Origin of the sequence: Pseudomonas sp. S30_BP2TU TE3576, assembly GCF_050436025.1 — a bacterium.
Taxonomy (GTDB): Bacteria; Pseudomonadota; Gammaproteobacteria; order Pseudomonadales; family Pseudomonadaceae; genus Aquipseudomonas.
Window position 1 is genome coordinate 1,204,985 of record NZ_JBNDLK010000001.1, and the last position, 922,746, is coordinate 2,127,730.

Below are 922,746 nucleotides of genomic sequence, written 5' to 3' on the forward strand. Positions count from 1 at the left end.
ATGGCGAAGACTTGGTGTTATCCGGGAAATCGTCGTCGCGACTGCTGAAGCTCGGGCCGCCGTCCAGATCCAGGCTGAGGTTCATGTCACCCTGGGAAGGCTCGCCGTGGCTACGCTTGCCGCGCTTGGAACCCGACTCGCGAGGCTCGCGGGCCGGCATGCTCACCGACGGCAGATCGTGCTCGTCCAGTTGCGGCTCTTTATGCGTGTCCAGCACACGTGGCGGGCCCAGCAGCTCGGCGCTGCTGTCCTCGTCCGGCAGGCTGGACAGACTTCGATCAAGACGGAACTTCAGTTTTCCCTTGCCGCCGCGCATACGGCGCCAGCCATCGAAAAGAATACCGGCAATGACAATAATGCCGATGACGATCAGCCACTCGCGCAGACCGATTTCCATGTAATCCCGTGCCTCTATAAAAAATGCTGAAAAATAAGGGGTTTACAACCTGTAAACCGCTTTAAAACGTGGCGCCAACTCTATGTTCTGACAGGCGTTTTGCCCACGTATACGAAAAATTGACATTAAACTAGCACGACCAAAGGTAACTTTACACCGTCTACCACGTTGGCTAGCGCGAATATGTCGATTGGCCAGCAAGTCGCAGCCAGTAAAAGAGTCCTACAAACCGTAAACTCCCCTTCCTGCAGCCACGGCTCAGGCGTCCACCATCGCCATCGCCTCCTCGACATCCACTGCCACCAGACGTGAACAGCCGGGTTCGTGCATCGTCACACCCATCAGTTGTTCGGCCATTTCCATGGCGATCTTGTTGTGGGTGATATAGATGAACTGCACTGTCTGCGACATCTCTTTTACCAACCGCGCGTAGCGTCCAACGTTAGCGTCATCCAGCGGCGCGTCAACCTCATCGAGCATGCAGAACGGCGCCGGGTTCAACTTGAAGATCGCAAAAACCAGGGCCAATGCGGTCAGGGCCTTTTCGCCACCGGAGAGCAAATGGATGGTGCTGTTCTTCTTTCCTGGCGGCTGCGCCATGATTGTTACCCCTGTATCGAGTAAATCTTCGCCCGTCAGTTCCAAATAAGCGCGGCCTCCACCGAAAACTTTTGGAAAAAGCGCCTGCAAACCGCCATTGATCTGATCAAAGGTATCCTTGAAACGGTTGCGGGTTTCCTTGTCGATCTTGCGAATCACGTTCTCAAGCGTTTCAAGGGCTTCCACCAGATCGTCGTTCTGCGCATCCAGATACCGTTTACGCTCCGATTGTTGCTGGTATTCATCAATGGCCGCCAGGTTGATCGCCCCCAGGCGCTGAATCCTCGCGGCAATGCGCTCGAGCTCTTCCTCGGCCTCCTTTTCGCTGGCCTCGGCGGTCAACGTCGCGAGTACACCGTGGAGATCGTAGCCGTCTTCCAGCAACTGGTCCTGCAAGGTCTTGCGGCGCACGGTCAGGGCCTGCCATTCCATGCGCTGGGTTTCGAGCTGGCTGCGAATCAACTGCGATTGTTGTTCGGCCTGGCTGCGGCGCTTCTCGGCGTCGCGCAGTTCGCGGTCGGCGTCTTCGAGGGCGATCTGCGCAGTCTTGAGTTCTTCGTCGACGGTCATGCGCTTGTCGAGCAGCTCTTCGAGTTTCAGGCGCAGCTCTTCCAGTGGCGCTTCGCCCTCCTCCAGGTTGAGGCTCAGCTGTTCACGTTTTTCGGTCAGGCGTTCGGACTGCATCTGCAGACGTTCGAGCGCCTGGCGCGTGGAATCGTGCTGTGCCTTGAGCGAGCCCAGACGCACCGCCAACTGATGGGCGTGATCCTTGTGTTGCCGCGCTTCCTGACGCACCCGGTCCAGGCGTTCACGCAAACTGTCGCGCTGTGCCAGCAGCAACTCACGCTGTTCGGTGTCCAGCGCCATGCTGTCGAGGGCTTCCTGCAATTGCAGGCGCGCTTCGCCGATGTGTTCGTGCTCCAGGGCCCGCTGTTCGTCCAGCTCGGTGAGCTCTTCGTCGAGACGTTTGCGGCGCAAGGTCAATTGCTCGGCCTTGGCTTTGCCGGCGGACAATTGAGCTTTCAGTTCACCTTGCTGGCGGGCTTCGTCCTGCAGCAAACGGCGCAAATGTTCGCGACCGTTTTCCTGCTGACGCTGTTGCGCCCTGAGATTCTGCAGTTGGGTTTCCAGGGTTTCGACAGCCGCTTCGCGCTCTTCGCGCTCAAGGCCCAGCTGCTGGATTTCCTGACCCCGGGCGAGCACGCCGCTTTCCGCTTCACTGGCCCGACGCACGCGCAGAAAATGCCGACCGACCCAGTAACCGTCACGACTGATCAGGCTCTGTCCAGCCGCCAGTTGGCCGCGCAAGGCCAAGGCCTGTTCGAGGCTGTCGACCGGTTTGACCTGCCCCAGCCAAGGCGACAGATCGATCTGCGCCTCGACCTTATCCAGCAAGCTGCCCGGCACCCGTAGGCCATCGCTGGCGGGGCTGAGCAAACGCAAATCGCCCTGGGCAAAACCCGACAGGTCGAAATCGTTGAAGTCATCCACCAGTACCGCTTGCAGGTCGGCGCCGAGCACAGTCTCTACCGCCAGCTCCCAACCAGCCTCAACCTTGAGGCCTTCGGCCAAACGAGGGCGATCAGCGAGATTCTGTTCGCGCAGCCATTCGGCGGTGCCGGTGCCCGGATCGAGCGCGGCTTGCTGCAAGGCTTCGAGCGAAGCCAGTCGACCGTTGAGCCGCTGCAAATCGCCCTGGGCCTGTTGTTGCGCCGTCAGCGTTTGCTGTAATTGCTGGCGAAGTTGCTCGAGCTTTTCGACCTGAGCCTCTTCACTGGTCTGCAAATCCTCGAGGGTCGCCTCGGATTCAGCGAGTTGCTCATTGAGCGCCATGATCGCCGCGTCTTCCGGATCCGCCGAGAGCAAGGCGCGCTCTTCGCCAAGACGCTTCTGGCGGTCGGCCAGGCGCTCCAGGCTGGTTTCCAGCTGCTGGATCCGCGATTGCTGCACTTCGGCCTGACGGCGCGGCTCGGCGGCGGTCAGGTTGAACGTATCCCACTGCTCTTGCCAGCCATGCATGGTGGTTTCGGATTCTTCCAGCGCGGCAGCGGCCTCTTCAGCGGCGGCGCTGGTGACTTCCTGCTCCGGGGTGAGCATGTCCAGCTCTTCGCCGAGTGTCAGCAGTAGTGTGCGGTCATGGCCGAGGTGAGACTCGGTTTCCAGGCGCGCGCGCTCGGCTTCTTTCAGGTCGTCCTGCAATTGCCGCAAGCGCTGCTGACCGTGCTGGATGCTCTGCTCGACCCGGGCAATGTCGCCGCCGACCGAGTAGAAGCGCCCCTGCACCAGATTGAAGCGTTCCGACAGGTCGTGGTGCCCGTCACGCAGGCGCTCGATGCTCGCGTCGGCATTGCGCTGTTCGGCCACCAGGGCTTCGAAAGAAACTTCCTGGTTACCGATGATCGCTTCACGCTGGCCGACCTGATCGTTCAGCGCCTGCCAGCGCAGGGCCGACAACTGGGCCTTGAGCTGACGCTCCTCGCCCTTGAATTCCTGATACTTCTTGGCGGCTTCGGCCTGGCGGTGCAAGCGTTCGAGCTGACGTTCAAGCTCTTCGCGCAGGTCAGTCAGGCGCTCAAGGTTTTCGTGGGTACGACGAATGCGGTTTTCGGTCTCGCGCCGGCGTTCCTTGTATTTGGAGATGCCCGCGGCTTCCTCAATAAAGTTGCGCAGGTCTTCGGGCTTGGACTCGATCAGTTTGGAGATCATCCCCTGCTCGATGATCGAGTAGCTGCGCGGGCCAAGGCCGGTGCCGAGGAATATGTCGGTGATATCGCGACGCCGGCACTTGGTGCCGTTGAGGTAATAGGTGGTCTGGCTGTCGCGCGTCACTTTGCGGCGAATGGAAATTTCCGCATAGGCCGCGTACTCACCGAGCAGGGTGCCGTCGGAGTTATCGAACACCAGTTCGATGCTCGCCTGGCTCACCGGTTTGCGGCTGGTAGAGCCGTTGAAGATGACGTCGGTCATCGACTCGCCGCGCAGGTTCTTCGCCGAACTCTCGCCCATCACCCAGCGTACGGCGTCGATGATGTTCGATTTGCCGCAGCCATTGGGCCCGACCACCGCCGCCATGTTACTGGGGAAGTTCACCGTGGTCGGGTCGACAAAGGATTTGAACCCCGCCAGCTTGATGCACTTGAGCCGCACGCTCAGGCGTCCGTCAGGGCAGAAACCACCAGATCGCAACTGCGCTGGGCGTAAGCCGTCAGCACTTCGCGGATCTGCGGAAAGTCACGGGCCAGCACGGCAGCAAGCAAGCGTTCGAACAGCTCGAGGAATTCGCTCATTGACGCTTTGCGCTGGTCCAGCGCGAGGAAATAGGCACGGCTCATGGCCGGCTGCAGATTCTCGACGGTTTCCTGCAAGTACGGGTTGTTGGCGAACGGGTACGCGGCACGCATCACATTGAAGCTGTCGTCGACGAACGTGCGGATGTCCTGACGCTCGTAGCTGGCAGTCAGACGTTGCTGGATCTGCACGAACGGCGCCATGTCGGCCTGGGTTTTCCAGGCGCTGGCCACCGAGTTACCGAGCAGAATATAGAGCTCGCTCATCAGCGTGCACAGGCTCCGCACCTTGTGCGGCGTGAGCTCGGTGACGTGAGCGCCCCGTCGCGGCAGGATCGCGATCAGGTGCCGACGCTCGAGGATCAGCAAGGCCTCGCGAACCGAACCACGGCTAACATTGAGGGCCAGCGTGACCTTCTGTTCCTGGATGCGCTCCCCGGGCTTCATTTCGCCGCGAATGATGCGTTCGGCGAGGTGGGAAGCGATTTGCTCGGCGAGGCTGTCCGGCGCCTTGAACGTCATGGTTGTCCTTCAAACTCTTCGATCTGTACAAGCGGCGCAGTGTAGCGCAATTGCTGCGTCAGGGCGGAGTGCCCGTCCGGTGGTTTTTGGCACGATTCAAGCAAAAAAGCAGGCTATCGAACCAACGACAATAATTAAGGAACAGGTGGTTAATCGACAAAATGCGATTTCCTGACCTTTAAGTCAGAAAATCATTGACCGAAAAGTCAGACCTGCTAAATTCGGTTCCTATCGGTTAACAACAATAATGAGTCTGCGAGGCCTTCCGTGATCCAGTTTTTACTAAACCAGGAACTCCGTAGCGAGCACGCCCTGGACCCGAACCTGACCGTGCTCAATTATCTGCGCGACCATGTGGGCAAACCCGGCACCAAAGAAGGCTGCGCCAGCGGTGACTGCGGCGCCTGCACCGTGGTCGTCGGTGAGTTGCAAACGGATGACGACGGCCGCGAGCACATTCGCTATCGCAGCCTCAACTCGTGCTTGACGTTCGTGTCGTCCCTGCACGGCAAACAACTGATCAGCGTCGAAGACCTCAAGCACAAAGGTGAACTGCACAGCGTGCAGAAAGCCATGGTCGAGTGCCACGGCTCGCAGTGCGGCTTCTGCACCCCCGGCTTCGTGATGTCGCTGTTTGCCCTGCAAAAGAACAGCGATGCACCGGATCATGCCAAGGCCCACGAAGCACTGGCCGGCAATCTCTGCCGTTGCACCGGCTACCGGCCGATCCTGGAAGCCGCCGAGCAGTCCTGCTGCGGCAAGCAACCGGACCAGTTCGACGCCCGCGAGGCCGACACCATCGCGCGCCTGAAAGCCATTGCCCCGACCGATATCGGCGAACTCAACAGCGGCGACAAACGCTGCCTGGTGCCGCTGACCGTGGCCGACCTGGCCGACCTCTACGACGCTTATCCACAGGCCCGCCTGTTGGCCGGCGGTACTGACCTGGCGCTGGAAGTCACGCAGTTCCACCGCACCCTGCCGGTGATGATCTACGTCGGTAACGTCGCCGAGATGAAGCGCATCGAACGTTTTGACGATCGCCTGGAAATCGGCGCCGCTACCGCCCTTTCCGATTGCTATGAGGCGTTGAACGCCGAGTACCCGGACTTCGGTGAATTGCTGCAGCGCTTCGCGTCCTTGCAGATCCGCAACCAGGGCACCCTCGGCGGCAACATCGGCAACGCCTCGCCGATTGGTGACTCGCCGCCCCTGCTGATCGCCCTCGGCGCGCAAATCGTGCTGTGCAAAGGCGAAACCCGCCGCACTCTGGCGCTGGAAGATTACTTCATCGATTACCGCGTCACTGCGCGTCAGGAAAGCGAGTTCATCGAGAAGATCATCGTGCCCCGCGCCAGCGTCGAAAAACTGTTCCGCGCCTACAAAGTCTCCAAGCGCCTCGACGATGACATCTCGGCAGTGTGCGCCGCCTTCAACATTCGCCTGGAAAACGGCGTGGTCGCTGAAGCCCGCGTCGCTTTCGGCGGCATGGCCGCGATCCCGAAACGCGCCGCTGCCTGCGAAGCCGCGCTGCTCGGCTCGCCATTCAATAATGCCACCGTTGAACGCGCCTGCGCCGCCCTGGGCGAAGACTTCACACCGCTCTCGGACTTCCGCGCCAGCAAGGAATATCGCCTGCTCAGCGCGCAGAACCTGCTGCGCAAATACTTCATCGAACTGCAAACACCGCACATCGAGACTCGGGTGACCGCTTATGTCTAATCATCACGCCGTAGAGAAGACCCAAGCCGAATTGGCTGAACTGTTCGCCAAGGACCTGACCACCGGTGTCGGCCGCGCCGTCAAGCACGACAGCGCCGCCAAGCATGTGGCCGGTGAAGCGCAGTACATCGACGATCGCCTGGAATTCCCGAACCAGTTGCACGTTTACGCCCGCATGTCAGACCGCGCCCATGCCCGCATCATCAGCATCGACACCTCGCCCTGCTACGCCTTCGAAGGCGTGCGCATCGCCATCACCCACGAAGACGTGCCGGGCCTGAAGGACATCGGTCCGTTGTTGCCGGGCGATCCGCTGCTGGCCATCGACACGGTGCAGTTCGTCGGTCAACCGGTGGTCGCCGTAGCCGCGAAAGATCTGGAGACCGCACGCAAGGCAGCGATGGCCGCGATCATCGAATACGAAGATCTCGAACCGGTGCTGGATGTGGTCGAAGCCCTGCGCAAACGCCACTTCGTACTCGACAGCCATACCCACAAACGCGGCGACTCGGCCACGGCGCTGGCCACCGCCGAGCATCGCATCCAGGGCACGCTGCACATCGGCGGCCAGGAACACTTCTACCTGGAAACCCAGATCTCTTCGGTGATGCCGACCGAAGACGGCGGCATGATCGTCTACTGCTCCACGCAGAACCCCACCGAAGTACAGAAACTGGTGGCCGAAGTGCTGGACGTGTCGATGAACAAGATCGTCGTCGACATGCGTCGCATGGGCGGTGGCTTCGGCGGCAAGGAAACCCAGGCAGCGAGCCCGGCGTGCCTGTGCGCGGTGATCGCGCACCTCACCGGCCAGCCGACCAAGATGCGTCTGCCACGGGTCGAAGACATGCTGATGACCGGCAAGCGTCACCCGTTCTATGTCGAGTACGACGTCGGCTTCGACAGCACCGGTCGCCTGCACGGAATCAATCTGGAACTGGCCGGCAACTGCGGTTGCTCGCCTGACCTGTCGGCATCGATCGTCGACCGTGCGATGTTCCACTCGGACAACTCGTACTACCTGGGCGATGCGACCATCAACGGTCACCGCTGCAAGACCAACACTGCGTCGAACACCGCCTACCGTGGTTTCGGCGGCCCGCAAGGCATGGTCGCGATCGAAGAAGTGATGGACGCCATCGCCCGTCACCTGGCCCTTGATCCGCTGGCGGTGCGCAAAGCCAACTACTACGGCAAGACCGAGCGCAACGTCACTCACTACTACCAGACCGTCGAGCACAACATGCTCGAGGAAATGACCGCCGAACTGGAAGAAAGCAGCCAGTACCATGAGCGCCGCGAAGCGATCCGTCGCTATAACGCCAACAGCCCGATCCTGAAAAAAGGCCTGGCACTGACCCCGGTGAAATTCGGCATTTCCTTCACCGCCAGCTTCCTCAACCAGGCCGGTGCCCTGGTGCACGTCTACACCGACGGCAGCATCCACCTGAACCACGGCGGCACCGAAATGGGCCAGGGCCTGAACACCAAGGTCGCGCAGGTCGTGGCCGAAGTGTTCCAGGTGGAAATGGACCGCGTACAGATCACCGCGACCAACACCGACAAGGTGCCGAACACCTCGCCGACCGCGGCGTCCAGCGGTGCCGACCTGAACGGTAAAGCTGCGCAGAACGCCGCGGAAACCATCAAGAAACGCCTGGTGGAATTCGCCGCTCGCCAGTACAAAGTCAGCGAAGAGGACGTGGAATTCCACAACGGCCACGTGCGGGTCCGCGATCACATCCTGACTTTCGAAGCATTGATCCAGCAGGCGTATTTCGCCCAGGTGTCGCTGTCGAGCACCGGGTTCTACAAGACCCCGAAAATCTACTACGACCGCAGCCAGGCCCGTGGCCGTCCGTTCTACTACTTCGCCTTTGGCGCAGCGTGCTGCGAAGTGCTGGTCGACACCCTGACCGGCGAATACAAGATGCTGCGCACCGACATCCTCCACGACGTCGGCGCCTCGCTGAACCCGGCCATCGACATCGGCCAGGTCGAGGGCGGTTTCATCCAGGGCATGGGCTGGCTGACCATGGAAGAGCTGGTGTGGAACAACAAGGGCAAGCTGATGACCAACGGCCCGGCCAGCTACAAGATCCCGACCGTGGCGGACATGCCGCTGGACCTGCGGGTGAAGCTGGTGGAAAACCGCAAGAACCCGGAAGACACGGTGTTCCATTCCAAGGCCGTGGGCGAGCCGCCGTTCATGCTCGGCATTGCGTCTTGGTGTGCGATCAAGGACGCCGTGGCGAGCCTGGGCGATTACAAGCATCAACCGAAAATCGACGCACCGGCGACCCCGGAGCGGGTGTTGTGGGGCTGTGAGCAGATGCGCCAGCTGAAGGCGGCGAAGGCTGTCGAGGCTGAAACCGAGTTGGCTTCGCTTTAAGACCGAGGTGCGGCCTTCGCGAGCAAGCCCGCTCCCACATTGAAATGCATTCCAAATGTGGGAGCGGGCTTGCTCGCGAAGAGGCCGGTACAGACAACAGAGATGTTGAGGTGAAACATGTACAACTGGATCGACGCCCTCGCCGACCTGCAAAACCGGGGTGAGCCCTGCGTGCTGGTGACCATTATCGAAGAGCTCGGCTCTACGCCGCGCAATGCCGGTTCGAAGATGGTCATCAGCGCGAACCAGGCCTTCGACACCATCGGTGGCGGGCACCTGGAATACAAGGCCATGAAGATCGCCCGCGAGATGCTGACCAGCGGCAAGCAGGACACTCATCTGGAGCGTTTCAGCCTCGGCGCCAGCCTCGGCCAGTGCTGCGGCGGTGCCACCGTTCTGTTGTTCGAACCGATGGGCCAAGTGCAGGCGCAGATCGCCGTGTTCGGTGCCGGCCACGTCGGCCGCGCCCTGGTGCCGCTGCTGGCCAGCCTGCCTTGCCGGGTACGCTGGATCGACTCGCGGGAAGAGGAATTCCCCGAACAGATCCCCCACGGCGTGCGCAAGATCGTCAGCGAAGAACCGGTGGATGAAATCGATGACCTGCCCGCCGGCAGCTATTGCATCGTGATGACCCACAACCACCAGCTCGACCTCGAACTGACCGCTGCGATCCTCAAGCGCAATGACTTCGCCTACTTCGGACTGATCGGTTCGAAGACCAAACGGGTGAAGTTCGAACACCGCTTGCGCGACCGCGGTTTCGACAACAGCGTCGTGCAACGCATGCGCTGCCCGATGGGCATCGGCGAAGTCAAAGGCAAGCTGCCTGTGGAAATCGCCATCTCCATCGCCGGCGAGATCATCGCCACCTATAACGCGAACTTCGGCCAGCACACCGCCAGCGCCGGATCGATTGCCAAACTGCTGCCTGCGTCACGCCGCAGCCAAACCGCAAACTTGAAAGCCTCGAACTGAGAATCTCATGCCTTTGACTCGCAAAGCTTACCGCGCCGCCATCCTGCACAGCATCGCCGACCCAGCCGAAGTCGGTATCGAAGCCTCCTACGAGTATTTCGAAGACGGTTTGCTGGTGGTCGATAACGGCCAGATCAGCGCCCTCGGCCACGCCAGCGAATTGCTGCCGACCCTGCCGGCGGACATCGATGTCACCCACTATCAGGATGCGCTGATCACTCCGGGCTTCATCGACACCCACATCCACTTGCCACAAACCGGCATGGTCGGCGCCTATGGCGAGCAATTGCTGGACTGGCTCAACACCTACACCTTCCCGTGCGAAAGCCAGTTCGCCGACAAGGCCCACGCTGACGAAGTCGCGGACATTTTCATCAAAGAACTGCTGCGCAATGGCACCACCACCGCACTGGTGTTCGGCAGCGTGCACCCGCAATCGGTGAACTCGTTCTTCGAAGCGGCCCGGCAGCTCGACCTGCGGATGATCGCCGGCAAGGTGATGATGGACCGCAATGCCCCGGACTACCTGACCGACACCGCCGAATCCAGCTACGTGGAAAGCAAGGCATTGATCGAGCGCTGGCACGGCAAGGGTCGCCTGCACTACGCCGTCACCCCACGCTTCGCGCCGACCAGCACCCCGGAACAACTGACCCTGGCCGGCCAGTTGCTCAGCGAGTTCCCTGACCTGTACATGCAGACCCACATCAGCGAAAACCTCAAGGAAATCGAGTGGGTCAAGGCGTTGTTCCCGGAGCGTAAAGGCTACCTGGACGTTTACGATCACTACCAGTTGCTCGGCGAGCGCTCGGTGTTCGCCCACGGCGTGCACCTGTGTGATGAAGAGTGCGCACGACTGGCAGAAACCGGTTCGGCCATCTCGTTCTGCCCGACCTCGAACTTCTTCCTCGGCAGCGGTCTGTTCAACCTGCCGATGGCCGAGAAGCACAAACTCAATGTCGGCATCGGCACCGATGTCGGCGGTGGCACCAGTTTCTCGCTGCTGCAAACCCTTAACGAAGCCTATAAGGTGATGCAGCTGCAGGGTGCGCGCCTGAGCCCGTTCAAGTCGCTGTACCTGGCGACGCTTGGCGGCGCCCGTGCGCTGCGCCTGGAAGACAAGATCGGCACCCTGCAACCGGGCACCGACGCCGACTTCCTCGTGCTGGACTACAACGCCACGCCGCTGCTGGGCTATCGCCTGAAACAGGCCAATAACATCGCCGAGACGTTGTTTGTGTTGATGACGCTGGGGGATGACCGGACGGTGCTGCAGACGTATGCGGCAGGCAATCTGGTGCATCAGCGCTAAATTTCTCCGGGCATAAAAAATCCCCCGCCGCTTTTCAGCCCGGGGGATTTTTTGTGTCTTCAAGGCCGCCTTCGCGAGCAAGCCCGCTCCCACAGGGGATTTGTGAACAGCACAGATCAAATGTGGGAGCGGGCTTGCTCGCGAATCAGGCGACGCGATCTATCAGATTTTCGCTGGCGAACGCCCGGGCTTTTTGGTCTGCAGCAAATGCGAGAACACCGCATGCAGATCATCCGAAGCACTTTCCTCGTCGAGGTTGAGCTTGCTGTCGATGTGATCCATGTGGTGCATCATCAGGTTCACTGCCAACTCACCGTTCCGCGCCTCGATGGCATCGATCAGCTGGGTATGCTCGTCGTAGGAGCAATGGGATCGGTTGCCGCTTTCGTACTGGGCGATGATCAGCGAAGTCTGCGACACCAGGCTGCGCTGGAAGCTGATCAGCGGCGCGTTCTTCGCCGCTTCGGCCAGTTTCAGATGGAATTCACCCGACAGGCGGATACCGGCACCGCGATCGCCACGGGAGAAGCTGTCGCGCTCATCGTTGACCATCTGCCGCAATTCGGCAATTTGCTCGGCAGTGGCGTGCACGACAGCCAGTTCTGTGATGGCGCGCTCCACCAGGCGCCGGGCCATGAACACTTGACGGGCCTCTTCAACGCTCGGGCTGGCAACCACGGCGCCACGATTCGGACGCAGCAGCACCACGCCTTCATGGGCCAGGCGCGACAAGGCGCGGCGAATGATGGTGCGGCTGACCCCGAAAATTTCCCCCAGCGCTTCTTCGCTCAACTTGGTGCCGGGCGCCAGACGCTGCTCGAGGATGGCCTCGAAGATATGTGCGTAGACAATATCGTCCTGAGTACCGCTACGGCCGGCTTTGCCTGCTCGCGGTTGTTTCTTTAGGGGTTGCAACTGTTCGTTCATGGGCACTCGAGTCGGAAAAACTGCGGCGAATTGACGGTGACTGTAATACGGCACAGTGGGTCGCTGGCAAGTATCGCGTAAAAAACACCGCGATTGTACACAATGGATGGTGGCAACACGACTGTACGGCTGAAAGTCGCCTCGGCTGTATCGCAACGCCTGATTACTTTTGAGTTTAGGCTTGTTCGCAGAATCCGCCTTTTTGGCACGCTCCCTGTGGGAGCGGGCTTGCTCGCGAATGCGGCGGCACATTCAACATCAATGTGACTGACAAACCGCTTTCGCGAGCAAGCCCGCTCCCACAGGGTTCAGCGTTGCAGCAGACATCTTCTTCTGTATAAGGAACACCACCGTCATGAACGACGCCACGCACGCGCAGCTCCGCCCTTTGGCCGACACCTCGCCCTCGGCCATCGTCGCCGGGTTCATCGCCATGATGACCGGCTACACCAGCTCCCTGGTGCTGATGTTTCAGGCCGGGCAAGCGGCGGGCCTGAGCAGCGGGCAGATTTCTTCGTGGATCTGGGCGATCTCGATCGGCATGGCGGTGTGCTCCATTGGCCTGTCCCTGCGCTATCGCACGCCGATCACCATTGCCTGGTCGACCCCCGGCGCCGCGCTGCTGATCACCAGCCTGGGCGGCGTGAGCTACGGCGAAGCCATTGGTGCCTATATGACCTGCGCGGTGCTGGTAACGATTTGCGGGCTGACCGGCAGCTTCGAACGGCTGATGAAAAAGATTCCGGCATCCTTGGCCGCCGCCTTGCTGGCAGGGATCCTGTTCAAGATCGGCAGCGAGATTTTCGTTGCCGCGCAACACCGCACCGCCCTGGTACTGGGTATGTTTGTCACTTACCTGGTGGTCAAGCGCCTGTCGCCGCGCTATGCGGTGTTGGCTGCATTGCTGGTCGGCACGGCATTGTCAGGGTTCATGGGGCTGCTGGACTTCAGCGGTTTTCACCTGGAAGTGGCTACACCGGTCTGGACCACGCCGCAGTTCTCCCTGGCGGCGACCATCAGCATCGGTATTCCGCTGTTTGTCGTCGCCATGACCTCACAAAACATGCCCGGCATCGCCGTATTGCGCGCCGATGGCTACACGGTGCCTGCCTCACCACTGATCACCACCACCGGCATCGCCAGTTTGCTGCTGGCACCGTTCGGCTCCCACGGGATCAATCTGGCGGCGATCAGCGCGGCGATCTGCACCGGGCCGCATGCCCACGAGGATCGTAACAAGCGCTACACCGCCGCCGTCTGGTGCGGAATTTTCTATGGGATCGCCGGCGTGTTCGGCGCGACGCTCGCGGCATTGTTCGCTGCGCTGCCCAAGGAACTGGTGCTGTCGATTGCTGCACTGGCGCTGTTCGGCTCAATCATCAATGGCTTGAGCATCGCCATGAGCGAGGTGAAGGAACGTGAAGCGGCGCTGATCACCTTCATGGTCACGGCATCGGGGCTGACGCTGTTTTCCATCGGTTCGGCGTTCTGGGGAATTGTGGCGGGGGTTCTAACGATGGTGATTCTGAACTGGCGTAAAAGCTTTTGATCTTCGCAAAAAAAAAACGGCGACCCTTGGGTCGCCGTTTTTTTCAGAACATCAAGCTACCGGATTGATCGGCTTTTCCGGGTACCAGACGTCCAGCAGCGGGCTGACTTCAACGCTGGTCAGCTCGGTGCGGCCCTTGAGCCAGGCTTCAACGGCAGCGCGCTGTTCAGCGCTGACCGAGCCACGCTTCTGCAGGCAAACCAGACCGTAGTCGTCGCCGCCAACATAGCCCAGGCCGTTGGCTTCCATGGCTTCTTTGAGGAACGCATCGAGGAAAGCATCAATGGCTTCATCAGCCAAATCTTCTTTGAAATCCAGGTTCAGTTCGAAACCCAGCTCTTGAAATTCATCGACGCACAGTTTTTTGCGCAGACGCTGGGAACGGTTAGTCGCCATTGGAACAATCCTCTTAAGTAATAACGGGCGGCACTTTAGCAGTTTAAGCCGCCGATTGCCTGACTCTCTGGGCCACCACGCCTACCGTCGGTAAAAAAATAGCCGATCAGACAGCCCTCGCACGGCACAAGCCGTAGCACCTTGGGGCATAATGCCGACACTTTCATGACCATTGAGGGAATTTATCTCCATGCCCTCGTCTTTTTCCCCTCGACTGTAGGGTTTTATTTCAGATGATCAAATCTTTGCGTCCATTGCTGTTGGCCGGTTTCCTTCTCCCCCTGGCCCTCTCCGTTTCCGCTGCCCAGATCAATACTGCGTTGTCGCCCAACGTTGAAAAAGCCCTGAAAGCCAGCAAGTTGCAGGACAACGCCTTGTCGCTGGTGATGATCCCGCTCACCGGCCCCGGCACCCCGACGGTGTTCAACGCCGACGTGTCGGTCAACCCGGCGTCGACCATGAAACTGGTCACCACCTACGCGGCGCTGGAAATGCTCGGCCCGAACCACCAGTGGAAAACCGAGTTCTACACCGACGGCACCCTCAGTGGCGGCATTCTCAACGGCAACCTCTACCTCAAGGGTGGCGGCGATCCGAAGCTGAACATGGAAAAACTCTGGCTGTTGATGCGCGACCTGCGCGCCAACGGTGTCACTCAGGTCACCGGCGACCTGGTGCTGGATAAAACCTTCTTCGTGCAACCGCAACTGCCGGAGTTCAATGACGACGGCAATGACGATAACAAGCCGTTCCTGGTCAAGCCCGACTCGCTGCTGGTCAACCTCAAGGCGCTGCGCTTCGTTGCGCGCAATGACTCGGGCAAAGTACTGGTCTCGGTGGAACCGCCGATTGCGAGCATCCGCATCGACAATCAGGTCAAGGCCCTCAATTCCAAACAATGCACCGGTGGCGTGCGTTACAACCCGGTGGCGCAAGCCGATGGCAGCGTGACCGTGACGGTCGGCGGTCAATTGGGTGAAGGCTGCAGCTCGCAGACTTACCTGTCGCTGCTCGACCACGCGACCTACACCGCCGGCGCCGTTCGCGCGATCTGGAAAGAACTGGGCGGCAGCATTCAGGGCAAGGATGTGCTGGCGCCAACACCCAAAGAGGCCAAGGTCCTGGCCCGGGCATTCTCCCCGGACCTGGCGGAAATCATCCGCGACATCAACAAATACAGTAACAACACCATGGCCCAGCAGTTGTTCCTGAGCCTTGGCCAACGCTTTCGCACCGATGCCGATGGTGACGACGCCAAGGCCGCCCAGCGTGTCGTGCGCCAGTGGCTGGCGAAAAAGGGCATCACCGCGCCGCATCTGGTGATGGAGAACGGCTCCGGCCTGTCCCGTTCCGAGCGCGTCAGCGCCCGGGAAATGGCCTCGATGCTCGAAGCGGCATGGCACAGCCCGTATGCCGCCGAGTACATCAGTTCGATGCCGATTGCCGGCACCGACGGCACCATGCGCAAACGCCTGAAGACCACGGCGATGCGCGGCGAAGCCCACGTCAAGACCGGCACCCTGAACACCGTGCGGGCGATTGCCGGTTTCAGTCGCGACATCAACGGCAACACCTGGGCGGTGGTGGCGATCCTCAACGACAAGGCCCCATTCGGCGCTTCTTCGGTGCTTGATCAGGTGCTGCTGGACCTGTACCGCCAACAGAAACTGCCGCAGACGGCTTCGGTGTTGTAACCCGCCCCCTGAGAACCACAGAGATCCACTGTGGGAGCGAGCTTGCTCGCGATGGCGGCCTGACAGTCAACAATGATGTTGAATGTTATGGCCTCATCGCGAGCAAGCTCGCTCCCACAGGGTCAATGGATAGCCCGGGTTAATTCATTTCCGCCTCAACCCGATCCCTTCCTGCCTGCTTCGCCGCATAAACCCCTGAATCCGCGCGCAACAGCAAGGCATCGGCGCCCTCCCCGGCCCGCCAACTGGCAATCCCGAAACTGGCGGTAATCGTACCGACACCGTCTATGGGTGAACTGCGCAAGCCTTGCCACAATTGCTGGGCCAACATATGGGCATGTTCGCCGTTGATATCCGGGCACAGCACCATGAACTCCTCTCCGCCCAAGCGGCAGAACACATCGGTGCGGCGCAGCCGGTGGCCAATCCGTTCACACACGGCCTGCAACACCCGGTCACCGATGGCATGCCCATGCAGGTCATTGATGCGCTTGAAATGGTCGATATCGAGCATGATCACCGACAGATCCCCACCGCCGCGCTCCACCCGGGCCATTTCGGTGGTCAGGCGCTCCTGGAAATAACGCCGGTTGTGGATACCGGTCAGTGCATCGGTGACCGACAACGCGCGCAGTTCCTCTTCCACCCGCTTCATATCGGAAATGTCCGAGATGTAGCCGTGCCACAGCACGCCGCCACCGGGTAGCTCCTCCGGCGTGGCTTCGCCGCGAACCCAACGCAAACCACGTTGCGGCAGTTGCACGCGGTATTCCTCGCGCCAGGGGCTGAGGGTGTCGGCCGAAGCACGGATCGAGGCGCGGACACGGGCAGAGTCTTGAGGGTGAATCCGGGTGAAAATCGCTTCGGCATTGAACAGCAACACATCGGGTTCGAGCTCGTAGATCTCGCGAATACCGTCGCTGGCGTAGATCACGCTGAAACGCCCGTCGAACTCCATCTTGAACTGATAGATGCCACCGGGCACATGGGCGCTGAGTTTCTTCAACAGCAGGTCCCGCGCCGCGAGTGCTTCGTGGACCCGTTTGCGTTCGGTGATGTCGATGCACACCGCCAGGTGCCCGACCCACAGGCCTTGCTCGTCGAGCACTGGCGTGGCGAGCATGTTGACCATCAAATGGCTGCCCTCGCCGCGCACCAGCGTCCATTCCCGCGCCTCGTGACCGCCCTCCACGTCACCTTCGACCAGCATCGCGTGGCAGGTCGGCACCGGTTTGCCATAGCGTGTGCTCAACTCTGCCGAGCGAGCGACCAGTTCCCGGGGCAGGTGCAGGCTCTCCAGCGTCATATGGCCGACCACTTCGGCGCTGGTGTAGCCAAGCATTTGCTCGGCGCCGGCGTTGAAGGTGCTGATGACGCCGCGCAGGTCGGTGGCGATGATCGCAACCTGGGTGGCGGCATTCAGCACGCCACGCAACTGACCATGGGTACCGCGCAGCTCCTGCTCCCGATCGCGCAGCTCCCGGGTTCGTTGCTCGACCAGTTTCAGCGCGCGCTGACGCTGACTGACCAACACATACAGCAAGGCACTGAGCAACACGCTGAGCAATCCACCCAACACCACCAGGCTGGTCACCGAGGAATGGTTGGCCTGCAAGAACGCGTCGCTGGGCTGGATATCGACTTGATAGTCATGGTCGGCCATGCGCAACAGGCGAGTGGCGGACAACTCGCTGATGGCCGGCGGGTTGGGCGACTCGAACAGCACTTCGTGCTGGTCGCTGGTCGACAAATCGAGGATGCGCACCGAGAGATAATCACGGCTCGCGTCCGGCAGTCCGTCGGCCAGCAACTGGCGCATGCTGATCACGGCCATCACATAACCGAAGGGCTTCGTGGCTTTGCCGCTCTGACTGTTGCGCTGCATGACCGGTGCGACCAGCAGCACGCCTCGCGCATAAGCCGGCTCGATGCTCACCAGATGCATCGGTTGCGACACCGCCATGTCGCCATGCTGATCGACCCGATCGAGCGTGGCACGACGCAAGGGCTGGGCCAGCAAGTCGTAACCGAGGGGCGAGCCGAGTTTGCTTTGCGTCTGGCTATACAGCACCACGACGTACTCATCTCGCTCGCCAGCCAGTTGCAGTTGGCCGGCGGCGTTGAGCTCTCTCAGGGTGAAGCCGCTCAAGCCGTCGTCGCGCACTCGTTGCTCGAATGCCGCCCGCTGGTCACGAGTGACCCGTTCGGCATAGGAATAAGCCTGGGTTCGTAGCAGCAAAGGCCGGGTGTAACCATCGAATTCCGCTCGGGAAACCGAATTGGAATTGGCGAAAAACCGGCGCAGGCCATCGAGGCGTTGTTCCTGATCTTCGAAACGCTCTTCGATACGGCTGTAACGTTCACTGGCCAGCAGTTGGAAACGTTGCCGCAATTGATGGTGGAACAGATTCAGCGTCGACCACGCCAGCAATCCGGTGAGCACCCCGCCGACAAGCAATACCAGCAGCGCGACCAGCCAGGCCGAGACATCTTCACGAATAAAACCCAGGATCTTTGGGCGCACGGCGTGCAACGACATAAAACACAAACTCAAAACGCCAAGTGCGGAGAAACCCTTTGGCCATGCGTTGAGTTATAGCTATTAGCCACTAATTTGACCAGCACTGTAGGAGCGAGCCTGCTCGCGATGGATTCGAAAGCGCCGCGTACATCCAGGATGTCCGCGTTATCGTTATCGACCATCGCGCGCAGGCTCGCTCCTACAAAGGGGCAATCATCAACGTGCCATGATTTTCCAGGCGCGATGGATCTTGGCGTTGCGGGCAAAATCCGGATCGATGGTCTGCGCGGTGATGTCCTCCACCGCATAACGCTCGCCGAGATTGGCCTCCAGTTCGAACTTGCGGAAGTTGTTGGAGAAGTACAACACGCCACCGGGCGCCAGACGCGCCATGGCCAGGTCGATCAGTTGCACCTGGTCGCGTTGCACGTCGAAGACGCCTTCCATGCGCTTGGAGTTGGAGAACGTCGGCGGGTCGATGAAGATCAGGTCGTACTCGTCACGACTGGCTTCGAGCCACGCCATCACATCGCCCTGCTCCAGGCGGTTCTTGTCGGAAAAACCGTTCAGCGACAGGTTGCGACGCGCCCAATCGAGATAGGTTTTCGACAGGTCGACACTGGTGGTGCTGCGCGCGCCGCCCTTGGCTGCGTGAACACTGGCGGTCGCGGTGTAGCAGAACAGATTGAGGAAGCGTTTGCCGGCGGCCTCTTTCTGGATACGCATGCGCATCGGCCGATGGTCGAGGAACAGACCGGTGTCGAGGTAGTCGGTAAGGTTCACCAGCAGCTTCACGCCACCTTCATTGACCTCGACGAATTTGCCCTGCGCGGCCTGGCGCTCGTATTGCCGGGTGCCGCTCTGACGCTCGCGGCGCTTGACCACCACACGGCTCTTGTCGATGTTCAACGCCTGCGGAATCGCCGCCAGGGCATCGAACATGCGGGCCGAGGCCTTTTCCGGATCGATAGATTTCGGCGCGGCGTACTCCTGAACATGGACCCAATCCTGATACAGGTCGATGGCCATGGAATATTCCGGCATGTCGGCATCGTACACGCGGTAGCAGTCGATGCCTTCACGCTTGACCCACTTGCCCAGGGCCTTGAGGTTCTTTTGCAGGCGGTTGGCGAACATCTGCCCGCCTTCGCTCAGGCGCGGTTGCTCGACCACCGGAGCCGGTGCCGGCGTCGGTTTGATCGGATTACCGTTTTTGTTGAACTTGCGCTCTTGCGGTTCGTTCGGCGCCTGATCGTAGGCGGCTTGCTCGCGCTCGACCTGACGCTGTTCCGGCGTACGGCGCTCGCCGGTGACGAACTGATCCGGCAGCACCTTGATCAGCAACAGCTTGCACGGCAAGGCACCGTTCCAGAACGAATACTGCTTGTGGCTGCGGATGCCCATGCGCTTGCCCAGGTCCGGCGCGCCGGTGAACACCGCCGCTTCCCAGTTCAGGCAGGCCTGACGCAGGCGCTCGCCGAGGTTCTGGTAGAGGTAGAGCAGGCTCGCCTCATCGCCCAGACGCTCGCCGTATGGAGGGTTGCAGATCACCAGGCCTTTCTGGTTTTGGTCCGGGCGCGGCTCGAAAGTTGCGACCTCACCCTGGTAGATCTTGATCCACTCGCTCAGGCCGGCACGCTCGACGTTGTTACGGCCCGGTTGAATCAGCCGCGGATCGGCTTCGTAGCCGCGAATCCACAAGGGTGGCTTGGCCATGCCGGCCGCCGCGCGCTCGCTGGCTTCTTCGTGCAGTTTTTTCCACAGCGCCGGGACGTGACCGAGCCAGGCGGTGAAGCCCCACTGCTCGCGACGCAGGTTCGGCGCGATGTCGGCAGCGATCATCGCCGCCTCCACCAGGAAGGTGCCGACACCGCACATCGGGTCGGCCAGCGCGCCGCCTTCGGCCGCGATACGTGGCCAGCCGGAGCGAATCAGGATGGCGGCCGCGAGGTTTTCCTTGAGTGGCGCCGCGCCTTGCTGCAGGCGATAGCCGCGCTGGTGCAGGCTGTGGCCCGACAGGTCCAGGGAAAGAATGGCTTCGCCGCGGTCCAGGCGCAGGTGAATGCGCAGGTCCGGGTTGAGCTTGTCGATGGACGGACGGTCGCCTTGCGGAGTGCGCAATTTGTCGACGATGGCATCCTTGACCTTCAGCGCGCCGAAGTGGGTGTTATCGATACCCGAGCCATGGCCGCTGAATTCGACGGCCAGGGTGCCGTCATTGAGCATGTGGTCTTCCCACTCGATGTCCAGCACGCCGTGGTACAGATCTTCAGCGTCCTTCATCGGGAAACGCTTGAGCACCAGCAGCACACGGTTGGCCAGACGCGACCACAGGCACAGGCGATAAGCGGTTTCCATGGTGGCCATGCCGCGCACGGCAGAGGTGTGCTCCCGCGCTTCCTCAAGGCCAAGCCCGACGGCTTCCTCGATGAGCAGGCCTTCAAGGCCTTTTGGGCAAGTGAGGAAGAGTTCGAAACGATCGGACATGGGAATTCCAGAACCTTTAGCTAAGTGACCGGGCAACGCATTGCCGGTCCGGTTTTCAATCAGGCACTTTTCTCGAAGAGCGCCCGCGTGGCACGAAGGTGTGCCGTTCCACCCCTGCTGCCCGGGTTAAATGAGCTTAGATGCAAGGACAGATAAAAAAGTTGATGCAACAAAATGTCATAAGTCGACCCTTCGTCGAATAGTGCATCCCGGTAACGGGAGCCATTCTCACTAAAGGATTAAGTCCATCATCCAGCGCAGGGCCGATCATACCGGGGTTTGGCCAATAAATACGGTAAAACGCGCTGTTACTTATGGCCTTAGCACATGAACAGTTACGTTCTTATGACAAAACGATCATTCCCTCGATGTGACGCATTGGTTAGAACTCAACTCAGGTTGGCGCCGCAATGACGCCAACACCTTGGCTCGTCACGCCGGCAGCGAGCCCCCAACGGCAGAGTTTTTCTGCCAGACCTCAATTGAGGTCGACGCGATAAATACAGTCAACAAGTGAGGGCAACACCCTATGAGAAGACTTAAGCGTGATCCGTTGGAAAGAGCATTTTTGCGCGGATATCAATATGGCGTTGGTGGTAAATCCCGTGAGCTTTGCCCATTTACTCTACCGTCGGTACGTCAAGCCTGGATCAATGGCTGGCGAGAAGGACGCGGCGACAACTGGGACGGTATGACCGGCACTGCGGGAATCCACAGACTCAACGAACTTCACGCCGTCGGCTAATTACAGGGCAAAACACTCCGACACGACAATCTGATTTTGTACTGAATTAACCACGCACGTCCCATCCGGACGGCGGGCTGCGGCCCAGGGGCTCCTTTGAAGGAGCCCTTTTTTATGCCTGCAAAAAAAACCGACCTTGAGCTGCGAATGCACCACCTGTGGGAGCGAGCTTGCTCGCGATAGCGGCTTAACATTCAACAATGATGTTGGCTGTGAGTGCGCCATCGCGAGCAAGCTCGCTCCCACAGGGGTTAGCGCAAGGCGGCGATGGCGTCGACGGACTCGCGAATCAGCGCCGGGCCCTTGTAGATGAAGCCCGAGTAGATCTGCACCAGGCTCGCGCCCGCAGTGATTTTCTCTGCCGCGTGCTTGCCTTCGGTAATGCCGCCGGCAGCGATGATCGGCAGGCGACCGCTCAGCTCCGATGCCAGTACTTTCACGGTGTGGGTGCTCTTGTCGCGAACCGGTGCACCGGACAAACCACCGGCTTCGTCGCCATGCTCCATGCCTTCGACGCCTACGCGGCTCAGGGTGGTGTTGGTGGCGATGACGGCATCCATTCCGGTTTCGATCAGCGCTTGCGCAACTTGCGCGGTTTCTTCGTCGCTCATGTCCGGCGCGATCTTGATCGCCAGCGGTACATGTTTGCCATGACGCAATGCCAGTTCCGCGCGGCGCTCGGCCAGATCGGCCAGCAACTGCTTGAGCGAATCGCCAAATTGCAGGCTGCGCAGGCCCGGTGTATTCGGAGAACTGACGTTGACCGTCACATAGCTGGCGTGGGCGTAAACCTTGTCCAGGCAGATCAGGTAGTCGTCCACGGCACGCTCGACCGGCGTATCGAAGTTCTTGCCGATGTTGATGCCCAGCACCCCCTTGTACTTGGCCGCCGCCACGCGGGCCAGCAGGTGATCGACGCCGAGGTTGTTGAAACCCATGCGATTGATGATCGCCTCGGCTTCCGGCAAACGGAACAGGCGTGGCTTCGGGTTGCCCGGCTGCGGACGTGGGGTGATGGTGCCGATTTCGACAAAACCGAAACCCAGTTGGGCAAAACCATCGATGGCCGCGCCGTTCTTGTCCAGACCGGCGGCCAGCCCCACCGGATTCGGGAAGTCCAGGCCCATGACATTCACAGGCATTTTCGCCGGAGCCTTGCACAGCAAGCCGTTGAGCCCAAGACGCCCGCCCGCGCCGATCAGGTCCAGGGACAGATCGTGGGAGGTTTCCGGGGAAAGTTTGAACAACAGCTGACGGGCCAGGGTGTACATGGGCGGATTTGACTCGATTGGCGGCGAATTGAGGCGGCGATTATAGCCGGGCACGGGGTGGCAAGCGAGGCGTGAGATCAAATCAACCGTTAATGGCATATGCCTTGCACCACTCCAGGCACCGGCCCCCATTCCAACGTCGGGATGGGTGCAAAGACAATGGCGTCGTCCCCGGCCTGCTCATGCAAGTACTCGGGACGACGTTTTTTTTGCAAGGTGAACACGCAATGAACGAACCGTCAGCCGGCCCTCTGGCCTGGGTCAATGGCAGCGATGCCCCGGAAAAAACCGAAATCAATCTCGGCTTCATGGCCCTGAGCGACTGCGCCTCGGTGGTGGTCGCCGCTACCCAGGGCTTTGCCCAGCCCCACGGCTTGACCCTGAACCTCAAGCGTCAGTCGTCCTGGGCCAACCTGCGGGACAAACTGGTCAGCGGCGAACTCGATGCAGCCCACAGCCTCTACGGCCTGATTTACGCCGTTCACCTGGGCATCGGTGGCGTGGCCGCGACCGACATGGCGGTGTTGATGGGCCTGAATCAGAACGGCCAGAGCATCAATCTGTCCCGCGGTTTGCAGGCACTCGGGGTGAGCACTCCTGAAGCACTGGATCGGCACGTGCACCAAACTCGCCCAAAACTCACCTTCGCCCAGACTTTTCCAACCGGCACCCACGCCATGTGGTTGTATTACTGGCTCGCCAGCCAGGGCATTCACCCGCTACTGGATGTCGACAGCGTCGTGGTGCCGCCACCGCAAATGGTCGCGCACCTGCGAGCCGGGCGTATCGACGGGTTCTGCGTCGGCGAACCCTGGTCCGCCAGCGCGGTGCAACAGGACCTCGGCTTCACCCTGGCCACGACCCAGACCATCTGGCCCGATCATCCGGAAAAAGTCCTCGGCTGCACCCGTGCGTTCGTCGAGCAATACCCCAATACCGCGCGGGTGCTGGTGATGGCGGTGCTGGAGGCCAGCCGCTTCATCGAAGAAAGCACCGAGAATTGCCGCAGTACCGCACAATTGCTCAGTGCCGCGCAGTACCTTGACGCACCACTGGACTGCATCGAACCGCGCCTGCTGGGCGAATACGCCGACGGCCTCGGCCATCGCTGGCAAGACCCGCACGCACTGCGCTTGCACGGGAATGGCAAGGTCAACCTGCCGTACCTGTCCGACGGCATGTGGTTCATGACCCAATTCCGCCGCTGGGGTTTGTTGCGCGATGACCCGGACTATCTCGCAGTGGCCCGGCAGGTGCAGCAACTGGACCTGTACCGTGAAGCCGCCAGTGCCGTCGGCGTCGCCTCGTCAGCCGGGGAGATGCGCAGCAGTCAGTTGATCGACGGCAAAATCTGGGACGGTTCGGACCCGGCCGGTTATGCCCGCAGTTTCAAACTGCACGCCATGAGCGACAGCTCGCACCGATCCGCCAGCCGCTGACAGGAGACGATGAACATGCTGCGTATCCTGCTGATCAACGACACCGCTAAAAAAGTCGGACGCCTGAAGGCCGCCCTGACCGAGGCCGGATTCGAGGTCATCGACGAATCCGGCCTGACCATCGACTTGCCCGAACGCGTCGAAACGGTGCGTCCGGACGTAATTCTGATCGATACCGAGTCACCGGGGCGCGATGTCATGGAGCAAGTGGTGCTGGTGACCCGCGACCAGCCACGACCGATTGTGATGTTTACGGACGAACACGACCCCGGTGTGATGCGCCAGGCAATCCAGTCCGGGGTCAGTGCCTACATCGTCGAAGGCATTCACGCACAACGCCTGCAGCCGATTCTCGATGTGGCCATGGCGCGCTTCGAAAGCGATCAGGCCTTGCGTGCCCAGCTGCATGCCCGCGACCAGCAATTGGCCGAGCGCAAGCGCATCGAACTGGCCAAAGGGCTGCTGATGAAAATGAAGAACTGCAACGAGGAAGAGGCCTACACACTGATGCGCCGCCAGGCGATGAGCCGACAGCAGAAGCTGATTCAAGTGGCGGAACAGATTATTGCCATGAGCGAATTGCTTGGCTGAAGTCCTGTGGTGAATGTTCTATCGCCTTCGCGAGCAAGCCCGCTCCCACATTCGACCGGGATCAAATGTGGGAGCGGGCTTGCTCGCGAATGGCGGCGCCCCCGGTTTCGGTAGTTGGCACAAATCTGGCTAAGTAATCACCACAGGTAACCAACGGCGGTTGCCCCACCTACGACAAAGACGTCGCTCATCTCATTTGCCCTTGGCGAATCGGGTGGCGGCGTTTTTTCGTTTTGGCCCCACAGCACGGGGCCGGTGGTGCGGCCGTAACGGCGCCCCACCTGCAAGCTCATGACTCCTTCCGAGACTCTTCACAGCTGAGGTGCGCGATGAATTCAAGCTTCTGGAAATCCGGCCATACCCCCACATTGTTCGCAGCCTTCCTCTATTTCGACCTGAGCTTCATGGTCTGGTACCTGCTCGGACCTTTGGCGGTACAAATCGCCGCCGATCTGCACCTGACGACACAGCAACGCGGGCTGGTGGTCGCCACACCCATTCTGGCCGGGGCGGTGTTGCGCTTCGTAATGGGGATGCTGGCTGATCGCCTGTCGCCCAAAACCGCCGGCCTGATCGGCCAGGTTATTGTGATCTGCGCCCTGTTCGGCGCCTGGAAACTCGGTATCCACAGCTACGAACAAGCGTTGCTGCTGGGGCTGTTCCTCGGCATGGCCGGCGCTTCTTTCGCCGTCGCCCTGCCCTTGGCATCGCAGTGGTACCCGCCACAGCACCAAGGCAAGGCCATGGGCATCGCCAGCGCGGGGAACTCGGGCACGGTGTTCGCCGCATTGATCGCACCGGTGCTGGCGGCGGCATTTGGCTGGAGCAACGTGTTCGGTTTCGCCCTGATCCCGTTGATCCTGACCCTGGTCGTTTTCGCCTGGCTGGCCCGCAACGCCCCCGAGCGGCCAAAAGCCAAATCCATGGCCGACTACTTCAAGGCCCTGGGCGATCGTGACAGCTGGTGGTTCATGTTTTTCTACAGCGTGACATTCGGCGGCTTCATCGGCCTGGCCAGCGCCCTGCCCGGTTACTTCAACGATCAGTACGGCTTGAGCCCGGTGACTGCCGGCTACTACACGGCTGCCTGCGTGTTCGGTGGCAGCCTGATGCGACCCTTGGGCGGCGCGCTGGCTGACCGGTTCGGTGGCATTCGGACCCTGCTGGCGATGTACACCGTTGCGGCGATCTGCATTGCCGTGGTCGGTTTCAACCTGCCGAGCTCCTACGCCGCACTGGCGCTTTTCGTCTGCACCATGCTCGGTCTGGGTGCAGGCAATGGCGCGGTATTCCAGTTGGTGCCGCAGCGTTTTCGTCGGGAAATCGGCGTGATGACTGGCCTGATCGGCATGGCTGGCGGCATCGGTGGTTTTGCCCTCGCGGCCGGCATGGGCGCGATCAAGCAAAGCACTGGCAGTTATCAACTGGCGCTGTGGTTGTTCGCCAGCCTCGGCATACTGGCGTGGTTCGGCCTGCACGGTGTGAAACGGCGCTGGAGAACCACCTGGGGTTCGGCCGCCGTGACGGCTGCGCGGGTCTGAGGTCTCGATGAGCCTGCAACTGAGTTTCGCCGAAGCCAGCGCCATCGGTCCTCGCGAGGAAAATCAGGATGCCCTGCGCCTGGTCACGCCGGCCCCGGCGCTGGCCGCGAGCAAAGGTTATCTGTTCGCCATCGCCGACGGTGTCAGCCAGTGTGTCGATGGCGGTCTGGCTGCCCGTTCGACGCTGCAGGCCCTGGCGCTGGATTACTACGCCACGCCGGAAACCTGGGGCGTCGCACAGGCACTTGATCGTCTATTGCTGGCGCAAAACCGCTGGTTGCAGGCCAATGGGGGCGGGCAACCGCTGCTGACCACCATCAGTGCACTGGTCCTGCGCGGCCGGCGTTTTACCCTGGCGCACGTCGGCGATTGCCGGGTGTATCGCTGGCACGCCGATCAATTGCAGCGAATCAGCGAGGATCACGTCTGGGACCAGCCGGGCATGCAGCATGTGCTGAAACGGGCGCTGGGCCTCGATCAACACCTGGTGCTGGACTTTCTCGACGGTGAGTTGCGTCTCAATGAAAGTTTCGTACTGCTCAGCGACGGTATCTGGGCCGTCCTGGGCGATACCGCTATTGCCGCAATCCTGCGCGATCAACCGGACCTGCACAGCGCCGCGCACACCCTGGTCAATGCCGCGCATCTGGCCGGCAGCCAGGACAACGCCAGCGCCTTGCTGGTGCGGGTCGACGCCCCTCGGTGAAGCGAGCCTTGGCGATGCGTTGATTCACTTGCAACAATGGCCGCTGCCGCCAGCCCTGAAGCCGGGCCAGTCTTTCGAGGGCTGGCAGGTTGAAGGGATCGTCGCGCAGAGTCAGCAATCGCTGCTTTATCGCGTTCGCGACAGCCAGCAGCAACCCTGGCTGCTGAAAACCCTGCCGGGGCGCCTGCACGACGATCATCAGGCCGGGCAAGCGTTACTGTCGGAAGAGTGGTTTCTCAAACGCGTGGCCGGTCGCCATTTTCCTGAAGTCCATGCCGCCAGTCAGCGTCAGCATTTGTACTATGTGATGCGTGAATATTCGGGCTCCACCCTGGCTCAGCGACATGAGCAAAGCGGACCATTGCCACTGGCCCAATGGCAAGACATCGCCGAACGTTTGCTGCGAGCGGTCGGCCTGTTGCATCGACGGCAGATTCTGCATCGCGATATCAAACCGGAGAACCTGTTGCTGGGGGACGACGGTGAGTTACGCCTGCTGGATTTCGGCCTCGCCTACTGCCCCGGCCTCTCGCAAGATCTGCCCTGGGCTCTGCCGGGCACGCCCAGTTACATCGCGCCCGAAGCCTTTCGCGGCGACATGCCGACGCCACAGCAAGACTTGTATGCCGTCGGTGTGACCTTGTATTTCCTGCTCACCGGGCACTATCCCTATGGCGAAATCGAAGCGTTCCAGCGCCCGAGATTTGGCCTCCCTGTCAATGCCAGCCGCTACCGGCCCGACCTGCCGGACTGGATCGCCCATAACCTGGAGCGCGCCGTGGCGGCGGCCCCTGACCAGCGCTTCGAAACGGCGGAGGAATGGCTGCTACTGATCGAACAGGGCGAACGCCGCAGTTTGAGCGTGCGTCCCAAGCCGTTGCTGGAGCGCGAGCCGCTGAAAGTCTGGCGGACATTGGCCCTGGTTTCGTTGCTGCTCAATCTGGTGATGTTGGTGGTCACGCTCCATTAGCGGGCAACGCGCTTTGAATCGGTGCACTCCCTCGCAGCTTTACTCTTGCGAACGGGAAGAAAGCCAACAAATACGGGACTTGAGCGACTTGGCACAACCACTGCATTACCCCTTTCAACAGACATAAAGCGCAGGCTTCAACGACGAAGGCTGCACTTCCCGAGAGAACGGGACCAGGACAAAGGCGTCCTCGCTAGGCAACTAGCGGGACGCCTTTTTTTGTTTGCGCAAAATTTGTCGAGCATGGCCTGAACCCTGATGAGGCAGGCCTGAGCTCCCCGGAGAACCTGATGAAAAAACTAAAACTGGTGATGATCGGCAACGGCATGGCCGGGGTCCGGACCCTGGAAGAACTGCTCAAACTGAGCACGGAGTTGTACGACATCACGGTCTTCGGTGCCGAACCGCACACCAACTACAACCGCATCCTGTTGTCGCCGGTGCTGGCGGGCGAACAGACTTTTGAAGAAATCGTGCTCAACGACCTGAGCTGGTACCTGGACAACAACATCAAACTGCTGCTCAACCGCAAAGTGGTGGAGATCGACCGGGTCAAGCGCCGGGTCATTGCCGAAGACGGCAGTGAAGCCGAATACGATCGCCTGTTGATCGCCACCGGCTCAACGCCCTTCATCCTGCCCATTCCAGGCAACACCCTTGAGGGTGTGATCGGCTACCGCGACATCGCCGACACCCAGGCCATGATCGACACCGCGAAAACCTACCGGCACGCGGTCGTGATCGGTGGCGGCCTGCTCGGTCTGGAAGCCGCCAACGGCCTGATGCTGCGGGGCATGCACGTCACCGTGGTGCATCTCGGCGAGTGGTTGCTGGAGCGGCAACTGGACAAGACCAGCGGCCAGCTACTGCAAACCGCCCTGGAGTCTCGCGGCCTGCACTTTCGCCTGTGCGAGCAGACCCAGGCCTTGCACGACGCGGGCAATGGCCGGGTCGGTTCGGTGCAATTCAAGAACGGCGACATCATCCCCGCGGACCTGGTGGTGATGGCCGCCGGCATTCGCCCCAATACCGAACTGGCGGAAAAATCCGGCATTCCGTGCAACCGCGGGATTCTGGTCAACGACACACTGCAAACCTACGACCCGCGAATCTATGCCATCGGCGAGTGTGCCAGCCACCGCGGCATCGCCTATGGTTTGGTGGCGCCACTGTTCGAACAGGCCAAAGTCTGCGCCAACCACCTCGCCCAACTCGGTTTTGCCACCTACAAGGGGTCGGTGACCTCGACCAAACTGAAGGTCACCGGCATCGATCTGTTTTCCGCCGGCGACTTCATGGGTGGTGAAGGCACCGAGACCATTACCCTCTCGGACCCGATCGGCGGGGTCTACAAGAAACTGGTGATCAAGGATGACGTGCTGGTCGGTGCATGTCTGTACGGCGATACGGCAGATGGCGGCTGGTATTTCCGGCAGATCCGTGAGAATCACACCATCGGCGAGATCCGCGACCATCTGATGTTTGGCGAAAACGCTTTGGGCGACGTAGGACATCAAGGCCAGGACAAAGCCATGAGCATGGCCGACACGGCCGAAGTCTGCGGCTGCAACGGTGTGTGCAAAGGCACCATCGTCAAGGCCATTCAGGAACACGGGCTGTTCAGTGTCGACGACGTCAAGAAACACACCAAGGCTGCCAGTTCCTGCGGTTCGTGCGCGGGTTTGGTGGAACAGATCCTGATCAACACGGTGGGCGGCGCCGCCGACGTCAAACCGAAAAGCGAAAAAGCCATCTGTGGCTGCAGCGACCTCAATCACGGGCAAATCCGCCAGGCCATACGCGAGCAGCACCTGCTGACCATCGCCGGCACCCTGAGCTACCTGAACTGGCGCACACCCAACGGCTGCGCCACCTGCCGGCCGGCGCTCAACTACTATCTGATTTCCACCTGGCCGGGGGAAGCCAAAGACGATCCGCAATCGCGCCTGATCAACGAACGCGCCCACGCCAACATTCAGAAAGACGGCACCTACTCGGTAGTCCCGCGGATGTGGGGCGGCGTGACCAATCCTTCGGAACTGCGGCGCATTGCCGACGTTGCCGACAAGTACAACGTGCCGATGGTGAAGGTCACCGGCGGTCAGCGCATCGACTTGCTGGGGATTAAAAAGCAGGACTTGCCAGGCGTCTGGAAGGACCTCGACATGCCGTCCGGCCATGCCTACGGCAAATCCATCCGCACGGTGAAAACCTGCGTCGGCAGCGAGTTCTGCCGCTTCGGCACGCAAAATTCCACACAGTTGGGCATCGAGCTGGAGCACGACCTGTTCAACATGTGGTCGCCGCATAAAGTGAAACTGGCGGTCTCCGGGTGCCCGCGCAACTGTTCGGAAGCGGGCATCAAGGACGTAGGAATCATCGGCGTCGATTCCGGCTGGGAGATGTACATCGGTGGCAACGGCGGGATCAAGACCGAAGTCGCGGAATTCTTCGTCAAACTGAAAACCGCCGAAGAAGTCCGCGAATACAACGGTGCATTCCTGCAGCTCTATCGCGAAGAAGCCTTTTACCTGGAGCGCACCGTGCACTACCTGCAGCGGGTAGGCATGGACCATATCAAGAAAGCCGTGCTTGAAGACCCGGAGCGTCGCAAGGCGCTCAACGACCGCCTGCAATTTTCCCTGTCGTTCGAACAGGACCCGTGGAAGGAACGCCTGGAACAGCCACAGCTGAAAAAAGAATTCGACGTCATCCCCGTGAAAAACCTGGAGGTGCTGGCATGAACTGGCTGGATATCTGCGCACTGGAAGAAATCAATGCCCTGGGCTCGCGGATTGTCGCCGGCCCTAAGGGCGACATCGCGATTTTTCGTACCAGCGACGACGAAGTGTTCGCCCTCGACGACCGTTGCCCGCACAAGGGCGGGCCACTGTCCCAAGGTTTGATCTACGGCAAACGTGTGGCCTGCCCGTTGCACAACTGGCAAATCGACCTGGAAAGCGGCGAAGCCCTGGCCCCGGACGTCGGCTGCGCCCACCACCATTCGGCGCGGGTCGAAAATGGCCGAGTGATGCTGGCCTTGCGGGACGCAGGCTGATGGACCGCCAGATCACCGCGTCTACCTGCTGCTATTGCGGGGTCGGCTGCGGCGTGCTGATCGAGCATGACGGCGAGCGTATCCTCGGCGTCAGCGGCGATCCGGCGCACCCGGCCAATTTCGGCAAATTGTGCAGCAAGGGCTCGACCCTGCACCTGACCGGCGACTTGACGGCGCGGGCGTTGTATCCCGAACTGCGCCTCGGTAAAGGCCTGGCCCGCCACCGCACGGAGTGGGATACCGCCCTCGATCACGCTGCCAGCGTATTTGCCGCGACCATCGCCGAACATGGCCCGGACAGCGTGGCGTTCTACATTTCCGGGCAACTGTTGACCGAGGACTACTACGCCTTCAACAAGCTGGCACGCGCCCTGGTGGGCACCAATAACATCGACAGCAATTCGCGCCTGTGCATGTCTTCGGCAGTGGTCGGCTACAAGCGCAGCCTGGGTGCCGACGCGCCGCCCTGCAGCTATGAAGACCTGGAGTTGAGCGATTGCGTGATGATCGTCGGCAGCAACATGGCCTACGCCCACCCGGTACTGTTTCGCCGACTGGAAGAAGCCAAATCCCGGCGGCCGCAGATGAAGGTCATCGTCATTGACCCACGTCGTACAGACACCTGCGATCTGGCTGACCTGCACCTGGCGATTTTGCCTGGCACCGATGTCGCCTTGTTCCATGGGATTTTGCATCTGCTGCTGTGGGAAGACTGGATCGACCGTGACTTCATCAAGGACCATACCGAAGGCTTGCCCGAGCTGAAGAAACTGGTGCGCGATTACACACCGCAGATGGTGTCACAGCTCTGCGGAATCAGCGTCGGGCAATTGCAGGAATGCGCCGAGTGGATCGGCACAGCACCGAGCTTCCTGTCGCTGTGGTGCATGGGGCTTAATCAGTCCACCGCCGGCAGCGCAAAAAACAGTGCCTTGATCAATCTGCACCTGGCCACCGGGCAGATCGGTCGTCCCGGCGCCGGACCTTTCTCCCTCACCGGTCAGCCAAATGCCATGGGCGGACGGGAAACCGGCAGTTTATCCAACCTGCTGCCCGGCCATCGTGATGCCGCCAACCCAGAGCACCGTGCCGACGTGGCCACTTACTGGGGCATTGATCAACTGCCCGAAAACCCGGGCCTGACTGCCATCGAGTTGTTTGAGCAGGTGGCCAGCGGCAAGATCAAAGCCTTGTGGATCGCCTGCACCAACCCCGCGCAATCTCTTCCCGATCAAACCGCTGTGCGCGAGGCACTGCAAGCCTGCCCGTTCGTGGTCTTGCAAGAGGCCTTTCGCACCACCGAAACCGCCAGGTATGCCGACCTGTTGCTGCCCGCCGCCAGCTGGGGCGAAAAGGACGGCACGGTGACCAACTCCGAACGGCGTATTTCCCACGTCCGCCGCGCGATTGTCGCACCGGGTGAAGCGCGTCCGGACTGGGCGATCACGGTAGATTTCGCACAGCGCCTGGAGAAACATCTGCGTCCGCAAGCGACCAGCCTGTTTGCCTTTGACACCCCGGCGCAGGTTTTCGACGAATACAAACAGCTGACGCGTGGTCGGGATCTGGACTTGTCCGGGATCAGCCACGGGTTGATCGACAAAATCGGCCCACAACAATGGCCCTTTCCTGCGGGGTCCAGTGCAGGCACCGCCCGCCTCTATCTCGACGGTATTTTCCCGACCTCCAGCGGCCGCGCGCAGTTCGTGACCGATCCGTATCGCGCCGCCAAGGAACAACGGGATGCGCGCTTCCCGCTAACGCTGATCACCGGTCGTCTGCGCGATCAATGGCACGGAATGAGCCGCACCGGTACCGCCGCGCAGTTGTTCGGTCATGTCAGTGAAGCCGTGTTGAGCCTGCACCCGGATGAGCTGCGCCGGCATCGCCTGCAAACGGGCGATTTGATCAGCCTGAAAAGCCGCCGCGGCGCGGTGATCGTGCCGGTCGCCAGTGACGACAGCGTACGTCCGGGCCAAGCCTTCTTGCCGATGCATTTTGGTGACCGTTTTCTCAAGGGGGGCGTAAACAGCCTCACCCTGCCCGCCTTCGACCCGTTGTCGAAACAACCGGAGCTCAAACACAGCGGCGTGCGACTGGAGCCGGTGCAATTGCCCTGGCACCTTTTCGCGCTGATAGAGGGCGATGTCCAACAGCATTTTGAGACGCTACGCCCCCTCTGCGAGACGTTTTCCTACGTCAGCCTCAGCCTGACCGGTCGTGAGCGCCCTGCGCTGCTGATACGCGCTGCCAGCGCCACGGCGCCAGATCCGCAACTGCTGCGCGATATCGATCAATGCCTGGGGCTAAACGATGGGCCGGTCCTGGCCTACGACGACCCACGACGCTCCATCGGTAAGCGGGTGCGGATCGAGAACGGCCGGATCACTGCGATCCGCCTCGCGGGTGAAACCCTCGCCCGGCACTGGCTGCAAAACCTCTGGCTCGAAGGTCGCGCCGACGAACAGCTACGGCGCTGGCTGCTCGCGCCACTGAGTGCCCCACCGGGCCAGGTCGACGCCGAAGCGATCGGCAACAAAACCCTGTGCAACTGCAAAAACGTCAGCCAAAACTCGGTCTGCGCCGGCATCCGCCGCGGCCTGGACTTGCAAGGTTTGAAACAAGAATTGGGTTGCGGCACGCAATGCGGCTCCTGCGTCCCGGAAATCAAGCGTTTGCTGGCCGCCACCGCGCAGCCGCAAGCCGCCATCTCGTGAGGAAAACACTATGAGCGCAAAAGTCTGGCTGGTGGGTGCAGGTCCCGGCGATCCTGAATTACTGACCCTCAAAGCTGTTCGGGCGTTGAGAGAAGCGGATGTGGTGCTGATCGATGATCTGGTCAACGATGCCGTGCTGGAACACTGCCCCGGTGCGCGGATAATTCCAGTGGGTAAACGCGGTGGCTGTCGTTCAACGCCGCAAGCCTTTATCCATCGCCTGATGCTGCGTTATGCCCGTCAGGGAAAATGCGTGGTGCGACTCAAGGGTGGCGACCCGTGCATCTTCGGGCGTGGCGGTGAAGAAGCGCAGTGGCTACGCGAGCGTGGTGTCGAGACCGAATTGGTCAACGGCATCACCGCCGGCCTGGCGGGCGCGACGCAATGCGATATTCCATTGACCCTGCGCGGCGTGGCACGAGGGGTGACGCTGGTGACTGCCCACACTCAGGATGACAGCAGCCTGAACTGGCAAGCGCTAGCCCAAGGTGGCACGACACTTGTGATCTACATGGGGGTGGCGAAGCTCAGCGAGATCCGTGAGCAACTGCTGGCCGGTGGAATGGCAGCCGATACGCCCGTGGCAATGATCGAAAATGCTTCCCTGCCGCACCAACGGGAATGTTGGAGCGACCTGACAGCCATGGAGGACGATGCCCATAGCTTCCAGTTGAAAAGTCCGGCGATCCTTGTGATCGGTGCTGTGGCGGCCTGTGATGAGATCAAAAGATCGCAGCCTTCGGCAGCTCCTACACTGGTTCGGCATTTATCCCTGTAGGAGCTGCCGCAGGCTGCGATCCTTTAGAAGCAACGCAAAACTAATGCTGAACCCCAAATCGCAGACAAAGAAAAGCCCGGCCTGAGCCGGGCTTTTCTCAGAGCTGCGAGCTAATTACTTAGCTTGAGCTTCAACCTGCGCTTCTACGCGACGGTTAACAGCGCGACCAGCTTCAGTTTTGTTGTCAGCAACTGGGCGGGATTCGCCGTAGCCAACGGACTGAACGCGGGACGACTCAACACCGTACTGGTTGGTCAGAACTTGCTTAACGGCGTTTGCACGACGCTCGGACAGTTTCTGGTTGTAAGCGTCAGGACCGACGTTGTCAGTGTGACCTTCAACAGTAGTGGTGGTGGATGGGTACTGCTTCATGAAGTCAGCCAGGTTCTTGATGTCGCCGTAGCTGTTTGGCTTGACTGCAGCCTTGTCGAAGTCGAACTTCACGTCCAGCTCTACACGAACAACTTCAGCAACAGCTGGGCAGCCATCAGCGTCAACAGTTACGTTGGCTGGGGTGTCAGGGCACTTGTCAACGTTGTCGCAAACGCCGTCGTTGTCGCTGTCGGAGCAGACTTCTGGTGCTGGAACCGGAGCAGCAGCAGGCTTGTTGCCGCCACCGAAGTTCACACCCAGACCTACGGACGGGATGTAGTCCCAACGGCCGTTGTCCAGTTTGTAGTCAGCTTCTACGCCAGCACGTGCGTAGACGTTTTCGAGGAAGTAGTACTTCAGGCCAGCGCCAGCAGTCAGGAAAGTCGACTGGTCACGACCGGTGTGGCCGTCAGCGGCTACGTTGGTCATGCTGCCGTGCTTGACACCACCTTGAACGTAAGGACGCAGAGCGTCGCCAGCGTTGTTGAAGTGGTACTGAGCGTTCAGACCGAACTGGTCGCCCTCGATTTTCTGGTTGCCGGTGTTGTTGTTCGAACGGGTGTGGTCATCGTTGTTGTAGGTCAAGTTCAACGATACGTCGTCGGTCAAGAAGTAACCGATGGAGGCGCCAGGAGTGTAGCCGTCTTCAACATTGTTAATGCTGTCGTTGTACTTCTTCCCGTAGTTGAGCTCGCCTTCAACTGCGCCTTGGCCTTGTGCCAGTGCGCCGAACGAAGTAGCGGCAATAAGAGTACCAATGGCCAAGCCCAAGGTGTTTTTCAGTTTCATCCGTTAAATCCCCATCTGGTGATTGTGAAGCAGTCCCGCAAACCGGGGGACAACTCGGCGGCAAGTCTAACAGAACTTGCCTACACGTAAGAGATATTTGCGCTGAACTAAGTTTCAGCAATGCCTGCAAATTTCTCACGCAATTTATCTAGAGCGCGTTTGTACCGCATTTTTGTTGCACTCAAACCCATATGCATGATGTCCGCGATCTCCTGAAACTCCAGCTCTGCGACAAAACGTAGCACCAGAATTTCCCGGTCAATCGGGTTCACATACACTAGCCAGCGATCAAGTCCACCCTTTTCCTCGGGTTTCGGCGCCTTTTCTTCGGACGCTTCCTCAAGGGGGTCAAGACTCAATGCGTCCATCAAGCGACGCTTTCGCCGTTCCTTGCGATACTGTGTGATGCATTCGTTGTACGTGATGCTATATAGCCATGTCTTGAACTTCGATTTACCTTCAAAGTTCTTCAGGCCATACAGCACCTTCAACATGACCTCCTGACAGACATCGTCTGCGTCGCGATCGTTCCCGAGATATCGTGCACACACATTAAATAATGTTCGCTGGTAACGCCGCATCAGTTCTTCATAGGCACGCGTTACGTGAAATAGCTCTGAATGCGCACGCGCGACCAACTCCTCATCAGAGAGCTCGCGGGGGTCGTAGCGCATGGATAGCGATTGGGCTTTATTCAAAACAAGTCGGGCCGACAGTCAGGTCAATGTCCGCCGCAGCCAGCATCAGCAGGCATTTTGCGGCGGCATACATTAGCAGGGTTTGCCGGGTTAGCGGCTACTCACATGCTGCTCAAGGAGAATCCGATTGGAAAGAGAGACTAGCTCACCCTCATCGGTCAGCAATGTGGTTTTAACCGTGCCGATCTCTTCGATCTGGCCTTCGACCTCGCCAACACGCACTTGTTGCCCAACCTGGTACAGCTCACGCACATAGATTCCTGCCAGAATCTGGCCGGCAATTTCCCGGCTTCCCAACCCCATGGCCAGCGCTACCGCCAGACCAACGGTTATCAATACAATCACGATCACATGGTTGAGCAGGTCAGTCTTGACCTCCAACTGGCTGATCGCGACCGAAATACTGATGATGATCACCAGGCCCTGGGCAATTCGTCCAAGCCCTGAAGCATAGTCCAGGCCCACGCCCTCTGCTGCTCCGCGCACCAGCCCGTTGGCCAGTTGCGCCAGCAAAACACCTACCAGCAGCACCAGCGCCGCGCCGAATACTTTCGGCAAATACAACGCAAGCATATCCAGCGTTGCTGAAACCCGCTCAAGGCCAAGAGATTCTGCGGCAGAAACCAGAAAAATAAGCAGAACGAACCAATAGACGATCTTGCCGATCAGTGTCGAAATAGGGACATGCAATCCAGCGCGGGACAGCAGTTTGGTCAGGCCGGTGCCACCCATCAAGCGGTCAAGGCCCAGTTTGGCGAGCAACTTGGAGAGTAAGGTGTCCAGCAGTTTGGCCACGACAAAACCCAACAGCAACACAACCAGTGCGCCGAACAGGTTCGGAATGAAGTTCGCAACCTTGGTCCACAACGCAGTCATTGCAGTGACGAGGCTCTGAGTCCAGAGATCAAGTTCCATATTCAATCAGCCTTATCAGCAGTGCGAGCAGCAGGTTTACGAAGACGGGATACCGGCGAGACATGGGCCGATCCGTTATTCAGGGCGATCATCAGTGCGGGCAACCAACGCCCCAGCAGACTGAACAAATCACCGGCGCCGACCTGGCGGTTGGCGGTTTTCAGCACGCGCCCCAGGCACGCATCGTCGTCCCGGGTGGACGGCGAGGCCTTGAGCATGTCGCGTAAAGACTGTTCAAACGGATCGTGCATACGCACCTCTCGTGATGTCTGTGGAAGACGCGGTCAGTTTTGGTCGGGTCACATGGTTTCCCTCAGACCCAGCGCAAACGTCGGAATAACCACCACTGTCCCAACGCCACCGTGACCATCATCAGGCAGGCGATCAGAAAGCCGTAAGGGCTTGCAGAGAATGGAATTCCACCGACGTTGATCCCCAAAAGCCCAGTCAGAAAACTCATTGGCAAAAAGATCCCGGTGATGATCCCGAAGCGATACATCGTGCGATTCATGCGCACGCTCAACCGACGGTCTTCGGCTTCCAGGACCAGCCCCACCCGCTCCCGGGTCAATTCCAGTTCCTCGAGGTAGCGGGTCAGGCTGTTGTTCAATTCGTTCCAGTAATCACCATCGTCCTCGACGAACCAGGGCAACTTGATCCGCGTCAACTGCCCGAAAATATCCCGCTGCGGAGCGAGAAAACGCTTCAACGCGGCGGCCCTGCGCCGGATCTGCAATACGGCACCGTGCTCCGGCGCATACCGTTCGTCGGCATCCAGTTTTTCTTCTTCCTCATCGACCACTTCCGAGAGGTCGCTGACCAGATCCTGCACCTTGTTGGTGAGGTACTGCGCCATGTACAGGATGAGTTCGGAGGCTGTTTTCGGCCCTTTGCCTTCGGACAGTTGCACCAGCAGCTCTTCAGTGGCACGCAACGGCCGCAAACGCAGGGAAATGACACGCTGGGCAGAGCCGAAGATCCGCACCGACACCATGTCTTCCGGCTCGGCACCGGGGTTCAGATTGACCCCGCGCAAAAATAGCAGCAGTTCGCTGTCGGAAAGCTGTAAAAGTCGCGGACGGGTGTTTTCTTCGAGTAGCAGGTCACAGCTGAATTCGCTCAGACCGCTGGATTTGCGTAGCCAGGTCTGGGTTTGCGGATGACTGCGATCCCAGTGCAACCACAGGCTTTCATGGGCCTGTAGCTGCAAGTCGTCGAGTTCTGTCCGGGCTATCGAACGCGCACCGCCTTTACCATCCAGCACCAGGGCATGCACCAGCCCCCATTGCGCGTTTTCTTCCTCGAACATCCTCACCCCTTTGACTGGCTCAACGTTTTATTCAGGCATCTTCAGCGGGACTGGCGAGATGATCACGCCATTGTTGTCCGCATAAATGTATTCGCCTGGACGGAACGTCACACCGGCAAACGTCACCACAACGTTGAGATCGCCGAGCCCGCGCCTGTCGGATTTTCTCGGGTGACTGGCGAGAGCCTGAACGCCCAGATCGGTCTGCGCGATGATATCGACGTCGCGGATGCAACCGTAGATCACCAGCCCTTCCCAACCGTTTTTCGCGGCTTTCTCGGCCAGCATGTCACCCAGCAACGCATGACGCAGGGAACCGCCACCGTCTACCACCAGCACTTTGCCATTCCCCTTGAGCTCGACTTGCTCCTTGACCCGCGAGTTATCTTCGAAGCACTTGATGGTCACGATTTCGCCGCCGAAGGAATCACGGCCGCCGAAATTGCTGAACATCGGTTCCAGCACCTGCACCAGTTCCGGATAGGCGTCGCACAGGTCAGGCGTGAGGTAATGGATCATCGAGAAACTCCTGTAAAGAGGAAGACAGCACGAACATCAGTGATGGCTCAGTCACGGAAAGTGACCAGAACAGCTCAATGCGTCATATCTTAGCCGCAAGCCGACCAGAGCGAAATGCCCTTGTTAGAGCGCCAGGCTCAAACCGCCGCGGCCAAATCCCGCTGTTCTCCCAACAACGGTGTCTGCTGGTCCGCCAGCCAGCGGGCCACCAAAGGCCAGACTTCGGCCTGGGCGGGCTTGCTGACAAGCATTTCAACATGGCCGAAATTATCGGCAAAACCTTGATCGCGACCCAGATTGATAAATTGCTTGTGCCCGGAACCGAGCTGATCGAACAGTTTGCGACAAGCCCATGCAGGATCCTGATGATCACCCGCAGCGCTCACGGCGAGCACCGGCAATTGGACCTCGGCCAAACCCACCCACCAGTTTTTATCGGCATCGCCAAAGCGCCCGAACAGGCCGTACCAACGCATGCTTTCCAGGGCCAGGCCGATTGGTTCGTCCTCCGGGCCACGCTTGAGTCTTGAGCCGGACAACTGGGCAAAACGCTTGAGAATGAAGCGACTGCCCCACTCCACCGGCGGAATCTTCAATGGCCAATAGTTGCGACTGACCTGGGTACCAAAAAACGCCGCCGAGGCCACGACTGGCTCACCGATATACTCGCCGCCCAGCGCCGCAGCCAGTGTAATGCCACCCAGCGAGTGACCGATCCAGTGCGGTACCTGCCCGCTCTGCTCGCGCACGAACGCGCCAATGGCCGGCAGGTCATAGCGAGCGTAGTCGGCGACACGGTTCTTGCGGTAGTCGCGGTTACGCTGGGACAGGCCGTGACCGCGCATTTCCGGAATCCAGACGTCGAATCCCAAGCGAGCCAGATAAGCACCCAACCCCAGGCCCTTGGGAGAAAACCAGAACCGTCGATTGGAAAAGCTGCCGTGCAGCAGGATCACCGGCACGCCGCGGGTTGCCGGTTCATCGGCCATGCCGAGACGCGTCACAGCCAGTTCGACGGTGAAGTCGGGGCTGTTGCCGGGTTTCAAACGATACACATCTTCGCTCAGATCGCCGCGCCGTTCGGCGCTGATCAGGGCGACAGGAAATAGATTGCTGCTGCTTTGCATAATCTCTTGCACAAAAAAGGGCGGCATCCTACAGGAGCCCGCCCTACTTGAATCTCAAAAAGACCGCTCCCTGTAGGAGCGAGCCCTGCTCGCAAAGAACTTCAGGACACCACGTTTACCCAGGATAAACGCGTTATCGTTGACGTCCATCGCGAGCAAGCTCGCTCCCACAGAGAGAGAGCGGCCCGTTCACACAAGATCAAGCCGAAGCCTGACCCTCAGCCAGGAAGAACCAGGTTTCCAGTACGGAGTCCGGGTTCAACGAAACGCTTTCAATGCCCTGCTCCATCAGCCACTTGGCCAGGTCCGGGTGGTCCGAAGGGCCCTGACCGCAGATGCCGATGTACTTGCCGGCCTTGTTGCACGCGGCAATGGCGTTGGCCAGCAGCTTCTTGACCGCCGGATTACGTTCATCGAACAGATGCGCAATGATCCCGGAGTCGCGATCCAGACCCAGGGTCAGCTGGGTCAGGTCGTTGGAGCCGATGGAGAAACCGTCGAAGAATTCGAGGAACTCTTCCGCCAGGATGGCGTTGGATGGCAGTTCGCACATCATGATCACGCGCAGGCCATTCTGGCCACGGGCCAGACCGTTTTCCGCCAGCAGATCGACTACCTGGCTCGCTTCGCCCAGGGTACGGACAAACGGCACCATGATTTCGACGTTGGTCAGGCCCATTTCGTTGCGCACGCGCTTGAGGGCGCGGCATTCGAGCTCGAAGCAGTCACGGAACGATTCGCTGATGTAACGCGAAGCGCCGCGGAAGCCCAGCATCGGGTTTTCTTCTTCCGGCTCGTAGAGCTTGCCGCCGATCAGGTTGGCGTATTCGTTGGACTTGAAGTCCGACAGACGCACGATGACTTTCTTCGGCCAGAACGCAGCCGCCAGGGTGCTGATGCCTTCGACCAGTTTCTCGACGTAGAAGCCGACCGGATCGTTGTAACCGGCAATACGCTTGTCGACGCTGTCCTTGATGTCCTGCGGCAGACCGTCGTAGTTCAGCAGTGCCTTGGGGTGCACGCCAATCATGCGGTTGATGATGAACTCCAGGCGAGCCAGGCCCACACCGGCGTTCGGCAGTTGGGCGAAGTCGAAGGCGCGGTCCGGGTTGCCGACGTTCATCATGATCTTGAACGGCAGCTCAGGCATGGCGTCCACGGAGTTCTTCTTGATGTCGAAGCCCAGTTCGCCTTCGAAGATGAAGCCGGTGTCGCCTTCAGCGCAGGAAACGGTCACGCCCTGGCCGTCTTTCAACAGCTGGGTGGCATTGCCGCAACCGACTACCGCTGGAATACCCAGTTCGCGGGCGATGATCGCCGCGTGGCAAGTACGGCCGCCACGGTTGGTGACGATCGCGCTGGCGCGCTTCATCACCGGTTCCCAGTCCGGGTCGGTCATGTCGGACACCAGTACGTCGCCTGGCTGGACCTTGTCCATCTCGGACACGTCCTTGATGATGCGGACCTTCCCGGCGCCGATGCGCTGGCCAATGGCACGGCCTTCCACCAGCACGGTGCCGGTTTCTTTCAACAGGTAACGTTCCATGACGTTGGCCTGGGTGCGGCTCTTCACGGTTTCCGGGCGGGCCTGCACGATGTACAGCTTGCCGTCGTCACCGTCCTTGGCCCACTCGATGTCCATCGGGCACTGGTAGTGCTTCTCGATGATCATCGCCTGCTTGGCCAGCTCGCTCACTTCGGCGTCGGTCAGGCAGAAACGTGCGCGCTCGGCCTTGTCCACGTCGACGGTCTTGACCGAACGACCGGCCTTGGCTTCGTCGCCGTAGATCATCTTGATGGCCTTGCTGCCCAGGTTGCGGCGCAGGATCGCCGGGCGACCGGCCGCCAGCGTGCCCTTGTGGACGTAGAACTCATCCGGGTTCACCGCGCCTTGTACGACGGTTTCACCCAGGCCGTAGGCGCCGGTGATGAACACCACGTCACGGAAGCCCGACTCGGTATCGAGGGTGAACATCACGCCGGCGGTGCCGGTTTCGGAACGAACCATGCGCTGCACGCCCGCCGACAGGGCAACCAGCTTGTGGTCGAAGCCCTGGTGCACGCGATAGGAAATGGCACGGTCGTTGAACAGCGAGGCGAACACCTCTTTGGCGGCGCGAATGACGTTTTCGACACCACGGATGTTCAGGAAGGTTTCCTGCTGGCCGGCAAAGGAAGCGTCCGGCAAGTCTTCGGCGGTGGCGGAAGAGCGCACGGCCACGGCCATGTCAGGGTTGCCGGCGGACAGCGTGGCGAACGCGGTACGAATTTCGGCATTGAGTTTTTCAGGGAACTCGGCCTCCATGATCCATTGACGGATCTGGGCACCGGTCTTGGCCAGGGCATTCACGTCATCGACGTCCAGGGCATCCAGTGCATCGTGAATCTGCTGATTCAGGCCGCTCAACTCCAGGAAATCACGATAAGCCTGAGCGGTCGTGGCGAAGCCGCCGGGCACCGATACACCGGCACCTGCAAGGTTGCTGATCATCTCGCCCAGGGATGCGTTCTTGCCCCCCACATGCTCAACATCGTGTTTGCCGAGCTTATCGAGGGAAACTACGTACTCTACCAAGGTGATCTCTCCACTAACTGTGTTGGAAAAGCTCAGAAACCGGCTGCTTAAGTGAGCATTTGCCGGCTATATGGCCTGGACCTGGAAAATAAGTGAGAATGCGGGCCATTGGCGGCCGGCAAATCGCGCCTATCATATCCAAGATTCGTCACTAGCTTAAGGCCCAAGGTGCAAATGAAACGATCTGCTTTCTTTATCTCCGATGGTACCGGCATTACCGCCGAAACCCTGGGTCAAAGCCTTCTGGCGCAGTTCGAAAACATTACCTTCAGCAAAGTCACGCGGCCGTACATCGACAACGTGGACAAAGCGCGGGCCATGGTACAACAAATCAACAAAGCCGCCGAAACCGACGGCTTCCGTCCGATTATCTTCGACACCATCGTCAATCAGGACATTCGTGAGATTCTCGCAACCTCGAATGGTTTCATGATCGACATTTTCTCGACTTTCCTGGCACCGCTTGAACAGGAACTGACCGAGCATTCTTCCTACACCGTGGGCAAATCCCACTCCATCGGCACCAGCTCCAATTACATGGAGCGTATCGAGGCCGTTAACTTCGCCCTCGACAACGACGACGGTGCCCGCACGCACTATTACGACAAGGCCGACCTGATACTAGTGGGCGTGTCGCGATGTGGTAAGACGCCGACGTGCCTGTACATGGCGATGCAATTCGGTATCCGCGCAGCCAACTACCCGCTGACCGAAGACGACATGGAACGCCTGCAACTGCCAAACGCCCTGCGCGCCCACCAGCACAAGCTGTTCGGCCTGACCATCGACCCGGACCGCCTCACCGCAATCCGCAACGAGCGCAAACCCAACAGCCGCTATTCGAGCTACGCCCAGTGCGAGTTCGAGGTGCGCGAGGTCGAGAACCTGTTCCGCCGCGAAAACATCCCGAACATCAACTCCACGCATTTTTCCGTGGAAGAAATCTCCGCGAAGATTCTGGTGGAAAAGGGCGTCGAGCGGCGATTCAAATAATCCTGCGGAGCCTTATCTGCCGCTTTCGCGAGCAAGCCCGCTTCCACACTGGATCTCGGTCGTGCACAAATTTTGTGTTCACGGCAGACCCCATGTGGGAGCGGGCTTGCTCGCGAAGAACGATAACGCGGTCTCCTAGTTAACAAACAAATCCACAAACCGGTTCACCGCTGTCGCCTCAAGCCTCTGCTGATCCTTGCACAGCGCAAAAATCTCCTCGCTACGCTGACCAGTGAATCGTGTCAGCAAGTTCGCCCTGAATTTCTCCTCCAGCAACGGTCTTCCTTCAGCCCGCCGCCGCCGATGCCCGATCGGGTACTCCACCACCACGTTCTCGGTGTTCGAACCGTCCTTGAAAAACACCTGCAGCGCATTGGCAATCGAGCGTTTATCCGCCTCCAGGTATTCACGGGTGTAACGCGGTTCTTCGACGATAACCATCTTGTCGCGCAGCTCATCGATGAGCGGATGCGCCCTGTGGAAATCGTCTTCGTAGTGCTCGGCCACCAGGTTGCCGAAGATCAGCGGCACGGCCGTCATGTACTGGATGCAATGATCGCGGTCGGCGGCATTGGCCAACGGGCCGACCTTGGAAATGATGCGGATCGCCGATTCATGGGTGGTGATGACGATTTTGTCGATTTCATGCAGACGATTACACACTTGCGGATGTAGCGTCACTGCCGCCTCGCAGGCCGTTTGCGCGTGGAACTCGGCGGGAAAACTGATCTTGAACAGCACGTTTTCCATCACATAGCTGCCGTACGGCCGCGAAAAACTGAATGCCCGCTTATCTTCAGGCTTGAGCGCCAGATCATGGTTGGTGTGGCTGAACAGTACGTCGTAAAAGCCCCACTGCCTGGCACTCAACACACCAGGAATACCCATCTCGCCACGCATCGCAATATCCGCCAGGCGCACGCCACGACTGGACGCATCGCCCGCGGCCCAGGACTTGCGCGAGCCGGCATTCGGCGCATGCCGGTACGTGCGCAAGGCCTGACCGTCAGCAAAGGCGTGGGACAACGCCGACAACAACTGCTCGCGATTGGCACCCATCAGCTTGGCCGTGACCGCGGTCGAGGCGACTTTCACCAGAATCACGTGATCGAGGCCGACACGGTTGAACGAGTTTTCCAGGGCGATCACGCCCTGGATCTCGTGGGCCATGATCATCGCCTCAAGTACCGTGCGCATGGTCAGCGGCGCCTCGCCATTGGCCAGGCGCTTTTGCGACAGGTGATCGGCCACCGCAAGAATGCCGCCGAGGTTATCCGACGGATGTCCCCACTCGGCCGCAAGCCAGGTGTCGTTGTAGTCGAGCCAACGCACGATGCAGCCGATGTCCCAAGCCGCCTTCACCGGATCGAGCCGATAAGAAGTGCCGGGAACCCGGGCGCCGAACGGCACGACGGTGCCTTCGACCACAGGACCCAGGTGCTTGGTGCATTCGGGAAAGCGCAGGGCCAGCAGGCCACAACCCAAGGTATCGATCAGGCAGTTGCGGGCGGTGTCCAGAGCTTCTTTGGACTCGACTTTGTAGTTCAACACGTAATCGGCAATGTCCTGCAGGACCTTGTCGTAGTCGGGGCGGTTGTTCAGGTCGACGTTGGCACTCATGTTCGATTCACTCTATGAAGTGGGTCGTTGATGGGACCTCGGTTCAGGTCAATCTGAGTCGATAACGAGTTTCTTATTTGAAATGCAATCCTAGTGTGGGAGCGGGCTTGCTCGCGAAAGCGGTGTGTCAGTCGACATCGATGTTGCATGTCAGTCCGTCTTCGCGGGCAAGCCCGCTCCCACAGGGTTTTGGGTGTTCTTAGAAAGAATCCCCCGGCACACGCACATAACCTTCCATCAACACCCGCGCACTGCGGCTCATGATGGCTTTTTTCACCGTCCACTCGCCGTTGACCAGGCTGGCCTCGGCGCCGACGCGCAGGGTGCCGGACGGGTGTCCGAAGCGCACCGCATTGCGTTCGATACCGCCCGCCGCGAGGTTCACCAGGGTGCCGGAAATCGCCGCCGCCGTGCCGATCGCCACCGCCGCCGTGCCCATCATCGCGTGGTGCAACTTGCCCATGGACAGTGCACGCACCAGCAGGTCGACATCACCTGCGGCAATCGCCTTGCCGCTGGACGCCACGTAGTCCGCCGGTTTAGCGACGAAGGCGACTTTCGGTGTGTGTTGACGTTTGGCCGCTTCGTCGATGTTGGAAATCAGGCCCATGCGCAATGCGCCGTAAGCGCGGATGGTTTCGAACATCTGCAAGGCTTTCGGGTCGCCATTGATCGCGCCCTGCAACTCGGTGCCCTTGTAGCCGATGTCTTCGGCATTGACGAAAATCGTCGGGATGCCGGCGTTGATCATGGTCGCCTTGAAGGTGCCGACGCCGGGCACTTCCAGGTCATCGATCAGGTTGCCGGTGGGGAACATCGAACCGCCGCCACCCTCTTCTTCCGCTGCCGGATCGAGGAACTCGATCTGCACTTCGGCCGCCGGGAAGGTCACGCCGTCGAGTTCGAAATCGCCGGTCTCCTGCACTTCACCATTGGTGATCGGCACGTGGGCGATGATGGTCTTGCCAATGTTGGCCTGCCACACGCGAACCACGGCTACGCCGTTATGCGGGATGCGGCTGGCGTCCACCAGGTCGTTGCTGACGGCAAACGAACCGACCGCCGCCGACAGGTTGCCGCAGTTGCCGCTCCAGTCGACGAAGGGCTTGTCGATGGACACCTGACCGAACAGGTAATCGACATCGTGATCGGCCTTGGTGCTTTTCGACAGGATCACGGTTTTGCTGGTGCTGGAGGTCGCGCCGCCCATGCCGTCGATTTGTTTGTCGTACGGGTCGGGGCTGCCAATCACGCGCAGCAGCAAAGCGTCGCGGGCCGGACCGGGGACCTGTGCTGCTTCAGGCAGGTCTTTGAGACTGAAGAACACGCCTTTGCTGGTGCCGCCGCGCATGTAAGTGGCGGGTATCCTTATTTGCTTTGGAAACGTAGCTGCGTGAGCCATGGTGCTCGTTACTCCTGATCTGAAAGCAGACACGGGACTTGAAGTCCCGTGTCTGTATTACATGCGTTAAACGGCAACCGCCGATTCTTCGAGGAAGTCCTGGGCGAAGCGTTGTAGCACGCCACCGGCCTCGTAGATCGACACTTCTTCGGCGGTGTCGAGGCGGCAGGTCACCGGCACGTCGACGCGCTCGCCGTTCTTGCGATGGATCACCAGCGTCAGCTCGGCACGTGGCGTGCGATCACCGATCACGTCGTAGGTTTCGCTACCGTCGATGGCCAGGGTGTGACGGTTGGTGCCTGGCTTGAACTCCAGCGGCAACACGCCCATGCCCACCAGGTTAGTGCGGTGAATGCGCTCGAAACCTTCGGCGGCAATCGCTTCCACACCCGCCAGACGCACGCCCTTGGCGGCCCAGTCGCGGGACGAACCCTGACCGTAGTCGGCGCCGGCGATGATGATCAGCGGCTGCTTGCGATCCATGTAGGTTTCGATGGCTTCCCACATGCGCATTACTTTGCCTTCCGGCTCGACACGGGCCAGGGAGCCCTGCTTGACCTTGCCGTTTTCCTGAACCATTTCATTGAACAGTTTCGGGTTGGCGAAGGTCGCGCGCTGCGCCGTCAGGTGGTCACCGCGGTGCGTGGCGTAAGAGTTGAAGTCCTCTTCCGGCAGGCCCATTTTCGCCAGATATTCGCCGGCGGCGCTGTCCAACATGATGGCGTTGGACGGTGACAGGTGATCGGTGGTGATGTTGTCTGGCAGCACCGCCAGCGGGCGCATGCCCTTGAGCGGACGAGCGCCGGCCAGCGCGCCTTCCCAGTACGGCGGACGGCGGATGTAGGTGCTCATCTCGCGCCACTCGTACAGCGGCGCGACTTTCGGGCCGGTGTCTTCGTGGATGGCGAACATCGGGATGTACACCTGGCGGAACTGCTCCGGCTTGACCGACGCCTTGACCACTGCGTCGATTTCTTCGTCGCTCGGCCAGATGTCTTTCAGGCGGATTTCCTTGCCATCCACCACGCCCAGCACATCCTTCTCAATGTCAAAACGGATGGTGCCGGCAATCGCATAGGCGACCACCAATGGCGGCGATGCGAGGAACGCTTGCTTGGCGTACGGATGAATCCGGCCGTCGAAGTTACGGTTGCCGGACAACACCGCAGTGGCGTACAGGTCGCGGTCGATGATCTCTTGCTGGATTACCGGGTCCAGTGCGCCGGACATGCCGTTGCACGTGGTGCAGGCGAAAGCCACGACGCCGAAGCCGAGCTTGTCCAGCTCTTTGGTCAGGCCGGCTTCATCGAGGTACAGCGCCACGGTTTTCGAACCCGGTGCCAGGGACGACTTGACCCAAGGCTTGCGGGTCAGGCCGAGCTTGTTGGCGTTGCGCGCCAGCAGGCCGGCGGCGATCACGTTGCGCGGGTTGCTGGTGTTGGTGCAGCTGGTGATGGCGGCGATGATCACCGCGCCGTCCGGCATTTGCCCCGGCACATCGTCCCACTGACCGGAGATGCCTTTGGCGGCCAGATCCGAAACCGCCACACGGGCGTGCGGATTGCTCGGGCCGGCCATGTTGCGCACCACAGAGGACAGATCGAACGTCAGGCCGCGCTCGTATTGCGCACCTTTCAGGCTGTCAGCCCACAGGCCGACCTGCTTGGCGTAGTTCTCGACCAACTGCACCTGCTCGTCTTCACGACCGGTGAGCTTGAGGTAGTCGATGGTCTGCTGGTCGATGTAGAACATTGCCGCGGTGGCGCCGTATTCCGGAGCCATGTTGGAAATGGTTGCGCGGTCGCCCAAGGTCAGGGCCGAGGCACCTTCGCCGAAGAACTCCAGCCACGCGCCGACCACTTTTTGCTTGCGCAGGAATTCGGTCAGCGCCAGCACCATGTCGGTGGCGGTGATGCCCGGTTGCAGCTTACCGGTCAGTTCGACGCCAACGCTTTCCGGCAGACGCATCCACGATGCGCGGCCGAGCATCACGCTTTCGGCTTCGAGGCCACCGACACCGATGGCGATCACGCCCAGCGCATCGACGTGCGGGGTGTGGCTGTCGGTGCCGACGCAGGTGTCGGGGAAGGCCACACCGTCACGCACCTGGATCACCGGAGACATTTTCTCCAGGTTGATCTGGTGCATGATGCCGTTGCCTGGCGGGATCACGTCGACGTTCTTGAACGCTTTCTTGGTCCAGTTGATGAAGTGGAAACGGTCTTCGTTGCGACGGTCTTCGATGGCGCGGTTCTTTTCGAACGCTTGCGGGTCGAAGCCACCGCGCTCGACGGCCAGGGAGTGATCGACGATCAACTGCGTCGGCACCACCGGGTTGACTTGCGCCGGGTCGCCGCCTTGCAGGGCGATGGCGTCACGCAGGCCAGCGAGGTCCACCAGCGCGGTCTGGCCAAGAATGTCGTGGCACACCACGCGGGCCGGGAACCACGGGAAGTCGAGGTCGCGCTTGCGCTCGATGAATTGCTTCAGGGATTCGGTGAGCGTGGCCGGGTTGCAGCGACGCACAAGGTTTTCCGCCAGCACACGGGAGGTGTACGGCAGGGTGTCGTAGGCGCCAGGCTGGATCGCCTCGACCGCTGCGCGGACATCGAAGTAATCCAGGTGGCTGCCCGGCAGCGGTTTACGGAATTGTGTGTTCATCGTCAGGACTCGGTCACGGTAGTTACAAAAGGTGGGGCCTGGCACCGGTACTGATCTGGACTCGGTCAAATGTGGGAGCGGGCTTGCTCGCGAAAGCGGTGTATCAGTCAACATCAATGTTGGATGTCAGTCCGTCTTCGCGAGCAAGCCCGCTCCCACAGTGGTTCCCGGTTCATTCAGTAACCAGCGCGGCAGCCCTCCACCATTCAGCGTTGTTCGATTGGCACGAACTTGCGCTGCTCAACGCCGGTGTATTCGGCGCTTGGACGGATGATGCGGTTGTTGGCGCGTTGTTCGTACACGTGGGCGGCCCAGCCGGTCAGGCGCGAGCAGACGAAAATCGGTGTGAACAACTTGGTCGGGATGCCCATGAAGTGGTACGCCGAGGCATGGTAGAAGTCGGCGTTCGGGAACAGTTTCTTCTGCTCCCACATGGTCTTGTCGATGGCTTCGGAGACCGGGAACAACACCTTGTCGCCCACTTCGTCAGCGAGTTTTTTCGACCAGCCCTTGATCACCTCGTTGCGCGGATCGTTGTCCTTATAGATCGCGTGGCCGAAGCCCATGATCTTGTCCTTGCGCTCGAGCATGCCGAGGGTGCCTTTGATCGCCTCTTCCGGCGATGAGAAGCGCTCGATCATTTCCATTGCCGCTTCGTTGGCGCCGCCGTGCAGCGGGCCGCGCAGCGAGCCGATGGCCGCGGTGATGCACGAATACAGGTCGGACAGGGTCGACGCGCAAACACGTGCGGTGAAGGTCGACGCGTTGAACTCGTGCTCTGCGTAGAGGATCAGCGAAACGTTCATCACCTTGACGTGCAGCTCGCTCGGTTTCTTGCCGTGCAACAGGTGCAGGAAGTGGCCACCGATGGACTGCTCGTCGCTCACGCAGTCGATGCGCTTGCCTTCGTGGCTGAAGTGATACCAGTAAGTCATGATCGCCGGGAATGCAGCCAGCAGGCGGTCGGTTTTGTCGTGCTGCTCGGAGAAGTTGTTCTCCGGCTCGAGGTTGCCCAGGAACGAGCAGCCCGTGCGCATCACGTCCATCGGGTGGGCGTCGGCGGGGATGCGTTCCAGCACTTCTTTCAATGCTTGCGGCAGGTCACGCAGCTTGCCCAGCTTGCTGATGTAGGCGTTCAGTTGTGCTTGGTTCGGCAGTTCGCCGTACAACAGCAGGTAAGCGACTTCTTCAAACTGTGCGCCAGCCGCCAGTTCACGAACGTCGTAACCACGATAAGTCAGACCGGCACCCGACTGGCCCACGGTGGACAGTGCGGTTTGCCCGGCAACCTGGCCACGGAGCCCGGCGCCACTGAGTACTTTTGCTTCGGCCATTGCTGTCTCCAATCTTGAATTTGTTAGGGAATCGGCAAATTTATTAAATTTACACCGCTCTCTGTAGCAGCTGGCGAAGCCTGCGTCCGGCTGCGCAGCAGTCGTAAAACCTGCCTGCACGATTGTCCGGATTTGCGAGTCCTTCGGCCTCGAACGCAGCCTCGCAGGCTCGGCAGCTGCTACAGGGCTTTCATCATTTCTTTGACGCAAACAACGCATCGAGCTTCTGCTCGAAGGTGTGGTAGTCGATGCGATCGTAAAGCTCCATGCGCGTCTGCATGGTGTCGATGACGTTCTGTTGCGTGCCATCGCGACGGATCGCGGTGTAGACGTTTTCTGCCGCCTTGTTCATGGCGCGGAACGCCGACAGCGGGTACAGCACCAGCGATACGTCGGCAGCGGCCAGTTGCTCGGTGGTGTACAGCGGCGTCGCGCCGAATTCGGTGATGTTGGCCAGGATCGGCGCTTTCACGCGGCTGGCGAACAGCTTGTACATTTCCAGTTCAGTGATGGCTTCCGGGAACACCATGTCGGCGCCAGCCTCGATGCACGCGGCAGCACGATCCAGGGCAGACTCCAGACCTTCCACCGCCAGGGCGTCGGTACGGGCCATGATCACAAAGCTGTCATCGGTGCGCGCATCGACGGCCGCCTTGATGCGGTCGACCATTTCCTGCTGGGTCACGATTTCTTTATTAGGACGGTGGCCGCAACGCTTGGCGCCCACCTGGTCTTCGATGTGAATCGCCGCCGCGCCGAACTTGATCATCGACTTGACGGTGCGAGCAACGTTGAACGCCGAGGAACCGAAACCGGTGTCCACGTCCACCAGCAATGGCAGATCGCAGACATCGGTGATACGGCGCACGTCGGTCAGCACGTCATCCAGACCGGTGATGCCCAGGTCAGGCACGCCGAGGGAGCCGGCAGCCACCCCGCCACCCGACAGGTAGATCGCCTTGAAACCGGCGCGCTTGGCCAGCAGCGCGTGGTTGGCGTTGATCGCGCCGACCACTTGCAGTGGATGTTCGCTGGCGACCGCATCGCGGAAACGCTGGCCTGGTGTGCTCTTGTTCAAACTCATGACTCACCTCGTTTGGCTGTCGGGTTAACGCCGTCCTGGTAGTGACGGGCGATATTGCGTTTGGAGGCGCCGATGTGACGGCGCATCAACAACTCGGCCAGCTCACCGTCACGGTCGGCGATGGCATCGAGAATGCGGTGGTGCTCGGCGAACGCCTGGTGCGGGCGATTGGGCGTGGTGGAAAACTGGATGCGGTACATGCGCACCAGTTGATAGAGCTCGCCACAGAGCATTTGGGTCAGCGTGCGGTTGCCACTGCCCTGGATGATTCGGTAATGAAAGTCGAAATCGCCTTCCTGCTGGTAATAGCCTCGGCCGGCCTGAAACGCTTCATCGCGCTCATGGGTTTCCAGGACCCGACGCAATTCGTCGATTTCTTCGACACTCATGCGCTCGGCGGCCAGGCGACAGGCCATGCCTTCCAGGGATTCGCGGATTTCGTATAGCTCAATCAGCTCGGCGTGATTGAGCGAGACCACCCGTGCGCCGACATGCGGCACACGAACCAGCAGGCGCTGGCCTTCCAGACGGTGGATGGCCTCGCGCAACGGGCCACGGCTGATGCCGTAGGTGCGCGCCAGTTCCGGTTCGGAGATCTTGCTGCCCGGGGCGATCTCGCCTTTGACGATAGCCGCCTGAATGCGTCGGAAGACGTTCTCGGAAAGTGTCTCCGTATCGTCTTGCGTAGAAACCGGGGGATCGAGTTGATCCAGCATATTGTCGACACCTTGTGAGCCAGTGCCGCAAAAACTAGCGAATAGTGGCGTAACAGTCAAAGCATAAATCGATATTGTCGACAATCTTCTGATAACCGGCTGCACCATAACGAAGCAACCCGCCTACTTATAGCCACCGGCCAGCGCTGGCGCCATCAAACCACCGTGCTAGAATGCCGCCCGCATTTGTTTGTCACATCTGCACTGTCTGTCATAAAACCCTGATAGGCATACGAGGGAGCTTGCGCAGCGATGCCAGGGCCTTGAATCAAGTCGTACCGCTGCGCATCAGGATTTATGAGACTCAAGCCCTTCCCCACCTTCCTTTGTTTCCTTTGCCTGCCCGGATTCGCAGTGGCCGGGGAAAAGACCGTATATGGCCTTAATGAGTACGCATCGCTCAATGGCATCAATCTGGAAGTGGCAGCCAAACTCGACACCGGGGCGAAAACCGCTTCCCTGAGTGCGCGGGATATCAAACGCTTCAAACGTAACGGCGAGTCGTGGGTGCGTTTTTACCTGGCCATCGACGCCGCCCATTCGCACCCGATCGAACGCCCGTTGGCCCGTGTCAGCAAGATCAAGCGCCGGGCCGGCGACTACGACCCGGAGGAAGGCAAGAAGTACACCGCTCGTCCGGTGATCGAGCTGGACATTTGCATGGGCTCGGCCCTGCGCAGCATCGAAGTGAACCTGACCGACCGCAGCGCCTTCCAATACCCGCTACTGATTGGCTCCGAAGCGCTCAAACGCTTCGATGCACTGGTTGACCCCAGCCTTAAATATGCTGCCGGCAAACCCGCCTGCACCACCGACGCTTATACCGCCGAGTAATTTCAATGCGCTCTCTTACCCTTCATCTGAAACTGCTGATCGCCATCCTGGTGGTGCTGGGCATTTCAGTTACGGCCTATCAGATCTTCGTCCTGGGCATCCCCGTGACCGAAGATGCCACTGACGACCTGTGGAACATCGACGCCAAGGTCGAGTTCGTCGCCAGCGCCAAGGACCCGGTCAAGATCCAGATGTTCGTGCCGCCGCTGAGCCGCGACTTCGTCAGTCTCAACGAGAGCTTCATCTCCAATAACTACGGCGTGGCTGTGAACCGGGTCGACGGCAACCGCAAGGTCACCTGGTCGGCACGCCGGGCCAAAGGTAATCAAACGCTGTATTACCGCCTCGTGCTGACCAAGCGTTACTCCGGTGAAAAAGCCAAGATCAAAGGCCCGACCTTCCGCGACAGCATGGCCATCGAAGGCCCGGAAAAAATCGCCGCCGAAGCCCTGCTTGCACCGATTCGCCAACACTCGGCCGACGTCGAAACCTTCGTCGGCGAAGCCATCAAGCGGGTCAACAACCTCAATGACGACAACGTGAAACTGCTGCTGGCCGGTGATCCATCCACCGCGCACAAGGCGAAAATTGTCGAGTTGCTACTATCCATCGCCCACGTCCCGATCGAAAAAGTCCACACCATCCGCCTGGTGGCCGACCAGCCGCAAATGCCGGAACTGTGGCTGCGCAGTTTCAACGGCACCGACTGGCTGTACTTCAACCCGGAAACCGGTGAACAGGGCCTGCCGACCGACCGCCTGCTGTGGTGGACCGGCGACGAAAACCTGATCACCGTCGATGGCGGCAAGAAAGCCAACGTGACCTTCAGCCTGAACAACAGCGAAATGAACGCTATTCGCCTGGCCAAGCTGACCGACGAAAACACCGACGCCAACTTCCTCGAATACTCACTGTACGGCCTGCCGCTGGAAACCCAGCAGACCTTCATGATCATGGTGATGATCCCGATCGGCGTGCTGGTGATCCTGATCCTGCGCAACCTGGTCGGCATCCAGACCCTGGGCACCTTCACCCCGGTGCTGATCGCCCTGGCCTTCCGCGAAACCCAGCTCGGCTTCGGTATCATGCTGTTTACCATCATCACGGCGCTGGGGCTTTCGCTACGGTCCTACCTCGAACACCTGAAGCTGCAAATGCTGCCGAGGCTGTCGGTGGTGCTGACCTTTGTGGTGGTGTTGATCGCGGCCATCAGCCTGTTCAGCCATAAGCTCGGCCTGGAACGCGGCTTGTCGGTGGCGCTGTTCCCGATGGTGATCCTGACCATGACCATCGAACGCCTGTCGATCACCTGGGAAGAACGCGGCGGCGGCCATGCCATGAAAGTGGCCATCGGCACGCTGTTCGCCGCGTCCCTGGCGCACCTGATCATGACCGTGCCGGAACTGGTGTACTTCGTGTTCACTTTCCCGGCGATCCTGCTGATCCTGGTGGGTTTCATGCTGGCCATGGGTCGTTATCGCGGTTATCGCCTGACCGAACTGGTGCGTTTCAAGGCCTTCCTGAAAAAGGTTGACGCCTGATGTTCGGCTTCTGGAAAACCTGGAAGGCCCTGGAAGCCCAGGGCATCATGGGGATCAACCGGCGCAACGCAGACTACGTGCTCAAGTACAACAAGCGCAGCCTGTACCCGATCGTCGATGACAAGATCATCACCAAGGAGCGCGCCATCGCTGCCGGCATCCATGTGCCCGAGCTGTATGGCGTGATCTCCACCGAAAAGGAAATCGACAATCTCGAAGAGATCATCGGCGCACGCAATGACTTCGTGATCAAACCGGCGCAGGGCGCTGGTGGCGACGGCATCCTGGTGATCGCCGACCGCTTCGAGGGTCGTTACCGCACGGTGTCCGGCAAGATCATCAGCCACGAGGAAATCGAGCACCAGGTTTCCAGCATCCTGACCGGCCTGTACTCCCTCGGCGGCCACCGCGACCGGGCGCTGATCGAATACCGCGTGATTCCCGACCAGATCTTCAAGAGCATCAGTTATGAAGGCGTGCCGGACATCCGCATCATCGTACTGATGGGGTACCCGGTCATGGCCATGTTGCGCTTGCCGACCCGTCAGTCCAACGGCAAGGCCAACCTGCACCAGGGCGCCATCGGCGTCGGCGTGGACCTGGCCACCGGCCTGACCCTGCGCGGCACCTGGCTGAACAACATCATCAACAAACACCCGGACACCACTAACGCCGTTGACGGTGTGCAACTGCCCTACTGGGACGGTTTCATGAAACTCGCCGCTGGCTGTTATGAGTTGTGCGGGCTGGGCTACATCGGTGTCGACATGGTCCTTGACCAGGACAAAGGCCCGCTGATTCTTGAGCTCAATGCCCGGCCAGGGCTGAATATCCAGATTGCCAACGACTGCGGCCTGACGTCGCGCACTCATGCGGTGGAAGCGCGACTGGAAGACCTGAAGGCCCGTGGCGTGACTGAAACCGTCGGGGAGCGCGTGGCGTTTGTTCAAGAGATGTTTGGGCATATTCCTGCGGTCGAGGGTTGATCCCTTGTGGCGAGGGGGCTTGCCCCCGTTCGGCGGCGCAGCCGTCTCAAACCGGCTGACTCGGTCTACCAGATAAACCGGAGGGCCGCTGCGCAGCCCAACGGGGGCAAGCCCCCTCGCCACAGGTTTCATACAGTTGCTGCAACCTTAGCTCTTTCCGACACCCCTCTAGGACCAAATCCTGCAGAGGACTACAATCGCCACCCCGCCTCGATGGCTGATCGCCCCCACCCATGTTGACCTGCTCCGTACACCCGCTGCCCTATCGCGCCAACCCCGCCGAGTACTTCGCGGCGATTCGCCATGCCCCCGGTGCCGTGCTGCTCGACAGCGGCCGCCCCAGTGCGGACCGCGGTCGCTATGACCTGCTCAGCGCCTGGCCACTGGAACAACTGACGGTATCGCCCGACGAAAGTGGTGACGATTTCCTGCAACGCCTGCGCGATAACCTGACACGCCTGGGCGAAGCCACTCTGCCGGCGCCCTACGAGTTGCCGTTTGTCGGTGGATTGATCGGCTACCTGAGTTACGATTTCGGCCGACATCTGGAGCGCCTGCCGAGCCAGGCTCGGGACGACCTGCAACTGCCTGACGCACGTTTCGGCTTGTACGGCTGGGCATTGATCAGCGATCACCATTCGCTGACCAGTCAATTGGTGTTCCACCCGACTCTGCCGGACAGCGAGCGTCAGCGCCTGACCGAGCTGTTCAGCCAGCCGGCAGCGGAAGTGGGCAAGCCCTTCAAACTGCTCACCCCGATGACTGCCGACTTGAGCGCTGACGAGTACCGACAGGCAATCGAGCGCATCCAGCAATACATTCAGGCCGGTGACTGCTATCAGGTCAATTTCGCCCAACGGTTTCGCGCGCCCTGCCAGGGTGATTCGTGGGCCGCGTACTGCGCACTGCGCACGGCGTGCCCCACGCCTTTTTCCGGTTTCCAGAGTTTGCCTGACGGCGCAGCCGTACTCAGCCTGTCGCCGGAACGCTTCGTCAAAGTCAGCCAGGGCCATGTGGAAACCCGCCCGATCAAGGGCACCCGCCCTCGGGGCCTGACGCCAGAGCAAGACGCCGCGAACGCTGCCGAATTGCTGGCCAGCCCCAAGGACCGCGCAGAAAACCTGATGATTGTCGACCTGCTGCGCAATGACCTCGGTCGGACCTGCCGCACCGGTTCGGTCCGGGTGCCGGAATTGTTCAGCCTGGAAAGCTATCCGAACGTGCATCACCTGGTGAGCAGCGTCACCGGTGAACTGGCGGACGGCCGTGATGCCCTGGACCTGATCGCCGGCAGTTTCCCGGGCGGTTCGATCACCGGTGCACCAAAGATTCGTGCCATGCAGATCATCGATGAGCTGGAACCGACCCGACGCGGGCTGTATTGCGGTTCATTGGTGTACCTGGACGTGCGCGGCGAGATGGACAGTTCCATCGCCATCCGCAGTTTGCTGGTCAAGGACGGTCAGGTGTGTTGTTGGGGGGGTGGCGGGATTGTCGCGGACTCGGAGTGGCAGGCTGAGTATCAGGAATCGATCACCAAGGTGAAGGTGTTGCTCGATACCCTGCAAAACCTTTAAAAACATCGCGAGCAGGCTCGCTCCTACAGGTTCACCGCAATACCTGTGGGAGCGGGCTTGCCCGCGAAGGCGTCAGACCAGGCGACTACAGACTCAACGTCCGGTTCGAAGCTTTGATGAACTCCTGCTTCAACGCTTCAAACGTGTGCACCGCCGGGAACTGCGGGAACTCGGCGATCACGTTATCCGGCGCATGGAACAGAATACCGGCATCGGCCTCGCCCAGCATCGTGGTGTCGTTGTAGGAATCCCCCGCCGCGATCACCCGGTAGTAGAGGCTCTTGAAGGCCAGGACCGACTGGCGCTTGGGATCTTTCTGACGCAGTTGGTAGCCAGTGACTCGCCCACTGTCGTCAGTAATCAGACGATGGCAGAGCAAGGTCGGGAAGCCCAACTGACGCATCAGCGGCTGGGAGAACTCATAAAAGGTGTCCGACAGGATCACCACCTGGAAGCGCTCGCGCAGCCAGTCGACGAACTCGATGGCGCCGTCCAGCGGCTTGAGCGTGGCGATCACTTCTTGAATGTCGGAGAGCTTCAGGTCGTGCTCGTCGAGTATCCGCAGGCGTTGCTTCATCAGCACGTCATAGTCGGGAATGTCCCGGGTGGTGGCCCTGAGGGATTCGATCCCGGTTTTTTCGGCGAAGGCGATCCAGATTTCCGGGACCAGCACACCTTCAAGATCCAGACAGGCAATTTCCACAAGACACTCCCATTTGTATTGATTATTGAGTCGAGCGAGCAAAAAGACTGCCGAACTCTAGCGACTCGGGTCTGCCTGCGCAACGCAGAGGATGTCCCCCGGCCGGTGCAGCTTTTTGTTACCATCGACTCCATATAGAGCGCCCAGCGCCACCGACCTGTAGGAAGCCGCCCTGATGAGCCCAACGTTCGACGTCGTGGAACTCGCCACGACCTATGCCAACAAATCCGCCCAGGACATCCTGAAACTCGCGTTTGCCGAGTTCGGCGATGACCTGTGGATATCTTTCAGCGGTGCCGAGGACGTGGTGCTGGTGGACATGGCCTGGAAGCTGAACAAAAACGTCAAGGTATTCAGCCTCGACACCGGTCGCTTGCACCCAGAGACGTATCGCTTCATCGATCAGGTACGCGAGCACTACAAGATCGACATCGAACTGGTGTCGCCGGACTACACGAAGCTCGAACCGTTCGTGAAGGAAAAGGGTCTGTTCAGTTTCTACAAGGACGGCCATGGCGAATGCTGCGGCATCCGCAAGATCGAACCATTGCGCCGCAAGCTGTCAGGCGTGAAGGCCTGGGCCACCGGCCAGCGTCGGGACCAGAGCCCCGGCACCCGTAGCGCCGTCGCGGTGATGGAAATCGACACCGCGTTCTCCACCCCGGAACGCACCCTGTACAAGTTCAACCCGCTGGCGCAAATGACCAGCGAAGAGATCTGGGGTTACATCCGCATGCTGGAACTGCCTTACAACAGCCTGCACGAACGCGGTTTCATCAGCATCGGCTGCGAACCCTGCACCCGCCCGGTACTGCCGAACCAGCATGAGCGAGAAGGCCGCTGGTGGTGGGAAGAAGCGACGCAGAAAGAATGCGGGTTGCATGCCGGGAATATCATTAGCAAGTCGAAAGCCTGATCCCAAGCCTTGTGAAATACCCCCTGTGGGAGCGGGCTTGCTCGCGAAGGCGGTGTATCAGTCACTCAATGCATCGACTGACCCGACGCTTTCGCGAGCAAGCCCGCTCCCACACTGGTTAGTGTCAGCCCACAAAAAATGTGTACACACGAATGTCACCGTAGGTGCCATTTGTGTGTGCACTTTTAGTTTCTGCGCCCCAAAAAGTTACATCTCCTTTCCCACCGCCTCGCCCAAGCCCCTCTCGAAAAAAATAAATACCTGTTCAACCGGTCAATTTAAATTTTCTGTTTTTCAGTCAGTTATCTGTTTTCGATAACAAAACGAAATGAGCACTGGCTTTTATAGAATCCTGGCTGGCACGGATCTGGCTTAAGTGCATACATGTTTTGTATACAATCAACTCAAAACATACACACACTTTAGATCCGCAAGCCTGAAGCGCCCTATCCCGTACAGGCTGCAGATGCCCCGTAACCAATGATATTCGCCACCCGCGACGAAGATTTGTCGAGCCAACGCTCATGCACAGTCATCACGGCGTCGAGCATCAGGAGCCTGCCGGAATGCGTACTAGTCTCTCCAATAACAATATCGCGCTGGATCTACCCTCCTCCCATTCCACCCACACGACCGACAGTCAAGCGCATCACGTCCCCGTCGTGCTCAGTCCCCGACTGCACAACAAAGACCTGGCACCGACCAAGGCCGAAGGTCGGCGCTGGGGCCGCTACAGTATCTTTGCCCTGTGGACCAACGACGTTCACAACATCGCCAACTACTCGTTTGCCATCGGCCTGTATGCCCTGGGCCTGGGCGGCTGGCAGATCCTGTTGTCCCTGGGGATCGGTGCGGCGCTGGTGTATTGCTTCATGAACCTGTCCGGCTACATGGGACAGAAGACCGGGGTGCCGTTTCCGGTCATCAGCCGCATCAGTTTCGGCATTCATGGTGCACAAATTCCTGCATTGATCCGCGCCGTTATCGCCATCGCCTGGTTCGGTATTCAGACATACCTGGCCTCGGTGGTATTTCGCGTGTTGTTGACGGCGGTCCATCCCGGGTTCGCCGACTACGACCACGACTCGATCCTCGGCCTGTCGACCCTGGGTTGGGTGTGTTTCGTCACGATCTGGTTCGTGCAACTGGCGATCCTTGCCTATGGCATGGAGATGGTGCGGCGCTACGAGGCGTTTGCCGGCCCGGTGATTCTGCTGACCGTCGCCGCTCTCGCCGCGTGGATGTACACCCAGGCCGATGCGACTATCGCCTGGTCGATCCGCGAGCCGCTGACCGGGTCCGAGATGTGGCGCAACATCTTTGCCGGTGGCGCACTGTGGCTGGCGATCTACGGTACGTTGATCCTCAACTTCTGTGACTTCGCCCGTTCTTCGCCATGCCGTAAAACCATCAAGGTCGGAAATTTCTGGGGTTTGCCGGTAAATATTCTGGTGTTCGCCAGCATCACCGTCCTGCTGTGCGGCGCGCAATTTCAGATCAATGGCCGGATCATCGAAAGCCCGACCGAAATCATCGCCTCGATCCCCAACACCTTCTTCCTGGTGCTCGGTTGCCTGGCATTCCTGATCGTCACCGTGGCGGTGAACATCATGGCCAACTTCGTCGCCCCGGCCTTCGTGCTCAGTAACCTGGCGCCGAAATACCTGACGTTCCGCCGTGCCGGCTTGATCAGCGCGACCATCGCCGTGCTGATCCTGCCGTGGAACCTCTACAACAGTCCGCTGGTGATCGTGTATTTCCTGTCCGGCCTCGGTGCCCTGCTCGGCCCGCTGTACGGCGTGATCATGGTCGACTACTGGCTGGTACGCAAAGGTCAGGTCAACGTCCCGCAGTTGTACAGCGAAGACCCGAACGGCGCGTATTACTACAGCCGCGGGGTCAATTTGCGCGCCGTGGCGGCGTTCATTCCCGCCGCCCTGATCGCCATCGTCCTGGCGCTGGTGCCAGGATTCCACAGCGTATCGCCATTCTCCTGGCTGATTGGTGCGGGCATCGCCGGGATGCTCTACCTGATCATCGCCAAGCGCCAACCGCACTACGCCGATATCAGCGGCGAAGCCATCGCGGTCGACAACGTCAGTCATTAAACCTGTTGCGGCCCGACGTTGTCGGGTCGCAGAACCACCTGCAATAAGGACTTCCCATGCGCATTCTTGTGGTCAACGTCAACACCACCGAATCCATCACCCAGGCCATCGCCCGCTCGGCGCAGGCCGTGGCCTCACCCGGCACGGAAATCGTCGGCCTCACCCCGCACTTCGGCGCTGACTCCATCGAGGGCAATTTCGAAAGTTACCTGGCGGCCATTGCGGTCATGGACCGGGTGATGTCCTACGACCAGCCATTCGACGCGGTGATCCAGGCCGGCTACGGCGAGCACGGCCGCGAAGGCTTGCAGGAACTGCTCAACGTACCGGTGGTGGATATCACCGATGCCGCCGCCAGCACGGCGATGTTTCTCGGTCACGCCTACTCCGTGGTCACCACCCTCGACCGCACCGTGCCGCTGATCGAAGATCGCCTGAAGCTCTCCGGCCTGTGGGACCGTTGTGCCTCGGTACGGGCCAGTGGCTTGGCGGTGCTGGAACTGGAACACGAACCACAGCGTGCACTGGAGGCCATCGTGCATCAGGCGGAACTGGCGGTGACCCAGGACAAGGCCGAAGTGATTTGCCTGGGCTGCGGCGGCATGGCCGGGCTGGACGAACAGATTCGCCGGCGTACCGGCGTGCCGGTGGTGGACGGCGTGACGGCGGCGGTGACTATTGCCGAGTCCCTGGTGCGGCTGGGGTTGTCGACCTCGAAGGTGCGGACTTATGCGACGCCACGGCCGAAAAACATCATTGGCTGGCCGGGGCGGTTTGGACGCTAGTCTTTCCTAATGTAGAGGTCTGTATTTTGATATAACTTGATGACCGGCAAGCCCGACAGCGAGGCTTGCCCAAGTGTCAGCGTTGCGAAGAAAAATACTTTCATTAGTTATTGGTTGCTTTTTTTCCTGCAGTTCAAACTTAACAGCCCTATATTCAGCACCAGAATTATTCAATCTACTACTTTGCTCCCCCTTTGCACCTACATCCATGCTAATGCCAATGGCCCCCGTTAGTGCTGCCACCATTCCCCTATCATCTCTCGGAAATCCAAAGTCCGACCTATGCGAGTAGAATACATCCTCCGTCTTGAGCCTTTGATGAGAAACCTCATGAATAAAAAGCATCCCTAAAGATGATACATCGCTACCTTCTACCTGAGACAGCTTAACAAACATACGCGCATGCTCATCAGTGGTGCGTACGTAACCACTTTCGGAACTAGCACTTTCATAAATTACGATCTGATCGTTACCCGGCTCCATCCGGGACCTTATAGAATTAAGTATTTTTGCAAAACCGTTTGCAATGGATGCTATCCCACTTATCGTAACCTCTGAATTACCCAACAATGCTTTCATGACAGTATCCAGCATTTGACTGCGCGGCTGGTTTTCAACATTGGAAAGGGCGCTCTCCAGTGTATTCGCGGCAAAATCCAGACTCATCCGAATTTTTTCAGCAAGGACCTTCCTTCGTTCACTCTGCCCCTCGAAATCTTTTAACCCGCGAGCGATGAAAGTAGTACTTGAGTCCTCTTTTAAAAGCTCCCTCTCAACTCTATCCCCAGCTTCGCCTCTGAATTTTTTAGAGCAACGACCATTCAAATCAACCCGACCGACAGGAGAACTTCGAACAAACTCAAACAGATTGATACTGTCCAAAACCCCCGCAGGATCAGGACTTATCCAGCGGCAAATCCAAGGCGCGTAGTAGCGCGAGCCATAGTAATAAAGACCTGTAGCATCTAGCTCCTTACCCGAATAATGAATAAACTTGCAACGTGCATCACATTGACTTCTCGCCGCCCACCAAGCAGTCCCCCCGTAGGGGTAATACACTTCATGGTTGAGCATAGAAGCGCTTGCATCCAGCTCTAACATGCTCGAACCCAAATGATCGTCAATGCTATAGCGTATCTGATCGTTCAATAGACATTCGGGCCTGCCGCTGATCCAGTGCAATATTCGAACACGCCGCCGCCCCGCCACGACATCCAACACCTCCAGCGTTTCTCCTGTACCGTTGTTGGTTCGTAATTCCAGCCCTGGTAGATAGCGCGTTTGTGCGATATGCGTTTGCGAGTGAGTAAGCGTTGAATGGATTTTCCGCACTCGCTGTCCAGTAGCGTCATATCCATACCACTCCGTGTCGTGATTTCCATTTTCACGACAAACGGGTGTCACATCCCTGAGCTGATCGCGTAGGGTCCAAGTCAATTCCTGGCCCGGTTGCAGAAAACGCAAATTGCCATTTTTATCAAATGCATCATCAAAATCTTGCACCACCCTCGAACGGCTTTCAGCCTCAAGCAGGCTGCGATTGCTGTAGGGAGCCACCAACATTCGGCAAGTGTAATTTCGGCTCCCCACATGTCGAAGTTCTAACAAATTACCAGCTGCGTCATAGAAATAGTTCTGGACATAGTTGGCCTGCTGATCAGAATCTACTGGCAAGGACTGAAGGCCAGGCAATCCTGGAGCAGATGTAGCAGACCTCACTTCCCAGCCACTGGCCTTGGTTAGTTGATAAAGTGTGTCGTATTCAAAAGACCTGAGAGGCTCGATCCTCTGGTTGGCGAAATAACGGATTGGTTGTATCAAATCCTCAACCTGCGTTATGTTGCCCACCGGATCAAAGGCATAACGCAAGTCCTGAAAAGCCTTCCCACCTAGCTTTCGAGTGGTCAGCCGTGTGAGACGCCCATTTTCGGAACAATAGGTGGAGCAGCAGATGACACCATTACCTAATATCTCTCGTTCAACCTGCCCAAAAGCGTTGTATTGAATGGCTCCGACCAACATCTGTGGATATTGTTGTTCAGAAAGCTGCAATTGAGCACTCTGCAGTTGCCCGGATACGGTGTAGGCAAACGTCTGAGTATTACCCTTAGCATCGGTCTGGCTGACAGGCTCGCCCTGCGGGCCAAATTGCCAAAGTGTTATTGCGCCAGGCCCGGACTCAATCAAATGCTCGCGTTCAGCTATTTCTTCCTGCCAGTCAGGTAGATGCGGTTCGTTGAGGAAGTGATCTCGTTGCTGCATAAGCTCACCTGCCATACTTCGCTCTTCGAAACGACGGCTCACGACGCAGTCGTCATGGCGTGAAGGTCGTCCACATTGGTTGTGCCTGGCAGCCTCAGGATCCCCAGCGGCATAGGTCAATCGCTCAACGCAGCGCTCGCACTCACCCTCAATTTGTTCAAACACGGCCTGCGGTCGTCGCTGAGAGTCATATTCACTGCGTACTCGACTTCCTCGACCGTCCCATCCTAATAGCCGTTGTGCAGTTTCGCCTGATAGCGTGACCTGCCAACCAGCGTCAACACTGTCATTCATTAATACCAGGCCAGACAGACTGAACACCCTGGACTGATTGGCAGACACACTTTCATCGCTTAGCGCCCTTTCAAAGAGTCGAGGATCCCAAACACTCTCAGAACGACCCGCCGAATCAAATACTTGGCGACTAACCCGTGCGTCTATCACATCAGGTAATGTACGCCGATGATAAGCAACTTCACGCACGAACAATCCACGCGGATCGATTGCAACTAAAGAGGGTGTATGCACATGTACGGCCGATGCTTCCATGACGAATCCAACTTTAGTTGATCAACGTCCATTCAGAAGGGAAAAGCGGCGTCACACAAACCTACTGACCTAGAGCGCGCTAAACCTCGTCCCCAACCTCCGCTCCAAAAACTGCTCGATGATGAAGTCAACAAACGCCCGGGTCTTTCCTGGCATTAGTTTGTGTTCAGCATAGTAGATAGAAATGTTGCCATCATCGACATACCAATCCGGCAACACCCGCAGCAACCGGCCCGTTTCCAGATAGCCCACCGCAAACGGCATGCTCACCAGCGCAATGCCCAGGCCCTGTGCTGCCGTGGCGCAGGCTGCCTCGGAATCGCTCATGGTCATCCGTGCCTTGAGCATCAACGGGCTATGGTGCTGATGGCGATGGGGCAACTGCCAGGAGCGCACACGACCGGTTTGCGGCGAGCGGATCAGAATCCCGGTCACGAGCTACTGCTTTTGATGCGCTTATGCCAGAGCCTTGCTTGAGGTGCTTTCTGTTGAATCAGCCCGCATTGACTCTCCCGTTAAGGGCAGACTCTACCCTGAAGGTTCCATTTTCAGGAGCAAGTCTGATGAGCAAACGAGTACTGGTGATTCTGGGTCACCCCTCAACCGATAGTTTCTGTGGAGCGCTGACCGATACATATGTCGAGGCTGCAAAAAGTGCCGGACACGACGTGCGCCTGTTACGACTCGATGCTCTGAGCTTCGACCCGGTGCTACACGATGGTTACAACCTGATCCAGATGCTGGAGCCCGATCTGCTCAAAGCCCAGGCCGATATCACCTGGGCTGAACATCTGACGTTTGTCTATCCGATCTGGTGGGGCGGTATTCCGGCCTTGATGAAAGGCTTTTTCGACCGGGTTTTCCTGCCCGGTTTTGCCTTCAAATACCGCAAAGGCAAAGCCTTTCCAGACAAACTCCTGAAAGGACGAACCGCTCACCTGCTGGTGACCATGGATACTCCTCCGTGGTACTACAAGTGGGTCTACCGCATGCCCGGACTGCACCAGATGCGCAAGACCACGCTGGAGTTCTGTGGCATCAAGCCATTGAAGACCCTGACGTTTGGCCCGATCCTCGGCTCGAAGCCGACACAAAGGGACGCCTGGCTCAGGCAAGCCCAGGCGATCGCCAGCAACTGAAGCTCTCGCACTGTGCAGCATCGCCTTGCAGCGGGCGATGCCGTCTTCGACCCATCCTGCGCCCTACACACCCCGCCATTTGACCCGTCCGGGTTCCAGTCTCGGCATGCTTGTGTAAAGATGCCGCGCCCGCGCCAGACGCGTGAATGCTCGGGCTCTTTCTGCACATAAAAAGGACTTTTCATGTATATCGGCAAAGCCGCCCAGCTGTCGGGCACTACGGTCAAGAGTATCCGGCACTATGAAGAAATCGGCTTGTTACCGCCGCCACAGCGCGAAGGCAAATATCGAATCTATAGCCAGCAGAGCGTTGAGTTGCTGACGTTCATCAAGTGCGCCCAGCAACTGGGTTTCAAGCTCAAGGAAATGCAAGCGATCCTGCAGGACCACAGGGGCCAGGAGCTGCCATGGGACCTGGCGAACAAGGCTATAGCGGACAAAAAACAGGAATTGATGACCCAGATTGAAGCGTTGCAGCAGGTGCATGCGGGGTTGGTCGAATTCGAAGTCAACCTCAAGGACGCTCAGAATCAATGCCAGTTCGAACACATCACTAAAATCGCCTGAACACCATCAACCCACTGCACAGATCCGAGACGGCTATTAGCCCGCTTTGTGCTGCCAAGGCACGCCGGCAATGAGTGGTTCCTGAAAACCGGATGCCGGCGTAACCCGTTGCAACAGCAGTCCTTTCGCTTAACTCAAAGCGCCGTCACGCAATAGGTACTCGCGTTCACCCTCCGGCCGCTCAGGAACGATTGCCGCGAAGAACCACGGCGATATCAATGTCACCAGCAAGATGGTCATCACCCCGCTGGAGAATAGCGCCAGCGCCACCAGCGTTCCCAGATCAATGACCGGCTTGTAGGCGGAAAACAGTAACGCGAGGAACCCCACCGAAAAAATCACCACATTGACCACGGTCGACCGCCCGACGCTGTGCATGGCCGTGAGAATCGCCTCATCGACATGCACGCCTTGCTGAACCAGCAACTTGATCCGCGACAGCAGGTGTACGGCGTAATCGACCACCCCCACCACCAGGAACGTCACCAGCGTCGTGCCGATATTCAGCTCGATGTCCAGCAGATACATACAGCCATAGACCGTCACCGAGGTGGTCAGCAGCGTGAGCATGCCAAGAATGCCCAGGCGTACCGACTTCAACCAGTACATCATCATCAGCGTGACCACCAGCAGCGCCAGAGAGAAGCTCAGCACCTGGCCCTGGGTGATTTCCTGCAACACTCCGGTCCAGATATAAGGCGTCCCGGCATGAGTCACCTGCAGGTTGGCCGGCTTGTTCACCAGCAACCAGGCATCCAGGCGATCGAGCATGTCCTGGTAATCGCTGGCGACCGAAGAGGTCATGGTGTAAAGCGTCAGCGCCTTGGAATAGTCGGCATTGAGCACGTTCTGCAAGTCAGAGCCGCCGCCGTTCTCGAACATCATGATGTGTTGCTCGATCAGCGAGTTGCCGTCCACCTCAAACGTTTCTGTCTGCCCCTCATCGTTGACCGACTTCACATGCTCCAGCGCTTGCGGCACGCGCAGATAGTCAGGATTCATGTCATTGAGCACCAGGTTCATACGCTTGACGTAAGTCGCCACCGAATAGGTGTAACTGACGTTCGGCTGGGACTTGATGAACTGGTCGAGCCGGTCGAGGAACTGCACCACCTCGGTGGTCAGGACACCTCGCGGGGTCTTGCTATCGAAGGCGATCCAGCCGGGAGACGTGCCGGCGACATGAGCCCGGTTGATGAACTCATCCGAGACCCGGACCGGGCTGTCCTTCTTGAAGTAGGCAATCCCTGAGTCCTCGATATTGACCAGGAAGGTGAAAACCGTCATCAGCGCCAACAACGGCAAGGTGACAATCAGGACTGGCTTGCGCCAGCGGATCAAGCGCGCACAGAACGCTACCAGGTATCGCGAGATGATCGACTCTTTGTGGACGGTTTTGCGCCGCGGCTGATCCTTGCCCCAGATGGAAATCCACGCCGGGATCAACAACAGGGAAATGATCAAGGCCGCCGTCAGCCCGATGGACATAAAGAGGCCGAAATTGCGAATGCTGACGATATTGTTGGTGGTGGAAATCATGAACGTAGCGATGGTGGTCACTGTGGTCAGCACCACCGGAGTAACCATCATCCGCATGGTCTCGCGGTTGGCCTCGCGATAAGACTTGCCGGCGTTGAGCTGCTCGTAATACTCGGCCATCACATGGATCGCATCGGCGCAGCAAATGGTGAACAAAAAGACCGGCAACACGCTGGTCAGCAGGTCCATCGGTACCCGAAACAGCGCCATCAGGCCCAAGGTCCAAATGGTGCAGAAGAGGATATTGAACAGCGGCAGAAGCACACCCAAAGGCTTGCGGAAAAAGAACACCAGCAGCGAAGTCACCAGCAGGAACACGATCGGGAACAACAAAGCCAGGTCATGATCGATGATCTCCTGCTGTGCCGCGATAAAGATCGGCATCCCGGCGATGAATACCTCATCGGTGAATTGCGGATGTTTGGCCTGGTAGTCCGCGACGATCTGACGAACCTGGTGATAGGCGCGTAGTTGAGCCTGGGCGTCGTCCTGTTTGGTCCCGAGTTCGGCGACCACCATGGCGACTTTCTTGTCGGCAGAGACGACCCCACCGACCATCTGTTCGTTGCCCATGATCTGCGCTTCGACGACCTTGGGGTCCATGTCCAGGCCATGCAGGGTCTTGTGAATCCACAGTTCGCCATCGGGGCTCAGGCTGATGTTTTCCAAGTCGGCCATGGAGGCCATTTCCTTGATCGGGTTGATCCGCTCGACGAGAAAACCGAGGAACTGCTGGTCACGCGGATCCCAGCCCTGGCTACGGGCGTGATCGCGCAAAACCTGGGCCTGGGCGTAATCGTTCTGGGAAAAACCTTCGCTGAGGATATCCGCGGCCAACAGCTGGGCGCGACTGTCCGCCCCATGCTTGCCAACAATGCGCTGCAGTTCGACTTCATCCTGCGCGTTGGCCAGCATTAGGCGCCGCAGGGCTTGCGAGAGCTCGAACTGGGCATTGAGCGATTCACTGTTGAAGACACTCTGCCGATTGTTCAGCGCCACCATGACCGAGTCGTAGGTACCGGTGAATTCGTGTTGAAGGTCGAGAATGGTTTTGCGCGCCGGATGGGATTCCTTGAGTAAATAAGGATTGGTATCCGACATCAGCGAGCCGAGTGTGTAGGTGAACCAGGCGGTGATCGCCACTAGCACAAACACAATCGCCCGCGCATAGCGCTCAACGAAGTTCAGGTATCGTTCCATGATCATGCGTTCCAGAAAGGTCGGGGCAGCTCTTAGCGAGCGGACACGGCAAACTCAGGCAGGTCGCCGGGTTTCAGGCCGCGTTTGATGGCGGTCTGGATAAACAGCCGGTCGTCCAGCTCGACGTTGTACTGCAACTGGTTGAAACGCAGCTGGGAGCGAGTGCCCGCGATGAAGTCTTCGGTTTCGCTCAGGGTGATGCTGTCGATCTGATCGACAGTCTCGACTTTCAGTGTGCGCATCTGTTTGAACATCACGCCTTTGACATCGAAGAAATCCTGACGCATGACCAGCAGATTCTTTTTGTCGATCCAGACCTTGAGCATGTTGTAGCCGGTCTTGGCCAGGACTTGCGCAGACGCTGGCGCGCGCTCGATGACATAACAATCCCGACCGGCAATGTTCTCCTCCGCGACCAGAGTCTGGCGGTAATCGTTGGCCCGGATCTTGTCCAGGTCAGCATAGGAATAATCACTGCCCATGAAGGCGCCGCGCTTGTCGGTGGTGGAGATGCGCCGGGTCTGCCGGCTGACCGGCAAGTACATCCATTGACTGTCTTCGGCGCCCAATGCTTCGTGGGGGTTTTCAATGTGGAAGGCGACATCGCGCACGTCGTTGGGCGCCGAGAAAAACATGGTGAACTTGTCGCTGTCCGGATAATCCTTCTGCAGGTAGCTGAACTCGCGCACCCGGCTGTTGCCCTGCTTATCGAGCAGGACCAACGACACCTGCGACATGAAGCTCTTGCCGTCGTTGCGGTCTCTGGCCTGGCGGATGATTTCATCAGCGCTCTGGCCCTGGGCGGCAAACACCGAAGCACTCGTCAGCATCAACACACCAACCGTCAGGCTCTTGAATAGCGGCAACATAGAAATTTCCTTTTCATCATGTGAGTGAGTGGCTCGCCGGCGCACTGTGCACGCAGGCGCTGTAGGTTCAGAACCTGTATGTTTAAAACAAATAACCTGCCGAAAGCCGAACCTGATCGCGCTGGTCGTATTCGCCAAAGGGTCGGTCCTCCTTGCCAAAAAACACATCCACCTCCAGCCCAAGCTTGAGCCAGTCGGCCGGTTTGTAGGTGAAGATGCCCTGCAGCAACGCGTCGTCTTTGGCCGGCGGTGACATGACCAGCGCCAGCCGGCTCTTGAGTCGGTCCCGCAGGTGGGTGCCTTCGGCGGACAGGGTGAATAGATCGTCACGTTTGTCCTGCAACATCCCGACTTGCCAGTCGAGCAGTTGCTGTTCCTGCCATTGCACGGAGATCAGCCAGTTGCGCAGCAGATAGTCGACGCCAAGCAGCGACTTGATCATCGGACTCTCATCACTGCCGTACTGGCGGTAGGGGTTGGTCACTCGCCAGTCGTCGAAATAGGCCACCTCGCTACGCACGACAATACTGTGCCCGGCATCGATCGCCAGGCCGGCACCGCCCATGCTGTAACGCGGGAACTGCCGTTCCAGGCGAATTCGCTGATCGTCGGCCACACCCTCGACCGCATACACCGGATCTTGCTGACGGGCATTGAGTGCGACGAAGCTGGCGTCCACCGCGCCGATCTGGCCGTTGGCGCTCACACCATAGGAGAAACCATGTGGAGCGGTGTAGTCGGGCGTGGAGTCGACGATGAACGTTGCCGGGTCCGGCCGGGCGAACAGCGGAGCGTCGAACTCGCTGCCTTGGGCCGGTGCCTGGTTTTTCACAAAGTCGGTAACCCACAGAGCTTCCAGTTCCCACTCGCCCACCGGCTGGGTCAGGCGCACCATAGGCACCGCAATGCGGCTGTCTTCAAGCAGGGCAGTCAGGCCCTCGCGGAAGTCGAGCGGGTTGATCTGATCGAGCACTCGTAGTTCATCCGCGCGGCCCCAGACCACCTGCTGCCAACCCACTGTCAGCTCACCGTCACCGACGTATTGTCCCCAGTACAAATGCCGCCAGTCGGCGCTGAAGCGGTAGTCTTCCCGGGCTTCCTGGCTGTAGGGGTTATTGCCGTCATAGCGGGCGTCATAACGCACCCGGCCTTTGGCCTTGTAATAGCCGCTGTCCCAGTTGTCCTCCAGATTGGCCTTGAAGTAGACGGCCTTCTGGGTGATCTGGTCGTCACCGTGCAAACGCAGCGCGGTGGCCACGCCGACTTCAGCATCGGCATGGGCCGGCGTGATGTCGGCCCTGGCCAACTCCGGGCCCAGGCAGACCAGCACGGCAGCCAGCCCCTGCCTGAATCGCTCTCTGGCCATGACTACATTCCCAACCCGACGCCGCCATCGATCATCAGGCTCTGCGCCGTGACGCCTCCTGCTTCGGGGCTCGCCAGGTAACGCACCATCGCCGCCACTTCATCACCCTGGATGAAACGTCGCAGCGGCAATTTTTTCTTCGCGTTGCGCAAGATCTGCTCTTGGCTGATCCCCGCAATACGGGCTTGAGCCGCCAGCTCGCCCTGCAACATCGGTGTGTCGATCCAGGCCGGCAGGATTGCATTGACGGTGATCTGGCGGGGCGCCAGATCCATCGCCAACGCCTTGGTCAGGCCGATGATGCCGTGCTTGGAAGCGCAGTAAGCGGTGTTACGCACCTTGCCGGCGCGCCCCAGAATCGACGACATATTGATGATCCGCCCGCGGTCCGCCATCAGCGGCAGGCACAGTGAGGTGACATAGAACGTGCCGTTCAGGTTGACCGAAATCACCTTGTGCCAGTTGTCCAGATCCTCGGGCTCGTTCTCGTCGCAGACACCGGCACTGTTCACCAGTACATCGACATAACCGAGACGCGTGGCCAGCGTCTTGAACAGCACTTGCAAACTGGCAAGGTCGGCAATGTCGGCCCTATAGGTTTCGATGCTCGCGGCAAACACCTGCCCCGCCACCCAGTCCTGTAACTGCGGCAGATCCAGATCGAGCAGAATCAGACGGTTTCCAGCATCGGTGGCAAAGTTTTCCGCCACCGCCCTACCGATACCTTTAGCCGCCCCCGTGATCAAAAGCGTTCGTGGCGAGCTCATGGCATTTTCAACCCGCCGTTGACGGACAACACTTCGCCCGTCAAGTAATGCCCGCGCTCGGCGATGTACAGCACCGCCTCGGCAATTTCCCGGGGCTCGGCCAAGCGTTTGATCAACAGTCGCGACTGGACTTCCTGCTCGTGAGCCCCCAGCAACGCCGCCGTCATGTCGGTATTGACGATGCCTGGGGCAACTGCGTTGACGCGGATGTTGCGCGGCGCCAGCTCAACGGCCAGGGCGCGGGTCAGCCCCTCGACCCCGCCCTTGGCGGCGGCATAGTTGCTTTGGCCCTTGCCGGGCTTTTGTGCGGCCACAGAGCTCAGGTTAATGATGCAGCCGCTACGTTGGCGCATCATGCCGGGCACGACCCGCTGACAGCAGAGCAAGGTGCCGATCAGGTTGGTCTGGATCACTTCGGTGATGTCATTGATCGACAGCGTTGCCAGCAAACCATCGCGCGTTATCCCGGCGTTATTGACCAGCAAATCAATGCGCTCGAACTGCTGTTCGACGCGCTCGAAAAAGCCCTTGATGCTGTTGCCGTCCTTGACGTCGCATTGCGACGCCAGGCACTCGCGCCCCATGGCCTCGACCTCGGCACGCAGCGCCATCGCAGCCTCTTCGTCACGCACATAACTGAAAGCAATCTGATAACCGGCGCCGGCCAGTGCCAGGACAATGGCTTTGCCGATGCCGCGACTGCCCCCGGTCACTACCGCTATTTTGTGGTTCATGGCCGTTCCTTAGAGTGAGTTGTTGGTCTTGAACTGAGCGAGGCCGAAGCCATGGATCGCCGCCAATGCGCGGATCTGCTGCACTTGCTCACGGCTGATATCGCCGTAGGAGTAATGCTGCTTCATCCCCGACAACCCCATCAGGACCGACTCAGCCATGCAGGCATACAACTGCCCCTGTTTCAGATACGCCCGGACATTCGGCGCGAGCCCATCGCCGAGCGGTGTCTGGACAATGCCGCCATGCATGTAAAGAACATCCGCACGCTGACTGCTAAGCGCCTGATCAACGTTCAACGGCACCGCGATATCGCAGATCACACTGTTCTCGGCAAAATGCCCGGCATCCAGGAACGGCTGCGCAGCGTTTGCCGCACACAGCACGATGCGGGCTCGCTTGAGTGCTTCCAGATCATTGGTGACGGTGATGAACGCATTCACTCCGACATGCTCCTGCACCAGCCGCGAGACACGTAGACCCAGGTCCGGGCTGCTGCCATGATCCTTGAGCAATGTCTCGATGCCGTCGAGCTTGAGCAGACGCATCGCCAATCGGTCCTGTTCGGCGTTGCCCTCGAGGATCGACCGGGCGGCGTCGGCATAGATCAACTGTGCGGTTTTCTCCAGACGACGCACCGAGCCGTCGCGACCGCTGCCGATCAGGATCAGGTGATCGACCGTGGCCGACAGCATGGACGCGTAGGTTGAAGCCACGTTGCCGGAAGCCCCGACCACGGCCGCGGTTTGCTCATGCAACTCAAGTCGTTGTTGCTTGCAGCCTTGCTCGATGGCCTCCAGCCCCATGCCGATGGTCAAGGCGTTGCCGGATGTCAGGGCCATATCCGGGATCTTCAGCGCCTGACAGTTGTTGGTCACGATGGAGGTGTACATCCCCAGTCCGGCGACGCTGTAACCATCGGCGCGCGCATCGAGAATGCGGTTGCCGACCTCTTCGCGAATGACGTCCAGATCACCGCTGACGATGTAGTCCGCCATGGCGTTGGAGTCCATGCACAATGGATACAGGGTGAACTCCACCGCAGTACCGAGCCGCGAACGAATGAGCACCGGCCCGATCGGCGCAGCCCGTCGTTCTGGTGCAGTGCGCTTCATGAAAGCGCTTTTCTGTTCGGTGCTCAGCTGTCCTAACGACGGGTCGACATCGCCGAGAATGTCGGCATCGATCAGGTGGTTGATGAAAGCGACACGAGCGACGACCCGTGAGCCTTGGTCGGCTTTGATTTCGTCGGCGCACACCTGGAAACTGTCGTCACGCACCGGCACAACAGGGATCGAATCGGCACAAATAGTCGCCGCCAGCGCAAAGGCATCACCTCGACGAAGCATGTCGAAGACTTTTTGCAGCGCGCTGATCAACCCGTCGATTTCAGCGAAGGTGATGCAGGCCGGCGGCTCCAGGCGGATCACGTTGGAGTTGCTGCCCGATGGCGCCACGCGTAACGCTTCGAACTGCAGCAGGTAGCCGGCGATGAGATAACCCAATGCATCGTTGTACTGGGCCGAGGCCTGTACCAGTGAGCTGTTGCCGCTTTGGTCGTGCAGTTCGAAGCCGAGCAACAATCCTCGGCCGCGGACATCGGCGATCACATCGGGATAGGCAGCCTTCAGTTCGAGCAACGACGTCTTGAGGTATTCGCCCTTGTTGTGCACGTCCTTGAGCATGGCATTGTCGTCGGCGAACAGACGATTCAACGCCGACAGCGCGATATGACAAGACGCATCGTCTTCGGCGAACGTCGAACTGTGGATATAGCTGAAGTCGTTTTCATAGTGACTGCTGCGGATCACGGTCGCTGCAATCTTCATCAAGCCACCGCCCAGTGCCTTGGACAGGCAATAGTAATCGCCTTGTAGATTGAAATGGCTGCTGGCCAGGAAGGTGCCGGTACGTCCCGAAACCCGACTGCACTTCGTCGACGATCAACGGACATTGCTGTTCGTTACACAGACGTCGCAACGCGAGGTAGAAATCCGCGGCGAACTCGATGATTCCGCCTTCCCCCTGAATAGGCTCAAGCAACACCGCGGTGATTGCACTGAACGCCTGCCGACCGACCAGTAACTGCTCACCGCTCCACTGCAGGGTCAGCCAGTGACGGGTATGGCGAGCCGGCAGTTCCTGGAGTTGATGCGGCTGTTGCGGATCGATGAACTCGACGTTCAGACCGAAACGGGCGAACGGTTGGCGATATTGCTTGCCGTAAGTCAACTGCACGGTGTTGACCAGCTTGCCATGGAAGCTGCCGCGCAGCGCGACGAACACAGGCTCCACATGCAGCTGCGCCAGGTTGTGCTGACGCACCGCCTCGACCACCTGACGTACCGTTACACTTTTGAGGTGGGCCGGTAGCAGGCCTTTGGGCAGATCAAGGTCATCGACATCCAGTTCCCGGTAAGCCCTGTCACTGGCTGTCAGTTTGGCTAGGGCAAAATCCAGTTCATCGAACTGCTTTTGCAGGGTTTTCTGACGACGATACTCAGCATGCTTGATGGCGATTTCCACCGCTTCGGCACCGCTGTTGGAGAAGGTCGAAATGTACCGTTCAGTGTTCTTCAACTCGCGATTGAAGGCTTCGCTGAGCGCACGACCCAACTCTCCCGCCGTACCGCGTATCGACATTTGCGCATTGAAAGGCACGTCGTCGCGCAGCAGGGTGCAGAGCTGGTCGACGAACTGCGGATCGTTGTGTCCGAACAAGGCTGCGCCGTAGCCACCGAGAAAGTCGGTAACGGTGACTTGTGCGCCGTTGCGGTCGCGATAGAACAATTTACTACCCAGAGCCCGCTGGAACTCGCACTCCAGGCCCAGCGCCTGCAACAGTTCAACGAACTTGGGGCGAACGAAATTACGGTAATCCATGACAGTCATATCCCTTGAAAGAAGAAAGCGGTTCACAAAAAAGCGTCAGGCGCTGGCTGCCTGGGCGCTGTACTGGAGTTGGTAACAAGCACTGAAACCGTTGTCGTCGCGGTTGATGACCAAACAGTCGCGCAGGATCGCCGAGCGACTGGCGTCCATCACAAAGGGCAAGTGCGCAGCGACTGGCCGCTGCAAACCGAGAATCGGCGGTACGCTTTGGGCCTGCAGGGCTCCGCGGGCCAGGATCAGGTCGACCAGACTGGGGGCCGCGCTGAGAATCCCGGTCACCGGCAGCCCACTGGTGATATGTGCAGCACCTGCACGGGCCAGGGTTTGGCTCAACTGACGATCCTTGCGCGGGTCGCCACTGCCCGCGCACACCAATAGATCGACTTGCTTGTCGGGCAGGTTCAACGCGTCAAGATCGACGTGCGCGGTCATACCCAGCAGGCACGTCTGCGGGGCATCGCCCAGATCCTCGCGTCGGCGCAGGATCAAGGCCGCCGCGCCCTCTCCGGCAATGCCGCCCGTACCTTGCACATCGAAAGGTCGCAACGTTTGCGAGCCGTCGGCGTTAATGACACCCGCCTGCACCAGCGCGCCAAGGGCCAGTGCGTCGAGCTCACTCCCGGAGCCGACGATGATAGCAGCGTCGATTCGCCGGCTCTGCAGTGCCGCGCAGGCCTCGCGCAGCGCCGCCAGATTGCCGGAGACGCCCTGCATATAGGCATTGCATTCGCACTCCAGCTTGAGGGCCAGACTGACCACACCCAGCAAGATATTACTCAGGCCTTTGAGCACCAGAAAAGGATCCTGCACCCGCTCCTGCAAAATCCGTCGAGCCAACAGACGCATATCGGCGCCCTCGCCCCCGCGGCACTCGTGCAGCAATTCACCATAGGAGGCCAGCGATGGATGGGTGAATCCGCCCTGGCAGCAGTAGAGGCCATAGCGCAAACCGTCCTGGCCCGGCGCAAGATTTGCTTCGGCCAAGGCCTGGCGTACCGCACTGACGCCCCAGATCACGGCCGGCGAGCAGTAGCGCTGCAGATTCTGTGCAAGGTCCTGACGGCTGCGCTGGTGATCTTCATCCAGAATTTTTCCGAAGGCCGTCACCCGCTCGCTGTGAAACTGCCTGGAGTGCAACGGCGCAATTCCACTGCGCGACTCACAGACCGCCGACCAGAAACTCTCGACGCCCCAGCCGCTGGGCAATACGCAGCCAGCACCGGCAATCGCGACCTGGGGGTGGGAAGCCCTCATCATGCGTGCTCCCTATATTTGCCAAGCACTAGCGAGGTGTTGAGACCACCGAAACCGAATGAGTTACTCAGCGCCACATCGACCCGGCGATTGACCGCCTGATGGGCACAGTAGTCCAGGTCGCACAGTTCATCGGCGTCGTGCAGGTTGATCGTTGGCGTAATACGATCGTGCCGACAGGCCAGTGCCGTGACGATGAATTCCGGTGCGCCGGCGGCCGCGATCAGATGCCCGAATTGCGACTTGTTGGCGCTGATCGCCAACCGTCGATAGTGCTCGCGTTCAGCGAACACAGCCTTGATCGCCAGGGTTTCGGCGGCATCGTTGAGCGGCGTCGAAGTCCCGTGAGCGTTGATCAGATCCACCTGTTGCGGCGCGATCCCGGCGTCGTGCAACGCAGTCTGCATCGCCAGGGCCGCGCCACGTCCTTGCGGGTCTGGCGCGGTCACCTTGTAACCGTCCAGACTGCTGCCAAAACCAAGCACTTCGGCGTAGGGGATGGCGCCACGCGCCAGCGCCCGCTCCAAAGTTTCGAGTACGACAAAGGCACCACCCTCGCCCGCAATCAAACCACTGCGATGGCGATCGAAAGGCCGGCAAAGCTCGGTTCCCCAGCGCTGCTCACTGCTCGCCGCGCCCAACAGATATAGCGCGGTCATGGTGTCCAGGCTCAACACAGAGTCAGCCCCACCTGCGATCGCCACCTCGACTTCGCCACGTCGAATCATCTGAAAAGCATTTCCGATGGCCTGGGATGCGCCGGCACAAGCACTGCTGATGTTGATTACCGGGCCTTCGCAACCGATTCCGTCGGCAATGAGCCGCGCCAGCCGGTCGTTGCTCTGACACAACGAACCGGCAGGATTGACTTGCTCAACCCGGCCCATCAAGTGGCGCCAGGCCGGGGTCTCATGAGGTTCGTCGGAGAATGTGAGCAGCATGTCCTGGAGCATATGCGCAGGCGCGCCAGAGGCACACAAGACGGCAGCTTCACGCAGCTGAGCGAGATGCAGACCACTGTCAGTGACTGCCTGGCTGGCGGCAACCCAGCCAAACCGACTGCGTTTTTCCAGGGGCATCTGCCAGGCTGGATGGCCCTGCAAATAATCAGGCAACAGGCCTGAGTCCACTGGAGCCGCATAGCGCACCGGAAATGCTCCGTCCTCCACGCCTTCAGGCTGCCACGGGCGTATGCAGTGCTCACCGCGTAACATCTTTTTCCACATGGACTGCCATTCGAAACCGAATCCGGTCACTGCGCCCATACCGGTTATCACGATCCTTGTCGCGCTCATGCGTGCTTCTCCATGACTTCATTGGCTAGCAATAGCGCACCCCAATGCCCTGCACGACTGTGATTGAGCAGCAGTGTGTAATGCGCTTGCGCCCGTTCACTACGATCGTCGTGAAACGTCAGGGCGACCTCCGTCAGCAAGGCACTCGCCCCCAGATCGCCCGTCATTTGACGGGAACTGTGAATAACCCGTCCTGTCTCTGCGAACAGGCTCATGAGCCGCGAATCCTGGGTATCCGCCACGATGCGTTCGACGTCGCTCAGGCAGAGTTTTTCCTGACTCAATGCCTGCTTGATGACGCTGTTCGCCACCGCATTCGAGCGCTCGGGCGACGCGCTATAACCACGGCCGAACCCAGCGACACGCAACGCCATCGGGCCGGATGTCGGCGCAGAGGACGTCAACAACACCGCGGCCGCGCCTTCCCCGTAAAGCTGCGGACCGGCGTTGACCGGGCACTCGGCATTTTCTCGCAGGTATAACGCCGGAGAGATGTTAGGACTGCTGCTGACCACGACAGCCGCTTCAGCGCGACCGTCGGCAATGTGATGAAAGGCTTCGATCAAGGCGTCGACACCGGCATTGCCCTGCGAACAGAAGCCACCCATAGGACCATTGCAGTGCAGCGCTTGCGCGACGTGAGCCATGACGCTGCTATTGAGCATCATCAATGCATGCAGGGGTGGTGTATGGGCAAAGAGCTGCGCGAGTAGTGCGTCGGGTTGCTCGCCGATGGCCTGCACCGCATCCCAACAAGAGCTGGGGCCATCTACTTCAGGGATGGCCGCCATGAGTGCGATCCGCTGCGAAGGCAGATTCAAGGCACTCAACGCCGGGGCGATACGCCCTGCACAGTACAACAAGCGTGCGCCTTGAGGCTCGACACCGCGCTGAATCTTGCGATCGAAAACGTCGGCGGGCAATCGCGGCGTTTTCACGCAATAGGCCAATCGGGCAGGATCGAAATCCAGGGGTTGCGCGATCGTCAGCGGGCCGTGCAAGTCGGCGCACTCGCTGCCGGCAGCGTTGAACACCGAGGCGGCCGTGAGGTAAACGGGTCTTGTATCAAGTGTATTCATCTCATGCCCTCCCCAGAATCAGTGAACTGTTGACGCCACCGAAGCCGAACGAGTTGGAAAGCACGACATTGATCGGCTGATGCAACGGCTCGCTCAGAAAGTTCAGCTCGGGAAACTCAGCCTTGTCCGGGTCATAGTTGAGCGTTGGCAATAACACGCCACTGTGCAGGCTGATCAGCGACAGGACCGCCTCAATGGCGCCACTGCCCGCCAGGGAATGACCAATGGCCGATTTGTTGGCGGTGAACGTCACGTTGCTCACCGCGTCGCCAAATACCTGCTTGAGTGCCAACGCTTCGCTGCGGTCGTTGGCCTGTGTCGAGGTTCCATGGGTATTGACGTGCTCGACTGCGCGGCTCGTCAGGCCGGCATTTTCAATAGCGGCTGCCATGCATTCGGCGTACTTGCTGCCATCCCGGCTGCTGGAGGTGATCTTTTGCGCTTCGCAATAATTGGCGTAGCCCAAAATGCGGCCGATCGGGGTGGCCTTGCGACGCTCGGCATGCGGCCTGGATTCGAGAACGATCAGCGCCGAACCTTCGCTGAGCACAAAGCCACAACGATCCGGCATGAACGGGCGGCTCTGTTGATCCGCAGCAAAATCGGAGCGTTGGCACACGGCGCCAAGGCCGTCGAAGCTGTAGTACGACAGTTCGTGGGCCATCAACTCCACGGCGCCACAAATGGCCAGATCGATTTCACCGCGCTCGATGGCGCGATACGCGCTGCCTATCGCCATGGTCCCGGCAGCACAGGCATCGGAGTGAGTAGAAATGTGATCGCGAATGCCGAGAAATCGGGCAAGGTGCAGGGTCTGTTGGTCGACCCGACGAGAAAACGCTCCGCCCACTGGTTCGTGGTTTTGCAGATACAGATCAAGATCCACACTGCCTGCTTCGTCCATGTATCGACTGGCCTGCTGCAGATCCTGGCTCACACAGTATTTATTTGAGCCGAGAAACAACCCGCTGGCCACTCGAGCAAAGGCCGAAGGGGTCAGACCTGCATTCTGCAAAGCCTGCCTGGCGACGTACTCGGCCAGCACACTCTGTCGCGGTAATGCATCGCTCTGAACCTCAGCGGTCATTTCCTGCCACTGATGGTGATCGATATAACCGGCTGCGGTATTTGCAAATCCAAGCTCGGCAAACACCGGATGTTCACGAATACACGAACGCTTCTGGCTGATCCGCGAAAACAGCATGGCAGCGTCCAGCGCCATGGGCGCCACCAGTCCGTATCCAGTGACATAAACTTCTCGCAACCGCATGAAGAAACTCCTAGGCCGTTTCTTACAAGCGGGACGCGGCATACTTTTCCACCAGTTGGCGAGAGATTTCGTCCCCTTCCATCGGGACCAATCGGGCGCTGCAACCGGAACAGACCACCTGCCGACGGTCATTGAGACGTGCTTCGACGGCGCCACACACGGGGCACGTCTGGGGCAAGTAGTTGAAGACGCTGTGGCACTGTTGCGCCCAGTTGCGCACCGTGGTGGCAGCGAACACATCCGCTGGCTGCATGCCGACCCGCAGTTGACCCGGGGCATAGGCGCTCAGGCTCTGTTCGAGAAGCACCACACCGGCTTCGGTGATACGGCCATTGTCGACAAACAGGGTGACGTCGCCAAAAACCGCTACCGCGTGATCCAGCACGCTGGTTTTCGGCAAGGTGCAGCCATAGGTGCGGCCCAACTGAAAACTCAGGTCGACGATATCCAGAGAGTCGGCGCTGAGGTCTTCCACGATACTGCTATGCTCATCGATAGCATCGACCTCCATCACCAGCAACTGCGCAAGCATTTCGCGAGTACTGGTAATAACGCTCTCCAATTCCAATGGATTGTTCATCATCTATCTCCTTTAAAGTGTGCGCTTGGGTATTAAGCAGTACCGCAAGAGGCTTGATTTCCTACAGCCTTTCCCTGCGGCGCGGGAGTGTAAACTCTCCCCTGAAGGGGAGAGTCAACGCGCCATCACGGTTTTTTAGACGAACTTTTTTCCGCTCGGGACCGGTACTTTGAGTACCTGTTTGATACACAGAGAAAGTTGGTGGCTGAAAGAGTCGAGATGGAACGGAAGTTCCATCTTTTCGCACTTTTTAAAGAGAGTTGGTTAACTGATGGGGGCAGGTTTTGGCCATTCGCCAATCATCAAAGTGCTCAGGAACAATGCCGGCTCGGCAGCCCCCGCTTGCGTGAGAGAAAGCGTGGCAAAACAACCTGCTACCTGTACGACACTGGTGGAAAACCGTGCAAGGAAATCCCCTTGGGCACTGAAGACGGCACGTAATCCAGAACTGATACTAGGCTCCATCAACCGGGACATCTCGCCTCGAGACTTGGAGAACGACATGACTACTCAGAACCTCAGCGGCAAAGTGGCATTGATTCAAGGTGGTTCCCGCGGCATCGGTGCAGCCATCGTCAAGCGCCTTGCTGCTGAAGGCGCGACCGTTGCCTTCACTTATGTCAGCTCGGCGGCCAAAGCTGAAGAACTGCAAGACAGCATCACTGCCAAGGGCGGCAAGGCCCTGGCCATCAAGGCCGACAGCGCCGACGCCGACGCGATTCGCGCTGCCGTGTCCGCTACGGTAGAAACGTTCGGTCGCCTGGATATCCTGGTCAACAATGCTGGCGTACTGGCCGTTGCTCCGCTGGCCGACTTCAAGCTTGAAGACTTCGACCAGACCCTGGCCATCAACGTACGCAGTGTGTTCATTGCCACCCAGGCCGCCGCCAGACACATGACCGAAGGCGGACGCATCATCAACATCGGCAGCACCAACGCCGATCGCATGCCCTTCGCCGGTGGCGGCCCGTACGCCATGAGCAAGTCGGCGCTGGTCGGCCTGACCAAGGGCCTGGCCCGTGATCTCGGCCCGCAAGGCATCACCATCAACAACGTGCAACCGGGTCCGGTCGACACCGACATGAACCCGGCCCACGGTGACTTTGCAGAAAGCCTGATTCCGTTGATGGCCGTGGGCCGTTACGGCAAGGCCGAAGAAATAGCCAGCTTCGTCGCCTACCTCGTCAGCCCTGAAGCCGGCTACATCACGGGGGCCAGCCTGACCATCGACGGTGGTTTCGGCGCCTGATGCATTGAACGCAAACCAAATGTGGGAGCGGGCTTGCTCGCGAAGGCGTTGTGTCAGTCACCTCAATGTCGAATGACACGACGCCTTCGCGAGCAAGCCCGCTCCCACACTTTCTTTCGTCAGGCCCACTCAAGCGCCGGCAAACCAAAAGCGCCCGGCTCGAACGCCTTCAACGTACGAAGAATGCCATCGGCATGTGCGTACTTTGCGTCGGCCATTGCCGCATCCGGAATCGCAATCGCCGTCATCCCCGCTGCTTTTGCCGCGGTGACACCAAAAGGCGAATCCTCGAACACCAGGCAATCCTCGGGCGCGACGCCCAGACGCCGCGCCGCCGTCAGGAAGATATCCGGTGCCGGTTTGGCCGCGCCCACTTCGGGATCATCGGCGGTGACGATGAAGTCGAACAAGGCGAACCAGTCGCGATGCAAGGTGGTTTTCTGACCGAACGACTGGCTCGAAGAACTGGTACCCACGGCAATGGGAATGTTGTTGGCCTTCAGATGCCGTACCAGCTCCTGTGCGCCAGGCATCGCTTGCGCTGTAGGAAAACGCTCACGCATCAGCGGCTCGCGGACCACCAGAAACTCTTCGGCGGTAATCGGCAGGTCGAGCGCTTCAACCACATAGCGCGCCAGATCCCCAGCGCCCCGGCCAATGATGTTCTGCTTGATGTTCCAGTCGAACGTTCGGCCGTAACGCGCGGCAATGATGGACGTGACTTCGGTGTAGATGCCCTCGGTGTCCAGCAACAAACCGTCCATATCGAAAATCACGGCCTTGATCGGGCCGAATGCCCTCAGTGGTGCATTCATCGCATCTGATCCGTTTTCTAAGGCATCCCGGGCACCCCGCGTACGGCCAATGCCCGGATTGATTAAAGGATTCAGCAGCATAGCGAGCGCCGCTGGCATAGAGCAACGATGAAATCCCGATCCACGCCGAATGGTTCTCCGTGATTTAGCGAATTGCCCTACACCAAGCGCCACCTTTCCCGACTTCTTTCCTTGCAGATCCCCCGCAGAGTTTCGCGCTCCACATTCCGCCAAGCGAAAGACTGCAAATGTTCGATCCCCAAAAGGTTTTGGCCCTGAACAACACCATCGGCCTGCTGGTGGTCGCAGCCATGAACCCCGAGCAGCCGGATTTCGAAGCGTTGCTCGGGGATTTTCGTCTCTGCCTCAACAATTACGAAGCTTGGGCTGAAAGCTTCTGGACCGGCCGGATGCTGGAGGTCGAGCAGGTGTTCACGGTCGGCAACGAAGTCCGGCTCAGCGCACCGAAACACTCCACCACTCCCGTCAGCTCGACCGTCGCCACATGCCCCGCCAGCGGTCCCCTGACACTGGTGCATATGTTCGAAGCCGCGCGCTTCGTGCCAATCGGCAACACGCCGGTGAAGATCGAACCGTTGCTCAATGAAGGTCAGGGTGAACCGCAGTATGGCGCGCCGATTCACGCAACCATCGGCCCCAGCGGCATCCTTGAAATCCCCGATTGCTGGCGCGGCCAACGCCACCGCATCACCTTCTTTCCCAACGTTTCCGCTGCTCACGTCAAAGCGCTTTACGACTCCTATCAGGACGTGGTCGGCGACCTGGAAGGCTGGTTGCGCAACGAATGGGAGACGGAATTCCAACCTTTGTGGGTAGAGTTTTCCGGGGGGGATTTCAAAGAGCGCTACCGCACGTTGCAGCGGGCCGATTGGCATGGTTTCGAGAAGTCGCTGCATGGATTGTGGGATGACATAAAGCAGGTCTATGCGCTGGTCGCTGACCTGCAAGCCAATAGCGAAAAGCTCCTTGAGTATCTGACCGAAGCAGAACTGGCGACGTTGTTGAACGCGTCCTCCGAGGTCATCGCCAATCTGTTACTGGTGCTCGGCGACGAGCCGCTGATGTTCATTTATCTGGCCGCCTTCACCAGTTGGCTGAAGATGTTGCCGCCGCAGTACATCGCAGAAGTCGTGGCGCAAATACGTACGGAGATCCTGATCGGCTTCCTGCTGGCCTGCCTGACCGGGCCTGCGGGCCTCAAGCTTGGTTTGAGCACCAAAGTGCTGAACAAGATCAAATCCGCACGGGCACGCCGCTGGTTGGCAGCAGCCAGCCTGCGACTGGCCGAACTGACGGCGCGATCCGACCTGAGCACTCACGCTGGTGCGCTCAAGCCGTTGATGGTCAGCGCCCGCAATGCACCGCTGAGACCTGCTCCTGCGGTTCCATTGCTGATCAGCGCAACGGACACACCGGTTGTACAGGTACAAAACCCGGTGGCGATCGCTCGAAAAAAGACCGGTGCCAGTACCCGCCTCGGCAGGCATGAACATCGGGATGATGTTTCGAGTCAGGCGAAAAACCCCAACGGTGACAGCGCCGACACCGTCGAGCGCACGGCGACGAACAAGTGCCCGGTGTCGATGGTCACCGGCGAAGAACTGCTGACCCTCACCGACGGCACCCTCGACGGCCTCCTGCCGTTCGACTTCACCCGCCTCTACCGCACCAGCGCCGTCGAACTCGACAGTGGCCTCGGTTTCGGCTGGAGCCATTCGCTGTCGCAGCGCCTGGAGCTCGACGGCGAACAGCTGCTGTGGATCGACGCCGAAAACCGCCGCACGCCGTTTCCGCGGCCGACCGCGGCGCGCCCGGTGATCCACAACAGCCTGTCGCGGGCGGCGATCTACCTCGGCGAGGAACCCGATGAACTGATCCTCGCCCTGGCCGGCGACACCCCACGCTTCTACCACTTCCGCGACGGCCGCCTCACGGCGATCAGCGACGCCTACGGCAACCGGCTGAGGGTGCAGCGCGACCGCCTGGACCGCATCCAGCGCCTCGACAACGGCGCCGGTCGTGCGCTGTTGCTGCGTTACGAGCACCAGCACCTGGTGGCCGTCGACTATCAGGTTTATCGACCCGCAGACCGAGAGGCCGATGCCTGGCGCACCGAGCAGACCCTGGTGACTTACCGCTACGACGCCCGCCAGCGCCTGATCGAAGCGCGCAACGCCGCCGGTGAGTCTGAGCACTACGACTACGACGAACAGCACGTCATCCTGCAGCGGCAACTGGCCGGCGGCGCGAGTTTTTTCTGGGCCTGGGAACGGGCCGGCAAGGCGGCCAGATGTATCCGCCATTGGGCCTCGTTTGCGCAGATGGAGGCGCGTTACACCTGGGACGACCAGGGCAGCGTCACCGTGCAGAACAGCGACGGCAGCCGCGAGCTGTACCAGCACGACGAACGGGCGCGACTGGTGCGTCGGGTCGGCCTCGACGGTGGCGAACGGCACACGGCCTACGACGCGCAGGGCCGCTTGATCGCCGAGCAGGACGCCCGCGGCGCCGTCACCGAATACCGCTATGACGAAGTCGGCCGGCTGATCGCCCGGCTGCCGCCGGACGAGGCGCCGACGGCCTACGAGTACCGCCACGGTTTCCTCCACGCCCGCACCCGCGGTGACGCGACCTGGACCTATGCGCGCAACGCCCAGGGCGACGTCAGCGCGCTCACCGACCCCGACGGGCAGGTCACCCGCTACTTCTACGACCCGCAGGGGCGGCTGCTGACCGTCCGCTACCCGGACCAGAGCGCTCATCGCTTGGTCTGGAACGGCTTGGGGCAACTGCTCGAAGAGACCCTGCCGGACGGCAGTCAGCGGCGTTTTGCCTACGATGCGCTGGGGCGGCGGATCAGTGCTCAAGACGAGCACGGCGCCGTCAGCCGCTACGCATGGGATGCCGTCGGCCGCCTGATCCAGACGATTTCCCCCAGCGGCGCCCGCCGCAGCTACGCCTACAACGCCTACGGTCAGGTCACCGCCGAAACCGACGAACTGGGCCGCGTCACCCGTTTTGAGTACGCCGACGACCTGCACCGGATCAGCCGCCGCATCAACCCCGACGGCAGCACCCTGAATTACCGCTACGACCATGCACAGTTGTTGCTCACCGCGATCGACAACGAGGTTGGCGACACCTACCGGCTGGACTACACGCCGGGCGGACTGATCCGCGAGGAAACCGGCTTCGATGGCCGGCGCACCGCGTATGCCTACGACCTCAACGGCCAGTTGTCGGAGAAAACCGAGTTTGGCGATGACGGTTCTTCACTGGTCACGCAATACCAGCGCGATGCGGCGGGACGCCTGCGGGTCAAAACCCTGCCCGACGGAATCAAGGTCGAATACCGCTACGACGCCCTCGGGCGCCTGCTCAGCGTCGACGACGGCCAGGACCACCCGCTGGAGTTCGAATACGACCGCCAGGACCGCCTGACCACCGAACACCAGGGCTGGGGCACCCTGCGTTACGCCTATGACAGCGGCGGCCGGCTCAAGCGCCTGCGCCTGCCCGATGGCTGCGTGCTGGATTACCAGCACGCCCCGGGCGGCGCGCTGACCGCGATCGACCTCAACGGCACGCGCCTGACCCGCCACCGCGTTGTCGGCGGCCGCGAACAGCAGCGCCAGCAGGGCCGGCTGCTCAGCGACTACGCCTACGACGACCAGGGCCGCCTGCAGGCGCATGCCGTCAGGCAAAACCAGCAGACCCTGTACCGCCGCGACTATGCCTACAGCGCCCACGGCAACCTCCTGCAGATCAGCGACAGCCGCCACGGCCAGCGCCACTACCAGTACGACGCCCTCGACCGCCTGACCCGCGTGCGCCATCTGCGCGACGAGTCGCTGGAACACTTCAGCCACGACCCGGCCGGCAACCTGCTGATCCACAACCGCCCCGGTCCCACCCGGATGCAGGGCCACCGCCTGCGCCAGCGCGATGACAGCCACTACGACTACGACGCCTTCGGCAACCTGATCCGCGAACGCCGCGGCACCCCGGCCCAGGTCACCGACTACCGCTACGACAGCCAGCACCGCCTGATCGGCGTCACCACCCCGGACGGCACAACCGCCAGCTACCGCTACGACGCCTTCGGCCGGCGCATCGGCAAAACCGTCGACGGCCAGACCACGCACTTCTTCTGGCAAGGCGACCAGCTCGTCGCCGAAAGCGGCCCCAAGCACTACCGCAGCTACCTCTACGAACCCGGCAGCTTCCGCCCGCTGGCCCTGCTCGACGGCAAAGGCCGACTCAACGCCTGCCCGTTCTACTACCAGCTCGACCACCTCGGCACTCCGCAGGAACTGACCAGCTACGGCGGCGCCATCGTCTGGTCGGCGCGCTACAGCGCCCACGGCCAACTGCGTGAAGTGACTCACGGCGACGGCGAACAGCTGGACCAGCCGCTGCGCTTTCAGGGCCAGTACTGCGACGCCGAAAGCGGCCTGCACTACAACCGCCATCGCTATTACCACCCGGACCTCGGGCGTTACCTGACGCCGGATCCGGTGAAGCTGGCGGGTGGGTTGAACCCGTATCGGTACACGCGCAATCCGACGGGGTGGGTGGATCCGTTGGGGTTGGCGGACTGTCCGGGTGGGGATGGGTGCAAGAAGCCGTCGTTGGGGGAGCGGGATCCGACGGGGAAGACAGTAGTTGATGAGGGAGATGCTCAGCTTCCTGCTTATCCAGAGGAAAAGTATTTATACCGTGGAGACCAACGTCACCCAGATGAAATTTTTGAGCACGGATTTAAACCCAAGGGCACAAGCAATGACTTGCTGCTCCACTCCATTGACAGTAATAACCCACCGAGCAATTTTGTGAGCACTACTCCAGACAGAGAGGTTGGGATCGACTTTGCGACTAAATTCAGGATGCGAAGTGGTTTCCTGTACACAATTCGACCAATCCCAGGAAGAGATCTAAAAAAGGAGCTTGGAAAAAAATACAAATTCTCAAGTGAACGTGAAATGGCTATTCAAAACGGAATAAAAAAAGAAGATATTATTGGCGTCACCCCGGTTAGTGCTAGTGGTAAATTTTCTGACTACAGCATTTTAAACCCGAACAGGAAATAGTAGATGGACACTATTGAAATATTGATAATCGCGGATGGAAATCGCCAACAGGCGGAGCTCATCTGCGACTCAGAAAACCTGACGATTACTTTTACTTTAGAAAATGGCTATAGAAAATCGTATAGCGGAAAGGATTTCTATGACTGCTTCGGAAATATAAGAAAAGACCACCCTGACATAACATTCTTATGTAAAGGCGCGAAAGTAAATGTCCACCCTTCTAGTATGTCTTCGCAGATGACACTAGGGGTAAAAGCATACGAGCTTACACTTGGTAAAAATGCATATAGAAGCGATGTAGTTAGCATCTTCGATTATGAAGAAGAAAACCTGACAAACGACCCTAGCGTTCAAAAGGAGTTTTTTATGAGGTGGATTAACACTGATGCTCCCGACGAATAGGTAAAAACGTCACAAAGGATGAATCAACTCAGTTCGCCAGAGCCATCATCACCGGCAATATCCGGGTCGTCAGGATCAGCCTCAACATCGCCACGCTTTACATCTTCACTCGGCACTTGCTCCATACCTGCATCATCCTCCGGCGGAAGTTGATCGCGACTCAAAGAGTCAGTAGGCGAAGGCAACGGATATTCCGGCGTGTCGTCCACGCCGGAATCATTCGGGTCAGCATTCATGTTGCCACCTATCAACGGGCCGGAAACACAGGCGGTGATAACCGCGTTCGATCAGGGTGACAACCGGTCAATGAAACAACGAAGCTCAATCAATCTTCGTCCTCTTCCTCATCTTCAAAATCAATATTCCCCACATCGCCCGCATCATCAGCATCGTTCAGCGGTACCGTCGCATCATCCATCAGCGATCCCGGATCTTCATTGCCGGGATCGTTGATAGATGGCAGTCCGCTCGAGCCCTTTTCTTCCTTGCCTTCGCTTTTCGCAGTCATGGGATGCCTCGCTCAACTAGTGATGCTTTTTGTGGTGCTTGTTCGAGTGTTTATGACCACCACCGGAATGGGAATGGCCGCTGTCACTCCCCAGGTCATTGCCGACGGCACCGCCGGCTGCACCACCCAGGCCAGCACCGATGGCCGATCCGGTCGAACCTCCGAGACTGTTGCCAACCACCGATCCACCCGCCGCCCCCAAACCACCGCCTATCGCTGCCTCGGTACGACTGTGCTTGGGCGCGGCAATGGCACTACCGGCCGCTCCGCCGACACCTGCACCGACCGCTGCCCCCGTGCTGCCACCCACCTGCCCACCAACAACATTGCCCAGCACCCCACCCAGGCCACCGCCCACCGCGGCATCTCCATTACCTCCTGCCAGCGCCACCTGAGAAACCAGCAATCCAAAAACAATCGCTGGCAACATCAATCGCCGAGCACTCAGGCTACCGTTTTTTTTTGTTGTTGGTTTTCGGGATCATGGTACGCCTCACATTCTTCAGGGGTTTGGAGGATTTGAGCGGCTGCGGCGTAAAACGTTCATATATGAAAAAGCCCGGCATCAAGCCGGGCTCTTTTAAACGCTCAATCAGGATCAGTGACGCTTGTGACCGTTGGCCAGGTTGCTACCCACGCCGCCACCCAATGCACCGCCAAGACCTGCACCGATAGTGGCACCGGACTTGCCGCCGAGGCTATTGCCGATCACCGAACCACCGGCCGCGCCGACACCGCCACCGATAGCAGCGCTGGTGCGATGACCTTTTTTGGCGGCAACTGCGCTGCCCGCCGCGCCAGCGACACCTGCACCAATCGCTGCGCCAGTGCTGCCGCCCATTTTCTGGCCGACTACGTTACCCAATGCGCCGCCCAAACCACCGCCCAACGCGGCAGTGCCGTCGCCAGCCATTGCACCTTGAGCAACCAGAAGCCCCAGAACCAGAGCGGGCAGAGTTAAACGCATGACAAAAACCTCAAAAAATAGGGGTAAACAAAAAGGGGGCGAGATTGAATGCTTTTGCGCGGATAAAGTCCAGCACGCCGGTCCAACTTCGCGATTGGCGACGGTTGGACAGCATTTTTGGAAAAGGTTTTATGACGGACAAAAAAAAGCCCGCTGGGGAAACGGGCCAGGTGTTGCTTTCTAACGGATGAGTGGAGAGTACGGAGGATGCTGTGAAAACTTTGTGAAAGAAATCCCGTTTAAAAAACTTGTCATAAAAACCCTCAGGCATGAAAAACCCCGCTCGAAGGCGGGGTTCGCTAGCAGGTCAATTACTTCCTGACCGGTGCCGTAACCTTGGGTAAAAACTTGCCCTTCAGTACCCGGCACGCTCTGGTTTTGATCTTGTCGACCTCCGTCTGATCTTCACCGAAGCTGGCCACATACTGGGTCTGGCCGCACTGCACATAGTTGTTGATGGGAAATTCAGCCCCGTCGTCTTCGATATACGGATCAGCCATCTCTTCACCCCTCGTAAAAACGCGATCGACACCGGCAAGCCCTTTGCCTGAAGAAATATCGATCGCCAAGGTTTTCCAGACTAGCCGGTCACTACCGGACTTGCCGTTCAGATTCCCCCATCCCCGACGAATGGCCTCCATCCACTCAGCTGAGCTTGACTGCAGTCCCGGTCACAAACACCACCACCATCCCGCCCTTGCCGGCCGGCATGCTGATCTCATAATCAAGCCCGACCACTGCGTCCGCCTGAAGCGCCCGCGCCCGCTCCTTGATCTCATCGGTGGCCTGAATACGTGCTTCCTTCAACGCTCGCTCCAGTGTCTGGGAGCGTCCGCCGAAAAAGTCGCGCATCCCGGCAAACACGTCACGAACGACGTTGATCCCTTGCACCGACTCGGCGCTGACGATGTCCAGGTAGGCAGTTATTTGTCGACCTTCAATGGAATGGGTTGTAGTGGTGATCATGGGTTTTAATTCCTGTTCAGATATTCAGCCAACGCATCAAACGCCGGCAAGGTGACGGGATCGTTGGCCGAGTTGCTGGCCACCGGATGGGATGCGTAGCGGACGATAACCATCTCGGCCTTCGGGTCAACATAGATGCGCTGCCCATGAACCCCACGCGCCATGAACGCCCCCGCCCGCCTTCTCCGTCACCCACCACATCGACCGATAACTCCAGTCTTTGAGCAATATGTACCCCGCCTTGGCATGGGCCCAGACCTCGGCGTTCGGGTCCGCATAGTCCTCGCTGTATTTGAGGCCCGTGGTCATGTCGAGCACTTGCCGTACCGTGGCACTGCCAAACGCAGAATCCGTCAGTTCCGGTACATATTCGGCAACCCGCTTGCTGGCATCGAGACGTCCCTCCACCACCAACATGGCTCCCAATGTGCCGACCACAGACTTGGTCACCGACATCGCGGCGTGCTGGCCGTCCGGTTTCAACACGCCGAAGTAACGCTCGTAGACAACTTTCCCGCGGTGCATCACCACAATGCCATCGGTGTAAGTGGCCACGAGAGATTGTTCCCAGGTCATCGGCGCCCTGGCACCAAGTGGGACAAAACTGATCCCGTCGATATCTTTGCGTAGCGCTATCTCTAGTGGGACCGGTGCGACAAGGCCGCGCGAAACATCGATCGTCGGCATCAATTGCCGAAAGTTCGAAACACTCCAGCGCATTGCCGGAAACTGGAAATAGCTACCGTCTTCAAAACGCACGGTGCGATCAGCGGGGGGTGGAGAACCGACCATCCAGCCCAGCCTGGCGGGGTCACTGGCTTGAGCGTCGGGAAAAGTTGCAGGGGCGGATGCGAGGGCCAGTGATGACAGGGCAACAATCGAAACAGCCGCGATAACCTTGGCTGCACCGCGAAAGCCGGCGCGAGAATTGAGCATTATGTCGATTCCGTTCGAAGAGACTGGGCAGTCTAACAGCCGGATCGGCTTGGTGACCGCCTGTACGGTAGATGCCTCTGTCTCTTGTTTGCCGAAACTCAAACCCTAAAAACACAAAACCCCTGGCTTCTTTCGAAACCAGGGGTTTTGTTTACATCGAATTTGGCGGTGAAGGAGAGATTCGAACTCTCGATACAGTTTCCTGTATACACACTTTCCAGGCGTGCTCCTTAAGCCACTCGGACACTTCACCGTATCTCTTCAAACATGTTCTGTCTGTCGAGGCGCGCTAATGTAGTCGAAAGCTTTTCCGATGGCAAACATTTTTTTCAGAATTTTCATGCGCTTAACGCGATTCAACGTTTCCGGTCGCTCCGGGCCATGGCAAACCGGCCAATATCCGGCTTCGTGCCCTCTTCTATATAGAGGGGAATGCGCAGCAGGCACGGCGGGCTGCGCCTGGCGGGCAGGCAAAGGGTGACTGGCGGGTCAGTCACGGCGCTTTACCTGGCCTGCGGCGGTGGGTAACGTCTGCCCAACTTTACTGAAAGGATTAGCGTCATGAGTGAGTTGATTTCCTACCATCTCGAAGACGGTATCGCGACCCTGACCTTGAGCAATGGCAAGGTCAATGCCATCTCCCCGGATGTGATTGCCGCGTTCAACGCTGCGCTGGATCAGGCGGTGACTGATCGTGCAGTGGTGATCATTACCGGCCAGCCGGGCATTCTCTCCGGCGGATATGACCTGAAGGTGATGACTGCCGGCCCTAAAGAAGCCGTGGCGCTGGTGACCTCCGGCTCGACACTGGCCCGCCGCTTGCTGTCGCACCCCTTCCCGGTGATCGTCGCGTGCCCGGGGCATGCGGTGGCCAAGGGTGCGTTTCTGTTGTTGTCGGCCGACTATCGCATCGGCGTCGACGGTGCGTTCAGCATTGGTCTGAACGAAGTGCAGATTGGCATGACAATGCACCACGCGGGCATCGAGATCGCACGCGATCGCCTGAGCAAAGTCGCGCTGCAGCGCTCCGTGGTCAATGGTGAGATGTTCAATCCACAAAGCGCCGTGGCTGCCGGTTTCCTTGATGTGGTGGTGTCGGCCGAGGAACTGCAAGGCGCAGCGCTGGCGGCGGCACGCCAGTTGAAGAAGATCAACATGACCGCGCACAAGAACACCAAATTGAAAGTGCGCAAAACGCTGCTGGAGGCCCTGGACAACGCGATCATCCAGGACCAGGAACATCTGGTTTAACTCCGGATCTGCAACAACGAAAAGCCCGACCGTCGTGTCGGGCTTTTTCATACGTATTGCGGTTAAACGTCTGTAACCGCTCTAGACCGCGTCTGACCCATAAGTCGGAAACATCAGCACAAACATCGGCTATCTCCCACTTCCCTGGCAGCAATTGCCGAAAACAGTGCACATCCGTACACTGCGCCACCTTTTGTCCCGGTGGGGCCTGTAAATGCTGTTTTTGTTTCGTATGTCATTGATGGGCCTGCACTTTATCGTGGCGGGTGTGCTGGGTGTGACTCTCGGCCTGTGCCGGCCGTTCAACCCGGACAACAGCCGCTTGTGCGCACGCCTGTATGCCTGGCCGGCCATGTGTATTTTGCGTTTGCGGGTGAAGGCCGAAGTCGGACCGTTGATGGACAAACCTGACAGCTGCGTGATCGTCGCCAATCATCAATCCAACTACGACCTGTTTGTGTTTGGCAACGTGGTGCCCCGTCGTACCGTGTGCATTGGCAAAAAAAGCCTGAAATGGGTGCCGCTGTTCGGGCAGTTGTTCTGGCTGGCCGGCAATGTGCTGATTGACCGTGGCAATGCGCACAAGGCGCGCCAATCGATGTTGACCACCACCCACACCCTGCAAAACAAAGACACTTCGATCTGGGTTTTCCCGGAAGGCACGCGCAACCTGGGAGAGGACTTGCTGCCCTTTAAGAAAGGCGCCTTCCAGATGGCCATTGCCGCCGGGGTGCCGATCGTGCCGGTGTGTGTCAGTAGTTACGTCAAACACATGCGATTGAACCGCTGGCGCAGTGGGAAAATTCTGATTCGCTCGTTGCCGGCGATTCCCACCGCCGGATTGAGCCTGGACGACATGCCCATGCTGATTGCCCAGTGCCGCGAGCAGATGCGTGAATGCATCGAATCGATGGACCGGCAACTGCAAGCTGCCTGAATGAAACCCGCCAAGTGCGGGTTTTCTTTTGCCCCTGAACTCTGCAGATTTAGCTGACTCTCAAGCATCGCCAAGGCTAAGCTGAACAATGCCTGCCATTGCGTTTATCGCTAATAGAAAGCTGCCAATAAGAAGTGAACCACCATCATGGGTAGAGTTGTTGCTGCTGCGGTTTATAGCGCCGGTAAGAGAGTCACCAATATCACCCTCGACGAAGGCGCAGCCTGGGCGGCAAAGCCAGGGCACTTTGTCTGGATCGGCCTCGAGGAGCCGAACGCCGAGGAACTCTACAATCTGCAACGCCAGTTCAACCTGCACGAACTGGCCATCGAAGACGCCCTGGAAAAGCACAGCCGGCCGAAGCTGGAAACCTTCGGCGATGCACTGTTCATCGTGACGTATTCGCCCATCCGCCATGAAGGCAAACTCGAGTTCATCGAGACGCATATCTTTGCCGGCAATGGCTACATCATTACGGCGCGCAACGGTCACTCCGCGTCCTACGCCCATGTCCGACAACGCTGTGAGGCGCGTCCGCTATTGCTTGAGCACGGGGAAGATTTCGTACTCTATGCCATCCTCGATTTTGTGATCGAGAACTACCAACCGATGGGCGAAGCCATTCACGGGGAAATCGATGAACTGGAGCGCAACGTGTTGTGCGGCGTGCTGAATGACTACGACATCCAGAAGCTGCATGGCCTGCGTCGTGATGTTTTGCGCTTGCGTCGTTATGTGGCACCGATGATTGAGATAGGAGAGGAACTGCAGAGGCTGAGTTTCCCGTTCATCGACAAGAATATGCGGCCGTACTTTCGCGATGTGCAGATTCATGTGACGCGGCAGATGGAAGACCTGACGACGCTGGCGGATATTGCCAGCCAGACGATTGAGGTCGGGGTGCTGTTGGAGGCCTCACGCCAGAGCGTGGTGCAACGCAAGTTTGCGGCCTGGGCGGCGATTCTGGCCTTCCCGACGGCGGTGGCGGGGATCTACGGGATGAACTTCCAGAACATGCCGGAGTTGAACTGGCAATACGGCTACTTCGGGGTGCTAGGGTTTATTACAGTGGGTTGCTTGGGGTTGTGGGCGAGTTTCAAGAAGTCCGGTTGGCTGTAGGACAGTGTACCCACAGTGAAAACCGGTTGCCCCATTCGCGAGCAAGCCCGCTCCCACCTGTTGATCGCATTTCAATGTGGGAGCGGGCTTGCTCGCGATGCTTTCAGCCTTTGACAGCTGCCGGCTTATGCGCGACAAACCGCATCATCCACTCGGCAACCGTGGTGCCGTGGTGTTCCTGTTCCAGGCTCGCGATACCTTTGGAGTAGACCTGCTCGCCCAGTGCCTGCTGGCGAATCTCCAACAGGGCGCGGGAGTAGTCGTGGATGAATTCCGGATGCCCCTGGAAGCACAGCACCTGATCGTTGATGTGGTAGGCGGCATACGGGCAGAAATCGCTGGAAGCGATGACCGTGGCGTTTTCCGGCAGCGTCGTGACCTGATCCTGGTGGCTGATCAGCAACGTCAGTTCTTCGCGCACCGGGCTCATCCATGGCGCCTTGGCGGCCATTTTGTACTTGTGCGTGCCGACGCCCCAGCCCTGGGTGGCGCGTTCGCTCTTGCCACCGAGCAGCAGTGCCAGCAACTGATGGCCGAAGCAGACGCCCAACAACTTGTCGCCGCGCTCGTAGCGGGCCAGCAGATATTTCTTGAGGGTTTCGATCCACGGGTCGGTGCCGAAGGAGTCAGCCTTGCTGCCCGTCACCAGGTAGGCGTCGAACGCCAGGTCGTCGCTTGGGTATTCACCCTGCACCACGTTGTAGACAGTGAACTCGGCGGCAATCGGCTGCTGCGAAAACAGGTGTTTGAACATCTGCCCGTAGCCCTGATATTGGTCAACCAATTCCGGACGCAGGTGGTCGGTTTCCAGAATGCAGATGCGTAACGACATAAAAAATACCTGACACGTGATGGGAATAATGCACACCCCAGAGCCTGCCTCGAAACACCGTGACAAGGCAAGCCCCGAAATGCGTCATCGCCCCCTTAGAACGTCTCCCCTTTGGCTGCCTTATCCAGCAGCAATGCGGGTGGCGCGAACCGCTCGCCATATTGCTTGGCCAGATACTGCGCCCGGGCGACAAAGTCCTGCACGCCGTACTGGTTGATAAATTGCAACGCTCCGCCGGTCCAGGCGGCAAAACCGATACCGAAGATCGAGCCAACGTTGGCATCCGCCGTCGAGGTCAACACGCCCTCCTCCACACAGCGCACGGTTTCGATGGCTTGCACGAACAGCAGGCGATCTCGCACGTCCTTCGGCGAAATCTGCCCGTCGGTTTTCTCGAAGCGGGTTTTCAACTCAGGCCACAGGTGTTTCTGGCCGCCCGCCGGATACTCGTAGAAACCTCCACCGGCAGCCTTGCCCGGACGCTTGAACTCATTGAGCAGCACGTCAATCACGGTAAATGCCGGATGTTCTATCAGCGTTTTCCCTTCAGCTTGCAGGTCCTTGGCGGTTTGCAGGCGGATATGGCTCATCAGGCTGAGGGAAACTTCGTCAGAGATCGCCAGCGGTCCTACAGGCATGCCGGCTTTGCGCGCTTCAGTCTCGATCATCGCTGCGTTGACGCCTTCGCCCAGCATGGCAATGCCTTCGTTGGTGAAGGTGCCAAACACCCGCGACGTGAAGAAACCGCGGCTGTCATTGACCACAATCGGGGTTTTCCTGATTTGCAGGACGTAATCGAATCCGCGGGCCAGAGTTTCGTCGCTGGTATTGGCGCCCTTGATGATTTCCACCAGCGGCATTTTTTCCACGGGGCTGAAAAAATGCAGGCCGATGAACTTGCTCTGGTCGGGTACGGCGCACGCCAGGCCGCTGATCGGCAAGGTCGAGGTATTGGAGGCGATCACGGCGTGCGCACCGACGACCTTCTGCGCCGCCAACGAGACCTTGGCCTTCAAGTCACGATCCTCGAACACGGCCTCGATGATCAGGTCGCAACCGGCCAGGTCGGCATCGCTTTCGGTGGTTTGAATGCGCGCCAGCACCGCGTCACGTTGCTCGATGCTCATTTGTCCGCGAGCGACTTTCTTGTCCAGCAGCGCCGCCGAATGCGCCTTGCCCTTCTCTGCCGCGGCGAGGGTGATGTCCTTGAGCACCACATCGATACCCGCCGATGCGCTGACAAACGCGATACCGGCGCCCATCATCCCGGCGCCGAGCACGCCGACCTTGCGAGTGACATAAGGCGCAAAACCTTGAGGCCGCGAGCCACCGGCATTGATTTCATTGAGCTGGAACCAGAACGTACCTATCAGGTTTTTCGAAATCTGGCCGGTGGTCAACTCGGTGAAGTAGCGGGTTTCGATCAGATGCGCGGTATCGAAATCCACCTGGGCGCCCTCCACCGCCGCGCACAGGATCTTCTCCGGCGCGGGCATCGTGCCCTGGGTTTTGCTGCGCAGGATCGACGGTGCAATCGCCAGCATCTGGGCGACTTTCGGACTTGATGGTGTGCCGCCCGGAATCTGGTAGCCCTTCACGTCCCAGCGCTGCACCGCCGCCGGATTGGCGAGAATCCACGCCCTCGCCTTGGCCAACAGGTCTTCGTGATCGGTCGCCAGTGCGTCGATCAATCCTGCCTGCAACGCCTGTTGTGGTCGCACCCTCTTGCCTTCAAGCAGATAAGGCAGGGCTTTTTCCAGGCCGAGCATACGCACCATGCGCACCACGCCTCCGCCGCCCGGCAGCAGGCCGAGGGTGACTTCCGGCAGGCCGAGTTGCACCGACGGGTTGTCCAGCGCCACGCGGTGATGGCAGGCCAGGCAGATTTCCCAGCCGCCACCCAATGCGGCGCCATTGATCGCGGCAACCACTGGCTTGCCGAGGGTTTCCACGGTGCGCAACTGGCCCTTGAGGCTCAGCACCATGTCATAGAAGGCTTTCGCCTGGGGCTTGTCGACCTTGATCAGTTCATTGAGGTCGCCGCCAGCGAAGAAAGTCTTCTTGGCCGAGGTGATGATCACTCCGGCGATGTTGTCCTTGTCGGCCACCAGCCGCGCAACGCAGTCAGCCATGGCCTCGCGGTACACCGCGTTCATGGTGTTGGCGCTCTGGCCCGGCAAGTCGATGGTCAGGACGACGATTTGGTCCTGGCCTTTTTCGTAACGAATGGCTTCGTTCATAACGAGATTCCTTGAAGTCCGGGCTCAGAGGCGTTCGATGATGGTGGCAATGCCCATGCCGCCGCCGACACACAGGGTCGCGAGGCCATAACGCAGGCGTCGGGCTTCCAGTTCATCCAGCAGTGTGCCGAGAATGGCGCACCCGGTGGCACCCAGCGGATGGCCCATGGCGATTGAGCCGCCATTGACATTGACCTTGTCCGGATCGACGGCCATGTCCTTGATGAATTTCAATACCACCGAAGCGAACGCCTCGTTGACCTCGAACAGATCGATGTCCTCGACCCGCAGCCCGGCCTTGGCCAGTGCCTTGCGGGTCGCGGGGGCGGGGCCGGTGAGCATGATGGTCGGATCGGTGCTGGTGACCGCCGTGGCGACGATCCGCGCCCGTGGCTGCAAGCCCAGCGCCCGGCCCTTGGCTTCGGAGCCGATGAGCATCAGCGCCGCGCCATCGACAATCCCGGAGCTGTTGCCGGGGGTGTGCACATGATTGATCCGCTCGACATGGCTGTAGACCCGCAGCGCGGTGGCATCGAACCCCATCTGCCCCATCATCTCGAAACTCGGCTTGAGTTTGCCCAGGCCTTCCAGGGTCGAATCGGCGCGGATGAACTCATCGTGATCGAGCAGGATGATGCCGTTCTGGTCCTGCACCGGCACCAGCGACTTGCTGAACGAACCGTCGGCCCGGGCCCGCGCAGCCTTTTGCTGGGAATGCAGCGCGTAGGCATCGACATCCTGACGGCTGAAGCCTTCAAGGGTGGCGATCAGGTCGGCGCCCACGCCCTGTGGCGTGAAGTGACTGTGCAGGTTGGTTTCCGGGTCCAGCGCCCAGGCCCCGCCATCGCTGCCCATCGGCACCCGGGACATCGACTCGACACCGCCGACCACCACCAGGTCTTCAAAACCGGAGCGCACTTTCATCGCGCCGAGGTTGACCGCTTCCAGCCCCGAAGCACAGAAACGGTTGATCTGTACCCCCGCCACACTGACATCCCAATCGGCCACCTGAGCAGCGGTTTTGGCGATGTCGGAGCCTTGATCGCCAATCGGCGTCACGCAGCCGAGCACCACGTCATCGACCTGGCTGGTGTCCAGAGCCGTGCGCTGTTGCAGTGCGGTGAGCAAACCGGCCACCAGGTTCACCGGTTTGACGCTGTGCAAGGCGCCATCGGCCTTGCCTTTGCCACGGGGCGTGCGTAACGCGTCGAAAATCAATGCTTGGGTCATGACGTCCTCGAACCGCAGTGCAGGTGGGTAAATACCGAGTGCTCACTCTTGGCCCGACTCACGTTTGATTCAATGACCGCAGCGCTCACAGACGTTGACGCTGACGCTCAGACGGACGGTAGTCAGCTACCGGATTAACCGATTCAGGACACCAAGCTGTCTAGCCAACGGGCGCCAAAGAAGCTGGCAATAGGCCTCATTCCTTTTTTAAAGCAAATCGTAACAACACCATACGAAATGGATCTAAACCAAGCGCTGCGCGGCCTCTAAGGTGAACTTGTACGAAGTTGTCGTCGGGTTTTGCCGAGGCGCTCGTCACTACAGGAAGTGCAACGCGCTGCCATCATGGAGATATGCAGGCAGGCATCAGGAAATAACAAAAAAGGCGGTCAAGCCATGTTCAAACAATCGAAAGTACGTCAAGCCGGACTCATCCTTTTCGCCACCACGCTGTTGTTGATATTGCCGAACCTGACCAAGGTGATCGGCTAGTCGCGTCTAAAAGATACGGCGTCACGGTTTTTGAATTGCCACTATCAAAATGTGACTGGCCCGCTACCCGGGCCAGCGTGGCTGTGCCAATCTTTGCGGCACTTGCACGACATGGACGGCGATCACTTGAAAATGCTCATTCTGCTCGGGGCCCTGCTGTTCGGCTCGCCCCTGTATGCCGCACAGCTGAACCTGGAGCTGGGCGCGAACAGTCGCACCTGGCAGACCGAGGAACTGCTCAAGCATCCTCAAGTCCAGACCATCGACATCAACAACGACGTTTCCTACAAACGGGACATGAGTTACCGCGCAGTGCCACTGTCCGCACTGCTGACCGGCATCAAGCCCGACGACCACCTGCAAGCCGTGGCCCTGGATGGCTTTGCCGCCGAAATGGCCGCGGCGCCGCTGCTCAATACCCAGGGTGCCCGGGCCTGGCTGGCGATTGAAGACCCGGCCAAACCGTGGCCACCGCTAGCAGAAGGCAAGCCGGGCGCCGGGCCGTTCTATCTGGTCTGGGCCAATCCGCAGGCTGGCAATATCAGCCCCGAACAATGGCCGTTCCAGGTGGCGAGCATCAAACGCCTGGCGCCCGTGGCCGAGCGTTTTCCCGCCCTGCTGCCCGATCCGGCCCTGAAGGCGGATGATCCGGTGAACAAGGGTTTTGCGTTGTTCCAGAAGAACTGCCTGGCGTGTCATCGACTCAATGGTGCCGGGGACGCGCAGTTCGGGCCGGACCTGAATATTCCGTACAACCCGACCGAGTACTTCGGCGCGGACTTCCTCAAGCGCTACATTCGCGACCCACAGAGCTTGCGCCAGTGGCCACAGGCGAAGATGCCCGGGTTCTCGGCCGAGGTATTGCCGGATGGGGATCTGGGGATGTTGGTGGGGTATTTGAAGCATATGGTTGGGCGTAAGATTCAGCACTAGCACTGACATGATCCCTGTGGGAGCGAGCTTGCTCGCGATAGCGGTGTGTCAGTCACGGTAGTATCGACTGAAAGGTCGCCATCGCGAGCAAGCTCGCTCCCACGGGATTTTGCAGGCCTCTGATTATTGCTGCTGCACCGAAATCACCGGAGCGGGTGTCGGTGACACCAGCACCTTGGCATGCATCTGCTCACACCCGCCGCCCCGGCGCATACCCCGTACCGGGCAGGCATCCAGATAATCCAGGCCCACCGCCAGTTTCAGATGGCGTTCCGGCCGGGCCAGTTCATTGGTCACGTCGAAGCTGTACCAGGCATCATCCAGCCAGGCTTCAGCCCAGGCATGACTGGCCAGGTGTTCGCTGTTTTCGCTGTACAGATACCCCGACACATATCGAGCCGGAATGCCCAGGCTGCGGGTGCAGGCAAGAAACGCATGGGTGTGGTCCTGACACACGCCGGAACGCCCGGCAAACGCCTTGGCCGCGCTGGTGTCGACTTCCGTAGAGCCCGGCGTGTAGGTCATATGCTGGTTGAGCCCATGCATCAGATCGATCAGTGCCGTGCGATCGCGGCGTTGCTTGCATTCCTTCTCGGCGAACGCACGCAGGGCGGCGTCAGCTTCAGTCAAACGGGTGAAACGCAGAAACGGCAGTGCCGACTGGCTCTCGTGTTCGGCCTCACGCCATTCATCGATATCGACCTGGCCACGGGCGCCGATGATGATCGCCTCGTGGGGCTCATCCATGGTCAGCACATGCAGAATATTGCCGAACGGATCGAGTTGCGCGCGCACCGGGCGCGGCAGGTCGAGCTGCCAACTGAGCACGTGCTGGCGCTCGCTGTCGTGGGGAGTCAGTCGCAGGTACTGGATGCTCGCCCGCACCTGGTCTTCGTAGTGATAGGTGGTCTCGTGGCTAATGGAAAGTCTCATGCGGCCTCCAGATAAGAACTGTGAATCGCGTTACCCAACTGGCGCACCAGCGGGATGAACTCGGTCAGCCAGGCGTGCAGGCCTTCTTCGAGAATTTCATGGATGCCGGTGTAGCGCAGGCGTGCGTCCATTTCTGCCGCCAGGCGCTGTGCAGGACGACCGTTGGCCCCCGGCAATTGCGCGAGGATCAGGTCGATTTCTTCGGTGCAGGCGCGCAGGGATCGCGGCACATCGGCACGCAGCAACAGCAATTCGGCGACATGCCGGGCGCCGGGGGCGTCGCGGTAGATTTCCGTGTACGCCTCGAACGACGACAACGCCCGCAGCAACGCGCTCCATTGGTAATACGCATGGGCAGTGCCATCGCTGACCGCTGCGGCCTGATCGCCAGCCATTTCGTAGCGGGCATCGAGCAGGCGCAAGGTGTTGTCCGCCCGTTCGATAAAGGTCCCCAGACGAATGAAGCGAAACGCATCGTTACGCATGATGGTGCCGTAGGACGCACCCCGGAACAGGTGGGAACGTTCCTTGATCCACTCGCAGAAACGGCTCATACCGTAGCGACTGAGTCCCTGTTCGGCGATACCGCGAATTTCCAGCCAGGTGGCGTTGATGTTTTCCCACATGTCGGCGGTGATGCGCCCACGCACCGCATGGGCGCTGGCCCGTGCGGCACCGAGGCAGCTGTAGATGCTCGCCGGGTTGGCCGCATCCAGAGCGAAGAAATGCAGCAGCCGTTCGGCATGCAGTTCGCCATGGCGCTCCAGGTAATCGTCCAAGGTGCCGGTGATCAACAGCGGCATGGCCAGTTCGTGCAAACCGTCGCCACGACCGTCCTGCGGCATCAGCGACAGCGAATAACTGATGTCGAGCATCCGTGCGAGGTTTTCCGCCCGCTCCAGGTAACGCGACATCCAATACAAATCCGAGGCAGTTCTACTTAACATGGCAGGCTTCCTTTAATCCTCGACCACCCAGGTGTCCTTGGTTCCGCCACCCTGGGAGGAGTTGACCACCAGGGAGCCTTCGCGCAGGGCGACACGGGTCAAACCGCCGGGCACGACCCGGGTTTCGCGACCCGACAAGACAAACGGCCGCAAGTCGATGTGGCGTGGCGCGATGCCGTTTTCGACAAAGGTCGGACAGGTCGACAGCGACAGCGTCGGTTGCGCGATGTACGCGTGGGGCTTGGCGATGATGCGCGCACGGAAGGCTTCGATTTCCGCCGCCGTCGCCGCCGGCCCCACCAGCATTCCGTACCCGCCAGAGCCTTGGGTTTCCTTGACCACCAGTTCTGGGAGATTGGCCAGCACATGGGACAGTTCAGATGGATTACGGCATTGCCAGGTCGGCACGTTCTTCAGGATCGGTTCTTCATCCAGGTAGAAACGGATCATGTCGGTAACAAACGGATACACCGACTTGTCGTCCGCCACCCCGGTGCCGATGGCATTGGCCAGCACCACGTTGCCGGAACGGTAGGACGACAGCAGCCCAGGCACGCCGAGCATCGATTCCGGATTGAAGGCCAGCGGATCGAGGAAGGCGTCATCGAGGCGACGATAAATCACGTCGACCGCTTTCGGCCCGTCGGTGGTGCGCATGTAGACCTTGTCGTCACGCACGAACAGGTCAGCGCCCTCCACCAGTTCCACGCCCATTTCCCGCGCCAGGAACGCATGCTCGAAGAACGCACTGTTGAAGCGCCCCGGCGTCAGCACCACCACGCTCGGGTTATCGATGGGGCTTGAGCTTTTCAGGGTGTCGAGCAGCAGGTTCGGATAATGGTCGATAGGGGCGATGCGTTGCGCCGCGAACAGTTCGGGGAACAGGCGCATCATCATCTTGCGGTCTTCGAGCATGTAGCTGACGCCGCTCGGTGTTCGCAGATTGTCTTCGAGCACGTAGTAGGTGCCGTCGCCGTCGCGCACCAGGTCGACGCCGGAGATGTGCGAATAAATATCGCGGTGCAGGTCCAGCCCCTGCATTGCCAACTGGTACTGCTCGTTGGCCAGCACCTGCTCGGCCGGAATGATCCCGGCCTTGATAATGCGCTGCTCGTGATAGAGGTCGGCGAGGAACATGTTCAACGCCTTGACCCGCTGGATGCAACCGCGCTCGACAATCCGCCATTCGCTGGCGGGGATGCTGCGGGGGATGGTGTCGAAGGGAATCAGGCGCTCTGTGCCCTGCTCGTCCCCGTAAAGCGTGAAGGTAATCCCGGCGCGATGAAACAACAGATCGGCCTCGCGTCGCCGTTGTGCCAGAAGCTCATCAGGCGTCTCGGCCAGCCAACGGGCAAACTCCCGATAATGCGGGCGGACCTGGCCGCCGGCATCGTACATCTCATCAAAATAGGTGCGGTTCATGCCGTACTCCTTGTCACTCGGACGTCCAGACCTTCGCAAGGCCCGTGCCAGCGGCATAAATGCTTTGATATCAATCAGTTGGATAATTAATGCGTATGTACCGCACCATTCCTGTGCGGCAAATGCTCCAATCTGATCGCCCCCGCTTCATTGCAAGGCGTGGTTATCGCCTATCACCAGCATAGCCAGAGTTGATTTCACTGCCCGGTAACGGTTGCGGATAATCCAGGCATTCGCTGAAAAGCTCACCGAACTTCCCTTTTAGCCGCCTGCCCAGGCGGCTTTTTTTGCTGATGTTCAATGCCCCAAAATGAAAACGGCCAACCCGAAGGTCAGCCGTCATTGCCGGTTGTCACTGTTCATAAGGTTATGCGAGTCGCCCTCGTACCTCCTGTTTCACACCCCAGCCTTCGATAATGCCGCCCAGCGGCTCGACTACCGCTTCGAAACCCTGTTCGAAGTCGCCGATGTCGTCGTAGGTGGCATACATGACTTTGCTCAACTCCAGCGCCCAGGCGCCATCGTCGCGCACACTGATTTGCGCATTCAGGGATTCACCACGGTGGAAATGACCTGCCGCCCTGCGTGCCCGCTCCTCGTCCGGGAAAATGGCGTAGAACTCGATGGGATGAAACCGTGAAAAGTCAAAACCGCCTTCTTTCATGCGGCGCAGCACGCTGCTGCTGATGTCTTCTTGATAGGCTGTGCTCATGAAACGTCCTCCTCAAAACGATGGATAGACTTTCCGTACTCCCTCACCCGCAACCGAACAGCGCGAGCGACGGCAACCAATGAGCCGGCGGGAAACAAGCATGGAGCTGACAAGACCAGACCTTAGCGATTCAATCGCTGATCTCGCTTGCAGAGTAGCCTCAAGATAGAGCCTCTGCCAAGGTCTGGATGTGAATGCGACAGGTGTCGTTCAGATTGGAGAAATATCGAGGATTTGAATGCTGTTCTGGAACTTGAGTTCTTTGACGCACGCATCGGCGGTCCGCCCCTCCAGATCGTTCAGATCCAGTTCGGCGACGACAGGAAGAAACCGGGCCTTGATGAGCCTGGCGGCACGCTCGTAGTCCGGGCGCTCGATGCACTCAAAGACCTCGTCGACGGTTTCGCCATGATCATCCACGAAAGTGACCTTCCACTTTTGCATTGCAGCCTCCTCGATAAAACCCATGGATGGGTTTACCTCTATCTCGACCTTGTTAGCTGGCCGATTGTTCCGCCGCAATTCAGTGTGGGAGCGGGCTTGCTCGCGAAGAGGGTGTGTCAGCCAGCAACTCTGTCAACTGACACACCCTCTTCGCGAGCAAGCCCGCTCCCACAAGATCAGTCGTTGCTTGGCTTGTTCACTGCCTGCAACACGTACTGCGGCAGGGCGAAGGCGCCGATGTGAATTTCAGGATTGTAGTAGCGAGTGACGATGCCGCTGCCCGTGAAACGCTGTTGCAGGGTTTCGCGGGACAACTTGCGATAAGCGGTATTAGTGGCGCCCCAGGCGAAGGTCATCGAGCCGCCGATGTAGGTCGGCACGGCGGCCTGGTAGAAGTGCCAGTCCGGGAACAGGCTGCGCAGGCGACCAGCGGTAGTCTTCACTTCTTCGATCTGCATGAACGGCGTGCCGTTCTGGGTCACCAGGATGCCGCCTTCGTTCAGGCAGCGGCGGCAGGCCTGGTAGAAGTTTTCCGAGAACAGCACTTCGCCCGGCCCGATCGGGTCAGTGGAGTCGGAAATGATCACGTCGAATTTTTCAGTGGTGGTGGCGACGAAACGCATGCCGTCGTCGATCACCAGGTTCAGGCGCGGATCATCGAATGCACCCTTGGAGTGATTCGGCAGGAATTCCTTGCACATGTCGACCACGGTGCCGTCGATCTCGACCATGGTGATGTGTTCGACACTGCGGTGCTTGGCCACTTCACGCAACATGCCGCCATCGCCGCCGCCGATGATCAACACGCGCTTGGCGGTGCCATGGGCGAGGATCGGCACGTGGGTGAGCATTTCGTGGTAGATGAATTCGTCGGCTTCGGTGGTCTGGATTACGCCATCCAGTGCCATGACCCGGCCCATGCGCGGGTTTTCGAAGATCACCAGGTGCTGGTGTTCGGTGCGCACTTCGTGCAGCAGTTTTTCCATGCGAAAACGCTGGCCGTAGCCTTCGTAGAGGGTTTCCAGGTAGTCGCTGGTCGGGGTGTTGCTCATGGGAAGTGCTCCGATGAATGCGGGTGGCAACGGACGGTTACCCGCCCATGATGGCCATTCGTTCGTCTCGAATGACCGGGAAAGGCGCGCATTCTACGTCGCGGAAGATGACAGGTCGAATGTGGGAGCGGGCTTGCTCGCGAAGGCGTAGTGTCAGTCGCTATCAATGTTGACTGATTCACCGCTTTCGCGAGCAAGCCCGCTCCCACAGGTTCGGTGTCGTTTGTTCAGATCCGGACATTGCCCCGCGGCCCGGCGATGGCCCAGATAATCAGTCCCAGCACTGGCAATAGCGCAATCAACAACACCCAAAGGATTTTCATCCCGGTCTCGGCGCTACTTTTGAACACGTTGACGATGGCCCAGATATCCAGAGCAAAAATGATCAAGGCAACCAGGCTGTTGAACGTGGAACCCATGGTGACGCTCCTGAAGAGTGATATGCCCTCTTAGGATAGACGGTCGTCGCGAGGGTTCCCTTTTATTGACAGTGTCTGGCTATCAGACGTGGATGGCCACTTTCAGGGCTTCCAGGGACGGCGCGGCTGCGATGCCAACTTCGGCGCACAATTCCAGCACCCGTGGCACGTCGTTGCCGTAGACCAGTACCACCTGCAACTCGTCATCGAGCAACTGGCTGAAGTTCATCAGCGTATAGCCACCGTTTTCCTTGTTCAGGCTGCTCATCTGCACCTGGATGCGGTTGAGCGCGGTCAGGGCTTCGGTCTTGGCCAGTTGCTTGGGTTTGAGATTGAACTCCACTCCCGGGCCAAACGAAGCGACGATCCGGGCGAACAGATCCATGTAGGTGTCAGCCTGGAACAGCACCGTTTCCGGCAGGCTGCCGACCACCACCCACTCACCCAGCGGGATCGGGAAGCTGTCGTCGTAGTTGATGTCCGGGTTGGCGGCCAGAAAGGTATCCGGATCGGCGTAGGCCTGGGCCGCTTCGTCTGCGACCTTGAGAATTTCGTCTTCGCCCATGCACCCGGAGCTGATTTTGCTGATAAGTTCGACGAGTGCGGCTTTCATGGGGCGGATCCTGTAGCGAGAGGAATTTTGAGGGCGCGAAGGATAGCGCATAAAGCAGACGCTGCGGACCTTGTGGCGAGGGGGCTTGCCCCCGTTGGGTCGCGAAGCGGCCCCAAATTCAGACGATGTGATTTGTCAGACAGACCGAGCTGAATGGATTTGCGACTGCTACGCAGCCGAACGGGGGCAAGCCCCCTCGCCACAAAAGCCCCGTAGCCATAGGGTTCAGCGTCAGCCCAGCAGTTTTTCCAGCTGCGCAACCGTATCGGCAGCGCCCATGGTTTTAGCCGCTTCCAGCGCGGTGATGCCATTGGCGTCCTTGGCTTTCGGGTCAGCACCCTTGCTGATCAGGTAGTCGACCACTTCGACGCGGTTGAACATTGCCGCCATCATCAGCGCCGTGCGGCCATCGAAGGACGAGCCTTCAACCTGTGCACCGCCGTCGACCAAGGCCTTGATCACCGCCAGGTCGCCCTTGAAGGCGGCCCCGGCAATCGGGCTCTGGCCATTGTCGTTGCGGATCTCCGGGTCGGCCTTGTGCTCCAGCAGCACTTTAACCGTGTCTACATGACCGTGATACGCGGCCAGCATCAGCAACGTATCGCCCTTGTGGTTACGCAGGTTCGGCGGCAAACCCTTGGTCAACAGCGCAGCCATCATCGCCGCATCACCCTCCCGAGCCTTGTTGAATACCTGTTCGGTGAATTCGGCGGCTTCTTCGGGGGTCATCTGGCGGCTTTTGTCTGACATTGGGCACTCCAATTTCTGTCATTCGTAAAAGCCGACAGTTTCCCGAGCACTCCCGGCACTGTCACTTGTTTTTTCTCATGGACCGCCATAGCCAGATTCAATAGCGGTACTTGCCGCCGTGAATGTCAGACAACAACTGCTCCGTGACCTGCACGTAGGTCTGGGTCCCCGGCAACCAGGCATAGATCGGGTCATCACCGGTTTTACCCGGATCGAAGGCCTCGTCCTTGAGTCGGGTCTTCTGATATTTGAAAGTCCCGGTGGTTTCCATTTTCACTTTCACCCGCAGAAACAACGGCACCGCATAGGCCGGCATTTGCTGGCGGGCAAAGGCCAGCAGTTCGCTGAAGTCCAGGGTCGCCAGGGATTCGGCGGGGGTAATCGCCGCCATCCCGGCCCGGCCATTGGTGTTGTGGATTTCCACGCCATAGGCGACGGCTTCGGAAATATGCGGATGTTGCAGGAGGATGTTTTCCACCTCCGTGGTCGAGACGTTTTCGCCCTTCCAGCGGTAGGTGTCACCCAGGCGGTCGACAAACTGCGCATGCCCAAAGCCGATGTTGCGCAACAGGTCACCGGTGTTGAAGTAGCGGTCGCCCTTCTCGAACACATCGTGGAGCACGACCCTGGCGGTTTTCTGCGGATCGGTGTAGCCATCCAGCGGCGCCTTGTCGTCGATTTTCGCCAGCAACAACCCCTGCTCGCCCTTGGCGACCTTGCGCATCAGGCCCTTGGCATCACGAATCGGTGCACCGCTGTCGTGGTCGTATGCGACCAGCTCCCAGCGCATCAGGGAAAAACCGATGGTGTTGTCGAAGTTCAGAATGTTGGTGAAACCGATGTTGCCGTCGCTGGCGGCGTACAGCTCGCAAATGTGACTCACCGCAAAGCGGGTCTTGAACTCGTTCCAGGCGCCGGGACGCAAGCCGTTGCCGATCATCTTCTTCACGTCGTGCCGGTTGTCGTCGGCGCTGGGTGGTTGATCGACCAGGTAGCGGCACAGTTCGCCGACATAACCGATGGTGGTCGCCCGGTACTTGCGCACGTCGTTCCAGAATTGACTGGCGCTGAACTTGCGGCGGATGGCGAACCCGCTGGCACCACTGACGGCCGAACCCCAGCACACGCAAAGCCCCGTGGCGTGGTACAGCGGCAAGGTGCAATAAACGACATCGTCCGCACGCATGTCCAGGGCGATCATGCCGAAACTCGCGGAGCTGCGCATCCAGCGACCGTGCTTGAACACGCCCGCCTTGGGCAGCCCCGTGGTGCCCGAGGTGTAGATGTAAAAGCACGGATCGTCGAAGAAAATCTGCTGGCTGCTGGCCGGGTTGTCACTGGCGCCATCAAGACTGACGGTCATCAGGTTGATGAAACCTTCAGGTGCGATGCCCGGTTGGCGAGAGGTGTCCTGATCGGCGACGAACCAGGTCCGCTCGGCCTTGATCGACACCCGGTCACGAACCGCCAGGTACGCCGGGACCAACTCCTCCCCGACAATGATCGCCGCCGGCGCCACCAGATTCACACTGTGCACCAGGGTGTCGCGGGTCTGTGAGGTATTGAGCAACGCGCTGATCGCGCCGACCTTGGCCACCGCCAGAATCGTCACCAGCAGTTCGGGGCGGTTCTCGATGAAGACCGCCACCACATCACCCTTGCCGATGCCTTGGCCGATCAAGTGATGGGCGATGCGGTTGGCCCATTGGTTGACCTCGCAATAACTGAGCGTTACCTCGCCTTGCAACAGCGCCGGGCCATCCGGGTTGCGCAGGGTGGCTTGCTCGAAACTCCAGCCCAAACCACACGCCTGGGTCGGGTCCTTGACGTTGGCGACCTTCATGCCCTTCACCACCCGAGGGATGGCTTTGGCAATGGAAGGCAACTTGCGGAGCATCATGCCCCAGGTAATCGTGTCGTTTGACGTGCGGCTCATGATGCTCCCGTTCGATCTTTTTATTGTCGGGCTGCGATGACTGAATCCGAAAATACGTCAACGGTTCTTGAGCTGTACACGCGGTTTTTGAAATGTTTTGTATCCGCGATCTTGATCCGCAACAACGGTGTGAAAAATCGTGATCTCACCCACGCCAATTGGTTCCATCGAGTCGCCGACGTACCTGCAAAATGCAGGATGCACGATGGCCATTCATGCAGATTGCACGAAAGCAAAAATCACTTAAAACCGTAACATATTGATTTTACTTAATATTACTCAGCTGAAATGAATGGCACAAAGGCTGCAACAGTCTCTCCATGCTTGCCATTCAAGTCATCACGGAGCTGAACGACATGAACCTTATCCAGGAAAAATTTTCGTCCTTATTCTGCAACTTTGCAGTCACTACCCAGGAGCGCCCTGACGGTGGGATCCTGCTGACCCTGAACGGCGGCGAAGGCAAAGTGTTCAAGCGCTCGATTTCCTACCAGCAATTGCACAATGGCGATCAACTGTCGTGGGTCATCAGTGCGATTCGCCGCGACCTCGCCGAACAAGCCAGTGAATTGCCGCAGATTTCCATGCTGCAAAGCCAGCAACGGTTTGCCCTGCCGACCTATCACTCGCTGTAAAAAATGTGGGAGCGGGCTTGCTCGCGAAGAGGGAGTGTCAGTCAACATCAACGTTGAATGACACACCGCTTTCGCGAGCAAGCCCGCTCCCACAGGGTTTGTGGCGTTTAGAAATTAGCGGGATTTATCCGCGCAAAGCTGTCCACGGTGACGTGCCCCGCCAGTTCCCCGCCCTCGCGAGCCAGGCCGCAAGTGGCCATTCCTGCCGAGCGCGCCGCGTCGAGTTCCTCGACGATGTCCGACAGAAACAGAATTTGCCCCGCCTCGATGTTGATCGCCTGGGTGATGTTGGCGTAGGACTGCGCCTCGCGCTTAGGCCCTGACGTCGTATCGAAATAACCGCTGAACAGCGGTGTCAGGTCCCCCGCCTCGGAGCAACCGAAGATCAGCCGCTGGGCCTGGATCGAGCCGGACGAATAAACAAAAAGTTGATAACCGGCCTGATGCCAGTCTTTAAGCGCCTCAACGGCGTCCGGGTAAACGTGGCCCTTCAACTGCCCGGCCTGATAGCCCTGCTCCCAGACCATTCCCTGCAACGCTTTCAACGGCGTGGCCTTGCGGTCTTCGGCAATCCAGCCCAACAGGATCTCGATGACCCGTTCGACATCGGCATTCGGCTCGTTGCTGTCGCGACGTACGGCGGCCAGTTGTTCGGCCACGTCGGCACGCTCGGCCTGCTGACGAACAAACGCCGGCAGATGTTTGGCGGCATAGGGAAACAGCACATCGAACACAAAACTCACCGCGCTGGTGGTGCCTTCAATATCGGTGAGAATCGCTTTGATCGGCATCGACTCAGTCCTCAAGACGCGGAAATTGGCTGGCGATGTCTTCACCGGTGAAATTGGCCACCCAGCCTTCCGGGTTGTTGAACAGGCGGATCGCAATGAAGTGCGGATGCTCGCCCATGTCGAACCAGTGTTTGGTACCCGCCGGCACCGAGATCAGGTCGTTTTTCTCGCAGAGCACCGCGTAGACGTAATCGTCGATGTGCAGGGTAAACAGGCCGCGCCCGGCGACGAAAAATCGTACTTCGTCTTCGCCATGGCGGTGTTCATTGAGGAATTTGGCGCGCAATTCGGCTTTTTGCGGGTGGTCGCTGTTGAGGCTGATCACGTCGACGGTGATGTAACCGCGTTCGGTCATCAGTTGGTCGATTTGCGCCTGATAGGCCGCAATCACTTCATCCTGGCTGGCGCCCGGCTGGAGCTTGGTGGCGGCCTGCCAACGGTCGAAGCGCACGCCTTGTTCGGCCAGGGTCGAGGCGATGTCTTCGAAATGGGTCAGCACCTTGTTGGGAATTTCAGGGCTGGAGACGTGATAAACGGACAGGCTGCTCATCAGGGCAACTCCTTAACGGTTCATGCTTTAAGGTTCAAGAGCGAGCGCATCTTCAACTCGCACTCGAACAAAAATTCAAAGGCCTCGATCTGCCGCAGGGCATCGCTCATGCGCCGGCCCCAGGTATAGAGGCCATGGCCGCGGATCAGGTAGCCGACGCAATCGGGATGGGCGTCGAGCCAAGGCTGCACCTTGGCGGCCAGGCGCGCAATGTCCTGGTCGTTGTCGAAAATCGGCACGCGCACCCGGGATTCGTGGGTCGTCACACCGCTGAAGGCTTTTTGCAGTTCGTAGTCTTCGAACTCGATGAAGTCTTGTTGCGTCAGGCGCGAGAGTACCGTGGCGTTGACCGAATGGGTGTGCAGCACCGCACCGATCTCAGGGCGCCAGCTGTAAAGCTGGGTGTGCAGCAGGGTTTCGGCGGACGGTTTCTTGCCCGGTTCCAGGCTGTTGCCCGACAGGTCGGTGGCCAGCACATCGTCCATGCCGAGTTGCCCCTTGTGCTTGCCGGACACGGTCAGCAAGGCTTCGGTCGGCGACAGGCGGGTCGAATAATTGCTGCTGGTGGCCGGCGACCAACCGCGGCCATACAGAAAACGCCCGGCGTCGATGATTTCCTGGGCGAGGTGTTCACGGGTAAGGCTCATGGCCTGTCCTCTTGCATACATGTGGCAATGATAACGGCAGCCGCGACGGCTGCGAGGCTGGCAATACTAAAGGTCAATGCGGCGCCAAGGGCGTTCCAGCTGTAACCGGCGTACAACGCGCCCAATGCGCCACCGGTGCCGGCCAGGGCGGCATACAGCGCCTGACCCTGGCCTTGCTGGCGCGCGCCGAAACTACGTTGCACGAATTGAATGGCAGCGGCGTGAAAGCTGCCGAACGTTGCCGCGTGCAACACCTGGGCAAACAACAGCACCCACAGAAATTCCGCGAGCGTGCCCAGTAACAGCCAACGCAGCGCCGCCAGCAGAAAACTGGCCATCAGCACCCGGCGCAGCGAGACGCGCGCGAGGATCCGGCTCATGGCCAGAAACATCAGGACTTCGGCTACCACGCCGACCGCCCAGAGCATGCCGATCACACCGCGGCTGTAACCCAGTCGCTCAAGGTGCAGCGTCAAAAACGTGTAATACGGCCCGTGGCTCATCTGCATCAGCGCCACGCAAGCATAAAACGCCAATACGCCGGGGCTGCGCAGTTGCTTGAGGAATCCCTCCCCCGCCGCCCGGTTGCCCGGCGCCGGTAGAGCGTTCGGCACCCACAGGCTGCTGAGCACGATGCCGGCCAGGATCAGTACCAGCGCCGCCGGGTAGATGTCGAGGCTCAGCCATTCGAACAGCCGCCCCAGCACGACCACGGTGATGATGAAACCGATCGAACCCCACAGGCGAATCTGGCTGTAGCGCGAGGTCTGCCCTTGCAAGTGCGCCAGGGTGATGACTTCGAACTGCGGCAACACCGCGTGCCAGAAGAACGCATGCAAGGCCATGACCATCGCCAGCCAGGCGTAGGTCTTGCTGACGAAAATCAGCGAGAACGTCAGCAATGTGCACACTGCGCCGAAGCGCACGATAGCCAGCCGCCGCCCGGTGTAGTCACCGAGCCAGCCCCAGATGTTCGGCGCCACGCAACGCATCAGCATCGGGATCGCCACCAGTTCGCCGATGCGCGCGGCGCTGAATCCGAGGTGATCGAAGTACAGCGCCAGAAACGGCGCTGTCGAACCGAGCAAGGCGAAATAGAACAGATAGAAACTGGAAAGCCGCCAGTACGGGAGCGCCGCCACGCCGGTCAAACCGCAGCGGCTGCGAGGTCAGCCATTAAAGCTGACCCAGCACCGGCGTGCTCACCCGCACATCGGCGTTCTGCCCACGGTGACGCAGCAGGTGATCCATCAGCACGATGGCCATCATCGCTTCAGCAATCGGCGTGGCGCGGATACCCACGCACGGATCGTGACGGCCCTTGGTGATCACTTCCACCGGGTTGCCATGAATGTCGATGGAACGGCCCGGCGTGGTGATGCTCGATGTCGGCTTCAGCGCCAGGTGCGCAACGATTGGCTGGCCCGAGGAAATACCGCCGAGAATGCCGCCCGCGTTGTTACTGAGGAAACCTTCCGGGGTCATTTCATCGCGGTGTTCGGTGCCACGCTGGGCGACGCTGGCGAAACCGGCGCCGATTTCCACGCCCTTGACCGCGTTGATGCTCATCAGCGCATGGGCCAGTTCGGCGTCGAGACGGTCGAAGATCGGTTCGCCCAGGCCCGGCATCACGCCTTCGGCGACCACGGTGATCTTCGCGCCGACCGAATCCTGGTCGCGGCGCAACTGGTCCATGTAGGCTTCCAGTTCCGGCACTTTGTCCGGGTCCGGGCTGAAGAAAGCGTTCTGCTCCACCGAATCCCAGGTCTTGAACGGGATTTCAATCGGCCCGAGCTGGCTCATGTAGCCACGAATGACGATGCCCTGGCTGGCCAGGTATTTTTTCGCAATCGCACCGGCCGCAACGCGCATCGCGGTTTCGCGGGCCGAGCTGCGACCGCCGCCGCGATAATCGCGCTCACCGTACTTGTGGTGGTAGGTGTAATCGGCGTGGGCCGGGCGGAACAGATCCTTGATCGCCGAGTAGTCCTTGGACTTCTGGTCGGTGTTGCGGATCAACAGACCGATGGCGCAACCGGTGGTGCGACCTTCGAACACACCAGAAAGAATTTCGACTTCGTCGGCTTCCTGGCGCTGGGTGGTGTGGCGGCTGGTGCCGGGTTTGCGGCGGTCCAGGTCACGCTGCAGATCCTCCAGGGATAGCTCCAGGCCCGGCGGGCAGCCATCGACAATGGCGACCAACGCCGGCCCATGGCTTTCGCCCGCGGTGGTGACAGTGAACAGCTTGCCGTAGGTATTGCCGGACATGCAGGACGCTCCGTGAAATGAACCTGAATACGTAATGCGCGCCAGTATACGCAGGCTACCCAAGTAGTTCATCCTCGAACCTTATGGGTGCCTGTGAGTCCAACCGGCACCTTCTTAATGATGGCGCGATGATGCTGCGAGTTTTAGCCTTGAGCCTTACCCTGATTTCCGGCTTCGCCCAAGCGACTGTCCTGCAACGACCGATCACATTGGATACAGGCACTGGCGAGCTTTTCGGCTCGCTGTTACTGCCCAAATCCGACAATCCAGTGCCGGTTGTCCTGATCATTTCCGGCTCCGGCCCTACGGATCGTGACGGAAACAACGCCGACGGCGGGCGCAATGACAGCCTCAAGCGCCTGGCCTGGGTGCTGGCCAAACACAATATCGCCAGCGTGCGTTACGACAAACGTGGCGTGGCCGCGAGCCTGGCGGCGACCCCGGATGAACGAAACCTGACGGTAGAGGCCTATGTGTCCGATGCCCAAGCCTGGGGCCAGAAGCTCAAGACCGATCCGCGCTTCGGCAAACTGATTGTGCTGGGTCACAGCGAGGGCGCCTTGATTGCCAGCCTCGCTGCGCCGGGCATCGATGCCGATGCGGTGATTTCTGTTTCCGGCAGCGCAAGGCCGGTTGATCAGGTCATTCGCCAGCAACTGGGCAATCGCCTGCCACCACCGCTGATGCTGCGCAGCAATGAATTACTCGACAGCCTCAAGGCCGGGAAACCCGACGACAACGTGCCACCGCCGTTGCAGACAATTTTCCGTCCGAGCGTGCAGCCCTATCTGATTTCCCTGTTCCGCCAGGACCCGGCCGCGGCGTTTGCCAAGCTGAAGATGCCGGCGCTGATCATCCAGGGCAGCAACGACATCCAGGTCGGTATCAATGACGCAAGACTGCTCAAGGCGGCCAAACCGGACGCCGAACTGGCACTGATCGAGGGCATGAACCACGTCATGCGCATCGTACCCAACGACGTCAAACGCCAACTGGCCTCCTATAAAGATCCGCAATTGCCCCTGGCGGCGGAGCTGGGCACGCGAATCCTCGGGTTTATTGACGGACTTCGCACCCGTTAAGCCCCCTGGCACTCCAGTCTTGAAAAAAACGGCCGATAAGCCTTTGTCGCCAGCAGATTGGCTGGCGACAAGCTGAGCTTGGACAGGATCTCGCCGTTATGACTGACACCCAGACTTCACCCGACACCACCGCTGAAAAAGACGCACCGCCAGCGGTCGAGCTGCCCTGGGCGGACGTCCACGTCGAGCACCACAAGATGCTCCGTCTGGCGCCGCTGCAGACTGACCGCAACACGGGCGGGCGCCCATTGCGTTTTGTCGAGCTCGGCTATGCCGAGCGCAACGACAAGGAACGCAGCCTGATGCGCTTGAGCATCACCCTGCCCGGCCAGCGCGTGCGCAAGGAACAGAATCATCTGGACGTGTGGGTCGATCACACCGAAAAGCGCGTGCATTTCGCCCCGGATAGCGGTTTGCAGGTTGAACCGCTGAACCGTGGCATTGGCCGATTCATGGCGGCCCAGGGCATCAACTGGGCGAAGAAGCGCTGGCCGACCTACACCGTCGACGGCTTTGACCTGAGCAACAAGGAAGCGCTGAACGAAGACACCCGTCTGCGCCGCGATCACTTTTTGCGCGTGCACGGTTTCGACGTGGTGTATGCCGATGCCCAGCATTTGAAAGGCAGCGTCAAGCCGGTCAAGGTCGGCGACCTTTCTGGCGACTGGAACAGCGAAAAACTGCAGGTTGTGGAAATTCTCGAGGCGGCGCAGATGCTCCAGCAAGCCGAGCAGAACCTGGCCGAGCAGGAAGTCAAACTCAAGAAACACGAAGAGAAGGTCAGCAAGTACAAACGCGAAGACGCCGGGCTGCGTTTCACCATCACCTGCCTGGTGGCATTTGCGGTGTTTCAGGCGGGGTTGCTGATCTGGATTGCCACGCACCGATAAAGGTTTAAGACCGCGGTGCCGCCATTCGCGAGCAAGCCCGCTCCCACACTCGATTGTTATCGATAACAGATTTGTAGTCAGACACAAATCCAATGTGGGAGCGGGCTTGCTCGCGAAGCTTTTGGAAGTCAGACGCGGGAAGCGAACAACGCTTGATGCTCCCGGCACTGCTGTGCGCTGAGCATGAATACGCCATGGCCGCCGCGCTCGAACTCCAGCCAGGCAAAGTCGACTTCCGGATACAACGCCTCGACGTGCACCTGACTGTTGCCCACCTCGACAATCAGCAAGCCCTTCTCGGTCAAATGATCCGCTGCTTCGGCGAGCATGCGCCGTACCAGGTTCAAACCGTCATCGCCGCAGGCCAGGCCCAGTTCCGGTTCGTGCTGGTATTCGTCCGGCATGTCGGCGAAATCTTCCGCATCGACGTAGGGCGGGTTCGACACGATCAGGTCGAAGCGTTGTCCCGGCAAGCCCTCGAAACCGTCGCCCTGCACCGTGTACACACGTTCATCGACACCATGGCGCTCGATGTTCTGGTTGGCCACTTCCAGCGCTTCGTACGACAGGTCTGCCAACACCACCTCGGCATGCTGGAACTCGTACGCGCAGGCAATGCCGATGCAACCGGAACCGGTGCACAGGTCAAGAATTCGCGCAGGCTCGGAGCCCAGCCAAGGAGTAAAACGATTTTCGATCAGCTCGCCAATCGGTGAACGTGGGATCAAAACGCGTTCATCGACGATGAACGACATGCCGCAGAACCAGGCCTCGCCCAGCAGATACGCAGTCGGAACCCGATCTTCGATCCGGCGCTTGAGCAAGTTTTGCAGATGGACCAGTTCGTCGTCTTCCAGATTGCAGTCGAGGTAGCTGTCGGCGATTTCCCACGGCAGATGCAGCGCGCCCAACACCAATTGCCGGGCTTCGTCCCAGGCGTTGTCGGTGCCATGGCCGAAAAACAGATCCTCCCCATGGAAGCGGCTGACGGCCCAACGGATATGGTCACGCAGGGTACGAAGGCGGGAAGTGATCACGACGGCAAACTCCAGAAAAATCGACGGGCAATTCTACCAGTCAAACGACGTCACGACGACGCGAGAAAACTACCGGCTCAAATGTAGGAGTTATCCGTTTTTTCGCTTGGCTATTGAACAAAACGCAACTATTGACAAGGCTACAGGCCAGCAACGACGGCACCTACGATCGTAGCGATTCACAGAACCGCTCAGCCAGAGGACAATGTCGCAAAAGCCCCACTCCAAGGAGCCCCAGAATGTCCGTTCCAAAAACGATGTTTCAACTCAGCGGCCGCGGTTATCCGGCAGCCAAACTGAGCCATGCGACCCTGATCATCATCGATGCCCAGAAAGAATATTTGAGCGGGCCACTGGCCCTCAGCGGCATGGATGAGGCCGTCGCGAACATCAAGCAATTGCTCGCCGCTGCCCGTGCCGCCGGCCGGCCGATCGTGCATGTCCGCCACCTCGGTACGCTCGGCGGGTTGTTCAACCCGCAAGGCGTCGGTGGTGAGTTCATTCCGGGCCTGGAGCCACAGGGTGACGAAACTGTCATCGGTAAATTGCTGCCAAGCGCGTTCCACGGCACCGAACTGGCCAAACGCCTGGAGGACCTCGGCGCCCTCGACCTGATCGTCTGCGGTTTCATGAGTCACTCCAGCGTCAGCACCACTGTGCGCGCAGCGAAGAACCTTGGCTTCCGCTGCACACTCATTGAAGACGCCTGTGCCACTCGCGATTTGCCTTACAAGGGCGGCGTCCTGAGCGCCGAGCACGTTCATCAGACCGAAATGGCGATCATGGGCGATAACTTCGCCACCCTCGCCTTGACCCACGAACTGGTCTGATCGGCGCCCCATGAGCGGTCAAAAACGCCGCTCATCCGCAAAAACCTCTCATGTGCCGTAATTGTCTTAGCCTCAGGAACATCCCGGTCAACTCCCGGTCGAAGGGCCGATACCCATAGAGGAAGGTCGGAATGAAGTTATCCGATGGTTTTGACGCTCGCCGCTTGCGGCCCAAAGGCCAACGCAATTGGCGTTTTCGAATCGGCGCAACGATAGCCGCGTTGCTGGCCATGAGCGGTGTGTTGCTCGCCATGGCCGGTGTCGCCAGCCTGCTCGGTCACGCCCCCGCCCTCGGCGAGATGAACACCAACCGTGCCGGTGCGGCGGTGATCCTGGCGATTGGTCTGGTGGTGCTGTACCTCGGTGTGTGGCTGTGGCGCCGCTGCCGTCGCCGCTCGCGTCAGTCACAAGAACTGAACATGTCCCCGCATCTGATGAAAAAACACGACTGAGACCAAGGTCGAGACCGAACGCCGCGCGTTTTGTCGCGCCCGATTCGCTTCGAGTTGGGTAAACTGGCCGCCCTTCGCGGAGGCTGACATGCAAGACGACGATTTTTCCCTGTTCAAAAGCGCGATCCAAGGCGTCAAGCCGATCAAGCACGATCGCGCCGAAACCGGCAAGCCCAAGGCTGACCGCGCGCAGATCGCCCAGCTGCGTCTAGCGGCCACTGTGCGCACCGAATCCACCACCGTTGACGGGCTGTCCGATCAGTTCGTCATCGACGTCGGCCCTGAAGACGAGCTGATGTGGGCGCGTGACGGCGTGCAGGAAAGCCAGATGCGCAAGCTCAAGATCGGCCAGATTCCGTTCGAAGGCAGCCTCGACCTGCATGGCATGAGCGTGGAGAAAGCACGGGAAACCCTTTGGGCGTTCCTGGCCGAAGCCACCAAATTCGAAATCCGCTGCGTGCGCGTCACCCATGGCAAGGCTGTACGCCTGGACGGCAAGCGGCCGATGATCAAAAGCCACGTCAACACCTGGCTGCGCCAGCATCCACAGGTGCTCGGTTTCACTTCGTGCCAGGCCAAACACGGCGGTGCCGGCGCGGTTTATGTGATGCTCAAACGCACCATGATGGAAGGTCGCGACGACTAAAGCTGATGCGCCACGCTTGCAGCGTCGTGTCCGTCACCGTACCCTTGCCCTTTGCGTAAAATCCCACAGGTAGTTTCATGTCCCTGGAACAGAATTACACGGCGATCCTCGGCCAGCTCGGCGAGGACGTTTCCCGCGAAGGCCTGCTCGACACGCCAAAACGTGCCGCCAAAGCCATGCAGTACCTCTGCCGCGGCTATGAACAGACGCTGGAAGAGGTCACCAACGGTGCCCTGTTCAGCTCCGACAACAGCGAAATGGTGCTGGTCAAGGACATCGAGTTGTACTCGTTGTGCGAACACCACCTGCTGCCGTTCATCGGCAAGGCTCACGTCGCCTACATCCCGAGCGGAAAGGTTCTGGGCCTGTCGAAGGTGGCGCGGATCGTCGATATGTACGCCCGTCGCCTGCAGATCCAGGAAAACCTCAGCCGCCAGATCGCCGATGCGGTCCAGCAGGTCACCGGCGCCCTGGGCGTTGCGGTGGTGATCGAGGCCAAGCACATGTGCATGATGATGCGCGGTGTGGAGAAGCAGAATTCGACGATGATCACCTCGGTGATGCTCGGTGAGTTCCGTGAGAACGCCGCGACCCGCAGCGAATTCCTCAGCCTCATCAAGTAATTCGCGGCACGAAGAAAACCGGCACTCATCGCCGGTTTTTTTCGTCCGCAAAAAATCAGGTAAGCTGCGCGCCCTTCTTCATTTGCACCGTGAGGCTTTCAACGTGTTCGTAAAAGCGCTTCGTGTCGGCCTTGGCCAACTGATCATCTTCATCGACTTCATCACCCGTCCGGGCAAGAAAAAGCGCCCCGCAGCGGCTCAGGCCCAGGTCGAAGCGGCCGCCAAGGGCCTGACGCTGTATCAATTCCACGCCTGCCCGTTCTGCGTGAAGACTCGTCGTACCCTGCGCCGTCTGAACGTGCCGGTGGCCCTCCGCGATGCGAAGAACAACGAACAGGATCGCCAGACCTTGCTGGAGCAAGGCGGCAAGATCAAGGTGCCGTGCCTGCGCATTGAAGAGAATGGCCAGACCACCTGGATGTATGAATCCAAGGTAATCATCGATTACCTGGACAAGCGTTTTGCGGCAGCCTGATGGTTACGTAGTGCTCTGACGGACGCCTTCGCGAGCAAGCCCGCTTGTGTCTAGATCTAGGGATAAGCTCTGGGGTGAGAGAGGTGAATGGCAAGCTGTGAGTCCGCAGTGCTAAAAGCACGTGTGGGAGCCAAGCTGCCATCCACCTTTCCACTCTGGCCCATAAGCCCGAACAGTTGGACGAGCGCCACTCGAATCACAAGCGTGGGCAAGGCCAGAGCACTCTCACTCCTGAGTGTAAGAGGGTTTTGCCATGATTTCCTGGGTCGGCATCGATATCTCCAAATCAAACCTGGTTGTATGGGTTCAACCTCAGGGTGAAGGTTTTGACCTTCCCAATACGTCAGAAGGCTTTGTTGAGCTGATTGAGCGCCTGAGCCAGTACGAGGTTGACCGGGTTCTGCTGGAGGCCACCGGTGGTTACGAATGCAAGGTCATGGCGGCACTGCAGGGCGCCGACTTCAAAGTGCTTAGAATCAATCCCCGCCGGGCCAGAGCCTTCGCCGTGGCCATGGGCAAGAATGCCAAGACCGATCCCATCGACGCGGCCGTGCTGGCGGACTTCGCTGAAGTGCTGCATGCATCCCGCGACAAGATCATTTCGCCGGAACGTGAAGCACTGCGCGAGTTGATCCAGTTGCGCGAGCAGTTTGTTCAGCAACGAGACGACAACAAGCGCCGGCTTCAGCAAGTTCAGTTACCCGCTGTTAGCGAGGCGATCAAAGGCCTTGTTCACTACCTGCAAGTGCAAATCAAGCAGCTCGATAAAACCATCCATCAGAGCATGCATGAGCTGGATGCCGAAAAAGCCGAACGACTCATTTCCGTTAAAGGCATCGGTACGGTGGCCACAGCCAGCTTGCTGGTTTACCTGCCCGAATTGGGCGCGCTTGATCGTCGTGAAGTGGCGGCCTTGGCGGGAATTGCGCCGTACAACGACGACAGCGGCAATCACAGCGGAAAACGTCAAATCTACGGAGGCAGAGCCCGCGTCAGACGTGCGCTTTACATGTCTTGCTGGGTCGTAATCCGTCATCAGCCAAACTTCAAGGCACGCTATGACGCTCTTCGGGAGCGAGGCAAGAGCGCGAAAGTTGCGCTCATCGCCTGCATGCGGATCCTACTTATCCGGCTGAATGCCATGTTGAGGGACGGCACCGAATGGCGGTGACGAGCGGCAGGGGGAAGACAGTTGCGCTCATCGCCTGCATGCGGATCCTACTTATCCGGCTGAATGCCATGTTGAGGGACGGCACCGAATGGCGGTGACGAGCGGCAGGGGGAAGACAGTTGCTCCCACAGTTAACCGCATTTCCCTGTGGGAGCGGGCTTGCCCGCGAAGAGGCCGGCACAGGCACCGCAAACCTCAGACAAAAATAAACCGGCCCATTGGCCGGTTTATTTGTTTTCAAGCCGCTTGCGTCGCCTGCGCCTGTCGCACCACCCCCGCCAAGCGCTTGAGCCCTTCATCCAGTCGCGCCGGCTCAATGTGGCTGAAGTTCAACCGCAAATACCCCGGATGGTTATCCGGCTCGGGAAAGAACGGTTCGCCCGGCATGAACGCCACGTCGTTGGCCAACGCAGCGTCGAGCAAGGTTCGGGTGTCCTGTGGCTGCTTGAGCTTCAACCAGAAAAACAGCCCGCCCTGCGGCACATTCCAATCTGCCAGATCGGAGAAATGAGTTTCCAGCGCTGCCTGAAACGCATCCCGACGTCCACGGTAAAAGTCGCGCAACTCACTGCGGTGCTGATGATATTTCTCGCTGCCAACCCATTGCAACGCCTGCCATTGGCCAACCCGATTGGTGTGCAAATCCGCCGATTGCTTGAGTTTCAACAGATGTGGAAACAGGTCCGGGCTGGCGATCAGATAACCGACGCGTAAACCCGGCAACAGGGTTTTCGACACAGTGCCGGTGTAGATCCAACTGGCGTTTTTCAAGCGACTGACAATCGGCCTGGCGCTGCCGCCATCAAAGGTCAGTTCGCGGTAAGGCTCGTCTTCGATCAACGTGACGCCGAACTCATCAAGCAACGCGGCCACCGCATCGCGCCTGGTTTCGCTGTAGCGCACGGCCGATGGATTCTGGAAGGTCGGGATCAGGTAGATGAAGGCTGGACTGTGTTTTTCCAGGCGTGCGCGCAATTGCGCCAGGTTCGGACCGTCGGCCTCCAGCGGCACGGTCAGGCAATCGGCGCCAAACAATTGGAAGATCTGCAACGCCGCCAGATAAGTCGGCGCTTCGAGCAGGACTTCAGTGCCCTTGTCGATGTAGAGCTTGGCCGCCAGGTCGAGGGTCTGCTGTGAGCCGCTGACCACCAGTACCTGCCCTGCCTCGCACGGCACTCCCAACGCTCGTGCTTCCGCCGCCAAAGCTTCGCGCAGCGCCGGCTCGCCTTCGCTCATGCCGTATTGGCCCATGGACAACGGCATGTCGGCCCATTCGACCTTCGGCAGCATGGCTTCGGCTGGCAGGCCGCCGGCAAACGACATCATCTGCGGACGCTGGGCCGCGGCGAGGATTTCACGGATCAAAGAACTTTTAAGGCGCGAGACACGTTCGGAAAAAGCCATGGGGATCACCGGTAGCGAGGCACGAGGAAAATGAGTCAAACTTGTTGACCGAAACTACGCCAGCTCGAATGGATACGTCAATATGATTGACTTTAAAAACCCGATCTCCCAGCAGCAAGCCATGGAGGCGTTTTTCTTCGGCTACCAGGCCTTCACCGCCAAGGCCGATGAAATGCTCGAACGTCGCGGCCTTAGCCGGGTGCATCAGCGCATCGTATTTTTCATCGCCCGTTACCCGAACCTGAGCGTCAAGGAGTTGCTGGCCTTGCTCGGCGTGAGCAAGCAGGCGCTGAACATGCCGTTGCGGCAATTGTTGGAGATGCATCTGGTCGAAAGCGTCGCGTCCGAGACTGACAAGCGTAAGCGCCTGCTGGAATTGACTGCTGAAGGCGCACGGTTTGAGCAGGCGTTGAGGCGTGAGCAGGTGAAATTGCTGGAACGGGTGTTTGCCGAGGCTGGGGAGACGGCGGTGAATGGGTGGCTGGCGGTGAATCTGGCGCTGGGGCAAACCCGGTTGTCGGCAGACTGAGTGTTGAATCAGCTGGATTTGTAGTGGCTGAACCGACGCCTTCGCGAGCAAGCCCGCTCCCACAGTGGGAATGCGGTCACCTGTGGGAGCGGGCTTGCCCGCGAAGGGGCCGGAACAGGCGATATATCCCTAAAGCCAAACTTTTCGTCGACAAAATCAAAAACATTATTTGCATTATTTGTATACAAAAGCATAATCCACCTCGTGCGAGTTCCTGACCAAGAGGTCAACAAATTCGCAAGTGCCTCAAAGGGCCGCTGCCACCCTCATGGGTCCGGCCCTGGAAATAACAATAAAACTCTTGAGGAGTATTCGCTGTGGAAAGCCGCAAATCCGAAGCATCGACGCTGGAACTCTCGCCGCCATTACGCAATGGCTTGCTGGAACGTCTGTTCAAACTCAGCTTGCACGGCACCACGGTGAAGACCGAGTTGATTGCCGGTCTGACAACCTTCATCACCATGGCTTACATCATCTTCGTTAACCCCAACATCATGGCCGACGCCGGGATCGACCACGGTGCCGCGTTCGTCGCCACCTGCATCGCCGCCGCACTCGGTTGCCTGTTAATGGGCCTGTACGCCAACTGGCCAGTCGGCCTGGCACCGGGCATGGGGCTGAACGCGTTCTTCACTTACACCGTAGTCGGCACCATGGGCTACAACTGGGAAACCGCCCTCGGTGCGGTATTCGTTTCCGGTGTGTTGTTCATGATCCTGACCTTCTCGCGGATCCGCGAATGGCTGCTCAACAGCATTCCGGTCAGCCTGCGCTTCGCCATGGGTGCCGGCGTGGGTCTGTTCCTGGGGCTGATCGGCCTGAAAACCGCGGGTATCGTCGTCGATAGCCCGGCTACCCTGATCAAGCTCGGTTCCCTGCGCGAGCCCGGCCCGCTGCTCGCCGCCGTGTGCTTCCTGATGATTGCCATCCTCAGCTATCACAAAGTGTTCGGCGCAATCCTCATCAGCATCATTACTGTGACCCTCGCCGGTTGGGGCCTTGGGCTGGTGCACTACGAGGGCATCATGTCAGCCCCGCCAAGCCTGGCCCCGACCTGGATGGCCATGAACGTCGCCGGCGTGTTCAACGTCAGCATGATCAGCGTGGTGCTGGCGTTTCTCTTCGTACACATGTTCGACACCGCAGGCACACTGATGGGCGTTGCCCAGCGCGCCAACCTGGTGGGCGCTGACGGCCGCATCGAAAACCTTTCCCGCGCGATGAAAGCCGACAGTGCGTCCAGCGTATTCGGTGCAGTAGTCGGCGTTCCGCCAGTGACCAGCTATGTAGAAAGTGCTGCCGGCGTGGCCGCTGGTGGTCGGACTGGTCTTACCGCAGTCACCGTGGGTGTGCTATTTATAGCTGCCATGTTTTTCGCACCACTGGCCGGCATGATTCCCGCCTATGCCACCGCTGGCGCACTGATTTATGTGGCAATGCTGATGATGGGCGGCATGGCCCACATCGAATGGGATGAAGCGACCGACAGCATTCCGGCGATTGTCACCGCGATCATGATGCCCCTGACCTTCTCGGTCGCCGACGGTATCGCGCTGGGCTTCATCACCTACGTGGCGTTGAAGGCCGGCACCGGCAAGTACAAGGAAATTTCCGTAAGCCTGTGGGTGCTCTGCGCGATCTTCATCGCCAAGTTCATCTTCTTGTAAGCCACACGCTGTACGCGCTTGAAAACAGCCTCACCCCGTCGGGTGGGGCTTTTGTGCAAATGGAGGAAAGTGATGAGTCTGGAAACCTGGCTGCTGTTCAGCGGCGCGGCGCTGATAGTGATCCTGATCCCGGGGCCGCTGTCTTTGCTGATGATCAGCAACAGTCTGAATTACGGCCTGCGCCGCTCTTACCCGGCCTTTCTCGGCGGCGTGTCCGCATCGATCTGCCTGCTGAGTGCTTCGGCCCTGGGCCTGGGTGCGTTGTTGCTGGCTTCGGAACAGCTGTTCAGCGCCCTGAAGATTATCGGCGCACTGTATCTGTTCTACCTCGCCTGGCAGAGCTGGCAGCAATCGCGCCAGCCTTCCCACGGCGCAGAAGTGCCACAAGCAGCACCGGTGCCTCGCTTTCGTGCGTTGTTCGGCCGTGCCTTCATGCTCGGCGCCAGCAATCCGAAAGACATTCTGTTCTTCGCCGCTTTCCTGCCGCAGTTCTTGAGTGCCGAACAACCGTTTCTGCCGCAACTGCTGGTGATGATTGCGACCTGGACCGTGCTCGACCTGCTGTGCAAATTAGCCTACGGCCTCGGCGCCCATGGTGCGGCGCGCTATCTGCGCAGCGGCAGGGGCCAGAGCTGGTTCAACCGGATCAGTGCGGGGTTGTTTGGTGGTGCGGGTGCAGCGTCGTTGCTGAGCCGCTAAAAGCCAAAAGCCAAAGCTTCGCGAGCAAGCCCGCTCCCACATTGGAACGCATTCTGTTGTGGGAGCGGGCTTGCTCGCGAAGGCGTCAGACCAGACACCCTCTTTCTCAAGGACGAAAAAAAGCCCGCAGTGTGAGCGGGCGAAAGACCAAAGAAGCTATATGCGCAGTCGCTTCCAGGGTGCAGCAGCTGCTTGGGGGATCAGCTGCCGCGATAGGTGGAGTAGCTGTAAGGCGAAATCAACAACGGCACGTGGTAGTGATCCTGTTCGGCAGAGATGCCGAAACGCAGCACCACAACATCCAGAAACGCCGGTTCCGGCAGCTTTACACCACGGGCGCGGTAGTAATCGCCGGCATGAAACTGAACCTGATAGACCCCGGTGCGGTAGTCATCGCCTTGCAGCAACGGTGCATCGACACGGCCATCGCTGTTGGTTATCGCGCTGGCGACCAATTCCAGGTGCGATCCTTCAACGCGGTACAACTCGACCTTGATCGAGCTGCCCGGGCAACCGTGTGCTGCGTCCAAAACGTGTGTAGTCAAACGTCCCATTGATTCTGCGCGCCTGCCTGCGTGGAGCAGTCAGACTTCGCGCCTCCCGAAGTCAGTTGAAAAGGAGACCGCACCGATTCGGAGCACGAAAAGTTGCGGCGAGCGACTGATTAAGACACTTTTCAAAAAAATTGTACACAATAAAAACGACATTTTTCCCGTAACCCCCGCCACCTGTACATTTGTCTTCGATTTCCCGCCAAACCGCACGGCCAATGAACCCTCGAACTAATAACTGACCAGTCAGGCAGATTTCTTGCAGGCATACGCCAATAGCAGTAAAAGATGACAGTCGGTGAAAAATGCGAAAAATCAGGCTTACAAAGTGAATATAAAGTTGTATACAATCATCCCATCGCTGTGACGCAAGCCTGCCACCCAATCTTCAGCTGCGTCACACCAACCGTCATCATCGAATAAGAAGGAAGCCTGCAGTGAGCGCTGACTACCCACGCGACCTGGTCGGTTACGGCAGTAACCCTCCTCACCCACACTGGCCGGGCAATGCCCGCATTGCCCTGTCGTTCGTACTCAATTACGAAGAAGGCGGTGAGCGCAACATCCTGCACGGCGACAAAGAATCCGAAGCCTTCCTCTCGGAAATGGTTTCTGCCCAGCCGCTGCAAGGCGCGCGCAACATGAGCATGGAATCCCTTTACGAGTATGGCAGCCGTGCCGGCGTCTGGCGGATTCTGAAACTGTTCAAGGAATTCGACATTCCGCTGACCATCTTCGCCGTGGCCATGGCAGCCCAGCGTCACCCGGACGTGATCCGCGCCATGGTCGATGCCGGCCACGAGATTTGCAGCCACGGCTATCGCTGGATCGACTACCAGTACATGGACGAAGCCCAGGAACGCGAGCACATGCTCGAAGCGATCCGCATCCTCACCGAAATCACCGGTGAACGCCCACTGGGCTGGTACACCGGCCGCACCGGCCCGAACACCCGTCGCCTGGTGATGGAAGAAGGCGGCTTCCTCTACGACTGCGACACCTATGACGACGACCTGCCCTACTGGGAACCGAACAACCCGACCGGCAAGCCGCACCTGGTGATCCCGTACACCCTGGACACCAACGACATGCGCTTCACCCAGGTCCAGGGTTTCAACAAGGGCGACGATTTCTTCGAATACCTCAAGGATGCGTTCGACGTGCTCTACGCCGAAGGCGCCGAGGCGCCGAAAATGCTGTCGATCGGCCTGCACTGCCGCCTGATCGGCCGTCCGGCGCGTCTGGCTTCGCTCAAGCGCTTTATCGAATACGCTAAAAGTCATGAACAGGTGTGGTTCAGCCGTCGCGTCGACATCGCGCGTCACTGGCAGGAAACCCACCCGTACCAAGGGGCCGCGAAATGAGCGCCTTTCAAACATTGAAACCATCGACATTGAGCCGCGACGCCTTCGTCAAAGCCTTCGCCGACATCTACGAACATTCGCCATGGGTGGCCGAGAAGGCCTTCGATCTGGGCCAGGACGCTGCGATCGACCAGATCGAAACCCTGCACCAGCGCATGAGCGACATCCTGTTGAGCGCCGATCATGCAAGCCAACTGGCCCTGATCAACGCCCACCCGGACCTGGCCGGCAAAGCTGCCGTCCAGGGCCAACTCACCGAAGCCAGCACTCATGAACAGGCGGGCGCCGGTATTCACCAATGCACGGCCGAAGAGTTCCAGCGCTTCACCGAGCTGAACGACGCCTACAAAGCCAAGTTCAAGTTTCCCTTCATCATGGCGGTAAAAGGCAGCAACCGGCATCAGATCCTTGCAGCGTTCGAAACGCGCATCCACAACCCGGTCGACACCGAGTTCAAGTGTGCGCTGGCGGAGATCAACAAGATCGCCCTGTTCCGATTACTGACCCTATAGCAAGCCCGGCCCAGGCATTTCATGAACGCCGAAACCGCCCAGGGCCTTGCAAGCATCCCAAGCCAACTTATTAAAGGCAGACAAGAAGAATGAAAGCTTACGCCGTACCTTTCGAGAAGTTCGTCAACCTGGCCGACGCCCGCCTGGGCACCAAAATCATTTCGGTCACCGATGACTGGTTCGCAGACGCCAACCGTCTGTTCCAACCGACCCCGGCCGTATGGAAGGAGGGCGTGTTCGATGACAACGGCAAGTGGATGGATGGCTGGGAGTCGCGCCGCAAGCGCTTCGAAGGCTTCGACAGCGCCGTGATCCGCCTGGGCGTACCGGGTTCGATCAAGGGCGTCGACATCGACACTTCATTCTTCACCGGCAACTTCCCGCCATCGGCGTCCCTGGAAGCCTGCTTCCTGGCGTCGGGCGAGCCTGATGAAAACACCCAATGGACTGAAGTGCTGTCCGCCGTCGAGCTGCAAGGCAACAGCCACCACTACCACGAAATCAACAACAACCAGGCGTTCAGCCACCTGCGCTTCAACATCTACCCGGATGGCGGCGTGGCCCGTCTGCGCGTGTATGGCGTGCCATTCCGCGACTGGTCGGCGATCGGCGACAACGAACAGGTCGACCTGGCTGCCGCCCTCAACGGTGGCCGCGCCCTCGCCTGCTCCGACGAACACTTCGGCCGCATGAGCAACATCCTCAACCCGGGCCGCGGCATCAACATGGGCGACGGCTGGGAAACCGCGCGTCGTCGTACTCCAGGCAATGACTGGGTGATCGTCGCGCTGGGTCATGCCGGCGAAGTCGAGAAAGTCATCGTCGACACCCTGCACTTCAAGGGCAACTACCCGGACAGCTGCTCGATCCAGGGCGCCTTCGTGAAGGGCGGTACCGACAGCCAGATCGAAACCCAGTCGCTGTTCTGGCGCGAACTGCTGCCAAGCCAAAAGCTGGAAATGCACGCCGAACACACCTTCGCCGAGCAGATCAAGGCACTGGGCCCGATCACCCACATCCGCCTGAACGTGTTCCCGGATGGTGGTGTGAGCCGCCTGCGCGTATTGGGCAAGGTCGCTAAATAAGCGCTGAACCCAATCGCGAGCAAGCTCGCTCCCACAGGGGAATGCATTCCAAATGTGGGAGCGGGCTTGCTCGCGAAAGCGTCAGAACAAACAACACAGAATTCAAGGTAAGAAGACCAGCATGCGCACACTGACGATTGAACCGCTGACCAAAGAAGCCTTCGCCCCTTTCGGTGACGTGATCGAAACCGACGGCAGCGATCACTTCATGATCAACAACGGTTCGACCATGCGCTTCCACAAACTGGCGACGGTGGAAACCGCCATGCCAGAGGACAAGGCGATCATCAGCATTTTCCGCGCCGACGCGCAGGACATGCCGCTGACCGTCAGCATGCTGGAGCGTCATCCGCTGGGCAGCCAGGCTTTCATTCCGCTGCTCGGCAACCCCTTTCTGATCGTGGTCGCGCCACTTGGCGATGAACCTGTATCAGGCTTGGTCCGCGCCTTCGTCACCAACGGCAGGCAGGGCATTAATTACCATCGCGGCGTCTGGCACCACCCGGTGCTGACGATCGAAAAGCGGGATGACTTCCTGGTGGTTGATCGCAGTGGCACAGGCAATAACTGCGATGAGCATTTTTTCAAAGAGGATGAGCGTTTGATCCTCGCCCCCCACCAATAAGAGAAGGTCTGATCACTCGACAACAAGAGTGACAGGCGAGAGGTAAAGACTGTGGAAGCACATCTGTTGGAATGGCTGAACCTGAGCGTGCGCTGGGTTCATATGATTACTGGTGTGGCCTGGATCGGCGCATCGTTCTACTTCGTCTGGCTGGAAAACAACCTCAATCGGGTCAACCCGAAAAACGGTCTGGCCGGTGATTTGTGGGCGATCCACGGCGGCGGCATCTACCACCTGGAAAAATACAAACTGGCTCCACCGACCATGCCGGACAACCTGCACTGGTTCAAATGGGAAGCCTACTTCACCTGGATGTCGGGGATCGCACTGCTGTGCGTGGTGTTCTACTCCAACCCGACGCTCTACCTGCTGGCTCCGGGCAGCACCCTGAGCGGCCCTGAAGGCGTGGCCATCGGTCTCGGCTCGCTGTTCATCGGCTGGTTCATCTACTCCTTCCTGTGCGACTCGGCCCTGGGCAAACGCCCTGCCCTGCTAGGTTTCATCCTGTTTGTCCTGATCATCGGCGCGGCCTATGGCTTCAGCAAAGTGTTCAGCGGCCGGGGTGCGTACCTGCACGTCGGCGCGATCATCGGCACCATCATGGTCGGCAACGTGTTCCGCATCATCATGCCGGCGCAACGCGCACTGGTGGCGGCGATCGCCGAGAACCGCACGCCCGATCCGGCGCTGCCGGCCAAAGGCCTGCTGCGTTCGCGTCACAACAACTACTTCACCTTGCCGGTGCTGTTCATCATGATCAGCAACCACTTCCCGAGCACGTATGGCAGCCAGTACAACTGGTTGATCCTGGCCGGGATCGCGGTACTGGCGGTGTTGGTGCGTCACTACTTCAACACCCGTCATGACAGCCACAAGTTTGCCTGGACCCTGCCGGTGGCAGCCGTCGGCATGATCAGCCTGGCTTACGTCACCGGCCCTGCGCCGTTGAACAACCCGGAAGTGGCCAAGGCGCCAGCGAAGATCGAATACCAGCCACTGCCGGAAACGGCGCTGGGCGGTGGTTTGAAACCCGCTGAAGCCAAACCTGCAGAAGCGCCAGCCGCACCGGCGCAAGCGTCCAATGCCGGCCCTGGCTTTGACAAAGTGCACAGCGTGATTCAGGAACGTTGCGCGGTTTGCCATTCGGCCAAGCCCACCAGCCCGCTGTTCAGTGCGGCCCCTGCCGGTGTGATGTTCGACACCCCCGAGCAGATCCGCCAGAACGCAGCACGGATCCAGGCACAAGCCGTCACCAGCCAGATCATGCCACTGGGCAACATCACGCAGATGACCCAGCAGGAACGTGACCTGATCGGTGCCTGGATTGCAGGGAGGAACGTGACCTGATCGGTGCCTGGATTGTGCAGGGAGCTCCGACCAATTAATCGTTAGAAGCATCGCGAGCAAGCTCGCTCCCACATGGGCACCATCAATCCCTGTGGGAGCGGGCTTGCTCGCGAAGGCGTCGGGTCAGTCAACAACGATGTTGAACGTTATGGCCTCTTCGCGAGCAAGCCCGCTCCCACAGGTTTGCCCGATGCACAAAATCACAAGAATAAAAAAGATCCGAGGTGTTGCATGTCCGAGCTATCCACAGCGCGCATCCCCGACGCACCCGCCATTCAGCGTTTGCCCCTTTTGCAACTGATCCTGGTCGGTTTGCAACATGTTCTGCTGATGTACGGTGGCGCCATCGCGGTGCCGCTGATCATCGGACAGGCCGCTGGCCTGAGTCGTGAAGAAATCGCCTTCCTGATTAACGCCGACCTGCTGGTGGCTGGCATTGCCACCATCGTCCAGTCCCTCGGCATCGGCCCCATGGGCATTCGCATGCCGGTAATGATGGGCGCCAGTTTCGCCGCCGTCGGCAGCATGGTCGCCATGGCCGGCATGCCCGGAATCGGCCTGCAAGGGATCTTCGGCGCGACCATCGCTGCCGGGTTCTTCGGCATGATCATCGCCCCGTTCATGTCCAAAGTCGTACGCTTCTTCCCGCCGCTGGTGACTGGCACGGTCATCACCTCGATCGGTTTGTCACTGTTCCCCGTGGCCGTGAACTGGGCCGGCGGCGGTGCGAGCGCCGCACAATTCGGTTCGCCGATTTACCTGACCATCGCCGCGCTGGTGCTGGGCACCATTTTGTTGGTGCACCGCTTCATGCGCGGCTTCTGGGTCAATATTTCCGTGCTGATCGGCATGTGCCTGGGCTATGTACTCTGCGGCTTGCTCGGCATGGTCGACCTCAGTGGCATGGCCAGTGCGCCATGGCTGCAATTCGTCACCCCGCTGCATTTCGGCATGCCGAAATTCGAACTCGCGCCGATCCTGTCGATGTGCCTGGTGGTGGTGATCATTTTCGTCGAGTCCACCGGGATGTTTCTTGCGCTGGGCAAGATCACCGGCCAGGAAGTCTGCCCACGCATGCTGCGTCGCGGTTTGCTGTGCGATGCCGGCGCTTCGTTCTTCGCCGGATTCTTCAACACGTTCACCCACTCCTCCTTCGCCCAGAACATTGGCCTGGTGCAGATGACCGGCGTGCGTTGCCGCTCGGTGACGATCGTTGCCGGCGGTTTGCTGATCGTCCTCAGCCTGCTGCCCAAAGCCGCGTTCCTGGTGGCATCGATTCCACCGGCCGTGCTCGGTGGTGCAGCGATTGCGATGTTCGGCATGGTCGCCGCCACCGGGATCAAGATCCTGCAGGAAGCCGACATCGGTGACCGTCGTAATCAGTTGCTGGTGGCGGTGAGCATCGGCATGGGGCTGATCCCGGTAGTACGCCCGGAGTTTTTCGCCCACCTGCCCGTGTGGATGAGCCCGATCACCCACAGCGGCATCGCCATGGCCACGCTCAGTGCCCTGACCCTAAACCTGCTGTTCAACATCCTCGGCGGCAAAGAACGCGCCGCGATCAACGACTGCCACGCCCACACGCATTAACCGAGAAACCCACACCCCCTGTGGGAGCGGGCTTGCTCGCGAAGACGTCATCAGCCCCAACTTCATCGTTGACTGATACACCGCTTTCGCGAGCAAGCCCGCTCCCACGGGAGAGCTACATGCGCCTCAAAAATAAAAACAAGAGGGAGCAACAGATGATTCGGACACAAACCAACTTGCTGTTGACGGGTGGCCTGTTGGCCGCGAGCCAGGCCATGGCCGGCGATTTACTGCTATGGCAGACCAACAGCCTGAGCTACCTGTACGGCAAGAACTACGCGATCAACCCGGCGATCCAGCAGACGGTAACGTTCGAACACGCCGATCGCTGGAAGTACGGCGACAACTTCCTGTTCGTCGACAGCACCTGGTACAACGGCGAGAAAGACCGAAACAAAGGTGCTCACGCTTATTACGGCGAGTTCAGCCCGCGTCTCTCCTTCGGCAAAATCCTCGACCGCCGTTTCGAATTCGGCCCGATCAAGGACGTGCTGCTCGCCATGACCTACGAGAACGGCGAAGACGACAGCAAGGCTTACCTGATCGGTCCCGGATTCGACCTCGCAGTACCGGGCTTCAACTTCTTTACCCTGAACTTCTATTACCGCCAGACCGAAGGCTCGCGCCCCGGCGACGATGTCTGGCAAATCACCCCGGCCTGGTCCTACACCCTGCCATTGGGCAACTCGAACCTGTTGATCGACGGCTACATCGACTGGGTGGTAGATAACGACCAGAATTCACGCGGCACCTATCACGCCAACCTGCACTTCAACCCACAGATCAAATACGACTTGGGCAAAGCCCTAGGCTGGCGCGAGAAACAGGTCTATGTCGGCACCGAATACAGCTACTGGAAAGACAAATACGGCGTCCAGGACAGCTCCCGTTTCAATACCAATGAAAACACCGCCAGCCTGCTGGTGAAGGTGCATTTCTGATGCTGCCCCGCAGCCGCGCCACATACCTGTCGTCGGTGCGCCATTGCGGAGCACTTGAGACCTGTCCGAGGAGTCAGTATTCTCCGCGGCCGCCCGAATCCGGTTTAAAAAAAAGCCCGGATGTAAAACCTGACCAGCAGGCCAACTTATCCCGGCGCTGGCAGGAACCAAGGCACTCCAAAACCCCTCTCAATCGACCGCTCTTGAGCCGTCGAGCGGGAGTTTTTTTGCTTTTTGAAAGCCTTGGCCCAGCTCTTGCTCACAGCGCTAAAGCTGACCGATTGGATAATTTTTTACAGCGACAGAAACAGGCGCCACACCAGAGCGCCGACCTTAAAAAAATAACGTGGAACCACCTACTTTTTGGGAGCAACCGAATGAAACGTACGTGCACTAGCCTGATGCTGGCGGGATCATTGCTGGCGGGGGGTCAGGCCATGGCCGGCGACTTGCTGCAATGGCAGAACAACAGCCTGAGTTACCTGTATGGCAAGGACTTCCAGGTCAACCCGCGCATCCAGCAGACGGTAACCTTTGAACACGCCGACGGTTGGAAATACGGCGACAACTTCTTCTTCATCGACAAGATTTTCTACAACGGCAAGGAAGACGCCTTCGCGGGCAAGAACAGCCACTACGGCGAACTCAGCCCACGCCTGTCGTTCAACAAGATCTTCGACCAAAAGTTCGAGTTCGGCCCGATCAAGGACGTACTGCTGGCCATGACCTACGAGTTCGGTGAAGACGATACCGAGTCCTACCTGATCGGCCCTGGTTTCGACCTGGCCATCCCGGGCTTCGACTACTTCCAGTTGAACTTCTACAACCGTCACACCGAAGGCGACCGCCCGGGCGACAACATCTGGCAGGTTACGCCGGTCTGGTCCTACACCATCCCGGTGGGTGGCTCAGACGTGCTGATCGACGGTTTCATGGACTGGGTGGTCGACAACGACGTGAACAAAAATGGCGAATACCACGCCAACCTGCACTTCAATCCACAGGTCAAATACGACCTGGGCAAGGCGCTGAACCTGGGTGCCAAGCAGCTGTACGTCGGTGTCGAGTATGACTACTGGAAAAACAAATACGGGATTGAAGACAGCCAGGGCTTCAAGACGGATCAGAGCGTGACCAGTTTCCTGGTCAAGGTTCACTTCTGATCATTTAATTCTGTAGGCGTCTGTATGGGCGCCTTCGCGAGCAAGCCCGCTCCCACATTTGATCTGCGCCGTACGCAATTATTGTGTTCGCTGAAAATCGAGTGTGGGAGCGGGCTTGCTCGCGAATGGCTGCACCGCCTATCTCAAGCCGAGACTGCAGGCTCCGCCAAGCCGAGAAACCGGCTCAACTCCCCGCGCTTGGCCAACGCATCGCGCCGCCCCAGCTCGATCAATTCGCTGCAATACCCTGCCTCGAACAGCAGATAGCTCAATACCCCCGCCCCGCTGGTCTTGGTCGCCCCCGGCCCACGCAGAAACAGGCGCAGTGCCGCCGGCAGTTCCTGGCGATGGCGTGCGGCAATCTCGTCGATCGGTTGACTCGGTGAAATCACCAGCACGTCCACTGGCGCCACGCCCAAGGCACGGGTTGGCGTACCGTCGGGCATCAGGTGACTGAACTGGTTCAGACGCTGCAACAGCTCGATATCACTTTCCAGGCTGTCAATGAACGTACTGTTGAGCATGTGCCCGCCGATCTGCGCCAGTGTCGGCTGCTGCCCGGTGTAGCTGCGCTGCAAGGGTTGTTGCGGGTCGAACCCGCGGGGGTTGCCGCTGACGCCCACCACCAACACCCGACTGGCACCCAGATGCAGCGCCGGACTGATTGGCGCCGACTGACGCACCGCGCCATCACCGAAATACTCTTCGCCGATTTTCACCGGAGCGAACAGCAGTGGAATAGCCGAACTGGCGAGTAGATGTTCAACGGAAAGTTGCGTTGGAACGCCGATGCGTCGATGGCGCAACCAGGCGTCGATCTTGCCGCCGCCCTGATAGAAGGTGACGGCCTGGCCGGACTCATAGCCGAACGCGGTGACCGCCACCGCATGCAATTGTTTCTGTGCAATCGCTTCAGCGATGCCGCCCATATGCAGCTTGTCATTGAGCAAATGCCGCAGCGGAGAACTGTTGAGCAACGCCACCGGCATGTGTGTACCGATACCGAGCAAACTGTGGCTGACAAAGCGGCTGGCCTGACGGATCACTCCGGGCCAGTCGCTGCGCAACACCAAATGACTGCGAAAGCCCTGCCAGAAAGCTGTCAGGTGTTCGACGGCGTTACGAAAATCCATTGCCCCGCTGGCGAGGCTGACGGCGTTGATCGCACCCGCCGAGGTGCCGACGATCACCGGAAACGGATTGCTCGCCCCCGGCGGCAGCAATTCGGCAATCGCCGCCAGCACCCCGACCTGATAAGCCGCACGAGCCCCGCCGCCGGAAAGAATCAACCCTGTAACCGGTTCGCCTGGACTCATGCACAACTCTCCATGGTGCTTGATGGGATTTCGTTGTTTCGACTTGTTCCCTTGTAGGGGCGAGCTTGCTTGCGATGGTCGTGAAAACGCCGCGGGGTGTCAGGTGCCCCGCGTTATCGTTGACCACCATCGCGAGCAAGCTCGCTCCTACAGGGGATCGGGATTCAACCGCGTTTGGCGTACAGCTTGGGCTCGCCCGGCGGACGGCTCTTGAAGCGGCGGTGGGCCCACAGGTATTGCTCGGGATGTTCGCGCAGAACGGCTTCGATCCATTGGTTGATGCGGATGCAGTCGTCCTCTTCGGTTTCGCCGGGGAAGCCTTCGAGCGGCGCATGAATCACCAGGCGATAACCGCTGCCGTCCGCCAGGCGCTCCTGGGTGAACGGCACCACCAGCGCCTTGCCCAGCCGCGCAAACTTGCTCGTGGCAGTGACGGTCGCAGCCTGAATGCCGAACAGCGGCACGAAAATGCTTTGCTTGGCGCCGTAGTCCTGATCCGGTGCGTACCAGATCGCCCGGCCCGAGCGCAGCAATTTGAGCATGCCGCGCACGTCTTCGCGTTCCACCGCCAGCGAGTCGAGGTTGTGGCGTTCGCGGCCCTGGCGCTGGATATAGTCGAACAGCGGATTTTTGTGCTCGCGGTACATGCCATCAATGGTGTGCTGCTGACCGAGCAACGCGGCGCCTATTTCCAGCGTCGTGAAGTGCAGCGCCATCAGGATCACGCCCTTGCCCTCACGCTGGGCCTTTTGCAAATGCTCCAGCCCTTCGACATGAGCCAGCTTCGCCAGGCGCTTGCGCGACCACCACCAGCTCATCGCCATCTCAAAAAAAGCGATGCCGGTGGAGGCAAAGTTTTCCTTGAGCAGGCGTTTGCGCTCGGCTGCGGTTTTTTCAGGAAAACACAGTTCCAGGTTGCGTTTGGCAATGCGCCGTCTGTCGCCGGCCACGCGATACATCAATGCACCCAGTGCACGACCGACCCACAGCAGGGCCGGATACGGCAACTGGACGATCAGCCACAACAGCCCCAAGCCACACCACAGCGGCCAGAAACGTGGAGATAGAAATGCTTTTCGAAAACGCGGGCGGTCCATTAATGCTTCCGGAATGACAATGGCCGCGCATTCTACATCGTTCGACCCGGCTTGCGGCCTGCGGGCGTTCTCGTTATAAGTCTCGGCACTTTTAGTGACAAGTCGTTGTATGCCGACCATGAGCCAAACCGAACCGCTAGACCAAGACCCCGTGTTCCAGTTGAAGGGCAGCATGCTGGCCATTACGGTGCTGGAACTGGCCCGTAACGACCTCGAAAGCCTTGATCGGCAACTGGCCGCCAAGGTCGCCCAGGCACCCAACTTCTTCAGCAATGCGCCGCTGGTACTGGCCCTGGACAAACTCCCGGCCAGCGAAGGCGCCGTCGATTTGCCCGGCCTGATGCGCGTGTGCCGCCAGCATGGCCTGCGCACCCTGGCGATCCGCGCCAGCCGCATCGAAGACATCGCCGCTGCCATCGCAGTCGACTTGCCGGTGCTGCCACCGTCCGGTGCCCGGGAGCGTCCACTGGACCTGACCGAAGGCGAACCGAAGAAAAAACCGGAAAAACCGCCCGAGCCGACCATCAAACCGACAAAAATCATCACGTCGCCAGTACGTGGTGGCCAGCAGATCTATGCCCAGGGCAGCGATCTGGTGGTGATCTCCTCGGTCAGCCCGGGGGCGGAACTTCTCGCCGATGGCAACATCCATGTATACGGCCCGATGCGTGGTCGCGTGTTGGCCGGCGTCAAGGGCGACACCAAGGCGCGGATTTTCTGCCAGCAAATGAGTGCTGAACTGATTTCCATCGCCGGGCATTACAAGGTTTCCGAAGATCTGCGCCGCGATCCTTTGTGGGGGTCGGGTGTGCAGGTCAGCCTGTCTGGCGACGTGTTGAACATCATTCGGCTTTAACGGATACTGCCGCATTTTCCAAGCATCTCTAAAACGTAGCGAAAACGGCTCAAACGAAGTAGGAAAAAGGCCAAAAGCAGTGTTTACCGGGGGTAAACGCCGCTCAAAACCGGATTCCAGCCAAGGCTGTCCGACTGCAGTAGTTTTTCAGGAGATGTTTTTCAGGGACTGAAAAGTCCTTCTTCCTTAGGGGTGAAACACCTTGGCCAAGATTCTCGTGGTTACATCCGGCAAGGGTGGTGTGGGTAAGACCACCACCAGCGCCGCTATCGGTACCGGCCTCGCTCTGCGCGGTCACAAAACAGTTATCGTCGACTTCGACGTGGGCTTGCGTAACCTTGACCTGATCATGGGTTGCGAGCGCCGCGTGGTGTATGACTTCGTCAACGTGGTCAACGGCGAAGCCAACCTGCAACAGGCCCTGATCAAAGACAAGCGCCTGGAAAACCTCTACGTGCTGGCCGCCAGCCAGACCCGCGACAAAGACGCGCTGACCGTCGAAGGCGTGGAAAAAGTCCTGATGCAACTCAAGGAAGACTTTGAGTTCGTGGTCTGCGACTCCCCGGCGGGTATCGAGAAAGGCGCCCACCTGGCCATGTACTTCGCCGATGAAGCGATTGTCGTGACCAACCCGGAAGTCTCCTCGGTGCGTGACTCCGACCGCATGCTCGGCCTGCTGGCCAGCAAGTCCCGTCGTGCCGAACGCGGCGAAGACCCGATCAAGGAACACCTGCTGATTACCCGTTATCACCCGGAACGTGTGAGCAAAGGCGAAATGCTCGGCGTAGAAGACGTCAAGGAAATCCTTTCGGTGACCCTGCTCGGCGTGATCCCTGAATCCCAGGCGGTGCTCAAGGCATCCAACCAGGGTGTTCCAGTGATTCTCGACGACCAGAGCGATGCCGGCCAGGCCTACAGCGATACCGTTGATCGCCTGCTGGGCAAGACCGTGGATCACCGATTCCTCGATGTACAGAAGAAGGGATTCTTCGAGCGCCTGTTTGGAGGCAACTAAGCAATGAACCTTTTTGACTTCTTTCGTGCCAACAAAAAGCAAAGCACCGCGTCGGTAGCGAAAGAGCGTCTACAGATCATCGTGGCGCACGAACGCGGCCAACGCAGTACCCCGGACTACCTGCCGGCCTTGCAGAAGGAACTGGTCGAGGTGATCCGCAAGTACGTCAATATCGGGTCCGATGACGTGCATGTCGCCCTGGAAAGCCAGGGCAGCTGCTCGATTCTGGAACTCAACATCACCCTGCCTGATCGCTGAGTCGATCCGCCAGGAGCCACGGCGGCTCAGGTCCCTCGGGCCTTTGTAGGAGCTGCCGCAGCTCTTACAGGGAACGAGGGGCCTGAGCCGCCGTTGGCGTTTGTTACGAGGCTGTTTTAATGCCGTTGTCCAACATCCACATCATCCATCAGGACGCTGCCGTACTGGTGGTGAACAAACCAACCCTGTTGCTCTCTGTCCCTGGCCGGGCCGATGACAACAAGGACTGCCTGATTACCCGCCTGCAAGAAAACGGCTACCCGGAAGCGCGAATCGTCCACCGGCTGGACTGGGAAACTTCCGGCATCATACTGCTGGCCCGCGACCCGGACACCCATCGCGAGCTGTCTCGGCAATTTCACGACCGCGAAACCGAAAAGGCCTACACCGCCCTGTGCTGGGGTCAGCCGGAACTGGACAGCGGCAGCATCGACCTGCCCTTGCGTTACGACCCGCCGACCAAGCCACGCCATGTGGTCGACCATGAATTCGGCAAACATGCGCTGACCTTCTGGCGCGTGCTCGAACGTTGCGGCGACTGGTGCCGCGTCGAACTGACACCGATCACCGGCCGCTCCCACCAGTTGCGCGTGCACATGCTCTCGATTGGTCATCCGCTGCTGGGTGACGGGCTCTACGCCCATGAACAAGCGCTGGCAGCCTGGCCGCGCCTGTGCCTGCACGCCAGCATGCTCACCTTCACCCACCCGCAAAGTGGTGAGCGCCTGCGGTTCGAGTGCCCGGCACCGTTTTAGGCACTTTACGCAAAACCCTGTGGGAGCGAGCTTGCTCGCGATGAGGCCGGCACATCCAACATTGATGCTGGCTGACACTCCGCCTTCGCGAGCAAGCCCGCTCCCACAGGGGATCTCCTCCAGATTCGATTTCGCTGGCCATCCCCGCCATTCAGTGCGACGCCATTTACCAAGCCAATACGTTAAACTGGCGCCACTGCTGTCTGGAGCTACTTTATGCGCGAAGAGTTGAACCAAGGCCTGATCGACTTCCTCAAGGCCTCCCCTACCCCGTTCCATGCCACCGCCAGCCTTGCTCAGCGCCTGGAAGCGGCGGGTTATCAACGCCTCGACGAGCGCGAGCCGTGGAATACCGAAGCCAACGGTCGCTACTACGTCACCCGCAATGACTCTTCAATGGTCGCGTTCAAAATGGGCCGCCATTCGCCGCTGCATGGCGGTATTCGCCTGGTTGGCGCCCACACCGACAGCCCGTGCCTGCGCGTCAAGCCACAACCGGAACTGCAACGCCAGGGCTTCTGGCAACTGGGTGTTGAAGTCTATGGCGGCGCACTGCTGGCGCCATGGTTCGACCGTGACCTGTCCCTGGCCGGCCGCGTAACCTTCCGTCGTGATGGCAAGGTCGAGAGCCAGTTGATTGACTTCAAGGCTCCGGTCGCGATCATTCCGAACCTGGCAATCCACCTCAACCGTGAGGCCAACATGGGTTGGGCCATCAACGCCCAGACCGAACTGCCGCCGATCCTCGCGCAATTCGCCGGTGACGAGCGCGTGGATTTCCGCGCGGTGCTCACTGATCAACTTGCCCGCGAACACGGCCTGAACGCTGATGTGGTGCTCGATTACGAGCTGAGTTTCTACGACACCCAAAGCGCTGCGGTCATTGGCCTGCATGGCGACTTCATCGCCGGCGCACGCCTGGACAACTTGCTGTCGTGCTACGCCGGCTTGCACGCGCTGCTGACCGCCGACACCGACGAAACCTGCGTGCTGGTCTGCAACGACCACGAAGAAGTCGGTTCCTGTTCGGCCTGCGGTGCCGACGGCCCGATGCTTGAGCAAACCTTGCGTCGCCTGCTGCCTGAAGGTGATGAATTCGTACGCACCATTCAGAAATCCCTGCTGGTTTCGGCTGACAACGCCCACGGCGTGCATCCGAATTACGCCGACAAACACGATGCCAACCACGGCCCGAAACTCAACGCCGGCCCGGTGATCAAGGTCAACAGCAACCAGCGCTACGCCACCAACAGCGAAACCGCCGGGTTCTTCCGCCATCTGTGCATGGCTGAAGAAGTGCCGGTGCAGAGTTTCGTGGTGCGCAGCGACATGGGCTGCGGCTCGACCATCGGCCCGATCACCGCCAGCCATCTGGGTGTACGCACCGTGGACATCGGCCTGCCGACGTTCGCCATGCACTCGATCCGCGAATTGTGCGGCAGCCACGACCTGGCGCATCTGGTCAAGGTGCTGAGCGCGTTCTACGCCTGCCGCGAGTTGCCGTAACCCCTGTAGGAGCTGCCGCAGGCTGCGATCTTTTGATCCTGTTTTTAAAAGCAAAATCAAAAGATCGCAGCCTGCGGCAGCTCCTACACACACATCACGCCGGCCGCGGCAAAAGCCGCCTAGACTTCAAGTATCTCTTCGACAAGGCTGTCTCCATGATTTCGATGTCTACCTTTCACGCCATGCTAATCCCGATTCTTGCCGGGATGATCCTGCTGGCTATCGGCTTCAACTTTCGCGACAAAAATGCCGGTGTGTTCACCATGTGGATCGGCATGCTGACCATCCTCGCGACCGTGGTGATCAAGATCCTCGCCAAACTCAACGAATAATTCATCACCCTTGGCTCGCATTGATTTTGACGGGCTCGTACACTCGGCCGATCCGCTCCTTGCGAGGTTGACCGCCTAGTGTTCGTTCGTCTTTTTGCCCTGCCGTGCTTTTTCCTTATCTGCCTGATGACGCTGCTGCCAGTGGCGCCTGCCCAGGCGGCCGGCCTGCCAAGCCTGCTCGGCGGCCAGGCCAAGGCGCAGCCCGAAGCACAGGAACCGCTGGGGCAATCCCTGGACGAAGTGATCAAATCACTGGAGAACGATCAGCAACGCAGCAAACTGCTGGCCGATCTGAAAAGGCTCCGTGACACCACCAAACAGGCACAGCCGATTACCGAGGAAGGCGTGCTGGGCTTGATTGGCGGAACCCTGGCCACTATCGAGAAGAAATTTTCCGGCGACGACAGTCCGCTCACGCGCTGGTCCAGCGAGTTCGATCAGGCCCGGGAAGAGTTGATGGCGCTGGCGCTGCCGGCCAATGAATGGCTGCCCATGCTCTTTGCGTTCGCCATGATCCTGATGCTATGGAGCCTGCTGGCCGCGGCACTGATCTGGATCAGCCACCGCGTGCGGATGCGTTTCGGCCTGACCGAAGAATTGCCGCAGCACCCCAGGGCCCTGGACATGTTGCGCTTCGCCTTGCGCAAGCTCGGGCCATGGTTGATCGCCCTGGTGATCACGATTTACATGAGCTACGCCCTGCCCTCGTCCCTGGGTAAAAGCCTGGCCATGGTGCTGGCCTATGCACTGGTGGTCGGCACCTGCTTCTCGGCCATCTGCGTGATTGCCTTTTCCCTGCTCGACGGTCCACACCGCCACCGCGCCTTGTACATCCTGCGGCACCAGGCGTTTCGGCCGCTGTGGCTGATCGGCAGTTTCGCCGCGTTTGGCGAAGCGCTGAGCGATCCAAAACTGGTCGACAGCCTCGGCAGCCATCTGGCCCATACGGCTGCCACGGTTGCCAACGTCCTGGCAGCCTTGTCCACCGCCCGGTTCATCTTGCGTTTCCGCCGCCCGATCGCCCACCTGATCCGCAACCAGCCGCTGTCCCGACGCCTGACCCGCCGCGCCCTCAACGACACCCTGTCGATTCTCGGCACCTTCTGGTACGTACCGGCGCTGGTGCTGGTGGCCATTTCCCTGTTCGCGACGTTCATTTCCGCCGGTGACACCAGCACTGCCCTGCGCCAGTCGCTGATCTGCACCGTGTTGCTGGTGTTGTGCATGGTCATCAATGGCCTGGTACGCCGCCACGCCCTCAAGCCCCAGCGCGGCATTCGGCGTTACGCCGTGTATTCGGAACGGCTGAAAAACTTCTTCTACACCATTGCCCATCTGCTGGTGTGGCTGGCCTTTATCGAGCTCGGCCTGCGGGTCTGGGGCATGTCGTTGATCCGCTTCACTGAAGGCGATGGCCATGAAGTCAGCGTCAAACTGTTCAGCCTCGCCGGTACGCTGCTGTTCGCCTGGCTGATCTGGATTCTCAGCGACACCGCCGTGCACCACGCGCTGACCCGCTCGCGCAAAGGCCTGGCCAATGCCCGCGCGCAGACAATGATGCCGCTGATCCGCAACGTGTTGTTCGTGGCGATTTTCATCGTTGCGTTGATTGTCGCGCTGGCGAACATGGGCATGAACGTCACGCCGCTGCTGGCCGGTGCCGGTGTGATCGGCCTGGCCATCGGTTTTGGTGCGCAGTCGTTGGTAGCCGACCTGATTACCGGGCTGTTCATCATCATTGAAGACTCACTGGCCATCGACGACTACGTGGATGTCGGCGGCCACCTCGGCACAGTCGAAGGCCTGACCATCCGCACCGTGCGCTTGCGAGATATCGATGGCATCGTCCACACCATTCCGTTCAGCGAAATCAAAAGCATCAAGAACTACTCCCGGGAGTTCGGCTATGCAATCTTCCGCGTAGCCGTGCCCGCCAGCATGGACATCGACAACGCAATCAAACTGATGCGCGAAGTCGCCCAGAAAATGCGCACCGATCCGCTGCAACGGCGCAATATCTGGTCGCCGCTGGAGTTTCAGGGGGTGGAAAGCTTTGAGTCGGGCAACGCAATCCTTCGTGCCCGCTTCAAGACTGCGCCAATCAAGCAGTGGGAGGTTTCACGGGCGTTCAATCTTTCGCTGAAACGACATATGGATGAAGCCGGACTGGATCTGGCGACACCGAGGATGAGCATTCAGGTGATGACTGCGGGCGGTGGGCAGGAAAAACCGGAGTGACTGGCAGGACGCCATCGCGAGCAAGCTCGCTCCCACATTAGTTCTCAGGTGCGACTCAAATCCCAGTGGGAGCGAGCTTGCTCGCGATGGGGACGACTCGATGTTCCGGACAAACCAAATCAGTCAAACCACATCCACACCGACATGAATCGCATCATGCCGCCAGAACTCCAGGTCGCAGTCGATCAAGCGTTCATGCTGGTCATAGTTGACCCGGGCAATCTGTAAGCCCGGGCTACCTACCGACACCTTCAACGCCGCCGCCGCATCCACCGACAACGCCGTGGGCACAATCTCGAAGCGCACCCGCCCGTAATGCAAGTCGTAATGGCGCGCATACAACTCGGTGATCGACTGATTCAAATCGAAATCGAGGATCCCCGGAAAGTACTGCGGGTTCAGGTAGTGCTCCACATACAGCACCAGTCGCCCGTCGATGCGCCGTGAGCGGCAGATCTGAATCACGCTCGACAGCGCCGGCAATTGCAACCAGGCACAAACCGCCGCCGATGCCGGTTGCAATCGCGCCGAAATCACCTCGGTGGACGGGACCCGCCCCTGGGCACTGACCATCGCGTGAAAGTGGCTGCGCTGCATGAGGTTGTACGCCAGGCGTGGCGGCGAGACGAACCAGCCGCGACGCTCTTCGCGATAGATCTGCCCTTGTGACTCCAACTGCAACAATGCTTCACGCAAGGTGATCCGCGTGGTGCCGAACAATTCACTGAGCTTGCGTTCGGCCGGCAATTTACTGCCAGGCGCCAACAGACCGTGGTCGATCTGTTCCTGAAGCACTTGGCCAATGGCTGTCACCGCTTTTGTTGCCTCGTCGCGCATCAACGTTACCTATCTGGACTAGACCAGCACCAATTCGGAGCAGAACCGCAGTGCAAACCGGCTCATTCAATAGCCTGCAAGCGTAGGCAGCATAGATGACCGAGATGTGACAAAGCTGCCCGACGGTCGCCGTTCTCTGACTTCCTCTTCGTTCAAAAACCTGCAATTCACCAGCCAAGTCCCTTGCCTGTCGGGGCCGTGACCATGGTCTACGCTTAGCAGGCCACCCGCGATAGCGCTCAACAAAAAGTCATCCCGGGCGACGAGCGACATCAAAGTGTCATCCAGCCCCCTTAAATTGGCTCAGGTATTGCTGACCTAGACCAACACAAACCGCAATCGCAGCGTTGAACACGACCCAAGGAGCTTCGGAATGAAAAAGCTTTTCCTGGCATCACTGTTAGGCTCGACCATCGCAATGTGCACTGCCGCCATGGCGGCCGATGATCTGAAAACCCTGGAAGCCGCTGCAAAAGCGGAAGGCGCCGTCAACAGCGTCGGCATGCCCGATGACTGGGCCAACTGGGCAGGCACCTGGAAAGACCTGAGCGACAAGTACGGCCTCAAGCACATCGACACCGACATGAGCTCGGCCCAGGAGATCGCCAAGTTCGCCGCGGAGAAAGACAACGCCAGCGCCGACATCGGCGACGTCGGTGCAGCGTTCGGCCCGATCGCGGTCAAGCAGGGCGTAGTCCAGCCTTACAAGCCCTCCACCTGGGAACAGGTTCCAGCCTGGGCCAAGGACAAGGACGGCAACTGGGCACTGGCCTACACCGGCACCATCGCTTTCATCGTCAACAAGAAGTTGCTGCACGGCTCCGAGGCGCCAACCAAGTGGGCCGACCTCAAGACCGGCAAATACAAAGTCTCCATCGGTGACGTGAGCACCGCAGCCCAGGCAGCCAACGGCGTACTGGCCGCGGCACTGGCCAACGGTGGCGACGAGAAAAACCTCAAGCCCGCCCTGGATCTGTTCGCCGACATCGCCAAGCAAGGTCGCCTGTCGATGTCCAACCCGACGATTGCCACCATGGAAAAAGGTGAAATCGAAGTCGGCGTGGTCTGGGACTTCAACGGCCTGAGCTACAAGGCCAAGATGGCCAACCCGGATGACTACGTGGTGTTGATTCCATCCGACGGCTCGGTGATTTCCGGTTACACCACCATCATCAACAAGTACGCGAAAAACCCGAACGCCGCCAAGCTGGCCCGCGAATACATCTTCAGCGACGCCGGCCAGATCAACCTGGCCAAGGGCAACGCCCGTCCGATTCGTGCCGAGCACATCACGCTGCCGGCCGACGTGAAGTCCAAGCTGCTGCCTAACGAGCAGTACAAAAAGGTCACGCCGATCAAAGACGCGGATGCATGGGAAAAGACCTCCAAGGGCCTTCCTCAGAAGTGGCAGGAAGAAGTCATTATCAATATGCAGTAACCGGGTAGATCCCCATTTCGGGATCTGATGGCGATCCAAATGTGGGAGCGGGCTTGCTCGCGAAAGCGGTGTGTCATTCAACGGTGTATTGACTGACTCGACGCCTTCGCGAGCAAGCCCGCTCCCACAGGGGGTCTGAGTTGTACCCGGTTTTCCTGATCTCTGTTACACGGAGTTTTTGCCCCTATGAAGCACAACGTCATCCTTGTCGTGCTCGACGGCCTCAACTACGAGGTCGCCCGCCACGCCATGGGGCACCTGCAAGCGTACGTCGGCGCCGGACGCGCCGCCCTCTATAAACTGGAGTGCGAGTTGCCGGCCCTGTCCCGACCGCTTTACGAATGCATCCTGACCGGCGTTCCGCCCATCGACAGCGGTATCGTCCACAACAACGTTTCACGCCTGTCCAACCAGCGCAGCATTTATCACTACGCCACCGCTGCCGGCCTGACGACCGCGGCGGCGGCCTATCACTGGGTCAGCGAGCTGTATAACCGTTCACCCTTCGTGGCGGCCCGGGATCGCCACACCGACAGCCCGGAACTGCCGATCCAGCACGGGCATTTCTACTGGAACGACCACTATCCGGACTCGCACCTGTTCGCCGACGCCGAACACCTGCGCCTGCGCCACGCACCGAACTTTCTGCTGGTCCACCCGATGAACATCGACGACGCCGGGCACAAGCACGGCCTCGACACACCGCAGTACCGTAACAGCGCGCGCTCGGCCGACATCATCCTGGCCGACTACCTGCAAGGCTGGCTCGATGCCGGCTATCAGGTGCTGGTTACCGCCGACCACGGCATGAACAACGACCGTTCCCACAACGGCCTGCTGCCGGAAGAACGTGAGGTGCCATTGTTCGTGCTCGGTGACGCATTCAGCTTCAACGCCAGTGCCGCGCCGAAACAGACCGACATCTGCGGCACCGTCTGCGAGTTGCTGGGCGTGCCCCACGACAAACCGATCTGCCGGGAGTTGCTCAAGTGAATGCCATGACCCGCAGTAAATGGCTCGCAGCCCTGTGCCTGGTGCCCTTCGCACTGTTCTTTATCGTGTTCGAAATTGCCCCGCTGACCTGGGTGATGATCAACAGCCTGCAATCGGAAGAATTCGGCTGGGGCCTGGCCAACTTCAGCAAAATCTTCAGCTCGAAGTTTTACCTGCAGGCGATCCAGTACAGCCTTGAGATCAGCTTCTGGTCCAGCGTGTTCGGGATCATCATCGCCATACTTGGCGCCTACTCCCTGCGCAAGGTCGATTCGAAACTGCGCAACTTCGTCAACGCCTTCGCCAACATGACCAGCAACTTCGCCGGTGTGCCCCTGGCTTTTGCGTTCATCATCCTGCTCGGCTTCAACGGCAGTTTCACCATCATGCTCAAGCAGGCCGGAATCATTCAGGATTTCAACCTGTACTCGAAAACCGGGCTGATCATTCTCTACACCTACTTCCAGATTCCCCTCGGCGTACTGCTGCTGTACCCGGCCTTCGACGCCCTGCGTGAAGACTGGCGCGAGTCTGCCGAGCTGCTCGGCGCCAATGGCTGGCAGTTCTGGCGGCACATCGGTCTGCCGGTGCTGACACCGGCGTTGCTCGGCACCTTCGTGATCCTGCTGGCCAACGCCCTCGGCGCTTATGCCACGGTATATGCGCTGACCACCGGCAACTTCAACGTGCTGCCGATCCGCATTGCCGGGCTGGTGGCCGGGGACATTTCCCTCGATCCGAACCTCGCCAGCGCCCTGGCCGTGGTGCTGGTGGCCTTGATGACCCTGGTGACCATCGTGCATCAGTTGCTGTTGAAGAGGAGTTACCATGTCTCGCGCTGAACTGGGGCCCGCCGGTGTCTACCACCGTGTCGCGGTGTATTTACTGTTTGCCATTCTGCTGTTGCCATTGTTCGGCACGCTGATCTACTCGATCGCCAGCAGTTGGTCGGCGACCATTCTGCCCAGCGGTTTCACCCTCAAGTGGTACATCCAGCTGTGGAGCGATCCACGCTTTCTGAATGCGTTCGGGCAATCGCTGCTGGTGTGCGTTGGTTCGTTGATTCTTTCGGTGGTGCTGATTCTGCCGCTGCTGTTTGTGGTGCATTACCACTTCCCGAAACTCGACGCATTGATGAACATCCTGATCCTGCTGCCCTTCGCCGTGCCGCCGGTGGTGTCGTCCGTGGGGCTGTTGCAGCTCTATGGTTCCGGGCCGTTCGCCATGGTCGGGACGCCGTGGATCCTGATCGGTTGCTACTTCACCGTGGCGCTGCCGTTCATGTACCGGGCGATCACCAACAACCTGCAAGCGATCAACCTGCGCGACCTGATGGACGCCGCTCAGTTGCTCGGCGCCAGCACCTTTCAAGCAGCGTTCCTGGTGGTGCTGCCGAACCTGCGCAAGGGCCTGATGGTGGCACTGCTGCTGTCGTTCTCGTTCCTGTTCGGTGAGTTCGTGTTCGCCAACATCCTCGTCGGCACCCGCTACGAAACCCTGCAGGTCTACCTCAACAACATGCGCAACAGCAGCGGTCATTTCACCAGTGCGCTGGTGATCTCCTACTTCTTCTTTGTGCTGGTCCTGACCTGGGCTGCCAATATCTTGAACAAGGACAAAAGCCAATGAGCTTCGTCAGCGTCCAACATCTGAAGAAAGACTACGCAGGCACCACGGTGTTCAGTGACATCAACTGCGAGATCCAGAAAGGTGAGTTCGTCACCCTTCTCGGCCCGTCCGGCTGTGGCAAATCCACCCTGCTGCGCTGTATCGCCGGCCTGACCTCTGTCGATGGCGGCAAGATCCTGCTCGATGGTCAGGACATCGTGCCCCTGAGCCCGCAAAAACGTGGAATCGGCATGGTGTTCCAGAGCTATGCCCTGTTCCCCAACATGAGCGTCGAGCAGAACGTCGCTTTTGGTTTGCGCATGCAAAAGGTCAATGCTGACGACAGCCAGAAGCGTGTTGCCGAAGTGTTGAAGCTGGTGGAATTGACCGACTTCGCCGCGCGTTATCCGCATCAACTGTCCGGTGGTCAATGCCAGCGTGTTGCCCTCGCCCGCTCACTGGTGACCCGACCACGCCTGTTGTTGCTGGACGAACCGCTGTCGGCCTTGGACGCGCGGATCCGCAAGCATCTGCGCGAACAGATCCGTCAGATCCAGCGCGAACTGGGTCTGACCACCATCTTCGTCACACACGATCAGGAAGAAGCCCTGACCATGTCTGACCGGATTTTCCTGATGAATCAGGGAAAGATCGTACAAAGCGGCGACGCCGAAACCCTCTACACTGCGCCAGTCGACGTGTTTGCCGCCGGCTTCATCGGCAACTACAACCTGCTGGACGCCGACAGCGCCTCAAAGCTGCTGCAGCGGCCAATCAGCAAGCGCATCGCCATTCGCCCGGAAGCCATTGAACTGAGCCTCAACGGTGAACTGGACGCGCAGATACGCAGCCACAGCCTGCTGGGCAACGTGATTCGCTACCGGGTCGAAGCCCGGGGCGTGGAATTGGTGGTGGATGTGCTGAACCGCTCGGCGGCCGATCTGCATCCCGATGGTCAGCGCCTGGCGCTTTCCATCGATCCGACGGCCCTGTGTGAGGTAGCCTGATGCCTTTGCTTATGCTGAAGAGAGAACTGCACTGATGGCCCTGGCAATTTTTGATCTGGACGAAACCCTGATCCACGGCGACTGCGCCTCACTGTGGAGCGAGCAAATGGTCCGCCTCGGCTGGGTCGACGGCGAATCGTTTCTGCGTCGCGACAAGGAATTGATGGATGCCTACGGCAGGGGCCATCTGGCCATGGAAGACTACATGGCCTTCAGCCTGGAACCGTTGATTGGTCGTACGCCTGAAGAAGTCGCGCACTTGGTTGGTCCGTGGGTGGAGGACTACATCGAGCCAATCATCTTCAGTGACGCCACCAAAACCATCGCGGCGCATCGCAAGGCCGGCGACCGGATCCTGGTGATCTCGGCCTCGGGTACGCACCTGGTCGGCCCCATCGCCGAGCGCCTGGGCATCGACGAGATTCTGGGCATCGAACTGGAAGTGGCCCACGGCGCTTACACCGGCCACACCGTCGGCACCCTGACCTACCGCGAAGGCAAGATCATCCGCTTGCTGGAGTGGCTGGATGCGGAAGAAGAAAATCTTGAAGGCGCAAGTTTTTATTCCGACTCTCGCAACGACCTGCCGCTGTTGCTGAAGGTGGATTTCCCCCACGTGGTCAACCCGGATCCGGTATTACTGGAACACGCCGAAAAAGCCGGATGGCCGATCCATATCTGGAAATAACACATCCCCCATGTGGGAGCGGGCTTGCTCGCGAAAGCGGTGTATCAGTCAACACAAATATTGAATGTAAATCCGCTTTCGCGAGCAAGCCCGCTCCCACAGGTTCAGTGTTGTCAGCTCAGGCTCTCGTCAATCACCAACACCACTTTCCCCGCCACGGTATTGCTCGCCAGCTCGGCAAACGCCGCTTCGGCATCCGTGATCGCAAAGGTCCTGGCCAGTTGCGGGCTCAAACGTCCCTCAGCAAACAGCGGCCACACATGCAGGCGTAGATCGCTGAACAGATCGGCCTTGAACTGATCGTCACGGCTGCGCAGGGTCGAACCCAGCAACTGCACACGCTTGGCCAGCACCTGGGCCAGATCCAGGCTGGCCTCACGGCCGCCCATCAGACCGATCAACACCCAACGGCCATCCTGCGCGAGCAACTTGAGGTTCAATGCCGCGTAATTGCCGCCCACCGGGTCGAGAATCACATCAAACGGCCCCAGATCCCGCAGGCTCTCCAGATCTTCGTTACGCACCACGCCGCCCTGGGCGCCCAGCGCTTTGCAGTACGCCAGCCGCTCGGCGGAGCCGACGCTGACCCAGCAGGGGTTGCCGAATGCCTTGCACAGCTGAATGGCCGCTGAACCGATTCCACTTGCTCCGGCATGCAGAAGCACTTTCTGACCCGGCTTGAGCGCAGCCAGTTGAAACAAATTCAGCCAGACTGTTGCATAAACTTCGGGCAAGGCAGCCGCTTCGACCAATGACACTCCGTCGGGAACCGGCAGCACGTGCCGCCCGTCGACAACCACCTCCTCGGCCATCCCGCCCCCGGCCAGCAAGGCGCAAACCCGGTCGCCAACCTGCCAGGAGGACCCGGCGCCGACCTCACTGATCACGCCCGAGCACTCTAGACCGAGCACTTGGCTGGCTCCTGGCGGCGGCGGGTAAAGGCCGGCTTTCTGTAATAAATCGGCGCGATTGAGGCCCGCTGCCGCCACTCGAATACGAACTTGTCCTACATCGCAAGCAGGACTCGCCTCATCCACCCATACCACTTGACCGTCAACGCCTTGCAATGCTTTCACAGTGCCTCCATAGTGAGTCTGGACTGAGCCCGAAGCTGTAGCGCCGGGCTTTTTGCATTATGCGACCGGCTCTCAAAGAACCGGCGACTTCAAAGACGGCCTAATATGCGTTATCAATTGTCCCCGCGTCGAATCAGCATGAAGCATCTGTTCCCCAGCACTGCCCTCGCCTTATTCATCGGTATCGGCTTATTGCCGATGTCGAGCAATACATTCGCAGCCAATAGCTGGGACAAGCTTCAACCCGATCGTGACGAAGTGATCGCCAGTCTGAACGTCGTGGAGTTGCTCAAGCGCCACCACTACAGCAAACCGCCGCTCGATGACGCGCGCTCGGTGATCATCTACGACAGCTACCTCAAGCTGCTGGATCCGTCGCGCAGCTATTTCATGGCCAGCGACATTGCCGAATTCGACAAGTGGAAGACGCAGTTCGACGACTTCCTCAAGAGCGGCGACCTGAACGCCGGGTTCACCATCTACAAGCGCTACCTGGACCGCGTAAAGGCGCGTCTGGACTTCGCCCTTGCCGAGCTGGACAAAGGCGTCGACAAGATGGACTTCACCACCAAGGAAACCTTGCTGATCGACCGCAAGGACGCCCCTTGGCTCAAATCCACCGCAGAACTCGACGACCTGTGGCGCAAACGCGTCAAGGATGAAGCGCTGCGGATGAAGATCGCCGGCAAAGAGCCCAAGCAGATCCAGGAAACCCTGACCAAGCGCTACAAGAACCAGTTGGCACGCCTGGACCAGACCCGCGCGGAAGACATCTTCCAGGCGTACATCAATACCTTCGCCATGTCCTACGACCCGCACACCAACTATCTGTCGCCGGATAACGCGGAGAACTTCGACATCAACATGAGCCTGTCCCTCGAGGGCATCGGCGCCGTGTTGCAGAGCGATAACGACCAGGTGAAAGTCGTGCGCCTGGTGCCGGCAGGTCCGGCGGACAAGACCAAGCAGGTTGCACCGGCCGACAAGATCATCGGCGTGGCCCAGGGCAACAAGGAAATGGTCGACGTGGTGGGCTGGCGCCTGGACGAAGTGGTCAAGCTGATTCGTGGTCCGAAGGGCACCGTGGTGCGCCTGGAAGTCATCCCGGCCAGCAATGCGCCGAACGACCAGACCACCAAGATCGTGCCAATCACCCGTGAAGCGGTGAAGCTCGAAGATCAGGCCGTGAAGAAATCGGTACTGAACCTGAAGCAGGACGGCAAGGACTACAAGCTCGGTATCATCGAAATCCCGGCGTTCTATCTGGACTTCAAGGCCTTCCGTGCCGGCGACCCGGATTACAAGAGCACCACCCGCGACGTCAAGAAACTGCTGACCGAATTGCAGAAAGAGAAAGTCGACGGCGTGGTCATCGACCTGCGCAACAACGGCGGCGGTTCCTTGCAGGAGGCCACCGAGCTGACCAGCCTGTTCATCGACAAAGGTCCGACCGTGCTCGTGCGTAATGCCGATGGCCGCGTCGATGTCCTCGAAGATGAAAACCCGGGCGCGTTCTACAAAGGCCCGATGGCATTGTTGGTCAACCGCTTGTCCGCCTCGGCTTCGGAGATTTTCGCCGGCGCCATGCAGGACTACCACCGCGCACTGATCATCGGCGGCCAGACCTTCGGTAAAGGCACCGTGCAGACCATTCAGCCGCTCAACCATGGCGAACTGAAACTGACCCTGGCCAAGTTCTATCGGGTTTCCGGGCAGAGCACCCAGCATCAGGGCGTCTTGCCGGACATCGATTACCCGTCGATCATCGACACCAAGGAAATCGGTGAAAGCGCCCTGCCGGAAGCCATGCCGTGGGACACCATCAAGGCCGCCATCAAGCCTGCGCTGGATCCGTTCAAGCCGTACATTTCGCAGCTCAAGTCCGAGCATGACGTGCGTACGGCCAAAGATGCAGAGTTCGTGTTCATCCGCGACAAGCTGGCCCTGGCGCAGAAACTGATGGCCGAAAAAACCGTCAGCCTCAATGAAGCCGAGCGTCGTGCCCAGCACGCCGACATCGAAGCCAAGCAACTGGCCATGGAAAACATCCGGCGCAAGGCCAAGGGCGAAGAACCGCTCAAAGAGCTGAAGAAAGAAGACGAGGACGCTATTGCGGCCGAGGTTGACAAGACCAAACCGGAAGACGATGCCTACCTGAGCGAAACCGGGCGGATTCTGCTGGATTACCTGAAACTCAACACGGCAGTGGCCAAGCACTGAGTTTCTACAAGCAGCTGATGGCAATTTAATGTTGACGCTCTCGGATCGTCATTAAACAGTCATCATTCTGTCGTGAAATAAAGACCGGGCGTGCCCTTTTTACCAAGGGCACGCCCGGTCCTTTTTTTATCGCCAGAGATCGCCATGACCACAACCGAACAGCTGAGTGCATTGAGTTCAATCCTGACTCAAAGCGGTTTGCACAGCCTGTTCCAACCGATCATCAGCCTCTCTGAACGGCGCATTCTCGGCTACGAAGCCCTCAGTCGCGGCCCCTCCAACAGCCCCCTGCATTCCCCTGTTGCCCTGTTCGCCGTCGCCCGCCAGGCCGGACGCCTGAGCGAGCTGGAAATTGCCTGCCGCGAAAGCGCTTGCCGACGCTTCAATGAGCAACAACTACCCGGCATGTTGTTCCTTAACGTGTCCCCGGAATCCCTGCTCGAAGCGGCCCATCAACCGGGGCGCACCCTGCAGTTGCTGCAAGACTTCGGCATTCCGCCGAGTCAGGTGGTCATCGAGCTCACGGAACAGACGCCGACGGATGATTTCCAGTTGCTGCAAACCGCCCTGCATCACTATCGGGCGATGGGGTTTTCGATTGCGCTGGATGATCTGGGGGCGGGTTATTCGAGTTTGCGCTTGTGGTCCGAGCTGCGGCCGGATTACGTGAAAATCGACCGGCATTTCATTGATGGCATTCATCAGGATGCGCTCAAGCGCGAGTTCGTCGGCTCGATCCTGCAAATCGCCAAGGCCTCGCGGGCGCAAGTCATTGCCGAAGGTATCGAGTTACCGGAAGAGCTCACGGTACTGACCGAGATGGGTGTGGACCTGGTGCAGGGCTATCTGCTCTGCCGTCCCCAGGAACACCCTCCGCGGGATGCCCGGGCATTGATGCCCCGACAGGACAGCACCGCCGTTGTATTGAGCGAGGACGGCAGCGACCTCAGCGCCCTGCTCAACGAGCAACCCGCCGTGGACCGCGACACCCCGACCGCCACGGTGCTCGAAGCCTTCCGCCGCCAGGCCAACCTGAACTCGCTGGCGGTGCTCGATGAGCTGGGCCAGCCGTGCGGTATCGTCCATCGGCATTCCCTTTCCGATGCCTTGCTCAAGCCCTTTGCTACCGACCTGTTCGCCCGCAAGCCCATCAGCCGGTTGATGAACGACGACTTCCTCGCCGTCGAACTGAGCCAATCCCTGCAACAGGTCAGCCGCCTGATCACCAGCCGTGCCCGCCAGCGTATCGAGGAGGATTTCATCATCACCCTCGATGGCGGTTATCTGGGGCTGGGCCGGGTGATTGACGTGCTCAAGCTGATCACGGAACTGAAGATCCAGCAAGCCCGCTACGCCAACCCGCTGACCTTGCTTCCGGGCAACGTGCCGATCCAGCAATGCCTGACGCGGCTGCTGCAGCAGCAACGGGAATCGGTGATCTGCTACGTGGACATTGATAGTTTCAAACCCTTCAACGACATCTACGGATATGGCCGCGGCGACGAAGTATTGCTGTGCCTGGCGCAATGCCTGAACGACCGCGTCGACCCGTCCCGCGACTTCGTCGGCCATATTGGCGGTGATGACTTCCTGCTGGTGCTCGGCCCGGAAGACTGGCGCAAGCGATTGAATCAATTGCTCGACGACTTCCAGAGCCAGTGCCGGCGCTTCTACCGCAGCGAACACCTGGAGGCCGGCTGCTTCACCGCACCGAATCGACAGGGCGTGCGTCAGGAGTTTCCACTGTTGTCGCTGTCGATCGGCGTGGTGCATTTGCATCCACAGGCCTGTGAAGAACTTGATGCAAGCCAGTTGGCAGAATTGGCATCACAAGCCAAGCACCATGCGAAAAATGTGCAGGGGTATAGCGTGCATGTGATTGATAGCCTGGTGGTATCTGGACATGAAGAAAAGTTGCTGACAGGGCATCGCTGATCTGGGGCTTTGCTTCTGTGGCGAGGGAGCTTGCTCCCGCTGGGCTGCGAAGCGGCCCCAAAACCTGAGCCCCGGTTTTGCCTGACACACCACATAGCCCAGCTTACGACTGCTTCGCAGCCGAACGGGAGCAAGCTCCCTCGCCACAAAAGCCACCTGCGCTACGCCGTAGACCGTGCCCGCAACCGCCGCCCAACCACATCCAGCACATCACAGCCATCGCGCAACGGAATGGCGCAGAGCAAGGCAAAGTCACTGAGAATGAACGAATCACACTCCACCGAGCCACGCATGGACAGGTTCTCCAGCACTTGGGTGACGGAACGAATCCGGTAGCCGGCGGCGTCGGTTAATACATCCAGAGGGGCGTGGGTGTCGACGAACAAAGTGGGCATGTCATTACAGTTGCTGGTGAGCGCCATGAAGCGGTTTTCGGGGTGAGGGGTGGGTTTTTCGTAGGGTGGATCGGGGTGAATTGTTTTCATTATTTAAGCCCTAAGGAAGAAATGGGAGCTGCCAGAAACCTTCCTACAGGTTTGGGTGGCAGCTATGCACGGGGTAGGAATATCGAGACCCTTAGAGCAAAACTCGACCACGCCGAAGCGTGCCCGCGCATAGCCGCCGCAACTGATTTTACGGACGCACGTTAACGGCCGCAAACAAGCATTGACGCCAATGTAGCTCTAACGGTTTCAAAGGGTTCCTACGCCCCATCACTGAGTTTTCAGTGACCACCAAAGACTATCCACGGAACTCACGTCGCACCAGTTCATGGAAACCGCTACGTTTTGAAGGAAACTTCCGAAGACCTTGCCCGGAAATTTCGCGGTCGCCAAAAGCGTTCTCTCACCAAGTGGATTGATCTTCGAGACTGGCTTTTTGAATATCCTCCTTCCACGCAATTGTTGTCAGCCGAAAAATGTCCTCAAAAAACGCCCTGGTATTTTCCATTTCATCCCATCCATCGGGAAATGATGAATGCTCTTCAGGGTCATGTTCTAGCAATGACTCGAAATCATAATTTTTATCCTGAAGGCTTTGTTCCAGGCATTTATATAAGAGGTACCTGTGACGATATGTCCGATGACCGGACAAGCAATATTTAAGTATCAACTCCTCCCTATCCGCCGGGTCGTTAGGATTATATTTCTCTAACTCCCCCCCTAAAGTTTCCTCACGGTCATAAATATCAAAACACCCCAAAAAATACGATGGCGTCGGAATATATGGCTGCTCAGTTCCAGGATCAATAAGCATCTCTTCCTCTACTTGATTGGGTAAAGCGTGAAAGGCACACCGGTCACAGGATCGAATTTCATTTCAAACCCATGCAAGTCAACGAATTTCGGATCTTCCTTAGACTTTGAATTTGGAACATATCCTCCACCAGAACCAGGAAGCTTCATTCTAACAACATCGTTGTTTTTCTTGTCTTTTCCCGTAAAACGGGACATACCATTTTCCGTCCTTGTTGTCCCAAGAACATACGCCTTATGCATTAGCTCCCAGCTATAAAATTTGGAGCTTGGGTTACCTATTTTCCTATTAGGGGTCTTACCTGTAATTGGATCCGTACCATCTATTGCACGCTGCTTCAACTTTCTGTCCGGGACCTCAGGATCATGCTTTCCAACCATATGCATACCCTGACTGTCGTTCAACCTTTTAACTTCCTTCTTCGCAAACTCCTCAGCACTTAATTTTGGTGCCGGTAATCCCGGCTCCCCCTCATCAATCTTAGCCCCACCCAACTCATCCGGCGCCAAACACCCCGATTTGTTCGCCCCCGGACAATTCCCACTCAACCCCAACGGATCCACCCACCCGGTCGGATTGCGCGTGTACCGGTACGGGTTCAACCCGCCGGCGAGCTTCACCGGATCCGGTGTCAGGTAGCGCCCGAGGTCCGGGTGGTAGTAGCGATGGCGGTTGTAGTGCAGGCCGCTTTCGGCGTCGCAGTACTGGCCCTGAAAGCGCAGCGGCTGGTCCAGCTGTTCGCCATCGCCGTGAGTCAGGTCACGCAGTTGGCCGTGGGCGGTGTAACGCGCCGACCAGACGATGGCGCCGCCGTAGCTGGTCAGTTCCTGCGGAGTGCCGAGGTGGTCGAGCTGGTAGTAGAACGGGCAGGCGTTGAGTCGGCCTTTGCCGTCGAGCAGGGCCAGCGGGCGGAAGCTGCCGGGTTCGTAGAGGTAGCTACGGTAGTGCTTGGGACCGCTTTCGGCGACGAGCTGGTCGCCTTGCCAGAAGAAGTGCGTGGTCTGGCCGTCGACGGTTTTGCCGATGCGCCGGCCGAAGGCGTCGTAGCGGTAGCTGGCGGTTGTGCCGTCCGGGGTGGTGACGCCGATCAGGCGGTGCTGGCTGTCGTAGCGGTAGTCGGTGACCCGGGCCGGGGTGCCGCGGCGTTCGCGGATCAGGTTGCCGAAGGCGTCGTAGTCGTAGTGGCTGTCATCGCGCTGGCGCAGGCGGTGGCCCTGCATCCGGGTGGGACCGGGGCGGTTGTGGATCAGCAGGTTGCCGGCCGGGTCGTGGCTGAGGTGTTCCAGCGACTCGTCGCGCAGATGGCGCACCCGGGTCAGGCGGTCGAGCGGGTCGTACTGGTAGTGACGCTGGCCGTGGCGGCTGTCGTCGATCTGCAGGAGGTTGCCGTTGGCGCTGTAGGCATAGTCGCGGCGGTACAGCGCTCGTTGGTTTTGACTGACGGCATGGGCTTGCAAGCGGCCCTGGTCGTCGTAGGCGTAGTCGCTGAGCAGCCGGCCCTGCTGGCGCTGCTGTTCGCGGCCGCCGACAACGCGGTGGCGGGTCAGGCGCGTGCCGTTGAGGTCGATCGCGGTCAGCGCGCCGCCCGGGGCGTGCTGGTAGTCGAGCACGCAGCCGTCCGGCAGGCGCAGGCGCTTGAGCCGGCCGCCGCTGTCGTAGGCGTAACGCAAGGTGCCCCAGCCCTGGTGTTCGGTGATCAGGCGGTCCTGGCGGTCGTATTCGAACTCCAGCGGGTGGTCCTGACCGTCGTCGACGCTGAGCAGGCGCCCCAAATCGTCGTAGCGGTAGGCGACCTTGACCCCGTCGGGCAGGGTTTTGAGCAGCAGGCGTCCCGCCGCATCGCGCTGGTAGTGGGTGACGCGTTGCGAGCCATCATCGCCAAACTCGGTTTTCTCCGACAACTGGCCGTTGAGGTCGTAGGCATACGCGGTGCGCCGGCCATCGAAGCCGGTTTCCTCGCGGATCAGTCCGCCCGGCGTGTAGTCCAGCCGGTAGGTGTCGCCGGCCTCGTTGTCGATCGCGGTGAGCAACAACTGTGCATGGTCGTAGCGGTAATTCAGCGTGCTGCCGTCGGGGTTGATGCGGCGGCTGACCCGGTGCAGGTCGTCGGCGTACTCAAAACGGGTGACGTGGCCCAGTTCGTCGGTTTCGGCGGTGACCTGGCCGTAGGCGTTGTAGGCGTAGCTGCGGCGGGCGCCGCTGGGGAAAATCGTCTGGATCAGGCGGCCAACAGCGTCCCACGCATAAGCGGTGACGCCGCCGTGTTCATCGCGCTGGGTAATCCGCCGTCCCAGCGCATCGTAGGCAAAGGCCCGCTGACCGCCATCCGGCAAGGTCTCTTCGAGCAGTTGCCCCAAGCCGTTCCAGACGAAATGATGGCCGCTCTGGTCCGGGTAGCGGACGGTCAGCAGCCGCCCCTGCGGGTCGTAGAAGTAGCGGGTGATCTGCCCGTCGGGGTCGGTGACGGCGCTGACGTCGCCCTGGGCATTGCGCTGGTAGGTCCAGGTCGCTTCGCCCCGAGTGCGGGCGTGGAGGAAACCGTGACGGTATTCGTAGGTCGTCGACGCCTCGTCCGGCGGCAGCCGGGCGATCAGCCGGCCGAGCTCGTCATAGTGGTATTCGGTGACGGCGCCGCGGGCGTCCTGCTCGGCGATCAAGCGGCCCTGCGCGTCGTAGGCCCGGTGCCGTTCGCCACCGTCGAGGCCGACCCGACGCACCAGTCGCGCCCGTTCGTCGTGCTGGTACAGCTCGCGGCTGCCGTCGCTGTTCTGCACGGTGACGCTGCCCTGGTCGTCCCAGACGTAACGCGCCTCCATCTGCGCAAACGAGGCCCAATGCCGCACGCAGCGCGCCGCTTTGCCGGCCCGTTCCCAGGCCCAGAAAAAACTCGCGCCGCCGGCCAGTTGCCGCTGCAGGATGACGTGCTGTTCGTCGTAGTCGTAGCGCTCGGACTCGCCGGCGGCGTTGGTCACTTCGATCAGCCGCTGGCGGGCGTCGTAGCGGTAGCTGACCAGCGTCTGCTCGGTGCGCCAGGCATCGCCCTCTCGGTCTGCGGGTCGATAAACCTGATAGTCGACGGCCACCAGGTGCTGGAGCTCGTAACGCAAGTACAACGAACGGCCGGCGCCGTTGTCCAGGCGCTGGATGCGCTCCAGGCGGTCGCGCTGCACCCTCAGGCGGTTGCCGTAGGCGTCGCTGATCGCCGTCAGCCGGCCGTCGCGGAAGTGATAAAAACGCGGGGTGTCGCCGGCCAGGGCGAGGATCAGTTCATCGGGTTCCTCGCCGAGGTAGATCGCCGCCCGCGACAGGCTGTTGTGGATCACCGGGCGCGCCGCGGTCGGCCGCGGAAACGGCGTGCGGCGGTTTTCGGCGTCGATCCACAGCAGCTGTTCGCCGTCGAGTTCCAGGCGCTGCGACAGCGAATGGCTCCAGCCGAAACCGAGGCCGCAATCGAGCTCGACGGCGCTGGTGCGGTACAGGCGGGTGAAGTCGAACGGCAGGATGCCGTCGAGGGTGCCGTCGGTGAGGGTCAGCAGTTCTTCGCCGGTGACCATCGACACCGGGCATTTATTCGTCGCGGTGCGCTCGACGGTGTCGGCACTGTCGCCGTTGGGGTTCTTTGCCTGAACCGAAGCGTCGTCGTGGCGTTCGTGTTGCTTGAGCGTGGTGTTGCGCCGAGCCTGCCAGCGCAGTTGCATCCGGCCTTTTTTCAGACCCGCCGCCACACCGCGGGCAGCGACGGTTTTGTAGCGGTCGACATAACCGATGAACTGGCTGACGAGGCCAAAGATCGCTTTGACGAACCCCAGCACCACGTCCAGCAATTGCGCGCCATGCCGCGCCAGGCGCATCGACAGATAAGCCACGCCCGCCCCGGCCGCAGCGAAGGTCAGGACGAGGCCGATCAGCAGGTCGAGCAGCAACTCCACGACGAATCTCGACAGCGTCTCGGCGGTGGCGCCGGCGATAAGACTCGGCGGCAGCATCTCCAGCCACAGGCTGGCGGTGCGTAACAGCAGGCACAGCGCCGCCTCGTCACTGACCAGCAGCTGCAGTTTGGCCATCGCCTCGGGGGTTTGCTCCGCCAGCTTGGCCAGCTCGTCAGCGCCGCTGCCCAACTTCTCGGCGAACCTGCGCGGGTCCTGCAAAATCGCCGAGAGTTCGCCGACGCGGTCCCACACCCCGACCAGCGCCGCCCAGCTGCCGGCCAGCAAACCATTACCCACCGCTGCCGCGGTCGAGTGCGGCCAGCGCGGTTGGAAGCCTTGCCACTCGCTGCGCAGCCAGGCCTGTAACTGTGCGGTCAGGCCGTCATAGGATTTGAACAGTGCACCCAGCTGCTCCGGGGTGACGGCACTTTGCACGTGCACGCGATAGGACTTGCCCGGCGTGCCTCTGAACTCACCCTTGCCAAATTCATCCAGGGGGACCGACTTCCTTTCTCCACCCTCCCGCGCCACCACCTCGACCTGAATATTGCCCAGCGGAATGTCGTACACCGACTCGAACTGGCTCTCGATCAGCAGAATCCCGTTGGCCGGGCACTGCGCCACCGTCGAGAAGAAATCATCGTCGCCGCTGCTGACGACCTTGCTGGTATCACCGAGCTTGATCCGCCGGTCCATGCCCATCAGCGAAGGCAAGTCCAGGGCGTGGCTGACCTGGTCGGCGCGGCGGTTGAGGAAGCGGCCGAGCTGTTCGCGGTACAGGCTCAGGGTGTGGGGGAAGTGGTCGAGCTCCTGCTCGATGCGCGCGATCTGATCCATCAGCGCACCGAAAAGCGGGAAGCAGCATGAAAAACCGGATCAAGCATGAACACTCCCTCGCGAAGGAAAATTGGCGCGAGGGACTTTGCGGAGGATCCGCGAGGAAAGAAGTCAGGAAAGGATGATGTTGGTGTAGGGCAATTCGCTAAAGCGAAAACGGGGCGTAAGGATCGCCCTCACGCCAGTCGGAAATGTCTGTTGATTACGTAGAACGGCGGGATGCCAACTCTTTGAGCTTGATCGGCGCCAACGGATGCCCGGCCTGTGCCGCAATCCCCCAAAACCGCGCCGCTTCAACCGGATCCGGTGCCTTGCCTGGTGTTCCGGCCAAACTGATCACGCCAATCTGATACGCCGCCTTGCCATCGCCTGCCAGCGCTGCCAGGCGCAACAGACGCACGCCCTCCTCACGAGCACCAAGGCCGACGCCGCGAAACGTCAGGATGTGCCCATAGAAGCTCTGGGCGCCGACGTCGCCCAGATTGGCCATGCGTGCGAACTGGCCTTCGAGCCAGTGCCAGCCGCGTGGCTGACGAACAAACCACGACCAGTGAAACAGCCTGCGCGCGAGCCAGTAGCCGACCCGCGCCTTGAGTCGCAGAAACACTCAGGCCTCGGCCGATTCCGGGTATTCGTACTCGAACACCCGGACCACTTCCGAAGCATGCCAGGACGCGGCGGCAACGCCGTCCGACGGCCCGGAAAAACGCCCGAGGCGCTCGACACATTCAAAAAATCCGGTGCGCGGCAAGCGGCTGGCGCCCTGACTGATCACCAGTGAACTGCGCAATGGCTGCTCCGCCCTGGCGTCCAGTGCCGCCAGATGCTCAAGGGCCGCCGTCAGGGTTTGCATGGCCGGTGTCGGCAACTGCAAACGTTCCAGTAATGCCCGATAAGTCAGGAGATGGCGCTGACGACGCGCCTGATCCAGTTCGCCCAGCAATCCGTCCCAATGTTGACGACTGATGCGTACGCTCACGATTCACCCCTCCACCCTGGCACCGTCAATTCCCAGGCCAGGCTGCGGCGAATCGCGGCGTCGGGCAGACGCTCGCCACTTTCGATCATGGCCAGGTAAGACGGGCTGATGCCTACCGTGCGGGCCAGCGCCTCGATGGCGATGCCCTTTTCTTCGCGCAAACTGCGTAGTTGATCCAGACCCGGAAGAATCGCGTCTGGTGTTGCCGCCTGAAGCTTCGTGGCGTCAGGCGACGCTTGCTCCTTGATGCCTGCTGCTTTCAGTAACGCCTGATACTGAGCCCATGGCAGAACCGCATATTCGGGCTCGCCTTCACGTGTAATTATCTGAATATCCATGACTACCCCGTAGGACAACAACACTTAGCGAGTCGGCACTTTTCCCTAGAAGTGTAATCCTAACAGCGGCCAAGGTCGCGGGGGGCATCAATCTGTGAACACGTCGAAATCGACTCAGTGTTTTTTCGGGCCTTGAAGCTGAAGTTGCTCGGGGGTATCAGGCAGGCGCTCGACCACCGCGAGCTTCTCCGGCACTTGCCGTTTGCGCCAGGTGTGGAAGGCATTGAGTTCGTCGTCGAGAACTTTCATCAGCCATGCAAGTACGGCGATGTCATCGAGCATGCCAAACAAAGGAATGAAGTCCGGGATCGCATCCACCGGACTGAGGAAGTACATCAGGCCCGCGACAACCGAAACCAGCGCCATGGGGCTGATGGCTCGATACTCGCCGCGCCAATAGGCCAGGCAGAGTGCCTGCAACAGGCGCAAGTCATCCTTGAGCTTGCCCAGTCGATTGCCCTGGCTCGCAGCCTTGCTGGCGACAGCGAACAGCAGGGTTGGCAGTCGGCCACGTGCCAGCAGGCGTCCGGCCAGTGGCAGGAAACGAGCGAAACTCCAGGGTGCTTTCATCATTCCTCCCGTTGAAATGTTATCCACACAAATTGTGGATAACCTTGTGAACAGAGCTGCATTTCATCGCTGCAAGCCCCGTTTTACAAGGCCTCCGTTCAGATCGGGCGTTTTTTACTCATCAAAAAAAACCCATAATTTCATTGACTTGGCTGCCTGGTGCGTCTAGCGCCAACGCTTACTATGCCTAAGACTCCAGCCTAGAGCGTCTGTTCGTTTTGTTTACCCGTGCCTGACGCCAGATGCAACAACGCCCCGCATAAGCGAGGCGTTGTCGGTGAAACACGCGCTGGTTACTTGGTAGCGGCGTCTTCTTTTGCCGGATCCTTGATGGCCAGCAGTTCCAGGTCGAATACCAGTACCGAGTTGGCCGGAATCGCCGGGCTTGGGCTTTGCGCGCCGTAGGCCAGATCAGCAGGGATGTACAGTTTGTACTTCTCGCCAACGTGCATCAGTTGCAGACCTTCGACCCAACCCGGGATCACACCGCTGACTGGCAGATCGATCGGGCTGCCGCGCTCGACGGAGCTGTCGAATACAGTGCCGTTGGTCAGCTTGCCGGTGTAGTGGACGGTCACTACGTCAGTCGGCTTTGGCTGAGCGCCATCGGCTTTCTTCACGACTTCGTACTGCAAGCCGGAAGCGGTGGTGGTCACGCCGGTTTTCTTGCCGTTTTCTTCAAGGAATTTCTTGCCGGCAGCGGCCGACTCTTCGCTCATTTTGGCCATGCGTTCTTCGGCACGCTTTTGCAGTGCGGCGAACGCCTCAACCAATTCTTCGTCTTTGAGCTTCTGCTCTTTTTTGCCGACGGCGTCTTCGATGCCCTGGGCTACAGCTTTGGAGTCCAGGTCATCCATGCCTTCCTGAGCCAGGCTCTTGCCCATGTTCAGGCCGATACCGTAGGAAGCTTTTTGCGCCGGAGTTTTCAGCTCTACGCTGGTCTGCGAATCACAACCCGCGAGTACCAGGCTAACCAGGGCCACCGCCGCCGCCAACCGATGCTGTTTCATGCTATTTCCTTGTTCATGCGCCTAAAGGGCAATCGAGTAAAGCCGCGAGCTTATCAGGCCGCCACGACCAATGGCTACCGGCATAAGAGCTGGAAACGATTGATAAGTTCAGGTGTTTAAACGCATTTCACAATTCGGCTGATGAAGCTTCTTTCATCTTGCTCCGAAGGTGGCTGACTCGGAACCTGCAACATTTGACGTAATGGCCTCTTGCCGCACCTGCGGCACTCGGGCATAACGGCATGATAATTCGACACGGATGTTTATCTTGCGCCTCTTCTTTCGCTTGCTGATTCTTATCGCAGTACTGCTCGGGCTGGTCTTGGCCGTGGTTCTTTACTACGTCGCCAACCCGAAATTGCCGGCCTGGTCGCCTGCACAACAGGTGCATTACCTGGAGCAATGGAGCGCTGCCGACCGAGAGACTTATTACTTCACACCCCAGGGCACTCAGGTCAAAGGCTTGCGCTACGACTGGTTCACCGCCCTCGAACTGCCCTTCTCGCAGCAACGCTTCGCCACTCCCGAGTACCTTGCCCGCTTCGGTTTTCTGGTGGACCCCGGCCAGAAACCGACACCGAATAACCCCGGCAACCTCCCGGCAGGCTTTACCCAACACCAAAATGCAGGGAGCCCGGACAAGTTTCTGGATATCACCTGCGCGGCTTGCCATACCGGTGAACTGCGTTTCAAGGGCCAAGCCGTGCGTATCGACGGCGGCGCAGCGCAGCATGTGCTGCCGTCCAGCGTCCCTACACTCAAAGGGGGCAGTTTCGGACAAGCGCTGGTGGCCAGCCTGGTCTCGACCTACTACAACCCATGGAAATTCGAACGTTTCGCACGCAACGTGCTGGGGCAGGACTACGAGACGCGCCACAATCAACTGCGCAATGAATTCAAATCTTCACTGGATACGTTCCTCAGAGTGGCCTGGAACGACACCCACCGCGGGCTCTATCCGACCGAGGAAGGCCCGGGGCGCACAGACGCCTTCGGGCGCATCGCCAATGCCAGCTTCGGTGATGCGATTTCCCCCGACAACTATCGCGTGGCCAATGCCCCGGTCGATTATCCGCAGTTGTGGGGCATGTGGACATTCGAATGGGTGCAGTGGAACGGCTCGGCGAAACAACCGATGGCCCGCAACATCGGCGAGGCGCTGGGCGTCGGTGCCACGCTGAACTTCTTCGACACGAACGGCCAGCCACTGATGGGCGATGCCCGCTACCCTTCCAGCGTGCGCGTGCGCGATCTGCACCTCATCGAAGAAACCCTGCAACGACTCGCGCCACCGGCCTGGCCGGAAGATCTGTTAGGCGCGGTCAACAAGCCTCTGGCAGCAAAGGGTCGCGCCTTGTTCGCCGAAAACTGCGCGGGTTGCCATGTACCGCGTACCAGCCAGGGCGAGGGGCGATATGTCCAGCACCTGAAAATGGTCCCGGTGGATTACATTGGCACAGACCCTGGTGCGGCCAACAACATCGCCGACCACCGCTTCGACCTTACAGCGTTGCAATGGAAGCAGGCGGAACTGGAAAAACTTGATGTAGAGCCAAAACCCACCGAGCCACTGGACCTGAGCAAGATGTCCGTGGCCAAGGGGCTGGCCTATGTCACGGCATTTGTCCGGGACCGCGCGTATCGAGACGCCAGCATTACCCCTGCCGAACGTCCTGAAATGGACGGTTTCGGACTGCCGATCGGTGTGCGCGAATTGCGCTCATACAAGGCCAGGCCATTGGCGGGTATATGGGCGACAGCGCCATTTCTGCACAACGGTTCGGTACCGAGCATTTATCAATTGCTGTCGCCTCAGGATGAGCGTGCGACCACGTTCTACAAAGGCACTTTCGAATACGACCCGGAACACCTCGGCTACCGCACCGAAGCCATTACCAATGGTTTTCTGTTCGACACGCGAATCACCGGCAACCACAACAGTGGTCATGAATTCCGTGCCGGCAAACCCGGCAATGGCGTGATCGGCCGCGGGTTGCAGCCGGAAGAACGCTGGGCACTTCTGGAGTATCTGAAAGTGTTGGGCGGACCGCTGGAAGGGCAATTGCCATGACCACAGCCTCAGTCAAAAGGACGTGTCCATGCTGATAACTCTCTGGCTGCGCCTGGGCGCCTTCCTCGGCAAACTGTTGTTGTGGTTGCTGGGTCTCGGAGTACTTGGCTGGGCATTGGCCACCGCCTGGTTTGCCTGGCAGCATCGTGGACCGGTCTCGGCGCAGGAGTTGATTCCGGACGCTGAAGCCGCAATGACCCAGGACATCATTCAGACCGCCGTACGCATCGTCGATCAACACCGCGAAAGCACCCGCTACCTGCGCGACGCCCATGCCAAGGCCCACGGCTGTGTGAAGGCCGAGGTTCAGGTGCTGCCGGAATTACCAGGCGAACTGCGCCAGGGCGTGTTCAGCGAGCCGGGCAAAACCTGGCAAGCGACGATGCGCCTGTCCAACGGCAATGCCTACCCGCAGTTCGATAGCATCCGCGATGCCCGGGGCATGGCGATCAAACTGTTCGATGTGCCTGGCAAGCCACTGCTGAGCGACCAGCCAGGCCGAGGCGAACAGGACTTCGTGATGTTCAGTCACCCGAACTTCTTTGTGAGTAATGTCGCCGAATACCGTCAGAACGTCGCCGCCCAGGCCGACGGTAAAAAGATGATGGCTTTCTTCCCCGGCCGGGATCCGCGCACCTGGCAGGTTCGCCACCTGTTTATTGCCCTGGCGACGCTGTCCCCTGCCCCGTCGAGCCCGACCCAGGCGACTTACTTTTCGGTTTCACCCTACAAGTTCGGTGAAGCCAATGCGAAGTTCCGGGTCTTGCCCGATCCGGCAAGCTGCCCGACCTACAATCTGCCCGAACAGAATCGCAAGCTGCCAAACTTCCTGCGCAATGCGCTGAACCAGCAGCTGTCAACTGACCGGGTACCCGCGTGTTTCGTTTTGCAAATCCAGCGACAGGACGCCAACAAGTACATGCCGATTGAAGACACCAGCATTGAGTGGCGCGAGAGCGATGCGCCCTTCGAGACCGTGGCACGGATCAATGTGCCGGCGCAGGACTTCGATACACCGGCACTGAACCTGCAATGCGACAACCAGTCATTCAATCCCTGGTTCGGTATCGAAGCACACCGCCCCATCGGCGGTATCAATCGCCTGCGCAAAGCCGTGTATGAAGCCGTCAGCGACTACCGTCACAGGCGCAACGCCGAGCAATAAACCGTCAGAAATGAAAAAAGCGACCCCAAGGTCGCTTTTTCATTGATGCCTGGCCAAATCCAGGACAGCAAAAAGCCCGCACAAGGTGGGCTTTCTGTGGTGACCTGGCGTTCAGTGTTCCAGGTTACCGAATATGGCGCAGCGGACGGGACTCGAACCCGCGACCCCCGGCGTGACAGGCCGGTATTCTAACCGACTGAACTACCGCTGCGCGTAGCGTTGAAAGTGGTGGGTGATGACGGGATCGAACCGCCGACATTCTGCTTGTAAGGCAGACGCTCTCCCAGCTGAGCTAATCACCCTTTACCTTCGTTGCGGGGCACATTATGCCACAGGTTTTTATAAAGTGTTGATTTAATTGAAGTTTTTTTCAAAAAAATCTAAAAACCGGTGAAACGATGCAACCCACAGGAACAACAGTCAAACATGAGGCAGAAAAAAACCCGCCTAAGCGGGCTTTTCCGTGGTGACCTGGCGTTCAGTGTTCCAGGTTACCGAATATGGCGCAGCGGACGGGACTCGAACCCGCGACCCCCGGCGTGACAGGCCGGTATTCTAACCGACTGAACTACCGCTGCGCGTAACACTGAAAACGAATGGTGGGTGATGACGGGATCGAACCGCCGACATTCTGCTTGTAAGGCAGACGCTCTCCCAGCTGAGCTAATCACCCTTCGCTTCGGTGTGGCGCGCATTCTACGGAGCGACCCAACCTCTGGCAAGCACTTTTTAAAATAATTTTCTCAGGCCTTCCAAAGGCTTAGAGAAAGGTTGGCCTATGGCACGGCGAAGACAATAATGCCCCCCTTTGTATAAAGGAGAGTCTCACCCCATGTGGTTCAAAAACCTGCTTATCTATCGCCTGACCCAAGATCTGCCTGTTGATGCCGAGGCGTTGGAAACTGCACTGGCCACCAAACTGGCGCGTCCATGTGCAAGCCAGGAGTTGACCACCTACGGTTTCGTCGCGCCATTCGGCAAAGGCGAAGATGCACCGCTGGTGCACGTCAGCGGTGACTTCCTGCTGGTGTCCGCGCGCAAGGAAGAACGTATTTTGCCGGGCAGCGTCGTGCGTGACGCGGTCAAGGAAAAGGTCGAAGAAATCGAAGCCGAGCAAATGCGCAAGGTCTATAAGAAGGAACGCGATCAGATCAAGGATGAAATCATCCAGGCCTTCCTGCCCCGCGCCTTTATCCGCCGCTCGTCGACCTTCGCCGCCATCGCGCCGAAACAGGGCCTGATCCTGGTCAACTCGGCCAGCCCGAAACGCGCCGAAGACTTGCTGTCGACCTTGCGCGAAGTGATCGGCACCCTGCCGGTGCGTCCGCTGACGGTAAAAATGTCCCCGACCGCGACCATGACCGAGTGGGTCACCACGCAGAAAGCCGCAGACGATTTCTTCGTGCTGGACGAGTGCGAACTGCGCGACACCCACGAAGACGGCGGTATCGTGCGTTGCAAACGCCAGGACCTGACCAGCGAAGAAATCCAGCTGCACCTGAGTACCGGCAAAGTGGTCACTCAACTGTCCCTGGCCTGGCAGGACAAACTGTCGTTCGTCCTCGACGACAAGATGGTGGTCAAGCGCCTGAAGTTCGAAGACCTGCTGCAAGATCAGGCGGAACAGGATGGCGGCGACGAAGCACTGGGCCAACTGGATGCCAGTTTCACCCTGATGATGCTGACCTTCGGCGACTTCCTGCCGGCGCTGGTTGAAGCACTGGGTGGTGAAGAGACTCCGCAGGGGATCTAAACCCTGGTGATCTGAACCTGTGGGAGCGGGCTTGCTCGCGAAGGCGGAGTGTCAGTCGACATCCATATTGACTGACACTCCGCCTTCGCGAGCAAGCCCGCTCCCACATTTGATTTTGTGGTGCTACTTAATAACAAGGATCAGGCCATGCGCGCATTGGCTGCATTGAGTCGTTTTGTCGGTAACACGTTCGCTTACTGGGTACTGATTTTCGCTGTCGTGGCGTTTCTGCAGCCGGCGTGGTTCCTCGGCCTCAAAGGCGCCATCGTGCCCTTGCTCGGGCTGGTGATGTTCGGCATGGGCCTGACCCTCAAACTCGAAGACTTCGCCGAAGTCGCTCGCCATCCATGGCGGGTGGCCTTGGGTGTGGTTGCACATTTCGTGATCATGCCGGGCGTGGCGTGGTTGCTCTGCCAGGTGTTCCACTTGCCGCCGGAAATCGCCGTCGGCGTGATCCTGGTCGGCTGCTGCCCAAGCGGCACGTCGTCGAACGTGATGACCTGGCTGGCCCGTGGCGATCTGGCGCTGTCGGTGGCCATCGCCGCCGTCACCACCCTCCTCGCCCCGTTGCTGACGCCAGCGCTGATCTGGCTGCTGGCCTCGGCCTGGTTGCCGGTGTCGTTCATGGAGTTGTTCTGGTCGATCCTGCAAGTGGTGCTGCTGCCGATCGTGCTGGGCGTGGTTGCCCAACGGTTGCTCGGCAACAAGGTCCGTCATGCGGTGGACGTTTTACCGCTGGTGTCGGTGGTCAGCATCGTGATTATCGTCACCGCCGTGGTGGCCGCCAGCCAGGCGAAGATTGCCGAGTCCGGCCTGTTGATCATGGCCGTGGTCATGCTGCACAACAGCTTTGGCTACCTGTTGGGTTACTTCACCGGACGCCTGTTCAAGTTGCCACTGGCCCAGCGCAAGTCCCTGGCCCTGGAAGTCGGTATGCAGAACTCCGGATTGGGTGCCGCGTTGGCGAGTGCGCACTTCTCGCCACTGGCGGCAGTGCCCAGTGCATTGTTCAGTGTCTGGCACAACATTTCCGGGGCATTGCTCTCCACGTATTTCCGCCGCATGAGTGAAAAGCAGGATCGGGAAATAGCGGCGCAACAGGTCAGTGACTGACTTGAAAACTTGATCCCCGGATTAATGCTGGGCACTATATTGCGCATCGCGAGGACGACCTCGCGGCTCGATCGAGTCATTAATCTGGGGACGACCCCGTCAGACGATGGAGGTCTTTCATGTCCTGGATCATTCTGTTTTTCGCCGGCCTGTTCGAAGTGGGCTGGGCCGTCGGCCTCAAGTACACCGATGGCTTCACCCGCCCGCTCCCCACTGTGTTGACAGTTGCGGCCATGGCTATCAGCCTCGGCTTGCTCGGCCTTGCAATGAAGGAATTGCCGCTGGGTACGGCCTATGCGATCTGGACCGGTGTCGGCGCCGTTGGCACGGTGATCGCCGGGATCATTCTGTTTGGCGAGTCGATGGCGCTGGTGCGGCTGGCGAGTGTGGCGTTGATCATTAGCGGGTTGGTTGGGCTCAAGGTCAGCGCTTAAGCCCCTACCGCTTTCGCGAGCAAGCCCGCTCCCACATTTGATCGCATTCCAATGTGGGAGCAACTGTCTTCCCCCTGCCGCTCGTCACCGCCATTCGGTGCCGTCCCTCAACATGGCATTCAGCCGGATAAGTAGGATCCGCATGCAGGCGATGAGCGCAACTGTCTTCCCCCTGCCGCTCGTCACCGCCATTCGGTGCCGTCCCTCAACATGGCATTCAGCCGGATAAGTAGGATCCGCATGCAGGCGATGAGCGCAACTTTCGCGCTCTTGCCTCGCTCCCGAAGAGCGTCATAGCGTGCCTTGAAGTTTGGCTGATGACGGATTACGACCCAGCAAGACATGTAAAGCGCACGTCTGACGCGGGCTCTGCCTCCGTAGATTTGACGTTTTCCGCTGTGATTGCCGCTGTCGTCGTTGTACGGCGCAATTCCCGCCAAGGCCGCCACTTCACGACGATCAAGCGCGCCCAATTCGGGCAGGTAAACCAGCAAGCTGGCTGTGGCCACCGTACCGATGCCTTTAACGGAAATGAGTCGTTCGGCTTTTTCGGCATCCAGCTCATGCATGCTCTGATGGATGGTTTTATCGAGCTGCTTGATTTGCACTTGCAGGTAGTGAACAAGGCCTTTGATCGCCTCGCTAACAGCGGGTAACTGAACTTGCTGAAGCCGGCGCTTGTTGTCGTCTCGTTGCTGAACAAACTGCTCGCGCAACTGGATCAACTCGCGCAGTGCTTCACGTTCCGGCGAAATGATCTTGTCGCGGGATGCATGCAGCACTTCAGCGAAGTCCGCCAGCACGGCCGCGTCGATGGGATCGGTCTTGGCATTCTTGCCCATGGCCACGGCGAAGGCTCTGGCCCGGCGGGGATTGATTCTAAGCACTTTGAAGTCGGCGCCCTGCAGTGCCGCCATGACCTTGCATTCGTAACCACCGGTGGCCTCCAGCAGAACCCGGTCAACCTCGTACTGGCTCAGGCGCTCAATCAGCTCAACAAAGCCTTCTGACGTATTGGGAAGGTCAAAACCTTCACCCTGAGGTTGAACCCATACAACCAGGTTTGATTTGGAGATATCGATGCCGACCCAGGAAATCATGGCAAAACCCTCTTACACTCAGGAGTGAGAGTGCTCTGGCCTTGCCCACGCTTGTGATTCGAGTGGCGCTCGTCCAACTGTTCGGGCTTATGGGCCAGAGTGGAAAGGTGGATGGCAGCTTGGCTCCCACACGTGCTTTTAGCACCGCGGACTCACAGCTTGCCATTCACCTCTCTCACCCCAGAGCTTATCCCTAGATCTAGACACAAGCGGGCTTGCTCGCGAAGAGGCCCGAACTGTCACCGACTATCTAACTGCCCCGCGCAAATCCCCCACCAACGTCTGCAACTTCACCGGCTCCGCCACCTCAACCGCCACCGCCGGCCCGGCCACCAACGTCACCCGCGACCACAACCGGCGAAACAGCCCTTTATTCGGATCGCGACTGAAGAAGCTCCCCCACAACCCCTGCAAGGCCAATGGAATCACCGGCACCGGCGTCTCTTCGAGAATCCGCATCAACCCACCCTTGAACTCATTGATCTCGCCATCAGCGGTCAATTTCCCCTCGGGGAAGATGCACACCAGCTCTCCGTCCTTCAGATACCGCGCAATGCGCGTGAAGGCCTTTTCGTAGATCTGGATGTCTTCATGACGCCCCGCGATAGGAATCGTCCCCGCGGTACGGAAGATGAAGTTCAGCACCGGCAGGTTGTAGATTTTGTAATACATCACAAAGCGAATCGGCCGACGCACCGCGCCGCCAATCAACAAGGCATCGACGAACGACACGTGGTTGCACACCAGTAAGGCCGCGCCTTCATCGGGGATCAAATCCAGATTGCGGTGCTCGACGCGATACATGGAATGGCTGAGCAGCCAGATCATGAAGCGCATGGTGAACTCGGGGACGATCTTGAAGATGTAGGCGTTGACGCCGATGTTCAGCAACGAGACCACCAGGAACAGCTGCGGAATCGACAGTTTGGCCATGCTCAACAAGACGATCGAGACAATCGCCGACACCACCATGAACAACGCGTTGAGGATGTTGTTGGCAGCAATCACCCGCGCCCGTTCGTTCTCCGCCGTACGTGACTGGATCAGTGCATACAGCGGCACAATATAGAAACCACCGAAGATCCCCAGGCCGAGGATGTCGAGCAACACCAGCCAGGTGTGGCCAAAACCGAGGATTTCGATCCAGCCATGGCCGGCGGCGCTGTCCGCAATTGCGCCGGAATGCCACCACAGCAGCAAACCGAAAACGGTCAGGCCGAACGAACCGAACGGCACCAAACCGATCTCGACCTTGCGCCCGGACAATTTCTCGCAAAGCATCGAACCCAATGCGATGCCGACCGAGAACACCGTCAGAATCAGCGTCACCACGGTTTCGTCGCCGTGCATCCACTCCTTGGCATAGGCCGGGATCTGCGTCAGATAAATCGCCCCGACAAACCAGAACCACGAGTTGCCGACAATCGAACGTGACACCGCCGGCGTTTGCCCCAGGCCGAGTTTCAACGTGGCCCAGGACTGGCTGAAGATGTTCCAGTTCAGGCGCATTTGTGGCGCGGCGGCCGCCGCGCGGGGAATGCTGCGGCTGGCCAGGTAACCGAGCACGGCAATGCCGATGATCGCCGTGGACACCACCGGTGCGTAATGCGCCGAAGACATCATGACGCCGGCGCCAATGGTGCCGGCAAGGATCGCCAGGAAGGTGCCCATTTCCACCAGGCCGTTGCCACCCACCAGCTCATCTTCATGCAAGGCTTGCGGCAGGATCGAATATTTCACCGGCCCGAACAGAGCCGAGTGAGTGCCCATGGCGAACAGCGCCACCAGCATCAGCGACAGGTGATCGAACAGGAAGCCGATCGCTCCGACCGCCATGATGGCGATTTCCCCAAGCTTGATCAGACGGATCAGCGCATCCTTGGCGAACTTTTCCCCGAATTGCCCGGCCAGTGCCGAGAACAGGAAAAACGGCAGGATGAACAGCAGCGCACACAGGTTGACCCAGATAGAGCGGTCGCCCTCGATGGTCAGCTTGTACAAAATGGCCAGGATCAACGACTGCTTGAACACGTTGTCGTTGAACGCCCCAAGGGACTGGGTGATGAAGAACGGCAGGAAGCGCCGGGTACGCAACAAGGTGAACTGCGAGGGGTGACTCATCTTCCATGTGTCCCTGATTATGTAGAGAGTGGCCTGGATACTGTCATTGGAGTATCGAAACTCGATGCAGGCCACACCTTACCTAATCTTTGCCGGTTATTTCTTCAATCCGGCAATGCACGGCGAGACAAACAGCTCGCCCCGCCAGGCACCCAGCACCGTGCGCTTGCCGACGATCAGCCACATCACAGCCAGCAACGTCACCAGCACACAGCCAAACACATTGAAAAACGTCAGGTTCAAGGTGCTGGCCAGTTTCAATGTCGCCAGAGAATAGACGCCCAACGGAAAGGTAAAGCCCCACCAGCCGAGATTGAACGGAATGCCGGCACGCAAGTAGCGCACGGTAATCAGCAGCGCCATCAGCATCCACCACAAACCGAAACCCCACAGGGTGATGCCGGCCACCAGCCCCAATCCTGCCGCAATTTCACCGACTCCCGGCAGACCATTGGCGGAGAAGATCAGCGGTGCATCGCCGCCCAACACCAGCATTCCCAGCGCACCGGTGCCGATCGGGCCAAGGGCCAGCCAACTCGAGGCGGCCATGTTTTCGTGGGGCAGTTTATGCAGGGCCATACGCAGCAACAGAATGGTCAGAATGCTGAAGGCCACCGGCAGGGAAAACGCCCAGAGTACGTAGCTGGTCACCAGCACCACCAGTTGCGAATGAGCGTCGGCCAAATGCGGCGCCAACAGGCCTCCGCTGGCGGCTGCCACTTCCGCCGCGACCACCGGCAACAGCCAGACGGCGGTCATCTGGTCGATGCTGTGCTCCTGACGGGTGAACATCATGTAGGGAATCAGCACGCCGCAGGCCAGAGACATGGCTACATCCAGCCACCACAGCACCTCGGCCAGCGAAATCAGCCCTTCGCCCCAGCGCGGCAGGCCGAAGACCAGGAAGCCATTGATAATGGTCGCCAGGCCCATGGGGATGGTGCCGAAAAACATCGAAACCGTGGAATGGCCGAAAATCCGTCGTGCTTCGTTGAAAAACAGTAGCCAACGCGCGGCGTACAGCGCCGTGAACAGCAGAAACAACGCGATGTTGAACAGCCATAGGGCTTCGGCGAAGGCGTGCAAGGCGGGCATGGCAACCGGCAATTGCGCCACTGCCAACGCCAGCACACCGGTGCCCATGGTGGCCGCGAACCAGTTTGGCGTGAACTGGCGGATCACTTCGCGTGGGTGCTGCAGGTGACTGAACGGTTTGATTCCGGGCTTGATGCTATTGGCGCATGTCATGGCGAACTCCTGTCCTCTCGTGAGGTGGAGCCCATGTTAGATCCGAATAGAATATCTATATAACGGGTAATATCTCTATATGTTATCTACTTTATAGATATTAATTCAGCATCCCCTTGACGCAGTGTTATGAGTTGGCCTCATATGCCCCGCCTGAACGTGGGCGCATCAAACCTGCCAAAGCGCCAAGAGCCAGAAGAATCAACACCGCTCCATAACCGTCGACAGTCGCCACCAAACCGAGGGGTCGGCTCAGGTTCCCGGCCAGCAGCGATGGCAGGCAGAAGGCAAGATAGCTGAGCGCGTAATACGTCGACACCAGCCCGGCACGCTCATGGGGCAAGGCCAGCGGCACCAGACTACGCAAGGCGCCAAGAAAACCGGAGCCGAAACCACATCCTGCGACCAGGGTGCCAAGGAAGAACAGCGGCAGGCTGGCACTGTGCACACCCAGCAAAATCAGCACGACACCCGCTGGCATCATGCTGGCGCCCAATAACAACGCCTTATCGGCGGGTCGGTTGCGCATGCTGTAAATCATCAGCGCACCGGTCAACGTCAATGCGGCAACGGTCGCCCCGCCAATCATGTTCGAGGTCGAGCCCGTGGCCGTGCGCACCAACGAAGGCGCCAGGGAAGCGTAGAAACCGCCGAGAGCCCACAGGGCAGTATTGAGCGGCAGCACCCGCCACAAAGTGGAGCGCGCTTGAGGCGGCACATGCAGAGTAGGTCGCAATGAGGCCCAAACCCCGGCCTGTCGCGAGACGCTCTCCGGCAAACGCCAGACATACAACGCCTGCATCACAAACAAAACCAGCAGCAGCCAGAACGTCAGGTGCAACGGCGCCGGGGCGAACTCGGCTAACGCACCGCAGCCCAACCCGCCAATGGCCATACCGGTCAACGGCGCAACGCTATTGACCAGCGGCCCCCGTTCGCGATCGGTATCCAGTAGCGTTGCGCCCAGCACCGCGGTAGCCATGCCGGTGGCAAAACCTTGCAGCACCCGGGCACTGATCAGCCATGCAACGCTATCGGCGTAGATAAACAGCAGCATCGCCAGGACGTTCAGCACCACCGCAGTGAAAATCACCGGTTTGCGCCCCAGGTAATCCGACAGCGATCCGACCGTCAGCAGCGCCGCCAACAGACTGAGGGCGTAGACGGCAAAAATCAGGGTCAAGGTCGCGGCCGAAAACTGCATCTGCTCCTGATACAGGTGATACAGCGGCGTCGGCGCGGTGGAGGCCGCCAGGAAACTGAGCAAGGTAACGGCGAGAAACCACAGGCTGGCACGATTTGAATGAGATCTGGGCATGAACCTACTCCGCAAAAGCTAAATATTTGCTTTTGCGGAGTGTGCTACTGCCTCCCTCTTAAAGCAAATTCTTTGTGTTAAGGTCCGAGGCATGGCTTTTACAGGAAACCCAGGATGACAGCTCCCACCTTACGCCCGGGCGGACGCAGCGCGCGGGTACAAGAGTCGATTCATTCGGCCGTGCGTCAACTCCTCGAGGAGCAGGACCGCGCCAGTCTGACCGTGCCGCAAATTGCTGCGCGCGCAGGCGTTACACCCTCGACCATCTATCGTCGCTGGGGTGATTTGTCGGCGCTGCTGGCCGACGTCGCCCTCGCCCGCATGCAGCCCGACAACGACCCCACCCACACCGGCAGCCTGCGCGGCGATATTCGAGCCTGGGCGGAACAGTACCTGGACGAAATGAGCTCCGAACCTGGTCGCAACATGCTGCGCGACGTACAGGCGGCTCTCAAGCCAAGTTACTGCGCGACGATCATTGGCGGGCAGTTGCAGACCATCCTCGACCGTTTTCCCAACGAGCCCGTGCCGGGTGTCGATCGGCTGATCAACCTGATCGCCGCCCCCATCGTTTTCCGCATTCTGTTTTCCGAGGCAGCGCTGGAGGTTGAAGAGCTGCACCAATTGATCGAGATTGCATTCAGTCAGTGAGGCCCCCATCGCGAGCAAGCTCGCTCCCACACGGGTTGGCGAATACAGGACAAATGTGGGAGCGGGCTTGCTCGCGAAGAGGCCTGTCCAGACACTGGAAATACCTCTGCGACACCCCGCCACGCCACGACCTTGGTCGACACTGACTAACGCTGGCGGTCGTGCGAGACTGTCTGTCCGGGCGGGATGCCCGAGTGTCTTTTGTCTGGAGTCCCCATGTCGCTGTCCACCGGGCTGATTGCCGCCGTCGCCCTGGCCTATATGGCCATCATGTTCGCCATCGCCTTCTATGGCGACCGTCGCAGCGCGCCCTTGCCGCCGCGTGTGCGAGCCTGGGTGTACAGCCTGTCGCTGGCGGTCTATTGCACCAGTTGGACCTTCTTCGGCGCCGTGGGCCAGGCCGCCGAACAGCTCTGGTCGTTCCTGCCGATCTACCTCGGGCCGATCCTGTTGCTGGTCGGCGCACCGTGGGTCCTGCAGAAAATGGTGATGATCAGCAAACAGGAGAACATCACTTCGATCGCCGACTTCATCGCCGCGCGCTATGGCAAATCCCAGTCGCTGGCGGTGGTGGTGGCGCTGATTTGCCTGGTCGGCGTGTTGCCCTACATCGCACTGCAACTCAAGGGCATTGTGCTCGGCGTGAACCTGCTGATCGGCGCCGGTGCCGACGCCATGGGCACTCGCGCCCAGGACACCGCACTGATCGTGTCGCTGGTATTGGCGCTGTTCACCATTGTCTTCGGTACCCGCAACCTCGACGCCACGGAGCACCACCGCGGCATGGTGTTGGCCATTGCCTTCGAATCACTGGTCAAGCTGTTCGCGTTTCTCGCCGTCGGCGCCTTCGTGACCTACGGCCTGTACGATGGTTTCGACGACCTGTTCGACCAGGCCATGCTGGCGCCGCGCCTCGAACAGTACTGGAAGGAAACCATCAACTGGCCGTCGATGGTGGTGCAGACCGGTGTGGCGATGATGGCGATTATTTGCTTGCCGCGGCAGTTCCACGTGACCGTCGTCGAGAACATCGATCCCCAGGATCTGCGCCTGGCCAAATGGGTATTTCCGGCCTACCTTGCCCTCGCGGCATTGTTTGTCGTGCCGATCGCCCTGGCCGGCCAGATGCTGCTGCCCAGCTCGGTACTGCCGGACTCGTTCGTCATCAGCCTGCCCCTGGCCCAGGCGCATCCGGCGTTAGCCCTGCTGGCGTTTATCGGTGGCGCATCGGCGGCCACCGGCATGGTGATTGTGGCCAGCGTGGCACTGTCGACCATGGTGTCCAACGACATGCTGTTGCCCTGGCTGCTGCGTCGCAACAACGCCGAGCGCCCGTTCGAAGTGTTCCGCCAGTGGATGTTGTCGGTGCGCCGCGTCAGCATCGTGGTCATTCTGCTGCTGGCCTACGTCAGTTACCGCCTGCTGGGCTCGACCGCCAGCCTGGCGACCATTGGCCAGATCGCCTTCGCTGCCGTGACCCAACTGGCCCCCGCCATGCTCGGTGCGCTGTACTGGAAACAGGCCAACCGCCGAGGCGTTTTCGCGGGCCTCGCCGCGGGCACGTTCCTGTGGTTCTACACCTTGATCCTGCCGATTGCCGCCCTCAGCCTCGGCCTGTCCTTGAGTACATTCCCGGGGCTGGCCTGGTTGCACAGCAATCCACTGAACCTGCCAATCACCCCGCTGACCCAAGGCGTGGTGCTGTCGCTGGCAGGCAACTTCACGCTGTTCGCCTGGGTTTCGGTGCTGTCGCGCACCCGGGTTTCCGAGCACTGGCAGGCGGGCCGCTTCATCGGCCAGGAAATCAGTGCACGCCCCAGCGCACGCTCGATGCTGGCGGTGCAGATCGACGACCTGCTGCAACTGGCGGCGCGCTTCGTCGGCGAAGAACGCGCCCGTCAGAGCTTCATCCGTTTTGCCTATCGCCAGGGCAAAGGCTTCAACCCGAACCAGAACGCCGACAGTGAATGGATCGCCCATACCGAACGCTTGCTGGCCGGTGTGCTCGGTGCGTCTTCGACCCGCGCGGTAGTAAAAGCCGCCATCGAAGGTCGGGAGATGCAACTGGAGGACGTCGTGCGGATCGCCGACGAAGCCTCTGAAGTCCTGCAATTCAATCGAGCGTTGCTGCAAGGGGCTATCGAGAACATTACCCAGGGCATCAGCGTGGTCGACCAATCGCTGAAACTGGTGGCCTGGAACCGTCGCTACCTGGAACTGTTCAACTACCCGGATGGCTTGATCAGTGTCGGTCGACCGATTGCCGACATCATCCGCTACAACGCCGAGCGTGGCCTGTGCGGCCCCGGTGAAGCCGAAGTGCACGTCGCCCGTCGCCTGCACTGGATGCGTCAGGGCCGGGCCCATACCTCCGAGCGCTTGTTCCCCAACGGCCGGGTGATCGAATTGATCGGCAACCCGATGCCGGGCGGCGGCTTCGTCATGAGTTTCACCGACATCACCCCGTTCCGCGAAGCCGAATACGCGCTGACCGAAGCCAACGAGGGCCTGGAGCAGCGGGTGGCGGAACGTACCCGTGAACTGTCGCAGCTTAACGTGGCCCTGACCGAAGCCAAGGGCACCGCCGAAGCGGCCAACCAGTCTAAAACCCGCTTCCTGGCGGCCGTCAGCCACGACTTGATGCAACCTTTGAACGCTGCTCGACTGTTCTCCGCAGCCCTGACCCATCAGGAGGAGGGCTTGTCCGACGAGGCGCAAAAACTGGTGCGGCATCTGGACAGCTCACTGCGTTCAGCTGAGGACCTGATCAGTGACTTGCTGGATATTTCCCGCCTGGAAAACGGCAAGATCAATCCGGATGCCAAGCCGTTCGCGCTAAATGAATTGTTCGACACCCTCGGCGCCGAATTCAAGGTACTGGCCCGGGAACAAGGGCTTGAGTTCCGCGTCCGGGGCAGCAGGCTACGTATCGACAGCGACATCAAACTGTTGCGGCGGATCTTGCAGAACTTCCTGACCAACGCTTTCCGCTACGCCAAAGGTCCTGTGCTATTGGGGGTTCGCCGGCATAAGGAAGCATTGAGCCTGGAAGTCTGGGACCGTGGGCCGGGTATCCCGGAAGATAAACAACAGGTGATTTTCGAAGAGTTCAAACGCCTCGACAGTCACCAGACCCGGGCCGAAAAAGGCCTCGGCCTGGGGCTGGCGATTGCCGACGGGCTCTGTCGCGTGCTCGGCCATACCTTGCGCGTACGCTCCTGGCCGGGACGCGGTAGCGTATTCAGCGTCAGCGTGCCGCTGGCCCGGGCGCAAACCTCAGCGCCGGTCAAAGCTGCCGAGCTCAATGGCAAATTGCTCAATGGAGCGCAGGTGCTGTGCATCGACAACGAGGACAGCATCCTGATCGGCATGAACAGCTTGCTCAGTCGCTGGGGATGCCAGGTCTGGACCGCACGCAACCGTGAGGAATGTGCAACGCTGCTGGCCGAAGGTGTACGCCCGCAATTGGCCCTGGTGGATTACCACCTCGATCATGGCGAGACCGGAACCGATTTGATGGCCTGGTTGCGCACGCAAATGGGCGAGCCGGTTCCAGGGGTGGTGATCAGCGCCGATGGCCGGCCGGAGACAGTCGACCAGGTGCATGCCGCGGGGCTGGATTACCTGGCCAAACCGGTGAAACCGGCGGCGTTGCGTGCGTTGTTGAGCCGGTATTTGCCGTTGTAACGCGCAAGAATTGACCTTTGCGGTGGCGCGACTGCCGCCATCGCGAGCAAGCTCGCTCCCACAGGGGTACGCGGTCAACTGTGGGAGCGAGCTTGCTCGCGATGCTTTTCAGCTACTCCGGCAACTCTACCAACCCATCGACATCGGTCATCGCCCGCTCCAGCAAGTCCGCCGGCAGGCTCTTGCTCGCCCGCGCGCCCAGCAGCTTGAGCTGTTCACTGCGACTGACCAGGTTGCCACGCCCTTCTGTCAGCTTGTTGCGTGCCGAGCTGTAGGCCTTGTCCAGTTGCTGCAGGCGATTGCCAACTTCATCCAGGTCCTGGATGAACAGCACGAACTTGTCGTACAGCCACCCGGCCCGTTCGGCGATTTCCCGGGCATTCTGGCTCTGGCGCTCCTGCTTCCACAGGCTATCGATGACGCGCAGGGTCGCCAGCAACGTGGTAGGGCTGACGATCACGATGTTGCGATCGAATGCCTCCTGAAACAGTGTTGGCTCAGCCTGCAACGCGGCAGAAAACGCCGCTTCGATCGGCACGAAGAGCAACACGAAATCCAGGCTGTGCAAACCGTCGAGGCGCTTGTAATCCTTGCCGGCCAGGCCTTTGACGTGATTGCGCAACGACAGCACGTGCTGCTTGATGGCGATCTGGCCGATGGCCTCGTCCTCAGCCGCAACGTATTGCTGATAGGCCGTCAGGCTGACCTTGGAGTCGACCACTACCTGCTTGTCGCCTGGTAGATAAATGATCACATCCGGCTGGAAGCGCTCGCCGTCCGGTCCCTTGAGATTGACCTGAGTCTGGTACTCGCGCCCCTTCTCCAGCCCCGCGTGCTCAAGCACACGCTCAAGAATCAGTTCACCCCAATTGCCCTGGGTCTTCTGCCCTTTCAAGGCACGGGTCAGGTTAGTGGCTTCATCGCTCAAACGCAGATTCAACTGTTGCAGGCGCTCCAGCTCCTTGGCCAGGGAGAAACGCTCACGAGCCTCGTTCTGATAGCTTTCCTCGACACGCTTTTCGAAGGACTGGATGCGTTCCTTGAGTGGATCGAGCAACTGCCCCAGACGCTGTTGACTGGTTTCGGCAAAACGCTGCTCGCGCTCATCAAAAATTTTCCCCGCCAGCTCGGCAAACTGCGCCCGCAGCTCGTCTCGCGAGCCTTGCAGGTCATTAAGGCGTTGCTGATGACTGTCCTGTTGCTCGCGCAATTCGGCGTTGAGCGACGCGGCCTGGGCATCCAGGCGACGCAATTCTGCTTCTTTTCCGGCGCGTTCGATATTCCACGCATGGGCGGCGTCCCGGGCGTCATCGCGCTCGATCTGCAGCAAGTCGACTTCACGACGCAGTGCTGCCAGATCAGCCTGTTTGGCGGAGTTGGCCTGGGTCAGATCAGCGATTTCATCGCGGCTGGACTCGAGTTGTGCATTCAAGCCGTCCTGCGCCAGTTGCGCCATGGCCAGGCGTTCCTGCAGCAGTGCAACGTCTGCATGCATAGTGCTGGCCCGACGCTGAAGTTGCCAGGCCAATACCAGCAACGGCAACCCTGCCGACGCCAGCCCCAGCAATACGCTGGTCAAGTCCATTGCCATAGCCACTCCTGCCATTCGGATAAAGCCTGAAGGTTAACCAAGGCGTCCGGTCTTGGACAGCTCAGTCTTCGATCAGCCCCAGTTCCTGTTGAGCGCGGCGATCGCCTGCCCGAGCGGCCTGACGCAGCAGCTCCTGACCGATCCGGCGGTCCCGGGCATTCCCGCATTCGCGGCACATCAACTGGCCAAGGCGGCTTTGCGCAGCCACCACGCCTTCACGGGCCGGTTGCTTGAGCAGACGTCCGGCGATGTGTTTGACGTTAGGGTTTTCGCCCAGGTGCGGGCTGTCCAACAGCCACTCTGCCACACGCATGGAAAAGCGCTTGGAAGGGGCAACAGAGGGTGGTGTGGAGGAAGAGGAAACGGAGGCTGAGCGAAACTTCATAAAGCACTGTGGGGTAGATCGGAAGGCGCGCAACTTTACTCTCTTTTTCTTACAGGTAAAGCTGAAAATATCCCGGCACGCCCGTCCTAGAGCAAGCGCTCGGGACAATCCACAGAAGCTGTGGATAACTCAGTGGACAACCGCCCCTGAACCGGCTCAAAGCCCTGTGGAATGGGGCCCGCAGTCAAACTGACGATTTTTTCACCAGTAAAAAAAAGCGATGTTTTTCATTGACTTAAATTTTGGTTACAGGCAGCCATGGGACTTGAACATGAGATGACAGCGGGGTGACAGAGTGCGCAACTAATGTGCACAAGTGCCTTTGCGACGGTTATATCCACGCACTTTTTCGGCGCGTTTTTTGGTCATGCCTGGGGATAAACCTTGGCAAACCCGGTGTTTAGACGGCTGCGTTGCTACCAACGTCGATGACCAATGGTCGGATTTTGTTCTGCTACAGGGCACAGCAATCGCAGACAGCGCAGCTTCATACGCTTGGCTACAAGACAAAACTGCCCGATCGGGCACCTGCCGGGAAATTCTTTTTGCTAACACACTTCCCTTGGCCAGTTCAATCCGTTACTATCCGCGGCGTTAGTACCAAGCTGAAAGTCAATTCTGGTCGAACAAATCTCCCCGGTCAGCCTTCCCAACGGAAGCCTCCACCGAACAAGCGGGATCGACCACCTCGATGGTTTCCAGGTAAATCTTGCGCCAACACAACCTTTGAATCGAAAGCAAAGGGTGTTGCTCCGCCTGCCTACTCTGCTCGAACCAACCTGCAAATTGATCAGGATCTTCACCCCGGGCCCAGAACCTTAGCCCTTGATGTGTTGCCTGCCCTCCTAAGTACCTACCTGCCAGCCCAAGCGCGCCAACTTGTCAGCGCTTCAAACTGGCTGCTTTGTTCCAGTCGGGTTCTTCGTTCGATCAATGGTGGTCGTCGTCACTGGAACGTTTTAACTTTGCACGGTTCTTATCCGTGTCGCTTGTAGGAACACCAATTATGTCCACTCAAATCCACACTCAGGATGCCATTCGCACCCTAACCAACGCTTTTGCACCGATGAACTGCCTGATCATGGCCGCTCGCAAAGGCTGCTTCAGCTTCACCCTGGTCAACGAACACGGTATCGCTCGTCACAGCGAACGCCTGTACCCCGATCAATACTCCAGCGCCGAGCCGCTGCAGGCCGTGATCGAGCGTACCCGTCAGGCACTGGTAGCCTGAAACGCCAGAAAGGCTGGAAACCCGAAAGCCCTGCCCGAAAAGCAGGGCTTTTTATTGCCCCATGTTTCCCATCCACCGCACAACGACTAAGCACGATCCGATATAACGGTTATAACTGGTCGCTGGAAATATTTTAAAAACAGGCCTTTACAGCGCGAATATGACACTACACTTCAACTCAAGCGGCTTGACCCGCTTGCGGCGAGCCTGAGCCGATTCACTGCTGCCAAGCCCCGCTTTCAGGTATCGCCGTCCATTTCAGGTTTCGAGGGTTTTATGGGTATCGCTGCCAGCGAACTGTGCCGTTATGTGATTCGTCCGACCCTGATCTACCTCGGACGTCATAGCGCTACTGCCGAATCCCTGCTGCTGGGCATTGCCGCCAGCCAGTCCGCCCTTGGTTCCGCCCTGCATGACCGCCGCGGGCACGGCCTGTACCGCATCGCCGAGCCCCGCCACCAGGCCCTTTGGGACCATTACCTGGCCCTTGATCCGGAGCGTGCAAGCCTGGTCCGCGGACTGGCCAGCCAGCATGCGTTTCTGAGTGGTCCGCACCTCGAATTGACCGTCAACCTGCGTTACGCCACGGCCATCGCCTGGCTGCTGGTGGAAGAACAGAATACCCCCCTCCCCGCCCCGGATGATTTGTTGGGTATGGCCAGAATCTGGCGCCAGACATTTCAGCCCCAGGGGCGTCTGCGTGATTTCACCTGCGCCTGGCAAACCTGTGTCTCCCCCCTGAATCAGGTAGCCTGCTGACACCTCTGGATCCAAAGTTCGCGCATCATGCCGCGATTTTGGTCGGATTGTCCTACAAAACCGCTCTAAATCAAGGCATACAGGCTATGGCGCCGGGACGAAAATGTTGGTAGTTTTCGCCCCGGTGATCACCAGGAGTTCTAATAATGAAAAAAGTCATGCTCAAAACCACCCTTAGTCTTGCCGTTGCCTTGGCATCCACCCAGATCTTCGCGAGTGGCTTTGCCCTCAACGAACAGAGCATCAGTGGAATGGGGACTGGTTTTGCGGGACGCTCTTCATCTGCCGATGATGCAAGCACTGTTTTTGGCAACCCTGCCGGCATGTCGCGAATCAAGCGCCAGGAAGTCACTGGCGGGATCGCAGCTATCGATGCCTCGTCTGATATCAAAGACGCCCAAGGCGCCCACCCGGGTACCAACAAAGGCGACATGGTGCCATTCACAGCCGTTCCGATGGGCTATTACGTCAAGCCAATTGATGATCACTGGGCATTCGGCCTCGGTGTCTACGCACCTTTTGGTCTGATTACCGACTATGAAAATGGCTTCCAGGGTGCCGGTTTCGGCAGCAAGAGTGAAGTCAAGGTTGTCACCTTCCAGCCTACCGTCAGCTACGCCTTTAACGACAAAGTATCGATTGGTTTCGGCCCGACCATCAACCGCATTGGCGGCACTCTGGAGTCGGATGTACCTCTTTTTGGCGATACCCACGTCAAAATCAAAGGGGATGATGTCGCTCTTGGTTACAACTTCGGGGTCCTGGTACAAGCAACAGACACCACTCGTGTCGGCCTGACCTATCACTCGAAAGTGAAATACAAGATTGAAGGCCATACCGATATCACTGCAGGCGCAAATTCACCTTCCGCCTTCCTGAAAAGCAATCGATACGATGCTTCGCTGAAAATCGAAACACCTGAATCTGTCGACTTCTCCGTGACACAACAACTGACGGATGCGTGGACCCTTTATGCAGGTTCCACCTGGACTCGCTGGAGCCGTTTGAAAGACATCACCGTCAACAACGACGGCGTAACGGCGGCACAAGGCGGCGCATTGTCCCCGGCCCTGTTCGGCACCATTACGGAAGAGCAGAACTGGCACAATACCTGGGCCTACGCCATCGGTACCTCCTACCAGCTGAATAAGCAGTGGGTATTGCGCACCGGCCTGAGCTTTGACCAGTCGCCTACCAACAATACCGACCGATCCCCACGTATTCCTACAGGTGACCGCACAATCTTCAGCCTTGGCGCCGGCTACAACGTCACCGATGATCTGACCATCGACGTCGCCTACTCCTACCTGAAGGAAGAAGCTGTCAAGGTGAATCACTCAAACCTCGTAGACAGTTACAGCGCCAAGTACGAAAACAGCGCCAACGGTTTCGGTGTCGGTGCGACCTACCGCTTCTGATGATTCCCGGCGAGCCTGAACCGCTCGCCATCGGAATCAAAAAAGCCCCGCTCTCCTCACGGAGGCGGGGCTTTTCATTTGCAGGTCAGGGGGTTGAAACGAGCGGTGGCGAAGCCAGGGCTTTTTCTACTGCGGCGATGAACTCGGGATCATCCGGTTTGGTCAGGCTGGAGAAGCTGGCGATCACCTTGCCCTGGCGATCCACCACGTACTTGTAGAAATTCCACTTCGGCGCGCTGGTTTGACTGGCGAGGACCTTGAACAAGTGCGTCGCCTCTTCGCCACGAACCTTTTGCGGCTCGGTCATGGTGAAGGTCACGCCATAGTTGACGTAGCAGACCCTGGCAGTCTCGGCGCCATCCTTTGACTCCTGCTTGAAATCGTTGGACGGAACGCCAATCACCTCCAGCCCTTGACCCTTGAAGCGCTGGTTCAGCGCCTCAAGGCTTTTGAACTGCGGAGCAAAGCCACAGAAGCTTGCGGTATTGACCACCACCAACGGTTTGCCGGCGAAGCGCTGGCACAAATCGATGGATTCCCTGGCATGCAACTTGGGCAAAGAGCCTTGCAAAAGATCCGGGCAATCTGTCGCGTGAGCCAACCCGGTAAACGCGACCAGTAACGCAGGAACGGCAAGCCAGCGCATCAACATGTCTGGACATCCTTGAAAAATCATCAGGATTCGACGTTACTCGCCCCGCCGTCCCCCTAGCAAGTCCCCATGCCCAACTGCAAAAGCGCCAGCCCGCCCTGATGCCAGCCCCACCACGTCAGGGCAAGCAGCAAGGCGAGGACAGCGAAAATCGTGATTCGGGGCCAGAGACTGTTCATGCCGCACTCATTTGTGTTTGCAGGCGCGCCACCGGACGTTCACGCACCGGCCAGTTCAGGGCGGCAGCCAACAGACTGAGAAGAATCGCTACCTGCCAGATCAAGTCATAGCTGCCAGTACGATCGTACACCACGCCACCCAACCAGCCGCCCAGGAACGAACCGAGCTGGTGAAACAGGAAAACAATCCCACCGAGCATGGACAGGTTTCGCACACCAAACAAGGTCGCCACCGTGCCGTTGGTCAACGGCACCGTCGACAGCCACAGAAAGCCCATGGCCATGCCGAACAGATAAGCCGTCGTGGTCGTCACCGGCGCCCACAGGAACAACGCAATGACCACCGCCCGCAACACGTACAAACCGGTGAGCAAACGCGGTTTGGACATCCGCCCGCCGAGCCACCCGGCGGTATAGGTGCCGAAGATGTTGAACAGGCCGATCAGCGCCAGCACCGTGGTGCCGACCGTGGCCGGTAGATGCTGGTCCACCAGATAGGCCGGCAAGTGCACACCAATGAACACCACCTGGAATCCGCAGACAAAAAAACCGAACGCCAGCAGCCAGAATCCGGAATGGGAGCAGGCTTCGCGCAGCGCTTCGCCAAGGGTTTGTTCGTGGCCCATGACGGGCAGCGGCTTGTCCTTGAGCATGCTCACCAGCGGCACGATCAACGCCACCAGCAAGCCCAGCGCCAGCAGCGCCGCGGACCAGCCAAGCCATCCAATCAAACCGAGTGTGCCGGGCAACATCGCGAACTGGCCGAACGAACCGGCAGCACTGGCGATCCCCATACCCATGCTGCGTTTTTCCGGCGGTACTGCGCGGCCGACCACCCCCAGTATCACCGAGAACGACGTACCGGACAGCCCAATGCCGATCAGCAGGCCGGCACTCAGGGACAGGGTCATCGCCGAGTCGGAGAGCCCCATGCAAATCAGCCCGGCCGCGTACAGGACGCCACCGATGAGCACCACTTTCGCCGCGCCGAAGCGGTCGGCCAGCGCGCCGGTGAACGGCTGAGCGAGCCCCCAGATCAGGTTCTGCAAGGCGATGGCGAAGGCAAAGACTTCGCGCCCCCAACCGAACTCGGCGCTCATCGGCGCCAGAAACAGCCCGAAGCCATGTCGAACGCCCAGAGACAACGCAAGGATCAGCGCACTCCCCAACAGAACCCAGCCGCATGTACGCCACATCGATGTCATTGTTGTTCTCCGTTAGCGGGTATATACCCGCTTAAGTTCGAAAAAACCGGCATCACGCCAGTTCGTCCAGCAGCTTCAATAAGATTTCGCGCTTCTCGGCGCCCAGGCGATCGATCAAGCGTTGCTGCGCGGCTTCCCAGGCCGGCAAGGCAGCCTTCAAGCGCTCTGCCCCGGCCTCGGTCAGCAGGACGATACGGTTGCGCATGTCCTCGCCCTCGATCAGAGTCACCAGGCCTTCACCTTCCAGCACCCGCAAATTGCGCCCCAAGGTGCTGCGATCCAGCCCCATGGCCTCGGCCAGGGTCGAGATGCTCGGCTGATCCAGACGCTGCAGATTGCACAGCAAAGAATACTGCGCAACGTTAATCCCGAAGCCGTCGAGAGCGCCGTCGTAATGCCTGCTGACGCCACGGGCGGCGCGACGCAGGTTGATGCATAAACATTGGGAATCGAGCATGGTGCGTGTATATACCCGTGAGTGTGTTAAATCAAGTTACAAGGGAGTGGCGCCTGTTAGATCGCTATCGCGAGCAAGCTCGCTCCCACAGAGATTTTCGGTGTGCTCACTGTTTTGTTAACAAAACAGAAACCCTGTGGGAGCGGGCTTGCCCGCGAAGAGGCCAGAACATTCACCACTACGGCGTTCAGACCAATGCCAATCCAACCAACACCCCTGCCTCCAGCAACTCCAGCATTGCCCCTGCCGTATCGCCCGTCGCTCCACCGAGCCGCCGCAGCATCACCTGCCGCAGCCAGACAAACCCGAGAACCGCCAACACCACCGCCACCACACCACTCAAACCGGCAATCAGCACACAAGCCAGTGCACTGACCGCCAACACCTGCTTACCCGCCGAACGCGGAAGATGATCGGCCAATGCCTGACCCAGGCCACCGGCGCGCACATAGGGTGTGGCCAGGAACAAGCCGAGCAATGCGCTGCGACCTATCAGCGGTACGATGATCAATGCCAGCGAATGCGGCTGTTCGATCAGCGCCAGCAGCGCGGTGAATTTAAGCAGCAACACCAACACCAGCGTCACCACGGCGATCGGCCCGCTACGCGGGTCTTTCATGATGGTCAGTGTGCGCTCACGATCGCCAAACCCACCGAGCCAGGCGTCGGCACTGTCGGCCAGGCCATCCAGATGCAACCCGCCGCTGAGCAGCACCCAAATACTCAGCAACAACGCCGCGTGCAACAACGTCGGCGTGCCCAGCAGCAGCCAGTTGAATGCCCACAGAATGACACCAAAGAGTAATCCCACCAGCGGATAAAACAGCAGCGACCGCCCCAACGCCTGAGGCTCAGGCATACCGGGCAGGCGAACCGGCAGACTGCTTAGAAATTGCAGGGCGATCCAGAATGGCAGCATGGTCAGCGCATTTCCTTTAACAAGCCAGCCGGCTCCACGGTCAGCGAAAACAGCGCGCCATGCCCGACTTCTACGTTGAGCAGTTGCTCTCGCGGCAGCCCGCGAGCTTGTGCCAGCAATAGACGCATCACACCGCCATGGCTGATCAGCAAAATGCGCTCACCGGCACAGGTCGCGTGCAAACGCTCCAGCGCTGCCAGCACCCGCGACGAAAACGCTGTAACCGGCTCACCCTGAGGCGGCGTGAACGAATAAGGATCGGCCCAGAACAACCCCAGGGCCTGCGCGTCGGTTTCCATCAACGCCGCCGCGCTTTGCCCTTCCCAAGCGCCGAAATGCAACTCTTGCAGGTCTTTATCCAGGTGCACCGGCACATCCAATTGCGCCCCAAGCTCTTCGGCAAACCGCGCACAACGCTGCAGCGGCGAACTGACCAATCGATCCCATGGCCCCTGCCCGACTACGGCGGCGCGCATCTGCGTCCAACCCAATTCGGTCAACGCGTCATCGATGCTGCCGCGCAAGCCGCCGCCGAGTTCGGTTTCACCGTGACGCAACAGATCCACGCGCAAGGTCATGCCGGACGATCTGCCACGGCGGCTTCGGCGAAGGTCGCCATCTTCCCGTGCAGGTCGCAAGCCAGACGCAGCAGCGGTACGGCCAGTGCCGCGCCACTGCCTTCGCCAAGACGCAGGCCGAGATCGAGCAACGGCTGCGCATTCAAGGTTTCCAGCACATGGCGATGCCCCGGCTCGGCGCCGCGATGCCCGAACAACAGCCACTGCCGACACTCGGGATTCAAGCGCACCGCAACCAGCGCCGCGACACTGCAAATGAAGCCGTCCACCAGCACCGCGACACCTTCTTGAGCGCAAGCGAGATAGGCACCGACCAGCGCGGCGATCTCAAAACCGCCGAGGTTGAACAACGTCTGCAAGACATCACTACGCTGCGCGCCATGCAATGTCAGGGCGCGCTCGATCACCTGGGCTTTGTGGCTGACACCTTCGGCGTTGAGCCCGGTGCCAGGCCCGGTCAAATGACCTACTGGGCAATCAAGCAGCGCGCACGCCAGGGCGCTGGCGGCGGTGGTGTTACCGATGCCCATTTCGCCACCGATAAACAACTGCGCACCCGAGGCAATTGCCCGCTGCACACTGTCACGGCCGGCCTGCAAGGCAAGTTGCCCCTGGACCTCGGTCATGGCCGGCCCCTGTACAAAATTGGCCGTGCCCGGACCGACGTTCAGGTGGCGCACGCCCGGCAGGTTCAACGACGGCATCACCGTGCCAAGGTCAACCACCTCAAGGGAAGCGCCCAGTTGCCGCGCCAGCACGCTGATCGCGGCACCACCGCTGACGAAGTTGTGCAACATCTGCCCGGTCACTTCCTGGGGAAACGCCGACACGCCCTCGGCGACGACGCCATGGTCACCGGCAAAAATCGCGATCCACACGTGCTCCAGACTCGGCTTGACCCGCCCCTGCAAACCCGCCAGTTGCACCGCCACCGATTCCAGCTGACCGAGGGAGCCGGCCGGTTTTGTCAGTTGCTGTTGCCGCGCCTGCGCTTGTTCGAGCACTTGGGTATCGACCGGCTTGCACGGGTTCAGCCACCAGGATTGAGTCATAACGCATTTCCTTTCAGAGTCAGGGGCAGGCCGGCGACGGTCAGGACGACGCGCTGACAACGCTCAGCCAGAGCTTGATGCAGCCATCCGGCTTCATCGACATAGCGGCGAGTCAATTCGCCCAGCGGCACGACACCCATTCCGGTCTCGTTGCTGACAAAAATGATTTCACCCGGCAACGATGCCAGGCATTCGAGCAGAGCATCCCGCTCGGCTTGCAGGCGCCCGGCATCGTCGAGCATCAGCAGATTGGTCAGCCACAGGGTCAGGCAATCCACCAGCAGGCAGCGGTCGGCGCGAGCGGATTCGCGCAGCACCCGGGCCAGTTCGACGGGTTCTTCGATCAATGCCCATTCGGCAGGACGACGGGCACGGTGATGGGCCACCCGCTCGCTCATTTCTCCGTCCAGTGGCTGGCTGGTGGCGATGTAGGTGACGGCCAGAGCGCTGTCGATGGCGAGCTTTTCAGCCAGGCGACTCTTGCCGGAACGGGCGCCGCCGAGGATCAGTTGGAGCATGGTTACATCCTTTCAAATGGGCGGTGAGGCCACTTCAGTCTTCGCGAGCAAGCCCGCTCCCACATTAGAACGCGGTCAACTGTGGGAGCGGGCTTGCTCGCGAAGAGGCCAGAGCTTTCACCTCAAATCCCGCAGAGCCGCCGCAATAGCCCGGTATCCAGATGCTTCTCCACCAGATCCGCCAGCCGCTCGATATCACGCTCGCGCAAGGCGTGGTAATCCACGGCCTGCACATCCTGCAAACCGGCCCAGCGCAGCAACGCGCTGCACGCCGCCGGCGATTCGAACAGGCCGTGCAGGTAGGTGCCGAAAATCTGCCCGTCAGCACTTTGCGCACCATCACAGCGGCCGTCATCCAGTTGCACGGCGGCGTTTTCCAACGCTGGCCCGGAGGTCACGCCAGCATGAATTTCATAGCCTGATACCGGCGCATCTTCCAGCGCCAGGCGGCCACGCACATTGCGCAGCTGCTTCTCTTGTTCGAGCTGGGTCTGGAACGCCAGCAGACCCAGGCCGGCGCTGGAACCCGGTGTACCTTCGAGGCCCAGGGGGTCATGCACTTGCTCGCCGAGCATCTGCAGGCCACCACAGATCCCCAGCAGTTTTCCGCCATAACGCAGATGCCGGGCGATGGCGGTTTCCCAACCGTTGGCCCGCAGGTGCGCAAGGTCGCTGCGCACACTTTTCGAGCCAGGAAGAATGATCAGGTCGGCGGGGGGAATCGCCTGGCCGGGGCCAATGAATTGCAGGTCTACCTGCGGATGCAGGCGCAGTGGATCGAAATCGGTGTGATTGCTGATGCGCGGCAGCACCGGCACCAGCACTTTCAGCACCTGTTCGGCTTTATCGGTCTGGCGTTGATCGATACCGTCCTCGGCCTCCAGGTGCAGGTCCATCACGTACGGCAGCACACCGATCACCGGTTTGCCGGTGCGCGCTTCAAGCCAGTCGAGACCGGGCTGCAACAACGCGATGTCGCCGCGAAAACGATTGATGACGAACCCTTTGACCCGCGCCTGTTCGCTCGGTGACAGCAGCTCGAGGGTCCCCACCAGATGGGCGAAAACCCCGCCGCGATTGATATCGGCGATCAACACCACCGGGCAATCCACCGCTTCGGCAAAGCCCATGTTGGCGATGTCGCCGGCCCGCAAGTTGATTTCCGCCGGAGAGCCCGCGCCCTCGACCATCACCAGCGGATACGCCGTGCTCAAGCGCTCATGGGAGGCCAGCACCGCTTGCATGGCGATGGTTTTGTAGTCGTGATAGGCGACGGCGTTCATGGTCGTGACGGCTCGGCCATGGATGATCACCTGGGCACCGGTGTCACTGTTGGGCTTGAGCAATACCGGGTTCATGTCGGTGTGCGGTTCGAGGTGTGCGGCCTGGGCCTGTACCGCCTGGGCGCGGCCAATCTCGCCACCATCGGCGGTCACCGCACTGTTGAGGGCCATGTTCTGTGGCTTGAACGGCACCACTCTGACACCCTGACGCGTGACCCAACGGCACAGCGCGGTCACCAGCGTACTTTTACCGGCATCCGATGTGGTGCCCTGCACCATCAGCGTGGTCATTGGTTTTCCTTGGCGAAATCTTCGAACGCCTGCGTCAGTCGCACCCAGGCGATTTCATCACCGGGCAAGCCGAATCGCAGGCTGCTGTTGTGCGTGAACAACCGCAGCAGAATGCCGCGCCGGGCCATGAATTCATGCAGTTCTTCGGCGCGTTCGGTGATCAGCCACTGGAACAGCGCGCAACCGCCTTCGGGCTTGAAGCCGTGTTGTTCCAGCAACGACGCCAGGCGCTCGCTGGCCGCTTCGGTGCGCACCCGTTGCCGCGCCTGCCCTTCGGTATCGCGCAGACAGGCCTGGCCCACTACCCGGGTTGACCCGCTGACGGCCCACGGCCCCACTTGTTCAGCCAGCAGCTTGAGCAACTTGCGCTCGGCCAGCACAAACCCCAGGCGCACACCGGCCAGGCCGAAAAACTTGCCGAACGAGCGCAATACGATCAATCCGACTTGATGGGCAAACGGCGCCAGGCTCAGTTGCGGCGTGTTATCCATGAACGCTTCGTCCACCACCAGCCAGCCACCGCGCTGGGCCAGCCGCGTGTGCCAGTCGAGCAGGCGACTGGGCGTCAGGCTCAGGCCCGTGGGATTGTTCGGATTGACCACCACCAGCACGTCGAGACTGTCGATAAAGAAGTCGACTTCATGCTCCAGCACTTCGCGCACGATGTAGCCGTCGCGACGCCACGCTTCGGCGTGCTCGGCATAACACGGCGACAGCACGCCGACCTTGCCCGCCCGACGCAATCGCGGCAGCAGTTGAATCGCCATTTGCGAGCCAGCCACCGGCAATGCCTGCAAGGTGCCGTAGTAATCGCAGGCGGCCTGCTCCAGACCATCGTCCGCCTCCGGCAAACGGGCCCAGGCCCGCAGCGGAATCTCCGGCACCGGGAACGGCCAGGGCGCAAGGCCCGTCGACAGGTCCAGCCACTCGGCTTCATCTATGCCGTATTCGAGCGCTGCCTTGCGCAATCGTCCACCGTGCTCAAGCATAAAATTCGGCTCCTATGCAGAGAATCAGCAGCCATAACCAGACCCCGCGCTGGACCAACTGCCAGCCCCGGTCAATGGAGTCGGCATCCGCCGGCGCACCTTCACCCAACTGCGGACGCTGATGCAGTTCACCATGATAAATTGCCGCCCCACCCAATTCGACGCCAAGGGCACCCGCCCCTGCCGCCATCACCGGACCGGCGTTCGGGCTGTCCCAGGTCGGCCCCTGGGTGCGCCAGCATTTCAACGCCAGACGGGTTTTACCCAGCAGCGCGTAAGTCAGCGCCACCAGACGCGCAGGAATGTAATTGAGGACGTCGTCGATCTTTGCCGCCGCCCAGCCGAAGCGTTCGAATCGCTCGTTGCGATAGCCCCACATCGCATCCAGCGTATTGCTCAGACGGTAGAGCACCACGCCCGGCGCGCCGGCCACGGCAAACCAGAACAACGCCGCGAACACCGCATCGCTGCCGTTTTCCAGTACCGACTCGGTGGCGGCACGGGCGACTTCGGTTTTATCCAGATCACTGGTTTTACGACTGACCAGATAACTCACGCGTTTGCGTGCTTCATCAAGATCATCCCCGCGCAAGGCCGTGGCTACAGGCGTGACATGCTCACCGAGGCTGCGCATGCCCAGGGCGCTATAGAGCGCGAGAATCTCGACGATCCAGCCAACGTACGGCGCCCAGGAGAATGCCGTGACCAACAGCACCAGCGGCAGCACGGCGATCACCCACGCGGTGACGCCATGGCTGCGCCAGCCTCGACCGCCGCCGTTGAAACGTTGCTCGATGCGCTCGGCAAAACGGCCGAACGCCACCAGCGGATGCCAGCGCTTGGGCTCGCCCAGCAGCGCATCCAGCGCAACCGCGGCGACACTCAACAACGCCATACTCATTGACTCACTCCCCAAAAGTTTTCGTACAGCAATTCCTGCAGCGGACGCGCCTGCGCCCAGCCTTCGAGTACCAGCATCGGCGCCGGATAGAACTCCCTCACCGGCCCCAGGCACAGCACCGCCAGCGGTTTGGCTCCGGGTGGCAACTTCAACAGATCGGCCAGGGCTTGCGGCTCGAACAGCGACACCCAGCCCATGCCCAGCCCTTCCACGCGGGACGCCAGCCACAGGTTCTGGATCGCACAGGACAACGAAGCCATGTCCATTTCCGGCAAGGTGCGGCGCCCGAAGACATGCCGCTCGCGGTCGTCCATCAGTGCGGCGACCAGCACCTCGGCGCAATCGCTGATACCTTCAACCTTGAGCTTCATGAACTCATCGCTGCGCTCGCCGAGAGCCTCGGCGGTGCGAATGCGCTCTTCTTCCACCAGGGCCTGGATTTGCCCACGCAAGGCGCGATCGCTGATGCGGATGAAGCGCCAAGGCTGCATCAAGCCCACGCTCGGCGCCTGATGCGCGGCCTCGAGCAGACGTCGCAGCAATTCGGGCTCGACCGTACCGCCGCTGAAGTGGCGCATGTCGCGGCGTTCAGCGATGGCGCGGTAGACCGCTGCGCGCTCGACTTCGGAGAATGCGTTGTCGGTCATGGCCTCTTCGCGGGCAAGCCCGCTCCCACATTTAAAAGTGAGCTGTTTGAAGAAACGCGATCCCCTGTGGGAGCGGGCTTGTTCGCGAAAGCGGCCTCAAGGCTCGGCGCAAACAGCGCGGCAATCGCCGTGGGATTGGACGGAAAATAAAAGTGCACGTAGGAGGCGGTCATCCGCCCGTCACGGTAAACCGCCTCTGCTCCACGCCCGCCGTTAGGGCTCGTGCCACGGGCAATCGGCACCCGTTCAGTAGTGGTCAGCGAATGGTGATAGGTGTGCCCGCGCAGCGAACCTTCCGGCAGTTCCACCGCTTGCAACGCCAGCGCTGCCAGACGCTTTTGCATGACCGCATCGCCGGCCAGCAAGCCAACGAGTTCGGCACGAGTGCCCTCGACATCGGTCAGGGCGTCGAGCAGATACAGCATGCCGCCACACTCGGCGAGCAAGGGTTTGCCGGCGGCGTGGTGCGCGCGGATCGCCTCGAGCATCGCGGTGTTTTGTGCCAGTGCGACATGGTGCAGTTCCGGGTAACCACCCGGCAGATACAGGCTGTCCGCCTCCGGCAACGCACTGTCGCGGATCGGCGAAAAGAACGACAGCTCGGCACCCATCGCCCGCAGCAAATCCAGGCTCGCGCCGTAGGTGAACGCAAAGGCTTCGTCACGGGCGACAGCAATGCGCACACCGGCCAGCAGCGGTTCGACGACGATGGCATCGGGGGCGGCAAACTCGACTGCCGGTGGCAGCGCGACCTCGCAACTGCTGGCCAGGGCATCGGCTGCCGCATCGAGGCGCAGGTCAAGATCGTTCAACTCACTGGCTTGCACCAGCCCCAGGTGTCGGCTCGGCAATTCGATCCCGGTTTCCCGGGACAGCGCGCCGTACCAGCGCAAACCTTCCGTCAGGCTGCCTTCGAGCAGTTGCGCGTGGCGCAGCGTGCCGACACGATTGGCCAGCACCCCGGCGAACGGCAAGTCCGGCTGATAACGCGCCAGCCCCAAGGCCAGTGCGCCAAAGGTCTGGGCCATGGCGGTGCCATCGATCACACCCAGCACCGGCACACCGAAATGTCGCGCCAGATCGGCGCTCGACGGCGTGCCGTCGAACAGCCCCATGACGCCTTCGATAAGGATCAGGTCGGCTTCAGCGGCGGCTTCCCACAGCAGCCGGCGACTTTCCTGCTCGCCGACCATCCACATGTCCAGTTGATACACCGGCGCACCGCTGGCACGTTCGAGGATCATCGGATCGAGAAAGTCCGGACCGCACTTGAATACGCGAACCTTGCGCCCCTGATTGCGATGCAATCGGGCCAGCGCCGCGGTGACGGTGGTCTTGCCCTGGCCGGAGGCCGGCGCGGCAATCAGTACCGCCGGGCAATGACGAGGCGTGTTCACAGCTCGACGCCTTTCTGCGCTTTGATCCCGGCCTGGAAGGCGTGTTTGATCATGCCCATTTCGGTGACAGTGTCGGCCATCTCGATCATTTCCGGTTTGGCGGCACGACCGGTGACCACCACGTGTTGCATCGGCGGTCGGGCCTGCAGGTCGCTGAGCACCTGATCGAGATCGAGGTAGCCGTGCTTGAGGGCGATGTTCAGCTCATCCAGCACCACCAGACCGATGGACGGATCGCGCAACAGTTCCCGGGACACCGCCCAGGCGGCTTCGGCGGCGGCGATATCGCGCTGACGATCCTGGGTTTCCCAGGTAAAACCTTCGCCCATCACGTGAAAGCGCACCTGCTCGGGAAAGCGTCGGAAGAACAACTCTTCGCCCGTACTGTTGCGGCCCTTGATGAACTGCACTACGCCGCATTGCATACCGTGCCCCATGGCGCGGGCGAGCATGCCGAAGGCCGAACTGCTCTTGCCTTTACCGTTGCCGGTCAGCACCAGCAACAGGCCGCACTCGTTCGGCGAATTGGCGATGCGCTCGTCGATCACGGCTTTTTTGCGCTGCATGCGCGCCAGGTGGCGTTCGTCACGATCGGGGGTATCAGTCATGGGGGAGCTCTCCGTTGAGGCTGGAATAACGGCGGGCAGGCACAACAATAGAAGGCAAAAAGCCTGGCATCGCCCACCGTGATGCCGCTGGATGAATCAGGCCGGTCTCCGGGCTCATGAGTGGCCGCGGGGCCAGACTGTGCGCCTTCCCGCATCAAATCGACACAGTGGCACCAGACACAGTTTTCACTCATTTACCGTTGCGGGGGCAGCGCCGGAATTGCGGGCCTTCGACTAGAAGAAGAACTCACTCACCGGCTTCCCTGTTTCACTCTGTCGACCCAAGCCACAGAGCACCTGAAACAAGCCGCGAAGGTTAGAGGGTTGGGGGTGGAGCGTCAATTAAAGCCGGGAGGCCACCTGCCGAATAACTGCTGTCAATCAATAAACTGACGCCAATCTTGTGCCACGCTCTCAGCAGTGATATCAAAGAGCCACAACCCCACAACACAATAACAAGGGTGAGCCCATGCAAGGCATGATCATCAGCAATCCAAAGCTGGAATTCCTGCGCCCGGTGCTCGAGCACTGGTTCGAATGCATCGACCGCTATAACGCCGTCCGCGGTGATGGCGACACACCGTACTGGCACGACGAAAAAGCCAATCTCGGATTGCTGTCTGCCGCAGCCTGGATGGCCGAGATGGTCACGCTGCAACAGACACCAACCCGTAAACAGACCGAAGAAGGCGAACGCAACAGCCGCGCCGACCTGTTCCTCGCCTCGCCCGAAACCCGCGCCTACATCCAGACCAGCCAGCGCTGGCCACGGGTCAACAGTCTCAATCTGACCCAGGCCCTGCTCGATATCGCCAGCGACGCAAAGCGAGTGAGCCATGCCAGCGACCTGAAGCTCGGCTGCCTGTTCGTCGCCCCGCAAAAAGCCCAGCAAGGCGCCACGCCGGAAGAACTCCAGGACATGGTCGACGACCTGCAGAAGGAACACACCTGCGCTGTGGCCTGGTATTTCCCTTACGCCTATCGCAAGTTGCGCAACGAAGCCGGCAACTATCACCCCGGCATTGCGGTTCTGTTCAAGGAAGCACGCGGCTAAGGGTTGAACCATCGGATGGCTATGCTTCTCTATGATTAGAACAAGGCATTCATAGGGAACATCAGCATGCGCACGCCCCCGCTCGTTCTCGTTATCGCGCTCTGCGGAGGGCTCGCCGCTTGTGGCGAGACCTCCAGGCTGCAAGTCTCCGACGGCACCGGCCCGTCACCTCAACTACCAGAACCCAACAAGACCCTGGTTCCGACCGTGAACATTGCACCTGCCATTGGCTGGCCGGAGGGTGCAAAGCCCATCGCTGCCAATGGCACCCAAGTGGCCGCTTTTGCCGAACACCTGGATCACCCGCGCTGGCTTTATGTGCTGCCCAATGGCGATGTGCTGGTGGCGGAAACCGCCGCACCACCCAAACCCGAAGACGGTAATGGCATTCGCGGTTGGGTCATGAAGAAAGTCATGGGGCGTGCCGGCTCTACCGTGCCCAGCCCGAACCGCATCACGTTGCTACGGGACAAGGATCACGACGGCATCGCGGAAACCCGAACCGTGTTTTTGGAAAACCTCAACTCGCCGTTTGGCATGACACTGGTCGGCAAAAATCTGTACGTTGCCAATACTGATCGCTTGTTGCGATTCCACTATGAAACCGGCGACACGGCGATCAAGTCGCAACCCGTCAAAGTGGTCGATTTGCCCGGCGGCCCGCTGAACCACCACTGGACCAAAAACGTCATCGCCAGCAAGGACGGCAGCAAGCTCTACGTCACCGTGGGCTCCAACAGCAACGTCGCCGAATACGGCATGGACAAGGAAGAAGGTCGCGCAGCGATCTGGGAAGTGGATCGTGCCACCGGCCAGCATCGCATATTCGCCTCCGGCCTGCGCAATCCCAACGGCATGGCGTGGGAACCGCACAGTGGCGCGCTGTGGACCGCGGTCAACGAACGGGATGAAATCGGCAGCGACCTGGTGCCGGACTACATCACCTCGGTGAAGGACGGCGGGTTCTATGGCTGGCCGTTCAGTTACTACGGGCAGCATGTCGACATTCGCGTCGAGCCGCAAAACCCGGACCTGGTGGCCAAGGCCATTGCCCCGGACTACGCGCTCGGCCCGCACACGGCATCCCTTGGCCTGACCTTCGCCGAAAACAGCAAGCTGCCGGCGCCTTTCACGCAAGGGGCATTCATCGGTCAGCACGGCTCGTGGAACCGCAAACCCCACAGCGGCTACAAAGTGATTTTCGTGCCGTTCAGCACCGGCAAACCTGTGGGAAAACCGGTTGACGTGCTCACCGGCTTCCTCAACGACAAGGAACAAGCGATGGGTCGCCCGGTAGGCGTGGTGATCGACCAGCAAGGCGACCTGCTGGTGGCCGATGATGTGGGGAACAAGGTGTGGCGGGTTTCGGCGGCTAAATAAACGCCCAACTGCCAACCTCTACCCAATGTGGGAGCGGGCTTGCTCGCGAAGGCGTCATAACATTCAACATCAATGTTGACTGTCAATCAGCTTTCGCGAGCAAGCCCGCTCCCACAGGGTTCAGCGTTTGCGACAGAGAGTGAGCCCATCACCCAACGGCAACAACGACAGATCCACCCGCGCATCGTCTTTCAAGGCTCGGTTGAGCGCCTGGATCGCTCGGGTGTCTGCACTCTCGGGACTGGCCTCGAGTACGCGCCCGCTCCACAGGGTGTTATCGAATACCGCCAGCCCTGCGACCCGCAGCAAACGCAGGGCGTGTTCCAGATAACCTGGGTAGTTGGCCTTGTCGGCATCGATGAATACCAGGTCGAACGACTCGCCCTGCCCTTGTCGCTCAAGCTCGGCCAGGGTTTCCAGTGCCGGAGCCAGACGCAGGTCAATCCGCCCGGCGAGCCCTGCTTCTTGCCAGTACCGTCGCGCGATGGCGTTGTAGTCGCCGGCGATATCACAGCAAATCAGCGAACCGTCAGCGGGTAATGCTGCCGCCATGCACAGCGCGCTGTAACCGGTAAAGGTGCCGACCTCGAGCAAGCGCCTCGCCCCTGTCAGCTTCACCAGCAAAGCGAGAAACTGTCCCTGCTCGGGCGCCACCTGCCAACGCGCCATCGGCAGCGCCTGGGTCTCATCGCGCAAGCGCTTGAGCAGTGGCGTTTCGCGCAGGGAAACATCGAGCAGGTATTGGTACAGGGCATCGTCGAGATTGAGCGTGCGAGCAGTCATGACAACCAGCTCCGGAAGTTATGGATTGCGCGCCAAATGTTCAGGCTGCAGAACACGTTTTGCGCTCAGATAAGCCTTTTGCCAATAGGCTTTGGACAGGCTATCGAGCTTCACAGTGCCGCCGGTGGCTGGTGCGTGGACGAAACGTCCTTCTCCCACGTAGATACCGGCATGACTGACCTGGGAACCACCATTGGTGGCGAAGAAAATCAGGTCACCGGTTTGCAGGCCTTCCTTGCCCACACTCGCCGCTTGCATCGAGATCATCTCGCGAGTGGTGCGCGGCAAGGAAATGCCGGCGACATCGCGGTACACGTAAGCGATCAAACCACTGCAATCAAATCCGGAATCCGGCGTGTTGCCACCCCAGCGATAAGGTGTACCCACCAGGCCGAGCGCACGAAACAGCACGTCTTCCGCCTCGGGCGAAAAAGCTTGTGAGGAGCCAAATACGATGGGAGCGCGAACCACCGGCGCAGGAGGCGGTGTGCGGCTGGCGCAGGCACTGAGCAGCGCGGCGAAGAACATGATTGCGAGGCGAGCCGACGTCGTCATAAGCAGAGCATCCTGATCAGGCTGCGGCGTTTTTCCTGCCGGGAGTGCAGAAAAGAAAACCGCCTGCGCGTGACGCAGGCGGTTTGCCATCATTAATACATCAGGATTCTAGCGGCTATGCTGCAAACTTCAAGTAAGACTTTAAGTTCGCCTTATAAAGTGTCCGCTTATTTACGTGCGGTAACGATTGGCGAGGCGTTGGGTGCCATTGCCAGGGCGCGCTTGGCTTCGATGAAGGTCTTGCTCCAGTAGCTGTCGCCCAGGCTATCGATTCGCACACCACCGCTACGGCGGCTGCTGGAGTGGATGAACTGGTTGTCACCCAGGTAGATCCCGGCATGACTGACACGGCCGCGACGACCATTGGTTGCGAAGAACAGCAGGTCGCCCGGTTCCAGCTTGCTGCGCGAGACCAGCGGAGCGTCCACGTTGATCATTTCGCGGGTGGAGCGTGGCAGGTTCATGCCCGCTTCTTCGCGGAACAGGTAGCCGATGAAACCGCTGCAATCGAAGCCGGCTTCAGAAGTACCGCCGAAACGGTAACGGGTACCGATCAGGGACATGCCACGTTCGAGGATGCTGTCGGCCAGGACCGGAAGCTGGTAGGACTTGCCACCGGCGAAGTCTGCGAGCTCTTTTTCGGTAGCCAGTTCTTCCTGGTAAAAAGCGGAAGATTGGGCAGTAGCGGAGTTTTGAACCTGCTGTTGCTGCTCTTGCTGAGACACCGGAGTGTGGGCAGCGCAACCGAACAACAGGGTAACGAGTGCGAGAGGCACGAGGGGTGCGAAGCGATTTAGCATGGGCACGACCGTGGCTGAAGGTTGTAAAGAAGCCGAGACTATGCCCGCTATCAACCTCATTTGCAAATTCAATCGATGTTTTTGTGACTTTCCGATTTCTCGTTTACATCTAAGCGCTTAAGCCCATTTTGAAACATACACGCAGCCTGCAACCGTGCAGGAAAGCGGGTTTTCTGGCGTCTGAAATATGCCAAAACCCGTCAGAGCCCCAGTTCAAGCGGGTTCTACCAGCCCAGGGTTTCTTTCAAAAACGGGATTGTCAGCTTGCGCTGAGCCTGAAGGGAGGCCTGATCGAGACGCTCAAGCAGCTCGAACAGCGCACTCATGCTGCGGGTACCGCGAGTCAAAATAAAATGCCCGACTTCGTCGGTCAGGTGTAAACCACGACGGGAAGCGCGCAATTGCAGGGCACGCAATTTGTCCTCGTCGGAGAGCGGACGCATCTGGAAGATCAAGGCCAGGGTCAGGCGCGATTTGAGGTCCGCCAGCTTCACCGGTAACTCGCGGGGGGATGTCGACGCGGCAATCAGCAACCGTCGGCCGCTGTCACGCAAGCGATTGAACAGATGGAACAGCGCCTCTTCCCAATCCGCTCGCCCGGCAACCACTTGCAAATCATCCAGGCAGACCAGTTCGTACTGTTCGAGGTTGTCGAGAATTTCGATACCGCGATCGAGTAACTCGGCCAACGGCAGGTACACCGCCGGCTCACCCAACTGTTCAAAACGCAAGCAAGCGGCCTGCAACAGATGCGTGCGCCCTACCCCGTCCTTGCCCCAGAGGTAAATCAGGCTCTCGGTCCACCCGGCGTCGGCTTCGCACAGCCGCTCGACATAGCCGAGTGCAGCGGCATTGGCGCCTGGGTAGTAGTTGATAAAGGTGGCGTCGTCACGCAGACGCACACCTAGGGGCAGCTGAATCGGTTTCATGCTGACTGAACAGTTCCAAAGGAACCGTTAGTGGCCTCTGTGTAAAGTTTGCGAAGTTTATACCCGTGAAGCGGACCGCACAATGCGACAGACCACAAGCAAAATCAAAGGTTTGCGTTAACACACTGGTTTTGTGACAGTTTCTTTGGCGGTGCATGTGACCGTCGCGTGAAACAAGCAGGCTGATCTGGCACGAACCCCGGCAGCCCGCCATCGCCAATCGACGCCCCTTATAGCTCCGGCTCGTCGACACCTCCGTAAATTTCAGAATCCTTATACAAATCATGCACATGGCGCACAAGCACCATGATCACCGCCGCGACCGGCAACGCCAGAAGCACGCCAGTAAAGCCAAACAGCTCACCACCCGCCATAATCGAGAAAATCACCGCCACCGGGTGCAGGCCAATCCGGTCACCGACCAGCAACGGCGTCAGCACCATACCCTCCAGTGCCTGGCCGACCATGAACACCGCGACAATGCCGAGCATCGGGTAAAGATCGCCACCGAACTGGAATAACCCCGCAATCAGCGCCGCGCCAATACCGATGATAAACCCCATATACGGCACGATCGCCGCCAGACCGGCAATCAGGCCAATCAACAAGCCCAGCTCCAACCCGACCAGCATCAAGCCTGCCGCGTAGATCACCCCCAAGGCCACCATCACCAGCAACTGTCCGCGAACGAACGCGCCGAGCACTTCATGGCATTCACCTGCCAGCAATACCGCGCGCTCTTCACGTTCGCGGGGCAGCAGGCTGCGGATCTTGGCCATCATCAAATCCCAATCCCGCAACAGGTAGAAACTCACCACCGGAATCAACACCAGATTCGCCAACCAGCCAATCAACGCCAACCCCGAGGCAGTGGCATGACTCAGCACCACACCGACAACATCGGTGGTCTGACTCACATGCTCGCTGATGGCGGCCTTGAGCTTGTCGAACTTCCAGAAACCTTCCGACAAGCCGAACTTCGATTGTGCCCAAGGCAACGCCGTGTGCTGTAGCCAGTCGAGCATCTGCGGGGCCAGCTCATACAGACGAAACAACTGCCTGGCGAGCAGTGGCACCAATACCAACAGCAGCGCGGTGAGGATCAAAGTAAATAGCGTAAACACCGCCACTACACCCCAGGTTCGAGACAAACCCACCTTCTCCAGTCGATCCACCAGCGGGTCGAACAGATAGGCCAACAACAGCGCCACCAGGAACGGCGTCAGGATCGGATGCAACAACCAGACAAACGCACAAAGCAGGACCAACCCGCCGAGCCAGAACCAACGCCGCGTATCGGCCATGAACCACTCCATTGCTTCTATATAAAGAAAGAAAAACTACCAGCGAAAACGCAGTTGCGGGGTTGGGGGCGGTGCTGCGGCGGGCACCGAACCGCCGGTGGCAGGCTGAACAGGCGCTGCCGGGGCAGGTGCCTGACCCGCCGGCGCCTCCTGGAGCCTCGCCAGCGACAGTTGTGCACGCAGCTGTTCGACGCTGCCATTGACCCGGTAGAGAATCCGGTCGCCCTCGACACTTTGCACGCGCCCGCCAAAGGGCTCCAGTAAACGCCCGAGGGACGCGTAGTGCTCAAGATTCATGCCTTGCACTTCCAGCAATTGCTCACTCGAAGCACCCGGCCTGGCGACAAACCGCGGCGCCAGGCGCTCGCTGACTGCCAGCATCACCGCATCGGCCACGGCAGCCTGATCGGCGCCCTGCACGCTGCCAGCCTCTTTCTGATCGCCCAGCCACAGACGCCACTTGGCCTGCCATTGCCCGCCCTCTTCCCGGGCGTGTACCGCGAGCAATGCGTCGGCGCTGTAGCGTTCCGATGCAGCATGCAAAGGCGCAGGATCTGCGCCCTCCAGATTTGGCGCGGTGGCAACGATCTGTTCGTTCAGGTCCGCCAATGGCAGGCGCAATGGCAAGCCACGGTGCTGGGCAGCCCGACGCAGCGGCGCCGCGCTGGCCTGGCCGTCGCCCACCAGGCTTGATCCCTCAGTGGAATCATTCAACCACCAGCCGAGGATCGACGGCCGATTGGCCCCCCACATAGCCAGGCCGGCACGGCGCAAGGCCTGCTCGGTGGTGCCTGGATCGAAATCGACTTTCAGCACTTCCGGCGGCCCGGCATCAAAGCCATATTGGCTGATGATCTGTTGCGGGTCTTTGCGAACCGCTGCCAGCCCGGGGTTTTGTGCCGCCTTCGGGTCACCCGTCAGGCGCAACACCAATGTATCCAGCGCCCGCTGAGTCGCCTGGTCGCGTTCCTCGGGCGACTGGCCATTCACCGGCTCGCGCACCTGGTAAAGGCCTTTGACGGTTTCGGCGTGACTGACCAGGCTGACCAATGACAAACAACCCACAAACAAGAATTTACAAAAACGCATGGAGGATTCCTGACGACAAGAGCGGCTGGAACAGACCGCATGAAGACGATCGAGCAAGGCTGTGACCACTGCCCGACGCAAAACATTCACACGTTCCGGGTAAGTTTTCGCACTGTCATAACGATAGACGGTTAATCGCGATACCTTATACAGCCATGCAGGATGCCACCGACACCGCGCATTAACGGTTTTTTTTGAACGGATATGGCCCTGCTGTCGGCCTGAGGATGGCCGCTGCGGCTCAAGCCTGATAAAATCGCGCGCCTTCGCAGACCGGCAACAGCCGGGTAGTGTCCGAATAGCGCGCATGGTTCTCGCCTACGCAGTTTCGGCGCTCCCGACGGACTCGGTCGTTACCCAGAAATCCCCCCCTAAAGGCCTGGATCATGAGCAAGCAACCCTCCCTGAGCTACAAGGACGCCGGTGTAGACATCGACGCCGGTGAAGCATTGGTCGAACGCATCAAGAGCGTCGCCAAGCGCACTGCGCGCCCGGAAGTCATGGGCGGCCTGGGCGGTTTCGGCGCCCTCTGCGAAATCCCGGCCGGCTACAAGCAGCCCGTGCTGGTTTCCGGTACTGACGGCGTCGGCACCAAGCTGCGCCTGGCACTGAACCTGAACAAGCACGACAGCATCGGCATCGACCTGGTTGCCATGTGCGTCAACGACCTGGTGGTGTGCGGTGCCGAGCCGCTGTTTTTCCTCGACTACTACGCCACCGGCAAACTCAACGTCGACACCGCTGCCCAGGTTGTGACCGGCATCGGCGCTGGCTGCGAACTGTCGGGTTGCTCGCTGGTTGGCGGCGAAACCGCTGAAATGCCGGGCATGTACGAAGGCGAAGACTACGACCTGGCCGGTTTCTGCGTCGGCGTCGTGGAAAAGTCCGAAATCATCGACGGTTCCAAGGTCGCTGCCGGCGATGCCCTGCTCGCCCTGCCGTCTTCCGGCCCGCACTCGAACGGCTACTCGCTGATCCGCAAGATCATCGAAGTCTCCGGCGTCGACATCGAAAACACCCAGCTCGACGGCAAGCCGCTGACTGACCTGCTGATGGCCCCGACCCGCATCTACGTGAAGCCGCTGCTCAAGCTGATCAAGGAAACCGGCGCTGTCAAAGCCATGGCCCACATCACCGGTGGCGGCCTGCTGGACAACATCCCTCGCGTTCTGCCAAAAGGCGCGCAGGCTGTGGTTGACGTGGCCAGCTGGAGCCGCCCGGCTGTGTTCGACTGGCTGCAAGAGAAAGGCAACGTCGACGAGAACGAAATGCACCGCGTGCTGAACTGCGGCGTGGGCATGGTCATCTGCGTGGCTCAAGAGCACGTTGAAACCGCGCTGAACGTCCTGCGTGAAGCCGGCGAACAGCCTTGGGTCATCGGCCAGATCTCCACCGCGGCCGAAGGCGCAGCCCAGGTTGAACTGAAGAACCTCAAGGCTCATTGATGTCCCAGACCTGTGATGTGGTGGTGCTGTTGTCCGGCACCGGCAGTAACTTGCAGGCCCTGATCGACAGCACGCGGACCGGCGACAGCCCGGTCCGCATCGCTGCGGTGATTTCCAACCGCGCCGACGCCTACGGCCTGCAACGCGCCAGGGACGCGGGTATCGACACCCGCACCCTGGATCACAAGGCTTTCGACGGCCGCGAAGCCTTCGACGCCGCGCTGATCGAACTGATCGACGCCTTCAACCCCAAACTCGTGGTACTGGCCGGATTCATGCGCATTCTCAGCGCTGGCTTCGTACGCCACTATCAGGGTCGCCTGCTCAATATCCATCCCTCGCTGCTACCCAAATACAAAGGGTTACACACTCATGAGCGAGCGCTGGAGGCTGGCGACACCGAGCATGGCTGCTCCGTGCACTTCGTCACCGAGGAACTCGATGGCGGACCACTGGTCGTACAAGCTGTAATACCGGTAGAGTTACAGGATTCGCCGCAGAGTCTGGCGCAGCGGGTCCATGTTCAGGAACACCTGATCTACCCGATGGCCGTACGCTGGTTTGCCGAAGGTCGTCTGGCCCTCGGCGAGCAAGGTGCTTTACTGGATGGACAGTTACTCGCGGCCAGCGGCCACTTGATTCGAAACTAGGAGATTTTATGCGTCGCGCCCTGCTCTTCGCTTGCGCTCTGCTCGCCTTGCCCTTCGCCCAGGCGGCAGACCTTCAACCTTTCTCCGCCAGCTACACCGCCGACTGGAAACAGTTGCCCATGAGTGGCACTGCCGAACGCAGCCTCGAAAAAACCAGCGACGGCAAATGGAAACTGAGTTTCAAGGCGTCGATGATGATCGCCAGCCTGACCGAAGAAAGCACCCTGACCCTGGACAAGGACACCCTACTGCCGCAGTCGTACCACTTCGAACGTGGTGGTCTGGGCAAGGCGAAAAAGGCTGATCTGGATTTCGACTGGAACGCCAAGATGGTCACCGGCACCGATCGTGGCGATCCGGTCAAGGTTCCACTGAACCGCGGCATGGTCGACAAGTCCACCTACCAACTGGCGCTGCAACACGATGTCGCCGCCGGCAAAAAGACCATGAGCTATCAAGTGGTCGACGGCGGTGAAGTCGACACCTACGACTTCCGCGTGCTGGGCTCGGAAAAAGTCGACACCAAGGCCGGCCAGATCGATGCGATCAAGGTTGAGCGCGTGCGCGACCCGACGCAAAGCAAACGCATCACCGTGATGTGGTTCGCCAAGGACTGGGATTACCTGCTGGTCCGCCTGCAACAGGTCGAAAACGACGGCAAGGAGTACAACATCATGCTCCTGGACGGCACGGTCAACGGCAAGGCCGTCAAAGGCAGCTGATCCGGATCGATACCATGAAGCCCCGCCACGGCGGGGCTTTTTTGTGGGCTCGAAAATTGGAACACTCGACAAGCGCAATGGCTCTATACCTTCAAGGTCTTTTTTGATCGAATGAGTTTTCCTGTCGCCTGCGAGGTTTCCCATGACTGTCACCGTCAACACTGTCTCTGCCGAAGGTTTTCGCCACAGCGTACAAATCGATGACCACGAACTCTTCGCCGACGTGCCCGTCACGGCGGGCGGTGAAGGCTCGGCGCCGGAACCGCACGATTATTTCGATGCCGCGCTGGGTGCCTGTAAAGCCCTGACCCTGAAGCTGTATGCCAGGAAGAAGGACATCCCGTTGACCGGTGTCGGCGTCGAGGTCAAGCGCGATAACAGCCAGGAACAGAAAGGCAAATACGCGCTGCACGTCAAACTGACCCTCAAGGGCGTGCTCACCGACGCCCAGCGCGACGAACTGCACCGCGTGGCCGATCGCTGCCCGATCCACAAGCTGATGACCACGTCTGAAGTCAGCATCGAAACGCATTTGTCCGAAGGTGCGTTCAGCCAATAGCGGCAAGGGCTGCGCAAGCGGGTTATGCTCGAACGCATTACCCGCTCAGCCTGGAACGCACCATGAACACTCCACTCGTGATTCGCCCCCGCACCGAAGATGTCGAAGGCCAGCCAATTCTGCGTCCACTGCCATCGGCCAAGTGCCGCAGCGTCGGGCCATTCGTGTTCTTCGATCACATGCTGGAAACCCGTTATCCGCCGGGCAAAGGCATGAACATCCGCCAGCATCCGCACATTGGCCTGTCCACCCTCACTTATTTGTTCGAGGGGCAGATCCAGCACAAGGACAGCCTCGGTTCCGATCAAGTGGTCGGGACTGGCGATGTCAGCTGGATGACGGCCGGCAGCGCCATTGCCCACGTGGAACGCACGCCTGAGGCCCTCAAAGAAAGCGGTTTCACGATGCACGGTCTGCAGATCTGGCTGGCCTCGCCCAAGGATAAAGAACAAGGTCCGGGGCATTACAGCCACCATCCGGCTTCCACATTGCCGGTCAGCGAAAACCTGGGGGTGAAGATTCGCATGATTGCCGGGTCAGGCTTTTGCCTGGAATCACCGGTGCCGGTGCTTTCTCCTACGCTGTACGCGGAATTGCACCTGCAAACGGCGACGACATTGCTGATTCCTACCGAGCATGAAGAGCGTGCGCTGTATGTATTGAGCGGCGAAGTGCAACTGGATGGCGAGCCGATAGAGCCGTACTCGCTGGTGGTATTGCCTGTCGGGGAGGAGATGACTCTGTTTGCTGAAAGCGACAGTCACGCGGTGTTGTTTGGCGGCGCAGCACTGGACGGGCCACGGCGGATCAACTGGAATTTCGTCGCGAGCGATCCGGCAGCGATTGATGAAGCGCGCCGACGCTGGGCGGCCGGGGACTGGCCGACGGTGCCGGGGGAAGTTGAGAGGATCGAATTGCCCTGAGATTTTAGTTGCCCGTGGAACCGCCTTCGCGAGCAAGCCCGCTCCCACATTTGAACGCGACCAAATGTGGGAGCGGGCTTGCTCGCGATGAGGCCGGCACTCACACCGACCAAATCACGATCAACCCTTGAACACTTCATCCAACAAGTTATGCATCGACGTGAACGCCCGAGCAGCGATCTTCGCGTCATACATCATCATGCCCGGTACCTTGGCATGCGGGTCGGTGAACGAATGGAACGCACCGCCGTAGCTCAGTAACTGCCAGTCCACACCGGCCGCGTTCATTTCCTCTTCGAACGCTGGCAACTGCTCCTTCGGCACCAGTGGATCAGAGGCGCCATGAAGTACCAGCACCTTACCCTTGATATTCTTCGCATCGGCCGGATTCGGCGTGTCCAGCGTGCCGTGGAACGATACCGCAGCTTTCACCGGCGCACCGGTACGGGCGAACTCCAGGGCACAGCAGCCTCCGAAGCAGAAACCGTAGGTCGCCAGTTTCGAAGTATCGACCGCCACCTCGCCCTGACTCTGCAACTGTTCGAACGCCGCCTGCATGCGCTTGCGCAGCAATGCGCGGTCATTCTTCAACGGCATCATTGCCGCGCCTGCCTCGTCATTGTTCGTCGGACGAACCGATTGACCGTAAAGATCTGCGATCAGCACCACATAACCCTTGGATGCCACCGACTTGGCGATCTCTTCGGCACCAGCGCTGACGCCCATCCAGTTCGGCGCCATCAACAAACCCGGGCGCGGGCCTTTATGGTCGGCATCGAAGGCCAGACGGCTTTCGTAAGCCTGGCCATCAATCTGATAGGCAACGGAACGTACAGTGATTTGGCTCATTTCTGACTCCTGATTTTTTAACACCAGAATGAAAAAACCCGCCGAAGCGGGTTTTTCTACAACACGGTCAAGCCGACAGTTCGACCAACAGCTTGTTCAGACGGCGCACATACGCCGCCGGGTCTTTCAAGCTGTCGCCGGCCGCCAGGGCCGCCTGATCGAAGAGGATGTGCGACAGGTCGCCGAAGCGCTCGTCGCTCTGCTCGTTGTCGAGCTTCTCGATCAGCGGGTGAGCCGGGTTGAATTCGAAGATCGGCTTCGAATCCGGAACCTTCTGGCCGCTAGCTTCGAGGATCTGGCGCATCTGCAAGCCCAGGTCCTGCTCGCCGATGGCCAGGATCGCCGGCGAATCGGTCAGGCGATGGGACACCCGAACTTCCGCAACGGATTCGCCCAGCGCGGTCTTCAGACGTTCAACCAGACCTTCTTTAGCCTTGGCGACTTCTTCCGCAGCCTTCTTGTCCTCTTCCGAGTCCAGGTTGCCGAGGTCCAGGTCACCGCGCGCCACGTCGACAAAGCTCTTGCCGTCGAAGTCGCTGAGGTAGCTCATCAGCCACTCGTCGATGCGATCGGTCAGCAGCAGCACTTCGATGCCTTTCTTGCGGAAGACTTCCAGGTGCGGGCTGTTCTTGACCTGCGCGTAGGTTTCGCCGGTCAGGTAGTAGATCTTGTCCTGACCTTCCTTGGCGCGCGCCAGGTACTCGACCAGGCCAACAACCTGCTCGCCATCGTCGCCATGGGTCGAGGCGAAACGCAGCAGGCCGGCGATTTTTTCCTTGTTGGCGAAATCTTCTGCCGGGCCTTCTTTCATGACCTGACCGAAGTTTTTCCAGAAGCCCTTGTATTGCTCAGGCTCGTTCTTCGCCAGTTTTTCCAGCATGTCCAGCACGCGCTTGGTCAGCGCCGACTTCATGGAATCGATGATCGGGTCTTTCTGCAGGATTTCCCGCGATACGTTCAGCGACAGGTCGTTGGAATCGACCACGCCCTTGATGAAGCGCAGGTACAACGGCAGGAAGGACTCAGCCTGATCCATGACGAACACGCGCTGCACGTACAGTTTCAGGCCTTTCGGCGCTTCACGCTGGTACAGGTCGAACGGTGCACGGCTCGGCACGTACAGCAGCGAGCTGTATTCCAGCTTGCCTTCGACCTTGTTGTGGCTCCAGCTCAGTGGGTTTTCGAAGTCGTGCGCGATGTGCTTGTAGAACTCCTGGTATTCCTCGTCCTTGATCTCGGTACGCGGACGGGTCCACAGGGCGCTGGCGCGGTTGACGGTTTCCCATTCAACGGCCGGCTTCTCTTCGCCCTCGGTGGCTGCCACTTCTTTCGGCAACTCGATCGGCAAGGCGATGTGGTCGGAGTACTTCTTGATGATGTTGCGCAGGCGCCAGCCATCGGCGAACTCGTCTTCACCGGACTTCAGGTGCAGGACGATGCGAGTGCCGCGCTCGGCCTTGTCGATGGTCGCAACTTCGAAGTTACCTTCGCCCTTGGACGACCAGTGCACGCCTTCGCTGGCAGCGCTGCCGGCACGACGGCTGAACACATCGACTTTGTCGGCGACGATGAAAGCGGAGTAGAAACCGACACCGAACTGGCCGATCAGGTGCGAGTCTTTCTTCTGGTCGCCGGTCAGGTGCTTCATGAAATCGGCGGTGCCGGATTTGGCGATGGTCCCCAGGTGGGTGATCGCGTCTTCGCGGCTCATGCCGATACCGTTGTCTTCGAGGGTGACGGTTTTAGCGTCCTTGTCGAAGCTCACGCGGATTTTCAGTTCGGCACCACCTTCCAGCAGCTCTGGCTTGGCCAGGGCTTCGAAACGTAATTTGTCGACAGCGTCAGAGGCGTTCGAGATCAATTCGCGAAGGAAAATTTCCTTGTTGGAATACAGCGAATGGATCATGAGGTGCAACAGTTGCTTCACCTCGGTCTGGAAGCCCAGGGTTTCCTTTTGAGTTTCCACACTCATGGTCATCAAACTCCAATCAGATGGCATAAGCCGCGACCTTGAAGGTCGGCGGCGGGTTGTCCTCAGAGTTTGGGGCACCGTTCAGGATTTCAAGGGCTCTTCGAGTTTGAAATGTGCACGGGCCGTGGCAATGGGTTCGGCTTCGGTGCTTTGCCAGGCGGTAATCGCCACATTGGCGACCCGGCGCCCCTGGCGACACACCTGGCATCGGGCCCAGGTATCGCGAAACTGCCCGGCACGCAGGTAATCCAGGGAGAAGTCGATGATTTTCGGCACCCCGGGCGATCCGGTAAACACCAACAGGTGCAGCGCGGCGGCCAACTCCATGAAACCGGCAATCACACCACCATGAATCGCCGGCAACAAAGGGTTACCAATGTTGTCCTTGTTCGCTGGCAGTTTGAACAGCAGCTCATCTCCCACCCGTGAACATTCGACGCCGATCAGCCGGGCATAAGGAATCAAATCCAGCAGCGAGGCGTAGTCACCCTGCTCGTGGGCCTTTTGCAATTGCTCCTTCAGAGACTCGCTCATTGCACACCTCCGGCAACCGCGCCACCAAAGCCCTTGGTGCCTTTGAGGCCCTTGCCCATGCGCATGAAAGTGCCCATCACATAGGCAATGGGTTGCTCGGGGTCATCCTGATAGGCGAAGCCACGGGCGAAAATCACGTCGGTGGTGACGCGATAGCACTGGGCAAAGCCGTAGACATCTTTATGCGGCTCGGCGGCATGCATGTAGTCGATGCGCAGATCGAGGGTCGGGCAGACCTCGAACTCCGGGAGCACGCAAAGCGTCGCCATGCCACAGGCCGTGTCCATCAGCGAGGTCAGCGCCCCACCATGAATCACGCCGGTTTCGGGATTGCCGACGATCTGCGGGCTGTACGGCAACACAATCGTCAGCCCTTCGCTGCTGGCGCTGTGAACGCGTAGTCCAAGTACCTGGCAGTGTCGCAGCGCCGACAGAAAGCGCATCGCACGCTCAAAAACGGGGTTTTCAGCCATTTGATAAAAACTCTTGTTTATATCCGTACAGTGCAGTGGCGGTCCGGGTAAAAGTTCCGCATTAGAGCAAACTTATATATCTGAAAGAATTAAGGAACTTAACCCTGATGCGTGGGTTCTTAAGGCCAGTAGATGCTTTTCATCAGGAGAAACACCCCATGCGTAAGACTTTAGCTATTGCCTTGATGTTGACCGCTTCCCTCGGTCTCGCTGCCTGCGATAAAAAATCCGAGGACAAAGCTCAAGATGCTAACCAACATGCTGAGCAAGCCCAGCAAAAAATGAACGAAGCACAGGATAAAGTGAACGACGCGGCGAAAGAAAACGCCGAAGCCGCCAAAAGTCAGGCTGAATCGAACGCAGCAGCGGCGAAAGAGGCTACGCCGGCCGCTCCGGAAGCACCTAAGAACTAATGCGGTTTTTAGCGTGATAAAAGAAAACCCGCCAAGTGCGGGTTTTCTTTTGTCTTCAAAAAAGCGGTTAGAGCAAAATCGTACGAAAGGTCGGACTAATCATCAGCAACAACGAACAGATTAATCCCACCAGCCAAACCAGACTGCGTTGCCAGGCCAGGTCTTTCCAGTAACACACCAGATAAATAACCCGCGCAATCACAAAGATGATCGCCAGACAATCGATAAGCCATCCCGCCGTCTGCGTGGTATGCGCCATCAACACACCCACCGCAAACAACATGAACGCTTCGAAACTATTCTGATGCGCTGCCACCGCCCGGGCACCAAAGCCTGTGAGTTGCATCTGCTGTTGGCGCGGCAGGTGGTTGTCGTAGCCGCCCTGCTCTTTCATGGCCCTGGACACAGGCATTCGCGCCAGATAGATCAACACCGCACTGATAAACACGCACCAGAATGGAATACTCATCAAGCAGCCTCTTTGATCACCTCCGGCAATGGCGCCTCTGTAGGGGTATAGACCATCACGTCGAGAACGTCGGAATGAAACTCTCGGCGGTACAACACAAACACGACGCCGGCACTCATCAACATGAACAACCATGGGCTGACAAACCAGGCCAGCATGGTCATGCCGAAGTAGTAGGAACGCAGCCCGAAGTTGAACTGGTTGGCGGCCATGGAGATGACTCGGGCTGCCCGGTTCGCAAAGGCTTTACGCTCCTGCTCCGAGACATGGCGCTCACCGACCATGGGTGCCGAGCCCACCAGGATGGCCGCGAAATTGTACTGACGCATGCACCAGCTAAAGGTAAAGAACGCATAGACAAACACCAGCGCCAGGCACAGCAACTTGATTTCCGACATGCCCTGGGACGCCTGTTGCACCATCGGGATATCCGCCAGCAATGAAACCGCCCGCTCCGAAGCCCCTAGCACCGTGAGAATACCGGCCAGGATAATCAACGTACTGGAGGCGAAGAACGAAGCATTGCGTTCCAGATTGCCGATCACGCTGGCATCGGCGATGCGGTTGTCGCGCAGCAGCATGCGGCGCATCCAGTCCTCACGATACAGGTGCAGCACACTGGCCAGACACGCGGTGTCACGGCCTTTCCATGTGGCATAGCGGGTGTACCCGCCCCAGCAGATAACGAACCAGATAGCGGCAAGGATGTGGATCAGGTTGGCTTGGATGAACGACATGCAGGTCCTTGTGATGTGCAAGAGGAGTACCGAATCCCTGTGGGAGCGGGCTTGCTCGCGAAGGCGGCTTATCAGTGAACATTGATGTTGACTGACCCACCGTCTTCGCGAGCAAGCCCGCTCCCACATCAGGTTTTGCAATGCTTCGACGTTAGCGCAACAGAAAAGACACCGCATCACCCCATAAAAAATGCCCCGTATCAATCGATACGGGGCATTTCTGTTTTGTGACGGACCGGTAAAGCTTAAGCCAGTGCTTCTTCGCGCTTGCCCAGCAGGCGATCGCAAACCACCGCAACCACCAGAGTCATTACCGAAGGCACCAGCCAGGCCAGGCCCTGTTCGCTCAGCGGCAGGTGCGCCAGTTGCGTCGGCATCCAGTCCGCCAGCCCGGCGCCCTTGAGGGCGTCGATCAGGCCGAAGATGAACGACACCAGCATCACCGGACCAAGGATACGACCCTGCTCATGCCAGAAGTCCTTGCAGAAGCTCAACGCCACCAGAACGATGCACGGTGGGTAGATCGCGGTGAGCACCGGGATCGAGAACGCAATCAGCTTGGTCAGGCCCAGGTTGGACACCAGCAGGGAAAACGCCGCCAGGATAATCACCAGGGTCTTGTAGGACAGTGGCAGTACGCGACTGAAGTACTCGGCGCAGGCACACGTCAGGCCGACTGCGGTCACCAGACACGCCAGCGAGATCAGCACGGCAAGGAAACCGCTGCCCAGCGAACCGAAGGTGTGCTGCACGTAGGCGTGCAATACCGCCGCGCCATTGGTAGCGCCAGCGGCCACTTCGTGGCTGCCCGAACCGAGACGGAACAGACTGACATACACCAGCGCCAGGCCCACACCGGCAATCAGACCGGCGATGATCGCGTAGCGGGTGATCAGTGCCGGCGACTCGACGCCGCGGGAGCGGATGGCGTTAACGATAACGATGCCGAACACCAGGGCGCCCAGGGTATCCATGGTCAGGTAACCATTGATGAAGCCTTGGGAAAACGGGGCCGCCATGTATTCAGGGGTTGCATGACCAACGTCACCGGCCGGCAGGGCGAATGCTGCAATGCCCAGCACGGCCAGGGCGATGATCTTCAGCGGAGCGAGAAAACGCCCTACGGTATCCAGCAAACGACCCGGATACAGCGAGATGAAGAACACCAGCAGGAAGTAAACCGAGCTGTACAGGAACAGCGCCAGCGGGCTCTCGCCGGTCAGCGGCGCCAGGCCCACTTCGAACGATACTGTCGCGGTACGAGGCGTCGCGAACAGCGGTCCTACGGCCAGATAGCAAGCAGCTGCCAACAAGCCACCCGCCACTTTACCGATCGGGCTGCTCAACGCATCCATTGCACCACCGACCTTGGCCAGCGCCACAACGGTGATCACCGGCAAACCCACGGCAGTGACCAGAAAACCCAGCGCCGCCATCCAGACATTAGGCCCGGACTGCAAACCGACGATAGGCGGGAAGATGATGTTGCCAGCCCCGACGAACAGGGCAAACGTCATAAAACCAAGTGCCAGGATGTCCTGGCCTTTCAACACTTTCATTAAGGAAATACCACACTACTGAATCGGAATTTAGAGAGGGATTTCCCTATGGGTGAGGGAAATGCTGTCAGTCCGTATAAGACCGACCCTTTTAGCGCGTTGCAGCCTTGTGGGCCGCGGACGCAAAAATGGCGAGTAGCCTAACTAATTTGGACCAGAAACGCACTGTTAGAGGGCGAACTATCCGATACACGACATTTCCGTGTCGCGTTTATGCATATAAATGGTTGGTGTCTGTAAGTCCGCCTTCGCGGGCAAGCCCGCTCCCACATTTTGTACGCGTTCCAATGTGGGAGCGGGCTTGCCCGCGAAGGGGCCAGCACAGCCAACACAAATGCCGGAAACGACAAAGGCCACCCGAAGGTGGCCTTTGTTTGGTGAAGCGTCAGCTAAGCGCGAGGCTTACTTGACAGCCCAACCGGTCAGCTCGGCCAGGGCCTTGCCGATGTCTGCCAGCGAACGCACGGTTTTAACGCCTGCGTCTTGCAGAGCAGCGAATTTCTCGTCTGCAGTGCCTTTGCCGCCAGAGATGATTGCGCCAGCATGGCCCATGCGCTTGCCCGGAGGAGCAGTCACACCAGCGATGTAGGAAACAACCGGCTTGGTCACGTGTGCCTTGATGTAGGCAGCCGCTTCTTCTTCAGCCGAACCGCCGATCTCGCCGATCATCACGATCGCTTCGGTCTTCGGATCTTCCTGGAACAGCTTCAGGATGTCGATGAAGTTCGAACCCGGGATCGGGTCACCACCGATGCCGACGCAAGTCGACTGACCGAAACCGGCGTCAGTAGTCTGCTTCACAGCTTCGTAGGTCAGGGTGCCGGAACGGGAAACGATACCGACCTTGCCTGGCAAGTGAATGTGACCTGGCATGATGCCGATCTTGCATTCGCCTGGAGTGATCACGCCTGGGCAGTTAGGGCCGATCAGGGTAACACCCAGCTCGTCGCACTTAACTTTAGCGTCCAGCATGTCCAGGGTAGGAATGCCTTCGGTGATGCAGACGATCAGCTTGATGCCGCCGAAAGCAGCTTCCAGGATCGAGTCCTTGCAGAAAGGAGCCGGAACGTAGATCACGCTGGCGGTGGCACCAGTGGCCGCTACGGCGTCTTTCACGGTGTTGAACACTGGCAGGCCCAGGTGCTCGGTACCGCCTTTGCCTGGAGTTACACCACCAACCATCTTGGTGCCGTACTCGATGGCTTGCTGGGTGTGGAAACTACCTTGCGAACCGGTAATACCCTGGCAGATAACTTTGGTGTCTTTATTGATCAGGACGCTCATTATTTGCCCTCCGCAGCTTTAACGACTTGTTGAGCAGCGTCGGTCAGGCTGGTAGCAGCGATGATGTTCAAACCGCTTTCTGCCAGTACTTTAGCGCCCAGCTCAGCGTTGTTGCCTTCAAGGCGAACAACAACCGGGATTTTCACGCCGACTTCTTTCACTGCACCGATGATGCCTTCGGCAATCATGTCGCAACGAACGATGCCGCCGAAGATGTTGACCAGTACTGCAGCGACGTTAGTGTCGGACAGGATGATCTTGAACGCTTCGGTAACGCGCTCTTTGGTAGCACCGCCGCCCACGTCGAGGAAGTTGGCTGGCTTGCCGCCATGCAGGTTGACGATGTCCATGGTACCCATGGCCAGGCCAGCACCGTTGACCATGCAACCGATGTTGCCTTCCAGCGCTACATAGTTCAGTTCGAACTTGGCAGCGTGCGCTTCGCGCGGATCGTCTTGCGACGGATCGTGGAAAGTCTTCAGCTTAGGCTGACGGTACATGGCGTTGGCGTCGATGTTGATCTTGGCGTCCAGGCAGTGCAGATCGCCGTCAGCCTTGATCACCAGCGGGTTCACTTCCAGCAGGGCCAGATCGTGATCCTGGAACAGTTTGGCCAGACCTACGAAGATCTTGGCGAACTGGGCAACTTGCTTGCCTTCCAGACCCAACTGGAATGCCAGCTCGCGACCCTGGAATGGCTGAGCGCCAACCAGTGGATCGATAGTGGCTTTCAGAATTTTTTCTGGAGTGTCGTGAGCGATTTTCTCGATGTCCACGCCACCTTCGGTGGAAGCCATGAACACGATACGACGGCTCGAACGGTCAACGACAGCGCCCAGGTACAGCTCTTTAGCGATATCAGTGCACGATTCAACCAGGATCTTGGTGACTGGCTGACCATTGGCGTCAGTCTGGTAAGTCACCAGACGCTTGCCCAGCCACTGCTGTGCGAAGGCTTTGGCGTCTTCTTTGCTGCGAACCAGCTTTACGCCGCCCGCTTTACCGCGACCACCGGCGTGGACCTGGGCTTTGACAACCCACTCGCTGCCGCCGATTTTGTCGCAAGCTTCTGCTGCTGCTTCCGGGGTGTCTACCGCGTAACCGGTGGAAACTGGCAGGCCGTATTCAGCGAACAGCTGCTTACCCTGATACTCGTGAAGATTCATGCTTATTACCGTCTTCGTTAGGTACTGCGCATTCGGTGCTGCACTCATTCAAGTGCCGCACCACCTGTGACTGCTGCTTGCATAGCTGAGCTATGCAAGACTGCGTCCAGCGGATATTCCGCGGTGAGTCTTGCGTGCAAGGCTCACGACGGGCCAAACCGCCGTGGTTTCTTATTATGTCTTAACGCTTCTTGCGGTTGGCGATGTGGATGGCGCCGCCATTCACTGCCAGAGCAGCTTCGTGCAAGGCTTCAGACAGGGTCGGATGGGAGAAAACCATCATGCCCAGGTCTTCAGCGCTGGTGCCGAATTCCATACCGATCGCGCCCTGCTGAACCAGTTCGGCAGCGCTTGGGCCAATCACGTGGACGCCCAGTACGCGGTCTGTCTTGGCATCTGCGATGACCTTGACGAAACCGCCGGTATCGTTGGCAGCCATGGCACGGCCGGAGGCTGCGAACGGGAAGGTGCCGACGTTAACTTCAACGCCTTCGGCTTTCAAGGCCTGCTCGGTTTTACCAACCCACGCGATTTCCGGGTGAGTATAAATAACCGAAGGGATCAAATCATAGTTCATCTGGGCCTTGTGGCCTTTGATGCGCTCGACAACCATGATGCCTTCTTCGGACGCCTTGTGCGCCAGCATCATGCCGCGAACCACGTCGCCGATGGCGTAAACGCCCGGTACGGTGGTGGCGCAGTGATCGTCAACGTGCACGAAACCGCGCTCGTCCAGGGTCACGCCGCAGTCGGCAGCCAACAGATCAGTGGTCACCGGGCGGCGACCAACGGCTACGATCAGCTTGTCGAAAGTGATGTTCTGTTCGCCGTTGGCATCGGTGTAGTTCACAACGACTTCGTTGCCGTTAACCTTCGAACCGGTTACGCGAGCGCCCAGCTTGATGTCCAGACCCTGTTTGGTCAGGGTTTTCAGCGCTTCCTTGGAAACAGCGGTGTCGGCTGCCATCAGGAAGGTGTCCAGGGCTTCCAGGACAGTCACTTCTGCACCCAGACGCGACCAGACCGAACCCAGTTCCAGACCGATCACGCCAGCGCCGATCACGCCCAGACGTTTTGGAACGGATTGGAATTCCAGGGCGCCAGTCGAATCGACGATCACATTCTGGTCGACCGGAGCCGGTGGAATGTCGATCGGACGCGAGCCCGGAGCGAGGATGACGTTTTCGGCTTCGATGATTTCTACCGAGCCATCAGGCTTGGTGACTTCGACTTTCTTGCCGGCCAGCAGCTTGCCGTGACCCTGGATGGAGGTCACACCGTTGGCTTTGAACAGGGTCGCAACGCCGGAGGTCAGGCCTTTGACGATGTTGGCTTTACGGCCGACCATCGCTGGCACGTCCATGGTCACGCCAGCGTGATTGATACCGTGGATCGCGAAACCGTCCTGGGCTTCGTGGAATTTCCACGAGCTGTCCAGCAGGGCCTTGGATGGAATGCAGCCGACGTTCAGGCAAGTACCGCCCAGAGCCAGTTTGCCTTCCTTGTCGGTGTACTTCTCGATACAGGCAGTGGAGAGACCCAACTGCGCGGCCTTGATGGCAGCGACGTAACCGCCAGGGCCCGCACCGATCACTACTACGTCAAATTTCTGCGACATTCAAAAAATCCTCTTTAGCGAAAAGCTTCAAGCCGCGAGCGGCAAGCCAGGCTGCGGGTTTTCCGACAGCACGGGCTTGCAGCTCATGGCTGCTTCTATCAGATATCCAGCAACAGACGAGCCGGATCTTCCAGCAGGTTCTTGATGGTCACCAGGAAGGTCACAGCTTCTTTGCCATCGATCAGACGGTGATCGTAGGACAGTGCCAGGTACATCATCGGACGGATAACGACCTGACCGTTGATGGCCATAGGACGCTGGATGATGTTGTGCATGCCCAGGATGGCGGCTTGTGGCGGGTTGACGATCGGGGTCGACATCATCGAACCGAAAGTACCGCCGTTGGTGATGGTGAACGTACCACCGGTCATTTCGTCCATCGACAGTTTGCCGTCGCGGGCTTTCTTGCCGAAGGTGGCGATGCCGCCTTCGATTTCAGCCAGGCTCATCAGTTCGGCGTTACGCAGAACCGGTACAACCAGGCCGCGATCGCTGGAAACTGCAACGCCGACGTCAGCGTAGCCGTGGTAAACGATGTCGCCGCCGTCGATCGAGGCGTTGACAGCCGGGAAGCGTTTCAGCGCTTCGGTGGCCGCTTTCACGAAGAACGACATGAAGCCCAGGCGTACGCCGTTGTGGCTCTTCTCGAACAGGTCCTTGTACTTCGAACGCAGCGCCATGACTTCGGTCATGTCGACTTCGTTGAAAGTGGTCAGCATCGCCATGTTCGACTGGGCTTCAACCAGACGCTTGGCCACGGTGGCACGAACGCGGGTCATCGGAACGCGCTTCTCGATGCGGTCGCCAGCAGCGAACACAGGAGCAGCGGCAGCCGGAGCAGCAGCCTTGGCAGGTGCGGCAGCAGGAGCAGCTTTCTTGGCTTCGACAGCGGCAACCACGTCTTCCTTGGTCACACGGCCATCTTTGCCGGTGCCTTTGACGGAAGCCAGGTTGATGCCGTTTTCTTCGGCCAGCTTGCGAGCGGCTGGAGCTGCGATAGCGTCTTCGTCAGCGCCGGCAGCCGGAGCTGCGGCAGCGGCGGCCGGAGCAGCAGCGGCAGCCGGAGCAGCTGCAGCAGCACCGCCTTCAACGATGGAGCCCAGGACTTCGTCGGACAGAACGGTGTCGCCTTCGTTCTTGACGATAGCGCCCAGCACGCCGTCAGCAGTAGCCAACACTTCCAGCACGACCTTGTCGGTTTCGATGTCGACGATCAATTCGTCGCGCTTGACCGCGTCGCCCGGTTGTTTGTGCCAGGTGGCAACGGTGCCATCGGCAACCGATTCCGGGAAAGTGGGGGCTTTGATCTCGATAGCCATTGTCTGTGGTTCCTTAAATTCGGTTTCAGGTGCGCGAAGGCGTTAAACAGTAAAGGCGTCTTGCAGCAGTTGTTCCTGCTGCTCGGCGTGCATCGATGCGTAACCGCATGCAGGTGCAGCAGAAGCCTCACGGCCCGCGTACTCGAGTACGAGAGACTTGTTGAGGTTGCTGATGCTGCGACGCATGTGGTGTTGGCTGCAGTACCAGGCACCCTGGTTCATCGGCTCTTCCTGACACCAAACGGCATGCTTGACGTTGGTATAAGGAGCCAGGACTTCTTTCAAGTCGTCCTCAGGGAATGGGTACAGCTGCTCGATACGCACGATGGCGATGTCGTCACGACCTTCGGCACGGCGTTTTTCCAGCAGGTCGTAGTAGACCTTGCCGCTACACAGAACAACGCGCTCGACCTTTTTCGGGTCTTGGGCATCGATTTCCGGGATGACGGTCTGGAACGAACCTTCAGCCAGATCTTCCAGCGTCGAGATGGCCAGCTTGTGGCGCAGCAGCGACTTCGGAGTCAGGACTACCAGTGGTTTGCGCAGTGGGCGAATCACCTGACGGCGCAGCAAATGGTAGATCTGAGCCGGCGTCGTCGGCATGCAAACCTGAATGTTGTGCTCGGCGCACAACTGCAGGTAACGCTCCAGACGAGCCGAGGAGTGCTCCGGACCCTGACCTTCATAACCGTGTGGCAGCAGCATGGTCAGACCGCACAGACGGCCCCACTTGTGCTCGCCGCTGGTGATGAACTGGTCAATCACTACCTGGGCGCCGTTGGCGAAGTCGCCGAACTGGGCTTCCCAGATAACCAGGGCATTCGGCGTGGTGGTCGAGTAACCGTACTCGAACGCCAATACCGCTTCTTCGGACAGGAACGAGTCGTACAGGTCAAAACGCGGTTGACCGTCGTACAGGTTCTGCAGCGGGATGTAGGTGCCCGCATCTTTCTGGTTGTGCAGGACCGCATGGCGGTGCGAGAACGTACCGCGACCGATGTCCTGGCCAGTCATGCGAATCGGGTGACCTTCGAACGCCAGGGTCGCGTACGCCATGGTTTCGGCGTAACCCCAGTTGATCGGCAGGCCGCCGGCTTGCATCTTCTGGCGGTCTTCGTAGATCTTGGCAACCTGGCGCTGAACCACGAAGCCTTCCGGGATTTCCAGCAGCTTGGCGGACAGTTCCTGCAAGGTCTTGAGGTCGAAGCGAGTGTCGTGACGCGCGGTCCAGGCGTGGCCCAGATACGGACGCCAGTCCACGAACAACTCTTTGTTCGGCTCTTTGACCAGGCTTTTCACTACGTGCAGACCGTTGTCCAGCGCGTTGCGGTATTCGTCGACTTTCGCCTGAACACGCTCTGCGTCCATCACACCGCCCTGGGTCAGACGATCGGCATACAGCTCACGGGTGGTGCGCTGTTTGGTGATCTGCTGATACATCAGAGGCTGGGTACCGCTTGGCTCGTCGGCCTCGTTGTGGCCGCGACGACGGTAGCAGACCAGGTCGATCACCACGTCACGCTTGAACTGCATGCGGTAGTCGATGGCCAGCTGGGTCACGAACAATACAGCTTCCGGATCATCACCATTCACATGGAGGATCGGTGCCTGGATCATTTTCGCAACGTCGGTCGCGTACTCGGTGGAACGCGAGTCCAGCGGGTTGCTGATGGTGAAACCGACCTGGTTGTTGATCACGATGTGCACGGTACCGCCGGTCTTGAAACCGCGGGTCTGCGACATCTGGAAGGTTTCCATGACCACGCCCTGACCTGCGAACGCAGCGTCACCGTGGATGGAGATCGGCAGAACCTTCTCACCGGTCTGGTCGTTGCGACGGTCCTGACGGGCGCGAACCGAACCCTCGACCACCGGGGAAACGATTTCCAGGTGGGACGGGTTGAACGCCATGGCCAGGTGAACTTCACCGCCGGTGGTCATCACGTTGGACGAGAAGCCCTGGTGGTATTTCACGTCACCGGAACCCAGCTCGACCTTCTTCTTGCCTTCGAACTCGTCGAACAGCTCGCGCGGGTTCTTGCCGAAGGTGTTGACCAATACGTTCAGACGGCCACGGTGGGCCATGCCGATGACGATTTCCTTGGTGCCGTAGGAACCGGAACGCTGGATCAGCTCGTCGAGCATCGGAATCAGGCTTTCGCCGCCTTCCAGACCGAAACGCTTGGTACCCGGGTATTTGGTGCCCAGGTATTTTTCCAGGCCTTCGCCGGCGGTCACGCGCTCGAGCAGGTGGCTCTTGATGTCGGCGGAGTACACCGGACGACCACGCACGCTTTCCAGACGCTGCTGGAACCACTGGCGCTGCTCGGAATCGGTGATGTGCGTGAATTCAGCGCCGATGGTGCGGCAATATGTCTGCTGCAACGCTTCGTGAATTTCGCGTAGGCTCGCTTCCTCTTTGCCGATGAACAGGTCGCCGGCACGGAAGGTCGTATCAAGATCGGCATTGGTCAAGCCGTAATGATTGATCGACAGGTCTGCAGGTGCAGGACGCTGCCACAGCCCCAGCGGGTCAAGCTGGGCTGCCTGGTGGCCACGCATACGGTAGGCCTGGATCAATCGCAGCACTTCAACTTGCTTCTTCTCGTGCTCACTGCTCACGCTGCCGGCGGAAACCGGTTGGGCGCGGCGCTGGTTCTTTGCCAGCAAGACGAAATGATCGCGAATTGTGGAGTGCGAAACATCGGTGGCAGGGTTGCCGTCAGCAGGCAACTTCTGGAAGTAGGTGCGCCACTCTTCTGGCACAGCGTTAGGGTCGTGCAGGTAGAGCTCGTAAAGCTCTTCCACATAGGCAGCGTTACTACCGGATAGGTAGGCACTGTTCCACATGCGCTGCATCACGCTTTCTTGCATGCTTGGTCACCCTCGGTTAGGGGAACACCATCGGTGTCGACACCGAGCAAACTTGCAGAAGTCCGAATGCAGCGACTAAAACAAGCCACTAGGATCACACTGATAGTCCGGGTACCAGCCCGGATGCCCCTGCTTGTCTCATTTCTTCAAAATAAGAGCCGCAGCCTTTTAAGCTGCTGCTCAGGTTAAAACTACGGCGCCGGTTGAAGCCTGCGCCGTAGCATCTACGGGTACAGCGGTTCTACGGGTACAACAGCTGAATCACACGCCGCTCGAAAGCAACATGTTACGGATGTGACCGATGGCCTTAGTCGGGTTCAGGCCTTTCGGACAAACGTTGACGCAGTTCATGATCCCGCGGCAGCGGAATACGCTGAACGGGTCATCCAGCGAAGCCAGACGCTCGGACGTCTTGGTGTCACGGCTGTCTGCCAGGAAGCGGTACGCTTGCAGCAGGGCAGCCGGGCCCAGGAACTTGTCCGGGTTCCACCAGAAGGACGGGCAGGAAGTCGAGCAGCAAGCGCACAGGATGCACTCGTACAGACCGTCGAGCTTTTCACGTTCTTCAGGGGACTGCAGACGCTCGATGGCCGGGGCCGGCGTATCGTTCTGCAGGTATGGCTTAACCTTCTCGTATTGCTTGTAGAAGATGCTCATATCGACGACCAGGTCACGGATAACCGGCAAACCTGGCAGAGGACGAACGATCAACTTGTTACCTTTTACGACAGCAGACAGCGGCGTGATGCACGCCAGGCCGTTTTTGCCGTTGATGTTCATGCCGTCGGAACCGCAAACACCTTCACGGCAAGAGCGACGATAGGAGAAACCCTCGTCCTGCTCTTTGATCAGGGCCAGCACGTCCAGCACCATCAGGTCTTTACCACCGGTATCGACCTGGAATTCCTGCATGAACGGCGCAGCGTCCTGATCAGGGTTGTAGCGATAAACACTGACTTGCAACATGGCGGTCACCCTTAATAAGTCCGGACTTTAGGTTCGAAAGTCGGAACAGTCTTCGGCGAGAAGTTCACAGCACGCTTGGTCACGCGCTTGTCACCCGGGAAGTACAGGGTGTGGCACAGCCAGTTTTCGTCGTCACGGTCTTCGAAGTCTTCACGGGCGTGCGCACCGCGGGACTCTTTACGCACTTCGGCAGCGATGGCGGTAGCTTCAGCCACTTCCAGCAGGTTTTGCAGTTCCAGCGCTTCGATACGGGCAGTGTTGAACGCCTGCGACTTATCGTTGATCTTCACGTTAGCGATGCGCTTGCGCAGGTCAGCCAGCTGGGCAATACCCTTCTGCATGTATTCGCCGGTACGGAATACACCGAAGTAGTTCTGCATGCAGTTTTGCAGTTCGCGACGCAGGGTAGCCACATCTTCACCTTCGGTACGCTCGTTCAGAGCGGACAGACGGGCCAGGGCCGCATTGATGTCGGCGTCGGTGGCGTCGTCGTATTCGATACCGTCGGTCAGTGCTTTTTCCAGGTGCAGGCCGGCAGCGCGGCCGAATACCACCAGGTCGAGCAGCGAGTTGCCACCCAGACGGTTGGCACCGTGAACCGATACGCAAGCCACTTCGCCCACGGCGAACAGACCAGGAATGATCTGATCCACGCCATCGGCGTCCTGGGTGATCGCCTGGCCATGAATGTTGGTGGCAACGCCGCCCATCATGTAGTGGCAGGTCGGAACAACCGGAACCGGAGCAACAACCGGGTCAACGTGTGCGAAAGTCTTCGACAGTTCGCAGATGCCTGGCAGACGGCTGTGCAGCACTTCCTCGCCCAGGTGGTCGAGCTTGAGCATTACGTGGTCGCCATTCGGACCGCAACCGTTGCCGGCAATGATCTCTTTAACCATCGAACGGGCAACAACGTCACGACCTGCAAGGTCTTTGGCGTTCGGAGCATAACGCTCCATGAAACGCTCGCCGTGCTTGTTGATCAGGTATCCACCTTCACCACGGCAACCTTCTGTAACCAGTACACCGGCGCCGGCGATACCGGTCGGGTGGAACTGCCACATTTCAATGTCTTGTACCGGTACGCCGGCACGCAGCGCCATGCCAACGCCGTCACCGGTGTTGATCAGGGCGTTGGTGGTCGAAGCGTAGATACGGCCTGCACCGCCGGTCGCCAATACGGTGGCTTTCGCACGGATGTAGGTGGTTTCACCGGTTTCGATGCAGATCGCGATCACACCGACGAACTCGCCTTCGCCGTTTTTCACCAGATCGACAGCGTAGTACTCGTTCAGGAACACGGTACCGGCTTTCAGGTTGCCCTGATAAAGGGTGTGCAACAGCGCGTGACCAGTACGGTCGGAAGCGGCGCAAGTACGCGCAGCCTGGCCGCCTTTACCGTAATCCTTCGACTGGCCGCCGAATGGACGCTGGTAGATACGACCTTGCTCGGTACGCGAGAACGGCATACCCATGTGGTCCAGCTCGTAAACGGCGGCCGGGCCTTCCTGACACATGTATTCGATAGCGTCCTGGTCACCGATGTAGTCGGAACCCTTGACGGTATCGTACATGTGCCAGCGCCAGTCATCGTTCGGGTCGGCAGACGCGATCGCGCAGGTGATGCCGCCTTGAGCGGATACAGTGTGCGAACGGGTCGGGAAAACCTTGGTGATCACGGCAGTCTTGTGACCGCCCTGTGCCAGTTGCAGCGCTGCGCGCATGCCGGCACCGCCACCACCAATAATGATGGCGTCGAAAGAAATCGTTGGAATGTTAGCCATGAATCAGATACCCCAGAGAATCTGCACGCCCCAGACGAAGTAAGCGAACATCGCAACGCCGCATACTGCCTGGAATAGGAAACGTACTGCAGTCGCGGACTTGCCCAGCGCCATTGGCGTCAGGTAGTCGGTCGCGATGGTCCACATGCCGACCCAGGCGTGAGCGCCCAGGGCCACAAGGGCCAGCAGACTGAAGATACGCATCCCGTTGTGGGCGAACAGGCCATGCCATTGGTCATAACCAATGCCAGGATTCGCAGCGAGGTATCCGATCAGGAAAATGAAATAAGCCGCGAGAACGACCGCAGACACACGTTGCGCCATCCAGTCATAAAGACCGGAACGCGAAAGGTTCGTAACGCTGGTTACCATATCCAAACTCCTGCCAGAACGATCAACACCACGGAAACGGCGATGATAATTTTCGAGCCCAGGCGGCCGCCTTCCAGCGTCTCACCGATGCCCATATCCATGATCAAGTGGCGCACACCGGCTACCAGGTGATACAGAAGAGCGGACAGGAGGCCCCATGCTACGAACTTGGCCAGAGGACTGGTCAAGGTTGCCTTCACGTCGGCAAAACCTTCCTCGGAACCCAGGGATTTGCCCAATGCATAAAGCATGAAGCCAAGGCCCAGGAAGAGGATGATGCCGGAAACACGGTGAAGAAACGACGTAACGCCGGTGATGGGGAGTTTGATGGTCCTTAGGTCTAGGTTTACAGGTCGTTGGCTTTTCACGGCTTTTTTTTCACACTGAAGAGCCCCTAACAATCAGGGCAAAGTTGTTGGGGAGTGCACTGGTCAGGTAACCACCACCCAGGGATGCGACCCCCAATAAAGCAGGCCCAAAAGCCCTTGGCGGTCGGTGGCCGAGTATAGACAGTTAGGCTACTAATGACAACGCAATCCCCTAACCCAAACAGCGGATTGCGCAACTGACATAAAAGGCGTAAATGGCAGCCAATTTCGAGAAAAAAGTCCGGTTAAAGCCTTCTGGAGCAAGACTTTAGGCAAATTGACATTCGAATTTATCTCACTATAGTGGTGCGGGCCCTGCGTGGGGGGTCTGTCTGATGATTTCAAGCATAAATAGGAGGCCACATGGCTGACAAAAAAGCGCAGTTGATCATCGAGGGCGCAGCCCCCGTCGAGCTGCCCATTTTAACCGGCACCGTTGGTCCCGATGTTATCGATGTTCGGGGCCTGACGGCCACGGGCCGTTTCACCTTTGACCCAGGCTTCATGTCGACCGCTTCGTGCGAGTCGAAGATCACCTATATCGACGGCGACAACGGCATTCTGCTGCACCGCGGCTACCCGATCGAACAGCTGGCTGAAAAGTCGGACTACCTGGAAACCTGCTATCTGCTGCTCAACGGCGAACTGCCGACCGCAGAACAGAAGGCCCAGTTCGTCAGCACCGTGAAGAACCACACCATGGTTCACGAGCAGCTGAAGACCTTCTTCAACGGCTTCCGTCGCGACGCCCACCCGATGGCCGTCATGTGCGGTGTAGTCGGTGCCCTCTCGGCGTTCTACCACGACTCCCTGGACATCAATAACCCGCAGCATCGCGAAATTTCCGCGATCCGCCTGGTTGCCAAGATGCCGACCCTGGCCGCAATGGTTTACAAGTACTCCATGGGCCAACCCATGATGTACCCGCGCAACGACCTGTCGTACGCGGAAAACTTCCTGCACATGATGTTCAACACCCCGTGCGAGATCAAACCGATCAGCCCGGTACTCGCCAAGGCCATGGACCGGATCTTCATCCTCCACGCCGACCACGAGCAGAACGCCTCGACGTCCACCGTGCGCCTGGCGGGTTCTTCGGGTGCCAACCCGTTTGCCTGTATCGCCGCCGGTATCGCTGCACTGTGGGGCCCAGCCCACGGCGGTGCAAACGAAGCCGTACTGACCATGCTCGATGAAATCGGCGATGTTTCGAACATCGACAAGTTCATTGCCAAGGCCAAGGACAAGAACGATCCGTTCAAACTGATGGGCTTCGGTCACCGCGTTTACAAAAACCGCGACCCACGCGCCACCGTCATGAAGCAGACCTGCGACGAAGTGTTGAAGGAACTGGGCATCCAGAACGATCCGCAACTCGAACTGGCCATGCGCCTGGAAGAGATCGCCCTGACCGACCCATACTTCATCGAACGCTCGCTGTACCCGAACGTCGACTTCTACTCGGGGATCATCCTCAAGGCGATCGGCATTCCAACCAGCATGTTCACCGTGATCTTCGCCCTGGCGCGGACCGTCGGCTGGATCTCCCACTGGAAAGAAATGCTCTCCAGCCCGTACAAGATCGGCCGCCCGCGCCAGCTGTACACCGGCTACGAGTCGCGCGACATCACCAAGCTGGAAGACCGCAAGTAAGATCTGTCTTGCTGTAGCGTGTTGAGTTGTACCGGGAACGGCCTCTGCTTTTTATATAAAGAGCAGGAGGCCGTTTTTGTTTGTGCCTGGCGGTTTTTTTGATCATGGGCATATCCGTTATTTAGGTAACGGCGGCGTCCTACCGGCCGGCCTGATCGCGGGGTTCGTTCGCCTGTGAGAATTGAGTTGGCTGACAGGCCGTCATCGCGAGCAAGCTCGCTCCCACAGGAGGGCGGGGATGTACATGGATTTTGCGCCCGACACCAGTCAACTGTGGGAGCGGGCTTGCTCGCGAAAACGGAGTGTCTGCCAACAGAGATGTTGAATGATCAACCGCCTTCGCGAGCAAGCCCGCTCCCACAGGATCGAGTACACCCACCAAATTCCGGTCGGTAATCGCCCAACAAAAATGCCCCGATCTCTCGACCGGGGCATTGGGTTTCAGTGCAACTTATATATAAAGCGTTGAAGCCTTAGTGCGATACCGCCCCACTCGCCCCAAGCCCCGTCTGCGAACGAACAAACTGCGGGAAGAACAGCGCCCGCTCATTGTCAGCCGCAGTGGACTTGTCGGTGACCGAGAAGAACCAGATCCCGACAAAGGCAATCATCATCGAGAACAGCGCCGGGTACTCATACGGGAAGATGGCTTTCTCGTGATGCATGATCTGCACCCAAATGGTCGGGCCAAGGACCATCAGGCCTACAGCACTGATCAGGCCCATCCAGCCGCCGATCATCGCACCGCGGGTGGTCAGTTTTTTCCAGTACATGGAAAGCAGCAGTACCGGGAAGTTGCAGCTCGCCGCGATGGAGAACGCCAGGCCCACCATGAACGCGATGTTCTGGCTTTCGAACAGAATGCCCAGAACGATGGCCAACACACCCAGGGCAACGGTGGTGATCTTCGAAATGCGAATCTCATCTTTCTCGTTGGCCTTGCCCTTCTTGATCACACTGGCATACAGGTCGTGGGACACCGCCGAAGCACCGGCCAGGGTCAGACCGGCAACTACCGCCAGAATGGTCGCGAACGCCACGGCCGAGATGAAGCCCAGGAAAATGCTGCCACCGACCGCGTTGGCCAGGTGTACCGCCGCCATGTTGTTACCACCGAGCAACGCGCCGGCCGCGTCTTTGAAAGCCGGGTTGGTGCTGACCAACAGGATTGCGCCGAAACCGATGATGAAGGTCAGAATGTAGAAGTAGCCAATGAAACCGGTTGCGTACAGCACGCTCTTGCGGGCTTCCTTTGCGTCACTCACGGTGAAGAAGCGCATCAGGATGTGCGGCAGGCCAGCAGTACCGAACATCAGTGCCAGACCAAGGGAGAACGCCGAGACCGGATCTTTCACCAGGCCGCCCGGGCTCATGATCGCTTCACCTTTAGGGTGAACCTTGATGGCCTCGGAAAACAGCACGCTGAAGTCGAAGTTGACGTGTTTCATCACCATCAGCGCCATGAAGGAGGCACCGGAAAGCAACAGAACAGCCTTGATGATTTGCACCCAGGTAGTCGCCAGCATGCCGCCGAACAACACGTAAAGGCACATCAGCACGCCCACCAGAATCACCGCTACGTGATAGTCGAGGCCGAACAGCAGCTGGATCAGCTTGCCGGCACCCACCATCTGCGCGATCAGGTAGAACGCCACCACCACCAGCGAACCACAAGCGGACAACGTGCGGATCTGGGTTTGCCCGAGGCGGTAGGACGCCACATCGGCAAAGGTGTACTTGCCCAGGTTACGCAGGCGCTCGGCGATCAGGAACAGAATGATCGGCCACCCCACCAGGAAGCCGATCGAATAGATCAGCCCGTCATAGCCGGAAGCGAACACCAGTGCGGAGATCCCCAGGAACGAGGCGGCCGACATGTAGTCGCCGGCAATCGCCAGGCCGTTCTGGAATCCGGTGATTTTGCCCCCCGCCGCATAGTAGTCCGCAGCCGATTTGTTGCGCTTGGAGGCCCAGTAAGTAATGCACAGGGTTGCACCCACGAACACGACGAACATCAGGATCGCAGCGACGTTGAGGGGTTGTTTGTGCACTTCACCGGTCAGGGCGTCAGCCGCCCAGACGCCCGGTGCAAAAGCCGCGATGCTCAATAGAGCCAGTAGACGCCGGATCATTGCTGAGCCTCCTTGAGAATCAGATTGTTCAGGTCGTCAAACTCGCCGTTGGCACGTCGTACGTAGATGCCGGTGAGGACGAAGGCCGAAACAATCAGCCCGACGCCAATCGGTATGCCCCAGGTAATCGAAGACTCGGGACTGATTTTCGTCCCCAGCACTTGCGGCCCGTAGGCAATCAAAAGGATGAATGCGGAGTAAAGCCCAAGCATGATCGCCGAAAGAATCCAGGCGAATCGTTCCCTCTTGCTAACCAGCTCCTTGAAGCGCGGGCTGTTTTGAATCGAGAGGTAAATGCTGTCGTTCATTGTTTTTATCCTCGCAGCACAGATTTAGTTGGAACGGTATCCACTCTATGCGGCTGCGGGGCAGGTTCCAGACGACCTTAGTCTTAGAACCACATGACGTTTTCGCCAATTTCAAGCATGTGCAAAATAAATGTGGGAGCGGGCTTGCTCGCGAAGGGGCCATAACATTCAACTTTATTGTTGTCTGTTACACCGCTTTCGCGAGCAAGCCCGCTCCCACAAGTTAAAGCGAGGCGACTGTTATTTAGTCCAGTCAGCAACACGCTCAGGGTGTTTGGCGACCCAATCCTTCGCCGCCGCTTCAGGCTTGGCACCATCCTGGATCGCCAGCATGACCTGACCGATTTCGTCCTTGGAAGCCCACTGGAAGTTCTTCAGGAACTTGGCCACTTCCGGCGCCTTGGCCTCCAGGCCCTTGCTGCCGATGCTGTTCACGGTTTCAGCCGCGCCGTACACGCCTTTCGAGTCTTCGAGGAAACGCAGTTTCCACTTGGCAAACATCCAGTGCGGCACCCAGCCGGTTACTGCGATGGATTCGTTTTTCTTCTCGGCACGGGTCAGCTCGGCAATCATGCCGGCGCCGGAACTGGCCTTGAGTTGATAGCCGGTCAGGTCGTAGTCCTTGATCGCCTGATCGGTCTTGAGCATCACGCCTGAACCGGCGTCGATGCCGACGATGCGGTTCTTGAAGCTGTCGTCGGTTTTCAGGTCCTCGATGGTTTTGGCTTTCACGTACTCCGGCACGATCAGGCCGATTTTTGCGTCCTTGAAGTTCGGGCCGTAATCGACGACCTGATCCTTGTTCTTCGTCCAGTATTCACCGTGGGTCACCGGCAGCCAGGCCGACAACATGGCGTCAAGTTTACCGGTGGCCACGCCCTGCCACATGATCCCGGTAGCGACGGCTTGCAGCTTCACGTCATAACCGAGTTTCTGTCTGATCACTTCGGCAGCCACGTTGGTCGTGGCAACACTGTCCGACCAGCCGTCGACATAACCGATCGTCACTTCCTTACTGGCGGCACTGGCCACGGTAGAACTGATCGCCAGCACCAAAGCCGCACCTGCGCCCAAGAGTCGTCGCATCTTCATCGTTACTTCCCCGAAAGTGCTGCGCTCGACGGATGCCGAGTCGCTTAAACGTATTGTTATGGTGCACAGCGCCCCCATCACGCCTAACAGCAAACTCGTCCAAACATCAGCGGAGTACTGACGCCCTCGATAATCAACCTGACGCTCGTCACGACCTGCTCTGCGAGCGACCTCAAGCCATCGAGAAACGACATCAGAAAGCCATTAATCCTCAGCGCAACACCCCTCGCAGCCAATCCGCCCGAACATTGCATATCAAAATCATGCAGGCCACCAAGCACGCGGTAAATGCAGGTAACATGCGCCGCTTTGCTCCCACACGGCCTGACCATGTCCGCGACATCCCGCTTCCCTTTTGCAGCTTATCTATTCGCTTGCCTGCTGGGGCTGTTTGCCCTTGGCGGCTTCTGGTACGGCCTCGGCAAACCGGTGATCCTGCCGGACGTGGCCAGCGCAACGCACAAGCTGCAATGCGCATCCTACACGCCGTTCGACAAGGATCAATCGCCGTTCGATGTGCCATTCAACTTGCGCCCCGAGCGTATGGATGCCGACCTCGCGCTGCTGGCCAAAAGCTTCGAATGCATCCGCACCTATTCCATGACCGGCCTCGAAGCCCTGCCGGGCCTTGCGCGCAAGCATGGCTTGAAGCTGATGATCGGCGCCTGGGTCAACAGCAACCCGGTGGACACCGAGAAAGAAGTCGACCTGCTCATCGCCTCGGCCAATGCCAACCCGGATGTGGTGAGCGCGGTGATCGTCGGCAACGAAACCCTGCTGCGCAAGGAAGTCACTGGCGCGCAATTGGCGAAGCTGATCAACAAGGTCAAAAGCCAGGTCAAGCAGCCTGTCACCTATGCCGACGTCTGGGAGTTCTGGCTCAAGCATCCGGAAATCGCCCCCGCCGTGGACTTCCTGACCATCCATTTGTTGCCGTACTGGGAAGATGACCCGTCGAACATCGACGCGGCCTTGCAACATGTGGCCGAAGTGCGCCAGGTGTTCGGCAACAAATTCGCTCCCAAGGATATATTGATTGGCGAAACCGGCTGGCCCAGCGAAGGCCGCCAGCGCGAAACAGCCCTGCCGAGCCGGGTCAATGAAGCCAGGTTCATTCGTGGTTTTGTCGCCATGGCCGAGCAACAGGGCTGGCACTACAACCTGATCGAAGCCTTCGACCAACCGTGGAAGCGCGCCAGTGAAGGTGCGGTCGGGGGTTACTGGGGGCTGTTCGATGCCGATCGCCAGGACAAGGGCGTGCTGGCCGGGCCCGTAACAAACGTCCCTTACTGGTCGCAATGGCTGGCGGCAGGCGGGCTGATTTTCATCGGCACGTTGCTGCTCGGTGGCCGGGTTCGTACGACGCGCTCGGCACTGGTACTGCCCTTGCTCGGTGCATTGGCGGCCTGCTCGATCGGCGCCTGGGGTGACCTGGCGCGGGTGACCACGCGTTTTACCGGTGAATGGCTATGGGTCGGATTGCTGACCGCTCTGAATCTGCTGGTACTGGCCCACGCTGCGCTAACCTTGAGCCCTCGTACCGGTTGGCGCGGGCGGGCTTTCAACGTGTTCGAGCGTGGTGCTGGCTGGCTGGTTGCAACGGCAGGTTGTGCGGCCGCTGTGATGATGCTGGAGCTGGTGTTCGACCCGCGTTATCGCAGCTTCCCGAGCGTGGCGTTCATCGTGCCGGCGATGGTGTATCTGTGCCGTCCGGTGAGCGTGCCGCGTCGGGAGATTGCCCTGCTGACCTTCATCCTCGGCGCCGGCATTGCGCCGCAGTTGTTCCGTGAAGGCCTGCAGAATCAGCAAGCCTGGGGCTGGGCGCTGGTGAGTGTGTTGATGGTGGCTGCGTTGTGGCGTTGCTTGCGGGTTCGCAAGGCTTGACTCTTTAGCGACCTGACTGGCCTCATCGCGAGCAAGCTCGCTCCCACAGTAGATCTTCAGTGAACACAACATCCGTGTTCGACAACGATCAATGTGGGAGCGGGCTTGCTCGCGAAGGCTGACTATCAGGCGCTACGGGAAGCCCTGACCAACCGCAACCCCGCAATCACCACCGCAAACACCGCCAGCGTGGTGTTGTACAACGCCAGCGCCGGAAACCCGAACACCAGCGCCAGCACCGCCAGCCACCAGCCTGCCCGCCCCGGCACGACAAAACCGATGATCGCCGCGCCCAGTGCAGCCCAGCCCAGAACCGCGAAATGAATCATCAGCCCCAGGTTCGAACGCACCTGGCATTCCCAACGGCTTGCCTCATCCACGCAAATGCCGACCCACTGCGCATCCTCCATGAAGCCATAACGCGCGCCATAACTGGCAGCCAGCCAGACAGGCAGCAAAACAAGCAGCAGAATCACGGGCAGACGACGGGACATGAAGCACTCCAATTGGCGAAAAACGGCGGCCAGCTTAATCGCCCGAAAGCGTTTCGCAAGCGTTAACAACAGTTAACTGGCCATTCAAGCGCAGCAAAGTGTATCGTCCGGCTACTATTACTTCGAAATTAGGCCAGTTTGGTGCCGAGGGTTGGCACTTTGGCGCAGATCCGGTGGTCATAGCCTGCGAAACTCCTTCGGCACCTTCTTCTAAGGGATTTAGTCATGCTCCGTTCCTTGCGCTTCGCCGCCTTGTTTGGCGGCCTTATATTGAGTGCGTCCGCACTGGCAGTCGATATTGATGCCGCCAGTTATGGCTACCCCCTGACTAATCCGTTCGAGGCTACCATCGCAACCACGCCGCCGGACTTGCGTCCGGAGCTACCTCTGGACGATGACATTGATCAGGCGGTGCGCAGCGTCACCTTGCGTCCGGAGCGGGCGTTCGAATTGCCGGACAATTTCTGGGCGGTCAAGAAACTCGACTACCGCATTGCCACGCAGGATCACGCCGCGCCGCTGATTTTCCTGATCGCCGGCACCGGTGCACGTTATGACAGCAGCCTGAACGAATACCTGAAGAAGCTCTACTACAAGGCCGGTTACCACGTGGTACAGCTGTCATCGCCCACCAGCTATGACTTCATGAGTGCCGCATCACGCTTCGCCACGCCGGGGGTTTCCAAGGAAGACGCCGAAGACATGTACCGTGTGATGCAGGCCGTGCGGGCACAAAACCCGAAAGTGCCGGTCACCGATTACTACCTGACCGGGTACAGCCTCGGTGCACTGGATGCGGCCTTTGTCGCGCACCTGGATGAAACCCGCCGCAGCTTCAACTTCAAGAAAGTCCTGCTGCTCAACCCGCCAGTCAACCTCTACACCTCGATCACCAACCTCGACAAGCTGGTACAGACCGAGGTCAAGGGCATCAACAACAGCACCACGTTCTATGAACTGGTGCTGAACAAACTGACGCGCTACTTCCAGCAGAAGGGCTACATCGACCTCAACGACGCCCTGCTCTACGACTTCCAGCAGTCCAAGCAGCACCTGACCAACGAACAGATGGCCATGCTGATCGGCACGTCGTTCCGCTTTTCGGCGGCCGACATTGCCTTCACCTCGGACCTGATCAACCGTCGCGGCCTGATCACCCCACCCAAGTTTCCGATCACCGAGGGCACCAGCCTCACGCCGTTCCTCAAGCGCGCGCTGCAATGCGACTTCGACTGCTACATCACCGAACAAGTCATCCCGATGTGGCGCGCCCGTACCGACGGCGGCAGTCTGCTGCAACTGATAGACCAAGTGAGCCTGTATGCACTGAAGGACTATTTGCACGACAGCCCGAAAATTGCCGTCATGCACAACGCCGATGACGTGATCCTCGGCCCGGGTGACCTGGGTTTCCTGCGCAGGACCTTTGGTGATCGCCTGACCGTTTATCCGCACGGCGGCCATTGCGGCAACCTTAACTACCGCGTCAACAGCGACGCCATGCTGGAGTTCTTCCGTGGCTAAATACCTCCTGCTCTTCGCAGCGTTACTCTGTGCAGGCGTCGCCAATGCCGACAACAGCAAAGCCAATGCCCCTGTGGTCGTCGGCAGTGACGGCTTCAAGGAACCGCTGAGCAAACTCAAATTCAACCCGGGCCTGGACCAGCGCGAGTTCGAACGTTCGACACTCAGTGCACTGGCCGTCTACGATCCGCTGGAAGAGTGGAACCGGCGCGTCTATCACTTCAACTACCGCTTCGACCAATGGGTGTTCATGCCGGTGGTCAATGGTTACCGCTACGTCACCCCGAGCTTCCTGCGCACCGGCGTCAGCAACTTCTTTAACAACCTCGGCGACGTGCCGAACCTGTTGAACAGCTTGCTGCAACTCAAGGGCCAGCGCTCGCTGGAAACCACCGGACGCCTGCTGCTTAACACCACCATCGGCATCGCCGGCCTGTGGGACCCGGCCACCGCCATGGGCCTGCCGCGCCAGAGCGAAGACTTCGGCCAGACGCTGGGCTTCTACGGCGTACCGGGCGGCGCTTACTTCGTCCTGCCGATCCTCGGTCCGTCCAACCTGCGTGACACCGGCGGCCTGGCGGTGGATTACACGGCCGAGAATGCGATCAACTTCCTCAACGTGGCCGAAGTCAGCTCCAACCATCCGGAAGTCTGGGTCCTGCGCAGCATCGACAAGCGCTACCAGACCGCCTTCCGCTATGGTCAGACGAACTCGCCGTTCGAGTACGAGAAAGTGCGTTACGTGTACACCGAAGCACGCAAGTTGCAGATCGCCGAGTAAACAAGGCAGCTGTAAATCAATGTGGGAGCGGGCTTGCTCGCGAAAGCGGTGCATCAGAAACCTTTTTGGTGACTGGCACGCCCCCTTCGCGAGCAAGCCCGCTCCCACATTTGTTATGTGTAGTCTTCAGCCTTTCAGCCTTTCAGCGCTTTCCAGATCTTGCTGACAGCCGTAACACCAAGCAACACCACCGCCCCTGCCACAATCCCCGCCACGCCATTGAGCAACACCGGCACGATAAATCCGCCGCCACCCGCCGCCGCACCGACACTTTCGATCCAGTGATGCACCGCCGGCACACCGTGGGTGAGAATCCCGCCGCCGACCAGGAACATCGCCGCCGTGCCGATCACCGACAGGCTCTTCATCATGTACGGTGCCGCACGCAGAATCCCGCCGCCGATGCTTTTCGCCATCTGTCCGGGTTTCTGCGTCAACCACAGGCCAAGGTCGTCGAGCTTGACGATACCCGCCACCAGGCCATAGACGCCGATGGTCATGACGATTGCGATCCCCGACAAGACGATGATTTGCTGGGTCAATGGAGCGCCGGCCACGGTGCCAAGGGTGATGGCAATGATTTCTGCCGAAAGAATGAAGTCGGTGCGGACTGCGCCTTTGATCTTGTCCTTCTCGAACGCCACCAGGTCGATCGCCGGGTCAGCCACCGCCTCGACCAACTGCGCATGGTCGGCGACGTCTTCAGCCTTGCTGTGCAGGAACTTGTGGGCAAGCTTTTCAAACCCTTCGAAGCAAAGATAGGCACCACCGACCATCAACAGCGGTGTGACCAGCCACGGAATGAACGCACTGATCGCCAATGCCGACGGTACCAGGATCAATTTATTGATGAACGAACCCTTGGCGACCGCCCAGACCACCGGGATTTCCCGCTCGGCACGCACGCCACTGACTTGCTGGGCATTGAGTGCCAGGTCGTCACCGAGTACGCCGGCGGTTTTCTTGGCGGCCATTTGGGTCATCAATGAGACGTCATCCAGCACGGCCGCGATGTCGTCGATCAGTACCAGCAAACTGCTTCCTGCCATGAATCGGGTTTCCTTCTACGATGAATGCGCAGCAGCATAGCGCGGCATCACGGGCTGCGGTGCATTCTTGAGCGCCGCGCGAGGCCGGTGATACCATGCGCAACCGCCAGAACAGGCAAGGAATCACCCGGTTTATGAGCACTATCCGCGAGCGCAACAAACAACTGATCCTGCGTGCCGCCAGTGAGGAATTCGCCGACAAAGGCTTCGCTGCGACCAAAACCAGCGACATCGCAGCCAAGGCGGGATTGCCCAAGCCCAACGTCTACTACTACTTCAAATCCAAGGAAAACCTCTACCGCGAGGTTCTGGAAAGCATCATCGAGCCAATCCTGCAGGCTTCGACACCGTTCAATCCGGACGGCGAACCCGGTGAAGTGCTCAGCGGCTACATTCGCTCGAAAATCCGCATATCCCGCGACCTGCCTTTCGCCTCCAAGGTGTTCGCCAGCGAAATCATGCACGGCGCCCCCCACCTGAGCGCCGACCTCGTCGATCAACTCAATGGCCAGGCCAAACACAACATCGAGTGCATCCAGACCTGGATCGACCGCGGGCAAATCGCCCCCATCGACCCCAATCACCTGATGTTCAGCATCTGGGCCGCAACCCAGACCTACGCCGACTTCGACTGGCAAATCACCGCCATCACCGGCAAGGCCAGGCTGGATGAAGAAGATTACGAAGCGGCTGCACAGACGATTATCCGGTTGGTGCTCAAGGGGTGTGAGCCGGAGCGGTAGACCGCATCAAGGCTATTCGCGAGCAAGCCCGCTCCCACAAGGGATTTGCAACATCATAGATCCAATGTGGGAGCGGGCTTGCTCGCGAATAGCGGCAACTCGGTTTTAGATCAAACCCAAATCGCATCCCACAACGGATAATCGCCCAGCTTCTGAACCAACCCAGCCCGCAATGGGTTAGCCACAACATATCGAGCCAGCTTTACCAGATCCTCTTCTTTTCTCAGCGCATGGTCATGAAAACTCTGCTGCCAGAGACTCCCCGTTCTGCCAGTTGCACTGTTGATTGCACGAGTACTCAATGACTTCGTCTGGCACATGAGTTGCGCCAGCGATCCTCTTTGCAATTGTATTAACCAGTGGAAATGATCGGGCATGACCACCCAGGCCAACGACTCGACAAATCCCTCACTCTGCGCTTGCCTGAACTGATGCACCACCAACCTGCCCAAGGGGTAATCCCTGAAAACGGGCTCTCGCTTTAGTGTGTTGGCCGTCAGTAGATAGATGCGATTTAGCTCGGCGTAGCGGCCGATGCGCAGGCGGTGTGAAGCTGACAGCTCAGGCATTCCTTTGCCCCTCTAATGGATGAACTCCAGAAAAGGCTAGATCAGCGAAGACAGAATGGCGGGACAGACTTTTAGCTGGATGTGTCTGGGAGATTGCCTTCGCGAGCAAGCCCGCTCCCACAGGGGGCTGTGGCTGGGCACAAAGTGTGTGCACACCGCATATCCCCTGTGGGAGCGGGCTTGCTCGCGAAAGCGATAGTTCAGTCAGCGAAGATCAAGCCGCTACCCCCGCATCCGCCACCAACCCCAACGCCTCAATCGCAGTGATCGCGCACTGCTCGTCAACATCCGACAGATCGCCGCTGATCCCCACCGCCCCCAGCACGTTGCCGTCCTGATCACGAATCAGCACACCACCCGGTGCCGGCACCACGCTGCCCTGCCCGAGGCTATTCAACGCGGCGATAAACGCCGGGCGTTGCTGGGCGTCCAGTGCCAGCAGGCGTGAACCTTTACCCAGGGCGATGGCGCCCCAGGCTTTGCCGATGGCGACGTGCGGGCGCAGCAGGCTGGCGCCGTCTTCGCGTTGCAGGGTGATCAGATGCCCGCCGGCATCCAGTACTGCGATGGTCAAGGGTGCCGCGGCGATTGCGCGCCCGGCGGTGATGGCCTCGTTGACCAGGTTGACTGCGACTTTCAAGGTTAAAGCGCTCATGGTGCCGTCCTCATTTTGTTTTTCGGAAAGCCGTTGGGCTGCGCCGTTGTGCCGCAGCCCGATGCAACAAATAGAACACAATGAATTATTTTTTTGTATACAATAATTATCGAAAAGCGCCGCATGCGACGAAAAGCCACAGCAGATCGGGCTTCCGACGAATGAAACAAGCGCTTGAGAAAATGGATTGACCTGCGCCGTCCGCCGTGAATACACTCTGCGCAAAGCCACTTGTATACAATTACAAAACGTAAAGAGGCACAAAACCATGAGCAAAATGAGAGCAATCGAAGCCGCCGTTCTGGTGATGCGCCGTGAAGGGGTCGATACCGCTTTTGGCATCCCGGGTGCCGCCATCAACCCGCTGTACTCCGCCCTGCAAAAGGTCGGCGGCATCGATCACGTACTCGCTCGCCACGTTGAAGGCGCCTCGCACATGGCCGAGGGTTACACCCGCACCAAGGCCGGCAACATCGGCGTGTGCATCGGCACTTCCGGCCCAGCCGGCACCGACATGGTCACCGGGCTCTACAGCGCCTCGGCCGACTCGATTCCAATCCTTTGCATTACTGGCCAGGCACCCCGCGCCCGTATGCACAAGGAAGACTTCCAGGCTGTCGACATCACCAGCATCGTCAAGCCAGTCACCAAGTGGGCGACCACTGTTCTGGAACCAGGCCAGGTGCCTTACGCGTTCCAGAAAGCTTTCTATGAAATGCGCTCCGGCCGTCCAGGCCCGGTGCTGATCGACCTGCCGTTCGACGTGCAGATGGCCGAAATCGAATTCGACATCGACGCCTACCAACCACTGCCGCTGGCCAAGCCGAGCGCTACCCGCGTCCAGGTGGAAAAAGCCTTGGCCATGCTGGACCAGGCCGAGCGTCCATTGCTGGTGGCCGGTGGTGGCATCATCAATGCCGACGCCAGCGACCTGCTGGTTGAGTTCGCCGAGCTGACCGGTATTCCGGTGATCCCGACCCTGATGGGCTGGGGCACCATCCCGGACGATCACCCGCTGATGGTCGGCATGGTTGGTTTGCAGACTTCGCACCGCTACGGCAACGCCACGATGCTCAAATCCGACGTTGTGCTCGGCGTGGGCAACCGTTGGGCTAACCGCCACACCGGTTCGGTCGATGTGTACACCGAAGGCCGCAAATTCATTCACGTCGACATCGAACCGACCCAGATCGGCCGCGTGTTCACCCCGGACCTGGGCATCGTGTCCGACGCTGCTGCCGCGTTGACCGTGTTCATCGAAGTCGCTCGCGAATGGCAAGCCGCCGGCAAGCTGAAGAACCGCAGCGCCTGGCTGCAAGACTGCCAGCAGCGTAAAGCCAGCCTGCAGCGCAAGACTCACTTCGACAACGTGCCGGTCAAGCCGCAGCGTGTGTACGAAGAGATGAACCAGGTGTTCGGCAAAGACACCTGCTACGTCAGCACCATCGGCCTGTCGCAGATTGCCGGCGCGCAGTTCCTGCACGTCTACAAGCCGCGCCACTGGATCAACTGCGGTCAGGCAGGCCCTCTGGGCTGGACCATTCCGGCAGCGCTGGGCGTGGTCAAGGCGGATCCGAACCGTAAAGTCGTGGCCCTGTCGGGGGACTATGACTTCCAGTTCATGATCGAGGAATTGGCGGTGGGCGCGCAGTTCAAGCTGCCGTACATCCATGTCGTGGTGAACAACTCGTACCTGGGCCTGATCCGCCAGGCACAGCGCGGTTTCGACATGGACTACTGCGTGCAGTTGTCCTTCGACAACCTGAACGCGCCGGAACTCAACGGCTACGGTGTGGACCACGTCGCAGTGGCCGAAGGCCTCGGCTGCAAGGCATTGCGCGTATTCGAACCGGCTCAGATCCAGCCTGCCCTGCGCAAGGCCCAGGAACTGATCGAAGAGTTCAAGGTTCCGGTGATCGTCGAGATTATCCTGGAGCGTGTGACCAACATTTCCATGGGCACCGAGATCAACGCCGTCAACGAATTCGAAGACCTGGCGCTGGTCGGCGACGACGCACCGACTGCGATTTCGTTGCTGGACTAACTGCTGACCGCTCCCCCTGTGGGAGCGGGCTTGCTCGCGAAGGCGGTCTGACATTCACCATTGATGTCGACTGACACTCCGCCTTCGCGAGCAAGCCCGCTCCCACAAGGGACCTCATACCTATACGGGAGACCACCATGCCGCGTTTCGCAGCCAACCTGTCCATGCTGTTCACCGAACAGGACTTTCTCGCCCGTTTCGAAGCGGCCGCCAAGGCCGGTTTCAGTGGTGTCGAATACCTGTTCCCGTACGACTTCAGCTCCGCCGAAATCAAGGCCCGGCTCGACGCCAACGGTCTGACTCAAGTGCTGTTCAACCTGCCGGCCGGTGACTGGGCCAAGGGCGAGCGCGGTATCGCGTGCCTGCCGGATCGGGTTGAGGAATTCCGTGCCGGTGTCGATCTGGCCATCGCTTACGCGCAGGTGCTGGGCAATACCCAGGTCAACTGCCTGGCCGGTATTCGTCCGCAGGGCTTTGACGATGCCACCGTGGAGAAAACCTTCGTCGCCAACCTCAAGTACGCGGCCGACAAGCTGCAAGCGGCGGGTATCAAACTGGTGATGGAAGCGATCAACACCCGTGACATCCCGGGCTTCTACCTGAACAACACGGCGCAAGCCCTGTCGATTCGCGAGCAGGTCGGCAGCGCCAACCTGTTCCTGCAATACGACATCTACCACATGCAAATCATGGAAGGCGACCTGGCCCGCACGCTGCAATCGCACCTGGGCGAGATCAACCATGTGCAGCTCGCGGACAACCCGGGGCGCAACGAACCAGGTACCGGTGAAATCAACTACCGCTTCCTGTTCGAACACCTGGACCGCATCGGTTATCAGGGCTGGGTCGGTTGCGAATACAAGCCGCTGACCACCACCGAAGCGGGCCTGGGCTGGCTCAAGACTCATAACGCGATCTAACACAAATCCCTGTGGGAGCGAGCTTGCTCGCGATAGCGGTGGGACAGTCAACTTCAATGCTGAATGTTATGACCCCATCGCGAGCAAGCTCGCTCCCACATAAAAGCAGCACTCCCCTATTTGCTTGAAGCCGCAACAAAAACAAGAGGATTTTCTCATGGCTAAAATCGGATTTATCGGCACCGGCATCATGGGCCACCCAATGGCGTTGAACCTGCAGAAAGCCGGTCACAGCCTGTTCCTGTCGGCGCACCACGACGCCGCCCCTGCCGACCTGGTTGCCGCTGGCGCCGTCGCTCTGGCGACCCCGAAAGAAGTCGCCCAGGAAGCCGAGTTCATCATCGTCATGGTGCCGGATACCCCGCAGGTCGATGACGTGTTGTTCCGCGCCGATGGCGTTGCTGCCGGTGTTGGCAAAGGCAAAGTGGTGATCGACATGAGCTCGATCTCGCCGACCGCCACCAAGGCTTTCGCGGCCAAAATCAACGAAAACGGTGCGCAATACCTCGACGCTCCGGTCTCGGGTGGTGAAGTCGGCGCCAAGGCGGCGACCCTGAGCATCATGGTCGGCGGCGATGCCGACGCTTTCGAACGCGCCCTGCCGCTGTTCCAGGCCATGGGCAAGAACATCACCCTGGTCGGTGGCAACGGCGACGGTCAAACCGCCAAGGTGGCCAACCAGATCATCGTGGCCCTGAACATTCAGGCCGTGGCCGAGGCCCTGCTGTTCGCTTCGAAAAACGGTGCCGATCCGGCCAAGGTACGTGAAGCGCTGATGGGTGGCTTCGCTTCGTCGAAGATCCTCGAAGTGCACGGCGAGCGCATGATCAAGGGTACCTTCGATCCAGGCTTCCGCATCAGCCTGCACCAGAAGGACCTGAACCTGGCCCTGCAAGGGGCCAAGGAGCTGAACATCAACCTGCCGAACACCGCTAACACCCAGCAGGTGTTCAGCACCTGCGCGGCCATCGGTGGCAGCAACTGGGACCACTCGGCGCTGATCAAGGGCCTGGAACACATGGCGAACTTCTCGATTCGCGACAAGAAGTAAGCCCTGCCCCACCCCCATGTGGGAGCGGGCCTGTGGCGAGGGGGCTTGCCCCCGTTGGGCTGCGAAGCAGCCCCAAAATCTCTGATGCACTAAAGATATTGTGAGTGCTGCGCACTCAAACGGGGGCAAGCCCCCTCGCCACAAGCCCGCTCCCACAGGAACCCGAGTTGCCCTTCAAATAACAAGAATTCCGGGAGCCCGCCATGTCGGTCGATCCGCAACAATTGCTGCGCGAGCTGTTTGCCACAGCCATCGACGCGGCGCATCCGCAACAAGTCCTCGAAGCCCATCTGCCTGCCGACCGCAGCGGTCGTGTGATCGTCATCGGCGCTGGCAAAGCCGCAGCCGCCATGGCCCAGGTGGTCGAGCGCTGCTGGCAGGGTGAAGTGTCAGGCCTGGTGGTGACCCGTTACGGTCACGGCGCACCTTGCGAAAAAATCGAAGTGGTCGAAGCCGCGCATCCGGTGCCGGATGCCGCCGGCCTGGCCGTGGCCAAGCGTGTGCTGGAACTGGTCAGCGACCTCAACGAAAACGACCGCGTGATCTTCCTGCTCTCCGGCGGTGGCTCTGCCCTGCTGGCACTGCCGGCCGAAGGCATCACCCTGGCCGACAAGCAGTCGATCAACAAAGCCCTGCTCAAGTCCGGCGCGACCATCGGCGAAATGAACTGCGTGCGCAAACACCTCTCGGCGATCAAGGGCGGCCGTCTGGGCAAAGCCTGCTGGCCTGCCACGGTTTACACCTACGCGATTTCCGATGTACCGGGCGACCTCGCCACGGTCATCGCCTCCGGCCCTACCGTGGCCGACCCGAGTACCTCGGCCGAAGCCCTGGCGATCCTCAAACGTTACGCCATCGAGGTTCCGGCCTCGGTGCGCACCTGGCTGCAAAGCCCCGAATCGGAAACCGTCAAACCCGGCGACCCGAGCCTGGCCCGCAGTCACTTCCAGTTGATCGCCCGCCCGCAACAATCCCTTGAAGCGGCGGCGGTGAAATGCCGCCAAGCCGGGTTCAGCCCGCTGATCCTCGGCGACCTGGAAGGCGAATCCCGCGAGGTGGCGAAAGTCCACGCCGGCATCGCGCGACAAATCGTGCTGCATGGCCAGCCGTTGGCGGCACCCTGCGTGATTCTCTCGGGTGGCGAAACCACCGTCACCGTGCGCGGCAACGGCCGTGGCGGGCGCAATGCCGAGTTCCTGCTGAGCCTGACCGACAGCCTCAAGGGCCTGCCCGGCGTCTACGCGCTGGCCGGCGACACCGATGGCATCGACGGTTCCGAAGACAACGCCGGCGCGATCATGACCCCGGACAGCTACGCCCGCGCCGCCGCAATGGGCCTGAGCGCCAGCGACGAGTTGGACAACAACAATGGCTACGGCTATTTCGAGGCTCTCGACGCTCTGATCGTTACCGAGCCGACCCGCACCAACGTCAACGACTTCCGCGCCATCCTGATCCTCGAGAGCACAAAACATGACGCCTGACAAAAAGGTCAAAATCCTCGCCACGCTCGGCCCGGCCATCGAAGGGATCGACGACATCCGTGAACTGGTGCTGGCCGGGGTCAACATCTTCCGCCTGAACTTCAGCCATGGCGATCACGCCGACCACGCCCTGCGTTTTCAGTGGATTCGTGAAGTCGAGCGCCAGCTGAATTATCCATTGGGCATTCTGATGGACCTGCAAGGTCCGAAACTGCGGGTCGGCAAATTCGCCGAAGGCAAGGTGCAACTGGTACGCGGCCAGGCCTTGCGCCTGGACCTCGATGCCACGCCGGGCGATGAGCGCCGGGTCAACCTGCCGCACCCGGAAATCATCGCAGCCCTGGAGCCGGGCATGGACCTGCTGCTGGACGACGGCAAGTTGCGTCTGCGGGTCGTGACCAAGTACGCCGACGCCATCGACACCACCGTGCTCAATGGCGGCGAACTGTCGGACCGCAAAGGCGTGAACGTACCGCAAGCGGTGCTCGACCTGAGCCCGCTGACCACCAAGGATCGCCGCGACTTGACCTTCGGTCTGGAGCTGGGTGTGGATTGGGTAGCGCTGTCGTTCGTGCAACGTCCGGACGATATCCGCGAAGCCCGCACCTTGATCGGCGACAAAGCCTTCCTGATGGCCAAGATCGAGAAACCCTCGGCCGTTGAACAACTGCGCGAGATCGCCGAGCTGAGTGACGCGATCATGGTCGCCCGGGGTGACCTGGGCGTAGAAGTGCCAGCCGAAAGCGTGCCGCAGATTCAAAAGAACATCATCAGTACCTGCCGCCAGCTCGGCAAACCGGTGGTGGTGGCGACGCAAATGCTGGAGTCGATGCGTTTCTCACCGGCGCCAACCCGCGCCGAAGTCACCGATGTCGCCAACGCGGTGGCCGAAGGGGCGGACGCGGTGATGCTATCGGCGGAAACCGCATCCGGCGAATACCCGCTCGAAGCCGTGCAGATGATGAGCAAGATCATCCGCCAGGTGGAAAACGGTCCGGACTATCAGACTCAACTCGATGTCAGCCGACCGAAAGCCGAGGCGACTGTTTCCGACGCGATCAGCTGCGCCATTCGCCGCATCAGCAACGTGCTGCCGGTGGCGGTGCTGGTGAACTACAGCGAGTCCGGCGCGTCGAGCCTGCGTGCGGCGAGGGAGCGGCCGACGGTGCCGATCCTCAACCTGACACCGAACCTGCAGACCGCCCGTCGCCTGAGTGTGGCGTGGGGCGTGCACTCGGTGGTCAACGATCGCCTGCGTCAGGTCGATGAAGTTTGCTCCACAGCGCTGGAGATCGCCCAGGCCCAGGGCATGGCGCAGCGTGGCGACACGTTATTGATCACCGCCGGTGTGCCCTTTGGGCAGCCGGGATCGACTAACTCTCTGCGTATCGAGACATTGATCTAGCGCCTGTGCCGGCCTCATCGCGAGCAAGCTCGCTCCCACATTGGTTTTGTGTTGATCACAGAATCAAGACTGAACAAAGATTCAGTGTGGGAGCGAGCTTGCTCGCGATGCAGGCAACTCGGTCCCACTGACTTTCAGAACTGCCATGCCTGCCAACCATTTCAACACTCACTGCCCCGACTGGGCCGAAGCCTTGCTCAACGGCTTCAGCCAGATCTTCCTCCAGCGCAATCCGCTGTGCGGCCTGCTGTGCCTCCTGGCCATTTTATTCACTGCGCCCGCCTTGCTCGGCGGCGCCTTACTCGGCGGTGTCGCCGGGTTGCTCACCGCGCAACGTCGCAACTATGCCAAGGCTGACCGCCAGGCCGGGTTGTACAGCTACAACGGCGTCCTGCTCGGACTGTTGCTGAGCCTGTACTTTCCCTGGTCGGCGATGATGCCGCTACTGATTCTGGCCGCCGGTGGCCTGAGCGCGATGATCACTCAACAATGGCTCAAACGTGCCCGCGTCAGCCAATGCGTGCCCGCCTACACCGCACCCTTCGTCGGGCTGGGCTGGTTGCTGCTGTGCTTCGCCACGCCCTCGACAGAGGCGCATTTGATCGAAATCAGCACGCTGAACATGCTCGCCGCACCACTCAAAGGCATCGGCCAGGTGATGTTCCTCGGTCATCCGCTGGCCGGTGCGATGATTGCCGCCGGTTTGCTGATCGCCGATCGCCGCGCATTCTGCTGGGCGTTGTTGGCGTCTGTCGCGGGCATGGGCTGGAGCCTGCTGCACCATGACTTCTACACAACATTGCTCGGCCTCGGCGGCTATAACGCCGTACTCGCCGCCCTCGCCTGCAACGCTCAGCGTCGCCAACCGTGGCTGCCACTGGTTGGCATTGGCCTGGCGCTGCTGCTGACACCGGTGTTTGCCGCCATCGGTCTGCCTACGCTGACTGCGCCGTTCATTCTTGCCTGCTGGCTGATCCGCTGCGTTGTGCAAATGCTCGGCAAAGCCACGGTCGAAAGCGCACCTTGCGCTCCCGGGGAGAATCAACCTAGGCTGCGCTGATTTGCGGCCAAGGCGATGTGCATGATCAGCAACGACACGTGGCGTAATCGCCTGTACGTGATTATTTTCCAGACCGACACCGTCGCCGGGCGACGTTTCGACACGACCCTGCTGCTGATCATCCTCGCCAGCCTGGTGGTGGTGATTCTCGACAGCATCGATGACGTCCACCAGAACTACGCCAACCTGCTGGCGTACATCGAGTGGGGCTTCACGATCATTTTCCTCGGTGAGTACATCCTGCGCCTGTACTGCTCGCCCAAACCGCTGCACTACGCGTTCAGTTTCTATGGGCTGGTGGATCTGCTGGCCATCGTGCCCGGCATCCTCGCGCTGTACTACAGCGATGCCCAGTACCTACTGATTATCCGGATCATCCGGATGCTGCGGATCTTCCGCGTGCTCAAGCTCGGTCCCTACCTCAAGCAAGCCCATTACCTGCTCGATGCCTTGCGCGGCAGCAAGCAGAAAATCCTCGTGTTCCTGCTCAGCGTCTGCACGCTGGTCATCGTGTTCGGCACGTTGATGTACGTGGTCGAAGGTCCGCAACATGGCTTCACCAGTATTCCCAAGGGCATCTACTGGGCGATCGTCACCCTGACCACCGTCGGATATGGCGACATCGTGCCCAAGACCGCCCTGGGCCAGGTCATCTCGTCGATGGTGATGATCACCGGTTACTCGATCATTGCCGTGCCCACCGGGATCTTCACCGCCGAACTGGCCACCGCCATGCGCGGTGGTCAGTTGCAGCGCGATTGCCCGGTGTGTGCGAAAAACAGCCACGAACAGGAAGCGTCGTTCTGCTCCCGTTGTGGCAATGCGTTGTTCAAAAAACTGGAATAAGCAAAGAGCCTTTTAATCTTTAAAGGACTAAACGAGCCCGGCTATAGTCGCGTGCTTTGAAACCAACAAATAACCTGTAGGAGCTGCCGCAGCCTGCGGCAGCTCCTACATAGAACAGGGAATTCGCAGTGAAAAAACTCTTTGGCGCCTCTCTTCTCGCCGCTGGCCTGGCATTGACCAGCGTGGCTCAAGCCGCACCGACCCTGCTCAACGTTTCCTACGACGTGATGCGCGATTTCTACAAGGACTACAACACTGCGTTCCAGAAACACTGGCAGGCTGAACACAACGAAAACATCACCCTGCAAATGTCCTTTGGCGGTTCCAGCAAACAGGCGCGCTCGGTCATCGACGGCCTGCCCGCTGACGTGATCACCATGAACATGGCCACCGACATCAACGCCCTGGCGGACAACGGCAAACTGGTGCCGGACAACTGGGTCACGCGCCTGCCGAACAACAGTGCGCCGTTCACTTCGGCCACCGTGTTCATCGTGCGCAAGGGCAACCCGAAAGCCCTGAAAGACTGGCCGGACCTGCTCAAGGATGGCGTTCAGGTTATCGTGCCGAACCCGAAAACTTCCGGTAATGGTCGCTACACCTACCTCTCGGCCTGGGGCTACGTGCTGAAAAACGGCGGCGACGAAAACAAGGCCAAAGACTTCGTCGGCAAACTGTTCAAGCAAGCGCCGGTATTGGATACCGGTGGCCGTGCCGCCACCACCACCTTCATGACCAACCAGATCGGCGACGTATTGGTGACCTTCGAAAACGAAGCGGAAATGATCGCCCGCGAGTTCGGCCGTGATCAGTTCGAAGTCATCTACCCAAGCGTTTCCGCCGAAGCCGAGCCACCGGTGTCGGTGGTCGACAAAACCGTCGACAAGAAAGGCACCCGTGCGGCGGCCGAGGAATACCTGAAGTACCTGTGGTCACCGGAAGGTCAGGAGATTGCTGCAGCAAACTACCTGCGCCCGCGTGACCCGGCCGTGCTGGCCAAATACACCGACCGCTTCCCGAAAGTGGACTTCCTGTCGGTCGAGAAGACCTTTGGCGACTGGCGTACCGTGCAGAAGACCCACTTCAATGATGGCGGGGTTTTCGACCAGATCTACAGCGGTAAGTGATCGCCTGGAACACTGCAACTTCTGTGGGAGCGAGCATGCTCGCGATGACAATTGCACAGTCAACATCGTCATTGACTGCTATTACGCTATCGCGAGCAAGCTCGCTCCCACAGGTTTTGTGCCTGCTGTTTCAGCTCAAATTGCCGCAAAAAATAGCCTGACGGCCATTGGCCGGGCTTTCACGTACCACCAAGGCGTAGCCACCGGCTCGAAGGGTCTCGACGGCGACCGGTGCGCTTTTCCAGAAGCGCTGGTTTGACGCTTGCGAGTAGAACCGGGCATTTGGACCGTCATTCATGTCATAGGCTGGTTTCGAACCCAGGTTCCCACAGCTTCCCGGATAGATGTAGGCCGTCAACCGACCCGGCAATGTGCTGCCGATGCTCTCGCCGCTGACCTCAACCCAGAACGTTGTTGCGTTATCACTGGGCATCATGACCAACCGGGCAATATTCCCGGGATTAACGGATGTAGCATTCAGAGGAACACTGGTGACCTGACTGTCAGGCACTGTCGAGCACCCAGAGATCCATCCGACCGCCACCACTAACGCCAGCGAAGATACGATTTTCATCGTGATACTCCCGCTTGTAAGGACACATTGAAGTGATCCCCCCTGTAGATTCTAGCCGCCGGGGCTCTGCGGGCTTTTCTTCAGATGGCCGGTTGCCACGTGTTGGCTACATCGGTGGCGTCACGCCATCCTTGCCCGCCGAAATGGATTGAGCGGTGAGCGAGCCGTCAGCGCCCTGCGTGACAAAGGTCACGATCTTCACGCCCACCTTCAACAGACTACGATCGGCCGGCATCAGGTTGACGATGGGGACGTCTTCGGGCACCAGAATCTTCTGTTGGCCACCCTTGTAGTTGACGGTCAGCACCCGGCCATTGCTCACCACCAGGTCGCCGACGCTGCCGTTGGTCATGCTGCTGCCCTTGACCAGATCAAACGGCCGATGACCGTCGCCACTGCCAGCCAGCTCCGGCGGGAAAACGTGGACCTCCAGGGCCTTGAGGGTGCCATCCTCCTGAGGAATGGCTGCGGAGCCGATGTAGCTGCCGGGCTTGATGTCTTCGATGTTGGCCAGGGTCACGGCGCGGACCTTGGTGTCCTGGGTCAGGTTGATCACCACGTTTTCGCCGCTGTTGGCATGGACTTTCAGAACGTCCGGGCTGACGCCGGTGATCTCGCCGCGCACACCGATGCGCGTGCCCGGCGCATCCCCAGCCTGGGCCGGGCCCACAGCACACAAACCAATCAATGTACCGGCGCAAACGCCGCGAAACAGGTGACGGAACATCGCATTCATGGAACAGACTTCCGATGACGGGACGTGGAAAGAGAACATAAGCACGCTATCGAACAATATGTTAGTGAATGTATCATCCACCCTCGATGTTCTGACGCAAGGCACAACGGCGGACGACACACGCGTCCGTCAGTCATTCCGCAATGGAATGATTACTATCACTCCAATCCCACTTCCACCGTTTCTGCCAGCCCATTAGCCTGCGCGCATTCCATTCCGTACAGCGAGACCCGTTATGAACCCAGCGACCCAGGTGCCCCACCGCACCGCGACAATGACCCGAGGCATGGTGCTGCTGTTCGCCTTCTGCTGCGGGGCCATTGTTGCCAACATCTACTACGCCCAGCCGATCATCGGCCTGATCGCCCCGGACATTGGCCTGACCAGCACCATGGCCAGCCTGATCGTTTCCCTGACTCAGATCGGCTATGCGCTGGGGCTGTTTTTCCTGGTGCCGCTGGGGGATTTGCTGGAAAACCGCCGGTTGATGATCATCACCACAGTGGTGGCGATTATTAGCCTGCTGGGTGCGGCGTTCACCGATCAGCCGAACGTGTTTTTGCTGATTTCGCTGTTGGTGGGATTCAGTTCGGTTTCGGTGCAGATCCTGATTCCATTGGCCGCGCACCTGGCGCCGGAAGAAACCCGTGGCCGTGTGGTGGGCGGGATCATGGGTGGTTTGTTGCTGGGTATTCTGCTGGCCCGGCCGGTGTCGAGTGTGGTGGCCGACCACTTCGGCTGGCGGGCGATGTTTGTGATTGCCGCGGTGTTGATGGCGGCCATCAGCATCGTGCTGGCAGTGACCATTCCCAAGCGCGAGCCTGATCACAGCGCATCCTATGGCCAGTTGCTGGGCTCGCTGTGGACGCTGTTGCGCACACAACCGGTCCTGCGCCAGCGGGCGTTTTACCAGGGTTGCATGTTTGCCACCTTCAGCCTGTTCTGGACCGCCGTGCCGCTGGAACTGGCGCGCAATCACGGTTTGTCGCAAAGCGAGATCGCGATTTTCGCGCTGGTGGGGGCCATCGGCGCCATTGCCGCCCCCATCGCCGGACGCCTGGCCGATGCCGGTCACACCCGCAGTGCGTCATTGCTGGCCCTGCTGTTCGCCAGCCTGAGCTTTCTGCCGGCGTTCATCCATCCGGCCTACAGCGTCATCGGCCTGGCCGTGACCGGCGTGGTGCTCGACTTCTGCGTGCAGATGAACATGGTCCTCGGCCAGCGTGCGGTCTACGCCCTCGACGGCAAAAGCCGCAGCCGCCTGAATGCGCTGTACATGACCAGCATCTTCATCGGCGGCGCCTTCGGCTCTTCGGTAGCCAGTGCGGTGTACGAACAGGGCGGCTGGTTGTGGATCGTGATGGTCGGCAGCGCGTTTCCATTGCTGGCGTTGTTGCGGTTCTTGAGTGTTTCACAGAAGGTCTCGCTGGCGACGGCGTAAGCCCTCAACAGCATCGCAGGCAGGCTCGCTCCTACAGGTTTCCATTAACCCTGTTGAATCGAACTTGCTTGCGATGTGATTGGCCTCACTCATTGCCGAACCAGCTTTTCCATCGCCGCATCCGCCAGAAAGGAGGAGCGGCTTTTGACATTGTGCTCGCGCACATAGCGGTCAATGCGCTGGATCACATAGCCGGGTAACGTGACATTGACCTTCTCGGTCTTGCCCATGTACGGCGAAATGTCCAGTTCCAGCATGCCCCAGCCCATGTCGGCGAATTCCGGATTCCCGCGGTGCAATGCCGCCGAAGTCGGCATCGGAATCGTATCGCCGTCTGCCGCCATCTCCTGCAGCATGATGTGGGCAATTTCGACAGCTGCGTTGTAGGCCTCTTCAAAGGTATCCCCGGCCGTCACCGCACCTGGAATATCGGGGATCTGGATACCGATGGCGGTGTTCTCATCGCCCCACTCGATACAAATTGGATATTGCATTATGGATCTCCTGCGTAACTGGCTGGCGGGCAATACAGCCCGGCTCGCCGCCTGATGCTCTTGACCGTCCCGATCGGTAAGTCCTTTTTGGGATGAGGGACGGGAATGGTGTACGGGTTGTAACGGTGCGTGAAGATGTGATGACTGCCAGTGACCCGGTCCAGGGCCCAACCCGCTTCCACCAACTCCTTGATCAATAGCCTGCTCTGCACCACCAGCCTCCTTGCTTGGCAAAAACAAAAATAACCCTAGAGTTATCTTTACTCAAGCACAAAAATCCGCAGTGCGACGTCCGGTTGTTTTACAGATTGTGATGAAAAGATGTTCCGGCCCGAACATTTGCCGATGCCTGTGCGTTACGCCGAGGTCAACCCCGATTACACTCAGCGCCCAGAGCCTGAAGCGATGCTGGATGCGATTCGCGGCTGACCCAGGAAGTGCTGGCGGATCTGGCCAGCGTGCCGATGGGTCGCCTGGGACAGCCTCAGGAAATCGCCGCGGCGATTACGTTTCTGTTGTCGGAGCAGAGCGGGTTCATCACCGGGCAAACACTGTTAGTCGACGGCGGTGCTTCACTGGGTAAAGCTGCTTTCTGATTAACGCCCACTAACAAATGTGGGAGCGGGCTTGCTCGCGAATGCGGACTGACATTCAACATCGATGTCGACTGAAACACCGCTTTCGCGAGCAAGCCCGCTCCCACAGTGGGTCACCGGCAACATTCAGACTACACAAGGACCTTCAATGGACCGCCTCGGCGCAATGGAAACCTTCGTCTACGTGGTGGAAACCGGCTCGTTTTCCGCCGCGGCCCGGCGCCTGAATATCGGCCAGCCGGCCGTGTCGAAAACCATCGCGCAACTCGAATCGCGGTTGGCGGTGCGGCTATTGCTGCGTTCGACCCGGGGCCTGACGCCCACCGAAGCCGGGCTGGCCTTTTTCGAACGGGCCAAGCGCGCCATCGAAGAAGCCGACGAGGCGGATAACGCCGCACGAGGTTCTGCCAGCGGGCTGAGTGGCAACCTGCGTATCTGTGCGGCGGTCACCTTCGGCCGGTTGCACATCGTTCCGCACCTGGGCCCCTTCCTGGAGCAAAACCCGGAGCTGAACATCGACCTGATGCTCGATGATCGCAACGTCAATCTGGTGGAAGAAGGCGTCGATATCGCCCTGCGCATGGGCATGCTGAACGACTCGGGCCTGACTGCGCGCAAGATCGCCGAATGCCGGCGCATGGTACTGGGCACGCCGGCGTACTTCGCAAAACACGGCGAACCCACCTGCCCCGCCGACCTGTGCAAGCATCAGGCAATCGTCTACACCCTTGGCGGTGGCACCCGTTGGCAGTTCGACAAGGCCGGCGAGGAGCAATCGGTGATCGTCAACGGCCGGATCCGCGTCAACGCCGCTGAAGGCTTGCGTGAAGCCGTGCTCGCGCATCAAGGGCTGACCATGGCGTCGCAATGGATGTTCGCGCCGGAACTGGCCGACGGTTCAGTCCGCGAGGCAATGAAGGACTGGACCTTGCCGAACCTCGATCTGTGGGCGGTGTTCCCCACCGGAAGAATGGCCAGCGCCAAGGCTCGGGCGTTTGTGGAGTATGTGCAGGGGTTGCTGGACAGGAAGGCCTGACAGACCGCTCAATCAAGATCAAAAGATCACAGGCTGCGCCATTGCCTGCATGGGCCGCGTACGAAGGTAATTGCTCGTCGTCCGTTCCCGGCAATGTCAGGTAAATCGGTGTCACTCGTCAATGCAGACCAGCAAACGCTCGACCGTTTGCTCAAGTGGCCCGGAGTTGTCGAGCACGTGTACGGTCGGGTCGTCCGCCAGCAGTTGCTCGCTGAATCGGGCATTGCGTGCCAACCGCTGATCGATCTCGATCAGCGGTTCTCGCCCGCGCTCCAGCAAGCGATGGCGCAGGACCGCTTGATCCACAGTCAACAACAGCACCAACACGTCTGGATAGCGCAGGCGCGTGTTCTGCAAATGCCCCCGAGAGCCATTGACCAGCACGTCCTCGCCGGCGGCCAGCCAATCGTCGATTTCCCGCGGGATGCCATAGGACAATCCATTGGCGTGCCAGCTCAAGGCGAATGCCCCTTGAGCTTCCATATCGGCGAACTGTTGCGCACTGACGCCCAGCGCCGCCTCGCCCACGGCTTCGGCCGAGCGGGTAATGACCCGCCGCACGATACGGCAGCCGCGTTCGGCCAACCGCGATCGCGCGGCATCCAGCAGGCTGTCCTTGCCCGAACCTGAAGGCCCGATGAGATAGATCAACCTGCCCGCCATCAACACACCCTCTTCGCTTGTCGCCGTACTTGCTGGACCACCGGCAGACCGTCCTGGCTGCGCTTACACCAGATCAGCCCGCAGGCCCGGCGAATGATCCATCACCTGCACCCGTTGCACCAGCAGGTTTTCCACCAGATCACGGTATAGGCTCAGGGTGTCCGGATGATACAGCTCGCAGCGCAGGTCAATCCGGCGTCGGAGTCTGTGGGTACATGGTTTGCCTGCGATGGCTATGGAGCAAAAAGCGGCATAAACACCGTAATCGATGTCCGGGATTACTTGACCAGTTCACCGTTACCGAAGAAACGGATATGTACACCCGTAAAAATCCACGCCGCCTGACACACCGCTTTCGCGGGCAAGCCCGCTCCCACAGGGTTCAGCAGTGCCCCGGCAATCACATTTCAGCAGGCACAAAAAAGCGACCCGAAGGTCGCCTTAGTGCGTTACTGCCCGAATTGCCGTCCCAAACCACCCGGTACACCGTGAATGTCCGTCTCTTCCCACGGCCCGTTCGGACCAATCGACCGGCTCCAGCCGTTATCCCAGCGGTAATAGGTACGCTGGCGATAGAAAGTATTGGGCTGGTCATCCAGCACATAGACCCCAAGTTTCGGGTCCCAATGGCTATTGCCCCCCGGTGGCGGCGCGAAGCTGGCAGACGTGCGTGGCAACGGCTTGGAGGGTTTGGCCGGGATGGTCGGTTTGCCCGGTGCAGGCGACGTCGATGGCGTGGGGCCGGGCTGCGACGGCGGGATCGGCGGCGGAGCCGTTTGCTCCGGTGGCCGCTGGACCGCACAAGCGCTTAACCCCAAAACGACACTGAGCAGGGTGATGCGAGCGAATGCGGTCATGTTTGCGTTTTCCTGTTATTTGTCCGGGCTATCGATAGTCAGTGTTTGTGGCGCGGTGGTGCTGCTGGCCAAGGGCTGGCTGCGACCGATCCATTCGCCGGCGGTGGGTTTGCCGGCACGGGAAACGCGCGCAACCAGTTGGACTTCAGGGAAGTTCGACAGTTTCAATTGCGGCATCATCGCGTCGGCATCACCCAGTTCAACGGTCACTGGCAAGTCGGCCACCGTCAGGCGCTTGGCTGCCAGCGGTGCCGGAGGACCGGAAGTGGCACGGGCGAAGATGAACACGCTGTCGCCAGGCTCGACCTTGGCCTTGAGCTCCGGCGCCAGATCGACACTGACCTTGAGCAATGCCGGGGCCTTGGCTGCCGGGACCTTGGCAACCTGTCCACCACTGGCCAGCAGTTTCTCCGTAGCCCGGGTAATCCCGCCTTGCAACGCCTCGCGGGATTTGTCGTCCGCTGGCAACTGCGCCAACAGGCGATTCCAGTAATCGATGGCGTCCTGATAACGCTCGCCTTCAAACGCGGCAATGCCCAGCAGGCCGAGACTGGTGACTTCTTTCGGATCGGCCTTGAGGGCTTCGTCGGTCAGGGCCTGGACCTTGTCCGACCACTTCTTGCCATCGGCGAAGTACTGGGCCTGGGCCCATTGACCGAGCAGCTCGGGCTGACGACCGGCCACGCTCACCGTGCGTTCGAACATCTTCGCCGCGTCCGCCGGGCGGTCCTGAGCCATGTAGGTACGACCGAGGAAGTACATGCCTTCGGCGGATTCCGGTTGAGCGGCGACCACACGTTCCAGGCGCCGGGTCATCTCTTCCATCGACTTGGGTGCCTGGGAGAATTCGCGGGTCAACTCGACCTTGTCGCTGGCACCGAAATGCAGATACAGGCCCAGGCCGATGACCGGCACCAGAATGGCCGCCAGCAACGGCAAGGGTTTACCCAGTCGCGACACCGGCGGCGCTTCGACACCCTCGGTGTCCGCCAGCAACTCGCGGGCAGCTTCGGCGCGACCGGCGTCCATTTGTGCCGCATCGAGTACGCCCTCTTCCTGCTGAGTCTGCAACTCAGCCACGCGCTCCTGATAGAGCGCGACGTTCAGGGCGGTACGATCCTCTTCGCGCTGGGCACGACGACTGCGCAGAACGGGGATCAACAGAAAACTCAGGGCAACCAGAAGCAGCAGACCTGCAGCGAGCCAGAAATCAATCATTCTTGGTTTTATCCAACAGGTGGTCGAGGCGCGAGCGCTCCTCGGGAGAAAGCTCATCCCGGGTGCCGGCGCGCTGCACGCGACGACGGCGAACGATCACCGCGATGATCACGACACCGCCCAGCAGCAGGCCGGCGGGGCCGAACCAGAGCAACGCAGTCTTGGCGTTCAGGGCAGGCTTGTAGCGGACGAAGTCACCGTAGCGGTCGACCATGAAGTCGATGATCTGCTGATTGTCCTTGCCCTCGCCGAGCATGCGAAAAATCTCTTTGCGCAGGTCGGCGGCAATCGGTGCGTTGGAATCGGCGATGTCCTGATTCTGGCACTTGGGGCAACGCAGTTCCTTGGTCAGTTCGCGAAAGCGCTCGCGATCACCTTCCTTGGCGAACTCGTAGGTGTCGATGGCCGCGTGGGCCACGCCCGCCAGGCTCAAGCCCAGGACAACGGCAGCAATCCAGCGCTTCATGGCTTGACCTCGTCGACCAGCGCCTGGTACTTGGCTGCCAGTTTTTCGCGCCAGACCTGCTCGTCGATCACGCCGACGAACTTGTCGCGGATGATCCCCTTGGCGTCGATGAAGAAGGTTTCCGGCGCGCCGTACACGCCGAGATTCAGGCCCAGTGAGCCTGCGTCGTCACGAATATCCAGTACATAGGGGTTATGGAAGTCCGTCAGCCACTTCAAGGCATCGGCGTTGATGTCCTTGTAGTTGATGCCATAGATCACCACGCCTTGCTGGGCCAGCTTGTTCAACACCGGGTGCTCGACCCGGCAGGAAATGCACCAGGTTCCCCAGACATTGACCAACGCCGGTTTGCCGAGAATGTCCGCCTTGGTCAGGGTCTTGTCGCCCTGCACCGCCGGCAGGGAAAACTCCGGGAACGGTTTGTTGATCATGGCCGACGGCAGTTCGGCCGGATCCAGGTACAACCCACGGTAAAGGAATACAGCAACCACCAGAAAAATCGCCAGTGGCAACAACATCAACCAACGCTTCATGCAGTGGCTCCCGACATGCCCAGCGCTTCGCGCACACGGCTTTTTACCTTGACCCGATAACGCCGATCCAGCGCCGCCAGCAACCCGCCGAAACCGGTCAGCAAGCCGCCGAACCAGATCCAGCGCACGAACGGTTTGACGTGCACGCGCACAGCCCACGCGCCGTTGCCCAGCGGTTCACCGAGGGCAACATAGAGGTCGCGGGTGAAACCGGCATCGATGCCTGCTTCGGTCATGACCGAGTTCTGCACGGTGTACAGGCGTTTTTCCGGATGCAGCACGCTGACTTCCTTGCCGTTGCGGATCACCCGCACGGTGCCCTTGTCGGAGGTGAAGTTCGGGCCTTCGAAGTGCTTGGCGCCTTCGAAGATGAAGTGGTAACCGGCCAGGTCCATGGACTCGCCCGGGGCCAGGCGCAGGTCACGCTCGGCACTGTTCTGGCTCGACAGCACGACACCCAGCGCGCACACGGCAATGCCCAGGTGCGCAATCTGCATGCCCCAGTAGCTGCGGGTCAGGGTCGGCAGGCCCTTGATCAGGCCTTTGTGGCGGGTCTTGTCGAAGATGTCTCGCACACCGGCCAGCAACACCCAGGCGGCGAGCATGAAGGTCGCGAGCACCGCCCAGTTGAAATCGCCGTAGGCGACGCCGGCCACCACGGCCATGGTGGCGCTGCCGAGCAATACCGGGGTGAGCATGCTCACCAGCCATTTCACCGGGGTGTCTTTCCAGCGCACGATCACACCGACCGCCATCACCAGCATCAGCAAGGCCATCAACGGAATGAACAGCGCATTGAAGTACGGCGGGCCAACCGACAGCTTGGCCCCGGTCATGGCATCGAGAATCAGCGGATACAAGGTGCCGAGCAGGATCATCGACGCCGCCACCACCAGCACCAGGTTGTTGCCCAGCAGCAGGGTTTCCCGGGACCAGAGGTTAAAGCCCACCTGACTCTTGACCACCGGCGCGCGCAAGGCGAACAGCGTCAGCGAACCACCGACCACAAACAGCAGGAAAATCAGGATGAACACACCACGTTCCGGGTCGGAGGCAATACGCGTGAACCGAGGTCAGCACCCCGGAGCGCACAAGGAATGTCCCCAGCAGGCTCAACGAAAACGCAGCGATGGCCAGCAGCACGGTCCAGCTCTTGAACACGCCACGCTTTTCCGTGACCGCCAACGAGTGAATCAATGCAGTGCCCACCAGCCAAGGCATGAACGAGGCGTTTTCCACCGGATCCCAGAACCACCAGCCACCCCAGCCGAGCTCGTAGTACGCCCACCACGAACCGAGGGTGATGCCGATGCCGAGGAACGCCCAGGCGACAATGGTCCACGGACGCGACCAGCGCGCCCATGCAGCATCCAGGCGACCGCCCATCAGTGCGGCGATGGCGAAGGCGAAGGCCACCGAGAAACCGACATAGCCCATGTACAGCATCGGCGGGTGAACGATCAGGCCGATGTCTTGCAGCAACGGGTTGAGGTCGGCACCGTCGCTCGGGACTTGCGGCAGGATGCGCTTGAACGGGTTGGACGTCATGATCAGGAACAACAGGAAACCGGTACTGATCATGCCCATCACCGCCAGCACGCGGGCCAGCATGACCTGCGGCAACTGCCGGGAGAATACCGACACCGCGAAGGTCCAGCCGCCGAGGATCAAGGCCCACAACAGCAAGGAACCTTCGTGGGCACCCCACACGGCGCTGAACTTGTAGTACCACGGCAACGCGCTGTTGGAGTTGTTGGCCACATAGGCCACGGAGAAATCGTCGACCATGAAGGCGTAGGTCAGGCAACCGAAGGCAAACACCAGAAAGGTGAATTGCCCCCACGCGGCCGGCTGGGCCAGGCTCATCCACAGGCGGTCACCGCGCCAGGCACCGAACAGCGGCACCACGGCCTGGGCCAGGGCGAAGCACAGGGCCAGAATCATCGCCAGGTGGCCAAGCTCGGGAATAAAGATGCCGGATGTCATGGATCAACCCTCCTTCGCGGGCGTTGGAGCCGATTGACCGCTGTCTTTCAACGCCTTGGTCACTTCCGGCGGCATGTATTTTTCATCGTGCTTGGCCAGCACTTCATCGGCCACCACCACACCATCGGCATTGAGCTTGCCCAGGGCGACGATGCCCTGCCCTTCACGGAACAGGTCCGGCAGGATGCCGCGATAGGTGATGGTCACGGATTTATTAAAGTCGGTGACGACGAACTTCACATCCAGGGAATCGCTGGAACGCTCCAGCGAGCCCTTCTCGACCATGCCGCCGGCGCGAATACGCGTGTCATGCGGGGCTTCGCCATTGGCGATCTGGGTCGGTGTGTAAAACAGGTTGATGTTCTGCTGCAGGGCGCTCAGGGCCAGGCCGACGGCTGCGCCGACCCCGACCAGGATCGCGAGAATGATGATAAGACGCTTTTTGCGCAGCGGATTCACTTGCCGTTCTCCCGGCGCAGACGACGCGCCTCTTGTTGCAGATACCGCTTGCGGGCCAGGATCGGCGCCGCCACGTTGAGGGCCAGTACCGCCAGGCAGATGCCGTAGGCTGACCAGACATACAAGCCATGATGGCCCATGGCGATGAAGTCGCCGAATGAAGCAAAACTCATCGAGCGACCTCCAGACTGGTTTCCACTTCAGCCTTGACCCAACTGGCCCGGGCTTCGCGCTTGAGCACTTCAAGCCGCATGCGCAGCAGCAGGACCGCGCCGAAGAAACAGTAGAACCCCAACGCCGTCAGCAGCAATGGCAGCCACATTTCGGCAGGCATTGCCGGTTTTTCGGTGAGGGTGAAGGTCGCGCCCTGGTGCAGGGTGTTCCACCACTCCACCGAGTACTTGATGATCGGGATGTTGATCACGCCGACAATCGCCAGCACCGCACAGGCCTTGGCCGCGCTGTCACGATTGCTGATGGCGTTGCCCAAAGCAATGAGACCGAAGTACAGGAAAAGCAGAATCAACATGGACGTTAGGCGTGCATCCCAGACCCACCACGAGCCCCAGGTCGGTTTGCCCCAGATCGCCCCGGTGACCAGCGCTACGGCGGTCATCCAGGCGCCAATCGGTGCGGCGCATTGCAGGGCGACGTCGGCCAGTTTCATCTTCCACACCAGCCCGACGATGCCGCACACGGCCAGCATCACGTAGATGGACTGCGCCAGCATGGCGGCCGGGACGTGGATATAGATGATGCGAAAGCTGTTGCCCTGCTGATAGTCCGGCGGCGCGAAGGCCAGGCCCCAGACCACCCCAACGCTGATCAGCAGCAACGCCGCGACGCTCAGCCAGGGCAACATTTTGCCGCTGATGCCGTAAAACCATTTGGGCGAGCCGAGCTTGTGAAACCACGTCCAGTTCATACTGTTTCCATCACGGTTGCTCTTTACTATGAAGAGCCAGGGTCTTTACTGGTTAAATTTTAACCAGACCTCATTATTCGCCGACGCTGATCTTCAGGCCAGCAGCTATTGCAAATGGTGTCAGGGTTATCGCCAGGGCGGTCAGGCTGCCAAGCCACAACAGATAACCGGTCGCCGGCATCCCCTGCAATGCGGCCTGCAAGGCGCCACTGCCAAGGATCAACACCGGGATGTACAGCGGCAGAATCAGCAACGCCAGTAACAGGCCGCCACGTTTCAAACCTACCGTCAGCGCCGCGCCCACCGCACCGAGCAGGCTCAGTACCGGTGTACCGAGCAGCAACGAAAGCAGCAACACTGGCAGACAGGCGGCAGGCAAACCGAGCATCAACGCCAGCAAGGGTGCGAGCAAAACCAGTGCCAGGCCGGAAAAAGCCCAGTGTGCCAGCACCTTGGCCAAAACCAGAAGAGGCAGGGGGTGCGGCGAAAGGACCCACTGTTCAAGGGATCCGTCTTCGAAATCACTGCGGAAAAGCCCATCCAGCGAGAGCAGAACCGATAAAAGTGCCGCGACCCAGACCAGCCCTGGAGACAAGGTTTGCAACAATTGAGACTCGGGGCCGACTGCCAACGGGAACAGCGAAACGACGATCGCGAAGAAGACGAGCGGATTGGCCAGTTCCGCCGGGCGACGGAACAGCAGACGAGCCTCGCGGGCGACCAACAGGCCGAAAACACTCATACGGCCCAGCTCCCCAGATCGATGTCGCGATAACCGGCCGGCATCCGGCTCAGCGTGTGGTGGGTGGTCAACACCACCATGCCGCCGCGTTCGCAGTGGCCGGCCAGGTGTTCTTCGAGTTGCGCCACGCCCTGCTTGTCGAGGGCGGTAAAGGGTTCATCGAGGATCCACAACGGCGGGCTGTCCAGGTACAGCCGCGCCAGCGCGACGCGGCGCTGTTGACCGGCAGACAAGGTGTGACAGGGCACATCCTCGAATCCGCGCAGCCCGACTGCAGCCAGCGCCTGCCAGATCGCCTCACGGGTCGCCGGATGATGCAAGGCACACAGCCAGCTCAGATTCTCTTCCGGTGTCAGCAAATCCTTGATCCCGGCGGCGTGGCCGATCCATAGCAGGTTGCGCGCCAGCTCGCCGCGTTGCTCGTTCAGCGGCTGGCCATTGAGCAACACCTGACCGGCGGTCGGGTGCATCAGCCCCGAGAGCAGGCGTAACAGGCTGGTCTTGCCGCTGCCGTTGGGGCCACTGATTTGCACCATTTCGCCACTGGCCAGTCTCAAATCGAGATTTTCGAAGAGCAGCCGAAGGTCTCGCTCACAGGCAAGGGCAACGGTTTGCAGGACAGGACTGGTCAAGGGTTCACGGGCCTTATACGGTTCAAGTCGGCTCTGGTGCGGCCGTTAAAGAGATGCAGCATAGATGCAATGACGTCTTGTTCTAGAGAGCTGCGTCAAACAATTGCAAAGTTTTCGCCATTTTTGGATACAACGGCGCGGCATTATACATGCCAAACCTTAGTCTAAAGAGTGCATTTTCCTCAGGTTGTGACCGCGTATGACAGGCGAAATGAACATCCTCCCGCTACCGCAAACCGTCCCGGCGACTTCGCGCCCGCAGGTGCTCAGTGGTGAGTTGCTCAAGTTGCTGACGCCGGTGGAGGGACTGATCAGCGTCGGTCAAACCGCCCAGGCCGAAGTGTTGTCGCTCAAGCAGGCGGATCAGACTTTCCAGATGCTGCTCAAGGTCACCCTCGACAGCGGCCGCCAGACCACGGTCCAGACCACCAGTAATCAACCGCTGGCCCAGGGCACCACGCTGCTCGTCACCCAGCCCTCGGCCGGCAATCTGGCCGTGACGGTGCAACAGGCCATTGCCGCCGGCATCGCCACCCTCACCCGCCTCGACATCGCGCAATTGCCGGTCGGCACCCTGCTGCAGGGCAAAGTGCTGACCTCGCAAGTGCTGCCACAGGTGCCCGGCCAGCCCATGGTGTTCCGCTCGATGGTGAGCCTGCTCAATACCGCACTGAGCGGCAGCACCTTGAGCATCGACAGCCCGCAGCCATTGCGCATCGGCACCTTGCTGAGCGCGCAGGTGCAGGACACCCAGACCGTAAAGTTCGTGCCACAGAGCAGCCGTCAGGAACAACTGGCGGTGACCCGGCAACTGGTCGACCAGCAAAGTCGCCAGGGATCGCTGGATGGCTTGCTCAAGCTCCTGCAGAACCTTGCGCCCTCGGACCAGACATCCGTTGAATTGCGTAACGCCGCGGCCAGGTTGCTCGCCGGCCTGCCGGATCTTCAGCAATTGAGCACCCCCAAGGGCCTGGCCCAGGCCCTGGTCAGCAGCGGTGTGTTTCTCGAAAGCAAACTGCTGACCGGGCAAAACCCGACGCTCGCAGCGGACATGAAAGGCAACCTGCTCAAACTGGTTGCGCAACTGACTCAGGGGCTACCAACCAACACCAGCTTCGGCGCGATTATCGCCGCCAATACCCTTGCGCAGGCCATGCCGAATTTTGTCCGCAATGCCCTGGGCATGCTCGGCCAGGTCAGTGCCAAGCCATCGCCGACCGCTTTCCCGTTACCCGAACGTCTGCTGCAAAGCGCTGAGGGTGAAAACGACCTTGAACACCTGCTACGCCTGGCCGCCGCTGCGGTTTCGCGTCTGCAAAGCCATCAGCTGTCGAGTCTGGAACAAACCGGCGTAACCGCCGACGGACGACTGATGAGCACCTGGCAACTGGAAATCCCGATGCGCAATATGCAGGACATCGTGCCATTGCAGGTCAAGTTCCAGCGCGAGGACACGCCCGAAAAAGAACAATCGAAGGAGCGTCGCGAAGAACGCGAACCCAAGCAACAGCTGTGGCGTGTGGAACTGGCCTTCGCCATGGAGCCTTTGGGGCCGCTGCAAATCCAGGCGCAGTTGATCAAGGGCAACCTCTCCAGCCAGCTCTGGGCCGAACGGCCTTATACCGCGAGCCTGATCGAAAGCAATCTGAGTGGGCTGCGTGACCGCTTACTGTCCGCCGGCCTGAACGTCGGCGACCTGGACTGCCACCTCGGCACACCGCCGCAAGGCCCGCAAACCCGCCTCGATCAACGCTGGGTCGACGAAAACGCATGAAAAACCCCAACGCTCCACGCCAGGCCATCGCCCTCAAATACGACGGCACCCACGCCCCCACCCTCACGGCCAAGGGCGACGAAGAGCTGGCGGAAGAAATCCTGAAAATCGCTCGCGACTGCGAAGTGCCGATCTACGAAAACGCCGAGCTGGTGAAACTGCTGGCGCGCATGGAGCTGGGGGACAGCATTCCGCAGGAGCTCTATCTGACGATCGCCGAGATCATTGCGTTTGCGTGGAATCTGAAGGGCAAGTTTCCGACGGGACAGGATCCGGATGCGCTGATGGTCGAGAAGGACATTACCGAGCGCAGGGAAGATTACTGAGGATTGGAAGACGCCTTCACGAGCAAGCCCGCTCCCACATTTGGTCTTCTATGCACACAAATTTTGTGCACGACGTTAATCCAATGTGGGAGCGGGCTTGCTCGCGATGGAGGTATGAGCGCCGCGTTTCTCCAGGAAGCCCGCGTCATCGTTAACGTCCATCGCGTCGACCGGCTGCTCCTACAGGCTTCTAGCTGCTCTTTTGCAACTTGCTCATCAACCCTGGGCAGGCCACAGGATTGAGTCGTGCCCGTTGTTTTGGGACTAGCCGACTGGACCTTTCACTCGCTCCTGTGCACTGTCTTCGTCGATACCTGCGTGACACTTTCAAACTTGAAAAAACGCAAAAGCTTGAGACAGCGACCAACAATCAATCCATTGATAAGGCCTGCCCCCAGCGCCGCCCCTGCAACCGTCGACATTTCATTGGCCAGTTCCGGATACATGGCCGCCTGGTAACCGCCGTAATAACGCCAGGCGAAAAAAACCCAATACACAATCAGCACTTTGATCGTGCCAGGCAGAACCAGATGCTCCCCTTCACGCTTTATATTGCTGTACGAAAAAAAGCGTAGTGCCAGCAACCACCCCGCCAATAAACCCAGCGCATAGGATGAAAACTGGATTGCAACTCCCTGGGAGGGATTCAGCGATGCGAGAGACAGGGCCAGGAATATCACAGGTGATATCTGCAAGGACCTTTTCGATACATGGCTCCTGAAACAGGTGATGACACCGCAATAAGTCAGGATCAGAAAAACCGCATAAACCCACAGCGGCGTACCGCGCAAAATGTCGATCATGAACCTCCTTGGCACTGAATAGGTTTGAACTAGATGCTTAACCTACTGACGGCGGGTTGCGATCACAAGACGGCGGGATCTGAGAACGCTATAGGCAAGAGACTATGACTGCGTAATACCTATCTGAGGATGAAGGGGGATGGGGCGGATCGCAGGGACGATAGCTGCGCATTCGAAGACGCCTTCGCGAGCAAGCCCGCTCCCACATTGGGTCTTCTATGCACACAAATTTTGTGCACGACGTTAATCCAATGTGGGAGCGGGCTTGCTCGCGAAAGCAATCTCAAAGGAACTGCAAAACTCAGTTCCTGTGAAGCTTACTCATCAACTCCGCCTCAGCCTGGGTCAAGCCGCAGGACTGGGTCAGTTCGTTGACGCTGGCGCCCATTCCGACCAGTCGTGCCGCCTGGGCAAACGACAGGCTGGATGGGTCGCGCTGTTCCAGCTGAGCCAGTTTGTCCGGCAACGGCGCAACGATCGCGCGCAGTTCGTGCAGGTCTTCGCCCATGCGCACGTTGCCGTTCTGGTAGTCGTCGACCCGCTTGGCCAGGTCCTTGATGCGCTGATCACGCAGCGCATCACCCTGGGCCTGTTGTGCGGCGATCTGTTTTTGACCGCGAATGTACGCCAGGAACATTGCCAGCGTGCCTGCCCAAAACAGGAACAGGACAATGACCGCAACCTCGAGAATCAATCAGATACTCTCCAGTTCCGACCATTCTTCTTCGCTCATCATCTTGTCCAGCTCGACCAGGATGAGCAGTTCGTTGTTCTTGTTGCACACGCCTTGAATGAACTTGGCGGATTCTTCGTTACCCACGTTCGGCGCGGTTTCGATTTCCGACTGACGCAGGTAAACCACTTCGGCCACGCTGTCGACCATGATCCCGACCACTTGCTTGTCGGCTTCGATGATGACGATACGGGTGTTGTCGCTGATCTCGGCATTCATCAGACCAAAGCGCTGACGGGTGTCGATCACGGTCACGACGTTGCCGCGCAGGTTGATGATGCCCAGCACGTAGCTCGGGGCACCCGGGACCGGGGCGATTTCGGTGTAACGCAGGACTTCCTGGACGCGCATCACGTTGATGCCATAGGTCTCGTTGTCCAGCTTGAAGGTGACCCATTGCAGGATCGGATCTTCGGAACCTTTTGCCGCCGTCGCCTTATCATTCATACCCTGACCCCTCAAGAAACCGCCCTAGCGGTGTGTATTCCGTGCAATGGCATCGAGTGCCGTCGCCTGTTGTTTATTTAACGTTTGTCGGTTTGTGGTTCGGCTTACTGCCGGACATGTGTTTTGCCCCGCCACTGGCGATCAACTCGGCCAATGAGGCGACGTCGAGCAAGGCGCACATGTGTTCAATCACCGTGCCGGCGAGCCATGGCCGCTGACCCCGGTGACTTCTCCATTTGATTTCATTCGGGTCCAGACGCAACGAACGGCTGACCTGATGCACCGCCAGGCCCCATTCGTAACCCTGGACCGAAATCACGTATTGCAGGCCCTGCCTGAAATCGTCGCGGTAACGGTCGGGCATGACCCAGCGCGCGGTATCGAGCACCTTGAGGTTGCCGGCCTGGCTCGGCAGGATGCCAAGGAACCATTCCGGCTGGCCGAACAACGGCGTCAGCTCGTGACCGGCCAGGGAGTAGATCGACCCCAGGCACACCAGCGGCACCGCCAGGGTCAAACCGGCAACATCGAACAGCAGGCACTCGAACGGTTCAGCGGCCCAGGACGGACGACCGTCGGACTCAACCGGGGGCGGCGTGTTGCTCGGTGGCAGGTGCACTTCGACGACGGGCGGCACCAGGGTTTGCGGTACTTCGACAGCGACTGGCTGCGCTTCAACAGGTGGCGGTACCAAGGCTTGCAGCAGCGCAGCGATGGTCGAAACGGACGCCATGACCGGCGCCGGGGCTTCGATCACCGGCGCCTTGAACACTGGCGCTACAGATGCCGGCACCGGCGCGGCCGCCGCGGCATCACGGGCCTGCTCTTCGAGCACCGCTGCCTGGAATTCGTCGAGCACCGCTTCGGCGGCGATCTCCTCGGCCACTTCCTCCAGGGGCAGCGTCAACTCTTCGGTCACTTCCTGCAGCAGGGTGTCCAGATACGACTGCAACGCCAATTGCGGGCGTAATGTGGTCTTCAATGGCCGGTTCATCCGCACGCACCTGTAGGAGCGAGCTTGCTCGCGATGAACCTGAGAGCGCCACGGGGTGCCAGGTTTCCCGCGTCATCGTTGACAACCATCGCGAGCAGGCTCGCTCCTACAGGGATCGAGGTCATGTCATGCCACCTGCGGAACAAGTTGTGCCGCCAACAGGTGCTTGAGCAATGCACGATAAGCGAGAACACCACGGCTCTTGCCGTCGAACTGCGATGGCGTCAGCCCGGCACGGCTGGCATCACGCAGTCGCGTGTCCACCGGGATGTAGCCCTGCCAGATTTCGTCGGGGAATTTGTCGCGCAGCACGCGCAAGGTCCCGAGGGACGCCTGGGTGCGCCGGTCAAACAGTGTCGGAACAATGCTGAATGGCAGCGCCTGTTTGCGTGAGCGGTTGATCATCGCCAGGGTGTTGACCATGCGCTCAAGACCTTTGACTGCCAGGTGTTCTGTCTGCACCGGGATCACCAGTTGCTGACTCGCCGCCAAGGCATTGACCATCAGCACCCCAAGCAATGGCGGGCTGTCGATCACGGCGTAATCGAAGTCCTGCCACAGTTGCGCCAGGCTCTTGGCAATCACCAGGCCCAAGCCACTCTGCCCGGGCGACTGGCGCTCAAGAGTGGCCAGCGCGGTGCTGGACGGCAACAGGGAAATGCGTTCGTCGCTGGTCGACAGCAGCAGTTGACCCGGCAGGCCTTGCGGCACGTTGCCCTTGTGCAGGAACAGGTCGTAGTTGCTGTGTTCCAGGCTGTCCGGATCGTAGCCGAAGTAACTGGTCATGGAGCCGTGGGGGTCGAGATCGACCACGACCACGCGCTTGCCCGCCTCCGCCAGCAAACCGGCTAAAGCGATGGAGGAAGTGGTTTTACCAACACCACCCTTTTGATTGGCGACTGCCCAGACTCTCATTCGGATTGTTCCTCCCGGCCGAACAGCTCGACCGAGAAATAGCTCAACGTGTTAATGCGGGTGACGGAGAATTGACGGCGCTCTCTCGTCCCGGCGACTTGACCGGGGTCGGTGCAGTTTGTGTGCCAGCACGCTTCAATGCGGCATCCGGTTGCGCATGGGCGGTTCCGGTGCCGGTCAGGCTGCGGCGAACATCGAGGTTGCGCGACACCACCAACACCACGCGACGGTTGCGGGCGCGACCTTCAGCGGTGGCATTGTTGGCCACCGGCTGAAACTCGCCGTAGCCCACCGAAGCCAGGCGACCGGGGTCCACCCCTTGCATCGCCAGCATGCGCACGATGCTGGCCGAACGGGCCGAGGACAGCTCCCAGTTGGTCGGGTACTGCGCGGTGCGGATCGGTTGATCGTCGGTGAAACCTTCGACATGAATCGGGTTGTCGAATGGCTTCAGGATCGCGGCGACCTTGTCGATGATGTTGAACGCGATGTCGCTGGGCATGGCGTCGCCGCTGCCGAACAACAGGCTGGAATTGAGCTCGATCTCGACCCACAGCTCGTTGCCGCGCACGGTCATCTGGTTGGAGCTGATCAGGTCACCGAACGCCGCGCTGATATCGTCGGCGATGCTTTTGAGTGGATCGCTGGCACCGGCGACACCGGCATCGACCTGGTCACTGTCCTTGACCAACGGCTTGGCCGGGGTCACGGTCTTCGGCCGCTCGTCACCGATGGGGATCGGCTTGAGCGCGCGATCGGAATCGGTGAAGACGCCGATCAGCGCTTCGGAAATGACCTTGTACTTGCCTTCGTTGATCGATGAAATCGAGTACATCACCACGAAAAAGGCGAACAGCAAGGTGATGAAGTCGGCATAGGACACCAGCCAGCGTTCGTGGTTGACGTGTTCTTCATGCTGGCGACGGCGTGCCATGATCAGGGCCTGCTCACAGTAAATGATGCAGCGCGTTGGCGCTGTGATTGTGCCAGGCAAGGCGCGTGACGCCGAGAATGGCTTCTCCCTTCTCAAGTCGCGCAACGCAGCCTGGCGCAATCACAGCGCCAACCCGGAGGGCAGCGCCCTGCGAGCCGCAATACGTCGTTACTCGTCGTTCATTTGAAACAACCAAACCTCTCTCCTCGTGCCTAGTCTTGCGGCTCGCAGGGCGCTGCGCGCTCCATCATTTACTGTGAGCAGGCCCTGCTACTCCCATCAATCCATGAAGCCCTGAAGCTTCAACTCAATAGAGCGAGGGTTTTCACCTTCGGCGATCGACAGGATCCCTTCCAGCAACATTTCTCGATAACGCGACTGGCGCAACGCGATGGATTTGAGTTTGGCCGCAATCGGCAGCAGCATGAGGTTGGCACTGGCCACGCCGTAGATAGTGGCGACGAAAGCCACGGCGATGCCGCTACCCAGTTGCGACGGATCACCCAGGTTGCCCATGACGTGAATCAGGCCCATCACCGCACCGATGATACCGATGGTCGGCGCATAGCCGCCCATGCTTTCGAAGACCTTGGCGGCTTCGATATCGCGGGCTTCCTGGGTGTAAAAATCCACTTCCAGAATGCTGCGGATCGCTTCCGGCTCGGCGCCATCCACCAGCAATTGCAGGCCTTTGCGCGCGTAGTTGTCGGGTTCGGCGTCGGCGATACCTTCAAGACCCAGCAGGCCTTCCTTGCGTGCCGTCAGGCTCCAGTTCACCACGCGGTCGATGCCACCGGCCAGGTCGACACGGGGCGGAAACAGGATCCACGCGAGGATCTGCATGGCACGCTTGAAGGCGCTCATCGGCGATTGCAGTAGTGCGGCGCCAATAGTGCCACCGAGCACGATCAGCGCTGCCGGGCCATTGGCCAGGGCGCCGAGGTGACCGCCTTCAAGGTAGTTGCCGCCAATGATGGCGACAAAGGCCATGATGATGCCGATCAGGCTTAGAACATCCATCAGATGCACGCCTCGACCAGGTGCTTGCCGATATCGTCGAGGCTGTACACCGCGTCGGCGAGCTCAGCTTTGACGATGGCCATCGGCATGCCGTAGATCACGCAGCTGGCTTCGTCCTGCGCCCAGATCGAACTGCCGCCCTGCTTGAGCAGGCGCGCACCTTCACGACCGTCGGCCCCCATGCCGGTCAGGACGACCGCCAGAACTTTGTCACCGTAAGACTTGGCCGCCGAACCGAACGTGATGTCCACACACGGCTTGTAATTCAGACGTTCGTCGCCCGGGAGGATTTTCACCGCGCCGCGGCCGTCGATCATCATTTGCTTGCCACCCGGCGCCAGCAGCGCCAGGCCCGGACGCAGGATGTCGCCATCCTCGGCTTCCTTGACGCTGATGCGGCAAAGCTTGTCCAGGCGCTCGGCGAAGGCCTTGGTGAAGGCCGCCGGCATGTGTTGGATCAGCACGATCGGCGCCGGGAAGCTGGCCGGCAATTGGGTCAACACCCGTTGCAGGGCAACGGGGCCGCCGGTGGATGTACCGATGGCCACCAGTTTGTAGTTTTTGCGTTTCGGCGCGGGCGACGACGGGGTGGCCGCATGCGCACGCACAGGGATCGGTGCCGGACGCACGGGCGCGCTGCCGCCAAAGCTGCCAACGCTCGAAGACGCAGGTGCAGGGGTGGACGCGGCGACAGGCGCCGGAGCGCTGTAGGTGCTGACCCGACGGTTACTGCGCGAGATGCTGAGAATCTTCTCGCACAGCAGTTGCTTGACCTTCTCGGGGTTGCGCGAGATGTCTTCGAAATTCTTCGGCAGGAAGTCCACCGCGCCGGCATCCAGCGCATCGAGGGTGACCCGGGCACCTTCGTGGGTCAGCGAGGAGAACATCAAGACCGGGGTCGGGCAGCGCTGCATGATGTGCCGCACTGCCGTGATGCCGTCCATCATCGGCATCTCGTAGTCCATGGTGATCACGTCGGGCTTGAGGGCCAGCGCCTGATCAATTGCCTCTTTGCCGTTGGTCGCCGTGCCGACGACCTGGATATTCGAATCCGCTGAAAGAATTTCCGAGACGCGGCGGCGGAAAAACCCCGAATCGTCCACCACCAGGACTTTGACTGCCATAAACACTCCATTAGATGGAGCGAGGCCAGGCGCCCCGCTCCACCAGAATCAAATACGCCGTGTGGCGTAACGCTTGAGCATGCTCGGTACATCGAGAATCAGCGCAATGCGGCCGTCACCGGTGATGGTGGCGCCGGACATGCCCGGAGTTCCCTGGAGCATTTTGCCCAATGGCTTGATGACCACTTCTTCCTGGCCCACCAGTTGGTCGACGACAAAGCCGATCCGTTGCGTGCCCACCGAAAGGATCACCACGTGGCCTTCGCGCTGCTCTTCGTGAGCGGCGGAGCTGACCAGCCAGCGTTTGAGGTAGAACAATGGCAGTGCCTTGTCCCGCACGATCACCACTTCCTGGCCGTCCACGACGTTGGTGGTCGACAGGTCGAGGTGGAAGATCTCGTTGACGTTCACCAGCGGGAACGCAAACGCCTGGTTGCCGAGCATGACCATCAGTGTCGGCATGATCGCCAGGGTCAGCGGCACCTTGATGACGATCTTCGAGCCCTGGCCCTTGGCCGAGTAGATATTGATCGAACCGTTGAGCTGGGAAATCTTGGTTTTCACCACGTCCATGCCCACGCCGCGACCCGATACGTCGGAGATCTCGGTTTTGGTCGAGAATCCCGGGGCGAAGATCAGGTTGTAGCACTCGGTGTCACTCAAGCGATCGGCCGCATCCTTGTCCATCACGCCGCGTTTTACCGCGATGGAACGCAGGACGTTCGGGTCCATGCCTTTGCCGTCATCGGAGATCGACAGCAGGATGTGATCGCCTTCCTGCTCGGCCGCCAGGATCACCTTGCCGCCACGGGCCTTGCCCGAGGCTTCGCGTTCTTCCGGCGATTCGATGCCGTGGTCGACCGCGTTGCGCACCAAGTGCACCAACGGGTCGGCCAGGGCCTCGACGAGGTTCTTGTCGAGGTCGGTTTCTTCGCCGACCAGTTCCAGGTTGATCTCTTTCTTGAGCTGGCGAGCCAGGTCGCGAACCAGGCGCGGGAAGCGCCCGAAGACTTTCTTGATCGGTTGCATCCGGGTCTTCATGACCGCGGTTTGCAGGTCGGCGGTGACCACGTCGAGGTTCGACACGGCCTTGGACATGGCTTCGTCGCCGCTGTTCAGACCCAGGCGGACCAGACGGTTACGTACCAGTACCAACTCGCCGACCATGTTCATGATTTCGTCGAGGCGCGCGGTATCGACACGCACGGTGGTCTCGGCTTCGCTCGCCGGTTTTTCCGCAGGTGGCGCGGCCGGGGCGCGGGCAGCAGCCGGTGCAGCAGCGGCCGCGGGAGCTGGCGTTTCGGCTTTTGGCTCCGGTGCCTTGGCCACAGGTTTCGGCGCCGCGACCTTGGCTGCCGGTGCCGCAACAGAAGCGTTGGAACCGTTGGCCACCGTCGCTGTGCCGACTTCACTGAACTTGCCTTTACCGTGCAATTCGTCGAGCAGCGTTTCGAACTCGTGATCGGAAATCAGATCACTGCCGACCGCCGCAGCGCTGGGTGCAGCGGGTGCAGGCACGGAAGCAATGGCCGATTCCAGCGCCTCGACGGCAAAGTTGCCCTTGCCATGCAACTGATCGAGCAAAGCCTCAAACTCATCATCGGTAATGTCGGAGCTGTCGCCCGCCGCTTTCGGCGCTTGCGCAGGCGCAGGCGCCGGCACCACTGCGTCAATGGCGAACTGGCCTTTACCGTGCAACTGATCGAGCAATGACTCGAACTCGGCATCGGTGATTTCGTCGCTGGCAGCGGCATCGCCGGCAGGCGCTGGAGCAGCCACCGGAGCCTCGGCCTGCGCCTTGACGGCGTTCAGCGAGTCCAGCAGTTGTTCGAATTCATTGTCGGTGATGTCGCCCGATTCGCTTTCAGCCACGGGCTCTTCAATCACTTCGGCGACAGGCGCGGATACGGCATCGTCTGCCGTTTGCGGCTCGGCCAGACGGGCCAGTGCCGCAAGCAACTCAGGTGTCGCAGCCGTGATCGGGCCGCGCTCGCGGACTTCGCTGAACATGCTGTTCACCGCGTCCAGCGCTTCGAGAACCACGTCCATCAATTCCGAGTCGACGCGCCGCTCACCCTTGCGCAGGATGTCGAACACGTTCTCGGCGATGTGGCAGCACTCCACCAGCTCGTTGAGCTGGAGGAAGCCGGCGCCCCCTTTTACAGTGTGAAAACCGCGAAAAATTGCATTGAGCAGATCCGCATCATCCGGACGGCTTTCCAGCTCGACCAGTTGTTCGGACAGTTGCTCTAGAATCTCGCCGGCCTCAACCAGGAAATCCTGAAGGATCTCTTCATCGGCGCCGAAGCTCATCAGGGGGGTGCTCCTAACAGGTCTAAAAACCCAAAATACCTAAAAGTCTAAAACCCTAGGCTGGATAGCAAATCGTCCACATCGTCCTGACCGGACACAACGTCTTCTCTTTTATCGGCATGAATCTGCGGACCTTCACCCTGAGAGAGATGTTTTTGTGGATCTTTTTCCGCAAGCATCGCTTCATGGTCATGTTCGATGCCCGCAAAGCGGTCCACCTGACTGGCCATCAGCACAAGCTTGAGCAGGTTGCTTTCAACTTCGGTGACCAACTGGGTCACACGCTTGATCACTTGCCCTGTGAGGTCCTGGTAATCCTGGGCGAGCAGGATGTCGTTCAGGTTGCCCGACACCGCACGATTGTCCGTGCCGCTGCGCGTCAGGAACCCGTCAACCCGCCGGGCCAGCTCACGAAACTCTTGCGCGTCGACTTCGCGACGCATGAAGCGCCCCCAGTCCGTGCTCAAGGCCTGGGCTTCATCCGCGAGGCCATTGACCAGCGGCGTGGCACTTTCCACCAGATCCATGGTGCGGTTGGCCGCAGCCTCGGTCAGCTTGACCACATACCCCAGACGCTCGGTAGCATCGGTGATCTGCGACACCTCTTCGGCTTGCGGCATGTGCGGGTCAATCTGGAAATTGACGATCGCGCTATGCAGCTCGCGAGTGAGCTTGCCCACTTCCTGATACAGGCCGCGGTCACGGGTCTGGTTGAGCTCATGGATCAATTGCACGGCGTCGCCGAACTTGCCTTTTTCAAGGCTCGCGACCAATTCGACGGCGTGTTTTTTCAGGGTCGACTCAAAGTCGCCCAATGAAGTTTCGTTATTGCCCATAGCTCCCCCGTGGCGCACTCATCAACCGATGCGTTCGAAAATCTTCTCGATTTTTTCTTTCAACGCCTGGGCCGTGAAGGGTTTGACCACATAGCCGTTAACGCCGGCCTGGGCCGCTTCGATGATCTGCTCACGCTTGGCTTCAGCGGTCACCATCAGCACCGGCAGGTGCTTGAGCTTTTCATCGGCACGCACGTGGCGCAGCAGATCGATACCGGTCATGCCAGGCATGTTCCAGTCCGTTACCAGAAAGTCGATGCTTCCGCTGTTGAGCACCGGAATGGCGGTAGTGCCATCGTCGGCCTCGACGGTGTTGGTGAACCCAAGGTCACGCAGCAGGTTCTTGATGATCCGCCGCATCGTTGAGAAGTCATCAACGATGAGGATTTTCATGTTCTTGTCCAATTCGACCTCCAAGCAGTCTTAAACGCGCCCAGCACCTGGACGCGCCATTTCAATCAATCCGGCAAAGCACTCAATGACTGTCTGGAGCACAACAGATCGGGACCGGCGCAGCTCAACACCACACCAGCCTCTTTCGCAGTGTCCCCCACACTGCCTTCAGCGCGCTCGCCACTCCCCCAAACGCCCCCGCAAACGGGCCGCGCACTGGCTGTGTAACTGGCTGACCCGAGATTCGCTGACCCCCAGGACCTCACCGATTTCCTTGAGGTTCAACTCTTCGTCGTAGTACAGCGCCAACACCAGTCGCTCGCGCTCCGGCAAATTGGCAATCGCATCCGCCAGCGCAGCCTGGAAGCGTTCATCTTCCAGGTCGCGTGACGGCTCGAGATGAGCACTCGCGCCATCCTCGTGCAGCCCTTCGTGTTCGCCGTCCTGCAACAGATCGTCAAAACTGAATAACCGGCTGCCCAGGGTGTCGTTCAAAATCCCGTAGTAATCGTCGAGACTCAATTGGAGTTCGGCCGCAACTTCGTGATCTTTAGCGTCACGGCCGGTTTTCGCTTCAATCGAGCGAATGGCGTCGCTGACCATGCGCGTATTGCGGTGAACCGAACGTGGTGCCCAGTCCCCCTTGCGCACTTCATCGAGCATGGCGCCGCGGATTCGAATGCCCGCGTACGTCTCGAAACTGGCGCCTTTGCTGGCGTCATATTTAGTCGACACTTCAAGCAGGCCGATCATCCCGGCCTGGATCAGGTCTTCGACCTGGACACTGGCCGGCAAGCGCGCCAGCAAGTGGTAGGCAATGCGTTTAACCAGCGGCGCGTAACGCTCGATCAGCTCGTACTGCGCATCACGCGCCGATATTTTGTAGAGGTTGTAACCGCTGGCCGTCATATCACAGGTCCTGCTGTCTGTTGCACGAGGCGCTCGACGAAAAACTCCAGGTGCCCGCGCGGGTTGGCAGGCAGCGGCCAGGTATCGACTTTCTGTGCGATGGCCTTGAACGCCAGCGAGCACTTGGAACGCGGGAATGCCTCGTAGACAGCACGCTGCTTCTGCACGGCCTTGCGCACGCTTTCGTCGTAGGGCACCGCGCCGACGTATTGCAGGGCGACGTCGAGGAAGCGATCCGTGACTTTGGTCAACTTGGCGAACAGGTTGCGCCCTTCCTGCGGGCTCTGGGCCATGTTGGCCAGGACGCGGAAACGGTTCATGCCGTAGTCGCGATTGAGCAACTTGATCAAGGCGTAGGCATCGGTAATCGAGGTCGGTTCGTCGCACACCACCAGCAGCACTTCCTGGGCTGCGCGAACGAAACTGACTACCGAGTCACCAATGCCCGCAGCGGTGTCGATCACCAATACGTCGAGGTTATCGCCAATATCGCTGAAGGCCTGGATCAGGCCTGCGTGTTGCGCCGGGCTCAGATGCACCATGCTCTGAGTGCCGGATGCGGCCGGAACGATACGGATGCCGCCTGGCCCCTGCAGCAGTACATCGCGCAGTTCGCAGCGGCCCTCGATCACGTCGGCCAGGGTACGTTTGGGTGTCAGGCCCAGCAGAACGTCGACGTTCGCCAACCCCAGGTCGGCGTCCAGCAACATGACGCGCCGGCCAAGCTCAGCCAAAGCCAGGGACAAGTTCACTGACACGTTAGTTTTCCCGACGCCACCTTTGCCGCCGGTCACCGCGATCACCTGTACGGGATGCATGCTGCCCATGTTATTTCTTTACCTTGTCTTGCATAGACGGAGGCCACATTACTGGCTGCGCGTTCACAAACGGAACAATGCATGGCAGACCATCGATGTAGGTACAAAAACTGTTCATTATTACCTCAGCCAACCTGCTTGGTCGGGCTGTGGTAGATGTCAGCGAACATGTCAGCCATGGCTTCTTCGCTGGGTTCTTCCTGCATTTGCACACTCACGGCGCGACTGACCAACTGGTGACGACGCGGCAGATGCAAATCATCCGGAATCCGCGGGCCATCGGTCAGGTAGGCCACCGGCAGCTCATGACTGATGGCCAGGCTCAACACCTCGCCCAGGCTCGCCGTTTCATCCAGTTTAGTCAGAATGCAGCCAGCGAGCCCACAACGCTTGTAACTGTGGTACGCGGCCGTTAGAACCTGTTTCTGGCTGGTGGTTGCGAGGACCAGATAATTTTTCGAGCGGATGCCACGACCGGCCAGGCTTTCGAGCTGCATGCGCAGTGCCGGATCGCTGGCCTGCAGGCCAGCGGTATCGATCAGCACCACACGCTTGCGCAGCAACGGCTCCAGCGCCTGCACCAGGGACTGGCCCGGATCGACGTGGGTCACCGACACATTGAGAATGCGCCCCAGGGTCTTGAGCTGTTCCTGGGCACCGATGCGAAAGCTGTCCATGCTCACCAGCGCAATGTTCTGCGCGCCGTACTTGAGCACGTAACGGGCAGCCAGCTTGGCCAGGGTGGTGGTCTTGCCCATGCCGGCCGGGCCGACCATGGCGATCACACCGCCCTCTTCCAGCGGCTCGACTTCCGGCGTAACGATCATTCGCGCCAGGTGCGCCAGCAACATGCGCCAGGCCTGACGAGGCTCTTCGATTTCGGTAATCAGCGCCAGCAGATCGCGCGACAGCGGGCCAGACAGGCCAATGCGTTGCAGGCGGCGCCAGAGATTGGCCTGGTCCGGACGACTGCCTTGCAGCTGATTCCAGGCCAGGGAGCCCAGCTGAACTTCCATGAGTTCGCGCAGGCTGTTGAGTTCGAAACGCATCGAGTCGAACGCTCGCGGGTCCACGCCTGTGGAGGCTGGCGCCACCGGTGCAGGGCGACGAGGTTCGGCGTACGTCGGCTCGATCAACGGTTCGGCGGCGGTCAGCGGCAGGCCGGCGAACAACTGACGGTTGGTGCTCTTGTCGCTCTCGCCATCGCTACGCAGGCTCAATTCGGCCTGGGCGGTGACGATCCGCGACTGAGTCTTGCGCAGCTCGTCTTCGAGCTCCATGTTCGGAACCCGAGGCGCCAGCGCCGACAACTTGTAATCCAGCGCAGCCGTCAGCTCGACACCACCGGCGATCCGGCGGTTGCCAATGATGGCGGCATCGGCGCCCAGCTCATCACGAACCAGCTTCATGGCCTGACGCATATCGGCGGCGAAAAAACGCTTAACTTGCATAAACCACTACCTCAGCCGTTGGGCCCTACTGTCGCAACGATGGTCACTTGCTTGTTGTCAGGAATTTCCTGGTAAGCCAACACGTGCAAACCCGGGACTGCGAGCCGGCCAAATCGCGAGAGCATCGCGCGAACCGGACCGGCCACCAGCAGAATCACCGGCTGACCCTGCATCTCTTGGCGCTGCGCCGCGTCGATCAACGAGCGTTGCAGCTTCTCAGCCATGCTTGGCTCCAGCAGAACACCCTCTTCCGAGCCTTGCCCTGCCTTTTGCAGACTATTGAGCAATATCTGTTCCAACCTTGGCTCCAGCGTGATAACTGGCAGCTCCGACTCAGTGCCTACAATGCTTTGGACGATTGCACGGGATACGCCAACACGCACAGCAGCCACCAACGCGGCGGTATCTTGACTCTTGGCGGCATTGTTGGCGATGGCCTCGGCAATGCTGCGGATATCGCGCACGGGTACCTGTTCGGCCAACAGTGCTTGCAGCACCTTGAGCAACTGCGACAGCGAAACCACGCCTGGCACCAGCTCCTCGGCCAGTTTCGGCGAGCTTTTGGCCAGCAATTGCATGAGTTGCTGCACTTCTTCGTGACCGATCAGTTCACTGGAATGCTTGTAAAGTATCTGGTTCAAATGCGTGGCCACTACTGTACTGGCATCGACCACCGTATAACCGAGCGATTGCGCCTGCGAACGCTGGCTGATTTCGATCCAGACCGCCTCCAGACCGAAAGCCGGATCTTTGGCGGTAATACCGTTGAGCGTACCGTAGACCTGTCCCGGGTTGATCGCCAGTTCGCGATCCGGGTAAATCTCCGCTTCGGCCAGTATCACCCCCATGAGGGTCAGGCGATAGGCACTCGGTGCCAGGTCGAGGTTGTCGCGGATATGCACCGTCGGCATCAGGAAGCCAAGGTCCTGGGAGAGCTTCTTGCGCACCCCCTTGATCCTCGCCAGCAACTGGCCGCCCTGGTTGCGGTCCACCAGCGGAATCAGGCGATAACCCACCTCCAGGCCGATCATGTCGATTGGCGTCACGTCATCCCAGCCGAGCTCCTTGGTTTCCTGGGCGCGGGCCGGCGACGGCAGCAGTTCCTGCTGGCGCTTGACCTCTTGCAGGGCCTGCACCTTGGCGACGTTCTGCTTTTTCCAGAACAGGTAAGCACCCCCGGCCGCCAGGGCCGCCATGCTCAGGAACGAGAAGTGCGGCATGCCGGGCACCAGGCCCATGACCGCCATCAAGCCTGCCGCCACCGCCAGCGCCTTGGGCGAGGCGAACATCTGGCGATTGATTTGCTTGCCCATGTCTTCCGAACCGGAAGCACGCGTCACCATGATCGCTGCGGCTGTCGATAACAACAGTGATGGCAATTGCGCCACCAAACCGTCACCGATGGTCAACAGCGCATACACCTTGCCGGCGTCTGCGAAGTTCATGTTGTGCTGGAAGATACCAACCGCCATGCCGCCGATCAGGTTGATGAACAGGATCAACAGGCCGGCGATGGCGTCACCCCGGACGAATTTGCTCGCACCGTCCATGGAGCCGTAGAACTCGGCTTCCTGCGCAACTTCCAAACGGCGGGCCTTGGCCTGGGCCTGATCAATCAGGCCGGCGTTGAGGTCGGCGTCGATCGCCATTTGCTTGCCGGGCATCGCATCGAGGGTGAAACGCGCGCTCACCTCGGAAATCCGCCCCGCACCCTTGGTCACCACGACGAAGTTGATGATCATCAAGATCGCGAAGACCACGATACCGACCACGTAGTTACCGCCGATGACCACCTCGCCGAACGCCTGGATCACTTTACCGGCAGCGGCGTGACCGTCCTGGCCGTGGAGCATGACCACCCGCGTGGAGGCCACGTTCAATGCCAGGCGCAACAGCGTCGCCACCAGCAAAATGGTCGGGAACACCGCAAAATCCAGCGGCCGCAAAGCGTAGACACAGACCAGCAGCACGACGATGGACAGCGCAATGTTGAAGGTGAAGAACACGTCCAGCAGGAACGGCGGCACCGGCAACATCATCATCGCCAGCATGACCAGCAGCAACAGCGGCACGCCCAGATTGCCCCGACTGAGGTCGGCAATATTGCTGCGGGCACTGTTGATTAACTGAGAGCGATCCACCGGTTTTCCCCGTTCCTTTAAAGCAAACTTTTGACGCCTGAAGCAGGCGCAGAGCGGCTACTGCAAGAAGCTTTCCAACTTTTGCAAAGGGAGAAATGGAGTGTTTTTTCAGGGGGATATGTACTGCCTGGACTGGCCTCTTCGCGAGCAAGCCCGCTCCCACAGGAGTTCGCCGAACCTGTGGGAGCGGGCTTGCTCGCGAAGGGGCCGTCAACGACTGCGCAATACTCAGGCGTCGCGGCGTAGATCCGGCGGAATCGGCAGGTCATCCTTGAGCGGATCCGGTCGTTTACCCTTGCCCGCCCGGTACTGTCGAATCTGATAAACGTAAGCCAGTACCTGCGCGACTGCCAGATAGAGTCCGCCGGGAATTTCCTGCTCAAGTTCGGTGGAGTAGTAGATCGAGCGCGCCAGTGCCGGCGACTCCAGCAGCAAGATCTCGTTGGCCACCGCGATCTCACGGATCTTCAAGGCCAGGAAGTCACTGCCCTTGGCCAGCAACACCGGCGCATTACCCTTCTCCGGGTCGTACTTGAGGGCCACGGCATAGTGGGTCGGGTTGGTGATGACCACGTCGGCCTCGGGAATCGCAGCCATCATTCGCCGCTGGGACATCTCGCGCTGCAGCTGTCGAATCCGCTGCTTGACCTCCGGCCGCCCGTCTTGATCCTTATGCTCGTCACGCACTTCCTGCTTGGTCATCAGCAGTTTCTTGTGGCTTTCCCAGAGCTGCACCGGCACGTCCACCACAGCGATGAGGATCAGCCCGCACGCCATCCACAAGGTGCTCCAGCCCACCACTTGCAGGCTGTGAATAATCGCCATGTCCAGGGGCTCATGGGCGATGCGCAGCAGGTCATCGATGTCCGACGACAATACCGCCAGCGCCACGAACAGGATGATGATGAACTTGGCCAGGGCCTTGAGCAATTCGACCAGCGACTTGGTGGAAAACATGCGCTTGAGGCCGGGCCCGGGATTCAAGCGGCTGAACTTGGGCGCCATGGAGCTCGCCGCGAACAGCCAGCCGCCCAGGGAAATCGGACCGATGATGGCGGCCAGCACCAACGTGATCATCACTGGCTGGATCGACCACAGGGCAATTTGCCCCGAACGCATCAGGTAGGTGGCCATGGAGCGCTGATCCAGAATCACTTCCCGCGGCAGCGAGAAGTTGATGCGCATCAGCTCCATCATGTCCTGCGCCATGGCGCCGCCAAAAATCAGCAACGCCGAGGCACCGACCAGCATGATCGCCAGGGTGTTGAGCTCCTTGGACCGTGCTATCTCACCCTTTTCACGGGAGTCCTGCTTGCGCTTCTCCGTGGGGTCTTCTGTTTTGTCCTGACCGCTTTCGCTCTCAGCCATGACTCAGCTCGCCCGTGCCATTTCGCGCAAAAACTGCAAGGCCTCGGAGGCCAGCGGTTGATACTGGTTGAGAATGTCCGCCAGCCCGACCCAGACAATGAACAGGCCAAGCACCAGGATCAGCGGGAAACCGACAGAGAAGATATTGAGTTGCGGCGCCGCCCGGGTCATGACGCCAAACGCGATGTTGACCACCAGCAACGCGGTGATTGCCGGCAGCACCAGCAGTAACGCCGAGCCGAGCACCCAACCGAGTTTGCCGGCCAGTTCCCAGTAGTGATTGACCATCAAGCCGCCACCCACCGGCAAGGTGGTGAAACTCTCGGTAAGGATCTCGAACACCACCAGATGACCGTTCATGGACAGGAACAGCAGCGTCACCAGCATGGTGAAAAACTGCCCGATCACCGCCGTCGATACGCCGTTGGCCGGGTCGATCATGGAGGCGAAGCCCATGCCCATCTGGATGGCAACGATTTGCCCGGCTACCACAAAGGCCTGGAAGAACAGCTGCAAGGCGAAGCCCATCACCGCGCCGATGAGGATTTGCTCGGCAATCAGCAACAGCCCACTCAAATCCAGCGCATTCACCGGGGGCATCGGCGGCAGGCCCGGCGCAATGACCACGGTAATGGCCAAGGCGAAATACAGGCGGATGCGCCGAGGCAACAGGGTCGTGCCAAACACCGGCATGACCATCAGCAAGGAGCCGACGCGAAACAGCGGCAACATGAACGTCGCCACCCAGGTGCTGATCTGCGTATCGGTCAGCGCAAGCAGTGACATGGTTTAGCCGATGACCTGAGGAATACTGCCGTACAGCTGCAGGATGTAATCCATGAAGGTCTGCACCAGCCACGGACCGCCAACGATCAATGTCACCAGCATCACCAACAGACGCGGCAAAAAGCTCAAGGTCTGTTCGTTGATCTGGGTAGCGGCCTGGAACATCGCCACCAGCAGCCCCACCAGCAGACTCGGAATCACCAGCACGGCGACCATCATGGTGGTCAGCCACAGCGCTTCGCGGAAGATATCGACGGCGACTTCAGGCGTCATGGCGAGACACCGCCGAAGCTGCTGGCCAGGGTGCCGATAATCAGCGCCCAGCCATCCACCAGCACGAACAACATGATCTTGAACGGCAGGGAAATGATCAGCGGCGAGAGCATCATCATACCCATCGCCATCAGTACACTGGCCACGACCAGGTCGATGATCAGGAACGGAATGAAGATCATGAAGCCGATCTGGAACGCCGTTTTCAGCTCGGAGGTCACAAAGGCCGGCACCAGAATGGTCAGTGGTGCCTGATCCGGCGTCGCGATGTCAGTACGCTTGGACAGGCGCATGAACAGCTCCAGATCGCTGGTGCGGGTCTGGGCGAGCATGAAGTTCTTGATCGGCACCTGCGCCTTGGCGACCGCATCCTGGGCCGTCAGCTTTTCCGCCAGATACGGCTGCAGGGCATCCTGGTTCACCCGGTCGAACACCGGGGCCATGATGAACAGGGTCAGGAACAGCGCCATGCCGGTGAGGATCTGGTTCGAGGGTGTCTGTTGCAGGCCCAGAGCCTGGCGCAGGATCGAGAAGACAATGATGATCCGGGTGAAACTGGTCATCAGCATGACAAACGCCGGGATAAAACTCAGCGCGGTCATGATCAGCAGGATTTGCAGGCTGACCGAATATTCCTGCGCACCCTGCGCATTGGTGCCCAGGGTGATCGCCGGGATCGACAGCGGATCGGCGCCGAATGCCAGCGGCGCAGCCAGCATCAGGGCCAGCGTCAAGACGATGCGTAGCGCACCCATTACTTCTTATCCTTCTGATCTTTGCCCAGCATCTCCAGCAGGCGCTGTGCAAATTCCGGCGTCGGTTTCTCGGTGCTCGGCACTTGCACCGGTTCCTTGAGGACGTGCAGCGCAGTAATGCTGCCAGGACTCAGGCCCAACAGGATCTGCTCGTTGCCGACCTGCACCAGCATCAGGCGGTCGCGAGGCCCCAGCGCGCGGGAGCCGACAATCTCGATCACCTGCCCTTTGCCAGCCGGACCGGCCTGCTGGACCCGACGCAGCAGCCAGGCGAGAAGGAAAATCAGCACCAGCACCAGTAGCAAGCCGAACACCAGTTGCGTCAGTTGGCCAGCCACGCCACCGCTCACTGCAGGCACAGCGGCCGTGGCAACCGGTTCGGCCGCCAGCACACTGATCGGCATGGCCAGCGCTGCCCCCAGCAAAGCCCCCAGAACCTTTTTCACTCAGCGCAGCTTCTTGATGCGTTCGCTTGGGCTGATCACGTCCGTCAGGCGGATGCCGAACTTCTCGTTGACCACCACCACTTCGCCGTGGGCGATGAGCGTGCCATTGACCAGCACGTCCAGCGGCTCACCGGCCAGGCGATCAAGCTCGATCACCGAACCCTGGTTCAGTTGCAGCAAGTTGCGGATGTTGATGTCGGTGCTGCCCACTTCCATGGAAATCGACACCGGGATGTCGAGGATCACGTCCAGGTTCGGGCCTTCGAGGCTGACCGGATCGTTGTTTCTCGGCACGCTGCCGAACTCTTCCATTGGCAGGCGGTTGGACGCGGAACTGCCGGAATCGGCTGCCAGCAAGGCGTCGATGTCGGCTTGCCCGGCATCACCGGTTTCTTCCAGGGCCGCGGCCCACTCATCGGCCAGAGCCTGGTCGTCTTGCGTGTTCATATTGTCAGTGTCCTCGGCGAGCAAAAGTTCAGAATTCGGTTAATCGCGAATGGGTACGAGCGCCGGTCAACGGCGCTCGATCGGCTCGATCACTTGCAACGCCAGGTTGCCCTTGTGCGAGCCCATCTTGACCTTGAAGGCCGGCACGCCGTTGGCGCGCATGATCATTTCTTCCGGCATCTCGACCGGAATCACATCCCCCGGCTGCATGTGCAGGATGTCGCGCAGGCGCAGCTGACGACGAGCCACCGTCGCACCGATCGGCACGTCGACGTCCAGCACGTCCTGGCGCAAGGCGTTGACCCAGCGCTCGTCCTGATCGTCGAGGTCCGACTGGAAGCCGGCATCGAGCATTTCGCGCACCGGCTCGATCATCGAGTACGGCATGGTCACGTGCAGATCGCCGCCACCGCCATCGAGTTCGATGTGGAAGGTCGACACCACAATGGCTTCGCTCGGGCCGACGATGTTGGCCATGGCCGGGTTCACTTCCGAGTTGATGTACTCGAAGTTGACTTCCATGATCGCCTGCCAGGCTTCCTTCAAATCGACGAACGCCTGCTCCAGCACCATGCGCACAACACGCAGCTCGGTCGGGGTGAATTCACGCCCCTCGATCTTGGCGTGCCGGCCGTCGCCACCGAAGAAATTGTCCACCAGCTTGAACACCAGCTTGGCGTCGAGGATGAACAGCGCGGTACCGCGCAGGGGTTTGATCTTGACCAGGTTGAGACTGGTCGGCACGTACAGCGAGTGCACGTATTCGCCGAACTTCATCACCTGCACACCGCCGACCGCCACGTCTGCCGAGCGACGCAGCATGTTGAACATGCTGATGCGGGTATAGCGGGCGAAACGCTCGTTGATCATTTCCAGGGTCGGCATGCGTCCGCGGACGATGCGATCCTGGCTGGTCAGGTCGTAGCTTTTGACGGTGCCGGGTTCGGCAGCGTTTTCGGTCTGTACCAGACCGTCGTCGACGCCATGCAGCAGCGCGTCGATCTCATCCTGGGACAGCAGGTCCTGCACGGCCATGTCGTGTTCCTACTGCAGTACGAAATTAGTGAAAAGCAACTGTTCGATCACCACTTTGCCGAGCTCTTTCTGCGCCACTTCCTGCACGCTGGCGGTGGCCTTCTGCCGCAGCATTTCCTGACCGACCGGCGACGCGAGGGTCGCAAAGTCCTGCCCGGAGAACAGCATGACCAGGTTATTGCGGATGACCGGCATATGGACCTTGAGTGCATCCAGATCCGCCTGGTTACGGGCGAGCATGGTGATGCTCACTTGCATGTAGCGCTGGCGACCGTTCTGGTTGAAATTGGCCACGAAAGCCGGCGCCATCGACTCGAAAATCGCTGGCTGCTTGCCGACGGGAGCGGTTTGCGCCACGTCGGCGGCAGGCTTGCTCTGAGCGCTGTGCATGAAGTACCAGGTCGCCCCCACGGACACACCGATCGCCAGCAGCAGGGCCACCACGATCACGATAATCAGCTTGAGTTTGCCTTTGGTTGCGGGGTCTTTTACTGCTGCGTCGCTCTTCGCCATGCCAATAATCCGTCACTATTCGGGTTTTCACAGTCGCACGGCAAGGCAAGAGCAAGTGTTATGCCAGAAGTGTCGGAAGCAGAATGGCCGAGGCCGGGCGCAATTGACCAAACACCACAAACCAATGTGGGAGCGGGCTTGCTCGCGAAGAGGTCATCAGCTTCAACAAATCTGTTGCCTGATTCACCGTCTTCGCGAGCAAGCCCGCTCCCACAGGGTTTCTGTTGTGTTCGTCAGGCGTAGTAATCGACCGCGCTGGAGCCGATCACGCTGGTGGTATTGGCAGCCACCTCAGCGATGCCCGGAGCCATGTCGTCATCCATTGAATCGAGGCGACTGCCGCTGGCGCTGGTCCGCCCGCTTTGACTTTGCCGGGCTTGTTCCTGACCTTGCTGCGAACCACGGGACTGGTCCGAAACGTTGACATCGACCTGCCCCATGCCCTGCTGCGCAAACATGTCTCGCAAGCGATGCACCTGGCCGTCCAGCGCCTCACGGACACCCGGATGCGCACTCATGAACATGACCTGGGTCTGCTGGTCGGGAACCATGTTCACCCGAATGTCCAGACGCCCAAGCTCAGCGGGCTGCAACTGAATGTCCGCGGCCTTGAGATTGGCACTGGACAGGTACATGACCCGATTCACCACTTCTTCAGTCCAGCCGCTCTGGTGCATGGCGATCGGCTGGTTCACCGGCAAGGCATTGGCAGTCTTCGGTGTGGCCGCCTGGGTCAGCGCTGCCAGGCGGTTGGCGAAATCATCGACACGGGTGTCGCTGCTGGCGGCTTTGAGGTCCTTCAGACCGTCATCGATCAACCCGCTGAACGCCTTGTCGTCGCCCTGGCTGGTGCTGTTCTTGTCAGACTGAACATCCAGCATGGCCGCCATGCCGGCGGTAAAGTTTTGCGCCGATGTCAGCTCACCGTCAGCCTGGGCTTGCGCCTGTGTCGGAGCAGCCTTGGGCTGCGCCTGACTGGAGGCCGATACGTGACCGCTCTGCTCCATCGCCAGGCGCACTGCCGGCAACGCATCGAGAGGATCGGTCGAGGGATCGAAATCGCCATCGGTCGTGGCCAGTGCCGGTGCATCTGTAGTCAACGCCGTAGCGGCTGCGGCAACCGGCGCTTCAACGGCAGGCTGCACAGTGTCGGCAACGACGGGGGCTACCGGTGCCGGCACTACAGGCTGAAGGACTTGCTGCAATGAAGGATCAAGAGCCGGATCGAGCGGCGCGGCATCCACGACCGGAGTCTGATCCGCGTCTGACGCTTTATCGTCGGCGGACTTGCCGTCAGCCTGCACCGGCGTGTCGGCAGGCAAGGATTTGCCGCCATCGGCAACCACCGGTTCCCCGGCGGCAGATTTTTCGTCGCCAGCGTCTGTTTTTCCGGTGACATCAGCGGTTTTGTCGCGACCCGGCTTGCCCGAGGCATCCGCCAACGCACCGGGCTTGTTCTGGGCCTGACTGGCATAGACATGAGCGAAGCTTGCGGCCTTGTCCCCGGGCTCAGCGGCCAGTGCCGGAGGATTGGCGGACGCCGCTTGAGTCTTGGCCTGCCTGGAGGCCTGAAGCAGAATATCGGGGGTAACGGGCATGAAACGGTCTCCGCTGCACGGGGCTCGTAAGTACAGTTGGAAGAATTAACTGCAAAGGTCGAGCCAGTTTCACTCGAAGGAGAGCAAGTACCGCGAATGCTCAGATTTTCGCCGGGCAACGCTGTCGTTCAGCTTCGTACAGAGGCCGGATACCGGCGAATTCGCGGTCGATTTCACGGACCAGTTCCTGAACGGCGACCCATGGCAAATCTTTGGCCTGCTGTTCAAGTTGATGGCATAGCTCGGCCAGCCTGAATGCGCCCATGTTGCTGCAGCTGCCTTTGAAGCTATGGGCAGTTTCAACGAGCAGTGCGGCACTGTCAGCCGTTCTCAGGACTTTCAGGCGCTCTTCGGAGTCCGCAAGAAAGACATCCAGCAGATCCGGATAACCCTCTTCCATCACTTCGCGCAATGCACTCAGCACGTCGCGATCCACATGTTTGTCGTCCACTTGCTCACTCCCTGATCAAGAATGCGCGGAGTATGCCTGAGCCTCCCAGATAAACTCCACGCGTGCACTTCGACCATCGTCGGCCCAGCGGGCATTACGCCCCAACTGGCGGATCAGACTGACCCCACGTCCCGACAGGCGGATGTCATCCACCGGTCTTGCCATCACCCGCTCGACATCAAAACCCTTGCCGCTGTCTTCGATGTGAATCGTCAGGCAACCGCCGTCGTCTGTTGGTGTCACCTGAAAATGCAACCGAACATAGCCTTCCTGCAGCTCGTCCAGCCGGGTATTGCGCTCCTGATAATATCGCGCAAAACCCGAGGCATTGCGCTTGAGGCTTGAATCCAGCCCCAGTACGCCATGCTCCAGCGCATTCGAATAGAGCTCCGCCAGCACACTGTAGAGCGCTCCGCTTTGCGCCCGAAGACCATGGACCTCAAGCAGCAACTGCAACAGGTAGGGTAACGGATTGAATCGCTTGAGCGTGGCGGCGCGAAACTCGAAACTCACCGACCAGTCCAGCGGACAGGACTGACCGCTGTCGGAGTAGACCAACGCCGGTGCAGTGATCTGTGCCGGCTCCAGCAGGCTGATCTCGACCATGCTGACATCGTCGCGGGCTTCTCCGCCGAAATGACGCAGCGCTTGCTTGATCTCTTCAAACAGCGCATCCGGCTGGCGATTGGCGGCAAACACCTGCTGCAATCGCTGCACGCCAAATAACTGATCATTGGCGTCGCAAGTGTCGATCACACCATCGGAGAGAAGAAACACCCGATCCCCGAGCGCCATGGGAAACACGTCGGTACGCTCATCGAAGGATTCCGGGCTCAGCACCCCCAAAGGCAGGTGCCGCGCCGGCAGAGGTGTACGCTCGCCACTGGCAATGCGGTGCAGGTAACCGTCCGGCATTCCGCCGTTCCAGACTTCCACTGAACGACGCTGAAAACTCAGGCACAACATCGTGGCACAACAGAACATGTCCACCGGCAGGATGCGCTTGAGCTTGGCATTCATCTCGCGCAGGGTTTCTGCCAGGCCGTAGCCCTTGGTGGTCATCCCGTAGAAGACTTCGGCCAAGGGCATGGCGCCCACCGCCGCCGGCAAGCCGTGGCCGGTAAAGTCGCCCAGCAACACATGCATGTCTCCAGCCGGCGTGAACGCGGCCAGCAACAGGTCGCCGTTAAACAGCGCATAGGGCGATTGCAGATAACGGATATTCGGAGCGGCATTCAGGCAGCCCGAGTGCGCCACCTTGTCGAAAACAGCCTTGGCCACGCGCTGCTCGTTGAGCAGGTAGTCGTGATGCCTGGCGATCTGGTCACGCTGTTGCAGCACGGTATCCTGCAAGCGCCGCAAGCGATCCATTGCCTTGATCTTGGCAGCGAGAATCACCTGGTTATAGGGTTTCGCCAGAAAGTCGTCACCGCCGACCTCCAGACAACGGGCCAGGGCTTCACTCTCGGACAATGAAGTGAGGAAGATGATCGGCACCAGGGTTTCCCCGGCCAGGGCCTTGATTTGCCGGGCCGCCTCGAAGCCGTCCATGACTGGCATCATCGCATCCATCAACACCAGGTGCGGTTGCTGCTGGCGAAACGCGTCGACCGCTTCGATGCCGTTGGCCGCCGTCAGCACTTCGTGCCCCTGGCGGCGCAGGATGCTCGACAACAGCATGCGATCGGCGGCGCTGTCCTCGGCAATCAGGATCGTCAGCGGCTCCAGTGGCTGCATGGCAATCAACTGATGTCGAACAGCTTGTCGAAGTTGGAAATGGCGAGGATTTTGCGCACGTCGGTACTGCTGTTGATGACGCGCACATCGGACTCATCGCCACCGGCGTGATCGCGTAGCAAAAGCAGCATGCCCAGGGCCGAGCTGTCGAGGTAAGTGGCGTCTTTCAGGTCGACCACAACCGCCGATAGCTTCTTATCTTCGTAGGACTGACGAAATTCCTGATGCTTGGCAAAATCGAAACGACCCTTGACCGAAATCGTCAGCTTTCGCCCATCGGGTGAGACTTCTGCAACAACTGGCATGTCATGGCTTCCTTGTCATTGGTAAACCTGCTTGTACAAGGTTTAGCAGTTGGTAGAGGTTGGGGCAAGGCTGGAAACCTGTGGGAGCGTGGCTTGCCCGCGATGAACGATAACGCGGTCCACCTGATTCAATTCAATACTGATCCTGCCGCGGTAAGCGCTGAGATAATTCGTCCAACAACTTTTGCTCGCGCTTGTCTTCAAGCGCCCGCGCTTCATCGGCATAGCGCTGAACCAGCTTACGCAAACCTTCGACCCGGGCAAACGCCTGTTGCCAGGTTTCCCGGGCCTTGTTCAGATTGTTCTGATGCCAGGCCAGGCTTTGCCGCTGCTGGTCGATGGCCGTGCCCAGTTGCGCGAGAAAGCCCTGATAGCCCAGCAGCCATTGCCCCGAGACGCCGCCACTGCCGCGCACGATCCATTGTTCCTGATAGTCGAGACGGAAGGCTTCGAGATCGGCGAGTTTACTTTCCGCCAGGCGAACCTGTCCTTGAAAATGTCCCAGGCGCTGGACTGCGGTTTTCTCGGCCTTTTCAGCCATTTGCACCACAGGCGCCAGCCTTCCTGCCCGACTCTGGGCCATGACCGCTTAGCCGCCTGCCGCGGGCGCGAAGATCGAGGCGAGATACGCTTCGCTTTCGCCCAGGCTGATGCTGTCGTTGAGGCCCTGGCGCAGGTACTTGACCAATTGCGGTTGCAGGGAAATCGCCAGATCGGTCTCACGGTCGCCGCCAGCGACATAGGCGCCAACACTGATCAGGTCGCGGCTTTGCTGATAACGCGACCACAGTTGCTTGAAGTACTGTGCACGGGTCATATGTTCCGGCGATACCACCGCCGGCATGACCCGGCTGATGGACGCCTCGATATCAATGGCCGGGTAATGCCCTTCCTCGGCCAGGCGCCGGGACAACACGATGTGTCCGTCGAGCACGCCCCGCGCCGAGTCGGCAATCGGGTCCTGCTGGTCATCGCCTTCGGACAACACGGTGTAGAACGCGGTGATCGAACCACCGCCCTTCTCCGCGTTGCCGGCCCGCTCTACCAGTTTCGGCAGCTTGGCGAACACCGATGGCGGATAGCCCTTGGTCGCCGGTGGCTCGCCGATGGCCAGGGCGATTTCCCGCTGGGCCTGGGCGAAACGGGTCAGAGAGTCCATGAGCAGCAGGACATTCTTGCCCTTGTCGCGGAAATACTCGGCAATTCGTGTGCAATACATCGCGGCGCGCAGACGCATCAGGGGCGCATCGTCCGCCGGGGACGCCACCACCACTGAACGCTTGAGCCCTTCTTCACCGAGAATATGCTCGATGAATTCCTTGACCTCACGACCCCGCTCACCGATCAGCCCGACGACGATGATGTCGGCCTCGGTGAAGCGCGTCATCATCCCCAGCAACACCGATTTACCCACGCCGGTACCGGCAAACAGGCCGAGCCGCTGACCACGACCGACCGTCAACATGCCGTTGATGCAGCGGATACCGACGTCCAGCGGCTCGCTGATCGGCTCACGCTTGAGCGGGTTGATGGTCGGGCCATCCATCGGCACCCAGTCCTCGGCTTTCATCCCGCCCTTGCCGTCCAGTGCACGACCGGCGCCATCGAGCACCCGCCCGAGCATGCTCATACCCATCGGCAAGCGACTGCTGTCCGACAGGGGAACGACGCGGGCGCCGGGAGCGATCCCGGCGACGCTGCCGACCGGCATCAGAAAGACCTTGCTGCCGGAAAAGCCCATGACTTCGGCTTCGACCTGCACCGGGTGATAACTGTCGTCGTTGATGACCATGCAACGGCTGCCCATGGCAGCGCGCAGGCCCTCGGCTTCGAGGGTCAGCCCGACCATGCGTAGCAAGCGACCCTCAAGGATCGGCGCTCCGGCCAGCTCAGTCGCCTCGGCGTAACTGCCCAGGCGCTTGGCGAAACTGGTGCGTTCAAGGCGCATCGGGCGCATCCGGTTCTGGCGCGGTAGCCGGTTTGCTGTCGATCGGCAACTCCAGGCTCAAGTCCGGCGCGGCCGGGTGCAAGGACTGCTCGTGCAACTGATCGAACAGCTTGTCCATCACCCGCGCAACGCGAGTTTCGACTGTGGCGTCGATGCGACTGTGTTCTGTCTCGACCCGGCAACCGCCGGGCAACAACGATTCGTCCTCGACGATGCGCCAGGTTTCTTCATGGCGTTCGCGAAGGGCTTTGACCTGTTCGAAATCCTGCGGATGGATGTACAGCCGCACATTGCCCACGCCCAAAGGCAAGAGTTTGAGGGCTTCACGCATGACGTGTTCGATCTGCGTCGAGTCGATGGCCAGTTCGCGCTGGATCACCTGTTTGGTGATGTGTTGCACGAGGTCGACCAGGGACTTTTCGATCTCGGTATCCTGCTCGGCGATGGGCTCGAACAGGTGCGCCATCAGTTGCTCCAGACCGGCGATCTTGGCAGCCAGCGCTACTTCGGCTTCCTGACGGACCTTGAGCGTGGTGCTGTGGAAACCTTCCTTCTCACCCACCGCGAAGCCTTCGTTGTAGGCTTCCTGGCGAATGCTTTCGAGCTCTTCGAGGGTCAGCGGCTGGACTTCCTCCAGCGGCACTTCCTCCATCTCCGGCGGCTCGGGTTCCGGCTCAGGTTCCGGCTCGGGTTCCGGCGGATCGAAACTGGGCAGCGCCCAGGTATCGAAGCCACTGACATCCCTGGCCCGGATCAGGTCAGTGGGTACATCATCATTCTTGACCATGGTGTTAGATCATTTCCTCGCCGCCCTTGCCGCCGAGAACGATTTCTCCGGCTTCGGCCATACGGCGGGCGATGGTGAGGATTTCCTTCTGCGCGGTTTCCACGTCGCTGACGCGCACCGGGCCTTTGGCTTCCAGGTCGTCGCGCAAGAGTTCGGCCGCACGCTTGGACATGTTCTTGAAGATCTTCTCCTTGACGCCTTCGTCCGAACCCTTGAGGGCCAGCACCAGCACATCGGAAGACACCTCGCGGAGCAGCGCCTGGATGCCGCGGTCGTCGACGTCGGCCAGGTTGTTGAAGACGAACATGAGGTCTTCGATCTGACCGGACAGGTCTTCGTCGACTTCGCGAATCGAATCCATCAGTTGACCTTCGATCGAACTGTCGAGGAAGTTCATGATGTCGGCCGCACGCTTGATGCCACCCAGGGTGGTGCGCGAGGCATTCGAATTGCCGGAGAACTGTTTCTCGAGAATCTGGTTGAGTTCTTTCAGGGCCGCTGGCTGTACGGTGTTCAGCGAGGAGACCCGCAGGATGATGTCCAGTCGAACCTTGTGGTCGAAATTGCCAAGGACTTCACCGGCCTGGTCCGGGTCGAGATACGCCACCACGATTGCCTGGATCTGCGGGTGTTCATAACGGATCACATCGGCGACGGCACGCGGCTCCATCCACTTCAGGCTGTCGAGGCCGCTGGTGTTGCCACCGAGCAGGATGCGGTCGATCAGGCCGTTGGCCTTGTCTTCGCCCAGGGCCTGGGTGAGCATTTTGCGCACATAGTCGTCGGAGCCGACGCCCAGGCTGGTCTGGTCGCCGACGATATCGACGAACTCGCTCATCACCTGCTCGACCTGCTCGCGGTGCACATTCCCCATCTGGGCCATGGCCACACCCACGCGCTGAACTTCTTTGGGGCCCATGTGGCGCAGCACCTGGGCCGCGTCGGTGGAGCCCAGGGACAGCAACAGGATTGCGGCCTTGTCGACCTTGGACAGTTTGGCGGCAACGGCTCGGTTATCACTCATCTGCGTTAATCCACTCTTTCACGACCTGGGCCACACGACCCGGATCTTCTGCCACCAGACTCTTGATTGCGTTCAACTGAGCGTCATAGCCTTCGCTCGGGCTCGGCAGCAGAATGCTTTGCGGGCCGCCGAGGCTGACGCGGTCGTTGGCCAACTCGCCATCCAGACCGCCCATGCCGCCCAACTCGACATCGCTACCGATACCAGCCAACTGTTTGCCTTTGCCGCCGCCGGTGATGTTGTTGAGCACTGGACGCAGCACGCCGAACACCAGCACCAGGATGAACAGCACACCCAGCACTTGCTTGACGATGTCCCAGAACCACGGCTGGGAGTAGAACGGAATATCGGCAATCACCTCACCGCGCTCGGCGGAGAACGGCATGTTGATTACGCTGACACTGTCACCACGGCTGGCATCGAAGCCGACCGCGTCCTGAACCAGACGAGTGAAGCGCGCCAATTCATCTGCGCTCCACGGCGCACGGGTGGTTTCGCCATTGGCCGGGTTGATCTTGACCTGATCATCGACCACCACCGACACCGACAGGCGATTCAATCGCCCCTGTTGCTGCTTGGTATGGCTGATGGAACGGTCGAGTTCGAAGTTTTTGGTGGATTGTTGACGCTTGTCCGCCGGGTACGGTGCGAGCATTGGCTGACCGGTGGCCGGGTCCATGATTTGCTGGCCGTTGGCATCGATCAGCGGCTGGCCTGGCTGCACCATGCCGGCCGACGCGGTAGCGCCGCCAGTGGTTTGCGGCGCGGAGGCCGGCGATGGCGGCTGGTTGCTCAACGCCCCCGGCACACCTTGCGGGCCGTTGCTGGCGGTACGCTGTTCGTTGACCGACTGTTCGCTGCGCAGGGCAGGCTGGTCCGGATTGAACTGCTCGGAAGTCGATTCTACGGCGCTGAAGTCCACGTCGGCCGAGACTTCGGCCTTGTAACGATCGTTGCCCAACACCGGCTGCAGGATGTTGTGCACACGCTGGGTGAGCATGCTTTCCATGCGACGGCTGTAGTCGAACTGCTTGCCGGCCATGGTCAGTTCGGAGTTTTCCGCCTGATCCGAGAGCAGGTTGCCCTTCTGGTCGACGACGGTGATCTGCGACTTGCTGAGTTCGGGAACGCTGGTCGCCACCAGATTGATGATGGCCACGACCTGGCCTGGTTCGAGAGAGCGACCGGAATAGAGCTCAACCAGGACCGAAGCGCTAGGCTTGCGCTCGTCGCGCACGAACACCGAACTTTTCGGGATCGCCAGGTGCACACGGGCACCCTTGACGTTGTTCAGGCTGGAAATGGTGCGGGCCAGTTCGCCTTCGAGGCCGCGACGATAACGGGTCGCTTCCATGAACTGACTGGTGCCCAGCCCCTGTTCCTTGTCGAGGATTTCAAAGCCGATGTTGCCATCGCTGGGAGTGACACCAGCAGCCGCAAGCTTGAGTCGCGCACGGGACAGGTCATCGGCCTTGACCAGCAAGGCTCCGGAATTGGGTTCGACGGTGTACGGAATATCGGCGGAGGCCAGGGTCTCCATGACCTGCTTGGCGTCCATGCCGGCAAGGCTGCCGTACAGAGGCCGGTAGTCCGGTTGCTGGGACCACAACACCACGGCAAAACCAATCGCCACGCTCGCAGCCAGGCCGACCAACAGGCCCACCTGACGCAACATGGTCATCTCGGAGAGGTTTTCCAGGAAGGACAACCCGAACAGCGGCGGCTTGCCGTCTATCGAAGTGGCCTTGGCCGGAACGTTATCGGCGACTGCTTCTGCCATGACTCAATCTCGTCCTTTAAACCGGCATCTGCATGATGTCTTGGTAAGCCTGAACCAGCTTGTTGCGCACCTGGGTCAACGCCTGGAATGACACGCTGGCCTTCTGCGAGGAAATCATCACGTCGGTCAGGTCGACGCCGCTTTTGCCGATTTCGAAGGCACTGGCCAACTGATTGGAAGCCTGTTGGGTGTCGTTCACTTTATTGACGGCCTGACCGAGCATGTCGGAAAAGCTGCTACCCGCCACTTCAGGGACGGCAGCCGACTTCGGAGCAGACATGGCGTCCATTTGCATGGCACGCATATCCAGCATCAACCGATTGAATTCAATACCTTGGCTCATGGTTTCTCTCTTTGACGACCCGCAATTTTTTGACACTCACTCGGCGGGTATTGAGGTGTTAGCAACAAGGGTGCCAGCTCCGTGACTGCTCTAAACAAAAGCCAATACCACCGCAAAACAAATGTGGGAGCGGGCTTGCTCGCGAATACGGTTTTCCATTCAACAGAGATGCTGACGGGTCTCCAGCTTTCGCGAGCAAGCCCGCTCCCACATTTAGATCAGTGTTGACTCCGTCAACTTTCAGGTGGAGAACAAGCAGCCTTCCACATCCATGCCGGCATCGCGCATCTGCGCCAGCTTGTAGCGCAAGGTCCGCGGGCTGATACCCAGGCGCTCGGCCGCTTCTTTCCGACGACCGCGTTCGGTGCGCAGGGTATCGATGATCATCTGGAACTCATGGCGACGCAGATCATCACCCAGCGCACCGGCCGACTCGGACTCGACCTCCACAGGACGCACCGAAGCCTGCGCCAATGCCGGCAATAGTGCGCAAGTCACCGACCCGGCCAGGCAGAAATCCTGCGGCCGGATCAAGCCGCCTTGCTGCAGAATCAGCGCACGCTGAATCGCGTTATCCAGCTCGCGCACGTTACCCGGCCATGGATAACCGATCAGGCACGCCTGGGCCTCGGGCGACAATCTGGCCGCCGCATGCTTCATTTTATTGACGTGTTTGGCCAGCAGACGCTCGGCCAGTGGCAGGATGTCGGCGGTGCGCTCGCGCAACGGGCGCCAGGCCAGGGGAAACACCGACAGGCGATAATAGAGATCTTCGCGGAAGCGCCCCGCCGCCACCTCACCCGCCAAGTCGCGATTGGTGGTTGCGACCACGCGAATATCCAGCGTGATCGGCTTGCGCCCCCCGACCCTTTCGACCTCGCGCTCTTGCAGCACGCGCAGCAATTTGGCCTGAAGCCCCAGGGGCATTTCGGAAATTTCGTCGAGCAGGAGGGTGCCGCCGTCGGCCTGCTCGAACTTGCCGGCTTGCGCGGCAATGGCGCCGGTGAAGGAACCCTTCTCGTGACCGAACAACGTCGCTTCGAGCATGTTGTCCGGAATCGCCGCGCAGTTGATCGCAATGAACGGCTGGCTGGCGCGATGAGAATGCTGATGGATGTAACGCGCCAGCACTTCCTTGCCCGTGCCCGACTCACCCGATATCAACACCGTGGAATCGCTACGTGCAACCCGTGCCGCCAACTCGAGCAACTGTGCGCTCGCCGGCTCGAACGCCACTGGCCCTTCACCCTCGGTCAGGCCCAGACTGCCCAAGGCATGACGCCCCACCAGATCGAGCAACGCCTTGGGCTCGAAGGGCTTGACCAGGTAATCCGCGGCGCCCTGGCGCATCGCATCGACCGCACGCTCGACCGCACCGTGAGCCGTCATCAACAACACCGGCAATTGCGGCTGCCGTGCTCGCAACATGCCCAGCAACTGGTGGCCGTCCATGCCCGGCATGTTGACGTCGCTGACCACCAGGCTGAAGGCCTCGCCGCCGACGGCAGCCAACGCCTCCTCCGCCGACCCCACCGCCTTGTAATCGTGCCCCGCGAGCATTAGCGTATCGGCCAGCGCTTCGCGCAACGCACGGTCATCCTCGACCAGCAGAACCTTGATACCCATCTGTGTCACTCCGCTCCTTGAGCGTTGCTGAACAACGGCAGGATCACCTGCGCGCAAGTGCCGCGACCGAGCCGCGAACGCAGCTGCAATTCTCCTTGATGAGCACGCGCCACCGCCTTGACCACGGTCAGGCCAAGACCAGTGCCGGTGGCCTTGGTAGTAAAAAAGGGTTCGCCCAATCGCGCCAGAACGGCGGCCTCTATACCGCCGCCACTGTCACTGACGCACAGGCGCAGGTTGTTGCCGCGGGTGTAGAGGTGAATCTTGAGGCGCAATTGACTGGCACTGGCCTGAATGGCGTTTTCGATCAGATTGAGGATCGCGCCGACCAGCGTGTCGCGATTGCACAGCAACTCCCCCGAATGACTGTCGCACTGCCAGCGGATCGGCAGATCCTGCACGTGGGTCAGCGCTGCCGCTTGCAACGACTGCATCAATTGACCGGGTGTCACACGGTCGGTCAGCGGCAACTCGCCACGGGCGAAGACCAACATGTCGCGCACCTGATGCTCCAGCTCGTGCAGGCGCTCTTTGAGGCGCCCGGCAAAACGCTGCTGGGTAGCGACCGGCAGCGCTTGCTCGGTCAAATGACTGGCGTACAGCAACGCGGCGGACAATGGCGTACGTATCTGATGAGCCAACGAAGCGACCATGCGCCCCAGCGACGACAGACGCTCATGGCGGGCCAGTTGATCCTGCAGATGGCGGGTTTCAGTCAGGTCGTTGAGCAACACCAACTGGCCGGGCTCGGCGTCCAGCGAGCGCGTGGCGATCGACAGACGCCGACCATCCTTGAGGGAGATTTCATGACCATCGTCTTCGCGAGGTGCAAAACAACGGGCAATGACGTGGCGCCACAATTCACCTTCGAGCGGCAGCCCCAGCAACTCGCACGCCGCTGGATTGGCTTCGCGCACGATGCCCTGGGCATCAATGACGATGACACCGCCGGGTAACAGATCAAGGAGGTTTTGCAGGCGGTTGGCCAGGCGTTCTTTTTCCGCCAGCTCCTGCATGCGCTGGGCGCTGACCACCGCCAGTTCACCCTTGAGCTCGGTCACCCGGGCTTCAAGCATGCTGTAGGAATCGGTCAACTGGCTCGACATCTGATTAAACAGCGTGAATGCCTGTTCAAGGCCAAGCCGGCTCGCCTGCTCTACGGACGACGGTTGCCCCGAAGCATCAGGGACAGGAGACATCTGGGCGGCTTGGGGCATCGTGCTCTCTCGCTTGGCTGACCGTCAGTTAAACGGAACGTTGCGAGGGACGTAGCAATACCCGTGCCTAAAAAAAACTTCTTATAAATGAAGGGATTGAAAAACAGGCGTCAATCATCCGCCTGCTCATCTCCATCTCGACGGCTCATGCCGTACTTACGCATCTTTTCTACCAGCGTGGTACGACGAATACGAAGTCGCTCGGCCGCGCGCGCCACGATGCCATTGGCGTCATCCAGCGCCTGCTGAATAAGCCCTTGCTCCAGACCACCGAGGTAGTCCTTCAGGTCCAGGCCTTCCGGAGGCAACATGGCGTTGGCCGTGAAGTCTTGCGTATGACCGTTGATGGCCACGCGCTCTTCCAGATCGCTGCGCAGGCTGTCGACCATTTGCTCGTCTTCATCGTCGACATAGCGGAATTTCTTCGGCAACTCGACCACGCCGATCACGCCGTACGGGTGCATGATCGCCATGCGCTCCACCAGGTTGGCCAGTTCACGGACGTTGCCCGGCCAGCCATGGCGGCACAGCGACATGATCGCCGCCGAGTTGAAGCGGATTGAACCGCGCTTCTCGTGCTCCATACGCGAGATCAGCTCGTTCATCAGCAGCGGAATGTCTTCGACGCGTTCACGCAGCGGCGCCATTTCGATCGGGAACACATTCAGGCGATAGTACAAGTCTTCGCGGAACGTGCCGATCTCGATCATGCTTTCGAGATTCTTGTGGGTAGCCGCAATGATGCGTACGTCGACGCTTTGGGTCTTGTTGCTGCCCACGCGCTCGAAGGTGCGCTCCTGCAACACGCGCAGCAGCTTGACCTGCATCGGCAGCGGCATGTCGCCGATTTCATCGAGAAACAGGGTGCCGCCGTTGGCCAGTTCGAATCGACCGGCGCGGCTGGTGATCGCCCCGGTGAAGGCACCCTTCTCATGGCCGAACAATTCGCTTTCCAGCAACTCGGCCGGGATCGCCCCGCAGTTGACCGGCACGAACGGCGCTTCGCGGCGCTTGGAGTGGTAATGCAGGTTGCGCGCAACCACTTCCTTGCCAGTGCCGGACTCACCGAGGATCAGCACGCTGGCATCGGTGTCGGCGACTTGCTGCATCATTTGGCGAACGTGTTGAATCGCCCGACTGGTGCCGACAAGACTGCGAAAAAGATTGGGTTCGCGATGACGACCGCGCTCGCGGGCCTGGTCGTACATCTCGCGATAGACCTGGGCACGATGCAGCGAGTCGAGCAATTTGCTGTAGCTGGGCGGCATTTCGAGAGTCGAAAGCACTCGACGACGCTGGTCTTCCGGCAGGTCAATGGAAGAATTATCACCCATTAACAAAACCGGAAGGAACTCATCCCAGGTTGAGAGTGTCTTTAACAAGCCCAAAAGTGCACCAGGAGCATTGACCGTCCCGATGAGGACACAGATTACTTCACGACTTGACGACAAAGAGCCGACAGCCTGCTGCCAGTCATGGCTACCGCAGGGTAAATTTTCTTCGCCGAGAAAATTCAAAATCACCGCCATGTCGCGGCGGCGGACGCTATCGTCATCAATCAGCAGAATTTTGGTTTCACGCCACATGCAATAGCAACTTCCCTAGTCAACTCAATGCCCAAAATGCTGGGGCAAGCTAGACGCTTGCAGACACGTTATGCCTGAAGACGACTGAAATCTGGAACCAGCCACTAGTTAAGTCAAAAAACCGTGCACAGTCAAATTTATGGCGCACATATCTGGATTAACTTGAGGTTAATTATCCAAACAGATGGTAAACCTTTGCCGCGTTCCGCGCTTGCTGGATCTGAGACATTTCATCGACTATCGCCTGCCTCTCCCCCATCGCCACCTCAAGCAGTTGCTTGTAGACATACAGCAACTCCTCAAGGTTGTTGCGCAGTAACTCCTCGTCCAGTGAAGCCTCGCTCAAGACGTCTTCCATGCAGGAACGGCAATCCAGGTCCAATTGACCGATGGCCTCCCAGTTGCGCTCGGCCAGAGCACCGACCAGCGCTTCGCGAGTTTGTTCTATTCGCTGCAATACAAGACTCATGGCGATCTCCTTAGAACTGCGGACCTGGCTCAGCAATGCCGTCCCAGCCTTCTTTCACCGTGCGCAGCAAGCCTGCGACCTCATCGAGAATTTTCGGATCGCTGCTGACGTTCGCCTCGGCCAGGCGTTTCATCATGTAGATGTAAAGACTGTCGAGTTCGCCCACGGTATCGGCGCAGTTTTCAAGATCCAGACCTTCACGCAAGCCACCGATGATGCCAATCGCCTTGCTGATCGACAGGCACTTGCCGGGAATGTCCTTGCGCTCCAGGGCACCTTTGGCCTGGGCGATACGGTCCAGGCCACCTTCCATGAGCATTTGCACCAAACGATGCGGACTCGCCTCGGACGTCTGGGCGTGTGCGCCCACTTTCTGATACTGCCGAAGGGCTAACATTGGATTCATGTTCTACCTCATTACCACAATGACTCGTATGACCAGTGTATCGTCCGCGAACCGAGAAACTTTAGATCAAAAGACAAAAACCCGGCACACGCGAAAATGCGTAGCCGGGTTTTTGTCGTCAGCTCATGACTAGCTGTTGGACTTCTGGGCATTCAGGGAAGTGAAGAACGAGGTAATGCTCGTCGCTGTCGCTTTCATTTGCCCGACCAAAAGGTCCATGGCGTTGTATTTGGCGGTCAACGTCTTGGTCATGTTGGCGACGCGCAAGTCCAGTGCAGACTGCTGATTTGAAAGGTTCTTGCTCACGCTCTGCAGGTTGGTATTGCGCTGATCGAGCAAGCCACCGGTCTGCACATAAGGCTTGATTGCAGTGCCCATGCGCGCCAGCAGGCCGTTGGTCGCGTTGGTTCCGCTGAACAACTGCTGCACTTGGCCACTCATACCGCCGACGGACATCGTCTTGCCGAACGCGACAGTGTCGAACGCCAGATTTCCGGTTTTCTGGTCTGTCATCACACCGATCTGCGACAGCACGGCCAATGCCCCGCCCGCTCCGGGAGCCGTCAGCACGCCGCGAATATCGGAGATCAGTGCGCGCGGCATCGAGTCACCGGTAAACGCCGCCTGAACCGTCAGATTGCCATCGGCGTCCGCTGTCGCCTTGGACAGGGAATTGATGGTGTTCATCAGGGTGTTGTAGGAATCAACGAACGACTGGATCGACGTTTGCAAGCCGGTGGTGTTGGTCGCAACGGTGACGGTCGCCGCCGCCGGTGGCGTACCCGGGCTCACGGATGCCAGGTTCAGGGTCAAGCCACTCACTGCACCGGTCACCGTGTTGCTCTTGCTGGTCACTGCCAGACCATCGATGGTCAGCGACGCATCCACCGCAACACCGTTGACAGCCCCCGAACTGGAAGCCGGAGGGTTAGCGCCCATCGGTTGGGTACCGTCGATTTCAAGGCCGGCGATACCGCTGACCGTAAGATCGGAGCCCGCACCGGTCTTGCTGGAACTGATCACCAGTCGCGACGCACCGCTGCTGTCGGTCACGATGTTGGCAGAAATACCATTACTCGCCTGTGCAGAGTTGATGGCATCCCGGGTGCTCTGCAAGGTCGCATTGGCTGGAATCGTGACATCGTAATCAGTGCCATTCTGACTGATTTTCAAAGTACCACTCGGAATGGCACTGGCGGCACCGCCGGCAAAAGAAGCACTGGCTACTTTCGAGCTGGTGGCCAGGTTGTTCACAACAACGCTATAGGTACCGGCAACTGCGGTATTGTCGGAAGTTACACCCAGAATCGACGGAGTACCCGAAGTGGCGGTGAAACCCGCAAACACTGGATTGGTCTTGCTACCGAGATTGGTCAGCGCCGTCTGAAAGGCCGTCAGTGCGCTTTTCAGGGAACCGACACCGGAAATCTTCAGCGTGTTGGTTTTGGTCTGAGTATCGATCTGCGTCTGCTTCGCCGATTTGTCGGCGTTGACCAGCGCAGTAACGATCGCACCGATATCCAGGCCAGAGCCTAAGCCCGAACCCGGTAAAATTGGACTTGCCATTTTGCGTCTCCCTTCAGGTTGCTGCCACTCTTTTGACCAATACCTGCGCCAAAAAACGTACAAACACTATTCATGCCAGCTATCAGACTTTGGCGTCGAACAAGACGTGGCTCGCATTGCTCAGGCTTTCTGCCAGCTTGAGAGCCTCTGCGGAAGGAATCTGTCGCACGACTTCGCCCGTTTCGCTTGCAATCACCTTGACGACGACCTTTCCGGATTGCTCGTCTATCGAAAACTCCAGATTGCGCTTGATCGACTGTACAAACTTTTCGATCTGCTGCACCGCCTGCTTCAGGTGAGTGTCATCCGCATCCAGCTTCTTGTCCGCCACTGGAGTCACGCTGACGGCTTCAGGCTTTTCCGGTGTTTTATCCGAGACAGTGTTCGCTGGCTGGGGAGCCGGATAAGACACGCCAAGCTTTACGCTCATCTCCATGCCCATCACCTCTTAACGTAAAAAGCGAGAGAGCGTGACCAGCACACTCCCCCGCCTAAACTCATTCCGAAATTACTGAAGCAGCTTCAGTACAGCGGAAGGCAGTTGGTTGGCTTGAGCCAGAACCGAAGTAGAAGCCTGTTGCAGGGTTTGCTGCTTGGTCAGGTTCGCGGTTTCTGCAGCGAAGTCGGTGTCTTGTACGCGGCCTTGTGCAGCAGTGGTGTTTTCCACGATGTTCTGCAGGTTGGAGATGGTGCTGGTCAGACGGTTCTGCGAAGCACCCAGGTTTGCGCGGGTGGCGTTGATTGTTGCCAGAGCAGCGTCGATCGCGGTGATCGCGTTGTCGATGTTGGCAGACAGGGTAGCGGAAGTCGCACCGGTCAGAACAACAGTACCGCTGCCTACGGACAGGGATACGGCGTCGAACTTGGAGCTCAGCACCAGGTCGATGCGGTTGGCCGAGCCAGTGTTGGCGCCGACTTGCAGTTGCATGGTGCCAGCCGTACCGTCCAGCAGGTTTTTGCCGTTCAGGTTGGTGGAAGCAGAGATACGAGTGATCTCGTCAGACATCTGAGCGAATTCGGAGTTGGTAGCGGTCTGGTCAGCAGTGCTGTTGGTACCGTTACGTGCTTTAACAGCCAGTTCACGCATACGCTGCAGAATGTCGGTCGAAGCTTGCAGCGCGCCTTCAGCGGTCTGGGCAACGGAGATACCGTCGTTGGCGTTCTGTACGGCCTGATTGCCACCACGGATCTGTGCAGACATGCGAGTTGCGATCTGCAGGCCAGCGGCGTCGTCTTTGGCGCTGTTGATTTTCAGGCCGGAAGACAGGCGAGCCATCGAAGTCGACAGAGCGTCGGTAGCACGGTTCAGGTTTTTCTGAACGTTCAACGACGTGGTGTTGGTGTTTACTGTTAAAGCCATGACGAATTCCTCGTTGGTTGGGTACTGCGGCTTCCGGCCCTGGCAACCGCCGGGTATGGCCTAGAGAACCTTCGTAATAGTTATCGTCGGGTTGGCAGGTTGCTTGAGGGCTTTTTTGAAAAAAATTGCCATCACCCTGCCACCCCCGAGAAAACAAGGGTTTAGTGCCCCTCAACCGCGAAAAAATGACGCCATAAAACTGTCCAGCCCACAAACGCCCGTGCCAAAGCTGTTGCCGCCCCTCAGGCCGGCATGTTTTCGAGCAATTCGATCAACTCATACTCCATGAAGTCGGCGAGCCCCAGCCAATCCTGGCGCTCCTGACAGGCCAGCATTTGCCTGAGCATCAAGGCCCAGGCCTGCTGAACATCCTGAGGCGCCTGTGCAATCTGCCGTTGCGTCTCATCGAACAGATCAACCATGTTCAAAGCCGCTTCGACATCACGCCCCAGGCGAAACAGTCCTGCGCACTGTCGGCACTCGTCGATGCCTTTCACTCGAGGCTTCATTGCACGAAATCCTGATTGAACTGCGTACCGGCAATCATTGCCCCAGCCCGGCTGCTATTGAAAAAAAGCACCTCGGGATGCCTGGCAATGTAACGCTCCAGCTCACACAGGTAACTGCGGAAATTCAATTGCGTCTTCACCTTCTGCCCATGACCATCGTGCACCCAGTGCCTGGCCTGGTTCACTGGCGGCCCCAGATCACCATCATTCCAACCGGTATGGGTCCTGTTCATTGGAAAGGAAAAATCCGCACCGAAAAGTGTGATGCGCTGCGCGCCCATCTTCACCGCCAGATCGACCGCTGGATGGATCACGCTACCGCTGACGTATAGCTGCGCACGCGGGTGTTGCTCACGCAACGCGGCATAGATCGGACTGGCGGAGTAACCGCCATAACGCTTGCCTTTCCAGCCCTTCAACATGTGCGGATCGCTCAACGGCAAGTACACCAGCGGAATGCCTTCGGAGTCCTCGCCCGGCAAGTGCAGCACGCTGATGCGCTGATCGATGCTCACGACCAGGTCAGGTTTGATTCCGTGCTCGCGAAGGGGTCTGTAGGCGGTATCCACACTGATGAACAGCGGTCGCGGTGTTTGTTTGCGCATAGCTGCCAGACGCTCGAAATTCCCTTCAAGGCTGGGCCCTGTGCCGATCACATAGATTTCACGCTCAGAACAGGTGCCAAACAGCTGTGCCACATCATCATCGGCCAGCAGCACTTCGAGGGTGTCCTGCAAGCGCTGCTGAATGACCGGTGACTGCGGATCGAATTCCCGATTGTTGAAACTCAGGTGCACTTCGCTGACCAGGCGATCACGAATCTTCGCGCTGAAGTCGTCCGCCAGCAGCATTTCGGCCGGCAATGCAAAAAACGGTGTGCAGATGTCCGACATATCGCCGGCATACAGCAGTTGCACGCGCGGATCGCCCAGCCACTGACGCTGATCGATCAGTTGCAACACCAGTGCGAACAGCGCGCCGTTGAGAATGTGGACATAGAGTTTTTCAAGCCCGGCGCGCTCCAGCAAAACCGTTGGCAAATCACCGAAGCCGGTGCCGTAAACGTGCAACTGAGGCTTGTCGAGCGGGAGGCTGGCGGCCTGCAAACGGGCCTCGTGGAGGCGATCATGGCGGCTGGTGAGCTGGATGCCACCCACGCACAACGTCGAGTCCCGCCCCTCGATCAGGTCGACCTCGACGGCCAGGCGATCTTCCGTTTTCAATCGCGCATACAGCGACGGCCAGCGCCGCTGGATAACCTGAGCATTGTCTTCAAAGCATTCGCTCATGCTACCTCGCATTCCTTACAAGCAAAAAAGCGCTCAAGGTTAACCCTTGAACGCTTTTTTGTACCGGCCTTTTTTATTAAAAGACTTTCACTCAAGGACGATAGATGATCGCCGAACCCCATGACAGCCCCACACCGAAACCGCTGAGCGCTACGCGCTTCCATTCGGAATCGAGGATATGTTTTTCCAGCAGCAACGGGATGCTCGACGACACCGTGTTACCGGTCTCGACCATGTCCTTGATGAACTTCTCCGGGCATTCTTCGAAGCGCCGCGCGACCGCATCGACAATCGCCGCGCTGCCCTGGTGAATGCAGAACGCATCGATGTCGTCAGCGCTCAGTTGCGACTCGCCCAGCAACTCATGCAAATGTGCCGGCACCTTGAGCAGTGCGAAGTTGAACACCTGGCGGCCGTTCATGAAGAACACGCCGTCGCTGACTTTCAAATGTGGAGCACCGGAACCGTCGGTGCCGAACTTGGCCTTGCCCAGTGCCCAGACCGGGTTTTCACCCATCCAGGTCGCGGTGGCGGCATCACCGAACAGCATGGTGGTGTTACGGTCTTCCGGGTCGACAATCTTCGAATACGGGTCGGCGGTGATCAGCAGGCCGTTCTTCAGGCCCGCGGCCTCCATGAAGCCCTTGATCGCGTAGATGCCGTAGACGTAACCGGAACAACCCAGGGAAATATCGAACGCGGCGACGTTGGTCGGCAGGCCGAGTTTGTCCTGCACGATGGCCGCCGTATGCGGCAAGCCTTCTTCGTCACCGTTCTGGGTGACGACGATCAACGCATCGATGGATTCACGTTTCAGATCAGGGTTGCTGGCAAACAGCGCATTGGCCGCTTCAACGCACAGATCGGAAGTTTCCTGATCAACGCCTTTGCGCGGCAGGAAGGCCGAACCGATCTTGCCCAGGATGAATTCTTCATCCTTCTCGAATTTTGCACCTTGTGCGTAATTGTCCACGCCGGCTACAGGAACGTAGCTCGCAATGCTTTTTATGCCAATCATTACGGCTTCCCAATAATAAACAGCCCAATACCACCACTCGCAAGGATTCGAGGGGCGCCGACAAACCTGGATTTCCGTCACCCCAAGGCGACGGCCGGGAAGCGTAAAGGGCTATCACTGAACCCGATAAAGGGTCAGGCGCCATCTTCCCGGTCAATACAATACAGTGAAGATGCGCGTTATGACTCGCAGGTCACGCGATTTTGCCGAATCAGCCCGGCAATGGGTCATTCGACCAACGACCAATCCAGCGCTGTTCCACGCTTGATGGCCTGACGGGCACGGCGTCCCAGGAGGCTTTGCGCATGCCTGGGCGCCAGCCCGAGACCCGGACGGATGGCTCTCAGATTGGTCGCATCGAAGGGCTCGCCGGCCGCCATATCCTGGGTGACATATAACGATCGACGGTACACCAGGGATTGGCGCTCAGCCTCGGTGACGCCGTAATGTACCTGTCCCATGGCTTGCCAGGCGCGCTCGGTTTCAATCACCAGGCTGGCCAATTCAGAGGGTTCCAGGGAGAAACTGGCGTCGACGCCACCGGCCGCACGCTCGAGGGTGAAGTGCTTTTCCACCACCGTTGCGCCCAATGCCACCGCCGCCACGGCCACACCGACGCCCATGGAGTGATCGGACAGCCCCACCTGGCAATCGAATAACTCGCGCAAATGCGGGATCGTGCGCACGTTGCTGTTCGCGGGTGATGCCGGATAGGTGCTGGTGCATTTGAGCAGCACCAGATCCTTGCACCCGGCCTCGCGGGCGGCGCGCACGGTTTCATCGAGTTCGGCGATGCTGGCCATGCCGGTGGAAATGATCAGCGGCTTGCCCGTTGCGGCTACCCGGCGTATCAGCGGCAGGTCGGTGTTTTCGAAACTGGCGATCTTGTAGGCCGGCACGTCGAGGCTTTCGAGAAAGTCCACGGCGCTGTCATCGAATGGCGTGGAGAACGCCAGCAGGCCCAGTTCTCTGGCGCGAGCGAAAATCGGCGCGTGCCACTCCCACGGCGTGTGTGCCTTTTCATACAGCGCGTACAACGAAGTACCGGCCCACAGGCTGTTCGGATCCTTGATAAAAAACTCGCCCTCGGCCAGGTCCAGGGTCATGGTGTCGGCGGTGTAGGTCTGCAACTTCAACGCATGGGCACCGGCCTTGGCCGCGGCCTCGACGATTTGCAGCGCCATGTCCAGCGACTGGTTATGGTTGCCGCTCATCTCGGCAATGATGAATGGCGGCGCATCGGCACCGATCAGGCGCTCGCCAATCTTGAAGCTAGTCATCTGCGTGATCCTTCAATACGCGCGTGAACGCGCAGGCACTCTGGGTAAAACCGGCTTCGCGAAAGGCGTTCAGCGACGGCTGGTTAGCGGGCAAGACCTGGGCGGTGAGCGACTCCAGTTCCGGCCAGTGGGCCTTCACAACAGTTTCTCCACGGGCCAACAGCGCCCTGCCCCAGCCCAGGCCGAACCGGCCCTCGAACAGATAAATCGACACTTCGGCGCTAAAGCCACGCATGTCATAACGCAGCACACCGACCGGACCGTCATCGGCCTCGGCGATCAATAACAGCCGCCGGGGATTGCTCAGGCTCGCGGCCAGCCAGTTTTGATGCGCGGACCATTCGATCACGCCGGTCTCAAGCGACCAGCGGCGCACGGCCTCGGTGTTGCGCCCGTCGAACAACAGCTGCGCATCACCCAGGGTCGCCGGGCGCATCCTCAGCACCGCACCGGCCAGCACAGCCGCAACCCGCTGCGCGCCCCGGCCATCGACAAGTTGTCGCGACTGCTGTGCCAGGCTCTGGCGCAAACCCTGGTTACCCGCGACAAAGCCGATGGCCAGGCGCAGTTGCTCGACACTGACGTGCTCGCGAGCCCCCATGAACACATGGGCACCCGCAGCCGCCATTACCTCGCCGTTGGCTTGCTGGTTGTTCGAGACGGCAATGCAAATCGTCGGCAGCCCCATGGCCGCCCGCTCCCAACTGGTACCGCCACCCGCCCCGACAAACAGGTCGGCTTCGGTCATCAATCGATAAAAGTCGCTGACAAAACTGTGCAGGCGCCAATGCGGGCGACTTGCTGCCAACGCCTGCATCTGCGTCCAGGCCGGATTATCCGCACCGGCAACAAAATCGACTTCCAGTTCAGGAAAATCCGCCAGCGCCAGCATCGCGTGGTGGGTCTGCATGGCCGCGTCGAAACCACCAAAATTCACCAGTACACGCCGGGCCTGAGGCTTGATTTCGATGGCCGGGCAACGGAACTCGTCGCGCAACATGGCAAACCGCGGACCGAACAAAGTCCGGCAGCCTGGTGCCAGCAACGAGGCATAAGCCTCTGGCGTACCCGAGAGATTCTGGTTCAGCAGCAAATCGGCACTGTAGGTCCGCGTGGCGAGGTCATCCACAGCTGCGATCCGTGGCGCCCAGCGCCGGGCGGCCGTCTGCCAGTGATGATCGAGGCCGTAGTGGTCGACAATGATCCAGTCAAACGCCGGCTGGTGTTCCAGCAACGGCCCGAGCGCGGCGATGTCCGCCTGCCATGGCAACATGGATTCGATGGCCTGCTGCGGATCTTCATCGCTGTAGCGCTCGGGCAGCGCGAAGGTTTCGAAACCTTCGGCCCGCAGTGCCTCCAGTCGATGCCCCGGCAACAGGCGACAGGCGAAAGCCACATGACTGCCCTGCCTGCGCAACACGCGGGCCAGGCACAGGCAGCGCGCGATGTGACCACTGCCGATGGTCGGCGAGGCATCGGAGCGAATCAGTACTCTCATTGCAGCTCACCCCCGGCCTTGAGCGCGGCATACAGGTATTCCGCGCGTTTCCAGTCCTGCGGCGTGTCGATGTCCTGCACCAGATGCCGCGGCAGGATGACCGGCAGGCTGTACGGTGAATACAACACCTCGCCCCGCAGCCAGGCATCGCTGCGGCCCCAGTAGAACTGTCCGGCATCCTGATAGGCGATCGATAAGTCCTGGGAGCGGGTATCACGATACTGCGGATACAGTGCCGTCAATGCACCCTGATCATCAAGGGTCAGGGCTCGCTGAACCGGAAAACCGAAGTCGCACACCGAAAATGCGAAAGACTTGTCGGGATGCCGCTCCAGCAGGCTCAGCCCCTGGGCAAGAAATCGCGATTGCAACAGCGGCGCGGTCGCGTAAATGCAACAGGCGCGATCAAACTGGTCGCCCTGTTCGCGCAATGCTTGCAGGGCATGGGCGATCACCGCTGCGGTGCCCGTGAAGTCGTCAGCCAGTGCCGCCGGGCGCATGAAGGGCACCTGGGCACCACAATCGCGCGCCAGTCCGGCGATCTCCTCGTCGTCGGTGCTGACCACCACCCGGGAAAACAATCCGGATTCGAGAGCGACCTGAATCGAACGGGCAATCATCGGCACGCCGGCGAACGACTTGAGGTTCTTGCGGGGTATGCGCTTGCTGCCTCCGCGGGCCGGTATGATGGCGACGTTGTTCAATGGCGTTTTTCCAGGACAAACCAGGTGATGTCATCCACCGGGAATTGCGGATCGCGGTGGTAGCCAAAACCGTAGTCGACCAATTGCAGGTCGTCATAACGATCGAGCATTTCGCCAGCAAAATCGCGCTTGAACAATTTGCCGCTGTTGCCGCGATATGGAACCTCGACCGGTGCCGGATTGTAGTACTCGGCGATCAGTATGTAGCGCTGGCTCAACTCATACAGTTGCGCGTACGCGGCCGGCAGCAACTCCGGCGCCAGGTGAATCAGCACGCCTTTGCTCAGGGTCAGGTCGAAGGTGCGCTCGCGAGGAAAATCGAACAGCGAACCGTGCCAGATCTGCGCAATACCCAACGCCTGGGCAGCGGCACAAGCACTGGCATTGATCTCCACACCGAACAACTCGCAACGGGGCAACAGCTGACGCAGTGCCTGCAGGTTGTTGCCGGCATTGGTGCCCAGTTCCACCAGGCTGTCGATGCACCCGACCCGTGTCAGTGCCTTGGCAAACAGCGCCAGGTTTGCCGCTACCAGCGGCTGCCCGATATTGCGGTCAACGTACTGGTTGCCGAATTCGCCCTGCCAGAATGTTTCCTGCTCGGTCAGTTCACGCATCACACATTTCCCACCCGGCGCAATGGCTGGATTATTTCGATCAGTTGCCGCATTTGCTCGACCACATAGTCCTGTTGTTCATCACTGAGCAACGGATACAGGGGCAGGCTGATGGCTTCGGCGTAGTAACGCTCGGCCTGCGGAAAATCACCCTCGGCAAACCCGAGATCACGATAATAAGGCTGCAAATGCACGGGAATGTAGTGCAGGTTTGCACCGACCCCGGCAGCTCGCAATCCCTCGAACACCTCACGGTGAGTGAGATTGATCTGATCGAGTTGCAGCCGCACCACATACAGATGCCATGACGACTCGGCCTCAAATTGTGCACTGGGCAGGGTCAGCGGCAAATACGCCAGCAAGCGGTCATAACGAGCCGCCAGTTCACGCCGACGCTCGATAAACTCATCCAGTTTGTTCAACTGCGACAAACCAAGGGCCGCTTGCAGGTCGGTAATGCGGTAATTGAAACCCAGCTCCACCTGCTCGTAATACCAGGGGCCGTGGCTGAGTCCGGTCATCTGCTGCGGATCCCGGGTCATGCCGTGGCTGCGCAAGCGTTGCAAACGCTCGGCAAGTTCCGGGCTGTTGGTCATCACCATGCCACCTTCGGCACTGGTGATGATCTTCACCGGATGAAAACTGAACACGGTCATCGCGGCAAACTCGCCGCAACCCACCGGGCGCCCGGCGTAGGACGCACCAGCAGCATGGGCCGCATCTTCGATCACCGTAACGCCATATCGCCTGGCCAGTGCGGCAATCCTGCGCATGTCGCAGCTCTGCCCCGAGAACGCCACGGCCACGAGCACTTTTGGCAGCCTGCCTTCACGCTCGGCCCGTTCCAGCTTGACAGCCAGCGCAGCGGCATCGAGGTTCCAGGTCAGCGGGTCGATATCGACAAAATCCACCTCGGCACCGCAGTAGCGACCACAGTTTGCCGAGGCGAGAAAGGTGTTCGGTGTCGTCCATAGCCAATCGCCGGGACCGAGCCCCGCCGCCAGGCAAGCGATGTGCAGGGCCGCCGTGGCATTGCACACCGCCACGGCAAAACCGGCCTCGCAGCGTTCGGCCATCGCGCGCTCGAAGCGTTCGATGGTCGGCCCCTGGGTCAGCCAGTCCGACTTCAATATCCCGACAACGGCGTCGATATCCGCCTGATCGAGGCTTTGCCGAGCGTAAGGAATCATGCTGGCAACCAGGCATGGGCGAGCGTGTCCCGCCTACGACGGACGAAATGACGCCCGAACGAACCGGTGCCGCCTGAGTTGAAAATCGATTTTCCGTTGAGCATGCCTTGAATCCTTATACCTGTTCGCCGGGCCTAGCCGAGCAACTGCGCCCAGTTCACCGAAGCACTTTCGCCCAGGGCAAAGCCTTTGCCGCTCAAGGCCAGATTGGCGTTATAGGCCTGATCTTGCGCAAAGGCTGGCGCCCACTTGTCACGCAGCGCATCGAGGACCTGGGGCGCCTGCGGCACTTCACCCGAATGAATGACCTGTACCAGCGGCGTCCACACGGTGAGGTATCCGGCCTGACCGACCCGCAGACACAGGTCGACGTCGCTCAAGCCGTCGGCGAAGGTCACGCTGTCCAGACCGTCCAGCTCGTCGAACAACGCTTTACGCACCATCAGGCACACCTTCGACACCGCCGAGTAGTTCTGCTCCAGCGCCAACCGGTGCAGGTAACCTTCGGTGTCGTGTTTTTCCCCGACAAAGGCTGAGCCCACACCACCGTTCATGCCGAGAATCAGGCCGGCCTGGGTGACCTTGCCGTCGCGGTCGATCAACTTGGGACCGACCACCCCGACTTCCGGACGCTGGGCGTGATTGAGCAGCGACTCCAGCCAGTTCGGGTTGACCACTTCACTGTCGGCAGCCAACAGCACCAGGTACTCGCCCTGCGCCTGCTGGCTGGCCGCGTTGTACAGCGCCGCCGGGTTCATAAGCTGATCGGCGCGCAGAACGGTGACTTTCGGATGCTGATAAGTGCCGAGCCAATCGTTGACCTCGGCCGACTGATGCTGATTGACCGCAATCAGGACTTCGTACTGGATGTAGCGGGTTCGCAGCAACACAGCTTGCAGGCACTGTTGCAATGCCGCCAGGTCATCCCCAGCCGGCAGGATGATCGACACCAGCGGGCGTTCGCTGTGGCGATAGTCGATCTGATAAGTGCCTGGCACCGTCGAAGTGATCTTGGCCTTGTAGCCACGATTGCCCAGGTGGCGCAACAACGCCAGGCGCTCATCGGCGTTTTCTTCCAGTGCCGGCGCCCGGGCGATCAGCAGCGGTTCATCCAGGTGGGCCAACCCGCTGAGGCCACCCTGCTCGATGATGCGCAACAGCAAGTCGAATTCCAGGGCTTTGCTGAAATCGGGCTGGTAGCCGCCGACTTCAATGAACACCTCTCGGCGGATCAACCAGTGACGCGCCATCAAGGCCGGCAGGCTTTGCAGCAAATCAAGATTGAAGCCTGGGCGGAACACGTCCACCAGTGCGCCTTCCGGGGTGCGCTGGATTTCGTCGGTGGCGACGGCGCGGCACTCTGCTGCAGACAGCAGCTCCAGGCTGGCACGCAACAGGCCACCGGCGGTGAATTCGTCGCCGGCTTCAGCCAGCAGCAACCAATCGGCAGTCGACTGACGAGCACTCTGGTTCAGTTTGTCGACGTAGTTGCTTTGCGTGACCCGGACAAAGTGCAGGGTATTCTGCGCCGTCGTCGCCGCCGGTGCTTCACCGGTGGTGAAGACCACAATCCTGAACGCCTTGCTGTGACCTTCAAGCAGGCTGTCGAGGGAGACTTGCAGCTTGTCGATATCGTTGTCCAGGTCCAGCAGGAAGATCCCGAACTGCGGACCACCGTCGTTGGCCGCCAGGTGTTGGGCGATCGACTCAGCCTCATGCGCATCGGGCTGACGCGGTGCAAGCCACTTGAGCAAGCGACCGGACAGCATCTTGTCGAACATCGCACGATTACCCTCGACTGACACCGCCTCAAGACGCACAGCCCAATCGCGCAGGGTCTGCGCCTCTTCGTCTTCGCCCAGCAGTTCCAGCTGAGCCACCAGACGCTTGACCACCGCGCGGTTGAAGACGTTGCTGTCGTGGGCTTGCCACAAACGGTCGACCACACTTTCCGGCGTGTCATTGTTACGCGCCAGCATCAGGCTTTGCTGACGGGTCCAGATGCCCTCCAGGCCTGCCAGTTGAACGCGTCCGGCCGGCATGGCGTGCAACAGGAATTCGAACTGGGTCAACTGATCGAAAAACACCTGGTTGTAGAACGGCATTTCGACGTATTGCTTGGGGCCGAAACGGCGCACAGGGCCTTTTTCGACATCGGTCCAGGCGGACTCGATAATCAGCTCGGTCGTCAGTGCGCGACCGGTGCGCAAGCTATCGGCCAAGGCTTCAAAGCTTTGCAGTGCGAACTGCTGGCCTTGCTCCGGGTCGTCGCTTTGAACTTGAGTCGGCAGCCCGAAGAGGAAAGCGGCAAAGGCCTCGCGCTCGGCGACCGACTTGGCGTCCGTATGAGCCAGCGTGTGAAAGATCTCGGTGTTGTGGTCCGAATACCCGTAGTTCATCTCACGCACGACATACGGGATCGGCAGAATCCGCGCCTTGCCCCGTGCCAGCATGTAATACGTGTGACCGATTTCCTGCCATTGAAAGGACGTATCGTGAGGCATGACCTGATACCAGTCACGTACCAGGTCTGTGCGCTGTACGGCATAGAAAGGCGGGAGGTACTGGTGCATGTAATCCAGCACGCGCTCCTCGGCATGCTCGGACGAATAGTCTTCGCAGACCTTCTTGTCACGCCGAAAGTAGCTGACGCTGTTGGGTTGCGACAGGTACATCATGCTGTAACCGTGGCACAGGCCGTAGTCGGGGTTGGCATCCATGAATGCCACCGCTTCGCGCAGAGCGTCATGCACATGGAAGTCATCGTCGGCGGCGAACACCATGAACGGCGTGGTCACTTGTTCCACGCCAAAGGCCAGCTTGGCGCGAACTCCCCAGTAGCCGAACTGCGGGACATGCTGGTAATCCACATTTTCAAACTGCCCGGCCAGGCCTGGCTGACCTTCGGCCGAAGAGTCCAGCACCAGAATCCTGCAAGGCAAGTCGCTGTAGAAACGTGCCGCCCTGCGCAAAAATGCCGGCCGCTCGTGAGACATCAGCACCACGGTCAACTGTTCGTTGAGTGCCAACCCGTGTTCAGAATTATTCTTGCCTTGCATACATTTCCCCACAACGGCGAATCGCCGAAAAACCCAACGATGTCTTGTCGATTACCGCACGCGACGCAGATAGCCATCCGGTGCGACGGTGATCAGCAACTTGCTGTGAATGGCCTGGTCGATTTCAAAATCACGGTTTTCTTCCAGGTAAGCCCATACCGCGGTTTTCGGGTTGTCGCCCTTGCCCCACGGGCGATCCGGGAAGGCGTCTTCCGGCATGTCTTCAACCACGGTGTCCATCACCACGCAGTAGCTGCCCACCGAGGTCATCGGCGCATAGGCCCGCAGTTCTTCCAGTACGTGCTCATGGGTGTGGTTGGAGTCCAGAACCACCAGCACTCTCTTGCCTTCGACACGCTGGCGAACCTGATCGACGATTGCCGGATCGATACTCGATCCCTGGAGCATCCGGATCCGCTTGCTCATCGGGTGTGCTTCGATCGCCTCTCGGTTGTGCTGGCGGATGTCGATGTCGACACCCAGCACTTCGCCATGGCCGATCAGTTCCAGCATCGAGGCATAAAACACCAGCGAGCCGCCGTGGGCGATCCCGGTCTCGACAATGATGTCCGGGCGCAGTGACCAGATGATCTCCTGCATGGCAACCATGTCCTGGGGGAACTGAATGATCGGGCGGCCCATCCAGCTGAAGTTGTAGGTGTACTTATGCCTGGCGGTCGTGCCAACCCAGTCCAGCGACGTGGCTTGCAACGCTTTGTCTTGCTGCAGGCCTTCGATGTTCTCTTTTACTTCTTCACGAAACTGCTCATGAGGATTCATACAGACTCTCCGGAAATTAGTCGCGGGGGTTACTTGAAAACCCGACCGTCTTGAAAGGAAGCAGGATTGGTCTTGATGGTCCTGGCGGGACTGCCCACCACAACCGCATAGTCTGGAACGTCCTTGGTCACCACGGCGCCCGCACCGATGGTGACCCAGCGACCGATGCGCAATCGCGGCAGGATCGTGGCGTTGGTGCCGATGAAGGTGCCGTCACCGATCTCGACACAACCGGCAATGCAGACACCCGGCGCCATGAACACCGAATGGCCGATCTGCCCCTCATGCCCGACGACGCTGCCGGCGCTGATACTGGTGTTATCACCCAGGCTGACTTGCGCCTGCATGATCACGCCCTCTTGCAGATAGGTACCGACGCCCATCGTGATCATCGTCAGATCGACGCCCGGATGGATGAAGTTGCCCAGCGTGCCACCGGCCTCGACGATCTCGCAGGTGGTCCGGTAACGCAGCGCCGTGCTGCCGGTGATCAAATTGACAAAGCGTGTGTCGGGGCCTTTCAGCTCGGTCACCTTGTCGGTACCACCCACCACCGGCACGCCATAAAACAGCGTGCCTTGCTTCGCCGGGTCGTTATCGAGAAAGGCGAACTGCACGTGCGGCTGGCTGCGTTGCAGGGTGAGGATCATCCGAACCGCTTCAGGATTGGCCGCCCCCAGCAGGTAAACCCTCATAGCCGGGTCCTTTTGAGTACCAGCGCGCGCAGTACCTCGATGACCCGGCGCTGATCGTCATCGGTCATGTCGTGGTAGCTCGGCAGATTGATCGCCCGCTCCGGCAGCGAATGCGCCACGGGCGAGTCGGCCGTCAGTTCGCTGAACATCGGCAAGGACGACAGCGGCCAGAAGAACACCCGTGCGTCGATATCGGCGGTCTGGAAGGCGGCTATCAACATGTCCCGCGTGATCCCCAGCTCGCGGTCAAAGACGACGGTGGGCATCCAGTAACCGTTACGCGAATGTTCCGGTTCGGGGTTCATGGACAACCCCGGCAACGATGACAAGGCGTCGGCGTAGTGGGCGAAGATCGCTCGCTTGCGCTGGATAAGCTCGTCGATCCGTTCAACCTGCGCGCAACCGACGGCGGCTTGCAGGTTGCTCATCTTGTATTTGAAACCGAGGAAGTCCGGCCAGAACTGTTTGCTGCTGCCCGCCACCCGGCCATGGTTGGACAGGGTCAGTACGCGGTCAAACAGGGCCTTGTCCGACGTCACGAAGATGCCGCCTTCGCCGGTGGTCATGGTCTTGGTGCCGTGAAAGGAAAATGCGCCGAACGCGCCCAGCGAACCGGCCGCCTGACCACGCCACTGCGAGCCGATCGCCTCGGCTGCGTCTTCGATGACCGGCAGGCCAAACTCGCGACCGATGGCCAGCAACGCATCCATGTCGCAGAGATTGCCGTAGAGATGCACCGCCAGAATCGCTTTGGTTCTTGGGGTAATCGCCCGTCGAACCTGCTGCGGGTCGAGGCACCAACTGTCGGCCAGCACGTCGACGAACACCGGCGTCGCACCCAGATAGGTGATGGGCGCGGCCGAGGCGATCCAGTTGGTATCGGCGAGGATCACCTCATCGCCGACACCGATGCCCAACGCAGCCATACCCATGTGCAGCGCGCCGGTGCAACTGGACGTTGCAATCGCGTACGTCGTCCCCACATGCTCGGCAAAGGACTTTTCGAAGCGTGTCAGGTACTCGTAGCAGCGCTCTCCCCAACCATGGCGGACAGCATCGAGTACATAGTCAGCTTCCAGCTCACCGACACTGGGCTTGGTGTAATGAATTCGGCTCATCGAATGATCAACTCGGGAATGGCAATGACAAAACGACCGCCCCATGCACGAATGCCGGCAAAGGCCTGGGTGATCTCATCCAGCAGGTTCCACGGCAGTACCAGCACGTAGTCCGGTTTTTCGAGGTCGATCTGTGCTGGCGACACGATCGGAATGCGGCTACCGGGCAGGTACTTGCCTTGCTTGTGCGGGTTGGCATCGGCAACCCAGGCCAGCAGATCCGGCTTGACCCCGGCGTAGTTGAGCAGGGTGTTGCCCTTGGCGGCTGCGCCGTAGCCGACTACGCGCTTGCCATCGGCCCTGGCCTGCAACAAAAAACGCAGCAGGTCATGCTTGATGCGCTCGGCGGCGGGCGCCAGGGTCGCGTAGTACTCCGGGGTTTTCACCCCGGCGGCGAGTTCGGCCTGCAGCTGTTGCTGAACCGCCGGTTGCACATTGCGACGTTCGCCGTCCAGCCGCTGAACGAACACCCGCAGCGAACCGCCATGGGTCGAGAGCTGACTGACGTCGAACACTTGCAGGCCATTGCGCTCGCACAACGTCTGCACAGCGGTCAGCGACAGGTAGGAATAATGCTCGTGGTACAGCGTGTCGAACTGCTGGCCGGCCATCAGGGTCAGCAACTGCGGGAACTCGAAAGTCGCCACACCCGCCGGTTTGAGCAACGTCGCGAAACCGCCGAGGAAATCGTTGATATCCGGGACGTGGGCCAACACGTTGTTGGCGGCCATCAGGTCGGCGCCCCAGCGTTCGCTTTTCAACTGCGCGGCGGTGTCGCGACCGAAAAACAGCTCACGAATCTCCAGGCCTTTTTCCCGCGCCGCTTGCGCGGTACTGCGGGTCGGCTCGACACCCAGGCAAGGGATGCCGCGCCTGGCTACGTACTGCAACAGGTAACCATCGTTGGCTGCCACTTCCACTACGCGGCTGTCGGTGGTCAGGCCGAAGCGCTCGACCATCTCGGCGACATAACGCTCGGCATGGGCCAGCCAGGTACTGGAGAACGAACTGAAATAGGCGTACTCGGCATCGAACAGGCTGTCGGCACTGGTGTAGTCCTCGGTTTGCACCAGCCAGCACTGCTGGCACACGGCAACCTTCAACGGCACCCAGTGTTCGGCCTGCTCCAACTGATCGACACGCACGTAGGCGTTGGACGGCGGCGAGGTGCCCAGGTCGATCAGCGGCAGGGTCAGCGCAGCGGCGCAACCACGGCAGTTCATAGACGCACTCCGGCGAAGTGTTCATCGAGCGCTGGATGACTGGCATCGCGCACCGACAGATTATTGACAGGCAACGGCCAGGCAATCGCCAGCCGTGGATCGAGCACCGACAACCCGCCTTCATGCTCCGGCGTGTAGTCATTGCTGTGCAGGTAAAGCAGTTCGGCGTCGGCGCTCAGGGTCTGGAAACCATGGGCGAACCCGGCCGGAATCAACAGGCTGCGGCCATCGCCGGCACGCAGATATTCGGCGTGCCAATGCAGGAAGGTCCCGGAGTCAGGACGCAAATCCACCGCGACATCCCAGACTTCACCACGCAGGCAAGTGATCAATTTGGCTTCCGGCGCGTGGGCACTCTGGTAATGCAGGCCACGCACGCTGCCGCGTTCGCGGGTGCAGGAGTGATTGATCTGGCGGATATGAAACGCCTGGCCAAACGCACTGAGACTGCCTTCGCAAAACAACCGGGAAAAGTGCCCGCGCTCATCCTCGAAGCGTTTGTGCTGGACGCTGAACAACCCGCTCAACGGCAGCGCCTTCAACAGAAATTCGCTCACAACGCGCCTCGGTACAGGTTCAATTGCGCCAGGCTGATGGCGCGCATGTCATCACCGTTCTGCCACGCCAAATGCCAGTCCAGGGTCTGGGTCAGGCACTGCTGCAACGACCAGCGCGGTTGCCAGCCCAGCAATTGACGGGCGCGGCTGCTGTCCAGGCGCAACAGACCGGCCTCATGCATATCGCTCGGTTCGATGCGTAGGCCGCGCGCTTGCGGCCAGCGGTTGGCGAGCAGTTCGACCACTTCACCGACGCTGCACATGTCCGCTTCACCGGGGCCGAAATTCCACGCCCCGGCGAAGTCAGGGCCTTGCTCATACAGCCCGGCAGCCAGTTGCAGATACCCGGCCAGCGGTTCCAGGGCGTGCTGCCATGGGCGCACCGCCTGCGGATAGCGCAAGGTCACGGGCTCATCCGCCGACCACGCCCGCAGCACGTCGGGAATCAACCGCTCCGGGGCAAAATCGCCACCGCCGAGCACGTTGCCGGCGCGGGCCGTGGCCAATGCCAAACCATGCTCGGCATACTTTTCAGGCGCAAAGAACGAAGCGGCATAGGATTGCGCCAGCAGTTCGCAGCAGGCCTTGCTGCTGCTGTAAGGATCGTGACCGCCCAACGCTTCGTTTTCGCGGTACGGCCACAGCCATTCCTGATTGGCGTAGACCTTGTCGGTGGTCACCAGCACGCAGGCGCGCACACCACCGACCTGACGGATCGCCTCGAGCAGGTTGAGCGTGCCCATGACGTTGCTGGAGTAGGTGCCCAACGGGTCGCGGTAACCTTCGCGCACCAACGGCTGGGCCGCCAGGTGCAGGACGATTTCCGGTCGGGTTTCAGCGATCAGTTCCAGCAAGGCCCCCAGGTCACGCAGGTCGCCGCGCTGATCGTTGATGCCCTCATGCACACGCGCCAGTTCGAACAGGCTCGGCTCGGTGGACGGATCGAGGGAAAACCCGCTGACCTCGGCGCCCAGGCTTTGCAGCCACAACGTCAGCCAACTGCCCTTGAACCCGGTATGGCCGGTGACCAGCACCCGCTTGCCACGCCAGAATTGCGGGCTCAGTCCCATTGCTTCCATGGGGCCTCCCCGCTCTGCCACAACGCTTCCAGATGATTTTTGTCACGCAGGGTATCCATCGGTTGCCAGAAACCGTCGTGCTGGAACGCCATGAGTTCGCCGCGCTCGGCCAGGCCATCCAGCGGGCCGGATTCCCAAGAGGTCTCGTCGCCGTCGATCAACGGCAGCACCTTGGGCGACAGGACAAAGAACCCGCCGTTGATCCAGCCACCATCGCCACGAGGTTTTTCAGTGAAGCCCAGGACATTGTCGCCATCGCGATTGAGCGCGCCGTAGCGGCCTGGCGGTTGTACCGCGGTGACGGTCGCCAGTTTTCCGTGCTTGAGATGAAAATCAACCAACGCACCGATGTTGAGGTCCGACACGCCGTCGCCATAGGTGAAACAGAACGCCTGTTCGTCTTCGAGGTAGCGGCGGGCACGGCGCAACCGGCCGCCGGTCATGGTCTCTTCGCCGGTGTCGATCAGCGTGACGCGCCATGGCTCGCTGTAGTTCTGGTGAACATCCATGCGGTTGTTGCACATGTCGAACGTGACGTCGGAGGTGTGCAGGAAATAGTTGGCGAAGAAGTCCTTGATCGCATAGCCCTTGTAGCCAAGGCAGATCACGAAATCGTGGATTCCATGAGCGGAATACTGTTTCATGATGTGCCAGAGAATTGGCTTGCCGCCGACCTCGATCATCGGCTTGGGCTTGAGGTGCGACTCCTCGCTGATCCGCGTACCCAGGCCACCCGCCAAAATAACTGCCTTCATCCCTTCCCCTCTTGTTCGTCACAGGGCTCAGCCAAGCTGTATCAAGCTTTTGCGGGCCATCTGGGTTAAACCTGCCACCGTTCAGGGCGCATCCGGACTCACCGGAAGTGCTCGTTTTATGGCGATATAAGGGGGACTTGCAGGAAACGCGCCAGCTCTTTCAATCCGCTACCGGGCAAAGCCTGGCGGGTATCTTCAACGGTGATTGCAAAGTCTGGCGGCAAAAAAAAGGCAGGCGACTCATCGTCGCCTGCCGGGTCGGGATCAATGTCCGGCGATCAGTCCGCCAGCCAGCCATTCTCCCAATAACGCAAATTGTCGCCGCGCAGCACGTAGTCACGCAGCACGATCTCACGCAACTCATCGCCCATGCGATAGCTGGCATCCGGATCGGTCAGGTGCATGCGGATCGCCTGCAGCCATTCATCCGTGGAGTTGGTTTTGATCCGGGTGCACGGCAGGTAGCCGCGATAGGCCTCGGTGTCGGTGCAGATCACCGGGTACCCGCAAGCGCCATACTCCAGCAGGCGCAGGTTGCTCTTACAGTCGTTGAAGATGTGGAATTCCAACGGCGCCAATGCCAGATCCAGGTTCAGGCTGGCCAGCTTGGCCGGGTAGACATCCAGCCCGATCACCCCATGAAACTCGTGCATGTACGGGCGCAAATCGTCCGGGCACATGCCGAAGAATACCCAATCGACTTCATTGGCCAATTCGCGGACCACATCGGCAATGACCGCCAGGTCACCATGATGGCTGGTGCCGCCACCCCAGCCGACCCGAGGCTTTTTTGACGTGCGACGCTGGCTGCGCAGGTCGGTCCACAAGTGCGACGCCAACATGTTGGGCACCACGCGAATGTCGTGATGCATGTCCGACAGCGCGTTACCCAGCGGCTCGGTGGAGACCACCACGCGATCGCACATGCCGATAGCGCGCCGCACCAGCTTCTCCATTTCGTCCTTGCCCGGCATGTTGCGGATATGTGCATTGCGGTGTGGAACATTGATCACAAAGTCATCCAGCTCATAGATACGTCGTGCGCTGGAATATTTTTGCAGGCTCGGGATTTCGTTGATCGGCCCTTCGGAATAGCGCCCCTGCAAGATGATCACGTCAGGCGAATGGCGCTCGACTTCGATGATGGTCGGCAGGTTGTAATGAATGCGCCCCTGCGCCCTGCCGGCGGCCTCCAGCTCAATCAGCGGTTGTGTGACCCGGTAATGGCCGATGGCGGATGCGTTGACCGGCAACGCGAGAATTTTCGGCAACTGAGCCTTGGAAAACGGAGTCCAGCCGGAACGCAAACCCGGCTCGAGACTGAAGCTTGCCCCGCCCAATCCCTGCAACGCCAGGTTGGTGTTGTAGGCCGGATCACGGGCCACGATCGGCAGCCAGCGCTTGTAGAAAACCTCCTGTTCCTGCTCGCTTCGGGCCTGATCACCTTCTCGCGCAACCACGGCCGGTTGCGCGCCCAACGCCAGTTGGGCGTGAGGCGTCCAGACCACCAGATAACCTTCCTGGCCGACGCGCAGGCACAAATCCACCTCATTGAGGGACTGCGCCAGGCCCTGCTCATCCAGGCCACCGACTGCATCGAAGACCGCCTTGCGCACCATCAGGCAATCGCCGCCGACGGCACTGAAATTGTGGGCGACCTGCAAGCGGTACATGTAGCCTGCTGCGTGCAGCATCTCGCCATGGAACGGCACGCCGGCCGGCCCTTGCAACCCGAGAATCAGGCCGGCATGCAGCACGCGGCCATCGGGGTTGAACAGCTTGGCCCCCACCACGCCGACTTCAGGACGTTGTGCATGGTTGAGCAATTCGCCCAGCCATTCAGCCTGGGTAATCACCGTGTAAGGATTGAGCATCAGGACGTAATCGCCAGCAGCCTGCCGCACGGCGAAATTGCGCACCGCCGCTGCGTTACCCTGCACTTCGCAGCTCAGCACCCGGATCCGCTCGCTGCCCAACTGCGCCATGCCGGCGAACCAGGCAAGCGCCTCGACGCTCTCGCTGCCGTTGTCCACCAACAGCAACTCGTATTCGCCGTAGGTCGTTTTCTCCAGCAGGCTCTCGACACAGCGTTGCAACGCCAGGGTCTGATCTTTACTGACGATAACGATCGACACCAGCGGCCGATCACCATGGCGATAGTCGATCCGATTGAGCAGCGCCGAACTGCCCTGGCGAATGTCGTGGGCAACACCCAGGCGATGCAAATGCGCCTCAAGCAGGCGCGGATTGGTGTCCACCACTTCCGGCAGCGACAGCCATTGGGTCAGGTCGAACGCCGACTCCAGCAGCACCTCCGAAATGTGCCCGACCACGTGCGTGCCGCTACGCTCGACCATGCGCCACAACACATCGTGTGGCGCCAGTTCGCCGTATACCGAATCGAATCCGCCCAGCGCCAGGAACTGCTCGCGCTCGAATGCCAACGCTCGCCCCACATAGGGGTAGCTGCGCATGAGGTCCAGGTTGAAGTCCGGCTTGAATGCAGGCTCGGCCGACTCACCCTGATGCAGCCCACCTTCGTCGCTGTACAGGCAGCTCAGCGTGCGCGACAGCGCAACTCGTTCAGCCATGATCAGCAAGGCCGGCGCCACCAGACGATCACCGGCACGCAGCAGATAGAACCAGCCAATGCCTTCCAGTTGCGGTAACAGGGCGTTGATTTGCTGCTGCCAGTCGTCCTGCAACGGCAAGCGGAAAACACGTTCGTCCAGCTCGGCTTGCGTACAGGATGCCGACAGCACCAGCGTCAGTTCAGGGGCGTAATCCTGATCCGCCAGCGATTGCAGCGTGAGCTCCAGCGCCGAACGGCTGCCTTGCTCATCGATGATGATCGGAACGATTTTGGGTCGGGTCGGCCAGGCTTCAAGCGTGTCCGCCAGCAGCTCGCGCTGACCGTCGGTGAGCGTGCGGCACGCCAGCCATTGGGCATACAGTTGCGCAAAACTGACACTGGCGATGCCGACATGCCAGTCCTGGGTGGTCTGTTTTGTACCCAGGGTCCGGCTCAGCGGCAACTCCTCCCAAACCCGCGGCGACTCGTCCACCCGGGTCAGTGGCAGATAACGTACCCAGCCCTGCGCCGGCGCAGATTCGCCACTACGCGCCTTGAGCATCTGCGACAGCCATTGCCGCTCGGTTTCGGCCGAGTCTTTCATCGACTGCTGGCCGCTCAAACGCTCCGGGTACAGGCGCTCGACCCCGAGCACGTGATTGGACACCGCCAGATTGCCGCGCCGCATCAGGCAGATGTACAAGGCGAAATCGAGGGTCGCGACAAAGCAATGGCCGGGCTGAGTCAATGCCGGGAACAGTTCGAGCACGTCAGCCCGACGGAACATCGCGTTACTGAAGCCACCGAGGATGTTGACCGGGAAGTTTTCGAAGATCGCCAGCAGGTCCTCGCCCTTGAACACCCCGCCCACCGGGGAAAGCGGGGTGTTTTCGAGGCGCGAAGGCAGCGGCATGTCGTCGGCATCCCAGAGCAGCCGCTGGGCCACGACCAGATTGACGTCAGCGCATTCGATAAGCGCCTGGGCCTGGCGCTCGATGCAGGCCGAGAACAACTGGTCATCATCACAAAGAAACTTGATGTACTCGCCTTGCGCCTGCTCCAGGCAGACCTGCAGGTTACCCACCAGCCCCAGGGTTCGCGGATTTCGCACATAACGTACGGTCACGCCCTGCTCAACCACCGAAGCCACGATCTCCTCGATCTCATGACCGCGACTATCATCGCAAACGATGATCTCCAGATTGCCGTAGCTCTGACTTACAGCCGTGTGCAAGGCACGACCGAAGAAACGCGGATTGAAGGCAGGAATGACCAGGCTGACAAGCGGGAGTGAATTCACGGCGGGCTCACAGGCGGCGCGAGCCCGCCCTGAAAGCGAGCCCTTTGTTACCGCAAAAAAGACGATAAATACTCAAGGGGCAAGGCAATCGGGCGCCTGCGCGCCCGACCAGCGTCAGATCTTGTTGAACAGGCCCAACTGGGAAATCTTGCTGAACGCCAGCTGCGCCGCCTGCAACATGGTCTGCTGCAAGGTCAGGCGAGTCATTACTTCGGCCGGGTCCGAATCGCGAATCGACGACTGGCTCGCACTGTTCGCCAGGGTCAGGCTTTCGTTGGTCGCGGTCTGGTTATCCAGTGCCTGACCGCGTGCACCAATTGTGGTGATGGCCGAGCCGATCTGGTTGGCCGCACTGTCGATGTTGCCCATTCCCGACTCCATGGCGCCCAGAAACTTCTGCTTGGCCGCTGGATCGCTGTCGATCGGCGTGTTCAGCGCGGTGATCATCTGGCCCAGGGTGTCGAGCACATTCTGGGTCTGATGGTTGTTGGACTGAATCACGAACTGGTCGCCGGACGCCGGGGCGCCACCGCCCAAGGCAAACGTCACGCCCGCAGCGGTGGCGTTGCCGCCCGAGACGGTACCCGACGACACCGGCTTGCTGTCGGCGGTGATCGGGGCCGCATACAGATCGAAATTGGTGGCGCTGGTGAACTTGAGAATCGCCCCGCCAGACGGAAAGGCGTTGGTGTACGCCGTCGGGTTGGTCACGCTGGAACCGGTGATGACCGCGGTCGACGCGTTACCGGCGCTGCGCGACGTGTTGAAGGTATCCGAGGTGGAAGACAGATTGAAACTGTGACCGGCGATCACCGCATCCGGGTTGGTATCGCCGGACTTGAGGTTGATGTTCAGCTTCAGGTCGACACCGCGGAAACTGACCGTCTGGTTGGCACCGTTGGCGTTGCTGACGACGCCATTCTGGCTGGCTTCGGCAGTCACGTCGTTACCCAGCGAGTCGGTGATCTTCAGCTGGGTACTGCTGAGGAAACTGACGGTGTACGGCTGGCCGCCCGTGAACTTCGCGTTGTAGGTAGAGCTGGTGCCGACCGTACCGTTGGACAGCACCACGCGACCGTCATCCACCGCCGGAGCGGTCATGGTGGTCTGGGTGCGACCGGTATTGATGGTCTGCTGGAACGCATCCCAGCCGGTGGTGTTGGTCCCGACCGTCATGCCATCGCCTATGCCAAGGTCGATGGTGCTCTGGTCACCGTTGTAGCTGTAGGTGCCGTCCGAGTTCTGCGAGTAAGGCGCGGTGTCGGTTTTCGAACCGGAGAACAGGTAGTTGCCGTTCGAGTCCTTGGAGTTCATCAGGCCCAGCACTTGTTGCTGTATTTGCCCCAGCTCCGACGCATAGGCCTTGCGGTCCGCGTCGGTGGCAATGCCGTTGCTGGCGGCGAGGGCCAGCTCCTTGGCACGCTGCAAAGCGGTACCGATGGAGCTGAGCGTCGTTTCCTGCAGGCCCAAGGCACTCTTGGTGCTCTGGATGTTGGTACCGTACTGTTCAAGCATCGCGCTCTGCTGACCCAGCTGCAGCAAACGACCGGCACCGATCGGATCATCGGCGGCAGTATTGATGCGGGTCAGGCTGCTGGCTTCGTTGCTGGTCGCGATGGCCTTGTTGAAGTTGCGCTGGTAGTTGGCAGCGGTGATTTCGTAATACTGGGCGGTGGAAATGCGCATGAATTACGACTCCTTAAAGGCTGTTGATCAGCGTGGTGAAAATTTCCTGCGCAGCCTTGATGATCTGCGAAGACGCGGTGTAGTACTGCTGGTACTTGACCAGGTTGCCGGTTTCTTCATCCAGGTCGACCCCGGAGTTCGAATCCCTTGCACCTTTGGCGTTGGCCAGAATCGCCGTGGTGGCGTCGCTGTCGGACTTGCCCTGGGCAGCCTTGGCGCCGACGTTGGTCACCAGCTTGTTGTAGGCGTCGGTCAGGCTGATGCCCTTGCTCGCCGTGCCGGTGTCTACGGTCTGTTTGGTTTGCAGGCCCACCAGCGCCTGAGCGTTGCGGTTGTCCGAGGACGCCGCACCGGTCAGGTTGATGGTGAAGCTTTCGCCGCTGGCTGGCGTGGCGCCGACCGTGGTCTGCACTGTGAATGTCTTCTGCACGGCCGGCGTGACGCTGGTGTCCATGACCGGAGCACCGCTGGCATCGACCATGCCCACCTTCAGGTTCAGGGTGTTGCTCTGGCCGGGAACGATGGTACCGGTGCCGATCGAGTTGCCCTTGGCATCGACCATGTTGTAGTTCTGGCTACCGCCGCTGGCTGCCCCGAACACCAGTTTGACCGGCGTCGAATACTTGAGCGCGGTCTGCATTTCCGCCTGGGCCGCCGGATTGTAGATATCGATGGTGCTGGTCAGTGTCGGCTGGGTGTAGGTGCCGGTGTTGTTGGCATTGGTCACGCCGGTCAACGGTGCTGCTGCCGCGATTTTTTTCGGGTCGGTGAGCACGGTCTGGATGCTGGCCGCTGCGCCACGGGTCGGCGTCACCTTGAACGAGTCGCCGGCGCTCAGTGCACCGCCGTTGAGGTTCAGGCTGAAGCCGTCGATCACCGGAGCCGGGGTCGTCGTGGTGCTGAACGCGCCCATGTCGGTGCCATCGGAGCGCTTGACGGTGTAGTTGGTCGCGCTGGTGAACGTCACCTGATAGTCGCTGCTGGTCAGCTTGCCGGTGTCCTTGATGGTGACATCCAGGTTGCCGGAGCCGGCACTGTTGCCCGCCGCCGCAATGCTGCGCTGGCTGACCAGGGCGGCACTGTTGATGTTGTTGAAGATCGTCGCGCCGAAATCACCGTTCTTGTCGATGCCCTGCGCCTGCTGGCTGTTGATCTGGTCAGCAACCACCAGCGCCACGCGCCCCAGCTCATTGAGCGAAGGGTCGAGCACTTCCTTGCGGTAAGTCAGCAGACCACCGATTTCACCGCCGCTGATCACCGAGGTCACGTCGATGGTGCTGGAGCCACGGTTCAGCTGCAGCGCCATGCGCGATGGATCGTCCTTGCCCGGTACGGTTTGCAGCGTATTGGTGGTGTTGCCGACCACCAGTGGCTGACCGCTGCCGATGTAGATGTCGTAGCTGTTGCCCCGTTCGACTACCTGGGTACCGACCAGCCCGGAGAGTTGACGCACGGCCTCGTTGCGCGAGTCCAGCAGGTCGTTTGGCTGGCTGCTGCCGGTGGAGAGTTCGGAAATCTTCTGGTTGAGCGTGGCAATCGTGGAGGACAGTTTGTTCACCTGGTCCGCCATGTCCCCCAGGCTGCCGTTCAGGTTGGTGTTCTGGTCGTTCAACTGCTTGGCAATCGAATTGAAGCGACTGGACAAGGCCTGGGCACCGGTCAGCACCGACTGGCGGGACGTATCGTCGGTGGCCGAAGTCGCAACGCCTTGCATCGACGTGAAGAACTTTTGCAGTACACCGGTCAGCCCGGTGTTGGTATCGGAAAGCGTGGCGTCCAGCGGAGTGGCCTGAGCGTTGTACGACGCTGCTTCACTGTTGAGCGAAGTGGCGGTACGCAGCTGCGAATCGAGATAGGCGTTATACACGCGACGCACATCGGCCAGCGTCGTGCCGGTGCCGATGAACACGTTGCCGTACTGAATCGAGCCCTTGGTGCTCTGCACAGATTGCTGGCGCGAGTACCCGGCGGTGTCGACGTTGGCAATGTTGTTGCCGGTCGTCACCAACGAGTTATGGCCAGCACTCAGCCCCGACATCCCGATATTGAGCAAACTCATGATTCAGACCTTATACCTTGTGCCTATAAAGGCGTGGTGGAAACGCCCGCCGCAGCGTAGTTCTGGTAACTCGTCATCTGCTTGGCTATCTGCGAAATCTTGCTTGCGTAGTCCGGGTCGGTTGCGTAACCGGCCTTCTGCAACTCGCGTACAAACTGTTCTGGGTTATCGGCCGACTTCACGACATCTTGATAGCGATTATTGGTCTGCAGCAAAGTCACAAGGTCATGGAAACTGTCCTTGTAGGAGTCGTAGGAACGGAACTCGGCCGTCTCCTTGACCATCTGCCCGTTCCTGAATTCGCTGGTGATCGCCCGCGCCGAATTGCCCTGCCAACTGTTGCCGGCCTTGATGCCGAACAGGTTGTGGCTGCTGCTGCCGTCCTGCTGGCGCATGACCGATTTGCCCCAACCGGTTTCCAGGGCCGCCTGAGCCACCAGGTAACGCGGATCGACACCAATCCGCGCCGCCGCCTCCCTGGCCATCGGCAACATGGTGTTGACGAAATCGTCGGCGGATTTGAAGGCTTTTTTCGCCGGCGCCAGCGGAATCTGCGCCATGGCGCGACCGTAAATCTGCATGCCCGGGGAGGAAGCCTGCTGCGCGTTCGCCAGCCAGTCGCCGTTGTACAGCGGTCCCGAGCCGGTGCGCGTCGTGCGCTCTGGCAACGGTGTTTTGTTGATCGTCGTGGCAGCGGTCGTCGCCGAAGGCACCAGCCCGGCCAACAGTCGATCAGCCAGTTTCGGCGGCAATGCCAGGCGTCGCTGATTGATCAGCGCCATGTCATTGCGATGACCACCCTCACCCGCCTCTTGCGGCGCATGGACCGAGCGCGAAGCCCACAACGGACGCTGCCCATTGACCCGCGACAGCGGTCCGTTGATTGCCGCCGTGCCGGCTGCCACCGGCGTTTGCACGGCTGCTTTCGCGGCCTCTTGTTTGGCCAGAGACGCGGCGGCCGCTTCGCCCGGCGCCAGCGGTTTGTTCTTCGACATCTGGCGCATCAGCACGTCAGCCAGACCGATACCACCGCCCTCGCGGGACATGGAAACGGCCAACTGCTGGTCGTACATTTCCTGGTACTGCTTGGCCGCCGGGGTGTTCATCGGATTGTCCTGGCCCAGCGCTTCAGTGGCCGAGCGCATCGACTTGAGCATCTCCCCGAGGAACAGCGATTCGAACTCCTGCGCCACCTTGCGCATGTTGCCATCGCTGTTCTTGTCGCCGACCTTCAACTGATTCAGACGATTGAGATCCGAGTAGGAGCCCGAATCGCTGCTGCTGACCAGACCGCTCTTGCGCATATCCACGATGGCCGTCCTCAGATCACGATCAGGTCGGCTTGCAGGGCGCCGGCCTGCTTCAATGCTTCGAGGATGGCCATCAAGTCACCCGGTGCCGCGCCGACCTGATTCACCGCACGCACGATCTCGTCGAGGGTCGTGCCTGGGCCGAACTTGAACATCGGCTTGGCTTCCTGCTGGGCATTGACTTTCGAACGCGGCACCACCGCCGTCGTGCCATTGGACAGAGGGCCCGGCTGGCTGACGATCGGGTCTTCGGTGATGGTCACGGTCAGGCTGCCGTGGGTCACGGCGGCCGGGGAAACCTTGACGTTCTGGCCGATCACGATGGTGCCGGTACGGGAGTTGATGATGACTTTCGCCACCGCCTGGCCCGGATCGATTTCCAGATTTTCCAGGATCGACAGGTAGTCGACCCGCTGGCTCGGATCGAGCGGCGCCGTGACGCGAATCGAACCGCCGTCGATAGCCTGGGCCACGCCAGGGCCGAGCATGTCGTTGATCTTGTCGACGACGCGCTTGGCTGTGGTGAAGTCGGAACGGTTGAGGTTCAGTGTCAGGCTGTTGCCCTGGTTGAAACCGCTCGGAACCGCACGCTCCACCGATGCACCACCGGGGATGCGACCGGCCGACGGAACGTTGACGGTGATCTTCGAGCCGTCGCGACCTTCGGCATCGAAACCGCCAACCACCAGGTTGCCTTGCGCGACCGCGTAGACGTTGCCGTCGATACCCTTGAGTGGCGTCAGCAGCAAGGTGCCGCCGCGCAAACTCTTGGAGTTGCCGATGGACGAAACGGTGATGTCGACCTGCTGCCCCGGCTTGGCGAACGCTGGCAGATCGGCACTGATCGACACCGCCGCGACGTTCTTCAACTGCACGTTGCCCGAACCCGGCGGCACCTTGATGCCGAACTGCGAGAGCATGTTGTTGAAGGTCTGCAGGGTGAACGGGGTCTGCGTCGTCTGGTCACCGGTGCCGTTAAGCCCGACCACCAGGCCGTAACCGATCAATTGGTTGGAGCGCACGCCGGAAATGCTGGCGATGTCCTTCAGGCGCTCGGCTTGAACGTTGAAGGCTGTGGACATCAGGAACGCAGCCATCATGAGACTTCTGAAATTCAACGTAGCCACCTAGAAAGGGAACAGCGGGCTGAGGAAGAAACGGTCGAACCAGCCTGGCTGACTCGCATCGGCAAACGAGCCGGTGCCCGAGTAGGTGATGCGCGCATCGGCGACACGGGTCGACGACACGGTGTTGTCGGTAGAGATGTCATCGGCGCGAACGAGGCCGGCAATCCGTACCAGTTCATCGCCGGTATTGAGGGTCATCCACTTCTCGCCGCGCACCGCGATGATGCCGTTAGGCAACACATCGGCGACGGTCACGGTGATCGAGCCGGTCAGGGTGTTGCCCTGCGCCGCCTTGCTGTCGCCCTTGGTGGCGCGGTCGCCTTCGTAGCTGGCGCTCAGGCTCAGGTCGCCATCACCGAACGGGTTGTTGGTGGTGGCGCTGGTGCCGAACAGCGAAGTCAGGCCGATGTTGGCCTTGCTGTTCTTGCCAATTTGCGAGTTGGCGTTTTTGCTGGCCTGGGTCCTTTCGTTCAGGGTGATGGTGATGATGTCACCGATCCTGAACGCCTTGCGGTCGCTATAGAGGTTCTGTTCGAAACCGGCCTGGTAGATCGAGCCATTGTTCGCGGCCGCCGGCAACGGCGTGCGCGGCAACACCGGAGCGTAGTAAGGGTCATTGGGCTTGGGCGTCGCAGGAACGCAACCTGCGAGCGCGGCGATCCCACTCAGTGCCAGAACAGATACATAGCGATTCATGACCCTACCTCACGGTGTTGCAGGCAGCCTCATGGCCGCCCCATAGACTTGATTACAGATTCTGCGTTACGAACGAGAGCATCTGGTCGGCGGTGGAGATCACCTTGGAGTTCATCTCGTAGGCGCGCTGGGTGGTGATCATGTTGACCATTTCCTCAACGGTGCTGACGTTGGACGTTTCCAGGGTGTTCTGCAGGGTGGTGCCGAAACCGTTCAGGCCCGGCGTACCCACTTGCGGCGCGCCACTGGCGGCGGTTTCCAGGAACAGGTTGTTGCCCACTGCCTGCAGGCCCGCCGGGTTGATGAAGTCAGCGGTTTGCAGGTTGCCGATCACCTGGGCTGCCGGGTTGCCGGCAACGGTGATGGACACGGTGCCGTCGCGACCGACCGTGAAGGTCTGCGCGTCGTTCGGAATGACAATCGCCGGCTCCAGGGCAAAACCGCTGGCATTCACGATCTGGCCGTTGGAGTCCAGGTGGAACGTACCGTCGCGGGTGTAGGACGTAGTGCCGTCCGGTTGCAGGATCTGGAAGAAACCACGACCGTCGATGGCCATGTCCAGTGGCTGCTCGGTGGTTTGCAGACTGCCGGCGGTGAAGTTCTTCTGGGTGCCGACGATACGCACACCGGTACCCAGTTGCAGACCCGACGGCAGTTCGCTGTCCTGGGTCGACTGGGCGCCTGGCTGACGCTTGATCTGGTAAAGCAGGTCCTGGAACTCGGCGCGGTCACGCTTGAAACCCGTGGTCGACACGTTCGCCAGGTTGTTGGAAATGGTGGTCAGGTTGGTGTCCTGGGCGGACAGACCTGTTTTGGCAACCCATAGAGCCGGAAGCATTCGATTCTCCTCGTGCGCCTGTTTTACGGCGCGACGTTCTGGTAATTAGCTGATCTGCAAGACCCGAGCCATGGCCTGGTCATCGTCTTTGGCGGTGTTCATCATCTTGATGTGCAGCTCGAACTGCTTGGACAAGGCCAGTACCGAGGTCATCTCTTCCACGGCATTGACGTTGCTCGACTCGAGGAACCCGGACACCAGCTTGACGTTGGCATCGACCTGCGCCGGCTTGCCGTCCTTGGTATGGATCGAACCATCCAGGCCCTTGGTCATGTTCTTCAGGTCCGGGTTGACCAGCTTGATGCGGTCGACCTCAGCCATCACTCGAGGCCCTTCGCCCATCGCACGGATGCTGATGGTGCCGTCCTCACCGACTTCGATCTGCTGCTCGGGCGGCACGGCAATCGGCCCGCCATTGCCCATGACCGGCATGCCGTTGCCGGCACGCAGCACGCCCAGGGCGTCAACGTTCAGGCTGCCGGTGCGCACATAGCTTTCACCGCCATCGGGCGTCTGCACGGCGATCCAGCCACCACCTTGAACTGCAACGTCGAGGTCGCGGCCGGTTTCCACCAGCGAGCCAGGGGAGAAGTCGGTGGCCGGGCGTTCGGACATGGCAAACGCACGCGCCGGAAAGCTGTCACCGAACACCGGCATCGAACGGGCCTGCTCCAGGTCTTTCTGGAAGCCGTTGGTGGAGATGTTCGCGAGGTTGTTGGCATGAGCCTTTTGCGCCAGTGCATTCTGGCTGGCGCCGGTCATTGCCACATAAAGGTACTTGTCCACACTCTTTCCTCTGCCTGCCGGACGTTTGCCGTCCACTGCTGTACTGCTGAGCCATAAGCAATTTGCAGACCAACTTGTTTTTGGCGGCGCGAGGCCCGGCAAACAGGGGACTTTGAGGATTCAGAGGGGATTTGTGATTTGTATCAGAGACGAAAAACCGGCGGTGTCATGCCGGTGGGTGGCAAGAGTTCACCTCATTATTCTGTGGCGAGGGGGCTTGCCCCCGTTCGGTCGCGTAGCGGCCGCAAATCCATTTGACGCGTTTTACCTGACAGAAATTGACTGCATGGCTTGGGGCTGCTTCGCAGCCCAACGGGGGCAAGCCCCCTCGCCACAAAAACTCGCTCGCCAGAGACTCAGGTGTTGTCCTTGCCCACCTCATAATCACGCAGCTTGTTGGCAATGGTCGTATGCGAAACCCCCAACCGCTTACCCAGCTGTCGACTGCTCGGATGCTCGGAATACAACCGCTCCAGCACGGCTTTCTCGAAACGCCCGACGATTTCGTCCAGCCCACCCTCCAGCGAAAAATCGCCAAGGGGCTGACGCACGCCGTAATCCGGCAGACGAATGTGCTCGGCCTTGACCGTGCCCCCGTCACACAGGGAAACCGCCTGGAACAGTACGTTCTCCAATTGCCGCACGTTACCCGGCCAATGGTAATGACTGAGTCGCTCCATGGCTGCCGGGGCGAGCTTGGGCAACGGGCATCCGATCTGCCGACTGGCCTGATCGAGGAAGTGCTCCACCAGCGGCGTCAAGCCGTCGAGGCATTCGCGCAACGGCGGGATGTGCAGCGACAGCACATTCAAGCGGTGATACAGGTCCTGGCGGAACTCGCCGCGCGCGCACAATTCGGACAGGTCGACCTGGGTCGCGCAAATGACCCGCACATCGAGATAGACCTCTTCATCGCTGCCCACACGACGGAAGCAACCGTCCTGCAGGAAGCGCAGCAATTTCACCTGCAAGCGCGGGCTCATTTCCCCGACGCCATCGAGAAACAGCGTACCGCCCGCCGTCAGTTCCAGCAGCCCGAGCTTGCCTTCGGCCCGCGCTCCTTCGAAGGCACCCGGACCATAACCGAACAATTCCGTCTCGGCCATGGACTCCGGCAGACCGGCGCAATTGAGCGCCATCAATGGCGACTGCCCGCGAGGACTGGCCAAATGGCAGGCCCGCGCCAGCAACTCTTTGCCGGTGCCGGTTTCCCCTTCTATCAATAGCGGCGCATCCAGCGGCGCCATGCGCCGCGCTTCGCGCACAACGGCGGCCATCACTTTCGAACTCTGGAAGATGCTGTCGAAGCCACGCAATTCCTGCTTGCGCACGTTATAGATGCGTTCGCCCACCCGGTCGGCGCGATGCAATGTCAGCACCGCACCGGCCATGGCCTCACTGTCGTCATGTTCCGATTGCAGCGGCGCGATGTCGGCCAGGAACACGTCCCCCTTGACCTTGACCCGCAGCCCGTTGATCCGCGACTTGTTGGCGCGCACCAGCTCCGGCAGATCGAAATCTTCGGCGTACCGCGACAGGGGAATCCCCGGCACCTCGTCGACCCGCACACCCAACAACTGCGCCGCCGCACGGTTGGCCGCGACAATGGAACCGCCCATGTCGATCGACAGCACCGGAAACTCCAGCGCACCGAGCAGTGCATTGAGCTCCATGTGCCGACGCTCGCTGGGCATCAGCCCTACACGCTTGACGCCAAAAACCCCGGCAATCGCTTCGAATTTCGGTCGCAAGGCCTGGAACTGAATGTTGATCAGGTTCGGGCAATGCAGGTAGATGGCATTGCCATGCTCACCGCCCACCTCGCCGCGGGCCACGTTGATCCCGTACTCCACCAGCAGGTTGAGAATGTCGCGCAGGATGCCGATGCGGTTCTGGCAGTGGACTTTGATACGCATATAAAGGCCCGAAAATGCAGTGATTGAACCTGTGGGAGCGAGCTTGCTCGCGATAGCGGTGGGTCATGCAAATTAATCTCTTCTGACACACCCTCATCGCGAGCAAGCTCGCTCCCACAAGGGTATTGCAGCGCCTTCGGGCATATTTTTCTGCCGAGGCGCTCAGATAGTCGTCAAGATTATGTGACAGGCAAAGGGTTTTTCAAACCGGTAAATCTCAATAGCTGCGCGACCACGCCCCATTCGTAACGAAAACTTTACGATTATCGAGGAACTTTCCTGCCCGAGACGCCGAACACCTGCTGCAACAGTGCAATCCATGGGGTATTTCTAGGTCCATAGCAGTACATAACAAGAACGAAATCCCCTAGCAGGAGAGCAGTATGAAGCAGACGCAATACGTGGCTCGCGAGCCCGATGCGCAAGGTTTTATCGACTACCCCGCCGAAGAACACGCGGTGTGGAACACGCTGATCACTCGCCAACTGAAAGTGATCGAAGGGCGTGCGTGCCAGGAGTACCTGGACGGTATCGAAAAACTCGGTCTGCCCCACGACCGCATTCCTCAACTCGGCGAAATCAACAAAGTCCTCGGTGAAACCACCGGCTGGCAAGTTGCCCGGGTTCCCGCACTGATTCCCTTCCAGACCTTTTTCGAATTGCTGGCCAGCAAGCAGTTTCCGGTGGCGACCTTTATTCGTACCCGCGAAGAACTGGACTACCTGCAAGAGCCGGACATTTTCCACGAGATCTTCGGTCACTGCCCGCTGCTGACCAACCCGTGGTTCGCCGAATTCACCCACACCTACGGCAAACTTGGCCTCAAGGCGTCCAAGGAAGAACGCGTGTACCTGGCGCGCCTGTACTGGATGACCATCGAGTTCGGCCTGGTCGATACCCCGCAAGGCCAGCGCATCTACGGCGGCGGCATTCTGTCTTCACCCAAGGAAACCGTTTACAGCCTGTCGAACGAGCCTGAACACCAAGCCTTCGACCCGCTGGAATGCATGCGCACGCCGTACCGCATCGACATCCTGCAACCCCTGTATTTCGTTCTGCCGAACCTCAAGCGCCTGTTCGACCTGGCCCACGAAGACATCATGGGCATGGTCAAGCAAGCGATGCAGATGGGTCTGCACACACCGAAATTTCCGCCAAAGGCTGCGTGATCCGCGACTTTTGCTGACAAGTGAGTCTGTCAGTCACCGTCGCTTTGGTTTAGCGTGACGGTACTGTCGACCGATATAAAAACACTCGATTACGGGAAACACACCATGTCCACTTTGAACCAAGCCCATTGCGAAGCCTGCCGCGCCGACGCCCCACAAGTCAGCGATGAAGAACTGCCGATCCTGATCAAGCAGATCCCGGACTGGAACATCGAAGTACGTGACAGCATCATGCAGCTGGAAAAGGTCTTCCTGTTCAAGAACTTCAAGCACGCCCTGGCGTTCACCAATGCCGTCGGTGAAATCTCCGAAGCCGAAGGCCATCACCCGGGCCTGCTGACCGAGTGGGGCAAAGTCACCGTGACCTGGTGGAGCCACTCGATCAAGGGCCTGCACCGCAACGACTTCATCATGGCCGCGCGCACCGACGAAGTGGCCAAGGACGCCGAGGGGCGCAAGTAATGCATTTCGACGCCATCGGTCGAGTGCCTGGCGACCCGATCCTCGGCCTGATGGAGGCCTACGCGCAGGACCCGAACCCGCGCAAGTTCGATTTGGGCGTGGGTGTCTACAAAGACGCCCAGGGCCTGACGCCGATTCTCGAATCGGTGAAGCTTGCCGAGCAGCGCCTGGTGGATCGTCAGTCCACCAAGACCTACATTGGTGGGCACGGCGAGCCGGCGTTCGGCAAGGCAATCAATGAATTGGTGCTGGGTGCCGACTCGACACTGATCAGCGCACAACGCGCCGGCGCCACCCAGACACCGGGTGGCACGGGTGCATTGCGCCTGAGCGCGGACTTCATCGCCCAATGCCTGCCGGGGCGCGGCGTGTGGCTGAGCAACCCGACCTGGCCGATCCACGAAAGCATTTTCGCGGCCGCCAAGGTCAAGGTCAGTCACTACCCTTACGTCGGCAGTGACAACCGTCTCGACGTCGACGGTATGCTGGCAGCGCTCAATGAAGCGCCCAAGGGTGACGTGGTCTTGCTGCACGCCTGCTGCCACAACCCGACCGGTTTCGACTTGTCCCGGGATGACTGGCAGAGGGTGCTGGAGGTAGTACGCAAGCGCGAACTGCTGCCACTGATCGATTTCGCGTATCAAGGATTCGGCGATGGGCTGGAACAGGATGCCTGGTCGACCCGGCTGTTCGCCGCCGAGTTGCCGGAACTGCTGATCACCAGTTCGTGCTCGAAGAACTTCGGCCTGTACCGCGACCGTACCGGCGCGCTGATAGTCTGCGCGAAAAGCGCCGACAAGCTCACCGACATCCGCAGCCAGCTGGCCAACATCGCCCGCAACCTGTGGTCGACGCCGCCGGATCACGGTGCGGCCGTGGTCGCGACCATCCTCGGCGATCCGGAGCTGAAAAACCTCTGGGCTGACGAAGTGGAAGCCATGCGCCTGCGTATCGCCCAACTGCGCAGCGGTCTGGTCGAAGCGCTGGAGCCTCACGGTTTACGCGAACGCTTTGCGCACATTGGCGTGCAACGCGGGATGTTTTCCTACACCGGCTTGACGCCGGAACAGGTCAAGCAACTGCGCGAGTATCACAGCGTGTACATGGTCAACTCCGGCCGCGCTAACGTGGCCGGTATCGACGCCACACGCCTGGATTTGCTGGCCGAGGCGATTGCCGCTGTTTGCAAATAGCACCACCAACCCCTGTGGGAGCGAGCTTGCTCGCGATAGCGGTCTATCAGCCAACCTCACCGTTGAATGACACTCCGCCATCGCGAGCAAGCCCGCTCCCACATTTGCTGTGTGTTGCCCCCCCCTCTAGACCTGTCTTTACAATCCCCTCCGTCGAAACAAATGGATATAAAAGTCTGTTTGTCATTTTCAGTGCTGTATCCTGCCCAGGCTTTCTTTAAAGCGCGGATCTACCAGATCTATCAACAGACTTAGCGAGGAGCGCGACTATGCACGAGATTCCTAATCTCCCCTTCCCAAGCCTGCACGTACCTGAGCAGACGACCACGCAGCAAGCCGGTGCCCAACGGCCCGAGCCGAAAGAAGCCACTGGCAGCCGCCAGGCTGACAGCGAAGACTGAAACACCCGCCGTACAGACCGTGTGGAAAGCGCTAACATGCGCTTTCCACACTGCCTGAACGAGGCCCTGCACCATGACCGATGAACTCAGCGAAACCTTTGATGAAAAGCAGGCCAGCGTCCTGATCGGCACCGCCGAGAAAATGATCGAGATCTGGAATCGCCTCTCCCCCGAGAAACAAGCCGCATTGCTCGCCCGCTTCGGCACCCAGGAAAATGCGCTGGCCGCTCTGGTCACCACGCAGCTGGTTGCTCCCGCCAAACCTGAATGACGCCGCCCGGCAAATAGTTTTACTTTTTCACAACCCGCGACCGTTCACACCGCTATCATAAGCAGCCTATCTATCCTGCTTTGCCGTGGACCTTTACCCATGCCTGAAAACCAGCGCCCCCTGGCGGTCACGCTGCAAGTTGTTTCCATCGTCCTTTTCACCTTCATTGGCTACCTGAACATCGGCATCCCCCTGGCCGTATTGCCCGGTTACGTCCATAGCGACCTGGGCTTCGGCGCGGTGATCGCGGGCCTTGTGATCAGCGTGCAATACCTGGCCACCCTGCTCAGCCGGCCGTATGCCGGGAAAATCATCGACAACAAAGGCAGCAAGCTGGCGGTCATGTACGGCCTGGCCGGTTGCGGCTTGAGCGGGGTGTTCATGCTGATCTCCGCCTGGACCCAGAGCCTGCCGGCCGTGAGCCTGATCAGCCTGTTGATCGGCCGACTGGTACTCGGCAGCGCGGAAAGCCTGGTGGGCTCGGGCTCGATTGGCTGGGGCATCGGTCGGGTCGGCGCGGCGAATACCGCCAAAGTCATCTCGTGGAACGGTATCGCCAGCTACGGCGCGCTGGCCGTAGGCGCGCCCCTGGGCGTGTTGCTCGTCCATCAACTGGGCTTGTGGAGCATGGGGGTGAGCATTGTGCTGCTGGCGATCCTCGGCTTGCTGTTGGCCTGGCCAAAAACCGCCGCGCCAATCGTTGCCGGTGAGCGCCTGCCGTTCATGCACGTGCTCGGACGAGTTTTCCCCCACGGCTGTGGCCTGGCCCTGGGCTCCATCGGCTTCGGCACCATCGCCACTTTCATCACGCTGTATTACGCCACGCGACACTGGGACAACGCGGTGCTGTGCCTGAGCCTGTTCGGTGCCTGCTTCATCGGCGCGCGCTTGCTGTTCGGCAACCTGATCAACCGCCTCGGCGGCTTTCGTGTAGCGATTGCCTGCCTGTCAGTGGAAACCCTGGGCTTGCTGTTGCTGTGGCTGGCACCGGATGCGCATTGGGCATTGGCGGGGGCGGCGCTGAGCGGTTTCGGCTTTTCGCTGGTATTTCCGGCACTGGGCGTGGAGGCGGTCAATCTGGTCCCGGCCTCCAGCCGTGGCGCGGCAGTCGGCGCCTATTCGCTGTTCATCGACTTGTCGCTGGGGATCACCGGCCCGCTGGCCGGGGCGATTGCGGCCGGGTTCGGTTTTGCGTCGATCTTCCTGTTCGCCGCCTTCGCCGCGATGAGTGGATTGATACTGAGCCTTTATTTGTACCGGCAGGCACCGAAGCAACGCGAAGCGCGGGACGCCCGCTAAAAATCGACCTTGCCGCGCCCGGCCTTGATGTTGCCACGCTTGCTCTTGGATTCGAGGCGCCGAGTCTTCGAGCCGAGAGTCGGCTTGGTCGGACGGCGTTTCTTCTCGACTTTGGTGGCACTCTGGATCAACTCGACCAAACGCTCCAAAGCATCCGCACGGTTCTGCTCCTGCGTCCGGTACTGCTGGGCCTTGATGATCAAAACACCGTCGCTGGTGATGCGGCTGTCGCGCAGCGCCAGCAGCCGTTCCTTGTAGAACTCGGGCAAGGACGACGCCGGAATGTCGAATCGCAGGTGCACGGCGCTGGAGACCTTGTTGACGTTCTGCCCACCGGCGCCTTGAGCGCGAATGGCCGTCAACTCGATCTCGGCATCCGGCAGATGCACGTTGTTGGAAATGACCAGCATGGAAAAGCGTCCGTATTCGGGGCGTTCAGGATACCGCGAATGACGTTCGCAATAGCAGTCATCATGACGAACCGGTAACATCGGGCATCGTTGCCAGTCAAATTCATTTACAAATATTGCTCTTACCCTACTGAAGAAACGTTGAACTGTTTCGAATAGCCGTACTAATCTCGTGGCTCACATCAGCAGGATATGATGGCTAATGAACTTTGAAAACATTCGATATTACACATCTGTAATCCTCCTGGTTTTTGCTTGCGCCGTACTACCTACTAGCTTCATCGCACTTGGAATAACAAAATTGTTCGACACAGATGAAAAATATCGACACATCGTGTTTTTTGCACCTTATACAATCATTGTTTTTTGGGGTTTGCGATTCTACATCCCAAGAATGCGTGGTGTGATATAGAAACACTTACCCCAAGGTCATCGACTTTCTGGACCCTCTCCTGAAACCATTGCCTCTATCGTAAACAAATCAATCAATGCCTCAAGAAACAAAGCCAACTTCCCAGTCTGCCGATAAGCCATTTCATAATTAATCGGATCACGTCTGAACAGCTCCACCGAACCGTGCCTTGGTACTGGCCTAAACGCCCCGTATGCCGAAAGAACCAAATCCACAGCGTAATATTTCATACTCCCTTCATAGTCACTATCGGACGCAAGCTGATAAATACGTCTAATAGGCCCAACCGTACTTGTAGCATTAGGTCCGAGATAGATATTCCCCAAGCCTTCGTAGATATTATTAACACCATGCCCAACCATCAGCCCGCCCGGAACCACGCCGAGCCCTCCCGGAGTTCCGACAATCGCGCCCCCCGTCCTAACCTGCATCACGCCCGCCACAACCCCAACACCATTTTGCAGATAGAAACGAGCCTTTGATGATAAACCCTCATATTCGGTTGTTATTTCCTGCACCGCGTGCCACGTACTAATAATCCCCTCATCAACCGCCTGAATAACTTCATCAACATAGGCAGATACAATCGAGCCAAATCGAAGTCGCGCAAATCCATCAGGAATATGCGCCATGCCTATGCTGCAACCAACTGCAACCAGATCGGAAGCCGACCTGGTTACATCATGAATATCGCAAGAGTCCTCATTCACCCTCATTCCCCCAAGTACTGTAAGCACTTGTGGCGCCTGGAACATGCGCCCAGGCAATGTCCCTATAACGAATGGACACTAGCTCTTGCGGCTCGGCGTCATTCATACGAATCGCATGGGGAACCTGCAAGCTGATATGAGCGATACGCGCACCTGACAGGTGTATTGAATAGTACCGTTCCTGGCCGCCAACCGAAGAGGTTCGATAAAAACTGATCTTGCAATCAACCTCTTCACCCTCATGCAGCGCACTTGCCAGCAATGGTGATGACTTGTCGATGCCTTTGGTTATCATGATCGGCATGTGCTTGCCGCGCCCACCTGCCACGCTACCGTCATTGCCCGCGAGCATGTCGTGCGAATAAGCCAGCACCATGATTTCATCCTGGTGCCCGATCTGGCATTTGTTGCCGATAGAATCAAGACCGGAGCAACCGGCAGAAATTAAACCTTGGCGCTTTCCGGTAATGCTCATGTAGCTGTGACTGGCCATACACACCCCACCTTTGTGTTCGGAGAGGCAGGCTAAGACAAAAAGTGAAATATCGGTTGTAGGCTGTTTCTGAATTTCCTGTATGAACCCCGAAAACAATCAACCCGGCGCATGGCCGGGTTGATCGTTGAAACCAGACGCGCTTACCTCACAGCAGGGGCAGCGCTATTCAACACGCGTTGCGCACTGCGCTTGTTCTTGATGCCGTAGCAGACCCACATGAACACGAGCCATACCGGAATCGCATACACCGACGTCTGGATCCCCGGAATCAACAGCATCACACCAAGGATGAACACCACGAACACCAGGCAGATGTAGTTGCCGTACGGGTACCACAGGGCCTTGAACAGCGGTGTCTGTTTGGTCTTGTTCATGTGCTGGCGGAACTTGAAGTGCGAGTAGCTGATCATCGCCCAGTTGATCACCAGGGTAGCAACAACCAGCGACATCAGCAGTTCCAGCGCGTTTTGCGGGATCAGGTAGTTCAGCAGTACCGCGATCAGCGTCACGGCAGCCGAAGCCAGGATCGAACGCACCGGCACGCCGCGCTTGTCGATCTTCGCCAATGCTTTCGGCGCATCGCCCTGCTCGGCCATGCCCAGCAGCATACGGCTGTTGCAGTAGGTGCCGCTGTTGTACACCGACAGCGCCGCGGTCAGGACCACGAAGTTGAGGATGTGCGCGGCGGTGTTGCTGCCCAGCATCGAGAACACTTGCACGAACGGACTGCCGCTGTAGGAATCACCGGAAGCGTTCAGGGTGGTCAGCAAGCTGTCCCACGGCGTCAGCGACAGCAGGATGACCAGGGCGCCGATGTAGAAAATCAGGATCCGGTAGATCACCTGGTTGATGGCTTTCGGAATCACGGTTTTCGGTTTGTCTGCTTCGGCAGCGGTGAAACCGAGCATTTCCAGACCACCGAAGGAAAACATGATGAACGCCATGGCCATCACCAGACCACTGACACCGTTCGGGAAGAAGCCGCCGTGGGACCACAGGTTACTGACCGCCGCTTGCGGGCCGCCATTACCGCTGACCAGCAGGTAGCTGCCCAAGGCAATCATGCCGACGATCGCCACGACCTTGATGATCGCAAACCAGAACTCGGCCTCGCCAAAGACTTTGACGTTGGCCAGGTTAATGGCGTTGATCAGTACAAAAAAAGCAGCTGCAGAGGCCCAGGTCGGGATATCCGGTGCCCAATAGTGGATGTATTTGCCGACCGCAGTCAGCTCCGACATGCCCACCAGAATGTACAGGATCCAGCAGTTCCAGCCCGACAGGAAACCGGCGAAGCCGCCCCAGTACTTGTGCGCAAAGTGGCTGAAGGAGCCGGCCACCGGATCTTCGACGATCATTTCGCCCAGTTGGCGCATGATCATGAAAGCGATGAAGCCGCAGATGGCGTAGCCAAGGATCATCGACGGACCGGCGGATTTCAGTACCCCGGCCGAGCCGAGAAACAAACCGGTACCGATCGCGCCACCGAGGGCGATCAGTTGAATATGACGATTTTTCAGGCCGCGTTTCAGCTCGCCTGAATGCGAGTTTTGTCCACTCATGAAAAGGGTCTCACGCAAGGTTTGATGATGTTCAGTCGACGTAGCTGCTTGGAAATGACGTTAAGCAGCGCCGATCAAACCCCAGCGCAAGCACCAGGAGTTCAGCGTATTTACAACGGTCATGCGTCACCTGTTTGTTTTTATCTGTGACGAAATCGAACCCGACACGCTCGTGACGCGACGGAGTGAACAAGGCGGATAGCCTTGAGGTTTGCGCAGATACGCAGGAGGTCACAGGTAAAACGCGGCGCATTGTACACCCGTAACCCCCTGCCGCCAGACCCGCTGGACAAGCGTGTCTATGGCCGGGATTGCCTGTGTCCGCCCCGAGGGACTCGGGCGACTGCAAAAAATGGGTCAGATCCTTGCGGATCATTGACGGGAAAGGCAGGAAAACCGCCTCTCGCAGAGCGATGGAAATGGATTGCGGCGTTCATTGCGCCTCCTTTTTGTTATGCACCTGCACGACAGGCATGGCGCGCATAACACCCTGCATGGAGCGGTGAAACAAGCGGGCCAGAGCGCGGGAAGAAGGACACAAGGCAATAGCGCGTAAGAATTCTCTTACGACATTCTAGAAATGGCGATTTCACGGGGTAAATCCGTGGATTTCGTCAGTATTTCTTTACAACGCGTAAACCCGGGTTTCCATATTGGAGTTCTCAGTGCGGCAACTAACGCCATCGCGAGCAAGCTCGCTCCCACATTTTGATCGCGATTCTCCGAGCAAACTCATTTCCCTGTGGGAGCGAGCTTGCTCGCGATGGCGTCCTCAAAAACGATACGGACATAAATCCAGCCCAAAAAAACGCCAACCCGAAGGCTGGCGTTTTTAACTTGCAGCTTGCAGCCTACCGCTGCCTCACTCCGGCTTGCGACGCCCAAAGCCCGGACGCTGGCCGGAACCGGCCGGTGCGCCACGGCGCTTGCCCGATGGCGTGTCACCGTCGACCAGTTTGATCCCCGGACGCTTCGGCGCCGGCTTGGCCGGACGCTTGGTGTCGGCCGGGCGATCGGCTACCGGCGTACCACGGCCTTCGCCACGCTCGGTACGGCTGTTGGCCGGACGTGGCGTGCGTGGACCGCGCTCACCGTCCTGACGCACGGCTGGCTTGCGCCCTGGACGCTCGCCTTCGATCTGCGGCTCGCGGCTTGCACGTGGAGCAACAGGAGCGGCAGGAGCCCCGGCGGCTGGACGCAGGGTACGCACGCGCTCGGTCTTGGCCATCGGACGCGACGACTTGCGCTGCATCCGATCGAGCTTGTCTTTGCTCTTGGCATTCATTTGCGGCATCGCGACCGGCGTCAGGCCGACTTCAGCACTGAGAATGTCGACTTCGTACTGGCTCATTTCGCGCCAGCGGCCCATCGGCAGGTCGGAGTTGAGGAACACCGGACCGAAGCGCACGCGCTTCAGACGGCTGACCACCAGGCCCTGGGATTCCCACAGGCGACGAACTTCACGGTTACGACCTTCCATTACCACACAGTGGTACCAGTGGTTGAAACCTTCACCACCCGGCGCCTGCTTGATATCGGTGAACTTGGCCGGGCCGTCTTCGAGGACGACGCCGGCTTTCAGACGCTCAATCATCTCGTCGTCAACTTCGCCACGCACACGTACCGCGTATTCGCGGTCCATTTCGTAGGAAGGGTGCATCAGGCGGTTGGCCAGCTCACCGTCGGTGGTGAACATCAGCAGACCGGTGGTGTTGATGTCCAGGCGACCAATGTTGATCCAGCGACCTTCTTTCGGACGCGGCATCTTGTCGAACACGGTCGGGCGGCCTTCCGGATCGACACGGGTGCAGATTTCGCCGTCGGGCTTGTTGTACATGATCACGCGGCGCACCGACTCGGCGGCCTCTTCGCGCTTGATCACCTTGCCATCGATGGTGATGGCGTCGTGCATGTCGACACGCTGGCCAAGGGTGGCGTCTTTGCCGTTGACCTTGATGCGGCCGTGGCTGATCCAGGCTTCCACGTCACGGCGCGAGCCGACGCCGATACGGGCGAGGACTTTCTGCAGTTTTTCGCCTGCTGGGCCGATTGACTGTTCGTCTTGCTGGTCTTTGATACTCATCTGGGCACCTCCCGGTGTGGTCTGAAATCTGGGTACTTTGGCGAAGGGATCGCCGAAGGGTCGCGAATCATACGCGCATGCGGGCGATTGCGCATCAGAGACTAGCTGATCAAGGCAAGGTTATTGGCTTTTCCGCCGACCGGTGGTGCGTGGCTTTGCCATGAACACAATCCCCCTGTGGGAGCGGGCTTGCTCGCGAAGGCGTCAGGTCAGCCAACAAAGATGTCGTCTGACACGCCCTCTTCGCGAGCAAGCCCGCTCCCACAGTGAATCTCCTTTGCTCATAAGAATCGTATCAATCTTCGAACTGGCGGCGTTCGGCCTCGATGGCTTGCGCCAGAGCGAGGGCTTCGGCCTCTTCGTCCGACAGTTCCGGCTCGGGTTTCGGCTGTTCGAGGGCGGCAACGGCAGCCAGCAGTTTTTCGCGGGCTTCGGCAACGCCAAGGACGTCGTCGGCCTGCTCCGGTTCAATTTCCGGCTCAGGCTCGCCTTCCGGTTCAGCCTCGGGTTGTGCCGCTTCGAGTTCTGGCTCGATGACCGACTGTTCCGAATCGAATTCAGGCGATGCCCCATCACGCAGCAAGTCGTCGAAATCGGTCTTGAGCCCCTCCTCCATGCTGTCCAGCTCCAGCAGCAGCGTGTGGAAACTGGTTTCTTCCTTCGGTTCTTCCGGTTCCGCACTGGCGTCGGCCAACTCTTGCAACCCGGCGGGTACGGGCGCGTCGTCGAAGTCGAGCACCGGGTCCGGTTCCAACTCGCGCAGTTCCGCCAGCGGTGGCAAGTCGTCGAGGTTTTTCAGGTTGAAGTGATCGAGGAACGCCTTGGTGGTCGCGAACATCGCCGGTTTCCCGGGTACATCGCGGTGGCCGACGATACGGATCCACTCGCGCTCCATCAGCGTCTTGACGATGTTGCTGTTGACCGCCACGCCCCGCACATCTTCGATTTCGCCACGGGTGATCGGCTGGCGATAGGCGATCAGGGCCATGGTTTCGAGCATGGCGCGGGAGTAACGCTGCGGGCGCTCTTCCCACAAACGCCCGACCCACGGAGAATATTTCTCGCGAATTTGCAGGCGATACCCCGAGGCCACTTCCTTCAGTTCAAACGCACGGCCATCGCAGGACTTCGCCAGAATCGCCAGGGCCTTCTTGAAGACCGGCGGCTCCGGCCGCTCGCCTTCTTCGAAGAGTTCGAACAGGCTTTCCAAAGATTGCGGCTTTCCCGAGGCCAACAGAAAGGCTTCAAGCAAGGGCGCCAGATCACGGGGTTCAGTCAGGTTCATGATTCAACTCGTTATTCGGCTCGGGCTCGCACGTGGATCGCGGCAAATGGCTCATTCTGCACCAGCTCGACCAGAGACTCCTTGACCAATTCAAGGATCGCCATAAAGGTCACCACCACGCCCAGACGCCCTTCTTCTGCTGTAAACAACTCGACAAACGGCACGAAGCCGCCACCCTTGAGCCGCTCCAGCACATCGCTCATGCGCTCCCGGGTCGACAGCGCCTCGCGGCTGACCTGGTGGCTTTCGAACATGTCGCCACGGCGCAGCACCTCGGCCATGGACAGCAGCAGCTCGGACAAACGCACGTCCGGCAACAACTTGCGCGCCCGGGCTTCCGGGGCATCGAGCTTGGGCACCACCACATCGCGACCGACGCGGCTCAGGCCATCGATGCCTTCGGCGGCAGCCTTGAAACGCTCATATTCCTGCAAACGGCGGATCAGTTCGGCGCGCGGATCTTCCTCTTCGTCTTCGATGGTTTCAGCCCGTGGCAGCAGCATCCGCGACTTGATCTCGGCCAGCATCGCGGCCATCACCAGGTACTCGGCGGCCAGCTCCAGGCGCACTGACTGCATCAACTCGACGTAGCCCATGTACTGGCGGGTGATTTCCGCCACCGGGATATCGAGGATGTTGATGTTCTGCTTGCGAATCAGGTACAGCAGCAGGTCGAGAGGACCTTCGAACGCCTCGAGAAAGACCTCGAGGGCATCCGGCGGGATGTACAGGTCCAGCGGCATTTCCATGACCGCCTGGCCATAGACCATGGCGAAGGGTAGTTCCTGCTGGGCTCCGGCCTGACTGTCGACGGGTTCTACTGCGGACATCTAGGCCTCGACCATGAACGGCGCAGGGTCGCCGCAACCGACGCGGATGACTTCCGGCTCACCGTCGGCGAGGTTGATCACGGTAGACGCCTTGATCCCGCCGAAACCGCCGTCGATGATCAGATCGACCTGGTGCTCGAGCAACTGGCGCATTTCATAGGGGTCATACATCGGGTCGGTTTCACCGGGCATGATCAGACTCACGCTCATCAACGGCTCGCCGAGCTGCTCCAGTAGTGCCAGGGCAATCGGATGGCTTGGCACCCGCAGGCCGATGGTGCGTTTTTTCGGGTGCAGCAATAGTCGCGGTACTTCGCGGGTGGCGTTGAGAATGAAGGTGTACGGCCCCGGCAAGTGGGCCTTGAGCAAGCGGAAAGTGCCAGTGTCGATCTTGGCGAACAGCCCCAGTTGCGACAGATCGCAGCAAATCAGCGCGAAGTTGTGTTTTTCATCCAGCCCGCGCAAACGTCGCACGCGCTCCACAGCCACCTTGTCGCCGATCTGGCAACCAATGGCGTAGGAAGAGTCTGTGGGATAAATCACCACCCCGCCCTTGCGAATGATCTCGACCGCCTGTTTGATCAGGCGCGCTTGCGGGTTTTCCGGATGAATCTGGAAAAATTGACTCACATTCTCTACCTGTTCAGACGGCGGCAATAACTGGGTCATGTTTGAATCGACACCATAGCGGTGGCAAATCCTCCGGGAGTGGCCGGTACTCACCGATCTCCGACCAGCCTCCGGGGCCATGAAAATCACTGCCGGCGCTGACCAGCAGACCGAACTCGCGGGCCAGAATGGCCAGGCTGCCCACTTGCTCGGCAGGCTGATAACCATTGACCACTTCGATGGCGTGGCCCCCTGCTTGAATATAGTCGGCAATCAGGCGACGTCGCTTGCTGCGCGTGAATTCGTAGTGCCAGGGATGTGCCAGGCTGACCCAGGCCTGGGCCGCGCGCAGGGTCTCGACGGTTTCTTCCAGGGTCGGCCAGTGTTGCTTGACGTCGCCCAGCTTGCCGGCGCCCAGCCATTTGCGGAACGCCTCGGCGCGATCCTTGACGAAACCTTCACGCACCATCCAGTCGGCGAAATGCGGGCGGGCCGGCGCGTTGCCGCTGTCGCCCAGTTCCTGCTGGATCTTGCGGGCGCCTTCAAGCGCCCCCGGCATGCCTTTCAACGCCAGTTTGCGGCTGATTTCCTCGGAGCGCAGCCAACGGCCATCATGCAATTTGGCGATGGCCTCGACCAGCGGCGCGGCATTCACCTCAAAACCGTAGCCCAATACATGAATGGTCGCGCCGCCCCAGGTGCAGGACAATTCGACGCCGTTGACCAGTTGCATCCCCAGCGCGGCGGCCGCGTGCCGGGCCTCGTCGAGGCCTTCAAGGGTGTCATGATCGGTCAAGGCCAGGACCCGCACGCCTTTCTCGAACGCCCGCGCCACCAGAACCGCAGGCGCCAGGGCGCCATCGGAGGCCGTGCTATGGCAGTGCAAATCAACATTCACAGGGCTTTGTAACCTCAAATCAGCTGGCGCTATCGCGCGCCCATATGTTTGTTATTATGCCGCCACATCCTGCTTCTGGCTGCCACTGTGAAACAATTCATCGATTTCATCCCGCTTCTGCTGTTTTTCATCGTCTTCAAAACCGATCCACGGGTCGTCGACGTCGCCGGCCATGAGGTCACTGTAGGCGGTATTTACAGCGCCACCGCGATGCTGATCGTCAGTTCCCTGGTGGTCTACGGCACACTGTTCATCAAGCAGCGCAAGCTGGAGAAGAGCCAGTGGCTGACCCTGATCGCCTGCCTGGTCTTCGGCAGCCTGACCCTGGCGTTCCACAGCGAGACGTTCCTCAAGTGGAAAGCCCCGGTGGTCAACTGGCTGTTCGCCCTGGCATTCATTGGCAGCCACTTCGTCGGTGACAGCCTGCTGATCAAACGCATCATGGGCCATGCGTTGACGCTGCCTGACGCAGTCTGGACGCGCCTGAACATCGCCTGGATCGCCTTTTTCCTGTTTTGCGGTGCCGCCAACCTGTTTGTCGCGTTCACCTTCCAGAGCTACTGGGTCGACTTCAAGGTCTTCGGCAGCCTGGGCATGACTTTGCTGTTCCTGGTCGGCCAGGGCATCTACCTGTCCCGCCATTTGCACGACGCCGACACCACTACGCCAAAAACCGAGGACTGACATGCTTTACGCAATCATTGCCACAGACGTCGCCAACTCCCTGGAAGCCCGCCTGGCCGCACGACCTGCGCACCTTGAGCGCCTGCAAGTACTCAAGGGCGAAGGCCGCATCGTCCTGGCCGGCCCACACCCGGCGGTCGACAGCAATGATCCGGGCGCGGCGGGTTTCACAGGCAGCCTGATCGTCGCCGAGTTCGATTCCCTGAGCGCCGCCCAGGCCTGGGCCGACGCTGATCCGTACATCGCCGCAGGCGTCTACGCCAACGTTCTGGTCAAGCCGTTCAAGCAAGTCCTGCCGTAACTTTCTTCTCGCAATTGCCCCCACGCGATGAACCTTGTCGGTTCATCGCGTTCCCAATCGCTCATTATTCTCGTTTGTCGGCCGACAACCTGCCCAATACTCGTATTGGAATCAGGAGTCGTGATGCGCAAGGGTCCGTTGTGTCTGATGTTGTTCACGTTGTCGATCGTGGCGCCCGCCCACGGTGAAGAGAGCGCCAATGGTGGTGGTTCGACGCCGCTGTCCCTGAGCGCCGGCAGCCAGATCACCGAATTGCAGCAACGCTTGAAAGATAGCGAACGGCAACGGGAAGAACTGAACAAACAGTTGCAAACTGCCGATAGCGAACGCGAAAGCCCGCTGCTGGCCCGGCTGCGCCAGGAGAACCAGCGTTTGAAGCTGCAACTCAAGGAAGCCCAGGCCAGCAGTCCGCTGCCACGCCTGCTGACCGACCAGCAACAATGGTTTGTCATTGGCGCCGGGGTAGCGCTATTGGCTCTGCTCTGCGGTATCTTCGCCAGTGGAGCAAGTCGAAAACGTCGACAATGGCTAAATTGAGTGAGTCATGAGCGAGCTGTTACTTATTGATGATGACCAGGAGCTGTGTGAGCTCCTGAGCAGTTGGCTGAGCCAGGAAGGGTTTCAGGTACGTGCCTGTCACGATGGCCAGAGCGCACGCCGGGCGCTGGCCGAAACCGCTCCGGCGGCCGTGGTGCTGGATGTAATGTTGCCCGATGGCAGCGGCCTGGAACTGCTCAAACAGTTGCGCAGTGATCACCCGGATTTGCCGGTGCTGATGCTCTCGGCCAGGGGCGAACCACTGGACCGTATCCTTGGCCTGGAACTTGGCGCCGACGATTACCTGGCCAAACCCTGCGATCCACGGGAACTGACTGCCCGCCTGCGCGCCGTCCTGCGCCGTAGCCACCCGGCAGCGGTGTCCAGCCAGATTGAACTGGGCGACCTGTGTTTCAGCCCGGTGCGCGGGGTGGTCAGCATCGACGAACAGGAATTCACCCTCACTGTCTCCGAAAGCCGCCTGCTGGAAGCCCTGCTCAAACAGCCCGGCGCCCCCCTGGACAAACAGGAACTGGCGCAGATCGCCCTCGGCCGCAAGCTGACCCTGTATGACCGCAGCCTGGACATGCACGTCAGCAACCTGCGCAAGAAGATCGGCCCACACCCCGATGGCCGACCGCGCATCGTGGCCCTGCGCAGCCGCGGCTATTACTACAGCCTCTGAACCCTGACGACATGCAGCTCCAACAGGGGGATCGGGAGTTTTGTCAGGTCGGCGGGAAATCGTCTTTACCCAAGCTTTACCCTCCGCTGACCGCCGCTGACCTTGATCTGCGTAATCTGTACTCATCCGGAACGTACCGGGAACGAGACAAGGAGATACACCATGCGCAAGACTCTTATCGCTCTGATGTTCGCTGCTGCCCTGCCGACCGTTGCCATGGCCATGCCTGAAGGCACAGGCCCGATGGATGGGCCGATGGACGGTTCGCGCCATGGCGGTCAGATGCACTGCATGCACGGCAAAGGCCCTTACAGTCAACTGGACCTGAGCCGCGAACAGCGCGAGCAGATCCGCAAGATCATGGGCGAGCAGATGCACGAGCGTAAGCAACTGGTCGAGAAGTACCTGGAAAAACTTTCGCCAGCCGACCAGAAAGCCATGAAAGACGAAATGGCCGCCAAGCACCAGAAAGCCGAAGCCGATGTGCGTGCGGTGCTGAAACCGGATCAACAGAAGAAATTCGACGAGATCCAGAAAAAACAGGCCGAACGTCGCGCCGAGTGGGCCGAGTTCAAAGCCTGGAAAGCGCAGCAAGCGCAAAAAACGCAATAATGCGTTAACCCCGGACCCAATGGCTCTTCACCGTTGGGTCTGATGTTTTTGACCCAATGTGGGAGCGGGCTTGTGTGGCGAGGGGGCTTGCCCCCGTTGGGTCGCGAAGCGGCCCCGGCATCTCAACGTTAAACCGCATGTAACGGGTTTACGACTGCTTCGCAGCCGAACGGGGGCAAGCCCCCTCGCCACAAGCCCGCTCCCACATGGATTGGTGCTGACCTGAGGATTTTCCGTGCGTTCATTGTTCTGGCGTATCCTGGCCAGCTTCTGGCTGGCCATTGCTCTGGTTGCAGGGCTTTCCATCCTGCTCGGGCACATGCTCAACCAGGACGCATGGATTCTCAGCCGCCACCCGGGCCTCAACACGCTGGCCGAACAGTGGACGCAAACCTACGAAAGTCAGGGCGAAGACGCCGCTCAAGACATTCTCCAGCAACGCAAACGCCAGTATCACATCGACGTTCAGGTGCTTAACGAAAGCGGCGATCCGGTGGTTCGCGGCACCTTCCCCAGACGTGCGGCGGCCTTTGAGGCGCGTCAGAACAATGATGACCGACGCTTGCCATGGCGGCGTCTGACCGATGAATTCACCAGCGAAAAAACCGGCGATACCTACCTGTTCATCTACCGCATCCCGCACCCGGAACTGGACGCCTGGCACCGCGAGAGCCTGCTCTGGCCACTCAGTGCGCTGGGGATCGCCCTGGTGGTGCTGACCCTGTTCAGCCTGCTGGTGACCTTTTCCATCACTCGCCCGCTCAGCCGTCTGCGCGGAGCGGTGCATGACCTGGGACAAACCACGTATCAACAGAACAGCCTGGTCAAGCTGGCCAACCGTCGCGATGAGTTTGGCGTTCTGGCCAATGACTTCAACCGCATGGGTGCGCGCCTGCAGAGTCTGATTGGCAGCCAGCGGCAACTGCTGCGCGATGTCTCCCACGAACTGCGCTCACCTCTGGCCCGTCTGCGTATCGCGCTGGCGCTCGCCGAACGGGCCGGCCCGCAGGAACGGGAACAGCTATGGCCGCGCCTGACCCGGGAATGCGACCGACTGGAAGCGCTGATCAGCGAAATCCTGGTGTTGGCGCGGGTCGACTCCGATAACGCCAGTGCGGAAGAGGTGGATCTGAATGCCTTGCTCAACACCCTGCAAAAAGATGCGCAACTCGGTTCACCCGAGCATCTCGTGCACCTCGAAGCCGAATCGCAACTGAATCTGAAGGGCTGGCCAACCATGATCGAACGGGCCGTCGACAACTTGCTGCGCAATGCCCAGCGCTTCAATCCGGTGGATGGCCTGCCGATCGAATTGCAGGCGCTGCGTCAGGGTGAGCGGATCGTCGTGACCGTGCGCGATCACGGGCCAGGGGTCAGTGCCGAATATCTGGGCCAACTCGGTGAGCCGTTCTATCGGGCGCCGGGGCAGACAGCGGCAGGACACGGCCTGGGCCTGGCCATCGCCCGGCGAGCGGCGGAGCGACATGGCGGCTGCCTGGTGCTGGCCAATCACCCTGAAGGCGGGTTCATCGCCAGCCTGGAATTACCCTTGGTGCCGGGGGCTGTCGTACAACCCTGAGGCTGTCCCCCCCAACTATCTGAATGACACAGATCTACTGTGGGAGCGAGCTTGCTCGCGATGGCGGTTTTTCAGTCACTTCAATGTTAAATGTACTGCCGCTATCGCGAGCAAGCTCGCTCCCACAGGGTCTGCGGTGTCAGACCTTCCCGGGCCAGGCGCTGACAAACTCGGCCAGGTCGACCTTCTCGGCCACTCGCGGTTCTTTCTGCGGTGTACCGAGGTACAGGAAAGCAATCACCTCTTCCCCTTCCGCCAAGCCCAACCCCTTGGCCACATGCGGCGAGTAAGCCAGGTCACCGGTACGCCACACCGCACCAATGCCCTGCGCATACGCCGCCAGCAAAATCCCGTGGGCCGCACAGCCAGCCGCCAGCAACTGCTCGGACTTCGGATACTTGGCGTGCTCCTGCAACCGCGCAATCACCACCACCACCAACGGCGCCCGCAGCGGATTATTGCGCGCCTTGTCGATGGCCGCTTCGCTGACTTCACTGTCCGAAAGCTTCGCCGCTTCGGCCAGCAACTCGCCCATTTGCTCGCGCGCCGCGCCTTCCACCGTCAGGAAGCGCCACGGCTGCAAGTGACCGTGGTCCGGGGCGCGCATGGCGGCGCCGAACAACACCTCGCGCTGCTCGGCAGTGGGTGCAGGATCAATCAGTCGTGGAACGGAAACACGGTTGAGCAAAGCGTCGAGAGCCTGCATCGGCTACCTCCTGAAAAATTCGTGCGGCTATTCTAGCTGCAACTGCCGCAGCAGTGCCGGTTTACATGCCCTGTCTCGCGGGTAGAATGGCGCCCTTTCCACTATCAGCCGAGCGGACCTCATGGCGTTGCCGACCTTACGGATCATTGGTTTCATCATCGGCATCTTCCTGATCACGCTGGCGATCTCCATGGTCATACCCATGGCCACGCTGGTCATTTTCGACCGCACCAGCGACCTGCCGTCGTTCCTCTGGGCCAGTATGATCACCTTTGTCGCCGGTTTGGCGCTGGTGATTCCCGGGCGCCCCGAACACATTCATCTGCGCCCCCGGGACATGTACCTGCTGACCGTCAGCAGTTGGCTGGTGGTGTGCATCTTCGCCGCACTGCCGTTCCTGCTGACCCAACACATCAGCTACACCGACTCGTTCTTCGAAAGCATGTCCGGCATCACCGCCACTGGCGCAACCGTACTCAGTGGCCTGGACACCATGTCCCCCGGCATCCTGATGTGGCGCTCCCTGCTGCACTGGCTGGGTGGCATTGGCTTTATCGGTATGGCGGTGGCGATTCTGCCGCTGTTGCGCATCGGTGGCATGCGGCTGTTCCAGACCGAATCGTCGGACCGCTCGGAAAAAGTCATGCCCCGCTCGCACATGGTGGCGCGCCTGATCGTGGCGGCCTACGTCGGTATTACCATTGTCGGCAGCCTGGCGTTCTGGTGGGCCGGGATGAGCCTGTTCGACGCGATTAACCACGCGATGTCGGCGATTTCCACCGGCGGCTTCTCTACCTCCGACCAGTCTTTGGCCAAGTGGCCGCAACCGGCGGTGCATTGGGTCGCGATCGTCATCATGATTCTCGGTGCCCTGCCGTTCACCCTGTATGTCGCCACGTTGCGTGGTAACCGCCGGGCGCTGATCAAGGATGAACAGGTTCAAGGCCTGCTCGGCATGCTGCTGGTGACCTGGCTGGTACTCGGCACCTGGTATTGGTGGACTACCCAGCTGCATTGGCTGGAGGCGTTGCGGCATGTGGCGCTGAACGTGACGTCGGTAGTGACCACCACCGGTTTTGCACTGGGGGACTACAGCCTGTGGGGCAATTTCTCGCTGATGCTGTTCTTCTATCTGGGGTTTGTCGGCGGTTGTTCCGGCTCGACCGCGGGCGGCATCAAGATTTTCCGCTTCCAGGTGGCTTATATCCTGCTCAAGGCCAACCTTAACCAGCTGATACACCCGCGCGCGGTGATCAAGCAGAAGTACAACGGTCACCGCCTTGACGAAGAAATCGTGCGTTCAATCCTGACCTTTTCGTTCTTCTTTGCGATCACCATCTGCGTGATTGCGCTGCTGCTGTCGCTACTTGGCGTGGACTGGATGACCGCCCTGACCGGCGCGGCCAGTACCGTGTCCGGCGTGGGTCCGGGACTGGGCGAGACCATTGGCCCGGCGGGCAACTTCGCCACCCTGCCGGATGCCGCCAAGTGGATTCTGTCGTTCGGCATGCTGCTGGGCCGACTGGAGATCATTACGGTGTTTGTGCTGTGTATTCCGGCATTTTGGCGTCATTGACCGCTTCAGGTGCTTGCATCAGCCGCATCCGGTACTCGCCGGGTGTGGCGTCGAACCAGCGTCGGAAAGCACGGAAGAAGTTGCTCGGATCGGCAAACCCCAGCAGGTAGGCGATTTCCAGCAATGTCATGCTCGGTTGCGCCAGATACTGCTCGGCCAGCTCGCGCCGGGTATCGTCCAGCAGCGCCTGAAAACTTGTGCCCTCTTCCTGCAAGCGCCGCTGCAAGGTGCGCTGGGACAGATGCAGCGTCTGCGCCACGGTATCGCGCTTGGGCTCGCCCTGGGGCAACAGGCGGCACAATACCTGCCGCGCCTTGTGGGTCACGCGGCTTTCGGAAAAGCGCGCCAAATACTCGCCGGCAAAGCGGTCATGCAGCAACGCCATCGCCTCGTTGGCCGTCGGCAAGGGCGCTTCCATGTCTGAACGCTCGAAAATCAGCGCATCGTAAGGTGCATTGAACAGCAGCGGTGCATGAAAGGCTTGCTGATAGGGTTCCAGGTTGGCCGGCTCGGTGCCTTGGAACAACACTCTGCGTGGTTGCAACGTACGCCCGGTCAACCAGCCGCACAGTGCCAAGGCACAAGCCAGCGAAGCTTCGGCGCTTTGCCGGGTCGGCGGCAGATGATCGCCATGCACCGTCAGAATCAGCGCGTAGCCTTCTTCCAGCAGTTTGAAACTCAGGTCGGCACTTTCGGCGATGATCCGCTGATAGCGCACCAGCCGCTGGAAACCTTCGGCCAGGGTCTGGCTGGACATCAAGGCGTAACCGGTCACATGAAACTGCGCAGGTCGCACCACCTTGCCCATGTTCAGGCCGATGGCCGGATTACCGGACAGCTCGACCGCACGCTGCCACAGCCGTGTCATGGAATCTTGCGGAAAGCGTGCATCAGGATCATCCAGTGCCGCGTAGTCGAGCCCCAGCTGCTTGAACAGAACCCGGCAATCCAGGCCGTCCATCTCCAGAGCTTTGACAATCCCCATCGCCCAGCTTGCAGAAGTCGTTCGTTCACTCATGGCGTTTTCTTACATGGTGAGCCGCATGCTACGGCTATTGACCGAAGGATACTAAAGTGGCGCCTATTGTCAGTGGCTGATGCCATTGATCACTCTAGACTCAAATAAGCTACCCGCAGAACAACTTGCAGTCAGAACAATAACCACAGAGATAGCAGTCGTGGAAAACGTCAAACGATTCAACAGCTTCGCTGAGTTCTACCCGTATTACCTCAGCGAACACCGCAACAATACCTGCCGACGCTTGCACTTTATCGGCACGACGCTGGTCATTCTCATTCTGGCACTGACCATTGGTCGCGGGGCATGGATGCTGTTGTGGGCCCTGCCTTTGGCGGGTTACAGCTTTGCCTGGGTCGGGCATTTCTTCTTCGAGAAGAACCGTCCGGCGACGTTCCAACACCCCTTCTATAGCTTGCTCGGTGACTTTGTCATGTACCGGGACATGGTTCTGGGGCGCGTTCCGTTCTAGCTGACATCAGTCACAAGAGAGTTGCCTATGAATGCCAATGCCCGCTTCACCCACATGAAGGACGGCACGCAGGAAGACTGGGCGATCATCGCTGCGGACTTCAGTGCCTACGCGCGACAATTGCCGGCACGGATTGCCGCGCACCTGAAATTACTGGAGGGTGATTTCGGCGGTTTCCCGGTGGATCGCCTGACCCACTCCCTGCAAACCGCCACCCGCGCCTGGCGCGATGGCCGCGACGAAGAATACGTGGTCTGCGCCCTGCTCCACGATATCGGCGACACGCTGGGCTCCTACAATCACCCGGACATCGCGGCGGCGATCCTCAAGCCGTTCGTCAGCGCCGAAAACTTGTGGATGGTGGAAAAGCACGGGATTTTCCAGGGCTACTATTTCTTTCATCACCTGGGCATGGATCGGCATCTGCGTGAGCAGTTCCAGGACCACCCGCAGTACCAGGCGACCGTCGAGTTCTGCGCCAGGTACGATGCGGCGGCGTTTGATCCGGCGTACGACACGTTGCCGTTGAGCTTCTTCGAACCGATGATGCAGCGGTTGTTTGCGCACCCCAGGAACTCGATTTACAAGGTGGCGATGGAAGAACACGCGCCGGCCTGACAGATCCAGCGGGACCGCTTCGCGTTCCATTCGCGAGCAAGCCCGCTCCCACAGGGTTATCTGGCGACCACAAGTTTTGTGCTCACCTTCGCCCACTGTGGGAGCGGGCTTGCCCGCGAAGAGGCCTGCCCAGGCACTGCACAACTAACAGATCAAGCCAGCTCTGCAACCTTGGCCGCCTTCAACTGCGCCTCCCGCGCCTGGGCATCCGCCAGGCGATACAACTCGATCGACCCATCCCAGTGCTCGATCAGCGCCGTGCACGACTCCACCCAGTCGCCGCAATTGAGGTAGTCCACCTCGCCGACCTTGCGAATCTCGGCATGGTGAATGTGTCCGCACACCACGCCGTGCAGCTCGCGCTTGACGCATTCGTGAGCGATGGCTTCTTCGAAATCGCTGATGAAGCTGACTGCAGTTTTCACTTTGTGCTTGAGATAGGCCGACAGCGACCAATAGCCGTAGCCATATCGCGCGCGCCAGTGATTGAGCCAACGGTTGAGGGTCAGGGTGAATTCGTAGGCCGAGTCACCGAGAAAGGCCAGCCAGCGATGGTAACGGGTGATCACATCGAACTGGTCGCCGTGAATCACCAGTAAATGCCGGCCGTCGGCGGTGACGTGGACGGCTTCGTCCACCAACTGGATATTGCCCAGAATCAGCTTCGAATAGCGGCGCAGGAATTCGTCGTGGTTGCCGGTGACGTAGATCACCTCGGTGCCACGCTTGCTCATGGTCAACAGGCGACGGATCACGTTGGTATGCGTTTGCGGCCAGTACATGCCGCCGCGCAGTTTCCAGCCGTCGATGATGTCACCGACCAGGTAGATTCTGTCCGCGTGATAGCTCTTGAGAAACTGCGACAGGTGTTCAGCCTGGCAATCCCGGGTGCCCAAATGCACGTCGGAAATCCATAAAGTCCGTACGCGTTGCTTACGGGTGGGTTTGGCAAGCTCGGCGCTGGTCATGGGCAACCCTCTGGCAAGTTTTGCCAAGTCTGCCCCGGCCCGGTTAATGGTGCATGACAGCGTCAAGTCAGTCCTGTGACAGCGCTTGCAGGCTCGCTCGGTGTAGACTGACACCCTGAACCGGGAGACCTGCGATGAGACCGATCCTCACGCTCCGCCAATACAGCCACGACCTGATCGTCCACAGCCACGACCACGCGCAATTAGTGTTCGGGCTTTCGGGCGCCTTGGATTTCGAGGTCGACGGCCGTGGTAGCCAGGTGGTCCAGCAGAGTTTCGTGGTGGTGCCCTCCGGAGCGCATCACGCGTGTGGCAGCGCCAACGGCAGCCGCTGCCTGGTGCTGGATGTACCCAGCGAACAATGGGTTGCCCAGTCGTTGGGCGATCACGCCGAATCCAGCCGACGCTTGCTCGACAACGCCGGTCGCCTGCCCCTGGACGCCGGGCAAAACCAATTGGTCAGTTGGCTGGCGAACAGTCCGGTCGATGATCCGCTGATCGCACAACAAGGCGCGGTGCTGCTGCTGGCCAGTCTCAACAACGCCAGGCCCGACATCGTCGGCGGTCGGCGCCTTCCTTACGCCGCGCTGAACGCACACATCGATCAGTACGCGGCGTACCCGCTGCAGGTGGCCGACCTGGCCCGTGTGGCCGGCCTCTCCAGCGCCCGTTTGCATGCCCGATTCGTGGCCGAATGCGGGCAGACGCCGATGGACTACATCCGCAGCCGACGCCTGCATATTGCCGTAGGCTTGCTGCGCAACTCGGCGCTGCCCATCGGCGAGATTGCCAGCCGCGTCGGCTACAGCTCCCAGAGCGCCTTTGCGGCGGCGGTGCTGCGCGAGTTCGGGGCATCGCCCGGAAAGCTGCGGCGCGAGGCTGACGACAAAAAACGCTAGTTTGCCGACAGACTTGACGGACGATTACGCGCTTCAATGAGGCTTCTGTTCGTTTGTCATCAAGGATTGCAATGACTCCCCGTACCGCCCTTGGCGCCTTGCATATCGGCGCATTGATGTTCGGCCTGACCGGCGTGTTCGGCAAACTGGCTGCCGCATCACCGGCGATCATCGTTTTCGGCCGTGCCGCTTTCGCCGTGCTCGCGCTAGGTTTTTTTGCACGGTTCGCCAGCCAGACGCGCTGGCAGAAACTCGAGCCCGCGGACTGGCATCGACTGCTGCTCAGCGGCTTGTTGCTGGCCGGACACTGGGTGAGTTTCTTCATTGCGGTAAAAGTCGCAGGCGTGGCGATTGCGACGCTCGGTTTTGCCAGTTTCCCGGCATTTACCGTGATCCTTGAAGGGCTGATCTTCCGCGAGCGCATTCGCACCAATGAAATTGTGCTGGTGCTGCTGGTGAGTGTCGGCCTGGTGCTGGTCACGCCTGATTTTGATCTGGCCAGCGGCGCCACCACCGGCCTGCTGTGGGCCGTGGGTTCCGGGTTGTTGTTCGCCCTGCTGTCACTGACCAACCGTGCCAGCTCCGGGCGCGTCCCGCCCGTGCAGGCAGCGCTGTGTCAGAACGTGGTGGTTGCCCTGTGCCTGCTGCCGGTGGCGGCGCCGCAATTGAGCGAAGTACGCGCCATCGACTGGCTGTGGATCGGCCTGCTCGGTGTGTTCTGTACCGGTGTCGCCCACAGCCTGTTCGTCGCCAGCCTGGCGGTGATCAAGGCACGCACCGCCGCTGTGGTGTTCGCCCTGGAGCCGGTCTATGGCATCACCGTCGCCTGGCTGCTGTTCAATGAAAACCCGACCTTGCGCATGTTGCTCGGGGGCGCGCTGATCATTGTGGCGATTGTGGTGTCCAGCCGGTTCTCAGGTGGTTCCAGCAAGAAAGCCGTTGCTGCGGAGGCTGCTTCTCACTGAGTGCGGTCGTTGTGCCCCAGGTCGCGGTCCGGGTCGATCCGGTCGCGGACCCGCTGCTTGAGCACTTTAGCCTCAGGGAAGCCACCGTCTGCCTTGCGCTCCCAGATCTGCACGGTGTCACAGGAGATATGAAAGACCCCGCCAGTGCCCGGCACCAGGGAGACTTTGCCCAGGTCATCACCAAAGGTGCTGAGCAGCTCCTGGGCCAGCCAGGCCGCACGCAACAGCCACTGGCATTGCGTGCAATAGGTGATGACGATTTCCGGTTTGCTGACGGTCATGATGGGACGTAACTCCAGAGTTTGACGACGCCGCTATGATAGCCCGGCCGGTGGCTGCCGGGACGGCGGAGCGGGTTGCGCCTCTAACTCGAACGCCGGCTCGATCATGGCAAGAGCAACCGACTGCTTGTTTTCGTTTGGGCTGATCACGTCCCAGCTCGACGCCATGGACAGCTCCTCCAGGTTGAGCTGGTACTCATCGTCAGTGGCGGATTCGCCGGACATCGCCAAACCCGGAACCACCGCCACGGCAGCAACGACTGGGTTGGAACGACCGCTATCGACCCACTCAAGTCCCTCGTTGGCTGGCACCCCGTCGCAATGCACAGTGGGCGGTTGCATGACAGGAGGCCATATCACTGGCTCGGTAAAGAGCTCAGCCAACGGCTCATGCTGCGACGGCAGAGCCACTGGCGTTGTGGCCAGATGCTGCCGGCGCCAGCGGCGAACAAACCAGCCCAGCGCCATCAGCGCTGACACACCGGCAATCGGCAGCCAGCCAATCCCGGGATTTTCAGCAATGGCGGGGGCTGGCGCCACCGCGTCAGAAACAATGGGTTGCGCCTTTACCTTCTTGAGCTCCGCCAGTTGGGTTTGCAGCTCGGTCAACTGCTTTTTCTGGTCGGTGATCAGCTCATCCTGGCCTTGAAGCTTCGCGTTGAGCTCATCGACAGTGGTTTGCAACGAATGGTTTTGCAGGGCGCTGGTGGCCAGTTGTTCGACAGCGGGATCAACCACGGGTACGTCCGCTTCCGGTGTCGCCTTTGCCACGGGTGACGGCGAAACGACCGGTTGAATACTGGGGAATCCAGACGCCGGAGTACTGGAAACCGCTTCATCGGCGGCGGGAACAATACCCGGCGAACCCGGCGGATCGATCAGTACCGTGTACTCGCGCAATAACCGACCGTTGGGCTGATTAAGCTGCACGAGAAAATTCAGGAACGGTTCACTGACCGGTTTGCTGGAGGTCACCTGGATCAAGGAGCGATTACCGCGCAGCACCGGGGTGAATTTCAGATTATTGAGGAAAAATACCCGGTCGATCCCGGCACGGCTGAACTCGTCTGCCGTTGCCAGGTTCACCGACAGCTCGTTCTCTTCCAGGCCAGCCGCATCCACCAGCGCGATTTCGGCACGCAGCGGTTGATTCAGCGCCGAATGCAGGGTGATTTCACCCAGGCCCAACGCAGGTGCCCACGCCGAATAAGTGACAGCGGCCCCGGCCAGCAACCACTGAGAACAACCACGCAAAACCAATCGCCAACACTTGAGCATGAGCATCCTTGAGATCTACAGAAACTACCCGTACGCGTTCGTACATCCGTTACGAACACGATATTGCCGAGTAGTTCTTATAGTCTGCCTGATGCGGTATCTCTAAAACCTGGCGTTCGGTTATGCCTCAAGATTTTTCAAGATTGGCCAGGATGTGCCCGTGAACCCGCATGCACACCTTCAAATCCGCCTCATCGACGCCTTCGAACAGCTCGTGACGCAGTTGCGTGGCAATGGTTTCAATTTGTTCGATCAGGGGACGGGCCGGCGTGCAGAGAACGATTTTCTTCGCCCGACGGTCTTCCAGCACTGCCTGGCGTTGCACCAGGCCCTGGCTTTCCAGGCTGTCCAGCAAACGGGCCAGGGTCGGGCCTTCGACGCCGACGCTTTGTGCCAGCTCGCGTTGGGTCGGTGCTTCCTCGAAACGCGCCAGGTGCAGCAGCACCAGCCAGCGTGCCTGGGACAAGCCCATGCCCGCCAGTCGGCGGTCCAGTTCGGCACGCCAGCCGCGGGACATCTGGGCCAATTGCATGCCAAAGCGGTGTTGATCGGTTAACGGCATAAAACACTCATGATCAGACTGAAATAAATAAAAACTAATTATTAGTCAGCTAAGCATGCGCCTCAACTTGAGGCAAGGCTTGATCTTTAGTGAATCGTTACATCAGCAATACCGATGTCTCAAATTTCGAATTCGGATTGCAAGGCGGCCCGAACGCAGTACAACACCCCTTCCGGTACCCGGCCCGCAAACAGCGCGGCGATCTCGGAAACCGGCGGCAACTCGCCTTCGCCGTCAAGGAAGGCGTCCTGGACTTCACCCATCAGGTCTTCAGGCAGATCCAGCGCCTGCTCCAGCGACAATTGCTGCTTGCCGATCGCTTCGGCCAGCATGGTGTAGACGTTCTTTTCCGAGCACTGCAACTGACCGGCGATCTGCACCGGCGTCATACCGGCCCGCGCCAGAGTGATCAGTTCGTGACGCACGTCGGCCACCGCTTTCGGCGCCTCGACCTGGCCGCCGAGCACTTCGAGGAAGGCCTCGCCATAACGCTCCAGCTTGCGCGCGCCGACGCCGCTGACCATGGCCATTTCCGCCAGCGAGGTCGGCTGGCTGCGGAGCATCTCCAGCAAGGTCGAGTCGGGGAAGATGACGTACGGCGGCACGCCATGTTCTTCGGCGAGCTTGCGACGCAGGGCGCGCAAGGCTTCCCACTGTTCGCGCTCCTCGCCACGAACCAGTTGGCTCGCCTGGCTCTTGCTGCTTTTCGCCACCGCTTGCGCCTTGAGGTCGCGGCGCAGTTCCAAAGTCACTTCGCCCTTGAGCAACGGCCGGCAACTGTCGCTCAGGCGCAAGCCGCCGTAGCCTTCAAGGTCGATGTCGGCCAGACCTCGGGCCACCAGTTGGCGGAACAACGAGCGCCATTCGCCCTCCGCCATCGCCTTGCCGACACCAAACACCGACAGATGCTGATGGCCGAAGCTGCGGACCTTTTCGTTGTCCTTGCCGAGCAACACATCCACCAGATGCCCGACGCCATAGCGCTGACCGGTGCGGAAGATCGCCGACAGCGCCTGACGCGCAGGTTCGGTGGCATCCCAGGTTTGCACGCCGTCGACGCAGTTGTCGCAATGACCGCAAGGCTCGGGCATGTCTTCGTCGAAGTAGGCCAGCAGCGTTTGCCGACGGCAGCGGGTTTCTTCGCAGAGCGAAAGCATGGCGTCGAGCTTGTGTTGCTCCAGGCGTTTGTGGCGCTCGTCGCCTTCGGAGTTCTGCAGCATCTGCTTGAGCATCACCACATCTTGCAGGCCGTAGGCCATCCAGGCATCTGCCGGCAAGCCGTCACGGCCGCCGCGACCGGTTTCCTGGTAATAGGCCTCAAGGGATTTCGGCAGATCGAGGTGGGCGACGAAACGCACGTTGGGCTTGTCGATGCCCATGCCGAACGCAACGGTGGCGACCATGATCAGGCCTTCCTCATTGAGGAAGCGTTTCTGATGGTAGGCACGCAGATCGTTGGGCAGGCCGGCATGGTACGGCAGCGCCGGGAAGCCTTGCGCGCTGAGAAACGCTGCGACTTCCTCGACTTTCTTGCGCGACAGGCAATACACAATGCCCGCATCGCTACGGCGCTCGGCAAGGAACGCCAGCAACTGCTTGCGCGGCTGTTCCTTGGGCACGATGCGATAAAAAATGTTCGGTCGGTCGAAGCTCGACAGGAAGCGCTCAGCGTCTTGCAGGTGCAAGCGGCTGACGATTTCTTCCCGGGTGCGCTTGTCGGCCGTGGCGGTCAGGGCGATGCGTGGCACGTCGGGGAACATTTCCGCCAACTGCCCCAGTTGCAGGTATTCCGGGCGGAAATCATGCCCCCATTGCGACACGCAGTGTGCTTCGTCGATGGCGAACAGGGCGATGTTCAGCCCCTGCAGGAAGGACAGCATACGCGGCTGGACCAGTCGTTCCGGTGCCAGATAGAGCATTTTCACTTCACCGCGACGGATGCGGGCAGCGAGGTCGCGCTGTTGCTCGGCGCTGAGGGTGGAGTTCAATGCGGCCGCCGCGACGCCCAGCTCTTCGAGGGTGGCGACCTGGTCGTCCATCAGGGCGATCAGCGGCGAAACCACCACGGCCAGGCCTTCGCGCAACAGCGCCGGCACCTGGAAACACAGGGATTTGCCGCCACCGGTAGGCATCAGAACCAGGGCATCGCCGCCGCTGGCCACGCGCTCAATGATTGCACCCTGACGGCCACGAAAACTGTCGTAGCCGAAGATGTCCTTGAGGACGCGTTGAGCCTGTTCGAGCATAGAAACTCCAAAAATCACCGAAACATCCCTGCAAGGCTGGTTCAGAACCACCAACGCTGCACTGACAAATCGTAAGTGCGCATTGCATGACGCTTCACATTTCAGCCGTGACGCCCGCAGGGCAATCACAAAACGCGCGAGTATACCCGAGCCCCGTCCGGCAAAGGGCACCGCTGATAAGACTCACACAATCGGACTGTGGGAGCGGGCTTGCTCGCGAAGAGGGAGTGTCAGTCGACGTTAATGCAGCCTGGCACACCGCCTTCGCGAGCAAGCCCGCTCCCACAAAGGTGCAAATATGCCGTGCGGCTGGCCCAAGCGCTCAAGAAGGCCTAGAATTCCCGCATCGAACATTCCCCAAGGTAGCCCTTTAATGTCCTTCGCTGAGCAACTAACCCGCCTGCAAGTCTTCCTCGACGCCGACGAACTGCATGACGAGGCGCTGGACTACGTGGCCGCCCACGGCTACCTCACTGCGCTGTCGATCTGTTCCGAAGCGGTCCCGGAACGTGAATGGATCGACGCACTCTTCGCCGAGGAGCCGCATTACAGCAGCGAAGCCCAGCGCGAAGAGATCGAAGCCACGCTGATCGGCCTCAAAGCCCACATCGCCCGCCAACTGGCCTCCGACGAGGAGTTCGAGCTGCCGTGCGACCTGGACCTGGGCGACGACCCGGACGATTCCGAACTGCGCGGCTGGTGCATCGGATTCATGGAAGGCGTGTTCCTGCGCGAAGAAGCCTGGTTCGAAACCGCCGAAGACGAAGTCAGCGAAATGCTGCTGCCGATCATGGTCGGTTCGGGCCTGTTCGACGAGCAACCGGAGTTCTCCGACATTGCCGCCGATGCCAACCTGATGGACGACATGATCGTACAGATCCCGGAAGCCCTGACCGCACTGTATCTGCTGTGCAACGCGCCAGACGAAAAACCGGCGATTCTCAAGCCACGTCACCACTAAGGTTCTGCCTATGGACAACCCCATAGGCAACCGCCCCCTGATGTTGCGCTACGTGCTGCTGGCCTTCGGCTGGCTGAGCGTAGCGCTGGGGGTGATCGGGATTTTCCTGCCGGTATTGCCCACCACCCCTTTCCTGCTGCTGGCGGCCGCCTGCTTCGCCCGCAGTTCGCCGCGCTTTTATCAATGGCTGGTGGAACATCCACGGCTTGACCCGTGGATTCGTGACTACCTCGATGGCAACGGCATTCCGCTCAAAGGCAAGGTCTACGCCATCGGCCTGATGTGGGCGAGTATCCTGTTCTCCTGCTACCTGGTGCCGCAGCCCTGGGCCCGGGGTTTCATGTTGACCAGTGCGGTGCTGGTGACGATCTATATCCTGCGCCAGAAAACCCTGCGCAAATCCTGAAGCTTCCCGGGGCCATTGTGGCGAGGGGGCTTGCCCCCGTTCGGCTGCGCAGCAGTCGCAAAACAGGTGAACGCGGTGTACCTGGGATATCTGGATTGAATGGTTTGGGGTCGCTTCGCAACCCAACGGGGGCAAGCCCCCTCGCCACAAAAAGCTCAGTGAGCGTCCTTCGCCCGACGACCTGCCCTCCCCCTGCAAAAACTCCACCTAAACTTCAAAAACCTAAACTCGAGCAGCCAGACATGGCCCGCAGTCTGCGTCGTCCAGGATGGCCAACGCTCCGACTTCGGCTCGGCGGGTGGTTGCTGCTGGCAGGTTTGCTACTGAGCGTATTCAACGGGGTCCGGGCCGACTGGGATTTTGCGCTGATTCTGCAAACCGTTGAAAATCGCTACGGCCCTCTTGGACTGGCGCGAGGCCGGCTCGAGGCATGGAGTCAAATGCTGCAGAGCACACGCGGCGTCCCTGAACGAGAGCAGCTCAACGCGGTGAACCGCTTCTTCAACCAGCAGCTGAATTTCCAGGACGACACGCGCATCTGGCAACAGAGCGATTACTGGGCCACGCCCGTCGAAGCCCTGATCAAGGGCGCCGCCGACTGCGAGGACTACGCCCTGGCAAAATACTTCAGCCTGCGCCGGCTCGGCCTTCCCAGCGAGAAACTGCGCATCACCTACGTCAAGGCCCTGAGCCAGAACCAGGCGCACATGGTGCTGACGTTCTACAGTACCCCCACGGCTGACCCACTGGTGCTGGACAATCTGATCGGCGTGATCCGCCCCGCATCCCAACGCAAAGACTTGCTGCCGGTGTACGCCTTCAACGCCGAAGGCCTGTACCTGCCGGGCAAGAACGGCGGCCAGCGCAGCAGTGACTCGAAAAAACTGTCGCGCTGGCAGGACGTGTTGAAAAAGATGCAGGCAGAAGGGTTCGACATCGGCGACGGTTAGCCGCCACGGCAAGGAGCGATGTATGACACTGCGTAAACAGTTGTTCCTGGCCATCTGCCTGTTTCTGCTGGTGGCGTTCAGCGGCAGTTTTTTTGCCAGCCTGGAAAGCTCCCGCGAGCAAACGCTCAGTCAGCTGCGCGCTCACGCCCAGGATGCAGCCACCGCGCTGGGGTTGTCGCTGACGGCACAGGTCGATGACCCGGCAATGATGGAGCTGCTGGTCAGTTCGATTTTCGACAGCGGCTATTTCAGCAGTATCCGCGTCATCAGTCTCAAGGATCAGCAGACGCTGGTGGAACGCAGCACACCGACGCAAATCGACGGTGTGCCTGACTGGTTCGTCAACCTGGTCGACCTGCGCCCGGAAGGTGGCGACGCCTTGATCATGCGCGGCTGGGAGCAACTGGCACGGGTCGAAGTGCTGAGCGATCCGCAGTTTGCCCTGGCCAGGCTCTGGGACAGCACCCTCGGCAGCCTGATCTGGTTGCTGCTGTGCGGGCTGTTCAGCGCGGTGTTTGGAGGATGGGTGCTGCGCAGGCAATTTCGCCCACTCGACAGCATGGTCCGACAAGCTGAGGCCATCAGTAAACGCGAATTTCTCAGCCTGCCGCAATTGCCACGTACACCGGAATTGAAACGGGTGGTACTGGCGATGAACCAGATGGTCGAGAAGCTCAAGGCGCTGTTCGTCGAAGAGGCTGCGCGCAGCGAAAAGCTGCGGGCCGAATCCTATCTGGACAGCCTCACTGGTCTGGCCAACCGACGCCTGCTCGACGAGCAACTGGCCGACTATTTACGGGAGTGCGAACAGAGTCGCGATGGCCATTTGTTGATGTTGCGGATCAACGACTTGAATGGCCTCAACCAACGTCTGGGTGGCCAACGGACTGACGCGCTTATCAGCGCCACGGGCGAATTGCTCAAGCGTTTGACTCAATTGCCGGAGCGTCGCACCTGGCTGGCGGCACGCAATCGGGGTGGCGAATTCAGCCTGCTGACACCGGGTCTGGACGCTGAAAATGCCGCGCGCCTGGCCGCCGATGTCAGCGCCAGCCTGGAGAACCTGCGCCTGACCGGTACCAGCGATTGCATGCCCGTTGCCCATCTGGGCGTTGTCGCCTACCGTCCCGGTGAGCCGATCGGCAACGTACTCCTGCGCCTTGATCAGGCGTTGACCGAGTCCCGGCAGCATCCCGAGCGACCATGGGTTTGTTTGAGCCATCGAGACACGGCGCCGAATCACTCCCAGCACGACTGGCGCACCTGGATCGACGATGCCTTGACCGAAGGCAAAATGCAGTTGTACTTCCAGCCCGTCGTGCAATGCGCCGACACCCGCCAGGTGCTGCATCACAAAGTCCTCGCACGCCTGCTCGACCCACAGGGCGAGGCGATTGCCGCCGGGCATTTCCTGCCGTGGATCGAGCGTCTCGGCTGGTCGGCACGCTTTGATATGGCGATGCTCGAAGCCACGCTGGACGACCTGGTGGTCAACCGCAGGCCCTTGGCACTGAGCCTGTCCGGCAGCGCCCTGGGCGATCCAGTGCAGCGACGGATAATCCTCGACCTGCTCGACTCCCTCCCGGAACTGGCGCCGCTGCTGACCCTGGAAATCGACGAGCGTCAACTGCCGTCTCCCGAAGTGCTGCAAAACTTGAGCAGCACATTGCTCAAGACCGGTTATCGCATCGGCCTGCAACACTTCGGCGGGCGCTTCAGCCAGATCGGCAACCTCACCCAATTGGGTTTGGCGTACCTGAAAATCGATGGGGCGTACATTCGCGCCATTGACGAACAGCCTGACAAACGGCTGTTCATCGACGCGATCTTTCGCGCGACCCACAGCATTGATTTGCCGCTGATTGCAGAGCAAGTAGAAACCCGAGGAGAGTTGGAGGAGATCAGGTCACTGGGGGTATTTGGCGTAATGGGGCGATTGATCGGACCACCGCAACCGATGTGAAGTATTTGGGGATGCCCCAATCAACGGAGCCATCCCCAATCGGGTTTAGCCCGAAAAGTGACGGTTCTGCTTGTATCCGGGCCGTCATGATGCCGCCTCTTAAAATTAATACATTCAAAAGAAAAAACACAACTTTAAAAAGACATGCACATAAACACCACTGTCAAAAATACTAGTAAAACCAGAACAAATCGCAATAAGAAAACATCTTTCCATGCCAGTAACGCCATCGACTTTCAAAAAACAACAAACACCTAGCAATTATGACAGTAGCCACCCGTAACATTTCGAGCCCTAATTGACTTCGTTTCCCTCAACAGTAAATGGAGTTATCAATATGACCAGCAAAGCACCTTACATCTCGAAACTTTCCTCGGACAAACTGATTAAAAACACGCCTGTAACTTTCGACGAAATTCGCGATTCCAGCGATAATCTCGTTGACGAAAACACCACCACATACGATAAAACCCTGAAGTTCATTGGCACGTCCGAGCGAAATACCGCGCTCAGCTTACGCGAAGGCAAGATCAGATACATTGATATGACCAGCGATGCTTCGGGTATCTGGCGCGAGGAGTTCACGCTCTCAGACTTCAAGCGCTACACAATTTACGCTATCGAAGATCTCCCGCCGCAGAATCGCTCCCGGGATAAAACCTTTGTCCTGGCGACCGAAACACCCATTATCAATCTCGTCACCGGCAAGGACGGTGAAATCAAAGACGGCGACACCTACGACGGCGACTGGGTAGACATCATCGGCAATGCGCCCCCCAACGTTGAAGTCGAAGCCTTCAATGGCGAAACGACAACGGGCAAGAAAGCATTGGTTGATGCTGACGGGCTGTTCAAACTGACCCTGAATGAGCTGAAAACAGGGCAATACCGCATCAAGATCAAAGCACCGAACAACAAAGAATCCACTGTGTTCATGTTTACAGTGGCCGCGGACATGCCGCTGAGTCTTGATGCTGTGCTGGACGACACCGGGAGTAGCGTAGATGAGGGCGCTACCACCATCCAAACGACCCTGACCATCAAAGGCAAGGCACGGAAAAATGGTGAGCTGACATTGCTGGGTGGGCCGGCGCCAGCGACAGTGACCGCGAAAGATTCCGGAGACTGGGAGCACACATTCCGTAATTTGCCTGTGGCGCACTACAGCCTGACCGCTCGAACAAACTATACCCCTGTGGAAACGACTGCCCCGCGGACCTTCACCGTGATACAGGACGTCGAACTCAGCCTTGACAATGTTCTTGAATCCGAAGAGGGCCCCGATGTCCCCGAAGGCGGCACCACCTACAAAGACCTGTTGATCATCAAGGGTCATGCCAGCCCCGGCAAGAGCATTCAGTTACTCAATAGTGGCACTCCAATAGAAGATGCCACCGTAACAACCGACCCCGAAGATGGCACCTGGACAATTGCGCTGAACGTATCCGAAGGTGAATACAGCCTTAGCGCAAAAGCCAACTATGGCGAGGGTGCCGTCACCGCCCCATACACCTTTAAGGTGGAGTCGACCATCAGGCCGCACAGCACCCGTATCTACGATTCAAACGGCCTGATCGAGGATAACGGCAGCACCGCGCAAAACTATGTTTTTGTCAGGGGCGTTGCTGCACCGTTGGAAGCGATCAAACTCAAGATCAACGGAGTCAATGATGAAAAGGAAGAATACACAAATGATAAGGGAGACTGGGTCAAGCTCGTCTCTCAACTGATCCCAGGAACCCAGTATGCGATCAGCGCGGTCGCCCAGTACGGTAATAACGCAGAGTCTAATACATGGACCATTACCGTTGCGCCGGCCAAGGAGTCCACTGCGCGTTAATTAAAACTGAGTGCAAGCAACAGAAAAAAACCGCTCAATGCGGTTTTTTTCTTTTAAATCAATGTACACCAGATACTCATGACACAAGCCATTGCAGCCCGACAGGCTTCCAATGCCTCCGTCAGCTTGAAAAGCTAGCCATTTCACAAGTTCCAATGCAACTCATGAACATCAGCCGCTTATCGGAAACCAGCGTAAGCCTGTTATTTATGACAGTAGTCAGCGATCAAATTTGCCTCCCTAATGACTCCGTTTCCTTTCAGAACCGGAGTCACCGTCATGACCAGTTTACCGATAGACCGCTCATCACTCTCGTCCGACCCAGCGATTGAAAACCTCGATCAGCTGACTATCAGGCAAGTCCTCGACCCCAACGGCACTTCCATCGTTGGTACCACGACCTACACAACATCTTTCAAAGTGATCGGGAACGGTGCAGAGCCCGATAAAACCGTCTGGATAATGAATGGCGCAGACAAATTGGGTGAAGCGAAAAGTGACGGCAGCGGCGCCTGGGAGACGCCGCTGCTCACGGTGACGAAGTTTGATTGCTTTTCGATATCCGCCGTGGGCAAGTACGGCTCCGAACCCGTCTCCATTCCGCCCAAAAAGTTCACTGTAGCGACCGAAACCCCAATCATCACAGCAGTACTCGGAGAAGCAGGTCCCATTCTGGACAACGACGAGACCTATGAAAAATCAGTAACCCTCTACGTCGATGCGGTGCCCAATGAAGATGCCAGGGCATTCGATGGGGAAACTGAGCTTGAGTCCGGGTTGGCCAGTGGTTGCGGAAAACTCAGCATCGAACTCGTCGACCTGGAAGCAAAGAAATACATCATCAAGATCAAGTCTTCCGCTGGTAAAGAGTCGAGCCCTTTCACCTTTACCGTGAAAGCGGCGACTCCTCTCACCATCGACAAGGTGACCGACGACGAAGGCAATCCCGTTGACGAAGGCGAAAGTACAATCAGAAGAGTGATCACCGTCAAGGGCGGCGCACTCGCCGATGGAAATCTCTCACTGATTGGAGGACGTCCGACCCCCGTCGCGGTGAAGGCCGATGACAAGGGTGAATGGAGCCACACATTTACAGCGTTGCCGGATGGCGATTACAACCTCAGCGTCAAAGCCTCATACAATGATGAGGTCGCCGGCCCGCGGACATTTACCGTAAGAAAGGCGGTCGCCGCAACCCTCGAAACCGTCACTGATAAAAAGGGCAAGCTCGTAGACAGGGATGACATCACCTTCGAGACAGAGCTGGATGTTGAAGGCCAGGGTGAAGAGAACCAGTCCATTGAGATCTATGACGGCACCGAATCTTTAGGTGTCGCAACAGTTACAAACGGACATTACAAGCACCCTATCGGGCCATTGGCGGAGAAAGCCTACTCCCTTGTCGCCAAGGCAAAGTATCCCGAAGGCGGCGAGTCTGCCCCCTATCCGTTTACCGTGAAAGGCAACCACCAGGTTCCAAAAAACACCAAGGTTTACAATCCTGACGGCAACGTGATTACCGACGGTGGTAGCACCCTCTCCAGGCATGTATACGTCAGAGGTGAAACCAGGTCGCTGGCGTCGGTGAAGATCAAGATCAATGGTGTCATGGACCCGGACCCGGAGGAATCCAACGACGAAGGAAGATGGGTGCGCCTCGTCAGCCAGCTGAAAGTCGACACCACCTATGTCGTTAGCGCCGTCGACGCGGATAACCCCGACGCCGAGTCCAATACATGGACAATCACCGTTGTTGCTGGGCCTCAGCAGTAAAGCTCAGGTCAATATCAAAGCCGACGTGATGAAAAAAAACCGCATGATGCGGTTTTTTTTCACTCAACATTTACCACTGGTAACTCCAGCCGAGCCTGACCGCAATCGGCTGTTCAATATCGTTACCCTTGAAATAATCAACACCGGCGTCAAGCCGCGTCGAGTCAGACAAGGAAACCGCCACCCCCATGCCGAACTCGAGACCCGAACCGGACAGATCGTTGTTGATGCGGTTACCGTTGACCCGTACGTTATCGTCATTGCTGGCAAACTCGTGGACCACAGCCACACTGGCGTACGGCCGCACACGGGCGTCACGATCCAGTTTGATGTTTCGACCGGCGCTGATCCCGAGCTTTGTCCGCAGCGAATCCGTGTGATCGCCGTCAGCTTCCATGCCGTTGTCGAGTCGGTAGTCTGCGCCCTCGATCATCGCCGCCGACACCTGGGCTGAAGGTTTTGCAAACCAGTCGTTCCCCAGATTGACATGGCGCCCAACCTCTACCAGCGCGCTCACCCCTGAATTGCTGTAATCACCCTTTGCACGCGAGCCATCGCTCATGGTGACTTTGGAGTCATTACGGAAATGGTTGAACTTGAGCGCACCATCGACGTAATAACCATTGTCCGGATTCAGCCAGCCGAAGTAGGGACCGAAATAGTAGCTGTCGACCGTGGCAGAAGTACCGCCATGCAGATCCAGGTCGGATTGACTGTAACCGGCCAGCACGCCGAGCCGCCAACGGCTGTCCCCCCATCGGGTATCGGCCCCCATGGAAAACCCTTGCTGCTGCTGACGGTAACCCACACCCGAACCATCGTCGACGTTGTACTTGTTGCCATAAGGCCGTACCCAGACACCGTGAAGCCGGTCGTCCGCCTGCAATTCACTCATGCGGTTTTCCAGTGACTTGGTCTCGCCATAGGACACGGTCAGGGCTGTTTGAAACAAAGCCACCACCGACTGAGCACTTGAGCTGAGTCGCGTAGTGGGGTTCAAATAGTAGTCGGTACCGCCTGATGCGTTGGTCCTTTCGGCCAGGTCGTACTCCCAGGTGCCCAGATCGACCCGCCCTCCCAACAATGCAAAGGTTGCGTGATTGCTGCCGACCTGCACCAGGGTCAATGCTTGCGGGGAAGCAGCGTCTGTCCCCGAAGCGTTGACTGCCAGCTCAAAGCTGCCCGTCGCGGTTGCCGCCTTGAGCAAGTCACTTTCGCCGGTAGCGAAATTTCCCTGCATGGCAATGATGCCGCTGCCTTCCAGGCTGCCGACCTCGAGTTGACGATAGTCACGTTGCTCGCCAGCTGCCCCGAAATTAATCGTGCCATCATTCATTGATAAATGGTCGATGCTGTCATCGCCAACCATCGTCAGGCTCGACTGGCTGTTGAGACTCAGGTTGCTGTTGTTCAGACGCCCGGTGAAGGACGATCCGTTGTTCAAACTGACTTGAGCAGACGAGCCGTCTTCGCGCACGATGTCACCCACCATCGAAGCCCCGTCGAAAGAGAGGTCGACGCTGCTGTTGCCCAGGACTTGCACATCGCCTTGCAAGGCACTGCCAACGACATTCATCGCGGCCGTGGAAGCGCCTTGTACTTTCAACAGGTTGCCATCCGCCGCACGCAAGACGGCGTTGTTGCGAACCTCGATCGTCGCCCCCTGAACGCCCCCCTCCACCAGGATTGCCGGCCCGTTGCGACCTTCTACGGTGGAGTTGTCCAGCACCAGTGAATTGCTGCCGGCGTTTGAGGAGTCATTGGTCATCCGCACACCTGCGCTGTCGCCGCTGATCAGCGTGCCCGCCAGTGCGCGCACATCACCGCCGCGACTGTCCAGGCCTACGCTGCCGGCATTCACCCCTCGCAACTCGCTGTTGAGCAACGTCAATGTACTCAGGCCCGTGACCAACGCGCCGGTCTGCCCTCCCCGGAATTGACTATCGGTAGCCGTGACTTCCGCCCCCTGGGTGGACGTCGGTGCCCGATTGACCCACAGCGCTCGGGTGTCCGCGGTGACAACGGCCGACTGGATAGTGGCCTGGCTCTCATTCACTAAAATCCCGTGGCCGCCCGTGTTGCCGTTGACGACTGCGCCATCGATGTTCAAGGTCGAGCCGGTCCGAATGGTCAGGCTTTGGGTCGTTGCTCCCACTACGTTGAGTGCACCACCCTTTTCCACAACGTAGTCGCTAAGCGGATCATTCGCACGGACCGTTACATTCTCGCCAGCGCCAACAATGATTGCCGCCATTGCCGAAGTGTTCACCAAAAAAAATGCTGGCAATAGTGCCAACACTCCGAAATTACTTGCGGACGATGGTTTAAAAGAAGTTCGTTTGTCAAAATTCATGGGGTTGTCCTGTTTCGTCTTCTCGTCTCCCGAAGAAACCGGAAAACCTTGAGGGCTGCGGACTGTACAGATGCCTCCTACAAAAAAATGTAGGATTAATCCTTTAAGGTGTATGAAAAATCCGATACAAAAATTCAAACTCAACAAAGGTGTATCCGGCACTTCGGCACCGGATACACCCATAGGCTCAGCAGGCAAGGAATCGCGTGCAGCCCCTCAAGTCAAACAGGAATGACCGGAATCAGATTGCACGTCCCCGTCCCTTCACTCATGTTGACCCGGACCACAACACCCTTGGTATCAACATCCTCCTTTTCAATGATGACGAAATAGTCTGTTCGGCCATAGGCGTTAAGTGTGGTTTGCAGATGGGTATACGGAACATACATATCAAAACCGTTAGCGGCTTCTGCCTTGGTCGGAGTATGTTTTAGCTCGACTTCAGTCCCGGCGATAAGATCCGCTGGGGCTGCAGCACTTGTGGAATAACCGCCGTAAGTCAGTGTAATTTCATTACCTTCCAGCCGTGTATCTGCAGGAATGTGAACGACACCGACAATTTCATTACTGGCAAGCTTTCTCAGCGAGTTGCAAATAAAGCCTTTTCGTGGATCTGCATCCATATGCCTGAACCCGGCCGCAGTCAAAACGATCGGTTGCGTCTTGATCTCCGCATAATCCACCGGGGAAATTGCCAGGTTGGCATTGAGATCATGTTCAACAATGCACTGAAGGTTTGCATCAACATCATCTGGAATGCTTCCCAGCCACTCCCACTTAAACTCGAATTCTATTGGCTTTGTCGGATCTTCGCTGTCATCTGTAGGGAAGGTCCAGACACCACCCGGCGCAGGAGCTTCACGCCCATTAATATAAAATGTTGCCTTGTCGCCTTTTTTGAAAAGAGTATGGAAAGGCAGATAACCTTTGACGACGCCACCATTTTGTTTGTCTGCCGCCGTCAGTTTATTTTTATCAGTGCTGACCGGCCCCTGGATCCATGGTTGCAACAAAGTGACATCCGGCGGATCAGGATTGGCAGGGTCAAAGGGTGCAGCCGGCTTCCTCACATCAAGCCACACCAGTGTGTCAATCGGTGCCACAGGAAAATAAAAATTGCCGCGCTTGATTCTATACCCCAACTTTACCTGTCGGCGGCCATGACCACGCTGTAGGAGCGCCTGGTTATCCAGTGTGTTCAGGAACGGAATCGTGGTTATATTTTTTGGAGGTTGCACTACGTCATCGATGGAATACTCAATTTCATCCAGCGTATTGTTGAAGTTTGGAAATACGACCTTAAGACCCGCGCCGACGCCATCAACAAGGTGATCTATCAGAAGGGTACTGGTCGGGGTTGGTGCCTGCGGAACGTCCAATGGCTCTGCGACCACCGGTCTACGCTCTTGGGATACCCACACATCGGTATTGCCTGAAGGTACTGCCGGAACACCGGGATAACTTACCGCCTCACAGAAAACAATGCACTTCGAATTGTAACCAACAACATGGGCAGCTGTTAAATTGAAAACTATCGGGTTACCAAAGTTCCCTTCGTCCAAGGTAATGGAGCCCACCTCTCTATTGACGGTTCTATCGGGACCGATATAGCACTTGATCGTATCACCCAGCCTCTTGTTCGAGTAGTCTGGATAGGTCAACAAAACAGTTGCACCACTATCAAAGTCCTCGGGACCAATACCATAATCCCTCACGGACTGCGGCACAGCGATAAATGTATCAAGGACTGGCGCGGCGAAATCGACCATATACTCGAGCGAGTTTACATTGGGTGTGTTTCCGCCGAAATCAAAGGTATAGCTTATGCGACGCAACCCGGGCAAATCCTTTCTTGCCAAGTGCAAGGTCATAGGAATAGGTGGAGGTGGATCGAGAGGCGTCTCCTCATCATATTTGTACTGAACATCATCCTCGGTTCCATCTACCGTCATTCGGATAGTAACGACTGTCGGCACAGGATCATTATGCCTGTCGAATGTCGGAATCATGAATTTGAGCGGTCTGTCTTTATACGAAAAAGGCAAATATTGTGGCCCTGTTGTTGTTAATGCCGGCAATAGTGGGTTGGTCGGATCAGGCACGGGGGCGTTCAAGTCCGCAAGAAGCAGGCTGGCCCGATACGCCCTGTATTGCGCCCTGTTACTGCCGTTAACAGAAAAATCTTCGCTTTTAGACATTTCGCTACTCCTTGGTGTTGAGCTTGTTGCTCATATTGGGTCGCCCAATGCCAGAGAGGAAACTCCGGCATTTAACACTTGCCGTTCATGAACGAGTATTGAGACGATGACTTCATTCACTCGAATGCCTTGATTTAACGGCAGACGCAGGGCGCTGACCACTGTCAGAAATTACAGTTTTCGTTACCGTCGGTCGGACAGATACCTTTGGCGCAGACAACAAAAAACCCGCCATCCCTTGCGCAGGAATGGCGGGTTTTTCGTTCAGACTTTCAGATCACACGGTATCCACCTTCAACGAATGATCGTTGAGCATGCCGTTGATGATGGTCGCTGTGTCATGCCCGCTCGCGACCACCCCACCCGCTCCCGGCGTTACACCGTATTGACTGGCGAGGTTGACGCCGGCCAGGTCGATGGTCTGGTTCGGTGCGGCACCGGCCATGGCGCTGACATCGATGCTGGTCACCGTCGACGGCCCGCTGCCGGTGACGGTGAAGTGCAGGTAGTCATCCAGCGAAGCTGCGGTACCGTTTTCCCCTTGCAGCAATTGCGACAGGTCGAGCTTGTCGGTGCCGGGTGTGAAGTCGGTGATCAGATCATGACCGCTGTTGCCCTTGAGCCACTGGAAGGTGTCGACTCCCGCCCCGCCGGTGAGGGTGTTGTTGCCCAGGCCGCCGATCAGCCAGTCATCGCCACCTCCGCCATTGAGGATGTCGTTGCCCAGGCCGCCGTTGATCACGTTGCTGTTGTTGTCGCCGCTCAGCGTGTCATTGAAGTTCGAGCCGGTGAGGTTTTCGATGCTGGTCAGAGTGTCAGTGCCCGCCCCGAGGGTGTTTTGCGCACCGGGCAGACTGAGATTGACCGTCACCCCGGCGGTGGCATGGGCGTAGCTGGCCGTGTCGATACCCGTGCCACCGTCGAGGAGATCGTTGCCCGCGCCGCTGTAGAGCCAATCATTGCCGGCGCCGCCATGCAGTTCGTTGTTACCGGAGCCTGCCGTGAGCACATCGTTGCCGTCGCCGGCATTGATGATGTTGTCGCCCGTGCCCGCCACCAGTACGTCATCCCCGCTGGTGCCGGTGAGGGTGTGACCATCCTGATAGCTGATGGTCAGGTTGGCCGAGTCGCTGCCGCCATGGTTGTCGTTGGCGGTATAGGTGCCGTGGTAGTCCGGGGTGACATCGTGCGCCCCGGCGTAGTTGACGGTCATGGTCAGTTGATAGTTTTCCGCCGCATTCGTATTGCCGCCACTGGTGTTCGTGATGTTGGTCATGTGGATCTGGTAAGTGCCATCCGCGCTGGCGGTGATGGTGCCGCCATCGGCGATGCTTACGAACGCCCCACCGTTGAGCGAATACTCCATCGTGACGTGCCCGGCTGCCAGGTCGTGATCGAGGTTGAGCGTCTCACCCTGTTTCAGCTTGATCGTGATGAGGTCTTCATTGTTGCCATTGGAGCTGTTTGCTTTATCGAGATAGCCACTGATTACCAGCAGCGCCGTCATGGTCGCCGCGTTGGCCGCAAACGCATTGCGCACGTCCGCCAGACTCTGGTTGGCGGGGCTGTTGTTGGTGCCGGCGAAGTCGATCGCGCCGGTGCCGGTGAAGTCCGCGCCCTTCACAATCCAGCCGGTGTTGAACGAGGTGGGTGTCGCCGAGAGTTGATCGCCGTTGGGGTCGGTGTCGTTGGCCAGCAACAGTTCACCCGGCACCACGATGGTCCCCGAGAGCACGTTGGTGATGACATGGTCATCGGCGGCCACGGGCGGTGCGTTCGGTATGATTTTGACCGTCAGGGTGGAACTGACCAGGTCGCCGTCGTTATCGCTGACGGTGAATCCGATGTTTTCGGTGATCAACACCGAGGTGGTTTTCTGCGAAATGTAGGCGTATTCACCGGTGTCGAGGTTGATCTGCAAGGTACCGCTGTTGTTGGTGGCAATGCTCAATGTGTTGTCCACGGTGTTGAACGTGCCGTGGTTGAGCCCGCCGCTGAAGTTCAGCGAGCCCTGATTGCTGTTGCCGCTCGGATCGTAGGTGTACGTGGTGCCGTCCACCGTGACGGTTTTGATGAAGCCGCCATCGGCGCCGAAGGTACCGCCCTCGCCCAGCAGCGAACCGGTCACCGGTGCGCCGATCACTGTGCCGGACAGCACCGAGTTGAGCTGGTTGAGGTCGGTCACCACCACCGCATTGGTGTCGGTGTGACTGCTGCCGTCATAGGCCAGTGGATTGAGGTTGGCGTTGCTCACGCCGCTGCCCAGGCCGATCGCGTAGTTCTTGATGTTGTTGGCATCGAGGAAGGCTTTCAGCGCGGTCTCGTCGGCAGTGCCGATTTCCTGGCCGGTGGTGGGCTTGCCGTCGGAGAAGAAGTAGCCGACGTTTTGCGCACCGGTCAATTTGCCCGAGGTGTTGAACGCAGTCTGCATGGTCGCCACGGCCGCGTCGTAGTTGGTGCCACCGTTCGCGGTGAGGCCAGCCAGCAGGGTCTTGGCGGTCGCAACATCGACCCATACCGAAGTCATGTCGGTGGCGCTGCTGCTGAAAGTGACGAGTTGCACTTTCACATCGCCGAGGTCGTCATATTTATCCAGCAAGGCACTGATGGCCTGCTTGGCCAGTTCCAGCCGCGACAGGTTCGACACACCGGAAGGGTCGGCCATGCTGCCGGAAACGTCGAGCACGATCAGCAGGTTGGAATCAATCTCCACCGCCGCCACCGAGCGATCCGTTGCCACCGCCTTTGGCACGTCATCGACAATGTTGACCACGATGGTGCTGGTGCTGCTGTTGCCCAGCGCATCGGTGGCTTTGTAGGTGAAACTTTCACTCAGGCTGTTCGGCCCGTCGTTGGCATTCGGCGAGGTTTTCGGCGCCGAGGTCAGGGTGTAGGTGTAGCTGCCGTCGGGGTTGAGCAGGATTTGCCCGTAAGTACCGGTGCCACTGCCGACCAGAGTGTAGGTGAGCGCCCCGCTGGCACCCGAGACCGAACCGACCAGGGTGCCGGACGCGGTTTCGCCAGTGTTGCCCGGGTCGCTGCCGGTGACCGTACCGGCGGCCAGGTCCTGCCCGTCCTTGCTCAGGTCGAGGGCTTTTTCGTAGACCGTCACATCGCTATCGGGGCTGGCCTTGATGTTGCTGTTGGCCACATCGATGGTGATGGTGGTGGTGCTTTCATCGCCATCGGAATCACGCACGGTATAGGTGAACGTATCGGTGGCTCCTGGATCACCGACCGAATTCTGGTTGCTGTGATACACCGCGTTGCCGTTGGCATCGAGGGTCAGGTAGCCATAGGTGCCGTTGATCTGGTTGCCCAGCCCGCCGATGGCCGACGTCGCGGTATTGCTGCCGGCGCGCACGCCGACCACCGTCGCCGGACCATCGGCGCCGCTGATGTCGTTGCCCAGCACACTGATGTTGACGGTGCCGCCCTCCACTACCGACGACGAGTCAGGTTTGGCGCTCGGCAGGTCATCGACGATATTGACGTTGATCTGCCCGGTCGCACTGTCGCCGTCCATATCGGTGGCAACGACGTTGAAGTTCTCGGTCAGGCTGTTGGTGCCGTTGGCGGTGGGATGGGCTTCGTTATCGTTGAGGGTGTAGCTGTAGCTGATCACTCCGGTCGCCGGGTTGTAACCGGTGATGGTCAGGGTGCTGCCCAGTGGCGTGGTGATCGATTGCGGGAAGCCGGTGGTCACGCCAGCGCTGACCACAGTGATGCCGCCGACGGTGAGGGTTTGCAGGCCGTCGAGGGCATTCACGGTGAAGGTGCCGCTCTGGGTCAGGGCCGACGCGTCGGGGCTGCTGCCGTCGCTGAGGTTCTTCTCGAAGACGGTGAGTTCGCCACCCTGAACATTCAAACCGCCAATCGTGATCGGGTCATCGTTGTTGTGGATCTGCAGCACCAGGTTCGCCGTGCTGCTGTCGCCGTCGGCGTCCGTCAGCGTATAGGTGAAGGTTTCGGTGCCGTCGCCGCCGCCGTGCAACGCCTTGAAATCGGCATCGCTGGTGTTGAGGGTGTAGGTGTAAGTGCCGTTGGCATTCAGCACCAGGGTGCCGTAAGTGCCGGTGAAGGTGCCGGGGGTGATGGGTCCGCTGTTTTCACCGAGCGGTACGCGGTCGGCGCCTTGCACGTCGTTGCTCAGCACATTGCCGTTGAGGGTCAGCAGGGTTTCCGAGGCGGTACTGGTGTTGCTGTCGTCCACGCCATATGGCAGGTCGTCGACGATGTTCACGTCGAGGCTGCCGGTGGCGGTGCTGCCGTTGTCGTCGACCACGGTCACGGCGAACTGCTCGGGCAGGCTGTTGGCACCGTTGGCGGTCGGGTGCGCTTCGTTGTCGTTGAGGGTGTAGCTGTAGCTGATCACTCCGGTGGCGGCGTTGAACCCGGTGACGGTCAGGGTGCTGCCCAGCGGCGTGGTGATCGATTGCGGGAAGCCGACGGTCACGCCAGCGCTGACCACGGCAATGCCGCCGACGGTCAGGCTCGTTACGCCGTCGAGGGCGGTGACGGTGAAGGTGCCGCTCTGGGTCAGGGCGGTGGCATCCGGTGCGCTGCCGTCGCTGAGGTGTTTCTCGTAGACGGTCAGCTCACCGCCATACACGTTGAGACCGTTGAGGGTCACCGGATTGTCGTTGTTGTGGATCTGCAACACCAGGTAGGCGCTGCTGCTGTCGCCGTCGGCGTCCGTCAGCGTATAGGTGAAGGTTTCGGTGCCGTCGCCGCCGCCGTGCAAGGCCTTGAAATCGGCATCGCTGGTGTTGAGGGTGTAGGTGTAAGTGCCGTTGGCGTTCAGGACCAGGGTGCCGTAAGTGCCGGTGAAAGTGCCGGGGGTGATGGGTCCACTATTTTCCCCGAGCGGTACGCGGTCAGCGCCTTGCACGTCGTTGCTCAGTACGTTGCCATTGAGGGTCAGCAGGGTTTCCGAAGCAGTACTGGTGTTGCTGTCGTCCACGCCATATGGCAGGTCGTCGACGATGTTCACGTCCAGTGAACCGGTGGCGGTGCTGCCGTTGTCATCGACCACGGTCACGGCGAACTGTTCGGGCAGGCTGTTGGCGCCGTCGGCGGTCGGGTGCGCTTCGTTGTCGTTGAGGGTGTAGCTGTAGCTCACGACGCCGGTGGCGGCGTTGAACCCGGTGACGGTCAGCGTGCTGCCCAGCGGCGTGGTGATCGATTGCGGGAAGCCGGCGGCCACGCCAGCGCTGACCACGGCGATACCGCCCACGGTGAGGCTCGTCACGCCGTCGAGGGCATTCACGGTGAACGTGCCGGTCTGGGTCAGGGCCGACGCGTTGGGGCTGCTGCCGTCGCTGAGGTTTTTCTCGTAAACCGTCAGCTCTCCGCCATACACGTCGAGGCCGTTGAGGGTCACCGGATTGTCGTTGTTGTGGATCTGCAGCGCCAGGTAGGCCGTGCTGCTGTCGCCGTCCGAATCGGTGAGGGTGTAGCTGAAGGTTTCCGTACCGTCGCCGCCGCCGTGCAAGGCCTTGAAATCGGCATCGCTGGTGTTGAGGGTGTAGGTGTAAGTGCCGTTGGCATTCAGCACCAGGGTGCCATAAGTGCCGGTGAAGGCGCCGGGGGTGATCGGTCCGCTATTTTCCCCGAACGCTACGCGGTCAGCGCCTTGCACGTCGTTGCTCAGCACGTTGCCGCTCAACGTCAGCAGGGTTTCCGAGGCGGTACTGGCGTTGCTGTCATTCACGCCTTGCGGCAGGTCGTCGACGATGTTCACGTCGAGGCTGCCAGTGGCCGTGCTGCCGTTGTCGTCGACCACGGTCACGGCGAACTGCTCGGGCAGGTTGTTGGCACCGTTGGCGGTGGGATGCGCTTCGTTATCGTTGAGGCTGTAGCTGTAACTCACGACACCGATGGCGGCGTTGAACCCGGTGACGGTCAGGGTGCTGCCCAGCGGCGTGGTGATTGATTGCGGGAAGCCGACGGTCACGCCAGCGCTGACCACGGCGATGCCGCCCACGGTGAGGCTCGTCACGCCGTCGGGGGCGGTGACGGTGAAGGTGCCGCTCTGGGTCAGCGCCGGTGCGTCGGGGCTGCTGCCATCGCTGAGGTTTTTCTCGTAAACCGTCAGCTCTCCGCCATACACGTCGAGGCCGTTGAGGGTCACCGGATTGTCGTTGTTGTGGATCTGCAGCGCCAGGTAGGCCGTGCTGCTGTCGCCGTCCGAATCGGTGAGGGTGTAGCTGAAGGTTTCCGTACCGTCGCCGCCGCCGTGCAAGGCCTTGAAATCGGCATCGCTGGTGTTGAGGGTGTAGGTGTAAGTGCCGTTGGCATTCAGCACCAGGGTGCCATAAGTGCCGGTGAAGGTGCCGGGGGTGATCGGTCCGCTATTTTCCCCGAACGCTACGCGGTCAGCGCCTTGCACGTCGTTGCTCAGCACGTTGCCGCTCAACGTCAGCAGGGTTTCCGAGGCGGTACTGGCGTTGCTGTCATTCACGCCTTGCGGCAGGTCGTCGACGATGTTCACGTCGAGGCTGCCAGTGGCCGTGCTGCCGTTGTCGTCGACCACGGTCACGGCGAACTGCTCGGGCAGGTTGTTGGCACCGTTGGCGGTGGGATGCGCTTCGTTATCGTTGAGGCTGTAGCTGTAACTCACGACACCGGTGGCGGCGTTGAACCCGGTGACGGTCAGGGTGCTGCCCAGCGGCGTGGTGATCGATTGCGGGAAGCCGACGGTCACGCCAGCGCTGACCACGGCGATGCCGCCGACGGTGAGGGTCGTTACGCCGTCGAGGGCGGTGACGGTGAAGGTGCCGCTCTGGGTCAGGGCGGTGGCATCCGGTGCGCTGCCATCGCTGAGGTGTTTTTCGTAGACCGTCAGCTCACCGCCATACACGTTGAGGCCGTTGAGGGTCACCGGATTGTCGTTGTTGTGGATCTGCAGTACCAGGTAGGCGGTGCTGCTGTCGCCGTCCGAATCGGTGAGGGTGTAGCTGAAGGTTTCGGTGCCGTCGCCGCCGCCGTGCAACGCCTTGAAGTCGGCATCGCTGGTGTTGAGGGTGTAGGTGTAAGTGCCGTTGGCATTCAGCACCAGGGTGCCGTAAGTCCCGGTGAAGGTGCCGGGGGTGATCGGCCCACTGTTTTCACCGAGCGCTACGCGGTCGGCACCTTGCACGTCGTTGGTCAGCACGTTGCCGCTCAACGTCAGCAGGGTTTCCGAAGCAGTACTGGTGTTGCTGTCGCCCACGCCATACGGCAGGTCGTCGACGATGTTCACATCGAGGCTGCCGGTGGCGGTGCTGCCGTTGTCGTCGACCACGGTCACGGCGAACTGCTCGGGCAGGCTGTTGGCACCGTCGGCGGTCGGGTGCGCTTCGTTGTCGTTGAGGCTGTAGCTGTAACTGACGACACCGGTCGCCGGGTTGTAGCCGGTGACGGTCAGCGTGCTGCCCAGCGGCGTGGTGATCGATTGCGGGAAGCCGGCGGCCACGCCAGCGCTGACCACGGCGATGCCGCCGACGGTGAGGCTCGTCACGCCATCCAGCGCGGTGACGGTGAACGTGCCGCTCTGGGTCAGGGCCGGTGCGTCGGGGCTGCTGCCGTCGCTGAGGTGTTTCTCGTAGACCGTCAGCTCACCGCCATACACGTTGAGGCCGTTGAGGGTCACCGGATTGTCGTTGTTGTGGATCTGCAGCACCAGGTAGGCGCTGCTGCTGTCGCCGTCCGAATCGGTGAGGGTGTAGCTGAAGGTTTCGGTTCCGTCGCCGCCGCCGTGCAAGGCCTTGAAGTCGGCATCGCTGGTGTTCAGCGTGTAGGTGTAAGTGCCGTTGGCGTTCAGCACCAACGTGCCGTAGGTGCCGGTGAAAGTGCCGGGGGTGATGGGGCCGGCGTTTTCGCCGAGCGGCACGCGGTCGGCACCTTGCACGTCGTTGCTCAGCACGTTGCCGCTCAAGGTCAGCAGGGCTTCCGAAGCGGTACTGGTGTTGCTGTCGTCCACGCCATATAGCAGGTCGTCGACGATGTTCACGTCGAGGCTGCCGGTGGCGGTGCTGCCGTTGTCGTCGACCACGGTCACGGCGAACTGTTCGGGCAGGCTGTTGGCACCGTTGGCGGTCGGGTGCGCTTCGTTGTCGTTGAGGGTGTAGCTGTAACTGACGACACCGGTGGCGGCGTTGAACCCGGTGACGGTCAGCGTGCTGCCCAACGGCGTGGTGATCGATTGCGGGAAGCCGGCGGTCACGCCAGCGCTGACCACGGCAATGCCGCCGACGGTCAGGCTCGTCACGCCGTCGAGGGCGGTGACGGTGAAGGTGCCGCTCTGGGTCAGCGCCGGTGCGTCGGAGCTGCTGCCATCGCTGAGGTTCTTCTCGAAGACGGTCAACTCGCCGCCCTCAGCACTCAAACCGCCAATCGTGATCGGGTCATCGTTGTTGTGGATTTGCAGCACCAGGTTCGCCGTGCTGCTGTCGCCATCGGCGTCCGTCAACGTATAGCTGAAGGTTTCCGTACCATCGCCCCCGCCGTGCAACGCCTTGAAGTCGGCATCGCTGGTGTTCAGCGTATAGGTGTAAGTGCCGTTGGCATTGAGCACCAGGGTGCCGTAAGTGCCGGTGAAGGTGCCGGGGGTGATCGGGCCGGCATTTTCCCCGAGCAGCACGCGGTCAGCGCCTTGCACGTCGTTGCTCAGCACGTTGCCGCTCAACGTCAGCAGGGTTTCCGAGGCGGTCGAAGCATTCGTGTCATTCACCCCTTGCGGCAGATCGTCGACGATGTTCACGTCGAGGCTGCCGGTGGCAGTGCTGCCGTTGTCGTCGACCACGGTCACGGCAAACTGCTCGGGCAGGTTGTTGGCGCCGTTGGCGGTCGGGTGCGCTTCGTTGTCGTTGAGGCTGTAGCTGTAGCTGACGACACCGGTGGCGGCGTTGAACCCGGTGACGGTCAGGGTGCTGCCCAATGGCGTGGTGATCGACTGCGGGAAGCCGGCGGCCACGCCAGCGCTGACCACAGCGATGCCGCCGACGGCCAGGGTTTGCAGGCCGTCGAGGGCATTCACGGTGAACGTGCCGTTCTGGGTCAGGGCCGGCGCGTCGGGGCTGCTGCCGTCGCTGAGGTGTTTCTCGTAGACCGTCAGCTCACCGCCATACACGTTGAGGCCGTTGAGGGTCACCGGATTGTCGTTGTTGTGGATCTGCAGCACCAGGTAGGCGCTGCTGCTGTCGCCGTCCGAATCGGTGAGGGTGTAGCTGAAGGTTTCGGTGCCGTCGCCGCCGCCGTGCAAGGCCTTGAAATCGGCATCGCTGGTGTTGAGGGTGTAGGTGTAGGTGCCGTTGGCGTTCAGCACCAACGTGCCGTAAGTGCCGGTGAAGGTGCCGGGGGTGATGGGTCCACTATTTTCCCCGAGCGGTACGCGGTCAGCGCCTTGCACGTCGTTGCTCAGTACGTTGCCGTTGAGTGTCAATAGGGTTTCCGAGGCGGTGCCATTGCTGTCGTCCACGCCATACGGCAGGTCGTCGACGATGTTCACGTCCAGTGAACCGGTGGCAGTGCTGCCGTTGTCATCGACCACGGTCACGGCGAACTGTTCGGGCAGGCTGTTGGCACCGTTGGCGGTCGGGTGCGCTTCGTTGTCGACCAGGGTATAGCTGTAACTCACGACACCGGTGGCGGCGTTGAACCCGGTGACGGTCAGCGTGCTGCCCAACGGCGTGGTGATCGATTGCGGGAAGCCGGCGGTCACGCCAGCGCTGACCACGGCGATGCCGCCCACGGTCAGGCTCGTCACGCCATCCAGCGCGGTCACGGTGAACGTGCCGCTCTGGGTCAGGGCCGGTGCGTCGGGGCTGCTGCCATCGCTGAGGTTCTTCTCGAAGACGGTCAACTCGCCGCCCTCAGCACTCAAACCGCTAATCGTGATCGGTTCATCGTTGTTGTGGAGTTGCAGCACCAGGTTCGCCGTGCTGCTGTCGCCATCGGCGTCCGTCAACGTATAGCTGAAGGTTTCCGTACCATCGCCACCGCCGTGCAACGCCTTGAAGTCGGCATCGTTGGTGTTCAGCGTATAGGTGTAAGTGCCGTTGGCATTCAGCACCAACGTGCCGTAAGTGCCGGTGAAGGTGCCGGGGGTGATCGGGCCGGCATTTTCCCCGAGCAGCACGCGGTCGGCGCCTTGCACGTCGTTGCTCAGCACGTTGCCGCTCAACGTCAGCAGGGTTTCCGAGGCGGTCGAAGCATTCGTGTCATTCACCCCTTGCGGCAGGTCGTCGACGATGTTCACGTCGAGGCTGCCGGTGGCGGTGCTGCCGTTGTCGTCGACCACGGTCACGGCGAACTGCTCGGGCAGGCTGTTGGCACCGTCGGCGGTCGGGTGCGCTTCGTTGTCGTTGAGGGTGTAGCTGTAACTCACGACGCCGGTGGCGGCGTTGAACCCGGTGACGGTCAGCGTGCTGCCCAGCGGCGTGGGGATCGATTGCGGGAAGCCGGCGGTCACGCCAGCGCTGACCACGGCGATGCCACCGACGGTGAGGCTCGTCACGCCGTCCAGCGCGGCGACGGTGAAGGTGCCGCTCTGGGTCAGCGCCGGTGCGTCGGAGCTGCTGCCATCGCTGAGGTTCTTCTCGAAGACGGTCAACTCGCCGCCCTCAGCACTCAAACCGCCAATCGTGATCGGGTCATCGTTGTTGTGGAGTTGCAGCACCAGGTTCGCCGTGCTGCTGTCGCCATCGGCGTCCGTCAACGTATAGCTGAAAGTTTCGGTGCCGTCGCCACCGCCGTGCAACGCCTTGAAGTCGGCATCGTTGGTGTTCAGCGTATAGGTGTAAGTGCCGTTGGCATTCAGCACCAACGTGCCGTAAGTGCCGGTGAAAGTGCCGGGGGTGATGGGTCCGCTGTTTTCCCCGAGCGTTACGCGGTCGGCGCCTTGCACGTCGTTGCTCAGCACGTTGCCGCTCAGCGTCAGCAGGGTTTCCGAGGCAGTGCCATTGTTGTCATCGACTGCTTTGGGCACGTCGTCGGTGATGCTGATATCCAGCGTACCGGTAGCGCTGTCGCCATTGCTGTCGCTGGCCACCACGGTGACGTGTTCGACAAGACTATTGGCACCCTCGCCGCTTGCGTGGGATTCGGCACGGTTGAGGGTGTAGCTGTAACTGACCACGCCCGTTGCCGGGTTGTAACTGGTGACGGTCAGCGTGCCGCCCAGCGGGGAGGTGATCGACTGCGGGAAACCTGCCGCCACGCCGCCGCTGATCAAGTGGATTCCGCCGATGCTGAGGCTGGTCAGCCCGTCTGGCGCATTGATGGTGAAGGTCCCGCTTCGCGTCAGCAAGCCTTCGTTCCGCGCCGAACCATCGGCCAGGTTGGCTTCATTGACGGTCCGCTCGCCATTCTGCTCCGACAGGCCATTGAGGGTGACCGGATTGTTCGGCACCTCCGGCGTCACTGGCGGCACCACAGGCGCATCGGCCGCTACAGTGTTGTCCGGATTAGCGTTCAGGCGTTCTTCGGGAAGTTCGGGAATGCCATTGAAACCAGCAGTGGGGAAGCCAATGATCGGGTCGACTCGCCCGCCCACTTCTTCAAGCAGGACGAAACTATGGCCACTGCCCTGGACGCCACCCGGCACACCGGTAGTCGTGGCAGGCCCGGCAGCGGTGGCTTCAGCGGTTTGGGTTGGGTCGTCGCCCGCCGCAATGGCTTTTTGCAGCTTTTCGACATCCGTCAGCTGCGCCTCGCTCGGCGTCACTGCTTCAGGGGTGTCCACATGAGGAATCTGATTGGCAAGCAGCTGCGGTGTCATCTGCATGCTGCTGCCGCGCCCGAGGGTCAGTTCCTGGCCATTTTGCAGATGCACCGCCACCGCGCCTTCAGCGCCGGTGCTCAGTTGGTCGCCAGCGAACAACCGGTCCCCCTCGACCAAAACACGCCGGGTGCCGTCGCTCGCAACCGCGAACACCTGGCCGATGACCTTACTGACGATACCGATGAGCGTAGCCATGGTGCACTTCCTCCGCTGCCAACCGCTGTCGGCACCTTGTTTGTGCGAAGAACGTGCGCATGGCTCAAGCGGGTTGTCTGGCGGATCGTATTCCGGCTGCCGGTTTACTTGAATAAACCCCAGCCCCGGCAACGATCTCGCCCAGTCGGTCGCTCACGGCGCTGTTTGCGATTTCGGGAAATACCCTCTGCAATCAATGGCATTCGATCCCTATCCGCAACAACGTTGCCTGTGAGCAATGCGTAACGATCTTGAATCAGTCAAGTGACAAAAAACCGTCGCCACCAGATCGTTCGCATCCCTCCCCTCCAGCACTTCTCCGCTCTATGTCGATAAGTGGATTGGAACTTTCCTCAAACCCCGATGAGCGCCCTAGAGCCCATAAAACAAGGGCTTTCGCATTGAACAATGTGCTGGATTTTGCAGAGCGCATAAGTTTTTTTTTGCATAGTCGTTATGAAAAAAATTTCTTAGCTACGCTCCAGAATGTTCTTAGCTCTTTTGTTAAGGAAGTGAAACAACTTTACCTATAAATGTCGTCAAATAATTGGCGGCTGATAAGCTCCATCAGGAACCAGGGAGATGTACATGCGCCTATTGACCCCCCTCGGCAGCGCGGTTCTTTTGGCCATGGCCTGCTCGTCCCAGGCTCAGGCCATGACACTGACCGAAGCGATCCAGAGCACCATCGCGACCCACCCGGAGCTGGCATCACGGGTGGACAGCCGTCTGTCAGCGGATGAGGACGTAAAGGTCGCCAAAGGGGGCTTTTATCCATCGGTTGATTTGAACGCCGCCTACGGGCGCGCGTACAGCGATAACACCAATACCCGGGCGCTCACCCCCAACGGGCACAACACTGAAACCTTGAACTACACCCAGTCGGAATTGCGCCTGCGGCAAATGCTCTTTGACGGGTTCAACACCGCTAATGAAGTCGGGCGCACCCAAGGTGTGGTCAACTCGCGAGCCTATTACGCTCAAGGCACGGCTCAGGATCTGGCCCTGCGCACCACCGAGGTTTACCTCGAAGTTCTCAAACGCCGCGAACTGGTAACACTAGCCAAGAACAACCTGCAAGCGCACTTGCGGGTCAACGATCAGATCGGCCTGCGCACCCAGCGCGGCGTGGGCAGCAACGCCGATGCCGACCAGTCCTCGGCTCGTCGGGCACTGGCAGAAAACAACCTCGACACCGCCGAAGTCGATCTGGCTGATGCCGAGTCGAACTTCTATGCCGTTGTGGGGCGCATGCCCGATGAACTCGAAACCCCGCCGTCGATTCGCGGCGAAGTCCCTACCTCCCTGCCCGAAGCCCAGCAGAGCATGGTGGAAAACAACCCTTACCTGAAATCCGCGCAGGCCGACGTGCAATCGGCCGAAAGCCAGTACGAAGTCGCCAAGTCGCCGTTCTATCCGCGCTTCGACGCCGAGGCTGCCGTGGGCGCGAACAACAACGTGCAGGGTGACAAAGGCCACGACAACGAATGGCGGGTCGGCGTGGTGATGAACTACAACCTGTTCCGCGGCGGCAGCGACAAGGCGCGCCTGGCCTCCGACTCGCACAAGATCAACCAGGCCATGGATATCCGTAACAATGCCCTGCGCCAGCTCAACGAGAACATTCACCTGGCCTGGAACGCCATGGTCAATGCCAAGAAACAAACTCCGACCGCCCGTGAATACGCCGACACCAGCAAACGCGTACGCATTGCCTACCAGGATCAGTTCGGCCTCGGTCAACGGACCCTGCTGGACCTGCTGGACAGTGAAAACGAACTCTACAACGCTAACCGTCGCTACACCGAAGTGCGCTACACCGAAGAGTTTTCGATGTACCGCGTCCTGGCGAACATGGGCCAGTTGTTGAGCAAACAAAGGGTTGTACTGCCCGCCGACGCGATCGCCCAGACCGAAGTGAAAAACGAAGCTCGACTGCCTGATATGAAGTAGTGCATGGGAGGGTTCAATGACCAGCATGGAACCCGGCAACACCGGTGTCGATCCGCGCCTGAGCTTCGATGACCCGCTTCTGGACGGTCTGCTGATCCTCTGCAAACTCCATGGCGCGACGGTCAGTCGCGCCAGCCTGAGTGCCGGGCTCCCCATGGCACACCAACGCCTGAGCCTGGACCTGCTGCCCCGCGCAGCGGCCCGGGCCGGTTTGCAGGCGCGTTTGCTGCGCCGTGACCTCAAGGACATTTCCCCGCTCAACCTGCCCGTGCTGCTGCTGCTCAACAACGGCCGCACGGCCGTCCTGCGCCGTTATGGCGAGGACGGCAAGGTGCTGATCCTGCCCAGCGAAGCCGACGGCGGCGAACAATGGCTCAGCGCTGAAGAGCTGGCCGAACACTACAGTGGCCAGGCGTTGTTTGCCCGGCCACGCCACGAACTCGAAGACTTGCGCTCGCCGCTGGTGCCTCGGGTCCAGGCCTGGTTTCGCGATACGCTGAAACTGTCGAAATGGCTCTACAGCGATGCGCTTCTGGCGAGTTTCCTGATCAACCTGCTGGGTCTGATGGTGCCGCTGTTCGTGATGCAGACCTACGACCGTGTGGTGCCGAACCAGGCCACTTCGACCTTGTGGGTGCTGGCAATCGGTTTGCTGATCGGCACCGTTTTCGAACTGGTGCTGCGAGTCGTGCGCGCGCACTTGCTGGATACTGCCGGCAAGAAAACCGACGTGATCCTGTCGGCCACCCTGTTCGAGCGCATCACCGGCATGGCGATGAAAGCACGGCCGGCGACCATCGGTGGTTTTGCCCAAAGCATTCATGACTTCCAGGGCCTGCGGGAGTTTCTCACCGCTGTGACCCTCACCAGCCTGATCGACCTGCCCTTCTGCCTGCTGATGCTGCTGGTGATCGGCCTGCTCGGTGGCTGGCTGGTGGTGATCCCGATTCTGGCGTTTCCCATCACCATTATCTTCGCCATGGTGATCCAGGTACGCCTGCGCGACACCGTACAAAAGAGCCTCAGCCTCGGTGCCGAACGCCAGGCACTGTTGATCGAAACCCTTAGCGGCCTGGAAACCCTCAAGGCCTGCAGCGCCGAAAGCGAACGCCAGCACAAATGGGAAAGCACCCACGGCGCCCTCACCCGCCTCGACAGCCATGCGCGCAATCTCTCGGCCCTGGCCACCAACGGCACGCTGTTCATCCAGCAGCTGTCGGGCATGGCGACCATCGTCGCCGGGGTCTACAGCATCATCGCCGGCAACCTCAGTGTCGGTGCCCTGGTGGCCAGCTACATGCTCGGCAGCCGGGTGCTGGCGCCACTGGGACAGATCGCTGGCCTGATCACCCGCTACCAGCAAGCGCAACTGACCATGAAAAGCACCGACGCGCTGATGGGCCTGCCCCAGGAGCGCGACGCCAGACAACGGCCGCTGGAGCGCACCCAGCTGCAAGGCGCGCTGGATGTCGTCGGCGTGAACTTCCACTACAACGGCCAGAGCGCTCCCGCCCTGGCCAACATCAGCTTCAGTGTGAAACCCGGTGAACGCATTGGCATCATCGGCCGCAGCGGCTCAGGCAAAAGTACCCTGGCGCGGCTGGTGATGGGGTTCTACGAACCGGATGAAGGCCAGTTACTGCTCGACGGCCTGGACTTGCGACAACTGGACGTCGCCGACCTGCGGCATCAGATCGGTTACGTCGCCCACGACCTGCCGCTGCTGGCCGGCAGCCTGCGCGATAACCTGACCCTCGGCGCGCGCTACATCAGCGACTCACGCATGCTCGAAGTGGCGGAAATGACCGGGGTCACCGAACTGGCCCGGCAACACCCGCACGGCTTCGACCGGCCCGTGGGCGAACGCGGACAACTGCTGTCCGGCGGTCAGCGCCAGGCGGTTTTGCTGGCCCGGGCATTGTTGCTCGACCCGCCGATCCTGTTGCTGGACGAACCTACCAGCGCCATGGACAACAGCAGCGAAGACGTTCTGCGGAAAAAACTCCACGGCTGGGTCCAGGGCAAAACCGTGCTGCTGGTGACTCACCGCACCTCGATGCTGAGCCTGGTCGACCGGTTAGTGGTGCTGGACAACGGACGGATCGTTGCCGACGGCCCGAAAGAAGCGGTCATCGATGCACTGCGCAAGGGCCGTGTCGGCTCTGCGGCTGTTTAGGAGTTGGCCATGTCTGCTGACCTGCCTGTAACAACGAAAGCACGTGGCTACTTCAACAGCTTCGGCAAAAGCGCCGAAGTCGAATTCATGCCGGAAACCGCCGGCGCCTCATTGCAGGACTCACCGCGCTGGTCGCGAATCACCGTGTGGCTGGCCGCCGCGCTGGTCGTCAGCGCACTGGTCTGGGCTAAATTCGCCGTGTTGCAGGAAGTGACCATGGGCGAAGGCAAAGCGATTCCGTCGAGCAAAGTCCAGGTGATCCAGAATCTGGAGGGCGGCATCGTCACTGAAATTTTCGTCCGTGAAGGGCAAATGGTGAACAAGGGCGACACCTTGCTGCGCCTGGATGACACCCGCTACCTGTCGAACAAGGGCGAAAGCGAAGCCGATCGCTATGCCTTGACCGCGCAGGTCGAACGGCTTTCGGCCGAGGCTGAGGGTCGGCCGTTCAAGCTATCAGAAGAAGTGATCGCCAAAGCCCCGCAAGTGGCCGAAGACGAGCGCTCGCTGTACGAGCAGCGGCAACGTCGACTCGCGAGCGAGCAGCGCACGCTGACCGAGCAACTTCGGCAAAAAACCCAGGAGTTGGCAGAGTTCCGCTCGAAACAGGGACAGTTCAGCTCCAGCCTGGCGCTGCTGCAACAAGAAATGAACATGTCCACGCCGCTGGTGGGCACGGGTGCGGTGTCACCGGTGGAAATCCTGCGGCTCAAACGCAGCGCCGTGGAGATTCGCGGCTCGCTGAACGCCACCACCCTGGCGATTCCCCGGGCCGAATCGGCGATCAACGAGATCAAAAGCAAGATTGATGAGTCGGAACAGACCTTCCGCTCGGAAGCCGCCAAAGAGTTGAATGAGAAACGCACCGACCTGTCGAAAATCACGGCATCGAGCATCGCCATCGACGACCGTGTCACCCGTACCACGGTCGTATCGCCGGTGCACGGCATCATCAAGTTGTTGAAGGTCAACACCATCGGCGGCGTAGTTCAACCGGGCAGTGACATGGTGGAAATCGTGCCGCTGGAAGACAACCTGCTGATTGAAGCCAAGGTCCGCCCGCAAGACGTTGCATTCCTGCATCCGGGCCAGAAAGCCATGGTCAAGTTCAGTGCCTACGACTACACGATTTACGGCGGCCTGAGCGCCAAGCTGGAGCTGATCGGTGCCGACACCATCACCGACGACAAGGGCAACAGCTTTTATCTGATTCAGGTGCGCACTGACAAAAACCATCTGGGCGGGGATGTGAAACCGCTGCTGATCATCCCGGGGATGGTGGCGACGGTGGACATTATTACCGGGGAGAAAACGGTGCTGGATTACTTGCTTAAACCGGTGTTGAAAGCGCGGACCGAGGCGATGCGGGAGCGGTAGTGATTATCCGGGTTTTGTGGTGATTGATCTGGCCTCATCGCGAGCAAGCTCGCTCCCACAGTGTCCGTGTCGTACACAAAATCTGCGAACATGACAAAACCTGTGGGAGCGAGCTTGCTCGCGATGAGGCCGGCAAGACCACCGATCATTTTTCAGAATGATTACGCTGGTAAACCTCCTCCCCCATCGCCGCAATCTGCCCATCGATCAATGCCTCGAATGGCTTTAACAACGGCGCAAACGAAGTCGGTGCCTCAAGGGTTTCAAGCGCCTGCACAATCGCCTCCACCGTCGACAACGCTCCCGGTCCCGGCGCCTTGCGCAGGCGATAGCGGGACACACCGCCTTCGGCCAGCGTCACCCTCGGCAACGCCGCCAGCAGCGGATTGAGGTGCAGCATCTTGCGCGCCTTGCGCCAGGTGCCGTCCGGGACGACCAGCAACAACGGTTCGTCTGTCGCGGCATAAGCCTGCATCGGCTGCGCATCGTCTCCGGGGAACAACAAACGCGCCTGAAATCCAGGCTGATTGAGCAATGCCGGCAAATCCTCGAACACCTCCCCCACGATCAACTCGGCATTGTTCAAACCCAACGCTGCCAACCGCGCTGTATTCAGCGCATGGTTCACTTCGCCCGGATGCTGCAACAGCAACACCCGGCTGCGGCTGTCGAGGCTCGGGATCAACGGGCACAGGCAGTGGCTTTGCGGGCGCAGGCAGCGCGGGCAGTGGATTCTGGACATCTTCTCAGGCCTGATTCAGTTGGGCTTTAAGCAAGTCGCGGAACGTCTGGATCAGCGGCTCGCGGCTGCGGCCCCGGCGCACGATCATCGAGAACGGCGCCTGATAACCGAATGTCGCCGGCAGCAACACCCGCAAGTCGCCCTTGTCGGCCCAAGCCTGGGCGTAGTGCTCCGGCAAATAGCCGATGTAGGCGCCGGACAGCACCAGAATCAACTGGGCTTCCATACTTTCCACGGTCGCGGCGCTGTGCTTGAAGCCGTGACGCGCCAGTTCAGCCTGGCTCCAGTAGCCACGACCGACCATGCGCTGCTGGGTGATGACCTGCTCGGGAATGCGCCGCTCATTGAACAGTGGATGGCGCGTGCTGCAATACAACCAGTGTTGTTCACGGTACAGCGGCATGTACACCAGGCCGCTCATGCGCGTGGAGAACGCACCGATGGCCAGGTCAAGACGGTTGTCCTGCACGCCGAGTTGCAATTCGTAAGGACTCATGACCGACAGGTGCAAGTGCACGGCCGGGTGTTCCTGGCTGTAGGCGCCGATGGCTTCGGCGAACGGCAGAGCCTTGTCGCTGACGGTGGAGTCGATCACTCCGAGGTTCAACGTACCGCGCAACTCGCCCTTGAGCGCGGCGGCGTACTGCTCGAAGCCCTCGAGTTCGCCCAACAGACGCAGGGTTTCCTGATGGAACAGCTCACCCTTGCTGGTCAGGCTGAAACCGCCACGACCGCGATGGCAGAGCACCAGGCCCAGGGCCGATTCGAGCTGGCTCATGTAGGTGCTGATGGCCGACGTCGAGAGATTGAGTTCCTGCTGGGCGTTGGCGAAGCCCTGATGCCGCACCACGCTGACGAAGATGCGCAATAGTTTCAGGTCGGGTAAAGCGTTGGCCATGTCGGGCTCCGGTGGAAGGGAACACAAACCCTGTGGGAGCGGGCTTGCTCGCGAAAGCGGTGTATCTATTTACATTGATGGCGACTGATACGACACCTTCGCGAGCAAGCCCGCTCCCACAATGGTTGCAGTGCTCACCCCTGGATTGCCAGGCATCAGGGGTTCTGCGTATGGCGTGAAGTCTATCGCTGCCACATCAATTAGTTTAGAAAAATCTGAACTAAGTATTTGCCCGTAGCGATTCTTCCCGGCCACTACATTTCGCAGAATCGGCCCACAACGGTGCCCGTACCTTCCGTGAACGGCGCAACCCTATAAATAAAACAACGACGATGAGGCCCTACCCGTGGACAAGATTCTTCACCAACCACTGGGCGGTAACGAAATGCCGCGCTTCGGCGGCATCGCCACCATGATGCGACTCCCCCACTTGAGTACCGCTGCCGGCCTGGACGCTGCCTTCGTAGGCGTACCGCTGGACATCGGTACCTCGCTGCGCCCAGGCACCCGTTTCGGGCCTCGCGAAATCCGCGCTGAATCGGTAATGATCCGCCCGTACAACATGGCGACTGGCGCTGCGCCGTTCGACTCGCTGTCGGTTGCCGACATCGGCGACATCGCCATCAACACCTTCAACCTGCTGGATGCCGTACGGATCATCGAAGAATCCTACGACAACATCCTCGAACACGATGTGATCCCCCTGACCCTGGGCGGCGACCACACCATCACCCTGCCGATCCTGCGTGCCATCCATAAAAAGCACGGCAAGGTCGGCCTGGTGCACATCGACGCTCACGCCGATGTGAACGACCACATGTTCGGCGAGAAAATTGCCCACGGCACCACCTTCCGTCGTGCTGTCGAAGAAGGCCTGCTGGACCCGGACCGTGTCGTGCAGATCGGTCTGCGCGCCCAGGGCTACACCGCTGACGACTTCAACTGGAGCCGCAACCAGGGCTTCCGTGTGGTTCAGGCCGAAGAGTGCTGGCACAAATCGCTGGAGCCGCTGATGGCTGAAGTCCGCGAGAAAGTCGGTGGCGGTCCGGTCTACCTGAGCTTCGACATCGACGGCATCGACCCGGCCTGGGCACCTGGCACCGGCACCCCGGAAATCGGCGGTCTGACGACCATTCAGGCGATCGAGATCGTTCGTGGCTGCCAAGGCCTCGACCTGGTCGGTTGCGATCTGGTAGAAGTCTCGCCCGCTTATGACACCACTGGTAACACCTCGCTGCTGGCCGCCAACCTGCTGTACGAAATGCTCTGCGTACTGCCTGGCGTAGTCCACCGCTGAGGATGGTTCATGAACGAGCGCGATCAGGTTTTGAAAGCCGCCGCCGATCTGGTGTCCGCTTTTGCCCGTAACGATCGCGAAGCCTACTTCGGCGCGTTCAGCGCCGATGCCAGCTTCGTCTTCTATACCCTCGAACAGCCCCTGCTGTCGCGCGACGCCTACCAGGCGATGTGGGACAGCTGGCGCGCCGAGGATGGCTTCGAGGTGCTCTCGTGCACCTCGAGCAACGCTTTCGTCAGCCTGCAGGGTGACGTGGCGGTTTTTATCCATGACGTAGCCACCGAGCTGCGCATGCAAGGGGAGCAGCACTTTAGCCAGGAGCGCGAGACGATTGTTTTCAAGAAACAAGCGTCTGGCCAAGAACAACAAGGCCTATGGCTGGCCTGCCACGAACATTTGTCCGCGATGCCGGAAGGGCTGCCACCCCCTTAGCCAACACAGGTGACGCTCACGCACGATGAGCGCGCCTTTATGATCGGAGCTGATCATGAATAACAACAACAAAGACCAAAGCCTTACGCAAATTGAAACCTACGGGGTCGAACAGATCCCGGACAACGAACGCACCGCTGGCCCGACGGATTTGTTCCGGATGATCTTCGGTGGTTCCAACACCTTTGCTACCGCCGTCCTCGGCAGTTTCCCGGTGCTGTTCGGCCTGTCTTTCCAGGCAGGCGTCTGGGCGATTGTGCTGGGCGTATTGCTGGGTTCGCTGATCCTCGCGCCAATGGGCCTGTTCGGTCCGATCAATGGCACCAACAATGCCGTGTCTTCCGGTGCGCACTTCGGCGTGCACGGGCGGATCGTCGGCTCGTTCCTGTCGCTGTTGACCGCCATCGCCTTCTTCTCACTCTCGGTGTGGAGTTCGGGTGATGCGCTGATCGGTGGCGCCAAACGCCTGATCGGCCTGCCGGAAACCGACCTGACCCTGGGCCTGGCCTACGGTCTGTTCGCGATTCTGGTACTGACCGTGTGCATCTATGGCTTCCGCTTCCTGTTGTGGGTCAACAAGATCGCGGTGTGGAGTGCCAGTCTGCTGTTCCTGCTGGGCATCTTCGCCTTCGCAGGTCCTTTCGATGCGAACTACGCCGGCACCGTGAACATGGGTCAACCCGGTTTCTGGGCCGCCTTCATCGGTGCAGCGCTGGTGGCCATGAGCAACCCGATTTCCTTCGGCGCGTTCCTCGGCGACTGGTCGCGCTACATCCCGCGTGACACCTCCAAGCGCCGGATCATGGCGGCGGTGGTGATTTCGCAGATCGCAACGTTCATCCCGTTCCTGTTCGGCCTGACCACCGCCACCATCGTAGCGATCAAGGCACCGGACTACATCGCGGCCAATAACTATGTCGGCGGCCTGCTGGCAGTCTCGCCGAGCTGGTTCTTCCTTCCGGTGTGCCTGATCGCAGTGATTGGTGGCATGTCCACCGGCACCACCTCGCTCTACGGCACCGGCCTGGACATGTCCAGCGTGTTCCCACGGGTACTGTCGCGGGTCAAGGCCACGCTGCTGATCGGTGTGATGTCGATTGCCTTCATCTTCATCGGACGCTTCGCGGCCAACCTGGTGCAGAGCGTGTCGACCTTCGCCGTACTGATCATCACCTGCACCACCCCGTGGATGGTGATCATGATCATCGGCCTGCTGGTGCGTCGCGGCTTCTACTGCCCGGATGACCTGCAAGTATTCACCCGCGGTGAAAAAGGTGGCCGTTACTGGTTCACCCACGGCTGGAACTGGCGTGGCCTGGGTGCCTGGATCCCGAGCGCGGCCGTCGGCCTGTGCTTCGTGAACCTGCCGGGGCAATTCGTCGGTCCACTGGGCGAAATGGCCGGCGGTATCGACATCAGCCTGCCAGTGACCCTGGGCCTGGCCTCGGTGGTGTACCTGGCGCTGCTGAGCCTGTTCCCGGAATCGAGCGCAGTGTTCGGCCCGAACGATTCACGCAGCAAGAGCACGGATTCGCTCGCTAAACCGGCGATGCGACAAGTCGCCTGACTGGTGGGAGCGGGCTTGCTCGCGAAGGCGGCGGCACATTCAACACTGATGTGACTGACAGACCGCTTTCGCGAGCAAGCCCGCTCCCACAGGGATTGATTTTCAGCCTCACATAAAAAAGACAATCGGAGACACGCCAGCATGGCTTTGGATTTATTCGTTGTACTCATCTACGCTGCCGCGATGCTGCTACTCGGCTATTACGGCATGCGCAAGGCCAAGACCAACGAAGACTTTTTGGTCGCAGGGCGCAACCTCGGCCCAAGCCTGTACATGGGTACCATGGCTGCCACCGTCCTCGGCGGTGCGTCCACCGTGGGCACCGTGCGTCTGGGCTACGTACATGGCATCTCCGGTTTCTGGCTTTGCGCCGCACTGGGTTGCGGGATCGTGGCGCTGAACCTGTTCCTCGCCAAACCACTGCTCAAACTGAAGATCTACACCGTTACCCAGGTGCTGGAAAAACGCTACAACCCGATGGCCCGCTCCGCGAGCGCGGTGATCATGCTGGCTTACGCGCTGATGATCGGCGTGACCTCGATCCTGGCAATCGGCACCGTCCTGCAAGTGCTGTTCGGCCTGCCGTTCTGGATCTCGGTACTGCTCGGTGGCGGCGTCGTGGTGATCTACTCGGCCATTGGCGGCATGTGGTCCCTGACCCTGACCGACATCGTCCAGTTCATCATCAAGACCGTAGGCCTGATGTTCATCCTGCTGCCGATCTGCATGTACCGCGTCGGTGGCTGGGATGAGTTGGTAATGAAACTGCCGGCCGCGAGCTTCAGCTTCACCACCATCGGCTGGGACACCATCATTACCTACTTCATGATCTACTTCTTCGGCATCCTGATCGGTCAGGACATCTGGCAACGGGTGTTCACCGTCAAGACCGCCAAAGTGGCTCAGGTTGCCGGTACCGCTGCCGGTATCTACTGCATTCTCTACGGTCTGGCCTGCGCCCTGATCGGCATGGCTGCACACGTACTGATCCCGGATCTGGACAACGTCAATAACGCCTTCGCCGCCATCGTCAAACTGTCCCTGCCGGACGGTATCCGTGGCCTGGTCATCGCTGCCGCGCTGGCCGCCATGATGTCCACCGCCAGCGCCGGCCTGCTGGCTGCTGCTACCACCCTGACCGAAGACCTGCTACCGAAACTGCGTGGCGGCAAACAGTCGAGCCTGGCGATCAACCGCCTGTTCACCCTGTTGACCGGCTGTGTGGTTCTGGCCATTGCCCTGGTCGTGAACGACGTGATCAGCGCCCTGACCCTGGCCTACAACCTGTTGGTGGGCGGCATGCTGATCCCGCTGATGGGCGCGATTTTCTGGAAACGCGCCACCACCGCCGGCGCCATCGCCAGTATGGGCATGGGCTTCGCCACCGCGCTGCTGTTCATGTTCAAGGACGGTCTGGATGCCAACACCCCGATCTACTACAGCCTCGGCGTTGGCCTGGTGAGCTTCGTGCTGGTGAGCCTGCTGTCCCCTCGCCCGGTGACTGTGGCCAGCGCTGCCTAAGCTATACATAACGACTTGATGCTTTCTTCGACGGGTGTGGCGTCGGTTGCCACACCCGTTTTTTTTCGTCTGGAGAAAACGTTTTATGAAGATTGTTTCTCGCGACCAGTGGTTCGAAGTGAAACCGCTCAGTGACGGCATCCGCCTGATTCACGAGCCGTACATCCGGCCTTTCTACCGCTGCAACCTCTGGCACATCCAGGGCCGCGACAAAGACCTGCTGCTGGACAGCGGCTCGGGCCTGGTCAGCTTGCGCGAACAACTGCCGTGGATCACCGAACGGCCGCTGGTGGCCGTCGCCAGTCATTGCCACTTCGATCACATCGCCGGTCATCACGAGTTCAACGAGCGCCTGGTGCATCCGGCCGAGGCGGACATTCTCGCCGCGCCGGATGGCGACAACGACTTGAGCAAAGCCTTTGTCGGCGACGACATGTTCGAGGCGCACCCTGATTGCCCGCTGTGCTACGCCGAATACCGGGTCAAAGCCGCGCCGGCCACGGGGTTTGTCGAAGATGGAGATGTGCTGGACCTGGGTAATCGAGTGTTGCAGGTCGTGCACACACCGGGACACTCGCCGGGTGGCATCTGCCTGTACGAAGCCGCCACCGAGACCTTGTTCAGCGGCGACATCATCTACGACGGCCCGCTGATCGAAGACGCCTACCACTCCAACCTCGATGACTACGCCCGCAGCCTGCAACGCCTGCACGCTTTGTCGATCCGCACGGTGCATGGCGGGCACTTCGGCAGTTTTTCCGGAGAGCATTTGCGCAACATGATTGACGAATGGCAGCGTTCACACGGCTAAAGCCTGCTGTACTCAGCGGCAGGGAGAACTACACCCACCTCTTCGAAGAACGCTCATGAAAGAAGCTGCCGTTCGTGCTGTCGTGCATTGCTTTATCAGCCGCCTGCTGGAAGGTCGGGATGACTTCGACGACAACGCCAGCCTGGCGCAGTTGGGATTGGATAAAGAAGATATCGAAGAGCTGATCTTCCATCTGGAAGATGAGTTGGGTGTAACGGCGTTTTCCGTGGAGGAAGACCGGATGCTCAAGACCGCCACGACAGCGAATGACTTGAGCCGGTTTTTGCTGGAGATCGGGCGGGATTGAGGCTGTCAATGGCAAGCATGCTGTTCTGTGGCGAGGGGGCTTGCCCCCGTTGGGCTGCGGAGCAGCCCCAAGCCCCTTCAACCCGGTTACATCTGGCGGACCACGTCGGGCGATTTACGACTGCTTCGCAGCCGGACGGGGGCAAGCCCCCTCGCCACAAAAAGCCCCGAGCACCAGCCTTTCAGAGCTATTCGTTACCGGCGACGCTGCTGGCGTCGGCGCTGTTCGTCATCAGTGCGGATAGGCACGGGTTGCAGCGGCGGTTCGATCAGACCGAGAGCCACGCCCAGGTCATGCAGCCAGTTTTGAATTTTCTCTTTCATGGTGCCCCCTTCAGGGTAGTGCCGAGCGGCCGAAATTCTGTAGCCCCTTCGCACTGATAATAGTCCGAAGTCCAACGCAATGCTCGCGCAAAGTCGCAAGGATCTGTTACTGAATCCATCACAATCAGCCTGTGTTCAGGCAATTTCCTGCGCCTGTACCCATGTCGGCGGATAAACCGCCTGTTGCTGCTCGATCCAGGCATTCAGGTTGGCCCCGACCATGCCCTTGCGCCACATCAGCCAGGTGGTAGCGCTGGCAAATGGTTCGGCCAACGGATGCACTGCCACACTCTCACGGCCTGGCAGGCTGGCAAGCATCGACTCCGACATCAGCGCCACGCCGGAACCGGCAATCACGCAAGCGAGCATTCCCGGATAGGACTCGATCTCCATCGCCCGGCCCATGGCCGCATGGTCATGGGCGAACCAGGCTTCCAGGCGCATGCGGTAGGAGCAGCCCTGGCGAAAGGTGAACACTGAACGCCCTTGCACATCCAGTGCACTGCGCACGGGCGGGTGATCGGCCTCGCTGATCAGCACCAGGCGCTCCTCGCACAAAGGCACGCCGTCGAGCCCGGCCAGTTCCAGCGGGCCATCCACCAGCGCCGCATCGAGTCGGCCGGTGAGCAGGCCTTCGAGCAATTCACCGCTGGGGCCGGATTGCACTTGCAGGTTCACCGCCGGATACAACCGGTGGTAGCGCGCCAACAGCCCCGGAAGGTGGATAGCAGCCGTGCTGTACATGGTGCCGAGCACAAAGTCGCCCGCCGGTTGCCCGCCCTGCACGGCCGCGCTGGCTTCGTCGCGCAAGGCAAACAGCCTGGCGGTGTAGTCCAGCAGGACTTTTCCCGCAGGCGACAGCTGCAAGCGCTGACGCTCACGCAGGAACAGTTCGACACCCAGTTGCTCTTCCAGCTGTTTGAGCCGGGTCGACAGGTTCGACGGCACTCGATGCAGCCGTTCGGCGGCCCGGGTGATGGACCCTTCCTCCGCCACTGCCTGAAAGATGCGCAATTGGCTGAACTCCACGACATTCTCCAAAAAAGAACAAGTTACTCACTATTATTCATTTTTAAAGAAAGTCAATCAGTCCTAGCCTGACGGTCATTGATCCTCCAAACGGAATCCAGACCATGTCTCCCCTGATTCGCCTATCCGCCAGTTTCGTTGCCCTGATGATGGCCATGGGCATCGGCCGTTTTGCCCTGACACCGCAACTGCCGCACCTGCTCAGCGAAGGCCAGATCGACCTGACCGCCGCCGGGCTGATTGCCGCCGCCAACTACCTCGGGTATTTCATCGGTGCGGTGGACGCCATGTTCTCCCGACGTCCACCACAAGTGCGCTGGCGCTTGCTCGGCGGATTGTGGCTCTGCGTGTTGCTGACCCTGGCGTCGTTCTGGGCCAGTGGTTTCTGGTCGCACTTGCTGCTGCGCTTTGGCACCGGCGTGGCCAGCGCCTGGGTGCTGGTGATGATCACCGCCCTGAGCCAGCCGCTCGCGGCAGCGGCCGGGCGTCCAAGGCTCGGCGCCCTGGTCTTCGCCGGACCAGGTTTGGGGATTTTCCTGACCGGTTTATTGGCCTTGGGCTCGAATCTGTTAGGCCAGACATCCGCCACCTTGTGGCTGGTGTACGCCGCCGCAGGTCTGGCGATGCTGCTGGGAATCCTGCCGTTCCTGCCGCAAACGGGCACAGGCGCAACCGCTGCGCCCAGTGCCAGCGCGTCGAGTCATCAAGGCATCGCTCGCCTGGGCTTGATCTACGGCTTGTACGGATTGGGCTACATCATTCCGGCGACCTTTTTGTCGCAAATGGCCAACGCGCAGTTCCATGGCCAATGGCAAGCCGACCTGTTCTGGCCTTGCTTTGGCCTGGCGGCGGCAACCGGCGTGGTGCTGGTGAGTCTGCGTCGACAAAAACCGGACGCCACGCGTCACTGGCTGATGGCGACGTTATGGCTGCAAGCCGCTGGCGTGTTCGCCTGCCTGCTGGGCAACGGGCCAGGCCTGGCGCTGGGTGTGATCCTGTGCGGCACGCCGTTCCTGGCCTGCATGCAACTGGTGATGCAACGCTCCCGGGAACTGGCCCCGCACGCCACCCAGCGCAATGCCGGCCTGTTGACGGCCTGCTTCGCCGTGGGCCAGCTCAGCGGACCATTGCTGGCGGCGCTGAGCAGTCATTTCAGTGGCGGTTTGCAGCCGGCACTGGTGGTCGCCGGCAGCGGCTTGCTGATCGCCGGCGGTCTGTTGATCGCGCCGGTCAGTGCTGACCGAGGGCTTTGCGCAAACGACGACGCAACCACTGCTCAGCGCTGACAAAGGTGATGCCCGCCAATACCAGCACTGCGCCGATGATGAAGTTCAGGCTCAGCGCCTCGCCCAACAGCACCACCCCGAACGTGACGCCGAACAACGGCGTCATGAACGAAAACACCGCGAGGTTAGCCGCCAGGTAACGGCGCAGCAGCCAGAACCAGACGAGGTAACTGAAGAACGACACGACCACGCCCTGAAACAGCACACTGGTCACTGCCACGGAGGTCAGGCTGACATGGGTTATCTGGCCGCTGAGTAGCGCAATCAATAACAGACCGAAGAAACCGACAATCAACTGATAGAACAGCGTCAGGGTCACTGGCGCCTCCGACAGGCGCGAGGCGCGTACCACCACAGTGGTCGCTCCCCAGGCGGCCCCCGCCAGCACACCCAAGGCATCACCCATCAACATGCGGTAATCAAGGTTGTCCCAGGACACGCCCCCGGCAAACGCGATGGCAATCCCGATAAAGGCCAGGACAATCCCCAGCCATTGCAAGGGTCGCAAGCGCTCACTGGGCAACAACCAGTGCACCCCCAACGCAGTGAAGATCGGCGCGGTGTAGAGGAACACCGACATGTGCGCCGCCGTGGTCAGTTGCAGGCCTTCGGAGATGAAGAAGAACTCCAGGCCGAACAAGGCGCCGGCCAACAAACCGCCGCGCCAGGTTGTACTCACCTGGTTCCAGCCGCCCTTCCAGCAGATCAGCAGCCCGACCAGCAACGCCGACATACCGGAACGTCCGGCCGCCTGCATCACCGGCGCAATATCGGCCGCCGCCCACTTGATCATCACCTGCTGAACGCCCCAGACCAGGCACAACCCGACCATCACTTGCAGGGCAAACCCGTCGGCGCTGCGCCGAGTGGCGCTCACCGGAACACCTCGAAGACACAATCCATGGCAAAGACTCGGCAGTAAAAGCAAAGCCCCGGCCTTCTCGTTGAAAAGAAAACACCGGGGCGAAAAATCAGTTGTCGATTATTAACCAGAAGGCCGGAAAATGCCGCCTGCCAGAGACCTTCACTTCTCTGCTTGCGCCATCCTGGCCTTCTGTATTGTCAGGCAATCAACTCAGTTCGATACGGTCGGCATGAATGACAATCTGGCCATTCTTGTACAACGCGCCGATGGCCTTCTTGAAGTTGCCCTTGCTGACACCGAACAGGCTGCTGATCAACGCTGGATCGCTCTTGTCGCTGACCGCCAGGGTGCCGTTGTTTTCGCGCAACCTGGCGAGGATCTTCGAGTTCAGGCTGGTGGCCGCTTCCTGACCGACCGGTTGCAGGCTCAGGCTGATTTTGCCGTCGGCGCGAACTTCCTTGATGAAGCCCTTTTCTTCTTTACCGGCGCGCATGAACTTGAAGATTTCGTTCTTGTGGATCAGGCCCCAATGCTTGTTGTTGATGATGGCCTTGAAGCCCATGTCAGTGGCTTCGGCCACCAGCAAGTCCACTTCCTGACCCGCGGTGTAGTTGGCAGGGGTCTTGTCCAGGTAGCGGTCCAGGCGCGCGGTCGCGGTGATGCGACGGGTGTGCTTGTCGAGGTAGACGTGCACCACCACATACTCGCCCGCCTTCATCTGCCGTTTCTCTTCGGAGAACGGCAGCAACAGGTCCTTGGGCAAGCCCCAGTCCAGGAATACACCGATGCTGTTGACTTCAACAACTTTCAAACTGGCGAATTCACCGACTTGAACTTTCGGCTTTTCAGTAGTTGCGATGAGTTTGTCATCGCTGTCCAGATAAATAAAAACGTTGAGCCAGTCTTCATCTTCGGTAGGAATATCTTTTGGAATATAACGATTAGGCAGAAGGATTTCGCCATCCGCGCCACCGTCCAGATATAAACCGAAGTTAGTGTGTTTAACCACTTGCAAACTGTTGTAGCGCCCGACTAAAGCCATGTCCAATACCCTCATTGCGTGGGCGGCATTCTACCCGGTTTTAAGCGTCGCGTTTGGCACCCGGCCCGGTGGCACGAGAAAATCCGCTGAAAGCCTCAATTTTCCCGGGTTTGCATCGCACACCTGTCCGCTCGTCAGACCGATCCGGGCATTTACGCCACGTCCAGGCCAGCGTAACGCGGTATTTTTCAAGGCAATGTTCTTATTTAAAACAGCAGCTTAGGCGCATATTTCAAATATCGACCGATGACTGATTGCCCAGTCTTCACGAGTATTGCGAGGGGATATTTGCCAAGCAATTATCAGGTGTTTCCTGTACGATGCCTGGCCAAGTTAATTTTCTACAGGTTAATGGCCGCCATGCGCGTAAAAGCATCCACCAGCAAAGCAAAGCCAGCTCCAGCCGTCGAAACCAGCGAATCGATCAACAGCCAGATCGCAGCGTTCCTCAAGTCCGGCGGTGAAATCCAGCAAATTGCCAAAGGCGTCAGTGGCCAGACGTTCGGCCCGTCCAAGCAGATCACCCTGGGCAAAAAGTAATCCCCTCGCGTCACCTGGTCCCAAAGCGCTTTGAGCTTCGAAGCGCTTGGACTGGAACCCTCGCTTCTCCCCTGCGCCACTCCTCCAGATCCTGTGAAAATCGCCGCCCGGTCTTCATTGCCGATCATTCGCCGGTATCCTTGCACGCGTCGGCATCAAGCGTTGCAATGGGCTCACCAGCCTGCCTCACTGTTCATGAAATGACGCCTGTTCAAACCTTCCTGTTTATCGGCTGAACTGCCGGGTTCATCCCGGGTTCACATGAGAATCAGAGCCGAAGACTGGCTTTCGCAAGGATTCGTCCATGTCCCGCTGGTTTAAACATTTCGCCGTTGTGCTCACCGTCGCCCTCGCCCTCGGCGCGTGCAGCCGCATAGGCCTGGCCTACCGCAATCTCGATGTGATCATCCCATGGACGCTCAGCGACTACCTGGACATGAACGGCGAGCAAAAAAGCTGGCTGAACGAACGCCTGAAGGAACACCTGAGCTGGCACTGCACCACCCAATTGCCCGGCTACCTCGACTGGCTGGACCGCCTGCAAACCATGATCGCGACCAACCAGGTCACCGATACCGCATTGCAGGCCCGCGCCCAGGAAGCCGAACAAGCGATCGCCGAGACCGCGCGGGAAATCACCCCGTCGGCCATCGAGTTGTTGCAAGGGCTGGATGACAAGCAAGTCGCCGAAATGAACGAAGCCTTTGCCAAGGACCAACGCAAACGCCAGGAGGAATACCTCAAGCCCTCCCTCGACCAGCAGATCAAGGAGCGCGGCGAGCGCATGGAAAAGCGCCTGAAGGACTGGCTCGGGCCACTGAGCACCACCCAGCAACAGCGGGTAGCCACATGGTCCAGCGCCTTGGGCGAGCAAAACATCCAGTGGCTTGCCAACCGTGCCCATTGGCAGAAGCAGTTCAGCGCGGCCGTTGCACAACGCCACAGTCCACAATTCCCACAACGAATCGAGACACTTCTGGTCAATCGTGAGAGTTTGTGGACGCCCGCCTATCGCCACGCCTTTGCCAACACCGAAGCTCAGGCACGTTCGCTGTTCGTGAATCTGATGGCTGAAAGTACGCCGGCTCAGCGTGAACGTTTGCTGAAAAAAATCGAGGGAGTGCGCAAGGACTTCAGCGACTTGAAGTGCTTGAAAGCGGCGAAACAAAGTTAAGCACTACACAATGCCATGTGGGAGCGAGCTTGCTCGCGATTGCGGTCTCACTGTCAAAATCAATGTTGAATGTGATGGCCTCATCGCGAGCAAGCTCGCTCCCACAGAGGGGCCACACAAACTTCAGGCAATCTGCGCTTCATGTAGCAGGCGCTCAGCCGGGCTTTTGCTGACGAGCGACCGGCGGTATGTCGAATTCCACGCAAGCCAAACGACTAGGCTGTGTAAGTCACCTCCCCGCCCCACGCAGGAGAAAACAATATGAACATTCAGAATCATCCCGTCGTGTCGCGGGAAGAATGGCTCGCCGCACGCAAATTGCACCTTGCCCACGAAAAAGCCTTCACCAAGGAAAGGGACAGACTCAGCGCCGAACGCCGCGCCCTGCCCTGGGTGAGAGTCGACAAGGACTACCGCTTCCAGGGCCCCGGCGGCGAACTGAAACTGGCCGACCTGTTTGGCGGCCGCAGTCAGCTAGTCATCTACCACTTCATGTTCGCCGAGGGTTGGGACGAGGGCTGTCCCGGTTGCTCATACCTCAGCGATCACATCGACGGCGCCAACCAGCACCTGGCCCACCATGACGTGGCCGTGGTAGCGGTTTCCCACGCACCGTTCGCCGAATTCCAGGCGTTCAAACGGCGCATGGGCTGGAAGTTCGACTGGGTGTCGTCAGCAGGATCTGACTTCAACTATGACTTTGGTGTCTGTGCCCGAGCCGAAGACGTCGCCGCCGGAAAGGCTACGTACAACTACGAAAAAACCGACGGCTCCGAGGAAGAACTCCCTGGCCTCAGCGTGTTTTATCGCAATGACGCCGGCGAAATCTTCCATACCTACTCTACTTATGCCCGGGGCCTGGACCTGCTGGTCGGCGCCTACAACTACCTCGACCTGACGCCCAAGGGCCGCAACGAGGACGAAATCATGGAGTGGGTGCGGCATCACGACAAATATGAGGAACAGGAGAAGTCGAGCTGCTGCCATAGTGGTTAGCCCCAGACACCGAGGCGCGGCCTTCGCGGGCAAGCCACGCTCCCACACACAAAATATGTGTTCACACCAGGCCCCTGTGGGAGCGGGCTTGCCCGCGAAGAGACCCGACCATTCAACACAAAGTCCCCAGATTAAAAACAAGGCCAAGACAATGAACGTCACCCTCAAAACCCTGCCCCCGGCCCGCGTCGCCTACCTGCGCTACACCGGCCCCTACGGCCCGGGGATCGGTACCTTCTGGCGCGAAACGGTGGCCCCGTGGATGATCGAAAACAACCTGCTCAACCGCGTGCGCTACGGCATCGGCCACGACGACCCGAGCACCACGCCAGCGCAATACTGCCGCTACGACGCCTGCGTCGAAGTGCCCGCCGATTTCGAACCCAAATACCCGTTCGCCGTCACTCACCTGCCCGGTGGCCGCTATGCCGTCGCCGAATTCACGGGGCCAGCCAGCGAAATTCCAGCCGGCTGGTGCGAGATGTGCACGCAGTGGATGCCGCAAAGTGGCCTGGAATACGACCAGCGCCCGGGGTTCGAACGCTATCCGATAGAGGCTTCCTACGATGAAAAGACCGGGTTCATGGAGCTGCAGATGTGTATCGCGGTGAAAGACTGATCGAGACGGGCATCCCGGGGCCGCCCATACCTTTGACTGAACTTCCCCCCCGAATAGTGCCAGGTGATGGATCAGCGCTTGAAGGAATTGGAATCGGCAGAAAAGAAAACTGAGCGTTGATAAACATCAGACATGAAAAAACCCGGACACTGTCCGGGTTTTTCGTGGGGCACTTACAACGACTTACTCAGCCGCCGGCGCTTCCGGCTTGCGGCGCTTGAGCGGGGCCATGCCGTCCTTGCTGACCAGGGAATCGCTCTTCGGCCGGTTGACGCTCTTGCGCTTGGTCGGGGTCTTGGCGGCAGTTTTTTTCTTGTCGCCCTTGGCGTCGGTCTTTTTCTTCTTCACGCCGACGGCCTTGCCCGAGGCCTTGACCTTTTTCGGTCCGCCGTAGGTGCCTTTCACTTCCTTGATGGTACGGCGCTCGAAGCTCTGCTTGAGGTAGCGTTCGATGCTCGACATCAGGTTCCAGTCGCCGTGGCAGATCAGCGAGATGGCCAGGCCATCGTTACCGGCGCGGCCGGTACGACCGATGCGGTGCACGTACTCGTCGCCGCTGCGCGGCATGTCGAAGTTGATCACCAGGTCCAGGCCGTCCACGTCCAGACCGCGGGCAGCGACGTCGGTGGCCACGAGGATTTTCACGCCGCCCTGCTTCAGGCGGTCGATCGCCAGTTTGCGATCCTTCTGGTCTTTCTCGCCGTGCAGCACGAACGCTTTGTATTCCTGCGCCACCAGGCGCCCGTAGATACGGTCGGCCATGGCCCGGGTGTTGGTGAAGACGATGGCCTTCTGGTAGGTCTCGTTGGCCAGCAGCCAGTTGACGATCTGTTCTTTGTGCTGGTTGTGGTCAGCGGTAATGATTTGCTGGCGGGTGGTGTCGTTCAGCTGGCTGACCGCGTTGAGCTGCAGGTGCTCAGGGTTGTTCAGGACCTTGGCGATCATCTCGCGCAGGCCGGAACCGCCAGTGGTGGCGGAGAACAGCATGGTCTGCTGACGATTCGGGCATTCGTCCACCAGACGCTGCACGTCCTCGGCAAAGCCCATGTCGAGCATGCGGTCGGCTTCGTCGAGTACCAGGACTTCGACTTCCTTGAGGTCGAGGTTGCCGGCGTTCAGTTGCTCGATCATCCGGCCCGGCGTACCGATCAGAATGTCCGGCACCTTGCGCAGCATCGCAGCCTGGACCTTGAAGTCTTCGCCGCCGGTGATCAGGCCGGACTTGATGAAGGTGAACTGCGAGAAACGTTCAACTTCTTTCAGCGTCTGCTGGGCCAGCTCGCGGGTCGGCAGCAGGATCAGGGTCTTGATGCTGACGCGGATTTTCGCCGGGCCGATCAGACGGTTGAGGATGGGCAAAACGAATGCAGCGGTTTTGCCGCTACCGGTTTGCGCCGTCACCCGCAGGTCACGCCCCTGGAGCGCCAGCGGAATGGCCGCGGCTTGCACAGGCGTTGGCTCGACAAATTTCAGCTCGGCCACGGCTTTGAGCAGGCGTTCGTGCAGGGCGAATTGGGAAAACACGGGTGCTACCTCGAAGAAATGCAAAAAAACAGCTGCATAGGGTAACGGTTTCGAGCGCTCAGGCCGAGTTTCTTTATACAAATGGCGGTAAACAGTTGGTTTTTTGTTGCCTGATTTTTCCTCAAACGTAATACAAAGCGTCTTAAATGCTCTAATCCCCCCTCGCGCCCTACAGAAGAATCGTTTTTAACCATGGATATCAAACAGCTCTGGATCAACGCCCTGGACCTTTGGGGGGCCCTCGACCAGCACCCGCTCGTGCATTCCAGCCTGGCATTGCTGCTGTTACTGGCCATTGCGCTGTTCCTCGGACGGGTGGCGCGCTATCTCATTCTTCACGCGGCCAAAATGCTCGGCCGCCAGCCGGCCTTGCACTGGGTCAATGATTTCCTGCAGAACAAGGTGTTCCATCGCCTGGCGCAGATCACCCCTTCGCTGGTGATCCAGTTCGGTCTCAATCTGGTACCGAACCTGAGCAAGACCAGTCTGGGTTTCCTCGGCAACGTCGCGCTGTCCTTCACCTTCCTGTTTCTGCTGCTGGCGGTCAGCGCCCTGCTCAATGCCCTGCTGGACATCTACGCCCGCACCGAGCACGCCCGCACCCGCTCGATCAAAGGCTATGTGCAACTGGCGAAAATGGTGTTGTACGTGTTTGGTGCGATCGTCATCGTCGCCACGCTGATCGACCGCTCGCCGCTGTTGCTGCTGTCGGGTCTGGGTGCCATGTCGGCGGTGATTCTGTTGGTCTACAAGGACACGCTGCTGTCGTTCGTCGCCAGCGTGCAGTTGACCAGCAACGACATGCTGCGGGTCGGCGACTGGATCGAAATGCCCCAGGTGGGCGCCGACGGCGATGTGGTGGACATCACCTTACACACGGTCAAGGTGCAGAACTTCGACAAGACCATCGTCTCGATTCCAACCTGGCGCCTGATGTCCGAGTCGTTCAAGAACTGGCGCGGCATGCAGGCTTCCGGTGGTCGCCGGATCAAACGCAGTCTGTTCATCGACGCCAGTGGCGTGCGCTTCATCCGCGATGATGAGGAGCTGAAACTGTCCCAGGTGCATTTACTGACCGATTACATGAGCCGCAAGAAAGCCGAGCTCAAGGCGTGGAACGAAGCCCAGGGTAACGTCGCGGCGATGTCGGCTAATCGTCGGCGGATGACCAATATCGGGACGTTTCGGGCCTATGCGTTGGCGTACTTGAAAAGTCACACAGAGATCCAGCCGAACATGACCTGCATGGTCCGCCAGATGCAGACCACGGCCCAAGGCATTCCGTTGGAGATCTACTGCTTTACCCGCACCACGGCATGGGCCGACTACGAGCGGATCCAGGGTGATATTTTCGATTACCTGCTGGCGGTGCTGCCGGAGTTCGGGTTGAGCCTGTATCAGCAGCCGAGCGGAACGGATTTGAGAGCCGGGTTGTTGCCGGCGGTACTGGGCGCGAGTCATATTCCCGAAGCCGAAAAGCGCAGGGTGTAACACCACATAACCTGTGGGAGCGAGCTTGCTCGCGATCGCTATTTCACAGCCGACATCTTTGCCGACTGTCATGCCGTCATCGCGAGAAAGCTCGCTCCCACAAGGTTCAATGAACAGCCAAAGACTTGCGTATCCCCAACCGACTGATCCACACCGCCAGCAAAATCACCGAACCACCGAGCAACAACCGCCCCAGTTCTTCATGCTGGTTCCAGATCAGCAGATTGATCAGCAACCCCACGGGCACGTGCAGGTTGTTCATCACCGCGAGGGTCCCGCCATTGACCAGGCACGCGCCTTTGTTCCACCAGTAGAGCCCCAAAGCGGTCGAGACCAGGCCGAGGAACAGCAGCACGCCCCATTGCAGCGGTGCTTCGGGCAGGAAGTTCTGTTTGCCGAACAGCAGAAACGCCGGCAATGCCACCGCCAGTGCGCCAAGGTAGAAATAACCGAAGCGTCGGTAGTGCGGCAGATCGCTCGGGTGGCGGGCAACCAGGTGTTTATAGAGCACCTGCCCGGCGGCGTAGGTGAAGTTGGCCAGTTGCAGCAACAGGAAACCCATGAAGAAGTCCGGGTTGATCCGGTCAAAGCGAATCACCGCCGCCCCCGCCACTGCCACCAGCGCCGCAACCAGGGCCCAGGGATTGAAGCGACGATTCAGTGCATCTTCAATCAGAGTCACATGCAACGGCGTGAGGATGGTGAACAGCAACACTTCCGGCACCGTCAATACGCGAAAGCTCAGGTACAGGCAGACGTAGGTCACGCCGAACTGCAACGCGCCGATCAGCAGCATGCCGCGCATGAACGCCGGCTCCACCGAACGCCAGCGGGTCAGAGGAATGAACACCAGCCCTGCCAGCAGCACACGCACCAGCACCGCGAAGTAACTGTCGACATGACCGGCCAGGTATTCGCCGATCAAACTGAAGGAAAACGCCTGGATCAGCGTGACAAAAAGTAGATAGCCCATGCTTGCCTCATTTCGAATGGCGGCGACGATAACGGGTTTTGCTACTGATCGCGAACACCCAAACAATACAAAAATCCATTGTGGGAGCGAGCTTGCTCGCGATGACTGAGTGTCAGTCGACAACACCTTGTCTGACACACCGCAATCGCGAGCAAGCTCGCTCCCACAGGGTTTTGCAGGTGTTCGTCAGATCGCAGGCAAAAAAAAGCCCGATCTCTCTAAAGCGTTCAATCGGGCCAGAGCACTCAGGAGCAACAAGTGCGAAGGGAGGTTCGATGCGCGTGCAGGCTTGAAGGGTTGCGCCAGGTCACTAGACCATCCAGCGATTATCCGGCGATTAACGGGTCAGGCCACTTGCGAAAGCTTGGCGTTCGCCTGGTTCAGGCCTTTCTCCTGGAAGTCACCGCCCAGGTTCATGCCTTCGGCGTGGATGAACGTCACATCGTGGATACCGATGAAGCCCATGACCTGACGCAGGTACGGTTCCTGGTGATCGGCGGCGCTGCCGGCATAGATGCCGCCGCGAGCCGTCAACACGTAGGCGCGCTTGCCGCTGAGCAGGCCTTGCGGGCCGGTTTCGGTGTACTTGAAAGTCACGCCGGCACGCAGCACATGGTCGAGCCAGGCTTTCAGGGTGCTGGGAATCGCAAAGTTGTACATGGGCGCGGCCATGACCAGTACATCGGCGGCGAGCAATTCGTCGGTCAACTGGTTGGAGCGTTCCAGGGACGCCTGCTCGATGTCACTGCGCTGCTCGGCGGGTTTCATCCAGCCACCCAGCAGGTTGATGTCCAGGTGCGGCACCGGCTTGACGGCCAGGTCCCGGACGGTGATCTGGTCATTCGGGTGAGCGGCTTTCCACTGGCTGATGAAGGTCTGGGTCAGTTGACGGGAAATCGAGTCTTGCTGACGGGCACTGCTTTCGATGATCAGAACGCGGGACATGGGATGTAGCCTCCATCTGAGAATGCTGTAGGTCGATGGAGTGAAGGTTAAACAGAGTCATATCGATGAAAAAGCGCAAATAACTGCTATAACCCATCAATAAATTCGTTTATAAGCTCAACATACTCTGCGGGAGCGGGCTTGCTCGCGAAGGCGGTGTGTCATTCACGTTGATATCGACTGACACGGCCTCTTCGCGAGCAAGTCCGCTCCCACAGGAGATTGCTGTCATTTCGGGGTGCAGGTCAGCTCGATGCGCAGCTTGATGATGTTGCGGCTGAACTTGGCGGTGGCATTTTTGTGCTTGCCGGCCGGTACGTCGATCTTGCGGGTACGTGGAGCTTCCGGACCATTGATGAAAACGGCTTTGCAGCTTGCATCGACGTCGCCGTAGTTGGCCACCTGAATGGAGCCGATGTCGCTATCCGTGTCGTAGGTCTGGTAATCGATCTTCATGCCGTTGAGGTCTTTCTTCACATCGATCGGGTAAGCCATCGCCGTCAGCGGCAGCAGCGCCAGCAGCACACAACAGAATTTTTTCATTCAGCAGCCTCCAATAAGGGCTGCCAGCTTAGGACAAGAGGAGCTCAACATGAAAGCGCCCCGCGTGACCCTTGATCAATGGCGAACGCTGCAGGCCGTGGTCGATCACGGTGGTTTCGCCCAGGCCGCCGAGGCGCTGCATCGCTCGCAATCGTCGGTCAGCTACACCGTGGCACGCATGCAGGATCAGCTCGGCGTGCCGCTGCTGCGCATCGACGGACGCAAAGCCGTGTTGACCGAAGCCGGCGGCGTGCTGTTGCGGCGCTCCCGGCAACTGGTGAAACAAGCCAGCCAACTCGAAGACCTGGCCCATCACATGGAACAGGGCTGGGAAGCCGAAGTACGCCTGGTGGTCGATGCCGCTTACCCAAGCGCCCGCCTCGTCCGCGCCTTGACTGCATTCATGCCGCAAAGCCGTGGCTGCCGGGTGCGCCTGCGTGAGGAAGTGCTGTCGGGCGTGGAGGAAGTCCTGCTCGAAGGTGTTGCCGACCTGGCCATCACCGGGTTCAGTATTCCCGGCTACCTGGGCGCGGAATTGAGCGACGTCGAGTTCATCGCGGTTGCCCACCCGGAACATCCCCTGCACCGCCTCAACCGCGAACTGAGCTTCCAGGACCTGGAAAGCCAGATGCAAGTGGTGATCCGCGACTCGGGGCGCCAGCAACCACGGGACGTCGGCTGGCTCGGTGCCGAACAGCGCTGGACCGTCGGCAGCCTGGCCACCGCCGCGACCTTCGTCAGCAGCGGCCTGGGTTTTGCCTGGCTGCCCAGGCACATGATCGAACGGGAACTCAAGGAAGGTACGCTCAAGCTGCTACCGTTGGATCAGGGCGGTAGCCGCAACCCGAGCTTTTACCTGTATTCGAACAAGGACAAACCGCTGGGACCTGCCACGCAGATTCTCATCGAACTGCTGCGTACGTTTGACACTGCACCACTGGACGCACCGTTCGCCGCCCCCGAACAAGCCTGACACGGAGTGTATGCATGGCCTATTTCGAACACGAAGGTTGCAACCTGCACTATGAGGAATATGGCCACGGCACGCCGCTGCTGCTGGTCCACGGTCTCGGCTCCAGCACCCTGGACTGGGAAAAACAGATCCCGACACTTGCCACCCGTTACCGGGTGATCGTTCCTGATGTACGCGGCCATGGCCGCTCCGACAAGCCTCGCGAGCACTACAGCATCGCCGGCTTCAGCGCTGATCTGGTCGCGCTGATGGAGCATCTGAACCTTGGCCCGACGCATTATGTGGGACTGTCCATGGGCGGCATGATCGGCTTTCAACTGGGCGTGGATCAGCCGCAACTGCTGAAAAGCCTGTGCATCGTCAACAGTGCACCCGAGGTCAAGCTGCGCAGCCGCGACGATTACTGGCAGTGGTTCAAGCGCTGGAGCCTGATGCGCGTGCTGAGTCTGGGGGCTATCGGCAAGGCCTTGGGCGACAAGTTGTTCCCCAAGCCCGAGCAGGCAGAATTGCGACAAAAGATGGCCGAGCGCTGGGCAAAAAACGACAAACATGCTTATCTCGCCAGCTTCAATGCCATTGTGGGCTGGGGGGTCCAGGAACGACTTTCGAAAGTCACCTGTCCAACCCTCATCGTCAGTGCCGACCGTGACTACACACCGGTGGCGCTGAAGGAAAGCTACGTAAAACTGCTGCCCGATGCGCGGCTGGTGGTGATCGCCGATTCACGCCACGCCACGCCGCTGGACCAGCCGGAACACTTCAACCAAACACTGCTGGACTTTCTGACCGCAGTCGACACCACCACTCAGGATCACTGACCCATGCTGAAAAAAATCGCCCTCGCCGCAGGCTCCGTCCTGTTTGCCGCCAACCTGATGGCCGCGACGCCGGAAAAAGCCCCGCATGTGCTGCTTGATACTTCCAATGGTCCAGTCGAAATCGAACTGGATCCCGTCAAGGCCCCAATCAGCACCAAGAACTTTCTTCAATACGTTGACAGTGGCTTCTACAACAACACTATTTTCCATCGTGTGATTCCAGGATTCATGGTTCAAGGTGGTGGTTTCACTCAACAGATGCAGCAAAAAGAAACCAAGACGCCGATCAAGAACGAATCGAAGAACGGCCTGCATAACGTCCGTGGCACGTTGTCCATGGCTCGGACTTCCGATCCTGATTCGGCCACCAGCCAATTCTTCATTAACGTCAAGGACAACGATTTCCTCGATCAGGGTGACGGTTATGCCGTTTTCGGCAAAGTGGTCAAAGGTATGGAAAATGTGGACATCATCGTCAATTCGCCAACCACCGTTCGTGGTGGCATGAAGGACGTACCGGCCGACCCGGTCTTCATCAAGTCGGCCAAGCGCATCGACTGAGACTAAGCTGAACAGGGATGTTCGAGCGGCGCAGGTGTTCCGGCGCCGCTCATACTGTTTAAAGGAGAGCCCCTGTGCGGGGCAGTGAACCAATGCTCTATCGCCGTTTTGAAAAACTGATCGATATCTTCCGTGACGCGCCGACGGCGTCCCCGCCGGACCGTGTATTCCCTTTTTATACCTATTACCTCAAGCAGGTCTGGCCGAGCTTCGCCGCCCTGCTGATCGTCGGGCTGTTCGGTGCATTGATCGAGGTCGCGCTGTTCAGCTACCTGAGCCGCATCATCGACCTGGCCCAAGGCACCCCGAACGTCGATTTCTTCAAGGAGCATGGCCTCGAACTGGCCTGGATGGTGGTGGTTGCCCTGATCCTGCGCCCGGTGTTCGTAGGCCTGCATGACCTGTTGGTGCACCAGACCCTGAGCCCCAGCATGACCAGCATGATCCGCTGGCAAAACCACAGTTATGTGCTCAAGCAGAGCCTGAATTTTTTCCAGAATGATTTCGCCGGGCGCATCGCCCAACGCATCATGCAAACCGGCAACTCACTGCGCGACTCCGCCGTGCAGGCCGTGGATGCCCTGTGGCATGTGTTGATCTACGCCATCAGTTCCCTGGTGCTGTTCGCCGAAGCCGACTGGCGCCTGATGCTCCCGCTGCTGACCTGGATCGTCGCGTTCATCAGCGCCCTCTGTTACTTCGTACCCAGGGTGAAGAATCGCTCGGTGATGGCCTCTGATGCGCGCTCCAAACTCATGGGACGGATTGTCGACGGCTATACCAATATCACCACCCTGAAGCTGTTCGCCCACACCCATTTCGAACAGCAATACGCCCGCGAAGCCATCAAGGAACAAACTGAAAAGGCGCAACTGGCCGGCCGCGTGGTCACCAGCATGGACGTGGTCATCACTAGCCTGAACGGCTTGCTGATCGTCTGCACCACCGGCCTCGCCCTGTGGTTGTGGACCCAGTCGCTGATCACCGTCGGCGCCATCGCTCTGGCCACTGGCCTGGTGATCCGTATCGTCAACATGTCCGGCTGGATCATGTGGGTGGTGACCGGCATCTTCGAAAACATCGGCATGGTGCAGGACGGTTTGCAGACCATTTCGCAACCGGTCACCGTCACCGACCGCGACCAGGCAAAACCCCTGGCGGTGGCCCGTGGCGAAGTGCGTTTCGAGCATGTGGATTTTCACTACGGCAAGCAGAGCGGGATCATCGGCGACCTCAACCTGAGCATCAAAGCCGGTGAAAAAATCGGCCTGATCGGCCCGTCCGGTGCTGGTAAATCGACCCTGGTGAACCTGCTGCTGCGCCTGTATGACGTGGAAGGCGGACGCATCCTGATTGACGGCCAGAACATCGCCGACGTCAGCCAGGAAAGCCTGCGCGAACGCATCGGCATGATCACCCAGGACACCTCGCTGCTGCACCGTTCGATCCGTGACAACTTGCTGTATGGCAAACCCGACGCCACCGACGCCGAACTCTGGGAGGCCGTGCACAAGGCCCGGGCCGACGGTTTCATTCCTTCACTGTCGGACGCAGAGGGCCGCACCGGTTTCGATGCCCACGTTGGCGAGCGCGGGGTGAAACTCTCCGGTGGCCAGCGCCAGCGCATCGCCATTGCCCGTGTGCTGCTCAAGGACGCGCCGATCCTGATCATGGACGAAGCCACGTCAGCACTGGATTCGGAAGTCGAAGCGGCGATCCAGGAAAGCCTCGAAACCCTGATGCAGGGCAAAACCGTGATCGCCATCGCACACCGGCTCTCGACCATCGCCCGCATGGACCGGCTGGTGGTGCTGGAAAACGGCAAGATCGCCGAAACCGGCAGCCATGCCGAACTGCTGGCCCATGGCGGTTTGTATGCACGCTTGTGGCAACACCAGACCGGCGGGTTTGTCGGGATCGACTGAGCAGTGCTGCGACCACAAAACCTGTGGGAGCGGGCTTGCTCGCGAATGCGGTAGATCATTCAACAACGATGCCGACTGACACACCGTCTTCGCGAGCAAGCCCGCTCCCACAGGGATTGGCGTGACCGATAGACCCAAAACACCGCCAGAACCCTTCAACAACGGGGCCTGGCGGTTTTTTCTGCCTGCTGGAATTCTGAAAAAACCCTGCTGTACTCACTGCAACGTTCTGGAGGTGGTTCTGCAGTCCATCGGCTGGATGCTCAAGGCTGCATAATCTCGAAAGGGCTCACTCTCATGTCTCTGTTAAAACGTTCGGCTACAGAGTTGGTAGGTACGTTCTGGCTGGTGTTGGGTGGTTGCGGCAGTGCGGTGCTGGCGGCGGCTTTTCCGGATGTGGGGATCGGTCTTCTCGGGGTGTCCTTCGCGTTTGGCCTGACCGTGCTGACCATGGCCTTCGCCATTGGCCATATTTCCGGCTGTCATCTCAATCCTGCGGTATCCCTTGGCCTGGTGGTGGGTGGGCGGTTTCCGGCCAATGAATTGCCGGCCTACATCATTGCCCAGGTCATTGGCGGCGTGATTGCAGCCGCCCTGCTGTACTTCATTGCCAGCGGCAAACCCGGTTTCGAACTGGCGGGCGGATTGGCATCCAACGGCTATGGCGAACACTCGCCCGGCGGCTATTCGATGGCGGCAGGGTTTGTCTGTGAACTGGTGATGACGGCGATGTTCATCCTGATCATCCTCGGCGCCACTGACAAACGTGCACCGGCTGGACTGGCACCGATTGCCATCGGCCTGGGGCTGACGCTAATCCACCTGATCTCGATCCCGGTCACCAACACCTCGGTCAACCCGGCGCGCAGCACCGGCCCGGCGCTGATCGTCGGCGGCTGGGCGATTCAACAACTGTGGATGTTCTGGGTCGCACCGCTGCTCGGTGCAGTCGTCGGCGGCGTGCTGTATCGCTGGTTGGGCAAGGAAGACACCTGACACACTGCACGGTGAAGATCAGCCTTGTCGATAAGGCAAGGCTGACTTCGCATCCTCCGCATAAGCCAGTACCCCCAGCCGCTCCTGCTCCAGGAAGTCTTTCACCGCCGCTTTCAATCCCGGATGGCGCAAGTAGTGCCAGGAATGGGTGATCACCGGCTCGAATCCGCGAATCAATTTATGCTCCCCCTGAGCCCCCGCATCGAAGCGCTGGAAACCGTTGGCGATGGCGTAGTCCATGCCCTGGTAGAAGCAGGTCTCGAAATGCAGGCGGTCGAACTCTGCCAGGCAACCCCAGTAACGCCCGTAGAAACTGTCGCCCCCCACCAGGCTGAAGGCCATCGCCACCGGCCGTGATCCCTGTTTGGCCAGCACCACGCGAATCGATTCGGGCATGCGTTCGGCCAACAGGCTGAAAAATTCTCGCGTGAGATACGGCGCTTGCCGGCGCACCGCGTAAGTATTGGCGTAGCAGGCATAGACGAAGTCCCACTGTGTCTGGCTCAGCTCTCGACCTTCAAGCCACTCGAATTCAATGCCCTGCCCCGCCACTTGCTCCCGCTCTTTGCGCATCTGTTTGCGCTTGCGCGAACTGAGCACGTCGAGGAAGTCCTGAAAATCCCGGTAGCCGCGATTCTGCCAGTGGTATTGACAGCCAACGCGCTGCAACCAACCGGGCTGCTCGCTCAATGCCGCGTCGGTGAACGCATCGGTGAAATTGATGTGGGCGCTGGAGAGCCCTTCAAGCTCAAGGTAACCCGGCAGGCTTTTCAATAACTCGAAGCCGTCTTCGACCGTGGTCGCCAACAGCCGTGGCCCGGTGACGGGACTGAACGGCACGGCGGCCAACAGCTTGGGGTAGTAGTCGATGCCGGCGCGTTCACAGGCATCGGCCCAGGCGTGATCGAACACGTACTCGCCGTAGGAATGCCATTTGCGATAACCGGGCAGCGCAGCGATCAGGCGGTCACCTTCAACGTGCAGCAGATGCTCGGGCTGCCAGCCGGAATGGGGCCCGACGCTGCCGCTGTCTTCCAGTGCGCTCAAAAAAGCGTGACGCAGAAAAGGCTGACTCTCCGGCACCAGGGCGTCCCAGGTCCGTGGGGCGATTTCTGACAGTCTTTGCAGGCGTTGCAACGGCATCACCATCCTCACTCTTCATGGCGTGAAAGCCTCGCGAGTATCGCCGATCGCTCTCCTTTGCACACGGCCAATTCGACGACAGTGCTCTAACTCAATAGTTCACGACGACTTTGTATCGTCATCGACATGACATCACATCGCCACCGCTCTGTCATAAACCATAGCGATACTGGCGCCTGTTTTTAGAGCGCCGGGTTATACCCGGCCACTGTTTTCCGCCCCTTACGGTCGGTTGTGTCCGGATGGCTCTGTCATCCCCTCTCATCTTCGGAGATTGATATGCGTCTTGCTTCCACGAAAACTGCGGCGGCCTTGTGTGGTGGCCTGCTGTTGGCCATGAGTGTTCCGGCCAGTGCCGCAGTCGACGCCAAACTGCTCGACATGCTCAAGGCTAACGGCTCGATCACCAACGCGCAGTACAGCGAACTGCAAGCCGAGCTGGCCAGGGATCAGAAAGACCAGCAGATCGCCCGTCAGGCTCAGCAAGAGACTAATGAGCAAATCGCGGCCACCGCCAAGAAAACCGATGCTCTGAGCACCTTCGACCAGAAACTGGCCTGGGCCGCCAAGACCCAATTCAAGGGTGACGTGCGTTTCCGTGAAGAAACCGTGCACAACGATGGCGTGCCAAACAACAAGGACCAGGATCGCCAGCGCATTCGTGCCCGCCTGGGTGCCTACAGCGAAATCAACCCGCAGGTCGACACCGGTATCCGTATCGCCACCGGCAGCAATGACGACGCTCGTTCGACCAACCAGGACCTGAACAACTACTTCGACAAGAAGCAGATCTGGCTGGACCAGGGTTACATCGACTACCACCCTGACGCGATCAAGAACCTGCACCTGGTTGGCGGCAAGATGCCGCAACAATGGGTGAGCATGGGCGACATCATCTGGGACAGCGACATCAACCCTGAAGGCCTGGCCGTCACCTACAAGTACCCGCTGAGCGGCAGCACCGAGCTGTTCGGTAGCGCCGGTCACTACACCCTCAAGGACAACGTCGACGGTGAAGGCGTGCAGTTCAAGCACGACCTGCGCCTGTACGCTGGCCAGTTGGGTGGTCGCTTCGCCATCACCGACAGCATGAAAATGACGCTGGGCGGCAGTATCTACTCCTACGACAACGACAGCAGCAGTGCCTGCCCTACCTCCGGCACCGTTACCACGCCATGCGCCCTGGCCGTCAACGGCAACAGCCCGAACGAAACCTTCAAACTGTACGAAGGCTTTGGTCAGCTGGACTTCACCAACCTGCCGGTTCCGCTGTCGCTGTACGGTCAGTACGTCAACAACACCGATGCCAGCAACGACCAGGACACTGGCTGGCTGGCCGGTGTGAAGTCCAAGCTCTACGGCTTCAACCTGGACTACAACTACCGCGACGTACAGCGTAACGCTGTGGTGGGTGCCTTCACCGACTCCGACTTCGCCAACGGCTTCACCGGTTCGCGCGGCAGCAAGCTGAAAGTGAGCTACGACCTGGACAAGAACTTTGCCCTGGGCGCGACCTACTTCATGGCGACCTCGGACCAGACCAACGCCAACATCAACAAGAAAGATTCGGACATCAACACCCTGCAGCTGGATGCCGAAGCCAAGTTCTGATTTACCCCGCTACACGACCCGGGCAAGGAAGCCCGGGCCGCTTTTACAGCCTGGCGTTGGTGTGTCGGTCCCCATCATCCTCCGACACGTCAACGCCGGGCTGTTTTCAATTCCCCGCCTGCACATATTCATTTGTGGCGAGGGGGCTTGCCCCCGTTGGATCGCGAAGCGATCCCAAGACCAGTCACCGCGTTTTACCAGAAACACTGTGTCAATCTGACTTGCGGCTACTACGTAGCCGAACGGGGGCAAGCCCCCTCGCCACAAAAGCCCCGCAAAAAAAGATCGCAGAATCAGCGCTTGCGCAGCAACACGCTACCAATCGAATAACCGGCGCCGAACGAGCTGAGCACGGCCAGCGAACCGGCGGCCAGATCGTCCTGGTTCTTGTGGAAGGCAATCACGGAGCCGGCGGAACTGGTGTTGGCGTAGGTGTCGAGAATCACCGGCGCTTCCTGTTCGGTGGCGTCGCGGCCCAGCAGTTTCTTGACGATCAGGTGGTTCATGCTGAGGTTGGCCTGGTGCAGCCAGAAGCGCTTCACGTCGCTGACGTTGAGCTGGTTCTCTTCCAGGTGCGTAGCCACCAGTTCGGCCACCATCGGGCACACGTCGCGGAACACCTTGCGACCTTCCTGCACGAACAGTTTGTCCCTGGCGCCAATACCCTCTTCCGCCGCGCGGTTGAGGAAGCCGAAGTTGTTGCGGATGTTGTTGGAGAACTTGGTCAGCAGCTTGGTGCTGACGATGTCGAACTGGTACTTGGACGTCGCCAGGTCGGCACGTTCGATGATCACCGCGGTGGCGGCGTCGCCGAAGATGAAGTGGCTGTCGCGGTCACGGAAGTTCAGGTGGCCGGTGCAGACTTCCGGGTTGACCATCAGGATCGCCCGGGCCTGGCCCAGTTGCACGCTGTTGGCGGCGGTCTGGATACCGAAGGTCGCCGAAGAACACGCCACGTTCATGTCGAAACCGAAACCCTGGATGCCCAGCGCTTCCTGGACTTCGATGGCAATGGCCGGGTAAGCGCGTTGCAGGTTGGAGCAGGCGACGATCACGCCGTCGATGTCGGCGGCAGTCTTGCCGGCGCGCTGCAGGGCTTGCTCGGCAGCGCCGATGGCCATTTGGCACAGCACCGACCACTCGTCGTTGGAGCGTTCCGGCAGGCGCGGGGCCATGCGTTGCGGGTCAAGGATGCCTTCCTTGTCCATGACAAAGCGGCTCTTGATGCCAGAGGCTTTCTCGATGAACGCGGCGCTGGACTCGGTCAATGCTTGCACTTCACCGCGTGCAATGGCATCGGCGTTGTCGGCGTTGAATTGCGCCACGTAAGTATTGAAAGACTGCACCAGCTCTTCGTTGGAAATGCTGTTGGCCGGGGTGTACAGGCCGGTGCCGCTGATGACGACGTTATGCATGGTCGTGTCTCTAATCTGTTCAGGCAGAAAGCATTGGCACCGTCGTACCAACACGCAAAGGGTCTATTCCCGTCCGGGGACGCAAACCTGGCATCGCTTTATTCCGACCCGCCCGTAACCATGAAGGCTCAAAACCGCGGGGCCGGCGTTTATAGGCGCGAAGTTTGCCATAAACGTGGGCATTTCGCCCCTATTTGCTGGATCAAACTCCCACTGATACACCACCTGACCTGTGGGAGCGGGCTTGCTCGCGAAGGCGTCGTGTCAGTCGATACCACTGTTGCCTGATACACCGCCTTCGCGAGCAAGCCCGCTCCCACAGGATATTGCACCGGTCTCGGGTCTACGGCTCGACTTGCGACCACTGCTTGTTCAGGCGCTTGTCGGAAATCGGCACCTTGGTCCCCAATTGCTGGGCAAACAGCGACACCCGGTATTCCTCCAGCCACCAGCGATACAACTCCAGCTGCGGATCGCGCTTGCCTTCCTGAGCATGTTTGTTGGCGCGGGTCTGGTATTGCGTCCACAGGCCGCTCAATTCACCGCTCCAGACACGGTCCCGCTGAACCTGGGCGCCGATTTTTTCGAAACGCTGTTCGATGGCCTTGAGATAACGCGGCAACTCCTTGAGCCACTGCATCGGCGTTTCCCGCACAAACCCCGGATACACCAGGTGGCTGAGTTGCTGCTTGATGTCGTTCAGGGCCACGGCTTGCGCAAGATCAATCTTGCCCTTGAAGCGCTTTTGCAGGCCATGCCAATGCTTGAGGATTTCCAGGGTCAGCTTCGCCACACGCTCGGCGTGCTCGGTCCAGGCGCCACGCTTGCGCTCGGCCAGCGACGCCAGACCGGCACCGTCACGGGGCAACGGCTCTTCGCCTTCGAGAATGCAACTGTCGAGACTGGCCAACAGAATGTCTTCCACCAGCGCATCGACACGCCCCATGTCGCGGTACAGCAGGCCCAGTTCGGTCAGGCCCGGCAACTTGCCACGGAGGAATTTTGCCGACTCGGCCAGTTGCTGCATCAGCAAGCGTTGCAAGGCACGGCGATGCTGGAACTCGGCTTCGGCCGGGGTCGAGAAACGCCCTTCCTTGACCGTGCCGGCTTCTTCCACCAGCGCCGGATAGACCGTCATCGACAGCCCGGCGATCTTCTGTTGGGTTTTCTCGGCCACAGCGGCGAACACTTTCGGCTCCACCGGCTGCTGGCTCCTCGCGGTTTGCGGCACCGCCAATGCCGCCTGGCTGGCCTCGGCGAAACGCGCCGTCAGTTCGGCCAGATCGCGCCCCTCACCGAGGAACTTGCCCTGGCCGTCGACGATTTCCAGGTTCATCCGCAGATGGCTTTCGACCTGCTGCGCCGCCTCGGCCCAGGCCTCATCGCTGACCCGCGCTCCGGTCATGCGCAGCAATTCGCGACCCAACGCCTGGGGCAGCGAGCCCTCGGCAAAGGTCATGCGCTGCAGGGCGGCCTTGACGAAGTCCGGTACCGGCACGAAGTTCTTGCGCAGGGCCTTGGGCAGGTTGCGCACCAGGGCAATGCACTTGGCTTCGATGACACCCGGCACCAGCCAGTCCAGGCGTTCCGGCGGCAGCATCGGCAACAGCGGTGCCGGCACGCGCAGGGTCACGCCATCCCGTGGATGGTTGGGTTCGAAGTGATAGCTGAGCGCCAATTCCAGATCGCCGATGTGGAGCGTATCCGGGTAATGCTGCGCGGTGACCTCACTGGCTTCACGGGCCAGCACGTCTTCTTCACGCATGATCAACAGTTGCGGATCTTTCTGACTGTTGATCCGGTACCAGCTGTCGAAAGTCGCCGTCTGATGAATCTCCGCCGGCAGACGTGCGTCGTAGAAGGCGTACAGGGTTTCTTCATCGGCAAGGATGTCGCGACGGCGGGCCTTGGCTTCCAGTTCGTCGAGTTGCTCCAGCAGTTGTTTGTTGGCAGTCAAGCACCGGGCTTTCGACTGGATCTCGCCGCGCACCAGCGCTTCGCGGATGAACAGTTCGCGGGACACTACCGGGTCGACCGGACCGTAATGCACCGGCCGGCGACCGACCACGATCAACCCGAACAGGGTGATCTGCTCGAACGCCACGACCTGGCCGCGCTTCTTTTCCCAATGCGGTTCGAAGTGGTTTTTCTTGATCAGGTGCCCGGCCAGCGGCTCGATCCAGTCGGCGTCAATCTTGGCAACCATACGTGCATAAAGCTTGGTGGTTTCCACCAGCTCGGCGGTCATCAGCCATTGCGGGCGTTTCTTGCCGATGCCCGAGGACGGGTGAATCCAGAAGCGCCGCTGACGCGCGCCAAGGTAATCGCCCTCTTCGGTTTTCTGGCCGATCTGGCTGAGCAACCCCACCAGCACCGCTTTGTGCAGCTTCGGATAGTCCGCGGGCTCTTTATTGAGGCTCAGCTGCATGTCGCGACAGATCAGGCTCAACTGACGATGGGAGTCGCGCCATTCGCGCAGGCGCAGGTAATTCAGGAAATTCTTGCGGCACCAATTGCGCAGCGGGTTGGCACCCAGCGCCTGACGCTGCTCTTCGAAACCGCGCCACAGATTGACCAGTCCGGCGAAGTCCGAGTCGGCGTCCTTCCACTGGGCGTGGGCCTGATCCGCCGCCTGCTGACGCTCCGGCGGGCGCTCGCGCGGGTCCTGGATCGACATGGCGCTGGCGACGATCAGCACTTCCTGCAAGCTGCCGAGCTTCGCCGCTTCCAGCAGCATGCGGCCCATGCGCGGGTCCACCGGCAGCCGCGCCAATTGACGACCGAGCGGGGTCAACTGGCTGTTGCGGTCCACCGCCGAGAGTTCTTGCAGCAGGTTGTAACCGTCGCTGATGGCCTTGCCATCCGGCGGTTCGATGAACGGGAACGCGCTGACCTCGCCAAGGCGCAGGTGCAACATCTGCAAAATGACCGCCGCGAGGTTAGTACGGAGGATTTCCGGATCGGTAAATTCCGGGCGACCGAGGAAATCCTCTTCGCTGTACAAACGCACGCAGATACCCGGCTCGACCCGTCCGCAACGGCCCTTGCGCTGGTTGGCGCTGGCCTGGGAAATCGCTTCGATGGGCAGGCGCTGGACCTTGGCGCGGTAGCTGTAGCGGCTGATGCGTGCGGTGCCGCTGTCGATCACGTAGCGGATGCCCGGCACGGTCAGCGAGGTTTCCGCGACGTTGGTCGCCAGTACCACGCGACGGCCCGGGTGCGACTGGAAAATCCGCTGTTGCTCGGCCGGCGAAAGGCGCGCATACAACGGCAGGATTTCAGTGTGCTTGAGCTGAGCCTTGCGCAGCATGTCGGCGGCGTCGCGAATCTCGCGCTCGCCGGGCAGGAACACCAACACGTCACCGGGACTGCGGCGTTCGCTGCGCTCATACGCAGCGATTTCGTCGAGAGTGGCGAGGATCGCCTGATCCACGGTCAAGTCATCTTCGACGCGATTACCTTCTTCGTCCTGCTCAAGCGTCAGCGGGCGATACCAGGTGTCCACCGGGAAGGTACGCCCGGACACTTCGACAATCGGCGCATCGTCGAAGTGCTTGGAAAAGCGCTCCAGATCGATGGTCGCCGAGGTGATGATGACTTTCAGGTCCGGGCGACGCGGCAGCAGGGTTTTGAGGTAGCCGAGCAGGAAATCGATGTTGAGGCTGCGTTCGTGGGCTTCGTCGACGATGATCGTGTCGTAGCGTTCCAGATAGCGGTCGTTCTGGGTTTCCGCCAGCAGGATGCCGTCGGTCATCAGCTTGATCAGGGTGTTGGAGTCGCTCTGATCCTCGAAGCGCACCTGATAACCGACCAGCGCGCCCAGCGGCGTGCCGAGTTCTTCGGCCACCCGGCTGGCCACGCTGCGCGCAGCGATCCGGCGTGGCTGGGTGTGACCGATCAGGCCATGCTGGCCGCGACCGATTTCCAGGCAGATCTTTGGCAACTGGGTGGTTTTACCCGAACCGGTTTCGCCGGCAATGATCAGCACCTGGTGCTTTTCCAGCGCCTTCTTGATTTCATCGCGCTTGGCGGCAATCGGCAAACTGTCGTCGTAACGAATCACCGGCAGGCTGGCCTTGCGCGCCAGCACCTGCTCACAGGACGCCTGCATCCGCGCCACCCACTGGCCCAGCCTGGCCTCGTCGGGTTTCTTGCGCAGCTCAAGCAACTGCCGCCGCAGCCGGTGGCGGTCGGCGAGCATGGCGTGATCGAGGTTTTTCAGCAGTTTGTCGATGGAGGGCGATTCGTCGGTCATCAGGTACGCAATTCAGTCGTCTAGTGGCGCAAGGGGGGCGATTGTCGCAGATTTTACGACCGCTGCGCGGCCGATCGCGAGCAAGCTCGCTCCCACACGGGATCTATAGCGACCACAAAATCGGGGTACGCCACGGTCAAATGTGGGAGCGCGCTTGCTCGCGATCGATTGCGAAGCAATCGCAGAAAACTACTCGTTATCGAGGCCCTTGCGCCGATACGGAAACACATCAATCACCTTCCCCGCCCGAATCGCCTCCTGCAGGCTTTTCCAGTAGTCAGCGTTGTACAGCTCGCCATGCAGTTGATCGAACAACTTGCGCTGCCCCGCGTCGGCAAACAGAAACGGCGGAAACTCTTCCGGGAACACGTCCAGCGGCCCGATCGAGTACCAGGGTTCGGACGCCATCTCATCTTCCGGCGTGCGCGGTTGCGGGATGTGGCGGAAGTTGGCCTCGGTGAGGAAGCAGATCTCGTCGTAGTCGTAGAACACCACCCGGCCGTGACGGGTAACACCGAAGTTCTTCAGCAGCATGTCGCCGGGAAAGATGTTGGCCGCCGCCAGTTGCTTGATCGCCAGCCCGTAATCTTCCAGCGCTTCTCGCACCTGCGCCTCGTTGGCGTTTTCCAGGTACAGGTTCAGCGGGGTCATGCGGCGTTCGGTCCAGCAGTGGCGGATCAGCACCGTGTCATCTTCCACCGACACCGTCGACGGTGCGACTTCCAGCAGTTCTTCCAGGCACGCCGGGGCGAACTTGCTCAGCGGGAAACGGAAGTCGGCGAACTCCTGGGTATCGGCCATGCGCCCGACGCGGTCGACGCTCTTCACCAAACGGTACTTTTCGATCACCGTGGCGCGGTCGACGTTTTTCGACGGCGAGAAACGGTCCTTGATGATTTTGAACACGGTGTTGAACCCCGGCAGGGTGAACACGCTCATGACCATGCCGCGCACGCCGGGGGCCATGATGAACTGGTCATCGGTGTTGGCCAGGTGATTGATCAGCGCCCGATAGAACTCCGACTTGCCATGCTTGTAGAAACCGATCGAGGTATACAGCTCGGCGATGTGCTTGCCCGGCAGGATGCGCTTGAGGAAGCCGATGAACTCCGCGGGCACCGGCACATCCACCATGAAATACGAGCGGGTGAAGGAGAAAATGATCGACACGTCCGCTTCGTCGGTGATCAGCGCATCGATCTGGATACCGCGACCTTCGAGGTGCAACAAGGGAATTGCCAACGGCCATTGCTCATCGGTGGTGTAGATACGCCCCACCAGGTATGCACCTTTATTGCGGTACAGCACCGAGGAAAACAGCTCGACGCTCAACTCCGGGTCCTTGCACACCCAGTCCGGCAGGTTTTCGCGCAGCTGCGCTTCGAGGCGTTGCAGGTCACCGGGCAGGTCGGCGTAATCCTCGCTGAAGCGGTAGTCAGCAAAGATGCTGGCGAGCATGGCCGACAATTGGCCTTGCGGCTTGTAGGTGCGGGTTTGCGCGGCCCGGGCCCGGCGCAGGCTCGGCCGGGTGGTGTGGATGAACATGCAGCCGTCGCTGATCAGGTCATGGCTGAACAGCCCGCAGAAAATCGAGTTGTACCAGGTCTCGGACAGTTCATCGTCGAAGCGCAGGTCGATCAGGCTGATGTAGGCGCTTTTGACCAGCGGCCAGCAACTGACGTCCAGCGTATCGGTGTCAAACGCAGTGCGCAGGCGCTCCACCGTTTCACCGACTTTTTCTTCGTACAGATTGATCCGCGCCGCCGACGCCGATTGCGTCTCTTGCCACCGGGCCTGTTCGAAGCGGGCCCGGGCGCCGTCGGTGATCTGGCGGAAATGCTCGCGGTAATCGTCAAAGCCATCGAGGATCAAGCGAGCGATGTCGGCGGCTGGCCACTGCTGCGGCATGGTGAGACCTCTGCGGGAATTCGGAAGGCTGAGCTTAGCCAGTGAACCGGGTGCAGGAGAAGCGTAATTTTCCCGGCGAATTGAATGCCCGGTTTTCGGTTGCCATCGATCACACACTCAGCAACACTTTCGCCCCTTCATCATGGAAGGAACGCGCTGTGAGCCCCGTCGATATTTTCCGGTTACTGTCCCTGGCGGCCATTTGGGGTGCGAGTTTCCTGTTCATGCGCATCATTGCCCCGGTGATTGGCAGCATCCCTACCGCTTTTTTCCGTGTCTCGATAGCCGCTGCCGGACTGCTGGTGATTCTTGGGCTGATACGCATCAGTTGGGACTTCAAGGGCAAACTCAAGACCGTGATGCTGCTCGGGGTGATCAACTCCGGGATTCCAGCGACGCTCTATTCGGTGGCCGCGCAGGTGCTACCTGCCGGTTATTCGTCGATTTTCAATGCCACGACGCCACTGATGGGGGTGCTGATCGGCGGGCTGTTTTTCCATGAACGGCTTACTGGCGCCAAGCTCGGTGGCGTGTTCCTGGGGTTGTTTGGCGTAGGCGTGCTGACCCGTGCCGGTCCGGTGGCGTTCGATATGGAACTGCTGATGGGAGCCGTCGCCTGCCTGCTCGCAACCACTTGCTACGGCTTTGCGGGGTTTCTGGCCCGGCGCTGGCTCGATCAGGCCGGCGGTCTCGATAGCCGCTTGTCGGCACTGGGCAGCATGCTCGGCGCGACCTTGTTCCTGCTGCCGCTGTTCGGCTACAGCGTGTTCAACCAGCCACCGGCGAGCTGGGGCGGCTGGAGCGTCTGGCTTTCGTTGCTGGGGTTAGGTTTGGGCTGCACGGCGTTTGCCTACATTATTTACTTCCGGCTGCTGAGCTCGATTGGCCCGGTGAAATCGATGACCACGACCTTCTTGATCCCGCTGTTCGGCGTGTTGTGGGGGGCGCTGTTTCTCGATGAGCCACTGTCGATGGCGCATGTGTATGGCGGAATGTTGATTGCGCTGGCGTTGTGGTTGGTGTTGAAGCCGGCGAAGGTGGCTGCCCGATAACTTTGTCGTGTTTGAAATCGCCATCGCGAGCAAGCTCGCTCCCACAGGATTCAGCGCTGATCGCAGACTTGTGTTCAACATTGACCACTGTGGGAGCGAGCTTGCTCGCGATGGCGTCAGCCCAGGCACCGACAATCACAAAGGCCCGGAGCAATGCTCCAGGCCTTCTCGGGTTTACGCCGATTTACGGAACACAAACACCAGTCCGACGATGATCAACAGCATGCCGAGCAGGCTCAACAGCGCCAGACGGTTGCCGAAGATCAGGTAGTCCATCACCGCCGTTACCGCCGGCACCAGATAAAACAGGCTGGTGACGTTCACCAGATTGCCCCGGGCGATCAAGCGGTACAGCAACAGCGTCGCCAGCACCGACACCACCAGCCCCATCCATAGCACCGGCACAATGAAACCGCTGCTGTGTTCGAAGTGAAACGGCTGGAAGGGCACGAACACTCCGCACAACAACAGCCCCGCGAGGTACTGCACCGGCAGCGTTCCGAGGGGATTGTCAGTGATGCGTTTTTGCATGATCGAACCAAACGTCATGCTCGCCAGCGCCAGTAAACCGAAAAACATCCCGGCCAGCGACATCCCGGCCAGTCCGATGCCCTGATAGACCACCATGATCAACCCCGTCAGCCCCAGGGCCAGGCCGAACATCCGGCTCCAGGAGCGCTGGCGCTCCATCAGCACCACCGTGAGGATCGGCTGCACGCCCATGATGGTCGCCATCACCCCGGGCGTGACTTTCAGGTCGAGGGCCAGCAGATAGAAAATCTGATAAGCCCCCAACAACACCACACCGGTGGCCATCGCATACAGCATCGGCTTGCCGCCCTTGGGCAACTTCAGCTTGAGCAACGGCACCAGCAATACCAGACCGCAAAGCGCGATGACGAAACGAAACATCAGAAAGGCAAAGGGCGATGCGTGGGCCAGCCCCCACTTGGAGAAAATCGCCCCGCTGCTCCACAGCAGAACGAACAGGCTCGTGGACGCCGCCGCGAGCGCGGACTTTTTCGAAAGGACAAACATGAATACCACCTGTAGTCAGGCAAAAAGCCAACTCAGCAAAAGCTGAAGTTCAGTAGTTTTTTCAGGCGGGCATGGGACAGCAGATGAAAGCTGATCAGCCCGAAATGCCAACGCCTGGCGGTGATACGACTGCGCACACCGGCGTGCTACTGACAGGTGGGGGGTAATGACTGATCTGCCCGGGCTGCTGATTCCCGCACGGCACGACGCCAGCGTTGACCGCTGAATCGACTACCGCGTTGATGTGGAATGCAGGCATTGGGCTGATCTATTTTGAAGGTGGAAAACGCAGGTCATGAACCTGCCGAGCGCTGACTATAACCAGCGCTCGACACCATTGGCAATGGATGGATCCAGATTCACGTAGCATCAAACTCACGGACGACATCATACAAAATGCCTTCCATTTTACTTTGCGATGCTTGGGCCGAATAAAACTGACGAACATACGCCAAACCATTCTTGCCCATATCGCCACTGCGGACCGGATCGCTGCAAAGCTCAAGGACCGATCGCGCAAGCCCTTTTTCGTCATCCGGCGCGAATGCCAGCCCCGCCTCCGCTTTTTCCATGATTCGCTGCGCTTCGCCACGCACGCCGCACAGTACCGGTTTGGCGCAAGCCATGTAGTCGAGCAACTTGGTCGGTATAGCGCCTTCGAACAGCGGGATATCCTGCAACGTCACCAGGCAGATATCGGCGGCATTCAAGTAGGCATTGGCCTGCTGCTTGGGGACTGGATCAAGAAACTGTACGTTACTCAAGCCCATGTCCCGGGCCATCTCTTTTAACGTCCGACTCATCATCCCGTCCCCCATCAGCACGAACAGAACCTGCGGTTCAGACCGCAAAACGTCTGCGGCCCGGAGTATCACCGCACTATTGTTCGCTTCTCCAAGGGCGCCAAAGTACAGGACAACCTTACGATCCTTCCAGCCCATGCGCTGTCTTGTTTCACAGCGCAACTGTTCGTCTGGATACAATAAATCGAAATTGACACCGCACGTCACCAACTCCACTTTCTCGTGCTCCCAGCCGCGATCGCGAATGTTCTGCTGAATTCCTTCGGTGAGGGCAACGATCCGTCGGGACTTGTCATAAAGTACCCGCTCGATCCAGCTCATGATGGCGATCAATCGACGATTGCGCAGTACCCCCATCTGCACGGCAGACTCAGGCCAGATGTCACGGACTTCGAGCACCAGGGGAATGTGGCGTATTTTACAAACCAGCCAAACGGAAAACATCGGGAAAATCGGAGGTGAGGAAGCAATCACCACATCGGGCCGACTCATGGACAACAAGCCCAACGGACAGGTCAGCGAAAAAGACAGAAAGCTGAGTAACCGACCCAGATAACTTTTGTGCAACTGTGAATAGGTGTAAGTACGCATGACTTTCACCAATCCATCCTGTTCCCAACGCATGAGTCGTTTGTGCCACGGACGGGTAATCGTTTCGCTGCGCATATAGCCCGTCTCACCGCTGACAACGGTCATATCATGACCTCTGTCGGCAAGGAACTGAGTCAGTTCGTAAATCAACGAATGTCCTGGAGACGCATGTCCCTGGTAGTACTGGTAAACCATGCAGACTTTCATTGAAGACGCTCATAGAGTGCTTGCAGCCGAGCACCTTCAACTTGCCAGCTGAACCGTTCACGGACAACGGCAAGACTGTCGCGCCACTCTTGAAGTCTGGCTGGGTCCCGGAAAAAGCCGTCCATAGCCGCCGCCATCGACTGGATACTGGACAGGTCCGCGACCTGCCCGATGTTGCTGTCCGCGACGATACGGCGTAGCTCCGGAAGGTCGCTGGCCAGTACCGGCAAGCCGGCTGCGATGAACTCGAAAAGCTTGTTAGGTGTGCAGTAGAAGTTGTTCAGACAGATCGCCTGATAAGGAATCACTCCAGCATCGGCAGTGGCCGTGATTGCCAGCAGATCCCGTTGTGGCACGGCTGGGTGCAGATGTACACGCTCCTCGAGCCCTAGACGCCTGACTTGAGTAGCGAGCGCTGCCCCCAACTGACCGTCCCCCAGCAACACCAGGTTCACTGTCTGATTCTTGAGCTGTGTCATTGCGTTGACCAGCTCGGGCAAGTGCCGCCCAGCCGACAGCCCGCCCTGGAACAACAGGACCGCGTGACTGCGTGCAATCGCAAAGCGGTCATGCAAGTACCAGGATCGCGGCCCGAGTGGCGACACCCGTTCGGCATTGTGAATGACCTGCACATCGGTCAGGTCGTAACGTCGCTCCAGCTCATTGGCGATCGACGGATTGACCGTAATGACCAGGTCACATGCGCCAATGTGACGTTGCTCGATCAGTGCCCAATTGCGACCTTGTGCACGGCTGAACTCCTGTTCGCAATACAGTTCGTGACTGTCGTATACCAACTTTGCCGAAAATTCGGCTGCCAGCGCACGTCCCACGGCCAGCATCGGCAGGTCGTGGGCCACCACCACATCAGCCCGCATCTGCCGAGCCTGGTCGAGAAACAGGCGCAGGTAAAACCGTTCCTGATCTACCAGAAACCGCCAGGCCAGGGCTTTGAGCAACCGCATAGGGCCGCCATTCATGCTCAGATAGCGGCGCACAAACTTGTACGTCGAAAGTACCCGGTTCTCACGAAGCGCCGTTTGTGAGGCATTCTGCCCGACGCGAGTGACCCGGGAATCATCTTCAACCGGCTCATCCAGCGGCATCGCCAGAATCCGCACTTGCCAACCTGCCTGCTCCAGGCTGTCCGCCTGCAACATGATTCGTCGATCAATCTGTCGGTCATTGCACAACATAAGGATCGAGCGATTGGCTGCGCGGCCTTCAACGTGCATTGAGCGACAAGTCCCCATCAATAAAATTGCGGTGCCAGAGTTCCAGGCACAACAAGCCCCAGACCACACGGCCGAACTCACGCTCGTTATCGAGAGCACTTTCCACGGCCTCTACATTGTACAAGCCGCGTTGGCGCGCCCGGTCAGACAGCAAGGTATCGCGCACAAAATCACGAGCCACACCTTTGGTCCAGGCAGCCAATGGCGTCGGGAAGCCCATCTTGTCCTTACGGTCGAAGATTTGTTGCGGAATAATGTTGCGCACCGACTCCTTGAACAGATGCTTCATGCGTCCACCGGCAAACTTGATGTTCGGAGGAACACGCGCCATGAACTCGACAATGCGGTGGTCCAGCAGCGGTACTCGTGACTCGATGGAGGCGGCCATGCTGGTGCGATCCTCAACGTGCAACAGGGCCGGCATGGAGCCCTTGAGGTCGAAGTAAGTCATCTGGTTGACCAGCGAATGCAAACCTTCCCGATTGAAGATTTTCTGGAAGGACTCGAACGGCGAGTACCCCTTGTCGAAGGCGCCCTGATTGAACAACTGCGACATGCCTTCACTGCGGTCGATCAGGCGAAAATAACGCTGGTCCGCCGATGAGAACAGACCTTCGCGCCACAAGCCCTGCAGCATCGGCTGATAGGTCTTGAGCAGGGGCAAGTTCGGAATGATCGATTCGAGGGACACCGCGTAGCGGTGCTGATGCGCGTTTTCATTGATCGCTCCAGAGAGGCACTTCTCCAGATAGGCGGCCATGTAACGGGCATATCCGATGAACAACTCATCACCGCCCTGCCCGCCCAGCACGACCTTTACGTGTTCCCCGGCCAGGCGCGAAACATAATACTGCGGAATCAAACCGGGACCGGCCAGTGGCTCGTCCATGAAGTGCATCAACTTTGGCAGCACATCTGCCAGCTCGTTACCGGGAATGTAGATTTCGTTGTAATCGGTCCCGGCAAACGCAGAAACCGTCTTGGCATGCCCGGTTTCATCGAACTGCGGGCCTTCGTGAAAAGCGCCGGTGAACGTTTTGAGTTGCTCACCACCCAACATTCTGGACGCCAGGCAGACCACCGCACTGGAATCCAGGCCGCCAGACAGGTGTGCTCCCAGCGGTACATCGGACCGCAGATGCATGCGCACCGAGTCCTCGATAAGTGCCGCCAGGTTATCGACGAAATAACGCTCATCGTGGCTTCCATCGATATCGAACTGCAGGTCCCAGTACTTGCGGGACTTGACCTTCAGTTGATCACCTTCGAACCAGGCATTGAGAAGATAGCCCGGCTCGAGTTTCTGAACGCCCTTGAACAGCGTTTTTTCGTCCAGACAGAACTGGAACGTCAGGTAGTCCTGAAGGCCGTCGGAATTCGCTTCGGCCTTGACGCTTCCGTCGGCAAACAGCGCCTTGATCTCGGAGGCAAAACTGAGCTTGCGGCCATCGAAATGGTAATAAAAGGGTTTGATGCCAATGCGATCACGGGCGCAAAAAAGACGCTGTTCGGCGCGATCCCAGATTGCAAAGGCAAACATTCCCAAGAGTCGATCGACGCATCGCTCACCCCATTCGTGGAAGGCATACAGCAGCACTTCAGTGTCCGAATAGCTGTGCAACGGATGACCGCGGCTGATCAGCTCACGTCGCAACTCCAGGTAGTTATAGATGGCCCCGTTGAAGACGATGGTGTAACGACCGTCTTGCGTTGTCATCGGCTGCTTGCCGTGCTCCGGATCGATGATTGCCAGACGCCGGTGTCCCAGCGCCACAGGACGCGCAGGATCCAGCCAGATGCCCTCGCCATCGGGCCCCCGGTGGCGAATGGAGTCCATCATCTTCAGAACGGAGCCTTTCATCGAATCCGGCGTCCCTGAAACTGTAACGACCCCTGCGATACCACACATAAAAAAATCCTGGATTAAACGAACAATGACTGACGCAGCATCAAAACTTCCTGAGAACCCAGGATCAGCCGATGACGCGTTGATAAATACCCAGCAATTTCGCGCCTTCCACTTCCCAGTTGATTTCCTCACGGGCTTTCATGGCCCCGGTCTTCAACGACGCCAGTTTCTGCGGGTCACTGAACAACTGATTGACAGCGCTTGCTATGGAGCCTGCGGAATTCAGATCTGCCAACAAACCGTTGCCGTAGGTATGCGCGATGTCACGCAGGAACGGCAAATCGTTACTGATGTAGGGCAGTTCGGCGATGGCGAACTCGAACAGCTTGTTAGGGCTGCAGAAGAAGTTGTTCTCGTCGACGCCGTGGTAAGGGATGATCCCCAGATCAGCATCACAGGTCAGTTCGTGCAGGTCATCGGACGGCACGCCACCGTAGAAAAACACTCGCTGGTCCAGGTTTCGCTCGGCGACCAGTTGCTTCAACGTGTCTTCGAACGCGCCATACCCCACCAGTACCAGGTAGGTATTTTCAGTAAAATTGGCCGCAGCCTCGACGATCCGCTCGATCCCCCGATTGTCGGATATCCAGCCCTGATACAACAAAATGTTGGCATCAGCACTCAACCCGAAGCGTTGACGCAGAAGCGACGTCGTCGCCTTCGGCATTTTGGGTGCAGCATTCATGATCACATCGGGTGAGGCGACGGCGTAACGTTCGGCCATCAGTTTGGCGATGTACGGATTGACCGTGATCGCCGCATCGACCTGCTTGATCAGGCGCGCCTCTTTCTTCTTGTATTTTTCCTGAATTGCCTTGGGAAGTTGTACCTGAGAGTAATACAGCTCGTGGGCGTCATAGATCAGTGGAACCTTGCGTACCTTCGCCGCCTCGACTGCAGGGGCAAGCATCGGAAAGTCGTGCACGTGAAGTACGTCCACCTGATATTCCATCATCCGATCGAGAATGAACTGCTCGAAGCTGTTCAGGTTTGCCACGCGATTGGCCCAGGCCCGGAACAGACGCCAGGCCCGGCCGTACGTCTTGCTCCCTGGCGTCAGGTTGCAGCAACGGGCCAGGGCGGAAAAACGAGAGTCTCCCCAATCGAACACGAAGCGTTCGATCTTTACGCCATTGTGCACATAGGACTCACGTTGTGGGCACTCGAAGCCCGCCAGCAAAGTCACTTGATGCCCCTGTTCAACCAGGGTCTGGGCTTCCTGCAAAATACGCCGATCAATCATCAGATGATCGGCGGTCGTCATCAAAATATTCATTAGCCGCGGCCGTAGTTGTCGTATTTCACAAACAGTTGACGGTTTTCAACTTGCGGGACAAGTTGTCGAGTTTGTAACTTCCGACGCCGATCTGACCACCCTGCTCGACGCCATGGGCTTCAATACCGTTGTAATAAATAGCCGGGGCATTGGCATCTTCAAAGAAATACATGCCGTACTTCAAACCGTCCCACTTCTGTTCGGTGGATTCCTTGAACTGGAAAACCGGCTCTGCGCTGGCGGCGATCAAATTGCCCGAGGCGCCGAAACACATGGCCTCCCAGCTCATTTCCGTTTCCACGAAAATCACCGATTTGTCGTTCACGTGAACCACGCCAAGTGTGTAGAGACCGCCGTCGGGCGAATAGACAATCCGGCTCGGACCCGCCGTGCCATCAACGTTCAAACTGGCAGCCTTGATCACATTGGAACCATCGATCGAAGCAGTGTAGAGAATGATGTCCTGACCGTTCTGATTGAACACAATCGGATCCAGCGCACTTTCGCCGATCAGTTTTTTCGGCGCGCCCCAACTCAAGCCATTGGCGCTGGTAGAGCGATAAATTGCCGAGTAATTCGACGCCCCATCCTCGGTCACAGAGAAATACATTTCGTAAACCGGCGTTCCGGCCACGCTGGCTTTACGTACAAAGGGAAACGCGTAGCCACCTTTGAAGGGCAGCTTTTTTTCATCAAAGATATTCCCTTGCTTGATGAAGTCGCCGCCGGATTGAGACGTGGCCAGTTTGATTCTCCAGCGATGGTCATCACCGTATCCCGAATACATCAATGCGGTGGCATCACCTACCTTATAAACGGAAGGATACTCAACATGCATGGAGTCTTCAGACGAAGGTTGAATCTTGATGATGGGTTCACTGCCCCAATCAAAGACGTTGCCTTGCAACAGGTTGTTTTTCCAGGCATACCCAAATCCAGCCACTGCCACTAAAGCAACCGAGGCCAATGTAACTGCACGACCCTTAGAATTACTCACTTTATATCCTTAAAATAATCGACGAACAGAAGAGCTTTGATACAGAAAATAAGCAGCCAGAAAAGCGAACAACGTGGTCAACGCAAACGTCAACGGTACTTCGATCACGGGTCTCATCAGCGACACAGAAATCTTGCCGTACGCAAAGCGCAGCAATTCCATGAAAATCGGATGGATGATGTAGACCAGTAATGTCAGAGGTGCCAGGACCTTCAGTGCAGGGATCCTGATCTTGCCGGCGAGCTGGATACAAACACCCCATACACCAACAGACATGGCAAATACTGTCGGGCTGAAATAGCTGTAGAAATACAACTTCCAGGTGTAGGTGTTCCCCATACCCACGGCCAGCGCCTCGGTCCCCACCACGGTGCAGAGATAACCCAAGACCGTAATCATCACGTAGGGAAGATTGGGGCGAAACTTGTAGAGGTAATGGCCGAGCAAGAAATAGCTGATGTAAGACCAGGAGAAACTCCCGCCATTAGGAGTGTAGGTTCTGGAAAACGTGCTCCAGGCGAACGTCACCATGGTAAGAATGCTGGTGGCGATCACCGCGTTGCGAAAATCCTTTTCCTCCAGGTTCACCACCGCCTGCGACAATGGCGGAGCAATAAAATACAAACCTATTATCAGATAGAAAAAGTGCAAATGATAATAAGGCTGCCCCTGAACAACGGATCGCAGGAAGGTTGTCCAGTCGAAAGCATGCTGAAAGTACTTCATCCACAGTGCGTAAATCACCGTCGATATAAACAGCAGCGCCAGCATTCGCGGAACCCGCGATTTAAGAACATGGGAATACGTCGTTTTGCTGTTACCCAGAATCAACACTGAACTGAGCATTACAAAAACCGGCACGCACCAATGCGTCAACGAACTGACCATATTGCCCAACAGCCAGGCCCAGCCGCTCATTTCATTCTGCATGTAGATCGGGCGCGCAGAAACGTGCAGCAAAACTACCGCCAGACAAGCGACGACCCGAATAAAATCCAGGCTCGGGTCACGCAATCTGACACCGTTGTTGCTGATAGTTTGAGTCATTGAAAGAAGAGTTCCATATGTAACAATCTTGATGTCCTGAGCATCGATCCGCTTCAGTCAGCGAATGCTCTTTTCAATCGAAGCCGAATACACGGCCGCAATTTCCTGCGCGATACTCGCACTCGAAAACTTCAGCTCCGTGACTTTTCGTATAACTTTGCTGTTGAAATCGGCACGCTGTTCGGTCATCGCCAACATGCCCTCGGTCAGCGCTTCTACCGACATGCCGACGACCTTGCCCAGGACAGGGTGCGACACGATTTCAGCCGGGCCTCCACAGCGCGTGGTCAAAACAGGTCGACCACAGCTCATTGCTTCGATGGCGACAACACCAAAGGTCTCGCTTTCACTGGAAATGACCAGGAAATCGCAATCACGATAGTAATCAACCAGTTGTGCGCGATCAGCGTGACCGGCGAACTCGACAACGTGGGTCAAGCCGAGGCTGTCGACCAACGCCCGAGCGTCCTCCAGCCCCTCGCCGCTGCCAGCCAGACGCAACCGCAGGAGCGGTTGAACCCTGAAGGCGCCGGCGAATGCCTCAAGCAACACGGGCACACGCTTGACCGGAACAAAATGACCAACCCACAGCAGATGAATAAAACCGTCAGACGATTTTGGTTGCGTACGGAACAGCTCCATATCAACCAGATTGGCAATGACTTGCGCATCGACTCGCGGGCTCAGCCTGACCTGTTGCCGGATATCCGAAAGCAAAGCAGAGCTGACCGAAATCACTTTGTCTGCCGCATTCAGTGCCTTTTGCGTCATGCGCCGTAAGTAACCGGTGCGAGTCAAGGTGGAGAACGGCCCAGTGTGCTCAGTGATCACCAATGGCAAACCGAACCGGGAGGCCAGCCGGCGACCCGCCGTACCATCGGTATAAGCGGTGTGGGCGTGAATCAGTTCGAACGGGAAGTCGGCCTGCAACCAGGCGGCCTGCTGCAATAATCCGTGGGTGTAAGAAACAGCGTGCGTCTGAAAGGGCAGCAACGAACTGACGACATACGGGAACCGGATTAAGGGAACGCCATCGTACTCTTCCCAAGCCTCAATCTTCTGCGCCAGATAGCAGCCCAATGCACGCTTGATGATTTTCGGATTAAGCGTATTGATCCAGAACGGTTCGCCACTGACCACACGGGCATCGATACCCTGCGCGCGAAGTGCCTTGACTTGCTCGTGGACAAAAATCCCGCCCGCCAGATTGTATTCACGGGGATACATGTGCGAAACGATCAGCACCTTGCGTGGCTGAGCGGCCATGATGTCGCGTGAGTCGCCCAGACGGATGTGCAGCGCGTCGACCAGTACCTGGTACTCGGACTTTTCCTCGACCAGGCTATTAATGGTCTGACCCAACCGGGTCACCTGGGCTTCGAGCGCTTCGCGCTGGCTTTCCAGGCGATTGGAAAGGTTACTGAGTTGCTCCGCTTCCCGATGTTTCTCTGCCAGCTCATTGAAATGTGCCGAAGCCGCCATATTCAGACTCTCTAGCTCAAGGAGTAACGTCGTTTTTTCCATGTCGAGGACGTTCACGCGCTCAATCGCCCCCTGATACTCGAGCATGATGATTTGAGCTTGATTGACTTGGGATTCGAGCGCGTCGATGGTTGAGACGAACTCGTGCTGCTTGAGCTCCAGCGAGTGGGCTCTGTCAATCAAATGGGAGTTGCTCGCCTGAATGCTGTCGAAGTCGGACTGCAAGGCGGTCAGTTGTTGCCCACGCAGACGCAGTTGCTGTTCCAGCTCATCGCGGCGTGCATCGAGGGTATTGGCCAATTCGTTTGTGGCTTCAAGCAGACTAGCTATCTGCTCCAGTTGCAGCAGATAACCGCCTTCCTTGGCCTCCAACACTTCACGCTGTGCTTCCAGCCCGTTGGCCAGATCGTTCAATTGCTCAAGCTGGTTCGCCATTTGCTCCAGTTGCAGCAGATAACCGCCTTCCTTGGCCTCCAACGCTTCGCGCTGTACTTCCAGCCCGTTGGCCAGATCGTTCAATTGCTCAACCTGGTTCGCCATTTGCTCCAGTTGCAACAGATGATCCCGCTCTTTGACTTCCAGGGCGTCGCGTCGCGCTTCCAGCGAGTTGGCCAACTCATTCAATTGCTCAACCTGGTTCGCCATTTGCTCCAGTTGCAACAGATGATCCCGCTCTTTGACTTCCAGGGCGTCGCGTCGCGCTTCCAGCGAGTTGGCCAATTCATTCAATTGCTCAAGCTTGAACGACAGCTCCTGGATTTTCAGGTGCTGGTCAGCTTCATGAAGTAGTACATCATCCAGCCTGGCCTGAAGCGCCGCGCGCAGGACCTCGACTTGCTGCTTTTCGAGCGAAAGAGCATCAATTTTCTGGGCATTTTTGCCAATCAGTTCATCCTGGCAGGCCACCCGCGTACTCAGTTGTACGTAACTCTCCTCGATTCCCGCGCGCCGGCCCTCAAGTTCGTTCGCCAACGCGTTGAGGGCCGCGGTCGATTGCGCGTATTGGGTCAGGCTGTGTTCTTTGTTCTGGAGTTCGTTTTCCAGATGGGAACGGGTAGCTTCCAAGCGTTCAGCCAAGACAGAGAGTTTGCTCAAGTCGTCACGCATCTGAGCGATCGTCGGATCATCGCCCAGGCAGTTGCCGATGATCGAAACGGGGTCAATGCTGTCCAGGGCTAACTTCAGCTTCAGGTCGTCGCTTGGATGCAGGATTCGCAGTATGCAGCCGTGAGGGCCGTGTGGGTACCGATGGCAGCCGATATGACCGGGCTTTCTCATCTGCCGAGCAGGCAACGTAGTGTCGGCGCACATGGTCGTAGACCTCCAGTGTATCGAGACTTCCATCCGTGACATTTACCGATGCCGGTCGTCGCGGAATGGTGACAATGGCGTAGTCCGCATCGCCCTTGAGTCGATACGCTGACCTCGGGTAGTTCGTCGGATTGTCACGCTGAACAAGACTCGCCAAATGCAACATCTGGTCAGAGAACGGCAGAATGGAATCTGGTGCATGCCACTGGTGGGGCGCCGCCGCATTACGTTCGAACAGCACAAGTATTTCGCTGCTGTCGGGCATGTCACGCCACCCTTCGGCGACCTGCATTGCCTGTAAAGCCTCGAAGCGTCGTTGAACCAATTGGGCACTGGCAGGCTGCTCGACGCTCCCGCGTCGTGTCGAGCATCTGGGGCAAATACCATCCTCGAACGGATAATCCAGACCCGACAACGCGCGAGCGGTCTCGACCAAACGCCGATCTTCGTAGGTCCAGGACTCTCCGGAAAATTGCACATCTATCGCCGTGAACGTCGGAGCGAAGAGCGATACAGCATCGGCAATGGTGTAGGAGCGCTGGTGCAAATGCGCGTGATAACGCGAACCGCAACCCGGGCAAGTGATTTCAGCCGCCTCAAGCAACTCACGGTAAGGAACGGCCACCAGAATGTAGCGGGCAGAGACCCGTGCGATTTCAGCCAGTGCCTGACCATAAATGGCATCCGGCAAATGCTCGATGACGTCACTGGAAAGTGTCAGGTCAAAATGGCGATCAGCAAATGGTATCGCACATAAGTCCGCAACCAGTGCCGGCACCTGCACTCGCTTGACCGCAGCTTCGCTGATGTCGCAACCCACCACATCCCATCGTGGCGCCAACAGATTCGTCACCGTCCCGTTTCCACACCCGGCGTCGAGAATGGTCGTCACTTGCTCCGGTATCAAATCGATCAAGTCTTCGGCGACGGCCAACTGTTCGGAAACCGCACCGCGACTCCAAAGATCGTCTTGAGAAAAGTAACGGATCTCGGAACGTTTATTCATTCCACAACTTCCAGGTTGGCCCATTCGACAGGGTGCACAACGATGCCCCGCTCCATACGGATATCAGTGGGGGCGGTTACCCGGATGCGGTATTGGCGATCATGGACATCCAATGGATATTCACCACTGACCTGTTCTTGCGTCATGCCATCGAAGATCCCGACGGAAATGACGTAATCGCCGGCACCGATCATCAACGGATCGAAATAAGCCTTGACCACCCCGGTGCGTCGCTCACGCGTGGCCGAGATAAATGGCGACACGACCTGAGACACGCAGCGCCCATCCATGCCATAGATGCAGACAATGAATGCCATGCTCGGGATGTCGAGCTTGGCGCCCCACTTCACATGAACGTGAAGTGGCTCGCCGAAGGAAAACACCCGACGCGATTCCTGGGACTTGTCGAGGAAGTCCACACCGTCGATCCAGGCGCTGCCTTCGCCGTACTCGAAGTCTGAACGCTCGCCCGAAACCGGTGCGGCACCAATGGCCGATGGCATGAGCGACGTGCCAAGTGCAAAGGTCTGCCTGCACACCTGCCCGTCGCCAACTGCCGACAGCAATGTGCCGATGGTGATGTACTCCAGGCCATCGAATATCTGGCAATACACAGTCTCGTCCGACCCTGCGCCGGCGTGCCGGACAGTCACCGAAAACTCGCTCAATTCACCCAGGCCCAGCGGTACCTTGATGCTGACCGGTGCATGTTTGTATAGGCCGCCACAATCCTTGAACTCACGGAAACTGACACCCTCGGCCGAGGTTTGCGGTGCACTCCAATTCATGTAGGCGTTGGCCGTCAGCAGGTGCACGCGCTGGTTTCGATCATCATCCAGAGCCTCGCCCAGCAGTACGTTATCGATGACCTCCCCGCCACGCTCAAGAGTCAGCTCGAATACCGCCAGCGGTGTTTTCGGAGCGGCATCTTCAGAAGAGATAAAGCGAAGAATCGATACCCGATCCGTCTCGGTATCAGTCAACAGCTCGCTGACATCGCCACGACTGAGCTTGAGGTTAATAGCACGGAGTCGCAGTTCTTCCTGCTTGCGGATCGAAGCCGCATAGGATCGGCCGATTTCGATCGGATCGCCGTCGGCGATGATCCGTCCACGCTCGATCCAGATCGCGCGGTCACAAATCATTTGCACCGCAGACATGTCGTGGGACACGAACAGGACCGTCGACCCCTCGGCGGTCAACGTGCGCATGCGCTTGGCGGACTTGCCGGCGAAATAGGAGTCACCGGCACCAAGAATCTCGTCGATGATCAGGATTTCCGGGCGTATTGCCGTGGCAGCAGCGAAGGCAAGTCGTGAGTACATCCCCGAAGAATACGTCTTCACCGGTTTGTCGATGAACTCCTCAAGCTCCGCGAACTCAAGGACGTCTTCGAGCAGCTTCCTGGCCCGTGCGCCCGTCACACCCTGATAGGCGAAAGACGACATGACATTGGTACGACCGGTAAACTCGGGGTGGAACCCCGTGCCCAACTCCATCAGCGCCTGAACTTTGCCGCGTACATTCACCGTACCTTCGGTGGGCTGAATCAGCCCGGCAATCAGTTTGAGCAGCGTACTCTTGCCTGCACCGTTGCGCCCTACCAGGCCGACTCGCTCACCCGGTTTGATCGACAACGACATATTGCGAACGGCCCAGAACTCGTCATATGTCGAACGGGCAACCGGGAACCCCAGCGCCTCGATCATCCGATGACGGGGCGAACGGAATATCCGGTACATTTTGGCGATGGACGCCAGTTCAATGATTGGCTCAGACATAATCTGCAAATAGTGGTTTCAATCGCGAAAAGACGAATCCACCCAAAAAGAGCGTGGAAAAAGAGATAGCGGTGAAGATCGCCAGGAGCCCAGGCTTGATCACACCAATGAACGCCGCATCCCGATACAGCATGATCAGGTAGTACAGCGGGTTCGGATACATGTACGGGACCAGTTCCTTGGGGATCATTTCCTGGGTGTATGCGATAGGCGATACCAGCATCAGGAACAGGATCAGCACTGCAACCATCTGGCTGAGATCGGGAATGAACACGTTGATCGCCGAGAGAATCCAGATCAGTCCTACCGTGAACACAATCTGCAGCAGCAGAATCAGCGGTATCAACAACTGGGTGGAGTGCACGATGCCACGACTCCACAATACGATCAGTAGCATGATAAGCCCGACCAGCATGGTGACGCTGCTTGCCAGCACGGTCTTGACCGGTATCAGGTCGATAGGAAACAACGTGTTCTTGACCAGCCCCTTGTTGCCGAGCACGGACCCCACGCCACTGCCGAGCGCCTCGGAAAACCCGAGGAACGGCACCAGCCCGCAAAAGATCAACAGCACGTAGTCGAAAGTGCCGAACTCGGCGACACGGACGCGATAGATCATGGTGTAGACCACTGCATACAGTCCGAGGAACAGCAGCGGGTACAGAAATATCCAGGCGACGCCGAAAATAGTCCCGATAAAACGACTGCGGATATCCGTCAGGGTCGTTGCCCACAGGACGTGACTGTGACGCCAGATAATTGCGATGGGATTCATGAAAGGGGGGTTTCCAGGATCGCGACTATGCGTGCCGATGCATTGCCGTCACCGTAGAAATCAGTCCGACTCTGAGGAATCGATTTATTGCTCATGGCCGCGACAATGCCACTGTGGCTGGCACCGACGAGCTGGTTGAACCCCAGTTGCACTGTTTCGACCCACTCGGTTTCATCGCGCAAGGTAATGCACGGCACACCGTAGAAATACGCCTCTTTCTGCACACCACCCGAGTCGGTAAGGATGACGCAGGCCGATTGCTCCAAGGCAATCATGTCCAGGAACGGCAGTGGATCAACCACCGTGAGCGAGCTCAGGTGATGTGCCAGTCCGTGGTCCTGCAACAGTTTGCGGGTACGCGGATGCAACGGAAGCACAACCGGCATTTGCTTCGAGATTTCAGCCAGGCCGGACATGATTTCACCGAGTCGCTTCGGATCATCGGTGTTTTCGGCGCGGTGACAGGTGGCGAGTGCAAAGGCTTTTTGCGTCAGCCCCAGCTGCGCCATGATCCGGCTTTGGTTCCGGGCGCGTTCGCCGTAGAACAATGCCACGTCGTACATGACGTCACCCACGTTATGCACGCCTTTTACAAGGCCTTCATGGGCCAGATTGTCAACCGCCACCTGAGTCGGGCACAGCAGCAAAGTCGAAACACGATCGGAAAGAATTCGGTTGATCTCTTCCGGCATGTGCATGTTGAACGAGCGCAGGCCCGCTTCGACGTGGGCGACCGGGATATGCAGTTTGGCGGCAGCCAAAGCACCCGCAAGCGTCGAGTTGGTATCGCCGTAAATGAGCACCCAATCCGGTTTTTCTTCCAGCAGGACCTGTTCGATACTCTCGAGCATGCGCCCGGTCATCGCACCGTGGGAACCGCCGCTGACCTCAAGGTTGTAGGCTGGCGCGGGAATATCCAGCTCGTCGAAAAAGACCTTCGACATGTTTTCATCGTAATGCTGACCGGTATGTACCAGCACTTCGACCATCCTTTCGGCGCCGACATTCCTGATCGCCCGCGATACGGCCGCGGCCTTGATGAACTGCGGACGAGCGCCGACGATGGTGACAACTTTGATGGTCATGACTTGAGCGCCTCGGACAGAACATTGGCAATCACTTCCTGACTGGAAGCTTCAAGATACGGATGCATGGACAGACTCATGATCTGCGTTGCGACTTCATCACCGATCGGCAATTGCGCCAGATGATCGGCGACCGCCGGTTGACGGTTCAGGGGAATCGGATAATGAACGGCCGTTGGAATTCCGGCGTCTTTCAGACGCTGCTGGACGCCGTCACGCTGTTTGACCCGAACGCTGTACTGTGCCCAGGCGCTGGTGTTAAAAGACTCGACATAAGGGACACCGGCAATGCCGCGCGCCTGCAATAGCTGCTCGTATTGGTCGGCAGCAGCCTGCCGCAGCTCTAACTCTTGCGCGAAGATTTCCAGCTTGGGCAACAGGATTGCAGCCTGCAGGGTATCCAAACGACTGTTCACGCCAACCCTGACATGGTGATAGCGCCGATCCTGGCCATGCCGGGCTATCTGGCGCAATACCAGGGCCAGCTCATCGTCATCGGTAAACAATGCGCCGCCATCGCCATAACATCCCAAAGGCTTGCTCGGAAAAAAGCTGGTGCACGCGATGGTGGTCAGACTGCAGGAGCGTTGCCCTTTATAAGTCGCACCAAAACTCTGTGCCGCATCCTCGATCACCGGGATGGCATGGCGCTTGGCGATGGCATTAATACTGTCGAAATCGGCACACTGACCGTAGAGCGAAACTGGAATGATTGCCTTGGTGCGCGACGTGATCGCAGCCTCAAGCAATAGCGGATCGAGGTTGTAGGTACGCGAGTCGATATCGACATACACGGGTTTGGCGCCCAACAGCGCAACAGTCTCGGCGGTGGCGATATAGGTAAAGCCAGGCGTGATGACCTCATCACCCGGGCCAATACCGATTGCCATCAATGCGATCTGCAGGGCATCGGTACCGTTGGCGCAGCTGATGCAATGCTTGACGCCGACGAAGCGTGCGAGTTTTTCTTCAAGCTCCGACACTTCAGGGCCGAGGATGTACTGACCATGAGCGAGGACTCGCTGGATACCCGCATCTATCTGGTCTTTGAGACGCAATTGCTGCGTTTTGAGGTCAATGAATTCAATCACTGCCGGAGCTCCTTGCTAAGCGTTTTTCCATTTAGTGTGTAGCAGTCGCCGGTGTGCACACACACAACCGAGGCCTGCCCTTGCAGCGGCAGGTCCAATTGCTCACCAAACTCGCTCATCCAACCGATCTGCTTGCCCGGCACGCCGACGACCAGTGCATACGCCGGCACGTCCTTGTTCACAACGGCTCCAGCACCGACAAAGGCGTACTCGCCAATGGTGACGCCGCACACAATCGTGCAGTTTGCGCCCAGAGTCGCGCCCTGTCGGACGAGCGTGCTGCGGTATTCGTTTTTCCGCTCGATCAGCGACCGGGGATTGTAGACATTGGTGAAAACCATGCTCGGACCACAGAACACGCCCCGCTCGATCGTGACGTTGTCGTAGACCGACACGTTGTTCTGAATTTTCACCTCGTCGCCGATCACCACCTTGTTGCCGACAAACACGTTCTGCCCCAACGAGCAACGCTCGCCGATGGAGGCACCGGAACAGACATGCACGAAATGCCAGATACGGCTATCAGCGCCGATCTGAGCGCCTTCATCAATGATCGCGCTGGCGTGGACTTGATATGTCATACAGCCCTCAGCGCACCAAGCGATTGAGGAAAGGGTGCCCTTCGCCATTCTGCGGCACTACGGCGGCAGCCGAGCGAATCACATCAACCGTTTCTACACAGTGACGAGCATCTTCGATGCCATAACCCTTGCCATCGAGAATCGCCTGATAGCTGACGGTATGCAGGTCGGTAAAGCCTTCGGAAAACTCAATTTCATTGCCATCGACCGTAATCGAACGATACGTCGGTTTCTTGCCCTTGACTGATTCAGGCAGGTCGTTGGCATCGATGGACAGGAACCAGCGAACCCGTGCGTTTTCATACTCCAGATAGCCCGCGGCTTTGTGCTCGTGGCTATAGTGGACGACATTGCGCTGCAACTTGCCGAAGATAAAATGCAGCATGTCGTAGAAGTGCACGCCAATGTTGGTAGCAACACCAAACGACTTGCGTGGGTCGCCTTTCCAGCTTTCCATGTACCACTTGCCACGGGAGGTGATGTAAGTCAGTTCAACTTCGTGTTTGTGCGTACGTTGTTCGCCCAGTACACGGTTGCGCAGATCAATGATCGCCTGATGATGACGCAATTGCAGGATGTTCCACAGGCGCTTGCCTGTTTCCTGCTCGGTCAGCGCCAGCTCGTCAAGCATCCCCGGGCTGGGTACCAGGGGTTTCTCGCAGATGACATCGCAGCCCAGGCGCAAGCCAGCATTGATATGCGAAAAGTGCAGATGGTTGGGGCTGCAAACCGAAACGATGTCCAACGGCTGCTGCTGTCGCTTGAGTGTCCATGCAAAATCGTAGAAACGCTCGAATTCGGTGAAGAACTCGCTCTGCGGGGAAAGGCTATCGATGACGCCAACCGAATCGTTGATGTCATAGGCACAGACCAGTTCATGGGCAGTGTCCTTGATAGCTCGCATATGCCGTGGCGCAATGTAGCCAGCAGCACCTATCAGGGCGAAACGTTTCACGGGGCATGCTCCAAATGAAAATGCCCTGGCATGACCAGGGCTGGATTGCGAAAAAAAATCAGGCCTTGATGATGTGATCTTCAGGCAGGCGGTATTTACCACGACTGTCGACCAGCAAATTCGAGTGCTGACGAATGAGCTCATAGTCGAAACGCTCGTGGTCGGTTGCCAATACCACGGCATCGAACGTCGCCAGGTTTTCCGCTGACAACTTTTCACTGCTCAGTTCGAAATGGTGCTGGCGCATTTTCGGGAAAGTTTCCACATGCGGATCGCTGTAGGCCACGATGCCGCCCATGCTTTCAACCAACTCCATGATCTCCACTGAAGGAGACTCGCGCATGTCGTCCACGTTTTTCTTGTAGGAAATTCCGAGAACCAGTACACGGCTGCCTTTGACGGACTTGCTGCGTTCGTTCAGGCCATCGACCAGTTTGCCGACGACATACTCGGGCATCGCCCGATTCACTTCACCCGACAACTCGATGAAGCGTGTATGCAAACCATACTCGCGAGCCTTCCAGGTCAAGTAGAAGGGGTCGATAGGGATGCAGTGACCACCGAGCCCGGGGCCCGGATAGTAAGGAGTGAAACCGAACGGCTTGGTAGCGGCAGCGTCAACAACCTCGAAGATATCGATGCCCATACGATCGGCCACAACCTTCATTTCGTTCACCAGGCCGATATTCACTGCACGGTGAATATTCTCCAGCAGCTTGGTCATTTCAGCTGCCTTGGTCGAACTCACTGGTACAACGCGATCGATTGCCTGCTCGTAGAGCGCAATACCGACTTCAAGGCAGGCTTTGGTGTGCCCCCCAATGACCTTGGGAATCGTACGGGTTTCAAAATCAGGGTTGCCCGGATCTTCGCGCTCGGGCGAGTACACCAGGAAGATATCTTGACCCACCTGCAGACCAGACTCTTCAATACGCGGCAGCAACTCTTCTTCAGTCGTACCCGGATAGGTCGTGCTCTCCAGAGACACCACCTGGCCAGCGCGCAAGTATGGCTTGAGCGCATCAGTCGTATCGATCACGAAACTCATGTCCGGCTCGCGATACTTGTTCAGCGGCGTTGGCACACAAAGAATGAGGGCATCGCAATCGGCAACGCGGGCAAAGTCCGAAGTCGCTTCGAAACCCGAATTGCAGGCCTGCGCAATGCTGGCTGAAGAGATATGTTCAATGTAGCTTTTACCAGCATTGAGTTTGGCGACTTTCGACTCATCGATATCGATACCCAGTACGCGGTAACCGATAGCGTTGTAGCGCAACATCAACGGCAATCCCACATAACCAAGACCCACAATGCCGATCAAGGCTTCTTTGGACTTCAGTCGTTTTTGAATAGCGCTGTGAGTTTCTAGCATACAAACTCCATTTGAAAACAGACTCCAGTTCCAGGGGGGGGGGAAGGCAGGGGCTGAAAAAGTGATCGAAAGCTTACTTAAACGAAAGAAAAAACCGAGGACACAGCCCAAGCTGAGACGGGCTCTGTGTAAGTCTTTGCGGTCTAACGTTATTTTCGGTCAGGAATCATACTACGAACCTGCGGAAAAGTTCCCGCAAATCAAAAAAAAAAGATCGCCAATTGGCGATCCTTTTTCTTGACCCGCGGAGCAGTTGCAGCTTTAGCCAAACAACCAGTAGGCCAACAATCCCAATACCACTACCGCCAGTATCGGCCGCAATACGCGATACGCTTTGGGATTACGGCGTTTCCACTGTTTGATCACACCACTGAATTTGTCGCTGGAATTCTTGCTCCAGGCATATGCCTTGTTGATCCCACCCACGCGCTCGTCATCCAGGTTCTGCGGTGCAGTCGCACGGCCCAGCCAAGCGCTGATACTGCGATTGATGCGGGTCATGACGCGATTGCTCAACGGACGCTCGATATCACAGAACAGAATGACGCGGGTCTTTTCCGTTTCGTTCTTGACCCAGTGCACATAGGTTTCGTCGAACATCACGTCTTCACCATCGCGCCAGGCGTAAACCTGGCCGTCGACGAAGATGCGGCAATCGTCGGAGTTCGGCGTCGACAACCCCAAGTGGTAACGCAGGGAACCGGCAAACGGATCGCGATGCGGATTGAGGTGGCTGCCGCCCGGTAGCAACGCAAACATGGCGCCTTTGACATTGGGAATGCGGCTGACCAGTTCCACGGTTCTCGGGCACAGGGCTTCGGCAGAAGGCAGCGGTTTGTCATACCACTTGAGATAGAAACGCTTCCAGCCCTTCTTGAAGAACGAGCCAAAACCGGCGTCGTTGTTCTTTGCCGCCGCGCGGATATACCCCTCGTCGAACAAGTGCATCGCTTCGTCGCGGATCACTTCCCAGTTGTCCTTGAGCACATCCAGCTCCGGGAACTTGCTGCGATCCAGGTACGGTTTCGAAGGCACACCGGAAAACAGGTACATCAAGGCGTTATAGGGTGCGAACAGTGCCGAATGGTTAACGAACTGACGCAAAACCGGCAGACGCGCCTTGCCGCGTAAATGCACATAGAGGGTGCTGCCGAGAAACAGCAGCAACAACGAGGCCTTCGCGGCAAACGATAAGGTCATCAACAACTCCTTTGAAGATAATCGACATTGCGCCACGCCCATTGCCCGACATGGCTGCCGGCATGATAAACACTGCCGACCTGGTGAAAAACCCGCATTTTTCAACATTCAATGTTAATGAATGTGCAACAAAGCATTGCTTACCATAAGACGCCTGAACGCTGGCTGATGAAAATCCATCATCAACCGAACAAGATCAATAGTTCGCAACCAGCGATAATGCCTCAGGCATCACCGCCGACCACGACGCGCCAATGCTCAGCGCTTACTGCTGATTCTCCTGCTCGGTAAACAGATCACTGAACAGCATGCTCGACAAGTAACGCTCACCGGAATCCGGCAGGATTACCACTATGGTCTTGCCCTGCATTTCCGGGGTCTCCGCCAATCGTACGGCCACCGCCATGGCGGCGCCGCAGGAAATCCCGCACAAAATCCCCTCTTCCTGCATCAAACGCAAGGCCATGACCTTGGACTCTTCGTCACTGACCAGCTCCACCCGATCGACGATCGACAAATCGAGGTTCTTCGGCACAAAACCGGCACCGATGCCCTGGATCTTGTGCGGGCTCGGCTTGATTTCTTCACCCGCCAGCGCCTGGGTAATCACCGGCGACACCGCCGGCTCCACCGCCACTGAGAGTATCGGCTTGCCCTGGGTATTCTTGATGTACCGTGAAACCCCGGTGATGGTTCCACCTGTTCCGACGCCTGCCACCAGCACGTCGACCGCGCCGTCGGTATCGTTCCAGATTTCCGGGCCGGTGGTTTTTTCGTGGATGGCCGGGTTGGCCGGGTTGTCGAACTGTGCCGGCATGAAGTACTTCGACGGGTCGCTGGCAACGATCTCTCCCGCTTTATCGATGGCGCCTTTCATGCCTTTGGCCGGCTCGGTCAATACCAGTTCGGCACCCAGTGCCTTGAGCACCTTGCGGCGTTCGATGCTCATGGATGCCGGCATGGTCAGCACCAGTTTGTAGCCACGGGCAGCCGCCACGAAGGCCAGACCGATGCCGGTATTGCCGGAAGTGGGTTCGACGATAGTCATGCCCGGCTTGAGTTTGCCGCTGCCCTCGGCATCCCAGATCATGTTCGCGCCGATCCGGCACTTGACCGAGTAACCCGGGTTGCGCCCTTCGATCTTGGCCAGAATGGTCACACCACGCGGCGCAATACGATTGATCTGCACCAGCGGCGTGTTGCCGATGGAGTGGGCGTTGTCAGCGAAAATGCGGCTCATGGCTGGGTCCTTAACGACAGCATTGAAATAGGGCATCAAGGTAAGCCTCTTGCCAGCAGGCGTCCAGTCGGGGCGAACGTCCGCTTATCGGTGCAATCAATGACTCTGGATCACCAGAGTTTTACCACCATGAAACGTCGATACAACTTGCCGCTGCGGCCCCTTATCGGCCTGGTTGTGCTGCTGATATCGCTACACATCGCCTTGCCCAATCTGGTGCGCAACTACCTCAATTTTTTGCGCGTGACGATGTACCGGCCAGTGTCTTCTGCCGCACGGGGCGAATTCGATTGCTGTTGCAGGAAGTCCCAACCCAGGCAGGCCAAGGCCAACGATCGCGGCACCGCTTCGCGACCACTGCTGTATCGGGTGATGCTGCGGGTACTGACCCCCAGCGCTTCAGCCGCCTGATTAAGCGGTAACCCGGTGCGAGCACGCCAGTCGATAAAGATTCGAGTGTTCTCGTCGGCGGCATTTTGCGCCAAGGCATCCAGGTAGAGAGTGTCTGCACCAATCTGGATATCCAGTTCAGGCCATTCGACACTCCAGCCATCGTCACCCAACGCTGCATGATCAAAAGCGACTCCCTGCAAAGGTTGCAGGCCTGGATAGGCCAGCAGGTCGCGGCTCAAATCAAGCAGCAGTTGCTGGCCATCGATAAACGTCAGCGCCAATCGGTAATCCGGCAATGCTTGCACTGCCGATAGCCGTGGTCGTTTCATGGGTAACATCGTTCCAGTCCTCCAGTAATTGAGTCTGATGGGCACTGACCCACTCCAGAGCTTCCTTGACGATCAACGGCGGCGCCTTGCCCATCATCACCTCGACAGTTTCCAGGCTGAGCATGACATCCAGACCGCCACCGGTCAGGTGAACATGAGGCGGCGGATGATCCTTCTCGCGCAATTGAATGCGGTATGTATCTCGAAATCGGTATTTGGTAGACATGCCCGGCAAGCTATCGCCAAAATGGCGATAGCTCAATACTGGCCAGCAACCGAGACTGAGTCAAGATGTGACGCCCCATTCAGAGACTGAATAAGCCGTCTGCGTTCACAGTCGACCGGGCAGCGCGTTATAGTCGGGGCTGACTCTTTTATTGCGCCCCCGCCCTGCCTCGTTCAGGTCGGCGTTACCGTTCGAGGATTAGCAGATGAAGTTCGAAGGCACCCAGGCCTACGTCGCCACCGATGACCTGAAGCTGGCGGTCAACGCCGCCATCACCCTGGAACGGCCGTTGCTGGTCAAGGGCGAACCGGGCACCGGCAAGACCATGCTCGCCGAGCAACTGGCCGAATCCTTTGGCGCCAAGCTGATCACCTGGCACATCAAGTCCACCACCAAGGCTCACCAGGGCCTCTATGAGTACGACGCGGTCAGCCGCCTGCGCGATTCGCAGCTGGGCACGGAAAAGGTCCACGACGTTCGCAACTACCTGAAAAAGGGCAAGCTCTGGGAAGCCTTCGAATCCGAAGAGCGGGTGATCCTGCTGATCGACGAAATCGACAAGGCCGACATCGAATTCCCCAACGACCTGCTGCAAGAACTCGACAAGATGGAGTTCTACGTTTACGAGATCGACGAGACCATCAAGGCGAAAAAGCGCCCGATCATCATCATTACCTCCAACAACGAGAAAGAGCTGCCGGACGCGTTCCTGCGCCGCTGCTTCTTCCACTACATCGCTTTCCCCGATCGCGTGACGATGCAGCGGATCGTCGACGTGCACTACCCGGACATCAAGAAAGACCTGGTCAGCGAAGCGCTGGACGTGTTCTTCGACGTGCGCAAGGTGCCGGGCCTGAAGAAGAAGCCTTCGACCTCCGAGCTGGTGGACTGGCTGAAGCTGCTGATGGCCGACAACATCGGCGAAGCGGTGCTGCGCGAGCGCGATCCGACCAAGGCCATCCCGCCGCTGGCCGGCGCTTTGGTGAAAAACGAACAGGACGTGCAATTGCTTGAGCGTCTGGCGTTCATGAGTCGTCGCGGCACTCGATAAGGGTCAACGCCATGTTGCTCAACCTGTTCAATGAAATGCGCGCAGCCAAGGTGCCGGTTTCGGTACGCGAGCTGCTGGACCTGATCAACGCGCTGAAACAGCGCGTGACCTTCGCCGACATGGACGAGTTCTATTACCTGTCCCGGGCGATCCTGGTGAAGGACGAACGGCATTTCGACAAGTTCGACCGGGCGTTCGGTGCCTACTTCAATGGCCTGGAAAAACTCGACGACCACTTGCAGGCGCTGATTCCGGAAGACTGGTTGCGCAAGGAGTTCGAACGCTCGCTGACCGATGAAGAGCGGGCGGCGATCCAGTCCCTCGGCGGCCTGGACAAGCTGATCGAAGAGTTCAAGAAACGCCTCGAGGAACAGAAGGAACGTCACGCCGGTGGCAACAAGTGGATCGGCACCGGTGGTACCAGCCCGTTCGGTTCCGGTGGTTTCAACCCGGAAGGCATTCGGGTCGGCGACGCCGGCAAGCGCCAGGGCAAGGCGGCCAAGGTCTGGGACCAGCGTGAATACAAGAACCTCGACGACTCGGTCGAGCTGGGCACCCGCAACATCAAGGTCGCCCTGCGCCGCCTGCGCAAGTTCGCCCGTCAGGGTGCGGCGGAAGAACTGGACATCGATGGCACCATCGATCACACGGCCAAAGATGCCGGGTTGCTGAACATCCAGATGCGGCCAGAGCGGCGCAACACCGTCAAACTGTTGCTGCTGTTCGACATCGGCGGCTCGATGGACGCTCACGTGAAGATTTGCGAGGAGTTGTTCTCGGCCTGCAAGACCGAGTTCAAGCATCTGGAGTACTTCTACTTCCACAACTTCATTTATGAATCGGTGTGGAAGAACAACATGCGCCGCACCTCCGAGCGCACCTCGACCATGGACCTGCTGCACAAGTACGGCGCCGACTACAAGGTGATCTTCATCGGCGACGCCGCCATGGCGCCCTACGAAATCACCCAGCCGGGCGGCAGCGTCGAGCACTGGAACGAAGAAGCCGGCTACGTGTGGATGCAGCGTTTCAAGGAAAAGTACAAGAAACTCATCTGGATCAATCCGTATCCGAAAGACACCTGGGGCTATACCTCATCGACCAATATCGTGCGGGATTTGATTGAGGACCAGATGTATCCGTTGACACTTCGCGGGTTGGAAGAAGGGATGCGGTTTCTTTCCAAGTAATCTTTGTTGTCTGGTCTGACGCCATCGCGAGCAAGCTCGCTCCCACAGGGTCTTATGTACGGCAAAGATCCAATGTGGGAGCAGGCTTGCTCGCGAAGCTTTTAGCGGCTTATGAAACGCTTCAAATACTCGACTTGCTCGCGATGAGCGACATCCTGCACCACCGGCCGCAACCTCACCGATGCACCCGGCAAGCACTGTGCCAATCGCGCCAGCGCCAACGGCGTCAACGCCCCCAGACGCGGATAACCACCGATGGTCTGCCGATCATTGAGCAACACAATCGGCTGTCCGTCCGGCGGCACCTGGACGGCTCCCAACGGAATACCTTCGGAAATCATCGGTTTGCCCTGGTACTGCAACGCAGTGCCCAGCAGACGAATCCCCATCCGGTCGGCACGGCTGTCGAGGCTCCACGTGTTATTGAACGCGTCGAACAGGCTTTGCCCGCTAAACTCGCCAATCTGCGCACCGAGCACCAGATCCAGCACAGGGTCGCCGGTGAAATCCGGCACCCATTCGCTCGGCAACTCCCGCAGCAATACCAGCGGGTTCCCCGAGTAGCTCAATAATGCGCCCTTACCCAGCGCATGGCCCATTCCATCCAGGCCGCCGAGCTCCTCACGGACCACCGTCGCGCTACTACCCAGCACTTTCGGTGCATCAAACCCACCCGGCGCCGCCAGATAGGCCCGGGCGCCGAGCAGCGGCCGGGTGAATTGCAAGCGCTGACCTTTATGCAGCCTGAAACTGCGCCAGGGTATCAGCGACTCGCCGTCCACCTGCGCGCCAAGATCCGCTCCGGCCAAGGCCAGCACGCAGTTTTCCTTGGCAATGACGCTGAACCCGCCGAGAGTGATTTCGATCACCGGCTTATCCAGTTCGTTGCCCAATAGCCAGTTGGCCCAGGACATCGAACACCAATCGGCCGCTCCGCCTTGGGTCACACCCAGATGCCGCACGCCGAATCGACCGGCATCCTGCAACAGGCACAGAGCCGTACTCGCTTCAATCTTCAGACGGCTCATGCCTGGACCTCCAGTGGCGTATCGTCACCGCCCAGGTTAATGAACTCGGCATGGCCAATCGCTTCGAATCGTACGGTGTCACCTGGCTGCATCAGGCTGTAACCGTCACGGTTGCGATCGAATAACTTGGCTGGCGTGCGGCCGATCAGGTTCCAGCCGCCCGGCGACACCACCGGGTAAGCCGCTGTCTGCCGTTCGGCGATGCCGACACTGCCGGCGGCAACTTTCTTGCGTGGCGTGTTCAGACGCGGTGCCGCGAGCACCTCGTCCACTAGCCCCATAAAGGCGAAGCCCGGCGCAAAACCCAGGGCAAACACCTGATATTCACGCTCGCAGTGACGACGGATTACCTCCTCCACCGCCAATCCGCTGCGCTGCGACAACAGGCTCAGCTCTGGACCGACACTCAAGTCGTACCACACCGGCAGCACATGACAGGTGCCGCGAGTACGCGCATTGGGCGACAGATCGATCAGCGCCTGGGCAATCAATTCCCGAGCCTGGGCGGGACTCAGTGCAGTCAAATCGTAATGCACCATCAATGTGGTGTAGGACGGCACCAGATCGATCAGATGCTCACCGAATACCGTGCGCAGACTTTCACTGGCCGCCAGCATCCACGGCATGTTGGTTTCGGCGATTTCATCGAACAGGCGCACCATCAGGCAATCCAGCGCCACCACTTCCACCCGTAGCTTCATGACGCACTCTGCCGGTTCAAGGCTTCACGGATGCGTTGCACGGCAGCGACCGAACTGGCGTTGTCGCCGTGCACGCAGAGGGTGTTGGCCTGCAAATGCAGGGCACTGCCGTCGCTGGCAACGAGGTGATCGCCACGGGCAATAGTCAGTGCCTGCTCGATGATTTTTTCCGGGTCGTGATGCACCGCGCCCGGCAGTTGTCGCGAGACCAGCCTGCCGGCGCTGTCGTAAGCGCGATCGGCGAAGGCCTCGAACCACAGTGTCACGCCGTATTCATCGCCGAGTTGCTGGGCGGCGCTGTTGTCGCGGGTTGCCATCAACATCAACGGCAGGCTGCGGTCATAGGACGCCACCGCTTGCAAAACGGCGCGCAGCTGCGCCGGGTTGGCCATCATGTCGTTGTACATCGCGCCATGGGGTTTGACATAACTGACCCGGCCGCCTTGGGCCCGGCAGATGCCGTCGAGGGCGCCGATCTGGTAATGCAGGATGTCTTGCAGTTCCTGGGTGGCATAGGCCATGGAACGGCGGCCGAATCCCACCAGATCCTGATAGGCCGGATGCGCGCCAATTTGCACACCGTGGCTGAGGGCCAGGCTGACGGTCTTGCGCATGATGCTCGGATCGCCGGCGTGAAAACCGCAGGCGATGTTGGCGCAATCGATGAAGGGCATGATTTCTGCGTCCAGACCCATGGTCCAGCTGCCAAAGCTCTCGCCGATGTCGCAGTTCAATAGCAGGCGGCTCATGCTGAACACTCCTGTAGGCTTTGTTCTTTTTAGTTGCGGGACATATCTGTAAGACATGCTCGCAGGTTATCAGTTACCGGGAGTCGGTGACGGCTTCGGTATTGGTGCGTTACCACCAGTACTCGTCAGTGAAGAACTGGCCCGCGGCGAATTGACCTTGCTGGCCATCAACCAACGCCCGCCCAACCTGCAAGTGGTGTCTTGGAGGGTCGGCGCAGAGTGGGTCGAAGAGATCGTGACGTTGTGTCAGCACGTGGTGGAGCACTATGCGCAGGAGGTGGGCGAGCACTACATGGTCTTGAGCACCCCAGGCCAGACTCTGAAAAGGGGCTTTCAAAATCACAAGTAGCAATCACTATCATTTGCATTATTGTTTTTAGAATGTATTCTCTGCGCGCATTCAGCTAAACCACTGTCCTGAAGGAGTCGGACTTGATGCGCGCTTACACGCAAAAACAGCAGCAATTGCTCTCGCACTGGAGCGAAGCCCTCGGCACTCAGGCCTTCCAGTCCCACCGCATCACCCTCGACCATTTGAGCAATGCCCTGGAGCCCGCCGCCCAGCGCTGCTTCCAACGCCTGATCCAGGCGCTGTTTCGCGAAGGCCTGATCAACCCCGACGCCTGCGAATACGATGACAACAGCCGTTGCTGGCTGCCGCTTGGCGACGGTGCGTACCTTTGCTTCGATCACCTGTCGGGCGGAAGAATGAACAGCTGGGACGTGCGCGGCAGCATCGTCCTGCACACCCCCGACAACCTGCCCCACAAAATCCAGTTGCCCAGCGAACTGCTCGCTCACCTCGGCACTCAGCTCAACCCGCCCGCCTCCCCGCAAGTACTGGAACGCCTGGCCTGCGAGCTGGACGATAGCTATAGCAACGACACCCTGTGCCTGGCGTTCCACCATGGATGGACCGAGCGCCTGCGAGAGCAGATCGACACCCGGCACGACAACAATCTGCTCGCCTGGCTCAAAGCCAGCCCCGACCACCAGAACCCGACATCACTGCTCGAACAGTGGGGCACGCTCGGCCATCCCTGGCATCCGAACTACAAGACCAAACTGGGCTTGAGGGCCGCGCAGGTCATCGCTTTCTCGCCGGAATTCGAAGCGAGTTTTCCGATTGTGCTGTGCGCCCTGCACCGTCAGTACACACACGTCGAGTCACTGGCCGGTACCGCCGATTACTGGGACTGGTGGCAGGGCCACTTCCCCCAGGCCGCCGAACAATTGCAGCGCCATTTGCAGCAACGGGGCCTGGAGGCAGCGGACTACCTCCCGCTGCCGTCGCACCCATGGCAAGCCAATGAAGAACTGCCCAATTTGTTCGCCGGCGAGATCGCCGACAACCTGCTGATCATCACCGACATCGTTGCCTTCACTGGCCACCCGACCATGTCCTTCCGCACGGTCCTGCCAGAGGCCAGCCGCGTTGCGCCGATGGTCAAACTGCCGGTGGCCCTGCGACTGACCAGCGTGCAGCGCACCGTGTCGCCGCGCTCGGCCCGGATGGGACCGCGCATCAGCCAATTGATATTGCAGATTCTCGATCATGAACCGCAGATTCAGCGCCTGCTGAACATCGTGCCGGAGCGCATCGGCGTGCACTACGCGCCACAACCGGCCAATGACGAACGGTCCCGGCATGCCGCTGTGCTGTACCGCGACAACCCGCTGACCCTGTTGCAGGAAGGCGAACTGGCCGTGCCGGTCGGCAGCCTGTTCGCCGTCAACGAATTCGAACAACCGTTGCTGCGTGACTGGGTGCAACTGGCTCAGGGCCGTGACGACAGCGAGGCCATGCTGGCGTTCTTCGATGATTACCTGTCGATTGCCGTCCCGAGCCTGCTGGGCATCTACCTGATGTATGGCGTGGCCTTCGAAGCGCACCAGCAAAACAGCTTCATGGTAATGGGCGCTGACGGGCAGTTGAATCGGTTGTTGCTGCGTGACTTCGGCGACATTCGCATTGATCGCAAAACCCTGCACGCCAGGGGGCTGGATATCCAGTTGCACGATCCGAAAATGACCCTGTACGACGACGCCGGATTTGTCCGTGACAAGCTCCTGCACACCACGTTCATGTGCCACCTCGGGGAGTTGACGTTGCTCTGTGCCCGTCACTGGAATGTGTCGGAAAATATCCTTTGGGAGCGTCTGGCTACGCACGTTGAACAGTGCTTCGAGAGCGTGCGCGAGCACATCGAACCGGCACGCTGGGAAAGCGAGCGCCAGGCCCTGCTGGAACAGGATTGGCCGGCCAAATCGTTCATGCGCATGCGCTTGCACGACAGCCACGCCGACATCGTCGGACGCCTGAGTAATCCGCTGCGAACCAACGCCGATGCTCGCTGAAGGTCGTGCGTTGCGACTGCTGATCGTCATCCAGTTTGTCTCCATGGGTGCCATGGAAATGAGCGGCCCGTTCTGGCCCATGCAGATCCAGCATCTGCTTGGGCCAGAGGGCGCCGGCTACACCGCGCTGCTGTCGGCGCTGGTCTATGCCGGCCCGATGCTGGCGGCCATGCTACTGACGCCCGCATGGGGGCGGTTGGGTGATCGCACCGGGCACAAGCCGATGATCGTTCGGGCGTTGCTGGCACTTGCGCTGTGCCAGGGGCTGGCGGCCATTACCCTTGACCCGTGGCTGCTGGTGGGCATTCGCGTGATGCAAGGCGCATTGGCCGGGTTTCTCGCCGCCGCGCAAGCCTATGCCCTGGCCTGCTGCGACAGTTCCCGGCGCGGTCACACCCTGGCCCGTCTGCAATCGGCGACCGCTGTCGGCTCGTTGATCGGCCCGGTACTGGGCGGTTGGCTGATGGACATCTCGGGGTTTGCCCTGCTCTGTTATGGCGCAACGGCGGTTTGCCTGCTGTGTGCACTGGGGAGTTTTTTCCTGCCGGCCGACAAGGCGCGAGCCTCGACGAAGAAACCGCTGGCGCCGGTAGCCCTGCCTAAAGGCTGGCTCGGTGGAATCCTGTTGGTGATCGTGTTGATTCAAGCCGCGAAGATGATGCCGCAACCCTTCTACGCGCTGTACGTCGCCGACATTCTGCACGCGCCGGGCTGGCTGATCGGCGCTACTTACGCGGCGAGCGCCGCGACCCTGGCCATTTGCGCACCGTTGTGGGGACGTCTGTTCGACCGCTGGCAGCCGGCTTACACCTTGCGCGTCATCGAAGGCGTTGCCTGGCTCTGCGCCCTGACGCTAGCGGCCACGGCACTGGCTAACGAATGGCTGGGTTTTCTCGTCAGCCGGCTGGTCTGGGGCATCTGGCAAGGCGCGTTGCTCCCCGTCGCCTATGCACTGATCGCCAACACCGTTTCGTCAAGCCAGCAGGGTTTTGCCCTCGGCCTGGGCAACAGCGCGGCCAAGGCTGGCGCCCTGCTCGGTGCTGTCCTCGGCGGGATCGGCATGGGGCTGGTCGGGCTGGCCCACAGTTTCTGGCTGGTGGCGTTGACCTACGCACTGGCCGCCATCGGGATCCGCTGGGTGCGCTCATTCACCTCCACACCTGCCCCCGCAGTTTTATCTACCCACACTTATCACGACTAAAAAAAAGACCCTCTCATGACCCGAACCAAACTTTCTTTGCTGATTCCGCTGCTCGGCTCCGTCAGCGCCCAGACCTGGGCCGAGGACACCGAACAGCAACCCGGCACGTTGACCATGCAAGCCACCGTCGTTTCCGCAACTCGCAGCGAAGCGACCATTGCCTCGATTCCAGGCTCGGTCCAGGTGATCGACGAACAACAGATTCGCCAACAGAGTGGCGCCGGGCGTCGGGTCTCCGACATTCTGGGACAACTGGTTCCCGGCCTGGCGCCGTCCAGCGGCGGGATGAGCAACTTCGGCCAGACCCTGCGCGGGCGCAACATGCTGGTGTTGATCGACGGCGTGTCGCAGAACGCCACGCGTGACAACTTCCGCCAGCTCAACAGCATCGCACCGGCCAGCATCGAACGCATCGAGGTGGTTTCCGGCGCCAGCAGCATTTATGGTGCCGGAGCTTCGGGCGGCATCATCAACATCATCACCAAGCGCAACCAGGGTCAGGACCTTGCCTACAGCAGCAAACTGGGCCTGACCAGCGGCAACAACCTCAACAGCAAGGGTTTCGCCTACGAGGCCTTTCAGAGTGCGACCGGGCGCAAGGATGCCCTGGACTGGTACGTGTCCGCCGACTTGACCCAGCGCAACGATCAGTTCGACGGCAACGGCAATCGCATCCCTCAGGACACCTCCCAGGGCAGCAACATGGACACCGAAACCTATGACCTGCAAGGTCGTTTCGGTTACGAACTGGATGCCGATAAAAAACTCAGCCTGTCGCTGCAGGACTACAAGGACCAGCAGGACACTGGCTACACAAAAGACCCGAAAAACCTGCAACAGGCCGTGGCGGTCAAAGGACTGAAACTCGACGACCAGCCCTACACCCATAACCAGGCGGCCAACCTCAACTACACCGACAACGACTTCTACGGCCAGGGCCTGCAGCTGGAAAGCTACTGGCGCCGGGCCGACGCCCTGTTCTTCCCGGACCTGTCACGGGGCAAGGCCGGGATCTCCGACAACAACAGCGTGCAGGATGTTTACGGCCTGCGTGCAGCCATCGACACGCCGTTGCCGGCCATCGGCAGCGCCACAGGCAATCTGGTCTGGGGCGCCGACTATGATCACGAACGCTCCCGCCAGCGCGGCGACCAATACACCCTCAATGGGCTGACCTACACCAAGACCGGCACCACTTACGAGCTGGGTCCGGACATCGAAACCACCACCAAGGCGCTGTTCGGGCAGATGTCCTGGGACATCGGTGACTGGACCTTGCGTGGCGGTGTGCGCCGCGAATGGATCGAAAGCGAGGTCTCCGACAGCATCGCTTACGGTCAGATCGTCCAGACCGGCGTACGCGCCATCCTGCCCGGTGACACCCTCAAATACGACGCCACGCTCTATAACCTGGGCGCGGTCTATCACCTGAGTGAAAACCAGGACGTCTTCGCCAATTTCAGCCAGGGGTTTTCGCTGCCGGACATCCAGCGCTTCCTGCGTGACGTGAACAGCACCTTCGATATCCAGAGTCTCAACGCCCAGGCCATCAAGGTCGACAGCTACGAGCTGGGCTGGCGCGGTAACTGGGACCGGTGGCAGGCCGACGTCACCGTGTATGAAAACACCTCGGACGTGACCCAGTTCTACGATGCCAATGACCGTGTCTTGCGTCTGATCAACCAGAAGGAACGGGTTCGCGGCATTGAAAACAGCCTCACCTACCTCGCGACCGATCACTGGTCGGTGGGTGGCACCTATGCCTGGGCCAAAGGCGAGACCGAGCAGAACGGGAAATGGATCGATTTGCCGGCAACACGGATTTCACCGGCCAAAACCACGCTGTTCGTCGGCTATACCGAAGACGACTACAACCTGCGCCTGCAAGGCATGCACCTGTCCAGCTACGACGCTGCCGCCAAGGACAACAACGGGCGCGACATCGAAGGCTATACGCTGGTGGACCTGCTCGGCTCCGTGTACTTGCCGGTCGGTCGTCTGGAAGGCGGGATATACAACCTGACCAACCGCACGTACGTCAATCTGTTCGCCCAGGCCAACGCCAGAGCGCCATTCCCCAATGCCGAAGGCCGTACCTTGAGCATGAGCTATTCGGTTGATTGGTAATTAAGCAAGGAGCCGGCTTGCCGGCTCCTTGACGTTCGCCGGCGTTACAAACCGCGTAAATCCCGCTCTTCGATCGGCCGGCTCTGGCGCAGGCGTTTACCGCCCAGCACCACCCAGTCGATCAAGCGATACAGGCACTCAAGGCCAAACGACAGCAGCATTGCGCCACTCATGCCCCAGATCATCGCTTCGGGCGTCAACAGGATCTGGTAGCTGTAGCCATTCCAGGTTTCCTTGCGAATGTCCGGATCGGCAGCCAGCACCACTTGCAGGAAGCGGATGTACCATGGCCCCTGCATCGCCTGGAATTGCTTGTCCAGCGCCAGTTGACGGGTCAGCAGGTTGCTCAGGCTGTCGGCGTCGCTGCGGAAGATCGGATCTTCGCTGGCGCGGTAATGGGCCACCAGGGCCTGCATGTCACCCTTGAAGAACTGATTGGCGGTGTTCTGAAAGCCGCTCAACCCGGCTTGCGCCTCGATCAGATGGGCTTCGACACGCTTGGCGTAATCATTGATGAACCCCGGCACCTGGACACCGATCAACAGGCCCGCCGCAAACAACACCAGCCGTAGATAACTGAGCAACATGGAAAGCAGATCCTTATTCGGTCTTGCCCTGGCTGACGCATTCGCCGCGTCGCCACAGGCTCCATTGGCCCGGTTCGTAGCGGGTCCAGGTTTCGTTTTCGGTCAGGGGTTCGGTGGCGATGACGGTGACCACATCGTTGGGTGTGGTTTCGGCCTGAAAATCGACGATCACGTCGACATCTTTCAGGCGCGCCGGGCCAAACGGTGCGCGACGGGTGATTTGCGCCAGCTTGGTCGAGCAATAGCAAAACAGCCAGTCGCCATCGCTGAGCAGGCAGTTGAATACGCCTTTGCTGCGGTACTCGGCACAAGCGGCCACCAGATCCGGCAGCAACACTTCGACCTCGACCGGCTCGGGGAATGCCGCACGCACACGGTTGAGCAAATCGCAGAACGCCGCTTCGCTGTCGGTATCACCCACGGGGCGATAGAAACTGACCGCTGGCTGAAAATCCGCCAATTGGCCGTTATGGGCGAAACACCAGTTGCGCCCCCACAGCTCACGGACGAACGGGTGGGTATTGGACAGGCAGACCTTGCCGACATTGGCCTGGCGGATGTGCCCGATCACCACTTCGCTCTTGATCGGATAGCGCTGCACCAGGTTCGCGACTTCCGACTCGCAGCTCGCCGCCGGGTCCTGGAACAGCCGCAGCCCACGGCCTTCATAAAAGGCAATGCCCCAGCCATCGCGATGCGGGCCGGTACGACCGCCGCGCTGCATCAGCCCGGTGAAGCTGAACACGATATCGGTCGGGACATTGGCGCTCATGCCCAATAACTCACACATGTTCGGACTCTCGCTCAATCGCAGGGGCAAGGTTACAGACGGGGTTCGACTCGCATCCGTTGAGGACTGCTCGGCACGGGAGGACGACCGTATCGATCATCGCCGGCACCGCCGAACGGTTGATCATCCTCGGGCTCGTCGGCGCGGACGGCGGCTTTGGTGGCAGCCTCACGCTCCTTGCGGGCGTTGGCGGCGCGTTCGATGGGGAAACGGATCGCCACCAGCACCAGATAGAGGCCGAATGCGATCATGCCGTACATGAACAGATCGGAAATGGCCCGCCAGGCGTTGTTGCCGACCTTGAACAGCAGGTCGAGCGCGGTAATGGCGACGGCCGGTGCGACTTTATCCTTGACCGGGTCGATGATGGTCGGGCTGAACAACAGCACCGCCATCGCCAGCCGCAGTGGCTCACGCAGCCAGCGCCACATCCAGCGGGTCAAGCGCATCCACACCAACAGGCAGCCCAAAGCGGCGAAGGCGTAGAGGCCCCAAGCGATCAGATAGTCGTTCTCGGTCATGGTGTCCATGGCAAGGCAGGCAAAGAGGCGCTTATGATAACGGCTTTTCGCCCATCAGGCTGCATCAATGCCTGACTGTTGAGCGCTATCCATGTGGGAGCGGGCTTGTGTGGCGAGGGGGCTTGCCCCCCGTTCGGCTGCGAAGCAGTCGTAATACAGACACCGCGTTGTTGACTAAACACCGCAGTGACTCGTTTTAGGGCCGCTTTGCGACCCAACGGGGGCAAGCCCCCTCGCCACACAAGCCCGCTCCCACAGGTTGCCAGGCCCCTATTTCGTACACTGTTCGAGAACCCTTCATGCCCCTATCCACCAACACTTGCGACGCTCCGATTGCCCACAAGGCTGAAGGTTCCGACCCGTATGCCTGGCTGCAAGAACGCGACACCGATGCAGTGCTCGACTACCTCAAGGCTGAAAACAGCTATCAGCAAGCGCAAACCGCCGACCAGGCCGGATTGCGCGAAACCCTGTTCGAGGAAATCAAGGGGCGGATACTCGAGACCGATTTGTCCCTGCCCTCGCCATGGGGACCGTATCTGTATTACACCCGCACCCTGGCGGGTGACGAATACGCCCGGCACTACCGCTGCCCGCGTCCGGCCGATGACAGCCTGACCCTCGACGAAAGCCGCGAACAACTGCTGCTGGACCCGAACGAACTGGCCAACGGCGGTTTCTTTTCGCTCGGAGCGTTCAGCATCAGCCCGGATCACCAGCGCCTGGCCTACAGCATCGACTCCAGTGGCGACGAGATTTACACGCTGTTCGTGAAGGAGTTGTCCGACGGCCGCGTCAGCGAGCTGGAGTTCCGGGACTGTGACGGCAGCATGACCTGGGCCAACGACAGCCTGACGCTGTTCTTTGGCGAACTGGACGATACCCATCGCCCGCACAAGCTGTACCGCTATCGCCTGGACGGCACGGCGGCCGAAGAAGTGTTCCATGAGCCAGACGGCCGCTTCTTCATGCATTGCTACCGCTCAAGTTCCGAACAGCAATTGCTGCTGTCCGTGGGCAGCAAGACCACCAGCGAAGTCTGGGTCCTCGATGCCTCCCAGCCCCAGCAGGCGTTCACCTGCCTGGCGCCACGGGTTGAAGATCATGAGTACGACGTCGATCACGGCGTACTCGACGGTCAACGGACCTGGTTCATTCGCAGCAACCGTGACGGGATCAATTTCGCCTTGTATACCGCGGTCGATACCGGTGCCGCGCCGTCCGAGGCCGACTGGCAGAACCTGATCCCCCACAGCGACACGGTGATGATCGACGGCATCAGCCTGAACACCGGGGCCATGACCCTCAGCCTGCGGGTCGGCGGCTTGCCGGTCATTGAAGTTCACCCGCAAGGCCTGGCGCCCTATCGCGTACAACTGCCGGATGCAGCCTACAGCCTGCACGTGCAAAACAGCCTGGAATTCGCAAGCGACCGGATTCGCCTGCGCTACGAAGCGTTGAACCGTCCTGCGCAAATCCGTCAGCTTGAACTGGCGACCGGCGAGCAGAAAGTGCTCAAGCAAACCCCGGTGCTCGGTCCGTTCGACGCCGATGCCTACGTCAGCCAGCGCCTGTGGGCGACCGCACCGGACGGTACGCAAGTGCCGATCAGCCTGGTGATCAAACGCGGTGACCTCGGCAAACCCGTGCCGTTGTACCTCTACGGCTATGGCGCCTATGGCGAAAGCCTCGACCCGTGGTTTTCCCATGCGCGCCTGAGCTTGCTGGATCGCGGCATGGCGTTTGCCATTGCCCACGTGCGTGGCGGCGGCGAACTGGGGGAAGCCTGGTATCGCGCCGGCAAGCAAGAGCACAAGCACAACACCTTCAGCGACTTCATCGCCTGCGCCGAACACTTGATTGCCCAGGGTTATACCAGCGCTTCGCAACTGGCGATCAGCGGCGGCAGCGCCGGTGGTTTGCTGATCGGCGCGGTGCTCAATCAACGGCCGGAACTGTTTGGTGCCGCCATCGCCGAAGTGCCGTTCGTCGACGTACTCAACACCATGCTCGACCCTGACCTGCCGTTGACCGTGACGGAATACGACGAGTGGGGCAACCCTGAGGAGCCGGATGTCTATGATCGGATCAAGGCCTACGCCCCGTACGAAAACGTCACCGCACAAGCGTATCCGGCGACCCTGGTGATCGCCGGCTACAACGACAGCCGCGTGCAGTATTGGGAAGCGGCCAAGTGGGTGGCGAAATTGCGCGCAACCAAGACCGACAGCAATCCCCTGCTGCTCAAGACTGAACTGGGAGCCGGGCATGGCGGGATGAGCGGTCGATATCAGGGATTGCGTGACGTAGCTCTCGAATATGCATTTTTGTTCACGGTTTTGGGTATTGCCTGAGGAACCTGGTGCGGTGTGCCGGTCTTAACTCCACACACCGGCTGCCGATAAAACACCTGTGGGAGCGGGCTTGCTCGCGAAGGGGCCGCAACATTCAGCAGAGATGTTGACTGACACACCGCCTTCGCGAGCAAGCCCGCTCCCACAGGGGATTTGCGGTGAATTCAAGTCAGCAACCATCACAAAAAAGACCGTGACGACATGTCCGAATCAACCTTTCTGAACAACGAAATTCGCGACTGGCTGATGGATTGCGGCCTGTTCAATCAACTGCTGCCGGCGGACTTCGCTGCGGCTTCGGGCTACTTCAGTATCAGCACCATTGCCCAGGGCGAGGAGATTTTCCAGGAGGGCGATGCTGGCAGTTTCATGTGCATCATCCATACCGGTCAGGTGGCCGTGCAGAAAACCACCGCTGACGGGCAACGAGTCACCATCGCCACCTTGCGTAGCGGCCGCTCGTTCGGCGAAATGGCCGTGCTCGATGGTGAACGGCGCTCGGCCAGTTGCGTGGCCGCGAGCAACTGCCAGTTACTCAACCTGGGCAAGGACTCGCTGGAAAAGATGCTCAACGATGCGCCGAAAATCGCCGCCAAGATCATCCGCGCCCTCGCCGTTTCCCTATCCAAACGCCTGCGCATGGCCGACGGCCAACTGCTTTCGCAGCAGGTCTAGCCGCCCGGCGACTTGGGTTTCGGCGGATTGAACTCCAGCCCCGGCACAGGCTGGTCCTTGGTCGGGCGGGCTCGGCATTTCAATCGGCACCAACGGCGGACCGCTACTGCCGGGGCCGACTTTAGGCAAAGGTGCCGGGCTGATTTGCGGGTACGGCGTGGGCGTCGCGGTGCCGGGCGAACCGGGCATCGGCGCGGGGCTGACAGGAATCGATTGCAGCTGCTGGCCCTGCACTGCAGTTATCGAGAGCGCGGCCAGGGCAATGACCGTTAGAATGGTGCGCTTCATCAATGGCTCCGTTGGCCTTGTCGTCATAAACAGGCTACTCCCAACTGCGTCTGTTTGCCCTCCCGTGTTCTGCCAATTTTCTTCAAGTGAGCCCCATGAAACGTTTCGTTCTGCTGGACACCACCCCCATACCTGAAAACGGCGGTGCCCTGTGCCTGTTCGAATACGGCGAGGATTTCGTCATCAAGATCCAGGGTGGTGACGGCGGGCAATTGATGAACACGCGCATGCACGGCTCCGAAGATGCCCTGGCCGAAATTCCGTGTCGAAAAGTCGCTGGTCGGCCGAATTCGCGGGTGCTCATCGGCGGCCTGGGCATGGGTTTCACCCTCGCTTCGGCGCTCAAGCACCTGGGCAAGACCGCCGAAGTGGTGGTCGCCGAACTGGTCCCCGGTGTCGTCGAGTGGAACCGTGGACCGCTGGGCGAGAAGGCTGGCAATCCGCTGCTCGATCCGCGGACCGTGATTCGCATGGAAGACGTGGCCAAAGTCCTGCAAGCCGAACCGCAGGGTTTCGATGCCATCATGCTCGATGTCGACAATGGCCCCGAAGGCTTGACCCAGAAAGCCAACAGCTGGCTGTATTCCGCCGCCGGACTGAACGCCTGCGCCAAAGCCATGCGCCCCAAAGGCATACTGGCCGTCTGGTCGGCCAGCGCTGACCGGCAGTTTTCCGACAAACTGAAGAAAGCCGGGTTCAAGGCCGAGGAAGTGCAGGTCTTCGCCCATGGCAACAAGGGCACCCGCCACACCATCTGGATTGCCGAGAAGCTCAAGGGCTGAGCTAAACTTCGCTTAATACCGTCATTAGTCTTTCTACAAAGGTGAACCCATGAGTTCGTCCACCCCGACCAACACTTCGAAGCTGGATCGCATCCTCGCCGACAACCAGCGCGACAAGGAAATGGGCTACCGCGACAAGGCCCTGAAGATGTATCCGCACGTCTGTGGCCGCTGCGCCCGTGAGTTCTCCGGCAAGCGCCTGAGCGAACTGACCGTGCACCACCGCGACCACAACCACGACAACAACCCGCAGGACGGCTCGAACTGGGAGCTGTTGTGCCTGTACTGCCACGATAACGAACACTCGCGTTATACCGACCAGCAGTATTTCGACGAAGGTTCGCTGAGCACGCCAAAAATCGCCAAAGCCACGCACAACCCGTTTGCGGCGTTGGCGGGGTTGATGAAAAAAGAAGACTGAAGATCTTCAGCGCCTGAACCGGCCCCTTCGCGGGCAAGCCCGCTCCCACATTGGTTTTGTGTACGACGCAGATCAAATGTGGGAGCGGGCTTGCTCGCGAAGGCGGCTGCGGGTACACCACCAATCTGTGAACTGACCACTGCCATTCAATCCCCGTATAATCGCGCTTTTTTCCCGAAAGGCACCCCGCTCGTGGCAGACAAACGGTACAGCTGCATTGGTTTGTATAACCCCAAATCACCGGAGAACGTCGGTTCGGTGATGCGCGCCGCTGGCTGTTATGGCGTGGCGTCTGTGTTCTACACCGGCAAGCGCTACGAGCGCGCCGCCGACTTCGTCACCGATACCAAGCGCGTGCACTACGACATCCCGCTGATCGGCATCGACGACCTGAAGAAAATCCTGCCCCTCAATTGTGTACCTGTCGCCGTTGAACTGGTCGAAGGCGCCCGCCCGTTGCCGGAGTACACCCACCCGGATCGCGCGCTCTACATTTTCGGCCCGGAAGACGGATCGCTGGATAAAGAGATTCGCGACTGGTGCGAAGACGTGGTCTACATTCCGACCACCGGGTGCATGAACCTGGCTGCCACTGTCAACGTCGTGCTCTACGACCGCATGGCCAAGGGTCTCAATACCCGCTCGGGGCCAAAATTCCGCTGAATCGCCGCACATCCGATTGAACAAGCTGCCCGTCCAGGCAGTCAGCTTAACTATCGATCACTGAAGCCAGGAGTCAGACCATGAGCGAACTCAAACCCGTCGAGCGTATCGAGTCCACCCCGTTCCAGAGCCCCTCCGAGCAGAACGTGCAGGGTTGGGAACGCATCGGTTCCCTGGCCGGCGGCGTGGTGATGGTCGGCAAGGGCCTGCGTCGTGGTGGGGTCTTTGGCCTGATCCAGGTGGCCATCGGTGGCGTGGCCATGGCGCGTGGCATTACCGGCCACAGTTCGGCGAAAAGCCTGCTGGAGAAAAGCCGTCAGGACATGAACAACGTGCGGGCGAAAATCCAGCGGGCGGGGGAAGAACTGAAAACGCTGAAGGCCAATGCCGAGGCGGCGACCAAAACTGCCACCGTGACCGGCAATGATTCGTTGAAGTCGCCGAAAGCCGGGGTTTGAATCGGGATTTGCGCTGAAGCCACTGGCCTCTTCGCGAGCAAGCCCGCTCCCACATTGGTTTTGTGTCTGGCACAGATCAAATGTGGGAGCGGGCTTGCTCGCGAATGACGGTGTTACTGAAGCAACTCGGTACTGAGCACTTTTGAAGAACCACCGATCACGCTTTCACTGAGCTGAACAAACGCCTGGGTATCGATTTCCCCCAGCCGCATCGCCCCGCGCAACACATCATCCAGCGAACGCTTGTTATGGGTTTTCAGGCGAATCTCGCGGTCCAGTTCCTGCAGCAACACCACTGCCCTGGCCGTCTGCGCCGGGCTGATCTGCTCACCGCGCAGCGTGGTGACTTTCTGGCTGTCCCTGACCAGTTTGCCGTGCAGGTTCTCGTAGCGTTCATCGCTCATGCCGCCGGCCCGGCGCACCAGTTCGATGGCGTAATACTCGGCAAAGCCTTCGCCGATCCAGTCACTGCGCTGCGTACCGTTGATCCGCCCGAACACCTGGGCCAACTCACGGACCAAGGCACTGGTGCCGCTTTCGCTGACCAACGGCAGGTGACTGTTGAGGTAGATCGACTCGTGCGCCGACCGGCTGCCGCGCCACATTGGATCATTGGCCCCGACGATCAGCAGTTTGCCCGGGTGTCGCGGATACAGCGCCTGCACTTGCGGCCAGACGAAGGTCAGCAGCGTCAGCACATCCATCCGGCGCATACCCTGTCCTAGCGGCGAGGCGACGGTGACTTCGGTCTCGCCCAGACGAGTGCGGCGGCTACCGAGTTGGCCGGCGAGCATCCAGCCCGTGGGCCGGTCGAACAGTCGGGACGGGTTATCAATACGGAATTTGTTCTGGCCAATCCGTGGCCAGGCGGTTTCAACGCTTTTCCAGCCACCGGGCAGCTCGAATACAAGACGAGAAACCAGTTCGATGCCGTCCTGTTGATCGAGTCTGGCAGCGGGCACCAGATCGTCGCCGCGCATCAACGCCCAGTTTGGCGTCATGCGCGTGTCGAAGCTGCCGTTCTTGCGCCCATGGCTGATATTCACGCGATAGGTCAGGCTGGCCTTGTCAGCAGACGGACGCCAGACACCTCGCGCCGTTTTGCCGGGGGTCAGTAGCCATTGGCCGTCGGCCTTGAAATCGCTGTAGTGGCTGCCGTCGCCGAGGTCGAAATCCAGGCTGCGTACCGCCGAGCCCTGGGCGAGCGTCAGGCGGACTTCGGCCTGATCACTCTGCGGCAACAGGCGCACGTGATAATCCAGATCGACCTTGTTCGCGGCCCACACAGGCGAATTCACGGCCAGTAATCCAACGACCCACGCCTGCCGCCATCCCACAGCCATACACACTCCTTCGTGAAACGTTTAACCGTAGGCAATCAGCCAGCGCGGAAAATCAGATGATCTTCCCAATCGTCTTCCGGCACGCTGCCTTCGGCGAGCATGCGCCCGGACTGTGAGATCCGCTCGTGATGCACGGCATCGCGATCGCCGCACACCAGGTGATGCCACAACGGCAGGTCCTTGCCTTCGCTGACCAGGCGATAACCGCAGGTTGGCGGGAGCCATTTGAATTCGTCGGCCTTGCCCGGCGTAAGCTGGATGCAGTCCGGCACAGTGTCACGACGGTTAGGATAGTCCGTGCACTGGCAGGTTTTCAGGTCCAGCAATTTGCAGGCGATGCGCGTGTAATAGACGCTGTTGTCGTCTTCGTCCTCAAGCTTTTGCAGGCAGCACAATCCACAGCCGTCGCACAGCGACTCCCATTCCTCCTGATCGAGTTGATCGAGGGTTTTGCGTATCCAGAACGGTTCTACTTTGGCGGCCATGGTTCGAGCATCGACATCAGGTGGTGAAAAGGCCGCCAGTCTAGTGCCCGAAGCCCCGCGGGCCAAGCATTGGCGACTGTCGGTAGAACGGGCTTGTCAGTTTTTGCGCTGCCAAGTAGGGTTTTGCGTCGCCCCTCTCTTTCAAACGTAGCAAGGAATCTCTTGATGAGTGCTAACCCACGCGTTGCCGATTACGCCATTCACCCTCAGTTCACCGATCGCTGGTCGCCCCGCGCCTTCACCGGCGAAACGATTCCGGAGGAGACTCTGCTGAGCTTCTTCGAAGCCGCACGCTGGGCACCCTCGGCCTACAACTCGCAGCCTTGGCGTTTTCTTTACGCGCGTCGTGATACACCGAACTGGGAGCGTTACCTGGGCCTGCTGAACGAATTCAACCGCAGCTGGGCGCAACACGCTTCTGCCCTGGTGATCGTGATTTCGAAAACCACCTTCGCCGTGCCTGGCGCGACTGAAGAAACCCCGGCCCTGTGGCACACCTTCGACACCGGTTCCGCCTGGGGCCACCTGGCCTTGCAAGCGAGCCTGAGCGGCTGGCACACCCACGGCATGGCCGGCTTCGATCAGGAACTGACCCGCAAGGAGCTGAACATTCCTGAAGGCTACGCCCTGCACGCCGCCGTCGCGGTGGGCAAACTGGGGGACAAGGCGAGCCTGGCGGATTACCTGCAAGCCCGTGAAGAACCAAGCCCGCGCCGTCCGTTGAGCGAATTGGCGGCTGAAGGCGACTTCACCCTCTAAACCGCTGCACATACCAATGTGGGAGCGGGCTTGCTCGCGAATGCGGTGTATCAGCCACTAAATTGTCGACTGACACTCCGTATTCGCGAGCAAGCCCGCTCCCACACTTTTTGATCGCGGTGAATCAATACCCGCGATCGAAATCCACTTCTCCGTGCAACGCCTCTCCCGCCTGATACGCCCGCAGGTTCTCGACAAACAGCTTCACCATCATCGACGGCGAAGTCGGTGCCGAGCTATGGCCGGTCAGCAGCAAACCCCAGGCTGTCCAGAATGGATGACGCTGGGGCAATGGCTCCTGACGGCACACATCGATCACTGCGCCCGCCAGATGCCCTTCTTTCAAGGCGTCCACCAGATCCGCATCGACCACCGCCACACCGCGCCCGGCGTTGATGAACAACCCGGTCGGCTTGAATTGCTTGAACAGCGCCGCGTCGTAGATATCGTGGGTTTGCGGCGTGTTCGGCAGCAGATTGACCACGTAATCGACTTCACCGACCAGCCGCGGCAGATCCGCCAGTGAACCGACTTCGATAAACGGTGCCTGTTCCCGCGCACTGCTGGCAACGCCATACAACTCGACGCCGAACGGCACGAGGAACTGCGCGACACTTTGCCCGATATCACCCGTGCCGACGATCAACACCTTACGCCCGGCCAGGCTCTGGCCCTGGCGGCTGTCCCATTTGCGCTCGACCTGGCTGACCAGCCGCGCCAGCACTTCACGTTCGTGACCGAGCATATACGTGAGCACGTACTCGGCCATGACCTGTCCGAAGATTCCGACTGCACGCGTCAGCCGATAGTGCCGCGGCAAACCGTCAGCCAGCAGCGGCGTAATGCCGGCCCAGGTCGATTGCAGCCATTGTGGTTGATGGCCCTGGCGCAACAGGGTCGCCAGCAGATCAGGCTGGCCGAGCCACACCGGACAATCGGCGGCCTGACTGGCCAGTTCGGCGGAATCACCGCTGGTCAGTACCTCCAGATCCGGTGCCGCCTCGCGCAATAGTTGGGCGTACACGGGGTGGTCGTGTTCAGCAATCAGGACGCGCATGCTTCAAACCTTTCAAAAACAGTGCAAACGGCCGCCGACAGAGTGGTGCTCCATCGAGGCTGCCATCGCTAAAATCAATCAGTGTTTCATAACCACTCTGTACAGAGCCTGTCTGCCGCTCACACCGGATCGTTGCGGCGCAACAATTCTTCCGGCAAGTGCTCGATGTACTCGTCTTCGGCAGGCGGCATTTGCAGGTGATAACCCTGTTTTTCGAGGTTTTCCAGCACGACCGTGATGTCCTCGCGTGACAGCTTGCGCTCAGGGCTCAGCACCAGGTCAAACGCGTGGATGGCCTTGCCAAAGGCTGCCATCAGGGCATCCGGCACACGCTCCAGAGCATCGCTCTTGAGTACGTACAGGTACATCTGGTTTTTCTTCGAGCTGCGGTAGATGGAGCAAATACGTTTCAAGGCTGTTCTCCGGCGGTGGCCAGGCTGTCGAGCAGCGCCTGGCCCATCAATTCGCGGCGCCAGCCACGCAGCGAATCAGGCAATTGGTAGGGACCATTGGGGAAGCCGCTCTTGAGCAGTGCTTCCAGGGTTTTCTTGCGCAGCATCAGTTCCGGTGCAATGTTCAGGCGCTCGGCCTCGGCCTGGCCGATGGCTTTCAGCTGTTTGAGCAATGCCGCGGCATCCACCGGCAGCGGTTCCGGCACGGCCGGCGGCCATTGATCAGGCGACACACTGCCAGAGCGCTTGATCAGATCAAGCAGAAACTCGCCATCCTGACGCACGGTACGCGGGTGCATGTCTTCGATTTTCGCCAGGGCACCGAGGTTATCCGGTTGCGTACGCGCCAGCGGCCACAACGAATGCTCGCGGATAATCCGGTTGCGCGGCAGGTCACGGGCCCGGGCTTCCTTTTCGCGCCAGGCGCAGAGCTCACGCAATACCGCGAGTTGGGCGCGGGACAGCTTCCAGGCCAGCTTGGCTTCGCGATAGACCTCGTACGGGTCGGTCTCGCGACGCAGGTTGGCCACCAGCTCGGCGCCGTCTTCCAGGACCCAGGCGCATTTCTCGTCAGACAGCTTTGGACGCAGCTTTACGAAGACTTCAGCCAAGTGCACGGCATCTTCCGCGGCATAGCTGATTTGAGTTTCGGATAGCGGACGTTGCAGCCAGTCCGAACGGGTTTCACCCTTGGGCAGGTCGATGCCGAGCACTTCCTGCACCAGCCGCGAATAGCCCATGGAAAAACCGAGGTTCAGGTAAGCGGCAGCCAGTTGCGTATCGAACAATGGAGCCGGCAGGCTGCCGGTCAGGCGTAGCAGGACTTCGAGGTCTTCGCTGCATGCGTGGACCACTTTGACCACGGCCGGGTTTTCCAGCAGCGCGGCGAATGGTTGCCAGTTGTCGATGCTCAGCGGGTCGATCAGGTAGGCGCGCTCGCCATCGCCGACCTGCAGCAAGCCTGCGATCGGATAGAAGGTGTCGACCCGCATGAATTCGGTGTCGAGGGCAACGAATGGCAACTGCTGCCACTCGGCACACAACCGTCCGAGGCTATCGTTGTCGCGAATCCAGTGAATATCGATGGCCACACGGCTCTCCCTTGAAGAATGGCGCGCAGTATATATCGCCCCCGGCGATTTCCGCGCATCCACTGAACAAGAGCATTAGCGAAAATTACTGCGTGGCATAAAGAATAGTCCGACAAAGTCGAACTAGCTGGTCTTACCCAGCACGTAGACCCGCATTCGCACGTAACCGGGCAAAAAGTCGTGATGGCTGAGCAAACGGAAACCCGCCTGCCTGAACTCGCTTTCTACCTCGGCCTTGCTCGGCAACGGCCGGGCCGGAACGCCCCCCACGCCCGGACGCGCGCCCTTGAAACGACTGTCGAGACGCACCGCGACAATCACCGTATCGCGACTGACCCGGTAAAACTCGCCAAGCATCGCCAGGCGGTGTTCTGAGTGGGTGAGGTGTTGAAACAGTTGCATGCAAAAAATGCAGTCAACCGCATTCTCCGACAAGCCAATCTTGAACGCGGAGCTTTGAAAGGTCTTGATCCGCTTCAACAAACTCTGCGGATGATGTGTGCGGGCATGATCGAGGATGTCTTGAGACGGATCCGTCGCGAGGATCACCCGATTCGCATGTTCGGCCAGCACCGCCCAGAAACGCCCCACACCACAGGCCACGTCGAGGATCAGACCGGGCTCGCCGGCGACGTTGAGCGCATTGCGCACCATACGCTCCTCACGCCAGAGCGTCAGGCGCCCGGCCAGGCCCGGTGCTTGCGGCTGATGGCAGACGCGAGCGTGCTCCTGGTCGTAGCGCCGGGCAATCTCAAGCTCGATGGCGGATGGGGGCTGAGCGGACATGTGCAATGGCTCTTGATAAAAGTTCTACAGGCCGCAGTTCGGCGGCCGCCGCGTGAAACAAAATCGGAGCACTCAATCTTTGGCCAACGCGCCGTCGACCACTGGACCACGACATCCGGCAAACATGTCCAGATCCTGGTTGTAGACCTTGCTGTTGACCTCCAGCAGCCCAAGCATCGAATGGAACAGGTTGTCCTGACTCAAGGGTTTTTCACGACTCTGTTGCAGGCAATGGGCATCTACCGCAAACGATTTTTTATAGCTGTCGGAGAACCAGGCAAACATGGCTACATGCTTTTGCTGCTCCGGGGCCAGCATGTAAGGCGTACCGTGGAGGAACAAGTTGTATTCACCCAGGGACTCACCGTGGTCCGACAGATAGAGCATCGCGGTATCCACTTTGTCCTGACTACCGCGCAACAGATCGATCAGGGTCGACAGCACATGGTCGGTATATACCAAGGTGTTGTCGTAGCCGTTGACGATACTTTCGCGACTGCAATTGTTCAGGGCGTTACTCTCGCAAACCGGGGTGAAGCGTTCGAATTCTTTCGGATAACGCTTGAAGTACTCAGGACCGTGGCTGCCCATCTGGTGCAGTACCAATACGGTGTCCTTGTCCAGGTTATCGATGAAATGTTGCAGTCCTTGCAGCAGGATTTCGTCGCGACATTCACTGTTGGCACACAACACCGGGTCTTTCAGATTGCTGACGTCCTGAACGGTGACGCGATCGCACGTACCTTTGCAGCCTGACTGGTTGTCACGCCAGATCACGTCAATACCCGCATGCTTGAGCACATCCAGCAGGCCTTCTTCATTCTTTGCCTTGCTGGCGTTGTAATCCTTGCGCCCCATATTGGAGAACATGCAAGGTACCGATACGGCGGTTTCAGTACCGCAGGAGTGCACATCGGTGAAGGCGATCAGGCCATCTTCCTTACTCAGTTTCGGAGTGGTGTCCCGGCTGTAGCCAAGGATGCCGAAGTTCTCTGCCCGGGCACTTTCACCCACGACAAGAACCGTCAGGGATTTGCGGCTGTGAGTTTGCCAGGCCGGATTGCGCCGGGCATCTTCCCCGAGTTTCACAAAAGGCTGATGTGCAGACGCAACCTGCTCACGCAGGTAACCGACCGACGCACCAATGTAGTTACTCGGCACGACCATCAGGCGCAATTCATGGTGATTGCGAAACAGCGACGACAGGCCTTGATAATTAATCAGTGCAACACCACCGATGACCGCCGCAGAAGCAAACGTCACCAACACTTTACTTAATAGCTCACGGTGCCAGCGACGATAACTAATCGGCGTTTTCCACAACAACCACGCAGGCAAGACACCGAGCAAAAAAAGATAGACGAACAACTTTATCGACAGCAAGTCACGTACTTCGGTGGCATTGGTCTCAGCGAAGTTACGCAACATGCCGGCATCGATCAAAACGCCATACTGGCTCATGAAATACGCCACGCCGGCACTGATCAGGAACAACAGGGTCAGGACCGGCTTCAGCACCGGCCGGAATGCCAGCAGGGTCAGCACAATATTGAAGGCCGCGAAGATCATCACCCCGAAGGCCACACGCATGACAATGCCTTTGCCGTCGGATGCGGTGATTTCGAACAGGTGTTGCCAGAGTACAAAATTGAAGCCAACTAACAAAAATGCGCTGGCAATCAATGTCACCCATTCGGGGCGCACGGCTTTAATCTTAAGCATGAGATTCGGCGGGTCCTGAAAATAAGTGCCTTCGGTAAATGTGAAAATTTCATTTACCGAGACATCTCTAATTTTAGGTAGCCAACCATCAATTTTTTGTGAAAAAGAAGCCAACAATTAGTTGGCTTATAAACCTGCCTGAAACGTTCAGACTATTTGAGAATGGTTCAGTCCTGGTTCAGATTCGACTCAAGCCTGGTGCAAATACCAGCGCCAATCCTGCTCACCGACCTCACCCATGAATTGACGATATTCGGCGCGTTTCACCGCCAGGTAAACGCCGAGGAATTCACTGCCGAAGGCCTCCCTGGCCCAACTCGAACCTTCCAGCGATCGCAAGGTGGTCAGCCAGTCTGTCGGCAACAGTTTCGCGGCCTCGGCGTAGCCATTGCCTTCCACCGGCGCACCCGGGTCGAGTCGTTCGCGGATACCGCGATGAATACCGGCCAGAATCGCCGCAGCCGCCAGATAAGGATTGGCATCCGCGCCACAAATTCGATGCTCGATGTGCCGGGAATACGCCGGCCCGCCGGGTACGCGCAAACTCACGGTGCGATTGTCCACGCCCCAGGTGGCCGCCAGGGGCGCATAACTGTTGGCCTGGAATCGACGGTAGGAGTTGGCGTTGGGGCAAAACAGCAACAGCGAATCGAGCAAGGTACTGAGCATGCCTGCGACGGCCTGCTTGAGCAGTGGCGTTCCATCCGGGGCTTCACTGGCGAAGAGGTTGTTGCCGTCCTTGTCTGCCAGACTCACGTGCATGTGCATCCCGGTGCCGGCCAGGTCATCGAAAGGCTTGGCCATGAAGCAGGCTGTCATGCCGTGCTTGTGCGCCACCCCTTTGACCAGACGTTTGTAACGCACCGCTTCATCCATCGCCTGCAACGCGTCGGTGCGGTGTTCGAGGGTGATCTCCACTTGCCCCGGTGCGTACTCGGAAATTGCCGTGCGTGCCGGAATCCCCTGGAGCTTGCAGGCGCTGTAGAGATCGGCCAGGAACGGCTCGATCTGTTCAAGCTCGCGCAACCCATAGACCTGCGTTCCGCGCGGACGCCCGCCATCGACATCCCGTGCCGGTTGCGGCCGGCCATTGCTGTCACGTTGCTGATCCAGCAGGTAGAACTCCAGTTCCGCCGCCATGACCGGGTAATAGCCGTCAGCCTGCAAACCTTCGATGACTTTCGCCAGCAAGTGACGGGGATCGGCAATGGTAGCCGGCATTCCTTCCGTCGGGTGCATGCTGACCTGCACGGCCGCGGTCGGTATCAGTCGCCAGGGCATGCGCGTGAGACTGCCGCTGATCGGGTAGGCCCGGCAGTCGATATCACCGACATCCCAGACCAGCCCGGAGTCTTCCACGTCATCGCCGTTGATGGTCAGACCGAGGATGGTGCTCGGCAATGGTCGCCCGCTTTCGTAAACCGCCAGCAACTCGTCACGATGCAGCAGCTTGCCTCGCGGCACACCGTTGTTGTCGAGGATGAACAACTCGAACATTTCAATATCCGGGTTCTGTTCCAGAAAGGTCAGGGCTTCTTGCCGGGTGGCAAACGAGGTCGTGGCACAACTCATGGGAACTCTCTTTTTCCGTGTCAGGCGGGTACGCAAAAGCACCCGCGCTTTAATCCCGGCATCAACCGGAAATGTAGGGACAATCAGCGGAAAAAGCAGGAATCCGGCGGGCGCGCATGGCGGCAATGCCACAGCGCCCAGAAGGCCAGTTCAGAAGGCAGTGCAGAGAGGTTTGGCGCGGTGGCAGGCGTGAATCGACGACCAAGGCTCGACGCACGGGCGTCGGTGGATGCCTTGAAGTGGATTGCGACCGGCCAACCGTCCATAAAGAGAACCGAAGAAAACAGATGACCGCAGCGTCACACGGCGGGTTGAGTCGTTAAATCGGGATTTGAAGAACTTTGGATATCGCTTGGCTAAACATTTGGCTGTTCAGTGCAGCCCCCCCCCCCTGTGGGAGCGGTTTGTATTTAATTTTTAAATACTACGCCGGACTTTCTGATTTGCCGCCTCCATGCCTCACGCGTCTAATCGGAACCCTACTGCTCAAGGCCCGATCATGGAAAACACCCGAGCCACTTCCCGCCCTGCCATCTGGTTCATGTTCAGCATTGTCCTGGTTGCCCTGAACCTGCGCCCATCCATGGCCGCTGTCGGACCTTTGCTCCCGGTGATTCGCGTCGACATCCCGCTGAGTTTCAGCCTGGCTTCACTGCTGACCATGTTGCCGGTCATGGCCATGGGACTGGCGATGTTTGTCGGCCTGCGCGTCAGCCAGCAACTCGGCGATCAGCGCACGGTGGTGTTCTCGTTGCTGATCATCGGCGTGGCCACGGTTTCGCGGTTGTTCCTTGACTCAGCAGCGGAGTTGATCCTCAGCGCGGTGCTGGCAGGTATCGGGATCGCCCTGATCCAGGCGCTGATGCCAGCGTTGATCAAATCCCGATTCAGCGACCACGTTGCCCTGAGCATGGGGCTCTACGTCACGTCGATCATGGGGGGTGCCGCCATTGCTGCGTCCTTTTCACCGCTGGTGATGCAGGGCACCGGCAGCTGGCGCATGGGTCTGGCGATCTGGGCCGTTCTCGCCGTGCTGGCATTACTGTTCTGGGGCACCCAACGAGCGGGGATGCCGACACTGGATTCAAAGACATCCAGCAACGTTTCATTCTTCGCCAATTCCCGCGCATGGTTACTCGCGATCTTCTTTGGCCTGGGCACTGCGTCCTACACCTGTGTTCTGGCCTGGTTGGCGCCGTACTACGTGGAAAAGGGCTGGAGCGAACAGCACGCCGGGTTGCTGCTCGGATTTCTGACCGCCATGGAAGTGCTGTCAGGTCTGCTGACCCCCGTCATCGCCAATCGCAACCGCGATCGCCGCATCGTGCTGATGGTATTGCTGACGCTCATCATCGCCGGCTTCAGCGGACTGATTCTGAGCCCGCAGCATTTGAGCCTGATTTGGCCTTGCCTGCTGGGGCTGGGCATTGGCGGCCTGTTCCCGATGAGCCTGATTGTATCGCTGGATCACCTGGACAATCCCTTGCGCGCTGGTGGCCTGACCGCGTTCGTTCAAGGCATCGGCTACCTGATTGCCGGCCTGTCGCCGCTGCTGGCCGGGATAATCCGCGACCAGCTCGGCAGCTTCGAATGGGCCTGGTGGTCGCTGACGGCAGTCATGGTGCTGATGATGTTGATGGTCTTGCGCTTCAACCCAAGACACTACATCCGACACATCCACTGACCCGGAGCCTGCCATGAAAACCACCGGTTTCGCCGTAGCTCACGCCAGCATGCTGCTTTGGGCCTTGTTGATCGCCGCATCATTTTCCGCGGCGGCGCAAGTCAGCCAGGCCATCGACCCGATCCTGCTGACCGGTTTGCGCCTGCTGTTTTGCGCCGTAGTATTTCTACCGCTGTTGCTGCTTAAAGGCGACGCCGTCATGACCGCCCGCGGGCTGCTCGGTCATGCCGTGCTCGGCCTGCTGCTGGCGTTGTACTTCGGCTCGCTGTTCGAAGCCTTGCGCTACACCTCGGCCGTCAACACCGGGACGATGTTCACGCTGGTGCCGCTGATGACCCTGGCGTTCGAAGCTGTGCTGACACCTGACAGCCGCCTGAAACAACGGATTGTGCCCATGCTGCTCGCCGCTGTCGGGGCCGTTTTGCTGATTATGAAAGGCGCCGGCCCCGGCGAGTTGCCATCGCCGTACGCATTGACGGTGTACGGCATGGGATGCCTGGCGATGGCGCTCTACGCCCCCCTCAGCCAACGCCTGAAAGCCAATAGCCTCAAGGGGCGCGGGCCGGTGCCCATGACGTTCTGGAACATGCTGTTCGGTGCGCTGTTTCTGCTGGTGTTCTGTGGACTCAGTGGCGGTTGGCGCTCGGCATCATTACTGACGCTCAACGACTTCTATTGGCTGATGTACCTGGCCGTATTCGCCACGCTGGCAACGTTCTGGCTATTGCATCGGGCCATCGGCGTGATCGCGCCTTCCTCGGTGATTTCCTACATCTACCTGAGCACGCTGTTCATCACCTTGTTTCACTGGCTTTGGGGGCGCCAGAAGCCTCTGCCGCTGGAGTTGGCCGGTGCGGTACTGGTAGGCATCGGCATGTTTGCACTGCTGATGTCCAGCCGCCGTGCAGTGTCGCTGGTAGTCCAGGGCTGACTCGGCCTGAACCGAAACCTCCTGCAAATCATTCTCAATGCGCCCTCGTTCCGCTAGGATCATTCGCTCACACTTGCGCACGGTCAGCGCAGGGGCGCAGCGAGACAGAACGGATGCTGAACAGTAATTCACTTAGAAAACTCGATATGCAGGACCTCATGGTGTTCGTCGCCGTGTATGAGCAAAACAGCGTCACTGGTGTATCCGAGACGCTTTGCATCAGCCAGTCCACGGTGAGTTACTGCCTGAAAAAACTGCGCACCAGTTTCGCGGACGAACTATTCATCAATACCCGCACCGGCGGCATGCAGCCCACCTGCAAGGCCGGCACGATGTATCCTCACGCGCTGAAAATCCTGGAAAGCATCAACCTGTGTCACGCAGGTCCCCCCGCCTTCGACCCTGGCCTGCAACCTGTGACCTTCAACATCTGTGCACCGGAATACTTCGAACTGTTGATTCTGCCGCGTTTGTTGAAAACCTTTGACCTCGCCGATCTTCCGGTGATGGTCAATGTATTAAAACTCGAAGCGGACATCCCGGCTGAAGCGTTGCGCGACGGCAGCCTAGACCTGGTGATGTGCTTCGGCCCGAACTTTCATCGCAGTCATGTCGACTTCACATCCCGGACGCTGCTCAAAGACGATCTGGTCTGTGTTTTCGATAAACGCGCCGCGCCAGCGGAACCACGCCTGAGTCTGCAAACCTATGTCGAGCGTCGACACGTGTTCCCGACACCCTGGACATCTGCCACTAACATGGTCGACGGCTGGCTCGCGCAACAGGCAAGACAACGCCAGATTATCGCGCGCGCCAACAGCTACAGTGCAGCGCTGAAGCTGATCACTGGCACCGACTATGCCCTGACCCTGCCGCGCCGTATCCAGCAACTACTGACCAGCACAGACACCTTCGATCACTGCGAAGCACCCGAAGGCTTGCCGGGTTTCACCCTCGATATGCAGTGGAGCCAAGGCGTTGATCAAGACAGCGCCAACACCTGGCTACGAGAACAAGTGATCCTGGCCTGCACCGAGCAGGAAACGGCCTGATATTCAGTTGCTGATGGCAGTCTTGCTGTAGGAATCGCGATCGATATCGAGAATCTCCACGCACAACTGGACTTCAACGCCGCCCGGCCACTCACACAGGTCCTGCACCACCGCCAGCAGGCTTTCAGACAGCTGCTGCTTGATCTGTGCGGAACGACCACTCAACAGCGCCAGCTTCACATGCACGAACGCCCGCTCAGCCAATGCCGTACCGACTTTGAACGTCTCGACCTTGACCGCGCGGCTCTTGATGTCGAATTCGGCAGCAAACTGACCGGAAGCCACCAACGCATTGTTCAAACGCATCAGTGCCACATCGGCATTCAGATCAGTCAGGTTGGCGGTATATTCCATGTGCAGGTGAGGCATGAGTGAGTTCCTGATAGTGGATGAACAGGTCGTACATATAACACAGCGCCGCCGTGCTCATTCGGGCAGCGGCAAAATCGCACGCTCACTCATGAACGCCTCCAGGCGCGAGCGTAACCAGCGCTCGGCGGGGTCGGTATCGACATGACTGAGCCAGACCATAGACAGGTCCAGAGTGGGTGTCTTGATCGGAAAGGGTTCCTTGAACAGCATTCCCGATGCAGCCATCGCCTCGGCGGTGTAGTCCGGCAGGCTGGCAATCAGGTCCGTCCCGGCGAGCAGTGCCGGCAAAGAACTGTATTGCGGTACCGAGAGCACCACCTGGCGCGTGCGGCCGATTTCCGCCAGCCACTCGTCGGCGTAACCACTGACATTGGCGGTATGGGACACCAGCACGTGCGGTCGCGCGCAATACTCATCGAGGGTCAGCGGTTTGTCGGAGGCATCGGCGCGCAAAATGCAGGGCTGGATGTGCCGCAGCAACTTGCGTTTGGCATTGGCCGGCAAGCCACGGGTCTGGCTGATACCCACCGTGATATCGCCGGACGCCAACAAGTCGGGAATCCGCCAGTAATCGACATGCTGCACTACAAACACCACATTGGGCGCTTCCTGGCGCAGGGTTCGCAGCAACGGCGGCAACAGGCCAAACTCGACATCGTCGGACAACCCGATGCGGAACGTCATCGTGCTGCTGGCCGGGTCAAAATCATGGGTCAGGCTCAAGGCCACGGACAAGGAGTCCAGCGCCGGCGACAAGTGCCTGATGATTTCCTCAGCCCGCGCTGTCGGCTCCATGCGATGACCAACGCGTATGAACAGCGGATCATTGAACATCGCACGCAAGCGATTGAGTGCTGAGCTGATGGTCGGCTGACCGAGAAACAGCTTCTCCGCCACCCGAGTGACATTACGCTCAAGCATCAGCGCTTCGAATACCACCATCAGGTTGATATCCGCCTTGCGAAGTTCATTGCGATTCATCCACTGCCCCCGATCCCCAAATCTGCCGACAGTTTAGGTAGCTGACACGACTGCCGTCCATCCAACTCAGGTTCAACAGCCTGACGCCGTTCACGTTTAAGCAAAATGCTGTTCCACGCTTCGTCTTACAGCCCCTTCCTTTTTACCCGTAACCCCTGGCAGGCAGCCCGTGAGTCCCTAAGCTCAGCGACGCACGAGGGAAAAAACCACCCTCGTCATGCAAAACTTGCGCAATCAAAGGAGCAGCACCGTGGCCAGAGACAAAGCCAAAGACGACAAGCATTTCAATTGCACCCAGGCCCACGAAGCCGACTACGTCGCCAGCCTGTACCCACACGCCAGGGAAGAGGTCAAAACGTTCCTCTCCTCGGCCTGCAAGGACAAATCCCTGCACAACTCCACCCACAAGGACGTCTACGAACTGATCAAGAGAAAACTGGGCCATTCCCAGCCGTAAGGCGGGTTGAAACGAAGCTGCTCTGAACGAGCAGCTTCCCCCTCATTCAATCTAGATTTCCTTGATCGGGGTCTGATCGCAGGTCCCTTTGATCAAACCGATTGCGTGCATGCAATCGGCCTTGTTGACGTAAGCCTCCCCGCTGGCAACCGTCTCATGATTCCCCGCCCTCAACCGCCACCGCCATTGGCCCTTGCCGGTCAGAACGGTGCCGCGGATTTGCCTGTAGATCTCAAAATACATTGTTCGCTCCTTGCGATTGCTGGTGACTGCAGATCAGTGGCCTGCGAAACCAGAGTAGAGGAGGAATTTCCGGGGCGATTGTTTTCAGTGTCAGAGGATATTTCGCAACGGAGCCCCTGATTGACTGGGCGCCCAATGGATTCGGGGGCAGGTAAATAGAGTGACCTGGACAGGTAACTTTTCCTGGGAACTGGCTTATTTTTCCGACTTCGATGCGATGCCTGATCCGACAAAGTTTCCAGATACGGGGGCAAGATGCCGGCAGCGGTAGACCACTGGAAAAAGCATCAGAAACGAAAAAGCCCCGTAGCTTTTCAGCTACGGGGCTTTTTCCATGTAATGGCGGAGAGATAGGGATTCGAACCCTAGGTACCGGTGAAGGTACAACGGATTTCGAATCCGTCCCATTCGGCCACTCTGGCATCTCTCCAACGGCGCGCATCATAACAACACTTTCGCAGGAAGCGAACCCCCCAGGCGAAATATTTCTGTGCTTTCAGATGCTTGCGTCGATTAAAGCGGTACGCCCAGACGGTTGGCGACTTCTTCATAGGCTTCGATGACATCACCGAGGCCCTGACGGAAGCGGTCCTTGTCCATTTTCTTGCCGGTGGCCTTGTCCCACAGACGGCAGCCGTCCGGGCTGAATTCGTCGCCCAGCACGATGGAACCATCGTGGAACACGCCGAATTCCAGCTTGAAGTCGACCAGCAGCAGGCCGGCGTCGTCGAACAGCTTGCTCAGGACTTCGTTGACCTTGAGCGACAGTTCTTTCATGCGAACCAGCTGCTCGGCGGTGCCCCAGCCAAATGCCACGACGTGGGATTCGTTGATGAACGGGTCGCCCTTGGCGTCGTCCTTCAGGAACAGTTCGAAGGTGTAAGGGTTGAGCTTCATGCCCTCTTCGACACCCAGGCGCTTGACCAGGCTGCCAGCGGCGTAGTTACGCACAACGCACTCGACCGGGATCATGTCGAGCTTCTTCACCAGGCATTCGTTGTCGCCCAGCAATTTGTCGAATTGGGTCGGCACGCCAGCGGCTTCGAGCTTCTGCATGATGAAGGCGTTGAACTTGTTGTTCACCATGCCTTTGCGGTCAAGCTGTTCGATACGCTTGCCGTCGAACGCCGAAGTGTCGTTGCGAAACAGCAGGATCAAACGGTTAGCGTCGTCGGTCTTGTAAACCGATTTGGCTTTGCCGCGGTAGAGTTCTTCACGTTTTTCCATGATGGGCTCCGCTTGCTAAGTAGATGGGCTAGGCGATGTGACGCCAGTCGAGCCCTGAATCTTGATCGGCCAGTTGCAGCCAGTCCGGGTCGCACCCGAGGGTGTCGACAAAACATTGCCGGGCCAGCTGCGGCAGGTTGTTCTTGCTGCTCAGATGGGCCAGGACCAGGTGTTGCAGGTCTTTCCAGCCCAACTCGGCCACCAGGAATGCCGCCTGATGGTTATTCAAATGTCCCAGTTCACCGCCCACCCGCTGCTTGAGAAAGTACGGGTAATGACCGCGAGCCAGCATGTCACGACAGTGATTGGACTCGATCATCAACGCATCGAGGTCCCGATAGCCGTCCAGCACCTTGTCACAATACGAGCCCAGGTCGGTCAACAGGCCAAAGCGCCGCTCACCGTCACTGAAAACATATTGCGTCGGTTCTTGTGCATCGTGGGCCACGGCAATGACACCGATGCTCAAGTCGCCGATTTGCAGCTGTTCGCCGCCAGCCAGAAAGCCTGCGGGTTCAATCGGTTTGCGCATCCCGCGCAAGGTCCCGCGACTGAGGTAGACAGGCAGATTGTAGCGCCGAGACAGCAACCCCACGCCATGCACGTGGTCGGCATGTTCGTGGGTCACGAGTATCGCGCTCAACTGCGCAGGGTTTACACCCAGGCGCAGCAGGCGTTTTTCGGTTTCCCGCAGGGAAAAACCACAATCCACCAGCACGTACGTATCAGCACTGGCGATCAGCGTGCCGTTCCCTTGACTACCGCTGCCGAGAACGGCAAAACGCATAGGATCAGCCCAGGTTGTCCTGAATCTTGCTCAACACTTTACGCGCCACGTCTGCCGGCGCCACGGTGTTGATGTTTTTCTCGACGGTGACCTGGACGTTCTCGCCAACCTTGCTCAGGCGAACCTGATAACGCTCGGCGCGAGCGTCAAGCTCTTCCTTGCTCGGCGCGTTGCCGAACAGGCTGCTGAAGAAGCCTGGCTTGTCGTCTTTCTTCTCGGCTTTTTCGGCCAGGTTGATGTAGTACAGGCCCAGGCTGCGGTTGATGTCTTCAACGCGCCATTCGCCTTGTTCCAGCGCACGACCGACGCTCGACCAGGCACGATCCAGGTCGGTACCGACGTTCAGCACAGGGTTGCCGCTGCCGTCTTCACTCAGGCTGACACGACTAGGCGCGTCGAAATCACGCGAAGCCAGCATCGAGACCGAACCGCCCTTCTCCGAGATACGGCTCATGCTCGCGAGCATGTCGTCGACCAGTGCCGCATCCAGGCCAGTGTTGACCGAACGGTTGGTGAAAGCCACGTCAGCGGTGCTGCCGGCAGGACGCTCGGCGCTGACCACATAGACTTCACTGGTGTTGCGCTGCACGCCCGGCTCGATGCGCACCCGCACACGGGTTTCACTGTCCGTGCTGACACCCGCCGCGCTCAGGCGCTTGGCCATGGCCGCAGACAGTTCGTCGGAATGTTGCCAGGTCGTGGTGAATTCACCGGTTTGCGGACGCTGATCATCCAGACGGAAACCGTTGTCCTGGAAGAACTGAACGGCCACGGGCCAGACTTCAGCCGGTGGATTCTGCGCCAGGATGGAGCTGGAGCCGCCGCTCTTCTGCAGGGAGTAGGCACTGGCATCGGCACCCGCCGTCAGCGGCTGCGGCCGAGGTACGACGTATTCGCCCTTGACGGTGTCATCGGCCACGTTGCGCGGGATCGGCAACAGCGGATCCAGACGCTTGGCGGTACGGACATCCTGCGGTATTTGCATCGGTGCAGTCTGTTGCGCTTCCAGGTAATCGCTACCACGGTCACGGAAATAACCTTCCGGGCCCCAGATCCATCCGCAGCCACTGGTGCTGGAGATAATCAAGGCAAGTGCGGAAAGTCCGGCCATTCGCTTCATGCGTTGTACTTCCTCAATTAAACCAGGACGCCGCACTGGCGCAGGGCCGTGCGCAGCGTTTCGTGACAGGGTGCGCTCAGCCAGGTCAACGGCAGGCGAATGCCTTCGTGCATCAGGCCCATTTCAACCAATGCCCACTTCACCGGAATCGGGTTGGCTTCGATGAACAGGTCCCTGTGCAGCGGCATCAGTTTTTCGTTGATTGCCCGCGCAGTCTCGGCATCACCCTTGAGGGCGGCCTCGCACAGATCGGCCATTTCACGCGGAGCGACGTTGGCGGTGACGGAGATGTTGCCCTTGCCGCCCATCAGGATCAGCTCGACGGCGGTCGGATCATCGCCGGAAAGGACGATGAAGTCCTTGCTTACACCATCAAGAATGGCTTTGGCACGCTTGAGGTCGCCGGTCGCTTCCTTGATACCGATGATGTTCGGCACGGTGGACAGGCGGATCACGGTTTCGGCTTGCATGTCGCAGGAGGTGCGGCCGGGAACGTTATAAAGAATCTGCGGGATGTCGACCGCTTCGGCGATGTGCTTGAAGTGCAGGTACAGGCCTTCCTGGGTCGGCTTGTTGTAGTACGGCACGACCAGCAGGCAGGCATCGGCGCCGGCTTCCTTGGCATTACGGGTCAACTCGACGGCTTCGCGGGTCGAGTTGGCGCCGGTACCGGCGATCACCGGAATGCGGCCATTGACCTGCTTGACTACCGCTTTGATGACGGCGATGTGTTCATCGACATCAAGGGTTGCCGATTCGCCGGTGGTGCCGACGGCGACAATGGCATGGGTGCCGTTTTCAAGGTGGAAGTCCACGAGTTTGCTGAGGCTGTCCCAGTCAAGACGACCCTGTGCATCCATGGGTGTGACCAGTGCCACCATACTGCCCGCAATCATGAAACCGCTCCTGCCGGAAAAAGAGAGCCGTAATGGTACTGGCGCCAAGATGCTTGCACAAGCGAAGTACTGTGCTGCCGCCATTCCCCTTGGCGCCGGTTTTCGCTACCCTTCAGACTTTGATCGGTACAGACAAGCTCGTCCGTCGGGTTTCAGCCTCCATTTTCGGCATCACAAGCCCTGATCCAGCGTTGCCACCTCTCGCTCCCGCCCTGGCGGAGCACGTCGCAACCTGCCGCTCGGGGCTTTCTGAGTTCGCATCCGCAGGCTCGCTCCCGACAAAACGCCACTTCGATGTATCGACCGCTCATCGCTTTAGGAATGCTGCATGTCCACCCCCACAGTTCGCGAACAATTCCTTGTTATCAGTGCCCTCGGCGCCAACCCCATGGAGCTGACCAACGTCCTGTGCCGCGCCAGCCATGAAAACCGCTGCGCCGTGGTCACTTCTCGCCTGACCCGTCATGGCGAATGCAGTGCGCTGGTGCTGGAAATCTCCGGTAGCTGGGATGCCCTGGCGCGCCTGGAAGGCAGCCTGCCAGTGCTGGCCAAACGGCATGCGTTCACGGTCAACGTGGTGCGCAGCGCCGCCCTGGAAAACCGCCCCCAGGCCCTGCCATACGTCGCTTATGTCAGCTCGGCCTACCGCTCGGACATCATCAACGAACTGTGCCAGTTCTTCATGGACCACAATGTCGAACTGGAAAACCTGACCTGCGACACCTATCAGGCTCCGCAGACCGGCGGCACCATGCTCAATGCCACGTTTACCGTGACCTTGCCGCCCGGCGTGCAGATCAGCTGGCTGCGCGATCAGTTCCTGGACTTTGCCGACGCACTGAACCTCGATGCCCTGATCGAACCCTGGCGCCCACAGAACCCAATGTAAGGAAGCTTTCATGGCCGTTGCCATCGACCAACCGGTTGCCGATTTCGAAGCCCCCGCCACCAGCGGGCAGACCGTCAGCCTCGCCGGCCTGAAAGGCAAGCAGGTGGTGATCTACTTCTACCCCAAGGACAGCACGCCGGGTTGCACGACCGAGGGGCAAGGCTTTCGTGATCAGTATGCTGCGTTCAAGGCCGCCAATACCGAAGTGTTCGGCGTGTCTCGCGACAGCCTGAAATCCCACGAGAACTTCAAGTGCAAGCAAGAGTTCCCCTTTGAGCTGATCAGCGACAAGGACGAAGCCATCTGCCAGCTGTTCGACGTGATCAAGCTGAAAAAGCTCTACGGCAAGGAATACATGGGCGTGGATCGCAGCACGTTCCTGATCGACGACAAAGGCGTGCTGCGTCAGGAATGGCGTGGCGTGAAGGTGCCGGGGCACGTTGATGCGGTTCTGGCGGCGGCTCAGGCCCTGAACAAAGCCTGAGTCATATAGCGCCTGTCAGGACGCCTTCGCGAGCAAGCCCGCTCCCACAGTTGACCGAGTTGTTCAGACGAACACGGTCCAAAATGTGGGAGCGGGCTTGCTCGCGAAGAGGCTATCAGCCTCACCGAAGAATTAAAGCAACGGCGCCACTACCGGCTCCTTGCGCGGCCAGGCGTCAAGCACGGCCTTGAACAGCGTCGCCAGGGGAATCGCAAAGAATACGCCCCAGAACCCCCACAACCCGCCAAACAGCAGCACCGCGCAGATGATCGCCACCGGGTGCAGGTTGACCGCCTCCGAGAACAGCAATGGCACCAGCACGTTGCCATCCAGCGTCTGAATAATCCCGTAAACCGCCATCAGATAGATGAACTGATCGCTCCAGCCCCACTGGAACAGCGCAATCAGAAACACAGGCACTGTCACCACCACGGCGCCGACATAAGGCACCACCACCGAAATCCCCACCAGCAATGCCAGCAGCGCCGCGTAATTGAGCTCAAGAACAACAAAGGCAATGTAGGTCACGCCACCGCAAATGAAGATTTCGATGACCTTGCCGCGAATGTAATTGGCGATCTGCCGGTTCATCTCATGCGCGACCCGGGTGATCAACGCCCGCTCACGGGGCAGGTAACCGCGCACCCACTGGCCGATCATGGCCCGATCCTTGAGGAAGAAAAACACCAGGATCGGCACCAGCACCAGGTAGATCATGATGTTCACCAGCAATGGCAGGCTCGACAGCGAGAATGTCAACGCCCACTGACCAAACTTGCCGATTTCGCCCCGCGCCACTTCGATGGCTTGCAGCACTTGCTCATCAGACACCAGATGCGGATAGCGCTCGGGCAGCAGCAGCAACAGTGACTGCCACTTGGCGAGCATGCCGGGCAACTCGTTGAACAGCGTGATCAGTTGATGCCAGAGCAAAGGCACGACAACCACGATGAACACCAGCAACAGCCCCATGAACAACGCAAAGACCAATCCCACCGCGACCCCGCCCGGCACCCGCAGGCGCTCGAGGGTCACAACCAACCCTTGCATCAGGTACGCCAGCACCATCCCGGCGAGCACCGGCGCCAGCATACCGCCCAGAGTCAACACGGCGGTGAACGCCAGAAACAGCAGGACAGTCAACACCACCGCTTCTTCATCGGAGAAATAGCGCTGAATCCAGTCGCGTAACACTTTGAACATCAATAATCCTTAGGAACAAACGCAGCCGATTTCAGGCTTTTTTCAACCAGTAGCGGTAAACACCCGCGTCTTCTTCTTCACGAAGCAGGGTATGACCGGCCAATCGGGCAAAGGTGCGAAAGTCACGCTGTGAACCTGCATCGGTGGCGATGACCTTGAGTACTGCACCACTGGCCAGCCGGTTGAGCTCCATCTTGGCCTTGAGCAACGGCAACGGGCAATTCAGGCCACTGGCGTCCAGTTCAACGTCATGCTCTACAGCGTCGGTCATATTGCATCACTCCGGGTCAGGTGGTTGAGTTGCCTAGAATATCTGGTCGCAACGCTGGTGTCCGGCTACAGTAAGGTCTTTGTCGACTAAGGCTTTGTGCATGACATTTTTGCGCCCTACCCTGCTGACGCTCGCTTGCCTGCTCGCCTCACCGGGCTTCGCCGACGACTTGCCGTCACTCGGCGACGCCAGCTCTGCCATTGTCTCGCCGCAACAGGAATACCAGCTCGGCCGCGCCTGGCTGGCAATGTTGCGCAGTCAGGTTTCGCAGCTCAACGATCCGCAACTCAAGGATTACGTGGAATCCAGCGTTTACCGACTGGTGGAGACCAGCCAGGTCACCGACCGGCGCCTGGAATTCATCCTGATCAACAGTCCGCAACTCAACGCCTTTGCGGCGCCCGGCGGAATCGTCGGGGTGAACGGTGGCTTGTTCCTGAACGCCCAGACCGAGGGCGAATACGCTTCGGTACTGGCGCACGAATTGGCTCACTTGTCGCAGCGCCACTTTGCCCGGGGCGTCGAAGCGCAAAAACGCATGCAAGTGCCGATGATGGCGGCATTGTTGGCCGGGATCGTGGTTGCAGCCGCCGGCGCCGGTGACGCCGGGATCGCGGCCATTGCCGGCACACAGGCAGCGGCCATTCAGGAACAGCGGCGCTTCTCCCGTCAGAACGAACAGGAAGCCGACCGTATCGGCATTCTCAATCTGGAAAAGGCCGGTTACGACCCCCGCTCGATGCCCACGATGTTCGAGCGTCTGATGCGTCAGTACCGCTACGATGCCAAGCCGCCGGAATTCCTGCTGACTCACCCGGTCACCGAGTCGCGTATCGCCGACACCCGCAACCGCGCCGAACTGGCGCCACAGGGCGGTATCGAAGACAGCATGCGTTATCAACTGATTCGCGCGCGCGTCCAACTGACCTATGAAGAGACCCCGGGGCTCGGTGCCAAGCGCTTCCGCGCCCTGCTCGACGAGAACCCGAAAAACGACGTGGCGCGCTATGGCCTGGCGATTGCCCAGATCAAGGGCGGCCAATTGAACGAAGCCCGGGAAAACCTCAAGCCGCTGCTGGCCAAATCACCCAACGAAATCATTTACAACCTGGCTCAGGTCGATCTGGACATCACCAACAATCGCCTGCCGGATGCACAGTCCCGGGTTGACCGGTTGATGACCCAGTACCCTGGCAACTATCCGCTGAATCAGGTGCGCGTCGACCTGCTGCTCAAGCAGAATCGCGCCGCGGATGCGGAGAAGGCCCTGGAAGGCCTGCTCAAGTCGCGCCCGGATGATCCGGACGTGTGGTATCAGGTTGCCGAGACGCGCGGCCTGTCAGGCAATATCATCGGCCTGCATCAGGCTCGCGCCGAATATTTTGCGCTGGTCGGGGACTACAAACAGGCCATCCAGCAACTGGACTTCGCCAAACGCAAGGCAGGCACCAACTTCCCGCTGTCTTCGCGGATCGACGCACGGCAACGCGAGCTGATGGAACAGGAACGCATGATCAAGGACATGATGGGCTGACGCCCCCCCCAGAGACCAAAAAAATCCGGACAAAAAAAAACCGCCTCGAAAGAGGCGGTTTTTTTTATTCAACCAACAACCGGGTTATTCAGCCAGTTTGAAGGTGATGAAGCTCGCACGCCCCTGACGCAGAACCCGCATCGACACCGAGCGGTTCTTCGGCAGCGCCTTGGCGATGTCCGCGAACTCCTTGGTGGAACCGATCGCCTGGTTGTTCAGGTGGGTGATCACATCACCGGGCTGCAAGCCGATCATGGCGGCAGGACCGTCCTGCACTTCCTTGATCACCACACCACCTTTGAGGTCGTAGGCTTTCTTCTGATCGTCAGTCAGCTCGACCACGGAAACACCGAGGCGATTGCTGCTGCGCTCGATGCTGGATTTCGGCTCGGCGCCCAGCTCTTTACCTTCTTCCGGAATGGCACCCACGGTCAGCTCGACATGCTTGCGCTTGCCGTCACGAATGACTTCCAGATTGGCTTTCGCACCCGCCTTCAATGCGCCAACGAGGTGCGGCAAGTCGGCCGACATAACGATTGGCTGACCATTCATGCTCAGGATCACGTCACCCACTTGCAGGCCACCCTTGGCAGCCGGGCCATCATCCTGGATTTGGGCAACCAGCGCACCCGCCGGTTTCTCCAGACCGAACGACTCGGCCAGGTCCTTGCTCACTTCCTGAATCACGACACCCAGCCAGCCACGGCTGACTTTGCCACCGGATTTCAGCTGATTGGAAACATCCATGGCCACATCGATCGGGATCGCAAACGACACTCCCATAAAGCCACCGGAGCGGGTAAAAATCTGCGAGTTGATCCCGACCACCTCACCGTTCAGGTTGAACAGCGGACCACCCGAGTTACCCGGGTTGATCGGCACGTCGGTCTGGATGAACGGCACATAGTTTTCGTTCGGCAGGCTGCGACCAACGGCGCTGACGATACCTTGGGTCACCGTGTGGTCAAAGCCGAATGGCGAACCAATCGCGACAACCCATTGGCCAGCCTTCAGGTCCTGGGATTTACCGAGTTTCAACACCGGTAGATCCTTGCCTTCGATTTTCAGCAGTGCCACGTCGGAGCGTGGATCGGTACCGACCAGCTTGGCTTTCATTTCGCTACGATCAGCCAGGCGGACGAGGATTTCGTCAGCATCGGCGATCACGTGGTTGTTGGTCAGGATGTAGCCATCGGAAGAGATGATGAATCCCGAGCCCAGGGAGGTTGCCTCGCGCTGACGATCACGAGGTGAACGCGATTGTGGCGGCATGCCCCGCTCGAAGAATTCGCGCAGCATCGGCGGCAAACCTTCGAGATCAGGCATCTGCTCGCTGACTTTGCGATCCGGCAGCTTTTGCGTGGTACTGATGTTCACGACTGCAGGCGACGCCTGCTCGACCAATTGCGTAAAGTCGGGCAACTCGACCGCTTGGGCGGTGACCGCCTGACCGAGCACCAGGACAGTGGCAATAATGGAAAGGTAAGACTTCAAGCGTGGTATCGACATACGGCTCCCGTTACGACGAGCATGGTTAAGCGATATGGAGCAAGGAACACCGGGAACAATACGCCGGTATTTTTGTTCCGGGAACAACAAACAAGGCCAGAGCCGAGGGGCTCTGACCTATAAAAAATTTTTGGGGTATTTGCAAACTGAAATGCTCACGAAACATTTCGAATCCAGCTCACTGCTTGGTTGCAGCGGCGTCGGAGCGCATCGAAAGTGCTATCCGTTCAGCGGTACCGACGGGTATCTCGCCGACGACGGTCACCATCATATCACCCTGTGCCGTGGTCAAGCGCCGGGAAACCGCGACGGTTGGCCCCAACTGAGTGCGGGTATCGGTGACGGTGGCGCCGTTCAAAGGCTCCAGGAACACCGAAAAACGCGCCAGGCCATCGTCATACAGCAGGCTGTTAACCTGGGTTTTGGTTTCCGGATCCTTGCGCGCCGTACTGCTGGTCAGCTCGAAACCGGGTGGCAGCCAGTCCGAATGCCAGACCTGAGCGGCTTTGACTGCGGAAGCCTTGTCGCTTTCGAGATTGACTGCCTTGCAATCATTACTGGCCTGCAAGTCGTTTTCGGAAGGAGCGTCAGCGGTATCCAGTTGCGTGAACTGGAAGCGCTCCAACAACCGCCCCTTGTCGTCCAAGAGCAAAGATTTCAGGGGCAGGCCGGTCTCTTTATCCAGATGCAGTTCAAAACCGTAGCGGTGTTGGTCGCGGGGGGTCAGCGATACGATTACCGCCGAACGCCCGGCGACACGCGACTTGCCGATGACGGCGAGGTCATACCAATTCTTCAGCTTTTGAGGATCAAGTGCACGGGCGGTGGAGTTGGGGGAGTCCCCAAGCCCTGCTATCAGGGTGCCGCTGACGCATTGAGTATGCCCATCAATGCGTACGACTTCCTGCGGTGAGCCGTCGAGCCGGATCAATCGCTCGCGGACCTTTCCATCCTGGACGCGGTGCCAGATGTTATGGGTAGAAAAACTACCGTTACGCTCGTAGACGAAAGTACCCTGAAAGCTTTGCTGTTGCTCGGCCTGGCCCAGGCGGGTCAACCAGTCCTGGGCTTCATCGGCTTGGGCTGGAACGATGAACCAGCCGCTGAGCAGAAGCGAAAGTAGAGGTATGGCGCGCATGATCCTCCTTAACGGTTTTCCAGACTTGCGGCACGAGCGTAAGGCAGAGCGCTCTCAGTACCTTTCAGTGCAGCCTGTTGTGCATGTTGGCGCAAGTAACCCGGCAGACGCTGATCGTGCCAGCCTGGCTGACCTTGCAAAACGCCATTGGCCATTGGCCCAGTTGCATCTGAACTCTCATTGTAGCCGGCCAGAACAGCCGGGCCTTTTACTTGAGGAACGGCCAATCCGGGTTGACTGGATTGCTGGGCCAATTCGACACCGGCGATCTCATCCTGGTTGTACAGACGCACACCGGCCAGCACCGCCAGGGTCACGGAAGCTGCGACCGCCAGACGACCCAGGCTGCGCCATGGACCGCGGGAAGCTTTTGCCGGTACGGCTTCGTCAGCCAGGGCAGCAGAAACAGCCGCAGCGATATCCAGACGCGGAAGCAGCAGATCCTTGTGCATCACTGCCCGAGCGATCTGATAACGAGCCCAGGTTTCACGGGTTTCAACATCGTCACAGGCATTCAATACCCGACGCAATTCCAATTCGTCCGCTTCGTTATCCATCACTGCGGACAGCGATTCCTGCAGGGCTTCACGACTCATGGCGTTCCTCTCTTGGCTGTCGCCGCTGTCTTTAGTTTTCCTGCAACAACGGCTGCAGGGCTTTGTCGATGGCCTCCCGGGCGCGGAAAATCCGGGAGCGCACGGTGCCTACCGGACATTGCATGACACTCGCAATGTCCTCGTAACTCAGACCATCAAACTCACGTAAAGTTAAAGCCGTACGCAAATCTTCCGGCAGTTGCTGAATGGTTCGATGGACGGTGCCTTCGATCTCATCCCGCAGCAAAGCCCGCTCTGGCGACTCGAGATCCTTGAGGCCATGATCGCCATCGTAGAACTCTGCATCCTCGGAACTGACATCGCTATCCGGCGGCCGACGGCCGCGTGAAACCAGATAGTTTTTCGCCGTATTGATGGCGATGCGGTAAAGCCACGTATAAAACGCACTGTCTCCGCGAAAATTTCCAAGTGCACGGTATGCCTTGATAAAGGCTTCTTGTGCCACATCCTGGGCTTCATGGGTGTCGTGCACAAAACGCACGATCAACCCGAGAATTTTGTGCTGGTATTTCAGCACTAGCAGATCGAAAGCACGCTTGTCGCCGCGTTGAACGCGTTCGACCAGTTGCTGATCCTCTTCCTGGGTTAGCATGAACACTCCTCGATGAGCTCGGAGGAGGCTTGCAGAACTAAACGACCAGACTTGCAAACATAGACTCGGGCTTTTCGCAAAAGTTCTCCCCCTCCAGGCAAGTTTCCTGCGGGCTCTGATTTGGCACGCACGAAAAGCGCAGCACGAGTTGACCCGGCTGCGCGAATAATCTTGTCATCGGTTTCTTCGGCAAGGATCCAACTGCAATTCCCCACTGAAGCCGACACTGTCCCTTGTTTCAGGCAACCGTCTATTGATCTTGGCCCTTTGGCAAAAGTTCCAAATATTTATAGCCGTGCCAACCCGACATTGTGCAACCGTGAAGGGAAAAAGACTGTTAAATCGGCGATACAGTCATTTTCGCGCCCAACGGGCAGAAAAACATCCGACGAAGCGACCGATGTTTTGCGTCACAGTAGTTTCACAATGCCATGCTGGCTCGGGTATTGTGCCGCTCCCCCCCTCTATATACTAGTAGGCGGTGCGGCTGCTTCGACTCGCCAGTCCAGCTGCGCCACCCCCGACCCGGGTCGCTTTGAGCGGAATCCTGAAATGAGCCAACAGTTTCAACACGATGTTCTGGTAATTGGCAGCGGTGCTGCCGGCTTGAGCCTTGCGCTGACCTTGCCCGGTCATTTGCGCATTGCCGTATTGAGCAAGGGCAACCTCGCCAATGGCTCGACTTTCTGGGCCCAGGGTGGCGTTGCGGCCGTGCTGGATGACACCGACACCGTTGAATCCCATGTCGATGACACGCTCAATGCCGGCGGCGGCCTGTGCCATGAGGATGCCGTGCGCTTTACCGTCGAGCACAGCAAGGAAGCGATTCAATGGCTGATCGACCAAGGCGTGCCCTTTACCCGCGATGAACAGTCGAGTAATGAAGATGGCGGGTTCGAGTTCCACCTGACCCGCGAGGGCGGTCACAGCCATCGGCGCATCATCCACGCCGCCGATGCCACGGGCGCTGCCATTTTCACAACCCTGCTCGACCAGGCCAGGAAACGACCGAACATTGAGCTGCTGGAGCAGCGGGTTGCGGTTGACCTGATCACGGAGAAACGTCTGGGGCTCGAAGGTGATCGTTGCCTCGGCGCTTATGTGCTCAATCGCGGCACCGGCGAAGTCGACACCTACGGCGCGCGTTTTGTGATTCTCGCCTCAGGTGGCGCGGCCAAGGTTTACCTTTACACCAGTAACCCCGACGGCGCCTGCGGCGATGGTATCGCCATGGCCTGGCGCTCGGGCTGCCGGGTGGCGAACCTGGAATTCAACCAGTTCCACCCCACTTGCCTGTATCACCCGCAAGCCAAGAGTTTCCTGATCACCGAAGCCCTGCGCGGCGAAGGTGCCCACCTGAAGCTGCCAAACGGCGAGCGTTTCATGCAGCGCTTCGATCCACGTGCCGAGTTGGCGCCACGGGACATCGTCGCCCGGGCCATCGACCATGAAATGAAACGCCTGGGTATCGATTGCGTCTATCTGGACATCAGCCACAAGCCCGAAGCCTTCATCAAGACACACTTCCCGACGGTGTACGAACGCTGCCTGGAGTTTTCCATCGATATCACCCGGCAACCGATTCCGGTGGTACCGGCGGCGCACTACACCTGCGGCGGCGTGATGGTCGACCAGCAGGGCCGCACCGATGTGCCGGGGCTCTATGCCATTGGCGAAACCAGTTTCACCGGCCTGCACGGCGCCAACCGCATGGCCAGCAACTCGCTGCTGGAATGCTTCGTTTATGCCCGCTCGGCGGCGGCAGACATTCTCGAACAACTGCCCCGAGTTTCGATGCCTGCCCCCCTTCCCGCCTGGGATGCGAGCCAGGTCACCGATTCCGATGAAGACGTGATCATTGCGCACAACTGGGATGAGTTACGGCGTTTCATGTGGGACTACGTCGGTATCGTACGCACCAACAAACGCCTGCAACGGGCGCAACACCGCGTACAACTGTTGCTGGATGAAATCGACGAGTTCTATAGCAACTACAAGGTCAGCCGGGATTTGATCGAGCTGCGCAACCTGGCCCAGGTGGCCGAGCTGATGATTCTGTCAGCCATGGAGCGCAAGGAAAGCCGTGGCCTGCATTACACCCTCGACTATCCGGACATGTTGCCGGTCGCGCTGGACACTATTCTGGTGCCGCCCACCTACGTCGGCTGAATTTGAGCCGGACCCGCAGGCGTCGGTGCACATCCGCCGCCTGCGCATCCCGGGGCACGCAAATGGCCCTGACCCGGTGCTCGCCACGCAAACGAAAGCGCAATACCACAATCAACGGCAGCGCCAGGCTGTCCGGCCTTAATTGCACGGGCTGCCAACCTTTGGCCCGACTCCACAACTGCCAGCCATCGGCATCGCGCCGCAAGCCGCAAAATGCCTGCGGGTGCGTCAGCAGGATCTGCCGGGGCAACTGCCAGACTCCATGAGCCACGCACAGCACAACACCGAGCGAACTGGCCCAGAGCGGAATTGACAGTAAACACAACGAACCCAACGCGAACAGCTGGGCGAAAAGATACGCCGCCAGCAACTGCCGTGAGGCATGCCAGCGGCATTCGAACACGTTACTTGGGCTGGACACGGTCCAGGATCATGCGGACCATGCGTTGCAGCTCGGGATCTTCCGATTCGCTGCGTTCCATGAACCAGCCGAACATGTCCTGATCCTCACACGTCAGCAGTCGAACGTACAACGCGCGATCCACCTCGTTGAGCGTTGCGTAAACCTCTTTCGTGAACGGTACCAGCAACACGTCAAGCTCAAGCATGCCACGGCGGCTGTGCCAAAAGAGGCGGTTCAGTTCAACATCTTCGACCATGGAGCGCTCCTCAAATAGGCCGCAAGTATACAGGCCCGCGCCCGGTCGAACAGTCGGCTTTGGTCGGGCACCGGTGATCCTTTGTGAACTACCCATTTCCAAGGCGTCCCCTTATGATGTCCGCCAGACTCTTTACCCTGCGATGACCCATGGCCGATTCTGCTTTTTTCTGCACGCTTTCTCATGAAGGTGTTCTCGCGATCCGCGGCGCGGACGCCAGCAAATTCCTGCAAGGCCAATTGACCTGCAATCTCGACTACCTGAGCGATTCCCGGGCCAGCCTCGGTGCGCGCTGCACGCAAAAAGGCCGGATGCAATCGAGTTTCCGCATCCTGCTCGAGGGTGATGGCGTAGTCCTGGCCATGGCCAGCGAATTGCTCGAACCGCAACTGGCGGACCTGAAAAAATACGCGGTGTTTTCCAAGTCGAAACTGACCGACGAAAGTGCCGCCTGGATCCGCTTCGGCGTGGACCATGGCGATGCCGCACTGGCCAGCCTCGGCCTGGACCTGCCGGCAGAAACCGACAGCGTCGTGCGCAACGATGGGCTGATTGCCATCCGCGTCTCACCTGAGCGTGCCGAACTGTGGGCCGCCGTCGATCAAGCCGATGCGGTCAAAGGCAAGTTGTCGGCTTTGCTGAACGAAGGCGATCTGAATCAATGGCTGCTGGGCCAGGTCCGCGCCGGGATCGGCCAGGTCATGCCCGGCACCCGCGAGTTGTTCATCCCGCAGATGCTCAACCTGCAAGCGGTCGGTGGTGTGAGTTTCAAGAAAGGTTGCTACACCGGGCAGGAAATCGTCGCGCGGATGCAGTACCTGGGCAAACTCAAGCGCCGCTTGTATCGCCTGCAACTGGCAGCCAGCGAGCTGCCTGAACCGGGTGTCCCGCTGTTTTCCCCGACCCACGGCAGCTCCATCGGCGAAGTGGTGCTGGCTGCCCGCACCGGGCAAAACATAGAACTCCTGGCGGTGTTGCAAGCCGAAGCAGCAGACAGTGGAGACATCCACCTGGGCGCGATCGAAGGGCCGTCCTTGCAGCTGCTCGACCTGCCTTATGAACTGGACCGCGATCGCGAAATCCAGCAATAACGGCAGCACTTGGCGCGACACCTAGAGAGACTCAATGAGCGAGCTGGCGGAAAAGGTCCAACAGGATTTGGTTGAGGCCATCAATAACGATGACCTGGTTCTGCCAACGTTACCGGAAGTGGCCCTGCAGATTCGCAAGGCCGCGGAAAACCCGGAAGTCAGCGTCAGTACCCTGAGCAAAGTGATCGGCCGTGATACCGCGCTGTCGGCACGCCTGATCAAAGTGGTCAACAGCCCACTGTTGCGCGCAACCCAGGAAGTGACCGATCTGCATACCGCGATCACCCGCCTGGGCATCAACTACAGCTGCAATCTGGCGATCGGCCTGGTCATGGAGCAGATTTTCCATGCCCGCTCCGACGTGGTGGAACAGAAGATGCGCGATGTCTGGCGTAAAAGCCTGGAAATCGCCGGCGTCAGCTACGCTTTGTGCCGCCGCTACACCCGACTCAAACCCGATCAGGCGGCCCTTGGCGGGCTGGTGCATCAGATCGGCGTGCTGCCGATCCTGACCTACGCTGAAGATCACTATGAGCTGCTGTCCGACCCGGTCAGCCTCAATCATGTGATCGACCGGATTCATCCGCTGATCGGCGAAAAACTGCTCAGGGTCTGGGAGTTTCCCGACATGCTGGTACAAGTGCCGCAGCTATACCTGAACTTCAAACGCCAGTCTGCGCAGGTCGACTATGTGGATCTGGTACAGGTGGCCTGCCTGTATTGCCACAAAGACACTGAGCATCCGATCTCGCGCATCGATCCCTTCAGCGTACCCGCTTTCGTCAAGCTCGGGATCGATCCGGACAACAAGGAGATGTGTGCCGATCTGGAAGAAACGCGCTCGATGTTTTACTGATCAAAGACCGCATTGCCCCCTTCGCGAGCAAGCCCGCTCCCACATTTGATCTGCGGCGACTCGGTCCAATGTGGGAGCGGGCTTGCTCGCGAAGGGGCCTGAACAGACGCTGCATCAATCCCCTGCAATAAAGCTCACCCGCACCTTCAATCCCGCGTGTTCGCCATCGTGCAGGCTGATCTGGGCCAGATGCGCGCGGCAGATCTCACCGACAATCGCCAACCCCAATCCAGAACCGACCACTTGCTGATTGCGTCGGTAAAAGCGCTCGAATACCCGATTGCGCTCCTCCAGTGGAATGCCGGGGCCATCATCTTCGACTTCCAGCACGGCGGGCGCCGAGACGCGCAAAACCACGTTGCCACCCGGCGGCGTGTGAGCCAGTGCGTTATCCACAAGATTGCTCAACAGTTCGTTAAGTAGCGTCGGCTCACCCCGCAGCCAGACGGGTTCTTCCGCCTCCAGCGCCAGCGCGATACCGCGCTTGTGCGCCAACGGCGCCATGGCCATGCCCAGCTCCCGGGCCAATTGACTCAGGTCCAGTAACTGCGCGCCGCCCTCGGCAATCGCCCTGGCACCATTTTCGACCCGGGCCAGGGAAAGCAACTGATTGGCCAAGTGGGTCAAGCGATCAGTGCCTTGGGCGGCGGTCTCCAAAGTGCTGCGCCAGGTATCGGGCTCGGCTGAGCGCATGCCCAGCTCCAGTCGCGCCTTGAGCGCTGCCAGTGGCGTACGCAGTTCGTGGGCGGCATCGGCGATGAATTGCGCCTGTTTCTCGAACTGCCCGCGCAGGCGTTCGGTAAAGTGATTGAGCGCACGCACCAGCGGCCACAATTCGCGCTGCACTTCCACCAACGGCAGGGGGCGCAGATCGTCCGGCTGGCGCTCTTCCACCGCCGTGCGCAAGCGCTCCAACGGGCGCAACGCGGCACTCACCGCGAACCACACCAGCATCAATGCCCCGCCCGCCAGCATACCCAGGCGTAACAAAGTATCCGCCGCCAGACTGCGGGCCATGCTCACTCGCGCTTCATCGGTTTCTGCCACGCGGATTTCCGCCATGCCGTTCATGTTCGGCTCGCTCACGGGTTTGAGCAGGCTCACCACACGCACGTTCTGCCCACGGTATTGGGCGTTGTAGAAACGTGCCAGCGCCGGATAGTCATCGGTGCGCGGCGTTCCCGGCGGTGGCCCGGGCAGGTTTTCGTAACCGGAAATCAGCTTCTGATTGATGTCATTGACCAGATAGAAAATCCGCCCGGCGCTGTCGTAGGCGAAGGTATCGAGGGCGACATAAGGCACGTCGAGGCTAAGACTCCCGTCGTGCTCGGACAGACCCGCGGCGATAGTCCGCGCCGAGGCCAGCAAGGTGCGGTCATAGGCCGTGTCGGCGGCTTCGCGACCGTTCCAGTAGGCGCTCAACCCACTGGCCAGCATCAACACCACCAACAATAGCGCCAGGTTCCACAGCAACCGCCAGCGCAGACTGCTGGGCTTATGCATCGCGGCTTTCCAGCAAGTAACCGAGGCCGCGGAAGGTCACGATGACGACCGGCTGGCCGTCGAGTTTCTTGCGCAGGCGGTGCACGTAGATTTCGATCGCATCGGGACTGGCCTCTTCATCGAGCCCGAATACTTGGGAGGCCAGTTGCTCCTTGCTCATCACCCGGCCGGGACGCGCAATCAGGGCTTCGAGTACGGCCTGTTCGCGGGAGGTCAGGGTCAGCAGTTCTTCGCCGAGGGTGAAACGCCGGGTTTCCAGGTCATAGGCCAGCACACCACAACGCTGAATGCGCTCACCGCCCAGCACACTGCGACGCAGCAAGGCTTTGACCCGGGCTTCGAGCTCGGTCAGTTCGAACGGCTTGGCCAGGTAATCGTCGGCTCCGAGGTTCAGGCCGTGGACCCGATCCTTGACATCGCTGCGCGCGGTCAGCATCAACACCGGCAGGTTCTTGCCCCGCGCCCGCAAACGCGCCAGCACTTCGAAACCATCCATGCGCGGCAAGCCGACATCGAGGATCGCCATGGCGTATTCCTCGCTACCCAGCGCCAGGTCGGCTGCCACGCCATCGTGCAGCACGTCCACGGTCAGCCCGGTGCTCTTGAGCGCCTGGGCGACACTTTCGGCGAGCTGCAAATGGTCTTCGACGAGCAGGACACGCATGGATCTTTACCTCGTTCAGGGATGGTCGACGCCATTCTCTGGCGCGAAGTTTACAGCCGCAACCGCCGCTGTGAAGCCCGAAAACCGTGAAAGCCAGCTGAAAGGTTAGCGAAAGGTTAGCCCGTTACAGTCCAGCCACGGACAGTTTCGACTGCCGTCGCTGCCGCCACACAGCGATACGAAAAACGCCTCGAAGCGTTTTCGACAAATAAGAACAATAAACGGAGTAAGTCATCCATGCAGTCCCTGCAGACCCAGGCTATCGCGCCTGCCCGCCTCTCCCGTTTCAGCCACACTGCGCTTGCCAGCGCTGCCGCCCTTGCCGGTTTTTCACCTTTGAGCCAGGCCGCATTCGTCGACGACAGCTCGGCCACTTTCGAAACCCGCAACATGTATTTCAACCGCGATTATCGCGACGGTACCAGTGCCCAACAGTCCAAGCGCGACGAGTGGGCCCAGGGTTTCATGCTCAATCTGAAATCAGGCTACACCGACGGCACCGTGGGGTTCGGTGTCGATGCGCTGGGCATGATGGGGGTCAAGCTCGACTCAAGCCCGGACCGCACCGGTACCGGCCTGCTGCCGACCGACGATGGGCGTGCCGTCGATGAATATTCCAAACTCGGCCTGACCGGTAAAATGAAAATTTCCGCCAGCGAGCTGAAAATCGGCAGCCTGATTCCGGAACTGCCGATCCTCAAGGCCAACGACGGGCGCATCCTGCCGCAGACCTTTGAAGGCGGCATGCTGACCTCCAAAGAGATCAAGAACCTGACCTTCACCGGCGGGCGCCTGGACAAGGCCAAGGACCGCGACAGCACCGACTTCGAGGACGTTGCCCTCAACAACAAGAACAGCCGTTTCGCTGGCACCGTGGCCGGCAAGCACTTCGATTTCGGCGGCGCGGACTACAAGTTCACCGACAAGATCACCGGCAGTTATCACTTCGCGCAACTCGATGAAGTCTACAACCAGCACTTTCTCGGGTTGATTGCCTCGCAGCCGTTCGGCCCCGGCACTTTTGCCAGCGACCTGCGGTTTGCCATCAGTGACGACCAGGGCGAGGCCCGTGGCGGCAAGATCGACAACAAGTCCCTCAACGGTCTGGTGAGTTACGCCTTGAGCGGGCACAAGTTCAGCGCGGGCTACCAGCACATGTCCGGCGACAGCGCATTCCCGTATGTGGATGGCAGCGACCCGTACCTGGTGAACTTCGTACAGATCAACGATTTTGCCGGCGCCGAAGAGCGTTCCTGGCAAGCGCGTTATGACTTCGACTTCGTCGCGCTCGGTATCCCGGGCCTGAGTTTCATGAGCCGTTACGTGAGTGGCGACAACATCAAGCTCAAGAACGGTGACGAAGGCAAAGAATGGGAACGCAACTCCGAGATTAAATATGTTGTACAAAGCGGTGCGCTCAAGGATGTCGCCGTGCGCCTGCGCAATGCCACCTACCGCTCCAACTACTCCGCTCGCGATGCCGATGAAGTACGTCTGCTGGTGAGCTATAGCGTTGCCCTTTGGTAATTCAGTACGTCGATAACAACAACTCCCAAGGAGACTTGAATGAACCTGTCAATGCGTAAACTAGCCCTCGCCGCCAGCGTCCTGCTGTTCACCGGCCAAGCGCTTGCCGAACCCAAGCGCCCGGAATGCATCGCCCCGGCCTCGCCCGGCGGTGGTTTCGACCTGACCTGCAAACTGGCGCAAAGCGCGCTGGTCAACGAAAAACTGCTGACCAAACCGATGCGCGTGACGTACATGCCCGGCGGTGTCGGCGCGGTGGCGTACAACGCGGTGGTTGCCCAGCGTCCGGCGGACGCCGGCACCCTGGTGGCATGGTCAAGCGGTTCGCTGCTGAACCTGGCCCAAGGCAAATTCGGTCGCTTCGATGAAAGCAACGTACGCTGGCTGGCCGCCGTCGGCACCAGCTATGGCGCCATCGCGGTGAAAAGCGATTCGCCTTACAAGACTCTGGACGATCTGGTCCAGGCACTGAAGAAAGATCCGAGCAAAGTGGTGATCGGTTCCGGCGGTACCGTCGGTAGCCAGGACTGGATGCAAACCGCGCTGATCGCCAAGGCCGCCGGGATCAACCCGCGTGACCTGCGTTACGTTGCCCTTGAAGGTGGCGGTGAAATTGCCACCGCCCTGCTCGGCGGCCACATCCAGGTCGGTAGCACCGACATCTCCGACTCCATGCCGCACATCCAGAGCGGCGACATGCGTCTGCTGGCGGTGTTCTCCGACAAACGCCTGGACGAGCCGGAAATGAAAGACATCCCGACCGCCCGCGAGCAAGGCTACGACATCGTCTGGCCGGTGGTGCGCGGTTTCTACCTCGGGCCAAAAGTCAGTGACGAAGACTACGCCTGGTGGAAAGCTGCCTTCGACAAACTGCTGGCTTCCGAAGACTTCGCCAAGTTGCGCGATCAGCGTGAGCTCTTCCCGTTCGCCATGACCGGCCCCGAGCTGGACACCTACGTGAAGAAGCAGGTCGCGGACTACAAAGTGCTGGCCAAAGAGTTCGGCCTGATCCAGTGATCGTCTCTGTCTAGCGGCTGCGCCCCCGATTTTTCGGGGCCGCAGCCCAGGAGTTCCCCATGCTCTTACAACGCATTTTTGCCTCGGTGCTGTTACTGGCCTGTATCGGCCTGGCGCTGATGGCGTGGCCGTACCAAGCAGCTTTTTCCTATGAACCGGTGGGGCCTCGGGCCTTTCCACTGCTGATGCTCGGCCTGATGGGCTCGGCGCTGTTGTACATGGCGTTCCGTCCGGCACCGATCAAGCACAGTGCTGACGAGCCGCCGCTGGATCGCGAAACCCTGACCAAGATCGGCATCTGTGTGGTGCTGTTACTGGTGTTCGCCGGCACTTTCGAGCCGCTGGGCTTTATCGTCGCCAGCATCATCACCGGTGTGCCGATGGCGCGCCTGTATGGCGGCCGCTGGGTGCCCAGCGTGGTGATCATCAGCCTGATGGCCGTCGGTCTTTACCTGCTGTTCGACCGCTTGATGGACGTGCCGCTGCCACTTGGCGTGCTCGACGTTCTGGAGAACTGATATGGATACTCTTGGCTATTTGGGTCAGGGCTTCGGCGTCGCGCTGAGCCCGTACAATCTGGTGACCGCTCTGTGCGGCACCCTGATCGGCACCGTGGTCGGCCTGTTGCCGGGCCTGGGTCCGATCAACGGCGTGGCACTGTTGATTCCGATCGCATTCGCCCTTGGCCTGCCGCCGGAGTCGGCGCTGATCCTGCTGGCAGCGGTGTACCTGGGTTGCGAATACGGCGGCCGGATCAGCTCGATCCTGCTGAACATCCCGGGCGAAGCGTCCACCGTGATGACCACCCTCGACGGTTACCCGATGGCGCGCAAAGGCCTGGCCGGTGTAGCGCTGTCGTTGTCGGCATGGAGCTCGTTCATCGGTGCGTTTATTGCCACTTGCGGCATGGTGCTGTTCGCCCCGCTGCTGGCGAAATGGGCGATTGCCTTCGGCCCGGCGGAATATTTCGTGTTGATGGTGTTTGCGATTGTCTGCCTCGGCGGCATGGCCGGTGACCGTCCGCTGAAGACGTTCATCGCGGCGCTGATCGGACTGTTCCTGTCGACCGTCGGCATCGACGCCAACAGCGGTGTGTATCGCTTCACCGGGGACAACATCCACCTGACCGACGGCATCCAGTTCGTCGTGCTGGTGCTGGGCCTGTTCTCCATCAGCGAAATCCTGCTGCTGCTGGAAAAAACCCACCACGGCCAGGAAGCGGTGAAAGCCACCGGACGCATGATGTTCAACTTCAAGGAAGCGGCGTCGGTGTTCGTGGTGAACATTCGTTGCGGCGTACTGGGCTTCATCATGGGCGTGTTACCGGGTGCAGGCGCTACCCTGGCCAGCGCCGTGGCCTACATGACTGAAAAACGCATCGCCGGTGCCAAGGGTACTTTCGGCCAGGGTGACATGCGCGGTCTCGCCGCTCCGGAAACCGCCATTGGTGGTGCGGCTTGCGGTGCGCTGGTGCCGATGCTGACCCTCGGCGTTCCAGGTTCCGGCACCACGGCAGTGATGATTGGCGCGCTGTCGCTGTACAACATCACCCCCGGTCCACTGTTGTTCCAGGAACAACCCGACATTGTCTGGGGCCTGATCGCGTCGTTGTTCATTGCCAACGTGATGCTGGTGATCCTCAACATCCCGATGATCCGCGTGTTCACCCGCATCCTCGCCGTGCCGAACTGGGCGCTGGTGCCGGTGATCGCCATCATTACCGGGATCGGCGTCTACGCAGTGCACGCCACCACATTCGACCTGTTCCTGATGATCGGTATCGGTATCTTTGGCTACATCCTGCGCAAGCTGGACTTCCCGTTGTCGCCGCTGTTGCTGGGCTTCATCCTCGGTGGCCTGATGGAGCAGAACCTGCGTCGCGCCCTGTCAATTTCCAACGGCGCGCTGGAAATCCTCTGGTCGAGCCCGATCACCTTTGGTGTCTGGGTACTGACGGCGATCATGCTGTTGATGCCGATCATCCGTATCTGGCGCAAACGCTCGGTCGCGCAACGCGCTATTGCCGATGTCTGATCGGTCACCCTTCAGAAACTGGTGGGGAACCCCGCTGGTCGGCCTGCTTGGCGGTTACCTCGCCAGCCAGGTCGGCTGGCCTTTGCCGTGGATGGTCGGCTCATTGCTGGCGATCATCCTCGTGCGCTGCCTGACACCTTGGCAATTGGCGGAAATCCCTGGCGGCCGCAAGTGCGGCCAGTGGATCGTCGGCATCGGTATCGGCCTGCACTTCACCCCGGTGGTGATGGAGCAGGTGCTGAGTCATTTCGGTCTGATCTTCTTCGGTGCGTTGGTCACCAGCCTGTCCGCCGTGGTTGGCGTGTGGCTGATGCGCCGCACCGGTGAAGATCGTGCCACGGCGTTCTTTTCCAGCATGCCTGGCGGTTCCGGGGAGATGGTCAACCTTGGCGCACGCAACGGCGCGGTGCTCAGCCGTGTCGCGGCGGGGCAAAGTCTGCGGGTGTTGGTCGTGGTCCTCTGCGTGCCAGCGGTTTTCAAGTATTTACTGGGCGATGGTGCCCCGGTCTTACATGCCAGCGTTGTGGACTGGCGCTGGCTGGCCCTGCTGTTCCCGGCAGGCGCTTTGGCGGCCTGGATCTGGGAACGCCTGCGTCAACCCAATCCCTGGCTGTTCGGGCCGTTGCTGGTCAGCGCGGCCGTCAGCATCGGCTGGGATCTGCACATCGGCTTGCCCAATGGCGGTAGCCAGATCGGCCAATGGCTAATCGGCAGCGGTCTGGGCTGTCACTTCAACCGGCAGTTTTTCCGGCGTGCGCCATCGTTCATGGGCCGCACCTTGATCGGCACGGTGTTGACCATGCTGATCGCGGCCGTAGCAGCCCTGGGTTTGAGTGCGCTGACCCACCTGGACCTGCGTTCGCTGACATTGGGCATGATGCCCGGCGGCATCGCCGAGATGAGCCTGACGGCGCAAACCCTGCAACTGTCGGTGCCGCTGGTGACGGCGATGCAGGTGATGCGGTTGTTGTTTGTGCTGTTTCTGGCGGAACCGTTGTTCAAGTACTGGGACCGACAACCGGATTCTGTCTGAAAGACCGAGTCGCCTGCTTCGCGAGCAAGCCCGCTCCCACAAGGATCACGCGAACCCTGTGGGAGCGGGCTTGCTCGCGAAGAGGCCCTCGAAATCAACGCTTAAACCGGTGGCAACCGCCACTCGATCGGCGTTTCGCCATTCTGCTCAAGAAACTTGTTGGTGCGGCTGAAGTGCCCGCACCCGAGGAAGCCGCGATAGGCCGATAACGGTGACGGGTGCACCGAAGTCAGCACCAGGTGCTTGGTGGCGTCGATCAGTTTCTGCTTGCTCTGGGCATGGGCGCCCCACAGCATGAACACCAGGTGCGGTTGCTGCTGGCTGACCACTTCAATGACCCGATCGGTGAAAAACTGCCAGCCCTTGTCCTTGTGCGCATTGGCATTGGCGCGCTCGACCGTCATGGTGGTGTTGAGCATCAACACGCCCTGATCGGCCCAGCTCTGCAAGTAGCCATGGTTGGGGATGTCGATGTTCAGGTCGCGTTTGAGTTCTTTGTAAATGTTCACCAATGACGGTGGCGCCGGCACGCCGGGTTGCACCGAAAAGCACAAACCATGGGCCTGGCCCGGACCGTGATAAGGATCCTGACCGAGGATCACCACTTTGACCTTGTTCAGCGGCGTGGAATTGAGCGCGTGGAAAATCATCGGCCCCGGCGGATAGATCTCCTTGCCGGCCGCCCGCTCCTGTTGCAGGAAGTTTCGCAACTCTGCCATGTAGGGCTGGTCGAACTCGGCACGCAATGCCTCCTTCCAGCTCGGTTCGAGTTTGATACGGTCGTCAGCAGTCATGGTCATACCCGGCAGAAACAATGGGGCGAACCCTAGGAAAGCCTACCTCGCTTGTCAATTGATCTGACGCAGATCCGGCACTTTCCCACACAACGATCATACTTAACCCTCAAATTCCCGATCGAGGTCACGATGAATCTGCACTTCGAAGAACTCACCGGCACCGACGGCGCCCGCATCGGCATCGCCAGCCTGGATGCTGAAAAATCCCTGAACGCCCTGTCCCTGCCAATGATCAACGCTCTGCGCGATCGTATGGAAGCCTGGGCCAAGGACCCGCAAATTGTTTGCGTGCTGTTGCGCGGTAATGGCCCCAAGGCGTTTTGCGCCGGGGGTGAGGTGCGCAGCCTGGTCGAAGCCTGCCGCGAGCACCCCGGGGAAGTGCCGCCACTGGCCGCGCACTTTTTTGCGGCGGAATATCGACTGGACTTCAAACTGCATACCTACCCGAAACCGTTGATCTGTTGGGGTCATGGCTATGTGCTGGGTGGCGGTATGGGGTTGCTGCAAGGTGCAAGCATACGCATCGTCACACCGAGCAGCCGGTTAGCGATGCCCGAGATCAGCATCGGCCTGTACCCGGACGTTGGTGGCAGTTGGTTTCTGTCGCGCCTGCCCGGAAAGGTCGGGTTGTTCCTGGGCCTGACCGGTTCGCACATGAACGGCCGCGATGCCATCGACCTGGGCCTGGCCGACCGTTTCCTGCTCGATGAGCAGCAGCCGAAATTGATTGAAGGTCTGTTGCAACTGAACTGGCAGGAACAGACACCCATGCAGCTCAACAGCCTGCTCAAGGCCTTACAGCAGGAAGCCGTGGCGCAGATGCCCGAAGCCCAGTGGCTGCCGCGGCGCCAGCAGATCGACGAACTGCTGGATGTCAGCGACGTGCGTTGCGCCTGGAAGGCCATCAGCGCCTTGCGCGATCACACCGATCTGTTGCTGAGCCGCGCGGCCAGGACCATGAGCGAAGGCTCGCCGCTGACCGCACACCTGGTGTGGGAGCAGATCGTCCGTGCCCGGCACCTGTCGCTGGCCGAGGTCTTTCAGATGGAATACACCCTGAGCCTCAACTGCTGTCGTCATCCGGAACTCAGCGAAGGCGTACGTGCCCGGTTGATCGACAAGGATCAGAAGCCGCACTGGCATTGGCCGGACATCAACAACGTGCCGGACATGGTGGTAGAGGCGCATTTCCACAAGGCATGGGAAGGCCGGCATCCGCTGGCGGACTTGTCCGAATACTGAAAACACACGCAAAACTGTGGGAGCGGGCTTGCTCGCGAAGGCGGAGTGTCAGACAACATCAATGTTTCTGAGACGACGCCTTCGCGAGCAAGCCCGCTCCCACATTAGAGCTGTTTCTATATAAAACTAGCGGTGATTACCCCGCCAGTTGTGATCGCCGCGTCCGCCACGATGGTTGCGCCAGTCATGGCCGCGAGAGTCATTGTTCCAGCCCCCGCGGTTACGGCCGTCCCAGCCATGGTTCTGATGCATCCGGTCATCACCCCGATATGGCTGGTAGTAACGCGGAGCGGGCTGGTAATAGTGCGGTTGATACATCCGCGGCTGCGAGTAATAGCGCGGTGTCGGCTGGTAGTACCGCGCTGGCGGCATGTAATACCGAGGCGACGGTGTGTAGTAACCATTGGAATAGTAGGAACTCCTCCCGGCGTAATAGGTTGGCGCTGGCGAGGAATAGACTTCGGAACTGTAGTAACTGCCTCCTTCGTCGTAATAAGGCACGCACCCACTAAGGGACAATCCCGACACAACAAGTAGAAGAATTCGCCGCAGCTTATTTTGATAGAGCATGGCGGCCTCCTGGACCGCGGGTGAGCCACACCAGCGACGCTGGCAAGCGACAGTCAAATGTTCGGTGACTGTCGAAAGATCAGACATCGAACTCGGAATCTGGTGCGCCCTTGAAACAAGTGGAAACATCTGGCCGATGAAAGGTTTTTCATCCATTCACGCCCTGATTAACGGTGGCCACCGCGATATCCACCGCCATGATATCCATCTCCGTGATACCAACCGCCGCGATAGCCGTGGCCACCGTAGTAACCGTGCCCACCGTAGTAATAGGAGCGATAGCCACCGTAATAACGTGGGCTGTGGAAATAAGGCGAGTAGTAACCGGGGTAGTAATAAGATGTCCCGTAGACGTCGGCAGGACTGTCGTAGTAATAGCAGCCAGACAATCCAAAACCGAGCACTGCACCCAACAACAAACGACGCAACATGACGGCCTCCGTAAAGACCCGTGACAGCAGTCGGCACACATCGACTGACATCTGTTTTGACTGGCAAACCTCTGCCAAGTGCAACGTTGCATCAACCTTCGGATCAGCGGCGGACACGTTCCAATGCAGTGCATCTGCGCACCATCACAAGGCAGCCCGCCCTCCCGACCACCCTCCTCGACCACTCCACCCCCCGCGCTAGAGCGCTCGGGTCAACTTGGCACGCCTCTCGCTTTAGCGCAGGTGTTCCAAAAAAATGTGCAGGCGTCACCACAGGTTCGCGGCACCACAATTTGCAATGGCTGACTAGGGTTCCGGCTCGCGATAGCGAGTGACTGGTCCGAGAGTTGGCGACCTCCAGTTGAGGTTACACGGCGGGACAAAAGCCCGGGAGACAAGCCACCGTTAGCGGTGCCGCTGCCTTCCTGTCCGTCCTTGATCAACTGGAGAACCATCATGTCCAAGCTTCGTTTACCCGCCCTGCTCGCCGCTGCGTTCGCGGCCCTCGTGAGCCTCTCGTCCCAGGCCGCCCAGAAAGACCACTTCAGCGTGTGCTGGACGATCTACGCCGGCTGGATGCCGTGGGAATATGCCGGCAGTCAGGGCATCGTCGATAAGTGGGCGAAAAAGTACGGCATCAAGATCGACGTGGTGCAGCTCAATGACTATGTCGAATCCATCAACCAGTACACCGCCGGCCAGTTCGACGGTTGCACCATGACCAACATGGACGCGCTGACCATTCCGGCGGCCGGTGGCGTCGACAGCACCGCGCTGATTGTCAGCGATTTCTCCAACGGCAACGACGGCATCGTGCTCAAGGGCGAAGGCAAGAAAGTCGCCGACCTCAAGGGCATGGACGTCAACCTGGTGGAGCTCTCGGTCTCCCACTACCTGCTGGCTCGCGCCCTCGATTCGGTGGACCTCACCGAGAAAGACCTGAAAGTCGTCAACACCTCCGATGCCGATATCTCGGCCGCCTTCAACACCGAACAGGTCAACGCCGTCACCACCTGGAACCCGATGCTCTCGGACATCAAGGCCAAGCCTGGGGTGAGCGAAGTGTTTAACTCCAGCCAGATCCCCGGCGAAATCATGGACATGATGGTGGTCAACTCCCAGACCCTCAAAGACAACCCGGCCCTCGGCAAGGCGCTGACCGGTGCCTGGTTTGAAGTGGTCGAGTTGATGAACGCCAGGACCGCTGCGAGCAAAGCCGCACTGGAACACATGGCCAAGGCCTCGGGCACTGACCTGCCGGGTTTCCAGGCACAACTGGACACCACCAAATTGTTCGCCACGCCCAAGGAAGCCCTGGCGTTCAGCACCAGCAAGCAACTGCCGGAAACCATGCGCAAAGTCGCCGAGTTCTCCTTCCAGCACGGCTTGCTGGGTGAAGGCGCCAAGGACACCAGCGCGGTCGGCATGGCCTTCGCCAACGGCGTGACCAGCGGCGACACGGGCAACCTCAAGCTGCGCTTCGACCCGAGTTACGTGCAGATGGCCGCCGACGCCAAGCTGTAAGAAGAGGACTTGGCCATGCGCCTGATCAACCGTCACCCGGATCGCCCGAGTCGCCTGGTATTGGTGATCCTGCCGTTCGCCCTGGTGCTGTTCGCCTACTTCATGGGCTCGGCCGAGCGACTGGCGGACAACCCCAATGACAAGCTGCTGCCCAGCGCCGCGCAAATGACCGATGCGGTGAAACGCCTGGCGTTCGTGGCCGACACCCGCACCGGCGAATACCTGCTCTGGCAGGACACGGCGTCCAGCCTGCAACGTCTGGCCATCGGCCTGGGGATCAGCGCCTTGACCGGGCTGTGCCTGGGCATTGCCGCCGGTACCCTGCCGCTGTTCGGCGCGCCGCTATCGCCGTTGTTGACGGTGCTGTCAATGGTGCCACCGCTGGCGATCCTGCCGATCCTGTTTATCGTCTTCGGCCTGGGAGAACTGTCGAAAGTGATGTTGATCGTGATCGGCATCACCCCGGCCCTGGCCCGTGACCTGGAACAGCGTGCCCGGGAAATTCCCGTGGAGTTGCTGATCAAGGCCCAGACCCTCGGTGCTTCCACCTGGACCCTGATGCTGCGGGTGGTACTGCCACAGTTGCTGCCACGGTTGTTGATTTCGCTGCGGCTGATGCTCGGCTCGGCGTGGCTGTTCCTGATCGCCGCCGAGGCCATCGCCTCTACCGACGGCCTCGGCTACCGGATTTTCCTGGTGCGCCGCTACCTGGCAATGGACGTGATCCTTCCGTATGTGGTGTGGATCACCCTGCTCGCCTGGCTGATGGATTGGGGGCTCAAGTACCTGACGCGTCGGGTGTTCCCTTGGTACGAGGGGGCCGCCAAATGAGCTTCATCAGCGTTAAAAACGTCTGGCAACAATACGCCGATCAGGTGGTGCTTGAAGGCCTGAACCTGAACGTCAACGAGGGTGAGTTCTGCACCCTGGTGGGCGCTTCCGGTTGCGGCAAATCGACTTTCCTGCGCCTGCTGCTCGGCCAGGAACGCACCAGTCGCGGCGAGATCCTGCTCGACGGTCTGCCCTTGACCGGTGAACCGGATGCCAGCCGTGGCGTGGTGTTCCAGCGCTACTCGGTGTTCCCGCATTTGAGCGTGCTGGACAACGTCGCCCTCGGCCTCGAACTGCCCCGCTCACCGTTGCTCGGGCGCCTGTTCGGCAGCGCCAAACGTGAGGCCCGGGAACAGGCTTCGCAGCTGCTGCGCAAAGTCGGCCTCGGTCACTCACTGGACAAGTACCCCGCGCAGCTTTCCGGCGGCATGCAGCAACGACTGGCCATCGCCCAGGCACTGATCATGAAGCCCCGCGTGCTGTTGCTCGACGAACCGTTCGGTGCCCTCGATCCGGGCATCCGCAAAGACATGCACGCCTTGCTGCTGGAGCTGTGGCGCGAGACCCGACTGACAGTGTTCATGGTCACCCATGACCTGTCCGAAGGTTTCAGCCTCGGTACGCGCCTGCTGGTGTTCGACAAGGTTCGCCTCGACCCGCACGCACCCGGCGCCTATGGCGCACGCATTACCTACGACATCCCTTTGAACAGCGACCGCCGCACCGACCGTGCCGCCGTCGACGCCTTGCCAGTGTTTCTGGCGGGCACACTTCGAACCGCTTGAGAGGGTTTTGCCCATGACTGATTCGACCCAATTGTTCCCGCCCTTCGCCGAAGAAATACTCCCCGGCGGCGGCCATCGTTCCTTCGTGTTGAAACGCGGCCAGTTGCTGCGCCTGACTGACCTGCGCGGCGGTGCCAACGTCAGCCTGACGCTGCTCAACGCCCATGAAAAAACCGAACGCCTGAACCTGCCCGACAGCCTCAAATGCCAACACACCGCCAAGCTCACCGCCGGCCATTGCCTGTACTCGGACATGGGCCGCGTGCTGGCCGCCATCACCGCCGACACTTGCGGCTGGAGCGACAGCCTGGGCGGCGTGCTCTGCGCTGAAGAAGTCGCGCAAAAGTACGGCGCGGGCCGCTACCAGGAACTGCGCAACGGCTTCTTCCGCAACGGTACTGACAACCTGTTGGTGGAGCTGGGCAAGTGGGGGCTGGGTCTGTCCGACCTGCTGATGACCCTCAACCTGTTCAGCCGCGTGAACGTCGACGACGCCGGGCGCTTCCACTTTGTCGAGGGCAACGCCAAGGCCGGCGACTACATCGAGTTGTACGCGCCGATGGACACCCTGGTGGTGCTCACCGCTCTGCAACATCCAATGGACCCGACGCCGGAATACGCGCCGAAACCGCTGAAGCTCAGCTGGATGAACGCCGACGCCAGCGTCGCCGAACACTGCCGCACCTCGCGCCCGGAAAACGAGCGCGGCTTCATCAACACCGACCGTTTGTTCGCCTGAGGATCGCTGCCATGTCACTCGCAATCGCCACCGCTCCACAGTCGCCTGAAACCGCGGTCTACCGCGCCACCATCCCCGCCGGCGAACCCTGGCTGACGGAGGTCAAGGCCGGCCAGACCCTGCGAATCCTCGATCTGGAAGGCAATCAGGCGGTCGATACGCTGTTCTACAGCGTCGCCAATCCAAAAGAACGCTACGACGTACAGCGCACTTTGCGCCGGCAGAACAGCGTGTACCTGAGCACCGGCAGTGTGCTGTATTCCAACCTCGGCAAGCCGATGCTGACCATCGTCGCCGACACCTGCGGGCGTCACGACACCCTCGGCGGCGCCTGTGCGCAAGAGAGCAACACCGTGCGCTACGCCCTGGAAAAACGCTACATGCACAGCTGCCGCGACAACTACCTGCGCGCCTGCGTGCACGATGGCCGACTGGGCAAGAGCGACATCGGGCCGAACATCAATTTCTTCATGAACGTACCGGTCACGGCTGATGGCGGCCTGACCTTCGAAGACGGCATCTCGGCACCGGGCAAGTACGTGGATCTGCGTGCGGAGATGGACGTGATCGTGCTGATCTCCAACTGCCCGCAACTCAACAACCCGTGCAACGCCTACAACCCCACCCCTGCGGAGCTGCTGGTATGGAACTGAAACTCTCGCGATTGCGCCGTTGGTTGTTTGCCCTGTGCCAGGCCCGTTCAGGCCAGTGCCTAAAACAGTAAAGGCACCACAAATCCCCATGTGGGAGCGGGCTTGCTCGCGAAAGCGGTGAATCAGACACATCGAAGTCGACTGACACGCCCCCTTCGCGAGCAAGCCCGCTCCCACAGGGGGCGGCGGTTGTTTTGAAATTTGTGATTCTGCCGCCGGGGACGACCCTGGCGCCTGTCGAAAAACTGCGGGACGGCCCGCATCCCAGTCGAGGCTGATGCGCTATCGCCTCCGGGGGTTATGCCATGTTCGAAAAAGTCCTGATTGCCAACCGTGGCGCCATCGCCTGCCGCATCTTGCGTACCTTGCGCGAACTGCAAGTGCAGGGTGTCGCCGTCTACTCCGAGGCCGATGCCGCCAGCCTGCATATCCTGCAAGCCGACGAGGCGCACAGCCTCGGTGAGGGCGCGGCCGCCGGCACTTACCTGGCGGTCGAAAAGATCCTCGCCATCGCCAAAACCAGCGGCGCCACCGCGATCCATCCCGGCTACGGCTTTCTCTCGGAAAACGCCGCGTTCGCCGAAGCCTGCGAAGCCGCCGGTATCGCCTTCATCGGCCCGACGCCGGAGCAACTGCGGGTGTTCGGCCTCAAGCACACCGCGCGCGCCCTGGCCAAACAACACGGCGTGCCGATGCTTGAGGGGACCGAACTGCTCGACAGCCTCGATGCCGCGCTGCTGGCCGGTGAACAGGTCGGCTATCCGGTGATGCTCAAAAGCACCGCTGGCGGTGGCGGCATCGGCATGCGTGTATGCCGCAGCGCGGTCGAGTTGAGCGAATCCTTCGAAGCCGTCAAACGCCTCGGCCAGAACAACTTCAGCGACGCCGGTGTGTTCATCGAGAAGTACATTCAGCGCGCCCGTCACCTGGAAGTGCAGGTGTTTGGCGACGGTCGCGGCGAAGTGATCGCCCTCGGCGTGCGCGATTGCTCGGTGCAGCGCCGCAACCAGAAAGTCCTCGAAGAAACCCCGGCGCCGAACCTGCCCGACGGCATGGCCGATGAGTTGTGCGCGGCCGCGATCAAACTGGCCAAAGCGGTGAATTACCGCAGCGCCGGCACTGTGGAGTTCGTTTTCGACAGCGATGCCCGGCGTTTCTACTTTCTGGAAGTGAACACCCGCTTGCAGGTGGAACACGGCGTCACCGAACAGGTGTGGGGCGTCGATCTGGTGCGCTGGATGGTGCAGCTGGCGGCGGGTGATTTGCCCCCGTTGAGCGGGTTAATCCAAGGCTTGAAGCCTGATGGACATGCGATTCAGGCCCGGTTGTATGCCGAAGATCCGGGGCGGGATTTTCAACCGAGCCCCGGTTTGCTGACTGCCGTGAATTTCCCCACCGCCGACGGCAAACAACTGCGTATCGACACCTGGGTCGAGGCCGGTTGCGAGATCCCGCCCTACTTCGACCCGATGATCGCCAAGGTCATTACGTGGGCACCGAGCCGCGAAGAGGCGGCTGCCGGCTTGCATCAAGTCTTGGGCGACAGCCTGCTCTACGGCGTGGAAACCAACCGCGACTACCTGCGGCAAATTCTGCTTGATGCGCCCTTCGCCAGCGGCCAGCCGTGGACCCGTTGCCTGGAAGGCCTGGTCTATCAGGCCAACACGTTCGAGGTGCTCAGCGCTGGCACCCAGACCAGCGTTCAGGACTATCCCGGCCGCCTCGGTTACTGGGCGGTCGGCGTGCCGCCATCGGGGCCGATGGACAGTCGGGCATTGCGTTTGGGCAATCGTTTACTGGGTAACGAAGAAGGCTTGGCGGCACTGGAAATCACCATGAGCGGACCGTTGCTGCGCTTCAATTGCGAAGCGGTAGTGGCGGTGACCGGGGCGCAAATACCTCTGACGCTGAACGGTGAAGCCGTTGCGATGAATACGACGCTGCTGGTTCCGGCCGGTGCTACGTTGAGCCTCGGCACAATTGCCGGTGCAGGGGCCCGCAGTTATCTGTGCCTGCGCGGCGGTCTGCAAGTGCCGGATTATCTGGGCAGCAAAAGTACCTTCACTCTCGGCCAGTTTGGTGGCCACGGCGGTCGCGCCTTGCGTGCCGGCGACGTGTTGCATGTAGCGGCCTTGAGCGATCGCAGCGCCGGTCAGCAATTGGCTGAAAATCAGCTCAACGAATTACCCGGCGTACGGCAAATCCGCGTGATCTACGGTCCGCACGGCGCCCCGGAATACTTCACCGAGAACTACATCGGCACATTCTTCGCCACGCAGTGGGAAGTGCATTTCAACTCCAGCCGCACGGGCGTCCGGTTGATCGGACCAAAACCGGAATGGGTGCGTGCCGATGGTGGCGAGGCGGGTTTGCATCCGTCGAACATTCACGACAATCCGTATGCGATTGGTGCGGTGGATTTCACCGGCGACATGCCGGTCATCCTCGGCCCGGATGGCCCAAGCCTTGGCGGGTTCGTGTGCCCGGTGACGGTGATCGAAGCGGATCTTTGGCAACTGGGGCAGCTCAAGGCTGGGGACAAGGTGCAGTTCTCCCCCATCGACATCAAGACCGCCCGCACCCTGGCCTTGAAATGGGATCAATGTGGGAGCGGGCTTGCTCGCGAAGAGGGCGTGTCAGTCAACATTGATGTGTCTGAAGCAGCGCTTTCGCGAGCAAGCCCGCTCCCACAGGGGATGGTGTCGCCTGTTGTATTGGACATTGGGCAGGACGATACGCGGCTGGTCGCAAGACTGTCCGGCGATACACACCTGCTGCTGGAAATCGGCGCCCCGGAACTGGACCTGGTCCTGCGTTTCCGCGCCCACGCCCTGATGCAAGCCCTGGAAAGCAAACACCTGCACGGCGTGATCGACCTGACGCCGGGCATCCGTTCACTACAAGTGCACTACCAGCCCGAACAACTGCCGCTGGCGGATCTGCTCGGCATCGTCGCCGGCGAATGGGACGCCGTGTGCGCCGCCAAAGACCTGCAAGTGCCCTCGCGCATCGTCCATCTGCCGCTGTCCTGGGATGACCCGGCGTGCCAGTTGGCCATCGAGAAATACATGACCACGGTGCGCAAGGACGCGCCGTGGTGCCCGAGCAACCTGGAGTTCATCCGTCGCATCAACGACCTGCCGAACCTCGATGAAGTACAACGCACGGTGTTCAATGCCAGTTACCTGGTGATGGGACTCGGTGACGTTTACCTCGGCGCACCGGTCGCCACCCCGCTCGACCCGCGCCATCGACTGGTGACGACCAAGTACAACCCGGCGCGCACCTGGACCGCCGAAAACTCGGTGGGCATTGGTGGCGCCTACATGTGCGTCTACGGCATGGAAGGCCCCGGCGGTTATCAGTTTGTCGGGCGCACGTTGCAGATGTGGAACCGCTACCGCGAAGTCGCCGCGTTCGATGGCAAACCGTGGTTGTTGCGGTTTTTCGACCAGATCCGTTTCTACCCGGTCAGCGCCGATGAACTGCTGCGCATACGCCGGGATTTCCCCCTTGGGCGCTTCGACCTGAACATTGAGCACAGTCAGTTGAAACTGACGGATTACCAGGGGTTTCTGGCGCAGGAAGCTGAATCCATCGGCGCTTTTCGTGCGCAGCAACAAGGCGCGTTCAACGCTGAACGCGAACGCTGGATCGCCAGTGGCCAGGCGCATTTCGACAGTGAAGAGCTGGCCCCGGAGGCCACCGAAGAGGCACCGCTGGCCAGCAGTCAACAAAGCGTCGACAGCCACATCGCCGGCAACCTCTGGCAGGTTCAGGTCGAGACCGGCAGCCGCGTCGAAGCCGGTGACGTGCTGGTGATCCTGGAGTCGATGAAGATGGAAATCCCCCTGCTCGCACCAATGGCCGGCGTGGTGCACGAGATTCGCGTGCAACCGGGGTCGGCGGTGCGCGCCGGGCAGCGCGTCGTAGTGCTGGAACTCGAGTGAACCCATTTTGCCAAGGACTCAAGCCATGAACATCAATCTGCAATTCGATGCCCTGCGCAACGCTTATCGCAACGGCAGCCTCACTCCCCGGCAATTGCTGCTGAACCTGCGGGACAAAGCCGCAGCACTGAACCCGGACTATCACCTGTTCATCCATTTGCTCAGCGCCGAAGAGCTGGAACCGTACCTCGCCGCGCTCGACGGTCGCGATATCGACAGCCTGCCGCTGTATGGCGTGCCCTTCGCAATCAAGGACAATATTGATCTGGCCGGTATCCCGACCACCGCGGCCTGCCCGGCGTTCGCCTACGTGCCCGAGCGTTCGGCAACCATTGTCGAGCAACTGCTGGCGCTGGGGGCTATTCCCCTGGGCAAGACCAATCTCGACCAATTCGCCACCGGTCTCAATGGCAGTCGCTCGCCATATGGCGCGTGCCCCAATAGCGTGTTGCCGGAGTATCCGTCGGGCGGCTCCAGCGCCGGTTCTTCGCTGGCGGTGGCGCTCGGGGTCGCGAGTTTTTCGTTGGGCACCGACACCGCCGGCTCCGGGCGTGTACCGGCGGCATTGAACAATCTGGTCGGATTGAAAGCCACCAAGGGCCTGATCTCGACGGCCGGCGTCGTACCGGCCTGTCGTACGCTCGATTGCGTCACCACATTTACCGCCACCGCACGGGAGGCCAGTCAGTTGCTGGCACTCACTGCGCGCCTCGATCCGCGGGACGAATACAGCCGCAGCAACCCGTTGTGGAATGACGGCTCGGCGTTCGGCACACCGCGCCCGTTCCGTTTCGGCGTACCCCGTGCACAGGACCTGCAATTCTTCGGCTGCCCTGAAGGCCCGCTGTTGTTCGGTGATGCCATCGACCGCCTCAGGGCCTTGGGCGGGGAAGCGGTGGAACTGGATCTGTCGCCGTTCCTGGAGGCCGCACGTTTGCTCTATGAAGGCCCGTGGGTGGTCGAGCGCTACAGCGTCGCCGGTGAATTGATAGCGCAAAATCCCGAGGCCGTGTTGCCCGTGATTCGCGCCGTGTTGGCCAAGGCACCGAGCGTCGATGGTGTGCAAACCTTCCGCGCCCAATACCGACTGCAAGCTTTGAAAGCCCTGTGCGACACAGCGCTGGAAGGCCTTGATTGCGTCGTCACGCCGACCATCGGCCGCCCGGTCAGGCTGGCGGAGCTCGAGGCCGAACCGGTGCTGCGCAATTCGGAACTGGGCTACTACACCAACTTCATGAACCTGCTCGATTACGCCGCCGTTGCCGTACCCAGCGCGTTCATGGACAACGGCCTGCCATGGGGTGTGACGCTGTTTGGGCGAGCCTTTACCGATCAGTATCTGTTGAGCGTGGCGGATGCCTTGCAGCGCCAGCAAGGCCTGGCCGCACCTGCTCCGGTGATGGTTGCACGCCATGATCGGGCGCGACTGGTGGTCTGTGGTGCGCACCTGGACGGGTTGACATTGAACTGGCAGCTCAAGCAGCGCGGTGCCCGGCTGGTGGAAACGACATTCAGCTCGCCGGATTATCAACTCTATGCCCTGGCTGGTGGCCCGCCGTTTCGTCCGGGCATGGTCCGCGTGAAGGATGGCGGCGTGGCGATTGCAGTGGAGGTCTGGGAGTTGCCCAGCCGTGAACTGGGTTCGTTCCTGACCGGGATTCCGGCGCCGCTGGGGTTGGGCAAAGTGCAACTGGCGGATGGGCGCTGGGAGAGCGGGTTTATCTGCGAGGCGTATGGGCTGGAGGGCGCGGTGAACATCAGTCATTTTGGCGGGTGGCGGATGTATCTGAAAACACGGGGCTAAACACCAGACTCATAACCCTGTGGGAGCGAGCTTGCTCGCGATAGCGGTGTGACATTCAGCCTTGATGTGGCAGACACGCCGCCATCGCGAGCAAGCTCGCTCCCACAAGGTCCGTGCAAGATTTACGACCATTCGCGGCAAACATAGAGCAGTTATTTCCCGGCAGTCCCCTTAGAATGCCTGCCATCGGACCACTGCCAACGGAACTGCCATGCCGCTTCGCTCGCCGCTGTATTCTCAACGTTCGTTGGTTTTCACGCTGGTCGCATTGCTGGGCGCAGGCTTCCTCGCTACCTCCTTTCTCAGTTACTACGCCTCCCGGGCGTCGATCCGCGACAACATCGTCAACACCGAACTGCCGCTGACATCGGACACAGTCTATTCGGAAATCCAGAAAGACCTGGTCAGGCCGATCCTGATTTCCTCGATGATGGCCCGCGACACGTTCATGCGCGACTGGGTGGTCAACGGTGAAAAAGATTCCGACCAGATGACCCGTTACCTCAACGAGGTCATGACCCACTATGGCGCCTACACCGCGTTCTTCGTCTCCAACACCAGCCTGACCTACTACCACGCCAAGGGTGTGCTCAAACAGGTCAAGGCCACCGAACCCCGCGATGCCTGGTACTTTCGCGTGCGGGACATGAAGGATCCGTACGAGATCAACGTCGACCCGGACCTCGCCAACAAGGACGACCTGACCTTTTTCATCAACTACAAGGTCTACGACTACAACGACCGATTCATCGGTGCGGCCGGGGTTGGCCTGACCGTCGACGCCGTGATCAAGCTGATCGACAAGTACCAACAGCGTTATCAGCGCAGTGTGTATTTCGTCGACAACTTCGGGCGCCTGGTGCTCACCGGTGCCGAAGGGGGTCCGCAGGGTGCACGCATCGGGCAGAAGCTCGGCGAACTCGACAGCATGAAAGACCTGGTCAGTCGACTGCCCCAACCCCACAGCGGCAGCTACGAATACTCCGTGCAGGGCCAGGGGCATTTCCTCAACGTGCGGTTTATCCCGGAGCTGAACTGGTACCTGTTCGTCGACAAACGCGAAGACAGCGCTCTGGGTGAAATCCGCCAGTCGCTGTACCTCAACCTGCTGATCTGCCTGTTGGTCACACTGACCGTACTGGCCCTGCTCAACCGGGTGATCAAGTGCTATCAGGACAAGATCCAGGCCCAGGCCATCCTCGACAGCCTGACCGAACTGCCCAACCGTCGCGGCTTCGACCTGCTGGCCGCGCAGGCCATGCACGAAGCCCGGCGCGAGCCCAAACCACTGACCGCTTTGCTGCTGGACCTTGACCACTTCAAGGCGTTGAACGACACCTACGGCCACCTGGCCGGCGATCAGGTACTGATCGGTTTCGCCCGGGATCTGGAAAGTTGCCTGCGACACTCCGACATCGTCTGCCGCTGGGGCGGTGAAGAATTCATCGTGCTGCTCAAGGACACCGACGGTAAGACCGGTCTGATGATTGCCGAGAAAATTCGCCAGCATGTGGAACAGCAGCGCTATATCTACAACGACAAGGCCCTGCAATTGACCGTGAGCATCGGCCTCACCACCCTGCAAGCCGATGACACCTTGCACAGCCTGCTGTCGCGGGCGGATCATGCGATGTACCGGGCCAAGCAAACTGGCCGTAACCGAACCAGCGTGGAAAAGTCTCACTCCAGTTATGAACCAGTCTGACCTCTGCCCGGCCTGCGGCGCCCCCAATGACTGCACCCTGGCCGACCCGCGAACCGCCGACCGCGCCTGCTGGTGCTACGGCGTCAGCATCGACCCGGCGGTGCTCCAGGCGCTGCCGGTGGAACTGCGCAATGCCTCCTGCCTGTGTCCGCGTTGCGCCGAAGTCGAGGCGCAGTTGCGAGCAGCGCCCGAGTCGATCCAGTAAGATGCGCGCCCCTTACTTCCCTGATCCTTAGTCATGCGTGTCGACCGATTCCTCAGCAACCTGCCGTGCTTCAACCGTAAACAGGTGCGCCTGTTGCTGGTGGAAAAGCGCGTCAGGGTTGACGGAAAAGTCGTCAGTGACCCGCACAGCGAAGTCCGCGAATTCAGCCGCATCGAAGTCGACAATGACGTGCTGCAAGTTGGTAAACCCCTGCGCCACTTCATGCTGCACAAGCCCGCCGGATGCGTCAGCGCCACTCGGGATCCACAGCACCCGACCGTGCTCGACTTGATCCATGAACCGGACAAGGACGAACTGCACATCGCCGGACGCCTGGACTTCAATACCACCGGCCTGATGCTGATCACCAATGACGGCAGCTGGTCGCGGCGCCTGACCCAACCGCAGACCAAACTGCCCAAGGTCTATTACGTCGAAACCGAACAGGACATCGGCCCCGAATACGCCATCAAGTTCAGCGAAGGGCTGTACTTCGCCTTCGAAGACCTCACCACGCAACCCGCCTGGCTGGAGCTGCTCGGGCCGAAATGCGCGCGCCTGAGCATCGTCGAAGGCCGCTATCACCAGGTCAAGCGCATGTTCGGCCACTTCAACAACAAGGTGATGCGCCTGCACCGCGAATGCATGGGCCCGCTGGTGCTCGACGACGCGTTGAAACCGGGCGAATACCGCCCACTGAGCGACGAAGAGATCGGATTGATTTAAGCGCACGACCGCTCAGCAGAAAGTTGTCGAACAATTTACCAGCGGCACTTGCGCAATGATGTGACCCCTGCTTGAATCAGGACGTCGGCCGAAATGTGACCGACGAGTCACCCCATACTTCTAAGAAACTTTTTGCCGGTAGGAACCCTTGGGTTCCGGCCTCATCCGGCAGACTGCCCGCCAATAACAATACCCGTCGACCGGACTGCAATGGATCGACATGGGCCTCTCAAATTCCAGGCGTATGCCTACCTGTCACAAAGCTCGTGCAATCTCTATTTGCGCGCATACCCGCTTGCCAGGAGTCTTATGACATGAGGCCAGAAATCGCTGTGCTGGATATACAGGGTCAGTATCGGGTTTACACGGAGTTCTATCGCGCAGACGCCGCAGAGAAGACCATTATCTTGGTCAACGGCTCGATGGCCACGACTGCGTCGTTTGCACAAACCGTGAAAAACCTCCATCCGCAGTTCAACGTCGTCTGCTACGACCAGCCCTACGCGGGCCGGTCAAAAGCCCACAACCTGCATGAAAAAATGCTCACCAAGGAACTCGAGGGACAGATCCTGCTTGAGCTGATCGACCACTTCGCCGCCGAACACGTGTTGTCGTTCTCCTGGGGCGGTGCGGCGACCATGATGGCATTGTCGCAACGGCCACGGCGCATCGAAAAAGCCGTGATCAGCTCGTTCTCCCCGGTGATCAACGCGCACATGCTCGACTACCTCGAGCGCGGCGTCGAACACCTCGGCAACCTGGACCGCGACCGGGTCGGGCACCTGGTGAACGACACCATCGGCAAACACCTGCCGTCGTTGTTCAAGCGCTTCAACTATCGCCACGTCAGCTCCCTGGCCGAACATGAGTACGGGCAGATGCACTTCCACATCAACGACGTGCTGCACAGCGATCGCCAGTGCTACCTGCATGCGGCGAAGAAAATCGACGTGCCGGTACTGTTCATGAACGGCGAATGGGACGAGTACACCGCCGCCGAAGACGCCCGATTGTTCGCCGGCCACGTGCAACACAGCACCTTCAGCACCCTCCAGGCCACCGGCCATTTTCTCGACATGGAACACAAAGCCGCCTGCCGAGACAGCCGCAACGCACTGATGGGGTTCCTGAAGCCGGCAGGGTACGAAAGCCGACCGCGTTACCACCACGTCCAGGACCACCATGCATTGGCAATCTGAAATAGAGTCATCGCGAGCAAGCCCCGCCCTGCTGCGTTAAACGTATTCTGCAGGCGCGAGGCTTGCCCGCGATCGACCGTCACGCGGTCTGTGCCTTGTTTCACCTGCGCTAAAGCCATCTCGCGCAAAGAAAAACTTCATTTCCACGCGCACATCTGGTACAAAGTCACCGCTCTGAGCGGGTGTCGTATAATGGCATTACTCCAGCTTCCCAAGCTGATAACGAGGGTTCGATTCCCTTCACCCGCTCCAATCAATTTCAGTCTCACGTCAAAGTGGTTTTGACGGGGGATGCAGAGTCAGAAAAAACCGGTCCAAGTGGCTGGTTTTTTTATGGGCGGGATTTGGGTTTTTCCTCTCGCTGAATGCTTCAGCGGAATTGAAAAGACACAAAAAATGCTCCCCTCCTCCGTTGTCGCAATTGCGGCAGGGCTGTATTCAACGCTAGTACCCACGCCCACGGAGACCGTGTGATGAACATTAAACCTATTCACAGCCTAGAAGACCTGGCCACCGCACTGGCTCGCTTGGAGCAGTTGTGGGGGGCAGAAGGCGGTTCACCTGAGGGCGATGAACGGAAATTTTGGCGTTGCTCATTGAAAAATATGAAGACGAACATTATCCGATGCAGCCCTCAGAACAGGTTGTCTGAACGGAGATGCCGAGAAAGAAAAAACCGACCACTTGGGCTAATGCCAGTCAGTTAAGCGGTAATGCGATCTGTAGCAGCTGCCGAGCCCGCGAGGCAGCTGCTACAAAGGGTGTTGCGGCTGAAATTGCTTAACTGACTGGCATTAGCCCAAGTGGTCGGTTTTTTTGTGCGCGGAATTTGGTGATTCGCCTGCCAACGTTAGTGCTAAGGCCCACTTTTAAGGGCCCAACAGAGATCAACGCTAGAAAAAGCAACGTCCTACACGACACTGGGAATTGTCCGTACACTTGCGCATTGCTGTGCCTTTGTCATGAGACCTATAGTCCGAGCACGCCCAAATGGCGTATCGGGTTTGGCGACTCGATGCCTTGGTACAGAAGCCTCCGAGTAGTTCTCGGAGCGCTTTTGAACGCACTTGGCTGCCTGCTTTTTTGGTGGCTGTGCGTGGGAGATCCCAGGATCTGCCGGTTTACCATGGCCCGGTTCGCCAACCCGCGTACAGCTACCACCCTATTGTTTGGCGACGATTGAGTGGTAGGTCATCTACTCTCCATGGAAACCACTCATGAACGAATACATGGCTTTAACCAGCAACGCCGACGATCTACCCTCCTTTTACGTCAACACCAAACAACCGTTGCATTCACTGCTCAGCAGCGCCCGTTACCGAATCGGTGCCGTGACGCAGGTTCTCGAAAATCTCGCGATGCGAGGTGAAATCCGCACTGACTCCGTGATCCTCAGCGACTTCGCATTATTGTGCTGCATCCCCTTGCGCGATGGTTGCGATGTACTGGATGTCATCGCTCGACGCATGGATGCAGAACCGTCCTGACGTAATCTGTGGGAGCGAGCTTGCTCGCGATAGCGGACTGGCAGACAACATAGAAGTTGAATGTAAAACCGTCATCGCGAGCAAGCTCGCTCCCACAATGACTGCGCTTACAAATCCACAACGTACAACCCGTTTCCCCTCATCGCCCGCCCCGCTAGCATTTCCCTCACCTTCAACCACCCTCTTCACTGCACGGCTATCAGCGAACACGCGTCATCATTTTTCGAAAGAACGCATACGGAACACTTCCGATGCCGCCAATGAATGATTTCAACAGAGCAACCCGAACATGACCCAAAACATCTACGACGATCCCGGTTTCTTCCAGGGCTACAGCCAGATGGCCCGTTCGATTGGCGGTCTTGATGCCGCGCCGGAATGGCCTGCGCTGAAGGCGATGTTGCCGCCGATGCAAGGCTTGAAGGTGGTGGACCTCGGTTGCGGCTACGGCTGGTTCTGCCGTTGGGCCAGTGAGCAAGGCGCCGGCAGCGTACTCGGACTCGATGTTTCGGAAAAAATGCTGGAGCAAGCGCGCAAAACCACCTCCGCATCAAACATCCGTTATGAGCGCGCCGACCTGGAAGCCCTGGATCTGCCGGGCGGCGGTTTCGATCTGGCCTACAGCTCCTTGGCGCTGCATTACATCAAGGACTTGCCGGGGTTGTTCGCCAATGTCCATGCCGGGCTAAAACCCGGCGCGCATTTCGTGTTTTCCATCGAACATCCGATCTTCATGGCACCGCGTAACCCTGGCTGGATCATTGATGCCGAGGGCCGCAAGAGTTGGCCGGTGGACGCTTATCAGAATGAAGGTGAGCGCGTGACCAACTGGCTGGCCGAGGGTGTGATCAAGCAGCATCGCACCATTGGCACGTTGCTCAACATGCTGATTGCGGTGGGTTTCAGCATCCGCCATGTCAATGAATGGGGGCCGAGCAATGCCGAGGTGGCGGCGCAACCGGCGCTTGCCGAAGAGCGGGAGCGGCCAATGATGATGTTGGTCGGCGTTCAGCGCTGAACCACGCTCGCATCTTTTGCGTATGGATCCCGGCACGCGAAAAAGAACAAGCCGCAGTGATTTTTCCAAGCGGTACAAAAGGGACAGATGACGCTCATCAACTGTCCCTTTTTCGCATCAGCGGGTTGCGACGATAAACAACCGTGGAAACGGCAACAGCACCGAACCATCGGCCAAGGCCGGATACGCCTGCTCAATAGCAGTCTGATACTGCTTCAAATACTGCGCTCGCTCCGCCTCATCCAGCGGATCGAGGAACGGCCGCAAGCCACTACCCTTGAACCACTCGACCACTCCTGATGCACCACCCGCCAGCGGATGATGGTAGGTGGTGCGCCATATATCAACGCGAGCGCAATGGGGTTTGAGCATCGAGTAATAGCTGCTGGCATCAGCCATTTCCGTACGCTGCCCGGCAGCCCCCGCCAGTTTGTCGGCCCACGGCCCTTGCGCTGCGACTTCGCGCATCAAGCGGTGCGAAGGTTCGTTGAGGTTGTCCGGCATCTGGATCGCCAGGCTGCCGCCGGGTGCCAGTTTCTTCACCAGCGCGGGCAACAACGCGGCGTGATCCGGCACCCACTGCAATACCGCGTTGGCAAAAATCACGTCGAACGGGCCGTTGTCGTTCCAGGTGTCGATGTCAGCAACATCGAACCGCACCTGCGGCAAGCGCTTGCGAGCGGCTTCGATCATGTCGGTCGAACTGTCCAGCCCACGTACCGAGGCACCGGCAAAACGCGCCACCAACAACTCGGTCGAGTTAGCGGGACCACAACCGATATCGATGGCCGAGCGCACGTCCCCAGCGGGGATAGCCTCCAGCAGGTCACGGGCGGGACGGGTGCGTTCATCTTCAAAAGCGACGTACTGTTTGGCGGACCAACTCATTGCGTTCTCCTGTCGGTGTGTTGTTCTGGCCGAAGCCGACAACCGGGTAGCTACATTACATCGCCTGACAGGTTCCGCTCTATTCCACTTTTGGTAAGAGTTATCGCTAAGCGTTTCAGAAAAAAACCGGCGTGATTAGCTAATGCCAGTCAGTTAAGCGCTAATGCGATCTGTAGCAGCTGCCGAGCCCGCGAGGCTGCGTTCGGCTGCATAGCAGTCGTGAGTCCAGCTGACGCGGCCTGCCTGACGTACCGCAATGACTGATTTTACGACTGCTTCGCAGCCGAACGCAGCCTCGCGGGCTCGGCAGCTGCTACAAAGGATGTCGCGGCTGAAATTGCTTAACTGACTGGCATTAGGCGTGATCAACCGTTTTTTATTACAGGCCGCTGGATCAGTGCTGAAAAGAAAAACGGCGCGAGACCAAAGTCCCGCGCCGTTTGTGTTCAATCCTTATGTTCAACTTTTAGCCTGCAACGCTTTGGCCATTTGCAGATGATTTTGCAATTTAGGCAGGGTTTCTTCGGCGAACGCCTTGATCTGCGGTACGTCGGTGGTCTGTGCTTGCTGCTGCAGCTGATCGATGGCTTCCTGCGTGGTCTTCACTTGACTGGCTGCATAGGCCTCGTCGAAGGTCGCCCCATCCAAGGCTTGTGGCATCAGGGCCTTGGCCTTTTCGACAACCTCTTCGCGTGGGGCTACCGGCAAGTCCAGTTGCCTGGCGATTTTCGCCAGGTGCTGGTTCGCGGTGGTGCGGTCGTTGATGACGACGATGGTGTAATCCTTGACCTCTCTGGATTCGGACTTCTGGTGCGCCAGCCGGCTGGCTTCGATATCCGCCATGCCTTTGGCCGAAACCTCGTCGATGAACTCGGCGAGCGACTGGGCAAAGGCACTGCTGGCAAATAGCCCAAGTAACGTGGCAAAACTGGCATTACGTATTCGGGTGGCCATCCGGTTCATGGTCGCGCCCTCCTTTTCAAAATTCAAACGGGAGCTTTCGCCCCCGCTTCTCAAACAAAACCACCCGCATCCTTTAGCGGGATTTCTGACCGCCCTTGCGGCCCATATCGGGTTTCGCCGGGTCTTTATCGACAGTCGTGGTGGTGGTTTTCCCACCCTTGCGACCGGCTTCAGAGGCCTTCGTTCGATCGTTGGCGAAGTTTCCCGAGTTCGAGTTTCTTGAGTTAGGCATGATTCTCTTCCTCTTGGTGATAATCGCGGCGAGCTGTAGCCCCCATAGAATCTGAAGTTGCGCGTCCCAAAAGGTTTAGAAAATTGCGTGGGTACCACGACGAACGGTACTCGTTACATTCAAACGCGATGCAAGTGATGTTCGCGTTTGGCGCAATACATCGCCTCGTCGGCATGCCTGAACAACTGCTTCTCTTCAGTGCCGTGATCGGGGTATCGGGCGACGCCGATACTCGGCTGGATGTTCAGGCTGTGCCCGTCCAATCGCAGGGGCTGGGCCAGGACCTGACGGATTTTCTCGACCACGATGTCGGTATCGTCCGCAGCGCGAATGCTGTGCAGCAACACCACGAACTCATCGCCGCCGATGCGTGCCACCGTGTCGGTTTCGCGCACGCAGCCTTTGAGCCGGTTGGCCACCGCTTGCAGCAGCATGTCGCCGACTGCATGACCGTGGGTGTCGTTGACTTGCTTGAAGCGGTCGAGGTCGACGTACAACAGCGCCATGCGCCCGCCATCCACCCGGGCCATTTGCAGTGATGCCTTGAGCCGGTCGCGCAGCAGCTCACGGTTGGGTAGCTGGGTCAGTTGGTCATACTGGGCCATGTGTTGCAGGCGGGCATGCAATTGCTTGCGCTCGATGGCGGTCGCGACCTGGGCACAGACGTATTGCAGCAGTTCCATGTCTTGCTCGGTGTAGCGCTCACCGCCCGGAATGCTTTTGACGATCAACGCACCGATGGTGCCGTTTTGCGAGTTCAGCGGCACACCCAGCCAACACGGAGCGTTCTGCTCGGCCACCAGCACTTCGAAGCCGGCAGGAGGTGTGCACTGGTCCGGGGTCAACAGGATCGGCTGCCCGCTGCGGATCACTTCGGTGCACAGGCGCCCGGTCATGGTTCCGGGTTGTTCGGGCTGTGGCTCGTGATCATCGACGTGATAAGGGAAATTCAGCTGTGCGCAGTGCTCGTCGTACAGCGCCACGGAAAAATTCAGTGCCGGCAGCCATTCACCGATGATCATGTGGATGCGTTTGAACAACGCCAGCAGATCCTCTGCCGCATGGGCCGCCTCGGAAATCGCATACAGCGCTGCCTGCCGGGATTCGGCCTGCTTGCGTTCGGTGATGTCACGAGCCACCGCGATACGCAATTGATCGACCTCGGACCAACGGGCCGACCAGAGGATATGCACCACGCGGCCATCCTTGCGCAGGTAGCGGTTTTCGAAATTGAGCTTGGGCTCGCCGCCCATGATTTCCCGGGCGGCATCGAGGGTGCGCTGGCGATCGGCCGGGTGCACCATGTCGATCATCGGCTGGCCGATCATCTCATCGGCGCTGTAGCCGAAAATGCGCTCGCAAGCCGCACTGACAAAGACGAAACGGCCCTGCTTATCCACCGCACAGACGGCGTCCAGCAACAAATCGATATAGCTCGCCAGCGGCGCGGAATTTCGGTTTTCCATAGTTCTGCGTGGGTGTCCCGATAATGCAGCGCTTATCAATCATCCCTGCCCCGTCAGCCTTGCATCCTTGTGATCACCTTCAAGCCTTGTTCGGCATCAGCCCCGGTAACGCATGCACCAGCGCGTTGATGGCGAAACCGATAAACATCACCCCGCACAACCGGGTGATTGCCAGTTCATGACGCTGGTACAAGGTGCGCACCCGCCGCGCACCGACAATGCCGATGAGAATAGCGTAGGCGAGCAACCCGCCGACGAAGCTCAGGACGATCAGCGCCGGCAGCATTGACCAGTTGAGCAGTTCCGCGCGGCTCGACAACAGCGCCGTGAACGTCGCCACCGCCACCGGATAGGCCTTGGGATTGGTCAGGCCAAACAGAATGCCGTGCCAGAACGGCTGCCGCGCCGCCCCCTGCGGCGCATCACCATTGCTGCGCCGGGCGCGCACCGCACGCCAGCCGAGCCAGAACAGGTACAGGCCGCTCAGTACGCCGAGCACGTCGAACGCGGTACTGCCGATCTCCCGCGCACCGACAATAGCGATCAGCGCCGTGCTGCACCAGACCACATCGCCGAGCAAATGCCCGCACAGAAACCCCGCCCCGGCCCGTCGCCCATGGGCCGCGCCAATGCCAAATACCGCCAGCACCCCCGGCCCCGGAGTGATGCCGTAGATAAAACCCGAGGCAAGCACGGCCATTAGCAACGATGGGGTCATGGGGAGTCCTTTTGAACGGCTTGGCGAATGGTGGCCAGTCTATATCAGGTCATTGCCTGTCGACTGAAACATCTCGACAGACGAACGGGCTGGCACCGCCCCACTGATGACGGTGTAGTATGTTGTATTACAAACCACTACATCGAGGCCACCATGTCAGTTATGTCCCTGCGCGTACCAGACGAAATCGCCGAGACACTCGCGAGTCTTTCTAAAGCAACGGGCCGCAGCAAATCATTCCTGGTCGTGGATGCACTGCGTGAATACCTGGCCCGTGAAGCGTGGCAAATCGAGGAAATTCAGAAAGCCTTGAAAGAAGCCGATGAAGGTGACTTCGCGACACAAGAGGAAGTAAACGCAATGGCTGACAAGTGGACGACGAATGCGCGTTGAGTGGTTGCGTACGGCGTTAAAGAATCTGGATGACGAAGCCGCGTACATCGCCATCGAGAATCCAAAAGCTGCAGCAGATTTCGTCCAGGCAATTCTCGCCAGTGTCGATCACCTTGCCCGATTTCCAGCGACGGGCCGTGAAGGACGCTTACCCGGTACCCGGGAGTCGGTCATGCCTGATCGCCCTTACTTGATTCCCTACCGGGTTCGCCAAGGTCGGCTTCAGGTACTACGAATTTTTCATACACGTCGCCTGCCACCTCCCAATTGGTAAAGGCCATTTTAGAAAAGCCTCTAGCGTTCGATCCCCTCTTCAATCCTCCGATTCAACCAATTCAACGCCTGATCCCCACCCCGCCGCTTGTGCCACACCAACACAAAGGTAAACGACGGAATCTGAAACGGTGGCGGCACGACGATCAATGTCGACTCATCGATGTCGCGCAAGGCCCGGGAGGCGACGGTGAGAATCAGGTCGGTGCCGCTGATGAATTCCGGGGCGACGCGCCAGTGCGGCAGGCTGATGGCGACACGCCGGCGTTCGCGCAATGCGGTCAAGGCACGCTCGATTTCCGGGGTGCCGCTGCCGCGCATTTCCAGCAGGACGTGGGGACGTGCCAGGTAAGTGGGCAAGTCGAGCACACCGTCGGCGGGCAAGCTTTTGCGATCCAGCAGGCAGGCGTAGTGCTCTTCGAACAGGGGGGCGCTGCGCAATTCGTTAGGCATTTCAGGGAACACACCAATGGCGACGTCAATATCACCGTTGAGCACGCCATCGAGCATGCTTTCGCGGCTGCCATGGCTGATTTGCAAGTCGATGCCCGGCGCTTCGCGGCGCAACGTCCGGATCAGTCCCGGCAGGACAATGGCGGCACCATAGTCGGACATCGCCAGGCGGAAGGTACGCTGGGTGGTCGCGGGATCGAAGGCATTGGGCGCCAGCAGCGCTTGCACCTGGGCCAGGGCTTCGGTCAGCGGTGCCACGAGCTCCAGCGCTCGCGGCGTCGGTACAAGGCTGGCACCGGCGCGCACCAGCAGCGGATCGCCGAGCAGGTCACGCAATCGCGCCAGTGCATGGCTGACCGCTGGCTGGCTCAAATGCAGACGCTCGGCCGCCCGGGTCACGTGTTGCTCGCTGAGCAAGGCGTCGAGGATCACCAGCAAATTGAGGTCGATGCGTCGTAGATCATTCATCTGCTGCATGTTCTGGATAACAAAACGGAATTTAAATCTGCGCGACGAATACCCTAGAGTCCAGCAAAACCTGTTGGAGAACGATCATGAGTACGTTGCATTGGGCCGGCCTGATAGTGCTGGCGATGATTGCCGGGGCGGTGGTGCCGTTTCAGAGCGCGATCAACGTCAACCTCGGGCGCGGGTTGGGACATCCGTTGTGGGCAACGCTCGCATCTTTGCTGGTCAGCGTTGTGGTGTTGTTGCCGATCATCGTTGCGCTGCGATTGCCGTTGCCTTCACTGGCATTCATCAGCAAGGCACCGCTTTGGATGTGGGCCGGTGGCGCTTTTGGGGTGTGCTTTATTTCTTTGGCATTGGTGCTGCTGCCCAAGCTCGGTGCCGCGGGGTTCATGGCGTTGGCGCTGGCGGGGCAAGTGGTGGCGTCGTTGTTGCTGGATCACTTCGGCTGGTTTGGATTGATGGAGCGGCAGGTCACTTTGCCCAAGGTGTTTGGGGTGGCGCTGTTGATGGCCGGGGTGGTGTTGATTCAATTTTTTGATGCACCGGCCAAGGGTTTGGCAACGGCGGGTTGAGGGGACAACCGACAGTACGATGGTGTTTTCCGGTCAGCCTTCGCGAGCAAGCCCGCTCCCACAGGAGGTACGCGGTCCTTGTGGGAGCGGGCTTGCTCGCGAAAGCGGTCTGTCTGGCAATGCAGGTTTCAGGCCTTGTCGAGGGTCCGCAGCTTCTGCGGCAACCCCCACAGCAACAGCGCAACCGCGATCAACGCACAGACACCAATGACATACAGCGCCGGCGTGGTGCTGCCGGTCAGGTCCTTGATCCGGCCGACCATCACCGGGCTGACAATGCCGCCGAACTGGCCCAGGGTGTTGATCACCGCAATCCCGCCGGCAGCGCCCGCGCCGGCACCGGCCAGCAGTTTCGGCGGCAGGGTCCAGAAGCTCGGGATGGAGGCGATGATCCCGGCACCGAGCAGGCCCAGCGCGACAATCAGGAAGGTCGTGTGGCTGGCGAAGATCCCCGCACAGAAGAACCCGACCGCACCAACCGCCACCAGACCGGCGACATACTTGCGCCGCTCGCCGGAAGCATCGGACAGGCGTCCGATGACCACCATGCTGATAGCGCCGCAGATGTACGGGATGGCCGTCAGCAAGCCGATCATCACCGGACTTTCGGTACCGGCGCTGCGGATCAGTTGCGGCGCCCAGAAATTCAAGCCGTAGGACGCTATCTGAATCAGGAAATAGATCAGCCCCAACGTCAGGAAGCCCGGAATCCGCAGCGCCGCGAGCAGCGAACCGCCGCTCTTGTGCGGCTCATGCCGAGCGATGCGGCTGGCCAATAAGGTCTTCTCCGAAGGCGTCAGCCAATGGGCATCTTCGATGCGGTCCTTGAGCAGGGTCAGCACCAGTAAACCGAGGCCGATGCACGGCACGCCACCGAGCAGGAACAGCCAGTGCCAGCCACGCATTTGCAGCACACCGTCGAGGTGTTGCAGCACCAGGCCGGAGAACGGCGCCCCCACCAGGCCGGCGAACGCCGACGACAGGAACAGCATCGAGGTGATGCGCCCGCGATAGTGCTGCGGGAACCACAGGGTCAAGTAATACAGCACACCCGGGGCGAACCCCGCCTCCATCGCACCGATCACGAAGCGCAGCACGTAGAACTGCCATTCGCTGTTGACGAACACCATGGCTGCCGTGGCCAGGCCCCAGGACATCATGATCCGGGCGATCCAGCGTCGGGCGCCGACCTTGTACAGCATCATGTTGCTGGGCACTTCGAACAGCACATAACCGACCACGAACAACCCCGCACCGAGGCCGTAAGCGGTGTCGCTCAGGCTCAGGTCCGTCTGCAGCTGAAACTTGGCGAAGCTGATGTTGATGCGGTCGAAAAAGGCGAATAGGTAGCAGACCATGATCAGCGGCATCAGGCGCCAGGCGACCTTGCTGACCAGGGCTTTTTCGGTGTCGTGGCTAACGGACGGGCTCACGCCCGCCTCCAGTGCATTGAGGCTCATTGCGGTTCTCCAGGCGGACTTCCCATAGGTGTCCGATTGTTTTTGTTGTCTGGTTGAGAGGGGCTATGTGAGTACTTTTACTGTGGGAGCGAGCTTGCTCGCGATGACTGAGTCACATCCAGCATCGATGTCGACTGACCCGCCGCCATCGCGAGCAAGCCCGCTCCCACAGGTTTTTGAGTTGTGTCAGGAAGGTACGGGGTGCAGGTCGCAATTACGCCCGGCCTTGGCCAGTTGACCGGGCACTTCGTGGCCGAGCAGCGCCGGCAGGCCTCGGGACAGTTTCAGCAACAGCGGCAGATCGATACCGGTGTGAATGCCGACTTCATCGCACAGGTTCACCAGGTCTTCTGTACAGATGTTGCCCGAGGCTCCCGGTGCAAACGGACAGCCGCCGAGGCCACCCAATGCGGCGTCGAAACGTCGGGCACCGGCCTCGTAGGCAGCCAGCACATTGCACAGGCCAAGGCCGCGGGTGTTGTGGAAATGCAGGGTCAGATCATTGGGCGAAACCCGCTGCAGCACCCGGCGCACCAGTCGGTCGACCTGACGCGGATTGGCCATGCCCGTGGTGTCGGCCAGGGTAATGCCCTGGATGCCGAGCTCCTGATAGGCCTCGACGATTTGCAGGACGCGGTCCTCATCGATCTTGCCTTCGAACGGGCAGCCGAAGGTGGTGGCGATGCTGGCGTTGAGTCGCACGGGGCTGTCGCCAACGAACTGCACTATCTCGCCAAACGCGGCCAACGAATCTTCACAGCGCATGCGCATGTTCGCCAGGTTGTGGGTCTGGCTGGCGGACATCACCAGGTTCAGCTCATCGGCACTGCACGCCAGCGCCCGTTGCGCCCCCTTGAGGTTGGGGATCAAGGCGACATAGATCACCCCCGGCTGCCGGGTGATGCCCTTGAACACCAGCTCACCATCGCGCAGCGCCGGAATGGCCTTGGGCGACACGAACGAACCGGCTTCGATGCGGCTGAACCCGGCCAGCGACAGTTGGTCGATCAGCGCGATTTTGTCGTGGGTTTCAACCCAGGTCGGCTCGATTTGCAATCCGTCGCGCGGGGACACTTCCTGGACGATCAGGCTATCGGAGTAATCGCTGATCATTGCACCACTCCTTCGACTTTCAGGCGCTCGATGTCCATCGCGGTGAGGCCCAACTGCGCGAGGATGCCGTCGGTGTGCTGGCCCAGCCCGGGGCCGGACCAGTTCACACCGCCGGGTGTCTCGGAGAGTTTCGGCACGATGCCCGGCATCTTCACCGTGGCGCCACCGGGCAGCTCGGCATTGAGCAGCATGTCCCGGGCCTGATAGTGCGGATCGGCGACGATGTCGGCCACCGAGTAGATGCGCCCGCCCGGGACTTCAGCAACCTCCAGCGCGGCCAGTACCTCGTCGATAGGCAAACTGCCGGTCCAGTGCGTGATAGCGGCGTCGAGCAGATTGCTTTTGGCCGCACGCCCGTCGTTGTGGGCGAATTCCGGCGCTTCGGCCAGATCGTCGCGGCCGATGGTGTGCATCAGACGCTTGTAGATCGGATCGCTGTTACCGGCAATCACCACGTAGGCGCCGTCGGCGGTCAGATAGGTGTTGGACGGCGCGATCCCCGGCAAGGCGCCACCGCTGCGTTCACGCACATGGCCAAGCATGTCGTATTCCGGCACCAGGCTTTCCATGACGTTGAACACGCTTTCGGCCAGGGACACGTCAACGATTTGCCCGCCGCCCTGCCCGGTTTTGACCCTTAACAGCGACATCAGCGCACCGATCACCGCATGCAGCGAAGCCAGGGAATCGCCAAGGCTCACACCGACCCGCGCCGGCGGCGAACCCGGAGTGCCGGTGGTGTAGCGAATCCCGCCCATGGCCTCGCCAATGGCACCGAAACCCGGACGATCGCGGTAAGGACCGGTCTGGCCGTAACCGGAAATCCGCACTAGCGTCAGGTTGGGGTTGAGCGCGTGCAACACGTCCCAACCGAGGCCGAGTTTCTCCAGGGCGCCGGGACGCAGATTTTCGATCAGCACGTCGGCGCTGGTCGCCAGTTGCTTGACCAGTTCGATGCCTTCGGGGGATTTGAGGTTCAGCGCCAGGGATTTCTTGTTGCGCGATTGCAGGTACCACCACAGCGAGGTGCCTTCGTGCAGCTTGCGCCATTTGCGCAACGGATCGCCCTGGCCGATGGCTTCGATCTTGATCACTTCGGCGCCGAACTCGGCAAGCATGCGCGCGGCGAACGGCGCGGCGATCAGCGTGCCGATCTCGATCACTTTGATCGCACTCAAGGGGGCAGTCATCGCGGGGTACCTCTTGTTCTTGGAATATGGGCCAAGACTAGAGGACCGGTGTCTGAGGAATCCAACCTTCAGTTGGCAACGGGCGTTCGCGAAATGCGAACGCTCTGGAAGGTTATCGCGGTCTCAGGGCCGCCTTCGCGAGCAAGCCCGCTCCCACATTTGGAACGCATTCCAATGTGGGAGCGGGCTTGCTCGCGAAGAGGCCGGCCCAGCCAGCGAAGAACTTTCAGGCCGCCCCCCGCAAATGCTCAAACAACATCCGGCTCACCGGCGACAGCAATGCCTCATCGCGCACCACCAGAATCAACGCCCGATCGGACCATTCGTCCGTCAACGGCACCGCATGCAAACCCAGCGCCCGGCCGAACAATTCATAGGCCCGCTGCGGAAGGATGCCGATCCCCATGTTGGCCTGGACCATGCGGCACATGGCATCGAACCCCGGCACATGAATGCGCACCCGCAACACCTTGCCTGCTTCGCGGGCCGCTGCATGGGTACGCATGTTGATCGAACTGGCGGCATGCAGCCCAACGTAATCGCTGCCCAGCGTATCGGCGAACGCCACGCTCGACCGGCTCGCCAATGGATGGTGCGGCGGCATCAATACCACCAGTTTGTCCTGGCGATACAGCACGCTGTGCAGGCCTTTGATGTCACTGTCGATGGAACAGATGCCGAGGTCGGCCACTCCATCGAGCACGCCTTGAATCACCCCGGCGCTGGGGCGTTCTTCGAGGTCGGTCTTGACCTGTGGGTGACGTTCGGAAAAATCCCGCAGGTCCTCGGGCAAAAACTGAATGATCGCCGACAGGTTGGCGAGCATCCGCACATAACCGCGTACACCGTGGCTGTGCTCGCCCAGCTCAAGGCCCATTTTCTCGACGTTGAACAACATCTGTCGGGCGTGGTGCAGCAACGTTTCACCGGCCGGCGTGAGGGACATGCCCTTGGCCTGACGCACAAACAGGCTGATGCCAAGCGCCTCTTCCAGCTCCATCAAGCGCTTGCTCGCTGCCGAGACGGCAATCGCTTCGCGTGACGCGGCACGGGTCAGCGTGCCCTCCTCATGGACGGCGACAAACAGTTGCAGAGTGATCAGGTCGAGACGGCGGATCAGGCTTTTTTGCAGCATCGGGTACTCGGCGAAGTCGGCTCGGGCGAAGTCGCAGCATAGCGTTCTTCGCCCGAGTCGTGCCGTGGTGCGGGCACTCGGTCGTGATAAAGTCGCCGCCCAAAGACCTTTTGCCGTGAGACGAAGACCGCAATGACCGATTTCCAGGATGTCGATGCCCAACTTGAAGACTGGAACGCTCTGCGCAGCACGGCTTCGTTCAGTGGATTGCTGGTGGGCAACGGTGCCAGTCGTGCGGTGTGGGACGATTTCGGCTACGAGTCGCTGTTCGAAAATGCCCGCACCGTTGAAGAAAAACCCCTGAGCCCGTCCGAGCTGAGCGTGTTCGACGCGATGCAGACCCGCAGTTTCGAGCAGGTTCTGAGCGCCTTGAAAACCACCAGCCGGGTCAACAAGGCCCTGGCTGTCAGCTCCGCCGCCCCGCGCAATCGCTACTACGCGATCAAGGAGGCGCTGATCAACAGCGTGCATGCGCTGCATATCCCGTGGCGGCTGGTGGTGCCTGCGACGCTGGCGACGATCAATCAGGAACTGGCCCGCTACCGCACGGTTTTCACCACCAATTACGACCTGCTCAACTACTGGGCAGTACAACACCAGCCTGAGGCGATCAGCGATCTGTTCCAGGGGGCCGAACCCGCTTTCGACCTGAGCGACACGGCCACTGATAAAACCCGTTTGCTGTACTTGCACGGCGGCCTGCACTTGGTGCGCAACCAGGACGGCACGGCGCGCAAGCTGATGTCGACCGAGGGCACGTTGCTGGGTAACTTTGCCATCAACAACACAATCAAGACCCTCGACGACGTGCCGCTGTTCGTCAACGAAGGGCCAAGCGCGGACAAGCTCAAGACCATTCGCAGTTCGGACTATCTGTCGTTCTGCTACGAGCAATTACTCGGTCACGGCCAGGCGCTGTGCATCTTCGGCCATGCGCTGGGGGAGCAGGACAGCCACATCATCCACGCTTTGCGCCTGGCAAAACCGCAGGTGCTGGCGATCTCGATTTACCCGCGCAGCAAGGCCTTCATCCAGCACCAGAAGCGGCACTACGGGAAAGTGTTTGAGGGGACTGGGGTTGAGTTGCGGTTTTTTGATTCGAAGAGCCATGCGTTGGGGAGTCCAAAGTTATCGGTTCCAGTCGAAGTTTAATACTGGCCGATCTGACGCTTTCGCGAGCAAGCCCGCTCCCACAGGGGATGTGTGTTGAATTCAAAGCACCGGCAACGTCTTGTCCTTGATCACCGTCGTCGGGCCGTTGGCCTTCACACTGGCGATACCTTTCTCCATGGCGGCCTCGGAGGAATAGGCCTCGCTGCTGCCGATGATTTCGTGATTACCCGCCTTGAGGTTGAAATACGGATGGCCATCCTTGGTGGTTTTCTTCTCGTAGCGCTCATCCAGCGGGCTGTTGGCCTGGACCGAGGCGATGCCTTTTCCGGCGGCGGCGTGGGTGGTGTACAGCTCGCTAGTCAGAATGGTCTCGGCGTTGGCCGCCTTGAGGACAAACCTGAACTGGCCATTGCTGCTTTTGCTCACTTCATACCATCCGGACATGCTCTTTCTCCTTGGCGATTGAGAGGTTGCGTGCTTCACAGTAAAGACCAGGCCGGGATTTCTGTCGCCTGAACGGCCCCCCTTCGCGGGCAAGCCCGCTCCCACAGGTTCAGCGTAATCCCTGTGGGAGCGGGCTTGCCCGCGAAGGGGTCGACACAGTTTTGACTACTTCACCACTGCCCGCACCACCGACAATTCCGGCACCTGAGTCCGCCGCTGGCTCAGATACCGCGTACAACTCACCCGCAAGAACGAAGCGAAATTGACCACCTCGCCGCGATAGTCCATCACCTCTTCATACAGCTTGGCGATCAACTGATTGGTGGTCATGCCATCGACCTCGGCGATTTCGCTGAGGATGTCCCAGAACTGATTCTCCAGCCGCAGGGTGGTGACCACCCCGCAGATGCGCAGCGAGCGGGAGCGCGATTCGTAGAGTATCGGGTCGGCTTTGACATACAGCTCGCACATGGAAATGTCCCTCGTTACAGCGTGATTTTGGTACCCAGCAAACCCAGGAAACCGGCCAGCCAGCTCGGGTGCGCAGGCCAGGCCGGCGCCGTGGCCAGATTGCCCTGAACATGACCGTCCGTCACCGGAATGTCGATATACGTACCGCCCGCCAGTCGCACTTCCGGAGCGCAAGCCGGATAAGCGCTACATTCGCGGCCTTCGAGAATACCCGCTGCCGCCAGCAACTGCGCGCCATGGCACACGGCAGCGATCGGCTTGCCGGCCTTGTCGAATGCACGCACCAGTTCCAGGACTTTTTCGTTCAGGCGCAGGTACTCCGGCGCACGACCGCCCGGAATCAGCACGGCGTCATAATCGGCGACGTTGACCTTGGCGAAATCGAAGTTGAGGGCAAACAGATGACCGGGTTTTTCGCTGTAGGTCTGGTCGCCTTCAAAGTCATGGATCGCCGTGCGCACGGTCTGCCCGGCGGTTTTGTCCGGGCAAACGGCGTGCACCGTGTGGCCGACCATCAGCAGCGCCTGGAACGGCACCATCACTTCATAGTCTTCGACGTAATCACCAACCAGCATCAGAATTTTTTTCGCAGCCATGGGGAGGACTCCTCTGGAAAATGCGTGGGCATGCAGGAGTATTCAAGGTAGTCCTTATCCGTGGGGGTGGGTAATAACCTGCTACTACGGCGTTATCGTTCTTCGCGAGCAAGCCCGCTCCCACAGGGGGAACGCATTCCAATGTGGGAGCGGGCTTGCTCGCGAAGAGGCCCGCAAACTGTACGGATAAGTCTGTGCCTAGCTGTAACAGCGCAAACCCATGGTTTATGGCTTTATGGAGCCTTACCCCATCCCCCAAGATTCTGGTTGCCATCATGTCCTCGCGCGAAAACACCGGCATGGCCCTGGGCCTGCTCGGCGTTGTGATCTTCAGCCTCACCCTGCCCTTCACGCGGATCGTCGTGCAGGAACTCCACCCGTTGCTCAACGGCCTGGGCCGGGCACTGTTTGCGGCGGTGCCGGCGGCGTTGCTGTTGCTGTGGCGCCGGGAAAAATGGCCGACCTGGAAGCAGGTCAAAGGCCTGACGCTGGTAATGGCCGGGGTGATCCTCGGTTTCCCGGTGCTGTCGGCCTGGGCCATGCAAACCTTGCCGGCGTCCCACGGTGCGCTGGTCAACGGTTTGCAGCCGCTGTGCGTGGCGCTGTACGCCGCGTGGCTGTCCCATGAGCGACCGTCGAAAGCCTTCTGGGCCTGCGCCGCATTGGGCAGCGCGCTGGTGCTCGGTTATGCGCTGATCAGCGGTGCCGGCAGCATTCAGGCCGGTGACTTGCTGATGCTTGGCGCCATTGCCGTGGGCGGACTGGGCTACGCCGAGGGAGGCCGACTGGCCAGGGAAATGGGCGGCTGGCAGGTGATCTGCTGGGCGCTGGTGTTGTCGACGCCGTTGCTGATCGGCCCGGTGGTGTATCTGGCGCTGCAACATCAGGGCGAGATTTCCGCCAAGACCTGGTGGGCCTTCGGCTACGTCTCGCTGTTTTCGCAGTTCATCGGCTTCTTCGCCTGGTACGCCGGGCTGGCCATGGGCGGCATTGCCCGGGTCAGTCAGATCCAGTTACTGCAGATCTTCTTCACCATCGCCTTCTCGGCGCTGTTCTTCGGTGAACATGTGGAGCCGATTACCTGGCTGTTTGCCGGCGGGGTGATCGTGACGGTGATGCTGGGCCGCAAGACCGCAGTCAAACCCAGTGTGGGAGCGGGCTTGCTCGCGAATGCGACTCCCCATTCAACACCGATATCGACTGACCCAACGCCTTCGCGAGCAAGCCCGCTCCCACAGAATCAGAGGTAGCCGTCGGAGCGCAACAGGGTTTCCAGGCAATGCTCGCTGATGTGATAGAAATCCTTCAGCTCCTGAATCTTCGCCAGCAACTGGGTCGGGTCCACCGGTTCGGCGCGTTTGACTGCCAGGATCATTTTGTTCTTGTTGGTGTGGTCCAGTGAGATGAACTCGAACACCTTGGTCTCGTAGCCGCAGGCCTCGAGGAACAACGCACGCAAACTGTCGGTGACCATTTCCGCCTGCTGGCCCAGGTGCAGGCCGTATTGCAGCATCGGCTTGAGCAGCGCCGGGCTCTGGATTTGCAGGCGGATCTGTTTGTGGCAGCACGGCGAGCACATGATGATCGAGGCGCCAGAGCGGATGCCGGTGTGGATCGCATAATCCGTCGCGATGTCGCAGGCATGCAAGGCGATCATCACGTCCAGCTCGCTCGGCGCCACGCTGCGCACGTCACCGCACTTGAACACCAGGCCGGGGTGCTCAAGCTTGGCGGCTGCCGTGTTGCACAGGGTGACCATGTCTTCACGCAGCTCGACACCGGTCACCTCGCCTTCGGCCTTCAAGGTGTTGCGCAGGTAATCGTGGATGGCGAAGGTCAGGTAGCCCTTGCCCGATCCGAAGTCCGCCACACGCACCGGTTTGTCCAGCGCCAGGGGCGACGAGGTCAGCGCATGGCTGAACACTTCGATGAATTTGTTGATCTGCTTCCACTTGCGCGACATCGCCGGAATCAGTTCATGCTGCTTGTTGGTTACACCAAGGTCGGCGAGAAACGGCCGGCTCAAGTCCAGGAACCGGTTTTTCTCGCGGTTGTGTTCGGCGGACGGCGCTTCACGCAATTGCTGAGGTTTGCTCTTGAACAGCGATGACTTGCCCTTTTTGCTGTATTCGAGCTGGGCTTCGTCGGTCAACGACAACAAATGCGCATTTTTGAACGACGCCGGCAGCAACCCGGCAATGCTCGCCACACCTTCGACCAGCGGCAGGTTCTTGGTGATATCGCGGGTCTTGTAGCGATAGACGAAAGACAGGCAAGGCTGCGCCTTGACCGTCACCGGCTTGATGATGATCCGCTGCAGGTCAGTTTCATCGCCCGCGTACTTGGCCAGCACCAGTTTGATGAACGCATTGTGCTCGAGGCTGGCTCGCAGCAGCTCGATGAACTGGGCGTGATGATCCGGCACGAGGCTGGCGGGAGTGGCGGTGACGGACATGGAAAAACGGCCTCAGGCGATGCAAATCGAAGAATGCCGGTATTTTAATGGGGACGAGGACTTTGGGCACGGGGTTATTTTGTGGCAGGTCCCAGTCATTCAGGCCAGGACCTCAATACAACCGTTGAAACCTCAGGGTTCCACCAGGCGAAGCCTGCGGCTGTTCGGCGAGTTAATGATGTGTTTGACGATCAGCCCCACAGGCACCGCCCAGGTCAGGCCATTGGCAGGATCAGTCACCACGGCGACCGTTTCGGAACTTGCATCGATGTCCAGGCGCCGACGGTCGTTGCACGACTTGAGTACGCCATAGGCTCGGCTGACCAGCCTTTCCGCCAGGTGCATCGGTACATCCATATTCTGCAGATGCTTCACCGCGCGACAAAACAGGACTTGATCATCGATCCCCCCGTCACTTTCATGACGCCCCAGAAACGCCTGGGCTATAGCCAATAGCTCCTGATTCAGTTCTGCATTTTCATCGATGACCTTCATGCTCACGTCTCCTGCGGCACTTCAGTCGTTGCAGGACTTGCTGCAACAGGCCGGGCGGCATGGCGCAAATCGGGTCCGGCGCAAGGCAGGCGTACGGCCGGATTAGGCATGCCACTGGGCGAAAGTTCATGGGTCATTTCAAATTCGGCACGTACCGACCAACCGCACGCTTCCGACGTACATTGCAAATACGCCACCCGCAGGAAAATATGTCGGCCCTCGCTGGTACGGATGCGCATCCTGTTCAAGCAGTGCGGGCACACCATTTTATAAGTACTCATACTGGATTCCCGGCGGTCATTGGGTGGCAATCAACCTGATCAAACGCAATACTGTTTGAGACATTCATCGCGGTGCTCCGGCCTTGCGAACAGTGTCTGCCAGACATAAGGAAGTGCATCGGGCAGACGCGTAATGGGTTCGAGCCATGCTCGTAGGAAATCACCCTGATACCATTAGGAAGTTTCGTCATCGTATTCTTCTGACTCATCTTTGATGATTGATTACTTACAAGAAAAAAAGTACTCATTACGCATAAATTAGGCACTCAAAAAGCATATGTCAAAAGGAAGAGGCTCAAATTGCGTAGCAAAAAATCACAAGCTGTTCTGGCTCGACTAAAGCAAGTAACGGGTACAAAAACCGATGCGTCCTTATCTTCCGCGCTACAGATCAGCCCGCAAACCCTTAGTAGCTGGAGAGGCCGCGACAGCACGCCGTACTCATTATGCGTAGAAATCGCTCAAGCGCGAGGTATCTCCCTTGACTGGTTGCTGCTGGGTGAAGGGCCGATCCTGAGACAAACCGTAACTGATTCCCCGGAGAGTAATCAGGCAAGCACAACGCGGGAAAACACCATTCTCGCGCTCTGGCGGTTGCTCGACGAAGATGATCGCTGTGCCATACAAAACGCATTGGTAGAAAAGCAACGACTGCGTGATATGGAACTCAGGCTTTGCGAAATGGCCTCTATCCTGGCAACACTCAAACCTTCGAGTGAAACGTGATGACCCAGGTAATCTGAAGCTTCATTGCTTCAAGACGTGCCACCCAGGCAACCCATTCACGGACCATCATTTTCGCCCTCTCAAGTGTCGAATGATTTCGCCGATGCCGGCGCTATCGACCCATTGCATGAGCTTGATGCTGATGGGAATAACGATCAGCGCACACAGAAAGGCTGTTACGCCAGCTGTCAGAAAAGGCGCCAGTGGATGTGCGACAGGCGTAAAGAGGTAACCGACACCTGCAGACAGCAACCAGGAACCGATGCGCTGCCAGGCCTTGAAGTTGGTGCGAGTGGTAGTGACCAGCCACGCTCCGAGCATTGCACCGAACAGTGCCTCGCCATCAACAACCGGCAGTGTGGAAATTCCCATTCCCAACATGAGCCCACTGATGCCGTTGTAGGTCGAATCAGTCAGGCTCATGCGCACCTCGCGCAACCACCGAATCCACGACGATCGCTCCCGACTCGATCGCCTTGAGTAGTGCGGAATTGCGCGAGCTGACGTCGAACTTTCGGCGAATATTGGTGAAGTGAAAATTCACGGTCGATTCCGAGCAATTCTCGATCCTGGCGATTTCCCAGGAGGTTTTGCCCTTGAAACACCACATCAGGATTTGAGTTTCTTTCGCCGTCAGCCTTGCCGTCGGCGTACTTCCCTCTGCGCCAGAAGCTACCCGTGCCACAGAGTCAATCGATTGTTGGGTTGACATAAAAATCCCTCTAAGCGGGAACACCCGTCGCTGGGCGTCCACTGTTAGAGAGAAATACTGACGACCAGGCCGAACCCGGACAATCAACGGGAGTTGTAGCGGCGCGCCCTACACAACGCCAGGAAAAGTCTTAGCCGAGCACTACCAACCGATTCGGCAACTCATTGCGCACGTGGGTCACAGGCACATGTACCTTGAGCAGCTCGCCACAGGCTTCGATACATTGGACGAACCCCTGCAGCGTCTGCCCCTGCTTCACCTGCTGGGTAAACGTGGCGACGATCGCGTCCCAGTTCTTGTTGTCCAGGCGACTGGAAATCCCTTCATCCACCAGGATCTCCACATAACGCTCGGCCTCGGAAACGAAAATCAGCACACCGGTACTGCCCTCGGTGTGGTGCAGGTTCTGCTCCAGGAACTGCCGGCGTGCCAGGTTCGAAGCGCGCCAGTGGCGCACCGAGCGCGGGATCAGATGGGTGGTGACTTTCGGCAGGCGGAACACCAGGCACAGCACGATGAAGATGGCCCATTGCACCATCAGCAGGCTGTGCATGGTCAGCCAACCAGTGAGGTAATGCACGATGCCCGGCACCAGCAGTGCCAGCAGGCTGGCCCACAGCAACGGGATGTACGCATAGTCGTCGGCGCGGGCCGCGAGCACAGTCACCAGTTCTGCATCGGTGTCGCGCTCGACCCGGGCAATGGCCTCGGCCACTTTGCGCTGCTCGTGTTCAGTCAGTAATGCCATGTCGTGAATTGCCTGCTCATTATTATTATCACCAGCCGCCGGACGAACCGCCCCCGCCGAAACTGCCCCCGCCGCCGCTGAAGCCTCCACCTCCACCGCCGCCGCCAAATCCACCACCGCCAAAGCCGCCCCCGGATCCTCCGGAGCCGCCCCGGCCGGCGGGAAGGATACCGAGCATCTGGCACACAAAAACAGTCAGGATGAACAACATCAGCAAAAACACCAACAACCCGGGATGTCGCGAGACGAAATCGTCCCCCGGATCGCCTCGGGATTCATACGCCGTGGAGGGTTCGTCCAAGGGGTTGCCGCCCAGCACTACCAGCATCGCCGCCACGCCGTCGCTGATGCCTTTACTGAAATTGCCGGCCTTGAACGCCGGGGTGATGACCTGATTGATGATCACTGAACTCTGGGCGTCAGTCAGGCGATCCTCCAGGCCATAACCGACTTCGATGCGCAGTCGGCGCTCGTCCCGGGCGATGATCAGCAAGGCGCCGTTGTTCTGGTCCTTCTGCCCGATGCCCCAGTGGCGGCCGAGCTGGTAACCGAAATCGGCGATGTCGGTGCCCTGTAAATCCGGCAAAGTCACGACCACAAGCTGCTCGCCAGTGGCTTGTTCATGGGCCTGAAGTTGTCGGGTGAGTTGCTCGCGCACCGATGGCTCGATCATCTGCGCGTTATCGACCACCCGCCCGGTCAGCGCCGGAAAGCTCAGCTCGGCCCGGGCCGTGATTGTCATTACCCATAACAACAGCAACAGGCCCGTTTTCAGGACGCGCATTGGCAACCTCTTGCGTGGTGACGTCGATGACCGCTTATCAGAATTTGACCTCTGGGGCCTTTTCCGAACCCGGTGTGGCTTCGAAGGTCTCGCGCACCGGCAGGTCGCTGTACATCACGCTGTGCCACAAACGGCCAGGGAAGGTGCGGATCTCGGTGTTGTATTTCTGTACCGCGAGGACGAAATCACGCCGGGCCACACTGATCCGGTTTTCGGTGCCTTCAAGCTGCGATTGCAAGGCGAGGAAGTTCTGGTTGGCCTTGAGGTCCGGATAACGCTCGGAGACCACCATCAACCGGCTCAAGGCGCCACTGAGCTGATCCTGAGCCTGCTGGTACTGCTTGAGTTTTTCCGGGTTGTCGAGGGTCGAGGCATCCACTTGGATTGAAGTCGCTTTGGCTCGGGCTTCGATCACAGCGGTCAGGGTCTGCTCCTCATGTTTGGCGTAGCCCTTGACGGTTTCCACCAGGTTGGGAATCAGGTCGGCACGGCGCTGATACTGGTTCTGCACCTGGCCCCAGGCAGCCTTGGCCTGTTCGTCGAGGGTCGGGATGTTGTTGATGCCGCAGGCGGTCAGCAACGTGGCCAGCATCAACAGCGTGGCGACCTGCAGGCGCGAACGGTAGGTTGGACTTACATTCATCAGGATGATGCTCCCTTGTACATTTCATGAAAAAACCGACCGTGAATCCTTCTGAGCCGGCTCTTGGGGCATAATCGCCCGCGCCTCTGGATTGCAACGGGCCAATGGGCTAAAAAGAGGCCCTGCGCGAAAACGCATCCGCCATTTGGCTGTCGTATTCCGAGCCTGCATCCGAACAACAATAGTCGCTCCCTAAATTTTGGCTGGCCGGCGTGTGCATCGCCGTTTGGGCCCTTGAGAAAACTATTCATGAAGAAGCTGTGTTTGCTGGGCCTGTTCGTCAGCCTGGCCAGTCATAACGTATTGGCCGCCACGACCCCCGCACCTCTGGAGAACAAGGACGCCTTCATCAGCAACCTGATGAAGCAAATGACCCTCGATGAAAAAATCGGCCAGCTGCGCCTGATCAGCATTGGCCCGGAAATGCCCCGGGAGATGATCCGCAAGGAAATCGCGGCGGGCAACATCGGTGGTACGTTCAACTCGATCACCCGCCCGGAAAACCGGCCGATGCAGGATGCGGCCATGCGCAGCCGCCTGAAGATCCCGATGTTCTTCGCCTACGACGTGATCCACGGCCACCGCACCATTTTCCCGATCCCGCTGGCCCTGGCTTCGAGCTGGGACATGGACGCCATCGGCCTGTCCGGGCGCATCGCCGCCAAGGAAGCCGCGGCTGACAGCCTCGACATCACCTTCGCGCCGATGGTTGACATCTCCCGCGACCCGCGTTGGGGCCGCACCTCCGAAGGCTTCGGCGAAGACACCTACCTGGTGTCGCGGATTGCCGGCGTAATGGTCAAGGCGTTCCAGGGCACCGGCGCCAACGCCGCCGACAGCATCATGGCCAGCGTCAAGCACTTCGCCCTGTACGGCGCGGTCGAGGGTGGCCGCGACTACAACATAGTCGACATGAGCCCGGTCAAGATGTACCAGGACTACCTGCCGCCCTACCGCGCCGCCATCGATGCCGGCGCTGGCGGGGTGATGGTCGCGCTGAACTCGATCAACGGCGTGCCGGCCACCGCCAACACCTGGCTGATGAACGACTTGCTGCGCAAGGAGTGGGGCTTCAAGGGCCTGGCCGTCAGCGACCATGGGGCGATTTTCGAACTGATCAATCACGGCGTCGCCGCCAACGGTCGCGAAGCAGCGAAGCTGGCGATCAAGGCCGGCATCCACATGAGCATGAACGACACCCTGTACGGCAAAGAGCTGCCAGGGCTGCTGAAGTCCGGCGAAATCCAGCAGAGCGACATCGATAACGCCGTGCGTGCGGTACTCGACGCCAAGTACGACATGGGCCTGTTCAAGGACCCGTACCTGCGCATCGGCAAGGCCGAGGATGACCCGGTCGACACCTACGCCGACAGTCGCCTGCACCGTGCCGAGGCCCGTGATGTGGCGCGCCGCGGCCAGGTACTGTTGAAGAACCGGAACGAAACCCTGCCGCTGAAGAAAACCGCGAAAATCGCCCTGGTCGGCCCGCTGGCCAAGGCGCCGATCGACATGATGGGCAGCTGGGCCGCCGCAGGCAAGCCGGCGCAATCGGTGACCCTGTTCGACGGCATGACCAACGCGCTGGGCGACAAATCGACTCTGATCTACGCCCGTGGCGCCAACATCACCAGCGACAAGAACATCCTCGGTTACCTGAACTTCCTCAACTTCGACGCCCCGGAAGTGGTGGATGACCCACGCCCGGCGAACGTGCTGATCGACGAAGCGGTGAAAGCGGCCAAGGACGCTGATGTTGTCGTTGCCGCCGTCGGCGAATCCCGTGGCATGTCCCACGAATCGTCGAGCCGCACCGACCTGAACATCCCGGAAAACCAGCGCGAGCTGATCCGTGCCCTGAAAGCCACTGGCAAACCGCTGGTGCTGGTGTTGATGAACGGCCGTCCACTGACGATCCTTGAAGAGAAAGAACAGGCTGACGCGATCCTGGAAACCTGGTTCACCGGCACCGAGGGCGGCAACGCCATCGCCGACGTGCTGTTCGGCGACTACAACCCGTCGGGCAAACTGCCGATCAGTATCCCGCGTTCGGTCGGCCAGATTCCGACCTACTACAACCACCTGACCATTGGCCGGCCGTTCACCCCGGGCAAACCGGGCAACTACACCTCGCAGTATTTCGATGACACCACAGGTCCCCTGTACCCGTTCGGCTATGGCCTGAGCTACACCGAGTTCAACCTGAGCGACATGGCCCTGTCGTCGACCACGCTGAACAAGACCGGCAAGCTCGACGCCAGCGTCACGGTGAAAAACACCGGCAAGCGCGACGGCGAAACCGTGGTGCAGTTGTACATCCAGGACGTGGCCGGCTCGATGATCCGCCCGATCAAGGAACTGAAGAACTTCCAGAAAGTCATGGTCAAGGCTGGCGAGCAGAAAGTCGTGCACTTCACCATCACCGAGGACGACCTGAAGTTCTACAACACCCAGCTCAAGTACGCAGCGGAACCGGGCAAGTTCAACGTGCAGATCGGCCTGGACTCCCAGAACGTGACGCAGCAGAGCTTTGAGTTGCTGTAATCCTTAAAGCTGCATGAAGTACCTGTGGGAGCGGGCTTGCTCGCGAAGGCGGTCTGTCAGTCGCCATCATCATTGACTGACACTCCGTCTTCGCGAGCAAGCCCGCTCCCACATTAGGTTTCTGGTGTTTGAAAGTTTGGGATCAACCGCGCCGATCCAGCAGGTTCACCACCACCCGATCCACCCATCCCCACACCCGCTGCTTGACCCGCCGCCACAATGGCCGGCGTTGCCATTCCTCCAGGCTGACTCGCTCACTCAAGCCAAAATCCCGTTCGAAACTCGCCGCCACCGACCGGGTCAACCCGGGGTCCAGGGCTTCCAGATTGGCTTCCAGGTTGAAGCGCAGATTCCAGTGATCGAAGTTGCACGAGCCGATGCTCACCCAATCATCGATCAAGACCATTTTCAGGTGCAGGAAACACGGCTGGTACTCGAAAATCTTCACCCCGGCCTTGAGCAGTCGCGGGTAGTAACGATGCCCGGCGTAGCGCACGGACGGGTGATCGGTACGAGGGCCGGTCAGCAGCAAACGCACATCGACGCCACGGGCAGCCGCCCGGCGCAGGGAGCGGCGAACTTTCCAGGTCGGCAAAAAGTACGGCGTGGCCAGCCAGATTCGTCGATGGCCGCTGTTCAAGGCGCGTACCAGCGATTGCAGAATGTCCCGGTGCTGGCGGGCGTCGGCGTAGGCCACCCGGCCCATGCCCTTGCCCATCGACGGCACCCGTGGCAGGCGCGGCAAGCCGAAATGCGAGGCCGGTCGCCAGGCGCGGCGATGGCGGTTGGCGATCCATTGGCGGTCGAACAGCAACTGCCAGTCGAGCACCAGCGGCCCGGTGATTTCCACCATCACCTCATGCCATTCGCTGACGTCTTCCCCCGGGGTCCAGAACTCGTCAGTGACACCGGTGCCACCGACGACCGCCAGGCTCTGGTCCACCAGCAACAATTTGCGGTGATCGCGGTAGAAGTTGCCGACCCAGCGCCGCCAGCTCAGGCGATTGTAGAAACGCAACTCCACTCCGGCGGCCATCAGTCGTTGACGCAAGGTCAGGGTAAAGGCGAGGCTGCCGTAATCATCGAACAGGCAGCGCACCCGCACCCCGCGTTCGGCGGCCTGAACCAATGCCTGGACCATGGCCTCGGCACAAGCGCCGGCCTCCACCAGATACAACTCCAGCTCAACCTGTTCTTCGGCGCGGGCAATCGCCACCAACATGCGCGGGAAGAACTGCGGACCATCGACCAGCAGTTCGAAGTGGTTGCCTTCACGCCAGGGAAAAATCGCTCCGGCCATCTCAACGCGCCGTGAAAATCAGCACCGCACTCACCGGCACTGAAAGACTGATCGCCGATAAACCGGCCATTTTGCGCAACGTTTCCAGGCCGGGCGCCAGATCGAAATCTTCGGCGTTGATCACCAGCGGTTCGAGGGTCACCACCTGGAAGCGCCGGTCATCGAGACGGGTCGCCAGCAGTTCGGCGTGGTACTCGTGTTGTTTGCCATGCAGGTCGACGGTCAGCGGCAGGCGTAATTCCAGCTGCGCGCCGGGAGCCAGGTCGTTGATCGGGCGCAGATCGATTTTCGTGGTGATCATGGCGTCGGGAAACTGTTCGATCTGGAACAGTTCCTTGCGCATGCGTTCATCGCGCAACGGGATGCCGCTGTTGATCGACTCCAGCTCGACTTCTACCTGCGCCAGCCCTTCGGGGTCGACTTTGCCGTGCAGCACCAGAAAGCGCTGCACTTCGGAAACATTGGCGTTTTTGGTGCTGACAAACGACAGGCGTGAAGACTCGCCATCCAGGTACCAATCGGCACGGGCCGACAACGCAGCACCGGCCAGCAACAGGAAAGCGAGGGTTTGGAGGGTGGAGCGCTTGAACATAGAGACTCGTGGGGCAGATAAACCTGTGCTGAACCTTAACTGGCTTGTCACAGGTTGCAAACTTTCTGTTGCCCTTTGAGCACATTCTCTGTGGCAAGTGAGTTTTAGTGGCGAGGGGGCTTGCCCCCGTTGGAGCGCGAAGCGGTCCAAAAACCATGCAATGAGTTCCATCAGACAAATCGCGATTGCAGGTTTTGCGACTGCTACGCAGTCGAACGGGGGCAAGCCCCCTCGCCACAAAGGGCCATCGCCCGGGCCTCAAAACTTCAGCGCAGTCAGGGCTGCAAGCGACAGCCCTGGCGCTCACCGATCCACACGGCGCTGTTGCTGCGGCCCATGCCGCTGACCGTGACTCGCTTGCCGGCAGCGTCATCGGTAAAGCCGCTGGCGGGCAGCCACTGCTTCACATAGCGGTGGCAGTACCCGGTGTCGTTACCCATCACATAGCGGCACGAGCAATATTCCTTGGCGGTGTAAGCGCTGATGATGTCGGGGAACGCCCACAGGGCCGTCCGCTCGTGCCAGATCCAGCCGAGCAAGGCAACCAGCAGAATCAGCAACAGCGAACCGAACGGTCGGCGGCGAAGGAAATGGATCATGGCTGCACCTTCCCGGCAAACGCCTTGAGCGCGCGTTGAAGCAATTCGTTGTGCCGGTAACTGCTATCGCGGTCATCGCCGAAGCGCACGATCACCAAGTGTTCGCTGGGGATCACATACATCGCCTGCCCCCAATGCCCCAGTGCGGCGAAGGTGTCGACGGGGGCGTCGGGCCAGGGGCGCGCTGCCCCCTCAACGGCTCGATTGAGCCACCACTGGCCACCGGGGACGGCATCGTCTTCATGGGCGTGATAGCGCGCGAACGGCTCGCGATTGAACGCCACCCAGTCCTTGGGCAGCAGTTGCTTGTCTGCCCAGCGACCATCGCGGGCCATCAACAGACCGACCCGGGCCAGATCCCTTGCAGTGAGATAGGCATAGGACGAAGCAACGAAAGTGCCCGTGGCATCGGTTTCCCAGACGGCATGGCGAATGCCCAGCGGCTCGAACAACGCAGTCCACGGATAGTCGGGATAGCGGCCGGGGCCGACGATGTTTTTCAATGCAGCGGACAACAGATTGCTGTCACCGCTGGAGTAGCGAAATGCCTGGCCCGGCGCCGCGTACTCAGCATGCGCCGCAGTAAACGCGGCCATGTCGCGGTGACCGCGGGTGTAGAGCATGGCTACCACCGAAGATTTCAGCGGTGCGTATTCGTAGTCTTCCTGCCAGTCGATGCCCGAGGCCCAGTGCAACAAGTCGGCCATGGTCGTCGAGGGGTGTTTTTGCAGCGGCGGATAAAATTTCTGCACCGGATCCTGCAACTTGAACAGCCCTTCGCCGTAGGCCACGCCAAGGACAGTGGCCATCAGGCTTTTGCTGATCGACCAGGTCAGGTGCGGTGTCTCGGCCGTCGTCGGTCCGGCGTAGCGTTCGTAGATCAACTGGCCGTCGCGGATCACCAGCAAGGCATCGGTGCGAATGCCCTGGCGAGTGGTGTCATCGCGGGATGGGAAGGCGTAAGCCTCCAGGGCTTGAAGCGCCGGACCGGCAGGCGTCGGGGCGGTCGGCCATTGCTCGGCGGGCCAGTTTTCGGCGTGGGCCGTGAAGCTGAGCAACAGCAGGAAAATCAGGGACAAGCCTTTGGGCATGGCGGGGGCTCGGAGATTGAACCTGCTGAGCCTAGTCGAGGTTGATGACAGTTCAGAAATTTGTGCTGCCAATCAGTCCGTCTTCGCGGGCAAGCCCGCTCCCACAGGGATCTCGCTCATACCAAAGATCCATTGTGGGAGCGAGCTTGCTCGCGAAGAGGCCAGTCAGGACAGTGAAGATTCCGCCAATGCCTTGGCCAACCTCTTCCCCCGAGCCCCCGCCGCCAACGCCATCACCGCTTGATCGCGCTGCCACATCGTCGCCCACTCCGGAGGTCCTCCAGCCAGTGCCTCATTCACCTCAGCCTTGAGCCCCTCGAACTGCGCAAACAACCCGCCGAGCAACACATGCCCGGCCGAACTCGTCGGCGCTTGCCGACTGACTTCCGCACACCCCGCCAGCAAAGCCAGCAATCGCAGTTGCAAGCCTTGTGGCCAACCGCACTCCTGGCCGATGCCGTACAACCACGCCGTCATCGCACTCAGCACATAGATGTCTTCCAGGGTGCGAAACGGTTTGACGTAAGCCTCCCAGCCATCTCCCGCCAGCAACTCGCACAAGGCGTTATCCAGAAACAATCGGCCGTGGCTGATATCCGGTATCAACGCAATCGGCGCCAGCTTTTCCACCCGCACACCCGGTTCATCGCGATAGATCACTGCCAGGCTCAAGCGTGAATCGGCACCGGGCTCTTCGTTACGCGCCGCCACCAGCAACCAGTCGGCGGCATCGCCGGCGGTGACGAAGTCCTTGCGTCCGCTCAGGCGCAAACCGCTCAGTCGGGTTTGCATGTCGGCCGGGCGCAGGCTGCGCTGTTCGGTGGCGCACAGCGCGCCGAGGCTCAGTGGCGCGCTCGGCCAGAGCATGCGCAATGCCGCTTGATATCCCACCAGAAACGCCAGCCCCGGCGTCGCCATCAACCGCCCGCCGAGCACGGCCAATTCAAACGGCGTGACCGTGCCCAACTGCTGCAACAAGGTCGCGAAACCTTCAGCCAGATCCGGGTTCGCGGGCAAGCGATCACGGCGGTTCAATAGAGTTTGCCAGGGCATAAGAGGCTCCTCGAGGGCTGTCATATAAGCATCACCAAAGCTTAATGGCGATGACACCGGGGCTACATAGCCTGACTTTGCACAACACGGCTAGATAAAGAAAGTCGATCCGCTGTAACCCAAAGACGGGTGAGCAGCCCGCACGGAGAATCGCCATGACTCAGATCGCCCGCATCCGCGACACCGGCAATGAACGCCGCCTGCAAGCCGAACGTCTGGTCGGCGCCGAGGCGTTGCAGGAGGCCCAGGCCTTGCGTTTCAACGTGTTCAGCGGCGAATTCAACGCCAAGCTCAAGGGTGCTGAGCTGGGTCTGGACATGGATGACTATGACGTTCACTGCGCCCACATCGGTGTGCGTGACCTGAACACCGGGCGCCTGGTGGCGACCACCCGTTTGCTCGACCACACGGCTGCCAGCAGCCTGGGCAAGTTTTACAGTGAAGAAGAATTCAGCCTCCACGGCCTGGTACACCTTAAAGGCCCGATCCTGGAAATCGGCCGTACCTGCGTCGACCCGGCCTACCGTAACGGCGGCACCATCGCCGTGCTCTGGGGCGAACTGGCCGAAGTCCTGAACCAGGGCGGCTACAGCTACCTGATGGGTTGCGCGAGCATTCCGATGCTGGATGGCGGCGTGCAGGCCCACGCGATCATGCAGCGTCTGCGCGAACGCTACCTGTGCACCGAACACCTGCGCGCCGAGCCGAAAAATCCACTGCCGAGCCTGGACATCCCGTCCAACGTGATTGCTGAAATGCCACCGCTGCTCAAGGCCTACATGCGCCTGGGCGCGAAGATCTGCGGCGAGCCCTGCTGGGACGAAGACTTCCAGGTCGCCGACGTGTTCATCCTGCTCAAACGCGACGAACTCTGCCCGCGCTACGCCAAACACTTCAAGGCGGCTGTGTAATGAGCCGGTTGCGGGTGTACGCGCGAATCGCGCGAGTGCTGATGGTGGTGACGCTGGGCCTGGGCATGGCCAGTGTGTTCGGGGTGTTCGAACGCCTGGGCCTGGCCCATTCGATGGCGCGTCGTCAGCGCTGGTCGCGGTTTTTCATGGCCCGCCTGAGCAACGCCCTGCCCTTTGACGTGACCGTCCACGGCGAGCTGCCGAAGACACCGATGCTCTGGGTCAGCAACCATGTGTCCTGGACCGACATCCCGCTGCTGGGCATGCTCACGCCGCTGTCGTTCCTGTCCAAAGCCGAAGTGCGCACCTGGCCGGTGGCCGGCTGGTTGGCGGCCAAGGCCGGCAGCCTGTTTATCCGCCGTGGCTCGGGTGACAGCCAGTTGATCCGCAAGCAGATGACTCGCCACCTGGAACAAGCCTACCCACTGCTGATGTTCCCGGAAGGCACTACCACTGATGGTCGTTCGCTGCGCACCTTCCATGGTCGCCTGCTGTCCGCCGCCATCGATTCCGAAGTGGCGATGCAGCCGGTGGCGATCCGTTATGTACGCGACGGCGAGCCCTGCACGCTGGCACCGTTCATTGGCGACGATGATTTGCTCTCGCACTTGATGCGGCTGTTTGCCAATGATCGCGGTGGTGTAGAGATTCATCTGCTCAAGCCAATTGCTTGCGAAGGTCGAGAACGTGCGGCGCTGGCGTTCGAGGCACAACAGGCGGTGCAGAAGGCGTTGTTCGGGGCTGTCGTTGAACCTCAGCGAGCACCGATGCGCCCCGCTATCGCAGCATAAACACAGATCCCCTGTGGGAGCGGGCTTGCTCGCGAATGCGGTCTGTCATTCAGCTCAGATGTCAGCTGATACACCGCCTTCGCGAGCAAGCCCGCTCCCACACGGGTTTTATGGTGTTGGGTAGTTCCGGGCAAAAGCCTGCAGCTGCGGATAGAACAACCGAAAGTCCTCGCTCAACGGTTCATACAACCGCCGCAACTCCTGCATCGCCGCCGCCAGTTCCTCCGGCCGGGTCAGGCGCCGCGAGATCCCGCTCAGCACCTGCTCCAGCACTTCGAATTCCTGATATGAACCCAACCAGTCATTGGCCACCATGTGCGGCGCAATCTTCGCCAGTCGTTCCGGCAATTGCCGCTCGCTGGACAGCACCCGGTAAACATCCGAGGTGAACAACGCCAGGGGCCGATCGGCATACAGCGTCCAGTCCCGGGCCAGACAATGGTCGAAAAACACGTCGAGCACGATCCCCGCGTAGCGACGACGGGTCAGGGAGAAACGCGACAACGCGATGTCCACCTGCGGATGGCGATCGGTGAACACGTCGATACTGCGGTGCAACTGGATGGCCCCTTCGATTTCCGCAGCGAACTGCCCTTGCAGCCGTCCCTTGACGAAATCGCCATACAGACTGCCGAGCAATTGGCCGGGACGCTGGCCACCGAGGTGAAGATGTGCGAGATAGTTCATGGGCGCAGCTTAGCACCGCCCCCTTGTATTGTTACACTCACCGTATCGTTATAACCCGATATACCGAAATGTGAGCGGGTCAGAGCCAAATCATATTTGTATATCGCGAAATACCGATTTAAAGTTCGCCTCATCGCGATATAGCGTTTTAAACATCACGAGCCCACATCATGACCATCAATCTCGACGAAATAATAAAAGCCCTGGCACACCCAGTACGGCGAGAAATCCTGCACTGGCTCAAGGACCCGACCGTCGAATTTCCCGACCAGTCCCACAGTAACGAGCACGGCGTTTGCGCCGGGCAGATCGATCAACGTTGCGGTCTGTCGCAGTCCACGGTGTCCGCACACCTGGCGACCCTGCAACGCGCCGGCCTGATCAGCAGCCGCAAAGTCGGCCAGTGGCATTTTTTCAAACGCAATGAGGAAACCATTCAGGAGTTCCTCAAAACCTTCAGTAAAGAGCTCTGATCCAGCCGAAAAGGAATTAAACAATGCCCCTCTCGCTACTCATCCTGGCCTTGAGCGCCTTCGCCATCGGTACCACCGAGTTCGTCATCATGGGCCTGCTGCCCAACGTGGCGGCTGACCTCGGGGTGTCGATTCCCGGTGCCGGCTGGCTGGTGACCGGTTACGCCCTGGGCGTGGCCATCGGTGCGCCGTTCATGGCGCTGGCCACCGCCCGGCTGCCGCGCAAGGCCGCCCTGGTGGCGTTGATGGGCATCTTCATTGTTGGCAACCTGCTCTGCGCGGTGGCCGGCGACTACAACGTGCTGATGTTCGCCCGCGTGGTCACCGCCCTGTGCCACGGTGCTTTCTTCGGCATCGGTTCGGTGGTGGCGGCTGGCCTGGTGCCGGCCAACAAACGCGCATCGGCCGTGGCCCTGATGTTCACCGGACTGACCCTGGCCAACGTCCTTGGCGTACCGCTGGGTACCGCCCTCGGCCAGGAAGCCGGTTGGCGTTCGACCTTCTGGGCGGTGACCGCGATCGGTGTGATTGCGCTGGTCGGTCTGATCCGCTTCCTGCCGGCCAAGCGCGATGAAGAAAAACTCGACATGCGCGCCGAACTGGCCGCACTCAAGGGTGGCGGCATCTGGCTGTCCCTGAGCATGACTTCGCTGTTCGCCGCCTCGGTGTTCACCCTGTTTACCTACGTCGCGCCGCTGCTCGGCGAAGTCACCGGTGTCTCGCCCCGTGGCGTGACCTGGACCCTGATGCTCATCGGCCTGGGCCTGACGGTCGGCAACATCATCGGCGGCAAGCTGGCCGATAAAGGCATGGCCGCGACGCTGATCGGCGTGTTCATCACCATGGCCGTGGTGTCCACCGTGCTGACCTGGACCAGCGTCGCGCTGATCCCGACCGAAATCACCCTGTTCCTCTGGGCCACCGCGTGCTTCGCCGCCGTACCGGCACTGCAAGTGAACGTGGTGACTTTCGGCAAAGCCGCACCGAACCTGGTGTCGACCCTGAACATCGGCGCTTTCAACATCGGCAACGCCCTGGGTGCCTGGGTCGGCGGCAGTGTGATCGCCCACGGCTTCGGCCTGACCAGCGTGCCGCTCGCCGCGGCTGCACTGGCGGTACTCGCCCTGCTGGTCACCCTGATTACTTTCCGCCAGAGCGGCAATCCCGAGCTGGCACCTGCTACCAACTGATCAACCATTACCTCACGAGGGCTGCAATAAATGACGTCTATTTTCGATCCGATCAAACTGGGCGACCTCGAGTTGGCCAACCGCATCATCATGGCACCACTGACCCGCTGCCGCGCCGACGAAGGCCGCGTACCCAACGCGCTGATGGCCGAGTACTACGTGCAGCGTGCGTCCGCCGGGCTGATTCTCAGCGAGGCCACTTCGGTGACGCCGATGGGCGTCGGCTACCCGGACACCCCGGGCATCTGGTCCAATGATCAGGTACGTGGCTGGTCCAACGTGACCAAGGCAATCCATGGCGCGGGCGGCAAAATCTTCCTGCAGTTGTGGCACGTGGGTCGCATTTCCCACGGTTTGTACCTGAACGGTGAAGCCCCGGTCGCCCCGAGTGCCATCCAGCCCAAGGGCCACGTCAGCCTGGTTCGTCCGCTGGCCGACTTCCCTGTTCCGCGCGCCCTGGAAACCGCTGAAATCGCCGATATCGTCGACGCTTACCGCGTCGGTGCCGAGAACGCCAAGGCCGCCGGCTTCGACGGTGTGGAAATCCATGCCGCCAACGGTTACCTGCTCGACCAGTTCCTGCAAAGCAGCACCAACCAGCGCACCGACAACTATGGCGGCTCCCTGGAAAACCGTGCCCGCCTGCTGCTGGAAGTAACCGACGCCGCCATCGAAATCTGGGGCGCCGGCCGTGTAGGTGTGCACCTGTCGCCACGCGCCGACCTGCATGACATGGGCGATGACAACCTGGCCGAAACCTTCACCTACGTCGCTCGCGAACTGGGCAAACGTGGCATCGCCTTCATCTGCTCGCGCGAGAAAGAAGGTGCAGACAGCCTCGGCCCACAACTGAAGGAAGCCTTCGGCGGCCCCTACATTGCCAATGAGCGTTTCACCAAGGACAGCGCCAATGCGTTGCTCGCCAGCGGCAAGGCCGATGCGGTCGCCTTCGGCGTACCCTTCATTGCCAACCCGGACCTGCCGGCACGTTTGCAGGCTGACGCGCCGCTGAACGAAGCGCGTCCGGAACTGTTCTACGCCAAGGGCCCGGTCGGTTACATCGACTATCCGGCGCTGTAATCAGCAACGGTTGAAACGCAAAAGCCCCGACTCGAAAGAGTCGGGGCTTTTTTATACCTGACGGTTTGACACTATCCACTGTGGGAGCGGGCTTGCTCGCGAAGGCGGTGTATCAGCCGACATAGATGTTTAATGACACACCGCTTTCGCGAGCAAGCCCGCTCCCACAAGGTCTAAATGGATTTCGCACAGTCTCGACACAAAATCCCTACAAAATACTGAGCTTGCTATCTGTCATCCGGACGAGGGTGCGTATATAAAAGCCCCCATTACGGCTCATGCCAGTCAGTTAAGCAATTTCAGCTGCGACAGATCGCATTGGCGCTTAACTGACTGGCATTGACAAAAAAGTCCATACACGGAGCCAATTAAGCATTTTGTTTCATTTGCGCAGGCTGGGGCTCAAGCGCAGCATGTCCAAACCGGTATCGACCCAGCGCTCGGCTTCGGTGTGCAATTCAAAACCGTCGGGGGCCAGCAACCACTGGTAAAGGATGCCATCAATATAAGCATGCAAGCTGATGGCGGCGCGGGCGGTGTCGAGGTTTTCCGGCAACTGGCCGCGATTCACGGCATTGCTCAGGGCCAGGCCGATCCGCACATTGCATTCGAGGCTGGCTGACACGCGCTGTTGGCGCAGGTCGCACATTTCATCGGTGAATTCGCACTTATGAAACAGAATCTCATTAATGCGCCGGGTTTTCGGGTCCAGCGCAATTTGATGAAACAAATGAATCAACAGTTTGCGCATACAGCCCAAGGGATCGAGCTCGTCTTCGCTTTCGCTGGCCTTGGCCATTTCTTCCAGCGGCTCATGCAAGGTGTCGAGCATGGCCTGCACCAGATCCGCCTTGTTGCTGAAATGCCAGTAAATGGCCCCACGAGTGACGCCGGCCAGGGTGGCGATATCCGCCAGGGTCGTACGCGCTACGCCTCGCTCGTAAAAGGCCTTTTCGGCCGCCACGAGAATTTGTGCGCGGGTTTCCTGAGCTTCCTCTTTGGTACGACGGACCATGGCAGTACAACCTCAATCAGGGTGCTTCAGCGATGTCTGAACATCCGCTGAATAAAAGTGGAGCGAACGTTCCTGGAACTCGTCCCCGGCCTACAATTCCAACCTTTCAACGGCTTGTGTAACGGCCGGTGTAACGACATTGATACGCAGCCTGGGTATTTACAAACAGCCATGTACGTAAGTATATTCCTTAGCAAGCTACTTATCCACTCGGCAAACAAATTTCAACCTTCCACCTTTCTAGTGCGCACCTAGCGCGCCTGACCCGAGGATTTTCATGCAATTCAAGCCAGCTGTTACCGCTCTGGTCGCCGCCGTCGCCCTGGCATCGCTGCTCAGCGGATGCAAAAAGGAAGAGGCAGCGCCGGCCGCCCCACCGCCTCAGGTCGGCGTCGTGACTCTGCAACCGCAAGCTTTCACCCTGACGTCCGATCTGCCAGGTCGTACCAGTGCGTTCCGCATTGCCGAAGTTCGCCCGCAGGTGAACGGCATCATTCTCAAACGTCAGTTCAAGGAAGGCAGCGACGTCAAGGCCGGCCAGCAGCTGTACCAGATCGATCCGTCGGTCTATGAAGCGACGCTGAAAAGCGCAGAAGCCAACCTGCGTTCGACCAAGTCGATTTCCGACCGCTACAAGCAACTGGTCGACGAACAAGCCGTAAGCCGTCAGGAATACGACACCGCCGTGGCCAACCGCCTGCAATCGGAAGCGGCGCTGCAAACCGCCCAGATCAACGTGCGATACACCAAGGTCTACGCCCCGTTGACCGGCCGTATCGGCCGCTCGTCAGTGACTGAAGGTGCGCTGGTCAGCAATGCCCAGGTCGACGCAATGGCGGTGATTCAGCAGATCGACCCGATCTACGTCGACGTGACGCAGTCCTCGGTCGAGCTGTTGCAACTGCGTCGTGAGCTGGAAAGCGGTCGCCTGCAAAAGGCTGGTGATAACGCGGCATCGGTCAAACTGACCCTCGAAGACGGCAGCGAGTACAAGCTGGATGGCAAGCTGGAATTCTCCGAAGTCTCGGTTGACCAGACCACTGGTTCCGTCACCCTGCGCGCCATTTTCCCGAACCCTGACCACACCCTTCTGCCAGGCATGTTCGTGCACGCCAAGTTGCTGGCCGGTGTCAACAGCGCGGCGATCCTGGCCCCGCAGCAAGGCGTGACCCGCGACCTCAAGGGTACCCCGACCGCACTGGTTGTCGGCCCGGACAACAAGGTCGAACTGCGTCACCTCAAGGCCAACCGCACCGTGGGCAATCAATGGCTGATCGAAGACGGCCTGAACGCCGGCGATCGCCTGATCACCGAAGGCCTGCAATTCGTCAAACCCGGCATCGAAGTCAAGGCCAGTGAAGCGACCAACGTAGCCGCAAAGAACCCGGCCCCCGCGAAGTTAGCTGAACAGGCTTCCAGCGGCAAAGGGGAGTAAACCATGTCGAAATTCTTTATCGACCGTCCGATTTTCGCCTGGGTAATTGCCCTGGTGATCATGCTGGTCGGGGCACTTTCGATCCTCAAACTGCCGATCAACCAGTACCCGAGCATTGCGCCTCCAGCGATCGCCATCTCCGTGACCTACCCGGGCGCTTCCGCGCAAACCGTGCAGGACACCGTGGTTCAGGTGATCGAACAGCAGCTCAACGGTATCGACAACCTGCGTTATGTCTCGTCGGAAAGTAACTCCGACGGCACCATGACCATTACCGCGACCTTCGAGCAAGGCACCAACTCCGATACCGCGCAGGTTCAGGTCCAGAACAAGCTGAACCTGGCCACCCCGCTGCTGCCGCAAGAAGTGCAGCAGCAAGGTATCCGTGTCACCAAGGCTGTGAAGAACTTCCTGTTGGTGATCGGCGTGGTGTCGCGTGACGGCAGCATGACCAAGGACGACCTGTCCAACTACATCGTGTCGAACATGCAAGACCCGATCTCGCGGACCGCCGGTGTCGGCGACTTCCAGGTGTTCGGTTCCCAGTACGCCATGCGAATCTGGCTCGACCCGGCCAAGTTGAACAAATACAACCTGACCCCGATCGACGCCAAAACCGCCATCGCTGCGCAGAACGTCCAGGTGTCGTCCGGCCAGCTCGGCGGCCTGCCGGCCCTGCCCGGCACCCAGTTGAACGCGACGATCATTGGCAAGACCCGCCTGCAGACCGCTGAGCAATTCGACAAGATTCTGCTCAAGGTCAACAAGGATGGCTCCCAGGTACGTTTGAAAGATGTCGCCGACATCGGTTTGGGTGGTGAGAACTACAGCATCAACGCCCAGTTCAACGGTGCACCGGCCTCCGGCCTGGCCGTGAAACTGGCCACCGGCGCCAACGCCCTGGATACCGCCAAGGCCCTGCGCAAGACCATCGACAACCTCAAGCCGTTCTTCCCGCAAGGGATGGAAGTAGTGTTCCCGTACGACACCACGCCCGTGGTGACCGAGTCGATCAAGGGTGTGGTTGAAACCCTGGTCGAAGCGGTCGTGCTGGTGTTCCTGGTGATGTTCCTGTTCCTGCAGAACTTCCGCGCCACCATCATCACCACCATGACGGTGCCGGTGGTATTGCTCGGTACGTTCGGCATCCTCGCGGCAGCCGGTTTCAGCATCAACACCCTGACCATGTTCGGTATGGTACTGGCCATCGGCTTGCTGGTGGACGACGCCATCGTCGTGGTGGAAAACGTCGAACGGGTGATGAGCGAAGAAGGGCTGTCACCCAAGGAAGCCACCAAGAAATCCATGGGCCAGATTCAGGGTGCACTGGTGGGTATTGCCCTGGTGCTGTCGGCGGTTCTGCTGCCAATGGCGTTCTTCAGCGGTTCCACCGGCGTGATCTACAAGCAGTTCTCGATCACCATCGTTTCGGCCATGGCCCTGTCGGTACTGGTTGCACTGATCTTCACCCCGGCGCTCTGTGCGACCATGCTCAAGGCGATTCCGAAAGGCGAGCACGGCACTCCGAAACGCGGCTTCTTTGGCTGGTTCAACCGCAACTTTGACCGAGGCGTACGCAGCTACGAGCGCGGCGTGGGCAACATGCTCGCGCAAAAGGCCCCGTACCTGCTGGCCTACCTGATCATCATCGTCGGCATGATCTGGCTGTTCACCCGCATTCCAACGGCGTTCCTGCCGGAAGAAGACCAGGGCGTACTGTTCGCCCAAGTGCAAACCCCGGCCGGCTCCAGCGCCCAGCGCACCCAGGTGGTCGTGGACGAGATGCGTGAATTCCTGCTGCGTCCGGGCAAGGATGGCGGTGAAGGCGATGCAGTGAACTCGGTGTTTACCGTAACCGGCTTCAACTTCGCCGGCCGTGGTCAGAGTTCGGGTATGGCGTTCATCATGCTCAGACCGTGGGACGAGCGTAATGCCGACAACAACGTGTTCAAGGTAGCGGCCCGTGCCCAACAGCACTTCTTCACTTTCCGTGACGCCATGGTGTTCGCCTTCGCGCCACCGGCGGTACTGGAGTTGGGTAACGCCACCGGTTTCGACGTGTTCCTTCAGGACCGCGCCGGTATCGGCCACGACAAGTTGATGGAAGCGCGCAACCAGTTCCTCGGTATGGCCGCACAAAGCAAGATTCTCACTCAGGTGCGTCCGAACGGCCTGAACGACGAGCCGCAATATCAGCTGGAAATCGATGACGAGAAGGCCAGTGCCCTGGGCATTACCATCGCCGACATCAACAACACCCTGTCGATTGCCCTGGGCAGTAGCTACGTCAACGACTTCATCGACCGCGGTCGCGTGAAGAAGGTTTACGTGCAAGGCCAGCCAGGGGCTCGAATGAACCCTGAAGACCTGCAGAAGTGGTACGTGCGCAACAGCATCGGCACCATGGTTCCGTTCTCGGCGTTCGCCAAGGGCGAGTGGATTTACGGTTCGCCGAAACTGGCTCGCTACAATGGTGTGGAAGCGATGGAAGTCCTCGGCGCCCCGGCACCGGGTTACTCCACCGGTGAAGCCATGCTCGAAGTCGAAGCCATTGCCAGGAAACTGCCGGCGGGTGTCGGTATTTCCTGGACCGGCCTGTCATACGAAGAACGTCTGTCCGGTTCGCAAGCACCGGCGCTGTACGCCCTGTCGCTGCTGATGGTGTTCCTGTGTCTGGCGGCGTTGTATGAGAGCTGGTCGATTCCGATCGCAGTGATGTTGGTCGTACCGCTGGGGATCATCGGTGCATTGATGGCCACCAGCCTGCGCGGTTTGTCCAACGACGTGTACTTCCAGGTAGGTCTGTTGACGACCATCGGTCTGGCGGCGAAAAACGCCATTCTGATTGTCGAATTTGCCAAGGAACTGCACGAACAAGGGCGTAGCCTGCGCGATGCGGCAATCGAAGCCAGCCGCATGCGTCTGCGACCAATCATCATGACCTCGCTCGCCTTCGTCCTCGGCGTGGTACCCCTGGCGATATCCACAGGCGCAGGTTCGGGTAGCCAGCATGCAATCGGTACCGGCGTGATCGGCGGTATGATCACGGCCACTGTGCTGGCGATCTTCTGGGTCCCGCTGTTCTTCGTCACCGTGTCGTCCATTGGCCAGCGTAAAATCGCCGACCAGGACGCTGCCATTGAACCTTCTAAAGAGGCTGGCTAATGAGCAAGTCGCTACTCTCCCTGGCAGTCGCCGCCTTCGTGCTCGGTGGCTGCTCGCTGATACCTGATTATCAGCAGCCCGAAGCACCGGTGGCGGGCCAGTACCCGCAGGGCCTGGCGTACTCGCCGGCCCAGGCACCGGCGCAAGCTGCCGCCGAGCAGGGCTGGAAGCAGTTTTTCCATGACCCGGCGTTGCAACAGCTGATCCAGGTTGCCCTGGAAAACAATCGTGACCTGCGCGTCGCGGCCCTGAACATCGACGCGTTTGCGGCGCAGTACCGCATCTCCCGTGCCGATCTGTTCCCGGCTGTCTCGGCCAACGGCACCGGCAGCCGTCAGCGGGTTCCGGAGGGTGCTTCGCAGACCGGCAAAGCCGGTATCACCAGTTCCTACTCGGCCACGGTCGGGGTCAGCGCCTATGAACTCGACCTGTTTGGTCGCATTCGCAGCCTGAACGAAGAGGCGTTGCAGAAGTACTTCGCCACTGAAGAAGGTCGCCGCAGCACCCAGATCAGCCTGGTGGCCAGCGTGGCCAATGCCTACCTGACCTGGCAGGCCGACAAGGAACTGTACAAGCTGACCCAGGAAACCCTGACCACCTTCGAGGAGAGCTACAAGCTCACCGCCCGCAGCAACGAAGTCGGCGTTGCCTCGGCTCTGGACCTGGCGCAGTCGCGCACCTCGGTGGAAAACGCCCGTGCACAACTGGCCAAGTACACCCGTCAGGTTGCCCAGGATGAAAACAGCCTGGTGCTGCTACTCGGCACCGGCATCCCGGCCAACCTGCAAGCGGCCAAGCCACTTGACGACGATCTGCTGAGCGACGTTCCACCCGGCCTGCCGTCGGACTTGCTGCAACGTCGTCCGGACATCCTTCAGGCCGAGTACAACCTGAAAGCCGCCAACGCCAACATCGGCGCGGCGCGGGCGGCGTTCTTCCCGAGCATCAGCCTGACGGCCAATGCCGGCACCCTGAGTCCGGACCTGTCCGGCCTGTTCAAGGGTGGTTCGGGTACCTGGCTGTTCCAGCCGCAGATCAACCTGCCGATCTTCAACGCCGGTGCCCTGAGCGCCAGCCTGGATTACTCGAAAATCCAGAAAGACATCGGCGTGGCGAACTACGAGAAGTCCATTCAAACGGCTTTCCAGGAAGTCGCCGACGGCCTGGCCGCCCGCCAGACCTACGTCCAGCAGTTGCAGGCACAGAAAGATTTCGTCAGTGCCAACCAGGCGTACTACCGCCTGGCCGAGCGTCGTTACCGCATCGGCGTCGACAGCAACCTGACCTTCCTCGATGCCCAGCGTCAGCTGTTCAGTGCGCAACAAGTGTTGATCACCGACCGTCTGGCGCAGCTGGTCAGCCAGGTCAACCTGTACAAGGCCCTGGGTGGTGGCTGGAACGAACAAACGGCGCAGAACGAGCCGTTGAAAGAACAAGCGCCAAAGATGAAGTATTTCTGATAGCGCTGTGAAAACACGAAGCCCACCGATTGGTGGGCTTTTTGTTGGCTCGGGAAAAGGTGTGGTGTCAGGTATGGCCCCTTCGCGAGCAAGCCCGCTCCCACATTTAACCGAGTTCCTCCAGAAAGAATACGATCGAATGTGGGAGCGGGCTTGCTCGCGAAGAGGCCCATACAAACACTACAAAACCCTGCCCAATGTTACGTTCGATAATCGCCCAAAACCCGCTTTCAGCAATTGAACCATCCAGTCCATTCCCCGCACCATCCGAACCACAAAACCAATAACAACAGGTTCGACACCATGCCCCCGCGCCCCGCCCTCTCCGGCTGATCCACTTCGCTTTTGATGATTTCGAATATTCGTCTGCAACCCCGGGTTGCGGCATCACCCCGTTTCATCCCCAAGAATTAGAGAGACCCGTGCCCATGACGCCTTCACCTGCGCAGTACTTCGTTCCCGGCCTGATCGCCATTGCTCTGGCCAGCGCGGCCCTGCCCGCCAGCGCCGAGGAGTCGGGTTTTGTCGAAGGGGCCAAGGTCAACCTGAACCTGCGCAACTTCTACATCAACCGCAATTTCACCAACCCGACCAAGGCTCAGGGCAAGGCTGAAGAGTGGACGCAAAGCTTCATTCTCGATGCCAAATCCGGCTTCACCCAAGGCACCGTCGGGTTCGGCATGGATGTGCTGGGTTTGTACTCGGTAAAACTCGACGGCGGCAAAGGCACCGGCGGGACCCAACTGCTGCCGCTGGATCATGACGGTCGCCCGGCAGACAACTTCGGCCGCACCAACGTGGCGTTCAAGGCGAAGCTGTCGCAGACCGAAGTCAAAGTTGGGGAATGGATGCCAGTGTTGCCGATCCTGCGCTCGGACGATGGTCGCTCGTTGCCGCAAACCTTCCGTGGCGGCCAGATCACCTCGAAGGAAATCAATGGCCTGACGCTCTACGGCGGCCAGTTCCGCCAGAACAGCCCGCGCGACGACAGCAGCATGGGCGACATGTCGATGACCGGCAAAGCCGCGTTCACCTCCGATCGTTTCAACTTCGAGGGCGGCGAGTACGTGTTCAACGACAAACGCACCCAGATAGGTCTGTGGAATGCCGAGCTCAAGGACATCTACAGCCAGCAATTCATCAATCTGATCCACAGCCAGCCGCTTGGCGACTGGACCCTGGGCGCCAACCTCGGTTTCTTCTACGGCAAGGATGACGGCAGCGCACGGGCCGGCGAGCTGGACAACAAAACCATGTACGGTTTGTTCTCGGCCAAATACGGCGGCAACACGTTCTACATCGGCCTGCAAAAACTCACCGGCGATAACGCCTGGATGCGGGTCAACGGCACCAGCGGCGGCACACTGGCCAACGACAGCTACAACTCCAGCTACGACAATGCCCGGGAAAAGTCCTGGCAGGTACGCCACGACTACAACTTCGTCGCCCTTGGCGTGCCGGGCCTGACCCTGATGAACCGTTATATCAGTGGCGACAATGTGCACACCGGCAGCATCACCGATGGCAAGGAATGGGGGCGTGAAAGTGAACTGGGCTACACCGTGCAGAGCGGTGCGCTGAAAGACCTGAACGTGAAATGGCGCAACTCGACCATACGCCGCGACTACAGCAACAACGAGTTCGACGAGAACCGCTTGATCATCAGCTATCCGATCAGTTTGCTGTAAATACAAAACAAATGTGGGAGCGGGCTTGCTCGCGAAAGCGGTGGATCAGGCAACATTAATATCAACTGACACGACGCATTCGCGAGCAAGCCCGCTCCCACACTGGGTCTCCTGTGACCATAACAGGTAAATGGCTTACTCCCGCGACTCAACCCCCAGCTCATCCCAAACCGACTCGGCCAAATGGAACGTTGCATTGGCCGCCGGAATCCCGCAATAAATCGCACTCTGCATGATCACTTCCTTGATCTCGCCACGGCTAACACCATTGTTGGCGGCAGCGCGCAGGTGCAACTTGAGTTCCTCGTTGCGGTTCATGCCGATCAGCATGGCAATGGTGATCAGGCTGCGGGTGTGACGCGGCAGGCCCGGGCGGGTCCAGATGTCGCCCCAGGCGTGACGGGTGATCATCTCCTGGAACTCCGAGTTGAACTCGGTCAGCGCATTCAGGCTGCGGTCGACGTGGGCGTCGCCGAGGACTGCGCGGCGGACCTTCAGGCCGTCGGCATAACGTTGTTTCTCGTCCACGAAACTCTCCTCAATGAGCCGACAGAAACGCCAGCACGCGCTCGCTGAACGCATTGCCCGCCTGGACGTTGGACAAGTGCGCAGCGTAGAACTCGGCGTACTCGGCGCCTGGCACTTGTTCCTGAATGAAATGCCCACCGGACGGCGGCGTGACCGCATCCTGAGCGCCCGCGATCACCAGCAGCGGCGCCTTGATCGAGGACAACTGATCACGGAAATCGGCATCGCGCACCGCCGCGCAGTTGGCCGCGTAACCTTCGGGCGAAGTGGCCGCGAGCATGTCGGTGATTTGCTTGGCCGCCGCCGGATTGGCTTCGGAGAAGTCCGGGGTGAACCAGCGGGCAATCGATGCGTCACGCAAGGCGACCATCGCGGCAGGACCATCACGCAGTACCGTTTCGATACGTGGGTTCCACACCGACGGATCACCGATTTTCGCTGCGGTGTTGCACACGATCAGTTTGCTCAGACGTTCGCCGGCATTGATCCCCAGCCACTGGCCGATCAAGCCGCCCATGGACAAACCGCAGAAATGCGCACGCTCGATGTGCAAGGCGTCGAGCAAGGCGAGCACGTCGCGGCCCAGTTGCTCGATGCTGTACGGGCCCGGCGTCACCAGCGATTGGCCGTGACCACGGGTGTCGAAACGCAACACGCGAAAATACTCGGAGAACGCCGGGATTTGCGCGTCCCACATGTGCAGGTTCGTGCCCAGGGAGTTGGACAGCACCAACACCGGCGCATCAACCGGTCCATCGAGTTGGTAATGCAGTTCGCCCTCGGCGAGTTGTACAAAAGCCACAGCAGTCTCCTTCAGGCAGTCAATGCAGAATGTTCAGCCACTGCCCGCTCGACCCAGGTATGAGCCTGGCCGAGGTAATGGGCAGGGTCCAGCAGATGATCAAGTTCAGCCGCCGACAGTTCGGCGGTCACTTGCGGTTCGTCGCCGAGGACCGCGCGCAGATGACGCTGTTCGGCCACGGCACGTTTGCAGCAGTGTTCGAGAAGATGGTGTGCGGTATCGCGACCGACCCGTTGGGCGAGGACGATGCTCACCGCTTCGGCGAGCACCAGGCCCTGGGTCAGATCGAGGTTGCGCGCCATACGCCCGGCATCCACTTCCAGTCCCTGGGCGATCAATATCGCTTGCTGCAGGCTGCCCGACACCAGGCAGCAAATCTCCGGCAGGGTTTCCCACTCGGCATGCCACAGGCCGAGGCTGCGCTCGTGCTCCTGAGGCATGGCGCTGAACAGCGTCGAGAGCAAACCGGGTACACGCGTCGCCGCGCCGATCAGCACCGCCGCGCCCACCGGATTGCGTTTGTGCGGCATGGTCGAAGAACCGCCCTTGCCCGGCGCCGAAGGTTCGAACACTTCGGCGGCTTCGGTTTGCATCAACAGGCTGATATCGCGCCCGAGTTTGCCGAGACTGCCGGCGATCAGGCCGAGCGCGGCGCCGAACTCGACCACGCGATCGCGCTGGGTATGCCATGGCTGATCGGGCAAGGTCAATTGCAGTTCTTCGGCCAGCGCCCGGGCAATCGGCATGGCCTGTTCGCCAAGGGCCGCAAGGGTTCCGGACGCACCGCCGAATTGCAGCACCAGCAGGCGCGGTTTGAGTTCGGCCAGGCGCTGCCGGCTGCGCGTCACCGCGCCCAGCCAACCAGCGATTTTCATGCCGAGGGTGACCGGCGTCGCATGCTGCAACCAAGTGCGTCCGGCCAATGGCGTGGTCGCGTATCGCCGGGCCTGGGACGCAAGGGTCTGCCCCAGTTGCGCCAGGTCGCTTTCGATCAGGTCCAGCGCACGACGCAGTTGCAGCACCAGGCCGCTGTCCATCACGTCCTGACTGGTTGCGCCCAGATGCACATAGCGTTCGGCTTCGGCATCGGTAGCCGCGATCTGTTTGCCCAGCGCCTTGACCAACGGAATCGCCGAGTTACCCGCCGTGGCAATCGCTTCGCCCAACACCGCAAAGTCGTAAAGCCCGGCGCGGCAAGCCGCTTCAATCGGCGCGACAGCACTCGATGGAATCAACCCGACCCGCGCTTCGGCCCGAGCCAGTGCCGCTTCGAAATCGAGCATGGCCTGGACCCGGCCCTGATCACAGAACACGTCACGCATATCGCGGGCAGTGAAATAGGCATCGAACAATTGATTGCCCGGTCGCTGGTTCATAAACAGTTCCTGAAGGCGCGGGCCTTTGCGGCCCGCGCGTGAAGATCAAAGATCGTGATGCAGATACGCAGCCTGTTTCGGCAGACGCAGGCTGAACAGGAAGGCCACCGCCATCATCACCGTAACGTACCAGTAGAAGGAGTTTTCCATACCCACGGCCTTGAGACTCAGGGCCACATATTCCGCCGAGCCACCGAAGATCGCATTCGCCACGGCGTAAGCCAGGCCAACACCCAAGGCGCGTACTTCCGACGGGAACATCTCGGCTTTTACCAAACCGCTGATCGAGGTGTAGAAACTGACAATCGCCAGCGCCAGGGTAATCAGCACAAAAGCCAGGAACGGACTGCTGACACTTTTCAGGCTCAACAGGATCGGCACGGTGAACAGCGTACCGAGGGCGCCGAACCAGAGCATCGAGTTACGCCGACCGATCTTGTCGGCGAGCATGCCGAAAACCGGTTGCATGCACATATAGAGGAACAGCGCGCCAGTCATGATGTAACTGGCGGTCTTGGCCGGCATGCCGGCGGTGTTCACCAGGTACTTCTGCATGTACGTGGTGAAGGTGTAGAAAATCAGCGAGCCACCGGCGGTGTAGCCAAGCACGGTGATGAACGCGGCTTTATGATCGCGAAACAGGGCGCTGATGCTGCCGGCGTCCTTGTTTTCGCGCATTTCCTTGCTGGTGGTTTCTTTCAGCGAACGACGCAGATACAGCGAAACCAGCGCCGCCATGGCACCCACCACAAACGGTATCCGCCAGCCGTAGGCACGCAGGTCATCTTCGGTGAGGAACTGTTGCAGGATCACCACCAGCGACACTGCGAGCAACTGACCACCAATCAGGGTCACGTACTGGAACGAAGCAAAGAACCCACGCTGTCCCTTGAGCGCCACTTCACTCATGTAGGTCGCGGTAGTGCCGTACTCACCGCCTACCGACAAGCCTTGCAGCAAACGGGCGAACAGCAGCAGGACCGGTGCCCAGACTCCGATGCTGTTGTAGGTCGGCAGACAGGCGATCAGCAATGAGCCGAAGCACATCATCAGAATCGAGATCACCATCGAATTCTTGCGTCCGTGCCTGTCCGCCAACCGACCGAAAATCCAGCCGCCAATCGGCCGCATCAGGAACCCGGCGGCGAACACGCCAGCGGTGTTGACCAGTTGCACCGTAGGGTTATCGGAGGGGAAAAACGCCGGGGCGAAATAGATCGCACAGAAGGCGTAGACGTAGAAGTCGAACCATTCGACCAGGTTGCCGGACGAGGCACCGACAATGGCGAAGATCCGCTTGCTGCGCTCTTCGCCGGTGTACAGCGCGGGTGAAGCGGTGGGAGTAGTCATTGTTTTTTTCACTCAATGGAGACAGTGAGAGTCTAGACACACTTTGCAACAGCCCCGTTCCACAGATAAATCAGCAATACACATCCCCTGTGGGAGCGGGCTTGCTCGCGAAGGCGTCGTGTCAGTTGATATTAATGTTGCCTGATCCACCGACTTCGCGAGCAAGCCCGCTCCCACAGGTTTTGCGGTGTTCACTCAGTAATCGAAGAACACCGTCTCGGCATCGGTGCCCTGCAGAATCACATTCCACTGATAAACACCCGACGCATCCTGCCTGGCGATCAACGTGCCGCGACGATCCGCCGGCACACACTCCAGCAGCGGATCATTCACATTGGCTGCCTCGCCATCAAAGTAAATCCGCGTCAGCAAATGTTTTACCAGGCCACGGGCAAACACCAGCACCACCAGATGCGGCGCCTGGGTCGTGCCTTTCAACCCCTCGACCGTGCCCGGTTTGATGGTGGTGAACCGGAAGCGCCCTTCGGCATCCACCGGCACCCGGCCAAAGCCTTCGAAGTTCGGGTCCAGGGGTTTGTCCTGATCGTCTTCCGGGTGGTCGTATTTGCCGGCGGCGTTGGCCTGCCAGACTTCCAGCATCGCGTCATTGACGATGTCGCCATTGCCATCGACCACTTGGCCGGTGATCGCCACGCGCTCGCCCAGGGTTTGTTCGACGGTCAGGTTTTCGCGGTTCAGCCAGGTCAGGCCGATATGGTAGTACGGCCCGACGGTGTGGGACGTGGTCGCAGTCAACGTCATCTTATTTCTCCATCGGCGTGGCATCGCGGCCGCGCAAAACGATGTCCCAGCGGTAACCGAGGGCATAGGAAGGGATGGTTTTTTCCAGATCGAACGTGGCGATCAAACGCTCCTTGGCGCGGGTATCGGGCACGCAGTTGTAGATCGGGTCGTACGCCAGCAGCGGGTCGCCCGGGAAATACATCTGCGTCACCAGGCGCGTCAGGATGCTCGGGCCGAACAGCGAGAAATGGATGTGCGCCGGGCGCCACGCATTGTGGTGGTTGCCCCACGGATAGGCGCCGGGCTTGATGGTCTGGAACTGATACCAGCCATCGGCGTCGGTCACCGTGCGGCCGGTACCGGTAAAGTTCGGGTCCAGCGGTGCGTCGTGCAGGTCGCGGGCATGGGCGTAGCGACCGGCGGCGTTGGCCTGCCAGATCTCCACCAGAATCCCCGGCACCGGCAGACCGTTTTCATCCAGTACACGGCCGTGAATGATGATGCGCTCACCCTGTGGCTGCCCTTCGTGCTGGGCGGTCAGGTCGTTGTCCTTCTCGTTGATCCGCTCGGCGCCGATGGTCGGCCCGGTGATTTCCGATAACGAATGCGGCAGGAACACCAACGGCTTGGACGGCGAGCGCAGGTTGGTGGATTGATAAGTCGGGTGCAGGTATTCCGGCTGAGTGCCCGCCTGCGGGCGGCGGTATCCAGGCTTGTCAGTCATTACACTTTCCTCAGTTCTTGTTAGCCGGCGGGGTGTTCAAACGCGCTCGATCGCCAAGGCCAGACCCTGGCCAACGCCGACGCACATGGTCGCCAGGCCTTTCTTGCCACCGGTTTTTTCCAGCTGATGCAATGCGGTCAACACCAGGCGCGCGCCGCTCATGCCCAATGGATGACCCAAGGCAATCGCGCCACCGTTCGGGTTGACCTGGGTCGCGTCGTCCGCGATCCCCAGTTCACGCAGTACCGCCAGGCCTTGGCTGGCGAAGGCTTCGTTGAGTTCGATCACGTCGAAATCGCTGACTGCCACGCCGAGGCGCTCGGTCAGTTTACGCACCGCCGGCACCGGACCAATGCCCATCACCCGAGGGGCGACACCGGCGCTGGCCATGCCCAGCACTTTGGCACGGGCGGTCAGGCCATGTTTCTTCACGGCTTCGGCCGAGGCCAGGATCAACGCGGCTGCACCGTCGTTTACACCCGAGGCATTACCGGCGGTGACGGTTTTATCGGGGCCGTTGACCGGTTTCAGTTTGGCCAGGGCTTCCAGGGTGGTGTCGGCGCGAGGATGTTCGTCCTGGCTGACCACGGTTTCGCCCTTCTTATGGGCAATGCGCACTTCGACGATTTCTTCGGCGAAGAACCCGGCGGCTTGCGCGACAGCGGTGCGCTGCTGGCTGCGCAGGGCAAAGGCGTCCTGATCTTCGCGGGAGACTTTGTAATCGTCGGCCACGTTGTCACCGGTCTGCGGCATCGCATCCACACCGTATTGGGCTTTCATCAACGGGTTGATGAAGCGCCAGCCGATGGTGGTGTCTTCGAGCTTCATGTTGCGCGAGAACGCCGCATCAGCCTTGCCCATCACGAACGGCGCACGGGACATCGACTCGACGCCGCCGGCAATCGCCAGCTCCATCTCGCCACTGGCGATGGCGCGGAACGCGGTGCCGATCGCATCCATGCCCGAAGCGCAGAGGCGGTTAAGGGTCACGCCGGGAATGGTTTCCGGCAGGCCCGCCAGCAGCAGTGCCATGCGCGCGACGTTGCGGTTGTCTTCGCCGGCCTGGTTGGCGCAGCCGAGGAACACCTCATCCACCGCGTTCCAGTCCACCGACGGGTTACGTTCCATCAATGCCTTGATCGGCACGGCGGCCAGGTCGTCGGCGCGAACCGTCGACAGGCCGCCGCCAAACCGGCCGATGGGGGTGCGAATTGCGTCGCAAATATAAACGTCACGCATCAGGCTTCTCCCGGTGCTTGGCCGTGGGCGGTGGCGGTGCGGGCTTCGAGATCGCGTAGCGCGGTCAGTTCGACGTCGGTCGGCTCGGCAGTCGTTGCAACACTGTCGGCGAAGCGAATCGGCCAACCGGTGGCAGCGACCACTTGTTCACGGGTCACACCCGGGTGCAGCGCGGTGACCACAAACTCGTGGGTGCCCTCCTCCGGTTCCATGATGCACAGGTCGGTGATGATCCCGACCGGACCGGCGCCCGGCAGACCGAGACGCTTGCGCGAATCACCGCCCTCGCCATGGCCGACGGAAGTAATGAAATCCAGTTTGTCGACAAACGAACGCGCCGATTGCTTGAGGATGATCAGCACACTCTTGGCGGAACCGGCAATTTCCGGCGCGCCACCGGCACCTGGCAGGCGAACTTTCGGCGCGTGGTAATCACCCACAACGGTGGTGTTGATATTGCCGAAGCGGTCGACCTGCGCCGCGCCGAGGAAACCAACGTCAATGCGCCCGCCCTGCAGCCAGTAGCGGAAAATCTCGCCGGTCGGGACCACGGTGTCGGCGGTTTCCGCCAGCTCACCGTCACCGATCGACAATGGCAATACGCTCGGCTTGGCACCGATCGGACCCGATTCATAGATCAGGACCACATCCGGCGAGGACGTCAGGCGCGCCAGGTTGGCCGCTTTCGACGGCAGGCCAATGCCGACGAAGCACACCGAACCGTTCTTCAGACGGCGGGCCGCAGCGACGGTCATCATTTCATTGGTGGTGTAAGTCATTACTTCGCCTCCGAAGCGGCGGCCAGTTTGGCCTGGAACTCGCTGAAGTCAGCGCTGCCGTGGATGTATTCGTTGATCCACGCGGTGAAGGTTTCACGGTCGCGGGCAATCGGGTCCCAGGCCTGGTAGAAGCGGTTGTCGCGCTCGTTGTAGCCGTGGGCGTAGGACGGATGCGCGCCACCAGGCACGTGGCAAACCGCGCTCAAGGCCCAGGTTGGCAGTACACAGGAGTTCATCGGTGCATTGAGGTCGTCGACGACTTCCTCAACGGTGACGATGCAGCGCTTGGCCGCCAACGCGGCCTCTTTCTGCACACCGAGAATGCCCCACAGCAGCACGTTGCCTTTGCGGTCGGCTTTCTGCGCGTGAATCACGGTAATGTCCGGGCGTACCGAAGGCACGGCGGCGAGCACCTCGCCAGTGAACGGGCAGGTGACGGATTTGATCAGCGGGTTGACCTTCGGCAAGTCGGAACCGGCGTAAGCACGCAGTACCGCGAATGGCAGGCCGGAGGCGCCGGCGACGTAGGCATTGGCCAGGTCGGCGTGGCTGTGCTCTTCGATCTCCAGCGCATGCGGCCACTGTTTCTCCACGGCGTCACGCAAGCGATGCAGGGAGCCGACACCCGGGTTGCCGCCCCAGGAGAAAATCAGCTTGCGGGCACAACCGGCACCGATCAATTGATCGTAGATCAGGTCAGGCGTCATTCGTACCAGCGTCAGATCTTTCTTGCCCTGACGAATGATTTCGTGACCCGCCGCCGTAGGGATCAGGTGGGTAAAGCCTTCGAGCGCGACCGTATCGCCGTCGTTTACGAATTGCTTCACCGCGTCGTGCAGCGAAAGGATTTCAGCCATGGGGCAGGCTCCCGTTTGTTGTTAACCGACAGTGTGGGGAAAAGGCGCCGATGCGCAGCGCCGGAATGACTGAAGGTTAAGCCCCAAAAAAAAGCCAAACAATCCGATAATCGACTAAGCGTTCGATTATCGAACACATTGTTGTCTGGCTACCGATCCTCAAAAGCTTCGCGAGCAAGCCCGCTCCCACATGGATTGCACCAAACCCTGTGGGAGCGGGCTTGCCCGCGAAGAGGCCCTCAACCTCGCTGAAAATTCTGAACCCTGGAATCAGGTCGCATCCGCATGACTGACCATGCCCTTGATCACTACCGCCGTAGTCGCCAAAGCCGCCGGGATCACCAGCGCCGTCAACACTTGCTCGAAGTTCCAGCCCAGCCCCAACAGCGTCGCGCCCATCCAGGCACCGAGGATGGCGCCGAAGCGGCCGATCCCGAGCATCCACGACACCCCGGTGGCACGCCCCTGGGTCGGATAAAAACGCGCAGCCAGCGACGGCATTGCCGATTGCGCACCGTTGACGCACATCCCGGCCACCAGTACCAGAGTCGCCAGCAGCGTGATGTTGCCCAGGCTCTGCCCTACCGCATAGGCAAACACCCCGGCCAGCAAGTAGAAAGTACCGATGACCTTGTGCGGATTGAACCGGTCCATCGCCCAACCCACACCGACGGCACTCAACACACCACCGAACTGGAACAGCGCGCCGATAAAGGCTGCTTGCTCCATGCTCGCGCCACTGTCACGCATCAGCGTCGGCAGCCAGCTGGTCAGCAGGTAAACGATCACCAGGCCCATGAAATAGGTCAGCCACAACAGCAAGGTGCCGGCGCTGCAGGTGCCGGAGAAAATCACCGCGAACACATTGCGCGCCTTCACGGTTTTCTGTTCCGGCACGCTGAAGCTGGACGCCTGGGCCACCACTGTCGGGTCGATGGGGGCCAGGGTCTTGCGCACTTTGTCGGTGCCACGGTTACGGACTACAAGGTATCGCGCCGATTCCGGCAGCCAGAACAACAGGACCACAGCAAGGATCAACGGCAGAATCCCGCCGATCAGCAACAGGCTGTGCCAGCCGAACGCCGGAATCAGCTTGGCCGAAATGAACCCGCCGCCAGCCATGCCGAGGTTGAAACCGCAGAACATGCTGGTCACCAGCAGGGACTTTTTGCGCTCCGGGGTGTACTCCGACAGCAGGGTCGTGGCGTTTGGCATACCGGCGCCCAGACCCAGGCCGGTCAGGAAGCGCAACACCAGCAATTGATCGACATTGGTGCTGTAGGCCGAGGCCAGGCTGAACGCGCCGAACAACAGCACCGCACCGACCAGTACCACTTTTCGCCCGAAACGGTCAGCCAATGGCCCCGAACCGAGTGCACCGAAGACCATGCCGATCAGGGCCGCGCTCATCACCGGCCCAAGGCTGGCGCGATCGATCCCCCAATCCTGAGACAGTGCCGGCGCGATGAACCCCATGGCCGCGGTATCGAGGCCGTCGAGGAAGACAATCAGGAAACACAGGATCACCACCCGCCACTGATAGCGCGAAATGGGTTGAGCATTGATGAAGGACTGCACGTCGAGGCAGTTTCCTACAGCAGACTGAGGCTGGTTCATTATTTTTATTCCATGGATCACAGTCGAAAAGGAGCCAGCCGGGGCTGACGCAGTCGCGACATTAATGACCCACAGGAAACAGCGTCAATTCGCCAGACGCGACTCTGTGCGTTTATCGAACACCTTAGGTGAACAGCTGGGTACTGAGGTCGCGGCTGGCACTCAGCAGGCCAGGCAGAAAACGCTGTTCCAGCTCATTGCGGCTGACTCGCCCGGCATGGGTGCTGACATTGAGGGCCGCAACCACCTGGCCAGAGGCGTCATACACCGGAACGGCAATCGAACGCAGCCCTTGTTCGAGTTCCTGGTCGACGATACACCAGCCTTGCTGTCGCACCTCTTGCAGGCATTCGAGCAATGCCTCGGGAGTGTGAATCGTGCGGCTGGTCTTGGCCTGCAATTCGGCGTGATCGAGGTATTCGCCCAGCGACGTGTCATCCAGCGCGGCCAGCAGAATCCGCCCCATCGATGTGCAATAGGCCGGCAAGCGCCCGCCCACCGACAGGTCCACCGAAATCAGTCGTTGAGTGGTCGCGGAGCGGGCGATGTACAGAATGTCATCACCTTCCAGCGTGGCCATGTTGCAGGCCTCATGCAGTTGCTCGCTCATGCGGTCCAGGTAAGGCTGGGCGGACACCGCCAGCGGCGTCGATGACACATAGGCATGGCCGAGGGTCAGCACTTTGGGCAACAACGAATAGGTGCGGCCGTCGGTGGTGGCGTAGCCGAGTTTGATCAGGGTGTGCAGGCAACGGCGCACGGCGGCGCGGGGAATTTCCGTGCGGTGGCTGATCTGGGCGATGGTCAGGTGCCGTTTGCGCTCCTGGAACGCCTGCACCACGGCCAGGCCACGGGCCAGGGACGTCATGAAATCCGGGTCGCCAGTCAGAGCCTGGATCCGCTTGGCCGGAGAAGCGACGATGGGCGGAGCCACTGAAGCGAAGGAGTTGCGCATTTGATCGTTCATAAAAGGTCCTTTTACCCACTCGGATCAGCGACTATTACAAAGGGCTACCGCCTGACGCTCAAGCCCGACCTGCCAACTCCGGGCGATTATCGAACGATCGACCGATAATCGCAATCCGCCATGCAAACCGCCAAATCCGCTGAATTCCGGTTTTTCGCCGACCGACTACCCTATGTTTACATCGTCTCGACCCAAGACTTAATGGGGTAATCTAATTACCGTAACTTGGTCGGCTTAAAGGCGTCAAAACGGCAACGCAGCAATGTGGTATCAATCGACGCTCTAGTTAATCGTAATGTTTCGAGCAACAAAATGGTCACACACCAAGATCCACTTTTAACTTTTTGGAGATAGTGTTCTTCAAATCGGCCGCTATAATACAATTCAGTAGCGCTTCGGTTTTTTACTTGCCGAACCCGCTGCCCGGTAACGCGATGTTCCATCGCCGTTGTCCGTTGTGAGCGCCAGACCCGCATTGCACAGCATTGCCAGTGCGCTTGCTGAAACAGGAAACTGAAGCTACGACAGCTGTTTATCTCTGGTGCCGTGGCCGCCTGCGACATGGAAGTATTGATCCCCCTGTTGCCTGAACGATGCCTTCACGGGCATTGCCCATTCGACGAATGTGATCAATCGATTTGATGCAGCGCGTTTTCACCAGAATTTATCCCAACTCAATCAGGTAGCACTGTGACGAAAGACGAACTGCGCGCGGAGCTAGAGCGCCAGGAACAACGTTACAAGGAAGTTTACGGCGGAGAAGTCACCACTTACGCCGCTCAACCCGAACCGGAACGCAAACCCTGGCGCAAACGCGCCACCGTTCAGGATCAGGTGTTCCAGCAAGAACTTCAAAAAATGGAAAAGGAACTCAAAGCCGAAGAGCCGTGACTGCTTCGGCCTGATCCTTACAAGGGCCTGCCTCTGCTCCCGTTAAAAGCGGGATGTATTGATGTTGCCTTGCGCGCCCGCTACGAGCGGGCAGCGGCCATCACCGTCGTCGAATCCGGCAGATTTCCGGTATCTGACCTATTTCTCAGATTTTTCACACAACCTTTCAAGCCCCTCTTACCGGGCCGTGAAGGTTTTGTGACGGTGTATTTTTTCAATAAAATCAAAGACTTAAAAAACACAGCAAAAGCGTAGGTTTTCAGGTGCTGCAGCAAAAAAAAACGTTGAAGAATGTTACCGACGAGCAGCTAGTGCATTGATTCGCAGTCTTTTCTGGCATAATCGCGCCCCCTTATGACCGGGTCAGAAAACCTTCATGATCGATTTATTCAGCGGACTGGATGCTTGGGTGCTTGTGAGCCTCTTGCTCGCCCTGGCCTTTGTCCTCGCCTTCGAGTTCATCAACGGCTTTCATGACACCGCTAACGCGGTGGCGACCGTTATCTACACCAAGGCCATGCCGCCTCACCTGGCAGTGTTCTTCTCCGGTGTGTTCAACTTCCTCGGCGTGCTGCTGGGCGGAGTCGGCGTGGCGTATGCCATCGTCCACCTGCTGCCGGTAGAACTGCTGATCAATGTAAACACCGGTCACGGACTGGCCATGGTGTTCTCGTTGCTCGCCGCCGCCATCACCTGGAACCTGGGAACCTGGTACTTCGGTATCCCCGCCTCCAGCTCCCACACGCTGATCGGTTCGATCCTCGGTGTCGGCCTGGCCAACGCCCTGATCAACGATATTCCGTTGGCCGACGGGGTGAACTGGCAAAAGGCGATCGATATCGCCATGTCACTGGTGTTCTCGCCAATGGCCGGTTTCCTGATCGCTGCGCTGATCCTGATCGGTCTTAAATGGTGGCGTCCGCTGTCGAAGATGCACAAGACGCCGGAACAGCGCCGCAAGATCGACGACAAGAAACACCCGCCGTTCTGGAATCGCCTGGTACTGGTGATTTCGGCCATGGCCGTAAGTTTCGTGCACGGTTCCAACGATGGCCAGAAAGGTATCGGCCTGATCATGCTGGTCCTGATCGGTATCGTGCCAGCGCAGTTCGTCCTCGACCTGAACAGCACGACCTATCAGATCGAGCGGACTCGCGACGCGACCCTGCACTTGAGCCAGTTCTACCAGCGCAATTCCGAAACCCTGGGCGAATTCCTGGCCCTGGGCAAGAGCCTGGACGGCGACTTGCCGGAGAAATTCCGTTGCAACCCGCAACAGACCGAACCGACCATCACCGCCCTGCTCGGCACCCTCAAGGGTGTAGAGGACTATCACTCGCTGTCGGCGGAAAGCCGTATCGAGGTCCGTCGCTACCTGCTCTGCCTGGACGATACAGCGAAGAAAGTCAGCAAGTTGCCAACTCTCGGGCCTCGTGAAAAAGCTGACCTGGACAAGTTGCGCAAAGACCTGACCACAACTACTGAATACGCCCCGTTCTGGGTGATCCTGGCGGTTGCACTGGCCTTGGGCCTGGGCACCATGGTCGGCTGGAAACGCGTGGTACTGACCATTGGCGAGAAGATCGGCAAGCAGGGCATGACCTATTCCCAAGGCATGTCGGCACAGATCACCACTGCCAGCCTGATCGGCATGGCGAACATCTTCAGCCTGCCGGTTTCCACCACCCACGTACTCTCCTCGGGCGTGGCGGGCACCATGGTCGCCAACAAAAGCGGCCTGCAAGGCGGCACTGTCAAAACCATCCTGCTGGCCTGGGTACTGACCCTGCCAGCCACCGTGGCCCTGTCGGCCGGGTTGTTCTGGCTGGCCTCGAAGGCACTTGGCAGCTGATACGCAGCAAAACCAAAAAAGGCGCGCTCCGCAAGGAACGCGCCTTTTCTATTGCTGCAATCTTCCTAACACCATAGAACCAATGTGGGAGCGGGCTTGCTCGCGAAGGCGGTGGATCAGTCAACATCTTTGTTGAATGTGAAGCCGCCTTCGCGAGCAAGCCCGCTCCCACATTTATCTTGTCTACATCCTCGAAACACGCGCAAAAAAAAGGGCAACCGAAGTTGCCCAAAATGCCTTGCGTGCTCATTACACCCAGAAAGAACCACGGTTATTTCCGCTTGTGCGAATCCTTCCAGATAAAAAGTCCGAACCCTGCAAAAAACACAAGCATGAGGCTGACAGTCAGCACTCCGGCGATCACCACGTTGTCGAAAAACATGACGCGTCTCCTGCACTTGCCCTGTTGCGATAGGGCTAAGTTAACCAAACGGGCAGGAGAGAATATTGACCGGGATCAATGTCGCCCAAGACTGGGCAAGAGGAAGGGGAAAGATTGACCCGCATCAATAAATGCGGGGGAGTTCAGCGCTTTTTCGGTTTGTTTTTCGGCTTTTTCTTTGCCTTGCCCAACGGCATGGCCTGCTCGAACGCCTGGCGAACTTCATTGAGCCGCTTGTCATTGAGGTCATGAATACGCTTGGCGCGTTCAGCGTTGAGGTCAATCAGTTTGTCGTCTTGGCTCATGGCGGTCAGTGCATCGCTTGAAATGAGTTTCAGCCACCGTAGCATTCGGCAACCCTGCGCCAATAATGCGGCCTGATGGCCGCGCTGACCAGCCGCACAGTCAAATCTCGATATCGACCCACAGCCCTTGCCGCGGCTGATCTTCCATCAGCGGCGCCACCGGCACGGTGTTGTCGGCATTGAGTTCGTCCCCGGGAATCGCCATATGCGCCTCGGGGTCATGGTCGGCTTCGCGGCGGCGCCGCTCCTGCTCCTGCCTGCGGCGCTGTTCCTCGCGCAGCACTAACCCGTCCTCTTCTGGATTGCGCTTTTGCAGGTCAATGGTGCTTTCACTGGAGCTTTCCTGCACCGGCACCACCGGTGGAATATCCGGACGCTGGCGGATCGGGTCAGTTTGTGAAGTGATCGGCACGGCACTCAAGGGGAGCATCGGTGGCAGCATGGTTTTCAGTCTCCTGTCAGCAGGCTGTCGGCTGCGGGGATGGCGACTTGAGCCATCGGTCGCAAACTGTGACTCAATTGGCACACAAAGATGCACTTAAGGGCGATCCCTGCGTAGGTAGGCTAACGTAAGACTGTGAGTTTTTCTGAGAGTCCTTTGGCCCTGAAGCGCTCATTCCGTTAAGATAGCCCGCTTTTTCAAGGTGGGAGTCAGGCAGCATGGCGCAGCAGTATCAACCGGGGCAACGCTGGATCAGTGACAGCGAAGCCGAGCTGGGTTTAGGCACCGTTCTGGCACAGGACGGCCGCTTGTTGACCGTGCTCTACCCGGCCACTGGCGACACCCGCCAGTACGCGCTACGGAATGCGCCTCTGACCCGCGTGCGGTTTTCGCCGGGTGACACCATCACTCACTTCGAAGGCTGGAAACTGACCGTACGCGAAGTCGACGACATTGATGGCCTGCTGGTTTACCACGGCCTCAACGGGCAGAGCGAAGTGGTCACCCTGCCGGAAACCCAGCTGTCGAACTTCATCCAGTTCCGCCTGGCCAGCGACCGTCTGTTCGCCGGCCAGATCGACCCGCTGGCCTGGTTTTCCCTGCGTTATCACACCCTGGAACACACCAGCCGCCAATTGCAGTCCTCGCTGTGGGGCCTGGGCGGCGTGCGTGCGCAACCGATCGCGCACCAGTTGCACATTGCCCGCGAAGTCGCCGACCGTATCGCGCCACGGGTTCTGCTGGCCGACGAAGTGGGCCTGGGCAAAACCATCGAAGCCGGCCTGGTGATCCATCGCCAATTGCTCTCGGGCCGCGCCAGCCGTGTGCTGATCCTGGTTCCGGAGAACCTGCAGCACCAGTGGCTGGTCGAGATGCGTCGCCGCTTCAACCTGCAGGTCGCGCTGTTCGATGAAGAGCGCTTCATCGAAAGCGATGCCAGCAACCCGTTCGAAGACACCCAACTCGCGCTGGTAGCGCTTGAGTGGCTGGTGGACGACGAGAAAGCCCAGGACGCACTGTTCGCGGCGGGCTGGGATTTGATGGTGGTCGACGAGGCGCACCACCTGGTGTGGCACGAAGACCAGGTCAGCCCTGAATACTCGCTGGTCGAGCAACTCGCCGAAACCATTCCTGGCGTGCTGCTGTTGACCGCCACCCCGGAACAACTGGGCCAGGACAGCCACTTCGCCCGTCTGCGCCTGCTCGACCCGAACCGTTTCCATGACCTGCAAGCCTTCCGCGCCGAAAGCGAAAACTATCGCCCGGTGGCCGAGGCCGTTCAGGAGTTGCTGGATCAGGGACGCCTGTCGCCGCAAGCCCACAAGACCATCCACGGCTTCCTCGGCAACGAAGGCGAAGCCCTGCTGGCCGCTGTCAACGATGGCGACACCGAAGCCAGCGCCCGCCTCGTGCGTGAACTGCTTGACCGTCACGGCACCGGCCGCGTGCTGTTCCGCAACACCCGCGCCGCCGTGCAAGGCTTCCCGGAGCGCAAGCTGCACCCGTACCCGCTGCCGTGCCCGGACGAATACCTCGAACTGCCGCTGGGCGATCACGCCGAGCTGTACCCGGAAGTCAGCTTCCAGGCCCAGCCGGACGCCAGCGAAGAAGATCGCTGGTGGAAATTCGACCCGCGCGTCGAGTGGCTGATCGATCAGTTGAAGATGCTCAAGCGCACCAAAGTACTGGTGATCTGCGCCCATGCCGAAACCGCCATGGACCTGGAAGACGCCCTGCGCGTGCGTTCCGGCATCCCGGCCACGGTGTTCCATGAGGGCATGAACATCCTCGAGCGTGACCGCGCCGCCGCCTACTTCGCCGACGAAGAGTTCGGCGCGCAAGTGCTGATCTGCTCGGAAATCGGCAGTGAAGGTCGCAACTTCCAGTTCTCCCATCACCTGGTGCTGTTCGACCTGCCGTCCCACCCCGATCTGCTGGAACAACGCATCGGTCGTCTGGACCGGATCGGCCAGAAGCACATCATCGAACTGCACGTACCGTACCTGGAAACCAGCCCGCAAGAGCGTCTGTTCCAGTGGTACCACGAAGCGCTGAACGCGTTCCTCAATACCTGCCCGACCGGCAACGCCCTGCAGCACCAGTTCGGCCCGCGCCTGCTGCCGTTGCTCGAAGAAGCCGATGATAGCGAGTGGCAAGCGCTGATCGACGAAGCCCGCACCGAGCGTGAGCGCCTGGAAGCCGAGCTGCACACCGGCCGTGACCGTTTGCTGGAGCTGAACTCCGGTGGCGCGGGCGAAGGCGATGCGCTGGTGGAAGATATCCTTGAGCAAGACGACCAGTTCGCGCTGCCGATCTACATGGAAACCCTGTTTGACGCCTTTGGCATCGACAGCGAAGACCATTCGGAAAACGCCCTGATCCTCAAACCGAGCGAAAAAATGCTCGACGCCAGCTTCCCGCTGGGCGATGACGAAGGCGTGACCATCACTTACGACCGCAACCAGGCGCTGTCTCGCGAAGACATGCAATTCATTACCTGGGAGCACCCGATGGTGCAGGGCGGCATGGATCTGGTGCTGTCCGGTTCCATGGGCAATACCGCCGTGGCGCTGATCAAGAACAAGGCGCTGAAGCCGGGCACCGTGTTGCTGGAACTGTTGTATGTCAGTGAAGTGGTTGCCCCGCGTTCGCTGCAACTGGGCCGCTATCTGCCGCCGGCCGCCCTGCGCTGCCTGCTTGATACCAACGGCAACGATTTGTCGTCCCGCGTTTCGTTCGAAACCTTGAACGATCAGCTTGAAAGCGTGCCGCGTGCCAGCGCCAACAAGTTCATCCAGGCCCAACGTGACCAGTTGACGCCACGGATCAACGCCGGTGAAGCGAAGATCCTGCCTCGCCACACAGAACGTGTCGCCGAGGCGCAGCGTCGCCTGGCCGCCGATACCGAAGAAGAACTGGCGCGCCTGACCGCGTTGCAAGCGGTCAACCCGACCGTGCGCGACAGCGAACTGGTGGCCCTGCGCAATCAACGCGAGCAAGGCCTGGCCATGCTCGACAAGGCTGCGCTGCGACTGGAAGCGATTCGGGTGCTGGTGGCGGGTTAACTTCCCTACCCCACCGCTATAAAAAGAAGGCCCGCAGCGATGCGGGCCTTTTTGTTTGCTTCAATTTCAGTAGTGCTGCTGATGGCCTCTTCGCGGGCAAGCCCGCTCCCACAGGGATTTCATATGCACTGAAGGTCCATGTGGGAGCGGGCTTGCTCGCGAAGGCGATCAGGCAGTCACCACAGAACCTTCAGTCTCACCCACCGCCACCAACCCTTCCTTCATCCGCCTGGCATCGCGCACAAAACACCGCGCAGCCAGGAACAGAAACACCACGGTGAACAACAGCGCCACCGGAATCAGGTACATCGCATCATGCAGGCCGACCGCCTTGAAGGCTTCGGTCATCTGCCCGGCACCGGCCGCCAGCATCGCCGAGTGGGCAAAGTGATCCGACAAGGCCCCGACCACCACCGGCCCCAGGCCACCGCCCAACAGATACAGCCCGGCAAAGAACAGCGCCATCGCCGTTGCCCGCAACCGCGGCTCGACCACATCCTGAATCGCCGTGTACACGCAGGTATAGAAGTTGTAGGCAAACAGCCAGCCGACACTGAATACAGCGACAAACACTCCGATTTCGATGCGCCCGGAATGCAGCGCCCATGCGGTGCAAACCGTCGAAATCATCAGGCTGAAGGCCGCAAACAACAATCGCCCATTGGCGACCCGTTGGTGAATCTTGTCCGCGATCCAGCCACCCAGAGTCAGGCCGAACAGCCCGGTCACGCCGACAATAACCCCGGTAGCAACCGCAGCTTCCTGCAATGGCATCAGGAAATAGCGTTGCAGCATCGGCACCAGAAACGAGTTGCAGGCATAAGTGGCGAAATTGAAACACAGGCCGGCCATCACCAGCCACAGGAAGGTCGGCACGGCCAATACCCGACGGATCGGCTGATCGATTTTTTCCTGCGAAACCTGAACGCTCTCGGCGGCGCCGCGCTTCGGTTCCTTGATGAAAAACATGAAGATCGCAAGGATCAGCCCGGGTACCGCCGCGATAAAGAACGGCGCGCGCCAGCTATCGAAGGCCTTGACCATCGCGCCGATGGTGAAGAACGCCAGCAACAGCCCCAATGGCAGCCCCAGCATGAAGATGCCCATGGCCCGCGCCCGGCGGTGAGCGGGGAATAAATCGCCGATCAGCGAGTTGGCGGCCGGCGCATAACTGGCCTCGCCGATGCCGATGCCCATGCGCACGACCAGGAAACTCCAGAAACTGCCCACCATGCCGTTAACGGCCGTCAGCCCGCTCCACACCGCCAGCCCCCAGCCCATCAGCTTGCTGCGCGAGCCGGTATCGGCCAGGCGCCCCAACGGCAGGCCGGCAATCGCGTAGACAATGGTGAATGCCGTACCGATGATCCCCAACTGGAAGTCACTGAGGTGCCATTCCATGCGAATGGGCTCGATGATAATGGCCGGGATGGTGCGGTCGAAAAAATTGAACAGGTTGGCCAGGAACAACAGGAACAGAATGCGCCAGGCATTCGCCGCTTGGGTCGAGTTCTGCATGGGTCCGTCTCTTTTATTGTTTTTGGGGCGTCACTGCCCCCGGACTTTGCAATCTAGACAGGCCGGCCATAACTGTCTGTCATTATTCGCCAGGCTGATACCTGCCCATGGCGCACAGCCTGTGGGAGCGGGCTTGCTCGCGAAAGCGGTGCGTCATTCAACAATTTTACTGACCGACCTGACGCATTCGCGAGCAAGCCCGCTCCCACAGGAGATACAGCGTTCGCAAGGTGGACATTTCGCAGTTCGTCCGGCCGATGAAAAATACCTTTCGCCCCCCCTTCCCAAGCCGTTGGCGAAGCCTAGAATAGCGGCCTTGCCCCTCCCTGCGTCTCCACTCTTCCTTACGATAATCGCCCATGTCCGAAGCCAGTCCGTGTCTGAATTGCGGTGCCTGCTGTTCTCATTTTCGCGTGTCATTTTTCTGGGGTGAATGCGCTTCGTCCGGGGGAACGGTACCCGATGAGCTTGTCGAGCAGATCAGCCCCAGTCGGGTCGCAATGCTCGGCACCGGCTGCAAACCCGTACGCTGCACCAGCCTGGTGGGAGACGTGGGCAGTACGGTGCAATGTTCGATTTACGAAAAACGCTCCAGCACTTGCCGGGAGTTCGAGGCTTCATGGGTCGATGGTGTGGCCAATCCCGATTGCGACGCGGCCCGTGCCGCTTTCGGCTTGCCGGCCCTGCAACCCGCGCTCGAGACGCCTCAGAAGCAATTCGCCTGAGTCATAGCACTAATCGCTATTAGGCTAATATCAAAAAAATTGGCATCAATGTGCCACTATCGCTTGCGCTCCATCCATGCCCTCTATACTCCAAGGCATTCGCCGGCGCTCCTTGCGCCAGCCTGAGGATAACAATGGGGCATGCTATGGAATGGCTTGGTTTGCATTTCCTTACCGAGCTACCAGAGAGTGGGCAGGTCATACTTAATTGCACACATGACCCTTTTCTGGTGCTGCTGGCTTATCTGGTCGCCTGTGTTGGCTGTTTCGCGACGCTGGACATGGCCGAACGGGTTGCTCACGCTGAAAAATCCGCGTCCCAGACGCGCTGGCGCTGGGTTGGCAGCGGATGCCTGGCTGGCAGTATCTGGGCCATGCACTTCGTCGCGATGCTGGCATTCCAGGCGCCTATCGATCTTTACTACCAACTGCCTGTCACGGTGTTCTCGCTAACCATCGCGCTGCTCGCCGCATGGCTGGCAATGCACACCCTCAGCCTCCCTGAATTGAGTTTGCCACAGTGTCTCAAGGCATCGATCGGGATCGGCCTGGGTATCGCGACCATGCATTACGTGGGCATGACGGCCATGCACTCCAATGCCGAGGTCTATTACCATCCGGGCCTGTTCGCCCTTTCCATCGCGATCGCAATCGGTGCCGCGCTGGCAGCCTTGTTGCTGGCATGGTACCTGCGAGACGGCACCGGCATGCTGCATCAGCTCTTCAAATACAGCGCCAGCCTGTTGCTCGGGGCTGGCATCCTCAGCATGCACCTCACGGCGATGGCCGCCTTCAACATGGTGCTGCCCGGCGACAGCCTGCCAGCGCAAACCGGCGAACACAGCCACCTGCAACTGGCACTGACCGTGACGGTCATAGCCCTGCTGATCATCGGCAGCAGCATCAGCGCGGCACTCGCGGACAAAAAACTGCAACACAAGGACAACGACCTGCAGCGAGTCAACTCCCTGGTCAGCCAACTGGACCAGGCGCGCATGTCACTGCAACAGGTGGCGCACTACGACCCGCTGACCAACCTGATCAACCGCCGCGGGTTCAACCAGATCTTCGCCGAAAAACTCATGGAGAAAACCAACGAAGGCGGGATGCTGGCGGTCATGTTCCTGGACATCGACCATTTCAAGCGGATCAACGACAGCCTTGGTCATGATGCCGGTGACGATCTGCTCAAAGTGCTTGCCCAACACATCAAGAGCTCGATTCGCAGTCACGAGGATGTGGTCGCGCGCTTCGGTGGTGACGAGTTCTGCCTGCTCATTAACCTGCATGATCGTGAGGAGGCGCGGCATATGGCCCAGCGCATCATGCTGAAAATGAAAGAGCCCATCGAGCTGGCCGGCAGGCGCATGGTCATGACCACCAGCATCGGCATCAGTCTGTTTCCGGAAGACGGCAAAACGTGTGAGGAACTGCTGAAGAACGCCGACCTGGCGCTGTATCAGTCCAAGGGCAGCGGTCGCAACGGGCTGAACTTTTTCAGCGCCAACCTGAAAGCCCGCGCCATACTGGAGCTGCAGCTGGAAGAAGAATTGCGCCACGCCCTGCGTGAAGACACCGGCCTGATGCTCTATTACCAGCCGATCTATGACCTCAAGACCGGTCAGGTCAGCAAGCTCGAAGCCTTGATTCGCTGGCAACACCCGGTCCACGGTTTACTCGTACCGGATCGTTTTATCGCCATCGCCGAGGCCAACGGCCTGATTGCCGAGCTGGACAACTGGGTGCTGCGCAAGGCCTGCGAGGATCTGGGCGAGTTGTCACGCAAAGGCTGTGAAGACCTCAGGATCGCCGTGAATTGCTCGCCGCTGAACCTCGCACGCGAAGAACTGGCCGATGAAATCGAGTACGCATTGCGGGTCGCCGGTGTGGCGCCCAACCGGCTGGAACTGGAAGTCACGGAAAACGCCTTGATGGGCAATATCGCCAACACACTGGTGTTGCTGCGACAGATTCGCGCCCTCGGCGTTTCGCTGTCGATCGATGACTTCGGCACCGGCTATTCATCCCTGGCCTACCTCAAGCGCTTGCCGCTCAACACGCTGAAAATCGACCGTTCATTCATCCAGGACATCCCCAAGGCCACCCAGGACATGGAGATTGTCCAGGCGATTATCGTCATGGCCCATACCCTGCACCTGCAAGTGGTCACCGAAGGGGTCGAAACCTTCGAGCAATACCAATTCCTGGAAAACCACGGCTGTGACTTCGTTCAGGGCTACCTGCTGAGCCGGCCGGTGCCATTGGCCGAGCTGCATCCAGTGCTGAACGAAATCAACCAGCGCAAGCACGCCTATACCGTCACGGCGCTGAGCCTGGCTCACGGTACATCTGCACTAATGTAGACGGGTCTTTCTCAAGGAATCCCTGACTCCCATGCAGGCGCATCAACTGTGCGGCCAGACCGCTGATCGGTGTCGCCGAGCCTTGTTCACGAGAAAACTTCACCGCTGAATCCAGATCCTTGAGCAGCGTCCGCACGTGCCACTTGACCGGCTCGAAACGGTTTTCAGCCATCTGCGGAGCCAGTATCTGCAACGGTTTCGAATCGGCAAAGCCGCCAGCCAGCGCTTCGGCGATCAGGCTTGCATCCACCCCCGAACGCTCCGCCAGCGCGACCACTTCGGCAATCACCAATGCATTGCAGGCGACGATCATCTGATTGCACGCCTTGGTCACCTGCCCAGCCCCGACGCCACCCATGTGTGTCACACGCTGTCCCAGGCTCAACAGAACAGGCCGGACCCGTTCCAGGTCCTGTACGTCACCGCCAACCATGATGGCCAGGCTGCCGGCTTCAGCCCCAACCACACCGCCGGACACCGGCGTGTCGAGCCAGCTCATGCCGGTTTTACCGGCGAGGTCTGCGGCCATTTCCCGCGTGGCGTTGGGTTCCAGACTGGAAAAATCCACCAGTAGCTGGCCTTTTTTCGCCCCTTCGATAATACCTGCCGGACCAAACACGACCTCGCGTACGACCGACGTATCCGCCAGGCACAACATCACCACGTCAGCGTGTTGGCACAGTTCGGCCGGGCTGGCGACCTGGCGTGCGCCTGCCTCCACCAGCGGCTTGCACTTGTCCGGATTGCGATTCCATACCGCCAGCGGATAACCCGCGGCCAGCAGGCGCCGGCACATCGGCAACCCCATCAGGCCGATCCCGGCAAACCCTAGCGAAGGTAGCGTTGACATCATTTAGCCTCCTTTTGATTAAAGATCACCGAATACTGGCCGATTCATCATGACTTAGGAAAGGATTCCCCCCGAGTGATGCTCAGGCTAAAGACCAAGGCATGGTCCAAGTACGCGCTGAAAAAAGACGCGATTCTATTCCGTGACGGTTCGACGACAGCAAGTCGGCCAACCAACCAGCCCAGGTAGATGGCGAACAATGACTTCTAAAAACAACCCGGCCACTGCGGTAACCGATCTGACGTTGAGCCCCGCGGCCAACAGCCCGTCATCACCGAAGCCATTGATTCAATCCCGTCCGTTGGCGACCCAGCAATACCTGTACTTCACCGAAACCAACACCGACCGCATCCTCGATAACCTCGACGGCCTGCGCGACATGGTGTTCCCGCGTGCACCGCATCTGGATGGCGACAACGAACAGCACAACGATCAGGAATTCCCGTCGGTGTGCCTGATCGGCCTGGGCCGCTGCGGCTCGAACATTGCGCTGGACGTGGCGGAACTGGTGTACAACGCCCGCAAGTTCTACCTCAACGAATTCAATAACGAAGACCGCTTGTCGCCGGACAAGCGCTTTGCCGAAAAGGGCTACAGCCCGGCCCAGTGGATTCGCAACAACCTGCGCCTGGGCCAGAACAAAAACACCAAGCCGGTGTTTCTGGTCGAGCCACTGGTGATGCTCGGCGACCTGGACAAGGACATTGCAGGGCGCATCCGCTTCTCGCGCAAGGGCGAAAAAAGCGGCTTCCTGCGCGACTACAGCAAGATGAAGATCATGGACTTGTCGGAAGTCCACGCCGGTGGCGCCGGTAACGCGCCGATCCTCGGCCAGTACCTGGCCAAGATCATCCTCAACAAGGACACCCAGCGTTTCTCCAGCCCTGACTGGAAGATGATTCACTCGTACCTGATCGACAGCTGCGGCATCAAGGCCAACCAATCGCGCCTGTATTTCTCGATCTTCAGTGCCGGCGGCGGTACCGGTTCGGGCATGGCCTCGGAGTTCGGCCTGGCCCAGCAGCACTCGTACATGAACAAAACGTTCGACACCAAGCCGATGGACGAGCACGACAGCAAGAGCGGCCATTCCTTCGTCTTCGAACCGATCTTCACCAGTGGCATCTGTGTACTGCCGAACATTTCCGATCACCGCAGTGAAATGTCCGAGGCGCTGCACATCAACGCCGGCCGCCTGCTGTGCAAATACCTGTCGGAAGAGTGGGACTTCTCCTACAACTTCGCCAACGAAGACAGCAGCGAAGCCAGCGTCATGGGCCGCATCCGCCCATGGAACGCGATGATGCTGATTTCCAACGACATCATGCGTTACGCCGAAGAGAACGATGACGGCAATATCCAGAACATTGATGTCAATGCCATGGAAAAGCATGCCAACCAATACATCTCGCAGCAGATCTTCAACATTCTGACGGCCCAGGCGGTTACCACCGACTACGACCAGAACTATTTCCGTCGCGCCGGCATCGACATCGGCGAAACCATCCGCCTGGACGCCAACGACCTGTTCATGAGCCTGGCCGGCCCGGTGGCAATTGCCTATGCCGAGTCCGTGGTGCCGGAAACCCCACCGCCGAGCAGCGACAAATTCAAGGTGTTCGAGAAAGAGCCGCAGCGCCTGAACATCGACGACCTGTTCTTCCGTTCAATCGACCTGCCGCACTTCAACAAGGTCACCCAGGCCATCGAAGGCATCAGCCTGTTGCCGATCGAATCCAAGCGCTATCGTGCGTCGCTGGAGCAGTACAAGAACTCGGGCTACGACGCGGCGGCCCTGCATGACCTGCACTTCTTCAAGAATTGCTCGTCGGTGGTGTCGATCGTTTCCTTGCCGAAGGACTACAAGCTGTCCTATATGGATCTAAACCGGTTGAAGACTCACCTCAACAGCCTGTTCCCCAACACCACGCTCAAGCGCTACGCGCTGGTGATCGGCGCCTCGGCCAACCTGTCGCTGACCACCCTGATCGCCAAGAGCCCGTGCCTGTCGGACGACTTCCTGACGTTGATCGTCGCCTTCATCAAGCGCTGCTTTGCGAAGTCGGCGTACCGTTTCGACGAAACCCTGGACAACTCGATCCTGGACTTCATCGTCCAGGAGGAGTTCGACGAAGGCCGCATCGACGACTTGCTCAACGAGTTCGAGAACCCGGCGAAGATCCTCGATACCAACTGGTACGCGATCAAGCCGATGTATGAGAAGAAGTACCGCGAGCTGATCAACGACAAGGAAAAATTCGTCTCGATCAACGACATCCGCCTGTCGCGCGATTGCGTGAAGAAAGCAATCAAGTACCTGCGCGAGATCTACCGTCACCGCATTGGCAAGACCAAGGTTATTTCGCTGAATAACCATACGGGCAAGACTGCTTACTAAGCGTCGCCCCCATTCGCGAACAAGCCCGCTCCCACATTCGACTGCATTCCTTCTGGAAGAACACGGTTAAATGTGGGAGCGGGCTTGCTCGCGAAGGCGGCTTTGAAAGCAGCACATATCAACATTCAGAAACAATTGAGCAGCTGTTCAGTTGCCCTCCCAACTGTTCCCGTTACGTTTACGTCACCGTGAAGCTGTGGCCTTTCTCCACGGCAACATGCCATCACGCTACTCGGCTACACACTTTTCCCCTTGAAAAGAGCGCACCAAGAAGGTGCAACCTTTTAAGCCTGCGCCCTTTCCTGAATCAGAATCCACGGCGAAACAACCACCGCCCACAACTGCGGATCACGTTCAAAAAGATCCAGCGCCCGCGTTTCAGACAGCTTGGCGAGCTTGTCAGCGGCCAGCCAGGCGGCCACTTTCTCCCCTTCATCCTGGGCAACGGCCTCGGCGGCGGCGATCAAATCCAGGCCGGGATCGACCCACAATAGGGCACCCTTGGCGAAGAACGGCTCCAGCTCTTTCCAGGTAATAGATGCGGTTTCACCAAGCAGCTTGGCATAGAGGGTGCTAGGTTCTTGATTCATGGGACTGTCCGGAAAAGAAATCGACGCGAATGATACCGTCGGTGGTCGGGCAGAAAAACCCGGATGCAATTGAGTGACCGAAATGAAAAGCGCAGGAAAGCCAGGGAATGCACTGAATCCGGCTATAAGCCCCTCAACGCCCCCGCCGCAATTCTGTCTTTTACTTTCAATAAAGCGACACTTGCAGGTTTTGCCCCCCGGCGCCGCCTTCCCAGGCCGACAATCGGCGCTCTACACTGTACCGGTACAGTTGCCGAGGGGCTTTTCCGGGGGAATGTCGCAGCTATCTGACCCGGTTCTGCTGCCCGAGGCGCCAGGACTATAAAAACTACAACAGTAAGAGTGGAGCACTATGACTAAGGCTACTAAGCAGATTTCCAAACTGTTTGCCGCTATGGTTCTGGCCGGGGTTGCCAGCCATTCGTTCGCAGCTGACACCATCAAGATCGGCATCGCCGGCCCTAAAACCGGCCCGGTCACTCAATACGGCGACATGCAGTTCATCGGCGCCAAGATGGCCATCGAGCAGATCAACGCCAAGGGCGGCGTCGACGGCAAGATGCTCGAAGCCAAGGAATACGACGACGCGTGCGACCCTAAACAAGCCGTGGCCGTCGCCAACAAAGTGGTCAACGATGGTGTGAAATTCGTTGTAGGTCACCTCTGCTCCAGCTCCACTCAACCGGCTTCGGACATCTACGAAGACGAAGGCGTGATCATGATCACCCCTGCTGCTACCAGCCCGGACATCACCACCCGGGGTTACAAAATGGTGTTCCGCACCATCGGTCTGGACAGCGCCCAGGGCCCTGCCGCCGGCAACTACATCGCCGACCACGTCAAGCCGAAAATCGTAGCGGTGCTGCACGACAAACAGCAGTACGGTGAAGGCATCGCCACCGCCGTGAAGAAAACCCTCGAAGGCAAAGGCGTCAAGGTTGCCGTGTTCGAAGGTCTCAATGCCGGTGACAAGGACTTCTCCTCGATCATCCAGAAGCTCAAGCAAGCCAACGTCGACTTCGTCTACTACGGCGGCTACCACCCGGAGCTGGGCCTGATCCTGCGCCAGTCCCAGGAAAAGGGCCTGAAAGCCAAGTTCATGGGACCTGAAGGCGTCGGCAACGATTCCATCTCGCAAATTGCCCAGAACGCTTCAGAAGGCCTGCTGGTGACCCTGCCGAAATCCTTCGACCAAGACCCTGCTAACAAGGCTCTGGTTGATGCGTTCGCCGCCAAGAAGCAGGACCCGAGCGGCCCGTTCGTGTTCCCGGCTTACTCGGCCGTCGAAGTGATCGCCGAAGGTATCAAGTCCGCCAAGAGCGAAGACACCTCCAAGGTGGCTGAAGCCATTCACGCTGGCACCTTCAAGACCCCGACTGGCGACCTGAGCTTCGACGCCAAGGGCGACCTGAAGGACTTCAAGTTCGTGGTCTACGAGTGGCATTTCGGTAAACCAAAGACCGAAGTTTCGCCTCAGTAAACTGGCTCCATAAGTAATAGAGCCCACTGCGCGAGCAGTGGGCTTTGTTTTACGAGATTAATGAGTCAGAGTCCCGCGATCCGGGAGCTGACTTGCCTGAAAATCTTAAAACCGTCACCAGCGGTTCGCTGGCAAACGCTTGTGCGAAGGTGGCCACAGACCACACAGCCCGGGCCGGAACATGACTCCACCAGTGAAATGCGTATCAGGTTTTTAGGAGCGTTGTAATGCCTGAGATCTATCACTTCTTCCAACAGCTGGTTAATGGGATGACCATTGGCAGCACCTATGCCCTTATAGCCATTGGCTACACAATGGTTTACGGCATTATTGGAATGATCAACTTCGCCCATGGCGAGGTCTACATGATCGGTTCCTACGTGGCCTTCATCGTCCTTGCCGGACTGGCCATGCTGGGTATCCATTCTCTGCCACTGTTGATGACCGCCGCATTCCTGGCGACCATCGTTGTTACCAGTGCCTACGGCTACAGCATCGAACGGATCGCCTACCGCCCCCTGCGGGGCAGTAACCGCCTGATCCCGCTGATCTCGGCCATCGGCATGTCGATCTTCCTGCAAAACTCCGTACTGCTCTCGCAGGACTCCAAGGACAAATCGATCCCCAACCTGATTCCGGGCAGCTTCAGCTTCGGTCCGGGCGGCGCACAGGAAGTGCTGATCTCCTACATGCAGATCCTGGTGTTCGTGGTGACCCTGGTGGTGATGCTCTGCCTCACCCAGTTCATCTCGCGTTCACGCCTGGGACGTGCCTGCCGGGCCTGTGCCGAAGACATCAAGATGGCCAACCTGCTGGGCATCAACACCAACAACATCATCGCCCTGACCTTCGTTATCGGTGCCGCCCTGGCGGCCGTGGCGGCTGTATTGCTCAGCATGCAGTATGGCGTGATCAACCCGAACGCCGGATTCCTGGTGGGCCTCAAGGCCTTTACCGCGGCGGTACTGGGTGGCATCGGCAGCATTCCGGGCGCCATGCTCGGTGGCCTGGTGCTGGGGGTGGCCGAAGCATTCGGCGCCGATATATTCGGTGACCAGTACAAGGACGTGGTGGCTTTCGGCCTTCTGGTTCTGGTGTTGTTATTCCGGCCAACCGGCCTGTTGGGGCGTCCGGAGATTGAGAAAGTATGACTAGGAATCTTAAACAAGCGCTGTTCAGCGCCCTGCTGGTCTGGGCCGTGGCCTATCCGGTACTCGGTCTGAAACTGTCCATCGCCGGCATCAACCTCGAAGTACTGGGTGCCAGTACCTCTACGCTGTTCATCATCACCGCCAGCTCGGTGCTGATGTTCCTGCGGGTGCTGTTCGACAAGCAGTGGAGCACCATGATGAAGTCAGCGCCGAAAGGCTCGCTGGTTTCGCCGAAGGTCAGCCACTTCATGACCCTGCCCAGCACCCAACGCTGGATCATCATGGGGTTGATCGTGGTCGCTCTGGTGTGGCCGTTCTTCGGCTCGCGCGGTGCGGTGGATATCGCCACGCTGATTCTGATCTATGTACTGCTCGGTCTGGGCCTGAACATCGTGGTCGGTCTGGCGGGGTTGCTCGACCTGGGCTACGTCGGTTTCTACGCGGTGGGCGCCTACAGCTATGCGCTGCTGTCGCACTACTATGGCCTGAGCTTCTGGATCTGCCTGCCGATCGCCGGGTTGATGGCGGCCACCTTCGGTTTCCTGCTGGGTTTCCCGGTACTGCGTTTGCGCGGTGACTACCTGGCGATCGTGACCCTGGGCTTCGGTGAGATCATCCGTCTGTTCCTGCGTAACCTGACAGACCTCACCGGCGGACCGAACGGCATCAGCAACATTCCCAAACCGTCGCTGTTCGGCCTGAGCTTCGATAGAACGGCCGCCGAAGGCATGCAGACCTTCCACGAGTACTTCGGCCTGACCTACAACCCCGTCAGCAAGGTGGTTTTCCTCTACCTCGTTGCGTTGTTGCTGGCGCTGTTCGCGCTGTTCGTGATCAACCGCCTGCTGCGCATGCCGATCGGTCGTGCCTGGGAAGCCTTGCGTGAAGACGAAATCGCCTGCCGTGCCCTGGGCCTGAACCCGACCGTGATCAAGCTGTCGGCCTTCACCCTGGGTGCCTGCTTCGCCGGTTTCGCCGGTAGCTTCTTCGCCGCGCGTCAAGGGCTGGTCACGCCAGAATCGTTCACCTTCATCGAGTCGGCCACCATCCTCGCCATCGTGGTGCTGGGCGGCATGGGCTCGCAGTTGGGCGTGGTCCTCGCGGCTGTCGTGATGATCCTGTTGCCCGAGCTGATGCGTGACTTCAGCGAATACCGCATGTTGATGTTCGGCGCCCTGATGGTGCTGATGATGATCTGGCGTCCTCAAGGTCTGCTGCCCATGCAACGTCCTCACATGGAGCTGCGTAAATGAGCCGCGAGATCCTTAAAGTAGAAAATCTGAGCATGCGCTTCGGCGGTTTGCTGGCGGTCAACGGCGTAGCCCTGAGCGTGAAGGAAAAGCAGGTCGTGGCTCTGATCGGCCCCAACGGCGCCGGCAAGACCACCGTGTTCAACTGCCTGACCGGCTTCTACAAGCCGAGCGGCGGCAGCATCCTGCTGGACGGCGAGGCCATCGAGGGCCTGCCCGGCCACAAGATCGCCCTCAAAGGCGTGGTGCGTACTTTCCAGAACGTGCGGCTGTTCAAGGACATGACCGCGGTCGAGAACCTCTTGATCGCACAGCACCGTCACTTGAACACCAACTTCCTGTCCGGCCTGTTCAAGACCCCGTCATTTCGCAGAAGCGAACGCGAGGCCATGGAGTACGCCGAGTACTGGCTGGACAAGGTTCACCTCAAGGAGTTCGCCAACCGTCCGGCCGGCACCCTGGCCTACGGTCAGCAACGTCGCCTGGAAATCGCCCGCTGCATGATGACCCGCCCTCGGATCCTCATGCTCGACGAACCAGCCGCCGGCCTGAACCCGAAGGAAACCGAAGACCTCAAGGCGCTGATCAGTGTGCTGCGTGAAGAACACAACGTCACCGTGCTGCTGATCGAGCACGACATGAAACTGGTCATGAGCATTTCCGACCACATCGTCGTGATCAACCAGGGCACCCCCCTGGCCAACGGTACGCCGGAACAGATCCGCGACAATCCTGAAGTGATCAAAGCCTACCTGGGGGAAGCGTAAATGCTGCAGTTCGAAAACGTTTCCACCTTCTACGGCAAGATCCAGGCCCTGCACAGCGTCAACGTCGAAGTCCGTCAGGGCGAGATCGTGACCCTGATCGGCGCCAACGGTGCCGGCAAGTCGACCCTGCTGATGACGCTCTGCGGTTCGCCGCAGGCCCACAGCGGCAGCATCCGCTACATGGGTGAGGAACTGGTCGGTCAGGACTCCTCGCATATCATGCGCAAGAGCATTGCCGTGGTGCCGGAAGGTCGTCGGGTGTTTTCCCGCCTGACAGTGGAAGAAAACCTCTCCATGGGGGGGTTCTTCACCGACAAGGGCGATTATCAGGAACAGATGGACAAGGTCCTCGGACTTTTCCCGCGCCTGAAAGAACGCTTCGCCCAGCGTGGCGGCACCATGTCCGGCGGCGAACAGCAAATGCTCGCCATCGGCCGTGCGCTGATGAGCAAGCCCAAGCTGTTGCTGCTCGACGAACCTTCTCTGGGCCTGGCACCGATCATCATCCAGCAGATCTTCGACATCATCGAACAGCTGCGCAAGGACGGTGTGACCGTGTTCCTGGTCGAACAGAACGCCAACCAGGCGCTGAAGATCGCTGACCGCGCCTACGTTCTGGAGAACGGCCGGGTGGTGATGCAAGGCACCGGCGAAGCGCTGCTGACCGACCCGAAAGTGCGCGAAGCGTACCTCGGCGGCTAAGCCTTTGCGGTAAAACAAAAAACGGCCTTTGCAGGCCGTTTTTTTATGCCTGGCACCTTTTCCACAACGTTGAAGATCCCTTGTGGGAGCGGGCTTGCTCGCGAATAGGGAGGGTCAGTCGACATTGTTGTTGTCTGACACGCCGCATTCGCGAGCAAGCCCGCTCCCACAGGTTTTATGCAATCCATTACAAGCGGTCCAACACCTCCCCACTGCGCTTGAACCAGCCAATCAAATAATCCGCCAGCACCTGCGTGCGCTTGGGCAACCCACCCTGATACGGATGCACCAGGTACATCGGCATGCTACGGGTCTGATAATCGCGCAGGAGCCATCGCAAACGCCCGTCGGCCAGTTCTGTTGGCAAACAGTAGGATGGCAGGCGCGCAATACCGGCGCCGACCAGTGCGGCTTTCTTCAACAGGTTGTAGTGGTTGCTGGCGAACGGCCCCGACACCTTTACCCGCAATAACTCGTGCTGCTGGTGATACAACCATTCTTCACGGCCGCTGTAATGGCTGTTGAGCAGGCAGCGATGCCCGGCCAGCGCCTGGGGCGTTTGCGGTTCACCGTATTGCTCCAGATAGGCCGGGCTGGCACAGGTCAACTCTTGCCACGCCAGCAGTGGACGCGCCACCAGTCGTTGGTCAATGGCCACGTCCGAGCGAATCGCCAGGTCGAAGCCGTCACGGGACAGATCGCGGTAACTGTTGTTGAGCTCCAGTTCGATCTGCACCTGAGGGTATTTGGCGGAGAACTCCAGCAACAGGCCATCGAAGAAGGTTTCCCCGAGCGACACCGGAACCGTCATCCGCACCGGACCAGTCATGTCGTCCTTCAGACGCGCCAGGGCCTGACGCGCCCGCTCGACTTGCACCACCAGTGCCTGGGCCTGAGGCAACAACGCAGCCCCGGCCGCGGTCAGGCTCAAGCGGCGGGTGGTACGCTGCAACAGCACCACGCAAAACTGCGCTTCCAACTGGCTGATACGCTTGGACAACTGGCCTTTGCTGCAACCGAGCTGCTGCGCCGCCAGAGTGAAACTTCCTGCTTCGATCAATACGGCGAACGCGGCCAGGTCATCCATCTCGCTCACGGATTGTTTCCATTTGAAAACCAAAGGTTGCCTATTAGTGCGCTTATCCCAAGAAAAAACCACCCTAAACTAAAACCTCGTTCAACCCACACGAGGATCACCCCTATGAAAATTCTTTTGATCGGCGCAAACGGCACCATCGGTTCGGCAGTCGACAAGGAGCTGTCCCCACGCCACGAAATCATCCGCATCGGTCGCACCAGCGGCGACTTTCAGGTGGACATCAGCGACAGCGCCTCGATTCGCAAACTGTTCGAGCAGACCGGCAAATTCGATGCGCTGGTGTGTGCCGCCGGCAACGTGACCTTTGCGCCGCTCAACGAAATGACCGCAGAAAGTTTTGCCCTGGGCCTGAAAGACAAACTGATGGGCCAGGTCAACCTGCTGCTGATCGGCCGCGAATTCGCCAATGACGGCGCCTCGTTCACCCTCACCAGCGGTGTCCTCAGCCACGATCCGATTTACAGCGGTGCCTCGGCAGCGCTAGTCAATGGCGCGCTGGACAGTTTCGTCCGCGCCGCCGCCATCGAGCTGCCACGTGGCCTGCGCGTGAACTCGATCAGCCCCAACGTGCTGGTCGAAGCCATGGGCAAATACGCACCGTACTTCCGCGGCTTCAAGCCGGTTCCTGCGGCGGATGTGGCATTGGCCTACGCCAAAAGTGTGGAAGGGTTGCAGACGGGCCAGACGTTTCACGTGGGTTGAACTGGCTCGGCATGCGGCGCTGCTTCAGCGTCGCATCAGGGTGTCGAAGGCTCCAGCAATGTGGGCAGAAGATCGCGGGCAATTTTGCGCGGCACGACTATCATCAGCCCCGGGCCTTCGATCACCGAATGAATCATCGTGTTCGATACCGCTATGCCGTTGATCGAAAGCTGCAAGTAATTATGCATTTCCTGGTGCGTTACGAGGGCCAATCGGCGCTGCGCGTCGGGGCTTAGCTTCACTATTAGCCCCATGCTATCCGGATTCGCATTGTCAGCCCGTCTGAGTTCCAGCGTCATTTCGGTAAAGTCCGTCTCCGATGAAAACGCGATTTCTGCCGCTAGACACTGTAGCGCCCCCAACATTGCTAACACTGCAAAAACCAGCTTGCCTGCACTTTTCATACGACCTCCTCTCACAGAAAGGTCGACGAGGTTACGGCAAAGTCCCTCTCGCCCTGGTGCCTGAAGTAAAGCCGAATGTTACTTGCGCAGCTTCGCTCCGGTGACAAGTCCAACTCATGGGTTGTGGTGAACGGTCAGCCTGAGTAACGTGGCGGCACTTGTCAGGAGACCCAAAGATGCGTGTTGCCCGTTCCTTAGTCCTCATTGCCCTGCTTCCGCTGTTCGCCGCTTGCCAGTTGTTCGAGGGTGAGCGGCAGAGCGCCTCCCATGTCGGCCAGACACGCATGCAAGGCCAGTTGACCGCGGCTGACGGCAAACTGGTGTTCCAGCCGTGCAACCAGGCAAACCGCTATGTGGTCAACGACACGGGCGGTACCAGCGTCCTGCAACAGTCCGCAAGCCTGGCGGATAAGCAGGGCAAGCTGTTTACCGACGTGCGCGGGCGGGTTGTGGCCGGCAGCGGCGGTGACGGCCAGCTCGATCTGGAGCAGCTGTACCGCGTCGAACGATCGGGCAGCGCGTGCGACGATCCGAATTTCAAGCAACTGATCCTGCGCGCCGCCGGCCACGCCCCGGAATGGAGCGTGAAAGTCAGCGGTAAAGGCATGGTCATCGACCGCGCCGGTCAGCCTCCCCTCGCCGTGCCCTACGTCGAAGAACAACTGGGCGACGGCCGCTTCAACCTCAGCACCGAAGCCAACAATCAGCACATCGAGTTGTGGGTCGCACCGCAACGTTGCGTCGACAGCGGCACTGGCAGCATCCAGCACATGAGTGCCGAACTGCGTATCAACGGCCAGGTGCAGCGCGGTTGCGGGTATTTCGGCGGATCGCGCGACGACTGATCGTTTAAGCCTCACGGGACTGCGCCATTGCGGCTTATAATCGCCGGCTTCAAACGCCCTGGCGCAGTTGTGCGCCCCGCGAACCGGATCCCGCCATGTTACGAATCACCGAACTCAAGCTGCCGATCGACCATCCCGATGAAGACCTGCGCCCTGCCATCGTGCAGCGCTTAGGGCTTGCCAGCGATGACCTGCTCGATTTCACCTTGTTCAAGCGCAGCTACGATGCGCGTAAAAAGTCCTCCGAGCTGTGCTTCATCTACACCATCGACCTTGAAGTTCGCGATGAGGCGGCGGTGCTGAACAAGTTCGCCGATGACCGTAACGTCAACGTGGCACCGGATGTCAGCTACAAAATGGTCGGCCAGGCGCCGACCGATCCGAGCACGCGTCCGATCGTGGTCGGCTTCGGCCCGTGCGGGATTTTCGCCGGGCTGCTGCTGGCGCAAATGGGCTTCAAGCCGATCATCCTTGAACGTGGCACCGAAGTGCGCCAGCGCACCAAGGACACCTGGGGCCTGTGGCGCAAAAGCGTGCTCAACCCGGAATCCAACGTGCAATTCGGCGAAGGCGGCGCGGGGACATTCTCCGACGGCAAGCTCTACAGCCAGATCAAGGATCCGAAATTCCTCGGCCGCAAAGTCCTGCACGAGTTCGTCAAGGCCGGTGCACCGGAAGAAATCCTCTATGTCAGCAAGCCGCACATCGGTACGTTCCGCCTGACCGGTGTGGTGGAAAACATGCGTGAGCAGATTCGCGCCCTCGGCGGCGAAGTGCGCTTCCAGCAGCGGGTCACCGACGTGTTGATCGAAGACGGCCAACTGATCGGCGTCGAACTCAGTGGCGGCGAGCAAATCCACTCGAAACACGTGATCCTGGCCCTCGGCCACAGTGCCCGCGACACGTTCCGCATGCTCCACGGCCGTGGCGTGTTCATGGAAGCCAAGCCGTTCTCGGTGGGTTTCCGCATTGAGCACCCGCAGTCGCTGATCGACCGCGCACGCCTGGGCAAGTACGCCGGCCACCCGAAACTGGGCGCCGCCGACTACAAACTGGTGCACCACGCCAAGAACGGCCGGTCGGTCTACAGCTTCTGCATGTGCCCGGGCGGCACCGTGGTGGCGGCGACGTCCGAGCCGAACCGCGTAGTGACCAATGGCATGAGCCAGTACTCGCGTAACGAGCGCAATGCCAACTCCGGGATCGTCGTCGGCATCACCCCGGAAGTCGATTATCCGGGCGGCCCACTGGCCGGTATCGAGTTGCAGGAGCGCCTGGAATCCCACGCCTTTGTGCTGGGCGGCAGCAACTACGAAGCCCCGGCGCAACTGGTCGGCGATTTCATCGCGGGCAAACCGTCCACCGAACTGGGCAGTGTCGAGCCGTCCTACAAGCCGGGTGTTGCCTTGGGCGATCTGGCCCTGGCCTTGCCAGCGTTCGCCATCGAAGCGATTCGCGAAGCCTTGCCGGCATTCGAGAAGCAGATTCGCGGTTACTCGCTGCACGACGCGGTGTTGACCGGGATCGAGACCCGCACCTCCTCGCCGCTGCGTATTACCCGCAATGAGTCGATGCAGAGCCTGAACGTGAAAGGCTTGTTCCCGGCCGGTGAAGGTGCCGGTTATGCGGGCGGGATTCTGTCGGCGGGTGTCGACGGAATTCGCATTGCAGAAGCAGTGGCCCGGGACATCCTCGGTCTCGAGGCCTGATTCTAGCAATCTGAAACAACACAAAACCCTGTGGGAGCGAGCTTGCTCGCGATAGCAGTAGATCAATCAACATAAGTGTTGAATGTGATACCGCTATCGCGAGCAAGCTCGCTCCCACATTGCTTTCTGTGTCAGATGGATTTCAGATATTGGCGCGCAAAACCGAGTCCGGCAGCGGCTCCCCTTTCTCCACCGTCGCGGCCACCGCAGCCATCGAACCACTCAACTCATACCCCTGGGCCTTGAGCCACTCCGGATCGTAATAGGTCGTGGCGTAACGCTCGCCGCTGTCACACAGAATCGCCACCATCGACCCCGTCTCCCCAGCCGCTTTCATGTGCTGAGCGGCCATCAAGGCGCCGATCAGGTTGGTCCCGCTCGACCCGCCCACATGCCGCCCCAGACGCTCGGCCAGGTAGTGCATGGCCGCCAGTGACAGTGCATCCGGCACCTTGACCATGGCGTCGATCACCTTGGGCAGAAACGACGCTTCCACACGCGGCCGGCCAATGCCTTCGATGCGCGAGCCGTGATCCAGGCGCAGGCTGGCATCGCCGGTCTGGTAGTAATCGAAGAACACCGAACGCTCGGCATCGGCACACAGCACACGGGTGCAATGCTGGCGATAGCGCACGTATCGGCCCAACGTGGCCGTGGTGCCGCCAGTGCCTGGGCTGGAAATCAGCCAGCTCGGCTCGGGATGCTGCTCGAAACGCATTTGATGAAAGATCGACTCGGCGATGTTGTTGTTCGCCCGCCAGTCGGTGGCGCGCTCGGCATAAGTGAACTGGTCGATGAAATGCCCGTCGTGCTCACGCGCCAGACGCTCGGACTCGGCGTAGATCTGGGTCGGATCGTCCACCAGATGGCTTTGGCCACCATAGAAGGCGATTTGCGCGATCTTTTCTTTGGACGTGGTCGCTGGCATCACCGCAATGAACGGCAAGCCCAGCATGCGCGCGAAATATGCTTCGGAAATCGCCGTGGAACCGCTGGAAGCTTCAATGACCGGCGCTCCGGGTTTGAGCCAGCCGTTACACAGCGCATACAGGAACAGCGAGCGAGCCAGGCGGTGCTTGAGGCTGCCCGTGGGGTGGCTGGACTCATCCTTGAAATACAACTCGATGCCCGGAAAACCCGGCAGCGGCAAGGGGATCAAGTGGGTGTCGGCGCTGCGCTGGAAATCGGCTTCGATGATCCGGATCGCTTCGCGGGACCACTGTCGGTTGTCGCTCATGATGGTTTTCTCGTTGAATCGGGCAGGAGTCGGCCTTTTAACAAGGCTCATCCAACAAGCTTAGGAAAAAACCTACATCCAGCACAGGTACAGCTGAGGTTCAATACGCCCGGCAACTGCTAGGCTCAGGTCGCAGCTGACGGATCACCCTGTAACGGTATATAACAAAAAAGAATATAACTTTTGTTTTAACAACTAACAGTACTTGTTAGGGTGTAACACCTTTTGAACTCACAGATGGAGAGCGACCTTGCCTCTGCGTAGCACTTTCACGCGTTTCTTTCAGTTGGAAGCTGCCAGCGGTCTGTTACTGATCGCCGCTGCCGTTCTGGCTCTAATCATCAACAACTCGCCGCTGTCGTGGTTGTACAACGGCCTGCTGGACACCCCCGTGGTGGCCCAGATCGGCGCGCTGAAAATCGCCAAGCCGTTGCTGCTGTGGATCAACGACGGCCTGATGGCGCTGTTTTTCCTGCTGATCGGCCTGGAAGTGAAGCGTGAAGTCCTCGACGGCCAGCTGTCCAAACCGTCGCAAATCGTCCTGCCCGGTGCCGCCGCCATTGGTGGCATGGTGGTGCCGGCGCTGATCTACTGGTACCTCAATCGCGACACGCCACCGGCCCTGAACGGCTGGGCAATCCCGACCGCCACCGACATCGCGTTCGCCCTTGGCGTGCTGGCACTGCTGGGTAAACGGGTTCCGGTCTCGCTGAAGCTGTTCCTGATGACCCTGGCGATCATCGACGACCTCGGCGCGATCATCATCATTGCGATCTTCTATTCCGGCGCGCTGTCGACCCTGTCCCTGGCGCTGGCTGCGGCCTGTATTGCGACACTGATCGGGATGAACCGGTTGGGCGTGGTGAAACTCGGGCCCTACATGATCGTTGGCTTGATTCTCTGGGTCTGCGTGCTCAAGAGCGGTGTCCACGCCACGCTGGCCGGCGTGACCCTGGCCTTCTGCATTCCGTTGCGCACGAAAAATGCCGAACCCTCGCCCCTGCTGACCCTGGAACACGCCCTGCATCCGTGGGTGGCCTACGGCATCCTGCCATTGTTCGCCTTCGCCAATGCCGGCCTGTCCCTGAGCGGCGTCACCGTCGAAAGCTTCACCCACCACGTACCCATGGGCATCGCCATCGGGCTGCTGCTGGGCAAAACCGTCGGTGTCTTCGGCCTGACCTGGCTGGCGGTGAAGACCGGTATCGCCGCCCTGCCCCAAGGCGCCAACTGGGGCCAGATACTGGGCGTGGCGATTCTCTGCGGCATCGGGTTCACCATGAGTCTGTTTGTCGGCTCGCTGGCCTTCGAGCCGGGCGTGAGTGATTTCGCCGGGATGGATCGCATGGGCATTTTGACTGGCTCCATCCTGGCTGCGCTGATCGGTTATGCCGTGACGGCGATGGCGAGTCGCAAAAGCACCGCACTGGCCTCCTGAAAAACAGCGACAAATCCTGGCGTCATTCGAGACGCGTCCTACAGCCACACTCAATCACCTTGGTTAACGTCGCGCAGCCCCCTTTAAGGGGCTGCCGATGGACGCGACCAAGGACGAACAGTGGCTGGCACCAAGAACATTCCCCTCATTAAAAACCCGCCGTCGGGTGACGGGCACCACGTCACCTGGCGCCCCATGACGGCCAGCGAACTCGCCACGCGGGAAGCCCGGCAAAAGGCCTACGAGGCCATGCTCGCCAGGCAGCAGGCTTACATGGACCGTCGCGACGTCGCGGCGAAAAAAGTGGAAATGGCTCGCGCAGGTTGCGTATTCGCCAAGTCCTGCAAGCTGCCTGACGCCATCATCGACTACACCAATCCTTCTGGCATGGTGCCGACCGACAGCCTCGGGGATTACGGCGAAATCGCCTGGCTTGGCGGCCGCAACGTCGACGACGACGGTGTGCTGAATCTGCAACGGATCAGTGGCAGCACAGTTGCGCTAGGCGTTGGCCGCCTGGCCCTGAGCGCTCCGGATCTCGCCGCCCCGGCCATCGGTGCCGTCGGAACTGCGGCTACCGCGACATTGGCCGGGCTGGTCGCGTTGTTCTGGACACCCAGCCTGGGCGACAGCGCCCTCTACACCGAAGACCAGCTCCGCGCCCTCAAACAAGCCCGCACCCGCGTGCGCCTGCAGATCGAGCAACAAGCCGACGGCAGCCTCAAGGGTTACGCCTTCTATACCGGGAGGAATCGCGACTGGGAAATGGTCGATGTCGTACAGCTCACTTCACGCGACAGCCAATACGTCGCCGACCTCGGCGAAGGCATCGAACTGATCTGGACCCCGGCCGAAGACGGCTCCGACACCCTCGGCATCCCCGCCCTGCAAGCCGCACCCCAAGCACCGCATATCTGGGTTTTTCCGCCGACGAAACAGGCTGACAACATCATCGTCGATCCGGTTTATCCGCCGGATTACAAGGATTTCATTCTGGTGTTTCCGGTGGGGTCGGAGGTTAGGCCGGTTTATATTGTGGTGAGTGTTTCTAACCACAAATACCATCCCGCGCCGACAGGGCTTGCCGCATTTCCTAATGCGACTAAAGCTCCTCGTAAAACAGCAGTTAAAGGCGGCGGTGGTCTCAGGCGGCGCTGGAAAACTCCAAAAGGATTAATTTTTGAATGGGACTCGCAGCATGGAATGGTCGAAATGTATGACAAACGTGGCCGTCATATCGGTGAATTTAATCCGACAACGGGCGAGCAAACCAAACCTGCAGATAGCACCAGGAAAGTAGAACCATGATCTACATAATTGAAGCCTTCGATAGAGAAAGCGAATTCCTCGTATTCGAAGAAAAGTTACCGAATGGGTGCGACCAAGAGCTGAAAACAATTATGGGGTGGACGTCGGACCAACAGGGGTGGGAAGGATACGACCTGACATCCGAACAGCTTGAGGCTCTGGAAAGAATACTGGGAAAGAAAATTCATAATCCAGCGTTGATATTCCAGCTCAGTTGCAACGTTTAGATGCTAAAGCATTCGACCACCTGCTTCAGAACGTAAAAACCCCGACCAGTCTCCTGATCGGGGTTTTTCTTTTACCCGTATTTCCGCTTAGTGCGAAACGCGGCTGGTGCCACCCACACTGGCGATGCGCACACGCTCGCCAACACGGAATACTTCGTTTGGCTGAACTTCCTGGACGTAGGCGCGCATGCTGCCATCGTCTTCGCGTACGGTGATTTCCACGCCCTGGGTGCGGGTCAGGCCTTCTTCCGCGGCCGAACCAATCAGGCCGCCGGCGACTGCGCCAATGACCGCGGCAACGATACTGCCCTTGCCGCCACCAACGGAGCTGCCGCCAACGCCACCGACCACTGCACCTGCAGCGCCGCCGATCGGGGTTTTAGTGCCTTCGATTTTCACCGGGCGCAATGCTTCGATGGTGCCCATGCGAACGGTCTGCACGCGACGCGCCTCGTCACGGGAATAGGAGTCACCGCTCAGGCTCGATTGGCAGCCAGTGAGCAGCATCGCCATCGTGGAAAAGGAAGCAACCAACAGAACAGACTTACGCATAGCATCAACTCCAAAAAAACAGATATTCATTAAACTCCACAGCTTGACGCCTGTCACGACACCACCGGAGTAAAGTTGGTTTGATTCAGGCTCCGTTAAGACGCCTCCACGAACTCACACAGTAGTGGCAAAATCAGAAAGCCGCCCCACTGGCCAAGGACTTTCATGGACTACTTTATCATCGTCGTCACGACGCTTGCCGGTTTGTATTTCCACGGGTGGCTGTACGTACGGATCAAACGCTGGATGGACCGCGACCTGGCGCTAGCGCTGGCCGGCAAAGACGAGCAGAAAAAAACCTTCATGCTCGAACAATTGGCGAGTGCTCAGGCGCAGAAGATCAAGCGTCGAGACTTGCCGAAGTGGCTGGAGGCCGCTGCGGCAGGTTATCCCGGTCGCTAGACGGCTCAGGGTGCCAGACGTTCAAGAGTCCAGTCGGCGCCCTGCCGGCGGTAATTGAGACGGTCATGCAGACGGCTTGGGCGGCCCTGCCAGAATTCGATGCGTTCCGGCAGCAAGCGATAACCGCCCCAGTGTTCAGGGCAGTGCGGCTGGGTGTCGCTGAAACGTTGCTCGGTGTCCTTGAGCAGCGTTTCGAGCTCGCTACGATCGGCGATCACGCGGCTCTGCGGCGATGCCCAGGCGCCGAGGCGACTGCCCAGCGGACGGACCTGAAAATAGGCGTCAGACTCCTCAGGCGTCACCTTCACCACCCGCCCTTCGATACGCACCTGGCGCTCCAGCGCCGGCCAGAAAAACGTCATGGCCGCGAACGGATTCACGGCCAGGTGCTGCCCCTTGGCGCTTTCGTAGTTGGTGAAAAAGGTGAAGCCCTGTTCGTCCAGGCCCTTGAGCAACAGAATGCGACAGTGTGGTCGACCGTCCTGGTCGACGGTGGCCAGGGTCATGGCGTTGGCTTCCACGGGTGCCTGTTCGGTTTTCACCGCGTCGGCGAACCACTGGTGGAACAGCGCAAACGGCTCAGCCGGTGCTTGTGCCTCGGTCAGGCCATCACGGGTGTAGTCACGACGCATATCAGCCAGGCCCTGGGTCATGGCGCATTCCTTTTGGTTAACGAATCACTGCTTAGCAGTATCGGTGGCGACAACCTTCTTGTCAGCCGCGGCGGCTTTGGCTGGCACGGTCTTCTTTGCCGGCGTTGCGGTTTTCGCGGGTGTTTTCTTGGCCGGTGCTTTTTTGGCTGGTGCTTTTTTCGTGGTCGGGACGGTCGCTTTTTTAGCGGCCGGGGCCGGTGTAACAGGCTTGGCGACCGGTTTGATGTCAGGGGCAGCGACCATGGTCACAGGGGCTGGCGCCGGCATGTTGTACTTGCTCAGCAGCGCGACCATGGTGTTTTGCGGGGTCACCAGCAGTTCCACGCGGCGGTTCAACGCGCGCCCTTGCGCGCTGTCGTTGGCGGCACGCGGTGCATCACCACCCAAGCCACGCAGCATCAAGCGATCACGCTGCAAACCACTGAGACGGAAAATCGCCGCGACGGCCTGGGCACGCTCCTGGCTCAGTTTGACGTTGGCAGGCGCCGCGCCGGACGTATCGCTATGGCCGAGGATCAAGACAGCAGTCTTTGGATCGGCTTCAAGGATTTTAGCCACGCGGGTAAACGGTCCGAGTGTGACCGGCAGCAGCATGGCCGGACGATCAGGGTTGAACGAGCCTTCGACCGGCGCGGTCACCACCAGTACGTTTTCGCGGCGCTCGAGTTGCAGGTTGCTGCCCTTGACCGCCTCGCGCAGACGCGGTTCGTAGTCGTCAAGCCAGGCCTGGGTGACTTTCGGGTCTGGCATCGGCACGGCCTTGGCGGCGCTCTGTTCGCTACCGCCGAACGGCCAGTACCACTTGCTACCGCTATCGGTTCCGGACTTGGCCACCGCAACGGGTTTGACTTCAGGTTTTACCTCCGGCTTGACCGCGGGTTTGCCGGCGCTGTCGTCGGAACTGAATGGCCAGTACCAGTGGCTGCTGCTTTCAGTCTTGGCGACAGGTGCCGTCGCATCTTTCTGCGGAGTCTGTGCGCAACCGGTAATAGCGAAGCACAGGGCCAAAGCGAGGGTTTTATTGGATGACATTGGATATCCACAAAAATGAAGTCAAAAAAAACAGGCCACATTGGCCGGTAGAAGCAGACGCTTTGAAACTGGAAAGGCTATCGGGTTCCAGCCCTGGAACCCGATAGCCGCTTTTACAGACAAGTGGCCAGAACCCGCACCAGCTTTTGCGCGCGCGGGTCCATCAAGACGTAAGGTCCCAGGGTATTTGTCACAAATCCGAAGGCCACATCGTGCTCCGGGTCGGCAAAACCGATGGAGCCACCGGCACCCGGATGGCCAAACGCCCGCGAGCCAAGGCCGAAGGTGGCATTGGCAACGTCGGGTTGGTCGAGCATGCAACCCAGGCCAAAACGGGTCCGGGTCAGTAAAGTCTTGTCCTCGCCCAGGCTGTGCTCGCGAGTCAACTCATCGAGCATTTCGCTTTCCAGCAGGCTGCCGTCGAGCAGGCCGGCGTAGAACCCGGCCAGGCTGCGGGCATTGCCATGGCCATTGGCGGCCGGCTGCTGCATGCGTCGCCACTCGGGTTTGTTGGTGCTGGTCATGATCGACGGCGGGTTGGTGAACGCCCGGGTCGTCATGGCCGTTGGCTCACGCATGGTTACTTGCAGCAGGCGCTGGGCGGCAGCATCACCGACATTGCCCTTGCCCCGGGCGATATGGGCCACGCGATAGAACTCTTCATCGGCCAGGCCGACATGGAAATCCAGGCCCAACGGTTTGGCGACCCGCGCCACGATGGATTCACCCGGTCCACGACCATCGGCACGGCGCAGCAATTCGCCGACCAGCCAGCCATAAGTGATCGCCGCGTAACCGTGGCCTTCGCCAGGCGTCCACCACGGCGTTTCGGCGGCCAGGGCGTCGACCATGGTTTGCCAATCGTAAAGGGCTTCGGGGGCCAGTAACTCGCGCAATGCCGGAAGACCGGCCTGATGGCAGAGCAATTGTCGCAGGGTGACGGACTCTTTGCCGGCGGCGGCGAATTCGGGCCAGTAGCGCGCAACCGGGGCATCCAGTTGCAGCTTGCCTTCGGCCACCAGTTGCAGCGCGGTGACCGCGGTAAAGGTCTTGGTGCAGGAGAACAGATTGGCAATGGTGTCGCTGTGCCAGGCCTCGGCCCCGTCCTTGTCGGCAGTGCCGGCCCACAGATCAACGACGGTTTCGCCACCGACCTGAATGCACAACGCTGCGCCACGCTCCTGGGGATCGTCGAACAGTGCTGCGAACGCCTCTCGCACCGCTTCGAACTTAAGCTCGTAATGACCCTGAATCTGCACCCGTAACTCCCCGGATTAACGCTCTACAAAGTGGCGGGCATTGTTCCAGCCCTTGAGGGTTTTGGGAACAGGGTTGGGCTGGATGGTCAGTCACTCATAAAACTGATCGGAAATTTATCGCATCCGTATAGACGCCTTCGCGAGCAAGCCCGCTCCCACCTTCGACCATGTTCTTCCAGAAGGAATACGGTCGAAGGTGGGAGCGGGCTTGCTCGCGAAGAACGATGACGCGGTTTTAGCGATTAATGGCCTTTCCCGGAATGCCCACCAGCGCCCTTCCCCGGTCCCTTGCCGGCCTCGGCTTTCCTGCCGCCCTCGACATCGTGGCTGGCTTTGTCGGCGGCGGCCGCAACCTTCTCGGCTTCTTTGGCCAAATGCTCGACCGTCGCCAGATTGCTCTTGCGCACGCTGTCGACAAAGCCCTGGAACGGCAGATCAGTGATGCCCACCAACCCGAAGTGACCGTTTTCACCGTCAAGCAGGCGCCCGGTGACCGGTTGATCGAGGTACTGGAACCAATGCACACCAACAATCGACGGCTCGCTCAATGCCTGCTTGAGGAAGTTGGCGTACGCCGGACCACGGTCCTCCTCCTTCGCCAACGGCGTTATGCCGCCCCAGAACGGGCCACGATCAGCCGAGCCGAAATTGAATTCGGTGATCAGCACCGGTTTGTCGAGACTGCGCAGCCTGGCGAAGTCGTAACCATCCTGGGGCTGCAGGGTGTACATGTTGAAGCTCAACACGTCGCAATACTGGGCGCAGGACTCCACGGCTTCCGGCGTGCTGATGGCGAAACGGCCGCCGAGCAGCATCTGGTTCGGCGCGTGCCATTTGAGTGAGTCGGAGATGGTCTTGAAATAAGTGTCAGCAAAGACCTTCTGGAAGTATTTGAAGTCGGCTTCGATTTCCGGATGCTCGGCGCTTGGCAACGGCGGCACGAAACCTGGGTCTTCCATCAACTCCCAGGCTGGCAGATCAATGCCCCAGGCTTTCGACAGGCCTGCCTGGTTGCGGTACTTGTCGCGCAGTTGCTTGAGGAACGCACGTTTGGCCGGCACGTCGGTGGTCAGTTTCAAAGTGCCATAGGCCAAGGCATAACGGGCTTTCGGGTCATCGCCGGGACCGGCCCAGGCCAGTTCGTTGTCGGCGTAGTAACCGATCAGCCACGGATCGTCGCGATGATCGCGGGCGGCAATGGCCACGGCACGTTCGGTGGCCATGGCAAAACGCGGGTCGAACGGGTCGGGCATGCCACCCCACCAGTCGGCACCGGTGCTGATGCTGGCGTAGTCACCGACGATCGATAGCGGCAAGGTGTACGGCACGCGATCAGCATTGCCCAGAACGGGTGCGCTCCAATTGCCAATGGTGTTGAAGCCCCAGGCCTGCAAGCGGTCAAGGGTATGACTGGCCCAGCGCTGCTCGTCGAACAGTGCCTTGCACGGTTCGACAGATTTTGGCTCAGCGGCTATCGCTACCGTCGCTTCGGTCTTGGCCGCTTCGGCGACGCCGGACTCGGCAGTCGAAGGAACTGGGGGTTGCTCCGCCGCCTTGGCCGCCGTCGCCTCAACTGCATCAGCCTTGGCTGCGGCGGCGACACCCGCCTTGGTATCGCTGCCCTTCGCGCACGGATCGCCATACAGTCGCTGCAGGTTGGCACCGTAGAAGTCGTACCAGCGCCCGGCATTGTAGCCGCGCCCTTGATCGGCACCGTTGCCGCCACGGTTGTCGCCTTCGCCGTAGTGGCTGGCGAGTGCTTCGTCAGCCTTGGGCAGGGATTCGAACATCCACTCGCGGCCGGCAACGTAGGTCTGGTTGACATCCGGGGCCACGGTGTTGACCCCGAGGGAATAGAACGGGTGCCCTTCCGGCGTCACCAGATACCAGCGACCATCGCGTTTCTCGGTGCGGAAAAAGCCGCTGGCCTTGAATGACGGGCCCTTGCTCAAACCACCGAATTTATCCAGGGAGGACTTTTCGCGCTCGGCCAGCCAGGTTTTCAGTTGCTGCTGCTCCTTGCCAGCGGCACCTTTAAGTTGTTCGTCGCTGCTGACTTTTTCCGGCCATTTGGCCCGGGTCGACTGGCCATATGCATCCACCAACCCGCCATACACGGCTTGGGTGACCGACTCGCCGTCCTGCACACCAAAGCGCTCCAGCAGGATGCTTTGCGCGGCTTTCGGCTGGTCCATCGACAAAGTCACGGACACCACCTGGCTGCGATCCAGCTCACCGGCGCTACTGGCCAGCAACACACGTTGCCCCTCGACAGTCATCGGCATCGGCGGGCCAGCCTTCATGCCCTGGCTCAGCGGTGATGTCGCTTGCAAAGGCACCAACAGGGTCTGCGCAGGCCCCGCCGGCAGATCGACGCGGCTGACCAGTGTCTTGCCGTCGTTGCTCTGGATGGTTACGTACAGGGTCAAGGCCCAGTTCATCGCGCTCTGGATCCGCAGGCTCATGACGCCCGACTGCGACCAGTCCCAGGCACCGGTTTGCGGGGTCAGGCGTAAAGTCGGCCGGGCGACCGGGTTGAACGTCACCCGGCGCAGCACTTCGCCTTCAGGGGTTTGCTCGGCGTTGGACTGCGGCAAGCTGGCGTCCTGAGTCGCCACCTGAACCACGTCGGCGGGGCGCACAAAGTTGAACAGCGTCTGCTGGCTGGCAGGAGCGGCCAACAGCGGTGTTGCGAACAGCAGGGCAAAAACGGCAGGCAACGAACGGCAAATCATGAGAACGAAAATCTCCCTAACGACCTTCAATGGGCCAGTGGAAAAGCGATGGCAGAGAGATAGACAACGCGGTGGGCAAAACTGCCCACCGGTGCTTCAGGAAATTTCTCGACGGAACGGCGGCAACGCATTGAGGATGGCTTTGCCATAGCGCTGGGTCACCAGGCGCCGGTCGAGCAAGGTGATGGTGCCGCGGTCTTCTTCGGTGCGCAGCAAGCGCCCGCAGGCCTGGACCAGCTTCAGCGAGGCGTCCGGTACGGAGATTTCCATGAACGGATTGCCACCCCGGGCTTCGATCCATTCCGCCAGCGCCGCTTCGACGGGATCATCGGGCACCGAGAACGGAATCTTGGCAATGACCACGTGCTCGCAATAGGCACCGGGCAAGTCGACCCCTTCGGCGAAGCTCGCCAGGCCGAACAGCACGCTGGAATCCCCGCCATCGACCCGCGCCTTGTGTTTGTTCAGGGTTTCCTGTTTCGACAGGTTGCCTTGTATGAACACTTGCTTGCGCCAGTCGCGGTCGAGGCCGTCGAACACGTCCTGCATCTGTTTACGCGAGGAGAACAGCACCAGCGTGCCCCGCGAGCCTTCGACCAGTTCCGGCAGATCACGAATGATCGCGGCGGTATGCGCGGCTGCATCACGCGGGTCGGCGTTCAGGTTCGGTACTCGCAGCACACCGGCGTCGGCATGATGGAACGGACTTGGCACCACCGCCGTCACGGCTTTTTTCGGCAGGCCGGCGCGCATGCGGAAGCGGTCGAAGGTGCCGAGGGCCGTCAAGGTCGCCGACGTCACCAGGCAGCCATACGCCACGTTCCACAGGTTGCGGCGAAGCATTTCCGCCGCGAGGATCGGGCTCGCATTAACTTCGATGTCGAACAGCGAACCGCTTTCGGCCAGGGTCAGCCAGCGGGCCATGGGCGGGTTGTCTTCCGGGTCTTCGACAGTGAAGGCCGTCCACAGCTCCCAGTTGCCCGAAGAACGCGACAACAGGCTGCCGAATAGCGGGTACCACTCTTCAGCCTGGTTGCTGGCGATGCCAATGTTGACCTCGCCGTCCATGCCTTCCTTGAGCAGCTCGGTCAGACGGGTGAACAAGTCGGTCAGCCGTGCGAAGCCTTTTTTCAGTTCGATGCCCATTTCACGCATGTGCTCGGGAATCACCCCGCCGACGAATCGGTGACGCGGGCGCTCGCGGCCTTCAACGTCTTCGCCGGGTTTGAAATCGGCAATCTGCTCGCAGGCGGTGAACATGAACTGCTGCTGGGTCTTGATCTCCCGCGCCAGCTCCGGCACCTGCTCGATCAACTTGCCCAGGTCGCCCGGCAACGGGTGCTGGGCCAGCAGTTTGGTGAGGTTCTTGGCGGTGGTTTCCAGCCAGTCGGCGGTGGAGCGCAGGCGCGTGTAATGGGCGAAGTGGCCGATGGCCTTGTCTGGCAGGTGATGGCCTTCGTCGAACACGTAGATGGTGTCGCGCGGGTCCGGCAATACCGCGCCGCCGCCCAGGGCCAGGTCAGCCAGGACCATGTCGTGGTTGGTGACGATCACGTCGACCTTGCCCATGCCTTCGCGGGCCTTGTAGAAGGCGCACTGGCCAAAGTTCGGGCAATGACGGTTGGTGCACTGGCTGTGATCGGTGGTCAGGCGCGCCCAGTCGGCGTCTTCCAGGGCGGTGGACCAACTGTCGCGATCGCCGTCCCACTTATTGCCGGCGAGTTTTTCGATCATGCTGGTGAACAGCTTCTGGCTGGCCTCGTCGACCTCGATCTTGAAACCTTCTTCTTCGAACAGCTGCGCGGTGGCTGTTTGCGCGTGGCCCTCCTGGAGCAGCATGTCGAGCTTGGACAGGCACATGTAGCGCCCGCGTCCCTTGGCCAGGGCGAAGCTGAAATTCAGCCCGCTGTTGCGCATCAGGTCGGGCAAGTCCTTGTAGACGATCTGCTCTTGCAGGGCCACGGTGGCCGTGGCGATCACCAGGCGTTTACCAGCGGCCTTCGCCGTGGGGATCGCCGCCAGGCTGTAGGCCACGGTCTTGCCGGTACCGGTGCCGGCTTCCACCGCGACAATCGCGGGGTCGCCACTGCGCCGGCCTTCGTCGTCGGTGTCGATGTCACCCAGGACCTTGGCCACTTCGGCGATCATCAGGCGTTGGCCATAACGCGGCTTGAGGCTCTTGGCTTCGAGAAAACGCGAGTAGGCGCCCTGGATCGTGGTTTTGAGTTCGGTGCTGATCATGGATTGTCGGGCGCAAAAAATGCTGGATAAATTTTCAGTGGTTCGGATCGCCGCTATCATACCCCGCTAATTAATCCCGCGCAGAACGGAGTACCCCAATGACACCTTTTAGCCTCATTTATAGCCTGCATCTGCTGGCCGCCCTGGTCTGGGTCGGCGGCATGTTTTTCGCCTGGATGGTCTTGCGTCCCGCGGCGATCACGGCACTGGAGGGCCCTGCCCGGCTGAAGTTGTGGGTAGAAGTGTTTCAAGGTTTTTTCCGCTGGGTCTGGGTGGCGGTGGTGTTGTTGCCCGTCAGCGGTGTGGTCATGCTGAATCTGCACTTCACCGGTTTTGAAAACGCGCCGCGCTATGTGCAGGTGATGATGGGGTTGTATGTGGTGATGACTGCGCTGTTTATCCGCATTCAGGCGTTGATGCTGCCGGAACTGCGCACAGCCGTGGCGGAGCAGGATTGGCCGGCCGGGGCGGCGGTACTGGGGCGGATTCGCCGATTGGTGGGGATCAATCTGTTGGTGGGGTTGGCTGTGGTGGCGATTGCGTCGATTCGGCCGATGTTTTAAATCTACGGCGCTTTTGTGGCGAGGGGGCTTGCCCCCGTTCGGCTGCGAAGCAGTCGTAAAACCAGACACCGCTAACCTTCAGCAGTATTGCGATTATCGGAATTGGGGCCGCTTCGCGGCCCAACGGGGGCAAGCCCCCTCGCCACAGACAAGCTCCCTCGCCACAGGGATCTCGGTGTTGCTTACATCCGCTGCACAGTCACCGAACCCGCCGCGCCTTCTGGCCCAGGCTGACCATCAGCCCCGGGGCGCCCGCTCTTGCCGCCATCGGCCTTGTAAATCAAACAGCCCTTGGCCTTGCCACCCGCGCCCGGTTTACCGCCAGGACCGGCCACGCCGCCGGCACCGCCGGCCACCTGAACCTTGATCCGGTCTGCCGGAAAGTCGTGCGGCACCGCCAGTTTGACCAGCGCCCCCGGTGCCCCCGGCTGACCATCACTGCCATCACTGCCATCGGCACCGCGACCCGCCTGCCCCCAAGTGCAGCCCGGCTCCTGGCCGTTAGCCCCATCAAGACCAACGAACCCCGGTGCGCCCGCACCACCGCGAGCATCTACGATCAATTGCGCTGCGTTCAGTGCCTTGATCTGTAAATCCAGGTTGCGTCCGGATCGGGCAGCCTTCTGGTAAGTGCCCGGCGCGCCACGCGCAGTTATCTGGCTGCCTTCGGACAAATCGGCTCGACGAACCTTCAGTGCCAGCGCCTGTTCGCCGGGCACGATGGCGATGCGGGCTTCACGCCCCAGGTGCAATTCACCCACGGTGACTTCGGTCACGTTCGAGGGAATCAGCAAGGTGCCGTAATCGGCCACTTCCAGGCGTTCCAGTTGCAGGGTGCTGGCGGTGTTGGGCAAGCGCATCAGCGAGTTGGGTTCGACACTCACCACCTGTGCGCTGGCCAATGGGCTGATGAGTGCGGCGAGCAGGCAGAGTTTACGCATGGGAAGCCTTCGAAGCGGTGGGGGCAGGAATGGTTTGCAGGTGGAAAACGCCGAACATGACGATCTTCAGGCGGTCAAGCCAGGGATGGGCGCGCCCTCGCAGGCTGCGATAGCACAGCAGCGCCTCCAATAGATGGATGAACCCCAACAGGCCGCCGGCCAGATTGACCAACAGGTGCAGCGGAAAGACAAACGGCGTGAGCAGATTGACCAGCACCACCAACCAGAACAGCAGGGTCAATAACCGACCCAGCCCCCATAACACCTTCATACGCTCCCCCGTTGAGAATTATTGTTTGCACGCACAGTAACGGCTTCCACGCGGGATAAGCCAGAGGGCAACGGAAAATTCTTCATGAAGGCCGCCGAACGGCCGTCGCCGCGTTCACAACTGTCGCCCGACGGCTCTATCTCTTGGCTCAGCGGTTTATATGCAGGTCCACGCGACGGTTTTTCGCACGGCCTGCTTCTGTTTCGTTGTCGGCAATCGGCTGACTCTCGCCCTTGCCTTCGCTGGTGACCTTGTTCGGCGCCACACCCTGGCTCAACAGGTATTCCGCTACGCTGCTGGCACGCCGTTCCGAGAGGGCCTGGTTATAGGCATCCGCACCGACGCTATCGGTATGGCCGACCACCTTGATGCTGACCACACCGGCATCTTCGAACTTGCTCATCAACGCATCCAGTTGACTCTTGGCCGTCGGGGTCAGGTCGGATTGATTGAAGGCAAACAGCACGTCATCGCTCAGGGTGATGACTTCGGACTGCGCGGGCCCGGACCCGGATTTGTCGCTGGCCGGATATTGCGGCATCGGGCAACCGTGGTGATCGACCGGGGTATTGGCAGGTGTGTCAGGGCAACGGTCACGCCGGTCGAAAACGCCGTCGCCGTCTTCGTCGCCATCCTGGGCATAGCAGATCAAGCCACCGGACAAGATACCCAGCGCGGCCCCACCCGCGGCCCAACTGCCACTTTCGATTGCGCCCAGTCCACCACCGACGAGGCCGCCGATGAGACTGCAGATTGGCCAGTTTTGTTGATTGAGAGGGGCAGTGCCGTCGCTGTGAGTCGCGCAGCCGGTCAAGAGGCTGCCAAGTAGCAGAACCGGCAAGACGGTCCTTGTGAGAACTATCATATTGAAAGCTCCTGTGTCACCGGCCAATACCGGTTACACAGGAGTAAAGACCCGCATCCACGACTGCACAAGGCGTGGATGCGGGGCGGACTTAACGCTGGATCTTGATTTCCGTACGACGGTTCTGAGCACGACCGTCAGCAGTTTTGTTGTCCGCAACCGGCTGGCTTTCACCGGCACCGACAACCGACACGAAGTTGCTGCGAGGTACGCCTTGCTCGATGAGGTACTCAACCACCGAGTGCGCACGTTTATCCGACAGTTTCTGATTGTAGGTGTCGCTGCCCACGCTGTCGGTATGGCCGGTTACGGTCAGTTGAGCGGTCGGGGCTTCGGCTTTCAAGCGAGTGGCAATCTTGTCGAGTACCTGTTTGTCGGAGGAGGTAAGCGTGGCCTTGTCAAACTGGAAGTGAACATCGCGGATGACGATGGTTTCTTCCTTGACCACAACCGCCTCTTCGACCACAGGTGCAGGTGGTGGGCAACCGTTGGCATCGACCTGAACGCCTTTAGGCGTGCCTGGGCACTTGTCGCGACTATCCGGTACACCATCGCCGTCTTCGTCGCCATCACCATGAACCCAGCAATACGCCGCTGCCGTACCGCCAACGAGCAGAGCGCCATACCCTGCCCAAGCCGAGCTTTCGGTCGCACCGAGGCCCGCTCCCACGACACCCCCAACTGCCGCACAGGTCGGCCAGTCGGTTTTCTGCAAACCTGCGCAACCAGTCAAGACACTGGTTAGCAGAACCAAAGGTAATGCTGTCCGAACTATGCTCATCTAGTTTTCTCCTGAAGGATCGGCTTGGAACCGATTCAGGTAGTAAAGACCCGAGTTTTAATCTCCGCCAGCAATAGGCCATGCTGTTTACTCACGCATTTACGACAGGTTGGCATCTTTACCGCCAAGCCGCTCTAGGCCCGAAGGTTCGGGCAGGCTAGTCTTGGCGGATCTGATTGAGGATCTTTGATGATTGCAGGTATTTCTTCACGCACGCCGCAGCAGGCACTGGCCGCGTTACTTGACCGATATGCCCCCGCGCGCCTGTTGTTGATCGGCGCCAGCGAGTTCCCGGCGCTGGAGGCTTTCAAACTCGCTCACCCGGACAGCAGCGTCGCTTTCGCCGCCCCTGGCCCGTTGCCCGCCGAGTTGGCGGCCCGCCGTTTCGACCTGGCCCTGGTGGTCGATTGCCTGGAGCATTTGCCCAAGCGCGACGGCCTGAACCTGCTGGGCGGCATCCGCAACCTCAACGCCAGCCGCATCGCAGTGCTGGCAGATCTGCCGGCCTGTGGCTGGCAAGAGACGGATTTTTTTTCCCTGGCCCTGCAAGCCAGCGAGCGCTTTCAACGCGATGAGCAGGTCTTGACCCTGTTCACCTATGATCTGCTTGAATACAAACAAGTCCCCGACTGGCTCAACTCGCGCTTCTGGGCCAATCCGGAAAACTTCGGGAAATACTGGTGGTAATGCAATGAGTACATCCATTTGCCCTTGCGGCAGCGGCATCCTGCTCGATGCCTGCTGCGGTCATTACCATGCCGGGCACCCGGCGCCATGCGCCGAAGCCTTGATGCGCTCGCGCTACAGCGCCTATGTGCTGGGATTGGTCGATTATCTGGTGGCCACGACCCTGCCCGCACAACAGGCCGGCCTCGACCGTCAATCGATCACCGACTGGAGTGCGCAAAGTACGTGGCTGGGCCTTGAGGTGGAAAGCTCCGAAGTGCTGGGCGGCCAGCCTGAACATGCCTTCGTGACCTTCACCGCGCGCTGGCACGACAGCAATGGCGAGCACAGCCACCGCGAGCGTTCGTCGTTTGTGCAAAACACCGGTCGCTGGTATTTCATCGACCCGACCGTGCCGCTCAAGCCCGGACGCAATGACGCCTGCCCGTGTGCCAGCGGGCAGAAATTCAAGAAATGTTGTGCGGGGTATTTCAGCAGTTAGGAGATGGAATGGCTGTCCGCCAAGCCAGGGCACCGAAGGCTGCGATCTTTTGGGTCTAGACTGGGGCTCAAGGGAGAAACACCACGATGATCATCCGCCGCAGCGCACTCTATGTGCTCACATTGTTCCTGGCACTCGGACTCGGTGGCTGCGCGTCGTGGTTCGACGACGACTTGCCGGACCCCGAGGTCCATCTGGTGAAAGTCGAGGTGGTCCGCGCCAAAATGCTGGAACAGAAATTCCTCCTGCACTTTCGTATCGACAACCCCAACGACAACGACCTGACGGTGCGCAGTCTGGAATACCGCGTTCACTTGGGTGACATTCTGCTGGCCGAAGGCGAGTACGAACACTGGTTCACCATCGGCCCCAGGCACAGCACCTACTTCAAGGTGCCGATCCGCACCAACTTGTGGTCCAAGGTACGGGATCTGGCCAAACTGCTGAAAAAATCCGATCAACCCATTCCCTATCGTCTGGAAGGTCAACTGGAAACCGGTATATTCATCACCCACTACGTGCACCTGGCGCGCAATGGCGTGATAATCGCCGCCGATTTAATTCCGGAGCAACACCGATGACCCAGCAACCCCACGTCCACGGTCCTGATTGCAACCACGATCATGACCATCACCACCATGATCACGACCACGGCCATGTCCACGGTCCGAACTGCGGCCACGCTCACCAGGAACCGGTGCGCAACGCCCTGAAAGACGTCGGCCGCAACGATCCTTGCCCATGCGGCAACGGCAAGAAATTCAAGAAGTGCCACGGCGCCTGATGCTTCGGGCGGACATTGATTTCGCCTGTTGAAACGCCATCGCGAGCAAGCTCGCTCCCACATTTAAACTGCGCCAGACAATCGTCCTGTGAATGCAGATCTATTGTGGGAGCGAGCTTGCTCGCGATGACAGCAGCACATTCATTATGAGTGTGTCAGTCAGACTGCCATCGCGAGCAAGCCCGCTCCCACAGGTGCTTAGTCGGCCGACAGGATCTGCGCACTGCTGACCACCGTCGCATACTCGCCCTGCAGATTCCCCAGCGACATCGCATGCACCTCTTCAGCTGTATGGGCATGGCCGAAAAAATCAGCCTTGTCGAAGGTAAAACACGCATCCTCGGCCACCCACGCATCAAACCCCAGATTGCCCGCGGTACGCGCCGTGGACTCCACCGAGTTGTGGGTCGCGACGCCCACGATGATCAACTGCCCGATCCCCGCCTCACGCAACTGCGCCTCCAGCCCCGTTGAACAAAACGCATCCGGCACCTGCTTCTGGATCAAGCGTTCACCGGCCATGGGTTGAAACCGCTGCTGAAACTCCACCCCCGACTGCTGCGGCCAGAACACTGAGTCCACTGAGCGAGACAGATGCTGCACATGGATCACCGGCCGGGCGGTGCGCCGCCAATGGCCGAGCAATTCCAGCATGCGCTCTTCGGCCTGAGGATTATTCCGCCGGCCGAGTCTGGGATGCAGGATGCCTTTTTGTTGATCGATGATGATCAGTGCCGCGTTTGCCTTGAGCTCCATGCCCGTTGTTCTCCAGAATTGTTGACGGTATTGCACTTCAGCATCACCCATTGCGACTGGCAAGGCTGCGATCTTTTCGGTTTATCAGACAAATCCTGAAATAACCTTGTACCCCGCTTGCGCGGCCACCTCCCGCTCACTAACGTAGCGCCTTTATTGCGCGCCGCCGCCTCTACCCCCGCAGGAGCTTTGCCATGGCCTCGCCAGCCCTTACTCATTTTCTACCCCGGTTCGGCGTTGCCGCAGCAGTGGCCGGTGTCTTGAGCCTGACCGGTTGTCAGAACTTCAACGCCCAGGACAGCCTCCCGCCGACCTCCGGCGTACAACCGCTCAAGGGTCTGGCGCAGAGCGTTTCGGTGCGTCGCAATGCCATGGGCATGCCGCTGATCGAAAGCAACAGCTTCCACGACGCACTGTTCACCCTCGGTTACGTACATGCCAGCGACCGCATCACGCAGATGGTCACTCTGCGCCTGCTGGCCCAGGGCCGTTTGGCCGAGATGCACGGTGCCGACCTGCTGGATGCCGACCGATACATGCGGGCGGTCAACCTGAAGAAAAGTGCTGGCGAGCTGTACAAGGCCTCTTCACCGCGCCTCAAGCGTTTCTTCGAAGTCTATGCACGGGGCGTCAACGCCTACCTGTTCCGCTACCGCGACAAACTGCCGGCGGACCTCGCGGCTACCGGCTACAAGCCCGAGTACTGGCAGCCGGAAGATTCGGCGCTGATTTTCTGCCTGTTGAACTTCAGCCAATCGACCAACCTGCCGGAAGAAATTTCCGCGCTGGTGCTGGCCCAGACCGTCACCACCGACAAACTGGCGTGGCTGACGCCGTCGGCTCCCGACGAAAAACTGCCAGTCGCCGAAAGCGAAAAACTGCAAGGCATCAAGCTCAACGGGCAAGTGCCGGGGCTGGCCGAACTCGGCAAGGCCACGGGGCAGCTGTCGGACCTGAACCTGCTGGGCGCCACCTCGTCGAACAACTGGGCCATCGCCCCGCCACGCAGCCGCAGCGGCAAGAGCCTGCTGGCCAGTGACAGTCACGGACCGCTGGGCGTGCCTTCGCTGTTCAGTTACGTGCAGATTCGCGCACCGAAGTATCAGGCCTCCGGCGTGACCATCGCGGGCCTGCCGATGGTGCTGGGTGGCTTCAATGGCAAAGTGGCGTGGAGCATGACCTCCGTGATGGGCGACAACCAGGACCTGTTCCTGGAGAAGATCAAACGCCAGGGCAACGGGCTCACCTACGAAAACGCCGGGAAGTGGCAGCCGGCGATCGTGCGTAACGAAACCTACTTCGTCAAAGGCCAGCGGCCGATTCGCGAAGCAGTCTACGAAACCCGCCATGGTCCGCTGCTCAACAGCGCCCAGGGCACCACGCTGGCCAATGGTTTCGGCCTGGCCTTGCAGATGCCGAGTTTCACCGATGACAAATCCCTGGACGCGTTCTTCGACCTGTCCCGCGCCCAGAGCGTCGAGAAAGCCTCGGATGCCAGCCGCGAAATCCGCGCCATTGCGCTGAACCTGGTGTTTGCCGATGCAAGCCACATCGGCTGGCAAGTCACCGGTCGTTACCCGAACCGCCGCGAAGGCGAAGGTTTGCTGCCCTCGCCGGGCTGGGAAGGTCGTTACGATTGGGACGGTTATGCCGACCCGATGCTGCACCCGTACGACCAAGACCCGGCCCAAGGCTGGCTCGGCACCGCCAACCAACGGGTTATCCCCCATGGCTATGGCATGCAGTTGTCCAACTCGTGGGCGGCACCGGAGCGTGGCGAGCGTCTGGCCGAACTGGCCGGCGCAGGCAAACACGACAGCCGCAGCCTGATCGCCATGCAATACGACCAGACGACCACCTTCGCGGCCAAGCTGAAGAAGATGTTCGAAGCACCGGGCATGGCCCAGCCGCTCAAGCAAGCCATGGACGCCTTGCCGGCGGCCGATCGCGCCAAGGCACACGAAGCCTACAGCCGCTTGATGGCGTTCGATGGCAAGCTCAGTCCGACCTCTACCGATGCGGCGATTTACGCGTTGTTCCTGCAGGAAAGCACCCGGCAGATCTTCCTCGATGAACTGGGTCCGGAAAGCAGCCCGGCATGGAAAGCTTTTGTCGCTGACGGCAAGTTGTCCTACGCGGCCCAGGCCGATCACTTGCTGGGGCGTGAGGACAGCCCGTTCTGGGATGACGTGCGCAGCGCGCAGAAAGAAGATAAACCGGCCATCCTCGCCCGCAGCCTCGCCGCAGCGATCAGCGCCGGCGACAGCCAGTTGGGCGGCGATCACAAAACCTGGCAGTGGGGCAAACTGCATCGCTATGAGTGGAAAAACAGCAGTGGTCAGACGGTACGCGGACCGCTGCCGGCCGGTGGCGATCACACCACGCTCAACACCGCCGCCTTCGCCTGGGGCCAGGACTTCAACACCACGCTGGCTCCCGCCATGCGCTTTATCGTCGACTTCGGCCAGTCCGAACCGCTGATGGTGCAGAACGGCACCGGTCAGTCCGGCAACCCGGCCAGTCCGAACTACCTCAACGGCATCGAACCGTGGTTCAAGGGCCAGTACCTGAGTCTGCCGATGCAGCCGCAGAACTTTGATAACGCTTACGGCAAGGCGCGATTGACGCTGACTCCCGGTAAATAACCTCCACTGTGGGAACGAGCTTGCTCGCGATTGCACCCTGTCAGTCAATATTGTGGATGACTGACATACCGCTATCGCGAGCAAGCTCGCTCCCACAGGGGTATTTCATCCGCCCATGAAGTCCCGATAGAGCTTTTTACCTCGCGCCAACCTTATTCCGCGAATGTTGCGCTGGCGCAAGGACAAGTCAGTCGACGAAGCCAACAGTTTGATGCCCCTGCAAAACCTGCTCGGCCAAGCCCTCTTCTCATGCCGGAATTGTTTTCTTTTTGAGCCGAATGGGTGCAGCCATTTCCCTGCGCCCGTTTTCGTGCATAAATCAGTCTCCGGCCACTCTCCAAGCACCTTTTAAAACGCTTGTTCGGCACACTGGTTCGGAAATTGCTACTTTCAATAGGTCTTACGCTTTCCAGTAACAATAATTCTGCGCCACAAGCGCTCATATTGGTTTTTAGGGATTGAATAATGAAAAAAGCATTGCTGACCCTTTCTGCACTGGCGTTGTGCATGGCTGCTGGCTCCGCCATGGCGAAGGAGTACAAAGAACTGCGCTTCGGCGTTGACCCTTCCTACGCACCGTTCGAGTCGAAAGCGGCCGATGGCAGCCTGGTAGGCTTTGACATCGATCTGGGGAACGCGATCTGCGCTGAGCTGAAGGTCAAGTGCAAGTGGGTCGAAAGTGACTTCGATGGCATGATTCCCGGCCTCAAAGCCAATAAGTTCGACGGTGTGATCTCGTCGATGACCGTGACCCCGGCCCGTGAAAAAGTCATCGACTTCTCCAGCGAGCTGTTTTCCGGCCCAACCGCCTACGTGTCCAAAAAAGGTTCCGGCGTGACCGCAGACGTCGCGTCCCTCAAGGGCAAAACCGTCGGCTACGAACAAGGCACCATTCAGGAAGCCTATGCCAAAGCCATTCTGGACAAGGCCGGTGTAAAAACCCAGGCCTACGCCAACCAGGATCAGGTCTACGCCGACTTGACTTCCGGTCGTCTCGATGCAGGGATCCAGGACATGCTGCAAGCCGAACTGGGCTTCCTGAAGTCGCCACAGGGTGCCAACTACGAAGTCAGCAAGCCGGTCGACAATGAACTGCTGCCAGCCAAAACAGCCGTTGGCATTAAGAAAGGTAACACCGAGCTGAAAGCACTTTTGGATAAAGGTATCAAAGCGTTACACGATGATGGCACCTACGCCACCATTCAGAAGAAACACTTTGGCGATCTGAATCTGTACAGCGGCAAATAATGCCCGGCGCCCATCTCGCGATGGGCGCTTTTTTCATCCGATCAGGTTGCTGATTTATGTTCGAAAACCTACTACAAAATCTGGGGCTCTCTGCCTTCAGCCTCAAGGGCTTCGGTCCGCTGCTGATGCAAGGCACCTGGATGACGATCAAGCTCTCGGCGTTGTCGCTGTTGGTCGCCGTACTGCTCGGGCTGCTCGGCGCCAGTGCCAAGTTGTCGAAACTCAAACTGATGCGCGTGCCTGCCCAGCTTTACACCACACTCATTCGTGGCGTCCCGGACCTGGTCCTGATGCTGCTGATTTTCTACAGCCTGCAAACCTGGCTGACCTCGTTGACTGACTTCATGGAATGGGAATACATCGAGATCAACCCGTTCAGCGCCGGGGTCATCACCCTGGGCTTCATCTACGGGGCGTATTTCACCGAAACCTTCCGCGGTGCGATTCTCGCCGTGCCACGGGGCCAGGTCGAAGCGGCCACCGCCTATGGTCTCAAACGCGGCCAGCGCTTCTGGATCGTGGTGTTCCCGCAAATGATGCGTTATGCCCTGCCGGGTATCGGCAACAACTGGATGGTGATGCTCAAAGCCACCGCCCTGGTGTCGATCATCGGCCTGGCCGATCTGGTCAAGGCGGCCCAGGACGCGGGCAAGAGCAGCTATCAGCTGTTCTACTTCCTGGTACTTGCCGCACTGATCTATCTGGTGATCACCAGCGCGTCCAACTTCGTTCTGCGCTGGCTCGAACGTCGTTACTCCGCCGGTACCCGGGAGGCCGTACGATGATCGAACTTCTGCAGGAATACTGGAAACCCTTCCTCTACAGCGACGGCAACAACATCACCGGGCTGGCCATGACCCTGTGGCTGCTCAGCGCGTCGATCTTCATCGGCTTTCTCGTGTCGATCCCGCTGTCCATTGCCCGAGTGTCGCCGCACTTCTACATCCGCTGGCCGGTGCAGTTCTACACCTATCTGTTTCGGGGTACGCCACTCTATATTCAGCTGCTGATTTGTTATACCGGCATCTACAGCCTGGCCGCCATTCGGGCTCAGCCGCTGCTGGATGCGTTCTTTCGCGATGCGATGAACTGCACGATCCTGGCCTTTGCCCTGAACACTTGCGCCTACACCACGGAGATCTTCGCCGGGGCCATTCGCAGCATGAACCACGGCGAAGTCGAGGCCGCCAAGGCTTACGGCCTGACCGGCTGGAAGCTGTATGCCTACGTGATCATGCCGTCGGCCCTGCGTCGTTCGCTGCCGTACTACAGCAACGAAGTGATTCTGATGCTGCACTCGACCACCGTGGCCTTCACCGCAACCATCCCGGACATTCTGAAAGTCGCGCGGGACGCCAACTCGGCGACATTCCTGACCTTCCAGTCGTTCGGCATTGCCGCGCTGATCTACCTGACCGTCACTTTTGCGCTGGTCGGCCTGTTCCGCCTTGCCGAACGTCGATGGCTGGCCTTCCTCGGGCCGACCCACTAGGTCTCAACCTGCTTCAGGAAACAACAGATGCGCCACCAGAAACATGACCTGCTGGCCCCGCTGCCGGGGACCGCGCGACAGATCCACAGTTTTCACTTCGGCCCACAACCGGCCAACAGCAAAATCTACATCCAGGCCTCCCTGCACGCCGACGAAATGCCCGGCATGCTGGTGGCCTGGCACCTCAAGCAACGCCTGGCGGAGCTGGAAGCCGCCGGCCGCCTGCGCAGCGAAATCGTGCTGGTGCCCATAGCCAACCCGGTGGGTCTGGAGCAGGTGCTGATGGATGTGCCGCTGGGCCGCTACGAGCTGGAAAGCGGCCAGAACTTCAACCGCTGGTTCGTCGACCTCAGTGAAGAAGTCGGGAACGCGATCGAAGGCGAGCTCGGTGACGATCCGCAGCACAACCTGCAATTGATCCGCAGCGGCCTGCGCGATGCGCTGGCCCGACAGACCGCCGACACCCAATTGCAATCCCAGCGCCTGACCCTGCAACGGTTGGCCTGCGACGCCGACATGGTGCTCGACCTGCATTGCGATTTCGAAGCGGTGGCGCATCTGTACACCACGCCGGACGCCTGGCCGCAGGTCGAACCGCTGGCCCGTTACATCGGCGCCGAAGCCAGTCTGCTGGCAACCGACTCTGGCGGCCAATCGTTCGACGAATGCTTCACCCTGCTCTGGTGGCAGTTGAAGGAGCGCTTCGGGGAGCAGTTCGACATTGCGCCGGGGAGTTTTTCGGTGACCGTCGAATTGCGCGGTCAGGGCGATGTCAACCACCCGCTGGCCAGCCTCGACTGCCAGGCGCTGATCGACTACCTGATCCATTTCGGCGCAATCGCCGGTGAACCTGCGCCCCTGCCCGACCTGCCCTATCCGGCGACACCGCTGGCCGGTGTAGAGCCAGTGGCCACGCCCGTCGGCGGGCTGCTGGTGTTCACCGCGCTGCCGGGCCAGTACCTGGAAGCCGGGCAACTGATCGCCGAGATCATTGATCCGATCAACGATCGCGTCACCCCCGTCCATTGCACCGCCGCCGGGCTTATGTACGCCCGATCGCTGCGCCGCATGGCCACTGCCGGCATGGTGATTGCCCACGTCGCGGGCACCGAAGCCTATCGCAGCGGCTATCTACTTTCGCCTTGAGGATGCACGCCCCATGTACAAATTGACCATTGAAGGCCTGCACAAAAGCTATGGCGAACATGAAGTCCTCAAAGGTGTTTCGCTCAAGGCCAGGACCGGCGACGTCATCAGCCTGATCGGCGCCAGTGGCTCAGGTAAAAGCACCTTCCTGCGTTGCATCAACTTCCTGGAACAACCCAACGACGGCGCCATGAGCCTCGATGGCCAGAACATCCGCATGATCAAGGATCGTCACGGCATGCACGTGGCCGACGCCAATGAACTGCAACGGATCCGCACCCGCCTGGCCATGGTGTTCCAGCACTTCAACCTGTGGAGCCACATGACAGTGCTGGAAAACATCACCATGGCCCCGCGCCGGGTGCTGGGGTGCGACAAAAAAGAAGCCGAGGACCGCGCCCGGCGCTACCTCGACAAGGTGGGCCTGGCGTCCCGCGTGGCCGACCAATACCCGGCATTCCTGTCCGGCGGCCAGCAACAACGGGTCGCCATCGCCCGCGCACTGGCCATGGAACCGGAAGTCATGCTGTTCGACGAACCGACCTCGGCGCTGGACCCGGAACTGGTGGGCGAAGTACTGAAAGTGATCCAGGGCCTGGCCGAAGAAGGCCGAACCATGATCATGGTGACCCACGAAATGAGCTTCGCCCGCAAAGTGTCGAGCCAGGTATTGTTTCTGCACCAGGGCCTGGTGGAGGAAGAAGGCGCGCCGGAAAACGTGCTGGGCAATCCGAAAAGCGAGCGTCTGAAACAGTTCCTCAGCGGCAACCTGAAATAACGTCTACAGAAAAACCTGTGGGAGCGGGCTTGCTCGCGAAGACGGAGTATCAGTGGCATTCATGCCGCCTGACACACCGCTTTCGCGAGCAAGCCCGCTCCCACTTTTTTTGATCTATAGCGTCTGAACTATCAGACGACAGGCGCGGGCGGTGGCTCATCCGGCAGGGTAGGTTCGCCAGGCTCGTTAGGCTGTTCGTTCGGGGTATCGGGGTCGGGCTGACCGGGGATGCCCCCCGCCATATTGACGGGCGGATGTGCCAACAAGGACCAGGCCAGAATGCCAACCTGATTGGGTTCAAACCTTGCCAGTTCGGCACTGATTCGCGGATCGATCTTCATTCGGCCCTCCTGAGCGATGGCCCGACCCGCCTTGCGCGGATCGGAGCAGTACACTCCATAGAGTGTACGCCCGCTCAGGAATTCCCGGCACTTGTCGGACGGTTGACTCAGGTGCGCGGCAGGGTCACGCCACGTTGGCCCTGATACTTGCCGCCACGGTCCTTGTAAGACACTTCACATTCTTCATCAGACTCAAGGAACAGCATCTGCGCCACACCTTCGTTGGCGTAGATTTTTGCCGGCAGATTGGTGGTATTGGAGAACTCCAGGGTCACGTGACCTTCCCACTCTGGCTCAAGCGGCGTGACGTTGACGATGATGCCGCAGCGCGCGTAGGTGCTTTTACCCAGGCAAATGGTCAATACATTGCGCGGAATGCGGAAGTACTCGACGGTGCTGGCCAGGGCGAAGGAGTTCGGCGGAATGATGCACACGTCGCTGTGGATGTCGACGAAGCTGCCGGCATCGAAATTTTTCGGGTCGACGATGGCCGAATTGATGTTGGTGAACACCTTGAAATGATTAGTGCAGCGCACATCGTAGCCGTAGCTCGACACGCCGTAGGAGATCACACGGCTATCGTCGCTGCCGCGCATCTGGCGCTCGACGAAAGGCTCGATCATGCCGTGCTCTTGCGCCATGCGGCGAATCCACTTGTCCGATTTGATGCTCATGGCGGGTGTCCTGAATAGCGAGGTCGAAAAATTCTGTCCGGCATCTTACCGGGCGCGCCGCCGGGTTCAAAGTCCGGGGTGCAATTCTCGCCGAACATGCTGGAATTACGCGCGCTAGCGACGAACCGTCACACCGCCGATCCCTAAAACAGAGAAACCTTCGCAAGAAGCATTGGCACGTCCCGGAAAAAGGGTTAAGGTGGCGTCACTGTGCTGCTTGTGTCACTGAGAATCTCTACACGATATGTTGAATTTCGATCCAACCATCTACAAGAATTTTTCCTGCTCTTTGCACTCAGTCTCGGCCAGGGTTCTTCCTGAGTCGCAGTTATCTTTGTTCAAGGAGTTACACCATGTCTAATCGCCAAACCGGTACCGTTAAGTGGTTCAACGATGAAAAAGGCTTCGGCTTCATCACCCCACAATCCGGTGACGACCTGTTCGTTCACTTCAAAGCTATCCAGTCCGACGGCTTCAAAAGCCTGAAAGAAGGCCAACAGGTTTCTTTCATCGCTACCCGCGGTCAGAAAGGCATGCAAGCTGAAGAAGTTCAAGTTATCTAACTTGTACTTGCTTTAGTAAAAAGCCCCGCCCTCAACAGCGGGGTTTTTTGTGCCTGAATGTTTTTCCAGGCACAAAAAAGATCGCAGCCTGCGATCTTTTGATTTTCTTACCAGGTCACCCCAAATCCGGCGGTGTACCGGGTCGTGTCCAGATCCGCATCGTCGGTACCACTGATGATGTCCCGCTCCGCCTTCAGGTTCAGCGAAGCCCATTCGGTCACCTTGTAGCGCAACCCCATCTCGGCATCGAGTGCATAGTCGGCCACATCCGACAGCGGCTTGCCGACCTCGCCATTGGTGAAAAACTCGACACGTTTACCAATCAGGTATCGGTTGTAATCCCACTTCATGGCCAAGGCGTAGAAATTGTCCTTGCTGCCATCGGAGAATTCAAAGTCCGTGCGGTTGACCAGCGAGCCGAGGGAGAACGCCCCGAGTTCGTCATCCCAGAACTGATAGCCGGGACCGGTACCGACGGTGCGCTGACGGGAAAGGTCTTCGACCTTGTCGCGCTTGTAGACCAGGCGCCCCTGCCAGAACCATTGCTCGGTCAGGAATCGGTCGATGGAGTACTCGGCCCGCCAGTTGTCGGTGGTCACCACGTCGTCCTGGAACTCACGGTTGTATTCACCTTCAGCGGTGTGCCGCCAGCGACCGTGTCGCGCAGTGGTCTTGAAATCGATGTCGTAGTCATCGGTGTCGTTTTCCGCCCGCTGATAATCCAGCGCGATATCGACGTTGCCTTTCCATACCAGATCCTCGACCACCGGTTTTGGCTTGAGAATCTGCTGAATGCTCGCCAACTCGACCGTCTTCGGTGCTTCGCCATTGGCCAGCGTCACCTTGCCGGCGTCCGCCGCTTTCAGCGACCTGGCTTTCTCGCCACTGTAGGCCTCCTGCTTGACCAGCAACTCCTGATCACTGTCCAGGGTCTTGACCTGTTTCCAGTCGATCGTCACCGCACCGGCGTACTCGGTCTGGATCAGCAGCTTGCCGCCATCGAACAGCGTGATCTTGCCACTCAGCTTGTCACCGTTGTTCAACCACACGGTATCGGCTAGCAAGGGAGTGGAAGCACCAAGGACGGCGAGACACAGCAGGCATCTGGACAACATAAGCAAAATACAGGCTCAGGCTTGCGAGAAAGTCGGCATTATCCGTAGGAACAAGGCCCTGACAAGGACTGACCCGACTATTTCTGTTGAGTTCATTTCTCAACCGCCCGTGCAGGAATTACTCTACAGACGGTAAAGCAAACTTCTTCAGGACTGACGGACGTGACCGATCCAATCGATGAACCCGAGAGTGCGGCGCAAATCCGACGCACGGCGCTGTATTTGACGCTTGCACAAATACCCGAGGGCAAAGTCGTCAGCTACGGCCAACTGGCCGAGCTTGCAGGACTGGGTCGCGCCGCTCGCTGGGTCGGCCGCACGCTCAGCCAATTGCCGAGCGACAGCAAGCTGCCCTGGCATCGGGTTCTGGGCGCAAACGGGCGTATCAGCCTGCCGGTGGGCAGCCCTTCGGGTGATGAGCAGCGCGCACGATTACGCATGGAGGGCATCAGCATCCTGAATAATCGTGTTGATATTCAGCGCCATGGCTGGCGTCCGGTAGAGCACAGCGGTTAGAGTGCGCGCTTTGTTTCCGTATTTCTTGAGGCAGACTCCAGCCCATGCCCCGTAAAACCTGGCGCGCCGCGCTCGCCGCTTATGCCAGCCCTTCGACACTCGTGCTGTTGCTGCTTGGTTTCGCCGCCGGCCTGCCTTACATGCTGGTGTTTTCGACACTTTCGGTCTGGCTGCGAGAAGCCGGCGTGGCTCGCGAAACCATTGGCTATGCAAGCCTGATCGGCCTGGCGTATGCCTTCAAATGGGTCTGGTCACCCTTGCTCGACCAATGGCGACTGCCATTGCTCGGCAAGCTCGGTCGACGACGATCCTGGCTCGTGCTGTCCCAGGCACTGGTCATCCTCGGCCTGATCGGGATGGGTTTCTGCGACCCGCAAAAGCACTTGTCCTGGCTGATCGCCATTGCCGTGGTCGTCGCTTTCGCATCGGCGACGCAGGACATTGCGGTAGACGCCTACCGCCTGGAAATCGCCGAAGACAACCGCCAGGCCGCACTCGCCGCCAGCTACATGTCCGGGTATCGGATCGCCGCCCTGCTGGCCACCGCCGGCGCGCTGTATTTCGCTGAAGGTTTCGGCTCGACCGGCTTCAACTACAAGCATTCGGCATGGGCCGGCACCTACATTCTGTTCGGCGCCCTGATGGTCCCGGCACTGATGACCAGCCTGTTCATGCGCGAGCCGCCGGTGCCATTGCGCACGCAACTGCAGGCCGGTCGATACAGCTTTGTGCATCAACTGGCGTCAGTGTTCGTACTGATCGTGCTGCTGGTTTCCGTGCCGGCGATGTTCACCCAACTCTACAACACCGACTTCGCCAGCGTGCTGTTCCAGGGCGTGAGCGTGCTTGACCTGCTGCTCGAAGACCGCGCCTTCCTGCGCGCGATCCTCTACACCACCCTCACCGCCCTGTGCCTCTCGGCCATGGGCCGTCGTGGTCTGGCGCCAGTGCTGACGCCGGTCAACGACTTCATTCTGCGTTACCGCTGGCAGGCGCTGCTGCTGCTCGGGCTGATTGCCACCTACCGGATGTCCGACACGGTCATGGGCGTGATGGCCAACGTTTTCTACATCGACCAGGGCTTCACCAAGGACCAGATCGCCAGCGTCAGCAAGATCTTCGGTCTGATCATGACGCTGGTAGGTGCCGGCATGGGCGGCCTGTTGATCGTGCGTTTCGGCATACTGCCGATCCTGTTCATCGGCGGCGTTTCGTCGGCGGCCACCAATCTGCTGTTTCTGATGCTGGCCGATATGGGCCCCAATCTGAAGATGCTGATCCTGACCATTTCCCTGGACAACTTCAGTTCAGGCCTGGCCACCTCAGCCTTTGTCGCCTACTTGTCGAGCCTGACCAACCTCAAGTTCTCCGCCACCCAATACGCCCTGCTCAGCTCGATCATGCTGTTGCTGCCGCGCTTGATCGGCGGCTACTCCGGGGTCATGGTGGAAAAATTCGGTTATCACAATTTCTTCCTGATCACCGCCCTGCTGGGCGTTCCGACACTGCTGTTGATCGCCTTGCACTGGTTCCAGGAGAACCGCCGCGCCGGTCCGACACCGACACCGGAACCGGTGCAGACCCCGGTCACCGAAGAATCGTAGATTCTTTACGCAGGAAGAATCGCGGAGGGCCGAGTGAATCGCGCCCTCCTGCCACACCACCGACCGCATGCCTGTACGCCAGCGGATCTCGCCCGTACAATGCTTCGTCATTTCTCGTCATCAGCAATCGATAACGGCCAACCATGCGCACCAGTCAATTTTTGCTCGCCACACAAAAAGAAACGCCTTCCGACGCGGTCGTGATCAGCCACCAGCTGATGCTGCGCGCCGGCATGATCCGCAAACTCGCCTCGGGCCTGTACACCTGGCTGCCAATGGGCTTGCGGGTGATGCGCAAGGTCGAAGCCGTCGTTCGTGAAGAAATGAACGCCGCCGGTTCTCTCGAAGTGTTGATGCCGAGCACGCAACCGGCCGAGCTGTGGCAGGAGTCCGGGCGCTGGGAAGAGTACGGCCCCGAATTGCTGCGCTTCAAGGATCGCCATGGCCGCGACTTCTGCGCCGGCCCGACCCACGAAGAAGTCATCACCGATCTGATGCGCAACGAGTTGAGCAGCTACAAGCAGCTGCCAATCAACCTGTACCAGATCCAGACCAAGTTCCGTGACGAAATCCGCCCACGCTTCGGCTTGATGCGCGGCCGCGAATTCATCATGAAGGACGCCTACTCGTTCCACGCAGACCAGCCGTCGCTGCAGGTCACCTACGACCGCATGCACCAGGCCTACTGCAACGTGTTCACCCGCCTGGGCCTGAAGTTCCGCCCTGTTGAAGCCGACAACGGTTCCATCGGTGGCGCCGGCTCCCACGAGTTCCACGTGCTGGCCGAGTCCGGCGAAGACGATATCGTTTTCAGCAATGGCTCCGACTACGCCGCCAATATCGAAAAAGCCGAAGCCGTGCCGCGCGAAACATCGCGTGCCGCTCCGACCGAAGAGCTGCGTCTGGTCGATACCCCGAATGCCAAGACCATTGCGCAACTGGTCGAAGGCTTCAACCTGCCAATCGAGAAAACCATCAAGACCCTCGTGGTGCACGCAGAAGAGAAAGGCAAGCTGATTGCCCTGATCATCCGTGGCGACCATGAGCTGAACGAAATCAAGGCCGCCAACCAGCCTGGCGTTGCCAGCCCTCTGGTCATGGCCTCGGAAAGTGAACTGCGCGACGCCATTGGCGCCGGTGCCGGCTCCCTGGGTCCGTTGAACCTGCCGCTGCCGATCATCATCGACCGCTCGGTCGAACTGATGAGCGACTTTGGCATTGGCGCCAACATCGACGACAAACACTACTTCGGCGTGAACTGGGAGCGTGACCTGCCTGTTCCGACCGTTGCCGACCTGCGTAACGTCGTGACCGGCGACCCGAGCCCGGACGGTAAGGGCACCCTGGAAATCAAGCGCGGCATCGAAGTCGGGCACATCTTCCAGCTGGGCAACAAGTACAGCAAAGCGATGAAGTGCGAAGTGCTTGGCGAGAACGGCAAGCCGGTCACCCTGGAAATGGGTTGCTACGGCATCGGCGTGTCCCGCGTGGTGGCCGCTGCCATTGAGCAGAACAACGATGAAAACGGGATCATCTGGAGCGACACCCTCGCGCCTTTCCAGATTGCCCTGGTGCCGCTGCGCTACGAAACCGAACAGGTTCGTGAAGCCACCGACAAGCTGTACGCGGAACTCACCGCTGCCGGCTTCGAAGTGCTGCTCGATGACCGCGACAAGAAAACCAGCCCGGGCATCAAGTTCGCGGACATGGAGCTGATTGGCATTCCACACCGGATCGTGGTCAGCGACCGCGGCCTGGCCGAAGGCAACCTGGAATACAAGAGCCGTACCGAGGCCGAGGCACAAGCGCTGCCGGTCGCCGACGTACTGTCCTTCCTTCAGGCCCGCATCCGCCGCTGATACCAGATATAGAGACGTCATGTTCAAGCGAAACACCTTAGGCCTCGGTGGCGCCGCCTTGTGCGGTGCCCTGCTGGTCAGCGGCTGTGCCAACCACATGTCGCAACGCAGCGAGCAAGAGGAACGGGTCGAGCGCAAATTGCTCGACCACAGCCTGCAGATCGATGTCGGTGAGCCCAAGGTGCTTGAGCTGCCGCAACGGCGGGTGAAAATTCACGAGCAGAAGACTTTCGAAGTCACCGAGTACGAAGTCACGCGTCACTACGACCGCTATACGCCGTATCAACCCTGGCGGGAGGTTTACGAAATCCCGCTGGGCGCGGTGGCCGTGGTGGCGGGGATCGGTGCCAATGTGGTCAACGTGTTCGCCCTCGGCAATCTGCCGGACAGCGTCACCAAGGACTGGCTGAGCTACGGTTTTGCCGGGCTCAACCCGTTCATGAACGTGCAGTCCCACGGCCGCGCGCAGCAAAACCTGGCTGGCATTGATGAAGTCCAGCGCGACAAACGCACGGAGTATTCAAGCCTGCCCTGGAGCGAGCGTCCGGTTGAGGTCAAGGCCGGCAAGGAAACCTTCGAACTGAGCACTGACAAAAACGGCGTATTACGCCTGAATCTGTTGGACAGCCCGTTCGCCGAACATGACATCAATCATCTGAGCCGCTTGCTGATCCGTGTTGCGGATGCCCAGGACAAGGTGCACATCGATTCCACCCTGGTCATCAGCGGCAACTTGCGCAGCAAGCTCTATGAGGCCCACGGGCTGATTTATGACGATCTCGAAGGTGACGAAGTCAATCAGTGGGTCCACCGGGTCAAACGCCTGTCGGAGCTGGGTCTTGAAGAAGAAGCCAGCGAACTGGAACAGAGCCTGATCGAACTGACGCGCAACGATCCCGAATTGCAGACCGAGTTTCTGAAGTCGCTGGCCCGCAATGGCGAGCGACTGGTGGCGAATCCGGGGCTCAATTAAAGCCAAAAAGCTTCGCGAGCAAGCCCGCTCCCACATTGGATTAATGTGGGAGCGGGCTTGCTCGCGAAGGCGGCCAGACACTCACCACCTGAACTCAATCCTCCACTACCGCTCAAACAACTCCATCTGCTCGAACCCGCCCCGGAAGTCCTCCAGCCGCACGCCGACGCCCAACAACCGCACCGGTTTACCGCCGCGATTGAACGCCTGGGTCAACATCAACTGATAACTCCCCAGATCCCGCCCTGCTCCGGCCTGCTCCAGCGTGGTCTGGGTAAAATCATGGAACTTCACTTTGACGAATGGCTTGCCAGGCCGATAACTGCTGTCGATTCGCGCCATGCGACCAGCCAGGGTTTCCAGCAACTCGGGCAATTTATCCAGGCAACTCGCCAGGTCCGGTAGATCCACATCGTAGGTATTTTCGACACTGATCGACTGACGACGACTGTCGTTGTGCACCACACGCTCATCAATCCCACGGGCCAGACTCCAGAGCCGCTCGCCAAAGCTGCCGAATTCGCGCACCAGTGCCAACTTGTCCCACTCGCGCAATTGCAGGCAATCGGTGATACCCAGCTTGCCGAGCTTGTCGGCGGTGACTTTGCCGACCCCGTGCAATTTGCTTACCGGCAAGCCACTGACAAAGTCCTCGACCTGGTCCGGAGTAATGACGAACAGGCCGTTGGGCTTTTTCCAGTCACTGGCGATCTTGGCCAGAAATTTGTTCGGCGCCACCCCCGCCGATACGGTGATATGCAATTGGTTGGAGACCCGGCGCCGGATGTCCTGGGCGATTCGTGTTGCGCTACCACCGAAATACGCACTGTCCGACACATCGAGGTACGCCTCGTCGAGCGAGAGCGGCTCAATGATCTCGGTGTAGTCGCGAAAGATCGTGTGAATTTCCCTGGACGCCTCTCTATAAGCATCCATGCGTGGCTTGACGATGGTCAGGTCCGGGCACAGTTTCAAGGCATGCCCCGAGGACATCGCCGAACGCACCCCGTACGCTCGCGCTTCATAATTGCAGGTGGCGATCACCCCGCGCCGATCCGCCGACCCACCCACCGCCAAAGGCTTACCGGCCAGACGCGGGTCATCGCGCATCTCAATGGCGGCGTAGAAACAGTCACAATCGACGTGGATGATCTTTCGCTGAGTCATGGCAAAGCAGTGTTCATGGCAAGGAAAAGGCGTATTGGTGTGACGGACATCCAGTATCTCACCGACACCTGTATATAGCACCAGTAGTCTGAATGTTCTTTTCGACTCGTAGGAAATGTCGTTGGTAAATTTATTTTTTCAATCAAAAAAACATTCACGATAGAGCCGCACGCCTTGCCCCGCCTGCCTCACAGGCTGATCCACCCGCCCCTCGACAAGCTAACCGATTGAAGCAAAACAGGTTTTATCGGAATTGAAGGTTGACACCCCAGCGTATCTCTATAGAATGCAGCCACACAGACGCGGGATGGAGCAGTCTGGTAGCTCGTCGGGCTCATAACCCGAAGGTCGTCGGTTCAAATCCGGCTCCCGCAACCAAACATCAAAAAAGGCTACTCGAAAGAGTGGCCTTTTTTGTGCGCGCTCGTTTTGTAGCGCCGAGCGCCAAAACAAGGTCTGGACACTCAGCGACGCCAAAACCGGAAATCGTTCCGATTCCGAAACTTAGGCCATCGCTGCGACCGTTTGCCGCAATTCAACGTTTATTTGACCTGCTTCAGGATTAACGGTTGACACCTCGGCGTATCTCTATAGAATGCCGCCACACAGACGCGGGATGGAGCAGTCTGGTAGCTCGTCGGGCTCATAACCCGAAGGTCGTCGGTTCAAATCCGGCTCCCGCAACCAAACATCAAAAAAGGCTACTCGAAAGAGTGGCCTTTTTTGTATCTGTTGAAAAAGTCCTTTCGCAACAATGATCTGTCACTGTGTAGCAAGCCGTTTGGGGTCACCCATGCGCCGAGTTCAGACTATGCTCTATCGCAGGCTGAAGCCTTCACGACTGATAACGCGCCGCCCCTTTCGCCGGGTGATAGGCGTTAATATTTGTGATTATTTTTTTCTACAGGGATTGGTAACTTGGCTGGATACCTCCATCCTGTCGCGCACAATCCAAGAGGTGATTGATGCGCGCCAACTCGTCTGATTCACAAGACACTGTCACAGCAACACAACCGATCAAGGCTGAGCGTCTGCGCCTGCTCGATCGTTTGAGCAAGTACCGTCAACCCATTGGCCTGGCGGTCACCCTGCTGCTGTTCGCGATCGCGCTGATCGCCTGTCGTCACCTGTTGAGCGAGCTCGACCTTTACGCGCTGCACGACTCGATCCTCGAAGTTCCGAAACCTGCCTTGATGGGCGCACTGGGCGCAACCATAGTGGGTTTCATCATTCTGCTCGGCTACGAATGGTCGGCCAGCCGCTATGCCGAGGTGAACCTGCCACCGCGCACGCTGGCAGTGGGCGGTTTCACGGCCTTTGCCATCGGCAACGCCATCGGTCTTTCAATGTTGTCGGGCGGCTCGGTTCGCTATCGTCTCTATGCCCGTCACGGCCTGGGAGCGGCTGAAGTCGCCCGCATGACGCTGTTCGCCAGCCTCTCGCTGGGTTGCGCCCTGCCGCCGCTGGCCGCCCTGGCGACGCTCAGCGACCTGTCTGCCGCGTCCACCGCCCTGGGTCTCTCCGAGGTTTTGCTGGGCGTGGTGGCGACTGCCGTGCTCGTGTTGTTTTCGGTGCTGGCCTTAGGCATCTACCGCCGTCGACTGCCGGAACAGCCTTACCCGGACAACCTGCTGGTCAAGGTTGGGCGCCGCACCTTGCGCCTGCCCGGGCTTCGACTGACGTTCCTGCAATTGATCATCACCGCCCTGGACGTAGCAGCCGCCGCGACTGTGCTCTATCTGCTGCTGCCGGAAACACCGCCCTTCGGCGCGTTCCTTTTGGTATACCTGCTGGCTCTGGCCGCCGGCGTACTCAGCCATGTGCCGGGCGGCGTCGGGGTGTTCGAGGCAATTTTGCTGGCTGCGTTTTCCGACACCCTTGGCGCTGCACCACTGGCGGCCGCCCTGCTGCTCTATCGCTTGATCTACGTGGTGCTGCCGTTGCTGGTGGCCTGCCTGCTGCTGCTGATCAACGAAGGCCAGCGCCTGTTCCAGACACGCCAGACATTGCGCGCAGCGTCAGGCCTGGCGGCACCGATACTGGCGGTGCTGGTATTCCTGTCCGGTGTTGTCCTGCTGTTCTCCGGCGCCACCCCGGAAATCGACACGCGCCTGGAGCACATCGGTTTTCTGATCCCCCATCGACTGGTCGATGCTTCGCACTTTGGCGCCAGCCTGGTCGGGGTTCTGTGCCTGTTGCTGGCCCAGGGGCTGCGTCGCCGGCTGTCGGCCGCGTGGATGCTGACCACCATTCTGTTGCTGGTCGGCGCCCTGCTCTCGCTGCTCAAGGGTTTTGACTGGGAAGAAGCCAGCCTGATGGTGCTGACGGCAAGCCTGCTCGGGGTATTCCGCCGCTCGTTCTACCGCCCCAGCCGCCTGACCGAAGTGCCGTTCTCGCCGTTGTACCTGGTAGCGAGCCTGTGCGTGCTTGGCGCGTCGATCTGGCTGCTGCTGTTCGCCTATCAGGACGTTCCCTACAGCCACCAACTCTGGTGGCAGTTCACCCTCGATGCCGACGCCCCTCGCGGCCTGCGTTCGCTGCTCGGTGCCGCGGTGCTGCTGGTGGTGGTGTCGCTGACCTGGCTGCTGCGCACTGCGCGTCCGGTCATACACCTGCCGACGCCCGACGAACTGGAACGCGCCAGCAAGATCCTCATGGCATCGGCCCAACCCGATGGCGGCCTGGCCCTGACCGGTGACAAGGCGCTGCTGTTCCACCCCAACGACGAGGCGTTCCTGATGTACGCCCGTCGCGGCCGCAGCCTGGTGGCGCTGTATGACCCGATCGGCCCGGGCCAGCAACGGGCGGAAATGATCTGGCAGTTCCGCGACCTGTGCGACATCCACCACGCCCGCCCCGTGTTCTATCAAGTGCGCGCAGAGAACCTGCCGTACTACATGGACATCGGCCTGACGGCGATCAAGCTCGGCGAAGAAGCCCGGGTCGACCTGAAGCGTTTTGATCTCGAAGCCAAGGGCAAAGAGATGAAGGACCTGCGCTACACCTGGAACCGTGGCACCCGTGACGGCCTGTCGCTGGAAATCTTCGAGCCCGGCCACGCGCCGATGGATGAGCTCAAGGTGATTTCCGATGCCTGGCTGACCGGCAAGAACGTCCGGGAGAAAGGTTTTTCGCTGGGCCGCTTCAGCGATGACTACCTCAAGTATTTCCGCATCGCGGTGATTCGTTTCGAAGGGCGCCCGGTGGCGTTCGCCAACTTGCTCGAGACTTATGGTCATGACCTGGCCAGCCTCGACCTGATGCGCGCGCACCCGGATGCCCCGAAGCTGACCATGGAGTTCATGATGGTCGGCCTGATTCAACATTATAAAAATCATGGATACGCGCGTTTCAGCCTGGGCATGGTGCCGTTGTCGGGGTTACAACCCCGCCGCGGCGCGCCATTGACCCAGCGCCTGGGCTCGATGGTATTCCGCCGTGGTGAGCAGCTATACAACTTCCAAGGCTTGCGCCGCTTCAAAGACAAGTTCCAGCCTGATTGGGAACCCCGTTATATGGCCGTGCCCGCCGGACTCGATCCGCTGGTTGCGCTGGCCGACACTGCTGCCCTGATCGCGGGCGGCTTGACCGGATTGGTGAAACGCTGATGATTCAACGCTCCTTGCGGTATGTATTGGGCACACTGGTGATAGTGGCCCTGATTCTCGGTGGCGGTTACTGGTATCTGAAACGCCCGGCACCGGAACCGACCCTCGAATGGCTGACCCCGGCCGACGGTGCGACGATGACCCGTGTCATCCCCGGCACCACGCCACGCGCCCAGGTGCTGGTGGCGGTCAACGAAGACCAGAAACTCAGCGACAAGCAATTGATGACCCTGAGCCGTAGTGGCTCGGCGCAAATTGTCCAGGTGATCCTGCCCAAGGACTGCCTGCTGCAAAGCCGTGCCCTGCAATCGGGCCTGCGAGAGCTCAAAGGCCCGGCGACCCTGGTCGGCGGCATCGGCCCGGGCGCCGTGCTGGCCTGGCGCTGGTTGTCCGAGCAAAAGGACGACAAGGCTTACGCCGTCTCGGTCGACCTGGCCCTGGAAAAGGGTGGCTGCACTCACCTGTTGCCGAAAAGCGCCGCCCACGGCCACTGGCTGGCAGCGTGGAACGACAACCCGGACGACACCAGCGCCGGTTTTGTGCGCGACCAGGTCAATGCTGAAACCAGCATCAGCGACTACGACATCAACCTGCCGCAAGTGTTGAACAACGAACTGCGCAAGATCCTCGTCGGTGGCGACAAAGCCGCTGGCGGCCTGCAGATCCCGGTGGTCGAAGTGCCAGCGGGCCAGGCCCGGGACACCGTGACCCTGTTCCTGTCCGGCGACGGCGGCTGGCGCGACCTCGACCGCGACGTGGCGGGCGAGATGGCCAAGATCGGCTACCCGGTGGTCGGCATCGACACCCTGCGCTACTACTGGCAGCACAAGAGCCCGGAGCAAAGTGCGCTGGACCTGGCTGAACTGATGCAACACTACCGGCAGAAATGGGGCACCAAGCGCTTCATCCTGACCGGCTACTCGTTCGGCGCGGATGTTCTGCCGGCGATCTACAACCGCCTGGCCGAGTCGGAGCAGAATCGCGTTGACGCAATCATCCTGCTGGCCTTCGCCCGTACCGGCAGCTTTGAAATCGAAGTCGAAGGCTGGCTCGGCAACGCTGGCAAGGAAGCCGCCACCGGCCCGGAAATGGCCAAGCTGCCAGCTGCCAAAGTGGTGTGCATCTACGGTGAAGAAGAAACCGACGAAAGCGGCTGCACCGACAAGACTGCGGTAGGCGAAGCGATGAAACTGCCCGGCGGCCACCACTTCGACGAGAACTACCCGGCGTTGGCCAAGCGTCTGGTAGAGATCATCGAGAAGCGTCAGCCGAAGGAAACAGCTGCTACAGAGTGATCTGACAGCCCGCAAAAAGCCCTCGTTACCTCACGGTAACGGGGGCTTTTTCATTCCACCACACGCCACACATCCCCTGTGGGAGCGGGCTTGCTCGCGAAGGAGGCGTGTCAGTCGACATAGATGCAATTTGACACACCGCTTTCGCGAGCAAGCCCGCTCCCACACTGGATCTTCATAGTCTTCCAGTTTTTTACTCAGGTACAAAAAAGCCCCCGCTGCCGCAAGGCAACGGGGGCTTTTTGTGGCTCGCTTACATCTCCACCTGAGTACCCAGTTCAATCACCCGGTTCAGCGGCAGATTGAAGAAGCGCAAATTGCCGTTGGCATTCTGCAACATGAACGCAAACAACGCCTCACGCCAGCGCGACATGCCTTCGAGCTTGGAGGCGATGACCGTCTCGCGACTGAGGAAGTAAGTGGTGCGCATCGGACTGAAGTTCAGTTCATCGAGATGACACAGCTTCAACGCCTGTGGCACGTCCGGCTCATCGATGAAGCCGAAATGCAGGATCACCCGGAAGAAACCTTCGCCGTAGGCATCGACCTCGAACCGTCGTGATGGCGGCACCCGCGGGATGTCTTCGTAGACCACCGTCAGCAGCACCACTTGCTCGTGCAGTACCTGGTTATGCAACAAGTTGTGCAACAGCGCGTGGGGCACGGCGTCCGGTCGCGCGGTGAGGAACACTGCCGTGCCCTGCACGCGATGGGGCGGTTGTACGGCAATGCTGCTGATGAAGATCGGCAGTGGCAATCCACCCTCATCGATACGTTCGACCAGCAACTGCTTGCCGCGCTTCCAGGTGGTCATCAGCACAAACAGTGCGAAACCGGCGATCACCGGGAATGCACCGCCCTGAACGATTTTCGGCACGTTGGCAGCGAAGTAAAGCCCATCCACCAACAGGAAACCGAGCAACACCGGAACGGTGAGCAACGGTGGCCACTTCCACAACAGCAGTATTACCGCCGACACCAGGATGGTGGTCATCAGCATTGTGCCCGTCACCGCCACACCATAGGCCGAAGCCAGGGCGCCGGAGGATTCGAAACCAATCACCAGCAGGATCACACCAACCATCAGCGCCCAGTTCACCGCGGCGATGTAGATCTGGCCTTGTTCGGCGCTGGAGGTGTGCCGGATGTGCATGCGCGGAATGTAACCGAGCTGGATCGCCTGACGGGTCAGGGAGAACGCACCGGAAATCACCGCTTGCGAGGCAATCACCGTGGCCAGGGTCGACAGACCGACCAGCGGGATCAATGCCCAGCTCGGTGCCAACAGGTAGAACGGGTTACGAGCCGCTTCCGGGTCGCCCAGCAGCAAGGCACCCTGACCGAAATAGTTCAGTACCAGCGCCGGCAGCACGAGGATGAACCAGGCACGAGCGATCGGCTTGCGACCGAAGTGGCCCATGTCCGCGTAAAGGGCCTCGGCACCGGTCAATGCCAGCACCACGGCGCCGAGAATCGTCACGCCCATGCCCGGATGGACCATGAAGAAACGTACACCCCATACCGGGTTCATCGCTTGCAGGACTTCCGGATGCTGGCTGATGCCATAGACGCCCAGTGCGCCCAGCACGAGGAACCAGGTGACCATGATCGGCCCGAACAGAATGCCGATGCGCGCGGTCCCGTGACTCTGAATCAGAAACAGCGCGACCAGCACCACCAGCGACAATGGCACCACCCAATGGTCGATACCTTCGAAAGCCAGCCCCAGGCCTTCAATTGCCGAAAGCACGGAAATCGCCGGGGTAATCATGCTGTCACCATAGAACAACGCCGCACCGATCAGTCCGCAGACCACCAGCAACGTGCGTAATTTGGCGTGTCCCGACGCCGCCCGCCGCGCCAGTGCGGTCAAGGCCATGATCCCGCCTTCGCCCTGGTTGTCGGCGCGCAGCACAAACATCATGTATTTGATCGACACGACCCAGATCAGCGACCAGAAGATCAGCGCCAGGATCCCCAGCACCCCGTCATGGTTGACCGGCACGCCATAGCCTCCGGAAAACACTTCTTTGAGGGTGTACAACGGACTGGTGCCGATATCGCCATAAACCACCCCGACTGCCGCGACCAGCATACCGATCGGCTTCACCGCCGAATGCTCGGCACCTGCAGCCTGACTACTTGCCTGACCCATCCACCACTCCTACTTCTCAGACCCGGGCTTCTTTGAAAGAAGCACTATGCTTTGTCGTGCAGCATGCGCTGTTTTACTTCACGTTACAGACGTTTTGTTGACAGTAAAAACCCAGTAAAGCGTAACGGCGCGAAGCATAGCGCAGCACTCGTCGTATTTCCCTGCATAAAGCTGGTCAAGTGAGCGACTCATCGCTAGAATTGCGCACTTTTTGATCAGAGGCGCAGTTCAAGCGCCCGTCCGTCGGTTTTGCCCTGCCCGGCAAGCGGCGTCACAAAATACCGAGGTTAGACATGTCCACCACTCCTGCGCCGGCCAATCCAAAGGTTGGCTTCGTATCCCTGGGTTGCCCCAAAGCACTGGTCGACTCCGAGCGCATCCTTACCCAGCTGCGTATGGAAGGCTATGACGTGGTGTCCACCTACCAGGACGCCGACGTCGTGGTAGTCAACACTTGCGGCTTCATCGATTCGGCCAAGGCCGAGTCCCTGGAAGTGATCGGCGAAGCCATCAAGGAAAACGGCAAGGTCATCGTGACCGGCTGCATGGGCGTCGAAGAAGGCAACATTCGCAATGTACACCCGAGCGTGCTGGCCGTGACCGGTCCGCAGCAGTACGAGCAAGTGGTCAACGCCGTGCACGACGTCGTGCCGCCGCGCCAGGACCACAACCCGCTGATCGACCTGGTGCCACCGCAAGGCATCAAACTGACCCCGCGCCACTACGCCTACCTGAAGATTTCCGAAGGCTGCAACCATAGCTGCAGCTTCTGCATCATCCCGTCGATGCGCGGCAAACTGGTCAGCCGTCCGGTGGGCGACGTGCTCGACGAGGCCCAGCGCCTGGTCAAATCCGGCGTCAAAGAGCTGTTGGTGATCTCCCAGGACACCAGCGCCTACGGCGTCGATGTGAAGTACCGCACCGGTTTCTGGAACGGCGCGCCGGTGAAAACCCGCATGACCGAACTCTGCGAAGCCCTGAGCACCCTCGGCGTCTGGGTGCGCCTGCACTACGTTTACCCGTACCCGCACGTTGACGAGCTGATCCCGTTGATGGCCGCCGGCAAGATCCTGCCGTACCTGGACATCCCGTTCCAGCACGCCAGCCCGAAAGTGCTGAAGTCGATGAAACGCCCGGCCTTCGAAGACAAGACCCTGGCGCGGATCAAGAACTGGCGCGAAATCTGCCCGGACCTGATCATCCGTTCGACCTTCATCGTCGGCTTCCCGGGCGAAACCGAAGAAGATTTCCAGTACCTGCTGAACTGGCTGACCGAAGCACAACTCGACCGCGTCGGCTGCTTCCAGTACTCGCCGGTCGAGGGCGCACCGGCCAATGACCTTGACCTGGAAGTCGTCCCGGACGACGTCAAGCAAGACCGCTGGGAGCGCTTCATGGCGCACCAGCAGGCCATCAGTTCGGCGCGCCTGCAAATGCGCATCGGCCGCGAGATCGAAGTGCTGGTCGATGAAGTCGACGAGCAAGGCGCGGTGGGCCGCTGCTTCTTCGACGCGCCGGAAATCGACGGCAACGTATTCATCGACAACGGCAGCAACCTCAAGCCGGGCGACAAGGTCTGGTGCAAAGTGACCGACGCCGACGAATACGATCTGTGGGCTGAACAGATCTAAACGCAAAAAATACACAAAGCCCCGCTCTCTCGACGAGATGCGGGGCTTTTTTACGGCTATCGTTTGCAGATGGAAGGATTCCTATCAACCACTGCATAAGGGGCAGACGGGCATGCGTCAGCATTCGGTCATCCACACGCCGAAATTCAGCGACTACGAAGAACTGACCCGGGTCTGGGAGGCCTCGGTACGTGCCACCCACGACTTTCTGCCAGACAGCTACATCGAACTGCTGAAAAACCTGGTACTGACCCGCTACCTCGACTCGGTGATGCTGATCTGCACCAAGGATTCGAGCCAGCGCATCACCGGGTTCGCCGGCGTCGCGGCAGGCAAGATCGAAATGCTCTTCATCGACCCCGACCATCGCGGCCAGGGCCTGGGCAAGAAACTGTTGCGCTATGCCCTGGAACACCTGAACGCCGTCGAACTGGACGTCAACGAACAAAACCCGCAAGCCCTCGGCTTTTACTTCAAGCAGGGTTTCGAGGTGATCGGTCGCTCGGAAGTCGATGGCATGGGCCAGCCGTATCCGCTGCTGCACATGCGCTTGCGCCAGCCCCAACAATTGACGCGCAATGGCTGACACAACACAGAACCACTGTGGGAGCGGGCTTGCTCGCGAAGGCGGTGTGTCAGCCAACATCATTGTTGAGGTTGATGACCCCTTCGCGAGCAAGCCCGCTCCCACAAAAAGCCTCGCGGCGTAAATGGAACCGCGATTAACCGGCGCCAGGCAGGTACAATGCCCACCCCCTTTTTGTTACGGCCCTGACATGACTGACCCGATTCGTCTCTCCAAACGCCTCATCGAACTCGTCGGCTGTTCCCGTCGGGAGGCTGAGCTGTTCATCGAGGGCGGCTGGGTCACCGTCGACGGCGTGGTCATCGACGAGCCGCAATTCAAGGTCGACACCCAGAAAGTCGAGCTTGATCCAGAAGCCAAGGCCTCCGCGCCGGAACCGGTGACCCTGCTGCTCAACGTGCCGGCCGGCATGGACGCAGACACCGCCATGGCCACCCTCGGCGCCGAGACCCTGAGCGAAGAACACCGCTACGGTAAGCGTCCGTTGCGCGGGCACTTCCTGCGCCTGACCGCCAGCACCGACCTGCAGGCTAACGCCAGCGGTCTGCTGGTGTTCACCCAGGACTGGAAAATCCTGCGCAAACTCACCGCCGACTCCAGCAAGATCGAGCAAGAGTATGTGGTCGAGGTTGAAGGCGAGATGGTGGCTCACGGCCTGAACCGCCTGAACCACGGACTGACCTACAAAGGCAAGGAATTGCCGGCGGTCAAGGCCAGCTGGCAGAACGAAAACCGCCTGCGCTTTGCCATGAAGAACCCGCAACCGGGCATCATCGCTCAACTGTGTCAGGCCGTCGGCCTGAAGGTCGTCGCCATCCGCCGCATCCGCATCGGCGGCGTGTCCATCGGCAAAGTGCCGGTGGGGCAATGGCGCTACTTGTCCGGCAAAGAGAAGTTCTAAGACTTCCCGCGCCGCCACACCTTTCGGCGCTGCTGTTTTCGGCGGCGCCCATAGCTGAATTATCAGGACTGCACACATGATCCATAACGACGTACTGCGCAGCGTGCGCTACATGCTCGACATCAGCGACAAGAAAGTCATCGAGATCATCAAGCTCGGTGGCATGGACGTGGCCCTGAAAGACCTGGTGACGTACCTCGACAAGAGAGAAGAAGACGAGGAAGGCTTCGTACGCTGCCCGGACGACGTCATGGCGCATTTCCTCGATGGTCTGGTGATCTTCAAGCGCGGCAAGGACGAAAGCCGTCCGCCGCAGCCGATCGAAGTGCCAGTGACCAACAACATCATCCTGAAAAAGCTGCGGGTGGCGTTCGAGCTGAAAGAAGACGACATGCACGCGATCCTCAAGGCCGCCGGGTTCCCGGTGTCCAAGCCTGAGCTGAGCGCGCTGTTCCGCAAGTTCGGCCACACCAACTATCGCCCGTGCGGCGACCAGCTGCTGCGCAATTTCCTCAAGGGCCTCACTCTGCGAGTGAGAGCGTAAAGCGGCGACCCCCTTTGTAGCAGCTGCCGAGCCCGCGAGGCTGCGTTCGGCTGCGAAGCAGTCGTGAGTCCAGCTGACGCGGCCTGCCTGATGTACCGCGATGACTGATTTTACGACTGCTTCGCAGCCGAACGCAGCCTCGCGGGCTCGGCAGCTGCTACAGATCGCATTACCGCTTAACTGACTGGCATTAGGCCTAATGGCTCCTCATTCCCTTCGAAAATAGTGGCTCCGCTGACCGCGGCCGACGGCTAGGGTGTAAAGACCTCAGCTCTCAGGATTCGCCATGCACCCGTACTTCTCCCTGCAAGGTCGCACCGCCCTGGTGACCGGCGGCACCCGTGGTATCGGCAAAATGATCGCCAAGGCCTACGTCGAGGCGGGCGCCACCGTGTACGTCTGCGCCCGCGACGCCGAAGCCTGCCGGCAAACCGCCGACGAACTCGGAGCGCTTGGACACTGCCACGCCATAGTGGCCAACCTCGCCACCGAAGAGGGCGTCCTGCAACTGACCACGCGCCTCGGCGAGCAGATCTCCCATCTGGACATTCTGGTAAACAATGCCGGCACCACTTGGGGAGCACCGCTGGAGAGCTACCCGATCAAGGGTTGGGAAAAAGTCATGCAGCTCAACGTGACGTCGGTGTTCAACTGTATCCAGCAGTTCCTGCCCCTGCTGCGCAAGGCCGGTTCGGCGCAGAATCCGGCGCGGATCATCAACATTGGTTCGGTGGCCGGGATTTCATCCTTCGTTGAACAGGCGTATGCCTACGGGCCAAGCAAGGCTGCGTTGCATCAGCTGTCGAGGATTCTGGCGCGCGAACTGGTAAGCCAGCACATCAACGTCAATGTGATCGCCCCCGGGCGCTTTCCGAGCAAAATGACCCGGCACATTGGCAATGATGAGCAGGCATTGGCCGAGGATACGGCGCTGATCCCAATGAAGCGCTGGGGTCGCGAGGAAGAGATGGCGGCGCTGGCGATCAGCCTGGCGAGTACCGCAGGAGCTTACATGACCGGGAATATCATTCCGCTGGATGGCGGGTTCAGTCTCTGAAATCGGCGGCGCGGCCTTCGCGAGCAAGCCCGCTCCCACAGGGTTCTGGAGCGCACACAAAATTTGTGTCCATCACAAAACCTGTGGGAGCGTGGCTTGCCCGCGATGACGGACTGACAGGCGCCACCGGGCCAGAGGTCGCGTGGGTTATCATGCCTGCCTTCATTCCACCTCGACCGCAAACCATGACCTACAGCGTTTCCCCCATCGGCTTCGTGCGCTCCTGCTTCAAGGAGAAGTTCGCCATTCCGCGTCAACCGCAACTCGCCCCGGCCGCCCGCGGCGTGCTGGAACTGGTGGCGCCGTTCGATCAAGGGGATGCCGTGCAGGGTCTGGAGCAGGTCAGCCACGTGTGGCTGCTGTTCCTGTTCCACCAGGCTCTGGAGGAAAAGCCGCGCCTGAAGGTCCGCCCTCCTCGTCTGGGCGGCAATAAATCCATGGGCGTGTTTGCCACCCGCGCAACCCACCGCCCCAATGGCATCGGGCAATCAGTGGTGAAACTGGACAGGGTCGAAGCCAACCGCTTGTGGATCTCGGGCATCGATCTGCTGGATGGCACGCCGATTCTCGATATCAAACCCTACGTGCCCTACGCCGACATCATCGATACCGCCACCAACAGCATCGCCAGCGCCGCGCCGCTGTTGATACCCGTGCAGTGGACGGATGCAGCGCTGCAACAGGCTCACGAGCATGCCCAGCGCCTTGAAGAGCCCTTGGTTGAGTTGATCGAGCAATGCCTGGCACAGGATCCACGCCCGGCCTACCAAACGCCGGCACCCGAGCGGGAATACGGTGCGCAGTTCTGGGATCTGGATGTGCGTTGGCATTACCCGACACCGGAGCTGATCTGCGTCCTGGAAGTCATACCCGCGAAAACCTGAACGCCGAAAATGCAAAAAGCCCGCGCTGCCTTCACAGGCAACGCGGGCTTTGGCTTTATGTGGGAGCGGGCTTGCTCGCGAAAGCGATTTACAACTCAACGATGATGTTGAATGACAATCCGTCTTCGCGAGCAAGCCCGCTCCCACAAGGTTCCGCTTACTTCTCGACGAATGCACGCTCGATCAGGTAATCACCCGGCTCGCGCATCCGCGGCGAAACCTTCAGGCCGAAGCTGTTCAGCACTTCGCTGGTTTCGTCGAGCATGCTCGGGCTGCCGCACAGCATGGCGCGGTCGTCCTGCGGGTTGATCGGTGGCAGACCGATGTCGCTGAACAGCTTGCCGCTGCGCATCAGGTCGGTCAGGCGACCTTCGTTCTCGAACGGCTCGCGGGTCACGGTCGGGTAGTAGATCAACTTGTCACGCAGCGCTTCGCCAAAGAACTCGTTCTGCGGCAGGTGCTCGGTGATGAACTCGCGGTAAGCGACTTCGTTGACGTAACGCACGCCGTGGCACAGGATCACTTTCTCGAAACGCTCGTAGGTTTCCGGGTCCTGGATGACGCTCATGAACGGCGCCAGACCGGTACCGGTGCTGAGCAGGTACAAATGTTTGCCAGGCTTCAAGTCATCCAGCACCAGTGTGCCGGTAGGCTTCTTGCTGATAATGATCTCGTCGCCTTCCTTCAGATGCTGCAACTGCGAAGTCAGCGGACCATCAGGCACCTTGATGCTGAAGAACTCGAGATGCTCTTCCCAGTTCGGGCTGGCAATCGAGTAAGCGCGCATAAGCGGGCGGCCGTTGGGCTGTTGCAGGCCGATCATCACGAACTGACCGTTCTCGAAGCGCAGGCCCGGATCACGGGTGCACTTGAAGCTGAACAGAGTGTCGTTCCAGTGGTGAACACTGAGGACACGCTCGTGGTTCATGTTGCTCATGTACGTGGGACTCCTGGAGATTTGTCTGCGCGTGTTCGGTGTGCTCTGCAAGAAAGCCAACTCTGCGCAATTGCATCGCATTCTAAAGGCAGAGACAATATCTGTTAAATGGATTATTAAGATAAGGGTTATCGGTTATATCGATATGCGATTTACTCTCCGTCAACTTCAAGTATTCGTCGCTGTCGCCCAGCAGGAAAGCGTGTCCCGTGCTGCGGGCCTGCTCAACCTCTCGCAATCGGCGGCGAGCACCTCGATCACCGAACTGGAGCGCCAGTGCAGCTGCCAGTTGTTCGACCGTGCCGGCAAACGGTTGAGCCTGAACGCCCTCGGCAAACAACTGTTGCCGCAAGCCGTCGCGCTGCTGGACCAGGCCAAGGAAATCGAAGATCTACTCAATGGAAAGTCCGGTTTCGGCTCGCTGGCTGTGGGCGCGACCCTGACCATCGGCAATTACCTGGCCACCCTGCTGATCGGCAGCTTCATGCAGCGCCATCCGGAAAGCCAGGTGAAGCTGCACGTGCAGAACACTGCCAATATCGTGCAACAAGTGGCCCACTATGAAATTGATCTAGGTCTGATTGAAGGTGACTGCAGTCACCCGGACATCGAAGTACAAAGCTGGGTCGAGGACGAATTGGTGGTGTTTTGCGCCCCTCAGCATCCGCTGGCCAAGCGCGGCACGGCCTCCATGGACGAGTTGAGCCACGAAGCCTGGATCTTGCGCGAACAGGGCTCCGGCACGCGGTTGACCTTCGATCAAGCCATGCGCCATCACCGCACTTCTTTAAATATCCGCCTGGAGCTTGAGCACACCGAAGCGATCAAACGCGCAGTGGAGTCTGGTTTGGGGATTGGCTGCATTTCCAGGCTGGCATTGCGCGACGCATTCCGCCGCGGCAGCCTGGTGCCTGTCGAGACGCCGGATCTGGATCTGGCGCGACAGTTCTACTTCATCTGGCATAAACAGAAATATCAGACATCGGCGATGCGCGAGTTTCTCGATCTGTGCCGCGCCTTCACCGCCGGGGTTCAGCGCAGCGACGAGATCGTGCTGCCGACGATCGCTTAGAGCAGAATCACCGCCCACACCAGGGCAATCATGCTCAATGCCACGAACTGGGCGGCACTGCCCATGTCCTTGGCATTCTTGGACAGCGGGTGCCGCTCAAGGGAAATGCGGTCGATGGCCGCTTCCACGGCCGAGTTGAGCAGTTCGACGATCAGCGCCAACAGGCAGACCGCGATCAACAATGCCCGTTCGACCCGACTGACATTCAGGAAGAACGACAAAGGAATCAGGATGACGTTGAGCAATACCAGTTGCCGAAAGGCTGCTTCTCCGGTGAAGGCTGCGCGCAGGCCGTCGAGCGAATAACCGGAAGCATTGAGAATTCGTTTCAGGCCGGTCTGGCCTTTGAAAGGTGACATAGAGTGGGCAACTGACAAAAAAGAAGTGGGAAAGCTAGTTCAACCAAAGTCAAAAAAGCGTGAAGTTGCCAGCCTTTAATGGCTGGAAATTGACTCAAGTTGTTGCAAGAGCAGCGCAGCCTGGGTCCGGGTCCGCACATTCAGTTTACGGAAAATCGCGGTTACGTGCGCCTTGATAGTCGCCTCGGAAACACTCAACTCGTAGGCGATCTGCTTGTTCAGCAAACCTTCGCAGACCATGGTCAGCACCCGGAATTGCTGCGGCGTCAGACTGGCGAGGCCTTCGCTGGCCGCCTTGGCCTCCGCTGAGACGCTGACCGCTTCGAACGCCTGCGGTGGCCAGAACACATCACCATCGAGGACCGCCCGCACGGCTTTCTGGATCACGCTCAAGTCGCTGGATTTTGGAATGAAGCCACTGGCGCCGAATTCACGAGACTTGACCATGATGGTCGACTCTTCCTGGGCCGAGACCATGACCACCGGAATCTGCGGGTACTGACCGCGCAGCAGGACCAGCCCGGAAAAACCATAGGCCCCCGGCATGTTCAGGTCCAGCAGTACCAAATCCCAATCGGACTTTTCCGTCAGGCGGACTTCCAGTTCGGCGATGCTCGCCACTTCCACCAGGCGGACATCCGGGCCAAGGCCGAGGGTCAGCGCTTGATGCAAGGCACTACGAAAAAGTGGGTGGTCATCGGCAATCAGGATTTCGTATGTGGCCATTTTTCAAATGATCCTGTTTTTCATGGAGCGCCCGATGCATTCGGACCTCGCCAAAGCAACTCAAGGCACAGCCACGGAGCTGCACTGACAAGGCACGCTCAACGCAAAACCGCGTTGCAAACTCTGGCCGCACCCTGACCGGCGCCAAGCATGCCCAGCGAAGCCAGGGTGGTCAAGCTGCATGGCCAGGACACTTTATTGCAGCATGCGCAACAATCAGTCCATCAACGGGCTTGCCGACTGAACATAGGGCATTAACTCGGCATGCGCCGGGGTCGAAACGTTCATTTCCAGCTGATGTTTGGCATCGAGGTAATGCTGGCTGAACACATCGAAATAGGCATCCAGCGCCGATGCAGCGGCCACATCGCCTGCAAGATCGAGGCACAGCGCGGCAACCTCCGCCGTACACAGATGTTCGCTGCGGGTTGATCGGCGCAAGCGGTAACGGGAGAGCTTCTCGGGCAATAGACTGAGGATTGGCAGTCGGTCGAAATAGGGGCTCTTGCGAAAGATCTTCCGCGCTTCGGTCCAGGTCGCATCCAACAGAATGAACAACGGGCGCCTGGTGCCATCGACGTCCACGCTGTTTGTCACACGCTCAGGCTCGACGTACTCACCTGGAAACACCAGGTAAGGCTGCCATTGCGGGTCGGACAACAGCGCCAGCAACTGCGGATCGACCTCGGTACGGGACCAGATGAAGGCATGATTGTCAGGCACCACATCGGCGATCAGCCAACCGGTGTTGCTCGGCTTGAAGACTTCCTTGTTGGTCATGATCAGGCACACGCCAGAGCGGGTTTCGACCTGGGGACGCCATGCGCACAGGCAGTGGCTCTCGATCACCCGGCAATCACGGCAACGCGGGGCGCGCCAACCACGAGCCTGAATCGGCTTGATGCCCTCCTCCTCGCGCTGGTCGCGCAGGCGGGCTACAGCATTCAATGCAAATCGCGCGCAGGCACGGCTCATCGCAGGCAACGCCGACAAAAAACGGAAATCGACACGAAAAACACTCGACAGGGTAAAAAGTGCCAGCAGTTTACCAGACCGCCCGGCGCAAGCCTGTACCGTCCAGCCCGCCTCCCCTATAATTCGCCGCCACTGAACGCACAGTCACGTGACGGGTCCAACCCCCATCACTGAACCAGGAGAGTTTCATGCTGCGCCTTATCGTTCCTACCGCGGCCATTTTGCTGGCGTCGTCCTTCAACGCTCAGGCTGCGTCCTTGAAAGACACGGAACTGAACAAAATGCTGCAAAACGTCGCCACCCAGAGCAGCGTCGGCACTCCACGAGCGATCAACGAAGACATACTCGATCAAGGCTACACCGTTGAAGGCAAACAGTTGATCAACCATCTGAGCGTGCAGAGCAGCCACGCCGACAAGATGCGTGCAGACCCGAAAGCCGTGTACTTTCAGTTGGGAGCGTCTGTCTGCAGAAACGAAGGCTTTCGCAAGCTGATGGCCAAGGGCGCGATCATGCGCTACGACTTCACCGAGGTGAAGAGCAACCGCCCGGTCGGCTCCGCAAGCTTCCAGGAATCGGATTGCCTGCAACCGGCCAAGAAGAAAAAGTAATCACCGGGAATTGGCGCGCCGCTGTTCATCCTCGGCGCGCAATTCTGCCAACAGCGCCTGCAAGTAATGTGAACGGCGTTCGCCGCCGCGTAAACGCCGGCAGCACTCCTCTTCGAGACTCAAGTGATTGGTCTCGGCTGATGTCTTCAGCAATCGATACAGTTGCGTATCGATCTCCAGAACGACTCTGGCCATGGTTTCCCGCCTCCCTGCACTTCACTCATGTTTGAGCGATAAATCCTTAATCCGCTTGTACCGTGCGCCCTGCCGTTGACGCAAAGTTGTCGTGTGACGCCTGTAACTTAGTAAATCAGAGTGCCGCACATACGACGTACGTTCAGACGAGCGGTGAAAGCACCTTGCAAATCGTCAATAAGCGGTTGCCAGGAAAGACTTTGTGGCGCAATGATCAAGTCAGCGCAAATCACTGTGAAGGTCTAGATTTCAGGGTATCAACGTTTACTTTTTCTGGGCTGGAAAGGGGCTGCCCGTCGCTTGTCATGTTGTGCGAACGTTTCTTTCATCCAAGGGAAAAACAGAGCCTGTTTGGATGATCCGATGCCTTTCGGATCAAGTAGATCGCCCAGGCACGGGCCTGGGCAGACAGCGACACATGATGTGTCGTGGCACCGACGTACATTCTCGGGCCGAGGGTTCTGTGCAGAAGGAGAAGTTGAATGCCTTACCAACCGAATGACCTCCTGAGCCGTCATTTTGAAGAGAGCGGCCATGACCTCATCAGCAAGGTCGAAGAACAACTCAAGCTGATTTCACCCGACAGCCCGAACATCCCGATCTACCGCGACATGATCCTGACCGTGCTGCGCATGGCCCAGGAAGACCACAATCGCTGGAATGCCAAAATCACCCTGCAAGCCCTGCGTGAGTTGGAACAGGCTTTCCGCGTGCTTGAACAATTCAAGGGGCGACGTAAAGTCACGGTGTTCGGTTCGGCCCGCACCCCCATGGAACATCCGCTCTACAGCATGGCCCGGGAGCTCGGTGCCGCGCTGGCGCGCTCGGATATGATGGTCATTACCGGCGCCGGTGGCGGCATCATGGCCGCGGCTCATGAAGGAGCCGGCCTGACACACAGCCTGGGGTTCAATATCACCCTGCCCTTCGAACAGCATGCCAACCCCACGGTCGACGGCACGACCAACCTGCTGCCGTTCCATTTTTTCTTCACCCGCAAGCTGTTCTTCGTCAAGGAAGCCGACGCCCTGGTGCTGTGCCCGGGCGGCTTCGGTACGCTGGATGAAGCGCTGGAAGTGCTGACGCTGATCCAGACCGGCAAGAGCCCATTGGTGCCAGTAGTGCTACTGGACACACCGGGCGGCAAATTCTGGCAAGGCGCGCTGGACTTCATTCATCAGCAACTGGAGGAAAACGGTTACATCCTGCCCACTGACATGAAGCTGGTGAAGCTGGTTTACAGCGTCGAAGAAGCGGTAGAACACATCAACCAGTTCTACAGCAACTTCCACTCCAGTCGCTGGCTCAAGCATCAGTTCCTGATTCGCATGAATCACACACTCAACGACCGGGCACTCGAGCATATGCAGGAGGCTTTCGCCGACCTGTGTCTGAGCGATCATTTCCATCAGCACGCTCACAGTGGTGAGGCCCATGACGAAGCCGAATTCAGCCACCTGGTGCGGCTGGTCTTCAACTTCAACGCCCGCAACCATGGCCGTCTACGCGAACTTGTGGACTACATCAACCTGCCGGAAAACTGGACACTATCAAAACCCCAGGTACAGCAGCGTACGCGGGAGTCGTCAAAGGTTACGTGAGGCATAAAAAAACGGCCCGCTATCGAAATAGCGGGCCGTTTCAGTTCAGTCGTCCATCCCTCGACCGCTGAACAGACGGTTGATCATTTCCATGGAGTATCCCCGATACGCCAGGAACCGGCCTTGTTTGGCTCGCTCCCGGGCATCCGCCGGCAATTGCCCGGAGAACTTGCGCCGCCAGGTGTCGGCCAGTTGCTCCTGCCAGTCGATACCGCTCTCGCGCAGGGCGAGTTCAATATCGGTGCGCTGCAGGCCGCGCTGGCTCAACTCTTCACGAATGCGTAAAGGGCCATAACCGGAACGGGCACGGTAGGAAACAAAACTTTCAAGGTAACGGGTTTCAGACAACAACCCCTCTTCCGTCAACCGGTCGAGTGCTGTTTCGATCATTTCGGGGAGGGCGCCGCGCTGACGCAGTTTACGCGTCAGCTCGACTCGACCGTGCTCGCGTCGTGCGAGCAGGTCCATTGCGGTTCGCCGCACCGCGACGAGTGTATCGAGTACGGCAGTCATCGCTTCGATCAGATATCTGCGTCAACCAGGTCGTCTTCGGTCTCTTTGACCACAGAAGCTTTGGCGTCTGCTACGGATGCCGGGGACAGGAGCTTGTCACGCAGTTGCTTCTCCAGCTTTGCCGCGACTTCCGGGTTGTCCGCCAGGAACTTGGCCGAGTTGGCCTTGCCCTGACCGATCTTGGTGCCTTCATAGGCATACCAGGCACCGGACTTCTCAACGAAACCGTGCAGAACACCCAGGTCGATCATCTCACCGTTGAGGTAGATGCCCTTGCCGTAAAGAATCTGGAACTCGGCCTGACGGAACGGCGAAGCCACCTTGTTCTTCACGACCTTGACGCGGGTTTCGCTACCGACGACTTCATCACCTTCCTTCACCGCGCCAGTACGACGGATGTCCAGACGAACCGATGCGTAGAACTTCAGTGCGTTACCACCGGTGGTGGTTTCCGGGCTGCCGAACATCACGCCGATCTTCATGCGGATCTGGTTGATGAAGATCACCAGGCAATTGGCGTTCTTGATGTTACCGGTGATTTTACGCAGCGCCTGGGACATCAGGCGGGCTTGCAGCCCCACGTGCATGTCACCCATTTCGCCTTCGATTTCGGCCTTTGGCACCAGGGCGGCTACGGAGTCGACGATGATCACGTCAACCGCGTTGGAACGCACCAGCATGTCGGTGATTTCCAGGGCCTGCTCGCCGGTGTCCGGCTGGGAAACCAGCAGGTCGTCGACGTTGACGCCCAGCTTGCCGGCGTACTCAGGGTCGAGGGCGTGCTCGGCGTCGACGAATGCGCAGGTCGCGCCGGCTTTTTGAGCCTGGGCGATCACGGACAAGGTCAGCGTGGTTTTACCGGAAGATTCAGGACCGTAGATTTCAACAATACGGCCTTTTGGCAGGCCGCCGATGCCGAGAGCGATGTCCAGACCCAGAGAGCCAGTGGAAATGGCCGGGATCGCCTGACGGTCCTGATCGCCCATACGCATTACGGCACCCTTGCCGAATTGACGTTCGATCTGACCCAGGGCCGCAGCCAAGGCTTTCTTCTTGTTGTCGTCCATTAAAGTCCTCACGTAATCAATAAGGCCTGACGGCCAACACCTGTATAAGTAGCCAGTATTATTCCACAGCGATTCCGGATCGCCTACCCCTGATTTGAGATTTCTGCCGCGGCATACCGCAGCAGCCCCTCTAGCGCGGCCTTCACCGTTTGTCGGCGCACCTCGTCGCGGTCACCGGCGAAGTGTTGCAACTCGCTGAACACACGCTCGCCCACGCCCCAGGCCAACCAAACCGTCCCCACCGGCTTACTCGGCGAACCTCCGTCCGGCCCGGCTACGCCACTGACCGCCACGGAAAAATACGCGCGACTTTTCTCCTGCGCCCCCCTGGCCATCGCTTCGACCACCTCGCGACTGACCGCCCCCACCGTGGTGAACAACTCCACAGGAACATCCAGTTGCAGGTTCTTCTGCAGATTGGAATAGGTGACGTAACCGGCCTCGAACCACGCCGAGCTGCCAGGAATACGGGTGATCGCCTCGGCGATCCCGCCTCCGGTGCAGGACTCGGCCGTGGAAACGTGGGCATTGAGAATCTGCAATTGCCTGCCAAGGTCAGCGGCGAGCTGGGTAATTACTTTCACGGTCATCTCCTGATGGGGCGGGATGGGTTAACCGTACACCAGCAGACTGCACTTGCAAGCGACAGGACCGATCAAAATGTAAAGAACCAGAGGCTCTGGAAAAGGCCTGCCAGGGGATTCAATCTTCCACGTCACCGGATGGACCATGACCGACACCCATGCGCCTGGCCGCCCAACGTTCATACAACCCTAAAACTACGTCTGTCCCGGCCATTGCCGCTAAACAACCTCCCGCACAAGCCGCCCAAATGGAAACATTGGCGGCGTGCAACAGCATGATGACCGAGGCGCCGCAGATCATGCTGGAGCCAGACCGCAGGCTCAGGCGCCGGACAAGGGGCCAACCACGAACGCCTTCTTTATCGGCACGCCACATCTCACCGGTTACGCCACCGAGAACTGGAAGGATAATGAGCAGCCAAAGAGGCATGTCCAGCAACGCATATTGCTCAGCGGTCATTTCATGCCTCCCTGAGTGAACGGTCACACTGCGTTCTTGAAGATAGGTAGCAAGACTATGCATATATGCATACGCGGTCAATGCACGAACGCATAAATAAAGACAATCCGATGCTTTCAGCAAACGAAAAAAACCCGCTCAGGAAGCGGGTTTTATCTGAACGCAGAGGGCGTTAGCGGGCGTACATACCCCACCAGAAGACATGTCCGAGGATAACAATCGGCTCCTCCTGGATTTCCTGAAAAGTGTAATCCTCGTCCGGATGCTCGTCGCGGTTGAAGCTGCGCAAGCGAATCCCGGTCGGCAGGCGATACAGCTGCTTCACCCGCAATTGGCCGTTGTGATTGATTGCATAAAGGTCGCCGTCAACGATATCGCCAATACCGCACTTGCCGGCATTGACGCCGACCGTGGCGCCGTCGCGCAGTACCGGCAGCATGCTGTTGCCCCGCACGGTCACGCATTTGGCCTGGTCGAACTGCACACCGTTATGGCGCAGGCTACGCTTGCCGAAGCGCAGACTAGAGCGCTCGCTTTCCTCGATGACGAATCTTCCCGACCCTGCGGCCAATTCTACCTCGCGAAGAAAGGGGACCGACACCTCGTCGTCATCGACAGGGGTATCGTCGTCCCACAGACTGATATCCTTGAGTTCCGAATGCACAGGAGCGCGCCTGGCATTAGCGGCAGGCGCGACGTCCGCGCGACCACGCAACTGGTCGGTGCTCACTGAGAAATACTCGGCGATCTTCGAAATATGCTTATCCGAAGGATCGACGATTTTCCCGCTGAGAATGCGCGAGAGCGTGGATTGAGGCACGCCGGTACGACGGTGAAGCTCCGTGGGGGAGATCCCGTGCTGGTCGAGCAATGCTCTTAAGACAGTAGATACGTTGCGTTTTTGCATAATGCGCATAGTGCTGGTTATTTTCGCAGAAGACAAATGCCCAATTGCATAATCGATGCATAACCTGTTTTTTGCATCGTAAAAGATGTCACCCGGCCGCGATGCCTGCGTCGGGTAGAGCGCCCATGGTAACCTTGCGCCCATCGCGGAAAAGCCCGGCCGTTGCCCCGCTTTTGCCCCACCTCTTTCAATGAGCTTCCTGACAATCCGATGAATAAAGCCGTCTCAGACCTGTCCTCCCACACCCCGATGATGCAGCAGTACTGGCGCCTGAAAAACCAGCACCCGGACCAGCTGATGTTCTACCGCATGGGCGACTTCTACGAGATCTTCTATGAAGACGCGAAGAAGGCCGCCAAGTTGCTGGACATCACCCTGACCGCCCGCGGGCAGTCGGCTGGCCAGGCGATTCCGATGTGCGGGATTCCTTACCATGCCGCCGAGGGTTACCTGGCAAAACTGGTGAAGCTTGGCGAGTCGGTGGTGATCTGCGAGCAGGTCGGCGACCCGGCCACCAGCAAAGGGCCGGTGGAGCGGCAGGTCGTGCGCATCATCACACCGGGGACGGTGAGTGACGAAGCGCTGCTCGATGAGCGCCGCGACAACCTGATCGCCGCCGTCCTGGGCGATGAGCGCCTGTTCGGCCTGGCGGTGCTGGACATTACCAGTGGCAACTTCAGCGTGCTGGAAATCAAGGGGTGGGAAAACCTGCTGGCGGAACTGGAGCGGGTCAACCCCGTGGAACTGCTGATCCCGGATGACTGGCCCAAGGACTTGCCGGCGGAAAAACGCCGGGGTGTGCGTCGCCGTGCGCCGTGGGATTTCGAGCGCGATTCGGCGCTCAAAAGCCTGTGCCAGCAATTCTCGACCCAGGACCTCAAAGGCTTTGGCTGCGAAAACCTGACCCTGGCCATCGGCGCCGCCGGTTGCCTGCTGGCCTACGCCAAGGAAACCCAGCGCACCGCCCTGCCCCATTTGCGCAGCTTGCGTCATGAACGCCTGGACGACACCGTGGTGCTCGATGGCGCCAGTCGTCGCAACCTGGAACTCGACACCAACCTGGCCGGCGGCCGCGACAACACTCTGCAATCGGTGGTGGACCGTTGCCAGACCGCCATGGGCAGCCGACTGCTGACTCGCTGGCTGAATCGCCCGTTACGCGACTTGACGGTGCTGTTGGCGCGTCAGACCTCGATCACTTGCCTGCTCGACGGTTACCGCTTCGAAAGACTGCAACCGCAGCTCAAGGAAATCGGTGACATCGAACGGATTCTTGCGCGGATCGGCCTGCGCAATGCCCGCCCACGCGACCTCGCCCGCTTGCGTGACGCCCTCGGTGCACTGCCCGAACTGCAAGTGGCAATGACCGAGCTCGAAGCCCCGCACCTCCAGCAACTCGCCAGCACCACCAGTACCTACCCGGAACTGGCAGCCCTCCTGGAAAAAGCCATCATCGACAACCCGCCCGCGGTCATTCGTGACGGCGGCGTGCTGAAAACCGGCTACGACAGCGAACTCGACGAACTGCAGTCGCTCAGCGAAAACGCCGGGCAATTCCTGATCGACCTCGAAGCACGGGAAAAGGCGCGCACCGGCCTGTCCCACCTGAAGGTCGGCTACAACCGCATCCACGGTTACTTCATCGAGCTGCCAAGCAAGCAGGCGGAATCGGCACCGGCCGACTATATTCGCCGCCAGACGCTCAAAGGTGCCGAGCGCTTCATTACGCCGGAACTCAAGGCGTTCGAAGACAAGGCATTGTCAGCCAAGAGCCGTGCCCTGGCCCGCGAGAAGATGCTGTACGAAGCACTGCTCGAAGACCTGATCGCCCAGTTGCCGCCGTTGCAGGACACTGCCGGCGCCCTGGCCGAACTGGACGTCTTGAGCAACCTGGCCGAGCGTGCACTGAACCTCGACCTGAACTGCCCGCGCTTCGTCAGTGAACCGTGCATGCGCATCAGCCAGGGCCGCCACCCGGTGGTCGAGCAAGTGCTGACCACGCCGTTCGTGGCCAACGACCTGAGCCTGGACGACAACACGCGCATGCTGGTGATCACCGGCCCGAACATGGGCGGTAAATCCACCTATATGCGCCAGACCGCTTTGATTGTGCTCCTGGCGCACATCGGCAGCTTCGTGCCAGCGGCCAGTTGCGAATTGTCGCTGGTCGATCGCATCTTCACCCGGATCGGCTCCAGCGATGACCTGGCCGGCGGGCGCTCGACCTTCATGGTGGAGATGAGCGAAACCGCGAACATTCTGCACAACGCCACCGAGCGCAGCCTGGTACTGATGGATGAAGTCGGGCGCGGCACCAGCACCTTCGACGGCCTGTCCCTGGCATGGGCGGCGGCCGAACGCCTGGCACATCTGCGTGCCTACACGCTGTTCGCCACCCACTACTTTGAACTGACCGTCCTGCCGGAAGCCCAGCCGCTGGTGGCCAACGTGCACCTCAATGCCACCGAGCACAATGAACGTATCGTGTTCCTGCACCACGTGCTGCCTGGGCCGGCCAGCCAGAGTTACGGCCTGGCCGTTGCGCAACTGGCGGGCGTACCGAGCGAAGTCATCACCCGTGCTCGCGAGCATTTGAGCCGCCTGGAAGACACCGCCCTGCCCCATGAGTCGCCAGCACCTGCCAAAGGTAAACCGGCTGCTCCACAGCAAAGCGACATGTTTGCCAGTCTGCCGCACCCGGTGCTGGATGACCTGGCCAAGCTCGACCTGGACGACATGACGCCACGCCGTGCTCTCGAAATGCTCTATACACTAAAGACACGGATCTAACGCAGCGGCTTGCAAGCTGTTAGAATCTCGCGCGGTTTGGGATGCTGCTGGCTAATAGCCTGGCCAGCAGACTATCGCTCCCGAACCTGGCGACCCCTACGAGAAGGGGCGCAGCAAGCCGCGCCTGAGGAGAAAATTAGAAATGACCTTCGTCGTCACCGACAACTGCATCAAGTGCAAGTACACCGACTGCGTAGAAGTCTGTCCGGTGGACTGCTTTTACGAAGGCCCGAATTTCCTGGTGATTCACCCGGATGAGTGCATCGACTGCGCGCTGTGCGAGCCTGAATGCCCTGCTGTGGCTATCTTCTCTGAAGATGAGGTTCCGGCCGGCATGGAAAACTTCATCGAGCTGAACGCAGAGCTGGCCGAAATCTGGCCAAACATCACTGAACGTAAAGACCCTTTGCCCGACTCCGCAGAATGGGACGGCAAGCCAGGCAAGATCGAACACCTCGAACGCTGATTACCCCCGCGTTCCCTAAAAAGGCCCCACAAGGGCCTTTTTGCTTTTCTGCAGGCAAAAAAAAGGGGGCGGTTTGACCCGCCCACACTTTTTCCCTATTCCCTGTATTCCTTTTCATCGTCCTGATGAATCGCGTCCCGCGATATCCATTTCCCTCATCCTTGAAGGATGTGTCTGTCCGTCGACACAACCTGAATACTAGAGTTTTCCTCTCCGGGATCAATCGCCTATTGGCGCGAAGTCTAACTGTCACACATCATCAACTATAAAAAATAGTCTTATAAATCATAAATATAAAACCATCTGACATTCGGAATAGACGACTGTCAGGGTGTAAAAATAACGAACACTTACGCAAGAGTAAGCCAAGACTTACAACACACAACCAAAATCCCGAGCTAACGCGAAATGGGCCTGCCAGCCCCCCTTGTGGGAGCGGGCTTGCTCGCGAAGAGGCCATCACATTCAGCATCAATGTTGCCGGTTAGACCGCCTTCGCGAGCAAGCCCGCTCCCACACTGGATCGGAGTACATCCTTTGAATCGCAACCAAAAAAAAACCCCGAGCCAGTCGGGGTTTCTTTTGCCATCGCAGTGAGTGTCTTATTGGAACAGTGACTCACTCGACAGACCATTTTTTTCCAGGATCTCGCGCAGCCGCTTCAAGCCTTCCACCTGAATCTGTCTGACCCGCTCCCGGGTCAGGCCGATTTCCAGGCCGACGTCTTCAAGGGTGCTGCTTTCATGACCGCGCAGGCCGAAGCGGCGTACAACCACTTCGCGTTGCTTGTCGGTCAATTCCGAGAGCCATTGATCGATGCTCTGGGACAGGTCGTCGTCCTGCAACAGCTCGCACGGATCGGTTGGGCGGTCGTCAGTCAGGGTATCCAGCAGGGTTTTATCCGAATCCGGACCCAGCGAGACGTCGACCGAAGAAACCCGTTCGTTAAGGCCGAGCATACGCTTGACCTCTCCTACCGGTTTTTCCAGCAGGTTGGCGATTTCTTCGGGAGAGGGTTCATGGTCGAGTTTTTGCGTCAGCTCCCGCGCGGCCCGCAGGTATACGTTCAGCTCCTTGACCACATGGATCGGCAACCGGATGGTCCGGGTTTGATTCATGATTGCGCGTTCGATGGTCTGACGAATCCACCAGGTCGCGTAGGTCGAAAAGCGGAAACCGCGTTCCGGATCGAACTTCTCCACCGCCCGGATCAAGCCGAGGTTGCCCTCTTCGATCAGGTCCAGCAGCGACAGCCCGCGATTGACGTAGCGTCGGGCGATTTTCACCACCAGCCGCAGGTTACTTTCAATCATGCGCTTGCGCCCGGCCGGATCGCCACTTTGCGACAGGCGCGCAAAATGAACTTCTTCTTCGGGTGAAAGGAGGGGAGAGAAACCAATTTCATTGAGATACAGCTGCGTGGCATCAAGTGCCCGCGTGTAGTCAATGTACTTGTGCTGTTTCAACGATGCGGAGTGTTTGGATTTGGCACGAACGGAAGGTGGAGCCGCCCCTTCATCATTCGACATCGAATCCGTATCGATGCTGCTCTCCATCAGGAGAACCTCATCGTCGATGTCAAACTCCGGCACTTCTTTACTGAGAGCCATTGTTATAGTCCTTTGGTGAGTTCGACCTCAAGCTCAAGCGGCGCCTTTATCCCTGGCAACGCTGGAGCCTGTCCCCTCTACGCGACGGAACAGGCTGGTAAGCGATCAACGACGTGGCAGGAATTGCAGCGGATCTACAGGTTTACCTTGGCGGCGAATCTCAAAATGCAGTTTCACCCGGTCTGTACCCGTTGACCCCATTTCGGCAATTGACTGTCCAACCTTGACCTGCTGCCCCTCCCGAACCAACAGCCTGCGGTTATGTCCGTAGGCACTTACGTAGGTTTCGCTGTGTTTGATGATTACCAATTCGCCGTAGCCCCTTAAGCCACTCCCGGCATATACCACCGTCCCATCAGACGCAGCTAAAACAGGCTGTCCCAAATCTCCGGCGATATCAATTCCTTTATTCAAACTACCGTTTGAAGAGAATTTCCCGATCAGAATGCCATTAGATGGCCATCCCCAGCCGGTCGGGGCTGGCCCGGGAGGGGGCAAGGGAGCGGGTGCCGGCTTGTTGGCGACGGACGGTACAACCGTCGTTGTGCTAGTGGTCGAACCGTTTACCGGACGACGGATGACCGTGGTTTTACTCGACGACGAAGGTGTTGAACTGGAAGAACTGACCACCGCCGTGGACGTTGAATCGGTACGTCCATCAAAGCGAATCGTCTGACCCGGATGGATGGTGTAAGGCGCGGCAATGTTGTTACGTGCCGCCAGCGCCTTGTAGTCCCAGCCGTAACGGAAGGCGATGGAGAACAGGGTGTCCTTGGGACGAACGACGTATTGTCCCGTGGTCACGGCCGGACGCTGGGCCGCAGCATTGTTGCGGTCCAGGACACGTACATCGCTGGATTTGTTGCTGGAACAACCGACCAGCAAGGTGCTCAAGACAAGGCCAGTCACCAGGCGCTGAAAGCTCGTTTTACTCATACGCTGCGCAATGACTGTGAGACTCACCCGCCGCTCCCTCTGTGGTGGCTGAAATGTGAAATACCGGAGTCCGGCATGAACTGTCGCAAGTATAACGGGCCGTGCACGCTTTACCTTTAATGCGGCGAATCGGTGTCGCGCACACGTTTGCTGTCTGACGATGAATCCCGTTCAACTGAACGATGCCGCTGTAAGACAAAGGCAATCGAAGAGAATTCAGCGTGCCAAAACAAATGCTCAGGCCAGTGGCCCATTGAGCAATGGCACGAAGCGCACAGCCCCCAGAACATGCCTGGAAAAACCCTGTTCCTCGCGGATGATCAGCATCAATTGCTGGACTTCGCCGGCCCCGACCGGGATCACCATTCGCCCTCCCGGTGCCAACTGATCAAGCAATGCCTGGGGCACATCGGTCGCCCCTGCAGTGACGATAATCCCGTTGTAGGGCGCCAGTGCCGGCCAGCCCTCCCAGCCATCGCCCCAGCGGAACACCACGTTGCGCAGGTTCAGTTCGACCAGGCGTTCCTTTGCCCGATCCTGCAGAACCTTGATGCGCTCGACCGAGAACACGCGCTCGACCAGTTGCGACAGGACCGCCGTCTGATAGCCCGACCCGGTGCCGATCTCCAGCACCTTGTCGAGGGGACCGGCCTCCAGCAGCAGCTCGCTCATGCGCGCCACCATATAAGGCTGGGAGATGGTCTGGTTGTTACCGATCGGCAGCGCCGTGTCTTCATAGGCACGGTGCGCCAGCGCTTCGTCGACGAACAGGTGACGCGGGGTCCGGCGAATGACCTCCAGCACCCTGGCGTTGGAGATGCCTTCTTCATACAAGCGCTGGATGAGCCGCTCCCGGGTTCGCTGGGAGGTCATGCCGATGCCACGACGCAGCATATCGTCTTGTTCGCGACTCATTAGCGCAGCCCCTCCAGCCAACCGTCCAGACTTCTGAAGGCATCATTGAACGTGCGATCCAGTTGCAGCGGCGTGATCGACACATAACCCTGCATCACCGCATGGAAATCGGTCCCCGGGCCACCGTCTTCGGCATCTCCGGCCGCCGCGATCCAGTAACCGGACTTGCCCCGCGGATCCACCACTTTCATCGGTGCCGCGGCACGGGCGCGATGGCCCAGGCGAGTCAACTGGATACCGCGGATACGGTCCAGCGGCAAATTGGGAATGTTCACGTTCAGTACCGTACGCGGTGGCAGATCCAGGTCAGCATGGGCTTCAACCAGTTTGCGCGCGAAATAGGCAGCTGTGGGAAGGTTCTCTACCTGGCGTGAGACCAGCGAAAAGGCAAACGAAGGGTGTTTCAGGAAACGCCCCTCAAGGGCCGCCGCCACCGTACCGGAATACAGCACATCGTCCCCCAGGTTTGCGCCCAGGTTGATACCGGAAACCACCATGTCCGCTTCGCGCTCCAGCAGGCCGTTGAGGCCCAGGTGCACGCAATCGGTTGGCGTGCCATTGAGGCTGATAAAGCCGTTGGCCAGGGTTTGCGGGTGCAACGGACGATCGAGCGTCAGCGAACTGCTGGCGCCGCTTTTGTCCTGGTCCGGGGCGATAACCACGCATTCGGTGTAATCCGCCAGCGCAGCATAAAGCGCGGCGAGACCGGGTGCGGTTACCCCATCGTCGTTAGAAATCAGAATACGCATGGGCTGTCCGTCTGCCCCACCGGCACCAGATCAACAAGCTCGCGCACCAATACGGTGGCGAAGCATCCGGCCGGCAGGACGAATTCCAGTTGCAGAATGTCAGGCTCGGGATAATGCCACGTCAACCCGCCAATGGGCAGCCGCAGGATGCGACGTTCGTGGCTCATACCGGCGTTGATCAACCAATCACGCAAATCCGCTTCGCGTGCGGCGATGGCCTGCTCCAGTTCATGGACAGCGCCCGTGGCCGGCGAGTCACCTTCGCCCCACTGCGGACCGGTCGGGTGCAGATCGAGAATCGCCAGGCGCGGGTCGCTGCACTCGGCCTCACCTGCCGGGAAAAAGCTGCGGCTGTCAGTGAACGCCAACAGATCGCCTACCTGGGCACGCTGCCAGGTGCCATCGGCGACACGCGCGGCCAACACCTGATTGAACAGAAAACTGCGCGCAGTGGAGAGCAGCCGCGAGCGCACGTTGCGCTGCTCCGGCAAGGCCTTGCGCGCGGCCCAGGCGCGAGCATCGACCACATTGCCGCCGTCATGGCCGAAACGCTGAGCGCCGAAATAATTGGGGATGCCTTGTTTGGCGATCAGTTGCAGACGCTCTTCAAGCGCAGACTTGTCGCCGGCGAATTGAGTCAGGCGCAACGTAAAACCGTTTGCCGAATGCGCACCGCGTTGCAGTTTGCGCTTGTGGCGGGCGGTCTTGAGGATCTTCAGCGTATCGTTTTCCGCGGCTGACAGATCAGGGTCGGCCTTGCCCGGCAATTGCACGCTGAACCACTGGCGAGTCAACGCCTGACGGTCCTTGAGCCCGGCATAACTGACGGTGCGCAATGGCACGCCCGCAGCCTTGGCAATCCGCCTCGCAGCTTCTTCCGTATTCAGGCCGCGCTTTTCCACCCAGATCCACAGGTGTTCGCCTTCGCCACTGAGGGGAATGTCGAGGACTTCGTCGACCTGGAAATCTTCCGCGATCGCTTTCAGTACCGCCGTGCCGAGGGCCTCACCGTAAGCCCGCGGGCCGAGCAATTGCAGTTCGTTCATGCGCGCAGCAACAAGGCAACGGAATGCACGGCAATGCCTTCTTCGCGACCGACAAAGCCGAGCTTTTCGGTGGTGGTAGCTTTCACGTTCACTTGATCCAACTCTACTTGAAGATCCGCGGCAATCAGCGCGCGCATCGATTCGATATGCGGGGCCATTTTCGGCGCCTGGGCGACGATGGTGTTGTCGACGTTGCCGACTTTCCAGCCTTTGGCATGGACCAGTGCGACGACGTGACGCAACAGCGCACGGCTGTCGGCGCCCTTGAATTGCGGGTCGGTATCCGGGAAATGCTTGCCGATGTCGCCCAGCGCCGCAGCGCCGAGCAAGGCATCGCTCAAGGCGTGCAGGAGGACGTCACCGTCAGAGTGCGCGAGCAACCCGAAGCTGTGTGCAATACGCACGCCGCCCAGAGTGATGAAATCGCCTTCAGCGAAACGGTGCACATCATAGCCGTGGCCAATACGCATAAAAAAACGCCCCGATTTTTGTCAGGGCGTGATTCTACCTGCATTAGCCAACCAGAGCATGCGCGTGATGCCGCAAGTGCTCTTCGATGAAACTGGCGATGAAGAAATAGCTGTGGTCATAGCCCGGTTGCAGGCGCAACGTCAGCGGGTGACCGGCCAGTTTGGTCGCCTGTTGCAAGGCTTCAGGCTTGAGCTGGGTGGCGAGAAAATCGTCGCGATCACCCTGGTCGACCAGCAGCGGCAGCTTTTCATCGGCCTCGGCAATCAATGCACAGGCATCCCATTCGCGCCATTTCGAACGGTCTTCTCCCAGATAGCGGGAAAAGGCTTTCTGCCCCCACGGGCAATCCATCGGATTGTTGATTGGCGAGAACGCCGACACCGACAGATAACGCCCTGGATTGCGCAAAGCGCAGACCAGCGCGCCGTGACCACCCATGGAATGGCCGCTGATGCCGCGTCTGTCCGACGCCGGGAAATGGGCTTCGACCAATGCCGGCAATTCCTGCACGACATAGTCATGCATCCGATAGTGTCGCGACCACGGTTCCTGGGTGGCATTCAGGTAAAAACCGGCGCCGAGACCGAAGTCCCAGGCGCCATCCGGATCGCCCGGCACATCGGGACCGCGAGGACTGGTGTCCGGCGCGACGATGATCAGCCCCAACTCAGCGGCCATGCGCATGGCGCCGGCCTTCTGCATGAAGTTCTCGTCGGTGCAGGTCAGGCCGGACAACCAGTACAACACCGGCAGCTTGCCACCCTGCTCCGCCTGTGGCGGCAGGTAGACGGCGAACACCATGTCGCAACCGAGCACTTCCGAGCGATGGCGATAGCGTTTGTGCCAGCCGCCAAAACTTTTCTGACAGGAGATGTTTTCCAGACTCATGACAGACCTCAGAAATGGATGACGGAACGGATGCTTTTTCCTTCATGCATCAGGTCAAACGCCTTGTTGATATCTTCCAGGCCCATGGTGTGGGTGATGAAGGTATCCAGCGGAATCTCGCCGGTCTCGGCCATTTCTACATAGCTCGGCAACTCGGTGCGGCCACGCACGCCACCGAACGCCGAACCGCGCCAGACGCGGCCGGTAACCAGCTGGAACGGACGGGTGGAGATTTCCTGACCAGCACCGGCAACACCGATGATCACTGACTCGCCCCAACCCTTGTGGCAGCACTCCAGCGCGGCACGCATCAGTTGCACGTTGCCGATGCACTCGAAGGAAAAATCGACGCCGCCATCGGTCATGTCGACGATGACTTCCTGGATCGGGCGATCGAAGTCTTTCGGGTTCACGCAGTCGGTTGCACCCAGTTGCTTGGCGATCTCGAATTTCGCCGGGTTGATGTCGATGGCGATGATCCGCGCAGCCTTGGCTTTCACGGCGCCGATGACAGCGGACAAACCAATGCCGCCGAGGCCGAAAATGGCCACGGTGTCACCCGGTTTCACCTTGGCAGTATTGAGTACCGCACCGATGCCGGTGGTGACGCCGCAGCCCAGCAGGCAGACTTTTTCCAGTGGCGCTTGCTTGGCGATTTTCGCCACGGAGATTTCCGGAAGCACGGTGTACTCGGAAAACGTGGAAGTACCCATGTAGTGGAAAATCGGCTGACCCTTGTAGGAAAAACGAGTCGTGCCGTCCGGCATCAGACCTTTGCCCTGGGTCGCGCGAATCGCCTGGCAGAGGTTGGTTTTGCCTGACAGACAGAATTTGCACTGGCGGCATTCCGGGGTATACAGCGGGATCACATGATCGCCCACCGCAACGGACGTCACGCCCTCGCCGATGGCTTCCACGATCGCACCACCTTCGTGGCCGAGGATCGACGGAAAGATGCCTTCCGGATCTGCGCCGGACAGTGTGTAGGCATCGGTATGGCAAACACCGGAGGCCACCACACGCAGCAACACTTCACCCGCCTTCGGCATGGCGACATCGACTTCAACGATTTCAAGAGGCTTCTTGGCCTCAAAGGCAACGGCAGCGCGCGACTTGATCATGGTGAATCTCCAGTGAATAAAAACGAGACAGGGAGTGTAATACATGGCTCAACGATGAATAATCGAGGCAAATGCAAAATATTATTGCTGTACAGGGATAATCCTTCATGTCCGAAAATCGCTGGGAAGGGATCGACGAGTTTGTCGCCGTTGCCGAGTGCAACCAGTTCACCGCGGCTGCGGAACGTTTGGGGGTTTCTTCCTCCCATATCAGTCGACAAATCGTACGCCTCGAAGAGCGCCTGCAAACCCGTTTGCTGTATCGCAGCACCCGCCGGGTCACGCTGACCGAAGCCGGGCAAACCTTCCTGCAACATTGTCAGCGCTTGCAGGATGGGCGGGAAGAAGCATTGCGAGCGGTCGGCGACCTGACCAGCGAACCCAAAGGCATGCTGCGCATGACCTGCGCCGTGGCATATGGCGAGCGCTTCATCGTGCCGCTGGTGACGCGTTTCATGGGGCTGTACCCGCAATTACGCATCGATATCGAATTGACCAACCGGCAACTCGACCTGGTACACGACGGCCTCGATCTGGCGATCCGCCTCGGGCGCTTGCAGGATTCACGGCTGGTCGCCACCCGCCTCGCACCGCGGCGTATGTATCTCTGCGCATCACCTGCTTACCTTGAGCGCTACGGTCGGCCGCACAGTCTTTCGGAACTCAGTCGTCACAACTGCCTGATCGGCAGCTCGGACCTCTGGCAACTGGAGCAGAACGGGCGGGAATTTTCGCAAAGGGTGCAGGGAAACTGGCGCTGCAACAGTGGGCAAGCGGTGCTGGATGCCGCGCTACAAGGCGTAGGGTTGTGTCAGTTGCCGGACTATTACGTGCTGGAACATTTGAAGAGCGGTGCGTTGATTTCGTTGCTGGAGGCGCATCAACCGCCGAACACGGCGGTTTGGGCGCTGTACCCGCAGCAGCGGCATTTATCGCCGAAGGTGCGCAAGCTGGTGGATTACTTGAAGGAAGGGTTGGCTGAAAGGCCAGAGTATCGGGGTTAGAACCACCAGAGTTTCTCAGTGACAGATTGGCTGACTGAAACGGCGCTTTCGCGAGCAAGCCCGCTCCCACAGGGGAACAGTCTTGCTCACAAAAATTGCGGGCAACACCGGTCAAATGTGGGAGCGGGCTTGCTCGCGAAAGGCGCGACGCAGTCTCAAAGTTGATTGCCGCACAACTTAGTGACGATTAGCCCAACGCTGCCTCAACCATTCAAGATCTTCGGGACGCGTCACCTTGAGGTTATCGGACCGCCCTTCGATCAGGCGTGGTGCCGAACCGGCCCACTCCATGGCCGAAGCTTCGTCGGTAATAACGGCATCCGCCACCAGGCTGTCCGCCAACGCCCGATGCAATGCCCCAAGGCGAAACATCTGCGGCGTGTAGGCCTGCCAGATCACACTGCGATCCACGGTTTCGAGCACACGACCGTGCTTGTCGACCCGTTTGAGCGTATCCCGTGCCGGAACCGCCAGCAGTCCGCCGACAGGGTCGTCAGCCAGCTCAGCCAATAACTTGTCCAGATCGTCGCGACTGAGATTCGGCCGCGCGGCATCGTGGACCAATACCCAATCCTCATCATCGGCGCCCTGCGCGTGCAAATGCAGCAAGGCATTGAGCACCGACCCGGAGCGCTCGGCGCCGCCCTCGACCCGGACAATACGCGGATCACTGGCACACGCCAGGTTCGGCCAATAAGGATCGTCAACAGCAACACTGACCACCAGGCCCTTCAGGCCAGGATGATCAAGGAAACAGCCAAGGCTGTGTTCGAGAATAGTGCGCCCGCCCAGTTGCAAGTATTGCTTGGGACGGTCCGCGGCCATACGGGCACCGACGCCCGCGGCAGGAATCACGGCCCAGAAGGCCGGTAACGTCTGGTTCATTGCGCCAACTGGTAAAGGGTTTCACCGTCCTTGACCATGCCCAGCTCATGGCGAGCCCGCTCTTCAACGGTCTCCATGCCCTTTTTCAACTCACTGACTTCGGCGTCCATTACCCGGTTGCGCTCCAGCAATGCCTGGTTCTCAGCTTGCTGATCCGCAATCTGCTGCGTCAACTCGGCCACTTGCGCCAGACTGCCATTTCCCACCCACAGGCGGTACTGCAGGCCAGCCAGCAACAAAAGCAGAATGAGGAACAACCAATTGGGACTGCGCATCGAATATCAGGTATCCAGTGAAAAAAGACAGCCATGCCAAACGTGAAGCTTCTGATAGCACGAAGCCTGGAAGAACCAGGCTTGTGCTTATAAGGCATCAGATTAGTGGCAAAAACGTCGCTGTAGCGATTTTTTCGACACAATCCGGTGTCTTTTTTATATCAACCGCGGAATTCGCTGCGGCCGTTGTACTTGGCTTTGCCGTTCAACTGCTCTTCGATACGCAGCAGTTGGTTGTACTTGGAAACGCGGTCGGAACGGCACAGGGAGCCGGTCTTGATCTGGCCAGCCGAGGTGCCCACGGCCAGGTCGGCAATGGTCGAATCTTCGGTTTCGCCGGAGCGGTGCGAGATTACGGCAGTGTAACCGGCAGCCTTGGCCATCTGGATGGCTTCCAGGGTTTCGGTCAGGGTGCCGATCTGGTTGAACTTGATCAGAATCGAGTTGGCGATCTTTTTGTCGATGCCTTCTTTCAGGATCTTGGTGTTGGTTACGAACAGGTCGTCGCCTACCAGTTGGGTCTTCTCGCCGATCTTGTCGGTGAGGATTTTCCAGCCAGCCCAGTCGGACTCGTCCAGGCCATCTTCGATGGAGATGATCGGGTAACGCTCGGTCAGGCCTTTGAGGTAGTCAGCGAAACCTTCGGCGGTGAACACCTGGCCTTCGCCGGACAGGTTGTACTTGCCGTCTTCGTAGAATTCGCTGGCTGCGCAGTCCAGAGCCAGGGTCACGTCGGTGCCCAGCTTGTAACCGGCGTTGGCCACGGCTTCGGAGATCACTTTCAAGGCGTCTTCGTTGGAAGCCAGGTTCGGCGCGAAACCACCTTCGTCACCGACGGCAGTGCTCAGGCCACGAGCCTTCAGCACGGCTTTGAGGTGGTGGAAAATCTCGGTGCCCATGCGCAGACCTTCCGAGAAAGACTTGGCGCCAACCGGCTGAACCATGAATTCCTGGATGTCGACGTTGTTATCGGCGTGCTCGCCGCCGTTGATGATGTTCATCATCGGAACCGGCATCGAGTAAACACCCGGGGTGCCGTTCAGATTAGCGATGTGAGCGTACAGCGGCAGGTCCTGGTCCTGTGCTGCTGCCTTGGCCGCGGCCAGGGAAACGGCGAGGATTGCGTTGGCACCCAGGGAACCTTTGTTTTCAGTACCGTCGAGCTTGATCATTGCCAGATCGAGCGCTTTCTGGTCGCTTGGGTCCATGCCTTTCAACAGGTTTTTGATCGGACCGTTGATGTTGGCTACGGCCTTCAGAACACCCTTGCCCAGGTAACGGCTCTTGTCGCCATCACGCAGCTCGAGCGCTTCACGCGAGCCAGTGGAAGCACCGGACGGCGCGCAGGCACTGCCGATGATGCCGTTGTCGAGAAGCACGTCCGCTTCCACGGTGGGATTGCCACGGGAGTCGAGAACTTCACGACCTTTGATGTCGACGATTTTAGCCATTGTTGTAAACACTCCAAAGTTGACGAAAACGACGCAGCTGTAGGAAATCTTTGATCGTCGGCAAGCGAGATGCAGCGGGCAGTCTTGCAGACGACAAGGCTCAGGCCCGAGGGCCTGGGCGTTAAATCGTGCGGTACTTTACCGGAGAATTGAGGATTACGCGGTTTCTACCGTCGGAAAACTCTTCACCAGTTCGTCCAAAGCTTTGAGCTGGGCCAGGAATGGCTCCAGTTTGTCCAGGCGCAAAGCGCAAGGACCGTCGCATTTGGCGTTGTCCGGATCCGGGTGGGCTTCCAGGAACAGGCCGGCCAGCGACTGGCTCATGCCGGCCTTCGCCAGGTCGGTGACCTGTGCGCGACGACCGCCGGCGGAATCGGAACGACCGCCAGGCATTTGCAGCGCGTGGGTCACGTCGAAGAACACCGGGTACTCGAACTGCTTCATGATGCCGAAGCCGAGCATGTCGACGACCAGGTTGTTGTAGCCGAAGCTCGAACCACGCTCGCAGAGGATCAACTGATCGTTACCCGCTTCCACGCATTTGTTCAGGATGTGCTTCATTTCCTGAGGGGCGAGGAACTGGGCTTTCTTGATGTTGATCACTGCGCCCGTTTTGGCCATCGCGACCACGAGGTCGGTCTGACGCGACAGGAAGGCCGGCAACTGGATGATGTCGCAGACTTCAGCGACGACCGCAGCCTGGTCAGGCTCGTGGACGTCGGTGATGACCGGCACGCCGAAGGCTTGTTTGATGTCCTGGAAGATGCGCATGCCTTCTTCCAGGCCAGGACCACGATAGGAGGTCACAGAAGACCGGTTGGCCTTGTCGAAACTGGCCTTGAACACATAAGGGATACCGAGCTTTTCGGTGACCTTCACATACTCTTCGCAAACCTGCATGGCCATGTCACGGCTTTCCAGCACGTTCATGCCGCCGAACAGCACCATGGGTTTGTCGTTGGCAATCTCGATGTCGCCGACGCGGATGATCTTCTGTGCCATCGGGGTTACGCCTTCTTCTGGTGTTGAGCCAACGCTGCCTTGACGAAACCGCTGAACAGCGGGTGACCGTCACGCGGCGTCGAGGTGAACTCAGGGTGGAACTGGCAAGCGACGAACCATGGATGATCCGGAGCTTCAACCACTTCAACCAGTGCGCCATCACCGGAACGACCGGAGATTTTCAAACCGGCCTCCATGATTTGCGGCAGCAGGTTGTTGTTCACTTCGTAGCGATGACGATGACGCTCGACAATCACATCCTTGCCGTAGCAACCATGAACCAGGGAACCCGGCTCCAGCAGGCAATCCTGCGCGCCCAGACGCATGGTGCCACCCAGATCGGAGGTTTCGGTACGGGTTTCGACAGCACCGGTAGCATCTTCCCACTCGGTGATCAGACCCACGACCGGGTGACCGCTTGCACGATCGAACTCGGTGGAGTTGGCATCTTTCCAGCCCATCACGTTACGGGCGAACTCGATAACGGCCACTTGCATGCCCAGGCAGATACCCAGGTATGGAACCTTGTTTTCGCGAGCGTATTGAACGGCGGTGATCTTGCCTTCAACGCCACGCAGACCGAAGCCACCAGGCACCAGGATTGCGTCGACGCCTTCCAGCAGCGCGGTGCCTTGGTTCTCGATGTCTTCGGAGTCGATGTAGCGCAGGTTGACCTTGGTACGGTTGCTGATGCCGGCGTGACTCATCGCTTCGATCAGCGACTTGTAGGCGTCCAGCAGCTCCATGTACTTGCCGACCATGGCGATGGTGACTTCGTGCTCAGGGTTGAGCTTGGCGTCGACCACGGCTTCCCACTCGGACAGATCGGCACCGCCGCATTGCAGGCCGAAACGCTCGACGACGAAATCGTCCAGGCCCTGGGAGTGCAGGATGCCCGGGATCTTGTAGATGGTGTCGGCGTCTTCCAGGCCGATCACCGCACGCTCTTCAACGTTGGTGAACTGAGCGATCTTGCGACGCGAGGAAATATCGATCGGGTGGTCGGAGCGGCACACCAGCACGTCCGGTTGCAGGCCGATGGAACGCAGTTCCTTGACCGAGTGCTGGGTTGGCTTGGTTTTGGTTTCGCCGGCAGTGGCGATGTACGGCACCAGTGTCAGGTGCATCAGCATCGCACGCTTGGCGCCGACTTCGAAACGCAGTTGGCGGATCGCCTCGAGGAACGGTTGCGACTCGATGTCACCCACGGTGCCGCCGATCTCGACCATGGCCACGTCAGCGTCGCCGGCACCCTTGATGATGCGGCGCTTGATTTCGTCGGTGATGTGCGGGATCACCTGGATAGTTGCACCCAGGTAGTCACCACGGCGCTCTTTGCGCAGGACGTGTTCGTAGACACGGCCGGTGGTGAAGTTGTTGTTCTGGGTCATGGTCGTGCGGATAAACCGCTCGTAGTGACCCAGGTCCAGGTCGGTCTCGGCGCCGTCGTGGGTGACGAACACTTCACCGTGCTGGAACGGGCTCATGGTGCCCGGGTCGACGTTGATGTACGGGTCCAGCTTCAGCATGGTGACCTTAAGTCCCCGCGCCTCCAGGATGGCCGCCAATGATGCCGATGCAATGCCTTTCCCCAATGAAGAAACAACACCGCCCGTGACGAATATGTAGCGCGTCATGAAAAACCCTAGAAGTCTGCGTTAAAGCGGTCCGAGCCGCCGGGGAAAGCGAAGGAAGGCCGAAGCCCCCGATCACCTGCATTAATCACAGTGCACCTTTCAAAAAAACCGCCGCGTTGGGACAGACCGGAAAATGAATCACCGGTTCGTTGCTCGCTACACATTTTTTGGAATCGCCCAGCAAAGACTGCTTGGTAATCGGCAACTCCTGCAATTCAGGCGAATCCACAGAAGTTGTATCAAGAAGGGAGCGTAGTCTACCGGAAAGCCCCTTTCAGCTCAAACCTTGATCTTCGTTCAGTGGTTGCCAATGCAAATACCAGTCGCCGCTCGTACTACCGTCGAGTCCTTTAAGGTTCGCCACTGCCAGCAATTGGTCGCCTTTGTAGAGCAGCGGCAATCTGCCGCGTACAAAGGACGGTACACCACTTTCATTGAGCAAACGTTTCAAGTCCCGATGGCCGCGGCCCGGCAAAGCCATGACCTCTCCCCCTTCACGATAGCGGATATGCAGCGGGCCATCAGGGATTTGCCCGGTGAGCGAAAGCACGCCGTTGTCCGCAATTGCCAGCGGTGCAGCCGGGTCCTGCCACGCCCCGGCGACAGGCAGAGGACGCAACCAGCGGCCGGACAGCCACCAGATCCGCCCGCCCGCCCGATGCAGTTCGCCATCGGCCAGCCGCCACACCGGGCAGGCATCGCCGGTGGCGTCGCGCAAATCCGCCCAACCCGACCAATGGTCAGTGTCCGGCAGGCGGGTCAGCGGTTCGAGCCAATGACTCAAGGCATTGCGCTGTCGGGCATCAGACAATTGCGCAAGCGGCGCCAGTTCAAGGGAGCGCAATCCCAGCCAGTCGAATTCACTGACAGAACTGGCCTCACGTAAATCCATTTCGGCCAGTTCTTCGAGCAACCCCTGCGCTTCAGTCAAATGCGCCGCGCTGCGAGCCATGGTCGCCACCGCTTGTGGCCAGCGCTGAACCAGCACAGGCAAGACTTGATGACGCAGGTAATTGCGCGAGTACTGCCGATCCTGGTTCGAGGGATCTTCGATCCAGCTCAAACCATGCGCACTGGCATAGGCCTCGAGCTCAGCCCGCGTGACATCAAGCAGTGGCCGCAGCAGATGCCCCTTGCCCAATGAACGCTGACGCGGCATCCCGGACAATCCGCGCACGCCCGCTCCGCGCAACAAACGAAACAGCAGGGTTTCCGCCTGATCGTCGCGGTGCTGGGCCGTCAGCAGCACATCACCGGGCCCAGTCACTTCGGCGAACGTGTGATAACGCGCGTCCCGCGCCGCACGCTCCAGACTGGCACCGGGCTGCACCTGCACCCGAACGATCCGCAACGGGACGCCCAGCGCAGCGCACACAGAACGACAATGTTCCGGCCACGCGTCGGCCACAGCTTGAAGGCCGTGATGAACATGGATGGCGCTCAGCGCCGGCAGGGATTCGGTTTTTGCGAGGTGTACGAGCAGATGCAGCAGGACGGTGGAGTCCAGGCCGCCGGAGAAGGCGACGCGCCAGGTCGCAGCATTGCGCCACGGTTTCAGATTCAGCAAAAGCCTGAAAGGCAAATCAAGCGCGGGCCGATCCATATCTTTCCCTTTGCACAAATCAAATGTGGGAGCGGGCTTGCTCGCGAAAGCGTTTCAACATTCAACGCACCCGTTGACTGTTATACCGCTTTCGCGAGCAAGCCCGCTCCCACACATGGGTACAGCGAGAGCTGATTACAGGCCGTAGCTCATCAGACGTTCATAACGACGGGCCAGCAGCGCGTCGTTATCGAACTTCTTCAGCATCGCCAGTTGCGAGCTCAGCTCGGCGCGGATCGATGCAGCTGCAGCGCCCGGATCACGGTGCGCGCCACCCAATGGCTCGCCAATCACCTTGTCCACGATACCCAGACCCTTGAGGCGCTCGGCGGTGATGCCCATCGCTTCTGCGGCATCCGGTGCTTTCTCGGCGGTTTTCCACAGAATCGAAGCACAACCTTCCGGCGAGATCACCGCGTAGGTCGAGTACTGCAGCATGTTCAACTGGTCGCAGACACCGATCGCCAGTGCACCACCGGAACCACCCTCACCGATTACAGTGGCGATGATTGGGGTTTTCAGGCGGGCCATGACACGCAGGTTCCAGGCAATCGCTTCGCTCTGGTTACGCTCTTCGGCGTCGATGCCAGGGTAAGCGCCCGGGGTGTCGATAAAGGTCAGGATCGGCATTTTGAAACGTTCGGCCATTTCCATCAGGCGGCATGCCTTGCGGTAGCCTTCCGGACGCGGCATACCGAAGTTGCGGCGAACCTTCTCGCGCACTTCACGGCCCTTCTGGTGACCGATGACCATCACCGGCTGGTCGTCCAGACGGGCAATACCGCCAACGATCGCAGCGTCGTCGGAGAAGTGGCGGTCACCGTGCAACTCGTCGAACTCGGTAAAGATGTGTTCGATGTAGTCCAGGGTATACGGACGTTTCGGGTGACGTGCCAGACGTGCGATCTGCCAGCTGGTCAGCTTGCCGAAAATGTCTTCGGTCAGCGTTTTGCTCTTGTCCTGCAGGCGGGAGATCTCATCGCCGATATTCAGCGAATTGTCATTACCGACCAAGCGCAACTCTTCGATCTTGGCTTGCAGGTCGGCGATCGGCTGTTCGAAATCTAGAAAATTCGGGTTCATAGGCGTCCGTCTTGGGTCGACGTCCAAGGGATCTTGGGCCGGCCGGTTGTCTATTCGCGCCCTACCTTAAGGGAGAGGCGCGTTGAGGTCGAGATTAAAAATTCAGGTCAAGGTCAGGGCAATCTGAAAGCACTGACCGTCAACGGTATTGGAGGAAGACGTTGTCTCGCCCGAACTGGTCACGCAGGGCTTGAATCAAGGCATCCGCCGGATCGATTCGCCAGCCTTCGCCGAACTGCAACAGGGCCTTTGCATCAGGGCTGGTGTAGTCCATGGTGATCGGGCACGCACCGCGATGACGCTTCAACAGCTCACCCAGCCAGCGTAGCTGATCACCTTTGAGGTCCTTGGCATGCAGCTTCAGGCGCAGGCTTTCGGCCAGATTGGTGCGCGCATCTTCCATGCTCATCACCCGCTTGACCCGCAACTTCAGGCCACCAGAGAAGTCGTCATTGCTGACCTCGCCTTCGACCACCACCATCGCGTCGGTCTGCAACAGCGACTGCGCAGCATGGAACGCCTCGGAAAACAGCGAGGCCTCGATCCGTCCGGAGCGGTCGTCGAGGGTGATGAACCCCATCTTGTCGCCCTTTTTGTTCTTCATCACCCGCAAGGCGATGATCATCCCGGCAACGGTCTGGGTATCACGCGCCGGTTTCAGATCAATGATGCGTTGACGGGCGAAGCGACGGATTTCACCTTCATATTCGTCAATCGGGTGACCGGTCAGGTACAGGCCGAGGGTGTCTTTCTCCCCTTTCAGGCGTTCCTTGAGGGTCAGTTCCTTGGCCTTGCGGTGATTGGCGTAGACGTCGGCATCTTCTTCGACAAACAGACCGCCGAACAGGTCGGAGTGACCACTGTCCTGGGTGCGCGCGGTTTGTTCGGCCGCCTTGATCGCTTCTTCCATGGCCGTCAGCAGCACCGCGCGATTGCGGTCAATGTTGGCCTGGTAGGCTTTCTGCTCATCGTGGAAATACGGCCCGAGGCGATCCAGGGCACCGCTGCGGATCAAACCGTCGAGGGTGCGCTTGTTGATACGCTTGAGGTCGACCCGGGCACAGAAATCGAACAGATCCTTGAACGGACCGGCCAGACGCGCCTCGGTGATTGCCTCGACCGGCCCCTCACCCACGCCCTTGATGGCGCCCAGGCCGTAGATGATCCGGCCTTCGTCGTTCACCGTGAACTTGAATTCGGAGGTGTTTACGTCCGGCGCGTCGAGACGCAGCTTCATGGTCCGCACTTCTTCGATCAAGGTCACGACCTTGTCGGTGTTGTGCATATCCGCCGAGAGTACCGCGGCCATGAACGGCGCCGGGTAGTGCGCCTTCAGCCACGCGGTCTGGTACGACACCAGGCCATAGGCGGCGGAGTGGGATTTGTTGAAACCGTAACCGGCGAACTTTTCCACCAGGTCGAAGATGTTACCGGCGAGGTCCGCGTCGATATTGTTGGTCGCGCAACCTTCAATGAAACCGCCGCGCTGCTTGGCCATTTCCTCGGGTTTTTTCTTACCCATGGCCCGACGCAGCATGTCCGCACCACCGAGGGTGTAACCGGCCATGACCTGGGCAATCTGCATCACCTGTTCCTGGTACAGGATGATGCCGTAAGTCGGAGCCAGTACGGGTTTGAGGCCTTCGTACTGGTAGTCCGAGTGCGGATAGGCCAGCTCGGCGCGACCGTGCTTGCGGTTGATGAAGTCGTCCACCATGCCCGATTGCAGCGGGCCCGGACGGAACAGTGCCACCAGTGCGATCAAATCTTCCAGGCAGTCGGGCTTGAGCTTTTTGATCAGCTCTTTCATGCCGCGGGATTCAAGCTGGAACACTGCCGTGGTTTCGGCTTTTTGCAGCAGGGTGTAGGTCGGTTTGTCGTCCAGCGGGATGAACGCGATATCCAGCGGCGGTTCGTTGACCTTGGCACGGTCGCGGTTGATGGTTTTCAGCGCCCAGTCGATGATCGTCAGGGTCCGCAGGCCGAGGAAGTCGAACTTCACCAGACCGGCAGCTTCAACGTCATCCTTGTCGAACTGGGTTACCAGGCCGTCACCGGCTTCGTCGCAGTAGATCGGCGAAAAGTCGGTCAGCTTGGTCGGCGCGATAACCACACCACCGGCGTGCTTGCCGACGTTACGCACAACACCTTCGAGCTTGCGGGCCATCTCCCAGATTTCCGCGGCTTCTTCATCGACCTTGATGAAGTCACGGAGGATTTCTTCCTGCTCGTAGGCCTTCTCCAGGGTCATGCCCACTTCGAACGGAATCATCTTCGACAGACGATCCGCCAGGCCATAGGACTTGCCCTGCACCCGCGCCACATCGCGGACCACAGCCTTGGCGGCCATGGAACCGAAAGTGATGATCTGGCTTACCGCGTTGCGGCCGTATTTCTCGGCCACGTAGTCGATCACCCGGTCACGACCGTCCATGCAGAAGTCGACGTCGAAGTCGGGCATCGATACCCGTTCCGGGTTAAGGAAACGTTCGAACAGCAGGTCATATTCCAGCGGATCAAGGTCGGTGATCTTCTGCACATAGGCCACCAGCGACCCGGCACCCGACCCACGGCCAGGTCCCACCGGTACGCCGTTGTTCTTGGCCCACTGGATAAAGTCCATCACGATCAGGAAGTAACCGGGGAAGCCCATCTGGATGATGATATCCAGCTCGAAGTTCAGCCGGTCGACATAGACCTGACGCTTGGCCTCGTAGTCTTCGGTGGTGTCCTTGGGCAGCAGAACAGCAAGGCGCTCTTCCAGGCCATCGAAGGACACCTTGCGGAAGTACTCGTCGATGGTCATGCCATCGGGGATCGGGAAGTTGGGCAGGAAGTGCGTGCCCAGCTTCACTTCGATGTTGCAGCGCTTGGCGATCTCGACGGTGTTTTCCAGCGCTTCGGGAATGTCGCTGAACAGCTCGGCCATTTCCTCGGCGCTTTTGAGGTACTGCTGATCGCTGTAATTCTTCGAACGCCGCGGATCGTCGAGGGCACGGCCCTCACCGATGCAGACACGGGTTTCGTGGGCAGCGAAGTCTTCCTGCTTGATGAAGCGTACGTCGTTGGTCGCCACCAGTGGCGCACCGAGCTTCTCGGCCAGCGCCACGGCGCCGTGCAACTGTTCTTCATCGTTGGGGCGGTTGGTGCGCTGGATTTCCAGATAGAAACGATCCGGAAACACTTCCATCCATTCGCGGGCCAGGGTTTCCGCTTCCGCCGGGTTGCCGCTGAGCATGGCCTGGCCGATCTCGCCTTCTTTGGCCGCCGACAACATGATCAGGCCGGCGCTGGCTTCGGCCACCCATTCGCGCTCGATGATGATCGCGCCATTGCGCTGACCCTCGATAAAGCCGCGGGAAATCAGCTCGGTGAGGTTGCGATAGCCTTCGGCGTTCATCACCAGCAGGCTGATCCGGCTCAGCGGGTTGTCCGGATCCTTGTTCGACAGCCACAGGTCGGCGCCGCAGATCGGCTTGATCCCGGCACCCATGGCGGCTTTATAGAATTTGACCAGGGAACACATGTTGTTCTGGTCGGTGACCGCTACGGCAGGCATGTTCATGCCGACCAGGGTCTTGACCAGCGGTTTGATCCGCACCAGACCGTCGACCAGGGAGTATTCAGTGTGCAGGCGTAGGTGAACGAATGAAGCCGGCATAGTGATCCTGTCTGTGAACTTGAAAACAACAAGGCCCGGATTGTACCGGGCCTTGGTAAAAAAAATCAGCCTCGCGACTAACTCTCGACGAGACCTTCCCGAGCCTCGTAAGCCAGACGCACTGGGGCAAACGAACGCCGGTGAATCGGCGTAGGGCCAAGACGCGCGAGCGCTTCCAGATGAACGGGGGTCGGGTAGCCCTTGTGACCACCGATGCCGTAGCCGGGGTAGATCAACTCGAACGCAGCCATTTCGCGATCACGACTGACCTTGGCCAGAATCGATGCAGCGGCGATGGCTGGGACCTTGCTATCGCCCTTCACCACAGCTTCGGAGCGCATCGGCAGTTTCGGGCAACGGTTACCGTCAATCATCGCCAGTTTCGGCTGGATGTGCAGCCCGGCGACCGCACGCTGCATGGCCAACATGGTGGCGTGCAGGATATTCAGTTCGTCGATTTCTTCGACTTCGGCGCGAGCGATGCACCAGCTCAGGGCTTTTTCGCAGATTTCGTCGTAGAGCTTTTCGCGACGGGCTTCGGTGAGTTTCTTCGAGTCGTTCAGGCCGAGGATCGGGCGGTTCGGATCAAGGATCACCGCTGCTGTCACCACCGCGCCACAAAGCGGGCCGCGACCGACTTCATCGACACCGGCAACCAACGCTTCGACTTCAGCGACCAAGGTGAAATCCAGCCCCATCTGCATGTTCGTTTTACTCATTTGTCTTGGCCGATCAGGTTCAGCACTGCGTCCGCAGCCTGGTTGGAGGCATCCAGACGCAGGGTCCGGTGAATCTCGTCAAAGCCACGGGTCTGCTCTTCTCCGCCTTCGATCAACGGTGACAACGTCTGGGCCAGCGCTTCGACCGTGGCATCGTCCTGCAACAACTCGGGCACCAACAGACGCTGAGCCAACAAGTTCGGCAACGAAATGTAGGGGCTTTTCACCATGCGCTTGAGAATCCAGAACGTCAGCGGCGCCAGACGGTAGGCAACCACCATCGGCCGCTTGTACAGCAACGCTTCAAGCGTTGCGGTGCCGGAGGCAATCAACACTGCATCGCACGCGGCCAGGGCCAGATGAGACTGTCCATCGAGCAGGGTCAATGGCAGATCGCGACCGGCCAACAGCTCTTCAAGCTGTGCGCGACGTTGCGCACTGGCGCAAGGCATGACAAACCGCACACCCGGGCGCAACGCCCGCAGGCGCTGGGCAGTATCGAGAAACAATGCACCGAGCCGGCCAACTTCACCGCCACGGCTGCCAGGCATCAACGCCACCAGTGGCCCGTCAGGCAAACCGAGTTCGGCCCGCGCAGCAGCGCGATCGGCTTCGAGTGGAATGGCATCGGCCAGGGTATGACCGACGAACCGCACCGGCACACCTTTTTCTTCATAAAATCTGGCTTCGAACGGGAACAGCGTTAGCATCAGGTCGCAGCCTTCGCGAATCTTCAGCACGCGCTTCTGTCGCCAGGCCCAGACCGACGGGCTGACGTAATGCACCGTCTTGATACCCGCCTGGCGCAGCTTGAGTTCGATATTGAGGGTTGAAGTCCGGCGCATCGATACCAATGAAGACATCGGGCTTGGCGGCAATCAGGTCAGCGACCAGTTTTTTGCGCCGCGCCAGCAACTCGCGCAGGCGGCCCAGGACTTCCACCAGCCCCATGACGGACAGACGTTCCATCGGGAAATACGAGGTCAGGCCTTCAGCCTGCATCAACGGACCGCCAACACCTATGAATTCGACGGCCGGGTGACGAGCCTTGAGCGCACGCATGAGTCCCGCGCCCAGAATGTCACCGGAAGCCTCACCCGCTACCAGCGCAATACGCAGATTGGCCATGATTAGCGGGTGATGCCGCGAGTCGAAGACTGGATGGAGTCACGGAACACCGCCACTTCCGGGTACTGGGCCGACGGCTCGGCCAGTTCGGCGAGCGCCTGCTCCACAGTCAGGCCCTGGCGGTAAACCACCTTGTAGGCACGGCGCAGCGCGTGGATCGCATCTTCGCTGAAGCCCCGACGGCGCATGCCCTCGAAGTTCATGCTGCGGGCTTCGGCAGGGTTGCCGAACACCGTGACATACGCAGGAACATCCTTGCCGATTGCCGTACCCATGCCTGAGAAGCTGTGGGCGCCAATGTGGCAATACTGGTGAACCAGGGTAAACCCGGAGAGGATTGCCCAGTCTTCCACATGCACATGGCCCGCCAGTGCGGTGTTGTTCACCAGAATGCAGTGGTTGCCGATAACGCTGTCGTGGCCGATGTGGGCATAAGCCATGATCAGGTTGTGATCGCCCAGGGTCGTTTCCGAACGGTCCTGGATGGTGCCACGGTGAATCGTCACGCCTTCACGGATAACGTTGTGATCACCGATCACCAGGCGGGTTTCCTCGCCTTTGTACTTCAGGTCAGGTGTGTCTTCACCCACCGAGGAAAACTGGTAGATGCGATTGTGCTTACCGATTCGGGTCGGGCCCTTGAGAATCACGTGCGGCCCGATGACTGTCCCCTCGCCGATTTCCACACCTGCGCCGACGATCGACCACGGGCCGACCTCGACGCCGTCAGCCAGAATGGCTGTCGGATCGATGATTGCACGAGGGTCAATCAAACTCATAGTTTGCGTTCCGCACAGATGATTTCGGCGGAGCAGACCGGCTTGCCATCGACCGAAGCCTGGCATTCGAATTTCCAGATCTGACGCTTGCAGCTGATGAATTTGGCTTCAAGGATCAGTTGATCGCCCGGCAATACCGGCTGGCGGAAGCGCAGCTTGTCGGAACCGACGAAGTAATAAAGGGTACCGTCGGCCGGTTTCACGTCGAGCATTTTGAAACCAAGGATCCCGGCAGCCTGAGCCATTGCCTCGATGATCAATACGCCCGGCATGATTGGATGCGCAGGGAAGTGACCATTGAAGAACGGTTCGTTGATGCTGACATTCTTGTAGGCGCGAATGCGCTTGCCTTCAACATCCAGCTCCACTACCCGGTCCACCAACAGGAACGGGTAACGGTGAGGCAGGTATTCGCGAATCTCGTTGATGTCCATCATTTCGGGGGGAAGCCTATGTAAAGATTGGGAGCGCGCGACTGATACACGCTCCGCTAGCAAATCAAGGAGGCAGTCTAGCGGCTGTGCACACTTGATATGGAAATGGTATCAGCCATCTGATGAAGCATTACTGTCAGGGGTCACTTCCCCTGCCTGCTTTTCCAGCTGTCGCAGACGTCGCGCGATGTCATCGAGCTGACGGATACGAGCCGCGCTTTTGCGCCATTCGGCCGCTGGCTGCATTGCCGTACCGGAAGAATAGGAACCCTTTTCGGTAATCGAGTGGGTCACCATGGTCATCCCGGTGATGAAAACGTTGTCGCAAATTTCGATATGTCCCACCAGCCCTACACCGCCAGCGAGCATGCAATGCTTGCCGATTTTGGTGCTGCCGGAGATCCCGACACAGGCGGCCATGGCGGTGTGATCACCGACCTGAACGTTGTGGGCGATCTGGATCTGGTTGTCGAGCTTCACACCATTACCGAGAACGGTATCGGCCAATGCGCCGCGGTCTATAGCGGTATTCACGCCAATCTCCACATCGTCACCGACTAACACACCACCGATCTGGGCAATTTTCTGCCAGACACCTTTCTCATTGGCAAAACCGAAACCTTCGCCGCCGAGCACGGCACCTGACTGAATGACCACACGTTTGCCGATGCGCACGTCGTGGTACAGCGTGACCCGCGGGGCCAGCCAACCGCCTTCGCCGATTTCGCAACGGGCACCAATGAAGCAATGCGCACCGATGGTCACACCGGCAGCAATACGTGCCGCGCTTTCGATCACCGCAAAAGCACCAATACTCGCAGCCGGGTCAACCACCGCGTCCTCGGCCACAACGGCTGTCGGGTGAATACCGGCAGCCGCTTTCGGCTTTGGATCGAACAGGTGGGAAACACGCGCGTAGGCCAGATACGGATCAGGCACCACCAGCGCATTACCGGCAAAACCTTCGGCATCAGCAGCCTTCAGCAACAGGGCTGCAGCCTGACTGCCTGCCAGGTACTTACGGTATTGGGGGTTTGCGAGAAAGCTCAACTGAGCTGGGCCAGCCTCCTGCAAGGTGGCTAGCCCAGTAATTGCTTTCTCGGGATCGCCACGTAGAGTGGCGCCGAGGAACTCGGCCAACTGGCCGAGCTTAATGGTCACGGTCATGGATTACTTCAGCTGATTCATGCGCTCGATAACCTGGCGAGTGATGTCGTACTGAGGCTTGACATCAATCACTGCGCCACGCTCGAAGACCAGGTCAAAAGCACCTTTCTTGATGACTTCTTCCACAGCGCTGTCCAGTTTCGGCTTGAGCTGCTTCAGCATTTCGCGGTCGGCAACGGCTTTGGCTTCGTTCAGCTCCTTGGACTGGAACTGGAAGTCACGTGCCTTTTGCTTGAATTCAAGCTCCAGACGCTCGCGCTCACCCTGCTGCATTTTGTCGCCACCGGCCATCAGACGATCCTGAATGCCCTTGGCGCTGCTTTCCAGCGTCTTGAGCTTGGTCAGCTGAGGACCGAACTTTTTCTCGGCATCCACGGCGTATTTCTTGGCCGCGTCGGATTCCAGCAGAGCCATCTGATAGTTCAGAACAGCAATTTTCATGTCGGCAAATGCCGGACCAGCGACCAGTACGCTGGCCAGGAGAACCAATTGAGTCAACTTACGCACGATGCACTCCTACAAAATTCATTGTCGTTATCTTGGGTCAGACGCTTAGAACGTCTGGCCGAGGGAAAATTGGAACACTTGAGTCTCAGCGTTATCCGGTTTCTTGACTGGCATGGCCAACGCGAAACTCAGAGGACCCAGTGCGGTGACCCAGGTCACACCCACACCGACAGAACTGGCCATGTTGCTCAAGCTGATATCGTCGCACTTGGTGTTGGACTTCGTGCCATCGGCGTTTGTGGTATCCGAGCAAGACGAGTCGAATACGTTACCCACATCCCAGAATACCGAGGTCCGCAGGGAACGCTGATCCTTGACGAACGGCATAGGGAACAATACTTCCGCACCACCCTGAATCAGGACGTTACCACCAAACGGCAGTGGATCCTGGTCCGGGTCGAATTGAGTGCCAGGGTTCTTGCCTGTACTTGGCGTACTGCGAGGTCCCAGAGTGCTGTCCTTGAAGCCACGTACCGAGTTGAAACCACCAGCATAGTAGTTTTCATAGAAAGGCAAGCCGTCGGTCGAACCGTAACCATCGCCATAACCCAGCTCGGTATGCAGGCGCATGGTGTAGTTCTCGGACAATGGCTGGAACAGCTGGCCACGGTAGTCGAGCTTGAAGAACGACAGGTCGCTGCCTGGAACCGTGGATTCCAGCACCAGGCTCTGGGAATGACCACGGGTGGCGAGCACACCCTTGTTCAGGGTGGACTCGGACCAGCCGGCCGAAGCCTTGAAGTTCAGGTACTGATCGCCTTCCTTGTTAACGAAGTCGAAAATCTCGTCAACGGTGTAAATGCCGGTCTTGATCTTGTCCTGTTGCGCGTTCAGGCCGAAGGTCAGACGCGATGTTTCGCTGATCGGGTAACCGACGCTCACGCCCGCACCCAGGCTGTCGACGGCATAACTCGCTACATCGACGTCGAGGTCATTGTAGTCGGTGGTGCGGTAGAAGGCGTTGTAACCCAGGCTCACGCCATCTGCAGTCCAGTAGGGGTCTACAAAACCGAAGTTGTAACGCGTCTGGTACTGACTTTTGGTCAAACCGATACTGACCTTGTTACCGGTACCCAGGAAGTTGTTCTGGGTGATCGAACCACCGAGAATCAGACCGGCACTCTGGGCGAAACCGACACTGGCGGTAATCGAACCGGAGGCTTGTTCTTCAACGCTGTAGTTGACGTCCACCTGGTCATCGACACCCGGCACGGCCGGAGTCTCAACGTTGACTTCCTTGAAGAAGCCCAGACGTTCCAGACGGGTCTTGGATTGGTCGATCAGGTAGGTCGAAGCCCAGCCGCCTTCCATCTGACGCATTTCACGACGCAGCACTTCGTCTTCGGACTTGGTGTTGCCACGGAAGTTGATGCGGTTCACGTAAGCACGCTTGCCCGGATCGACCGCGAACAGGATGTCTACGGTGTGATCTTCATCGTGCGGTTGAGGCACGCCGTTGACGTTGGCGAAGGTATAACCTTCGTTACCCAGACGACGGGTGATCAGCTCGGAGGTCGTGGTCATCAGCTTGCGCGAGAACACCTGGCCTTTTTGCACCAGCAGCAGGGACTTGACCTGGTCTTCAGGGACTTTCAGGTCACCGCTGAGCTTGACGTCACGAACGGTGTACTTCTCGCCTTCGTTGACGTTTACGGTGATGTAGACGTGTTTCTTGTCCGGCGTAATGGATACCTGGGTCGAAGCGATATCCATGTTGATATAGCCACGATCCAGGTAGTAGGAGCGCAGACGTTCCAGGTCACCGGACAGTTTTTCACGGGCGTACTTGTCGTCGTTCTTGAAGAACGACAACCAGTTGGTGGTCTTGAGTTCGAACAGGTCGATCAGGTCTTCATCGGGAAAGACCGTGTTACCCACTACGTTGATGTGCTGGATCGCCGCAACGGTGCCTTCGTTGATATTGACCTTCAGGCCGACACGGTTACGCGGTTGCGGTACCACTTCGGTATCGACGGTAGCCGAGTAGCGACCCTGGGCGACGTACTGGCGCTGCAGTTCGTTACGCACGCCTTCAAGGGTGGCACGCTGGAAGATCTCGCCTTCGGCCAGACCGGATTGCTTGAGGCCTTTCATCAGGTCTTCGGTAGAGATCGCCTTGTTGCCTTCGATCTCGATACTGGCGACCGACGGGCGTTCGACTACAGTAATGACCAGGACGTTGCCATCGCGGCCCAGCTGGATATCTTGAAAGAAACCGGTTTTGAACAGAGCACGAGTGGATTCCACCAGGCGACGATCATCCGCCTGTTCACCGACGTTCAACGGCAAAGCACCAAAGACGCTACCCGCGGAGACCCGCTGGAGGCCATTGACGCGAATATCAGAGATAGTGAAGGACTCGGCGTGAACTTCGGCGATCATCAATACGGTGAGAACCGCAGTTAGCAGCAGACGTTTCATGAAGTCCTTTCTTATTCCAACTGGCAATAAACAAACTGCCGCAAAATGCGGCAGATTCGCAATTCAGCGAAGCGTTACAGTCGACCCAGATCATTGACCAGAGCAAGCAACATCACCCCGACCACCAAACTGATACCGATCTGTATCCCCCAACCTTGCACCCGATCTGACAAGGGACGACCACGCACCCACTCGATCAGATAAAACAATAAATGCCCCCCATCCAGCACCGGAATGGGCAGCAAATTCAGAACCCCCAGGCTAATACTCAGATAAGCAAGGAAATTCAGGAAATCAGCAACACCCGACTGGGCCGAAGCGCCCGCCACTTTAGCAATGGTTATCGGTCCACTCAAGTTTTTTACCGAGAGCTCACCGAACAACATTTTCTTCAGTGAATCGAGGGTCAGTACGCTCATGGTCCAGGTGCGTCGAGCCCCCTCGCCAATCGCTGCCAATGGGCCGTAACTGACTTCGCGGATCATCTCCGGCGGCCAATCGACAGCTTTCACCCCTGCCCCCAGGTAACCGCTGGGTGACTTGCTCTCGCCACGAGCGGCCAGCGTCACCGGGACGTCGATTTGAGCACCGTCACGCTCAACCCGCAGCATGATTTTGGTATCAGGATGCATACGGACGGTATCGACCACCTGCTGCCAGTCATCCAGCGTACGACCATCGAGTGCCAGCAAACGATCACCGGTCTTCAGGCCGGCAGCCTGAGCCGGCCCCTTTGGATCGAGTTCGGCCAGAACCGGCGGCAATGCCGGGCGCCAGGGACGAATGCCCAACGAATGGATAGGGTCGGGCTCGTTGGCCCCTTTGAGCCATTTGTCCAGCACAAGCTCACGAGGAGAATCGGTCGTGGAACCTTGCTCACGCACCATTATCTGCAATGAACCGCTTTCGCCCAGGCGACGAACCAATTGCAGGTTCACCGCCGCCCAGCCGGAAGTCACCTCACCATCAATGGCCACGATTTCCTGGCCAGGGTTCAATCCCGCCTTGGCCGCAATACTGCCGGACTCGACAGCCCCGATGACCGGACGCACCTGCTCGCTGCCGAGCATTGCCAATCCCCAGAAGAACACCAATGCCAGCAAGAAGTTAGCTATCGGACCTGCGGCTACGATGGCAATGCGCTGACGAACGGATTTGCGATTGAAGGTGTGGTCGAGCTGATCGAGGGGGACTTCACCCTCGCGCTCGTCGAGCATTTTGACGTAGCCGCCCAACGGGATCGCGGCGACAACGAATTCGGTGCCTTGCTTGTCGTGCCAGCGCAGCAAAGGCATGCCGAAGCCTACGGAGAAACGCAGCACTTTGACCCCACAGCGACGCGCGACCCAAAAATGGCCGAACTCGTGGAAGGTGACCAGCACACCCAAAGCGACCAGGGTGCCGACAATCATATAGAGCGCGCTCATCTACTTTCTCCGCAATCCTATCCGCTGCTGCCTGGGCCAACTATCCGCAGCATTTACCGCCCATGACGGCTCAACCACTGTCCGGCCAGCAATCGCGCCTTCGCGTCTGCCGTGAACACTGCATCGAGATCATCCACCGCCACCACGGGCTCCAGATTCAGTACTTCTTCGATGATACTCGCGATTTCCGGGTAACGAACCCGTTCGTCGAGAAATGCCGCCACCGCCACTTCGTTCGCCGCATTGAGCATCGCCGGCGCGCTATTACCCGCTTCGGCCGCCTGACGAGCCAGACGCAGGCACGGGAAACGCTCTTCATCGGGCGCCTGGAAATCCAGGCGCGCAATGGTAAACAGATCCAGTGGCGCCACACCCGAATCGATTCGCTCAGGCCAGGCCAGGGCATTGGCGATGGGTGTGCGCATGTCTGGATTACCCAGCTGCGCCAGGACAGAACCATCGATATAGTCGACCAGCGAATGAATCACGCTTTGCGGATGAATCACCACCTCGACCTGGGATGGCTTGGCATCGAACAGCCAGCAGGCTTCGATCAACTCAAGCCCCTTGTTCATCATGCTCGCCGAATCAACGGAGATTTTTCGCCCCATGGACCAATTCGGGTGAGCACACGCCTGATCAGGTGAAACATGCGCCAGTTCAGCCATCGGCGTCTGTCGGAACGGACCACCGGAAGCCGTCAGTAAAATCCGACGCACACCGACCGCCTCAAGGCCACGGGCATAATCCAGCGGCATGCACTGGAAAATCGCGTTGTGTTCGCTATCGATCGGCAGCAACACCGAACCACTCTTGCGCACCGCCTGCATAAACAACGCACCGGACATGACCAGCGCTTCTTTGTTGGCCAGGAGGATTTTCTTGCCGGTCTCGACCGCTGCCAGTGTCGGGCGCAGTCCCGCCGCACCGACGATGGCCGCCATGACCGTGTCGACTTCCGGATCGGAGGCAACCCGACACAAACCTTCCTCACCCACCAGAACGCGGGTCGAAAGACCCGCCGCGCGCAAATCATCCTGCAGGGTGCGGGCAGCAGCGACCTCAGGCACTACAGCAAATCGCGGGACATGGCGTACGCATAGCGCCAGCAATTGACTCAAGCGAGTGAAGCCACTCAAGGCAAAAACCTGATAACGATCAGGGTGGCGAGCGATGACGTCGAGCGTACTCAGGCCAATCGAGCCGGTCGCACCCAGAACGGTAATCTGTTGCGGGCGGCTCATGGGGCTGCCATCCACAACAGAACGGCAAACACCGGTATCGCTGCCGTCAGGCTGTCGATACGATCCAGCACGCCACCGTGCCCCGGAAGCAGATTGCTGCTGTCCTTGATGCCGGACTGGCGCTTGAACATGCTTTCAGTGAGGTCGCCCACCACTGAGATAAACACGATGAGCGCAGCGCCGATCAGCCCCTTGAGCAACTCGGCCACCGTCCAGTCGCGCACCAGAGCAACGAGCGTGGTAATGACCAGGCTCAGCGCCAGACCACCGTACACGCCTTCCCAGCTTTTACCGGGACTGACCTGCGGTGCGAGCTTGCGCTTGCCGAAAGCACGACCGGAGAAGTAGGCGCCTATATCGGCCCCCCAGACCAACACCATCACCGCCATGATCAGCAAGTTACCCAGCGGGTACTGCTTGATCTGCACCAGGCCTTGCCAGGCCGGCAGGAGAATCAACAGGCCGATCACCAACTTGGTCGCTGCAGTGGACCAATGCTCGCTCGAATGCGGATAGGTCAGCACCAGATACGTCGCCACCGCCCACCACAGTACCGAAGCGCCCAACACCCAAGGCGCGAGGCCGGGCAGGATGTACATGACGAACAGCATCAAGGCGACCACAGCGGCATAGCCCACGCGGAACGCTTGACCGGCGAAACCCGCCAGACGCGCCCATTCCCAGGCACCAAGGGTGACCACCAGCCCGATGAACAGTGCAAAACCGGAACCTTCAAGCAGGAAAAACCCGCCCAAGGCAATCGGCAGCAAGATCAGTGCGGTGATGATTCGTTGTTTAAGCATTAAACCCGGGCTCCAGCCTCGACCTGCTCGCTCGTTTTACCGAAGCGGCGCTGGCGGGAAGCGAAATCGGCCAGCGCATTGCGCATGGCATCGTGTTTGAAGTCCGGCCAGAACAGGTCGGAAAAATACAACTCGGCATAGGCCAGCTGCCAGAGCAGGAAGTTGCTGATGCGGTGCTCGCCACCGGTCCGGATACACAGGTCCGGCAGCGGCAGGTCACCCGTGACCAGGCAGGTCTGCAACAGATCAGGCGTAATGTCTTCCGGACGCAAGTGTCCGGCCTGAACCTCTCGCGCCAATCGTTGCGCAGCTTGCGCGATATCCCACTGACCGCCGTAATTGGCGGCGATCTGCAGGACAAAACGATCGGTGCCAACTGTCATGGCCTCGGCTTCACGCATGGCAGCCTGCAGCTCGGGATGAAAACGCGAGCGGTCACCAATGATGCGCAGGCTGATGTTGTTGTCGTTGAGGCGCTTGGCCTCACGACGCAGCGCCCTGAAGAACAGATCCATCAAGGCGCTGACCTCATCGGCCGGACGCTGCCAGTTCTCGCTGGAAAAGGCGAACAGGGTCAGCACTTCGACCTTGGCCTCAGCACAAACCTCAATGACCGCACGTACCGCATCCACGCCCGCTTTATGCCCGGCGACACCCGGCATAAAGCGTTTTTTCGCCCAGCGATTGTTACCATCCATGATGATCGCGACATGGCGCGGCACCGCGGACGGTGCAGTCTGCTTTGTCTTATCCATGAAAACGCGACCCTTATACGGCCATCAGGTCTTTTTCTTTCTCCGCCAACTTAGCGTCGATTTCAGCTACGAACTTCTTGGTCAGATCGTCGATCTCGCCAGTGGCGCGACGCTCTTCGTCTTCGCTGATTTCCTTTTCCTTGACCAGATCCTTCAGCGAGCTGTTCGCATCGCGACGGATGTTGCGTACGGCAACACGGGCATCTTCAGCCACATCGCGAGCCTGCTTGGTGAAACCGCGACGGGTTTCTTCGGTCAGGGCCGGCATGCTGATCAGCAGCAGCTCGCCAAGGTTGGTCGGGTTCAGGTTCAGACCTGCGCTACCAATCGCCTTGTCGACGGCACCCAGCATGTTGCGTTCGAAAGCAACGACTTGCAGGGTACGGGCGTCTTTGACGGTGATGTTGGCCACTTGCTTGATCGGGGTGTCCGCACCGTAGTACGGCACCATCACGCCTTCCAGAATGCTTGGGTGCGCCTGACCGGTACGGATACGGCCGAAGTTGTGCGCCAGCGATTCCACGGACTTCTGCATGCGCTCTTTAGCGTCTTTCTTGATTTCGTTGATCATTGTTGGCCTTCCTCGATCAGGGTCCCTTCAGCGCCACCATGCACGATGTTCAGCAGGGCGCCGGGCTTGTTCATGTTAAATACGCGTAGCGGCATCTTGTGGTCGCGACACAGGCAAATGGCCGTCAGATCCATCACGCCCAGCTTGCGATCCAGCACTTCATCGTAGGTCAGATGATCGAACTTCTCGGCATGCGGGTCTTTGAACGGGTCAGCGGTGTAGACGCCATCGACCTTGGTCGCCTTGAGCACGACATCGGCATCGATTTCGATTGCACGCAGGCAGGCAGCCGAATCCGTCGTAAAGAACGGGTTGCCGGTACCGGCCGCGAAAATCACCACGTCCTTGGAGTTCAAGTGGCGCATGGCCTTGCGGCGATCATAGTGATCGGTCACGCCAACCATGGAAATAGCGGACATCACGATGGCCGAGATGTTGGCGCGCTCAAGGGCGTCGCGCATGGCCAGGGCGTTCATCACAGTGGCCAGCATGCCCATGTGGTCGCCGGTGACCCGATCCATGCCAGCCTTGCTCAGCGCTTCACCGCGGAACAGGTTGCCACCACCGATAACCAGACCGACCTGAACACCGATGCCGACCAGCTGGCCAACTTCCAATGCCATGCGATCCAGAACTTTCGGGTCGATCCCGAACTCTTCCGAGCCCATCAGGGCCTCGCCGCTAAGCTTGAGTAGAATGCGTTTATAGCGAGCCTGATAACCACTGCCCTGCTGAGCCATTGCGAATCTCTCCTGCGGCGTATTTTAAAAATTCTTTGCGAGCTGTTTACAGCTGGCGTTCACTCTAGCCTGGCGCTGCTTCAGCACCATCGGAACATGGCTTTGTAAGCCAGTTCCAAAAGGAAACCAATTAAAAATTGGTACCCCATCTGAAAAGAGGCTGCGCGCGTGAGCGGGCAGCCTCTTCTGGGCGACAGTTAAGAAACCGTCTTACTGCTTGGCGGCAGCCAGTTGTGCGGCAACTTCTTCTGCGAAGTTGTCCACTGGCTTCTCGATGCCTTCGCCGACTTTGAAGTAGGTGAAGGAAACGATTTCAGCGCCGGCTTTCTTGGCCAAGGCACCGACGGTGACTTCCGGATTCATGACGAAAGCTTGCTCGACCAGGCTGGCTTCAGCCAGGAACTTGGTGATACGGCCGGCGATCATCTTCTCGACGATTTCAGCTGGCTTGCCTTTCATCTTGTCTTCGTTCAGGGTCAGGAAAACGCCCTTCTCGCGCTCGATGGCTTCTGGCGAAACCTGCGATGGCAGCAGGAACTCAGGGTTGCTGGCCGCCACGTGCATGGCGATCTCTTTGGCCAGCTGAACATCACCGCCCTTGAGAACAACAGCAACACCGATCTTGTTACCGTGCAGGTAGGTGCCGACAACGTCACCCTCAACACGCACCAGGCGACGGATGTTGACGTTCTCGCCAACTTTGGCCACCAGGGCTTCACGAGCAGCTTCCTGAGCGGCGATCAGCGGAGCTGCGTCGGTCAGTTTTTCGGCGAAGGCTTTTTCTACGCTGGCAGCAACGAAGTTCTTGAAGTCGTCTTGCAGGGCCAGGAAGTCGGTCTGCGAGTTGACTTCCAGCAGCACGGCTGCCTTGTCGTCAGCCTTGATGGCGATTGCGCCTTCAGCGGCAACGTTGCCGGCTTTCTTGGCAGCCTTGATGGCGCCCGAAGCACGCATGTCATCAATGGCTTTCTCGATGTCGCCGCCAGCCTTGGTCAAGGCCTTTTTGCAGTCCATCATGCCTTCGCCAGTACGCTCGCGCAGTTCTTTGACCAACGCTGCAGTAATCTCTGCCATTTCAAAATCCTCTTGGATAGGTTTTCAACCATTCCACCCGATCGAACGGGCGATCAATTCTTCCCGAACTACCCTTGTTAGCTGCCGCACGTTACAGATAGAGCAGTGGGCGCCGACAAATGGTTTTCGAGGTGGCAAAAAGGGGGCCAAGCCCCCTTTTTGCTTACTGAGTCAACGCCAAGGCGTCAATTACTCAGCTGCTGCTACCGGAGCTTCTTCAACGAAAACTTCGGTGCCGCCGGCAACGTTGTTGCGACCACGGATCACAGCGTCAGCCATCGAACCCATGTACAGCTGGATAGCGCGGATTGCGTCATCGTTGCCTGGGATGATGTAGTCAACGCCTTCCGGGCTGCTGTTGGTATCGACTACGCCGATAACCGGGATGCCCAGCTTGTTGGCTTCGGTGATCGCGATGCGCTCGTGATCAACGTCGATAACGAACAGAGCGTCTGGCAGACCGCCCATGTCCTTGATACCACCCAGGGAACGATCCAGCTTTTCCAGGTCACGAGTGCGCATCAGCGCTTCTTTCTTGGTCAGCTTGGCGAAAGTACCGTCTTCGGCTTGAACTTCAAGGTCACGCAGACGCTTGATGGAAGCACGGATGGTTTTGAAGTTGGTCAGCATGCCGCCCAACCAGCGGTGATCGACGTACGGCGAACCGCAACGTGCTGCTTCTTCAGCAACGATCTTGCCAGCGGAACGCTTGGTGCCGACGAACAGAATCTTGTTTTTGCCCTGGGCCAGACGCTCTACGAAAGTCAGAGCTTCGTTGAACATTGGCAGGGTTTTTTCAAGGTTGATGATGTGGATCTTGTTACGCGCACCGAAAATGTATTTACCCATTTTCGGGTTCCAGTAACGGGTCTGGTGACCGAAGTGCACACCGGCCTTCAGCATATCGCGCATGTTGACTTGGGACATGATAGTTCCTTAATAAGTCGGGTTTGGCCTCCACGTATCCCAATGACCAACCAGCAGCATCAGCTGAAGGCACCCAGGTCATCGTGTCGACACGTGTGTGGATTTAGGCTTTTCGGGACATCCCCGGAAAGCGGCGCATTTTATATCACAAGGCAGGGCAAAACGGAACCCGGATTCTGAAATCCTGGCGAGCGCTTTGCTCCGTCCCTTGGAATCCGCCAAGAATGCACCATTCTATAGAGAGAAGCGATGCACACAGGCGCAGATTTGCACTGATCGTCTGGTAGAATCGTATTTTTCAGGGCTGCGAAGACCCATCGCGCAATGCCCTTTCCGTTCAGAAAGCGCCGCCTGGCGCAGAGAGAGCCTGTATGACCGTCACCCTCAAAACGCCCGAGGATATCGCCAAAATGCGTATCGCCGGCAAACTGGCCGCCGATGTGCTGGAAATGATTGCAGAATACGTCAAGCCGGGCGTTACCACCGATCAACTGAACCAGATCTGCCACGACTACATCGTCAATGAGCAGAAAGCCATTCCTGCTCCGCTCAACTACAAGGGCTATCCAAAGTCGATCTGCACGTCGATCAACCATGTGGTCTGTCACGGCATCCCGAACGACAAGCCACTGAAAGATGGCGACACCCTGAACATCGACGTCACCGTCATCAAGGACGGTTACCACGGCGACACCAGCCGCATGTTCCACGTCGGCACTGTACCGGTCTGGGCCGAGCGCCTGTCCCAGGTGACCCAGGAATGCATGTACAAGGCGATTGAAATCGTCAAACCCGGCTGCCGCTTGGGCGACATCGGCGAAATCATCCAGAAGCACGCTGAAAAGAACGGATTCTCGGTGGTTCGCGAATTCTGCGGCCACGGTATCGGCAAGGTGTTCCATGAAGAGCCGCAGATTCTGCACTATGGCCGCGCAGGCACCGGCATGGAGCTCAAGGCCGGCATGACTTTCACCATCGAGCCGATGATCAACCAGGGCAAGGCCGACACCAAGGTACTGGGCGATGGCTGGACCGCGATCACCAAGGACCGCAAGCTCTCGGCACAGTGGGAGCACACCCTGCTGGTGACCGAAACCGGTTACGAGATCTTCACCCTGCGCAGCGATGACACCATCCCTCGCGTTTCGCCCTGACCCCTCGCACCTCGCCTATAGAAAGGAAAGCCAATCGATGCCGCAGGTGGATCCCGAACTCTTCGATCGCGGTCAGTTCCAGGCTGAACTGGCCCTGAAGGCAAGCCCCATCGCGGCCTTCAAGAAGGCAATCCGCCAGGCCCGCGAGGTGCTCGACGCGCGCTTTCGCAACGGCCGGGACATTCGCCGGCTGATCGAGGATCGCGCCTGGTTCGTCGATAACATCCTGCAAAAGGCCTGGGACCAGTTCAACTTGAGTTCCGAAGCCGATATCGCGCTGGTCGCGGTCGGTGGCTACGGCCGTGGTGAACTGCACCCTTATTCCGATATCGATTTGCTGATCCTGCTGGACAGCGCCGACCACGAAGTTTTCCGCGATTCCATCGAGCGTTTTCTGACGCTGTTGTGGGACATCGGCCTGGAGGTTGGTCAGAGCGTTCGCTCGGTCGACGAGTGCGCCGTCGAGGCCCGTGCCGACCTGACGGTCGTCACCAACCTGATGGAAAGCCGCACCATCGCCGGCCCCGAACATTTGCGCCAGCGCATGCTGGACGTCACCAGCACCGCGCACATGTGGCCGAGCAAGGACTTCTTCCTGGCCAAGCGTGCCGAACAAAAGGCCCGCCACCACAAGTACAACGACACCGAATACAACCTGGAACCCAACGTCAAAGGCTCACCCGGCGGCCTGCGGGATATCCAGACGATTCTGTGGGTGGCCCGGCGCGAGTACGGCACCCTGAACCTGCGGGCACTGGCCGGCGAAGGATTCCTGGTCGAAAGCGAAAACGCCCTGCTCGCCTCTTCCCAGGAATTTCTGTGGAAGGTTCGTTATGCCCTGCACATGCTGGCTGGCCGCGCCGAAGACCGCCTGCTGTTCGATCACCAGCGCACCATTGCCGGGCTGCTGGGCTTCAAAGGCGACGACGCCAAGCAAGCCATCGAAAATTTCATGCAGCAGTATTACCGGGTAGTGATGAGTATCGCCCAGCTCAGCGACCTGATCATCCAGCACTTCGAGGAAGTCATCCTCGCGCCGGAAGACGAAACGCCGCCGCAGCCGATCAACTCACGCTTCCAGTTGCATGATGGCTACATCGAAGCACGCAACGACAATGTCTTTCGCCGCACCCCTTTCGCCATGCTCGAAATTTTCGTGCTGATGGCCCAGCAGCCGGAAATCAAAGGCGTGCGCGCCGATACCATTCGTCTGCTTCGGGAAAACCGTCACCTGATCGACGACGACTTTCGCAACGATATTCGCAACACCAGCCTGTTTATCGAATTGTTCAAATGCAAGATCGGTATCCACCGCAACCTGCGGCGAATGAACCGTTACGGCATCCTGGGGCGCTATCTGCCCGAATTTGGCTTTATCGTCGGGCAGATGCAGCATGACCTGTTCCACATCTATACGGTCGACGCACACACCCTGAACCTGATCAAGCATCTGCGTAAATTGCAGTACACCCAGGTGTCGGAAAAATTCCCGCTGGCCAGCAAGCTCATGGGCAAGTTGCCCAAGCCCGAGCTGATTTACATGGCCGGCCTGTACCACGACATCGGCAAAGGCCGGCATGGCGACCACTCGGACATCGGCGCAGTCGACGCCGAGGCGTTTTGCCAGCGCCATCAGTTGCCAGTGTGGGACAGCCGCCTGATCGTATGGCTGGTGCAAAATCACCTGGTGATGTCGACCACCGCCCAGCGCAAGGACTTGTCCGACCCGCAGGTGATCCACGATTTCGCCCAGATCGTCGGCGACGAAACCCGTCTCGACTACCTCTACGTGCTGACCGTCGCCGACATCAACGCCACCAACCCGACCCTGTGGAACTCCTGGCGCGCCAGCCTGCTGCGCCAGCTCTACACCGAAACCAAGCGCGCGTTGCGTCGAGGTCTGGAAAACCCGGTGGACCGTGAAGAGCAGATCCGCCAGACCCAGAGCGCCGCCCTGGATATCCTGGTGCGCGGCGGCACCGACCCGGACGACGTCGAGCAGCTGTGGGCGCAGTTGGGTGATGACTATTTCCTGCGTCACACCGCCGGCGACGTCGCCTGGCACAGCGACGCAATCCTCCAGCAACCGGCCGATGGCGGGCCACTGGTGCTGATCAAGGAAACCACCCAGCGCGAGTTCGAAGGTGGTACGCAGATCTTCATCTACGCCCCGGACCAGCACGACTTCTTTGCCGTGACCGTGGCGGCGATGGACCAGCTCAACCTGAACATTCACGACGCCCGGATCATCACCTCCAGCAGCCAGTTCACCCTCGACACCTATATCGTGCTCGACGCCGACGGCGACTCGATTGGCGACAACCCGGCACGGGTCAAACAGATCCGCGACGGCCTGACCGAAGCCCTGCGTAACCCGGACAACTACCCGACCATCATCCAGCGCCGGGTGCCGCGCCAGCTCAAGCATTTCGCCTTTGCGCCACAGGTGACGATCCACAACGACGCCCAGCGCCAGGTGACGGTGCTCGAACTCACCGCTCCCGACCGCCCAGGCCTGCTGGCGCGGATCGGAACCATTTTCCTGGAGTTCGATCTGTCACTGCAGAACGCCAAGATCGCCACCCTCGGCGAGCGCGTGGAAGACGTGTTCTTCATCACCGACGCCAACAACCACCCTCTTTCCGATCCGCTGCTGTGCAGCCGGTTACAGGATGCAATCGTCGAGCAGTTGAGCGTCAACCAGGAACCCGATATCAAACTGTCGCGCATCAGTATCTGAATCTACAAATCCCCCTGTGGGAGCGGGCTTGCTCGCGAATCGCAAGTGTCAGTCGACATCCACATTGCTGACACACCGCTTTCGCGAGCAAGCTCGCTCCCACATTGAACGAGGCCCCCCATGAACAACGCTCTGTCACAGCTCCAGCCCTACCCCTTCGAAAAGCTCCGCGCCCTGCTCGGCAGCGTGACGCCGAACCCGGACAAGCGCCCGATCGCATTGTCCATCGGCGAGCCGAAGCACCGTTCGCCGAGCTTCGTCGCCGAAGCCCTGGCCAGCAATCTGGAAAAAATGGCGGTGTACCCGACCACCCTCGGCATCCCGGAGCTGCGTGAAGCCATCGCCGCCTGGTGCGAGCGTCGTTTCGGCGTGCCCAACGGCTGGATCGACCCGGCGCGCAACGTGCTGCCGGTCAACGGCACCCGCGAAGCGCTGTTCGCCTTCACCCAGACCGTGGTCAACCGTGGCGACGACGCATTGGTGGTCAGCCCGAACCCGTTCTACCAGATCTACGAAGGCGCGGCGTTCCTCGCCGGCGCCAAGCCGCACTATCTGCCGTGCCTGGATGAAAACGGCTTCAACCCGGATTTCGACGCTGTTTCGCCGGATATCTGGCAGCGCTGCCAGATCCTGTTCCTGTGCTCGCCAGGCAACCCGACCGGTGCACTGATCCCGGTCGAAACCTTGAAGAAACTGATCACCCTGGCTGACGAATACGACTTCGTGATTGCCGCGGACGAGTGCTACAGCGAACTGTACTTCGACGAACAAACCCCGCCACCCGGCCTGCTCAGCGCTTGCACGGAACTGGGGCGCAAGGACTTCAAGCGTTGCGTGGTGTTCCACAGCCTGTCCAAGCGTTCTAACTTGCCAGGCCTGCGTTCGGGCTTTGTCGCGGGTGACGCAGACATTCTCAAAGGCTTCTTGCTCTATCGCACTTACCATGGCTGCGCGATGCCGGTTCAGACGCAACTGGCCAGCGTTGCCGCGTGGAACGACGAAGTGCATGTGCGTGCCAACCGTGCGCTGTACCGCGAGAAGTTCGATGCAGTACTGGAAATCCTCAGTCCGGTAATGGATGTGCAGCGTCCTGATGGCAGTTTCTACCTGTGGCCGAATGTTGAAGGTGATGACGCGGCGTTTTGCCGTGATCTGTTCGAACAAGAACATGTGACCGTGGTGCCGGGTTCTTACCTGTCACGCGATGTGGATGGCGTCAACCCAGGCGCCGGGCGTGTACGCATGGCATTGGTCGCGCCTTTGGCCGAATGCGTAGAGGCGGCTGAGCGAATTCGCAACTTCATAACGACACGCGACAACTAACAGCTATCATGCCTGCACCGCGCAATGCGGTGCAGGCAAACTTAGACAACAACGCAAACACCTCGATTATTAACTCCGCATTAACTATTGAACGTAATAATCTGCACAACCAACCCCATAGACAACCTCACTCCACTCAAATACTTTCAGGGCTCACCCACAACCAATCAAATACAACAACATGAATCAATACAACTACTGTAGGCCCCTTACATCCACCGACCCGCTCGCGTCTTATTATGCTGCAATTAACGAGCGACCTGATAACAAAGCAAACAGCAGCGACGGTCGAAACAAACGTAGCGTTGGGGAGCACACCAAATATTGGCGCCCCGGAAGAACATTAAAAATCCTCGTTTACCGTTATAACGAACAGTCATTTGAAATCGTAAAAAATGGCGCAAACAAATGGCTTCCTTACATCAATCTAAACTTCGAATTCATTGAAATGGACGAAGAAGACATCTATGACTCCGATGACTTTCTAGGCGATATCCGGGTCAACTTTCAACCCTCATTAAAGAATGGCGGTAGCTCACAACTGGGTACCGACGCAATGACCGGCAGTCCGCATACCCCATCGATGGTATTGGGAACTGACTTTGCCTCACCCCATTACGAGTATGTGGTCATCCATGAGTTTGGACATGCACTGGGCTTGAACCATGAACATCAACATCCAGATGCCGCGATACCATGGGACCGAGAAAAAACCTATGCACACATGGAAATCGATTCAAAACTGTCCCGTGCAGATGTTGACGCCAACGTCTTTCCACTTGAGCGCACTGCCAATCGAACCTACACACCCTACGACCGGCACTCAGTGATGCATTATCAAGTCCTCAACGAACTCACTGTGGGCGACTGGCATCAACCCAAGAACTTGCACATCAGCGAGGGAGACATCTCCGCCATACGCGCGATTTATCCATAATCATCGCAGTACACGTTGGCTACGGTTACTTGACTGCCCCCAGCTTCGCCTCGCTCAAATCCAGCTCCCCCAACACCTCACGCAACACGTCATCGCCAATCTGGCGATGACGGCTGAGACTGTACAACTCCAGGCGCTGCGCCCGCAGCGCTTTCACCCGCAGCCGCCGCTCCAGCAAGTCCATCTGAAAGGCCAGGGCCTGCGCCTCGGCGGAGTCGTTGAACACCTCCAATTGATGGCGATACTCGGACATGATCCGCGCCTTGAGTTCGGCAGCCAGCGCAGACTGGGCGGCGTCCTGCGGGTTGACCTCTTCTGTTTCGAGCGCATGAATCGCCGCTTCGGCGGTTTTGCGCCAGGCGTCGCGCACTTCATTACGCCGCTTGTCGTCCGGGCTGGCTTCGATGCCACGCAACAAAAGTGGCAGGGCGATGCACGCCGCGATCAAGGACAGCAGAATCACCCCGGCAGCAATAAAAATCAGCAAGTCGCGTTCTGGAAATGCATCGGTGCCCATCAACATCGGCACCGACATCACGCCCGCCAGCGTTACCGCGCCGCGCACGCCGCCGACAGTCAGCAACCAACAGGAACGCGCGCTCGGCACTCGGGTTATTTCATCTTTGCCGCGCAAGCGCCGCAGCAGAATGGACAGTCGCCAGATGCTCTGCACCCAGACAAACCGCAAAACCAGCAACACCAGGAAAATCGCCACCACGTCCAGCCCGCGATACAACAACGTCGGCCATAACGAGGTTTCATGGCTGGCCACTGCCTTGATGATGTCCGGCAATTGCAAACCCAGCAGCAGGAAGATCAAGCCGTTGAAAGCAAACTCCAGCAACGACCAGACGCTGCGATTGAGCAGGCGGGTATTGGTCTGGCGCGGCAGCAGATCGAGCCAGCTCTGCATCATCCCCGCCGCCACCGCCGACAGGATGCCCGACACTTCCACACGCTCGGCCAGCACATAAGCCGCAAACGGCAGCAGCAACATGAACACCACGTGCGTCGCCGGATCATCCCAACCGCGAGCGATCATCCATGCCCGCAGGCGGCCGACCAGCCAGCTCAAGGCCACTCCCACGGCCAGACCGCCCACAGCGACCAGCACGAACGTCAGGCTGGCATTGGCCAGCGAGAACACGCCGGTCACCGCCGCCACCAGCGCGAACTTGAACGTTACCAGGCCCGAGGCGTCGTTCATCAGCGCCTCGCCCTGCAGGATGTGCATCAATGGTGCCGGCAGTCGATTGCGGGAGATGGCCGACACCGCCACCGCATCCGTCGGCGACAGCACGGCTGCCAGGGCAAACGCCACCGGCAACGGCACACCGGGCAGCAGCCAGTGAATGAAGTAGCCGGCGCCGACCACCGTGAACAGCACTAGCCCCACCGCCAGCGTCAGGATCGGTCCGCGCAGGTGCCAGAATTCGCGCTTGGGCATGCGCCAGCCGTCGGAGAACAACAGCGGCGGCAGGAATAAAAAAAGGAACAGTTCGGGATCCAGAGCCACGTGCAAACCCAGCGTCGGCCAGGCGAGCAAGGCCCCGGCGGCGATTTGCACGAGCGGCAACGGCAGCGGTACCACCCGTCCGATCAGGCGTGAGACGCCGACCAGCATCAACAGGATCAGGACGGTGTAGGCGGTTTGCATAAAGCGTGGTTCCCGGACAATCGACAGCATTGAAGTGCCATATTAGCCGCTTAGACTGCGACCTGGCCCTTGCACCAATGTCGCACGCCGGCACACCACAATCCCTGTGGGAGCGGGCTTGCTCGCGAAGAGGGAGTGTCAGTCGACATTGATTGACCAGACACACCGCATTCGCGAGCAAGCCCGCTCCCACATTGGATTTGCGCTGTCAGTCACTGCAGCCGACGCGAAACCGTCCGGCCATGGCATAATCCGTCACCTTTTATTTACGGCACCTGCAAAGGGGGCAATTCCTTGACCGATTCAAGCAAAACGTTGCACCTTTTCGGCATCAAAGCTTGCGACACCATGAAAAAGGCGCGCACCTGGCTCGATGAACACGCTGTCAGCTATGACTTTCATGATTACAAAGCGGTCGGTATCGACCGTGAACACCTGACCCAATGGTGCAATGAGCACGGCTGGGAAGTGGTGTTGAACCGTGCAGGCACGACCTTTCGCAAGCTCGACGACGAACGCAAAGCCGATCTCGACCAGACGAAAGCCATCGAACTGATGCTTGCACAACCCTCGATGATCAAGCGCCCGGTGCTCGATCTCGGCGACCGAACCCTGATTGGCTACAAGCCAGATATCTACGCGGCCGCGCTCAAGTAAGCAGCCCGTTCAATTTTGTTAGAGGTATACACATGTCCACTACCCTGTTCAGCCTGGCCTTCGGCGTCGGCACTCAAAACCGTCAAGGCGCATGGCTGGAAGTGTTCTACGCCGCCCCGGTACTCAAGCCATCGGCTGAAGTCGTCGCCGCTGTCGCACCGATCCTGGGCTACACCGAAGGTAATCAGGCCATCACGTTCAGCACCGTCCAGGCCTCGCAACTGGCTGAAGCGCTGAAAGGCGTCGACGCTGCCCAGGCTGCCCTGCTGACCCGCCTGGCCGAAAGCCACAAGCCGCTGGTCGCCACCTTGCTGGCTGAAGACGCCCAGCTGTCGTCCACCCCCGAGGCTTACCTCAAGCTGCACCTGCTGAGCCATCGCCTGGTCAAGCCACACGGCCTGAACCTGGCCGGGATTTTCCCGCTGCTGCCGAACGTGGCCTGGACCAGCCAGGGCGCGGTCGACCTGAGCGAACTGGCCGAGCTGCAACTCGAAGCCCGTCTGCGTGGCGAGCTGCTGGAAGTGTTCTCGGTGGACAAGTTCCCGAAAATGACCGACTACGTGGTACCGGCCGGCGTGCGTATCGCTGACGCTGCGCGTCTGCGCCTGGGTGCGTACGTGGGCGAAGGCACCACTGTGATGCACGAAGGTTTCATCAACTTCAACGCCGGCACCGAAGGCCCGGGCATGATCGAAGGCCGCGTGTCCGCTGGCGTGTTCGTCGGCAAGGGTTCGGACCTGGGCGGCGGCTGCTCGACCATGGGCACCCTGTCGGGCGGCGGCAACATCGTGATCAAGGTTGGCGAAGGCTGCCTGATCGGCGCCAACGCCGGTATCGGTATTCCGTTGGGCGACCGCAACACCGTTGAGTCGGGCCTGTACGTGACTGCCGGCACCAAAGTCGCGCTGCTGGACGAAAACAATCAACTGGTCAAAGTGGTCAAGGCCCGTGAACTGGCCGGCCAGCCGGACCTGCTGTTCCGTCGCAATTCGGAGACCGGTGCCGTGGAATGCAAAACCCACAAATCGGCCATCGAACTGAACGAAGCGCTGCACGCTCACAACTAAGTGCCGCAGGCACCTGTGGGAGCGAGCTTGCTCGCGATGCTTTTTGGCGGCCTTACGGACGCCATCGCGAGCAAGCTCGCTCCCACAAGGTCCCGTGTACATCCGCCCAAGTTCACAGGGCCGAACACATGATGATTCTCTCTCCCTGGCGCGCCGATTTTCCGGCCATCGCCGCCCTGCAACGGCAAGACCAGATCTATCTGGACAACGCCGCCACCACACAAAAACCTCAAGCCCTGCTGGATGCCCTGGCGCATTACTACGCCAACGGCGCGGCCAACGTGCATCGGGCGCAGCACTTGCCCGGCGCTCACGCCACCCAGGCTTTCGAAGACAGCCGCCGCAAAGCCGCACAATGGCTCAACGCCAGCGACTGTGGGCAGATCATCTTTACCCACGGCGCGACGTCCGCGCTGAATCTCCTGGCCTATGGCCTGGAACATCTTTTCAATCCGGGCGACGAGATTGTCATCAGCGCCCTGGAACACCACGCCAACCTGCTGCCGTGGCAGCAACTGGCGTACCGTCGCGGCCTGAAACTGGTGATCCTGCCGCTGGATGCCGATGGTGTGATCGATCTTGAAGCCGCCACCGGTTTGATCGGCTCGCGCACACGCCTGCTGGCGGTCAGTCAACTGTCCAACGTGATTGGCGCGTGGCAGCCGCTGCCCGAATTGCTGGCACTGGCCAAGGCGCACAATGCGTTGAGCGTGATCGACGGCGCCCAGGGCGTGGTCCATGGCCGCCACGACGTGCAAGCGCTGGGCTGCGACTTCTATGTGTTCTCCAGCCACAAACTCTACGGGCCCGATGGCCTGGGTGTGCTGTTCGGACGCCATGAAGCGCTGCAGCAACTGCGCCCGTGGCAATTCGGTGGCGAGATGGTACTGGACGCCAATTACCACGACGCCCGTTTTCGTCCCGCACCACTGGGCTTTGAGGCTGGGACACCGCCGATTGCCAGTGTGATCGGCCTGGGAGCGACCCTGGATTACCTCGCCGGGCTCGATCAGGACGCCGTGTCCGCCCATGAAGCCGCGCTGCATGCCTGTCTGCTCAAGGGGCTTGAGGCGCGCAAAGGCATCCGCCTGCTGGGCAAGCCGCACGTGGCTCTGGCCAGTTTTACCGTCGAGGGTGTGCATAACTCCGATCTGGCACATTTGCTGACCGAACAAGGGATCGCGGTACGCGCCGGCCATCACTGCGCCATGCCGCTGCTCAAACGCCTTGAACTGGCCGGAGCGATTCGGGTGTCGTTGGCGCTGTACAACGATTCCGAAGACCTGGAGCGGTTCTTTGAAGCCCTGGATCAAGCGCTGGAGCTATTACGATGAACCTGCCTGCCGATGCCGTGACCGCACTGGACACCTTTCAGAAAGCTGCCGGCTGGGAACAACGGGCACGCCTGCTGATGCAATGGGGCGAGCGCCTGCCGGCATTGAGTGATGGGCAAATGTGTGATGCCAACCGGGTGCACGGCTGTGAAAGCCAGGTGTGGCTGGTGGGCGAGTTGCGCGATGGTCATTGGCAGTTCAGCGCCAACAGCGATGCACGGTTGATTCGCGGGTTGGTGGCGTTGCTGCTGGCGCGGGTCAACGGGTTGTCCGCGGCTGAGTTGCAGCAGGTGGATTTGCCGGACTGGTTCAATCAGTTGGGGCTGGGGCGGCAGTTGTCCGAATCCCGCAGTAATGGCTTGAATGCGGTGCTTCAGCGGATGCGGGAGTTGGCGCAGTAACGGGGCCGCTTCGCAGCCCATCGCGAGCAAGCTCGCTCCCACAGGGGTATGCATTCCAAATGTGGGAGCGGGCTTGCTCGCGAAGAGGCCATCAGCAGCAACCTCAATCTTGAGGCTTGATACGATCCGCCGGCCGCCGCACACCCGCCACAATCTTGTCCACAGCCTTGGTCGCCGCGACCATGCCGAACGTCGCCGTCACCATCATCACTGCGCCAAACCCGCCGGCACAGTCGAGCTTCACCCCGTCACCGACAAAACTCTTCTGCAGGCAAATGCTGCCGTCCGGTTTCGGGTAGCGCAGTTGTTCGGTGGAAAACACGCACGGCACGCTGTAATGGCGGGTCACGGTGCGCGAGAAACCGTAGTCGCGGCGCAGCGTGGAACGTACTTTCGAAGCCAATGGGTCATTGAACGTGCGGTTGAGGTCGCAAACCTGGATCAGCGTCGGATCGATCTGCCCGCCCGCGCCGCCGGTGGTGATAATCTGGATCTTGCGGCGCTTGCACCAGGCGATCAGCGCAGCTTTGGCGTTGACGCTGTCGATGCAGTCGATCACACAATCGATGTTCGGCGTGATGTACTCGGCCATGGTGTCACGGGTGACGAAGTCAGGCACCGCGTGCACCGTGCAATCGGGATTGATCCCGCGCAGACGCTCGGCCATCACTTCGACCTTGGGCTTGCCGACGGTACTGTCCAGCGCGTGCAATTGGCGGTTGGCGTTGCTGACGCAGACATCGTCCAGGTCGAACAGCGAAATCTCGCCCACGCCACAACGGGCCATGGCTTCCGCCGCCCAGGAGCCGACACCACCGACGCCGACGATCGCCACATGGGCCGCGCGCAGGCGCTCAAGGCCTTCAATGCCATACAAACGGGCGATGCCAGCAAACCGCGGATCTTCTGTACTCATGACCATTACCCCAAAAACCGGCGCGCATTATAAGGGGTGTCCTGCCTCACAAACACTGTTCCTTTTTGACGGCGTCTGCGAGGCAGGACACCTATGCAGCTACAAGATTTAAGTTTCAAGCAACAAGTGTAAGAACTTATGTGAAAGCCAATTGCCCAACGTCAGGCATTTCCCTGTCCGATGTACGTTCAGTGAGCTGCCGGTGTAGGATGCGCGCCCCTTGGCGGCAGCCAACCGTTCCTTCGTTCCACAGCCTTTGGAACCTGAAATAACCATGTCATCGCGTAAATTTGGACTCAACCTGGTCGTGGTGCTCGCCATCGCAGCCTTGTTTACCGGCTTCTGGGCGCTGATCAATCGCCCGGTCACCGCCCCCAACTGGCCGGAGCAGATCTCCGGTTTCTCCTACTCACCGTTCCAGCAAGGACAATTCCCACAGAAGGATCAGTATCCATCCGACGATGAGATGCGCCGTGACCTGGAGATCATGAGCAAGCTGACGGATAACATCCGCATCTACTCGGTCGATGGTTCCCTGCAAGACATCCCGAAACTCGCGGAAGAATTCGGTTTGCGGGTGACGCTGGGAATCTGGATCAGCCCGGACCAGGAACGCAACGAACGGGAAATTACCCGCGCCATTGAAATCGCCAACTCCTCACGCAGCGTGGTTCGCGTGGTGGTTGGCAACGAAGCGATTTTCCGCAAGGAAATTACCGCCCAGGAACTCAGTGTCATGCTCGATCGCGTGCGCGCCGCCGTGAAGGTGCCAGTGACCACGTCCGAGCAGTGGCACGTGTGGGAAGAACACCCGGAGCTGGCCAAGCACGTCGACCTGATCGCCGCACACGTCCTGCCTTACTGGGAATTCATTCCGGTGGACAAGGCCCAGCAGTTCGTTCTGGATCGCGCCCGTGACCTGAAAAAGATGTTCCCGAAAAAGCCGCTGCTGCTGTCCGAAGTGGGCTGGCCGAGCAACGGCCGCATGCGCGGTGGCGCCGATGCGTCGCCGGCAGACCAGGCGATTTACTTGCGAACCCTGGTCAACAAGCTCAACCGCCAAGGCTTCAACTACTTCGTGATCGAAGCATTTGACCAGCCGTGGAAAGCCAGCGACGAAGGCTCCGTCGGCGCCTACTGGGGCGTGTTCAACGCCGCGCGCCAGCAGAAGTTCAACTTCGAAGGCCCGGTGGTGGCGATTCCGCAATGGCGCGTATTGGCCATTGGTTCGGTGGTATTGGCGCTGTTGTCGCTGACCCTGCTGATGATCGACGGCTCGGCCCTGCGCCAGCGTGGCCGTACCTTCCTGACCTTTATCGCGTTCCTGTGTGGTTCGGTGCTGGTGTGGATCGGTTACGACTACAGCCAGCAATACAGCACCTGGTTCAGCCTGACGGTGGGCGTCTTGCTCGCCCTCGGTGCGCTTGGGGTGTTTATCGTGCTGCTGACCGAAGCCCATGAACTGGCCGAAGCGGTGTGGGTGCACAAGCGCCGCCGCGAGTTCCTGCCGGTGGAGGGCGATTCCAGCTACCGCCCGAAAGTATCGATTCACGTGCCTTGCTACAACGAGCCGCCGGAGATGGTCAAACAGACCCTCAACGCCCTGGCCAACCTCGACTATCCGGATTTCGAAGTCCTGATCATCGACAACAACACCAAGGATCCGGCGGTCTGGGAACCGGTGCGCGACTACTGCGCCACCCTCGGCCCGCGCTTCAAGTTCTTCCACGTGGCACCGCTGGCCGGCTTCAAGGGCGGCGCGCTGAACTACCTGATTCCGCACACCGCCAAGGATGCCGAAGTCATCGCCGTGATCGACTCGGACTACTGCGTCGACCGCAACTGGCTCAAGCACATGGTGCCGCACTTCGCCGACCCGAAAATCGCCGTGGTGCAATCGCCGCAGGATTACCGCGACCAGAACGAAAGCACGTTCAAGAAGCTCTGCTACGCGGAATACAAAGGCTTCTTCCACATCGGCATGGTCACCCGCAACGACCGTGACGCGATCATCCAGCATGGCACCATGACCATGACCCGCCGCTCGGTGCTCGAAGAGCTGGGCTGGGCCGATTGGTGCATCTGTGAAGACGCCGAGTTGGGCCTGCGGGTCTTCGAGAAAGGCCTGTCGGCGGCGTATTACCACACCAGCTACGGCAAAGGCCTGATGCCCGATACCTTCATCGACTTCAAGAAACAGCGTTTCCGCTGGGCCTACGGAGCGATTCAGATCATCAAGCGCCACACCGCCAGCCTGCTGCGCGGCAAGGACACCGAGCTGACCCGCGGCCAGCGCTACCACTTCCTCGCGGGCTGGTTGCCGTGGGTGGCGGACGGCATGAACATCTTCTTCACCGTCGGCGCACTGCTGTGGTCGGCGGCGATGATCATCGTGCCGCAACGGGTCGATCCACCGCTGCTGATTTTCGCGATCCCGCCGTTGGCGCTGTTCGTGTTCAAGGTCGCCAAGATCATCTTCCTCTACCGTCGTGCGGTTGGAGTGAATTTGAAGGATGCCTTCTGCGCGGCGCTGGCCGGTCTGGCGTTGTCCCATACCATCGCCAAAGCGGTGCTGTACGGTTTCTTCACCAGCAGCATTCCGTTCTTCCGCACGCCGAAAAACGCCGACAACCATGGCTTCTGGGTAGCGATTTCGGAAGCCCGGGAAGAGATGTTCATCATGCTGCTGTTGTGGAGCGCGGCGCTGGGGATTTATCTGGTCAACGGCATGCCGAGCAACGACATGCGCTTCTGGGTCACCATGCTGTTGGTGCAGTCGCTGCCGTATCTGGCGGCGCTGATCATGGCGTTCCTGTCGTCGCTGCCGAAACCGGCCGCCGAGCCTGAAACGGCACCAGCGGTCTAAATCTCTGCGGATGTACTAAACGGCGGCCAATGGTCGCCGTTTTGCTTTAAGATAACCGCCATTTTGCAGGGCTTGGGCATGTCGCGGTTTACCGATCGACCCCAATTCCTGTGGGAGCGGGCTTGCTCGCGAATGCGTTGTAACAGTTGAGGCGTATGTTGACTGACACACCGCTTTCGCGAGCAAGCCCGCTCCCACATTGAAGCCCAAGCCCATATCTCATGATTCCGGAGTTTTCCATGACGGCCCACGCCGACCTTTCGCCGACCCTCCAACTCGCCATCGACCTGATCCGCCGTCCGTCCGTGACGCCGGTCGACGCCGATTGCCAGAAGCAGATGATGCAGCGCCTGGGCGATGCCGGTTTCACCCTGGAACCGATGCGCATCGAAGATGTGGATAACTTCTGGGCCACCCATGGCCAGGACGACGGTCCGGTGCTGTGCTTCGCCGGCCACACCGACGTGGTCCCGACCGGTCCGGTGACGGCCTGGCAGATTGAACCGTTCAATGCACAGATCGACGAACACGGCATGCTCTGCGGCCGTGGCGCCGCCGACATGAAAGGCAGTCTCGCCGCCATGACTGTTGCGTCCGAGCGTTTTGTCGCCGACTACCCGAATCACAAAGGCAAAGTCGCGTTCCTGATCACCAGCGACGAAGAAGGCCCGGCGCATCACGGCACCAAGGCAGTGGTCGAACGCCTGGCCGCGCGCAAGGAACGTCTGGACTGGTGCATCGTCGGCGAACCATCGAGCACCACCCTGGTGGGTGACGTGGTCAAGAACGGCCGTCGCGGCTCACTCGGCGCCAAGCTGACCGTGCGCGGTGTGCAAGGCCACGTGGCTTACCCGCACCTGGCGAAGAACCCGATCCACCTCGCGGCCCCGGCCCTGGCCGAACTGGCTGCCGAGCACTGGGACCATGGCAACGATTTCTTCCCGCCGACCAGTTTCCAGATCTCCAACGTCAACTCCGGCACCGGTGCGACCAACGTGATCCCGGGTGACCTGGTGGCGGTGTTCAACTTCCGCTTCTCGACTGAATCCACCGTCGAAGGCCTGCAAAAGCGCGTCGCCGACATCCTCGACAAGCATGGCCTGGACTGGCACGTCGACTGGGCCCTGTCCGGCCTGCCGTTCCTCACCGAGCCAGGCGCGCTGCTGGACGCGGTGTCGTCGAGCATCAAGGACATCACCGGTCGCGACACCAAGGCCTCCACCAGCGGCGGCACCTCCGACGGCCGCTTCATCGCGACCATGGGCACACAAGTGGTTGAACTGGGCCCGGTCAACGCGACCATCCACCAGGTCAACGAGCGCGTGCTGGCAGCCGACCTCGATGTGCTGACCGAAATCTACTACCAGACCCTGATCAAGTTGCTCGCCTGATGCTTGCGTGTCCGATCTGCAGTGCGCCGCTGAATGCGGTGGACAACGGCGTGGTCTGCCCCGCCGGGCATCGTTTCGACCGTGCCCGTCAGGGTTATCTGAACCTGTTGCCGGTGCAGCACAAGAACAGCCGCGACCCTGGGGATAACCAGGCGATGGTCGAAGCCCGCCGTGACTTCCTGAATGCCGGGCACTATGCGCCGGTGGCCAGGCGTCTGGCGGAGCTGGCAGCCAGCTATGCGCCGCAGCACTGGCTGGACATCGGTTGTGGCGAGGGTTACTACACCGCGCAAATCGCCGAGGCTTTGCCGAGTGCCGAAGGCTACGCGCTGGATATTTCCCGGGAAGCCGTCAAACGCGCCTGCAAACGCAACCCGCAACTCACCTGGTTGATCGCCAGCATGGCGCGGGTACCGTTGGCGTCGGGCAGTTGCCAATTCCTGGCGAGCGTCTTCAGCCCGCTGGATTGGGAAGAAGCCAAACGCCTGCTCAGTGTTGGCGGCGGCCTGATGAAGGTCGGACCGACCCGCGGGCATCTGATGGAGTTGCGTGAGCGGCTGTACGACGAAGTCCGCGAGTACATCGACGACAAGCACCTGGACCTGGTACCGGACGGCATGGCGCTGGCGCACAGTGAAACCCTGGAATTCAAGCTGACGCTCGCCAGCGGTCAGGATCGCGCCAACCTGCTGGCCATGACGCCCCACGGCTGGCGCGCCAGTGCCGAGCGCCGGGCAGCGGTCATCGAGCAGGCCGAGCCGTTCGAGGTCACCGTGTCGATGCGCTACGATTATTTCGTTCTTCAATAACTTCAAACATTTTTGGTCTTGAGCAACGGCTCAAGGCCGGCTAAATCCGCGAATGGATTTTTCAGACCCGCAGTGAGGACATCCATGCGCCAACCCGATATCGAGATTTACCTGAAAGACGCCGACGTCGACCACAAAGCCATTTCCGCCTGGCTCGGCGCGGCATTGGGTCCGTGCACGGATTGGGTCCAGAAGGGCCAGACCTACAAGTGCAAGGCCGGCAACGTGCCAGTGACCTGGCTGCCAAAAGCGGTCGGCAAGTGGAACAGCCTGTACCTGGAAAGCGACCAGACCCCATGGGACGACGACATCGCCTGCGCCCGCGCCGCGTTTGCCGCGCTGAACGTCGAAGTGCGTTGCGCGCCGGGTAGCTGGGTCGAGGAAGAAGGTGAGGAGACAGCGGACCGCTGGATTCGCATCAGCGCCGATGGTGAAGAAGAGATCACCTGGAAAACGGCTTAAGAATAAGTAACGCCGATCCAATGTGGGAGCGGGCTTGCTCGCGAATGCGGTGTATCAGTCGACATCAATTTTGACTGGTACACCGCATTCGCGAGCAAGCCCGCTCCCACAATGGTTTTGCGTGATTACAGGCCCACAACATCCTCAGCCTGCAACCCCTTCTGCCCTTCGACCACCGCATATTCAACCTGCTGGCCTTCGGTCAGCGAGCGGTGCCCTTCGCCGCGAATTGCGCGGTAGTGCACGAACACGTCCACCCCGTCCTCGCGCTGAATGAAGCCGTAGCCCTTGGCGTCGTTGAACCACTTCACGTTGCCGGTTTCGCGTGTTGCCATTTGTTCATACTCCCTTTTTATTATTGATCGGGCTTTTCGCAGGAAAGCCTCGGGAACGTCAGCCTGCGCATACCGGTCCCATGAGGGCAACGGCGACAGAGCGCCGAGTATATGACAGACGTCAAAACTCTCAACAGGAGTTTATTTCCACGCTTTTTTGCCGATTTTCGACGAATCCGGCACACTATCGGCCGCCCAAGCAAACGCTTGGTTTCATTCACTCACGCAGAAGCCGTATGACCCGTTCCCCGTTCCGCCGTCTTGTGTTTGGCGCCCTGCGCCGACTGTTGTACCTCTGGGTTCGCTCCGAGACGATCAACCAGTCGTCGTTCACCCTTAACCTCGACCGCAGTCGTCCGGTGTTCTACGTCCTGCAAAACCCTTCGCTGACCGACCTCGCCGTGGTCGACACCGAATGCAGCAAGGCCGGCCTGCCGCGCCCGGTGTTGCCGGTATCGGTGGGCAACCTGCTGGAACCCGCCGCGTTCTTCTACCTGACGCCGGACCCGGACTGGCTCGGCCGCCAGGACAAGCGCGGCGCGCCGCCGACCCTGACCCGCCTGGTCAGCGCCCTGAGCCAGAACGCCGCCGAAGACGCGCAGATCATTCCGGTCAGCGTATTCTGGGGTCAGTCGCCGGACAGCGAAAACAGCCCATGGAAACTCCTGTTCGCCGATAGCTGGGCGGTGACCGGGCGTCTGCGTCGCTTGCTCAGCGTCATCGTGTTGGGGCGCAAGACCCGCGTGCAGTTCTCCGCGCCGATCCATCTGCGTGAACTGATCGAGCACAACAAGGGCCATGAACGCACCGTGCGCATGGCCCAGCGCATTTTGCGGGTGCACTTTCGCAACCTGAAAGCTGCGGTGATCGGCCCGGACATTTCCCACCGCCGCAACCTGGTCAAGGGCCTGCTGAACCAGCCGCAGGTCAAACAGGCGATCCTCGACGAAGCCGAACGCGAGAACATTTCACCAGAGAAGGCCAAAGCTCAAGCGCTGCGATACGGCAACGAAATCGCCTCGGACTACACCTACACTGCGATCCGTTTTATGGAAGTGGTGCTGAGCTGGTTCTGGAACAAGATCTACGACGGCATCAAGGTCAACCACATCGAAGGCGTGCAGAAGGTCGCCCAGGGTCACGAAGTGATCTACGTGCCGTGCCACCGCAGCCACATCGACTACCTGTTGCTGTCCTATCTGCTGTTCCGCAACGGCCTGACCCCACCGCACATCGCCGCCGGCATCAACCTGAACATGCCGCTGATCGGCGGCCTGCTGCGCCGTGGCGGCGCGTTCTTCATGCGCCGAACGTTCAAGGGCAACCCGCTGTACACCTCGGTGTTCAACGAATACCTGCACACCCTGTTCACCAAGGGCTTCCCGGTGGAGTACTTCGTCGAAGGCGGCCGTTCGCGCACCGGGCGCATGCTGCAACCGAAAACCGGGATGCTGGCGATCACCCTGCGCAGCTTCCTGCGCTCATCGCGCATGCCTATCGTGTTCGTGCCGGTGTACATCGGCTACGAGCGCGTACTGGAAGGCCGGACCTACCTCGGCGAACTGCGCGGCGCGAGCAAGAAGAAAGAGTCGATCTTCGATATTTTCAAAGTCATTGGCGCACTCAAGCAGCGCTTTGGCCAGGTCGCCGTGAACTTCGGCGAGCCGATCAAACTGGCGGAATTCCTCGACAGCGAGCAGCCGGACTGGCGCAAGCAGGAACTCGGCCCGCAGTTCAGACCGGCCTGGCTCAACGAAACCACCAACCGTCTCGGCGAGAAGGTCGCCCGGCACTTGAACGAAGCGGCGGCGATCAACCCGGTCAACCTCGTTGCCCTGGCACTGCTGTCCACCAGCCGCCTGGCCCTGGATGATCGCGCCATGGCGCGGGTGCTCGATCTGTATCTGGCGCTGCTGCGCAAGGTCCCCTACTCGCCACACACCACCCTGCCGGAAGGTGACGGCCGGGCGTTGATCGAGCATGTGAAGGACATGCACCTGCTGTCCGAGCAGAGCGATGCCTTGGGCAAGATTCTGTATCTGGACGAGCAGAACGCCGTCCTGATGACCTACTACCGCAACAATGTGCTGCACATCTTCGCCTTGCCGGCGCTGCTGGCGAGTTTCTTCCAGAGTGCATCGCGCATGAGTCGCGAACAGATTCTGCGCTACACCCGCGCGCTCTACCCGTACCTGCAAGCGGAACTGTTCATTCGCTGGTCGCTGGATGAGCTGGACGCAGTGATCGATCAATGGCTGGAGGCGTTTGTCGAACAAGGCCTGCTGCGCTTCGAGAACGACGTGTACCTGCGCCCGGCGCCAAGCTCACGGCACTTCGTGCTGCTGACGCTGCTGTCGAAAAGCATCGCCCAGACTCTGCAACGCTTCTACATGACCGTTTCCCTGCTGCTCAACAGCGGCCAGAACAGCATCAGCGCCGAAGAACTGGAGGATCTGTGCACGGTCATGGCCCAGCGCCTGTCGATCCTGCATGGCCTGAACGCCCCGGAATTCTTCGACAAGAGCCTGTTCCGCCACTTCATCCAGACGATGCTCGACCTTGACGTGCTCAAGCGCGATGAAGCGGGCAAGCTGAGCTATCACGAACTGCTCGGTGAACTGGCCGAAGGCGCGGCAAAGCGCGTATTGCCGGCGGAGATTCGTTTATCGATCCGCCAGGTGGCGCTGCATCGCAGTGAAGATGCGGCGGATCAAGCGGTCCCAGCGCCACAGGCCTGATGCAGAACCTGTGGGAGCGGGCTTGCTCGCGAAAACGGTGTGAAATGCAACATCTCTGTTGTCTGATACACCGACTTCGCGAGCAAGCCCGCTCCCACATCTCTACAGGCGCCAGGCTGCTTCTGGCGCCTTCGATACGGAGATCTCCGATGAAAAAACTCTCTATCCTGGCAATGAGCACCCTGCTCGGTGCCTGTCAGTCGATTCAACCTGCGGCGAAAACCAGCCTCGACGGTGAAGTCTTCTACCTGCAACGCAGCGCCCTGCCGCCCACCGCCACCCTGAGCGTCAGCTTGCAGGACGTGTCGCTCGCCGACGCACCGGCCGTGGTCCTCGACGAACAGAAAGGCCAGGTCAAAGGCCAAGTGCCGCTACCGTTCCATCTGAGTTACGATCCGGCACAGGTCAAACCGGGTCATCGTTACTCAGTCAGCGCGCGCATTGAAGTCGACGGCAAGCTGATGTTCATTACCACCGAAAATCACGCTGTACGCCTGGACGGCACCGATCCACAACCGCTGAAGGTCCGCGTTGACGCGGCCCGCTAAATACCTTTGAAAAAGGAAGTTGCCATGCTCCGCCCTACCCTCCGCTTTGCCGGCCTGTGCGCAGGTTTGATGATCTCTGCCAGCGCCCTGGCGCTGTCCCTTAGCGACCTGTCGCAGAAAGACGCCACTGGCGGGCTCAAGGACGCGCTGACCCAAGGTGCGCAACTGGCCGTAAAACAGCTCGGTACGCCGGGTGGGTTCAGCAACAACCCGGAGGTGAAAATCGAACTGCCGGGCAAACTGGGCAAGGTCGCCAGCAAAATGAAACAATTCGGCATGGGTGACCAGGTCGATGAACTGGAAGCCAGCATGAACAAGGCCGCCGAATCCGCCGTGACCCAGGCCCAGCCAATCCTCGTCGATGCCGTGAAAAAAATGACCGTGGAAGATGCCAAGGGCATCCTCAGCGGTGGCAACGACTCGGCCACCCAATACCTGAACAAGACCAGCCGCGAGCAGATCCGCGCCAAGTTCCTGCCGATCGTCAAGCAAGCCACCGACAAGGTGGGCCTGGCCCAGCAGTACAACTCGTTCGCCGGACAAGCGGCGACCATGGGCGTAGTGGATGCGAAAAACGCCAACGTCGAAAACTACGTTACCGAGCAGGCGCTGAACGGCTTGTTCGAAATGATCGGCAAACAGGAAGAAACCATCCGCCAGAACCCGGCGGCTGCGGCGACCAGTTTGGCGAAGAAGGTGTTTGGCACGCTCTAAGCCACAACAAAAACCCTGTGGGAGTGGGCCTGCCCGCTCCCACATTGGTTCAGGTCGCGGTGGCCGGTCGTAGAAAAAACACCCACTCCTGCCCCATCTTCCGTTTCTCGAACAACTTCAATTCGACCAGCCCATTCAATGTGGCTGATGCCGTGTTGTAAGAGCACCCCAGGTTTGCCTTCACATTGGCCGCTGTAAACTCCTTGGCCATTCCGCTCTTGGCCACTTGAAAGACGGCCCGCTGATTCTCCGTGAGTTGGTCGAGAAAACCACTTTCCCGCAACCATCGATCAAAGCACTCTGCATCAACCAGACTTTTCCGATACGCCTGGGTAAAACTGCCCACGGCACGCAGCACCACCGAACACTGGAAATCGATGAAATACGTCAGATCCAGATCATCCGCCTCGGTATCCAGGTATGAGCGCCCATACTTCACCGGCGCATTGCGTAACAAGACGCTGATCGCAATGTAACGGAACGCCGAGAAGTCATTCTTGAACATGAACCAGTAAAACAGCGCCCGCGCGACCCGACCGTTACCATCGCGAAAAGGATGCTCGTAACCCAGGGCAAAATGCAGAGCGATGCCTTTGATCAAAGGATGAAGGTAATCCGCTTGATGGAGGTTGTTATGGGAATGGTTGATCCATTCCGCCAGCGCCTGCAAACGCAACCCAATACCTGCCGCGGGCGGCGGCGTATGAACGGTGTTGCCCTCGCCATCCTGCACCACGACATCGTCACGGCTTCTGAACACCCCCGGCGAATACTGCGGATCATCGATGCCCTCGACGCCAACGCGGTGTATCGCCGCGATCAACTCAACGCTCAGAGGCTCGTAGCGCTGCTCCCAGGCGAAGTTCATCATCTTGAAATTACCGATGACCATTCGCTCATCCGGCGTGCGCGGCAGGCGATGACGCTTGAGCATGTCCTTGGCCACGCGTGTCGTGGTTGCCGCTCCTTCGAGCTGGCTACTACTGATGGCTTCATCTTCGATCAGGTCATTGAGCAGATAGCTGAAGTGCGCACGCTCGCCGATCTGGCCGGTCATGTATTTCAGCACGGCGGTTGTCGTTTGCCGGTCCACCGCGGAAATGGCTTTTTGCGCTTGCGGCGTCAGAACGAATTGCAGCCACCGGGAAGGTTCACCTAACGGCAAAAGGCTCGAATACTGCGCAGCCCGGGCTTTCTTGACCAAAGCCCAACACAGGTTCGAATCCAGCCCCGGAGCCCAGCGATAGCGCAATGCATCGAATGGCAGATAACGCCCCTGATCATCCAGGGGCTTGAGCAGAGCGAGATAGTCCGAAAGGCGTTCCTTGTTCGGTGATTGTCCCAACCGATCAAATACCGGGTCGGACCGCCCCCTCAACTTGGGTGGATTTTTCATGGGTGCTGTCTCAAACAGTCGTGAAACCGGGTTCTGAATACAACACTCAAGCCATTGCACCTCAATATCAGACGAGTCCGAGATTGATGTAGGAGCTGCCGCAGCCTGCGGCAGCTCCTACAAAAGTTATTGCGGTGGATCGAGATGATCCAGCACACCGTTCACTGATAGCTGTGCGAGGACAATCATCTGCTGAATACCAAGCACCAGATTGCAGGTTGGGCCAGTCAGGATGGACGACAACTCAGTTGCCATTACATTGGCTGAAGCGAGAGTTTCATAGGCGTGGACCAAGAGGGTTTCGGAGTTGATGCCTGGGCGGATGGTGAAAATTGGGCAAGGACGGTGTGACGCTTGTTTTTCGGATTCAGAGGCGGAGGGATCTGGACTGTCTTTGATCATTGCGAAGCTCCCAAAGTAGGCGCCTAACAAATTGTTGACGGGCTTGCAGTCCCGATCGCTGAATTGGCAGCGACGGTCAAAGGCTAGAGATCGTGCTTCCGACGGGCAACCTGAAAGTCTTGTGGGAATGGTCTGAATGGTTGGCTTGGGCGAAAAACATTGTTGACTGTTGGACAGCCATCGCGAGCAAGCTCGCTCCCACAATTGAACCGAGTACATTCGGTGGAAATTGGTCGGCTGGCAGGCCGCCATCGCGAGCAGGCTCACTCCCACAATTGGACCGAGTACATTCGGTGGAAGTTGGTTGGCTGGCAGGCCGTCTTCGCGAGCAAGCCCGCTCCCACAATTGGACCGAGTACATTCGGTGGAAATTGGTCGGCTGGCAGGCCGCCATCGCGAGCAGGCTCACTCCCACAATTGGACCGAGTACATTCGGTGGAAATTGGTTGGCTGGCAGGCCGTCTTCGCGAGCAAGCCCGCTCCCACAATTGGACCGAGTACATTCGGTGGAAATTGGTCGGCTGGCAGGCCGTCTTCGCGAGCAAGCCCGCTCCCACAATTGGACCGAGTACATTCGGTGGAAATTGGTCGGCTGGCAGGCCGTCTTCGCGAGCAAGCCCGCTCCCACAATTGGACCGAGTACATTCGGTGGAAATTGGTCGGCTGGCAGGCAGCCATCGCGAGCAGGCTCACTCCTACAGAAGAGCAAAGGCCGAGCGGCGTACACAAAGGCTTCTCACCACTCATCAGGCCGAGCGTTAGCTCGCCTGCAGCTTTTGATCTTGATCCACCCGCCCCCTCGGCAGGCTTCGTTCCGGCGTTCATCCGGGGGTGGGCGCGCAGCGCCGTTCGACGCAGTCGAACACATCGAGAGGAGGTCGAAGCGAAGCCGACCGGAGGCGATGCCCCCGGATGAATGCCGGAGCGAAGGAACCCCGAGCCTCAGCGAGGGGCCGTACGTAAGGGGCGAGACCTTTTGGTTACTTTTGGGGCGTTTGCCAAAAGTGACCCGCTGTAAGAGCGGAACCATAAGCCGCCGTGACCGAAGAAATGGATATGTCCCCGGTCAAACAGTCTCCTTCCTGACCCGGAACCAGGCTGCATACAACGCCGGCAAAAACAGCAGCGTCAACGCCGTGGCCACAATCAACCCCCCCATGATCGCCACCGCCATCGGCCCGAAAAACACACTGCGCGACAACGGAATCATCGCCAAAACAGCAGCGAGCGCCGTCAATACAATCGGCCGGAACCGCCGCACCGTCGCCTCGATGATCGCCTGCCAAGGCTTCAACCCGGCAGCAATGTCCTGCTCGATCTGATCCACCAGAATCACCGAGTTACGCATGATCATCCCCGACAAGGCGATGGTCCCCAGCATCGCGACAAAACCGAACGGCTGGCGAAACACCAACAGAAACAGCGTCACCCCGATCAACCCCAAAGGCGCCGTCAGAAACACCATCGCCGTGCGCGAAAAACTGCGCAGTTGCAGCATCAGCAAGGTCAACACCACCACGATGAACAACGGCACGCCAGCCCTCACCGAGTTCTGTCCGCGTGCGGAGTCCTCCACCGTGCCGCCGACATCCAGCAAGTACCCATCGGGCAGTTCGGCGCGGATCGGATCGAGGGTCGGCATGATCTGCTGCACCAGCGTCGCCGGTTGCTCCTTGCCATAGATGTCGGCGCGAACCGTCACGTTGGGCAGGCGATTGCGGTGCCAGATGATGCCCTCCTCGAAGCCATACTCCAGGGTCGCGATCTGCGACAGCGCGACGCTGCGACCGTTATCGGTCGGCACCGCCAGGCTCGGCAGCAACGACAACTCGGTACGCTCATGCAAGGTGCCGCGCAACAGGATCTCGATCAACTCGTTGTCTTCACGGTATTGGCTGACGCTGGAGCCGGTCAGGGAGCTTTGCAAGAACCTCGACAGGTTCGCCGTGCTCACGCCCAGCGCCCGCGCGCGGTCCTGATCGATGTTCAGGTAGACGACTTTGCTCGGTTCTTCCCAATCCAGGTGGACGTTGGCCACATGCGGGTTCTCGCGAACCTTGGCCGCGACTTTACGTGCCAGCGCCCGCACCTCTTCGATGTGCTCCCCGGTCACGCGAAATTGCACCGGATAGCCAACCGGCGGACCGTTTTCCAGACGCGTGACCCGCGAGCGCAGCGCCGGGAATTGCTCGTTGAGGGTTGAAATCAACCAGGTGCGCAGGGATTCCCGCTCTTCGATGGTTTTCGCCAGGACGACAAACTGGGCGAAGCTCGCCGCCGGCAGTTGCTGATCCAGCGGCAAGTAGAAGCGCGGCGAGCCGGTGCCGACGTAGGCCACGTAATTATCGATCCCTGCCTTGTCCTTGAGCAGCGCTTCGAGGCGTTTGACCTCGTCGGCGGTGTTGCTCAGCGAAGCGCCTTCGGCCAGTTTCAGGTCGACCATCAACTCCAGGCGACCCGATGCCGGGAAGAACTGCTGCGGCACAAACTTGAACAGCACGATAGAGGCAATGAACAACAGCACGGTCGCCATGATCACGGTTTTGCGCCAGTGCACGCACCACTCCACCAGACGCCGGACGCGCTGATAGAACGGCGTGCCATACGGATCGGGCTGGCCGGCACCGTGCTTGGCGGCGTGAATTTTCGCCAGGTCTGGCAGGAGTTTTTCCCCCAGGTACGGCACAAAGACCACCGCGGCCACCCACGACGCCAACAGCGCAATGGTGACCACCTCGAAAATCGAACGGGTGTATTCGCCCGTGCCCGATTGCGCCGTGGCAATCGGCAGGAAACCAGCCGCGGTGATCAGCGTACCGGTGAGCATCGGGAACGCAGTGCTGGTCCAGGCATAACTCGCCGCTTTAACCCGGTCGAAGCCCTGCTCCATTTTGATCGCCATCATTTCCACGGCGATGATCGCGTCGTCCACCAGCAAACCCAGGGCCAGTACCAGCGCACCAAGGGAAATCTTGTGCAGACCGATACCGAGGTAATACATGCAGGCGAACGTCATCGCCAGCACCAGCGGAATAGCCAGGGCCACCACCATGCCGGTGCGCACGCCGAGGGAGAAGAAGCTCACCAGCAACACAATGGCCAACGCCTCGACCAGCACTTGCACGAACTCGCCAACACCGGTTTTCACCGCTGCCGGCTGGTCGGAGACTTTGCGCAACTCCATGCCGGCCGGGAGGTTTTTCTGGATACGGGCGAATTCAACTTCCAGTGCCTTGCCCAGCACCAGAATGTCACCGCCGTCCTTCATCGCCACCGCCAGGCCGATGGCGTCCTGCGCCATGAAGCGCATGCGCGGCGCCGGTGGATCGTTGAAACCACGCCGCACGTTGGCCACATCAGAGATGCGGAAAGTGCGATCACCAACGCGGATCGGGAAGTTCTTAATCTCGTCGACCGTCTGGAAATTCCCTGTCACCCGTAGCTGCAAGCGCTCGCTGCTGGTTTCGAAGAAGCCTGCCGTGGACACCGCGTTCTGTTCTTCAAGGGCTTGCTGGACAGTAGCCAGCGGCAAGCCGAGGGTGGCGAGCTTGACGTTGGAGAGTTCGATCCAGACTTTCTCGTCCTGCAATCCCAGCAGTTCAACCTTGCCCACATCTTTGACCCGTTGCAGCTGGATCTGGATGCGGTCGGCGTAATCCTTGAGCACAGCATAGTCGAAACCTTCGCCGGTCAGGGCGTAGATATTGCCGAAGGTGGTGCCGAATTCATCGTTGAAGAACGGCCCCTGAATCCCCGGTGGCAAGGTATGACGAATGTCGCTGATCTTCTTGCGCACCTGGTACCAGAGGTCCGGGATCTCCACCGAGTGCATCGAGTCGCGCGCGATGAAGGTCACCTGGGATTCGCCGGGGCGGGAGAACGACACGATGCGCTCGTACTCGCCGGTTTCCATCAGTTTCTTTTCGATGCGTTCGGTGACCTGGCGCGAGACTTCCTCGGCGGTCGCTCCCGGCCAGTTGGTGCGAATCACCATGGCCTTGAAGGTGAACGGCGGGTCTTCGCTCTGGCCGAGCTTGGTGTAGGAAAGTGCGCCGACAATGGCCAGCAACAGCATCAGGAACAGGACGATCTGGCGATTACGCAGCGCCCATTCGGAAACGTTGAAGCGCATCGGGGCTTACTCCTTGTCCGCCAGATTGACCACGCGATTGGAGCGATCCACCGGGCGTACCTGCTGCCCTTCGAGAAGCACATGGACACCGGCGGCTACTACCCAGTCGCTGGCGTTGAGCCCTTCAAGCACCGGCACGGTTTTCTCGCCGAAGGCACCGACGCGCACCGGAGTTCTCTTCAAGGTATTGTTGGCGCTGACGACCCAGACATAGGTCACGCCGTTTTCTGCTGTCAGCGCAGACAGCGGAACGGACAGTGGGACCACATCGACGGCCTGCACGAACACTCGGGCGCTCTGGCCCAGTTCGACAGGAACGTTGCCGGTGTTGAAGGTAATACGCGCCGCGAAGGTGCGCGATTTTGGATCAGCTGCTGGCGACAACTCACGGATACGTCCGGCAAAACGCTGGTCGGGCTGGGTCCAGAGTTCTACTGACACCGGCTCACCGACCTTGAAACGGCCGAAATTCTGCTCCGGCAGGCTGATCGACACTTCACGCTCGCCATCGGTAGCCAGTGTGAACACCGTTTGCCCGGCGGCCACGACTTGCCCGACTTCCACCAGACGCTTGGCCACGACGCCGTCCTGCGGTGCACGCAACACGGCGTAGCTGGCCTGGTTATTGGAAACGTTGAATTCGGCTTTGATTTGCTTGAGGCGCGCTTCACCGGAGCGGTAGAGGTTTTCGGCGTTGTCGTACTGCGAGCGACTGACCATCTGGCGCTCCATCAGGGTCTTGTAGCGATCACGCTCGGCACGCACCATGCTCAAATTGGCTTCAGCGGCGGCGACCTGGGCGCGAGTGGCTTCCAGTTGCAGGCGCACGTCCTGAGGATCGAGCTCCGCCAACGGTTGATCAGCCTTGACCCGCTGCCCTTCCTCAACCAGTCGTCGGCTGACTTTGCCGCCGATACGGAACGCCAGATCCGGTTCATAACGTGCGCGAACTTCACCGGGATAGCTTTCCATGGACTGCGCCGAAGGCTCTGGCTGGACCACCATGGCCGGGCGTACGCTGACTTGCGGCGCCTCTTCGTGACCACACGCAGACAATAAAAAAGCCAGGGTGACTGGCAACGCGAGGGGCAAGGCATAGCGGAACATGGTAAAGGACCTTTCGCTAATGGTGCTTTGAATAATTATACTGAGCAGTATGTTATTAATAGCAAACTCACCAGTCCAGTAATAAAAACGAATATGCCAAACAATCTTTCAGCACCCAATGGCCCAGGCAGACCCAAGGATTTGGTCAAACGCCAGGCGATTCTCGATGCGGCGAAAACGCTGTTTCTGAGTAAGGGTTACGCCAATACCAGCATGGATGCCGTCGCAACCGAGGCCGGTGTGTCGAAGCTGACGGTCTATAGCCACTTCAACGACAAGGAGACGCTGTTCTCCGCCGCCGTGGTGGCCAAGTGCGAGGAGCAGTTGCCACCGCTGTTCTTCGAACTGCCGGAAGGTGTGGCAGTGGAAACCGTGCTGCTGAACATCGCACGCGGTTTTCACCAACTGATCAACAGTGATGAATCGGTGAACCTGCACCGCTTGATGATGACCCTGGGCAGCCAGGACCCTAAGCTGTCGCAGATATTCTTCGAAGCCGGGCCGGAACGCATGCTGCATGGCATGGAGCGCCTGCTGAGCAAGATCGATGAAAGTGGTGTGTTGCGTATCGACAAACCGCACAACGCGGCCGAGCACTTCTTCTGCCTGCTCAAGGGCGCCGGAAATTTCCGCTTGCTGTATGGCTGCGGCGAACCGCCGGTTGGCGAGGCGGCGGAGAGCCATGTACGGGAAGTGGTGGGGTTGTTTATGCGGGCTTATCGGCCTGAGTGAGCCTGATGAGCTTGTGGCGATTGGGCGGGCGTATTCGCGAGCAAGCCCGCTCCCACAGGTGACCCGGTTCTGTCAGACAGTATGCGGTCAAATGTGGGAGCGGGCTTGCTCGCGAAGCAGGCGACTCGGTACTAAGGCTTGAGCGCTTTCTTCGGATAGATGTCATACCGACTGGACTTGCCATCCAGCGCATGACTCGGCTTCGGCCCCTCGATACACGGCGCCTTGCGCGGACGCTTGACCACCACCCGGTGGCTGGCCAGGGCCAATGCGGCTTCGAGCAATGCCGGCGCATCCGGGTCATCGCCCACCAGCGGCCGGAACAGGCGCATTTCCTTTTTCACCAGCGCAGTTTTCTCACGGTGCGGGAACATCGGGTCCAGGTAGATCACCTGCGGCGGTTCGCCTTCCCAATTGCGCATCACCTCGATCGAGTTGCCCTTGAGCAAGTGCATGCGCGCCACGATCGGCGCCACGTCGAAATCTTCCGCGCCACGGGCCAGTCCATCCTCCAGCAAGGCACCTATCAGCGGTTGACGCTCGATCAGGCTCATCTCGCAACCGAGGCTGGCCAGCACGAACGCGTCTTTGCCCAGCCCGGCCGTGGCGTCCAGTACGCGCGGGCGCACACCTTGGGCAACACCGACGGCCTTGGCGATCATCTGCCCGCTGCCACCGCCATACAACCGGCGATGGGCCGCACCGCCCTCCACGAAGTCAACCCGCACCGGCCCCGGCGCATCCGGCCCGAGCTGTTGCAGTTGCAAACCCTGGTCGCCCACCTGCAAGGCAAACTCACCGTCAGCCACTTGCATCGGCAAGCCCAGACGCTCGGCCCATTGCTCGGCTTGTGGCTCGAAAGCCGCGTCCAGGGCCTGGACATGGATGCGGCAGGCCGCAGGTTGATCAATCATCGGAAAACACGCTCAAAAAATTAATGATCGGCAAAAACTGCCGATAACAAAACTATCGAGCATTTTGCCAGAGCTGAGCGTCGACCGAGAGAAATGTCAGACATTCAACCCACAATCACAGGTTTTATATCGCCCTACGGCAATTACAACCTGCGAAACACCCAGGCACTGAGCGGCGTCAGCCACATCTGGCAGGATTTCTTTGCCCGGGCGCTGGCCGATCAGTCGGGTGATGTGCTGCCTGAATCGTTGAATTTCCCACCGGTCGATCTCGAAAGCCCGGTTGAACCTACCGTCGGCAGCGAGCTGCTGGAGCACATCGTGTCCCAGCGCGAATGCGACGTGACGGACAACGTAATCCGCCCGCCCGAGCCGCTGTTCCTGCCGATTGCCGAATTCGAAATGGACCTGGCCGACAAACCACGGCCAGCGTTCCCGGCGGATGAAATCGTCGCCCAGCAAAAACAGCAGGACTTCGAAAGCGACTGGGTTCGCCCGATCGTACTGAACGCCGGTCAACCGGTGCCACAAGCCGGCCCTGCCCCGCAACCGCGTCCGCTGCACTTGCCCATCGCCGAGTTCGAACTCGACCTGCTCGACAAGCCGTTCCCGCCGTTCTCGCCAGAGGAACAGCGGGAACAACAAAAACAACTCGATTTCGATAACGGCTGGGCCCGCCCGATCATCCTGCAGAACCTGCGTATCGCCGCCTGATCCTCGGCCGCATCCTCTTGCGCATCCCTCAGCCTTTAAAAAACTGATTGGCCTTCTGGTACGGCATCGACCGGGACGTGAAACCGAACGTGCCCGCTGTCCGGATTTCCTCGGCGGCGCGAAAGAACTCGCCATACGCCGCCAGTGCCAGCGCCGAACCTACACTGATGCGTTTGACGCCCATTTCACTCAACTGCGCGACCGTCAGTTTCAAGCCGCCCGACATCAACACATTCACCGGTTTTGGCGCCAGCGCACGCACCACCGCCAAGACATCCTCGGCACTGCGCAGGCCCGGTGCGTAGAGCACGTCGGCACCGGCCTCGGCAAATGCCTGCAAGCGGCGAATGGTGTCGGCCAGATCCGGATTGCCGTGCAGGAAATTTTCCGCCCGGGCAGTCAACGTGAAGGGGAACGGCAAACTGCGAGCAGCAGCGACAGAGGCCTCAATCCGCGCCACAGCGTGTTCGAAACAGTAGATCGGGCCTTCCTCGCGGCCGGTGGCATCTTCAATCGATCCACCGACGGCACCGGCCTCTGCCGCGCGCAAAATGCTTTTGGCGCAATCGGCCGGGTTGTCGGCAAAACCGTTTTCCAGGTCCACGGCAACCGGCAGGTCGGTGGCGGCAACAATCGCCTGAACGTTCAGCAGGGTATCGTCGAGGGTCAATCCGCCATCGGCACGCCCCTGGGAAAAGGCATAACCGGCACTGGTAGTCGCCAGCGCCTCGAAGCCGAGGCTGGCGAGCATTTTCGCTGAACCGGCATCCCACGGATTGGGAATCACAAAAGCCCCGTGGCGTTCGTGAAGGGCTTTGAACGCCTGGGCTCGAAGGGTTTGCGCATCCATTGGCAGGCTCCTGAAGAAGGGGAAATCCGCCTCAGAGCAGGCCAAGTTGCTCGATGGCGGGTTCTCTGTATAGCTCAGGCAGCGCCGGCAAGCCAGGCAAACGCAACATCAGCCTGGCGTGAAAGCGCTGCGCCAGTTTCGCGGCCAGAACGTTGTCGGCGGTGTGCAGGAAGATATACGGCGTGCGGCCTTCTTCGATCCACACCGCGATTTTTTCGACCCAGGGTTCCAGGAACGTATCGTTGGCCTCAAGCGTCGGATGGCCGATAAAACGTACCTGCGGGAATGCCGTGAATGCCGCCGGACGCGGTGGTACACGGGGTTTCTTCGATTGCGCATGGAGCACCGAGGGCTCGGTCGACGTGCAACTGAACAGCGCACGTGGATCGAGGCAGATGCGTTCGACTCCGCGATCCAGCAGCAGACGGTTGAGCATTCGCTCGCTGTCACCCTTGGCAAAAAAGTCGTCATGCCGCACTTCCACGGCCAGCGGCCGTTGCAGGGCATCGATAAATCCGGCCAGTTCGGGCAACCGTTGGGGCGTGAAGCTTTTCGACAGCTGCAACCACAGTGGCGACACCCGCTCACCGAGCGGGCTGAGTAACTGAGTGAAGGTTTCGGCGGCGGTCAGCTGCTCGCGCAGGTCACCGCCGTGGCTGATCTCGCCGGGAAACTTGGCGGTGAAACGAAAGTGTTCGGGCATGGTGTCGGCCCAACGCTGCACGGTGCTCGCAGCCGGGCTCGCGTAGAAGGTCGTGTTGCCTTCTACGGCATTGAATACTCGGGAATAGAGATCAAGAAACTCAGCGGGCCTGGCGTCCGATGGATACAAGTAATCGCGCCAGGCGTTTTCGCTCCAGGACGGGCAACCGAGGTAGTACGGCAACAACATCAGATGTACAAGTCGAGACCCAGCACATCCGCTTCCCAATCGACGAAACCGGCGGTGCTCAGGTAGCTGGCCAGGGCCATCGCCACGCTTTTGCTCATGGCTCGGTGGTAAAGCATGTCTTGTTGACGGGCGGGGAGATTGCTCAGTTTTTGCGCAGAGGCTTTGGCGGCGCGTGCAGCCAGTTGCTCTTCAGTCGGGAATTCCAGCTCGCCTTCGATATCAATGGCGTCGTCTTCCACCACGCGGCCTGTACGAGGTTTGCGCTTGATGGGGTAGGACTGAGAGGAAACGCCGTCTATACGCATAGGTGCATACTCGGAATCAGTGATGGCAGTTTAGTGGCGCAAAAACCACTTCGCAAACCGCCGAGTGATAACTAGAACACATAAAAGGCAAAAGGTTTAAAAGCCGGGGTTAGAAAATGACGATTGGCAGAATTAGCGCAGAACACTAACCCTGTGGGAGCGGGCTTGCTCGCGAAGGCGGTGTGTCAGGCAACAGAAATGTTGAATGTTATACCGCCTTCGCGAGCAAGCCCGCTTCCACAGGTACTGCGTGAATCAACGCGCTTTGGGCGTCGCCACTTTATCGCGCAGATACACCGGCTGCGCCTCATCGGCCACGATCGCCTCCCCGCGCGCCCAGGCAAATCGCGCCAGGGCCAGCAGGTCTTCGGCATGGGGCAACATGCCTGCGTCCTGCCCGCTGAGGTTGACGGCGATGCGCTCGCCATAACCCCAACCGGTGCCTGCGCCGAACCATTCACCGCAGGCATCGGCCGGCAATGCAGCGGACTCCGGCGGCAGTACCGCTTCGGCGCCAACCAGGCGCATCTCCCCGGCCGTTTCGCGGTAGCAACCCCAATACACTTCGTCCATCCGCGCATCGATGGCGGCGGCGACTTGACTGGCACCATGTTCGCGCAATGCGCGTTGCGCCAACACGGCCAGGTTCGACACCGGCAACACCGGGCGATCCAGGGCAAACGCCAGGCCTTGCACCACGCCGATGGCGATACGCACCCCCGTGAAGGCACCCGGGCCACGGCCGAACGCGATGGCATCGACCGCTTGCAGGGTGGTCCCGGCATCGGCCAGCAACTGCTGGATCATCGGCAACAACTTCTGCGCGTGCAGGCGCGGGATCACCTCGTAATGGCTCGTGACCTTGCCGTCATGCAGCAAGGCAACGGAGCAAGCTTCAGTCGCGGTGTCCAGGGCCAGCAAGGTGCTCATCGATGTTTCCGTAAGAAGAAGTCAGAAAAAGTGCGCCAGTATAAACAACTACGGCCCGCAAGCGGGCCGTGGATGATGCAGCGGATCAGGTTTTTCAGCTCAGGGCTGCAAGCACCTTGGCGGTGATCGCTTCAACCGAACCGACGCCTTCGATATGGCTGTACTGCGGCTTGCCATTGGCAGCCGACAGCTTCTGGTAGAAGTCCACCAGCGGCTTGGTCTGCGAATGGTAGACCGACAGGCGATGACGCACGGTTTCTTCGGTGTCGTCCTTGCGCTGTACCAGCTCTTCACCAGTGATGTCGTCTTTGCCAGCGATTTTCGGCGGGTTGTAGACGATGTGGTACACGCGGCCGCTGGCCTCGTGAACACGGCGACCGGCGATACGCTGGACGATTTCTTCGTCTTCGACGGCGATTTCAACCACTGCATCCAGCTCGACGCCGGCCGTCACCAGGGCTTCAGCCTGGGGAATGGTGCGCGGGAAGCCGTCGAACAGGAAACCGTTGGCACAATCGGACTGGGCGATGCGGTCCTTGACCAGTGCGATGATCAGGTCATCGGACACCAGGCCGCCGGCATCCATGATGCTCTTGGCCTTGATGCCCAACTCGGTACCAGCCTTGACCGCTGCACGCAGCATGTCGCCGGTGGAGATTTGCGGAATGCCGAATTTTTCGGTGATGAACTTAGCCTGAGTACCTTTACCGGCCCCGGGAGCTCCCAGCAGAATGACGCGCATCGATGTGCTCCTCAATTTTTTATATAGATAACGTCAGATTCGCCTCGTGGGGCCAATCTCAAAATTAGGGTCGTGACCGCCCAAACGGCCAAAGGCTGCTCAAGATACACAGCAGGCTGCGCCCACACAAGACGCCAAAAGTCGGAGAAACCGCTGCCTCTTGCGACCATTGCGCGCAGTTTCCCAAGTCGCAACCCCGTCATTAACTGTCGCCTGACAGCACTTTTCAACCCCTGATACGGCGGCATCCGTCTCACCTGACGGATGCCTGGCCCCACGGCAAAAACCTTAGCCAGTGTTACGCAATCCGGCGGCAATCCCTGCGACAGACACCAGCAGGGCCTGTTCTACCGGGCTGCCCTGCGCCACGTCCTGCACTCGCGAACGGGCCAGCAACTCGGCCTGCAATAGATGAAGCGGGTCGAGGTAGGTGTTGCGCAAGCGGATGAACTCGAGGGTCGCCGGGCTATGTGCCAGCAGCTGCGACTGCCCGGTCAGGCCGAGAACGATGGTGCACGCCTGCGACAATAGGTCGCGTAAGTGCGCACCCAATGGCAGCAGATTCGGTTCCACCAGACGCTCATCGTAGGACTGTGCAATGTCAGCATCGGCCTTGGCCAGGACCATTTCCAGCATGTCGATGCGGGTGCGGAAGAACGGCCACTGCTCACGCATTTGCCCCAGCAGCTCGCCTTCGCCACGCTCCAGAGCCTTGCTCAGGGCGGCTTCCCAACCCAGCCAGGCTGGCAGCATCAGGCGCGTCTGGGTCCAGCCGAAGATCCACGGAATCGCCCGCAGGCTTTCGATCCCCCCGGCCCGGCGCTTGGCCGGACGGCTGCCCAGCGGCAAACGACCGAGTTCCTGTTCCGGCGTGGACTGGCGGAAATACTCCACGAACTGCGGGTTTTCCCGCACCACGGCGCGGTAAGCGCTGACACCGTCTGCCGCCAGTTCATCCATCAAGTGTCGCCATTCAGGCGTCGGTGGTGGCGGCGGCAGCAACGTCGCTTCGAGTACGGCGGCCAGGTACAGATTGAGGTTTTGCTCGGCGATGTCCGGCAGGCCGAATTTGAAACGAATCATTTCACCCTGTTCGGTGGTGCGGAAACGCCCCGCCACCGAACCCGGTGGCTGTGACAGGATTGCCGCGTGGGCCGGGCCGCCGCCACGCCCTACGGTGCCGCCGCGTCCGTGGAATAACAGCAGCTCCACTTGTTGTCCGCGGCAGATCTCCACCAGTCGCTCCTGCGCCCGGTACTGCGCCCAGGCCGCCGCGGTGGTGCCGGCGTCCTTGGCGGAGTCGGAGTAACCAATCATCACTTCCTGCGGCCCTTGCAGACGCGAGCGATAGCCCGGCAACAGCAGCAGTTTCTCGATCACCGGGCCGGCGTTGTCGAGGTCCGCCAGGGTTTCGAACAACGGCACCACGCGCATCGGCCGCAGCACGCCGGATTCCTTGAGCAGCAATTGCACGGCCAGCACATCGGAGGCGGCACCCGCCATGGAAATCACATAGGAACCGAGAGACGCCTGCGGCGCAGCGGCGATCTCCCGACAGGTCGCCAGCACTTCGGCGGTGTCGGCGGAAGGTTTGAAGTACGTCGGCAGCAACGGCCGACGGTTGTTCAGTTCACGCATCAGGAAGGCAATGCGCTCTTCCTCGCTCCAGTCCTCGTAGCGACCCAGACCCAGGTAATCGGTGATTTCGGTCATGGCGGCGGTGTGCCGCGACGAGTCCTGGCGCACATCCAGACGAACAAGGAACAGGCCGAACGTCACTGCCCGACGCAGGCAATCGAGCAACGGCCCGTCGGCGATCACGCCCATGCCGCATTTATGCAGCGAGTGGTAGCACAGCTCCAGCGGATCGAGCAGTTCGCGGTTGTTTTGCAGCACATCGGCCGGTACCGGCGTTGGCGTCGACAACGAGGTGTGCGCCCAGTTGCGCGTCGCCCGCAGGCGTTCGCGCAGCTGTTTGAGCACTGCCCGATAAGGTTCGGCGCTGTCACCCGCCTTGGCCTTCAATTCAACGCTGGCCTGCTGCATCGACAGTTCTGCCGCGAGGTGATCGACATCGCGCAGGTACAAATCAGCTGCCATCCAGCGCGCCAACAGTAAAACCTCTCGGGTAACCGCCGCTGTCACATTGGGGTTGCCGTCGCGGTCGCCGCCCATCCACGAGGCAAAGCGAATCGGCGCCGCCTCCAGTGGCAAGCGCAGGCCGGTGGCGGCGTGCAGGGCCTGGTCGGCCTTGCGCAGATAATTCGGAATGGCCTGCCACAGCGAATGCTCGATCACCGCGAAACCCCACTTGGCTTCGTCCACCGGTGTCGGACGCGTGCGGCGGATTTCTTCGGTGTGCCAGGCTTCGGCGATCAGACGCTGCAAGGTGGTTTTGATCTGCTCGCGCTCGGCACTGGTCAAGTCGCGGTGATCCTGCGCCGCCAGTTGCGCGGCGATGGCGTCGTACTTCTGGATCAGCGTGCGACGCGCGACTTCGGTCGGGTGCGCCGTCAGTACCAGTTCAATCTCCAGTCGCCCCAATTGCCGGGCCAGTGCTTCGGCGCCATGACCCTCGGCGCGCAGGCGAGCGAGCAACTCGGGCAACACCCGGGCTTCGAACGGCGCCTGTTGAGTCTCCTCGCGACGGTGAATCAACTGGTATTGCTCGGCGATATTGGCCAGGTTGAGAAACTGGTTGAACGCCCGCGCTACCGGCAACAGTTCGTCTTCGGTCAGCTGGTTGAGGCTGGCGCTGAGCTCGGCATCCATGGAACCGCGCCGGTCAGCCTTGGCGCCCTTGCGGATCTGCTCGATCTTGTCGAGAAAACCGTCGCCATATTGTTCACGAATGGTGTTGCCCAACAGCTCACCCAACAGGTGAACATCCTCGCGCAAGCGTGCATCAATATCGGTCATCAGCAGGTCTCCAGCAAAAAATCCGGACGGCTAAGAACCTAGAGAGTGCCGTTCCAGACAGGTTCTTACAAGCAAGACGACGAAGGGACTTTAAACCCTGCCCGTTGAGGCTAGTCTGAAGATAAGCCGTACAACGGCTGTCGCCGGCCAATGCCGGACACTCACCCTGCCTGCCACGAGCGGTCGCGCCATGAGGTCAATATGAAAATCCGCGAGCTTGCCCACCACTGGGAAGAAAACGCCAAGGGTCGCCTGACCGACACCGGCTACTCGATTCATCTGGACGTGGAGTCTGCCGCAAGGCTGGCAGCGCTCGTCGAGATGTACCCCAAGCGGCATCCCGAAGAACTGCTCGGCGATCTGATCGGCGCCGCGCTGGAGGAGCTGGAAAGAAGCTTCCCGTACGTCAAAGGCTCGACTGTGGTCGCCACGGACGAAGAAGGCGATCCACTGTACGAAGACATCGGACCGACCCCGCGCTTTCTGGCGCTGTCCCGTCGGCATTTGCACGATTTGTCGATGCCCGAGGACAAACAGAAACACTGAGTTTGCATTGAACCCTGTGGGAGCGGGCTTGCTCGCGAAGGCGTAGTGTCAGGCAACATTGATGTCGGCTGACACACCGCTTTCGCGAGCAAGCCCGCTCCCACATTGGCCTGTATTTCACTTCGTAAATTGCGTTTCTCCGGGCCTGTAAAAGGTCCGGCATACCGCTGTGCGTGACGTAAATCCCCGACTTGGAGCTCTGTCGACTCGGTCAAAGTTTTTTCGGTAGCTCGCTATTTCTCTGAACTTTCAAAAAAAGCCTCGGGTCAACCCAAGTAACCACGCCTGGGACGAGCGTTTCAAAACACCCCGCAATTGATGGCCTCAGCGCCCTGCCCAGGATGGATTCAACGCTTTTCAGGAGTTAGCCCAATGGAGTTGAAGACCATGAAAACCCGAACCGGCACATCCTCGTTCACTCATTCGCGCGGCCTCCAACTGGCGGCGCTGGCCCTCGGCAGCAGCCTGATCCTGGCCGGTTGCGCCGGTAACCCGCCGACCGAGCAGTACGCGGTGACCCAATCGGCCGTCAACGACGCCGTGAGCGCCGGCGGCACCGAGTTCGCCGCGGTGGAAATGAAGTCGGCCCAGGACAAGCTCAAGCAAGCCGAAATCGCCATGCACGACAAAAAATATGACCAGGCCCGGATGCTCGCCGAACAGGCCGAGTGGGACGCTCGTGTCGCAGAGCGCAAGGCCCAGGCGATGAAGGCCGAACAATCCGTGAAGGACGCGCAGAAAGGCGTTCAGGAATTGCGTCAGGAAAGCCAGCGCACCGTTCAGTAAGCGGCGCGGCACCACGCATTCCCTCTCGACTAAAAGGACGAAATCATGAAACGCATTCAACTGATGATCCCAACTCTGCTGGCTGCCACCGTCGCCCTGGCGGCCTGCTCCACGCCGCCCAACGCCAACCTCGAACAGGCCCGCACCAACTACAGCGGCCTGCAAGCCGACCCACAGGCCAGCAAAGTCGCAGCCCTGGAAACCAAGGAAGCCAGCGATTATCTGGACAAGGCCGACCAGGCCTACCGGGACAAGCAAGACGCAGCCAAGGTTGACCAGCTTGCCTATCTGACCAACCAGCGGGTTGAAGTGGCCAAGCAGACCATTGCCCTGCGCACCGCTGAAGCCAATCTGAAAAACACTTCGGCACAACGGGCCGAGGCCCGCCTGGCAGGCCGCGATCAGCAGATCAAACAACTGAAGGACAGCCTCAACGCCAGGCAGACCGAGCGCGGGACGCTGGTGACTTTCGGGGATGTGCTGTTCGCCACGGACAAGGCCGAGCTGAAATCCAACGGCCTGACCAACATCAGCAAACTGGCGCAGTACCTCCAGGAAAACCCAGACCGTAAAGTGATTGTCGAGGGCTACACCGACAGCACCGGTACGGCATCGCATAACCAGTCACTGTCGGAACGCCGCGCCAGCTCCGTGCGCATGGCGCTGGTGAAGATGGGCGTCGATCCGGCGCGCATCGTCGCCCAGGGTTACGGCAAGGAATACCCGGTGGCGGATAACACCAGCGTTTCGGGACGCGCGCAGAACCGTCGGGTGGAAGTGACGATTTCCAATGATAACCAGCCGGTGATGCCGCGTTCGGCGGTGAGTTCAAACTCACTATAAAGTAAGGTAAAAAACCCGCTTGTTTTAACAAGCGGGTTTTTAATACCTGTCATTTATGACAGTAGGCAGGATTCTGAAATAGAAGTAGCTTGGCTCCAGCACTAATACAGGTGCAAAAAGGAGCATGGATGATGCGTATGAGACTGATGTTTTGTGCCGCTTTAATTCTGTCCGGTTGTGCACAGACCGATGGCACACCTTCGGGCACCCAAACTGTCAGTGATTTCGTATATGACGAGCGGGACGCCATACCCCATGACGTTCCATTACCCATACCAGGTATTAATCAGCGCCCAATGTTGGGGAGTTTGAAAGTTCTGGTAACCGTGGTTAATTACAGCGACACGCTCCCCCAACATCGTTTGGATCCTGCCAAAATCCGCTTACAGACAATTTCCGAAGATCAGGACTCACTAAGCACATACATTTCAGTAGTATCGAAGAGCAAATTAACTTTGAATGGCACCCTGATTACAGCTGAGTTCGGGCCAATGCCTGATATTTGCCGTACAACTTCCCTCCCTCTCTCTCTCGCAAAATCAGAAGGTGATAAAGCAGCTAGAGCCCAAGGAGTTAATCCTGCCCTCTCTCTCCCTCTCGCAAAATCAGAAGGTGATAAAGCAGCTATAGCCCAAGGAATTAATCCTGCCGACTACGATTACAAGATCTACATGATCCCATGCGGTGGTAATGCATCTGCGTACATGCCTGGGGACTATATGGGGGTTTATGGACAGCCAGGTAGCCCCCATGTTTATAAACATGAATTCGGCCACAGCTTAGGCTACAACCACCCAGAAACCTATACTAAATGCCAGTTGAATTTAGACACTGTAGGGGCCCCCAATTCCTGTTCTCCAATTGCATATGGCGACACCGGTGATCCAGTCGGGGGTGGTGCAGCGCTCTACCCCGTCAACAATCGTTGGTACTCTGGCTGGTTGAATGATTCGCAAATAAAAACGGTAAATAAAACCGGCAAGTACTTGTTAGCTAGATCCGGCTCTACGCCCAGCCCTATTACTCCACCGGTACTTCTATTAATTAACCGCAACTCGTCCCCTAGACAAATAGCGCTGGAGTTTCGGGAGCGCATGATGTTCGACATGTTCCCACCCGGTGATAACCGACTAACGGGTGTATGGATCAGGTTTACTGATATGGCAAACACCTTAAAAAACTACCAACTCGATGCAACACCACAAACTGTCTCTCTCGCGGACCCTACCCTCCAGCCAGGGAAAACGCTAAGAGATTCAGATAACAAAATTAACGTAAAGTTTTGTGGCTATGCTGGTGCACACGCATCACTCGCGATATCGCTAAACGATGAACCGATCCCCAACTGCAACTAGCATAAATTTAAGCATTTGTTTTTACACCCCCCCTTCCTTTGTCCTTGTTGCGCCTGATGGATAAAGGAAGGGTAATATCAAGCCATGACCGGCCTTACTTATTCAAGCTTCTGCGGCGTTTCCTGCCCCATACACCGTACCGCTTTTTTCCGGTCGTTGACCAACACGCCGGTCAGGCCTTTCTGCTCGGTGTCGAACAGCACCAGCACGCCATCGATGCACTGCGCCACTTGGGCGGCGGGCTCCAGGGAGACTTTGTAGTCTTCGCCCGGAATCGTCTTGAGCATGGTGAATTCGTTGAGCAGCAACGCATCCTCGGGCTTGGCGAAGTGCAGGTAGCCGTACCACCACAGGGCACCGACGGTGCCGAGGATGCTGCAGATACCGGTGATGATCAGCGGGATGGCGTTACGTTCTTCACTCATTGCGGACTCTCTGGCGGTTCAGTTTCTGAATTCGGGGGTGCCGGGTAATTGGGGATTTCGCCCAGGCGGCGCAGGCCGTTGAAATGCTGCGGGTCATCAAGATAACGCAGCATGACCTTGCGCCAGACCGGATTGGCGAACGTCTGCACGTGACCGCCACGGGTCAGTTGCAGCACCCGCGGCGGCGGCGCAGCTTGATACAGCCGGATGCCGTTGGAAAGAGGCACGATCGGATCGTCGATGCTGTGGTAGAGCAGTTTCGGCACATCCTTGAGTTGCGCGATGGAGTTGATCGCGCTGTCGCCGTCCGGTACCAGCCACGACAACGGCACCTGGAACGGCCAGGTCAGCCACGATGTGCTCAAGGCAAACTGGCCGACGCTGCGGTAACTGGCAGGGGCACCATCGAGAACGATGGCCTTGAGCTGCTTCTGGCGTTCCGGGTGCCGGACCAGATAATGCACGGCCATCGAGCCACCGAGGCTCTGGCCAAGCAGGATCAGCGGCTTGCCCTTGACCTCCGGTGCCTTGTCCAGCCAGATGAACGCCGCATCGATGTCCTGATAGATCGCCGGCAGGCTCGGCTCGCCTTCGGACAGGCCGTAACCGCGATAGTCAACAAGCAACACCTGGTAACCATTTTTCGGCAACCAAAAGCTCCCGCCGAGGTGCATGGGCAGGTTTCCGCCGTTGCCGTGCAGGTGCAGCACCGTGCCTTTGACCTCGATCCCCTGCTTCGCCGGCAGCCACCATGCGTTCAGCTTGAGGCCATCGGCGGTGATCAGGGTGACGGTGCGGTATTCGAGCCCGGCCTTTTCCGGGGTGAACAACTGGCCGGGTTCCGGGTAGAACAACAGCGAGCTGCAACCGCTCAAGGTCAGGAGAAGGCAGAGGATGCCGAGGATTCTCATCCGTTGAAACCTCGCAAAACTGGATTTGGAATGCAGGCCCAATGTGGGAGCGGGCTTGCTCGCGAAGGCGTTGTGTCAGACAACAGAGATGTTGAATGTTAAACCGCTTTCGCGAGCAAGCCCGCTCCCACAGGGGGATAACACCAGCCTCAGAGGATATTCGAGTAATCCGCCTCGATCCGGTCCAGGCTCAGGTGGTTGAGGAAGTTGGAGAAGCACATCCACGCCGACAGCGCGTTCATGTCGCGGAACTGTTCCGGCAGGTACTTGGGCGGTACCACCATGCCTTCGTCCACCAACTGGCGCAAAGTACGCATGTCTTCCAGGGTGGTCTTGCCGCAGAACAACAGTGGTATCTGCTCCAGCTTGCCTTTACGCACGGCCAGTTGAATGTAGTTGTAAATCATGATGAAGCCCTTGAGGTAGGACAAGTCTTTGGTGAATGGCAGACCTGTCGGCACCGAGCCGCGGAAAACGCGACTGGCGTTGCTGTAGCTCTCGGGCATCTCGAAGCCTTGCTCGCGGAAGAACTCGAACACCTGCAGGAAGTCCGCGCCCTCCTCCACCATGTGAATGGCGCGGGTGCGGTTGGTGAGTTTGCGCAGGCGACTCGGGTAGGAGGCGAAGGTGATGATCTCCATCAGGATCGCCAGGCCTTCCTGGGTCACCGTCGACGAGGGCGGGCCTTTGGCCAGGAAGGTGCAGATTGGCTGGTTCAGGCCGTTGAGCGTGGTGCCGACGTGCACCAGCCCTTCGTGGACCTCCAGGGCGCGCACATCGCGCTGGTTGAACATCGCATCGGAGCGGATCTTGATGTAGTCGGCGCCGGCTGCCGCATCGGCGACGATGCCATCGGACTCGAACACCCGGATGGTTTCCTCGGCTTCGCCAAACACCTTGTTCAACCGGTGCTGCAACAGGTCGACCGCATCCTTGGCAGTCAACGTTTTCGGTTCATCTTTCAGATCGCCACGGCCGTCAATGTTGTTCAGGTATTCGGACAACATCATGCCCAGGTCAGACAGCGTCGGGTCGCCGGCATGGAACGCATCGGACGCGGCGCCGTACAACTCTTGGGAAATCAGGCCGAAATCCTCGGTGCCACGCGCTTCGAGCATGCGCACCACCATGCGGTATTCCTTGCACATGCGCCGCATGATCTGGCCGACGGGGTTGAACTGGCCGAGCTGGCGGGTGATGTCGCGCTCGATGTTCTGGAACTCCAGCTTCACTTTGCTGGAATCGAACGCCAGCGGCCGGTTGAGGTAGTAGTCGCGGTCCACCGCCGGCATTTCCTTGCCCTTGGCCTTGAGGAAGCCCTTGCGAATGTTGTCGTCCCATTTGACCGCATCGAGGACGCGGATCGGCGTCTGCGCCAACACGATGCGATCGGACAAAGCACGTATCGACTGTTGGTAATCGTCCACGCGAAACTCCTGTAGAAACCCTTTGGTGCCGGTTATTTGGCTTTGGCCTGACGCTGGTAGCGCACCGCTTCGACGAACACATCCGAATTGGCCGGGTCGTCGAGGTAGGCGGCGACTTGATCCATGTTGCTGTCGATCAATACGCCATCGCCGTCGTTGGTCTGGAAGCTTTCGCCGCTCAGGGTTTTTTGCTTCATGGCCTGGTTGATCTGGTCGAGGTCGAGGTTGTAAACCACCAGCTCATGCTTGTCGGTCAGCTCAAACCCGCCAATGGTGAAATGCCCGCCGAACTGCGCTGGCACCTTCGCCGACAGATACCAGCGATTGCCATGGCGCGACAGGGTGAACGGATAGGCTTCACGTTCCCTGGGCCGAGCGCGGTAGTAGCTGACGGCCTGATAGCGGTTGTCGCCGATGCGGGTCAGTTCGAGGTTGAGTGGCTCGCCCCAGGCATTGGTGCTGGTCCATTTGCCGAGCAATCCTTTGGGCGCGGGTTCGCTTGCAGGCAGCGGTTCCCTGAAGGTCACCAGACAGCCACTGAGCAGCAGGAACGACAAGGCGATCACAACGACACGCCAGGCTTTCATTCAATACTCCCTATGAAACATACGCCGAGCAAATGTGGGAGCGGGCTTGCTCGCGAAAGCGGTACAACATTCAACATTAATGTTGACTGACACACCGCCTTCGCGAGCAAGCCCGCTCCCACAGGGTCGAACCCTTCGCTCACACCGACGCCAGCACCAGGTGCATGTAGCGCGTCAGGATGCCGAGCATTTCCTCTTCGGCGGCAGGCTCGTCGACGTTGAGCAGGCCCTGATATTCCATCCGGCCGATAATCGCCGTCAACACCTTGGCATCCTGATGCGGCTCGCGCGAGCCCAACACCTGGAACAGCTGGCAAGAGCCCTGCAACAGGATTTGCTGATGCGAGCGCACCAGCTCGGCCAGGCGCGGGTTAAGCAACGCTTCCTGGCGGAACGCCTGTTCGGCCATCAAATGTTCACGGCGATTGACCAGTTGCCGGTGAACGTAATCGGTCATCAGCCGCGCAATATCGTCCGCCAGTTTCGAGCGCGCCTGCGGGCTGCCATCGCCACTGGCGATCATGTCGCGCAGCAGGCCTTCGTTGTTCACCCACAGCTTGCCCATGTACGCCGCACTGCGCTCCACGTATTGGGCAAAGGTGTCGGTGAGCAAGTCATCGATATCCTTGAAATAGTAAGTGGTCGCCGACAACGGCACTTGCGCCTCGGCGGCCACCGCACGGTGCCGTACGGCGCGCACGCCATCGCGCACGACAATGCGCATCGCGGCGTCGAGAATGTCCTGTCGACGCTGCTCGCTGCCCTGTCGGCTGGCCTTGCGACCCTGGTACTGAACACTTTCAGCGACCGCAGTGGCGATACCCGCTGCACCTTCTTGAGCCATTGCACGAATCACGACAGGTATTTCCTCTCAGATGAAAGTAACAAGTTGATACGTTTGTACCAGACAGGCAATAAAAAACCGCCTGAAAAGGCGGTTTTTTAATTGAAACAATTACGCTTGCGGCCGCATGTGCGGGAACAGGATCACGTCGCGGATCGACGGGGAGTTGGTCAACAGCATCACCAGACGGTCGATGCCGATGCCTTCACCCGCCGTTGGCGGCATGCCGTACTCCAGCGCACGAACGAAGTCGGCGTCGTAGTGCATGGCTTCATCGTCGCCGGCGTCCTTGTCGGCCACCTGGGCCATGAAGCGCTCGGCCTGGTCTTCCGCGTCGTTCAGCTCGGAGTAGGCGTTGGCGATTTCACGACCACCGATGAACAGCTCGAAACGGTCGGTGACGTTAGGGTTCTCGTCGTTACGACGGGCCAGCGGCGACACTTCGAACGGGTACTGGGTAATGAAGTGCGGCTGTTCCAGCTTGTGCTCGACCAGCTCTTCGAAAATCATCACCTGCAACTTGCCCAGGCCTTCGAAGCCCAACACCTTGGCGCCGGCCTTCTTGGCGATGGCGCGGGCCTTGTCGATGTCGTTCAGGTCGTCAGCGGTCAGCTCAGGGTTGTACCTGAGGATCGAGTCGAACACCGACAGACGTACGAACGGCTCGCCGAAATGGAACACTTTGTCGCCGTATGGCACGTCGGTGCTGCCCAGAACCAGCTGAGCCAGTTCGCGGAACAGTTCTTCGGTCAGGTCCATGTTGTCTTCGTAGTCGGCGTAAGCCTGGTAGAACTCCAGCATGGTGAATTCAGGGTTGTGACGAGTCGAAACGCCTTCGTTACGGAAGTTGCGGTTGATCTCGAACACCTTCTCAAACCCGCCAACAACAAGGCGCTTGAGGTACAGCTCCGGCGCGATACGCAGGAACATTTCCATGTCCAGCGCGTTGTGGTGGGTTTCGAACGGCTTGGCTGCCGCGCCGCCCGGAATGGTCTGCAGCATCGGCGTTTCCACTTCGAGGAAGTCACGCTTCATCAGGAAGCTGCGGATGTGGGCGATGACTTGCGAACGCACGCGGAAGGTCTGGCGCACGTCTTCGTTGACGATCAGGTCAACGTAGCGCTGGCGGTAGCGCTGTTCGGTGTCGGTCAGGCCGTGGTGCTTGTCCGGCAGCGGGCGCAGGGATTTGGTCAGCAGGCGCACGTTGGTCATTTCAACGTACAGGTCGCCTTTGCCGGAACGGGCCAGGGTGCCTTCGGCGGCAATGATGTCGCCCATGTCCCAGGTTTTCACCGCGGCCAGGGTTTCTTCGGACAGGGTTTTACGGTTGACGTAGACCTGAATTCGTCCGGTCATGTCCTGGATCACCATGAACGAGCCACGGTCGAGCATGATGCGACCGGCAACCTTGACCGGGATCGCAGCCTCTGCCAGCTCTTCCTTGGTCTTGTCCGCGTACTGTTTCTGCAGTGCATCGCAGTAGTTTTCGCGGCGGAAGTCGTTGGGGAAGGCATTGCCCTTGGCACGCTCGGCAGCAAGCTTTTCCTTGCGCAGGGCGATCAGGGAGTTTTCTTCCTGTTGCAGGGCTTGCGGGTCGAGTTCTAGGTCGCTCATGTCTTTAAATATTCCATCAGGTTCGTTGCCCCCGGGCCCTGCGGCCCGGGGATCGCCAGCAGGCTGGCTCCTACAGGGATCGAGTTGAATCAGCCGATCCTGTATTGCGTCTTTTACAGCCCGGACTTCAGGCTCGCTTCCAGGTATTCGTCGATGTCGCCGTCGAGCACCTTGTCACAGTCGCTGCGTTCGATGTTGGTGCGCAGATCCTTGATCCGCGAGGCATCGAGCACGTACGAACGGATCTGGTGACCCCAGCCGATATCGGACTTGGTGTCTTCCAGCGCCTGGGACGCCGCGTTGCGCTTCTGCATTTCCTGCTCGTACAACTTGGCCCGCAGCATTTTCATGGCGGTGTCTTTGTTGGCGTGCTGGGAACGTTCGTTCTGGCAGCTGACCACGGTGTTGGTCGGTACGTGGGTGATACGTACGGCCGAGTCGGTGGTGTTTACGTGCTGACCACCGGCACCCGAGGAACGATAGGTGTCGATCCGCAAGTCTGCCGGGTTGATTTCGATTTCCACCTTGTCATCGATCTCTGGCGAGACGAACACCGCAGAGAACGAGGTGTGGCGACGGTTGCCGGAGTCGAACGGGCTCTTGCGCACCAGACGGTGCACGCCGATCTCGGTCCGCAACCAGCCAAAGGCGTATTCGCCCTTGATGTGCACGGTCGCGCCCTTGATCCCGGCGACTTCACCGGCGGACAGTTCCATGATGGTCGCGTCGAAACCGCGTTTGTCGGCCCAGCGCAGGTACATGCGCAGCAGAATGTTGGCCCAGTCCTGGGCTTCGGTGCCGCCGGAACCGGCCTGGATGTCCAGATAGGCGTTGTTCGGGTCCATTTCGTGGCTGAACATGCGACGGAATTCCAGCTTGGCCAGACTTTCCTCGAGTCGGGCCAGCTCGGCGACGACATCGTCCACTGCGCCTTCGTCGTTTTCTTCGACGGCCATGTCCAGCAGGTCACGGCAATCGGCCAGACCGGTGTTCAACCCGTCGAGGGTATCGACGATTTGCGCCAGCGCAGCGCGCTCGCGGCCCAGTTCCTGGGCGTATTCAGGTTTGTTCCAGACACTCGGATCTTCAAGCTCGCGATTGACTTCGGTCAGACGCTCATGCTTTTGATCGTAGTCAAAGATACCCCCGAATAGTTTCGGAGCGCTCGGACAGGTCCTTGATGGTGTTCAGGATCGGGTTGATTTCCATGACGGGCAGCACTCGTTGGCGAACTTTTGAAAGCCGGCGAGTATACCGGGAAACGGCCGAAAACGGCAGCCCGCTTGGCCGAAAAGACGGGGTTGCAGACGTTCTTTACAGCGATTGAGGCCATTGTGGGAGCGAGCTTGCTCGCGATGACGGCGTGTCAGTCCATGGAACTATCGACTGACACAACGCCATCGCGAGCAAGCTCGCTCCCACAGGGCTTTGCGTCGCTCAGGAAATAGGGTAGATCACTCCACGCCCACCTGATTACGCCCATTGTTCTTCGCCGAATACAGCCCCTTGTCCGCCGCCAGGATCAGGTCACGGCAGTGGCTGCCCGCTTTCGGAGTGATGGTCGACAGGCCGATGCTGATGGTCAGGCTCGACCCTTCGGTTGGCGAGTTATGCGGGATCTTCAGGGCTGCCACGGTCTGGCGCAGCTTCTCGGCGACAAGCCGCGCGCCGCCCTGGGAAGTATTGGGCAGCACCAGGGCGAACTCTTCGCCGCCATAACGAGCCGGCAGGTCCGAAGGCCGGGCGCTTGCGTCACGAATCGCCGCGGCGACCTTGCGCAGGGCTTCATCGCCTTCCAGGTGGCCGAAGCTGTCGTTGTAGGCCTTGAAGTAGTCGACATCGATCATCAGCAACGACAACTGGCTCTGCTCACGCAGCGAACGGCGCCACTCCAGCTCCATGTATTCATCGAAGTGCCGACGGTTCGACAACCCGGTCAGGCCATCGGAGTTCATCAGGCGTTGCAGGACCAGGTTGGTGTCGAGCAGTTGCTGCTGGCTGACCCGCAACGCACGGTAGGCCGCGTCCCGTTGCAGCAGGGTCATGTAGGACCGTGAGTGATAGCGGATGCGCGCGACCAGTTCGATGTTGTCCGGCAGCTTGACCAGGTAATCGTTGGCCCCGGCCGCGAAGGCCGCGCTCTTGATCAGCGGGTCTTCCTTGGTCGACAGGACGATGATCGGAATGTCCTTGGTCGCCGGGTGACTGCGGTATTCGCGCACCAGGCTCAGGCCGTCAAGGCCGGGCATGACCAGATCCTGCAGGATGACCGTCGGCTTGATGCGAACCGCGTGGGCGATGGCCTGGTGTGGATCGGCGCAGAAGTGGAAATCGATATTCTCTTCATTCGACAGGCCGCGGCGCACGGCTTCGCCGATCATTGCCTGATCGTCTACCAGCAACACCATGGCGGCGTTTTCGTCGGTCTTGAAGTCGTCGAGCTGTAATTCATTCATGTGCGGTCACCTGAGTACTACCTGGGCCAGGAATGCGGAAAAAGGTGCTCATTTGGCGAAAATCTCCAGCAATCGTGGCGCTATCTTTTCCAGCGGGCGAATCTCCACGGCAGCGTCGATGGCTGCGGCCGCCTTCGGCATGCCGTACACCGCACTGCTGCTTTGGTCTTGTGCGATGGTCAGGTAGCCCTGTTGGCGCATGAGTTTAAGCCCCTGGGCGCCATCACGCCCCATGCCGGTGAGTAAAATCCCTATGGCGTCACCGTTCCAGTAACTGGCCACGCTCTCGAAGAACACATCGATGGAGGGTCGGTAGATTTCGTTGATCGGTTCGGCGGTGTAGGCCAACGTGCCGTTTTTCAGCAGGCGGATATGGTGATTGGTGCCGGCCAGCAATACCGTGCCGCTTTGCGGTGGCTCGCCTTCCTCGGCCAGCCGCACGTTGAGGCCACTGGCGCTGCCGAGCCATTCAGCCATGCCGGCGGCAAACACCTGGTCAACGTGCTGTACCAGCACGATGGCCGGTGAGAAATTGTGCGGCAGCCCCTTGAGCAAGACTTCCAGCGCTGCCGGCCCACCGGCGGATGAACCAATGGCGATGAGGCTCTGGCGTGAGCCCGGACTGCGCAACGGCGCCGGTATCGGGCGCGGGCGGTTGCCCTTGTCGCCGATCAGCCAGCTGATGTTCAGGATCTTGCGCAACAACGGCGCGGCCGCTTCCTGGGCATTGCCGGAGCCGACGGCCGGGGTGTCGACCACGTCCAGCGCACCGTGGCCCATGGCCTCGAACACCCGGTGTACGTTCTGCTGGCGATCCACGGTGACGATGACAATGGCGCACGGGGTCTCGGCCATGATCCGCCGCGTGGCCTCGACGCCATCCATCACCGGCATGATCAGGTCCATCAGAATCAGGTCCGGTGTATCCAGCGCGCACTGGCGCACCGCCTCGGCGCCATCGCCGGCGACCCAGACCACCTTGTGCGCCGGCTCGAATGCCAGGGCGCGGCGCAGGGCCTCCACCGCCATGGGCATGTCGTTGACGATTGCGATCCTCATGCCCGCGCTCCTCCAATGAGCTCGACCACTGCATCGAGCAAGGCGTCGTCATGAAAACTGGCCTTGGCTAGATAATAGTCGGCCCCGGCATCCAGTCCACGGCGCCGGTCCTCTTCACGATCCTTGTAGGACACCACCATCACCGGCAGCGATTGCAGACGATTGTCCCGACGCAGCAGCGTGACCAGTTCGATGCCGTCCATACGCGGCATATCAATGTCGGTGATCAGCAGATCGAAATCCTCCGAACGAAGCGCGTTCCAGCCGTCCATGCCGTCCACTGCAACCGCCACGTCGTAACCGCGATTGAGCAACAGCTTGCGCTGCAACTCCCGCACGGTCAGGGAATCATCCACCACCAGAATTCGTTTGCGGGCGGCCTCGACCACCTGACTGCTGTGACGGGCAATGCGCTCCAGACGCCCCGTGTTGAGCAGTTTGTCCACCGAACGCAACATGTCTTCGACATCGACGATCAGCACCACCGAACCGTCGTCGAGCAAGGCCCCGGCGGAAATGTCCTGCACCTTGCCCAGACGCTCATCCAGCGGCAACACGACCAGCGTGCGCTCGCCGATAAAGCGCTCGACCGCCACGCCGTAGATGGCATCGCGCTCGCGAATCACCACGACCTTCAGGGTTTGCCCGCTGTTCTGGCTGGCCGGACGTTGCAGCAATTGGCTGGCCGCCACCAACCCGACATGCCGGCCTTCGTGCCAGAAATGCTGGCGACCTTCGACCTGCACGATATCCTCCGGCTCCAGGTCGCACATGCGCTCGATATGAGCCAGCGGAAAGGCATAGGCTTCGTCGCCGACTTCCACCACAAGACTGCGAACCACCGACAGGGTCAGCGGCACCTCAAGGTGGAAACGACTGCCCTCGCCCGCCGTCTGCTCCAATACCACCGCGCCACGCAACTGCCGGACCATGTGCTGCACCGCATCCAGGCCGACGCCGCGACCGGACACCTCGGTGACCGTGTCGCGCAGACTGAAACCGGGCAGGAACAGGAACGTCAGCAGTTCCTCTTCGCTCAACTGCGCGGCGGTTTGTGCGGGCGACAAATTTCGCTCGACAATGCTGCTGCGGACTTTTTCCAGGTCCACACCATTGCCGTCATCGCTCAACTCAAGCACCAGCAAACCGGCCTGGTGAGAAGCTCGCAGGCGGATCAAACCTTCAGCCGGCTTGCCCGCCAGCAGGCGTTGTTCCGGCGTTTCGATGCCGTGGTCGACTGCGTTGCGCAACAGGTGCGTCAGCGGTGCTTCAAGCTTTTCCAGTACGTCGCGATCAACCTGAGTCTTCTCGCCTTCAATTTCCAGACGCACCTGTTTGCCCAAGTCGCGCCCCAGATCCCGGACCATCCGCACCTGCCCGGTCAGCACATCGGCAAACGGCCGCATGCGACAGGCCAGCGCCGTGTCGTACAACACCTGCGCACGCTGGCTGGCATGCCAGGCAAACTCATCTAGTTCGGCGTTCTTTTCCATCAGCAGTTGCTGGGATTGCGCCAGCAAGCGCCGCGCATCCTCGAGGGCTTCCCGGGCCTCCAGGCTGAGGGCCTGGTCCTTGAGATGAACGTTGAGACTTTCCAGTGCGCGCAGACTGTTGTTCTGCATGCGCTTGAGTCGCTGCATGGTCGCAAGGTGCGGTTTGAGCCGCAGGGTTTCCACCAGGGATTTGCTCGACAGATCGAGCAGGCTGTTCAGGCGCTCGGCCTTGACACGCAGCACACGTTCGCCGTTTTCGGTGGTGCGTTTGGCCTTGCGCGGGGCCGGATCTGACGCCGGTGGCGGTTCGACGGCAGACGCCGACATCTCGACCCTGGGCGCCGGGGCTTCGAGTTGCAGTTCGGCCATTACCGGTGCAGCAGGCGCAACCACAGCGGCCGCCGGGTCCAGCAACCGCGCCATCAATGCCACATAGGCATCGATATCCGCGGTCCCCGGCATGCTGTTCGGCGTGGCGATGCGCATCAGCAAGTCGGTGCCTTGCAGCAGTGCATCGATGTGTTCGGGGCGCAACAACAGGCGGCCTTCCTGGGCACTGACCAGGCAGTCTTCCATCACGTGGGCGACGCTGACACCGGCATCGACGCCGACGATCCGCGCCGCGCCTTTGAGCGAATGCGCCGCACGCATGCACGATTCAAGTTGATCGGCCTGGGTCGGGTCGCGCTCAAGCGCCAGCAGGCCGGCGCTCAAGACCAGGGTCTGGGCCTCGGCCTCCAGGCTGAACAGTTCCAGCAAAGAGGTGTCGCGCATTTGCTCGGGGGTCATGTGAGGCTCCGGGTCACGGCGGACAGCAGCTGTTCTTCATCCAGCCAACGCAGGCTGCGACCTTTGAATTGCAACACGCCACGGGTGTATTTCGCGCTGGCTTGAGCACCCGAGCGCGACGCAGCATCGAGGATGTGCTCATCGATGGCATGAATCCCGTCGACCTCGTCCACCGGCACCACCACTGGCCCGCCATCGGCCGCGATGATCAGCATGCGTGGCATGACCCGCGCGCCGGGTGCCACGCTACTGGTGCCGTCGAGCCCGAGCAGCTCCACCAGCGACAGGCAGGCGACCAACGCGCCGCGCACATTCGCCACGCCGAGCAGGGCCCGGGAACGCTGGTGCGGCAATGAGTGAATCGCCTGTAACGGCGACACTTCCACCAGGCTGCGCGTGGCCAGGCCCAGCCATTCTTCCCCCAGACGGAACATCAATAACGAGCGGGTCTTCACCTCGCTCTCGACCGCGACCGACGCTGGCCCGCGATGTTCCTGCTGCAATGCATAGCGATCGAGCAAACGCGTCGCGGCCGCCGAATACACCGCACAATTACGGCAATGAATATGCTCGCCAAGCAGCGGGCAGGACTTGTCGCCGTGGATACCGATGCGGTTCCAGCAGTCGTCGATGGCCTGGGCATCCCGGGTGACGCTAAAGGTGTCGGAGGCGATCATCGTTTGCGCTCACTGTCGGCGGCGCGCCCGCTGCGAGCGGCACGCTCCTGCAATCGTCTGGCTCCCATGGCGTCGCCCTGGGCCTGCAGCAACGCGGCCAGATGCATCAACGCTTCAGGATGTTGCGGTTCGAGGTACAACGCCTTGCGGTAAAAACCCTGGGCTTCAAGGGTATTGCCGGCCACATCGCTGAGCAGCCCCAGCCAGTAAAAGACCTGAGCCACCGGCTCATGGCTGCGCAAGTAGCTTTCACACGCCACTCGTGCCTCGGCGCTTTTGCCTTCATCGGCCAGCGCGGCGATATTGGCCAGCAGCACGGCAGTGTCGGCACCTGAAGTTGCAGGTGCAGGCTGCAGCGGTGCAACCCGGGCAAACGGGCGACTGCGCGCTGGCGCAGGCGGTGGGTTGCGCAATGGTTGCGACACCGGCAGCGGCGCCGGAACGAACGCCGGCATGGTTTCAAGGTCCGGCGCCCCTTGCCGGGTGAATGCGAAGGACTGCGCGATACCGATCGAGCGCATCCCCAAACGCCCCAGCAGACTGCCTTCGGCCGGACCGATAAACAGCACGCCGTCAACGTGGGTCAGACACTTGAGTACTTCGAAGACTTGTTTCTGGGTCGGCTGGTCGAAATAGATCAGCAGGTTGCGGCAAAACACGAAATCAAACGGTGGTTCGCCGGCAAGCAAGTCCGGATCCAGCACATTGCCAACCTGCAAGCGCACCTGCTCAAGTACACGCGGATTAAGTCGATAACCCTCGCCTTCAGCGATGAAGTGACGGTCGCGAAATACAATGTCGTCACCCCGAAAAGAGTTCTTGCCGTACAACGCCCGCCGGGCTTTTTCCACCGACAACGGGCTGACGTCCATGCCGTCGACCTTGAACTGATGCGGTTGGAGCCCGGCATCGAACAATGCCATGGCGATCGAGTACGGTTCTTCGCCGGTAGAGCATGGCAGGCTGAGAATCCGCAGTGCGCGCAGATTATTGATCTCGGCCAGACGCTTTCTCGCCAGTTTCGCCAGGGTGGCGAAGGACTCCGGATAGCGGAAGAACCAGGTTTCCGGAACGATCACCGCCTCGATCAACGCCTGCTGCTCGTCCCGCGAGCCCTGCAAGGTGTGCCAATATTCATCGGCCGAGGGTGCTTGCGAGGCGATGCAGCGCTGGCGCACCGCACGCTCGATGATCGCAGGCCCTACGGAGGTCACGTCGAGACCGATACGTTCCTTGAGGAAGTCAAAAAAACGCTGATCGCTATTCATGGCCGCTCCTCAAGCAGCGCCGGATCCAGTGGCGGCGAGGGGAACAACAATGCGCGAACCTGATCGTCGAGCAGATCGTTGACTCGTACCCATTGCAGCAAGCCCTGTTCGTCCTTGCGCACCGGCCCCAGGTAAGGCGTCTGTCGATTGTCCAGGCCATAGGATTGAAAATCCGCCGGATCGCAACGCAAGGTGTCAGTCGCCTGCTCCAGAATCAGCCCGAGCAGGTACGCCTCGGCAGTTGCTTCCGGGCGATAGTTGACCAGCACCAGCCGCGTGCTGGTACGGGCCTGTGCAGGCGTACCAAAGGTCAGTGCGCTCAAGTCGATCACCGGCACCACCGCGCCCCGATAGGCAAACACCCCGGCGACCCAGGCGGGTGCATGGGGAATCGGCTTCAACGGCAGGCACGGCAGCACTTCCGCCACCTCGATGGCTCGCAAGGCATAGCGCTCGCTGCCGATGCGGAACACCAGGAACAATGCATGCAGCGCCTGCTTCACGGCAGAGCGTTTGGCCGTGATTTCGCTCATCAGACTTTGAATCGCGAAACGCCGCTGCGCAGCCCGACGGCCACCTGGCTCAGTTCATCGATGGCGAAACTGGCCTGGCGCAAGGACTCGACGGTCTGGCTGCTGGCATCACCCAACTGCACCAGCGCGTGGTTGATCTGCTCGGCACCGGTGGCCTGGGCCTGCATGCCTTCGTTGACCATCAGCACCCGCGGCGCCAGCGCCTGAACCTGATGGATGATCTGCGACAACTGCTCGCCGACCTGCTGCACCTCGGACATGCCGCGACGCACTTCTTCGGAGAATTTGTCCATGCCCATGACTCCGGCCGATACCGCCGACTGGATCTCGCGCACCATTTGCTCGATGTCGTAGGTGGCCACGGCGGTCTGGTCCGCCAGACGCCGCACTTCGGTGGCGACCACGGCAAAACCGCGTCCGTATTCCCCGGCCTTCTCGGCCTCGATGGCGGCGTTGAGCGACAACAGATTGGTCTGGTCGGCGACCTTGACGATGGTGACCACCACCTGATTGATGTTGCCGGCCTTCTCGTTGAGGATCGCCAGTTTGGCGTTGACCAGATCGGCCGCGCCCATCACCGAGTGCATGGTTTCCTCCATGCGCGCCAGGCCCTGCTGCCCGGAGCCGGCGGCCACGGAAGCCTGATCGGCGGCGGTGGAGACCTCGGTCATGGTGCGCACCAGATCCCGGGAAGTGGCGGCGATTTCACGGGAGGTCGCGCCGATTTCCGTGGTAGTGGCGGCGGTCTCGGTGGCAGTAGCCTGCTGTTGCTTGGAAGTGGCGGCGATTTCGGTCACCGATGTGGTGACTTGCACTGACGAGCGCTGGGCCTGGGACACCAGGGAAGTGAGCTCGGTCATCATGTCGTTGAAGCCGGTTTCCACGGCGCCGAACTCGTCCTTGCGCTCTAGATTCAGCCGGCTGCTGAGGTCGCCAGTGCGCATGATTTCGAGGATTTTCACGATGCGGTTCATCGGCGCCATGATGGCGCGCATCAATAACAGGCCGCAGAGGGCGGCGGCCAGCACCGCGATCACCAGGGAAATGCCCATGATGACTTTGGCGGTGACCACCGCATCATCAATGGCCGCGATTTCTGTGTCCGCCACGGTCTTGTTATGACGCAGGATGTCATTGATCTTCATTCGACCCGCTATCCAGGTCGGGGTCAGTTCACCTTTGAACATGTTGACGGCCGCGGCGTTCTGGTTGCGTTTATACAACTCGATCACCTCGGCCAGAATCCGCTGGTAGTCCTCATGAAGTTTTTCGAAGGCTGCGTAATCGACCCTGTCTTCTTCGTCGCCCATCGTTGCACGGTAGAGGTCCGTCTGCTCTTTCAACCGATCAGCGAAGCCCTTGAAGTTCGCGGCATCCTCGGCAGTGAAGCCCTGCCCTTCCTCCAGGCCGAGCATGGCCTGAACGCGTACATAACTGTCGGACCACGCACCACGAATCATCGAACTGTAATACAGCCCTGGCAGAGCGTCCTCACGCACGCTGGCCTCGCTGTTTTCGATCGTCAACAGCCGGGAATACGAGACGACCACCATCAGCAACATGATGGTGATAATTACCGCAAAGCTCGCCAAGATGCGTTGGCGCAACGTCCAGTTCTTCACAGTCAATCCTCGGGCCTGATTCGAAATGCGGGGGAGTATAGCTGAGGGCGGTGTTTCATTTATAAGACGGTTGCGCGCCACTGCTCATCCCGTTGAAAAAAGGCGGGATGGGCTCCGGGTTGGGAATGTCCGCTAATTGAGGGGATGGGTGTTAGGGGTGATTCAGCAGAAAGGGACCGTGCAATGGTCATCAAGGAATGCGGTATGACTGAAATTGTCATCGCGAGCAGGCTCGCTCCCACAAGTTGTACGCGGTCAATGTGGGAGCGAGCTTGCTCGCGATGGCGGACTGAAGGTTACAGGGAAGCCTGGCGCACCTGCTTTTCCAGTTCGGCTTTCAACCCCGGCTCCAGCTTGAGCTGCCGCGCCAGCTCATCGAGGTAGGACTTCTCCATGAAGTTTTCCTCGTCCACCAGCATCACGCTGGCGATGTACATCTTTTCTGCTTGCCCCTTGAAGCTTGCGGCATAAAGCGGCCTTTCAAAAAAACGATATACACTCTCGCCAATCGATAAAAACAGCCCACCGGGTGCTTTCCCATGATGACCTTGCGCCAGATCCGTCACTTCATTGCCGTGGCCGAGACCGGCTCGATCTCGGCCGCCGCGCAAACCGCGTTCATTTCCCAGTCGACCCTGACCCTGGCGATCCAGCAACTGGAGGAGGAAATCGGCGTCAGCCTGTTCAGTCGCCACGCCAAGGGGATGACCCTGACCCACCAGGGGCATCAATTCCTGCGTCAGGCGCACTTGATCCTGGCCACCGTGGATAACGCCAAACGCAGCCTGCAACAGAGCACCGACCAGGTCGCCGGACAGTTGATCGTCGGTGTGACCAGCCTGGTGGCCGGTTATTACCTGGCGGATTTGCTCACCCGTTTCCAGCGCGCCTACCCCAACGTGGAAATCCGCGTAATGGAAGACGAGCGCCCGTACATCGAGCATTTGCTGGTCAGCGGCGAGATCGATGTCGGCGTGCTGATCCTCTCCAACCTCGAAGACCGCCATGCCCTGCAGACCGAAGTGCTGACCCACTCGCCGCACCGACTGTGGCTGCCGGCCCAGCACCCGCTGCTGGAGCACGACAGTATCAACCTCGCCGATGTGGCCCGCGAACCATTGATTCAACTGAACGTCGATGAAATGGACCGCAACGCCCAGCGCATGTGGTCGGCAGCCTCCCTGCAACCGCGCATCACCCTGCGCACGGCCTCGACCGAAGCGGTGCGAAGCCTGGTGGCTGCCGGCCTGGGCGTGTCGATCCAGCCCGACATGACCTATCGCCCGTGGTCATTGGAGGGCGACATCATCGAAGCGCGACCGATTGCCGACCTCAGCCAGACCCTCGATGTCGGCCTCGCCTGGCGTCGCGGCACTGCGCGCCCGGCGCTGGTGGACCCGTTCCTTACGGTCGCCCGCGAACAACCCCACGGCGGGCGTAAGCCATCTATTTAATCGAACGCCACCTTCAGTATTTAGTATTTGTTGTCCTCGGGTCCGCGCACTAGTCTTGTGACTTCTAATAAAGACGGCCGGGCTCCAGTCACAGGGAGCGCTGCCATGTCTACACAAGAAGCCACACAAAAGAAGAGAACCCGAAAAATGGCTGGCGCGCAGACCCCGTTGTTCACCGCATTGTTGATTGATGGTGAATTAGTCGCCGGTCAAGGCTGCGTCGAGCCGATTATCAACCCGGCCACTGGCGAAGTGCTGACGCAAATTGCCGAAGCCAGCACCGAGCAAGTCGAAGCAGCGATCCTCGCCGCGAATCGCGCTTTTGCCGGTTGGTCACGGACCACGCCACAGCAGCGTTCGAACCTGCTGCTGGAAATCGCCAACGTCATCGAAAAAAACGCCGACCTGCTCGCCCGCCTCGAAGCCATGAACTGCGGCAAGCCGTTGCACCTGGCCCGTCAGGACGACTTGAATGCCACGGTCGACGTGTTCCGCTTCTTCGCCGGTGCCGTGCGCTGCCAGACCGGCCAGCTCAGCGGCGAATACCTGCCGGGCTACACCAGCATGGTCCGTCGCGATCCTATCGGGGTCGTGGCGTCGATTGCGCCGTGGAACTACCCGATCATGATGGCCGCGTGGAAAATCGCCCCGGCCCTCGCCGCCGGCAATACCCTGGTGTTCAAGCCGTCGGAACACACGCCCCTGTCGATCCTGGCCCTGGCTCCGGCGCTGGCCGAGATCCTGCCACGCGGGGTGATCAACATTATTTGCGGTGGCGGCGAAGGCGTCGGCAGCCATTTGGTCAGCCATCCGAAGATCCGTATGGTGTCGCTGACCGGCGATATCGTCACTGGCCAGAAAATTCTTCAAGCCGCCGCCAAAACCCTCAAGCGCACACATCTTGAACTCGGTGGCAAGGCCCCGGTGATCGTCTGCAACGATGCCGACATCCAGGCCGTGGTCGAAGGCGTGCGCACCTACGGCTATTACAACGCCGGCCAGGATTGCACCGCTGCTTGCCGCATTTATGCCCAGGCCGGGATTCATGACCGTTTGGTGGCCGAACTCGGCGCGGCGGTCAGCAGCCTGCGCTTCGCCGGTAAACGCGACGCCGACAATGAAATCGGTCCATTGATCAGCACCCGCCAGCGCGACCGCGTGGCCAGTTTTGTCGAACGCGCCCTCGGCCAGCCGCATATCGAACGAGTGACTGGCGCGGCGGTGCATTCCGGCGCCGGCTTCTATTACCAGCCGACTCTGCTCGCCGGCTGCAAGCAAAGTGACGAGATCGTTCAGCGCGAAGTGTTCGGGCCGGTGGTCACCGTGACCCGCTTCGATGAACTGGAACAGGCGGTGGACTGGGCCAACGATTCGGAATACGGCCTGGCTTCGTCGGTCTGGACCCAGAACCTCGACAAGGCCATGCAGGTTGCGGCGCGCCTGCAGTACGGCTGCACCTGGATCAACAGCCATTTCATGCTGGTCAGCGAAATGCCCCATGGCGGCCTGAAACGTTCGGGCTACGGCAAGGACCTGTCCAGCGATTCGCTTCAGGACTACAGCGTGGTGCGGCACATCATGGCCCGCCACGGCGAGCATCTCTGACTACGCTTATAACAAGCCGCCAACGGCATGCTTCACCACGTTCACAACTGCCCCGACCATAATTTGAAGAAGAGGGAAATTCCATGTTCGTGCACAAGACCGCACTGCTCAGTGCAATCACCACCGCGCTGCTGGCCAGCGCCAGTGTCCAGGCCGCCGAGCCGCTCAAAGCTGTCGGGGCTGGCGAGGGCCAACTGGATATTGTGGCCTGGCCTGGCTACATCGAACGTGGCGAGAGCGACAAGGCCTACGACTGGGTAACCGGTTTCGAGAAGGAAACCGGCTGCAAGGTCAACGTCAAGACGGCGGGCACCTCCGACGAAATGGTCAGCCTGATGGCCAAGGGTGGTTACGATCTGGTGACGGCGTCGGGCGATGCCTCCCTGCGCCTGATCGTCGGCAAGCGTGTGCAGCCGATCAACACGGCGTTGATCCCGAACTGGAAAAACCTCGACCCGCGCCTCAAGGATGGACCGTGGTACGTGGTCAACAAGCAGACTTACGGCACCCCGTATCAATGGGGCCCGAACGTGTTGATGTACAACACCAACGTGTTCAAGACCGCGCCCACCAGCTGGGGCGTGCTGTTCAACCCGGAAAACCTGCCGGACGGCAAGCCGAACAAGGGCCGCGTGCAAGCCTATGACGGCCCGATCTACATTGCCGATGCGGCGCTGTACCTGAAGAGCGCCAAGCCGGAGCTGGGCATCCAGAACCCCTACGAACTGACCGAAGCCCAGTACAAGGCCGTGCTCGACCTGTTGCGCGCCCAGCAGCCGTTGATCCACCGCTACTGGCACGACACCACCGTGCAAATGAGCGACTTCAAGAACGAAGGCGTGGTCGCCTCCAGTTCGTGGCCGTATCAGGTCAACGGCCTGATGAATGAGAAACAGCCAATCGCCTCGACCATCCCGAAAGAAGGCGCCACCGGTTGGGCCGACACCACCATGATGCATGCCGAGGCCAAGCACCCGAACTGCGCCTACAAGTGGATGGACTGGTCGCTGCAACCGAAAGTCCAGGGTGATGTCGCGGCGTGGTTCGGCTCGTTGCCAGCGGTTCCGGCGGCGTGCAAGGAGAGCGAATTGCTCGGCGTCGAAGGCTGCAAGACCAACGGTTTCGACCAGTTCGACAAGATCGCCTTCTGGAAAACCCCGCAGGCTGAAGGCGGCAAGTTCGTGCCGTACAGCCGCTGGACCCAGGACTACATCGCGATCATGGGCGGTAGGTAGTTTGTGAGATGACACCGCCCCTGTGGGAGCGGGCTTGCTCGCGAAGAGGCCATCACATCCAGCATTGATGTTGCCTGACACGCTGCATTCGCGAGCAAGCCCGCTCCCACAGGGGATATCTACAGCCAACACACCGTATTCGATTCAGATTTTTCAGAAGTCCAGGCAGGGCCGCTGCGACGGCCTTCGCCTTTTTGGAGCACCGCACCATGACGCTTGCAGTCCAGTTCACCAACGTTTCCCGGCAATTCGGCGAAGTGAAAGCCGTAGACCGGGTTTCCATCGACATCCAGGACGGCGAGTTCTTCTCCATGCTGGGGCCTTCCGGCTCGGGCAAAACCACCTGTTTGCGCCTGATCGCCGGTTTTGAACAGCCGAGCGCAGGTTCCATCCGTATTCATGGCGCAGAGGCCGCCCACCTGCCGCCGTACCAGCGCGACGTGAACACCGTGTTCCAGGATTACGCGCTGTTCCCGCACATGAACGTTCGCGATAACGTCGCCTACGGTTTGAAAGTCAAAGGCATCGGCAAGACCGAGCGCCTCAAGCGCGCCGAAGAATCCCTGGAGATGGTCGCCCTCGGCGGCTACGGCGACCGCAAGCCGGTGCAGCTCTCCGGCGGTCAGCGCCAACGTGTAGCCCTGGCCCGCGCTTTGGTCAACCGTCCACGGGTGCTGCTGCTCGACGAACCCCTCGGCGCGCTCGACCTGAAGCTGCGCGAGCAAATGCAAGGCGAATTGAAGAAGCTGCAACGCCAGCTCGGCATCACCTTCATTTTCGTCACCCACGACCAGACCGAAGCGCTGTCGATGTCCGACCGCGTCGCGGTGTTCAACAAGGGCCGCATCGAACAGGTCGACAGCCCGCGCAACCTGTACATGAAACCGGCCACTACCTTCGTCGCGGAATTCGTTGGCACCTCCAATGTGATTCGCGGCGAACTGGCCAGGCAGTTGAGTGGCAATCCGCAGCCGTTCTCGATTCGCCCGGAACACGTGCGTTTCGCCGACGGCCCGCTGGCCAGCCACGAAATCGAAGTCAGCGGCTTGTTGCATGACATTCAGTACCAGGGCAGCGCGACTCGTTATGAGTTGAAACTGGAAAATGGCCAGACCCTGAACATCAGCCAGGCCAACAATCAATGGCACGATACCAGCGCCCAACACCAAACCGGGCAGCGCATCAGCGCACGCTGGGCGCGTGAAGCCATGATTGCGTTGCACGACACCGTTGCGGGCGGGGTGTGACATGAACACCTTGGCTGTCTCTCAAACCCGGACGGGCGCCTCGCCGTTGCGCCGGTTCTCCAATTTGCTGTATCGCCGGCCTAACCTCTATCTGTCGATGCTGCTGGTGCCACCGCTGCTGTGGTTCGGCGCGATCTACCTGGGCTCGTTGCTGGTACTGCTGTGGCAAGGTCTCTACACCTTCGATGACTTCACCATGGCAGTCACCCCTGACCTGACCCTGGCGAACCTCACCGCGCTGTTCCAGCCGTCGAACTTCGACATCATCCTGCGCACCCTGGGCATGGCGATAGTCGTGTCGATTGCCAGCGCCTTCGTTGCGTTCCCGATTGCCTACTACATGGCGCGCTACACCACCGGCAAGACCAAGGCGTTTTTCTACATCGCGGTGATGATGCCGATGTGGGCCAGTTACATCGTCAAGGCTTACGCCTGGACGCTGCTGCTGGCCAAGGGCGGCGTGGCGCAGTGGTTCGTGCAGCACCTGGGGCTGGAACCGGTTCTGCAACTGGTGCTGGGCATTCCGGGCGTAGGTGGCAGTACTTTGTCGACCTCGCACCTGGGGCGCTTCATGGTGTTGGTCTACATCTGGCTGCCGTTCATGATCCTGCCGATCCAGGCTGCGCTGGAACGCCTGCCGCCTTCGTTGCTGCAAGCCTCCGCCGACCTCGGTGCCAAGCCGCGCCAGACCTTCATGCAAGTGATTCTGCCGCTGTCGGTCCCCGGCATCGCCGCCGGTTCGATCTTCACGTTCTCGCTGACCCTGGGTGACTTCATCGTGCCGCAACTGGTCGGTCCGCCCGGCTACTTCGTCGGCAGCATGGTGTACGCCCAACAGGGCGCGATCGGCAACATGCCGATGGCCGCTGCGTTCACCCTGGTGCCGATCATACTGATCGCCATTTACCTGTCCATCGTCAAACGTCTGGGGGCCTTCGATGCACTCTGACTCTTCATCTCAAGGGCAGGCCTCTTTAGGCTTGAAAATCGCCGCCTGGGGCGGGTTGGTGTTCCTGCACTTCCCGATCCTGATCATCTTCCTGTACGCCTTCAACACCGAAGACGCAGCGTTCAGCTTCCCGCCCAAGGGCTTCACCCTGAAGTGGTTCAGCGTGGCGTTCTCGCGACCGGACGTGCTCGAAGCGATCAAGCTGTCGTTGCAGATCGCCTCGATTGCCACCCTGATAGCCATGGTCCTCGGCACGCTGGCTTCCGCCGCGTTGTACCGCCGGGACTTCTTCGGCAAGCAAGGCATCTCGCTGATGCTGATCCTGCCGATTGCCTTGCCGGGGATCATTACCGGGATCGCGTTGCTGGCGACGTTCAAGACACTGGGCATTGAACCTGGGATGTTCACCATCATCGTCGGTCACGCGACCTTCTGTGTGGTGATCGTCTACAACAACGTGATCGCCCGGTTGCGCCGCACTTCCCACAGTTTGATCGAAGCCTCGATGGACCTCGGCGCCGACGGCTGGCAGACCTTCCGCTACATCATCCTGCCGAACCTCGGCTCGGCGTTGCTGGCCGGCGGCATGTTGGCGTTTGCCCTGTCGTTCGACGAAATCATTGTCACCACCTTCACCGCCGGCCATGAACGGACCCTGCCACTGTGGCTGCTCAACCAACTCAGCCGCCCACGGGACGTGCCGGTGACCAACGTCGTGGCGATGCTGGTGATGATCGTGACCATGCTGCCGATCCTCGGCGCCTATTACCTGACCCGTGGTGGCGAAAGCGTGGCGGGCAGTGGCGGGAAATAACCGAATAACTGAAGGAACAGAGTTCCTGTGGGAGCGGGCTTGCTCGCGAAGAGGCCATCACAGTCAACAGTGATGGTGACTGATACACCGCTTTCGCGAGCAAGCCCGCTCCCACAGGGGCCGGTTTCCACAGAGAAAAAACAACAGTTGCGAAGAGGACAAATGCCATGCAAACCAAACTCTTGATCAACGGCCAACTGCTCGACGGCGAAGGCCCCGCCCAACCGGTGTTCAACCCGGCGCTGGGTCGTGTGTTGGTGGAAATCAACGAAGCCAGCGAAGCCCAGGTCGATGCCGCGGTGCGCGCCGCCGACGGGGCATTCGACAGCTGGTCGCAAACCCCGCCGAAAGCGCGTTCGCTGCTGCTGCTCAAACTCGCCGATGCCATTGAGGCCCACGGCGAAGAGCTGGCCAAACTGGAATCGGACAACTGCGGCAAGCCTTACAGCGCCGCGCTGAACGACGAAATCCCGGCGATTGCCGACGTGTTCCGCTTCTTCGCTGGCGCCAGCCGTTGCATGAGCGGTTCGGCCGGTGGCGAATACCTGCCGGGGCACACCTCGATGATCCGTCGCGACCCGGTGGGGGTGATCGCCTCCATCGCGCCGTGGAACTACCCGCTGATGATGGTGGCCTGGAAAATCGCCCCGGCCCTTGCCGCCGGTAATACCGTGGTACTCAAGCCGTCGGAACAAACCCCGCTGACCGCCCTGCGCCTGGCCGAACTGGCATCGGAAATCTTCCCGGCCGGCGTGCTCAATCTGGTATTTGGCCGTGGTCCTACCGTTGGTAGCCCGCTGGTCAGCCATCCGAAAGTGCGCATGGTGTCGCTGACCGGTTCGATTGCCACCGGTTCGAACATCATTTCCAGCACTGCCGACAGCGTCAAACGCATGCACATGGAACTGGGCGGCAAGGCCCCGGTGATCATTTTCGATGACGCCGACATCGACGCCGCTGTCGAAGGCATCCGCACCTTCGGTTTCTACAATGCCGGCCAGGACTGCACCGCCGCCTGCCGCATTTATGCGCAGGAAGGTATCTACGAGAAGTTCGTCGAGAAGCTCGGCACTGCGGTCAGCAGCATCAAGTACGGCTTGCAGGATGATCCGTCCACCGAACTCGGCCCGCTGATCACCGCGCAACACCGCGACCGCGTTGCCGGTTTCGTCGAACGCGCCATTGCTCAGCCGCACATTCGCTTGATCACTGGCGGCAAAGCGGTGGACGGCGATGGCTTCTTCTTCGAGCCGACCGTACTGGCCGACGCACAACAGGACGACGAAATCGTCCGTCGCGAAGTGTTCGGGCCAGTGGTGTCGGTGACCAGATTCAGAGATGAAGCGCAGGTACTCGGCTGGGCCAACGATTCGGACTACGGCCTGGCGTCGTCGGTGTGGACCGCCGACGTCGGTCGTGCCCATCGCCTGTCGGCCCGCTTGCAGTACGGCTGCACCTGGGTAAATACGCACTTCATGCTGGTCAGCGAAATGCCTCACGGCGGTCAGAAACTGTCCGGCTACGGCAAGGACATGTCCATGTACGGGCTGGAGGACTACACCGTCGTGCGGCATGTGATGTTCAAGCACTAAAAGCTTCGCGAGCAAGCCCGCTCCCACCTTTGACCGCATTCCCCTGTGGGAGCGGGCTTGCTCGCGAAGAGGTCACTTCGGTTTCAAGGCAGAAACCGGCAATACGCACCACCAGGCTCCACAGCAAAAAAAACAAAACAATAACCACCGATCCGGGCGGTGCCCTCAAGGCCCCGTCACGGTTTCGGACATCCGAAATCTGCCGATTTTCCGGAGCAAACACACATGAGTGCATCACCCGATCTCTCTGTAGCCCTTGCCGACAGCGATGCCGAGCAACTACGCAAGCTGGGTTACACCTCCAACTTCAATCGCAGCATGAGCCTGTGGGAAAACTTCGCCCTGGGCTTCACCTACCTGTCCCCGGTCGTCGGGGTTTATACCCTGTTCGGCCTGTGCCTGGCCGCGGGCGGGCCACCGATGTTCTGGGCTTATCTGCTGGTCGGTTGTGGCCAGTTGCTGGTGTGCCTGATCTTCGGCGAAGTGGTTTCGCAGTTCCCGATTTCCGGTGGTGTGTACCCATGGGCCCGCCGCCTGGTGGGCAAGCGCTGGGCATGGATGGTTGGCTGGATCTACTCCATCGCCCTGTGTGTGACCATCGCGGCGGTTGCCGTGGGTGCCGGTCCGTACCTCGCCGCCATGATGGGCTTCGAACCGAACAACAACACCAACATTGTCATCGCCCTGGTGCTGACGCTGTTCGCCACCCTGGTCAACCTCAGCGGCACCAAAGTGCTGGCGCGGATCGCCATGTTCGGCTTCCTCTGCGAACTGGTGGGCGCGGTTATCGTCGGCGTTTACCTGCTGATTTTCGAGCGTCATCAACCCATCAGCGTGTTGCTCAATACCTTCGATATCAGCGTCGACGGCTCGTACCTGCCGGCGTTTCTCACCGCGTCGCTGGCGGGGATGTTTCTGTACTACGGCTTCGAGGCCTGCGGCGACGTGGCCGAAGAAACCCCGAACCCGAGCAAGCAGATTCCGGTGGCCATGCGCATGACCATCTACATCGGCGGCATCGCCGCAATGTTCGCCTGCCTGGCGCTGATCCTGGCCGTGCCGGACATGCAAGCGGTGATCAACGGCACCGACAAGGACCCGGTCACCACCATCCTCAACAACGCGTTCGGACCGGTGGGTTCGAAAGTGGTGATGGGCGTGGTGATGATTTCCTTCATCTCCTGTGTCATCAGCCTGCAAGCAGCGGCCAGTCGTTTGCTGTATTCCTACGCCCGCGACGAAATGGTTATCGGCAGCCGACTGCTGAAGAAGATTTCCCCTACGACTCAGGTACCAGTTGCCGCGCTGTTTGTGTCCGGCGTCCTGCCGGCACTGATCATCATCCTCGGCTTCTTCCTGCAAGACGCGGTAGCCACCATCGTCAGCTTCGCGGCAATCGGCATCTACCTGGCGTTCCAGATGATCGTACTCGCGGCCCTGTACGCCCGCATGAAAGGCTGGAAACCGAGCGGTAAATTCTCCCTCGGTGCCTGGGGCTGGGCGGTGAACATCGGCGCGCTGGTCTATGGTGTCGGTGCCATCATCAACATGGCCTGGCCACGGACACCCGATGCCGCGTGGTACATCAACTACGCCATGGTCCTGAGTACTGCCATCGTTATTGGTTTGGGCTTGCTCTACATGTGGATCGCCAAACCGTATGACCACGGTACGGCGCCTGCGGGGGATGCGTGGAAGATTAGTCGGTAACGGACTCGCCCCTCGTTCAATCACCCTGCCCGCAGTGATGCGGGCAGGATTCGGCGGGTTAGATCAGCAACGGTTTGGAGAGAGCTTCGAATTCATCCATCAGCAAGTGAATCTCGGTACTGGGGTTGGGTTCGCCGCTAATGGCGACGTCCTCGAGGATTTTCGGTGCCAAGGTTCTTGCTGTCTGGAATGGCTCACCCAGCAGTTGAGCAAAGTAACTGATGTCTTTGCCTTTCTCGTACTTATCCATGCAGGGTTTTTCTCTCAGACTCTTGGTCACTAATTCTCCCGGAGAATACTTCCCGACAGCTCTGAAAGGTTTCCGACTGAAACCAAAGTGCAGCAGAAGCCAAAACTCAAAACAGGGATACGATGCAATGACTCTGATCTTTGGATGGGCTCTCGCAACATTCAATGCACGCTGAAAACAGAGGTGTGTATCGCGATCCAACACACAAAACACTTTGTCGAAGCTCTTCTGCCGAAGGATTGCTCGCTCAACAATGCCACTCGGATGCGTGACGCCGCAGTGAACAATTTCAACCTGGGCCATGGCCCGAAAATGTAATGCGGCCTCTTCCAGATAGCGCTTTCCTGATTTGCTGTCCTCGCAGAGCACCAACACTTTAGGTTGAGGCTTAAACCGCGATGCCTTGCGATCAAATGACTTGCCTGGGCTTGCCATGCTCACCCCTGCCTTATAAGCGGCAATCCGCGATAACGGCCCTCAAAGTAGCGCTTCTCGACATCCTCACTCTCTCGACCCTCAAAATCGTGAACGGAAAACAAACACGTGGCGCAATTGACGTCACGCTCGGTAATCCAGAACTGATCCCGGCGCAAAATCTTTTCATTCATGAGGTGTGTGTCATGAGTTGTAAAAATCAACTGGGTATCAAGGCCACTATCCAAATGTTTGTCGATCAAGTCCGTGACGATGTCCGGGTGAAGACTGCTATTGAGTTCATCGACACAGAGCACTCCGCTGCCCCCGGCCTGATTGATCATGAACCAGGGCAACCAAAAGCCGATCAGGTTCTTTGTACCGCAAGACTCTTCCGAAAAATCAAACTCCGCATCACCTGACTGACTGGAGTGCGTGAGGGTTACTTTGTTCTTTTGAGCCGTCGCAAAGATCTCCTTCAGGGTGGTTTTTTTATTGTTGTGAAGCGTATCGACATCGTCTGGATTGAGCTCGATGGCTGAGACCGGAATGTCCAATGCCTTGAGAAAGTCTCGAAGATCGTTCGTACGATTCGACACCATTTGAAGAAACCGGATCGACGCCGTCGACAACTCCATCATGCTGTTATGTTCAACCACGAGAAGACCGGTTTGGAACCAACCGAACGGAACCCGCAATTGAGTCAACTCTTCACTGCTGTTTGTCACTGCCTGCGCGAGAAAGAGCATTTTCGGGCTCGTCAGTCGTCGCCAAGCGCAATGCACCTCTTTACCGCCTTCAAGCGTTTTCCCGAAAACGTAACGCTCTCCTTCCCCGTCGAATTGGCGGTCATACAGAAGCGTTTCTTTCCCTTTCGGATAGCAGACCAGTTGTTCTTGAACAATCCGCTGCCCAGTCAATCCGATTACAAACCGATAGCGCAGCCCAGCTTGAATGAAGTTGTACTCAAATACGCTGGGGGCATTCTTCAATGTGCAATCGAAACGAAAAGGTGAAACCGATAACGGCTCATCACTTGCTTTAGGTGTCGCAAGCAAGCGCCCGACGACCCCCATCGCACGAACCAGTGAAGACTTACCGGAAGCGTTTGGGCCGTATATCGCGGCGACCTTCAACAAGTCGGGGAGCTTTTCTGCGCTGGAAGGTTTGAATGTATTACGCGTCTTGCTCAGTCGAGGCGTTGCCGCCATGGACAAGGTTTGCTTGTCACGGATCGAGCGGTAATTGGAAACTGAAAATTCGATCAGCATGGAGAAAACCTGCAGTTCATTCCTTGGATTCGAATAAATAACGGAAAAACTGCACTTCAGGTGCCGCTTCTCTGCAGCCCGTGCAAAAACAGGAAATTCCTACAGATACAGCCTTCCTGAAAAAACCTCGATTCCTACATCAAGCGTCGCCAGAGTAGACTTGGCGCCGCGAGCGCCTGACCGATAGGCTTCATCCCGTCGCTGCCAAATCAGCGACCCGGAGTCGAAGCCGGAACATATCAACATGGCGCATCCGCGCCCCCCATATGAGCTGAGGCATTTTTTGCCTTTCAGTTTCGCGTTATGGCGGGCCGTGTGGCGCGGGCCTCTCGGCTTCCATGTTGATCGAGAATGTTCCGACTTCGAACGCCGCACGGTCCGCCACCCTAATCTGTCGAAGGATTAGTGGCGGCTCCACTTTCAACATGGAGTCGGAAAATGCAAAAGCACACGTCAAATTCACCTGAAACACATCCCTGTTTCACCCCCACCGTTTTCACCCGCCACAACCGTTTCCTCCACACCTTCATGCTGGATCATCAAGCCTGGTTCTGCGTCCAGGATCTGGGACGCTTGATGGGCAAACCATTGAATGAACGACTCACCCTGAAACTCGATCCCGATCAGCGGCGTAGTGTCTGGTTGCTCAAGGACGGAAAAACGGTCGAGACACTGATAGTCAGCGAATCAGGTATGTATGCCTTGCTGGTTCATCATTTCGCTCCGGAAAACTGCCACCTGCGCCAATGGTTGAGCAATGAAGTCATACCGCTGCTGCGGGATGCGAAGTCAGAGCCTGTGGAAAACCTGCCAAGCCTGAGTTCCTTGCATTGGGCCGGAATTACGGTGCCATTGCTGCATTGGCAGCATCAGGCATGGATCAAATGGCGAGACATGCCTGAATTGATGCACGTACAGCGACCCTATCCGGTTGCGGGCACCTGCCGCTGAGTCTTTAGTCATTAATGAAAATGGGGGGACTCTTCAGTTCGCCCCATTTGCTGTATGACCACGGCATCGCAGCTTCCAGAGAGGTGTGAAAGGTGAGTCGATAAGAGCCTTCGCCCCAATGCCAGTGGGCAGCGGAGTCCTCAGCCTGCTTACAAGGCAATTACTCGCAACATTTCCCCCTCGTCCATTGCGGTATCACTGGCTAGAGTGTCTTTTACCCAAGCACGTGGTAACGGTTGACGAACATCGCGGTACAACCTAGGGTGTTTACGTGGTTTACAGCGTATACATATTGAGGAAAGCCGCCATGGCCTCGCCCGTTCTATCTTTTCGTGTCGAAGAGCTTTTGGCTCAACAATTGGATCAACTGGCAGCAGCCACTGATCGCGACCGTCAATATCATCTCAAACGTGCACTGGTTCGATATGTGGAAGCTGAGTCCTGGCATCTACAAGCCATCAGCGAAGGTATAGCCGATGCCGATGCTGGGAAACTCACCGATCTGGACGCCGTGAAGGCTAAGTGGGAAAAACGTGCCGAAAGTAGTACTGACTGAAAAAGCGGAAAGCGATCTCGACAATATTCATGAGCACTACCTAGAGTCCGTTGGCGCAGACACCGCCATAAAGCTCATCTCGACGATCTTGCAGTCCTTCCAACAACTGGAGCAGTTTCCCGGCTCAGGCAGACCTTCCGTCATGCCAGATGTGCGAGAACTGGTACTTGATCGTTACCCCTTCATTGCTCCATACCGATTTGCCCATGGGCAAATTCAAGTTTTGCGAGTGCTGCATCAACGAATGGAGCGCTCGCAAGATTGGTAAAAAGGCCCCCAGCCGCGACAATCTTGCCGCGACTGAATGCCCCTCCTGCTCAAAACCGCGAAACACTCCTCATCGCATCCACCAGATACCGCATCGCAATCCGGTCGTTCTCCGACAGTTCCCGATAGCGCTCCACCAGTTTCATCTCCTCGGAATTCAGCCGGCGTCTTTGCCGTCCGCTGGTCAGGCACGGAAAGATTCCCAACATTTCGGTGATGTTCTGTACTTTCGACATGGACGATGTCCTTCTCTAGACGTCAAAGAAACTGCAAAAAACCGCATCGCCCTATCCCTTTTTCAGCAGCCGCCGGGTGCTCACTGAACCGCACCGGTCCGAAGGGCATAAACCGGTCATAAGCACAGAATAGAAATATTCCGGGCGCTGAAAAGCGTTTTTTAGAGTAATTAGTCGAAAAAAGCAGAAATGCCCTTTAAATCAGAAACCCCTGTCGGAATTGTTTCCCGACATGTCTTGTTTCATTGCCGGGCTAGCGCCGTGCCATCAATCAATTCAGCTCTGCAATCGAACGGTTTAAGCTATCCGGCATCTGTTTAAAGTCCGTTGCGTTTGGCCGAAGGCATGTCCGAACCGATATTTCTGATCCAGTACGTGCCAGGAACGGCGCGGGATTGTTCACGACAGGTTGTATATATGCACCGCAGGAATTTGCTCAAAGCCTCCATGGCCATCGCGGCCTACACCGGCTTGTCCGCCACGGGACTGCTAGCCGCCCAAGCCTGGGCCGCCAGCGGCGGCACCGCTGATGGCGAGGCCACTGCATTCGATTTCGAGGCGCTGAAACTCCAGGCCAAACAGCTCGCCAGCAATCGCTATCAGGACACCAAGCAACAGTTGCCACCGACCCTGGCAACCATGACGCCGCAGAACTTCAACGCGATCCGCTACGACGCCAGTCACTCCTTGTGGAATGACCTGAACGGTCAGCTGGATGTGCAGTTTTTCCACGTCGGCATGGGTTTCAAGCAGCCGGTACGCATGTACAGCGTCGACCCCAAGACCCGCCAGGCGCGTGAGGTACATTTCCGCCCATCGTTGTTCAACTATGAACAAACCACGGTCGACACCACCCAGCTCAAGGGCGATCTGGGGTTCTCCGGCTTCAAGCTGTTCAAGGCCCCGGAACTGGACAAGCACGACGTCGTGTCCTTCCTCGGTGCCAGTTACTTCCGGGCGGTGGACGCCACCGGCCAGTACGGTTTGTCAGCCCGTGGCCTGGCGATCGATACCTATGCCAGCAAGCGTGAAGAATTCCCCGACTTCACCAAATTCTGGTTCGAGACGCCGGACAAGGACAGCACCCGCTTCGTGGTCTACGCCCTGCTCGACTCGCCGAGCGCCACCGGCGCCTATCGTTTCGATATCGATTGCCAGGCCGAGCGCGTGGTGATGGAGATCGACGCCCACGTCAATGCACGTACCGCCATCGACCAACTGGGCATCGCGCCGATGACCAGCATGTTCAGTTGCGGTACCCACGAACGCCGGATGTGCGACACCATTCACCCGCAGATCCACGACTCCGATCGCCTGGCCATGTGGCGCGGCAACGGCGAGTGGGTCTGCCGTCCGCTGAACAATCCGGCGACCCTGCAATTCAATGCCTTCGCCGACAAGGACCCGAAAGGTTTCGGCCTGGTGCAGACCGACCATGAGTTCGCCAGCTATCAGGACACCGTCGACTGGTACAGCCGCCGCCCGAGCCTGTGGGTCGAGCCGACCACCGCATGGGGCGAAGGCTCGGTCGATCTGCTGGAAATTCCTACGACCGGCGAAACCATGGACAACATCGTCGCCTTCTGGACCCCGAAGAAACCGGTGGCTGCCGGCGATTCGCTGAACTACGGCTACAAGCTCTACTGGAGCGCACTGCCACCGGTCGGCACACCGCTGGCGCGGGTCAATGCGACCCGTTCGGGCATGGGCGGCTTCACCGAAGGCTGGGCACCCGGCGAGCATTACCCGCCAGTCTGGGCCCGTCGTTTTGCCGTGGACTTCACCGGCGGCGGCCTGGACCGATTGCCTGAAGGCGCGGGCATCGAGCCGGTGGTCACTTGCTCGAACGGCGAGGTCAAGGACTTCAGCATCCTCAAGCTGGATGACATCAAGGGCTATCGCATTCTGTTTGACTGGTACCCGACCAATGACAGCGTCGAGCCTGTCGAGCTGCGCCTGTTCATCCGCACCAACGAGCGCACACTGAGTGAAACCTGGCTGTACCAGTACTTCCCGCCCGCCCCGGACAAGCGCAAATATCCCTGATCGACGGGTTGCGCCCAATCAGTATTCGGTTTTCCGAACGCGACCTGCCGGTCGGTTCGGTTAACCGGATCATCGCACTGAAATTTCAGCGCAAAAAATATTTAATTCCCTTTCAAATCAACACTTTGACTAATTGCGACTGGTCTGGCACGAGTCATGCTCTACACTTCTTCGACGAATATCCTTTGCGCCTACTCATCGTAGCGTTCAGGTGTTTTGCTGCACAAAAAGGGCCGATGAACTGGCTCCATAAAAAAAACAATGTCGAGGAAAATTTGATGCGCATCGTTCCCCACATCCTGGGCGCAGCCATTGCTGCCGCTCTGATCAGCACGCCAGTTTTCGCCGCCGAACTGACCGGCACCCTGAAGAAGATCAAAGAGTCCGGTGTCATCACCCTCGGGCATCGCGACGCTTCCATTCCGTTCTCCTACATCGCGGATGCTTCCGGCAAACCGGTCGGCTACTCCCACGACATCCAGCTGAAAGTCGTCGAAGCGCTGAAAAAAGACCTCGACATGCCGAATCTCCAGGTCAAATACAACCTGGTGACTTCGCAAACCCGCATCCCGCTGGTGCAGAACGGCACCGTGGACCTCGAGTGCGGTTCCACCACCAACAACGTCGAGCGTCAGCAGCAAGTTGACTTCTCTGTTGGCATCTTCGAAATCGGTACTCGCCTGCTGTCCAAGGCAGACTCCAAGTACAAGGATTTCGACGATCTGAAAGGCAAGAACGTCGTGACCACCGCCGGCACCACGTCCGAGCGCATCCTCAAGGCGATGAACGCCGACAAGCAGATGGGCATGAACGTCATCTCGGCCAAAGACCACGGCGAATCCTTCCAGATGCTGGAAACCGGCCGTGCAGTGGCTTTCATGATGGACGACGCCCTGCTGGCAGGTGAAGCAGCCAAGGCCAAGAATGCGAAAGACTGGGCAGTGACCGGTACTCCGCAGTCCTTCGAAATCTACGGCTGCATGGTCCGCAAGGGCGACGAGCCGTTCAAAAAGGCTGTGGATGACGCCATCAAGGCCACCTACGCATCGGGCGAGATCAACAAGATCTACGACAAGTGGTTCATGCAGCCAATCCCGCCAAAAGGCCTGAACCTGAACTTCCCGATGAGCGACGAGCTCAAGGCCCTGATCGCCAAACCGACTGATAAAGCGGCTGACGACAAGAAGTCCTGATTTTCTGACTAACCTTATCTCCTGAGAGGGCAGCCGCCCTTTCAGGAGGTGGTCACTTCCTGCTGGAATTTTTGGAAACACTCGAACCGGTGGCTGTCGAGCCGGGAGCGTGTGCCTGACCCTCAAGGTCAGGCGGGAACGGAGTTTCCCCCAAGCGGGCACTTGTACATCGAACTGAGGGGAGACCCTAATGAATTACAACTGGGACTGGGGCGTGTTCTTCAAGTCCACCGGCGTGGGCAGCGAGACCTATTTCGACTGGTACGTGACCGGTTTGGGCTGGACCATCGGCATCGCCATCGCGGCCTGGATCATCGCCCTGACACTGGGCTCGATCCTGGGCGTCATGCGTACCGTGCCGAATCGCATCGTATCGGGCATCGCCACCTGCTACGTCGAACTCTTCCGTAACGTGCCGCTGCTGGTTCAGCTGTTCATCTGGTACTTCCTGGTACCCGACCTGCTGCCGGCCGACCTGCAAGAGTGGTACAAGCAGGATCTGAACCCGACCACCTCGGCCTTCCTCAGCGTCGTCGTGTGCCTGGGCCTGTTCACCACCGCCCGGGTTTGCGAACAGGTGCGCACCGGTATCCAGGCCCTGCCCAAAGGCCAGGAATCCGCGGCTCGCGCCATGGGTTTCAAGCTGCCGCAGATCTACTGGAACGTGCTGCTGCCCCAGGCCTACCGGATCATCATTCCGCCGCTTACCTCGGAGTTTTTGAACGTTTTCAAGAACACCTCCGTGGCCTCGCTGATCGGTTTGATGGAACTGCTCGCGCAGACCAAACAGACCGCCGAGTTCTCCGCCAACCTGTTCGAAGCCTTTACCCTGGCCACGCTGATCTACTTCACCCTGAACATGAGCCTGATGTTGCTGATGCGCCTGGTCGAGAAGAAAGTCGCCGTACCGGGCCTGATCTCCGTAGGGGGTAAATGATGGAATTCGATTTCTCGGGCATCATCCCGTCCCTGCCGGGCCTGTGGAACGGCATGATCATGACCCTCAAGCTGATGGCCATGGGCGTGGTCGGCGGGATCATCCTCGGCACGATCCTGGCGTTGATGCGCCTGTCCCACAGCAAGCTGCTGTCGAACATCGCCGGCGCCTACGTTAACTATTTCCGTTCGATTCCGTTGCTGCTGGTGATCACCTGGTTCTACCTGGCGGTGCCGTTCGTGCTGCGCTGGATCACCGGCGAAGACACGCCGATCGGCGCGTTCGCGTCGTGCATCGTGGCGTTCATGATGTTCGAAGCGGCGTACTTCTGCGAAATCGTCCGCGCCGGCGTACAGTCGATTCCCAAGGGCCAGATGGGCGCTGCCCAGGCACTGGGCATGACTTACGGCCAGATGATGCGCCTGATCATCCTGCCGCAAGCGTTCCGCAAGATGACGCCGTTGTTGCTGCAACAGAGCATCATCCTGTTTCAGGACACCTCGCTGGTTTACGCGGTCGGCCTGGTGGATTTCCTCAATGCTTCGCGCGCCAGTGGCGACATCATTGGCCGCTCCAATGAGTTCCTGGTTTTCGCGGGTCTCGTGTACTTCATCATCAGCTTTGCCGCCTCGCGGCTGGTCAAGCGTCTGCAAAAAAGGTTCGCCGTATGATCTCTATCAAAAGCATCAACAAGTGGTATGGGGACTTCCAGGTACTGACTGATTGCAGCACCGAGGTCAAAAAAGGCGAAGTGATCGTGGTGTGCGGGCCATCCGGTTCCGGCAAATCGACCCTGATCAAGTGCGTCAACGCCCTGGAACCGTTTCAGAAAGGTGACATCGTGGTCGACGGCACCTCCATCGCCGACCCGAAGACCAACCTGCCGAAACTGCGCTCGCGCGTGGGCATGGTGTTCCAGCACTTCGAGCTGTTCCCGCACCTGACCATCACCGAAAACCTGACCATCGCGCAGATCAAGGTGCTGGGCCGCAGCAAGGAAGAAGCCACCAAGAAAGGCCTGCAACTGCTCGAGCGCGTCGGCCTCTCGGCCCATGCCCACAAGCATCCCGGCCAACTCTCCGGCGGTCAGCAGCAGCGTGTGGCGATTGCCCGTGCGCTGGCGATGGACCCGATCGTCATGCTGTTCGACGAACCGACCTCGGCGCTGGATCCGGAAATGGTCAACGAAGTGCTCGACGTGATGGTGCAACTGGCCCACGAAGGCATGACCATGATGTGCGTGACCCACGAAATGGGCTTCGCCCGTAAGGTGGCCGACCGGGTGATCTTCATGGACGCCGGCAAGATCATCGAAGACTGCAAGAAAGAGGAGTTCTTCGGCGACATCAACGCCCGCGCCGATCGTACGCAGCACTTCCTCAACAAGATTCTGCAGCACTAAGAAAAACACCGCTCCCCCTGTGGAAGCGGGCTTTTGTGGCGAGGGGGCTTGCCCCCGTTGGGTCGCGGAGCGGCCCCGGCATTTCAACGTCAAACCGCATGCCAAGGGTTTGCGACTGCTGCGCAGCCGAACGGGGGCAAGCCCCCTCGCCACAAAGCTCACCCCCACACCAGTGCTTGTTCACGATCAAGTGTGGTGGTTGACCCAAGGCATCTGTGATGAAATGCGATCCCAATCTTTATCGCGCAGCGCCGCCATCACTCGCCGTGAAACCCCGTCTGATTCGTCATTTGTTCCTGCCGCCGCTGATCATCGCGATGATGATCGGTCTGGGCTATATCGGCTTCTGGATCAGTGAGCACTATGGCATTCGCAGCCTTGGCGAGAACGGCCAGCGTCAGCTGGAACTGCATGCCCGGGCCGTCGAGAGCGAGATCAGCAAATACACCTACCTGCCCAGCCTGCTGGAACTCGAAACCAGCGTTGCGCAGTTGCTGGCCGACCCGACACCGGAACACCGGCAATCGGTCAATGATTACCTTGAAGGCCTGAACCGGCGCAGCCGCAGTCGGGCCATCTATGTGATGGACACCACCGGCCGAGTCATGGCCACCAGCAACTGGCGCGATGTCGACAGCTACCTGGGTGAAGACCTGTCTTTCCGCGCCTACTTCCAGAACGCCGTGCGCGGTCAGCCCGGGCGCTTCTACGGCATCGGCAGCACCAACGGTGAACCCGGTTACTACCTGGCCCATGGCCTGGAAGAACACGGCAAGATCATCGGTGTCGCAGTGGTCAAGGTACGCCTGGAGGCCATGGAAGAACGTTGGCAAAAGGCGCGCCTGGAAGCTTTTGTCAGTGACGAGAACGGCATCATCATTCTCTCCAGCGATCCGGCGCGCCGACTCAAGTCGGTGGTGCCGCTGAGCGATGAAACCAAAGAGAAACTGGCCCGCAGCCTGCAGTACTACTGGTTTCCGCTGAACGAATTGCAACCAGTGGCCCGGGAAACCCTGTCCGAGGGCGTGGAAAAACTCACCTTCCCGGCCAACAGCGAACTGGCGTCCGACGAAGAAAACATCAGCTACCTCTCGCAAACAAGGCCGCTGAGCGACACACCGTGGAATTTCACCCTGCTCACGCCGCTACAGGATTTGCGTCGCGAAGCGATCAATCAGGGGATTCTGGTCGCGGTGGCGTTTGCCCTCCTCGCCTTTCTTCTGATTGCCTGGAACGAGCGGCGCAAGGTGATCGCCACCCGTCTCGCCGCCCGGGAAGCCTTGCAGGAAGCCAACAACCAGCTGGAGCGTCGGATTACCGAACGCACCACCGACCTGCGCGCCAGCAATGAACGGCTCAAGGGCCAGATCCGCGAACGCCGGCTCGCCGAAGAAACCTTGCGCCGTGCCCAGGATGAACTGGTGCAGGCCGGAAAACTCGCGGCCATCGGCCAGATGTCCACCAGCATCGCCCACGAACTGAACCAGCCGCTGGCGGCGCTGCGCACCTTGTCCGGCAATACCGTGCGCTTCCTCGAACGCGGCCAGCTCGACGTGGCCAGCACCAACCTCAAGACCATCAACGAACTGATCGACCGTATGGGCCGGATCACCGCCAGCCTGCGCTCGTTCGCCCGGCGCGGTGACGACAAGGGCCAGGCGTGCCTCGGCAAAGCGGTGGACGCGGCCCTGCAATTGCTCGGCGGCCGGGTGGAAACCATTCACCTGCAACTGCACCGCGACTTCATCGATGTCCAGGTGCAAATCGACCAGACCCGCCTGGAGCAGATTCTGGTCAACCTGATCGGCAACGCCCTCGATGCCATGCAGGCGCAGCCGCAACCCGAGTTGTGGCTCGAAGGCGAAACATTCGATGGCAAGTACCGACTGCGCGTGCGGGACAACGGCCACGGCATCGACGCCGAAGCACGCAAGCACCTGTTCGAACCGTTCTTCACCACCAAACCCGGCGAACAGGGCCTGGGCCTTGGCCTGACCCTTTCCGCCAGCCTGGCCGCCGCCACCGGCGGTCACTTGGGTGTCGAACACCCGGCCAGCGGTGGTACTGCATTCGTCCTCAGTTTACCGTTGGTAAGCCCCACTTCCGCCGAGTCAATATGAACAACGACCTTAGTGTATTGATCGTCGAAGACGACCCCCATGTGTTGCTCGGCTGCCAACAGGCGCTGACCCTGGAAGACATTCCCTGCATCGGCGTGGGCAGCGCCGAAGAAGCCCTGGAGCGGGTCGGCGACAATTTTGCCGGCATCGTCGTCAGCGACATTCGCCTGCCGGGCATCGACGGCCTGGAATTGCTCACCCGGCTCAAGGCCCGCGACCGCAGCCTGCCGGTGGTGCTGATCACCGGCCACGGCGACATCTCCATGGCCGTCGGCGCAATGCAGAAAGGCGCCTACGACTTCATGGAGAAACCCTTCTCTCCCGAACGCCTGGTGGATGTCGCCCGCCGCGCCCTGGAGCAACGCAGCCTCGCACGGGAAGTCTCGTCGTTGCGTCGGCAACTGGCCGAGCGCGACTCCCTCGAAGGGCGGATCATCGGCCGTTCGCCGGCCATGCAGAACCTGCGGGAACTGATCGCCAACGTCGCCGATACCTCGGCCAACGTGTTGATCGAAGGCGAGACCGGCACCGGCAAGGAACTGGTTGCGCGGTGCCTGCATGATTTCAGTCGGCGGCACACCAAGCAGTTCGTCGCCTTGAACTGCGGAGGCCTGCCGGAAAACCTCTTCGAAAGTGAAATTTTCGGCCACGAAGCCAACGCCTTTACCGGTGCGGGCAAACGACGGATCGGCAAGATCGAACATGCCGACGGCGGCACGCTGTTCCTCGACGAAGTGGAAAGCATGCCCCTGCCCCTGCAGATCAAACTGCTGCGAGTGTTGCAGGAACGCACCCTCGAACGCCTCGGTTCGAACCAGAGCGTGGCGGTGGATTGCCGGGTGATCGCGGCGACCAAATCCGACCTCGACGAGTCGAGCAAGGCCGGTGAATTTCGCAGCGACCTGTATTACCGCCTCAACGTGGTGACCCTGGAACTGCCGCCGCTGCGCGAGCGGCGCGAAGACATCCTGCAACTGTTCGAACACTTCCTGCAGCAGTCATCCCTGCGCTTCGACCGCACGGTGCCGGAACTGGACAACCAGACCGTTTCGAACCTGATGAGCCACGACTGGCCGGGCAACGTGCGTGAACTGCGCAACGTTGCCGAGCGCTTTGCCCTGGGCCTGCCGGCGTTCAAGAAACCCGGCGCCGGCGGCGGCAATCAGGGCCTGGCCTTTGCCGAAGCGGTGGAAGCGTTCGAGCGCAACTTGCTCAGCGATGCCTTGCAACGCAGCGGCGGCAACCTGACCCAGGCCAGCCAGGAACTGGGCATGGCCAAGACCACGCTGTTCGACAAAGTGAAGAAGTACGGGCTAAGTCACTGATGGACCTGATTCTCAAAGCAACCCTGGGCGCGGCGGTGGTGGTCATCCTCGCTGCCCTGGCCAAGACCAGGAACTATTACATCGCCGGCCTGGTGCCGTTGTTTCCAACCTTTGCGCTGATTGCTCATTACATCGTCGGCAAGGGTCGCTCGATCGATGACCTGAAGACCACCATCGTGTTTGGCATGTGGTCGATCATTCCGTACTTCATCTATCTGGCGACCTTGTACGTCATGGTCGACCGGATGCGGTTGGAGGCTTCGCTGGCCGTGGCGGCGGTAGCGTGGTTGATGGCGGCGACGGTACTCGTCACGGTATGGGTCCGCTTCCAGGCTTGAACACCGTCCCCGCAGAAGCGAGCCAGATTGTGGCTGGACGATGCGGCCTTCACGGCCGCCCCGGAATCGATCACCGTGCTGGCACCGACAAACGCTTGCGGCAACAGAACAGGGGGGGGTTACAGGAGATTGTGCTCAGCCACCGGCTCGATCTGCGCCCAATGCGAAGTGTCTTCCCGGTGCGCCCGCAAATACGGCAACACTGCCGCCAGTAACGGCGCCTTGAATGCCTCTTGAAAACGATGAGCCAGTCCCGGAATCAATTTCAACTGACTGCCGCGCAAATGCGCCGCCAGATGCACGCCATGCATCACTGGCAACAACGGATCGGCCGTACCATGCACCACCAGCGCCGGCACCCGCAATTGATTGAGCAATGCCACCCGGCTCGGTTCAGCCAGGATCGCCATGATCTGCCGCTTTACCCCCTCGGGATTGAACGCCCGGTCATAGGACAGCGCCGCCTGATGCAGCAGTGCCTGGCGATCGTCACTCACTGCCGGGCTGCCCAGCGCCGCCAGCAAGTCGGCTTGCTGTTCCAGGGCAACTTCCCGATTTGGTGCCCCGCGGCGTGCCAGCAATTGCACCAGCGCTGCACTCGGTGCCGGCAAGCCTTCAGCGCCGGAACTGGTCATGATCAGAGTCAGGCTCTCGACCCGTTGCGGAGCCATGGCAGCCATGTGCTGGGCGATCATGCCGCCCATGCTTGCGCCCAGCACGTGGAATTGCTCGATGTGCAACGCATCCATCAGGCCCAGACCATCGTCCGCCATGTCGGTCAGCGAATACGGTGCCGACACCGGCAAACCGAGCTTGTAGCGCAGCACTTCGAAAGTGAGATTGGCTTCCATCGGCGCTTGTCGCCAAGTCGAAAGACCTACATCACGATTGTCATAGCGGATCACCCGAAAACCTTGCTGACACAGCGCGACCACCACCTCATCGGGCCAGTGAATCAACTGCCCGCCCAGGCCCATCACCAGCAGCAACGCCGGATCGGACGCACGACCGATGCTCTGGTACGCCAGGCTCACCTGGTCCAGATCGACCCGTTCGGTCGGAACATTGACATCACAACGAGACGCCGCAAACGACGGCAAACCAAACAACAAAGCGGCCATGAAAAAGGCGGCTGAAAAAAATCTTCCACACATGGACAAACACCGAAACGCAGAACCCCAGTAGAGCGCGAGTCTGATGAAGTTCGTTCAAGTGCGCTGCCACACTTCCATGACAATTTGATGAAGACTGCCGAGCGGTCACTCGGCAAAAAAAACCGCGGCGCGCGATAACTATGTACCGCCAGGCCCGAACACCCCTGCTCTCTAATGGCCGTAACGCCGGCACGGTCCGGCCCTCTTGAGAGTTGTCATCATGCTCGACGAACCCGCACCCATACCCACCGATTTCGGCCTCGCCCAACCTTTGGTGGCCAACCCGGATCAGAACCTGTTTCTCGGCGCTTCGGCACGCTGGAATGACTGTCGCGAACAGTGGCTCGAACTCATGGCGCAGCGCCCGCCGCCGTCATCCGACACTGACTGGAGCGCGTGGTGGAGCGCACGTGCACGCGGCACGACTTTGTCGCGCGAAGCACAGGCAATAGCGCTGTATCGACAGCATTTCGAGGCTTCGAGTCAACTGGCATATGCCGATGGCACCTTAACGACCGAACAGACAAACGCGATACAGACAATCGTCCATCCAAACCTTGAAGGGTCGCGCTCCGACGTTCGCCAGCTGCGTGTGGAACAACCGCGGTTGCAAAGTACTGATGGCACGAGTATCGAACTGTCGGGGGCACTGGTGATCCGCTTGGGTACTGAGCCACTGGCAGCAAACGTGTTGTATCTGCCCTTTCGCCAATCGGCCTGGCTGATTTTTACGGACCAAGACGAGCTGGAACGCTGGTTGATCGAACAACAGCCGGCCTTGCGAGGCCAATTAAGCGTTGCCTACACCCTTTTCGACCATTTGGCGCTGCAAAAAAGTGCCCAGTCCCTGCTGACCCGATGGTCGTCCGATCCGATTGACAACGCAGCTGTTTTTACCCCCGCCCCCGACCTGCCGATAGATGATTCAAGCGAGAGCCCTTCTGTGTTCGGGCTGTTGAGTCCCGATATTCCGCTGGGGATGCGTCACAGCGCGCTGGCGCAGCAACAAAGGGCGCTGGACGCCCTGCTCGACGAAGATGTTCAGGGTCAATACGACGATTTCAAACAGCAACTCGATAACCTTTTTGCTGCGCAGCAGGCCAGCACCACGGCGGCGCTTGCCTTGCTCGATGCTGATAATCCGCTGAACATGCTGAAGCTGCGCCGTCAACCGAACCCACACTACAGCGCGCTTTACCAGGCTCGTCTGGCCGGCCTGCACGCCGAAGCCAACGTACAATTGAGCCTGAAGCAGATCAGCGCCCAAGAGCATCAGTGGCTCAAAACTGTATTGGAAACGCCGGATCAAATTGATCGTCACACCGACGTGGTTGTCGCGCAGTTAATCCTGTCGGCGACCGACACCGATGGCGCTACGACGCTGACCGAGGAACTGGACGGCGTCCTGGTGTTTACGCATCCCTCGACGCTCTTGACGTCCGCGCCCAACAGCCTGCTGCTGTACTGGCCAGGGCGTTTTGGTGGCTTGCAGCGTTTCGCCTCTCGTCAGGCCTTGGAAAAAACCCTGTTCAAGCTGCCGGCCAACGACAACACGCAGACGCTGCACCTTTCGGCGCTGACCCGCAATCCGTTCGACTATATGTTTCAAATTCAGTTGTACAGCTGCGAACAGCAGACTGCCCGACTGATTACCGCCAACCCCGTGCCCTCCCATGCCTACCTGCGAACGGTGGCGCTGGAAAAGCTGCGCGAGCAAACCATCGCCCGCCTGACGGTGCCGATACCGGCCGCCCTGGAGTTGGCTTACGCGCAAATTATCGAACAACAAAACAGCAGCACACTGGCCGGCGCGCTGCCGTCTTGGCTCGTCTCCCTGTCTGACGCTCAACGGACTCGGCTCAGGGGGCTTTTCACTTCCTACATCAAAGCGATGAAGCGCTCCCATGGGTTGCTTGAGCGTGAGCTGCCTCTGCGCGATGACTTCAGTGAGAAGGCCATCGACACACGCCTGCGTCGGGACTTCAATCTCAAGCAGCGTTTCACCGTGAAGCTGGATGTGCCCGATTCAACTACCTGGCAAAAAGTTGTCACTGACGGCGCAGCACCGGGAACTCCCCTGCAAAACGTGCTGATCGCCAGCCCCCAGCGAAGCTTGCTAAAGCTTGCCGAGCTGGCGCAGCTCAATATCGATCAGGCGATGTGGTGGCGGCTGGCGATGATGAAAGTCCAGATCGATGCCGACGACGAGACCGAGCGCGAGACGCTCAAAAGCGCTATCAAGCTGCCCTATCTGCGCCAGCTTGTCACCGAAATGGATTTGGCAGGACAGTACGAAACCCTGATCCGCGAAACTTTTCTGGGCACCTCGGCCGCGCCAGCCTTCAGCAACGAATACCGTCGCGAATGCCTGGTCGAACCCTGGCGCCTGATGCTAATGCTGCAAGGCGAGTTCGCGCTGCTTAAACGAGACATTAACGCCGACGCCTGGCACTTGCTGCAGATCGCCATCGACGCCAACAGTCGTGAGGCTTATAGCGTCAACGGCAAGCAAATCGTGTTGCTCCCGGCGCACCTGAGCGTGGGTGGTGCCGATACAGACAATGAGGGGCCGAGTACCTTGGCGGGCGTTACCTTCATTCATGAGCGCAACAGTGGGCTGACCCTGCTCTACTTGCCCGACAGCCCCGACCAGGTATTGCTGCGTCAATACGACAGCCTTGAACAGGCACGCAAAGCCTTGTTCAACCTGTGCTTGCACAGCAACATGGTGAACTATTTGGCCCAATGTACGCTGAAGGGGGATGTCGCCCGCCACGTCAGTCGTATCAACCAGGCGCTGCTGAAAAACTTCGACGCGATGATTGGAATCGGTACTGCCTGGCCACCCACCACTTCTCTGGCGAGCCACCTGTTGAACGTGCACATGGGCCGTTTAGTGCAGGCACACCGAGCAACGTCCCGTTCCAACGATGCTTTGTACCTGGAACGCTACGCGCTCAAATCGGTCAGCCTGTTCAACTATCTGAAAATGGCCATTGGCATGTTGCCCTTCGTGGGCGCGGCCTTTGCCTTATACGATGCCTGGACCAGTGCCAATAGAGCGGTGGCAGCTGCGTTGCGCGGCGACCTCGGCGACGGTCTGGCCGGGGTTGAAGCGGTGTTGCTGGCATTGATCGATGCAGCCATGGACATTCTCCCTGGCACGGTTGCTGCGCCCGCCGCCGCTCGTCTGGCGACCCGCCAACGTCAGGCAGGGTCACTGGGTAAACATCTCGGCGCCTTGCAGATACCCTCGGTACGCCAGGCCCGGCGCACCCGCGACGTCTTCAAGGGATATGAATACGAAAAAGCAATTTCCCTGGCCGGCCTGCAACCAGGCACCGATGGTTTGTACCGCCAGGTCTATCGACACGCCGACGGTCACTTCATGATCAGCCAGGGGCGCGTCTATCGCATCGAATTGAGTGATAACGCGCGGGGCTGGCGCTTGAGCGGGTCCAGTACGCGCACCTACAAGCAACCCATCGCCCTCGACGAGGCCGGTGACTGGAACACCCACTATGCGATTTACGGCACCGCGATAGACGGTGGCGGCGCGGGCGGCGGCGCTGTGCTGGGCCACATGGCGGACGGGCTCGACCCACTCTGGCCCGCCGCCGTCCGACAATGGTTACCGCGCTGGTGGACAGATCGAACCTTGCGTCGCCAACAGGTCCTGACCAACACCGCCGATGCTTATACCCGGCAACTGGATACCCATACCCGCAGTACCAACAGCGCCCTGGATCAGTATTATCGCCTGGAACCCAGCCAGCGCCAGGCGCGACGGGCCCAAGTCGACGGCGCCTGCGCAAATGATATCGACATTGCACAAAACCAATACCGTAACCTGGAAGAGCTGAAGCTATTGACCCATGGTCGAAAACGCACCCAGGCCGAGGCCATACAGAGCACCTGCGCATGGGTGGTGGTCGACCGCTCGTTACGTCAAGTGAATCTCGCCACGGAGTCGTTACTGGAGCACCTCAACCGCATTGATGAATTGATCGCCCGTTCCGAAACCCCCGGTCTCGACGCCGTCACACAACTGCAGCTGCTGGCGCAACGCAAGGCCATTCGTAAAAGTTTTCTGGGAGTGTTTGACCAACAGCACGCCGCTGTCGAGCAGGCCAATAGCTGGAACGCTCGGATCACCCATCGCACCCAAAAAAACAAAGTGAAGCCTGACCTGGATCACATTAACGAAAAACTCGGCGATACCACTTACGTTTATCTGAAAACGGCCCATCTGCTGGAAACCATCGGTCACTACGATGCTATCGTCGACCTGTCCTGGGTCTATTTTCATGGGCAGTTGAAAGAGGCACGAGACAACGTCGGACGCACGCTGCTTAATCAGCACCAACTTCCCGAGGTCCGTGCCAGCGCGGCCCAACGCAACAAAATACTCGAAGACTGCCTGGCGACTTACGCCCAGCTGCGCCGCAACTTGAATGCCTGGACGCTAGGCTACCCGCAGCACCTGGAACTGGCGCAAGTCGCGGTGTTCCTGGACAACCTGAAAAAGGTGGAAGACCTTGCCCGCGGCGCCATTAAAAATCGTCCCACCAGCGCACTCATCGAGAGACGCACGGGCAAAAAAATCTTCGAGACAGAAGACAATCGGTTGCTGATCGGTGTGGAAGACACCGACATAGCGACCCGTCAAAAACGCTTCACCATAGAACGTGCCGACGGCCGGACGGAAACCTGGCTACCTCGCTCCAGCGGCAAATATCACCTCAGTGGGCAAACGCTTGCGTCTCAACCTGAGTTGCCAACCCATCTCGGGGCGTTGCTGGCCGAGGCCAGAACACGACTGGGTGCCGCAGACGGCTACCAAAGCAAAGTACAAGGTTACGCGCGGCAACATATGCTGCCGATTGACCTTGAACACATGATGAGCAGCGAAGCTGCGGAATTCAACATGCGTGCCCAGGCCATCGAACGGCTATCGCCCACGGAGCCACTCGCGCAGCAATTGCGCGCTCGGGCGGATGAGTTTTTGCGCAGCGGACGCACACTGCGAATTGATCAGACCCTGAGCAGTAAAACCCCGACCGAGGGTTATCTGGACTATTTGCTGGAACAACAGGTTGTGGACATCCGTAAGGAAGGCGGATTACGGGACCTGGGTAAACGTCCTGACCGAACGCGGGATTTCCTGCAGGAATACGAAGTACGCGACCTGCGCAGCGAACCGGCGCAAACCCTGTGGTACGCCCACTTCCACTACACCTCGGCCAAGCCTCAGTTCAGCGACTTCGTCAAAGGTCATCTGAAACTGCCGGAACAACGCAACCTCGGCCTGAAATGGCAGCAGGCCGTGGCGGCCACCGGCGCACCGGTCGACGCGATCTGGCGCGGCGACATCGGCAAACCGCTGGGCAACAAACACTTTTCCACGCTGTAAAATGACAACGACGGGGCACGCAATGTGCCTCGTCGTGGACAGCGGCACCAACATGAGACAAACTCAACATTTTCGACTTGTCGACAAGTTTTACTCATGGAGCCCCCGGTGCTTGAAATCCGTCACCTCAAGACCCTGCACGCCTTGCGCGAAGCCGACAGCCTGGTGGATGCGGCCGATCGCCTGCACCTGACCCAATCAGCCCTGTCCCATCAGTTCAAGGAACTGGAGGAGCGCATGGGTATGCCGCTGTTCGTGCGCAAAACCAAACCGGTGCGTTTCACCAGCGCCGGCTTGCGCCTGCTGCAACTGGCCGACGCCACCCTGCCGCTGCTGCGCGCCGCCGAGCGCGACATCAGTCGCCTGGCCGGGGGCACCGCCGGGCGCTTGCACATGGCCATCGAGTGCCACAGCTGTTTCCAGTGGCTGATGCCAACCATCGACCAGTTCCGTGATGCCTGGCCGGAAGTCGAGCTGGACCTGGCCTCGGGTTTTTCCTTCGCCCCGCTGCCGGCCCTGGCCCGTGGCGATCTGGACCTGGTGGTGACCTCCGATCCGGTGGATCTGGCCGGGATCACCTATGTCCCGCTCTTCACCTATGAAGCGATGCTCGCGGTGGCCAATCAGCACCGCCTGGCCAGCAAGGCCTACATCGTCCCGGAAGACTTGCTCCCGGAAACCTTGATCACCTACCCGGTGGAACGGGATCGTCTGGATATTTTCACCCGCTTCCTCGAACCTGCCGACATCGAACCGGCCCAGGTCCGCACCTCGGAATTGACGGTGATGATGATGCAACTGGTGGCCAGCGGTCGCGGCGTGTGCGGCATGCCCCATTGGGCGCTGCATGAATACAGCTCGCGGGGTTACGTGAAAGCCAAGCGGCTGGGTGAGAAAGGTTTGTTCGCGACGCTGTATGCGGCGATCCGCGCCGACATGCTCGATGCGCCGTACATGCGTGACTTCTTGCTGACAGCCAAGGACACGTCGTTTTCGACGCTGGATGGGGTGAGTGCCGTTCGCTGAAATGCGATCACATGTGGGAGCGGGCTTGCTCGCGAAAGCGGTGTATCAGCCAACATCATTGTTGAATGTAAAACCGTATTCGCGAGCAAGCCCGCTCCCACAGGGGATCTGCGGTGGCTTCAGAGTTCGCGCCACATGTGGATTTTGTCGTAATACTCCTCCCCCACCTGCACCGCCATCGGTTCCAGGCCGAACTGAATGAAGCCGTTGCGCTGGTAGAGGCTGAACGCAGCATCGTTGCCGGCGGTGACGGTCAACTGGATCAGGCGCAAACCCGCATGGTTCCGCGCCTCGGCCAGTGCCGCCTGAACCAGTTGATAGCCGAGCCCGCGCTGGCGAACCGTTGGCGAGACGTACATGCCAAACAGCGTCACCTTGTGCCGGGCCTTTTCCCGAGACTCGAACGCGAGGCCGACGATGCCGGCCAACCGGCCATCCTCGAACGCCCCGAGCACCACATCCAGCTTGCTGGCCAGGCGCGACTCCCACCAGCTCAGCGGCATCGCCGCCCGCTCACGCACACTCGAGGTGAAGGCCTGCGGGTGCAGGTCGTAGGCTTCGAGCATCAGCGCCCGATAGTCAAGGGCATGGCTGGCATCCAGTCGCTCGATCCACATGCTCAAGCCATCCGTTTTTGCTCAAGCATCAGCCGCAGTGCCAGCCCCGACAATATGAAGCCCATGAAATAGCGCTGCATCGCCAGCCAGGTCGGGTTGTTGACGAACCACGAGGCGATACCCGCAGCAAACATGGCGATCATCAGGTTGACGCAGAAACTGACGCTGATCTGGGTCAGGCCGAGAATGATGCTTTGACTGAACACCGAGCCATGCTCCGGCGTGATGAATTGCGGAAATACCGACAGATAGAACACTGCGATTTTCGGGTTCAGGGCGCTGGTCAGAAAGCCCATGGTGATCAGTTTGCGTGACGAATCCGGGGGCAATTGCTGCGCCTCGAACGGCGAGCGCGCACCGGGCTTGACCGCCTGCCAGGCCAGCCACAACAGGTACAGCGCACCGGCCCACTTCAACACCTCATAGGCCATCGGTACCGCCAGGAACACCGCGGTCAAACCGGCAGCGGCAGCGAACAAATGCACGAAGAATCCGGCGACCACCCCAAGCAACGAGATCACCCCGGCCTTGCGGCCCTGGCAGATCGAACGGGAGATCAGGTAGATCATGTTCGGCCCCGGTGTCAGCACCATCAGCAACGCGGCAGCGGCAAAAATCAGCAAGTCTTGAAGCGGGATCATGGGCGAAGTCCTTTACGTAATGATCAAGTGATCGCGGTCAGCGATGCTCGATAGAACGGCAGGATCAGGTCCCGTGTCAATGGCGCCAGGCTGACACCGCCATCGGTGGCCGGGTCGATCCAGAGTACTTCTTCGATCTCCGCCGCCGGCGTCACGTCGGCATCGATGTTCAACTGAAAAATCTCGGCGTGTACGACAAAACCCGGCTCGTTGGCCGCCGGTGCCGAGAAGGGACCGAGGTAAACGGCCTGCGCCGGGTCGATGTCCAGACCCAACTCTTCTTCCAGCTCACGGGCCAGCGCATGAACCGGCAGCTCGTGAGGCTCAATCTTGCCCCCCGGCTGCATGAACGCCGTGGTGCCGCGCTTGCGCACCAGCAACGTGCGGCCGTCAGGGTCAATCAACAGGGCGGCGGCGATACGAATAGTGCCGGAGACTGGCATGGAAAGGGTCGACATAAACAGAAGGCCTTTGACTCAAAAACGCTAAGGATCACATGTCCGCCCTGTAGGAGCGAGCTTGCTCGCGAAAACGCATAAAACCAGATGCCCATCGGCGCACTCAGATTTATCGCGAGCAAGCCCGCCCCTACAGTTAACGCAATCTGTAGCAGCCGGACGCAGCCTTCGGCAGCTGCTACAAGGAAGGCGTAGCGTCTGGGTGCTAGCCCCTACAGTTTCCTTTATGCAGCTTCCTGGAAATCCATCTCCGGTGGCTGCCGACGGAAACCGCCGGTCAACACCGCCAGGTACACTACGCCAATCGCCAGCCAGCTCAATCCCAGATAAACCGCCAGATGATCGAGGCTGACCATCAGCCACAAATCCGCTGCCAGGCCGATGAACGGGAACAGCAGGAACAGCACCCGTTCACGCAGGCCTTTCTTCTCGCCACCGATCCAGTAATGGAAGATCACCGACAGGTTAACCAGGCTGAACGCCAGGAACGCGCCGAAATTGATGAATGAGGTCGAGGTGGTGACGTCCAGTTTCAGCGCCAGCAATGCCACCACCGCGCACAGCAGGATGCTGTTGATCGGCGTGCCGAAGCGTTCGTGCAAGGTGCCGAAAAACGCTTTCGGCAACACGCCGTCACGGCCCATGGCATACAGCAGCCGCGAACCGCTGGCCTGGGCCGACAGGCCCGAAGCGAACTGGCCGACGATCAGGCCGATGAGGAAGATCGAGACGAACAGGTCACCGCCGATGTTGCGGGCAATTTCATAGGCCGCCGAGTCGACACTCTCGAACTGGAACGACGGATGGGCGATCTGCACGAAGTACGACACACCGACGAAAATCAGCCCGCCGATCAGGGTGATCAGCATGATCGCCCGGGGAATGGTGCGGCGTGGATCACGGGTTTCTTCGGTCAGGGTGCTGACCGCGTCGAAACCGAGGAACGAGTAGCAGGCAATGGCCGCGCCGCTCATGATCAACGGCATCTGCATATCACCATTGAAGAACGGTTTGATCGACCATAACGGCGTGCTCGCATCACCACCGACGTAATGCACGCACAACGCGACGAAGGCGATCAACACCAGGAACTGCACCAGCATCAGCAAGGCGTTGATGCCGTTGGCCAGTTTCAGGCCGACGATATTGATCGCGCTGGTGATGCCGATGAACGCCAGCACCCAGATCCACTGCGGTACGGCCGGGAATGCGGAGTTGAGGTAGGCCGCGCCGATCAGCCAGATTGCCATGGGCAGAAACAGGTAATCGAGCAGCACCGCCCAACCGGCGATGAACCCCAGTTTCGGGCTGATGGCCTTGCGCACGTAGCTGTAGGCCGATCCGGCCACCGGGAACGCCGAGGCCATGCGCCCGTAGCTCATGGCGGTGAAGAACATCGCCACCAGTGCCGCAAGGTACGCGGCCGGCACCATGCCGGCGGTGGATTGGGCGAGGATGCCAAAGGTGCCGAGCACAATGATCGGTGTCATGTAGGCAATGCCAAACAGCACCACCGACCCCAGTGACAGGGTGCGTTGCAAACGAGCCATGAGCGACTACTCCGGAATTATTAGATTTATGGCAGAGCCGAGTTCGGCGCAAATTACGGGTGTTGCGTTGTTGTTATTCGGTGAATGATCAAGCAGGTGTGTTGTTTGTGCCGGCCTCTTCGCGAGCAAGCCCGCTCCCACAGGGGATCTCGGGTGTTCACAAGGCCAATGTGGGAGCGGGCTTGCTCGCGAAGGGGCCGGCACCAGCCACACAGAACCCGGATCAGCGCGCAGGAATCAGCAGCTCGCGCAACCCGCAGGCCCGCTCGACCACCTCTCCCGGCAACTTCAGCCGCTGATCATCCAGATAGCGATAATCCTGGCGCGCCGCCGTCAGCTGACTCAGGTCCAGCTCGACCGCAAACTGCCCTTCCTCGCGCCCGGCTTCGAACAACAAGGTGCCCAGCGGATCGACCAATGCGCTGCCGCCGGCAAACAGCAAACCACCGTCACCCGCTTCCACCCGGTTGACCATCAGCGCAAACGCCTGGTTTTCCTGGGCGCGGGCCATGATCGCGGTGCGGTGGGTCGGGCCATACGGGTCCATGTTGCCGTTGGTGACAATCAACAGTTCGGCACCCAGTTGCGCCAGGGCGCGGGCGCTTTCGGGGAATTCGATGTCGTAGCAAATCAGCAGGCCCACGCGCACGCCGTTCCACAGACAGGTGGCGTAGCGATCGCCCGCCTCGTAGACACCGCGGTCCGAGGCCCACAAGTGAGTCTTGCGGTACTTCAGCGCGATGCCTTCGGGGGTGATCAGCAGCGTGGTGTTGTAGAAACGGCCGTTGTCGTTTTCGGCCATGCCGATGGCCACGGCGATATTGTGCTGGCGGGCGGCGGCGAGCACCGCACTGACGGACGGTCCATCCAGCGGCTCGGCCACCTCGGCTACGGACTCAGCCGAAGGGAAACCCATCAAATGGCCTTCAGGGAACATGATCAGCTGCGTGTCAGCTGCGCACCCGGCAATCGCCGCCAGGGTGCGTTCGAGGTTGTAAGCCGTGTCATTGTCACGACCTGCCAATTGGGCGAGTTCGACCTTCATGGGTATTCCTTGTTATGGACCGGGCGGCAGAAAGATTGCCCGGTCGGTGTCTGTGCGCCAGTATGCGCAGCAAGCAACCGGGCGGGGAATCACGCCGCTGGGGTAACACGATAGGGGTAGATGCATGACACTCTCGTTGGACGACATCGCCTGGCACCGCTCGGTGGGGCAGCTGATCGACGCCCTGGACAAGCCCAATTTCTGGACCCAGCTGGTGCGTTTGCTGGATCAGTACGTGTCCTTCGACAGCTGGGTGGCCCTGCTTTTCAGTGCCGACCAGCGCCCGCAGGTATTCGCCGAATGCCCCGGAGAGGACGGCAGCCCCGACCAGTTGTTCCAGGATTACCTGCGCGGCCTGTACCTGCTCGACCCGTTCTACATCGCCTGCCGCGAGCAGTCGCGCACCGGGCTGTATCGCCTGTCGGAGGTGGCCCCGGAACACTTCGAGCTGACCGAGTATTACCAGCGCTACTTTCGTCTGAATGTGGTGGCCGACGAAATCCAGTTCAATTGTCAGCTCGAAGGTGACCGCACGCTGTGCCTGTCACTGGGCAGCACGCAGCGCTTCAGCAGCCAGCAGATCGCCTTGTTGTCGTTGATCCAGCCATGGGTGCTCGGTTTGTTGCGCCAGCGTCTACCCTATGAGATCAACGAAGTCGTTGCCCTGGCCCCCGCACCACCGCAAGCCGATTGGCGGGTACAACTGGAAGCTTCGGTGCAGCAACTCAAGGGCGCGCAGTTGACCGCCCGGGAACTGGATGTCGGGCGTTTGATGCTCAGCGGTTGCTCCAGTAAAGAAATCGCCCGCAAGCTGGAAATCTCGGTCGAAACCGTGAAAGTCCATAAAAAACACATGTACAGCAAGCTGGGGATCAAGTCCCAGTCCGAGCTGTTTTCGATTTTTCTCCAGGCACAAAATGCCTGAACGTCCTGTGGAGCGCTTTGCTTGTATGTGGGAGCGGGCTTGCTCGCGAATGCGGTGTGTCAGCCAAGCAGTATGCTGAAAGTGATTCCGTCTTCGCGAGCAAGCCCGCTCCCACAGTGTTTTGTGTTTAGCCAAATTTATTGAGTCCGAACCCAAGGAAACCGTATGAGCCTGTCACTCCTGAGCCGCTACGCCTTCTTTGCCGTCTGCGTGATTTTCACCTTCGCCAGCCTGCCATTTCTTGACTATGACTGGGTCTGGCCGATCACCGCCGTCACCGGTGTCCTCAGTCTGGTCGGTCTGTTTGATCTGCTGCAAGTTCCCCACGCGGTGCGCCGTAATTACCCGATCCTCGGCAATATCCGCTATCTGGTCGAAGGCATCCGCCCGGAAATCCGCCAGTACCTGCTCGAATCCGACAGCGACGCCCTGCCCTTCTCCCGGGCCCAGCGTTCGCTGGTCTATTCCCGGGCCAAGAATGAAACCGCCGACAAACCCTTCGGCACGCTGATTGACGTGTATCAATCGGGTTTCGAATTCATCGGCCATTCCATGCGCCCGGCTCCGTTGAGCGACCCGAGCAGTTTCCGCGTGACGGTCGGCGGCCCGCAGTGCACCCAGCCGTATTCGGCGTCGGTGTTCAACATTTCAGCCATGAGCTTCGGCTCGCTCAGCGCCAACGCCATCCGCGCCTTGAACCAGGGCGCCAAGCTAGGCAATTTCGCCCATGACACCGGCGAAGGCAGCATCAGCCCCTATCACCGGGAACACGGTGGCGACCTGACCTGGGAACTGGGCAGCGGCTATTTCGGTTGCCGCACCAGCGACGGGCGTTTCGACCCGGAACGCTTCGCGGCGCAAGCGCAAACGCCACAGGTGCGGATGATCGAAATCAAGATGAGCCAAGGCGCAAAACCGGGCCACGGCGGGATCCTGCCCAAACACAAGGTCACCAAAGAGATCGCCGAAACCCGCGGCATCCTGATGGGCGAAGACTGCGTGTCACCGTCGCGTCACAGCGCGTTTTCCACGCCCATCGAAATGATGCATTTCATCGCGCAACTGCGTGAACTGTCCGGTGGCAAACCGGTGGGGTTCAAGTTCTGCCTCGGCCATCCGTGGGAGTTCATGGGCATTGCCAAGGCCATGCTCGAGACTGGCATCCTCCCGGACTTCATCGTGGTGGATGGCAAGGAAGGTGGCACCGGCGCGGCGCCTGTGGAGTTCACCGACCACATCGGCGTGCCGATGCGCGAGGGCTTGTTGTTCGTGCACAACACCCTGGTGGGCCTGAACCTGCGGGACAAGATCAAACTCGGCGCCAGCGGCAAGATTGTCAGCGCGTTCGACATCGCCAGTGTGCTGGCCATCGGCGCCGACTGGGCCAACTCGGCGCGCGGCTTCATGTTCGCCATCGTTTTAACCCCTTTACTACTTGAACTATTTTGCTTTACTCAGAGAAACCAGAATACTGAACTTGATTGTCTGCAAGCCTAAAAACCGCTCGTCGTCCTCATCTTCCTCTCATTTGACACTCGTCCTAGTGACCGCTAAACCATTATGAACCCCAACTAATATACTGGTGGGCTTCATGATGCGTCGTACCGTCCACTCCATAATTGAGATACCTATCGCCGAAGGGGCGAAAGGCAGCAGTGTTCCGATACTTATTCTCGAAAACAGCGAAATAAGCCTGTTATGTCTCGCTTGGGCGCGAGATCTAATGATTAGTGAGGAGAACAGTCCTCCTGCCTTATACCAAGCCATCCAAGGAGTTGGCTTGTTCTATGACTTCTATATTCTATGTGAAAAAAGGCGTCCTTTATCTGCCGAAAACGTTAGCTGGATGTTGAGCAGATTCCTAGAAGCTCGCGAGCACGGCAATGAACTTCTTAATTGGGCTGCAGTCGGGCGAAAAACCGCTAGAAATGACGTGATACGAATAAGCTCGTTCAGTTTGTTTTGCGCAAACAACTTTAATCATTTCCCGATCAATACCCGTGAAAAAATGTTAATTAAGGATATGAGCTTTCAGGATCGTGCAACTTATTACAAAACTTTAGCTATTAGAGAAAAATGGGATCCACTATCACACTTAATACCTACGACTTCTATAGGAAAAGGCATCGTTAACGCATCATCTTTCAAAATTAGGAGCAGATCGCCAAGTCGCACTCATATCTACGACTTTTTTCCGCCCGAAAAAGTTTGGGCACTTATCAACGCAACCCCATCAACTCGTGACAAATTGTTTTTCATACTACTATTCTTTGGAGCTACGAGGGAGTCCGAACCCTTACACTTATTCGTCACTGACGTAAAAGTATTATCCAACGGTAGCGCCAGGGTAGTATTAGCAGATCCTATTGAAGCTCCTTACAATTGGGATGACACATTTCTAGGAAAACGTCACGGCACTCGGGCATTGTTTCTGAACGAGCGATACAGACTCGCCCCACGCAACAACCTAGGGGTAACCCATCCTTTGCGATCAGGGTGGAAGGGCATGGAATACAGCGCCCCTAAACGCAAAGAGGCAGAAATCGATTGGCTTGTCCCCGGAGTCGATAAGCTTTTTGCTCATCTACACAAACGATATATGAAAACCATTCGAAGATATGTGGAGGATACGCATCCCTACTACTTTGTTAACGAAAAAGATGGCGCTGACTTCGGAAAGCCTGTGAAGTTATCGAATATGATAAAGGCGTTTTATAGAGCCGCGAAACGCGTTGGGCTAGAGCCGTCAGATCAAGGAGTTAACCCTCATGGGGCTCGGCATTTTTTTGGTCATTTCTGTGCTTCCTATCTGAGACTTCCAATCGAAACGACGAAAATCATGATGAGACACGTAAGCTTACAATCTACCGAAGTTTATTATTCTCTGAGCATGGCCGTCGTCCGTGAAGATCTAAAAAAAGCACATGCGCGTATTTCTGAAGAGCTTCCTCAGTTCTGCGCCGAGGCACAGAAAGCATTGAAAAGGGAATCGAGCCATGACGATCGAGCATTTTAAAGCACCTGCCTCTGGTCGGATCATCTCTTTGAACGGCAGCTTGTCGGAAATCGAAATTCTTGAAGAAATAACTGTAGCCGAAATGAAAGAAATGATTTTTCGTTACGAGAAAACCAGAATTGAAGAACATTGGAAATCGAAGTTTCTCCTAACGAAAGAAGAAGGAAATTTCATAGTAGCATTCCAACCAATTATCCAGGCCACCTCGACAGGGCCAGCCCACCTACAAACGAAAGCCCTTCAAGAAGCACTAAAAACCAATGTACGTGGGCGAGAACTCATGGCCTTGATGCACTCATTGAGCGTGGCGGAACAGAAGAAAGTCACAACTTCCATGCTACCTGGTACACGAAACGAACTTCTTAGAGTAGCATCACGCCCAAACGAAATACTTGCTCCTGACTATCACTCTAAACTAGAGCAGTCAGCTAGTGTTGAATACTTCATAAAAAATTTAGGACGGGAACTGGTCAGTGGTAACCTTTATAAAGCATATAATCGCAACTTTGAATTACTGACGATGATGTGGGCAAAAAACTGGTTATTGTTCCCTCAAATGGTTTTTGACTGGCATGGAACGTCTTTATACAGCACTTTGACCAACCCTATTTATGGAGGAGAAAAAAGCTCACTAATTCTGTCAACTTATGCAGCACCAAAGAAAAAAGGAGGTGACAAGGGTTTTACGCATGCCTGCACCTTTTTTGCCACAACTGATGTCAACACCCATCAAGATTTTTCTGAAGACCTCATAAGGCGGTTCGAGGAGATCTGTATCGCACAAATAGAGCTTCAGTACCCTCCCGAAACAAGATACTCAGCTTTTTCGACGTTTCGTGGAAAAGCTCGATCTGTAGCTTTATGGCTGCTACAGACGATGAATAATATGAATCCTGAACACAGTATCGAACTTAAGAGACCGAAGAGAAATGATGTAGCTGATGAGGAGCGGCGCTTCGATGGGCGATTTCGATGGCTTGAGACAAAACGTCCAGAACTGAGCCTTTGGGCAGAGTTATTCGCACTTTTTGTTCAGTCCAGAGAGACAGCTAGAATCTCGAGCATTGTAGATCGGCTAAATACTTTCGGTGATTTTCTATGCACGCTAAATTCGCCGCCCCAAAAGCCGTGGCTTGTCGATCGGCGGACTCATATTAACGATGTAACGCGAATAAACCTCAAAACATACCGGCAACACCTGATTGACACCATCACGAGCAAGAGGAGGAGAAACGACAACATTACTACGATGCGCAAATTTTTTGACTGGCTGCGCGACTATCTAATCGCCAATGGCATGGAGGCAGATAGTAAATTTCCGGATCCTCTAAACGACTCGGACAGATTTGGAGGTGAGACAACAGCATCTAAAACATACAGAGACTCCTTACCCCCATACATCATCAATGAAATCAAGTCAGTCCTGATCGGAGATGATTTTGCATTTCCAAAAACTTATTTCAGATCAATGGTTCAAGTGAGGGATCAGTTCACCGGGCTTAGCGTTAAAGTTTTCGATCCTGGGCTTTGTATTTGTCTTTACACATTGGTAGACACGCCAATCAGAAGCCACCAAGCCCGATGGCTGGACTCAGGCCAGCTGGACGAATTCGTGTATAACGGACAGAAGCTTGTACTTAATTCTTATGAATTCGCAATTCCCGGTCGCAGAGAAGGAGCCTTAAAACTTGAACATGATAGCTTGAGGGCCGATACTTGGCTAGCCTTATGGATAAACACCAACAAAACAGCCTCTTATGATAGTAAAATAATTGGATATGCTATCCCGTATGTCTCCCCGTCCCTTGCCGGCTTATTGCAACAGCAAAGTGAGTGGCAAAACAATTATCTCCCTCCGCTGCGGGAGCCTCTTTCTTATTTCCATTATCAACAGGACTCTCGAGAACGTGAACGCCCGATCGGGGTTCATCGCCCGACTGTATGCCCACTTTTTCGGGATCCCAACTCGGCAGATCAAAGTCGCCCAATCGAATACTCCCGTTTAGCACGATTTTACACTGCCGTATTAGAACAGACCCAAAAAAATATTAAGCGCAAATATGGCCAATCGTTAAAACTTGTTACTTTCCCCAGCAAGGGAAGTCCCAAATGGGCGGTGGACTTACATTCGCTACGCGTAAGCGGCGTTACGAATCTCATTGAGGCTGGAGTACCACTCGAAGTAGTACAGCAATTTGTAACTGGCCACCACACTTTAGTTATGCTGCTTCACTATTTGAAATATTCTCCAGCGAAACTTCGTCAATTTATGGAGGATGCATACGAGCGAATGAAAAGTGATATCGACTTTATAGGGTCAGAGGCGTTCCTCGAGTCATTGGACGAATTCGCTCCCTTTCTCCTTGGGCAGGAAGGGGCTGGAGGTAGTGCAGGGCTTACAGCGCTCAAAGAGAGAGACGGCATTTTGACCATTACCTCTGATGGTATCTGCCCTGGGACTTCCTGCAGCAATGGCGGCGCACTGGAAAGCATTTCACAGGACAAGTATGGCCCAGTACCTGGTGGCAAGCGCTGTGGTTTATGTCGCTTCTGGCTGACCGGGCCCGCTCATCTCCTCGGCCAAGTTACAGCGGTTAACAACTTGGCGTTCACCATCCGAAAAAAAGGACTCGAAATAGCCACACTAAACGATGCGTGCCTCGATGCCGAGGATGAAGGCAACACCCGAAAAGCACGAGAAATTCGTGACCGAATAGATCTGCTCAATCGCGAGTTGGACATTGACATTAATGAATGGGCAGCTAGATACAGATACGCAGAGCACTCTATCGTACTTATGGACGATTATCTCGCTACAAAGAACCGGATCATTACAACCGATGCTGCGTTGCCAGTACCTATTTTGACTTCTAGTCCAGCTCACGAGCTTAAGCTGACACTTGAGCAAGCTCATGAGTTTGCTCTTCTCGACCAAATTACTCAGATGAGCTTATTCACCACGGGCTTTACCAATAGGGAGGCCGAGCTGGAGAAAAATACCATTCTATCTAAGATGATGGTGGCGAACGGGATGAAGCCATTCTTGCTGACATTAACGACCGAACAGGCGCATGAAGCGGCAAATATGTTATCCGCGCTAATACTCCAGCAAGTGAATACTCAGGAGCTGGACGAAATTTTGAACGGGACTCTTCCTTTGGACAGGTATCCAAATCTGGAGAGTGCATTTAGGTTGTTGGAAAACAGTGCTAATAGGGAGGCGTTGAACAAGCCGGGAGAAATGAATCGCTTGGCGTCGCTCATTATGCCTCAAGATTTCCAAGATAGCGGGAAGGATGATGACAATGAAGAGGAGCTCTTTGGATGAGCCAGAGTGAAACGGTAGCAAAGGTCTGGCAAGAGTTGATGCAGAACTCGACGAATCCCAGGCAGCAACAATCTCTTGAGCGAATAAAAAGGGCTTGCGACTACCTTGAAGAGCAAGGCCTGAAAATCAGTGCGGGATCCGTCGAGCGCTACTGTACAGATCATGACTGGGATGGCCCCAAGGCTCAGTCCATTAGGAACTCACCTGTTCTCAAAAAGCTCCTCGAGCTTAGACAATCATCCCAGATTTTGAGGCGAGATCGAAAAGCGAATAAGCCGATGATGCTTATTCCTGATGAAACGGTGCGAGCCTACGTCGCGATGCTTGAAGAGGAGCGTGACCAAGCTATCGCAGATCGGACGCGCATCATGGAAGGGCTGCGCAGTATCCCAGGAGTACCTGTTGATAATTTCCTCCGCGTTGGATTTGGTGGTGTCGCAATATCCGCCCCTCCGGCTAAGGCAAAACCTGAGATTTCTCCAACATTGAGAGAGGCAGTATGCCGACTGTTGAATCCAACGCTTTTGGCAGACTGTGGTATGAGCCTCGAAAGAGAGCGACTAAGGCAAAAAACCACCAATAACATTCTGCTGGAGAAGCAGCATGTCACGGCACTTCGGATCCTAGTCAGTGCTGATGACGATAAAGATGTGAGGTAGCGACTTCATCTGCGCAAATCTGCACTAGTTTTCAGTTCACCGCTTTCAGTTTTCCGGAGACGATCATGGCGAACGGCAAGCAGCTGGCAGAACAAAATCTCGCTATTTTCATCGGTTGGGTCGCAAGCAAGAACGACACGGATTTCCGAAAGATTATCGCTCGGGGCGTGCTTTCAAGAACTGAGATCGCCCGTGAGTGCGGCTTTGCCAAGTCAGCTCTAAACCAGAATCCACGCATCAAGAACTCTTTACACGCCCTTGAGGAACAGTTGCGCGCTCGCGCTGTACTACCCCCGCGCGCTCCACTTCCCGACACGGAAGTAAAAGGTGGAGCAGAAACTTGTAGAAGCGAAATGAGCGTGGCCGATCAGAATAAAGCAGAACGTGCTGCTATCGAAGGTCGAGAGTCAGAGCTACTGCACAGGTTGCAGTTAGAGAACGCCAATCAAAAAGCTGAGATCACCGAACTACGACGCCGGCTGTCTAAGTACGAATCCTTGCACCAGGCGCTGGCATCAACCGGACGTGTGCCGCGATGAACGGGCAATCATCCGGCGAGCAAACATCCCGTCACCAAGTTCCCCGTCCGCCCCAGAATCAGCGGCTCATCCGCGTGCTCTCCATTCGCTGCGACAATCCTCTTGGTTACGGTGGCTGCATCTTTTTCGGCATCGAGATCGATGAACGCGGAAGCCCATCGCCGTCCCCAAACCAATTCGTGGTGGTCGCTCGTAGCAAACTTTTAAAGGATGTGTCGGTTGAAGTGGGCCAATGGTGGCGCGTCAGCGGCGAAGCCAATCCCTACACCCGAGTAGTTAACGGTTTCCGGGTCGTCGAGCAACAGATCGATGCTGAAGATCTACAGATGACGCTGCCGACAGGGCACCACATTATTTCGCTGCTTGCCGAGGGTGGACGTTTCGCAAGTATTGGCAATGCGAAAGCCACGCGGCTCTGGGAGACATTCGGAGCAACGCTCACGGAAATTCTCGATCGAGGTGATACCACCGCACTTGCGACCGTACAAGGAGTAAGTCCTGAGAGCGCTCAGACTATGGTCGAGGCTTGGCACTCCTATCGGGAGACTCCCACGCTCCACTGGTTGCACAAGCATGGATTTAATGTTGCTCTTGGAAAAAAAATTATTGAATATTTCGGCACCCAAACGTCGAGCCTAATAGAGGAAGACCCCTACCGGCTCCTATCGTTTCTCGCGAGTTGGAGCACAACGGATAGTTTCGCCAGGACTCAATTCGGAGTGGCTGATGACGACCCACGTCGGCTGCAGGCAGCGATTGAGGAAGCACTTTATAGGCTTTTCGCGGATGGACACACCGCCGCTACACGGCAGATGGTAATGGCGCGACTCTCCTCAATTCTGGGTGACCAGACATCTATTTTTCAATGGCGTCCGCTGGCAATCAAAGCGTTGGAATCTGGTCTCAACAACGGTAGTTATCTTGTCGACGACGCAGAGCAGCTTCACCAGATTGGCGCTTACGTGATGGAGTCCGCTGTCTCCAAGACACTTTTAACTCACCTTTCTCGTGATCATAAACAGCTTCAGTTAGACGCTGCCGGCATCGATGCGATCATCAACGGATTCGAAATTGATGAGCAATTACTACTCACCGACGAGCAACGCCAGGCGATCCACATGGCAGCCAATAATTCCTTGGCACTGATTACGGGCGGCGCAGGGACTGGCAAGACCGTCGTTCTGAAAGCGCTGTACCGCGTGTACGACCAGATGCATTTGAGGATTATCCAGGGGGCAGTCGCAGGCCTCGCTGCAAAACGTATGTATGAGGCAACAAACAGACCAGCAGCGACAATCGCAAGCTTACTGCTAAATGTCAAAGATCAAGACCTGGTAGATCCATGTGTTCTAGTTCTCGATGAAGCAAGCATGGTGGACATCATCACCATGTATCGAATCGTAAATTTGCTACCCGATCATGCTCGAATACTCATGGTAGGAGACCCACATCAGCTCATGCCTGTAGGCCCTGGCCTCGTTTTACATGCGTTGGTCAACGTTCCTCAAATTCCAAATACTGAGCTTAAAGTTGTAAAGCGCCATGGTGGTTCTATAGCTAGCACTGCGGCCTCAATACGCGAAGGTGTATGGCCAGAAATGTCCGCAGAGGAATCACAGATGTTCGCCTTTTTACCAATTCAGAAGAACGCCGTCTATTCAACGAATTCCAGCAACTGCAAAATCGACGAATTCCAAGGGCAAACAATTGCCTCCGAGGTATTGAGGTTATATTTGCAGGCCCCTGACATCACGCAGATTCTGAGTCCCCGGAAGAAGGGGGACGAAGGCGTTCACGCGTTGAACAAGCTTTGCCAGTGTAGCGTCGCACCAAACGCACCGAATCTCATGGTCTGGAGTAAAGAGTTCGATTGCTTGGTTGAAACTAAATTCCGCTTGGGTGACCCCGTTGTATGCCTGCGCAATCTGTGGAACGTGAGTCTCCAAAATGGATCGCTTGGGCGGGTCACTCAAATTGAACACACTCCTCTGGCGCTTCGCGACGACGAGGGTCGCACCATCGGCTACGCGATAGCATGGGTTGACTGGGACGACGGTATTCGCCGACCAGTAACAGAGGATCTTCTCAACGATTTGGACTTGGCTTACGCCCTCACTGTGCATAAAGCACAGGGGTCGCAATGGCCACGAGTGATTGTCTCGATTACTGGGAATCGTTACCTGGATCGAAGCTTGATTTACACTGCGATCACAAGAGCGCAACAACAGGTGCTGCTCGTAGGTGATGAGGCTGCAGCACGCAGAGCTGTACAAGCACTGCCGCACTTAGATCAAAGATGCACCGGTGTCCTGTCCATGCTGACCTCAATCGACACTTCGGTCGAGCTACCCTCCGACGACTCCACTACTATTTCCAGGTAATCCGCCTGAAGCTGAGCCCAAGGGCCAGAAATCACACTTCCTAAAATAGCTTTAGCTCTCCTGCCCTGTAGGCCGCCTCGTGAGTCCACGCACCGCGACGGAGCTGTTCCTGTCGGCCTATTATGTAATTGGGGGTGTGAACAGCTCGAATAGGTGCACTCTAAATCGTGGATCGAATAGGCGAGCTCACTGAGGCTTGGCATAGCGGAAAATAATGATGATTGACGCGAACCGACATTGGCCAATGGGACACCAAACATGGACAAGGGAATCGAATTCGTGAACAACACCTACGTCGCCCAAGCCAAAGCCCATCTGTCTGCGATTGGCGTACACCAGCTTTCGGAAGGGGTATGGGCGTTCACGGATGTTCACACTGCCAGCCAAGCCTACATCCACCACTCACTTCAACCCCTCGCCCTGGCTGCCTACGCGGTAGTGAACCCAACATTCGCTGCTGGCCGTTTTCCCAACATCTCGGCAACTGGGTCAATTCGGCGTCAGCTCCAAAAACCAGTTCCATCATGTAGCGTCTTTACCCGGCTCTTTAACCTCCAAGGCCTGCCGGGCTAGCTCTGCCTCCTGAACCTCCCTAACTTCCTTCAGCATCGCAGCACACGGGCCTAGTTCAACCGTGACGTCATCATCAGCGGGTTTGAGGTCGAACGCTTCCCCTGGGAAAAACGATCGAAACTTCCTCATGGCATTCTGGAGCAACTCGACACCGTCAACATAATCACCACTGTACCTACCGGATTTTGAGTTGATCTGCCAGGCGTTACTTCCTGCTTTCCAGAGCTCGCCAGCGATACGGGCTGGCTTGAAACCAGTGATGCTTGGATGCCCACATTTCTCCGGTCTGCCGTCTATGTCCACGATGTGTTCTTTACCAACGATCAGCGCGCCGTCATGAGCAATCGCCCAGATTAAGTAATCAGTGGATTTCCGGTTGAACGAGTTATGTAGCTGTACCAGACGCTTCCCAGGAGCATCATAGAGCGGTTTCGAAGTGTTGGGATTGTGAAAGATTTCACCACCCTGCACCTCGAGCGCCTTCAAATAAAGCGGGGCCCTTACCTCTCCGTAGCTCTCATTCAGATATGTCTCCATCGACTCATCCTCCTCCACCAAGCGGCGCAGGAAAGACTGGAAGAACGTACCATGCCCCTCTGTCTTCAATAGATCGGCGTGGATGATCAAGTATCTCAAGTAAGGCTCAGCCAAAAGCACGTCGTCGAGATAGACAGCGGTGACAGCATCTCCTTGAGGAATGTCGGTAGCGTCAATGAGCACCTTGAAGGCTGGCTCGCCCTCATGAAAAAACTGCGCTACCCATTGGAATCGTGCAAAGCCCTGGGTCAAAAATCCGACCTTCAGCTTTCGCCATTCGCGTTGCCGACTGTCAGAGAGCTGGTATTCATTCGCCGGGTCACTGATTCCCTTGTCGAAAGGCAATTTTGTCTGACGTATCTCTTGCCGAAGGCTAGAAATCTCGCGCAATCGAATCTGGAAGGACAGATTGTCCAGGTTCAAATAATGTCCTGGAGAGATTCTCAGGGCATGAACAATTGCGTCACAGGTGCCACGTGCGTAATCGAACGGCAACCGAGTTTTCTGATCGGTAAGCGCTATCAGTACACTGGGGACGATCAATTCTGAAGGTTTGCTCCAGTTCCCGTCCTTGTCCATTGACTGGATACCGAGGGCCCACTGAGCTGGGATAGCCTCATGAGGCAAATAGTCAGCGGTAGATACGATCTTAGCTCTGGTGTATGGGCCGTAGCGATCATCGTGAACATACAAAACTTCTTCCGCATCCGATTTGTACCCCAAGATGCAGATCGCGTGTCCACCCCTGTAGGTAAGACCCGCCCGCTTCGCTCGTCCTTTAGGCTTTATAGCAAAAACGTCACCCACGAATATCATGGGCAAATGACTTTCTATGTGGCCTATGACCGTCGAAACGAATCTGTGCTGATCGACACGCTGTATGCTCTCGAGATGATGACGAAGCCCTTCGGCGTCGATTGATCGAAGAATCTCTTCAGTGCTTAGGTCAGTGTTAGGAAAGCTGTTGGACGAACCTTGTCCGTCATTCAACGCATTCATCGTAATTTCACTGCACGATCGAATGCTTCGTACACTACGCCAATTGAGCGCATGGAATGCAGCCCAGATTGCCGTGGTGGCACAGGCGGCTACGACCTTATCCTGTTCCTGAAACGCTATCGAGTCGACACTCAGTTTGATACCAAAGAGGTCGACCTCATACGGGCGATGAAGCCTGCGCTTTCGTCCTGGTGCTGCGACCTCGTCATCCATCACCTTGAGACACGTCTTGCCAATGAATGTCTTGGGGAGCGGCTTGATGACCATGAACCCAAGGTAAGACGATTTCATTTGGTCGACGATGGCTTGAGAGTTTTCCTCCCCCTCCAACACCGAGCTAATGCATCGGTGGTCAATGGTGTTGGCGAAGAAGTGCATTCGCGCGCAATGATGCCCGTCGTTGCGATATCGCTTGGCGTAATACCGGGTAAAATCCTCCAAGAAGTCCTTGTCGATGTAATCGAACTCAAGCAAAACGCTTTTGGCCCCCAAGCGTTTTAAGTAGTTGTAGGCGTACCCAACCTGAGCTTTCCCCAGGATGTCAGGGAATTGGGCGCCGAAGCACTCTCGCACCAGGTTCGTCATCGTTTCCTGTGCGAATTGGGATACTAGATAAGGAATCATCGGCCAAAAAAAAGCAGCCATGAGGCTGCTTTCCTAAAAAGGGGTGGTTAAAGGCTGCAGGTTTTAGCCAGCTGCTCGCGGGTCACTGCCTTGGCAGCAACGCGGCATTCAAACGCACGATCAGCTTCGTCGAGCTGACGGCGCACCTGTTTGAAATGCTCCTTCACGGCGCGATCAAACCTGTTCTCATCAGGGCGGGAGGCGGACATTAGTGCTTTCAGGCTCATGGTCTTCTCGTCAAAAATGCACGTAGGTACAGCGTAGCAATGGTACTTCGCTTGAGGCAACGGCAACGAAAGGTGTTACGAAACAGGATGTGTGCCGATTCGGTTCGAGGCTGAATCTCACACCAGTCGTTCATTCTATAGCCAGCGTTCGGGCTTTTCACTAGCTATTTCTCGCTTGCAGCCGTTTTTTCACGAACGGTGTTATCTCACGCTTCACTCACTCCAATTGAGACCACCGGCTAGCCAATTGGTTTACCGCTACTAGAATCACCGACTTCTACGGTGGATTAGATTGCGTTGCAACCAGTTAATCGGCCTGTAACGGCATTTATTGAGCGCTCGCCACTATGGTAGTACATCTAAGCGGGATCGTCGTGGCAACGGCGTGGACGATAGAAATCGGAACGCATCGCCAATCGTCGGGAATTCGACGGATCGGATCTAGGCTAGATGCTTCCGATCTGTTCGGCTAAAGGAGTCGCAAGCACAACTCTCCCGCAGCGCAAGAAGCTCATCATGCTGATCCCTCCTTAGGTAAGAAGGGCATTCCTCGCAGATAGGTAAGCCCAAGCAACCGTGCACTGTACTCATGCTGCCAATGTCATAGATCGCCAGAGTAATGACCAGGCTGCAGGTCAGTGCCCGTAACGGCCCCAAGTGTTCAGATGCGTCCAGCCCGCGGATTGCTTGGCCTCGGGCACAAGGTTTGGATGACACTCAATTAGGCTGGAGCCACATCCCCTGGCTTCGCTTTGCATGAAAATCTTTTACCTCATTCCACGTCATCTTGATCGCGATGTTCATTGCAGACGACTCATCTAGGACATAAACCTCAACTTCAGGATCACTGATAGGAGAAAGGAGCCTAAAAGGCTCTACCAATCGGCCACTACCCACCATTCCATTTTGGCTGAAAATGATGGCTGGACAATGATCCCCACTCTCAAACAGTGCCCTTATTCCTCCCTTCAGCCACTCCCAATCGACCGATATGGGAAAAGGGGGACGGGTGGTGTGGAGGACAACCGGAATTATGGAGTCTGCACCTTTAACTATACTGTCCGGAAACGCCGCCAGTAGCTCTTTGGTAGGAATGGTATCGATCACCTTACTCACTTCTTGCGCATCGCTTAGCATGATCTCAGAGCCTAGATATGATTCCATGAACCCTATGAAGTGAAGGAAACCAGAAGCCTGAAACATTTTGCCTTGGCTGCCCTCTGCCCGAGACAGTAAACCTTTGACCATATCGCGGATGATCGAGGCTGCCGCCTCCGACTCATTCGGATCAGCTCGTCCGATGGACTGGGCATCCAGCAGGCTAAAAAGCCAGACATGCCGATAACCTAGATCAAAGCATGCTTGGTGAAATGGATGCCGCGTACTGATGAGATCCGAGCTTACCCATTGGGCTAGCTGTACCGTGGCCTCCACACGCTTCGCCGGATCCCTTGAAAGCATTGGCATTGGGGTTACGACCTCTTCAGTGATGTCGTACATTTGCTTCATCTCTATCGCGAAGCGCAGGGCCTCCAATTGAGCCCACTCCACCAAAGGCTCGTACTTCGCTGCTAACTCCTTATCAGGAGCTGTATTGAAAGCAGCGACCAAGAGATCCCCGAGCACGCGACCAGTCAAAAACGCATCGCTGCACTTGATCACTCCTCCCGGAAACGGAGTCCCAAGCGAAAGATTGGCCACCAAGGTCATCGCAACTGCAGGATCTGTCCAATCCAGCTGATTAAGTCCCACAAATGGCATGTAGTTCTCACGGACAGCCGGATTGCAGACAAACTCTCGGGCATGCTGTCCGAGGCTACCCCAAAAATCGAATCTCGTTGGTACGGCTCTGTGGCGATATTGTTGGGTCTTCAACTGCCAATGGAAATCTGCGCCAAACTCAGGATCAAAATGCTCTTTAAGTATTGGGAATGCTGCATTGGCGATGTCATAGACAGTCGTAGGTGTCTGCCCTAAAAGGTCATCTCTACGCTCATGAAGAAACGTCGTAGCTTCCGATTCTCGCTGCGGCAATCCGTGGTCTCGGCACCACGCATGCATTGCATAAGGATCAATGGCAGCTAACGTGATACACCAACGGCCACGTCCAAAGCCATTGACGTCACGCCAAAGCATCATGAAGCCATGCGACCCCGCCCTGTCCCCGGCACGTGCAATTACATCCATGGCGGTAAGTACGACCCTCGGAGGCCAGGACACATCATCTTCATTGTCTCCAGCGAGATCGATATCGTCTTGCTCGGCTTCCAGATCATCAATACCTTTGTAAGCCAGATAAAGATCAATTGAAGGGAGCGCTTCGGCGGGAAGATTGATACTTCCGGTTAAATGCCAAGCCTCAGGCAGGTGCGCTATCAGGCCAAATCCAGATTCACCGTTGGTCAACTTGAGTGCCAAGCACTGCTTACCCGACCAGGCGTTCATGCTACCCACGGCATGGACGAGCAGCGTCGCCCAGTCAGCCGCAACGACCACGAAGCAAACGTCGAAATTACCCAAGAAGGGGAGCATATTTCGAAGCTCTTGCTCATACCCTGCAAGCTCAGTAACTGTTTGCCGCTCAGTTTCGCTAGCCCGCTTGACCTCAAAAACCACCAGTGTTTTCGTCTCAGGATTGAAACAGAGAATGTCAGGACGCAGCACCTCCCCAGTAGTGACTGAGATGCTGGTATTGATCGAGATGATGTCCAGTAGGCTCAAGCGACTTAGAACGTGGCCTGCTGCCTCAGCAGAGGCTCGTCGGGAGATGTAATCGATACCAAAGGACGGAAGGAAATACTCTTGGGGAGCAGTGTCAGTTAAGGAGGTGATCGCATCTCTCCCTTGGATCGAGTCGAGCAACTCCTCTTTCTCGATGAGCTGTATTAGCCAGGAAACGACCTCAGATTCAGGGGAAAACTTGACCTTTGACATATACCTTCTCTGTGTTGGTGGCAGACGATCCGTGCACAAAGGCGCTTGGGGCGATCATTTAGGTTAGTTCAAGGTACCCAAAAAGAAGCTTATTGATCGCCAAGCTTGATACCGAGCTGCCCTTACAACCTGATTTCGTAAAAATCCTCCCTTTGCCCCCACCGTCAATGCCAGTAATTTCCAATGTATTGCGGTTTTTAGCACTCGATCACAGCCAGGAAATTGGGTATCAATAGGCCATTAGGTTCACATTTGTCTTAACCGCAGAAGTACGCTTAAACCTGGGCAGTGAATAGTCCAGGCTATGGAAGCCCTGACCAAGGATTAGAGATGCCGGCTATCACCAAACTGATGCTCCAGAACTTCAAGCAATTTCCTACTCTCGAGATGGATTTTGACCCAGGTACGAATGTGCTCATCGGGGATAACGAGACGGGTAAAAGCACCGTGTTGCTCGCGATTGATCTAGTGAACAGCGCTAGTCGTAGCCGCGTCGAGACTCTTGGGCTAGAAGCGATCATTAACCGGCAAGCAGTCCTAGCCTTCCTTGAAAGCGAGAAAAAAATCTCAGACTTGCCGGTCGTGATGGTCGACGTTTTCCTGCAGGAAGGAGATCAACCGTACTTGAATGGTCGACAGAATCAGATAGGTGATGATTATGACGGCATACGGATGAGAATCTCCGTTCCAGACGACTACCATCTCGCGATCAAACAGATGTTAGAGAACGATCCTCAAAATTTCCCTTTTGAATACTATTCCGTCACGTTCCACACTTTTTCCGGAGACCCACTCAACAGCTACCGACGCCCACTGAAGCACCTTCATCTGGACAGTTCGCGGATCGACAGTGAATACGCCGCCAGGGAATACACACGAGCGGTCTTCGGCCTCCATGCAGAGATTGCCGAGAGACATCGACTCGAGAACCTTTACAGGAGGGGCAAGGAGGGCTTCCGGGACAAACAGCTGAGTGAGCTCAATAAGAAGCTCCCACCCTATGAGTTCGGAATCCGCAGTAGCACCCGGGCGAGTTTAGAAACGGATTTGGTGATTACCCAGGATGGGATATCGATTGAAAATCGAGGCAAGGGCGCACAGTGCTTTATCAAAACTGAGTTCGCTTTAGGTCGACGCGATGTGCAAGGAGGTCTTGATGTGTTGCTGCTTGAGGAGCCTGAGAATCACCTCAGCCATTCCAACATGAAAAGGTTGGTCGAACGACTTGCTCACACTGGATCAACACAGCTTTTCATCGCCACCCACAGCAGCCACATCTGCTCCAGGCTCGATCTCCGTAACGCACTACTGCTCGGTACTCTTCAAAATACGGGTCAACTGAAGGCACTTTCTCCTAAGACCGCAGGTTTTTTTATGAAAGCGCCGGACAACAATGTGCTGGAGTTTGCCCTTTCGAAGAAGGTCATCTTGGTCGAGGGTGACGCTGAGTTCATCCTGATGGAAGAACTGTACAAACGCATCTCTGGTGGGTGCACACCACAAGCCGACCATGTTCACATCATTTCGATTGGCGGCACTAGCTTCAAGCGCTACCTAGAGCTCGCAAAGCTTTTAAACATTAAAGTCGCAGCGATCAGGGACAACGACAAAAATTATGAACAGAACTGCGTAGAAAATTACGAAGGGCACACCTCCGACAACGCCAAAATTTTCTCTGACAAGGATGGCAAGCGCTACACCTTCGAAGTCGGTTTGTACCTGGACAACAAGGAAATCTGCGACGAGCTCTTCGGCGAGGATCGAAAGACCCTGAGTGTTCAAGACTACATGCTGAAGAACAAGGCAGAGGCGGCCTTCGCGTTGCTTGAGGGCAATCATCAAAACCTAACTGCTCCAAGCTATATCAAGGAGGCAGTAGCATGGATAAGAGGGTGATTTTTGCGGTAGCTGGCTCTGGGAAAACTAGCGAGATCATCAACAGACTGAACGCAGGCAAGCGTGCCATCCTTATTACTTACACTGAAAACAACTACAAGCATCTCCGAAACAAGGTCATGGAGAAATTTGGGAACATGCCTAGGCATATCAGCGTCATGACCTATTTTTCGTTTTTGCATGGCTTTTGTTACCGCCCATTGCTCCAACAGAAAATGAAAACTAAAGGTCTCTATCTCAAGCTGCCTGCAGAATCGGTAACACGGGCCAGAGACAAAATGTCTCACTACCGCCACTCCAGTGGACGGCTCTATTTCAACAGGCTGGCGAAATTTCTCGATCAAACTAAGTCATACGACGACGTCATAAAACGCTTGGAGCGGTTCTACGATCAGATCTTCGTCGATGAAGTTCAGGATTTTGCCGCGAACGACTTCAATTTTTTGATGGCCCTATCTCCTGCCAAGACAGAAATGCTTTTAGTTGGGGACTTTTACCAACATACATTCGACACCAGTCGAGATGGGAACATTAACTGCAGCCTTCATAAAGACATAGCAAAATACGAAAAACGGTTTACGACTGCTGGCTACAAAGTCGACAAGGAAACGCTCAAGGCAAGCTGGAGATGCGGAACAACAGTTTGCGACTTCATCAGAGCGAACCTCAAAATCGAAATCTACCCAGTCAATGATAGGCAAACCGGAATAATAAAAATTCAAGATCAAGCCTCTGCCGATTTGATTCGCAGCGACAACAGTATTGTAAAACTATTCTACGATACACATCACCGCTACGAATGCCATTCAAATAACTGGGGGGCATGCAAGGGTCTAGATCACTACGAGGACGTTTGCATCATCCTGAGCAAAATCCAGTGGCAGCAATACCAAAATGGGCAGCTGTATAAAATGAAGCCTAGAACCAAAAACAAACTCTATGTGGCGTGCACTCGTGCGCGCGGCAAGATCTACTTCGCGCCCGAGCATTTTTTTGCGGAGCGCAAAAAAAATTGAGTCCCTCTGCAACGGAGTTTCTATGCCTTCAATGACGCCCTCCGAGTACGCAATGCAACTTCGAACTGACGGCGGCCCGTTCGTTATATTTGAATTACTGGACGGTAATAAAAATATTATTACTGGGAGATCTGAGAAAGATCTGGAGCGCGCTGAGACTTCTAAAGTCTATTATCGTGATGTGCCGACCTACAACGGGAGCGAACTCCCCTGGCTGCTTCTTATCGAAGCACAAAGGGACATAATTATAACCTATCCTCTACAAGCCAGAATTGGAAAGCAAGACTATGGAGAACCAAAATATAATCAAATAACCACAATTGCTTTCGACGATAACGCCTCAGGAAATTTACCTTTTGAAGAGGATGGTCTTGAAGAGTTACTTAGAAAACTTCCTAGGGGTTTTATAAAAGACTGGCGATTTGGATTAGGCATACTCTACGACTACAGGTATATACCCAACGCCATTGAGGAAATGGATGAAATCACCACCATCATGGTCATAAGCGGTGATCAACCTTACCCAACGGAGACTGAAGGCGATGTGTTTTTTCTAGGAGAGAAAAGATTTGAAAACCTGAGAGTAAAAATAGATCAGCTTGATGGTAAATACAGTCGCGAGCGTAGGAACGATATGCAACTACTTTGCTATTCGTCGCTGCTGCATGAATCCCTGCCCAATAAATACCCTGCGAAAGCAAGAAAGCTTCCCCCTGACCTCTTGGCCGAACTGGTGGCTTTGGGAAGCTCCAGCCCTCCCTTAACCAAACGTGATCGTAAAACTGTGGTTGATCTGGTGGAGAAGAATCTTCCTCCCCTTGCCAAGGACGAACGGAAGACACTCTACAAGCTCAAATCCGACATTGAACTCGTCACCTTAAGTGAGCTAATCACCGTTTATGAAAAATTACTTGAAGGGAATAGCAATGAAGAGCGGTGGCAGCAATTCTTGTCTGAAAACGTATTTATCTTGGACTTGGCTTTTGGCTACCCAGTTAAGATGATAGGGGAAAAACCGTATGTTGGTGGTAAAGGATTTAATGGCCAAGGTGGTCAGTTTAGCGACTTCGTGATGGCATCAGAATCTACCTCCAGCCTAGCAATTATCGAAATCAAGGCACCGTCAAAAGAACTGTTATCCGCGACTGAATATCGCACAACCGTATATGCACCATCAAGGGAGCTAAGCGGATCAGTGAGTCAGGCACTAAGCCAGAGAATTTCTCTTCAACATAATTTCTTTTCATTAGCTAATAAACTCACAGAGCGTGTGAATGCGGTCACTGTACCTATAGTCATCATCATAGGAAGAAATCCAATTGAAGAGCAAAAACGAATCTCGTTTGAGTGCTACCGAAATAGTCTACGGGATGTATTTATCATTACGTTTGATGAACTTTTGCTGCGCTTGAAGAGTATCTACAGAGCGCTGCAGCCATCGCTCTTGTAGGCCACTGACGGGTGCGCTGTGTCGAACACTCCGGCCATCAGGCTCCAAGCGACTGACACCACGCATAGGTTGTAGACCGAAATCCAAACATAGAAAGTGCGGGCCAAGCGATGACTCGAGCGCAAAATGATTTGAACACAACCTCCCCTCTTACCGCCCGCGAGGTCTGCCAGATGCTGACGGACGTCGCACTCGGTAAACGCATCATGACGCGAAGCTCCACGCAGTCCTGGAGCGAGATTTATCACGGCCTCATGCCCGTGGAGATTGATGACTGGGCACTCACCCTCTTCAATGACTGTGACACCCTGGACTACTGCGAGTACTGCAGGTCGCCTGATGGCCGAGTCGGGACTCTTGAACTCTGGCAGCGCGACGGAGCAGATCCTGTCGCGCTATTGAGCGCCTTGGAGCGAGAACAGCTTGAGCGACTGCTCGCTGGGCTCTGATCATGCATGCAAAACGGCAGGAGAATGTTTGGCCACTTCAGTCATCTCGAAATCTGCATCCAAGACTGGAGCTATGACATCATTTTCATCACAGACGATTGCCTCCAAGCCTTGGTAGGCTTACCAGGATTTTTACCCTGCAATCCGGGTAACTGCCAATCTGCGATGCAACTACAAATATGAACGGCCCTGCCCTTACTACCTGCTCAATGTACCAATCGCGTAGCGAGTGCCTGGCTTCCCAATAGGAGTAACAAATTGCTGAACCGTCCCGACAAAGACGCGCTCCGTGCAATGCTGGAATCGCAAGTTCAAGAAAAGCTGCAGCACGATCCAGACGCGGTAACGACCTATGCGGCCCAGCCTTTACCTGACCGAAAACCGTATACCAGCAAACCCACGGTTCAGGACAAGGCATTTCACAAAGAGCTCGAGCAGATGCGTGCAGACGCCGAAGCTGGAGTGATACATACGCCTAAGCGCGAACCGGAGGACGGAGGCGCTCCTAGCCTTAGACTTGATGATTATCCGGATCTGTAAACGTGCCACTGAGAATCTACAGGCGGGAACGGGCTTGCCGACTCGTAGCAACGGAGACCACCTGTGAAAAAGCCACCTATGAAAATCATCATCGAAGAATGGGATGGTGACGGTGCGATTCGAATTCCGGACGAAGCGCTGCAGGAGCTCGAACTGGATGTCGGCGACGCTCTGTACCTGATAGAAGAGTTTGTCGGCAACACGCGCTGCCTTGTCCTATCAAAAAAGCCTCAAATCACGGATCGGATTGACGAGCTCACTGAAGCCTGGGATAACGCACGGTTTGGTAACGTCCCGGAGAAATAAGCAGCTGCGATGCGTAGTGGTGGGCCAAATGTGGAGTGACTCGCTCAAGGCATGTGAAGACTTGGGGTCGAGCCGGGCTTAAGCCCGAGGAGCGATAGCCGTAGTTGCTTTAGCTCCACAGCCTAACAAGTCGCCTATCGAATCTCACACACGAACTCCCCACTGCAGTCGGCAGATAAAATCGAGCACAGCGTTCGTCTCCACTCTCGTCCTTAACATCTCCAGTGGGCGCTTTGAACCGAGTCCTCGAGTCGGCGAGCTCATCCATTCCGTTGCAGCGGTGACGTCATCCTCGAACTGGGTTAAGGCGTTCTCAAAGACAGCAATCAATGCGACCAAGCGCTCGCTTTCAACGGTACTGAAGCGTCCTGTGTTTGCCCTACGCGCCAATGATGCCGGGGATACGCCGATGGCCTGAGAAATGACCTTTCGCTCGAACTGCAGATGCTCGCGATCAGATTGAGATACTCGAAAGGAAGGCCTCGGTGTATGAGGTCATGAAGGGTTGTGCCGTGCGAGGTCAGCCCTAAGGTTGACCAAATGTTTCCAGGAGCTGGCGGGCCCGGCAGGTACTCTTTGATCGATGACAGCATCTGTCCCTCCATCAGAAAAACCTAAAGCTTAGCCTCGCCCTGCTGGCCCGAAACATCGACTATAGGAAAAATGGCTCAACACGGCACCTGCTGCTGTACCGTCGTTCCTGCGATGAGAAGCACGACGCACCGTCATAAATTGTCTCAGCTTAAGCCCGCCCCGTTCTTGAAATCGTCTTGTTTTGCCGGTACTTCTAAGTCACCAATGTCATGCACGGAAAGCAATCATGCACCCAAGATTCAGAGTGATTGAGACCACCACACTGGGCGATGGCAGCAAGCGATATAGGGTCGTTGATCTTGTAGAGGGAGGGTCAGCCAGCAAGCATGGCGTGTTCAAAGTCAGGACGGAGGCAGACGCTGTTTGCTCGACATTGAATGCTGAGCACCCGAGGCAGTTGGCAGTGCGTGATGCTGCACTGTATGGCACCTACTGAGCTGGTACAGTTGATTTAGCTATAGGGAGCGTTGCCAAGTGGGAGATCTGATTGGTGAGTTGGATGGTCAGCTCCTTGATGGATTAGAGTTTTGTGCCAAAGCCTATACATTGTTCGAGGTGCTGAGAGCAGAACCAGGTGGCATAGAGCGCCTAAGACTTAGATCAGGCAAGGATGAGAAACGTCTTCTAGACGAGATTTTACCAATCTGCCGATACGTCCAGACCTACTACAGGCCGGGACGCTACATTTCCGTTCGTTGGGTCAACGGAAGACAGTCCTACGATGCTGAATTAACCCAGTCCGGAGACTACGTCACTCACGGGTACTACGAGCAGAAAGCCTTTCTCGAAATCACTAGCGCGATGCATCCAAACGAGCATTGGACATGGAAGCTTTTGAACCAAGGAAAAACAGTTTTTGCACCCGAAGGAGTCGATGCAAAAAGAGGAACACCTCTTACGTCGGAACCAGTGGTTTTCACCGACCGCGAGCATGTACTTGGATTCGCTCCTTTTGTCGTTTCTTCTATCAGAAGAAAAATGGAAATTTCGTATCCAGAAAATACGTCGCTGGTCGTTCATTGCCATCTAAACAACTTGTACGTGCCTAGCGATTGGCAATCACTCGTCACTGAAGTAGAGCGTACAGTTGTCGCAACGCCATTTTGCGAGGTGCTACTTATCGATAGCCTTACGCAGCGTGCGACTCCATTGGCGTTGCAGGCACTTTGATTCCAGCTTTCTTATCTTCAGTCTTTCCCCTGCTACGCTGACCTCTTCCACGGAGGAATCACGATGTCGAACGCAGACCTGCTCCCTTCCCTTCTCTTCAAAATCAATCAGAACCAACTCGCCCTCGAAGCCGCGATCATGGAGCTCACGCTCTGGGTCGAGCAGCGTGGATCAGCAGAGGTCGCCGGCAACGTTCGTGGTGCTTTGGACACAATCAGCAAAAATGAAGAGTTCATCAACCTGACGTTAGCGGTGCTCATGACGCCTGAGTGAGTAACTCTCGAGCTTATAGACTAGCCGCGCTCCGTTAGCCCGAAGGAACGACCTACCCATTCTCGCCGCTTCATACCGCAGCTTAGCTACGAGCAAGCGATGACTCGAAAGCAAAATGAGTTGAACACAAGCTCCTCTCTCTCCGCCCACGAGGTCTGCCAGGTGCTGAAGGACGTCGCGCTCGGCAAACGCATCATGATGCGCAGCTCTATTCAGTCATGGAATGAGATTTACCACGGCCTCATGCCTGTGGATATTGATGGCTGGGTGCTCACCTTCTTCAATGACTGTGACCCCCTGGACTACTGCGAGTACTGCAGGTCGCCTGATGGCCGAGTCGGTACGCTTGAACTCTGGCGGCGCGACGGTGCCGATCCTGTCGAGCTAATGAGCGCCTGGGAGCGAGAACAGCTTGAGCGACTGCTTGCTGGGCTCTGAGCATGTAACCAAAACGGCAGGTAAATGTTTGGCCACCTCAGTCTTCTCGAAATCTGCATCCAACACTGGAGCTATGTCATCATTTTCATCACAGACGATTGCCGCCAAGCCTTGGTAGGCTTACCAGGATTTTTAACCTGCGATCCGGGTAACTGCCAATCTGCGATGCAACCACAAATATAAACGGCCCTGCCCCCACCAACTGCTCAATGTACCAATCGAATAGCTAGTGCTTGGCTTCCGAATAGGAATAACAAAATGCTTAACCGTCCCGACAAAGACGCGCTCCGTGCACTGCTGGAGTCGCAAGTCCAAGAGAAACTAAAGCACGACCCAGACGCGGTAACGACCTATGCGGCCCAGCCTGTACCAGACCGAAAACCGTACGCCAGCAAACCCACGGTTCAGGACAAGGCATTTCACAAAGAGCTCGAGCAGATGCGTGCAGACGCCGAAGCTGGGGTGATACATACGCCTAAGCGCGAACCGGGGGACGGAGGCGCTCCTAGCCTCAAGCTTGATGATTATCCGGATCTGTAAACGTGCCACTGAGAATTTACGGCCGAGTACACAGCGTCGCCGACACTTGCCCAGGAGCTTACTTCTGGTTAGGGGCTGATTGTGAACAACATTCAACTCCGCTTCATAATCCCCATTACGATTTTAATGATGGACTTAATCCATTAGGGGTACGTTTATTTACAGATTTGGTGACATCCCACTCTGAGAGCTATTCAGCAACGAGATAATTTTTCTGAATCTGTAGGTGCTGAAGCAAAGGCGGCCCGCTCCTATAAACGCCTATGAAGTGTCGCGATAGCAGTCGTCTCCGATACGAGCAGCAAAGAGTTTGGGGCGTCACGCAACACCGTCTTAGGCGTGTATCTCATTGAATCTCGATGGGCACCGCAAACGTGCGTTTATTATTCTGCATAGCAACAAATGTTTTGAATTGTTTGATATTACCGAAGAAAAACAACTCTCTGGTGAGTTGCTCATATTCACTCATATCCCTCACGTTCATCACAAGTAAAAAATCGAAATCGCCCGTGACGTAATAGACTTGCTGGACTTGCGGACAACTAGTAAATCGTTTCTTTATCTCATCCAGAAGATCGAGCCGTTCATTCTCTAGCTTGACTTCAACAATGATGGTGATCGGCCTACCCACGAGCGCGGGGTCTACGATACTAACGTTGAATTGTATAACGCCTGCTGACTCCAGAGCGGCAATACGCCTATTGACGGCAGAGGGTGAGAGGTTCACCTCTTCGGCCAACTCTCTCTGAGAAATGCGATTGTTGACCTGAAGCAGGTTAAGGATTTTCCGGTCGTAGCTGTCAAGGTTCATTGGGAATTCATCTCTCACAGGACGCAGCCATTACAACAGAATACCCCCCCTATAGCGATTCCTTGCGTCACGCATCCTTTTTTATGAAGTGAACGCTGTCCGCCGTGCAACAAAATGCCAAATTCGCAAGATTGATGCATTTCGCCACGGCTTTTTCGACCAATCGTGCAGGCCAGCCGCCGTAGGATCACTTCACCCCATCCTACTGATCAGGTGTGGGCTATTCCCATCTGCAGAGAAAAATAAAAAATGGAGATAGCATGAAAAAAGCGATCCCAATATACGCAGCAGCTCTAAGTTTCGTACTGCCCGCCACCATTCAACTGGGAATTCTGTAATGAAGCTTAAATATAACGCACAGACCAAAAATACTGTCCTCTCATTGGCAGGTCGCTTTATGGCTGCGGGCGCAGCAAGTATTATCCTAAGTGCAAGCATGGGCATGTTCTCCGCCAGTCAAGCTGCAACACTTGAAGAAGTCAAGGCCAAAGGTGTTCTCAATGTAGCGACCGAGGACAGTTACTATCCCTTCGAATTTATCAAAGATGGGGAGTCGGACGGCTTTCATAAAGATGTCATTGCTGAACTTCGCAAATACGCGAAGTTTCAAGTTAAGCAAGACATCATGCCTTGGACAGGACTTCTGGCGGGTATTACCTCCGGAAAATACGACGGTGCAATCACTGGCGCGGGCGTGACGGAGGAGCGACTTGGCGCTTTTGACTTCGTAGCTCCCGTAGCACCTGAAGTCTCTCATTACATCAAGCGTGCAAACGATGATCGGATCAAGGATCTCTCAAGCCTGTCGGGCTTGACTGTAGGTGTCCAAGCAGGCGGTGCACAACTGGCACGTCTGACGCAACTCGACGCGAAGCTCAAAACAATGGGCGGATCACTGGGCAAGATTGTTCAGTACCAATCCTACCCGGAAGCCTACGCCGACTTGGCCAATGGACGCCTCGACTATGTCGTGAACTCGATTGTACCTGCGAACATGCTCGTCAAAGAACGACCAAAAGTCTTCGCAGTTGGCGAAGCCACCTCCGGAAAAGGGTTCATCGCCTGGCCGGTCGCCAGGGGCAATAAAGAGCTGCTCGAATACCTCACCGGGTTTGTGAACCACCTTCGCGACACTGGGAAATTGGCAGAGCTTCAGAAGAAATGGTTGGGGCAATCGTTCGACGATCTGCCACATGAGTCCATCTCTTCCATGGAGCAGTTCAGGAAGCTGACTGAGCAATAAAGCCAACCACACCCCCTGCTCAGCGAGGAGGCCCGAGCAGGAGTGCTGTGTCGTAAACCCTCTTTGACTGAGCAGGGCTGCCTAGGTCAAAGAGCACGTTGAAGGACATATCGATGGAAGGCAGTGACTGGTTCACTTTGCTTCACGCCGCCTGGACGACAGTCTGGATCTCCGGCATATCAATCATTCTGGGAGTTGCTCTGGGCCTAGTAGTCGCAATGCTTCGTGCGGCAAAAATCCCGGTAATCAGCCAGTTTCTTGCAGTTTATGTCAGCCTCATCCGAGCGACCCCCATGGTGACGCTGGTTCTCTTTCTCTTCGTCATCGCTCCGTCGATAGGCTGGGAAGTAGACCCACGGATTGTTGCCATCGCTGCAATGACCCTCAATACCACGGCTTTCAACGCCGAAATCTGGCGCGGGGCCCTGACCAGCTTTTCCAGAGAACAAGTCGAAGCCGCCAAAGCAGCTGGCATGACGACAGGGCTAACACTTCGTCGAATCATGCTGCCGCAAATGATGACCACAAGCCTACCTGGACTGGTCAATGAGATGTCTCTTCTTGTGAAGAGTAGTCCCGCGATTGCCATGATCGGCATCGTCGATCTGACACGGGTAACCAACCGCATCGCAGCCGTGACTTACGATCCTCTGCCACCCATTTTGGCGGCAGGATTGCTGTACATCTTAATTATTGGCGGCCTTGTTCGATTCCAGCGAATAGCTGACTCGCGCGCCAAGCGCCTGGCTATGTAGGAGCACCCATGAACGGTTTCAAAATGATCTGGGACAACATAGGCCTGTTTGGTGAAGGCCTGCAAAATACGCTGGTTCTGTTTTGCGTATCCGGCGTACTGGCATTCATCCTGGCGAGCTTTCTGGCGTTCCTTTTGGAAGGTGCTGAGAACATTCCTAGAAAGCTCATCCGCTGGGGGTTAGACCTCATGCGCATGCTCCCCTTTCTTATATTCCTGTACCTGCTGTACTACGGCCTCCCTAACGTAGGTCTGAGATTGGATGTCTGGTCGGCGGGTTTCTTTGCGTTGATCACCTATCACGGCGCCTACTTCGCGGAAATTCTGCGTGCTGCAAGGACATCTCTGCCGGCGGGCCAGGCTGAGGCTGCCTACGCGCACGGGTTCATCAACTCCAGCATGTACTGGCGAATTCTGTTGCCGCAGATGGTGATGCGCTCCGGCCCGCTGTTCGGTAATCAGTTGGTATGTCTGCTCAAAGACACAGCATTCCTTTCGATCATCACCTTGATGGACTTAACAGCTGCAGCATCAGCTGTGCAGGCCAAATATTTCGTCCCTCTCCCGCCTTTCATCTTCGTGATTGCCTTGTATTGGTCGGTCACATTGGTCGTAGAGACATTGCTGCGTCGCCTGAGCCGCCGAGCACAGAAACGAGGATTAGTACATGAATAAGCCCACTCCCGTTGTTGAGGTTCGTGACATCCATAAACATTTCGGCGGTATTGAAGTCCTCAAAGGCATCAACCTGAAGGTTGAACGGGGACAGACTGTCAGCATCCTGGGCTCATCCGGATCAGGAAAGTCCACCATGCTGCGTTGCATCAACTGGTTGGAAGTCCCTGACGGCGGCGAGATCTATATTGGCGGCGATCGGATGGGCGTGAAAAGCGCCAACAAAAAACCCATGTCCAATCGTGAACTGGCAGCGATGCGCGCCCGGACTGCCATGGTGTTCCAGAGCTTCAACCTCTGGCCACATCTCACTGTCCTGCAGAACGTCACTGAAGCTCCAATTCATGTCATGAAAGTTGACCGTAAGGACGCGCATGACCACGCGGTTCAATTGCTGGAGAAAGTCGGGCTATCCCATAAACACGACGCCTATCCATGGTCGTTGTCTGGAGGTCAGCGTCAGCGCGTGGCAATCGCGCGCGCTCTGGCAATGAATCCGGAAGTAATCCTGTTCGACGAGCCTACTTCTGCATTAGATCCTGAACTGGTCGGGGAAGTGCTGGCCGTTATGCGCTCACTCGCCGAAGACGGGTTCACGATGATCATCGTGACTCATGAAATGGAGTTTGCTCGTGCCGTCTCCAACGAAGTCGTGTTTATCGACAAAGGAATGGTGATCGAACGCGCAGCTCCTGAAAAATTCTTCACGAACTCCGACAGTGAACGGGTGAGGCAATTCCTGGGCAGGTACAGAACTGCCTCAGCTTGACCTTACGCTTTGCCTCATTCGCGCCCCCATTCATCACTGGCATCCGGCGGCTCCCCAAAAGCCGAAGGATGCTCGTTTTCAGAATTAAGGAAGCCAAGATGATGTTCTCCAACCCGCGTGCTACTCGGGAAAGCTACCCAGAACGTTTGAAAGCGATCATGTCCGTCGAAGTGGCTCATGAGTCCCGCGAGTGGCTGTCGAGCTGGGATCAACTGAGCAAGTCGCCCACTCCGCTGTGGAGCCTTCCAGGCATCGCACAGAAACTTGGGGTCGCGCAGTTCATGGTGAAGGATGAGTCAACTCGCTCTCCCCTTGCGAGCTTCAAGGCCCTGGGTGCTCCGATCGCTCTGGTCAGGTTAATTTTGCGCGCCATGCCAGAGAAGTCTTTTGATCCCAAAGGCCTCATCACCGGTCAGTTCAAAGCTGAACTACAAGATTTCACCGTGGTGAGCGCGACCGACGGGAATCACGGGCGTGCACTTGCGGCTGCTGCCCAGAGCGTAGGGTGCAAGTGTGTCATCGTCCTGCATGCCAACGTGAGCGTAGAACGTGAGTTGGCCATTGCCGCCTTTGGCGCCGAGATCGTCCGTATTGATGGCAACTACGATGAGTCCGTTGAACACACGGCCCAGATATCGAAGAAGCATGGTTGGCCCGTGGTCTCGGACACCTCCTACGAGGGTTATGAAATCGTGCCCCGCGATGTGATGCAGGGCTATGGAATCATTGCTGAAGAAGTCATTGCACAGACCAAAGACTCAACGGCTGGCGAGTGCCCTTTTACTCACGTCTTCTTACAGGGAGGGGTTGGGGGCATGGCCGCTGGGATCGCAAGTTATCTCTGGGAGGTTTATCAGGATAAAAGGCCAACTTTCGTCATGGTGGAACCGCAGCAAGCTGATTGTCTTTTCCAGAGTGCGGTGAACGGTGTGGCATCAAGGGCAACCGGCTCTGTGGACTCAGTCATGGCCGGACTGGCGTGTGGTGAAACGTCACCCTTGGCATGGCGCTTCCTGGAAAACAGCATTGATTTCTTCCAGACCATCTCCGATGAAAATGCCATTAGCGCGATGCGGTTACTGGCCAAAGGCGGCCCAACGGATATCCCTGTAATCGCTGGCGAGTCGGGCGTCGCAGGTCTGGCGGCACTGCAACTTTTGGCGATGGCGCCTCATGAAGCGAAGACGCTGAGTCTGAACGGCGAATCCAAGGTACTGATCATCAACACTGAGGGAGCCACCGCCCCCTCCGTCTACAACGCCCTGGTCGGGGAAACAAGCGAGTCGGTACTAGCTCGCCAGCATGAATGGCAGCGGCATCGCACTCTGTAATTCCAAATTGAAGGAGGCACCCGTGATTAACGAAAATGAACTGCACAAGCAACTGGTGACCTGGCGACACCACTTACACCAGCACCCTGAGGTTGGATTTGAAGAGTTGCAGACATCCGACTATGTCGCTGCGGCTTTACAGGAGATGGGGCTTGAAGTGCATCGAAATATCGGTGGCACCGGTCTCGTGGCAAGCCTGTCAGTAGGTAATGGCACCGGCGTGATTGGTCTTCGTGCTGACATGGATGCTCTGCACATCCACGAAGATGCTCCTGATCGTGATCATGCCTCAACTACGGCGGGCAAGATGCACGCTTGCGGGCACGATGGGCATATGACAATGATCTTGGGTGCAGCAAAGCTCTTGAGCGAAAGCCGAGACTTCAACGGCACCGTTCGCTTTATTTTCCAGCCTGCTGAAGAGCATGGCCGGGGCGCAAAAGCCATGATTGCCGATGGTCTCTTTGATCGCTTCCCGGTGGATGCTCTTTTTGGCGCACATAACATGCCTGGTTTGCCGGCAGGCACGATCGCTACGCGCTCAGGCGGAATCATGGCGAGCGAAGACAACTTTGTCATCAGCATCAAAGGCAAGGGCACCCATGCCGCGCGACCACATATGGGCATTGATCCTATCGTGATTGCTTCTGAAATTGTTCTGGCACTCCAGACCATCGTGTCACGCAACCTAGATCCAAGTGTGCCAGCCGTCATTTCCTGCACCGAGTTCATCACCGACGGTATTCGAAACGCAATTCCTACGCACGTGACGATCAAGGGCGATACTCGTAGCTATGCTCCGGAAGTCCAGGCGATGCTTGAGAAGCGTATGCGCGAAATCAGTGTAGGAATCTGCGAGTTGCACGGCGCCTCCTGCGAGTTCGAGTACACGCACGAATTTGCGCCAACCGTGAACTGGGAACAGTGCACACCCATTGCCGTCGAAGCCGCGACAAAAATTGTGGGTGCTGACAAGGTGAATGCTGAAGTACACCCGATGATGATCTCGGAAGACTTTGGTGCCTTCTTGCAGGTCGTCCCAGGCAATTTCGTATTCATCGGCAACGGTGAATCGAACGCGACAGGCGGAATCCCTCTGCATAACTCGAAGTACGATTTCAACGACGATGTGCTGACTACCGGCGCACGTTATTTCGCCGAAGTGGTACGCACCAGCCTCGCGCGCTAAACATCGAGCAAGAGCCTTCGCGCTCCCTCACCCTGCCACGATGAAAAGTGGGGTTCAGAGCAGTACCGTCTGTCCCCCACCCAAAACTCGTCCCCTCAATGTTCTCAGATCCTCTTCATAACTAGGATCTGCGACGGACAGATTTGAGTTGAAAATCCCCGAATGCCCCCTTCCAAGTCTACTTACCCAGGTGCAGCAACCGACATCCAAACGAATTTGATTAAATCCTCGCGAATTAAGAACAAAGTTGCGTTTGCAGTGGTGATTACAAAACAGAAATGAGCAACCCGCGAGATATTATTCTATCGACTCAATGGAATGAGATTGTGTTTCGAGAAGTGGTAGGCAATTCAACGCCTCACCTTAGAGACGTTATCGAGAGACAAAAACAGTCGAACTCATTGGTGATTTCAACGAACTCATATCCAAAAGGTTCGGGCTAAAAGCAGCCCCTCAACCTGAATTCCAATAATTCCTAGCGCTACGGCTCTACACGTCTGAGCCGATGCGCCCTTTTGCCCAAAATTTGGAGTAATCAATGCTGATCGCTAATAACAACGCAACTCGCAAAGCCTATCCGAGCGAGCTGAAGCAGATCATGAGCATCGAGAAAGCGGCTGAAAGTCGAATCTGGCTTTCTCAGTGGAGCGGGATCAATCCGGGTGCCACCCCATTGGAGAAATTGCCAGCTTTGGCGGCGGCCATGGGCGTAAGCGAGCTGTGGGTGAAAGACGAATCAGCCCGCTCCGAACTTGGCAGCTTTAAGGCTTTGGGTGCACCGATCGCGCTGGTGCGCTTGATCCTGCGTGTCTTCCCAGAGCAACGCTTTGAAGCCAATCGCCTGTTGTCTGGCGAATACAAAGAAGCGCTCACGGATTTCACGGTGATTAGCGCGACGGACGGTAACCATGGACGGGGCCTGGCTGCTGCTGCCAAAAGCATCGGCTGTCGTTGCGTTATCGTTCTTCACGCCAATGTGAGCATTGAGCGTGAAGAGGCTATTGCTGCTTATGGTGCCGAGATCGTCCGTATCGCGGGCAACTACGATGAATCGGTTGAGAAAGCGGCCTCTCTCGCCGTTGAGAACGAGTGGACTGTAGTTTCGGACACTTCCTACGAGGGCTATGAAGAAATCCCCCGTGACGTAATGCAAGGGTACGGCACCATTGCAGCGGAAATCGTTGAACAAACGCCTCAGGCAGGCCCTAACGAATCAGCATTTACACATGTGTTTCTTCAGGGCGGCGTCGGTGGCCTGGCAGCAGGTATCGCCAGCTACTTCTGGGAGCTCTATGGCGCCAAACGTCCAGCCTTCATCATGGTGGAACCTCAACAGGCTGACTGTCTGTACCAGAGCGCTGTCAGCGGCGAGGCCGCAAAATCGCAGGGTTCTGTGGACTCGGTCATGGCCGGTCTTGCCTGTGGCGAAACCTCGCCTCTAGCTTGGAAGTTTCTGAAGGAAAGCGTTGATCACTTCATGACTATTGAAGACAGCGCCGCTGTCGACGCGATGCGCATTCTCGCGTTAGGCAAGAACCAGGACATCCCACTGGTAGCCGGCGAATCCGCTGTTGCCGGCCTTGCGGGCCTCATCCATATCCTTAAATCCCCAAGCCTTGCAGCGGACGTAGGCATCAATGCCAAGTCCCGCATTCTGCTTATCAGCACCGAGGGTGCTACAGCTCCGTCGGTATATGCCGAGCTCGTTGGGGAGACATCAGAAGCTGTACTGCGCCGCCAAGAAGCCTGGCACTCGCGCGACATCGCCTGACCCTCTGTTTACACGCGTTCTAATCCCAAGCGAGCTTTGACTCGCTTTGGGTTTACTCCGCATAAAAAAAATAATGGAGAACACATGCGAAGCACGAAGAGAAATATCGGCCCGGTATCACTGATGTTTACCGGCTTAGGCTCAATTATAGGATCGGGTTGGTTGTTCGGCGCCTGGCACGCATCCATGATCGCAGGGCCTGCAGCCATTTTGGCTTGGATCATTGGGGCCGTCGTCATTCTAGCCATTGCCCTGAGCTACGTTGAGATGGGAACTATGTTCCCTGAATCAGGTGGCATGGTTCGATACGCTCGCTATTCCCATGGCGGTTTGGTCGGCTTCATGGCAGCTTGGGCGAACTGGATTTCGATCGTTTCAGTCATTCCGATTGAAGCCATCGCATCTGTACAGTACATGGCGTCTTGGCCGTATCCATGGGCGCAAGGGATGCTGGAAAAGGGCGAACTGACCGATGTCGGCGTTGCCGCTAGCGCTGCGTTGGTGCTCGTCTATTTCTTTCTCAACTACTGGGGTGTCAAGCTCTTCATCAAGACCAACACCGCCATCACGGTTTTCAAACTGTTGGTTCCAGCGGTGACAGGTGTGTGTCTCATCTGGAGCGGTTTCCACCCTGAAAACCTCGGCTTGACCTCTACCACAAGCTTCGCACCTTATGGGTGGTCAGCGGTCTTCACCGCAGTAGCAACCAGCGGTATCGTCTTCAGCTTCAACGGCTTTCAAAGTCCGGTCAGCCTTGCAGGTGAGGCGCGAAATCCATCACGGAGCATTCCCTTTGCCGTAGTGGGCGCCATTCTGATCGCCTTGGTGGTCTACGTTCTGCTTCAGGTTGCATTCATTGGTGCAGTCGAACCTTCAAGCATTGCTGGCGGCTGGCACGGCTTGGACTTTACCTCCCCTTTTGCACAGCTTGCGCTGGCTGTTAACCTGAACTGGCTGGCAATGCTGCTTTACCTCGATGCGTTTGTAAGTCCTTCGGGCACTGGCTCGATCTACACGGCCACAACCGCGCGCATGATCTATGCGATGGAGAAAAACAACACGATGCCGAAGATATTCGGCAGCCTGCATCCGATCTACGATGTCCCTCGTCCAGCGATGTATTTTAACCTCGCGGTTTCCTTCGCGTTCCTATTCTTCTTCCGTGGCTGGGGAACCTTGGCAGCGGTGATTTCCGTAGCGGTCATCATCGCTTTCTTGACTGGCCCGATCAGCCTTATGTCAATGCGCAAGAATGCCGGTGACATACCTCGCCCGATTAAACTCAAAGCCATGGGACTGATTTCCCCCTTCGCTTTCGTCTGCGCCTCACTGGTCTTGTATTGGGCAAGATGGCCGCTGACCGGTCACGTTATCCTCCTGGTGATCGGAGCTCTGCCTATCTTCCTCTACTACCAAAGTAAAAAAGGGTGGCAGGGTTTCGCCAAGGATTTCCGCGCAGCGCTCTGGCTCATCATCTACCTCCCAACCATGGCGTTGCTCTCGTACTTGGGTAGCGATGATTTTGGAGGGATCGGTGTCCTTTCTGGTGGTTGGGACATGCTGGTGGTGGCCTTGAGCGCTACAGCTTTCTACTACTGGGGCGTGTCGAGCGGGTATCGTACCCAGTACCTGGAGGAGAGCGTGGCGCTGCGCAGAACAACGGAGACTGAGACAAAGAAACGAGCGGATACTCGCTTGCAGAATCCACGGGGGATTACTCCTCAGTCATTCTGAAGTCTGCTCATCCACTGAGCAGGCACATGTCATACGCCATGCTGTCGACCGATCAGATCTCGAGGGAGACATATTCGAAGATGCGGGAATTGGAACGGTGCTTGCTGCGGGAACTGCTGGCGGGAATTTGGCCCGCACATCCGTATTCGCCGCGAGGCTGCCAGTACCATGTGCATCGGCGGCGGCATGGGTGCTGCCGGATTATTAGAGGTCGTTTAACCCCTGTTCGATTTCCGGAGTACAGGTTTGGGGGTAATCCTGGAGCCACGCCCTTTAGGTTACCCTCGTTTTCCGTGTGATTGTCCGAGACAACGTGAGGATAAAGTTCACGCCGATAGGATCGAAGAACTCAGCAGTACCTACCTGACCAAGGTGAGTCATTTTGAAAAAGAGCGAACTCCCAGTCAAAACTTGCGTGTCTTGCGGCCTTATCTTCACATGGGGAAGAAGTGGGCACGCTGCTGGGAAGAGGTGCGCTACTGCTCGGAGCGCTGCCGACGCAGCAAGCAATGAGTAAGAAAAGAGTCTTTATTTTCCCAATCAAACCAAAATCGTTCGGTCAGCAAAGAATCGGCCCCATCGGAACGAAGCGCCCTCTCATAGCCATTCATTCGATAAGTCCTCTCAGTGAGGGCGTGCGATGGCAAATTCAGACAATGTCCCTTTCCTAGGGATTGAGTTTTTTAAGGGCGTCTCTAAGTTCTGTGTTGTTTCCACCGAGAGCGCTTGTGGCAATTACCGCATTGCGTAGCAAAATTGATGCGGCGTGTTGGACATGTTCTTGCAGCAGGCGATCAGACGGGCCCGAGAGTGTGAGTGCTCCCTTCAGCTCGTAGCCAATCGAAAATACAGGTACCGATACAGCTGTCGTTTCCGGATCCCGCTCACCAAAAGAGCTGGCCCAAAAACGCTCACGCACGTCTGTCAAAGTAGTATCTCCCTGTCGAGAGAAAGCGCGAAGAATCTTCCCTGATGCACCGGAATGCAAAGGGAAGCGCGAACCCTCCAATACGGAAACGCGCACAGCTCGCTTAGGCTCAACACGAAACAGCACCACTCTACTGCCGTTCTCGAGCACATAGAAAGAGGACGTTTCACCACTCTCCTCTGCTATTGACTCCAACAATGGGTGGATGACATCACGGAGGCGGAACGAGGCTTGATACAGCTGCGACAAACGAAGAGGCTCAGGCCCGACAGAATAACTACCGTCACTCAGACGGCGCACAAAACCGGCTTTCTCCAACGAAGCAATCAACCGCAGAATTGTACTTTTGTAGAGCCCGGTTCGCCTTGCCAGCTCGGCCAATGTCAGACTTTCCTGTTCGACCTGGAAGGCAGCGAGAATCGAAAAAGCTCGATCCACAGCTGCGACTCCGCCACCTTCAACGCCGCTGGATTGATCAGAAAGGCCTGTTTCAGATTCGGTGTTCATAGCCACTCAACGTCAGGTCTGAGCTCGCAGGCGACCCAGCGGCAGTAGCGCAGCTGTAATCGCCTGCAAGACAATTTCAATGAACTTAAGATACCTTCTGAGCAGCCAAGGAGCCAGTGCGTCACTCCTCGCGCAGAAACAGGCGCAACGACATGACCATCGCCGCAGCCACAAACATGATGCATCCCATCACCATCAGCCCTGCTGTGAACGAGCCTGTGTAGTCTTTGAGAAACCCCATAAGATAGGGGCCCACAAAGCCACCGAAGGCACCAATCGAGTTGATCAAAGCTATACCGCCCGCAGCTGCCTGGCCACGAAGGAACTTGCCGGGCAGTGTGTAAAAGATCGTTTTTCCTGCAATCGTACCAACCAGTGCCAGAGTGATTCCGGCCAATGCAGGTACCAATGCATTCATCTGCAGCGCGAAAAGCAGCGCCAATCCTGCAAGCAGCATCGCAAGCGTGAGGTTAAAAATCCCCTTGCCGGTTCGATCAACATGTTTGGCCCAGATCAATAGGCCAATGGTTGCGAAGAAATAAGGAATCGCCGCGACCCACCCAATCATGCTCACTTCTACACCATGGGCCTTGAGCATCTGTGGCAACCAGATGCCGATACCGTAGGAGCCTAAGGTGAAGCTGAAGGTGATCGAGCTGAGAATCCACACCCTCGGATCCTTTAGCGCTGCCTTGAAACCATGGCTGTGTTGTCCCTTGCTTTGTTCTTCCGCCAGCATATCGGCGATCAAATCACGCTCACGAGGAGTCAGCCACTTTGCCTCTGAGGGGTGGTTGGTCAGCACTTTCAATGTGATCAATCCCAGAATACAGGCGGGAATCCCCTCGATGATGAACATCCACTGCCAGCCGGCCAGCCCAAGGAAGCCATGCATCTGCAAGAGCCAAATAGATAGTGGGCCCCCTACCAGGAATGAAATAGGTGTGGCCACTGTGAACCATGCCAGCACCCTTGTGCGGTATTGCGCTGGAAACCACAACGTCAGGAAGAAGATAACGCCAGGAAAGAAACCTGCTTCAGCGACACCAAGGATCAGCCTCACCACATAAAAACTGTAAGGCCCGACTACCAGAGCCGTTGCGGCGGCTGCCAGTCCCCATGTGATCATGATCCGAGCCATCCAGAGCCGGGCGCCAAATCGATACATTGCTAGGTTGCTGGGGACTTCACATAAGCAGTAGCCAAAAAACATGATCCCAGCCCCAAGCCCAAACTGGGTAGCGGTCAATCCGAGATCACCGGTCATTTGCAGCGCCGCATAACCTACGCTGGTGCGATCCAGGTAATTGAAAAAATAGGCGAGAGCAAGCAACGGAATCAAACGCCATGCGGCCTTGTGAAGGACGCGCGTTTGTTCTGCATCAAGAGGTTGCGCCGCTAAGGCTTTAGAGCTTTTCGGAGATGTCGTGACAATAGCCATGACTGGTTTCCTCAACTTTATTTTTATATGGCTGACGGCGGGAAAAACCGTCAGCGAATGTGCTTCAGGTTCGAGAGTTAGCGGACGATGCCACGACCTCGCATGGACTCGATGTCCCCGGATCCGTAACCCATCTCTGCGAGTAGCTCCTCTGAATGGCTGCCTAACCGAGGCACATTCAGACGAGCATCCATGCGCCGACCATTCATCTCGAACGGCAGCATCGGTACCTTTACTTCTTCGCCGTTTTCCAAGGAGAGGTGTGCCAGGCCTCCAGAGGCATTGAGATGCAGATCCTCGAATAGATCCTGAGGGCGCTGGATAGGAGAAAAAGGCAAGCCTGCTCGCTCGCACATGGCCATGACGTCATGTTTGCTTAGGCTGGCGAGCCGCTCCTTCACCTGGGGAAGAATCTTTGAACGAGCCTGAACACGTTGGGTGTTTTTCGCGAGATCGGGGTCACGGCCCAACTGATCGAAGCCAAAGGCATCGCAGAAACTGACCCATTGACTGTCGCTCACCACGCCCATGAAAACCTGCTCATCATCCAGCGTGGTGAAGACGTCATAGATTGCCCACGCTGAAAGTCGGCTGGGCATTGGGGCTGCGGGCTTTCCTGTGGTTGCCATTTGCATCATGTGCTGGCCTACCAGGAAAGCTGAGTTTTCAAAAAGGCCCGTTTGGACAAATTGGCCCTCACCGGTGGCCTTGCGTTGCCAAAGTGCTGCGAGGATCGAAATGGCGCTGAACATTCCCCCCATCACATCGTTAACCGAAGCACCCGCCCGCAATGGACGGCCTTCAGGGCCCGTCATGTAGGCCAACCCAGTCATCATCTGCACCACTTCATCCAGCGCCGTGCGGTGCTCATATGGGCCAGGCAAAAAACCTTTCATGGAGCTGTAGATGATGTCGGGCTTGATAGCTTTCACGTCTTCATAACCCAGCCCAAGCTTCTCCATCGCGCCTGGCCGAAAATTCTCGGTGACCACATCCGCGCTCTCAATCAGCTTGCGTACTGCGGCCATGCCATCCTCCGACTTGATGTCGACAGCAAAGCTTTTCTTATTGCGGTTGTAGGTCATCCAGTAACCCGCGCCAGAACCCGTCAAGCGGCGCGTATTGTCGCCCTCAGGCGTTGGTTCGACCTTGATGACCTCCGCACCTAGATCTGCAAGTACCAAGCCGCACGTAGGGCCCATGACCATGTGCACAAACTCGACAACCCGGATGCCCGCCAGCGGCAATGTCTGGATGTTCTGATTTTGCATGCTCATTGCGCGCCCCCGGCGTATTGAAAGTTTTTACCCACCCCAGCGTCCGGGATAAACCCGTAGAGCGGTTCGCCAGGCAACCCTTGTTTGAGCCACTCACGGGCCGCTACCAGTTTGTCGATGTCGACACCGGTACGTAGCCCCATGGATTCGAGCAGATAGACGAGATCTTCGGTGACGATGTTTCCCGAGGCACCTGGTGCGTAAGGGCATCCTCCGAGACCGCCTTGGGAAGCGTCGATCGTCGTGACCCCAACATCCAGCGCGGCAACCACGTTGGCCAACCCTTGGCCGCGAGTGTTGTGGAAATGCGCACTGCCTGCTTTAGCACCTATCTCGCTGCGCAACCGAGTGAAAAGACGGCGTACTTGAGCCGGGTTCGCATAGCCGACGGTATCGGCCAGACCGACCTCATCAACGCCCAGCTCGACCATGCGCAACGCCATGCGAATCACGTCGTATTCCGGGACTACACCTTGAATCGTGCAGCCGAATACCGTCGACAGGCCGGACTCGATCTCGACATGAGGAAACTGCTTGTTTCGAAGGGTGACAATAGAACGCACCTCTTCGTAAACCTGCTCATGGGTCTTGCGGATATTGGCAAGTGAGTGCGGTTCGCTGACGGAAATCGGCATCGTAATTTTCTGGACGCCGGCTTTGAACGCTGCCTCTGCGCCCTTGAGGTTAGGCACCAAGGCGGTGACGAATACGTCCTGTCGTTTCCGAAGGTGAGCGACCAGTTCTGCTGCGTCAGCCATCTGTGGAAGCAGCTTAGGCGAGACAAAAGAGCCGACCTCGATTTCTCGAAGCCCGGCATCTGCCAGAGCAGTCAGCCACTGCTTCTTCAGCTCAGTGGGCATCGCTGCATTGACGCTCTGTAACCCATCCCGTGGGCCTACCTCGCTAATCAGAATATCTATGTTGTTTTTATCGTTCATCGCCGGCTCTCCGGGTGTTGAATTGTATTCGTTCTATCTGATAGAACACTGTTCTGAAATAAATAATGAGCGCATGAATTCAAGCTGTCAACGCCACCCATCTGTAATTCCAGTGAGTTGGGGTTTTTGATTTAAACGAGGCAAGCGCAGATGGTCGGATCAGTGCCGTACGGCAGCAGGTGGGTTGACAGGGAAGGAAAATAGATCGACATTTGTTCTGTCAGAAGATATTTAATTCTGTCTGACAGAACAAAAACAATGCGAAGAACAGGCTTTTTCACCCTCGAAGGTCGATACCTGTCTTGTTCGGCGCCCGTGTAGGAGTCGACTCTGTGAGCCTTTATGCCCCCCCGCGTGATTTACCGACTCGCGTATTTACTACGATGCCTGAGGCCTACTGGAAGGATGGTGACTCCGACTGGGTACGTGCTAACAAACCCGGACAGAACGTCAAAAGTTTTCTAGAAGGGCCATCCTTCGACGTAAGCGGAAACCTCTACGTAACTGATATTCCCTACGGTCGTATTTTTCGAATAGACCCATTGGGCAATTGGACGCTGGTTGCGGAATATGACGGTTGGCCGAATGGACTGAAAATCCACCGGGATGGTCGAGTTTTCATTGCCGACTACAAGCAGGGCATTCTTGTACTCGATCCAAACACAGGCTCAATCGCGCCATTTCTTACGCACAGTCGTAGTGAAGGATTCAAAGGCGTAAACGATCTGTTCTTTGATGGAAGCGGAAAGCTCTACTTCACCGATCAAGGTCAGACCGGCCAACAGGATCCCAGCGGACGAGTATTTGCCTACGACCTGGATAAAGAAATCCTGACCCGTTTGATAGACAACGGCCCAAGCCCGAACGGCCTGGTGATGAATCTTCAGCAGAATGCGCTATTCGTTGCGATGACACGCGGCAATGCAATCTGGCGTCTGCCGATTCAAAGCGATGGCGGAACCAGCAAAGTTGGCATCTTCGCCGCAATGGCGGGAGGTGTCAGTGGGGCCGATGGCCTAGCACTAGACTGCGTCGGTAATCTTTACGTGTGCGATGCCGGAAATGCCTGTGTCTGGGTATTTGACCCACATGCTGTCCCGCTCTATCGCATTCGATCCTGCACCGATGGACGCACCCTGACCAACTTGGCGTTTGGCGGCGCGGGCAACAAGCAATTGTTCATCACTGACTCCTCAACCAGCACGATATTGGTAGCCGATCTCGACCACCCCGGTTCCCCCATGTATTCCCATAGCTAGCCAATGACGCTCTGAATTCCTGGTGCTGCCCGCACGGGATTCGTTCGGCCCGAAAAAAGCGTGCGCACGACGCACCAGCCCTACAAGTCTAATAAAAGGGACACTCATGCTGATCTTCTTAAGCTACGCCATGATCGTTTGTTTCATGTACTTGATCATGAGCAAGCGACTATCTCCTCTGGTAGCGCTGTTACTCGTTCCTGTCGCATTCGGTTGCCTGGGAGGCTTCGCGACCCAACTCGGCGCAATGATGTACGACGGCATAAAAATGCTCGCGCCGACCGGCATCATGCTGACGTTCGCGATCCTCTACTTCTGCCTGATGACCGACGCGGGTCTCTTCAATCCACTGATTAAGGTATTGCTGCGCCTGGTCAAGGGGGATCCGCGCAAGATCGTCGTCGGTACTGCCATTCTGGGTTTGTGCGTAGGCCTCGATGGCGACGGCGCAACGACCTACATCATTGCGACTGCGGCATTTTTGCCGCTGTACCGGCTGACCGGGATTCGAATACAGGTAATGGCGACCGTTTTGCTGATGGCCATCGGCGTAATGAACATCCTGCCTTGGGCAGGGCCGTTTTCTCGCGCAGCTAGCGCCATGCATGTCGACATCACAGCGCTGTTTCTAGAGATGATACCGATCATGATCGCCGGTGCTGTCTGGGTTGTCCTTGCCGCTTGGTGGCTGGGACGAATGGAATATCGTCGGCTCGGCGAGGTGACGGTGAGTGAGGAGGAAGTGCTCCAGGGTTACGCGCACATTCGCCTCAAGGATCCGAAATTTTTGTTCAACGTCGTGCTAACGCTGACGCTGATCGCCGGCATGATGCTTAGCCTCATGCCCCTGCCGATTCTGTTCATGCTGGCGTTTGGTTTAGCTTGCCTAGTTAACTATCCAAGCTTGAAACAGCAAAAAGAAGTCATAGCCCGCCATGCTGATAACGTGATGGCGGTCACTCTGCTGATCTTTGCTGCAGGCATATTCGTCGGCATCATGAGTGGCACAGGGATGATCAAGGCGATCTCGGATAACCTCATCATGATCCTGCCAGAACAGGCTGGTCATTACATGTCGCTGATCACAGCCCTGCTGAGCATGCCGTTCACTTATGTACTGACCAACGATGCGTTTTACTTCGGTGTGTTGCCCATCCTTGCAGAGACGGCGGCTCACTATGGGATTGGCCCGAATGAAATGGCAATTGCGTCACTGATTGGCCAGCCCGTCCACCTCCTCAGCCCTCTGGTTGCATCGACTTACCTGCTATGCGGGCTGTTGGATATCGACTACGGCGATAACCAGCGAGTCTCACTGAAATGGACGTTTGGAACGGTTTTGGTGATGCTTATGGCTGCAATCGGGACTGGGGCGATAACAGTCATTAACTGACTGATGTGACAGGTGCCCAGCAAAAATCTGAGTCCTGGAAGCTCAATAAAAAAGGGCCCTCTAGGGGCCCTTTGTACTCAAACCAAAGTCACTTGGTCAGCCAAGACTCGACGGTCGCGGAGCCATGTTCTGCTTTCCATTCCTTCAGCGTTTTGTGGTTGCCGCCTTTGGTTTCGACGACTTCACCGGTATGAGGATTTTTATAGACCTTCACTTGGCGTGGTTTACGGGTGCCAGCTTTGGATTCGACGACTGGAGCGCGACGGCCAGCTTGAGGATCAAGCAGAGCGATCACTTTCGGCAGGCTGTAACTGTATTCGGCCAGCAAAGCACGAAGCTTCGTTTCGAATTCGATTTCTTTCTGAAGGCCTGCATCGTCTTTGAGAGCTTCGAGAGCTTGAAGCTGCTCGGCCAGATGTTTTTCGAGCTGACGGAATTCTGCGAGTTTGGACATGAGGAATCTCGTTTGGTAGGTAGCTAACAGTATATTGCAAATCGATCATCGCTAGAGACGCTGCTGACGACAACTACCTGCAATGGAGAGGGCAAAAATTATGGCTCAGCAATAATTATGGCTGAGCCATAATTTCGAATAATTCACTATGCGGTTTCCTCGAACGCCTCGGTGATGGAAGCGAAGCTCTGCCTCATCATCCCCCCGCGCTTAGATTTGGGTGGAACCCCGAACCCTCCCGGTTAAGTAGAAATAAGCGTAGATGGCAGCGCATAGCTAACGAGGTATGAAAAAATAAAAAATTAGAAACCTCTAGACAAAGACTTCCACCGGATTCCAGCATGAGCCACCACGGTCAAAGAGGTCAAACCCATCACTTTTTTTACAAAAATGCGGCATTATGCCATCCTGTGCAGACTTATAATCTTTGCTTTCAATTAACAACAAATAGACATATACAGAATTGAAATTCGGTTCTAAGGATCAGGGGCTAATGTCTGGAATTTTGAAGTGGTTACACCTATCTGACTTTCATTTCGGCAAAAACGTATATGAACAAGAGTTCTCCTCCGGCAAGATAATAACTTTTCTTACCACACAAAAAGAAAATGGCGAAATCCCTGATTTCATATTCATCACAGGTGATATCGCAAACTCTGGAACAAAAGAACAGTATACCCTATATAAAAAATGCATCTTTTCTCCATTATTAGAACTATACGGAGAAGACTTTGCTGGAAAAATTTTTACCGTCCCCGGCAACCATGATCTTGACAGAGAAGTAAACGACGGCTTTAGTAAACCAAAGTTCCTACGACAGGACGCTGAATACTTCCTCCCAACAGCAAAGGCTCTGAAGGGACGCAAAATGCTTTTGGAGCGCTTTAAAACCTATATTGAGCATGTTGGCGATAGGCGCGCTAGCGCGTTTAGCGAAGAGGATGGTACTTACAACGAAACACATCTAATCGACAAGCTAACTGTCGGAATTGTAGGGATTAATACATCATGGCTGTGTGATGGCGACCAAGATAAATTCTACATCACCCCTGGTTATAGACTGGTTCGTGACGCGCTTGGAAAAATTGATACTGCCGATATCAAGATAGTTTTAGGTCACCACCCACTCTCTTGGCTACACGACTCCGAACGGCGCGCTTTAGAGACGGTTCTGGGGGAGCACAATTCAATCTACCTACATGGACATATGCATCACTCATGGGCTGAGCCAACGTTATCCGGAAGTGGAACCTTCATCGGAATTCAGACTGGCGCAGGATGGCAGGCACCAGAAGGAAGCCAGTGGAAAAACGGTTTCTTATGGACTGAATTTGACTCAAACGAAATGTCTATATACTTGAAACCGTACACTTGGAGCGTGCCAACTCAATGTTGGTTCCAAAATATGGAACCTTTCCACAGCTCTCTGATCACAACTCGAGGAGCCAAGTTCAGCGCACCAACACCCAAACTAATTAGTTACACTTCTCGCCCCAAAAAAAAGCCACTTGGTGGATGGGAGGCAAAAAGTTCCGCAGATCTAATGCCTCGTCCAGCTTTGGATATGGAAGAGGCCATACGCTACTTTGATGGAGCTGAGCCCACATGGGACAATGTTTTATCCGAGTCCATCCCAAAGCGCGAGATTGTTACACAGATAAAGGATCATTTTTTACGTACCACGAAAACGTCTGACGTTTCGGTTACCGTAATTTTAGGTGCTGGCTGTGAAGGCAAAACGACTGCGTTATTACAAGCAGTAAGTGAAATTCTTGCTTCAAGTCCAAATAAAAAAGTACTTAACCGAACGAACCCAAGCAGAGCATTTATCCCAGATCAAATATTACCCACACTTATCGAACATGATGACTGGCTTGTTGTTGTAGATCAGGCAGAAGAAGTTTCTCGCGAAATATCAAATTTCGTTAATAGTGGATGCGAAGGATACACGGGAAGGATCGATTTTATCCTAGCGAGCCGGGACTCAGACTGGCGATCTTCCGGTGCAGACTCTTTGCCGTGGGATTATCATGCAAAATTTAAGACCATCCATCTTAAAAATCTGAGCTTAAAAGACGCAGAGGAAATTGTAATTTCGTGGGCTAAATTTGGCGTCCGTGGCCTAGGAGAAGAACTCTATCTTTTACCAGAAGGAGAACGCTCGAGAAGATTAAGATATTATGCAAAAAAGGAAGCGCAAGGAAAAAATGACGCCTTCTTTGGTGCATTGCTTATGTCGCGGCATAGCGCTGACTTGATCGATCATGCAGAGGCTATGCTACTCAACCTAGATCGAATCGCCCTAGATTCTGGCCACACATTGAAAGACGCATTTTCTTATATCGCTGTAATGCATGTCCAAGGGTTCGACCAGTTGAGCAGCGCAGCACTAGCAAGTGTCCTTGGCATCGATCCGAACAAGTTAAACTCAGCTGTTATCAAAAAGCTCGGTCAGGAAGCAGCAGTAGCATATACGGCGAAGGCAATTTTCACGCGTCACCGCTATATTGCTGAGGCTGTAGTCAATGTTTTGGAAGCCAGGTTCGATGAAAATATTTCTGATTACTTCGTCAAACTAGCGATTGCAGAAACAAGAAGAGCAAAGACCGAAAACTTCCTTAGTTCAAGTTTTTGGCGCTATGAAATCTCTGAGGCGCTATTTGACGCTGGAGAGCCACAACTAGGAATCACAGTCTCCCAATCCTTGTATGACGACAACCCCAATGATTATCATCTTTTAACTAAGCTAGCATACCTATACCGCAGAGCAGATAGTGTGGAAAAGTGCCTGCCATTATTCAGGGAGTTCCCCGAAAAACCGCAAAACAGAGGTTTCTACTTTGAGTGGGGAGTGTGTGAAGGTCGCGAAAGAAATTATGTTGAGCAGGCGCTTCTCGCCTCATATGCAATGTCCGACGATGTTGAAAACTCCTCCATTAGATTCGATCAGGCCTCGATGTTCTTGAGTAATTTAGCTCATGCTTATCGCAAGCTATTCGATGAATTTGTTGATAGGAAATTTCAAACAGCACATGAGGCAGCGATTTCACTATTAGTCATACTCCAAAAGCGAGACAAAAAAAGCGCTCCTACTCCACTTATTCAAGATTTTCTAAAATTGGTTGAACGAAAACGAGCAACGTTGTATGACCGCCCAGCAGCCGTACGACATTTAGTCGAAGCCGCAGAGCTATTGCCAAAATACGGAGTTCGCCCGGAAGTGTCAGAAAAGGTAGACATATCCACTCTAAGCCTTCACTCATTGGATGTAATCGTTGCTAACGTACAAAGACAGCAAGAAACAGCGTAACTCTTGAAAACGTCTAGTCGCCTATAAGCATGATAGGGTAGAGGCAACTTAAAGCGCTCCAAACCGTTTGGGAGCGCTTACTGAATGAAATCTAAAAAGTCACAGCAAACGACTTTTAGAGGTCTGACGGAGCTCGACAAATGAGCCTGGCCTGAATCTAATTCCTCTCTTGAAATGAGCACCGCAGTCGTACGCTCCCCCTCTATGAAAACAGGTTTTCGATCCATGATCACCCAGCCGAGCAACTCATCAGAATGGCTTATTGCCCGAGCGACTGACCATCACTCATCTACCATATGCCAAGCCCTGTTATGTGATTAAAGGATAGTTCATATCGCCGATTAGAAGCTATCAGCGGACTTGAGAAGTTTGAGAAAGCTAGCTCTGCCGAGGTCTCGCTTAAAGCTGGCGATGACGTAATTACCGTCCTGAGTTTCGAGCAGCCAAAACCGCCCCTCTTTCCTCGCTGACTGAATTTTACCTGTGCGAAGAATAGAACCATCCGCTCTGTGGTAAGCATCGTCATGCTTAGAATGGTCGAAGGACACCCCGAAGCATGTGTCATCTGCGATCATCGCGTCGCTGATAAAAGCTGTGATGGGTACGCTGTATTTTCGAAGACTTGCTCGCACCAAGCGACTCATTTGGAAGTCGCTCACATCCTTACTATGAAACTCCAACTCGATTACTTCAGGCATCCGGCCAAAGCTCCAAAAAAATGACTAAATATGTATTTGCTTCGGTCATTACTTAACCGGCTTTCATTGAAAAAGCGGCACCAATGCTAGCCTCTTTTCTCTGCCCTGCCCCTAGAAGGAGGTAGACCGTATTGTTGGTTTCAAACATGCAGCCTTCAGTGAAAGACACACCAAAATTGCTGCGAACCCACATGCCTGCCTGAAATCGATTTCGGTTATCAAAAACAACTTCATGCGCGTACAGAGTCGCGGGCAGTAAACCCAGTCCGATGAGCTTTTCTTTCTCATCTGAATTGACCGTGAGGTCGATCAAAATCCACTGCCGAACAACGCAGAATGCTTTGCCTGGGAATGACTTTGCTGCTAAATAGATCAGGTCTTCCTCAGACCCCAACCAGCCAGCCATCTCCGCGCCTGCGCCGTAAAGTAGCTGCGAGATTTCTTCTAACGTGACCATATAATTTTCTCGAATTCGTACGCAGCGAAATTCAGTTCGCTAAGGTTCATCACTGAGAGACGGTTCATCAAATCTCGATCAGACAATCCGGATCGAAACCGGTCTGTTGATTCGGATAGCCGCGCGGATTGGAAATCACACGGCACCCATTCTTGAGGAAATCCGCTGAGACGTGGGTATGCCCGTAGACCCAAAGATCGGCCTTGCCTACGAGCTCCCTCCAGTCATTGGCGTAAGCAGCGACCAGGTGTGTGGGAAGCTCATCACCAACGTAATCCAGTACCGGTGCATGGTGCGTAACTACAACCGTTTTGCCATCGAATGGTTTGTCCAGTTCCTGTGTGATCCAGGCATAAGCTGCTTTAGATTTAGCGATCAGGTCATCGGGGCGAAGACGTCGGTAACTCTCATCTGTTCTGATGACGGTGTAGTCGTTCATCCATTCCCAAGCGACGCGTTTTGCCGCAACAACATCTCCCGTCGATGAGAAATCTGTCCACGCCGTCGTGACCAAAAACCGGGCTTGATCAAGAATCAGCGTTTCGTTCTCGAGCACGTGCACGTGAGGAGCTGCTGCCTCTTTCATTTTTCGCAGCGTGTGATCAATGTGACCACCGTAAAACTCATGGTTGCCACACACATAGATCACCGGGCACTGGAATGTGTCGTTCGCCCAAGCTACGCCGCGCGATTTGATATCAATGTCACCAGCGAGAATGACTACGTCTGCGTCGCTTGGCGCGGGCTCGAATCGAGCGAAGCCGAGGTGCAGATCTGAATAGATTTGGATCTTCATGGATTAACCATCCGGTGCCGTTGTCGTGGCAGGGCTCACCTGTCTCTATCAGAGTGTCACTGTGGTCGGGGTCTGATAGCTGGTGCTATGGAAATGCTTCCCGGCAGCAGTCGTGGCGTCATAAATCATCCGAATATTGCTGAGCAAGCCTGCGTCGGTCACACCGGGAGAGCTGCTGTAGATTGCTCCGCTATCGACTTTATGAAGAAGTACGCACTCACCGTTTCCGTCGTAGCCGACGATCGCACTGATCAACTTTTCCATACGCTCTAAAGAACTCCCATTCATGCAAGGGGGAGTCACAACCTGAACCACCTCAATCTTGTGCTCTGGGCTCCGCTGCGAGAGTAGGTGTTTCAGCATCGAAGGGACTGATGGCATCAATTTTTTGAACCGAGCCCTCGCTCCTTCACAAATACGAAAGCGAACGTGATACCAGAAATCCTCGGGGTCTCGCTCGATCATCCGCCAAGCCGTGCGGCCAGGCCCAGGGAAGCCCGTTAGGCCGACCATACAAGACTCATCTGAAATAAACATGGTGCAGTTTTCCTGATTTTGCAGTGCGGCGAGTCGACCGACGTGGACAGAGAACTTGCTCAAACATTTTGGCAATACATAGCTATTGTTTGTGTGAGGTAGTGGCTCCCGCTGAGAAGTTACAAGTCGTTCCAGATCCGTTTGCTCCGAATTATTGAGACAGGGCTACGTCCTGCAGCGGGATGACGCTGCTGAAACATCAATCCGTTAAGGCGAAATCCCATCCGCATGAATATATAGATTTGTATGGGACTACGCAATCGCGGCATACCGTCCTCCTTTGAGGGGAGTCAGGATGTTGCTTCGCAACGCGTATGCGGCAATATTACAGTTGCTAAGGACTCGGCTGGGTCTGACTCAGCACGACATTGCTATGACCGTGGCGCCATCGCACGTCAGCCAGCTTGAAGCGGTCAAAACTTCACCGACCCTAGAGGTCAGCCAAGAGCTTGCACAAGCGCTGCATCTGCATCCCGTTTCTCTTCTAGCGCTGGTTCACGCCGCCAAAGACATGAAAACCGCCAGAGACATTCTTCTATTAGCCATAGAGGAATTGGATGCTATCGAGCTACTGGATACCTCACTCCCTACTCAGCCTGAGAAACTGCCTCATCCCCAGACCATGGCAGCAGAGAAAAAATGGGAGGCAGTTCAGGCGCTGAGGAAAGAAGGACGCAGCCAAGCAGAGGTGATAGAGATTTTGGGACTGCCGAAATCAACGGTCGGACGCCTTTGGCACAAAGATATTTCGTAGAGACAAGTTACTAAGAGAGGCGTCTCTACGAGTAAGCCGGCTAAATGGGTGTGAATGGGGGTGTAATTGGGCTTTGAGACGCTGAAGCTCGTTTCAGATCAATTCCTCGACTTGGAGGAGGTGCGCATAGCTTGCCGACTCGCTACTCTCGCTTAGGGAAGACTTGCTTCCCACGGCAGGCTCTAAATAGATGAGACGGATAGGTGAGTTCGCCGGAAGGTCACAGAAAGCCAACACCTCATTGACTTCAGATTTACTGGTCGCCTGACAATACAGAATGTCCTGCCTTAGGCATTCAGTTGCAAGAATGAAAGTCGTGCCCATCGGGGGGCATCATATTTCTACATGCAGAAATTAATCACGCATGGCCTTCTCGTAGGCGTAAGCGTGATACTAGCAGAGACGTCCATTTCCCTGATCATCCTGCACCAATCCTTGGGGCACGACCGAGCGAAACGATTTCTGGACACAAGGCGCGGGAGTTTCTTCGAAGTCAGTTTGTGGGCAAAGAACTTAAAAAAAGACCTTCAGGTAAGCCTGGCAAAACCGAGAATGCCGATGCCGTGAGAGAACTGAAAGCGTTAGGATTGAGTCAGGCGGAGGTGGCGCGGAGGCTTGGATTGGCGAGTTCAACGGTATATCGTTATTGGCAGCAATAATTCGCTTAAGATTACCCCCCACAGCATCTCTATCCAGTCGGCCTCGTACTCTTCAGGCCGCACGATTCAGCCGAGGATTCTACGCCAGGTTCTCATCGGTGAAACCCGGTTTAGAAAAAAGATGTCTGAGCCTGATTCTTAATTGGACATAGCCAAGCGAATTTTGGTTATCTCATCCACGATAACCTGACTTAGAGAAAAAGGTGTGTGATCAAAATCCAATATCAGTTGCCTAGCCCTTGCAACATCAAGATTACTATCCGGCACCAGTCTCTGAAGCTCAGATGCTGCGATTCGGGAAAGCCCTAATTCAAGAAATGCTCGTCCAGTCGGGGTGCTGACACCTAACTCAAGCGCTAAAGCAAAATCAAATATCTCGGGTATTCGATGACTAAGCTCACCATCAACAAGTACATAGGTAAGAATGTCAATATAGGCCTTGCCCATCTGTACCAACTGGAATCGCACAACATCTTCTATAGTATCAAAAGTATCTTTGATCACTTTACTAGGATTAACATCCGCGACCCTCTTTAACTTATAGTTAGGATTCGTACGCGCATACATATTTTCGATTTCGCGCTTCTTCTGCACCTGATCAGTTTTAGACTTTATTTCATATTTAAGAATCACTGGATAAGGCTTCCCTTCCATCCACCTTACTGCGATCCGCGCAACATACCCACCAAAGTTACCATCAAAACCCTTTATAAATTTAAACATGATATTAAATATATCACGATAATGGGCAAAAGATCGACCACCTAACTCTGACGGATTTTTTGGAATATAATTATCTATCATTCCATCTGCCGCCCTCATCTCCAAAAAAGACATAAGATCATTGAGTGCAAATAAATCCAATGTCCAGTTAGTGTTAAGGACAGTTGACGGCAGCGCTATTTTCTCCGATGCCTTGAGTGAGGCCTCGCTAAGACGATACGACTCCAAAATATCCAACTCAGGTGCCACTCGACTAAGGAACTCGTGAATGTCGCCCTGCCTAGCTTTGCTGATGAGCATTCCAGCTGAAGCAACAGCGTTTCGATGAGCTTCATCACGAGGCTTACTAGAGAGTGATTTGTTCTCAAGTACATGTAAAACGTCGGCAGCACAATAAGTAATAGCCTCAGTCAGCGCAGATTTAATGGTGAATTTAGAAAAAACATCCATGGGCTGTTCGCTCCACGAGTCATAATTAACCAAAAAAACATTACCCACTATGTCTTTTGCCATGCGGCCTGCTCGACCTGCAAAATTCCATAAAAGAGCTGGATCAAGGATTTGCTTATCGCCTCTACCCCGAGCTGGCGTATCAATAAAAACGTTCCGCGCAGGAAGGTTGATCCCTTGAAAAAGAGTTGTAGTGCATACCAAAAACTTAATGGTGCCCTTACGAAATGCCGTCTCTATTGCGTCACGAAGCAATGCGGGCATCTGACCGTAGTGAAACGCAACTCCGTTCTGCACCATATTAATTAAATGGTAATCCGGGTGAATATGATCTTTTATGAACGTGATCAGATCATCATTGTTGCCAATTGCATTTTCATCTGTGACACCAAGAGAAATTGAAGCGGCCAGCTTCGCGGCCTCAGTAGGGGTCTTAGCGTAGACCAACGAGCCACCGCTACTCCCGAGCTCAAGCGCAACGGCGGCCAAGCGCGCTTCTGGGCTTTCCAAGCCAATATCACATACCATGGTTCCGATTGATACGGCACCGTTGGCGGAGAGTAGCTTAAACTCTAGTTGATTAACTCCTCGGCTTTTTGTCACTACGATTCGATTTTGAAGCACAGGAGAGACGGTCGTTGCGATCTCTGTAACCTGTGGCAACCCTAGGCTTTCTAGTGCTGCTTTGAACCCATCTGCTCCTGGGGCTAGCATCACTACGTGGGTGCGGGAGTATCGCTCAAAACACTGCTCTATACAGTCTTGAAGAATCATCCCCCTCGCGCCGTCCGACAAGTTCTGCGCCTCATCAACTACTATCAAATCAATCTTTGCAGACATAGTAGAAAGTAGAGCTTGAAATCGCTCTTGGGTCAAAATGAATATCTGTCTTGAGGTCTGCTCGAAGGTAGGAATATCCGTCACACGAATATCGGTAAAGGTTGCGAGCCGTTCTTTGACCTTTATTAGAACCTCTGCCAGCAATGCTCGTGTCGGGGCAATGTATACAAATGTAAAACTAGGAATTGTTATGGCGCGACGACACAAATGCTCGATGACGAGAAATGATTTTCCAGCAGACGTTGGCGCTGATATAGCGAGAGAAGCCCCACTCTCCAATGAGTCCCAAACTGTCTTCTGGTAATCGGTTAAAGCGATACTCTGGCCATTAACATGAATTGTATTGAGATACTCAATTACGTTTCGCTGGATCATGCCAGCGAGACTTGTTAGTTTAGATTTAAAAGTCAGCTCGCTATATTTAAGTCCAGGAAAGTTCCCTAGCTCAGCTAATATAACTGAGCACCGCTCCAAAATAGTAGAATCCTGGCTCACTAGCATGGCATTGAACGCAATAGCCTGAGCTAGCCCCAAATGAACTTCCACTGGGGATTGAGCAAATACGGACGCGCAGTACAAAAGCTTCCCCAAAGCTTCTTGATCAGGTACTAAATTTGAATTTTCAACGTCACTTGGCAATGTACTTGCTGCACCGGACGCGCGAAGCTCACCAAGCGACTTTTTAAATTCAGAGTTTACAATCAAACGCGCCGACAACTCAGATGCAAAACTACTCATCTTGATCGTCCTCACATATTGAAGACTCATTCAGCTCTGAGTCCGACGGAGCGGCAAGAATACCCAAGGACTCGTAAAACTGCTCCCTCAGTTCATTTACATCCGGCACAGCCACCAGATACAACATGCACTTACTTTGATCGACACCGTGCGTCAATAACTGAGCCCTTACATTTTTGTGATGCCGACCGTGATCTTTAATGTATAGATCTCCAAAGTGACGCTCATGCCTGTCTAGCGGCCCATCATCATCAACTGGTATCGTATTCGAGAAATGCTTCGTTTCGGAGTAGCAGACTACGCCTACAGACCGCTCACGCCTTGGGGCATTAGGTTTTGCAAATACATCCAAATACTCCATAAGAAGCTCCTTGTCCGCAGTTGCCAATGCGTCCAGATTCCCCAAATCTCTAACAAGCCCATATTCCTGCATGTATTGCTTTTTGCTGCTACCAAAGCCAGCAACTGACTCCGCATAATCTGCCGTACCGCTTGCGGCAGTCTTGGCTAGTTTCGACTCTAGAAAATATACATTCAGCCTGCCATCCGTAACGGAGGCATGAATGCCATCAAGGCCATGGACTGGCATGTTGGCTGAAGTCTTCAACGACATTTTGGCAACGAGCTGTGCAGCGTTCAGGTGATGTACGGCAACGCAATAGGCAAGGACTTCTCCCACCTCGCTGGCCCTTGAAGGATATTCCGTTCGAAACTGGATAAACGCACTCTTAACTGCTCGGCTGATTTGGGAAGTCAGTGACAAATCGCCATTCGTACCTGACCTCAGAGCCGCCAAGTACGCATCGCGTCGCCGACGACTAAGGGCATAGTTCACCGCTTGGCTACTCAAAAAATCGGCAAGTGAAAGAGTGTTTGGAACATCCTCCTGGAAGCGTACATGTAGCAGCGCCATCTTCGGGGGTAGGCCCGGCGGCTGAGGGGGAAAATCCAGAGCACATCTGACGAAATCATCCAACGGAGACTGATCGAGGAGTTGATCTATTACATCGCTGAGAGGTGAGCTAACTGATGATGACGACACTCTTCCTTTCCTTGGTAGGGCCCTACGCGAGCCCCTTGAACCTTCGGGAAGGAGAGAGACTGATGCGCGTGATGGCCTGATAATGACGAGGTTGAATGCAGAATGCCATCACCGTTCGATCCATCCGCCAAAAACATCAGTTATCTAGCAGGCGCTGCAAATAGTTGCTCAACTATTATGGCTACGCTCACTCACTCACTCTCAGATGAATAGTTGGATTTTGGGGGGCATAACTCTAGGTTGCATCCAGTCGCAGAGCTGTCACACCAACAAATGCCCGACCGGCGTCGCCACCCAGGACCCCCTGCGCCAACGCGCGCTGGTGGTGCCGGACAAAGCCCAGCGCGTATTCAATTTCCATCGCAGCACGCTCAAGGCTTTGGCGGAAATGCTCGCTGCCGCCGGCCTCGAACATCCGTCGCAGTTGTCCGCCAAGCACCTGGTGCGGCGCATGTCGGCGACCGAGATCAAGCTGTTCTCGCAGTTGCACGTATTCCTCAAACCCGGCGAACTGCTGACCGGTGAAGTGAATGGCGAGTTCTACTCACGAATGTGGCAGATGGCGCGGGCGGACAGTTTTGAGCCCAATGAAGTGGCCGCCGCCTGACGTTGGCTCCAGCGCTGAAGGTTCGGGACGACTTCAGCGCTCGCCGTCGAGTATAAACAGGCGCGCCTCGACTTCCTCTCCCTTGAGGGTCTGCGTCTGTTTCCATCCCTTGGGAAATGTCACGACCTTTTCTGGCCGGGGCCTGCCGGTCACCCACCAGACTCTTTTGGAGCTGAGTTTTACTGTTGCGACATTGTCGAAAAAAATCCAGTCCAACGTCTGAGGGATAAGAAGCCAGCCGCCATAGTTGAAGGGACCGTCCGAAGCTCCTGTCGGTAATCGGGCGACGTAAAGCCTCGGCTGGATACCCGTGGTGTTGTAGTAGTGGAACGGCAAATACCAGTACAGGCCGTCAATGACCAACTCGTCGCCTGCCTCGGCCTCCCTCTTGATGCCATCTGCCAACGTGTCCAGCCTCGCCATCTTACGAATGAAGGTTCCGTTCAGCCCGTCATCCTGCGAATACACTTTCTGCAGTCCATGTATTTCCCCTGCAACAAACACGCTCAAGCAGAGGAGTGCAATCACAGGACGTCGTTCAGCCAACCGATCCAGCACAACGGCGACGAACAAAGGCAAACCGGCGGCGGCAAACACCAGGTACCTGGGAACGAAGATCGGAACGGCCAATGACAAGAAAAATGCCGTGATGAGCGGTACGAAGAAGTAGCCGATGACCAGCACGGTCGAGCGGCGGTCCGTGCGCCTATACCGCCACGCCATCACACAACAGACGATCACCACCGCAGTGACAATCAGCGTGCCCCACAACCCGCCCTCCGTGGTTGATATCATCGCCGCACATTGCGCGATAAAACTCGGCAACATGTCCCATGTGGTCGGCGAAATCCATTCGAGTCCTTGCATTTTCCACGTCTGGTCAATCAGATGCGGCAACCAGGGCGAATAGAGCACGACAATCGCGACATTGGCCATCAGCCACTTGCGCACAGGCAACGATGTTGACTTGCCACTACCCGGTCCCGACCAATACAGCCAATGCACCAGCACACCGAGCGCTGCAAAGTAGTGTGTGTAGAAAGCCGCTGTCATCAGCAGCACGTACATCACGGGATAGCGTTTGAGTTGCGGCTGCCGACGCCAGCAGACCAGTGCAACCGTAGCGGCCATCAGCCAGAAACCGACGAGCGTGTACATGCGCACTTCCTGGCTGTAACGAACCGTGATCGGCAGCAGCACCAGCAAGACGCCTGCGATACAGGCCGCTCTTCGCGTGGCGAGCAGACTCATCAGTTTGATACTGAGCAGCACCGTGCCCACATCTGCCACGGCGCTCAGGCCGCGCACAGCCACCACACTGGCGCCAAACAGCATCGTCCAGTAATGAAGAATCACGTAATACAACGGTGGATGAACGTCTCCCGCCGTGGTGGACCAGATCAATGCCGGCGAACGCTCGCTCAGCATCAGGCTATAGCCTTCGTCGTACCAGATGATCGGGACTGAAACTCCGTGAAATCGAACGATCAGGGCCAGGGTGAGCAACGCCAGCACAGTCGATGGGTAGACGGCCTGACGCCACTGACGCACCTGAACATCCTCGGCCAGACGCCCCATCGTATTCATACAATCCTCTTCAGTGAGGGTTTGTCGGCTGGCTCGTCGCTGCCTTTGATGATGTCCTTGATGACATAGCGGGGGCGATGCTTGGACTCCATATAAATGCGCCCGATGTATTCACCGAGGATGCCGATGCCAATCAATTGAACGCCGCCCAGAAACAGAATCGCCGTCATCAGGGACGGATACCCCGGGACATCGTTGCCGAACAGAATCTTGTCCAGAATCATGTAAGCCGCATACACAAGTGCCGCCAGCGAGATGATGCCGCCCACGTACGACCAAACACGCAACGGCACCGTGCTGAACGAGGTGATGCCTTCAAGTGCCAGGTTCCAGAGTTTCCAGATATTGAATTTGCTTTTGCCGGCGGCGCGTGGCGCGCGATCGTATTCAATGACTCGCGTATTGAATCCGGCCCATGACAGCACCCCCTTCATGAACAGCTGCTGCTCCGGCAGGCTCTTGATGACGTCAACGACTTTCCTGTCCATCAAGCGAAAATCACCGACATTTTCTTCGATGCGGGTCGAGGCAATCCGATTGAGCAGGTGGTAGAACAGGGCCGCGAAATGGCGTTTGAAATAACCGTCGGCCGAACGGTTGCGGCGTTTGGCAAGCACCACGTCAGCGCCATCGGTCCACTCCTTGATCAGCCGGGAAATGACACTGACCGGGTCCTGCAAGTCCACATCCATCGGAATGACCGCATCACCGGTGGCATATTCCAGCCCGGCAAACAGCGCAGGCTCCTTGCCGAAGTTGCGTGAAAAATTAATCAACAGCACATCGCTGTCCTGCCGGGCGATCGAGCCGGCCAGCAGTAACGTGTGATCGGTGCTGCCGTCATTGATGAACAGGATTTCAACCTGATAGGGGCTTAGCGAGGGTTCCTGGCGAACAGCCTGGTAGAACAGGTCAATCGCCTGCTCCTCATTGAACACCGGAACAATCAACGAGACTTTCATGTGTCACGCTCGCGAAACACCACGTATTTTGAATACAAAAAGCCGAGTACCAGACTCAATGCCGAAAACAGGGCCACGGTGAGCAAACCATGCAATCGCCAGACGTCGCCCAGATGGCCGACACCCAGGCTCAACGCTCCCATTCCCGAAACAAACAGTAGATAACCAACGACCGAGACCCGGGTGGCGAAGGTAAATTGCGCGTTCATGTAGAAGGAAAACGACGCAGCCACGCAGAAGGCCGCCAGGTTGCTGACCGCCTGACTGAGGCCGGCTGCAACGCTCAGCACGAAAAAGATCTGCCAGTGAATCAGAGTGTTGGCGACCCCGATCACCGTGTAGCTGGGCAACCCTTTCCACAACTGTCTCATGTGAGGTCCCTGTCTTAGAACGTTAGGTTTCCCATGAATATTGGAACCTGTCTACTGTCAGAAATCGCAGGGTTTTAGACCTTTCAGACCAGCGGTTGAGCCTCGGGGCAACGCCGGAGACATCCGGTAATATCCCGACTTTGCAATTGCCCGCGAATCAGTCCACCCTGCGCGCCGCCGCTTGGGCGCGCGGCCTTTTGCGCCCGCGGCCAAGCCCATTTTCACCCGCTGTTACGAGCCTGCTGTCATGACGTTAACGCGCGATCACCGGATCGACTTCTTTCGTGGTCTGGCCCTGATCTTCATCTTTTGGGATCACGTGCCCCACAACCCTTTGGGGCAAATCACCCTGCGTAACTTCGGTTTCAGCGATGCGGCCGAGGTTTTCGTGTTTCTGGCAGGTTTTGCGGCCGTGCTGGCGTACGGCAAAGTCCTGGCGCACGAAGGCTTTCTGATCGCCTGCGTGAAAATCCTGCGCCGCGCGTGGGTGCTCTACGTGGTGCATATCTTCCTGCTGGCGATGCTGATGGGCATTGTGTTTTTCGCCAACAGCCACGTGGAAACACGGGATCTGGTGGAGGAAATGGGCATGCATCACTTCATCAGCAACCCGCAGCAAGCGTTGATCGATGAGTTGCTGCTGCGCTTCAAACCGAACCTGATGGACCCGCTGCCGTTGTACATCGTGCTGTTGGCGGGCTTGCCCCTGGTGCTGCCGCTGCTGGTGCGCAAGGCCTGGGCGGTGGTCGCGATGTCGATGGCGCTGTACCTGATGGTGCCGCTGGCTGGCTGGAACCTGGCGGCCATCAAGGACGGCGTGTGGTATTTCAACCCGGTTGCCTGGCAGTTGCTGTTCGTACTTGGCGGTGCTGCTGCGATCTACAGCCAGCGCCCGCGCTTGCCCGAATCTCGCCCGCTGGTACGCCAGCCGTTGTTTGTGGGTGCGGCGCTGTATGTAGTGACCGCGGGGGTGTTGACCGTCCTGTGGCGTTGGCCGGAGATTCACGATGCCGTGGTCCCGGCCAGCGTGCAAAACTTCCTGTACCCCATCAGCAAGACCGATCTTTCCCCTGTGCGCCTGCTGCATTTCCTGGCACTGGCCTACGTCACGGCGAAACTGATTCCCGACAGTGGATGGACGCAAAACTGGCTGGCGCAACAATGCTGCCGCATGGGCCGTTTCTCGCTGGAGGTTTTCTGCCTGGGCGTGCTGCTGGCGCCCTTGGCGGACATGGTCAATGCGTTGACCGACGATGCTTTCGCCATCCAGATCTTCACGGCGCTGGTAGGGGCCGGGTTGATGGCGCTGCTGGCGACGTGGCTTGAGTTCAACAAGCGTTTGAACCAGACAATCAAAAGATCGCAGCCTTCGGCAAACAGTATCCCCCTGTAGCAGCTGGCGAAGCCTGCTGCTACAGGGAATGTGTGGCGGGTGAAACGCATCCTGCAATCAATGGTGCTGCGGCGACTTCAAAACAAAAAGCCCCGATCATTGTCGACCGGGGCTTTTATGTTTCACGCATTACAACTTACGAAACCGAACGCACCGCACCCTGCGACACATTGGTCGGTTGCAGCTTGAACACGTAGAACAGCACCGTCAGCAGCACCAGGAACGCAGGTCCCACATACAGCGCCACGCGGGTGTCCGGGAAGTACGCCATCAGGCCGACCACCAGCACCAGGAACGCCAGCGCCAGGTACGAACTGACCGGGTACAGCCACATGCGGTATTTCAGACCGGCCTGTTCACTGGCGCTCAAGCCTTTGCGGAACTTCAGCTGGGCCAGCAGGATCATCGCCCAGGTCCAGATCGCGCCGAAGGTGGCAATCGCCGTCACCCACACAAAGACCTTTTCCGGCACCAGATAGTTGAGCAATACACCCAGCAGCAACGCGCCAATCGACAGCAGCAGCGCACGCCGCGGCACACCGTTGCCCGACGTCCTGGCGAACCCCGCCGGGGCCTGGCCGTTCTGCGCCAGGCTGTAAAGCATGCGCCCGGTGCTGAAGATGCCGCCGTTGCAGGACGACAGCGCAGCGGTGATCACCACGAAGTTGATGATGCCCGCCGCGGTCTTGATGCCCAGACGCTCGAAGGTCATCACGAACGGGCTGCCCTGGGTGCCGATTTCGTTCCATGGGTAGATCGACAGGATCACGAACAACGCGCCGACGTAAAACAGCAGAATCCGCCAGAACACCGAGCCGATGGCGTTCGGGATGGTCTTTTGCGGGTTCTTCGCCTCACCGGCGGTCAGGCCGATCATCTCTACGCCGAGGTAGGCGAACATCACCATTTGCAGCGACATCAACACGCCTTGCACACCGTTGGGCATGAAGCCGCCGTGGGTCCACAGGTTGGAAATCCCCAGGGCCACACCGTCGTTGCCGAAGCCGAAGGCGATGATGCCAATGCCGCCGAACACCATCGCAATGATGGTGACGATCTTGATCAGGGCAAACCAGAATTCGAATTCACCGAAGGCCTTGACCGCGATCAGGTTGATCGAGCCCATGCTGATCAGCGCAGCGAGCGCCCAGATCCAGCGCGGCACGTCGGGGAACCAGATGCCCATGTACACCGCCACGGCAGTGATTTCCGCGACGCAGGTCACCAGCCACAGGAACCAGTAGTTCCAGCCGGTCAGGAAGCCCGCCAACGGGCCGAGATAGTCTTGGGCATAACGGCTGAACGAGCCGGCGACCGGGTTGTGCACGGCCATTTCGCCGAGGGCGCGCATGATCACCAGGATCGCCAGACCGCCGATGATGTAGGACAGCATGATGGCCGGGCCGGCCATTTCGATGGCCTTGGCCGAACCCAGGAACAGGCCTACGCCGATACAGGCGCCGAGTGCCATCAGGCGAATATGCCGCTCGCCGAGTTCACGTTTAAGCGGACCGCCCTGAGCGGTCTCGCCTTGGGGCAGGTGATTGCCTGTGGGCATGGGGGACATCCTCGTCTTGTTATTGGATATGGCCACCGAGTGGCGAAGCGCTGACCGATAAGCCATCGCTTCCCGAACCGGCCCTGCTTCGTGGGCAGAGCTGTCTTGTAGGAAAAACCCGCAAAATCAGTGGGAAAAGCGGCGCCGAGTATTGCACAACAATGGTGCATCGTCATGCCCTGACCAAAGCTGTATTTACCCTAGAAAAGGCTCTAATTCGGCCATTACAGACCACCACAAGGCTTCAGCCGCAGCATCACTTGTGGCGAGGGGGCTTGCCCCCGTTCGGCTGCGTAGCAGTCGCAAAACAGGAAAACGCGGTGTACCAGACAATCACCGGTCGCAGGTATTAGCGCCGCTTCGCAGCGTAACGGGGGCAAGCCCCCTCGCCACAACAACAACAACAACAACAACAACAACAACAACAATCTTTTCATGCCGTTATTCCTTCACAGATATCAGAGTTTTCACTCAACGCCTGCAGCTCTGACCTGGACAACCGGGTACTAGCCTTGAATGTGCAATTGATACCCTCAAAAGGAAGCAATGGAATGCCACCTCAACCCAACTCCCACCGCTTGCGTCTGGGACGATATTCCGAAAGCGGTCGGGCATATCTCATCACCGCCGTTGTCCATGATCGTCAACCGGTCTTTTCGGATTGGCATTTGGGACGCTTACTTGTCGCAGAACTGCGCCGGGCTCATGAATCCAACGTGGTGAATTCCATCGCATGGGTGATCATGCCCGATCATTTTCATTGGTTGATGCAGCTGGAAGAAAGCAATCTGGGGCGCGTTATCGGAGCCATCAAGTCACGTTGTACCCGCAAAGTGAACGAAATCACCGGCCGCCGTGGCCCGCTCTGGCAATCCGGCTACCACGACCGGGCCATTCGCGATGGAGAGGACCTTCTGCCGTTCGCCCGCTACATTGTTGCCAATCCACTCAGGGCTGGGCTTGTGGATAAAATTGGCGACTACCCGCTCTGGGATGCGTGCTGGCTGTAAACGGACGCCCTTACACCAAAATCTTTGTGGCGAGGGGGCTCGCCCCCGTTGCGCTGCGAAGCGGCGCCAAAACCTGCGACTGGTGATTTCTGACACACCGAGTTCACCTGTTTTGCGACTGCTTCGCAGCCGAACGGGGGCAAGCCCCCTCGCCACAAGTGCTTCAATTGGCCTGATTATCGGTGCGTCCGTGCATCATTTTGCCCTTCACAATTTTTTTCACCATTGCCATCCACCGTCTAAGCTTCAGACAAGTCCGATAAATCTGCGTGAATGGATCAGTCGACTATGGGCGCTTTGTGGCAAACCGATTCGAGTAAAACCGTGGTCCCGACTGAAGGTGTGGATGAAGCGCCGTTACCTGAAAAACCCCGTCGCTCGAAACACGGTTGGGGAGCGTTCTGGTTACTGCTGTTGATTATCGCGATTGTCGTGGGGCTGGCCGCCGCGAGGGAGATGCGTACCTCCAGATTTCAGGCCCGGGAAGTCAGCAAATACGCCGCATCCCTGAGCTATGAGCTCAAACCCGGCCCCAGCGATGCGATTCGCTATCCGGGCGACGGTCCGTTCGATCGGCGCCTGGGCTACAGCTCGCTGGATGAATTCCTGCCGCGCTTGATCAAGCGCGATTTCATCGTTGAGGCGCAAACCCGCTTTTCCCCGGCGCTATTGAAGTACAGCGATCGGGGTCTGTTCGTACCCTATGCCGAGAAGATCCAGGCCGGGCTGTCGATCACCGATTGCCGTGCAGCGCCGCTGTACCAATACAACTATCCGCAGCAGCTTTATTCATCCTTTGCCTCGATTCCGCCGGTGGTGGTCAACAGCCTGCTGTTCATCGAGAACCGCTTCCTGCTCGACCCCAAACAACCTCTGGCCAACCCGGCCGTGGACTGGCCGCGGTTCGGCATGGCGGCGTGGTCCCAGGTGGCCAAGTTGTTGCACGTGCCCGGCCAATCCGCCGGTGGCAGTACTCTGGCCACGCAACTGGAGAAGTACCGGCATTCCCCCGATGGTCTGACGGTCAATGGCGCGGAAAAAATTCGCCAGATGGTCTCCGCCACCGTACGCGCCTATCAGGCCGGGCCGCAAACCCTCGAAGCCCGGCAGAATGTGGTGCGCGACTACCTCAACAGCGTGCCGCTGTCGGCCGTACCGGGCCACGGTGAAGTGCATGGCATGGCTGAAGGGTTGCGCGTGTGGTACGGCTCCGACTTCAAACTGGCCAACGAAGTGTTGTCCAGCACCGCGACGGATCCAAAAACCATGGCGGACAAAGGCCTGGCCCTGCGCGAAATGCTGTCGCTGATGATTGCCCAGCGCCGCCCGTCGCATTACCTGACCAAGGGCCGGGATGAGTTGGCCGACCTCACCGACAGTCATATTCGTTTGCTGGCCCAGAACAATGTGATCGATGCGCCGTTCGCCGCCGCGGCACTGGCCAGCAAGGTGACGTATCGCGACTGGGCGACCCAGCCGACCATCCAACCGATCGAAACCAACAAAGGCATCAGCGTGGCCCGCAGCCGCCTGGCCGGTTTGCTCAATCGTCCGCTGTACGACCTCGATCGCCTTGACCTGTCGGCCACCAGCACCCTGCAAGGGGAATTGCAAACCCAGGCCACCGCGTACCTGAAAAAACTCGCCGATCCGGCCTATGCGACGCAAATCGGCCTGATGGGCGAACGCTTGTTGACCCCCACCAGCACCACCCAGGTGCGCTACAGCTTCACCCTGTTCGAACTGACCCCGGACGGCTCGCGGGTGCGGGTGCAGACCGACAGCACCGACCAGCCGTTCGACATCAACGAAGGAAGCAAACTGGAACTGGGTTCCACCGCGAAAATGCGCGTGCTCACCACCTACCTGCAAATCATCTCGGAGCTGCACGACAAATACGCCGGTATGGGCGTCCCGGAACTGAAGAAAGTCGACGTACCCGATCAGGACCGCCTGAGTCGCTGGGCGGTCGATTACCTGATCGAGAACAACGACCGCGACCTGCAGAAAATGCTCGGTGCAGCCCTGGACCGCAAATACTCCGCCAGCCCCGGCGAGGCGTTTTTCACCGGGGGCGGCCTGCATGTGTTCCACAACTTCCGCAAGGAAGACAACGGCCGGATACCGACCCTGCGCGACGCCTTGCGCGAGTCGATCAACCTGCCGTTCATTCGCCTGATGCGTGACCTGGTGCGCTACACCACCTACTCCGGCCCGAACAGCAGTGCCGAACTGTTCAAGGACGACCGCGACCCGCGGCGCCAGGAATACCTGGCCTCGTTCGCTGACCGCGAAGGGACTTCGTTCCTGCTCAAGTTCTGGAAGAAGTACAAGAACAAGGACACCCAGGAGCGGCTCGACACCTTCCTCGACAGCATGCGCCCGACGCCGATCCGCATGGCCGCCGTACACCGCTACTTGCTGCCGCAGGCCAGCCAGGAAAGCTTCAACTCCTTCGTGCGCTCGCACCTCCAGGGTGAAAAGCTCACCGAAAAACTCACCGACGAGCGCCTGCAACGGCTCTATGAAGCCTATGGTCCCGGCACCTACGACCTGCCCGACCAGGGTTTCATCGCCAAGGTGCACCCGCTGGACCTGTGGCTGATGGGCTACTTGCTGAACCACCCGGATGCCAAGTGGGGCGATATCGTCAAGGCCAGCCAGTTCGAACGCCAGGAAGTCTACAGCTGGCTGTTCAAGAGCCGGCACAAGGGCGCCCGCGACAGCCGCATCCGCACCATGCTGGAGATCGAAGCGTTCCTCGACATACACCAGCGCTGGCAGAAAGTCGGCTATCCGTTCGACCACCTGGTGCCGTCGCTGGCCACCGCCATCGGCAGCTCCGGCGACCGTCCGGCAGCCCTGGCCGAGCTGATCGGCACCATCCTCAACGACGGCGTGCGCATGCCGACGCTGCGCATCGACAGCCTGCATTTTGCCGCGGGCACGCCCTACGAAACCCGGTTGATCAACGACCCGGATGTGGGCAAACGGGTGATGCCATCCGAGGTCGCCACCGCCATGCGCGAAGCCCTCTCGCAAGTGGTGGACGCCGGTACCGCCAAACGCGTGGCCGGCAGTTTCAAACTGGCCGACGGCACCCCACTGGCCATGGGCGGCAAGACCGGCACCGGCGACAACCGCATCGAAGCCATCGGCTCCGGTGGGCGGATTCTCAGCTCCAAATCGCTCAACCGCACGGCGACCTTCGTGTTCTATATCGGCGATCACCACTTCGGCACCCTGACCGCCTTCGTACCGGGACGCTCGGCGGAAAGCTTCACCTTCACCTCGGCGCTGCCGGTGCAGGTGCTCAAGGGCATGGCGCCGATACTGACGCCGTACCTGCAACCGGGCACCCACACAATGTGCGGTGCAGGAGCAGGTTCGCCGGTCGTCACCCAATCCGCGACCGCACTGGGCACATCTGCACGTTAAAAGGTGGTATTCCCGTATTTTTCGCTCTTTATTTATCGTTGGATCGAAGCTTCTTTCGGGGTAATCCAACCCTGTATTTACGCTTTTTTTCGACCGCAGTACCTGCCTAACCTGAAGAGCCTGATTACAGCTTTTGACGGTTAGCACATGACGAATTTATCAAGGATTGATCAAAGACGCCGCAACACCAAAAACCAGGACGGCATTAATGACGCCTGGATCGCTCAGGCGTTGCCCGCCTGGATCACCGACATTTCCCCTGTCAACGCTCGTGCATTAAAGGCTGCCCCGCACAACTTCGCTCCGTTCAAACTCCATGCCCGTTCCGCTCATCATCAGCTCAGAGAGGCGATATCCGAGCACTGGTCTACCCAGAACGCCGTGGACGCCCTGCTTGAGAACCTGGCGGATGTTTATGCGTTTGCCGAACCCCTGTTGAAAAAAGCGCTGAGCAAGCACTACGGCGACATTGACGTCAGGAACACCTACCTGCGGCTTTATGCCGCCGTCGGCCGCCCATGGTGGGTGCATGACTTCAAGGGTGGCACCAAGGTCAGGACGGTCTCGTTGCTGAACGCGGCCCTGCACAACTTCTCGGACGAAGAAACCTTTTCGGACTTTGCTTTTCTTGACGCGCCGGACCCGCGCGGACAGATGAAAACGCTGCACATCAACCACACCATCACGGGAGCCGCGCTTACCGCCCAAACGTTCAAGGCCATCTGCCGTGATCTGAACATCGGGGCCCGCTACCAGCACGCATTGCGTCAGGCCCTCGGATTCGACAGCCCCCTGGTGGCCAACAACGTTCGCACGGCGGTCACTGCCAGCCAAAAAGCCGCGTTGAAAGCAGCGGCACATTTGGCACTGCTCAATAAACACATTGATGCACACGCCCATCGACTCATCCTCGGTCTGGTCCACGGCCAACGGGATTTGAAGCTCGACGGCAAGCACGTGCGCTACTACAACCTGGCCATGATGGAAACGGTGCTGGCGGGCATTGTGCTGATCACAACCGATCCTGGACCGGGTGGCTCTCCCGGCCGCCTGATCGCCTATGTGCCACACGACAACCAACACCCACTCAAGGAATACCCCTCGCCCGCCGAGTTCATGGCCGAACTGACTCGCCAGTTGCGCGAAGAAAAACCCGCCAACGGAGAGCCATCGGCCGGGTTCAGTTATCAACAGTTCTTCAGCCAGTTCGTGCCCCACCAGGAACGAGGGCATTTCTTCGCCAATCTCAATCAACGCTTGAGCACGGTGCAATGGCAGCAACGAGATCGTCAGGCCGGCGGCCCCGTCTGGAGGGATACGCCGGTGGACCATCCCAACCTGAGTTTCAGCGTCCAGGCGATCACCGATGACGATCAAAACCGCTCGCCCGACCCGGTCCATGACGACCTTTGGCAATACCTGTTCCGTACCCGGCTCAACAAGATCGTCAACGATGCCCGCGACCTCGCGATCTCCACCCAGGATGCCGACCGCATGGCGCGTTGGGCCTGGTGGGACAACCTGGAGAAGATGCTTTCGGACATTTTCAACGCTGCCCTGTTCGTGGTCACGCCGTTCGTGCCGGTGCTCGGTGAGCTGATGCTGGCGTACACCGCTTATCAACTGACGGATGAGGTGTTCGAAGGCGTGGTGGACTGGGCTGAAGGACAGACCACCGAAGCGGCCGGGCATGTCTTGGGCATTGTCGAAAACCTGGTTCAGTTGGGCATCTTCGGCAGCGCCGCCGAGCTGGGCAAATCCCTCTCTTCACCGTTCATCGACGCGATGAAACCGGTGCAATTGCCTGATGGCAGCCAACGCCTTTGGCACCCCGATCTCACGCCCTACCAACAGCACAACCTGTCATTGCCCGCCGATTCAACGCCTGATGCCTGGGGGCTGCATCGGCATCAAGGCAAATCCATTCTGCCTCACGAGGGCAAACTCCTTGAGATCGAGCGAGAACCCTCCGGCCGGATGCGGGTGATTCATCCCCGGCGGCCGGACGCTTATCGACCGCAGGTAAAGCACAATGGCCTGGGTGCCTTCGTGCATGAAGGCGAACAGCCCAGAGCCTGGAGTGAACACCAACTGATGCGCCGGCTCGGGCATTCGGTCGAGCGCTTTAGCGACGGCGAACTGGAGCAGATCCGCGCCATCAGCGGCACCGATCACGATGCCTTGCGGCGGATGTACGTCGAGTCTGACGCACCACCGCCGCTGCTGGCCGATGCGCTGAAACGCTTCGAGGCGTATGAAGATGTCGCCCGGCTGGAAGAACAGATTCGCAGTGGTCTGCCGCTGATGCCTGATCCGGCTTCGGCCTGGTTCGAACAAACCGTGACCGAGCTGCCCGGCTGGCCTGAGGACAAGGCCCTGCGCGTGCTTCATCAAACCAGCGCTTCGGCCCAGGACCGCCTCTATGGCAATCCCGACGCCTCACCCTCGAACACCCTCAGCATCACGCTGACAGAGGTCATGGCCGGACAGTTGCCCGAACGCGTGGTGGCGTTTCTGCAGGAGCCCGAACTCGCCGTCATGCTCGGCCCCGACGTGCCACCGGCGCATCAGGCCCAAGCCTTGCGCAATCAACTGGCCGACTACGTTGAAGACCATATGAACAGGTTGGCCAAACAGACTTATCGCGCCCGGGAAAAAACCCGCGATCCGCAAGTGAGGCTACTCAGAGACGCGTTCCCCGAACTGCCCTCAAGCATCAGCCAAACACTGTTGGCCAATGTCACGGGTGCGGAACGCCTCGCGATGCTCAGCGAAAAACGCCTTCCGTTGCGTATAAAAAATCAGGCCCGTGAACTGAATTTCGAAGTGCGCGCGGTCCGGGCAACCGAGAGCCTTTATGGGCATTCGGGGTTAACCGCGGACACCGAGCGTCTGCTCCTGAATACGCTGAGACTGCGCAGCGACGTATTCACCGACCTGCGTGTCGACATCCGCGACGGCTCCCCGCACGGTAGCTTGCGCTGCAGCGTTGGCGCGCAATCTGCCACCCGGGTCAGGACGTTCGTCAGCAGCGGCGTACGCAACAAATATGAAGTGTTCGACCAGGACAATCGCCTTTACGGGGCCAGCAGCCTCTATGAGTCGTTGCTGCGTGCAATGTCGCAGGATCAGCGCAACGCCTTGGGTTTCCAGCTCGGCCAGGGCAAGGCGCTCAAACACTGGTTCAAGCAAATCCTCGTCACCCCTGAAGTCCGCAGAACCGCGCTCGCCGACCTACCGATTCGCTCGCAGCGTGACCGGATCACCACCCTGCTGTTACAGGGTGGGGGCCTGAGCAAGGACGGTCCCGCCTCGCTGGACCGGCGGGTTCGCGACCTTTACCCGACCTTCAGCGTCGAGGAGGCCACGAGTTTCATTGAAGCGTTGAGCGCGCAAGGTGACCCCCTGACCGCCCTTTCGGCGCTTGAGGATGAACTCGACGACCTGCGCGTCACCCTCAATCAGTGGAGTTATCAGCAACCCGACGTCTGGGGGCCTGACCCCCAGGGTTTTCGCGACGGCGGTGGACGCCACATCACCGAACGGCTGATCGAGTGTTTCGAACGTCGAAGCCAGGTGTTCGATGAACGCAGCCTGCATCCCCACGGTGGTTATCGTCTTGATCTATCGATGGAACTGGGCAGTGTCAATCTTGAGACCTGGTGGAAACACAAGCCCGATCTCAAGCGCTTTCTCGACAAGGTCTCGGTCCTGAATCTGGACAATACGAGTTTCTCCAGCGAACCGGGCGGTCTGTTAAAGGATTTTGCGCACCTGGACGAATTAAGCGCCAGAGGCTGTGAACTGATTGAGATACCGCGTGGCATCACCGCGATGCACGTTCTGTCGACCCTGCGCCTGAACGACAACCACATCCGCCTGACAGCGCAAAGCGTTGAACAACTCAGCCGCCTGACCTACCTGAAAACCCTCCGACTGGATCGCAACCCCTTGGGCGCGCTACCGGACATTGGACGCATGCCCGGCCTGATGATCGTCAGCCTGCGTGGCACCGGCATCGACACCTGGCCCCGAGGCACGTTCGCCAAACCTCGACCGCGCGGTTTTTTCCTCGACTTGCAGGACAACCCGCTGGCGCGTATTCCCGATGTAGTCCCGGGCTCGAACGATGCCTTTGTGGTCGCGCGCACCCGGCTTGACGCGCAAGCGCTCAGCGACGTGAACCGGTTTGCCTACGAAGACCTCAGGAGGTCTGTGGGCCTCAGCCCCCGGCACGACTATCCGCCTGCCACCAACAACGATCTGGCCTATTGGCCGATCCCTGATGACCGCGAATGGTGGACCCCCTCTCCTGGCCTTGGCCGATACCGCAGCGAGGCCTGGGGGGATCTGGCCGATGAACCGGACTCGGCGGGATTCTTCACGGTGATTCGCGGCCTTACCCTGTCTGCTGATTATCGAGCGGGAGGCGAGTTTCGAATCGAGCTGGCCAAGCGGGTATGGCGAATGATCGATGCCGCCGACATGGATGCCGAGCTCAGGAACAGGCTCTTCACCATGGCCAGCTCACCCGTTAATTGCGCCGATGCCGGCGCGCAGTTGTTCAACAACATGGGGCTGGAAGTGCTGGCCTCGGAAGCCAGGTCGTTGAACACCTCGCCGACAATGCTCGAACGTCAACTGGTGACCCTGGCCCGGAGCGCGGCGCGTCTGGATCATGTGAACGAGATTGCCCGGGCAGACATGCAGGAACGGATGGCCAGCGGCCTCACACCGGATGAAGTCGAGGTCTATCTGGCCTACCAGACCGGTCTGGCCCGTCGGTTGGACCTGCCCTGGCAATCGCGAAACATGCTTTACCGGCCGCTTGCCGGCGTGAGCGAGAGCATGATCGATCAAGCCTACGGCGCGGTGCTGTCACTGGAGTACGGTGACGGACTGGTGAACCAGATGCTGGAGCAACGCTTCTGGGCTGAATACCTGCGCGCGACCCACCCGCGAGCATTTGAGGAAAACACCGAGTTGTACGCGGTGGTCAAGGCCGGGTTACTGGCGGATTTGCGGCAGACGCAATACGAATGGGCTCATTCCCGGCACCGCACGGATGAATACAAAAACCAGCTCGGGGAAAAACTCAAAGAACTGGCCCGGCAGCTTCCTGTCCCCGAATCGGTTGTGTTCACCGGCAAGGAAATGACCGATGAGGTGTACAACCGATTGATCAACGACCTTTTCGACGAAGAAAAGGAGCTGGCGCGACGCCTGACCCGAATGACATTGAAAATGGCAGGTCATTGATAACGCCCAGAACGTTCCGACCATTGCCAGATGCTGTACCTGGAAATTTAAGACGCAGAACCTGTGGGAGCGTGGCTTGCCCGCGAAAAACGATGACGCGTAGTACCTGAAAAACCGCGCTGCATGCTTCGCGGGCAAGCCACGCTCCCACAGGATTTTCGTCGCTCCAATGTCATCAGACGACGGCGCTTGACCGGTACGCCAGTGAGATCGGTCAAGCCATCGGGCAGGGTGACGCTGAGTTCCACCCGTACGGCACGCTGCGAAACGGGATGTCCATGGTCGCGCCGATGGCCGAGTCAACGGTCAGTGCACACAACAATACCCACCCTGCGCCGCCATGGAGGAAGGCTTTGCAAACTTTCACTGATTTCATCTTCGATCATGACTCCCTGTCATGCGATAAAGGTCGATGCCCTTCCTGTCACGTTTTTTAATGGGATCAGGGCGCCACGGCACTGAACACCAACAGCACGTTGCCGTAGTAATTGCCTGGTTTATAACCTCCCGTGGGGATCGTCGGTTCGATATCCAACCGCACCCGGCTGCCCGCCATGGCTTCCTCTGCCGAGACCACTTGCCGGGGCTGAGCGTGGCTCAGCTCCTGACCGTTGAAACTGACCCGCAAATAAATGTTCCCGCCGTCATTGCCGTTGGAAATATAAGCTTCGCTCTCCAGCCGCGCTTCAATCGCGCTGGTGTCGTGCTTGACGTCGAAATACTTGTGCAAACCACCCAAGGTCGACGTATGAGGATTCCACGGCAATCTCTGCTCGCGATGAATCCAGTCCGTTTCCGACGGGATCACGTAAAACGCCAAGGTGGGAATATTCACCGACACTTCGAACTCGTGTACTTCCCGCACCGCGAACACCTGGGAACTCATCAGCGTCGCGACACCCAACGATGCCGCGACAACCCATTGCTTGATCATGTCTGGTACCTGTTCATCAAAGAAAACCGCAGCAACACGGGTCGGGGCTACCGGCTGGCAACGCGCAGGGTCTTTTTGGCTTGCCCCTCGATCAGATTGAAACGGTACTCACGACCGGGCTTTTTCTCGAACTGGAAACGCTTGCCCGAGAGAATGTGATGCTTGGTAGTCGGCTCGCATTCCGTTTCGACCTTTAACGAGCAGTTCTTGAACTCGTCGATCACCACCACGGTGTTGCCGTTGTTGCGAATGCTGTAAGTGCCAGGCCCGTCATCGATCACGCTGTCGTAACGAGTGTTCTTCGGCCGCACGAAGAACACCGTGCCAAAACCGGCCATCACGTTGACCCCCGCCGACAGGTTCTTTTTGTAGGTGTCGCGATCCTCCTCGGAAACGGCGAACTCGTCCTCCTTTTCCGGCACCACGGGTACGAAGCGCACGCGAAAATACCGCTCGGTTTCACGCTCGCCCATATACAACAGTCGCGAACCCTGCATGCCATTGACGGGCACGATCAGCCGCGCGGGGCTGGCCATCAATCCATCGCGGGCGCTGGCATCGGCCTGGCTCTTGACCGGCACTTCGCGGGGCGTGCCATCGGCGTCATAGATGATTTCCAGAATGTTGACCTTGACGAAAGCCGTGCTGTCGCCACCATTGAACACCCGTTTCAAATAGGTACTTTTATCGCCATCCAGATAGTCGTAAACCGTCCCGACATTGATGTTGGGCGCCGCCTGAACGGCCAGGGAAAACCCGCCCAGACTTACCAGCGCAAACAGACGCTTCATAACCTTGTACCTCATGACATTAAATACAAAGCTGGCTCGATAACTCGATAAACAGCCCATCAGATTTCCGAATCCCAGATCACTGTGACATTTCCGACGTAATTGAGCCCCCCTCCGGGTTGCAGCATGTACCACACCCATGAGGGCCCGATTTCGAAGTGCAACACGCCGGGAGCCCGATCCACGTAGATCGCAGGCTGGAAGGTTGGCGACAATTGCGTATGGATGGGACTGCGCCTGACCGGTTGTCCGGAAAGATCAGTCAAGCCATTGGGCAAGCTGACACTGATGTCCATCTCAATGGCTCGTCGTGGTGAAACCGGGTCGCGAATCACGCAGTACTGGGAAAGATAGGTCTCACACTGCACCTGCATCTTGAATCGCGATGATGCCGAAATATTGAAGGTCTGGTCGCGGAACACCCTCACCGGTCTGCGCCCGCTTTGTAGCCAGCTTTGCCAGCCACCTTCCGGCACCAGTTCGACCTTGTTACCGCCGGGAGGGATATCGACTTTGAGAGTGTGTTGCACGTCGAGGACGAAATTCAGCGCCAGGCTGGAATCGTCCGGCACCATGACATCGCCCATGTCGAAATCACCATAAGGGCCGATGCGATAATTCAAACTGCCGGTGTATAAACCTGACGACATGCCCAGCGGGTTGGGCGTTCGAAGTTCGTAGGAAAAATCCAGGGTGTCGTAGGACATTGCTGGAATCAGGAACCGGGCTACTTTGGCACAAACCCCTTCGACCGGGGTTTTCCAGAAAAAACGATAGCTACTGTTGCCGTAAGCACCGACACCGCTGTAGGTGCATGGTGGTGCCGCATTTACCCAACTGCTGCCATTCCACAAACTCCTGTGGCCATCGCCGGCATTCGAAGCTCCCGTCAGATTCGCGGCGGTGTCGCTCAATATGTAATCGAGCCCGATACCCGCAATACGCACCTCTACTTGCTCTGTTTCCCCTGTATCGGCATTCGTCACCGTCAATGCCCGCCATTGCGTCGGCACTTTGAACATCGCACCTTGGCGCTGGGCCGCACCGGGTTGAATCGCCTTGGTGGATTCGAATCGCATGGGGACGCGAATACTGAACGTATTGTGGGCCGCGCATTGGTCGGGGTAGTCGGCGCAATAGCCGCTAACCGGGGTTTTATTGATGAACTTGTTGCTTTGAGGGTTGCTGGGGTCGGGGGTGAACAACGCCCTGATTTCCTGGGTGACGGCACCGGCTGACGATGCTGCGATCGCCCCCACGAGTCCAAGCCATCGGCCACGAAGTATCAATCCAGGCAAATAAGTCGAAAAAATCATGATTGCCACTCTATGAAAGAACAGGATTCAACCCGCTTTGTTTCGGCTGAAGGTAACGTCAGCCAACGTATCGGGGCTGCAACGCAAATCACCGATCATCAGCACGTCGTTTTCACTGCGGTACTTGCCGGTATCGAGTCGGAACTGGCACAGCAACTGATCGGCGTAACGCACTTCCAGGGTCGGCGAGCCCGCGTTCATTTCCATGGAGAAGAAGCCGTCCACTTCGCTCACGCCACGGCTGGCGTGGTTGATCACGTGATGCCCCTTGAGCGGCCGACCTTGAGGGTCGAGCAGGCGACCGAGCACGGTCAGGGTTTTCATCACCCGTACCTTGCGGTACTCCACCCCGCCCTTGTTCAGGTGATAACGGGTGCGCGCCGGTTCGATGGTCGCCGCCGGGACGTGGTTGCCTTCGAAGTCGAAGCTCACCGAACTGTTCTTGTAAGCGGTGATGGGGATGAAATTACGCCCTGGTCGCAAGGCGGCGCTGCCGCCGCTCAAGTCATCGGCGCGCAGGGCAATCCCGTCGATGTCGGACTCGACGTCGACGATCATTCCGGCACCGCGCCCCTGAGGCTGGCTGGTCATCACTATTTGTTGGCCGCCGATGGCAACCGTGCTGTCCAGGTTCAGGCCACCGGTGAAGTTGCCGTTGAAAGAGGAGCGCTGAACAAACCCGTCGCCCCTGACCGAGTCTGTACTGAAGTTCGCCAGGCTCGACAAGCCGACGCCATAGGTGTCAGTGAGTGCAGTGACCGAGACGCTCTGCAGCACGTGGTCCTGCAAATCCTTGCGGTAACCCAGCGAAGCGTTGGTGTCACGGCTGCCGTCACGGGCCGTGCGCGAACCGAGGCTGCCGGATATTTGTTGGCCCGGTGCACCCAGCGCAAGGTTGACGCTCAGGTCGACCCCGCGATTGCGATCATCGCCGCTGCTGAAGCTACCCGGGCGATCGAACAGCGACAAACGCCATTGCGCGTCACTGCCAAACAGTTCACCGCGTTGCGTCCAACCCAGGTCCACGCCAACGCCTTCGACATTGCCTTCGCTGTGGGATACCCGCGCATTGACCGAGCTTTTGCGACTGATGCGGTGGTTCAGCGCCAGGGATGAATTGCTGGTCTGACCGGTGAACACATTTTTTTGCCGCACCCGGGTGCCATCGGGCAGGGTGTCGTAGGTGTGTGTGGTGTCGAGCCAGCTGCGGTTGTGACTGACTACCAGGCTGCCGGAGCCAAAATTGTACAGGCCTTGCAGATCGACACCCGTGCCGTGATCTTCAGTCTGATACACGTTGGCGTACAGGCTGGTGCTGTTGGCCAGGGTCCAGTCGATGGAGCTACCGTATTGCAGCTTCTCGCGTACTTGACGCAGCGACAGTCCGAGAATGGCCCTGGGGTGCAGCAGGTAGTTGATCGACGCGCCCGCCGTTGCATCGCCGCTGGCCTGTTGATCCCAGTTGCTGAAGAGTTTGCGCTCCTCTCCGGCAAACAGGTTGTAGCGCCAGCGCTCATCGAAGTTGCGCCAGTTGTTCGGCTTGTACACCAGCTCCTGGGTCGTGGAGGTGATCTGACCGTCCTCGATCAGGCGCACTTCCACTTCGTAGATACCACCGGGCAATGGTCGGGTGTCGAGGGTCTGTAATCCGGCCGGCACCGATTGAGTGTTGATCAGCAGACCATCGCGAAAAATCTCCACTGAAGCCTGGCGGTTGGCGGTGACATAAATCGGATAGACGCTCGGTTTGGGGCTGTCGATGGCCAGGCTGTCGGAACTGCCGAACATCAGACCCACCGCGGTATCGGGGCTGGTGCCGAAGGTACGCGGCTGACGGGTCAAGCCTTCGGAATTGGGGGTGAAGAAACCCAGGCGGAAAAAGCTGCCTTGCAATTCACGTTGAGTGTGGAGTTCGTGGATGGCGTAATAAAGCTTGTCATCCGGCCCACCCAGACGCGCCAGTTGCGTGTTGAACGTCTGGGTCCAGTTGCCCAGGCTGCCACTGGCCTCCAGGCCAAAACGACCACCCAGGTCCTGATCCTGGCCACCATTGAGATTGAGCTGATTGCGTACCATCAGGCCACTGCTGCCGCCCTCGGGCTGCTCGTAGTAGCGCTTGGCTTCAGTGTCGCGTTCGGCATTCTCGGTACCGATGGACACCAGGGAATTTTGCAGGTTGTAGTGGATCGCCTGCATTTGTTCCGGACACGTACCTGTGCAGGGGCCAAGGGCCACGCCCGACTTCAGGTAAGTTGCCCAAGTGTCACGTTCGACGGCACCAATGTTACTGTCACTGGTGTCGGTGAATTCAAGTAAGGTAATACGATCGTCGCGAGACAATATGATCATGGCCTCGCCAAGTGGCTGCTTATCAAGTTCAACCCGCACCGCTAATGGAACATCAAAGAAGTGCTCTTCGAAGTCCGCTGGCAAACCTTTGGCCTGGGACAACAAACTTCTCGGTGTATTAGCAACAGTCGCGGGCGCTGCAAATGCACTACTACAAAGCAGCAACGCAAGCGCAGCCGCGATGGGCGTCATCGGGAACATGAACACGTACTCTAATTACCAATAGATTAAAGCCCGGCCGGCCAACACACGTATTGACCGACCGGTTGCGTTACTTGGACAAGTAAGCGTTTCAGGGTCTTGCGTGACGCTTAGAGTGCAACAGGAGGAACGGCGTCATAAACGATAGCGACGGAGCCGGTGTAGTCGCCCGCAGGATGGTTGCTACCCACCGCGCTGATGCTGATCGGTGCGCGATAGTTCACGTCGGACTCTGACTCACCCACGACCATCTGCGGTGTATTGGTGAGCGTATAGCCATTGAATGCAACGACCAGGGGGATAATGTTCGCACCGCCGTACAGACGCGGCGTGCCTTCTACGCTGGCGTGTATCGAGCCGTTGTTGTTACGCACATCGAAAAAGCCGGTAACAGGCGTCAGGGTGTTGGAGCCAACGCGCGGGCTCATGTCCTGATCCTTGTTGACCAGGTCCGGATCGACAGGCGTCACGTAGAAGCCGTTTTCCGGCACAGTGGCAACCAGACTGATGGAGTGTCGCGCTTCCCCGGCGGCAAAAGCCATGGAGGAGCTCAACGCCAGAATGGCCAGTGGAGCAGTCATCGCGATTTTCTTGAACATCATTTAATACCTGTCTTCTTATCTAAGGATTGGCTCATTGAAGTCCTTGCCCCCTGATCTCGACTGCATAGCCGCAGGGTGTTTCTTTCCTGAACTTTCAACGCCGGCAGATATTCAAGTAATTCCCAATGAATGTAAGCAGGAAAGCTCTGACGAAGTTGTAGCCATGTCGCCACAGCGCTAGCGTGAAAAAACCCGAATTAATAAAATAATAAAAGAATAGCTGTAAGAGGCGGACTACAAAACATGCAAATCACACTGTTCACGACACGTCTACCGGCATGCAACTTCTGTAGGACCAGTACTACACCCCCCCACAATTAAAGGCCCATATCACTACATTAGAGAGTTAACACTAATTACTCAGAATTAACAGCTGATTGAAATTGAAACCGACCAGGTTTTTGCCCTCTTCGGATTGACTTCCTCGCCAGAAAAGGAGGAACCGTTGGTCTGAAGCCTTTGCACTCGTCATAAGATATATCTTAAGTTGTATCTAAACATGACGAGAGAAAGCAAAAAATGAGAGACCATCATTCCCCCCATCGCGAACACGGCGATGGCCGTGACGGCTTCGAGAAACGTCCCGGTCGCGAACGCGGTGGTCGCGGCCCGCGAGTGTTCGCCCCCGGCGACCTGAAACTGCTGCTGCTGGCGTTGATCGCCGAACAGCCCTGCCACGGCTACGACCTGATCCGCCAGATCGAAGGCATGTTCGACGGCGCCTACAGCCCCAGCCCCGGCGTGATCTATCCGACCCTGACCTTTCTGGAAGAAAGCGAAATGATCCAGGGCGACGCCGAAGGCGGGAAAAAGCGCTATAGCGTGACGGACGCCGGACGCCAGTCCCTGACCGAGCAAGCCGTCGCCCTTGAAGGTGTGCGGGTGCGCATCGATGTCAGCAAACGCTCGCTGCGTGGCCATGATCGCCCGGCGGAAATCCACGAAGCGGTGCACAACCTGCGCCACGCCCTGCAACTGCACCATGGCCGCTGGAGTCCGGAAGAAATCCAGCGCGTTGCCACCCTGCTCAACAACACCGCCAAGGCCATCGTCGACGGCCCTGCTGTTCAAGCTGCCCCGGAGAAAGTCGAATGACTGAAGTCCAGACCCCAATCATTCACCGTGTCATGCACGAGATCAAACGCCGTCGCCTGGAAGTGCTGCGGGTGGTCGACCTGACCCCGCGCATGCGCCGGATTACCCTGGGCGGGCCTGAGCTGGCTGGCTTTATCAGCCTGGGGACGGACGACCACGTCAAGCTGCTGTTCCCGCAGAACGCCGAGCAAGCGGCAGCGCTGGAAACCCTGGTGCCGGGCGCCGGCAGGGCCAACGGTCCGTTGCCTGAAATGCGCGACTACACCCCGCGCCGCTATGACCCCGACACGCTGGAACTGGACATCGACTTCGTGCTCCACGGCGACGGCCCTGCCTCGACCTGGGCCGAACAGGCCCAACCCGGGCAGTTCCTGCACATCGGCGGGCCCCGGGGTTCGATGATCGTGCCGGACATCTTCGACAGCTATCTGCTGATCGGCGATGAAACCGCCCTGCCCGCCATCGCCCGACGCCTCGAAGGGCTGGCGGCCAATCGGCGTGCCCTGGTGATCATCGAAGTGGAGAACGGCAAGGAGCAGCAAGTGCTGCACAGCGCTGCCGAAGTCAACGTGATCTGGGTGCTGCGCGAAGGTGGCAAGGATCATTTGCTGACCACCGTGCGCCAGGTTCAGGTGCCGGCCGGCAGCCTGTACGCGTGGGTGGCGACCGAGAGCAAAGTCTCGCGGCAGATTCGTCGGGTGTTGCTCGATGAGCACGGGCTGGACGAGCAGTTCGTCAAGGCGGTTGGCTACTGGAAGTTGGACGACAACGACGAGGAGTAACAGGCGTCACACTGTGGCGAGGGGGCTTGCCCCCGTTGCGCTGCGCAGCAGTGCTAAAACCTGCAACGAGGTTTATCTGAATCACCGTACGAGCAGATTTTACGACTGCTTCGCAGCCGAACGGGGGCAAGCCCCCTCGCCACAAAAAGCATTCCACACCGCCATATCCGCGGTTACATTCGAGCACGCCAGCGATCCAACCCCACCAGCAACAGCGCAATCACCACGAAGCCCGCCAACAATCCCCCGGCGTTGATAAACACCTGTGGATAACCCAGCTTCTCCACATCAATGAATGGATATGGATATACCGCCAGCAAATGCCCGCGCAGCAGCGAGTACGCGAAGTACAGCAGCGGGTAAATCACCCACACTGCGATATGCCACACGCGCAATGTGCCCTTGGGCACGCAGGTCCACCAATAACCGAGAAACAGCAACGGCATGATGTCGTGCAACAGCTCATCGGCCAGCCACTGCCAGCCTTCGGGATGCCACAAGTGACGCAGCAACAGGTTGTACGCCAGGCCGACCACGGCGATGCTCACGGCAATCGCGCTGCTGACCCAGGGCTGCAAGAACCAGCGGCGCGCGGCTGACTCGCGGGATGTCCATTCACAGGTCAGCACGGTCGCCACCAGGGTGTTGCTCAGCACGGTGAAATAGCTGAAAAAGCTCACCAGCCCGCCGATCAGGCTGGCACCCAGCGTCCAGCGTGAATAGAAAATCAGGTACATCTGGATGCTCAATCCCGCCCAGCCGAGCATGGCAGCCACGGCCACAAGACGACGGCGTAACACAGACGGATTGACCATGTTCAAAGCGGTCGTTTGGTGCGCATCAACTTCACATACAGGCGTTCGACCTTCTCCCGCGCCCACGGGGTTTTACGCAGGAACGTCAGGCTCGACTTGATGCTCGGATCGCTCTTGAAGCAGCGGATATCGACGCGCTCGGCCAGCCCCGACCACTCGTAGTGCTCAACCAGCGCGTTGAGGATCTGTTCCAGCGTCACGCCATGCAACGGATCGGTGTTGTGTTCGGTCATGCCAGGCCTTCGAGCAGAGTGGGAATTGGAAGCCGCGCACCTTAGCCGAGGGCTTCGTCGGGGGGAAGCGATCTATCAAATGTAGGTGAATCTGTAGATGTAGGAGCAAGCTCGCTCCTGCAACTATTACCGAATCCGAAAGGATGCATGTCAGTAAAAGCCCTTTCTCTATTTGTTACAGAACATTATCCTTGCGCCCGCTTTCGCTGAATCGCTTCTGCTAGCCATTTCTTCCGTTAATCCCCAGAAAAAGATCAAGAATTTCTTCTTTATGCCTGATTTCCAACTTCCGAAAGACAGCGCTGTCTTTAAGCCTGTTGCCTGCCGAAAAACCTTGAACCTGATAGGCGGATTCACCGCTTTGGGCCTTGCCACTTGCGCTCACTCGGCACCTGCCTTCGATAGCGACTCCCCCTGGATGCTCGGCGACTGGAACGGCACTCGCACCGAACTCGCGGAAAAAGGCTACGACTTCAAAGTCGATTACACCGGCGAAATGGGCAGCAATCTGCACGGCGGTTACGACCACGATCGCACCGCGCGCTACAGCGACCAGTTTGCCCTCGGCACTCATTTGGACTTGCAGAAGATCCTCGGCTGGGACGCCGCCGAGTTCCAGCTGACCATCACCGAACGCAGCGGCAACAACATCAGCAACGACCGCATCAACGATCCGCGTGTCGGCGGCTTTACCTCGGCCCAGGAAGTCTGGGGCCGTGGCCAGACCTGGCGCCTGACGCAAATGTGGTATCAGCAGAAATTCTTCGACCAGAAACTCGACATCAAGGCCGGCCGTTTCGGTGAAGGCGAAGACTTCAACAGCTTCCCCTGCGACTTCCAGAACCTGGCGTTCTGCGGCTCCCAGGTCGGTAACTGGGCGGGCGACATCTGGTACAACTGGCCGGTCAGCCAGTGGGCGCTGCGGGTCAAATATCAGCTGACGCCGCAGCTGTACGCGCAGGTCGGCGCGTATGAGCAAAACTCGTCGAACCTGGATCGCGGCAACGGCTTCAAGCTCAGCGGCAGCGGCACCCAGGGCGCGGTCCTGCCGGTGGAGCTGGTGTGGACGCCGAAACTCAACGGCCTGCCGGGCGAGTACCGCGCCGGCTACTACTACAGTAGCGCCAGCGCCACCGATGTCTACAAGGACAGCAATGGCCAGCCTGCCGCCCTGAGTGGCGAGGCCTATCGCAGTGCCTCGAGCAAACACGGCGTGTGGCTCGGCCTTCAGCAGCAAGTCACCAGCATCGCCAGCGACCACTCCCGCGGCCTGAGCCTGTTCGCCAACGGCACGATGCACGACAAGAAAACCAACGCGATCGACAACTACGTCCAGGCGGGCCTCGTCTACAAAGGCCCGTTCGACGCGCGCGCCAGGGACGACATCGGCTTTGCCATGGCCCGCGTCCACGTCAACCCGGCCTTTCGCAAGAATGCCGAGGCGACCAATCAGGCCCACGCCGTCTTCGACTTCGACGACCCGGCCTTCCTGCCGCCGCAGGACACCGAATACAGCGCCGAACTCTTTTACGGCGTGCACGTCACCCACTGGCTGACCGTGCGCCCGAACCTGCAATACATCCGCCACCCCGGTGGCGTGAACCAGGTCGACGACGCGCTGATCGGCGGGATCAAGGTCCAGTCGTCGTTCTGACCAACAACACAAAACCCATGTGGGAGCGGGCTTGCTCGCGAAGGGGTCGGCAGCCTCAACATCAATGTTGACTGAACCAGCGCTTTCGCGAGCAAGCCCGCTCCCACAAGGATTGCGGTAACCGAACACATTGCAACTGAACCCTGCCCGCACAGGATCATCATCTACAGTGAACTTGCGCGGGACTACTTGAAACATCACGGAGAACCACACTATGAGCACTGATGGTGCCTTGAGTCGAAGCCGTCTGTTGCCGAGCCTGCTCGGTATCCTGCTTCTGCTAATGGGCCTGGCCATGCTGGCCGGGGGGATCAAGCTGAGCATGCTCGGCGGCTCGCTGTATTACCTGCTGGCCGGTATCGGTATCGCGCTGACCGGCCTCCTGCTGATCGCTGCGCGCCGTGCCGCGCTGGGCCTGTATGCACTGGTGTTGTTCGCCAGTACTGTTTGGGCACTGTGGGAAGCCGGCCTCGACTGGTGGCAACTGGTGCCACGCCTGGCGCTGTGGTTCGCCCTCGGCGTGGTGATGCTGCTGCCGTGGTTCCGTCGTCCATTGCTGATCAACGGCACTGCTCCTATGGGCACAGGCGCCTTGAGCGTGGCCGTGGTCCTGGCCGGTGCCACCGCCGTAGCCAGCCAGTTCACCCATCCGGGCGAGACACTCGGCGAACTGGGCCGCGACACCGCGGACATGACCAGTACCGCGCCGCAGATGCCTGAAGGCGACTGGCAGGCCTATGGCCGCAGCGAATTCGGTGACCGCTATTCGCCACTCAAGCAGATCACCCCGGCCAACGTCGGCAAGCTGCAAGAAGCCTGGCGTATCCAGACTGGCGATCTGCCAACCGCCGATGACCCGGTGGAGCTGACCAACGAAAACACCCCGCTCAAGGCCAATGGCATGCTCTATGCCTGCACCGCCCACAGCAAGGTGCTGGCGCTGGACCCGGACACCGGCAAGGAACTGTGGCGTTTCGACCCGCAGATCAAGAGCCCGGTGGGCTTCAAAGGCTTTGCCCACATGACCTGCCGAGGCGTGTCGTACTACGACGAAGCGGCCTATGCCAAGTCTGAAAACGCTGCCTCCGCCGTCATCTCTGAAGCCGGCAAAGCCGTCGCCCAGGCTTGCCCGCGTCGTCTGTACCTGCCAACCGCCGATGCACGCCTGATCGCACTCAACGCCGACACCGGCAAGGTCTGCGAAGGTTTCGGTAAAAACGGTGTGGTTGACCTGACTCAAGGCATCGGACCGTTCACCCCCGGTGGCTACTACGCCACCTCGCCGGCAGCGATCACCCGCGACCTGGTGATCATGGGCGGCCACGTCACCGACAACGAGTCGACCAACGAGCCATCCGGCGTGATCCGTGCCTATGACGTACACGACGGTCATCTGGTGTGGAACTGGGACAGCAACAATCCTGACGCGACCGAACCGCTGCCAGAGGGCGAACATTACAGCCGCAATTCGGCCAACATGTGGTCGCTGGCTAGCGTCGACGAAAAACTCGGCATGGTCTATCTGCCGCTGGGCAACCAGACCCCTGACCAGTGGGGCGCAGACCGCACCCCGGGCGCCGAAAAATTCAGTGCCGGCCTGGTCGCGCTGGACCTGGCCACCGGCAAGGTGCGCTGGAACTACCAGTTCACTCACCACGACCTGTGGGACATGGACGTCGGCAGCCAGCCAACCCTGCTGGACATGAAAACCGCCGACGGCATCAAGCCGGCGGTGATCCAACCGACCAAGCAAGGCAGCCTGTACGTACTCGACCGTCGTGACGGCACGCCGATCATCCCGATCAAGGAAATCCCGGTGCCGCAAGGCGCCGTGAAAGGTGACCACACCGCGCCGACCCAGGCCCGTTCGGACCTGAACCTGCTGGCCCCGGAACTGACCGAAAAAGCCATGTGGGGCGCCAGCCCGTTTGACCAGATGCTGTGCCGCATCCAGTTCAAGGAGCTGCGTTACGAAGGTCAGTACACCCCGCCGTCGGAACAGGGCAGCCTGATCTATCCGGGTAACGTCGGTGTCTTCAACTGGGGCGGAGTTTCGGTCGACCCGGTTCGCCAGATGCTGTTCACCAGCCCGAACTACATGGCCTTCGTCTCGAAAATGGTGCCTCGTGCCGAAGTCGCGGTCGGCAGCAAGCGCGAGAGCGAAACCGCGGGCGTGCAACCGAACACCGGCGCACCTTACGCGGTGATCATGCACCCGTTCATGTCGCCGTTCGGCGTACCGTGCCAGGCTCCGGCCTGGGGCTACGTGGCCGGCATCGACCTGACCACAAGCAAAGTCGTGTGGAAACGCAAGAACGGCACCAGCCGCGACAGCTCGCCATTGCCTATCGGCCTGCCACTCGGCGTGCCAAGCATGGGCGGCTCGATAGTCACCGCCGGCGGCGTCGGCTTCCTCAGCGGCACGCTGGATCAATACCTGCGCGCCTATGACGTCAACACCGGCAAGGAACTTTGGAAATCGCGCCTGCCGGCTGGCGGTCAGGCTACGCCGATGACCTACACCGGCAAGGACGGCAAGCAGTACGTGCTGTTGGTCGTCGGTGGCCACGGCTCACTGGGCACCAAAATGGGTGACTATGTGATTGCGTACAAACTGTCCGAGTAAGTTTTAGCGGCAGTCAAAACAAAGGCGACGCCCGTGAGGACGTCGCCTTTTTTTGTCCTCAGCCGAACAACTGTGGGAGCGGGCTTGCTCGCGAATGCGGTGCGCCAGACAACATTTACATCGACTGACACTCCCTCTTCGCGAGCAAGCCCGCTCCCACAATTGACCGCGCACAGCCATGGCTCAGCTAACCTGTCTCTCTGCTGAACACGCCGTCGAAACACGGCGTTGCAGAAAATGACCGTTGAAACCACCGCCAACCTGCCCCATCTAAGACTCATACCCATTGCGCAGGTGCCCCCATGAGCGACCAGCAGGAATTCCCCGAAGACCCACGCGAATACGCCGACCCGGAAAACGCCCCGCACCACGCCACCGGCAAAGGCCTGGCCTTGCCTGGCCAGAATTTGCCGGACAAGGTCTACATCATCCCGATTCACAACCGGCCGTTCTTCCCGGCCCAGGTGCTGCCGGTCATCGTCAACGAAGCGCCGTGGGCCGAGACTCTGGACCTGGTGGCCAAGTCCGAACACCACTCCCTGGCCCTGTTCTACGTGGACACGCCCCAGGAAGACCCGCGCCATTTCGACACCTCGGCCCTGCCGCTCTACGGCACCCTGGTCAAGGTGCACCACGCCAGCCGCGAAAACGGCAAGCTGCAGTTCGTCGCCCAGGGCCTGACCCGCGTACGCCTCAAGACCTGGCTCAAGCATCACCGCCCGCCGTATCTGGTGGAAGTCGAATACCCGCACCAACCCACCGAGCCGACCGACGAGGTCAAGGCCTACGGTATGGCGTTGATCAATGCGATCAAGGAACTGCTGCCGCTCAACCCGCTGTACAGCGAAGAGCTGAAGAACTACCTCAACCGCTTCAGCCCCAACGATCCGTCGCCGCTGACCGACTTCGCTGCCGCCCTCACCTCGGCCACCGGCAGCGAGTTGCAGGAAGTGCTCGACTGCGTGCCGATGCTCAAGCGCATGGAAAAAGTCCTGCCGATGCTGCGCAAGGAAGTCGAAGTCGCGCGCCTGCAAAAAGAGATCTCCGCCGAAGTTAACCGCAAGATCGGCGAGCATCAGCGCGAGTTCTTCCTCAAAGAGCAACTCAAGGTCATCCAGCAGGAGCTGGGGCTGACCAAGGACGACCGCAGCGCCGACATCGAACAGTTCGAACAACGACTGACCGGCAAGGTGCTTTCGTCGCAAGCGCAGAAGCGCATCGAAGAAGAGATGAACAAGCTGTCAGTGCTGGAAACCGGCTCGCCCGAGTATGCGGTGACCCGCAACTACCTCGACTGGGCGACCTCGGTGCCGTGGGGCGTGTACGGCGAGGACAAACTCGACCTCAAGCACGCGCGCAGGGTGCTGGACAAACACCACGCCGGCCTCGACGACATCAAGGACCGCATCCTCGAATTCCTCGCGGTCGGGGCCTACAAAGGCGAGATCAGCGGTTCTATCGTGCTGCTGGTCGGCCCGCCGGGTGTGGGCAAGACCAGCGTCGGCAAATCCATCGCCGAATCCCTGGGCCGGCCATTCTATCGTTTCAGCCTTGGCGGCATGCGCGACGAAGCCGAGATCAAGGGCCACCGCCGCACCTACATCGGCGCACAGCCGGGCAAACTGGTGCAGGCGCTGAAAGACGTTGAAGTGATGAACCCGGTGATCATGCTCGACGAGATCGACAAAATGGGCCAGAGCTACCAGGGCGACCCGGCCTCGGCACTGCTGGAAACCCTCGATCCGGAGCAGAACGTCGAATTCCTCGACCATTATCTGGACCTGCGTCTGGACCTGTCGAAAGTGCTGTTCGTGTGCACCGCCAACACGCTCGACTCGATCCCTGGCCCGCTGCTGGACCGGATGGAAGTGATTCGCCTGTCGGGCTACATCACCCAGGAAAAAGTCGCCATCGCCAAACGTCACCTGTGGCCCAAGCAACTGGAAAAGGCCGGTGTCTCCAAAGGCAGCCTGAGCATCAGCGACAGCGCGCTCAAGGCGCTGGTCGACGGTTATGCCCGTGAAGCCGGCGTGCGCCAGCTGGAAAAAAACCTCGGCAAACTGGTACGCAAAGCGGTGATGAAACTGCTCGACGAGCCGAAAGCCGTGATCAAACTCGGTCCAAAAGATCTCGAAGCTTCACTTGGCAAACCGGTGTTCCGTAACGAGCAGGTACTGTCGGGGGTTGGCGTGATCACCGGGCTGGCCTGGACCAGCATGGGCGGCGCGACACTGCCGATCGAAGCCACGCGCATCCACACCCTCAATCGTGGGTTCAAGCTCACCGGGCAATTGGGTGACGTGATGAAAGAGTCGGCGGAAATCGCCTACAGCTACGTCAGCTCGCACTTGAAGTCGTATGGCGGCGATCCGAAATTCTTCGACGAAGCCTTCGTGCACCTGCACGTGCCGGAAGGCGCCACGCCGAAAGACGGCCCGAGCGCCGGCGTGACCATGGCCAGTGCACTGCTGTCGCTGGCGCGCAACCAGCCGCCGAAGAAAGGTGTGGCCATGACCGGCGAATTGACGTTGACCGGGCATGTACTGCCAATTGGCGGGGTGCGGGAAAAGGTGATTGCGGCGCGGCGGCAGAAGATTTTCGAACTGATCTTGCCGGAAGCGAATCAGGGGAATTTCGAGGAGCTGCCGGAGTATCTGAAGGAAGGGATTACCGTGCACTTTGCCAAACGCTTTGCGGATGTGGCGAAGGTGCTTTTCTGATGTTCCTGTAGCGCCTGTACTGCCATCTTCGCGGGCAAGCCCGCTCCCACAGGAAATTGAGTCGGTCACAGCACTTGTGTGCACCTTCAATCCCTGTAGGAGCGGGCTTGCCCGCGAAGGCGTCAGTCCTGACACCACCGTCCAGGCTGACTGTCACACTTTGTCTCATCTTAAGTTATGCTCGCCGTTCGTCGTGAACGCCGGAGCCCCTGAGCCTATGTCCCTCCTTCGCCTGAGTGCCCCACTCACCCTCGCCTTGCTGGCCGCTTGCGCCACGCAACCTGCACACAACGTGACCGTGGAAAAACAAAGCGAATGCCCGGTGCAGCTCAGCAATGGGCAAAACCTGATCCTGACCCTGCCGAGCAATCCGACCACGGGTTATCGCTGGGCGATCCAGGATTCGGCCGGCGGCGTACTGCACGCCTTGGGGCCGGAGGTTTTTCGAAACCCGGAAGATGCCGGCATCATCGGTGCAGCCGGGGTCTCGACCTGGCGTTTTCAGGCTTTTGCGCCCGGCACCGGGCGTTTGCGCCTGACCTCGCAACAGCCGTGGGCACCGGAAGTGCTGCCGGTGGACTCGTTCGACTGCGCGATCTCGGTTAACTGACCGTGGGCTGGCTGATTCTGGCGCTGATGGGCGCGGTGACCTTTCTTTATGGCCTGAGCGTGCATGCCTCACTGCTGTGTCTGCTGGTCAAGCCACTGCCGGTACTGGCCCTTCTCGGCTGGCTGCATGACGCACCGCCCGGCGAATATCGGCGCTGGATCAGCCTGGGCTTGATCTTCTCTTTGCTCGGCGACGTGTTGCTGGCGTGGCCGGGGGACTTGTTCGTGTTTGGCCTGGGCGCATTTCTGGTCGCCCACCTGGCCTATCTGAAAGCCTACTTGAGCGATTGCCGGCGCCTGGCTCCTTTCCCCCTGATCATCGCCCTCGGCGTCGGTGCGGTGCTGTTGGGGATTCTGATTGCTCACGGGCTGGGCCCATTGCTGATTCCGGTGATCGTCTACGGTCTGGCGATCAGCGCCATGCTCTGGCGCGCGCTCGCACGGCTCGGCACTGACGTGCCCAAGCGTTCGGCGCTGCTGGCGGCAGGCGGAGCGATGGCGTTTGTGTTCTCCGACAGCGTGATTGGCATCAGCCGTTTTGTGGTGCCGTTCGATGCAGCGCCCTATGTGATCATCCTCAGCTATTGGTTGGGACAATGGGGCATCACAGCCTCGGCATTCTCCCAAGGCAAACGCTGATCCCTGTGGCGAGGGGGCTTGCCCCCGTTCGGCGGCGCAGCCGTCGTAAACCCTGTTAGTCGGGTGTATCTGTGATTACCCGGTTGAATGGTTTTTGGACTGCTTCGCAGCCCAACGGGGGCAAGCCCCCTCGCCACAAGAGCACTCTCAGCTTTCAAACTGCATCAACCCACCCGCTTTATCGACAACCCGCGCATCCCCGCGCCAACTTGGCTAAAATGCTGGCCTTTTCCATCTACGCCGCTGGAACCGCCGTGAGCAAAGAATCCGATCGCCTTTTCGCCCAGCCTTTGGCCCAGGTGCCTGACTTCGCCTTTAACGAGGATGTGGTGCGGGTGTTCCCGGACATGATCAAGCGTTCGGTGCCGGGCTATCCGACCATCGTTGAAAACCTTGGCGTGCTCGCCGCGCAGTTCGCCCAGCCGGGCAGCGTGCTCTACGACCTCGGATCGTCCCTGGGTGCCGTGACCCAGGCCCTGCGCCGGCATGTGCGCACCGACGGTTGCCGCGTCATCGCTGTGGATAACTCCGCGGCCATGGTCGAGCGCTGCCGCGAGTACCTCAACGGCCAGGACTCGATGTTCCAGGAGTTGCTGCCGGTCGAGGTGATCGAAGGCGATATCCTGGCGCTGCAATTCCAGCCAGCTTCGGTGGTGGCATTGAACTTCACATTGCAATTCATCGCCCCGGACCAGCGCCTGGCGCTGCTCGGCCGCATCCGCCAGTCGCTGCTGCCCGGTGGAGCGCTGATCCTCTCGGAAAAACTGCGCTTTGAAGACGAGCAGGAGCACGCGCTGCTGACCGACTTGCACATCGCCTTCAAACGCGCCAACGGCTACAGCGAACTGGAAATCGCCCAGAAGCGCAGCGCCATCGAAAACGTCATGAAGCCCGACAGCCTCGAAGAACACCGCGAGCGCCTGCTGGCCGCCGGGTTCTCGAAAGTCGTGCCGTGGTTCCAGTGTCTTAACTTTGCCTCGTTGATTGCCTTGCCATGATTGATCTGTCCCCCCTCGCCCGTCGTCTGGCCGGCACCCCGCTGGCCGATTGGGCCAACACCCTGCAGCGTCAACTCGACAAGAAAATGGAAAAGGGTCACGGCGACCTGGAACGCTGGCAAAGCGCGCTGGACGCCCTGCCGAAGATCCAGCCGAGCGAAGTCGATTTGCTCAACGGCCTGAAGCTGGACACCGATTGCGACGACGCCACCCGCGCACAGATGCGCACGGCGCTGATGGGGTTGTCGCCCTGGCGTAAAGGTCCTTTCGATTTGTTCGGCGTGCATGTCGACACCGAATGGCGCTCGGACTGGAAATGGTCGCGGGTCGCTCCGCACCTGAACCTGAAAGGCAAACGCATTCTCGATGTCGGCTGCGGCAACGGCTACTACATGTGGCGCATGCTCGGTGCGGGCGCGGACAGCGTGATCGGCGTCGATCCGAACTGGTTGTTCTTCTGCCAGTTCCAGGCGGTACAGCGTTACCTGTCCGAGCCCAATGCCTGGCACCTGCCGTTTCCCTTTGAAGACCTGCCACCGAACCTCGAAGGCTTCGACACCGTGTTCTCCATGGGCGTGTTCTACCACCGCCGTTCACCGATCGAGCATTTGCTGGCGCTGAAGGATTGCCTGGTCAAGGGCGGTGAACTGGTGTTGGAGACCCTGGTGGTCGAAGGCGACAAACACCAGGTATTAGTCCCGGAAGACCGTTATGCACAGATGCGTAACGTGTGGTTCCTGCCGTCGGTGCCGGCGCTGGAGCTGTGGCTGCGGCGTGCCGGGTTCACCGATGTGAAATGCGTGGACGTGAGCGTGACCACGGTCGAGGAACAGCGCGGGACGGAATGGATGAAGTATCAGTCGCTGAGCGACTTCCTCGATCCCGAAGATCACAGCAAGACCATCGAAGGGCTGCCGGCGCCGATGCGGGCAGTGATCGTGGCGCGTAAGTAACGGCCACTGAAGATCAAATGTGGGAGCGGGCTTGCTCGCGAAGAGGGAGTGTCAGTTGGCCTATAAGTCACTGACACACCGCATTCGCGAGCAAGCCCGCTCCCACAATGAGTCCGTGTTTAGTCTGCCGGTTTTGCTCTACGAGCCTTGAAGAATTCGCTGAGCACCGCCCCACATTCTTCCGCCAACACCCCGCCCTCATACAACACCCGGTGATTCAAAAAGCCCTGGGTAAAAAACTGCCCCTGACTTTGCACAATCCCCGCTTTCGGTTCCAGCGCGCCATACACCACCCGCGCAATCCGCGAGTGCACGATCAAACCTGCGCACATGCTGCACGGCTCCAGCGTCACGTACAGCGTGCTGCCCGGCAGCCGATAGTTGCTGACGGCCTGGGCGGCGGCGCGGATCGCGACCATCTCGGCATGGGCACTGGGGTCGCTGGCGCTGATTGGGCAGTTGAAGCCACGCCCGATGATTTCACCGTCCTGCACCAGCACCGCGCCCACCGGCACTTCACCCAGGGCTGCACCTTGAGCGGCCAGGGCCAGGGCTTCGCGCATGAAGTCGCGGTCACGGCTGCGGTCGATGATCGCGGCGGGACGAATCTGACGCATCACGCTACCTCGATGGCGGCCATCAGGCCGGTTTCCATGTGGTCGATCACATGGCAATGGAACATCCACACGCCCGGGTTATCCGCCACCAGCGCCACTTGTGCGCGCTCGTTCTTGCCCAGCAGGTAGGTGTCGGTGAAATACGGAATCACCTTGTGGCGGTTCGAGGCGATGACTTTGAAGCTCATGCCGTGCAGGTGAATCGGGTGCTGATACTGAGTCATGTTTTTCAATTCGAAAATGTAGCTCTTGCCCTTCTCGAGTTTGGCAATCGGGCGGTCGGCGCAAGTCTTGTCGGTAATGTCCCAGGCCTTGCCGTTAATTTGCCACAGGCTCGGCGGTTTGCCATTGTCGACATTGACCGATACCGAGCCGGCCCATTCAAAATTGAAGTTGAGTTTCTCGGCATTGCTCAGGTCGGGCTCGGCGATCGGGTTGGCCGGCAGTGCAGACGGCCACTCGGTCGGCGCATCGCTATTGGCCACCGAACGGAACGTGCCCAGGCGCACCGGACCGTTACGCAGGGACAACTCTTCACCGGCCGGCGGGGCCTTGATCGCCAGACAAATGCGCATGCCGGGGCCGAGCCAGTATTCCTTGCCCAGCGGGCGTGGCTCGATGGGGTTGCCGTCCAGCGCATAGATCTGCGCTTCGACACCGGGAATATTCAGGCGATAGGTCAGGGTGTTGTCGAGGTTGAGCAGACGCACGCGGGTAATCTGCCCGGCCGGCAAGTCGATGACCGCTTGTGCAACGCCGTTGATCGTTGCCAGGCGCCCCGCCGTACCGCCCCGGGCTGCCTCCCGTGGAATGCTGAACTCGACGAAGTTGCCCACATCGTCAACATGCCAGCTCTTGAGGCTCAAGGTCTTCTCGTACTTGAATCCGGTCGGCTCGCGCTCTTCGATGATCAGCGGCCCGACCAGCCCGCGACCCAGCTCTTCACTGCTGTTCACGTGCGGGTGATACCAGTAGCTGCCGGCGTCAGGCACGCGGAATTTGTAATCGAAATACTCGCCCGGCAGCACCGGCAACTGGGAGACGTAAGGCACGCCGTCCATTTCCAGCGGCAGGCGGATGCCATGCCAATGAATGGTGGTGGCGACCGGCAGGTGGTTGATGAACCGCACCCGCAGCCATTCACCCTGGCGCACCCGCAACTCGGTGCCCGGTGCCGACGGACCGAACGCCCAGGCCTGGGTCTTGTGCCCGGCCACCAGTTCGACGTCCAGCGGCGCCGCGATCAGTTCATAGTCGTGGCCCGCATCGGCATCGGCCATCTTGCCCAACCAGTAGCGCGACGCGCCACCGGCCCCCACGCCAACGACAACAAGACCGGCCAGACCAGCGAGTATTTGGCGACGGGTAAAAGACATGAACTCAACGACCTCACATGACAACGACGGGCACAGGCCCGGAAAAGGCGAATACGATACACCTGCGATTGCGAAACAGTAAGGGTGGCATCGGGCATGCAGGCCAAATCGGCAGGCGTTACAGCCCTGCCCCTACCCGAAATCGAATCGCAAATGGGCGTAACTATGTAGTGCACATTGCCAGAGCGTACGGGGCATCTTCGACGTCCATTTTCTCAAGGAACGAGAGCCGATGAACTCCACCGAATCCCGTCCGCTGCCCAACGCAGCAGACAAGGCCACACTCAAGGCCATCGCCCGTAACGTGATCCTGTCCTGCCCGGGTCTGCAAGACGTGGCTCACGAAGTCGCCAGCGAACTGCTCAAGCAACAAGGCATCACCACCCTCGATCCGGACCGCATCTATTTCCACCGGTTCGATGCGGCGCAAAGCAGTTCCCGAACCTTCACCGGCTGGGAACACATCCGGGCAACACCCAGTGAATCCACTACGTTGACGCAACTGGTGATCCATCGCTTCCGCGCCACCGATCAGGACAATGCCGACCTGCTGGACCTTTATGGAGGCTTCTACACAGCCGCACCGGACGCCGGGAAATTCAACGAATCCAATGAAGTTCGCCTGCACGGCAATGACGTCTTGAAGTACTTCTGGAGTGTCGATTTCAGCACGCTGTATACCGACCGGCTGAAGGCCTACTGGAGCGCTTCGAGCAGCGACTTCCGCACCCTGGCCAAGTGCAATTTCCTCATCACTGCCTTGCAGGCGCGGGACAAACGCCAGTTGAGTGACGAGGATTTCCAGTTCGTCACTCATGAAGTTATTGGCCCGATGACCTGGCCCGTCAGCCTGCAATTGTTGCAAGCGGAACACCACGGCACGGACAGCACCCGCACCCTGGATGTTGCCGGCTACGTCTCCACCGACATTCTTCGCATCGTGGCGCCCAAAGGCCGACAGATCGTTTACCTGCCTGGCGATATTGATGCCTTCCAGGTACTGGAAACCGCCACGGACATGCACTACTGGATGCTGCAGCGGATGAACAAGGAAGAGGCGCGTCAGGCATTCATGTCGCATTTTTCCCTGGCCGACCGACAGAACATCGCCGAGAACATCAGCGATCTCATGAATCGACTGGTCAGCACCTGGGGCAAGTACGACCACCACCTGATCAACCAGGAAAACCAGGTCATTCGCGGTGACGCCTTCAGTTGGCTGCGAGACTCGACTGAAGCCGCGATGTTCGCCGAGGCTGCGCTAACACTGACTTCCAACAGCGATCTACGCAAAAAACTCTGGATCGGCTACCTCAGCGCCGGCGTGAAAGTGCTCGGCCCGATGGCCGTCGTCGGTTGGCCGGTCGCCCTGCCGGTGATCGGCGCCAGCATCGCCAACATGGGGTTGAACATCGATCAGGCGGTCAGCGGCAAAACCGCTGAAGAACGCAAGGCCGGTGTCGTTGGCGCGGTATTCAGTGGCATCGATGTGCTGTTCAACCTGCTTGTCCTCAAAGGCCCCGGCTTACTTGAAGAGGTCGGCCCCGAAATTGACGCCGCCGAAGCGCAGGAAATGGCCGATCTGAAGGGAAAGACCCAACCGCCCGAAGGCCCCGGACCGACTCCAAGCGAAGTCCCCCTTGAAACGCCCGGCAACGCCGAGCCTTTCGTGAAAGTACCGGAAAACTTCAAAATCGATGTGTCACTTAACGAGGACACACTGGTTCGTGAACCGGGCAAATTCCAAGGCACCTATCGGCTCGCGTCCAACCCTTCCAGCGCGATCAAACTCAATGGCAACGCGTATTACGTGCGCTTTGAAAACGGCCTGAACGGTCGCGGTCACTGGACAATCATCGACCCGGCCAACCCCAATGCGTTCTCGGGTTCGATTCCCGTGCGTTTGAGCGCCGAAGGCAAGTGGGAAACTATCCCGCGACTGGGGTTGAGGGGAGGCATGGAAACACCGCCGGTTGCAGGCGCAGGCGTAACAAACGAAGCCGTTGAAGACTGGGCGCGAACACCGGGCATGTATGTCCAGGGGCTCGAAGACCCCGAAATAAGGGCATGGGCACTCGGTGGTCCAGACGTGCGCAGTGTGTATAGAAAAGGATGGACGATCGTCGGCGTGGATGCTCGCAATGTGCTCATCGCGGATGCCGATGGAGCAACAGCTTCTTTGACCGATTTCGATGTAACTCAGGAAGAAGCGCGTAGAAACCTGGTTCACAATGCAAACGCCTATTACAGACTTCATCCACCGACTGCCCGTCCGCCAGTGACTTCAGTGGCGCGAATCGAAACGCCGACTGAGCTGTTCGATAGCGCATTCGCGGAAAAATCGGGACTGATTGTCGGCGAGCCTCGCGGCAGCATCGGCAGCAAACAGTTCTTGATCGAAAACATGCCTGCCCTGGCCCAACGTGGTGTGAAGACGTTGTACCTGCAAGAACTGCTGGCAGACGCCAATCAGCTCGATCTGGACTCCTTTGCACGAACCGGCGAAATGCCCGAAGAACTCGAGAACTATCTACGAAAGCTCGACTTCCAGGCTGGCAACGATCCTGAAGGCAAATTCAACCTGCTGGCGCTGGTGAAGGCCGCCAATGCCGAGCGTATCCGGGTTCAAGCCATCGACATGTCGACGACCTACCGCATCAATGTAGTTCCACTCCTGCGGGACCCGAACTACCAAATGGCGAGGAGTTTTTTTGCCAGCCAGGTCATTCAATTCAATGAAGAATATAAGGGAGCGGCCAATTGGGTCGCGCTGGTCGATCAGGAAAACATGACGACCTTCAGAGGCTACCGGGGTATCAGCGACCAGGCCGATGCCCTGAGCATCCGTATCGATGACGTAATACCGGGTCAGGTACAGCCTATCGGCTCCGATCCCGGTTTTTCGGTGGAGTATGAGGACTACCCGGGCTCCCCGGTCTATGAGGTGTCAGCATTGACCGAGCCTGGCAGTATCCGGGAGCTGATCAAAGCCGACTGGCGTGTACAGATACAGACCCCGTGGGCCGACAGAACCCCGCAAGAACTGCACACGCTGTTGTCGGAGCCGGGGATGTTCACCTTCCAGCGCTATAGAAGCAGTTTCCTGGTGGTTTATCGCGGCGCCAATAATCGAATGGCGGACAGCGTCATCCGTTGGACGCCCGAAGGCAGGATCAATCTGGACACCCCGTTGGGGCCAACCTACAACTCCATCACGGTGGATAACTTCGAGCAACTGAAACAGGCACTGATAGACAGAGGCATGCAGCCAATGGGTTGGCCAGAACTGGTCGGCGAGGCAGAGGGTGCTGCGGCGTTGCTCGATGGACTTGAGCAGGTGCTGCCTGAAACCCATCAGTCGATACCGGGCACTTGGCAAGCCAACGAGCTGCTCGAAGGCATGACGCCCCAAAGCCAACCTGGAAAGTACCAGGGCATCTATCGTCTGAACTCCAACCCTTCGACCGCCATCATGCTCGATGACACGCCGTACTACGTCGATTTCAAGGCCGACGTCAACGGTGCTGGCCACTGGGCGATCATCGACCCGCAAAACCCGACAGCCCTGTCGGGCTCGATCCCTGTGCGTCTGAATGCCGAAGGGAAGTGGGAAACCATGGCAAAAGAGGGCCTCAAGGGGGGCGGAAAAACTCAAAGCAACCCAGTTCCCGTCTTGCCCGGGCCTTCCGCTCCCCCTCCAGATGCCGGTGCGCAAAGTGCAACATCGATTTATGAGGTGCCGACCCGTTTGCGCCCAGAGCTCAAGGACGCGGCAAACGGATTTCACGAGCGCTCTTTGTGGGATGTCTACGACAATTTACGGGAGTTCGACCCTTACCGGGATTTCAAGGCGATCAGACAACGCCTGCTTCAAGATGCGGTGAGCTTTTACCAGCACATTCAGCTGCCACCAAGGCCGCCCATTGCTTCCATGGATCCTGCTGCTACCGACCAGTCCATTATTCAGACGCTTTTTCAGGACTCACGAGGGCTGGTCATTGGCGAAAGTCATAGTGAGACCGGCAGCAAGCAATTCTTGATCGACAACATGGAGCACTTAGCCAGGCAGAACGTCAAAACCCTCTACATGGAACATTTGCTCACTGACTTCCATCAGGCCGATCTGGATGAGTTTTTCAATTCAGGTTCAATGCCTGAAAGCCTGGAGCAGTACTTAAAGGGACTCGATCACGGGCATATGACCGACCCGCTCGATCGCTACACCTTTCTTGAAGTGGTCAGGATCGCGGGAAAAAACCAGGTTCGGGTTCAGGCCATCGACTGCATGGCAAGTTACAGGCTCAGCGGCATGCGTTCTTCCCATGTTGGCGAGAACATCGACAAAGAGACGCTCAGGCAGCAAATGATGAATTTCTACGCCAGGACAGTCATCCGGGCCGATCAGGCATCGCACGGTGCTCACCGGTGGGTGGCCTTGATGGGTAATTCCCATGTCGGCACCTACCGTAATGTTGCGGGCATCAGCGAGCTGGAAGAAGCCATTGGTTTGCGCATCGAGGATGTCGCCGAAGGTCAGGCCACGGGCATCGTGGCAGATCCCGGCAGGAACTACGCGGCTGACCAAATCGGGCACGCGGTCGAGTTTGTGAAAAACGATTTGCGCCTACAGATCGAAACGCCCTGGATGGCGCAAAAGATGCCGGAGATCGACAAGCTGCTGACCAGGCCTGGCATGTACACCTTGAAACAGGAACCGGTCGAGACGTTTCTCATGCACCGAAGCAGTGACAACTCGCTGGTGCGTACCGCCATCGAGACGGAGCGTGGCTACTACTCCATCAAACGGCCTTCCTGGCCTTTGATCAATGGACGACGGTTTCCCAGTATCAAGGCGTTACTGGAAGCTCTGAATCAAATGGGCATGACCTTGGCCGGGTGGTCGAAACCGCTGTAACAAGCGCACAAAAAAAGCCGTGTGAAATCGGGTTTCACACGGCTTTTGATGTTGCAGCGCTCAAGCCATCAGGGCTTGTGCGGGATCATTCCCACTCAATGGTTTTCTTCAAGTCAGGTCGATCACGATGATCTCGCAAAGATCGCCGGGTTCCAGGTCCTGCGTGTTGTGAAGCTCCGATTGGGCCTTCAGTTCGTCCACCAGTGGCATGCGCGGCACTTCAGTCGGTGCACCTTTCTTGCCGCCATGCTTGCCCGCCATCGTCGACATCACGGTCTTGAGGCGATCGGGCGTCTGTTCCTCGTTGCGCTTGTTGAAGCGGTTCCACATCGCCTTGGGCGTTGCGTTCAGGCTGCCGTGATGTCCGACCTTGTAGAAATCGACGTCGTCGAGCAGTTCCGCCATGCCCGATTGGAGCGCGTAGTTCCAGTTCTCCAGTTGCGCATCACCGGGAAACAGCAGCTTTCTGGTTCCCGCTTCGAACAACAGGATGAGACTCGTATTGTTCATGGCGTCATCCAGCGCCGTGACGATTCCGAGCAACTGATCAGCTTCCGCGTTGTCGACCCGTTCCGCGACCCAGCGCATCTCGCTTGGCAGGCGCGACTTGCGAATCATTTCTTCCTTCGAAAGCTGTGGGAACAGCTTGCTGTCCGACTCCCTGGCCACCGCGGCATCCGCGCCGAGAGCCACCAGGGGACTCGCACGTAACCAATAGTCGCTCGAGGCTTTCGCATACTTTTTGATTGACTGCGACTGCTGCAATGTCGGGGGGCCCAACACGTGCACCTTGATGTTCGGCAGGATTTCGTCGAGATCGACATCGCAGCCGTGAAACAGATAGACATTGCGTGTCTGATCACCAGCCATGGTCATCAGGTTCTTGACCGCGCAGAGGTTCTTGATGTTGTCCTCGCCGAGAAAGCGCAGGCGGTCGGCAAACGGCCATTGGGCGCTGAAGCCCTTCTCGCTGTCGAGCCGCCGCACCACCGATTCGGCGATGGCATGCATGCTTTCGAGCGAGGCAACACGCGTGTCGAAGGCCTTCTTCGCCGCTGCCGCATCAGCCAGGCCCGCCCAGTTCTCGGGGGCTTCGGGGGCCTCGGTCCATGGCTGCAGCACGCGATCGGGTTTGAGTGCCCGGATCACATCGCCAGGACCATCGCCATTGTCAGACGTGGCGAACCCGCTGATGTGATCGGCATGCCGGTGGGTGGCGACCACGATGTCGAGCTTGCCGCCACATTGCTGCGCGATGTCGTCGGCCACGCGCTTCATGTCCGCCTTCGGATCGTTTTTCGGCATGCCGGTGCTGCCGAAATCGATCAGGATGTGCCTGGCGCTGTTGTCGCTGTAATCGAAGCGCAGAAGAAAGCAGTCGCCGAATCCGACCTGGTAGGCGCGAATCGTCACCTTGACGGGTTGCGGCCCTGCGCTGTGAGCAGTGGTGACCATGGTGTCAATCCTCCATGCGCGCCAGATGCATGCTCGAGAAGCGCATGCGCGCCTCGTCGCGTGGCATACGCAGTTGCCCTGTATCGCGCAGGTACTCGAGGCGCCGCACTTGCCGCGCGCCATCGAGCAGGCCATTGCAGATGTGGTACTTGACGCGACCGTACTGGTCGAAGACGACGACACCACCGCCGAAGAGATCGGCCCGCGTGCGGGTCGTGAAACCCTCGGGCAAGGGTTTGATGCCGCACTCCGACATCAGCTCGGATCCGAAGAAATGCCCGATCTGGACGTACTGACAAATCGTTTCCCGGAACGGAATACCGTCGGGATCGACACGCAAGGCTGCGTCGATCGACTGCACTTGCGTATGGCCCCGATCGGTGATGCCGAGTGCCTCGCGGTTTTCCCAAAGGAAGCGAAAGCATTCATCAGGGTCACGCGTCAGCGCTTCGGCATTGCTGCGCGAATACTGCAGCTCTTCCGGCGTCGAAAAACTCGACCAGCATCCGTCTGTGTCAGTTTGTCCGCTGGGCGGGACGATGCCATAAGCCTTGAAGGAATTCCTGATCTGCGAGCGATAACCGAATCGGCTGTCATCCGGCACCAGCTCGCGATCAGCCGTGAGCAACCCGGCCAGGAACTGGCCAAAATCGAGATCGGTCGGTGGACAGTAGTCGATCGCACGGATCGACATCTGCAACAACTGCGCAGCGGCCTTGGCTCCTTCTTCGACGACAGACTTGAGGTTGTAGCCTCCACCCTCGAATGTGCCGAGCTGGGCGATGCGTTCTGTCCATAGTTCGACGAAAGCGCGCATCATCGCTGCCACAAGGACTTCGCCTCGTCGATGCGGCTCCAGCATTTCAGGGGCATCGAGAATGTCCGGATCAGGCGTGATCTTGACCGATTGGCGCAGAGCCCCGCGTCCACCATCCGCGATGGCACCTATCTCTGCAGCGATGCCGAGCAGGATCGACGATCGTATGGCATCGCCCGTCACCTTCTCGGCAGGAATCAGCTGCATCGGCTCGCCGAGGCCCGGCAGTTTGTCATTGAAGCCCAGACCCGCTGCGACCACTTCGGACAGCGAGAAGATCGAGAGGATCGCAACGATGTCGGCGAAGCCTTCATGGAAGGCGGCCTGGTCGGGACCAGACGGCTCCGTGTAGCGCGTGCGCAGGCCGTCCAGTACCGCATGCGTAGTCTCATGTGCGATGACGTCGTGGCTGAGCGCGGTAAAGACCGGCTGCATCTTGTCGTCGAAGAAGTAGCCAAACATCAGCGTCCTGTCGGGCTCTGAATAAAAAGCGTTGGCCAGCGCGAAGGCATGTGGCGCAATGTGCAGCTGATGGCCACCGAACGACCAGCGGACACGGCGACCGAGCGCGCGCTCGAACAGACCCAGCGTGCGCATCGCGATCGCATAGCAGTTCTGGGCATGGAAATTGGGATTCTCGAGCAAGCGGGCCTGGTAGGCCTTGTCGTGCAGTGTTTCGCCGTCCTGCGGCGCGAAAGGATCGAGCAAGACGTCGCCGACTTGATAGCGTTGGCGATCGGCGTAGGCGTGCCGCTCGGTCGCGTTGTAGTCGACCACCTTGATCCTGTAGCCAGTGGGGCCCCAAGCCAGGATCTCGGCCGGCACGTCGACCTGCGCGAACACTATGGGTCCGTTGTTGCCCAGACGCAGACCCGGATCCTTGGCGATGACGGTCAGTTTACGAACGGATTGCAGCACAGTCATGGAAGCGTCCTCTTGCGAAAAAGCTACTCACAGACTTTATGCGTTGTACTGCATGCGCATCATCTGGTTTGGGCAGAGTAGATGAACTCATGCAGGCCTGCGCCGAAGTTTCCCATCAAGCCGCAGGCGCTGCCGTTCATCCTATGGAATTCAACGACTCAGAGTGTGGGAAGCTGCAATCGATGCCGTATTCACAATCACCGGCAGCTTCCTCTAAACCATTGATTCACATGGCTGGTTCAACCGCCATCATTCCCACTCTATTATCCATAGCCTATTAAAAATTAACTAAATCAATTACTTGAAGCTGTGTTTCAAATCCAATGCCACGAAAAATACCATTGTGACAAACAGGCATCCCTGCTGACGGCCTAGAACAGTATCCCGACAGGCTCGTAGGGTGCCATCAACAGTTAATCCCCGTCAGCTGGCCGGATTGCGTGCCCTAACGATCCACGCCGCCCCGCCGATCATCACAGCTCCCTCGCCGGTAAGACCCGTGAAGACGGCACGAACGGCGCCCCAGGCGCAGGCGCGGATGTCGTCGGGTTGATCAGCAAGCGCACGCGACAGCGGGCCGACCTCGAGCGTCATCTTCACCGCATCGTCGATCGCCGCGTCCCGCGTCCCGCCCTTGCCGAACGGGACAGAAGCATCGAAGGGCGCGATAACGATATCGGTGAAGCCGGCTGCCGTCAGGATGTGTGCCACCCGCCCGCTGTCGCCGAATGAAAATGGGCCGGGCGATTCGGGATCGGGCAGCGGGACGATACTCTTGAGCGCGTCAATAGGCAGACGCATCCAATCATTCTCGGCAACGCCGCGCCAGCAAACGAAAGCGACCCGCCCGCCCGGTCGGAGCGTGCGTCGCATATGGGCGAATGCCCCTATCGGATCGTCGAAGAACATCACCCCGAAACGCGAAAACAGGATGTCGAACGAGCCCTCGGGCAGTTCGGCGCTGCTAGCGTCGGCCACCTGGAACAGGGCCGGCGTATTATGTGGCGCGAGCGCGCGCGCTCGGTCGATCAGCGGTTCGGATATGTCCACGCCCAGCACTTGCCCCCCCCGCGCCAACGCAGGCGGCCAGAGCCAGACTCGACGCGCCCGCGCCGCAGCCGACGTCCAGCACGCGCTCACCCGTCGCGGGCGAAGCGGCTTCGATCGCGGCTTGGCCGAACACCGCCACCATGGCGTCGAGCCGGGCCTGGTTGGCGACCCAACGCTCCCCGCTTTGGCCTTTCCAGTCTGCGACCTGATAGGCATTCTGCTCAGTCATGCGATCTCCTTGTTCTGATCTGTTCTCAACTAGCTACCCTTTTTTCGGCGCTGGGGGAACGACGCTACTCAGGTCCATGCCGCGATCCGTTTCGCAATTGCCTCGGGGGCCTCAATGTGCAGAAAGTGGCCAAGGTCAGGGACGACCTCGTTCGTGCGTTGGGCGGCAAACCGATGTCGGTCGTCGACCTGCGCGGGGAGGATGCAACCGTCGTTGGCCCCGTGAAGCTGCAACAAGGGCACCTTGATCGGCTGAGACATTCGGCGCGTCGCCTCAAACATGCCGGGCCGCAGCATCGCTCGGTAGAACTTTAGGGGCGCGGGCATGCTCGCCCGCAGGTGCACGTGTAGCTCTGCCTGGAGCGCAGGCTCAAGCGAGAAGCCGGGCGACCACTGACGCCAGAGGTGGTCGATCAGGGCGAGATCGCGGGCGGTGGCGATCCAGCCGCTTCCAGGCAGTTGAAAAAGCCCCATGTACCAGCTACGACGTAGCTGGGCCGGGCTGGCCATCCGGCCCATGAACGTGAGTGGATGCGGGATTGCGAGCGTGACCGCGCGTTCGATCCGCTCCGGCGCTGTGACGCAGGCATCGTATGTGATCAGGGCGCCCCAATCGTGGCCGATCAACTCCACGGGGCGCCCCGGAGACCAGCGATCGATCAGCGCGAGCACGTCGCTGGTGAGGGCTGCGAAGTCGAACGGCCCCGCAGTCGGGGACGGCGCGTAACCGCGAAGCCATGGGGCTACCACATAACGTCCACGGCGGCCGAGCTCGGCAAGAAAGGCCTTCGCAGTCGGTGGATGGTCTGGGAAGCCGTGCAAGAAAATCGTCGGTTGGCCATCGGGATCTCCACCCTGCAGCGCGTGAAAGGTGCCGTGGGGCAGGTCGAAAGTGACGTGTTCGAATTCCATGCCTGCCCCGTCAAACCAGCATCGACTGCTGAGCGGAAATACCCGCCATCGCGCCGTGCGATATTGCCGTGGTGACTGAGGCCATGGCTGGGTTGGCAAGGTCACCGGCGGCGTAGATGCCGGGCGTGCTGGTTTCGCGGCGATCGTCGACCTTGATGGCAATACCGAGAGGGGTATCGACCGTGGCGAGGCCCAGTGATTCATGCAGGCTTGCGGACGGCTTGTTGCGCGGATGCGCGAACAGGATGTCGACCGCGACATCGGGAGCGGTATCGAGCTTGACGGTGGCACCATGGCTCCCGTGATGGACGATTTCGGTGATCCGAGCATCGATAACAGGTATATGGCGGCGCGACAGATCAGCCTGGATGTCGGGCGGAATGTCGTGACCATCGGCGAAAACCGTCAACGCGTCAGTCCAATCGTGGTACAGCCTGACATAGTTGTGCGACTGCGGGCCGGACCATATAAGGCCCCAATGCTGGCCGGCGACTTCAAACCCGTCGCAATAGGGGCAGGGTACGATGGACGTACCCCAACTTTCGGCAAAGCCTGGAACATCAGGCATCTGGTCGGCGACGCCATAGCTCAGGATCAGGCGGCGCGCCCTTAGGCTTTCGTTATCGTCAGTGAGGACGCAGAAATCGTCGATGGCACCAGACACTCTCTCGGCCCGGGCAACGACGAGCCTGATTGTGGGATAACGCGCCAACTGCTCCCGCGCCTCGGCCAAGATGTCCAGCGGCGGTTTGTGATCGTGGCCGAGCAACCCATGCGAGTGGCCAGCAAATCGGTTGCGCGGCAGGCCGGTATCAAGAACGATGACCTTGCGGCGGGCACGACCAAGCTGCAAGGCGGCGGCGAGACCGGCAAAGCTGCCGCCGATGATAATGACGTCGTTCATGGTGATGGGCTCCGCGCTATGAATGAAGGGACATTAGGTTGCAGATTTGAGATACTGTAAGGTACCCTAATTCAGCAATTAGGATACTGTCAAGTACTGGAATTTTATGACCGAAAGCAGTCAGAACCGGCGTGGCCGGCCCACCAACGAAACGCTTGGCGAAACCATCATCACAGCCGCGTTCGAACTCTTCGTGGAATTGGGTTTTCAGGCTACGACCATGGACAAAGTCGCCCAGCGGGCGAAAATATCCAAGCTAAGCATCTATCGGCACTTCGAGAATAAGGAGGCGCTGTTCAGCGCAGCCATCGCGGCCCGCTGCCATCAATTTGCACCACAGGCCCTTTTTGAAGGCTGCGACGGTTCGGCCGAAGATCAGCTCATGGCGGTGGGATCATCCCTGCTTCGCACGCTGTTAAGCCCGGACGTGCGCAGTGTCGAAGCCATGATCATGGCCGACAAGACGAATCAAAAGTCGTTAAGCAAGCGTCAATACGAAGCCGGCCCTGCCCATGTCATCGACCAGATCGAGGCCTTATTGCGTCAGTTGCATGCGAAGGCAGTTTTGAACGTGCCCGACCCTCGCCGGTCCGCCCGCTTGTTTGCCGCGCTTATCAAAGGATCCGACCTCTTGATTATCGCGCGCTTCGATGAGGCGAGAGCAGAGGACGACAACGAAATCGAATCCTATTGCCGGTCGGCCGTCGCCATGTTCATAGCTGCACACGACGGCAACAACCACGCGGATGGATAGGCATTTAATCCGGGGCACTCATGGGCATGGAGAATGTGATGTTGCCGGAGCCCAGTCAGTTGTTGGGCAGGCGGGATCGTACCCTTCGTCACCTGGCGTCAGGAGACTTCACACAAAGGTACAAAAAGATGAGATCCCGATCAGGCCTCAAAAACACCATGTGTATTTGCGGGAATTCGCTGCGGGGCCGATGCGGGATGCGTCAGCCACCCCCTCATATGCCAGAGACTGGCAAACAGATAGTGCTGACACCTACGTTGCAGAGCATTCTCGATACCATGTCGGCACTCCATATCCGGACATGGTATCGATGTAGCTCGCTCACATACGTACGATGCGAGCCATTGAGAATGCCATTAATGATGTAGTCAACATCACTATCTGATCTTATTTTTACAATAAAACCAAATAGTTGCGAATCAACCTCACTCCCACTCAATCGTCGCTGGCGGCTTGCTCGACACGTCGTAAGTAACGCGGGAGATGCCTTCGATTTCATTGATGATGCGGCCGCTGACGGTTTCCAGCAGTTCGTAAGGCAGGTGTGCCCAACGCGCGGTCATAAAGTCGATGGTTTCCACGGCACGCAGGGCCACGACCCAGGCGTAACGACGGCCATCGCCAACCACGCCCACCGATTTCACTGGCTGGAACACCACGAATGCCTGGCTGACCTTGTGGTACCAGTCGGCCTTGCGCAGTTCTTCGATGAAGATGTGGTCGGCGCGACGCAGCAGGTCGGCGTATTCCTTCTTCACTTCACCGAGGATGCGCACACCCAGGCCCGGGCCCGGGAACGGGTGACGGTAGACCATGTCGTACGGCAGGCCCAGTTCCAGGCCCAGACGACGGACTTCGTCCTTGAACAGCTCGCGCAGTGGCTCGACCAGCTTGAGGTTCATTTCTTCCGGCAGGCCGCCCACGTTGTGGTGCGACTTGATCACGTGGGCCTTGCCGCTTTTCGCGCCAGCCGACTCGATCACGTCCGGGTAGATGGTGCCCTGGGCCAGGTACTTGATGTTGTCCAGCTTGCAGGATTCGGCATCGAACACGTCGATGAAGGTACGGCCGATGATCTTGCGCTTCTTCTCCGGGTCGGCTTCGCCGGCCAGGTTGCCCAGGAACTGCTCCTCGGCGTTGGCGCGGATCACCTTGACGCCCATGTTCTCGGCGAACATGGCCATCACTTGCTCGCCTTCGTGCAGGCGCAGCAGGCCGTTGTCGACGAAGACGCAGGTCAGCTGGTCGCCAATGGCCTTGTGCAGCAGCGCGGCAACCACGGAGGAGTCAACGCCGCCGGACAGACCAAGCAGTACGTTGTCGGTGCCGACCTGGGCGCGAACCTGGGCGATGGCGTCTTCAGCGATTTTCGACGGAGTCCACAGGGCTTCGCACTCGCAAATGTCGAGGATGAAGCGCGACAGGATGCGACCGCCTTGCTTGGTGTGGGTCACTTCCGGGTGGAACTGCACGCCGTAGTAGCGACGCTCATCGCTGAACATGCCGGCAATCGGGCAGCTCGGGGTGCTGGCCAGGATGTGGAAGTCAGACGGCATCCTGGTGACCTTGTCACCGTGGCTCATCCATACGTCGAGGCCGAACAGGCCGTCGGCGTCAATGTGGTCTTCGATGCCATCAAGCAGGCGGCTCTTGCCTACGACGTCTACGCGGGCGTAACCGAACTCACGCAGCTCGGAACCTTCAACCTTGCCGCCCAGTTGCTCGGCCATGGTCTGCATGCCGTAGCAGATACCGAAGACCGGTACACCCAGGTCGAAAACGGCTTGCGGGCAGCGAGGGCTGTTGGCTTCGTGGACCGACTCCGGGCCGCCTGCGAGGATGACGCCTTTAGGAGCGAATTCGCGGATCGCATCTTCGTCCATGTCGAACGGATGCAGTTCGCAGTACACGCCGATTTCACGCACGCGGCGGGCGATCAGTTGGGTGTACTGGGAACCGAAGTCGAGGATCAGGATGCGGTGAGCGTGAATGTCGAGGGCCATGATTCAGTCTCGTCTAAAAAATTCGGAAACAGTCGTGATTCAGAAACAACTCGGGGCTGAATAAAACAGCCCCGGTTGCTTGGTTTGTTACTTGAAGGCTCAACCTACGCGGTAGTTTGGCGCTTCCTTGGTGATCTGCACGTCGTGAACGTGGGACTCGGCCATGCCGGCGCCGGTGATCCGCACGAACTCAGGCTTGGTGCGCATCTCTTCGATATTGGCGCTACCGGTGTAGCCCATCGAGGAGCGCAGGCCGCCCATCAACTGGTGGATGATCGCGCTCAGGGTGCCCTTGTACGGAACACGCCCTTCGATGCCTTCCGGAACGAGTTTCTCGGCGCCTGCCGAGGAGTCCTGGAAGTAACGGTCGGAGGAACCTTGAGCCTGGGACATGGCGCCCAGCGAACCCATGCCGCGATAAGCCTTGTACGAGCGGCCCTGGAAAAGTTCGATCTCGCCCGGTGCTTCTTCGGTACCGGCGAACATCGAGCCCATCATCACGCAGGAGGCACCGGCCACGATGGCCTTGGACAGGTCACCGGAGAAACGGATGCCGCCGTCGGCGATCAACGGCACGCCAGTGCCTTCAAGGGCAGCGGCGACGTTGGCGATGGCACTGATTTGCGGCACGCCGACACCGGCGACGATACGGGTGGTGCAGATCGAGCCAGGGCCGATACCGACCTTGACCGCGTCAGCGCCGGCTTCGGCCAGGGCCTTGGCGGCAGCGCCGGTGGCAATGTTGCCGCCGATGACCTGCACTTCAGGGAAGTTCTGCTTGACCCAGCGAACGCGGTCGATCACGCCTTTGGAGTGACCGTGTGCGGTGTCGACCACCACCACGTCAACGCCGGCATTGACCAGGGCGGCTACGCGGTCACCGGTGTCTTTACCGGTGCCAACGGCCGCGCCAACGCGCAGACGACCTTGATCGTCCTTGCTGGCCAGCGGGTAAGCCTTGGCTTTTTCGATGTCGTTGACGGTCATCATGCCTTTGAGGGCGAACTTGTCGTCGACGATCAGCACGCGCTCGATGCGGTGCTTGTGCAGCAGTTCACGCACATCGTTTTTGTCGGCGCCTTCCTTGACCGTGACCAGACGCTCTTTAGGCGTCATCACTTCACGGACAGTGGCTTCCAGACGGTTCTCGAAACGCACGTCACGGGAGGTGACAATGCCGACCAGGTCGCCATTGTGCAGCACCGGAACGCCGGAAATGTTGTGCATGCGGGTCAGTTCGAACAGGTCACGCACCGTGGCGTCAGCCTCGATGGTGATCGGGTCTTTGACGACACCGGCTTCGAACTTCTTGACCTTGCGGACTTCGGCAGCTTGCTGCTCGATGGTCATGTTCTTGTGGATGATGCCGATACCACCTTCCTGAGCCATGGCGATTGCCAGACGGGCTTCAGTGACGGTGTCCATGGCAGCGGAAACCAGTGGAATATTCAGCTCGATGCCACGGGTAAGGCGGGTCTTGAGACTGACTTCGTTAGGAAGTACCTCGGAATAACCGGGCACTAGGAGAATGTCGTCGAATGTCAGAGCTTCTTGGCTGATACGCAGCATCGCGGGGGCTCCCGAGCGGGAAAATGGAAGCGCGCCATTATAGTCAGACACCCCCTCGGGTTCAATGTAAAACTCTGACTATTATTGGCATTACTGACATACGGGGCGCTTTTTTGTAGGAGCGAGCTTGCTCGCGATGGTCGTGAACGATAATGCGGGTTGCCTGGAAACCCGCGTGGCCTGAAAGTTCATCGCGAGCAAGCTCGCTCCTACAGAAGTTCAGAGTTCTACTTTCACCCAACTCACGGGCTGATCCAGCCAATCGGCAAATTCGTCGAGAAAGCGCTGTTTAAAGCCGGCTTCGGCCCAGTTGTTGAAGATGAAACCGAGGTTGGAGAAGCCGCATTCCTGCAGGAACAGGAAGCCGTTGATGTCGTCTTCATGCCCGCATTCCGGGCAGGTGAAGTTGTCGGTGCGTCCTGGCATCCAGTCTTCCAGGCTTTCGAACAGGGCTTCACCGATTTCCTTGCGGCACTCGGCACAACCTGCTTCTCCAAGGAAACCCTTGGCCGGCGTATAAATGCAGCGCTTGGTGACAATTTCCAGGCCGTTGACGGCTTCGCCAAACGGCAGCGCTTCCGGATGCAGGACCACCTCACGGGCACCCTCGGCGATGGCGTGCCCCATACGATTGCCGGTGCGCCCGCAAGTGGTCAGTTCTTCCTGGACGATGTTCTTGCGCACCAGCCAGCGCACAACGGCCCTGGCCCGGGGTTCGTGCACCGGCAGGGTGGAGATTTTCGGGACGATGATGCTTTGGGAGTTCATGGGTACAGGCCTGAAGCTTTAAAAAAGGGTCTTGGGCACCCCCAAATTATAGAGACTGAACACCGAACCTGTGGGAGCGGGCTTGCTCGCGAAAGCACTGTATCAGACACATTAATGTTGACTGATACAGCGCTTTCGCGAGCAAGCCCGCTCCCACTGAGTTACGGGTTTTTACAGTTCTACGACAACTGCCTGCGAAGCACGGGTCGCCTTGGCACGGGCGGCTTCGATCGATTCGTCGCGCGCCAGGGCCACGCCCATGCGGCGCTGGCCGTTGACTTCAGGCTTGCCGAACAGGCGTAGCGCGGTATCCGGCTCACTGAGTGCGGCACCGAGGTTGGCGAATGCGGTCTGGGTCGACTGCCCTTCCACCAGGATCACCGCCGAGGCCGATGGCCCGAACTGACGGATCAACGGAATCGGCAGACCGAGAATGGCCCGTGCGTGCAGGGCGAACTGCGACAGGTCCTGGGAAATCAGGGTCACCAGACCGGTGTCATGCGGGCGCGGCGAGACTTCGCTGAACCACACCTGATCACCCTTGATGAACAGCTCGACGCCGAACAGACCACGGCCACCCAGGGCTTCGGTCACGGCCTTGGCGACGCGTTCGGATTCAGCCAGGGCAATCGGGCTCATGGCTTGCGGCTGCCAGGACTCCTGATAGTCGCCCTTCTCTTGACGGTGGCCGACCGGTGCGCAGAACGTGGTGCCGCCGACGTGGCGCACGGTCAGCAGGGTGATTTCGTAGTCGAAATCGATGAAACCTTCGATGATCACGCGACCTTTACCGGCACGGCCACCTTCCTGGGCGTAGTCCCAGGCTTTCTGCACGTCATCGATGCTGCGCAACAGGCTCTGGCCCTTGCCCGAAGAACTCATGACCGGCTTGACCACGCACGGAAAACCGAGATCCTCGACGGCTTTGCTGTAGTCCTCGAAGGTGTCGGCGAAGTGGTACGGCGAGGTTGGCAGGTCCAGCTCTTCAGCCGCCAGGCGACGGATGCCTTCGCGGTTCATGGTCAGTTGCGCGGCGCGGGCGGTCGGAATCACGTTGAAACCTTCGGCCTCCAGTTCCACCAGGGTCGAGGTGGCGATGGCTTCGATTTCCGGCACGATAAAGTGCGGCTTCTCGGCTTCGATTACCGCACGCAAGGCCGCGCCATCAAGCATGTTGATCACGTGGCTGCGGTGCGCAACCTGCATGGCCGGCGCGTTGGCGTAGCGATCCACGGCTATCACTTCAACGCCCAGGCGTTGCAGCTCGATCACCACTTCCTTGCCCAACTCGCCACAGCCACACATCAATACGCGGGTCGCGGTGGGCGACAATGGAGTTCCGATACGGGTCATCTGAAGGTCCTCAAAGAAGCGGATCATCGAGGGAAGCACGCTTCCCATGGGGAGAAAGCGCGGCATTTTACATGAACTTCAGCTGACGACAGCCTGTTTGCGCAGACGCCAGGCCATGATCAGCCACACGGCGGTGACCCCGGCGAATTTCGAACCATGATGCAACGCGATCCTTGTAGCAGCTGGCGAAGCCTGCGGCTACCGGTTCGGTGCTTTGTTGAGCATCCAGATCAACCCGCTGGCCTTCGCCCGCTCATGACACAACCCCAGCACCTTGCGGCGCTCGGCGTTGTCCATGCGGCTCCAGCGAGTGATTTCTTCCACCGTGCGCTGGCAACCGGTACAGATATCATCGTCGTCCAGCGCGCAAATGTTCACGCAGGGCGATGCTACCGGGCGTTCGGTGGTGCTCATTCTTCCTGCTCGACCAGATCGCGGGCATAACGCTGCGAGTTGTGCACATAGTGAGCAGCGCTGGCCTCGAGCATCTTGATTTGCGGCTCGGTCAATTCGCGCACCACTTTGCCGGGCGAGCCCATGACCAGCGATCCGTCAGGAATTTCCTTGCCTTCGCCGATCAGCGAATTGGCGCCGATGATGCAGTTCTTGCCAATCTTCGCGCCATTGAGAATCACCGCATTGATGCCGATCAGGCTATTGTCGCCGACGGTGCAGCCGTGGAGCATGGCGTTATGGCCGATGGTCACGCCTGTGCCGATGACCAGCGGGTAGCCCATGTCGGTGTGCATCACGGTGCCGTCCTGGACGTTGCTGTTCTTGCCGATCAGGATCAACTCGTTGTCGCCGCGCAGTACGGTGTTGAACCAGACGTTGGCGCCCTCTTCCAGCTTGACCTTGCCCACCAGCACGGCATTGGGTGCGACCCAGCTCTGTGGGTGGGTTTCGACGCGGGCGTCGCCCAGGCGGTATTTCATTGTTGTTTTCCTCAGGGCTCGGGCAGTGCCATTCGAACGATGGCTTCAGGTGTTGATAAAGCTTTTGGGAGGTTGGTGCAGGCTGATTTTCGCGTCATACAGCAGGTTGATCAACTCGACGATCATGATCGCCGTCAGCCCCCAGATCTTGTATTCGCCAAAGCGATAGCTCGGCACATACCAGCTGTGGCCCTGATAATCGATGCGATGGGTATGTTCACGGGGGTCTTTGCGGAAGAACTCCAGGGGCACGCTGAACACGGCGGCGATCTCGGCATCGTTGGCCTGGTATTCGACGAAATCCGGAATCACCCCGACATACGGGGTGACCTTGATGCCATGCAGGCTGATCAGCGGGCTGAGCGGGCCGATCACCTCGACCAGCCCCGGCGGCAGGCCGATCTCTTCTTCGGCCTCACGCAAGGCGGTGAAAATCAGGTCGGGGTCTTCGGGGTCGCGGCGACCACCGGGGAAGGCGACTTCGCCGCCATGGGTCGACAGGCCGCTGGCACGCAGGGTCAACACCAGCTCGGGCTCGTCACTGCGGGTGATGGGCACCAGCACTGCAGCCTCGGGAAAACGACGATCGGTCTCCAGTGTGCGTGGAGTGTGGTTACTAACCCGATGCAGTAGCTCGTCCAGCATGAGTGTTCTCGATTTGTGCCTTACCCGGCATCATGCACCAATCGCTGCGGTCGCCCAACCCCCGCAACCGCCCCATGTCGCGAAACGACAACTTGCCGACCGGCACTGCCGCACGCCAAGATAGGCACAGCATTCAGGAACCCCAGCATGAAATTTTGCAGCCAGTGCGGCAACCCGGTGACCCAGCGCATTCCCGAAGGCGATTCGCGCCTGCGTTTTGTCTGTGACAGCTGTCAGGCCATCCACTACCAGAACCCCAATATCGTCGCCGGCTGCGTGGCGACCTGGGGCAGCAAGGTGTTGCTGTGCCGGCGGGCCATCGAGCCGCGCCGCGGTTACTGGACCCTGCCCGCCGGCTTCATGGAAAACGGCGAGACCATCGAGCAGGCCGCCATTCGTGAGACCGCCGAGGAAGCCTGCGCCCGGGTGCGTAACCTGAGCATCTATACCCTGATCGATGTGCCACACATCAGCCAGGTGCATGTGTTCTTCCGTGCCGAGCTGGCGGACCTGGATTTTTCTGCCGGCCCCGAGAGCCTGGAAGTGCAACTATTCGACGAAGCGGACATTCCTTGGGATGAGCTGGCTTTCCGCACGGTGGGCCGTACCTTAGAATGCTTCTTCGCTGACCGGCGGACCGAAGTCTATCCAGTACGGTCTGAATCGATCCCGCCGCTTGCTCAGCCTGCCATTATCTGATGCCATATTGGTATCATTCGTAGCCGCTGAAAAATCATCCGAACGCGGTCTGAGCCTTCGGCAGCTCCTACATAAAACATCTATAAATAAATAATCGCGACACCTCCTGGGGAATCGTTTCAATGCGCTGGTTGCTTGCCCTGTTCTGTTTGTCGTTTGTCACGGTGTCCCAGGCTTCTGTCGTGGAAACCCTGGACGGCAAGGTCATCGAGAAAATCCTGATTCTCAAGTCTTCCCATCAATTGCAATTGATCAATGATGGCAAGCCGCTCAAGACCTATCGCATTTCCCTGGGCAAGCGTCCCAAGGGGCCGAAGCTGATGGAAGGCGACAAGCGCACCCCGGAAGGCTTCTACTGGGTCGACTGGCGCAAGATCAGCGACCGCTTCAACCTGGCGATGCACATTTCCTACCCGAACATCAGTGACTCGGCCCGCGCCCGTCGTGAAGGCGTCGAGCCCGGCGGCATGATCATGATCCACGGCACGCCAGACAGCGAAGACACCCCGGAAGACCTCTTCCACACCCTGGACTGGACCGACGGCTGCATCGCCATGCGCAACATGGACATGCGCGAAGTCTGGAACCTGGTACCGGACGGCACGATGATCGAGATTCGTCCGTAATCGCACCACCCACCTTGTAGCAGCTGGCGAAGCCTGCTGCTACAGGTCGAATTTCTTCCTCTGACCGCCACCGTCGGCCGCCCTCGAAAAACGACCTGCGACAGCACCTTCCTTGGAAACACACCGAACCAGTGTGGGAGCGGGCTTGCTCGCGAAAAGGCCATCACATTCAGCATCAATGTTGCCGGTTAGAGCGCCTTCGCGAGCAAGCCCGCTCCCACCCTGGATCGGTGTACATCCTTTGAATTGCAAGCAACAAAAAACCCGCTGAAATCACTTTCAGCGGGTTTTTCATTTCAGCACCGGAGAATCAGAAATCCTCCAGCCGCCACACTTCATAAGCCGGCGTCTCGTAGGGATGGCTCTGCTTCAGAGCCGCCACCACCGGGCGAATCAACTCATCCGCCACCACCAGCTCGACCTTCCATTCCTCGACCTGTTCGACCTGCCCCGCTTGCCCAATGAACGGCTGGCTGCCGTCCAGTGGGCGAAACTGGCCAAGGCCCAACACCTGCCATGCGCAGTGATCGTAAGCACCGATCCGTCCGCCACCGGCGGCGAACACGGCACTCTTGACCACGTCGACATGACTGTCGGGAACAAAAAAGCTGAGCTTGTACACGGCTATCAGTTAACCCACACGCGAGCATTACGGAACATGCGCATCAACGGTGCATCTTCGTTCCAGTCATCGGAACGCCACGAGTTCTGCACGGCGCGGAACACACGCTCCGGGTGCGGCATCATGATGGTCACGCGACCGTCGCGGCTGGTAAGGCCGGTGATACCGCGCGGCGAGCCGTTCGGGTTGGCCGGGTAGCTTTCGGTGACCTTGCCGTGATTGTCGACGAAACGCATCGCCACGCAACCGGACAGATCGGCTTGCAGCAGTGCTTCTTCGCTGGCGAACTCGGCATGACCTTCGCCGTGGGCGATGGCGATCGGCATACGCGAACCGGCCATGCCCTGCAGGAAGATCGAGTTCGACTCCTGGATCTGCACCATGGCAACACGGGCTTCGAACTGCTCGGAACGGTTGCGCACGAAGTGCGGCCAGAACTCGCTGCCCGGGATCAGCTCGTGCAGGTTGGACATCATCTGGCAACCGTTGCACACGCCGAGGGTGAAGCTGTCGTTGCGCTCGAAGAAGCCCTGGAACGCATCGCGGGCGCGGCTGTTGAACAGCGCGGATTTCGCCCAGCCTTCACCGGCACCCAATACGTCGCCGTAAGAGAAACCACCGCAAGCGACCATGCCCTTGAACTCGTTCAGGTCGACACGGCCGGCCAGAATGTCGCTCATGTGCACGTCGATCGCGTTGAAGCCGGCGCGGTCGAATGCAGCCGCCATTTCCACCTGACCGTTGACGCCCTGCTCACGCAGTACGGCAACCTGTGGGCGGATGCCTTTCTTGATGTAAGGCGCGGCGATGTCCTGGTTGATGTCGTAGCTCAGCTTGACGCTCAGACCCGGGTTGTCTTCTTCCAGCAGCACGTCGAACTCTTGCTCGGCGCAGTCGGCGTTGTCACGCAGACGCTGGATCTGGTAGCTGGTCTCGGCCCACTGGCGTTGCAGCAGACGACGCTGGCCTTCGAACACGGTGTCACCGTTGAAGGTGATGCCGATCTCGCCATTGTTGATTGGCTGACCGATCACCGACACGCAATCGCCCAGGCCCGCAGCGCTGAACTGCGCGAGGATGTCCGGCGTGGCGTCCTGGCGAACCTGGATCACGGCACCCAGTTCTTCGTTGAACAGGATCGCAGCGATATCGGCGGAGGAATCCGCCAGGCTGTCGAGGTTCAGGCTCAGGCCGCAGTGGCCGGCAAAGGCCATTTCGACGACGGAGGTCAGCAGACCACCGTCGGAACGGTCGTGGTAAGCCAGCAGGTGACCGTCGGCGTTGAGGCCCTGGATCACGGCGAAGAAGGCTTTCAGGTCTTCGGCATCGTCGACGTCCGGCGCCTGCTTGCCGAGCTTGCCGTGAACCTGCGCGAGGATCGAGGCGCCCATGCGGTTCTGGCCGCGGCCCAGGTCGATCAGGATCAGGTCGGTGGTGCCCTTGTCCATGCGCAGTTGCGGGGTCAGGGTCTGACGGATGTCAGTCACTGGCGCGAAACCGGTGACGATCAGGGACATCGGCGACGTGACGGACTTGTCGACGCCTTCATCGTTCCAGCGCGTGGCCATGGACATCGAGTCCTTGCCCACCGGAATGGTGATGCCCAGCTCAGGGCAGAGTTCCATGCCGACCGCTTTCACGGTGTCGTACAGGCGGGCATCTTCGCCCGGGTGACCGGCAGCCGACATCCAGTTCGCCGACAGCTTGATGTCGGAGATCTTGCCGATGCGCGAGGCCGCGATGTTGGTCAGGGTTTCGCCGATGGCCATGCGGCCCGACGCCGGAGCATCCAGCAGTGCCAGCGGAGTCCGCTCGCCCATGGCCAT

The 922,746-nt window shown here is 59.1% G+C and carries 816 protein-coding genes, 9 tRNA genes, 16 pseudogenes and 2 riboswitches (2 of these 843 only partly in view); of the genes and pseudogenes, 351 read left to right on the top strand and 490 right to left on the bottom strand.

Going from position 1 to position 922,746, the window contains the following annotated elements:
- From zipA to ABIA48_RS05470, 3 genes are all read right to left on the bottom strand, one after another.
- A protein-coding gene (gene zipA, locus ABIA48_RS05460; protein ID WP_429487327.1) for a cell division protein ZipA crosses the window boundary here: on the bottom strand, window positions 1-397 show its start. The gene continues 458 nt to the left of window position 1, outside the view; the window shows 397 of its 855 coding nt (coding positions 1-397); the start codon lies at window positions 395-397; its stop codon lies beyond the left edge, outside the window.
- Window positions 398-655: 258 nt separating this feature from the next.
- Window positions 656-4,144, bottom strand: a complete 3,489-nt coding sequence (smc, locus tag ABIA48_RS05465; protein ID WP_429487328.1) for a chromosome segregation protein SMC — start codon at window positions 4,142-4,144, stop codon at window positions 656-658.
- A 2-nt stretch (window positions 4,145-4,146) separates the two neighbouring features.
- Complete coding sequence (locus tag ABIA48_RS05470; RefSeq protein ID WP_429487329.1) at window positions 4,147-4,806, bottom strand: GntR family transcriptional regulator; 660 nt, start codon at window positions 4,804-4,806, stop codon at window positions 4,147-4,149.
- 267 nt (window positions 4,807-5,073) lie between these two features.
- On the opposite strand from ABIA48_RS05470, the gene xdhA reads away from it, so the two are divergent.
- The 4 genes from xdhA (at window position 5,074) to guaD (ending at window position 11,207) form a co-directional block, all read left to right on the top strand.
- A complete protein-coding gene (gene xdhA, locus ABIA48_RS05475) occupies window positions 5,074-6,528 on the top strand; it encodes a xanthine dehydrogenase small subunit (RefSeq protein WP_429487330.1) in 1,455 nt (484 codons plus the stop codon).
- Window positions 6,521-8,920, top strand: coding sequence for a xanthine dehydrogenase molybdopterin binding subunit (gene xdhB, locus ABIA48_RS05480; RefSeq protein WP_429487331.1), 2,400 nt, complete (start codon window positions 6,521-6,523; stop codon window positions 8,918-8,920). Before xdhA ends, xdhB begins: the two co-directional genes overlap by 8 nt.
- A 117-nt stretch (window positions 8,921-9,037) precedes the next feature.
- Window positions 9,038-9,895: a xanthine dehydrogenase accessory protein XdhC gene (gene xdhC, locus ABIA48_RS05485; RefSeq protein ID WP_429487332.1), complete on the top strand. Its 858-nt coding sequence runs from the start codon at window positions 9,038-9,040 to the stop codon at window positions 9,893-9,895.
- Window positions 9,896-9,902: 7 nt separating this feature from the next.
- Complete coding sequence (guaD, locus tag ABIA48_RS05490) at window positions 9,903-11,207, top strand: guanine deaminase (protein ID WP_429487333.1); 1,305 nt, start codon at window positions 9,903-9,905, stop codon at window positions 11,205-11,207.
- Between the two features lie 162 nt (window positions 11,208-11,369).
- Here guaD and ABIA48_RS05495 read toward each other — a convergent pair whose 3' ends face one another.
- Window positions 11,370-12,134: a GntR family transcriptional regulator gene (locus tag ABIA48_RS05495; protein WP_429487334.1), complete on the bottom strand. Its 765-nt coding sequence runs from the start codon at window positions 12,132-12,134 to the stop codon at window positions 11,370-11,372.
- Between the two features lie 355 nt (window positions 12,135-12,489).
- Here ABIA48_RS05495 and ABIA48_RS05500 point away from each other — a divergent pair, with 355 nt between their 5' ends.
- Complete coding sequence (locus ABIA48_RS05500; protein WP_429487335.1) at window positions 12,490-13,683, top strand: benzoate/H(+) symporter BenE family transporter; 1,194 nt, start codon at window positions 12,490-12,492, stop codon at window positions 13,681-13,683.
- Between the two features lie 51 nt (window positions 13,684-13,734).
- On the opposite strand, the gene ABIA48_RS05505 is transcribed toward ABIA48_RS05500, so the two are convergent.
- The gene (locus ABIA48_RS05505; RefSeq protein WP_007971486.1) at window positions 13,735-14,079 is read right to left on the bottom strand and encodes a YggL family protein; all 345 of its coding nucleotides are present in this window, start codon (window positions 14,077-14,079) and stop codon (window positions 13,735-13,737) included.
- A 233-nt stretch (window positions 14,080-14,312) separates the two neighbouring features.
- On the opposite strand from ABIA48_RS05505, the gene dacB reads away from it, so the two are divergent.
- Window positions 14,313-15,773 (top strand): D-alanyl-D-alanine carboxypeptidase/D-alanyl-D-alanine endopeptidase, encoded by a 1,461-nt coding sequence (gene dacB, locus ABIA48_RS05510; protein ID WP_429487336.1) that lies wholly within the window; start codon window positions 14,313-14,315, stop codon window positions 15,771-15,773.
- Window positions 15,774-15,912: 139 nt separating this feature from the next.
- On the opposite strand, the gene ABIA48_RS05515 is transcribed toward dacB, so the two are convergent.
- Together ABIA48_RS05515 and rlmKL are read right to left on the bottom strand one after the other, a co-directional pair.
- Entirely contained in the window at window positions 15,913-18,312 is a 2,400-nt protein-coding gene (locus ABIA48_RS05515) for a sensor domain-containing diguanylate cyclase (RefSeq protein WP_429487337.1), read from the bottom strand.
- Between the two features lie 198 nt (window positions 18,313-18,510).
- The gene (rlmKL, locus tag ABIA48_RS05520; RefSeq protein ID WP_429487338.1) at window positions 18,511-20,781 is read right to left on the bottom strand and encodes a bifunctional 23S rRNA (guanine(2069)-N(7))-methyltransferase RlmK/23S rRNA (guanine(2445)-N(2))-methyltransferase RlmL; all 2,271 of its coding nucleotides are present in this window, start codon (window positions 20,779-20,781) and stop codon (window positions 18,511-18,513) included.
- Between the two features lie 529 nt (window positions 20,782-21,310).
- Between rlmKL and rmf the strand changes: the two genes are divergently transcribed.
- Entirely contained in the window at window positions 21,311-21,526 is a 216-nt protein-coding gene (gene rmf, locus ABIA48_RS05525; protein ID WP_003223300.1) for a ribosome modulation factor, read from the top strand.
- Window positions 21,527-21,777: 251 nt separating this feature from the next.
- Here rmf and ABIA48_RS05530 read toward each other — a convergent pair whose 3' ends face one another.
- Window positions 21,778-22,797: a quinone-dependent dihydroorotate dehydrogenase gene (locus ABIA48_RS05530; protein ID WP_007988954.1), complete on the bottom strand. Its 1,020-nt coding sequence runs from the start codon at window positions 22,795-22,797 to the stop codon at window positions 21,778-21,780.
- A gap of 227 nt (window positions 22,798-23,024) precedes the next feature.
- Between ABIA48_RS05530 and ABIA48_RS05535 the strand changes: the two genes are divergently transcribed.
- The 8 genes and pseudogenes from ABIA48_RS05535 (at window position 23,025) to cobA (ending at window position 34,597) form a co-directional block, all read left to right on the top strand.
- Window positions 23,025-24,236 (top strand): CmpA/NrtA family ABC transporter substrate-binding protein, encoded by a 1,212-nt coding sequence (locus ABIA48_RS05535; protein ID WP_429487339.1) that lies wholly within the window; start codon window positions 23,025-23,027, stop codon window positions 24,234-24,236.
- A gap of 15 nt (window positions 24,237-24,251) precedes the next feature.
- Window positions 24,252-24,827 (top strand): ANTAR domain-containing response regulator, encoded by a 576-nt coding sequence (locus ABIA48_RS05540; RefSeq protein WP_007988951.1) that lies wholly within the window; start codon window positions 24,252-24,254, stop codon window positions 24,825-24,827.
- 329 nt (window positions 24,828-25,156) lie between these two features.
- Window positions 25,157-26,368 carry a nitrate/nitrite transporter gene (locus ABIA48_RS05545; protein ID WP_429487340.1) on the top strand — a complete coding sequence of 404 codons (1,212 nt, stop codon included), beginning with the start codon at window positions 25,157-25,159 and terminating at the stop codon, window positions 26,366-26,368.
- 7 nt (window positions 26,369-26,375) lie between these two features.
- Window positions 26,376-28,044 (top strand): annotated as a pseudogene (locus tag ABIA48_RS05550) (protein kinase domain-containing protein).
- Window positions 28,045-28,334: 290 nt separating this feature from the next.
- Window positions 28,335-30,788: a nitrite reductase large subunit NirB gene (gene nirB / locus ABIA48_RS05555; RefSeq protein WP_429487341.1), complete on the top strand. Its 2,454-nt coding sequence runs from the start codon at window positions 28,335-28,337 to the stop codon at window positions 30,786-30,788.
- The gene (nirD, locus tag ABIA48_RS05560; RefSeq protein ID WP_429487342.1) at window positions 30,785-31,102 is read left to right on the top strand and encodes a nitrite reductase small subunit NirD; all 318 of its coding nucleotides are present in this window, start codon (window positions 30,785-30,787) and stop codon (window positions 31,100-31,102) included. The genes nirB and nirD overlap by 4 nt, the downstream gene beginning before the upstream one ends.
- Complete coding sequence (locus ABIA48_RS05565) at window positions 31,102-33,819, top strand: molybdopterin-dependent oxidoreductase (RefSeq protein ID WP_429487343.1); 2,718 nt, start codon at window positions 31,102-31,104, stop codon at window positions 33,817-33,819. Before nirD ends, ABIA48_RS05565 begins: the two co-directional genes overlap by 1 nt.
- A gap of 10 nt (window positions 33,820-33,829) precedes the next feature.
- Window positions 33,830-34,597 carry a uroporphyrinogen-III C-methyltransferase gene (gene cobA, locus ABIA48_RS05570; protein ID WP_429487344.1) on the top strand — a complete coding sequence of 256 codons (768 nt, stop codon included), beginning with the start codon at window positions 33,830-33,832 and terminating at the stop codon, window positions 34,595-34,597.
- A 114-nt stretch (window positions 34,598-34,711) separates the two neighbouring features.
- Here cobA and ABIA48_RS05575 read toward each other — a convergent pair whose 3' ends face one another.
- The 8 genes from ABIA48_RS05575 to ppsA form a co-directional block, all read right to left on the bottom strand.
- Complete coding sequence (locus tag ABIA48_RS05575; RefSeq protein ID WP_007988933.1) at window positions 34,712-35,758, bottom strand: OmpA family protein; 1,047 nt, start codon at window positions 35,756-35,758, stop codon at window positions 34,712-34,714.
- Window positions 35,759-35,865: 107 nt separating this feature from the next.
- The gene (gene sigX / locus ABIA48_RS05580) at window positions 35,866-36,456 is read right to left on the bottom strand and encodes an RNA polymerase sigma factor SigX (RefSeq protein ID WP_310063002.1); all 591 of its coding nucleotides are present in this window, start codon (window positions 36,454-36,456) and stop codon (window positions 35,866-35,868) included.
- 90 nt (window positions 36,457-36,546) lie between these two features.
- Window positions 36,547-37,371, bottom strand: coding sequence for a mechanosensitive ion channel family protein (locus ABIA48_RS05585; protein ID WP_007988930.1), 825 nt, complete (start codon window positions 37,369-37,371; stop codon window positions 36,547-36,549).
- A 2-nt stretch (window positions 37,372-37,373) separates the two neighbouring features.
- A complete protein-coding gene (locus tag ABIA48_RS05590) occupies window positions 37,374-37,622 on the bottom strand; it encodes a CrfX protein (RefSeq protein WP_204931693.1) in 249 nt (82 codons plus the stop codon).
- Window positions 37,623-37,684: 62 nt separating this feature from the next.
- Window positions 37,685-38,680: a zinc transporter ZntB gene (locus tag ABIA48_RS05595; protein ID WP_429487345.1), complete on the bottom strand. Its 996-nt coding sequence runs from the start codon at window positions 38,678-38,680 to the stop codon at window positions 37,685-37,687.
- A gap of 27 nt (window positions 38,681-38,707) precedes the next feature.
- Entirely contained in the window at window positions 38,708-39,196 is a 489-nt protein-coding gene (gene rraA / locus ABIA48_RS05600) for a ribonuclease E activity regulator RraA (RefSeq protein WP_177318975.1), read from the bottom strand.
- Window positions 39,197-39,336: 140 nt separating this feature from the next.
- Window positions 39,337-40,326: an alpha/beta fold hydrolase gene (locus ABIA48_RS05605; protein ID WP_429487346.1), complete on the bottom strand. Its 990-nt coding sequence runs from the start codon at window positions 40,324-40,326 to the stop codon at window positions 39,337-39,339.
- 199 nt (window positions 40,327-40,525) lie between these two features.
- Window positions 40,526-42,901 carry a phosphoenolpyruvate synthase gene (gene ppsA, locus ABIA48_RS05610; protein ID WP_429487347.1) on the bottom strand — a complete coding sequence of 792 codons (2,376 nt, stop codon included), beginning with the start codon at window positions 42,899-42,901 and terminating at the stop codon, window positions 40,526-40,528.
- A gap of 174 nt (window positions 42,902-43,075) precedes the next feature.
- On the opposite strand from ppsA, the gene ppsR reads away from it, so the two are divergent.
- Entirely contained in the window at window positions 43,076-43,894 is an 819-nt protein-coding gene (ppsR, locus tag ABIA48_RS05615) for a posphoenolpyruvate synthetase regulatory kinase/phosphorylase PpsR (protein ID WP_007988917.1), read from the top strand.
- A 135-nt stretch (window positions 43,895-44,029) separates the two neighbouring features.
- Here the strand turns inward: ppsR and prpD are convergent, their stop codons facing one another.
- From prpD to ABIA48_RS05645, 6 genes are all read right to left on the bottom strand, one after another.
- Window positions 44,030-45,514 carry a 2-methylcitrate dehydratase gene (prpD, locus tag ABIA48_RS05620; protein WP_429487348.1) on the bottom strand — a complete coding sequence of 495 codons (1,485 nt, stop codon included), beginning with the start codon at window positions 45,512-45,514 and terminating at the stop codon, window positions 44,030-44,032.
- Between the two features lie 199 nt (window positions 45,515-45,713).
- Window positions 45,714-46,916 (bottom strand): 2-methylaconitate cis-trans isomerase PrpF, encoded by a 1,203-nt coding sequence (gene prpF / locus ABIA48_RS05625; protein WP_429487349.1) that lies wholly within the window; start codon window positions 46,914-46,916, stop codon window positions 45,714-45,716.
- A 66-nt stretch (window positions 46,917-46,982) separates the two neighbouring features.
- Complete coding sequence (gene acnD / locus ABIA48_RS05630) at window positions 46,983-49,577, bottom strand: Fe/S-dependent 2-methylisocitrate dehydratase AcnD (protein WP_429487350.1); 2,595 nt, start codon at window positions 49,575-49,577, stop codon at window positions 46,983-46,985.
- A gap of 206 nt (window positions 49,578-49,783) precedes the next feature.
- The gene (gene prpC / locus ABIA48_RS05635; RefSeq protein ID WP_204931706.1) at window positions 49,784-50,911 is read right to left on the bottom strand and encodes a bifunctional 2-methylcitrate synthase/citrate synthase; all 1,128 of its coding nucleotides are present in this window, start codon (window positions 50,909-50,911) and stop codon (window positions 49,784-49,786) included.
- A 193-nt stretch (window positions 50,912-51,104) separates the two neighbouring features.
- Window positions 51,105-51,995, bottom strand: coding sequence for a methylisocitrate lyase (prpB, locus tag ABIA48_RS05640; RefSeq protein WP_007988902.1), 891 nt, complete (start codon window positions 51,993-51,995; stop codon window positions 51,105-51,107).
- A complete protein-coding gene (locus tag ABIA48_RS05645; protein WP_277536108.1) occupies window positions 51,992-52,711 on the bottom strand; it encodes a GntR family transcriptional regulator in 720 nt (239 codons plus the stop codon). The genes prpB and ABIA48_RS05645 overlap by 4 nt, the downstream gene beginning before the upstream one ends.
- A 297-nt stretch (window positions 52,712-53,008) precedes the next feature.
- On the opposite strand from ABIA48_RS05645, the gene ABIA48_RS05650 reads away from it, so the two are divergent.
- The 4 genes from ABIA48_RS05650 to pabB all read left to right on the top strand — a co-directional run bounded on the left by ABIA48_RS05650 (window position 53,009) and on the right by pabB (window position 57,649).
- A complete protein-coding gene (locus tag ABIA48_RS05650; RefSeq protein WP_429487351.1) occupies window positions 53,009-53,545 on the top strand; it encodes an ATP-dependent zinc protease family protein in 537 nt (178 codons plus the stop codon).
- Window positions 53,546-53,550: 5 nt separating this feature from the next.
- Window positions 53,551-55,086 (top strand): inactive transglutaminase family protein, encoded by a 1,536-nt coding sequence (locus ABIA48_RS05655; protein WP_429487352.1) that lies wholly within the window; start codon window positions 53,551-53,553, stop codon window positions 55,084-55,086.
- Window positions 55,086-56,072 carry an alpha-L-glutamate ligase-like protein gene (locus tag ABIA48_RS05660; RefSeq protein ID WP_429487353.1) on the top strand — a complete coding sequence of 329 codons (987 nt, stop codon included), beginning with the start codon at window positions 55,086-55,088 and terminating at the stop codon, window positions 56,070-56,072. Before ABIA48_RS05655 ends, ABIA48_RS05660 begins: the two co-directional genes overlap by 1 nt.
- Before the next feature lie 233 nt (window positions 56,073-56,305).
- On the top strand, window positions 56,306-57,649 hold the full coding sequence (pabB, locus tag ABIA48_RS05665) for an aminodeoxychorismate synthase component I (RefSeq protein ID WP_429487354.1): 1,344 nt from the start codon (window positions 56,306-56,308) through the stop codon (window positions 57,647-57,649).
- A gap of 85 nt (window positions 57,650-57,734) precedes the next feature.
- Here pabB and thrH read toward each other — a convergent pair whose 3' ends face one another.
- Window positions 57,735-58,352 carry a bifunctional phosphoserine phosphatase/homoserine phosphotransferase ThrH gene (gene thrH, locus ABIA48_RS05670; protein ID WP_204931717.1) on the bottom strand — a complete coding sequence of 206 codons (618 nt, stop codon included), beginning with the start codon at window positions 58,350-58,352 and terminating at the stop codon, window positions 57,735-57,737.
- Window positions 58,353-58,527: 175 nt separating this feature from the next.
- Between thrH and ABIA48_RS05675 the strand changes: the two genes are divergently transcribed.
- The 3 genes from ABIA48_RS05675 to ABIA48_RS05685 all read left to right on the top strand — a co-directional run bounded on the left by ABIA48_RS05675 (window position 58,528) and on the right by ABIA48_RS05685 (window position 62,161).
- Complete coding sequence (locus tag ABIA48_RS05675) at window positions 58,528-59,268, top strand: phosphoadenylyl-sulfate reductase (protein WP_007971943.1); 741 nt, start codon at window positions 58,528-58,530, stop codon at window positions 59,266-59,268.
- 566 nt (window positions 59,269-59,834) lie between these two features.
- Window positions 59,835-61,376, top strand: coding sequence for an NCS1 family nucleobase:cation symporter-1 (locus tag ABIA48_RS05680; protein ID WP_429487355.1), 1,542 nt, complete (start codon window positions 59,835-59,837; stop codon window positions 61,374-61,376).
- A 56-nt stretch (window positions 61,377-61,432) separates the two neighbouring features.
- Window positions 61,433-62,161, top strand: a complete 729-nt coding sequence (locus tag ABIA48_RS05685) for an aspartate/glutamate racemase family protein (protein ID WP_429487356.1) — start codon at window positions 61,433-61,435, stop codon at window positions 62,159-62,161.
- A 6-nt stretch (window positions 62,162-62,167) separates the two neighbouring features.
- On the opposite strand, the gene ABIA48_RS05690 is transcribed toward ABIA48_RS05685, so the two are convergent.
- Entirely contained in the window at window positions 62,168-64,972 is a 2,805-nt protein-coding gene (locus ABIA48_RS05690; RefSeq protein ID WP_429487357.1) for an RHS repeat domain-containing protein, read from the bottom strand.
- 69 nt (window positions 64,973-65,041) lie between these two features.
- Window positions 65,042-65,401 (bottom strand): annotated as a pseudogene (locus ABIA48_RS05695) (LysR substrate-binding domain-containing protein); the annotation flags it as partial.
- Between the two features lie 131 nt (window positions 65,402-65,532).
- On the opposite strand from ABIA48_RS05695, the gene ABIA48_RS05700 reads away from it, so the two are divergent.
- Complete coding sequence (locus ABIA48_RS05700; protein WP_178076720.1) at window positions 65,533-66,111, top strand: NAD(P)H-dependent oxidoreductase; 579 nt, start codon at window positions 65,533-65,535, stop codon at window positions 66,109-66,111.
- Window positions 66,112-66,294: 183 nt separating this feature from the next.
- Window positions 66,295-66,678: a MerR family transcriptional regulator gene (locus ABIA48_RS05705; protein ID WP_063343456.1), complete on the top strand. Its 384-nt coding sequence runs from the start codon at window positions 66,295-66,297 to the stop codon at window positions 66,676-66,678.
- A 129-nt stretch (window positions 66,679-66,807) separates the two neighbouring features.
- On the opposite strand, the gene ABIA48_RS05710 is transcribed toward ABIA48_RS05705, so the two are convergent.
- From ABIA48_RS05710 to ABIA48_RS05760, 11 genes and pseudogenes are all read right to left on the bottom strand, one after another.
- The gene (locus ABIA48_RS05710) at window positions 66,808-69,417 is read right to left on the bottom strand and encodes an efflux RND transporter permease subunit (protein ID WP_429487358.1); all 2,610 of its coding nucleotides are present in this window, start codon (window positions 69,415-69,417) and stop codon (window positions 66,808-66,810) included.
- Window positions 69,418-69,449: 32 nt separating this feature from the next.
- Window positions 69,450-70,286, bottom strand: coding sequence for an outer membrane lipoprotein-sorting protein (locus ABIA48_RS05715; protein WP_429487359.1), 837 nt, complete (start codon window positions 70,284-70,286; stop codon window positions 69,450-69,452).
- Window positions 70,287-70,368: 82 nt separating this feature from the next.
- Window positions 70,369-71,652, bottom strand: a complete 1,284-nt coding sequence (locus ABIA48_RS05720; RefSeq protein WP_429487360.1) for a DUF1302 family protein — start codon at window positions 71,650-71,652, stop codon at window positions 70,369-70,371.
- Window positions 71,653-71,654: 2 nt separating this feature from the next.
- The gene (locus ABIA48_RS05725; protein WP_063343453.1) at window positions 71,655-72,419 is read right to left on the bottom strand and encodes an SDR family NAD(P)-dependent oxidoreductase; all 765 of its coding nucleotides are present in this window, start codon (window positions 72,417-72,419) and stop codon (window positions 71,655-71,657) included.
- Window positions 72,416-73,153 (bottom strand): 3-oxoacyl-ACP reductase family protein, encoded by a 738-nt coding sequence (locus tag ABIA48_RS05730; protein ID WP_429487361.1) that lies wholly within the window; start codon window positions 73,151-73,153, stop codon window positions 72,416-72,418. The genes ABIA48_RS05725 and ABIA48_RS05730 overlap by 4 nt, the downstream gene beginning before the upstream one ends.
- Before the next feature lie 9 nt (window positions 73,154-73,162).
- Window positions 73,163-76,034 (bottom strand): annotated as a pseudogene (locus tag ABIA48_RS05735) (aminotransferase class III-fold pyridoxal phosphate-dependent enzyme).
- A 45-nt stretch (window positions 76,035-76,079) separates the two neighbouring features.
- Window positions 76,080-77,297, bottom strand: a complete 1,218-nt coding sequence (locus tag ABIA48_RS05740) for a beta-ketoacyl synthase N-terminal-like domain-containing protein (protein ID WP_429487362.1) — start codon at window positions 77,295-77,297, stop codon at window positions 76,080-76,082.
- A complete protein-coding gene (locus ABIA48_RS05745) occupies window positions 77,297-78,592 on the bottom strand; it encodes a beta-ketoacyl-[acyl-carrier-protein] synthase family protein (RefSeq protein WP_429487363.1) in 1,296 nt (431 codons plus the stop codon). Before ABIA48_RS05745 ends, ABIA48_RS05740 begins: the two co-directional genes overlap by 1 nt.
- A complete protein-coding gene (locus ABIA48_RS05750) occupies window positions 78,589-79,671 on the bottom strand; it encodes a hypothetical protein (RefSeq protein ID WP_063343449.1) in 1,083 nt (360 codons plus the stop codon). The genes ABIA48_RS05745 and ABIA48_RS05750 overlap by 4 nt, the downstream gene beginning before the upstream one ends.
- 1 nt (window position 79,672) lies before the next feature.
- Window positions 79,673-80,941 (bottom strand): beta-ketoacyl-[acyl-carrier-protein] synthase family protein, encoded by a 1,269-nt coding sequence (locus ABIA48_RS05755; protein WP_429487364.1) that lies wholly within the window; start codon window positions 80,939-80,941, stop codon window positions 79,673-79,675.
- A gap of 22 nt (window positions 80,942-80,963) precedes the next feature.
- A complete protein-coding gene (locus ABIA48_RS05760) occupies window positions 80,964-81,521 on the bottom strand; it encodes an acyl carrier protein (protein ID WP_429487365.1) in 558 nt (185 codons plus the stop codon).
- A 502-nt stretch (window positions 81,522-82,023) separates the two neighbouring features.
- Here ABIA48_RS05760 and ABIA48_RS05765 point away from each other — a divergent pair.
- On the top strand, window positions 82,024-82,770 hold the full coding sequence (locus tag ABIA48_RS05765) for a 3-oxoacyl-ACP reductase family protein (protein WP_429487366.1): 747 nt from the start codon (window positions 82,024-82,026) through the stop codon (window positions 82,768-82,770).
- Window positions 82,771-82,889: 119 nt separating this feature from the next.
- Here the strand turns inward: ABIA48_RS05765 and ABIA48_RS05770 are convergent, their stop codons facing one another.
- Window positions 82,890-83,585 (bottom strand): HAD-IA family hydrolase, encoded by a 696-nt coding sequence (locus tag ABIA48_RS05770; protein ID WP_429487367.1) that lies wholly within the window; start codon window positions 83,583-83,585, stop codon window positions 82,890-82,892.
- A gap of 248 nt (window positions 83,586-83,833) precedes the next feature.
- On the opposite strand from ABIA48_RS05770, the gene ABIA48_RS05775 reads away from it, so the two are divergent.
- Together ABIA48_RS05775 and ABIA48_RS05780 are read left to right on the top strand one after the other, a co-directional pair.
- Entirely contained in the window at window positions 83,834-88,696 is a 4,863-nt protein-coding gene (locus tag ABIA48_RS05775) for an RHS repeat-associated core domain-containing protein (protein WP_429487368.1), read from the top strand.
- 3 nt (window positions 88,697-88,699) lie between these two features.
- Entirely contained in the window at window positions 88,700-89,098 is a 399-nt protein-coding gene (locus ABIA48_RS05780; protein ID WP_429487369.1) for a hypothetical protein, read from the top strand.
- A gap of 23 nt (window positions 89,099-89,121) precedes the next feature.
- Here ABIA48_RS05780 and ABIA48_RS05785 read toward each other — a convergent pair whose 3' ends face one another.
- The 9 genes and pseudogenes from ABIA48_RS05785 to ABIA48_RS05825 all read right to left on the bottom strand — a co-directional run bounded on the left by ABIA48_RS05785 (window position 89,122) and on the right by ABIA48_RS05825 (window position 92,728).
- Window positions 89,122-89,334 (bottom strand): hypothetical protein, encoded by a 213-nt coding sequence (locus ABIA48_RS05785; RefSeq protein WP_429487370.1) that lies wholly within the window; start codon window positions 89,332-89,334, stop codon window positions 89,122-89,124.
- Between the two features lie 89 nt (window positions 89,335-89,423).
- Complete coding sequence (locus ABIA48_RS05790) at window positions 89,424-89,606, bottom strand: hypothetical protein (protein ID WP_310062968.1); 183 nt, start codon at window positions 89,604-89,606, stop codon at window positions 89,424-89,426.
- 16 nt (window positions 89,607-89,622) lie between these two features.
- On the bottom strand, window positions 89,623-90,036 hold the full coding sequence (locus ABIA48_RS05795) for a YMGG-like glycine zipper-containing protein (protein WP_429487371.1): 414 nt from the start codon (window positions 90,034-90,036) through the stop codon (window positions 89,623-89,625).
- Between the two features lie 168 nt (window positions 90,037-90,204).
- Window positions 90,205-90,573 carry a hypothetical protein gene (locus ABIA48_RS05800; protein WP_007988063.1) on the bottom strand — a complete coding sequence of 123 codons (369 nt, stop codon included), beginning with the start codon at window positions 90,571-90,573 and terminating at the stop codon, window positions 90,205-90,207.
- A gap of 10 nt (window positions 90,574-90,583) precedes the next feature.
- Window positions 90,584-90,844 (bottom strand): hypothetical protein, encoded by a 261-nt coding sequence (locus ABIA48_RS05805; protein WP_429487372.1) that lies wholly within the window; start codon window positions 90,842-90,844, stop codon window positions 90,584-90,586.
- 40 nt (window positions 90,845-90,884) lie between these two features.
- Window positions 90,885-91,073, bottom strand: a complete 189-nt coding sequence (locus tag ABIA48_RS05810) for a hypothetical protein (RefSeq protein WP_033063424.1) — start codon at window positions 91,071-91,073, stop codon at window positions 90,885-90,887.
- A gap of 145 nt (window positions 91,074-91,218) precedes the next feature.
- Complete coding sequence (locus ABIA48_RS05815; protein ID WP_310062963.1) at window positions 91,219-91,539, bottom strand: YbjQ family protein; 321 nt, start codon at window positions 91,537-91,539, stop codon at window positions 91,219-91,221.
- A gap of 5 nt (window positions 91,540-91,544) precedes the next feature.
- Window positions 91,545-92,475: pseudogene (locus ABIA48_RS05820) on the bottom strand (serine hydrolase).
- Window positions 92,476-92,638: 163 nt separating this feature from the next.
- Window positions 92,639-92,728 (bottom strand) — tRNA-Ser (locus ABIA48_RS05825).
- A gap of 308 nt (window positions 92,729-93,036) precedes the next feature.
- Here ABIA48_RS05825 and ABIA48_RS05830 point away from each other — a divergent pair.
- The 3 genes from ABIA48_RS05830 (at window position 93,037) to ABIA48_RS05840 (ending at window position 95,782) form a co-directional block, all read left to right on the top strand.
- Window positions 93,037-93,726 carry a crotonase/enoyl-CoA hydratase family protein gene (locus ABIA48_RS05830; RefSeq protein WP_429487373.1) on the top strand — a complete coding sequence of 230 codons (690 nt, stop codon included), beginning with the start codon at window positions 93,037-93,039 and terminating at the stop codon, window positions 93,724-93,726.
- A gap of 214 nt (window positions 93,727-93,940) precedes the next feature.
- Window positions 93,941-94,663, top strand: a complete 723-nt coding sequence (locus ABIA48_RS05835; protein ID WP_429487374.1) for a lysophospholipid acyltransferase family protein — start codon at window positions 93,941-93,943, stop codon at window positions 94,661-94,663.
- 147 nt (window positions 94,664-94,810) lie between these two features.
- Window positions 94,811-95,782: a magnesium and cobalt transport protein CorA gene (locus ABIA48_RS05840; protein ID WP_429487375.1), complete on the top strand. Its 972-nt coding sequence runs from the start codon at window positions 94,811-94,813 to the stop codon at window positions 95,780-95,782.
- A 103-nt stretch (window positions 95,783-95,885) separates the two neighbouring features.
- On the opposite strand, the gene ABIA48_RS05845 is transcribed toward ABIA48_RS05840, so the two are convergent.
- From ABIA48_RS05845 to ABIA48_RS05855, 3 genes are all read right to left on the bottom strand, one after another.
- Window positions 95,886-96,614 (bottom strand): amidotransferase, encoded by a 729-nt coding sequence (locus ABIA48_RS05845; RefSeq protein WP_429487376.1) that lies wholly within the window; start codon window positions 96,612-96,614, stop codon window positions 95,886-95,888.
- Window positions 96,615-96,709: 95 nt separating this feature from the next.
- On the bottom strand, window positions 96,710-98,854 hold the full coding sequence (locus ABIA48_RS05850) for a 3-hydroxyacyl-CoA dehydrogenase NAD-binding domain-containing protein (protein ID WP_429487377.1): 2,145 nt from the start codon (window positions 98,852-98,854) through the stop codon (window positions 96,710-96,712).
- A gap of 24 nt (window positions 98,855-98,878) precedes the next feature.
- A complete protein-coding gene (locus tag ABIA48_RS05855; protein WP_007988079.1) occupies window positions 98,879-100,084 on the bottom strand; it encodes an acetyl-CoA C-acetyltransferase in 1,206 nt (401 codons plus the stop codon).
- Window positions 100,085-100,687: 603 nt separating this feature from the next.
- Between ABIA48_RS05855 and ABIA48_RS05860 the strand changes: the two genes are divergently transcribed.
- Entirely contained in the window at window positions 100,688-101,509 is an 822-nt protein-coding gene (locus tag ABIA48_RS05860) for a c-type cytochrome (RefSeq protein ID WP_429487378.1), read from the top strand.
- 123 nt (window positions 101,510-101,632) lie between these two features.
- Here the strand turns inward: ABIA48_RS05860 and ABIA48_RS05865 are convergent, their stop codons facing one another.
- The 10 genes from ABIA48_RS05865 to ABIA48_RS05910 all read right to left on the bottom strand — a co-directional run bounded on the left by ABIA48_RS05865 (window position 101,633) and on the right by ABIA48_RS05910 (window position 110,737).
- Complete coding sequence (locus tag ABIA48_RS05865; RefSeq protein ID WP_429487379.1) at window positions 101,633-102,442, bottom strand: transglutaminase family protein; 810 nt, start codon at window positions 102,440-102,442, stop codon at window positions 101,633-101,635.
- The gene (locus ABIA48_RS05870; RefSeq protein ID WP_007988086.1) at window positions 102,439-103,389 is read right to left on the bottom strand and encodes an alpha-E domain-containing protein; all 951 of its coding nucleotides are present in this window, start codon (window positions 103,387-103,389) and stop codon (window positions 102,439-102,441) included. The genes ABIA48_RS05865 and ABIA48_RS05870 overlap by 4 nt, the downstream gene beginning before the upstream one ends.
- A 12-nt stretch (window positions 103,390-103,401) precedes the next feature.
- Entirely contained in the window at window positions 103,402-104,811 is a 1,410-nt protein-coding gene (locus ABIA48_RS05875; protein WP_429487380.1) for a circularly permuted type 2 ATP-grasp protein, read from the bottom strand.
- Between the two features lie 367 nt (window positions 104,812-105,178).
- The gene (locus ABIA48_RS05880; RefSeq protein WP_053157306.1) at window positions 105,179-105,523 is read right to left on the bottom strand and encodes a ribonuclease E inhibitor RraB; all 345 of its coding nucleotides are present in this window, start codon (window positions 105,521-105,523) and stop codon (window positions 105,179-105,181) included.
- A gap of 210 nt (window positions 105,524-105,733) precedes the next feature.
- Window positions 105,734-105,967: a hypothetical protein gene (locus tag ABIA48_RS05885; protein ID WP_429487381.1), complete on the bottom strand. Its 234-nt coding sequence runs from the start codon at window positions 105,965-105,967 to the stop codon at window positions 105,734-105,736.
- A gap of 176 nt (window positions 105,968-106,143) precedes the next feature.
- The gene (gene speE / locus ABIA48_RS05890; RefSeq protein WP_007988095.1) at window positions 106,144-107,019 is read right to left on the bottom strand and encodes a polyamine aminopropyltransferase; all 876 of its coding nucleotides are present in this window, start codon (window positions 107,017-107,019) and stop codon (window positions 106,144-106,146) included.
- A 227-nt stretch (window positions 107,020-107,246) separates the two neighbouring features.
- Window positions 107,247-107,438, bottom strand: a complete 192-nt coding sequence (locus tag ABIA48_RS05895) for a PLD nuclease N-terminal domain-containing protein (RefSeq protein WP_277536054.1) — start codon at window positions 107,436-107,438, stop codon at window positions 107,247-107,249.
- An 82-nt stretch (window positions 107,439-107,520) separates the two neighbouring features.
- A complete protein-coding gene (locus ABIA48_RS05900; protein WP_429487382.1) occupies window positions 107,521-108,051 on the bottom strand; it encodes a hypothetical protein in 531 nt (176 codons plus the stop codon).
- A gap of 231 nt (window positions 108,052-108,282) precedes the next feature.
- Window positions 108,283-108,801, bottom strand: a complete 519-nt coding sequence (locus ABIA48_RS05905) for an ankyrin repeat domain-containing protein (protein ID WP_429487383.1) — start codon at window positions 108,799-108,801, stop codon at window positions 108,283-108,285.
- 97 nt (window positions 108,802-108,898) lie between these two features.
- Complete coding sequence (locus tag ABIA48_RS05910; RefSeq protein ID WP_429487384.1) at window positions 108,899-110,737, bottom strand: long-chain-acyl-CoA synthetase; 1,839 nt, start codon at window positions 110,735-110,737, stop codon at window positions 108,899-108,901.
- A gap of 356 nt (window positions 110,738-111,093) precedes the next feature.
- Between ABIA48_RS05910 and ABIA48_RS05915 the strand changes: the two genes are divergently transcribed.
- Window positions 111,094-111,372: a DUF3509 domain-containing protein gene (locus ABIA48_RS05915; protein ID WP_429487385.1), complete on the top strand. Its 279-nt coding sequence runs from the start codon at window positions 111,094-111,096 to the stop codon at window positions 111,370-111,372.
- A 107-nt stretch (window positions 111,373-111,479) separates the two neighbouring features.
- On the opposite strand, the gene mtnC is transcribed toward ABIA48_RS05915, so the two are convergent.
- The 5 genes from mtnC to aroC are packed head-to-tail and all read right to left on the bottom strand — an operon-like array spanning window position 111,480 to window position 115,628.
- On the bottom strand, window positions 111,480-112,163 hold the full coding sequence (gene mtnC, locus ABIA48_RS05920) for an acireductone synthase (protein WP_429487386.1): 684 nt from the start codon (window positions 112,161-112,163) through the stop codon (window positions 111,480-111,482).
- Window positions 112,164-112,167: 4 nt separating this feature from the next.
- Window positions 112,168-112,713 (bottom strand): 1,2-dihydroxy-3-keto-5-methylthiopentene dioxygenase, encoded by a 546-nt coding sequence (locus ABIA48_RS05925; protein WP_007988110.1) that lies wholly within the window; start codon window positions 112,711-112,713, stop codon window positions 112,168-112,170.
- Between the two features lie 20 nt (window positions 112,714-112,733).
- Window positions 112,734-113,360, bottom strand: a complete 627-nt coding sequence (locus tag ABIA48_RS05930) for a methylthioribulose 1-phosphate dehydratase (protein WP_429487387.1) — start codon at window positions 113,358-113,360, stop codon at window positions 112,734-112,736.
- Complete coding sequence (locus ABIA48_RS05935; protein WP_429487388.1) at window positions 113,357-114,502, bottom strand: MFS transporter; 1,146 nt, start codon at window positions 114,500-114,502, stop codon at window positions 113,357-113,359. The genes ABIA48_RS05930 and ABIA48_RS05935 overlap by 4 nt, the downstream gene beginning before the upstream one ends.
- A 34-nt stretch (window positions 114,503-114,536) precedes the next feature.
- Complete coding sequence (aroC, locus tag ABIA48_RS05940) at window positions 114,537-115,628, bottom strand: chorismate synthase (protein ID WP_007988116.1); 1,092 nt, start codon at window positions 115,626-115,628, stop codon at window positions 114,537-114,539.
- An 83-nt stretch (window positions 115,629-115,711) separates the two neighbouring features.
- Here aroC and ABIA48_RS05945 point away from each other — a divergent pair, with 83 nt between their 5' ends.
- Window positions 115,712-116,710 carry an alpha/beta hydrolase gene (locus tag ABIA48_RS05945; protein ID WP_429487389.1) on the top strand — a complete coding sequence of 333 codons (999 nt, stop codon included), beginning with the start codon at window positions 115,712-115,714 and terminating at the stop codon, window positions 116,708-116,710.
- 98 nt (window positions 116,711-116,808) lie between these two features.
- Window positions 116,809-117,600, top strand: a complete 792-nt coding sequence (locus tag ABIA48_RS05950) for a hypothetical protein (RefSeq protein WP_429487390.1) — start codon at window positions 116,809-116,811, stop codon at window positions 117,598-117,600.
- A gap of 128 nt (window positions 117,601-117,728) precedes the next feature.
- Here ABIA48_RS05950 and prmB read toward each other — a convergent pair whose 3' ends face one another.
- A complete protein-coding gene (gene prmB, locus ABIA48_RS05955; protein ID WP_429487391.1) occupies window positions 117,729-118,637 on the bottom strand; it encodes a 50S ribosomal protein L3 N(5)-glutamine methyltransferase in 909 nt (302 codons plus the stop codon).
- 239 nt (window positions 118,638-118,876) lie between these two features.
- Between prmB and ABIA48_RS05960 the strand changes: the two genes are divergently transcribed.
- From ABIA48_RS05960 to ABIA48_RS05985, 6 genes are all read left to right on the top strand, one after another.
- Window positions 118,877-119,467 carry a cysteine hydrolase family protein gene (locus tag ABIA48_RS05960; RefSeq protein ID WP_429487392.1) on the top strand — a complete coding sequence of 197 codons (591 nt, stop codon included), beginning with the start codon at window positions 118,877-118,879 and terminating at the stop codon, window positions 119,465-119,467.
- 131 nt (window positions 119,468-119,598) lie between these two features.
- Window positions 119,599-119,919 (top strand): hypothetical protein, encoded by a 321-nt coding sequence (locus ABIA48_RS05965; RefSeq protein WP_007988126.1) that lies wholly within the window; start codon window positions 119,599-119,601, stop codon window positions 119,917-119,919.
- Between the two features lie 88 nt (window positions 119,920-120,007).
- Window positions 120,008-120,565: a Smr/MutS family protein gene (locus ABIA48_RS05970; RefSeq protein WP_429487393.1), complete on the top strand. Its 558-nt coding sequence runs from the start codon at window positions 120,008-120,010 to the stop codon at window positions 120,563-120,565.
- Between the two features lie 77 nt (window positions 120,566-120,642).
- Window positions 120,643-121,188 carry a GTP cyclohydrolase I FolE gene (folE, locus tag ABIA48_RS05975; protein WP_007988130.1) on the top strand — a complete coding sequence of 182 codons (546 nt, stop codon included), beginning with the start codon at window positions 120,643-120,645 and terminating at the stop codon, window positions 121,186-121,188.
- A 103-nt stretch (window positions 121,189-121,291) separates the two neighbouring features.
- Window positions 121,292-121,663, top strand: coding sequence for a glutathione S-transferase N-terminal domain-containing protein (locus tag ABIA48_RS05980; RefSeq protein ID WP_007988133.1), 372 nt, complete (start codon window positions 121,292-121,294; stop codon window positions 121,661-121,663).
- A gap of 253 nt (window positions 121,664-121,916) precedes the next feature.
- Window positions 121,917-122,834, top strand: coding sequence for an IS110 family transposase (locus ABIA48_RS05985; protein ID WP_429487394.1), 918 nt, complete (start codon window positions 121,917-121,919; stop codon window positions 122,832-122,834).
- Window positions 122,835-123,071: 237 nt separating this feature from the next.
- On the opposite strand, the gene ABIA48_RS05990 is transcribed toward ABIA48_RS05985, so the two are convergent.
- Window positions 123,072-124,238, bottom strand: coding sequence for a PLP-dependent aminotransferase family protein (locus tag ABIA48_RS05990; RefSeq protein ID WP_429487395.1), 1,167 nt, complete (start codon window positions 124,236-124,238; stop codon window positions 123,072-123,074).
- An 82-nt stretch (window positions 124,239-124,320) separates the two neighbouring features.
- Here ABIA48_RS05990 and ABIA48_RS05995 point away from each other — a divergent pair, with 82 nt between their 5' ends.
- The 3 genes from ABIA48_RS05995 (at window position 124,321) to ABIA48_RS06005 (ending at window position 127,133) form a co-directional block, all read left to right on the top strand.
- Window positions 124,321-124,767: a MarR family winged helix-turn-helix transcriptional regulator gene (locus tag ABIA48_RS05995; RefSeq protein ID WP_429487396.1), complete on the top strand. Its 447-nt coding sequence runs from the start codon at window positions 124,321-124,323 to the stop codon at window positions 124,765-124,767.
- A gap of 317 nt (window positions 124,768-125,084) precedes the next feature.
- Window positions 125,085-126,434, top strand: coding sequence for an NCS2 family permease (locus ABIA48_RS06000; protein WP_007988140.1), 1,350 nt, complete (start codon window positions 125,085-125,087; stop codon window positions 126,432-126,434).
- A 72-nt stretch (window positions 126,435-126,506) separates the two neighbouring features.
- On the top strand, window positions 126,507-127,133 hold the full coding sequence (locus ABIA48_RS06005; RefSeq protein ID WP_204931851.1) for a LysE family translocator: 627 nt from the start codon (window positions 126,507-126,509) through the stop codon (window positions 127,131-127,133).
- A 200-nt stretch (window positions 127,134-127,333) separates the two neighbouring features.
- Here the strand turns inward: ABIA48_RS06005 and uraH are convergent, their stop codons facing one another.
- On the bottom strand, window positions 127,334-127,687 hold the full coding sequence (gene uraH, locus ABIA48_RS06010; protein ID WP_007974925.1) for a hydroxyisourate hydrolase: 354 nt from the start codon (window positions 127,685-127,687) through the stop codon (window positions 127,334-127,336).
- A gap of 434 nt (window positions 127,688-128,121) precedes the next feature.
- On the opposite strand from uraH, the gene puuE reads away from it, so the two are divergent.
- The 8 genes from puuE (at window position 128,122) to ABIA48_RS06050 (ending at window position 136,311) form a co-directional block, all read left to right on the top strand.
- A complete protein-coding gene (gene puuE, locus ABIA48_RS06015; RefSeq protein WP_007988146.1) occupies window positions 128,122-129,048 on the top strand; it encodes an allantoinase PuuE in 927 nt (308 codons plus the stop codon).
- Window positions 129,045-129,560, top strand: coding sequence for a 2-oxo-4-hydroxy-4-carboxy-5-ureidoimidazoline decarboxylase (gene uraD, locus ABIA48_RS06020; RefSeq protein WP_429487397.1), 516 nt, complete (start codon window positions 129,045-129,047; stop codon window positions 129,558-129,560). The genes puuE and uraD overlap by 4 nt, the downstream gene beginning before the upstream one ends.
- An 89-nt stretch (window positions 129,561-129,649) precedes the next feature.
- Window positions 129,650-130,645, top strand: coding sequence for an allantoicase (gene alc, locus ABIA48_RS06025; RefSeq protein ID WP_429487398.1), 996 nt, complete (start codon window positions 129,650-129,652; stop codon window positions 130,643-130,645).
- Window positions 130,646-130,766: 121 nt separating this feature from the next.
- Window positions 130,767-131,270: an ureidoglycolate lyase gene (locus tag ABIA48_RS06030; protein WP_116261836.1), complete on the top strand. Its 504-nt coding sequence runs from the start codon at window positions 130,767-130,769 to the stop codon at window positions 131,268-131,270.
- Window positions 131,271-131,321: 51 nt separating this feature from the next.
- A complete protein-coding gene (locus ABIA48_RS06035) occupies window positions 131,322-132,617 on the top strand; it encodes a urate hydroxylase PuuD (protein ID WP_429487399.1) in 1,296 nt (431 codons plus the stop codon).
- A gap of 231 nt (window positions 132,618-132,848) precedes the next feature.
- Complete coding sequence (locus tag ABIA48_RS06040) at window positions 132,849-134,207, top strand: nucleobase:cation symporter-2 family protein (RefSeq protein ID WP_429487400.1); 1,359 nt, start codon at window positions 132,849-132,851, stop codon at window positions 134,205-134,207.
- A 155-nt stretch (window positions 134,208-134,362) separates the two neighbouring features.
- On the top strand, window positions 134,363-135,148 hold the full coding sequence (locus ABIA48_RS06045) for an outer membrane protein OmpK (protein ID WP_429487401.1): 786 nt from the start codon (window positions 134,363-134,365) through the stop codon (window positions 135,146-135,148).
- Window positions 135,149-135,525: 377 nt separating this feature from the next.
- Window positions 135,526-136,311, top strand: coding sequence for an outer membrane protein OmpK (locus ABIA48_RS06050; protein ID WP_429487402.1), 786 nt, complete (start codon window positions 135,526-135,528; stop codon window positions 136,309-136,311).
- A gap of 143 nt (window positions 136,312-136,454) precedes the next feature.
- Here the strand turns inward: ABIA48_RS06050 and ABIA48_RS06055 are convergent, their stop codons facing one another.
- Window positions 136,455-137,627 carry a patatin-like phospholipase family protein gene (locus tag ABIA48_RS06055; protein ID WP_429487403.1) on the bottom strand — a complete coding sequence of 391 codons (1,173 nt, stop codon included), beginning with the start codon at window positions 137,625-137,627 and terminating at the stop codon, window positions 136,455-136,457.
- 164 nt (window positions 137,628-137,791) lie between these two features.
- Window positions 137,792-138,724: a lipid A biosynthesis lauroyl acyltransferase gene (locus tag ABIA48_RS06060; protein ID WP_007988156.1), complete on the bottom strand. Its 933-nt coding sequence runs from the start codon at window positions 138,722-138,724 to the stop codon at window positions 137,792-137,794.
- Window positions 138,725-138,842: 118 nt separating this feature from the next.
- On the opposite strand from ABIA48_RS06060, the gene minC reads away from it, so the two are divergent.
- The 7 genes from minC to ABIA48_RS06095 all read left to right on the top strand — a co-directional run bounded on the left by minC (window position 138,843) and on the right by ABIA48_RS06095 (window position 145,684).
- Entirely contained in the window at window positions 138,843-139,580 is a 738-nt protein-coding gene (gene minC, locus ABIA48_RS06065) for a septum site-determining protein MinC (RefSeq protein WP_033063426.1), read from the top strand.
- A gap of 202 nt (window positions 139,581-139,782) precedes the next feature.
- Window positions 139,783-140,595: a septum site-determining protein MinD gene (minD, locus tag ABIA48_RS06070; protein WP_007974946.1), complete on the top strand. Its 813-nt coding sequence runs from the start codon at window positions 139,783-139,785 to the stop codon at window positions 140,593-140,595.
- Between the two features lie 3 nt (window positions 140,596-140,598).
- Window positions 140,599-140,853, top strand: a complete 255-nt coding sequence (gene minE, locus ABIA48_RS06075; protein WP_007974947.1) for a cell division topological specificity factor MinE — start codon at window positions 140,599-140,601, stop codon at window positions 140,851-140,853.
- Between the two features lie 119 nt (window positions 140,854-140,972).
- Window positions 140,973-141,608, top strand: coding sequence for an RluA family pseudouridine synthase (locus ABIA48_RS06080; RefSeq protein ID WP_015096127.1), 636 nt, complete (start codon window positions 140,973-140,975; stop codon window positions 141,606-141,608).
- Between the two features lie 216 nt (window positions 141,609-141,824).
- Window positions 141,825-143,114: a M18 family aminopeptidase gene (locus ABIA48_RS06085; protein ID WP_429487404.1), complete on the top strand. Its 1,290-nt coding sequence runs from the start codon at window positions 141,825-141,827 to the stop codon at window positions 143,112-143,114.
- 155 nt (window positions 143,115-143,269) lie between these two features.
- Window positions 143,270-143,446 carry a hypothetical protein gene (locus ABIA48_RS06090; protein ID WP_204931873.1) on the top strand — a complete coding sequence of 59 codons (177 nt, stop codon included), beginning with the start codon at window positions 143,270-143,272 and terminating at the stop codon, window positions 143,444-143,446.
- A gap of 78 nt (window positions 143,447-143,524) precedes the next feature.
- Window positions 143,525-145,684, top strand: a complete 2,160-nt coding sequence (locus ABIA48_RS06095) for a mechanosensitive ion channel family protein (RefSeq protein ID WP_429487405.1) — start codon at window positions 143,525-143,527, stop codon at window positions 145,682-145,684.
- Between the two features lie 123 nt (window positions 145,685-145,807).
- Here the strand turns inward: ABIA48_RS06095 and ABIA48_RS06100 are convergent, their stop codons facing one another.
- Window positions 145,808-146,521: a UTRA domain-containing protein gene (locus tag ABIA48_RS06100; protein WP_007988162.1), complete on the bottom strand. Its 714-nt coding sequence runs from the start codon at window positions 146,519-146,521 to the stop codon at window positions 145,808-145,810.
- Between the two features lie 373 nt (window positions 146,522-146,894).
- Here ABIA48_RS06100 and ABIA48_RS06105 point away from each other — a divergent pair, with 373 nt between their 5' ends.
- The 6 genes from ABIA48_RS06105 (at window position 146,895) to ABIA48_RS06130 (ending at window position 152,255) form a co-directional block, all read left to right on the top strand.
- Window positions 146,895-147,959 (top strand): ABC transporter substrate-binding protein, encoded by a 1,065-nt coding sequence (locus ABIA48_RS06105; protein ID WP_429487406.1) that lies wholly within the window; start codon window positions 146,895-146,897, stop codon window positions 147,957-147,959.
- A 186-nt stretch (window positions 147,960-148,145) separates the two neighbouring features.
- Window positions 148,146-148,952, top strand: coding sequence for an alkaline phosphatase family protein (locus tag ABIA48_RS06110; RefSeq protein WP_429487407.1), 807 nt, complete (start codon window positions 148,146-148,148; stop codon window positions 148,950-148,952).
- A 5-nt stretch (window positions 148,953-148,957) separates the two neighbouring features.
- Window positions 148,958-149,794 (top strand): ABC transporter permease, encoded by an 837-nt coding sequence (locus ABIA48_RS06115; protein ID WP_429487408.1) that lies wholly within the window; start codon window positions 148,958-148,960, stop codon window positions 149,792-149,794.
- Window positions 149,781-150,581 (top strand): ABC transporter permease, encoded by an 801-nt coding sequence (locus ABIA48_RS06120; RefSeq protein WP_429487409.1) that lies wholly within the window; start codon window positions 149,781-149,783, stop codon window positions 150,579-150,581. Before ABIA48_RS06115 ends, ABIA48_RS06120 begins: the two co-directional genes overlap by 14 nt.
- On the top strand, window positions 150,578-151,567 hold the full coding sequence (locus ABIA48_RS06125; protein ID WP_429487410.1) for an ABC transporter ATP-binding protein: 990 nt from the start codon (window positions 150,578-150,580) through the stop codon (window positions 151,565-151,567). Before ABIA48_RS06120 ends, ABIA48_RS06125 begins: the two co-directional genes overlap by 4 nt.
- A gap of 34 nt (window positions 151,568-151,601) precedes the next feature.
- Complete coding sequence (locus tag ABIA48_RS06130) at window positions 151,602-152,255, top strand: HAD family hydrolase (protein ID WP_429487411.1); 654 nt, start codon at window positions 151,602-151,604, stop codon at window positions 152,253-152,255.
- Window positions 152,256-152,368: 113 nt separating this feature from the next.
- Here ABIA48_RS06130 and ABIA48_RS06135 read toward each other — a convergent pair whose 3' ends face one another.
- Complete coding sequence (locus tag ABIA48_RS06135) at window positions 152,369-153,331, bottom strand: NAD(P)H-quinone oxidoreductase (protein ID WP_429487412.1); 963 nt, start codon at window positions 153,329-153,331, stop codon at window positions 152,369-152,371.
- A 138-nt stretch (window positions 153,332-153,469) separates the two neighbouring features.
- Between ABIA48_RS06135 and ABIA48_RS06140 the strand changes: the two genes are divergently transcribed.
- Window positions 153,470-155,551, top strand: a complete 2,082-nt coding sequence (locus ABIA48_RS06140) for a carboxy terminal-processing peptidase (RefSeq protein ID WP_429487413.1) — start codon at window positions 153,470-153,472, stop codon at window positions 155,549-155,551.
- Between the two features lie 144 nt (window positions 155,552-155,695).
- Window positions 155,696-157,486: a bifunctional diguanylate cyclase/phosphodiesterase gene (locus tag ABIA48_RS06145; RefSeq protein WP_429487414.1), complete on the top strand. Its 1,791-nt coding sequence runs from the start codon at window positions 155,696-155,698 to the stop codon at window positions 157,484-157,486.
- A 161-nt stretch (window positions 157,487-157,647) separates the two neighbouring features.
- On the opposite strand, the gene ABIA48_RS06150 is transcribed toward ABIA48_RS06145, so the two are convergent.
- The 8 genes from ABIA48_RS06150 to ABIA48_RS06185 form a co-directional block, all read right to left on the bottom strand.
- Complete coding sequence (locus tag ABIA48_RS06150) at window positions 157,648-157,971, bottom strand: hypothetical protein (RefSeq protein WP_429487415.1); 324 nt, start codon at window positions 157,969-157,971, stop codon at window positions 157,648-157,650.
- Between the two features lie 361 nt (window positions 157,972-158,332).
- Window positions 158,333-158,743 (bottom strand): hypothetical protein, encoded by a 411-nt coding sequence (locus tag ABIA48_RS06155; RefSeq protein WP_429487416.1) that lies wholly within the window; start codon window positions 158,741-158,743, stop codon window positions 158,333-158,335.
- An 8-nt stretch (window positions 158,744-158,751) separates the two neighbouring features.
- On the bottom strand, window positions 158,752-163,509 hold the full coding sequence (locus ABIA48_RS06160; RefSeq protein WP_429487417.1) for an RHS repeat-associated core domain-containing protein: 4,758 nt from the start codon (window positions 163,507-163,509) through the stop codon (window positions 158,752-158,754).
- A 202-nt stretch (window positions 163,510-163,711) separates the two neighbouring features.
- Complete coding sequence (locus ABIA48_RS06165; RefSeq protein ID WP_429487418.1) at window positions 163,712-164,116, bottom strand: sel1 repeat family protein; 405 nt, start codon at window positions 164,114-164,116, stop codon at window positions 163,712-163,714.
- On the bottom strand, window positions 164,117-164,488 hold the full coding sequence (locus ABIA48_RS06170; protein WP_007898892.1) for a hypothetical protein: 372 nt from the start codon (window positions 164,486-164,488) through the stop codon (window positions 164,117-164,119).
- The gene (locus ABIA48_RS06175; protein ID WP_007992993.1) at window positions 164,485-164,826 is read right to left on the bottom strand and encodes a helix-turn-helix domain-containing protein; all 342 of its coding nucleotides are present in this window, start codon (window positions 164,824-164,826) and stop codon (window positions 164,485-164,487) included. Before ABIA48_RS06175 ends, ABIA48_RS06170 begins: the two co-directional genes overlap by 4 nt.
- Window positions 164,827-164,940: 114 nt before the next feature.
- Complete coding sequence (locus ABIA48_RS06180; protein ID WP_429487419.1) at window positions 164,941-165,396, bottom strand: YkvA family protein; 456 nt, start codon at window positions 165,394-165,396, stop codon at window positions 164,941-164,943.
- Between the two features lie 293 nt (window positions 165,397-165,689).
- Complete coding sequence (locus ABIA48_RS06185) at window positions 165,690-166,406, bottom strand: FKBP-type peptidyl-prolyl cis-trans isomerase (protein ID WP_277535943.1); 717 nt, start codon at window positions 166,404-166,406, stop codon at window positions 165,690-165,692.
- 268 nt (window positions 166,407-166,674) lie between these two features.
- Here ABIA48_RS06185 and ABIA48_RS06190 point away from each other — a divergent pair, with 268 nt between their 5' ends.
- Window positions 166,675-168,477: a di-heme-cytochrome C peroxidase gene (locus tag ABIA48_RS06190; RefSeq protein ID WP_429487420.1), complete on the top strand. Its 1,803-nt coding sequence runs from the start codon at window positions 166,675-166,677 to the stop codon at window positions 168,475-168,477.
- Window positions 168,478-168,505: 28 nt separating this feature from the next.
- Window positions 168,506-169,642: a catalase family protein gene (locus ABIA48_RS06195; protein ID WP_429487421.1), complete on the top strand. Its 1,137-nt coding sequence runs from the start codon at window positions 168,506-168,508 to the stop codon at window positions 169,640-169,642.
- Window positions 169,643-169,776: 134 nt separating this feature from the next.
- On the opposite strand, the gene ABIA48_RS06200 is transcribed toward ABIA48_RS06195, so the two are convergent.
- The 4 genes from ABIA48_RS06200 to ABIA48_RS06215 form a co-directional block, all read right to left on the bottom strand.
- Window positions 169,777-169,853, bottom strand: a tRNA-Asp gene (locus tag ABIA48_RS06200).
- Between the two features lie 15 nt (window positions 169,854-169,868).
- Window positions 169,869-169,944: transfer RNA gene (locus ABIA48_RS06205), tRNA-Val, on the bottom strand.
- A gap of 199 nt (window positions 169,945-170,143) precedes the next feature.
- Window positions 170,144-170,220 (bottom strand) — tRNA-Asp (locus ABIA48_RS06210).
- Between the two features lie 19 nt (window positions 170,221-170,239).
- Window positions 170,240-170,315 (bottom strand) — tRNA-Val (locus tag ABIA48_RS06215).
- Between the two features lie 159 nt (window positions 170,316-170,474).
- Between ABIA48_RS06215 and rdgC the strand changes: the two genes are divergently transcribed.
- The 3 genes from rdgC to sugE all read left to right on the top strand — a co-directional run bounded on the left by rdgC (window position 170,475) and on the right by sugE (window position 172,942).
- Window positions 170,475-171,395, top strand: a complete 921-nt coding sequence (gene rdgC / locus ABIA48_RS06220) for a recombination-associated protein RdgC (protein ID WP_007969735.1) — start codon at window positions 170,475-170,477, stop codon at window positions 171,393-171,395.
- Window positions 171,396-171,542: 147 nt separating this feature from the next.
- Window positions 171,543-172,508, top strand: a complete 966-nt coding sequence (locus tag ABIA48_RS06225; RefSeq protein ID WP_008001225.1) for a bile acid:sodium symporter family protein — start codon at window positions 171,543-171,545, stop codon at window positions 172,506-172,508.
- A 119-nt stretch (window positions 172,509-172,627) separates the two neighbouring features.
- Complete coding sequence (sugE, locus tag ABIA48_RS06230) at window positions 172,628-172,942, top strand: quaternary ammonium compound efflux SMR transporter SugE (protein WP_007977599.1); 315 nt, start codon at window positions 172,628-172,630, stop codon at window positions 172,940-172,942.
- Window positions 172,943-173,124: 182 nt separating this feature from the next.
- Here the strand turns inward: sugE and ABIA48_RS06235 are convergent, their stop codons facing one another.
- From ABIA48_RS06235 to ABIA48_RS06250, 4 genes are all read right to left on the bottom strand, one after another.
- Window positions 173,125-174,042 carry an IS110 family transposase gene (locus ABIA48_RS06235; RefSeq protein ID WP_429487394.1) on the bottom strand — a complete coding sequence of 306 codons (918 nt, stop codon included), beginning with the start codon at window positions 174,040-174,042 and terminating at the stop codon, window positions 173,125-173,127.
- A gap of 246 nt (window positions 174,043-174,288) precedes the next feature.
- Complete coding sequence (locus ABIA48_RS06240; protein ID WP_429487422.1) at window positions 174,289-176,163, bottom strand: MFS transporter; 1,875 nt, start codon at window positions 176,161-176,163, stop codon at window positions 174,289-174,291.
- Window positions 176,164-176,259: 96 nt separating this feature from the next.
- Window positions 176,260-177,411, bottom strand: a complete 1,152-nt coding sequence (locus ABIA48_RS06245) for a TDT family transporter (protein ID WP_429487423.1) — start codon at window positions 177,409-177,411, stop codon at window positions 176,260-176,262.
- A 127-nt stretch (window positions 177,412-177,538) separates the two neighbouring features.
- Window positions 177,539-178,729: an MFS transporter gene (locus ABIA48_RS06250; protein ID WP_429487424.1), complete on the bottom strand. Its 1,191-nt coding sequence runs from the start codon at window positions 178,727-178,729 to the stop codon at window positions 177,539-177,541.
- Window positions 178,730-178,843: 114 nt separating this feature from the next.
- Here ABIA48_RS06250 and ABIA48_RS06255 point away from each other — a divergent pair, with 114 nt between their 5' ends.
- Both ABIA48_RS06255 and ABIA48_RS06260 read left to right on the top strand, forming a co-directional pair.
- A complete protein-coding gene (locus ABIA48_RS06255) occupies window positions 178,844-179,380 on the top strand; it encodes a TetR/AcrR family transcriptional regulator (RefSeq protein ID WP_204932242.1) in 537 nt (178 codons plus the stop codon).
- A gap of 216 nt (window positions 179,381-179,596) precedes the next feature.
- The gene (locus ABIA48_RS06260; protein ID WP_429487425.1) at window positions 179,597-183,067 is read left to right on the top strand and encodes a hybrid sensor histidine kinase/response regulator; all 3,471 of its coding nucleotides are present in this window, start codon (window positions 179,597-179,599) and stop codon (window positions 183,065-183,067) included.
- A gap of 112 nt (window positions 183,068-183,179) precedes the next feature.
- On the opposite strand, the gene rmuC is transcribed toward ABIA48_RS06260, so the two are convergent.
- Window positions 183,180-184,544: a DNA recombination protein RmuC gene (gene rmuC / locus ABIA48_RS06265; RefSeq protein ID WP_177318959.1), complete on the bottom strand. Its 1,365-nt coding sequence runs from the start codon at window positions 184,542-184,544 to the stop codon at window positions 183,180-183,182.
- A gap of 175 nt (window positions 184,545-184,719) precedes the next feature.
- The gene (locus ABIA48_RS06270) at window positions 184,720-185,043 is read right to left on the bottom strand and encodes a sel1 repeat family protein (RefSeq protein WP_429487426.1); all 324 of its coding nucleotides are present in this window, start codon (window positions 185,041-185,043) and stop codon (window positions 184,720-184,722) included.
- Between the two features lie 1,006 nt (window positions 185,044-186,049).
- On the opposite strand from ABIA48_RS06270, the gene ABIA48_RS06275 reads away from it, so the two are divergent.
- The 3 genes from ABIA48_RS06275 (at window position 186,050) to ABIA48_RS06285 (ending at window position 188,451) form a co-directional block, all read left to right on the top strand.
- On the top strand, window positions 186,050-186,274 hold the full coding sequence (locus ABIA48_RS06275; RefSeq protein ID WP_007898912.1) for a hypothetical protein: 225 nt from the start codon (window positions 186,050-186,052) through the stop codon (window positions 186,272-186,274).
- A gap of 276 nt (window positions 186,275-186,550) precedes the next feature.
- Window positions 186,551-187,033 carry a hypothetical protein gene (locus ABIA48_RS06280; protein ID WP_007984504.1) on the top strand — a complete coding sequence of 161 codons (483 nt, stop codon included), beginning with the start codon at window positions 186,551-186,553 and terminating at the stop codon, window positions 187,031-187,033.
- Between the two features lie 146 nt (window positions 187,034-187,179).
- Window positions 187,180-188,451, top strand: a complete 1,272-nt coding sequence (locus ABIA48_RS06285) for an OmpP1/FadL family transporter (protein WP_007984506.1) — start codon at window positions 187,180-187,182, stop codon at window positions 188,449-188,451.
- Between the two features lie 85 nt (window positions 188,452-188,536).
- On the opposite strand, the gene ABIA48_RS06290 is transcribed toward ABIA48_RS06285, so the two are convergent.
- The 14 genes from ABIA48_RS06290 to cobO form a co-directional block, all read right to left on the bottom strand.
- Window positions 188,537-189,103, bottom strand: a complete 567-nt coding sequence (locus ABIA48_RS06290) for a glutathione peroxidase (protein WP_429487427.1) — start codon at window positions 189,101-189,103, stop codon at window positions 188,537-188,539.
- A gap of 56 nt (window positions 189,104-189,159) precedes the next feature.
- Entirely contained in the window at window positions 189,160-189,282 is a 123-nt protein-coding gene (locus ABIA48_RS06295; protein WP_007984510.1) for a hypothetical protein, read from the bottom strand.
- Window positions 189,279-190,487, bottom strand: a complete 1,209-nt coding sequence (locus tag ABIA48_RS06300) for an MFS transporter (RefSeq protein WP_429487428.1) — start codon at window positions 190,485-190,487, stop codon at window positions 189,279-189,281. Before ABIA48_RS06300 ends, ABIA48_RS06295 begins: the two co-directional genes overlap by 4 nt.
- A gap of 52 nt (window positions 190,488-190,539) precedes the next feature.
- Entirely contained in the window at window positions 190,540-190,944 is a 405-nt protein-coding gene (locus ABIA48_RS06305) for a MarR family winged helix-turn-helix transcriptional regulator (protein ID WP_429487429.1), read from the bottom strand.
- 187 nt (window positions 190,945-191,131) lie between these two features.
- Complete coding sequence (locus ABIA48_RS06310; protein ID WP_429487430.1) at window positions 191,132-191,863, bottom strand: adenosylcobinamide-GDP ribazoletransferase; 732 nt, start codon at window positions 191,861-191,863, stop codon at window positions 191,132-191,134.
- A 2-nt stretch (window positions 191,864-191,865) separates the two neighbouring features.
- The gene (cobC, locus tag ABIA48_RS06315) at window positions 191,866-192,441 is read right to left on the bottom strand and encodes an alpha-ribazole phosphatase family protein (RefSeq protein ID WP_429487431.1); all 576 of its coding nucleotides are present in this window, start codon (window positions 192,439-192,441) and stop codon (window positions 191,866-191,868) included.
- Window positions 192,438-193,493 carry a nicotinate-nucleotide--dimethylbenzimidazole phosphoribosyltransferase gene (cobT, locus tag ABIA48_RS06320; protein ID WP_429487432.1) on the bottom strand — a complete coding sequence of 352 codons (1,056 nt, stop codon included), beginning with the start codon at window positions 193,491-193,493 and terminating at the stop codon, window positions 192,438-192,440. The genes cobC and cobT overlap by 4 nt, the downstream gene beginning before the upstream one ends.
- On the bottom strand, window positions 193,490-194,011 hold the full coding sequence (gene cobU, locus ABIA48_RS06325) for a bifunctional adenosylcobinamide kinase/adenosylcobinamide-phosphate guanylyltransferase (RefSeq protein WP_429487433.1): 522 nt from the start codon (window positions 194,009-194,011) through the stop codon (window positions 193,490-193,492). The genes cobT and cobU overlap by 4 nt, the downstream gene beginning before the upstream one ends.
- A gap of 122 nt (window positions 194,012-194,133) precedes the next feature.
- Complete coding sequence (locus ABIA48_RS06330) at window positions 194,134-195,585, bottom strand: cobyric acid synthase (RefSeq protein WP_007984520.1); 1,452 nt, start codon at window positions 195,583-195,585, stop codon at window positions 194,134-194,136.
- Window positions 195,582-196,574 (bottom strand): threonine-phosphate decarboxylase CobD, encoded by a 993-nt coding sequence (cobD, locus tag ABIA48_RS06335; protein ID WP_429487434.1) that lies wholly within the window; start codon window positions 196,572-196,574, stop codon window positions 195,582-195,584. Before cobD ends, ABIA48_RS06330 begins: the two co-directional genes overlap by 4 nt.
- A complete protein-coding gene (gene cbiB, locus ABIA48_RS06340; protein ID WP_429487435.1) occupies window positions 196,567-197,475 on the bottom strand; it encodes an adenosylcobinamide-phosphate synthase CbiB in 909 nt (302 codons plus the stop codon). The genes cobD and cbiB overlap by 8 nt, the downstream gene beginning before the upstream one ends.
- Complete coding sequence (bluB, locus tag ABIA48_RS06345) at window positions 197,472-198,122, bottom strand: 5,6-dimethylbenzimidazole synthase (RefSeq protein ID WP_007984535.1); 651 nt, start codon at window positions 198,120-198,122, stop codon at window positions 197,472-197,474. The genes cbiB and bluB overlap by 4 nt, the downstream gene beginning before the upstream one ends.
- Window positions 198,119-199,519 (bottom strand): cobyrinate a,c-diamide synthase, encoded by a 1,401-nt coding sequence (locus tag ABIA48_RS06350; protein ID WP_429487436.1) that lies wholly within the window; start codon window positions 199,517-199,519, stop codon window positions 198,119-198,121. Before ABIA48_RS06350 ends, bluB begins: the two co-directional genes overlap by 4 nt.
- Complete coding sequence (cobO, locus tag ABIA48_RS06355; RefSeq protein ID WP_007984541.1) at window positions 199,516-200,127, bottom strand: cob(I)yrinic acid a,c-diamide adenosyltransferase; 612 nt, start codon at window positions 200,125-200,127, stop codon at window positions 199,516-199,518. The genes ABIA48_RS06350 and cobO overlap by 4 nt, the downstream gene beginning before the upstream one ends.
- Before the next feature lie 82 nt (window positions 200,128-200,209).
- Window positions 200,210-200,443: riboswitch (cobalamin riboswitch) on the bottom strand.
- 153 nt (window positions 200,444-200,596) lie between these two features.
- On the opposite strand from cobO, the gene ABIA48_RS06360 reads away from it, so the two are divergent.
- Window positions 200,597-201,181, top strand: a complete 585-nt coding sequence (locus tag ABIA48_RS06360; protein WP_429487437.1) for a hypothetical protein — start codon at window positions 200,597-200,599, stop codon at window positions 201,179-201,181.
- Window positions 201,182-201,247: 66 nt separating this feature from the next.
- A complete protein-coding gene (locus tag ABIA48_RS06365; RefSeq protein WP_429487438.1) occupies window positions 201,248-202,561 on the top strand; it encodes a PQQ-dependent sugar dehydrogenase in 1,314 nt (437 codons plus the stop codon).
- A gap of 120 nt (window positions 202,562-202,681) precedes the next feature.
- Here the strand turns inward: ABIA48_RS06365 and ABIA48_RS06370 are convergent, their stop codons facing one another.
- The 6 genes from ABIA48_RS06370 to ABIA48_RS06395 form a co-directional block, all read right to left on the bottom strand.
- A complete protein-coding gene (locus tag ABIA48_RS06370; RefSeq protein WP_429487439.1) occupies window positions 202,682-203,344 on the bottom strand; it encodes a class I SAM-dependent methyltransferase in 663 nt (220 codons plus the stop codon).
- A gap of 18 nt (window positions 203,345-203,362) precedes the next feature.
- The gene (locus ABIA48_RS06375; protein ID WP_007984549.1) at window positions 203,363-203,899 is read right to left on the bottom strand and encodes a C40 family peptidase; all 537 of its coding nucleotides are present in this window, start codon (window positions 203,897-203,899) and stop codon (window positions 203,363-203,365) included.
- Window positions 203,900-204,066: 167 nt separating this feature from the next.
- The gene (locus tag ABIA48_RS06380; protein WP_429487440.1) at window positions 204,067-204,699 is read right to left on the bottom strand and encodes a C40 family peptidase; all 633 of its coding nucleotides are present in this window, start codon (window positions 204,697-204,699) and stop codon (window positions 204,067-204,069) included.
- 224 nt (window positions 204,700-204,923) lie between these two features.
- Window positions 204,924-205,628: a DnaA regulatory inactivator Hda gene (gene hda, locus ABIA48_RS06385; RefSeq protein WP_007984552.1), complete on the bottom strand. Its 705-nt coding sequence runs from the start codon at window positions 205,626-205,628 to the stop codon at window positions 204,924-204,926.
- Between the two features lie 230 nt (window positions 205,629-205,858).
- On the bottom strand, window positions 205,859-206,932 hold the full coding sequence (locus ABIA48_RS06390) for an AI-2E family transporter (protein ID WP_429487441.1): 1,074 nt from the start codon (window positions 206,930-206,932) through the stop codon (window positions 205,859-205,861).
- Window positions 206,933-206,968: 36 nt separating this feature from the next.
- Window positions 206,969-208,021, bottom strand: coding sequence for a DUF2066 domain-containing protein (locus tag ABIA48_RS06395; RefSeq protein ID WP_429487442.1), 1,053 nt, complete (start codon window positions 208,019-208,021; stop codon window positions 206,969-206,971).
- Between the two features lie 386 nt (window positions 208,022-208,407).
- Here ABIA48_RS06395 and purM point away from each other — a divergent pair, with 386 nt between their 5' ends.
- The 5 genes from purM (at window position 208,408) to ABIA48_RS06420 (ending at window position 212,320) form a co-directional block, all read left to right on the top strand.
- On the top strand, window positions 208,408-209,466 hold the full coding sequence (purM, locus tag ABIA48_RS06400; RefSeq protein ID WP_429487443.1) for a phosphoribosylformylglycinamidine cyclo-ligase: 1,059 nt from the start codon (window positions 208,408-208,410) through the stop codon (window positions 209,464-209,466).
- Window positions 209,466-210,116: a phosphoribosylglycinamide formyltransferase gene (gene purN / locus ABIA48_RS06405; RefSeq protein ID WP_310064773.1), complete on the top strand. Its 651-nt coding sequence runs from the start codon at window positions 209,466-209,468 to the stop codon at window positions 210,114-210,116. The genes purM and purN overlap by 1 nt, the downstream gene beginning before the upstream one ends.
- Before the next feature lie 8 nt (window positions 210,117-210,124).
- Complete coding sequence (locus ABIA48_RS06410) at window positions 210,125-210,838, top strand: DUF3108 domain-containing protein (RefSeq protein ID WP_429487444.1); 714 nt, start codon at window positions 210,125-210,127, stop codon at window positions 210,836-210,838.
- Between the two features lie 142 nt (window positions 210,839-210,980).
- The gene (locus ABIA48_RS06415; protein ID WP_429487445.1) at window positions 210,981-211,397 is read left to right on the top strand and encodes an OsmC family protein; all 417 of its coding nucleotides are present in this window, start codon (window positions 210,981-210,983) and stop codon (window positions 211,395-211,397) included.
- 62 nt (window positions 211,398-211,459) lie between these two features.
- Window positions 211,460-212,320: a pirin family protein gene (locus ABIA48_RS06420; protein ID WP_429487446.1), complete on the top strand. Its 861-nt coding sequence runs from the start codon at window positions 211,460-211,462 to the stop codon at window positions 212,318-212,320.
- A gap of 120 nt (window positions 212,321-212,440) precedes the next feature.
- Here the strand turns inward: ABIA48_RS06420 and ABIA48_RS06425 are convergent, their stop codons facing one another.
- From ABIA48_RS06425 to ABIA48_RS06440, 4 genes are all read right to left on the bottom strand, one after another.
- Window positions 212,441-213,169: a dienelactone hydrolase family protein gene (locus ABIA48_RS06425; protein WP_429487447.1), complete on the bottom strand. Its 729-nt coding sequence runs from the start codon at window positions 213,167-213,169 to the stop codon at window positions 212,441-212,443.
- A gap of 67 nt (window positions 213,170-213,236) precedes the next feature.
- Window positions 213,237-215,141, bottom strand: a complete 1,905-nt coding sequence (gene htpG, locus ABIA48_RS06430) for a molecular chaperone HtpG (protein WP_429487448.1) — start codon at window positions 215,139-215,141, stop codon at window positions 213,237-213,239.
- A gap of 81 nt (window positions 215,142-215,222) precedes the next feature.
- On the bottom strand, window positions 215,223-215,675 hold the full coding sequence (locus ABIA48_RS06435; RefSeq protein ID WP_007984572.1) for a PaaI family thioesterase: 453 nt from the start codon (window positions 215,673-215,675) through the stop codon (window positions 215,223-215,225).
- Complete coding sequence (locus tag ABIA48_RS06440) at window positions 215,672-216,148, bottom strand: PaaI family thioesterase (protein ID WP_007984574.1); 477 nt, start codon at window positions 216,146-216,148, stop codon at window positions 215,672-215,674. The genes ABIA48_RS06435 and ABIA48_RS06440 overlap by 4 nt, the downstream gene beginning before the upstream one ends.
- Window positions 216,149-216,306: 158 nt before the next feature.
- Here ABIA48_RS06440 and ABIA48_RS06445 point away from each other — a divergent pair, with 158 nt between their 5' ends.
- Entirely contained in the window at window positions 216,307-216,561 is a 255-nt protein-coding gene (locus ABIA48_RS06445; protein WP_429487449.1) for a hypothetical protein, read from the top strand.
- A gap of 67 nt (window positions 216,562-216,628) precedes the next feature.
- On the opposite strand, the gene ABIA48_RS06450 is transcribed toward ABIA48_RS06445, so the two are convergent.
- From ABIA48_RS06450 to sdhC, 12 genes are all read right to left on the bottom strand, one after another.
- A complete protein-coding gene (locus ABIA48_RS06450; RefSeq protein WP_007984578.1) occupies window positions 216,629-217,030 on the bottom strand; it encodes an MAPEG family protein in 402 nt (133 codons plus the stop codon).
- The gene (locus tag ABIA48_RS06455; RefSeq protein WP_310064758.1) at window positions 217,030-217,767 is read right to left on the bottom strand and encodes a DUF599 domain-containing protein; all 738 of its coding nucleotides are present in this window, start codon (window positions 217,765-217,767) and stop codon (window positions 217,030-217,032) included. Before ABIA48_RS06455 ends, ABIA48_RS06450 begins: the two co-directional genes overlap by 1 nt.
- Before the next feature lie 245 nt (window positions 217,768-218,012).
- The gene (gene brnQ, locus ABIA48_RS06460; RefSeq protein ID WP_429487450.1) at window positions 218,013-219,326 is read right to left on the bottom strand and encodes a branched-chain amino acid transport system II carrier protein; all 1,314 of its coding nucleotides are present in this window, start codon (window positions 219,324-219,326) and stop codon (window positions 218,013-218,015) included.
- Between the two features lie 402 nt (window positions 219,327-219,728).
- Window positions 219,729-220,610 carry a succinate--CoA ligase subunit alpha gene (gene sucD, locus ABIA48_RS06465; RefSeq protein ID WP_003223019.1) on the bottom strand — a complete coding sequence of 294 codons (882 nt, stop codon included), beginning with the start codon at window positions 220,608-220,610 and terminating at the stop codon, window positions 219,729-219,731.
- Window positions 220,610-221,776, bottom strand: coding sequence for an ADP-forming succinate--CoA ligase subunit beta (gene sucC, locus ABIA48_RS06470; protein WP_130203743.1), 1,167 nt, complete (start codon window positions 221,774-221,776; stop codon window positions 220,610-220,612). Before sucC ends, sucD begins: the two co-directional genes overlap by 1 nt.
- A 181-nt stretch (window positions 221,777-221,957) precedes the next feature.
- Window positions 221,958-223,394: a dihydrolipoyl dehydrogenase gene (gene lpdA / locus ABIA48_RS06475; protein ID WP_007984586.1), complete on the bottom strand. Its 1,437-nt coding sequence runs from the start codon at window positions 223,392-223,394 to the stop codon at window positions 221,958-221,960.
- Between the two features lie 98 nt (window positions 223,395-223,492).
- Window positions 223,493-224,713 (bottom strand): 2-oxoglutarate dehydrogenase complex dihydrolipoyllysine-residue succinyltransferase, encoded by a 1,221-nt coding sequence (odhB, locus tag ABIA48_RS06480; protein ID WP_007977514.1) that lies wholly within the window; start codon window positions 224,711-224,713, stop codon window positions 223,493-223,495.
- Window positions 224,714-224,755: 42 nt separating this feature from the next.
- Window positions 224,756-227,587: a 2-oxoglutarate dehydrogenase E1 component gene (locus ABIA48_RS06485; RefSeq protein ID WP_429487451.1), complete on the bottom strand. Its 2,832-nt coding sequence runs from the start codon at window positions 227,585-227,587 to the stop codon at window positions 224,756-224,758.
- Between the two features lie 261 nt (window positions 227,588-227,848).
- A complete protein-coding gene (locus tag ABIA48_RS06490; RefSeq protein ID WP_003223007.1) occupies window positions 227,849-228,553 on the bottom strand; it encodes a succinate dehydrogenase iron-sulfur subunit in 705 nt (234 codons plus the stop codon).
- 11 nt (window positions 228,554-228,564) lie between these two features.
- On the bottom strand, window positions 228,565-230,337 hold the full coding sequence (gene sdhA, locus ABIA48_RS06495) for a succinate dehydrogenase flavoprotein subunit (RefSeq protein ID WP_007998069.1): 1,773 nt from the start codon (window positions 230,335-230,337) through the stop codon (window positions 228,565-228,567).
- Between the two features lie 3 nt (window positions 230,338-230,340).
- Window positions 230,341-230,709 (bottom strand): succinate dehydrogenase, hydrophobic membrane anchor protein, encoded by a 369-nt coding sequence (sdhD, locus tag ABIA48_RS06500; protein ID WP_007977503.1) that lies wholly within the window; start codon window positions 230,707-230,709, stop codon window positions 230,341-230,343.
- Window positions 230,703-231,077 carry a succinate dehydrogenase, cytochrome b556 subunit gene (gene sdhC, locus ABIA48_RS06505; protein WP_033052382.1) on the bottom strand — a complete coding sequence of 125 codons (375 nt, stop codon included), beginning with the start codon at window positions 231,075-231,077 and terminating at the stop codon, window positions 230,703-230,705. Before sdhC ends, sdhD begins: the two co-directional genes overlap by 7 nt.
- 363 nt (window positions 231,078-231,440) lie before the next feature.
- On the opposite strand from sdhC, the gene gltA reads away from it, so the two are divergent.
- The gene (gene gltA / locus ABIA48_RS06510) at window positions 231,441-232,730 is read left to right on the top strand and encodes a citrate synthase (protein ID WP_007977501.1); all 1,290 of its coding nucleotides are present in this window, start codon (window positions 231,441-231,443) and stop codon (window positions 232,728-232,730) included.
- A 473-nt stretch (window positions 232,731-233,203) separates the two neighbouring features.
- Here the strand turns inward: gltA and ABIA48_RS06515 are convergent, their stop codons facing one another.
- From ABIA48_RS06515 to ABIA48_RS06525, 3 genes are all read right to left on the bottom strand, one after another.
- A complete protein-coding gene (locus ABIA48_RS06515; protein WP_429487452.1) occupies window positions 233,204-234,862 on the bottom strand; it encodes a cation acetate symporter in 1,659 nt (552 codons plus the stop codon).
- Window positions 234,859-235,170: a DUF485 domain-containing protein gene (locus tag ABIA48_RS06520; protein WP_007991797.1), complete on the bottom strand. Its 312-nt coding sequence runs from the start codon at window positions 235,168-235,170 to the stop codon at window positions 234,859-234,861. The genes ABIA48_RS06515 and ABIA48_RS06520 overlap by 4 nt, the downstream gene beginning before the upstream one ends.
- 240 nt (window positions 235,171-235,410) lie before the next feature.
- Complete coding sequence (locus ABIA48_RS06525; RefSeq protein WP_429487453.1) at window positions 235,411-236,262, bottom strand: glycine betaine ABC transporter substrate-binding protein; 852 nt, start codon at window positions 236,260-236,262, stop codon at window positions 235,411-235,413.
- A gap of 288 nt (window positions 236,263-236,550) precedes the next feature.
- Between ABIA48_RS06525 and ABIA48_RS06530 the strand changes: the two genes are divergently transcribed.
- Window positions 236,551-238,146: a beta (1-6) glucans synthase gene (locus ABIA48_RS06530; RefSeq protein WP_429487454.1), complete on the top strand. Its 1,596-nt coding sequence runs from the start codon at window positions 236,551-236,553 to the stop codon at window positions 238,144-238,146.
- Between the two features lie 125 nt (window positions 238,147-238,271).
- On the opposite strand, the gene ABIA48_RS06535 is transcribed toward ABIA48_RS06530, so the two are convergent.
- Entirely contained in the window at window positions 238,272-238,640 is a 369-nt protein-coding gene (locus ABIA48_RS06535) for a hypothetical protein (protein WP_007998058.1), read from the bottom strand.
- 225 nt (window positions 238,641-238,865) lie between these two features.
- Between ABIA48_RS06535 and ABIA48_RS06540 the strand changes: the two genes are divergently transcribed.
- Both ABIA48_RS06540 and ABIA48_RS06545 read left to right on the top strand, forming a co-directional pair.
- Window positions 238,866-240,164 carry a serine protein kinase PrkA gene (locus ABIA48_RS06540; protein WP_007991789.1) on the top strand — a complete coding sequence of 433 codons (1,299 nt, stop codon included), beginning with the start codon at window positions 238,866-238,868 and terminating at the stop codon, window positions 240,162-240,164.
- Window positions 240,157-240,945 (top strand): MlaA family lipoprotein, encoded by a 789-nt coding sequence (locus tag ABIA48_RS06545; RefSeq protein ID WP_429487455.1) that lies wholly within the window; start codon window positions 240,157-240,159, stop codon window positions 240,943-240,945. The genes ABIA48_RS06540 and ABIA48_RS06545 overlap by 8 nt, the downstream gene beginning before the upstream one ends.
- 134 nt (window positions 240,946-241,079) lie before the next feature.
- Here the strand turns inward: ABIA48_RS06545 and ABIA48_RS06550 are convergent, their stop codons facing one another.
- A complete protein-coding gene (locus tag ABIA48_RS06550) occupies window positions 241,080-241,994 on the bottom strand; it encodes a DUF808 domain-containing protein (RefSeq protein WP_429487456.1) in 915 nt (304 codons plus the stop codon).
- A 134-nt stretch (window positions 241,995-242,128) separates the two neighbouring features.
- Here ABIA48_RS06550 and ABIA48_RS06555 point away from each other — a divergent pair, with 134 nt between their 5' ends.
- Window positions 242,129-242,737: a TetR/AcrR family transcriptional regulator gene (locus tag ABIA48_RS06555; RefSeq protein ID WP_007991783.1), complete on the top strand. Its 609-nt coding sequence runs from the start codon at window positions 242,129-242,131 to the stop codon at window positions 242,735-242,737.
- Between the two features lie 110 nt (window positions 242,738-242,847).
- Here the strand turns inward: ABIA48_RS06555 and ABIA48_RS06560 are convergent, their stop codons facing one another.
- Both ABIA48_RS06560 and ABIA48_RS06565 read right to left on the bottom strand, forming a co-directional pair.
- The gene (locus ABIA48_RS06560) at window positions 242,848-243,306 is read right to left on the bottom strand and encodes an REP-associated tyrosine transposase (protein ID WP_429487457.1); all 459 of its coding nucleotides are present in this window, start codon (window positions 243,304-243,306) and stop codon (window positions 242,848-242,850) included.
- 214 nt (window positions 243,307-243,520) lie between these two features.
- Window positions 243,521-243,961, bottom strand: a complete 441-nt coding sequence (locus ABIA48_RS06565) for a GlcG/HbpS family heme-binding protein (protein ID WP_007991780.1) — start codon at window positions 243,959-243,961, stop codon at window positions 243,521-243,523.
- Between the two features lie 268 nt (window positions 243,962-244,229).
- Here ABIA48_RS06565 and gcl point away from each other — a divergent pair, with 268 nt between their 5' ends.
- The 8 genes from gcl (at window position 244,230) to ABIA48_RS06605 (ending at window position 253,898) form a co-directional block, all read left to right on the top strand.
- Window positions 244,230-246,005 carry a glyoxylate carboligase gene (gcl, locus tag ABIA48_RS06570; RefSeq protein WP_007991778.1) on the top strand — a complete coding sequence of 592 codons (1,776 nt, stop codon included), beginning with the start codon at window positions 244,230-244,232 and terminating at the stop codon, window positions 246,003-246,005.
- A gap of 137 nt (window positions 246,006-246,142) precedes the next feature.
- Window positions 246,143-246,925: a hydroxypyruvate isomerase gene (gene hyi / locus ABIA48_RS06575; RefSeq protein ID WP_429487458.1), complete on the top strand. Its 783-nt coding sequence runs from the start codon at window positions 246,143-246,145 to the stop codon at window positions 246,923-246,925.
- 157 nt (window positions 246,926-247,082) lie between these two features.
- Window positions 247,083-247,976, top strand: coding sequence for a 2-hydroxy-3-oxopropionate reductase (locus ABIA48_RS06580; protein WP_429487459.1), 894 nt, complete (start codon window positions 247,083-247,085; stop codon window positions 247,974-247,976).
- A gap of 203 nt (window positions 247,977-248,179) precedes the next feature.
- Window positions 248,180-249,460 carry a glycerate kinase type-2 family protein gene (locus tag ABIA48_RS06585; RefSeq protein WP_204932328.1) on the top strand — a complete coding sequence of 427 codons (1,281 nt, stop codon included), beginning with the start codon at window positions 248,180-248,182 and terminating at the stop codon, window positions 249,458-249,460.
- Entirely contained in the window at window positions 249,450-250,865 is a 1,416-nt protein-coding gene (pyk, locus tag ABIA48_RS06590; RefSeq protein WP_429487460.1) for a pyruvate kinase, read from the top strand. The genes ABIA48_RS06585 and pyk overlap by 11 nt, the downstream gene beginning before the upstream one ends.
- Window positions 250,866-251,010: 145 nt before the next feature.
- Window positions 251,011-251,925, top strand: a complete 915-nt coding sequence (locus ABIA48_RS06595; RefSeq protein WP_429487461.1) for an urea transporter — start codon at window positions 251,011-251,013, stop codon at window positions 251,923-251,925.
- 21 nt (window positions 251,926-251,946) lie between these two features.
- On the top strand, window positions 251,947-252,771 hold the full coding sequence (locus ABIA48_RS06600; protein ID WP_429487462.1) for an ion transporter: 825 nt from the start codon (window positions 251,947-251,949) through the stop codon (window positions 252,769-252,771).
- A 128-nt stretch (window positions 252,772-252,899) separates the two neighbouring features.
- On the top strand, window positions 252,900-253,898 hold the full coding sequence (locus ABIA48_RS06605) for a sulfate ABC transporter substrate-binding protein (protein ID WP_429487463.1): 999 nt from the start codon (window positions 252,900-252,902) through the stop codon (window positions 253,896-253,898).
- 130 nt (window positions 253,899-254,028) lie between these two features.
- Here ABIA48_RS06605 and ABIA48_RS06610 read toward each other — a convergent pair whose 3' ends face one another.
- The gene (locus ABIA48_RS06610; RefSeq protein WP_429487464.1) at window positions 254,029-254,472 is read right to left on the bottom strand and encodes a hypothetical protein; all 444 of its coding nucleotides are present in this window, start codon (window positions 254,470-254,472) and stop codon (window positions 254,029-254,031) included.
- A 106-nt stretch (window positions 254,473-254,578) separates the two neighbouring features.
- A complete protein-coding gene (locus ABIA48_RS06615) occupies window positions 254,579-255,208 on the bottom strand; it encodes a hypothetical protein (RefSeq protein ID WP_277535801.1) in 630 nt (209 codons plus the stop codon).
- A 235-nt stretch (window positions 255,209-255,443) separates the two neighbouring features.
- Between ABIA48_RS06615 and ABIA48_RS06620 the strand changes: the two genes are divergently transcribed.
- Window positions 255,444-256,649 (top strand): MFS transporter, encoded by a 1,206-nt coding sequence (locus ABIA48_RS06620; RefSeq protein WP_429487465.1) that lies wholly within the window; start codon window positions 255,444-255,446, stop codon window positions 256,647-256,649.
- Window positions 256,650-256,738: 89 nt separating this feature from the next.
- Here ABIA48_RS06620 and ABIA48_RS06625 read toward each other — a convergent pair whose 3' ends face one another.
- Both ABIA48_RS06625 and ABIA48_RS06630 read right to left on the bottom strand, forming a co-directional pair.
- Window positions 256,739-257,143, bottom strand: a complete 405-nt coding sequence (locus ABIA48_RS06625; RefSeq protein WP_007983297.1) for a type II toxin-antitoxin system HicB family antitoxin — start codon at window positions 257,141-257,143, stop codon at window positions 256,739-256,741.
- On the bottom strand, window positions 257,143-257,355 hold the full coding sequence (locus tag ABIA48_RS06630) for a type II toxin-antitoxin system HicA family toxin (RefSeq protein ID WP_007983300.1): 213 nt from the start codon (window positions 257,353-257,355) through the stop codon (window positions 257,143-257,145). The genes ABIA48_RS06625 and ABIA48_RS06630 overlap by 1 nt, the downstream gene beginning before the upstream one ends.
- A gap of 237 nt (window positions 257,356-257,592) precedes the next feature.
- On the opposite strand from ABIA48_RS06630, the pseudogene ABIA48_RS06635 reads away from it, so the two are divergent.
- Together ABIA48_RS06635 and ABIA48_RS06640 are read left to right on the top strand one after the other, a co-directional pair.
- Window positions 257,593-257,739: pseudogene (locus tag ABIA48_RS06635) on the top strand (SDR family oxidoreductase); the annotation flags it as partial.
- A gap of 148 nt (window positions 257,740-257,887) precedes the next feature.
- Window positions 257,888-258,775 carry a LysR family transcriptional regulator gene (locus tag ABIA48_RS06640; RefSeq protein ID WP_429487466.1) on the top strand — a complete coding sequence of 296 codons (888 nt, stop codon included), beginning with the start codon at window positions 257,888-257,890 and terminating at the stop codon, window positions 258,773-258,775.
- Window positions 258,776-258,886: 111 nt separating this feature from the next.
- Here the strand turns inward: ABIA48_RS06640 and phnN are convergent, their stop codons facing one another.
- The 11 genes and pseudogenes from phnN to ccmA form a co-directional block, all read right to left on the bottom strand.
- Complete coding sequence (gene phnN / locus ABIA48_RS06645) at window positions 258,887-259,438, bottom strand: phosphonate metabolism protein/1,5-bisphosphokinase (PRPP-forming) PhnN (RefSeq protein ID WP_429487467.1); 552 nt, start codon at window positions 259,436-259,438, stop codon at window positions 258,887-258,889.
- A 449-nt stretch (window positions 259,439-259,887) separates the two neighbouring features.
- The gene (locus ABIA48_RS06650) at window positions 259,888-260,295 is read right to left on the bottom strand and encodes a hypothetical protein (protein ID WP_429487468.1); all 408 of its coding nucleotides are present in this window, start codon (window positions 260,293-260,295) and stop codon (window positions 259,888-259,890) included.
- A 15-nt stretch (window positions 260,296-260,310) separates the two neighbouring features.
- Complete coding sequence (gene ccmI / locus ABIA48_RS06655; RefSeq protein ID WP_429487469.1) at window positions 260,311-261,513, bottom strand: c-type cytochrome biogenesis protein CcmI; 1,203 nt, start codon at window positions 261,511-261,513, stop codon at window positions 260,311-260,313.
- Window positions 261,506-261,979: a cytochrome c-type biogenesis protein gene (locus ABIA48_RS06660; protein ID WP_310063830.1), complete on the bottom strand. Its 474-nt coding sequence runs from the start codon at window positions 261,977-261,979 to the stop codon at window positions 261,506-261,508. The genes ccmI and ABIA48_RS06660 overlap by 8 nt, the downstream gene beginning before the upstream one ends.
- Entirely contained in the window at window positions 261,976-262,512 is a 537-nt protein-coding gene (locus ABIA48_RS06665) for a DsbE family thiol:disulfide interchange protein (protein ID WP_007983315.1), read from the bottom strand. The genes ABIA48_RS06660 and ABIA48_RS06665 overlap by 4 nt, the downstream gene beginning before the upstream one ends.
- Window positions 262,509-264,498 (bottom strand): annotated as a pseudogene (locus ABIA48_RS06670) (heme lyase CcmF/NrfE family subunit). Before ABIA48_RS06670 ends, ABIA48_RS06665 begins: the two are co-directional and overlap by 4 nt.
- A 3-nt stretch (window positions 264,499-264,501) precedes the next feature.
- The gene (ccmE, locus tag ABIA48_RS06675; RefSeq protein WP_116580366.1) at window positions 264,502-264,957 is read right to left on the bottom strand and encodes a cytochrome c maturation protein CcmE; all 456 of its coding nucleotides are present in this window, start codon (window positions 264,955-264,957) and stop codon (window positions 264,502-264,504) included.
- Window positions 264,954-265,130, bottom strand: coding sequence for a heme exporter protein CcmD (gene ccmD, locus ABIA48_RS06680; protein WP_007980758.1), 177 nt, complete (start codon window positions 265,128-265,130; stop codon window positions 264,954-264,956). Before ccmD ends, ccmE begins: the two co-directional genes overlap by 4 nt.
- The gene (locus tag ABIA48_RS06685) at window positions 265,127-265,882 is read right to left on the bottom strand and encodes a heme ABC transporter permease (protein ID WP_008052303.1); all 756 of its coding nucleotides are present in this window, start codon (window positions 265,880-265,882) and stop codon (window positions 265,127-265,129) included. Before ABIA48_RS06685 ends, ccmD begins: the two co-directional genes overlap by 4 nt.
- 73 nt (window positions 265,883-265,955) lie before the next feature.
- Window positions 265,956-266,624 carry a heme exporter protein CcmB gene (ccmB, locus tag ABIA48_RS06690; RefSeq protein ID WP_007983326.1) on the bottom strand — a complete coding sequence of 223 codons (669 nt, stop codon included), beginning with the start codon at window positions 266,622-266,624 and terminating at the stop codon, window positions 265,956-265,958.
- Entirely contained in the window at window positions 266,621-267,256 is a 636-nt protein-coding gene (ccmA, locus tag ABIA48_RS06695; protein WP_116263137.1) for a cytochrome c biogenesis heme-transporting ATPase CcmA, read from the bottom strand. The genes ccmB and ccmA overlap by 4 nt, the downstream gene beginning before the upstream one ends.
- A 199-nt stretch (window positions 267,257-267,455) precedes the next feature.
- Between ccmA and ABIA48_RS06700 the strand changes: the two genes are divergently transcribed.
- Complete coding sequence (locus tag ABIA48_RS06700; protein ID WP_429487470.1) at window positions 267,456-269,030, top strand: flagellar hook-length control protein FliK; 1,575 nt, start codon at window positions 267,456-267,458, stop codon at window positions 269,028-269,030.
- Complete coding sequence (locus ABIA48_RS06705) at window positions 269,027-269,356, top strand: EscU/YscU/HrcU family type III secretion system export apparatus switch protein (protein ID WP_429487471.1); 330 nt, start codon at window positions 269,027-269,029, stop codon at window positions 269,354-269,356. Before ABIA48_RS06700 ends, ABIA48_RS06705 begins: the two co-directional genes overlap by 4 nt.
- Before the next feature lie 281 nt (window positions 269,357-269,637).
- On the opposite strand, the gene ABIA48_RS06710 is transcribed toward ABIA48_RS06705, so the two are convergent.
- The 66 genes from ABIA48_RS06710 to ABIA48_RS07035 all read right to left on the bottom strand — a co-directional run bounded on the left by ABIA48_RS06710 (window position 269,638) and on the right by ABIA48_RS07035 (window position 340,674).
- Window positions 269,638-270,159, bottom strand: coding sequence for a hypothetical protein (locus ABIA48_RS06710; protein ID WP_429487472.1), 522 nt, complete (start codon window positions 270,157-270,159; stop codon window positions 269,638-269,640).
- Between the two features lie 301 nt (window positions 270,160-270,460).
- Entirely contained in the window at window positions 270,461-270,853 is a 393-nt protein-coding gene (locus ABIA48_RS06715) for a DUF2802 domain-containing protein (RefSeq protein ID WP_429487473.1), read from the bottom strand.
- On the bottom strand, window positions 270,854-271,339 hold the full coding sequence (locus ABIA48_RS06720) for a chemotaxis protein CheW (RefSeq protein WP_007980742.1): 486 nt from the start codon (window positions 271,337-271,339) through the stop codon (window positions 270,854-270,856).
- A 73-nt stretch (window positions 271,340-271,412) separates the two neighbouring features.
- A complete protein-coding gene (locus ABIA48_RS06725) occupies window positions 271,413-272,333 on the bottom strand; it encodes a CheW domain-containing protein (protein ID WP_429487474.1) in 921 nt (306 codons plus the stop codon).
- 126 nt (window positions 272,334-272,459) lie between these two features.
- Window positions 272,460-273,248 (bottom strand): ParA family protein, encoded by a 789-nt coding sequence (locus ABIA48_RS06730; protein ID WP_007983338.1) that lies wholly within the window; start codon window positions 273,246-273,248, stop codon window positions 272,460-272,462.
- Between the two features lie 43 nt (window positions 273,249-273,291).
- Window positions 273,292-274,182 (bottom strand): flagellar motor protein MotD, encoded by an 891-nt coding sequence (gene motD / locus ABIA48_RS06735; protein ID WP_310063814.1) that lies wholly within the window; start codon window positions 274,180-274,182, stop codon window positions 273,292-273,294.
- Window positions 274,183-274,461: 279 nt separating this feature from the next.
- Window positions 274,462-275,202, bottom strand: coding sequence for a flagellar motor protein (locus ABIA48_RS06740; RefSeq protein WP_007983343.1), 741 nt, complete (start codon window positions 275,200-275,202; stop codon window positions 274,462-274,464).
- Window positions 275,202-276,326 (bottom strand): protein-glutamate methylesterase/protein-glutamine glutaminase, encoded by a 1,125-nt coding sequence (locus ABIA48_RS06745; protein ID WP_429487475.1) that lies wholly within the window; start codon window positions 276,324-276,326, stop codon window positions 275,202-275,204. The genes ABIA48_RS06740 and ABIA48_RS06745 overlap by 1 nt, the downstream gene beginning before the upstream one ends.
- Window positions 276,327-276,374: 48 nt before the next feature.
- Window positions 276,375-278,639 carry a chemotaxis protein CheA gene (locus tag ABIA48_RS06750; protein WP_429487476.1) on the bottom strand — a complete coding sequence of 755 codons (2,265 nt, stop codon included), beginning with the start codon at window positions 278,637-278,639 and terminating at the stop codon, window positions 276,375-276,377.
- Between the two features lie 47 nt (window positions 278,640-278,686).
- Complete coding sequence (locus ABIA48_RS06755; RefSeq protein WP_429487477.1) at window positions 278,687-279,475, bottom strand: protein phosphatase CheZ; 789 nt, start codon at window positions 279,473-279,475, stop codon at window positions 278,687-278,689.
- A gap of 21 nt (window positions 279,476-279,496) precedes the next feature.
- Entirely contained in the window at window positions 279,497-279,868 is a 372-nt protein-coding gene (locus ABIA48_RS06760) for a chemotaxis response regulator CheY (RefSeq protein ID WP_003183998.1), read from the bottom strand.
- A 168-nt stretch (window positions 279,869-280,036) separates the two neighbouring features.
- The gene (gene fliA / locus ABIA48_RS06765) at window positions 280,037-280,777 is read right to left on the bottom strand and encodes an RNA polymerase sigma factor FliA (RefSeq protein ID WP_429487478.1); all 741 of its coding nucleotides are present in this window, start codon (window positions 280,775-280,777) and stop codon (window positions 280,037-280,039) included.
- Window positions 280,774-281,604: a flagellar synthesis regulator FleN gene (gene fleN, locus ABIA48_RS06770; RefSeq protein ID WP_007983353.1), complete on the bottom strand. Its 831-nt coding sequence runs from the start codon at window positions 281,602-281,604 to the stop codon at window positions 280,774-280,776. Before fleN ends, fliA begins: the two co-directional genes overlap by 4 nt.
- A 116-nt stretch (window positions 281,605-281,720) precedes the next feature.
- The gene (gene flhF, locus ABIA48_RS06775) at window positions 281,721-283,046 is read right to left on the bottom strand and encodes a flagellar biosynthesis protein FlhF (RefSeq protein WP_429487479.1); all 1,326 of its coding nucleotides are present in this window, start codon (window positions 283,044-283,046) and stop codon (window positions 281,721-281,723) included.
- An 11-nt stretch (window positions 283,047-283,057) separates the two neighbouring features.
- Entirely contained in the window at window positions 283,058-285,187 is a 2,130-nt protein-coding gene (flhA, locus tag ABIA48_RS06780; protein ID WP_429487480.1) for a flagellar biosynthesis protein FlhA, read from the bottom strand.
- A gap of 228 nt (window positions 285,188-285,415) precedes the next feature.
- On the bottom strand, window positions 285,416-286,555 hold the full coding sequence (gene flhB, locus ABIA48_RS06785) for a flagellar biosynthesis protein FlhB (RefSeq protein WP_429487481.1): 1,140 nt from the start codon (window positions 286,553-286,555) through the stop codon (window positions 285,416-285,418).
- Window positions 286,556-286,558: 3 nt separating this feature from the next.
- Window positions 286,559-287,341 (bottom strand): flagellar biosynthetic protein FliR, encoded by a 783-nt coding sequence (fliR, locus tag ABIA48_RS06790; RefSeq protein ID WP_007983361.1) that lies wholly within the window; start codon window positions 287,339-287,341, stop codon window positions 286,559-286,561.
- A 3-nt stretch (window positions 287,342-287,344) separates the two neighbouring features.
- Window positions 287,345-287,614, bottom strand: a complete 270-nt coding sequence (gene fliQ, locus ABIA48_RS06795) for a flagellar biosynthesis protein FliQ (RefSeq protein ID WP_057398373.1) — start codon at window positions 287,612-287,614, stop codon at window positions 287,345-287,347.
- Window positions 287,611-288,369, bottom strand: coding sequence for a flagellar type III secretion system pore protein FliP (gene fliP, locus ABIA48_RS06800; RefSeq protein WP_429487482.1), 759 nt, complete (start codon window positions 288,367-288,369; stop codon window positions 287,611-287,613). Before fliP ends, fliQ begins: the two co-directional genes overlap by 4 nt.
- Complete coding sequence (fliO, locus tag ABIA48_RS06805; protein WP_429487483.1) at window positions 288,369-288,815, bottom strand: flagellar biosynthetic protein FliO; 447 nt, start codon at window positions 288,813-288,815, stop codon at window positions 288,369-288,371. Before fliO ends, fliP begins: the two co-directional genes overlap by 1 nt.
- A complete protein-coding gene (fliN, locus tag ABIA48_RS06810; RefSeq protein WP_007983370.1) occupies window positions 288,816-289,262 on the bottom strand; it encodes a flagellar motor switch protein FliN in 447 nt (148 codons plus the stop codon). It abuts the gene before it with no gap.
- A 66-nt stretch (window positions 289,263-289,328) separates the two neighbouring features.
- A complete protein-coding gene (fliM, locus tag ABIA48_RS06815; protein WP_057398369.1) occupies window positions 289,329-290,297 on the bottom strand; it encodes a flagellar motor switch protein FliM in 969 nt (322 codons plus the stop codon).
- A 9-nt stretch (window positions 290,298-290,306) separates the two neighbouring features.
- Complete coding sequence (gene fliL, locus ABIA48_RS06820; RefSeq protein ID WP_007983375.1) at window positions 290,307-290,810, bottom strand: flagellar basal body-associated protein FliL; 504 nt, start codon at window positions 290,808-290,810, stop codon at window positions 290,307-290,309.
- Between the two features lie 233 nt (window positions 290,811-291,043).
- The gene (locus ABIA48_RS06825; RefSeq protein ID WP_429487484.1) at window positions 291,044-292,408 is read right to left on the bottom strand and encodes a flagellar hook-length control protein FliK; all 1,365 of its coding nucleotides are present in this window, start codon (window positions 292,406-292,408) and stop codon (window positions 291,044-291,046) included.
- A 100-nt stretch (window positions 292,409-292,508) separates the two neighbouring features.
- Window positions 292,509-292,859 (bottom strand): Hpt domain-containing protein, encoded by a 351-nt coding sequence (locus ABIA48_RS06830; protein ID WP_429487485.1) that lies wholly within the window; start codon window positions 292,857-292,859, stop codon window positions 292,509-292,511.
- Window positions 292,860-292,874: 15 nt separating this feature from the next.
- Window positions 292,875-294,596: an ATP-binding SpoIIE family protein phosphatase gene (locus ABIA48_RS06835; protein ID WP_429487486.1), complete on the bottom strand. Its 1,722-nt coding sequence runs from the start codon at window positions 294,594-294,596 to the stop codon at window positions 292,875-292,877.
- A 5-nt stretch (window positions 294,597-294,601) separates the two neighbouring features.
- Window positions 294,602-294,901: an STAS domain-containing protein gene (locus tag ABIA48_RS06840; protein ID WP_429487487.1), complete on the bottom strand. Its 300-nt coding sequence runs from the start codon at window positions 294,899-294,901 to the stop codon at window positions 294,602-294,604.
- 133 nt (window positions 294,902-295,034) lie between these two features.
- Window positions 295,035-295,484 (bottom strand): flagellar export protein FliJ, encoded by a 450-nt coding sequence (gene fliJ / locus ABIA48_RS06845; protein WP_277535717.1) that lies wholly within the window; start codon window positions 295,482-295,484, stop codon window positions 295,035-295,037.
- Window positions 295,485-295,490: 6 nt separating this feature from the next.
- Window positions 295,491-296,849, bottom strand: coding sequence for a flagellar protein export ATPase FliI (gene fliI, locus ABIA48_RS06850; protein ID WP_429487488.1), 1,359 nt, complete (start codon window positions 296,847-296,849; stop codon window positions 295,491-295,493).
- Window positions 296,839-297,636: a flagellar assembly protein FliH gene (fliH, locus tag ABIA48_RS06855; RefSeq protein ID WP_429487489.1), complete on the bottom strand. Its 798-nt coding sequence runs from the start codon at window positions 297,634-297,636 to the stop codon at window positions 296,839-296,841. Before fliH ends, fliI begins: the two co-directional genes overlap by 11 nt.
- A gap of 4 nt (window positions 297,637-297,640) precedes the next feature.
- Window positions 297,641-298,660, bottom strand: coding sequence for a flagellar motor switch protein FliG (gene fliG / locus ABIA48_RS06860; protein WP_007983391.1), 1,020 nt, complete (start codon window positions 298,658-298,660; stop codon window positions 297,641-297,643).
- Entirely contained in the window at window positions 298,653-300,440 is a 1,788-nt protein-coding gene (gene fliF / locus ABIA48_RS06865; protein WP_429487490.1) for a flagellar basal-body MS-ring/collar protein FliF, read from the bottom strand. The genes fliG and fliF overlap by 8 nt, the downstream gene beginning before the upstream one ends.
- 16 nt (window positions 300,441-300,456) lie before the next feature.
- The gene (fliE, locus tag ABIA48_RS06870) at window positions 300,457-300,783 is read right to left on the bottom strand and encodes a flagellar hook-basal body complex protein FliE (protein ID WP_007983394.1); all 327 of its coding nucleotides are present in this window, start codon (window positions 300,781-300,783) and stop codon (window positions 300,457-300,459) included.
- Between the two features lie 240 nt (window positions 300,784-301,023).
- A complete protein-coding gene (locus ABIA48_RS06875; RefSeq protein WP_429487491.1) occupies window positions 301,024-302,409 on the bottom strand; it encodes a sigma-54-dependent transcriptional regulator in 1,386 nt (461 codons plus the stop codon).
- 5 nt (window positions 302,410-302,414) lie between these two features.
- Complete coding sequence (locus ABIA48_RS06880; protein WP_429492806.1) at window positions 302,415-303,608, bottom strand: sensor histidine kinase; 1,194 nt, start codon at window positions 303,606-303,608, stop codon at window positions 302,415-302,417.
- A 128-nt stretch (window positions 303,609-303,736) separates the two neighbouring features.
- The gene (locus tag ABIA48_RS06885) at window positions 303,737-305,212 is read right to left on the bottom strand and encodes a sigma-54 dependent transcriptional regulator (protein ID WP_429487492.1); all 1,476 of its coding nucleotides are present in this window, start codon (window positions 305,210-305,212) and stop codon (window positions 303,737-303,739) included.
- A gap of 172 nt (window positions 305,213-305,384) precedes the next feature.
- On the bottom strand, window positions 305,385-305,681 hold the full coding sequence (locus ABIA48_RS06890; RefSeq protein ID WP_007983402.1) for a hypothetical protein: 297 nt from the start codon (window positions 305,679-305,681) through the stop codon (window positions 305,385-305,387).
- Window positions 305,682-305,691: 10 nt separating this feature from the next.
- Entirely contained in the window at window positions 305,692-306,087 is a 396-nt protein-coding gene (gene fliS, locus ABIA48_RS06895; RefSeq protein ID WP_007983404.1) for a flagellar export chaperone FliS, read from the bottom strand.
- Window positions 306,088-306,216: 129 nt separating this feature from the next.
- The gene (fliD, locus tag ABIA48_RS06900; protein ID WP_429487493.1) at window positions 306,217-307,653 is read right to left on the bottom strand and encodes a flagellar filament capping protein FliD; all 1,437 of its coding nucleotides are present in this window, start codon (window positions 307,651-307,653) and stop codon (window positions 306,217-306,219) included.
- Between the two features lie 82 nt (window positions 307,654-307,735).
- Window positions 307,736-308,089 (bottom strand): flagellar protein FlaG, encoded by a 354-nt coding sequence (locus ABIA48_RS06905; RefSeq protein ID WP_429487494.1) that lies wholly within the window; start codon window positions 308,087-308,089, stop codon window positions 307,736-307,738.
- Between the two features lie 72 nt (window positions 308,090-308,161).
- Complete coding sequence (locus ABIA48_RS06910) at window positions 308,162-309,013, bottom strand: flagellin domain-containing protein (protein WP_007983410.1); 852 nt, start codon at window positions 309,011-309,013, stop codon at window positions 308,162-308,164.
- Window positions 309,014-309,255: 242 nt separating this feature from the next.
- On the bottom strand, window positions 309,256-309,522 hold the full coding sequence (locus ABIA48_RS06915) for a hypothetical protein (protein ID WP_429487495.1): 267 nt from the start codon (window positions 309,520-309,522) through the stop codon (window positions 309,256-309,258).
- Window positions 309,519-310,811: a motility associated factor glycosyltransferase family protein gene (locus ABIA48_RS06920; RefSeq protein WP_310063768.1), complete on the bottom strand. Its 1,293-nt coding sequence runs from the start codon at window positions 310,809-310,811 to the stop codon at window positions 309,519-309,521. The genes ABIA48_RS06915 and ABIA48_RS06920 overlap by 4 nt, the downstream gene beginning before the upstream one ends.
- A gap of 91 nt (window positions 310,812-310,902) precedes the next feature.
- Complete coding sequence (locus ABIA48_RS06925; protein WP_429487496.1) at window positions 310,903-311,829, bottom strand: ketoacyl-ACP synthase III; 927 nt, start codon at window positions 311,827-311,829, stop codon at window positions 310,903-310,905.
- A gap of 227 nt (window positions 311,830-312,056) precedes the next feature.
- Window positions 312,057-313,109 carry a pseudaminic acid synthase gene (gene pseI / locus ABIA48_RS06930; RefSeq protein ID WP_429487497.1) on the bottom strand — a complete coding sequence of 351 codons (1,053 nt, stop codon included), beginning with the start codon at window positions 313,107-313,109 and terminating at the stop codon, window positions 312,057-312,059.
- Window positions 313,102-314,607 (bottom strand): UDP-2,4-diacetamido-2,4,6-trideoxy-beta-L-altropyranose hydrolase, encoded by a 1,506-nt coding sequence (gene pseG / locus ABIA48_RS06935; protein ID WP_429487498.1) that lies wholly within the window; start codon window positions 314,605-314,607, stop codon window positions 313,102-313,104. The genes pseI and pseG overlap by 8 nt, the downstream gene beginning before the upstream one ends.
- Window positions 314,604-315,311 carry a pseudaminic acid cytidylyltransferase gene (gene pseF, locus ABIA48_RS06940; RefSeq protein ID WP_204932430.1) on the bottom strand — a complete coding sequence of 236 codons (708 nt, stop codon included), beginning with the start codon at window positions 315,309-315,311 and terminating at the stop codon, window positions 314,604-314,606. Before pseF ends, pseG begins: the two co-directional genes overlap by 4 nt.
- On the bottom strand, window positions 315,308-315,928 hold the full coding sequence (locus ABIA48_RS06945) for a pseudaminic acid biosynthesis-associated methylase (RefSeq protein ID WP_429487499.1): 621 nt from the start codon (window positions 315,926-315,928) through the stop codon (window positions 315,308-315,310). The genes pseF and ABIA48_RS06945 overlap by 4 nt, the downstream gene beginning before the upstream one ends.
- Window positions 315,928-317,118 carry a UDP-4-amino-4,6-dideoxy-N-acetyl-beta-L-altrosamine transaminase gene (pseC, locus tag ABIA48_RS06950; protein WP_429487500.1) on the bottom strand — a complete coding sequence of 397 codons (1,191 nt, stop codon included), beginning with the start codon at window positions 317,116-317,118 and terminating at the stop codon, window positions 315,928-315,930. The genes ABIA48_RS06945 and pseC overlap by 1 nt, the downstream gene beginning before the upstream one ends.
- A gap of 134 nt (window positions 317,119-317,252) precedes the next feature.
- Entirely contained in the window at window positions 317,253-320,177 is a 2,925-nt protein-coding gene (locus ABIA48_RS06955) for a glycosyltransferase family 2 protein (protein ID WP_429487501.1), read from the bottom strand.
- 51 nt (window positions 320,178-320,228) lie between these two features.
- On the bottom strand, window positions 320,229-320,957 hold the full coding sequence (locus tag ABIA48_RS06960; protein ID WP_429487502.1) for a cephalosporin hydroxylase family protein: 729 nt from the start codon (window positions 320,955-320,957) through the stop codon (window positions 320,229-320,231).
- A gap of 29 nt (window positions 320,958-320,986) precedes the next feature.
- On the bottom strand, window positions 320,987-321,652 hold the full coding sequence (locus ABIA48_RS06965) for an acetyltransferase (protein ID WP_429487503.1): 666 nt from the start codon (window positions 321,650-321,652) through the stop codon (window positions 320,987-320,989).
- Window positions 321,649-322,770: a DegT/DnrJ/EryC1/StrS family aminotransferase gene (locus ABIA48_RS06970; RefSeq protein ID WP_429487504.1), complete on the bottom strand. Its 1,122-nt coding sequence runs from the start codon at window positions 322,768-322,770 to the stop codon at window positions 321,649-321,651. The genes ABIA48_RS06965 and ABIA48_RS06970 overlap by 4 nt, the downstream gene beginning before the upstream one ends.
- On the bottom strand, window positions 322,767-323,993 hold the full coding sequence (locus ABIA48_RS06975; RefSeq protein ID WP_429487505.1) for a methyltransferase domain-containing protein: 1,227 nt from the start codon (window positions 323,991-323,993) through the stop codon (window positions 322,767-322,769). The genes ABIA48_RS06970 and ABIA48_RS06975 overlap by 4 nt, the downstream gene beginning before the upstream one ends.
- Window positions 323,990-324,550: a dTDP-4-dehydrorhamnose 3,5-epimerase family protein gene (locus tag ABIA48_RS06980; RefSeq protein WP_429487506.1), complete on the bottom strand. Its 561-nt coding sequence runs from the start codon at window positions 324,548-324,550 to the stop codon at window positions 323,990-323,992. Before ABIA48_RS06980 ends, ABIA48_RS06975 begins: the two co-directional genes overlap by 4 nt.
- Entirely contained in the window at window positions 324,547-325,629 is a 1,083-nt protein-coding gene (rfbG, locus tag ABIA48_RS06985) for a CDP-glucose 4,6-dehydratase (RefSeq protein WP_429487507.1), read from the bottom strand. The genes ABIA48_RS06980 and rfbG overlap by 4 nt, the downstream gene beginning before the upstream one ends.
- Window positions 325,611-326,384, bottom strand: a complete 774-nt coding sequence (rfbF, locus tag ABIA48_RS06990) for a glucose-1-phosphate cytidylyltransferase (RefSeq protein WP_007983428.1) — start codon at window positions 326,382-326,384, stop codon at window positions 325,611-325,613. The genes rfbG and rfbF overlap by 19 nt, the downstream gene beginning before the upstream one ends.
- Window positions 326,385-326,662: 278 nt before the next feature.
- Window positions 326,663-330,256 (bottom strand): glycosyltransferase, encoded by a 3,594-nt coding sequence (locus ABIA48_RS06995; protein ID WP_429487508.1) that lies wholly within the window; start codon window positions 330,254-330,256, stop codon window positions 326,663-326,665.
- A gap of 114 nt (window positions 330,257-330,370) precedes the next feature.
- A complete protein-coding gene (locus ABIA48_RS07000) occupies window positions 330,371-331,942 on the bottom strand; it encodes a flagellar hook-associated protein 3 (protein ID WP_429487509.1) in 1,572 nt (523 codons plus the stop codon).
- A gap of 13 nt (window positions 331,943-331,955) precedes the next feature.
- Window positions 331,956-334,001, bottom strand: coding sequence for a flagellar hook-associated protein FlgK (gene flgK, locus ABIA48_RS07005; protein ID WP_429487510.1), 2,046 nt, complete (start codon window positions 333,999-334,001; stop codon window positions 331,956-331,958).
- Window positions 334,002-334,024: 23 nt separating this feature from the next.
- Window positions 334,025-335,311, bottom strand: a complete 1,287-nt coding sequence (gene flgJ / locus ABIA48_RS07010; RefSeq protein ID WP_429487511.1) for a flagellar assembly peptidoglycan hydrolase FlgJ — start codon at window positions 335,309-335,311, stop codon at window positions 334,025-334,027.
- Between the two features lie 11 nt (window positions 335,312-335,322).
- Window positions 335,323-336,411, bottom strand: a complete 1,089-nt coding sequence (locus ABIA48_RS07015) for a flagellar basal body P-ring protein FlgI (RefSeq protein ID WP_429487512.1) — start codon at window positions 336,409-336,411, stop codon at window positions 335,323-335,325.
- Between the two features lie 27 nt (window positions 336,412-336,438).
- The gene (gene flgH / locus ABIA48_RS07020) at window positions 336,439-337,134 is read right to left on the bottom strand and encodes a flagellar basal body L-ring protein FlgH (RefSeq protein WP_008001801.1); all 696 of its coding nucleotides are present in this window, start codon (window positions 337,132-337,134) and stop codon (window positions 336,439-336,441) included.
- A 52-nt stretch (window positions 337,135-337,186) separates the two neighbouring features.
- A complete protein-coding gene (gene flgG / locus ABIA48_RS07025) occupies window positions 337,187-337,972 on the bottom strand; it encodes a flagellar basal-body rod protein FlgG (protein WP_007975316.1) in 786 nt (261 codons plus the stop codon).
- Window positions 337,973-338,017: 45 nt separating this feature from the next.
- The gene (locus ABIA48_RS07030) at window positions 338,018-338,758 is read right to left on the bottom strand and encodes a flagellar basal body rod protein FlgF (protein WP_429487513.1); all 741 of its coding nucleotides are present in this window, start codon (window positions 338,756-338,758) and stop codon (window positions 338,018-338,020) included.
- A gap of 356 nt (window positions 338,759-339,114) precedes the next feature.
- Window positions 339,115-340,674 (bottom strand): sigma-54-dependent transcriptional regulator, encoded by a 1,560-nt coding sequence (locus tag ABIA48_RS07035; RefSeq protein WP_429487514.1) that lies wholly within the window; start codon window positions 340,672-340,674, stop codon window positions 339,115-339,117.
- 383 nt (window positions 340,675-341,057) lie between these two features.
- Here ABIA48_RS07035 and phhA point away from each other — a divergent pair, with 383 nt between their 5' ends.
- The 6 genes from phhA to ABIA48_RS07065 all read left to right on the top strand — a co-directional run bounded on the left by phhA (window position 341,058) and on the right by ABIA48_RS07065 (window position 345,469).
- A complete protein-coding gene (gene phhA / locus ABIA48_RS07040; RefSeq protein ID WP_007983447.1) occupies window positions 341,058-341,843 on the top strand; it encodes a phenylalanine 4-monooxygenase in 786 nt (261 codons plus the stop codon).
- Window positions 341,844-341,948: 105 nt separating this feature from the next.
- Window positions 341,949-342,305 carry a 4a-hydroxytetrahydrobiopterin dehydratase gene (locus ABIA48_RS07045; protein ID WP_007975310.1) on the top strand — a complete coding sequence of 119 codons (357 nt, stop codon included), beginning with the start codon at window positions 341,949-341,951 and terminating at the stop codon, window positions 342,303-342,305.
- Window positions 342,305-343,498, top strand: coding sequence for an amino acid aminotransferase (locus ABIA48_RS07050; RefSeq protein WP_429487515.1), 1,194 nt, complete (start codon window positions 342,305-342,307; stop codon window positions 343,496-343,498). Before ABIA48_RS07045 ends, ABIA48_RS07050 begins: the two co-directional genes overlap by 1 nt.
- A gap of 269 nt (window positions 343,499-343,767) precedes the next feature.
- Entirely contained in the window at window positions 343,768-343,899 is a 132-nt protein-coding gene (locus ABIA48_RS07055; protein WP_429487516.1) for a hypothetical protein, read from the top strand.
- A gap of 73 nt (window positions 343,900-343,972) precedes the next feature.
- Complete coding sequence (locus ABIA48_RS07060; RefSeq protein WP_429487517.1) at window positions 343,973-344,170, top strand: hypothetical protein; 198 nt, start codon at window positions 343,973-343,975, stop codon at window positions 344,168-344,170.
- A gap of 99 nt (window positions 344,171-344,269) precedes the next feature.
- Window positions 344,270-345,469, top strand: a complete 1,200-nt coding sequence (locus ABIA48_RS07065; RefSeq protein WP_429487518.1) for an MFS transporter — start codon at window positions 344,270-344,272, stop codon at window positions 345,467-345,469.
- Here ABIA48_RS07065 and arfB read toward each other — a convergent pair.
- The 9 genes from arfB to ABIA48_RS07110 form a co-directional block, all read right to left on the bottom strand.
- Window positions 345,466-345,879 (bottom strand): alternative ribosome rescue aminoacyl-tRNA hydrolase ArfB, encoded by a 414-nt coding sequence (gene arfB / locus ABIA48_RS07070; RefSeq protein WP_056853046.1) that lies wholly within the window; start codon window positions 345,877-345,879, stop codon window positions 345,466-345,468. The genes ABIA48_RS07065 and arfB overlap by 4 nt on opposite strands.
- Before the next feature lie 429 nt (window positions 345,880-346,308).
- Window positions 346,309-347,007, bottom strand: coding sequence for a DUF4225 domain-containing protein (locus ABIA48_RS07075; protein ID WP_429492808.1), 699 nt, complete (start codon window positions 347,005-347,007; stop codon window positions 346,309-346,311).
- A complete protein-coding gene (locus tag ABIA48_RS07080) occupies window positions 346,994-347,494 on the bottom strand; it encodes an Hcp family type VI secretion system effector (RefSeq protein ID WP_429487519.1) in 501 nt (166 codons plus the stop codon). Before ABIA48_RS07080 ends, ABIA48_RS07075 begins: the two co-directional genes overlap by 14 nt.
- A gap of 143 nt (window positions 347,495-347,637) precedes the next feature.
- Window positions 347,638-349,059 carry an amino acid permease gene (locus ABIA48_RS07085; RefSeq protein ID WP_429487520.1) on the bottom strand — a complete coding sequence of 474 codons (1,422 nt, stop codon included), beginning with the start codon at window positions 349,057-349,059 and terminating at the stop codon, window positions 347,638-347,640.
- Window positions 349,060-349,921: 862 nt separating this feature from the next.
- Window positions 349,922-351,142, bottom strand: coding sequence for a 23S rRNA pseudouridine(2605) synthase RluB (gene rluB / locus ABIA48_RS07090; protein WP_429487521.1), 1,221 nt, complete (start codon window positions 351,140-351,142; stop codon window positions 349,922-349,924).
- A 295-nt stretch (window positions 351,143-351,437) separates the two neighbouring features.
- Window positions 351,438-352,427 carry an SMC-Scp complex subunit ScpB gene (gene scpB, locus ABIA48_RS07095; protein ID WP_429487522.1) on the bottom strand — a complete coding sequence of 330 codons (990 nt, stop codon included), beginning with the start codon at window positions 352,425-352,427 and terminating at the stop codon, window positions 351,438-351,440.
- An 11-nt stretch (window positions 352,428-352,438) separates the two neighbouring features.
- Window positions 352,439-353,197 (bottom strand): segregation and condensation protein A, encoded by a 759-nt coding sequence (locus tag ABIA48_RS07100; protein ID WP_429492810.1) that lies wholly within the window; start codon window positions 353,195-353,197, stop codon window positions 352,439-352,441.
- 60 nt (window positions 353,198-353,257) lie between these two features.
- Window positions 353,258-353,887: an L-threonylcarbamoyladenylate synthase gene (locus ABIA48_RS07105; protein WP_204932476.1), complete on the bottom strand. Its 630-nt coding sequence runs from the start codon at window positions 353,885-353,887 to the stop codon at window positions 353,258-353,260.
- A gap of 13 nt (window positions 353,888-353,900) precedes the next feature.
- Complete coding sequence (locus ABIA48_RS07110; protein WP_277535662.1) at window positions 353,901-354,764, bottom strand: PHP domain-containing protein; 864 nt, start codon at window positions 354,762-354,764, stop codon at window positions 353,901-353,903.
- A gap of 87 nt (window positions 354,765-354,851) precedes the next feature.
- On the opposite strand from ABIA48_RS07110, the gene ABIA48_RS07115 reads away from it, so the two are divergent.
- From ABIA48_RS07115 to ABIA48_RS07140, 6 genes are all read left to right on the top strand, one after another.
- A complete protein-coding gene (locus ABIA48_RS07115) occupies window positions 354,852-355,448 on the top strand; it encodes a septation protein A (RefSeq protein ID WP_204932480.1) in 597 nt (198 codons plus the stop codon).
- 1 nt (window position 355,449) lies between these two features.
- Window positions 355,450-355,749, top strand: coding sequence for a YciI family protein (locus ABIA48_RS07120; RefSeq protein ID WP_007984134.1), 300 nt, complete (start codon window positions 355,450-355,452; stop codon window positions 355,747-355,749).
- Window positions 355,750-355,872: 123 nt separating this feature from the next.
- Window positions 355,873-356,286: a translation initiation factor 2 gene (locus ABIA48_RS07125; RefSeq protein WP_310063708.1), complete on the top strand. Its 414-nt coding sequence runs from the start codon at window positions 355,873-355,875 to the stop codon at window positions 356,284-356,286.
- Between the two features lie 7 nt (window positions 356,287-356,293).
- Window positions 356,294-356,971: a response regulator transcription factor gene (locus ABIA48_RS07130; RefSeq protein WP_429487523.1), complete on the top strand. Its 678-nt coding sequence runs from the start codon at window positions 356,294-356,296 to the stop codon at window positions 356,969-356,971.
- A 162-nt stretch (window positions 356,972-357,133) separates the two neighbouring features.
- Entirely contained in the window at window positions 357,134-357,583 is a 450-nt protein-coding gene (locus tag ABIA48_RS07135; protein WP_429487524.1) for a Spy/CpxP family protein refolding chaperone, read from the top strand.
- 235 nt (window positions 357,584-357,818) lie between these two features.
- Complete coding sequence (locus ABIA48_RS07140) at window positions 357,819-359,162, top strand: ATP-binding protein (RefSeq protein WP_429487525.1); 1,344 nt, start codon at window positions 357,819-357,821, stop codon at window positions 359,160-359,162.
- A gap of 139 nt (window positions 359,163-359,301) precedes the next feature.
- Here ABIA48_RS07140 and ABIA48_RS07145 read toward each other — a convergent pair whose 3' ends face one another.
- A complete protein-coding gene (locus ABIA48_RS07145; RefSeq protein ID WP_429487526.1) occupies window positions 359,302-359,868 on the bottom strand; it encodes an NAD(P)H nitroreductase in 567 nt (188 codons plus the stop codon).
- A gap of 121 nt (window positions 359,869-359,989) precedes the next feature.
- Between ABIA48_RS07145 and ABIA48_RS07150 the strand changes: the two genes are divergently transcribed.
- Window positions 359,990-361,444, top strand: a complete 1,455-nt coding sequence (locus ABIA48_RS07150) for a TrkH family potassium uptake protein (RefSeq protein WP_277535650.1) — start codon at window positions 359,990-359,992, stop codon at window positions 361,442-361,444.
- Here ABIA48_RS07150 and ABIA48_RS07155 read toward each other — a convergent pair.
- Window positions 361,401-362,462, bottom strand: a complete 1,062-nt coding sequence (locus ABIA48_RS07155) for an AraC family transcriptional regulator (RefSeq protein WP_429487528.1) — start codon at window positions 362,460-362,462, stop codon at window positions 361,401-361,403. The two genes, ABIA48_RS07150 and ABIA48_RS07155, sit on opposite strands and share 44 nt — an antisense overlap.
- Window positions 362,463-362,622: 160 nt before the next feature.
- On the opposite strand from ABIA48_RS07155, the gene ABIA48_RS07160 reads away from it, so the two are divergent.
- Together ABIA48_RS07160 and ABIA48_RS07165 are read left to right on the top strand one after the other, a co-directional pair.
- On the top strand, window positions 362,623-362,934 hold the full coding sequence (locus tag ABIA48_RS07160) for an Mpo1-like protein (protein ID WP_429487530.1): 312 nt from the start codon (window positions 362,623-362,625) through the stop codon (window positions 362,932-362,934).
- 27 nt (window positions 362,935-362,961) lie between these two features.
- Entirely contained in the window at window positions 362,962-363,552 is a 591-nt protein-coding gene (locus ABIA48_RS07165) for an HD domain-containing protein (RefSeq protein ID WP_429487532.1), read from the top strand.
- 152 nt (window positions 363,553-363,704) lie between these two features.
- Here ABIA48_RS07165 and ABIA48_RS07170 read toward each other — a convergent pair whose 3' ends face one another.
- Complete coding sequence (locus ABIA48_RS07170; protein WP_429487534.1) at window positions 363,705-364,520, bottom strand: UDP-2,3-diacylglucosamine diphosphatase; 816 nt, start codon at window positions 364,518-364,520, stop codon at window positions 363,705-363,707.
- Between the two features lie 134 nt (window positions 364,521-364,654).
- Here ABIA48_RS07170 and ABIA48_RS07175 point away from each other — a divergent pair, with 134 nt between their 5' ends.
- Window positions 364,655-365,419 (top strand): AraC family transcriptional regulator, encoded by a 765-nt coding sequence (locus tag ABIA48_RS07175; protein ID WP_429487536.1) that lies wholly within the window; start codon window positions 364,655-364,657, stop codon window positions 365,417-365,419.
- Window positions 365,420-365,490: 71 nt separating this feature from the next.
- On the top strand, window positions 365,491-366,384 hold the full coding sequence (locus ABIA48_RS07180) for a DMT family transporter (protein WP_429487538.1): 894 nt from the start codon (window positions 365,491-365,493) through the stop codon (window positions 366,382-366,384).
- On the opposite strand, the gene ABIA48_RS07185 is transcribed toward ABIA48_RS07180, so the two are convergent.
- The 4 genes from ABIA48_RS07185 to recQ form a co-directional block, all read right to left on the bottom strand.
- The gene (locus ABIA48_RS07185) at window positions 366,378-366,665 is read right to left on the bottom strand and encodes a SelT/SelW/SelH family protein (protein WP_310063690.1); all 288 of its coding nucleotides are present in this window, start codon (window positions 366,663-366,665) and stop codon (window positions 366,378-366,380) included. The two genes, ABIA48_RS07180 and ABIA48_RS07185, sit on opposite strands and share 7 nt — an antisense overlap.
- Window positions 366,666-366,698: 33 nt before the next feature.
- Window positions 366,699-367,943: a type IV pilus assembly protein FimV gene (locus ABIA48_RS07190; RefSeq protein WP_429487540.1), complete on the bottom strand. Its 1,245-nt coding sequence runs from the start codon at window positions 367,941-367,943 to the stop codon at window positions 366,699-366,701.
- Between the two features lie 127 nt (window positions 367,944-368,070).
- A complete protein-coding gene (locus ABIA48_RS07195; RefSeq protein ID WP_429487542.1) occupies window positions 368,071-368,505 on the bottom strand; it encodes a MarR family transcriptional regulator in 435 nt (144 codons plus the stop codon).
- Window positions 368,506-368,624: 119 nt separating this feature from the next.
- A complete protein-coding gene (recQ, locus tag ABIA48_RS07200) occupies window positions 368,625-370,751 on the bottom strand; it encodes a DNA helicase RecQ (RefSeq protein ID WP_310063684.1) in 2,127 nt (708 codons plus the stop codon).
- Window positions 370,752-371,124: 373 nt separating this feature from the next.
- Between recQ and ABIA48_RS07205 the strand changes: the two genes are divergently transcribed.
- The 6 genes from ABIA48_RS07205 (at window position 371,125) to ABIA48_RS07230 (ending at window position 378,644) form a co-directional block, all read left to right on the top strand.
- Window positions 371,125-371,712, top strand: a complete 588-nt coding sequence (locus ABIA48_RS07205; protein ID WP_207263409.1) for a YecA family protein — start codon at window positions 371,125-371,127, stop codon at window positions 371,710-371,712.
- A 10-nt stretch (window positions 371,713-371,722) separates the two neighbouring features.
- Complete coding sequence (locus tag ABIA48_RS07210; protein WP_429487545.1) at window positions 371,723-372,118, top strand: YbaN family protein; 396 nt, start codon at window positions 371,723-371,725, stop codon at window positions 372,116-372,118.
- Window positions 372,119-372,360: 242 nt separating this feature from the next.
- Entirely contained in the window at window positions 372,361-373,068 is a 708-nt protein-coding gene (lapG, locus tag ABIA48_RS07215) for a cysteine protease LapG (RefSeq protein WP_429487547.1), read from the top strand.
- 22 nt (window positions 373,069-373,090) lie between these two features.
- Entirely contained in the window at window positions 373,091-375,031 is a 1,941-nt protein-coding gene (gene lapD / locus ABIA48_RS07220; protein ID WP_429487549.1) for a cyclic di-GMP receptor LapD, read from the top strand.
- 337 nt (window positions 375,032-375,368) lie between these two features.
- Entirely contained in the window at window positions 375,369-376,871 is a 1,503-nt protein-coding gene (locus ABIA48_RS07225; protein ID WP_429487551.1) for a carboxypeptidase-like regulatory domain-containing protein, read from the top strand.
- Between the two features lie 279 nt (window positions 376,872-377,150).
- Window positions 377,151-378,644, top strand: coding sequence for a hypothetical protein (locus ABIA48_RS07230; protein ID WP_429487553.1), 1,494 nt, complete (start codon window positions 377,151-377,153; stop codon window positions 378,642-378,644).
- 70 nt (window positions 378,645-378,714) lie between these two features.
- On the opposite strand, the gene ABIA48_RS07235 is transcribed toward ABIA48_RS07230, so the two are convergent.
- The 3 genes from ABIA48_RS07235 to ABIA48_RS07245 form a co-directional block, all read right to left on the bottom strand.
- The gene (locus ABIA48_RS07235) at window positions 378,715-381,180 is read right to left on the bottom strand and encodes an autotransporter outer membrane beta-barrel domain-containing protein (protein ID WP_429487554.1); all 2,466 of its coding nucleotides are present in this window, start codon (window positions 381,178-381,180) and stop codon (window positions 378,715-378,717) included.
- A gap of 38 nt (window positions 381,181-381,218) precedes the next feature.
- Window positions 381,219-383,195, bottom strand: coding sequence for a hypothetical protein (locus ABIA48_RS07240; RefSeq protein ID WP_429487556.1), 1,977 nt, complete (start codon window positions 383,193-383,195; stop codon window positions 381,219-381,221).
- A gap of 277 nt (window positions 383,196-383,472) precedes the next feature.
- Window positions 383,473-395,154, bottom strand: coding sequence for a retention module-containing protein (locus ABIA48_RS07245; protein ID WP_429487558.1), 11,682 nt, complete (start codon window positions 395,152-395,154; stop codon window positions 383,473-383,475).
- 588 nt (window positions 395,155-395,742) lie between these two features.
- Between ABIA48_RS07245 and ABIA48_RS07250 the strand changes: the two genes are divergently transcribed.
- The 3 genes from ABIA48_RS07250 to ABIA48_RS07260 are packed head-to-tail and all read left to right on the top strand — an operon-like array spanning window position 395,743 to window position 400,660.
- A complete protein-coding gene (locus tag ABIA48_RS07250) occupies window positions 395,743-397,107 on the top strand; it encodes a TolC family outer membrane protein (protein WP_429487560.1) in 1,365 nt (454 codons plus the stop codon).
- Window positions 397,108-397,123: 16 nt separating this feature from the next.
- Window positions 397,124-399,283 (top strand): type I secretion system permease/ATPase, encoded by a 2,160-nt coding sequence (locus ABIA48_RS07255; RefSeq protein WP_429487562.1) that lies wholly within the window; start codon window positions 397,124-397,126, stop codon window positions 399,281-399,283.
- Window positions 399,284-399,292: 9 nt separating this feature from the next.
- Window positions 399,293-400,660 (top strand): HlyD family type I secretion periplasmic adaptor subunit, encoded by a 1,368-nt coding sequence (locus ABIA48_RS07260; RefSeq protein ID WP_429487564.1) that lies wholly within the window; start codon window positions 399,293-399,295, stop codon window positions 400,658-400,660.
- A 145-nt stretch (window positions 400,661-400,805) separates the two neighbouring features.
- Here ABIA48_RS07260 and ABIA48_RS07265 read toward each other — a convergent pair whose 3' ends face one another.
- Both ABIA48_RS07265 and ABIA48_RS07270 read right to left on the bottom strand, forming a co-directional pair.
- Entirely contained in the window at window positions 400,806-401,402 is a 597-nt protein-coding gene (locus ABIA48_RS07265; protein ID WP_429487565.1) for a tRNA-uridine aminocarboxypropyltransferase, read from the bottom strand.
- Between the two features lie 4 nt (window positions 401,403-401,406).
- Window positions 401,407-402,300, bottom strand: coding sequence for a LysR family transcriptional regulator (locus tag ABIA48_RS07270; RefSeq protein ID WP_007984914.1), 894 nt, complete (start codon window positions 402,298-402,300; stop codon window positions 401,407-401,409).
- 346 nt (window positions 402,301-402,646) lie between these two features.
- Between ABIA48_RS07270 and speB the strand changes: the two genes are divergently transcribed.
- From speB to ABIA48_RS07300, 6 genes are all read left to right on the top strand, one after another.
- Window positions 402,647-403,597: an agmatinase gene (speB, locus tag ABIA48_RS07275; protein WP_429487568.1), complete on the top strand. Its 951-nt coding sequence runs from the start codon at window positions 402,647-402,649 to the stop codon at window positions 403,595-403,597.
- A gap of 9 nt (window positions 403,598-403,606) precedes the next feature.
- On the top strand, window positions 403,607-404,029 hold the full coding sequence (locus tag ABIA48_RS07280; protein WP_429487570.1) for a YybH family protein: 423 nt from the start codon (window positions 403,607-403,609) through the stop codon (window positions 404,027-404,029).
- Between the two features lie 55 nt (window positions 404,030-404,084).
- Entirely contained in the window at window positions 404,085-405,596 is a 1,512-nt protein-coding gene (locus ABIA48_RS07285) for a purine-cytosine permease family protein (RefSeq protein WP_429487572.1), read from the top strand.
- A gap of 141 nt (window positions 405,597-405,737) precedes the next feature.
- Window positions 405,738-407,117 (top strand): sodium:solute symporter, encoded by a 1,380-nt coding sequence (locus ABIA48_RS07290; RefSeq protein WP_322614406.1) that lies wholly within the window; start codon window positions 405,738-405,740, stop codon window positions 407,115-407,117.
- 85 nt (window positions 407,118-407,202) lie between these two features.
- A complete protein-coding gene (locus ABIA48_RS07295) occupies window positions 407,203-407,928 on the top strand; it encodes an MBL fold metallo-hydrolase (protein ID WP_429487574.1) in 726 nt (241 codons plus the stop codon).
- 55 nt (window positions 407,929-407,983) lie between these two features.
- Window positions 407,984-408,235, top strand: coding sequence for an acyl carrier protein (locus ABIA48_RS07300; RefSeq protein ID WP_429487576.1), 252 nt, complete (start codon window positions 407,984-407,986; stop codon window positions 408,233-408,235).
- A 194-nt stretch (window positions 408,236-408,429) separates the two neighbouring features.
- On the opposite strand, the gene ABIA48_RS07305 is transcribed toward ABIA48_RS07300, so the two are convergent.
- Entirely contained in the window at window positions 408,430-408,558 is a 129-nt protein-coding gene (locus ABIA48_RS07305) for a PA1414 family protein (RefSeq protein ID WP_007914492.1), read from the bottom strand.
- A 135-nt stretch (window positions 408,559-408,693) separates the two neighbouring features.
- Window positions 408,694-409,587: a putrescine utilization regulator PtrR gene (gene ptrR, locus ABIA48_RS07310; RefSeq protein WP_429487578.1), complete on the bottom strand. Its 894-nt coding sequence runs from the start codon at window positions 409,585-409,587 to the stop codon at window positions 408,694-408,696.
- Between the two features lie 104 nt (window positions 409,588-409,691).
- Between ptrR and ABIA48_RS07315 the strand changes: the two genes are divergently transcribed.
- The gene (locus ABIA48_RS07315; RefSeq protein WP_429487580.1) at window positions 409,692-410,873 is read left to right on the top strand and encodes an MFS transporter; all 1,182 of its coding nucleotides are present in this window, start codon (window positions 409,692-409,694) and stop codon (window positions 410,871-410,873) included.
- Here ABIA48_RS07315 and ABIA48_RS07320 read toward each other — a convergent pair.
- Both ABIA48_RS07320 and ABIA48_RS07325 read right to left on the bottom strand, forming a co-directional pair.
- Window positions 410,818-411,750 (bottom strand): DMT family transporter, encoded by a 933-nt coding sequence (locus tag ABIA48_RS07320; RefSeq protein WP_429487582.1) that lies wholly within the window; start codon window positions 411,748-411,750, stop codon window positions 410,818-410,820. The genes ABIA48_RS07315 and ABIA48_RS07320 overlap by 56 nt on opposite strands.
- A gap of 193 nt (window positions 411,751-411,943) precedes the next feature.
- The gene (locus ABIA48_RS07325; RefSeq protein WP_204934754.1) at window positions 411,944-412,780 is read right to left on the bottom strand and encodes a S1-like domain-containing RNA-binding protein; all 837 of its coding nucleotides are present in this window, start codon (window positions 412,778-412,780) and stop codon (window positions 411,944-411,946) included.
- Between the two features lie 351 nt (window positions 412,781-413,131).
- On the opposite strand from ABIA48_RS07325, the gene ABIA48_RS07330 reads away from it, so the two are divergent.
- The 4 genes from ABIA48_RS07330 to ABIA48_RS07345 all read left to right on the top strand — a co-directional run bounded on the left by ABIA48_RS07330 (window position 413,132) and on the right by ABIA48_RS07345 (window position 416,109).
- On the top strand, window positions 413,132-413,320 hold the full coding sequence (locus ABIA48_RS07330) for a hypothetical protein (protein WP_015096330.1): 189 nt from the start codon (window positions 413,132-413,134) through the stop codon (window positions 413,318-413,320).
- Between the two features lie 304 nt (window positions 413,321-413,624).
- On the top strand, window positions 413,625-414,494 hold the full coding sequence (locus ABIA48_RS07335; protein ID WP_429487585.1) for a DUF6279 family lipoprotein: 870 nt from the start codon (window positions 413,625-413,627) through the stop codon (window positions 414,492-414,494).
- 261 nt (window positions 414,495-414,755) lie between these two features.
- On the top strand, window positions 414,756-415,490 hold the full coding sequence (locus tag ABIA48_RS07340; RefSeq protein WP_429487587.1) for a DUF899 domain-containing protein: 735 nt from the start codon (window positions 414,756-414,758) through the stop codon (window positions 415,488-415,490).
- Window positions 415,491-415,641: 151 nt separating this feature from the next.
- The gene (locus tag ABIA48_RS07345; protein ID WP_429487589.1) at window positions 415,642-416,109 is read left to right on the top strand and encodes an AraC family transcriptional regulator; all 468 of its coding nucleotides are present in this window, start codon (window positions 415,642-415,644) and stop codon (window positions 416,107-416,109) included.
- Window positions 416,110-416,292: 183 nt separating this feature from the next.
- Here the strand turns inward: ABIA48_RS07345 and ABIA48_RS07350 are convergent, their stop codons facing one another.
- The gene (locus tag ABIA48_RS07350; protein ID WP_007984884.1) at window positions 416,293-417,633 is read right to left on the bottom strand and encodes a DEAD/DEAH box helicase; all 1,341 of its coding nucleotides are present in this window, start codon (window positions 417,631-417,633) and stop codon (window positions 416,293-416,295) included.
- A gap of 192 nt (window positions 417,634-417,825) precedes the next feature.
- Between ABIA48_RS07350 and ABIA48_RS07355 the strand changes: the two genes are divergently transcribed.
- A complete protein-coding gene (locus ABIA48_RS07355; RefSeq protein ID WP_429487591.1) occupies window positions 417,826-419,124 on the top strand; it encodes a mechanosensitive ion channel family protein in 1,299 nt (432 codons plus the stop codon).
- 106 nt (window positions 419,125-419,230) lie between these two features.
- Here the strand turns inward: ABIA48_RS07355 and ABIA48_RS07360 are convergent, their stop codons facing one another.
- The 3 genes from ABIA48_RS07360 to ABIA48_RS07370 all read right to left on the bottom strand — a co-directional run bounded on the left by ABIA48_RS07360 (window position 419,231) and on the right by ABIA48_RS07370 (window position 421,585).
- A complete protein-coding gene (locus ABIA48_RS07360) occupies window positions 419,231-420,097 on the bottom strand; it encodes a carboxylate/amino acid/amine transporter (RefSeq protein WP_007997241.1) in 867 nt (288 codons plus the stop codon).
- Between the two features lie 345 nt (window positions 420,098-420,442).
- Window positions 420,443-421,042 (bottom strand): FMN-dependent NADH-azoreductase, encoded by a 600-nt coding sequence (locus ABIA48_RS07365; RefSeq protein WP_007984869.1) that lies wholly within the window; start codon window positions 421,040-421,042, stop codon window positions 420,443-420,445.
- A 228-nt stretch (window positions 421,043-421,270) separates the two neighbouring features.
- Window positions 421,271-421,585: a 3-phosphoglycerate kinase gene (locus tag ABIA48_RS07370; protein ID WP_310063624.1), complete on the bottom strand. Its 315-nt coding sequence runs from the start codon at window positions 421,583-421,585 to the stop codon at window positions 421,271-421,273.
- 49 nt (window positions 421,586-421,634) lie between these two features.
- On the opposite strand from ABIA48_RS07370, the gene ABIA48_RS07375 reads away from it, so the two are divergent.
- From ABIA48_RS07375 to aqpZ, 5 genes are all read left to right on the top strand, one after another.
- On the top strand, window positions 421,635-422,558 hold the full coding sequence (locus ABIA48_RS07375; RefSeq protein WP_085717243.1) for a LysR family transcriptional regulator: 924 nt from the start codon (window positions 421,635-421,637) through the stop codon (window positions 422,556-422,558).
- A gap of 14 nt (window positions 422,559-422,572) precedes the next feature.
- Window positions 422,573-423,376 carry an alpha/beta fold hydrolase gene (locus tag ABIA48_RS07380; RefSeq protein ID WP_429487595.1) on the top strand — a complete coding sequence of 268 codons (804 nt, stop codon included), beginning with the start codon at window positions 422,573-422,575 and terminating at the stop codon, window positions 423,374-423,376.
- Between the two features lie 3 nt (window positions 423,377-423,379).
- A complete protein-coding gene (locus ABIA48_RS07385; protein ID WP_429487597.1) occupies window positions 423,380-423,937 on the top strand; it encodes a peptidylprolyl isomerase in 558 nt (185 codons plus the stop codon).
- Window positions 423,938-424,029: 92 nt separating this feature from the next.
- On the top strand, window positions 424,030-425,862 hold the full coding sequence (locus tag ABIA48_RS07390; protein ID WP_429492812.1) for an ABC transporter ATP-binding protein: 1,833 nt from the start codon (window positions 424,030-424,032) through the stop codon (window positions 425,860-425,862).
- A 297-nt stretch (window positions 425,863-426,159) separates the two neighbouring features.
- Window positions 426,160-426,858, top strand: a complete 699-nt coding sequence (aqpZ, locus tag ABIA48_RS07395) for an aquaporin Z (RefSeq protein ID WP_007984856.1) — start codon at window positions 426,160-426,162, stop codon at window positions 426,856-426,858.
- 18 nt (window positions 426,859-426,876) lie between these two features.
- Here aqpZ and ABIA48_RS07400 read toward each other — a convergent pair whose 3' ends face one another.
- A complete protein-coding gene (locus tag ABIA48_RS07400; protein WP_429487599.1) occupies window positions 426,877-428,001 on the bottom strand; it encodes a GNAT family N-acetyltransferase in 1,125 nt (374 codons plus the stop codon).
- A 279-nt stretch (window positions 428,002-428,280) separates the two neighbouring features.
- On the opposite strand from ABIA48_RS07400, the gene ABIA48_RS07405 reads away from it, so the two are divergent.
- Complete coding sequence (locus ABIA48_RS07405) at window positions 428,281-429,612, top strand: putative porin (RefSeq protein WP_429487601.1); 1,332 nt, start codon at window positions 428,281-428,283, stop codon at window positions 429,610-429,612.
- A 293-nt stretch (window positions 429,613-429,905) separates the two neighbouring features.
- On the opposite strand, the gene ABIA48_RS07410 is transcribed toward ABIA48_RS07405, so the two are convergent.
- The 3 genes from ABIA48_RS07410 to aceK form a co-directional block, all read right to left on the bottom strand.
- The gene (locus tag ABIA48_RS07410) at window positions 429,906-431,027 is read right to left on the bottom strand and encodes a beta-ketoacyl-ACP synthase III (protein ID WP_429487603.1); all 1,122 of its coding nucleotides are present in this window, start codon (window positions 431,025-431,027) and stop codon (window positions 429,906-429,908) included.
- 343 nt (window positions 431,028-431,370) lie between these two features.
- Window positions 431,371-435,282 carry an ATP-dependent RNA helicase HrpA gene (hrpA, locus tag ABIA48_RS07415; protein ID WP_429487605.1) on the bottom strand — a complete coding sequence of 1,304 codons (3,912 nt, stop codon included), beginning with the start codon at window positions 435,280-435,282 and terminating at the stop codon, window positions 431,371-431,373.
- 189 nt (window positions 435,283-435,471) lie between these two features.
- Window positions 435,472-437,190 (bottom strand): bifunctional isocitrate dehydrogenase kinase/phosphatase, encoded by a 1,719-nt coding sequence (aceK, locus tag ABIA48_RS07420; protein ID WP_429487607.1) that lies wholly within the window; start codon window positions 437,188-437,190, stop codon window positions 435,472-435,474.
- A gap of 158 nt (window positions 437,191-437,348) precedes the next feature.
- On the opposite strand from aceK, the gene ABIA48_RS07425 reads away from it, so the two are divergent.
- On the top strand, window positions 437,349-438,242 hold the full coding sequence (locus ABIA48_RS07425; RefSeq protein ID WP_429487608.1) for a DMT family transporter: 894 nt from the start codon (window positions 437,349-437,351) through the stop codon (window positions 438,240-438,242).
- Between the two features lie 174 nt (window positions 438,243-438,416).
- Here ABIA48_RS07425 and ABIA48_RS07430 read toward each other — a convergent pair whose 3' ends face one another.
- From ABIA48_RS07430 to ABIA48_RS07465, 8 genes are all read right to left on the bottom strand, one after another.
- On the bottom strand, window positions 438,417-439,280 hold the full coding sequence (locus ABIA48_RS07430; RefSeq protein WP_429487610.1) for a DMT family transporter: 864 nt from the start codon (window positions 439,278-439,280) through the stop codon (window positions 438,417-438,419).
- A gap of 359 nt (window positions 439,281-439,639) precedes the next feature.
- On the bottom strand, window positions 439,640-440,824 hold the full coding sequence (locus tag ABIA48_RS07435; RefSeq protein ID WP_429487612.1) for a glycosyltransferase family 4 protein: 1,185 nt from the start codon (window positions 440,822-440,824) through the stop codon (window positions 439,640-439,642).
- A gap of 53 nt (window positions 440,825-440,877) precedes the next feature.
- Window positions 440,878-442,116, bottom strand: a complete 1,239-nt coding sequence (locus ABIA48_RS07440) for a glycosyltransferase family 4 protein (protein ID WP_429487614.1) — start codon at window positions 442,114-442,116, stop codon at window positions 440,878-440,880.
- Window positions 442,106-443,977, bottom strand: a complete 1,872-nt coding sequence (asnB, locus tag ABIA48_RS07445) for an asparagine synthase (glutamine-hydrolyzing) (protein ID WP_429487616.1) — start codon at window positions 443,975-443,977, stop codon at window positions 442,106-442,108. The genes ABIA48_RS07440 and asnB overlap by 11 nt, the downstream gene beginning before the upstream one ends.
- 112 nt (window positions 443,978-444,089) lie before the next feature.
- Entirely contained in the window at window positions 444,090-445,289 is a 1,200-nt protein-coding gene (locus ABIA48_RS07450) for a glycosyltransferase (protein ID WP_429487618.1), read from the bottom strand.
- A 37-nt stretch (window positions 445,290-445,326) separates the two neighbouring features.
- A complete protein-coding gene (locus ABIA48_RS07455; protein WP_429487620.1) occupies window positions 445,327-446,298 on the bottom strand; it encodes a hypothetical protein in 972 nt (323 codons plus the stop codon).
- Between the two features lie 9 nt (window positions 446,299-446,307).
- The gene (locus tag ABIA48_RS07460; protein WP_429487622.1) at window positions 446,308-447,345 is read right to left on the bottom strand and encodes an acyltransferase; all 1,038 of its coding nucleotides are present in this window, start codon (window positions 447,343-447,345) and stop codon (window positions 446,308-446,310) included.
- A gap of 57 nt (window positions 447,346-447,402) precedes the next feature.
- A complete protein-coding gene (locus ABIA48_RS07465) occupies window positions 447,403-449,346 on the bottom strand; it encodes a glycosyltransferase (RefSeq protein WP_429487624.1) in 1,944 nt (647 codons plus the stop codon).
- Between the two features lie 39 nt (window positions 449,347-449,385).
- On the opposite strand from ABIA48_RS07465, the gene ABIA48_RS07470 reads away from it, so the two are divergent.
- Complete coding sequence (locus tag ABIA48_RS07470) at window positions 449,386-449,616, top strand: hypothetical protein (RefSeq protein WP_429487626.1); 231 nt, start codon at window positions 449,386-449,388, stop codon at window positions 449,614-449,616.
- Window positions 449,617-449,661: 45 nt separating this feature from the next.
- Window positions 449,662-450,006, top strand: a complete 345-nt coding sequence (locus ABIA48_RS07475) for a hypothetical protein (RefSeq protein WP_429487628.1) — start codon at window positions 449,662-449,664, stop codon at window positions 450,004-450,006.
- Here ABIA48_RS07475 and ABIA48_RS07480 read toward each other — a convergent pair.
- From ABIA48_RS07480 to ABIA48_RS07535, 12 genes and pseudogenes are all read right to left on the bottom strand, one after another.
- Window positions 449,987-451,144 carry a class I SAM-dependent methyltransferase gene (locus ABIA48_RS07480; RefSeq protein WP_429487630.1) on the bottom strand — a complete coding sequence of 386 codons (1,158 nt, stop codon included), beginning with the start codon at window positions 451,142-451,144 and terminating at the stop codon, window positions 449,987-449,989. The two genes, ABIA48_RS07475 and ABIA48_RS07480, sit on opposite strands and share 20 nt — an antisense overlap.
- A complete protein-coding gene (locus ABIA48_RS07485; protein WP_429487632.1) occupies window positions 451,141-452,925 on the bottom strand; it encodes an ABC transporter ATP-binding protein in 1,785 nt (594 codons plus the stop codon). Before ABIA48_RS07485 ends, ABIA48_RS07480 begins: the two co-directional genes overlap by 4 nt.
- Complete coding sequence (locus tag ABIA48_RS07490; protein WP_429487634.1) at window positions 452,918-453,700, bottom strand: ABC transporter permease; 783 nt, start codon at window positions 453,698-453,700, stop codon at window positions 452,918-452,920. Before ABIA48_RS07490 ends, ABIA48_RS07485 begins: the two co-directional genes overlap by 8 nt.
- A complete protein-coding gene (gene wecB / locus ABIA48_RS07495; RefSeq protein ID WP_429487636.1) occupies window positions 453,697-454,785 on the bottom strand; it encodes a non-hydrolyzing UDP-N-acetylglucosamine 2-epimerase in 1,089 nt (362 codons plus the stop codon). Before wecB ends, ABIA48_RS07490 begins: the two co-directional genes overlap by 4 nt.
- On the bottom strand, window positions 454,782-455,876 hold the full coding sequence (locus tag ABIA48_RS07500) for a DegT/DnrJ/EryC1/StrS family aminotransferase (protein ID WP_429487637.1): 1,095 nt from the start codon (window positions 455,874-455,876) through the stop codon (window positions 454,782-454,784). Before ABIA48_RS07500 ends, wecB begins: the two co-directional genes overlap by 4 nt.
- Entirely contained in the window at window positions 455,873-456,457 is a 585-nt protein-coding gene (locus tag ABIA48_RS07505; RefSeq protein ID WP_429487639.1) for an acyltransferase, read from the bottom strand. The genes ABIA48_RS07500 and ABIA48_RS07505 overlap by 4 nt, the downstream gene beginning before the upstream one ends.
- Before the next feature lie 7 nt (window positions 456,458-456,464).
- On the bottom strand, window positions 456,465-457,412 hold the full coding sequence (locus tag ABIA48_RS07510; protein ID WP_429487641.1) for a Gfo/Idh/MocA family oxidoreductase: 948 nt from the start codon (window positions 457,410-457,412) through the stop codon (window positions 456,465-456,467).
- A gap of 58 nt (window positions 457,413-457,470) precedes the next feature.
- Window positions 457,471-458,784 (bottom strand): UDP-N-acetyl-D-glucosamine 6-dehydrogenase, encoded by a 1,314-nt coding sequence (gene wbpA, locus ABIA48_RS07515; protein WP_429492813.1) that lies wholly within the window; start codon window positions 458,782-458,784, stop codon window positions 457,471-457,473.
- A 261-nt stretch (window positions 458,785-459,045) separates the two neighbouring features.
- Window positions 459,046-459,984, bottom strand: a complete 939-nt coding sequence (locus ABIA48_RS07520) for an aspartyl/asparaginyl beta-hydroxylase domain-containing protein (RefSeq protein WP_429487642.1) — start codon at window positions 459,982-459,984, stop codon at window positions 459,046-459,048.
- A 265-nt stretch (window positions 459,985-460,249) separates the two neighbouring features.
- Window positions 460,250-461,224 carry a cysteine synthase A gene (gene cysK / locus ABIA48_RS07525; protein ID WP_429487644.1) on the bottom strand — a complete coding sequence of 325 codons (975 nt, stop codon included), beginning with the start codon at window positions 461,222-461,224 and terminating at the stop codon, window positions 460,250-460,252.
- Window positions 461,225-461,448: 224 nt separating this feature from the next.
- Entirely contained in the window at window positions 461,449-461,955 is a 507-nt protein-coding gene (locus tag ABIA48_RS07530) for a DUF2442 domain-containing protein (protein WP_116262269.1), read from the bottom strand.
- Window positions 461,943-462,172, bottom strand: a pseudogene (locus tag ABIA48_RS07535) (DUF4160 domain-containing protein). Before ABIA48_RS07535 ends, ABIA48_RS07530 begins: the two are co-directional and overlap by 13 nt.
- 205 nt (window positions 462,173-462,377) lie before the next feature.
- Between ABIA48_RS07535 and ABIA48_RS07540 the strand changes: the two are divergent.
- Window positions 462,378-463,223 carry an AAA family ATPase gene (locus ABIA48_RS07540; protein WP_007984829.1) on the top strand — a complete coding sequence of 282 codons (846 nt, stop codon included), beginning with the start codon at window positions 462,378-462,380 and terminating at the stop codon, window positions 463,221-463,223.
- 11 nt (window positions 463,224-463,234) lie between these two features.
- Entirely contained in the window at window positions 463,235-464,413 is a 1,179-nt protein-coding gene (locus ABIA48_RS07545; RefSeq protein ID WP_007984827.1) for a vWA domain-containing protein, read from the top strand.
- 101 nt (window positions 464,414-464,514) lie between these two features.
- Here the strand turns inward: ABIA48_RS07545 and ABIA48_RS07550 are convergent, their stop codons facing one another.
- The 3 genes from ABIA48_RS07550 to ABIA48_RS07560 are packed head-to-tail and all read right to left on the bottom strand — an operon-like array spanning window position 464,515 to window position 466,891.
- Window positions 464,515-465,441 (bottom strand): biotin-dependent carboxyltransferase family protein, encoded by a 927-nt coding sequence (locus ABIA48_RS07550; RefSeq protein ID WP_429487647.1) that lies wholly within the window; start codon window positions 465,439-465,441, stop codon window positions 464,515-464,517.
- Window positions 465,438-466,142, bottom strand: coding sequence for a 5-oxoprolinase subunit B family protein (locus ABIA48_RS07555; RefSeq protein WP_429487649.1), 705 nt, complete (start codon window positions 466,140-466,142; stop codon window positions 465,438-465,440). Before ABIA48_RS07555 ends, ABIA48_RS07550 begins: the two co-directional genes overlap by 4 nt.
- Window positions 466,139-466,891: a 5-oxoprolinase subunit PxpA gene (locus ABIA48_RS07560; protein ID WP_429487651.1), complete on the bottom strand. Its 753-nt coding sequence runs from the start codon at window positions 466,889-466,891 to the stop codon at window positions 466,139-466,141. Before ABIA48_RS07560 ends, ABIA48_RS07555 begins: the two co-directional genes overlap by 4 nt.
- An 88-nt stretch (window positions 466,892-466,979) precedes the next feature.
- Here ABIA48_RS07560 and ABIA48_RS07565 point away from each other — a divergent pair.
- From ABIA48_RS07565 to ABIA48_RS07580, 4 genes and pseudogenes are all read left to right on the top strand, one after another.
- A pseudogene (locus ABIA48_RS07565) lies at window positions 466,980-467,240 on the top strand (hypothetical protein); the annotation flags it as partial.
- An 86-nt stretch (window positions 467,241-467,326) separates the two neighbouring features.
- A complete protein-coding gene (locus ABIA48_RS07570; protein ID WP_429487653.1) occupies window positions 467,327-469,249 on the top strand; it encodes an IucA/IucC family protein in 1,923 nt (640 codons plus the stop codon).
- Window positions 469,239-470,450, top strand: a complete 1,212-nt coding sequence (locus ABIA48_RS07575) for an MFS transporter (RefSeq protein WP_429487655.1) — start codon at window positions 469,239-469,241, stop codon at window positions 470,448-470,450. Before ABIA48_RS07570 ends, ABIA48_RS07575 begins: the two co-directional genes overlap by 11 nt.
- 15 nt (window positions 470,451-470,465) lie before the next feature.
- Window positions 470,466-472,577, top strand: a complete 2,112-nt coding sequence (locus ABIA48_RS07580) for a TonB-dependent receptor (protein ID WP_429487657.1) — start codon at window positions 470,466-470,468, stop codon at window positions 472,575-472,577.
- A gap of 44 nt (window positions 472,578-472,621) precedes the next feature.
- Here ABIA48_RS07580 and ABIA48_RS07585 read toward each other — a convergent pair whose 3' ends face one another.
- Genes ABIA48_RS07585 through ABIA48_RS07595 form a run of 3 tightly spaced genes read right to left on the bottom strand, consistent with a single transcriptional unit; the run spans window position 472,622 to window position 474,484 of the window.
- Window positions 472,622-473,164, bottom strand: coding sequence for a DUF2937 family protein (locus tag ABIA48_RS07585; protein ID WP_429487659.1), 543 nt, complete (start codon window positions 473,162-473,164; stop codon window positions 472,622-472,624).
- A gap of 13 nt (window positions 473,165-473,177) precedes the next feature.
- Window positions 473,178-473,954 (bottom strand): class II glutamine amidotransferase, encoded by a 777-nt coding sequence (locus ABIA48_RS07590; RefSeq protein ID WP_429487660.1) that lies wholly within the window; start codon window positions 473,952-473,954, stop codon window positions 473,178-473,180.
- Window positions 473,955-473,986: 32 nt separating this feature from the next.
- Complete coding sequence (locus ABIA48_RS07595) at window positions 473,987-474,484, bottom strand: hypothetical protein (protein WP_007984808.1); 498 nt, start codon at window positions 474,482-474,484, stop codon at window positions 473,987-473,989.
- A 290-nt stretch (window positions 474,485-474,774) separates the two neighbouring features.
- Between ABIA48_RS07595 and ABIA48_RS07600 the strand changes: the two genes are divergently transcribed.
- Together ABIA48_RS07600 and ABIA48_RS07605 are read left to right on the top strand one after the other, a co-directional pair.
- The gene (locus ABIA48_RS07600; RefSeq protein ID WP_429487661.1) at window positions 474,775-476,829 is read left to right on the top strand and encodes a S9 family peptidase; all 2,055 of its coding nucleotides are present in this window, start codon (window positions 474,775-474,777) and stop codon (window positions 476,827-476,829) included.
- 201 nt (window positions 476,830-477,030) lie between these two features.
- Complete coding sequence (locus tag ABIA48_RS07605) at window positions 477,031-477,504, top strand: cyclic nucleotide-binding domain-containing protein (protein WP_008015977.1); 474 nt, start codon at window positions 477,031-477,033, stop codon at window positions 477,502-477,504.
- Here ABIA48_RS07605 and ABIA48_RS07610 read toward each other — a convergent pair.
- Window positions 477,501-477,792 (bottom strand): annotated as a pseudogene (locus tag ABIA48_RS07610) (hypothetical protein). The gene ABIA48_RS07605 and the pseudogene ABIA48_RS07610 overlap by 4 nt on opposite strands.
- Window positions 477,793-477,887: 95 nt before the next feature.
- Between ABIA48_RS07610 and ABIA48_RS07615 the strand changes: the two are divergent.
- From ABIA48_RS07615 to ABIA48_RS07630, 4 genes are all read left to right on the top strand, one after another.
- Window positions 477,888-478,574 (top strand): spermidine synthase, encoded by a 687-nt coding sequence (locus ABIA48_RS07615; RefSeq protein WP_007984802.1) that lies wholly within the window; start codon window positions 477,888-477,890, stop codon window positions 478,572-478,574.
- A gap of 49 nt (window positions 478,575-478,623) precedes the next feature.
- Window positions 478,624-478,995 (top strand): YajD family HNH nuclease, encoded by a 372-nt coding sequence (locus tag ABIA48_RS07620; protein ID WP_007898702.1) that lies wholly within the window; start codon window positions 478,624-478,626, stop codon window positions 478,993-478,995.
- Window positions 478,996-479,187: 192 nt separating this feature from the next.
- Window positions 479,188-479,658 (top strand): RNA methyltransferase, encoded by a 471-nt coding sequence (locus ABIA48_RS07625; protein ID WP_007911337.1) that lies wholly within the window; start codon window positions 479,188-479,190, stop codon window positions 479,656-479,658.
- A gap of 80 nt (window positions 479,659-479,738) precedes the next feature.
- Window positions 479,739-480,116, top strand: coding sequence for a YgaP family membrane protein (locus ABIA48_RS07630; protein WP_007984798.1), 378 nt, complete (start codon window positions 479,739-479,741; stop codon window positions 480,114-480,116).
- 113 nt (window positions 480,117-480,229) lie between these two features.
- On the opposite strand, the gene ABIA48_RS07635 is transcribed toward ABIA48_RS07630, so the two are convergent.
- Together ABIA48_RS07635 and ABIA48_RS07640 are read right to left on the bottom strand one after the other, a co-directional pair.
- The gene (locus ABIA48_RS07635; RefSeq protein WP_429487664.1) at window positions 480,230-481,459 is read right to left on the bottom strand and encodes a hypothetical protein; all 1,230 of its coding nucleotides are present in this window, start codon (window positions 481,457-481,459) and stop codon (window positions 480,230-480,232) included.
- Between the two features lie 35 nt (window positions 481,460-481,494).
- Window positions 481,495-481,944: a YcgN family cysteine cluster protein gene (locus ABIA48_RS07640; protein ID WP_007984794.1), complete on the bottom strand. Its 450-nt coding sequence runs from the start codon at window positions 481,942-481,944 to the stop codon at window positions 481,495-481,497.
- A 165-nt stretch (window positions 481,945-482,109) separates the two neighbouring features.
- On the opposite strand from ABIA48_RS07640, the gene ABIA48_RS07645 reads away from it, so the two are divergent.
- Window positions 482,110-482,703 (top strand): nitroreductase family protein, encoded by a 594-nt coding sequence (locus ABIA48_RS07645; protein ID WP_007984791.1) that lies wholly within the window; start codon window positions 482,110-482,112, stop codon window positions 482,701-482,703.
- A 124-nt stretch (window positions 482,704-482,827) separates the two neighbouring features.
- Here ABIA48_RS07645 and ABIA48_RS07650 read toward each other — a convergent pair whose 3' ends face one another.
- From ABIA48_RS07650 to ABIA48_RS07675, 6 genes are all read right to left on the bottom strand, one after another.
- On the bottom strand, window positions 482,828-483,760 hold the full coding sequence (locus ABIA48_RS07650) for a D-2-hydroxyacid dehydrogenase (RefSeq protein ID WP_429487667.1): 933 nt from the start codon (window positions 483,758-483,760) through the stop codon (window positions 482,828-482,830).
- A 119-nt stretch (window positions 483,761-483,879) separates the two neighbouring features.
- Window positions 483,880-484,173, bottom strand: a complete 294-nt coding sequence (locus ABIA48_RS07655; protein ID WP_310063560.1) for a YcgL domain-containing protein — start codon at window positions 484,171-484,173, stop codon at window positions 483,880-483,882.
- Entirely contained in the window at window positions 484,170-485,303 is a 1,134-nt protein-coding gene (rnd, locus tag ABIA48_RS07660; protein WP_429487670.1) for a ribonuclease D, read from the bottom strand. Before rnd ends, ABIA48_RS07655 begins: the two co-directional genes overlap by 4 nt.
- A gap of 123 nt (window positions 485,304-485,426) precedes the next feature.
- Window positions 485,427-486,089: a class I SAM-dependent methyltransferase gene (locus ABIA48_RS07665; protein WP_429487671.1), complete on the bottom strand. Its 663-nt coding sequence runs from the start codon at window positions 486,087-486,089 to the stop codon at window positions 485,427-485,429.
- 72 nt (window positions 486,090-486,161) lie between these two features.
- Window positions 486,162-487,811: a phosphoethanolamine transferase gene (locus ABIA48_RS07670; RefSeq protein WP_429487673.1), complete on the bottom strand. Its 1,650-nt coding sequence runs from the start codon at window positions 487,809-487,811 to the stop codon at window positions 486,162-486,164.
- Window positions 487,812-488,000: 189 nt separating this feature from the next.
- Window positions 488,001-489,383, bottom strand: coding sequence for a glutamine synthetase family protein (locus ABIA48_RS07675; protein WP_429487675.1), 1,383 nt, complete (start codon window positions 489,381-489,383; stop codon window positions 488,001-488,003).
- 499 nt (window positions 489,384-489,882) lie between these two features.
- Here ABIA48_RS07675 and ABIA48_RS07680 point away from each other — a divergent pair, with 499 nt between their 5' ends.
- From ABIA48_RS07680 to ABIA48_RS07690, 3 genes are all read left to right on the top strand, one after another.
- Window positions 489,883-491,067 carry a cyanate transporter gene (locus tag ABIA48_RS07680; protein WP_429487677.1) on the top strand — a complete coding sequence of 395 codons (1,185 nt, stop codon included), beginning with the start codon at window positions 489,883-489,885 and terminating at the stop codon, window positions 491,065-491,067.
- A gap of 13 nt (window positions 491,068-491,080) precedes the next feature.
- The gene (locus ABIA48_RS07685; protein WP_429487679.1) at window positions 491,081-491,998 is read left to right on the top strand and encodes a DMT family transporter; all 918 of its coding nucleotides are present in this window, start codon (window positions 491,081-491,083) and stop codon (window positions 491,996-491,998) included.
- A 113-nt stretch (window positions 491,999-492,111) separates the two neighbouring features.
- Window positions 492,112-493,050 carry a LysR substrate-binding domain-containing protein gene (locus ABIA48_RS07690; RefSeq protein ID WP_429487681.1) on the top strand — a complete coding sequence of 313 codons (939 nt, stop codon included), beginning with the start codon at window positions 492,112-492,114 and terminating at the stop codon, window positions 493,048-493,050.
- 3 nt (window positions 493,051-493,053) lie between these two features.
- Here ABIA48_RS07690 and ABIA48_RS07695 read toward each other — a convergent pair whose 3' ends face one another.
- Window positions 493,054-493,419 carry a 5-carboxymethyl-2-hydroxymuconate Delta-isomerase gene (locus ABIA48_RS07695; protein ID WP_429487683.1) on the bottom strand — a complete coding sequence of 122 codons (366 nt, stop codon included), beginning with the start codon at window positions 493,417-493,419 and terminating at the stop codon, window positions 493,054-493,056.
- Window positions 493,420-493,476: 57 nt separating this feature from the next.
- Entirely contained in the window at window positions 493,477-494,403 is a 927-nt protein-coding gene (locus ABIA48_RS07700; protein WP_429487685.1) for a LysR family transcriptional regulator, read from the bottom strand.
- A 250-nt stretch (window positions 494,404-494,653) separates the two neighbouring features.
- On the opposite strand from ABIA48_RS07700, the gene ABIA48_RS07705 reads away from it, so the two are divergent.
- Window positions 494,654-494,860: a hypothetical protein gene (locus ABIA48_RS07705; RefSeq protein WP_429487687.1), complete on the top strand. Its 207-nt coding sequence runs from the start codon at window positions 494,654-494,656 to the stop codon at window positions 494,858-494,860.
- A gap of 51 nt (window positions 494,861-494,911) precedes the next feature.
- Here ABIA48_RS07705 and ABIA48_RS07710 read toward each other — a convergent pair whose 3' ends face one another.
- From ABIA48_RS07710 to dapA, 6 genes are all read right to left on the bottom strand, one after another.
- Window positions 494,912-495,103: a YegP family protein gene (locus ABIA48_RS07710; protein ID WP_429487689.1), complete on the bottom strand. Its 192-nt coding sequence runs from the start codon at window positions 495,101-495,103 to the stop codon at window positions 494,912-494,914.
- Between the two features lie 340 nt (window positions 495,104-495,443).
- A tRNA-Ser gene (locus tag ABIA48_RS07715) sits at window positions 495,444-495,533 on the bottom strand.
- An 83-nt stretch (window positions 495,534-495,616) separates the two neighbouring features.
- Window positions 495,617-496,330 (bottom strand): phosphoribosylaminoimidazolesuccinocarboxamide synthase, encoded by a 714-nt coding sequence (gene purC / locus ABIA48_RS07720; protein ID WP_007944067.1) that lies wholly within the window; start codon window positions 496,328-496,330, stop codon window positions 495,617-495,619.
- 28 nt (window positions 496,331-496,358) lie between these two features.
- Window positions 496,359-497,117 (bottom strand): MBL fold metallo-hydrolase, encoded by a 759-nt coding sequence (locus ABIA48_RS07725; RefSeq protein WP_007984759.1) that lies wholly within the window; start codon window positions 497,115-497,117, stop codon window positions 496,359-496,361.
- A gap of 4 nt (window positions 497,118-497,121) precedes the next feature.
- Window positions 497,122-498,237, bottom strand: a complete 1,116-nt coding sequence (gene bamC / locus ABIA48_RS07730; protein ID WP_429487691.1) for an outer membrane protein assembly factor BamC — start codon at window positions 498,235-498,237, stop codon at window positions 497,122-497,124.
- Window positions 498,238-498,254: 17 nt separating this feature from the next.
- Window positions 498,255-499,133 carry a 4-hydroxy-tetrahydrodipicolinate synthase gene (gene dapA / locus ABIA48_RS07735; protein WP_277535456.1) on the bottom strand — a complete coding sequence of 293 codons (879 nt, stop codon included), beginning with the start codon at window positions 499,131-499,133 and terminating at the stop codon, window positions 498,255-498,257.
- Window positions 499,134-499,461: 328 nt separating this feature from the next.
- Between dapA and ABIA48_RS07740 the strand changes: the two genes are divergently transcribed.
- Together ABIA48_RS07740 and ABIA48_RS07745 are read left to right on the top strand one after the other, a co-directional pair.
- Window positions 499,462-500,022: a glycine cleavage system protein R gene (locus ABIA48_RS07740; protein ID WP_007984753.1), complete on the top strand. Its 561-nt coding sequence runs from the start codon at window positions 499,462-499,464 to the stop codon at window positions 500,020-500,022.
- A 10-nt stretch (window positions 500,023-500,032) separates the two neighbouring features.
- Window positions 500,033-500,506, top strand: coding sequence for a peroxiredoxin family protein (locus tag ABIA48_RS07745; RefSeq protein ID WP_204929851.1), 474 nt, complete (start codon window positions 500,033-500,035; stop codon window positions 500,504-500,506).
- Between the two features lie 132 nt (window positions 500,507-500,638).
- Here the strand turns inward: ABIA48_RS07745 and ABIA48_RS07750 are convergent, their stop codons facing one another.
- Window positions 500,639-501,709, bottom strand: a complete 1,071-nt coding sequence (locus ABIA48_RS07750; protein ID WP_204929853.1) for an AI-2E family transporter — start codon at window positions 501,707-501,709, stop codon at window positions 500,639-500,641.
- A 31-nt stretch (window positions 501,710-501,740) separates the two neighbouring features.
- Window positions 501,741-501,980 (bottom strand): sulfurtransferase TusA family protein, encoded by a 240-nt coding sequence (locus tag ABIA48_RS07755; protein WP_007984748.1) that lies wholly within the window; start codon window positions 501,978-501,980, stop codon window positions 501,741-501,743.
- Window positions 501,981-502,080: 100 nt separating this feature from the next.
- Between ABIA48_RS07755 and ABIA48_RS07760 the strand changes: the two genes are divergently transcribed.
- Window positions 502,081-503,514 (top strand): M48 family metalloprotease, encoded by a 1,434-nt coding sequence (locus ABIA48_RS07760; protein WP_429487694.1) that lies wholly within the window; start codon window positions 502,081-502,083, stop codon window positions 503,512-503,514.
- Window positions 503,515-503,598: 84 nt separating this feature from the next.
- On the opposite strand, the gene ABIA48_RS07765 is transcribed toward ABIA48_RS07760, so the two are convergent.
- From ABIA48_RS07765 to rpoE, 4 genes are all read right to left on the bottom strand, one after another.
- Window positions 503,599-505,023 carry a DegQ family serine endoprotease gene (locus tag ABIA48_RS07765; protein ID WP_429487696.1) on the bottom strand — a complete coding sequence of 475 codons (1,425 nt, stop codon included), beginning with the start codon at window positions 505,021-505,023 and terminating at the stop codon, window positions 503,599-503,601.
- 178 nt (window positions 505,024-505,201) lie between these two features.
- Window positions 505,202-506,161 carry a MucB/RseB C-terminal domain-containing protein gene (locus tag ABIA48_RS07770; RefSeq protein WP_429487698.1) on the bottom strand — a complete coding sequence of 320 codons (960 nt, stop codon included), beginning with the start codon at window positions 506,159-506,161 and terminating at the stop codon, window positions 505,202-505,204.
- An 8-nt stretch (window positions 506,162-506,169) separates the two neighbouring features.
- The gene (locus ABIA48_RS07775) at window positions 506,170-506,757 is read right to left on the bottom strand and encodes a sigma-E factor negative regulatory protein (RefSeq protein WP_429487699.1); all 588 of its coding nucleotides are present in this window, start codon (window positions 506,755-506,757) and stop codon (window positions 506,170-506,172) included.
- 31 nt (window positions 506,758-506,788) lie between these two features.
- Window positions 506,789-507,370, bottom strand: a complete 582-nt coding sequence (gene rpoE / locus ABIA48_RS07780; RefSeq protein WP_003172477.1) for an RNA polymerase sigma factor RpoE — start codon at window positions 507,368-507,370, stop codon at window positions 506,789-506,791.
- A 552-nt stretch (window positions 507,371-507,922) separates the two neighbouring features.
- Here rpoE and nadB point away from each other — a divergent pair.
- Window positions 507,923-509,539, top strand: a complete 1,617-nt coding sequence (gene nadB / locus ABIA48_RS07785; RefSeq protein WP_429487701.1) for an L-aspartate oxidase — start codon at window positions 507,923-507,925, stop codon at window positions 509,537-509,539.
- On the opposite strand, the gene ABIA48_RS07790 is transcribed toward nadB, so the two are convergent.
- Both ABIA48_RS07790 and ABIA48_RS07795 read right to left on the bottom strand, forming a co-directional pair.
- The gene (locus tag ABIA48_RS07790) at window positions 509,508-509,960 is read right to left on the bottom strand and encodes a protein YgfX (RefSeq protein WP_429487703.1); all 453 of its coding nucleotides are present in this window, start codon (window positions 509,958-509,960) and stop codon (window positions 509,508-509,510) included. The genes nadB and ABIA48_RS07790 overlap by 32 nt on opposite strands.
- Window positions 509,944-510,198, bottom strand: coding sequence for a succinate dehydrogenase assembly factor 2 (locus tag ABIA48_RS07795; RefSeq protein ID WP_007979797.1), 255 nt, complete (start codon window positions 510,196-510,198; stop codon window positions 509,944-509,946). The genes ABIA48_RS07790 and ABIA48_RS07795 overlap by 17 nt, the downstream gene beginning before the upstream one ends.
- Window positions 510,199-510,347: 149 nt before the next feature.
- On the opposite strand from ABIA48_RS07795, the gene ABIA48_RS07800 reads away from it, so the two are divergent.
- Window positions 510,348-511,289 carry a YgfZ/GcvT domain-containing protein gene (locus ABIA48_RS07800; RefSeq protein WP_429487705.1) on the top strand — a complete coding sequence of 314 codons (942 nt, stop codon included), beginning with the start codon at window positions 510,348-510,350 and terminating at the stop codon, window positions 511,287-511,289.
- A gap of 34 nt (window positions 511,290-511,323) precedes the next feature.
- Window positions 511,324-512,145, top strand: coding sequence for an HDOD domain-containing protein (locus tag ABIA48_RS07805; protein WP_429487707.1), 822 nt, complete (start codon window positions 511,324-511,326; stop codon window positions 512,143-512,145).
- 114 nt (window positions 512,146-512,259) lie between these two features.
- Here the strand turns inward: ABIA48_RS07805 and ABIA48_RS07810 are convergent, their stop codons facing one another.
- Both ABIA48_RS07810 and ABIA48_RS07815 read right to left on the bottom strand, forming a co-directional pair.
- Window positions 512,260-513,648, bottom strand: coding sequence for a sensor histidine kinase N-terminal domain-containing protein (locus ABIA48_RS07810; protein ID WP_429487709.1), 1,389 nt, complete (start codon window positions 513,646-513,648; stop codon window positions 512,260-512,262).
- Complete coding sequence (locus tag ABIA48_RS07815; protein ID WP_429487711.1) at window positions 513,641-514,312, bottom strand: response regulator; 672 nt, start codon at window positions 514,310-514,312, stop codon at window positions 513,641-513,643. The genes ABIA48_RS07810 and ABIA48_RS07815 overlap by 8 nt, the downstream gene beginning before the upstream one ends.
- 237 nt (window positions 514,313-514,549) lie before the next feature.
- Here ABIA48_RS07815 and ABIA48_RS07820 point away from each other — a divergent pair, with 237 nt between their 5' ends.
- Genes ABIA48_RS07820 through ABIA48_RS07840 form a run of 5 tightly spaced genes read left to right on the top strand, consistent with a single transcriptional unit; the run spans window position 514,550 to window position 519,923 of the window.
- On the top strand, window positions 514,550-515,839 hold the full coding sequence (locus ABIA48_RS07820; RefSeq protein ID WP_429487713.1) for an OprD family porin: 1,290 nt from the start codon (window positions 514,550-514,552) through the stop codon (window positions 515,837-515,839).
- A 39-nt stretch (window positions 515,840-515,878) separates the two neighbouring features.
- Window positions 515,879-516,856 (top strand): Bug family tripartite tricarboxylate transporter substrate binding protein, encoded by a 978-nt coding sequence (locus tag ABIA48_RS07825; RefSeq protein ID WP_429487715.1) that lies wholly within the window; start codon window positions 515,879-515,881, stop codon window positions 516,854-516,856.
- Window positions 516,857-516,915: 59 nt separating this feature from the next.
- Window positions 516,916-517,374, top strand: a complete 459-nt coding sequence (locus ABIA48_RS07830) for a tripartite tricarboxylate transporter TctB family protein (RefSeq protein WP_204929881.1) — start codon at window positions 516,916-516,918, stop codon at window positions 517,372-517,374.
- 1 nt (window position 517,375) lies between these two features.
- Window positions 517,376-518,890: a tripartite tricarboxylate transporter permease gene (locus ABIA48_RS07835; RefSeq protein WP_007984722.1), complete on the top strand. Its 1,515-nt coding sequence runs from the start codon at window positions 517,376-517,378 to the stop codon at window positions 518,888-518,890.
- Window positions 518,883-519,923, top strand: coding sequence for an AbrB family transcriptional regulator (locus tag ABIA48_RS07840; RefSeq protein WP_277535424.1), 1,041 nt, complete (start codon window positions 518,883-518,885; stop codon window positions 519,921-519,923). Before ABIA48_RS07835 ends, ABIA48_RS07840 begins: the two co-directional genes overlap by 8 nt.
- Before the next feature lie 101 nt (window positions 519,924-520,024).
- Here the strand turns inward: ABIA48_RS07840 and ung are convergent, their stop codons facing one another.
- A complete protein-coding gene (gene ung, locus ABIA48_RS07845) occupies window positions 520,025-520,717 on the bottom strand; it encodes a uracil-DNA glycosylase (protein ID WP_204929884.1) in 693 nt (230 codons plus the stop codon).
- A 132-nt stretch (window positions 520,718-520,849) separates the two neighbouring features.
- On the opposite strand from ung, the gene ABIA48_RS07850 reads away from it, so the two are divergent.
- Window positions 520,850-521,962 (top strand): enoyl-CoA hydratase/isomerase family protein, encoded by a 1,113-nt coding sequence (locus tag ABIA48_RS07850; protein ID WP_429487718.1) that lies wholly within the window; start codon window positions 520,850-520,852, stop codon window positions 521,960-521,962.
- A gap of 126 nt (window positions 521,963-522,088) precedes the next feature.
- On the opposite strand, the gene ABIA48_RS07855 is transcribed toward ABIA48_RS07850, so the two are convergent.
- On the bottom strand, window positions 522,089-522,532 hold the full coding sequence (locus ABIA48_RS07855) for a hypothetical protein (protein ID WP_429487720.1): 444 nt from the start codon (window positions 522,530-522,532) through the stop codon (window positions 522,089-522,091).
- A 167-nt stretch (window positions 522,533-522,699) separates the two neighbouring features.
- Window positions 522,700-522,963 (bottom strand): hypothetical protein, encoded by a 264-nt coding sequence (locus tag ABIA48_RS07860; protein ID WP_429487722.1) that lies wholly within the window; start codon window positions 522,961-522,963, stop codon window positions 522,700-522,702.
- 295 nt (window positions 522,964-523,258) lie between these two features.
- A riboswitch (guanidine-I (ykkC/yxkD leader) is annotated at window positions 523,259-523,359 on the top strand.
- A gap of 60 nt (window positions 523,360-523,419) precedes the next feature.
- On the opposite strand from ABIA48_RS07860, the gene ABIA48_RS07865 reads away from it, so the two are divergent.
- The 15 genes and pseudogenes from ABIA48_RS07865 to ABIA48_RS07935 all read left to right on the top strand — a co-directional run bounded on the left by ABIA48_RS07865 (window position 523,420) and on the right by ABIA48_RS07935 (window position 539,589).
- On the top strand, window positions 523,420-524,487 hold the full coding sequence (locus ABIA48_RS07865; protein ID WP_277535417.1) for a putative urea ABC transporter substrate-binding protein: 1,068 nt from the start codon (window positions 523,420-523,422) through the stop codon (window positions 524,485-524,487).
- Between the two features lie 15 nt (window positions 524,488-524,502).
- Complete coding sequence (locus tag ABIA48_RS07870) at window positions 524,503-525,318, top strand: ABC transporter permease (RefSeq protein WP_429487725.1); 816 nt, start codon at window positions 524,503-524,505, stop codon at window positions 525,316-525,318.
- Window positions 525,315-526,103 carry an ABC transporter ATP-binding protein gene (locus ABIA48_RS07875; protein ID WP_429487727.1) on the top strand — a complete coding sequence of 263 codons (789 nt, stop codon included), beginning with the start codon at window positions 525,315-525,317 and terminating at the stop codon, window positions 526,101-526,103. The genes ABIA48_RS07870 and ABIA48_RS07875 overlap by 4 nt, the downstream gene beginning before the upstream one ends.
- A 13-nt stretch (window positions 526,104-526,116) precedes the next feature.
- Window positions 526,117-526,842, top strand: a complete 726-nt coding sequence (locus ABIA48_RS07880) for an urea amidolyase associated protein UAAP1 (RefSeq protein WP_429487729.1) — start codon at window positions 526,117-526,119, stop codon at window positions 526,840-526,842.
- Window positions 526,843-526,853: 11 nt separating this feature from the next.
- The gene (locus tag ABIA48_RS07885; RefSeq protein WP_429487731.1) at window positions 526,854-527,495 is read left to right on the top strand and encodes an urea amidolyase associated protein UAAP2; all 642 of its coding nucleotides are present in this window, start codon (window positions 526,854-526,856) and stop codon (window positions 527,493-527,495) included.
- A gap of 305 nt (window positions 527,496-527,800) precedes the next feature.
- Entirely contained in the window at window positions 527,801-531,445 is a 3,645-nt protein-coding gene (gene uca / locus ABIA48_RS07890) for an urea carboxylase (RefSeq protein WP_429487733.1), read from the top strand.
- 25 nt (window positions 531,446-531,470) lie between these two features.
- Window positions 531,471-533,249 carry an allophanate hydrolase gene (atzF, locus tag ABIA48_RS07895; protein WP_429487735.1) on the top strand — a complete coding sequence of 593 codons (1,779 nt, stop codon included), beginning with the start codon at window positions 531,471-531,473 and terminating at the stop codon, window positions 533,247-533,249.
- Window positions 533,250-533,460: 211 nt separating this feature from the next.
- Window positions 533,461-534,954, top strand: a complete 1,494-nt coding sequence (locus ABIA48_RS07900; protein WP_429487737.1) for a sensor domain-containing diguanylate cyclase — start codon at window positions 533,461-533,463, stop codon at window positions 534,952-534,954.
- Window positions 534,941-535,159 carry a cysteine-rich CWC family protein gene (locus ABIA48_RS07905; protein ID WP_429487739.1) on the top strand — a complete coding sequence of 73 codons (219 nt, stop codon included), beginning with the start codon at window positions 534,941-534,943 and terminating at the stop codon, window positions 535,157-535,159. The genes ABIA48_RS07900 and ABIA48_RS07905 overlap by 14 nt, the downstream gene beginning before the upstream one ends.
- A 33-nt stretch (window positions 535,160-535,192) precedes the next feature.
- Window positions 535,193-535,885, top strand: a complete 693-nt coding sequence (locus tag ABIA48_RS07910) for a pseudouridine synthase (RefSeq protein WP_429487741.1) — start codon at window positions 535,193-535,195, stop codon at window positions 535,883-535,885.
- A gap of 314 nt (window positions 535,886-536,199) precedes the next feature.
- Window positions 536,200-537,084 carry an alpha/beta fold hydrolase gene (locus ABIA48_RS07915; RefSeq protein ID WP_429487743.1) on the top strand — a complete coding sequence of 295 codons (885 nt, stop codon included), beginning with the start codon at window positions 536,200-536,202 and terminating at the stop codon, window positions 537,082-537,084.
- 178 nt (window positions 537,085-537,262) lie between these two features.
- Window positions 537,263-537,336: transfer RNA gene (locus ABIA48_RS07920), tRNA-Gly, on the top strand.
- Between the two features lie 221 nt (window positions 537,337-537,557).
- A pseudogene (locus ABIA48_RS07925) lies at window positions 537,558-537,730 on the top strand (transcriptional regulator); the annotation flags it as partial.
- Window positions 537,731-538,301: 571 nt separating this feature from the next.
- The gene (locus ABIA48_RS07930) at window positions 538,302-538,571 is read left to right on the top strand and encodes a short-chain dehydrogenase (protein ID WP_429487745.1); all 270 of its coding nucleotides are present in this window, start codon (window positions 538,302-538,304) and stop codon (window positions 538,569-538,571) included.
- A 289-nt stretch (window positions 538,572-538,860) separates the two neighbouring features.
- Window positions 538,861-539,589 carry a class I SAM-dependent methyltransferase gene (locus tag ABIA48_RS07935; RefSeq protein WP_429487746.1) on the top strand — a complete coding sequence of 243 codons (729 nt, stop codon included), beginning with the start codon at window positions 538,861-538,863 and terminating at the stop codon, window positions 539,587-539,589.
- A gap of 117 nt (window positions 539,590-539,706) precedes the next feature.
- On the opposite strand, the gene tam is transcribed toward ABIA48_RS07935, so the two are convergent.
- The 5 genes from tam to ABIA48_RS07960 all read right to left on the bottom strand — a co-directional run bounded on the left by tam (window position 539,707) and on the right by ABIA48_RS07960 (window position 543,856).
- Complete coding sequence (gene tam / locus ABIA48_RS07940) at window positions 539,707-540,477, bottom strand: trans-aconitate 2-methyltransferase (protein WP_429487748.1); 771 nt, start codon at window positions 540,475-540,477, stop codon at window positions 539,707-539,709.
- A gap of 459 nt (window positions 540,478-540,936) precedes the next feature.
- Window positions 540,937-541,440, bottom strand: a complete 504-nt coding sequence (locus tag ABIA48_RS07945) for a DUF4142 domain-containing protein (RefSeq protein ID WP_429487750.1) — start codon at window positions 541,438-541,440, stop codon at window positions 540,937-540,939.
- A gap of 73 nt (window positions 541,441-541,513) precedes the next feature.
- The gene (locus tag ABIA48_RS07950; protein ID WP_007982976.1) at window positions 541,514-541,672 is read right to left on the bottom strand and encodes a KGG domain-containing protein; all 159 of its coding nucleotides are present in this window, start codon (window positions 541,670-541,672) and stop codon (window positions 541,514-541,516) included.
- Between the two features lie 119 nt (window positions 541,673-541,791).
- Window positions 541,792-543,138, bottom strand: coding sequence for a diguanylate cyclase domain-containing protein (locus ABIA48_RS07955; protein WP_429487752.1), 1,347 nt, complete (start codon window positions 543,136-543,138; stop codon window positions 541,792-541,794).
- Between the two features lie 79 nt (window positions 543,139-543,217).
- A complete protein-coding gene (locus tag ABIA48_RS07960) occupies window positions 543,218-543,856 on the bottom strand; it encodes a LysE family translocator (protein ID WP_429487754.1) in 639 nt (212 codons plus the stop codon).
- A gap of 153 nt (window positions 543,857-544,009) precedes the next feature.
- On the opposite strand from ABIA48_RS07960, the gene ABIA48_RS07965 reads away from it, so the two are divergent.
- A complete protein-coding gene (locus ABIA48_RS07965; RefSeq protein ID WP_429487756.1) occupies window positions 544,010-544,249 on the top strand; it encodes a CopG family ribbon-helix-helix protein in 240 nt (79 codons plus the stop codon).
- Window positions 544,239-544,523: a type II toxin-antitoxin system RelE/ParE family toxin gene (locus tag ABIA48_RS07970; protein ID WP_429487758.1), complete on the top strand. Its 285-nt coding sequence runs from the start codon at window positions 544,239-544,241 to the stop codon at window positions 544,521-544,523. The genes ABIA48_RS07965 and ABIA48_RS07970 overlap by 11 nt, the downstream gene beginning before the upstream one ends.
- A 20-nt stretch (window positions 544,524-544,543) precedes the next feature.
- On the opposite strand, the gene ABIA48_RS07975 is transcribed toward ABIA48_RS07970, so the two are convergent.
- The gene (locus ABIA48_RS07975) at window positions 544,544-545,452 is read right to left on the bottom strand and encodes a LysR substrate-binding domain-containing protein (protein WP_429487760.1); all 909 of its coding nucleotides are present in this window, start codon (window positions 545,450-545,452) and stop codon (window positions 544,544-544,546) included.
- Window positions 545,453-545,529: 77 nt separating this feature from the next.
- Here ABIA48_RS07975 and ABIA48_RS07980 point away from each other — a divergent pair, with 77 nt between their 5' ends.
- Entirely contained in the window at window positions 545,530-546,018 is a 489-nt protein-coding gene (locus ABIA48_RS07980) for a DMT family transporter (RefSeq protein ID WP_429487762.1), read from the top strand.
- Between the two features lie 128 nt (window positions 546,019-546,146).
- On the opposite strand, the gene ABIA48_RS07985 is transcribed toward ABIA48_RS07980, so the two are convergent.
- The 4 genes from ABIA48_RS07985 to ABIA48_RS08000 form a co-directional block, all read right to left on the bottom strand.
- A complete protein-coding gene (locus ABIA48_RS07985) occupies window positions 546,147-547,478 on the bottom strand; it encodes an MFS transporter (protein ID WP_429487764.1) in 1,332 nt (443 codons plus the stop codon).
- A 186-nt stretch (window positions 547,479-547,664) separates the two neighbouring features.
- On the bottom strand, window positions 547,665-548,591 hold the full coding sequence (locus tag ABIA48_RS07990; protein WP_429487766.1) for a hydroxymethylglutaryl-CoA lyase: 927 nt from the start codon (window positions 548,589-548,591) through the stop codon (window positions 547,665-547,667).
- Window positions 548,588-549,781, bottom strand: coding sequence for a CaiB/BaiF CoA transferase family protein (locus ABIA48_RS07995; RefSeq protein ID WP_429487768.1), 1,194 nt, complete (start codon window positions 549,779-549,781; stop codon window positions 548,588-548,590). Before ABIA48_RS07995 ends, ABIA48_RS07990 begins: the two co-directional genes overlap by 4 nt.
- Before the next feature lie 226 nt (window positions 549,782-550,007).
- A complete protein-coding gene (locus ABIA48_RS08000) occupies window positions 550,008-550,916 on the bottom strand; it encodes a LysR family transcriptional regulator (protein WP_429487770.1) in 909 nt (302 codons plus the stop codon).
- A 132-nt stretch (window positions 550,917-551,048) separates the two neighbouring features.
- Between ABIA48_RS08000 and ABIA48_RS08005 the strand changes: the two genes are divergently transcribed.
- Window positions 551,049-552,068, top strand: coding sequence for a DUF4917 family protein (locus ABIA48_RS08005; protein WP_429487771.1), 1,020 nt, complete (start codon window positions 551,049-551,051; stop codon window positions 552,066-552,068).
- 60 nt (window positions 552,069-552,128) lie between these two features.
- On the opposite strand, the gene ABIA48_RS08010 is transcribed toward ABIA48_RS08005, so the two are convergent.
- From ABIA48_RS08010 to ABIA48_RS08020, 3 genes are all read right to left on the bottom strand, one after another.
- Window positions 552,129-552,473, bottom strand: a complete 345-nt coding sequence (locus tag ABIA48_RS08010) for a YegP family protein (protein ID WP_429487773.1) — start codon at window positions 552,471-552,473, stop codon at window positions 552,129-552,131.
- Between the two features lie 165 nt (window positions 552,474-552,638).
- A complete protein-coding gene (locus tag ABIA48_RS08015; RefSeq protein WP_007982997.1) occupies window positions 552,639-552,944 on the bottom strand; it encodes a ribbon-helix-helix domain-containing protein in 306 nt (101 codons plus the stop codon).
- 14 nt (window positions 552,945-552,958) lie between these two features.
- Complete coding sequence (locus ABIA48_RS08020; RefSeq protein ID WP_429487775.1) at window positions 552,959-553,540, bottom strand: DJ-1/PfpI family protein; 582 nt, start codon at window positions 553,538-553,540, stop codon at window positions 552,959-552,961.
- 275 nt (window positions 553,541-553,815) lie between these two features.
- Between ABIA48_RS08020 and ABIA48_RS08025 the strand changes: the two genes are divergently transcribed.
- Window positions 553,816-554,790, top strand: coding sequence for a DMT family transporter (locus tag ABIA48_RS08025; RefSeq protein WP_429487777.1), 975 nt, complete (start codon window positions 553,816-553,818; stop codon window positions 554,788-554,790).
- Here ABIA48_RS08025 and ABIA48_RS08030 read toward each other — a convergent pair.
- From ABIA48_RS08030 to ABIA48_RS08040, 3 genes are all read right to left on the bottom strand, one after another.
- Window positions 554,781-555,995, bottom strand: a complete 1,215-nt coding sequence (locus ABIA48_RS08030) for a class I SAM-dependent methyltransferase (protein ID WP_429487779.1) — start codon at window positions 555,993-555,995, stop codon at window positions 554,781-554,783. The two genes, ABIA48_RS08025 and ABIA48_RS08030, sit on opposite strands and share 10 nt — an antisense overlap.
- A 132-nt stretch (window positions 555,996-556,127) precedes the next feature.
- Window positions 556,128-556,490 carry a hypothetical protein gene (locus tag ABIA48_RS08035; protein ID WP_007983007.1) on the bottom strand — a complete coding sequence of 121 codons (363 nt, stop codon included), beginning with the start codon at window positions 556,488-556,490 and terminating at the stop codon, window positions 556,128-556,130.
- A 2-nt stretch (window positions 556,491-556,492) separates the two neighbouring features.
- A complete protein-coding gene (locus ABIA48_RS08040; RefSeq protein WP_081501379.1) occupies window positions 556,493-556,771 on the bottom strand; it encodes an ogr/Delta-like zinc finger family protein in 279 nt (92 codons plus the stop codon).
- 300 nt (window positions 556,772-557,071) lie between these two features.
- Between ABIA48_RS08040 and ABIA48_RS08045 the strand changes: the two genes are divergently transcribed.
- Window positions 557,072-557,497, top strand: a complete 426-nt coding sequence (locus ABIA48_RS08045; protein ID WP_429487781.1) for a helix-turn-helix domain-containing protein — start codon at window positions 557,072-557,074, stop codon at window positions 557,495-557,497.
- Between the two features lie 66 nt (window positions 557,498-557,563).
- On the opposite strand, the gene ABIA48_RS08050 is transcribed toward ABIA48_RS08045, so the two are convergent.
- The 5 genes from ABIA48_RS08050 to ABIA48_RS08070 form a co-directional block, all read right to left on the bottom strand.
- Window positions 557,564-557,920: a putative holin gene (locus ABIA48_RS08050; RefSeq protein ID WP_429487783.1), complete on the bottom strand. Its 357-nt coding sequence runs from the start codon at window positions 557,918-557,920 to the stop codon at window positions 557,564-557,566.
- Window positions 557,907-558,209 carry a helix-turn-helix transcriptional regulator gene (locus ABIA48_RS08055; protein WP_429487785.1) on the bottom strand — a complete coding sequence of 101 codons (303 nt, stop codon included), beginning with the start codon at window positions 558,207-558,209 and terminating at the stop codon, window positions 557,907-557,909. Before ABIA48_RS08055 ends, ABIA48_RS08050 begins: the two co-directional genes overlap by 14 nt.
- Before the next feature lie 130 nt (window positions 558,210-558,339).
- Window positions 558,340-558,957 carry a TPM domain-containing protein gene (locus ABIA48_RS08060; RefSeq protein ID WP_007983021.1) on the bottom strand — a complete coding sequence of 206 codons (618 nt, stop codon included), beginning with the start codon at window positions 558,955-558,957 and terminating at the stop codon, window positions 558,340-558,342.
- A gap of 28 nt (window positions 558,958-558,985) precedes the next feature.
- On the bottom strand, window positions 558,986-559,741 hold the full coding sequence (locus ABIA48_RS08065; RefSeq protein WP_429487788.1) for a TPM domain-containing protein: 756 nt from the start codon (window positions 559,739-559,741) through the stop codon (window positions 558,986-558,988).
- A gap of 37 nt (window positions 559,742-559,778) precedes the next feature.
- Complete coding sequence (locus ABIA48_RS08070; RefSeq protein ID WP_429487790.1) at window positions 559,779-560,384, bottom strand: LemA family protein; 606 nt, start codon at window positions 560,382-560,384, stop codon at window positions 559,779-559,781.
- Window positions 560,385-560,633: 249 nt separating this feature from the next.
- Between ABIA48_RS08070 and bglX the strand changes: the two genes are divergently transcribed.
- A complete protein-coding gene (gene bglX, locus ABIA48_RS08075) occupies window positions 560,634-562,925 on the top strand; it encodes a beta-glucosidase BglX (RefSeq protein ID WP_429487792.1) in 2,292 nt (763 codons plus the stop codon).
- Window positions 562,926-563,067: 142 nt separating this feature from the next.
- Here bglX and ABIA48_RS08080 read toward each other — a convergent pair whose 3' ends face one another.
- From ABIA48_RS08080 to ABIA48_RS08100, 5 genes are all read right to left on the bottom strand, one after another.
- A complete protein-coding gene (locus ABIA48_RS08080; protein WP_429487794.1) occupies window positions 563,068-564,225 on the bottom strand; it encodes a phospholipase D-like domain-containing protein in 1,158 nt (385 codons plus the stop codon).
- Window position 564,226: 1 nt separating this feature from the next.
- Complete coding sequence (locus ABIA48_RS08085; RefSeq protein WP_429487795.1) at window positions 564,227-564,817, bottom strand: YceI family protein; 591 nt, start codon at window positions 564,815-564,817, stop codon at window positions 564,227-564,229.
- 275 nt (window positions 564,818-565,092) lie between these two features.
- Entirely contained in the window at window positions 565,093-565,416 is a 324-nt protein-coding gene (locus ABIA48_RS08090) for an amidase (protein WP_429487797.1), read from the bottom strand.
- Complete coding sequence (locus tag ABIA48_RS08095) at window positions 565,413-566,507, bottom strand: serine hydrolase domain-containing protein (protein ID WP_429487799.1); 1,095 nt, start codon at window positions 566,505-566,507, stop codon at window positions 565,413-565,415. The genes ABIA48_RS08090 and ABIA48_RS08095 overlap by 4 nt, the downstream gene beginning before the upstream one ends.
- Window positions 566,508-566,672: 165 nt before the next feature.
- Window positions 566,673-567,560 (bottom strand): acyl-CoA dehydrogenase family protein, encoded by an 888-nt coding sequence (locus tag ABIA48_RS08100; protein ID WP_429487801.1) that lies wholly within the window; start codon window positions 567,558-567,560, stop codon window positions 566,673-566,675.
- Window positions 567,561-567,715: 155 nt separating this feature from the next.
- On the opposite strand from ABIA48_RS08100, the gene olsB reads away from it, so the two are divergent.
- Entirely contained in the window at window positions 567,716-568,471 is a 756-nt protein-coding gene (gene olsB / locus ABIA48_RS08105; protein WP_429487803.1) for an L-ornithine N(alpha)-acyltransferase, read from the top strand.
- Window positions 568,471-569,262: a lysophospholipid acyltransferase family protein gene (locus ABIA48_RS08110; protein WP_007983051.1), complete on the top strand. Its 792-nt coding sequence runs from the start codon at window positions 568,471-568,473 to the stop codon at window positions 569,260-569,262. Before olsB ends, ABIA48_RS08110 begins: the two co-directional genes overlap by 1 nt.
- Window positions 569,263-569,370: 108 nt before the next feature.
- On the opposite strand, the gene ABIA48_RS08115 is transcribed toward ABIA48_RS08110, so the two are convergent.
- Window positions 569,371-569,949 (bottom strand): ACP phosphodiesterase, encoded by a 579-nt coding sequence (locus ABIA48_RS08115; RefSeq protein ID WP_429487805.1) that lies wholly within the window; start codon window positions 569,947-569,949, stop codon window positions 569,371-569,373.
- A gap of 170 nt (window positions 569,950-570,119) precedes the next feature.
- Here ABIA48_RS08115 and ABIA48_RS08120 point away from each other — a divergent pair, with 170 nt between their 5' ends.
- From ABIA48_RS08120 to ABIA48_RS08130, 3 genes are read left to right on the top strand one after another with little or no spacing between them, the layout of a single operon-like run.
- Entirely contained in the window at window positions 570,120-570,422 is a 303-nt protein-coding gene (locus tag ABIA48_RS08120) for an ArsR/SmtB family transcription factor (RefSeq protein ID WP_007983055.1), read from the top strand.
- 23 nt (window positions 570,423-570,445) lie between these two features.
- Window positions 570,446-571,612, top strand: a complete 1,167-nt coding sequence (locus ABIA48_RS08125; protein WP_429487808.1) for an MFS transporter — start codon at window positions 570,446-570,448, stop codon at window positions 571,610-571,612.
- A 30-nt stretch (window positions 571,613-571,642) separates the two neighbouring features.
- A complete protein-coding gene (locus tag ABIA48_RS08130; protein WP_204929994.1) occupies window positions 571,643-572,692 on the top strand; it encodes an alkene reductase in 1,050 nt (349 codons plus the stop codon).
- Between the two features lie 382 nt (window positions 572,693-573,074).
- Here the strand turns inward: ABIA48_RS08130 and emhR are convergent, their stop codons facing one another.
- Window positions 573,075-573,707: an efflux system transcriptional repressor EmhR gene (emhR, locus tag ABIA48_RS08135; RefSeq protein WP_007986303.1), complete on the bottom strand. Its 633-nt coding sequence runs from the start codon at window positions 573,705-573,707 to the stop codon at window positions 573,075-573,077.
- A gap of 277 nt (window positions 573,708-573,984) precedes the next feature.
- Between emhR and ABIA48_RS08140 the strand changes: the two genes are divergently transcribed.
- From ABIA48_RS08140 to ABIA48_RS08155, 4 genes are all read left to right on the top strand, one after another.
- Entirely contained in the window at window positions 573,985-575,142 is a 1,158-nt protein-coding gene (locus tag ABIA48_RS08140; protein ID WP_429487810.1) for an efflux RND transporter periplasmic adaptor subunit, read from the top strand.
- Window positions 575,143-575,145: 3 nt separating this feature from the next.
- Window positions 575,146-578,307, top strand: coding sequence for an efflux RND transporter permease subunit EmhB (gene emhB / locus ABIA48_RS08145; protein ID WP_429487812.1), 3,162 nt, complete (start codon window positions 575,146-575,148; stop codon window positions 578,305-578,307).
- A complete protein-coding gene (emhC, locus tag ABIA48_RS08150) occupies window positions 578,307-579,767 on the top strand; it encodes an efflux RND transporter outer membrane subunit EmhC (protein ID WP_429487814.1) in 1,461 nt (486 codons plus the stop codon). Before emhB ends, emhC begins: the two co-directional genes overlap by 1 nt.
- Before the next feature lie 428 nt (window positions 579,768-580,195).
- Window positions 580,196-581,455 (top strand): OprD family porin, encoded by a 1,260-nt coding sequence (locus ABIA48_RS08155; RefSeq protein ID WP_429487816.1) that lies wholly within the window; start codon window positions 580,196-580,198, stop codon window positions 581,453-581,455.
- Window positions 581,456-581,590: 135 nt separating this feature from the next.
- Here the strand turns inward: ABIA48_RS08155 and pcaC are convergent, their stop codons facing one another.
- From pcaC to pcaR, 11 genes are all read right to left on the bottom strand, one after another.
- Window positions 581,591-581,983: a 4-carboxymuconolactone decarboxylase gene (pcaC, locus tag ABIA48_RS08160; RefSeq protein WP_429487818.1), complete on the bottom strand. Its 393-nt coding sequence runs from the start codon at window positions 581,981-581,983 to the stop codon at window positions 581,591-581,593.
- Window positions 581,984-581,993: 10 nt separating this feature from the next.
- On the bottom strand, window positions 581,994-582,785 hold the full coding sequence (gene pcaD / locus ABIA48_RS08165) for a 3-oxoadipate enol-lactonase (protein WP_429487820.1): 792 nt from the start codon (window positions 582,783-582,785) through the stop codon (window positions 581,994-581,996).
- An 11-nt stretch (window positions 582,786-582,796) separates the two neighbouring features.
- A complete protein-coding gene (locus ABIA48_RS08170; RefSeq protein WP_429487822.1) occupies window positions 582,797-584,161 on the bottom strand; it encodes a 3-carboxy-cis,cis-muconate cycloisomerase in 1,365 nt (454 codons plus the stop codon).
- A gap of 45 nt (window positions 584,162-584,206) precedes the next feature.
- On the bottom strand, window positions 584,207-585,511 hold the full coding sequence (locus tag ABIA48_RS08175) for an MFS family transporter (RefSeq protein ID WP_429487824.1): 1,305 nt from the start codon (window positions 585,509-585,511) through the stop codon (window positions 584,207-584,209).
- A gap of 195 nt (window positions 585,512-585,706) precedes the next feature.
- On the bottom strand, window positions 585,707-586,273 hold the full coding sequence (gene pcaG, locus ABIA48_RS08180) for a protocatechuate 3,4-dioxygenase subunit alpha (RefSeq protein WP_007998348.1): 567 nt from the start codon (window positions 586,271-586,273) through the stop codon (window positions 585,707-585,709).
- 1 nt (window position 586,274) lies between these two features.
- Window positions 586,275-586,979 carry a protocatechuate 3,4-dioxygenase subunit beta gene (pcaH, locus tag ABIA48_RS08185; protein WP_429487826.1) on the bottom strand — a complete coding sequence of 235 codons (705 nt, stop codon included), beginning with the start codon at window positions 586,977-586,979 and terminating at the stop codon, window positions 586,275-586,277.
- 36 nt (window positions 586,980-587,015) lie between these two features.
- Window positions 587,016-588,221 (bottom strand): 3-oxoadipyl-CoA thiolase, encoded by a 1,206-nt coding sequence (gene pcaF, locus ABIA48_RS08190; protein WP_429492815.1) that lies wholly within the window; start codon window positions 588,219-588,221, stop codon window positions 587,016-587,018.
- Window positions 588,218-588,997: a CoA-transferase subunit beta gene (locus tag ABIA48_RS08195; RefSeq protein ID WP_429487828.1), complete on the bottom strand. Its 780-nt coding sequence runs from the start codon at window positions 588,995-588,997 to the stop codon at window positions 588,218-588,220. Before ABIA48_RS08195 ends, pcaF begins: the two co-directional genes overlap by 4 nt.
- A complete protein-coding gene (locus ABIA48_RS08200; RefSeq protein ID WP_429487830.1) occupies window positions 588,997-589,854 on the bottom strand; it encodes a CoA transferase subunit A in 858 nt (285 codons plus the stop codon). Before ABIA48_RS08200 ends, ABIA48_RS08195 begins: the two co-directional genes overlap by 1 nt.
- A gap of 270 nt (window positions 589,855-590,124) precedes the next feature.
- Window positions 590,125-591,471, bottom strand: a complete 1,347-nt coding sequence (locus ABIA48_RS08205) for an MFS transporter (protein WP_429487832.1) — start codon at window positions 591,469-591,471, stop codon at window positions 590,125-590,127.
- A 124-nt stretch (window positions 591,472-591,595) separates the two neighbouring features.
- Complete coding sequence (pcaR, locus tag ABIA48_RS08210) at window positions 591,596-592,438, bottom strand: pca regulon transcriptional regulator PcaR (protein WP_007986334.1); 843 nt, start codon at window positions 592,436-592,438, stop codon at window positions 591,596-591,598.
- A 690-nt stretch (window positions 592,439-593,128) separates the two neighbouring features.
- Here pcaR and ABIA48_RS08215 point away from each other — a divergent pair.
- Window positions 593,129-593,329, top strand: coding sequence for a hypothetical protein (locus ABIA48_RS08215; RefSeq protein ID WP_007986337.1), 201 nt, complete (start codon window positions 593,129-593,131; stop codon window positions 593,327-593,329).
- 376 nt (window positions 593,330-593,705) lie between these two features.
- Entirely contained in the window at window positions 593,706-595,181 is a 1,476-nt protein-coding gene (locus ABIA48_RS08220) for an inorganic phosphate transporter (RefSeq protein WP_429487834.1), read from the top strand.
- Window positions 595,182-595,452: 271 nt separating this feature from the next.
- Here ABIA48_RS08220 and ccoM read toward each other — a convergent pair whose 3' ends face one another.
- From ccoM to ABIA48_RS08235, 3 genes are all read right to left on the bottom strand, one after another.
- Window positions 595,453-595,563 (bottom strand): cytochrome c oxidase subunit CcoM, encoded by a 111-nt coding sequence (ccoM, locus tag ABIA48_RS08225; RefSeq protein WP_429487836.1) that lies wholly within the window; start codon window positions 595,561-595,563, stop codon window positions 595,453-595,455.
- A gap of 143 nt (window positions 595,564-595,706) precedes the next feature.
- The gene (locus tag ABIA48_RS08230; RefSeq protein WP_429492972.1) at window positions 595,707-595,913 is read right to left on the bottom strand and encodes a hypothetical protein; all 207 of its coding nucleotides are present in this window, start codon (window positions 595,911-595,913) and stop codon (window positions 595,707-595,709) included.
- Window positions 595,914-595,968: 55 nt separating this feature from the next.
- Window positions 595,969-596,310, bottom strand: a complete 342-nt coding sequence (locus ABIA48_RS08235; protein WP_310056556.1) for an aspartate-semialdehyde dehydrogenase — start codon at window positions 596,308-596,310, stop codon at window positions 595,969-595,971.
- Between the two features lie 218 nt (window positions 596,311-596,528).
- Here ABIA48_RS08235 and rapA point away from each other — a divergent pair, with 218 nt between their 5' ends.
- Complete coding sequence (gene rapA, locus ABIA48_RS08240; protein ID WP_007992421.1) at window positions 596,529-599,375, top strand: RNA polymerase-associated protein RapA; 2,847 nt, start codon at window positions 596,529-596,531, stop codon at window positions 599,373-599,375.
- A gap of 168 nt (window positions 599,376-599,543) precedes the next feature.
- On the opposite strand, the gene ABIA48_RS08245 is transcribed toward rapA, so the two are convergent.
- Window positions 599,544-600,893 carry a spinster family MFS transporter gene (locus tag ABIA48_RS08245; protein ID WP_429487839.1) on the bottom strand — a complete coding sequence of 450 codons (1,350 nt, stop codon included), beginning with the start codon at window positions 600,891-600,893 and terminating at the stop codon, window positions 599,544-599,546.
- 359 nt (window positions 600,894-601,252) lie between these two features.
- On the opposite strand from ABIA48_RS08245, the gene ABIA48_RS08250 reads away from it, so the two are divergent.
- Entirely contained in the window at window positions 601,253-601,618 is a 366-nt protein-coding gene (locus ABIA48_RS08250) for a YkgJ family cysteine cluster protein (protein ID WP_429487841.1), read from the top strand.
- A gap of 146 nt (window positions 601,619-601,764) precedes the next feature.
- Entirely contained in the window at window positions 601,765-603,981 is a 2,217-nt protein-coding gene (locus ABIA48_RS08255; RefSeq protein ID WP_429487843.1) for a putative bifunctional diguanylate cyclase/phosphodiesterase, read from the top strand.
- Here ABIA48_RS08255 and ABIA48_RS08260 read toward each other — a convergent pair.
- Complete coding sequence (locus ABIA48_RS08260; RefSeq protein WP_429487845.1) at window positions 603,938-604,834, bottom strand: NAD(P)-dependent oxidoreductase; 897 nt, start codon at window positions 604,832-604,834, stop codon at window positions 603,938-603,940. The genes ABIA48_RS08255 and ABIA48_RS08260 overlap by 44 nt on opposite strands.
- Before the next feature lie 196 nt (window positions 604,835-605,030).
- On the opposite strand from ABIA48_RS08260, the gene ABIA48_RS08265 reads away from it, so the two are divergent.
- A complete protein-coding gene (locus ABIA48_RS08265) occupies window positions 605,031-607,229 on the top strand; it encodes a hypothetical protein (RefSeq protein ID WP_429487847.1) in 2,199 nt (732 codons plus the stop codon).
- Window positions 607,230-607,513: 284 nt separating this feature from the next.
- Here the strand turns inward: ABIA48_RS08265 and ABIA48_RS08270 are convergent, their stop codons facing one another.
- A complete protein-coding gene (locus ABIA48_RS08270; protein ID WP_108227850.1) occupies window positions 607,514-607,819 on the bottom strand; it encodes a DUF2288 domain-containing protein in 306 nt (101 codons plus the stop codon).
- 352 nt (window positions 607,820-608,171) lie between these two features.
- Here ABIA48_RS08270 and ABIA48_RS08275 point away from each other — a divergent pair, with 352 nt between their 5' ends.
- The 5 genes from ABIA48_RS08275 (at window position 608,172) to ABIA48_RS08295 (ending at window position 613,169) form a co-directional block, all read left to right on the top strand.
- Window positions 608,172-609,299 (top strand): branched-chain amino acid ABC transporter substrate-binding protein, encoded by a 1,128-nt coding sequence (locus ABIA48_RS08275; RefSeq protein ID WP_429487850.1) that lies wholly within the window; start codon window positions 608,172-608,174, stop codon window positions 609,297-609,299.
- Between the two features lie 227 nt (window positions 609,300-609,526).
- Window positions 609,527-610,450: a high-affinity branched-chain amino acid ABC transporter permease LivH gene (gene livH, locus ABIA48_RS08280; protein WP_007992413.1), complete on the top strand. Its 924-nt coding sequence runs from the start codon at window positions 609,527-609,529 to the stop codon at window positions 610,448-610,450.
- Window positions 610,447-611,703, top strand: a complete 1,257-nt coding sequence (locus ABIA48_RS08285; RefSeq protein ID WP_413424486.1) for a high-affinity branched-chain amino acid ABC transporter permease LivM — start codon at window positions 610,447-610,449, stop codon at window positions 611,701-611,703. The genes livH and ABIA48_RS08285 overlap by 4 nt, the downstream gene beginning before the upstream one ends.
- Entirely contained in the window at window positions 611,700-612,467 is a 768-nt protein-coding gene (gene livG, locus ABIA48_RS08290) for a high-affinity branched-chain amino acid ABC transporter ATP-binding protein LivG (RefSeq protein ID WP_007992411.1), read from the top strand. Before ABIA48_RS08285 ends, livG begins: the two co-directional genes overlap by 4 nt.
- Window positions 612,468-613,169 (top strand): ABC transporter ATP-binding protein, encoded by a 702-nt coding sequence (locus ABIA48_RS08295; protein ID WP_108227855.1) that lies wholly within the window; start codon window positions 612,468-612,470, stop codon window positions 613,167-613,169.
- 187 nt (window positions 613,170-613,356) lie between these two features.
- Here the strand turns inward: ABIA48_RS08295 and ABIA48_RS08300 are convergent, their stop codons facing one another.
- Window positions 613,357-614,265, bottom strand: coding sequence for a LysR family transcriptional regulator (locus ABIA48_RS08300; RefSeq protein ID WP_429487853.1), 909 nt, complete (start codon window positions 614,263-614,265; stop codon window positions 613,357-613,359).
- Between the two features lie 105 nt (window positions 614,266-614,370).
- On the opposite strand from ABIA48_RS08300, the gene ABIA48_RS08305 reads away from it, so the two are divergent.
- Complete coding sequence (locus ABIA48_RS08305; RefSeq protein WP_429487855.1) at window positions 614,371-614,970, top strand: short chain dehydrogenase; 600 nt, start codon at window positions 614,371-614,373, stop codon at window positions 614,968-614,970.
- Window positions 614,971-615,005: 35 nt separating this feature from the next.
- Here ABIA48_RS08305 and ABIA48_RS08310 read toward each other — a convergent pair whose 3' ends face one another.
- Entirely contained in the window at window positions 615,006-615,374 is a 369-nt protein-coding gene (locus ABIA48_RS08310) for a hypothetical protein (RefSeq protein ID WP_429487858.1), read from the bottom strand.
- A 176-nt stretch (window positions 615,375-615,550) separates the two neighbouring features.
- Between ABIA48_RS08310 and ABIA48_RS08315 the strand changes: the two genes are divergently transcribed.
- Window positions 615,551-616,219 (top strand): COG3650 family protein, encoded by a 669-nt coding sequence (locus ABIA48_RS08315; protein ID WP_429487859.1) that lies wholly within the window; start codon window positions 615,551-615,553, stop codon window positions 616,217-616,219.
- A gap of 95 nt (window positions 616,220-616,314) precedes the next feature.
- Window positions 616,315-617,928: an NAD(P)/FAD-dependent oxidoreductase gene (locus ABIA48_RS08320; RefSeq protein ID WP_429487861.1), complete on the top strand. Its 1,614-nt coding sequence runs from the start codon at window positions 616,315-616,317 to the stop codon at window positions 617,926-617,928.
- Window positions 617,929-618,070: 142 nt separating this feature from the next.
- On the opposite strand, the gene ABIA48_RS08325 is transcribed toward ABIA48_RS08320, so the two are convergent.
- Complete coding sequence (locus ABIA48_RS08325; protein WP_429492817.1) at window positions 618,071-619,168, bottom strand: PLP-dependent cysteine synthase family protein; 1,098 nt, start codon at window positions 619,166-619,168, stop codon at window positions 618,071-618,073.
- Between the two features lie 247 nt (window positions 619,169-619,415).
- On the opposite strand from ABIA48_RS08325, the gene nhaA reads away from it, so the two are divergent.
- The 3 genes from nhaA to ABIA48_RS08340 all read left to right on the top strand — a co-directional run bounded on the left by nhaA (window position 619,416) and on the right by ABIA48_RS08340 (window position 622,138).
- Window positions 619,416-620,603 carry a Na+/H+ antiporter NhaA gene (gene nhaA, locus ABIA48_RS08330; protein WP_429487863.1) on the top strand — a complete coding sequence of 396 codons (1,188 nt, stop codon included), beginning with the start codon at window positions 619,416-619,418 and terminating at the stop codon, window positions 620,601-620,603.
- Window positions 620,604-620,723: 120 nt separating this feature from the next.
- Window positions 620,724-621,911 (top strand): colicin E3/pyocin S6 family cytotoxin, encoded by a 1,188-nt coding sequence (locus ABIA48_RS08335; RefSeq protein ID WP_429487865.1) that lies wholly within the window; start codon window positions 620,724-620,726, stop codon window positions 621,909-621,911.
- Window positions 621,908-622,138: a DUF7683 domain-containing protein gene (locus tag ABIA48_RS08340; RefSeq protein WP_007992401.1), complete on the top strand. Its 231-nt coding sequence runs from the start codon at window positions 621,908-621,910 to the stop codon at window positions 622,136-622,138. The genes ABIA48_RS08335 and ABIA48_RS08340 overlap by 4 nt, the downstream gene beginning before the upstream one ends.
- 87 nt (window positions 622,139-622,225) lie before the next feature.
- Here the strand turns inward: ABIA48_RS08340 and ABIA48_RS08345 are convergent, their stop codons facing one another.
- Entirely contained in the window at window positions 622,226-622,690 is a 465-nt protein-coding gene (locus tag ABIA48_RS08345) for a glycine zipper 2TM domain-containing protein (RefSeq protein ID WP_429487867.1), read from the bottom strand.
- Window positions 622,691-622,855: 165 nt separating this feature from the next.
- On the opposite strand from ABIA48_RS08345, the gene ABIA48_RS08350 reads away from it, so the two are divergent.
- Window positions 622,856-623,092: a hypothetical protein gene (locus ABIA48_RS08350; protein ID WP_429487869.1), complete on the top strand. Its 237-nt coding sequence runs from the start codon at window positions 622,856-622,858 to the stop codon at window positions 623,090-623,092.
- Window positions 623,093-623,097: 5 nt separating this feature from the next.
- On the opposite strand, the gene pdxH is transcribed toward ABIA48_RS08350, so the two are convergent.
- From pdxH to dinG, 5 genes are all read right to left on the bottom strand, one after another.
- The gene (gene pdxH / locus ABIA48_RS08355; RefSeq protein ID WP_429487870.1) at window positions 623,098-623,745 is read right to left on the bottom strand and encodes a pyridoxamine 5'-phosphate oxidase; all 648 of its coding nucleotides are present in this window, start codon (window positions 623,743-623,745) and stop codon (window positions 623,098-623,100) included.
- 24 nt (window positions 623,746-623,769) lie between these two features.
- Window positions 623,770-624,777, bottom strand: a complete 1,008-nt coding sequence (locus tag ABIA48_RS08360; RefSeq protein ID WP_429487872.1) for an OmpA family protein — start codon at window positions 624,775-624,777, stop codon at window positions 623,770-623,772.
- Window positions 624,778-624,890: 113 nt separating this feature from the next.
- Window positions 624,891-626,036, bottom strand: a complete 1,146-nt coding sequence (locus ABIA48_RS08365; protein WP_007992393.1) for an EstA family serine hydrolase — start codon at window positions 626,034-626,036, stop codon at window positions 624,891-624,893.
- 242 nt (window positions 626,037-626,278) lie between these two features.
- Window positions 626,279-628,771 (bottom strand): beta-galactosidase, encoded by a 2,493-nt coding sequence (locus ABIA48_RS08370; protein ID WP_429487875.1) that lies wholly within the window; start codon window positions 628,769-628,771, stop codon window positions 626,279-626,281.
- 96 nt (window positions 628,772-628,867) lie between these two features.
- Window positions 628,868-631,012 carry an ATP-dependent DNA helicase DinG gene (dinG, locus tag ABIA48_RS08375; protein WP_007992389.1) on the bottom strand — a complete coding sequence of 715 codons (2,145 nt, stop codon included), beginning with the start codon at window positions 631,010-631,012 and terminating at the stop codon, window positions 628,868-628,870.
- Between the two features lie 98 nt (window positions 631,013-631,110).
- On the opposite strand from dinG, the gene ABIA48_RS08380 reads away from it, so the two are divergent.
- On the top strand, window positions 631,111-631,575 hold the full coding sequence (locus ABIA48_RS08380; protein WP_429487877.1) for a CopD family protein: 465 nt from the start codon (window positions 631,111-631,113) through the stop codon (window positions 631,573-631,575).
- 182 nt (window positions 631,576-631,757) lie between these two features.
- Here the strand turns inward: ABIA48_RS08380 and ABIA48_RS08385 are convergent, their stop codons facing one another.
- The 4 genes from ABIA48_RS08385 to ABIA48_RS08400 form a co-directional block, all read right to left on the bottom strand.
- Entirely contained in the window at window positions 631,758-632,516 is a 759-nt protein-coding gene (locus ABIA48_RS08385; RefSeq protein ID WP_429487879.1) for a collagen-like protein, read from the bottom strand.
- Window positions 632,509-632,787, bottom strand: a complete 279-nt coding sequence (locus tag ABIA48_RS08390) for a DUF1145 domain-containing protein (protein WP_204930068.1) — start codon at window positions 632,785-632,787, stop codon at window positions 632,509-632,511. Before ABIA48_RS08390 ends, ABIA48_RS08385 begins: the two co-directional genes overlap by 8 nt.
- 148 nt (window positions 632,788-632,935) lie before the next feature.
- Window positions 632,936-633,652, bottom strand: coding sequence for an OmpA family protein (locus tag ABIA48_RS08395; protein WP_429487881.1), 717 nt, complete (start codon window positions 633,650-633,652; stop codon window positions 632,936-632,938).
- A 91-nt stretch (window positions 633,653-633,743) separates the two neighbouring features.
- Window positions 633,744-634,433: an OmpA family protein gene (locus tag ABIA48_RS08400; protein WP_046041243.1), complete on the bottom strand. Its 690-nt coding sequence runs from the start codon at window positions 634,431-634,433 to the stop codon at window positions 633,744-633,746.
- Between the two features lie 189 nt (window positions 634,434-634,622).
- On the opposite strand from ABIA48_RS08400, the gene ABIA48_RS08405 reads away from it, so the two are divergent.
- The 4 genes from ABIA48_RS08405 (at window position 634,623) to ABIA48_RS08420 (ending at window position 636,385) form a co-directional block, all read left to right on the top strand.
- Window positions 634,623-635,120, top strand: a complete 498-nt coding sequence (locus tag ABIA48_RS08405; protein WP_347910938.1) for a DUF6231 family protein — start codon at window positions 634,623-634,625, stop codon at window positions 635,118-635,120.
- 4 nt (window positions 635,121-635,124) lie between these two features.
- Window positions 635,125-635,601: a YchJ family protein gene (locus ABIA48_RS08410; protein ID WP_429487883.1), complete on the top strand. Its 477-nt coding sequence runs from the start codon at window positions 635,125-635,127 to the stop codon at window positions 635,599-635,601.
- A gap of 86 nt (window positions 635,602-635,687) precedes the next feature.
- Entirely contained in the window at window positions 635,688-636,182 is a 495-nt protein-coding gene (locus ABIA48_RS08415) for an LEA type 2 family protein (protein ID WP_429487885.1), read from the top strand.
- Entirely contained in the window at window positions 636,179-636,385 is a 207-nt protein-coding gene (locus ABIA48_RS08420) for an SEC-C metal-binding domain-containing protein (RefSeq protein ID WP_007955014.1), read from the top strand. Before ABIA48_RS08415 ends, ABIA48_RS08420 begins: the two co-directional genes overlap by 4 nt.
- Window positions 636,386-636,583: 198 nt before the next feature.
- On the opposite strand, the gene ABIA48_RS08425 is transcribed toward ABIA48_RS08420, so the two are convergent.
- Window positions 636,584-637,141: a cysteine hydrolase family protein gene (locus ABIA48_RS08425; protein ID WP_429487886.1), complete on the bottom strand. Its 558-nt coding sequence runs from the start codon at window positions 637,139-637,141 to the stop codon at window positions 636,584-636,586.
- A gap of 194 nt (window positions 637,142-637,335) precedes the next feature.
- On the opposite strand from ABIA48_RS08425, the gene ABIA48_RS08430 reads away from it, so the two are divergent.
- The 6 genes from ABIA48_RS08430 (at window position 637,336) to ABIA48_RS08455 (ending at window position 644,450) form a co-directional block, all read left to right on the top strand.
- On the top strand, window positions 637,336-639,786 hold the full coding sequence (locus ABIA48_RS08430; RefSeq protein ID WP_429487888.1) for a penicillin acylase family protein: 2,451 nt from the start codon (window positions 637,336-637,338) through the stop codon (window positions 639,784-639,786).
- A gap of 465 nt (window positions 639,787-640,251) precedes the next feature.
- Window positions 640,252-641,034 (top strand): transporter substrate-binding domain-containing protein, encoded by a 783-nt coding sequence (locus ABIA48_RS08435; RefSeq protein ID WP_204930082.1) that lies wholly within the window; start codon window positions 640,252-640,254, stop codon window positions 641,032-641,034.
- 56 nt (window positions 641,035-641,090) lie between these two features.
- The gene (locus ABIA48_RS08440; RefSeq protein ID WP_429487890.1) at window positions 641,091-641,819 is read left to right on the top strand and encodes an ABC transporter permease; all 729 of its coding nucleotides are present in this window, start codon (window positions 641,091-641,093) and stop codon (window positions 641,817-641,819) included.
- Window positions 641,816-642,526, top strand: a complete 711-nt coding sequence (locus tag ABIA48_RS08445; RefSeq protein WP_429487892.1) for an ABC transporter permease — start codon at window positions 641,816-641,818, stop codon at window positions 642,524-642,526. The genes ABIA48_RS08440 and ABIA48_RS08445 overlap by 4 nt, the downstream gene beginning before the upstream one ends.
- Window positions 642,527-642,553: 27 nt before the next feature.
- A complete protein-coding gene (locus tag ABIA48_RS08450) occupies window positions 642,554-643,672 on the top strand; it encodes a succinylglutamate desuccinylase/aspartoacylase family protein (protein WP_429487894.1) in 1,119 nt (372 codons plus the stop codon).
- Between the two features lie 13 nt (window positions 643,673-643,685).
- Window positions 643,686-644,450 carry an ABC transporter ATP-binding protein gene (locus tag ABIA48_RS08455; RefSeq protein WP_007981580.1) on the top strand — a complete coding sequence of 255 codons (765 nt, stop codon included), beginning with the start codon at window positions 643,686-643,688 and terminating at the stop codon, window positions 644,448-644,450.
- Window positions 644,451-644,581: 131 nt separating this feature from the next.
- Here ABIA48_RS08455 and ABIA48_RS08460 read toward each other — a convergent pair whose 3' ends face one another.
- Both ABIA48_RS08460 and dcd read right to left on the bottom strand, forming a co-directional pair.
- Window positions 644,582-644,791, bottom strand: coding sequence for a hypothetical protein (locus ABIA48_RS08460; RefSeq protein ID WP_429487896.1), 210 nt, complete (start codon window positions 644,789-644,791; stop codon window positions 644,582-644,584).
- A gap of 107 nt (window positions 644,792-644,898) precedes the next feature.
- Window positions 644,899-645,465: a dCTP deaminase gene (gene dcd / locus ABIA48_RS08465; RefSeq protein WP_007940589.1), complete on the bottom strand. Its 567-nt coding sequence runs from the start codon at window positions 645,463-645,465 to the stop codon at window positions 644,899-644,901.
- A 353-nt stretch (window positions 645,466-645,818) separates the two neighbouring features.
- Here dcd and ABIA48_RS08470 point away from each other — a divergent pair, with 353 nt between their 5' ends.
- Window positions 645,819-646,028 carry a cold-shock protein gene (locus ABIA48_RS08470; RefSeq protein WP_002554837.1) on the top strand — a complete coding sequence of 70 codons (210 nt, stop codon included), beginning with the start codon at window positions 645,819-645,821 and terminating at the stop codon, window positions 646,026-646,028.
- Window positions 646,029-646,135: 107 nt separating this feature from the next.
- Here the strand turns inward: ABIA48_RS08470 and ABIA48_RS08475 are convergent, their stop codons facing one another.
- A complete protein-coding gene (locus tag ABIA48_RS08475) occupies window positions 646,136-647,143 on the bottom strand; it encodes a DUF481 domain-containing protein (protein WP_429487898.1) in 1,008 nt (335 codons plus the stop codon).
- 162 nt (window positions 647,144-647,305) lie between these two features.
- Between ABIA48_RS08475 and ABIA48_RS08480 the strand changes: the two genes are divergently transcribed.
- The 4 genes from ABIA48_RS08480 to ABIA48_RS08495 all read left to right on the top strand — a co-directional run bounded on the left by ABIA48_RS08480 (window position 647,306) and on the right by ABIA48_RS08495 (window position 652,095).
- Window positions 647,306-647,659: an MGMT family protein gene (locus ABIA48_RS08480; RefSeq protein WP_277535195.1), complete on the top strand. Its 354-nt coding sequence runs from the start codon at window positions 647,306-647,308 to the stop codon at window positions 647,657-647,659.
- A 44-nt stretch (window positions 647,660-647,703) separates the two neighbouring features.
- Window positions 647,704-649,263 carry an AmpG family muropeptide MFS transporter gene (locus tag ABIA48_RS08485; protein ID WP_429487900.1) on the top strand — a complete coding sequence of 520 codons (1,560 nt, stop codon included), beginning with the start codon at window positions 647,704-647,706 and terminating at the stop codon, window positions 649,261-649,263.
- Window positions 649,264-649,406: 143 nt separating this feature from the next.
- Complete coding sequence (locus tag ABIA48_RS08490) at window positions 649,407-651,122, top strand: proline--tRNA ligase (protein WP_429487902.1); 1,716 nt, start codon at window positions 649,407-649,409, stop codon at window positions 651,120-651,122.
- 19 nt (window positions 651,123-651,141) lie between these two features.
- Window positions 651,142-652,095 (top strand): hypothetical protein, encoded by a 954-nt coding sequence (locus tag ABIA48_RS08495; RefSeq protein WP_204930102.1) that lies wholly within the window; start codon window positions 651,142-651,144, stop codon window positions 652,093-652,095.
- Window positions 652,096-652,200: 105 nt separating this feature from the next.
- Here the strand turns inward: ABIA48_RS08495 and dinB are convergent, their stop codons facing one another.
- A complete protein-coding gene (gene dinB / locus ABIA48_RS08500; protein WP_429487904.1) occupies window positions 652,201-653,262 on the bottom strand; it encodes a DNA polymerase IV in 1,062 nt (353 codons plus the stop codon).
- 301 nt (window positions 653,263-653,563) lie between these two features.
- On the opposite strand from dinB, the gene ABIA48_RS08505 reads away from it, so the two are divergent.
- The 4 genes from ABIA48_RS08505 (at window position 653,564) to ABIA48_RS08520 (ending at window position 658,165) form a co-directional block, all read left to right on the top strand.
- A tRNA-Met gene (locus ABIA48_RS08505) sits at window positions 653,564-653,640 on the top strand.
- A gap of 232 nt (window positions 653,641-653,872) precedes the next feature.
- Window positions 653,873-653,949: transfer RNA gene (locus tag ABIA48_RS08510), tRNA-Met, on the top strand.
- Window positions 653,950-654,227: 278 nt separating this feature from the next.
- Window positions 654,228-656,870: a bifunctional lysylphosphatidylglycerol flippase/synthetase MprF gene (gene mprF / locus ABIA48_RS08515; protein ID WP_429487906.1), complete on the top strand. Its 2,643-nt coding sequence runs from the start codon at window positions 654,228-654,230 to the stop codon at window positions 656,868-656,870.
- Window positions 656,870-658,165 carry an AcvB/VirJ family lysyl-phosphatidylglycerol hydrolase gene (locus ABIA48_RS08520; protein WP_429487908.1) on the top strand — a complete coding sequence of 432 codons (1,296 nt, stop codon included), beginning with the start codon at window positions 656,870-656,872 and terminating at the stop codon, window positions 658,163-658,165. The genes mprF and ABIA48_RS08520 overlap by 1 nt, the downstream gene beginning before the upstream one ends.
- 253 nt (window positions 658,166-658,418) lie before the next feature.
- On the opposite strand, the gene ABIA48_RS08525 is transcribed toward ABIA48_RS08520, so the two are convergent.
- Complete coding sequence (locus ABIA48_RS08525) at window positions 658,419-660,320, bottom strand: potassium transporter Kup (protein ID WP_429487910.1); 1,902 nt, start codon at window positions 660,318-660,320, stop codon at window positions 658,419-658,421.
- Between the two features lie 293 nt (window positions 660,321-660,613).
- Here ABIA48_RS08525 and rimO point away from each other — a divergent pair, with 293 nt between their 5' ends.
- The 6 genes from rimO to tsaA all read left to right on the top strand — a co-directional run bounded on the left by rimO (window position 660,614) and on the right by tsaA (window position 665,923).
- Complete coding sequence (gene rimO / locus ABIA48_RS08530) at window positions 660,614-661,951, top strand: 30S ribosomal protein S12 methylthiotransferase RimO (protein ID WP_007992720.1); 1,338 nt, start codon at window positions 660,614-660,616, stop codon at window positions 661,949-661,951.
- A 112-nt stretch (window positions 661,952-662,063) separates the two neighbouring features.
- Window positions 662,064-662,537, top strand: a complete 474-nt coding sequence (locus ABIA48_RS08535; RefSeq protein ID WP_429487913.1) for an acetyltransferase — start codon at window positions 662,064-662,066, stop codon at window positions 662,535-662,537.
- 190 nt (window positions 662,538-662,727) lie between these two features.
- Window positions 662,728-663,438 carry an rRNA pseudouridine synthase gene (locus ABIA48_RS08540; protein WP_429487915.1) on the top strand — a complete coding sequence of 237 codons (711 nt, stop codon included), beginning with the start codon at window positions 662,728-662,730 and terminating at the stop codon, window positions 663,436-663,438.
- A 76-nt stretch (window positions 663,439-663,514) separates the two neighbouring features.
- Window positions 663,515-663,982, top strand: coding sequence for a DUF1456 family protein (locus tag ABIA48_RS08545; RefSeq protein WP_429487917.1), 468 nt, complete (start codon window positions 663,515-663,517; stop codon window positions 663,980-663,982).
- A 286-nt stretch (window positions 663,983-664,268) separates the two neighbouring features.
- Entirely contained in the window at window positions 664,269-665,039 is a 771-nt protein-coding gene (locus ABIA48_RS08550; RefSeq protein WP_429487919.1) for an SDR family oxidoreductase, read from the top strand.
- A 185-nt stretch (window positions 665,040-665,224) separates the two neighbouring features.
- A complete protein-coding gene (tsaA, locus tag ABIA48_RS08555) occupies window positions 665,225-665,923 on the top strand; it encodes a tRNA (N6-threonylcarbamoyladenosine(37)-N6)-methyltransferase TrmO (RefSeq protein WP_429492819.1) in 699 nt (232 codons plus the stop codon).
- A gap of 157 nt (window positions 665,924-666,080) precedes the next feature.
- Here tsaA and fpr read toward each other — a convergent pair whose 3' ends face one another.
- Complete coding sequence (gene fpr, locus ABIA48_RS08560; RefSeq protein ID WP_003443014.1) at window positions 666,081-666,860, bottom strand: ferredoxin-NADP reductase; 780 nt, start codon at window positions 666,858-666,860, stop codon at window positions 666,081-666,083.
- 145 nt (window positions 666,861-667,005) lie between these two features.
- Here fpr and ABIA48_RS08565 point away from each other — a divergent pair, with 145 nt between their 5' ends.
- Complete coding sequence (locus ABIA48_RS08565) at window positions 667,006-667,932, top strand: LysR family transcriptional regulator (RefSeq protein ID WP_033063546.1); 927 nt, start codon at window positions 667,006-667,008, stop codon at window positions 667,930-667,932.
- On the opposite strand, the gene ABIA48_RS08570 is transcribed toward ABIA48_RS08565, so the two are convergent.
- The 3 genes from ABIA48_RS08570 to ABIA48_RS08580 form a co-directional block, all read right to left on the bottom strand.
- Complete coding sequence (locus ABIA48_RS08570) at window positions 667,929-668,291, bottom strand: diacylglycerol kinase (protein WP_007996906.1); 363 nt, start codon at window positions 668,289-668,291, stop codon at window positions 667,929-667,931. The two genes, ABIA48_RS08565 and ABIA48_RS08570, sit on opposite strands and share 4 nt — an antisense overlap.
- A 75-nt stretch (window positions 668,292-668,366) precedes the next feature.
- On the bottom strand, window positions 668,367-669,017 hold the full coding sequence (gene erdR, locus ABIA48_RS08575) for a response regulator transcription factor ErdR (RefSeq protein WP_007990201.1): 651 nt from the start codon (window positions 669,015-669,017) through the stop codon (window positions 668,367-668,369).
- A gap of 216 nt (window positions 669,018-669,233) precedes the next feature.
- Window positions 669,234-669,992 (bottom strand): tRNA-uridine aminocarboxypropyltransferase, encoded by a 759-nt coding sequence (locus ABIA48_RS08580; RefSeq protein ID WP_429487922.1) that lies wholly within the window; start codon window positions 669,990-669,992, stop codon window positions 669,234-669,236.
- Between the two features lie 188 nt (window positions 669,993-670,180).
- On the opposite strand from ABIA48_RS08580, the gene ABIA48_RS08585 reads away from it, so the two are divergent.
- A complete protein-coding gene (locus ABIA48_RS08585) occupies window positions 670,181-670,603 on the top strand; it encodes a PA3611 family quorum-sensing-regulated virulence factor (RefSeq protein WP_429487924.1) in 423 nt (140 codons plus the stop codon).
- Here the strand turns inward: ABIA48_RS08585 and ABIA48_RS08590 are convergent, their stop codons facing one another.
- Window positions 670,604-670,798, bottom strand: a complete 195-nt coding sequence (locus ABIA48_RS08590; RefSeq protein ID WP_007990206.1) for a hypothetical protein — start codon at window positions 670,796-670,798, stop codon at window positions 670,604-670,606. It lies immediately after the preceding gene.
- A 482-nt stretch (window positions 670,799-671,280) separates the two neighbouring features.
- On the opposite strand from ABIA48_RS08590, the gene ABIA48_RS08595 reads away from it, so the two are divergent.
- Entirely contained in the window at window positions 671,281-672,399 is a 1,119-nt protein-coding gene (locus ABIA48_RS08595) for a TIGR00730 family Rossman fold protein (protein WP_429487926.1), read from the top strand.
- Between the two features lie 45 nt (window positions 672,400-672,444).
- Here the strand turns inward: ABIA48_RS08595 and recX are convergent, their stop codons facing one another.
- The 5 genes from recX to ABIA48_RS08620 all read right to left on the bottom strand — a co-directional run bounded on the left by recX (window position 672,445) and on the right by ABIA48_RS08620 (window position 675,930).
- A complete protein-coding gene (recX, locus tag ABIA48_RS08600) occupies window positions 672,445-672,912 on the bottom strand; it encodes a recombination regulator RecX (RefSeq protein ID WP_008054083.1) in 468 nt (155 codons plus the stop codon).
- A gap of 8 nt (window positions 672,913-672,920) precedes the next feature.
- On the bottom strand, window positions 672,921-673,979 hold the full coding sequence (recA, locus tag ABIA48_RS08605; RefSeq protein ID WP_277535159.1) for a recombinase RecA: 1,059 nt from the start codon (window positions 673,977-673,979) through the stop codon (window positions 672,921-672,923).
- Window positions 673,980-674,062: 83 nt separating this feature from the next.
- Window positions 674,063-674,563 (bottom strand): CinA family protein, encoded by a 501-nt coding sequence (locus ABIA48_RS08610; RefSeq protein WP_007971146.1) that lies wholly within the window; start codon window positions 674,561-674,563, stop codon window positions 674,063-674,065.
- Between the two features lie 118 nt (window positions 674,564-674,681).
- Window positions 674,682-675,023 carry a phage holin family protein gene (locus ABIA48_RS08615; RefSeq protein ID WP_429487929.1) on the bottom strand — a complete coding sequence of 114 codons (342 nt, stop codon included), beginning with the start codon at window positions 675,021-675,023 and terminating at the stop codon, window positions 674,682-674,684.
- Between the two features lie 172 nt (window positions 675,024-675,195).
- Window positions 675,196-675,930: a LexA family transcriptional regulator gene (locus ABIA48_RS08620; protein WP_429492821.1), complete on the bottom strand. Its 735-nt coding sequence runs from the start codon at window positions 675,928-675,930 to the stop codon at window positions 675,196-675,198.
- A gap of 210 nt (window positions 675,931-676,140) precedes the next feature.
- On the opposite strand from ABIA48_RS08620, the gene mutS reads away from it, so the two are divergent.
- The gene (gene mutS, locus ABIA48_RS08625; RefSeq protein ID WP_429487931.1) at window positions 676,141-678,720 is read left to right on the top strand and encodes a DNA mismatch repair protein MutS; all 2,580 of its coding nucleotides are present in this window, start codon (window positions 676,141-676,143) and stop codon (window positions 678,718-678,720) included.
- Between the two features lie 142 nt (window positions 678,721-678,862).
- Window positions 678,863-679,186 carry a ferredoxin FdxA gene (fdxA, locus tag ABIA48_RS08630; protein WP_277535151.1) on the top strand — a complete coding sequence of 108 codons (324 nt, stop codon included), beginning with the start codon at window positions 678,863-678,865 and terminating at the stop codon, window positions 679,184-679,186.
- Between the two features lie 602 nt (window positions 679,187-679,788).
- Here the strand turns inward: fdxA and rpoS are convergent.
- The 8 genes from rpoS to ABIA48_RS08670 form a co-directional block, all read right to left on the bottom strand.
- Window positions 679,789-680,796, bottom strand: a complete 1,008-nt coding sequence (rpoS, locus tag ABIA48_RS08635) for an RNA polymerase sigma factor RpoS (RefSeq protein WP_007990225.1) — start codon at window positions 680,794-680,796, stop codon at window positions 679,789-679,791.
- 105 nt (window positions 680,797-680,901) lie between these two features.
- Window positions 680,902-681,759: a peptidoglycan DD-metalloendopeptidase family protein gene (locus ABIA48_RS08640; RefSeq protein WP_007990227.1), complete on the bottom strand. Its 858-nt coding sequence runs from the start codon at window positions 681,757-681,759 to the stop codon at window positions 680,902-680,904.
- Between the two features lie 210 nt (window positions 681,760-681,969).
- Window positions 681,970-682,605 (bottom strand): protein-L-isoaspartate(D-aspartate) O-methyltransferase, encoded by a 636-nt coding sequence (locus ABIA48_RS08645; protein ID WP_177318984.1) that lies wholly within the window; start codon window positions 682,603-682,605, stop codon window positions 681,970-681,972.
- A gap of 41 nt (window positions 682,606-682,646) precedes the next feature.
- A complete protein-coding gene (surE, locus tag ABIA48_RS08650) occupies window positions 682,647-683,396 on the bottom strand; it encodes a 5'/3'-nucleotidase SurE (RefSeq protein ID WP_007996928.1) in 750 nt (249 codons plus the stop codon).
- Window positions 683,384-684,442, bottom strand: coding sequence for a tRNA pseudouridine(13) synthase TruD (truD, locus tag ABIA48_RS08655; RefSeq protein ID WP_007990233.1), 1,059 nt, complete (start codon window positions 684,440-684,442; stop codon window positions 683,384-683,386). The genes surE and truD overlap by 13 nt, the downstream gene beginning before the upstream one ends.
- Complete coding sequence (gene ispF, locus ABIA48_RS08660; protein WP_007970721.1) at window positions 684,439-684,912, bottom strand: 2-C-methyl-D-erythritol 2,4-cyclodiphosphate synthase; 474 nt, start codon at window positions 684,910-684,912, stop codon at window positions 684,439-684,441. The genes truD and ispF overlap by 4 nt, the downstream gene beginning before the upstream one ends.
- A gap of 43 nt (window positions 684,913-684,955) precedes the next feature.
- Complete coding sequence (gene fghA, locus ABIA48_RS08665; RefSeq protein ID WP_429487936.1) at window positions 684,956-685,801, bottom strand: S-formylglutathione hydrolase; 846 nt, start codon at window positions 685,799-685,801, stop codon at window positions 684,956-684,958.
- 8 nt (window positions 685,802-685,809) lie between these two features.
- Window positions 685,810-686,922 (bottom strand): S-(hydroxymethyl)glutathione dehydrogenase/class III alcohol dehydrogenase, encoded by a 1,113-nt coding sequence (locus ABIA48_RS08670; RefSeq protein ID WP_007990237.1) that lies wholly within the window; start codon window positions 686,920-686,922, stop codon window positions 685,810-685,812.
- Window positions 686,923-687,029: 107 nt separating this feature from the next.
- Between ABIA48_RS08670 and ABIA48_RS08675 the strand changes: the two genes are divergently transcribed.
- Window positions 687,030-687,926 (top strand): LysR substrate-binding domain-containing protein, encoded by an 897-nt coding sequence (locus tag ABIA48_RS08675; protein ID WP_429487938.1) that lies wholly within the window; start codon window positions 687,030-687,032, stop codon window positions 687,924-687,926.
- Window positions 687,927-688,103: 177 nt separating this feature from the next.
- Here the strand turns inward: ABIA48_RS08675 and ispD are convergent, their stop codons facing one another.
- From ispD to rpsB, 23 genes and pseudogenes are all read right to left on the bottom strand, one after another.
- Window positions 688,104-688,811, bottom strand: a complete 708-nt coding sequence (ispD, locus tag ABIA48_RS08680; protein WP_429487940.1) for a 2-C-methyl-D-erythritol 4-phosphate cytidylyltransferase — start codon at window positions 688,809-688,811, stop codon at window positions 688,104-688,106.
- On the bottom strand, window positions 688,808-689,086 hold the full coding sequence (gene ftsB / locus ABIA48_RS08685; protein ID WP_007970710.1) for a cell division protein FtsB: 279 nt from the start codon (window positions 689,084-689,086) through the stop codon (window positions 688,808-688,810). The genes ispD and ftsB overlap by 4 nt, the downstream gene beginning before the upstream one ends.
- A gap of 161 nt (window positions 689,087-689,247) precedes the next feature.
- Window positions 689,248-690,537, bottom strand: a complete 1,290-nt coding sequence (eno, locus tag ABIA48_RS08690; RefSeq protein WP_429487943.1) for a phosphopyruvate hydratase — start codon at window positions 690,535-690,537, stop codon at window positions 689,248-689,250.
- A 156-nt stretch (window positions 690,538-690,693) separates the two neighbouring features.
- Window positions 690,694-691,539, bottom strand: a complete 846-nt coding sequence (gene kdsA, locus ABIA48_RS08695; RefSeq protein ID WP_007970708.1) for a 3-deoxy-8-phosphooctulonate synthase — start codon at window positions 691,537-691,539, stop codon at window positions 690,694-690,696.
- A 5-nt stretch (window positions 691,540-691,544) separates the two neighbouring features.
- Window positions 691,545-693,176: a CTP synthase gene (locus ABIA48_RS08700; RefSeq protein WP_008019781.1), complete on the bottom strand. Its 1,632-nt coding sequence runs from the start codon at window positions 693,174-693,176 to the stop codon at window positions 691,545-691,547.
- 274 nt (window positions 693,177-693,450) lie between these two features.
- Window positions 693,451-694,779 carry a tRNA lysidine(34) synthetase TilS gene (tilS, locus tag ABIA48_RS08705; RefSeq protein WP_429487946.1) on the bottom strand — a complete coding sequence of 443 codons (1,329 nt, stop codon included), beginning with the start codon at window positions 694,777-694,779 and terminating at the stop codon, window positions 693,451-693,453.
- A 135-nt stretch (window positions 694,780-694,914) separates the two neighbouring features.
- Window positions 694,915-695,862 carry an acetyl-CoA carboxylase carboxyltransferase subunit alpha gene (locus tag ABIA48_RS08710; RefSeq protein ID WP_429487947.1) on the bottom strand — a complete coding sequence of 316 codons (948 nt, stop codon included), beginning with the start codon at window positions 695,860-695,862 and terminating at the stop codon, window positions 694,915-694,917.
- Window positions 695,863-696,001: 139 nt separating this feature from the next.
- Window positions 696,002-699,523 (bottom strand): DNA polymerase III subunit alpha, encoded by a 3,522-nt coding sequence (gene dnaE, locus ABIA48_RS08715; protein ID WP_429487949.1) that lies wholly within the window; start codon window positions 699,521-699,523, stop codon window positions 696,002-696,004.
- A 77-nt stretch (window positions 699,524-699,600) separates the two neighbouring features.
- Window positions 699,601-700,227 (bottom strand): ribonuclease HII, encoded by a 627-nt coding sequence (gene rnhB / locus ABIA48_RS08720; protein WP_429492823.1) that lies wholly within the window; start codon window positions 700,225-700,227, stop codon window positions 699,601-699,603.
- Window positions 700,228-700,238: 11 nt separating this feature from the next.
- A pseudogene (gene lpxB / locus ABIA48_RS08725) lies at window positions 700,239-701,370 on the bottom strand (lipid-A-disaccharide synthase).
- 2 nt (window positions 701,371-701,372) lie between these two features.
- Complete coding sequence (gene lpxA, locus ABIA48_RS08730; protein WP_007978373.1) at window positions 701,373-702,149, bottom strand: acyl-ACP--UDP-N-acetylglucosamine O-acyltransferase; 777 nt, start codon at window positions 702,147-702,149, stop codon at window positions 701,373-701,375.
- Entirely contained in the window at window positions 702,146-702,586 is a 441-nt protein-coding gene (gene fabZ / locus ABIA48_RS08735) for a 3-hydroxyacyl-ACP dehydratase FabZ (protein WP_007978374.1), read from the bottom strand. The genes lpxA and fabZ overlap by 4 nt, the downstream gene beginning before the upstream one ends.
- Window positions 702,587-702,694: 108 nt before the next feature.
- Entirely contained in the window at window positions 702,695-703,750 is a 1,056-nt protein-coding gene (lpxD, locus tag ABIA48_RS08740; protein WP_007990258.1) for a UDP-3-O-(3-hydroxymyristoyl)glucosamine N-acyltransferase, read from the bottom strand.
- 3 nt (window positions 703,751-703,753) lie between these two features.
- Complete coding sequence (locus tag ABIA48_RS08745) at window positions 703,754-704,257, bottom strand: OmpH family outer membrane protein (protein ID WP_007990260.1); 504 nt, start codon at window positions 704,255-704,257, stop codon at window positions 703,754-703,756.
- A 45-nt stretch (window positions 704,258-704,302) separates the two neighbouring features.
- A complete protein-coding gene (bamA, locus tag ABIA48_RS08750; protein WP_310056714.1) occupies window positions 704,303-706,678 on the bottom strand; it encodes an outer membrane protein assembly factor BamA in 2,376 nt (791 codons plus the stop codon).
- A 74-nt stretch (window positions 706,679-706,752) separates the two neighbouring features.
- Window positions 706,753-708,105 (bottom strand): sigma E protease regulator RseP, encoded by a 1,353-nt coding sequence (gene rseP, locus ABIA48_RS08755; protein WP_429487953.1) that lies wholly within the window; start codon window positions 708,103-708,105, stop codon window positions 706,753-706,755.
- A gap of 53 nt (window positions 708,106-708,158) precedes the next feature.
- Complete coding sequence (gene ispC, locus ABIA48_RS08760; protein WP_007990268.1) at window positions 708,159-709,349, bottom strand: 1-deoxy-D-xylulose-5-phosphate reductoisomerase; 1,191 nt, start codon at window positions 709,347-709,349, stop codon at window positions 708,159-708,161.
- On the bottom strand, window positions 709,346-710,152 hold the full coding sequence (locus tag ABIA48_RS08765; protein ID WP_429487955.1) for a phosphatidate cytidylyltransferase: 807 nt from the start codon (window positions 710,150-710,152) through the stop codon (window positions 709,346-709,348). The genes ispC and ABIA48_RS08765 overlap by 4 nt, the downstream gene beginning before the upstream one ends.
- Window positions 710,152-710,907, bottom strand: a complete 756-nt coding sequence (gene uppS, locus ABIA48_RS08770) for a polyprenyl diphosphate synthase (RefSeq protein WP_310056724.1) — start codon at window positions 710,905-710,907, stop codon at window positions 710,152-710,154. Before uppS ends, ABIA48_RS08765 begins: the two co-directional genes overlap by 1 nt.
- Before the next feature lie 13 nt (window positions 710,908-710,920).
- Window positions 710,921-711,478 carry a ribosome recycling factor gene (gene frr, locus ABIA48_RS08775; RefSeq protein ID WP_007940501.1) on the bottom strand — a complete coding sequence of 186 codons (558 nt, stop codon included), beginning with the start codon at window positions 711,476-711,478 and terminating at the stop codon, window positions 710,921-710,923.
- Complete coding sequence (pyrH, locus tag ABIA48_RS08780; protein ID WP_003222124.1) at window positions 711,475-712,218, bottom strand: UMP kinase; 744 nt, start codon at window positions 712,216-712,218, stop codon at window positions 711,475-711,477. The genes frr and pyrH overlap by 4 nt, the downstream gene beginning before the upstream one ends.
- A gap of 210 nt (window positions 712,219-712,428) precedes the next feature.
- Window positions 712,429-713,292 carry a translation elongation factor Ts gene (gene tsf, locus ABIA48_RS08785; RefSeq protein WP_007990274.1) on the bottom strand — a complete coding sequence of 288 codons (864 nt, stop codon included), beginning with the start codon at window positions 713,290-713,292 and terminating at the stop codon, window positions 712,429-712,431.
- Between the two features lie 189 nt (window positions 713,293-713,481).
- The gene (gene rpsB / locus ABIA48_RS08790) at window positions 713,482-714,219 is read right to left on the bottom strand and encodes a 30S ribosomal protein S2 (protein WP_007978390.1); all 738 of its coding nucleotides are present in this window, start codon (window positions 714,217-714,219) and stop codon (window positions 713,482-713,484) included.
- Between the two features lie 371 nt (window positions 714,220-714,590).
- Between rpsB and map the strand changes: the two genes are divergently transcribed.
- The 4 genes from map (at window position 714,591) to ABIA48_RS08810 (ending at window position 720,373) form a co-directional block, all read left to right on the top strand.
- The gene (map, locus tag ABIA48_RS08795; RefSeq protein WP_429487958.1) at window positions 714,591-715,373 is read left to right on the top strand and encodes a type I methionyl aminopeptidase; all 783 of its coding nucleotides are present in this window, start codon (window positions 714,591-714,593) and stop codon (window positions 715,371-715,373) included.
- A 37-nt stretch (window positions 715,374-715,410) separates the two neighbouring features.
- Window positions 715,411-718,113, top strand: a complete 2,703-nt coding sequence (locus tag ABIA48_RS08800; protein WP_429487960.1) for a [protein-PII] uridylyltransferase — start codon at window positions 715,411-715,413, stop codon at window positions 718,111-718,113.
- A 120-nt stretch (window positions 718,114-718,233) separates the two neighbouring features.
- Window positions 718,234-719,436 (top strand): succinyldiaminopimelate transaminase, encoded by a 1,203-nt coding sequence (gene dapC / locus ABIA48_RS08805; protein WP_429487962.1) that lies wholly within the window; start codon window positions 718,234-718,236, stop codon window positions 719,434-719,436.
- A gap of 181 nt (window positions 719,437-719,617) precedes the next feature.
- Window positions 719,618-720,373, top strand: coding sequence for a M12 family metallopeptidase (locus ABIA48_RS08810; protein WP_429487964.1), 756 nt, complete (start codon window positions 719,618-719,620; stop codon window positions 720,371-720,373).
- Window positions 720,374-720,398: 25 nt separating this feature from the next.
- Here ABIA48_RS08810 and ABIA48_RS08815 read toward each other — a convergent pair whose 3' ends face one another.
- Window positions 720,399-722,030: a Na+/H+ antiporter gene (locus tag ABIA48_RS08815; protein WP_429487966.1), complete on the bottom strand. Its 1,632-nt coding sequence runs from the start codon at window positions 722,028-722,030 to the stop codon at window positions 720,399-720,401.
- A 294-nt stretch (window positions 722,031-722,324) separates the two neighbouring features.
- Here ABIA48_RS08815 and ABIA48_RS08820 point away from each other — a divergent pair, with 294 nt between their 5' ends.
- From ABIA48_RS08820 to ABIA48_RS08835, 4 genes are all read left to right on the top strand, one after another.
- Entirely contained in the window at window positions 722,325-722,687 is a 363-nt protein-coding gene (locus ABIA48_RS08820; RefSeq protein WP_007990290.1) for an ArsC family reductase, read from the top strand.
- A gap of 32 nt (window positions 722,688-722,719) precedes the next feature.
- Window positions 722,720-723,754 carry a 2,3,4,5-tetrahydropyridine-2,6-dicarboxylate N-succinyltransferase gene (gene dapD, locus ABIA48_RS08825; RefSeq protein ID WP_429487969.1) on the top strand — a complete coding sequence of 345 codons (1,035 nt, stop codon included), beginning with the start codon at window positions 722,720-722,722 and terminating at the stop codon, window positions 723,752-723,754.
- Window positions 723,755-723,882: 128 nt separating this feature from the next.
- Complete coding sequence (locus tag ABIA48_RS08830) at window positions 723,883-725,088, top strand: aminotransferase class V-fold PLP-dependent enzyme (RefSeq protein WP_429487971.1); 1,206 nt, start codon at window positions 723,883-723,885, stop codon at window positions 725,086-725,088.
- Window positions 725,085-725,489: a SufE family protein gene (locus ABIA48_RS08835; RefSeq protein ID WP_429487973.1), complete on the top strand. Its 405-nt coding sequence runs from the start codon at window positions 725,085-725,087 to the stop codon at window positions 725,487-725,489. The genes ABIA48_RS08830 and ABIA48_RS08835 overlap by 4 nt, the downstream gene beginning before the upstream one ends.
- 103 nt (window positions 725,490-725,592) lie before the next feature.
- On the opposite strand, the gene tcdA is transcribed toward ABIA48_RS08835, so the two are convergent.
- The gene (gene tcdA / locus ABIA48_RS08840; RefSeq protein ID WP_277535090.1) at window positions 725,593-726,411 is read right to left on the bottom strand and encodes a tRNA cyclic N6-threonylcarbamoyladenosine(37) synthase TcdA; all 819 of its coding nucleotides are present in this window, start codon (window positions 726,409-726,411) and stop codon (window positions 725,593-725,595) included.
- 268 nt (window positions 726,412-726,679) lie between these two features.
- Here tcdA and ABIA48_RS08845 point away from each other — a divergent pair, with 268 nt between their 5' ends.
- The 4 genes from ABIA48_RS08845 to ABIA48_RS08860 all read left to right on the top strand — a co-directional run bounded on the left by ABIA48_RS08845 (window position 726,680) and on the right by ABIA48_RS08860 (window position 731,933).
- Window positions 726,680-729,271, top strand: a complete 2,592-nt coding sequence (locus tag ABIA48_RS08845; protein WP_429487975.1) for a glycosyltransferase — start codon at window positions 726,680-726,682, stop codon at window positions 729,269-729,271.
- A gap of 239 nt (window positions 729,272-729,510) precedes the next feature.
- Entirely contained in the window at window positions 729,511-730,662 is a 1,152-nt protein-coding gene (gene dapE / locus ABIA48_RS08850; RefSeq protein ID WP_429487977.1) for a succinyl-diaminopimelate desuccinylase, read from the top strand.
- A complete protein-coding gene (locus tag ABIA48_RS08855; RefSeq protein ID WP_429487979.1) occupies window positions 730,662-731,471 on the top strand; it encodes a putative RNA methyltransferase in 810 nt (269 codons plus the stop codon). The genes dapE and ABIA48_RS08855 overlap by 1 nt, the downstream gene beginning before the upstream one ends.
- Window positions 731,472-731,555: 84 nt before the next feature.
- Window positions 731,556-731,933 (top strand): hypothetical protein, encoded by a 378-nt coding sequence (locus ABIA48_RS08860; RefSeq protein WP_223442721.1) that lies wholly within the window; start codon window positions 731,556-731,558, stop codon window positions 731,931-731,933.
- Between the two features lie 125 nt (window positions 731,934-732,058).
- Here ABIA48_RS08860 and ABIA48_RS08865 read toward each other — a convergent pair whose 3' ends face one another.
- Entirely contained in the window at window positions 732,059-732,268 is a 210-nt protein-coding gene (locus ABIA48_RS08865; protein WP_007954750.1) for a cold shock domain-containing protein, read from the bottom strand.
- 236 nt (window positions 732,269-732,504) lie between these two features.
- On the opposite strand from ABIA48_RS08865, the gene plsB reads away from it, so the two are divergent.
- From plsB to ABIA48_RS08880, 3 genes are all read left to right on the top strand, one after another.
- The gene (plsB, locus tag ABIA48_RS08870; RefSeq protein WP_429487982.1) at window positions 732,505-735,006 is read left to right on the top strand and encodes a glycerol-3-phosphate 1-O-acyltransferase PlsB; all 2,502 of its coding nucleotides are present in this window, start codon (window positions 732,505-732,507) and stop codon (window positions 735,004-735,006) included.
- A 149-nt stretch (window positions 735,007-735,155) separates the two neighbouring features.
- A complete protein-coding gene (locus ABIA48_RS08875; protein WP_007990311.1) occupies window positions 735,156-735,554 on the top strand; it encodes a YbaY family lipoprotein in 399 nt (132 codons plus the stop codon).
- A gap of 24 nt (window positions 735,555-735,578) precedes the next feature.
- The gene (locus ABIA48_RS08880; RefSeq protein ID WP_429487984.1) at window positions 735,579-736,268 is read left to right on the top strand and encodes a DUF4197 domain-containing protein; all 690 of its coding nucleotides are present in this window, start codon (window positions 735,579-735,581) and stop codon (window positions 736,266-736,268) included.
- A 49-nt stretch (window positions 736,269-736,317) separates the two neighbouring features.
- Here the strand turns inward: ABIA48_RS08880 and ABIA48_RS08885 are convergent, their stop codons facing one another.
- The 4 genes from ABIA48_RS08885 to ABIA48_RS08900 form a co-directional block, all read right to left on the bottom strand.
- Window positions 736,318-737,664 (bottom strand): Fic family protein, encoded by a 1,347-nt coding sequence (locus tag ABIA48_RS08885; RefSeq protein WP_429487986.1) that lies wholly within the window; start codon window positions 737,662-737,664, stop codon window positions 736,318-736,320.
- A gap of 126 nt (window positions 737,665-737,790) precedes the next feature.
- The gene (locus ABIA48_RS08890; protein ID WP_429487987.1) at window positions 737,791-738,066 is read right to left on the bottom strand and encodes a DUF6124 family protein; all 276 of its coding nucleotides are present in this window, start codon (window positions 738,064-738,066) and stop codon (window positions 737,791-737,793) included.
- 1,066 nt (window positions 738,067-739,132) lie between these two features.
- The gene (locus ABIA48_RS08895) at window positions 739,133-742,198 is read right to left on the bottom strand and encodes an efflux RND transporter permease subunit (protein WP_429487989.1); all 3,066 of its coding nucleotides are present in this window, start codon (window positions 742,196-742,198) and stop codon (window positions 739,133-739,135) included.
- A 6-nt stretch (window positions 742,199-742,204) separates the two neighbouring features.
- Complete coding sequence (locus ABIA48_RS08900; RefSeq protein ID WP_429487991.1) at window positions 742,205-743,305, bottom strand: efflux RND transporter periplasmic adaptor subunit; 1,101 nt, start codon at window positions 743,303-743,305, stop codon at window positions 742,205-742,207.
- A gap of 93 nt (window positions 743,306-743,398) precedes the next feature.
- Here ABIA48_RS08900 and ABIA48_RS08905 point away from each other — a divergent pair, with 93 nt between their 5' ends.
- Complete coding sequence (locus ABIA48_RS08905) at window positions 743,399-744,037, top strand: TetR/AcrR family transcriptional regulator (RefSeq protein ID WP_429487992.1); 639 nt, start codon at window positions 743,399-743,401, stop codon at window positions 744,035-744,037.
- Between the two features lie 131 nt (window positions 744,038-744,168).
- Here the strand turns inward: ABIA48_RS08905 and ABIA48_RS08910 are convergent, their stop codons facing one another.
- A complete protein-coding gene (locus ABIA48_RS08910; protein WP_429487994.1) occupies window positions 744,169-744,951 on the bottom strand; it encodes a class I SAM-dependent methyltransferase in 783 nt (260 codons plus the stop codon).
- Between the two features lie 93 nt (window positions 744,952-745,044).
- On the opposite strand from ABIA48_RS08910, the gene ABIA48_RS08915 reads away from it, so the two are divergent.
- The gene (locus ABIA48_RS08915) at window positions 745,045-745,665 is read left to right on the top strand and encodes an energy transducer TonB (RefSeq protein ID WP_429487996.1); all 621 of its coding nucleotides are present in this window, start codon (window positions 745,045-745,047) and stop codon (window positions 745,663-745,665) included.
- A gap of 28 nt (window positions 745,666-745,693) precedes the next feature.
- On the opposite strand, the gene ABIA48_RS08920 is transcribed toward ABIA48_RS08915, so the two are convergent.
- From ABIA48_RS08920 to ppc, 6 genes are all read right to left on the bottom strand, one after another.
- Window positions 745,694-746,515, bottom strand: coding sequence for an isocitrate lyase/PEP mutase family protein (locus ABIA48_RS08920; RefSeq protein WP_429487998.1), 822 nt, complete (start codon window positions 746,513-746,515; stop codon window positions 745,694-745,696).
- A gap of 31 nt (window positions 746,516-746,546) precedes the next feature.
- Window positions 746,547-747,407: a DUF72 domain-containing protein gene (locus ABIA48_RS08925; protein ID WP_429488000.1), complete on the bottom strand. Its 861-nt coding sequence runs from the start codon at window positions 747,405-747,407 to the stop codon at window positions 746,547-746,549.
- Window positions 747,407-747,712 (bottom strand): hypothetical protein, encoded by a 306-nt coding sequence (locus tag ABIA48_RS08930; RefSeq protein ID WP_007990798.1) that lies wholly within the window; start codon window positions 747,710-747,712, stop codon window positions 747,407-747,409. Before ABIA48_RS08930 ends, ABIA48_RS08925 begins: the two co-directional genes overlap by 1 nt.
- Window positions 747,713-747,967: 255 nt before the next feature.
- Window positions 747,968-748,642, bottom strand: a complete 675-nt coding sequence (tsaB, locus tag ABIA48_RS08935) for a tRNA (adenosine(37)-N6)-threonylcarbamoyltransferase complex dimerization subunit type 1 TsaB (RefSeq protein ID WP_429488002.1) — start codon at window positions 748,640-748,642, stop codon at window positions 747,968-747,970.
- Window positions 748,643-748,736: 94 nt separating this feature from the next.
- Window positions 748,737-749,384 (bottom strand): adenylate kinase, encoded by a 648-nt coding sequence (gene adk, locus ABIA48_RS08940; RefSeq protein ID WP_007990793.1) that lies wholly within the window; start codon window positions 749,382-749,384, stop codon window positions 748,737-748,739.
- A gap of 288 nt (window positions 749,385-749,672) precedes the next feature.
- A complete protein-coding gene (gene ppc / locus ABIA48_RS08945) occupies window positions 749,673-752,303 on the bottom strand; it encodes a phosphoenolpyruvate carboxylase (RefSeq protein WP_429488004.1) in 2,631 nt (876 codons plus the stop codon).
- Between the two features lie 201 nt (window positions 752,304-752,504).
- Here ppc and ABIA48_RS08950 point away from each other — a divergent pair, with 201 nt between their 5' ends.
- The 4 genes from ABIA48_RS08950 (at window position 752,505) to ABIA48_RS08965 (ending at window position 755,833) form a co-directional block, all read left to right on the top strand.
- Window positions 752,505-752,849, top strand: coding sequence for a hypothetical protein (locus ABIA48_RS08950; protein ID WP_007990789.1), 345 nt, complete (start codon window positions 752,505-752,507; stop codon window positions 752,847-752,849).
- Window positions 752,850-753,221: 372 nt separating this feature from the next.
- On the top strand, window positions 753,222-753,635 hold the full coding sequence (locus ABIA48_RS08955) for a DUF4398 domain-containing protein (RefSeq protein WP_007975021.1): 414 nt from the start codon (window positions 753,222-753,224) through the stop codon (window positions 753,633-753,635).
- Window positions 753,636-753,680: 45 nt separating this feature from the next.
- Window positions 753,681-754,478 carry an OmpA family protein gene (locus ABIA48_RS08960; RefSeq protein ID WP_429488007.1) on the top strand — a complete coding sequence of 266 codons (798 nt, stop codon included), beginning with the start codon at window positions 753,681-753,683 and terminating at the stop codon, window positions 754,476-754,478.
- Window positions 754,479-754,609: 131 nt separating this feature from the next.
- Window positions 754,610-755,833 carry a transposase gene (locus ABIA48_RS08965; protein WP_429488009.1) on the top strand — a complete coding sequence of 408 codons (1,224 nt, stop codon included), beginning with the start codon at window positions 754,610-754,612 and terminating at the stop codon, window positions 755,831-755,833.
- 98 nt (window positions 755,834-755,931) lie between these two features.
- Here ABIA48_RS08965 and ABIA48_RS08970 read toward each other — a convergent pair whose 3' ends face one another.
- From ABIA48_RS08970 to ABIA48_RS09040, 15 genes and pseudogenes are all read right to left on the bottom strand, one after another.
- On the bottom strand, window positions 755,932-756,258 hold the full coding sequence (locus tag ABIA48_RS08970) for a hypothetical protein (RefSeq protein ID WP_429488011.1): 327 nt from the start codon (window positions 756,256-756,258) through the stop codon (window positions 755,932-755,934).
- Window positions 756,255-757,169: an alpha/beta hydrolase gene (locus ABIA48_RS08975; RefSeq protein ID WP_429488013.1), complete on the bottom strand. Its 915-nt coding sequence runs from the start codon at window positions 757,167-757,169 to the stop codon at window positions 756,255-756,257. The genes ABIA48_RS08970 and ABIA48_RS08975 overlap by 4 nt, the downstream gene beginning before the upstream one ends.
- A 149-nt stretch (window positions 757,170-757,318) precedes the next feature.
- A complete protein-coding gene (locus tag ABIA48_RS08980) occupies window positions 757,319-758,596 on the bottom strand; it encodes a flavohemoglobin expression-modulating QEGLA motif protein (protein ID WP_429488015.1) in 1,278 nt (425 codons plus the stop codon).
- Between the two features lie 32 nt (window positions 758,597-758,628).
- Complete coding sequence (locus tag ABIA48_RS08985) at window positions 758,629-759,183, bottom strand: hypothetical protein (protein WP_429488017.1); 555 nt, start codon at window positions 759,181-759,183, stop codon at window positions 758,629-758,631.
- A gap of 139 nt (window positions 759,184-759,322) precedes the next feature.
- On the bottom strand, window positions 759,323-760,039 hold the full coding sequence (locus ABIA48_RS08990) for a TetR/AcrR family transcriptional regulator (RefSeq protein WP_174245502.1): 717 nt from the start codon (window positions 760,037-760,039) through the stop codon (window positions 759,323-759,325).
- Between the two features lie 99 nt (window positions 760,040-760,138).
- A complete protein-coding gene (gene lysS / locus ABIA48_RS08995) occupies window positions 760,139-761,641 on the bottom strand; it encodes a lysine--tRNA ligase (RefSeq protein WP_429488019.1) in 1,503 nt (500 codons plus the stop codon).
- A 113-nt stretch (window positions 761,642-761,754) separates the two neighbouring features.
- A protein-coding gene (gene prfB, locus ABIA48_RS09000) for a peptide chain release factor 2 (protein WP_104450710.1) occupies window positions 761,755-762,850 on the bottom strand; the annotation gives its coding sequence in 2 pieces (ribosomal slippage) (window positions 761,755-762,777 and window positions 762,779-762,850; 1,095 coding nt in all).
- 245 nt (window positions 762,851-763,095) lie between these two features.
- The gene (locus ABIA48_RS09005) at window positions 763,096-764,097 is read right to left on the bottom strand and encodes a diguanylate cyclase domain-containing protein (RefSeq protein WP_429488022.1); all 1,002 of its coding nucleotides are present in this window, start codon (window positions 764,095-764,097) and stop codon (window positions 763,096-763,098) included.
- Window positions 764,098-764,145: 48 nt separating this feature from the next.
- Window positions 764,146-765,156: a chemotaxis response regulator protein-glutamate methylesterase gene (locus tag ABIA48_RS09010; protein WP_429488024.1), complete on the bottom strand. Its 1,011-nt coding sequence runs from the start codon at window positions 765,154-765,156 to the stop codon at window positions 764,146-764,148.
- On the bottom strand, window positions 765,153-767,438 hold the full coding sequence (locus ABIA48_RS09015; protein WP_429488025.1) for a hybrid sensor histidine kinase/response regulator: 2,286 nt from the start codon (window positions 767,436-767,438) through the stop codon (window positions 765,153-765,155). Before ABIA48_RS09015 ends, ABIA48_RS09010 begins: the two co-directional genes overlap by 4 nt.
- A complete protein-coding gene (locus ABIA48_RS09020) occupies window positions 767,435-768,115 on the bottom strand; it encodes a chemotaxis protein CheW (RefSeq protein ID WP_429488027.1) in 681 nt (226 codons plus the stop codon). Before ABIA48_RS09020 ends, ABIA48_RS09015 begins: the two co-directional genes overlap by 4 nt.
- Complete coding sequence (locus ABIA48_RS09025) at window positions 768,112-769,383, bottom strand: CheR family methyltransferase (RefSeq protein WP_429488029.1); 1,272 nt, start codon at window positions 769,381-769,383, stop codon at window positions 768,112-768,114. The genes ABIA48_RS09020 and ABIA48_RS09025 overlap by 4 nt, the downstream gene beginning before the upstream one ends.
- Window positions 769,380-769,916: a chemotaxis protein CheW gene (locus ABIA48_RS09030; protein WP_429488031.1), complete on the bottom strand. Its 537-nt coding sequence runs from the start codon at window positions 769,914-769,916 to the stop codon at window positions 769,380-769,382. Before ABIA48_RS09030 ends, ABIA48_RS09025 begins: the two co-directional genes overlap by 4 nt.
- A complete protein-coding gene (locus ABIA48_RS09035) occupies window positions 769,916-771,538 on the bottom strand; it encodes a methyl-accepting chemotaxis protein (protein WP_429488033.1) in 1,623 nt (540 codons plus the stop codon). The genes ABIA48_RS09030 and ABIA48_RS09035 overlap by 1 nt, the downstream gene beginning before the upstream one ends.
- Before the next feature lie 296 nt (window positions 771,539-771,834).
- Window positions 771,835-772,005: pseudogene (locus tag ABIA48_RS09040) on the bottom strand (DUF533 domain-containing protein); the annotation flags it as partial.
- Between the two features lie 72 nt (window positions 772,006-772,077).
- On the opposite strand from ABIA48_RS09040, the gene ABIA48_RS09045 reads away from it, so the two are divergent.
- The 8 genes from ABIA48_RS09045 to ABIA48_RS09080 all read left to right on the top strand — a co-directional run bounded on the left by ABIA48_RS09045 (window position 772,078) and on the right by ABIA48_RS09080 (window position 782,144).
- Entirely contained in the window at window positions 772,078-772,992 is a 915-nt protein-coding gene (locus ABIA48_RS09045) for a LysR family transcriptional regulator (protein WP_007975056.1), read from the top strand.
- A gap of 147 nt (window positions 772,993-773,139) precedes the next feature.
- The gene (locus ABIA48_RS09050) at window positions 773,140-774,597 is read left to right on the top strand and encodes a gamma-aminobutyraldehyde dehydrogenase (RefSeq protein WP_429492825.1); all 1,458 of its coding nucleotides are present in this window, start codon (window positions 773,140-773,142) and stop codon (window positions 774,595-774,597) included.
- Between the two features lie 83 nt (window positions 774,598-774,680).
- The gene (gene ydcS, locus ABIA48_RS09055; RefSeq protein ID WP_429488035.1) at window positions 774,681-775,832 is read left to right on the top strand and encodes a putative ABC transporter substrate-binding protein YdcS; all 1,152 of its coding nucleotides are present in this window, start codon (window positions 774,681-774,683) and stop codon (window positions 775,830-775,832) included.
- A gap of 209 nt (window positions 775,833-776,041) precedes the next feature.
- Window positions 776,042-777,079 (top strand): ABC transporter ATP-binding protein, encoded by a 1,038-nt coding sequence (locus ABIA48_RS09060; RefSeq protein WP_429488037.1) that lies wholly within the window; start codon window positions 776,042-776,044, stop codon window positions 777,077-777,079.
- Between the two features lies 1 nt (window position 777,080).
- A complete protein-coding gene (locus ABIA48_RS09065; RefSeq protein WP_429488039.1) occupies window positions 777,081-778,028 on the top strand; it encodes an ABC transporter permease in 948 nt (315 codons plus the stop codon).
- The gene (locus ABIA48_RS09070) at window positions 778,018-778,842 is read left to right on the top strand and encodes an ABC transporter permease (RefSeq protein ID WP_429488041.1); all 825 of its coding nucleotides are present in this window, start codon (window positions 778,018-778,020) and stop codon (window positions 778,840-778,842) included. Before ABIA48_RS09065 ends, ABIA48_RS09070 begins: the two co-directional genes overlap by 11 nt.
- A gap of 167 nt (window positions 778,843-779,009) precedes the next feature.
- Entirely contained in the window at window positions 779,010-780,434 is a 1,425-nt protein-coding gene (locus ABIA48_RS09075) for a gamma-aminobutyraldehyde dehydrogenase (protein ID WP_429488043.1), read from the top strand.
- A gap of 225 nt (window positions 780,435-780,659) precedes the next feature.
- Entirely contained in the window at window positions 780,660-782,144 is a 1,485-nt protein-coding gene (locus tag ABIA48_RS09080) for an APC family permease (RefSeq protein ID WP_429488045.1), read from the top strand.
- Window positions 782,145-782,202: 58 nt separating this feature from the next.
- Here the strand turns inward: ABIA48_RS09080 and ABIA48_RS09085 are convergent, their stop codons facing one another.
- Entirely contained in the window at window positions 782,203-782,829 is a 627-nt protein-coding gene (locus ABIA48_RS09085) for an RloB family protein (protein WP_429488047.1), read from the bottom strand.
- Window positions 782,830-782,831: 2 nt separating this feature from the next.
- The gene (locus ABIA48_RS09090) at window positions 782,832-784,079 is read right to left on the bottom strand and encodes an AAA family ATPase (RefSeq protein ID WP_429488049.1); all 1,248 of its coding nucleotides are present in this window, start codon (window positions 784,077-784,079) and stop codon (window positions 782,832-782,834) included.
- A 438-nt stretch (window positions 784,080-784,517) separates the two neighbouring features.
- Between ABIA48_RS09090 and ABIA48_RS09095 the strand changes: the two genes are divergently transcribed.
- The 3 genes from ABIA48_RS09095 to ABIA48_RS09105 all read left to right on the top strand — a co-directional run bounded on the left by ABIA48_RS09095 (window position 784,518) and on the right by ABIA48_RS09105 (window position 785,854).
- Window positions 784,518-785,030 (top strand): BRO-N domain-containing protein, encoded by a 513-nt coding sequence (locus ABIA48_RS09095; protein ID WP_429488051.1) that lies wholly within the window; start codon window positions 784,518-784,520, stop codon window positions 785,028-785,030.
- 307 nt (window positions 785,031-785,337) lie between these two features.
- Complete coding sequence (locus tag ABIA48_RS09100) at window positions 785,338-785,586, top strand: CopG family ribbon-helix-helix protein (protein WP_007985713.1); 249 nt, start codon at window positions 785,338-785,340, stop codon at window positions 785,584-785,586.
- Entirely contained in the window at window positions 785,564-785,854 is a 291-nt protein-coding gene (locus ABIA48_RS09105) for a type II toxin-antitoxin system RelE/ParE family toxin (RefSeq protein ID WP_429488054.1), read from the top strand. Before ABIA48_RS09100 ends, ABIA48_RS09105 begins: the two co-directional genes overlap by 23 nt.
- A 49-nt stretch (window positions 785,855-785,903) precedes the next feature.
- Here ABIA48_RS09105 and ABIA48_RS09110 read toward each other — a convergent pair whose 3' ends face one another.
- Window positions 785,904-786,089, bottom strand: coding sequence for a hypothetical protein (locus ABIA48_RS09110; protein ID WP_007985715.1), 186 nt, complete (start codon window positions 786,087-786,089; stop codon window positions 785,904-785,906).
- Between the two features lie 417 nt (window positions 786,090-786,506).
- Between ABIA48_RS09110 and ABIA48_RS09115 the strand changes: the two genes are divergently transcribed.
- The 8 genes from ABIA48_RS09115 to ABIA48_RS09150 all read left to right on the top strand — a co-directional run bounded on the left by ABIA48_RS09115 (window position 786,507) and on the right by ABIA48_RS09150 (window position 795,450).
- Window positions 786,507-788,135, top strand: coding sequence for a glucan biosynthesis protein D (locus ABIA48_RS09115; RefSeq protein ID WP_429488056.1), 1,629 nt, complete (start codon window positions 786,507-786,509; stop codon window positions 788,133-788,135).
- Between the two features lie 278 nt (window positions 788,136-788,413).
- Complete coding sequence (locus tag ABIA48_RS09120; RefSeq protein WP_277535000.1) at window positions 788,414-789,328, top strand: glutamate/aspartate ABC transporter substrate-binding protein; 915 nt, start codon at window positions 788,414-788,416, stop codon at window positions 789,326-789,328.
- A gap of 190 nt (window positions 789,329-789,518) precedes the next feature.
- Window positions 789,519-790,265: an amino acid ABC transporter permease gene (locus ABIA48_RS09125; RefSeq protein ID WP_007985720.1), complete on the top strand. Its 747-nt coding sequence runs from the start codon at window positions 789,519-789,521 to the stop codon at window positions 790,263-790,265.
- Entirely contained in the window at window positions 790,265-790,936 is a 672-nt protein-coding gene (locus ABIA48_RS09130; RefSeq protein ID WP_033063246.1) for an amino acid ABC transporter permease, read from the top strand. The genes ABIA48_RS09125 and ABIA48_RS09130 overlap by 1 nt, the downstream gene beginning before the upstream one ends.
- Window positions 790,933-791,667 carry an amino acid ABC transporter ATP-binding protein gene (locus ABIA48_RS09135; protein ID WP_007985725.1) on the top strand — a complete coding sequence of 245 codons (735 nt, stop codon included), beginning with the start codon at window positions 790,933-790,935 and terminating at the stop codon, window positions 791,665-791,667. The genes ABIA48_RS09130 and ABIA48_RS09135 overlap by 4 nt, the downstream gene beginning before the upstream one ends.
- A gap of 218 nt (window positions 791,668-791,885) precedes the next feature.
- A complete protein-coding gene (locus ABIA48_RS09140; protein ID WP_429488059.1) occupies window positions 791,886-793,787 on the top strand; it encodes a sensor histidine kinase in 1,902 nt (633 codons plus the stop codon).
- Entirely contained in the window at window positions 793,784-795,112 is a 1,329-nt protein-coding gene (locus tag ABIA48_RS09145; RefSeq protein WP_007985728.1) for a sigma-54-dependent transcriptional regulator, read from the top strand. The genes ABIA48_RS09140 and ABIA48_RS09145 overlap by 4 nt, the downstream gene beginning before the upstream one ends.
- An 8-nt stretch (window positions 795,113-795,120) precedes the next feature.
- Window positions 795,121-795,450, top strand: coding sequence for a GlpM family protein (locus tag ABIA48_RS09150; protein ID WP_429492827.1), 330 nt, complete (start codon window positions 795,121-795,123; stop codon window positions 795,448-795,450).
- A gap of 119 nt (window positions 795,451-795,569) precedes the next feature.
- On the opposite strand, the gene ABIA48_RS09155 is transcribed toward ABIA48_RS09150, so the two are convergent.
- Window positions 795,570-796,604: an alpha/beta fold hydrolase gene (locus ABIA48_RS09155; RefSeq protein ID WP_429488062.1), complete on the bottom strand. Its 1,035-nt coding sequence runs from the start codon at window positions 796,602-796,604 to the stop codon at window positions 795,570-795,572.
- A 220-nt stretch (window positions 796,605-796,824) separates the two neighbouring features.
- On the opposite strand from ABIA48_RS09155, the gene ABIA48_RS09160 reads away from it, so the two are divergent.
- Both ABIA48_RS09160 and metR read left to right on the top strand, forming a co-directional pair.
- A complete protein-coding gene (locus tag ABIA48_RS09160; RefSeq protein ID WP_429488064.1) occupies window positions 796,825-802,017 on the top strand; it encodes a dermonecrotic toxin domain-containing protein in 5,193 nt (1,730 codons plus the stop codon).
- A gap of 108 nt (window positions 802,018-802,125) precedes the next feature.
- Entirely contained in the window at window positions 802,126-803,043 is a 918-nt protein-coding gene (gene metR / locus ABIA48_RS09165; RefSeq protein WP_007985733.1) for a transcriptional regulator MetR, read from the top strand.
- A gap of 119 nt (window positions 803,044-803,162) precedes the next feature.
- Here the strand turns inward: metR and ABIA48_RS09170 are convergent, their stop codons facing one another.
- The 5 genes from ABIA48_RS09170 to ABIA48_RS09190 all read right to left on the bottom strand — a co-directional run bounded on the left by ABIA48_RS09170 (window position 803,163) and on the right by ABIA48_RS09190 (window position 807,354).
- Window positions 803,163-803,660, bottom strand: a complete 498-nt coding sequence (locus ABIA48_RS09170) for an N-acetyltransferase family protein (protein WP_429488066.1) — start codon at window positions 803,658-803,660, stop codon at window positions 803,163-803,165.
- A 2-nt stretch (window positions 803,661-803,662) separates the two neighbouring features.
- Window positions 803,663-804,301, bottom strand: a complete 639-nt coding sequence (locus tag ABIA48_RS09175; RefSeq protein WP_007985735.1) for a LysE family translocator — start codon at window positions 804,299-804,301, stop codon at window positions 803,663-803,665.
- A gap of 23 nt (window positions 804,302-804,324) precedes the next feature.
- On the bottom strand, window positions 804,325-804,759 hold the full coding sequence (locus ABIA48_RS09180; protein WP_429488068.1) for an NUDIX hydrolase: 435 nt from the start codon (window positions 804,757-804,759) through the stop codon (window positions 804,325-804,327).
- Between the two features lie 224 nt (window positions 804,760-804,983).
- Window positions 804,984-806,309: an APC family permease gene (locus ABIA48_RS09185; RefSeq protein WP_429488070.1), complete on the bottom strand. Its 1,326-nt coding sequence runs from the start codon at window positions 806,307-806,309 to the stop codon at window positions 804,984-804,986.
- A gap of 223 nt (window positions 806,310-806,532) precedes the next feature.
- Window positions 806,533-807,354, bottom strand: coding sequence for a carbon-nitrogen hydrolase family protein (locus ABIA48_RS09190; RefSeq protein WP_429488072.1), 822 nt, complete (start codon window positions 807,352-807,354; stop codon window positions 806,533-806,535).
- Window positions 807,355-807,478: 124 nt separating this feature from the next.
- On the opposite strand from ABIA48_RS09190, the gene ABIA48_RS09195 reads away from it, so the two are divergent.
- The 7 genes and pseudogenes from ABIA48_RS09195 to ABIA48_RS09225 all read left to right on the top strand — a co-directional run bounded on the left by ABIA48_RS09195 (window position 807,479) and on the right by ABIA48_RS09225 (window position 818,202).
- Complete coding sequence (locus ABIA48_RS09195; RefSeq protein WP_008000231.1) at window positions 807,479-808,279, top strand: helix-turn-helix transcriptional regulator; 801 nt, start codon at window positions 807,479-807,481, stop codon at window positions 808,277-808,279.
- Between the two features lie 165 nt (window positions 808,280-808,444).
- Window positions 808,445-809,695: pseudogene (locus ABIA48_RS09200) on the top strand (FMN-binding glutamate synthase family protein); the annotation flags it as partial.
- Window positions 809,696-809,870: 175 nt separating this feature from the next.
- Window positions 809,871-811,295 carry a hypothetical protein gene (locus ABIA48_RS09205; protein ID WP_429488075.1) on the top strand — a complete coding sequence of 475 codons (1,425 nt, stop codon included), beginning with the start codon at window positions 809,871-809,873 and terminating at the stop codon, window positions 811,293-811,295.
- Window positions 811,276-814,623: a VPA1269 family protein gene (locus ABIA48_RS09210; protein ID WP_429488077.1), complete on the top strand. Its 3,348-nt coding sequence runs from the start codon at window positions 811,276-811,278 to the stop codon at window positions 814,621-814,623. Before ABIA48_RS09205 ends, ABIA48_RS09210 begins: the two co-directional genes overlap by 20 nt.
- Complete coding sequence (locus ABIA48_RS09215) at window positions 814,620-815,282, top strand: hypothetical protein (protein WP_429488079.1); 663 nt, start codon at window positions 814,620-814,622, stop codon at window positions 815,280-815,282. Before ABIA48_RS09210 ends, ABIA48_RS09215 begins: the two co-directional genes overlap by 4 nt.
- A gap of 65 nt (window positions 815,283-815,347) precedes the next feature.
- Window positions 815,348-815,821, top strand: coding sequence for a VPA1267 family protein (locus tag ABIA48_RS09220; protein WP_429488081.1), 474 nt, complete (start codon window positions 815,348-815,350; stop codon window positions 815,819-815,821).
- Window positions 815,818-818,202 (top strand): AAA family ATPase, encoded by a 2,385-nt coding sequence (locus ABIA48_RS09225; RefSeq protein ID WP_429488083.1) that lies wholly within the window; start codon window positions 815,818-815,820, stop codon window positions 818,200-818,202. The genes ABIA48_RS09220 and ABIA48_RS09225 overlap by 4 nt, the downstream gene beginning before the upstream one ends.
- Before the next feature lie 522 nt (window positions 818,203-818,724).
- Here the strand turns inward: ABIA48_RS09225 and ABIA48_RS09230 are convergent.
- The 3 genes from ABIA48_RS09230 to ABIA48_RS09240 form a co-directional block, all read right to left on the bottom strand.
- Window positions 818,725-820,956: a hypothetical protein gene (locus ABIA48_RS09230; RefSeq protein WP_429488085.1), complete on the bottom strand. Its 2,232-nt coding sequence runs from the start codon at window positions 820,954-820,956 to the stop codon at window positions 818,725-818,727.
- A 26-nt stretch (window positions 820,957-820,982) separates the two neighbouring features.
- Window positions 820,983-821,162, bottom strand: coding sequence for a hypothetical protein (locus ABIA48_RS09235; protein ID WP_429488087.1), 180 nt, complete (start codon window positions 821,160-821,162; stop codon window positions 820,983-820,985).
- A 717-nt stretch (window positions 821,163-821,879) separates the two neighbouring features.
- A complete protein-coding gene (locus ABIA48_RS09240) occupies window positions 821,880-824,096 on the bottom strand; it encodes a hypothetical protein (RefSeq protein ID WP_429488088.1) in 2,217 nt (738 codons plus the stop codon).
- Window positions 824,097-824,426: 330 nt separating this feature from the next.
- Between ABIA48_RS09240 and ABIA48_RS09245 the strand changes: the two genes are divergently transcribed.
- The 6 genes from ABIA48_RS09245 (at window position 824,427) to ABIA48_RS09270 (ending at window position 829,753) form a co-directional block, all read left to right on the top strand.
- Window positions 824,427-825,992 (top strand): ATP-dependent nuclease, encoded by a 1,566-nt coding sequence (locus ABIA48_RS09245; RefSeq protein WP_429488090.1) that lies wholly within the window; start codon window positions 824,427-824,429, stop codon window positions 825,990-825,992.
- A complete protein-coding gene (locus ABIA48_RS09250; protein WP_429488092.1) occupies window positions 825,977-827,008 on the top strand; it encodes an AAA family ATPase in 1,032 nt (343 codons plus the stop codon). The genes ABIA48_RS09245 and ABIA48_RS09250 overlap by 16 nt, the downstream gene beginning before the upstream one ends.
- Window positions 827,009-827,060: 52 nt before the next feature.
- Entirely contained in the window at window positions 827,061-828,458 is a 1,398-nt protein-coding gene (locus ABIA48_RS09255) for a Shedu immune nuclease family protein (RefSeq protein ID WP_429488094.1), read from the top strand.
- 110 nt (window positions 828,459-828,568) lie between these two features.
- Window positions 828,569-828,907 (top strand): DUF7693 family protein, encoded by a 339-nt coding sequence (locus ABIA48_RS09260; protein ID WP_429488096.1) that lies wholly within the window; start codon window positions 828,569-828,571, stop codon window positions 828,905-828,907.
- Between the two features lie 258 nt (window positions 828,908-829,165).
- Window positions 829,166-829,447, top strand: a complete 282-nt coding sequence (locus tag ABIA48_RS09265) for a hypothetical protein (RefSeq protein WP_429488098.1) — start codon at window positions 829,166-829,168, stop codon at window positions 829,445-829,447.
- Window positions 829,448-829,525: 78 nt separating this feature from the next.
- Complete coding sequence (locus ABIA48_RS09270; protein WP_429488100.1) at window positions 829,526-829,753, top strand: AbrB/MazE/SpoVT family DNA-binding domain-containing protein; 228 nt, start codon at window positions 829,526-829,528, stop codon at window positions 829,751-829,753.
- A gap of 144 nt (window positions 829,754-829,897) precedes the next feature.
- Here ABIA48_RS09270 and ABIA48_RS09275 read toward each other — a convergent pair whose 3' ends face one another.
- Complete coding sequence (locus ABIA48_RS09275) at window positions 829,898-830,143, bottom strand: antitoxin Xre/MbcA/ParS toxin-binding domain-containing protein (protein WP_429488102.1); 246 nt, start codon at window positions 830,141-830,143, stop codon at window positions 829,898-829,900.
- 678 nt (window positions 830,144-830,821) lie between these two features.
- Between ABIA48_RS09275 and ABIA48_RS09280 the strand changes: the two genes are divergently transcribed.
- The 4 genes from ABIA48_RS09280 (at window position 830,822) to ABIA48_RS09295 (ending at window position 832,768) form a co-directional block, all read left to right on the top strand.
- Window positions 830,822-831,517 carry a hypothetical protein gene (locus ABIA48_RS09280; protein ID WP_429488104.1) on the top strand — a complete coding sequence of 232 codons (696 nt, stop codon included), beginning with the start codon at window positions 830,822-830,824 and terminating at the stop codon, window positions 831,515-831,517.
- Window positions 831,518-831,580: 63 nt separating this feature from the next.
- Window positions 831,581-831,790 (top strand): hypothetical protein, encoded by a 210-nt coding sequence (locus ABIA48_RS09285; RefSeq protein ID WP_429488105.1) that lies wholly within the window; start codon window positions 831,581-831,583, stop codon window positions 831,788-831,790.
- 99 nt (window positions 831,791-831,889) lie between these two features.
- On the top strand, window positions 831,890-832,228 hold the full coding sequence (locus ABIA48_RS09290) for a DUF7693 family protein (protein ID WP_429488107.1): 339 nt from the start codon (window positions 831,890-831,892) through the stop codon (window positions 832,226-832,228).
- 258 nt (window positions 832,229-832,486) lie between these two features.
- Window positions 832,487-832,768 carry a hypothetical protein gene (locus tag ABIA48_RS09295; RefSeq protein WP_429488109.1) on the top strand — a complete coding sequence of 94 codons (282 nt, stop codon included), beginning with the start codon at window positions 832,487-832,489 and terminating at the stop codon, window positions 832,766-832,768.
- 346 nt (window positions 832,769-833,114) lie between these two features.
- Here the strand turns inward: ABIA48_RS09295 and ABIA48_RS09300 are convergent, their stop codons facing one another.
- Window positions 833,115-833,579 carry an Lrp/AsnC family transcriptional regulator gene (locus ABIA48_RS09300; protein ID WP_429488111.1) on the bottom strand — a complete coding sequence of 155 codons (465 nt, stop codon included), beginning with the start codon at window positions 833,577-833,579 and terminating at the stop codon, window positions 833,115-833,117.
- Between the two features lie 337 nt (window positions 833,580-833,916).
- Here ABIA48_RS09300 and ABIA48_RS09305 point away from each other — a divergent pair, with 337 nt between their 5' ends.
- The 9 genes and pseudogenes from ABIA48_RS09305 (at window position 833,917) to ABIA48_RS09345 (ending at window position 843,558) form a co-directional block, all read left to right on the top strand.
- Window positions 833,917-834,822 (top strand): transporter substrate-binding domain-containing protein, encoded by a 906-nt coding sequence (locus tag ABIA48_RS09305; RefSeq protein WP_429488113.1) that lies wholly within the window; start codon window positions 833,917-833,919, stop codon window positions 834,820-834,822.
- Window positions 834,823-834,935: 113 nt separating this feature from the next.
- Complete coding sequence (locus ABIA48_RS09310) at window positions 834,936-835,577, top strand: amino acid ABC transporter permease (RefSeq protein ID WP_429488115.1); 642 nt, start codon at window positions 834,936-834,938, stop codon at window positions 835,575-835,577.
- Window positions 835,578-835,585: 8 nt separating this feature from the next.
- A complete protein-coding gene (locus tag ABIA48_RS09315; RefSeq protein WP_429488117.1) occupies window positions 835,586-836,251 on the top strand; it encodes an amino acid ABC transporter permease in 666 nt (221 codons plus the stop codon).
- Complete coding sequence (locus ABIA48_RS09320; RefSeq protein ID WP_429488119.1) at window positions 836,244-837,020, top strand: amino acid ABC transporter ATP-binding protein; 777 nt, start codon at window positions 836,244-836,246, stop codon at window positions 837,018-837,020. The genes ABIA48_RS09315 and ABIA48_RS09320 overlap by 8 nt, the downstream gene beginning before the upstream one ends.
- Window positions 837,021-837,118: 98 nt before the next feature.
- A complete protein-coding gene (locus ABIA48_RS09325) occupies window positions 837,119-838,351 on the top strand; it encodes a diaminopropionate ammonia-lyase (protein ID WP_429488121.1) in 1,233 nt (410 codons plus the stop codon).
- 22 nt (window positions 838,352-838,373) lie between these two features.
- Window positions 838,374-839,540, top strand: a complete 1,167-nt coding sequence (locus ABIA48_RS09330) for a M20 aminoacylase family protein (RefSeq protein ID WP_429488123.1) — start codon at window positions 838,374-838,376, stop codon at window positions 839,538-839,540.
- A 538-nt stretch (window positions 839,541-840,078) separates the two neighbouring features.
- Complete coding sequence (locus ABIA48_RS09335) at window positions 840,079-841,311, top strand: diaminopropionate ammonia-lyase (RefSeq protein WP_429488125.1); 1,233 nt, start codon at window positions 840,079-840,081, stop codon at window positions 841,309-841,311.
- 84 nt (window positions 841,312-841,395) lie between these two features.
- A complete protein-coding gene (locus ABIA48_RS09340; protein ID WP_429488127.1) occupies window positions 841,396-843,045 on the top strand; it encodes an APC family permease in 1,650 nt (549 codons plus the stop codon).
- Window positions 843,046-843,427: 382 nt separating this feature from the next.
- Window positions 843,428-843,558: pseudogene (locus tag ABIA48_RS09345) on the top strand (DUF2256 domain-containing protein).
- A 154-nt stretch (window positions 843,559-843,712) separates the two neighbouring features.
- Here ABIA48_RS09345 and ABIA48_RS09350 read toward each other — a convergent pair.
- From ABIA48_RS09350 to ABIA48_RS09365, 4 genes are all read right to left on the bottom strand, one after another.
- Window positions 843,713-844,480, bottom strand: coding sequence for an IclR family transcriptional regulator (locus ABIA48_RS09350; protein ID WP_429488129.1), 768 nt, complete (start codon window positions 844,478-844,480; stop codon window positions 843,713-843,715).
- A 121-nt stretch (window positions 844,481-844,601) separates the two neighbouring features.
- Window positions 844,602-845,921: an MFS transporter gene (locus ABIA48_RS09355; RefSeq protein ID WP_429488131.1), complete on the bottom strand. Its 1,320-nt coding sequence runs from the start codon at window positions 845,919-845,921 to the stop codon at window positions 844,602-844,604.
- Window positions 845,922-845,998: 77 nt separating this feature from the next.
- Complete coding sequence (locus ABIA48_RS09360; protein WP_419118588.1) at window positions 845,999-847,198, bottom strand: CaiB/BaiF CoA transferase family protein; 1,200 nt, start codon at window positions 847,196-847,198, stop codon at window positions 845,999-846,001.
- Window positions 847,195-848,136, bottom strand: a complete 942-nt coding sequence (locus ABIA48_RS09365) for a hydroxymethylglutaryl-CoA lyase (RefSeq protein WP_429488134.1) — start codon at window positions 848,134-848,136, stop codon at window positions 847,195-847,197. The genes ABIA48_RS09360 and ABIA48_RS09365 overlap by 4 nt, the downstream gene beginning before the upstream one ends.
- A 332-nt stretch (window positions 848,137-848,468) precedes the next feature.
- On the opposite strand from ABIA48_RS09365, the gene ABIA48_RS09370 reads away from it, so the two are divergent.
- Both ABIA48_RS09370 and ABIA48_RS09375 read left to right on the top strand, forming a co-directional pair.
- Entirely contained in the window at window positions 848,469-849,395 is a 927-nt protein-coding gene (locus ABIA48_RS09370; protein ID WP_429488136.1) for an SMP-30/gluconolactonase/LRE family protein, read from the top strand.
- Window positions 849,396-849,501: 106 nt separating this feature from the next.
- Window positions 849,502-850,788 carry a CitMHS family transporter gene (locus ABIA48_RS09375; RefSeq protein WP_429488138.1) on the top strand — a complete coding sequence of 429 codons (1,287 nt, stop codon included), beginning with the start codon at window positions 849,502-849,504 and terminating at the stop codon, window positions 850,786-850,788.
- A gap of 88 nt (window positions 850,789-850,876) precedes the next feature.
- Here ABIA48_RS09375 and ABIA48_RS09380 read toward each other — a convergent pair whose 3' ends face one another.
- Complete coding sequence (locus ABIA48_RS09380) at window positions 850,877-851,242, bottom strand: histone-like nucleoid-structuring protein, MvaT/MvaU family (protein ID WP_429488140.1); 366 nt, start codon at window positions 851,240-851,242, stop codon at window positions 850,877-850,879.
- 493 nt (window positions 851,243-851,735) lie between these two features.
- Between ABIA48_RS09380 and ABIA48_RS09385 the strand changes: the two genes are divergently transcribed.
- Window positions 851,736-854,552 (top strand): metallophosphoesterase, encoded by a 2,817-nt coding sequence (locus tag ABIA48_RS09385; protein ID WP_429488142.1) that lies wholly within the window; start codon window positions 851,736-851,738, stop codon window positions 854,550-854,552.
- A gap of 341 nt (window positions 854,553-854,893) precedes the next feature.
- On the opposite strand, the gene ABIA48_RS09390 is transcribed toward ABIA48_RS09385, so the two are convergent.
- The 4 genes from ABIA48_RS09390 to ABIA48_RS09405 form a co-directional block, all read right to left on the bottom strand.
- Window positions 854,894-855,250, bottom strand: a complete 357-nt coding sequence (locus ABIA48_RS09390) for a hypothetical protein (RefSeq protein ID WP_429488144.1) — start codon at window positions 855,248-855,250, stop codon at window positions 854,894-854,896.
- A gap of 52 nt (window positions 855,251-855,302) precedes the next feature.
- Window positions 855,303-855,707 carry a DUF6957 family protein gene (locus ABIA48_RS09395; protein ID WP_429488146.1) on the bottom strand — a complete coding sequence of 135 codons (405 nt, stop codon included), beginning with the start codon at window positions 855,705-855,707 and terminating at the stop codon, window positions 855,303-855,305.
- A 67-nt stretch (window positions 855,708-855,774) separates the two neighbouring features.
- On the bottom strand, window positions 855,775-856,503 hold the full coding sequence (locus tag ABIA48_RS09400) for a metallophosphoesterase family protein (protein WP_429488148.1): 729 nt from the start codon (window positions 856,501-856,503) through the stop codon (window positions 855,775-855,777).
- Between the two features lie 48 nt (window positions 856,504-856,551).
- Window positions 856,552-857,040, bottom strand: a complete 489-nt coding sequence (locus ABIA48_RS09405) for a hypothetical protein (RefSeq protein ID WP_429488150.1) — start codon at window positions 857,038-857,040, stop codon at window positions 856,552-856,554.
- A 295-nt stretch (window positions 857,041-857,335) separates the two neighbouring features.
- Between ABIA48_RS09405 and ABIA48_RS09410 the strand changes: the two genes are divergently transcribed.
- Together ABIA48_RS09410 and ABIA48_RS09415 are read left to right on the top strand one after the other, a co-directional pair.
- The gene (locus ABIA48_RS09410; protein WP_429488152.1) at window positions 857,336-857,794 is read left to right on the top strand and encodes a helix-turn-helix domain-containing protein; all 459 of its coding nucleotides are present in this window, start codon (window positions 857,336-857,338) and stop codon (window positions 857,792-857,794) included.
- Between the two features lie 500 nt (window positions 857,795-858,294).
- Window positions 858,295-858,453: a helix-turn-helix domain-containing protein gene (locus ABIA48_RS09415; RefSeq protein ID WP_429488154.1), complete on the top strand. Its 159-nt coding sequence runs from the start codon at window positions 858,295-858,297 to the stop codon at window positions 858,451-858,453.
- Between the two features lie 138 nt (window positions 858,454-858,591).
- On the opposite strand, the gene ABIA48_RS09420 is transcribed toward ABIA48_RS09415, so the two are convergent.
- Complete coding sequence (locus ABIA48_RS09420) at window positions 858,592-861,204, bottom strand: DEAD/DEAH box helicase (protein ID WP_429488156.1); 2,613 nt, start codon at window positions 861,202-861,204, stop codon at window positions 858,592-858,594.
- A complete protein-coding gene (locus tag ABIA48_RS09425; RefSeq protein ID WP_429488158.1) occupies window positions 861,197-862,246 on the bottom strand; it encodes a HamA C-terminal domain-containing protein in 1,050 nt (349 codons plus the stop codon). The genes ABIA48_RS09420 and ABIA48_RS09425 overlap by 8 nt, the downstream gene beginning before the upstream one ends.
- A gap of 235 nt (window positions 862,247-862,481) precedes the next feature.
- Between ABIA48_RS09425 and ABIA48_RS09430 the strand changes: the two are divergent.
- Window positions 862,482-862,853, top strand: a pseudogene (locus ABIA48_RS09430) (glutamate synthase-related protein); the annotation flags it as partial.
- Window positions 862,854-862,886: 33 nt separating this feature from the next.
- On the opposite strand, the gene ABIA48_RS09435 reads toward ABIA48_RS09430, so the two are convergent.
- From ABIA48_RS09435 to ABIA48_RS09445, 3 genes are read right to left on the bottom strand one after another with little or no spacing between them, the layout of a single operon-like run.
- The gene (locus ABIA48_RS09435; RefSeq protein ID WP_429488160.1) at window positions 862,887-864,440 is read right to left on the bottom strand and encodes a glycosyltransferase family 39 protein; all 1,554 of its coding nucleotides are present in this window, start codon (window positions 864,438-864,440) and stop codon (window positions 862,887-862,889) included.
- Window positions 864,437-865,402, bottom strand: a complete 966-nt coding sequence (locus ABIA48_RS09440) for a glycosyltransferase family 2 protein (protein WP_429488162.1) — start codon at window positions 865,400-865,402, stop codon at window positions 864,437-864,439. The genes ABIA48_RS09435 and ABIA48_RS09440 overlap by 4 nt, the downstream gene beginning before the upstream one ends.
- Window positions 865,399-865,773 carry a GtrA family protein gene (locus tag ABIA48_RS09445; protein WP_429488164.1) on the bottom strand — a complete coding sequence of 125 codons (375 nt, stop codon included), beginning with the start codon at window positions 865,771-865,773 and terminating at the stop codon, window positions 865,399-865,401. Before ABIA48_RS09445 ends, ABIA48_RS09440 begins: the two co-directional genes overlap by 4 nt.
- A 247-nt stretch (window positions 865,774-866,020) precedes the next feature.
- Here ABIA48_RS09445 and ABIA48_RS09450 point away from each other — a divergent pair, with 247 nt between their 5' ends.
- Window positions 866,021-867,166 (top strand): OpgC family protein, encoded by a 1,146-nt coding sequence (locus tag ABIA48_RS09450; RefSeq protein WP_429488166.1) that lies wholly within the window; start codon window positions 866,021-866,023, stop codon window positions 867,164-867,166.
- A gap of 136 nt (window positions 867,167-867,302) precedes the next feature.
- Here ABIA48_RS09450 and ABIA48_RS09455 read toward each other — a convergent pair whose 3' ends face one another.
- Window positions 867,303-868,724, bottom strand: coding sequence for an amino acid permease (locus ABIA48_RS09455; protein WP_429488168.1), 1,422 nt, complete (start codon window positions 868,722-868,724; stop codon window positions 867,303-867,305).
- 551 nt (window positions 868,725-869,275) lie between these two features.
- Here ABIA48_RS09455 and ABIA48_RS09460 point away from each other — a divergent pair.
- From ABIA48_RS09460 to ABIA48_RS09470, 3 genes are all read left to right on the top strand, one after another.
- Entirely contained in the window at window positions 869,276-869,734 is a 459-nt protein-coding gene (locus ABIA48_RS09460) for an REP-associated tyrosine transposase (RefSeq protein ID WP_008000210.1), read from the top strand.
- A gap of 288 nt (window positions 869,735-870,022) precedes the next feature.
- Window positions 870,023-873,172: a transglycosylase domain-containing protein gene (locus ABIA48_RS09465; RefSeq protein WP_429488170.1), complete on the top strand. Its 3,150-nt coding sequence runs from the start codon at window positions 870,023-870,025 to the stop codon at window positions 873,170-873,172.
- 147 nt (window positions 873,173-873,319) lie between these two features.
- Complete coding sequence (locus ABIA48_RS09470) at window positions 873,320-878,431, top strand: NEL-type E3 ubiquitin ligase domain-containing protein (RefSeq protein ID WP_429488172.1); 5,112 nt, start codon at window positions 873,320-873,322, stop codon at window positions 878,429-878,431.
- Between the two features lie 442 nt (window positions 878,432-878,873).
- Here the strand turns inward: ABIA48_RS09470 and ABIA48_RS09475 are convergent, their stop codons facing one another.
- The 5 genes from ABIA48_RS09475 to ABIA48_RS09495 form a co-directional block, all read right to left on the bottom strand.
- Entirely contained in the window at window positions 878,874-879,365 is a 492-nt protein-coding gene (locus ABIA48_RS09475) for a CS1 type fimbrial major subunit (protein WP_429488174.1), read from the bottom strand.
- A 47-nt stretch (window positions 879,366-879,412) separates the two neighbouring features.
- The gene (locus tag ABIA48_RS09480) at window positions 879,413-880,156 is read right to left on the bottom strand and encodes a molecular chaperone (RefSeq protein ID WP_429488176.1); all 744 of its coding nucleotides are present in this window, start codon (window positions 880,154-880,156) and stop codon (window positions 879,413-879,415) included.
- 59 nt (window positions 880,157-880,215) lie between these two features.
- On the bottom strand, window positions 880,216-881,472 hold the full coding sequence (locus ABIA48_RS09485) for a hypothetical protein (protein WP_429488178.1): 1,257 nt from the start codon (window positions 881,470-881,472) through the stop codon (window positions 880,216-880,218).
- A 27-nt stretch (window positions 881,473-881,499) separates the two neighbouring features.
- Window positions 881,500-884,022 carry a CS1-pili formation C-terminal domain-containing protein gene (locus ABIA48_RS09490; RefSeq protein ID WP_429488180.1) on the bottom strand — a complete coding sequence of 841 codons (2,523 nt, stop codon included), beginning with the start codon at window positions 884,020-884,022 and terminating at the stop codon, window positions 881,500-881,502.
- 110 nt (window positions 884,023-884,132) lie between these two features.
- The gene (locus tag ABIA48_RS09495; RefSeq protein ID WP_429488182.1) at window positions 884,133-884,624 is read right to left on the bottom strand and encodes a CS1 type fimbrial major subunit; all 492 of its coding nucleotides are present in this window, start codon (window positions 884,622-884,624) and stop codon (window positions 884,133-884,135) included.
- 519 nt (window positions 884,625-885,143) lie between these two features.
- On the opposite strand from ABIA48_RS09495, the gene ABIA48_RS09500 reads away from it, so the two are divergent.
- Window positions 885,144-885,719, top strand: a complete 576-nt coding sequence (locus tag ABIA48_RS09500; RefSeq protein ID WP_429488184.1) for a PadR family transcriptional regulator — start codon at window positions 885,144-885,146, stop codon at window positions 885,717-885,719.
- Window positions 885,716-886,501, top strand: coding sequence for a siderophore-interacting protein (locus ABIA48_RS09505; RefSeq protein ID WP_429488186.1), 786 nt, complete (start codon window positions 885,716-885,718; stop codon window positions 886,499-886,501). The genes ABIA48_RS09500 and ABIA48_RS09505 overlap by 4 nt, the downstream gene beginning before the upstream one ends.
- Window positions 886,502-886,674: 173 nt before the next feature.
- Here the strand turns inward: ABIA48_RS09505 and ABIA48_RS09510 are convergent, their stop codons facing one another.
- Complete coding sequence (locus tag ABIA48_RS09510) at window positions 886,675-887,316, bottom strand: Pr6Pr family membrane protein (RefSeq protein WP_429488188.1); 642 nt, start codon at window positions 887,314-887,316, stop codon at window positions 886,675-886,677.
- Window positions 887,317-887,318: 2 nt separating this feature from the next.
- Window positions 887,319-887,549, bottom strand: a complete 231-nt coding sequence (locus tag ABIA48_RS09515; RefSeq protein ID WP_429488190.1) for a VF530 family DNA-binding protein — start codon at window positions 887,547-887,549, stop codon at window positions 887,319-887,321.
- Between the two features lie 271 nt (window positions 887,550-887,820).
- Between ABIA48_RS09515 and ABIA48_RS09520 the strand changes: the two genes are divergently transcribed.
- From ABIA48_RS09520 to cmoB, 7 genes are all read left to right on the top strand, one after another.
- Complete coding sequence (locus tag ABIA48_RS09520) at window positions 887,821-889,203, top strand: carbohydrate porin (protein WP_429488192.1); 1,383 nt, start codon at window positions 887,821-887,823, stop codon at window positions 889,201-889,203.
- Window positions 889,204-889,417: 214 nt separating this feature from the next.
- The gene (locus ABIA48_RS09525) at window positions 889,418-891,829 is read left to right on the top strand and encodes a glucose/quinate/shikimate family membrane-bound PQQ-dependent dehydrogenase (protein ID WP_429488194.1); all 2,412 of its coding nucleotides are present in this window, start codon (window positions 889,418-889,420) and stop codon (window positions 891,827-891,829) included.
- 302 nt (window positions 891,830-892,131) lie between these two features.
- Complete coding sequence (gene lon / locus ABIA48_RS09530) at window positions 892,132-894,549, top strand: endopeptidase La (protein WP_429488196.1); 2,418 nt, start codon at window positions 892,132-892,134, stop codon at window positions 894,547-894,549.
- 217 nt (window positions 894,550-894,766) lie between these two features.
- Window positions 894,767-895,159: a protease inhibitor I42 family protein gene (locus ABIA48_RS09535; protein ID WP_429488198.1), complete on the top strand. Its 393-nt coding sequence runs from the start codon at window positions 894,767-894,769 to the stop codon at window positions 895,157-895,159.
- Window positions 895,160-895,161: 2 nt separating this feature from the next.
- The gene (locus ABIA48_RS09540) at window positions 895,162-895,797 is read left to right on the top strand and encodes a lysoplasmalogenase (RefSeq protein WP_429488200.1); all 636 of its coding nucleotides are present in this window, start codon (window positions 895,162-895,164) and stop codon (window positions 895,795-895,797) included.
- A 218-nt stretch (window positions 895,798-896,015) separates the two neighbouring features.
- Window positions 896,016-896,795, top strand: a complete 780-nt coding sequence (gene cmoA, locus ABIA48_RS09545; protein ID WP_429488202.1) for a carboxy-S-adenosyl-L-methionine synthase CmoA — start codon at window positions 896,016-896,018, stop codon at window positions 896,793-896,795.
- Window positions 896,792-897,748, top strand: coding sequence for a tRNA 5-methoxyuridine(34)/uridine 5-oxyacetic acid(34) synthase CmoB (gene cmoB / locus ABIA48_RS09550; protein WP_429488204.1), 957 nt, complete (start codon window positions 896,792-896,794; stop codon window positions 897,746-897,748). Before cmoA ends, cmoB begins: the two co-directional genes overlap by 4 nt.
- A 119-nt stretch (window positions 897,749-897,867) precedes the next feature.
- Here cmoB and tadA read toward each other — a convergent pair whose 3' ends face one another.
- Entirely contained in the window at window positions 897,868-898,365 is a 498-nt protein-coding gene (gene tadA, locus ABIA48_RS09555; RefSeq protein WP_429488206.1) for a tRNA adenosine(34) deaminase TadA, read from the bottom strand.
- Complete coding sequence (locus tag ABIA48_RS09560) at window positions 898,365-899,741, bottom strand: multicopper oxidase family protein (RefSeq protein ID WP_429488208.1); 1,377 nt, start codon at window positions 899,739-899,741, stop codon at window positions 898,365-898,367. The genes tadA and ABIA48_RS09560 overlap by 1 nt, the downstream gene beginning before the upstream one ends.
- 232 nt (window positions 899,742-899,973) lie before the next feature.
- Here ABIA48_RS09560 and ABIA48_RS09565 point away from each other — a divergent pair, with 232 nt between their 5' ends.
- Window positions 899,974-904,656, top strand: a complete 4,683-nt coding sequence (locus ABIA48_RS09565) for a membrane-targeted effector domain-containing toxin (RefSeq protein WP_429488210.1) — start codon at window positions 899,974-899,976, stop codon at window positions 904,654-904,656.
- A gap of 108 nt (window positions 904,657-904,764) precedes the next feature.
- Here ABIA48_RS09565 and ABIA48_RS09570 read toward each other — a convergent pair whose 3' ends face one another.
- The 6 genes from ABIA48_RS09570 to ABIA48_RS09595 all read right to left on the bottom strand — a co-directional run bounded on the left by ABIA48_RS09570 (window position 904,765) and on the right by ABIA48_RS09595 (window position 910,946).
- Window positions 904,765-906,111 carry a hypothetical protein gene (locus ABIA48_RS09570; protein WP_429488212.1) on the bottom strand — a complete coding sequence of 449 codons (1,347 nt, stop codon included), beginning with the start codon at window positions 906,109-906,111 and terminating at the stop codon, window positions 904,765-904,767.
- A 4-nt stretch (window positions 906,112-906,115) separates the two neighbouring features.
- Complete coding sequence (locus ABIA48_RS09575) at window positions 906,116-907,852, bottom strand: hypothetical protein (protein ID WP_429488214.1); 1,737 nt, start codon at window positions 907,850-907,852, stop codon at window positions 906,116-906,118.
- A 423-nt stretch (window positions 907,853-908,275) separates the two neighbouring features.
- Entirely contained in the window at window positions 908,276-908,902 is a 627-nt protein-coding gene (locus ABIA48_RS09580) for a class I SAM-dependent methyltransferase (protein ID WP_429488216.1), read from the bottom strand.
- A complete protein-coding gene (locus tag ABIA48_RS09585; RefSeq protein WP_429488218.1) occupies window positions 908,850-909,131 on the bottom strand; it encodes a hypothetical protein in 282 nt (93 codons plus the stop codon). Before ABIA48_RS09585 ends, ABIA48_RS09580 begins: the two co-directional genes overlap by 53 nt.
- 68 nt (window positions 909,132-909,199) lie before the next feature.
- Window positions 909,200-910,042 carry an alpha/beta fold hydrolase gene (locus ABIA48_RS09590; RefSeq protein ID WP_429488220.1) on the bottom strand — a complete coding sequence of 281 codons (843 nt, stop codon included), beginning with the start codon at window positions 910,040-910,042 and terminating at the stop codon, window positions 909,200-909,202.
- 10 nt (window positions 910,043-910,052) lie between these two features.
- Window positions 910,053-910,946, bottom strand: a complete 894-nt coding sequence (locus ABIA48_RS09595; protein WP_429488222.1) for an NAD(P)/FAD-dependent oxidoreductase — start codon at window positions 910,944-910,946, stop codon at window positions 910,053-910,055.
- Window positions 910,947-911,052: 106 nt separating this feature from the next.
- Here ABIA48_RS09595 and ABIA48_RS09600 point away from each other — a divergent pair, with 106 nt between their 5' ends.
- Window positions 911,053-911,700, top strand: a complete 648-nt coding sequence (locus ABIA48_RS09600) for a TetR/AcrR family transcriptional regulator (protein ID WP_429488224.1) — start codon at window positions 911,053-911,055, stop codon at window positions 911,698-911,700.
- 425 nt (window positions 911,701-912,125) lie between these two features.
- Here ABIA48_RS09600 and guaA read toward each other — a convergent pair whose 3' ends face one another.
- The 8 genes and pseudogenes from guaA to ABIA48_RS09640 form a co-directional block, all read right to left on the bottom strand.
- Window positions 912,126-913,703, bottom strand: a complete 1,578-nt coding sequence (gene guaA, locus ABIA48_RS09605; RefSeq protein WP_310057023.1) for a glutamine-hydrolyzing GMP synthase — start codon at window positions 913,701-913,703, stop codon at window positions 912,126-912,128.
- Between the two features lie 99 nt (window positions 913,704-913,802).
- The gene (gene guaB / locus ABIA48_RS09610) at window positions 913,803-915,272 is read right to left on the bottom strand and encodes an IMP dehydrogenase (protein ID WP_015093660.1); all 1,470 of its coding nucleotides are present in this window, start codon (window positions 915,270-915,272) and stop codon (window positions 913,803-913,805) included.
- A 219-nt stretch (window positions 915,273-915,491) separates the two neighbouring features.
- Window positions 915,492-916,040, bottom strand: a complete 549-nt coding sequence (locus ABIA48_RS09615; protein ID WP_007982833.1) for a hypothetical protein — start codon at window positions 916,038-916,040, stop codon at window positions 915,492-915,494.
- Between the two features lie 171 nt (window positions 916,041-916,211).
- Window positions 916,212-917,393, bottom strand: a complete 1,182-nt coding sequence (purT, locus tag ABIA48_RS09620; protein WP_429488227.1) for a formate-dependent phosphoribosylglycinamide formyltransferase — start codon at window positions 917,391-917,393, stop codon at window positions 916,212-916,214.
- Between the two features lie 78 nt (window positions 917,394-917,471).
- Window positions 917,472-917,549: pseudogene (locus ABIA48_RS09625) on the bottom strand (preQ0 transporter); the annotation flags it as partial.
- 42 nt (window positions 917,550-917,591) lie between these two features.
- Complete coding sequence (locus ABIA48_RS09630) at window positions 917,592-917,807, bottom strand: DUF1289 domain-containing protein (RefSeq protein WP_429488229.1); 216 nt, start codon at window positions 917,805-917,807, stop codon at window positions 917,592-917,594.
- A complete protein-coding gene (locus ABIA48_RS09635; RefSeq protein WP_429488231.1) occupies window positions 917,804-918,328 on the bottom strand; it encodes a gamma carbonic anhydrase family protein in 525 nt (174 codons plus the stop codon). The genes ABIA48_RS09630 and ABIA48_RS09635 overlap by 4 nt, the downstream gene beginning before the upstream one ends.
- A 45-nt stretch (window positions 918,329-918,373) precedes the next feature.
- On the bottom strand, window positions 918,374-918,973 hold the full coding sequence (locus ABIA48_RS09640; RefSeq protein ID WP_429488233.1) for a CoA pyrophosphatase: 600 nt from the start codon (window positions 918,971-918,973) through the stop codon (window positions 918,374-918,376).
- A 147-nt stretch (window positions 918,974-919,120) separates the two neighbouring features.
- Here ABIA48_RS09640 and ABIA48_RS09645 point away from each other — a divergent pair, with 147 nt between their 5' ends.
- Together ABIA48_RS09645 and ABIA48_RS09650 are read left to right on the top strand one after the other, a co-directional pair.
- Complete coding sequence (locus ABIA48_RS09645; protein ID WP_108228019.1) at window positions 919,121-919,672, top strand: NUDIX hydrolase; 552 nt, start codon at window positions 919,121-919,123, stop codon at window positions 919,670-919,672.
- A gap of 122 nt (window positions 919,673-919,794) precedes the next feature.
- A complete protein-coding gene (locus ABIA48_RS09650) occupies window positions 919,795-920,298 on the top strand; it encodes a L,D-transpeptidase family protein (RefSeq protein ID WP_108228020.1) in 504 nt (167 codons plus the stop codon).
- Between the two features lie 310 nt (window positions 920,299-920,608).
- Here the strand turns inward: ABIA48_RS09650 and ABIA48_RS09655 are convergent, their stop codons facing one another.
- Complete coding sequence (locus ABIA48_RS09655; protein WP_277534913.1) at window positions 920,609-920,920, bottom strand: YqfO family protein; 312 nt, start codon at window positions 920,918-920,920, stop codon at window positions 920,609-920,611.
- Between the two features lie 5 nt (window positions 920,921-920,925).
- Window positions 920,926-922,746, bottom strand: partial view of a phosphoribosylformylglycinamidine synthase gene (gene purL, locus ABIA48_RS09660; RefSeq protein ID WP_429488236.1) — the final stretch only. The gene runs 2,076 nt beyond the window's last position; 1,821 of the gene's 3,897 nt are visible here — the last part of the coding sequence; its start codon lies off the right edge, out of view — the gene reads right to left on this strand; the stop codon is at window positions 920,926-920,928.

What these genes read in the sequence shown, in the direction of transcription:
- ABIA48_RS05470 (WP_429487329.1), bottom strand. Translation starts at nt 4,806, where the DNA reads ATGACGTTCAAGGCGCCGGACAGCCTCGCCGAGCAAATCGCTTCCCAC.
- xdhB (WP_429487331.1), top strand. Translation starts at nt 6,521, where the DNA reads ATGTCTAATCATCACGCCGTAGAGAAGACCCAAGCCGAATTGGCTGAA.
- xdhC (WP_429487332.1), top strand. Translation starts at nt 9,038, where the DNA reads ATGTACAACTGGATCGACGCCCTCGCCGACCTGCAAAACCGGGGTGAG.
- guaD (WP_429487333.1), top strand. Translation starts at nt 9,903, where the DNA reads ATGCCTTTGACTCGCAAAGCTTACCGCGCCGCCATCCTGCACAGCATC.
- ABIA48_RS05495 (WP_429487334.1), bottom strand. Translation starts at nt 12,134, where the DNA reads ATGAACGAACAGTTGCAACCCCTAAAGAAACAACCGCGAGCAGGCAAA.
- ABIA48_RS05500 (WP_429487335.1), top strand. Translation starts at nt 12,490, where the DNA reads ATGAACGACGCCACGCACGCGCAGCTCCGCCCTTTGGCCGACACCTCG.
- ABIA48_RS05505 (WP_007971486.1), bottom strand. Translation starts at nt 14,079, where the DNA reads ATGGCGACTAACCGTTCCCAGCGTCTGCGCAAAAAACTGTGCGTCGAT.
- dacB (WP_429487336.1), top strand. Translation starts at nt 14,313, where the DNA reads ATGATCAAATCTTTGCGTCCATTGCTGTTGGCCGGTTTCCTTCTCCCC.
- ABIA48_RS05515 (WP_429487337.1), bottom strand. Translation starts at nt 18,312, where the DNA reads ATGTCGTTGCACGCCGTGCGCCCAAAGATCCTGGGTTTTATTCGTGAA.
- rlmKL (WP_429487338.1), bottom strand. Translation starts at nt 20,781, where the DNA reads ATGTCCGATCGTTTCGAACTCTTCCTCACTTGCCCAAAAGGCCTTGAA.
- rmf (WP_003223300.1), top strand. Translation starts at nt 21,311, where the DNA reads ATGAGAAGACTTAAGCGTGATCCGTTGGAAAGAGCATTTTTGCGCGGA.
- ABIA48_RS05530 (WP_007988954.1), bottom strand. Translation starts at nt 22,797, where the DNA reads ATGTACACCCTGGCCCGTCAGCTGTTGTTCAAACTTTCCCCGGAAACC.
- ABIA48_RS05535 (WP_429487339.1), top strand. Translation starts at nt 23,025, where the DNA reads ATGAACGAACCGTCAGCCGGCCCTCTGGCCTGGGTCAATGGCAGCGAT.
- ABIA48_RS05540 (WP_007988951.1), top strand. Translation starts at nt 24,252, where the DNA reads ATGCTGCGTATCCTGCTGATCAACGACACCGCTAAAAAAGTCGGACGC.
- ABIA48_RS05545 (WP_429487340.1), top strand. Translation starts at nt 25,157, where the DNA reads ATGAATTCAAGCTTCTGGAAATCCGGCCATACCCCCACATTGTTCGCA.
- nirB (WP_429487341.1), top strand. Translation starts at nt 28,335, where the DNA reads ATGAAAAAACTAAAACTGGTGATGATCGGCAACGGCATGGCCGGGGTC.
- nirD (WP_429487342.1), top strand. Translation starts at nt 30,785, where the DNA reads ATGAACTGGCTGGATATCTGCGCACTGGAAGAAATCAATGCCCTGGGC.
- ABIA48_RS05565 (WP_429487343.1), top strand. Translation starts at nt 31,102, where the DNA reads ATGGACCGCCAGATCACCGCGTCTACCTGCTGCTATTGCGGGGTCGGC.
- cobA (WP_429487344.1), top strand. Translation starts at nt 33,830, where the DNA reads ATGAGCGCAAAAGTCTGGCTGGTGGGTGCAGGTCCCGGCGATCCTGAA.
- ABIA48_RS05575 (WP_007988933.1), bottom strand. Translation starts at nt 35,758, where the DNA reads ATGAAACTGAAAAACACCTTGGGCTTGGCCATTGGTACTCTTATTGCC.
- ABIA48_RS05585 (WP_007988930.1), bottom strand. Translation starts at nt 37,371, where the DNA reads ATGGAACTTGATCTCTGGACTCAGAGCCTCGTCACTGCAATGACTGCG.
- ABIA48_RS05590 (WP_204931693.1), bottom strand. Translation starts at nt 37,622, where the DNA reads ATGCACGATCCGTTTGAACAGTCTTTACGCGACATGCTCAAGGCCTCG.
- ABIA48_RS05595 (WP_429487345.1), bottom strand. Translation starts at nt 38,680, where the DNA reads ATGTTCGAGGAAGAAAACGCGCAATGGGGGCTGGTGCATGCCCTGGTG.
- ABIA48_RS05605 (WP_429487346.1), bottom strand. Translation starts at nt 40,326, where the DNA reads ATGCAAAGCAGCAGCAATCTATTTCCTGTCGCCCTGATCAGCGCCGAA.
- ppsR (WP_007988917.1), top strand. Translation starts at nt 43,076, where the DNA reads ATGAAACGATCTGCTTTCTTTATCTCCGATGGTACCGGCATTACCGCC.
- prpD (WP_429487348.1), bottom strand. Translation starts at nt 45,514, where the DNA reads ATGAGTGCCAACGTCGACCTGAACAACCGCCCCGACTACGACAAGGTC.
- prpF (WP_429487349.1), bottom strand. Translation starts at nt 46,916, where the DNA reads ATGGCTCACGCAGCTACGTTTCCAAAGCAAATAAGGATACCCGCCACT.
- acnD (WP_429487350.1), bottom strand. Translation starts at nt 49,577, where the DNA reads ATGAACACACAATTCCGTAAACCGCTGCCGGGCAGCCACCTGGATTAC.
- prpC (WP_204931706.1), bottom strand. Translation starts at nt 50,911, where the DNA reads ATGGCCGAAGCAAAAGTACTCAGTGGCGCCGGGCTCCGTGGCCAGGTT.
- prpB (WP_007988902.1), bottom strand. Translation starts at nt 51,995, where the DNA reads ATGAGTTTGAACAAGAGCACACCAGGCCAGCGTTTCCGCGATGCGGTC.
- ABIA48_RS05645 (WP_277536108.1), bottom strand. Translation starts at nt 52,711, where the DNA reads ATGCTGGATCAACTCGATCCCCCGGTTTCTACGCAAGACGATACGGAG.
- ABIA48_RS05650 (WP_429487351.1), top strand. Translation starts at nt 53,009, where the DNA reads ATGAGACTCAAGCCCTTCCCCACCTTCCTTTGTTTCCTTTGCCTGCCC.
- ABIA48_RS05655 (WP_429487352.1), top strand. Translation starts at nt 53,551, where the DNA reads ATGCGCTCTCTTACCCTTCATCTGAAACTGCTGATCGCCATCCTGGTG.
- ABIA48_RS05660 (WP_429487353.1), top strand. Translation starts at nt 55,086, where the DNA reads ATGTTCGGCTTCTGGAAAACCTGGAAGGCCCTGGAAGCCCAGGGCATC.
- pabB (WP_429487354.1), top strand. Translation starts at nt 56,306, where the DNA reads ATGTTGACCTGCTCCGTACACCCGCTGCCCTATCGCGCCAACCCCGCC.
- ABIA48_RS05675 (WP_007971943.1), top strand. Translation starts at nt 58,528, where the DNA reads ATGAGCCCAACGTTCGACGTCGTGGAACTCGCCACGACCTATGCCAAC.
- ABIA48_RS05680 (WP_429487355.1), top strand. Translation starts at nt 59,835, where the DNA reads ATGCGTACTAGTCTCTCCAATAACAATATCGCGCTGGATCTACCCTCC.
- ABIA48_RS05685 (WP_429487356.1), top strand. Translation starts at nt 61,433, where the DNA reads ATGCGCATTCTTGTGGTCAACGTCAACACCACCGAATCCATCACCCAG.
- ABIA48_RS05690 (WP_429487357.1), bottom strand. Translation starts at nt 64,972, where the DNA reads ATGGAAGCATCGGCCGTACATGTGCATACACCCTCTTTAGTTGCAATC.
- ABIA48_RS05705 (WP_063343456.1), top strand. Translation starts at nt 66,295, where the DNA reads ATGTATATCGGCAAAGCCGCCCAGCTGTCGGGCACTACGGTCAAGAGT.
- ABIA48_RS05710 (WP_429487358.1), bottom strand. Translation starts at nt 69,417, where the DNA reads ATGGAACGATACCTGAACTTCGTTGAGCGCTATGCGCGGGCGATTGTG.
- ABIA48_RS05715 (WP_429487359.1), bottom strand. Translation starts at nt 70,286, where the DNA reads ATGTTGCCGCTATTCAAGAGCCTGACGGTTGGTGTGTTGATGCTGACG.
- ABIA48_RS05720 (WP_429487360.1), bottom strand. Translation starts at nt 71,652, where the DNA reads ATGGCCAGAGAGCGATTCAGGCAGGGGCTGGCTGCCGTGCTGGTCTGC.
- ABIA48_RS05725 (WP_063343453.1), bottom strand. Translation starts at nt 72,419, where the DNA reads ATGAGCTCGCCACGAACGCTTTTGATCACGGGGGCGGCTAAAGGTATC.
- ABIA48_RS05730 (WP_429487361.1), bottom strand. Translation starts at nt 73,153, where the DNA reads ATGAACCACAAAATAGCGGTAGTGACCGGGGGCAGTCGCGGCATCGGC.
- ABIA48_RS05740 (WP_429487362.1), bottom strand. Translation starts at nt 77,297, where the DNA reads ATGAGGGCTTCCCACCCCCAGGTCGCGATTGCCGGTGCTGGCTGCGTA.
- ABIA48_RS05745 (WP_429487363.1), bottom strand. Translation starts at nt 78,592, where the DNA reads ATGAGCGCGACAAGGATCGTGATAACCGGTATGGGCGCAGTGACCGGA.
- ABIA48_RS05750 (WP_063343449.1), bottom strand. Translation starts at nt 79,671, where the DNA reads ATGAATACACTTGATACAAGACCCGTTTACCTCACGGCCGCCTCGGTG.
- ABIA48_RS05755 (WP_429487364.1), bottom strand. Translation starts at nt 80,941, where the DNA reads ATGCGGTTGCGAGAAGTTTATGTCACTGGATACGGACTGGTGGCGCCC.
- ABIA48_RS05760 (WP_429487365.1), bottom strand. Translation starts at nt 81,521, where the DNA reads ATGAACAATCCATTGGAATTGGAGAGCGTTATTACCAGTACTCGCGAA.
- ABIA48_RS05765 (WP_429487366.1), top strand. Translation starts at nt 82,024, where the DNA reads ATGACTACTCAGAACCTCAGCGGCAAAGTGGCATTGATTCAAGGTGGT.
- ABIA48_RS05770 (WP_429487367.1), bottom strand. Translation starts at nt 83,585, where the DNA reads ATGAATGCACCACTGAGGGCATTCGGCCCGATCAAGGCCGTGATTTTC.
- ABIA48_RS05775 (WP_429487368.1), top strand. Translation starts at nt 83,834, where the DNA reads ATGTTCGATCCCCAAAAGGTTTTGGCCCTGAACAACACCATCGGCCTG.
- ABIA48_RS05780 (WP_429487369.1), top strand. Translation starts at nt 88,700, where the DNA reads ATGGACACTATTGAAATATTGATAATCGCGGATGGAAATCGCCAACAG.
- ABIA48_RS05785 (WP_429487370.1), bottom strand. Translation starts at nt 89,334, where the DNA reads ATGAATGCTGACCCGAATGATTCCGGCGTGGACGACACGCCGGAATAT.
- ABIA48_RS05790 (WP_310062968.1), bottom strand. Translation starts at nt 89,606, where the DNA reads ATGACTGCGAAAAGCGAAGGCAAGGAAGAAAAGGGCTCGAGCGGACTG.
- ABIA48_RS05795 (WP_429487371.1), bottom strand. Translation starts at nt 90,036, where the DNA reads ATGTTGCCAGCGATTGTTTTTGGATTGCTGGTTTCTCAGGTGGCGCTG.
- ABIA48_RS05800 (WP_007988063.1), bottom strand. Translation starts at nt 90,573, where the DNA reads ATGCGTTTAACTCTGCCCGCTCTGGTTCTGGGGCTTCTGGTTGCTCAA.
- ABIA48_RS05805 (WP_429487372.1), bottom strand. Translation starts at nt 90,844, where the DNA reads ATGCCTGAGGGTTTTTATGACAAGTTTTTTAAACGGGATTTCTTTCAC.
- ABIA48_RS05810 (WP_033063424.1), bottom strand. Translation starts at nt 91,073, where the DNA reads ATGGCTGATCCGTATATCGAAGACGACGGGGCTGAATTTCCCATCAAC.
- ABIA48_RS05815 (WP_310062963.1), bottom strand. Translation starts at nt 91,539, where the DNA reads ATGATCACCACTACAACCCATTCCATTGAAGGTCGACAAATAACTGCC.
- ABIA48_RS05830 (WP_429487373.1), top strand. Translation starts at nt 93,037, where the DNA reads ATGAGTGAGTTGATTTCCTACCATCTCGAAGACGGTATCGCGACCCTG.
- ABIA48_RS05835 (WP_429487374.1), top strand. Translation starts at nt 93,941, where the DNA reads ATGCTGTTTTTGTTTCGTATGTCATTGATGGGCCTGCACTTTATCGTG.
- ABIA48_RS05840 (WP_429487375.1), top strand. Translation starts at nt 94,811, where the DNA reads ATGGGTAGAGTTGTTGCTGCTGCGGTTTATAGCGCCGGTAAGAGAGTC.
- ABIA48_RS05845 (WP_429487376.1), bottom strand. Translation starts at nt 96,614, where the DNA reads ATGTCGTTACGCATCTGCATTCTGGAAACCGACCACCTGCGTCCGGAA.
- ABIA48_RS05850 (WP_429487377.1), bottom strand. Translation starts at nt 98,854, where the DNA reads ATGAACGAAGCCATTCGTTACGAAAAAGGCCAGGACCAAATCGTCGTC.
- ABIA48_RS05855 (WP_007988079.1), bottom strand. Translation starts at nt 100,084, where the DNA reads ATGACCCAAGCATTGATTTTCGACGCGTTACGCACGCCCCGTGGCAAA.
- ABIA48_RS05860 (WP_429487378.1), top strand. Translation starts at nt 100,688, where the DNA reads ATGGACGGCGATCACTTGAAAATGCTCATTCTGCTCGGGGCCCTGCTG.
- ABIA48_RS05865 (WP_429487379.1), bottom strand. Translation starts at nt 102,442, where the DNA reads ATGAGACTTTCCATTAGCCACGAGACCACCTATCACTACGAAGACCAG.
- ABIA48_RS05870 (WP_007988086.1), bottom strand. Translation starts at nt 103,389, where the DNA reads ATGTTAAGTAGAACTGCCTCGGATTTGTATTGGATGTCGCGTTACCTG.
- ABIA48_RS05875 (WP_429487380.1), bottom strand. Translation starts at nt 104,811, where the DNA reads ATGAACCGCACCTATTTTGATGAGATGTACGATGCCGGCGGCCAGGTC.
- ABIA48_RS05880 (WP_053157306.1), bottom strand. Translation starts at nt 105,523, where the DNA reads ATGAGCACAGCCTATCAAGAAGACATCAGCAGCAGCGTGCTGCGCCGC.
- ABIA48_RS05885 (WP_429487381.1), bottom strand. Translation starts at nt 105,967, where the DNA reads ATGCAAAAGTGGAAGGTCACTTTCGTGGATGATCATGGCGAAACCGTC.
- speE (WP_007988095.1), bottom strand. Translation starts at nt 107,019, where the DNA reads ATGAGCAACACCCCGACCAGCGACTACCTGGAAACCCTCTACGAAGGC.
- ABIA48_RS05895 (WP_277536054.1), bottom strand. Translation starts at nt 107,438, where the DNA reads ATGGGTTCCACGTTCAACAGCCTGGTTGCCTTGATCATTTTTGCTCTG.
- ABIA48_RS05900 (WP_429487382.1), bottom strand. Translation starts at nt 108,051, where the DNA reads ATGAAAGCCGCACTCGTCGAACTTATCAGCAAAATCAGCTCCGGGTGC.
- ABIA48_RS05905 (WP_429487383.1), bottom strand. Translation starts at nt 108,801, where the DNA reads ATGTCAGACAAAAGCCGCCAGATGACCCCCGAAGAAGCCGCCGAATTC.
- ABIA48_RS05910 (WP_429487384.1), bottom strand. Translation starts at nt 110,737, where the DNA reads ATGAGCCGCACGTCAAACGACACGATTACCTGGGGCATGATGCTCCGC.
- ABIA48_RS05915 (WP_429487385.1), top strand. Translation starts at nt 111,094, where the DNA reads ATGAACCTTATCCAGGAAAAATTTTCGTCCTTATTCTGCAACTTTGCA.
- mtnC (WP_429487386.1), bottom strand. Translation starts at nt 112,163, where the DNA reads ATGCCGATCAAAGCGATTCTCACCGATATTGAAGGCACCACCAGCGCG.
- ABIA48_RS05925 (WP_007988110.1), bottom strand. Translation starts at nt 112,713, where the DNA reads ATGAGCAGCCTGTCCGTTTATCACGTCTCCAGCCCTGAAATTCCCAAC.
- ABIA48_RS05930 (WP_429487387.1), bottom strand. Translation starts at nt 113,360, where the DNA reads ATGAGCCTTACCCGTGAACACCTCGCCCAGGAAATCATCGACGCCGGG.
- aroC (WP_007988116.1), bottom strand. Translation starts at nt 115,628, where the DNA reads ATGTCCGGCAATACCTACGGCAAGCTGTTCACTGTCACCACCGCGGGC.
- ABIA48_RS05945 (WP_429487389.1), top strand. Translation starts at nt 115,712, where the DNA reads ATGGGTGCCTGTGAGTCCAACCGGCACCTTCTTAATGATGGCGCGATG.
- ABIA48_RS05950 (WP_429487390.1), top strand. Translation starts at nt 116,809, where the DNA reads ATGACTGACACCCAGACTTCACCCGACACCACCGCTGAAAAAGACGCA.
- ABIA48_RS05960 (WP_429487392.1), top strand. Translation starts at nt 118,877, where the DNA reads ATGTCCGTTCCAAAAACGATGTTTCAACTCAGCGGCCGCGGTTATCCG.
- ABIA48_RS05965 (WP_007988126.1), top strand. Translation starts at nt 119,599, where the DNA reads ATGAAGTTATCCGATGGTTTTGACGCTCGCCGCTTGCGGCCCAAAGGC.
- ABIA48_RS05970 (WP_429487393.1), top strand. Translation starts at nt 120,008, where the DNA reads ATGCAAGACGACGATTTTTCCCTGTTCAAAAGCGCGATCCAAGGCGTC.
- folE (WP_007988130.1), top strand. Translation starts at nt 120,643, where the DNA reads ATGTCCCTGGAACAGAATTACACGGCGATCCTCGGCCAGCTCGGCGAG.
- ABIA48_RS05985 (WP_429487394.1), top strand. Translation starts at nt 121,917, where the DNA reads ATGATTTCCTGGGTCGGCATCGATATCTCCAAATCAAACCTGGTTGTA.
- ABIA48_RS05990 (WP_429487395.1), bottom strand. Translation starts at nt 124,238, where the DNA reads ATGGCTTTTTCCGAACGTGTCTCGCGCCTTAAAAGTTCTTTGATCCGT.
- ABIA48_RS05995 (WP_429487396.1), top strand. Translation starts at nt 124,321, where the DNA reads ATGATTGACTTTAAAAACCCGATCTCCCAGCAGCAAGCCATGGAGGCG.
- ABIA48_RS06005 (WP_204931851.1), top strand. Translation starts at nt 126,507, where the DNA reads ATGAGTCTGGAAACCTGGCTGCTGTTCAGCGGCGCGGCGCTGATAGTG.
- uraH (WP_007974925.1), bottom strand. Translation starts at nt 127,687, where the DNA reads ATGGGACGTTTGACTACACACGTTTTGGACGCAGCACACGGTTGCCCG.
- uraD (WP_429487397.1), top strand. Translation starts at nt 129,045, where the DNA reads ATGAGCGCCTTTCAAACATTGAAACCATCGACATTGAGCCGCGACGCC.
- alc (WP_429487398.1), top strand. Translation starts at nt 129,650, where the DNA reads ATGAAAGCTTACGCCGTACCTTTCGAGAAGTTCGTCAACCTGGCCGAC.
- ABIA48_RS06030 (WP_116261836.1), top strand. Translation starts at nt 130,767, where the DNA reads ATGCGCACACTGACGATTGAACCGCTGACCAAAGAAGCCTTCGCCCCT.
- ABIA48_RS06040 (WP_429487400.1), top strand. Translation starts at nt 132,849, where the DNA reads ATGTCCGAGCTATCCACAGCGCGCATCCCCGACGCACCCGCCATTCAG.
- ABIA48_RS06045 (WP_429487401.1), top strand. Translation starts at nt 134,363, where the DNA reads ATGATTCGGACACAAACCAACTTGCTGTTGACGGGTGGCCTGTTGGCC.
- ABIA48_RS06050 (WP_429487402.1), top strand. Translation starts at nt 135,526, where the DNA reads ATGAAACGTACGTGCACTAGCCTGATGCTGGCGGGATCATTGCTGGCG.
- ABIA48_RS06055 (WP_429487403.1), bottom strand. Translation starts at nt 137,627, where the DNA reads ATGAGTCCAGGCGAACCGGTTACAGGGTTGATTCTTTCCGGCGGCGGG.
- ABIA48_RS06060 (WP_007988156.1), bottom strand. Translation starts at nt 138,724, where the DNA reads ATGGACCGCCCGCGTTTTCGAAAAGCATTTCTATCTCCACGTTTCTGG.
- minC (WP_033063426.1), top strand. Translation starts at nt 138,843, where the DNA reads ATGAGCCAAACCGAACCGCTAGACCAAGACCCCGTGTTCCAGTTGAAG.
- minE (WP_007974947.1), top strand. Translation starts at nt 140,599, where the DNA reads ATGAACCTTTTTGACTTCTTTCGTGCCAACAAAAAGCAAAGCACCGCG.
- ABIA48_RS06080 (WP_015096127.1), top strand. Translation starts at nt 140,973, where the DNA reads ATGCCGTTGTCCAACATCCACATCATCCATCAGGACGCTGCCGTACTG.
- ABIA48_RS06085 (WP_429487404.1), top strand. Translation starts at nt 141,825, where the DNA reads ATGCGCGAAGAGTTGAACCAAGGCCTGATCGACTTCCTCAAGGCCTCC.
- ABIA48_RS06090 (WP_204931873.1), top strand. Translation starts at nt 143,270, where the DNA reads ATGATTTCGATGTCTACCTTTCACGCCATGCTAATCCCGATTCTTGCC.
- ABIA48_RS06100 (WP_007988162.1), bottom strand. Translation starts at nt 146,521, where the DNA reads ATGCGCGACGAGGCAACAAAAGCGGTGACAGCCATTGGCCAAGTGCTT.
- ABIA48_RS06105 (WP_429487406.1), top strand. Translation starts at nt 146,895, where the DNA reads ATGAAAAAGCTTTTCCTGGCATCACTGTTAGGCTCGACCATCGCAATG.
- ABIA48_RS06110 (WP_429487407.1), top strand. Translation starts at nt 148,146, where the DNA reads ATGAAGCACAACGTCATCCTTGTCGTGCTCGACGGCCTCAACTACGAG.
- ABIA48_RS06115 (WP_429487408.1), top strand. Translation starts at nt 148,958, where the DNA reads ATGACCCGCAGTAAATGGCTCGCAGCCCTGTGCCTGGTGCCCTTCGCA.
- ABIA48_RS06120 (WP_429487409.1), top strand. Translation starts at nt 149,781, where the DNA reads ATGTCTCGCGCTGAACTGGGGCCCGCCGGTGTCTACCACCGTGTCGCG.
- ABIA48_RS06125 (WP_429487410.1), top strand. Translation starts at nt 150,578, where the DNA reads ATGAGCTTCGTCAGCGTCCAACATCTGAAGAAAGACTACGCAGGCACC.
- ABIA48_RS06130 (WP_429487411.1), top strand. Translation starts at nt 151,602, where the DNA reads ATGGCCCTGGCAATTTTTGATCTGGACGAAACCCTGATCCACGGCGAC.
- ABIA48_RS06140 (WP_429487413.1), top strand. Translation starts at nt 153,470, where the DNA reads ATGAAGCATCTGTTCCCCAGCACTGCCCTCGCCTTATTCATCGGTATC.
- ABIA48_RS06145 (WP_429487414.1), top strand. Translation starts at nt 155,696, where the DNA reads ATGACCACAACCGAACAGCTGAGTGCATTGAGTTCAATCCTGACTCAA.
- ABIA48_RS06150 (WP_429487415.1), bottom strand. Translation starts at nt 157,971, where the DNA reads ATGAAAACAATTCACCCCGATCCACCCTACGAAAAACCCACCCCTCAC.
- ABIA48_RS06155 (WP_429487416.1), bottom strand. Translation starts at nt 158,743, where the DNA reads ATGCTTATTGATCCTGGAACTGAGCAGCCATATATTCCGACGCCATCG.
- ABIA48_RS06160 (WP_429487417.1), bottom strand. Translation starts at nt 163,509, where the DNA reads ATGGATCAGATCGCGCGCATCGAGCAGGAGCTCGACCACTTCCCCCAC.
- ABIA48_RS06175 (WP_007992993.1), bottom strand. Translation starts at nt 164,826, where the DNA reads ATGGATATTCAGATAATTACACGTGAAGGCGAGCCCGAATATGCGGTT.
- ABIA48_RS06180 (WP_429487419.1), bottom strand. Translation starts at nt 165,396, where the DNA reads ATGAAAGCACCCTGGAGTTTCGCTCGTTTCCTGCCACTGGCCGGACGC.
- ABIA48_RS06185 (WP_277535943.1), bottom strand. Translation starts at nt 166,406, where the DNA reads ATGAAACAGCATCGGTTGGCGGCGGCGGTGGCCCTGGTTAGCCTGGTA.
- ABIA48_RS06195 (WP_429487421.1), top strand. Translation starts at nt 168,506, where the DNA reads ATGCTGATAACTCTCTGGCTGCGCCTGGGCGCCTTCCTCGGCAAACTG.
- rdgC (WP_007969735.1), top strand. Translation starts at nt 170,475, where the DNA reads ATGTGGTTCAAAAACCTGCTTATCTATCGCCTGACCCAAGATCTGCCT.
- ABIA48_RS06225 (WP_008001225.1), top strand. Translation starts at nt 171,543, where the DNA reads ATGCGCGCATTGGCTGCATTGAGTCGTTTTGTCGGTAACACGTTCGCT.
- sugE (WP_007977599.1), top strand. Translation starts at nt 172,628, where the DNA reads ATGTCCTGGATCATTCTGTTTTTCGCCGGCCTGTTCGAAGTGGGCTGG.
- ABIA48_RS06235 (WP_429487394.1), bottom strand. Translation starts at nt 174,042, where the DNA reads ATGATTTCCTGGGTCGGCATCGATATCTCCAAATCAAACCTGGTTGTA.
- ABIA48_RS06240 (WP_429487422.1), bottom strand. Translation starts at nt 176,163, where the DNA reads ATGAGTCACCCCTCGCAGTTCACCTTGTTGCGTACCCGGCGCTTCCTG.
- ABIA48_RS06245 (WP_429487423.1), bottom strand. Translation starts at nt 177,411, where the DNA reads ATGACATGCGCCAATAGCATCAAGCCCGGAATCAAACCGTTCAGTCAC.
- ABIA48_RS06250 (WP_429487424.1), bottom strand. Translation starts at nt 178,729, where the DNA reads ATGCCCAGATCTCATTCAAATCGTGCCAGCCTGTGGTTTCTCGCCGTT.
- ABIA48_RS06255 (WP_204932242.1), top strand. Translation starts at nt 178,844, where the DNA reads ATGACAGCTCCCACCTTACGCCCGGGCGGACGCAGCGCGCGGGTACAA.
- ABIA48_RS06260 (WP_429487425.1), top strand. Translation starts at nt 179,597, where the DNA reads ATGTCGCTGTCCACCGGGCTGATTGCCGCCGTCGCCCTGGCCTATATG.
- ABIA48_RS06270 (WP_429487426.1), bottom strand. Translation starts at nt 185,043, where the DNA reads ATGAAGTTTCGCTCAGCCTCCGTTTCCTCTTCCTCCACACCACCCTCT.
- ABIA48_RS06275 (WP_007898912.1), top strand. Translation starts at nt 186,050, where the DNA reads ATGTCCACTCAAATCCACACTCAGGATGCCATTCGCACCCTAACCAAC.
- ABIA48_RS06280 (WP_007984504.1), top strand. Translation starts at nt 186,551, where the DNA reads ATGGGTATCGCTGCCAGCGAACTGTGCCGTTATGTGATTCGTCCGACC.
- ABIA48_RS06285 (WP_007984506.1), top strand. Translation starts at nt 187,180, where the DNA reads ATGAAAAAAGTCATGCTCAAAACCACCCTTAGTCTTGCCGTTGCCTTG.
- ABIA48_RS06290 (WP_429487427.1), bottom strand. Translation starts at nt 189,103, where the DNA reads ATGTTGATGCGCTGGCTTGCCGTTCCTGCGTTACTGGTCGCGTTTACC.
- ABIA48_RS06295 (WP_007984510.1), bottom strand. Translation starts at nt 189,282, where the DNA reads ATGAACAGTCTCTGGCCCCGAATCACGATTTTCGCTGTCCTCGCCTTG.
- ABIA48_RS06300 (WP_429487428.1), bottom strand. Translation starts at nt 190,487, where the DNA reads ATGACATCGATGTGGCGTACATGCGGCTGGGTTCTGTTGGGGAGTGCG.
- ABIA48_RS06305 (WP_429487429.1), bottom strand. Translation starts at nt 190,944, where the DNA reads ATGCTCGATTCCCAATGTTTATGCATCAACCTGCGTCGCGCCGCCCGT.
- ABIA48_RS06310 (WP_429487430.1), bottom strand. Translation starts at nt 191,863, where the DNA reads ATGCTGCCATTCTGGATCGCCCTGCAATTTCTAAGCAGTCTGCCGGTT.
- cobC (WP_429487431.1), bottom strand. Translation starts at nt 192,441, where the DNA reads ATGACCTTGCGCGTGGATCTGTTGCGTCACGGTGAAACCGAACTCGGC.
- cobT (WP_429487432.1), bottom strand. Translation starts at nt 193,493, where the DNA reads ATGACTCAATCCTGGTGGCTGAACCCGTGCAAGCCGGTCGATACCCAA.
- cobU (WP_429487433.1), bottom strand. Translation starts at nt 194,011, where the DNA reads ATGCTCCAACTGATCCTCGGCGGCGCCCGTTCCGGCAAGAGTCGCCTG.
- ABIA48_RS06330 (WP_007984520.1), bottom strand. Translation starts at nt 195,585, where the DNA reads ATGACCACGCTGATGGTGCAGGGCACCACATCGGATGCCGGTAAAAGT.
- cobD (WP_429487434.1), bottom strand. Translation starts at nt 196,574, where the DNA reads ATGCTTGAGCACGGTGGACGATTGCGCAAGGCAGCGCTCGAATACGGC.
- cbiB (WP_429487435.1), bottom strand. Translation starts at nt 197,475, where the DNA reads ATGAGTATGGCGTTGTTGAGTGTCGCCGCGGTTGCGCTGGATGCGCTG.
- bluB (WP_007984535.1), bottom strand. Translation starts at nt 198,122, where the DNA reads ATGACCGACAACGCATTCTCCGAAGTCGAGCGCGCAGCGGTCTACCGC.
- cobO (WP_007984541.1), bottom strand. Translation starts at nt 200,127, where the DNA reads ATGACTGATACCCCCGATCGTGACGAACGCCACCTGGCGCGCATGCAG.
- ABIA48_RS06360 (WP_429487437.1), top strand. Translation starts at nt 200,597, where the DNA reads ATGCAAGGCATGATCATCAGCAATCCAAAGCTGGAATTCCTGCGCCCG.
- ABIA48_RS06365 (WP_429487438.1), top strand. Translation starts at nt 201,248, where the DNA reads ATGCGCACGCCCCCGCTCGTTCTCGTTATCGCGCTCTGCGGAGGGCTC.
- ABIA48_RS06370 (WP_429487439.1), bottom strand. Translation starts at nt 203,344, where the DNA reads ATGACTGCTCGCACGCTCAATCTCGACGATGCCCTGTACCAATACCTG.
- ABIA48_RS06375 (WP_007984549.1), bottom strand. Translation starts at nt 203,899, where the DNA reads ATGACGACGTCGGCTCGCCTCGCAATCATGTTCTTCGCCGCGCTGCTC.
- ABIA48_RS06380 (WP_429487440.1), bottom strand. Translation starts at nt 204,699, where the DNA reads ATGCTAAATCGCTTCGCACCCCTCGTGCCTCTCGCACTCGTTACCCTG.
- hda (WP_007984552.1), bottom strand. Translation starts at nt 205,628, where the DNA reads ATGAAACCGATTCAGCTGCCCCTAGGTGTGCGTCTGCGTGACGACGCC.
- ABIA48_RS06390 (WP_429487441.1), bottom strand. Translation starts at nt 206,932, where the DNA reads ATGGCCGATACGCGGCGTTGGTTCTGGCTCGGCGGGTTGGTCCTGCTT.
- ABIA48_RS06395 (WP_429487442.1), bottom strand. Translation starts at nt 208,021, where the DNA reads ATGCGTTTTTGTAAATTCTTGTTTGTGGGTTGTTTGTCATTGGTCAGC.
- purM (WP_429487443.1), top strand. Translation starts at nt 208,408, where the DNA reads ATGAGCAAGCAACCCTCCCTGAGCTACAAGGACGCCGGTGTAGACATC.
- purN (WP_310064773.1), top strand. Translation starts at nt 209,466, where the DNA reads ATGTCCCAGACCTGTGATGTGGTGGTGCTGTTGTCCGGCACCGGCAGT.
- ABIA48_RS06410 (WP_429487444.1), top strand. Translation starts at nt 210,125, where the DNA reads ATGCGTCGCGCCCTGCTCTTCGCTTGCGCTCTGCTCGCCTTGCCCTTC.
- ABIA48_RS06415 (WP_429487445.1), top strand. Translation starts at nt 210,981, where the DNA reads ATGACTGTCACCGTCAACACTGTCTCTGCCGAAGGTTTTCGCCACAGC.
- ABIA48_RS06420 (WP_429487446.1), top strand. Translation starts at nt 211,460, where the DNA reads ATGAACACTCCACTCGTGATTCGCCCCCGCACCGAAGATGTCGAAGGC.
- ABIA48_RS06425 (WP_429487447.1), bottom strand. Translation starts at nt 213,169, where the DNA reads ATGAGCCAAATCACTGTACGTTCCGTTGCCTATCAGATTGATGGCCAG.
- htpG (WP_429487448.1), bottom strand. Translation starts at nt 215,141, where the DNA reads ATGAGTGTGGAAACTCAAAAGGAAACCCTGGGCTTCCAGACCGAGGTG.
- ABIA48_RS06435 (WP_007984572.1), bottom strand. Translation starts at nt 215,675, where the DNA reads ATGAGCGAGTCTCTGAAGGAGCAATTGCAAAAGGCCCACGAGCAGGGT.
- ABIA48_RS06440 (WP_007984574.1), bottom strand. Translation starts at nt 216,148, where the DNA reads ATGGCTGAAAACCCCGTTTTTGAGCGTGCGATGCGCTTTCTGTCGGCG.
- ABIA48_RS06445 (WP_429487449.1), top strand. Translation starts at nt 216,307, where the DNA reads ATGCGTAAGACTTTAGCTATTGCCTTGATGTTGACCGCTTCCCTCGGT.
- ABIA48_RS06450 (WP_007984578.1), bottom strand. Translation starts at nt 217,030, where the DNA reads ATGAGTATTCCATTCTGGTGCGTGTTTATCAGTGCGGTGTTGATCTAT.
- ABIA48_RS06455 (WP_310064758.1), bottom strand. Translation starts at nt 217,767, where the DNA reads ATGTCGTTCATCCAAGCCAACCTGATCCACATCCTTGCCGCTATCTGG.
- brnQ (WP_429487450.1), bottom strand. Translation starts at nt 219,326, where the DNA reads ATGAAAGTGTTGAAAGGCCAGGACATCCTGGCACTTGGTTTTATGACG.
- sucD (WP_003223019.1), bottom strand. Translation starts at nt 220,610, where the DNA reads ATGAGCGTCCTGATCAATAAAGACACCAAAGTTATCTGCCAGGGTATT.
- sucC (WP_130203743.1), bottom strand. Translation starts at nt 221,776, where the DNA reads ATGAATCTTCACGAGTATCAGGGTAAGCAGCTGTTCGCTGAATACGGC.
- lpdA (WP_007984586.1), bottom strand. Translation starts at nt 223,394, where the DNA reads ATGTCGCAGAAATTTGACGTAGTAGTGATCGGTGCGGGCCCTGGCGGT.
- odhB (WP_007977514.1), bottom strand. Translation starts at nt 224,713, where the DNA reads ATGGCTATCGAGATCAAAGCCCCCACTTTCCCGGAATCGGTTGCCGAT.
- ABIA48_RS06485 (WP_429487451.1), bottom strand. Translation starts at nt 227,587, where the DNA reads ATGCAAGAAAGCGTGATGCAGCGCATGTGGAACAGTGCCTACCTATCC.
- ABIA48_RS06490 (WP_003223007.1), bottom strand. Translation starts at nt 228,553, where the DNA reads ATGTTGCAAGTCAGTGTTTATCGCTACAACCCTGATCAGGACGCTGCG.
- sdhA (WP_007998069.1), bottom strand. Translation starts at nt 230,337, where the DNA reads ATGGCTAACATTCCAACGATTTCTTTCGACGCCATCATTATTGGTGGT.
- sdhD (WP_007977503.1), bottom strand. Translation starts at nt 230,709, where the DNA reads ATGGTAACCAGCGTTACGAACCTTTCGCGTTCCGGTCTTTATGACTGG.
- gltA (WP_007977501.1), top strand. Translation starts at nt 231,441, where the DNA reads ATGGCTGACAAAAAAGCGCAGTTGATCATCGAGGGCGCAGCCCCCGTC.
- ABIA48_RS06515 (WP_429487452.1), bottom strand. Translation starts at nt 234,862, where the DNA reads ATGATCCGGCGTCTACTGGCTCTATTGAGCATCGCGGCTTTTGCACCG.
- ABIA48_RS06520 (WP_007991797.1), bottom strand. Translation starts at nt 235,170, where the DNA reads ATGAACGACAGCATTTACCTCTCGATTCAAAACAGCCCGCGCTTCAAG.
- ABIA48_RS06525 (WP_429487453.1), bottom strand. Translation starts at nt 236,262, where the DNA reads ATGAAGATGCGACGACTCTTGGGCGCAGGTGCGGCTTTGGTGCTGGCG.
- ABIA48_RS06530 (WP_429487454.1), top strand. Translation starts at nt 236,551, where the DNA reads ATGCAGGTAACATGCGCCGCTTTGCTCCCACACGGCCTGACCATGTCC.
- ABIA48_RS06535 (WP_007998058.1), bottom strand. Translation starts at nt 238,640, where the DNA reads ATGTCCCGTCGTCTGCCCGTGATTCTGCTGCTTGTTTTGCTGCCTGTC.
- ABIA48_RS06540 (WP_007991789.1), top strand. Translation starts at nt 238,866, where the DNA reads ATGCTCCGTTCCTTGCGCTTCGCCGCCTTGTTTGGCGGCCTTATATTG.
- ABIA48_RS06550 (WP_429487456.1), bottom strand. Translation starts at nt 241,994, where the DNA reads ATGGCAGGAAGCAGTTTGCTGGTACTGATCGACGACATCGCGGCCGTG.
- ABIA48_RS06555 (WP_007991783.1), top strand. Translation starts at nt 242,129, where the DNA reads ATGAGCACTATCCGCGAGCGCAACAAACAACTGATCCTGCGTGCCGCC.
- ABIA48_RS06560 (WP_429487457.1), bottom strand. Translation starts at nt 243,306, where the DNA reads ATGCCTGAGCTGTCAGCTTCACACCGCCTGCGCATCGGCCGCTACGCC.
- ABIA48_RS06565 (WP_007991780.1), bottom strand. Translation starts at nt 243,961, where the DNA reads ATGAGCGCTTTAACCTTGAAAGTCGCAGTCAACCTGGTCAACGAGGCC.
- gcl (WP_007991778.1), top strand. Translation starts at nt 244,230, where the DNA reads ATGAGCAAAATGAGAGCAATCGAAGCCGCCGTTCTGGTGATGCGCCGT.
- hyi (WP_429487458.1), top strand. Translation starts at nt 246,143, where the DNA reads ATGCCGCGTTTCGCAGCCAACCTGTCCATGCTGTTCACCGAACAGGAC.
- ABIA48_RS06580 (WP_429487459.1), top strand. Translation starts at nt 247,083, where the DNA reads ATGGCTAAAATCGGATTTATCGGCACCGGCATCATGGGCCACCCAATG.
- ABIA48_RS06585 (WP_204932328.1), top strand. Translation starts at nt 248,180, where the DNA reads ATGTCGGTCGATCCGCAACAATTGCTGCGCGAGCTGTTTGCCACAGCC.
- pyk (WP_429487460.1), top strand. Translation starts at nt 249,450, where the DNA reads ATGACGCCTGACAAAAAGGTCAAAATCCTCGCCACGCTCGGCCCGGCC.
- ABIA48_RS06595 (WP_429487461.1), top strand. Translation starts at nt 251,011, where the DNA reads ATGCCTGCCAACCATTTCAACACTCACTGCCCCGACTGGGCCGAAGCC.
- ABIA48_RS06600 (WP_429487462.1), top strand. Translation starts at nt 251,947, where the DNA reads ATGATCAGCAACGACACGTGGCGTAATCGCCTGTACGTGATTATTTTC.
- ABIA48_RS06610 (WP_429487464.1), bottom strand. Translation starts at nt 254,472, where the DNA reads ATGAAAATCGTATCTTCGCTGGCGTTAGTGGTGGCGGTCGGATGGATC.
- ABIA48_RS06615 (WP_277535801.1), bottom strand. Translation starts at nt 255,208, where the DNA reads ATGAATGCGATGTTCCGTCACCTGTTTCGCGGCGTTTGCGCCGGTACA.
- ABIA48_RS06620 (WP_429487465.1), top strand. Translation starts at nt 255,444, where the DNA reads ATGAACCCAGCGACCCAGGTGCCCCACCGCACCGCGACAATGACCCGA.
- ABIA48_RS06625 (WP_007983297.1), bottom strand. Translation starts at nt 257,143, where the DNA reads ATGCAATATCCAATTTGTATCGAGTGGGGCGATGAGAACACCGCCATC.
- ABIA48_RS06640 (WP_429487466.1), top strand. Translation starts at nt 257,888, where the DNA reads ATGGACCGCCTCGGCGCAATGGAAACCTTCGTCTACGTGGTGGAAACC.
- phnN (WP_429487467.1), bottom strand. Translation starts at nt 259,438, where the DNA reads ATGGCGGGCAGGTTGATCTATCTCATCGGGCCTTCAGGTTCGGGCAAG.
- ABIA48_RS06650 (WP_429487468.1), bottom strand. Translation starts at nt 260,295, where the DNA reads ATGACCGCATTCGCTCGCATCACCCTGCTCAGTGTCGTTTTGGGGTTA.
- ccmI (WP_429487469.1), bottom strand. Translation starts at nt 261,513, where the DNA reads ATGATTGATTTCTGGCTCGCTGCAGGTCTGCTGCTTCTGGTTGCCCTG.
- ABIA48_RS06660 (WP_310063830.1), bottom strand. Translation starts at nt 261,979, where the DNA reads ATGAAGCGCTGGATTGCTGCCGTTGTCCTGGGCTTGAGCCTGGCGGGC.
- ABIA48_RS06665 (WP_007983315.1), bottom strand. Translation starts at nt 262,512, where the DNA reads ATGAAGCGTTGGTTGATGTTGTTGCCACTGGCGATTTTTCTGGTGGTT.
- ccmD (WP_007980758.1), bottom strand. Translation starts at nt 265,130, where the DNA reads ATGAGTTTTGCTTCATTCGGCGACTTCATCGCCATGGGCCATCATGGC.
- ABIA48_RS06685 (WP_008052303.1), bottom strand. Translation starts at nt 265,882, where the DNA reads ATGAACTGGACGTGGTTTCACAAGCTCGGCTCGCCCAAATGGTTTTAC.
- ccmB (WP_007983326.1), bottom strand. Translation starts at nt 266,624, where the DNA reads ATGAGTGTTTTCGGCCTGTTGGTCGCCCGCGAGGCTCGTCTGCTGTTC.
- ABIA48_RS06700 (WP_429487470.1), top strand. Translation starts at nt 267,456, where the DNA reads ATGACAGGCGAAATGAACATCCTCCCGCTACCGCAAACCGTCCCGGCG.
- ABIA48_RS06705 (WP_429487471.1), top strand. Translation starts at nt 269,027, where the DNA reads ATGAAAAACCCCAACGCTCCACGCCAGGCCATCGCCCTCAAATACGAC.
- ABIA48_RS06710 (WP_429487472.1), bottom strand. Translation starts at nt 270,159, where the DNA reads ATGATCGACATTTTGCGCGGTACGCCGCTGTGGGTTTATGCGGTTTTT.
- ABIA48_RS06720 (WP_007980742.1), bottom strand. Translation starts at nt 271,339, where the DNA reads ATGAATGATAAGGCGACGGCGGCAAAAGGTTCCGAAGATCCGATCCTG.
- ABIA48_RS06725 (WP_429487474.1), bottom strand. Translation starts at nt 272,333, where the DNA reads ATGAACCGGCCATTGAAGACCACATTACGCCCGCAATTGGCGTTGCAG.
- ABIA48_RS06730 (WP_007983338.1), bottom strand. Translation starts at nt 273,248, where the DNA reads ATGAGAGTCTGGGCAGTCGCCAATCAAAAGGGTGGTGTTGGTAAAACC.
- motD (WP_310063814.1), bottom strand. Translation starts at nt 274,182, where the DNA reads ATGGCACGCCGTCGCCAGCATGAAGAACACGTCAACCACGAACGCTGG.
- ABIA48_RS06740 (WP_007983343.1), bottom strand. Translation starts at nt 275,202, where the DNA reads ATGGATGTTCTAAGCCTGATCGGCATCATCATGGCCTTTGTCGCCATC.
- ABIA48_RS06745 (WP_429487475.1), bottom strand. Translation starts at nt 276,326, where the DNA reads ATGGCAGTCAAAGTCCTGGTGGTGGACGATTCGGGGTTTTTCCGCCGC.
- ABIA48_RS06750 (WP_429487476.1), bottom strand. Translation starts at nt 278,639, where the DNA reads ATGAGCTTCGGCGCCGATGAAGAGATCCTTCAGGATTTCCTGGTTGAG.
- ABIA48_RS06755 (WP_429487477.1), bottom strand. Translation starts at nt 279,475, where the DNA reads ATGGGCAATAACGAAACTTCATTGGGCGACTTTGAGTCGACCCTGAAA.
- ABIA48_RS06760 (WP_003183998.1), bottom strand. Translation starts at nt 279,868, where the DNA reads ATGAAAATCCTCATCGTTGATGACTTCTCAACGATGCGGCGGATCATC.
- fliA (WP_429487478.1), bottom strand. Translation starts at nt 280,777, where the DNA reads ATGACGGCCAGCGGTTACAACCTCTACAAAATATCGGCGCGTGATGCG.
- fleN (WP_007983353.1), bottom strand. Translation starts at nt 281,604, where the DNA reads ATGGGCAGCATGCATCCCGTACAGGTGATCGCGGTGACCGGCGGCAAA.
- flhF (WP_429487479.1), bottom strand. Translation starts at nt 283,046, where the DNA reads ATGCAAGTTAAGCGTTTTTTCGCCGCCGATATGCGTCAGGCCATGAAG.
- flhB (WP_429487481.1), bottom strand. Translation starts at nt 286,555, where the DNA reads ATGGCTGAGAGCGAAAGCGGTCAGGACAAAACAGAAGACCCCACGGAG.
- fliR (WP_007983361.1), bottom strand. Translation starts at nt 287,341, where the DNA reads ATGTCACTGCTTGCGCTGACCGATACGCAGATCAGCACCTGGGTGGCG.
- fliQ (WP_057398373.1), bottom strand. Translation starts at nt 287,614, where the DNA reads ATGACGCCTGAAGTCGCCGTCGATATCTTCCGCGAAGCGCTGTGGCTG.
- fliP (WP_429487482.1), bottom strand. Translation starts at nt 288,369, where the DNA reads ATGGGTGCGCTACGCATCGTCTTGACGCTGGCCCTGATGCTGGCTGCG.
- fliN (WP_007983370.1), bottom strand. Translation starts at nt 289,262, where the DNA reads ATGAACACGCAAGACGACCAGGCTCTGGCCGATGAGTGGGCCGCGGCC.
- fliM (WP_057398369.1), bottom strand. Translation starts at nt 290,297, where the DNA reads ATGGCCGTGCAGGACCTGCTGTCCCAGGATGAGATCGACGCGCTGCTG.
- fliL (WP_007983375.1), bottom strand. Translation starts at nt 290,810, where the DNA reads ATGGCGAAGAGCGACGCAGCAGTAAAAGACCCCGCAACCAAAGGCAAA.
- ABIA48_RS06825 (WP_429487484.1), bottom strand. Translation starts at nt 292,408, where the DNA reads ATGCCCGTTACCCCCGATATTCTGCTTCAGGCCTCCAGGCAGGCCAAG.
- ABIA48_RS06835 (WP_429487486.1), bottom strand. Translation starts at nt 294,596, where the DNA reads ATGCAGCCACTGGAGCCGCTGACGATCCTGATTGCCGAGGACAGCGCC.
- ABIA48_RS06840 (WP_429487487.1), bottom strand. Translation starts at nt 294,901, where the DNA reads ATGCCAGTTGTTGCAGAAGTCTCACCCGATGGGCGAAAGCTGACGATT.
- fliJ (WP_277535717.1), bottom strand. Translation starts at nt 295,484, where the DNA reads ATGGCCCAGAGTCGGGCAGGAAGGCTGGCGCCTGTGGTGCAAATGGCT.
- fliI (WP_429487488.1), bottom strand. Translation starts at nt 296,849, where the DNA reads ATGCGCCTTGAACGCACCAGTTTCGCCAAGCGCCTGGGCAGTTACGCC.
- fliH (WP_429487489.1), bottom strand. Translation starts at nt 297,636, where the DNA reads ATGGTCAAGAATGATGATGTACCCACTGACCTGATCCGGGCCAGGGAT.
- fliG (WP_007983391.1), bottom strand. Translation starts at nt 298,660, where the DNA reads ATGAGTGATAACCGAGCCGTTGCCGCCAAACTGTCCAAGGTCGACAAG.
- fliF (WP_429487490.1), bottom strand. Translation starts at nt 300,440, where the DNA reads ATGGCAGAAGCAGTCGCCGATAACGTTCCGGCCAAGGCCACTTCGATA.
- fliE (WP_007983394.1), bottom strand. Translation starts at nt 300,783, where the DNA reads ATGAGCCAAGGTATTGAATTCAATCGGTTGATGCTGGATATGCGTGCC.
- ABIA48_RS06875 (WP_429487491.1), bottom strand. Translation starts at nt 302,409, where the DNA reads ATGGGTATCAAGGTTCTGCTGGTCGAGGATGACCGTGCGTTGCGCGAA.
- ABIA48_RS06880 (WP_429492806.1), bottom strand. Translation starts at nt 303,608, where the DNA reads ATGTCTCCTGTCCCTGATGCTTCGGGGCAACCGTCGTCCGTAGAGCAG.
- ABIA48_RS06885 (WP_429487492.1), bottom strand. Translation starts at nt 305,212, where the DNA reads ATGTGGCGTGAAACCAAAATTCTGCTGATTGATGACGATAGCGTCCGC.
- ABIA48_RS06890 (WP_007983402.1), bottom strand. Translation starts at nt 305,681, where the DNA reads ATGAGTCTTGTATTGCAGCGAATAGAACAAACTCGCGAAGCGCTGGTC.
- fliS (WP_007983404.1), bottom strand. Translation starts at nt 306,087, where the DNA reads ATGAATCCAATGTTAGCCCTTCGGCAGTATCAGAAAGTGGGCGCACAC.
- fliD (WP_429487493.1), bottom strand. Translation starts at nt 307,653, where the DNA reads ATGGCAAGTCCAATTTTACCGGGTTCGGGCTTAGGCTCTGGCCTGGAT.
- ABIA48_RS06905 (WP_429487494.1), bottom strand. Translation starts at nt 308,089, where the DNA reads ATGGAGATGAGCGTAAAGCTTGGCGTGTCTTATCCGGCTCCCCAGCCA.
- ABIA48_RS06910 (WP_007983410.1), bottom strand. Translation starts at nt 309,013, where the DNA reads ATGGCTTTAACAGTAAACACCAACACCACGTCGTTGAACGTTCAGAAA.
- ABIA48_RS06915 (WP_429487495.1), bottom strand. Translation starts at nt 309,522, where the DNA reads ATGAAGCCTCGAGTGAAAGGCATCGACGAGTGCCGACAGTGCGCAGGA.
- ABIA48_RS06920 (WP_310063768.1), bottom strand. Translation starts at nt 310,811, where the DNA reads ATGAGCGAATGCTTTGAAGACAATGCTCAGGTTATCCAGCGGCGCTGG.
- ABIA48_RS06925 (WP_429487496.1), bottom strand. Translation starts at nt 311,829, where the DNA reads ATGATTGGCATAAAAAGCATTGCGAGCTACGTTCCTGTAGCCGGCGTG.
- pseI (WP_429487497.1), bottom strand. Translation starts at nt 313,109, where the DNA reads ATGACTAGCTTCAAGATTGGCGAGCGCCTGATCGGTGCCGATGCGCCG.
- pseG (WP_429487498.1), bottom strand. Translation starts at nt 314,607, where the DNA reads ATGAGAGTACTGATTCGCTCCGATGCCTCGCCGACCATCGGCAGTGGT.
- ABIA48_RS06945 (WP_429487499.1), bottom strand. Translation starts at nt 315,928, where the DNA reads ATGCGTGAACTGACCGAGCAGGAAACATTCTGGCAGGGCGAATTCGGC.
- pseC (WP_429487500.1), bottom strand. Translation starts at nt 317,118, where the DNA reads ATGATTCCTTACGCTCGGCAAAGCCTCGATCAGGCGGATATCGACGCC.
- ABIA48_RS06955 (WP_429487501.1), bottom strand. Translation starts at nt 320,177, where the DNA reads ATGCAAGGCAAGAATAATTCTGAACACGGGTTGGCACTCAACGAACAG.
- ABIA48_RS06960 (WP_429487502.1), bottom strand. Translation starts at nt 320,957, where the DNA reads ATGAATCCTCATGAGCAGTTTCGTGAAGAAGTAAAAGAGAACATCGAA.
- ABIA48_RS06965 (WP_429487503.1), bottom strand. Translation starts at nt 321,652, where the DNA reads ATGAGGGTTTACCTGCTGGGGGCGGCCAATCCTGAAGCGGTTCGGATG.
- ABIA48_RS06970 (WP_429487504.1), bottom strand. Translation starts at nt 322,770, where the DNA reads ATGAGCCGAATTCATTACACCAAGCCCAGTGTCGGTGAGCTGGAAGCT.
- ABIA48_RS06975 (WP_429487505.1), bottom strand. Translation starts at nt 323,993, where the DNA reads ATGAACTGCCGTGGTTGCGCCGCTGCGCTGACCCTGCCGCTGATCGAC.
- rfbG (WP_429487507.1), bottom strand. Translation starts at nt 325,629, where the DNA reads ATGGAAGCAATGGGACTGAGCCCGCAATTCTGGCGTGGCAAGCGGGTG.
- rfbF (WP_007983428.1), bottom strand. Translation starts at nt 326,384, where the DNA reads ATGAAGGCAGTTATTTTGGCGGGTGGCCTGGGTACGCGGATCAGCGAG.
- ABIA48_RS07000 (WP_429487509.1), bottom strand. Translation starts at nt 331,942, where the DNA reads ATGCGCATTTCCACCGCCCAGTATTACGAAATCACCGCTGCCAACTAC.
- flgK (WP_429487510.1), bottom strand. Translation starts at nt 334,001, where the DNA reads ATGAGTTTGCTCAATATCGGGATGTCGGGGCTGAGTGCTGGCCATAAC.
- ABIA48_RS07015 (WP_429487512.1), bottom strand. Translation starts at nt 336,411, where the DNA reads ATGATGGCTGCGTTCCTGATGTCCACAGCCTTCAACGTTCAAGCCGAG.
- flgH (WP_008001801.1), bottom strand. Translation starts at nt 337,134, where the DNA reads ATGAATCGCTATGTATCTGTTCTGGCACTGAGTGGGATCGCCGCGCTC.
- flgG (WP_007975316.1), bottom strand. Translation starts at nt 337,972, where the DNA reads ATGCTTCCGGCTCTATGGGTTGCCAAAACAGGTCTGTCCGCCCAGGAC.
- ABIA48_RS07035 (WP_429487514.1), bottom strand. Translation starts at nt 340,674, where the DNA reads ATGCGTATCAAAGTCCACTGCCAGAACCGCATCGGCATCCTGCGCGAC.
- phhA (WP_007983447.1), top strand. Translation starts at nt 341,058, where the DNA reads ATGAAGCAGACGCAATACGTGGCTCGCGAGCCCGATGCGCAAGGTTTT.
- ABIA48_RS07045 (WP_007975310.1), top strand. Translation starts at nt 341,949, where the DNA reads ATGTCCACTTTGAACCAAGCCCATTGCGAAGCCTGCCGCGCCGACGCC.
- ABIA48_RS07050 (WP_429487515.1), top strand. Translation starts at nt 342,305, where the DNA reads ATGCATTTCGACGCCATCGGTCGAGTGCCTGGCGACCCGATCCTCGGC.
- ABIA48_RS07055 (WP_429487516.1), top strand. Translation starts at nt 343,768, where the DNA reads ATGCACGAGATTCCTAATCTCCCCTTCCCAAGCCTGCACGTACCTGAG.
- ABIA48_RS07060 (WP_429487517.1), top strand. Translation starts at nt 343,973, where the DNA reads ATGACCGATGAACTCAGCGAAACCTTTGATGAAAAGCAGGCCAGCGTC.
- ABIA48_RS07065 (WP_429487518.1), top strand. Translation starts at nt 344,270, where the DNA reads ATGCCTGAAAACCAGCGCCCCCTGGCGGTCACGCTGCAAGTTGTTTCC.
- arfB (WP_056853046.1), bottom strand. Translation starts at nt 345,879, where the DNA reads ATGCTGGTCATTTCCAACAACGTGCATCTGCCGGATGCCGAGATCGAG.
- ABIA48_RS07075 (WP_429492808.1), bottom strand. Translation starts at nt 347,007, where the DNA reads ATGAGGGTGAATGAGGACTCTTGCGATATTCATGATGTAACCAGGTCG.
- ABIA48_RS07080 (WP_429487519.1), bottom strand. Translation starts at nt 347,494, where the DNA reads ATGGCCAGTCACAGCTACATGAGCATTACCGGAAAGCGCCAAGGTTTA.
- ABIA48_RS07085 (WP_429487520.1), bottom strand. Translation starts at nt 349,059, where the DNA reads ATGAGTGGACAAAACTCGCATTCAGGCGAGCTGAAACGCGGCCTGAAA.
- rluB (WP_429487521.1), bottom strand. Translation starts at nt 351,142, where the DNA reads ATGAGTATCAAAGACCAGCAAGACGAACAGTCAATCGGCCCAGCAGGC.
- scpB (WP_429487522.1), bottom strand. Translation starts at nt 352,427, where the DNA reads ATGAACCTGACTGAACCCCGTGATCTGGCGCCCTTGCTTGAAGCCTTT.
- ABIA48_RS07100 (WP_429492810.1), bottom strand. Translation starts at nt 353,197, where the DNA reads ATGGTCTATGGCCAGGCGGTCATGGAAATGCCGCTGGACCTGTACATC.
- ABIA48_RS07120 (WP_007984134.1), top strand. Translation starts at nt 355,450, where the DNA reads ATGCTTTACGCAATCATTGCCACAGACGTCGCCAACTCCCTGGAAGCC.
- ABIA48_RS07125 (WP_310063708.1), top strand. Translation starts at nt 355,873, where the DNA reads ATGCGCAAGGGTCCGTTGTGTCTGATGTTGTTCACGTTGTCGATCGTG.
- ABIA48_RS07130 (WP_429487523.1), top strand. Translation starts at nt 356,294, where the DNA reads ATGAGCGAGCTGTTACTTATTGATGATGACCAGGAGCTGTGTGAGCTC.
- ABIA48_RS07135 (WP_429487524.1), top strand. Translation starts at nt 357,134, where the DNA reads ATGCGCAAGACTCTTATCGCTCTGATGTTCGCTGCTGCCCTGCCGACC.
- ABIA48_RS07145 (WP_429487526.1), bottom strand. Translation starts at nt 359,868, where the DNA reads ATGCAGGCTCTCGACGCTTTGCTCAACCGTGTTTCCGTTCCACGACTG.
- ABIA48_RS07150 (WP_277535650.1), top strand. Translation starts at nt 359,990, where the DNA reads ATGGCGTTGCCGACCTTACGGATCATTGGTTTCATCATCGGCATCTTC.
- ABIA48_RS07155 (WP_429487528.1), bottom strand. Translation starts at nt 362,462, where the DNA reads ATGAGTGAACGAACGACTTCTGCAAGCTGGGCGATGGGGATTGTCAAA.
- ABIA48_RS07165 (WP_429487532.1), top strand. Translation starts at nt 362,962, where the DNA reads ATGAATGCCAATGCCCGCTTCACCCACATGAAGGACGGCACGCAGGAA.
- ABIA48_RS07170 (WP_429487534.1), bottom strand. Translation starts at nt 364,520, where the DNA reads ATGACCAGCGCCGAGCTTGCCAAACCCACCCGTAAGCAACGCGTACGG.
- ABIA48_RS07175 (WP_429487536.1), top strand. Translation starts at nt 364,655, where the DNA reads ATGAGACCGATCCTCACGCTCCGCCAATACAGCCACGACCTGATCGTC.
- ABIA48_RS07180 (WP_429487538.1), top strand. Translation starts at nt 365,491, where the DNA reads ATGACTCCCCGTACCGCCCTTGGCGCCTTGCATATCGGCGCATTGATG.
- ABIA48_RS07185 (WP_310063690.1), bottom strand. Translation starts at nt 366,665, where the DNA reads ATGACCGTCAGCAAACCGGAAATCGTCATCACCTATTGCACGCAATGC.
- ABIA48_RS07190 (WP_429487540.1), bottom strand. Translation starts at nt 367,943, where the DNA reads ATGCTCAAGTGTTGGCGATTGGTTTTGCGTGGTTGTTCTCAGTGGTTG.
- ABIA48_RS07195 (WP_429487542.1), bottom strand. Translation starts at nt 368,505, where the DNA reads ATGCCGTTAACCGATCAACACCGCTTTGGCATGCAATTGGCCCAGATG.
- recQ (WP_310063684.1), bottom strand. Translation starts at nt 370,751, where the DNA reads ATGCTCGAACAGGCTCAACGCGTCCTCAAGGACATCTTCGGCTACGAC.
- ABIA48_RS07205 (WP_207263409.1), top strand. Translation starts at nt 371,125, where the DNA reads ATGTCCTTCGCTGAGCAACTAACCCGCCTGCAAGTCTTCCTCGACGCC.
- ABIA48_RS07210 (WP_429487545.1), top strand. Translation starts at nt 371,723, where the DNA reads ATGGACAACCCCATAGGCAACCGCCCCCTGATGTTGCGCTACGTGCTG.
- lapG (WP_429487547.1), top strand. Translation starts at nt 372,361, where the DNA reads ATGGCCCGCAGTCTGCGTCGTCCAGGATGGCCAACGCTCCGACTTCGG.
- lapD (WP_429487549.1), top strand. Translation starts at nt 373,091, where the DNA reads ATGACACTGCGTAAACAGTTGTTCCTGGCCATCTGCCTGTTTCTGCTG.
- ABIA48_RS07225 (WP_429487551.1), top strand. Translation starts at nt 375,369, where the DNA reads ATGACCAGCAAAGCACCTTACATCTCGAAACTTTCCTCGGACAAACTG.
- ABIA48_RS07230 (WP_429487553.1), top strand. Translation starts at nt 377,151, where the DNA reads ATGACCAGTTTACCGATAGACCGCTCATCACTCTCGTCCGACCCAGCG.
- ABIA48_RS07235 (WP_429487554.1), bottom strand. Translation starts at nt 381,180, where the DNA reads ATGGGTGTATCCGGTGCCGAAGTGCCGGATACACCTTTGTTGAGTTTG.
- ABIA48_RS07240 (WP_429487556.1), bottom strand. Translation starts at nt 383,195, where the DNA reads ATGTCTAAAAGCGAAGATTTTTCTGTTAACGGCAGTAACAGGGCGCAA.
- ABIA48_RS07245 (WP_429487558.1), bottom strand. Translation starts at nt 395,154, where the DNA reads ATGGCTACGCTCATCGGTATCGTCAGTAAGGTCATCGGCCAGGTGTTC.
- ABIA48_RS07250 (WP_429487560.1), top strand. Translation starts at nt 395,743, where the DNA reads ATGCGCCTATTGACCCCCCTCGGCAGCGCGGTTCTTTTGGCCATGGCC.
- ABIA48_RS07255 (WP_429487562.1), top strand. Translation starts at nt 397,124, where the DNA reads ATGACCAGCATGGAACCCGGCAACACCGGTGTCGATCCGCGCCTGAGC.
- ABIA48_RS07260 (WP_429487564.1), top strand. Translation starts at nt 399,293, where the DNA reads ATGTCTGCTGACCTGCCTGTAACAACGAAAGCACGTGGCTACTTCAAC.
- ABIA48_RS07265 (WP_429487565.1), bottom strand. Translation starts at nt 401,402, where the DNA reads ATGTCCAGAATCCACTGCCCGCGCTGCCTGCGCCCGCAAAGCCACTGC.
- ABIA48_RS07270 (WP_007984914.1), bottom strand. Translation starts at nt 402,300, where the DNA reads ATGGCCAACGCTTTACCCGACCTGAAACTATTGCGCATCTTCGTCAGC.
- ABIA48_RS07280 (WP_429487570.1), top strand. Translation starts at nt 403,607, where the DNA reads ATGAACGAGCGCGATCAGGTTTTGAAAGCCGCCGCCGATCTGGTGTCC.
- ABIA48_RS07285 (WP_429487572.1), top strand. Translation starts at nt 404,085, where the DNA reads ATGAATAACAACAACAAAGACCAAAGCCTTACGCAAATTGAAACCTAC.
- ABIA48_RS07290 (WP_322614406.1), top strand. Translation starts at nt 405,738, where the DNA reads ATGGCTTTGGATTTATTCGTTGTACTCATCTACGCTGCCGCGATGCTG.
- ABIA48_RS07295 (WP_429487574.1), top strand. Translation starts at nt 407,203, where the DNA reads ATGAAGATTGTTTCTCGCGACCAGTGGTTCGAAGTGAAACCGCTCAGT.
- ABIA48_RS07300 (WP_429487576.1), top strand. Translation starts at nt 407,984, where the DNA reads ATGAAAGAAGCTGCCGTTCGTGCTGTCGTGCATTGCTTTATCAGCCGC.
- ABIA48_RS07305 (WP_007914492.1), bottom strand. Translation starts at nt 408,558, where the DNA reads ATGAAAGAGAAAATTCAAAACTGGCTGCATGACCTGGGCGTGGCTCTC.
- ABIA48_RS07315 (WP_429487580.1), top strand. Translation starts at nt 409,692, where the DNA reads ATGTCTCCCCTGATTCGCCTATCCGCCAGTTTCGTTGCCCTGATGATG.
- ABIA48_RS07325 (WP_204934754.1), bottom strand. Translation starts at nt 412,780, where the DNA reads ATGGCTTTAGTCGGGCGCTACAACAGTTTGCAAGTGGTTAAACACACT.
- ABIA48_RS07330 (WP_015096330.1), top strand. Translation starts at nt 413,132, where the DNA reads ATGGCCGCCATGCGCGTAAAAGCATCCACCAGCAAAGCAAAGCCAGCT.
- ABIA48_RS07335 (WP_429487585.1), top strand. Translation starts at nt 413,625, where the DNA reads ATGTCCCGCTGGTTTAAACATTTCGCCGTTGTGCTCACCGTCGCCCTC.
- ABIA48_RS07340 (WP_429487587.1), top strand. Translation starts at nt 414,756, where the DNA reads ATGAACATTCAGAATCATCCCGTCGTGTCGCGGGAAGAATGGCTCGCC.
- ABIA48_RS07345 (WP_429487589.1), top strand. Translation starts at nt 415,642, where the DNA reads ATGAACGTCACCCTCAAAACCCTGCCCCCGGCCCGCGTCGCCTACCTG.
- ABIA48_RS07355 (WP_429487591.1), top strand. Translation starts at nt 417,826, where the DNA reads ATGGATATCAAACAGCTCTGGATCAACGCCCTGGACCTTTGGGGGGCC.
- ABIA48_RS07360 (WP_007997241.1), bottom strand. Translation starts at nt 420,097, where the DNA reads ATGGGCTATCTACTTTTTGTCACGCTGATCCAGGCGTTTTCCTTCAGT.
- ABIA48_RS07365 (WP_007984869.1), bottom strand. Translation starts at nt 421,042, where the DNA reads ATGTCCCGCGTTCTGATCATCGAAAGCAGTGCCCGTCAGCAAGACTCG.
- ABIA48_RS07370 (WP_310063624.1), bottom strand. Translation starts at nt 421,585, where the DNA reads ATGAAAAAATTCTGTTGTGTGCTGCTGGCGCTGCTGCCGCTGACGGCG.
- ABIA48_RS07375 (WP_085717243.1), top strand. Translation starts at nt 421,635, where the DNA reads ATGAAAGCGCCCCGCGTGACCCTTGATCAATGGCGAACGCTGCAGGCC.
- ABIA48_RS07380 (WP_429487595.1), top strand. Translation starts at nt 422,573, where the DNA reads ATGGCCTATTTCGAACACGAAGGTTGCAACCTGCACTATGAGGAATAT.
- ABIA48_RS07385 (WP_429487597.1), top strand. Translation starts at nt 423,380, where the DNA reads ATGCTGAAAAAAATCGCCCTCGCCGCAGGCTCCGTCCTGTTTGCCGCC.
- ABIA48_RS07390 (WP_429492812.1), top strand. Translation starts at nt 424,030, where the DNA reads ATGCTCTATCGCCGTTTTGAAAAACTGATCGATATCTTCCGTGACGCG.
- aqpZ (WP_007984856.1), top strand. Translation starts at nt 426,160, where the DNA reads ATGTCTCTGTTAAAACGTTCGGCTACAGAGTTGGTAGGTACGTTCTGG.
- ABIA48_RS07400 (WP_429487599.1), bottom strand. Translation starts at nt 428,001, where the DNA reads ATGCCGTTGCAACGCCTGCAAAGACTGTCAGAAATCGCCCCACGGACC.
- ABIA48_RS07405 (WP_429487601.1), top strand. Translation starts at nt 428,281, where the DNA reads ATGCGTCTTGCTTCCACGAAAACTGCGGCGGCCTTGTGTGGTGGCCTG.
- ABIA48_RS07410 (WP_429487603.1), bottom strand. Translation starts at nt 431,027, where the DNA reads ATGCATAACGTCGTCATCAGCGGCACCGGCCTGTACACCCCGGCCAAC.
- hrpA (WP_429487605.1), bottom strand. Translation starts at nt 435,282, where the DNA reads ATGACCGACGAATCGCCCTCCATCGACAAACTGCTGAAAAACCTCGAT.
- aceK (WP_429487607.1), bottom strand. Translation starts at nt 437,190, where the DNA reads ATGCCGCAGCAGTGGCCAGCCGCCGACATCGCTCGCTTGATCCTCGAT.
- ABIA48_RS07430 (WP_429487610.1), bottom strand. Translation starts at nt 439,280, where the DNA reads ATGTTTGTCCTTTCGAAAAAGTCCGCGCTCGCGGCGGCGTCCACGAGC.
- ABIA48_RS07440 (WP_429487614.1), bottom strand. Translation starts at nt 442,116, where the DNA reads ATGCACGTTGAAGGCCGCGCAGCCAATCGCTCGATCCTTATGTTGTGC.
- asnB (WP_429487616.1), bottom strand. Translation starts at nt 443,977, where the DNA reads ATGAAAGGCTCCGTTCTGAAGATGATGGACTCCATTCGCCACCGGGGG.
- ABIA48_RS07450 (WP_429487618.1), bottom strand. Translation starts at nt 445,289, where the DNA reads ATGACGACCGCCGATCATCTGATGATTGATCGGCGTATTTTGCAGGAA.
- ABIA48_RS07460 (WP_429487622.1), bottom strand. Translation starts at nt 447,345, where the DNA reads ATGACTCAAACTATCAGCAACAACGGTGTCAGATTGCGTGACCCGAGC.
- ABIA48_RS07470 (WP_429487626.1), top strand. Translation starts at nt 449,386, where the DNA reads ATGATCCCGCTCTTTGACTTCCAGGGCGTCGCGTCGCGCTTCCAGCGA.
- ABIA48_RS07480 (WP_429487630.1), bottom strand. Translation starts at nt 451,144, where the DNA reads ATGAATAAACGTTCCGAGATCCGTTACTTTTCTCAAGACGATCTTTGG.
- ABIA48_RS07485 (WP_429487632.1), bottom strand. Translation starts at nt 452,925, where the DNA reads ATGTCTGAGCCAATCATTGAACTGGCGTCCATCGCCAAAATGTACCGG.
- ABIA48_RS07490 (WP_429487634.1), bottom strand. Translation starts at nt 453,700, where the DNA reads ATGAATCCCATCGCAATTATCTGGCGTCACAGTCACGTCCTGTGGGCA.
- wecB (WP_429487636.1), bottom strand. Translation starts at nt 454,785, where the DNA reads ATGACCATCAAAGTTGTCACCATCGTCGGCGCTCGTCCGCAGTTCATC.
- ABIA48_RS07505 (WP_429487639.1), bottom strand. Translation starts at nt 456,457, where the DNA reads ATGACATATCAAGTCCACGCCAGCGCGATCATTGATGAAGGCGCTCAG.
- wbpA (WP_429492813.1), bottom strand. Translation starts at nt 458,784, where the DNA reads ATGCTAGAAACTCACAGCGCTATTCAAAAACGACTGAAGTCCAAAGAA.
- ABIA48_RS07520 (WP_429487642.1), bottom strand. Translation starts at nt 459,984, where the DNA reads ATGACCTTATCGTTTGCCGCGAAGGCCTCGTTGTTGCTGCTGTTTCTC.
- cysK (WP_429487644.1), bottom strand. Translation starts at nt 461,224, where the DNA reads ATGAGCCGCATTTTCGCTGACAACGCCCACTCCATCGGCAACACGCCG.
- ABIA48_RS07530 (WP_116262269.1), bottom strand. Translation starts at nt 461,955, where the DNA reads ATGTTACCCATGAAACGACCACGGCTATCGGCAGTGCAAGCATTGCCG.
- ABIA48_RS07540 (WP_007984829.1), top strand. Translation starts at nt 462,378, where the DNA reads ATGAAGTTCGAAGGCACCCAGGCCTACGTCGCCACCGATGACCTGAAG.
- ABIA48_RS07545 (WP_007984827.1), top strand. Translation starts at nt 463,235, where the DNA reads ATGTTGCTCAACCTGTTCAATGAAATGCGCGCAGCCAAGGTGCCGGTT.
- ABIA48_RS07550 (WP_429487647.1), bottom strand. Translation starts at nt 465,441, where the DNA reads ATGAGCCGTCTGAAGATTGAAGCGAGTACGGCTCTGTGCCTGTTGCAG.
- ABIA48_RS07555 (WP_429487649.1), bottom strand. Translation starts at nt 466,142, where the DNA reads ATGAAGCTACGGGTGGAAGTGGTGGCGCTGGATTGCCTGATGGTGCGC.
- ABIA48_RS07560 (WP_429487651.1), bottom strand. Translation starts at nt 466,891, where the DNA reads ATGAGCCGCCTGCTATTGAACTGCGACATCGGCGAGAGCTTTGGCAGC.
- ABIA48_RS07570 (WP_429487653.1), top strand. Translation starts at nt 467,327, where the DNA reads ATGCGCGCTTACACGCAAAAACAGCAGCAATTGCTCTCGCACTGGAGC.
- ABIA48_RS07575 (WP_429487655.1), top strand. Translation starts at nt 469,239, where the DNA reads ATGCTCGCTGAAGGTCGTGCGTTGCGACTGCTGATCGTCATCCAGTTT.
- ABIA48_RS07580 (WP_429487657.1), top strand. Translation starts at nt 470,466, where the DNA reads ATGACCCGAACCAAACTTTCTTTGCTGATTCCGCTGCTCGGCTCCGTC.
- ABIA48_RS07585 (WP_429487659.1), bottom strand. Translation starts at nt 473,164, where the DNA reads ATGTTGCTCAGTTATCTACGGCTGGTGTTGTTTGCGGCGGGCCTGTTG.
- ABIA48_RS07590 (WP_429487660.1), bottom strand. Translation starts at nt 473,954, where the DNA reads ATGTGTGAGTTATTGGGCATGAGCGCCAATGTCCCGACCGATATCGTG.
- ABIA48_RS07595 (WP_007984808.1), bottom strand. Translation starts at nt 474,484, where the DNA reads ATGGACACCATGACCGAGAACGACTATCTGATCGCTTGGGGCCTCTAC.
- ABIA48_RS07600 (WP_429487661.1), top strand. Translation starts at nt 474,775, where the DNA reads ATGCCCCTATCCACCAACACTTGCGACGCTCCGATTGCCCACAAGGCT.
- ABIA48_RS07605 (WP_008015977.1), top strand. Translation starts at nt 477,031, where the DNA reads ATGTCCGAATCAACCTTTCTGAACAACGAAATTCGCGACTGGCTGATG.
- ABIA48_RS07615 (WP_007984802.1), top strand. Translation starts at nt 477,888, where the DNA reads ATGAAACGTTTCGTTCTGCTGGACACCACCCCCATACCTGAAAACGGC.
- ABIA48_RS07620 (WP_007898702.1), top strand. Translation starts at nt 478,624, where the DNA reads ATGAGTTCGTCCACCCCGACCAACACTTCGAAGCTGGATCGCATCCTC.
- ABIA48_RS07630 (WP_007984798.1), top strand. Translation starts at nt 479,739, where the DNA reads ATGAGCGAACTCAAACCCGTCGAGCGTATCGAGTCCACCCCGTTCCAG.
- ABIA48_RS07635 (WP_429487664.1), bottom strand. Translation starts at nt 481,459, where the DNA reads ATGGCTGTGGGATGGCGGCAGGCGTGGGTCGTTGGATTACTGGCCGTG.
- ABIA48_RS07640 (WP_007984794.1), bottom strand. Translation starts at nt 481,944, where the DNA reads ATGGCCGCCAAAGTAGAACCGTTCTGGATACGCAAAACCCTCGATCAA.
- ABIA48_RS07645 (WP_007984791.1), top strand. Translation starts at nt 482,110, where the DNA reads ATGAGTGCTAACCCACGCGTTGCCGATTACGCCATTCACCCTCAGTTC.
- ABIA48_RS07650 (WP_429487667.1), bottom strand. Translation starts at nt 483,760, where the DNA reads ATGCGCGTCCTGATTGCTGAACACGACCACCCCGTGTACGCCCAACTA.
- ABIA48_RS07665 (WP_429487671.1), bottom strand. Translation starts at nt 486,089, where the DNA reads ATGTCCGCTCAGCCCCCATCCGCCATCGAGCTTGAGATTGCCCGGCGC.
- ABIA48_RS07670 (WP_429487673.1), bottom strand. Translation starts at nt 487,811, where the DNA reads ATGCTTAAGATTAAAGCCGTGCGCCCCGAATGGGTGACATTGATTGCC.
- ABIA48_RS07675 (WP_429487675.1), bottom strand. Translation starts at nt 489,383, where the DNA reads ATGAGTTGTGCCACGACCTCGTTTGCCACCCGGCAAGAAGCCCTGACC.
- ABIA48_RS07680 (WP_429487677.1), top strand. Translation starts at nt 489,883, where the DNA reads ATGGAAAACACCCGAGCCACTTCCCGCCCTGCCATCTGGTTCATGTTC.
- ABIA48_RS07685 (WP_429487679.1), top strand. Translation starts at nt 491,081, where the DNA reads ATGAAAACCACCGGTTTCGCCGTAGCTCACGCCAGCATGCTGCTTTGG.
- ABIA48_RS07690 (WP_429487681.1), top strand. Translation starts at nt 492,112, where the DNA reads ATGCTGAACAGTAATTCACTTAGAAAACTCGATATGCAGGACCTCATG.
- ABIA48_RS07695 (WP_429487683.1), bottom strand. Translation starts at nt 493,419, where the DNA reads ATGCCTCACCTGCACATGGAATATACCGCCAACCTGACTGATCTGAAT.
- ABIA48_RS07700 (WP_429487685.1), bottom strand. Translation starts at nt 494,403, where the DNA reads ATGAATCGCAATGAACTTCGCAAGGCGGATATCAACCTGATGGTGGTA.
- ABIA48_RS07710 (WP_429487689.1), bottom strand. Translation starts at nt 495,103, where the DNA reads ATGTATTTTGAGATCTACAGGCAAATCCGCGGCACCGTTCTGACCGGC.
- purC (WP_007944067.1), bottom strand. Translation starts at nt 496,330, where the DNA reads ATGGAAAAACGTGAAGAACTCTACCGCGGCAAAGCCAAATCGGTTTAC.
- ABIA48_RS07725 (WP_007984759.1), bottom strand. Translation starts at nt 497,117, where the DNA reads ATGCGTTTTGCCGTTCTCGGCAGCGGTAGTCAAGGGAACGGCACGCTG.
- bamC (WP_429487691.1), bottom strand. Translation starts at nt 498,237, where the DNA reads ATGAAGCGAATGGCCGGACTTTCCGCACTTGCCTTGATTATCTCCAGC.
- dapA (WP_277535456.1), bottom strand. Translation starts at nt 499,133, where the DNA reads ATGATTGCGGGCAGTATGGTGGCACTGGTCACACCCATGGATGCACAG.
- ABIA48_RS07740 (WP_007984753.1), top strand. Translation starts at nt 499,462, where the DNA reads ATGTCCACCCCCACAGTTCGCGAACAATTCCTTGTTATCAGTGCCCTC.
- ABIA48_RS07745 (WP_204929851.1), top strand. Translation starts at nt 500,033, where the DNA reads ATGGCCGTTGCCATCGACCAACCGGTTGCCGATTTCGAAGCCCCCGCC.
- ABIA48_RS07750 (WP_204929853.1), bottom strand. Translation starts at nt 501,709, where the DNA reads ATGTTCAAAGTGTTACGCGACTGGATTCAGCGCTATTTCTCCGATGAA.
- ABIA48_RS07755 (WP_007984748.1), bottom strand. Translation starts at nt 501,980, where the DNA reads ATGACCGACGCTGTAGAGCATGACGTTGAACTGGACGCCAGTGGCCTG.
- ABIA48_RS07760 (WP_429487694.1), top strand. Translation starts at nt 502,081, where the DNA reads ATGACATTTTTGCGCCCTACCCTGCTGACGCTCGCTTGCCTGCTCGCC.
- ABIA48_RS07765 (WP_429487696.1), bottom strand. Translation starts at nt 505,023, where the DNA reads ATGTCGATACCACGCTTGAAGTCTTACCTTTCCATTATTGCCACTGTC.
- ABIA48_RS07770 (WP_429487698.1), bottom strand. Translation starts at nt 506,161, where the DNA reads ATGCGCGCCATACCTCTACTTTCGCTTCTGCTCAGCGGCTGGTTCATC.
- ABIA48_RS07775 (WP_429487699.1), bottom strand. Translation starts at nt 506,757, where the DNA reads ATGAGTCGTGAAGCCCTGCAGGAATCGCTGTCCGCAGTGATGGATAAC.
- rpoE (WP_003172477.1), bottom strand. Translation starts at nt 507,370, where the DNA reads ATGCTAACCCAGGAAGAGGATCAGCAACTGGTCGAACGCGTTCAACGC.
- nadB (WP_429487701.1), top strand. Translation starts at nt 507,923, where the DNA reads ATGAGCCAACAGTTTCAACACGATGTTCTGGTAATTGGCAGCGGTGCT.
- ABIA48_RS07795 (WP_007979797.1), bottom strand. Translation starts at nt 510,198, where the DNA reads ATGGTCGAAGATGTTGAACTGAACCGCCTCTTTTGGCACAGCCGCCGT.
- ABIA48_RS07800 (WP_429487705.1), top strand. Translation starts at nt 510,348, where the DNA reads ATGGCCGATTCTGCTTTTTTCTGCACGCTTTCTCATGAAGGTGTTCTC.
- ABIA48_RS07805 (WP_429487707.1), top strand. Translation starts at nt 511,324, where the DNA reads ATGAGCGAGCTGGCGGAAAAGGTCCAACAGGATTTGGTTGAGGCCATC.
- ABIA48_RS07810 (WP_429487709.1), bottom strand. Translation starts at nt 513,648, where the DNA reads ATGCATAAGCCCAGCAGTCTGCGCTGGCGGTTGCTGTGGAACCTGGCG.
- ABIA48_RS07815 (WP_429487711.1), bottom strand. Translation starts at nt 514,312, where the DNA reads ATGCGTGTCCTGCTCGTCGAAGACCATTTGCAGCTCGCCGAAAGTGTC.
- ABIA48_RS07820 (WP_429487713.1), top strand. Translation starts at nt 514,550, where the DNA reads ATGCAGTCCCTGCAGACCCAGGCTATCGCGCCTGCCCGCCTCTCCCGT.
- ABIA48_RS07825 (WP_429487715.1), top strand. Translation starts at nt 515,879, where the DNA reads ATGAACCTGTCAATGCGTAAACTAGCCCTCGCCGCCAGCGTCCTGCTG.
- ABIA48_RS07830 (WP_204929881.1), top strand. Translation starts at nt 516,916, where the DNA reads ATGCTCTTACAACGCATTTTTGCCTCGGTGCTGTTACTGGCCTGTATC.
- ABIA48_RS07835 (WP_007984722.1), top strand. Translation starts at nt 517,376, where the DNA reads ATGGATACTCTTGGCTATTTGGGTCAGGGCTTCGGCGTCGCGCTGAGC.
- ABIA48_RS07840 (WP_277535424.1), top strand. Translation starts at nt 518,883, where the DNA reads ATGTCTGATCGGTCACCCTTCAGAAACTGGTGGGGAACCCCGCTGGTC.
- ung (WP_204929884.1), bottom strand. Translation starts at nt 520,717, where the DNA reads ATGACTGCTGACGACCGTATCAAACTCGAACCGAGCTGGAAGGAGGCA.
- ABIA48_RS07850 (WP_429487718.1), top strand. Translation starts at nt 520,850, where the DNA reads ATGAATCTGCACTTCGAAGAACTCACCGGCACCGACGGCGCCCGCATC.
- ABIA48_RS07855 (WP_429487720.1), bottom strand. Translation starts at nt 522,532, where the DNA reads ATGCTCTATCAAAATAAGCTGCGGCGAATTCTTCTACTTGTTGTGTCG.
- ABIA48_RS07860 (WP_429487722.1), bottom strand. Translation starts at nt 522,963, where the DNA reads ATGTTGCGTCGTTTGTTGTTGGGTGCAGTGCTCGGTTTTGGATTGTCT.
- ABIA48_RS07865 (WP_277535417.1), top strand. Translation starts at nt 523,420, where the DNA reads ATGTCCAAGCTTCGTTTACCCGCCCTGCTCGCCGCTGCGTTCGCGGCC.
- ABIA48_RS07870 (WP_429487725.1), top strand. Translation starts at nt 524,503, where the DNA reads ATGCGCCTGATCAACCGTCACCCGGATCGCCCGAGTCGCCTGGTATTG.
- ABIA48_RS07875 (WP_429487727.1), top strand. Translation starts at nt 525,315, where the DNA reads ATGAGCTTCATCAGCGTTAAAAACGTCTGGCAACAATACGCCGATCAG.
- ABIA48_RS07880 (WP_429487729.1), top strand. Translation starts at nt 526,117, where the DNA reads ATGACTGATTCGACCCAATTGTTCCCGCCCTTCGCCGAAGAAATACTC.
- ABIA48_RS07885 (WP_429487731.1), top strand. Translation starts at nt 526,854, where the DNA reads ATGTCACTCGCAATCGCCACCGCTCCACAGTCGCCTGAAACCGCGGTC.
- uca (WP_429487733.1), top strand. Translation starts at nt 527,801, where the DNA reads ATGTTCGAAAAAGTCCTGATTGCCAACCGTGGCGCCATCGCCTGCCGC.
- atzF (WP_429487735.1), top strand. Translation starts at nt 531,471, where the DNA reads ATGAACATCAATCTGCAATTCGATGCCCTGCGCAACGCTTATCGCAAC.
- ABIA48_RS07900 (WP_429487737.1), top strand. Translation starts at nt 533,461, where the DNA reads ATGCCGCTTCGCTCGCCGCTGTATTCTCAACGTTCGTTGGTTTTCACG.
- ABIA48_RS07905 (WP_429487739.1), top strand. Translation starts at nt 534,941, where the DNA reads ATGAACCAGTCTGACCTCTGCCCGGCCTGCGGCGCCCCCAATGACTGC.
- ABIA48_RS07910 (WP_429487741.1), top strand. Translation starts at nt 535,193, where the DNA reads ATGCGTGTCGACCGATTCCTCAGCAACCTGCCGTGCTTCAACCGTAAA.
- ABIA48_RS07915 (WP_429487743.1), top strand. Translation starts at nt 536,200, where the DNA reads ATGAGGCCAGAAATCGCTGTGCTGGATATACAGGGTCAGTATCGGGTT.
- ABIA48_RS07930 (WP_429487745.1), top strand. Translation starts at nt 538,302, where the DNA reads ATGAACGAATACATGGCTTTAACCAGCAACGCCGACGATCTACCCTCC.
- ABIA48_RS07935 (WP_429487746.1), top strand. Translation starts at nt 538,861, where the DNA reads ATGACCCAAAACATCTACGACGATCCCGGTTTCTTCCAGGGCTACAGC.
- tam (WP_429487748.1), bottom strand. Translation starts at nt 540,477, where the DNA reads ATGAGTTGGTCCGCCAAACAGTACGTCGCTTTTGAAGATGAACGCACC.
- ABIA48_RS07945 (WP_429487750.1), bottom strand. Translation starts at nt 541,440, where the DNA reads ATGAACCGGATGGCCACCCGAATACGTAATGCCAGTTTTGCCACGTTA.
- ABIA48_RS07950 (WP_007982976.1), bottom strand. Translation starts at nt 541,672, where the DNA reads ATGCCTAACTCAAGAAACTCGAACTCGGGAAACTTCGCCAACGATCGA.
- ABIA48_RS07955 (WP_429487752.1), bottom strand. Translation starts at nt 543,138, where the DNA reads ATGGAAAACCGAAATTCCGCGCCGCTGGCGAGCTATATCGATTTGTTG.
- ABIA48_RS07960 (WP_429487754.1), bottom strand. Translation starts at nt 543,856, where the DNA reads ATGACCCCATCGTTGCTAATGGCCGTGCTTGCCTCGGGTTTTATCTAC.
- ABIA48_RS07965 (WP_429487756.1), top strand. Translation starts at nt 544,010, where the DNA reads ATGTCAGTTATGTCCCTGCGCGTACCAGACGAAATCGCCGAGACACTC.
- ABIA48_RS07970 (WP_429487758.1), top strand. Translation starts at nt 544,239, where the DNA reads ATGCGCGTTGAGTGGTTGCGTACGGCGTTAAAGAATCTGGATGACGAA.
- ABIA48_RS07975 (WP_429487760.1), bottom strand. Translation starts at nt 545,452, where the DNA reads ATGCAGCAGATGAATGATCTACGACGCATCGACCTCAATTTGCTGGTG.
- ABIA48_RS07980 (WP_429487762.1), top strand. Translation starts at nt 545,530, where the DNA reads ATGAGTACGTTGCATTGGGCCGGCCTGATAGTGCTGGCGATGATTGCC.
- ABIA48_RS07985 (WP_429487764.1), bottom strand. Translation starts at nt 547,478, where the DNA reads ATGAGCCTCAATGCACTGGAGGCGGGCGTGAGCCCGTCCGTTAGCCAC.
- ABIA48_RS07990 (WP_429487766.1), bottom strand. Translation starts at nt 548,591, where the DNA reads ATGATCAGCGATTACTCCGATAGCCTGATCGTCCAGGAAGTGTCCCCG.
- ABIA48_RS07995 (WP_429487768.1), bottom strand. Translation starts at nt 549,781, where the DNA reads ATGACTGCCCCCTTGAGTGCGATCAAAGTGATCGAGATCGGCACGCTG.
- ABIA48_RS08000 (WP_429487770.1), bottom strand. Translation starts at nt 550,916, where the DNA reads ATGCTGCAAAAAAGCCTGATCCGCCGTCTCGACCTGATCACTCTGCAA.
- ABIA48_RS08005 (WP_429487771.1), top strand. Translation starts at nt 551,049, where the DNA reads ATGACCGATTTCCAGGATGTCGATGCCCAACTTGAAGACTGGAACGCT.
- ABIA48_RS08010 (WP_429487773.1), bottom strand. Translation starts at nt 552,473, where the DNA reads ATGTCCGGATGGTATGAAGTGAGCAAAAGCAGCAATGGCCAGTTCAGG.
- ABIA48_RS08015 (WP_007982997.1), bottom strand. Translation starts at nt 552,944, where the DNA reads ATGTGCGAGCTGTATGTCAAAGCCGACCCGATACTCTACGAATCGCGC.
- ABIA48_RS08020 (WP_429487775.1), bottom strand. Translation starts at nt 553,540, where the DNA reads ATGGCTGCGAAAAAAATTCTGATGCTGGTTGGTGATTACGTCGAAGAC.
- ABIA48_RS08025 (WP_429487777.1), top strand. Translation starts at nt 553,816, where the DNA reads ATGTCCTCGCGCGAAAACACCGGCATGGCCCTGGGCCTGCTCGGCGTT.
- ABIA48_RS08030 (WP_429487779.1), bottom strand. Translation starts at nt 555,995, where the DNA reads ATGTCCGTCACCGCCACTCCCGCCAGCCTCGTGCCGGATCATCACGCC.
- ABIA48_RS08035 (WP_007983007.1), bottom strand. Translation starts at nt 556,490, where the DNA reads ATGAAGGTCATCGATGAAAATGCAGAACTGAATCAGGAGCTATTGGCT.
- ABIA48_RS08040 (WP_081501379.1), bottom strand. Translation starts at nt 556,771, where the DNA reads ATGAGTACTTATAAAATGGTGTGCCCGCACTGCTTGAACAGGATGCGC.
- ABIA48_RS08050 (WP_429487783.1), bottom strand. Translation starts at nt 557,920, where the DNA reads ATGAGCCTGACTGATTCGACCTACAACGGCATCAGTGGGCTCATGTTG.
- ABIA48_RS08055 (WP_429487785.1), bottom strand. Translation starts at nt 558,209, where the DNA reads ATGTCAACCCAACAATCGATTGACTCTGTGGCACGGGTAGCTTCTGGC.
- ABIA48_RS08060 (WP_007983021.1), bottom strand. Translation starts at nt 558,957, where the DNA reads ATGGCATTACTGACTGAACACGAGCAGCGCAAAGTGGCCGAGGCCATT.
- ABIA48_RS08065 (WP_429487788.1), bottom strand. Translation starts at nt 559,741, where the DNA reads ATGCGCGTCCTGAAAACGGGCCTGTTGCTGTTGTTATGGGTAATGACA.
- ABIA48_RS08070 (WP_429487790.1), bottom strand. Translation starts at nt 560,384, where the DNA reads ATGAATGTAAGTCCAACCTACCGTTCGCGCCTGCAGGTCGCCACGCTG.
- bglX (WP_429487792.1), top strand. Translation starts at nt 560,634, where the DNA reads ATGAAGAAGCTGTGTTTGCTGGGCCTGTTCGTCAGCCTGGCCAGTCAT.
- ABIA48_RS08080 (WP_429487794.1), bottom strand. Translation starts at nt 564,225, where the DNA reads ATGGCCGGAGCGATTTTTCCCTGGCGTGAAGGCAACCACTTCGAACTG.
- ABIA48_RS08085 (WP_429487795.1), bottom strand. Translation starts at nt 564,817, where the DNA reads ATGTTCAAGCGCTCCACCCTCCAAACCCTCGCTTTCCTGTTGCTGGCC.
- ABIA48_RS08090 (WP_429487797.1), bottom strand. Translation starts at nt 565,416, where the DNA reads ATGATCCATTTCCTTCGCCGCCGACCGTTCGGTTCGCTGTTGCTGATT.
- ABIA48_RS08095 (WP_429487799.1), bottom strand. Translation starts at nt 566,507, where the DNA reads ATGCCCAAAGGCTTGTCCCTGATTTTCCTGCTGTTGCTCAGCTTCACG.
- ABIA48_RS08100 (WP_429487801.1), bottom strand. Translation starts at nt 567,560, where the DNA reads ATGCCCTGGCAAACTCTATTGAACCGCCGTGATCGCTTGCCCGCGAAC.
- olsB (WP_429487803.1), top strand. Translation starts at nt 567,716, where the DNA reads ATGACTCAGATCGCCCGCATCCGCGACACCGGCAATGAACGCCGCCTG.
- ABIA48_RS08110 (WP_007983051.1), top strand. Translation starts at nt 568,471, where the DNA reads ATGAGCCGGTTGCGGGTGTACGCGCGAATCGCGCGAGTGCTGATGGTG.
- ABIA48_RS08115 (WP_429487805.1), bottom strand. Translation starts at nt 569,949, where the DNA reads ATGAACTATCTCGCACATCTTCACCTCGGTGGCCAGCGTCCCGGCCAA.
- ABIA48_RS08120 (WP_007983055.1), top strand. Translation starts at nt 570,120, where the DNA reads ATGACCATCAATCTCGACGAAATAATAAAAGCCCTGGCACACCCAGTA.
- ABIA48_RS08125 (WP_429487808.1), top strand. Translation starts at nt 570,446, where the DNA reads ATGCCCCTCTCGCTACTCATCCTGGCCTTGAGCGCCTTCGCCATCGGT.
- ABIA48_RS08130 (WP_204929994.1), top strand. Translation starts at nt 571,643, where the DNA reads ATGACGTCTATTTTCGATCCGATCAAACTGGGCGACCTCGAGTTGGCC.
- emhR (WP_007986303.1), bottom strand. Translation starts at nt 573,707, where the DNA reads ATGGTCCGTCGTACCAAAGAGGAAGCTCAGGAAACCCGCGCACAAATT.
- ABIA48_RS08140 (WP_429487810.1), top strand. Translation starts at nt 573,985, where the DNA reads ATGCAATTCAAGCCAGCTGTTACCGCTCTGGTCGCCGCCGTCGCCCTG.
- emhB (WP_429487812.1), top strand. Translation starts at nt 575,146, where the DNA reads ATGTCGAAATTCTTTATCGACCGTCCGATTTTCGCCTGGGTAATTGCC.
- emhC (WP_429487814.1), top strand. Translation starts at nt 578,307, where the DNA reads ATGAGCAAGTCGCTACTCTCCCTGGCAGTCGCCGCCTTCGTGCTCGGT.
- ABIA48_RS08155 (WP_429487816.1), top strand. Translation starts at nt 580,196, where the DNA reads ATGACGCCTTCACCTGCGCAGTACTTCGTTCCCGGCCTGATCGCCATT.
- ABIA48_RS08170 (WP_429487822.1), bottom strand. Translation starts at nt 584,161, where the DNA reads ATGAACCAGCGACCGGGCAATCAATTGTTCGATGCCTATTTCACTGCC.
- ABIA48_RS08175 (WP_429487824.1), bottom strand. Translation starts at nt 585,511, where the DNA reads ATGACTACTCCCACCGCTTCACCCGCGCTGTACACCGGCGAAGAGCGC.
- pcaG (WP_007998348.1), bottom strand. Translation starts at nt 586,273, where the DNA reads ATGACGTTGACTGCGACCACGTCCCACACCGTCGGGCCGTACTACCAT.
- pcaH (WP_429487826.1), bottom strand. Translation starts at nt 586,979, where the DNA reads ATGACTGACAAGCCTGGATACCGCCGCCCGCAGGCGGGCACTCAGCCG.
- ABIA48_RS08195 (WP_429487828.1), bottom strand. Translation starts at nt 588,997, where the DNA reads ATGACTTACACCACCAATGAAATGATGACCGTCGCTGCGGCCCGCCGT.
- ABIA48_RS08200 (WP_429487830.1), bottom strand. Translation starts at nt 589,854, where the DNA reads ATGGCTGAAATCCTTTCGCTGCACGACGCGGTGAAGCAATTCGTAAAC.
- ABIA48_RS08205 (WP_429487832.1), bottom strand. Translation starts at nt 591,471, where the DNA reads ATGAACCAGCCTCAGTCTGCTGTAGGAAACTGCCTCGACGTGCAGTCC.
- pcaR (WP_007986334.1), bottom strand. Translation starts at nt 592,438, where the DNA reads ATGAACGATCAAATGCGCAACTCCTTCGCTTCAGTGGCTCCGCCCATC.
- ABIA48_RS08220 (WP_429487834.1), top strand. Translation starts at nt 593,706, where the DNA reads ATGATCGATTTATTCAGCGGACTGGATGCTTGGGTGCTTGTGAGCCTC.
- ccoM (WP_429487836.1), bottom strand. Translation starts at nt 595,563, where the DNA reads ATGTTTTTCGACAACGTGGTGATCGCCGGAGTGCTGACTGTCAGCCTC.
- ABIA48_RS08230 (WP_429492972.1), bottom strand. Translation starts at nt 595,913, where the DNA reads ATGCTACGGTGGCTGAAACTCATTTCAAGCGATGCACTGACCGCCATG.
- ABIA48_RS08235 (WP_310056556.1), bottom strand. Translation starts at nt 596,310, where the DNA reads ATGCTGCCACCGATGCTCCCCTTGAGTGCCGTGCCGATCACTTCACAA.
- rapA (WP_007992421.1), top strand. Translation starts at nt 596,529, where the DNA reads ATGGCGCAGCAGTATCAACCGGGGCAACGCTGGATCAGTGACAGCGAA.
- ABIA48_RS08245 (WP_429487839.1), bottom strand. Translation starts at nt 600,893, where the DNA reads ATGCAGAACTCGACCCAAGCGGCGAATGCCTGGCGCATTCTGTTCCTG.
- ABIA48_RS08250 (WP_429487841.1), top strand. Translation starts at nt 601,253, where the DNA reads ATGTCCGAAGCCAGTCCGTGTCTGAATTGCGGTGCCTGCTGTTCTCAT.
- ABIA48_RS08255 (WP_429487843.1), top strand. Translation starts at nt 601,765, where the DNA reads ATGGAATGGCTTGGTTTGCATTTCCTTACCGAGCTACCAGAGAGTGGG.
- ABIA48_RS08260 (WP_429487845.1), bottom strand. Translation starts at nt 604,834, where the DNA reads ATGATGTCAACGCTACCTTCGCTAGGGTTTGCCGGGATCGGCCTGATG.
- ABIA48_RS08265 (WP_429487847.1), top strand. Translation starts at nt 605,031, where the DNA reads ATGACTTCTAAAAACAACCCGGCCACTGCGGTAACCGATCTGACGTTG.
- ABIA48_RS08270 (WP_108227850.1), bottom strand. Translation starts at nt 607,819, where the DNA reads ATGAATCAAGAACCTAGCACCCTCTATGCCAAGCTGCTTGGTGAAACC.
- ABIA48_RS08275 (WP_429487850.1), top strand. Translation starts at nt 608,172, where the DNA reads ATGACTAAGGCTACTAAGCAGATTTCCAAACTGTTTGCCGCTATGGTT.
- livH (WP_007992413.1), top strand. Translation starts at nt 609,527, where the DNA reads ATGCCTGAGATCTATCACTTCTTCCAACAGCTGGTTAATGGGATGACC.
- ABIA48_RS08285 (WP_413424486.1), top strand. Translation starts at nt 610,447, where the DNA reads ATGACTAGGAATCTTAAACAAGCGCTGTTCAGCGCCCTGCTGGTCTGG.
- livG (WP_007992411.1), top strand. Translation starts at nt 611,700, where the DNA reads ATGAGCCGCGAGATCCTTAAAGTAGAAAATCTGAGCATGCGCTTCGGC.
- ABIA48_RS08295 (WP_108227855.1), top strand. Translation starts at nt 612,468, where the DNA reads ATGCTGCAGTTCGAAAACGTTTCCACCTTCTACGGCAAGATCCAGGCC.
- ABIA48_RS08305 (WP_429487855.1), top strand. Translation starts at nt 614,371, where the DNA reads ATGAAAATTCTTTTGATCGGCGCAAACGGCACCATCGGTTCGGCAGTC.
- ABIA48_RS08310 (WP_429487858.1), bottom strand. Translation starts at nt 615,374, where the DNA reads ATGAAAAGTGCAGGCAAGCTGGTTTTTGCAGTGTTAGCAATGTTGGGG.
- ABIA48_RS08315 (WP_429487859.1), top strand. Translation starts at nt 615,551, where the DNA reads ATGCGTGTTGCCCGTTCCTTAGTCCTCATTGCCCTGCTTCCGCTGTTC.
- ABIA48_RS08320 (WP_429487861.1), top strand. Translation starts at nt 616,315, where the DNA reads ATGTTACGAATCACCGAACTCAAGCTGCCGATCGACCATCCCGATGAA.
- ABIA48_RS08340 (WP_007992401.1), top strand. Translation starts at nt 621,908, where the DNA reads ATGATCTACATAATTGAAGCCTTCGATAGAGAAAGCGAATTCCTCGTA.
- ABIA48_RS08345 (WP_429487867.1), bottom strand. Translation starts at nt 622,690, where the DNA reads ATGCGTAAGTCTGTTCTGTTGGTTGCTTCCTTTTCCACGATGGCGATG.
- ABIA48_RS08350 (WP_429487869.1), top strand. Translation starts at nt 622,856, where the DNA reads ATGGACTACTTTATCATCGTCGTCACGACGCTTGCCGGTTTGTATTTC.
- pdxH (WP_429487870.1), bottom strand. Translation starts at nt 623,745, where the DNA reads ATGACCCAGGGCCTGGCTGATATGCGTCGTGACTACACCCGTGATGGC.
- ABIA48_RS08360 (WP_429487872.1), bottom strand. Translation starts at nt 624,777, where the DNA reads ATGTCATCCAATAAAACCCTCGCTTTGGCCCTGTGCTTCGCTATTACC.
- ABIA48_RS08370 (WP_429487875.1), bottom strand. Translation starts at nt 628,771, where the DNA reads ATGATTTGCCGTTCGTTGCCTGCCGTTTTTGCCCTGCTGTTCGCAACA.
- dinG (WP_007992389.1), bottom strand. Translation starts at nt 631,012, where the DNA reads ATGATCAGCACCGAACTCAAAACCACGATCCAGGGCGCCTACTCGCGT.
- ABIA48_RS08380 (WP_429487877.1), top strand. Translation starts at nt 631,111, where the DNA reads ATGACACCTTTTAGCCTCATTTATAGCCTGCATCTGCTGGCCGCCCTG.
- ABIA48_RS08385 (WP_429487879.1), bottom strand. Translation starts at nt 632,516, where the DNA reads ATGCGTAAACTCTGCCTGCTCGCCGCACTCATCAGCCCATTGGCCAGC.
- ABIA48_RS08390 (WP_204930068.1), bottom strand. Translation starts at nt 632,787, where the DNA reads ATGAAGGTGTTATGGGGGCTGGGTCGGTTATTGACCCTGCTGTTCTGG.
- ABIA48_RS08395 (WP_429487881.1), bottom strand. Translation starts at nt 633,652, where the DNA reads ATGATAGTTCTCACAAGGACCGTCTTGCCGGTTCTGCTACTTGGCAGC.
- ABIA48_RS08400 (WP_046041243.1), bottom strand. Translation starts at nt 634,433, where the DNA reads ATGAGCATAGTTCGGACAGCATTACCTTTGGTTCTGCTAACCAGTGTC.
- ABIA48_RS08405 (WP_347910938.1), top strand. Translation starts at nt 634,623, where the DNA reads ATGATTGCAGGTATTTCTTCACGCACGCCGCAGCAGGCACTGGCCGCG.
- ABIA48_RS08410 (WP_429487883.1), top strand. Translation starts at nt 635,125, where the DNA reads ATGAGTACATCCATTTGCCCTTGCGGCAGCGGCATCCTGCTCGATGCC.
- ABIA48_RS08415 (WP_429487885.1), top strand. Translation starts at nt 635,688, where the DNA reads ATGATCATCCGCCGCAGCGCACTCTATGTGCTCACATTGTTCCTGGCA.
- ABIA48_RS08420 (WP_007955014.1), top strand. Translation starts at nt 636,179, where the DNA reads ATGACCCAGCAACCCCACGTCCACGGTCCTGATTGCAACCACGATCAT.
- ABIA48_RS08425 (WP_429487886.1), bottom strand. Translation starts at nt 637,141, where the DNA reads ATGGAGCTCAAGGCAAACGCGGCACTGATCATCATCGATCAACAAAAA.
- ABIA48_RS08430 (WP_429487888.1), top strand. Translation starts at nt 637,336, where the DNA reads ATGGCCTCGCCAGCCCTTACTCATTTTCTACCCCGGTTCGGCGTTGCC.
- ABIA48_RS08435 (WP_204930082.1), top strand. Translation starts at nt 640,252, where the DNA reads ATGAAAAAAGCATTGCTGACCCTTTCTGCACTGGCGTTGTGCATGGCT.
- ABIA48_RS08440 (WP_429487890.1), top strand. Translation starts at nt 641,091, where the DNA reads ATGTTCGAAAACCTACTACAAAATCTGGGGCTCTCTGCCTTCAGCCTC.
- ABIA48_RS08445 (WP_429487892.1), top strand. Translation starts at nt 641,816, where the DNA reads ATGATCGAACTTCTGCAGGAATACTGGAAACCCTTCCTCTACAGCGAC.
- ABIA48_RS08450 (WP_429487894.1), top strand. Translation starts at nt 642,554, where the DNA reads ATGCGCCACCAGAAACATGACCTGCTGGCCCCGCTGCCGGGGACCGCG.
- ABIA48_RS08455 (WP_007981580.1), top strand. Translation starts at nt 643,686, where the DNA reads ATGTACAAATTGACCATTGAAGGCCTGCACAAAAGCTATGGCGAACAT.
- ABIA48_RS08460 (WP_429487896.1), bottom strand. Translation starts at nt 644,791, where the DNA reads ATGAAGATCGATCCGCGAATCAGTGCCGAACTGGCAAGGTTTGAACCC.
- dcd (WP_007940589.1), bottom strand. Translation starts at nt 645,465, where the DNA reads ATGAGCATCAAATCGGACAAGTGGATTCGCCGCATGGCGCAAGAGCAC.
- ABIA48_RS08470 (WP_002554837.1), top strand. Translation starts at nt 645,819, where the DNA reads ATGTCTAATCGCCAAACCGGTACCGTTAAGTGGTTCAACGATGAAAAA.
- ABIA48_RS08475 (WP_429487898.1), bottom strand. Translation starts at nt 647,143, where the DNA reads ATGTTGTCCAGATGCCTGCTGTGTCTCGCCGTCCTTGGTGCTTCCACT.
- ABIA48_RS08485 (WP_429487900.1), top strand. Translation starts at nt 647,704, where the DNA reads ATGCCCCGTAAAACCTGGCGCGCCGCGCTCGCCGCTTATGCCAGCCCT.
- ABIA48_RS08490 (WP_429487902.1), top strand. Translation starts at nt 649,407, where the DNA reads ATGCGCACCAGTCAATTTTTGCTCGCCACACAAAAAGAAACGCCTTCC.
- ABIA48_RS08495 (WP_204930102.1), top strand. Translation starts at nt 651,142, where the DNA reads ATGTTCAAGCGAAACACCTTAGGCCTCGGTGGCGCCGCCTTGTGCGGT.
- dinB (WP_429487904.1), bottom strand. Translation starts at nt 653,262, where the DNA reads ATGACTCAGCGAAAGATCATCCACGTCGATTGTGACTGTTTCTACGCC.
- mprF (WP_429487906.1), top strand. Translation starts at nt 654,228, where the DNA reads ATGCGCGCCAACTCGTCTGATTCACAAGACACTGTCACAGCAACACAA.
- ABIA48_RS08520 (WP_429487908.1), top strand. Translation starts at nt 656,870, where the DNA reads ATGATTCAACGCTCCTTGCGGTATGTATTGGGCACACTGGTGATAGTG.
- ABIA48_RS08525 (WP_429487910.1), bottom strand. Translation starts at nt 660,320, where the DNA reads ATGGGTCAGGCAAGTAGTCAGGCTGCAGGTGCCGAGCATTCGGCGGTG.
- rimO (WP_007992720.1), top strand. Translation starts at nt 660,614, where the DNA reads ATGTCCACCACTCCTGCGCCGGCCAATCCAAAGGTTGGCTTCGTATCC.
- ABIA48_RS08535 (WP_429487913.1), top strand. Translation starts at nt 662,064, where the DNA reads ATGCGTCAGCATTCGGTCATCCACACGCCGAAATTCAGCGACTACGAA.
- ABIA48_RS08540 (WP_429487915.1), top strand. Translation starts at nt 662,728, where the DNA reads ATGACTGACCCGATTCGTCTCTCCAAACGCCTCATCGAACTCGTCGGC.
- ABIA48_RS08545 (WP_429487917.1), top strand. Translation starts at nt 663,515, where the DNA reads ATGATCCATAACGACGTACTGCGCAGCGTGCGCTACATGCTCGACATC.
- ABIA48_RS08550 (WP_429487919.1), top strand. Translation starts at nt 664,269, where the DNA reads ATGCACCCGTACTTCTCCCTGCAAGGTCGCACCGCCCTGGTGACCGGC.
- tsaA (WP_429492819.1), top strand. Translation starts at nt 665,225, where the DNA reads ATGACCTACAGCGTTTCCCCCATCGGCTTCGTGCGCTCCTGCTTCAAG.
- fpr (WP_003443014.1), bottom strand. Translation starts at nt 666,860, where the DNA reads ATGAGCAACATGAACCACGAGCGTGTCCTCAGTGTTCACCACTGGAAC.
- ABIA48_RS08565 (WP_033063546.1), top strand. Translation starts at nt 667,006, where the DNA reads ATGCGATTTACTCTCCGTCAACTTCAAGTATTCGTCGCTGTCGCCCAG.
- ABIA48_RS08570 (WP_007996906.1), bottom strand. Translation starts at nt 668,291, where the DNA reads ATGTCACCTTTCAAAGGCCAGACCGGCCTGAAACGAATTCTCAATGCT.
- erdR (WP_007990201.1), bottom strand. Translation starts at nt 669,017, where the DNA reads ATGGCCACATACGAAATCCTGATTGCCGATGACCACCCACTTTTTCGT.
- ABIA48_RS08580 (WP_429487922.1), bottom strand. Translation starts at nt 669,992, where the DNA reads ATGAGCCGTGCCTGCGCGCGATTTGCATTGAATGCTGTAGCCCGCCTG.
- ABIA48_RS08585 (WP_429487924.1), top strand. Translation starts at nt 670,181, where the DNA reads ATGCTGCGCCTTATCGTTCCTACCGCGGCCATTTTGCTGGCGTCGTCC.
- ABIA48_RS08590 (WP_007990206.1), bottom strand. Translation starts at nt 670,798, where the DNA reads ATGGCCAGAGTCGTTCTGGAGATCGATACGCAACTGTATCGATTGCTG.
- ABIA48_RS08595 (WP_429487926.1), top strand. Translation starts at nt 671,281, where the DNA reads ATGCCTTACCAACCGAATGACCTCCTGAGCCGTCATTTTGAAGAGAGC.
- recX (WP_008054083.1), bottom strand. Translation starts at nt 672,912, where the DNA reads ATGACTGCCGTACTCGATACACTCGTCGCGGTGCGGCGAACCGCAATG.
- recA (WP_277535159.1), bottom strand. Translation starts at nt 673,979, where the DNA reads ATGGACGACAACAAGAAGAAAGCCTTGGCTGCGGCCCTGGGTCAGATC.
- ABIA48_RS08615 (WP_429487929.1), bottom strand. Translation starts at nt 675,023, where the DNA reads ATGACCGCTGAGCAATATGCGTTGCTGGACATGCCTCTTTGGCTGCTC.
- ABIA48_RS08620 (WP_429492821.1), bottom strand. Translation starts at nt 675,930, where the DNA reads ATGCAAAAACGCAACGTATCTACTGTCTTAAGAGCATTGCTCGACCAG.
- mutS (WP_429487931.1), top strand. Translation starts at nt 676,141, where the DNA reads ATGAATAAAGCCGTCTCAGACCTGTCCTCCCACACCCCGATGATGCAG.
- fdxA (WP_277535151.1), top strand. Translation starts at nt 678,863, where the DNA reads ATGACCTTCGTCGTCACCGACAACTGCATCAAGTGCAAGTACACCGAC.
- rpoS (WP_007990225.1), bottom strand. Translation starts at nt 680,796, where the DNA reads ATGGCTCTCAGTAAAGAAGTGCCGGAGTTTGACATCGACGATGAGGTT.
- ABIA48_RS08645 (WP_177318984.1), bottom strand. Translation starts at nt 682,605, where the DNA reads ATGACCTCCCAGCGAACCCGGGAGCGGCTCATCCAGCGCTTGTATGAA.
- surE (WP_007996928.1), bottom strand. Translation starts at nt 683,396, where the DNA reads ATGCGTATTCTGATTTCTAACGACGATGGGGTAACCGCACCCGGTCTC.
- truD (WP_007990233.1), bottom strand. Translation starts at nt 684,442, where the DNA reads ATGAACGAACTGCAATTGCTCGGCCCGCGGGCTTACGGTGAGGCCCTC.
- ispF (WP_007970721.1), bottom strand. Translation starts at nt 684,912, where the DNA reads ATGCGTATTGGCCACGGCTATGATGTGCACCGTTTCGCTGAAGGCGAT.
- fghA (WP_429487936.1), bottom strand. Translation starts at nt 685,801, where the DNA reads ATGAGTCTGGAAAACATCTCCTGTCAGAAAAGTTTTGGCGGCTGGCAC.
- ABIA48_RS08670 (WP_007990237.1), bottom strand. Translation starts at nt 686,922, where the DNA reads ATGATCAAGTCGCGCGCTGCCGTTGCCTTTGAGGCCAAGAAGCCTCTT.
- ABIA48_RS08675 (WP_429487938.1), top strand. Translation starts at nt 687,030, where the DNA reads ATGTCCGAAAATCGCTGGGAAGGGATCGACGAGTTTGTCGCCGTTGCC.
- ispD (WP_429487940.1), bottom strand. Translation starts at nt 688,811, where the DNA reads ATGAACCAGACGTTACCGGCCTTCTGGGCCGTGATTCCTGCCGCGGGC.
- ftsB (WP_007970710.1), bottom strand. Translation starts at nt 689,086, where the DNA reads ATGCGCAGTCCCAATTGGTTGTTCCTCATTCTGCTTTTGTTGCTGGCT.
- eno (WP_429487943.1), bottom strand. Translation starts at nt 690,537, where the DNA reads ATGGCTAAAATCGTCGACATCAAAGGTCGTGAAGTTCTCGACTCCCGT.
- kdsA (WP_007970708.1), bottom strand. Translation starts at nt 691,539, where the DNA reads ATGGCACAGAAGATCATCCGCGTCGGCGACATCGAGATTGCCAACGAC.
- ABIA48_RS08700 (WP_008019781.1), bottom strand. Translation starts at nt 693,176, where the DNA reads ATGACGCGCTACATATTCGTCACGGGCGGTGTTGTTTCTTCATTGGGG.
- tilS (WP_429487946.1), bottom strand. Translation starts at nt 694,779, where the DNA reads ATGGATCGGCCCGCGCTTGATTTGCCTTTCAGGCTTTTGCTGAATCTG.
- ABIA48_RS08710 (WP_429487947.1), bottom strand. Translation starts at nt 695,862, where the DNA reads ATGAACCCGAATTTTCTAGATTTCGAACAGCCGATCGCCGACCTGCAA.
- dnaE (WP_429487949.1), bottom strand. Translation starts at nt 699,523, where the DNA reads ATGCCGGCTTCATTCGTTCACCTACGCCTGCACACTGAATACTCCCTG.
- rnhB (WP_429492823.1), bottom strand. Translation starts at nt 700,227, where the DNA reads ATGCAGATGGGGCTGGATTTCACCTTGGTCGCTGAAGTCGAAGCGTTG.
- lpxA (WP_007978373.1), bottom strand. Translation starts at nt 702,149, where the DNA reads ATGAGTTTGATTGACCCTCGTGCAATCATCGATCCGACAGCCATTCTG.
- fabZ (WP_007978374.1), bottom strand. Translation starts at nt 702,586, where the DNA reads ATGATGGACATCAACGAGATTCGCGAATACCTGCCTCACCGTTACCCG.
- lpxD (WP_007990258.1), bottom strand. Translation starts at nt 703,750, where the DNA reads ATGACCGTGACCATTAAGCTCGGCCAGTTGGCCGAGTTCCTCGGCGCC.
- bamA (WP_310056714.1), bottom strand. Translation starts at nt 706,678, where the DNA reads ATGAAACGTCTGCTGCTAACTGCGGTTCTCACCGTATTGATGATCGCC.
- rseP (WP_429487953.1), bottom strand. Translation starts at nt 708,105, where the DNA reads ATGAGCGCGCTCTATATGATTGTCGGCACCCTGGTCGCTTTGGGTGTG.
- ispC (WP_007990268.1), bottom strand. Translation starts at nt 709,349, where the DNA reads ATGAGCCGCCCGCAACAGATTACCGTTCTGGGTGCGACCGGCTCGATT.
- ABIA48_RS08765 (WP_429487955.1), bottom strand. Translation starts at nt 710,152, where the DNA reads ATGCTTAAACAACGAATCATCACCGCACTGATCTTGCTGCCGATTGCC.
- uppS (WP_310056724.1), bottom strand. Translation starts at nt 710,907, where the DNA reads ATGGATAAGACAAAGCAGACTGCACCGTCCGCGGTGCCGCGCCATGTC.
- frr (WP_007940501.1), bottom strand. Translation starts at nt 711,478, where the DNA reads ATGATCAACGAAATCAAGAAAGACGCTAAAGAGCGCATGCAGAAGTCC.
- pyrH (WP_003222124.1), bottom strand. Translation starts at nt 712,218, where the DNA reads ATGGCTCAGCAGGGCAGTGGTTATCAGGCTCGCTATAAACGCATTCTA.
- tsf (WP_007990274.1), bottom strand. Translation starts at nt 713,292, where the DNA reads ATGGCAGAGATTACTGCAGCGTTGGTCAAAGAACTGCGCGAGCGTACT.
- rpsB (WP_007978390.1), bottom strand. Translation starts at nt 714,219, where the DNA reads ATGTCCCAAGTCAACATGCGCGATATGCTGAAGGCCGGTGTGCACTTC.
- map (WP_429487958.1), top strand. Translation starts at nt 714,591, where the DNA reads ATGACCGTCACCCTCAAAACGCCCGAGGATATCGCCAAAATGCGTATC.
- ABIA48_RS08800 (WP_429487960.1), top strand. Translation starts at nt 715,411, where the DNA reads ATGCCGCAGGTGGATCCCGAACTCTTCGATCGCGGTCAGTTCCAGGCT.
- dapC (WP_429487962.1), top strand. Translation starts at nt 718,234, where the DNA reads ATGAACAACGCTCTGTCACAGCTCCAGCCCTACCCCTTCGAAAAGCTC.
- ABIA48_RS08810 (WP_429487964.1), top strand. Translation starts at nt 719,618, where the DNA reads ATGAATCAATACAACTACTGTAGGCCCCTTACATCCACCGACCCGCTC.
- ABIA48_RS08815 (WP_429487966.1), bottom strand. Translation starts at nt 722,030, where the DNA reads ATGCAAACCGCCTACACCGTCCTGATCCTGTTGATGCTGGTCGGCGTC.
- dapD (WP_429487969.1), top strand. Translation starts at nt 722,720, where the DNA reads ATGTCCACTACCCTGTTCAGCCTGGCCTTCGGCGTCGGCACTCAAAAC.
- ABIA48_RS08830 (WP_429487971.1), top strand. Translation starts at nt 723,883, where the DNA reads ATGATGATTCTCTCTCCCTGGCGCGCCGATTTTCCGGCCATCGCCGCC.
- ABIA48_RS08835 (WP_429487973.1), top strand. Translation starts at nt 725,085, where the DNA reads ATGAACCTGCCTGCCGATGCCGTGACCGCACTGGACACCTTTCAGAAA.
- tcdA (WP_277535090.1), bottom strand. Translation starts at nt 726,411, where the DNA reads ATGGTCATGAGTACAGAAGATCCGCGGTTTGCTGGCATCGCCCGTTTG.
- ABIA48_RS08845 (WP_429487975.1), top strand. Translation starts at nt 726,680, where the DNA reads ATGTCATCGCGTAAATTTGGACTCAACCTGGTCGTGGTGCTCGCCATC.
- dapE (WP_429487977.1), top strand. Translation starts at nt 729,511, where the DNA reads ATGACGGCCCACGCCGACCTTTCGCCGACCCTCCAACTCGCCATCGAC.
- ABIA48_RS08855 (WP_429487979.1), top strand. Translation starts at nt 730,662, where the DNA reads ATGCTTGCGTGTCCGATCTGCAGTGCGCCGCTGAATGCGGTGGACAAC.
- ABIA48_RS08860 (WP_223442721.1), top strand. Translation starts at nt 731,556, where the DNA reads ATGCGCCAACCCGATATCGAGATTTACCTGAAAGACGCCGACGTCGAC.
- ABIA48_RS08865 (WP_007954750.1), bottom strand. Translation starts at nt 732,268, where the DNA reads ATGGCAACACGCGAAACCGGCAACGTGAAGTGGTTCAACGACGCCAAG.
- plsB (WP_429487982.1), top strand. Translation starts at nt 732,505, where the DNA reads ATGACCCGTTCCCCGTTCCGCCGTCTTGTGTTTGGCGCCCTGCGCCGA.
- ABIA48_RS08875 (WP_007990311.1), top strand. Translation starts at nt 735,156, where the DNA reads ATGAAAAAACTCTCTATCCTGGCAATGAGCACCCTGCTCGGTGCCTGT.
- ABIA48_RS08880 (WP_429487984.1), top strand. Translation starts at nt 735,579, where the DNA reads ATGCTCCGCCCTACCCTCCGCTTTGCCGGCCTGTGCGCAGGTTTGATG.
- ABIA48_RS08885 (WP_429487986.1), bottom strand. Translation starts at nt 737,664, where the DNA reads ATGAAAAATCCACCCAAGTTGAGGGGGCGGTCCGACCCGGTATTTGAT.
- ABIA48_RS08890 (WP_429487987.1), bottom strand. Translation starts at nt 738,066, where the DNA reads ATGATCAAAGACAGTCCAGATCCCTCCGCCTCTGAATCCGAAAAACAA.
- ABIA48_RS08895 (WP_429487989.1), bottom strand. Translation starts at nt 742,198, where the DNA reads ATGCGCTTCAACGTTTCCGAATGGGCGCTGCGTAATCGCCAGATCGTC.
- ABIA48_RS08900 (WP_429487991.1), bottom strand. Translation starts at nt 743,305, where the DNA reads ATGTTCCGCTATGCCTTGCCCCTCGCGTTGCCAGTCACCCTGGCTTTT.
- ABIA48_RS08905 (WP_429487992.1), top strand. Translation starts at nt 743,399, where the DNA reads ATGCCAAACAATCTTTCAGCACCCAATGGCCCAGGCAGACCCAAGGAT.
- ABIA48_RS08910 (WP_429487994.1), bottom strand. Translation starts at nt 744,951, where the DNA reads ATGATTGATCAACCTGCGGCCTGCCGCATCCATGTCCAGGCCCTGGAC.
- ABIA48_RS08915 (WP_429487996.1), top strand. Translation starts at nt 745,045, where the DNA reads ATGTCAGACATTCAACCCACAATCACAGGTTTTATATCGCCCTACGGC.
- ABIA48_RS08920 (WP_429487998.1), bottom strand. Translation starts at nt 746,515, where the DNA reads ATGGATGCGCAAACCCTTCGAGCCCAGGCGTTCAAAGCCCTTCACGAA.
- ABIA48_RS08925 (WP_429488000.1), bottom strand. Translation starts at nt 747,407, where the DNA reads ATGTTGTTGCCGTACTACCTCGGTTGCCCGTCCTGGAGCGAAAACGCC.
- ABIA48_RS08930 (WP_007990798.1), bottom strand. Translation starts at nt 747,712, where the DNA reads ATGCGTATAGACGGCGTTTCCTCTCAGTCCTACCCCATCAAGCGCAAA.
- tsaB (WP_429488002.1), bottom strand. Translation starts at nt 748,642, where the DNA reads ATGAGCACCTTGCTGGCCCTGGACACCGCGACTGAAGCTTGCTCCGTT.
- adk (WP_007990793.1), bottom strand. Translation starts at nt 749,384, where the DNA reads ATGCGCGTCATTCTGCTGGGAGCTCCCGGGGCCGGTAAAGGTACTCAG.
- ppc (WP_429488004.1), bottom strand. Translation starts at nt 752,303, where the DNA reads ATGACCGATATTGATGCACGCTTGCGCGAGGATGTTCACCTGTTGGGT.
- ABIA48_RS08950 (WP_007990789.1), top strand. Translation starts at nt 752,505, where the DNA reads ATGAAAATCCGCGAGCTTGCCCACCACTGGGAAGAAAACGCCAAGGGT.
- ABIA48_RS08955 (WP_007975021.1), top strand. Translation starts at nt 753,222, where the DNA reads ATGGAGTTGAAGACCATGAAAACCCGAACCGGCACATCCTCGTTCACT.
- ABIA48_RS08960 (WP_429488007.1), top strand. Translation starts at nt 753,681, where the DNA reads ATGAAACGCATTCAACTGATGATCCCAACTCTGCTGGCTGCCACCGTC.
- ABIA48_RS08965 (WP_429488009.1), top strand. Translation starts at nt 754,610, where the DNA reads ATGCGTATGAGACTGATGTTTTGTGCCGCTTTAATTCTGTCCGGTTGT.
- ABIA48_RS08970 (WP_429488011.1), bottom strand. Translation starts at nt 756,258, where the DNA reads ATGAGTGAAGAACGTAACGCCATCCCGCTGATCATCACCGGTATCTGC.
- ABIA48_RS08975 (WP_429488013.1), bottom strand. Translation starts at nt 757,169, where the DNA reads ATGAGAATCCTCGGCATCCTCTGCCTTCTCCTGACCTTGAGCGGTTGC.
- ABIA48_RS08985 (WP_429488017.1), bottom strand. Translation starts at nt 759,183, where the DNA reads ATGAAAGCCTGGCGTGTCGTTGTGATCGCCTTGTCGTTCCTGCTGCTC.
- lysS (WP_429488019.1), bottom strand. Translation starts at nt 761,641, where the DNA reads ATGAGCGACCTAGAACTCGACCCGCAAGCCCTGCAACAGGAAGAAAAC.
- ABIA48_RS09005 (WP_429488022.1), bottom strand. Translation starts at nt 764,097, where the DNA reads ATGAATGAATTACAGCTCGACGACTTCAAGACCGACGAAAACGCCGCC.
- ABIA48_RS09010 (WP_429488024.1), bottom strand. Translation starts at nt 765,156, where the DNA reads ATGAGGATCGCAATCGTCAACGACATGCCCATGGCGGTGGAGGCCCTG.
- ABIA48_RS09015 (WP_429488025.1), bottom strand. Translation starts at nt 767,438, where the DNA reads ATGACCCCCGAGCAAATGCGCGACACCTCTTTGCTGGAACTGTTCAGC.
- ABIA48_RS09020 (WP_429488027.1), bottom strand. Translation starts at nt 768,115, where the DNA reads ATGATCGCCTCCGACACCTTTAGCGTCACCCGGGATGCCCAGGCCATC.
- ABIA48_RS09025 (WP_429488029.1), bottom strand. Translation starts at nt 769,383, where the DNA reads ATGAATAGCGATCAGCGTTTTTTTGACTTCCTCAAGGAACGTATCGGT.
- ABIA48_RS09030 (WP_429488031.1), bottom strand. Translation starts at nt 769,916, where the DNA reads ATGAGCGAAATCACGGCCAAACGCTCTGCCGTGAAGCAGGCGCTGCAT.
- ABIA48_RS09045 (WP_007975056.1), top strand. Translation starts at nt 772,078, where the DNA reads ATGATGACCTTGCGCCAGATCCGTCACTTCATTGCCGTGGCCGAGACC.
- ABIA48_RS09050 (WP_429492825.1), top strand. Translation starts at nt 773,140, where the DNA reads ATGGCTGGCGCGCAGACCCCGTTGTTCACCGCATTGTTGATTGATGGT.
- ydcS (WP_429488035.1), top strand. Translation starts at nt 774,681, where the DNA reads ATGTTCGTGCACAAGACCGCACTGCTCAGTGCAATCACCACCGCGCTG.
- ABIA48_RS09060 (WP_429488037.1), top strand. Translation starts at nt 776,042, where the DNA reads ATGACGCTTGCAGTCCAGTTCACCAACGTTTCCCGGCAATTCGGCGAA.
- ABIA48_RS09065 (WP_429488039.1), top strand. Translation starts at nt 777,081, where the DNA reads ATGAACACCTTGGCTGTCTCTCAAACCCGGACGGGCGCCTCGCCGTTG.
- ABIA48_RS09070 (WP_429488041.1), top strand. Translation starts at nt 778,018, where the DNA reads ATGCACTCTGACTCTTCATCTCAAGGGCAGGCCTCTTTAGGCTTGAAA.
- ABIA48_RS09075 (WP_429488043.1), top strand. Translation starts at nt 779,010, where the DNA reads ATGCAAACCAAACTCTTGATCAACGGCCAACTGCTCGACGGCGAAGGC.
- ABIA48_RS09080 (WP_429488045.1), top strand. Translation starts at nt 780,660, where the DNA reads ATGAGTGCATCACCCGATCTCTCTGTAGCCCTTGCCGACAGCGATGCC.
- ABIA48_RS09085 (WP_429488047.1), bottom strand. Translation starts at nt 782,829, where the DNA reads ATGGCAAGCCCAGGCAAGTCATTTGATCGCAAGGCATCGCGGTTTAAG.
- ABIA48_RS09090 (WP_429488049.1), bottom strand. Translation starts at nt 784,079, where the DNA reads ATGCTGATCGAATTTTCAGTTTCCAATTACCGCTCGATCCGTGACAAG.
- ABIA48_RS09095 (WP_429488051.1), top strand. Translation starts at nt 784,518, where the DNA reads ATGCAAAAGCACACGTCAAATTCACCTGAAACACATCCCTGTTTCACC.
- ABIA48_RS09100 (WP_007985713.1), top strand. Translation starts at nt 785,338, where the DNA reads ATGGCCTCGCCCGTTCTATCTTTTCGTGTCGAAGAGCTTTTGGCTCAA.
- ABIA48_RS09110 (WP_007985715.1), bottom strand. Translation starts at nt 786,089, where the DNA reads ATGTCGAAAGTACAGAACATCACCGAAATGTTGGGAATCTTTCCGTGC.
- ABIA48_RS09115 (WP_429488056.1), top strand. Translation starts at nt 786,507, where the DNA reads ATGCACCGCAGGAATTTGCTCAAAGCCTCCATGGCCATCGCGGCCTAC.
- ABIA48_RS09120 (WP_277535000.1), top strand. Translation starts at nt 788,414, where the DNA reads ATGCGCATCGTTCCCCACATCCTGGGCGCAGCCATTGCTGCCGCTCTG.
- ABIA48_RS09125 (WP_007985720.1), top strand. Translation starts at nt 789,519, where the DNA reads ATGAATTACAACTGGGACTGGGGCGTGTTCTTCAAGTCCACCGGCGTG.
- ABIA48_RS09130 (WP_033063246.1), top strand. Translation starts at nt 790,265, where the DNA reads ATGGAATTCGATTTCTCGGGCATCATCCCGTCCCTGCCGGGCCTGTGG.
- ABIA48_RS09135 (WP_007985725.1), top strand. Translation starts at nt 790,933, where the DNA reads ATGATCTCTATCAAAAGCATCAACAAGTGGTATGGGGACTTCCAGGTA.
- ABIA48_RS09140 (WP_429488059.1), top strand. Translation starts at nt 791,886, where the DNA reads ATGAAATGCGATCCCAATCTTTATCGCGCAGCGCCGCCATCACTCGCC.
- ABIA48_RS09145 (WP_007985728.1), top strand. Translation starts at nt 793,784, where the DNA reads ATGAACAACGACCTTAGTGTATTGATCGTCGAAGACGACCCCCATGTG.
- ABIA48_RS09155 (WP_429488062.1), bottom strand. Translation starts at nt 796,604, where the DNA reads ATGTGTGGAAGATTTTTTTCAGCCGCCTTTTTCATGGCCGCTTTGTTG.
- ABIA48_RS09160 (WP_429488064.1), top strand. Translation starts at nt 796,825, where the DNA reads ATGCTCGACGAACCCGCACCCATACCCACCGATTTCGGCCTCGCCCAA.
- ABIA48_RS09170 (WP_429488066.1), bottom strand. Translation starts at nt 803,660, where the DNA reads ATGTGGATCGAGCGACTGGATGCCAGCCATGCCCTTGACTATCGGGCG.
- ABIA48_RS09175 (WP_007985735.1), bottom strand. Translation starts at nt 804,301, where the DNA reads ATGATCCCGCTTCAAGACTTGCTGATTTTTGCCGCTGCCGCGTTGCTG.
- ABIA48_RS09180 (WP_429488068.1), bottom strand. Translation starts at nt 804,759, where the DNA reads ATGTCGACCCTTTCCATGCCAGTCTCCGGCACTATTCGTATCGCCGCC.
- ABIA48_RS09185 (WP_429488070.1), bottom strand. Translation starts at nt 806,309, where the DNA reads ATGGCTCGTTTGCAACGCACCCTGTCACTGGGGTCGGTGGTGCTGTTT.
- ABIA48_RS09190 (WP_429488072.1), bottom strand. Translation starts at nt 807,354, where the DNA reads ATGAAGGTCGAACTCGCCCAATTGGCAGGTCGTGACAATGACACGGCT.
- ABIA48_RS09195 (WP_008000231.1), top strand. Translation starts at nt 807,479, where the DNA reads ATGACACTCTCGTTGGACGACATCGCCTGGCACCGCTCGGTGGGGCAG.
- ABIA48_RS09205 (WP_429488075.1), top strand. Translation starts at nt 809,871, where the DNA reads ATGATGCGTCGTACCGTCCACTCCATAATTGAGATACCTATCGCCGAA.
- ABIA48_RS09210 (WP_429488077.1), top strand. Translation starts at nt 811,276, where the DNA reads ATGACGATCGAGCATTTTAAAGCACCTGCCTCTGGTCGGATCATCTCT.
- ABIA48_RS09215 (WP_429488079.1), top strand. Translation starts at nt 814,620, where the DNA reads ATGAGCCAGAGTGAAACGGTAGCAAAGGTCTGGCAAGAGTTGATGCAG.
- ABIA48_RS09220 (WP_429488081.1), top strand. Translation starts at nt 815,348, where the DNA reads ATGGCGAACGGCAAGCAGCTGGCAGAACAAAATCTCGCTATTTTCATC.
- ABIA48_RS09225 (WP_429488083.1), top strand. Translation starts at nt 815,818, where the DNA reads ATGAACGGGCAATCATCCGGCGAGCAAACATCCCGTCACCAAGTTCCC.
- ABIA48_RS09230 (WP_429488085.1), bottom strand. Translation starts at nt 820,956, where the DNA reads ATGGCTGCTTTTTTTTGGCCGATGATTCCTTATCTAGTATCCCAATTC.
- ABIA48_RS09235 (WP_429488087.1), bottom strand. Translation starts at nt 821,162, where the DNA reads ATGAGCCTGAAAGCACTAATGTCCGCCTCCCGCCCTGATGAGAACAGG.
- ABIA48_RS09240 (WP_429488088.1), bottom strand. Translation starts at nt 824,096, where the DNA reads ATGTCAAAGGTCAAGTTTTCCCCTGAATCTGAGGTCGTTTCCTGGCTA.
- ABIA48_RS09245 (WP_429488090.1), top strand. Translation starts at nt 824,427, where the DNA reads ATGCCGGCTATCACCAAACTGATGCTCCAGAACTTCAAGCAATTTCCT.
- ABIA48_RS09250 (WP_429488092.1), top strand. Translation starts at nt 825,977, where the DNA reads ATGGATAAGAGGGTGATTTTTGCGGTAGCTGGCTCTGGGAAAACTAGC.
- ABIA48_RS09255 (WP_429488094.1), top strand. Translation starts at nt 827,061, where the DNA reads ATGCAACTTCGAACTGACGGCGGCCCGTTCGTTATATTTGAATTACTG.
- ABIA48_RS09260 (WP_429488096.1), top strand. Translation starts at nt 828,569, where the DNA reads ATGACTCGAGCGCAAAATGATTTGAACACAACCTCCCCTCTTACCGCC.
- ABIA48_RS09270 (WP_429488100.1), top strand. Translation starts at nt 829,526, where the DNA reads ATGAAAATCATCATCGAAGAATGGGATGGTGACGGTGCGATTCGAATT.
- ABIA48_RS09285 (WP_429488105.1), top strand. Translation starts at nt 831,581, where the DNA reads ATGTCGAACGCAGACCTGCTCCCTTCCCTTCTCTTCAAAATCAATCAG.
- ABIA48_RS09290 (WP_429488107.1), top strand. Translation starts at nt 831,890, where the DNA reads ATGACTCGAAAGCAAAATGAGTTGAACACAAGCTCCTCTCTCTCCGCC.
- ABIA48_RS09295 (WP_429488109.1), top strand. Translation starts at nt 832,487, where the DNA reads ATGCTTAACCGTCCCGACAAAGACGCGCTCCGTGCACTGCTGGAGTCG.
- ABIA48_RS09300 (WP_429488111.1), bottom strand. Translation starts at nt 833,579, where the DNA reads ATGAACCTTGACAGCTACGACCGGAAAATCCTTAACCTGCTTCAGGTC.
- ABIA48_RS09305 (WP_429488113.1), top strand. Translation starts at nt 833,917, where the DNA reads ATGAAGCTTAAATATAACGCACAGACCAAAAATACTGTCCTCTCATTG.
- ABIA48_RS09310 (WP_429488115.1), top strand. Translation starts at nt 834,936, where the DNA reads ATGGAAGGCAGTGACTGGTTCACTTTGCTTCACGCCGCCTGGACGACA.
- ABIA48_RS09315 (WP_429488117.1), top strand. Translation starts at nt 835,586, where the DNA reads ATGAACGGTTTCAAAATGATCTGGGACAACATAGGCCTGTTTGGTGAA.
- ABIA48_RS09320 (WP_429488119.1), top strand. Translation starts at nt 836,244, where the DNA reads ATGAATAAGCCCACTCCCGTTGTTGAGGTTCGTGACATCCATAAACAT.
- ABIA48_RS09325 (WP_429488121.1), top strand. Translation starts at nt 837,119, where the DNA reads ATGATGTTCTCCAACCCGCGTGCTACTCGGGAAAGCTACCCAGAACGT.
- ABIA48_RS09335 (WP_429488125.1), top strand. Translation starts at nt 840,079, where the DNA reads ATGCTGATCGCTAATAACAACGCAACTCGCAAAGCCTATCCGAGCGAG.
- ABIA48_RS09340 (WP_429488127.1), top strand. Translation starts at nt 841,396, where the DNA reads ATGCGAAGCACGAAGAGAAATATCGGCCCGGTATCACTGATGTTTACC.
- ABIA48_RS09350 (WP_429488129.1), bottom strand. Translation starts at nt 844,480, where the DNA reads ATGAACACCGAATCTGAAACAGGCCTTTCTGATCAATCCAGCGGCGTT.
- ABIA48_RS09355 (WP_429488131.1), bottom strand. Translation starts at nt 845,921, where the DNA reads ATGGCTATTGTCACGACATCTCCGAAAAGCTCTAAAGCCTTAGCGGCG.
- ABIA48_RS09360 (WP_419118588.1), bottom strand. Translation starts at nt 847,198, where the DNA reads ATGAGCATGCAAAATCAGAACATCCAGACATTGCCGCTGGCGGGCATC.
- ABIA48_RS09365 (WP_429488134.1), bottom strand. Translation starts at nt 848,136, where the DNA reads ATGAACGATAAAAACAACATAGATATTCTGATTAGCGAGGTAGGCCCA.
- ABIA48_RS09375 (WP_429488138.1), top strand. Translation starts at nt 849,502, where the DNA reads ATGCTGATCTTCTTAAGCTACGCCATGATCGTTTGTTTCATGTACTTG.
- ABIA48_RS09380 (WP_429488140.1), bottom strand. Translation starts at nt 851,242, where the DNA reads ATGTCCAAACTCGCAGAATTCCGTCAGCTCGAAAAACATCTGGCCGAG.
- ABIA48_RS09385 (WP_429488142.1), top strand. Translation starts at nt 851,736, where the DNA reads ATGTCTGGAATTTTGAAGTGGTTACACCTATCTGACTTTCATTTCGGC.
- ABIA48_RS09390 (WP_429488144.1), bottom strand. Translation starts at nt 855,250, where the DNA reads ATGCCTGAAGTAATCGAGTTGGAGTTTCATAGTAAGGATGTGAGCGAC.
- ABIA48_RS09395 (WP_429488146.1), bottom strand. Translation starts at nt 855,707, where the DNA reads ATGGTCACGTTAGAAGAAATCTCGCAGCTACTTTACGGCGCAGGCGCG.
- ABIA48_RS09400 (WP_429488148.1), bottom strand. Translation starts at nt 856,503, where the DNA reads ATGAAGATCCAAATCTATTCAGATCTGCACCTCGGCTTCGCTCGATTC.
- ABIA48_RS09405 (WP_429488150.1), bottom strand. Translation starts at nt 857,040, where the DNA reads ATGTTTATTTCAGATGAGTCTTGTATGGTCGGCCTAACGGGCTTCCCT.
- ABIA48_RS09410 (WP_429488152.1), top strand. Translation starts at nt 857,336, where the DNA reads ATGTTGCTTCGCAACGCGTATGCGGCAATATTACAGTTGCTAAGGACT.
- ABIA48_RS09420 (WP_429488156.1), bottom strand. Translation starts at nt 861,204, where the DNA reads ATGAGTAGTTTTGCATCTGAGTTGTCGGCGCGTTTGATTGTAAACTCT.
- ABIA48_RS09435 (WP_429488160.1), bottom strand. Translation starts at nt 864,440, where the DNA reads ATGAATACGATGGGGCGTCTGGCCGAGGATGTTCAGGTGCGTCAGTGG.
- ABIA48_RS09440 (WP_429488162.1), bottom strand. Translation starts at nt 865,402, where the DNA reads ATGAAAGTCTCGTTGATTGTTCCGGTGTTCAATGAGGAGCAGGCGATT.
- ABIA48_RS09445 (WP_429488164.1), bottom strand. Translation starts at nt 865,773, where the DNA reads ATGAGACAGTTGTGGAAAGGGTTGCCCAGCTACACGGTGATCGGGGTC.
- ABIA48_RS09450 (WP_429488166.1), top strand. Translation starts at nt 866,021, where the DNA reads ATGACGTTAACGCGCGATCACCGGATCGACTTCTTTCGTGGTCTGGCC.
- ABIA48_RS09455 (WP_429488168.1), bottom strand. Translation starts at nt 868,724, where the DNA reads ATGCCCACAGGCAATCACCTGCCCCAAGGCGAGACCGCTCAGGGCGGT.
- ABIA48_RS09460 (WP_008000210.1), top strand. Translation starts at nt 869,276, where the DNA reads ATGCCACCTCAACCCAACTCCCACCGCTTGCGTCTGGGACGATATTCC.
- ABIA48_RS09465 (WP_429488170.1), top strand. Translation starts at nt 870,023, where the DNA reads ATGGGCGCTTTGTGGCAAACCGATTCGAGTAAAACCGTGGTCCCGACT.
- ABIA48_RS09470 (WP_429488172.1), top strand. Translation starts at nt 873,320, where the DNA reads ATGACGAATTTATCAAGGATTGATCAAAGACGCCGCAACACCAAAAAC.
- ABIA48_RS09475 (WP_429488174.1), bottom strand. Translation starts at nt 879,365, where the DNA reads ATGATCAAGCAATGGGTTGTCGCGGCATCGTTGGGTGTCGCGACGCTG.
- ABIA48_RS09480 (WP_429488176.1), bottom strand. Translation starts at nt 880,156, where the DNA reads ATGAAGCGTCTGTTTGCGCTGGTAAGTCTGGGCGGGTTTTCCCTGGCC.
- ABIA48_RS09485 (WP_429488178.1), bottom strand. Translation starts at nt 881,472, where the DNA reads ATGATTTTTTCGACTTATTTGCCTGGATTGATACTTCGTGGCCGATGG.
- ABIA48_RS09490 (WP_429488180.1), bottom strand. Translation starts at nt 884,022, where the DNA reads ATGTTCCCGATGACGCCCATCGCGGCTGCGCTTGCGTTGCTGCTTTGT.
- ABIA48_RS09495 (WP_429488182.1), bottom strand. Translation starts at nt 884,624, where the DNA reads ATGATGTTCAAGAAAATCGCGATGACTGCTCCACTGGCCATTCTGGCG.
- ABIA48_RS09500 (WP_429488184.1), top strand. Translation starts at nt 885,144, where the DNA reads ATGAGAGACCATCATTCCCCCCATCGCGAACACGGCGATGGCCGTGAC.
- ABIA48_RS09505 (WP_429488186.1), top strand. Translation starts at nt 885,716, where the DNA reads ATGACTGAAGTCCAGACCCCAATCATTCACCGTGTCATGCACGAGATC.
- ABIA48_RS09510 (WP_429488188.1), bottom strand. Translation starts at nt 887,316, where the DNA reads ATGGTCAATCCGTCTGTGTTACGCCGTCGTCTTGTGGCCGTGGCTGCC.
- ABIA48_RS09515 (WP_429488190.1), bottom strand. Translation starts at nt 887,549, where the DNA reads ATGACCGAACACAACACCGATCCGTTGCATGGCGTGACGCTGGAACAG.
- ABIA48_RS09520 (WP_429488192.1), top strand. Translation starts at nt 887,821, where the DNA reads ATGCCTGATTTCCAACTTCCGAAAGACAGCGCTGTCTTTAAGCCTGTT.
- ABIA48_RS09525 (WP_429488194.1), top strand. Translation starts at nt 889,418, where the DNA reads ATGAGCACTGATGGTGCCTTGAGTCGAAGCCGTCTGTTGCCGAGCCTG.
- lon (WP_429488196.1), top strand. Translation starts at nt 892,132, where the DNA reads ATGAGCGACCAGCAGGAATTCCCCGAAGACCCACGCGAATACGCCGAC.
- ABIA48_RS09535 (WP_429488198.1), top strand. Translation starts at nt 894,767, where the DNA reads ATGTCCCTCCTTCGCCTGAGTGCCCCACTCACCCTCGCCTTGCTGGCC.
- cmoA (WP_429488202.1), top strand. Translation starts at nt 896,016, where the DNA reads ATGCTGGCCTTTTCCATCTACGCCGCTGGAACCGCCGTGAGCAAAGAA.
- cmoB (WP_429488204.1), top strand. Translation starts at nt 896,792, where the DNA reads ATGATTGATCTGTCCCCCCTCGCCCGTCGTCTGGCCGGCACCCCGCTG.
- tadA (WP_429488206.1), bottom strand. Translation starts at nt 898,365, where the DNA reads ATGCGTCAGATTCGTCCCGCCGCGATCATCGACCGCAGCCGTGACCGC.
- ABIA48_RS09560 (WP_429488208.1), bottom strand. Translation starts at nt 899,741, where the DNA reads ATGTCTTTTACCCGTCGCCAAATACTCGCTGGTCTGGCCGGTCTTGTT.
- ABIA48_RS09565 (WP_429488210.1), top strand. Translation starts at nt 899,974, where the DNA reads ATGAACTCCACCGAATCCCGTCCGCTGCCCAACGCAGCAGACAAGGCC.
- ABIA48_RS09570 (WP_429488212.1), bottom strand. Translation starts at nt 906,111, where the DNA reads ATGGTCACCACTGCTCACAGCGCAGGGCCGCAACCCGTCAAGGTGACG.
- ABIA48_RS09575 (WP_429488214.1), bottom strand. Translation starts at nt 907,852, where the DNA reads ATGACTGTGCTGCAATCCGTTCGTAAACTGACCGTCATCGCCAAGGAT.
- ABIA48_RS09585 (WP_429488218.1), bottom strand. Translation starts at nt 909,131, where the DNA reads ATGACTGAGCAGAATGCCTATCAGGTCGCAGACTGGAAAGGCCAAAGC.
- ABIA48_RS09590 (WP_429488220.1), bottom strand. Translation starts at nt 910,042, where the DNA reads ATGGAATTCGAACACGTCACTTTCGACCTGCCCCACGGCACCTTTCAC.
- ABIA48_RS09595 (WP_429488222.1), bottom strand. Translation starts at nt 910,946, where the DNA reads ATGAACGACGTCATTATCATCGGCGGCAGCTTTGCCGGTCTCGCCGCC.
- ABIA48_RS09600 (WP_429488224.1), top strand. Translation starts at nt 911,053, where the DNA reads ATGACCGAAAGCAGTCAGAACCGGCGTGGCCGGCCCACCAACGAAACG.
- guaA (WP_310057023.1), bottom strand. Translation starts at nt 913,703, where the DNA reads ATGGCCCTCGACATTCACGCTCACCGCATCCTGATCCTCGACTTCGGT.
- guaB (WP_015093660.1), bottom strand. Translation starts at nt 915,272, where the DNA reads ATGCTGCGTATCAGCCAAGAAGCTCTGACATTCGACGACATTCTCCTA.
- ABIA48_RS09615 (WP_007982833.1), bottom strand. Translation starts at nt 916,040, where the DNA reads ATGAACTCCCAAAGCATCATCGTCCCGAAAATCTCCACCCTGCCGGTG.
- purT (WP_429488227.1), bottom strand. Translation starts at nt 917,393, where the DNA reads ATGACCCGTATCGGAACTCCATTGTCGCCCACCGCGACCCGCGTATTG.
- ABIA48_RS09630 (WP_429488229.1), bottom strand. Translation starts at nt 917,807, where the DNA reads ATGAGCACCACCGAACGCCCGGTAGCATCGCCCTGCGTGAACATTTGC.
- ABIA48_RS09635 (WP_429488231.1), bottom strand. Translation starts at nt 918,328, where the DNA reads ATGAAATACCGCCTGGGCGACGCCCGCGTCGAAACCCACCCACAGAGC.
- ABIA48_RS09640 (WP_429488233.1), bottom strand. Translation starts at nt 918,973, where the DNA reads ATGCTGGACGAGCTACTGCATCGGGTTAGTAACCACACTCCACGCACA.
- ABIA48_RS09645 (WP_108228019.1), top strand. Translation starts at nt 919,121, where the DNA reads ATGAAATTTTGCAGCCAGTGCGGCAACCCGGTGACCCAGCGCATTCCC.
- ABIA48_RS09650 (WP_108228020.1), top strand. Translation starts at nt 919,795, where the DNA reads ATGCGCTGGTTGCTTGCCCTGTTCTGTTTGTCGTTTGTCACGGTGTCC.